At 71.5% G+C, this 922,746-nt stretch carries 757 protein-coding genes, 7 tRNA genes, 3 rRNA genes, 12 pseudogenes and 4 riboswitches (2 of these 783 cut by a window edge); of the genes and pseudogenes, 302 read left to right on the forward strand and 477 right to left on the reverse strand.

The genetic code is table 11. From position 1 onward, the window contains the following. Nucleotides 1-141: the 3' end of an aldo/keto reductase gene (locus OG928_RS04575; protein ID WP_406279592.1), read on the forward strand. It extends 852 nt beyond the left edge of the window; only the last 141 of its 993 coding nucleotides appear in the window; its start codon lies beyond the left edge, outside the window; the stop codon is at nt 139-141. Nucleotides 142-161: 20 nt separating this feature from the next. Here the strand turns inward: OG928_RS04575 and OG928_RS04580 are convergent, their stop codons facing one another. The 6 genes and pseudogenes from OG928_RS04580 to OG928_RS04605 form a co-directional block, all read right to left on the reverse strand. Next, nucleotides 162-830, reverse strand: a complete 669-nt coding sequence (locus OG928_RS04580; protein ID WP_406279595.1) for an HAD family hydrolase — start codon at nt 828-830, stop codon at nt 162-164. 145 nt (nt 831-975) lie between these two features. Further along, complete coding sequence (locus tag OG928_RS04585) at nt 976-2,067, reverse strand: exo-alpha-sialidase (RefSeq protein ID WP_406279597.1); 1,092 nt, start codon at nt 2,065-2,067, stop codon at nt 976-978. 144 nt (nt 2,068-2,211) lie between these two features. After that, a complete protein-coding gene (locus OG928_RS04590; RefSeq protein ID WP_406279600.1) occupies nt 2,212-2,574 on the reverse strand; it encodes a DUF2203 domain-containing protein in 363 nt (120 codons plus the stop codon). 43 nt (nt 2,575-2,617) lie between these two features. Further along, nucleotides 2,618-2,833 carry a hypothetical protein gene (locus OG928_RS04595; protein WP_406279602.1) on the reverse strand — a complete coding sequence of 72 codons (216 nt, stop codon included), beginning with the start codon at nt 2,831-2,833 and terminating at the stop codon, nt 2,618-2,620. A gap of 83 nt (nt 2,834-2,916) precedes the next feature. After that, nucleotides 2,917-3,582 (reverse strand): hypothetical protein, encoded by a 666-nt coding sequence (locus tag OG928_RS04600; protein WP_406291331.1) that lies wholly within the window; start codon nt 3,580-3,582, stop codon nt 2,917-2,919. 377 nt (nt 3,583-3,959) lie between these two features. Then, a pseudogene (locus OG928_RS04605) lies at nt 3,960-4,136 on the reverse strand (helix-turn-helix domain-containing protein); the annotation flags it as partial. 203 nt (nt 4,137-4,339) lie between these two features. On the opposite strand from OG928_RS04605, the gene OG928_RS04610 reads away from it, so the two are divergent. From OG928_RS04610 to OG928_RS04625, 4 genes are read left to right on the forward strand one after another with little or no spacing between them, the layout of a single operon-like run. Next, nucleotides 4,340-6,805 carry a nitrate- and nitrite sensing domain-containing protein gene (locus tag OG928_RS04610; RefSeq protein WP_406279605.1) on the forward strand — a complete coding sequence of 822 codons (2,466 nt, stop codon included), beginning with the start codon at nt 4,340-4,342 and terminating at the stop codon, nt 6,803-6,805. Next, nucleotides 6,802-7,248: a roadblock/LC7 domain-containing protein gene (locus OG928_RS04615; RefSeq protein WP_406279607.1), complete on the forward strand. Its 447-nt coding sequence runs from the start codon at nt 6,802-6,804 to the stop codon at nt 7,246-7,248. The genes OG928_RS04610 and OG928_RS04615 overlap by 4 nt, the downstream gene beginning before the upstream one ends. After that, the gene (locus OG928_RS04620) at nt 7,245-7,667 is read left to right on the forward strand and encodes a DUF742 domain-containing protein (protein WP_406279610.1); all 423 of its coding nucleotides are present in this window, start codon (nt 7,245-7,247) and stop codon (nt 7,665-7,667) included. Before OG928_RS04615 ends, OG928_RS04620 begins: the two co-directional genes overlap by 4 nt. Next, the gene (locus OG928_RS04625; RefSeq protein ID WP_406279613.1) at nt 7,648-8,244 is read left to right on the forward strand and encodes a GTP-binding protein; all 597 of its coding nucleotides are present in this window, start codon (nt 7,648-7,650) and stop codon (nt 8,242-8,244) included. The genes OG928_RS04620 and OG928_RS04625 overlap by 20 nt, the downstream gene beginning before the upstream one ends. A 381-nt stretch (nt 8,245-8,625) precedes the next feature. Here the strand turns inward: OG928_RS04625 and OG928_RS04630 are convergent, their stop codons facing one another. Together OG928_RS04630 and OG928_RS04635 are read right to left on the reverse strand one after the other, a co-directional pair. Continuing rightward, on the reverse strand, nt 8,626-10,917 hold the full coding sequence (locus tag OG928_RS04630) for a germacradienol/geosmin synthase (protein WP_406279616.1): 2,292 nt from the start codon (nt 10,915-10,917) through the stop codon (nt 8,626-8,628). Nucleotides 10,918-11,020: 103 nt separating this feature from the next. Further along, complete coding sequence (locus tag OG928_RS04635; RefSeq protein WP_406279618.1) at nt 11,021-11,962, reverse strand: LysR family transcriptional regulator; 942 nt, start codon at nt 11,960-11,962, stop codon at nt 11,021-11,023. A 96-nt stretch (nt 11,963-12,058) separates the two neighbouring features. Between OG928_RS04635 and OG928_RS04640 the strand changes: the two genes are divergently transcribed. The 4 genes from OG928_RS04640 (at nt 12,059) to OG928_RS04655 (ending at nt 15,523) form a co-directional block, all read left to right on the forward strand. After that, nucleotides 12,059-12,475: a RidA family protein gene (locus OG928_RS04640; RefSeq protein ID WP_406279621.1), complete on the forward strand. Its 417-nt coding sequence runs from the start codon at nt 12,059-12,061 to the stop codon at nt 12,473-12,475. Then, nucleotides 12,472-13,311, forward strand: coding sequence for an NAD(P)-dependent oxidoreductase (locus OG928_RS04645; protein ID WP_406279624.1), 840 nt, complete (start codon nt 12,472-12,474; stop codon nt 13,309-13,311). Before OG928_RS04640 ends, OG928_RS04645 begins: the two co-directional genes overlap by 4 nt. Before the next feature lie 149 nt (nt 13,312-13,460). After that, complete coding sequence (locus tag OG928_RS04650; protein ID WP_406279627.1) at nt 13,461-13,823, forward strand: hypothetical protein; 363 nt, start codon at nt 13,461-13,463, stop codon at nt 13,821-13,823. Next, the gene (locus tag OG928_RS04655) at nt 13,820-15,523 is read left to right on the forward strand and encodes a caspase family protein (protein WP_406279630.1); all 1,704 of its coding nucleotides are present in this window, start codon (nt 13,820-13,822) and stop codon (nt 15,521-15,523) included. The genes OG928_RS04650 and OG928_RS04655 overlap by 4 nt, the downstream gene beginning before the upstream one ends. 80 nt (nt 15,524-15,603) lie before the next feature. Here OG928_RS04655 and OG928_RS04660 read toward each other — a convergent pair whose 3' ends face one another. Beyond that, complete coding sequence (locus tag OG928_RS04660; RefSeq protein WP_406279632.1) at nt 15,604-16,938, reverse strand: VWA domain-containing protein; 1,335 nt, start codon at nt 16,936-16,938, stop codon at nt 15,604-15,606. A 261-nt stretch (nt 16,939-17,199) separates the two neighbouring features. Further along, nucleotides 17,200-17,622: a YjbQ family protein gene (locus OG928_RS04665; RefSeq protein WP_406279635.1), complete on the reverse strand. Its 423-nt coding sequence runs from the start codon at nt 17,620-17,622 to the stop codon at nt 17,200-17,202. A 210-nt stretch (nt 17,623-17,832) separates the two neighbouring features. Between OG928_RS04665 and OG928_RS04670 the strand changes: the two genes are divergently transcribed. The 3 genes from OG928_RS04670 (at nt 17,833) to OG928_RS04680 (ending at nt 20,505) form a co-directional block, all read left to right on the forward strand. Beyond that, nucleotides 17,833-18,246: a winged helix-turn-helix transcriptional regulator gene (locus OG928_RS04670; RefSeq protein WP_406279638.1), complete on the forward strand. Its 414-nt coding sequence runs from the start codon at nt 17,833-17,835 to the stop codon at nt 18,244-18,246. A 182-nt stretch (nt 18,247-18,428) separates the two neighbouring features. Then, on the forward strand, nt 18,429-19,619 hold the full coding sequence (gene aroB / locus OG928_RS04675) for a 3-dehydroquinate synthase (RefSeq protein ID WP_406279640.1): 1,191 nt from the start codon (nt 18,429-18,431) through the stop codon (nt 19,617-19,619). Next, nucleotides 19,612-20,505, forward strand: a complete 894-nt coding sequence (locus OG928_RS04680; RefSeq protein ID WP_406279643.1) for a carbohydrate kinase family protein — start codon at nt 19,612-19,614, stop codon at nt 20,503-20,505. Before aroB (OG928_RS04675) ends, OG928_RS04680 begins: the two co-directional genes overlap by 8 nt. Here OG928_RS04680 and OG928_RS04685 read toward each other — a convergent pair. The 3 genes from OG928_RS04685 to OG928_RS04695 form a co-directional block, all read right to left on the reverse strand. After that, a complete protein-coding gene (locus OG928_RS04685) occupies nt 20,471-21,583 on the reverse strand; it encodes a sugar phosphate nucleotidyltransferase (protein WP_406279646.1) in 1,113 nt (370 codons plus the stop codon). The two genes, OG928_RS04680 and OG928_RS04685, sit on opposite strands and share 35 nt — an antisense overlap. Continuing rightward, nucleotides 21,580-22,623: a sugar phosphate isomerase/epimerase family protein gene (locus tag OG928_RS04690; protein WP_406279649.1), complete on the reverse strand. Its 1,044-nt coding sequence runs from the start codon at nt 22,621-22,623 to the stop codon at nt 21,580-21,582. The genes OG928_RS04685 and OG928_RS04690 overlap by 4 nt, the downstream gene beginning before the upstream one ends. 140 nt (nt 22,624-22,763) lie before the next feature. After that, on the reverse strand, nt 22,764-23,681 hold the full coding sequence (locus OG928_RS04695; RefSeq protein WP_406290784.1) for a BadF/BadG/BcrA/BcrD ATPase family protein: 918 nt from the start codon (nt 23,679-23,681) through the stop codon (nt 22,764-22,766). Nucleotides 23,682-23,829: 148 nt separating this feature from the next. On the opposite strand from OG928_RS04695, the gene OG928_RS04700 reads away from it, so the two are divergent. The 6 genes from OG928_RS04700 (at nt 23,830) to OG928_RS04725 (ending at nt 30,234) form a co-directional block, all read left to right on the forward strand. Continuing rightward, entirely contained in the window at nt 23,830-25,095 is a 1,266-nt protein-coding gene (locus tag OG928_RS04700; RefSeq protein WP_406279652.1) for an MFS transporter, read from the forward strand. Then, nucleotides 25,092-26,009: an SDR family oxidoreductase gene (locus OG928_RS04705; protein WP_406279655.1), complete on the forward strand. Its 918-nt coding sequence runs from the start codon at nt 25,092-25,094 to the stop codon at nt 26,007-26,009. The genes OG928_RS04700 and OG928_RS04705 overlap by 4 nt, the downstream gene beginning before the upstream one ends. Then, nucleotides 26,009-27,481 (forward strand): trehalose-6-phosphate synthase, encoded by a 1,473-nt coding sequence (locus OG928_RS04710; protein ID WP_406279658.1) that lies wholly within the window; start codon nt 26,009-26,011, stop codon nt 27,479-27,481. Before OG928_RS04705 ends, OG928_RS04710 begins: the two co-directional genes overlap by 1 nt. Then, complete coding sequence (locus OG928_RS04715) at nt 27,474-28,760, forward strand: aspartate aminotransferase family protein (protein ID WP_406279661.1); 1,287 nt, start codon at nt 27,474-27,476, stop codon at nt 28,758-28,760. The genes OG928_RS04710 and OG928_RS04715 overlap by 8 nt, the downstream gene beginning before the upstream one ends. Beyond that, complete coding sequence (locus OG928_RS04720; RefSeq protein ID WP_406279664.1) at nt 28,760-29,740, forward strand: alcohol dehydrogenase catalytic domain-containing protein; 981 nt, start codon at nt 28,760-28,762, stop codon at nt 29,738-29,740. Before OG928_RS04715 ends, OG928_RS04720 begins: the two co-directional genes overlap by 1 nt. An 83-nt stretch (nt 29,741-29,823) precedes the next feature. Next, entirely contained in the window at nt 29,824-30,234 is a 411-nt protein-coding gene (locus tag OG928_RS04725) for a PPOX class F420-dependent oxidoreductase (protein ID WP_406279667.1), read from the forward strand. A gap of 48 nt (nt 30,235-30,282) precedes the next feature. On the opposite strand, the gene OG928_RS04730 is transcribed toward OG928_RS04725, so the two are convergent. Next, nucleotides 30,283-30,858 (reverse strand): histidine phosphatase family protein, encoded by a 576-nt coding sequence (locus OG928_RS04730; RefSeq protein WP_406279670.1) that lies wholly within the window; start codon nt 30,856-30,858, stop codon nt 30,283-30,285. Nucleotides 30,859-31,005: 147 nt separating this feature from the next. Next, nucleotides 31,006-31,094, forward strand: a riboswitch (cobalamin riboswitch). Nucleotides 31,095-31,145: 51 nt separating this feature from the next. On the opposite strand from OG928_RS04730, the gene OG928_RS04735 reads away from it, so the two are divergent. Further along, nucleotides 31,146-31,376 carry a CbtB domain-containing protein gene (locus OG928_RS04735; RefSeq protein ID WP_406279673.1) on the forward strand — a complete coding sequence of 77 codons (231 nt, stop codon included), beginning with the start codon at nt 31,146-31,148 and terminating at the stop codon, nt 31,374-31,376. Nucleotides 31,377-31,434: 58 nt separating this feature from the next. Then, nucleotides 31,435-32,199: a CbtA family protein gene (locus tag OG928_RS04740; protein ID WP_406279676.1), complete on the forward strand. Its 765-nt coding sequence runs from the start codon at nt 31,435-31,437 to the stop codon at nt 32,197-32,199. Between the two features lie 227 nt (nt 32,200-32,426). Here the strand turns inward: OG928_RS04740 and OG928_RS04745 are convergent, their stop codons facing one another. The 5 genes from OG928_RS04745 to OG928_RS04765 all read right to left on the reverse strand — a co-directional run bounded on the left by OG928_RS04745 (nt 32,427) and on the right by OG928_RS04765 (nt 37,177). Next, nucleotides 32,427-33,992 carry an ATP-binding protein gene (locus OG928_RS04745; protein WP_406279679.1) on the reverse strand — a complete coding sequence of 522 codons (1,566 nt, stop codon included), beginning with the start codon at nt 33,990-33,992 and terminating at the stop codon, nt 32,427-32,429. A 127-nt stretch (nt 33,993-34,119) separates the two neighbouring features. Further along, on the reverse strand, nt 34,120-34,668 hold the full coding sequence (locus OG928_RS04750) for a hypothetical protein (RefSeq protein ID WP_406279681.1): 549 nt from the start codon (nt 34,666-34,668) through the stop codon (nt 34,120-34,122). Continuing rightward, nucleotides 34,665-34,853: a hypothetical protein gene (locus OG928_RS04755; protein ID WP_406279684.1), complete on the reverse strand. Its 189-nt coding sequence runs from the start codon at nt 34,851-34,853 to the stop codon at nt 34,665-34,667. The genes OG928_RS04750 and OG928_RS04755 overlap by 4 nt, the downstream gene beginning before the upstream one ends. Beyond that, nucleotides 34,850-36,622 (reverse strand): hypothetical protein, encoded by a 1,773-nt coding sequence (locus tag OG928_RS04760; protein WP_406279687.1) that lies wholly within the window; start codon nt 36,620-36,622, stop codon nt 34,850-34,852. Before OG928_RS04760 ends, OG928_RS04755 begins: the two co-directional genes overlap by 4 nt. A 66-nt stretch (nt 36,623-36,688) precedes the next feature. Then, nucleotides 36,689-37,177 carry a hypothetical protein gene (locus OG928_RS04765; RefSeq protein ID WP_406279689.1) on the reverse strand — a complete coding sequence of 163 codons (489 nt, stop codon included), beginning with the start codon at nt 37,175-37,177 and terminating at the stop codon, nt 36,689-36,691. A gap of 286 nt (nt 37,178-37,463) precedes the next feature. On the opposite strand from OG928_RS04765, the gene OG928_RS04770 reads away from it, so the two are divergent. Then, nucleotides 37,464-39,353: a caspase domain-containing protein gene (locus tag OG928_RS04770; RefSeq protein ID WP_406279692.1), complete on the forward strand. Its 1,890-nt coding sequence runs from the start codon at nt 37,464-37,466 to the stop codon at nt 39,351-39,353. Nucleotides 39,354-39,404: 51 nt separating this feature from the next. Here the strand turns inward: OG928_RS04770 and OG928_RS04775 are convergent, their stop codons facing one another. The 7 genes from OG928_RS04775 to OG928_RS04805 form a co-directional block, all read right to left on the reverse strand. Beyond that, nucleotides 39,405-40,997: a hypothetical protein gene (locus OG928_RS04775; protein ID WP_406279695.1), complete on the reverse strand. Its 1,593-nt coding sequence runs from the start codon at nt 40,995-40,997 to the stop codon at nt 39,405-39,407. 93 nt (nt 40,998-41,090) lie between these two features. Then, nucleotides 41,091-41,744 (reverse strand): RES family NAD+ phosphorylase, encoded by a 654-nt coding sequence (locus OG928_RS04780; RefSeq protein WP_406279698.1) that lies wholly within the window; start codon nt 41,742-41,744, stop codon nt 41,091-41,093. A 4-nt stretch (nt 41,745-41,748) separates the two neighbouring features. Continuing rightward, nucleotides 41,749-42,402, reverse strand: a complete 654-nt coding sequence (locus OG928_RS04785; protein WP_406279701.1) for a hypothetical protein — start codon at nt 42,400-42,402, stop codon at nt 41,749-41,751. Then, nucleotides 42,399-43,484: a hypothetical protein gene (locus tag OG928_RS04790; RefSeq protein ID WP_406279704.1), complete on the reverse strand. Its 1,086-nt coding sequence runs from the start codon at nt 43,482-43,484 to the stop codon at nt 42,399-42,401. Before OG928_RS04790 ends, OG928_RS04785 begins: the two co-directional genes overlap by 4 nt. A 230-nt stretch (nt 43,485-43,714) precedes the next feature. Continuing rightward, complete coding sequence (locus tag OG928_RS04795) at nt 43,715-44,248, reverse strand: Lrp/AsnC family transcriptional regulator (RefSeq protein WP_406279707.1); 534 nt, start codon at nt 44,246-44,248, stop codon at nt 43,715-43,717. Between the two features lie 95 nt (nt 44,249-44,343). Beyond that, nucleotides 44,344-45,744, reverse strand: coding sequence for an NAD(P)/FAD-dependent oxidoreductase (locus OG928_RS04800; protein ID WP_406279710.1), 1,401 nt, complete (start codon nt 45,742-45,744; stop codon nt 44,344-44,346). Nucleotides 45,745-45,981: 237 nt separating this feature from the next. Next, nucleotides 45,982-47,430, reverse strand: coding sequence for an aldehyde dehydrogenase family protein (locus tag OG928_RS04805; RefSeq protein ID WP_406279713.1), 1,449 nt, complete (start codon nt 47,428-47,430; stop codon nt 45,982-45,984). 282 nt (nt 47,431-47,712) lie between these two features. Here OG928_RS04805 and OG928_RS04810 point away from each other — a divergent pair, with 282 nt between their 5' ends. Further along, nucleotides 47,713-49,197: an APC family permease gene (locus tag OG928_RS04810; RefSeq protein ID WP_406279716.1), complete on the forward strand. Its 1,485-nt coding sequence runs from the start codon at nt 47,713-47,715 to the stop codon at nt 49,195-49,197. 72 nt (nt 49,198-49,269) lie between these two features. On the opposite strand, the gene OG928_RS04815 is transcribed toward OG928_RS04810, so the two are convergent. After that, entirely contained in the window at nt 49,270-50,274 is a 1,005-nt protein-coding gene (locus tag OG928_RS04815; protein WP_406279718.1) for a hypothetical protein, read from the reverse strand. A 387-nt stretch (nt 50,275-50,661) separates the two neighbouring features. On the opposite strand from OG928_RS04815, the gene OG928_RS04820 reads away from it, so the two are divergent. Both OG928_RS04820 and OG928_RS04825 read left to right on the forward strand, forming a co-directional pair. After that, nucleotides 50,662-51,150, forward strand: coding sequence for a hypothetical protein (locus OG928_RS04820; protein WP_406279721.1), 489 nt, complete (start codon nt 50,662-50,664; stop codon nt 51,148-51,150). After that, the gene (locus OG928_RS04825) at nt 51,147-51,620 is read left to right on the forward strand and encodes a hypothetical protein (protein ID WP_406279724.1); all 474 of its coding nucleotides are present in this window, start codon (nt 51,147-51,149) and stop codon (nt 51,618-51,620) included. The genes OG928_RS04820 and OG928_RS04825 overlap by 4 nt, the downstream gene beginning before the upstream one ends. 12 nt (nt 51,621-51,632) lie before the next feature. Here OG928_RS04825 and OG928_RS04830 read toward each other — a convergent pair whose 3' ends face one another. Together OG928_RS04830 and OG928_RS04835 are read right to left on the reverse strand one after the other, a co-directional pair. Continuing rightward, nucleotides 51,633-56,135, reverse strand: a complete 4,503-nt coding sequence (locus OG928_RS04830) for a HEAT repeat domain-containing protein (protein ID WP_406279727.1) — start codon at nt 56,133-56,135, stop codon at nt 51,633-51,635. A 56-nt stretch (nt 56,136-56,191) separates the two neighbouring features. Beyond that, nucleotides 56,192-56,659 (reverse strand): ATP-binding protein, encoded by a 468-nt coding sequence (locus tag OG928_RS04835; RefSeq protein WP_406279730.1) that lies wholly within the window; start codon nt 56,657-56,659, stop codon nt 56,192-56,194. 211 nt (nt 56,660-56,870) lie between these two features. On the opposite strand from OG928_RS04835, the gene OG928_RS04840 reads away from it, so the two are divergent. From OG928_RS04840 to OG928_RS04855, 4 genes are all read left to right on the forward strand, one after another. Then, the gene (locus tag OG928_RS04840; protein WP_406279733.1) at nt 56,871-57,719 is read left to right on the forward strand and encodes a helix-turn-helix domain-containing protein; all 849 of its coding nucleotides are present in this window, start codon (nt 56,871-56,873) and stop codon (nt 57,717-57,719) included. Continuing rightward, entirely contained in the window at nt 57,716-57,898 is a 183-nt protein-coding gene (locus OG928_RS04845; protein ID WP_406279736.1) for a DUF397 domain-containing protein, read from the forward strand. Before OG928_RS04840 ends, OG928_RS04845 begins: the two co-directional genes overlap by 4 nt. Nucleotides 57,899-57,957: 59 nt before the next feature. Next, nucleotides 57,958-58,155, forward strand: a complete 198-nt coding sequence (locus tag OG928_RS04850) for a DUF397 domain-containing protein (RefSeq protein WP_406279739.1) — start codon at nt 57,958-57,960, stop codon at nt 58,153-58,155. A 105-nt stretch (nt 58,156-58,260) separates the two neighbouring features. Continuing rightward, on the forward strand, nt 58,261-58,842 hold the full coding sequence (locus OG928_RS04855; RefSeq protein ID WP_406279742.1) for a GNAT family N-acetyltransferase: 582 nt from the start codon (nt 58,261-58,263) through the stop codon (nt 58,840-58,842). 101 nt (nt 58,843-58,943) lie between these two features. Here OG928_RS04855 and OG928_RS04860 read toward each other — a convergent pair whose 3' ends face one another. Next, entirely contained in the window at nt 58,944-59,357 is a 414-nt protein-coding gene (locus tag OG928_RS04860) for a (2Fe-2S) ferredoxin domain-containing protein (protein WP_406279745.1), read from the reverse strand. 139 nt (nt 59,358-59,496) lie between these two features. Continuing rightward, nucleotides 59,497-59,662, reverse strand: a riboswitch (cobalamin riboswitch). A gap of 213 nt (nt 59,663-59,875) precedes the next feature. On the opposite strand from OG928_RS04860, the gene OG928_RS04865 reads away from it, so the two are divergent. After that, a complete protein-coding gene (locus OG928_RS04865; protein WP_406279748.1) occupies nt 59,876-60,619 on the forward strand; it encodes a GntR family transcriptional regulator in 744 nt (247 codons plus the stop codon). A 154-nt stretch (nt 60,620-60,773) separates the two neighbouring features. Beyond that, the gene (locus OG928_RS04870) at nt 60,774-61,937 is read left to right on the forward strand and encodes an ROK family protein (RefSeq protein ID WP_406279751.1); all 1,164 of its coding nucleotides are present in this window, start codon (nt 60,774-60,776) and stop codon (nt 61,935-61,937) included. Nucleotides 61,938-61,977: 40 nt separating this feature from the next. On the opposite strand, the gene OG928_RS04875 is transcribed toward OG928_RS04870, so the two are convergent. From OG928_RS04875 to OG928_RS04915, 9 genes and pseudogenes are all read right to left on the reverse strand, one after another. Then, nucleotides 61,978-62,208, reverse strand: coding sequence for a hypothetical protein (locus OG928_RS04875; RefSeq protein WP_406279754.1), 231 nt, complete (start codon nt 62,206-62,208; stop codon nt 61,978-61,980). Nucleotides 62,209-62,266: 58 nt separating this feature from the next. Then, nucleotides 62,267-62,887 (reverse strand): annotated as a pseudogene (locus tag OG928_RS04880) (hypothetical protein); the annotation flags it as partial. A 284-nt stretch (nt 62,888-63,171) separates the two neighbouring features. Continuing rightward, nucleotides 63,172-63,627: a nitroreductase/quinone reductase family protein gene (locus tag OG928_RS04885; RefSeq protein WP_406279757.1), complete on the reverse strand. Its 456-nt coding sequence runs from the start codon at nt 63,625-63,627 to the stop codon at nt 63,172-63,174. Between the two features lie 4 nt (nt 63,628-63,631). After that, nucleotides 63,632-64,693 (reverse strand): SIS domain-containing protein, encoded by a 1,062-nt coding sequence (locus tag OG928_RS04890; RefSeq protein ID WP_406279760.1) that lies wholly within the window; start codon nt 64,691-64,693, stop codon nt 63,632-63,634. Between the two features lie 236 nt (nt 64,694-64,929). Beyond that, nucleotides 64,930-66,045, reverse strand: a complete 1,116-nt coding sequence (locus OG928_RS04895; protein WP_406279763.1) for a hypothetical protein — start codon at nt 66,043-66,045, stop codon at nt 64,930-64,932. Between the two features lie 405 nt (nt 66,046-66,450). Then, complete coding sequence (locus OG928_RS04900; RefSeq protein ID WP_406279766.1) at nt 66,451-67,683, reverse strand: ABC transporter permease; 1,233 nt, start codon at nt 67,681-67,683, stop codon at nt 66,451-66,453. After that, entirely contained in the window at nt 67,680-68,447 is a 768-nt protein-coding gene (locus OG928_RS04905) for an ABC transporter ATP-binding protein (RefSeq protein ID WP_406279768.1), read from the reverse strand. The genes OG928_RS04900 and OG928_RS04905 overlap by 4 nt, the downstream gene beginning before the upstream one ends. Beyond that, a complete protein-coding gene (locus OG928_RS04910; protein WP_406279770.1) occupies nt 68,444-69,784 on the reverse strand; it encodes a peptidoglycan-binding protein in 1,341 nt (446 codons plus the stop codon). Before OG928_RS04910 ends, OG928_RS04905 begins: the two co-directional genes overlap by 4 nt. Nucleotides 69,785-69,794: 10 nt before the next feature. Beyond that, nucleotides 69,795-70,376: a hypothetical protein gene (locus OG928_RS04915; protein WP_406279773.1), complete on the reverse strand. Its 582-nt coding sequence runs from the start codon at nt 70,374-70,376 to the stop codon at nt 69,795-69,797. A gap of 213 nt (nt 70,377-70,589) precedes the next feature. Here OG928_RS04915 and OG928_RS04920 point away from each other — a divergent pair, with 213 nt between their 5' ends. Then, nucleotides 70,590-71,243: a response regulator transcription factor gene (locus tag OG928_RS04920; protein ID WP_406279776.1), complete on the forward strand. Its 654-nt coding sequence runs from the start codon at nt 70,590-70,592 to the stop codon at nt 71,241-71,243. Further along, nucleotides 71,240-72,523 (forward strand): sensor histidine kinase, encoded by a 1,284-nt coding sequence (locus OG928_RS04925; RefSeq protein ID WP_406279779.1) that lies wholly within the window; start codon nt 71,240-71,242, stop codon nt 72,521-72,523. The genes OG928_RS04920 and OG928_RS04925 overlap by 4 nt, the downstream gene beginning before the upstream one ends. Before the next feature lie 261 nt (nt 72,524-72,784). On the opposite strand, the gene OG928_RS04930 is transcribed toward OG928_RS04925, so the two are convergent. Further along, nucleotides 72,785-73,324: a TetR family transcriptional regulator gene (locus tag OG928_RS04930; RefSeq protein WP_406290787.1), complete on the reverse strand. Its 540-nt coding sequence runs from the start codon at nt 73,322-73,324 to the stop codon at nt 72,785-72,787. 252 nt (nt 73,325-73,576) lie between these two features. Between OG928_RS04930 and OG928_RS04935 the strand changes: the two genes are divergently transcribed. Continuing rightward, entirely contained in the window at nt 73,577-74,368 is a 792-nt protein-coding gene (locus tag OG928_RS04935) for an SDR family NAD(P)-dependent oxidoreductase (protein ID WP_406279782.1), read from the forward strand. A gap of 33 nt (nt 74,369-74,401) precedes the next feature. On the opposite strand, the gene OG928_RS04940 is transcribed toward OG928_RS04935, so the two are convergent. The 3 genes from OG928_RS04940 to OG928_RS04950 all read right to left on the reverse strand — a co-directional run bounded on the left by OG928_RS04940 (nt 74,402) and on the right by OG928_RS04950 (nt 76,028). Further along, nucleotides 74,402-74,956: a DUF4291 domain-containing protein gene (locus OG928_RS04940; protein WP_406290790.1), complete on the reverse strand. Its 555-nt coding sequence runs from the start codon at nt 74,954-74,956 to the stop codon at nt 74,402-74,404. A 191-nt stretch (nt 74,957-75,147) separates the two neighbouring features. After that, entirely contained in the window at nt 75,148-75,489 is a 342-nt protein-coding gene (locus OG928_RS04945; protein ID WP_406279785.1) for a VOC family protein, read from the reverse strand. Nucleotides 75,490-75,641: 152 nt separating this feature from the next. Then, nucleotides 75,642-76,028, reverse strand: a complete 387-nt coding sequence (locus OG928_RS04950) for a hypothetical protein (RefSeq protein ID WP_406279788.1) — start codon at nt 76,026-76,028, stop codon at nt 75,642-75,644. A 199-nt stretch (nt 76,029-76,227) separates the two neighbouring features. Here OG928_RS04950 and OG928_RS04955 point away from each other — a divergent pair, with 199 nt between their 5' ends. Further along, a complete protein-coding gene (locus OG928_RS04955) occupies nt 76,228-76,440 on the forward strand; it encodes a hypothetical protein (protein ID WP_406279790.1) in 213 nt (70 codons plus the stop codon). Between the two features lie 16 nt (nt 76,441-76,456). Here OG928_RS04955 and OG928_RS04960 read toward each other — a convergent pair whose 3' ends face one another. Next, complete coding sequence (locus OG928_RS04960; protein ID WP_406279793.1) at nt 76,457-76,666, reverse strand: DUF2191 domain-containing protein; 210 nt, start codon at nt 76,664-76,666, stop codon at nt 76,457-76,459. Nucleotides 76,667-76,922: 256 nt separating this feature from the next. Here OG928_RS04960 and OG928_RS04965 point away from each other — a divergent pair, with 256 nt between their 5' ends. From OG928_RS04965 to OG928_RS04985, 5 genes are all read left to right on the forward strand, one after another. Beyond that, nucleotides 76,923-77,642: an amino acid ABC transporter ATP-binding protein gene (locus OG928_RS04965; protein ID WP_406290792.1), complete on the forward strand. Its 720-nt coding sequence runs from the start codon at nt 76,923-76,925 to the stop codon at nt 77,640-77,642. Between the two features lie 13 nt (nt 77,643-77,655). Then, complete coding sequence (locus OG928_RS04970; RefSeq protein ID WP_406279796.1) at nt 77,656-78,582, forward strand: glutamate ABC transporter substrate-binding protein; 927 nt, start codon at nt 77,656-77,658, stop codon at nt 78,580-78,582. A 15-nt stretch (nt 78,583-78,597) separates the two neighbouring features. Continuing rightward, nucleotides 78,598-79,242 carry an amino acid ABC transporter permease gene (locus OG928_RS04975; RefSeq protein ID WP_406279799.1) on the forward strand — a complete coding sequence of 215 codons (645 nt, stop codon included), beginning with the start codon at nt 78,598-78,600 and terminating at the stop codon, nt 79,240-79,242. Further along, a complete protein-coding gene (locus tag OG928_RS04980; protein ID WP_406279802.1) occupies nt 79,239-80,048 on the forward strand; it encodes an amino acid ABC transporter permease in 810 nt (269 codons plus the stop codon). Before OG928_RS04975 ends, OG928_RS04980 begins: the two co-directional genes overlap by 4 nt. A gap of 177 nt (nt 80,049-80,225) precedes the next feature. Further along, on the forward strand, nt 80,226-82,847 hold the full coding sequence (locus OG928_RS04985; RefSeq protein ID WP_406279805.1) for an MXAN_6230/SCO0854 family RING domain-containing protein: 2,622 nt from the start codon (nt 80,226-80,228) through the stop codon (nt 82,845-82,847). Nucleotides 82,848-82,925: 78 nt separating this feature from the next. On the opposite strand, the gene OG928_RS04990 is transcribed toward OG928_RS04985, so the two are convergent. Both OG928_RS04990 and OG928_RS04995 read right to left on the reverse strand, forming a co-directional pair. Then, nucleotides 82,926-84,293 carry a purine-cytosine permease family protein gene (locus OG928_RS04990; protein WP_406279808.1) on the reverse strand — a complete coding sequence of 456 codons (1,368 nt, stop codon included), beginning with the start codon at nt 84,291-84,293 and terminating at the stop codon, nt 82,926-82,928. Continuing rightward, a riboswitch (TPP riboswitch) is annotated at nt 84,290-84,432 on the reverse strand. (Overlaps the previous gene by 4 nt.) An 83-nt stretch (nt 84,433-84,515) precedes the next feature. Beyond that, a complete protein-coding gene (locus tag OG928_RS04995) occupies nt 84,516-85,685 on the reverse strand; it encodes a CHAT domain-containing protein (protein ID WP_406279811.1) in 1,170 nt (389 codons plus the stop codon). A gap of 198 nt (nt 85,686-85,883) precedes the next feature. On the opposite strand from OG928_RS04995, the gene OG928_RS05000 reads away from it, so the two are divergent. Further along, nucleotides 85,884-87,482, forward strand: coding sequence for an alpha/beta fold hydrolase (locus tag OG928_RS05000; RefSeq protein ID WP_406279814.1), 1,599 nt, complete (start codon nt 85,884-85,886; stop codon nt 87,480-87,482). 56 nt (nt 87,483-87,538) lie between these two features. Here the strand turns inward: OG928_RS05000 and OG928_RS05005 are convergent, their stop codons facing one another. Both OG928_RS05005 and OG928_RS05010 read right to left on the reverse strand, forming a co-directional pair. Then, nucleotides 87,539-87,745: a DUF397 domain-containing protein gene (locus OG928_RS05005; RefSeq protein ID WP_406279817.1), complete on the reverse strand. Its 207-nt coding sequence runs from the start codon at nt 87,743-87,745 to the stop codon at nt 87,539-87,541. Nucleotides 87,746-87,759: 14 nt separating this feature from the next. Beyond that, nucleotides 87,760-88,593, reverse strand: a pseudogene (locus OG928_RS05010) (DUF5753 domain-containing protein); the annotation flags it as partial. Between the two features lie 471 nt (nt 88,594-89,064). Here OG928_RS05010 and OG928_RS05015 point away from each other — a divergent pair. Together OG928_RS05015 and OG928_RS05020 are read left to right on the forward strand one after the other, a co-directional pair. Beyond that, nucleotides 89,065-89,469, forward strand: a complete 405-nt coding sequence (locus tag OG928_RS05015; protein WP_406279820.1) for a hypothetical protein — start codon at nt 89,065-89,067, stop codon at nt 89,467-89,469. Continuing rightward, nucleotides 89,466-89,762, forward strand: a complete 297-nt coding sequence (locus OG928_RS05020) for a hypothetical protein (protein WP_406279823.1) — start codon at nt 89,466-89,468, stop codon at nt 89,760-89,762. The genes OG928_RS05015 and OG928_RS05020 overlap by 4 nt, the downstream gene beginning before the upstream one ends. Here OG928_RS05020 and OG928_RS05025 read toward each other — a convergent pair. Next, nucleotides 89,701-89,889: pseudogene (locus OG928_RS05025) on the reverse strand (helix-turn-helix domain-containing protein); the annotation flags it as partial. The gene OG928_RS05020 and the pseudogene OG928_RS05025 overlap by 62 nt on opposite strands. 63 nt (nt 89,890-89,952) lie before the next feature. Here OG928_RS05025 and OG928_RS05030 point away from each other — a divergent pair. The 3 genes from OG928_RS05030 (at nt 89,953) to OG928_RS05040 (ending at nt 92,095) form a co-directional block, all read left to right on the forward strand. Continuing rightward, nucleotides 89,953-90,789 (forward strand): helix-turn-helix domain-containing protein, encoded by an 837-nt coding sequence (locus OG928_RS05030; RefSeq protein WP_406279825.1) that lies wholly within the window; start codon nt 89,953-89,955, stop codon nt 90,787-90,789. 83 nt (nt 90,790-90,872) lie between these two features. Beyond that, a complete protein-coding gene (locus OG928_RS05035) occupies nt 90,873-91,340 on the forward strand; it encodes a cupin domain-containing protein (protein WP_406279828.1) in 468 nt (155 codons plus the stop codon). Next, entirely contained in the window at nt 91,337-92,095 is a 759-nt protein-coding gene (locus OG928_RS05040) for an SGNH/GDSL hydrolase family protein (protein WP_406279831.1), read from the forward strand. The genes OG928_RS05035 and OG928_RS05040 overlap by 4 nt, the downstream gene beginning before the upstream one ends. A gap of 56 nt (nt 92,096-92,151) precedes the next feature. On the opposite strand, the gene OG928_RS05045 is transcribed toward OG928_RS05040, so the two are convergent. Beyond that, nucleotides 92,152-92,928, reverse strand: a complete 777-nt coding sequence (locus OG928_RS05045) for an alpha/beta fold hydrolase (protein WP_406279833.1) — start codon at nt 92,926-92,928, stop codon at nt 92,152-92,154. Nucleotides 92,929-92,939: 11 nt separating this feature from the next. After that, complete coding sequence (locus OG928_RS05050; protein ID WP_406279836.1) at nt 92,940-93,224, reverse strand: DUF1905 domain-containing protein; 285 nt, start codon at nt 93,222-93,224, stop codon at nt 92,940-92,942. Between the two features lie 204 nt (nt 93,225-93,428). Here OG928_RS05050 and OG928_RS05055 point away from each other — a divergent pair, with 204 nt between their 5' ends. Continuing rightward, nucleotides 93,429-93,845 carry a PPOX class F420-dependent oxidoreductase gene (locus OG928_RS05055; RefSeq protein WP_406279839.1) on the forward strand — a complete coding sequence of 139 codons (417 nt, stop codon included), beginning with the start codon at nt 93,429-93,431 and terminating at the stop codon, nt 93,843-93,845. Nucleotides 93,846-93,999: 154 nt separating this feature from the next. After that, nucleotides 94,000-94,368 (forward strand): VOC family protein, encoded by a 369-nt coding sequence (locus OG928_RS05060; RefSeq protein WP_406279842.1) that lies wholly within the window; start codon nt 94,000-94,002, stop codon nt 94,366-94,368. Here OG928_RS05060 and OG928_RS05065 read toward each other — a convergent pair. The 4 genes from OG928_RS05065 to OG928_RS05080 form a co-directional block, all read right to left on the reverse strand. Then, entirely contained in the window at nt 94,355-95,500 is a 1,146-nt protein-coding gene (locus tag OG928_RS05065) for an FAD-dependent monooxygenase (RefSeq protein WP_406279844.1), read from the reverse strand. The two genes, OG928_RS05060 and OG928_RS05065, sit on opposite strands and share 14 nt — an antisense overlap. A 67-nt stretch (nt 95,501-95,567) precedes the next feature. Next, complete coding sequence (locus OG928_RS05070; protein WP_406279847.1) at nt 95,568-97,010, reverse strand: hypothetical protein; 1,443 nt, start codon at nt 97,008-97,010, stop codon at nt 95,568-95,570. A gap of 44 nt (nt 97,011-97,054) precedes the next feature. Next, nucleotides 97,055-97,543: an ATP-binding protein gene (locus tag OG928_RS05075; RefSeq protein ID WP_406279849.1), complete on the reverse strand. Its 489-nt coding sequence runs from the start codon at nt 97,541-97,543 to the stop codon at nt 97,055-97,057. Then, nucleotides 97,540-98,439, reverse strand: a complete 900-nt coding sequence (locus OG928_RS05080) for an MEDS domain-containing protein (protein WP_406279852.1) — start codon at nt 98,437-98,439, stop codon at nt 97,540-97,542. The genes OG928_RS05075 and OG928_RS05080 overlap by 4 nt, the downstream gene beginning before the upstream one ends. A gap of 548 nt (nt 98,440-98,987) precedes the next feature. On the opposite strand from OG928_RS05080, the gene OG928_RS05085 reads away from it, so the two are divergent. Continuing rightward, a complete protein-coding gene (locus tag OG928_RS05085; RefSeq protein ID WP_406279855.1) occupies nt 98,988-101,258 on the forward strand; it encodes an SDR family oxidoreductase in 2,271 nt (756 codons plus the stop codon). 223 nt (nt 101,259-101,481) lie between these two features. Here OG928_RS05085 and OG928_RS05090 read toward each other — a convergent pair whose 3' ends face one another. Together OG928_RS05090 and OG928_RS05095 are read right to left on the reverse strand one after the other, a co-directional pair. Continuing rightward, nucleotides 101,482-102,681 (reverse strand): APC family permease, encoded by a 1,200-nt coding sequence (locus OG928_RS05090; protein ID WP_406279858.1) that lies wholly within the window; start codon nt 102,679-102,681, stop codon nt 101,482-101,484. A 94-nt stretch (nt 102,682-102,775) separates the two neighbouring features. Beyond that, the gene (locus tag OG928_RS05095; protein ID WP_406279860.1) at nt 102,776-103,195 is read right to left on the reverse strand and encodes an EboA domain-containing protein; all 420 of its coding nucleotides are present in this window, start codon (nt 103,193-103,195) and stop codon (nt 102,776-102,778) included. A 346-nt stretch (nt 103,196-103,541) separates the two neighbouring features. Here OG928_RS05095 and OG928_RS05100 point away from each other — a divergent pair, with 346 nt between their 5' ends. Beyond that, on the forward strand, nt 103,542-103,976 hold the full coding sequence (locus OG928_RS05100) for an SRPBCC domain-containing protein (protein ID WP_406279863.1): 435 nt from the start codon (nt 103,542-103,544) through the stop codon (nt 103,974-103,976). A gap of 124 nt (nt 103,977-104,100) precedes the next feature. Here OG928_RS05100 and OG928_RS05105 read toward each other — a convergent pair whose 3' ends face one another. Continuing rightward, on the reverse strand, nt 104,101-104,391 hold the full coding sequence (locus tag OG928_RS05105) for a VOC family protein (protein WP_406279866.1): 291 nt from the start codon (nt 104,389-104,391) through the stop codon (nt 104,101-104,103). Nucleotides 104,392-104,400: 9 nt separating this feature from the next. After that, complete coding sequence (locus OG928_RS05110; protein ID WP_406279869.1) at nt 104,401-105,468, reverse strand: zeta toxin family protein; 1,068 nt, start codon at nt 105,466-105,468, stop codon at nt 104,401-104,403. Between the two features lie 259 nt (nt 105,469-105,727). Here OG928_RS05110 and OG928_RS05115 point away from each other — a divergent pair, with 259 nt between their 5' ends. The 9 genes from OG928_RS05115 (at nt 105,728) to OG928_RS05155 (ending at nt 114,966) form a co-directional block, all read left to right on the forward strand. Then, a complete protein-coding gene (locus OG928_RS05115) occupies nt 105,728-105,883 on the forward strand; it encodes a hypothetical protein (RefSeq protein WP_406279872.1) in 156 nt (51 codons plus the stop codon). Nucleotides 105,884-106,603: 720 nt separating this feature from the next. After that, the gene (locus tag OG928_RS05120; RefSeq protein WP_406279874.1) at nt 106,604-107,290 is read left to right on the forward strand and encodes a hypothetical protein; all 687 of its coding nucleotides are present in this window, start codon (nt 106,604-106,606) and stop codon (nt 107,288-107,290) included. Beyond that, on the forward strand, nt 107,287-109,293 hold the full coding sequence (locus OG928_RS05125) for a GMC family oxidoreductase (protein ID WP_406279877.1): 2,007 nt from the start codon (nt 107,287-107,289) through the stop codon (nt 109,291-109,293). The genes OG928_RS05120 and OG928_RS05125 overlap by 4 nt, the downstream gene beginning before the upstream one ends. Beyond that, entirely contained in the window at nt 109,290-110,513 is a 1,224-nt protein-coding gene (locus OG928_RS05130; protein WP_406279880.1) for a ferritin-like protein, read from the forward strand. Before OG928_RS05125 ends, OG928_RS05130 begins: the two co-directional genes overlap by 4 nt. Before the next feature lie 188 nt (nt 110,514-110,701). Next, nucleotides 110,702-111,289, forward strand: coding sequence for a sensor domain-containing protein (locus tag OG928_RS05135; protein ID WP_406279883.1), 588 nt, complete (start codon nt 110,702-110,704; stop codon nt 111,287-111,289). A gap of 159 nt (nt 111,290-111,448) precedes the next feature. Beyond that, nucleotides 111,449-112,762 carry a sensor histidine kinase gene (locus OG928_RS05140; RefSeq protein ID WP_406279886.1) on the forward strand — a complete coding sequence of 438 codons (1,314 nt, stop codon included), beginning with the start codon at nt 111,449-111,451 and terminating at the stop codon, nt 112,760-112,762. After that, on the forward strand, nt 112,759-113,442 hold the full coding sequence (locus tag OG928_RS05145) for a response regulator (RefSeq protein ID WP_406279889.1): 684 nt from the start codon (nt 112,759-112,761) through the stop codon (nt 113,440-113,442). Before OG928_RS05140 ends, OG928_RS05145 begins: the two co-directional genes overlap by 4 nt. A gap of 203 nt (nt 113,443-113,645) precedes the next feature. After that, nucleotides 113,646-114,095: a VOC family protein gene (locus OG928_RS05150; protein WP_406279891.1), complete on the forward strand. Its 450-nt coding sequence runs from the start codon at nt 113,646-113,648 to the stop codon at nt 114,093-114,095. A gap of 166 nt (nt 114,096-114,261) precedes the next feature. Next, nucleotides 114,262-114,966, forward strand: coding sequence for a DUF2625 family protein (locus OG928_RS05155; protein ID WP_406279894.1), 705 nt, complete (start codon nt 114,262-114,264; stop codon nt 114,964-114,966). An 82-nt stretch (nt 114,967-115,048) separates the two neighbouring features. Here the strand turns inward: OG928_RS05155 and OG928_RS05160 are convergent, their stop codons facing one another. Continuing rightward, complete coding sequence (locus tag OG928_RS05160) at nt 115,049-115,930, reverse strand: sigma-70 family RNA polymerase sigma factor (protein WP_406279897.1); 882 nt, start codon at nt 115,928-115,930, stop codon at nt 115,049-115,051. Nucleotides 115,931-116,242: 312 nt separating this feature from the next. Between OG928_RS05160 and OG928_RS05165 the strand changes: the two genes are divergently transcribed. Next, nucleotides 116,243-117,004, forward strand: coding sequence for a GNAT family N-acetyltransferase (locus OG928_RS05165; RefSeq protein WP_406290794.1), 762 nt, complete (start codon nt 116,243-116,245; stop codon nt 117,002-117,004). A 23-nt stretch (nt 117,005-117,027) separates the two neighbouring features. Here the strand turns inward: OG928_RS05165 and OG928_RS05170 are convergent, their stop codons facing one another. Continuing rightward, a complete protein-coding gene (locus OG928_RS05170; RefSeq protein WP_406279900.1) occupies nt 117,028-117,945 on the reverse strand; it encodes an NAD-dependent epimerase/dehydratase family protein in 918 nt (305 codons plus the stop codon). A 411-nt stretch (nt 117,946-118,356) separates the two neighbouring features. Between OG928_RS05170 and OG928_RS05175 the strand changes: the two genes are divergently transcribed. After that, nucleotides 118,357-119,307: a PASTA domain-containing protein gene (locus tag OG928_RS05175; RefSeq protein ID WP_406279903.1), complete on the forward strand. Its 951-nt coding sequence runs from the start codon at nt 118,357-118,359 to the stop codon at nt 119,305-119,307. A gap of 47 nt (nt 119,308-119,354) precedes the next feature. On the opposite strand, the gene OG928_RS05180 is transcribed toward OG928_RS05175, so the two are convergent. Then, complete coding sequence (locus tag OG928_RS05180) at nt 119,355-120,317, reverse strand: hypothetical protein (RefSeq protein WP_406279906.1); 963 nt, start codon at nt 120,315-120,317, stop codon at nt 119,355-119,357. Nucleotides 120,318-120,352: 35 nt separating this feature from the next. On the opposite strand from OG928_RS05180, the gene OG928_RS05185 reads away from it, so the two are divergent. Then, a complete protein-coding gene (locus OG928_RS05185; protein WP_406279909.1) occupies nt 120,353-120,817 on the forward strand; it encodes a hypothetical protein in 465 nt (154 codons plus the stop codon). 22 nt (nt 120,818-120,839) lie between these two features. Here the strand turns inward: OG928_RS05185 and OG928_RS05190 are convergent, their stop codons facing one another. Then, nucleotides 120,840-122,477 carry a TROVE domain-containing protein gene (locus tag OG928_RS05190; RefSeq protein WP_406279912.1) on the reverse strand — a complete coding sequence of 546 codons (1,638 nt, stop codon included), beginning with the start codon at nt 122,475-122,477 and terminating at the stop codon, nt 120,840-120,842. A 393-nt stretch (nt 122,478-122,870) separates the two neighbouring features. Here OG928_RS05190 and OG928_RS05195 point away from each other — a divergent pair, with 393 nt between their 5' ends. From OG928_RS05195 to OG928_RS05210, 4 genes are all read left to right on the forward strand, one after another. After that, complete coding sequence (locus tag OG928_RS05195; RefSeq protein ID WP_406279915.1) at nt 122,871-123,200, forward strand: DUF6247 family protein; 330 nt, start codon at nt 122,871-122,873, stop codon at nt 123,198-123,200. Next, nucleotides 123,197-123,445, forward strand: coding sequence for a hypothetical protein (locus OG928_RS05200; protein ID WP_406279918.1), 249 nt, complete (start codon nt 123,197-123,199; stop codon nt 123,443-123,445). Before OG928_RS05195 ends, OG928_RS05200 begins: the two co-directional genes overlap by 4 nt. A gap of 74 nt (nt 123,446-123,519) precedes the next feature. After that, entirely contained in the window at nt 123,520-123,894 is a 375-nt protein-coding gene (locus OG928_RS05205; protein ID WP_406279921.1) for a hypothetical protein, read from the forward strand. A gap of 103 nt (nt 123,895-123,997) precedes the next feature. Continuing rightward, a complete protein-coding gene (locus tag OG928_RS05210) occupies nt 123,998-124,210 on the forward strand; it encodes a hypothetical protein (protein ID WP_406279924.1) in 213 nt (70 codons plus the stop codon). A 364-nt stretch (nt 124,211-124,574) separates the two neighbouring features. Here the strand turns inward: OG928_RS05210 and OG928_RS05215 are convergent, their stop codons facing one another. Together OG928_RS05215 and OG928_RS05220 are read right to left on the reverse strand one after the other, a co-directional pair. Further along, entirely contained in the window at nt 124,575-125,813 is a 1,239-nt protein-coding gene (locus OG928_RS05215) for a PrsW family intramembrane metalloprotease (RefSeq protein WP_406279927.1), read from the reverse strand. Next, a complete protein-coding gene (locus OG928_RS05220; protein ID WP_406279930.1) occupies nt 125,810-126,388 on the reverse strand; it encodes a hypothetical protein in 579 nt (192 codons plus the stop codon). Before OG928_RS05220 ends, OG928_RS05215 begins: the two co-directional genes overlap by 4 nt. A 241-nt stretch (nt 126,389-126,629) precedes the next feature. Here OG928_RS05220 and OG928_RS05225 point away from each other — a divergent pair, with 241 nt between their 5' ends. Further along, nucleotides 126,630-127,655 carry an alpha/beta hydrolase gene (locus tag OG928_RS05225; RefSeq protein ID WP_406279933.1) on the forward strand — a complete coding sequence of 342 codons (1,026 nt, stop codon included), beginning with the start codon at nt 126,630-126,632 and terminating at the stop codon, nt 127,653-127,655. Nucleotides 127,656-127,701: 46 nt separating this feature from the next. After that, nucleotides 127,702-128,796: an alpha/beta hydrolase gene (locus tag OG928_RS05230; protein ID WP_406279936.1), complete on the forward strand. Its 1,095-nt coding sequence runs from the start codon at nt 127,702-127,704 to the stop codon at nt 128,794-128,796. 275 nt (nt 128,797-129,071) lie between these two features. On the opposite strand, the gene OG928_RS05235 is transcribed toward OG928_RS05230, so the two are convergent. The 3 genes from OG928_RS05235 to OG928_RS05245 form a co-directional block, all read right to left on the reverse strand. Further along, nucleotides 129,072-129,902: a PaaX family transcriptional regulator C-terminal domain-containing protein gene (locus OG928_RS05235; protein ID WP_406279939.1), complete on the reverse strand. Its 831-nt coding sequence runs from the start codon at nt 129,900-129,902 to the stop codon at nt 129,072-129,074. Nucleotides 129,903-129,939: 37 nt separating this feature from the next. Continuing rightward, on the reverse strand, nt 129,940-131,592 hold the full coding sequence (locus OG928_RS05240) for an AMP-binding protein (protein WP_406279942.1): 1,653 nt from the start codon (nt 131,590-131,592) through the stop codon (nt 129,940-129,942). Nucleotides 131,593-131,888: 296 nt separating this feature from the next. Then, complete coding sequence (locus OG928_RS05245; RefSeq protein ID WP_406279945.1) at nt 131,889-132,548, reverse strand: TetR/AcrR family transcriptional regulator; 660 nt, start codon at nt 132,546-132,548, stop codon at nt 131,889-131,891. Nucleotides 132,549-132,734: 186 nt separating this feature from the next. On the opposite strand from OG928_RS05245, the gene OG928_RS05250 reads away from it, so the two are divergent. From OG928_RS05250 to OG928_RS05260, 3 genes are read left to right on the forward strand one after another with little or no spacing between them, the layout of a single operon-like run. Further along, nucleotides 132,735-133,853 (forward strand): serine hydrolase domain-containing protein, encoded by a 1,119-nt coding sequence (locus OG928_RS05250; RefSeq protein WP_406279948.1) that lies wholly within the window; start codon nt 132,735-132,737, stop codon nt 133,851-133,853. Then, complete coding sequence (locus OG928_RS05255; protein ID WP_406279951.1) at nt 133,763-133,981, forward strand: alpha/beta hydrolase fold domain-containing protein; 219 nt, start codon at nt 133,763-133,765, stop codon at nt 133,979-133,981. The genes OG928_RS05250 and OG928_RS05255 overlap by 91 nt, the downstream gene beginning before the upstream one ends. A gap of 28 nt (nt 133,982-134,009) precedes the next feature. Beyond that, nucleotides 134,010-134,405: a cupin gene (locus tag OG928_RS05260; protein WP_406279954.1), complete on the forward strand. Its 396-nt coding sequence runs from the start codon at nt 134,010-134,012 to the stop codon at nt 134,403-134,405. Between the two features lie 25 nt (nt 134,406-134,430). Here the strand turns inward: OG928_RS05260 and OG928_RS05265 are convergent, their stop codons facing one another. Then, nucleotides 134,431-134,874 carry a PaaI family thioesterase gene (locus tag OG928_RS05265; protein ID WP_406279957.1) on the reverse strand — a complete coding sequence of 148 codons (444 nt, stop codon included), beginning with the start codon at nt 134,872-134,874 and terminating at the stop codon, nt 134,431-134,433. Nucleotides 134,875-135,016: 142 nt separating this feature from the next. On the opposite strand from OG928_RS05265, the gene OG928_RS05270 reads away from it, so the two are divergent. Both OG928_RS05270 and OG928_RS05275 read left to right on the forward strand, forming a co-directional pair. Continuing rightward, nucleotides 135,017-135,499 carry a hypothetical protein gene (locus OG928_RS05270; RefSeq protein ID WP_406279960.1) on the forward strand — a complete coding sequence of 161 codons (483 nt, stop codon included), beginning with the start codon at nt 135,017-135,019 and terminating at the stop codon, nt 135,497-135,499. Between the two features lie 150 nt (nt 135,500-135,649). Continuing rightward, nucleotides 135,650-136,747 carry a Gfo/Idh/MocA family protein gene (locus OG928_RS05275; protein WP_406279963.1) on the forward strand — a complete coding sequence of 366 codons (1,098 nt, stop codon included), beginning with the start codon at nt 135,650-135,652 and terminating at the stop codon, nt 136,745-136,747. Between the two features lie 66 nt (nt 136,748-136,813). On the opposite strand, the gene OG928_RS05280 is transcribed toward OG928_RS05275, so the two are convergent. The 6 genes and pseudogenes from OG928_RS05280 to OG928_RS05305 all read right to left on the reverse strand — a co-directional run bounded on the left by OG928_RS05280 (nt 136,814) and on the right by OG928_RS05305 (nt 140,813). Then, a complete protein-coding gene (locus tag OG928_RS05280; protein WP_406279966.1) occupies nt 136,814-137,434 on the reverse strand; it encodes a hypothetical protein in 621 nt (206 codons plus the stop codon). A gap of 76 nt (nt 137,435-137,510) precedes the next feature. Continuing rightward, nucleotides 137,511-138,203, reverse strand: coding sequence for a hypothetical protein (locus OG928_RS05285; RefSeq protein WP_406279969.1), 693 nt, complete (start codon nt 138,201-138,203; stop codon nt 137,511-137,513). Nucleotides 138,204-138,262: 59 nt separating this feature from the next. Continuing rightward, nucleotides 138,263-138,529: pseudogene (locus OG928_RS05290) on the reverse strand (aminoglycoside phosphotransferase family protein); the annotation flags it as partial. A gap of 654 nt (nt 138,530-139,183) precedes the next feature. Further along, on the reverse strand, nt 139,184-139,408 hold the full coding sequence (locus OG928_RS05295; protein ID WP_406279972.1) for a hypothetical protein: 225 nt from the start codon (nt 139,406-139,408) through the stop codon (nt 139,184-139,186). Nucleotides 139,409-139,482: 74 nt separating this feature from the next. Further along, nucleotides 139,483-140,010 carry a hypothetical protein gene (locus tag OG928_RS05300; RefSeq protein ID WP_406279974.1) on the reverse strand — a complete coding sequence of 176 codons (528 nt, stop codon included), beginning with the start codon at nt 140,008-140,010 and terminating at the stop codon, nt 139,483-139,485. Between the two features lie 140 nt (nt 140,011-140,150). Next, on the reverse strand, nt 140,151-140,813 hold the full coding sequence (locus OG928_RS05305; RefSeq protein WP_406279977.1) for a nitroreductase family protein: 663 nt from the start codon (nt 140,811-140,813) through the stop codon (nt 140,151-140,153). Nucleotides 140,814-140,964: 151 nt separating this feature from the next. Between OG928_RS05305 and OG928_RS05310 the strand changes: the two genes are divergently transcribed. Next, complete coding sequence (locus OG928_RS05310; protein ID WP_406279980.1) at nt 140,965-141,291, forward strand: nuclear transport factor 2 family protein; 327 nt, start codon at nt 140,965-140,967, stop codon at nt 141,289-141,291. A 77-nt stretch (nt 141,292-141,368) separates the two neighbouring features. Here the strand turns inward: OG928_RS05310 and OG928_RS05315 are convergent, their stop codons facing one another. Then, the gene (locus OG928_RS05315; RefSeq protein WP_406279983.1) at nt 141,369-141,698 is read right to left on the reverse strand and encodes a hypothetical protein; all 330 of its coding nucleotides are present in this window, start codon (nt 141,696-141,698) and stop codon (nt 141,369-141,371) included. 276 nt (nt 141,699-141,974) lie between these two features. On the opposite strand from OG928_RS05315, the gene OG928_RS05320 reads away from it, so the two are divergent. Continuing rightward, a complete protein-coding gene (locus tag OG928_RS05320; RefSeq protein ID WP_406279985.1) occupies nt 141,975-142,238 on the forward strand; it encodes a hypothetical protein in 264 nt (87 codons plus the stop codon). Between the two features lie 10 nt (nt 142,239-142,248). On the opposite strand, the gene OG928_RS05325 is transcribed toward OG928_RS05320, so the two are convergent. Then, on the reverse strand, nt 142,249-142,836 hold the full coding sequence (locus OG928_RS05325) for a hypothetical protein (RefSeq protein WP_406279988.1): 588 nt from the start codon (nt 142,834-142,836) through the stop codon (nt 142,249-142,251). A 142-nt stretch (nt 142,837-142,978) separates the two neighbouring features. Between OG928_RS05325 and OG928_RS05330 the strand changes: the two genes are divergently transcribed. Further along, the gene (locus OG928_RS05330; RefSeq protein ID WP_406279991.1) at nt 142,979-143,428 is read left to right on the forward strand and encodes a DUF5709 domain-containing protein; all 450 of its coding nucleotides are present in this window, start codon (nt 142,979-142,981) and stop codon (nt 143,426-143,428) included. Between the two features lie 25 nt (nt 143,429-143,453). On the opposite strand, the gene OG928_RS05335 is transcribed toward OG928_RS05330, so the two are convergent. From OG928_RS05335 to coaBC, 3 genes are all read right to left on the reverse strand, one after another. Then, the gene (locus OG928_RS05335; protein WP_406279994.1) at nt 143,454-146,288 is read right to left on the reverse strand and encodes a hypothetical protein; all 2,835 of its coding nucleotides are present in this window, start codon (nt 146,286-146,288) and stop codon (nt 143,454-143,456) included. Nucleotides 146,289-146,615: 327 nt separating this feature from the next. Then, on the reverse strand, nt 146,616-147,809 hold the full coding sequence (gene metK, locus OG928_RS05340) for a methionine adenosyltransferase (RefSeq protein WP_406279997.1): 1,194 nt from the start codon (nt 147,807-147,809) through the stop codon (nt 146,616-146,618). Between the two features lie 410 nt (nt 147,810-148,219). Beyond that, a complete protein-coding gene (gene coaBC / locus OG928_RS05345; RefSeq protein WP_406280000.1) occupies nt 148,220-149,428 on the reverse strand; it encodes a bifunctional phosphopantothenoylcysteine decarboxylase/phosphopantothenate--cysteine ligase CoaBC in 1,209 nt (402 codons plus the stop codon). 214 nt (nt 149,429-149,642) lie between these two features. Between coaBC and OG928_RS05350 the strand changes: the two genes are divergently transcribed. After that, on the forward strand, nt 149,643-153,314 hold the full coding sequence (locus OG928_RS05350; RefSeq protein ID WP_406280003.1) for an SCO7613 C-terminal domain-containing membrane protein: 3,672 nt from the start codon (nt 149,643-149,645) through the stop codon (nt 153,312-153,314). Nucleotides 153,315-153,341: 27 nt separating this feature from the next. Here OG928_RS05350 and OG928_RS05355 read toward each other — a convergent pair whose 3' ends face one another. From OG928_RS05355 to pyrR, 16 genes are all read right to left on the reverse strand, one after another. After that, on the reverse strand, nt 153,342-154,343 hold the full coding sequence (locus OG928_RS05355; RefSeq protein ID WP_406280006.1) for a TIGR03617 family F420-dependent LLM class oxidoreductase: 1,002 nt from the start codon (nt 154,341-154,343) through the stop codon (nt 153,342-153,344). Nucleotides 154,344-154,612: 269 nt separating this feature from the next. Then, nucleotides 154,613-154,876, reverse strand: coding sequence for a DNA-directed RNA polymerase subunit omega (gene rpoZ / locus OG928_RS05360; RefSeq protein ID WP_020551792.1), 264 nt, complete (start codon nt 154,874-154,876; stop codon nt 154,613-154,615). 94 nt (nt 154,877-154,970) lie between these two features. Then, nucleotides 154,971-155,528, reverse strand: coding sequence for a guanylate kinase (gene gmk, locus OG928_RS05365; protein WP_406280009.1), 558 nt, complete (start codon nt 155,526-155,528; stop codon nt 154,971-154,973). A 28-nt stretch (nt 155,529-155,556) separates the two neighbouring features. Then, nucleotides 155,557-155,880, reverse strand: coding sequence for an integration host factor, actinobacterial type (mihF, locus tag OG928_RS05370; RefSeq protein WP_026218483.1), 324 nt, complete (start codon nt 155,878-155,880; stop codon nt 155,557-155,559). Between the two features lie 135 nt (nt 155,881-156,015). Next, nucleotides 156,016-157,398, reverse strand: coding sequence for an ATP-binding protein (locus OG928_RS05375; RefSeq protein ID WP_406280012.1), 1,383 nt, complete (start codon nt 157,396-157,398; stop codon nt 156,016-156,018). Continuing rightward, on the reverse strand, nt 157,395-158,123 hold the full coding sequence (cseB, locus tag OG928_RS05380; RefSeq protein ID WP_406280015.1) for a two-component system response regulator CseB: 729 nt from the start codon (nt 158,121-158,123) through the stop codon (nt 157,395-157,397). The genes OG928_RS05375 and cseB overlap by 4 nt, the downstream gene beginning before the upstream one ends. Further along, entirely contained in the window at nt 158,120-158,860 is a 741-nt protein-coding gene (locus OG928_RS05385; protein ID WP_406280018.1) for a hypothetical protein, read from the reverse strand. Before OG928_RS05385 ends, cseB begins: the two co-directional genes overlap by 4 nt. Before the next feature lie 493 nt (nt 158,861-159,353). Continuing rightward, a complete protein-coding gene (gene pyrF / locus OG928_RS05390; RefSeq protein WP_406280021.1) occupies nt 159,354-160,049 on the reverse strand; it encodes an orotidine-5'-phosphate decarboxylase in 696 nt (231 codons plus the stop codon). 109 nt (nt 160,050-160,158) lie between these two features. Then, nucleotides 160,159-161,172, reverse strand: a complete 1,014-nt coding sequence (locus tag OG928_RS05395) for a dihydroorotate dehydrogenase (protein WP_406280024.1) — start codon at nt 161,170-161,172, stop codon at nt 160,159-160,161. Continuing rightward, nucleotides 161,172-162,023, reverse strand: coding sequence for a dihydroorotate dehydrogenase electron transfer subunit (locus OG928_RS05400; RefSeq protein WP_406280027.1), 852 nt, complete (start codon nt 162,021-162,023; stop codon nt 161,172-161,174). Before OG928_RS05400 ends, OG928_RS05395 begins: the two co-directional genes overlap by 1 nt. An 8-nt stretch (nt 162,024-162,031) precedes the next feature. Continuing rightward, complete coding sequence (gene carB, locus OG928_RS05405; protein ID WP_406280030.1) at nt 162,032-165,343, reverse strand: carbamoyl-phosphate synthase large subunit; 3,312 nt, start codon at nt 165,341-165,343, stop codon at nt 162,032-162,034. Beyond that, nucleotides 165,336-166,469: a glutamine-hydrolyzing carbamoyl-phosphate synthase small subunit gene (gene carA, locus OG928_RS05410; RefSeq protein WP_406290797.1), complete on the reverse strand. Its 1,134-nt coding sequence runs from the start codon at nt 166,467-166,469 to the stop codon at nt 165,336-165,338. Before carA ends, carB begins: the two co-directional genes overlap by 8 nt. A 5-nt stretch (nt 166,470-166,474) precedes the next feature. Further along, nucleotides 166,475-167,110 (reverse strand): hypothetical protein, encoded by a 636-nt coding sequence (locus tag OG928_RS05415; protein WP_406280033.1) that lies wholly within the window; start codon nt 167,108-167,110, stop codon nt 166,475-166,477. Beyond that, a complete protein-coding gene (locus OG928_RS05420; RefSeq protein WP_406280036.1) occupies nt 167,107-168,393 on the reverse strand; it encodes a dihydroorotase in 1,287 nt (428 codons plus the stop codon). Before OG928_RS05420 ends, OG928_RS05415 begins: the two co-directional genes overlap by 4 nt. Further along, nucleotides 168,390-169,367 (reverse strand): aspartate carbamoyltransferase catalytic subunit, encoded by a 978-nt coding sequence (locus OG928_RS05425; RefSeq protein ID WP_406280039.1) that lies wholly within the window; start codon nt 169,365-169,367, stop codon nt 168,390-168,392. The genes OG928_RS05420 and OG928_RS05425 overlap by 4 nt, the downstream gene beginning before the upstream one ends. A gap of 3 nt (nt 169,368-169,370) precedes the next feature. Further along, nucleotides 169,371-170,009: a bifunctional pyr operon transcriptional regulator/uracil phosphoribosyltransferase PyrR gene (pyrR, locus tag OG928_RS05430; protein WP_406280042.1), complete on the reverse strand. Its 639-nt coding sequence runs from the start codon at nt 170,007-170,009 to the stop codon at nt 169,371-169,373. A gap of 376 nt (nt 170,010-170,385) precedes the next feature. Between pyrR and OG928_RS05435 the strand changes: the two genes are divergently transcribed. Continuing rightward, nucleotides 170,386-170,889 carry a transcriptional regulator gene (locus OG928_RS05435; RefSeq protein ID WP_355535963.1) on the forward strand — a complete coding sequence of 168 codons (504 nt, stop codon included), beginning with the start codon at nt 170,386-170,388 and terminating at the stop codon, nt 170,887-170,889. A gap of 99 nt (nt 170,890-170,988) precedes the next feature. Here the strand turns inward: OG928_RS05435 and OG928_RS05440 are convergent, their stop codons facing one another. Next, complete coding sequence (locus tag OG928_RS05440; RefSeq protein ID WP_406280046.1) at nt 170,989-172,005, reverse strand: LacI family DNA-binding transcriptional regulator; 1,017 nt, start codon at nt 172,003-172,005, stop codon at nt 170,989-170,991. Between the two features lie 411 nt (nt 172,006-172,416). Here OG928_RS05440 and OG928_RS05445 point away from each other — a divergent pair, with 411 nt between their 5' ends. Continuing rightward, nucleotides 172,417-173,769: an MFS transporter gene (locus OG928_RS05445; protein WP_406280049.1), complete on the forward strand. Its 1,353-nt coding sequence runs from the start codon at nt 172,417-172,419 to the stop codon at nt 173,767-173,769. A 148-nt stretch (nt 173,770-173,917) separates the two neighbouring features. Here the strand turns inward: OG928_RS05445 and OG928_RS05450 are convergent, their stop codons facing one another. After that, entirely contained in the window at nt 173,918-174,598 is a 681-nt protein-coding gene (locus OG928_RS05450) for a TetR/AcrR family transcriptional regulator (RefSeq protein WP_406280052.1), read from the reverse strand. A gap of 141 nt (nt 174,599-174,739) precedes the next feature. Here OG928_RS05450 and OG928_RS05455 point away from each other — a divergent pair, with 141 nt between their 5' ends. Then, complete coding sequence (locus tag OG928_RS05455) at nt 174,740-176,356, forward strand: MFS transporter (RefSeq protein ID WP_406280055.1); 1,617 nt, start codon at nt 174,740-174,742, stop codon at nt 176,354-176,356. A gap of 105 nt (nt 176,357-176,461) precedes the next feature. After that, nucleotides 176,462-176,953 carry a MarR family winged helix-turn-helix transcriptional regulator gene (locus OG928_RS05460; protein ID WP_406280058.1) on the forward strand — a complete coding sequence of 164 codons (492 nt, stop codon included), beginning with the start codon at nt 176,462-176,464 and terminating at the stop codon, nt 176,951-176,953. Nucleotides 176,954-176,963: 10 nt separating this feature from the next. Here the strand turns inward: OG928_RS05460 and OG928_RS05465 are convergent, their stop codons facing one another. From OG928_RS05465 to OG928_RS05490, 6 genes are all read right to left on the reverse strand, one after another. Next, nucleotides 176,964-177,728 (reverse strand): class I SAM-dependent methyltransferase, encoded by a 765-nt coding sequence (locus OG928_RS05465; protein WP_406280061.1) that lies wholly within the window; start codon nt 177,726-177,728, stop codon nt 176,964-176,966. Nucleotides 177,729-177,800: 72 nt separating this feature from the next. Next, nucleotides 177,801-178,145, reverse strand: a complete 345-nt coding sequence (locus tag OG928_RS05470) for a DUF202 domain-containing protein (RefSeq protein ID WP_406280064.1) — start codon at nt 178,143-178,145, stop codon at nt 177,801-177,803. After that, complete coding sequence (locus tag OG928_RS05475) at nt 178,145-178,519, reverse strand: YidH family protein (protein ID WP_406280067.1); 375 nt, start codon at nt 178,517-178,519, stop codon at nt 178,145-178,147. Before OG928_RS05475 ends, OG928_RS05470 begins: the two co-directional genes overlap by 1 nt. A 122-nt stretch (nt 178,520-178,641) precedes the next feature. After that, nucleotides 178,642-179,070, reverse strand: a complete 429-nt coding sequence (gene nusB, locus OG928_RS05480) for a transcription antitermination factor NusB (protein WP_360323203.1) — start codon at nt 179,068-179,070, stop codon at nt 178,642-178,644. Further along, nucleotides 179,070-179,636 carry an elongation factor P gene (efp, locus tag OG928_RS05485; RefSeq protein WP_406280070.1) on the reverse strand — a complete coding sequence of 189 codons (567 nt, stop codon included), beginning with the start codon at nt 179,634-179,636 and terminating at the stop codon, nt 179,070-179,072. The genes nusB and efp overlap by 1 nt, the downstream gene beginning before the upstream one ends. A 73-nt stretch (nt 179,637-179,709) precedes the next feature. Continuing rightward, nucleotides 179,710-180,837 (reverse strand): aminopeptidase P family protein, encoded by a 1,128-nt coding sequence (locus tag OG928_RS05490; RefSeq protein ID WP_406280073.1) that lies wholly within the window; start codon nt 180,835-180,837, stop codon nt 179,710-179,712. Between the two features lie 184 nt (nt 180,838-181,021). Here OG928_RS05490 and OG928_RS05495 point away from each other — a divergent pair, with 184 nt between their 5' ends. Next, the gene (locus OG928_RS05495; protein WP_406280076.1) at nt 181,022-183,016 is read left to right on the forward strand and encodes a trypsin-like serine peptidase; all 1,995 of its coding nucleotides are present in this window, start codon (nt 181,022-181,024) and stop codon (nt 183,014-183,016) included. A gap of 124 nt (nt 183,017-183,140) precedes the next feature. On the opposite strand, the gene aroQ is transcribed toward OG928_RS05495, so the two are convergent. The 12 genes and pseudogenes from aroQ to rpsD form a co-directional block, all read right to left on the reverse strand. Further along, the gene (aroQ, locus tag OG928_RS05500) at nt 183,141-183,584 is read right to left on the reverse strand and encodes a type II 3-dehydroquinate dehydratase (RefSeq protein WP_406280079.1); all 444 of its coding nucleotides are present in this window, start codon (nt 183,582-183,584) and stop codon (nt 183,141-183,143) included. Continuing rightward, nucleotides 183,581-184,675 carry a 3-dehydroquinate synthase gene (gene aroB, locus OG928_RS05505; RefSeq protein WP_406280082.1) on the reverse strand — a complete coding sequence of 365 codons (1,095 nt, stop codon included), beginning with the start codon at nt 184,673-184,675 and terminating at the stop codon, nt 183,581-183,583. The genes aroQ and aroB (OG928_RS05505) overlap by 4 nt, the downstream gene beginning before the upstream one ends. A gap of 140 nt (nt 184,676-184,815) precedes the next feature. After that, nucleotides 184,816-185,361 (reverse strand): annotated as a pseudogene (locus tag OG928_RS05510) (shikimate kinase); the annotation flags it as partial. A gap of 3 nt (nt 185,362-185,364) precedes the next feature. Next, nucleotides 185,365-186,549: a chorismate synthase gene (gene aroC / locus OG928_RS05515; RefSeq protein ID WP_406280085.1), complete on the reverse strand. Its 1,185-nt coding sequence runs from the start codon at nt 186,547-186,549 to the stop codon at nt 185,365-185,367. A 160-nt stretch (nt 186,550-186,709) separates the two neighbouring features. After that, nucleotides 186,710-187,420, reverse strand: a complete 711-nt coding sequence (locus tag OG928_RS05520; protein ID WP_406280088.1) for a prepilin peptidase — start codon at nt 187,418-187,420, stop codon at nt 186,710-186,712. A 145-nt stretch (nt 187,421-187,565) separates the two neighbouring features. Then, complete coding sequence (locus OG928_RS05525) at nt 187,566-188,405, reverse strand: shikimate dehydrogenase (protein WP_406280091.1); 840 nt, start codon at nt 188,403-188,405, stop codon at nt 187,566-187,568. Between the two features lie 14 nt (nt 188,406-188,419). Then, the gene (mltG, locus tag OG928_RS05530) at nt 188,420-189,577 is read right to left on the reverse strand and encodes an endolytic transglycosylase MltG (protein ID WP_406280094.1); all 1,158 of its coding nucleotides are present in this window, start codon (nt 189,575-189,577) and stop codon (nt 188,420-188,422) included. After that, complete coding sequence (ruvX, locus tag OG928_RS05535; protein ID WP_406280097.1) at nt 189,574-190,074, reverse strand: Holliday junction resolvase RuvX; 501 nt, start codon at nt 190,072-190,074, stop codon at nt 189,574-189,576. The genes mltG and ruvX overlap by 4 nt, the downstream gene beginning before the upstream one ends. Before the next feature lie 135 nt (nt 190,075-190,209). Then, nucleotides 190,210-192,879 (reverse strand): alanine--tRNA ligase, encoded by a 2,670-nt coding sequence (alaS, locus tag OG928_RS05540; RefSeq protein ID WP_406280100.1) that lies wholly within the window; start codon nt 192,877-192,879, stop codon nt 190,210-190,212. Further along, the gene (locus tag OG928_RS05545) at nt 192,879-193,238 is read right to left on the reverse strand and encodes a DUF6167 family protein (protein ID WP_406280103.1); all 360 of its coding nucleotides are present in this window, start codon (nt 193,236-193,238) and stop codon (nt 192,879-192,881) included. Before OG928_RS05545 ends, alaS begins: the two co-directional genes overlap by 1 nt. A 3-nt stretch (nt 193,239-193,241) precedes the next feature. Then, complete coding sequence (locus OG928_RS05550; protein ID WP_406280106.1) at nt 193,242-193,676, reverse strand: DUF948 domain-containing protein; 435 nt, start codon at nt 193,674-193,676, stop codon at nt 193,242-193,244. A 229-nt stretch (nt 193,677-193,905) separates the two neighbouring features. Beyond that, nucleotides 193,906-194,514, reverse strand: coding sequence for a 30S ribosomal protein S4 (gene rpsD, locus OG928_RS05555; RefSeq protein ID WP_406280108.1), 609 nt, complete (start codon nt 194,512-194,514; stop codon nt 193,906-193,908). Nucleotides 194,515-194,697: 183 nt separating this feature from the next. Between rpsD and OG928_RS05560 the strand changes: the two genes are divergently transcribed. From OG928_RS05560 to OG928_RS05570, 3 genes are all read left to right on the forward strand, one after another. Beyond that, nucleotides 194,698-195,471 carry a DUF2470 domain-containing protein gene (locus OG928_RS05560; protein ID WP_406280111.1) on the forward strand — a complete coding sequence of 258 codons (774 nt, stop codon included), beginning with the start codon at nt 194,698-194,700 and terminating at the stop codon, nt 195,469-195,471. Between the two features lie 302 nt (nt 195,472-195,773). Then, nucleotides 195,774-197,264 carry a threonine/serine exporter ThrE family protein gene (locus OG928_RS05565; RefSeq protein ID WP_406280114.1) on the forward strand — a complete coding sequence of 497 codons (1,491 nt, stop codon included), beginning with the start codon at nt 195,774-195,776 and terminating at the stop codon, nt 197,262-197,264. Between the two features lie 202 nt (nt 197,265-197,466). Further along, nucleotides 197,467-198,183: an alpha/beta hydrolase gene (locus OG928_RS05570; protein ID WP_406280117.1), complete on the forward strand. Its 717-nt coding sequence runs from the start codon at nt 197,467-197,469 to the stop codon at nt 198,181-198,183. A gap of 20 nt (nt 198,184-198,203) precedes the next feature. On the opposite strand, the gene OG928_RS05575 is transcribed toward OG928_RS05570, so the two are convergent. From OG928_RS05575 to OG928_RS05605, 7 genes are all read right to left on the reverse strand, one after another. Beyond that, nucleotides 198,204-199,565 carry a replication-associated recombination protein A gene (locus tag OG928_RS05575; protein WP_406280120.1) on the reverse strand — a complete coding sequence of 454 codons (1,362 nt, stop codon included), beginning with the start codon at nt 199,563-199,565 and terminating at the stop codon, nt 198,204-198,206. Between the two features lie 541 nt (nt 199,566-200,106). Next, nucleotides 200,107-200,928 (reverse strand): vWA domain-containing protein, encoded by an 822-nt coding sequence (locus OG928_RS05580; RefSeq protein ID WP_406280123.1) that lies wholly within the window; start codon nt 200,926-200,928, stop codon nt 200,107-200,109. 106 nt (nt 200,929-201,034) lie between these two features. Next, a complete protein-coding gene (locus OG928_RS05585) occupies nt 201,035-201,547 on the reverse strand; it encodes a hypothetical protein (protein WP_406280126.1) in 513 nt (170 codons plus the stop codon). Continuing rightward, nucleotides 201,544-201,972: a hypothetical protein gene (locus OG928_RS05590; protein ID WP_406280129.1), complete on the reverse strand. Its 429-nt coding sequence runs from the start codon at nt 201,970-201,972 to the stop codon at nt 201,544-201,546. Before OG928_RS05590 ends, OG928_RS05585 begins: the two co-directional genes overlap by 4 nt. 311 nt (nt 201,973-202,283) lie before the next feature. Then, nucleotides 202,284-204,086 (reverse strand): aspartate--tRNA ligase, encoded by a 1,803-nt coding sequence (aspS, locus tag OG928_RS05595; RefSeq protein ID WP_406280132.1) that lies wholly within the window; start codon nt 204,084-204,086, stop codon nt 202,284-202,286. Continuing rightward, nucleotides 204,083-205,342, reverse strand: coding sequence for a histidine--tRNA ligase (gene hisS / locus OG928_RS05600; RefSeq protein WP_406280135.1), 1,260 nt, complete (start codon nt 205,340-205,342; stop codon nt 204,083-204,085). The genes aspS and hisS overlap by 4 nt, the downstream gene beginning before the upstream one ends. 14 nt (nt 205,343-205,356) lie before the next feature. Continuing rightward, a complete protein-coding gene (locus OG928_RS05605) occupies nt 205,357-206,052 on the reverse strand; it encodes an MBL fold metallo-hydrolase (protein WP_406280138.1) in 696 nt (231 codons plus the stop codon). A gap of 314 nt (nt 206,053-206,366) precedes the next feature. On the opposite strand from OG928_RS05605, the gene OG928_RS05610 reads away from it, so the two are divergent. Then, complete coding sequence (locus tag OG928_RS05610) at nt 206,367-207,197, forward strand: peptidylprolyl isomerase (protein ID WP_406280141.1); 831 nt, start codon at nt 206,367-206,369, stop codon at nt 207,195-207,197. 102 nt (nt 207,198-207,299) lie between these two features. Next, entirely contained in the window at nt 207,300-208,529 is a 1,230-nt protein-coding gene (locus OG928_RS05615) for a DUF349 domain-containing protein (RefSeq protein WP_406280144.1), read from the forward strand. Between the two features lie 478 nt (nt 208,530-209,007). Here OG928_RS05615 and OG928_RS05620 read toward each other — a convergent pair whose 3' ends face one another. Further along, on the reverse strand, nt 209,008-209,217 hold the full coding sequence (locus OG928_RS05620; RefSeq protein WP_406280147.1) for a hypothetical protein: 210 nt from the start codon (nt 209,215-209,217) through the stop codon (nt 209,008-209,010). 738 nt (nt 209,218-209,955) lie between these two features. Here OG928_RS05620 and OG928_RS05625 point away from each other — a divergent pair. Beyond that, nucleotides 209,956-211,590, forward strand: coding sequence for a protein kinase domain-containing protein (locus OG928_RS05625; protein ID WP_406290799.1), 1,635 nt, complete (start codon nt 209,956-209,958; stop codon nt 211,588-211,590). 133 nt (nt 211,591-211,723) lie between these two features. Here OG928_RS05625 and OG928_RS05630 read toward each other — a convergent pair whose 3' ends face one another. From OG928_RS05630 to ruvC, 8 genes are all read right to left on the reverse strand, one after another. After that, the gene (locus tag OG928_RS05630; RefSeq protein WP_406280150.1) at nt 211,724-214,396 is read right to left on the reverse strand and encodes a RelA/SpoT family protein; all 2,673 of its coding nucleotides are present in this window, start codon (nt 214,394-214,396) and stop codon (nt 211,724-211,726) included. A 154-nt stretch (nt 214,397-214,550) separates the two neighbouring features. Further along, nucleotides 214,551-215,099 (reverse strand): adenine phosphoribosyltransferase, encoded by a 549-nt coding sequence (locus OG928_RS05635; protein WP_406280153.1) that lies wholly within the window; start codon nt 215,097-215,099, stop codon nt 214,551-214,553. After that, nucleotides 215,096-216,253: a protein translocase subunit SecF gene (gene secF, locus OG928_RS05640; RefSeq protein WP_406280156.1), complete on the reverse strand. Its 1,158-nt coding sequence runs from the start codon at nt 216,251-216,253 to the stop codon at nt 215,096-215,098. The genes OG928_RS05635 and secF overlap by 4 nt, the downstream gene beginning before the upstream one ends. Further along, the gene (secD, locus tag OG928_RS05645; RefSeq protein WP_406280158.1) at nt 216,253-218,046 is read right to left on the reverse strand and encodes a protein translocase subunit SecD; all 1,794 of its coding nucleotides are present in this window, start codon (nt 218,044-218,046) and stop codon (nt 216,253-216,255) included. Before secD ends, secF begins: the two co-directional genes overlap by 1 nt. A gap of 178 nt (nt 218,047-218,224) precedes the next feature. Beyond that, on the reverse strand, nt 218,225-218,731 hold the full coding sequence (gene yajC, locus OG928_RS05650) for a preprotein translocase subunit YajC (protein WP_406280160.1): 507 nt from the start codon (nt 218,729-218,731) through the stop codon (nt 218,225-218,227). A gap of 150 nt (nt 218,732-218,881) precedes the next feature. After that, nucleotides 218,882-219,970, reverse strand: coding sequence for a Holliday junction branch migration DNA helicase RuvB (ruvB, locus tag OG928_RS05655; RefSeq protein ID WP_406280162.1), 1,089 nt, complete (start codon nt 219,968-219,970; stop codon nt 218,882-218,884). Nucleotides 219,971-220,052: 82 nt separating this feature from the next. After that, nucleotides 220,053-220,661, reverse strand: coding sequence for a Holliday junction branch migration protein RuvA (ruvA, locus tag OG928_RS05660; RefSeq protein ID WP_406280164.1), 609 nt, complete (start codon nt 220,659-220,661; stop codon nt 220,053-220,055). 52 nt (nt 220,662-220,713) lie between these two features. Further along, a complete protein-coding gene (gene ruvC / locus OG928_RS05665) occupies nt 220,714-221,262 on the reverse strand; it encodes a crossover junction endodeoxyribonuclease RuvC (RefSeq protein ID WP_406280166.1) in 549 nt (182 codons plus the stop codon). 331 nt (nt 221,263-221,593) lie between these two features. Here ruvC and OG928_RS05670 point away from each other — a divergent pair, with 331 nt between their 5' ends. Further along, nucleotides 221,594-222,880 (forward strand): mannosyltransferase family protein, encoded by a 1,287-nt coding sequence (locus tag OG928_RS05670; RefSeq protein ID WP_406280168.1) that lies wholly within the window; start codon nt 221,594-221,596, stop codon nt 222,878-222,880. Between the two features lie 97 nt (nt 222,881-222,977). Here OG928_RS05670 and OG928_RS05675 read toward each other — a convergent pair whose 3' ends face one another. From OG928_RS05675 to pgsA, 7 genes are all read right to left on the reverse strand, one after another. Next, nucleotides 222,978-223,730: a YebC/PmpR family DNA-binding transcriptional regulator gene (locus tag OG928_RS05675; RefSeq protein ID WP_406280169.1), complete on the reverse strand. Its 753-nt coding sequence runs from the start codon at nt 223,728-223,730 to the stop codon at nt 222,978-222,980. A gap of 75 nt (nt 223,731-223,805) precedes the next feature. Next, nucleotides 223,806-224,414, reverse strand: a complete 609-nt coding sequence (pdxT, locus tag OG928_RS05680) for a pyridoxal 5'-phosphate synthase glutaminase subunit PdxT (RefSeq protein WP_406280171.1) — start codon at nt 224,412-224,414, stop codon at nt 223,806-223,808. 108 nt (nt 224,415-224,522) lie between these two features. After that, complete coding sequence (pdxS, locus tag OG928_RS05685) at nt 224,523-225,467, reverse strand: pyridoxal 5'-phosphate synthase lyase subunit PdxS (RefSeq protein ID WP_406280173.1); 945 nt, start codon at nt 225,465-225,467, stop codon at nt 224,523-224,525. Between the two features lie 87 nt (nt 225,468-225,554). Continuing rightward, nucleotides 225,555-226,091, reverse strand: coding sequence for a hypothetical protein (locus tag OG928_RS05690; protein ID WP_406290801.1), 537 nt, complete (start codon nt 226,089-226,091; stop codon nt 225,555-225,557). 307 nt (nt 226,092-226,398) lie between these two features. Beyond that, nucleotides 226,399-227,520: a glycosyltransferase family 4 protein gene (locus OG928_RS05695; RefSeq protein ID WP_406280175.1), complete on the reverse strand. Its 1,122-nt coding sequence runs from the start codon at nt 227,518-227,520 to the stop codon at nt 226,399-226,401. Next, nucleotides 227,517-228,449 (reverse strand): phosphatidylinositol mannoside acyltransferase, encoded by a 933-nt coding sequence (locus OG928_RS05700; protein ID WP_406280177.1) that lies wholly within the window; start codon nt 228,447-228,449, stop codon nt 227,517-227,519. Before OG928_RS05700 ends, OG928_RS05695 begins: the two co-directional genes overlap by 4 nt. After that, nucleotides 228,446-229,150, reverse strand: coding sequence for a phosphatidylinositol phosphate synthase (pgsA, locus tag OG928_RS05705; RefSeq protein WP_406280179.1), 705 nt, complete (start codon nt 229,148-229,150; stop codon nt 228,446-228,448). Before pgsA ends, OG928_RS05700 begins: the two co-directional genes overlap by 4 nt. A 222-nt stretch (nt 229,151-229,372) precedes the next feature. Here pgsA and OG928_RS05710 point away from each other — a divergent pair, with 222 nt between their 5' ends. Further along, nucleotides 229,373-231,532, forward strand: a complete 2,160-nt coding sequence (locus OG928_RS05710) for an elongation factor G-like protein EF-G2 (protein ID WP_406280181.1) — start codon at nt 229,373-229,375, stop codon at nt 231,530-231,532. 312 nt (nt 231,533-231,844) lie between these two features. Here the strand turns inward: OG928_RS05710 and OG928_RS05715 are convergent, their stop codons facing one another. From OG928_RS05715 to thrS, 5 genes are all read right to left on the reverse strand, one after another. Further along, nucleotides 231,845-233,194 (reverse strand): hypothetical protein, encoded by a 1,350-nt coding sequence (locus OG928_RS05715; RefSeq protein ID WP_406280183.1) that lies wholly within the window; start codon nt 233,192-233,194, stop codon nt 231,845-231,847. Nucleotides 233,195-233,342: 148 nt separating this feature from the next. Beyond that, complete coding sequence (locus OG928_RS05720; RefSeq protein WP_406280185.1) at nt 233,343-234,536, reverse strand: glycosyltransferase 87 family protein; 1,194 nt, start codon at nt 234,534-234,536, stop codon at nt 233,343-233,345. Between the two features lie 35 nt (nt 234,537-234,571). After that, nucleotides 234,572-234,976, reverse strand: a complete 405-nt coding sequence (locus OG928_RS05725) for a thiol-disulfide oxidoreductase DCC family protein (RefSeq protein WP_406280186.1) — start codon at nt 234,974-234,976, stop codon at nt 234,572-234,574. Nucleotides 234,977-235,031: 55 nt separating this feature from the next. Beyond that, entirely contained in the window at nt 235,032-235,592 is a 561-nt protein-coding gene (locus tag OG928_RS05730) for an HIT family protein (protein WP_406280188.1), read from the reverse strand. A gap of 91 nt (nt 235,593-235,683) precedes the next feature. After that, on the reverse strand, nt 235,684-237,663 hold the full coding sequence (gene thrS, locus OG928_RS05735; protein WP_406280190.1) for a threonine--tRNA ligase: 1,980 nt from the start codon (nt 237,661-237,663) through the stop codon (nt 235,684-235,686). Nucleotides 237,664-237,952: 289 nt separating this feature from the next. On the opposite strand from thrS, the gene OG928_RS05740 reads away from it, so the two are divergent. Genes OG928_RS05740 through OG928_RS05750 form a run of 3 tightly spaced genes read left to right on the forward strand, consistent with a single transcriptional unit; the run spans nt 237,953 to nt 239,831 of the window. Beyond that, complete coding sequence (locus OG928_RS05740) at nt 237,953-238,363, forward strand: hypothetical protein (protein ID WP_406280192.1); 411 nt, start codon at nt 237,953-237,955, stop codon at nt 238,361-238,363. Between the two features lie 56 nt (nt 238,364-238,419). Beyond that, a complete protein-coding gene (locus tag OG928_RS05745; protein ID WP_406280194.1) occupies nt 238,420-239,142 on the forward strand; it encodes a DUF3105 domain-containing protein in 723 nt (240 codons plus the stop codon). Then, entirely contained in the window at nt 239,139-239,831 is a 693-nt protein-coding gene (locus tag OG928_RS05750) for a DUF305 domain-containing protein (RefSeq protein ID WP_406280196.1), read from the forward strand. Before OG928_RS05745 ends, OG928_RS05750 begins: the two co-directional genes overlap by 4 nt. 189 nt (nt 239,832-240,020) lie before the next feature. On the opposite strand, the gene OG928_RS05755 is transcribed toward OG928_RS05750, so the two are convergent. The 8 genes from OG928_RS05755 to OG928_RS05790 all read right to left on the reverse strand — a co-directional run bounded on the left by OG928_RS05755 (nt 240,021) and on the right by OG928_RS05790 (nt 248,352). Beyond that, nucleotides 240,021-240,641, reverse strand: a complete 621-nt coding sequence (locus OG928_RS05755; protein ID WP_406280198.1) for a DedA family protein — start codon at nt 240,639-240,641, stop codon at nt 240,021-240,023. A gap of 260 nt (nt 240,642-240,901) precedes the next feature. Further along, nucleotides 240,902-241,930 carry a LacI family DNA-binding transcriptional regulator gene (locus OG928_RS05760; RefSeq protein WP_406280200.1) on the reverse strand — a complete coding sequence of 343 codons (1,029 nt, stop codon included), beginning with the start codon at nt 241,928-241,930 and terminating at the stop codon, nt 240,902-240,904. Next, nucleotides 241,927-243,450 carry a GH1 family beta-glucosidase gene (locus OG928_RS05765; RefSeq protein ID WP_406280202.1) on the reverse strand — a complete coding sequence of 508 codons (1,524 nt, stop codon included), beginning with the start codon at nt 243,448-243,450 and terminating at the stop codon, nt 241,927-241,929. Before OG928_RS05765 ends, OG928_RS05760 begins: the two co-directional genes overlap by 4 nt. A gap of 59 nt (nt 243,451-243,509) precedes the next feature. After that, nucleotides 243,510-244,445, reverse strand: a complete 936-nt coding sequence (locus OG928_RS05770; protein WP_406280204.1) for a carbohydrate ABC transporter permease — start codon at nt 244,443-244,445, stop codon at nt 243,510-243,512. Between the two features lies 1 nt (nt 244,446). Beyond that, nucleotides 244,447-245,421 (reverse strand): carbohydrate ABC transporter permease, encoded by a 975-nt coding sequence (locus OG928_RS05775; protein ID WP_406290804.1) that lies wholly within the window; start codon nt 245,419-245,421, stop codon nt 244,447-244,449. Between the two features lie 182 nt (nt 245,422-245,603). Beyond that, nucleotides 245,604-246,911, reverse strand: a complete 1,308-nt coding sequence (locus OG928_RS05780) for an ABC transporter substrate-binding protein (protein WP_406280206.1) — start codon at nt 246,909-246,911, stop codon at nt 245,604-245,606. An 859-nt stretch (nt 246,912-247,770) separates the two neighbouring features. Further along, nucleotides 247,771-247,842, reverse strand: a tRNA-Val gene (locus tag OG928_RS05785). 57 nt (nt 247,843-247,899) lie between these two features. Then, complete coding sequence (locus OG928_RS05790; protein WP_406280208.1) at nt 247,900-248,352, reverse strand: TIGR02611 family protein; 453 nt, start codon at nt 248,350-248,352, stop codon at nt 247,900-247,902. A gap of 345 nt (nt 248,353-248,697) precedes the next feature. Between OG928_RS05790 and OG928_RS05795 the strand changes: the two genes are divergently transcribed. Beyond that, nucleotides 248,698-249,111 carry an SsgA family sporulation/cell division regulator gene (locus tag OG928_RS05795; RefSeq protein WP_161356292.1) on the forward strand — a complete coding sequence of 138 codons (414 nt, stop codon included), beginning with the start codon at nt 248,698-248,700 and terminating at the stop codon, nt 249,109-249,111. A gap of 447 nt (nt 249,112-249,558) precedes the next feature. On the opposite strand, the gene OG928_RS05800 is transcribed toward OG928_RS05795, so the two are convergent. The 4 genes from OG928_RS05800 to OG928_RS05815 all read right to left on the reverse strand — a co-directional run bounded on the left by OG928_RS05800 (nt 249,559) and on the right by OG928_RS05815 (nt 253,219). Continuing rightward, entirely contained in the window at nt 249,559-250,062 is a 504-nt protein-coding gene (locus OG928_RS05800; protein ID WP_406280210.1) for a hypothetical protein, read from the reverse strand. 204 nt (nt 250,063-250,266) lie between these two features. After that, complete coding sequence (locus tag OG928_RS05805) at nt 250,267-251,004, reverse strand: GNAT family N-acetyltransferase (RefSeq protein ID WP_406280212.1); 738 nt, start codon at nt 251,002-251,004, stop codon at nt 250,267-250,269. 188 nt (nt 251,005-251,192) lie between these two features. Further along, complete coding sequence (locus OG928_RS05810; RefSeq protein ID WP_406280213.1) at nt 251,193-252,017, reverse strand: aminotransferase class IV; 825 nt, start codon at nt 252,015-252,017, stop codon at nt 251,193-251,195. After that, nucleotides 252,014-253,219 (reverse strand): chorismate-binding protein, encoded by a 1,206-nt coding sequence (locus OG928_RS05815; RefSeq protein ID WP_406280215.1) that lies wholly within the window; start codon nt 253,217-253,219, stop codon nt 252,014-252,016. The genes OG928_RS05810 and OG928_RS05815 overlap by 4 nt, the downstream gene beginning before the upstream one ends. A 498-nt stretch (nt 253,220-253,717) precedes the next feature. On the opposite strand from OG928_RS05815, the gene OG928_RS05820 reads away from it, so the two are divergent. The 5 genes from OG928_RS05820 (at nt 253,718) to OG928_RS05840 (ending at nt 255,829) form a co-directional block, all read left to right on the forward strand. After that, nucleotides 253,718-255,220 carry a DUF4328 domain-containing protein gene (locus OG928_RS05820; RefSeq protein ID WP_406280217.1) on the forward strand — a complete coding sequence of 501 codons (1,503 nt, stop codon included), beginning with the start codon at nt 253,718-253,720 and terminating at the stop codon, nt 255,218-255,220. 177 nt (nt 255,221-255,397) lie between these two features. Then, nucleotides 255,398-255,470: transfer RNA gene (locus OG928_RS05825), tRNA-Gly, on the forward strand. Nucleotides 255,471-255,519: 49 nt separating this feature from the next. After that, nucleotides 255,520-255,593: transfer RNA gene (locus tag OG928_RS05830), tRNA-Cys, on the forward strand. Nucleotides 255,594-255,630: 37 nt separating this feature from the next. Further along, nucleotides 255,631-255,702 (forward strand) — tRNA-Val (locus OG928_RS05835). Nucleotides 255,703-255,754: 52 nt separating this feature from the next. Then, a tRNA-Val gene (locus tag OG928_RS05840) sits at nt 255,755-255,829 on the forward strand. A gap of 134 nt (nt 255,830-255,963) precedes the next feature. Here OG928_RS05840 and OG928_RS05845 read toward each other — a convergent pair. Beyond that, on the reverse strand, nt 255,964-256,977 hold the full coding sequence (locus OG928_RS05845) for a helix-turn-helix transcriptional regulator (RefSeq protein ID WP_406280219.1): 1,014 nt from the start codon (nt 256,975-256,977) through the stop codon (nt 255,964-255,966). A 104-nt stretch (nt 256,978-257,081) separates the two neighbouring features. Between OG928_RS05845 and OG928_RS05850 the strand changes: the two genes are divergently transcribed. Next, the gene (locus tag OG928_RS05850) at nt 257,082-258,677 is read left to right on the forward strand and encodes an MFS transporter (protein WP_406280220.1); all 1,596 of its coding nucleotides are present in this window, start codon (nt 257,082-257,084) and stop codon (nt 258,675-258,677) included. 100 nt (nt 258,678-258,777) lie between these two features. On the opposite strand, the gene OG928_RS05855 is transcribed toward OG928_RS05850, so the two are convergent. Then, on the reverse strand, nt 258,778-260,634 hold the full coding sequence (locus OG928_RS05855) for an MDR family MFS transporter (protein ID WP_406280222.1): 1,857 nt from the start codon (nt 260,632-260,634) through the stop codon (nt 258,778-258,780). Then, nucleotides 260,631-261,071, reverse strand: a complete 441-nt coding sequence (locus OG928_RS05860; protein WP_406280224.1) for a MarR family winged helix-turn-helix transcriptional regulator — start codon at nt 261,069-261,071, stop codon at nt 260,631-260,633. Before OG928_RS05860 ends, OG928_RS05855 begins: the two co-directional genes overlap by 4 nt. A gap of 537 nt (nt 261,072-261,608) precedes the next feature. On the opposite strand from OG928_RS05860, the gene OG928_RS05865 reads away from it, so the two are divergent. The 4 genes from OG928_RS05865 (at nt 261,609) to OG928_RS05880 (ending at nt 267,538) form a co-directional block, all read left to right on the forward strand. Further along, on the forward strand, nt 261,609-262,865 hold the full coding sequence (locus OG928_RS05865) for a CaiB/BaiF CoA transferase family protein (RefSeq protein WP_406280226.1): 1,257 nt from the start codon (nt 261,609-261,611) through the stop codon (nt 262,863-262,865). Nucleotides 262,866-263,014: 149 nt separating this feature from the next. After that, on the forward strand, nt 263,015-264,472 hold the full coding sequence (locus OG928_RS05870) for an OB-fold domain-containing protein (protein WP_406280228.1): 1,458 nt from the start codon (nt 263,015-263,017) through the stop codon (nt 264,470-264,472). A gap of 2 nt (nt 264,473-264,474) precedes the next feature. Continuing rightward, complete coding sequence (locus OG928_RS05875) at nt 264,475-265,668, forward strand: acetyl-CoA acetyltransferase (RefSeq protein ID WP_406280230.1); 1,194 nt, start codon at nt 264,475-264,477, stop codon at nt 265,666-265,668. A 280-nt stretch (nt 265,669-265,948) separates the two neighbouring features. Next, nucleotides 265,949-267,538, forward strand: coding sequence for a PP2C family protein-serine/threonine phosphatase (locus OG928_RS05880; RefSeq protein ID WP_406280232.1), 1,590 nt, complete (start codon nt 265,949-265,951; stop codon nt 267,536-267,538). A 193-nt stretch (nt 267,539-267,731) separates the two neighbouring features. Here OG928_RS05880 and OG928_RS05885 read toward each other — a convergent pair whose 3' ends face one another. Next, nucleotides 267,732-269,150, reverse strand: a complete 1,419-nt coding sequence (locus OG928_RS05885; RefSeq protein ID WP_406280234.1) for a hypothetical protein — start codon at nt 269,148-269,150, stop codon at nt 267,732-267,734. 233 nt (nt 269,151-269,383) lie between these two features. On the opposite strand from OG928_RS05885, the gene OG928_RS05890 reads away from it, so the two are divergent. After that, complete coding sequence (locus OG928_RS05890) at nt 269,384-270,457, forward strand: aminoglycoside phosphotransferase family protein (RefSeq protein ID WP_406280236.1); 1,074 nt, start codon at nt 269,384-269,386, stop codon at nt 270,455-270,457. A 140-nt stretch (nt 270,458-270,597) separates the two neighbouring features. On the opposite strand, the gene OG928_RS05895 is transcribed toward OG928_RS05890, so the two are convergent. Together OG928_RS05895 and OG928_RS05900 are read right to left on the reverse strand one after the other, a co-directional pair. Beyond that, on the reverse strand, nt 270,598-271,080 hold the full coding sequence (locus tag OG928_RS05895; RefSeq protein WP_406280238.1) for a hypothetical protein: 483 nt from the start codon (nt 271,078-271,080) through the stop codon (nt 270,598-270,600). Nucleotides 271,081-271,275: 195 nt separating this feature from the next. Further along, nucleotides 271,276-271,479, reverse strand: a complete 204-nt coding sequence (locus tag OG928_RS05900) for a cold-shock protein (RefSeq protein WP_020557813.1) — start codon at nt 271,477-271,479, stop codon at nt 271,276-271,278. Between the two features lie 445 nt (nt 271,480-271,924). Here OG928_RS05900 and OG928_RS05905 point away from each other — a divergent pair, with 445 nt between their 5' ends. Together OG928_RS05905 and OG928_RS05910 are read left to right on the forward strand one after the other, a co-directional pair. Next, the gene (locus OG928_RS05905; RefSeq protein ID WP_406280240.1) at nt 271,925-273,298 is read left to right on the forward strand and encodes a hypothetical protein; all 1,374 of its coding nucleotides are present in this window, start codon (nt 271,925-271,927) and stop codon (nt 273,296-273,298) included. Between the two features lie 193 nt (nt 273,299-273,491). Next, on the forward strand, nt 273,492-275,141 hold the full coding sequence (locus tag OG928_RS05910) for an acyl-CoA synthetase (RefSeq protein WP_406280242.1): 1,650 nt from the start codon (nt 273,492-273,494) through the stop codon (nt 275,139-275,141). A gap of 162 nt (nt 275,142-275,303) precedes the next feature. On the opposite strand, the gene OG928_RS05915 is transcribed toward OG928_RS05910, so the two are convergent. The 7 genes from OG928_RS05915 to OG928_RS05945 form a co-directional block, all read right to left on the reverse strand. Continuing rightward, on the reverse strand, nt 275,304-276,845 hold the full coding sequence (locus OG928_RS05915) for an acyl-CoA synthetase (protein ID WP_406280244.1): 1,542 nt from the start codon (nt 276,843-276,845) through the stop codon (nt 275,304-275,306). Between the two features lie 99 nt (nt 276,846-276,944). Next, nucleotides 276,945-277,826 carry an oxygenase MpaB family protein gene (locus tag OG928_RS05920; RefSeq protein WP_406280246.1) on the reverse strand — a complete coding sequence of 294 codons (882 nt, stop codon included), beginning with the start codon at nt 277,824-277,826 and terminating at the stop codon, nt 276,945-276,947. Nucleotides 277,827-278,042: 216 nt separating this feature from the next. Next, a 5S ribosomal RNA gene (gene rrf, locus OG928_RS05925) occupies nt 278,043-278,159 on the reverse strand. A gap of 132 nt (nt 278,160-278,291) precedes the next feature. After that, nucleotides 278,292-281,419: ribosomal RNA gene (locus tag OG928_RS05930) — 23S ribosomal RNA — on the reverse strand. Nucleotides 281,420-281,763: 344 nt separating this feature from the next. Then, nucleotides 281,764-283,287 (reverse strand): 16S ribosomal RNA (locus OG928_RS05935). The 16S, 23S and 5S rRNA genes sit together here, the layout of an rRNA operon. Before the next feature lie 725 nt (nt 283,288-284,012). Then, entirely contained in the window at nt 284,013-288,752 is a 4,740-nt protein-coding gene (locus tag OG928_RS05940; RefSeq protein WP_406280248.1) for a DUF4082 domain-containing protein, read from the reverse strand. A 211-nt stretch (nt 288,753-288,963) separates the two neighbouring features. Next, nucleotides 288,964-292,197 (reverse strand): N,N-dimethylformamidase beta subunit family domain-containing protein, encoded by a 3,234-nt coding sequence (locus tag OG928_RS05945; protein WP_406280250.1) that lies wholly within the window; start codon nt 292,195-292,197, stop codon nt 288,964-288,966. Between the two features lie 236 nt (nt 292,198-292,433). Between OG928_RS05945 and OG928_RS05950 the strand changes: the two genes are divergently transcribed. Continuing rightward, nucleotides 292,434-293,378 carry an NAD-dependent epimerase/dehydratase family protein gene (locus OG928_RS05950; protein ID WP_406280252.1) on the forward strand — a complete coding sequence of 315 codons (945 nt, stop codon included), beginning with the start codon at nt 292,434-292,436 and terminating at the stop codon, nt 293,376-293,378. 9 nt (nt 293,379-293,387) lie between these two features. Here the strand turns inward: OG928_RS05950 and OG928_RS05955 are convergent, their stop codons facing one another. Continuing rightward, complete coding sequence (locus OG928_RS05955; protein WP_406280254.1) at nt 293,388-293,993, reverse strand: NeuD/PglB/VioB family sugar acetyltransferase; 606 nt, start codon at nt 293,991-293,993, stop codon at nt 293,388-293,390. Between the two features lie 435 nt (nt 293,994-294,428). On the opposite strand from OG928_RS05955, the gene OG928_RS05960 reads away from it, so the two are divergent. Next, nucleotides 294,429-295,493, forward strand: coding sequence for an O-antigen ligase family protein (locus OG928_RS05960; RefSeq protein ID WP_406280256.1), 1,065 nt, complete (start codon nt 294,429-294,431; stop codon nt 295,491-295,493). 712 nt (nt 295,494-296,205) lie between these two features. On the opposite strand, the gene OG928_RS05965 is transcribed toward OG928_RS05960, so the two are convergent. The 5 genes from OG928_RS05965 to OG928_RS05985 form a co-directional block, all read right to left on the reverse strand. Then, nucleotides 296,206-296,970 (reverse strand): sugar transferase, encoded by a 765-nt coding sequence (locus OG928_RS05965; protein WP_406280258.1) that lies wholly within the window; start codon nt 296,968-296,970, stop codon nt 296,206-296,208. Between the two features lie 93 nt (nt 296,971-297,063). After that, nucleotides 297,064-298,221: a glycosyltransferase family 4 protein gene (locus OG928_RS05970; protein ID WP_406280260.1), complete on the reverse strand. Its 1,158-nt coding sequence runs from the start codon at nt 298,219-298,221 to the stop codon at nt 297,064-297,066. Further along, nucleotides 298,214-299,029: a polysaccharide deacetylase family protein gene (locus OG928_RS05975; RefSeq protein ID WP_406280262.1), complete on the reverse strand. Its 816-nt coding sequence runs from the start codon at nt 299,027-299,029 to the stop codon at nt 298,214-298,216. Before OG928_RS05975 ends, OG928_RS05970 begins: the two co-directional genes overlap by 8 nt. Then, the gene (locus OG928_RS05980) at nt 299,026-300,618 is read right to left on the reverse strand and encodes a GNAT family N-acetyltransferase (RefSeq protein ID WP_406280264.1); all 1,593 of its coding nucleotides are present in this window, start codon (nt 300,616-300,618) and stop codon (nt 299,026-299,028) included. Before OG928_RS05980 ends, OG928_RS05975 begins: the two co-directional genes overlap by 4 nt. Next, nucleotides 300,618-302,162 carry a GNAT family N-acetyltransferase gene (locus tag OG928_RS05985; RefSeq protein ID WP_406280266.1) on the reverse strand — a complete coding sequence of 515 codons (1,545 nt, stop codon included), beginning with the start codon at nt 302,160-302,162 and terminating at the stop codon, nt 300,618-300,620. Before OG928_RS05985 ends, OG928_RS05980 begins: the two co-directional genes overlap by 1 nt. A gap of 238 nt (nt 302,163-302,400) precedes the next feature. Between OG928_RS05985 and OG928_RS05990 the strand changes: the two genes are divergently transcribed. The 3 genes from OG928_RS05990 to OG928_RS06000 all read left to right on the forward strand — a co-directional run bounded on the left by OG928_RS05990 (nt 302,401) and on the right by OG928_RS06000 (nt 305,771). Continuing rightward, on the forward strand, nt 302,401-303,381 hold the full coding sequence (locus OG928_RS05990; RefSeq protein WP_406280268.1) for a polysaccharide deacetylase family protein: 981 nt from the start codon (nt 302,401-302,403) through the stop codon (nt 303,379-303,381). Between the two features lie 180 nt (nt 303,382-303,561). Next, nucleotides 303,562-304,629 (forward strand): GNAT family N-acetyltransferase, encoded by a 1,068-nt coding sequence (locus OG928_RS05995; protein ID WP_406280270.1) that lies wholly within the window; start codon nt 303,562-303,564, stop codon nt 304,627-304,629. Next, complete coding sequence (locus OG928_RS06000) at nt 304,626-305,771, forward strand: glycosyltransferase family 4 protein (protein WP_406280272.1); 1,146 nt, start codon at nt 304,626-304,628, stop codon at nt 305,769-305,771. Before OG928_RS05995 ends, OG928_RS06000 begins: the two co-directional genes overlap by 4 nt. 128 nt (nt 305,772-305,899) lie before the next feature. Here the strand turns inward: OG928_RS06000 and OG928_RS06005 are convergent, their stop codons facing one another. From OG928_RS06005 to OG928_RS06025, 5 genes are all read right to left on the reverse strand, one after another. Beyond that, nucleotides 305,900-306,973 carry a glycosyltransferase family 4 protein gene (locus OG928_RS06005; protein WP_406280274.1) on the reverse strand — a complete coding sequence of 358 codons (1,074 nt, stop codon included), beginning with the start codon at nt 306,971-306,973 and terminating at the stop codon, nt 305,900-305,902. Next, nucleotides 306,970-308,244, reverse strand: coding sequence for a glycosyltransferase family 4 protein (locus OG928_RS06010; protein WP_406280276.1), 1,275 nt, complete (start codon nt 308,242-308,244; stop codon nt 306,970-306,972). Before OG928_RS06010 ends, OG928_RS06005 begins: the two co-directional genes overlap by 4 nt. Nucleotides 308,245-308,250: 6 nt before the next feature. Continuing rightward, on the reverse strand, nt 308,251-309,474 hold the full coding sequence (locus OG928_RS06015) for an ABC transporter ATP-binding protein (protein WP_406280278.1): 1,224 nt from the start codon (nt 309,472-309,474) through the stop codon (nt 308,251-308,253). Next, on the reverse strand, nt 309,464-310,444 hold the full coding sequence (locus OG928_RS06020) for an ABC transporter permease (RefSeq protein WP_406280280.1): 981 nt from the start codon (nt 310,442-310,444) through the stop codon (nt 309,464-309,466). The genes OG928_RS06015 and OG928_RS06020 overlap by 11 nt, the downstream gene beginning before the upstream one ends. A gap of 276 nt (nt 310,445-310,720) precedes the next feature. After that, a complete protein-coding gene (locus OG928_RS06025; protein WP_406280281.1) occupies nt 310,721-311,833 on the reverse strand; it encodes a glycosyltransferase in 1,113 nt (370 codons plus the stop codon). A gap of 118 nt (nt 311,834-311,951) precedes the next feature. Here OG928_RS06025 and OG928_RS06030 point away from each other — a divergent pair, with 118 nt between their 5' ends. The 6 genes from OG928_RS06030 to OG928_RS06055 all read left to right on the forward strand — a co-directional run bounded on the left by OG928_RS06030 (nt 311,952) and on the right by OG928_RS06055 (nt 320,174). Further along, a complete protein-coding gene (locus OG928_RS06030) occupies nt 311,952-313,160 on the forward strand; it encodes a glycosyltransferase (protein WP_406280283.1) in 1,209 nt (402 codons plus the stop codon). Nucleotides 313,161-313,307: 147 nt separating this feature from the next. Continuing rightward, on the forward strand, nt 313,308-315,227 hold the full coding sequence (locus tag OG928_RS06035; RefSeq protein ID WP_406280285.1) for an AAA family ATPase: 1,920 nt from the start codon (nt 313,308-313,310) through the stop codon (nt 315,225-315,227). Next, nucleotides 315,227-316,330 (forward strand): glycosyltransferase, encoded by a 1,104-nt coding sequence (locus OG928_RS06040; RefSeq protein WP_406280286.1) that lies wholly within the window; start codon nt 315,227-315,229, stop codon nt 316,328-316,330. Before OG928_RS06035 ends, OG928_RS06040 begins: the two co-directional genes overlap by 1 nt. Then, nucleotides 316,327-317,412, forward strand: a complete 1,086-nt coding sequence (locus tag OG928_RS06045; RefSeq protein ID WP_406280288.1) for a GNAT family N-acetyltransferase — start codon at nt 316,327-316,329, stop codon at nt 317,410-317,412. Before OG928_RS06040 ends, OG928_RS06045 begins: the two co-directional genes overlap by 4 nt. A 135-nt stretch (nt 317,413-317,547) precedes the next feature. Then, on the forward strand, nt 317,548-319,005 hold the full coding sequence (locus OG928_RS06050; RefSeq protein ID WP_406280290.1) for a hypothetical protein: 1,458 nt from the start codon (nt 317,548-317,550) through the stop codon (nt 319,003-319,005). Beyond that, nucleotides 318,996-320,174, forward strand: a complete 1,179-nt coding sequence (locus OG928_RS06055; RefSeq protein ID WP_406280292.1) for a DegT/DnrJ/EryC1/StrS family aminotransferase — start codon at nt 318,996-318,998, stop codon at nt 320,172-320,174. Before OG928_RS06050 ends, OG928_RS06055 begins: the two co-directional genes overlap by 10 nt. A 400-nt stretch (nt 320,175-320,574) precedes the next feature. Here OG928_RS06055 and OG928_RS06060 read toward each other — a convergent pair whose 3' ends face one another. Both OG928_RS06060 and OG928_RS06065 read right to left on the reverse strand, forming a co-directional pair. Next, nucleotides 320,575-321,246 (reverse strand): hypothetical protein, encoded by a 672-nt coding sequence (locus OG928_RS06060; protein ID WP_406280294.1) that lies wholly within the window; start codon nt 321,244-321,246, stop codon nt 320,575-320,577. Between the two features lie 56 nt (nt 321,247-321,302). Continuing rightward, a complete protein-coding gene (locus OG928_RS06065; RefSeq protein ID WP_406280296.1) occupies nt 321,303-322,046 on the reverse strand; it encodes a PIG-L deacetylase family protein in 744 nt (247 codons plus the stop codon). Nucleotides 322,047-322,118: 72 nt separating this feature from the next. Here OG928_RS06065 and OG928_RS06070 point away from each other — a divergent pair, with 72 nt between their 5' ends. The 4 genes from OG928_RS06070 to OG928_RS06085 all read left to right on the forward strand — a co-directional run bounded on the left by OG928_RS06070 (nt 322,119) and on the right by OG928_RS06085 (nt 327,603). Next, a complete protein-coding gene (locus tag OG928_RS06070; RefSeq protein WP_406280298.1) occupies nt 322,119-323,756 on the forward strand; it encodes an ABC-F family ATP-binding cassette domain-containing protein in 1,638 nt (545 codons plus the stop codon). Between the two features lie 22 nt (nt 323,757-323,778). Beyond that, a complete protein-coding gene (locus tag OG928_RS06075) occupies nt 323,779-324,666 on the forward strand; it encodes a CAP domain-containing protein (RefSeq protein WP_406280300.1) in 888 nt (295 codons plus the stop codon). Between the two features lie 289 nt (nt 324,667-324,955). Then, entirely contained in the window at nt 324,956-326,620 is a 1,665-nt protein-coding gene (locus OG928_RS06080; RefSeq protein WP_406280302.1) for an ABC-F family ATP-binding cassette domain-containing protein, read from the forward strand. Between the two features lie 500 nt (nt 326,621-327,120). Further along, nucleotides 327,121-327,603, forward strand: coding sequence for a hypothetical protein (locus OG928_RS06085; RefSeq protein WP_406280304.1), 483 nt, complete (start codon nt 327,121-327,123; stop codon nt 327,601-327,603). A gap of 168 nt (nt 327,604-327,771) precedes the next feature. Here the strand turns inward: OG928_RS06085 and fahA are convergent, their stop codons facing one another. The 4 genes from fahA to hppD are packed head-to-tail and all read right to left on the reverse strand — an operon-like array spanning nt 327,772 to nt 332,415. Further along, entirely contained in the window at nt 327,772-328,992 is a 1,221-nt protein-coding gene (gene fahA, locus OG928_RS06090; RefSeq protein ID WP_406280306.1) for a fumarylacetoacetase, read from the reverse strand. Between the two features lie 4 nt (nt 328,993-328,996). Next, nucleotides 328,997-329,995, reverse strand: a complete 999-nt coding sequence (locus tag OG928_RS06095) for a hypothetical protein (protein ID WP_406280308.1) — start codon at nt 329,993-329,995, stop codon at nt 328,997-328,999. Continuing rightward, a complete protein-coding gene (locus tag OG928_RS06100) occupies nt 329,992-331,194 on the reverse strand; it encodes a homogentisate 1,2-dioxygenase (protein WP_406280309.1) in 1,203 nt (400 codons plus the stop codon). The genes OG928_RS06095 and OG928_RS06100 overlap by 4 nt, the downstream gene beginning before the upstream one ends. A 51-nt stretch (nt 331,195-331,245) precedes the next feature. Continuing rightward, nucleotides 331,246-332,415, reverse strand: coding sequence for a 4-hydroxyphenylpyruvate dioxygenase (gene hppD, locus OG928_RS06105; protein ID WP_406280311.1), 1,170 nt, complete (start codon nt 332,413-332,415; stop codon nt 331,246-331,248). A gap of 110 nt (nt 332,416-332,525) precedes the next feature. On the opposite strand from hppD, the gene OG928_RS06110 reads away from it, so the two are divergent. The 3 genes from OG928_RS06110 (at nt 332,526) to OG928_RS06120 (ending at nt 337,416) form a co-directional block, all read left to right on the forward strand. After that, nucleotides 332,526-333,074 carry an Lrp/AsnC family transcriptional regulator gene (locus OG928_RS06110; protein WP_406280313.1) on the forward strand — a complete coding sequence of 183 codons (549 nt, stop codon included), beginning with the start codon at nt 332,526-332,528 and terminating at the stop codon, nt 333,072-333,074. Nucleotides 333,075-333,179: 105 nt separating this feature from the next. Then, nucleotides 333,180-334,727, forward strand: a complete 1,548-nt coding sequence (locus tag OG928_RS06115; protein WP_406280315.1) for a hypothetical protein — start codon at nt 333,180-333,182, stop codon at nt 334,725-334,727. A gap of 199 nt (nt 334,728-334,926) precedes the next feature. Beyond that, nucleotides 334,927-337,416, forward strand: coding sequence for a Tex family protein (locus tag OG928_RS06120; protein WP_406280317.1), 2,490 nt, complete (start codon nt 334,927-334,929; stop codon nt 337,414-337,416). A gap of 180 nt (nt 337,417-337,596) precedes the next feature. Here the strand turns inward: OG928_RS06120 and OG928_RS06125 are convergent, their stop codons facing one another. Both OG928_RS06125 and OG928_RS06130 read right to left on the reverse strand, forming a co-directional pair. Then, nucleotides 337,597-338,172: a Clp protease N-terminal domain-containing protein gene (locus OG928_RS06125; RefSeq protein WP_406280319.1), complete on the reverse strand. Its 576-nt coding sequence runs from the start codon at nt 338,170-338,172 to the stop codon at nt 337,597-337,599. Beyond that, entirely contained in the window at nt 338,172-338,381 is a 210-nt protein-coding gene (locus OG928_RS06130) for a helix-turn-helix domain-containing protein (protein WP_026218136.1), read from the reverse strand. The genes OG928_RS06125 and OG928_RS06130 overlap by 1 nt, the downstream gene beginning before the upstream one ends. A gap of 138 nt (nt 338,382-338,519) precedes the next feature. On the opposite strand from OG928_RS06130, the gene OG928_RS06135 reads away from it, so the two are divergent. Next, nucleotides 338,520-339,485, forward strand: coding sequence for an NAD-dependent epimerase/dehydratase family protein (locus tag OG928_RS06135; RefSeq protein ID WP_406280321.1), 966 nt, complete (start codon nt 338,520-338,522; stop codon nt 339,483-339,485). A 70-nt stretch (nt 339,486-339,555) separates the two neighbouring features. Here the strand turns inward: OG928_RS06135 and OG928_RS06140 are convergent, their stop codons facing one another. Together OG928_RS06140 and OG928_RS06145 are read right to left on the reverse strand one after the other, a co-directional pair. Then, nucleotides 339,556-340,428 carry a carbon-nitrogen hydrolase family protein gene (locus OG928_RS06140; RefSeq protein ID WP_406280323.1) on the reverse strand — a complete coding sequence of 291 codons (873 nt, stop codon included), beginning with the start codon at nt 340,426-340,428 and terminating at the stop codon, nt 339,556-339,558. A gap of 36 nt (nt 340,429-340,464) precedes the next feature. Further along, nucleotides 340,465-342,000, reverse strand: a complete 1,536-nt coding sequence (locus tag OG928_RS06145) for an APC family permease (protein ID WP_406280325.1) — start codon at nt 341,998-342,000, stop codon at nt 340,465-340,467. 216 nt (nt 342,001-342,216) lie between these two features. Here OG928_RS06145 and OG928_RS06150 point away from each other — a divergent pair, with 216 nt between their 5' ends. Beyond that, nucleotides 342,217-342,828, forward strand: coding sequence for a TetR/AcrR family transcriptional regulator (locus tag OG928_RS06150; protein ID WP_406280327.1), 612 nt, complete (start codon nt 342,217-342,219; stop codon nt 342,826-342,828). Between the two features lie 65 nt (nt 342,829-342,893). Further along, a tRNA-Leu gene (locus OG928_RS06155) sits at nt 342,894-342,977 on the forward strand. A 322-nt stretch (nt 342,978-343,299) separates the two neighbouring features. Here OG928_RS06155 and OG928_RS06160 read toward each other — a convergent pair. Then, the gene (locus tag OG928_RS06160) at nt 343,300-343,560 is read right to left on the reverse strand and encodes a hypothetical protein (protein ID WP_406280329.1); all 261 of its coding nucleotides are present in this window, start codon (nt 343,558-343,560) and stop codon (nt 343,300-343,302) included. 43 nt (nt 343,561-343,603) lie between these two features. Here OG928_RS06160 and OG928_RS06165 point away from each other — a divergent pair, with 43 nt between their 5' ends. From OG928_RS06165 to OG928_RS06175, 3 genes are read left to right on the forward strand one after another with little or no spacing between them, the layout of a single operon-like run. After that, nucleotides 343,604-343,888 (forward strand): hypothetical protein, encoded by a 285-nt coding sequence (locus OG928_RS06165; protein ID WP_406280331.1) that lies wholly within the window; start codon nt 343,604-343,606, stop codon nt 343,886-343,888. Between the two features lie 17 nt (nt 343,889-343,905). Next, nucleotides 343,906-344,067: a hypothetical protein gene (locus OG928_RS06170; RefSeq protein WP_406280333.1), complete on the forward strand. Its 162-nt coding sequence runs from the start codon at nt 343,906-343,908 to the stop codon at nt 344,065-344,067. Nucleotides 344,068-344,079: 12 nt separating this feature from the next. After that, on the forward strand, nt 344,080-344,685 hold the full coding sequence (locus tag OG928_RS06175; RefSeq protein ID WP_406280335.1) for a hypothetical protein: 606 nt from the start codon (nt 344,080-344,082) through the stop codon (nt 344,683-344,685). On the opposite strand, the gene OG928_RS06180 is transcribed toward OG928_RS06175, so the two are convergent. Next, on the reverse strand, nt 344,672-345,508 hold the full coding sequence (locus OG928_RS06180) for an alpha/beta hydrolase (RefSeq protein WP_406280337.1): 837 nt from the start codon (nt 345,506-345,508) through the stop codon (nt 344,672-344,674). The genes OG928_RS06175 and OG928_RS06180 overlap by 14 nt on opposite strands. A 54-nt stretch (nt 345,509-345,562) precedes the next feature. Continuing rightward, complete coding sequence (locus tag OG928_RS06185; RefSeq protein ID WP_406290806.1) at nt 345,563-345,733, reverse strand: DUF397 domain-containing protein; 171 nt, start codon at nt 345,731-345,733, stop codon at nt 345,563-345,565. A gap of 119 nt (nt 345,734-345,852) precedes the next feature. Here OG928_RS06185 and OG928_RS06190 point away from each other — a divergent pair, with 119 nt between their 5' ends. After that, nucleotides 345,853-345,984 (forward strand): hypothetical protein, encoded by a 132-nt coding sequence (locus tag OG928_RS06190; RefSeq protein ID WP_406280339.1) that lies wholly within the window; start codon nt 345,853-345,855, stop codon nt 345,982-345,984. 154 nt (nt 345,985-346,138) lie between these two features. On the opposite strand, the gene OG928_RS06195 is transcribed toward OG928_RS06190, so the two are convergent. Then, entirely contained in the window at nt 346,139-346,291 is a 153-nt protein-coding gene (locus OG928_RS06195) for an ATP-binding protein (protein WP_406280341.1), read from the reverse strand. A 145-nt stretch (nt 346,292-346,436) separates the two neighbouring features. On the opposite strand from OG928_RS06195, the gene OG928_RS06200 reads away from it, so the two are divergent. Further along, entirely contained in the window at nt 346,437-346,970 is a 534-nt protein-coding gene (locus OG928_RS06200) for a hypothetical protein (RefSeq protein WP_406280343.1), read from the forward strand. 270 nt (nt 346,971-347,240) lie between these two features. On the opposite strand, the gene OG928_RS06205 is transcribed toward OG928_RS06200, so the two are convergent. The 21 genes from OG928_RS06205 to OG928_RS06305 all read right to left on the reverse strand — a co-directional run bounded on the left by OG928_RS06205 (nt 347,241) and on the right by OG928_RS06305 (nt 368,879). Continuing rightward, nucleotides 347,241-347,630, reverse strand: coding sequence for a hypothetical protein (locus tag OG928_RS06205; protein WP_406280345.1), 390 nt, complete (start codon nt 347,628-347,630; stop codon nt 347,241-347,243). A gap of 112 nt (nt 347,631-347,742) precedes the next feature. Continuing rightward, a complete protein-coding gene (locus OG928_RS06210) occupies nt 347,743-348,975 on the reverse strand; it encodes an NAD-dependent epimerase/dehydratase family protein (RefSeq protein ID WP_406280347.1) in 1,233 nt (410 codons plus the stop codon). 426 nt (nt 348,976-349,401) lie between these two features. Further along, nucleotides 349,402-351,225, reverse strand: coding sequence for a hypothetical protein (locus OG928_RS06215; RefSeq protein ID WP_406280349.1), 1,824 nt, complete (start codon nt 351,223-351,225; stop codon nt 349,402-349,404). A gap of 80 nt (nt 351,226-351,305) precedes the next feature. Continuing rightward, nucleotides 351,306-352,313 carry a CU044_5270 family protein gene (locus tag OG928_RS06220; RefSeq protein ID WP_406280351.1) on the reverse strand — a complete coding sequence of 336 codons (1,008 nt, stop codon included), beginning with the start codon at nt 352,311-352,313 and terminating at the stop codon, nt 351,306-351,308. Continuing rightward, nucleotides 352,310-352,927 carry an RNA polymerase sigma factor gene (locus OG928_RS06225; RefSeq protein ID WP_406280353.1) on the reverse strand — a complete coding sequence of 206 codons (618 nt, stop codon included), beginning with the start codon at nt 352,925-352,927 and terminating at the stop codon, nt 352,310-352,312. The genes OG928_RS06220 and OG928_RS06225 overlap by 4 nt, the downstream gene beginning before the upstream one ends. A gap of 186 nt (nt 352,928-353,113) precedes the next feature. Next, nucleotides 353,114-354,136 carry an alpha/beta hydrolase gene (locus OG928_RS06230; RefSeq protein ID WP_406280355.1) on the reverse strand — a complete coding sequence of 341 codons (1,023 nt, stop codon included), beginning with the start codon at nt 354,134-354,136 and terminating at the stop codon, nt 353,114-353,116. A gap of 207 nt (nt 354,137-354,343) precedes the next feature. Then, nucleotides 354,344-355,081, reverse strand: a complete 738-nt coding sequence (locus OG928_RS06235; RefSeq protein WP_406280357.1) for an ABC transporter ATP-binding protein — start codon at nt 355,079-355,081, stop codon at nt 354,344-354,346. Further along, the gene (locus OG928_RS06240) at nt 355,074-355,829 is read right to left on the reverse strand and encodes an ABC transporter ATP-binding protein (RefSeq protein ID WP_406280359.1); all 756 of its coding nucleotides are present in this window, start codon (nt 355,827-355,829) and stop codon (nt 355,074-355,076) included. The genes OG928_RS06235 and OG928_RS06240 overlap by 8 nt, the downstream gene beginning before the upstream one ends. Continuing rightward, nucleotides 355,826-356,866, reverse strand: coding sequence for a branched-chain amino acid ABC transporter permease (locus tag OG928_RS06245; RefSeq protein WP_406280361.1), 1,041 nt, complete (start codon nt 356,864-356,866; stop codon nt 355,826-355,828). Before OG928_RS06245 ends, OG928_RS06240 begins: the two co-directional genes overlap by 4 nt. Then, the gene (locus OG928_RS06250) at nt 356,863-357,726 is read right to left on the reverse strand and encodes a branched-chain amino acid ABC transporter permease (RefSeq protein WP_406280363.1); all 864 of its coding nucleotides are present in this window, start codon (nt 357,724-357,726) and stop codon (nt 356,863-356,865) included. Before OG928_RS06250 ends, OG928_RS06245 begins: the two co-directional genes overlap by 4 nt. A gap of 40 nt (nt 357,727-357,766) precedes the next feature. Continuing rightward, nucleotides 357,767-359,035 carry an ABC transporter substrate-binding protein gene (locus OG928_RS06255; RefSeq protein ID WP_406280365.1) on the reverse strand — a complete coding sequence of 423 codons (1,269 nt, stop codon included), beginning with the start codon at nt 359,033-359,035 and terminating at the stop codon, nt 357,767-357,769. A gap of 77 nt (nt 359,036-359,112) precedes the next feature. Beyond that, on the reverse strand, nt 359,113-359,922 hold the full coding sequence (locus tag OG928_RS06260; RefSeq protein WP_406280367.1) for an aspartate/glutamate racemase family protein: 810 nt from the start codon (nt 359,920-359,922) through the stop codon (nt 359,113-359,115). 82 nt (nt 359,923-360,004) lie between these two features. Further along, a complete protein-coding gene (locus tag OG928_RS06265) occupies nt 360,005-360,484 on the reverse strand; it encodes a MarR family winged helix-turn-helix transcriptional regulator (protein ID WP_406280369.1) in 480 nt (159 codons plus the stop codon). Nucleotides 360,485-360,534: 50 nt separating this feature from the next. Further along, nucleotides 360,535-361,404 (reverse strand): alpha/beta fold hydrolase, encoded by an 870-nt coding sequence (locus OG928_RS06270; protein WP_406280371.1) that lies wholly within the window; start codon nt 361,402-361,404, stop codon nt 360,535-360,537. Beyond that, nucleotides 361,401-362,051, reverse strand: coding sequence for an isochorismatase family protein (locus OG928_RS06275; protein WP_406280373.1), 651 nt, complete (start codon nt 362,049-362,051; stop codon nt 361,401-361,403). Before OG928_RS06275 ends, OG928_RS06270 begins: the two co-directional genes overlap by 4 nt. Beyond that, nucleotides 362,048-362,740, reverse strand: a complete 693-nt coding sequence (locus OG928_RS06280; RefSeq protein WP_406280375.1) for an SRPBCC family protein — start codon at nt 362,738-362,740, stop codon at nt 362,048-362,050. Before OG928_RS06280 ends, OG928_RS06275 begins: the two co-directional genes overlap by 4 nt. Beyond that, the gene (locus tag OG928_RS06285) at nt 362,731-363,237 is read right to left on the reverse strand and encodes a (2Fe-2S)-binding protein (protein ID WP_406280377.1); all 507 of its coding nucleotides are present in this window, start codon (nt 363,235-363,237) and stop codon (nt 362,731-362,733) included. Before OG928_RS06285 ends, OG928_RS06280 begins: the two co-directional genes overlap by 10 nt. Further along, the gene (locus OG928_RS06290; RefSeq protein ID WP_406280379.1) at nt 363,234-365,621 is read right to left on the reverse strand and encodes a xanthine dehydrogenase family protein molybdopterin-binding subunit; all 2,388 of its coding nucleotides are present in this window, start codon (nt 365,619-365,621) and stop codon (nt 363,234-363,236) included. Before OG928_RS06290 ends, OG928_RS06285 begins: the two co-directional genes overlap by 4 nt. Then, on the reverse strand, nt 365,618-366,481 hold the full coding sequence (locus OG928_RS06295; protein ID WP_406280381.1) for an FAD binding domain-containing protein: 864 nt from the start codon (nt 366,479-366,481) through the stop codon (nt 365,618-365,620). Before OG928_RS06295 ends, OG928_RS06290 begins: the two co-directional genes overlap by 4 nt. 32 nt (nt 366,482-366,513) lie before the next feature. Next, nucleotides 366,514-367,785, reverse strand: coding sequence for an FAD-dependent monooxygenase (locus OG928_RS06300; protein WP_406280383.1), 1,272 nt, complete (start codon nt 367,783-367,785; stop codon nt 366,514-366,516). A 62-nt stretch (nt 367,786-367,847) separates the two neighbouring features. Further along, nucleotides 367,848-368,879, reverse strand: coding sequence for a hypothetical protein (locus tag OG928_RS06305; protein WP_406280385.1), 1,032 nt, complete (start codon nt 368,877-368,879; stop codon nt 367,848-367,850). Nucleotides 368,880-369,412: 533 nt separating this feature from the next. Here OG928_RS06305 and OG928_RS06310 point away from each other — a divergent pair. The 4 genes from OG928_RS06310 (at nt 369,413) to OG928_RS06325 (ending at nt 374,978) form a co-directional block, all read left to right on the forward strand. After that, nucleotides 369,413-371,626 carry an ATP-dependent RecD-like DNA helicase gene (locus OG928_RS06310; RefSeq protein WP_406280387.1) on the forward strand — a complete coding sequence of 738 codons (2,214 nt, stop codon included), beginning with the start codon at nt 369,413-369,415 and terminating at the stop codon, nt 371,624-371,626. A gap of 361 nt (nt 371,627-371,987) precedes the next feature. Continuing rightward, on the forward strand, nt 371,988-372,479 hold the full coding sequence (locus OG928_RS06315; protein ID WP_406280389.1) for a hypothetical protein: 492 nt from the start codon (nt 371,988-371,990) through the stop codon (nt 372,477-372,479). A gap of 94 nt (nt 372,480-372,573) precedes the next feature. Beyond that, nucleotides 372,574-373,890, forward strand: a complete 1,317-nt coding sequence (locus OG928_RS06320; protein WP_406280391.1) for a cation:proton antiporter — start codon at nt 372,574-372,576, stop codon at nt 373,888-373,890. Nucleotides 373,891-374,081: 191 nt separating this feature from the next. Continuing rightward, the gene (locus OG928_RS06325; RefSeq protein ID WP_406280393.1) at nt 374,082-374,978 is read left to right on the forward strand and encodes a hypothetical protein; all 897 of its coding nucleotides are present in this window, start codon (nt 374,082-374,084) and stop codon (nt 374,976-374,978) included. A 127-nt stretch (nt 374,979-375,105) separates the two neighbouring features. Here OG928_RS06325 and OG928_RS06330 read toward each other — a convergent pair whose 3' ends face one another. From OG928_RS06330 to OG928_RS06345, 4 genes are read right to left on the reverse strand one after another with little or no spacing between them, the layout of a single operon-like run. Continuing rightward, nucleotides 375,106-375,678 carry a hypothetical protein gene (locus OG928_RS06330; RefSeq protein WP_406280395.1) on the reverse strand — a complete coding sequence of 191 codons (573 nt, stop codon included), beginning with the start codon at nt 375,676-375,678 and terminating at the stop codon, nt 375,106-375,108. Then, on the reverse strand, nt 375,678-376,460 hold the full coding sequence (locus tag OG928_RS06335; RefSeq protein ID WP_406280397.1) for a fatty acid desaturase: 783 nt from the start codon (nt 376,458-376,460) through the stop codon (nt 375,678-375,680). The genes OG928_RS06330 and OG928_RS06335 overlap by 1 nt, the downstream gene beginning before the upstream one ends. A gap of 22 nt (nt 376,461-376,482) precedes the next feature. After that, on the reverse strand, nt 376,483-377,565 hold the full coding sequence (locus tag OG928_RS06340) for a UbiA family prenyltransferase (RefSeq protein WP_406280399.1): 1,083 nt from the start codon (nt 377,563-377,565) through the stop codon (nt 376,483-376,485). Beyond that, a complete protein-coding gene (locus OG928_RS06345; protein WP_406280401.1) occupies nt 377,562-380,039 on the reverse strand; it encodes a hypothetical protein in 2,478 nt (825 codons plus the stop codon). The genes OG928_RS06340 and OG928_RS06345 overlap by 4 nt, the downstream gene beginning before the upstream one ends. 999 nt (nt 380,040-381,038) lie before the next feature. Here OG928_RS06345 and OG928_RS06350 point away from each other — a divergent pair. Further along, entirely contained in the window at nt 381,039-382,265 is a 1,227-nt protein-coding gene (locus OG928_RS06350) for a serine hydrolase domain-containing protein (RefSeq protein WP_406280403.1), read from the forward strand. A 145-nt stretch (nt 382,266-382,410) separates the two neighbouring features. Here OG928_RS06350 and OG928_RS06355 read toward each other — a convergent pair whose 3' ends face one another. From OG928_RS06355 to OG928_RS06385, 7 genes are all read right to left on the reverse strand, one after another. Next, nucleotides 382,411-383,646: a serine hydrolase domain-containing protein gene (locus OG928_RS06355; protein ID WP_406280405.1), complete on the reverse strand. Its 1,236-nt coding sequence runs from the start codon at nt 383,644-383,646 to the stop codon at nt 382,411-382,413. Nucleotides 383,647-383,905: 259 nt separating this feature from the next. Continuing rightward, a complete protein-coding gene (locus OG928_RS06360; RefSeq protein WP_406280407.1) occupies nt 383,906-385,396 on the reverse strand; it encodes a phosphodiester glycosidase family protein in 1,491 nt (496 codons plus the stop codon). 23 nt (nt 385,397-385,419) lie between these two features. Then, nucleotides 385,420-386,112: a peptidase inhibitor family I36 protein gene (locus tag OG928_RS06365; protein WP_406280409.1), complete on the reverse strand. Its 693-nt coding sequence runs from the start codon at nt 386,110-386,112 to the stop codon at nt 385,420-385,422. A 201-nt stretch (nt 386,113-386,313) separates the two neighbouring features. Next, nucleotides 386,314-387,549: a sensor histidine kinase gene (locus OG928_RS06370; protein ID WP_406280411.1), complete on the reverse strand. Its 1,236-nt coding sequence runs from the start codon at nt 387,547-387,549 to the stop codon at nt 386,314-386,316. Continuing rightward, a complete protein-coding gene (locus tag OG928_RS06375) occupies nt 387,540-388,208 on the reverse strand; it encodes a response regulator transcription factor (protein ID WP_406280413.1) in 669 nt (222 codons plus the stop codon). Before OG928_RS06375 ends, OG928_RS06370 begins: the two co-directional genes overlap by 10 nt. Before the next feature lie 141 nt (nt 388,209-388,349). After that, nucleotides 388,350-389,126, reverse strand: coding sequence for an SDR family oxidoreductase (locus OG928_RS06380; RefSeq protein WP_406280415.1), 777 nt, complete (start codon nt 389,124-389,126; stop codon nt 388,350-388,352). A 263-nt stretch (nt 389,127-389,389) separates the two neighbouring features. Then, the gene (locus tag OG928_RS06385; RefSeq protein WP_406280417.1) at nt 389,390-390,697 is read right to left on the reverse strand and encodes a cytochrome P450; all 1,308 of its coding nucleotides are present in this window, start codon (nt 390,695-390,697) and stop codon (nt 389,390-389,392) included. 226 nt (nt 390,698-390,923) lie between these two features. Between OG928_RS06385 and OG928_RS06390 the strand changes: the two genes are divergently transcribed. Then, on the forward strand, nt 390,924-391,730 hold the full coding sequence (locus OG928_RS06390) for an FkbM family methyltransferase (RefSeq protein WP_406280419.1): 807 nt from the start codon (nt 390,924-390,926) through the stop codon (nt 391,728-391,730). On the opposite strand, the gene OG928_RS06395 is transcribed toward OG928_RS06390, so the two are convergent. After that, complete coding sequence (locus tag OG928_RS06395) at nt 391,697-392,941, reverse strand: cytochrome P450 (protein WP_406280421.1); 1,245 nt, start codon at nt 392,939-392,941, stop codon at nt 391,697-391,699. The two genes, OG928_RS06390 and OG928_RS06395, sit on opposite strands and share 34 nt — an antisense overlap. A gap of 181 nt (nt 392,942-393,122) precedes the next feature. Here OG928_RS06395 and OG928_RS06400 point away from each other — a divergent pair, with 181 nt between their 5' ends. Further along, the gene (locus tag OG928_RS06400; protein ID WP_406280423.1) at nt 393,123-396,269 is read left to right on the forward strand and encodes a BTAD domain-containing putative transcriptional regulator; all 3,147 of its coding nucleotides are present in this window, start codon (nt 393,123-393,125) and stop codon (nt 396,267-396,269) included. A 9-nt stretch (nt 396,270-396,278) separates the two neighbouring features. Here OG928_RS06400 and OG928_RS06405 read toward each other — a convergent pair whose 3' ends face one another. The 3 genes from OG928_RS06405 to OG928_RS06415 all read right to left on the reverse strand — a co-directional run bounded on the left by OG928_RS06405 (nt 396,279) and on the right by OG928_RS06415 (nt 399,452). Beyond that, a complete protein-coding gene (locus tag OG928_RS06405) occupies nt 396,279-397,097 on the reverse strand; it encodes an ABC transporter permease (RefSeq protein WP_406280425.1) in 819 nt (272 codons plus the stop codon). Further along, nucleotides 397,094-398,224 carry an ATP-binding cassette domain-containing protein gene (locus OG928_RS06410; protein ID WP_406280427.1) on the reverse strand — a complete coding sequence of 377 codons (1,131 nt, stop codon included), beginning with the start codon at nt 398,222-398,224 and terminating at the stop codon, nt 397,094-397,096. The genes OG928_RS06405 and OG928_RS06410 overlap by 4 nt, the downstream gene beginning before the upstream one ends. A gap of 121 nt (nt 398,225-398,345) precedes the next feature. Further along, complete coding sequence (locus OG928_RS06415) at nt 398,346-399,452, reverse strand: tryptophan dimethylallyltransferase family protein (RefSeq protein WP_406280429.1); 1,107 nt, start codon at nt 399,450-399,452, stop codon at nt 398,346-398,348. Between the two features lie 90 nt (nt 399,453-399,542). Here OG928_RS06415 and OG928_RS06420 point away from each other — a divergent pair, with 90 nt between their 5' ends. From OG928_RS06420 to OG928_RS06435, 4 genes are all read left to right on the forward strand, one after another. Then, a complete protein-coding gene (locus OG928_RS06420) occupies nt 399,543-399,776 on the forward strand; it encodes a hypothetical protein (RefSeq protein ID WP_406280430.1) in 234 nt (77 codons plus the stop codon). Nucleotides 399,777-400,502: 726 nt separating this feature from the next. After that, nucleotides 400,503-401,366, forward strand: coding sequence for a phytanoyl-CoA dioxygenase family protein (locus tag OG928_RS06425; RefSeq protein WP_406280432.1), 864 nt, complete (start codon nt 400,503-400,505; stop codon nt 401,364-401,366). Nucleotides 401,367-401,537: 171 nt separating this feature from the next. Beyond that, nucleotides 401,538-425,645: a non-ribosomal peptide synthase/polyketide synthase gene (locus tag OG928_RS06430; protein ID WP_406280434.1), complete on the forward strand. Its 24,108-nt coding sequence runs from the start codon at nt 401,538-401,540 to the stop codon at nt 425,643-425,645. Beyond that, nucleotides 425,645-425,857 (forward strand): MbtH family protein, encoded by a 213-nt coding sequence (locus tag OG928_RS06435; protein WP_406280436.1) that lies wholly within the window; start codon nt 425,645-425,647, stop codon nt 425,855-425,857. The genes OG928_RS06430 and OG928_RS06435 overlap by 1 nt, the downstream gene beginning before the upstream one ends. 37 nt (nt 425,858-425,894) lie before the next feature. Here the strand turns inward: OG928_RS06435 and OG928_RS06440 are convergent, their stop codons facing one another. The 11 genes from OG928_RS06440 to OG928_RS06490 all read right to left on the reverse strand — a co-directional run bounded on the left by OG928_RS06440 (nt 425,895) and on the right by OG928_RS06490 (nt 438,988). Beyond that, on the reverse strand, nt 425,895-427,412 hold the full coding sequence (locus OG928_RS06440) for a hybrid sensor histidine kinase/response regulator transcription factor (RefSeq protein WP_406280438.1): 1,518 nt from the start codon (nt 427,410-427,412) through the stop codon (nt 425,895-425,897). Nucleotides 427,413-427,555: 143 nt separating this feature from the next. Next, nucleotides 427,556-429,073, reverse strand: coding sequence for a carboxylesterase/lipase family protein (locus OG928_RS06445; RefSeq protein WP_406280440.1), 1,518 nt, complete (start codon nt 429,071-429,073; stop codon nt 427,556-427,558). A gap of 13 nt (nt 429,074-429,086) precedes the next feature. Further along, entirely contained in the window at nt 429,087-429,884 is a 798-nt protein-coding gene (locus tag OG928_RS06450; protein WP_406280442.1) for an Asp/Glu racemase, read from the reverse strand. Nucleotides 429,885-429,922: 38 nt separating this feature from the next. Further along, nucleotides 429,923-430,828, reverse strand: a complete 906-nt coding sequence (locus OG928_RS06455) for a fumarylacetoacetate hydrolase family protein (protein WP_406280444.1) — start codon at nt 430,826-430,828, stop codon at nt 429,923-429,925. 64 nt (nt 430,829-430,892) lie between these two features. Beyond that, nucleotides 430,893-432,002, reverse strand: coding sequence for a cupin domain-containing protein (locus OG928_RS06460; protein WP_406280446.1), 1,110 nt, complete (start codon nt 432,000-432,002; stop codon nt 430,893-430,895). Then, nucleotides 431,999-433,078, reverse strand: a complete 1,080-nt coding sequence (locus tag OG928_RS06465; protein WP_406280448.1) for a carbon-nitrogen hydrolase family protein — start codon at nt 433,076-433,078, stop codon at nt 431,999-432,001. The genes OG928_RS06460 and OG928_RS06465 overlap by 4 nt, the downstream gene beginning before the upstream one ends. Nucleotides 433,079-433,115: 37 nt before the next feature. After that, complete coding sequence (locus tag OG928_RS06470) at nt 433,116-435,497, reverse strand: FAD-dependent monooxygenase (RefSeq protein ID WP_406280449.1); 2,382 nt, start codon at nt 435,495-435,497, stop codon at nt 433,116-433,118. Between the two features lie 147 nt (nt 435,498-435,644). Further along, the gene (locus tag OG928_RS06475) at nt 435,645-436,139 is read right to left on the reverse strand and encodes an acyl-CoA thioesterase (RefSeq protein ID WP_406280451.1); all 495 of its coding nucleotides are present in this window, start codon (nt 436,137-436,139) and stop codon (nt 435,645-435,647) included. A gap of 11 nt (nt 436,140-436,150) precedes the next feature. Beyond that, complete coding sequence (locus OG928_RS06480; protein ID WP_406280453.1) at nt 436,151-437,848, reverse strand: AMP-binding protein; 1,698 nt, start codon at nt 437,846-437,848, stop codon at nt 436,151-436,153. Nucleotides 437,849-438,147: 299 nt separating this feature from the next. After that, a complete protein-coding gene (locus OG928_RS06485) occupies nt 438,148-438,354 on the reverse strand; it encodes a hypothetical protein (protein WP_406280455.1) in 207 nt (68 codons plus the stop codon). Nucleotides 438,355-438,544: 190 nt separating this feature from the next. Continuing rightward, nucleotides 438,545-438,988 carry a hypothetical protein gene (locus tag OG928_RS06490; RefSeq protein WP_406280457.1) on the reverse strand — a complete coding sequence of 148 codons (444 nt, stop codon included), beginning with the start codon at nt 438,986-438,988 and terminating at the stop codon, nt 438,545-438,547. 57 nt (nt 438,989-439,045) lie between these two features. On the opposite strand from OG928_RS06490, the gene OG928_RS06495 reads away from it, so the two are divergent. Further along, nucleotides 439,046-439,999 carry a Scr1 family TA system antitoxin-like transcriptional regulator gene (locus OG928_RS06495; RefSeq protein WP_406280459.1) on the forward strand — a complete coding sequence of 318 codons (954 nt, stop codon included), beginning with the start codon at nt 439,046-439,048 and terminating at the stop codon, nt 439,997-439,999. Next, nucleotides 439,996-440,181, forward strand: a complete 186-nt coding sequence (locus tag OG928_RS06500; RefSeq protein WP_406280461.1) for a DUF397 domain-containing protein — start codon at nt 439,996-439,998, stop codon at nt 440,179-440,181. The genes OG928_RS06495 and OG928_RS06500 overlap by 4 nt, the downstream gene beginning before the upstream one ends. A gap of 530 nt (nt 440,182-440,711) precedes the next feature. On the opposite strand, the gene glmS is transcribed toward OG928_RS06500, so the two are convergent. The 3 genes from glmS to OG928_RS06515 form a co-directional block, all read right to left on the reverse strand. Further along, on the reverse strand, nt 440,712-442,535 hold the full coding sequence (gene glmS / locus OG928_RS06505) for a glutamine--fructose-6-phosphate transaminase (isomerizing) (RefSeq protein ID WP_406280462.1): 1,824 nt from the start codon (nt 442,533-442,535) through the stop codon (nt 440,712-440,714). A gap of 104 nt (nt 442,536-442,639) precedes the next feature. After that, the gene (locus OG928_RS06510; RefSeq protein ID WP_406280464.1) at nt 442,640-442,900 is read right to left on the reverse strand and encodes a hypothetical protein; all 261 of its coding nucleotides are present in this window, start codon (nt 442,898-442,900) and stop codon (nt 442,640-442,642) included. Between the two features lie 77 nt (nt 442,901-442,977). Next, nucleotides 442,978-443,709 carry a TetR/AcrR family transcriptional regulator gene (locus OG928_RS06515; protein WP_406280466.1) on the reverse strand — a complete coding sequence of 244 codons (732 nt, stop codon included), beginning with the start codon at nt 443,707-443,709 and terminating at the stop codon, nt 442,978-442,980. A 119-nt stretch (nt 443,710-443,828) separates the two neighbouring features. On the opposite strand from OG928_RS06515, the gene OG928_RS06520 reads away from it, so the two are divergent. Beyond that, entirely contained in the window at nt 443,829-444,689 is an 861-nt protein-coding gene (locus OG928_RS06520) for an NAD(P)H-binding protein (RefSeq protein WP_406290809.1), read from the forward strand. Between the two features lie 53 nt (nt 444,690-444,742). Next, nucleotides 444,743-445,294 (forward strand): hypothetical protein, encoded by a 552-nt coding sequence (locus OG928_RS06525; RefSeq protein WP_406280468.1) that lies wholly within the window; start codon nt 444,743-444,745, stop codon nt 445,292-445,294. Here the strand turns inward: OG928_RS06525 and OG928_RS06530 are convergent. Next, on the reverse strand, nt 445,257-445,904 hold the full coding sequence (locus OG928_RS06530) for a GNAT family N-acetyltransferase (RefSeq protein ID WP_406280470.1): 648 nt from the start codon (nt 445,902-445,904) through the stop codon (nt 445,257-445,259). The two genes, OG928_RS06525 and OG928_RS06530, sit on opposite strands and share 38 nt — an antisense overlap. Before the next feature lie 285 nt (nt 445,905-446,189). Here OG928_RS06530 and OG928_RS06535 point away from each other — a divergent pair, with 285 nt between their 5' ends. Further along, the gene (locus OG928_RS06535; protein ID WP_406280472.1) at nt 446,190-449,711 is read left to right on the forward strand and encodes an indolepyruvate ferredoxin oxidoreductase family protein; all 3,522 of its coding nucleotides are present in this window, start codon (nt 446,190-446,192) and stop codon (nt 449,709-449,711) included. A gap of 29 nt (nt 449,712-449,740) precedes the next feature. Beyond that, complete coding sequence (locus OG928_RS06540) at nt 449,741-450,889, forward strand: acyl-CoA dehydrogenase family protein (protein ID WP_406280474.1); 1,149 nt, start codon at nt 449,741-449,743, stop codon at nt 450,887-450,889. Between the two features lie 402 nt (nt 450,890-451,291). Here the strand turns inward: OG928_RS06540 and ligD are convergent, their stop codons facing one another. The 3 genes from ligD to OG928_RS06555 all read right to left on the reverse strand — a co-directional run bounded on the left by ligD (nt 451,292) and on the right by OG928_RS06555 (nt 454,065). After that, nucleotides 451,292-452,257 carry a non-homologous end-joining DNA ligase gene (ligD, locus tag OG928_RS06545; protein WP_406280475.1) on the reverse strand — a complete coding sequence of 322 codons (966 nt, stop codon included), beginning with the start codon at nt 452,255-452,257 and terminating at the stop codon, nt 451,292-451,294. A 207-nt stretch (nt 452,258-452,464) separates the two neighbouring features. Continuing rightward, nucleotides 452,465-453,226: a thioesterase II family protein gene (locus tag OG928_RS06550; RefSeq protein WP_406280477.1), complete on the reverse strand. Its 762-nt coding sequence runs from the start codon at nt 453,224-453,226 to the stop codon at nt 452,465-452,467. An 80-nt stretch (nt 453,227-453,306) separates the two neighbouring features. Next, entirely contained in the window at nt 453,307-454,065 is a 759-nt protein-coding gene (locus OG928_RS06555; protein WP_406280479.1) for a BTAD domain-containing putative transcriptional regulator, read from the reverse strand. A 206-nt stretch (nt 454,066-454,271) separates the two neighbouring features. On the opposite strand from OG928_RS06555, the gene OG928_RS06560 reads away from it, so the two are divergent. Together OG928_RS06560 and OG928_RS06565 are read left to right on the forward strand one after the other, a co-directional pair. Next, nucleotides 454,272-455,162 carry a metallophosphoesterase gene (locus tag OG928_RS06560; RefSeq protein ID WP_406280481.1) on the forward strand — a complete coding sequence of 297 codons (891 nt, stop codon included), beginning with the start codon at nt 454,272-454,274 and terminating at the stop codon, nt 455,160-455,162. Next, nucleotides 455,159-455,806, forward strand: a complete 648-nt coding sequence (locus OG928_RS06565) for a 4'-phosphopantetheinyl transferase (protein ID WP_406280483.1) — start codon at nt 455,159-455,161, stop codon at nt 455,804-455,806. The genes OG928_RS06560 and OG928_RS06565 overlap by 4 nt, the downstream gene beginning before the upstream one ends. Before the next feature lie 116 nt (nt 455,807-455,922). On the opposite strand, the gene OG928_RS06570 is transcribed toward OG928_RS06565, so the two are convergent. From OG928_RS06570 to OG928_RS06600, 7 genes and pseudogenes are all read right to left on the reverse strand, one after another. Beyond that, nucleotides 455,923-456,405, reverse strand: a complete 483-nt coding sequence (locus OG928_RS06570) for a nuclear transport factor 2 family protein (protein ID WP_406280485.1) — start codon at nt 456,403-456,405, stop codon at nt 455,923-455,925. Next, nucleotides 456,402-456,866: a nuclear transport factor 2 family protein gene (locus tag OG928_RS06575; protein ID WP_406280487.1), complete on the reverse strand. Its 465-nt coding sequence runs from the start codon at nt 456,864-456,866 to the stop codon at nt 456,402-456,404. Before OG928_RS06575 ends, OG928_RS06570 begins: the two co-directional genes overlap by 4 nt. A gap of 49 nt (nt 456,867-456,915) precedes the next feature. Further along, nucleotides 456,916-461,901 (reverse strand): annotated as a pseudogene (locus OG928_RS06580) (acyltransferase domain-containing protein); the annotation flags it as partial. A gap of 349 nt (nt 461,902-462,250) precedes the next feature. Continuing rightward, a pseudogene (locus OG928_RS06585) lies at nt 462,251-470,660 on the reverse strand (type I polyketide synthase); the annotation flags it as partial. 126 nt (nt 470,661-470,786) lie between these two features. Further along, the gene (locus OG928_RS06590; protein ID WP_406280489.1) at nt 470,787-480,368 is read right to left on the reverse strand and encodes a type I polyketide synthase; all 9,582 of its coding nucleotides are present in this window, start codon (nt 480,366-480,368) and stop codon (nt 470,787-470,789) included. 109 nt (nt 480,369-480,477) lie between these two features. After that, on the reverse strand, nt 480,478-490,113 hold the full coding sequence (locus OG928_RS06595) for a type I polyketide synthase (RefSeq protein ID WP_406280491.1): 9,636 nt from the start codon (nt 490,111-490,113) through the stop codon (nt 480,478-480,480). A 341-nt stretch (nt 490,114-490,454) separates the two neighbouring features. Next, the gene (locus OG928_RS06600; protein WP_406280493.1) at nt 490,455-493,331 is read right to left on the reverse strand and encodes an AAA family ATPase; all 2,877 of its coding nucleotides are present in this window, start codon (nt 493,329-493,331) and stop codon (nt 490,455-490,457) included. A gap of 765 nt (nt 493,332-494,096) precedes the next feature. Between OG928_RS06600 and OG928_RS06605 the strand changes: the two genes are divergently transcribed. From OG928_RS06605 to OG928_RS06620, 4 genes are read left to right on the forward strand one after another with little or no spacing between them, the layout of a single operon-like run. Next, nucleotides 494,097-495,761 (forward strand): ABC transporter substrate-binding protein, encoded by a 1,665-nt coding sequence (locus OG928_RS06605; RefSeq protein WP_406280494.1) that lies wholly within the window; start codon nt 494,097-494,099, stop codon nt 495,759-495,761. After that, entirely contained in the window at nt 495,758-496,759 is a 1,002-nt protein-coding gene (locus tag OG928_RS06610; protein WP_406280496.1) for an ABC transporter permease, read from the forward strand. Before OG928_RS06605 ends, OG928_RS06610 begins: the two co-directional genes overlap by 4 nt. Before the next feature lie 4 nt (nt 496,760-496,763). After that, entirely contained in the window at nt 496,764-497,678 is a 915-nt protein-coding gene (locus tag OG928_RS06615) for an ABC transporter permease (RefSeq protein ID WP_406280498.1), read from the forward strand. Continuing rightward, on the forward strand, nt 497,675-499,387 hold the full coding sequence (locus OG928_RS06620; RefSeq protein WP_406280500.1) for a dipeptide ABC transporter ATP-binding protein: 1,713 nt from the start codon (nt 497,675-497,677) through the stop codon (nt 499,385-499,387). The genes OG928_RS06615 and OG928_RS06620 overlap by 4 nt, the downstream gene beginning before the upstream one ends. Here the strand turns inward: OG928_RS06620 and OG928_RS06625 are convergent. Beyond that, nucleotides 499,365-500,126, reverse strand: coding sequence for a TetR/AcrR family transcriptional regulator (locus tag OG928_RS06625; protein WP_406280502.1), 762 nt, complete (start codon nt 500,124-500,126; stop codon nt 499,365-499,367). The two genes, OG928_RS06620 and OG928_RS06625, sit on opposite strands and share 23 nt — an antisense overlap. 80 nt (nt 500,127-500,206) lie before the next feature. Here OG928_RS06625 and OG928_RS06630 point away from each other — a divergent pair, with 80 nt between their 5' ends. After that, entirely contained in the window at nt 500,207-501,673 is a 1,467-nt protein-coding gene (locus tag OG928_RS06630) for a DHA2 family efflux MFS transporter permease subunit (protein WP_406280504.1), read from the forward strand. 45 nt (nt 501,674-501,718) lie between these two features. Here the strand turns inward: OG928_RS06630 and OG928_RS06635 are convergent, their stop codons facing one another. From OG928_RS06635 to OG928_RS06645, 3 genes are all read right to left on the reverse strand, one after another. After that, nucleotides 501,719-501,976 carry a hypothetical protein gene (locus OG928_RS06635; protein WP_406280506.1) on the reverse strand — a complete coding sequence of 86 codons (258 nt, stop codon included), beginning with the start codon at nt 501,974-501,976 and terminating at the stop codon, nt 501,719-501,721. A gap of 395 nt (nt 501,977-502,371) precedes the next feature. Beyond that, nucleotides 502,372-502,905, reverse strand: coding sequence for a hypothetical protein (locus tag OG928_RS06640; RefSeq protein WP_406280507.1), 534 nt, complete (start codon nt 502,903-502,905; stop codon nt 502,372-502,374). Between the two features lie 54 nt (nt 502,906-502,959). After that, the gene (locus OG928_RS06645) at nt 502,960-504,072 is read right to left on the reverse strand and encodes a hypothetical protein (protein WP_406280509.1); all 1,113 of its coding nucleotides are present in this window, start codon (nt 504,070-504,072) and stop codon (nt 502,960-502,962) included. A gap of 110 nt (nt 504,073-504,182) precedes the next feature. Here OG928_RS06645 and OG928_RS06650 point away from each other — a divergent pair, with 110 nt between their 5' ends. The 3 genes from OG928_RS06650 (at nt 504,183) to OG928_RS06660 (ending at nt 507,610) form a co-directional block, all read left to right on the forward strand. Continuing rightward, on the forward strand, nt 504,183-505,058 hold the full coding sequence (locus OG928_RS06650; RefSeq protein WP_406280511.1) for an amidohydrolase family protein: 876 nt from the start codon (nt 504,183-504,185) through the stop codon (nt 505,056-505,058). After that, on the forward strand, nt 505,055-505,981 hold the full coding sequence (locus OG928_RS06655) for an IclR family transcriptional regulator (RefSeq protein WP_406280513.1): 927 nt from the start codon (nt 505,055-505,057) through the stop codon (nt 505,979-505,981). Before OG928_RS06650 ends, OG928_RS06655 begins: the two co-directional genes overlap by 4 nt. A gap of 294 nt (nt 505,982-506,275) precedes the next feature. Further along, nucleotides 506,276-507,610 (forward strand): hypothetical protein, encoded by a 1,335-nt coding sequence (locus OG928_RS06660; protein ID WP_406280515.1) that lies wholly within the window; start codon nt 506,276-506,278, stop codon nt 507,608-507,610. An 85-nt stretch (nt 507,611-507,695) separates the two neighbouring features. Here the strand turns inward: OG928_RS06660 and OG928_RS06665 are convergent, their stop codons facing one another. The 4 genes from OG928_RS06665 to OG928_RS06680 are packed head-to-tail and all read right to left on the reverse strand — an operon-like array spanning nt 507,696 to nt 511,451. Continuing rightward, nucleotides 507,696-508,901 carry an ABC transporter permease gene (locus OG928_RS06665; RefSeq protein ID WP_406280517.1) on the reverse strand — a complete coding sequence of 402 codons (1,206 nt, stop codon included), beginning with the start codon at nt 508,899-508,901 and terminating at the stop codon, nt 507,696-507,698. Beyond that, nucleotides 508,898-509,650, reverse strand: a complete 753-nt coding sequence (locus OG928_RS06670) for an ABC transporter ATP-binding protein (protein WP_406280519.1) — start codon at nt 509,648-509,650, stop codon at nt 508,898-508,900. Before OG928_RS06670 ends, OG928_RS06665 begins: the two co-directional genes overlap by 4 nt. Further along, nucleotides 509,647-510,720, reverse strand: coding sequence for a peptidoglycan-binding protein (locus OG928_RS06675; protein WP_406280521.1), 1,074 nt, complete (start codon nt 510,718-510,720; stop codon nt 509,647-509,649). Before OG928_RS06675 ends, OG928_RS06670 begins: the two co-directional genes overlap by 4 nt. After that, nucleotides 510,717-511,451: a hypothetical protein gene (locus tag OG928_RS06680; protein WP_406280523.1), complete on the reverse strand. Its 735-nt coding sequence runs from the start codon at nt 511,449-511,451 to the stop codon at nt 510,717-510,719. The genes OG928_RS06675 and OG928_RS06680 overlap by 4 nt, the downstream gene beginning before the upstream one ends. Before the next feature lie 133 nt (nt 511,452-511,584). Between OG928_RS06680 and OG928_RS06685 the strand changes: the two genes are divergently transcribed. The 5 genes from OG928_RS06685 (at nt 511,585) to OG928_RS06705 (ending at nt 516,418) form a co-directional block, all read left to right on the forward strand. Continuing rightward, nucleotides 511,585-512,298 carry a response regulator gene (locus OG928_RS06685; protein ID WP_406280525.1) on the forward strand — a complete coding sequence of 238 codons (714 nt, stop codon included), beginning with the start codon at nt 511,585-511,587 and terminating at the stop codon, nt 512,296-512,298. Beyond that, nucleotides 512,295-513,761: an ATP-binding protein gene (locus OG928_RS06690; protein WP_406280526.1), complete on the forward strand. Its 1,467-nt coding sequence runs from the start codon at nt 512,295-512,297 to the stop codon at nt 513,759-513,761. The genes OG928_RS06685 and OG928_RS06690 overlap by 4 nt, the downstream gene beginning before the upstream one ends. Beyond that, a complete protein-coding gene (locus OG928_RS06695) occupies nt 513,758-514,282 on the forward strand; it encodes a hypothetical protein (RefSeq protein ID WP_406280528.1) in 525 nt (174 codons plus the stop codon). Before OG928_RS06690 ends, OG928_RS06695 begins: the two co-directional genes overlap by 4 nt. 123 nt (nt 514,283-514,405) lie before the next feature. Continuing rightward, the gene (locus OG928_RS06700; protein ID WP_406280530.1) at nt 514,406-514,804 is read left to right on the forward strand and encodes a GNAT family N-acetyltransferase; all 399 of its coding nucleotides are present in this window, start codon (nt 514,406-514,408) and stop codon (nt 514,802-514,804) included. Between the two features lie 96 nt (nt 514,805-514,900). After that, entirely contained in the window at nt 514,901-516,418 is a 1,518-nt protein-coding gene (locus OG928_RS06705; protein WP_406280532.1) for a CHAD domain-containing protein, read from the forward strand. A 151-nt stretch (nt 516,419-516,569) separates the two neighbouring features. Here OG928_RS06705 and OG928_RS06710 read toward each other — a convergent pair whose 3' ends face one another. Continuing rightward, a complete protein-coding gene (locus OG928_RS06710; protein WP_406280533.1) occupies nt 516,570-517,985 on the reverse strand; it encodes an amidase in 1,416 nt (471 codons plus the stop codon). Between the two features lie 285 nt (nt 517,986-518,270). On the opposite strand from OG928_RS06710, the gene OG928_RS06715 reads away from it, so the two are divergent. From OG928_RS06715 to OG928_RS06725, 3 genes are all read left to right on the forward strand, one after another. Further along, nucleotides 518,271-519,524, forward strand: coding sequence for a CaiB/BaiF CoA transferase family protein (locus OG928_RS06715; RefSeq protein ID WP_406280535.1), 1,254 nt, complete (start codon nt 518,271-518,273; stop codon nt 519,522-519,524). A 26-nt stretch (nt 519,525-519,550) separates the two neighbouring features. Next, nucleotides 519,551-521,062 (forward strand): carboxyl transferase domain-containing protein, encoded by a 1,512-nt coding sequence (locus OG928_RS06720; RefSeq protein WP_406280537.1) that lies wholly within the window; start codon nt 519,551-519,553, stop codon nt 521,060-521,062. A 319-nt stretch (nt 521,063-521,381) separates the two neighbouring features. Continuing rightward, the gene (locus OG928_RS06725) at nt 521,382-523,397 is read left to right on the forward strand and encodes a TerD family protein (RefSeq protein WP_406280539.1); all 2,016 of its coding nucleotides are present in this window, start codon (nt 521,382-521,384) and stop codon (nt 523,395-523,397) included. A gap of 241 nt (nt 523,398-523,638) precedes the next feature. On the opposite strand, the gene OG928_RS06730 is transcribed toward OG928_RS06725, so the two are convergent. Continuing rightward, nucleotides 523,639-524,283: a TetR/AcrR family transcriptional regulator gene (locus OG928_RS06730; RefSeq protein ID WP_406280541.1), complete on the reverse strand. Its 645-nt coding sequence runs from the start codon at nt 524,281-524,283 to the stop codon at nt 523,639-523,641. A 140-nt stretch (nt 524,284-524,423) separates the two neighbouring features. Here OG928_RS06730 and OG928_RS06735 point away from each other — a divergent pair, with 140 nt between their 5' ends. Beyond that, entirely contained in the window at nt 524,424-524,633 is a 210-nt protein-coding gene (locus OG928_RS06735) for a hypothetical protein (RefSeq protein ID WP_406280543.1), read from the forward strand. Between the two features lie 114 nt (nt 524,634-524,747). Further along, nucleotides 524,748-525,140, forward strand: a complete 393-nt coding sequence (locus OG928_RS06740; RefSeq protein ID WP_406280545.1) for a VOC family protein — start codon at nt 524,748-524,750, stop codon at nt 525,138-525,140. 148 nt (nt 525,141-525,288) lie between these two features. Here OG928_RS06740 and OG928_RS06745 read toward each other — a convergent pair whose 3' ends face one another. Further along, nucleotides 525,289-525,519, reverse strand: coding sequence for a hypothetical protein (locus tag OG928_RS06745; RefSeq protein ID WP_406280547.1), 231 nt, complete (start codon nt 525,517-525,519; stop codon nt 525,289-525,291). A 253-nt stretch (nt 525,520-525,772) separates the two neighbouring features. Between OG928_RS06745 and OG928_RS06750 the strand changes: the two genes are divergently transcribed. Then, a complete protein-coding gene (locus OG928_RS06750; protein ID WP_406280549.1) occupies nt 525,773-526,162 on the forward strand; it encodes a DUF427 domain-containing protein in 390 nt (129 codons plus the stop codon). Between the two features lie 66 nt (nt 526,163-526,228). Here the strand turns inward: OG928_RS06750 and OG928_RS06755 are convergent, their stop codons facing one another. The 9 genes from OG928_RS06755 to OG928_RS06795 all read right to left on the reverse strand — a co-directional run bounded on the left by OG928_RS06755 (nt 526,229) and on the right by OG928_RS06795 (nt 535,105). After that, nucleotides 526,229-527,395 carry a glycoside hydrolase family 19 protein gene (locus OG928_RS06755; protein ID WP_406280551.1) on the reverse strand — a complete coding sequence of 389 codons (1,167 nt, stop codon included), beginning with the start codon at nt 527,393-527,395 and terminating at the stop codon, nt 526,229-526,231. Between the two features lie 373 nt (nt 527,396-527,768). Continuing rightward, nucleotides 527,769-528,782: a 4-hydroxy-2-oxovalerate aldolase gene (dmpG, locus tag OG928_RS06760; protein ID WP_406280553.1), complete on the reverse strand. Its 1,014-nt coding sequence runs from the start codon at nt 528,780-528,782 to the stop codon at nt 527,769-527,771. Further along, nucleotides 528,779-529,705, reverse strand: coding sequence for an acetaldehyde dehydrogenase (acetylating) (locus OG928_RS06765; RefSeq protein WP_406280555.1), 927 nt, complete (start codon nt 529,703-529,705; stop codon nt 528,779-528,781). The genes dmpG and OG928_RS06765 overlap by 4 nt, the downstream gene beginning before the upstream one ends. After that, on the reverse strand, nt 529,705-530,745 hold the full coding sequence (locus OG928_RS06770; RefSeq protein WP_406280557.1) for an amidohydrolase family protein: 1,041 nt from the start codon (nt 530,743-530,745) through the stop codon (nt 529,705-529,707). The genes OG928_RS06765 and OG928_RS06770 overlap by 1 nt, the downstream gene beginning before the upstream one ends. Before the next feature lie 54 nt (nt 530,746-530,799). Then, the gene (locus OG928_RS06775; protein ID WP_406280558.1) at nt 530,800-531,384 is read right to left on the reverse strand and encodes a 3-hydroxyanthranilate 3,4-dioxygenase; all 585 of its coding nucleotides are present in this window, start codon (nt 531,382-531,384) and stop codon (nt 530,800-530,802) included. Further along, nucleotides 531,381-531,854 (reverse strand): RidA family protein, encoded by a 474-nt coding sequence (locus OG928_RS06780; RefSeq protein ID WP_406280560.1) that lies wholly within the window; start codon nt 531,852-531,854, stop codon nt 531,381-531,383. The genes OG928_RS06775 and OG928_RS06780 overlap by 4 nt, the downstream gene beginning before the upstream one ends. Further along, nucleotides 531,851-532,696, reverse strand: coding sequence for a 2-keto-4-pentenoate hydratase (locus OG928_RS06785; protein WP_406280562.1), 846 nt, complete (start codon nt 532,694-532,696; stop codon nt 531,851-531,853). Before OG928_RS06785 ends, OG928_RS06780 begins: the two co-directional genes overlap by 4 nt. Beyond that, nucleotides 532,693-533,505, reverse strand: coding sequence for a 2-keto-4-pentenoate hydratase (locus OG928_RS06790; RefSeq protein ID WP_406280564.1), 813 nt, complete (start codon nt 533,503-533,505; stop codon nt 532,693-532,695). The genes OG928_RS06785 and OG928_RS06790 overlap by 4 nt, the downstream gene beginning before the upstream one ends. Nucleotides 533,506-533,641: 136 nt before the next feature. Then, entirely contained in the window at nt 533,642-535,105 is a 1,464-nt protein-coding gene (locus tag OG928_RS06795; protein WP_406280565.1) for a 2-hydroxymuconic semialdehyde dehydrogenase, read from the reverse strand. Nucleotides 535,106-535,186: 81 nt separating this feature from the next. Between OG928_RS06795 and OG928_RS06800 the strand changes: the two genes are divergently transcribed. Next, nucleotides 535,187-535,387, forward strand: coding sequence for a hypothetical protein (locus OG928_RS06800; protein WP_406280567.1), 201 nt, complete (start codon nt 535,187-535,189; stop codon nt 535,385-535,387). Between the two features lie 556 nt (nt 535,388-535,943). Here the strand turns inward: OG928_RS06800 and OG928_RS06805 are convergent. The 3 genes from OG928_RS06805 to OG928_RS06815 form a co-directional block, all read right to left on the reverse strand. Continuing rightward, nucleotides 535,944-536,174, reverse strand: a complete 231-nt coding sequence (locus tag OG928_RS06805) for a hypothetical protein (RefSeq protein WP_406280569.1) — start codon at nt 536,172-536,174, stop codon at nt 535,944-535,946. A gap of 192 nt (nt 536,175-536,366) precedes the next feature. After that, the gene (locus tag OG928_RS06810) at nt 536,367-537,536 is read right to left on the reverse strand and encodes a cytochrome P450 (protein ID WP_406280571.1); all 1,170 of its coding nucleotides are present in this window, start codon (nt 537,534-537,536) and stop codon (nt 536,367-536,369) included. 146 nt (nt 537,537-537,682) lie between these two features. Further along, nucleotides 537,683-538,171, reverse strand: a complete 489-nt coding sequence (locus OG928_RS06815) for a MarR family transcriptional regulator (RefSeq protein ID WP_406280572.1) — start codon at nt 538,169-538,171, stop codon at nt 537,683-537,685. A gap of 102 nt (nt 538,172-538,273) precedes the next feature. Between OG928_RS06815 and OG928_RS06820 the strand changes: the two genes are divergently transcribed. Continuing rightward, the gene (locus OG928_RS06820; protein WP_406280574.1) at nt 538,274-538,657 is read left to right on the forward strand and encodes a hypothetical protein; all 384 of its coding nucleotides are present in this window, start codon (nt 538,274-538,276) and stop codon (nt 538,655-538,657) included. Between the two features lie 187 nt (nt 538,658-538,844). On the opposite strand, the gene OG928_RS06825 is transcribed toward OG928_RS06820, so the two are convergent. Beyond that, nucleotides 538,845-539,717 carry an alpha/beta fold hydrolase gene (locus OG928_RS06825; protein WP_406280576.1) on the reverse strand — a complete coding sequence of 291 codons (873 nt, stop codon included), beginning with the start codon at nt 539,715-539,717 and terminating at the stop codon, nt 538,845-538,847. Nucleotides 539,718-539,948: 231 nt separating this feature from the next. Between OG928_RS06825 and OG928_RS06830 the strand changes: the two genes are divergently transcribed. Further along, the gene (locus tag OG928_RS06830; RefSeq protein ID WP_406280578.1) at nt 539,949-540,788 is read left to right on the forward strand and encodes a hypothetical protein; all 840 of its coding nucleotides are present in this window, start codon (nt 539,949-539,951) and stop codon (nt 540,786-540,788) included. Between the two features lie 159 nt (nt 540,789-540,947). Here the strand turns inward: OG928_RS06830 and OG928_RS06835 are convergent, their stop codons facing one another. Then, nucleotides 540,948-541,631, reverse strand: coding sequence for a TetR/AcrR family transcriptional regulator (locus tag OG928_RS06835; RefSeq protein WP_406280580.1), 684 nt, complete (start codon nt 541,629-541,631; stop codon nt 540,948-540,950). A 79-nt stretch (nt 541,632-541,710) separates the two neighbouring features. On the opposite strand from OG928_RS06835, the gene OG928_RS06840 reads away from it, so the two are divergent. Beyond that, the gene (locus OG928_RS06840) at nt 541,711-543,225 is read left to right on the forward strand and encodes an MFS transporter (RefSeq protein WP_406280582.1); all 1,515 of its coding nucleotides are present in this window, start codon (nt 541,711-541,713) and stop codon (nt 543,223-543,225) included. 34 nt (nt 543,226-543,259) lie between these two features. On the opposite strand, the gene OG928_RS06845 is transcribed toward OG928_RS06840, so the two are convergent. Next, entirely contained in the window at nt 543,260-543,793 is a 534-nt protein-coding gene (locus tag OG928_RS06845) for a hypothetical protein (protein WP_406280584.1), read from the reverse strand. 247 nt (nt 543,794-544,040) lie between these two features. Between OG928_RS06845 and OG928_RS06850 the strand changes: the two genes are divergently transcribed. Beyond that, complete coding sequence (locus OG928_RS06850) at nt 544,041-544,763, forward strand: polysaccharide deacetylase family protein (protein ID WP_406280586.1); 723 nt, start codon at nt 544,041-544,043, stop codon at nt 544,761-544,763. Between the two features lie 114 nt (nt 544,764-544,877). Here OG928_RS06850 and OG928_RS06855 read toward each other — a convergent pair whose 3' ends face one another. After that, nucleotides 544,878-545,378 (reverse strand): Fur family transcriptional regulator, encoded by a 501-nt coding sequence (locus tag OG928_RS06855; protein WP_406280587.1) that lies wholly within the window; start codon nt 545,376-545,378, stop codon nt 544,878-544,880. Nucleotides 545,379-545,480: 102 nt separating this feature from the next. Between OG928_RS06855 and OG928_RS06860 the strand changes: the two genes are divergently transcribed. The 3 genes from OG928_RS06860 to OG928_RS06870 all read left to right on the forward strand — a co-directional run bounded on the left by OG928_RS06860 (nt 545,481) and on the right by OG928_RS06870 (nt 549,079). Continuing rightward, the gene (locus OG928_RS06860; RefSeq protein WP_406280589.1) at nt 545,481-546,797 is read left to right on the forward strand and encodes a cobalamin biosynthesis protein CobG; all 1,317 of its coding nucleotides are present in this window, start codon (nt 545,481-545,483) and stop codon (nt 546,795-546,797) included. Between the two features lie 84 nt (nt 546,798-546,881). Then, nucleotides 546,882-547,508 (forward strand): precorrin-8X methylmutase, encoded by a 627-nt coding sequence (locus tag OG928_RS06865; RefSeq protein WP_406280591.1) that lies wholly within the window; start codon nt 546,882-546,884, stop codon nt 547,506-547,508. A gap of 14 nt (nt 547,509-547,522) precedes the next feature. After that, entirely contained in the window at nt 547,523-549,079 is a 1,557-nt protein-coding gene (locus OG928_RS06870; protein ID WP_406290812.1) for a precorrin-2 C(20)-methyltransferase, read from the forward strand. Between the two features lie 117 nt (nt 549,080-549,196). On the opposite strand, the gene OG928_RS06875 is transcribed toward OG928_RS06870, so the two are convergent. Then, on the reverse strand, nt 549,197-549,961 hold the full coding sequence (locus tag OG928_RS06875; protein WP_406280593.1) for a cobalt-precorrin-6A reductase: 765 nt from the start codon (nt 549,959-549,961) through the stop codon (nt 549,197-549,199). A gap of 17 nt (nt 549,962-549,978) precedes the next feature. Between OG928_RS06875 and OG928_RS06880 the strand changes: the two genes are divergently transcribed. Beyond that, entirely contained in the window at nt 549,979-551,079 is a 1,101-nt protein-coding gene (locus tag OG928_RS06880; protein ID WP_406280595.1) for a cobalt-precorrin-5B (C(1))-methyltransferase, read from the forward strand. A gap of 80 nt (nt 551,080-551,159) precedes the next feature. On the opposite strand, the gene cobM is transcribed toward OG928_RS06880, so the two are convergent. The 6 genes from cobM to OG928_RS06910 form a co-directional block, all read right to left on the reverse strand. Continuing rightward, a complete protein-coding gene (gene cobM, locus OG928_RS06885) occupies nt 551,160-551,906 on the reverse strand; it encodes a precorrin-4 C(11)-methyltransferase (RefSeq protein ID WP_406280597.1) in 747 nt (248 codons plus the stop codon). A 7-nt stretch (nt 551,907-551,913) separates the two neighbouring features. Continuing rightward, on the reverse strand, nt 551,914-553,218 hold the full coding sequence (cbiE, locus tag OG928_RS06890; RefSeq protein WP_406280598.1) for a precorrin-6y C5,15-methyltransferase (decarboxylating) subunit CbiE: 1,305 nt from the start codon (nt 553,216-553,218) through the stop codon (nt 551,914-551,916). Continuing rightward, the gene (gene cobN / locus OG928_RS06895) at nt 553,211-556,858 is read right to left on the reverse strand and encodes a cobaltochelatase subunit CobN (protein ID WP_406280600.1); all 3,648 of its coding nucleotides are present in this window, start codon (nt 556,856-556,858) and stop codon (nt 553,211-553,213) included. Before cobN ends, cbiE begins: the two co-directional genes overlap by 8 nt. 134 nt (nt 556,859-556,992) lie before the next feature. Then, nucleotides 556,993-557,091, reverse strand: a riboswitch (cobalamin riboswitch). A 126-nt stretch (nt 557,092-557,217) separates the two neighbouring features. Beyond that, nucleotides 557,218-558,345, reverse strand: coding sequence for a threonine aldolase family protein (locus tag OG928_RS06900; protein ID WP_406280602.1), 1,128 nt, complete (start codon nt 558,343-558,345; stop codon nt 557,218-557,220). 118 nt (nt 558,346-558,463) lie between these two features. After that, nucleotides 558,464-558,664 (reverse strand): cold-shock protein, encoded by a 201-nt coding sequence (locus OG928_RS06905; RefSeq protein WP_026218153.1) that lies wholly within the window; start codon nt 558,662-558,664, stop codon nt 558,464-558,466. 345 nt (nt 558,665-559,009) lie between these two features. Then, the gene (locus OG928_RS06910) at nt 559,010-560,161 is read right to left on the reverse strand and encodes a CaiB/BaiF CoA transferase family protein (protein WP_406280604.1); all 1,152 of its coding nucleotides are present in this window, start codon (nt 560,159-560,161) and stop codon (nt 559,010-559,012) included. A gap of 75 nt (nt 560,162-560,236) precedes the next feature. Here OG928_RS06910 and OG928_RS06915 point away from each other — a divergent pair, with 75 nt between their 5' ends. Further along, complete coding sequence (locus tag OG928_RS06915; protein ID WP_406280606.1) at nt 560,237-560,968, forward strand: ArsR/SmtB family transcription factor; 732 nt, start codon at nt 560,237-560,239, stop codon at nt 560,966-560,968. A 364-nt stretch (nt 560,969-561,332) separates the two neighbouring features. On the opposite strand, the gene OG928_RS06920 is transcribed toward OG928_RS06915, so the two are convergent. Further along, nucleotides 561,333-562,364, reverse strand: a complete 1,032-nt coding sequence (locus OG928_RS06920; RefSeq protein WP_406280608.1) for a GlxA family transcriptional regulator — start codon at nt 562,362-562,364, stop codon at nt 561,333-561,335. A 109-nt stretch (nt 562,365-562,473) separates the two neighbouring features. Here OG928_RS06920 and OG928_RS06925 point away from each other — a divergent pair, with 109 nt between their 5' ends. The 4 genes from OG928_RS06925 to OG928_RS06940 all read left to right on the forward strand — a co-directional run bounded on the left by OG928_RS06925 (nt 562,474) and on the right by OG928_RS06940 (nt 567,133). After that, nucleotides 562,474-563,409: an NAD-dependent epimerase/dehydratase family protein gene (locus OG928_RS06925; RefSeq protein WP_406280610.1), complete on the forward strand. Its 936-nt coding sequence runs from the start codon at nt 562,474-562,476 to the stop codon at nt 563,407-563,409. 206 nt (nt 563,410-563,615) lie between these two features. Continuing rightward, the gene (locus OG928_RS06930; protein WP_406280612.1) at nt 563,616-565,028 is read left to right on the forward strand and encodes a tetratricopeptide repeat protein; all 1,413 of its coding nucleotides are present in this window, start codon (nt 563,616-563,618) and stop codon (nt 565,026-565,028) included. A gap of 139 nt (nt 565,029-565,167) precedes the next feature. Next, nucleotides 565,168-566,262 (forward strand): polyprenyl synthetase family protein, encoded by a 1,095-nt coding sequence (locus OG928_RS06935; protein ID WP_406280614.1) that lies wholly within the window; start codon nt 565,168-565,170, stop codon nt 566,260-566,262. Between the two features lie 187 nt (nt 566,263-566,449). Further along, nucleotides 566,450-567,133, forward strand: a complete 684-nt coding sequence (locus OG928_RS06940; RefSeq protein WP_406280616.1) for a hypothetical protein — start codon at nt 566,450-566,452, stop codon at nt 567,131-567,133. Nucleotides 567,134-567,150: 17 nt separating this feature from the next. Here the strand turns inward: OG928_RS06940 and OG928_RS06945 are convergent, their stop codons facing one another. From OG928_RS06945 to OG928_RS06975, 7 genes are all read right to left on the reverse strand, one after another. Continuing rightward, nucleotides 567,151-568,254 carry a DNA cytosine methyltransferase gene (locus tag OG928_RS06945; RefSeq protein ID WP_406280618.1) on the reverse strand — a complete coding sequence of 368 codons (1,104 nt, stop codon included), beginning with the start codon at nt 568,252-568,254 and terminating at the stop codon, nt 567,151-567,153. Between the two features lie 9 nt (nt 568,255-568,263). Next, nucleotides 568,264-568,677, reverse strand: a complete 414-nt coding sequence (locus tag OG928_RS06950) for a very short patch repair endonuclease (RefSeq protein ID WP_406290814.1) — start codon at nt 568,675-568,677, stop codon at nt 568,264-568,266. Between the two features lie 99 nt (nt 568,678-568,776). Further along, nucleotides 568,777-569,835, reverse strand: coding sequence for an ABC transporter ATP-binding protein (locus tag OG928_RS06955; protein WP_406280620.1), 1,059 nt, complete (start codon nt 569,833-569,835; stop codon nt 568,777-568,779). Continuing rightward, nucleotides 569,832-570,656 carry an ABC transporter permease gene (locus OG928_RS06960; RefSeq protein ID WP_406290817.1) on the reverse strand — a complete coding sequence of 275 codons (825 nt, stop codon included), beginning with the start codon at nt 570,654-570,656 and terminating at the stop codon, nt 569,832-569,834. The genes OG928_RS06955 and OG928_RS06960 overlap by 4 nt, the downstream gene beginning before the upstream one ends. Next, on the reverse strand, nt 570,656-571,462 hold the full coding sequence (modA, locus tag OG928_RS06965) for a molybdate ABC transporter substrate-binding protein (protein ID WP_406290820.1): 807 nt from the start codon (nt 571,460-571,462) through the stop codon (nt 570,656-570,658). Before modA ends, OG928_RS06960 begins: the two co-directional genes overlap by 1 nt. Nucleotides 571,463-571,522: 60 nt before the next feature. Further along, the gene (locus tag OG928_RS06970) at nt 571,523-571,951 is read right to left on the reverse strand and encodes a molybdopterin-binding protein (RefSeq protein ID WP_406280622.1); all 429 of its coding nucleotides are present in this window, start codon (nt 571,949-571,951) and stop codon (nt 571,523-571,525) included. A 251-nt stretch (nt 571,952-572,202) separates the two neighbouring features. Beyond that, a complete protein-coding gene (locus OG928_RS06975; RefSeq protein ID WP_406280624.1) occupies nt 572,203-573,285 on the reverse strand; it encodes an alpha/beta hydrolase family protein in 1,083 nt (360 codons plus the stop codon). Between the two features lie 244 nt (nt 573,286-573,529). Here OG928_RS06975 and OG928_RS06980 point away from each other — a divergent pair, with 244 nt between their 5' ends. Next, entirely contained in the window at nt 573,530-574,495 is a 966-nt protein-coding gene (locus tag OG928_RS06980) for a LysR family transcriptional regulator (RefSeq protein ID WP_406280626.1), read from the forward strand. Between the two features lie 5 nt (nt 574,496-574,500). On the opposite strand, the gene OG928_RS06985 is transcribed toward OG928_RS06980, so the two are convergent. After that, on the reverse strand, nt 574,501-575,064 hold the full coding sequence (locus tag OG928_RS06985; RefSeq protein WP_406280628.1) for a hypothetical protein: 564 nt from the start codon (nt 575,062-575,064) through the stop codon (nt 574,501-574,503). 196 nt (nt 575,065-575,260) lie between these two features. On the opposite strand from OG928_RS06985, the gene OG928_RS06990 reads away from it, so the two are divergent. Both OG928_RS06990 and OG928_RS06995 read left to right on the forward strand, forming a co-directional pair. After that, the gene (locus OG928_RS06990) at nt 575,261-580,228 is read left to right on the forward strand and encodes a tetratricopeptide repeat protein (protein ID WP_406280629.1); all 4,968 of its coding nucleotides are present in this window, start codon (nt 575,261-575,263) and stop codon (nt 580,226-580,228) included. Between the two features lie 18 nt (nt 580,229-580,246). Continuing rightward, nucleotides 580,247-580,669, forward strand: coding sequence for a hypothetical protein (locus tag OG928_RS06995; protein WP_406280631.1), 423 nt, complete (start codon nt 580,247-580,249; stop codon nt 580,667-580,669). Between the two features lie 216 nt (nt 580,670-580,885). Here OG928_RS06995 and OG928_RS07000 read toward each other — a convergent pair whose 3' ends face one another. Then, nucleotides 580,886-581,815: a proline dehydrogenase family protein gene (locus tag OG928_RS07000; protein WP_406280633.1), complete on the reverse strand. Its 930-nt coding sequence runs from the start codon at nt 581,813-581,815 to the stop codon at nt 580,886-580,888. Between the two features lie 35 nt (nt 581,816-581,850). Then, nucleotides 581,851-583,479, reverse strand: coding sequence for an L-glutamate gamma-semialdehyde dehydrogenase (gene pruA / locus OG928_RS07005; RefSeq protein WP_406280635.1), 1,629 nt, complete (start codon nt 583,477-583,479; stop codon nt 581,851-581,853). 188 nt (nt 583,480-583,667) lie between these two features. Here pruA and OG928_RS07010 point away from each other — a divergent pair, with 188 nt between their 5' ends. Then, nucleotides 583,668-585,257, forward strand: coding sequence for a PucR family transcriptional regulator (locus tag OG928_RS07010; protein ID WP_406280637.1), 1,590 nt, complete (start codon nt 583,668-583,670; stop codon nt 585,255-585,257). 39 nt (nt 585,258-585,296) lie between these two features. Here OG928_RS07010 and OG928_RS07015 read toward each other — a convergent pair whose 3' ends face one another. The 5 genes from OG928_RS07015 to OG928_RS07035 form a co-directional block, all read right to left on the reverse strand. Continuing rightward, entirely contained in the window at nt 585,297-586,088 is a 792-nt protein-coding gene (locus OG928_RS07015; RefSeq protein WP_406280639.1) for an SDR family NAD(P)-dependent oxidoreductase, read from the reverse strand. Nucleotides 586,089-586,291: 203 nt separating this feature from the next. Continuing rightward, nucleotides 586,292-587,452 carry an acyl-CoA dehydrogenase family protein gene (locus OG928_RS07020; RefSeq protein ID WP_406290823.1) on the reverse strand — a complete coding sequence of 387 codons (1,161 nt, stop codon included), beginning with the start codon at nt 587,450-587,452 and terminating at the stop codon, nt 586,292-586,294. A 101-nt stretch (nt 587,453-587,553) separates the two neighbouring features. Then, nucleotides 587,554-588,564: a hydroxymethylglutaryl-CoA lyase gene (locus OG928_RS07025; RefSeq protein ID WP_406280641.1), complete on the reverse strand. Its 1,011-nt coding sequence runs from the start codon at nt 588,562-588,564 to the stop codon at nt 587,554-587,556. Beyond that, nucleotides 588,561-590,549 carry an acetyl/propionyl/methylcrotonyl-CoA carboxylase subunit alpha gene (locus OG928_RS07030; protein WP_406280643.1) on the reverse strand — a complete coding sequence of 663 codons (1,989 nt, stop codon included), beginning with the start codon at nt 590,547-590,549 and terminating at the stop codon, nt 588,561-588,563. Before OG928_RS07030 ends, OG928_RS07025 begins: the two co-directional genes overlap by 4 nt. Before the next feature lie 11 nt (nt 590,550-590,560). Further along, nucleotides 590,561-592,165: a carboxyl transferase domain-containing protein gene (locus OG928_RS07035; protein ID WP_406280645.1), complete on the reverse strand. Its 1,605-nt coding sequence runs from the start codon at nt 592,163-592,165 to the stop codon at nt 590,561-590,563. 77 nt (nt 592,166-592,242) lie between these two features. Between OG928_RS07035 and OG928_RS07040 the strand changes: the two genes are divergently transcribed. Next, complete coding sequence (locus tag OG928_RS07040; protein WP_406280647.1) at nt 592,243-592,827, forward strand: TetR/AcrR family transcriptional regulator; 585 nt, start codon at nt 592,243-592,245, stop codon at nt 592,825-592,827. Nucleotides 592,828-592,915: 88 nt separating this feature from the next. On the opposite strand, the gene OG928_RS07045 is transcribed toward OG928_RS07040, so the two are convergent. The 6 genes from OG928_RS07045 to OG928_RS07070 all read right to left on the reverse strand — a co-directional run bounded on the left by OG928_RS07045 (nt 592,916) and on the right by OG928_RS07070 (nt 599,860). Then, on the reverse strand, nt 592,916-593,428 hold the full coding sequence (locus tag OG928_RS07045) for a hypothetical protein (protein WP_406280649.1): 513 nt from the start codon (nt 593,426-593,428) through the stop codon (nt 592,916-592,918). A 450-nt stretch (nt 593,429-593,878) separates the two neighbouring features. Then, nucleotides 593,879-594,187: an antibiotic biosynthesis monooxygenase family protein gene (locus OG928_RS07050; protein WP_406280651.1), complete on the reverse strand. Its 309-nt coding sequence runs from the start codon at nt 594,185-594,187 to the stop codon at nt 593,879-593,881. 139 nt (nt 594,188-594,326) lie between these two features. Next, a complete protein-coding gene (locus OG928_RS07055) occupies nt 594,327-595,109 on the reverse strand; it encodes a peptidase (protein WP_406280653.1) in 783 nt (260 codons plus the stop codon). Nucleotides 595,110-595,126: 17 nt separating this feature from the next. Further along, the gene (locus OG928_RS07060) at nt 595,127-596,389 is read right to left on the reverse strand and encodes a VWA domain-containing protein (protein WP_406290825.1); all 1,263 of its coding nucleotides are present in this window, start codon (nt 596,387-596,389) and stop codon (nt 595,127-595,129) included. Between the two features lie 82 nt (nt 596,390-596,471). After that, nucleotides 596,472-598,667 (reverse strand): ArnT family glycosyltransferase, encoded by a 2,196-nt coding sequence (locus OG928_RS07065; protein ID WP_406280655.1) that lies wholly within the window; start codon nt 598,665-598,667, stop codon nt 596,472-596,474. Further along, nucleotides 598,664-599,860, reverse strand: coding sequence for a glycosyltransferase (locus OG928_RS07070; protein WP_406280657.1), 1,197 nt, complete (start codon nt 599,858-599,860; stop codon nt 598,664-598,666). The genes OG928_RS07065 and OG928_RS07070 overlap by 4 nt, the downstream gene beginning before the upstream one ends. A gap of 172 nt (nt 599,861-600,032) precedes the next feature. Here OG928_RS07070 and OG928_RS07075 point away from each other — a divergent pair, with 172 nt between their 5' ends. After that, complete coding sequence (locus OG928_RS07075; RefSeq protein ID WP_406280659.1) at nt 600,033-600,932, forward strand: alpha/beta fold hydrolase; 900 nt, start codon at nt 600,033-600,035, stop codon at nt 600,930-600,932. A gap of 318 nt (nt 600,933-601,250) precedes the next feature. Here the strand turns inward: OG928_RS07075 and OG928_RS07080 are convergent, their stop codons facing one another. Further along, a complete protein-coding gene (locus OG928_RS07080) occupies nt 601,251-602,630 on the reverse strand; it encodes a sensor histidine kinase (RefSeq protein ID WP_406280661.1) in 1,380 nt (459 codons plus the stop codon). After that, nucleotides 602,630-603,355 carry a response regulator transcription factor gene (locus OG928_RS07085; RefSeq protein ID WP_406280663.1) on the reverse strand — a complete coding sequence of 242 codons (726 nt, stop codon included), beginning with the start codon at nt 603,353-603,355 and terminating at the stop codon, nt 602,630-602,632. The genes OG928_RS07080 and OG928_RS07085 overlap by 1 nt, the downstream gene beginning before the upstream one ends. 307 nt (nt 603,356-603,662) lie before the next feature. Between OG928_RS07085 and OG928_RS07090 the strand changes: the two genes are divergently transcribed. The 3 genes from OG928_RS07090 to OG928_RS07100 all read left to right on the forward strand — a co-directional run bounded on the left by OG928_RS07090 (nt 603,663) and on the right by OG928_RS07100 (nt 605,987). After that, nucleotides 603,663-604,412, forward strand: a complete 750-nt coding sequence (locus tag OG928_RS07090; RefSeq protein WP_406290827.1) for an enoyl-CoA hydratase family protein — start codon at nt 603,663-603,665, stop codon at nt 604,410-604,412. 66 nt (nt 604,413-604,478) lie between these two features. Continuing rightward, nucleotides 604,479-605,138, forward strand: a complete 660-nt coding sequence (locus OG928_RS07095) for an alpha-ketoglutarate-dependent dioxygenase AlkB family protein (protein ID WP_406280665.1) — start codon at nt 604,479-604,481, stop codon at nt 605,136-605,138. A gap of 210 nt (nt 605,139-605,348) precedes the next feature. Continuing rightward, nucleotides 605,349-605,987, forward strand: a complete 639-nt coding sequence (locus tag OG928_RS07100; RefSeq protein WP_406280667.1) for a hypothetical protein — start codon at nt 605,349-605,351, stop codon at nt 605,985-605,987. Between the two features lie 88 nt (nt 605,988-606,075). Here the strand turns inward: OG928_RS07100 and OG928_RS07105 are convergent, their stop codons facing one another. Beyond that, complete coding sequence (locus OG928_RS07105) at nt 606,076-606,585, reverse strand: hypothetical protein (RefSeq protein WP_406280669.1); 510 nt, start codon at nt 606,583-606,585, stop codon at nt 606,076-606,078. 135 nt (nt 606,586-606,720) lie between these two features. Further along, nucleotides 606,721-607,512 (reverse strand): dioxygenase, encoded by a 792-nt coding sequence (locus tag OG928_RS07110; RefSeq protein ID WP_406280671.1) that lies wholly within the window; start codon nt 607,510-607,512, stop codon nt 606,721-606,723. A 201-nt stretch (nt 607,513-607,713) separates the two neighbouring features. Here OG928_RS07110 and OG928_RS07115 point away from each other — a divergent pair, with 201 nt between their 5' ends. Both OG928_RS07115 and hrpA read left to right on the forward strand, forming a co-directional pair. Beyond that, nucleotides 607,714-608,190: a DUF2690 domain-containing protein gene (locus OG928_RS07115; RefSeq protein ID WP_406280673.1), complete on the forward strand. Its 477-nt coding sequence runs from the start codon at nt 607,714-607,716 to the stop codon at nt 608,188-608,190. A 190-nt stretch (nt 608,191-608,380) separates the two neighbouring features. Then, a complete protein-coding gene (hrpA, locus tag OG928_RS07120; RefSeq protein WP_406280675.1) occupies nt 608,381-612,334 on the forward strand; it encodes an ATP-dependent RNA helicase HrpA in 3,954 nt (1,317 codons plus the stop codon). A 13-nt stretch (nt 612,335-612,347) separates the two neighbouring features. On the opposite strand, the gene OG928_RS07125 is transcribed toward hrpA, so the two are convergent. Together OG928_RS07125 and lon are read right to left on the reverse strand one after the other, a co-directional pair. Next, nucleotides 612,348-612,638, reverse strand: a complete 291-nt coding sequence (locus OG928_RS07125; RefSeq protein WP_406280676.1) for a YiaA/YiaB family inner membrane protein — start codon at nt 612,636-612,638, stop codon at nt 612,348-612,350. 125 nt (nt 612,639-612,763) lie between these two features. Further along, entirely contained in the window at nt 612,764-615,181 is a 2,418-nt protein-coding gene (gene lon, locus OG928_RS07130) for an endopeptidase La (RefSeq protein ID WP_406280678.1), read from the reverse strand. 321 nt (nt 615,182-615,502) lie between these two features. Here lon and OG928_RS07135 point away from each other — a divergent pair, with 321 nt between their 5' ends. Next, entirely contained in the window at nt 615,503-616,093 is a 591-nt protein-coding gene (locus tag OG928_RS07135) for a TnsA-like heteromeric transposase endonuclease subunit (protein WP_406290829.1), read from the forward strand. Between the two features lie 90 nt (nt 616,094-616,183). Here the strand turns inward: OG928_RS07135 and OG928_RS07140 are convergent, their stop codons facing one another. After that, complete coding sequence (locus tag OG928_RS07140) at nt 616,184-616,498, reverse strand: hypothetical protein (protein ID WP_406280680.1); 315 nt, start codon at nt 616,496-616,498, stop codon at nt 616,184-616,186. A 140-nt stretch (nt 616,499-616,638) separates the two neighbouring features. On the opposite strand from OG928_RS07140, the gene OG928_RS07145 reads away from it, so the two are divergent. The 5 genes from OG928_RS07145 (at nt 616,639) to OG928_RS07165 (ending at nt 624,205) form a co-directional block, all read left to right on the forward strand. Beyond that, complete coding sequence (locus OG928_RS07145) at nt 616,639-618,288, forward strand: serine/threonine-protein kinase (RefSeq protein WP_406280682.1); 1,650 nt, start codon at nt 616,639-616,641, stop codon at nt 618,286-618,288. 591 nt (nt 618,289-618,879) lie between these two features. After that, on the forward strand, nt 618,880-620,631 hold the full coding sequence (locus OG928_RS07150) for a pentapeptide repeat-containing protein (RefSeq protein ID WP_406280684.1): 1,752 nt from the start codon (nt 618,880-618,882) through the stop codon (nt 620,629-620,631). A 550-nt stretch (nt 620,632-621,181) separates the two neighbouring features. Then, complete coding sequence (locus tag OG928_RS07155; protein ID WP_406280685.1) at nt 621,182-622,360, forward strand: serine hydrolase domain-containing protein; 1,179 nt, start codon at nt 621,182-621,184, stop codon at nt 622,358-622,360. A 140-nt stretch (nt 622,361-622,500) separates the two neighbouring features. Then, complete coding sequence (locus OG928_RS07160; protein ID WP_406280687.1) at nt 622,501-623,145, forward strand: TetR/AcrR family transcriptional regulator; 645 nt, start codon at nt 622,501-622,503, stop codon at nt 623,143-623,145. Between the two features lie 238 nt (nt 623,146-623,383). Next, nucleotides 623,384-624,205 (forward strand): alpha/beta fold hydrolase, encoded by an 822-nt coding sequence (locus OG928_RS07165; RefSeq protein ID WP_406290831.1) that lies wholly within the window; start codon nt 623,384-623,386, stop codon nt 624,203-624,205. Here OG928_RS07165 and OG928_RS07170 read toward each other — a convergent pair. Both OG928_RS07170 and OG928_RS07175 read right to left on the reverse strand, forming a co-directional pair. Next, nucleotides 624,202-625,584, reverse strand: coding sequence for a sensor histidine kinase (locus OG928_RS07170; RefSeq protein WP_406280689.1), 1,383 nt, complete (start codon nt 625,582-625,584; stop codon nt 624,202-624,204). The two genes, OG928_RS07165 and OG928_RS07170, sit on opposite strands and share 4 nt — an antisense overlap. Beyond that, on the reverse strand, nt 625,581-626,234 hold the full coding sequence (locus OG928_RS07175; RefSeq protein ID WP_406280691.1) for a response regulator transcription factor: 654 nt from the start codon (nt 626,232-626,234) through the stop codon (nt 625,581-625,583). The genes OG928_RS07170 and OG928_RS07175 overlap by 4 nt, the downstream gene beginning before the upstream one ends. A gap of 219 nt (nt 626,235-626,453) precedes the next feature. On the opposite strand from OG928_RS07175, the gene OG928_RS07180 reads away from it, so the two are divergent. The 7 genes from OG928_RS07180 to OG928_RS07210 all read left to right on the forward strand — a co-directional run bounded on the left by OG928_RS07180 (nt 626,454) and on the right by OG928_RS07210 (nt 634,414). Continuing rightward, nucleotides 626,454-627,002 carry a hypothetical protein gene (locus tag OG928_RS07180; protein ID WP_406280693.1) on the forward strand — a complete coding sequence of 183 codons (549 nt, stop codon included), beginning with the start codon at nt 626,454-626,456 and terminating at the stop codon, nt 627,000-627,002. After that, the gene (locus OG928_RS07185; protein ID WP_406280695.1) at nt 626,999-628,402 is read left to right on the forward strand and encodes a peptidoglycan-binding protein; all 1,404 of its coding nucleotides are present in this window, start codon (nt 626,999-627,001) and stop codon (nt 628,400-628,402) included. The genes OG928_RS07180 and OG928_RS07185 overlap by 4 nt, the downstream gene beginning before the upstream one ends. Beyond that, nucleotides 628,399-629,214: an ABC transporter ATP-binding protein gene (locus OG928_RS07190; RefSeq protein WP_406280697.1), complete on the forward strand. Its 816-nt coding sequence runs from the start codon at nt 628,399-628,401 to the stop codon at nt 629,212-629,214. Before OG928_RS07185 ends, OG928_RS07190 begins: the two co-directional genes overlap by 4 nt. Then, nucleotides 629,211-630,449, forward strand: a complete 1,239-nt coding sequence (locus tag OG928_RS07195; RefSeq protein WP_406280699.1) for an ABC transporter permease — start codon at nt 629,211-629,213, stop codon at nt 630,447-630,449. Before OG928_RS07190 ends, OG928_RS07195 begins: the two co-directional genes overlap by 4 nt. A gap of 195 nt (nt 630,450-630,644) precedes the next feature. Next, nucleotides 630,645-631,907, forward strand: coding sequence for an MFS transporter (locus OG928_RS07200; protein WP_406280701.1), 1,263 nt, complete (start codon nt 630,645-630,647; stop codon nt 631,905-631,907). 344 nt (nt 631,908-632,251) lie between these two features. Beyond that, nucleotides 632,252-632,863, forward strand: coding sequence for an NADPH-dependent FMN reductase (locus tag OG928_RS07205; RefSeq protein ID WP_406280702.1), 612 nt, complete (start codon nt 632,252-632,254; stop codon nt 632,861-632,863). Between the two features lie 39 nt (nt 632,864-632,902). Continuing rightward, nucleotides 632,903-634,414 carry a DHA2 family efflux MFS transporter permease subunit gene (locus tag OG928_RS07210; protein ID WP_406280704.1) on the forward strand — a complete coding sequence of 504 codons (1,512 nt, stop codon included), beginning with the start codon at nt 632,903-632,905 and terminating at the stop codon, nt 634,412-634,414. Between the two features lie 153 nt (nt 634,415-634,567). On the opposite strand, the gene OG928_RS07215 is transcribed toward OG928_RS07210, so the two are convergent. Both OG928_RS07215 and OG928_RS07220 read right to left on the reverse strand, forming a co-directional pair. Further along, nucleotides 634,568-635,296 carry an HdeD family acid-resistance protein gene (locus OG928_RS07215; protein ID WP_406280706.1) on the reverse strand — a complete coding sequence of 243 codons (729 nt, stop codon included), beginning with the start codon at nt 635,294-635,296 and terminating at the stop codon, nt 634,568-634,570. 84 nt (nt 635,297-635,380) lie between these two features. After that, nucleotides 635,381-637,198 carry an AMP-binding protein gene (locus OG928_RS07220; RefSeq protein ID WP_406280708.1) on the reverse strand — a complete coding sequence of 606 codons (1,818 nt, stop codon included), beginning with the start codon at nt 637,196-637,198 and terminating at the stop codon, nt 635,381-635,383. Between the two features lie 254 nt (nt 637,199-637,452). Between OG928_RS07220 and OG928_RS07225 the strand changes: the two genes are divergently transcribed. Both OG928_RS07225 and OG928_RS07230 read left to right on the forward strand, forming a co-directional pair. After that, nucleotides 637,453-638,676 carry an acyl-CoA dehydrogenase family protein gene (locus OG928_RS07225; protein ID WP_406280710.1) on the forward strand — a complete coding sequence of 408 codons (1,224 nt, stop codon included), beginning with the start codon at nt 637,453-637,455 and terminating at the stop codon, nt 638,674-638,676. After that, a complete protein-coding gene (locus OG928_RS07230; protein WP_406280712.1) occupies nt 638,673-639,818 on the forward strand; it encodes an acyl-CoA dehydrogenase family protein in 1,146 nt (381 codons plus the stop codon). The genes OG928_RS07225 and OG928_RS07230 overlap by 4 nt, the downstream gene beginning before the upstream one ends. 167 nt (nt 639,819-639,985) lie before the next feature. Here OG928_RS07230 and OG928_RS07235 read toward each other — a convergent pair whose 3' ends face one another. From OG928_RS07235 to OG928_RS07260, 6 genes are all read right to left on the reverse strand, one after another. Next, nucleotides 639,986-640,132: a hypothetical protein gene (locus OG928_RS07235; protein ID WP_406280714.1), complete on the reverse strand. Its 147-nt coding sequence runs from the start codon at nt 640,130-640,132 to the stop codon at nt 639,986-639,988. Between the two features lie 108 nt (nt 640,133-640,240). After that, nucleotides 640,241-640,771: a hypothetical protein gene (locus OG928_RS07240; RefSeq protein ID WP_406280716.1), complete on the reverse strand. Its 531-nt coding sequence runs from the start codon at nt 640,769-640,771 to the stop codon at nt 640,241-640,243. A 58-nt stretch (nt 640,772-640,829) separates the two neighbouring features. Then, the gene (locus OG928_RS07245; RefSeq protein WP_406280718.1) at nt 640,830-641,573 is read right to left on the reverse strand and encodes an ABC transporter ATP-binding protein; all 744 of its coding nucleotides are present in this window, start codon (nt 641,571-641,573) and stop codon (nt 640,830-640,832) included. Further along, a complete protein-coding gene (locus tag OG928_RS07250; protein WP_406280720.1) occupies nt 641,570-642,331 on the reverse strand; it encodes an ABC transporter ATP-binding protein in 762 nt (253 codons plus the stop codon). Before OG928_RS07250 ends, OG928_RS07245 begins: the two co-directional genes overlap by 4 nt. Next, nucleotides 642,321-644,552, reverse strand: coding sequence for an ABC transporter permease subunit (locus OG928_RS07255; RefSeq protein WP_406280721.1), 2,232 nt, complete (start codon nt 644,550-644,552; stop codon nt 642,321-642,323). Before OG928_RS07255 ends, OG928_RS07250 begins: the two co-directional genes overlap by 11 nt. A gap of 245 nt (nt 644,553-644,797) precedes the next feature. Beyond that, nucleotides 644,798-646,354 (reverse strand): ABC transporter substrate-binding protein, encoded by a 1,557-nt coding sequence (locus tag OG928_RS07260; protein WP_406280723.1) that lies wholly within the window; start codon nt 646,352-646,354, stop codon nt 644,798-644,800. A 518-nt stretch (nt 646,355-646,872) separates the two neighbouring features. Here OG928_RS07260 and OG928_RS07265 point away from each other — a divergent pair. The 3 genes from OG928_RS07265 to OG928_RS07275 all read left to right on the forward strand — a co-directional run bounded on the left by OG928_RS07265 (nt 646,873) and on the right by OG928_RS07275 (nt 649,673). Continuing rightward, complete coding sequence (locus OG928_RS07265; RefSeq protein ID WP_406280725.1) at nt 646,873-647,568, forward strand: spermidine synthase; 696 nt, start codon at nt 646,873-646,875, stop codon at nt 647,566-647,568. Between the two features lie 81 nt (nt 647,569-647,649). Next, nucleotides 647,650-648,189 carry a nuclear transport factor 2 family protein gene (locus OG928_RS07270; RefSeq protein WP_406290833.1) on the forward strand — a complete coding sequence of 180 codons (540 nt, stop codon included), beginning with the start codon at nt 647,650-647,652 and terminating at the stop codon, nt 648,187-648,189. Next, entirely contained in the window at nt 648,186-649,673 is a 1,488-nt protein-coding gene (locus OG928_RS07275) for an MFS transporter (RefSeq protein ID WP_406280727.1), read from the forward strand. Before OG928_RS07270 ends, OG928_RS07275 begins: the two co-directional genes overlap by 4 nt. 174 nt (nt 649,674-649,847) lie before the next feature. Here OG928_RS07275 and OG928_RS07280 read toward each other — a convergent pair whose 3' ends face one another. The 5 genes from OG928_RS07280 to OG928_RS07300 are packed head-to-tail and all read right to left on the reverse strand — an operon-like array spanning nt 649,848 to nt 656,482. After that, nucleotides 649,848-650,843: an LLM class F420-dependent oxidoreductase gene (locus tag OG928_RS07280; RefSeq protein ID WP_406280729.1), complete on the reverse strand. Its 996-nt coding sequence runs from the start codon at nt 650,841-650,843 to the stop codon at nt 649,848-649,850. After that, nucleotides 650,840-652,036: an acetyl-CoA C-acyltransferase gene (locus OG928_RS07285; protein ID WP_406280731.1), complete on the reverse strand. Its 1,197-nt coding sequence runs from the start codon at nt 652,034-652,036 to the stop codon at nt 650,840-650,842. The genes OG928_RS07280 and OG928_RS07285 overlap by 4 nt, the downstream gene beginning before the upstream one ends. Beyond that, on the reverse strand, nt 652,033-653,313 hold the full coding sequence (locus OG928_RS07290; protein ID WP_406280732.1) for an acetyl-CoA acetyltransferase: 1,281 nt from the start codon (nt 653,311-653,313) through the stop codon (nt 652,033-652,035). Before OG928_RS07290 ends, OG928_RS07285 begins: the two co-directional genes overlap by 4 nt. Then, complete coding sequence (locus OG928_RS07295; protein WP_406280734.1) at nt 653,310-655,028, reverse strand: class I adenylate-forming enzyme family protein; 1,719 nt, start codon at nt 655,026-655,028, stop codon at nt 653,310-653,312. Before OG928_RS07295 ends, OG928_RS07290 begins: the two co-directional genes overlap by 4 nt. After that, nucleotides 655,025-656,482 carry a carotenoid oxygenase family protein gene (locus OG928_RS07300; protein ID WP_406280736.1) on the reverse strand — a complete coding sequence of 486 codons (1,458 nt, stop codon included), beginning with the start codon at nt 656,480-656,482 and terminating at the stop codon, nt 655,025-655,027. The genes OG928_RS07295 and OG928_RS07300 overlap by 4 nt, the downstream gene beginning before the upstream one ends. A 155-nt stretch (nt 656,483-656,637) precedes the next feature. On the opposite strand from OG928_RS07300, the gene OG928_RS07305 reads away from it, so the two are divergent. From OG928_RS07305 to OG928_RS07325, 5 genes are all read left to right on the forward strand, one after another. Continuing rightward, complete coding sequence (locus OG928_RS07305; RefSeq protein WP_406280738.1) at nt 656,638-657,555, forward strand: winged helix-turn-helix transcriptional regulator; 918 nt, start codon at nt 656,638-656,640, stop codon at nt 657,553-657,555. Between the two features lie 387 nt (nt 657,556-657,942). Next, the gene (locus OG928_RS07310; RefSeq protein WP_406280740.1) at nt 657,943-658,476 is read left to right on the forward strand and encodes a hypothetical protein; all 534 of its coding nucleotides are present in this window, start codon (nt 657,943-657,945) and stop codon (nt 658,474-658,476) included. Nucleotides 658,477-658,579: 103 nt separating this feature from the next. After that, the gene (locus OG928_RS07315) at nt 658,580-659,797 is read left to right on the forward strand and encodes a sensor histidine kinase (RefSeq protein ID WP_406280741.1); all 1,218 of its coding nucleotides are present in this window, start codon (nt 658,580-658,582) and stop codon (nt 659,795-659,797) included. Then, the gene (locus OG928_RS07320; RefSeq protein ID WP_406280743.1) at nt 659,794-660,462 is read left to right on the forward strand and encodes a response regulator; all 669 of its coding nucleotides are present in this window, start codon (nt 659,794-659,796) and stop codon (nt 660,460-660,462) included. Before OG928_RS07315 ends, OG928_RS07320 begins: the two co-directional genes overlap by 4 nt. A gap of 65 nt (nt 660,463-660,527) precedes the next feature. Then, nucleotides 660,528-660,704, forward strand: coding sequence for a hypothetical protein (locus tag OG928_RS07325; RefSeq protein WP_406280745.1), 177 nt, complete (start codon nt 660,528-660,530; stop codon nt 660,702-660,704). Nucleotides 660,705-660,887: 183 nt separating this feature from the next. On the opposite strand, the gene OG928_RS07330 is transcribed toward OG928_RS07325, so the two are convergent. After that, on the reverse strand, nt 660,888-661,649 hold the full coding sequence (locus OG928_RS07330) for a hypothetical protein (RefSeq protein ID WP_406280747.1): 762 nt from the start codon (nt 661,647-661,649) through the stop codon (nt 660,888-660,890). Between the two features lie 199 nt (nt 661,650-661,848). Between OG928_RS07330 and OG928_RS07335 the strand changes: the two genes are divergently transcribed. Continuing rightward, complete coding sequence (locus tag OG928_RS07335) at nt 661,849-662,562, forward strand: hypothetical protein (RefSeq protein WP_406280749.1); 714 nt, start codon at nt 661,849-661,851, stop codon at nt 662,560-662,562. Here OG928_RS07335 and OG928_RS07340 read toward each other — a convergent pair whose 3' ends face one another. After that, a complete protein-coding gene (locus OG928_RS07340; protein ID WP_406280751.1) occupies nt 662,563-664,149 on the reverse strand; it encodes an amidohydrolase in 1,587 nt (528 codons plus the stop codon). 283 nt (nt 664,150-664,432) lie between these two features. On the opposite strand from OG928_RS07340, the gene OG928_RS07345 reads away from it, so the two are divergent. Genes OG928_RS07345 through OG928_RS07355 form a run of 3 tightly spaced genes read left to right on the forward strand, consistent with a single transcriptional unit; the run spans nt 664,433 to nt 667,286 of the window. Further along, a complete protein-coding gene (locus OG928_RS07345; RefSeq protein WP_406280753.1) occupies nt 664,433-665,455 on the forward strand; it encodes a FecCD family ABC transporter permease in 1,023 nt (340 codons plus the stop codon). Then, nucleotides 665,452-666,489: a FecCD family ABC transporter permease gene (locus OG928_RS07350; RefSeq protein WP_406280755.1), complete on the forward strand. Its 1,038-nt coding sequence runs from the start codon at nt 665,452-665,454 to the stop codon at nt 666,487-666,489. The genes OG928_RS07345 and OG928_RS07350 overlap by 4 nt, the downstream gene beginning before the upstream one ends. Then, nucleotides 666,486-667,286, forward strand: a complete 801-nt coding sequence (locus tag OG928_RS07355; RefSeq protein ID WP_406280757.1) for an ABC transporter ATP-binding protein — start codon at nt 666,486-666,488, stop codon at nt 667,284-667,286. The genes OG928_RS07350 and OG928_RS07355 overlap by 4 nt, the downstream gene beginning before the upstream one ends. 211 nt (nt 667,287-667,497) lie before the next feature. Here the strand turns inward: OG928_RS07355 and OG928_RS07360 are convergent, their stop codons facing one another. From OG928_RS07360 to OG928_RS07375, 4 genes are all read right to left on the reverse strand, one after another. After that, nucleotides 667,498-668,340, reverse strand: coding sequence for a RimK family alpha-L-glutamate ligase (locus OG928_RS07360; protein ID WP_406280759.1), 843 nt, complete (start codon nt 668,338-668,340; stop codon nt 667,498-667,500). A 16-nt stretch (nt 668,341-668,356) separates the two neighbouring features. Further along, a complete protein-coding gene (locus tag OG928_RS07365) occupies nt 668,357-669,280 on the reverse strand; it encodes a RimK family alpha-L-glutamate ligase (protein WP_406280761.1) in 924 nt (307 codons plus the stop codon). Between the two features lie 213 nt (nt 669,281-669,493). Then, the gene (locus OG928_RS07370; RefSeq protein ID WP_406280763.1) at nt 669,494-670,162 is read right to left on the reverse strand and encodes a hemerythrin domain-containing protein; all 669 of its coding nucleotides are present in this window, start codon (nt 670,160-670,162) and stop codon (nt 669,494-669,496) included. 250 nt (nt 670,163-670,412) lie between these two features. Next, a complete protein-coding gene (locus tag OG928_RS07375; protein WP_406280765.1) occupies nt 670,413-671,426 on the reverse strand; it encodes a hypothetical protein in 1,014 nt (337 codons plus the stop codon). A 1,367-nt stretch (nt 671,427-672,793) separates the two neighbouring features. Between OG928_RS07375 and OG928_RS07380 the strand changes: the two genes are divergently transcribed. From OG928_RS07380 to OG928_RS07390, 3 genes are all read left to right on the forward strand, one after another. Further along, complete coding sequence (locus tag OG928_RS07380; protein ID WP_406280767.1) at nt 672,794-673,603, forward strand: alpha/beta fold hydrolase; 810 nt, start codon at nt 672,794-672,796, stop codon at nt 673,601-673,603. Nucleotides 673,604-673,687: 84 nt separating this feature from the next. Then, a complete protein-coding gene (locus OG928_RS07385; RefSeq protein ID WP_406280769.1) occupies nt 673,688-675,136 on the forward strand; it encodes an aminopeptidase P family protein in 1,449 nt (482 codons plus the stop codon). After that, entirely contained in the window at nt 675,133-677,844 is a 2,712-nt protein-coding gene (locus OG928_RS07390; RefSeq protein WP_406280771.1) for a LuxR C-terminal-related transcriptional regulator, read from the forward strand. Before OG928_RS07385 ends, OG928_RS07390 begins: the two co-directional genes overlap by 4 nt. A gap of 27 nt (nt 677,845-677,871) precedes the next feature. Here the strand turns inward: OG928_RS07390 and OG928_RS07395 are convergent, their stop codons facing one another. Genes OG928_RS07395 through OG928_RS07450 form a run of 12 tightly spaced genes read right to left on the reverse strand, consistent with a single transcriptional unit; the run spans nt 677,872 to nt 690,174 of the window. Continuing rightward, nucleotides 677,872-679,125, reverse strand: a complete 1,254-nt coding sequence (locus OG928_RS07395; protein WP_406280773.1) for a hypothetical protein — start codon at nt 679,123-679,125, stop codon at nt 677,872-677,874. Beyond that, entirely contained in the window at nt 679,112-680,608 is a 1,497-nt protein-coding gene (locus OG928_RS07400; RefSeq protein ID WP_406280775.1) for an amidase, read from the reverse strand. Before OG928_RS07400 ends, OG928_RS07395 begins: the two co-directional genes overlap by 14 nt. Further along, nucleotides 680,601-680,771, reverse strand: a complete 171-nt coding sequence (locus OG928_RS07405) for a hypothetical protein (RefSeq protein WP_406280777.1) — start codon at nt 680,769-680,771, stop codon at nt 680,601-680,603. Before OG928_RS07405 ends, OG928_RS07400 begins: the two co-directional genes overlap by 8 nt. Further along, a complete protein-coding gene (locus OG928_RS07410; protein ID WP_406280778.1) occupies nt 680,768-682,243 on the reverse strand; it encodes an aminopeptidase P family protein in 1,476 nt (491 codons plus the stop codon). The genes OG928_RS07405 and OG928_RS07410 overlap by 4 nt, the downstream gene beginning before the upstream one ends. A gap of 39 nt (nt 682,244-682,282) precedes the next feature. Continuing rightward, nucleotides 682,283-683,173, reverse strand: a complete 891-nt coding sequence (locus OG928_RS07415; RefSeq protein WP_406280780.1) for an ornithine cyclodeaminase family protein — start codon at nt 683,171-683,173, stop codon at nt 682,283-682,285. Further along, nucleotides 683,170-684,396 carry an aminotransferase class I/II-fold pyridoxal phosphate-dependent enzyme gene (locus OG928_RS07420; RefSeq protein WP_406280782.1) on the reverse strand — a complete coding sequence of 409 codons (1,227 nt, stop codon included), beginning with the start codon at nt 684,394-684,396 and terminating at the stop codon, nt 683,170-683,172. Before OG928_RS07420 ends, OG928_RS07415 begins: the two co-directional genes overlap by 4 nt. Further along, entirely contained in the window at nt 684,393-685,277 is an 885-nt protein-coding gene (locus OG928_RS07425; RefSeq protein ID WP_406290835.1) for an alpha/beta hydrolase, read from the reverse strand. Before OG928_RS07425 ends, OG928_RS07420 begins: the two co-directional genes overlap by 4 nt. Before the next feature lie 29 nt (nt 685,278-685,306). Continuing rightward, a complete protein-coding gene (locus tag OG928_RS07430; RefSeq protein ID WP_406280784.1) occupies nt 685,307-686,209 on the reverse strand; it encodes a hypothetical protein in 903 nt (300 codons plus the stop codon). 14 nt (nt 686,210-686,223) lie between these two features. Continuing rightward, entirely contained in the window at nt 686,224-687,084 is an 861-nt protein-coding gene (locus tag OG928_RS07435) for an HpcH/HpaI aldolase/citrate lyase family protein (protein ID WP_406280786.1), read from the reverse strand. Beyond that, the gene (locus OG928_RS07440) at nt 687,081-688,028 is read right to left on the reverse strand and encodes an isopenicillin N synthase family dioxygenase (RefSeq protein WP_406280788.1); all 948 of its coding nucleotides are present in this window, start codon (nt 688,026-688,028) and stop codon (nt 687,081-687,083) included. Before OG928_RS07440 ends, OG928_RS07435 begins: the two co-directional genes overlap by 4 nt. Continuing rightward, nucleotides 688,025-688,528 carry a MaoC family dehydratase gene (locus OG928_RS07445; RefSeq protein ID WP_406280790.1) on the reverse strand — a complete coding sequence of 168 codons (504 nt, stop codon included), beginning with the start codon at nt 688,526-688,528 and terminating at the stop codon, nt 688,025-688,027. The genes OG928_RS07440 and OG928_RS07445 overlap by 4 nt, the downstream gene beginning before the upstream one ends. Continuing rightward, nucleotides 688,525-690,174, reverse strand: a complete 1,650-nt coding sequence (locus OG928_RS07450; protein WP_406280792.1) for a 2-isopropylmalate synthase — start codon at nt 690,172-690,174, stop codon at nt 688,525-688,527. The genes OG928_RS07445 and OG928_RS07450 overlap by 4 nt, the downstream gene beginning before the upstream one ends. A gap of 309 nt (nt 690,175-690,483) precedes the next feature. Here OG928_RS07450 and OG928_RS07455 point away from each other — a divergent pair, with 309 nt between their 5' ends. Together OG928_RS07455 and car are read left to right on the forward strand one after the other, a co-directional pair. Then, nucleotides 690,484-691,902: an MFS transporter gene (locus OG928_RS07455; protein ID WP_406280794.1), complete on the forward strand. Its 1,419-nt coding sequence runs from the start codon at nt 690,484-690,486 to the stop codon at nt 691,900-691,902. A gap of 58 nt (nt 691,903-691,960) precedes the next feature. Then, a complete protein-coding gene (gene car, locus OG928_RS07460; protein ID WP_406280796.1) occupies nt 691,961-695,626 on the forward strand; it encodes a carboxylic acid reductase in 3,666 nt (1,221 codons plus the stop codon). 109 nt (nt 695,627-695,735) lie between these two features. Here car and OG928_RS07465 read toward each other — a convergent pair whose 3' ends face one another. Beyond that, nucleotides 695,736-697,622 (reverse strand): tetratricopeptide repeat protein, encoded by a 1,887-nt coding sequence (locus tag OG928_RS07465; protein ID WP_406280798.1) that lies wholly within the window; start codon nt 697,620-697,622, stop codon nt 695,736-695,738. Next, nucleotides 697,622-698,929, reverse strand: a complete 1,308-nt coding sequence (locus tag OG928_RS07470) for an AAA family ATPase (protein WP_406280799.1) — start codon at nt 698,927-698,929, stop codon at nt 697,622-697,624. The genes OG928_RS07465 and OG928_RS07470 overlap by 1 nt, the downstream gene beginning before the upstream one ends. 311 nt (nt 698,930-699,240) lie before the next feature. Here OG928_RS07470 and OG928_RS07475 point away from each other — a divergent pair, with 311 nt between their 5' ends. Then, nucleotides 699,241-699,582, forward strand: a complete 342-nt coding sequence (locus OG928_RS07475) for a hypothetical protein (protein ID WP_406280801.1) — start codon at nt 699,241-699,243, stop codon at nt 699,580-699,582. 67 nt (nt 699,583-699,649) lie between these two features. Here OG928_RS07475 and drmB read toward each other — a convergent pair whose 3' ends face one another. Genes drmB through OG928_RS07495 form a run of 4 tightly spaced genes read right to left on the reverse strand, consistent with a single transcriptional unit; the run spans nt 699,650 to nt 711,472 of the window. Beyond that, a complete protein-coding gene (gene drmB / locus OG928_RS07480) occupies nt 699,650-701,500 on the reverse strand; it encodes a DrmB family protein (RefSeq protein WP_406280803.1) in 1,851 nt (616 codons plus the stop codon). Continuing rightward, nucleotides 701,497-704,733 (reverse strand): helicase-related protein, encoded by a 3,237-nt coding sequence (locus OG928_RS07485; protein ID WP_406280805.1) that lies wholly within the window; start codon nt 704,731-704,733, stop codon nt 701,497-701,499. Before OG928_RS07485 ends, drmB begins: the two co-directional genes overlap by 4 nt. Further along, nucleotides 704,730-706,649 carry a UvrD-helicase domain-containing protein gene (locus tag OG928_RS07490; protein ID WP_406280807.1) on the reverse strand — a complete coding sequence of 640 codons (1,920 nt, stop codon included), beginning with the start codon at nt 706,647-706,649 and terminating at the stop codon, nt 704,730-704,732. The genes OG928_RS07485 and OG928_RS07490 overlap by 4 nt, the downstream gene beginning before the upstream one ends. After that, the gene (locus tag OG928_RS07495; protein WP_406280809.1) at nt 706,646-711,472 is read right to left on the reverse strand and encodes a DEAD/DEAH box helicase; all 4,827 of its coding nucleotides are present in this window, start codon (nt 711,470-711,472) and stop codon (nt 706,646-706,648) included. Before OG928_RS07495 ends, OG928_RS07490 begins: the two co-directional genes overlap by 4 nt. Nucleotides 711,473-712,066: 594 nt before the next feature. Here OG928_RS07495 and OG928_RS07500 point away from each other — a divergent pair. Continuing rightward, on the forward strand, nt 712,067-712,489 hold the full coding sequence (locus OG928_RS07500) for a hypothetical protein (protein ID WP_406280811.1): 423 nt from the start codon (nt 712,067-712,069) through the stop codon (nt 712,487-712,489). 146 nt (nt 712,490-712,635) lie between these two features. Here OG928_RS07500 and OG928_RS07505 read toward each other — a convergent pair whose 3' ends face one another. The 5 genes and pseudogenes from OG928_RS07505 to OG928_RS07525 all read right to left on the reverse strand — a co-directional run bounded on the left by OG928_RS07505 (nt 712,636) and on the right by OG928_RS07525 (nt 716,304). Continuing rightward, nucleotides 712,636-712,875, reverse strand: a complete 240-nt coding sequence (locus OG928_RS07505) for a hypothetical protein (RefSeq protein ID WP_406280813.1) — start codon at nt 712,873-712,875, stop codon at nt 712,636-712,638. Between the two features lie 291 nt (nt 712,876-713,166). After that, nucleotides 713,167-714,033, reverse strand: a complete 867-nt coding sequence (sigJ, locus tag OG928_RS07510) for an RNA polymerase sigma factor SigJ (protein WP_406280815.1) — start codon at nt 714,031-714,033, stop codon at nt 713,167-713,169. Beyond that, nucleotides 714,030-714,614: a carboxymuconolactone decarboxylase family protein gene (locus tag OG928_RS07515; RefSeq protein ID WP_406280817.1), complete on the reverse strand. Its 585-nt coding sequence runs from the start codon at nt 714,612-714,614 to the stop codon at nt 714,030-714,032. Before OG928_RS07515 ends, sigJ begins: the two co-directional genes overlap by 4 nt. A 235-nt stretch (nt 714,615-714,849) precedes the next feature. Further along, nucleotides 714,850-715,308, reverse strand: a pseudogene (locus OG928_RS07520) (pyridoxamine 5'-phosphate oxidase family protein); the annotation flags it as partial. Between the two features lie 135 nt (nt 715,309-715,443). Beyond that, a pseudogene (locus OG928_RS07525) lies at nt 715,444-716,304 on the reverse strand (transposase). 165 nt (nt 716,305-716,469) lie between these two features. On the opposite strand from OG928_RS07525, the gene OG928_RS07530 reads away from it, so the two are divergent. The 3 genes from OG928_RS07530 (at nt 716,470) to OG928_RS07540 (ending at nt 719,259) form a co-directional block, all read left to right on the forward strand. Beyond that, a complete protein-coding gene (locus tag OG928_RS07530) occupies nt 716,470-716,802 on the forward strand; it encodes a type II toxin-antitoxin system PemK/MazF family toxin (protein ID WP_406280819.1) in 333 nt (110 codons plus the stop codon). Between the two features lie 236 nt (nt 716,803-717,038). Beyond that, on the forward strand, nt 717,039-718,286 hold the full coding sequence (locus OG928_RS07535; protein ID WP_406280821.1) for an NAD(P)/FAD-dependent oxidoreductase: 1,248 nt from the start codon (nt 717,039-717,041) through the stop codon (nt 718,284-718,286). 10 nt (nt 718,287-718,296) lie between these two features. Further along, nucleotides 718,297-719,259: a sigma-70 family RNA polymerase sigma factor gene (locus OG928_RS07540; protein WP_406280823.1), complete on the forward strand. Its 963-nt coding sequence runs from the start codon at nt 718,297-718,299 to the stop codon at nt 719,257-719,259. A 239-nt stretch (nt 719,260-719,498) separates the two neighbouring features. On the opposite strand, the gene OG928_RS07545 is transcribed toward OG928_RS07540, so the two are convergent. The 3 genes from OG928_RS07545 to OG928_RS07555 all read right to left on the reverse strand — a co-directional run bounded on the left by OG928_RS07545 (nt 719,499) and on the right by OG928_RS07555 (nt 721,345). Next, nucleotides 719,499-719,885, reverse strand: a complete 387-nt coding sequence (locus tag OG928_RS07545; protein WP_406280825.1) for a DoxX family protein — start codon at nt 719,883-719,885, stop codon at nt 719,499-719,501. A gap of 92 nt (nt 719,886-719,977) precedes the next feature. Beyond that, entirely contained in the window at nt 719,978-720,448 is a 471-nt protein-coding gene (locus OG928_RS07550; RefSeq protein ID WP_406280827.1) for a carboxymuconolactone decarboxylase family protein, read from the reverse strand. A 96-nt stretch (nt 720,449-720,544) separates the two neighbouring features. Then, nucleotides 720,545-721,345 carry a sigma-70 family RNA polymerase sigma factor gene (locus OG928_RS07555; RefSeq protein WP_406290836.1) on the reverse strand — a complete coding sequence of 267 codons (801 nt, stop codon included), beginning with the start codon at nt 721,343-721,345 and terminating at the stop codon, nt 720,545-720,547. A 231-nt stretch (nt 721,346-721,576) separates the two neighbouring features. Here OG928_RS07555 and OG928_RS07560 point away from each other — a divergent pair, with 231 nt between their 5' ends. Then, nucleotides 721,577-721,969: a recombinase family protein gene (locus tag OG928_RS07560; RefSeq protein ID WP_406280829.1), complete on the forward strand. Its 393-nt coding sequence runs from the start codon at nt 721,577-721,579 to the stop codon at nt 721,967-721,969. A 406-nt stretch (nt 721,970-722,375) separates the two neighbouring features. Here the strand turns inward: OG928_RS07560 and OG928_RS07565 are convergent, their stop codons facing one another. The 4 genes from OG928_RS07565 to OG928_RS07580 all read right to left on the reverse strand — a co-directional run bounded on the left by OG928_RS07565 (nt 722,376) and on the right by OG928_RS07580 (nt 725,898). Continuing rightward, nucleotides 722,376-722,654, reverse strand: a complete 279-nt coding sequence (locus OG928_RS07565) for a hypothetical protein (protein ID WP_406280830.1) — start codon at nt 722,652-722,654, stop codon at nt 722,376-722,378. Nucleotides 722,655-722,687: 33 nt separating this feature from the next. After that, nucleotides 722,688-723,986 carry an ArsB/NhaD family transporter gene (locus OG928_RS07570; protein ID WP_406280832.1) on the reverse strand — a complete coding sequence of 433 codons (1,299 nt, stop codon included), beginning with the start codon at nt 723,984-723,986 and terminating at the stop codon, nt 722,688-722,690. A 117-nt stretch (nt 723,987-724,103) separates the two neighbouring features. After that, entirely contained in the window at nt 724,104-724,571 is a 468-nt protein-coding gene (locus tag OG928_RS07575; RefSeq protein WP_406280834.1) for a CBS domain-containing protein, read from the reverse strand. Further along, nucleotides 724,558-725,898 carry a cation:proton antiporter gene (locus tag OG928_RS07580; RefSeq protein WP_406280836.1) on the reverse strand — a complete coding sequence of 447 codons (1,341 nt, stop codon included), beginning with the start codon at nt 725,896-725,898 and terminating at the stop codon, nt 724,558-724,560. The genes OG928_RS07575 and OG928_RS07580 overlap by 14 nt, the downstream gene beginning before the upstream one ends. A 194-nt stretch (nt 725,899-726,092) precedes the next feature. Between OG928_RS07580 and OG928_RS07585 the strand changes: the two genes are divergently transcribed. Next, nucleotides 726,093-727,142: a hypothetical protein gene (locus OG928_RS07585; protein WP_406280838.1), complete on the forward strand. Its 1,050-nt coding sequence runs from the start codon at nt 726,093-726,095 to the stop codon at nt 727,140-727,142. Between the two features lie 103 nt (nt 727,143-727,245). On the opposite strand, the gene OG928_RS07590 is transcribed toward OG928_RS07585, so the two are convergent. After that, nucleotides 727,246-727,638: a hypothetical protein gene (locus OG928_RS07590; protein WP_406280840.1), complete on the reverse strand. Its 393-nt coding sequence runs from the start codon at nt 727,636-727,638 to the stop codon at nt 727,246-727,248. A 98-nt stretch (nt 727,639-727,736) separates the two neighbouring features. Between OG928_RS07590 and OG928_RS07595 the strand changes: the two genes are divergently transcribed. Both OG928_RS07595 and OG928_RS07600 read left to right on the forward strand, forming a co-directional pair. Further along, nucleotides 727,737-727,997 (forward strand): calcium-binding protein, encoded by a 261-nt coding sequence (locus OG928_RS07595; protein WP_406290838.1) that lies wholly within the window; start codon nt 727,737-727,739, stop codon nt 727,995-727,997. 315 nt (nt 727,998-728,312) lie between these two features. Beyond that, nucleotides 728,313-729,677: a recombinase family protein gene (locus OG928_RS07600; RefSeq protein WP_406280842.1), complete on the forward strand. Its 1,365-nt coding sequence runs from the start codon at nt 728,313-728,315 to the stop codon at nt 729,675-729,677. 180 nt (nt 729,678-729,857) lie between these two features. Here OG928_RS07600 and OG928_RS07605 read toward each other — a convergent pair. After that, nucleotides 729,858-729,941 (reverse strand) — tRNA-Leu (locus tag OG928_RS07605). Between the two features lie 269 nt (nt 729,942-730,210). Here OG928_RS07605 and OG928_RS07610 point away from each other — a divergent pair. The 3 genes from OG928_RS07610 to OG928_RS07620 all read left to right on the forward strand — a co-directional run bounded on the left by OG928_RS07610 (nt 730,211) and on the right by OG928_RS07620 (nt 732,805). After that, on the forward strand, nt 730,211-730,354 hold the full coding sequence (locus tag OG928_RS07610; RefSeq protein ID WP_406280844.1) for a hypothetical protein: 144 nt from the start codon (nt 730,211-730,213) through the stop codon (nt 730,352-730,354). Nucleotides 730,355-730,392: 38 nt separating this feature from the next. Continuing rightward, on the forward strand, nt 730,393-731,481 hold the full coding sequence (locus tag OG928_RS07615; protein WP_406290840.1) for an FAD-dependent oxidoreductase: 1,089 nt from the start codon (nt 730,393-730,395) through the stop codon (nt 731,479-731,481). A gap of 145 nt (nt 731,482-731,626) precedes the next feature. Then, entirely contained in the window at nt 731,627-732,805 is a 1,179-nt protein-coding gene (locus tag OG928_RS07620) for a terpene cyclase (RefSeq protein WP_406280846.1), read from the forward strand. Nucleotides 732,806-732,889: 84 nt separating this feature from the next. On the opposite strand, the gene OG928_RS07625 is transcribed toward OG928_RS07620, so the two are convergent. From OG928_RS07625 to OG928_RS07645, 5 genes are read right to left on the reverse strand one after another with little or no spacing between them, the layout of a single operon-like run. Continuing rightward, on the reverse strand, nt 732,890-733,795 hold the full coding sequence (locus tag OG928_RS07625) for a DUF4231 domain-containing protein (RefSeq protein WP_406280848.1): 906 nt from the start codon (nt 733,793-733,795) through the stop codon (nt 732,890-732,892). Then, entirely contained in the window at nt 733,792-735,246 is a 1,455-nt protein-coding gene (locus OG928_RS07630) for a toll/interleukin-1 receptor domain-containing protein (RefSeq protein WP_406280850.1), read from the reverse strand. The genes OG928_RS07625 and OG928_RS07630 overlap by 4 nt, the downstream gene beginning before the upstream one ends. Further along, the gene (locus OG928_RS07635; RefSeq protein ID WP_406280852.1) at nt 735,243-738,137 is read right to left on the reverse strand and encodes an alpha-glucosidase C-terminal domain-containing protein; all 2,895 of its coding nucleotides are present in this window, start codon (nt 738,135-738,137) and stop codon (nt 735,243-735,245) included. The genes OG928_RS07630 and OG928_RS07635 overlap by 4 nt, the downstream gene beginning before the upstream one ends. After that, complete coding sequence (locus tag OG928_RS07640) at nt 738,134-739,177, reverse strand: hypothetical protein (protein WP_406280854.1); 1,044 nt, start codon at nt 739,175-739,177, stop codon at nt 738,134-738,136. Before OG928_RS07640 ends, OG928_RS07635 begins: the two co-directional genes overlap by 4 nt. Further along, nucleotides 739,174-740,142: an AAA family ATPase gene (locus OG928_RS07645; protein WP_406280856.1), complete on the reverse strand. Its 969-nt coding sequence runs from the start codon at nt 740,140-740,142 to the stop codon at nt 739,174-739,176. Before OG928_RS07645 ends, OG928_RS07640 begins: the two co-directional genes overlap by 4 nt. A 102-nt stretch (nt 740,143-740,244) precedes the next feature. Here OG928_RS07645 and OG928_RS07650 point away from each other — a divergent pair, with 102 nt between their 5' ends. After that, entirely contained in the window at nt 740,245-740,811 is a 567-nt protein-coding gene (locus OG928_RS07650; protein ID WP_406280857.1) for a prepilin peptidase, read from the forward strand. A gap of 26 nt (nt 740,812-740,837) precedes the next feature. On the opposite strand, the gene OG928_RS07655 is transcribed toward OG928_RS07650, so the two are convergent. The 13 genes from OG928_RS07655 to OG928_RS07715 form a co-directional block, all read right to left on the reverse strand. Then, nucleotides 740,838-745,610 (reverse strand): LysM peptidoglycan-binding domain-containing protein, encoded by a 4,773-nt coding sequence (locus OG928_RS07655; protein WP_406280859.1) that lies wholly within the window; start codon nt 745,608-745,610, stop codon nt 740,838-740,840. Further along, nucleotides 745,607-746,053: a pilus assembly protein TadG-related protein gene (locus OG928_RS07660; RefSeq protein ID WP_406280861.1), complete on the reverse strand. Its 447-nt coding sequence runs from the start codon at nt 746,051-746,053 to the stop codon at nt 745,607-745,609. Before OG928_RS07660 ends, OG928_RS07655 begins: the two co-directional genes overlap by 4 nt. A 4-nt stretch (nt 746,054-746,057) precedes the next feature. Then, complete coding sequence (locus OG928_RS07665; protein ID WP_406280863.1) at nt 746,058-746,492, reverse strand: TadE/TadG family type IV pilus assembly protein; 435 nt, start codon at nt 746,490-746,492, stop codon at nt 746,058-746,060. A gap of 8 nt (nt 746,493-746,500) precedes the next feature. Next, a complete protein-coding gene (locus OG928_RS07670; protein ID WP_406280865.1) occupies nt 746,501-746,881 on the reverse strand; it encodes a TadE/TadG family type IV pilus assembly protein in 381 nt (126 codons plus the stop codon). A 239-nt stretch (nt 746,882-747,120) separates the two neighbouring features. After that, nucleotides 747,121-747,420 (reverse strand): hypothetical protein, encoded by a 300-nt coding sequence (locus tag OG928_RS07675; RefSeq protein WP_406280867.1) that lies wholly within the window; start codon nt 747,418-747,420, stop codon nt 747,121-747,123. 60 nt (nt 747,421-747,480) lie between these two features. Next, on the reverse strand, nt 747,481-748,356 hold the full coding sequence (locus OG928_RS07680; protein ID WP_406280869.1) for a hypothetical protein: 876 nt from the start codon (nt 748,354-748,356) through the stop codon (nt 747,481-747,483). Beyond that, nucleotides 748,353-749,333 carry a type II secretion system F family protein gene (locus OG928_RS07685; protein WP_406280871.1) on the reverse strand — a complete coding sequence of 327 codons (981 nt, stop codon included), beginning with the start codon at nt 749,331-749,333 and terminating at the stop codon, nt 748,353-748,355. The genes OG928_RS07680 and OG928_RS07685 overlap by 4 nt, the downstream gene beginning before the upstream one ends. Nucleotides 749,334-749,339: 6 nt before the next feature. After that, the gene (locus OG928_RS07690; RefSeq protein WP_406280873.1) at nt 749,340-751,232 is read right to left on the reverse strand and encodes an ATPase, T2SS/T4P/T4SS family; all 1,893 of its coding nucleotides are present in this window, start codon (nt 751,230-751,232) and stop codon (nt 749,340-749,342) included. Next, nucleotides 751,222-752,181 carry a hypothetical protein gene (locus OG928_RS07695; protein ID WP_406280875.1) on the reverse strand — a complete coding sequence of 320 codons (960 nt, stop codon included), beginning with the start codon at nt 752,179-752,181 and terminating at the stop codon, nt 751,222-751,224. Before OG928_RS07695 ends, OG928_RS07690 begins: the two co-directional genes overlap by 11 nt. Then, on the reverse strand, nt 752,178-752,924 hold the full coding sequence (locus OG928_RS07700; protein WP_406280877.1) for an SAF domain-containing protein: 747 nt from the start codon (nt 752,922-752,924) through the stop codon (nt 752,178-752,180). Before OG928_RS07700 ends, OG928_RS07695 begins: the two co-directional genes overlap by 4 nt. A gap of 496 nt (nt 752,925-753,420) precedes the next feature. Next, nucleotides 753,421-754,719, reverse strand: a complete 1,299-nt coding sequence (locus tag OG928_RS07705; protein WP_406280879.1) for a cytochrome P450 — start codon at nt 754,717-754,719, stop codon at nt 753,421-753,423. A 163-nt stretch (nt 754,720-754,882) separates the two neighbouring features. Next, nucleotides 754,883-755,695 (reverse strand): hypothetical protein, encoded by an 813-nt coding sequence (locus tag OG928_RS07710; RefSeq protein WP_406280881.1) that lies wholly within the window; start codon nt 755,693-755,695, stop codon nt 754,883-754,885. 301 nt (nt 755,696-755,996) lie between these two features. Next, the gene (locus OG928_RS07715) at nt 755,997-756,416 is read right to left on the reverse strand and encodes a hypothetical protein (protein ID WP_406280883.1); all 420 of its coding nucleotides are present in this window, start codon (nt 756,414-756,416) and stop codon (nt 755,997-755,999) included. Between the two features lie 80 nt (nt 756,417-756,496). Here OG928_RS07715 and OG928_RS07720 point away from each other — a divergent pair, with 80 nt between their 5' ends. Next, complete coding sequence (locus tag OG928_RS07720) at nt 756,497-756,787, forward strand: hypothetical protein (RefSeq protein WP_406280885.1); 291 nt, start codon at nt 756,497-756,499, stop codon at nt 756,785-756,787. Further along, entirely contained in the window at nt 756,784-757,029 is a 246-nt protein-coding gene (locus OG928_RS07725; protein WP_406280886.1) for a hypothetical protein, read from the forward strand. The genes OG928_RS07720 and OG928_RS07725 overlap by 4 nt, the downstream gene beginning before the upstream one ends. Here OG928_RS07725 and OG928_RS07730 read toward each other — a convergent pair. Then, nucleotides 756,998-757,291: a hypothetical protein gene (locus tag OG928_RS07730; RefSeq protein ID WP_406280888.1), complete on the reverse strand. Its 294-nt coding sequence runs from the start codon at nt 757,289-757,291 to the stop codon at nt 756,998-757,000. The genes OG928_RS07725 and OG928_RS07730 overlap by 32 nt on opposite strands. Nucleotides 757,292-757,324: 33 nt before the next feature. Then, on the reverse strand, nt 757,325-757,996 hold the full coding sequence (locus OG928_RS07735) for a DUF6348 family protein (protein WP_406280890.1): 672 nt from the start codon (nt 757,994-757,996) through the stop codon (nt 757,325-757,327). Nucleotides 757,997-758,842: 846 nt separating this feature from the next. Here OG928_RS07735 and OG928_RS07740 point away from each other — a divergent pair. The 3 genes from OG928_RS07740 to OG928_RS07750 all read left to right on the forward strand — a co-directional run bounded on the left by OG928_RS07740 (nt 758,843) and on the right by OG928_RS07750 (nt 761,555). Further along, nucleotides 758,843-759,403, forward strand: coding sequence for a restriction endonuclease (locus OG928_RS07740; protein ID WP_406280892.1), 561 nt, complete (start codon nt 758,843-758,845; stop codon nt 759,401-759,403). A 121-nt stretch (nt 759,404-759,524) separates the two neighbouring features. After that, complete coding sequence (locus tag OG928_RS07745) at nt 759,525-760,652, forward strand: hypothetical protein (RefSeq protein WP_406280894.1); 1,128 nt, start codon at nt 759,525-759,527, stop codon at nt 760,650-760,652. A 477-nt stretch (nt 760,653-761,129) separates the two neighbouring features. Next, a complete protein-coding gene (locus tag OG928_RS07750; protein ID WP_406280896.1) occupies nt 761,130-761,555 on the forward strand; it encodes an ATP/GTP-binding protein in 426 nt (141 codons plus the stop codon). A gap of 459 nt (nt 761,556-762,014) precedes the next feature. Here the strand turns inward: OG928_RS07750 and OG928_RS07755 are convergent, their stop codons facing one another. After that, entirely contained in the window at nt 762,015-762,404 is a 390-nt protein-coding gene (locus OG928_RS07755) for a hypothetical protein (RefSeq protein WP_406280898.1), read from the reverse strand. Between the two features lie 494 nt (nt 762,405-762,898). On the opposite strand from OG928_RS07755, the gene OG928_RS07760 reads away from it, so the two are divergent. From OG928_RS07760 to OG928_RS07775, 4 genes are all read left to right on the forward strand, one after another. After that, the gene (locus OG928_RS07760; protein WP_406280900.1) at nt 762,899-763,171 is read left to right on the forward strand and encodes an aldo/keto reductase; all 273 of its coding nucleotides are present in this window, start codon (nt 762,899-762,901) and stop codon (nt 763,169-763,171) included. A gap of 122 nt (nt 763,172-763,293) precedes the next feature. Next, nucleotides 763,294-763,425: a hypothetical protein gene (locus tag OG928_RS07765; protein WP_406280901.1), complete on the forward strand. Its 132-nt coding sequence runs from the start codon at nt 763,294-763,296 to the stop codon at nt 763,423-763,425. A 179-nt stretch (nt 763,426-763,604) separates the two neighbouring features. Next, nucleotides 763,605-763,967, forward strand: coding sequence for an aldo/keto reductase (locus OG928_RS07770; protein WP_406290843.1), 363 nt, complete (start codon nt 763,605-763,607; stop codon nt 763,965-763,967). 70 nt (nt 763,968-764,037) lie between these two features. Further along, entirely contained in the window at nt 764,038-764,589 is a 552-nt protein-coding gene (locus tag OG928_RS07775; protein WP_406280903.1) for a hypothetical protein, read from the forward strand. Between the two features lie 119 nt (nt 764,590-764,708). Here the strand turns inward: OG928_RS07775 and OG928_RS07780 are convergent, their stop codons facing one another. After that, nucleotides 764,709-765,353, reverse strand: coding sequence for a pentapeptide repeat-containing protein (locus OG928_RS07780; protein WP_406280905.1), 645 nt, complete (start codon nt 765,351-765,353; stop codon nt 764,709-764,711). Nucleotides 765,354-765,498: 145 nt separating this feature from the next. Next, complete coding sequence (locus OG928_RS07785) at nt 765,499-766,086, reverse strand: TetR/AcrR family transcriptional regulator (RefSeq protein ID WP_406280907.1); 588 nt, start codon at nt 766,084-766,086, stop codon at nt 765,499-765,501. Nucleotides 766,087-766,169: 83 nt separating this feature from the next. Between OG928_RS07785 and OG928_RS07790 the strand changes: the two genes are divergently transcribed. Next, a complete protein-coding gene (locus OG928_RS07790) occupies nt 766,170-767,402 on the forward strand; it encodes an FAD-dependent oxidoreductase (RefSeq protein WP_406280909.1) in 1,233 nt (410 codons plus the stop codon). A 39-nt stretch (nt 767,403-767,441) separates the two neighbouring features. Here OG928_RS07790 and OG928_RS07795 read toward each other — a convergent pair whose 3' ends face one another. Further along, on the reverse strand, nt 767,442-767,942 hold the full coding sequence (locus OG928_RS07795) for a hypothetical protein (RefSeq protein WP_406280911.1): 501 nt from the start codon (nt 767,940-767,942) through the stop codon (nt 767,442-767,444). A 135-nt stretch (nt 767,943-768,077) separates the two neighbouring features. Here OG928_RS07795 and OG928_RS07800 point away from each other — a divergent pair, with 135 nt between their 5' ends. Then, a complete protein-coding gene (locus OG928_RS07800) occupies nt 768,078-768,824 on the forward strand; it encodes a maleylpyruvate isomerase family mycothiol-dependent enzyme (protein ID WP_406280913.1) in 747 nt (248 codons plus the stop codon). A 461-nt stretch (nt 768,825-769,285) separates the two neighbouring features. On the opposite strand, the gene OG928_RS07805 is transcribed toward OG928_RS07800, so the two are convergent. Together OG928_RS07805 and OG928_RS07810 are read right to left on the reverse strand one after the other, a co-directional pair. Continuing rightward, nucleotides 769,286-770,032: a hypothetical protein gene (locus tag OG928_RS07805; RefSeq protein ID WP_406280915.1), complete on the reverse strand. Its 747-nt coding sequence runs from the start codon at nt 770,030-770,032 to the stop codon at nt 769,286-769,288. A gap of 144 nt (nt 770,033-770,176) precedes the next feature. After that, complete coding sequence (locus OG928_RS07810) at nt 770,177-770,560, reverse strand: VOC family protein (RefSeq protein ID WP_406280916.1); 384 nt, start codon at nt 770,558-770,560, stop codon at nt 770,177-770,179. A 171-nt stretch (nt 770,561-770,731) separates the two neighbouring features. Between OG928_RS07810 and OG928_RS07815 the strand changes: the two genes are divergently transcribed. Next, nucleotides 770,732-771,094: a YbjQ family protein gene (locus tag OG928_RS07815; RefSeq protein ID WP_406280918.1), complete on the forward strand. Its 363-nt coding sequence runs from the start codon at nt 770,732-770,734 to the stop codon at nt 771,092-771,094. Nucleotides 771,095-771,551: 457 nt separating this feature from the next. On the opposite strand, the gene OG928_RS07820 is transcribed toward OG928_RS07815, so the two are convergent. Further along, nucleotides 771,552-772,250, reverse strand: coding sequence for a WHG domain-containing protein (locus OG928_RS07820; RefSeq protein WP_406280920.1), 699 nt, complete (start codon nt 772,248-772,250; stop codon nt 771,552-771,554). 235 nt (nt 772,251-772,485) lie between these two features. On the opposite strand from OG928_RS07820, the gene OG928_RS07825 reads away from it, so the two are divergent. Together OG928_RS07825 and OG928_RS07830 are read left to right on the forward strand one after the other, a co-directional pair. Then, nucleotides 772,486-772,905, forward strand: a complete 420-nt coding sequence (locus OG928_RS07825; RefSeq protein ID WP_406290845.1) for a nitroreductase family deazaflavin-dependent oxidoreductase — start codon at nt 772,486-772,488, stop codon at nt 772,903-772,905. 208 nt (nt 772,906-773,113) lie between these two features. Continuing rightward, nucleotides 773,114-775,300, forward strand: a complete 2,187-nt coding sequence (locus tag OG928_RS07830; protein ID WP_406280922.1) for a hypothetical protein — start codon at nt 773,114-773,116, stop codon at nt 775,298-775,300. A gap of 174 nt (nt 775,301-775,474) precedes the next feature. On the opposite strand, the gene OG928_RS07835 is transcribed toward OG928_RS07830, so the two are convergent. Next, on the reverse strand, nt 775,475-775,969 hold the full coding sequence (locus OG928_RS07835; protein WP_406280924.1) for a hypothetical protein: 495 nt from the start codon (nt 775,967-775,969) through the stop codon (nt 775,475-775,477). 411 nt (nt 775,970-776,380) lie between these two features. Between OG928_RS07835 and OG928_RS07840 the strand changes: the two genes are divergently transcribed. Further along, a complete protein-coding gene (locus tag OG928_RS07840; RefSeq protein WP_406280926.1) occupies nt 776,381-778,039 on the forward strand; it encodes a hypothetical protein in 1,659 nt (552 codons plus the stop codon). Between the two features lie 67 nt (nt 778,040-778,106). Here the strand turns inward: OG928_RS07840 and OG928_RS07845 are convergent, their stop codons facing one another. After that, nucleotides 778,107-780,092: an NB-ARC domain-containing protein gene (locus OG928_RS07845; protein WP_406280928.1), complete on the reverse strand. Its 1,986-nt coding sequence runs from the start codon at nt 780,090-780,092 to the stop codon at nt 778,107-778,109. Between the two features lie 486 nt (nt 780,093-780,578). Here OG928_RS07845 and OG928_RS07850 point away from each other — a divergent pair, with 486 nt between their 5' ends. Beyond that, the gene (locus tag OG928_RS07850; protein ID WP_406280930.1) at nt 780,579-782,330 is read left to right on the forward strand and encodes an MFS transporter; all 1,752 of its coding nucleotides are present in this window, start codon (nt 780,579-780,581) and stop codon (nt 782,328-782,330) included. Nucleotides 782,331-782,421: 91 nt separating this feature from the next. On the opposite strand, the gene OG928_RS07855 is transcribed toward OG928_RS07850, so the two are convergent. Then, nucleotides 782,422-782,625 carry a cold-shock protein gene (locus tag OG928_RS07855; RefSeq protein WP_020555278.1) on the reverse strand — a complete coding sequence of 68 codons (204 nt, stop codon included), beginning with the start codon at nt 782,623-782,625 and terminating at the stop codon, nt 782,422-782,424. A 748-nt stretch (nt 782,626-783,373) separates the two neighbouring features. On the opposite strand from OG928_RS07855, the gene OG928_RS07860 reads away from it, so the two are divergent. Both OG928_RS07860 and OG928_RS07865 read left to right on the forward strand, forming a co-directional pair. Next, nucleotides 783,374-784,849 carry an MFS transporter gene (locus OG928_RS07860; protein ID WP_406280932.1) on the forward strand — a complete coding sequence of 492 codons (1,476 nt, stop codon included), beginning with the start codon at nt 783,374-783,376 and terminating at the stop codon, nt 784,847-784,849. Then, on the forward strand, nt 784,824-786,191 hold the full coding sequence (locus OG928_RS07865; RefSeq protein WP_406280934.1) for a VWA domain-containing protein: 1,368 nt from the start codon (nt 784,824-784,826) through the stop codon (nt 786,189-786,191). Before OG928_RS07860 ends, OG928_RS07865 begins: the two co-directional genes overlap by 26 nt. On the opposite strand, the gene OG928_RS07870 is transcribed toward OG928_RS07865, so the two are convergent. Continuing rightward, nucleotides 786,192-787,391 carry a DUF418 domain-containing protein gene (locus tag OG928_RS07870; protein WP_406280936.1) on the reverse strand — a complete coding sequence of 400 codons (1,200 nt, stop codon included), beginning with the start codon at nt 787,389-787,391 and terminating at the stop codon, nt 786,192-786,194. Nucleotides 787,392-787,503: 112 nt separating this feature from the next. On the opposite strand from OG928_RS07870, the gene OG928_RS07875 reads away from it, so the two are divergent. Beyond that, nucleotides 787,504-788,346: an aldo/keto reductase gene (locus OG928_RS07875; RefSeq protein ID WP_406280938.1), complete on the forward strand. Its 843-nt coding sequence runs from the start codon at nt 787,504-787,506 to the stop codon at nt 788,344-788,346. Nucleotides 788,347-788,495: 149 nt separating this feature from the next. Here OG928_RS07875 and OG928_RS07880 read toward each other — a convergent pair whose 3' ends face one another. Continuing rightward, the gene (locus OG928_RS07880; RefSeq protein ID WP_406280939.1) at nt 788,496-789,119 is read right to left on the reverse strand and encodes a TVP38/TMEM64 family protein; all 624 of its coding nucleotides are present in this window, start codon (nt 789,117-789,119) and stop codon (nt 788,496-788,498) included. A gap of 290 nt (nt 789,120-789,409) precedes the next feature. Between OG928_RS07880 and OG928_RS07885 the strand changes: the two genes are divergently transcribed. Then, entirely contained in the window at nt 789,410-791,194 is a 1,785-nt protein-coding gene (locus OG928_RS07885; protein WP_406280941.1) for a glycoside hydrolase family 3 protein, read from the forward strand. Between the two features lie 115 nt (nt 791,195-791,309). Here OG928_RS07885 and OG928_RS07890 read toward each other — a convergent pair whose 3' ends face one another. Continuing rightward, entirely contained in the window at nt 791,310-792,272 is a 963-nt protein-coding gene (locus tag OG928_RS07890) for a hypothetical protein (protein ID WP_406280943.1), read from the reverse strand. A 235-nt stretch (nt 792,273-792,507) separates the two neighbouring features. On the opposite strand from OG928_RS07890, the gene OG928_RS07895 reads away from it, so the two are divergent. Continuing rightward, nucleotides 792,508-793,083: a hypothetical protein gene (locus OG928_RS07895; RefSeq protein WP_406280944.1), complete on the forward strand. Its 576-nt coding sequence runs from the start codon at nt 792,508-792,510 to the stop codon at nt 793,081-793,083. 16 nt (nt 793,084-793,099) lie between these two features. On the opposite strand, the gene OG928_RS07900 is transcribed toward OG928_RS07895, so the two are convergent. Together OG928_RS07900 and glgX are read right to left on the reverse strand one after the other, a co-directional pair. Continuing rightward, on the reverse strand, nt 793,100-793,699 hold the full coding sequence (locus OG928_RS07900; protein ID WP_406280946.1) for a DUF1707 and DUF4870 domain-containing protein: 600 nt from the start codon (nt 793,697-793,699) through the stop codon (nt 793,100-793,102). Nucleotides 793,700-793,894: 195 nt separating this feature from the next. Then, a complete protein-coding gene (gene glgX, locus OG928_RS07905) occupies nt 793,895-796,006 on the reverse strand; it encodes a glycogen debranching protein GlgX (RefSeq protein ID WP_406280948.1) in 2,112 nt (703 codons plus the stop codon). A 95-nt stretch (nt 796,007-796,101) separates the two neighbouring features. Between glgX and OG928_RS07910 the strand changes: the two genes are divergently transcribed. Continuing rightward, nucleotides 796,102-798,228, forward strand: a complete 2,127-nt coding sequence (locus OG928_RS07910) for a beta-propeller domain-containing protein (protein ID WP_406280950.1) — start codon at nt 796,102-796,104, stop codon at nt 798,226-798,228. Nucleotides 798,229-798,313: 85 nt separating this feature from the next. Continuing rightward, entirely contained in the window at nt 798,314-798,772 is a 459-nt protein-coding gene (locus OG928_RS07915) for a MaoC family dehydratase (RefSeq protein WP_406280952.1), read from the forward strand. A 226-nt stretch (nt 798,773-798,998) separates the two neighbouring features. On the opposite strand, the gene OG928_RS07920 is transcribed toward OG928_RS07915, so the two are convergent. The 4 genes from OG928_RS07920 to OG928_RS07935 all read right to left on the reverse strand — a co-directional run bounded on the left by OG928_RS07920 (nt 798,999) and on the right by OG928_RS07935 (nt 802,173). Next, complete coding sequence (locus tag OG928_RS07920) at nt 798,999-800,171, reverse strand: NADH:flavin oxidoreductase (RefSeq protein WP_406280954.1); 1,173 nt, start codon at nt 800,169-800,171, stop codon at nt 798,999-799,001. Beyond that, nucleotides 800,168-800,782: a TetR/AcrR family transcriptional regulator gene (locus tag OG928_RS07925; RefSeq protein ID WP_406280956.1), complete on the reverse strand. Its 615-nt coding sequence runs from the start codon at nt 800,780-800,782 to the stop codon at nt 800,168-800,170. Before OG928_RS07925 ends, OG928_RS07920 begins: the two co-directional genes overlap by 4 nt. A gap of 82 nt (nt 800,783-800,864) precedes the next feature. Further along, the gene (locus tag OG928_RS07930; RefSeq protein WP_406280958.1) at nt 800,865-801,764 is read right to left on the reverse strand and encodes a universal stress protein; all 900 of its coding nucleotides are present in this window, start codon (nt 801,762-801,764) and stop codon (nt 800,865-800,867) included. A 214-nt stretch (nt 801,765-801,978) separates the two neighbouring features. Beyond that, entirely contained in the window at nt 801,979-802,173 is a 195-nt protein-coding gene (locus tag OG928_RS07935) for a DUF2304 domain-containing protein (protein ID WP_126639508.1), read from the reverse strand. Nucleotides 802,174-802,672: 499 nt separating this feature from the next. Between OG928_RS07935 and OG928_RS07940 the strand changes: the two genes are divergently transcribed. Further along, a complete protein-coding gene (locus OG928_RS07940) occupies nt 802,673-803,917 on the forward strand; it encodes a cytochrome P450 (protein WP_406280960.1) in 1,245 nt (414 codons plus the stop codon). A 60-nt stretch (nt 803,918-803,977) separates the two neighbouring features. Here the strand turns inward: OG928_RS07940 and fxsT are convergent, their stop codons facing one another. From fxsT to fxsA, 5 genes are all read right to left on the reverse strand, one after another. After that, nucleotides 803,978-807,859 (reverse strand): FxSxx-COOH system tetratricopeptide repeat protein, encoded by a 3,882-nt coding sequence (gene fxsT / locus OG928_RS07945; RefSeq protein ID WP_406280962.1) that lies wholly within the window; start codon nt 807,857-807,859, stop codon nt 803,978-803,980. A gap of 4 nt (nt 807,860-807,863) precedes the next feature. Continuing rightward, complete coding sequence (locus OG928_RS07950) at nt 807,864-808,619, reverse strand: hypothetical protein (RefSeq protein WP_406280964.1); 756 nt, start codon at nt 808,617-808,619, stop codon at nt 807,864-807,866. A gap of 114 nt (nt 808,620-808,733) precedes the next feature. Beyond that, nucleotides 808,734-810,110 carry an HEXXH motif domain-containing protein gene (locus OG928_RS07955; protein WP_406280966.1) on the reverse strand — a complete coding sequence of 459 codons (1,377 nt, stop codon included), beginning with the start codon at nt 810,108-810,110 and terminating at the stop codon, nt 808,734-808,736. Further along, nucleotides 810,107-811,264 (reverse strand): FxsB family cyclophane-forming radical SAM/SPASM peptide maturase, encoded by a 1,158-nt coding sequence (locus OG928_RS07960; RefSeq protein WP_406280967.1) that lies wholly within the window; start codon nt 811,262-811,264, stop codon nt 810,107-810,109. The genes OG928_RS07955 and OG928_RS07960 overlap by 4 nt, the downstream gene beginning before the upstream one ends. Before the next feature lie 14 nt (nt 811,265-811,278). After that, a complete protein-coding gene (gene fxsA, locus OG928_RS07965; protein WP_406280969.1) occupies nt 811,279-811,521 on the reverse strand; it encodes an FxSxx-COOH cyclophane-containing RiPP peptide in 243 nt (80 codons plus the stop codon). 300 nt (nt 811,522-811,821) lie between these two features. On the opposite strand from fxsA, the gene OG928_RS07970 reads away from it, so the two are divergent. The 3 genes from OG928_RS07970 (at nt 811,822) to OG928_RS07980 (ending at nt 814,969) form a co-directional block, all read left to right on the forward strand. Beyond that, the gene (locus tag OG928_RS07970) at nt 811,822-812,904 is read left to right on the forward strand and encodes a TIR domain-containing protein (RefSeq protein ID WP_406280971.1); all 1,083 of its coding nucleotides are present in this window, start codon (nt 811,822-811,824) and stop codon (nt 812,902-812,904) included. Between the two features lie 104 nt (nt 812,905-813,008). Next, nucleotides 813,009-813,974 carry a hypothetical protein gene (locus OG928_RS07975; protein ID WP_406280973.1) on the forward strand — a complete coding sequence of 322 codons (966 nt, stop codon included), beginning with the start codon at nt 813,009-813,011 and terminating at the stop codon, nt 813,972-813,974. Between the two features lie 68 nt (nt 813,975-814,042). After that, nucleotides 814,043-814,969: a TIR domain-containing protein gene (locus OG928_RS07980; protein ID WP_406280975.1), complete on the forward strand. Its 927-nt coding sequence runs from the start codon at nt 814,043-814,045 to the stop codon at nt 814,967-814,969. 7 nt (nt 814,970-814,976) lie between these two features. On the opposite strand, the gene OG928_RS07985 is transcribed toward OG928_RS07980, so the two are convergent. The 5 genes from OG928_RS07985 to OG928_RS08005 form a co-directional block, all read right to left on the reverse strand. Continuing rightward, on the reverse strand, nt 814,977-815,624 hold the full coding sequence (locus OG928_RS07985; RefSeq protein WP_406280977.1) for a hemerythrin domain-containing protein: 648 nt from the start codon (nt 815,622-815,624) through the stop codon (nt 814,977-814,979). A gap of 210 nt (nt 815,625-815,834) precedes the next feature. Then, on the reverse strand, nt 815,835-816,509 hold the full coding sequence (locus tag OG928_RS07990) for a uracil-DNA glycosylase (protein ID WP_406280979.1): 675 nt from the start codon (nt 816,507-816,509) through the stop codon (nt 815,835-815,837). Between the two features lie 169 nt (nt 816,510-816,678). Continuing rightward, nucleotides 816,679-817,239 (reverse strand): DoxX family protein, encoded by a 561-nt coding sequence (locus OG928_RS07995; protein ID WP_406280981.1) that lies wholly within the window; start codon nt 817,237-817,239, stop codon nt 816,679-816,681. A 250-nt stretch (nt 817,240-817,489) separates the two neighbouring features. Next, nucleotides 817,490-818,299 (reverse strand): ABC transporter ATP-binding protein, encoded by an 810-nt coding sequence (locus OG928_RS08000; protein ID WP_406280983.1) that lies wholly within the window; start codon nt 818,297-818,299, stop codon nt 817,490-817,492. Between the two features lie 91 nt (nt 818,300-818,390). Continuing rightward, nucleotides 818,391-819,404 carry a WD40 repeat domain-containing protein gene (locus OG928_RS08005; RefSeq protein ID WP_406280984.1) on the reverse strand — a complete coding sequence of 338 codons (1,014 nt, stop codon included), beginning with the start codon at nt 819,402-819,404 and terminating at the stop codon, nt 818,391-818,393. 193 nt (nt 819,405-819,597) lie between these two features. On the opposite strand from OG928_RS08005, the gene OG928_RS08010 reads away from it, so the two are divergent. Continuing rightward, nucleotides 819,598-820,242 (forward strand): hypothetical protein, encoded by a 645-nt coding sequence (locus OG928_RS08010; RefSeq protein WP_406280986.1) that lies wholly within the window; start codon nt 819,598-819,600, stop codon nt 820,240-820,242. Between the two features lie 7 nt (nt 820,243-820,249). Here OG928_RS08010 and OG928_RS08015 read toward each other — a convergent pair whose 3' ends face one another. After that, nucleotides 820,250-820,696: a MarR family winged helix-turn-helix transcriptional regulator gene (locus OG928_RS08015; protein ID WP_406290847.1), complete on the reverse strand. Its 447-nt coding sequence runs from the start codon at nt 820,694-820,696 to the stop codon at nt 820,250-820,252. 167 nt (nt 820,697-820,863) lie between these two features. On the opposite strand from OG928_RS08015, the gene OG928_RS08020 reads away from it, so the two are divergent. Both OG928_RS08020 and OG928_RS08025 read left to right on the forward strand, forming a co-directional pair. Then, nucleotides 820,864-822,369, forward strand: a complete 1,506-nt coding sequence (locus tag OG928_RS08020; RefSeq protein ID WP_406280988.1) for an MFS transporter — start codon at nt 820,864-820,866, stop codon at nt 822,367-822,369. A gap of 133 nt (nt 822,370-822,502) precedes the next feature. Further along, a complete protein-coding gene (locus OG928_RS08025; RefSeq protein WP_406280990.1) occupies nt 822,503-823,294 on the forward strand; it encodes a PIG-L deacetylase family protein in 792 nt (263 codons plus the stop codon). Nucleotides 823,295-823,378: 84 nt separating this feature from the next. On the opposite strand, the gene OG928_RS08030 is transcribed toward OG928_RS08025, so the two are convergent. The 3 genes from OG928_RS08030 to OG928_RS08040 form a co-directional block, all read right to left on the reverse strand. Continuing rightward, nucleotides 823,379-824,257 carry a SigB/SigF/SigG family RNA polymerase sigma factor gene (locus OG928_RS08030; RefSeq protein ID WP_406280992.1) on the reverse strand — a complete coding sequence of 293 codons (879 nt, stop codon included), beginning with the start codon at nt 824,255-824,257 and terminating at the stop codon, nt 823,379-823,381. A gap of 121 nt (nt 824,258-824,378) precedes the next feature. Beyond that, a complete protein-coding gene (locus OG928_RS08035; RefSeq protein WP_395859658.1) occupies nt 824,379-825,266 on the reverse strand; it encodes an RNA polymerase sigma factor SigF in 888 nt (295 codons plus the stop codon). Nucleotides 825,267-825,668: 402 nt separating this feature from the next. Then, on the reverse strand, nt 825,669-829,043 hold the full coding sequence (locus OG928_RS08040; RefSeq protein ID WP_406280994.1) for a pyruvate carboxylase: 3,375 nt from the start codon (nt 829,041-829,043) through the stop codon (nt 825,669-825,671). Nucleotides 829,044-829,441: 398 nt separating this feature from the next. Between OG928_RS08040 and OG928_RS08045 the strand changes: the two genes are divergently transcribed. After that, entirely contained in the window at nt 829,442-829,996 is a 555-nt protein-coding gene (locus tag OG928_RS08045; protein WP_406280996.1) for a DUF3558 family protein, read from the forward strand. 133 nt (nt 829,997-830,129) lie between these two features. Here OG928_RS08045 and OG928_RS08050 read toward each other — a convergent pair whose 3' ends face one another. Further along, nucleotides 830,130-831,245: a glutamate--cysteine ligase gene (locus OG928_RS08050; RefSeq protein WP_406280998.1), complete on the reverse strand. Its 1,116-nt coding sequence runs from the start codon at nt 831,243-831,245 to the stop codon at nt 830,130-830,132. Nucleotides 831,246-831,531: 286 nt separating this feature from the next. On the opposite strand from OG928_RS08050, the gene OG928_RS08055 reads away from it, so the two are divergent. After that, entirely contained in the window at nt 831,532-832,101 is a 570-nt protein-coding gene (locus OG928_RS08055) for a sigma-70 family RNA polymerase sigma factor (RefSeq protein ID WP_406290849.1), read from the forward strand. A gap of 30 nt (nt 832,102-832,131) precedes the next feature. On the opposite strand, the gene OG928_RS08060 is transcribed toward OG928_RS08055, so the two are convergent. The 3 genes from OG928_RS08060 to OG928_RS08070 form a co-directional block, all read right to left on the reverse strand. Further along, on the reverse strand, nt 832,132-832,713 hold the full coding sequence (locus tag OG928_RS08060) for a TerD family protein (protein WP_406281000.1): 582 nt from the start codon (nt 832,711-832,713) through the stop codon (nt 832,132-832,134). A 91-nt stretch (nt 832,714-832,804) separates the two neighbouring features. Beyond that, a complete protein-coding gene (locus OG928_RS08065) occupies nt 832,805-833,527 on the reverse strand; it encodes a hypothetical protein (RefSeq protein ID WP_406281002.1) in 723 nt (240 codons plus the stop codon). Nucleotides 833,528-833,706: 179 nt separating this feature from the next. Beyond that, on the reverse strand, nt 833,707-834,552 hold the full coding sequence (locus tag OG928_RS08070) for a hypothetical protein (protein ID WP_406281003.1): 846 nt from the start codon (nt 834,550-834,552) through the stop codon (nt 833,707-833,709). A 237-nt stretch (nt 834,553-834,789) separates the two neighbouring features. On the opposite strand from OG928_RS08070, the gene OG928_RS08075 reads away from it, so the two are divergent. After that, nucleotides 834,790-836,187 (forward strand): acyl-CoA synthetase, encoded by a 1,398-nt coding sequence (locus OG928_RS08075; RefSeq protein ID WP_406281005.1) that lies wholly within the window; start codon nt 834,790-834,792, stop codon nt 836,185-836,187. Here OG928_RS08075 and OG928_RS08080 read toward each other — a convergent pair. After that, on the reverse strand, nt 836,180-837,319 hold the full coding sequence (locus tag OG928_RS08080; protein WP_406281007.1) for an ROK family protein: 1,140 nt from the start codon (nt 837,317-837,319) through the stop codon (nt 836,180-836,182). The two genes, OG928_RS08075 and OG928_RS08080, sit on opposite strands and share 8 nt — an antisense overlap. Before the next feature lie 223 nt (nt 837,320-837,542). Between OG928_RS08080 and OG928_RS08085 the strand changes: the two genes are divergently transcribed. Then, complete coding sequence (locus OG928_RS08085; RefSeq protein WP_406281008.1) at nt 837,543-837,785, forward strand: hypothetical protein; 243 nt, start codon at nt 837,543-837,545, stop codon at nt 837,783-837,785. Next, complete coding sequence (locus OG928_RS08090; RefSeq protein ID WP_406281010.1) at nt 837,782-838,813, forward strand: sugar phosphate isomerase/epimerase family protein; 1,032 nt, start codon at nt 837,782-837,784, stop codon at nt 838,811-838,813. The genes OG928_RS08085 and OG928_RS08090 overlap by 4 nt, the downstream gene beginning before the upstream one ends. Nucleotides 838,814-839,007: 194 nt before the next feature. Here the strand turns inward: OG928_RS08090 and OG928_RS08095 are convergent, their stop codons facing one another. Further along, entirely contained in the window at nt 839,008-839,493 is a 486-nt protein-coding gene (locus OG928_RS08095; protein ID WP_406281012.1) for a nitroreductase/quinone reductase family protein, read from the reverse strand. A gap of 195 nt (nt 839,494-839,688) precedes the next feature. Between OG928_RS08095 and OG928_RS08100 the strand changes: the two genes are divergently transcribed. Further along, nucleotides 839,689-840,414 (forward strand): SDR family NAD(P)-dependent oxidoreductase, encoded by a 726-nt coding sequence (locus tag OG928_RS08100; RefSeq protein WP_406281014.1) that lies wholly within the window; start codon nt 839,689-839,691, stop codon nt 840,412-840,414. Between the two features lie 67 nt (nt 840,415-840,481). Here the strand turns inward: OG928_RS08100 and OG928_RS08105 are convergent, their stop codons facing one another. The 9 genes from OG928_RS08105 to hpnC form a co-directional block, all read right to left on the reverse strand. Further along, nucleotides 840,482-841,714, reverse strand: coding sequence for an amidohydrolase family protein (locus OG928_RS08105; protein ID WP_406281016.1), 1,233 nt, complete (start codon nt 841,712-841,714; stop codon nt 840,482-840,484). Between the two features lie 5 nt (nt 841,715-841,719). Beyond that, nucleotides 841,720-842,592, reverse strand: a complete 873-nt coding sequence (locus tag OG928_RS08110) for an amidohydrolase family protein (protein WP_406281018.1) — start codon at nt 842,590-842,592, stop codon at nt 841,720-841,722. Nucleotides 842,593-842,674: 82 nt separating this feature from the next. Continuing rightward, nucleotides 842,675-844,054 carry an aspartate aminotransferase family protein gene (locus OG928_RS08115; protein WP_406281020.1) on the reverse strand — a complete coding sequence of 460 codons (1,380 nt, stop codon included), beginning with the start codon at nt 844,052-844,054 and terminating at the stop codon, nt 842,675-842,677. After that, nucleotides 844,035-844,673: a 1-hydroxy-2-methyl-2-butenyl 4-diphosphate reductase gene (locus OG928_RS08120; protein WP_406281022.1), complete on the reverse strand. Its 639-nt coding sequence runs from the start codon at nt 844,671-844,673 to the stop codon at nt 844,035-844,037. Before OG928_RS08120 ends, OG928_RS08115 begins: the two co-directional genes overlap by 20 nt. A gap of 3 nt (nt 844,674-844,676) precedes the next feature. Further along, complete coding sequence (gene shc / locus OG928_RS08125) at nt 844,677-846,590, reverse strand: squalene--hopene cyclase (RefSeq protein ID WP_406281023.1); 1,914 nt, start codon at nt 846,588-846,590, stop codon at nt 844,677-844,679. A 4-nt stretch (nt 846,591-846,594) separates the two neighbouring features. After that, entirely contained in the window at nt 846,595-847,623 is a 1,029-nt protein-coding gene (locus OG928_RS08130; RefSeq protein ID WP_406281025.1) for a polyprenyl synthetase family protein, read from the reverse strand. Further along, nucleotides 847,620-848,993 carry a hydroxysqualene dehydroxylase HpnE gene (gene hpnE, locus OG928_RS08135; protein ID WP_406281027.1) on the reverse strand — a complete coding sequence of 458 codons (1,374 nt, stop codon included), beginning with the start codon at nt 848,991-848,993 and terminating at the stop codon, nt 847,620-847,622. Before hpnE ends, OG928_RS08130 begins: the two co-directional genes overlap by 4 nt. Before the next feature lie 88 nt (nt 848,994-849,081). After that, a complete protein-coding gene (gene hpnD, locus OG928_RS08140) occupies nt 849,082-849,963 on the reverse strand; it encodes a presqualene diphosphate synthase HpnD (RefSeq protein WP_406281029.1) in 882 nt (293 codons plus the stop codon). Between the two features lie 10 nt (nt 849,964-849,973). After that, nucleotides 849,974-850,876, reverse strand: a complete 903-nt coding sequence (hpnC, locus tag OG928_RS08145) for a squalene synthase HpnC (RefSeq protein ID WP_406281031.1) — start codon at nt 850,874-850,876, stop codon at nt 849,974-849,976. A gap of 599 nt (nt 850,877-851,475) precedes the next feature. Between hpnC and OG928_RS08150 the strand changes: the two genes are divergently transcribed. Continuing rightward, nucleotides 851,476-851,916, forward strand: a complete 441-nt coding sequence (locus tag OG928_RS08150; RefSeq protein ID WP_406281033.1) for a pyridoxamine 5'-phosphate oxidase family protein — start codon at nt 851,476-851,478, stop codon at nt 851,914-851,916. Between the two features lie 24 nt (nt 851,917-851,940). On the opposite strand, the gene OG928_RS08155 is transcribed toward OG928_RS08150, so the two are convergent. The 6 genes from OG928_RS08155 to OG928_RS08180 form a co-directional block, all read right to left on the reverse strand. Continuing rightward, on the reverse strand, nt 851,941-852,918 hold the full coding sequence (locus OG928_RS08155) for an oligopeptide/dipeptide ABC transporter ATP-binding protein (RefSeq protein ID WP_406281035.1): 978 nt from the start codon (nt 852,916-852,918) through the stop codon (nt 851,941-851,943). Continuing rightward, a complete protein-coding gene (locus OG928_RS08160; RefSeq protein WP_406281037.1) occupies nt 852,915-853,889 on the reverse strand; it encodes an ABC transporter ATP-binding protein in 975 nt (324 codons plus the stop codon). Before OG928_RS08160 ends, OG928_RS08155 begins: the two co-directional genes overlap by 4 nt. Beyond that, nucleotides 853,889-855,469, reverse strand: a complete 1,581-nt coding sequence (locus OG928_RS08165; RefSeq protein ID WP_406281039.1) for an ABC transporter substrate-binding protein — start codon at nt 855,467-855,469, stop codon at nt 853,889-853,891. Before OG928_RS08165 ends, OG928_RS08160 begins: the two co-directional genes overlap by 1 nt. Further along, nucleotides 855,466-856,401 carry an ABC transporter permease gene (locus OG928_RS08170; protein WP_406281041.1) on the reverse strand — a complete coding sequence of 312 codons (936 nt, stop codon included), beginning with the start codon at nt 856,399-856,401 and terminating at the stop codon, nt 855,466-855,468. Before OG928_RS08170 ends, OG928_RS08165 begins: the two co-directional genes overlap by 4 nt. After that, on the reverse strand, nt 856,398-857,381 hold the full coding sequence (locus OG928_RS08175; protein WP_406281043.1) for an ABC transporter permease: 984 nt from the start codon (nt 857,379-857,381) through the stop codon (nt 856,398-856,400). The genes OG928_RS08170 and OG928_RS08175 overlap by 4 nt, the downstream gene beginning before the upstream one ends. Nucleotides 857,382-857,553: 172 nt before the next feature. Further along, on the reverse strand, nt 857,554-858,243 hold the full coding sequence (locus OG928_RS08180; RefSeq protein ID WP_406281045.1) for a heme oxygenase (biliverdin-producing): 690 nt from the start codon (nt 858,241-858,243) through the stop codon (nt 857,554-857,556). A 407-nt stretch (nt 858,244-858,650) separates the two neighbouring features. On the opposite strand from OG928_RS08180, the gene OG928_RS08185 reads away from it, so the two are divergent. The 4 genes from OG928_RS08185 to OG928_RS08200 all read left to right on the forward strand — a co-directional run bounded on the left by OG928_RS08185 (nt 858,651) and on the right by OG928_RS08200 (nt 862,194). Continuing rightward, the gene (locus tag OG928_RS08185) at nt 858,651-859,358 is read left to right on the forward strand and encodes a neocarzinostatin apoprotein domain-containing protein (RefSeq protein ID WP_406281047.1); all 708 of its coding nucleotides are present in this window, start codon (nt 858,651-858,653) and stop codon (nt 859,356-859,358) included. A 43-nt stretch (nt 859,359-859,401) separates the two neighbouring features. Further along, complete coding sequence (locus OG928_RS08190) at nt 859,402-860,037, forward strand: neocarzinostatin apoprotein domain-containing protein (RefSeq protein WP_406281049.1); 636 nt, start codon at nt 859,402-859,404, stop codon at nt 860,035-860,037. Nucleotides 860,038-860,081: 44 nt separating this feature from the next. Next, entirely contained in the window at nt 860,082-860,405 is a 324-nt protein-coding gene (locus OG928_RS08195) for a DUF2470 domain-containing protein (protein ID WP_406281051.1), read from the forward strand. A 322-nt stretch (nt 860,406-860,727) separates the two neighbouring features. Beyond that, nucleotides 860,728-862,194 carry an MDR family MFS transporter gene (locus OG928_RS08200; protein WP_406281053.1) on the forward strand — a complete coding sequence of 489 codons (1,467 nt, stop codon included), beginning with the start codon at nt 860,728-860,730 and terminating at the stop codon, nt 862,192-862,194. Nucleotides 862,195-862,599: 405 nt separating this feature from the next. Here OG928_RS08200 and OG928_RS08205 read toward each other — a convergent pair whose 3' ends face one another. Further along, nucleotides 862,600-863,811, reverse strand: coding sequence for a hypothetical protein (locus tag OG928_RS08205; RefSeq protein WP_406281055.1), 1,212 nt, complete (start codon nt 863,809-863,811; stop codon nt 862,600-862,602). A gap of 1 nt (nt 863,812) precedes the next feature. After that, nucleotides 863,813-865,066 carry a sulfotransferase family protein gene (locus OG928_RS08210; protein ID WP_406281057.1) on the reverse strand — a complete coding sequence of 418 codons (1,254 nt, stop codon included), beginning with the start codon at nt 865,064-865,066 and terminating at the stop codon, nt 863,813-863,815. 222 nt (nt 865,067-865,288) lie between these two features. Here OG928_RS08210 and cysC point away from each other — a divergent pair, with 222 nt between their 5' ends. Continuing rightward, entirely contained in the window at nt 865,289-865,879 is a 591-nt protein-coding gene (cysC, locus tag OG928_RS08215) for an adenylyl-sulfate kinase (protein ID WP_406281059.1), read from the forward strand. Between the two features lie 156 nt (nt 865,880-866,035). Here cysC and OG928_RS08220 read toward each other — a convergent pair whose 3' ends face one another. From OG928_RS08220 to OG928_RS08230, 3 genes are all read right to left on the reverse strand, one after another. Then, the gene (locus OG928_RS08220; protein ID WP_406281061.1) at nt 866,036-867,706 is read right to left on the reverse strand and encodes an MFS transporter; all 1,671 of its coding nucleotides are present in this window, start codon (nt 867,704-867,706) and stop codon (nt 866,036-866,038) included. Nucleotides 867,707-869,000: 1,294 nt separating this feature from the next. Beyond that, the gene (locus OG928_RS08225; protein ID WP_406281063.1) at nt 869,001-870,026 is read right to left on the reverse strand and encodes a TIGR03617 family F420-dependent LLM class oxidoreductase; all 1,026 of its coding nucleotides are present in this window, start codon (nt 870,024-870,026) and stop codon (nt 869,001-869,003) included. After that, nucleotides 870,023-870,841, reverse strand: a complete 819-nt coding sequence (locus OG928_RS08230; protein WP_406281065.1) for an enoyl-CoA hydratase/isomerase family protein — start codon at nt 870,839-870,841, stop codon at nt 870,023-870,025. Before OG928_RS08230 ends, OG928_RS08225 begins: the two co-directional genes overlap by 4 nt. Before the next feature lie 83 nt (nt 870,842-870,924). On the opposite strand from OG928_RS08230, the gene OG928_RS08235 reads away from it, so the two are divergent. Continuing rightward, nucleotides 870,925-871,740, forward strand: coding sequence for a coniferyl-alcohol dehydrogenase (locus tag OG928_RS08235; protein ID WP_406281067.1), 816 nt, complete (start codon nt 870,925-870,927; stop codon nt 871,738-871,740). A 234-nt stretch (nt 871,741-871,974) separates the two neighbouring features. Here the strand turns inward: OG928_RS08235 and OG928_RS08240 are convergent, their stop codons facing one another. The 3 genes from OG928_RS08240 to OG928_RS08250 all read right to left on the reverse strand — a co-directional run bounded on the left by OG928_RS08240 (nt 871,975) and on the right by OG928_RS08250 (nt 874,725). Next, the gene (locus OG928_RS08240) at nt 871,975-872,454 is read right to left on the reverse strand and encodes a MarR family winged helix-turn-helix transcriptional regulator (RefSeq protein ID WP_406281069.1); all 480 of its coding nucleotides are present in this window, start codon (nt 872,452-872,454) and stop codon (nt 871,975-871,977) included. A gap of 185 nt (nt 872,455-872,639) precedes the next feature. Next, complete coding sequence (locus OG928_RS08245) at nt 872,640-873,578, reverse strand: cyclase family protein (protein ID WP_406281071.1); 939 nt, start codon at nt 873,576-873,578, stop codon at nt 872,640-872,642. Nucleotides 873,579-873,618: 40 nt separating this feature from the next. Then, the gene (locus OG928_RS08250) at nt 873,619-874,725 is read right to left on the reverse strand and encodes an alcohol dehydrogenase catalytic domain-containing protein (protein WP_406281073.1); all 1,107 of its coding nucleotides are present in this window, start codon (nt 874,723-874,725) and stop codon (nt 873,619-873,621) included. A gap of 383 nt (nt 874,726-875,108) precedes the next feature. Between OG928_RS08250 and OG928_RS08255 the strand changes: the two genes are divergently transcribed. The 3 genes from OG928_RS08255 to OG928_RS08265 all read left to right on the forward strand — a co-directional run bounded on the left by OG928_RS08255 (nt 875,109) and on the right by OG928_RS08265 (nt 876,631). After that, a complete protein-coding gene (locus OG928_RS08255) occupies nt 875,109-875,555 on the forward strand; it encodes a nuclear transport factor 2 family protein (RefSeq protein WP_406281075.1) in 447 nt (148 codons plus the stop codon). 76 nt (nt 875,556-875,631) lie between these two features. After that, entirely contained in the window at nt 875,632-875,982 is a 351-nt protein-coding gene (locus tag OG928_RS08260; protein WP_406281077.1) for a hypothetical protein, read from the forward strand. Nucleotides 875,983-876,064: 82 nt separating this feature from the next. Further along, nucleotides 876,065-876,631 carry a hypothetical protein gene (locus OG928_RS08265; protein ID WP_406281079.1) on the forward strand — a complete coding sequence of 189 codons (567 nt, stop codon included), beginning with the start codon at nt 876,065-876,067 and terminating at the stop codon, nt 876,629-876,631. A gap of 16 nt (nt 876,632-876,647) precedes the next feature. Here the strand turns inward: OG928_RS08265 and OG928_RS08270 are convergent, their stop codons facing one another. Further along, a complete protein-coding gene (locus tag OG928_RS08270; RefSeq protein WP_406281081.1) occupies nt 876,648-878,123 on the reverse strand; it encodes an MFS transporter in 1,476 nt (491 codons plus the stop codon). A gap of 85 nt (nt 878,124-878,208) precedes the next feature. Between OG928_RS08270 and OG928_RS08275 the strand changes: the two genes are divergently transcribed. Both OG928_RS08275 and OG928_RS08280 read left to right on the forward strand, forming a co-directional pair. After that, nucleotides 878,209-879,204: a DUF5937 family protein gene (locus tag OG928_RS08275; protein ID WP_406281083.1), complete on the forward strand. Its 996-nt coding sequence runs from the start codon at nt 878,209-878,211 to the stop codon at nt 879,202-879,204. Between the two features lie 4 nt (nt 879,205-879,208). After that, nucleotides 879,209-879,343 (forward strand): annotated as a pseudogene (locus tag OG928_RS08280) (DNA-binding response regulator); the annotation flags it as partial. A gap of 11 nt (nt 879,344-879,354) precedes the next feature. Here OG928_RS08280 and OG928_RS08285 read toward each other — a convergent pair. Further along, nucleotides 879,355-880,326: a fumarylacetoacetate hydrolase family protein gene (locus OG928_RS08285; protein ID WP_406281085.1), complete on the reverse strand. Its 972-nt coding sequence runs from the start codon at nt 880,324-880,326 to the stop codon at nt 879,355-879,357. A 707-nt stretch (nt 880,327-881,033) separates the two neighbouring features. On the opposite strand from OG928_RS08285, the gene OG928_RS08290 reads away from it, so the two are divergent. After that, nucleotides 881,034-881,204: a hypothetical protein gene (locus OG928_RS08290; protein ID WP_406281087.1), complete on the forward strand. Its 171-nt coding sequence runs from the start codon at nt 881,034-881,036 to the stop codon at nt 881,202-881,204. A gap of 12 nt (nt 881,205-881,216) precedes the next feature. On the opposite strand, the gene OG928_RS08295 is transcribed toward OG928_RS08290, so the two are convergent. The 4 genes from OG928_RS08295 to OG928_RS08310 all read right to left on the reverse strand — a co-directional run bounded on the left by OG928_RS08295 (nt 881,217) and on the right by OG928_RS08310 (nt 884,523). Then, nucleotides 881,217-881,846: a CoA transferase subunit B gene (locus tag OG928_RS08295; RefSeq protein WP_406281089.1), complete on the reverse strand. Its 630-nt coding sequence runs from the start codon at nt 881,844-881,846 to the stop codon at nt 881,217-881,219. Then, nucleotides 881,846-882,628 (reverse strand): CoA transferase subunit A, encoded by a 783-nt coding sequence (locus tag OG928_RS08300; protein WP_406281091.1) that lies wholly within the window; start codon nt 882,626-882,628, stop codon nt 881,846-881,848. The genes OG928_RS08295 and OG928_RS08300 overlap by 1 nt, the downstream gene beginning before the upstream one ends. 256 nt (nt 882,629-882,884) lie before the next feature. Further along, a complete protein-coding gene (locus OG928_RS08305; RefSeq protein ID WP_406281093.1) occupies nt 882,885-883,820 on the reverse strand; it encodes an MBL fold metallo-hydrolase in 936 nt (311 codons plus the stop codon). A 163-nt stretch (nt 883,821-883,983) separates the two neighbouring features. Next, the gene (locus OG928_RS08310; protein WP_406281095.1) at nt 883,984-884,523 is read right to left on the reverse strand and encodes a TIGR03086 family metal-binding protein; all 540 of its coding nucleotides are present in this window, start codon (nt 884,521-884,523) and stop codon (nt 883,984-883,986) included. A gap of 242 nt (nt 884,524-884,765) precedes the next feature. Between OG928_RS08310 and OG928_RS08315 the strand changes: the two genes are divergently transcribed. Together OG928_RS08315 and OG928_RS08320 are read left to right on the forward strand one after the other, a co-directional pair. Next, nucleotides 884,766-885,470, forward strand: coding sequence for a DsbA family oxidoreductase (locus tag OG928_RS08315; protein WP_406281097.1), 705 nt, complete (start codon nt 884,766-884,768; stop codon nt 885,468-885,470). Next, nucleotides 885,467-886,699 carry an MFS transporter gene (locus tag OG928_RS08320; protein ID WP_406281099.1) on the forward strand — a complete coding sequence of 411 codons (1,233 nt, stop codon included), beginning with the start codon at nt 885,467-885,469 and terminating at the stop codon, nt 886,697-886,699. Before OG928_RS08315 ends, OG928_RS08320 begins: the two co-directional genes overlap by 4 nt. 108 nt (nt 886,700-886,807) lie before the next feature. Here the strand turns inward: OG928_RS08320 and OG928_RS08325 are convergent, their stop codons facing one another. Continuing rightward, nucleotides 886,808-888,466 carry a beta-N-acetylhexosaminidase gene (locus tag OG928_RS08325; protein WP_406281100.1) on the reverse strand — a complete coding sequence of 553 codons (1,659 nt, stop codon included), beginning with the start codon at nt 888,464-888,466 and terminating at the stop codon, nt 886,808-886,810. 552 nt (nt 888,467-889,018) lie between these two features. Between OG928_RS08325 and OG928_RS08330 the strand changes: the two are divergent. From OG928_RS08330 to OG928_RS08355, 6 genes and pseudogenes are all read left to right on the forward strand, one after another. After that, nucleotides 889,019-890,836: pseudogene (locus tag OG928_RS08330) on the forward strand (nitrate- and nitrite sensing domain-containing protein); the annotation flags it as partial. 700 nt (nt 890,837-891,536) lie between these two features. After that, nucleotides 891,537-891,965, forward strand: a complete 429-nt coding sequence (locus OG928_RS08335) for a roadblock/LC7 domain-containing protein (protein ID WP_406281102.1) — start codon at nt 891,537-891,539, stop codon at nt 891,963-891,965. An 83-nt stretch (nt 891,966-892,048) separates the two neighbouring features. After that, nucleotides 892,049-893,263: an ABC transporter substrate-binding protein gene (locus tag OG928_RS08340; RefSeq protein ID WP_406281104.1), complete on the forward strand. Its 1,215-nt coding sequence runs from the start codon at nt 892,049-892,051 to the stop codon at nt 893,261-893,263. A gap of 36 nt (nt 893,264-893,299) precedes the next feature. Beyond that, entirely contained in the window at nt 893,300-894,175 is an 876-nt protein-coding gene (locus tag OG928_RS08345) for a branched-chain amino acid ABC transporter permease (protein ID WP_406281106.1), read from the forward strand. Next, a complete protein-coding gene (locus OG928_RS08350) occupies nt 894,172-895,986 on the forward strand; it encodes an ATP-binding cassette domain-containing protein (protein WP_406281108.1) in 1,815 nt (604 codons plus the stop codon). The genes OG928_RS08345 and OG928_RS08350 overlap by 4 nt, the downstream gene beginning before the upstream one ends. 3 nt (nt 895,987-895,989) lie before the next feature. Then, nucleotides 895,990-896,700 (forward strand): ABC transporter ATP-binding protein, encoded by a 711-nt coding sequence (locus tag OG928_RS08355; RefSeq protein WP_406281110.1) that lies wholly within the window; start codon nt 895,990-895,992, stop codon nt 896,698-896,700. A 58-nt stretch (nt 896,701-896,758) separates the two neighbouring features. Here OG928_RS08355 and OG928_RS08360 read toward each other — a convergent pair whose 3' ends face one another. The 7 genes from OG928_RS08360 to OG928_RS08390 all read right to left on the reverse strand — a co-directional run bounded on the left by OG928_RS08360 (nt 896,759) and on the right by OG928_RS08390 (nt 906,022). Continuing rightward, nucleotides 896,759-897,493, reverse strand: coding sequence for an FHA domain-containing protein (locus OG928_RS08360; RefSeq protein ID WP_406281112.1), 735 nt, complete (start codon nt 897,491-897,493; stop codon nt 896,759-896,761). 82 nt (nt 897,494-897,575) lie between these two features. Continuing rightward, on the reverse strand, nt 897,576-898,871 hold the full coding sequence (locus OG928_RS08365; protein WP_406281114.1) for a VWA domain-containing protein: 1,296 nt from the start codon (nt 898,869-898,871) through the stop codon (nt 897,576-897,578). Nucleotides 898,872-898,895: 24 nt separating this feature from the next. Continuing rightward, nucleotides 898,896-900,149 carry a protein phosphatase 2C domain-containing protein gene (locus OG928_RS08370; protein ID WP_406281116.1) on the reverse strand — a complete coding sequence of 418 codons (1,254 nt, stop codon included), beginning with the start codon at nt 900,147-900,149 and terminating at the stop codon, nt 898,896-898,898. Further along, nucleotides 900,140-902,428, reverse strand: coding sequence for a tetratricopeptide repeat protein (locus OG928_RS08375; RefSeq protein ID WP_406281118.1), 2,289 nt, complete (start codon nt 902,426-902,428; stop codon nt 900,140-900,142). Before OG928_RS08375 ends, OG928_RS08370 begins: the two co-directional genes overlap by 10 nt. Then, entirely contained in the window at nt 902,425-903,699 is a 1,275-nt protein-coding gene (locus OG928_RS08380) for a hypothetical protein (RefSeq protein ID WP_406281120.1), read from the reverse strand. The genes OG928_RS08375 and OG928_RS08380 overlap by 4 nt, the downstream gene beginning before the upstream one ends. Continuing rightward, nucleotides 903,696-904,715 (reverse strand): transporter substrate-binding domain-containing protein, encoded by a 1,020-nt coding sequence (locus OG928_RS08385; protein ID WP_406281122.1) that lies wholly within the window; start codon nt 904,713-904,715, stop codon nt 903,696-903,698. The genes OG928_RS08380 and OG928_RS08385 overlap by 4 nt, the downstream gene beginning before the upstream one ends. Continuing rightward, nucleotides 904,712-906,022 (reverse strand): hypothetical protein, encoded by a 1,311-nt coding sequence (locus OG928_RS08390; protein WP_406281124.1) that lies wholly within the window; start codon nt 906,020-906,022, stop codon nt 904,712-904,714. Before OG928_RS08390 ends, OG928_RS08385 begins: the two co-directional genes overlap by 4 nt. Before the next feature lie 442 nt (nt 906,023-906,464). On the opposite strand from OG928_RS08390, the gene OG928_RS08395 reads away from it, so the two are divergent. Together OG928_RS08395 and OG928_RS08400 are read left to right on the forward strand one after the other, a co-directional pair. Next, nucleotides 906,465-907,457, forward strand: a complete 993-nt coding sequence (locus tag OG928_RS08395; RefSeq protein WP_406281126.1) for an ATP-binding cassette domain-containing protein — start codon at nt 906,465-906,467, stop codon at nt 907,455-907,457. Nucleotides 907,458-907,554: 97 nt separating this feature from the next. Further along, nucleotides 907,555-908,397, forward strand: a complete 843-nt coding sequence (locus tag OG928_RS08400; RefSeq protein WP_406281128.1) for an ABC transporter permease — start codon at nt 907,555-907,557, stop codon at nt 908,395-908,397. 30 nt (nt 908,398-908,427) lie between these two features. On the opposite strand, the gene OG928_RS08405 is transcribed toward OG928_RS08400, so the two are convergent. The 3 genes from OG928_RS08405 to OG928_RS08415 all read right to left on the reverse strand — a co-directional run bounded on the left by OG928_RS08405 (nt 908,428) and on the right by OG928_RS08415 (nt 913,031). Continuing rightward, complete coding sequence (locus OG928_RS08405; protein WP_406281130.1) at nt 908,428-911,673, reverse strand: BTAD domain-containing putative transcriptional regulator; 3,246 nt, start codon at nt 911,671-911,673, stop codon at nt 908,428-908,430. 222 nt (nt 911,674-911,895) lie between these two features. Next, complete coding sequence (locus OG928_RS08410) at nt 911,896-912,165, reverse strand: DUF397 domain-containing protein (protein ID WP_406281132.1); 270 nt, start codon at nt 912,163-912,165, stop codon at nt 911,896-911,898. Further along, nucleotides 912,162-913,031: a helix-turn-helix domain-containing protein gene (locus OG928_RS08415; RefSeq protein ID WP_406290851.1), complete on the reverse strand. Its 870-nt coding sequence runs from the start codon at nt 913,029-913,031 to the stop codon at nt 912,162-912,164. The genes OG928_RS08410 and OG928_RS08415 overlap by 4 nt, the downstream gene beginning before the upstream one ends. A gap of 225 nt (nt 913,032-913,256) precedes the next feature. On the opposite strand from OG928_RS08415, the gene OG928_RS08420 reads away from it, so the two are divergent. Further along, a complete protein-coding gene (locus tag OG928_RS08420; protein ID WP_406281134.1) occupies nt 913,257-913,721 on the forward strand; it encodes an ATP-binding protein in 465 nt (154 codons plus the stop codon). 244 nt (nt 913,722-913,965) lie between these two features. Here OG928_RS08420 and OG928_RS08425 read toward each other — a convergent pair whose 3' ends face one another. After that, nucleotides 913,966-914,871, reverse strand: a complete 906-nt coding sequence (locus OG928_RS08425; protein ID WP_406281136.1) for an alpha/beta hydrolase — start codon at nt 914,869-914,871, stop codon at nt 913,966-913,968. Nucleotides 914,872-915,019: 148 nt separating this feature from the next. Between OG928_RS08425 and OG928_RS08430 the strand changes: the two genes are divergently transcribed. Both OG928_RS08430 and OG928_RS08435 read left to right on the forward strand, forming a co-directional pair. Next, nucleotides 915,020-916,186 (forward strand): aromatic ring-hydroxylating dioxygenase subunit alpha, encoded by a 1,167-nt coding sequence (locus tag OG928_RS08430; RefSeq protein WP_406281138.1) that lies wholly within the window; start codon nt 915,020-915,022, stop codon nt 916,184-916,186. A 344-nt stretch (nt 916,187-916,530) separates the two neighbouring features. Further along, a complete protein-coding gene (locus OG928_RS08435) occupies nt 916,531-918,030 on the forward strand; it encodes a PQQ-binding-like beta-propeller repeat protein (protein WP_406281140.1) in 1,500 nt (499 codons plus the stop codon). Here OG928_RS08435 and OG928_RS08440 read toward each other — a convergent pair. The 6 genes from OG928_RS08440 to OG928_RS08465 all read right to left on the reverse strand — a co-directional run. Next, on the reverse strand, nt 917,946-918,884 hold the full coding sequence (locus OG928_RS08440) for an urease accessory protein UreD (protein WP_406281142.1): 939 nt from the start codon (nt 918,882-918,884) through the stop codon (nt 917,946-917,948). The two genes, OG928_RS08435 and OG928_RS08440, sit on opposite strands and share 85 nt — an antisense overlap. After that, nucleotides 918,881-919,600 (reverse strand): urease accessory protein UreG, encoded by a 720-nt coding sequence (ureG, locus tag OG928_RS08445; protein ID WP_406281144.1) that lies wholly within the window; start codon nt 919,598-919,600, stop codon nt 918,881-918,883. Before ureG ends, OG928_RS08440 begins: the two co-directional genes overlap by 4 nt. Continuing rightward, a complete protein-coding gene (locus tag OG928_RS08450; protein ID WP_406281146.1) occupies nt 919,590-920,279 on the reverse strand; it encodes an urease accessory protein UreF in 690 nt (229 codons plus the stop codon). The genes ureG and OG928_RS08450 overlap by 11 nt, the downstream gene beginning before the upstream one ends. A 127-nt stretch (nt 920,280-920,406) precedes the next feature. Beyond that, nucleotides 920,407-922,128, reverse strand: coding sequence for an urease subunit alpha (locus OG928_RS08455; RefSeq protein WP_406281148.1), 1,722 nt, complete (start codon nt 922,126-922,128; stop codon nt 920,407-920,409). Then, the gene (locus OG928_RS08460; RefSeq protein WP_406290852.1) at nt 922,125-922,448 is read right to left on the reverse strand and encodes an urease subunit beta; all 324 of its coding nucleotides are present in this window, start codon (nt 922,446-922,448) and stop codon (nt 922,125-922,127) included. The genes OG928_RS08455 and OG928_RS08460 overlap by 4 nt, the downstream gene beginning before the upstream one ends. A gap of 23 nt (nt 922,449-922,471) precedes the next feature. Further along, nucleotides 922,472-922,746 carry the 3' portion of an urease subunit gamma gene (locus OG928_RS08465; protein WP_406281150.1) on the reverse strand. The gene runs 28 nt beyond the window's last position, so only the last 275 of its 303 coding nucleotides appear in the window; the start codon falls outside the window, past its right edge; it ends in the stop codon at nt 922,472-922,474.

Here is a 922,746-nt window from a genome sequence, read left to right on the forward strand (position 1 = left end):
CTGCGGGACGAGCGGGTGGTGTCGGTGATCGTCGGCGCGAGCAGCGTACGCCAGTTGGAGCAGAACCTGTCCGCGGTGGGTCAACCGGATCTGACCGCCGCCGAGATCGCCGAGGTCGACCGGCTCTGCGCGCAGGTCTGACCGGTCGTCGACCCGCCGCGTCAACTCGCCTGGGATGCCGGGGACTTGATCAAGTCCCCGGCTTCGACGCGGGCCAGGGAGGGGACCACTCGGCGGCCCGGTGCGGGCGGGATCGGCGTGGTCGTGGACACCGCGAGCACGGCGCACCCGGCGGCCTCCGCGGACGTGATGCCCACGACCGTGTCCTCGACCGCGACGCACGCGCTCGGCTCGACCCCGAGCGCGGTCGCCGCGGCCAGATAAGGGGCGGGGTCCGGCTTCGTCCGCGCGACGTCCTCGGCCGCGACGGTGACCGCGAAGCGGTCGGCCCCCAGCGCGTCCCGCACCAGGTCCACGACCCGGCGCGGCGACGCCGACACGATCGCGACCGGCACCCCGGCGGCGGCCAGGCCGTCCAGCAGCGCGAGCACCCCCGGCAGCGGCTCGATCCGCCGCTCGACCCGCGCCATGAACGCCGCGTCCAACGCGTCGGACAGCTCGTGCACACAGGGCGCCTCGGCGACCACCGCGTGCAGGTAGGCCGCCGTATGCCCGATCGCGTGCCCCACCACGTCCGCCGCGTCCGTCTCCCCCAGCACGTACCCCACCCGAGCCGCCACGTCGGCGACCGCCTCCCACCACAACCGCTCGGTGTCGACAAGGGTCCCATCCATGTCGAACAACACGGCGGAGGACGGCTGGACGGACACACTGACTCGTTTCGACGGACTCGGCAGGACGCGCCCACGACGCTGCCAGACCGACGTGATCGGCACACCACACCGGGATGGCGAACACATGAACGCTCTCGGGCCCGGGCCGCGCTCGGACCCGGGCCGCGCTCGGCGCCCGAGGTCAGTCGCGGAGCGTGGCGGCGCGGAGGGAGAGGATGTCGGGAAGGTGTTGGGCGATGCGTTGCCAGTGGTCGCCGTGGTGGCGGCCGCGGTAGATCTCGCCGCTGCGGGAGCCGAAGTACAGGCTGGTGTTCTCGGCGTCGTCGGTGCACATCGCGTCGCGCATGACCGCGGTCCAGAAGGCGTCGGGAAGGCCGTCGGACAGGGCGGTCCAGGTCGTGCCGGCGTCCTCGCTGCGGTAGACGCGGCACAGGCCGTCGACGGGGAAGCGCAGCATGTCGGCGGTGAGCGGGACCACGTAGACGGTGTCCGGGCGATGCGGGTGGACCACGATGGTGAAGCCGAAGTCGGCGGGCAGGCCGTCGGCGATCGACTTCCACGTCGCGCCCGCGTCGTCGCTGCGGTAGACGCCGTGGTGGTTCTGGAGGAACAGGCGGTCGGGGCGGTCCGGGTGGCGGGCGACCTTGTGCACGCACTGGCCGTACTCGGGGTATTCGTCGGGCTGGAACGAGACGTGGATGCCGGTGTTGGACGGGTTCCAGCTCGCGCCGCCGTCCTCGGTCACGTACACGCCGCCGGTCGACATCGCGACCGTGATCCGCTGCGGGTCGGTGGGGTGCGGCAGCACGGTGTGGATCGCCTGGCCGCCGTAGCCTGCCCCCCAGTTGGGCCGGTGCGGGTGGTCCCACAGCGCGCGGACCAGCGTGAAGGACCGACCGCCGTCCTCCGAGCGGAACAGCGCGGACGGTTCGACCCCGGCGTAGACCACGTCCGGTTCCGATGGCGGGCCGGGCGTCAGTTGCCAGACCCGCTCGACCGACGCGCCCACGTCCTCGGGGAAGCCGATCCGGCCCAGGTCCGGCTCGCGCCAGGTGGCGCCGAGGTCGTCGCTGATCACCACGATCGGGCCGAACTGCTCGTGGGCCACGCCCGCCATCACCCGCGGCGCGTCCCCACGCGTGTCGATCGCGACCGAGTAGACGCCCGTCATCGGGTGGTGCGGCCCGGTGAATTCCCAGGGCTCGTCGTCGCGTGCGCGGCCCAGCCACAGTCCCTTGCGGGTTCCGACGGCGAGCAGAACGGAGTTCGTCATGGTGGCCTCCAGGCAGCGTTCCGTGTGCGGGAAACGCTACGCGGCGGATGTGATATTCGCCCGATTCGATGCCTTTTGCCGCACCGTGGCCACACGGTTGCCACGCCTGGGCCACACGTTTGCCACGCCGGGGCCGCGAAACTCCTAGGGCAGCCTGCGGCGACCCGGGAAGCCGAGGTCGAGGCGGTGGTACCAGCCGAGTTCGCGGTCGCCTTCGAGCCAGCACAGCAGCACCGGCACGCCGTCGAGGTCGGCCGGGAAGTCGACGAGCAGCGGCGCGAAGCCCTTGAGCTCGGCGCCGGTCTGCTGGATCCGGGTCATCAGGTCGTCGAGCCGGGCCTGCATGCCCTTGAGCTCGGGCAACCCGCCCAGGTCCGAGGGGGCCGCGCCGTGTTCGAGCACGGCGGTCAGCTCGGCCGCGTCGGCCCGCACGGTGATCAGCTCGTCCAGCACCGGCAGCAGTCGGGCCAGCTCGGCGCGTGCCTCGTCCACCGTGAACAGCCCCATGGGGCACAGCCTCCCACGTCCGCCGGCGGCCGGTGCCGGCGGCTCAGCCGAACAGCTTGTCGTTCTCCTCCACACCGGGCCGGGAGCCGTGGTTGGCGTGCACGTTGAAAATGCCACCGTCGGCCTCGGCCCGGACGGTCCGGCCGCGCTCGACGAGCAGGCCCTCGTGGTTCGTGGTGGCACCGCGCCTGCCGACCGCGACGACGATCGCGACGATGACGGCGGCCAGGCCGGCCGCGAACAAGACGATCGTGATCACGATGACTCCCAGGGGTCGCGTGGTCCCGCCGTGTCGTGCGATGACCACGGAACGTCCCGCCACCGCGGGGTGGTCCCGCGGTGCTACATGATCCATGCCCGTTCTCGCGGCGCCGACCCATTTCCCGCGCAGCGGGCCGCCAGCGCGCGCAGCCTGGCCTCGTCGCCGTCGGCGGAGGGGTCCAGGCGCAGCAGGTCCTCGACGAAGCGGCGATTGTCCGGGCGACAGCGGATCTCCTGCGCGGCCGCGGTCTCGGCGTCCAGGAGCGCGGTGACCGCCTCGGTGCGCCGGCCGACCCCGGCGAGGGCGCGCGCGATGTCGATGAGGTGCCGGGCCTGCCGGCCGCGCGGCAGGACGGCGAGTCCGGTCGGGGCGAACCGGCCGGCGATCGCGCGCGCGTACTCGCCGAGCAGCATGTGCGCGGTGACCCGGCACAGCGGCACCTGGATCGCGCCGGGGTCGGCCCGCTCGGCCGCGTCCAGCAGGTCGCGGGTGGCCGGCCGGTCGCCCAGTCGGGCCGTGGCCAGTGCCGCCCCGAGTCGCAGGGTGCGCAGCGCCGCCCGCCCGGCCGCACCGCGCAGGCCCGCCGCCGCGGTCAGGTCCGCGTCGACGCCGAGCGCGAATTCGGCCGCCGCGCCGGCCCTTCGTGCCGGACCATCGCGCCGGTCAGCCGGTGTGCGGCGAGCGCGAGGACCACCACGTCCCCGCTGCGACCGGCCGCGGTGACCGCGCGGTCGGCGGCGCGCCACGCGAGGTTGGCGTCGCCGAACGTGCCGGCGGCCGCGGCGGCCAGGCCCAGCGCGTCGGAGCGCACGGCGGCCGTCGCGGCCGATTTGGTCGCGGCGCCGCCGGCGGCGGATACCTCGGTCCCCGTCGTCGCGTCCAGCACGGGGGCGACCACGCGGTCCAGGCACAGGTAGTCGGCCGCCGCGTACGCGGTCCAGCCGTACGCCAACTCCCGACGCAGGATCGGCAGATCCGGTGCGGGCCGGGCCGGCTCCCCCAGCCGGGCGGACGCGGTGTCGGCGCGACGCAGCGCGACGCGGATGGCGCCGAGCGGATCGGTCTCCGGGCCGCCGCCCTCGGTCGGATTGCCGGGCAGCAGCCGGTCGAGCCCGATGTGCAGCACGTCGCAGGCCCGGGCCAGGACGGACAGGCGCGGGTCGGCTTGCCGGTGACCGGCCTCGACGTCCTCGACCCAGCGCACGGATCGACCCATCAGCCGGGCGAAGTCGGCCTGGGTCAGGCCGCGACGGGTACGCCAGAACGCTAGTCGGCGGCCGATCCCACTCACCGTGTGCATGATGCCTGTACCCCCTCTAGGTGGTGCCCGGATGTGGTGCCTGTGGCCAATGCCCGTGGTGGTGTATATGTGGTGCGCGTGACAGCGGATACCCACGCACACTGCGTGGATTCTGTCGGGGTGTCCGCCGGTACCTTCGGCCGGGTCGCGGCAATCGAATTTCGGACCGGTTTGCCCCTGGGAGAAAGTCGATGAGGCCAGTGATGCGTTCTTCCCGAGCCGACCGGCCGCAGGCGCGCTCACGGCCGCGTCGGACGTTGTCCATCCGGACGCTGCTGGTCCTGCTGACCGTGGTGCCCTCGATGGCGATGGTGCTGCTGTGGGGTTTCGCCAGTTACCGGCTCGCCGACCACGCGCGCGGCCTGGACAACGAGATCTCCGTCGCCTCGCGCGCGGGCACCCCCAGTTACAACACGATGATCGCGCTCCGCCAGGAACGGCGGCTGACGGCGGCGTGGATGGCCAAGCCGTCCGCCGAATCGGTCGAGGCCCTGCGCGCGCAGCGGGAGCGGACCACGGAGACCGTCCGGCAGTTCGTCGGCTTCGCGAACAGCGGCGCGCGCGAGACTCCGGGGCACGCGGTGCGCCGGGCCCGCGAGATCCTCCCGGAACTGGCCCAGTTGGCCGATGTCCGGCGCCAGGTGGACGCGACCGGCTCGGGCGGGCGGGACCGCTGGCTCGGCTACTACACGAAGCAGATCGCCAACCAGATCACCATGGTCCAGGCGTTGGCCGAGACGTCCGACACCGATGTCACGTACGTGGGTTCGTTCCTGGTGAACCAGTTCCGCGCCGGGGAGGCGTTGGCGCAGGAGGACCTGCTGGTGACGTTCGCGCAGGCGAACGGCCGGCTGACCCAGCACGACTACGCCGAGTTCGTCCAGGCCGTGGGCGTGCGTCGGCACGCCTACGCGGTCGAGATCGAGCCCTACCTGCCCGCCCGGCTGCGTCCGCTGTACACGGTGCTCACCCAGAGCACGGCCTGGCGGGATCTGGTCGCGACGGAGGACGCGATCATCGCGGCGGTCGACGCTCCGAAGGAGTCCGCCCGCGATCGGGCCGCCGGGGCCGGTGTCGCGCTGCCGGGCGGCGTGGCCAAGTGGCGCGCGACGAACGACCAGGTCGAGGGATTGGTGACGGCCTTCGACTTCGGCCGCACCGACCAGATCTTCGCGACCGGTGACGCGGCCACCTCCGACAGCTGGAACCAGGTGTACCTGCTCAGCGCGATCAGCTTCGCTTTCGTGCTGGTGGGCGGGCTGCTGTGCTGGCGGGTGACGCGTTCGGTCCGGCTGCGGCTGTTCCGGCTGCGCGACGCGACCGTCGAACTCGGCACGCGTCGGCTGCCCGACGTGGTCGAGCGGTTGCAGCGCGGCGAGCACGTGGACGTGGCCGCCGAGACGCCGGACCTGGTGACCGACCGGGACGAGATCGGCCAGGTGGCGGCGGCGTTCAACACCGCGCAGCGGGCCGCGGTCGACGGCGCGGTGCAACTGGCGCGCGAGCGCCAGGGCTTCGCGAAGGTCTTCGTCAACACGGCGCTGCGCACCCAGTCGCTGGTGAACCGTCAGATCGGCGAGCTGGACGCGATGGAGCGCCGGCACCAGGATCCCGAACTGCTGCGCGAGTTGTTCACGATCGACCACCTGGCCACCCGCCTGCGTCGGTACGAGGAGAACCTTGTGGTGCTCACGGGCAACCGGCCGGGCCGCCGGTGGAGTCGTTCGGTACGCATCGTCGACGTGGTGCGCAGCGCGATCGGCGAGGTCGAGGACTACCACCGCGTCGAGGTGTACACCGACCCGGACCTGGAGCTGACCGGCCCCTCGGTGGGCGGCGTGATCCACCTGCTGGCCGAACTCATCGAGAACGCGACGATGTTCTCGCCGCCGGACACGCCCGTGCACGTGCGGGCGGTCACCGTCGCCAAGGGCCTGGCGATCGAGATCGAGGACCGCGGCCTGGGCATGCCGGAGGACGAGTACGACGTGCTCAACCGGCAGTTGTCGGTGCCGGTCGCGTTCGACGTGATCGCGCTCGCCGACGACGTGCGGCTGGGCCTGTTCGTGGTCGCGCAGCTCGCCGATCGGCTCGGGGTGAGCGTCACGCTGCGCCCGTCCCCGTACGGCGGGACGCTGGCGATCGTGTTCCTGCCCGAGGAGCTGATCATGCGCGGCGCGGCCGAACCGGCCGAGACCGCCGGGCCGTTCGAGCAGGTACAGATCGCGGCGCCGGAGTCGGTGGGCCGTCAGCACCCCGAGCCGCTCGCGCTGCCCGCCCCGCCCGAGCCGGTCCCCGTCGCGGCGCTGCCGCCGGCGCCCGCCAAGGCGCCCGAGGAGACCACCGCGGACGGCCGCCGGGTGCTCCCGCGCCGGGTGCGCCAGGCCAAACGGGCCGTGCCGTTGCGCGCCGAGTCGGCCGAACCGGCCGAGCCGGAAACCGATCCCGCGTCCCGTACCTCACCGCAGGACGCGGCGGCGACACTGTCCGCGTTCCGCCGCGCGAGCGAACGAGCCCGCGAGACTCCCGAGCCGGATTCCGTGCCCGACCCCCGATCCGGGTCGGGGCCGGAGCCGCAGTCCGTCCCGGCCGCGCCGGCCGAGTCCGAGCCCGCGTCGGGCCCGCAGCCCGCTGCCGGAAGCACCACGCACCCTGGGGAACCGTCATGACGAACACGTCCGAGCACGCCGGCGGCATCGCCACCACCGCGACCGACAGCCGGCTCGACTGGCTGCTGACCGACCTGGTCAAGCGCGTGCACGACACCCGGCACGCGGTGGTGCTGTCCGAGGACGGGCTGTTGATGAGCCGGTCCGAGACGATCCCGCGCGACGACGCGGAGCAGTTGTCGGCCGCGGCGGCCGGCCTACAGAGCCTGGCCCGCAGCATCGGGCGCGGCTTCAAGGGCGGTTCGGTGCGCCAGACGCTCGTGGAGATGGACGACGCGTTCCTGTTCCTGACCGCCGCCGGCAAGGGCGCACACCTCGCGGTGCTCGCCGAGCAGAGCGCGGACGTGGGCGTGGTCGCGTTCGAGATGAACATGCTCGTGAAGAAGGTCGGCGAGTATCTGGGCACCAAACCGCGCGGGAGCGACGCGGGCGGTCCGGCGTGAGTTCCCGGTGGGAGCACGCGTGGGACGAGAACGCGGGACCGCTGGTGCGCCCGTACACGCTCACGCGCGGGAGGACCAAGGCGGTGCGCGACGAGGACCTGACCCTGATCACGCTGGTGACCACGGTCGAGGCGACGCCGGCGACCCCGCCCGACGGTCCGGCATCCGCCGCGCGGCGGACCACCCGTGAGTCGCGCGGCCGCCAGCCCGAACATCAGCGAATCCTGGAGTTGTGCCGGGAGCCACAGGCGATCGCCGAGATCGCGGCCCTGATCGATCTGCCGGTGAGCATCACCAAGGTGCTCGTCGACGACCTGCTCCGCGACGGTCTGGTGACCGTCCGGGCACCACTCGCGCTGGCCCGAACCCCCGATCTGGCCCTGTTGAAGAAGGTACGCGATGGTCTCCTTCGGCTCTGACCTACTGCCCGCGAACGCGGCGGCGGTCAAGATCCTGATCGCGGGCGGATTCGGGGTCGGCAAGACCACACTCGTCGGCGCGGTCAGCGAGGTGCCGCCGCTGCACACCGAAGAGGTGATGACCGAGGCCGGCGTCGGCGTGGACGACACCGCCGGGATCGAGGCGAAGTCGCACACGACGGTCGCGCTCGACTTCGGCCGGATAACGCTGTCCGACGACCTGGTCCTGTATCTGTTCGGGGCTCCCGGCCAGGAACGGTTCTGGTCGCTGTGGGACGACCTGGCGATCGGCGCGCTCGGCGCGATCGTGCTGGTCGACACGCGGCGCCTGGAGTCCAGCTTCGGCAGCATCGACTTCTTCGAACGCCGGGGCATCCCGTTCGTGGTCGCCGTCAACCGCTTCGACTCGGCCGTCGACTACACGGTCGCCGAGGTCCGCGATGCCTTGGACCTTGGCGACGAGGTCCCGACGCTCCTATGCGATGCGCGTGCGCGTGCCTCCGGCCGAGATGTCCTCCTGTCCCTGATCGACCACCTGATGGCCACCGCCCCGGTACTCACAGCCCCCCGATCCTGACCCGGCCTCAAACGCCGGCCGGGCTGACGTTGGCCTCAATCGCCGGCCAGGCTGACATGAGCCGGCCTGCGGCCCGCTCGGCCTCAAACGCCGGCCGGGCTGGATGTACCCGGCCTCCGGCCGAGGTGGCCTCAAACGCCGGCCGGGCTGTATATACCCGAAGACCAAGCCAAATCAGCCCGGCCGGCGTTTGAGGCCAAGTAGCCCGGCCGGCGCTTGAGGCCACCCTCGGCCGGAGGCCGGGTACATCAAGCCCGGCCGGCGTTTGAGGCCAAACAGCCCGGCCGGCGTTTGAGGCCGCCTCGGCCGCAGGCCGGGCCAATCCAGCCCGGCCGGCGCTTGAGGCCAAGCGGGCCGCAGGCCGGCCCGCCCGTCAACACCTCACCACGCGGCAACGCCGGACCGAACACCCCCAAGCCGAGCCGCAGACGTACCAAGCCCGGTCGGCCCATACGGCACACGCGGCACAGACCGCCCCACCACACGCCGGCCGGCCCCCCCACCACCCTCCTGCCAAGGAAACGGCACCAACGGCTTCGGATCCGCGTAGCGCACGCACTCCTGATGCCACTTCAAGATCGCCGCGTTCCAGTCGCCCAACGCCCGGGCATACCCGTCCAACGCCTCCCGCGCCGCCGACTCCAACGCCAAGTCCTCGTACATGGCCGGAAGTTCGGTCGCCACGACCCGCTCGAACTCCCGCATGCGCGACGTCATCAGGTCGTTCACGATCACGAGCGCCTGCGCGAAATCGCACCCGAAGAAGTTCTGCACCACCAGCAGCAGGTTGTGCAGTTCCCCCTCGACCTCGATCTCCTTGCGGTACGAGAAGACGTCGTTGATCATCCACCCGAAGTCGGACGCCGAGTTCTCCATCGCCTGGACCGCGCGAGAGCGGTACGCCTCGTCCGGCACCACCTCGCCGTGCGACAGCCGGGACAGGCTCTTGGTCAGATCCGAGCCGAAGGTCTTGCGCCGCATCTCGATGTAGTCGACCGGGTCGGGAATCCGGTTCGCCGCCATGTTGGCCAGCTCCCACAGCCAGCTGTCCATCATGTCCTCGATGGTGCGCCGGAAGCGGCGCCGGGACTCCGGCGGCATCGGCCCGGCCGTCCGCCCCCACAGGTCGGCCAGCGCGCGCTCGATCGCGTCGCCTGCCGTCGGCGTCGGCCCGTCGTCGATCGTCATGAAGGTCTTCAACCGCTCGGTGTACACCTTCGCGCCGACCTGGTCGAGCGTGCGGCCGAAGACGATCGGGTAGTAGTCGTCGCCGTACGTCCCCCACGCCAGCCACGCGGACGCGACGTCGAGCTCGTCGGCCGTGGCCTCCGGCGCGATGCCCGCCGCGCACAGCGGCAGATCGATGTTGCGCAGGTCCCGCTCGTCCCACAACCCCTCTTCGGTGATGCCCATCCGCCGACCCCAGTCGACGACGTTCTCCCGGGCGGCCGCGAGGTGCGGATTGATCCGCGGCGCGAACGGCAGGTAGAAGTCCGGGATGTCGTACGGCTGGACCGCCTGGAACGGGACGTGCGTGAAGTTGCGCAGGCCGCTACGCAGCCCCGCCACCAGACCGGGCAGGATCCGCGCCGCGGACGTACCGATCCCCTGCGGACCGGCGAGCACCCCGCTCACGCCCCCCAGGCCCGGCAGCCTGGCCGCACCGCCCCCGCCGCCCGCCCCGGCCCCGTTCATGTACCGGCTCGACCGCATGTGCCACTCGTGCCCGCCGGACTGCCAGTCCTGCAGGCCCTTCACGTACCCCATCACGTCCATGCACGCCTGCGGGTCCAGGCCGTGTTCGAGGAAGAGCGGCGGGAGTTCGGTGAACGTGGTGTGCTCGAACTGGTGCAGGCGCGAGGTCAGCAGCTCGTTGACCGCATCCGCGGCCTCCTGGGTCGTGCAGCCCAGGAACTTCTCGAAGACCAGAACGGCGTTGGCGTTCTCGCCCTCGTTCTCGACCTCGCGCTGGTACGAGAACAGGTCGTTGCGCAGGTGGACGCCGTCGGCGAAGGTGTCCTTGAGCACGCGCATCGGCCGGGAGGCCGCGATCACCGCGGGCACCTCGGCGTTCGCGACGTACTCGACCAGGTTGGCGGACCACGGTGCGCCGCCGACCTTGCGCCGCATCTCGATGTACTCGACGGGGTTGGCGACGCGCCCCTCGTTGATGTTGGCCAACTCCCACAGCGACTCCTCCAGGAGCGCCTGAGTGCTCTCGGCGAACCGCTCCCGCCACTCCCGCGACATGCTCGGAATGGTCCGCGCCCACAGGTCGGCCAGGCCCTCCTCGACCTGATTGGTCGGCGTGGGCATGGGACCGGTGGAGTCGACCGGCATGAACGCGCGCAGGCGTTCGAGGTAGGTCTTGGCGCCGGCCATGTCGTGGGTGCGCTTGAAGATGTCGAGGAAGTGGTCGTCGAAGAAGAACACCCAGACGTACCAGTCGGTGACGAGGTCGAGTTGCGGCCCGGTGCAGTCGGGATGGGTGTACGCGCACAGCAGCGCGTAGTCGTGGGAGTCGAAGTCGTGCTCGTCCCAGATGTCGGAGCCCTCGATCATCCGCATGTCGCGGGCCCACGCCTTGGAGTGCTCGCGCGCGCCTTCGAGGTGCGGATTGAGCCGCGCGGGATACGGCACGTAGAACTGCGGGAGTTCGAAGGGTTGTGGCATCGATGCGCCCCTTTCGCCAGGGCACACGCTAGGTCTCGCGATCACCGGGATCGGGGCGGAGCGGCGGTTCTCGTCCGATCAGGTGAATTGCGCGGACGCAGGCTTAACGATCTTGGACGCGCGCCGTGCGCACGAGGGCGCGCACGAACCGATCCACCGCGTCCGCGTTGCCCGTCGGGCGATCCGGGCGATCCGGGTGATCCGGGTGATCCGAACGCTCCGGACGGCGCGGCAGCGCGGCGTACACGCTGCGGCGCGGCGGGTCCACGAGCCGATGCAGCGTCAGACCGCGGTGGATCGCGCGGGTCAGCAGCCCGGGCGCGAGCATCACGCCGAAGCCCGCCGCGACGAACGCCTGCTTGCCCAGCCAGCCCCCGCACTCGATGTCGATCCGCGGCGTGAACCCGGCCCGCGCGCACGCGCCGGTGAGCACCGCGGCGGCCCCCTCGTAGTCCTCGACCCAGGTCTCGTCGGCGAGCTCCGCCAGCTCCAACACGTCCCGGCCGGCGAGTCGGTGGCCGGCCGGGAGCACGGCGTACAACTCGTCGTCGAGCACGTGCACCAGGTCGAGGCCGGCGTACACGGGCAGGCCCGGCGGGTAGTCGGTGACCACGGCCACGTCGAACTCGCCGTCGAGCAGGCGCGGGACCAGCCGCGGCGAGAAGTCCTCCGCGAACGTGACGCGCACGGCGGGGCGTTCGGCCGCGAACGCGGTGAGCGCGTCCGGCAGCAGCGACACCGCGGCGGTGGGTACCGCGCCGACCCGGACCCGGGTGACGGCGCGGTCCTCGGCGGTGCGCACCTCCTCCTCGGCCCGCTCGACCCGGGCCAGGATCACGATCGCGTGCTCGCGCAGCACCTCGCCCGCGCGGGTGAGCCGGACCCCGCGCGCGTGCCGGGCCAGGAGCGGGCCGCCCAGGCGCGCCTCGAGGCCCGCGACCTGCCGGGACAGCGCGGACTGGGTGTACCCGAGCGTGTGCGCGGCGGCACTGATCGAGCCGTGTCGGCACACTTCCAGGAACGAGCGCAGGGCGAGGAGGTCCATGCCCGGCGAGGATAGTCGCGGCCATGCGTGACACGCATACCTGCCCTGCGGAATATGCGCTGGTGGGATGGGTGGTTGGCACGTGAGGATGACCGCATGACGACTTCCGAGCGACTCACGCACATCCCGGCCCCCGAGGGCGTCCGGCCCGGCAAGGGGTACACCAACGTCGTGACCGGTACCGGCCGGCTCGTGGCGATCTCCGGCCAGGTCGCGTTCGACGAGCACGGCGACGTGGTGGGCAAGGACGACCCGGGCGCCCAGGCCCGGCAGGTGTTCGGGAATCTGAGCCGGTGTCTGGCGGCGGCGGGCGCGACGTTCGACGACGTGATCAAGCTGACGTACTTCGTCACCGACATTGCGCACCTGCCGCAGATCCGGGCGGCCCGCGACGAGGTCGTCGACATGTCCCGGCCGCCGGCCAGTTCGGCGGTCCAGGTGGCCGCTCTGTTCATGCCCGAACTGCTGCTCGAGGTCGAGGCGTTCGCCCTGGTCGACGAGGCCGGCGCGTGAAGATCGCGGTCTGCGGCCTGGGTCGGATGGGCACGGCGGGCGCCGCCGCGCTCGTGGCCGCCGGGCACGACGTGACGGTGTGGAACCGGACGCCGCGCGAGGTGCCGGGCGCGACGAGCGCGGCGAGTGCGGCCGACGCTGCGCGCGGGGTCGAGGCGGTCGTGGTGTTCGTGTACGACGGCCCGGCGGCCGAGGCGGTCCTGTTCGGACCGGCCGGGGTCGTGGCCGGCGCCGCGCCGGGCACGCTCGTGCTCAACGCGACCACGCTCGGCCCGGACGAGTCGCGTCGGCTCGCCGAACCGGCGCGCGCGGCGGGGCTTCGGTATGTGGAGACGCCGGTCCTGGGCTCGGTCCCGGCGGTGCGCGCGGGAACGCTGGTGGTGCTCACCGGCGGGGCGGCCGGGGACGTCGAGGCGGCCGAGCCGGTGCTGCACGCGTGGTCGCACGCGGGCGAGCGGCGGTACGCCGGTCCGATCGGCGCGGCGACCGCGCTCAAGCTGGTGGCCAACTTGGGCCTGGGGATCGCGGCGGCGGGCCTGCACGACGCGGTGCGCCTGGGCGCCGAGCTGGGCCTGGACCGCGCGGACGTGCTCGACGTACTGGCTCGCAGCGCGATCGGCGGCCTGGTCACCCGAAAGCGCGACCGACTCGACGAAGGCGCCTACGCCGGCGCCGACTTCACGGTGGCCGCGCTGGTGAAGGACCTCGAACTCGCGTGCGCGGCGGCGCCCGGCACGCTGGCGATGGCCCGCGCGGCGGCGGAGGTCGGCTCGGCGGCGGTCCGGGCGGGCGACGGGGATCGCGACCTTGCGGCGCTGGGCCGCCGACCCGACTGACGCGCGCTGCAAATCGACTCCGCCGAGGGCGCCGACCTGCGCGAACCATGACCCATTTCGAACCGATGCCGGCATCATGGCCGGGCAGGTCGGCCCGCCCGGTGATCGCGCCGGCTCGGGCTCCCGACGGGTCCGAAGGGTGGCGGCAAGTGCTCGTGCAGGTGAGCGTGGTCGGCGACGAAGGCATCGAAGTCGCGGCGTTGCAGCGGTGGTTGGCGATGGACCCGGACGTCCGGGGCGGCGCCGCGATGAGCTACGCCGAGGACGGCACGACCGGTGCGATGGGCGCCACGCTCGATGTGGTCAACGTGGTGCTGAGCAACGGCATCGGCCTGAGCGGTCTGCTGGTGGCGATCGCCGGTTGGCGTCGTTCGCGCGCACCGATCGCGGGACCCGGCGGACCGGACATCGTGGTCCGGCGCGGCGATGTCGAAGTGGTGCTGTCCGGTGCGTCGGAGGCCGACATCTCGCGAGCGGTGCGCGCGCTGGAGGAGCCCGGGGATCCTGCGTGACCCAGCCGCGACTCGCCGATCCCGCGACGTCGCGGGCGGTCCTGGTCGGCACGCACGACTACGCGGCGCTGGAGCAACTGCCGGCCGTGCGGCGCAACCTCGAAGAGCTGAGCCGGTTGCTGCGCGATCCGCGGTATTGGGGTCTGCCCGCCGAGAACTGCGTGGTGCTCGAGCAACCGGGCTCGGCCGACGCGGTGTTGGACGTGTTGTCGCACGCGGCGGAGGAGGCGACCGACACCCTGCTCGTGTACTTCGCGGGGCACGGCCTGGTGGACCACCTCGACGACTCGTTCCATCTCGCGCTGGCACACACCCGGCCGGACCGCATCTACACGGCGCTGCGCTACGAGGATGTCCGCCGGGTGTTCCGCGCGCCCTCGACCCGGGCGCCGCGCAAGGTGCTGATCATGGACTGCTGCTTCAGCGGTCGGGCCATGCACGGCGCGATGGGCGCGCCGGACCGGGCCGCGCAGGTCGCCGTGCTGGGCACGAGCGTGCTGACCGCGACGGCCGAGACGCGCCGGGCCGCCGCGCCACCGGGTGAGGAATTCACCGCGTTCACCGGCGAGTTGATCAAGTGCGTCACCGAGGGGGTCGAGAACGACTCGGAACTCGTCGACATGGGATCGCTCTACCTCGAGCTCTACCGGCGGTTGGCGGCGCAGGGCCGGGAACTCCCGCAGCAGAGCAACCGGAACACGGCGGCCGGGATCTGCGTGCTGCGGAACGCGGCACGGGTGCCGGTGCTCGACCCGGTTCCGGCGCGCGGCGTGACGGGTGCGGAAGGAGCCCGGTCGGGCACGTCGGACGGGGCGGGCGGATCGGGCACCGACAGGCTCGTGGCCGACTTCGCCGAGGCGGCCAGGCAGATCGGGCTGCGCTACGGCCCGGCCGGCCTGGCGGATCGGCCGACGCCGTCGGAAGCACGGGACGTCGACCGCTGGTGGTTCCTCCGCGATGCGGAGCAGCAGGCGGGCACACGGCTCGCCGGCGCCCTGCTGGAGCGCGTGGCCGACGAGGCGCACGACGGAACCGCGACGGCGGTGCTGCTCGCGGACGCGACGGCGTCACGGGCCCGCGAGTCGGTCCTGGACGGGGAGTGCGATCCGCTGACCCTGCTCCGGGAATTGGTGCGAGAGGTCACTGAGCTTCGGCAGTCGCTGCGCTCCTCTGCGACGCCCATCAAGCATCACGATCAGCTCATGCGACTGGTGGCAACCGCGACGGACGAGGCGACCGGACGCCTGATCGCCAACGCGCTCGACTCGCTCTCTCCGACAGCAATCCCGGACCTCCGGGTACGCCTCAACCCCACGCACCGCACCGAATCGGTGAACAAGGCCATCGCGGTCGCCTCCGACGCGCTCCGGCACGGCGTCGTTCCCGGCGGCGGTGCGGCCTACCTGCGCCTGCGTGCCGGCCTGCCCGAGTCCGGGAGCCCGGCGCAATCCGTGCTGTCGGCGGCGCTGGCGGCCCCCGCCCTGCAACTGCTGGCTTCCGTGGGTGGCGGCCCGAGCCTGCTGCCCGCGCTCACCGAGCGCGCCCTGGCCGGTCAGTCGTACGACATCGTCCGCGGAACGTACGCGTCGGCCAAGCGCGACGAGCAACTGATCGACTCCGTACACGTGCTGGATGTGGCCCTGGAGGAGGCGACCCGCACGGTCGCGAGCCTGCTGCTGCCCATGCCGGGAGGCAGCTGAGCCGGCCACGCTCCTGATCTGCCGTCAAAAATACGCCCGCCGAACGACCCTTTCGGTCGTCCGGCGGGCGTCGCCGTGCACTAGACCAGGGCGTCGACGGGGGTCGTGATGACCCCCGCGGCGCGCGCCTCGCCCAGCCATTCCGGGAATTCCAGCAGGAGTTGGTCGTACAGCTCCGCGTCCGAGAGCAGGCGCGGGTCTTGGCCGGCGTGGAAGAAGCCCGCGTTGTCGACCACCCGCTGCTCCGGAACGGCGAGTTCGTCGAGCTTGCGCAGGAAGTCGAAGCCCTTGGCCTCGGGGTCGCCGAATCCGACGAACTGCCAGAAGATCGGCAGCCCGGCGGCCTCGCAGAGCGCCTTCGCCGCGGCGGGGCGGCTGGTCGGCGCGCCGTCGGTCTGGAAGATCACCAGGGCCGGGTCGGTGCTGCCGGAGGCGCGGTAGTGCTCGACCACCTTGGCGATCGCGCAGTGATAGTTGGTGCGGCCCATGTGGCCGTAGGCACCGTGCAGTTCCCCGATCCGACCCACGTGGTTGGTCAGGTCGAGGTCGGCGGTGCCGTCGATGTCGGTGGAGAAGAACACGAGCGGGACGGTGGCCTCGCCGAGCTGCGCGGACAGCGCGAGCGTCTGGTCGGCGAGGTGCTGGACGGTGCCGTCCTTGTAGTAGGAGCGCATCGAACCCGAGCGGTCCAGGACGAGGTACACCGAAACGCCGCGGCCGGCGAGACCGCACTTGTCCACGGCCGCGGCGGCGGCTTCGAAACGGGCACCCACGACGGGGGCGACGTCCTCGGCGCGCGCGGGGGGCACGGTGGCGACGGACGTCGGTGCGGGCGCGGCCTCGGCGACCACGACCGGTTCGGGGGCAGTTGCCGAGTCGACCTCGGCCTCGGACGCGACGGACTCCGCCGGTTCGCTCTCCGCAGCGACGGCCGTGGCCTCCGCCGTGGCCTCCACCGGGACCTCCGCCGGGGCCTCGACCTCGACGACGGCCTCGGCCGGCTCCGCGACCGGCTCCGCCGGGACATCCGCGACCGGCTCGGCCGCTACCGGCGGTGCCTGCACGGGAATCGGGGCCGGAGCGGGCGCGGGAGTCGTGAACTCACCGCGTGATTCCGGAATGACCACCGGCTCCGGCGCGTCGACGGACTCCAATGCTTCGACCGGCTCCGGCGCGTGAACCGGCTCCAGCTCCTCGACCGGCTCCGGCGCGTGAACCGGCTCCAGCTCCTCGACCGGCTCCGGTACGTGGACCGGCTCCGGCGCCTCGACCGATTCCGGTGCGTGAACCGGCTCCGGTGCGACGACCGGGGATTCGGTCGGTTCGGCGCGGACGTCCGTCGTCTCGGGTGTCTCCGCCGCCTCGCGGGACGCCCGCGAACGAAAGACGTTGCGCAGCAGACTCCTCAAACCCATCGGCGAATCCTTACCTGTGTGAGGGACGCCATCCCGACGATCAGGACGGTTACGTAAGGCTAGTCATGGCCCCGGCAGACCTGCGGGCGACCCGCGCGTACGACACCCCGACGGCCCCCCGAACAGCCGAACATCGCCCTGATGCCCGATATGCACCCCGTGTGGCGGGTGATATTCCGTGACCCATTTCAACGCGGCGCCCGCCGGATCCCGGGAATCTACCGCGTGCTGCCGGGGATTCGCGTCGATCCGCCCGCCGGGTCAGCCCACAAATGTCAGCCGTACCGTGCGTTCGGGATTGTCCCTGTTGGTGTCGACCATGGTGACCGACTGCCACGTGCCGAGCGCCAACTCGCCGCCGATCACCGGCAGCGTCGCGTGCGGCGGGATCAGTGCCGGGAGCACGTGGTCGCGGCCGTGCCCGGGGCTGCCGTGCCGGTGCAGCCAGCGGTCGTCGGCCGGGAGCAGGTCCGCGAGCAGGGCGAGGAGGTCGTCGTCGCTGCCCGCGCCGGTCTCCAGGACCGCGACGCCGGCGGTGGCGTGCGGGACGAACACGTTCAGCAGTCCGTCCCGGCCGCCGGCGGCGTCGCGCAGGAACTGCACGCACATACCGGTCAGGTCGTACACCCGCTCGCGTCGCCCGGTGCTGACGTCGAAGAGGCGGGATGTGGTGAGGTCGCTCATGCGCCCATGCTGCCGCACGCATGGGGCGTTCGAGCTGCGGATTCCTTTGCTTTCGGCCGAATGTGTACCGACAATGATGAGCAGTACCTACCTGTCGGTAAGTGCCGGTCGACGCGTACGGGCGCGTACCGGCGAACGCCGGTGCGTGTCGGTGCGTGTCGGCGCGCGTCGACACGCAGCGGCCCGTGTCGGTGAGTGGAGGAGAACGTCATGGCCCGCCAATACCACTGCGGCCTCGACGCCGCGATGGATGTCATCGGCGGCAAGTGGAAGGCGCTGATCCTGTGGGCGTTGCACTCCGGCGACCGGCGGTTCGGTGAGCTGCGGCGCGAAGTGGACGGCATCAGCGAGAAGATGCTCATCCAGCAGCTGCGCGAGATGGAGGCGCGCGGGATCGTGCATCGCGAGGTGTTCCACGAGGTCCCGCCGAAGGTCGTGTACTCGCTGACGCCGCTGGGCCGATCGCTCAACGAGGCGCTGCTGCCGCTGGGCGAGTGGGGGCAGGACAACGTCGACGCGATCGCGGCGACGGCTCCCGAGCCCGCGACCGCGAAACGCGGTGCGGGCAGCGGCTCGAAAACCGGCGCACCCGGCGGCTCCAAGGTGGGCACCCCCGCCGCATAGGCCATTTCCGGGCGTTTCCGGAAATGCCGAGCGCCGCGAATAGCGGCGGGAAGTCCACCGGTTCGCGACGCGCACCCTCGGTGCGTCCTTGTTGACTTTTCGTAGCGCTCGCCGCAATCATTTCGGCAGCGATTATCCGGATTGTCTGCGACGTTTTCGTTGAGCCGCCGGGATGTGAATATATGACCGAATACGTCCGAGTATCCGAACAGCTCGCGCTGCCACGAGGTCCGGGCGCCCCGATCACAGCCACCGCCCGGCGGCTCGATACGTATCCGGTACATGTCTGTCTCGACGAGGACACCGCCCTCGCGCACCTGTGCGCCGAGCTCGGCGGCCGGCGCGTCGCGCTCGTCACCGACCACACCGTGTACGCGCTGCACGCCCGCCGACTCGCCGAACGCCTGGCCGCGACCGGACTCGACGTGGTGAGCACCTCCTTTCCGGCCGGCGAGGCCAGCAAGAGCCTGAGGACCGCGAGCACGCTGCTCGACTGGCTGGCCGGCACCGCGCTCGTGCGCCGCGACGTGCTGCTCGCGGTCGGCGGCGGCGTGGTGATGGACACCGTCGGCTGGGTCGCGAGCGCGTACATGCGCGGGCTCCCCTACATCAACGTGCCCACCACGCTGCTCGCGCACGTGGACGCCGCGCTCGGCGGCAAGGTCGCGATCGACCACCCGTCCGCGAAGAACCTGATCGGCGCGTTCTACCAGCCCAAGGCGGTGGTCTCGAACGTCGGCTACCTCCGCACGCTGGACGGTCGCGGCCTGCGGGCCGGGCTCGCCGAGGCGATCAAGACCGGGATCATCGCCTCCCCCGAGCTGTTCGCGCTGATCGAGGACCAGCACAGGGCGATCCTGGCGGCCGAGCCGTCCACCACCGCCGATCTCGTGCACGCCTCCAGCGTCCTCAAGTGCCGCCTGATCTCGCGCGATCCGTACGAACGGGACCTGCGTCGACCGCTGAACCTCGGACACACCATCGGGCACGCGGTGGAGACGGCGACCGGCTACGGCCCGGTGCTGCACGGCGAGGCGGTCGCGTTCGGGATGGCCTGTGCCGCGCGGATCGCCGAGCGGCGCGGGCTCCTGGATCCGGCCCTGTGCGAGCGCGTGACGGGCCTGCTCGACCGGGTCGACCTGCCCACCACGCTGGCCGCGCTGCCCGCCCGGCTCGACCCCGCCACCACCATCGAGGCGCTCGGTCAGATCCGCAAGATCCGGGACGGGCGGCTGCGGTTCGTGCTGCCCACCGCGCTCGGCGAGACGGTGATCACCGACGACGTGACCGACGAGGAGATCCACGCCGCGCTCGTGGTCTCCCCGGCGGCCGAGTCCACCCTCGCGAGTTCGCACGGAGGCGGCGATGGCTGAACTGGACGTGTTCGTGGTCGGCGGGGTCGGCGTGGACATCATCGTGCGGGTGCCGGAACTGCCGCTGCCGATAAGCGACTTCAAGGTGCCGCCGATTCGGCAGTACGTCGCGCACACCGGCAACGGGGTGGCCCTGGGCTGCCACGCGCTCGGCCTGCGCACGCACTTCGCGGCCGTGCTCGGCCCTGACCCCGAGGGCGAGTTCGTGCTCGCGCACTACGTGAAGCAGGGCCTGTCCTTCGAGCACGTCACCGACCCCAGCGGCACCCCGCGCAGCGTCAACCTGGTCGGCCCGGACGGCGAGCGGCTGTCCCTGCACGACGGCCGGCTGCCCCGGGACCTGGTCGTGGATCCCGAGCTGTACCGCCCCGCGCTCGCCCGCGCCCGGCACGCGCATGTGTCGATCGGCGGCTGGACCCGGCCCGCGCTCGCCGCCGCGGTCGAGGCCGGCGTGTCGACCTCGACCGATCTGCACGGCTGGGACGGGATCGATCCGTCGCGGCAGGACTTCGCCTACGGCGCCGACCTCGTGTTCACCTCCACGCACCGGCTCGGCGATCGGGTCGAGACGGTCGCCGAGGACGTCCTGGCCCGGGGCCGGGCGCGGATCGTGGTCGCCATGGCGGGCGGCGGCGGCTGCTACGTCAAGTTGCCGGACGCGCCGCTGCGGCACGTGCCGGCGCTCCCGCTGCGCGCCGACGAGGTCGTGGACACCAACGGCGCGGGCGACAGCTTCGTCTCCGGATTCCTGTACGCCTACCTGGCCGGGCGCGACTGGGCCACGTGCGTGCGGGCCGGCACCCACGCCGGCGCGCACGCCGTCCGCACCGCCGGGACGCACACGTCGTTCGTCACGGCGGAAGAGCTGGATCGTGCGCTGGACTGATCCGGTCGGCGCCGGCCGGCACGATCCCCGCCGGCGTGACGATCGCGTCCCGTACGGTGCGACCCGCCGGGACGGCGGCGCCGGGCAGGACCACCGAGCGCAGTACGGTCGCGCCCGGTTCGATCCGGCAGCCGGGGTACACGACGCTGCCCTCGACGGTCGCCCCCGGTGGTACGTCGGCGCCGAGCAGACTCCCGGCGGCGTAGCGCGGAGCGTCGTCCCCCAGGCCCGGGAGCGTCCGGGGCAGCGCGCCGGCCGCGATCGGGTGCGGGTGGTCGAGCAGCCGCAGCTGTTCGGTGCGATAGCGCTCGACGGTGCCGATGTCGGCCCAGTAGTCGGTCACCTGATACGCCGTCACCCGCCGACCCCGGGCGATCATCGCGGGCAGCACGTCGCGGCTGATGTCGTGCCGCCACCCGGCGTCGCCGCGCGCGGCGAGGTCGGCCAGAACCTCGCGCAGCGGGTCGATCCGGAACACGCAGAACGCCGTGAAGACCAGGTCCGACGTGGGGTGGGTGGGCTTTTCGACCAGGGCCAGAACCCGCGCGTCGGGATCGGTCTCGACCATCCCGAACAGGTGCACGTACCGACGTTCGATCCGCTGGACGCCGATCGTGCAGTCGGCGCCGGACTCGCGGTGCGCGGCGACCATCGGCGCGTAGTCGAACACGTAGACGTGGTCCGCGTGTTGGACCAGCAGATCGTGCGCACCGGGGGCGAAGAGGTACGGCGCGTTCGCGAGCAGCGCGTCGGCGGTGCCGCGTTCGGCGGGGCGTGCGGGCAGGACGGCGCCGGGACCGGTCCGGGCCAGGTCGTCGTGCGGGCCGAAGTGCAGGCGGGTGCCGGGGTGTCGGTCCCAGTGCGCGACCAGGTGTCGGACCAGGTCGGATTCGCGGTGCTGGGACAGCAGGACGAGTTCGGGCAGGCCGGAGCGGACCGCGTTGGCGACGCTGAAGTCGACCAGCCGGCAGGACGCCGCGTACGGGACGAGGGGTTTGCAGACGTCGGCGGTGAGCGGGCCCATCCGTTCGCCGAGGCCGCCCGCGAGCAGCGCGCCGCGTACTCCTTCGAGCGTCACCACGTCCTCCCCGGGGCCTCGGCGGCGGGGACGAGGGTGCGCAGCAGGGTGAGCGAATTGACGATGCCCTGCTCCGTCGGCAGTAGGGCGTCCTCGTGTTCCACGTAGACCACTCCCCGGTAGTCGTCGTCGAGCAGCGCGGCCACGATGGCCGGCCAGGGCAGTTCGCCGGCGCCGAGGGCCCGGAAGCGGATGGCCGGGCCCGGGCCGTAGCGCGTCCAGCCCGCGCCGCGCGGCGCTTCGGCGCCGGCCCAGCGCTGGAGGTCCTTGGCGTGCACGGCCGCCAGATCGGCGCCCCAGCCGCGCACGGCCGCCACCGGATCGTGCCCGGTCGCGGCGAGGTTGGCCGGGTCCACACACAGGCGGACACCGCACTCCGTCACGAGCAGCGCCCGTGCGCTGGCCCGGTCGTACACGACCTGTTTGGGATGCGGTTCGACCACCACCCGCACGCCCGACTCGTCCGCGAGGTCCAGGATCGGCCGCGCGGCACGGACCCACGCGTCCACGTTGTCCTGCCAACTCACGTCGCTCCCCCACCAGGACAGCCAGCGGGCGAGGTCGGGTACGCCGAGCATCAGCCGCACCAGCGGCGCGCCCAGGCCCGCCGCGAGCCGCACCGTGCCCAGCGCCGCGCGCAGCCCGTGCGCGTGCTTGGCCTCGGCGGGGCCGGCGAACACCGGGTCGGTGTGCGGGCCGTGCGGGCCCAGGACGAGTTGGGTGTCGCGGCTGTTGCTGACGCAGCCCACCTCGACGCCGGCCGCGGCGAAGCGGTCGCGCAGTTCGCCGTGATGGGCGGGATCGGCGAGCCGCGCGGGATCCACGAGCGCGAAGCAGCCGTCGGCGGGCAGGTCCACCACGTCCACGCCGACCCGCCGCGCCGCGCGCAGGGCGCCGTCGAGGCCGCCGGGCGCGAGCGCCGCGAGGCACAGGCCGAGTCGGATGGGTGCGCGTGGTTCCTGCGGTCGTTGCGGTGCTTGGAGTACCTGTGGCGCTTGGACTGCCTGCGGTGCTCGGAGTGCCTGCGGTGCTCGGGGCACCTGCGGTGCTCGGGGTGCCTCGGGAGCCTGAGTTGGCTGAGGTGGCTGAGGCTGGGGTGCCTGGGGTGCCTGGGGTGCCTGCGGTGTTCGGGGTCCTTGGGTCGTCACCGTTCCCCCTCCGTCGGCTGCGCGTCGGTCGGTCACAGCGTCCGGGTATGTGCCCAACCCTTCGGCGGCCAACCGTCGTTCGCGACGAGCGCGGCGTACACCGCGCCGACCGGGTCGGCGATCATGGTCGGCGGTTCGGCCGCGCCGAGCTCGCCGACCACGCGTCGACCCAGCTCGGCGGCGTACGGCGGGCAGCCCCGGAACACGCCGCCGTTGAGCGCGACCGTCCAGGTCCCGGCCAGGCCGGCCGCTTCGCGCGCCGCGCGTACCCCCTCGACCAGGTCGTCCAGCGCGGCCCGCACAACCTCGCCCGCCACCGCGTCCCCCGCCTGCCAGGCCGCGCACACAGCCGGCGCGAGCGCGGCCACCCCGGCCTTGGGGAACGGCGCCGCGGCCAACCGGCGGGCCAGTTCGCGCGGGCCCTCGGCCGCGAACAACGTCGTCGGCGCGCCACGCCCGTCCGCTCCCCGCGCGGCGGCCCGCAGGCCGGCCGCACCGAGCGCGTACGCGCTGCCCTCGTCGCTGCCCAGGTATTCGCACCCGCCGACCACGACCGGCGGACCCGCGTCGGGGCCCGCGCTCGCCACGAACGCCGAGCCCGTACCGGCCACCACGAGTACGCCGCGGCCCGCCGAGGGCGGCGCGAGCAACAGCGGCGGCACATCGCCGGAGACCACGAGCCGCCCGGTGAGCCCCACCGACCGCGCGAGCGCGGCGAGCCGGTCGATCTCGGCGGGCGGGGTGTCCATCGTGACGGAGGCGCTCGCCAACCAGCCGACCGAAGGCGACGTGCCGCCCAGGGCCGAAGCGATCTCGGCGAGCAGTCGCCGCAGCGTCTCCGCGGCGGTCGCGCCGACCGAGGCCGGGTTCACCGATCCCCGCGTGTACCGGACGTCGTCCGGGAGCAGCGCCGTGGTCCGCGTGCCGCCGGCATCCATTGCCCAGTACATCACCGTCGAAAGCCTCCGCGGTCAGCCGAAATCGAACCTCTCGGAGCACGCTACCGGTGCCGGATGCCGGCTCGGGGTAGTGCCCGAGGTAGTACTCGGGCAGTACGGTGGGCGACACTCTCGGTCACAGACCAAGGACGGAGTGTGGATGCGGCACACCGGCGGCGTGCTCGGCCTGATGGCACCCGCGACGAGTTGGGGCCTGTTCTGGGGCGGTTGGGCCGCGCTGATCCCCACGCTCAAGAGCGAACTCGGGCTCGATGCCGGGCAACTCGGCCTCGCGCTGTTCGCGATCCCGGTCGCGGCGGTGCCCGCGATGCTGCTGACCGGGCCGCTCGCGCGCCGGCTCGGCCCGCGCACGCTGCCCATCGTGACCGGCGCGTTCGCGGCCGGCACGCTCGCCGTCGCGCTCGCCGGGTCGCGGTGGACGTTCTCGGCCGCGCTGCTGCTGGTCGGCGCGACGAGCGGGGCGATCGAGGTGGCGCTGAACGCGACCACCGCCGCGCGCGAGGCACTGACCGGCGAGCGGCTGTTCAACATGGTGCAGGCGGCGACCCCCCTCGCGATGGTGCTCGCGGCGCCCGCCGTCGGCCTCGCACTGCATCTGGGCGCGTCCGCCCGGGCGATCCTGATGACGATCGCGGTGCTCGTCGCGCTCAGCGCGGTCCTCGCGATCGACCCGCGGCGGTGGCAGGAACAGGAGCCGGCCCCGGCCGACCCGGCCCGCGCCGGCCGGGCGACCGGTCGCTTCCTGGGCGCCCTGCTGGTGGTCGGTGCGGTCGGCGGCACGGTGCTGCTGATGGAGAACACCGTCGAGCAGTGGGGCGCGATCCACCTCGAGGACGACCTGGGCGCGGGCGAGTTCGTCGCGTCGTGCGGTCCGGCCGCGTACATGGCGGGCCTGTTCGCGGGGCGCGTGCTCGCGCAGTGGCGTGGCGAACGGGTCGACGACCGCGCGCTCGTGATCGTCGGCGGCGCGCTGGGCGGGATCGGTCTGGCGGTCGCGGCGGCGGCCTGGAGCACGTGGGCCACGCTTGCCGGCTTCGCGCTCGCGGGCATCGGCCTCGCGCCGGTCCTGCCGACGCTGCTCGCCGCGACCGGCCGCGCGGTCGGCCCGGAGCGCCGCCCGCAGGCGATCTCGGTGGTCACGACTGTGTCCTACGCCGGGTTCCTGGGGGCGCCGCCGCTGGTCGGCACGCTGGCCGGGCAGTTCGGCCTGGCCACCGTGCTGGGGATGGTCGCGCTGTGCGGAGTGCTGGTGGTGACGGGCAGTCAGGCGTTGCGCTTGCTGCCGGCCGAGCGCGCCGACGCCGACGCCGACAACTCCGGCACTGCCGCTTCGGCTTCGGCTCCCGGCCATGAGGGCAACGAGGGCAACGGCGACACCGAGAACGAGAAGGGGGCCGCGCGATGACCCGGGTCCTGGTGTTCGGTTCGGGCTACATAGCCGGGCATGTCGGTACGCGGTTGGCCCGCCTGGGGCACGGCGTCGTGCTCGGCTCGCGACGGCGGCCCGCGACGCCCGAGACGCGCGGGTTGCGCTGGCTCCCGGTGGATGTGGCCGATCCGCGGCAGGTGCGCACGGTCGTCGACGCGGTCCGCCCCGACGCGGTGGTGGCCGCGCACGGGCCGTCGGACATCACGTGGTGCGAGGCCGATCCGGCCGGGGCGGCCGCGGTGCACGCGGCCGGGGCCCGGCATGTGGTCGAGGCGCTCGCGGGCCGGGCCGCGCGGGCGCTGCTGATCTCCACCGACAACGTCTTCCCCGGCCGCGCGGACAGTTGTACCGAGTCCGACCCGACCGAACCCGCCAACGCGTACGGCCGCGCCAAGCTCGCCGCCGAGGAGGCGTACCTGGCCGCAGGCGACGCGCTCGTGCTGCGGGTCAGCCTCGTGTACGGGTGGGACCGCGCGGGTTTGCGCCCCAACTTCTTCACCACCTGCGCCGAACGCCTGGCCGCCGGCGAGCCGGTCGCGGTGCCCGACGGGCACTGGAACACGCCGGTCCTGATCGATGACGTCGCCGCGTGGACCACCGCGCTGCTCGACTCGCCGCACACCGGCGTCCTGCACCTGGGCGGGCCGCGCCGACTCTCCCGGATGGCGTGGGCCCGGCACATCGCGACCGGTTACGGCGTGGACCCCGCGCTGGTGACCGCCGTGCCGCGCGGGGACACCGCGTACGCGTGCCGCCCGCGCAACGCGTGCCTGCACAGCGAGCGCGCCGCACACCTGCCCGAACTGCGGGGCCTGGCCCCGCTCGACGTGTACGAGGCCGATACCGCACTGATCGCCGCACGAGTCGCCGTCGGAAGGGACCAGCCCTGATGGATCGTCATCTGTTCCTGGCCAGCAAGCGCGCCGCCGTCAGTTTCGCCCCCGATCCCGAGACCGGCGCGCTGCGCCCGTGGCTCGCACCCGGCGGTACGGGAAACGTGGTCGCCGAGCAGGCCGGCGTGCTCGACGTGACCTGGATCGCGAGCGCCGACACCGACGAGGACCACCGGGCGGCCCGGGAACATCCGGACGGTCTGGAGCTGCGGCTGCGCTCCGGCCGCGACATCCGGGTACGGCTGCTGCGGCACGACCGGGAGACGTTCGAGATCGTGCAGAGCTTCCTGACCGCGCAGCTGATGTGGGCCGCGAACAACTACGGCTGGGACCGGTGGACGACGCCGACGTTCGGCGCCGAGACGTACACCGCCCTGGACCGGTTCGCCGAGTTCACCGAGGACTTCGCCGGCGCGCTGCTCGTCGACTCGGCCGAGATCGCCGACCCGGTGTACCTGGTGCACGACTACCAACTCGTGGGCGTTCCGGCCCGATTGCGCGCGGTGCGATCGAGCGCGCCGATCCTGATGTTCGTGCACATCCCGTGGCCCTCGCCGGACTACTGGCGGATCCTGCCCAAGGCGCTGCGGGTCGGGATCCTGGAGGGCATGCTGCCCGCGACCACGATCGGCTTCTTCGCGGACCGCTGGTGCCGCAACTTCCTGGACTGCGTGGCCGATCTGATCCCCGACGCCGTGGTCGACCGGGACGCGGGCGTGGTCCGATGGCGCGGCCGGCGCACGGGTGTGCGCACGATGCCGCTCGGCTACAGCCCGCTGGCTCTCGAATCGGACCAGCCGCGGCTGCCGGCCGGGATCGAGGAGTGGGCGGGTGACGCCCCCTTGGTCGTACACAGCGGCCGCACCGATCCGATGAAGAACGCCGAACGCGCCGTACGGGCCTTCGTGTCGGCGCATCGCGCGGAGCCTCGGGTGCGCGACTCCAGGCTGCTGGTGCGGATGAATCCGAACCGGTTGTATGTCGAGGCGAACGCCGACTACGTGCGCCGGGTGGAGTACGCGATCGCCGAGGCGAACGCCGAACTGGGCGCGGACACCGTGCGCCTGCACTGCGACAACGAGGTCGAGCACACGATCGGCTGCTTCCGGCGGGCCGACGTGCTGATGTTCAACTCGACGGTGGACGGCCAGAACCTCAGCACGTTCGAGGGGCCGTTGGTCAACGAGCGCGACGCGGACGTGATCCTGTCCGAGATGTGCGGCGCGGCCGAGATTTTGGGTCCGGTGTGCCGCACGGTCAACCCGTTCGACCTGGTGGAGCAGGCCGATGCGCTGATCGCCGCGTTGACCGCGAGCGCGCCGGAGCGGAAGGCGGCGGCCGAGCGGCGGCGCAGGGTGGCCGAGCCGTGGACGCTGGAGACCTGGGTGCGCACGCAGTTGGAGTGGCTCGACGCGGACCACCGCGATGGGGTCGACCACCGCGACGCGGCGGAGCACCGCGATGGCTGAGCCGGACGCCGCGCGGATGGCCCAGGTCGCCCAATACCAGCTGGGCGACGCGGTGTTGGTGCGCGGTGAGGGGGTTCGCTCGTGGGATTCGACGGGCCGTGAGTACCTGGACTGCGTATCCGGCACGTTCAATCTGCTGCTCGGCCACGGTCACCCCGAGGTGATGGCGGCGGTCCGCGAGCAGAGCGAGGAACTGGTGTTCGCGAGCTCGTCGTTCCGCACCGGCCCGACCGATCGGGTGATGCGCGACCTGGTCGAGATCAGCCCGGCCAACCTGACCCGGGTGAACCTGCGCAGCAGTGGCGGTTCGACCGCCAACGAGGGCGCGATCAAGATCGCCCGGCACCATACCGGTCGGCGCGACGTGATCGTGCCGTTCCGCGGCCATGTCGGGCAGACCATGGCCACGTCCGCGTTCAACGGCAGCAGTCGGATGCGCGCGCCGTTCCCGGCGTACGCGGCGGGCGTGCTGCACGTTCCCGACGCGTACTGCTTCCGCTGCTTCTACCGGCAGACCCCGGACACCTGCGGAATGTTGTGCGTCGAGCGGATCGAGGACTTCATCACGTACGCGAGTTCGGGCAGCGTCGCGTGCGTGCTGATCGAGCCGATCAGTGGGATGGGCGGCAACATCGTGCCGCCACCGGGCTACTTCGAGGCGCTGCGGGCGCTGTGCGACGAGCACGGAATCGTGCTGATCTTCGACGAGATCCAGACCGCTTTCGGGCGCACCGGGGAGATGTTCGCGGCCGACCTCTTCGGTGTCCAACCGCACATGATGACCGTCGCGAAGGGCCTGACCGGCAGCGGCCTGCCGCTCGCGGCGATCCTGACCGAGGAGCGGATGGCCGACTGGGACCGCTCGCTGCACGGCTTCACGAACGGCGGCCACGCGCTGGGCGCGGCGGCCGCGGTCAAGACCCTGGAGATCGTCCGGCGGCCGGGCTTCCTGGAGAACGTGCGAGCGGTCGGCGCGATCCTGGTCGAGCGCCTGCGGGCGATGCGGAAGGAGTACCCGATGCTCGGCGACGTGCGCGGGCCCGGCCTGATGCTCGGCGTCGAACTGGTCGAGCCGGATGGCGGGAAGGCGCCCGAGCGGGCGGCGGCGCTGCAACGCGCCCTGTACGCGCGCGGCGTGCTCACCCGGGTGTCCGAGCACGGCGCCGGCAACGTGATCGAGCTGCGCCCACCGCTGATCCTGACCCCGGCCGACGCGCGGCTGATCGCGGACCGGTTCGGGGAGGCGGTGGAGTCGATCGACTCGCCGGACTCCCGCTGATGCGCGTGGAGTTGGGCCCCGACGGGCCTCGGCTGCGCTTCGGCCGGCCGCATCCGCCGCAGGGTGAGCACCGGGTCCGGGTCCGGGTGGAGCTGGCCGGCCTGTGCCGCTCGGATCTCAAGGAGGTCGCGCGGGAGCGGCACCGGGCGAGTCAGTTCGGGCACGAACTCGTGGGTGTGCTCACCGAGTCCACGCTCGGGTCGCGGCTCCCGACCGGCACGCGCGTGGTCCTGGATCCCAATGTCCCGCTGGCCCGGACGACCGGCTTCGCGAGCGAGATGTACGCGGCCGGGTCGGCCGACCGACTGATCACCGCGCTGCCCCGAGTACCGGCCGACCTCCCGGACCGGCAGGCGGTGTTCGCCGAGCCCCTCGCCTGTGCCCGGCACTGCGTGGGCGCGCTGGCCAGGCACGACGGCACTCCCCTGGTCGAACGCCGGATCGCGGTTCTGGGCGCGGGCGCCGCCGGCCTGCTGATCGCCTGCCTGGCCACACTCGCCGGCGCGAAGGTCACGCTCGCCAACCGCAGCAGGGACCGCGCGGAGTTCCTGCGCGAGCGCGGCTTCGACGTCTCGCCCATCGACGCGCTGCCCGGCTCCGCCTTCGACACCGCGGTGATCGCGACCAGTTTCGTCCGCCCCGACATTCTGACCGAGGCCCTGCGCCTGCTCCTCCCGCACGGCCTCGTCCTGCTGTACGGCGGCACCGCACCCGGCGACCGACTCCCGGGCCTGGCCTGCGATCTCGACCCGATCCGCCGCCGCGAACAGGCGGTACGCACCGCCTGGGCGGGCAAGCCGATCACGATCGCCGGCAGCTACGGCACCACTCCCGCCGACTTCACCGCCGCGCTCGACGTCCTCCCCCGACTCCCCGTGGAACGCCTGATCACCCGCGAGATCACGCTGCCCCAACTCCCGGCCGTCCTCCTCGAACAGCTCACCGGCCGGCCCCTGGGCAAGACCCTGATCCGCCCGTAGCCCCCCGCCGCACGCACCGGGCGTGTCGACGCCCGCGCGGTTGGCCGAGCCGGGCGGGTGATCGGCGGCTTAGGATCCGCTCCATGACGACCACCCTGGGCGATGCGGCCCGCAAGCTCCTCGAAGCGCCGAATCCGGCCGTCCTGGCCACCGTCAACAAGGACGGCGGACCGCAGACCTCCGTCGTGTGGGTCGGCCTGGACGGCGACGACATCCTGATCTCGTCGCAGGAGGGCCGGCTCAAGGACCGCAACCTGCGCCGGGAGCCACGCGCGAGCCTGACGATCTACGACCCCACCGACCCGGATCACTACGTCGAGGTGCGCGGCACGACCACGGTCACCGAGGACGTCGGCCGCGAACTCGCGGTCGCGCTGGCCGAGAAGTACGAGGGCCCGGGTGCCGGCGCCGAATACCTCGCCCTCCCACCGGAGTCGGTCCGCGTGGTCATCCGCCTCACCCCGACCCGGCTCACCGGGTCCGCGGCCGGCTGATCCGTCGAGCGCGGTGGCCGGATCCGGATCGGGCCGCACCCCGCCGGGTCACGACGTCCGGCCGCCGAAGCCGCGAAGGGACCAGCGTGGGCCGTTGTGGGTCAGGTCGACCCGGGCCAGTGGGCCCGCGTCCAGGTGCCAGAACACGTTCGCGGGCGCCCGGACCGCGTGCACCACGGCGGCGCGCGCGACCATCGGGTGGGTCACCGCGACCACCCGACCCGGCCCTGCGGCCTGCCGGTCGAGCCAGTCGCCGACCCGGGCCAGTACCTCGCCGAGCGATTCACCGCCGTGCGGAGCCGCGTTCGGGTCGGCGAGCCACGCGGCCACGCCCGCCGGGTCCGCGGCCAGCACATCGTCGAGCGTGCGGCCCGCCCACGTCCCGTGATCGCCGTCCCGCAGGGCCGGCTCCACCACCGCCCCGACCAACCCGACCGCGACGGCGGTCGCGGCGCAGCGCAGCTCGGGTCCGCGTGCCGGCCGTACCGAACGCCCGCGCGTGATCGGGGCCAGCCGCTCCGCCGCCGCCAGACCATGCGCGGTCGGCGACTCGTCGACGGCGAAGGCGGCCCGCTCGGTCGCGCCCGTCGCGGCATGGCACAGCAGGGTGACGCGCGTACTCATGAATCACCCCTTCGATCCGGATTCAGCCGGCTTTCCACACGGTCCGCCCGGTTCAAGACTTGCACAAGTATTGGCGCAGATCGTTCCCACCCGTTGACCCGCTCGCCGGTCGACCTCTAGATTCCGATCGACCTCGCGTCGCGACGAGGAAGCCGGTGAGATCCCGGCACGGACGCGCCACTGTGATCGAGCCTCCGACCCGCGCGAGCGGGCCCCCGGACGGCCGTGAGTCAGACCCTCCCGCGACGCACCCCGCACACGGGCGCGTTGCCCCGAAGGAGGATTCTGTGGCTCAGGCTGCCGTTCCCGGCCCGCTGACCGCTCCCCGTCCCGTCGTCACACCGATCACGATCCCGGTCAAGGCGATTCTGCCGTGGGCCGTGTTCGCCGGGGCGTTGATGCTGTTCCTGATCTACTTCGTCTCCTCCGAGCAGGGCGCGGTCGCGCTCTTCTCGGGGTCCGGCGTGCACGAGTTCGTCCACGACGGTCGGCACCTGCTCGGCTTCCCCTGCCACTGACGGCTTCGCGGTTCTCCGTCAAGCACGTACAGCGGCATATCCAGAGGGAGTCACGCGCATGGTGCGCAATCTGTTGATCCGCGGCATGCTCACCGGCGTCCTCGCCGGTGTGCTGGCGTGGGTGTTCGCGTGGGTCTTCGGCGAGCCGGAGGTCCGCAACGCGATCGCGTTCGAGGAACACGAGTCGAGCGCACACGGCGATCATCCCGAGGAGGAGATCGTCAGCCGAGGGGTGCAGAGCACCATCGGCATGCTGACCGGGGTGGGCGTCTACGGGATCGCGATCGGCGGCCTGTTCGCCCTGGTCTTCGCGTTCGCGTACGGCAGGATCGGGCCGTTCAAGCCCCGCGCGACGGCCGGGCTGCTGGCCCTGCTCGGCTTCGTGGTGGTGATCGTGGTGCCGTTCCTGAAGTACCCGGCGAACCCGCCGGCCGTCGGCGACCCGGACACGATCGGCCGGCGCACGACGCTGTACTTCGGCATGGTCGCGCTCTCGGTGCTCTTCACGGCGGCCGCGGTGCTCTTGGCTCGCCACCTGGCACCACGTCTCGGTGCCTGGAACGCGATCCCGATCGCGGTCGCGGCCTTCGTCGCAGCGGTCGGCCTCGCGATGTGGGCGATGCCCACCGTCAACGAGATCCCAGCCGAGTTCTCCGCCCCGGTGGTCTGGCGCTTCCGAATGGCCTCCCTCGGCATGCACGCCATCATCTGGACCACCTTCGGCCTCCTCTTCGGCCTCCTCGCCGAACGAGTCCTCTTCCCCACCACCGAAGTCAACCAGCCGACACAAATCCCGGCACCACCGACCCCGGCCGGCGTTTGAGACCAACCCCTTCAAGCCCGGCCGGCGCTTGAGGCCAAGCAGCCCGGCCGGCGTTTGAGGCCACCCAGCCCGGCCGGCGCTTGAGGCCACCCTTCAAGCCCGGCCGGCGTTTGAGGCCAAGTAGCCCGGCCGGCGCTTGAGGCCACCCTTCAAGCCCGGCCGGCGTTTGAGGCCAAACAGCCCGGCCGGCGTTTGAGGCCAAGCAGCCCGGCCGACCCCATGCGCGTTCAGTCCCCCATGAACACGACCCGCCGCGTCCCCGTCGCCCCCGGCGTCGCAGCCGTCTGCGCCGACCGCCCCGCCGGAACCGCACGCTCGCGACCCCACGCCCGGATCTCCTCGATCTTCTCGGGGTTGGTCCGGCTGAACGGCGACGTGTTGGCGAACGTATCCCGGACGAAGGACGGCGTCAGCACAGTGGCACCGCCGCGCAACAGGATCTCCGCGCCCACCTCATGCAGCGACGCCTCGATGTCGGAGCCGGCGAATCCGTCGGACAGGTCGACCAGGCGTTCGACCTCGTCCGGGTCCGGCCTCTGCTTCACGTACCGCTCGTAGTAGAGCTCGATGATCTCCTTGCGGTCCGCCGGATCGGGCAGGTCCACGAAGAACAGCTCGTCGAAGCGGCCCTTGCGGAGCAGCTCGGGCGGCAGACCGCGGACATCGTTCGCGGTGGCCACCACGAACGCGCGCGAGTCCGACTCCTGGAGCCAGAACAGGAATTGGCCGATGATCCGCTGCTGGACCCCGTTCGTGTCGTGCCCGCCGGACAGGCCCTTCTCGATCTCGTCGATCCACAGCACGCACGGCGCGACCCGGTCTGCCGTCTCCAGGGCATCCCGCATCCGCCCCTCCGACTCGCCCAGGTACATCCCGTGAATGCTGGCCATGTCCAGGCGGTAGAGCGGGAGTTGCCACTGCGAGGCGATCGCCTTCGCGGACAGCGACTTGCCGCACCCGGGCACGCCGACCAGTAACACCCCGCGCGGCGGCCGAAGTCCGGTGCCGCGCAGGTCGGCGTGCATGAGTTCGTGCTTGCGGCCCAGCCAGTCGCGCAGGTTGCTCAGGCCGCCGATCGTGTAGTCGTCGTTCTTGAGCTGCACCCGTTCCAGGCCCGCGAGATCGCTGAAGATCCGGTCCTTGGAGCGCGCGAGCGCGAGCACGTCGTCCTGTTCGACCGATCCCTTGGCGACCAGCGTGGCCATCAGGTTGACCGCTTCGCCCTCGGTCACGCCCTGAAGGAACTCGGCGGCCTTGCGCGCGTCGTCCTGGGTCCAGGCGATCGGGACCACGCCGTGGTGGTCGGACAGGAAGGAGTCGATGGTGGCGTACATCTCGGCGGCGTCCGGCAGATCGAGCTTGAGGCTCATGCCCAGGCGTTGCAGGCCGCTCCAGATCGGCTTGTCGGTGATCAGCACGATGCTGCCCGCGTTGGCGTCGGCCAGCCGGGCCAGTTCGGCGACGTGCCGCGTGAACGGGGTGTCCGTGTCCAGGTCGTCGGGGTCGACCAGGACCAGTGTGGCCTGCGCGCGGCCGGTGAACTGGGCCGCGGCGAACTCCATCGCGCCGGTGAGCGAGCGGTCGTCCTGCACGGTGACGTTGGACCGGAGGTCGCGCAGTCCCGTGGCGCGAGTGTAGATCCAGAACGGCAGGTTGCTGCGGCGGGCTTGGGTCGCGATCTCCCTGACCATGCGCAATGCTCGCGGTTGCTCGATGGTGCGGAGGCCGATCACCGGGACTCTGGCCGTGAGGTAGTTGTCCAGGTCGGCCCGGCATTCGGCGTAGTTCGACATGCGCTTCTCCTTGTCCGGGCGGGGGTGGCCTCAAGCGCCGACCGGGCTGGTGGCCTCAAACGCCGGCCGGGCTTGAAGGACTTGTCCTCAAACGCCGGACGGGCTGGATTGGTCGGGGTGGGGGTGTTCAGGTTTGGGGGCGGATTATGCGGCGGGTGGGGGTTGTCGGGTTGTGGGTCCAGGCTTCTGTGGGTGGGGGCTGGGCTGTCAGGGGGTTGTCGCGGAGGGAGCGGCGGCGGGATTCGATGTGGCGGGGGTCGGTGCCGGTGGATTTGAGGTGGTCCAGGCTTTGTTCGAGCTGGGTCTGGAGGTCCTGGATCTGGTCGTCGACCATGGTGATCAGTCGGCTGCGCAGGTCCTCGGGCAGGCTCGGGTGTGCGGCGAGTGAGCGGATCGTGGCCAGGCCCGCGCGGGACTGGCCGAGGACGCGCCCGTAGGAGAAGTCGTCCGCGGCGATGCCGAGCGCCGCGGTCATCGCGTTCGCCCAGCTCTGGAGTCGGTTCGAGAGCGCGTCGACGATCCGCGCCTGCAACCGCTCCCATGTATCGACCGGGAAGTCCGCCGGGGCGAGCATCGGAAGGCCGGTCGGGTCCACGTTGGCGCCGCAGGCCCACGGTTCCAGGAACGCCGCCCAGGCGTGGTACGGACCGCCGTCGGCCCACAGTCCCGGGCTCACCGGTCCGCGCTCGGACGGCGCACGATCAGCTCGCCCGGCGGCAGCGGTTCCCAGTCGGGCAGGCCCTCGACGACCCGACGCAACCGCGAGGTCGTGCGCTCCCGCGTGGGCCCGGGAGTGGCCGCCCACAGCGGCTCGGCCACCCTTCGGCGCGGCGGTTCGGCGGGTGGTGGTGGCGTCGTCATGATCCGGTCCCCTCGGTCGACACGGTGCGTCCCTCGTACGGTGTGGCCGCGTGGCCCGCGGTCGCCAGCCCCGCGATCATCTGCCGGAGTTCCCCGGCCACCCTGTCGGCCGCCTCGAACCGGGTCTGCCAGTCGGTCAACTCGGCCCGGGCGCCCCGCAGATGCTGGATCGACTCCTGCTTGGCGGCCTCGAGGGTCCGGCGGGCGACGTCCTGCCGGGCCACCGCGCTGTGGTACCGGCTGTACAGGACCGTGGCCGCCACCCCGCCCACCACCAGCGCGGCCACCAGCGCGAACGCGATGTTGAAGCCGCCGATCAGGACGAGCACACCGACCACGATCGCGACGGGCACCAGGGCCGCGCGCCTCCAGTCGAAGCCGAGCGAGTCCACGAACGGCTTCGACTGCCGGTCCCAGTGCTCGCCGAGCGAATGCTCCAAATGCTCCAGCGGTTCGCTGAACGACCCGGACCACGGCGGCAGCGCGAAGGTCTGCGCGCCGACGCCGTGCGACGTCGCGAAATACGCCCCGACCTGCTGGGGCAGCGCCGACCGGTAGTCGCGCGCGAAGCCCTCGTGTGCCTGGGTGAACCAGCCGTGGCAGGCCGCGACCGACAGTCGCTGGGTCGCCGCGGAGGCGCCGATCGCCGCGGGGTTGAGCGCGGCGGTGGTCTGCACCGTGAGGTAGTCCAGCGTCTCGTCGAGCGACGCGGCGTCCACATCGGCCGCGTTCCGGGCCGCGGCCAGGTCGCCGTCGTGGTCGACGACCGCCTGCTGCAAGGCGAGTTCGCGGCGCAGCGGCAGTTCCTCGTTGTCGTACTCGGAGACCAGCCGGTCGAGAATGTCGTCGACCGCGTCCTCGATCCGGTCCGAGGGCACGTCCTCGCGCGCCATCATCGCGGTGTACTTGTCGAGCACCGCCTGTTGCGCGCGCGCCGCCGCGAGCACGGCGTCCAGCTGCGGCCATTCCGGGCAGACTCCGGCCAGGCGCGGGAACTCGGCCTGAGTGGAGGGGCCGCGCAAGCTGTCGATCTCGGCCCGCCAGCGGGTGATCTGGGCTTCCTCGCCGGCGGCGTCGGCGAGCAGTTTGTCGCGCCAGCCGTCGAGGGTCTCGCGCAGCAGTTCGCGCCCGGCGGGGCCGAACGCGCCCTGGGAGATGGATTCGAGGATGACCGCGAACTCGCGGCCGAGCGCGGCGGGGTCCTGGGCACCGAGGTAGTGCCGCAGCCAGCGGACCGCGACCGGCTGCCGGCCCTGGCGGCGTAACACGAGGGCGAAGAACAGCGAAGTGCGGTCCGGGGCGCGGCGAAACGCCTCCTCGACGGCGCGGGCGCACAGGGTGGGGTCGTCCGCGGACCACGCGGCGAGCCCGATCAGTGCCGGGGCGAGCCAGTAGCGCGGCGTCTGGATCATGAGCTGTTCGCCCACGCTGCGCACGGTTTCCTCGGAGACCAGGCCGGTGTCGAAGGCCTGGAGCATGCCGACGGCGGTCCGGCGCACGGTCTTGTAGTGGCCGTACTCGTGGTCGACCGTGTCCTGGATGACGCCGATCTTCGTCTCGGCCCGCTGGACGTTGGCGGTCAGCGTGGCCTGCTCGACGAAGGCGAGGAAGTCGGCGCGCAGCTGCTGGAGTTCGGTGCGGGTCTGCTGCTGGGCGTGGCCGACCGCGGCCACCTCGCCCGCGACCACGCCGACCTGCTCGCCGAGCCGGACCACGAGGGTGTTCATGTGATCGACTTGGCTCCGCAGGTGGTAGTCCACCTCGGTCATGGGTCCTCCATGGGCATGAAAAGTGTGCGTGTGACGATCGGGCGCGCCGGACCCGCCGGGCGCGCGTCAGGGGCGGACGACCGAGCCGTCCTCGAGGACCGGGACCAACATGCCGCCGGCGTAGACCTCGACGTACGCGTAGGCACCGGAGCGAACGAGCATGCGGGCCGGCCCGAACGGGTCCGGCAACCGGTCGGCGAGGGTGTAGTGGGCCACGATCCGGTGCGTCAGATCGAGTTGGTGGTCGATGTACGGTGCGCCGAGGAAGCACACGGCGACGAAGCCCTGCGGTACGCCGCCGAAGGAGGTCGCGTACGTCTCCCGGATCCAGTCGACCAGTTCCTCGCCGGCCCGGTCGTCGAGGCGCGCGTCGAGTCGGCGTACCGCGTCGAGGAGTTCGGCGCTGCGCGGCTTGAGCAGCTCGGTCGAAAGCGCGTGCGGTGCCGGGGCGTTCGTCGCGCCGACGCGGGCGCCCGTGGCCGCGGTCGGGCCCGCCGTGGTGCTCTGCGTCCGGTTCGGACGCACGACCCGGCGTGGCGGTTCGTTGTATCCCATGGATCCCCCCGAGCTGTCGGCCGCGTTCCGACCGTTTCGTGAACCGACGTGCGATTCCCGGCCGTCGCTTCCTACTCGCATTTTCTACCGTCGCTTACCGCCATCGGCTTCCCGACCGCCGCTTCCAACCATCACCCGTCGGGTTTAGAAGGATAGTGATGGCACACCAACTTTATGGAGCAATGCCACGATCGGGGGACGCGCGCCCGGGACCCGCCCCGAAGCCGCCCCGACCTCGCCCGGTATCGCCGTGATCGGCGCGGATCCGAGCTGCCAGACTCTGCGCATGGGGACCGTCTACGCACTTCTGGTGGGAATCGACGACTATCCGGATCCGCTGCACGCCGCCCTGCGCGGGTGTGTCAACGACATCCGGGCGGTTCGGGTCTGGCTCGACGAGCGACTGGAAACACCACTGTCCATCGTCGAGTTGCCGAACGACAAGGCCACTTCGGAATCGGTTGTGGCGGGTATTCGTGATCATCTGGGCCAGGCCGGGCCGGACGACGTCGCACTGTTGTGGTACTCCGGCCACGGAACCGAGTTGGAAATCGCCGATCCGGCACACGAGTTCATCGAGGCGACCGGCAGATGTCAGGCGCTGGTCTGCTTCGATGGTCCGCTGCTCGACAAGGAGCTCGGCGCGCTGCTCGACGCGGTCTCCGCGACGGGGGCGCACACGGTCGCGGTGCTCGACTGCTGTTTCGCCGGCGGCGCCACAAAGGCGGCGTCCGATCTCACCGCCCGGTTCGTGCCGCCGGATCCGAGCTGGCGGACTCGGGACGGCGCGGCCTGCGCCGTCGCGGCGGACTCGTCCGGCCCGTCCCGGCACGTCCTGCTCGCGGCGAGCCAGGTGCACGAACAGGCATACGAGGACGAGTTCGCCGGCGACGCGCACGGGCTGTTCACACACGGGCTGCTGCACGCGCTGCGCGCGGCGGCGCCCGGCGCCTCGTATCGCGATGTGCTGGCGGCGGCATACGGCCGGGTTCGGGCCGCGACCGACTACCAGCACCCGTTGGTGCAGCCGACCGAGCCGGGTGGTGCGGCCGACCGGCCCGTGCTCGGCGGCGCCATCGCGCGCCCGCGCGGGCCGCACCTGCTTCGGTACGGCCGGCGGCACGGCTGGGAGGTCGACTGCGGTCGCGCGCACGGACTGCCGGCCGGGGCCGGCGGCACCGAGTTCACCGTCGTCGGGGATGCCGGAACCGCCGCAGGCCAGGCCGTGGTCCGGGCCGAACGGGTCGAGCCCGCACGAACATTGGTGCGACCGCTCGACGATGAGCCGGATCGGGACCGGGCCCATCCGGTCGCGCTGTCCGCGCTTGCCCTCGCGCCGTGCGCGGTCACGGTCGAGGGTGGCGACCCGGCGCTCTCGGCCGCGATCGCGGCGCGGCCGCTGCTGCGGCTCGCGGAACACGGCGCTCTCGGCGCCGACCTGGGCTTTCGGGTAGCGGTCGAGGACGGCGTGGCGCAGGTCCTGCGCCGGGACGGCTCGCTCGCGGTTGCCCCGTTGCCGCCCGAGCGGGTCCCGGACTGCCTGGCGCACCTGGCCCGTTGGCACACGCTGCGCGATCTGGAGAATCCGGCGTCGGCACTGACCTCGCACGTGGACGTCGAGATCCACGCGTGGTCCGGCGAACGTGTACTGCCGGACGGGGGCGGCGAGTTCGTACGCGCGTACGCCGAGCCGGAACCCGGGTTCGAGCCACAGGTGTCGATCCGAATCGTCAACCGCTCACAGGTCCGGCTGTGGTGCGTGCTGATCGACCTGACCGACAGCTACGCGGCGCACACCGCGCTGTATCCCGGCCACTTCGTCGGCGCCGGCCGGACCGGGTTCGCGCTGGACGGCGAGCCGATCCAGCTGTCGCTGCCGGCGTCGCGCCCGGTGGTGCCGGGGGCGTCGGTCTGCGACTGGCTCAAACTCGTGGTCGCCGAAGGCGAGTTGAGCACCGTCCCGTTCCACCTGGACCCGTGGGACCCGTACGCGCCGGTCGGCGCGCGCGGCGCCGATCCGGTGACCGCGACCGGCGTGCTGCGACTCACCGGGCCGGCGGGTACCAAGGATCTGGGCGCGGCCCGTTCCTCGCCCGGCCATTGGGCCACCCGGACGTTCGCGCTGCGCACCGTAGTCCCGGACCGACCGTCGGGGGTCAGTGGCCCAGGTGGGTGAAACCCGCCCACGCGGTCAGGTCGTCCGGGTCGAGCGCGCCGGCCCGCCGGATCAGCTCGGCGGGCAGGTCGGCCGGCACCTCCCGAGCCGGGGCCGGCGGCGATCAGCCGCTCCGCGCGGCCATTGAAGTGCCGGCCGCGTGCAGCAGCCCGGCTCGGTGTCGCGCCACTGCCCGTGCAGGGTGTCGAAGGTCCGCCGGGCGTTGGCCGTGCCGGCCACCTCGCCGACGAAAGGGAAATCGTCGCTCTCGTCGAGGTCGAGGAAGATCCGGCCGTGCCGCACCCCCTCCAGGATCTCGCTCAGGTCCTCTCGGGCCTGCGCCTCCAGCACCGCCAACGTGCCGTCTTCCTCGACCAGTTCGCGCCGGACCTGCTCCCGGCGAGCCCAGGCGAGCAGCGGCCGCGCGGTCTGTCGGACCCAGGTCTCCACGTCCCGGTCGAGGAGCACGGTGGTCGCGTCGACGATGTCGGTGAGTCGGTCCGGATCCGGGTCCCGCTGGTATCGCGTCTTCTGGCAGGTGGCGAGCAGCAGCGCGACCGGCACGAGGTCGCCGTCCTCCGGCTGCCACCCGCGCAGCGCCGAACGCATCAGCGCGAGCGCCCGGTCCCGGTCCACGTCGTCGTCGCGTTCCACCGCGCGGTCGTAGAGCAGCCGCCCGAACGTGTCGGCGAACATCGGCCGCAGCCGCGCCTCGGAGTCCGGCCGGGCGAGCAGCCGGTCCAGGTCGTAGAGCGCGGGCCCGACCTGGACCCGGTCCTTCCAGTGGAAGTACAGGACGGCCCGGATGAACACGCTGCGCACCCGGGCCTCCCAGGTCCACCACGGTGCCTCGGCGCCCTCGTCGTCCCCGTCCGCGAACGCCCGGTCGAACTCGATCCGGGCCAGCTCCAGTTGTCGGCGGTTCGCGGTGGCCCTGCCGTGCACGAACAACGCGGTGGCCAGCCCGTAGCGAGTCAGCGGGGCATCGAGTCCCGGCGGCGCGTCCACGAGCGCGGCCCGGTAGTGCTCGGCCGCGAGGACGAGGTCCTCCGGGTCCTCGGTCACCTCGTACCGGGCGTAGACCAGGTCCCCGAGCCGGTCGTGCAGTTCGGCGGCCTCGTCGCTGCCGGGGGCGTGGTCGGCGAGCGCGTCGAGCTGCCGGCACACGGCCGTTTCGGGCAGCGGTGTGGCGGCGGCCACCGACTCGGCGAGCCGGAGGCGGCCCGCCGCCACCCGGGCCACGAGCAGTCGGGCGAGCGGCGCGTTGCCGGCGGTGTGCGGCGAGTCGGGGGTCAACCCCGCCAGGGCGTCGAGCAGTTCGCGCTCGGCCCGCGCCAACAGGTCCGGGTCCGGAGCGTCGGCAAGGTCGTAGCGCTCGATCAGCACCTGACCGCGCAACAGTCGCCAGACGAAGGAGACCTCGTCCGCGTCCTCCCCGGCGAGCGCCCGGTCCAGCGCGTCGGCCGCCTGCCGCAGGTCGTCCTCGTCACCCAGCAGCAGGTAGAGGTGAAAGCTCCACTCGCCGACGCATCCCCATCCGTACGGGAGTTCGGGATCGTCTGTCTGGGCCTGGGCGATCAGCTCCAGCATCCGTGCGCGATTCGCGCGTAGTTCGTCGTCGGTGGGTTCGACGACGTCGGGCGACGGGTCCTGATCCTCGGGCACGACAGCGACTCCTGGAGCGAGGCCGGGGAACCCGACCGATGGGTGGGGGCCCGGCGGGAGACGGGGACCCGGCGGGGTCTGCGAAAACACCACCTACGGCGCGATCCGGGCGTGATAGGGCTCCAGCATGGTGTTCAGCCACGCCTCGCCGTCGGGGGTGTCGAAGTCGACCGGCGGCTCGGCGATCTCGGTGAGCGCGGCCGGGTCGCAGCGGTCGCCGAAGAGGATCACGACGTGGTCGGCGGGTTCGCGCTTGGACGGCCACACCATCCCCTGGGCCCAGGGCGCGGTGTGTTCGCGAATCCAATGCCCCCAGTGCCGGGTGAACGCGTATTCGGAGGGCTCGGCCTGGACGAGCCACGCGTCCTGGGCGACGGACGCGAGGTCGCTGCCGCGGACGAGCGAGACCACGTCCAGGTCGGCGGTCGAGCGCAGGAAGGACAACCGCCGGTGTCGGATCGCGGCGCGCGGCAGCAACCGGGTGCCGCCGCCGGGGTCGAACGGGATGGCGCGCAGGAGCGACTCGCAGACCGCCGAGGCGGCGGTGCGACCGGCGTACAGGAAGGGATAGGTGTCGCAGCGCGTCGCGTCGAACCGGCCGCCGTCGTACAGGCAGTGCGCGGGGTGCGGGTTGAACGAGCCCGCGGGCCACTCCGATCGGTGCACGCGGAAGAGCATGGTGCCCGCCGGGATGGAGACCTTGGTGGGCGTACCCGGGAGCGCGTCGGGCGGACGACTGTTCGGCACGGCGTCAGTCCCCCTCGACCACGTACCGCGCGGTCCCCACGAGTTGCCCGTCCCGCCCGCAGCCGAGCAGGTCGGCCGGTGGCTCGCCGAGGTAGGCGTTGGCGGACAGCCACCAGTCGGCGACGCCCCACGGATCGCGCTCCGCGTCGAGGATCGCGTTGACCTCCAGGACCACCGGCCACGGCGAGAACTCGTCCTCGAACTGGAACCGGGGCAACTGTTCGCGACCACCCTCGGCACGCAGCCGGACCAGGTGCGCGGTGCCCGCGTGTTCGGCGACCCACGGCGCGTTCAGCGCCGGAAACCCGAGCAGGCGGTCGCGGATCGGGCCCAGGACGGGCCCGACCATCGGGTGCCGGTCCAGGACGAGGACGGCCAGGTCGGCGGCGGCGAAGCCGGCCCAGGTGCGGTGGCCCGACCCGGCAAAGCGACCCGCTCGGGCCGCGTCGACGAGCGCCTCGGCCTCGTCGGGCGGCAGCAACTCCAGGACGAGGCGGGCGACCTCGTGGGCCGCGACGGCCCACTCCTCGGACTCGGCGGCCAGGGCCCGTAACCGGCGCAGGGGTTCGTGCAGGCGAGGCTCCGCGACCGGGTCGATGAGCGGGCCCAGTCGAGCCCAGTCGGCAGCCGCCGCGGCCAGGACGAGGCCGACGTTCATCCGCCGCCGCCCTTCCCGGCCAGCAGCCGCTCCACCGCGTTCGCGCCCGCCGACCCCAGCACCGCCAGGTGGATCTCCCAGTGGGCGCCCCGCGCGAGGTCCGCCTCGATCGCGGCCCACACCGCGGCGGCGCTGTCCTCGGGGCGCAGCCCGCCGCGCCCGGACCCCAGCAGCGGGAAGCAGATCGAACGCAGTGGCGGGTCGAACCGCTCGTGCTCCTCGGCCAGCGCGTCGAGCGCACGGGCACACGCCCGGGTCACGTCCGCCGGCAGCACGTCGTAGTCGTTGGTCCCGGCTCGGGGCACCGCGATCGCCGCGTGATAGATCCGCCGGATGCCCTGTTTCGCCAAGGCCCCGGCGCCGGTCGTGGCGACGGTGCCCGGTAGGACCGCCCGGCCCGGCGCACCGTGCCGGGCGGTCCACCTGTTCAGCTCGTCGTGGATCAGATCCTCGACGAGCTCCCCCGTCGGCCCGCGCAACGCCCCCGCTCGTCGCAGCGATGCCGAGACCGAAGACTTGTACGCCTCCGGCAGCGCGAAATAGGTATTGGTCGGCGACACCACCACGTCCACGTCGCGCAGCAGGTCGACCGGGTGGTCGTGCACACTGACCGACACGATCCGCTCGCGCCCCACCGCGACTTCGAACGTATGGTGCCCGACGCCCGACGCCGCGTGCGGCGCGTCGCGCTCGCCGGCCGAGCGGTCCGCGAGCCGCAGCACCTGTTCGGCGACCTGGCCCAGGATCATCACCTCGTGGTGCTTGCGAAAGCGCTCGACGCTGACCTGGTACACCTGCGCGGCTCGCTTGCGCCGGTCGGCGCCCTGCCAGTCGCGGGTGTTGGGGGCGAGGCCCAGGCAGTACTCGGCGGCCTCCTGAAGCATGCCGCCGCCGATCCGGGACACCGCCAGTCGCAGCAGCCGCTCCACCTCGCCGTACGGTGAGGAGTCCGGTTCGAGTGCGGCGGCCTCCCCTTCCAGCGAGGGCAGTTCCACGTCCCGCAGTCGAACGACGCCGACTCGCCGCACTTCCCTCACCTCCCGAAGGATCGACGCGTAGTCGGGCAGAGGATCGTGTGGCATGCGGCACAGAATCGCACCGCCGAACGGCTCCCACAAGCAAGTTGCCCACACCCATTCAACCGCCTCGACCGCCTCCGGAGCGGTCGCCGCCTGGTCGATTCCGGGTCGTCTCCCGGTCGCGGCGCCAAGCGCCGGGCCGCGTCGGGGACTTCGGGAACTACCGGGTGCCGAGTCGGGACTTCGGGGACTACAGGAGCCGAGTCGGGACTTCGGGGACTACGGGCGCCCGCTCAGCGGCTGTCGCGCTGGTCCAGGCCGGACCCGGGCGGTATTTCCGGCGCGTCGAGCAGCGAGGACTCGACACCGCCGACGCCCCACCCGTACGCGAGCTTGTGTACTTCCAGGACGAAGAAGGAGTCGGTGGACTGCACACCGTCGATCAACAGCAGCCGGCGGTTGAGCAGATCGGTGAAGTGGTCGGTGTCGCGGCAGATCACCTCGACCATCACGTCGTACTGGCCGGCGACCATCACCACATAGGAGGTCTCGGGCAGTTCGCGCAGTTCGCGGCACACCTCGCGGGCGCTGCCGGGGCGCACCCGCATGCCGATCATCGCGAGCCGGTCGAAGCCGATCGTGAGCGGATTGGCGATCCCCACGATCTGGAGCGTCCCGCTCTCCTCCAGCCGCTGCACCCGGTAGCGCACCGAGGACGCGGGGATGCCGAGGTCCTCGGCGATCTGCTTGTACGCGCGCCTGCCGTCGGCCTGCAGGATCGCGATGATGCGCCGGTCGATGTCGTCCAGCGGGCCTGCAGGGGTCATGCGGTTGCTCCGAGTGGGCTGCGGCGCCGGTGCCGGCGCGTGGTGATCTCCGGCGCCCATCTTGCCCTCTTCTCCGAGTGACTCGGACGCGTGGTTCACGAGTCGAAGCCCAGACCGAGCCGGTCGAGCGTACGCAGCCACACGTTGCGTCCGCCGTGCGCGTCCTCGCGGGCCATCGACCAGCGGGTGGCCTGGATGCCGATCCAACGCGCGGGCTCGGGCGGGAACGGGACCGGCTTGTGCTTGATCATCGCGAGTTCGGTGCGCTCGGTCCGCTCCCCCGCGAGCAGGTCGAGCACGACCTCGGCGCCGAACCGGGTGGCGCCGACCCCGAGTCCGGTGAAGCCGAGCGCGTAGCCGACTCGGCCGGCCGCGGCGGTGCCGGCGAACATGCAGAAGCGGGTGGTCGAGTCGATCACGCCGCCCCACGCGTGCGAGAAGGCCACGTCGGCGAGCGAGGGGAAGGTCGCGGCGAACTGTTCGGCGAGCACGTCGAACGTCTCCGGGCGCTGGGTGAGCGCCTCGTCGACCTTGCTGCCGTAGTGGTAGATGGCGTCGTAGCCGCCCCACAGGATGCGGCTGTCGGCGGTCTTGCGCACGTAGTGGAACTGGTTGCCCGCGTCGGTGACGCCGTGCTCGCCGGTCCAGCCGATCGAGGCGAGCTGCTCGTCGGTCAGCGGCTCGGTGGTGAGCGCGTAGTCGTACACCGGGACCATGCTCAGGCCGAGCCGGCGCAGCAGCGGCGGAAAGACGTTGGTGGCGAGCGCGACCCGGCGCGCGCCGACCACGCCGTACGGGGTGGTCAGCCGGATCAGGTCGGTGGGCTTGGTGTCGATCGCGGTGACCTCGGTGCGCTCGACGATCCGCACGCCCGCGGCCAGGCACGCCCGGCGCAGCCCCCACACCAGTTGCGCGGGGTCCAGGAGCGCGTAGTCGGGCTGCCATACGCCTGCCGACCACAGCGGCGAGTCGATGTACGCGCGCAGCGCGCCGTGTTCGAGGAACTCGGCCTTCTCGCCGTGCCGATTGGCGGTGGGGACGGACGCGCGCAGCGCCTGGGTCTGCCACGGGGTCGCGGCGACCGAGACCTTGCCGGTGCGCTTGAAGCCGCAGTCGACGCCGTGCGTGTCCAGGTCGCGCTCGAAGGCGTCGAGGTTTTGTACGCCGAGGCGTTGCAGCTTGTCGATCTCGTCGGGCCAGCGCTGAAGGCCGTTGGCCAGGCCGTGGGTGAGGCTCGGCGAGCAGAAGCCGCCGTTGCGTCCGCTTGCGGCGTGGCCGCAGGTGCCTTGTTCCAGAACCAGCACGTCGCGGGCGGGGTCGCGCTGTTTGGCGAGCAGCGCGGTCCACAGTCCGGTGTACCCGCCGCCGACGACGGCGAGGTCGGTCCGGGTGTCGCCGATCTGGCGCGGCAGCGGCTCGGGGTGCTGCTCGGGGCGGTCCAGCCAGAACGGCGCCTGGGCGGTGCTGCGCAAGGCGGTGCGGTGGCTCGCGGTCATGCGTTTGGTCCTTACGGAGCTGTGTACGTCGTCGACCGGGCCGGCCTGCGACCCGCTTGTCCTCAAACGCCGGACGGGCTATTCGTCCTCAAGCGCCGGACGGGCTACTTGTCCTCAAGCGCCGGACGGGCTATTTCAGCCCGTCCGGCGCTTGAGGACAGGCTTGTGAAGCCGCGCCGGACGACTGACGCCAGGGCGAAATCAAGCCCGTCCGGCGTTTGAGGACAGGCCGGAACGTCAGAGGTTGATGACGCCCGTGCGCAGGTCGGACATGTCGAGGAGGGTGTGCTTGCCACCAATGCGCCCCCAACCCGTGCCCCGGTTGCCGGCCCCGCCGAACGGCATGTTGACGTCCCAGAAGCACGTGCTGTCGTTGACCACGACCTGGCCGACGGCCATCTCCTCGACGAAGCGGTACGCCGCCCGCATGCTGCTGGTGAAGACCGCGCCCTGGAGGCCGAGCTTGTCGTCGTTGGCGATCCGAAGCGCGTCGTCCTCGTCCGCGGCGGTGATGATCGGCACGACCGGCCCGAACGACTCCTCGCGCGAGAGCAGGCTGTCCACGGGGACCTGGTCGACGACGGTGAACTCGTAGTACAGGTCGGTCGGCATGCCCTCCCGGCGCTTGCCGCCCAAGAGCACCTTCGCGCCGCGCTCGTGCGCGTCGGCGATGTGCCGGTCCATCTTCGCGGCGACCCCCTCGTTGTTGAGCGAGCCCAGGTTGGTGGCGGCGTCGAACGGGTCGCCGAGCACCACGTCCTCGGCGGCGCGCAGCACGGCGGCCACGAACGCGTCGTGTACCTCGTCGACCACGATCACCCGCTCGGTGGCGCAGCAGACCTGGCCACCGCACAGGTACGCGCCGTAGACGGCGGCCTTGGCGGCGGCGTCGAGGTCGGCGTCGGCGAGCACGACGAGCGGGCCGTTGCCGGAGCACTCCATGATCGAGCGCTTGAGGCCGGCGGTGGCCTGGATCTTGGCGCCGGTCGCGGACGAACCGATGAAGCCGATCGCGTCGATGCCGTCGTGGCGCACGAGCGCGTCACCGGTGGCGCCCTCGCCCGGAAGGATGTTGATCAGACCCTCGGGAACGCCGGCGGCGACGAACGCCTCCATCGCCTTGAGCACGGTCAGCGGCGTGTTGGCCGGCGGCTTGACCACGTGCGCGTTGCCGGTGGCCAGACCCGGGGCGACGAACTCGGCGAGCATCAGCAGCGGAAAGTTCCAGGGCGTGATGATGCCCCACGTGCCGACCGGCGCGTAGAACGTCCACATCCGCTTGGTGCCGTCGGTGGAGGGCATCGTCTCGCCGTGCAGGCGCACCGCGTCCTCGGCGTGCAGGTGGAACAGCTGGGCGGCCTCCTCGATGTCGGCGACCGACTCGGCGAGCGGCTTGCCCTGCTCCAGGGTCTGCAACCGGGCGAGCTCGTCGACCCGCTTGGTGATCTCGTCGCCGATGCGGTGACAGAGCTCGGCGCGCTGCCAGACGTTCACCTTGGCCCATGCGCGCTGCGCGGTGTTGGCGGCGGCGACCGCGGCGTCCAGGTCCGCGGCGGTGGGGACCGGGATGGTGGCGATGTACTCACCGGTGGCCGGGCTGACGACGTCGTAGCCCTCGGCACCGGTGCCGTCGACGAAGGCGCCGTTGATGAAGAACTGGTGGCGGGCGGTGCCGGTGCTGCTCATGCGGGGGTATCCCTCTCTGTCCGCTGTGGGCGTGTGCTCAGACTTCATCAGCAACTTTGACCTGTCAATAGCTCCCAATGAACAACTTCTACAGGTCTCATTTGTTGAATGAACAAAGACGAACCCTTGACGTGGTCGAAAAATCGGATCTATAACAGGGCCATCAGCAGGGCCACCGTCGGCGCCGAGAACGACGCCCCCGATGCCCGCGACCCCCTCCTCCAAGCGGCCGTCCCCCGGGACCATCCACCGGCCGCTCCCACCCCGCGAAGGGGAAAACGCATGTCCGCAGCACCTCAGCCGGCTGTCCCCGGCTCGACCGGCACCGCCACCGCCACCGCCGGTGTCGACTCCGCAGCGAACCCGCCCGCGCTCGCGAAGAAGATGCGCTGGTACGACGGCTTCGCCATGTCCCTGACCATGCCCGCCGCCCTGATCGCCTCGCTCGGCGCCTCGATCGGCGGCCTCGGCGCGTGGGGCGCCATCGCACTGTGGGCCGCCTCGATGGTCCTGGCCACGATCGCCAACTGGATCTACACCGAGCTCGCCGCGATGTTCCCCGAGTCGTCCGGTGGCATCGCGCACTACGCGACCGAGGGCTGGAAGAAGCGCGCGCCGTTCGTCGGGCCGCTGGCCAGCATCGGCTACTGGTTCCCGTGGACGACGGCGCTGTCCGTGTACGCGGGGATCATCGGCTCGCTGGTCCAGGCCCAGTGGTTCAAGGGCCAGGACTGGACCCTCGACCTGGGCATCGCGGAGCTGAGCTTCCCGATCGTGGTCGGCCTCGCGGTGATCGTGCTGCTGTTCGGCGCGGCCATGTTCGGCCTGCACGTCGCGATGTGGGTCGTCTACGTCACCGGCGGCATGCTCCTGGTCCCGCTCGCGGTCTTCATCATCATGCCGTTCGCCAGCGGCGACTGGAGCGCGAGCAACCTGCACTGGAACCTGCACGGCTCGGCGGGCATCCGCGAGTCGCTGGTGTGGCTGTACGTGATGGCCTGGACGTCGTTCGGCGTCGAGGTCTGCGCGACCTTCGCCCCGGAGTACAAGGACACCGTCAAGGACACCTCCCGGGCGCTGCGCGCCGGCGTGCTGTTCTCGCTCGGCGTGTTCATCCTGCTGCCGCTGGCACTGGCGGGCTACGTCGGCGAGGGTGCGATCGCGCTCGACCCGACCACGTTCTACGTCGGCGCGTTCAACGACCTCGTCGGCGGCGCGGCCGACCTGATGGTGGTCTTCCTGATCGCGTCGCTGCTGCTGATCATGATCACCGGCCTGGCCGACGGTTCCCGCGTGCTCTACGCCATGGGCAAGGAGGGCACCACGATCAAGCAGGTCGGCGTGCTCAACAAGCGCGGCGTGCCAGCCCGGGCGCTGATGATCGCGCTGGCGGTCAACGTGGTGATCCTGATCGCGCTCAAGACCCCGCTGGCGATCATCGTGACCGGCAACCTGGGCTACATCCTGACCCACATCCTGGCCATCTCCGGCTTCGCGATGTTGCGCAAGGACCGCCCGGACATGGCCCGGCCGATCCGGCTGCCGAGCTTCTTCGTCCCGCTGGCGTGGTTGCTCGCGGCGTTCCTGACGGTGGTGTTGGTCGTCGGCGCGACGGGCTTCTCGATCACGGGCTACGGCGGCTACAAGGAACTCGGGATCGCCTGCGGCGTGTTGGTGATCGGCGTGGCGCTGTGGCTGTACCGGACGAAGGTGCAGGATCCGCGCGACGCGCAGGCGGCGGCCAAGGTCGAGGCCGGCCAGAGCTAGCCACCCGCTCTACGTCACGGGTACGGAAACGGGGTCACCGCGAGTTCGCGGTGACCCCGTTCCGTTTCGGCGCTATCGCCCGTGCCGGGACCGCGACTTCATCGCCTGGCTGTGCGCGTACTCCAGGAAGGCCGAGCCGCCCTCCTCGTACGTCCACGGAAGGAAGTACGCGTGGTGGTCGGTCGCCTCGAACCGGTCCGCGAGTTCGGCCCAGCGACCGGCCTTGGCCAGCGCGTAGGTGAGCACGCTGTGGTCGGACAGGTGGCTCGCGTATCGTCGCGGCGCGTCGACCGGGTAACGGTCCAACGCGGCGTCGAGGTCGGCCTGTTGCGCGGGCTCGGTCCAGAAGCCGCCGTCGTGCCCGGCTCCGTTCCACCGCATCCGGAGCCCGTACTCCGCGTGTGCCTCGACCACGAGCAGGGTCAGCGGCGAGCCGGGCGGGGCGTACTCCGCGGCCTCGCGTGCGAACGCGTACATGTCGGTGTGCGAACCGCGCCACTTCTCGCACAGGTATTGGAGGGCGGCATCGTGCCCCGCGCGGTGGAGGGGGTCGCGCTCGCGCAGCGCCCGCCAGCGGGCCACGAACACCTGGCGCGAGACCGGGAGTCCGCGGCACACCCGCAACCACGAGACCCACGGCGTCGGATCGTCGGGGGCGGACTCGGTCGCGATCAGGCAGGCCTGGTCGGCGTCGCGCAGCAGTTGGTGGAAATCCAGGAACTGGCCGCGGCTGGTGAGACTGGCCTTGGCGGAGCCGCGCGCGTTCCAGGCGACGCGCACCATGGCGGCGGCCATCACCGTGCGCTGATCCGGCGATTCGGGCTCCGACCGCTGCCACCACAGCAGCCAGGCGGGTGACTTGGCGGCCACCTCGCCCAAAGCGGTCACCGCGACCGCCCGCCGCGCCCAATCCCGCCCCACCCGGTTCAGCAGCTCGACGGCCGGCACGAATTGCCCGGTGTCCACCACCTCTTGGCAGACCCGCTTGACCTCGGCGTCGTCCAGCCCGGAATCGGACACCATGACGGGCGTGGGCTCCGCGGCCCGAGACGACGACGAACGATCCCAGAACGACATGGCCACGATGGTAGGCACCGCCGCCGAGGGCCCGCCGATCGGGCTCTTTGCCGGATCCGCCGTCCCCACCGGTCGTACGGGCGAGGAATCGACTCGGTTACTGTGCCGAGGAATTGCGCGCACGCCCGATCGTCAACCGGCCGGACGTCGGGCTCGGGCGAACGACCCGGGCCGCTATGTGGGCAGAAATGAACACGCGCACGTCCACCCTTGTCGCGACGGCGCTGGCGGGCGACTGGAAGACTCGTGCAGCCCTGTCCGGGACGCCCGCGGGACGACCCGGATCGGCCGGCGGTGGCCTCGGGTCACCGCCTCCGGGCCCGGGCGCGGGAGATGGCCGCGCTCCACTGACAGGAGGTGTCAGTGGAGCGGCTCTACGGTCCGGCCATGGTTTTCGCAGCGAAACAACTTCGAGTACTGCCGCCGATCGAGGTCGCGGGCCGCCGGATCAAGCGCTACCACGTCACGGGGGACCCCGCCGGGATCAAGCCCGCCGTCGAGAAGGCGGCGTACGCGCTCCTGCCCGAGCTGCTGCCCGAGCCGGACGGCACACCGCCGGCCACGTTCGTCGTCCTGCATCGGGGCGGCGACAACGGGGCCTACCTGAACGCCTACAGCTGGGTGTGGGACAACGCCCTGCACTTCGGTGGGGCGGCGGCGGGACAACCGTTCCTCGGCTGCCCGGACGAGGACCCGACCCATTTCGTCCGGGTGGACCGGTCACTGATCGGCTGCGTCTGGGAGTTGCCGCCGATCCTGCACGAACGCGACGCGTGGGTGCGACACATGCTCGCGCCCATCGACCCCGACCGCCCCGATCTGGCCGGCTACCTCGCCGATGCGCTGCCGGACGGCAGTACGGAGGACCGTCCGTGACCGCCGACGGCGGTGCCACCGGCAACGACTTCGACTTCCTGATCGGCACCTGGGACGTCGCCAACCGCCGACGTCTGGACTTCCTCGACGCCGCCGGCGCGTGGGAGGAGTTCCCGGCCGTCGCCCGCGCCTCCCGGCATTTCGACGGGGCGGCGAACATCGACGAGGTCGAGTTCCCGACGAAGGGCTGGTCCGGGCTCACCCTGCGGCTGTACGCCCCCGAGCGCCGGGAGTGGTCCCTCTACTGGGCCGACAGTCGCACGGGCGCGCTCTTCCCGCCGGTCGTCGGCCGATTCACCGGCGGCCGGGGCGAGTTCTTCGGGGACGACATGCACGAGGGCAAGGAGGTTCGCGTGCGCTACGTCTGGTCGGGCATCTCCGCCGATTCGGCGCGCTGGGAGCAGGCGTTCTCGGTGGACGGGGAGGCCGGCTGGGTGTCGAACTGGGTCATGGAGTTCACCCGGCCCTGATCGGGGGCGCGTTCACGGTGCGCCCGCCTCGACGATGCGATCGAGCACGGCGGTGTAGCGGGCCCGGCGGTCCGGGCGGGCGTGGGCGGCGGCGTTGCGCAAGGGGGCGATCGCCGGCTGTCCGATCCGGGCGAGGCCCTCGGCGGCGGCTTCGCGGACCAGCTGGTCGGGGTGCGCGAGGAGCGCGACGACGGCCGGCAGCGCGGGTTCCCAGCGGGCGTGGGACAGGGTGCCGATGGCCGAACGGACGATGTCGCGGCGCGGGTCGTCGAGCAGAATCTCGGTGGCGGCCAGGTATTCGCGGCGGTCGAAGAGTCGGCGGCTCGCTCGGTGGGCGTGCAACCGCACCCTGGGGACCGGGTGTTGCAGCAGGTCGACGACGACGGCCCGGACCTCGGGGTCACAGTCGCGGCCGTGGACGCGGTCCTCGACGAGTCGGGACAGCGCGCGGCGGACCTGCTCGGGGCTGCCCGTGCGGGCGGTGTCGAGCAGGTCCTCGCGAGAGGGGCGTTCGGCCGTGGCGTGTTCGGGTCGGGCGCGCAAAGTCGCGAGGGCGTGGTCGTCGCGGGCGGCGGCCTCGGGGCCGCGCAGGGGGCCGTCGATCAGGCGCAGCCGGTCGGCGAGGGATTCGTGTCCGTCGGCGCGCAAGTGGGCGACGGTGGCGGTCAGTTCCGGGGTGCGGCGGATGGTGCGGTCGGCCAGGAGGTCGAGGTAGCCCCAGGCTCGGGCTGCCAGTCGACCGCGCAGGGCCTCGGCGAGCAGGTCGGCCGGGAGGTGCCGCAGTGCGGCGAACGCGGCTTCTCTGGTGGCCGGTTCGCCGCGCTCCCACCAGGTGAGGAGCTGCGGGGTCAGGGCGGCGAGGTCGGTCGTCGGCAGCCACGCACTCAGGCGGGCGGCGCGCTCGCGGCCGGCCTCGTCGTGGTCGGCGAGGTCCGCGAGATCGGGCATGGTGGCCAGTACGTGGGCCAGGTCGGCGTGTGGGGGCAGGGCGACTTCGCCGCGCAGGTGGGCGGCCAGCACCAGGCGCCGGACCTCGGGTTCGGGCCATCCGAGCAGTGCCCGGGCGGCGGCGGTCCGGCGGTCCGGGTCGGCGGCGGCGAGGGTCGCGATCAGGCGGGCGCGCAGGGCGGCCGAGCGGGGCTGGTCGAGGTCGTCGGGGTGCGGGGTACGCGGTTCGGGGAGCACCGGCAGCGCCGCCGCGCGTTCGGCCCGGGTCCACGCAGGGGCGTCGATCGGCTGAAGATCCGTCAACCAGTCGAGCAGGGCAGCTCGGTTGTCCGGGTCGGCGGCGGGAAACGCGTCGATCAACGCGTCCAGGCGCACTCGCGAGTCCAGGCTCGGCCCCGAAGCCACGCCGACGGCCGCTGTGCGCCGGAAGGCCGCGATCGCGCCGGGTTTGCGTACGGCGTCGCCGAGCTCGGCCCGCCAGGTGCGGGCGTCCTCGCCCGGCGGAGCGGGCGGGGCGGGCGAGGCGGGCGGGCTCGGCGGACCTGGCGGACTCGGCGGAGCGAACGCCTCGCGCAGCACCGCTACTTCGGCCTCCCACGGGTTGGGTCCGGCCTGTGCGGCGGCCAGTGCGCGGTCGACGTCGGCGCGAGTGAGGACGGCTCCGCAGCGGCGCAGGAGCGGCAACGCGGGCGCGTCGGCGAGGGCTTGTGGGGGCAGCGCGCGGACGCGGAGCACGACCGCGTAGGCCACCGCTTCCGGCAGGCGGTCCGCGACGGCTTCGAGGACCTTGCCGATCCCGGCCACGGCGCCCAGTTCGGCCGTCAGCACGTCGGCCGCGTCCGCGAACGCCGCGTGCTCGTCGGCCGACCAGGGCTCGGGGGCCGCGTGCAGGGCCAGGCGCAGTACGGCGGCCCGATCCTCGGGCCGCACCCGGGCCACGGCCAGCACGTGCGGCAACGCGGCGCGCAGCGCGGCCAGGTGCGAGGCGTTGGGCGCGTCCGCCTGCCGAGCCAGCCGCAGGACAGTCGGCGCGTCGCCGCCCACCCGGCCCTCCCGGCGAAGCGCGACGAGGTCGGCCCGGGTGGCCGGATCCTCGCTGGGCTCCGGCTTCGGCAGCGCGATGTCGTGGGCGGCGAACTCCGCCGCCAGGTCCCGCACCGTCCCGGTGGCCAACCCCACCGTGCCCACCGCGACGGCGGCCAGCAACGGTCGCGCCGTCGGCGACCCACGGCCCGCGAGCATCACGACCGCACGCGCGGACACCGCCCGGTCGAGCGCCGCGACGAGCAGTTCCCGCTCGCGCTCCCCGTCCGCGCGCTCCGCCGCCGCGAGCACGCAGGCGGCGTAGGCGTCGCCCAGGATCGCCCGCGCCGCCGCGATCAACGACGCGCGCAGGCCCGGGTTGTCGTGCCGCCCGAGCCAGGCCAGCAGCGCGGGCACCTGCGCGTGCGTGCCGGCGGTGGCCAGCGCGTCGGCCGCGGTCTTCTTGATGTTCATCACCGGATGGTCCAGGCACGCCGCGATCGCCTCGCCCGCCCAGGTCGCCCCGGCGTTGCCCAGCGCGAGCACGGCCCGGCGGACCGTCTGCGGGTCCGGCGCGGCGGTCAGCGGGATCAGGCTCGCGGACAGGGCCCGGGCGTCGTCGCGGCCGGCGTCCCGGGCGAGCAGCGCGATGACGTGCTTGCGGACGTGCGGGTCACGGTGGCGCAGCAGTCGGTGGGTGCGGGCCTTGGTGTGGCGATACGGGACGCGGAGCAGGAGTTCGAGCAGGACGGCCAGTTCGGCGTCGGTGACGCCGGGGCGGTCCAGCACGTCGAGCGCGACGGCGGCGACGAGTGCGTCCTTCGCGGTATCCGTATCGGTCGCGTCGAGCAGGCACACCGGGCGCAACGCGCCGCGCTCGTACAGGCGTTCGCCGAGCGCGCGGATGGCCTCGACGACCGGGCCCGGCACGAAGGGCTCCGCGACGTCGTCACCGACGGACGCCGCCAGGTCGCTCACCACGTGCAGCAGCAGGTCGGTGATCGCGGGGATCGTCCTCGCCGTGCCGTTGCGGGCCAGCCGGCAAAGTGCCTCGACCGGGTCGTCCGGATCCAAGTGCGAGGTGAGCAGCGCGAGTTCGTGTGGGTCGGGCGCACCCAGATCGGACGCGATCCGCTTGGGGAGGTCGCGCGGGTCGAGCCGGGCGAGCAGCTCGCGGCGTTGCTCGGGGGCGTCGGTGAGGTGCCAGAGCACTTCGAGCGCGTGGTGCGACACGCCTCGCAGGTATGGCGTGATCGGCCCGGCCGGCGTGCCGAGGCCCAGCCCTTCGCGCAGCGCGGCGACCGTGCGCGGTCCGCCGATCGCCTCCAGCGTGTGCAGCGCCGGCCCGGGTGCCCGGGGCAGCGTGGCGAGCACGGCTTCCTCGGCGGCGGTGTGGCGCAGCTCGCGCAGCGCGGCCAGGAACGGCTCCGGCCGTACCGCCGCGGCCAGTCGCGCCGTGAGGACCGAGCCGACCGGCAGGTCGGGCGCGCCCTGTTCGGCGAGCGCGCGCAGCAGGTCGACGCGCCGGGGCCATCCGGGGTCGTCGGCCGGCGCGTCCGCCAGTGCCCGCAGCGCCTCGTGGCGCACGGTGAACAGCACGACGGCGACCTCGCGGGCGCGGACACCGTGGTCGGCGAGCGCCAGGTCCACCACGGCCCGCGCGTCGTCGGGCGACACGAAGTGTCCGCGTCGATGCATCCCGCCCAGGCACGCGATCATCGGCCCGGCGAGCAGCAGCGGATCCGTACCCGCGATCCGCAGCAACTCCCCCGCCTCGCCCCGCTCCGCGAACTCCCCGATCGACTCCAGCGCCCGCCGCCGCGCCTCCCCCGGCACCCCGGTGTCCGCGGGCACCGCACGCAGCGCCGCCTCCTCGGCCCGCCGGGCGGCGGCGTCCAACGTCCCCGGGTAGGCCGGCAGCAGTCGCCGCAGGACCTCTTCCGGCAACCGCCCGCCGACCGGATCCAGCAGGTCGACCAGGTACGCACGCGCCTGTTCGGGGCCGATCAAGGCGCCGTACAAGGCCGTCCGCACCACCCGCAACCCCGCCGCACGCAGCACGGGATCGCGACGACCACTCAGCGCCCGGACGAACCCGTCGACATCGTCCACGTCCTCGGCGCCGACCCCCGCGACCGCCTGGTAGAGCTCCTCCCCGAGCGGCTCGTCGCGCACGGCCACCGCCGGTTGCCGGCAGATCTCCGCCTGCAACCACGCGATCCGGACCCGAGCCGGCAGCTCGACGGCCCGCCACTGCGGCACCACCACCCGCAGCCGCCGGTACACCTCGGCGAGCACCACCATCGTCTCGGGCGAGCCGTCCGGAGCCACCGGCAACAACTCGGCCAACTCGGCGCTCGGCTCCCGCACGGCCCTCGCCCGCAGCAACACGACACCCAGGTGCCGCATCACCGCATCGTCGTGCCCCAGCAGCGGTCGCAACACCGCCGCCGGGCACGCAAACCCGTCGAAATACGCCGATAGCCACCCGACATCGGCCCGCCGCACGGCGTCCAGAACGGCGGCATCGCCCGAAGTCGTCATCCCCCGATCCTACGAATGAGCCACGCCCCGGAACGAACGAGTATTCGCCGCGCCACTCAGGGCGCCGCCTCGATCACAAACGTGAACACCACCCCGGACCACTCACCACACGTACGCGGGAACGCCTCCGCCGCGAGGCTCTTGACCACCCACAGCCCGTACCCGCCCTCCGCCTCCGCCCCGGCCACGATCGCCGGCGCCTCGTCGGGAAAGACCGGCATCCCCGGCCCGTCGTCCAACACCTCCACGACCCACCGCCCGGCGGCCACATCCTTCGCCAGCACCGTCCGCGTCAGACTCCCGGCCGCATGCACACAGGCGTTGTTGAACACCTCCCCCACACACGACCGAATCCCATCGACGATCTCGTCCCCCGCCCCGAATCTGGCCGCCCGATCGGCGACTATCGCCCGCAGATCACGGGCATACCGCCGTTCCGCAATCAATATGTAGTCCGCCAGCACGCGCGCGGCAGCCGACGGCCACACCAATCGGCCGTTGGTGGAAGGGGTAGGAGCGGGCATGCCGACCTCCCTGGATGGGCGCGGGGTCGCGACACAGGCACTGTGAACCCGGGCGCACGACCTGAGACTCGGATCAAGCTCGCAGGCATGCATCGATGCACGCAATGCAACTCGCGTGCATTCACCCTTTCGAGTAGATCTGACCTTCCGTCACGAAGAATCGACGCCGCGGACTTCGGCGAGGCACAACACTGGGCGCCAGGAGGTGGCTATGGCCGCGACGCCCAGTTACGCCCGACGTCGACTCGGCGCAGAACTCAGGAAGCTGCGCGAGGCCACGGGTCTCTCCCACCAACGGGTCGCCGCCGAATGCGGGTGGGACGGCTCGAAGATCAGCCGGATCGAGAACGCCAAGGTGACGCTGTCGCGGCACGACCTCTACCGACTCGGGCACGTCTACAACGTGGACGACAGCGAACTCGGCGTCCTCGAAGGCTGGCTGGACGACAGCCGGGGACCACGCTGGTGGAGCGAGTTCCGCTCCGTACTCAACGCGAGCTACGAGGAGTACATCTCCCTGGAGTCTCAATCGACCCGGATCGTCACCGGCAACTCGGCGGCAATCCCGGGGATTCTCCAGTCGCGCAGCTACGCACTCGCGGCGGTGACCGCCTCCGCCTTGGTGACCGATCCGGAAGACGCGGCCGCGTTGGTCGACGTTCGGATGAGAAGGCAGAAGATCCTGGCCGGGGAGTCCCCCGTCGAGTACACGGCGATCCTGAGCGCCGCTTTGCTGTACATGCAAACCGGCGGCCCCTCGGTCCTGCGCGAACAGCTGCTGCACCTACTGGAGCAGAGCGAGCTACCCAACGTGGCGATTCACGTGTTGCCGTTCGAATCCCGGGTGCTCATCAACATGGGCGCCGTCTCCATCTTGGACTTCCCCGGTCCTCGGAACCCGAGCGTCGTCTACATCGAATTCCACGACGGGGCACTGTTCAAGGACGCCGACCGCGACGTGCGGCGCTACCGCAGAGGCATGGAGCACACCCTTACCTCAACGTTGTCTGTGAAGGATTCAAGAGCACTGATCACTGCAAGATTGGATGAACTTCCGTGAACATCGACGACGCCGCATGGCGCACCTCGACTCGCAGCGCCGACTACAACGAGTGCGTCGAGGTAGCACCGGGCCCACGTGCCATCACCGGCATCCGCGACACCAAAGCCCGCCGACGCGGCCACGTGGAGATCGTGCCCGCTGCCTGGGTCGCCCTCCTGGACGCACTCAAGCGCTGACCGCTCCACCCCACGGACCGGAGTTCCCGGAAAGAATCACGCCGGCTGATCATCGAGAGATGGGAAGAGCTGTGACCCGCAGCATCGACCACTACCCGTGGCGCAAGGCAACCCGCTCCAACTCCAACCAGGCATGCGTGGAAGTCGCGCCGCTGGCAACCGCGACCGGCATACGCGACACCAAGGACCGCCGGCGCGGCCACGTGGAAATCGCACCCGCAGCCTGGGTCGCCCTCCTGGGCGCGCTCAAGCGCTGACTGCTCCACCCCACGGACCGGAGGGCCCGGCGCACCCCGCCGGCCACCGGCCGGTCCGTGGCCGGATCAGGCCCCCGGCCAGGGCGCGCGGGTGAGACTCGGGCCATGTCTTCCGAACCTCGCCCCGAACTCGTCCTGCCCGCCGCCGTCGCGCTGACCGGTCACGGCATCCACCTGCGCGAATGGACCGACGACGATCTACCCGCCCTGGTCGCCCTGTTCGACGACGTCGAGATCGCCCGCTGGACCCCACTCGCGTCGCCCTACGACGCCGAGGCCGCCCGCGACCACTTGGCCAAGGCCCGCCGGATCAGGGGCGAGCATCGCGGCATCCAGCTGGCCGTGACTCTGGACGGCGTCGAACCCCGCGGCGAGGTACTGCTGTTCGTAAGCACGGACGGCCTCGACGCGCCGGGCCAGGTCGAGTTGGCGTACGGCATCGCCGCCGCCCACCGCGGCCTGGGACTGGCCACGCGGTCGGTGCGGCTGATGACCGAGTACGCCTACCACGAACTGGGCGCGACCGCGGTGATCCTGCACATCCCGGCGGACAACGCCGCCAGCATCGGGGTCGCCCGTGCCACCGGCTTCGAACGCACGGACACGCCCCCGATCGTCCGCGATCGACGCGGCACACCGATCGCCCTGGACATGTGGCTGCACCGCGCCGTTCCGCCGGGGGCGTGACGGACAAAATCCGTTCCGCCGGGGGCGTGACGGGACGAAATCCGGACGACAAACGACCGACCCTCGTACCGCCGCCCGTGGCGCCCCTCGCACCGACCCCGTCAAGTCCCCATCGCCTGCCGAGCCTTCCGGTTCGGCGTGAACTCGTACAGGTCCAACAGCCCCGGCGCGTCCGCCACCCCCGGCCCACCGGCCGCCGCCCACGCGGCTATGTCGGCCGTCGCGTCCTTGTCGTTGACCGTGCCGAACCACGCCGGCCGGCCACCCGCCGCACGGCCCGCCGAGGAGGGCTGGACCACTATCACGTTGCCGCGTTCACACGGCCCCAGGCACTCGCTGAGCCGCACCACGACCTGAGCATCCGTCAACGCCGCGCGCAGACCGGCCACTTGGTCCGCGTGATCGTCCCCCGCGATCTTCGCCGTACCGCAGCAACAGCCACGGCAGACCGTGACCGTGCAGGGAGCCGAACGCACCGGCTGGGCAGGGGGGTTGGGGCGGCTGCGACGAGCCATGGGAACTCTCCTTCGCGAGTTCGATCCAGGTCCGAAACCCGTGCGGAGAGCGCGAGGCAGGCAGCGGCGAACCGCGACCGACCCCTTCCCACGAGGCTCCGGCAGACCGCGCGCGAAGGGTCCGCACGCGGGCGAAGGCAGGTCTTCGGACTCGTGGGCACATCGGCCACGACCGATTCGGTCGCACCGACTCCTACCGGCCGTCGCTTCCCGGGCGCCCACGTCGGCGCCCAGTGCGTGATGACGGCTCTCGTTCCCACTCACCGCTGCGGGGCAGTTCCGGTCTCGCACCGGATTCCCTCTTACGACACGCGCCCCTGGCGGGGGCGGTGAACCGTTCGCGCAGGTCAGCTTAGGACGTGCCGTGATGTGAGTCAGGTCACCGACAACTTGGCGGGTCTTGGTCTGGACCTTTCCGGGTCCGGGCGGGTTATATTCAACCGTCTTTACTAAACCGAACATGCAATAAGCCCGGACCACCGTGGCCACGGGCAGCCGAGGGGGCGTCCGTGGGCAACATGGCGACATTGCCGGACGAAGCTGTGTTCGGTGAGCCCAAGTACTGGCAACTCCGCACGTCGTTGCTCAAGGCGATCGAGGAAGACTTCGTCTCCGGCGACATCCTCCCCAACGAGCGCGACCTCGCGGCCAGGTTCGGGGTCGCCCGCGCGACGCTGCGGCACGCGCTCGAACAGCTCGAACTCGAGGGCCGACTGGTCCGCAGGCGCGGCGCCGGCACCACCGTCGCCGGGCCCCGCGTGGACGTGTCGCTGAGCGCCGACGGCGAGGGCTGGCCGGGCGTGGACCTGCGCGACCGCGAGGTCATCGACTGCGCGACCGTGCCGGTGACCGACGAATTCGCCGCGACCCTCAAAGCGCGGCCCTCGGCGCTGGTACACCGGCTGCGCCGGCGCCAGTTCTCGATGCGCCAGGTGGTCGGCCTGGAGTGCCTGTACGTCTCGCGCGCCGTCGTCCCGTCGCTGTCCACACGCGCACCGGGCTTCGACCGCGCCGCGCTGATGCTGCGCCAGTTGCGCGGCCACCGGCTCGAGAGCCGGCACCGCGCGGTCGAGCTGGGCGTGGCCGAGGCCGAGGAGGCGCGCTACCTGGAGCGTCCGCCCGGCACCGCCGTGCTGATCGTGACCACGACGTACACCGCCCTCGGCCGGACCGCGGCCGTCACGGTGTCCACCTACCGCGCCGACACCTGCCGGCTCGCGTTCGCGGAAGCGGGGCCGGCCGCGTTGCGGCCCGCGTCCTGACCCGCCGGAGAGTCGATGCCGGGTACCATCCGCGCCTGAGCGACGACACGCACGCCGAGACACGCACGAGGCGCGACCGGACGGAACGCGACCCGACGGGCCGAGACCGCCCGGAGGAACGATCGCGCGACGGCGTGGTGAGAGGACGAGAGCTGTGGCACAGGCGACCGGCGGGGACGCGTCCCTGGTCCGGCGGATCAACTCCGCGGAGACCCTGCGCGCGATGCGCGGCGGCGCGGCGCTGACCGTGACCGCTCTGATGGAGGCCACCGGGCTGTCCCGGCCGACCGTCGAGGGCGTCATCGACGGGCTGCTCGCCGAGGGCCTCGTCGTCGAGACCACCACCGCCGAGGGCGAGGACGGGAGCCGCCCGCGCGGCCGGCCCGCGCGCCGCTTCCGCTTCCACGCGGAGGCCGGCTACCTGCTCGGCATCGACATCGGCATCCACCGCATCCGGGTCGTGCTCGCGGACCTGACCGGCACGATCGTCGGCCGCGCCGCGCGCACCGTCGAGGAGGACTGCGAGGCCGAGGACCGGCTGGAGCGGGTCCGCGGCACCGTGAGCGAAACCCTGCGCCGAGCCCAGGTGTCGCGCGGGTCGCTGTGGGGCGTGGGCGTCGGCACCCCCGGGATCGTGGACACCGAGGGCGTGGTCACGCTGTCCACGGCCATGCCGGGCTGGACCGGATTCGACCTCGCGGGCCGGCTCGGCCGCTCGTTCAGCTGTGCCGTGCAGGTCGAGAACGACGCGAATCTGGCCGCGATCGGCGAGCGCTGGAAGGGCGTCGCGGTCGGCTCCGACGACATCGTGTACGTGATGGCCGGCCTGAGCCCGGGGGCCGGGTCGTTCATCAACGGGCGACTGCACCGCGGCTTCGGCGGCGCGGCGGGCGAGATCGGCGCGCTGCACCTGCTGGGCCGGCAGGTGACGCCGGAGAACCTGCTCTCCACCACGGGTACGCCGCTGCCGCCGCTGGACGAGACCGCCGTCGGCGAGGTGTTCCGGCACGCGGCCGAGGGCGACCCGACGGCCGGCGAGGCGGTGGACCGCTTCGTCCAGCGGCTGATCCACGACGTCACCGCGCTGGTGCTGGCGCTGGATCCGGAGATCGTGGTGATCGGCGGCTGGGCGGCGGGCCTCGCCGGCGCGATCCCGCCGCTGACCGCCGAACTGCAACGGCTGTGCCTGCGAATGCCGCGGGTCGAGCCGTCCGCCCTCGGCGCGGACGGGGTCGCGCTCGGCGCGCTGCGGGTGGCGCTGGATCGGGCCGAGCACCGCCTGTTCGCGGTCGAACACACGGGCGCGGCGCGGGCGTAGCGCCGGCCTCGGCCGCCGGCCGGGCCGGAAGGGCTCGCCCTCAAGCCCCGGACGGGTCGGTGTCGGCCCGGGGCAGCCCGACCAGGAGCGCGTCGGCGACCCGGACGTAAAAGTCCGCGACGGGCACGGCCGGGTCGTACACGGCGACGATCGCCGCGTCGTGCCCCTCGGCAAACTCGGCCACGGCAACGCCGTCGGCCAGATCACCGGCCACCACGCGCACCCCCGCCCCCGCCAGGTCCGGATACAGGGCGGCGTTCAGCGGCCCCACCGAGGCGACTTCAACTGGCACCAAGGGTTGGCGGAGACACGTGTTCCCCTCCGGCAAGTGGATTGCCGTGCCCGGGAAACTGCCCTCCCGGCGGCACATACCGCAGCCGCCCGCTCTGGTCGGTCACCGGTGTGAACCCGGCGGCCTGCAACAGGGCAGCGTACTTGGCTCTGTGGCGCCGGTTGACGACGAGCCCGACGGGCATGAGGGCCATCAGCGCGGCCCAGACGATGCCGGCGATGACAACGGCGGTGATGCCCGCGCCGAGCGCGAAGCCGAGGCCCACGGCCAATGGGGTGACGCCGACACCCGCGAGCACCATCATCTGCTTCTCGGTGTACCTGGCGGCGAGGTCGAAATTGATGCGGGCTTTGAGAAGTTCGACCGCGTCGGACACGAGGGGCGGCAGCGCGACCCCGTCACCGGCGTTCGGGTACTGCGCCCAGTTCTGCGCGGCCCGCACGCGGGCCTGCGGGCTGGGGTCGGGCACTATCAGCATCACGAACCCGTTGTCCTGCGGTCCGCCGCCCTGCCATACGTCCGCGTACGCGTAGCCGAACTGCTGGGCAATGAAGGCGAGTCGGGCAAGCTTCTTCATGGATGCCATGGCGCTGGTGACCTGAACGGGCTCCCCACTCGCCATCTGCCGCAACATCTTCCGCACATGCCGCTTACTCACTGGTGCCCCCGTCACTCGTAACCCAGGCAGTTTCCCACGACGACATGCCAATGCAGAACACGGACCGAATCGGATTGACACGGCCTTAACAGTCACCACCGGACGTCAGCCGCGACCCCGGCGTCCTCCGCCGCCGGGGTCGGACGGGGTCGCGCTCGGCGCGCTGCGGGTGGCGCTGGATCGGGCCGAGCATCTCCTGTTCGCGGTCGAGCACACGGGCGCGGCACGCGCGTAGCGCCGGCCTCGGCCCCGGCCACCTGGCGGGCCGGAAGGGCTCCGCTCCCTCAAGCCCCGGACGGGTCGGCGTCGGCCCGCTCGATGATCACGACCGGGATGTCGCGCGTCGTGCCCTCCTGGTAGGCGCGGTAGGACGGCATGGCGTCGACCATCAGCCGCCACAGGCGCGGTTTCTCCGCCGGCGTCGCGGTCCGCGTGGTCGCGGTGAACACCTCCGCGCCGATCTGCACCTTGACGGTCGGTTCGGCGACCAGGTTCAGGTACCACGCGGGGTGCTTGTCGGAGCCGGCGTTGGATCCGGTCACGATGGTGGACGCCCGAGAATCCACAGCCCCCACAACCCAATCAGCCTGACCAATACCGGACGCGAGCGCCGGGCGCGGGCATCGGGCGAGCCATTGACAGCCCGGCCGGCGTTCGAGGCCAAGCAGCCCAGCCGGCGCTTGAGGCCACCCCTCAGCCCGGCCGGCGCTTGAGGCCGCCACCGCCGCGACGGACGCCACCGCGCTAGCTGGTCTCCGTCACCTTCGCCAAGGCACGGGGCGCATCCGGATCACACCCACGCCCCAACGCAACCTCACGCGCGAGCATTTGCAGCGGCAGGATCTCCAAAATCGGCGAAACCTCCTCAGCCACCGCCCCCGCGCCCGCCCCCGCCAACACAAACCCACGCCCATAGGCGGCCACCACCTCCGCCCCACCCACCACGCACAGGTCCGCGCCACGCGACCGCAGCCGATCCAACACCGGCCGCAGCGCCACCCCGCCCGCCCCGTCCGCCGACACCGCAAGCACCGGCCAGGCCTGGTCGACGATCGCCAGCGGCCCATGCATCAGATCCGCACCGGAGAACGCCTGGGCCCCGATGTAGCTGGTCTCCATGATCTTCAAGGCCGCCTCGAGCGCCGTCGCATACCCGTACCCGCGCGCCGTGACCACCAGCCGATCCGCGAACCGGTACCGCTCGGCCAGCGCGGCGACCTCGGCCCCCCGGTCCAGGATCTCGCGCGCCGCCCCCGGCAACCCCCGCGCGGCCTCGCCCGTACCGCCCCGGATGTGGTCCACCAGCAGGAACAGCGTGAGCAGTTCGGCCGTGTACGTCTTGGTCGCCGGCAACGCGAGCTCGGGCCCGGCCAGCACGTCGAGGTGCAGGTCGGACTCGCGCGCGAGGACCGATTCCGCGTTGTTGGTCACCGCGAGCGTGAGCGCGCCGTCCGCCCGCGCCTGTCGCGCGGACGCGATCAGGTCGGGCGAGCCGCCGGACTGACTCACCGTCACCACCAGGCAACCGGTCAGGCGTTGGCGGGCCCGGTACGCGGTCGTGGTGGACATCGAGGTGAGCCCGGCGGGCACGCCCAGCAGGACCTCGGTGAGATAGCGCGCGTACAGCCCCGCGTTGTCGGACGTCCCGCGCCCGGTGAACAGCACGAAGTGCGGGTCCAGCTCGCGGATCGCGGCGGCCGCGGCCCGGATCGGCCCGAGCCCCTCGTCCAGGATCCGAGCCAACCCGTCGGGCTGGGCCGCGATCTCACGGGCCATCACCGACCCGGGAACGAGGGAAGTGGGCATCTGAGTAGTACCTCCAGGCGGCTTGTGACCACGCCGAAACGGCGTCCTGCGCGGTGTGCCGAAGGTATCCACCACGCCGAACGCCACGCAATATTGGTCCAGACCACCAAACCCAGCCGCCCCAGCGGACCCAGCCGACCCGGCCGACCCAGCGGACCCAGCGGACCCAGCCGACCCACCCGACCGCCCCGCGCGTCAGCCCCGCACCGGATCGGCGACCCGCTAGCCCCCGCGGATCACGCGTTCTCCCGCGCCCGAACAACCTTCTCGAAGTCGACCGACGTCGCCGTCGCCCCCGCAACCGCCGACCCCGCCGCACCCAAAGATCCCAAAGCCCCCAAAGGCCCCGAAGCCCCCGCCGCCCTCGCCGCCTCCTCCGGCCGCGGTCCCCGCACCCCGCGCACCAACTCGACCCGCGCCGCCCAGACCGCGCGCACCCGCGCTCGCGGCGCGTCCGTCCACGCCAACCACTCCGGCCGGCCGCGCCCCGCGAGGAGGCCGAGCACGATCGCCGCGCCCACCGCGATCAGGTGCTCGCGACCGGCGAGGTTGGGCAGGACGATCGACTCCAGGACCATCGATCCGCCCGTGATCGTGAAGAGTATGGGCGCGCGGTGAATGATCGACAGGTACGTGAACAGACCCACGACCGCCGCCGACGGACCCGTGTCCAGCACGTGCCCGGCCGACGACGGCAGCCCGATCGCGTGGTCCGGACCGATCGCGATCATGATCCGGGCGCCCATCGTGCCCGCGAGCGTCGTGACGTAGGCGACCGTCAGCGTGCGCGCGGCGCCGAGCGAGAGCTGGGCGATCGCGAACGCGAGGAACAGCTGGGTGATGCCGGCCCAGACCGGCAGGTTCAGCGCGGGCACGAACAGCGAGACGGGCGTCCGCAGCAGGGCCAGCCACAGCGGCAGGTCGGCGCTCACGCCGCCGAGGATGCGGACCGCGCTCTTCCCGGTCGCCGTCTGGCCGATCGCGTGGAAGAAGATCACCGCCGAGCTGGCCACCAGGGCCAGCGCGAGCCCCTTGCCGCGGCCACGCCACAACTCGCGGACCGGATCGGCCACGATGCCGCGCCACTCTCCGCACAGGGTTTGCCACAGGAAGCGCAGCAGCTGCCACGGCGCGGACCACAACATCCGGCGAAGTCCCCGGCGCGGCGATCCCGCACCGGCACCGGTCGCCTTCGACGAACCGACGGCGCCCGACGCGCGGGTCGACCCGTCGCTCGACCCGTCGCTCGACTCGTCGTACGGGTGCGGTCGGGTGAGCGTGCCGGCCGGGGCGGACCCGTGGCCGGTGACGTCGTCGCCGTCGTCTCGGCGATCGTCGAGAACGCGCAACACTGCTGATCAACCCCCAACGACTCACCGAGTCCGACGTGCCCCGGGCCCGGGCCGGTGGCGTTGCGGCGTCCACCACGCCATGCCCTCAGCCGCGTCATCGTAGGACGAGAACGCGACACACCGGTCGGTGGGTTGACGCCGTGCGGGGGCTCCGCGGTTGCGACGGCTGCCGATCGACCGGGCGGCGCGGGGGTGGTGAACCGCCTTGAGCCTCAAAGATTACCGACTACCCAGCCCGTCCTTCGTCAACCGAATCGATGACTTGAAAGGCGTGCCGTCATCATCTGGTCGGATGAGCGAGCTGCACCATCCGGGGGGAAACCCTGAGCCGCCGCGGCCGCCCGACCGTGAACGACCTGTTCACGATCGGACGGCCGCGGCAACTCGGTCCGGGCCCGGGCCCGGTCAACCCGCGCTGAGCGCCTCCGTCGGAGGCAGTCGCGCGGCCCGCCCGGCCGGATACAGACCGGCGAGGGCGCCGATGGCCACCGAGGCGGCGACGCCGCCCAGGATGGCCGGCCATGGCAGCACGAGGGGCCAGCCCTGCGAGTGGGCGTACCCGCTCGTCACGATCAGGCCGAGCAGCACGCCGGCCACCCCACCGAGTCCGGACAGCGTGACCGCCTCGGTCAGGAACTGCAGCCGGATCTGTCCCCGCCCGGCGCCCAGCGCCCGACGCAGGCCGATCTCCTGGCGGCGTTCGAGCACGGAGATGACCATCGTGTTGGCCACCCCGACCCCGCCGACCAGGAGCGCGACCGCGCCCAAGCCGACGAACAGGCCGGTGAAGGTGTTCTTGGCGGCCAACTGCGCCTCCAGCGCGTCGGACGGGCGACTGACCTTGACGCCGCTCGGGTTCGCCGGGTTGACCGTCTCCGCGAGCACACCGCGCACATCGGCGACCGAGTCCTCGGTGGAACGCTCGTAGATCCTGGTCGGGTGCCCGTCGAAGCCGAGCACGTCCCGGGCGGCCTGCCAGCCCACCAGCGCGGAGCGGTCGATCTCCGGGGCCAGCGGGACCGGGTCGAGGACGCCGATCACGGTGAACCACCGGTCGCCGATCCACACTTGGCGGTTCGGCCCGTCGACCCCGAGCAGCTCCGCCGTGCGCGCGCCGAGCACGACCGTGGGATAGCGGGACGTGGCCGCGTTGAACCACTGGCCCTTCCCCACCTTGCCGCCGATCGTGCCGAGCAGGTCCTCGCGGGCCGCGGCGACGGTGATCCCCTTGGTCTCGCGGGAGTCGATCTTGTCGCTGCGGCGAACGCTCCGGCCCTGGAGTTCGGCGGTCGCGCTGGCCGAGGTCACCGGGCCGATCCGGCGCACCATGTCCACGGCCTCCTCGGGCAGCTTCACCTGCCCGCCGAACATCGAGTCGCCGGGACCGACGGTGAGCATGTTCGTGCCCAGGCTGCGGATCTGCTCCATCAGCCGGGCCTGGCTCGCCGTCCCGATGCCCAGGACGGCGACCATCGCCGCGATCCCGATCGCGATGCCCAGGCCGGACAGCACCGCGCGCATCGGCCGGCCGCGGACCCCGAGCAACCCGACCCGGACGACGTCGACGGGGCCGAGCCGGGCGGTACCCGGCAGCGGGACGGGGGTGGGTCGGGGGGCGGTGTCCTGACGTACCGTCATGCCGACACCCCCGCGGCCTTCGCCGTCACCGTCGCCGTCGCGACGCCGCTGTCCGCGTGGATCCGGCCGTCCAGGATCTCCACCCGGCGCGGCAGCGAACGGGCGATCCCCGGGTCGTGCGTGATCACCACGATCGTGGTCCCGTCCTCGTGCAGTTCGTGCAGCAGTCGCATCACCGTCGCGCCGGAGCGCGAGTCGAGCGCGCCGGTCGGCTCGTCCGCCAGCACCAGGGCGGGTCGGGCAACCAACGCCCGGGCGATCGCGACGCGTTGGCGCTCGCCGCCGGAGAGTTCGCGCGGGACGTGGTCCAGCCTGCTCCCGAGCCCGACCCTGATCAGCGCCTCGGCCGCGCGTTCGCGCCGTTCGCGGACCGGAATCCCGTGGTAGTACAGGCCGTTCGCGACGTTGTCCACGGCGGTGAAGTGCTCGGTGAGGAAGAACTGCTGGAACACGAAGCCGATCCAATTGGCCCGCACACCCGAGAGCTGACGGTCCTTCAGCTGGGCCACGTCGTGCCCGAGCAGCCGGACGACCCCCTCGGTCGGTCGGTCGAGCGTGCCCATCAGCTGGAGCATGGTCGACTTGCCCGACCCCGACGGGCCGACCACCGCGAGCAGTTCGCCGGAATGGATCGTCAGGTTCGCGTCCTCGAGCGCGCGAACGCCGCCGGGGTAGGACCGGCCGACGCCGTCGAGTTCGATCACGGGTACCGAGCCGTACCCGTCGGGCGATGTCGGCGCGTCCGTCCTGCGGTGCGTGCTCATGCCTTCGGCACCCCGACCTTCAGGCCCTCGGTCACGCCGTCGCCGGTCACCTCGACCCGGCCGTTGGCGAACATGCCGAGCTCGACCTTCAGCAGTCGGGTCGTGCCGTCCGGCGCGACGGCCTCGACCCCGTAGCCGCCCTCGGCGAGCGCGAGCAGCGCGTTGACCGGGACGGTCAGGACGCCCTTCTTCTCCTTGCCGACGAACCCGACGGTGACCGGTGCGCCGTCCAGGGTGCCGGCGTCCTTGGGCTGGTCGAGCGCGATGTCGACGGGGATCGTCGCCTTCTCGCCGCCACCACCCGGCATGCCGCCCGGGTTCTGCTCGCCCTCCTTGGCGACCGTGCCGACCCGGGTGATGGTGCCGGTGGCGGTCTTGCCGCCGGGCAGGGTCACCTGGACCTTGGCGCCCTTGGTCGCGAGGGTCTGCTTGTTGACCGGCAGGTCGACGGTCACCCGGCGGCCGGTGCCGCTCGCCTTGATCAGCGGTCCCTGCGACGTCGCGCCGAGGGTCGCGGTGACCTCGCTGACCCGGACCGAGTCGGGCAGTACGACGGCGTCCCCGGGGTCGAAGCGGCCGGTCTGCTTGTGGCCCATCTCCTTCTGCCACTTCTTCAGCGCGGCGGCGGTCGCGTCGGTGAACTTCTCGTCCACGGTGAAGCCGCCGTAGCCCAGCGCCTGGAGGTTCTGCTCCAGTGCGCGGACGTCCGGGCCCTTCTCGACGCCGGCCGCCAGCTGACGCCAGAACGGCGTCTCACCGTAGAACAGCGGCACCTTGGTGCCGTCCCGCCCGTACACGCGGTCGCCGCGCGCGAGCGTGTCGCCGACGCCGGGCAGCCAGGTGATGGTGCCCGGGCCGGCGTTGTCGCCGGTGTCCGGAGGCGGGTTCGAACCGCCGGAGCCCGGCCCGGGGTTGCCGCCGCCGCCCGCGCCGGGGCCTTGCGAGGGACCAGGAGTGCCGCCGCCACCGGGTTGCGGCTTGTTCTGCCCGCCCGCCGGGGGCGTCTCCTTGTCGGAGCCGGCCGCCGCCGCGTTGACCGAGTAGACGCCCGCGTACCCGAGCTTGCCGTCGACGTTCTGCCGTTCGACCAGGTCCGCCCGGGTCACGGGCAGCGCGTCCAGCTTCGTGCGGTTGGAGGATCCGGCGGAATCGTCGCCGCCGTCGGACAGGAGTACGCCCGCCGCGCCGCCGGCCGAGGCCAGGACCAGAACGGCCGCGAGCGCGCGCCGCCGACGCCGCCGCCGCTTGCGCTCGCGCGGGTAGGCGGAGCGGTCGGGGTCGGGCGCGGGCACGGGCGCCGCGTCCTCGTAGTGCTGTGGGGTGTCGATCGAGACCATGGAGCCGCCCCTACTTCTTCTTGGGCTTGAAGGGCGGAACCTTCTTGTCGCACGTCTCCAAGGCCTTCTTGACCTTCTCGTCGCCCGCGTCGATCGAGACCGCAGCCGTGCCCGTGCCGTCGCCCATGTCCACGCCGTTCTCGCGCCAGCAGGCCTCCCGCTTGGCCTGCCATTCCTTGAACGCGGGGTCGTTCATGTCGTAGTCGCTCTTGGGCTGGAACTTCTCGCACTCCTTCATCGCGGTCTCAGTCTTGGTCATGTCGCCGTCCGCGGGCATCGCCAGCGACATCGCCGCGGCGCCCCCGGGCTCGGGGTCGGGCATGTCGATGCCGTGCTCGCGCATGCAGCCGGCGTACTTGACCATCTGCTCGTGCGCCGACGCGTCGTCGTCCTTGCCCTCGGACCCGCCGCCGGCCGGCTTGTTCGCGGATCCGGCGCTGCCGCCGCCCGAGGCCACCTTGGACTTGCCCGACCCGCCGTCGTCGCCCCCGCACGCGGCCGTGGTCAAGGCGAGGCCGCCGACCAGAACCATCCCGACCGCCATCCGCACCACCGAGGGCCGTCCCGCTCCCGTGCGCCCGAACCTCGTCATCACTGCCGCTCCCACCTGTGGTCGTGTACGTCGCACACCCGCCGTCGCCGGCGAGATGTGCGGTGCGTGTGCGGCTCAAGGTCTACGCGGGGCGCGGTTTCACGGCCGTCTCCCGAATTGGTTATCCGGAGCTAACACGGGCTCGCGTATAAACGTTGGCGTTGGTTCGAACTCGGATCATTCGCCCGAACCGGAAACCGGAGAGACGACACCTTGCGAGTTCTGGTGACCGAGGACGAAAAACTACTGGCCGACCTGGTGGCCCGGGGGCTGCGCCGCGCGGCGATCGCCGTGGACGTCGCGTACGACGGGGACAGCGCGCTGGAGCGACTGGCCGTGAACGACTACGACGTGCTCGTCCTCGACCGCGACCTGCCCGGGACGCACGGCGACGACGTGTGCCGCTCGGTGGTGGCCGCCAACCTCCGGACGCGGATCCTGATGCTGACCGCCGCAGGGACCGTCCCGGAGCGGGTCGCGGGACTGCGCCTGGGCGCGGACGACTACCTGCCCAAGCCGTTCGAGTTCGCCGAACTGCTCGCCCGCGTACAGGCGTTGGGCCGGCGGGCGACGCCGGCGGTGCCGCCGGTGCTGGTGAAGTACGGCATCGTCCTCGACATCGCGCGCCGTCAGGTGACCCGGGACGGCGAGTACATCAGGCTCGCGCACAAGGAGTTCGCGGTGCTCGCCACGTTGATGGCCGCCGACGGGACGGTGGTCAGCGCCGAGCACCTCCTGGAGCGGGTCTGGGACGAGAACATCGACCCGTTCTCCAACACGGTGCGCGTGACCATGTCCAAGCTGCGGGCCAAACTGGGCGACCCGCAGATCATCCGCACGATTCCGGGCTCGGGGTATCTGATATGACCGGTGTGGCCGGAATGAAGTCGGACGCGCGGCTGCTCGCCCAAGCAGTGTTCCGGCGCCCGTCGGCGCGGGCGCGGCTCGCGCTGATGTACGGCGGGATGTCGCTGGTGGTCGGGACGGTTCTGCTGGGCATCGTCTACTGGTTCGTGGACCAGCGGGTCTCGGAGCGGTTGCCGAGCGCGATGGCCCGGACGATGGCCTTGACGATGACGCCGGACGGCTCGATCACGATGGGTGAGACCGCGCCGACGTCGGCCTACCCCCCTGTGCAGTTCTACCCGGCCGCCGATGCCGCGGTCCCGGCCGAGACGATCAAGCGCGCCGCGAACGCCGGCCAGGACGTGACGATGACCCAGCTGCTGACGGTGCTCGTCGCCGCGCTGCTGCTGCTCGCCGCTACGTCGATCCTGGTGGGGTGGTGGATGTCGGGCCGCGTGCTGCGGCCGGTGCACGGCATCACCGCGACCGCGCGGCGGCTGTCCGAACACAACCTGCACGAGCGGATCGCGATGCCGGGCCCGGACGACGAACTCAAGGAACTCGCCGACACGTTCGACGGAATGCTCGATCGGTTGGAGAAGTCCTTCGACAGCAGAAGGCTGTTCGTGGCCAACGCGTCGCACGAGTTGCGGACACCACTGACGATCCAGCGCACGGCGATCGAGATCGGCCTGGCCGATCCGACGGCGGTGGCCGACATCGTCGAGACCCGAGAGCAGTTGCTGGCCCTGAACCGGCGTACGGAGCGGCTGATCGACGGGCTGCTCGACCTCGCGGCGAGCGAGCGCGGGAACGTCCAGGCGTCCCCGGTCTCACTGGACGAGCTGACCGCCGACGTACTGCGCCAGACCGGGCCGGCGGCGGAGCGAGCCGGCGTCCGCTTGGACGCGAACCTGGCCGCCGACAGCGTGGTCTCGGGCGACCCGCTGCTGCTTCGTCAGCTGGTGACGAACCTGGTCGAGAACGCGGTCAACCACAACCACCCGGGCGGCTTCGCCACGATCGGCGTCTCCGCAGGCTCCCTACGCATCCGCAACACCGGCCCGGTCGTCCCCCACGACCGCGTCCCCGAACTCTTCGAACCCTTCCGCCGCCTCCGCCCAGACCGCACCGGCTCCGCCAAGGGCTCCGGCCTGGGCCTCTCCATCGTCCAAGCAATAGTCCACGCCCACGCAGCCAAAATAACCACCACCCCAAACCACCACGGCGGCCTAACCATCGCAATCACACTCCCCACAACAAAACCCACCCAACACACACCCAGCCCGTCAGGCGTTTGAGGACAAGCAGCCCCGCCCAGCCCAGCCCAATCAGCCCGTCCGGCGCTTGAGGACAAGCAGCCCACCCAGCCCAGCCCAATCAGCCCGTCCGGCGCTTGAGGACAAGCAGCCCACCCAGCCCAACCCAATCAGCCCGTCCGGCGTTTGAGGACAAGCGGGCCGCAGGCCGCCCAGCCCGTCCGGCGCCTGAGGACACCCACCAAGCCCGTCCGGCGCTTGAGGACAAACCAGCCCGTCCGGCGCTTGAGGACACCCACCCCCTCAGCGGACCTCCCGCAACAACCCACCGTCCGCGACCCGCAAAAGCGCATCGGCAACACAATCCGCCGCCACCCCCACCCCCGCCACAGCCCACCGCTGCATGGCAATCCGCACCGCAGCATTAGCCGCCCCCGCGGCCAAGTGCACCGCGAGCTCATCCGCCCCCATCCCCACCCGCGCCGCAATGACCGGCCGCAACCGCTGCTCGCATTCGTGATGCACCCCGAGCCACACCGCCCGCAACGCCGGATGCCCATCCGCGGTCCGCAGGACGACCCGCAACTGCGCGTCGTCCACCCCGTCCACCTCCCGCGCGTGCCGCATCGCCGCGCGATACGACGTGTCCATCGCCGCGAGCAGCCCCAGCCCGGGATCACACGCCGCCAGCCGCTCCACCCAATCGCGCGTCCCGGCCGAGAGCACCGGCGCGACGGTCTCCTCCTTGCTGCGGAAGTAGCGGTAGAACGTGCGCAGCGCCATCCCCGCCGCATCCGCGATGTCCTCGACGGTCGTGTCGTCGAACCCCCGCTCGGCGAACATCCGCACCGCGACTCGGGACACCTCCGTACGGGTATCGGCCTTCCGCCGCTCGGTCAACGACGGCCGACCCACCCGGCCGACACGGGCGGGTGGCCGATCGGACGGACCGGTTCGCGAAGCGGTCGAGGCAGCATCCATGTGGGCCATTCTACGGACCCCACCCGGAATTAATGGCACGTTGTGCACGTTAGGCGTAGTGTGCAAAACGGAGCACACTCCAGCCCGCCACAGCGCAAGAAAGCAGGCCCTGACATGAACCGCTTCGACAACCGCCGCATCCTGGTCACCGGCGCCGGCTCGGGCATCGGACAGGCGACGGCGCTCCGGCTGCTGCGCGAAGGCGGCCGGGTCGTCGCGGCCGACGTGGTCACGGACAGCCTCGCCAAGACGCGCGAACTCGCCGAGAAGGAAGGCACCGCCGACCGCCTCGGCATCCTCGTACTCGACATCGCCGACGAGTCCTCCGTCGTCGAAGGCGTCCGCAACACCGTCACCGAACTGGGCGGCCTCGACGTACTGGTCAACGCGGCCGGCATCCTGCGCGCCGAGCACACCCACCTGACCTCGCTCGACATGTGGAACCGCATCATCACGGTCAACCTCACCGGCACGTTCCTGGTGACCCGCGAGGCGCTCCCCGCCCTCCTGGAGACCGGTAACGGTGTCGTCGTCAACTTCAGCTCGACCTCGGCGGCGTTCGCCCACCCGTACATGGCGGCCTACGCGGCGAGCAAGGGCGGCATCCAGTCCTTCACCCATTCCCTCGCCCTCGAATACGGCAAGCAGGGACTGCGTGCGGTCAACGTCGCCCCCGGCAGCATCAAGTCCGGTATCACCGACGCGACTTCGGGCTACCTCCCGACGGACACCGACTGGGAGCTCTTCGCCAAGCTCTCCCCGATCCTGGCCACCGACCTCGAATCCGGCGGCGCCCCGATGGCCGGCCCCGACACCGTCGCGGGCGTCATCGCGATGCTCGCCTCCGACGACGGCGCCTTCATCACCGGCACCGAAATCCGAGTGGACGGCGGCACCCACGCCTGACCCTCACCCCCGGGGCACCCCCTCCCCAAGTCCTCAACCGTCGGCGTTGACCCGCCGGGCGAGGTGTTTGGGCAGGGGGTAGGGGCGTTCGGGCGGGAGGAGGCGCTGGGCCTGCGTGGTCCGGCCGGCGCGCAGCAGGTCGGCGATACGCCGCGTGAGCGGGGTCAAGTCGGTGACACCGACCACCCATTCGTCGTTGAAGGTACGAATCAGGTCACGACCGATGCCGACCTGGATGCTGTACTGATTCAGCGCCGCGCCGCGCAGCGAGCGCTCGGGGTCCCATTGGACATGCACGTCCGCGCCCTCGACCGACCCCTCCGTCGACACCGCCCGGCCGAGCGCGTCCTCGAAGCCGGCCCGCGTGATCCGCACGGCCAACACCCGTTCCTGCCCCGCCTTTCGCCCCCAGTCGCTGCGATGCATCAGCCAGCGGTACGACGGCTTGATCCACGTCATCCGCCCGAACGAGAACGGCGCGACGAACCGCCCCTCCCGCAAGGCGGGTTCGGCGACAGCCGGCGCGTACGCCTGATAGACGACCAGAGTCGTGGCATCGAAGTCGGCCCGCACCTGCCGCAACATCATCCCCATGCCGCCAGACGCTGCCAGGCAACGCACCTGACGGCTACGGAATTGTGCGATACCTCGCAACCGACGCCGCTACGACGACACTCGTCCACCACAGAAAACGGTCCTGACCTGATGGGATCCCGTCACCGAGCTCGGAAGGGGGCCGCCACGCGAAGTGGTGGGCCCCTTGCGGGTTTTCGGTGGGTTCAGGCGCTCACGTATTCGAAGACCGCGCCGTCCGGGTGGCGCAGGATCGCGCGGCGGCCGTTGGGGGTGGCCGTCGGCGGGGCGATCAGCTCCGCGCCGTGGGCGGTCAGGTCCGCGACCGTCGCGTCCAGGTCCTCGACGCCCAGCGTGGCCGCGACGCCGCTGAAGCGGGCCGCCGGCTCGTCCGGTCCGGCGAACACCAGGAACGGCCCGGTGGCGGCCAACTCCAGTCCGGCGAAGGCGAATCGGGTCGCCGGCTCGCCGGTCAGGCGCTCGTAGAAGGCCGCCGCCGCGTCCAGGTCGGGTACGTGTCGACGCACTGTCACCGATGTGATCGTCATGCCCACAGTCTCCCGTACCCGGTAGGCCGGTCGGACACCGGTCCGGCCGTAGTGCCCTCTCGCCTCGCGCGGCCTTCGGCGCGCTTGTCCTCGAACGCCGGGCGGGCCGGATTTTCCCCTGCGTTCGCGGATGCATCCGGGCTCGGGTTCCGTCAGCGGAAGATGCCGCGGTCCCTGCGCATGTGTGGTGCGACCACGTTGCGTGGGCGGTTGAACAGGATCACCGTCGCCTGCACCACGGCGACCGCGAGGGCGATCAGGATCGCGGCCATCGACAGATAGCCCCAGAACGCCGCGGGGTCCTCGCCATCCGCCGCGAACCACGGCGACACCGCGATCACGACGGACAGGCACCACATCTGGACCGCCACCAACGCCATCGCGCGCACCAGGCCACGCCGGGCCGGGTCGCCCAGCGGCAGCGCGCGGAAGGCGAGCACGACGTCGTCGGCCACGCTCGCGCTGCGCCAGACGTCGGTCGTGCGATTCGTCAGGCCGATCGAGGACATGAACGCGAAATAGGTCAGCCACAACCGCATGCGCACCGCACCTCTTCCCCCCGCCGACGCCGACATGCGGCGCCTTGCCTCACGTGTCACCACCATTCTCGCGCAGCCCTCGCAGCCGCCACACGGCGGCTCATGACGGGGTGTCAGGAACTAGACTGGATCGGGCGGAACCGATCCGGACGGGGACAGCCCATGACGATCACGGACGCGACCGTGCATACCGATCACCGTGCACGGCGAGTCGGTGATCGAGGTGTGCTTCGAGCCGGCGGGCAACACCTATGAACTCCCTCCGGGCCGGCGGGTGTACGCCAGGGCGTCGCTGCGTCAGGTCGCGCACTTGGAGATCGTCTACACGCCGGGCGTGGTGACGGTGTGGCTGCCGGGCGTGGTCGACGTGCTCGACCACGACGGGCGGCTGCTCGACACGCTGCGGACGTAACGGCCCGTGGACGGCCCTACTCGGTGGCCGGGTTGCGCTGTTCGCGCTCCTCGGTGGCGCGCCGGCGGTCGTCGACGGCGTTGCCGGTGAGGGCCTCCGTACGGTGTCCGCGCGCGATGTAGTCGAGGACGATCGCCTCGATCGCGTCCTGGGCGTTGCGTACACCGGACATGACCATGACCTCGATCACGACGTTCGCGTCCAGGCTGATGTTGACCTTGGCCATCGACGACTCCCTCGGCTCGACCCGTCCCGCTGAACAACCCGCCCCCGGCTCACGGCCGACGCGCACGCGATACGCGATCACGCGCGTCACCCGCGCGAGGGGACTCTATCGGCCGTTCGAGGGGTTCCCGGCCGCGCCGCGTCTGAATCGGGCCGACCCGGTGGATGCAATCAAGCATGTGCGCTCGCGCACGGCCCCTGCCTCCGTGCCGAAGGCGAGTCGGATACCTGTGACCTCGGAAGACCCGCTCGTCGTCATGTCGGGCGTGAACAAGCACTTCGGGTCGCTGCACGTGCTTCGCGACATCGACCTGACGGTCGCGAAGAACGAGGTCGTCGTGCTGATCGGGCCCTCGGGATCCGGCAAGTCGACACTGTGCCGCACCATCAACCGGCTGGAGACGATCGACTCCGGTTCGATCACGATCGACGGCCTGCCGCTCCCGGCCGAGGGGCGCGGGCTGGCCCGGCTGCGGTCCGACGTCGGCATGGTGTTCCAGTCATTCAACCTCTTTGCGCACAAGACCGTCCTGGAGAACGTGACGCTCGCGCAGATCAAGGTGCGCAAGCGCAGCAAGGTCGAAGCCGTGACGAAGGCTCGCGAACTCCTGGCCCGGGTCGGGCTCTCGGACCAGGCACCCAAGTACCCCGCGCAGCTCTCCGGCGGCCAGCAGCAGCGGGTGGCGATCGCGCGATCGCTCGCGATGGACCCCAAGATCATGCTGTTCGACGAGCCGACCTCCGCGCTCGACCCGGAGATGATCAACGAGGTCCTGGAGGTCATGCGGACGCTCGCGGTCGAGGGCATGACGATGGTCGTGGTCACCCACGAGATGGGCTTCGCGCGCTCGGCGGCCAACCGCGTCGTGTTCATGTCGGACGGCCAGATCATGGAGTCGCGCACCCCGGGGGACTTCTTCGACCACCCGCAGACCGACCGGGCCAAGGACTTCCTGTCCAAGATCCTCAAGCACTGACGGGGGATCGGACATGCGCGAACCCATCACCACGCGACCCACCCGACCCACTCAAACGGCCCGGGTCCTCGCCGCGCTGCTCGCCGGCCTGCTCCTCGCCGCGTGCGGCAAGTCCGGTACTCCCCCGCCCAAGGGCCCCGAGCCCAAGGACCTGCCCTCGTACCCGGTGGCCACCAACGTCACGCTCGACTCCCCGACGTTCCGCTCGGCCAAGGCACGCGGCCGGTTGATCGTCGGCACCAAGGCCGACCAGCCCTACGTCGCGCAGCAGGATCCGGCGTCCGGCTACTACTCGGGCTTCGACGTCGAGATCGCCAAGATGATGGCCGCGTCGCTCGGCTTCCCGGTGGACCGCATCGAGTTCAAGACCATCACCTCGGCCAACCGGGAGACGTCGTTGCAGAACGGCGAGGTCGACTACTACGTCGGGACGTACACGATCAACGACAACCGCAAGAAGCTCGTCGGCTTCGCCGGGCCGTACTACATGGCCGGCCAGTCGCTCCTGGTGCGCACGGACGAGGACGACATCAACGGCCCCCAGGACCTCGCCGGCAAGAAGGTCTGCTCGGTCTCGGGCTCGACGCCCTACCAGCGACTCGTGAAGGACTACCCCAAGGCCACCGCCGTCGCCTACGACAGCTATTCGGTATGCGTGGACAACCTGATCAGCCTCCAGGTCGACGCGGTCACCACCGACGACACGATCCTGATGGGCTACGCGGCCAAGGTCCCGGATCAGCTCAAGATCGTCGGACAGCCGTTCTCCAAGGAGCCGTACGGGATCGGCGTGCCGCGCGGGGATCAGACGTTCCGGCTCGCGCTCGACGACGCGATCGTCGCGCACGAACAGAACGGCGACTGGAAACGCGCCTACGACGCGACGCTCGGCCTGTCGGGCGTGCCGGCACCCGTGCCGCCGCCCGTGGACCGGTACTAGAGGAAGGCGTCGACCATGGATGTCCTGCTCGACAACTTCGCCCTCTTCCGCAAGGGCTTCGTCGGCACGGTCGAACTGACCCTGGTCTCCTCGGCGATCGCGCTCGCGCTCGGGGTGCTGATGGCCGGGTTTCGGGTCTCGCCGGTACGGCCGTTGCGGGTCCTGGGCGGCGCGTGGGTGACCGTGCTCCGCAACACCCCGCTCACGCTGCTGTTCTTCGCCGTCGTCCTCGGACTGCCGCGCTTCGGCGTGGTGTTGCCGTTCTTCACCCTCGCGGTGCTGACCCTGGGCTGCTACACCTCGGCGTTCATCTGCGAGGCGGTCCGCTCGGGCATCAACACCGTGCCGGTCGGGCAGGGCGAGGCGGCCCGCAGCCTGGGCATGGACTTCAGCCAGACGCTCAACCTGATCGTCCTGCCGCAGGCGGTCCGCGCGGTCATCCCTCCGATCGGCAGCACGCTGATCGCACTCGCCAAGAACACCGCGATCGCGGGCTCGTTCAGCGTGACCGAACTCCTCGGCACGTACCGCCCGCTCAACGAACTCGGCTACGACATCGTCGTGACGTTCATCTGGATCGCCGTCGGCTACCTGATCATCACGCTCTCGATCAGCGCCCTGTTCGGGTTCCTGGAAAAGCGCCTGGAGGTGGCCCGATGAGCACCGAGTCCTCGGCGCTGTACGACGTCCCGGGCCCGAAGGCCCTTGCCAGGCACCGCACCTACGGCTGGATCGTCACCGGGCTCCTCGTCTGCCTGGTGGCGTGGGTCGTGTACAAGCTGATCGACACCGGCCAGTTCGACAGCGACAAGTGGGCCCCGTTCCAGTACGTCGGTGTCCAGGAACTGCTGCTGCGCGGCCTCAGGAACACGCTGGAGGTGTTCGCGTGGGCGGCGGTCCTGTCGCTGCTCTTCGGCGCGTTCTTCGCGGCCGGGCGGCTGTCCGAGCACCGGCTGATCCGCTGGCTCGCGGGCATCGTGGTGGAGTTCTTCCGCGCGATGCCGGTGCTGGTGATGATCTTCTTCATCTTCATCGCGATGAAGGTCGAGCCGCGGCTCGCGCTGATCTCGGGCCTGACCCTGTACAACGGCTCGGTCCTCGCCGAGGTCTTCCGCAGCGGCGTCAACGCGGTCCCCAAGGGCCAGAGCGAGGCGGCGTACGCGCTGGGCATGCGCAAGACCACGGTGATGACCAGCATCCTGATCCCGCAGGCGGTGCGCACGATGCTGCCGACGATCATCAGCCAGCTGGTCGTGACCCTGAAGGACACCTCGCTCGGATACCTGATCTCCTACGAGGAGTTCCTCTACGCCGGCAAGCAGATCGCCACGAACCTCGACTACAGCCTCCCCTTCATCCCGGTCGTCATGGTGATCGCGCCGATCTACATCGGCATGTGCATGCTCCTGTCCGGCCTCGCCCGCTACCTGGAAGGCAGCAAAAGGCGGCGCCAAAAGGGCATCTGACCCACCGTCTGTGCCGGCTCGGGCGAACCGCCGATATTCGCTGGGCACTTCGCTCACGCGGCGGTAGAGTCCCAACCGCGGGGGCGGCTCCGCGGCGTGCTTCCTTCTCACCTCTGACAATGATCAGCGCGCCCACTCTCCGCCCTCGCTTCGGCTTTTTCGGGGGGAGCGCAGTACATGAGTGGCAGCAGCACGCGCGCCGACGACCGCGTGGACACGAGCACCGCCGGCGACGATCTCGACGGGCTGCTCGTCCGTCGGCTCGCGATCGTGTACCTCGACGGGGATCGGGTCGGGCCGGACGACGCCGGGGTGAACGCGGGCGGAATCGCCGCCCTGGAGGCCGACCTCGCGCAGCGCGGGTACGTGCTCACCGCGTCGTTGCGCTCGGCGCTGGTCCTGTTGCGGCCGGCGGACCTGGCGACGCACGGGATGCGGCTGCTCGGGCGAGTGGACGCGCGGCTCGGCAACGACCGCATGCATCAGCCGCTGTTCGCCGGCTTCCCGATGCGCGTGCCGGGCTACGCGCAGGCGCGCTACTCCGAGCGGATCCGCGCGTTCCTGCTCAACCAGCCGAACCAGCCGTGCGCGGTGTGCGGACGAGCCGGCGACATCGGCGCGCTCGCGCCCTGTGCGCACCTGCTGTGCTCGACCTGCGCGCCCGTCGAGGAGCTGCGCGCGTGCCCCGTGTGCGCCGAGCCGGTGCGACCACGCGTTCCGCATCTGAAACCGGTCGGCAGCCCGCACAGGACGTCCTTGGTGCCGCCGGACACCACGCTGCGCCCGCTGCGCCTGGGGGTGGACCGTGACGTCGACGCGCTCGGCGAGCTGCTCGGCCTGCTCGCCCGCCGCACGCCGCTCGGCCCGCAGGACCGGGCCGACCTCGTCCTGCTCGCCGCGCACGCGCCGGCCGACGTCGAGGGGTGGCTGCCCGCCGAGATCCCGATCCGCGAGAGCAAGGCCGTCGTGCTGGCCGGGCTGCTCCCCGACGACCTGCCGGAGGCGCGGCTGGACACCGCGACCGACGTGCTGCGCGTGTTGTGGGCGTGGTCCGGCGTGCACCCCGACCTGGTCACCCCGCCCCGGCTGCGCACGGTGCCGCGCCGGCTGCGCCGGACGCTGCTCGGGGTGCTCGACGGGTTCGCGTTCGAGAACCTGTACGAGGACATACGCCGGCATCGCTCGGCGTGGTTGCGGGTCGGCGAGGCGCTGCACCCGTACGAGTTCATCGGCGCCCACCCGAACGCGGCGCTCGCGTTCGCGGCGTTGCGCGGCACCGACCTGGAGACGCACCGGGCCGGGGCCGCGCTGCTGGTGGCCGCCGAGGCGCACGAGGACGTGATCGAGGTCGTGGCCGGGCGACTCGCGGTCCGCACGTTCGGGTCGCGGGTGGAGACGCTGCTCGCGGCGGGGGACGCGGCCGGTGCGACCGCGCTGCTGTTGCGGCGTCCGGGCGAGCTGGTGCGTCGGTTGCATCACCTGCTGCGGGTCCAGGCCGGGATCGAACCGGCGTTGCCCGCGGGGCTTTCGGCGGGATTGCCGGCCGCGTTGCGCCGGGTCGGGCCGGGTCCGCTGCTCGGTGCGTGGGGGCGGCTTCGGGCCGAACGCGCGGCGGGCGAGCGGCGGGTGTGGTTCCCGCGTGGGAGCGTGGCGGCGGCGTACGCGAAGAACGATGGGGCCGCGCCGGTGCCGGTCGCGCTCAGCGAGCCGGTCCGGGTCCTGATCGAGGCCGAACTGCTGCGCCGGGCAGGCGAGTTGCCGACGCACGACGTCGCCGTCCTGGATGCCGGGCTCGACGACCTGATCGCGCCGTTCGCCGAGCGCTCGACGGCGAAGGCGCTCGTGTCGGTGCCGCGGGGCAGCGCGCAGCCGATCCCCTCCGGCGGCCGGATCCGGCTGTTCCTGCACTGGATGCAGGCCGCCGAGCAGCGGGTCGACCTCGACCTGTCGGTCGCCCTGTACGACGAGGACTGGGGATTCCTCGGCCTGTGCGACTACACGAACCTGGTCTACGGCGCCAACCGCGCGGCCGTGCACTCGGGCGACTTCACCTCGGCGCCCGCACCGCACGGCGCGACCGAGTTCGTCGACCTGGACGCGGCCGGGCTCGCCGCGAACGGCGTCCGGTACGCGATCGTCGTCGTGTTCAGCTACAACGACGTCGCGTTCGACGACCTGCTCGACGCGTTCGCCGGTTTCATGGACCTGGACGCGGTCGGCGGGGCCGGGGCGTTCGACCCGGGCGCGGTGCGGCAGCGCTTCGACCTCGCGGGCGACGCGCGCATCTGCGTACCGCTGACGGTCGACCTCGCCGAACGCACCGCCCAGTGGACCGACGTCAACATGTCCGGCGAGGACGGCTTCCACAACGTCCACCGCCACCAGGACCGGCTCGCCGAACTGGCCCGCGACCTGCGCACCCACTTCGCTCCCGGCGGCCGCGCCACGCTCGGCGACCTGGCCCGGATCATCGCCGCCGCGACCACCGACCGCGTCCTGATCCGAGGCCGCGCCCCCGGCGACGTCACCGAGTACCGCCGCGGCGCCGACGAACCCGCGTCCGCCTTCGCCGCCCGAGTCCGCGACAACCGCGACGGCGCCCCCGCCGACCCCGACCTCACCACCGCCCTGACCACGGACCGAGCGTTCATCGCCCTGGTCCACGGCGACCTCCCGATCCCCACCGAGGCCGGCACCCTCTACCGCCTCTACCCGGGCCCCTCGGACACCGCCCCACCCACCCTGACCCGCTGGTCCGCCCCATCCCTGACCACAGCCTTCGCCCCGAACCCCACCTGAGCGCCGCTGGGGTCCCGCGTACGGGCACGGATTCGGCCGCGTCGGGAGGAGGCCCCCACCGACGCGGCCGGCTCCGCCTCAGCGCGCCGCGACCGCCCGCCGCCGGTCCCACGCGACCGCGAGGTACGCGGTCACGCCTGCGAGCGCGAAAGAGAACAGTGAGGCCGAGGTCCACGTCTGCGCGTGGATGTGCAGCGCGTCCTGGATGTGGCCCCAGAACTTCGCCCACCACTCGACCGAGCCCGGGTTGATCAGCTGGTACATGCAGAACCCGAGCGCCCACGGCACGACCATGACCCACCGCGCCGGCGCGTGGTCGCCCAGGTCCCAGCCGCTCCGGCCGCGCCCGAGGAACAGGTCCACCGCGAGCACGCCCAGCAGCGGGATGAAGATCGAGCCGATCAGCGACAGGAAGCTCGCGTAGGTGTCGAAGTCGTTCACCATCAGCGCGAACGCGGTGACCACCGAGCCCACCCCCAGGCACAGCAGCCGGCGGTCGATCCTCGGCGCGAGGTTCTGGATCGACATCGCGGTGCTGTAGACGTTCGCGAAGCTCTGGTCGACCTCGCGCACGACGAGGACGGCGAAGAACACCCACCCGGCGGTCACGCCCAGGAACGAGTCGAAGATCTTGTCGGGGTCGCCGCCGACCTGCGCGAGCGCGACCAGGCCGAGCAGGTAGCACCAGATGCTGGTGATCGAGAACCCGCTCAGCGCGCCCCAGAAGGCCGGCTTCGTGCCGCGCGAGTGGCGCGTGTAGTCGGACGCGAGCGGCACCCACGACACCGCGACCGCCAGGGCCGCGTCCATCGCCGGGAAGAACCCGGACCACGAGCCCTCGGTCATCGGCGGCAGACCCTCGCGCCACAGCTGGATCGAGAAGTAGAGCATCGCGATGCCCACCGCGATCGTCACGTAGCGGCGCAGGATCCGCAGCATGCCCAGCGGACGCAGGCTCATCGCCGTGGTGACCGCGCCCGCGGCGACGATGTAGAGCCAGTGCGGGCCGTCGCCGTCGGTCATCGCCTCGATGCCGATCGAGATGACCAGCAGCTCGAAGGTGCCCCAGCCGATGCACTGGACGATGTTGAACACCGTCGGCACGTACGAGATCTTCGTGCCGAACAACCCGCGCAGCACCGTCATCGCGGGCGCGCCGCTGCGGGCGCCGGGGATGCCGGCGACGGCGACCATGAGTGTGCCGATCAGCGTGCCGCCGACCGCCGCGACGATCGCGGCGACCATCGACAGCTGCGGGTACCCCTCCGGGGCCAGCACGTACAGGGCGCCGGAGAAGCCGAGCAGGCTCACCCCGAGGTTGGCCCAGAACGACGCCTGGTCGCGGAACCCGAGGGTGCGCGGCGGCGCGGTGTCCAGGATCAGTGGCGCCTCGACCCCGGGCCGGTGCCCTTCGGGGCGTGCGTCGTCTATGACAGGAGCCGACATGGCTCGACCTACTCTCCCTACGCCGGCATTACCCGGACAGGTTCAAGCGGTCGGTGGCCCCGGGGCTCGCGCCGGCTCGACGCCGACACCCCATGCCGCCCTCTCAGCCCGGTTGGTCCGAGCTCCCGCGATGGCGTGGCGAACAGTACGCGGCTCGCGAGTCGTTTGGGAAGGCGGGGTGGGCCGGCTCACGTTCCGGCCCACGCCCCGTCGCGATCGGGCTCACCATCCCGAGTGGATGAAGCCCGCCCACCTCGTCGGGTCGTCCGAGGAGATCGCGCGCGCCTTCGCCGCCAGTTCGGCGGGCATCGCGGCGGGGATCCCGCGCTTGTGGTCGCGCAGCCACAGCTGGGCCATCCGCAGCGCCTGGGCGGGCGGGAGGTCGCGCCGGTTCAGATAGTGATGGGCCATGTACAGGACAAGCCCGGTGGTCGCGTCGTCCACCGGCCACAGGGTGGACACGACCGCGTGGGTGCCGGCCGTCAGGTACTCGGTGCCGCGCCGCCACGCCTCGTCGTGCCCTGCGGCCGGCACGAACGCGACCGGGTCGCCGGCCGTGCGGCCGATCTCGATCGGTCGCCGCGGGCCGAGGTCGCCGAGCCGGCGCCCGGCCACCTCGCACAGCAGTCGCGGCGACGCGCTGTACGAGATCTGCGCGTCCTGGAGCGCGTGCCGGCGTCGGCCGTCGACCTCCCGCCAGGCACCGTGCCACGGCACCATCCCGAACGGTCCGGCCGGAATCAGCACCAGCGACGGCGCCCGCGCGAACGAGCGGGGCAGCGCGTCGAGGATCGGGCCCATCACCGCCGTCCAGGCCCATCCGCACAGCGCGTCGACGGCGGCCGACCAGTTCTCCTGATCACCCGTCACCAGCCGTAGCCCATAGTCGAGTTCGGGCAGATCCAGGACCCGGGTCGAGCCGTCGGCCAGGGTCAGTACAGCCGTCCCGGGGACGAGTTGCACGAGCGCGTCGGTGCCCAGCCGGCGCAGCGCGGTGGCGATCTCGTCGGCACTCGGCGGGTCGAACAGCAGGCCCCACGGCGTACCGCGCGAGCCCGCCCCGATCCGCGCCGCGGCCACGTGCGCGGCGGCCCGGATCCGGTGCGCGTCCACCGGCGCGGCCCGCAGCACCCGCCGAAAGCACAGCCGCGCCTGATCGAACGCCCGGGCGTCTCCGGGATTCGCCGCCGCCGCGTACGCCACGCCCACCGCGTACGCCAATTCCGGCCACCGCTCGTCGGCGCCGTCGAGCACCGCGAGGGCCTCGGTGAGCAACCCGATCGCCTCCGCGAGCAACTCGGCGTCGCCGCCGGCCAGTCCCTCGGCGCACCGCTGCCTACCCCGCTCGCCCCGTTCCAGGGCACGCCGCGTCTCCGCGTCGACGTCAACCATGCTTCCCCCGTCTCGCCGGGACCACGGTACCGGGACGATCGAAAGGTGTTCATCCGGTCACACTGGGCTGCTACCGCCCGCGTTTACCGGCGCGTAACTTACTCGTGAGTCACCCCTCCGGCGCCGCCTGTGGGCGTCGGTTCGCCATGCATTTCGCGTGTCGGGCCATCCCCGACAACGACGTCAGGAGACGCCCTCATGGGTCAGTTCCGCATGCGCCCACGCGCTCGTGCGGTCGCCGTCGTCTCGGCCGCGCTCCTCGCCGGGACCCTCGTCGGTCCGGCCGGCGCGACCACCCAGCAGCACATTCCGGCGGCGGCCGTGCAGACCGCCGCCGGATCCTCCGTCCGCTTCGTCGACATCCCCGGCGACGGCGGCATCCGGCTCGCCGCCAACGTCTTCACCCCCACCGGCGGCGCCGCCGGCACCCGCTACCCGGTCGTGGTCCTGCCCACCAGCTGGGCGATGCCGCAGATCGAATACGTCGTCCCCGCACAGAAGTTGGCCGACAGCGGCTACGTCGTCGTCGGCTACAACTCGCGCGGCTTCTGGCAGTCCGGCGGCGAGATCGAGACGGCCGGCCCGCAGGACATCGCCGACGCGTCCAAGGTGATCGACTGGACACTGGCCAACACCCCGGCCGACCCGGACAAGATCGGGATGGCCGGCGTCTCCTACGGCGCGGGGATCAGCCTGCTCGCATCCGCGTTCGATCCCCGGATCAAGGCCGTCGTCGCGATGAGCGGCTGGGCCGACCTGATCGAGTCCATCTACAGCGGGCGCACCCAACACGCCCAGGCCACCGCGTTCTTGGGTGGCGCCGGATTCCTCACCGGCCGGCCCAGCGCCGAACTCACCGAGATCCTGAAGAACTTCCTCTCCGGCGACCTGGCCAAGGAGGCCGAGATGCTCGCGTGGGGCGCCAAGCGCTCCCCCGCGACCCACCTCGACCGGATCAACGCCAACGGCGCCGCGATCATGCTCGGCAACGCATGGGGCGACTCGCTCTTCGCGCCCAACCAGTACGCCGACTTCTACGAGAAGCTGACCGGTCCCAAGCGGCTCGAATTCCGTCCGGGCGACCACGCGACCGCCGAAGCCGGCGGCCTGCTCGGCCTGCCCAACGACATGTGGGCGGACTCGACGCGCTGGCTCGACCGCTACCTCAAGGGCGCCGACAACGGCATCGACCGCGAGCAGCCGGTGCAGCTCAAGTCCCGTACGGGCGGCGGTTACGAGGGCTACCCGAGCTGGCATGCCGTCCCCTCTTCGACCAAAACCATCCCGCTGACCGACAGCGAGCACGTCTACGCCAACCTCGACTCGGGCGCCAACGGCGGCAGGGTCTTCCTGTCCAGCATCCTCGACCAGTTCCTCCAGATCCCGCCGATGGCCTCGATCCCGTTGCTGCCGCGGGCGTTCGCGGGGGTATGGCAGTCCGAGCGGTACGGCTCCGAGACCAAGGTGCGCGGGACCACCAAGCTGCACACCACGGTCACGGCGACGAAGGAGAGCGGCACGATCTTCGCCTACCTGTACGACGTCGGTCCTCTGGGCGTCGGCAAGTTGGTCACGCACTCGCCGCTGACCTTCCACGGCAAGACCCCGGGCACGGCGTTCCCGGTGGACATCGACCTCTTCGCCACCGCCTACGACGTCCCGGCCGGCCACCGCCTGGCCGTGGTCGTGGACACGGTCGACCCGCTGTACCTCGAACACAACCCGTCCGGCGCCCAGTTGACCTTCTCCTCCCCGACCGGCGACCCGTCCAGGGTGACGGTGCCGGTACGCGGTTAGCCGACGAGTGAGCCGCGCCTCGCCGAAGTGATCTCCGGCGAAGCGCGGCGAACCGGCTACAGCTGCCGCAGGCTCTCTATGAGGGTCACCCAAGCCGGGTGGCGGACGGATATCACTGGGGATCGGGGTACCTTGCTGTCCCGGATGCCCAGGGAAGAGCTGATGACCGCAACTTCGACGCAATCGTCATTTCCGGTGTAACTGGACTTGATCCAACGAGGTTCGCGCTGAACTCGATCGACCTGCAAAGCTCCTGCCTCCATCCGGTGATCATCGCGAGCGACGCCACCTGGGACAGTGCGGTCGAGTGCAGACGATCGAAGACGGTCCCGAACGCGCGCACATCGTCCGCGCTGTCGACCAGCAGCGAGCCCGTGAGTTGTTCCAGCCAGGCAACATACCGACCGCGCTTGGGTTCGAGGATCAGACAGGGGGCGGAAACCGCGAACGGCGCCCCGGTCGGGAGCACCTGGAGGCGGACCTGGGGGTGATCCGAAACAACCTTGACGAGGTGGCCGAGCTGGTCGGCGAGCACCTGTGGGCTCCCGATGAGCTGGTACAGGGCCGGCTCGGCGACGATGAACCATGCAGGATGGTCGGCCGCCAGCAGTCGTTGGGCCCGCTCCATCCGCAGCCGCTGTCGCTCCCGAGCAGCTGCCATGGAAAGAGCCGGGTCATGCATGAGGATGGCGGCGAGCGCGTAGTCCCCGGTCTGTAGCTGACCAGGGATGAACGTCGTCTGGTAGCTGCGCAAGCTCACCGACTCGCGCTCCAGCCGAATCAGCCGGTGGAGCCGTTCCGGTACGTCGTCGAGGATGTCGCGCCAGCCTCGGTCCATGTGGTCGTCGGTCGGCTCGCCCGGCGCGACGAAGCCCAGTGCGGTCAGCGGCCTGCCGAACAGGTCTTCGAGGACCCGTCGGTAGTCGGGGCTCGGGTAGGGCGGCTCCGCGCTCTCCCAGCGCCGGACCTGGCGCACGCTCACCGCCAGGCGCATGCCCATGGCGATGGCGTGTTCCTCGAACGCGTCGGCGAAGCCGGCCTGCGAATGCAGTCCGAGGGTGCGGCGGGCGGTCACCAGCTTGGAGTTGGCTCCGAGCGGTCGTGCGGGCATGGCGTCTCCGGTTGGTCCGTCCCCACGCGCCGGCCCCGGCGTTCGCGTATGCGGGGATCGCAGGGTGGTGAAATCACCTGCACTCACCGTAGCGATTCGGGCACAACGTGCGTAACCAACACGAGAATTCGACGCTGTCTCACATAGCCCCGCGACCGGTCACCGCCGAAGCACCCCGCGCCGCAACGGACATGAGAGAAACGGCGGCTCATCGCCGCTTACCACAACAGCCCGGTGCCCGGTAGTGCTCCATACCCACGACGGTGTCAGAGCGCTCGGAGAGGGTGTTCCAGCAGGGGCCTGGTGTCCCGAGTCTTGGCGCGTGCGGCGGCCCGTCTTGAACGCGCCACGCCGACGCCGTGGTCACGGGCAGGAAAGGGCTGTTCCGAGGTCGGTCGGCCTCGGTCCCGGGCGGGGGCCAGTCCGGCACTCGGCCCGCGCTGTCACGCCGCCCCGTCATACGCTTCCGCCATGAGCGTCTCTCTCTACTACAGCGCGCACCGCACGACACCGCTGACCGAGGCCGAGTTGGCCTCCGTCGCGCGCATCGTCGCCGCGCACATCACGTCGTTTCCGTACGACGACGAGGAAAGCCTGTACGTGTACGACCGGCGTGCGGCCGGGCCGGAGGAGATCGTCGCCGGGTCCACCAAGATGCCGCTCGATCCCGGTCGTCTGATGCCGGTGATCGCCCATGTGCTGGATTCCGTGACGGAGTTGCGCCGGGCCATGCCGGATGCCGAGTGGCGCGTGCACATGGACGACCTCGACGTCCCGTGGGACGAGGCCGAGGGGTACGCCCTGCCCGGGATGCGCGACGCGGACCTGATCGCGGAGCTCGCGGCGGTCCACGACGCGGACGGGGCAGCGGGATGAGGGAGGAGAGGACGGGGAAGGCCGCGGACGCCGTGCCGCCCACGCCGGATCAGTGGCGCCTCATCGAGTTCGGCGAGGCGCTGTACCGCCGCATCGCTGCGGACGCCGACATCGGCCACGTGCTGCTGCCCGAGGACGGTGCGGTGGCTGTCGTGCACCGCGTGCGGGGCGGTGGGACGATCCTCGTGGCGGCCGACCGGTCGGTGCTCTTCTTCGGCTCGGCTCTCGACATCAGTGCCGCCCTGATCGAGTTCCGGGCCGGCCGGCGCACGCCTGTGGAGCTGTTCCAGTAGCGGGAGACGCGGGGCACTGCGAGCCCTTCGAGAAGACCCCGGCCTGGCCGCCCTCACGCCACTGCCGACGCCATCGCTCCACCGACCGCTCGCTCACCCGCAGCGCGGCCGCGATCTCCCGGTGTGTGGATAGGGTTTCGCGGGCCGGGTGGTGATCTTGCTGGGCTCACTGGCTCGTACACTGACGAAAATGGAGGACCGCACGGCTACCGGGATCGGTGCACGTCCGGCGCCCGCCTTGCGACGGTACGTCGACTCGTATGTCGGTTTCGACCTCCGCGGGCTCCCGGCGGGGGTGCACTGCGGCCCGCCGAGCCGCGTGCTCACGGCGGTGATCAGCCTGTCAGACCCTTTGGAGGTGGCGGCGGGCGTTGACGACGGGTCACCGGTCACCCGATTCAGCAGCGTGGCCGGCGGTCTGATGTGCCGGTCCGTCGCGATCCACCACGACGGACGCCAGCAAGGCGTGAAGGTATCGCTGACACCGCTCGGGGCTCGGGCCATCTACGGCGTGCCCGCCGCCGAGCTCGCCCACCGACTGGTCCCACTTGACGAGCTTCTCGGAGCGCTTGGCGTCGAGCTGGTCGACCGGCTCCGAGCGGCAACGACATGGGCGGCGCGGTTCACCGCGCTGGACGAATTGCTCCTCCGAGCTGTCGGCCGTGGCGCCGGCGGCGACCGTGTGCACCGGGTGCGCCCCGAGGTGGCCGAGGCCTGGCGCCGCCTCGTCGCCGCGCGGGGCTGCGTCCAGGTTGGTGCGGTCGCCGCGGAACTCGGCTGGAGCCGTCGGCACCTCACGGAGCGGTTTTGCGGTGAGCTGGGCCTGTTGCCGAAGACCTTCGCCCGAGTTCTGCGCTTCGAGCACGCGCACGAACTGGCGGCGGCGCGGGACCCGCTCCCGTGGGCCGATGTGGCGACCATCTCCGGCTACGCCGACCAGGCCCATCTCGTTCGGGACTGGCGCGAGTTCACGGGCCGATCGCCGACGGCCTGGCGTCGCAGCGAAGTCCTCCTCGGGACCGGGTAGTCGCCAACCGACCGCCCGTCGCGTCGGCTTCTGTTCCCATTTCTTCAAGACCACCCGATCGCTCTCGTATGACGATCGTCGGCATGAGACTCCTCAACCACGAACGCAACGCCATCGACCTGCGGACCACCCCCGTGCACCTCGGGCTGGGATCGAGAGCGAAACCCGTCGAGGGCTTCGCCTGGAACCCGGAGGTGCTCCAGGCCTACAGCGCCGCGGTCGCGGCAGATGGCGCCGAGGGCCGGATGGTGATGATCTTCGACGGCGACGGCCTCGGCGACCATTGGGAGAGCCACCCTGCCGGCGACGAACTGGTCGTGTGCCTCAGCGGGTCGGTGACGGTCACCCGCGACGTGGACGGGGTTCCCGACCGCGTTCTGCTCGGGCCGGGCGAGGCCACCGTCAACCCGGCCGGGGTATGGCACGTGGTCGACATGGCGGGGCCGACGTCCATCCTGACCATCACCGCCGGCGCCGGCACCGACCACCGTCCTCGGACCGACACCCGACCGACCGAACGCGTCGGCACACCCGACCCGGAAGCCCAGTGACAACACGCATCGCGTGCCTCGGCGACAGCCTCACCCGCGCGCAGTTCAGCGTGGACTACCTGACCCTTCTCGAACGACGCCGTCCTCCCGGTGACGTGCAGCTTGCCCGCTTCGGCGCCAACGGCGACTTCGCCTACAACCTCTCGCAGCGCCTCGACGCCGTCGTCGCGAACCCGCCCGACGTGATCACCGTGTTGATCGGGACCAACGACGCCCGAGCGAGCCTTGCCGGCTATCCCGTCGAGCAGGCCATGAAGCGCAAACAGCTCCCCGAGCGCCCGTCAGCCGGCTGGTTCCAACAGTGCCTGGGAACCGTCGTCGAACGGCTGCGAGCGGAGACCGACGCGACGATCGGTCTGCTGTCGCTCCCGGTACTCGGCCAACAACCCGACGGAGCAGCGGCGCAGGCATCGCAGGAGTACAGCCGGATGATCGCCGAGGTCGCCGCCACCAACGAGGTGACCTACCTTCCCCTCCACGAACGCCAGATCGAGGAACTGCGCCAAGCGGATCCGCCGCCGATTCCATACCGGGAGGTGACGCCCGCGGCGGTCGTCGGCGTCCTCGTCCAGCACGCCGTGCTGCGCCGCAGCCTCGACACGATCTCGCGGCGCCGAGGTCTCGTACTCACGACCGACCACATCCACCAGAACAGCCGCGGCGCCACCCTTATCGCCGAGGTCATCGACGCCGGTCTGCTGACCCAGAACGGAGCAGCGCCGGCTCCACGCGGGCCGACCCGCCTCCGCACCTGACCCGCCGCCGACCGAGGTGCGGCACCGCGTGTGCCGGGTCCTGTCGATTGGCCGGCTCAGGAAGCCGTCGGCAGGAATGCCTCGATCATCGGGAGCAGCAGGTCGGCGCGCCGCATGACGCCCATGTGGGTGGTGCCCGGAAGGATCGCCAACTGTGCGTTGGGGATGAGGTCGTGCATGCGCGCGGCGTGTTCCACCCGGACGAAGTCGGTGTCGCCGATCACCAGGAGTGTGGGTGCCGTGATGGAACGCAGCTCGTCCTCGGTCCATTCGGGGAAGCCGTGGGCGAGTGGTTGGAGCTTGGTCAGGGTGGCCTCGAAGTGGGTCGGGTCGGGGGCGACCCGGGAGTAGGCGGCGGCCATCGCCGTGAAGTCGGCTGCGGTGGGCAGCCGCGTGGAGGTCTGCTCGGGAGCGGTGATCTCCGCGTGGTAGCCGTCGTGGCGGTAGTGCGTCGCCGCCAGGACGAGGTGGTCGACGCGCTCCGGGTGGCGTACGGCGGTGCGGAGCGCGACCAGGCCGCCGAGGCTGTAGCCAAGGAAGTCGGCGCGCTCGATGTTCAGGTGGTCGAGGAGGGCGACGACGTCGTCGGAAAAGATCTCCAGGGACAGTTCGCGCTCGGTGTCCGCGGTGTGGCCGTGGCCCTGGAACTCGACCGCGATCACGCGATGGTGCGCGCTGAGCGAGGGAAGCACCGCCGCGAAGCTCAGGTCGATGGTCAGCGCGCCACCGTGCAGCAGGACCAGTGGCGGCCGCTCGTCGTTGCCATGCAGCTCGTAGTACATCTCGATGCCGTTCACCGGGGCGTATCCGACGGTGGCGGCGCCTGTGGTCATCGTGCTCTCCCCTAGTCTTCCAGTCGCTCCTCCAGGCGGATCGTCACCGAGTCGCCCTCGTCCTTGCCGATCGCCCTGCGCACTTCCACCTTCACGGGCAGCATGTGGGTGCCGTCGCCGAGGGACATGAACGAACTGCGGAACGGGTGGCCGTCGATCGTGCCGCGGATCTTGACCAAGCCGCGAGTGCCGAAGAACGCGGTCGACTCGGGCCAGACGAGATACGTCCAGCCACCCTTGGTCGGGTTCTTCCGAAGCGTCGCGATGAAAACCTTGTCCAATACCTTGCCCGACATGGGTGTCGACCTCCGTTTTGCCGGCATTGCGATGTTCTGTAAGTAAGACGGATTCGGCCGGGAAATTCATCGCCGACTCGCCGTGCCGTCGAGATCACCCGGATGGCTTGACATCAAGTTCGCTTCAGGTTCTACGTTCGTATCCGGCGCCCGACTCCGCGGGCGCGCCAACGGGACACGGGACACGGACGGAGCGCAGCGAGCATGACGACGTACACCGAGGTCGAACGCGCGTATCTGGGCGAACAGGCGTTGGGGCGGCTGGCCACCGTCGATCCGGACGGGGTGCCGCAGGTGCGGCCGGTCGGATTCCGGCTGAACGAGGACGGCACGATCGACATCGGCGGACCCAAGCTCAGCGCGAGCCTCAAGTGGCGCAACGCCGAGCGCAACCCCCAGGTGTCCTTCGTCGTCGACGACATGACGCCGGACGAGCCCGGCGCGCACCGTCCCGGCTGGGGACGCGGCGTCGAGATACGCGGGCGGGCCGAGCTGCTGCGCGATCACGAACCGCCGTTCGCGGCCGGGTTCTTCAGCAACGAGGTGCTGCGCATCCATCCCGCGCGGGTGATCGGCTGGAACCTGGAGGGCGAGGGCAACATCGCGCGCGACATCACCTGACGAACCCCGGACCGGGCCTGGCGTGGGTCCGGGCGTGGCACGGCGTGAATCCCGACGTGGGTCCGGGCGTGGGTCCGGGCGTCGGTCCGACACGAGCCCGGCCAGGGCACCCTCGCCGCCGGGTCGTGTCGGCCCCCGTGCCTACCCTGGCCCGATGAGCATTCGTCGTGTCGTACCCAGCGTCTCCGCCACCGAACTCGGCCCGAATCGGGACTTCTACCAGGACTTCCTCGGCTTCGAGCCGGCCATGGACGAGCCCGGGTTCCTGATGTTCCGCTCGCCGATCAACCCGACCGCGCAGGTGATCGTGGTGACCGACGAGTGCGACTGGGACGCGCAGTCGGGTCGCACGGCGATGTCCATCGAGGTCGAGGACGTGGACGCGGCGTACGCCCAGGCACGTGATCGGGGCTACGAGATCGTGTACCCGATCACCAATGAGCCATGGGGGGTGCGCCGGTTCTTCGTGCGCGACCCGAACGGGTACGTGCTCAACATCAACATGCACGTCACCGCGCGCTGATCGAGGCCCCGATCGCGTGGCCGCCGAAGCCGTCGTCGGGGTTTTGCGCGGCCCACCACCGCTCCATCAGGTCGGGCGTCATCGCGGCCCAGTCGGGCGTGTGCTCGACCATCGCGTAGCCCATGCTGCGCGCGACCCGGACCAGGGCCGCGCCGGCCGGGTGCCGCTCGGCCTGATAGCGCGCGAGTACGTCGTCCCACGAACCGCCCGGGCCCGCCGCCCGGCACGCGGCCTCGAAGGCCACCGCGTCCTGGAGCGCCTTGACCGCCCCGCTCGCGACGTGCGGGCGGGCGATCGTCGCGGCGTCGCCGGCCAGCACGGTGCGCCCGCTCGTGTACGCGTCCACGACCAGGTCGTTGATCGGCTGGATCAGGGTGTCCCGCTCGGGGGTACCGGTGACCAGGTCGGCCCAGAAGGGCGGGTAGTACTTGCGGGTCTGGGCGAGCAGGTCCGGTCGTGGGTCGCCGGTCCCGGTGATCGCGGTGTACAGGCCCCACGACATCCGGTCGCCCACGCTGCCGGGGATGCGGTACATGACACCCTGGGCGTTCGGGAGGCAGATCGAGATCAGATGATCGATCGGCTCGTGCTCCCACACGCAGCTCCCACGCCACATCACGTATCCCGAGAACTGGGGTACGGCGGACGGGAACACCGCCTCGCGCACGGCCGAGCCGTAGCCGTCCGCGCCGATCACGACGTCGTAGTGCTCGCGGGTGCCGTCCGGCAGGCAGACCCGACCGGCGTCGTCGACGGTGACGGGGGTGCCGCCGCGATACTCGACCTCGGCCGGGACCCGGCGGCGCAGACCCTGCCACAACTGGCCCCAGTTGTAGACCCGGAACGCGTGGGGCTGATCCCACACCACCCGACCCCGCGGCGAAGTCCCGTCGTCCAGGAACCACTTGCGGTTGGTCACGATTCGCCACGGGGTGGAGTCGTCGATGTAGCCGGCGTCCACCAACTCCGCGTATCGATCGACCTGCAGCGCTATGCCCACGCCCCGATCGGCGAGTTCGCCGGTCGTTCGCTCGTACACGGTGACCTCGTCGGCCCCGCCTCGAACGGCCGCGAGCGCGAACGCGCAGCCCGTGATGCTTCCGCCGATCACGGCGACCCTGCCTCCGGGCACGACTGTCTCCCCTGCTCCGTCCGGGACTTCGCACGGCCGTCCGTACGAGTGTTCGTCCGGGAGGACCCTACGGGATGTCCGCCACGATGCGGTCACGTACGGCGATCAACCGCGTGCGTCGGGTCTCGTCGAAGCCGATCTCGAAGTCGTCTTCCCCTAGGTTCATCGGGATCCTGCGCCGCGACTCGATCAGCGTGTTCAAGTGGGGCAGCGCGCCTGCGGCGTGCCGGCCCATGTCGGCCAGCACCGGCAGCGCGTGGTCGCCGACGTGGGCGTCCCCGGCCACGGCGGCCAGTTCGGTGGTCAGCAGGTCGGCGACCTCGCCGCCGAAGTGCCGCCACAGGACGCCGGCGACCTCGTATTTGCTCACCGATTCGCGCGCGAAGACGCTCTTGGCCTGCCGACCCTGACGTTCCGTCAGCCCGCCCCATGCCATCAGGCCGAGCAGCTTCCGGCCGACCCCGCGCGCCGTCGAGTCCACCGGCTGTTCGGCCAACCACGCGTCGGACTCCGCGCGCCCGTCGGCCGGCCGCCGGGCGGCGAACAGCTCGTCCAGCGTGGGCAGGTTCGGTACAGCCGCCGGCGGCGGGGTGCCGAGTTCGGCCAGGAGTACCCGGCTCGCCGGATCCGCATCGGCGCCCAACGCGTGGGCCGCCGCGCGCCACAGCTCGCCCGAGCGGCGCAGCGCGCACAGGGTCTCGGCCCGCAACGCGCCATCGGTGTCGGTGCCCGTGTCGCATGCGCTCGCCAGCAGCGCCGGCAGCAGCTCGGTGGGGGCCGTCCGCCACAGCCGGATCGCGGCCGTCGCCATGTCCACGCCGACCCGGCGCACCTCGCGGTCGTCGTTGGCGAGCAACAGCCGGACGACGCGGTTGCATTCGTCCTCGTGGTCGTACCATCCGAGCCGCCAAGCCCAGATTGGGCCCACCGGCAGATCCCACGGTGCGCCGTCGCGACCCACCCGGTGCACGGCCACCGGGAGGGCGTCGAGGATCGCCTCGTTCAGCGCGCACAGCCACTGCCACGGCGGATCGTCGCCGAACAGCGCGAGCGCGGCCATGACCCGCACGCCCGGGTCGGGGTCGTCGAGCAACATCGTCGCCACGTCCGCGAACCGGCCGCCGCCGGCGATCAGCGCGTAGGCCCCGACGAGCCGGGTGTCCGCGTCGGCGCTGCCCGGCAGCCGGGCAGCGACCGCCTCGACGTCCGCGACGTACACGAACAACCGCATCGCGGCCGGCCACACCACCGGATCCGGGTCGTCGAGCGCCGCGGCCGCGACATCGACGGCCGCCGGCCAGGTCCGGCCGAACTCCGCGAGGGAGTGCACCAGTTCGAGCGCGCGCACCCGCCCCACGACCGGCCCCGCCGCCGCGACGTCGAGCACCCATCGCGCCTGCGGCCCGTCCCGGTCAGCCCGCACCGCCTCGAAGATCGCCGTCCGCTCCGGCCCCGGGGTCGCCGCGGTGCCCGAGACCACGGCTTGCCTGATCACTCGTTCGTCCGTCATCGCGCCCGACGCTGTCACACCCCGGTGCCGGGGCCAACCGAGATTCAAGGCTGCCGGGCACCATCCGGCTCCGGACCGCGGGACTCGGCGAGGGCGGTCCGGACCGGCATGACGAGAGTCATCGTCATCCGCACCACGACGCCGTCGTCGCCCTCGGCGATCTCGACCTCGTCGCACAGCGCCCGGGCGAGCCACAGGCCCCGTCCCGGGGTCTCGTGCTTGTCGGTCAGCCGGGGAAAGGCCCTTCGGCGCAAACAGGTTCCGTCCTCGCGCGTGGCGTGGATCTCGCAGACGACCCGGCCCACCCGCGGCACGCAGCGCAGCACGGCCGGCTCCGAATCGGCCGTGACCGCGCACGCGGCGATCTCGTGCACCGCCAGGACCAGGCAGTCGGGCCGATCGCCCGCGAGGCCGGCGGTTCGGGCGTGCCGGCGGACGACGGCGCGCACCAGGCACAGGTCCGACGCGCCGAACGGCAGGACCTCCACCGGGCCGCCGCCGACGCGGTTGCGGTCATGGTTCGAGCCGGTCACTGCGCCTCCCCCGCCGGTCGGTCCTCGTCCACGATCAAACCGTCGGCCCCACTCCATCCGAGCAGGTCGACGACCTTGCGCACGGCCGGCCCCGCGGCGCGCAGGACCAGGCGTCTGCCCGGGCCGAGCGCGGTCGCCGCGCGGAACAGGGATTCCATGGCGCTGAGATCGGCGAACTCCAGGGCGGACAGGTCGACGACGAGGTCGCGTTCCGTGTGCGCGGCGGCCGCGCGGTACAGCGCGTCGTCGAGCAGGCCGCGGGTCGCGACGTCCGCCTCGCCGATCAACCGCAGACCCCTGGTCGTGCCGCTGACCTGGAGGCTGGGCGGCCGGTCGCGGCCGGTGCCCGCCACGATCGGATGCAGGCGCTCCTGCTCGTCGATCTGCACCGAACTGAACTCGCGCGGATCGTACAGGCAGATGCCCATCGCGCGTCGACTCGGCAGACCGCCGCCGGCGAGCCGCTCGAACTCGCACAGGTCGGCGTGGGCGACCCCGCCGGCCCGGCCCCACGTCATGTCGCCGCAGATCCGCAGGCCCTGGTAGCCGTCCGAGAGCGCCTGGTCGACGGCGCCGAAGAAGGTCTCCGCCATCGTCTCCGGCGAGAACTCGCCCTCCCACAGCGGGGTTCGGCCGATGTCGACGACCACGAGCGAACCGTCGGCCTCGTGCCGGGCCGGCGGTGTGGGTCCCTCGGACAGCGTGTTCATCAGCCAGGCCCGATCGCGGCGACCGAGCAGGCACATGACCCGGTCCTCGGCGAACAGGCCGTCCCGCACGTAGCTGTGCACGGCCAGGCGCGTGACCGCCTCGTCGGCGGAGACGAAGCAGCAATGGCTGCCGTACTCCATCGCTCCGACCGCGGCCATCGTGGCCCCGGCCTGGGATGTGTCCATCTGCGTCGGCCCCTTGGTCGTGACGAGCGACGGGCAGGGTGGTGGTTCCCCGCCTTGGATTCGGTCCCGGCCCCGGTCCCGGACCCGGGGGCTCGGGCTCGGGCTCGGTTCGGGCTCGGACCCGACCGTAGCCCCAGCGGCCGGTCCAGCCGTGCCGAAACAGTCAAGAAAGCTTCTTTCGGGGGCGGCGGACCGCCGGGCGAGGCAGAATCGGTGACTCGCCGGGCCATACGGCCCGAACCGGGCCGCACGGCCCGAACGCGACCCGGACGCGGGTCGCCGCGCCGTATGTGAATCCGCTCCGATCCCGATCACGAACCCGATGACAAACCCGATCGGGTGATGCCGACACCGGTTGGCCCAATACCGTCAGGGTGACGCTCATTCGGCGACTAGCGTCCTGACGAAACCCACTCGTCCCAGGGAAGACATTGACCACGCATGCCCCGGCGCGGCGCGCCGGCGGGCCGGTATCGCCGCGCGTCCACGCCGTCGACGTGACGCCCCGTCAGGCCACCGAGCAACACCTGCAAGGAGTTGGCTGACCCATGCGCGTCGCCGTCACCGGAGCCACCGGATTTCTCGGTCTCCACCTGCTCCGCGAACTGCTCGACCGACACCGGACGATCACCGTGCTGGCCCACGCCGGCTCGCGCGGCGCGATCGACCGGATCCGGGCCTTCCTGGAGGTCACCGCCGCCCCCGACGAACTGGTCCGCCGACTGCCCGAGCGGCTGCGGGTCGTCGAGACCGAGCTGACCCAACCTCGACTGGGCCTGGCCAAGGCCGACTTCGCGGCGCTGGCCGATTCGATCGACGTGATCTGGCACTGCGCGGGCAACTCCCGGACCGACGCCACCCTGGCGGAACTGCGCGCGACCAACGTCGAGGGCACCCGGCACCTGCTCGAACTGGCGGCCGCGGGTCGGCGCCGGCCGCGGCTGCTGCACATCGGCACGGCGTACGTCGCCGGCTCTCGGCGCGACGGCACGGCGAAAGAGGAACCCCCGGACGATTCGGGGGGTTTCGAGAACGACTACGAGCGGTCCAAGTACGAGGCGGAGGTGCTCGTGCGCGAGTGGGCCGCGCGCCTGGGCCGCTCGGTCATGGTGCTGCGCCCGACCACGCTGGTCTCCGACGTCCCCGGACTGCCCGCAAATCCCTTGCGGTACATGGTCGAACGCGCCGAGGCGACCAGTGGTTGCGCGGCCTTCGGCTGGGCCGCGCGGTTGCCGAACCGGCTGCGGCCGGTGCTGCGGCTGACCGCGGCGGCGGACGGTCGGCTCAACTTCATGCCGGCGCACGAGGCGGCGCAGGTGATGACGCGGCTCGCCGATCTCGCGGGTTCGGGCGGTGTGGACACCTACCACGTGCGGCATCCGCACGACGTCCCGATCGAGGTCGTGCGCGAGGTGCTCGCCGAATTCCTGCCGGTGCGGCTGCGGTTCGTGCCCGAGGCGCCGGCGAAGCCGACGGGGGTCGAGCGGCTCGCGGAGGCGCACGCGGCCTTCCTGCCGTATCTGACGCACCGTCGGGGCTACGACGACTCGGGGGTGCGGGCGCTGCTCGGCGAGCCGCGCTCGACGATCGGCGTGGACCGCGACTACCTCGTGGACTGTGTGCGGCCGGGGCACGGTTCGCGGCGGCACACCGCGCTGGAGGCCGCGTATCTGGACTACGACCGGCCGAACCACGCCAATTCGGTCGAGATCGGCGGCGTGCTGCGCTTTCGCGGACCGGCCCCGACGGTGGAGGATCTGCGGCAGGCGGTGGCCGCGCGGCTGTGGCGGGTCCCGGTGCTGGCGTATCGCACGGACGGCACGCGCCGGATCCGCGGCCCGCTGGACCCGGCCCGGCACGTCCACCTGTATCCGGTTGCTCAGGGGCGTCTCGACACGGCGGTCGACGACGCGATGGCGGATCGGCTGCCGCGGGACCGGCCGCTGTGGGAGGCCCGGCTCGTGCACGGATACGCGCGCGACGAATGGGCGTTCGTGTTCAAGGCGCACCACGCGCTGCTCGACGGCGCTTCGGTGGTCGAGGTGGGCCGGCGGCTGTTCGGGGTCGAGCCGATCGAGGCCGCCGCCGTCGCCCCGACCCCGGCGGTCGCGCCGGGCCTGCGGGCCTACGCGCGGCGCTTCGCGCCGGTGTCCGGGCGGCCGTTCACGACGTCGGGGCTCACCGGTACCCGGCGGATCGCCTGGCTGGAGCTGGATCCGGAGCGGCTGCGCGCGGCCGGTCGGGCGCGGTCGGCCGGGGTGGACGACATGTTCCTCGCCGCCCTCGCGGGCGCGCTTCGGGATTGTCCGGGAGTGCCGTGGCGGCGCGGCGTGCGGCCGGTGTGGGCGCTCATGCCGTCCGCCGTGGGCGGCGGCGCGGAGCCGGGCAATCACGCGCGGCCGGGGCGGGTGCGGCTGCCCTGCGACGAGGCCGATCCCGCGCGGCGGCTGGCGCTCGTGGTCGAGGCGGCCCGGGCGGCCGCGACACTCGGTGGGCCGATCAGCGGCGAGGCGTTGTCGGATGCCGCCGTGCGCTGGGGATTTCGGGCCGCGTTGTCGCCGCGGCACGTCGATCTGGCCGCGGGCGTCGTGCGGTGGCCGCGCCACGCGTACGCGTTCCGCGGCTCGCCGGCGGTGGGCACGGTGCCGTTCGGCGCGGTCCCGCGCGGCCGCCCGTTCGGGGTCTTCCTGGCCACGTTCGAGGACGGGATGTACGTGAGCGCCGTGGTCGACTCGGCGCTGCCGATCGACTTGGCGGAGGATCTGTGCGCGAGTTGGTCGGCGGCCTTGAGCGAGACCGCGGCCGGCACGGACGGGTGAGGGACTTCTTTTTCAGGCGGCTTCGCCGCCGGCTCCCGGAGCGCCACTTTTGTTCCGCTCGCGCTCCACAAAAGTGGCGCTCCGCTCGCACGTCGCCGTCCCTCCACTTCGTTCCGGGCCGGCGACGTTGTGGAAAGGCTTGCGGCCTCCGGCCGCTCTCCTCGCTTCGCTCGTCGAAGTGACCTCCCTGGCCCACCGGGGCAGCGGGGCAGCGGGGTATCGGCTATCGGCGGCGTACCGCGTACACGACGGTGCCCACGGCCAGGACCGCCGCGCCCGCGGCGACCGACTCGATCGGTAGGCACACCGCCAGGGTCACGCAGCCGATCAGGCCGAGGATCGGTACGACGCGTCGGCCCAGGGTCCAGGCCGACGCGTTCGCGATCGCGTAGTAGGTCAGCACCGCGAACGACGAGAAGCCGATCACGCCCCGCAGGTCGGCGACCGCGACCAGGGCCACGACCACCGCGCCGACGGCGAGTTCGGCCTGGTGTGGGACGCCGTGACGCGGATGCACCGCGGCCAGGACGGTGGGCAGGTGCCGATCGCGGGCCATCGCCAGCACGGTCCGCGACACACCCAGGATCAGTGCGAGCAGCGCGCCGGCCGCGGCGAGGGTGGCCCCGATCCGGACCACCCACGCGAGGTCCGGTACCGCGTCGGCGAGCGGAGCCGACGACGCGGCGAGGTCGGCCGGGCCGAGCCGCGCGAGCAGCGCCCACCCGACCAGCGTGTACACCGCCAGCGTGATCGCGAGCGCGATCGGGACGGCGCGCGGGATCGTCCGGGCCGGGTCGCGTACCTCCTCGCCCAGCGTGGTGATCCGGGCGTACCCGGCGAACGCGAAGAACAGCAGTCCGGCCGCTTCGAGCACGCCCCGGACTCCGATCGCCGAGCCGGGTTCCGCCCCGCCGAACGGGTTCCGATCACGGGTCAGCGACACCGCCACGACCAGCGCGAGCACCGCCAGGACCACCGCCACGATCACGCGGTTGACCCACGCGGCCTTCTGTACGCCCCACCGGTTCAGCACCGTCAGCGCGACGACCACCACCATCGCGACGGAGCGCGCGTGCGCGGGCCAGGCGTACGCCCCCACGGTGAGCGCCATCGCCGCGCACGACGCGGTCTTGCCGACCACGAAGCCCCAACCGGCCAGGTACCCCCAGAACGCCCCGAGCCGCTCGCGCCCGTACACGTAGGTGCCGCCCGCCTGCGGATATCGCGCCGCGAGCCGCGCCGACGACGTCGCGTTGCAGTACGCCACCCCGGCCGCGACCACGAGCGCCGCGGGCAGCCACTCCCCCGCGGCGCGCGCCGCCGGGGCGAACGCGACGAACACGCCCGCGCCGATCATCGCGCCGAGGCCGATCAGGATCGCGTCGGCGAGCCCGAGTCGGCGCGGCAGCAGGGTGGCGGGCATCGGCACTCCAGGAGTCGGCGGACCGACCGCATTATCCGGTGCGACCGTGAACGCCGGCGAAACCGCGGATGGCCGATGAGCCGCGCCGGGGCGCCTATCCCGGCTCGGGGACGGTGGTCACGAAGCGGGCGGCGGCGACGAGCTGCGGATCGCCGGTGCGGAGGGCGTCGGCGACGAGGGCGGTCGCGAGGGCGGGGTCGCGCTCGGGGACGGACAGGTAGGGCAACGCGCGCAGCACGGCTCGGCGTTCGTGCGCGTCGCCGCGCCAGTACAGGGTGCGCAGGTGTGCGGACAGGTCCGCGTCGGGCGTGCGGTCGGCCAGTTCGGCCAGGGCCAGCACGCGGGCGGCGTCGTCGCAGGTCCAGCCGGGGAGGCCGACGAGGGGGGCACGCCCGCAGGTGCGGCCGGCGGCGGCGAAGACGGTGAAGTCGGCGAGTCGGGGCCAGTCGTGGCTGCCGGGTTTCGCGGCCGCGGTGAACGCGCTTCGCAGATCTGCGATCGGCGGGTGGGTCATGGGCGGGTCCTTTCGGTGTGCGGGGCGCTGCACTGGGCTGTTCGAAGTTGGGCAGTTCGACGTTGGGCAGTTCGACGTGGGCAGTTCGACGTGGGCAGTTCGGAGTGAGGCTGTTCGGAGTAGTGCGTGTTGTGCTGTGCGTTCCCCATCCTGAGAGATCGCCAATCGGCGAATCGGGTCCCGACGTCCGGGGGTGGCGTCGGCGATTCATTCAGGCCGGCGCGGGACATCGGTGCCTCGGCCCGGTCGGGGAGAGGGCGCGCGGGGCGCGCGCACGGCGCAGTCTTGACCTTCAGCGAACCGTTCGCGGGCTGACGTGGGGGTTCGCGAGATCTACGGTTGATTCATGGTCCGAGAACCGCTCGTCGAGGTCAGTGTCGTGATCGCCGCGCCCACCGAGGCGGTCTGGCACGCCCTCGTGGATCCGGACACGCGTGCGATGTGGTGGAGCCATCTGGATCTGGACGCGCGGGTGAACGGGCGGCTCTCGGAGCGCTGGAGCGGCGCGAACGGCGAGGCCCGGCTGACCACGGGGCGCGTCGAGGCCCTCGACCCGGCCCGGCTGCTGCGCTTCACCTGGGCCGACGACGACTGGCCGGAGCCCACGACCGTGACGATCGAGCTCGCCAGGATCCCCCGCGGCACCCGACTGCACGTCCACGAAACCGGCTGGGACCGCATCCCCGACGCCCCCAACCTCGCCGCCGCCCACCGCGACGGTTGGGGCGCCCACACGGAACACCTCCGCCGCTTCACCGAGGCGGCGGCGGGCCCACGCTGACGCGGCACGTGCGCTCTGGGTCGGGCACGGTGGGTTCGTCGCGGCGGGCGGGCGGCCCGGAACGCCCGACCGCGCCGAAGCCCCGCGCCGCGACACCGAGCCGCGCGCGGGCGTGGCGACGCGCTCAGGGGCCGGGCACGGTGATGTCGAGGGTTCGGCCGTCGGGGTCGGTGAGGATGTGTCCGCCGGGTGGTAGGGGCGGGTTGGTGAGGACGAGGCCGAGGCGCAGGTAGCCGGTGACGCGGTCGGGGCGGGCCGGGTAGAGCTCCAGGACGGTGCCGTCGGGGAGTACCGCCGCGTGGTGTTCGGGGCCGGTTCCGTGGCGTTCGCGCACGAGGGTGAGGCCGAGCGAGGCGTAGAACTCGCGGCACGCGTCGAGGCGGTGCGTGTACAGGACGATCAGGGTCAGCGACACGGGGGCGAGTCAAGCACGGCCGCGGGCGATCGCGTCGGTCAGGAGCGGGATCAGGTCGGGTGGGAGGGGGCGGGCGTCGAGGTTGTGGCTGTCGGTGAGGTGTGTGGTCAGGGCGGTGAAGTCGGCGCGTTCGGCATCCGACCACGGGCGCGCGCGTTCGGTCTCGATCACCTCGCGGGTCGAACGGGCCTTGCCGACCCGGTCGTTGCCGTACACGATCCCCCGGCCGCGGCGCGCTACGTGGATGGCGTCGACCGCGTCGCTCGCGTCGGCGGCGTCTGCCGTCTCCAGGATTCCGGTCAGGAATCGGTCGTGTGTGGTCGGTGCGACCCAGCGGCCGAATCCGTGCCGTTCGGGCTGCCGGTCGCGGTGCCAGCGCTCCACCAGGGACAGCAGGCTCTGCGCGGGCGGCACCGCGAGCAGGACCAGCTCGACCCGGTAGCCCGCCGCGTGGAAGTCGCGGAAGCGGTCGAGCGACCACGGCGCCCGGCCCAGCGGGGCGCTGACCACGACGTCGACGTCGTGCGCCCGCAGGTGCTCGACCGTCATCGTCCACCACGCCGACGTGTGCGCGCCGACCAGGGAGGCCGCCGTCCGGTCGTCCGCCCGCGCCGCGTCCCGGTACCCGGGGTGGTCGTCGAGCAGGTCGTCACCGTCGATCGGGACCACGTCGGTCAGCCCGAGGTCGCGCAGCACGACCTGCTGGCACGTGGTCTTGCCGGCCGCGGTCTGGCCGCCGATGAACACGACGGTGGGCCGATCCCGCGCCGGGCCGGCCAGCCGCGGCCGGATGTCGCGTCGGAACAGGTCGCGCACCTGTTGCCCGGTCAGCGCGGGGTCCCGGACGGGGTGCGCCGGCTCCCCCGGCGCCCAGGCCCGATGCCCCGCGGCCAGTACCGCGCGCACGGCGTCCCGATCCAGCACGCCCAGCCCGCGCCGCGCGAGCGCCAACTCCCGCTTGGCCGCCACCACGGCCGGATCGGGGTCCACGGCCAGGCGCGCGCTGTACGCGGCGATGGCCGCCCCGAGCGCGTTGCGCGCGACAGTGAACTCGCGCGCCTGGATCCCGTCGTACATCACTCGCCCCCACCGTTCGTCCGACCGCCGCCGTACCCGACCGAAGCAGAAGCCCGCCCTGTCGCGCAGCCGAAAGCCCGAACCGGGCGCCGGAGCACCCGCCGGCCGGGTAGTGGTGGTCGCCGGCTGTTGACGGCGGAGCGGGAGGTAGTGTTGTGCCGCCGCTCGGACGACGAACGGCGGAGCGGGCCGTACGGTTTCGCGGCGCCGGTCGTGTCGGTGCCGCCATCGGGCGGCCGCACCACCTCTGGGAGTAATCGTGTTGGAAGCCCTCGGCGCCTTCGCCGAACTCACCCCCTTCATCGCGGTCGCGATCGGCTTCACGTTCGTGATCCGCGGCATCCTCCGCGCGGACCGTCGCGAGCGCGAGCACTTCGCGAAGAAGGACGCCGAGGCACGGTCCTCGTCTTCCTGACCGGGGCGATACTCGCCGCCGGCGATTGAATTGCCTGGTCACAGGACGCGCTTCCCGCTACGGTTTCGTTCGGCCTCCCGGTGCGCAGGTCGCGGATACTTCGTTGGAGCTCGCGAGAGCGGGCGGTGAAGATGTTTCGGGACCCCGTGTCCCAGTTTCCGCTGCCGCCTCGATCTCGGGAGGCCGACGTCTTCCGTCGGGCCGCCGGCGATACTCGTGACCATGGATCTCGGCGTCACAAGATCCGAACAATTCGGGCAATCCACCCTTTCTGATGGCCGTCGGCTCAGTGGGCCGAGTGGGGACCGGAGCGTGGTGCGCCCTTCCTGCGCGAACTCGCGCATCCGGTGTTCGCGGATCGGCTCGAAGCCGAGATCCGCGCCTGCGCGCCCACGCGGTCGGCCTCTACGCCGGGTTCTGTCCGGTGGGGCGGAGGTCCGGGCCTGCGCGCCCATGCAGCTCGCCGGACAGCCATAACCCGCACATCGCCCTACACATAGTTCCGTCGATCGGGTGATGTTGCGTTTCCCCTCGGCAACCCGCTCGCGAGCGCATTCGAGCACCTGGGACGGCGTGTCGGGGTGCTTGCGAGCGGGCCCGGGCCGGCGGCAAGGGACTGGTTGGTGGATGGTCGTCGGCCTACGTTGGTGATCGTTCGAGACCCGACCTGACCGGGGCTCGGACGACGCAGTTCGCTCAGGCCAACGGAGGGGGTCCGCCATGAGCTCACGAACACCGGCAACGACGCCGACGACCCGGGTCGAATCGTTCGACGACACCGCCGACACCATCGAACTGTCCCCGAGCGCCCGCGAGTTCGTCGAACTCGGGGTGTGGCTGACCGGCTTCCCGCGCTTCGACCTGTACGCGACGGGCATGGCCGAGCTCTACCTGACCACGGCCCGGGAACAGGTCGGACCGAAGCCGTACGACGTCTTCCACGCCGCGTGGAAGGCGGCCCGGAACGCCGGTGCGTCGACCGATCCCGTGCACGTCGAGATCGCCCGCGCGATCACCTACCTCTGGTACACCGGCGCGTGGCCGCGACTCGCGCCCGCGGCCCATGCCGCGTTGCGCCGGCAGGTCGCCAACGTCGAGTTCGTGGTGTCCCCCGCCGCGTACACCGAGGGCCTGGTGTGGCGCACGTTCCACGGTCATCCCGGCGGCGCCAAACCGCCGGGCCACGGCACCTGGTCACAGGCGCCCCCGCCGCTGCCGAGCACCGACGCGATCCTCGCCGAGATCGACGGCGACGAGGCCGCCCGCGGCGTCCCGCCCACGGATGTCCGCACCGTCCTGCCGGGGCCGTCGTGGGCGTGGTTCGCCGAACCGTCGAGTCACCCCACCGAGGCGGACGTCCTCGCCCCCGACCCGCTCGCCCCCGACGCGCCGGGAGGTGCGACATGACCCGGACACCCGCGACCCGCCGCTACGACGTGGTCGTCGTGGGCGGCGGCTGGGCCGGCAGCATGCTCGCGAAGGAACTCGGCGAGCACGGCTGGGAGGTCCTGGTGCTCGAAGCCGGCAACGGCGGCGCCGAGACCTGGGCGGGCTACCTCGACGCGGTCGACACGTTCCGCGGGGCCGTCGCCAAGGTGCCCAACTCGGCCTACCGCCGCAACGCCGCGGCGCCCTCGCCCGACGTGCTCGACCTGGCCCCGAACGGGATGGGCTTCCGCGCCCAGGGCTACCTCGTCCAGGACGGCGAACTGCCCTACGGCACCGACTATCTGCGCGCCCTCGGCGGCACCGCGATGCACTGGATGGGGGTGTGCCTGCGCATGCACCCCGACGACTTCGCGACCGCGACCCGGTACGGCCACGGGCGCGACTGGCCGATCGACTACGCCGACCTGGAGCCGTACTACACGGCGGCCGAGCGCGAGATCGGCGTGGCCGGGGACGCCGACGAGATGCGCGCGTTCGGGATCCCCACGCGGCCCGGCTACGTGTTCCCGATGCACCCGATCCCGCCGACCTACATCGACGCCGTCTTCCGCCGACTCGACGGCACCAAGCTCAAGGACCCGGTCGCCGACGCCGAGTTCGTGCTCAAGGTGAACACCGTCCCGCAGGGCCGCAACGGCACCCCCAACCCCGCGTACGAGCAGGGCAAGAGCTACCGGCCGGACGGCGCGGTGGGGTTGCCCAACTACGGCGAGCGCTGCGTGGGCAACTCCAGTTGCACGCCGATCTGCCCGGTCCAGGCGAAGTGGACGCCGCTGCGCACCCAGGCGCGGTTCGCGGCGAGCGTCGAGGTGGCCACCCGGTGCGTGGTGACGCGCGTGCTCGAAGGCGCGAACGGCGACGTGCGCGGGGTCGAGTACCGCCGGTACGGCGATCCCGCCGCGCCGGTGAGCCAGGTGCACACGGTCGAGGCCGACGTGGTCGTGCTCGCCGCGCACGCGATCGAGAACGCGCGGTTGCTGCTCGCGTCCGGAATCGCGAATTCGAGCGATCAGGTCGGACGCAACCTGATGGACCATCCCACGATGCTCACCTGGGCGCTCGCGGCACGCACCGACCCGCTCGGCGGACAGGTCGGGCCGTTCCGCGGGCCCGGGCACACCTCCGGCTGGGAGACCTTCCGGCTCGGGGACGCGCGGCGCAGGCGATCCGGCTTCCGGATCGAGATCGGCAACTGGGGCTGGGGCTGGTCCGCTGGTGCCCCGATGAGCAACGTGGCCGCGCTGCTGGGGGTCGGTGGCGACCCGGCCGGCGAGATTCGGCCCGAGCAGCTGTTCGGCCCGGTGCTGCGCAACTCTCTCGGTGACCTGATCGGTCGTCAGTTGCAACTCCAGTTCGCGATCGAGCAGCCCGCCGACCCGGACAACCGGGTCCGGATCGATCCTCGACTGCGCGACGCGCTGGGCAATCCGCGACCGATCCTGACCTACGATCTCGCCGACTCGGTCAAGGAGGGCATGCGGGCGGCGAAGGCGGTGTCCAAGCAGATCTACAAGGCCATCGGCGCCCACGACCACACCGACCACGCGCCGCACGACGGGGTCGCGCCGCTGGGCCATTTCCGGTGGCACGACGACGACTTCACCTACCACGGCGCGGGGCACGGCGCGGGCACGCACGTGATGGGCGACGACCCCACGACGTCGGTGGTCGACTCGTACCAACGCTGCTGGGACCACCGGAACCTGTACGCGGTGGGCTGCGGCAGCATGCCCTCGGTCGGCACCTCGAACCCGTCGCTGACGATGGCCGCGCTCGCGCTGCGCAGCGCAGAGGCGGTCCATCGCGACCTGGTCGCGCTGCATCGACCGGTCAACATCGGCCCCCGTCGATCCGTCCGCGACGCGGAACTCGCGGTTCCGATCCCGCGCGACGCGGTGGGCCCCACCCCCGAGCAGCGCGCCGCGCACACCATCGACCACACCCGGGAGGCGCAGTCGTGAGCACGGACACCACCGAGGGCACGACCGAGGGCGGCGGGGCCGGCGAGGTGGTCGGGGACCGGGAGCTGGCCTTCAAGGTCCCCGAGACGCTCGACGAGCTCCGGCTCTACCTCCAGGGCGCCTTGGAGGTGGAGCACCTGACGATCCCGCCGTACCTGACGGCGATGTACACGATCCGGGCGGGCACGAACCAGGCCGCTTTGTACGCGATCCGCAGCATCGTGCTGGAGGAGATGCTGCATCTGACGCTGGTGGCGAACCTGTTGAACGCGGTCGGCGGCACGCCGCGGGTCGCGCATCCGGACTTCGTCCGGAGCTACCCGACCCGGCTGCCCTACAGCGCGCTCGACCTGGAGATCCCGCTCCGGCACTTCTCGCCGGACGCGCTGCGCACGTTCCTGGCGATCGAGCGCCCGCAGTACGTCGCGGGCGACCCGGCCCCGGGCAGCACCGTCGTGACGGGTGGCTGGACCTCGATCGGGCAGTTCTACGGCCATCTGCGCCAGGGTCTGCTCGAGTTGCTCGACAAGCACGGCCACGACGCGGTGTTCAGCGGGCCCCGCCATCGGCAGGTCGGCCCGGAGGACTTCTACAACTCGGGCGGCGAGGTGTTCGCGGTGACCGACCGCGCGTCGGCCCTGAAGGCGTTCCGGGTGGTCACCGAACAGGGCGAGGGGGTCAGCGAGTCGATCTGGGACAGCGACGACCTGCTGTTCGGCGAACAGCGACAGACCGCGCACTACTTCCGCTTCAACGAGATCCTGACCGGCCGCGCGTACGGCCCGCACGACTCCCCGGATCAGCCGCCGAGCGGGCCACCCGTGGACGTGACGTGGCACGACGCGTACCGGATCGACCCGAACGCGAGCGTCGCGTCGTTCGCCGGCCACCGGGACACCTCGGTGTATCGGCACGCGGTCGCGTTCAACGCCTGCTACGCCCGGATGCTCACCTACCTGGAGGCCGCGTTCACCGGCACGCCGCGGGCGATGGCGCTGGCGATCCCGGCCATGTTGAAGCTGCGCGACCTGGCCGAGCGGCTGTACCGCAATCCGCACCCGGACCCGGTGTCGGCCGCCGCCGGCTGTTTCGGCAGTGCGACCTTCGAGATCGAGCCGCGCCAGTTCGCCAAGGCCAACACCGAGACCGCCGACCATCTCGGCGCCGCCCGGCTCACCCCGGGCGAGCCCATCGACCTGTCGGGGGTGGCGGCGGGGTGAGTCGGCCGGGGTGAGTGGGGCGGGGCGGCTGCGCGACCCCCTACCGGGGTATCACCGCGGAGTTGGCGCCACGGTGTGATGCCTCGGGGCGGGGCCGACTCATAGCTTGTGAACCCGGCGCCGACACGACGCCGGGCGGTCCGCGGGTCGGGACCGCCGTCGGCAGCACGCACCCCCGAGGACCCGCCATGACACTCACCGCTTCGCACTCCGTTCGGACTCGTGGGACCCTCCGGACCCTCCGGACCCGCCGGACCCCGCCCGCGTTCGTGCCGGTCTCGGCACGCGAGGCATGGCGCCGGTCTGCGTACGCGGTGATCGCGCTGCCGCTCGGCCTCGCGAGCATCGGCCTGGTGCTCGGCGGCGGGTCGGCGCGGGCGGCGCGGCTCCAGTTCGCGGCGGCGCGGCGGTTCCTGGACCCGGGCTCGACCGGTGCGAGCTACGCGGCCGGTGCGAGTTCCGCGGCGGGTGCGGCGGCTCGTACGCCCGGCGCCGCCCGGGTGCTCGCCCACGGCGTGCTCAACGGCGCGTTGGGCGTGCCGACGCTGATCCTGACCGGGTACGCGTACGGCAACACGATCCGCAACCTGACCTACCCGGTCTGGTACGGCGACTCCGACTACCACCAGGCGTGGGGCGGGCCGACCCTGGGCGGTGTGTGGGCCGTGCACGCGCTCGGCGGGCTCGCGTTCTTCGCGGTGTGCCTGTGCCTGGTCAAGGTGCTCACGAACGCGCAGGCCGGGCTGACCCGCCGGGTACTCGGCGGCACGGCCTGACGGTCGCACCGACACCGACACCGACACCGACACCGACAACGCCTCGACACCGCGACCGAGCAGCGATCGCCGCCACGCACCCCGACCTCGGATGCCGCCATGAACACCACCCTGGTCCACCCCGACCGACCGATGCGGCCGGGCATACCATCACCAACCGTGAAGATCGATCGATCGGCAGCGGTCCTGACCGCGATGCGCGAGGCGTTGTCGCCCACCGCGGTGGCTCCTCTCCCGCACACGCGCCGGACGCACTGGGTGCTGTCCCTGCTGGCACTGTTCGTGGGCGTCACCGGATGGTTCGATCTCTACCAGCACTACGACGTGGGCGCGCCCGGCGCGCTGGCGGCCGGCATCGCCCGGGCGGTCCCGGTGCTGCTGTGCCTGTACCGGCCGCTGCCGGCGTGGTGGCTGGCCCTCGGCGCCGCGATCGCGACCGCGGCGCCGACCCATCCGGCGTCCTCCGGCGAGCCGTGGCCGTGGGCGGTGACCTCGGTGTTGTCGATCGTGATCGTCCTGGTCGTGGTCGCGTTGCGGGCGCCGCGTCGGGTGTTGGTCGTGCTGTGGCTGAGCCTGTTGGCGGCGGGAGTGGGCCTGCTGCTCACCCGGAGCCCGATCGAGCCGGGCGAGCTGCTGCCGATGACGGTGTTGGCCACGCTGGCCCCGCTCACCGCGGAGGCGATCGCCGGCCGGGGCGACGCGCAGCGCAGGCTGGTCCTGGTCGAGGAGGTCAGCCAGGCCGAACACGCCCGCCGCACCCTGCTGGAGGAGCGCGCCAGGATCGCGCGCGAGCTGCACGACGTGGTGGCCCACCACATGTCGGTGATCACCGTGCAGGCCGACAGCGCGCCCTACCGGATCGCCGAGCTGCCGCCGGCGGCCGTGGACGAGTTCGGCTCGATCGCCGCCGAGGCGCGCCGTTCGCTCACCGAGATGCGCCGCCTGCTGCATGTGCTGCGCCACGACGCGGGCGCCGACGCGGACGGGGACGCGGGCGCCGAGCACAGTCCGCAGCCCGGTCTGGCCGAACTGCCCACCCTGATCGAGGCCGCACACCGGGCCGGACTCGACGCGCATCTGTCGGTCGCGGACGCGGTGCCCACGCCGGACCTGGTCCCGGTGGGGGTCCAGCTGTCCGCGTACCGGCTGGTCCAGGAATCGCTGAGCAACGTGGTCCGGCACGCGCCGGGCGCGACCGTCCGGGTGACCGTGGCGGGGGACGCGAGGGCGTTGCGGATCAGCGTGGTGAACTCCGCGCCCGAGCCGGTGGGGGCGCCGGTCGAGGCGCGGGACCCCGACGCGGTCACAAGCACCGGCCAGGGTCTGATCGGCATGCGCGAGCGGGTCGCGATGCTCGACGGCGAATTGACCACCGGCGCGCTGCCCGACGGCGGCTTCCGGGTCGCTGCCATGCTTCCGGTACCGCCGCCGGCCGACGCCTCGCCGGCCGCACCGACCCCGGGAGCGACATGACCACCGTATTGATCGCCGACGACCAGGCCATGATCCGCGCCGGCTTCTCCGCGCTGCTGGCGGCCCAGCCCGACCTCGAGGTGGTCGGCGAGGCGGCCGACGGGCGCGAAGCCGTCCGGTTGTGCCGCGAGCTGCGCCCCGACGTCGTCCTGATGGACGTCCGGATGCCGATCCTGGACGGCCTGGCCGCCACCCGCGAACTCCTCGGCGACACCACGGGATTCGAGACCGTGCCGCGCGTGCTGATGCTGACCACCTTCGACATCGACGACTACGTGTACGAGGCGCTGCGCGCGGGCGCGAGCGGCTTCCTGCTCAAGGACGCCTCCCCCGCCGACCTGATCGCCGCCGTCCGGATCGTCGCGGCCGGCGACGCGCTGATCGCCCCGTCGATCACCCGCCGACTGATCGAGGACTTCGCCCGCAACCGCCCGATCACCCGCCCGAGCGCGACCCGCCTGGGTGCGCTGACACCACGCGAGACCGAGGTCCTGGGCCTGATCGCCGAGGGCCGCTCCAACGGCGAGATCGCCGCGCACCTGGTCCTGGCCGAGCAAACCGTCAAGACCCACGTAAGCCGAATCCTGGACAAGCTGGACCTACGAGACCGCGCCCAGGCGGTCGTCTTCGCCTACGAAAGCGGCCTCGTCACCCCAGGCGCCAAGGACCCCTCCCACTGACACCACCCCCCACGCACCACACGCCCCACATGCCCCACCCGCGGCTCGCGCCTCACCCGCTCCGTTCCCCTCCCGCGCCCGGCCCTCCTCGGCACTCGTCGAGCCCTCGCCCCCGCACCCCATGGCCCGCGCGTCCAAGCCGGCCCGCGCGTCCACGCCCGCCCGCGCGGCCGTTGTCGGTGCTGTGCGGCAGGATCGGTGGGATGGGTTCGAATTTTCAGCTGACGATCGACTGTCGGGATCCCGCTCGGCTCGTGGCCTTCTGGGCACCGGCCCTGGGATACGAGGTCCAGCCGCCGCCGGACGGCTTCGACACGTGGCGGAAGTACTGGCACAGCAAGGGCATCTCGGACGAGGAACTCGGCGAGGGCGACGGTTCCGACCGGATCGTCGACCCGACCGGGCACGGCCCGCGCATCTGGTTCCAGCAGGTGCCGGAGGCGAAGACCATCAAGAACCGCCTCCATCTCGACCTGATGGCGAGCGGCGGCCGGGCCTTCGAGCTGGAGGTCCGCAAGGAGCGCACCGACCTCGCGGTCGAACGCCTCCTCAAGGCCGGCGCGACCACGCTGCGCGTCCTGTCCGAACCGGGCGTCGACCACTACGCGGTCGTCATGGCCGACCCGGAGGGCAACGAGTTCTGCGTGTGCTGACGCGGCAGGCCCGGTCTACCGCGTGCGGCGCTCGCCCAGGCCGGCCCGGATCGCGCGCTCGACCGCGGCGTACGCGCCGTCCGCACGGTCGAGTTCGTACGAAGCGGCCGGCCTGCGCGATCGCACCCGAATTTCCCGGTGGGCCGCCCCCTGCCATCATGTCCGCGTGCGCTCCCTGGACGAACTGATCAACCTCGACGACTCCGCCTGGCCGATGATCCTCGCGGAGGTGACCGGCAGCCCGATGACGATCGACCTGCTCCCCGCCGACAACGAGCGTGGCCGGGCGTGTCTGCTGCATCTCCAGGTCACGACGCGCTCGTACCTCGGGGCGATCGCCCTGCACGCGGGCGGCCTGCTGATCGACCACGGCTGGCTGCGCGTTTTCGGCGGCGCGGCCGTACCCGGAAGCGGCCTCCCCGGCCTGGCCGAGGTCAACGCCTTCCCCGGGTCGGCACCGGCGCTGATCGTCGCCGACGACGTCCTCGGCGGCGTGTTCGCGATCAACGGCCCGGACCCGGCCGCGGCGCACCGCCCGGGCAACCCCGGCGGGATGACGTACTTCGCTCCGGACACGATGGCCTGGGAGCCCCTCGACGTCGGCCACGGCGCGTGGCTGTCCTGGCTGCTGTCCGGCGGCACCGACCAGTTCTACGCGGACCTGCGCTGGCCCGACTGGCAGACCGAGACCGCGCGGCTGCGCCCGTCCGAGGGCCTGTCCGTCTTCCCCCACCTGTGGTCCAAGGAAGCTCGCGAGGACCTCGCCGCCACCAGCAGGCGTCCGGTCCCGATGAAGGAACTCCTGGGTCTGCACACCGAGTTCCACGCCCATCCGGGCAACCCGACACCGGGCTTCCTCGGCCTGCGCTGACCCGGGAGATCCACGCCCGGCGCCGGCGGGCAGGCCCGACGCCGCCGTGTGGCGGCGTCGGGGCCGAGCGAGCCGGTCGGACTCAGATGATGTCGAGGCTCTTCAGGTCGATGCGATCCAGTCGCTCGGGGTCGGCGAGCAGATTGATCTCGGTGATCCTGCCGTCGGTGACGGTGAAGTCCATCAGCGACAGCGGTCGGCCGTCGGGGACGGTCATCAGGCCGGCCGCGCCGTTGACGAGCACGACCCGGCCGAATTCGGCGAACCGGGCGAAGGTCAGGGCCTGCTGGGCCACCGCCACCGCGCCGCGGATCAGCTTGGACATGTCGGCCACGCCGCCGTCGACGCGCAGCAGCACGTCGGGATCCAGCACCGCGAGGAGCGCCTCGAAGTCGCCGCCGCGCGAGGCCGCCATGAACGCGTCGACGACGCGCCGCCGCCGGGTGGGATCGGTCTCGGGCGCGGGGGCGCCGCCCTGTACCCGGCGACGGGCCCGGCTGGCGAGCCGGCGGGTCGCGGCCGGGGCCCGGTCCACGATCGGGGCGATGTCGTCGAAGGGCACGGCGAACATGTCGTGCAGCACGAAGGCGAGCCGCTCGGCGGGCGGCAGCGTGTCCAGGACCACGAGCATCGCGAGGCCGACCGAGTCGGTCAGTTCCGCCTCGTGTTCGGGGTCGGTCCCGTCGGCGCGGGTGACGATCGGGTCGGGAACGTGCACGTCGAACGCGTCCTCACGGCGTGAGGTCCGCGAACGCAGCATGTCCAGGCAGACCCGCCCGACGACCGTGGTCAGCCAGCCGCCCAGGTTCTGCACGTCGCTGATGTCGGAGCGGTCGAGCCGGAGCCAGGCTTCCTGGACGGCGTCCTCGGCCTCGCTGACCGAGCCGAGCATCCGGTAGGCCACTGCCCGCAGGTGCGTGCGGTTCTCCTCGAATCGCTCCGCCAGACCTTCGTGTTCGTTCATGCTTCGCATTCTCCCGTCGCGGTCCGCCGGTGCTGTGACGGCCGGATTCCCGACGATAGGACAAGCACCCGAGCGGCATCCCGACGCCCCCGAACCCGCCGCACCGCACCGTCCGAGCGACCTCGCACCGGAAACGCCTGGGTGCATGTATGGGCCTGCCACGCGTTCGCGCCGCACACGCTCGCGGACACCCCGCACGTGGTGCACGTGTTCGGCGTCGAGTGACGGATCGCGCCCGGGTCGGCGGCGAATGAGTCGGCCCGTCGGGCCGTGCGCGGCGACAATGATCATGTGCGCGCACCGATCGAAGCCATGGACCGCAACCTCGCCGAACACGCCTGCCACCTGCACCGGGTTGCCCCGGGAATGCGCGTGTACGAGGACGACGGCGTACTCGTCGCCGACAGCGGCCTCGCCCACGACTCGTACAACATCGTCGCGGGCGCGCGGCTGAACGCCGACACGGTCGAGCCGGCCGTGCGGCGGACGATCGAGCGGGTCGCGGCGACCGGCCGGCCGTTCTCGTGGTGGGTCACCCAGGGCTCGCGGCCCACCGACCTGGCCGAGCGGCTCGTGGCCCACGGCCTGCGGGTCAACGAGACCGAGGCGGCGATGTGGGCGCGGTGGGAGCCCACCGGGCCGGCCCCCGCGACGCCCGCCGGGCTGCGGATCGAACCGGTGCGCACCCGTGCGCGGTTGCTCGACTTCGCGGCCGTGCTGTCGACGCTGTGGAAGTCGTCCGCCTCCGACGTCGTGCGGTTCGTCGACCTGACCGCCGAGGCGGCGCTCGACTCGGCCGCGCGCTACCTGGTCGGGTACGAGGGCACCCGACCGGTGGCCACGGCCGAGGTGTTCCTCCACGCCGGCGTCGCGGGCGTGTACAACATCGCCACGCTCGCGACGCACCGCCAACGCGGCTACGGCGCGGCCCTGACCCGCGCCGCGCTCGACACGGCGGTCGACGCGGGCCACGCCGTCGCGGTGCTCCAGGCGTCGGCGGCGGGCGAGCCCGTGTACCGGAAGCTGGGCTTCGAGGTACTGGGGCCCGTCACCGAGCACGCCTTCCCGGGCTGAGCCGGGCGGGCCGATCCGGAGCGCTACTCGAGCAGTTCCGGGTGCAGCGCCTCGACCATCCGGCGCATGCCGTCCTTCCAGTGCACGGTGGTGCGGCCGGTGATCGCGTGCATCCGGGTCAGGTCCAGGGTGACCGAGTCGATCGTGCCGTCGGTCTGGTTGAACTCGGGCGTGGCGCCGGTGAGTTCGGCAATGTAGGTGCACCACTCCTCGATGCTCACGGCGTCGCTGCCGCCCCAGTTGACGGTGGTGACCTCGGGCGTGGCCGCCGCGAACAGCGCGGGCAGCGTGCCGGCGATGTCGTCCACGTGGATGGGGTGGTAGATGCTCGGCGCGTTCGTGTGCACGTCGATCGGCGCGCCGCCGAGCATCATCTCCATGTGGATGCCGGGCCACCCGCCGTTGTCGCCGTAGGGCACCGACAGGCGCGCGATCGTGGTCGGCACGGCGAACCGGCGCGCACCCCAGCGGGCGGCGCCCTCGGCCGCGATCTTGCAGATGCTGTACGTCTCCAGGAACGACCACACGCCGTGGTTGTCGCCCAGCGCGGCGTCCTCGGTCAGCTCCTTGTGGCCGGCGGGCTGGTAGACGGCGGTGGAGGAGCAGTGCAGGAACGCCCGGGCGTTTTGGTGATGCTCCATCAGGGACAGTACGCCGCCCGCGTTCGCGTCCAGGTCGACGTTCCAGTCGCCGTTCTTGGCGACCGCGAAGTTGACCACGTAGTCGGCGTCGGCCGGCAGCGCCGCGACGTCGCCCGAGGCGAGGTCGATCTTCACGCATGTGACGCCGGCCGCCTCCAGGCGCGCGCGGGCCTCGTCGTCGTGGAAGCGGGCCGCGCCGTACACGTCGTTGTCCCGCGCGAGGATCCTGGCCACCGGTTCCGCGACCTGTCCGGTCGCGCCGGTGACGACGATCTTCGCGCCCGTGAGCGTCGATGCCATGGGGGCAAACCTCCGTTGTGCCTTGCTGCGCGTGCTGGGTCTGGGTGTGGTGGTCGGCCCCGTTGTGTTGGTGTCCTCAAGCGCCGGACGGGCTTGGTTGGCGGGTGTGGCGGCCTGCGGCCCGCTTGTCCTCAAACGCCGGACGGGCTGGAGTTCGCCCGGCGTTCCCGAATTCGGCTCGCCGTTCCGGGATTCGGCTCGGCGTGCCGGGGGTGGGACTGGCGTGCCGGGGGTGGGACTGGCGTGCCGGGGTTGGGGCCGGCGTGGCGGCACGTTAGTGCAGGTTGCGGTAAGGGGGAAGAGAGGGGGAATGCGGGGTTCGAGGGGCTTCCCTTATATGCGGACGTATGCGGAACGGGGGCCGGCCGTTCGCCGTCCCAAGAAAGGAGGCATCGACTTCCGGGGGCTGCGATGAGTGTGACGGGTCACTGCCGACTGTGTGGGACGCCGGTCGTCGACGAGCGGCACGGATACTGCGAGGGGCCGCTGTGCGGGGCCGACCTCGCCGGGCAGCGGGTGGGCGATCCCACAATCGCCGTGCAGGTCGGATTCGAGCGGGCGCGGGTCGATGCCGACCCCGGGGATGTGGTCGAGGCGCTGTTGCGGGTGCGCAACCAGGGGCGCTGCGCCGAGCGGTTCGCGGCGTTCGTGTTCGACGAGGACCGGGTGACGGTGGAGGTGCCCGACCCGGGGGCGCCGATCGCGGCCGGCGCGGAGGCGGTGTGGCGGGTCCGCTATCGGGTGCCGCGCGACCTCGACACGGCCGGCCGGCTCGCCGAGGCGGGCGGGTTCGCGCTCCCCGGCTCGCTGCCGGGGCTGTACCACGCGGCGGTGCGGGTCGAGGCGGCCCGGGACCGGCGGGTGGGCGCGGCGGCGGTGCTGGACGTGCGGATCCGCGCCGACCTGGACCGCGACTCGGGCGACCGCTCGTCGGCGCGCGGACCGCGCCGCGGGCGCGGCTGGCTCGCGTCGGCGGCCGTGGTGACGGTGGCGGTGCTCGCGGTCGCGCTGGGCGCGGTCGTCGCGAACGGGGACGACGACGGCCCGGCGGGCGCGGGGCCGACGGCATCCGCGCCGGTGGTGACGAGCACGCCCGCCGGTACCGAGGTCGAGCCCGATTCGACCGTGCAGGTGGTGGTCTCGACGGGGCGGCCGCCGGCCGGGAAGGTCGTACCGAACGTGGTGGGCCAGACGGTCCAAAAGGCCGAAAGCACCCTCCAAGCCGACGGTCTGACCATGCTCCGCATCGACGGGCAGACCCTCACCAGCGGTTCGAAGGACCCGGTGCTGATCCGTACGCAGAAGCCCATTGCCGGCAGTACCGTGCCGCCGGGGTCGACGATCGAGGTCACCGCGAGCTGAGTCGCCCAAGCCTCCGTAGGCCGGGCCGTGCGCCGACCGTGCGCCGGTCAGCGCTCCCAGTCGGGGGCGTACAGGTCCACGCGGCGTTGCCACTCGGGGACGCCGCCCTTGAGCAGCCAGGCGCGGGTGAGGCCGTAGCCGGCCCGCAGGCCGTGCAGGTCCCGGGCGAGCTGCCGGCCCGCGCCCTGGACCAGGTTGCCCGCGGCCGATTCGGGGACGTGTTCGAGCGCGGCCATCCGCTGTTCGTACCCGCGCACGGGGCCGACCGCATGGGCGTCGTGCGCGGTCGGACGGGACAGCGCGAGGAGCGGCGGCACCCGGCGCTCGGCGATCGACGCGGCGAGCCGGTCGTGGCCGTCGAGCACGACGTGCGTCGCCAACATGCCCACCCACCACAGCAGGACGGGCGGCAGGGTCTCGTCCCGGACCTGCTTGCGGTACGCCTTGACCCGGCCGGCGTCGGCCGGCGAGAGCGGGCGCAGCGGCAGGATCTCCCACTCGCCGGCGAACCGCGAGCCGTAGTCGAGGTAGCCGGTCGGGTGCGCGGGCAACTCGGGTTCGACGAAGGCCGGGAAGGTCAACCGGGTCCGGTCCATGTCCCGCGACAGCACCCACGCGCCGCCGTACAGCGGGCCGCGGAGCGCGAGCGCGTCGGCCATCCGGTGCGCCCAACGCGCGTACCAGTCGGGTGCCTTCGCGGTGCCGAGCGCCCGGGCCTCGGCGGCCCGGATCGGCCCCAGCGGCGAGCGGTGCCGGCCGGTGCAGTGGTAGTCGACGCCCCACCAGCCGAGCTCGACCTCGGCGAAGAGGACCGGCGTCTCGGCCGATTCGGACGCCTTTGTCGGCTCGGCCCGCCCGGCCGATTCGGCCGCCGAGGTCGACCCGTCCACCAGGACGAGCCTGCGCCCCTTCGCCGTCAGCATCCGCAGCGACGGCCGCGCGGTGGCCGGTACGACCAGGCGCAGCGCGTCCCATTCACCGCCGGGACGGGTCAGATTCGTCCGTTCCATGCGGTGATCCTAGGGCGGCCGGCAACATGTCCGGAATGAAGGCATCGCTGTCGTTCACGTGGACCCTTTCGGGTTCGGGCTGGGCCGACTGCACCATCGCCGACGCGGTCGCCGAGGCGCAGTTGATCGTCTCCTACATCACGAACGCGCCCGAGGAACTGATCACCGCCGTGACCCGGATCGCGCTCGGCGAACCCGGCGACCGCAAGGTCATGTTCGAGGCCGAACCCAACGGATACCTGTGGATCCTGAGCCCGGACGGCGAGGCGGTCGACATCCGGATCGTCGAGTACGCCGACACGTCGGCGCGCAATCGCCCCGGCGCGGTGCTGTGGGAGGCCGGCCACCCGATCGAGGTCCTCGCGCGGAGTGTGCTGCGCGGGTTCGACCGGGTGGCCGCCGACCTCGGCGAGGACGGCTGGTTCGCGGACTGGAAGCGCCCGTTCCCCCGTGACGAGCTGGAGGCACTGCGGTTGGCGTATCGCAAGTTGTCGCCGTGAACGCCCCACGCGTCCCGCGAGGTCAGGTCGCCGGTACGGCGGCCTGCTCCCACGGCCAGCGCGCGTCGCGGCCCGCCTCGATCAGCGGGACCATCGCGAACGCCGCGTCGGTCAGCCCACCGAACGTGTGCCGGTCGGGCACGCCGGACGGGGTGTGCCCGGTGGCGTAGCCCGCGAGGTTCCACGTGTACAGCGGCGTGTCGGCCGGGATCGACGTGGTGATCTCCTTCGCGTCGTGCGAGCTCTGCTCGTCGGTCACGATCACCACCCGGTCGTGCGCCTTGAACTCCTTCCGCAGCGCCTTCGCGGTGTCCGTGCCGCCGCCGAGGAAGTAGCCGTCCTGCTTCCACCGTTCGAGCGAACGCAGCACCGACTCGCCCGGGCGCAGCGGGAATGCCTTGGTCCGCGCGCCGGGCTTGTCGTTCCAGTACATCTGCGCGCTGGAGAACGACACGACGTCGGCGTACGCGCACCGCTCGCCGAGCGCGATCCCGAACAGCGCCGCCGCGTCCCAGCGCATCAGCGTTCCGTCCCGGGAGAAGCCGGCGTCCATGCTGGAGCTGGTGTCCACCAGGATCAGCGTGCGCCCGGGCAGTTCCGGCACGTTCGCGAGCGCGTGGCCCAGTGCCCGCTCCAGCGGGTACGACCAGCGCAGCGACGGCGCGGCGCGGTGGGCCGACAGGAACCGGAACGGCAACTGCCTGGCGCGCAGCACCTCGTCGCGGTCGGCGAGCCGGGCCGCGACCTGCGCCGCGAGCTCGTCGTCCACGCCCGCCTCGTCGAAGTTGCGCAGGTTGCGCAGCAGCGCCATGTACCCCATCGACGGGATCACCGCCGACCACGCCGCGGCGTCCATCGGGCCCTGGAGCCAGCCGGCCAGCGCCTCCCACGTGATCCCGGCGGCGCGCAGTCGCTCACCCGCGTCGGGCTCGCGCAGCAGCGCCGCGCGCTCGGCGGGCGGTACGGCCATCAGCTCGGCGCGCGCGGTCAACACCCGGTCGGACGCGGGCGGCGTCGCGGTGTCGGGGTGGTGCCGGCGGTCGAGCGCGTAGCCGAACAGGGCGCCCTGCCACGGCTTGTCGGCCGCGGGACGCGGGTGGGTCAGGTTGAGGACGTCGCCGAAGCGGTAGCCCTTGGTCGCGGTGTCGTACTTGAGCAGCGCGTGCGCGTTGTACAGCCGGCGCACCGCGTCCTCGACGCCGCGCTTGATCGGCTTGGGGATGTTGCGGCCGTAGCGCGAGGTCCAGTAGCCGAGCAGCTCGCCGGGCTCGTCGGCCCGGCGCAGCACCGCGTCGACGGCCTGCCGGGACAGCCCGGGCAGGCCGAACTCCAGGCGCGCGCGCGTCATTTCGGCGGCGCCGACGATCGCGGCGGTGCGCATGTTCGCGTCCCGGCGCAGCCAGGTGAGCAGGCCGAGGAGCCATTCGGCGTCGTAGACGGCGAGTTCCTGGACGAGCTGGGTGAAGCGGTCGTCGCGCGCGCCGCCGTTCTCGTAGAACGTGTCGGTGCCGACGAAGTTGGCGACGGCGAGCAGGAACAGTTCACTGCGCGCATCGCGGCGGTAGCCGGTGCCGCCCTGGTGGTTGTCGACCTTCGCACCGGTGGTGCGGACGGGCGAGGTGCCGGCCGCACGGGCCCGGCGTCCGTTGAATCGAGACATGGAATCCCCCGTGGAATGGGGGAGGTGGCAACGTCGGGGTGCCCGAGATCAAAGCGGCTGGGCGTTCGTAGGTGCTCTGCCATCTGAGCTACCGCCGGCGAACCGGCGACCGGGACTCGAACCCGGGACCGCCCCATTATCAGTGGAAGAAATCCCGGCCTGCGCACCGGGCACCCCGACGTTGGTCCTCCCGAGAAAAAGATGACGGACGGCGAAGTGGGCACACGTCCCACCTTCATTTGAAGAAGTAGCCGTTCGTCCGCGCACCGGGAGGTGCGTTACGTCTCGAAGCCTAGGGTGCGGGGGCTGTCCGAGGACATCGATTATTGGCCGGCGGCGGTGCCACGGGCGCGCCGAGGCGGCATGATCGGCGCGCGGTGCGACGCTTGGGACATGACCGCACCGCACGACCCGCTCGCCCCGGATGTCACGATCCACACCGGTGGCGCGCTGTGGCCCACGCCGGGGCAGCTTCGGGCCGAACTCCCGGACGGGGTACGGGAGGAGTTCGAGGACGAGTACCGCCGGGCGCTCGACCACGCGCGTGACGCCGGGGATCTGGCCCGGCTCGCCGATGTGCTGGCCCCGTGGCAGCGCCGGCTCGTGCACCACCGCAACGGCGACTACGAGGCGGTGCTCGAACGCGCCCGACGGATCCGCGAGGGTGATCTGTCGGGGGTCGTTCCGGCGCAGGTCCACCGGTTGCTGCGGGCGAAACGGTGAACTATGGCGTCGAGTACCACATCGAGGCGGAGGCGATCCGTCGCACGCTCCCGACGGCCGCCCGCCGAGCCTGGTCCGAACTGGAGCGGCGGCTGCGCGCCGACCCGTGGAACGCGGGCGCGCGGATGAGCGGCGGCCTCAGGGACACCCTCGAAGCCGCCTTCGCCGCACACGGGTTCGCGACCTACATCGTCCAGGAGAACCGGGTGATGGTGAGCGTGATCAACCTGGTGTGGATCGCCTGACCCGGTACGGCGCACCGTGGGTCGCAGGGGATTCCGTCAGGACTATCCCGCCGGGCGCCGGCACACTCGGCCGCGTGACCGAATCGTCTGACGCCCCGGCGCGTACCGAGCACCATGCCTGGCACTCCGTCCGCTGCCTCTTCCGCCATCAGCCCGACATCTACGAGGAACGCATCACGTTGTGGCGGGCGGGCAGCTTCGCCGAGGCCATCGCGCTCGCGGAGGCCGACGCCGTGGAGTACGCCAGGGACGTGAGCGACGCCGAGTACCTCGGGCTCGCGCAGGCGTTCCGGCTGTTCGACGGCCAGGTCGAGCACGGCACGGAGGTGTTCTCGCTCGCGCGCGACAGCCCGCTGGAGCCGACCGAGTACCTCGACGCGTACTTCGACACCGGCACCGAACGCCAGCGGCAGCTCATGGCCGATACCGACCCCCCGGAGGCGCGATGACCGCGCGATGCCCGCTGTTCACCTCGCGTCGGGTTCACATTGTCGGCTTCGCACGGGACCATGGAGGGCAACTGCCCTATAGGTACAGATAGGGAGGAGCGCCATGGACGGACTCGTCGTACTCGCCGTGTCCGCGTGCCTGCTCGGCCTGACCGTACTCCTGGTGGTGCGCTCACTAGCCCGACGCGACCTCAGCACCGCCCCCAAGGACCTACTACGCGAAGACCTACTCGAACCAGCCGAGTGGCCCCAAAACCTCACCCCCCAAACCACCCCAACCCCCAAGCCCAACCCATCCAGCACCTCCGGCACTTGAGCCCAACCCACCCAGCACCTCCGGCACCCAAGCCCAACTCCTCTCCAGCCCGTCCGGCGTTTGAGGACAACTCGGCCGAAGGCCGGCCCAATCCAGCCCGTCCGGCGCTTGAGGACAACCAGGCCGAAGGCCGGCTCAGTCCAGCCCGGCCGGCGCTTGAGGCCGCCTCACCCAGCCCGGCCGGCGTTTGAGGACAACTCATCCAGCACCTCCGGCACCCAAGCCCAACCCATCCAGCCCGTCCGGCGTTTGAGGACAACTCGGCCGAAGGCCGGCCCAATCCAGCCCGTCCGGCGCTTGAGGACAACCAGGCCGAAGGCCGGCTCAGTCCAGCCCGGCCGGCGCTTGAGGCCACCCACAACCCCTACGAGCCATCAGGCACCTCACGCACAACCCCATGCGCCGTCGCAACCCCAGGCTCCGGAGCCGGATCCAAATCCGCCGCCAAAACCTGCGCCCGGGCCCGATCGATCCGCCGATGCCACCGCGCCACCCCGGGATCCGTATCGGGATCCGCAGCCCGCGCCCGAGCCACCCCATAGCCCAACTGCGCCCGCTGCAAGCGACTCCGCGCCCTGGCCGCCCGCCGCCCATGCAATTCCCGCGCCGCCTCGACGGCCTCCTTCCGCTTCTTGTTGGACGCCAGCGCCGCGAGTTCGCGCAGCGGCAACAGCTCCGGCTCGTCACGCACCGCCCGCGCGAACCAGCGGTACTCCTGCCGCGCCGCGAGCCGATACACAAAGCTCGCGATGGCAAGCACGACGAGGCCGTTGAGCACGATCTGGACGATCGTCAGGTACCCGTCGGTGCGCCCGAGGGCGATCTCCAGGAGCGGCGAGTTGTTCACGAAGTGCAGGCTCCACGCGATCACGTACAGCGCACCCGCCGCCGCGAGCCGGAGCGGCAACGACCGGCGCCCGCCGACCAGCACGTACGCGACGCCCGCACCGGTCATCGCGGTGAACGCCGCGTGGCTCCACAACCCGTTGACGATCGCGCGGACGAAGAAGCTCGCCACGACCCCGCCGGCCCACGCTTCGCCGGACTGGATCGCGGCGCTCAGCGTGTACATGACGTTCTCGACGACCTGGAACCCGAGGCCGACCAGCGCGCCGAACACGAAGCCGTCGAGCACGCTCTCGAAGACCCGCCGATTGATCAGGATCAGCACCACGACGCCGAGCAGCTTGAGCGTCTCCTCGACGATGGGCGCCGAGATCGACGCGCCCCAGTCCGTGGAGAACTCCGGGTCCAGCTTCGACATGTAGGTGAGCAGGTTGTCGTTGGCCACGATCGCGAAGCCGGTCGCGACCACGCCGCCCCACACGAACGCCGCGACGCAGAACGACAACGGCTCGCGCTCGAACAGGTCGAGGTGGGTGATCACCCCGAGCGCCGGGATCAGCCACAGCGTATGCATCACCACGCTCAGCACGAGCGCGCCGGAGGGGGCCGCCGAGGACAGTCGAATCAGGTTGGGCACGATGCTCGCGGCGCCGAGCGCGAGCACGAGCGGGTACAGCCAGAAGGCCGCGTGCAGGGGCTGCACGATGCTGCCCGCGTCGCGGCGGCCTCTGCGGTCGGTCAGCGGGGCCACGCTCACGATCCGACCACCTCCACCGAATCGAGCATGGTGACCACGTCGTCGGCGATCGCCGCCGTCAGCGGCGCGGTGTGTCGGGCGGTGAGCGTGACCCCCAGGCCCTGCCCTCCGCCGACCAGGACCGTCAGCGTGCCCGCGACCGTGTTCCCCGAGATCGACGCGACCTGCCCGGTCAGCCCGCCCGCCGTGGTCACCGGCGCGGGGTCGGCGCCGACCCGCCCGCGCCCGGTCGCCTCGTACCGCCGCTCCGCGGCCTTGAACGCGCTCGCCGCCGAGGACTGCTTGCCCAGCGGGGTCAGCCGGTAGGTCGTCGCACCCTTGACCAGGACGCTGACCAGACCGGCCTGGGACGCGCCGCGGTCGATCTGCCAGCCGGGCGCCGGGCTGTACCGGAACGTGCCGAGCGTGACCACCTGGCCCGCCCGCACGGGCGCGGCCCCGACGACGGAGTGGTTGAGCAGGTACGGAATCAGGATCAGCAGCAGCATCACGACGGCGACGACGAGCGTCGCGCGCAGTCCGAGCGTGCGCGGACTCGGGGCGGGCGGTCGCGGGACGGGCGCGGTGGGGGACAAGCGCGGAATCCTGTCTGCGGGGACGGGCGCGGGCATCCCCGCCGCGTACCCCCGCCGCCAGGGGTTGTCACGCGGCGCTCAACCGAACGGGTGATGTGGTCACGGTAAAATCACGAAAACGCTGTTTTCGTCCCCTCGATCGATGAATGGCTGTTACAGAGCCGTCGAGTTACCGTTTCGACGTCCGGTTAGGGTCGTTTTTGTTGACAGCAAATCCCTGACGCCCGCCGGAGTACCTCCCTTGAATCCCCTTTCCGCACGCCGTCGTCGAACAGCGGCCCTGTTCGGCGCCGCGCTCGTCGTCGTGGCCGCGGCCGCGTGCGGCTCGTCCGGCGACTCGTCGGCCGACAAATCCGCGTCCACGGTGGGACCGACCGGAGCCGACGGCCGACCGGTCACCGCCCCGGTCAAGCCCCCGCCGCCGGCCAAGGTCCTCATGCCGACCGGCCCCACGACCAGCTTCACGACCGCCCGGACCACCCCCGCCGGGCCGATCCTGATGACCTCGTACACCGGCCCGAAGTCGGGCGTCACCGCCAAGGTGTGGGTGTGGCTGCCGCCGGAGTACCACGACCCCGCCTACGCGAAGCACGGCTTCCCCGTACTCACCCTGTACGCGGGCGGACAGAGCAACGGCTACAACACCTGGACCGACGACCAGCTGCCGATCCAGGAGATCGCCACACAGGAGGTCAAGGCCGGTCGGACCCACCCGTTCATCATGGTGATGCCGGTGCAGAACCTGGAGAAGGCCGAGAGCCGCAGCCTCGAGTGCAGCGACATCCCGGGTCAGCCGAAGATGGGCACGTGGATGTCACAGGACATCCCCGATCTGGTCAAGGCCAACTTCCGGACCCTGCGCAGCCCGGAGGGCTGGGGTCTGATGGGAGGCTCGACGGGCGCTTTCTGCAGCGTCAAGCTCGCCCTGCAGCACCCGGAGCAGTTCCGGGCCGCCGTGCCGATCGACGGCTACTTCAACCCCGACTCGCCGCTGTGGAAGGGCCACGAGGCCGAGCGCCTCGCCAACAGCCCGGACCAGCTGATCGGCGCCGGCACCGCCCGGATCGACGTACTCGCCACCGCGGGTGGCGCCAACCTCACCGAGGTCCGCCTGGTGAAGGCGTTCGTGGCCAAGGCCGCGCCGCCGGTCCGGATCGAGTACTACGAACAGCCCGGGGGCCGGCACTTGACCGCGCACTTCAAGCGGATGATCCCCGACATGCTCGGCTGGCTCGGCAAGCACCTGTCCCCGCCGACGGCCGACTGACCGTGCGCGGACCGTCTCCGACCCCGACCCATCCTGGAAGCCCAACGTGAGCCTGACCGGTACGCCCTTCTACATAACGACGATCGTGCTGGCCATAGCCGCCCTGATCGTGGCCATGGTCGCGTGGAACCACATCCCGGGTCCCAAGCCGATCAAGATCTTCGTCCGCCTCTTCATGCTCGTCACCTGCCAGGTGACGGCGATCCTGATGGTGTTCGTGATGGTCAACAACGCGAACAGCCTCTACGACACGTGGGACGACTTCCTCGGCACCGGCGGCGGCCACGTGACCGAGGCCCGCGACCCGGCGCCGCCGCCGGCGCCGGAGCAGAAGCTGCTCACCCAGTTCAAGTCCGCGCCCGACGGCAAGATGGGCGACGGCGTCCAGGAGACCACGCTCAAGGGGCCGCAGTCGGCGGTCGAGGCGGAGGTCTACGTGTGGCTGCCGCCGCAGTACAAGGACCCGGCGTACAAGGACAAGAAGTTCCCGGTCGTCGAACTGCTGCCCGGCTACCCCGGCTCGGCCAAGGCGTGGTTCGGCACGCTCAAGGTGAACGAGCAGCTGAAGTCGCTGATGAACAAGGGCGAGGTCGCACCCTTCATCCTGGTCTCGCCACGCACGAAGCTGCTCGGAGGCAACGAGGACACCGGCTGCGCCGACATCCCGGGCAAGGCCAACGCCGACACTTGGATCTCCGGCGACGTGCGCCGCATGGTGATCGACAACTTCCGCGCCGAGTCGGACGCGAAGCACTGGGCGATCGCGGGCTACTCGGCCGGCGGCCACTGCGCCATGCGAATGGCACTGCTACACCCGGACCGCTACCGCGCGGGCGTGAGCCTGTCCGGCTACAACGACCCCAAGGGCGAGCCCGACTCGGCCACCTCGAAGGACCCGGCACTGCGCGTATCGGCCAACCCGCTGACAATCCTCAAGAACGCCCCCCAGCCCCCGCACGTCTCCCTCTACCTGGCAGGCGAAAAGGGCGACGGCTTCGGCGACGCCCAGGAAATACGCCAAAACGCCAAGCCCCCGACCTCGATCACAGTCGCCCAAATCAGCGGCGGCGGCCACGGCACAGACGTATGGCGAAACATGGTCCCAGACGTATTCCGCTGGCTCACCAACGAAATGCGCTGACCCGTCCCGAGCCCAACACAAATCAAAAAGCCAATCCAATTCAGCCCGGCCGGCCCTCGAGATCAAAACAACCAAACCTCAGCCCGGCCGGCGCTTGAGGCCACCTCGGCCGAAGGCCGGGTCAATCCAGCCCGGCCGGCGCTTGAGGCCAAAGCAACCAAAAGACCAAGCCAACCCAGCCCGGCCGGCGCTTGAGGCCACCTCGGCCGAAGGCCAGGTCACATCAGCCCGGCCGGCGCTTGAGGCCAAGGCGGGCCGCAGGCCGGCCAACCCCGTCACACACCATGCACGGCCAACCCAGCCACCTGCTGCACATGCCTCTTCGCAGGCTCCACGAGCAACCCATGCAGGTCCAAGAAAACCTTCCGAGCCTCGACCGCATTCCAATCCGCAGGCAACAACTCCGCAGGCAGCCCCGGATCCAGATAAGGCAACCGCCGCCACTGGGTCAACATCGGGACGTAAGTCCGAAACGCGTCGACCGTATCGATCACCGGCCGCCGCCCAAACTCGGCCGCGATCGGACCGTACCGGTCGGTGAACAGCGCGTACTGCTCCTCGATCGCGTCGAAGTCCCACCACGAGCCGACCGCGTCACCGAGATGTGCGAAGGCCGCATCGCCGGTGAACAGGTGGACGTAGTCGGCCAGTTCGACCCGGATCAGCGTCTGCCTGGCGTCCTCCAGCAGCCGCGCGGGCGCGATCCACACGCCGGGCGAGACATTGCCGAAGCCCAACCACGTCAGTCGCGAGCGCAGTTGGTGCCGGTGCGCGCGCTCGGACTCGGGAACCGAGAAGATCGCGATCACCCAGCCGTCCTGAAGCCGCGCGGGCTCCAGGTTGCCGAAGATCCGCCGGTCGCCCTCGTCGAAGATCGGCTCCATCGGCGGGCTCAGCCGATACCCGGTGCCGTCGCGGCGTTCCTGGGTGAGCGTGCCACGCTTCTTCAGCCGCGAGATCGCCGACCGCACCGCCGGCGCGTCCACGCCGAGTTCGGCCATCAGGACGATCAGGTCGGCGATCGAGATCCAGCCGCCGAGTCCGCGTACGAACGCGCCGTAGACCGTGTTGATCAGTGAGCTGGGCCGGGCCGGGCTCTCCGCCATGATCGCCTTCCTCGCGGAGTCTGGTACGCCGGCGATCCTATCCGGGGGTGGGTCCGGGTCCCGATACCGCCGTGCCCTCGGCGGCCAACCGGCGCAGTTCGGCGCGCCGCAGCTTGCCCGTGTTCGTGCGCGGCAGCGCGTCCACGAACTCGATCAGGCGCGGGTACTTGTACGGCGCGATCGTCCGCTTGACGAAGCTCTGCAGCGCGCGGACGGTCGCGTCGTCGTGCGGGACCTCGGGGCGCAGCACGACGTACGCCTTGACCACCGTGCCGCGCCGCTCGTCGGGCGCGCCGACCACGCCGCATTCGGCGACGTCCGGGTGCGTGGTCAGGACCTGTTCGACCTCGGGGCCGGCGATGTTGTAGCCGGAGGAGACGATCATGTCGTCGCTGCGCGCCTGGTACCAGAGGTAGCCGTCGGCGTCGCGGACGTAGGTGTCGCCGGTGATGTTCCAGCCGTCGCGGACATAGCTGCGCTGGCGCTCGTCGTCGAGGTACCGGCAGCCGGTCGGCCCCTTGACCGCGAGCAGCCCGGGGGTCCCGTCCGGCGCCGGTTTGCCGTCCGGGTCGAGGACGACGGCGTGGTAGCCCGGCACCGGGAGGCCGGTCGCGCCGGGGCGGATCGCGTCGTCGGCGGCGGCGACGAACACGTGCAGCATCTCGGTCGCGCCGATCCCGTCGATGATCCGCAGGCCGATCGCGTCGTGGAAGGCCCGCCAAACGCCGACGGGCAGCGCCTCGCCGGCGGACACACAGCGCCGGACGCCCGCGAGCAGGTCGGCGAGCCCGGCGCCGAGGATCGCGCGGTAGGCGGTGGGGGCGGTGAACAGCACGGTGACGTGCCGCTCGGCGACGATCCGGGCGAGGTCCTCGGGGCTCGCCTGTTCGAGCAACAGCACGGCCGCGCCGACGCGCAGCGGGAACACCACGAGGCCGCCGAGACCGAATGTGAAGCCGAGCGGCGGGGTGCCGGTGAACAGGTCCTCGGGCACGGGACGAACGACGTGCCGCGAGAAGGTGTCGGCGATGGCGAGCACGTCGCGGTGGAAGTGCATGGTGGCCTTCGGCCGGCCGGTGGTCCCGGACGTGAAGGCGATCAGCGCGACGTCGTCGCACGCGGTGTCGACGGCGTCGAAGACCGTGCTCTTGGCCGCGCAGCGAGCGGGCAGCGTGTCCTCTCCGGGGCCGCCGTAGGTGAGTACGCGCAGGCCGGGGGTGTCGGCGGCGTCGAGTTCGGCCGTGAAGCGGTGGTCGCACAGCGCCACGGTCGGGTGGGCGATCTCGTGGATGGTGTCGAGTTCGTGCGCGCGCAGCAGCGGCATGGTGGTCACCACGACCGCGCCGGCCTTGAGCGCGCCGAACCAACTCGCGACGAGCCAGGGGTTGTTGGGGCCGCGCAGGAGCACTCGGTTGCCCGGTACCAGGCCGAGGTCGGCGGTGAGCACGTGCGCGATCTGGTTGGCGTGCGCGAGCAGGTCGCCGTAGCTCCAGGTCTCGTCGGGCGTGACCAGACACCGTCGTCGCGCCCCGTGTCGCGCGATGGTGTCGTCGAGCAGCGCCACGGCGCAGTTGAGCCGATCCGGATAGCCCAGTTCGGGCAACTCGAAGACCAACTCGGGCCACTGCTCGACCGGCGGCAGCCGATCCCGGCAGAACGTGTCGAGGTGAGCGGAGGGACGCAGCTGCATAAGCCGACACCTCATCCTGTTGCCACGATGACGACAGTCAACAATACGCGACACTCCACCCAACCAACATCCCCCAAACCGTCCAACCCAAGCCACACCCACCCCACAACCAACACGCGGCCCGGCCACCCACAAGCCGCAATCCATAACGGGGTGTAACCCGGATACGCCGGAAACCCGCCACGGGATGATCTTGAGGGGTGCAACTCGTGCGACTCCTGTCTCCCCCCAGCCGCAAAGCAGCGGTCAGCTCTTCGCGACCGCAGTCTTCTTCGGCTGACGCGGGACGGTCGGCACTAGCTCGGGCGGATTGCGGCCTCGATCTGGGCGAGGTGGGCGGCGAGGATCTCTTCGAACGCGGCGCGGCGATCCACCCCGAGGGGGCGGACATCGCGGGCGAAGTGGGCCAGGGCGGGGAAGCGTTCGGGGTCGGCGCCGAGTACCGCGACGCGGAACAGCTCCATGCCCTGTTCGTACTCTTTCGGGGTGATGGTGCTGACTCCGGCCTCGGAGGCGATCAGCGCGGCGATGAGGACCGCGAGCCGGTGGTAGCGCGCCGGGATCTCCTCGTCGGGCAGTCCCGACGCGCGCAGGGCCTGCAGCACCTCTTCCACGACCAGCCGGGAACCGGCGCCGCCTGACGCGTACCGTCCCCAGACCGCGGCGAGCTGGGGCTGCCGGCCGAACGCCTCTCTCACGCGCAGGGCCAGGGCGGTGATGCGCTGCTTCCAGTCGCCCTCGGCGCGGTAGCCGTCCATGGAGGCCAGGAGGATCCGGTCGGCGACCGCGCGCAGCAGTTCGGTCTTGCTGCGGAAGTGCCGGTAGAGACTGGAGGAATCGGTCCCCAGGGCTGCGGCGAGCTTGCGCACGCTGAACGACTCTGTGTCGCTCGTGCGCAGCAACTCCGCTGCCGCATCCAGGATTTCCTCGGTCGACCAACGCCTTCGACCTGCCATTTCGCCCCCCTCGTCGGACTCAGTCTAACCTATGCACTTGGTGTTGCACGCACCGCGTGCATAATGAGGACATGAGTGTGCCGAGCGACCCGGCAGCAGGCGGGCCGACGTGCCACGCGTGCCCTGCCACCCGGGTCGGGCGACCGATGCGGAGCCCACCCCGAGCAATGCGAAAGGACGCATGACGTGAGGAACTCACTGGATCCCGCGGCGCTGGACGCCGCCATCGAGAACGTCCACCGCGCCGGGATGCCGGGCCTGTTCGCCGAGGTGCGTGACGGCGACCAGGTCTGGCGCGGCGCCGCCGGGGTCGCCGATGTCGCCACCGGCCGCCCCGTCACCGCCGACATGCGGCACCGGGTCGGCAGCATCACCAAGACCTTCACCGCCGCCGCGGTCCTGCAACAGGTCGAGAGCGGTCAGATCGGTCTCGACACACCGATCAGCCGGTACCTTCCGAGGCTGGTTCCCAAAGAACGCGGTGACGCGATCACGGTCCGCATGCTGATCAACCACACCAGCGGCCTCGCCGAGTACCTCCCGTACGCCTACCCCTCCCTCAAGGCGTTCCCCGACCTCGCGAACACCGGACCCCAGAGCCTGGACGACCACCGGCTCACCTGGTTCGACCCGACTGAACTGATCGAGATGGGGGTCACCGCACCCGCCGTCGGCACCCCGGGCGGCACTCCGGGGTTGTACTCCAACACCAACTACCTGCTCCTCGCCAAGCTCCTGGAACAGGTGACCGGCACGACGGCCGAGCAGTACATCACCCGGAACGTCATCGAGCGCGCCGGGCTCCGGGACACCGAACTCCCCACCGGACCGTACGTCGACGGGCCGCATTCGCTGCTCTACGAGGCGTGGTTCGGCATGATCGACCCGCCGCGCGACTACAGCGTCTACAACATGTCATGGGCGATCCCGGCGGGCTCCCTGATATCGACCGTCGCGGACCTCAACCGCTTCTACGGCATGCTGCTGGCCGGGGAGATCGTCAGCCCGTCGTCGCTGGCGCAGATGCGACGCACCGTCCCGGTCGTCTCCCAAGAGGCAAAGACGATCGACTACGGCCTCGGCCTGTACCCGATGGAGGGCCCCGGGCAGGGCATCTTCTGGGGCCATGGAGGCACGGTCTGGGGCGGTGGAGCGCTGGCCATGATCCGTGCCGACGGCAAGCGGCAGATGGCGGTCGCGGTGAATATGCAGAGGTGGAACAGGCTCGACTCCTCCGGCAGGCCGCAGGCCCATCCCATCGACGACGCGCTTGCGACGCTGTACCGCGTGGCGATGTACGGCTGACCGGCCTGCCACCGGCCTACATCGCCACCGCGGAATTCGACCCGCTGCGCGACGAAGGGCATCGACTACGCACTGACGGGTCGCGGGCGACCCAGGCAGGCATCCCATGCCCACAACTCACCCGATGAAAGACCACCGCAGAAAGGACGTCCCAGCATGACTGTCACCCGGATCGAACTCTTCGGATCCTTGGTCCACCTTCACCCAGGCGGCCAGGTGCACACCGAGCAGCCCACAACGGACACCGAGCTCGAGCGGGACGGCTGGCTGCTGATGGTCGCCCATGCGGAGACCGACGCCGACGTCCACGGCGACCACTGGGAAATCCACACCGAGGCGGACGAATTCGTCTCCTGCCTCACCGGCGGAATACGTATCATCCTCCGTCCGGAACAGCCGGGAGACGACGAGGAGGAGATCGAACTGAGTGCTGGAACCGCGGCCATCGTGCCACGCGGGCGATGGCACCGCCTCGCATTGGACGCCCCCAGCGACATGATGGCCGTCACCCTGCCACGCGGCACCCGCGAGGAGAAGTGGACCGAAGCCTAGGTGTCCTGTCGCATGAGGTCGGGGGTCAGGTTCGAGCGGAGGGCTTGTCGTTGGCGGTGAGGACCGTGCCCCTCGCGATGGCGCAGATCGTTTCCGTGCCGTCGGGGGCGAGCATCGTCAAGGTGCAGTCGCATACCGCCTGGCGGCGGCCCGCGTGCACGACGTGGGCCTCGGCGCGGAGGGTGCGGCCGAGCGCGGGGCGCAGGTATTGCACGGACACGCTGCCGGTCAGCACGGCGGAGCCGATCGTGCTGCCGGCGGCGAAGGTGATCGCGTTGTCGGCGGCGTAGGCCAGCACTCCGCCGTGCAAGTAGCCGCTCTGCTGCCGGAGTTCGTCGCGCACGTCCACCTCCAGGACGGCCCGCCCGCCGCCGAACGCGGTGATCCGCGCACCGACCAGCCGGCTGAACGGCTGGGCCGCGAGGGTCGCGCGCGCGAACTCCAAGGAGTCGCCGGGGTCGTCGCTCATGGGTGCACCACCATCTGACATGGGCCATCCGCCCGGCCGTCGAGGACACGTATCCGAGGATCATCGATACCAGACTCCCCATCGCCCGCACGGGCACAGGGCACGAGGCATGGGACACAGGGCACGGGACACAATCGTGGGCATGTTCGAACTGCTGCCGGGTGTCGGGGTGGTCCTGCCGCACAACGCGGGGGTGTTGCGCTTCGGGATGAGCGAGGAGCGGGCCCAGTGGGTGCTGTCGACCATCGCGGACGTGCGCGGCTACTGGTCGTGCGGCGGGCGCGGCGTCGACGACGGACACCGGGAGCACTGGAGCTTCGGCGCGCGATTGGGGGCGTTGGACATCGACGTGACCGGCTCCGAGCACGGCTGCCGCAACATCACCTTCGCGCGCGAAGGCGGCCTGACGGTCGACCCGGTGGTGTGGCGTGACGTCGACGTGTTCGGATATCCGGCCGCCGAGGTCGAGGCCGCCCTGCCGCCGCCCGCCGAGCGCGAGGAGCTGGGCCTGTACCTGTTCCCCGGCACCCCCGGTCTCCCCAGTGCCCCCGAGGCGACCGCGCAGTCCCACATGGCCCGGGTCCGGCTGACGACCGAGGACAGGTCGGCCCGCCGGATGTACTGATCCGTCGGCGGATCCGCCGGCACATCCGACCCGCTGAAGCGTTCGTCACACCGCGACGCGATGGCGGAGTCGGACAGGTTCCCTTACCGTGAGCGCGTTTCGACCCGGCCCCACTCCCGGGTTCCGCCTCGGTACAAGGAGAGCGACGTCATGGCGCAGGACAAGCTGGGTGTGGCGATCGTCGGGACCGGCTTCGGGTGCATCACGCACCTGCCGGCCTTCCGGGACGCGGGCTTCGAGGTACGGGCCCTGGTCGGCCGGGACCCGAAGCGCACCGCCGAACGGGCCGAACGGTTCGGCGTACCGCACGCGTTCACCGACCTGGCGGCGGCACTCGCCCTGGACGGCGTGGACGCGGTGACCGTCGCCACACCGCCGCACACCCACGCGGAGATCGTGCTCGCGGCGGTCGCGGCCGGCAAGCACGTCGTGTGCGAGAAGCCGTTCGCGGGCGACGCCGACCAGGCCCGCACGATGCTCGCGGCGGCGGAACGGGCCGGCGTCGTGCACCTGCTCGGCACCGAGTTCCGCTGGCAGTCCTCGCAGGCGCTGCTCGCGCGGCTGATCGCGGCCGGCGCGATCGGCGAACCCCGGCTGGCCACTTGGCTGTTGCACATCCCGGTGCTGACCGGCCCGGACGCCGAGGTGCCCGCGTGGTGGGGCCGAGCCGAGGACGGCGGCGGCTGGCTCGGCGCGCACGCGAGCCACTGGATCGACCAGATCCGGCACACCCTCGGCGAGTTCGCGGGCGTGAGCGCGGGCCTGCCGCTGGTCGCGGACCGCCCCGGGCAGACCGCGGAGGACACCTTCAACATCCGCTTCCGCACGGTGACCGGCGTCGAGGGCACGCTACAGAGCTCCGCCGGAATCTACGGCCCACCGCTGATCACCACGCGCGTCGCCGGTACGCACGGCACCGCCTGGGTCGAGTTCGACGACGTCTGGGTCGCCGACGCGAACGGCGACCGCAGGGTCGAGACGCCCGCCGACCTGGCCAACCCCGACCCGGTCGCGCCCCCGTCCGACCTCATGCACACCGCCTACGACCTCCTCCACTCGATGGGCATCGACCGTGCCCCGTACACCAAGCTCGCCGCCACCTTCGCCGCCCTGATCCACGGCGACCCCGTCCCCGACTCCCCCCGCCACGCCACCTTCGCCGACGGTGTGGCGGGCCAGACCGTCCTGGACGCGGTCCGCGCGTCCGCGGCCTCGGGAGGCCGTTGGGTGGACTGCGCCGAGCGGTAGGGGCCAGGAGCGGGGGCACGGGGCGGGCACGGTCTCACGGGTCGACGCGCCCCCGATGCGGCCCCCTCAGCCGCGGCCCAGCGACGCGGGATGCGAGTAGTGCACCGCGGCGACCGCGTAGAGGATGCGTGGATCGGGCCAATCCTGCGTGACCGTGTACACGGCGCCCCTGTTGCCCTTGAACGCGAGTACAGGGTCGCCGTTCCGCCGCCAGGTCGTGCGTGTGGGCATCGACGTGTGCGATCCACGAAGCCGCAGGAGCGCCAAAAACGGTGAGCACAACCACCAGACCACCCAGCCCGTCCGATGCCCCTTGGCCGCGCGCAGGGCCGTACCGTCCGGCAGTTCGACCGACCACGTACTACGGCGCGGCGGCATCAGGCCACCCTGCGTACGCGTCACGCGGGCGAGCAACTCCCCCTCGTCGTCGAGTACGCGATAGCTCGCACGCTCGTCGGAGGCCGACTCGGTCTCGACGACGGCCGTCCACCCGCCCCAGCGCTCGTCCGCGTGCACCGTCATGCTCAGCGTCGCCTCGTGCCGCGATGCGTCGCCTCGCCCGGTGCGTCGGATGAAGACGAAGTCGTCGAAGCGGTCGGCGGCGTACCACTTGGTGCCGGCGTGCGGCAGACCCGCGGCGAGTCCGGCCTTCCGACCGCTCGGCTGTTCCGGCGACCACGACCTCATCGACCATTCGCCCCGCCTGGTCTGCGGAGCGTGCAGTATGAAAACCGTATTGGCGGTGCCACCCGTGGCAGTCATGTCAGGCCCGGTTGTGCTTGCTCAGGGGTGTCGGGTGGGAGTGGTGCAGTACGGCCAGGCCGTGCAGGACGCGAACGTCCGGCCAGTCGATCTCGACCTCGTACTGGTTCTCGAAGTCGTCGTCGAAGAACCAGAACACGTCCTCGCCGTTACGCCGCCAATGGGCCTGGAGCGGCATCCGGGGGAACTCGCCCCCGAACAGGATCGCCGCCAGCATGACCGCCCACAGCGGCGAGAACAGCCACCAGAAGAACCAGCCGACTGCCCCGCCCTTGACCGCGTGCAGCGGCGCGCCGCCGGGCAGTTCGACGTGCCACGAGGTCCGCCGGAAGCCGGCCACGCTGCCCCGCCTGCGGGTGACGCGGCCGAGCGGCTCACCCGCGGGACCGACCACGCGATAGATCGCGTTCCCGTCGTCCGCCGACTCGGTCTCCACGACCAGCGCCGCCGCCTCGCGTCGCGGATCGGCCCACAGGGTCAGGTGCCGCCAGTCCTTGTGCTGAGTCGCCTTGTCCCGCGGGGTGTCGTCGACGAACAGCAGGTCCTCGAACGAGCCGTGCGTGTGCGGGTCCTTCCGCGCTCCCAGGGCGGGCCCCTCCCACGTCCCGTCGGGCAACTTCTTCAAGTCGCTCGCACTGTGCCGACCCCGAACCCCGAACCGGGTGCCCTTGGGCACACCCACCGCAAACGTCATCGTCGTCTCCCCCGAAAGCGCGCCGGCCAGAATCAACAAACCGGAATGGTACGTCCCGCCTACGTCGATGCGTCGAAGTGGTCGAGCAGCCGCGCGAGGTAGTCCTCCAACCGCCCGCTCAGCACCTCGGCGGTGAGATCCGCCCGGCCCGCCTCACGCCACGGCACCGCGACCTTCTCGGCGTCCGGCGCGAAGGCGAGCGCATCGAGCAGCCGCCAGTACAGCCGCGCCGCCGGCTCGTCGGCGAGCCGCCCGCCGGCCGCGACGTACGCGTCCGCGAAGCCCATCCCGAAAGCCGGCCCGTGCAGCAGGGCAAGCGCCGTCGAGCTTTGTGGCGTTGTGGGGAGGGCCGTGTCGCGGGTGCGGCGGGACGGCGAAGCCGGGACCGCGGGTGCGGCGGACCTTCTTTTTGGGCGGCGGGGCCGCCGGCTCCCGAAGCACCACTTTTGTTCCGCTGGCGCTCCACAAAAGCGGCACTCCGCTCGCACGTCGCTGTCCCTCCGCAAGCTCCGGGCCATCGACGTCGTGAAAAGCACAGGCAGCGGCCTCCGGCCGCTCTCCTCGCTGCGCTCGTCGATCACGACCCCGACCCGATCCGTGGGCGCTGACGCGCCAGGACCGCAGCCAAACCCGGCGACCCAGGGCCGGCCCACACCGTAGAACCGCAGCCAACCCACCGAGTCCCACCCAGCCACACCGGCGGCCACCAGGCCCGACCGGACCCACCGGTCGCCTCTAAAACCGCAGCCCGAGACACATACGCAACGGGCGGAGCGGGTGGGTGCAACATCCCAACCCGACCAAGACGCAACCGCAGCGACCCGCACACCGCGCACCAGGCAGCCAGGCCCGACCGGACCCACCGGTCGCCTGAAGAACCGCAGCCCGAGACGCATACGCAACGGGCGGAGCGGGTGGGCGCAACCATCCCAACCCGACCAATGCGCAACCGCAGCGACCCACCCGCTGCCGCGTAGCGGTTATGCGGCGGCGATTCGGAGGCGGGTCATGAGGTGTACGCGGTCCACGCCGGAGGCCATCGCCGGGTGGGCGTGGAGTGCCTCGACGGCGTCACGGGCCTCGGCCCAGAGGCGGGCGTGCTCCTCGTCGGTCAGGTGCCCCGCGCGTCGGGCGATGGCCTCGTAGGCGGCGTCTCGGGCGCGTTGCAGTTCGATCAGGTCCGTGGGGATGTGCTGTTCGGACATGTCCACAGCTTACGAGAGAGCACGTAAACACAGGGTTAGCTCCGCATTGCGACCACCCCGACGCAGCGTCGGTTTCAGATGGCCTCATGATCGCGGCCCGACGGACCCTGCGGATGGCGCGGGATGCGGTACTCGGTCACCGGCGGCATGCAGAATATGGTCAGATCGCACGCGACGCCGACGGCCTGGGTGGGGGTGTGCCCCAGGTGCAGCGCCGCGCGGGCGTACTCCCAGCCCGAACCGATCGCGCCGTAGTCGTAGTAGAAGACGTCGAAGTCGTTGCTCGTCTCGAACAGTTTTCCGTCGAACGCGAACATGAACTCCGACTTGGGCTCGAAGCTCGACAGCTTGCGCTTGCCCCACTCGACGAACTCGGCGTAGAACTCGAGCACGTCGCGCTCCTCGGCGGACGCGGGTGTGTGGGTGTCCAGGAACAACCGCATCAGGTTGATGTCCCGCAGCATCCCGGCACCACCGAAAATCAGGTTCTCGCCGATCTTGTACAGCTTGGTGCCCTCGGTCTTGGCCTGCCCCCAGGTCACCTGGGAATCGGCGGCCACGACGATCGACTCGTCGATGATCTTTCCGGCGACGACACTCATCAACGCCCCCCGTACGTACGGCTGTTCCGGATCCGGACGTGCCGGTTCAGGATCGCAGAGGGACCCGCCCCGGCGCAGCCGCATCACCATGGCGATGCGCCGGGTGTGTCAACCTGTGACCTGCGCCGGGGGTCTCGGGTTCAGAGTCGGACCACGACGTGGTCCAACGGCTTGCGGTGGATGTCGGGGACGCGGGCGTCCTCGGCCGGATAGCCGACCGGGATGACGTACGCCGCGCGCTCCTCGGGCGGGCGATCGCACACCTCGTTGAGGAAGCGCATCGGGCTCGGGGTGTGCGTCAGCGTCGCGAGCCCCGCCTGGTGCAGGGTGGCCAGCAGGAAGCCGACGGCGATGCCGACCGATTCCTTCGTGTAGTAGGGGCGCGGCGACTCCGGCCCCTTGTGCACCTCGAACACGACGATCACGGCGGGCGCGTCCTCCAGGAACGGCTTGCGCCAATCGGTGCCGATCGGGGCGAGCGCCTCCAGCCATTCGGCGGTCGCGCGGCGTTCGTAGAACTCGCGCTCCTCGATCTCGGCGGCCTCGCGCAGGTGTCGTTTGCGCTCGGGGTCGGTCAGCACGACGAAGCGCCAGGGCTGGACGTTCGCGCCGCTGGGCGCGGTGGCGGCGGTCCGGATCGCCCAGTCGATCACGTTGTCCGGGATCGGTTGGGGCGAGAAGTCGCGGACGGTGCGGCGGCGGACCATGACGTCGTGGAAGGCTCGGCTGCGAGCTTCCGCTTCGTGGGCGGGGACGCCGTATTGCCGATGCAAAACCGTGGGGTATGTGGGTTCTTCGGCCATGGCGCACAGCACAACACGGCGCGGGGCCCGGGTGGAAGCTCTCGGATCGATTCGGGCCGAGGGGCGGACACGGGTGGCTCACTCCGCCGGCCGAGCCACCCCGATTCGTGTCGACTGATGGGGTCGCGATCTCGATGTCGGAAGGACTCCCATGCCCGCCCCTCAGCTGCCCGCCCCCATCGATCGGCTCATCACCGCCGCGAACAACGGTGACACCGAAGGGTTCCTGAACGCGTTCACCGCCGACGGGTCCGTGAACGACTGGGGTCGGGTGTTCAAGGGTCGGGAGGCGATCAAGGGGTGGAGCGACAACGAGTTCATCGGAGTGCAGGCGAGGCTCGCGGTCACCGCGGTTCGCGCGGACGGGGACGAGACCGTGGTGACCGCCACCGTCGGCGGCAACGGCTTCAACGGTCCGTCCGACTTCGCGTTCCGGGTCGTGGGCGACGCGGTGCGGGAGATGCGGATCAGCGGCTGAGGGAACGGTCGAGGGAAACGGCCGAGGCCGGAGCCCGGTCCGGGACCTGGACCGGGGCTCGCCGCGGGGTCTGCCGGTCAGTGGTTGAGCAGCGTTCGGTCCGCGTCGATGTGCGGGAACTCGGTGTGCCGGCGCTCGGCGTACCCGGAGTCGGCCCGCTGCGGTTCGGCGATCGGGCCGACCGGTACGGATTCGGTGATCCGGGTGACGCGGAACTGCCGGCCCGTACTCGCGACCGTGACCACCGACCCGGCCCACGCCTCGGTGACCCGGCGGGCCAGGTCGGTCTCGGACACGCCGGCGTGGACCAGGTCCTCGCGCAGCGCGCGGGCGGCCGACTCCCGGGTCCCCGTGTGCAGCGTCCGCCAATCGTGCCGACTCGTCTCGCGTGTCTGCGCCTCGTGCATATTCCGTTCTCTCCCTTCCCGGTCGCAGGACCGGGTTTACGTCCCTTGCCCCCTTGGACCCACCTTGCGTCAGCGATCAAAGATCGTCCAAATCCATCAGGAAAAATCAGCCTCAGGCATGAGACGGCCGGGATTGCGTACACCGCTGGAACGACCGGTCGGTCGGTAGGACACGGTGCCGGAGTACGAACGCCCCGGACCGCCGTAACGTGCGACCCGTGTGATGGTCCGGGCCGATCAGCGCTTTTCTACAGCCGGCCCCGGCCGAGCGTGTCAGTGGCGCTGCCTGTCTCGCTGGGGGACGCGGAGGTCGAATGCGGCCGCGGCTCGTATATCGAGACGCTCGGGCGGATCTACGGGGTGTCGGAGGAGCAGGCCGCCCCGGTCGCGATCCTGGGCACGCCGGAGCGCGCGGCGGAGCAGGTGGCGGCGTACGCGGCGGCCGGCGTCGACCGGATCGTGCTGAGCTTCCCCACCGACGACTGGGAGCGGCAGTACGAACTGGGTACGCGGGTCCGGGAGTTGGTCGAGGCCGGCTGACCGGAACCGCTCAGCAGGCGGCGCCGACCGGGATGTGGACCCGGGTCTGCTCCCCGTGGGCGCGGACGATCAGCGTCACGCAGCCGGGCTTGTCGACGTAGAAGCCACCCGGGAAGGCCATCCACTTGTCGGTGGTGGAGCCCGTGGTGCAGCCCGGGATCCGGAGGAGATCGGCGAACGGTCCCGGGCTGCCCCACGCGACGGACGTGCCGTTGTCGGGATCCGGCACGACCTGGATGTCCACGACCGCGCCGTCTCGGACCGCCACGCCGCTCTTGGCGAACAGGCGGTGCGGGTATTCGGTGCCTTCGGCCCTGCTGGTTTGCAGCGTGCGGTCGGTTTCGAAGGCGACATCGCCGAGGAAGGTGGTGTACGTGCTCGACGGGCCCGGTGCCGCGTTGATCGCGTGGAGGCAGTTGACCATCAGGAGCGGTGCGGGGCCCGGATCGGCGATCTCGGTCGGCTCGGCTCCGCGAACGCGCTTGGCGGGCGTGTCGTCGTTCCCGCCGGAGCGGTCGGAGCGGTCGGAGCCACAGGCGATCGTGCTCAGCAGGAGGCAGGTCAGGGCGGCGACTGCGCGCACGCGGATTTCCGGCACCCGAACATGCTCCCAGGCGGTGATGGCGGCGGACAGTCCCGAATGAACTCGGCGACGTTGGGCAAGGTCACTCGGGTCGCGGGTAACAGGGTGTGCTGCCCTGGACGCACGGCACGAGCACTTCAGCGGAAGGCGGCAGGCGATGAGCGATGACACCCCGGAGCAGGCTGACGATCTCCCGGAGCAGACCGAGGACTCCCCGGACCGGCCGGGCGACGACGGCGTACTGGGCCCCGAGGACACGCTGTCGACCGACGATCTGTCGTACGACCCGCTCGACACCGGAATCGTGCCGCCGGACCGGTGGTCGGCGGCGGAGCGGTACGGCAACACCCCCGCGGAGCAGCGGCGCGGCGAGTCGCTCGACCAGCTCCTGGCCGAGGAGGAGCCGGACATCCCGGTCGACGACGCCGTCTCGGACGAGTGGGACGGCGGCCCGGACCCGCGCGCGGGACGGCTCGTCGCCGAGGACGAGGGCGCGCACGAGGACACCGAGTCGGAGGCGATCGCCCGCGACGTCGGGATCGACGGAGGTGCGGCCGGGGCCGAGGAGGCTGCGATGCACATCATTCCGGAGGAAGAGGTGCCGTAGCGCGGGTCCGCACACCCCCGCCGGGTCAGCCGTCGGCGGGTGGCAGCACCCTGGTGGCTTGGGTGGCTTGGGTGGCTTGGGTGGCTTGGGTGGCTTGGGTGGCCTGGGTGGCCTGTTGCGGGGGGTTCGGCGGGTCGGCCGTGCCCCGGGGCGGGGTCGGCGGGTCGGATGGGGTCGCCAAGGGCTCGGCGCGGGTCGGCCGGTCGGCGGGCTCGGGGGCATCGGCGAAGATCGTTTCGGGGGCCGGTTCCGGACCGGTAAGCGGGTGGCCGTCGAGCAGGTCGAGGGTCGCGGCCAGACTCGCCGCGGCGGCCCGGGCGGCGCCCGCGGTGAGCGGGTCGCCGGTGCGTTCGGCGACCTCGGCGAGTTCGCGTTGGGCCTCGGGGCGGTCGGCGATCAGGGTGTGCCGCAGGTCGGTCAGCGGGCCGGCGATCCAGGACTCGGCCTCCGCCTCGGTCTCGGCGACCTTGCGGGTCGCCTCCACCCAGCGGGCGACGGTGCCGAGCGACTCGCGGGCGTACTCGAGCAGGCGCCGCCGGGCGGGGCCCTCCAGGCGGTGGCCCTTGCCGTTGCGGAACTCCTCGTCGACCGCGGAGAGCCGGCTCTCCAACTCGTGGTGCTTGGTCAGCCGGCGCAGCGCCTCCGCGACCTCCTCCAGGTCGCGCCGGTCGTTGTCGGCGGCCTGGCGCAGCAGACGGCCCAGCAGGCCGTCCTCGGCCCGCCACCACAGCTGGGCGATCGACGTCGCGCGCGGGAAGCGCAGGTGGCGCGGGTGCAGCAGGGCCTCCGCGGCGTCGGCGGCGCACGCGGCGGCGCCGGCCTCGGCCTCGGCGAGGGCCTCCAGCGCGCCGAGGTTGCGGGTGCCGCCGAGCAGGCCCTGGGCGGACCCGGTCGCGATGTGCCGGGCGAGCGTGGCCACGGCGGGCAGGTCGCCCAGGCCGGACGCGGCCTCCTGGAGCAGGCCGTACGTGCTGTGCCCACACAACACCGCGGCCCGCGCGGCGGCGGCCACGGTGAGCAGCTGGGTCGCGCGATCGTGCGAGGGCTCGCGCATGGCCATGCGGTCGAGTTCGTCGCGCAGGGACACGGCGAGGGCACCGGTGTCGGACCGCGCACAGTTGGCGTACGCGAGCGCGCGCAACGCGGATCGGCGCTCGGGGTCGTCGGTCATCAGCGCGTGCGCGGCGGCGTAGCCGCCTCGACCGATCAGGTCGCCGACGAGTTCGGCGGGGACGGCGGCTTCGGCGGGGGTGGGGTCGGCGGGTTCGGTGGGTTCGGCGGATTCGGTGGGTTCGGTGGGTTCGGTGGAAGGGTCCGAGTGGGCGGGGTCTTCGGGGAGCTCGGGGTGCTCGGGGTGCTCGGGGAGCTCGGGGAGCTCGGGGAGCTCCAGGTCCACCAGGGTGGCGGACCCGTTGCCCCGACCCGCTCGATCCGCCCGGCTCCCTCGGTCCCCCTCGTTCCCGTCGTTCGCGTCGTTCGCGTCGCTTGCCTCGTCTGCTTCCGCTTCACGTGCTTCGCCGTGGCGCTCGAATGACGACTCGTCAGGACCGTTGGGCGGCAAGGCGTCGAGCGCCGGGGACGGCTCGACTCCGGTGGGTGGCGCGGATATCGGGGGCGGGGCATCCGCGTCCGACCGGACGGCGCCGTCGAGGGGCGGTGCCTCATCCCAAGAAAGGCGGCCCCGCAGCGCGGCGTTGACGATCGTCGGGCCGGGCAGGTGCGGGCGGATCGTCTCGGCGAGCTCGTCCACGCCTTCGTCCCGGTCGGCCGCGATCGCGTCGATCAGTGCGGCGAGGTCGCCGAGGGCGAGCACCCGGCGCCGGTCGGCCGGCTCCCAGTTCTCGTGACGGTCGCTCAGGTCGGTTGCCAGGTCGCGGAGTTCGCTGATCGCGGCGGCGTGTATCGGCGGTCCGGCGAGGTGCCGGAAGCGGTGGACGCCGGCCAGTTCGCGGGCGTGCACGGCGGCCTCGTGCGCGGTGATCGCGGCGGCCAGGCCCGGCCGATCCTCGGGCAGCGTCTCCGCGTCGACCCCGACCAGGGTGCCGACGGCCTCGCGGGCCTCGGCCACGGCGGGGCCCACGTGCGCGAGCATCGTCAGGTCCACGTCGTCCGGGGCCCGGCCGTCCGCGACGGCGGCGGTCACCGAGTCCACCGCGGCCCGGGCCCGGCCGAGCGCGTCGTCGAGCGAACGCAGCGGTGACGGCGCCTCGGTGGCCCCGCACGTGCGATCCCGGCAGAACGCCTCGAATCGGTGGCACGCGGTCACCACGTCGGCGATCACGTCGGTGTCCCAGCCCGGCAGCGCGAGATCGGCCTCGGTGAGGGCGAGCCGGAGCAGCGCGGCGGCCTGGCAGCTGAATCCCCAGTCGGCGATCGCGGTGAGGCGGATCAGGTCGGGGGTGAACACCGCGGTCTTCAGGCTTTCGAGGACCTCGCCGTCCAAGGCGCCCGAGTCGGTGTCCATGGTCGAGGGCAGCAGTACGCGCAGCACGGGCAGCGTGACGACCTGGGCGGTGTAGCCGCGCACGCTCGGGGTCTGCTTGCGCAGCCGCTTGAGGGCGTGCTCGGCGATCGTGGGAGTGGGTCGGCGCGCGGGCGGTACCCGCAGCGCGCGCAGGGTGTCCGTGCGGGTCGGGTTGGGCAGCCGCCACAGGGCGTCGGCGAAGACGTCGGGCTCGATCGCCGCCAGACAGTCCATGAGCGGGTCGCCGAGCCGGGCGAGTTGGACCGCAACCGCCGACTTCTCGCGGGCTATCTCCTGCTGATCGTGATCCGGATGATCCAGGAAGGGTTGCAGCTCACCAGACGAGGTCGCCCACCACAACCAGTCGACGCTTCGAGAACGTGGTTGACGCACCATTCGAGCCTCCCGAGGGAGAGGGGCTGGTCTCTGGTTATACCGCCGCGGGCCGGTGAAGCGGATGGTTCCGGCGCAATAGTCGGGGAATGGGCGCACGTCCATCGAGCGGCATATATACCCCTGGATGGTATGAAGGCACGACGCTCGTTCCCGACCCGCACGTACGGCGAACCGGCCGCGCGGGCGCGTGTGTCCCGGCGGACGGGACAACCGCGGGGAGCGCCGCGGACTTCGCCGCGTCGACGAGCGCGCGAACAAACGCCGCCGGCCGCGGTGCCGCCCCGAGGGGGCGGTGTCGCGGCCGGCGGCGGAAGGAAGCGGAGGGCCTCAGGACCCCGTGGCCACCTTGAGGGCGTCCACGCGGTCCGTGCGCTCCCAGGTGAAGTCCGGCAGGTCGCGGCCGAAGTGGCCGTACGCGGCGGTCTGGGCGTAGATCGGGCGGAGCAGGTCCAGGTCGCGGATGATCGCGGCCGGGCGCAGGTCGAACACGGTGCTCACGGCGGTCTGGATGGTCTCCACCGGCACGGTCTCGGTGCCGAACGTCTCGATGAACAGGCCCACCGGGGCGGCCTTGCCGATCGCGTACGCCACCTGGACCTCGCAGCGGCGGGCGAGCCCGGCGGCCACCACGTTCTTGGCGACCCAGCGCATCGCGTACGCGGCCGAGCGGTCCACCTTCGACGGGTCCTTGCCCGAGAACGCGCCGCCGCCGTGTCGGGCCATGCCGCCGTACGTGTCGATGATGATCTTGCGACCGGTCAGACCCGCGTCGCCCATCGGGCCGCCGATCTCGAAGCGGCCGGTCGGGTTGACCAAGAGGCGGTAGCCCTCGGTGTCGATGTCGAGGCCGGCCAGCTCGGGCTCGACCACGTACTCGCGAATGTCCGGCGCGAGCAGCGAGTCGAGGTCGATGTCGGCCGCGTGCTGCGACGAGACCACGACCGTGTCGAGGCGGATCGGGCGGTCGCCGTCGTACTCGATGGTGACCTGCGTCTTGCCGTCGGGACGCAGGTAGGGGATGGTCCCGTTCTTGCGGACCTCGGCCAGCCGCTTCGCCAGGCGGTGCGCGAGCGTGATCGGCAGCGGCATCAGCTCGGGCGTGTCGTCGCACGCGTAACCGAACATCAGGCCCTGGTCACCCGCGCCTTGGCGGTCCAGCTCGTCCTCGTCGCCGTCGACCCGGTTCTCGTAGGCGGTGTCGACACCCTGGGCGATGTCGGCCGACTGCGCGCCGATGGACACCGAAACGCCACACGAGGCGCCGTCGAAGCCCTTCTTCGAGCTGTCGTAGCCGATCTCCAGGACGCGCTCGCGCACGATCGTGGGGATGTCGGCGTAGCCCTGCGTCGTGACCTCGCCGGCCACGTGGACCTGACCGGTGGTGATCAGCGTCTCGACGGCGACCCGGCTCTTGGGGTCTTCCTTGAGGAGCGCGTCCAGGATGGAATCGCTGATCTGGTCGGCGATCTTGTCCGGGTGACCTTCGGTCACGGACTCAGAGGTGAACAGACGGCGGGACACATCGCTCCCTGGGGTTGCAGCGGCTGCTGGCTGGCAGGTGGGCCCGGTCCGTCGCGACAGGTCCGGACAGGCGGGTCCACCGAATTCTGCGCCCGAGTTTATCCCCCCGACCCCACCAACGGGACGGGGTGTCCCACGACCCGGACGGCGTGGCGTTGCTCACTCCGTGTGAACCTTGTGCGATCAGGCGTTCGGATGGCACTGCCGACCGGGCCCCGTCCGGGGGATCTCGGCGGGTTTGCACCGCCCGGCGTCCGCCTTTCGGGCTCCTCGCCGCGCTCACGTCACCGCACCCGAAAACAGCCGAATCGAACCACTTTGCCCCCGCACCTCGGGCGCGCCGAGGCACGGCACCGGACGCGCCGCGGCCCATCCGACGGGGATCCCGCCGAGGACCCGCCGGAATGGGCCTAGCCGAAACGGGCGACGACCAGATCCCAGACGATCTCCGCGAGATCCTCCTTGGGGCCGTGCGGGACCGGCGTCTCGCCGCCGTCGGCGGCCAGCACGACGGCCTCGTTGACGTCCTGGCCGAACGTCAAGTCCTCCCCCACCTGATTGACCACGAGCAGGTCGCAGCCCTTGCGCGCGAGCTTCGCCCGCCCGTTCGCGAGCACGTCCTCGGTCTCCGCCGCGAAGCCCACGACGACCTGGCCGGCGCGGACGCGCTCGTGCGACAGCTCGGCGAGGATGTCGGGGTTCTTCACCAGCGCGATCGGTTCCGGCTCGGCGTCGGTCTTCTTGATCTTGCCCTCGACCCGTTGCGCGGGGCGGAAGTCGGCGACCGCCGCGGCCATCACCACGCAGTCGGCGTCCGCCGCCGCCTTGACCATGGCCTCGCGCAACTCCAGGGCCGTGCCCACGTGCACGACGTCGGCCCCGGCCGGGTCCGGCAGGCCGGTGTTGGTCTCGACCAGGGTGACCCGCGCGCCGCGCGCGATCGCGGTGCGGGCGAGTGCGTACCCCTGCTTGCCGGACGAGCGGTTGCCGAGGAAGCGGACCGGGTCCAGCGGCTCGCGGGTGCCGCCCGCGGAGACCACCACGTGCCGGCCGACCAGGTCGGGCGCGGTCGCGCCGCGCGCGAGCGTGCGGCGCACCACCTGGAAGATCTGTTCGGGCTCCGGCAGCCGGCCCTTGCCGGTGTCCTTGCCCGTGAGGCGCCCCACCGCGGGCTCGATCACGATCGCGCCGCGCCGGCGCAGCGTCGCGACGTTCTCGACGGTGGCCGGGTGCTCCCACATCTCGGTGTGCATCGCGGGGGCGAAGATCACCGGACACCGCGCGGTGAGCAGCGTGTTGGTGAGCAGGTCGTCGGCGAGCCCGTGCGCGGCCTTGGCGATCATGTCGGCGGTCGCGGGAGCGACCACGACGACGTCGGCGTTCTGGCCGATCCGCACGTGCGGCACCTCGTGCACGGCGTCCCACACCCCGGTGGCCACCGGCTGCCCCGACAGCGCCGACCAGGTGGCCGCCCCGACGAAGTGCAGCGCGGACTCGGTCGGCACCACCCGGACCTCGTGCCCGGACTCGGTCAGCCTGCGCAGCAGTTCGCACGCCTTGTACGCGGCGATGCCGCCGGACACGCCGAGTACGACCCGGGGTCGGGATGCGCTGGTCATCGCTGCTCCTGCTCCTTGTCGTGGCCGGCCGGCCCGTGCTCGGACGACACAGGGAGCCTACGACACCCCTTGTGCGTCGGAGTTTCGCGGCGGCACGTCGGGCGGCCCGCGGGCCGCCCGAGTACCCGCCGCATCTGAGTACGTGTACGGATGTCCCGCTCGGTTCCCGCTGCCAGCCTGGGAAGCGAAAAGTCCATCGGGGGAGATGACGTCGATGTTGGACGAACGGCTGCTTGAGGATCCGACGCGTTGTCCCAACTGCGCGCTGCAGTTGCGGGAACCGCGTACGAAGCGCTGCCGGGGGTGCGCGATCACGCTGACCGGCCCGACCGCAGACCAGGTGTGGCGGGTCGGCCTGTCGGCGGCGCACCTGCTGCGCGAGCGCGAGGGTCTGCTCAAGCGCATGCGGATCGAGGCCCACGACTCGCTCACCCGCTCGGCCCGACCGGCGGCCCCGCCGGCTGCCCCAGCCACGGTACCGGCGATGGCCCCGGCGGAGACGGCGGAAACGGCGGTACAGCCGCCGCCGCAGGCGCCGCGGTCGGTGCCCACACCGCCGCGGCCCTCGGAGGCTCGCCTGCGGGAGATGGCCGAGGTCGGGCGGCGCCGGGTGGCCCGGATCGTGCTGGGCGCGGGTGTGCTCCTGGTGGTGGTGGCCGCGCTCGTGTTCGTCGCGGTCACCTGGAATCGGACCGGTACGGCGGGGCGCGCGCTGGTGATGGCGTTCGCGCTGGTGCTCGCCGCGGTCGGCACCGCGGTCGCCGAGCGGCGCGAACTGCCCGCGACAGCCGAGGCGATGGCCGCGCTCACGGTCGCGATGGGTCTGCTCGACGGGTTCGCGGCCTGGTCGGCCGACCTCGCGGGCCTGCGTGGCGGGGACGCGCTCCTGGTCACGGCCGGCACGTTGCTCGCGGTCGGCGGCGCGGCGGCGCTGGGCTCGATGCTGGCACCGCTGCGCGCGCTGCGGGTCTCGGCGGGGCTGCTGTTGCAGGGCCCGCTGCCGCTGTTGGTGGCGTCGTTCGGGACGGGTCGCGATTCGCTGCTGCCGTTGGCGATCGGGCTGGGTCTCCAGGCCGCCGTCGATGTCGTGCTGCTGCGCTGGACGCACGCGAAGGCGGCGCGCGGTCTGCGGATCGTCGCCGAGGTCGGTGTGCTCTGCTACTGGCTCGCGGCGGTCGGCCTGACCTTCGCGCAGGGCGAGGGCGGGGCATCGGCGGGCACCATGCTGGGCCTGGCCGCGATCGCCGGCGGGATCGCCTACACGCTGCGCGGCGGCGCCGTGGTGCGGCACATGGCGTCGGGCAGCGCGATGTTCGGCTCGCTCTCGGCACTGGCCCTGTTGCTCGCGGCGCAGCCGCGGAGCGACGAGTCCGACCTGCCGATCGCGTGGGCGGGCGTGGGGTTGCTGATCATGGTCGCGGTGCTGCTGGCGGTGCTGTTCGCGGTGCCGCGGCCGTTCCGGGCCGGGCCGATCGCGGTGCTCGCGCCGCTGACCGCGGCGCCGGCCTTCTGGGCGGTGGCGGCGGTGGCCACGGCCGGGTTCGGCCCGGTGTCGTGGACCAAGCACACGTGGGATCTGAACGCCGTCGGCGGCGGCACCCGGGGCACGGTGACGGCGACCGGCGGCGACTGGACCTTCGGCCTGGCGCCGCTCGCGCTGTGGCCGCTGTGGGCCGTCGTCGCCGTGCTGGGCGCCGCGCTCTTCGGCCGGCGCGGCCGCACCCTCGCCGTCGTCTTCGCCGGGGTCGCCCTCGAAGCGCTGCTCGTGGTCGCGCCCGTGGCCCTGGACCTGCCGCTGTGGGCGGCGCTGGGGTGGCACGTCGTGGTCGCGCTGGCGCTGGGCTGCACGGGCCGGGTGCGAGAGTGGCTGCCCGCCGTCGGCGCCTTCCACTGTGTGTTGGCCGTGTTGTGGTCGACCGCGAACCCGATGGCCTCGATCGTGGTCTGGGCCGTGGCGGCGGCCGGCCTCGCGGGTGCGGCCGTGCTGCTGCCGGCGCGGCCGGCGGTCGACTTGACCAAGCGGGATCGGCCGGCGGGCGCCCCCGGTCGACGACGCCGGCGACCCGGGCTTTCCGGCACCGGAATCCCCCACCGACACCGCGGCGTCCGGCGGGCGGACCCCCGGACGGGCCGCCACCGATCCGCTCACCCCCGCTCCCCCGGTGCCGGCCCGCTACTTCGGACGCCCATTCGCGGCCGCCGCCGCCCTGACCCTGGCCTGCGCGGACGCCGCGATGGTGGCGACCCACGCGGACGCGTCCAAGGCGGTGACCTGTCTCGCGCCGGCCCTGCTCGGCGCGCTCGTGGCCCTGGCCGCGCTGCTCGTGCGGCGCCCCTCCTGGACCACCCGCACGCTGCTCGGCGTCGGCGGCGTGGCCTGGGCGATCGGCACCGCCACCACGTCGAATGCCCCAGGCCCGCTCGCCGTGGGCTTGGCCGCGCCCTGCTGGTCGGCGTGGCGGGCGCGATCCGCGACCTCCCGACCCTGCGCCCGGCGTGGTCCGCGACGGCGGCGATCGGGTGGGTCGGTGCCGTGGCCGCCGGCGCGCACGCCTTCGGGGCGGACCGGCCCGCGACCGGGATCGCCGCGCTGGTCGCGGCCGCCTTGTTGATCCCGGCCGCGACGCCGTTGTCCGGCCTGCCGAGCACCGCGCTTGCGTTGGAGGGAACGGCCGCCGCGGCCATGCCGATCGCGCTCGTGGCCGGGCGCGAGACGTCCCCGGTCGCGTTCGCGATCGCCGCCGCGGCCGCACTGTACGGGGCGGTGCTCGGCCGCACGGTGCTGCGGCCGGCGTGGGCGCCCGCGACCGCCGGCCTGCTCTACGCGACGACCGCCGCGACGCTGCACCGCCTCGACGTCGGCCAGTCCGGCCAGGCGGTGGCGCTCGCGTGCGCGGCCACCCTGCTGTTGCTGATCGCGCCCCACCTGCACGACGCGCCCAAGGCCGCGCTCGCGGTCGAGGGCGTGGCCGCGGCTGCCGCGCTGATCGCGCTCGCGGCGTCGGGCGACCTGCTGCCGATCGCGCTCGGCGTCGTCGCCGCCGGCACCCTGCACGGCGCGTTCCGCGGCCGCACCGTGCTGCGGCCCGGCTGGGCACCGGCCACCGTCGTGCTCGGCTGCGCGGCGGTACCGGCCACGCTGCACCGGCTCGACATCGACCCGGCCTGGAAGGCGTTGGCGGCGGTCGGCGCGGCCGCGCTCGTGTACATCGGCACCGCGCGGCTGCCCCGCCCGCAGCCGCCGACCGCACTGGCCGCGGCGGCCTGCGCGTTCTCGGCACTGGGCGTGACCCTCGTGGTGGCCCCGGAGCGCTCCTGGATCGCCCTGGCCGCGACCGGCCTGGCCGCGCTGACCACGCCGACCGGCCCGCTCCGGCTCCCCGCGACGATCGCCGCGGCCCCGTTGCTGTTCGCCGCCTACTGGGTGCGCGTGGCCCTGTTCGGTGTCGAGCAGCCGGAGGCGTACACGCTCCCGCTCGGCGTCGCCCTGTTGATCGAGGGCCTGCTCCGCCGTCGGGCCAGGCCCGACACCAACTCGTGGGCCGCGTACGGCGGGCCGCTCGCGGTGCTGTTGCTGCCGTCGTTGCCGCTCGCGGTCGCGCAGGGCGAACCGATCCGGCCGAGTCTGCTGGGCCTGGCCGCGATCGCGACCCTGCTGATCGGCGCGCGGTTCCGGCTCCAGGCGCCGCTGTTCCTGGGCGCGGCGGTGATCGCGACGGTCGGCCTGGTGCACCTGCTCCCGCACCTGGCCCCGGTGTACGACGCGGTGCCGCGCTGGGCGGTGCTGGGTACGGCGGGCCTGCTGCTGATCGTGATCGGCGCCGGCTACGAGCGCCGACTGCGCGACCTCAAGCGGCTGCGGCGCGCGGTGGGGCGGCTGAACTGATGCCGCGGCCGGCTCGGGCGGGCCGGCTCAGGTGAGGGCGCGAAGCTCGTCCAGGACCTCCGCGACGCACGCCGGATCGGCCCGGTACGGGAGGTAGAACCCCAGGCGATCGGCGACCCCGTGGGCACGCGAGGCCAGTTCGGCCGCGACGTCCTTGGGCTCGCCGATCGCCACCACCCGGCTCAGCAGCGTGTCGTCGATCGCGTGCGGGATGTCCGACCAGCGGCCGGCCCGGATCAACGCGTGCAGTTCGGCCTGGAGCGGCCCGTACCCCTCGACGTCGAGCACCGGCCGATAGGCGGGCGTGGACGCGTAGAACGCGACCATCGCCCGCGCGCCCTTGACCGCGTCGCGCAGTTCCTCCTCGGTCCGCGCGGCCGCGACGATCACGTCGAGCATCACCGAGAAGCGCGCGCGGCTGCGCCCGGACAGGACGAGCCCGTCGTGCACGGCGTCCGAGAGCGGGCCGCGCACGAACAGGTCGGTGTTGAGCGGGTGGACGAGCAGCCCGTCGGCGTGCTCGGCGACCATCGTGGTCATCTTCCGGCCGACGCCGCCCGCGAGCAGGGGCGGCAGCCCGTACGGGTTCGGCCCGGGCCGCAGGGTGGGCGGCATCAGGGTGAGGTCGAAGAACTCGCCGTGGAAGTCCAGCGGCGTCTCGTGCTGCCAACAGGTCAGCACCGCGCGGACCGCGCGCAGCGTCTCGGCCATCCGCGCCACCGGGCGCGACCACTTCGCGCCGTAGCGGCGCTCGACGTGCGCCTGGATCTGGGTGCCCAGGCCGAGCCGGAACCGGCCGCCCGACGCGAGATGCAGGTCGTACGCGGTGTGCGCGAGGTGGGTGGGGCTGCGTGGGAAGGCGACCGCGATGTTGGTCATGATGTCGACCCCCGCGGCGGCGGCCGGCACCAGCGGCAGGAACACGTCGTGCGGACCCTCGAAGGTGAACACACCGTCGAACCCGGCCTCGCGCAGCTCGCGGGCCCGGTCGCCGGCCCGGCCCAGCGGCACGTCGAGCAGAGTGTCCACCGGCAGCGGTCGCCCCGACCTCGGGGGAACGTCCCGCGACGCGTCTTGGCCACTCTCGATCCGCTCCACCGTCGTCGCCCACCCCTCCGGATTCGCGCGCCTCGCGCGCATCGCCGCCAAGTCCCCCCGAACAGGCCCCAGACGTACGGCATGCGCCTACACAAATAAACAAACGTCTCGGATAAGCCGAGGGCCCGACGATCGATCGTCGGGCCCTCGGGTGAAGCAGTGAAGCGGTGAAGCTGTGGAGCGGTGAAACGCGGACTCGCTCAGCCCTCGATGGGCTCGGCGGTCAGCATGCCCGAGTTGATCTCGCGCAGCGCGATCGACAGCGGCTTCTCGTGCACGTGGGTGTCCACGAGCGGACCCACGTATTCCAGCAGGCCCTCGCCGAGCTGCGAGTAGTAGGCATTGATCTGCCGAGCACGCTTCGCCGCGTAGATGACGAGGCTGTACTTGGAGTCGGTCGCCTCCAAGAGCTCGTCGATGGGCGGGTTGATGATGCCCTCGGGTGCGGTGGAAGAAGCTGACAAGGCGGGGGCCCTTCGAAAAGCTGCGAAAGCTGCGGGTGGCTGCGAGAACTGAGTGTGAATCGGGTTGCCGTGGACTATCGGGCAGCCGTCACTCTCAAGATACGTTCATCAAGGCTAGCAGTTCGCGTACGACGTCTTCGACGGACGTGTTGACCAGCGTCACGTCGAATTCGGATTCCGCGGCCAACTCGACCTTCGCGGCGGCCAGGCGCCGCTCGATGACTTCGGGGGACTCGGTCCCCCGGCCCACCAGACGGCGGACCAATTCGTCCCACGAGGGCGGGGCGAGGAACACCAGGCGTGCCTCGGGCATCGCCTGCCGAACCTGCCGGGCGCCCTGCAGGTCGATTTCGAGCAGGGTGGGAACGTCGGCTTCGAGCCGTTCGAGCACGGGCTGTCGCGGGGTTCCATAACGGTTCCCGGCGAATTCAGCCCATTCGAGCAGTTCATCGGAGGCGATCAGCTTGTCGAACTGATCGCCGTCGACGAAGTGGTACTCCACACCGTCGGTCTCCCCTGGACGGGGCTTACGTGTGGTCGCGGACACAGACAGCCAAGCCTCGGGGTGACGGCGGCGCAGGTCAGCGACCACCGTGCTCTTGCCGACCCCGGAGGGGCCGGAGAGCACGGTGAGTCGACGGGTGCCGTGCACGGTACGGGGATCGGAGCCGGCGCCCGCGTCAGGACGCGGAGCCACCGAATTCCCGTTCGAGTGCTGCGATCTGGTTCGTGCCGAGACCGCGGACGCGCCGGGTCTCGGAGATGTTCAGCTTCTCCATGAGCTGCTTGGCGCGCACCTTGCCGACGCCGGGGAGGGATTCCAGGAGGGCCGATACCTTCATCTTGCCCACGACCGGATTGTCCTTGCCCTCCTTGATGACGTCGCTGAGCGAAGCACCGGAGTTCTTGAGCCGGTTCTTCACCTCGGCGCGCTCCCGCCGAGCCGCAGCGGCTTTAGCGAGCGCATCCGCGCGTTCTTCGGGGGTCAGGGGTGGGAGAGCCACGCCGTGTCACCTCGGACTTCGTTGCGATCCTCAAGGCCGCCCGGCTCGGACGGCCACCAACAAACAGTGGAACCTAGCTGGTCAGAGCGTTCGCGGCAACGCGCGACACTCCACCGGGCCGGCTCTTGAGGGAGCCTAGTCGGCGAATCGGTCTGCGTCGCCCGAATCGATGGGAAAAGCCCGGCTACCTGCACGAAAACCTCGACCTGACGGAGCGTCGGACGACTCGGGGGCGGTCGGCAGCCGCAGGCGTGCCTCCGCGCCCCCTCCCGGCGCTCTTGCGAAAGTCAGTTCCGCTCCGATCACGCGCGCCTGCCCGGTCGCGATGGTCAGCCCCAAACCGGTACCCCTGCCGCGTTCCGGGCGTCCGGTGCGGAACCGTTGCGGACCGGATTCGAGCAGCTCGGCGGGGTAGCCGGGGCCGTGGTCGCGCACCGATACGGTGGACCCGTCGACGACGACCCGCACCGGCGGCGCACCGTGTCGGAAGCCGTTGACGATCAGGTTGGTGAGGATCCGTTCGAGCCGGCGCGGGTCGGTCCGCACGTGCTCGGCGGCGCGGATCTCGACCTCGACGGGCGGGTTGCCCGCGCCCTCGGCGTGGCCCGCGGCGCGACGGACTGCGGTCGCCAGATCGCATTCGACCAGGTCGGCCCGTTCGGCGTGGGCGTCCAGACGGGAGACCTCCAGGAGGTCCTCGACCAGCTTGTGCAGGGCGTGCACGCGGTCCCGGACCAGCTCGGTCGGCCGCGAGGGGGGCAGCAGCTCGGCGGCCGTGACCAGGCCGGTGAGCGGGGTCCGCAGCTCGTGCGCGACGTCGCCGGTGAACCGTTGCTCCGTACGCAGCCGCTCGCGCAGCTCACCGGCCATCCGGTCCACCGAGTCGGCCAGTTCGGCGACCTCGTCGCGCCCGCGTACCGGTCCCGCGCGGGCCTCCAGGTCGCCGTCGGCGATCCGCCTGGTCGCGCGCTGGACGTGGCCCATCCGGCGGCTGATGCCGCCCGCGACGAACACGCCCATCAGCGCGGCGAGGGCGACCCCGATGGCGCCGGAGAAGACGATCGTCCGGTCGAGGTCGACCTGGGCGCTCTCCTGGATCGCGTAGGGCGAGGCGACCGACACGACGTGCTCGCCGATCCGCACCGCCGCCCAGACGGTGCGGTGTCGGCTGTCGCCGGCGAGCATCGTGGCCTTGCGCCCGCGGTCGATCAGCGGGGCCAGCTCGGTGGGCAGTCGCGGCTCGTCCACCGCGCCACCCGGGGTCACCACCCGGCCGGTGGCGCCGTACTCCCCCAAGGCGGTGTCCAGCCGCGCGAGGGCGATGTCGCGGGCCCGATCGAGCCGCTGGTTCTGCGACACCTCGCGCACGAGCAGCCCGCTGACCAGGGCGGTGACACACGCCATCGCGACCATCGCGGCGCTGATCCGCAGGCGCAGCGTGTTGCGGAACCGCTCGCTCGCGCGGACCCGCGTCCACGCCCGCACCCGCGCCGGCACGGCCCGTCCCGCCGCGGTCACCGGCGGCGCAGCTTGTAGCCGAAGCCGCGGACGGTCTCGATCCGGTCCGCGCCGACCTTGCCGCGCAGGCGCTGGACGTGCACGTCGACCACGCGCGTGTCGCCGCCCCACGCGTAGTCCCACGCGTTCTCCAGGAGGGTGTGCCGGCTGAGCACGGTCCCGGGCCGCTTGACGAATTCGAGCAGCAGCCGCATCTCGGTCGGGGTCAGCGACACCGCCTCGCCGCCGACCCGGACCTCCAGGCTGTCGGTGTCGATGTCCAGGTCGCCGATCTCGCGCCGACTCGGATCGGCGAGCTCACGGGTGGCCGGTCGGGCCTGGTCGACCGGTGGGGCGGGGGCGGCGCTGTCGACCCTGCGCATCACGGCGCGCAGACGGGCGACCAGCACGGCGCTCTCGAACGGCTTGGTGATGTAGTCGTCGGCGCCGGCCTCCAGGCCGGAGACGACGTCGATCGGGTCGCTGCGGGCCGAGATCATCAGGATCGGCACGGTGCTGGTCTCCCGGATCCGCCGGGTCAGGCCGACGCCGTCGAGGCCGGGCATCATGATGTCGGTCAGCACGGCGTCGGGCGGCTCGGCCCGGAACGTCTCCAGGGCGGTCAGCCCGTCGGCCACGGCCACCACCCGGAAGCCGTACCGCTGGAGCGCGAGCGCGGTGGCCTCGCGGATCACCTCGTCGTCCTCGGCGAGGAGCAGGCGGGGGTCGGTCGCGTCGTCGGTCATGGGGTGGTCCTGTTCGGGTTCGCGGGCGGCGGCGAGGGGATGTCGGTCGCCGGGTTCGACTCCTCCGGGTCGCCGGGCAGGGAGTACGAGCCCTCGCCGCCGACGCCCTGGAGGATCGGCCGCATCTCGTGGCCGTCCCACCGGTACCGGGTGGTGTAGCGCAGGCTCGGGCAGCACTCCGGGTCGGTCGGCGCGTGCACGAGTTCGTGGATCACCACGTCCGCGCCGAGCGTCTCGATCGCGATCAGGTGACCGGACACCCCGAGGACGTGCACGATCCTGCCGTCGAGGTAGGTGTAGGCGAACAGCCCGGTCTGGCCGGAGGGTTCGTCGACGGCCACGATCAGTTCGGCGTTGCCGTCGCCGGTGAGGTCGCGGTACATCGGGGCGCGCAGGCCGCAGTCGTCGGGACAGTCCTCGACGCGGGCGCGTGTCTCCGGACCCAGCAGCGTGTCGGCGAGCAGGATCTGCGCCGGATCGGCGTCGCGCAGATCGCCGCTCGCGGGCGGGCGGATCGGCACCACGATCGGATCCGGGTCGACCGCCGGCGGCCCGGTTTGCCGGATCCACGTGGGCGTCACGGCCGGCCACAACGGGACCGCCACCGGCGGCGGCGTCACGGCCGGCGCGGCACCACCGTCGGCCGGCCGCCCGTGCCGGGCACACCCGGACAGCCCGGCACCCAGCACGACCAGCCCCACCACGACCCCGGACGTCACCCGCCGCTTCGTGACCATCCGCTCATAATGACCCGATAGGCCCGCTTATCCCCGCCTCGACCCGCCGCACCGTACGCCCCCTGGAGCCCCCGCCACCCCCCACCCGGCCCCACCGCCCCACCCACCCCACCGCAAGCCCCCAGAAGCCCACACAGCCCCCACAAGCCCAACCCCCAAGCCCCCCGGCCCACCCCACCCGTCCACCGCTTGACGACACCCAAGGGCCGGCCCCACACGATCAAGCCCGTCCGACACTTGAGGACACCCAAGGGCCGGCCCGGCAGGATCAGCCCGTCCGGCGCTTAAGGACACCCCAGGGCCAGCCAGGCAGAATCAGCCCGTCCGACGCTTGAGGACACCCGAAGGCCGGCCCGGCCCACCCCAGCCCGTCCGGCGTTTGAGGACAAGCCTTTCAAGCCCGTCCGGCGCTTGAGGACACCCCATGGGCCCACCCGGCCCACCCCAGCCCGTCCGGCGCTTGAGGACGCCCCGGCCACCGACCCCCCGACCCCTACCGAGCCGCAAGCCCCACAGCAACCGCACGCGCAGCCGCACCGACATCCTCCGCCCCCGTGATCGGCCGCCCGATCACCAACAGATCCGCCCCGTCCAAAAGCGCCTGCTCCGGCGTAGCCACCCGCGTCTGGTCCCCCAGCGCCGCCCCGGCCGGCCGCACCCCCGGCGTGATCAGCACGATGCCCGCGCCCACCTCGCTCCGCACCGCCGCCACCTCACGCGGCGAGCACACGATCGCCCGCGCCCCGGCCGCGACCGCCAGACCCGCGAGCCGCCGGGCCGCCTCGATCGAGGGACCCGCCAGCCCGACCGCGGCCAGGTCCTCCTCGGCCATCGAGGTCAGCACCGTCACCGCGGTGATCGCGATCTCGGGCGCCGCGTCCGCCGCCGCCCGGATCATCGCCGTGCCACCGCTCGCGTGCACCGTCAGGTACGTCGGCGCGAGCCCCGCCACCGAACGCACCGCGCCCGCGACCGTGTTCGGGATGTCGTGCAGCTTCAGGTCCAGGAACACGTCCCGCCCGCCACTGGCCTCACGGGCCCCCAGGACGGCGTCCGCGCCGTCCCGCAGGAATACCTCCAAGCCGACCTTGACGGTGCTCACGTGCGGACCCACGGCCTTCGCCCACGCGAGCGCGCGGTCCAGGTCGGGGGCGTCCAAGGCCACCGCTACGGGCGCGAGGCTGCTCATCGAAATCCCACTTTCGTCGACATCGAACCACCAACCGGGCCCAGGCCCGGACATGCCGATGCCGGCACGAACCCCGTCCGTACCGGCATCGGCGTCACAACGGAACCCTTCAGCGGTGCGCGTACCCGATCGCCGCTTCCAGCGACCCGAATCCCCGCGCGATCAGCGCGGCCCGCAGCTCGTCCAGGATCCGCACCGGCGAGGAGGGATCGTTGAAGATCACCGTGCCCACCGACACCGCCGCCGCACCCGCGAGGATGAACTCCAGCGCGTCCAGGCCGGTCCGGATGCCGCCCATGCCGATGATCGGCACCTGCGCCATCTGCCCCTCGCGCATCGCCGCGTGCACCTGGTAGACGCAACGCACCGCGACCGGCCGCACCGCCGGGCCCGAGAGCCCGCCGGTGACACCCGCGAGCACGGGCTTCATCGTGTCGGTGTCGATCACCATGCCGAGCAGCGTGTTGATCATCGACAGGCCGTCCGCGCCCGCCTCGACGCACGCGCGCGCGATGTCCACGATGGACGTCACGTCGGGCGAGAGCTTCGCGAGCACCGGCACCAGCGGGTCGGCCACGTCCCGGACCGCCCGCACCACGTCGTAGGACGTGGCCGGGTTGCACGCGAACACCTGGCCTCGGTTGGCCACGTTCGGGCAGGAGATGTTGACCTCGATGCCGACCACGCCGGGCGCGCCCTTGAGCCGCTCGGCGAGCGCCACGAAGTCGTCCACGTGGCCGCCCGCGATCGACACGATCGTGCGTCCGCCGCGCGCCGCAAGCCACGGCAGGTCGCGCTCGACGAACGCGTCGATGCCGGGGCCCTGGAGGCCGATCGAGTTGAGCATCCCGGACGGCGTCTCGGCCATCCGCGGGGTGGCCCGACCCGAGCGCGCGTACGGCATGATCGTCTTCGTGACGACCGCGCCGATCGCGGCCGGCTCGAAGAACTTCGCGAGCTCCTTGCCGTAGCCCGCGCAGCCCGACGCCGTGGTCACCGGGTTCGGCAGCAGCGTCGACCCGATCCGGGTCGCGAGGTCTATCCCGCCGCCCGGAAGCATGATCGTGGACGACGGCGGCTCGTCGAAGCCGTTGTCGTCGTAACCCTCGTACGCGTCGGTCATCAGTGCGCTCCCATCGCTGCCGCGCCCTCGATGTCCGCCGGAATCGTGCCGGCGTCGTCCCACCGCACCTTGGTGCCGTCGAAGCACGGACCGTCCACACATGAGCGAACGAACCGGCTGACCCCGTCGTCCCCGACGACCGGCAGCACGCACGTCATGCACACGCCCACGCCGCACGCCATCGACTCCTCGACGGCGGTGAACACGCGGGCGTCGTGCGCGGTGGCCACGTCGGTGACCGCGCGCAGCATGCCCATCGGGCCGCACGCGTACACGACGTCCGCCGCGACCGCCGTCAGCACCTCGGGCAGCGGTCCGGTGACGAAGCCCCGGATGCCCTCCGAGCCGTCGTCGGTGGTGACCACGACGTCCTCGGTGATCGCCCGCGCCTGGTCCACGCCGTACAGCCGCTCCGCCGTCGCCGCGCCCAGCACGAAGGCGACCGAACCGCCCGCGTCCCGGACCCGCTCGGCGAGCGCGAACATCGGCGCGCTGCCGTAGCCGCCGGCCACCAGCACCGCGCTGACCGGCTCGGCCGGCAGCGGGAAGGGCGTGCCGAGCGGCGCGACCACGTTCACCGTGTCGCCCGGGCGCAGCCGGGCCAGCTCGCGCGTGCCGCGCCCGGCCTCGGAGAAGACCACGTCGATCGTCTCCGCCTCCGGGTCGGCGCGGTGGATCGAGAACGCCCGGCGCAGCAGCATCGACGAGTCGACCCCGCCGATCGCGACGGCGACGAAGTGCCCGGGTTCGACGCGGGCGGCGATCCCGGGGGCGCGCAACACCATGCGGTGGTACGCGCCCGCGGGCTCGCGGCCGACGATCTCCGCCTGCACCTGCAGGGGAAGTGCCATCGCTGTCGTCAGCCCTTTCGGTGGGACGTGATGTGGTCGGCGTGCTCTTGGAGCGACCGGACCCCGATGTCGCCGGCGATCAGCGACTGGATGCCCTGGACCGCCGCGGCGAAGCCCTGGACCGTGGTGATGCTGGGGATGCCCCGGGTGACGGCCGCGGTGCGGATCTCGTAGCCGTCGAGCCGGCCGCCGGTGCCGAACGGGGTGTTGACGATCAACTCGACCTCCCCGTTGTGGATGAGCTGCACGATGGTCTGCTCACCGTTCGGCCCGGTGCCCTCGCTGTGCTTGCGCACGATGGTGGCGGGCACTCCGTTGCGGCGCAGCACCTCGGCGGTGCCCTCGGTGGCCAGGATCTCGAAGCCCATGTCGTGCATGGCCTTGACCGGGAACACCATCGAGCGCTTGTCGCGGTTGGCGAACGACACGAACGCGCGGCCCTTGAGCGGCAGCGAGCCGTACGCGCCGGCCTGCGACTTGGCGTACGCGGTGCCGAACACCGCGTCGATGCCCATGACCTCGCCGGTCGAGCGCATCTCGGGGCTGAGCACGGTGTCCACGCCCCGGCCCTTGGTGTCGCGGAAGCGGTTCCAGGGCAGGACCGCCTCCTTGACCGCGATCGGCGCGTCCATCGGCAGCGTGCCGCCGTCGCCCTCGGCCGGGAGCAGGCCCTCGGCGCGCAGTTCGGCGATGGTCGAGCCCATGCTGACCCGCGCGGCGGCCTTGGCGAGCGGCACGGCCGTCGCCTTGGACACGAACGGCACGGTCCGCGACGCGCGCGGGTTGGCCTCGAGCACGTAGAGGATGTCGCCGGACAGGGCGAACTGGATGTTGATCAGTCCGCGCACCCCCACGCCCTCCGCGATGCCCAGGGTGGCCGCGCGCAGGCGCTTGATGTCGTTGCCGCCGAGGGTGATCGGCGGGAGCGCGCAGGCCGAGTCGCCGGAGTGGATGCCGGCTTCCTCGATGTGCTCCATGACGCCGCCGAGGTAGAGGTCCTCGCCGTCGTAGAGCGCGTCCACGTCGATCTCGATCGCGTCGTCGAGGAAGCGGTCGACGAGCACCGGGTGGTCGCTGACCAGGCCGGCGTTCTGCTCCAGGTAGGTGGCGAGGGAGGGCTCGTCGTAGACGATCTCCATGCCGCGTCCGCCGAGCACGTAGGACGGGCGGACCAGGACCGGGTAGCCGATCTCGGCGGCGATCGTGCTGGCCTCGCCGAACGAGAACGCGGTGCCGTGCTTGGGCGCGAGCAGCCCGGCCTCGGCCAGCACGCGGCCGAACGCGCCGCGCTCCTCGGCGAGGTGGATCGCCTCGGGCGAGGTGCCCGCGATCGGTACGCCCGCGTCCTTGAGCTTTTGCGCGAGCCCGAGCGGGGTCTGCCCGCCGAGCTGCACGAGCACGCCCGCGACCGGCCCGGCCTGGGTCTCCGCGTACACGATCTCCAGCACGTCCTCCAGGGTGAGCGGCTCGAAGTAGAGCCGGTCGGAGGTGTCGTAGTCGGTGGAGACGGTCTCGGGGTTGCAGTTGACCATGACGGTCTCGTAGCCCGCGTCGTGCAGCGCGAAGGCGGCGTGCACGCACGAGTAGTCGAACTCGATGCCCTGGCCGATCCGGTTGGGACCCGAGCCCAGGATGATCACGGCCGGCTTGGTGCGGGGCGCGACCTCGGTCTCCTCGTCGTAGGACGAGTAGTGGTACGGGGTCCGGGCGGCGAACTCGGCTGCGCACGTGTCCACGGTCTTGTACACCGGGCGCACGCCCAGCGCCTGGCGCACCTCGCGCACGACCTCCTCGCGCATCCCGCGGATCGCCGCGATCTGCAGGTCGGACAGGCCGTGCCGCTTCGCGAGGCGGAGCACGTCGGGGGTCAGCTCGGCCGCGTCGCGGACCTCGCCGGCGATCTCGTGGATCAGGTACATCTGGTCCAGGAACCACGGGTCGATCCGGGTCGCCTCGAACAGCTCCTCGGGCGTGGCGCCCGCGCGGATCGCGTCCATCACGACGTTGATCCGGCCGTCGGTCGGCTTCTCGGCCGCGATCAGCAGCTCGTTCTTGGCCCCGACCTCGGAGACGAAGTCGAACTGCGAGCCCTTCTTCTCCAGCGAGCGCAGCGCCTTGTTCAGCGCCTCGGTGAAGTTGCGGCCGATCGCCATCGCCTCGCCGACCGACTTCATGGTCGTGGTCAGCCGGTCGTCGGCGGCCGGGAACTTCTCGAACGCGAAGCGCGGGACCTTGACCACGACGTAGTCGAGCGAGGGCTCGAAGCTGGCCGGGGTCTCCTTGGTGATGTCGTTCGGGATCTCGTCGAGCGTGTAGCCGATCGCGAGCCGGGCGGCGATCTTGGCGATCGGGAAGCCGGTCGCCTTGGACGCCAGCGCCGAGGAGCGCGAGACACGCGGGTTCATCTCGATGACGATCACCCGACCGTCGTCGGGGTTGATCGCGAACTGGATGTTGCAGCCGCCGGTGTCCACGCCGACCTCGCGGATGACGGCGATGCCGACGTCGCGCAGGGTCTGGTACTCGCGGTCGGTCAGCGTCATCGCGGGCGCGACGGTGATCGAGTCGCCGGTGTGCACGCCCATCGGGTCGAAGTTCTCGATGGAGCAGACGACCACGACGTTGTCGTGCTTGTCGCGCATCAGCTCCAGCTCGTACTCCTTCCAGCCGAGGATGGACTCCTCCAGGAGCACCTCGGTGGTCGGCGACAGGGCCAGGCCCTGGCCGGCGATCCGGCGCAGGTCCTCCTCGTCGTGCGCGAAGCCGGAGCCGGCGCCGCCCATCGTGAAGGAGGGGCGGACCACGACGGGGTAGCCGCCGAGGGTGTCCACGCCGCCGAGCACGTCCTCCATCGTGTGGCAGATGACCGAGCGGGCCGACTCGCCGTGCCCGATCTTCTCGCGCACGCGCTCGACCACGCCCTTGAACAGGTCGCGGTCCTCGCCCTTTTGGATCGAGTCGAGGTTGGCGCCGATCAGCTCGACGTTGTACTTCTCCAGGACGCCGTTCTCGCTGAGCGAGACCGCGATGTTGAGCGCGGTCTGCCCGCCGAGGGTGGGCAGGAGCGCGTCGGGGCGCTCCTTGGCGATGATCTTCTCGACGAACTCGGGGGTGATCGGCTCGACGTAGGTGGCGTCGGCGATCTCCGGGTCGGTCATGATCGTGGCCGGGTTCGAGTTGACCAGGATGACGCGCAGACCCTCGGCCTTGAGGATCCGGCACGCCTGGGTGCCCGAGTAGTCGAACTCAGCGGCCTGGCCGATGACGATCGGGCCCGAGCCGACGACCAGGACGGACTTCAGGTCGTTGCGCTTAGGCACTCTTGGTCTCCATCAGCGTCACAAAACGATCGAACAGGTAGGCGGAGTCGTGCGGTCCGGCCGCGGCCTCCGGGTGGTACTGCACGCTGAACGCGGGTCGGTCGAGCAGCCGCAGGCCCTCGACGACGTCGTCGTTGAGGCACACGTGGCTGACCTCGGCGCGGCCGAAGGGCGTGTCCGAGACCTTGTCGAGCGGCGCGTCGACGGCGAAGCCGTGGTTGTGCGCGGTGACCTCGACCTTGCCGGTCGTGCGGTCCTGCACGGGCTGGTTGATGCCGCGGTGGCCGTACTTGAGCTTGTACGTGCCGAACCCGAGCGCGCGGCCGAGCAACTGGTTGCCGAAGCAGATCCCGAAGAACGGGGTGCCCTGCTCCAGGACGCCGCGCAGGAGCTCGATCTGGTGGGTCGCGGTCGCGGGGTCGCCGGGGCCGTTCGAGAAGAACACACCGTCGGGCTCGACCGCGTTGACCTGCTCGAGCGTGGCGTTCGCGGACAGCACGTGCACCTCGATGCCGCGCTCGGCCATCCGGTGCGGGGTCATGCCCTTGATGCCGAGGTCGAGGGCGGCGACGGTGAATCGCTTCGTGCCGATCGCCGGGACCACGTAGGCGGTGTCCGTGCTGACCTGCTCGGCGAGGTCGGCGCCGGCCATCTCGGGGCTGGTGCGCACGCGCTCCAGGAGCGCGCTCTCGTCGGCGTGCGCGGCGGGGCCGGAGAAGATCCCGACCCGCATCGCGCCGCGCTCGCGCAGGTGGCGGGTCAGCGCGCGGGTGTCGATGCCGCTGATGCCGACCACGCCGTAGCGCACGAGCTCGTCGTCGAGCGAGCGCCGCGAGCGGTGGTTCGAGGGCACTCGGGCGGGGTCGCGGACCACGTAGCCCGAGACCCAGATCCGGGACGACTCGGGGTCCTCGTCGTTGACGCCGGTGTTGCCGACGTGCGGGGCCGTCATCACGACGACCTGGCGGTGGTACGAGGGGTCGGTCAGGGTCTCCTGATAGCCCGACATGCCGGTGGAGAACACCGCCTCGCCGAACGTCTCCCCCACCGCGCCGTAGGCGCTGCCGCGGAACGTACGCCCGTCCTCGAGGACGAGCACCGCAGGCGTCGTGGCCCGTCCGGTCATTGCGGTCACGTGACCGATCCTTCCTGATCGTTCTGTACTGCGTGGCTTGGTGCGGCGCCGCCGACGGTCGTCGGCAGCTCGCCCGCGATCAGCCGGGTGACGGCTTCGATCCACGCGTCGTGGTCGGCCGGGTGGTCGCCGCGGAAGCCGGAGTCGAGCGCGGTGTCGCCGTGCCTCCAGGTGATCACGAGCAGGCCGCCCTCGGGCAGCACCTTGCCCGCGATGCCCTTCTCGTGTCGCGCGCCGGTGATCGCGGCGGCCGGGACGAAGAAGTCGGTCGCGGCGGGGCGCTCGACCACGAGGCCGTCCGCGCGCAGGGTCAGCTCGACGGGGCTGCGGGTGCCGAGGCCGTGCGCGACGACGCGGTCCAGCCACCGGCCTGCCGTGGTGCTGCCGAAGTAGCGGCCGACCAGCCGCGGGAGCAGCGGCTCGCCGCCGCCCTCGGGCGCGATCGGCAACGCGGGCAGCGCCCCCTGCCGCTTGGCGCGCTTCTTCCAGGCGCGCCACATCAGCAGGTACACGCCGAGCACGAAGGCGAGGCAGATGCCGGTCCAGAGGATGCGACCGCCCCAGTCCGTCACCTCCGCGGACTTCTTCTCGGCCGCGAGCAGCAACTCGTGATGGGCCAGACCTGAGGTCACGCGAGCTTCCCGTCGATCACCGTGGGGACGCCGCGCAGGAACGTGGCGACCACCTTGCCGGGGAGTTCCATCCCGGCGTAGGGGGTGTTACGGCTGCGCGAGGCGAGTTCGGACGGTTCGACCGTACGCCGTGGGGTCGGGTCGACGAGCACCAGGTTGGCGGGCTCGCCGACCGCGACGGGGCGGCCTTGGGTGTCGAGCCGGCCGATCGCGGCGGGGCGGGTGGACATCCGGTCGGCGACGCCGGCCCAGTCCATCAGGCCGGTGTCGACCATGGTCTGCTGGACGATCGCCAGCGCCGTCTCCAGGCCCAGCATCCCCATCGCCGCGACCGCCCACTCGCAGTCCTTGTCCTCGCTGGGGTGCGGGGCGTGGTCGGTGGCGACGGCGTCGATCGTGCCGTCGGCGAGCGCCTCGCGGAGCGCGGTGACGTCGGCGGCGGTGCGCAACGGCGGGTTGACCTTGTAGACCGGGTCGTAGGAGCGCACGAGCTCGTCGGTGAGCAGCAGGTGGTGCGGGGTCACCTCGGCGGTGACGTTCCAGCCCTTGGACTTGGCCCAGCGCAGGATCTCGACGGAACCGGCGGTGGAGACGTGGCACACGTGCAGGCGCGAGCCGACGTGCGCGGTGAGCAGCACGTCGCGGGCGATGATCGACTCCTCGGCGACGGCGGGCCAGCCGCGCAGGCCCAGTTCGCCGGAGACGGTGCCCTCGTTCATCTGGGCGCCCTCGGTCAGGCGGGGCTCCTGCGCGTGCTGGGCGACGACGCCGTCGAACGCCTTCACGTACTCCAGGGCGCGGCGCATGATGACCGCGTCGTCGACGCACTTGCCGTCGTCGGAGAAGACCCGCACGCGGGCGGCGGAGTCGGCCATCGCGCCGAGCTCGGCGAGCCGCTTGCCCTCGAGGCCGACGGTGACCGCGCCGACCGGGTGCACGTCGCAGCGGCCGGTCTCCTGGCCGAGTCGCCAGACCTGCTCGACGGTGCCCGCGGTGTCGGCGACGGGGTCGGTGTTGGCCATCGCGTGCACGGCGGTGAAGCCGCCGAGGGCCGCGGCGTCGGCGCCGGTGGCGACCGTCTCGGCGTCCTCGCGGCCGGGCTCGCGCAGGTGGGTGTGCAGGTCGACCAGGCCCGGCAGGAGGATCCGGCCGGCGGCCTCGACGACGGTCGCGCCGTCGGCGGCCAGGCCGGTGCCGATCGCGGCGATCACGCCGTCGCGGATGAGCACGTCCTGCGCGTCGCCGCCGAGGACCTTGGCGTCCTTGATCAGGTACGTGCTCACTTGGCGATCTCCTCGGTGGTGGTGCTCGGGGCGCTCAGGGCGGGCTCGTTGCCGCTCAGGAGCAGGTACAGGACGGCCATCCGCACGCTGACGCCGTTGGTGACCTGCTCGACGATGGTCGATCGGGCCGAGTCGGCCACCTCGGCGGCGATCTCCATGCCGCGGTTCATCGGGCCCGGGTGCATCACGATGGCGTGCTCGGGGAGCATCGACATCCGGCGCAGGTCCAGGCCGTAGCGGCGGGAGTACTCGCGCTCGGTGGGGAAGAACGCGGCGTTCATCCGCTCGCGCTGCACCCGCAGCATCATCACCGCGTCGCTCTTGGGCAGCGGGGCGTCCAGGTCGTAGGAGACCGTGCAGGGCCAGGTCTCGATGCCGATCGGGAGCAGCGTGGGCGGTGCGACGAGGGTGACCTCGGCGCCGAGGGTGGCGAGCAGGAGCACGTTGGAGCGGGCCACTCGGCTGTGCAGGACGTCACCCACAAGGGTGATTCGGCGGCCTTCGAGATCGCCCCTGCCGCCGGCGAGCCGGCGACGCATCGTGAACGCGTCGAGCAGCGCCTGGGTGGGGTGCTCGTGGGTGCCGTCGCCGGCGTTGACGACCGAGCCGCGCAGCCAGCCGGAGCCTGCGAGGCGGTGCGGCGCGCCGGAGGCGTGGTGCCGGATGACGACCGCGTCGGCGCCCATGGCCTGCAGGGTCAGCGCGGTGTCCTTGAGCGATTCGCCCTTGGAGACGGACGAGCCCTTGGCGGAGAAGTTGATGACGTCGGCGGACAGCCGCTTGGCGGCGGCCTCGAACGAGATGCGGGTGCGGGTGGAGTCCTCGAAGAAGAGGTTGACCACGGTGCGACCGCGCAGCGTCGGGAGCTTCTTGATCGGCCGCTCGGCGATGTGCGCGAGCTCCTCGGCGGTGTCGAGGATCAGGATGGCGTCGTCGCGGGTGAGGTCCGCGGCCGAGATCAGATGGCGCTTCACTGGCTACTTCTCCGCGTCGGTGAGGGCTGCGGCGGGGTCGGCCGCGCGGGTACCGAGCAGGACCGCGTCGCGGCCGTCGTACTCGGAGAGGTGGACCTTGACGGTCTCGCGCTGCGACGTGGGCAGGTTCTTGCCCACATAGTCGGCGCGGATGGGGAGTTCGCGGTGGCCTCGGTCGACCAGGACGGCGAGCTGCACGGCGCGCGGGCGGCCGATGTCGTTGAGCGCGTCCAGGGCCGCGCGGATGGTGCGGCCGGAGAAGAGCACGTCGTCGACGAGGACCACGAGCTTGTCGTCGATGCCCTCGGCGGGGATCTCGGTGCGCTCCAGCGCGCGGGCCGGGCCCAGGCGCAGGTCGTCGCGGTACATGGTGATGTCGAGCGCTCCGACGGGGACCTTCGTGCCGTCCTCGATCGAGGCGAGCCGCTCGCCGAGCCGGCGGGCCAGGGCCACGCCGCGGGTCGGGATGCCCAGGAGCACGACGTCGTCGGCGCCCTTGGCGCGTTCGACGATCTCGTGCGCGATCCGGGTCAGTGCCCGGTTGATGTCGGAGGCGTCCAGGACGGGACGGGCGGTGGCCGGGTCGAGGTCCTTGGGGCGGGCGGCCGACGTGCCGCCAGGGGTGGTGCCAGGTGCTGTCATGGGAAACAGACCTCCTTCCCCGTCTCACAGGACGGGCTTTAAAGGACGCCGGGGTACGTCCCTCACAGTATCAGCCAACATCATCAATCTTTCGGCCGCCCGGACAGGCTGGGAGGCCCCGGACGAAAGCGCCGCAAAGACCCCTCTCACCTGCGGGAATCCGGCTTTGTAGCCCGTTCGGCTTGACGGACGCAAATTACTCTGCGTAACCTCACAATGAGTCACCACCGGGCCAAACGCGACAGTCGCGACGTGCCGAACCTCGCAGCTTCGGGGAGAGTTCGAGGTACAGAAAGCCGGCCCGGAGGTAGCCACCCCATCGGTTCGGCCAACCACCGGTGGACCTTCACGGTCAGTCACCTGTTTTGGGAGCGAGATGTCCAGCGACTACGCCAAGCAGCTCGGGGCGAAGCTCCGCGCGATCCGGACCCAGCAGGGCCTGTCCCTGCACGGCGTCGAGGAGAAGTCCCAGGGGCGCTGGAAGGCCGTCGTCGTCGGTTCGTACGAACGCGGCGACCGTGCGGTAACCGTGCAGCGCCTCGCCGAACTCGCCGACTTCTACGGCGTCCCCGTGCAGGAGCTCCTGCCCGGCGGTACCCCGAACGGCGCCGCCGAGCCGCCGCCGCGTCTGGTCCTGGACCTGGAGCGGCTCCAGACGGTCCCGTCCGACCAGGCCGGCCCGCTGCAGCGCTACGCGGCGACCATCCAGAGCCAGCGCGGCGACTACAACGGCAAGGTGCTGTCGATCCGCCAGGACGACCTGCGCACCCTGGCCGTGATCTACGACCAGTCGCCGAGCGTGCTGACCGAGCAGCTCATCGGGTGGGGCGTGCTCAACCCGGAGGCCCGCCGCGCGGTGGAGAACCAGAACAACGCGTGACACTCGAATAGCCGATAGTCACCACGGCAGTACGTAACGCCGAAGGGTCCCGGAGCCGTCAGGTTCCGGGACCCTTCACCTCTTGTACGTTCGCCGACCTCAGCCGGATTCGCGGACCACGACCCGCGGGTGCACGACCATTCGACCACCCGGTCGGTAGTCACGCCCGCGGATGAGCGTGGTGATCGCGTCCGAGGCGCCCGAGCCCATCGTCCGGGTGTGCATCGAGACACTCGTCAGGCGCGGCCAGACGAGGTCGCAGAACGGCAGATCGTCGGCGCCGACCACGGCCATGTCGTCCGGGACGGACCAGCCGCACTCGCGCAGCGCCGAGATGATCATCAGCGCGAAGTCGTCGTTGCCCGCGAACACCGCGGTCGGCGGCTCGCTCTCGCGCTGCCACTGTCGAACGATCGCGAGCACGTCCTCACGGACGTATCCGACATCCACCCGACGCAGCGGCACACCCTCCTCCTCGGCGACGGCCTGCGCCCCCGCCCAGCGCTCCTCGCCCAGGAAGGCGAGCGACCCGGAGGGCACCAGACACGCCAGGCGGCGGTGTCCGCGGTCGATCAGGTGGCGGACCGCGAGGCGTCCGGTGTCCCGGTTGTCGAAGATCGCGGTGGGCACGTCGGGGTGCTCCTCGCGGCCCCACGCGAAGATCGCCCGCACACCGGCCCGCTTGAGCACGTCCACCGCGCCACCGGTGAGCCGATTGGACTCCGCCATCACCGCGAGCGGCCGCAATGCCGCCCACTGGCGGGCCGCGTCGGCGCCGCGCGAGGTTCGGTCGGCGTGGATGAGCAGGCTCAGCTCGTGCCGGTTGAGCGCCTCGGCGAGCTCGTCGATGAAGGCTTCGAGCAACTGACCCATGGGCTGTAGCGGCAGCGGGAAGAGCACGACGTCACTGTTGCCCGAGCGCAGCGACCGGGCCGGCGCGCTGGGCGCGTACCCCAGCTCGCGCACGGCCAGCATGACCCGCTCACGGGTCTGCGCGCTCACCCGTACGCCCGGCGGCGAGTTCAGTACATAGCTGACCGTGGACCTGGACACCCCGGCGAGCCGGGCGACATCGGAACTGGTCGGCGGCTTGCTCCCGGTCTCCGGCGCGCTCATCCGCGGCCTCCCGCGCCGTGCATGACCGACCTCGTGCTCGTCATCCTCGACGACACCCCCAACCGCACCCGCACGCGGGACCGGCCCGCGCGCAACCGATGTGTCTGTCGGATCGCAGGGAGGTGCGATCCGGTTCCGCTGGTTAGCGGGCACAACCTTGGCCGTAATCGCTCGAATGCGCTACCGAACACGTGTCGGTCGTTACAAGATCACTGCGCGTGACCATTCGGCGCATTTTCGTCTTCGTTCAAATTTTGAACGATCAAATCGTTATCTAGTCAGAGTGATTTCACGTTGTAGACCCATTCCCCTGCTTACACGTGTCACCTAGGCTCCGGGATCAACACCTCGTCAACGATTCGAGACCCCCGTGCAGGGACGGTTTCGAGTCCCCTCCATCGGACGGTCCACATGAGTTCGACCACCACAGAGGCGCCCGGCTCCTCGTCGCCGGCCCCGGAGTCCCCCGCGGAAGCCGCCAAGGCCGGGTACAAGCTCGGCCCGCTGTACGCGACGTTGCCGCTGGCCAACATCGCGCTGTACATGCTGTGGCTGGGCGTGGGCATCTACATGCTCCCGGTGCAGGTCATCCACATCACCGGCGCGCCCGACCCGAACGCGCTCAAGTGGCCGACCTTCTGGGGCGCCCTGTTCGCGACGATCGGCAACCCGCTGTTCGGCAAGCTGTCGGACATGACGCGGTCGCGCTTCGGCCGCCGCTCGCCGTACATCCTCTTCTGCGCCATCGTCGGTGCGATCGCGCTGATCGTCCAGGCGCAGGCGAGTTCGATCGCCATGGTCGGTCTGACCTGGGGTGTCATCCAGTTCATCATGAACGGCTACCAGGCCGCGCTGACCGCGGTCATGCCCGACCGGGTGCCGGCCAAGAAGTACGGCGTGTTCTCGGCGATGATCGGCCTCGGCGTGCCGGCCGCGACGATCCTGGCCTCGCTGATCATCGCCGGCGTCGACATGAACCTGATCGGCATCGACGCGCAGATCGGCGGCTTCGACGGGCGCTTCATGAACCCGGCCAACGGTGGTGAGCAGGGCTTCTACCTGATCGCCGCGGTCCTGGTCGCCGCGGCGCTGATCTTCGTGCTGGTCAGCCCCGACAGGTCCACCAAGGACATGCCCCGCGAGAAGGCCGACGTCGTCGGCTTCGTCAAGGGCTTCTGGGTCGACCCGCGGCAGCACGCCGACTTCGTCATCGCGCTGTTCTCGCGGCTGGGCGTGATGCTCGGCTACTTCCTGATCCTGACGTTCAACTACTTCATCCTGGTCTCGTACATCAAGATCCCGCCGAACGAAGTCGGCCCCAAGCTGGGCATGTTGACCGTCATCGGCGCGGTCGCGACGATCTTCGCGGCACTGCTGATCGGCCCGATCGTCGACAGGGTCGGCCGGGTCAAGCCCTTCGTGATCGTCTCCGGCATCGGCGCCGCCATCTCGCTGGCGATCCCGATGGTCTGGGCGACCGAGAACGGCATGGTCGCCTTCCAGATCCTCAACGGCTTCTTCTTCGGCGTCTACCTGGCCGTCGACATGGCGCTGATCACCCAGGTGCTGCCCCGTCCCGAGGACGTCGGCAAGGACATGGGCCTGATCAACATCGCCAACGCCGGCCCGCAGATCGCCGCGCCGTTCCTGGCGCCGTTCATCGTGAGCGACCTCGACCTCGGTTACGAGGCGCTGTTCCCGGTCGCCGCGGCGATCGCCCTGGCGGGCGCGTTGCTCGCCCTGTTCGTCAAGCGCGTCAAGTAGTACCGCGCTTCATAAACGCCGACGGGGCGGACCGGATCACCGGTCTGCCCCGTCGGACATTCGCGCGTGGAAACGATCCCGAATACCGGAATCCGGAATAGCGGAAGGACCGTCGAGACGGCCCGCCGTCCGCCCTCCCCGGTCCTCGCTACTCGAATCCGGGATCGGTTTCCGGCCGGGCCATTCCGCTCGTCGTCCAGCCGCTGTCCAGCAGCGCCGCCATGTCGTCCCAGGCCGCGTCGATCGTGCGCATCAAATGCGCGCCGTCGAGGATCCCGGCCTCGGTCCACTCGTCCATCGCGACGCGCATGACCGAGTGGTACAGGGTCACCAGGAGCGCCGGGCGCCGATCCCGGTCCGGGTCCAGGCCTTCGCGGCGGGCCAGTTCCAGGGTCATCCGGCGCTCCAGCTCCATCGCGTTGCGCAGCGACGCGGCGAGCAGGACCGGGGTGCCCTCGATCAGACTCCGCATCCGCAGGAACTCGTGCCCCGAGCCGTTGCCCGGCTCGTGGTCGATCTCCGACACCACCGCTCGCCCCGCGCGCCGCAGCGCCGTCAGCGGCGCCTCGTCGGCCGGCCGGATCGAGAGCGCCTCCAGGAACAGGCCCTCGAACTCGATCGCCCGCGCCAGCGCGACCTCCTCCTTGCCCGCGAAATAGCGGAAGAAGGTGCGTCGGGAGACGTCGACGGAGGCGACGACCTCGTCGATCGTCGTGGCGTCGTATCCCTTGCGCAGGAACAGCTCCTGCGCGGCGTCGATGAGCGCCTCACGGGTGCGTTCCTTCTTGCGTTCCCGCAATCCCGTCGCGGCGCCGGCCGTGTCCTGCACGTTGCGTGGTCCTCTCGCTCGCCTGTGCACAGTATGGCACTTGTCACTGTGTGCAATTTGAGTGATTTGGCTATCTGGCACACAGTGCCATATCGTTCGATGGTTCGAAACCACGCTTTGACGCAGGGATGTAGGGGACGCATGAGCCAGACTTCGACGGCGGCGACGCAGGACGCACTCCCGCCCGATCCCGCGAAGCCCACCGCGCGCAAGGACATGCGGGGGCACCCCTGGCTCACCCTCCTCGCGGTCGCATTCGGCGTGATGATGGTCGCCCTCGACGGCACCGTGGTCGGCGTCGCCAACCCGGCCATCTCGAAGGACCTGGACGCGTCGCTGGCCGACCTGCAATGGGTCACCAACGGCTACCTGCTCGCGCTCGCGGTGTGCCTGATCCCGGCCGGCAAGCTCGGTGACCGCTACGGCCACAAGACGATCTTCCTGATCGGCGCGGCGGGCTTCGCGACCACGTCGCTGATCATCGCGTTCTCCCAGTCGGTCACCATGCTGATCGCGTTCCGGGTGCTCCAGGGCGTGTTCGGCGCGCTGCTCCAGCCGACCGCGCTCGGCCTGCTGCGCAACAGCTTCCCGGGCAACAAGCTCAACATGGCGATCGGCATCTGGGGCGCGGCGATCTCGACCGCGACCGCCGCGGGCCCGATCGTCGGCGGCCTGCTGGTCGAGCACGTCAGCTGGCAGTCGGTGTTCTACATCAACGTGCCCATCGGCGTGCTGACCCTGGTGGTCGGCGTCTGGGCGCTGGCGAACAGCCGGGTGTCGGGTGCGAGCAACCGGATCGACTACCTGGGCGTCGCGCTGCTCTCGGTCGCGATGTTCTGCCTGGTCTGGGGCGTCATCAAGAGCGGCGAGAAGAGCTGGGGCAGCGCGTACACGCTGAGCTTCATGGCCGCCGCGGTCGTCCTCCTCGCGCTCTTCGCGCTGTGGCAGACCCGGGCGCCCGAACCGCTCATGCCGCTGGTCATGTTCCGCAACCGGTCGTTCTCGATCGGCATCGTGCTGATGATCTTCATGGCGTTCGCGATGTTCGGCGCGATGTTCTTCATCACCTTCTACCTGCAGGGCGTCAACGGGCTGAGCCCGACCGAGACCGGCGTGCGGATGCTGCCGATGTCCGTGGTGATGATGATCGGCTCGCCGATCGGCGGATTCGCGATCACCAAGCTCGGCCCGCGCGTCCCGATCATCGCCGGCCTGGCGCTCTCGGCGACCGCGATGGCGCTGCTCGCACGGCTCGGCGAGGGCGCGAGCTTCGGCTCCACGATGCTGCCGTTCGTCCTGCTCGGCTTCGGGCTCAGCCCGATCATGGTCGGCGCGACGGACATCATCGTCGGCAACGCCTCGCTGGAGCTGTCCGGTGTGGCGTCCGGCATCCAGCAGGCCGCGATGCAGGTCGGCGGCGCGCTCGGCACCGCCGTGCTCGGCGCGGTGGTCGCGGCCGAGGTGTCCTCGATGCTGCCGGATCGCTGGCCGGCCGCCGCGGGCGACTACGACAAGCTGCCACACGGGCAACGCGAGTTCATCGAGGGCCAGGTCGCGCAGGGCTTCCCGCCGGTCGATCCGGCGACCATGGACGCGGGGACGGTGGCCGCGATCCGGCACGCCTCGAACACCACGTTCCTCGACGGCATGCAGCTCGCGTTCACGATCGCGGCCGTCACGATGGCGATCGGGATCGTACTCGCCCTGTTCGTCCGGCAGGGCGAAAAGCGCGAGGGCGCGGTCGCCGTCCACGTGTAGGGCATGATCGACAGGCGAGGCCGTACGGCCGTCACGCCGCTCCCGATCGACATCGGGGGCGGCGTTGCGGGTTTCCCCACCAAATTAGACAGGTATTCTTACCTCGTGCAGCAAGACACCTCCTCCGGGCCCGAACTGGTGACGTTGCTGGTCGGCGCCGTGCGCGGGATCAGCCAACTGTTCTCCGACCGCATGACGGCCGCGGGCTTCGACGAGATCCGGCCGACGCACGGCTTCGCGCTGACCCTGGTCGGCGAGGGCGGCACCACCGCCACCGAGCTCGGCCGGCGGCTCGGCATGACCAAGCAGTCGGCCGGCGAGGTGGTCTCGCACCTGGCCCGGTACGGCTACGTCGAGCGCAAGCCGGACCCCGCCGACCGCCGCGCGCGCCGGATCACCCTGACCGAGCGCGGGCGCGAGTGCCTGCGGGTGATCTGGGCCGAGCTGTCGTGGATCCAGGGCGCGTGGACGAAGGCGGTCGGCGACGACGGCGTCGAGGTGCTGAAGGACGGGCTGCGGGCGGGGATGCGACAGCTCGGCGCGTCCGGTGAGCTGCCCGACAACCTGAGCCAGGCGTGGTGGTGGCGGGAGGGCTGAGCCGGGCGGGCTACCCGGCCGCGGGCTCGGGCCGGGCCCGATCGTGCTTGCGGGCGATGTAGGTGTCGGTGACATAGGCCAGGTCGACCGGGTCCGGCTGTTCGGTCACGGCCGATCGCACCCGGCTCAGCAGTTCCGCGCGCGGGGCCTCGTCCATCGCCGCGATGTAGCTGAAGGTCGACACCCGCTCCAGCACCCGATCGTGCGTCAGGGTGTCCCGCCAGCGGAACACCCTGCGCTCGGTGGGGGCGAACAGCCCGCTCGCGTCCACGTCGGGGCGGTAGTCGCGGAAGATCCGGAACGGCCACTCGGCCGCCAGGTGCATGCGCTCGACGAACTCGTCGTCCTGGTCGCGTTCGTTCCACACCATCGCGAGCACGCCGCCCGGACGCAGCACGCGCGCGATCTCGCGCAGCGCGGTCGCCGGATCGAACCAGTGGAACGCCTGCGCGACCGTCACGACGTCGTACGACCCCTCCGGCGCCGGTATTCGCTCCGCCGTGCCGTCGTACACCGGCACCCCCGGCGTCACCCGCGCGAACGTCTCGCGCATCGCCGCGGACGGCTCGACCGCCACCACCTCGGCCCCGCGCTCGACCAGCGGCCGGGTCAACTTGCCGGTGCCGGCCGCCAGATCCAGCACCCTGGTCCCGGGCCCGATGCCCGCGGCCGCGCACAGGTGGTCCAGGACGTCTTGCCGGTAGGAGGGTCGGGCCCGCTCGTACCGGTCGGTGCCGCGGGCGAATCCACGAGTGCCGAGATCGTTGGTGGTCATGCCGCGCATCCTCGCGGTGCGCGCGGAAGGGTACAAGGGCCGATCAGGGCCGATCAGCGCCGACCCGAGCGATCAGGGCCGAGTCACCAGCACCGTCGCCGCGAGCACGCACACCACGAGCATCGTGATCCAGGTCGCCCGGATCGCCCGGTCGCCGGCCACGGGGGCGCCGTCGCGGATCGCCTGGTCGACCCGGCGGTGTCGGAGCAGGCCCACCACGTACACCGCGAAGCCGGCCGCGATGGCCGCCGCGCCGGGCAGCATGTACCACCAGCGATCCGGCACGTGGCCCGCGTGCACGAGCAGGCCGCCGTTCGCGACGAACGCCAGCGAGGTGCGCGTCCACGCCATCCGCGTGCGCTCGGGTTGCAGGCCCGGGTCCAGCGGCGGTCCCGGCAGGCGCGTGCCGCGGGGCATCAGGCCACGAGCATGAGCACGACCGTGACCACGATCACGATCACCAGGCCCGCCGAGAGCACCAGCGGCAGCGCCGAGAAGGGCAGCGCGCGGCTCAGCCGCATGGCCCGCTCGACCTGGTACCACCGCCGGTAGGCCGTCGCCGCCAGGGTGAGCGCCAGCGCGACGAGCACGAGGCCGAGCACGAGCCGCTGCGAGCGCGGCCCCAGGTCCGGGACCAGTTGGACCACCGCCACGCCGCCCGCGAGCAGCGAGAGCGCGGTGCGAATCCAGGCCAGGAAGGTCCGCTCGTTGGCGAGCGTGAAGCGATAGTCGGGCTCGTCGCCGATGTCTCGCAGGCGAAAACTCTTCCGCTCGGATTTCATGATCCCCATTGTCTTCATTGGATCACAGCATCTTCATTGACTCACCGCAGGCCCTCGCGGCCCGAGAACACGACGAGCCGCCTCCCCGGCAGGGGAAGCGGCTCGACTGGTGCCGTGGCCGGAAGCGAGCGCTAGCGCAGCAGCGTCGGCTTGAGATCCTTTATCCGCGCGAGCAGGCCGTTCACGAAGGCCGGGGACTCGTCCGTGGAGTACTCCTTGGCGAGTTCGACGGCCTCGTCGATGGCCACGACGTCGGGGACGTCGCTTTCCCAGAGCAGCTCGTAGATGCCCAGACGCAGGACGTTGCGGTCCACGCCGGGCATGCGGTCGAGCGTCCACCCGACGGCGTAGGTGCCGATCAGGTCGTCGATCCGCTTGCGGTGCTCCTGTACGCCCTCGACCAGCTGCATCGTGTAGTCGGCGACCTGCGGCTCCGCCTTGTCGGCCTGGAAGCGGCCGACCCAGTCCGCGAGGATGGTCACCGGGTCGACGCCGCGCTGGTCGGCTTCGAACAGGATCTGCAGAGCGCGCTTCCGGGTCTTGCTGCGGGCACCGGCCACTAGCTGTTCACGCGGCCCAGGTAGTCACCGGAACGGGTGTCGACCTTGACCTTCTCGCCCGTCGTGATGAAGAGCGGGACCGCGATCTCGAAGCCGGTCTCCAGCTTCGCGGGCTTGGTGCCACCGGTGGACCGGTCGCCCTGGACGCCCGGCTCGGTGTACTCGATGAGCAGCTCGACGGAGGCCGGCAGCTCGACGTAGAGCGCGGCGCCCTCGTAGATCGCGACGGTCGCCTCGAAGCCCTCGAGGAGGTAGTTGGCGGCGTCGCCGACGGTCTCGGGCGAGATCGGCAGTTGCTCGTAGGTGTCCGTGTCCATGAACACGAAGTCGGTGCCGTCCTTGTACGAGAACTGCATGCCGCGCTTGTCCACGGTGGCCGTCTCGACCTTCGTGCCGGCGTTGAAGGTCTTGTCCACGACCTTGCCGGAGAGGACATGCTTGAGCTTCGTACGAACGAACGCGCCGCCCTTGCCGGGCTTGACGTGCTGGAACTCGACGACGGACCAAAGCTGGCCGTTGTCGAGCTTGAGCACGATGCCGTTCTTCAGGTCGTTGGTCGTGGCCACGAGTGTGGTGTCTCCTGCGTGCTTCTGGGACCGGATGATCGCGCGTCGGACGGGTTTGTACCGAGACAGCCCGTTACAGGACGAGCAACTCCTTGGTCGTGATGGTGAGTAGCTCAGGCCCGCCGTCTTCGAGCGGACGGACCACGAGGGTGTCCTCGATCCGGACACCGCCTCGGCCGGGGAGATAGATCCCCGGTTCGACGGTGACCGGCATGCAAGCGTCCAGCTTACCGGTCGCCGTCGGGCCCAGACGCGGGTCCTCGTGGATCTCGAGGCCGACGCCGTGACCCAGGCCGTGTGTGAAGAACTCCAGGTAGCCGGCCTGCTCGATGACATCGCGCGCGGCCTTGTCCACCGCGGCGAGCTCGACGCCCGGCGCGAGCGCCTCACGGCCCGCCTTCTGGGCCGCGAAGACCACGCCGTAGACCTCCTGCTGCCAGGTGGTCGGCTCGGTCCCGATCACGAAGGTGCGGGTCATGTCGGCGTGGTAGCCGTGGTAGCGCGCGCCGAAGTCGATCTTGAGGAAGTCGCCGTCCTCGACCCTGCGGTCGCCGGGGTCGTGATGCGGCACCGCCGAGTTGGGGCCGGTGGCCACGATGGTGGGGAACGCGACCGCGTCGGCGCCGTGGTCGGCCATCCGCCGCTCCAGCTCCATCGCGATGTGCCGCTCGGTCCGGCCGACCAGGATCGACTCGATCATCTCGCCGAGCGCGCGGTCGCCGATCTCGCACGCGATCCGCAGCGCCGCGATCTCCTCGGCGTCCTTGATCTTGCGCAGGTCCTCGACCACCCGGCCGAGCCCGATCAGCTCGGCGGCCGGGCTCGCCTCCGCCGCGATCGCGCCGAGCGCGCGGTACAGCTCGACCGTGACGTGCTGCTCCTCGATCGCGAGCCGCACCCCGCCGGCCGCGGCGGCCCGCTTGGTCAGCGCCTGCGCGCACGCCCGCTCCACCAGCAGCTCGACGTCGGGCGACTCCTCGCCGGCCTGGCTCGCGTAGCGACCGTCCGTGCACAGCACGGCGCCCGCCGACGACGCCCCACCGCCGGATCCCGGCGTGTACACGAGCAGCGCGGCGTTCGACCCGGTGAAGCCGGTCAGATAGCGCACATTGACGAGATTGGTGATCAGGGCAACGTCCACACCGGCACCGGCCAGGCGGGAGCGCAGCCGATCACGGCGTTGTCCATGGGCATCGGGCATGGGACCAGCGTAGTGCCGTGAGGTGGGGCAAGCCCGGCGTGGCTCGGCGGACTGCATCGTTCGAGCCCGGACGGGTGCAATCGCGCGAAGGCCGGACGCGGGGCCGATCCCCGGTTCTACGCTGCCTCCGAGGGGGTGTGACGTAGTGGAAATCAGCGGAAATGACGGGACACACGCCGACTGGGTGGACGAGCGTCTGACACGGCAGATCCGGGCCGCCGGCGCGCGGTATCGGGCGACCGAGGCGGTTCGGGTGGCGATCGACGAGCGGCGCGCCGCGGGCATGCGGTTCCCGGACGACGGGGGCCGGCTCGAACAGCGCGCGGCCCGGTTGGTGGAGCGGCACGAGGTGCCCGGGAGGCTGCTCCTCGCGACCGCGCCGGACGAGGACGGGTTCCGATTGGCCGAGCGGATCATAGGCGCGTCCAACGATCTACAGAGCCTGAACTTCCTGACCCGCGGCGTGCGGGCCGCCGCGTGTGTCGCGCGGGTCTGGTATTCGACGGGCGGTCCGGTCCAGCCGCAGGCGACCGGCTTCCTGGTGGCGCCGCGGCTGCTGCTGACCAACCATCACGTCTTCCCGGACGCCGCGACCGCGCGCGGGGCGTTCGCCGAGTTCGGCGCCGAGATGGGCATCGACAACGAGCTGCCGACGAACACGACGCGGTTCACCCCGGATCCGGACACCCTGTTCCTGACCGACGAGGACCTCGACTTCACGCTCGTGGCGATGCGCCCGGGCGGCGACGGGCGGCTGCCGGGTCAGGTCTTCGGGCGGGTCGCGCTGATCGCGGCCGAGGGCAAGCTCGTGGTCGGCGACCCGGTGAACGTGATCGGCCACCCGGACGGGCGGCTCAAGGAAATCGCGATCCGGGAGAACCGATTCGCCCAGCGCTTCGACGACTTCCTCCAGTACGAGACCGACACCGAGCCGGGCAACTCCGGCTCACCGGTGTTCAACGACCAGTGGGAGGCCGTCGCCCTGCACCACAGCGGCGTGCCCGCGCACGACGACGCCGGGGCCGTGCTGAATCTGCAAGGCCGGCCGTGGGAGCCCGCACAGGGACTGGCCGCGATCAAGTGGATCGCCAACGAGGGCGTCCGGGTCAGCGCGATCCTGCGCCGGCTCGGCGAGTTGGCGGCCGGTGACGCGCAGCGCGCGCTGCTCGCGGAGCTGGGTCCCGCGTCGGGCCTGGGCTCGGCTCCCGGGCCGCGCACGGCGCTGCCGGCGCCGCGGACGGCGGTCGCCGCAGGCGGGGGTGCCGAGGCGATCGCCCATGCGGGGGTGCGCGGGCGGGCGGGGGCGTTCGGCGGGCGGGTACAGCTCGTGTTGGTGCACGGGCGCAGCCAGCAGGGACGCGACCCGGCGGTGCTGCGGCGGAGCTGGGCGGCCGGGCTGAACAGCGGCCTGACCATGGCTGGGCTGCCGACGGTGGACCCCGAGGACGCGTGGTTCCCCTTCTACGGCAACCGGCTCGCGGAGGTCATGGAGTCGATCGAGGCGACCGAGGCGATCGAATCGATCGACTCCGTCGCGCCGGTGGAGGCGTCGTTGTCGCCGTCCGCCCGGGTGTTGTACGGGCGGTTGCTGGACGAGGCGGCGCGCCGGGCCGGGATGCCCGCGGAGCAGGTCGTGGCGAACGAGGGCGTCTGGGGCGGCGTGGTGGGCGCGATGCGCGGGCCGCTGGGCTGGATCGCGGCGCACACGGGCGTGGACCGGGCGGTGATCAAGACCGCGTTCCGGGATGTCGCGGCCTATCTGGACGCGAACGACACGCGTGAGGCGGTACTCGAACAGGTCCTCGACTGCGTGCCCACGTCCGGGTCGGTGGTGGTGGTCGCGCACAGTCTGGGCACGGTGGTGGCGATGGACCTGCTGCCGCGGCTCGCTGGGCGGGTGACGGTGGCGGGGTTGGTCACCGCGGGCAGTCCGCTGGGCCTGGACACCGTGTACTCGCGGCTGCGCGTGGGCGGGCCGCACCTGCCGCCGATCGCGGGGCCGTGGCTGAACGTGTGGTGCCCGACCGACCCGGTCGCGATCGGGTGTCCGTTGACGGACGACTGGAGCGGGCTCGGCGCGGAGCGCGTGGTGGCCAATCCGCACGATCGCGCGCACGACATCGGCGCGTACCTGTCCCACCCGGAGATCGCGACGGCGATCGGGCGGCTGTTGGGGTGAACGAACCGGGCCGGGTCACCCACGTGGGTGACCCGGCCCGGGGTCTGTCAGGTCCGTCAGGTCCGTCAGGTCCGTCGACTCGGTCGAATCGGTCGGCTCGGTCGGCTCGGTCGGATCCGACGGTTCAGTCGTCGAGCTCCTCGGCGAGCGCGCGCAGTGCGAGTCGGTAGGAGCCGATCCCGAAGCCGGCGATCGTGCCGCTGGCGACCGCGGCCACCACGCTGGTGTGTCGGAACTGCTCGCGCGCGTACGGGTTGGAGATGTGCACCTCGATGAACGGCGCGGTGCGCTGGGCGACCGCGTCGCGCAGCCCGTAGGAGTAGTGCGTGAACGCGCCCGGGTTCATCACGACGGGGATCCGGCCGTCGGCGGCCTCGTGCATCCAGCGGATGATCTCGCCCTCGTCGTTGGTCTCGCGCACCTCGACGGCGAACCCGAGCTCGGCGCCGAGCCGTTCGCACTCGGCGACCAGGCCCTTGTACGACGTCGCGCCGTACACGTCGGGCTCGCGGCTGCCGAGCCGGCCGAGGTTGGGGCCGTTGAGGACCAGGACCCGGCGCGGGCTCACGCGGAGACCTCGGCGTAGGCGGCGACCAGGAAGGTCGGGTCGGGGCCCTCCAGGACGACCGGCTTGGCCAGGCCGTCCAGGACGATGAAGCGGAGCAGGTCGCCGCGCGACTTCTTGTCCACGCGCATCGTCTCGAGCAGCTTGGGCCACGCGTCGCCGCGGTAGGTCAGCGGCAGGCCGACCGACGCGAGCACGGTGCGGTGCCGGTCGGCGGTCGCGTCGTCGAGCCGGCCCGCGATCCGGCCCAGCTCGGCGGCGTAGACCATGCCGACGCTGACCGCCGCGCCGTGCCGCCACTTGTAGCGCTCGGCCTTCTCGATCGCGTGCGCGAGGGTGTGGCCGTAGTTGAGGATCTCGCGGCGGCCGGCCTCCTTGAGGTCGCCGGAGACCACGTCGGCCTTGACCTGGATGGCCCGGGTGATCAGCTCGGCGGTGTCCTTGCCCTGCGGGCTGCGGGCCGCCTCGGGGTCGGCCTCGACCAGGTCGAGGATCACCGGGTCGGCGATGAAGCCGGCCTTGATCACCTCGGCGAGGCCGCTCACGTAGTCGTTGCGCGGGAGCGATTCGAGCGTGGCCAGGTCGGCGAGCACGCCGGCCGGCGGGTGGAACGCGCCGACCAGGTTCTTGCCCTCGACCGTGTTGATCCCGGTCTTGCCGCCCACGGCCGCGTCGACCATGCCCAGCAGCGTGGTGGGCATCGCGATCCAGCGCACGCCGCGCAGCCAGGTGGCGGCGACGAAGCCCGCGAGGTCGGTGGTGGCGCCGCCGCCGATGCCGACGATCACGTCGGAGCGGGTGAAGCCGGTCTGGCCGAGCACCGACCAGCAGTAGGCCGCGACCGCGACGTCCTTGGCCTCCTCGGCGTTGGGCACCTGGATGGCGATCGCCTCGTAGCCCTGCGCGGCGAGGTCCTCGCGCACCGCCTCGCCGGTCGCGGTGAGCGCCTCGGGGTGCAGGATCGCGACGCGGCGGGCGGACGTGCCGATCAGGCCCGCGAGTTCGCCGAGCAGGCCGGTGCCTACGAGCACGTCGTAGGGCTCTGACGTGCCGCCGACGCGGATCCGGACGGGCTCGGTGGTGTTGCCGGTCATCGCTTCACGTCCTTGTCGGGCACGGTCTTGTCGGCCGCGGTCTCGCCGGGCCCGGTGGCCCCGGGCTCGGTCTTCGCGGGCTCGGTCGTCTCGGGCTCGGTCGTCTCGGGCTCGGTCCTCGCGGGCTCGGTGGTCTCGGCGTGTGTGCCGAGGCCGGCCCGGATCTCGGCGACGACCTCGTCGGGGGTGCGCCCGGCGGTGGTCACCGTGGCGACCGCGACCTCGGTGTACAGCGGTCGGCGCTGTTCCATCAGCTCGCGCCAGCGCGCCCGCGGGTTGCCCACGAGCAGCGGGCGCGGCGCGTCCAGCCCCACCCGCCGCACCGCGTCGGCGAGTTCGACCTCCAGGAACACCACGTGGTGCCCCTTGAGCAGCGCGCGCGTGGCGTCGTCCAGGATCGCGCCGCCGCCGAGCGCGAGCACTCCGGCGTGGCCGGCGAGGGCCGCGGCGACCGCGTCGTGTTCGAGGGCGCGGAAGTACGCCTCGCCCTCGTCCACGAAGATGTCCGGAATCGACTTGCCCGCACGGTCCTCGACGTCGGTGTCGGTGTCGCGGAACCCGACCCCGTACGCCGCGGCGAGCAGCGTGCCCACCGTGGTCTTGCCCGCGCCGGGCGGTCCCACCAGGACCACCAGCGGGCGAACGTCGGTATCCCCGATGTCCCCGACACCCCTGTTGTCCGCCATGCGCTACCGAATCTCCAGCGCGTCCAGGTAGCCGCGCACGTTGCGAGTGGTCTCGGCGACCGAGTCGCCGCCGAACTTCTCGGTGACCAGGTCGGCGAGCACGAGCGCGACCATCGCCTCGGCGACGATGCCGGAGGCCGGCACGGCCGCGACGTCGGAGCGCTGGTGGTGCGCCTGCGCGGGCTCGCCGGTGCGCACGTCGAAGGTGGCGAGCGCGCGGGGCACGGTCGCGATGGGCTTCATCGCGGCCCGCACACGCAGCACCTCGCCGGTGGACATGCCGCCCTCGACACCGCCGGAGCGGTGCGACGTGCGGCGTGCGCCGTCGGGGGTGTTGACGATCTCGTCGTGCGCCTTCGAGCCGCGCACCCGGGCCAGGCCGAAGCCGTCGCCCAGTTCGACGCCCTTGATCGCCTGGATGCCCATCAGCGCGCCCGCGAGCCGCGAGTCGAGCCGGCGGTCCCAGTGCACGTGGCTGCCCAGACCCGGCGGGAGGCCGTACGCGAGCACCTCGACCACGCCGCCGAGGGTGTCGCCGGCCTTCTGCGCGTCGTCCACCTCGGCCACCATCGCGGCCGACGCGTCGGCGTCGAGGCAGCGGACCGGATCGGCGTCCAGGCGCGCGGTGTCGTCGGGCCCCGGCAGCACGCCGGCGGGCGCCTTGGCCGCGCCGAACTCGACGACGTGGCTGACGATCCGAATGCCGGCGACCTGCTGGAGGAACGAGCGGGCGATCGCGCCGAGCGCGACCCGGGCGGCGGTCTCGCGGGCGCTGGCGCGCTCCAGGATCGGCCGGGCCTCGTCGAAGCCGTACTTCTGCATGCCGGCCAGGTCGGCGTGGCCGGGCCGGGGCCGGGTCAGCGCGTTGTTGCGGGCCAGCGAGGCGAGTTGCTCCGGGTCGACCGGGTCGGCCGACATGACCGTCTCCCACTTGGGCCACTCGGTGTTGCCGATCATCACCGCGACCGGTCCGCCCTGGGTGAGGCCGTGTCGAACGCCGCCGAGGAAGGTCACCTCGTCGCGCTCGAACTTCATCCGCGCGCCGCGCCCGTAGCCGAGTCGGCGGCGCGCGAGCGCGTCCGCGACGAGCTCGGTGGTGACGGGCACGCCCGCGGGCAGCCCCTCGAGGGTGGCGACGAGTGCGGGGCCGTGCGACTCCCCAGCGGTCAGCCAGCGTAGGTTGCCCACGAATGCTCCTTCTTGCGCTTTCCTCGTACCGCGTCGCGGGAACGGCGCGGTTGTCCGCGGTTCGTCCCGAGATATGTCCGCGTGAATCCTTTCACGCCGGCGCAGTGCCCTCATCGCCGCGTCCACCTGGCGGACACCCGTCACGCGGACGTCCATCGTCTCACCAGGCGAGATGCGCACGGGACAACTGCTCGCCGCACAACACGCCGCCGAGCGCGCCGAGCAGCAGCCAGGGCCCGAAGGGAAGCCGGGTGCCGCGGCGCGCGCGGCCCGCGAGCAACAGCACGCCGGCGGCGAGCCCGGCCAGCAGGAAGGCCAGGAACGCGCCGGTGACCAGCACCCCCCAGCCCAGCCAGGTCAGGTGCAGGCCGAGCACCCCGGCCAGCTTGACGTCGCCCATGCCCAGGCAGCCGCGCGAGAGCGCGGCCAGGCACAGGTGATAGCCGGCCAGCGTGGCGCCACCGAACAACGCGCGCCAATACGGCGTGAAATCGCCGAGCGCGAGCGACTCCATGCCCAACAGGGTCAGCCCGGTGAACAGCGTCACCAGCAGCACCGGATCCGGCAGCCGCAGGGTGCGCACGTCCACGACGGCGAGCGTGACGCCCGCGACCGCGAGCACCAGGAACGCGAGCAGGTCCAGGCCGGGACCGAGGCGCCACGCGAGCAGCGCGCACACCAGCGCGGTCAGCGCCGCGAGCGGCAGGGTGCCGAATCGTCCCGACCCGGCCGTGACGGGACTTGCGGGGACACCGAGGGAGCCTGCGCCGGAGCGGGCTCCCCCGGCGAGGAAGAGGTGGATGGGACGGGGCAGGCCGAGCCCGGCGCCGAAGCCGAGCAGCGCACACAGGAAAGTGAGTCCGACGATCACGCCTGTGACGATACGCAGAATCGCAGGGCACTCACGTTCCGTCGTCCCCAACGCCGATCACATGATCGGATTCGCGCCGGCGGCCGGGGACGACGGATTCGACGAGCGATCCGGACGCGGGAACCGATCCGGACGCGGCCGGCGATCACGGCCGCCCCGCGAGCGCGGCCTCGCCCGCGGCGCGCATGGCGGCCAACGGTCCGGGGCGACCGGTCATCAGGGCGACCTGCAACACCGCCTGGTGCACGAGCAGATCGAGCCCGCCCACGACCGCGCCACCGGCCCGATCCCACGCGTTCGCGAGCGCGGTCGGCCACGGGTCGTAGACGACGTCGAAGAGCACTCCGGGCTCGGCCGGCAGGTCGATCGCGAGGTGGTCGACCGCGCCCTTGGGCGTGGTCGCCACCACGAGCGGCGCGCGCAGCGCCTCGGCGGCCTCCGTCCACGGCCGGGCGTCCACCACGACGCCCAGCCGTTCGCCGGCCACCCGCATCTCGCGCGCCCGGTCCTCGCCCCGCACGTACACCCGCACCGGCCCGTCGGTGACGTCACGCAGCGCGGCCAGCGCCGACGTCGCGGTCGCGCCGGCCCCCAGCACGGCCGCCGACTCGACCCGGGTCACCCCGCGTTCGCGCAGCGCCGCGACCAGACCCGGCACGTCGGTGTTGTCGCCGACCCGCCGCCCGTCGGCGGTGAACACGACCGTGTTCACCGCGTCCACGTCGCGCGCGACCGCGGCGATCTCGTCGAGCAGCGGCCGGATCGCGCGCTTGAGCGGCATCGTGAGCGAGAGCCCGGCCCACGACGCGTCGAGCCCGCCGACGAAGTCGGCCAACGCCGCCTCGTCGATCTCGTACGCGTCGTAGGTCCAGTGGGTCAGGCCCAGTTCGGCGTACGCGGCCCGGTGCAGGACCGGGGACAGCGAGTGCCGGATGGGCGCGCCGAGCACGGCGGCCCGGCGCGGGGCGGGTGGCCCTGTCGTCACTGTGGTCCCTGTCGTCACTGGCCGGGGTGCTCCGCGATCCACTTCTGCAGTTCCTTGTTGTCGATCTGGAACTGCGCGTCCGTCTCCGAGAACTTGGTCTCACCGGACACCGGGTTGACCGTCACGAAGTACAGCAGCTTGCCGGTCGGCGGCGACAGCGCGGCGTCGATCGCGGCCTTGCTCGGGTTGCTGATCGGCCCCGGCGGCAGGCCCTTCTTGACGCGCGTGTTGTACGGGTTGCTCGCGTCGTTGAGTTCCTTGGTGGTGAGCTGCACGTTGCTCTTGTTGAGGTAGTAGTTGATCGTCGAGTCCAGACCCAGGCTCATGTTCTTCCCGAGCCGGTTGTAGATGACCTGGGCGACCTTGCCCTTGTCGTCGGTGGTCTTGCCCTCGGCCTCGACCAGGCTCGCGATGATGATGATCTGGCGGGGCGTCTTGCCCATCTCCGCGGCCTTGGCCACCAGGCCGTTCTTGTCGTACTCCTTGACGGCGCGGCTCACCATCTCCTTGAGCACCACGACGGGATCCATGCCCGGCGCCGCGACGTAGGAGGCGGGGAGCAGGAAGCCCTCGATGTTGCCCTCGGCGTACGGCGGCAGCCCGATCGACGGGTTCTTCGCGGCGGCCTCGACCTGTTCCTTGGGCACCTTGAGGGTCTTGGCCAGTTCGTCGAAGACCTGGGTGGCCCGGCGGCCGGGCTTGAGGATGTAGTCCTGCTTGTTCTTCGGGTTGACCAGGATCTCGAACGCGGCCTTGGCGGACATCTTCTTGGCCATCGTGTACGCGCCGGGCTGGATCTTGGAGGCGCGCTGGTCCTTGTCCTCGCGGGCGACCTTGGTGAAGGCCTCGACGCTCTTGGTGACCCCGACCCGCTTGAGCTCGTTGGCCATCTGCGGGGTGGCCCAGCCGCTCTTGATCTCGACCACGAGCGAACCCTGGCCGGGGCCGTTGTAGTCCGGCGGCGGGCCGAAACGGTCCTTCAGGAAGCCGTAGGCCCAGTAGCCACCGCCGCCGACGATGGCCAGGACGATCGCGAGGGCGACGAAGACCGCACAACCGCTGCGGTTCTTCTTCTTGCGGCCGCGGCCGCGCCGCCCACCCCGCGAGTTGTCGTCCTTGCCCCGTCGCCGGCTGCGCGGCTCCGACTCCATACGCAGTCCGACGTCGCTCATGCCGTGGGCCTTTCAGAGTCGGAGACGGGTCCGGGCGCGGCGATGGGGGGCACCGCCTGACCGGGGGGACGTCCGGAACCACGCTCGGTGTCGAGCGCGTTTTGCAGGATCACGATCGCAGCCGCCTGGTCGACGACGCCGCGGGCCTTCTTCGCCTTGACGCCGGAGGCCTGGAGGCCGCGGGTGGCGGTGACGGTGGTGAGCCGCTCGTCGACCAGCCGCACGCCGACGGCGGGGTCCAGCGCCGCCACCAGCCGACCGGCGAAGGCACGGGCCTTGGCCGCGGCCGCGCCCTCCTTGCCGGACAGCGAACGTGGCAGGCCGACGATCAGTTCGATCGCCTCGTACTCGGCGACGAGTTCGAGGATGCGCGCGACGTCGCGCTTTCCGGCCGGAACCGTCTCGACAGGGGTGGCGATCAACCCGTGCGGATCGCTGGCCGCGACGCCGATCCGAACGTCTCCCACGTCGACGGCAATTCGTACTCCGCGTCTCAAGGTCGGCTCTCCGTCACAGATTCTGCGTCACTCACTATTCGGGCATGACGCCCCGTCATACAAGTCCCCCCGGCGGTCGCGGGAGTCCGGGGCCAGACTTCCACACGCGCCGGGGGAACGAGGTTAAGGGACGGCTCAGGAGGCGCGTTCGGCGACTGTCCGGGTGACGGCGGCCAGTGCGTCGGCCACCTTGCCCGGGTCGGACCCGCCGCCCTGGGCGACGTCGTCCTTGCCGCCACCGCCGCCGCCGAGGGTCTGGGCCGCGACCCGGACCAGCTCGCCGGCCTTGACGCCGCGCTCGCGTGCGGCCTCGTTGGCGGCCACCACGACCATCGGCTTGCCGTTCACGACCGACACGACCGCGACCGCCGCCGGGCGCGCCGCGAGCCGGCCGCGCACGTCGAGGGCGAGCTTGCGCAGGTCGTCGGGCGTGGTGCCGTCCGGGAGCTGCGCGGTCGCGAGCGCGACGCCGTGCACGTCCTGTGCGCCCTCGACGAGCCCCGCGGCCGCCTGGAGCACCTGGGCGCCGCGCAGGGCCGCGATCTCCTTCTCGGCGTCGCGCAACTTGGCCATGATCGAGGCGACCCGGTCGGGCAGGTCCTCCGGGCGGCCCTTCACCACGTCGGTGAGCTGGTTGACGATGGTGTGCTCGCGCGCCAGGAAGTTGTACGCGTCCACGCCCACCAGCGCCTCGACCCGGCGCACGCCGGCGCCGATCGAGGACTCGCCGAGCAGCTTGACCAGGCCCAGCTGCGCGGTGTTGTGCACGTGCGTGCCGCCGCACAGCTCCTTGGAGTAGTCCCCCATGGTGACCACGCGCACGCGGTCGCCGTACTTCTCGCCGAACATCATCACGGCGCCCTGCTTCTTCGCCTCGTCCATCGACATCACCTCGGCGGTGACGTCGAGGTCGCGCGCGAGCACCTCGTTGATCTTCTGCTCGACGTCGGTGAGCACGCTGCCGGGGACCGCGCCGGGCGCGCCGAAGTCGAACCGGAAGCGGCCGGGCGCGTTCTCCGAGCCGGCCTGCGCCGCGGTCGGGCCGAGCGCGTCGCGCAGCGCCTGGTGGGTCAGGTGGGTGGCGCTGTGCGCGCGGGCGATCGCGTTGCGGCGGCCGGTGTCGATCTGGGCGAGCGCGTTGGCGCCGACCAGGACCTCGCCGACCTGGACCCGGCCGCGGTGCACGGTGACACCCGCGACGGGGGTCTGCACGTCGCGCACCTCGACCACGGCGCCGGTGTCGAGCCGGATCCGGCCGGTGTCGGCGAGCTGGCCGCCGCCCTCGGCGTAGAAGGGGGTGTGGTTGAGCACGACCTCGACCTCGTCGCCCTCGTGCGCGGCGGGCGCGGGCACGCCGTCCACGAGCAGGCCGACCACGGTCACCTCGTTGGAGGTGTTCAGGTAGCCGGTGAACACGGTGCCGCCGGCCGCGTCCGCGACCTCGCGGTACACGGAGAGGTCGGCGAGCCCCTGCTTGCGCGCCTGCGCGTCCTTCTTGGCGCGCTGACGCTGCTCGTCCATGAGCCGGCGGAAGCCGTCCTCGTCGACCGCCAGGCCCTGCTCGGCCGCGATCTCCAGGGTGAGGTCGATCGGGAAGCCCTCGGTGTCGTGCAGCAGGAACGCCACCTCGCCGGGAAGCGTCGCCCGACCGGAGCTCTTCGCCTTGACGATCGACTCGTCGAGCAGCGCGGTGCCCTCCTGGAGCCGGGCCAGGAAGCGCTTCTCCTCGGCCACCGAGACCGCGTCGATCCGCTCGGACTCCTCGATCAGGTTCGGGTACTGCGGACCCATCGCCTTGATCGTGGTCTCGACCAGGTCGTGCAGCGTCTCGCCCTCGGCGCCCATCAGGCGCATGTTGCGGATCGCGCGGCGCATCATCCGGCGCAGCACGTAGCCGCGGCCCTCGTTGCCCGGGACCACGCCGTCGCCGATCAGCATCACGGCGGTGCGCACGTGGTCGGCCACCACGCGCAGGGACACGTCGGTCCTGTTGTCCTCGCCGTAGGTCTTGCCGGTGAGTTCGGCGGCGCGGTCGAGGATCATCCGCGAGGTGTCGATCTCGTACAGGTTGTCGACGCCCTGGAGAATGCACGCCAGGCGCTCCAGGCCGAGCCCGGTGTCGATGTTCTTCGCGGGCAGCTCACCCAGGATCGGGTAGTCGTCCTTGCCGGTTCCGGCGCCGCGCTCGTACTGCATGAAGACCAGGTTCCAGATCTCCAGGTAGCGCTCGCCGTTGACGGCCGGGCCGCCCTCCTCGCCGTAGGCGGGGCCGCGGTCGTAGTTGATCTCGGAGCACGGACCGCACGGCCCGGGCACGCCCATCGACCAGAAGTTCTCGGACTTGCCGAGCCGCTGGATGCGCTCGGCCGGCACGCCGATCACGTCCCGCCAGATCCGCTCGGCCTCGTCGTCGTCGAGGTAGACGGTGATCCACAGCTTCTCGGGGTCGAGCCCGTAGCCGCCATCCTCGATCGAGTTGGTGAGCAGCTCCCAGGCGAAGCCGATCGCGCCTTCCTTGAAGTAGTCGCCGAACGAGAAGTTGCCGCACATCTGGAAGAACGAGCCGTGCCGGGTGGTCTTCCCGACCTCTTCGATGTCCAGCGTGCGCACGCACTTCTGCACGCTGGTGGCGCGCTTGAAGTCCGGCTTGACCTCACCCAGGAAGTAGGGCTTGAACGGCACCATGCCGGCGTTCACCAGCAGCAGCGTGGGGTCGTCCGCGACGAGGGAGGCGGACGGGACGACAGTGTGTCCGCGCTCTTCGAAAAAGCGCAGCCAGCGCTTGCGGATCTCTGCCGATTCCATCAGCTGCCGTCCCTTCGGTCGTACCTTGCTTTGCCTTCGTACAGCTCACGCGGGTCGTACAGGTCACGCCCGTCGTGCCAGTCGTCGTGCGGCTCGCGCGCGCCGGGCAGCACCCGTCGAACGGGAGCGGGCGGCAGTGCGGCCGCGGCCACGTCGGCGCCGATCGCCCGATACAGCTCCTGCTCGCGCTCGGCCATGCCCGCGCGGATCTCGTCCGCGAAGTACTTGATGGCCTCGCCGATGCCGGTGACATTGTCGGCGACGCCCTCGGGCGTGTACTTGTACGCCTTGTCCTTGACCTTGCGCGCGGCCCAGACGCCGGCGCCGGCGCCGACCGCGATCCAGAACAGCCTCGCCATCGGTCAGCCCCTCCCGCGCATGGTGCGCTGCCGTGCGACCTTCTGCGCCTTCGCGGCGGTGCGCACCCGGCGGCTCAGCTCGGCTCGCTGCTGCGCGGAGAGCGCGCGGCGGACGCCGTAGCTGAACGCGGCGGTCTTCACGAGCGGACCGCCCAGGGTCGCGGCGACCGTGGAGGACAGCGCGGTGGCGTTCGTGGTCATGGTCTGGACGTTGCCCGCGATCTGGTCGACTCGGGCCATCTGGGCGTTGGTCGCCCGCACGGTCTCGGTCACCTCGTCGAGCAGCGGAACCGCCTGGTCCGCCACCCCCGAGACCAGACGCGTGGCTTCCTTGAGCACCTTCGCCAGCTTGACCAGCGCCAATGCGAGAAAGGCGACCAGGATCGCCCAGAAAACCGCGATGATCATCAGCGCGACTTCGCCACCCGACACCGTCATGCGCTCCTTGATGAGTGGGATCAGTCGAGGCGGCAACGCGTGTCGCCCGCCTCGGAAAACCCGACCCTACCGCGACCGCGCGAGTCCCCTCGTACGAGGAAACCCGCGCGGTCGGTATGGCGCGTGTCGCGGCTCGATCGGCGGGAGTGGTCCTCGCGGATCGGCCGGAGCGGTGCCCGCCGGTCGACGGTGGTGTCATCCGTCGATCGGGGGGAGCGGTGCCCGTGGGTCAGCGGGAGTAGTACTCGACCACCAACTGCTCGTCGCAGATCACGGGCACCTCGCGGCGCTGCGGCAGCCGGTCCAGGCGGGCCATCAGCAGGTCGAGGCGGGCGTCGATGTAGCGGGGGGTCTCGGCCGCCGCGAAGCCGCCGGCGCGCACGACCTGGAACAGCGGCTTCTCGCGGCTGCGCTCGCGCACGCCCACGACGTCGTCGGGCTTGAGCCGGTAGGAGGGCTTGTCGACCTTGCCGCCGTTGACCTCGATGTGGCCGTGGGTGACCATCTGGCGCGCCTGGTAGACGGTGCGCGCGAAGCCGGCCCGCAGCACGAACGCGTCGAGCCGGCGCTCGAGGTCGACCACCAGTTCGTCACCGGTCTTGCCCGCGTGCTTGTTGGCGCGGTCGAAGGCGGCCCGCATCTGGACCTCGGAGATGTCGTACTGGAAGCGCAGCCGCTGCTTCTCCATCAGCCGGGTCTTGTAGTCGGAGGACTGCTTGCGGCCGCGACCGTGCTCGCCCGGCGGGTAGGGCCGGTTCTCGAGGTACTTGGCCGCCTTGGGCGTGAGCGCCACACCCAGGGCGCGGCTGCGCCGGATCTTCGGGCGGGTCTGGTTCAAGGTCGTTCCTCCGTGCGGGCTGTCGTGCGGCTCTGGTGCGGCTGCCTGGCGGCCGCGCCTCGGCCGCCTTGCGGTTGCGGCTGTCTTGCCAAGATCGGGTGACTTAGGTAAGCCTAACCTTAACGACAACGCGTTCGGTACCTCAATCGGGGTCTGAAACGAGCGCCGCCACCAGGAGGACCCGTGTCTGTTCCCACCCAGGCCAACGCCGGGCGTACCGATGTCTCTTCCCGGCGGCCGCGAACCGCCGACCGGGCCCGCACGCTGGCCGCCCACGCGACCTCGGCGACGCTCGACCTGCCCGGCGACAAGGACGAGCACGTGATCCCCGCGGCGCGGGCGGTCGAGCCCGACGGCTCGCTGCTGCTGCTGGTGCCGGGCGAGACCGCCGCGGTCGTGCTGACCGCGCGAGAGGACGTGGCCGCGGTGCTGCACCTGGTGGACGTCGCGCCGGTCGCGGTGCCGCACCGGGTCCGGGCGCACTGCTGGATCGCGGGCTGGCTCACCATCCCCACCGGCGACGACGCGGAGGAGGCCGCCGTGCGGCTGGCCGAGATCGCCCCCGACCCGACCGCCTCGCCGCGCGCCGGCACGATCGTGCGCCTGGAGGTCGGCGAGGTCCTGGTCGACGACCTGTGGGGCACCGGGCACGTCGAGCCCGAGGACTACGCCGACGCCGAGCCGGACCCGCTGGCCGTCCACGAGGCGGAGTTCCTCCAGCACCTCGCCGGCGCGCACGCCGCCGACCTGTGCCGCCTCGCGACCGTGGCCGGCGCCCCCGCCTGCGCGGACCGCGTCGCCCCCGTGTCGCTGGACCGGTACGGAATCCGGCTGCGCACCGGCGGCCCCGACCAGACCTGCGACGTCCGCTTCGAGTTCGAGGCCCCGGTTTCCGGACCGCGGGAACTCGGCGGCGCGTTGCGGCGTCTCCTGCACGGGACCGACGGGGACGCCTGAGTCACCGAGCCACCAAGCCACCGAATCGTCGAGGCGTCGAGGCGTCGAGGCGCCACCGAGTCGCCGCGCCGCATGATGCGCCGCCGTGCGGGCAGTCTCACGGTCCAAGATCCACCGGGTCCGGGTCGTGCTCCTCCGGAGGGATCTCGGCGGGCCCGGTGCCGGTGGTCGGGAACGAGTGCCGGTGCTCGATGCACCCGATCGAATCGACGCGGCCGACCGACGACGAGACCGCCACTGCGAGACTGGTCCTCCGGGTCCCGACAGCGGCGGATCCGGGGCGGCGGAAGGGGCAAGGCGGGGTGTCGGAGCAGCACGCGCGGCAAAAGCCGGACGACGAGGCCGGCCGCGACCACCCGAGTCCACGCGCGCCCTGGGAACCGGTCCGCCAACCACCGGCTCGCGGCGGCACCACTCCGTGGCAGGACCGGCTGCGCACCCAGCTGCGCTTCAGCGGCCACACCACGAGCATCCCGATCGTGCCCGTCCCGGAGAAGCCCGAGTCGGGCCCCTCGGTCCCGCGCGTGCTCGACCTCGCGCTGCGCACGGGCGAGTTGCTGCTCGCCAGCGGCGAGGGCGGGGAGGACGTCGAGGCGGCGATGCTCGGCATCACCGACGCCTACGGTCTGGAACGCTGCCAGCCCAACGTGACCTTCGTCGCGATCACGCTGTCCTACCAGCCGTCCCTGGTCGAACCACCCGTCACCGGCGAGCGCGTGGTGCGTCGCCGCGCGGTGGACTACACCCGGCTCGACGAGGCGCACCAGCTGGTCGAGGACATCACCGGCGCCGATCTGACGCTGGAGGAGGCGTACCACCGGCTCGCCGACATCCGCCGCAACCGGCACCCGTATCCGCGCTGGCTCCTGCTGCTGTCCGCGGGGCTGATCGCGGCGTTCGCGAGCGTGATGGTCGGCGGCGGCCTGATCGTCGCGATCGCCGCGTGCGCCGCGGCGCTGATCGGCGAACGCCTGGCGCAGCTCCTGTCGGACCGCGGCGTCCCGGAGTTCTACCAGTTCGTGCTCGCCTCGATGCCGGCGGCGGCGATCACCGTCGCGATGATCAAACTCGGCAGCGGGATCAACCCGTACGCCGTGGTCACCGGCGGCCTGTTCGCGCTGTTGCCCGGCCGAGCCCTGGTCGCGGCCGTGCAGGACGGGCTGACCGGGTTCTACATCACCGCCGCGGCCCGGCTGCTGGAAGTCTTCTACCTGATCATCGGGATCATCGTCGGCATCTCGATCGTGCTGTACGTCGGCGACCGGGTCGGGGTGGAGTTCGCCGTCGAGGGGACCTTCAACCTCAACGCCAACCCCCGCGTGGTCCAACTCCTCGCGGCCGGCGCGGTGTCGCTGACCTTCGCCGTCCTGGTCCAGGCCCGGCGGCAACTGCTGCCGGTCGCGGCGGCGGGCGGCGCGGTCGGGTGGGCGGTGTTCCAGGTGCTGCGCGAGGCGGGCGCGGCGCCGGTCCTGGCCACCGCCGTGGCGACCGGGCTGCTCGGCCTGCTCGGTCAGCTGCTGGCCCGCCGGCACGGGACCTCGGCGCTGCCGTACGTGATCCCGGCGATCGGGCCGATGCTGCCGGGGAGCGCGATGTACCAGGGGATGCTGGGCCTGTCCCTCGGCCACACCGACACCGGATGGCTGAGCCTGGTCAACGCGGCCTCGCTGGCGCTCGCGCTCGCGGCGGGCGTCAACGTCGGGTCGGAGGCGGCCCGGTTCGTGCTGCCGTCGCCGCCGACCCGGACGGGGCGCGAGATGCGGCCGGCTTCGAAGCGGACGCGCGGGTTCTGACCGGGTCGGCGGCGGGGCGGGTCGGTCGGGGTCGGATGTGCTTCGGGGTGAATCGCGATCGGTTCGCGTCGGTTCACGAGCGTCGGGAACGACCCGGGCGCCAAGCCCGTTCGGCTTCTGAGACCGTCGGTCGAAGCCCGGGACCGCTGGTCGAAGGACCATCCGGGCCGTCGTGACCAAGTCGAAGCGCGGGAGGCTCCGGATGCCGGACACACACCCATCCAGCGGGGCACTCGCCGCGCTGCGTACGTGGTCACCGCCCAGGGGCACCGCCGTGCGCGCGGTCGTGCTGGTCCTGCCGGGCGGCCGCTCGCGCAGCCGGCAACCCGCCTCCAGCCGCAACCTGGCCTACCGGCGGATGGTGCCCATCGCGCGCGGCATCCACCGGGCGACGCGTGCGGAGGGCGCCGAGACGTGGCTGCTGCGCTACCGCGTGCGCGGCTGGAACGAGCCCGACCACGACCCGGTACAGGACGCCTGGTGGGCGCTCGACGGCATCCGCGCGCGCTACCCCGACGCCGAGGTGACGCTGGTGGGCCACTCGATGGGCGGCCGCACCGCGCTGCGCGTGGCCGACCACGCCAGTGTGCGCACGGTCTGCGCCCTCGCGCCGTGGATCGAGGACGACGAGCCCTACGCCCAGCTCGCGGGCCGCGACGTGGTCATCGTGCACGGCACGGCCGACCACACCACCAGCCCGAAGGCGTCCCACCGCTACGCCGTGAGCGCCCGGGAGGTCTCCGACCGGGTCTGCCGCTTCGAACTCCCGGACGGCCACGCCATGTTGCGCAGAGCCCCCGCCTGGACCGAGCTGATCCGCCGCACGGTGGTGGCCGCGGTGACCGGCAGGCCCGACCCCGTGATCACCACAGCGATGCGAGCCGCCACCCCGAACGGCCTCCGCGAGACCACCGCGTAGACCCCCGGCACCAGCCGGGGTCAGTCGTCCGCAGGCTCGGTGCCGGCCAGACGGGCTCGGACCCAGGTCGCGATGTCGGCGTAGCGGGCCTCGGCGCCGTGGCGGGTGGGCTCGTAGTAGGTGCGGCCGTGGACGGCGTCGGGAGCGTACTGCTGCGCGGCCACGCCGCCCGGGACGTCGTGCGGGTACACGTAGCCCTGCGCGTGGCCGAGCTTCGCGGCGCCCTTGTAGTGGCCGTCGCGCAGGTGCGGCGGGACCGGGCCCGCGAGGCCCTTGCGGACGTCGGTGAGCGCGGCGTCGATCGCGAGATAGGCCGCGTTCGACTTGGGCGCCAGGGCGAGGTGGATCGCCGCCTGCGACAGCGTGATCCGCGCCTCGGGGAATCCGATCAGCGCGACCGCCTGCGCCGCGGCCACCGCGATCTGCAGCGCGGTCGGGTCGGCCATCCCGATGTCCTCGCTCGCCGAGATCATCAGCCGCCGGGCGATGAAGCGCGGATCCTCGCCCGCGTCGATCATCCGCGCGAGGTAGTGCAGCGTCGCGTCCACGTCCGAGCCCCGGATCGACTTGATCAGCGCGCTCGCGACGTCGTAGTGCTGGTCACCGTCCCGGTCGTAGCGCACCGCCGCCCGGTCCACCGCGCTCTCCAGGGTCGACAGCGTGATCGCGCTCTCGCCCTTGTCGGCCGCCGACCCCGCGCCCGCCTCCAACGCCGTCAGGATCCGCCGCGCGTCGCCGCCGGCGATCCGCAGCAGGTGCTCCTCGGCGTCCGGGTCGAGGGTCAGCGTCCCGTTGAGCCCGCGCTCGTCGGTGACCGCGCGCTCGACCACCTCGCGCAGGTCGTCGTCGGTCAACGACTCCAGCGTGAGCAACAACGAGCGCGAGAGCAGCGGACTGATGATCGAGAAGTAGGGGTTCTCGGTCGTCGCCGCGATCAACGTCACCCATCGGTTCTCCACCGCGGGCAGCAGCGAGTCCTGCTGGGCCTTGGAGAAGCGGTGGATCTCGTCCAGGAACAGGACCGTGTCCCGCCCCTGCGAACCGGCCTGGCGCCGCGCGTCCTCGATCACCGCGCGGACCTCCTTGACCCCCGCCGTGATCGCGGACAACTCCACGAACCGCTGCTTGGTGACGTGGCTGACCACGTAGGCGAGCGTGGTCTTCCCGGTGCCCGGAGGCCCCCACAGGATCACCGAGGACGGCGCCGTGACCCGACTGTCCGACGACACGAGCCGGCGCAGCGGCGACCCCTCACCCAGCAGATGCCGCTGCCCGACCACCTCGTCCAGGTCGCGCGGCCGCATCCGCACGGCGAGCGGCGCGAGCGAGGGGTCTTTGGCCTGCCGAGCCTCGGCCGCAGCGGTAAACAGATCGGATTCCACTCCTCGACCCTAACCCCCGCCCCCATCCGGACCGGGCGCCCGCCCGCACCGACAACCCGGCCGCCCCGGGGCCGAGGGCCGCCCCGACCGACCCCGACCCGCACCGTCGACCGCATACCCGGCAGGCCACCCGACCCAACCCGACCCGACGATTCAGCACGGAAAGCAGACCGGATCGCACCCCCCGGACCCACGCGTCCAACCACGATCGCAGCGCGCACACGACGAGAACGCCGGCCGTGGCCCCGATTGGCGGCATACCGAAGAAGGGATCGAGCGGCAGCACGCGGAACTCGCCACGCCCGAGGCCGCGAGCAACGCGGACGCCGGCCGATCGGCGCCGTCGGCGAACCGCTCGCGGATCGGAACGAACGGCGCCGGCGTGCGGTTCTCGCCGCAGACCGGCGCATGGCATCGCGAGTCGACCAACCTCGGGGCCTGGGACAGGCGTTCGTGCCAGGCGCCTTCGTCGGGATACCCGGCAAACCGGTAGCCCTCCTCCGTCGGCGATTCGAAACGCCGGCCCCGCGCCCGCCCCGCGTCAGCGCAACACGCCTGCCGTCTTGGCCGTTTGGAGCCACTCGGGGAACTCGTTCATGAGGTTGTCGAACAGGTCGGCGTCGCGCATCCGGCGGGGGTCGGCGCCGGCCTCGAAGAAGCCCGCGTTGTCGACCACGCGGTATTGGGGCGCGGGCAGGTCGTCCAGGCGGTGCAGGAAGCGGAACTCGTCCCGGCCGAAGCCGATGAACTGCCAGAAGATCGGCAGCCCGGCCGCCTTGCAGATCGCCTTCTCCGCGGCCTTGGCGTTGTTCGGGGCGCCGTCGGTCTGGAAGATCACGAAGGCCGGATCGGTCGCGCCGCAGGACCGGTAGTGCGCGATCACCGCCTCCATCGCCGCCACGTAGTTGGTGGTGCCCATGTGGCCGAGCTTCTTGTGCAGCGCGGCGATCCGGCCGCCGTAGTTGTCCAGCGAAATCTCCTCGGCCTCATAGGCGTTCGTGTCGAAGAAGATCACCGGCACCGTGCCGTCGTCGTCGAAGTGCGCCGCCGCGGCGAGCACCCGGTCGGCGAGTGCCTGCACGCTGCCGTTCTTGTAGAACGGCGCCATGCTGCCCGAGCGGTCGAGCACGAGGTAGACCGCCGCCCGCACCCCCGCCAGCCTGTTCTTCTCCAGGCTGACCCCGGCGGCCTTGTACAGGCTGACCAGTCCGGGCGCGGACCGCTCGATCTTGTCGAGGCTGACCGCCGAACCGCCGCCGCTGCGCACGGTGGCCTGGGGCGAGGCGGGCGCGGTGGGCGCGGAAGGGGCCGCGGGCGGGACCGGCTTCGACTTCTTGCGACCGAACAGCGAGAAGAAGGGCATGGCGAGGTCTCCTTGCGGTCGAGCGAGTCCTGTGGCCGTCCCCTCCCGGGGACTTCCCGCGCCCACGCTCCCAGATCCGCCGCCCCCGCGAACAGGGGCAGATCCCTCACGAATCGGCCATGTCGCACCCCACGCGCCGATCCCGCACCTGCTGCGCGGTCCACCCCGGCGGAACCACCACGATGTCGCCGATGTCCCCGGACCACATCACCTGTGGCCCGAACGCCTCGGCCAAGGCCGCCACCGCCCGCTCCACCGCCCCCTCCCCCGCCGCCCGACAGGTCAGTCCGGACGCCGGGTCCTCTGCCCCCATCCGCTTCCGGTCCCCCGCCACCGCGACGGCGAGCCCGCCCAGCCGGTCGCGGTCGCCCGCCCCGGGTCGCTCCGGCAGCGGATCCGGCACCTCGGCGCCGTCCACCCACAGGCTGAACCAGCAACGCGCGGACAGCCCTTCGCTCCGCAGCACCGCCAACAGGTCGCCGACTCCCGGATACGACGCCGCGCGCGCCTCCTCCAGGATGTCGGCGGGCACCGGCGTACCGAACGACTCGACGAACTCCAGGCCACCCTCGCCGTCGGTGAACCAGCGCAGTGGATTGATGTGCACGGTGCTGCTCATGCGACCTCCCGATTCGAGCCCCGACCTCGACGAACTCCAGCATCGCGGGCGGCTCCGACACCTTCGCCGCCCCCACCGGGCGCCCGCCGCGCCGATTCGGCGGCGCCGGCGACCGCGGCCGCCCGCTCGGGAGGATCACCCCGCTCGGCGACCCCGCCCGCGCCCACCCGCTCCAGGGCCGCCGCCCGCCGCCGCTGCGAAGCGAGGTACCACTCCTGCCACTCGCGCGTGCCCTCGATCGCTTGCACGCGCGCCATGGCGTACAGCCGCATCGGCGGGGAGCCGCGATATCGCGTGTTCGGCATGGTGCCGTCGGGCTCGGCCAGGAAGCGCGCGATGGCCGCCTGGGTCCAGCCCCGCCCCATCACGATGGCCCGCGTGCCGTACTCCGCCGGCACCTGCCGCTTCGTCAGAACCACTGCCATGTCGGCCTCCCCGAGGTCGTGCGAACCGGTCTCGTACCGGCTCGACTTCCAAGGTAGGCACGCTCCGGAGCCGCTGCGCCAAGCCTGTGCAGAAGCGTTTCGGCTACTCCTGCGGTCGACACACGCGATCGCCTCCCGCGGCCGACTCCCGCAACCACCTCCCGCAGCCGGCTCAACGGCCGGCCACGCGCTCGACGCACGCGGTCGGCGCACACGATCGACACACGCCGAAGGGCGGCCGAGCCTGTGGCTCGACCGCCCTTCCCACGATCGCGGGGTCGTGATCTCGACGACCGCCCGCCCAAAGGCGGTTACGCCTGCTTCGCCGCGCCCTCGCCCTGCTCCGGCTTGTCCGACTTGGCTTCCTTCGGCTTCGCGTCGATGCCCGCCTCACGCCGCTGCTGCAGCGTGATCGGCGACGGCGCACCGGTCAGCGGGTCACCACCGGAAGCGGTCTTCGGGAAGGCGATCACGTCGCGAATGCTCTCGCTGTGGCTCAACAACGCCACCAGCCGGTCCAGCCCCAGGGCGATCCCGCCGTGCGGCGGCGGCCCGTAGGCGAACGCGTCCAGCAGGAACCCGAATTGCGACTGCGCCTCCTCGTCCGACATCCCGATCGCCGCGAACGCCCGCTCCTGCACGTCCCGTCGGTGGATACGGATCGACCCGCCACCGATCTCGGTGCCGTTGAGCACGATGTCGTACGCGTTCGACAGCGCCTCGCCCGGGTTCTTGTCGAACGTGTCCACCCACTCCGCCGTCGGCGCGGTGAAGGGGTGGTGGATCGCGTGCCAGCCCTGGTGGTTGCCGGCCGCGTCCTCGATCGGCTCGAACATCGGGAAGTCGACGACCCAGAGGAAGTTCCACTTGGACTCGTCGATCAGCGAGCCCCGTCGGGCGATCTCCAGACGGGCCGCGCCGAGCAGCTCCAGCGAAGCCGTCCGCCGCCCCGCCGCGAAGAAGATGCAGTCGCCCTTCGTCGCGCCGGTGGCCGCGACCAGGCCGGCCAGGTGCTCCTCGGACAGGTTCTTGGCGACCGGCCCGCGCAGCTCGCCGGTCTCGGCGTCGACCAGCACGTACGCCAGGCCGCGGGCCCCGCGCGCCTTGGCCCAGTCCTGCCAGCCGTCCAGCTCCTTGCGGGTCTGCGCGGCGCCGCCGGGCATCACGACCGCGCCGGTGAACTCGGCCTGGAACACCCGGAAGGACGTGCCCTCGAAGTACGTCGTGAGGTCGACGAGTTCGCACCCGAACCGGGTGTCCGGCTTGTCCGACCCGTAGCGCGACATCGCCTCGGCGTACGGCAGTCGCGGCAGCGGCAGCGGGATCTCGACGCCGTGCACCTCGCGCCACACCCGGGCGATCAGCTTCTCGGTCAGCGCGAGGACGTCCTCGGCATCGCAGAACGACATCTCGACGTCGAGCTGGGTGAATTCGGGCTGCCGGTCGGCCCGGAAGTCCTCGTCCCGGAAACAGCGCGCGATCTGGTAGTAGCGCTCCATGCCGGCCACCATCAGCAGCTGCTTGAACAGCTGCGGCGACTGCGGAAGCGCGTACCACGAGCCCGGCTGGAGCCGCACCGGCACCAGGAAGTCGCGGGCGCCCTCGGGGGTGGAGCGGGTCAGGTACGGGGTCTCGATGTCGAGGAAGTCGGCGTCCTCCATCACCTCGCGGATGACCCGGGTGACCTTGGAGCGCAGCCGCAGGTTCCGGGCCATCGGCGCCCGGCGCAGGTCGAGGTAGCGGTGCTTGAGCCGCACCTCCTCGTTGACCGTGCCGGGCGTGTACTCCTCGATCGGGAACGGCAGCGGGGCCGCCTCCGAGAGGATCTCGAAGTCGTCCACGACGACCTCGACCGCACCGGTGGGGATCTCGGTGTTCTCGTTGCCGTCGGGGCGCACCCGCACGTCACCGGTGATCTTCACGCAGAACTCGGAGCGCAGGTTGTGCACCGTCTCCAGGTCGCGGAAGACGACCTGGACGGTGCCCGACGCGTCCCGCAGGTCCACGAACGCCACGCCGCCGTGATCGCGCCGCCGGGCCACCCAACCGGCGAGCGTCACGGTTTGGCCGGCGTGCTCGGCGCGGAGCGTACCGGCGTCATGGGTGCGGATCACTGAAGCTTCTCCTTCAACACGGTGACGACCTGGTCGAGGGGAACCGGGATCTGTTCCCCGTTCGACAGGTCCTTGATCTGGGCGATGCCCTCGGCGAGATCACGATCGCCGACGACGATGGCGTAGCGGGCGCCGGATTGCGACGCGGCCTTCATGGCGCCCTTGAGCTTCTTGCCGCCGAAGGCCATGTCGGCGGGGATGTCCTCGATCCGCAGCTGCGTGATCATCCCGAAGACGGCGCGGCGGGCCGGGTCGCCGATCGCGACGCCGTAGACGTCGCAGTCGGCGGGGGTCTCGACGGCCTGCCCTTCGGCCTCCATGGCGAGCATGGTGCGGCCGATGCCCAGCGCCCAGCCCACCGACGGCAGGTCGGGGCCGCCGAGGTCCTCGGAGAGGCCGTCGTAGCGCCCGCCGCCGCCGATGGCCGACTGCGCGCCGAGCCCGTCGTGGACGAACTCGAACGTGGTGCGGTTGTAGTAGTCGAGGCCGCGGACCAGCTTGGGGGTGTCCTCGTAGGCGATCTTGAGCTCGTCGAGCATCGAGCGCACGAACGCGTGGTGCGCCGCGCAGGCCTCGCACAGGTTGTCGGTGATCAGCGGCGCGTCCGCGATCAGCTCCTGCACCTCGGGGCGCTTGTCGTCGAGCACGCGCAGCGGGTTGATCTCGATCCGCTGCCGGGTCTCCTCGTCGAGGTCGAGGGCGCGCAGGAAGTCCTGGAGCTTGGTCCGGTAGACCGGCCGGCACTCGCGGCAGCCGAGCGAGTTGAGCAGCAGCCGGAAGTCGCGCAGGCCCAGCTTCATGAAGCCCTCGACGGCCAGCGCGATCATCTCGACGTCGACCAGCGGGTCGTCGCTGCCGATCGCCTCGGCGCCGACCTGGGTGAACTGCCGGGTGCGGCCGGCCTGCGGGCGCTCGTAGCGGTAGTACGAGCCGAAATACCACAGCTTGACCGGCAGCCGGCCGTTGTACAGGTTGTGCTGGAGCACGGACCGCACGACGGCGGCGGTGCCCTCGGGGCGCAGCGTGAGCGAGCGGCCGCCGCGGTCCTCGAAGGTGTACATCTCCTTGGTCACGATGTCGGTGGACTCGCCGACGCCGCGCAGGAACAGGCCCGTTTCCTCGAAGGTGGGGGTCTCGATGTACTGGAAACCCGCGTCGCGCAGCTCCAGGCCGAACTGGATCCGGATCCGGTTGAACGTCTCCGAGTACGGCGGGAGCATGTCGAAGGTGCCCTTGGGGGCGTTGAAAGTACTCACGGTGTGAAAATCCGTCACATTCCTCGGTGCGGTCCCGCGGGCGGTGTCAACTCTTGCAGGTAAGGGTTGCTCGCGCGCTCGCGGCCGATCGTCGTCTGGGGGCCGTGGCCGGACAGGACGACGGTCTCGTCCGGCAGGGGCAGACACACCCGGGACAGCGAGCGCAGCATCTGCGCGTGGTCGCCGCCGGGGAGGTCGGTGCGTCCGATGGAGCCGGCGAACAGCAGGTCACCCGAGTACAGGATGGGCGGGATATCCGCCGTTCCCTGGGTGCCGAACGCCACCGACCCCTGTGTATGGCCGGGCGCATGATGGACCGTCAGCTCAAGGCCCGCGAGTTCGAGCACGGCGCCGTCGGTGAGCAGGCGCACGTCCTCGGGTTCGGTGAACGTCATGCCGCCGAACAGCTGCTGCCCCACGCCCAGGGACAGGCCCTTCGCGGGGTCGGACAGCAGGTCGCGGTCGTCGGGGTGGATCCACGCGGGCACCTTGTGCTCGGCGCAGACCGGCACCACGGAGAACATGTGGTCGATGTGGCCGTGGGTCAGCACGACCGCCACCGGGCGCAGCTTGTGCTCGCGGATGATGTCCTGCACGCCGTCGAACGCGTTCTGCCCGGGGTCGACGATGACGCATTCCTCGCCGGCGGCAGGGGCGACCACATAACAGTTGGTCTGGAACGACCCTGCGGGGAACCCGGCGACGATCACGTTCGTCCTCTCGGTCTCGGGGTCTTCCGGCGGCGGGGCAAGCACGGAAGTATGCGGCGGACGTGGGAATCAGGTACGAGACTACCGGCGCGCGGGGGCGGATCGCGAACCGGTTCAGGGGGTGCGTGCCTAGACTGTGCGCGAGCTGAGGTCGGTTCCGAAGTCATGGGATCACCGCAGGTCGGGACCGGTGCACGGTTCCCGTCGTCCCCGTTGGAGCCCGGTCACGCCGTCGGGCGTCCGGGTCGGGCGTCCAGGTCGAGTACATCCACATCGAGTCCGTTCGAGTCCGTTCGAATCCAGGAGAGCACGCGGTGGTCACCAAACAGCAGCGACAGCGGCAGCTCGCGCGCGAGAAGTTCGAGCGCCAGCAGGAGCGCCGCGGGACCGTGCAGGCACGTCGGCGCCGGCGCAATCAGGTCATCGCCGCGGTCGCCGCGGTGGTGATCGTGGCCGGTGGCGGTGCGTGGATCGCGGTGGCGTCGGGCGATGACGACGACAAGAAGACCGCGAACGCGGGCGCGTCGGACACACCGACCACGCAGCCCTCCGCGCCCCAGGCGCCGAAGCCGAAGACGTGCGCGACGCCTGCTCCGGGGGAGCCGACGAAGGAGCAGTTCACCGCGGAGCCCGCGATGACGATCGACAAGGCCGCGGCCTACAAGATGAAGCTCAAGACCACGTGTGGCGACGTGGAGATCGCGCTCGACGCGGCGAAGGCCCCGCACACGGTCAACTCGTTCAATTTCCTGGCCGGGAAGAAGTTCTTCGACCACACGACGTGTCACCGGCTCACCACGGGCGGTCTGGCCGTGCTCCAGTGCGGTGACCCGACGGGTACCGGTACCGGTGGTCCGGGGTACAAGTTCGTCGACGAGAACCTGGGCCAGGCGGGACCGGACGGTTCGGCGGCCTACCCGGCCGGCACCGTCGCGATGGCGAACTCCGGTCCCGGGACCAACGGCAGCCAGTTCTTCCTGGTCACCGGCGACAGCAAGCTGCCGCCGAACTACACCCCGTTCGGGAAGGTCACGGCCGGGATGGACGTTCTGCAGAAGATCTCCGCCGCGGGAACCGAGGACGGGAGCAGCGACGGTACGCCGCACGAGAAGGTCGTCCTCGACAGCGTGACCGTCGCCAAGTAGCAATCGACCGGACGCATGGCGCACCGCGATCCCGGGACGGCGGACCGACCTTCCCGGGGTCCTGTGTAAAGTGCGCCGCATTCAGCATCGAAGGAGGCCGCTGTGAGCAGCGACCCGTGGGGCCGCGTGGACGAGCAGGGAAACGTCTTTGTCAAGACGGCGGACGGTGAACGCTCCGTCGGTTCGTGGCAGGCGGGTTCCCCGGACGAGGCCCTGGCCTACTTCCGGCGCAAGTACGAGGGACTGGCCGTCGAGGTGGAGTTGCTCGCGCGGCGGGTCCGGACCACCGACCTCGCGCCGAAGGACGCCCATCACGCGATCGAGCGCCTGCGCGCGAGCATCGTCGACGCGAACGCGGTCGGCGATCTGGAGTCGCTCGTCAAGCGTCTGGACGCGCTCGTGACGGTGGTGGACTCCAAGCGCGAGGAGCGCAAGGCCACCCGCGCGAAGGCGCAGGAGGAGGCGCAGGGCGCCAAGGAGCGGATCGTCGCCGAGGCCGAGCAACTGGGCCAGAGCACCGACTGGCGGCCGGCCGGCGAGCGACTGCGCGCGCTGGTGGACGCCTGGAAGGCCGTGCCGCGCCTGGATCGCAAGGCCGACGACGAGCTGTGGCACCGGTTCTCGCAGGCCCGTTCCCACTTCGCCAAGCGCCGCAAGGCGCACTTCGCGGAGCTGGACGGTCAGCGCGACAGCGCCAAGCGCGTCAAGGAGAAGCTGGTCGAGGCGGCCGAGGCGCTGTCGGGGTCCACCGAGTGGACCGACACGGCGGCGCGCTACCGCGACCTGATGAACGACTGGAAGGCCGCGGGTCGCGCCCAGCGCGATGTCGAGGAAGAGCTGTGGCAGCGCTTCCGGGCCGCGCAGGACGTGTTCTTCGCGGCGCGCAGCGAGGTGTTCGCCGAGCGCGACTCCGAGCAGCGCGAGAACCAGGCCGCGAAGGAGCTGCTGCTCGTCGAGGCCGAGACGATCGTGCCGGTCAAGGACGTCAAGGCCGCGCGTGCGGCGCTGCGTTCGATCAACGACCGCTGGGAGGCCATCGGCCACGTCCCGCGCGATGCCCGGCCGAAGATGGAGGCGCGGCTCCAGACGGTCGAGCGGGCGATCCGCGAGGCCGAGGAAGAGCTGTGGAAGCGCACGAACCCGGAGGCTCGGGCCCGTGCGCAGGCGGCGGTGGACCAGATCCAGGCGTCGATCGACAAGCTGACGCAGCAGGCCGAGAAGGCCCGTGCGGCCGGCAACGAGCGCAAGCTGCGTGAGGCCGAGGAGTCGATCGCGGCTCGCGCCGAATGGTTGGCCGAGGCGAACAAGGCGCTGGAGGAGTTCTCCGGCTGAGCTGTGCAGTGGGCACCGCCGCGTCCGCGCGGCGGCGAGCACCATCGGACGGGCGGACCAGGATCGGCGACATGCCGGCCGGGTCCGCCCGTTTTCGCGCGAATCGGGTCGGCAATCGCTCTGTGCGCCGGCACGGTTCGCGATCACCTGAACTCGGTGCCGGCCAAGTTCGACGACCGCAACCGGGTCGACGCGATCCGGGCCCGCACACGGACGCGCCGGACCCGCGTGGCCGGGTGGCAACCGTCGGCCGCTCTCGAACCGATGTTCCGCGAACCGGCGTTCCTCGAACCGAACTTCGAGGCCGAACGCGCGATCGTCGTACCACCCGTGACGCCCCCGACGATCGCGCGCGACGAGGGCCGGTCACGGGTTGCCCGCGGTTTTGGAACCGGCGTATGCGGATGGTGGTCGATCCACCATCATGTGACGCGCAATCACCATGGTTCGAGGACAGGTACGGGGGAGCGCCCATGACTCATCCAGATCCGCTGATCGAGTTCGCCGCCGCGCTGCGGGCGGTACGAGACGTGGCGGGTGACGTGCCGTCAGCCGAGATCGCGCGGCGCGCGGGGCTCGACGAGCCGGTGCTCGGGGCGGCGCTCTCGGGGAGCATGCTGCCCTCGCTCGGCGTCACGATGGCCATCGTCCAGGCGTGCGGCGCGACGCCGGCGGGCTGGGAGGCCAAGTGGCGCGAGGTCGCCGCGGCGCAGCTGGCCGGGGCCGCCCCCGAACCGGCTCCCCCGGCTCCCCCGGCCGCACCGGCCGGATCGCAGCCCCGCCGCGCCCCAACGCGGCTCCGTCGATCGGCCGCCCGCCGACCCCGAACACCCCGCCGCCACCGGCCTATCAGGTCGCGCCCGCCACACCGCCGGCGCCGGCCGCCGCACCGAGCGCTCCCCCGCCTCGGCAGGCACCCCCGGCACCCGCGACGCCCCCGGCCGCGGCACCGCCCACCGCTCCGCCCCCGACCGAACCACCGCCGGCCCCGCCCGTCGCCACGCCACCGGTCGAACGGGCCGAGCGGGCCGAAGCGGCGGCGCCCCAGGCATCACCGGCCGAACCCGCCGCGCCCCCGGCCGCCGCCCCCGCACAACCGGCGCCCCCGGCCCCCACCGAGGAGACCACCGTCGCCCCGGTGTACCAGGCCCCTCCGCCCGCGACCGCCCCCGAGCCGCAGAGGGGATCGACGGAGCCCACCCAGCCCAACCCGAACCTCGCCCCACCCGCTCCCGCACCCGCCGAGACCCCCGCGCGGGCCCAGGCGACCCCACCCACCCCCGCCGCCCCCACGCCCACGCCCACCGTCCAACCCCCCGTCGTCGAACGCCCCACCAACCAGCGCCCGCCCACCGCCCCCGCGCCCGACACCACCCCCGGCCGCGGCGCCCCGGTCGGCCCCTCCTGGGACGGCCCGGACCGCGCCGTGCTCGCCCCGCTGGAGGCCGACGACCCGCGCACGATCAGCAGCTACGTGATCCGCGCGCGCCTGGGCTCGGGCGGCATGGGCCGGGTGTACCTGTCGTACACGCCGGGCGGTCGACCCGTCGCGATCAAGGTGATCCGCGGCGAGTTCGCCGACGACCCCGAGTTCCGCCGCCGCTTCCGCCAGGAGGTGGCCGCCGCGCAGCGCGTGCAGGGCCTGTACACCGCGCCGGTCATCGACACCGACGCCGACGCCCCGCAGCCGTGGCTGGCCACAGCGTACGTCGCGGGCCCCTCCCTGTACGAGGCGGTCTACCGGCACGGCCCGCTGCCCGCCGAGACCGTCCTGGTCCTGATGGCCGGCGTCGCCGAGGCGCTCCAGTCGGTGCACCGGGCGGGCGTGATCCACCGCGACCTCAAGCCGTCCAACGTGATCCTGGCCGCCGACGGCCCGCGGGTGATCGACTTCGGCATCGCCCGCGCCGCCGACGCCACACCGCTGACCCGCACCGGGATGAGCATCGGCACGCCCGCGTTCATGGCCCCCGAGCAGGCCCGCGGCCTGCCGTCCCGGCCCGCGACCGACGTGTTCGCGCTCGGGTCGCTCGCCACCTACGCCGCGACCGGCCTGTCCGCCTTCGGTGAGGGCACCGACAGCTCGGTGCTGTACCGCGTGGTGCACCAGGACCCCGAACTGTCCGGCCTCCCCGAGCAGTTGCTGCCCGTGGTGCTGCGCTGCCTGGAGAAGGACCCGGAGCGGCGGCCGACGCCGACGGAGGTCATCGAGCTGTGCCGCGCCGCCTCGGTGGGCACCCGCTTGCAGATCGGCGAGGGCTGGCTCCCGTCGACCCTGGTCGAGGAGGTCACCCGCCGGATCAACGAGCAGCCGCCCAAGGCGCCGCAGGACCCGACTGTGAGCCGCAAGCGCAAGCGCCGCGCGCTCATCGCGGCGGTCACCGTGCTGGTGCTCGCGGCGGCGGGCGCGGGCCTGGCGCTGGGACTGCGCAACAGCGACGACGACGACAAGAAGGGCAACGTCGCCAACACCCAACCGGCGAAGCCGAACACGGGGCAGCCCGGCGGCTCCCCCGCCGCGCAGGGGAACGCTTCGCCCGGGCCGACCACGAGCCGAACCGCCGGCCCGAGTTCGACCTCGACCTCGACCTCGACCGCCACCGGCGTGCCCTCGATCGCGACCGTCCCCGGCGGCAGCGCCACCGCGATCCCGACCGCCGGCGGCGTCGCCGAGGGCGGCGTGCTGTTCGAACGCGAACTCGACGTCCCCGACGGGTACTGCATCGGTCTCGGCTACACCTCGACCTGGCGCGGCAATTGCAACAACGGCAATGACGGCATCCTGTACTTCTACGGCGACAGCAACTACATCATGGGCAAGGAGATGGTGCTGCTGAACCCGGGGCAGATCAGCGACTTCCCCACGTGTCTGGGCGAGACCAGGTACGCCGAGAACGACAAGCTGCCGTTCACGTTCCTCAAGGTCGGCTCGGTCATCTGCCTCAAGGACAAGGACAACGGCCTGGTCGGCACGGTCCGGATCAACGAGATCCCCTCCGGTAGCGGCCCCAGCAAGTACTGGAAGGTCTCGATGACCGTCTGGCGCGGCCCGCGCGGCTGACCCCGACCGGCCTCGGCCGGCCCCAACCGACCACGCACGACGAAGCGGCGCCGGGAATCCTCCCGGCGCCGCTTCGGACGACCCGACCCGAACCCTCGAACTCCCGATCTCCCGGGTGAGTACAGCCGACGCGCTACTGCTGCCGCCCGCTGGTCACCCGGTAGGCGTCGAAGACGCCCTCGACCCCGCGCACCGCCTTGAGCACGTGCCCCAGGTGCTTGGGGTCGCCCATCTCGAAGGTGAACCGGCTCACCGCGACCCGGTCGCGGGTGGTCGCCACCGACGCCGACAGGATGTTGACGTGCTGGTCGGACAGCACCCGCGTGATGTCCGAGAGCAGCCGGGACCGATCCAGCGCCTGGACCTCTATGGCGACCAGGAACACCGACGACGCGGTCGGCGCCCACTCGACGTCGACGATCCGTTCGGACTGCTGGGACAACGACTCGACGTTGCCGCAGTCCTGCCGGTGCACCGAGACGCCGTTGCCGCGGGTGACGAAGCCGATGATCGGATCGCCCGGCACCGGCGTGCAGCACCGCGACAGCTTGACCCAGATGTCGTCGACGCCCTTGACCACGACGCCCGGGTTCCCGGTCGAGCGCGGCCGGCGCCGGGTCGTGGTCGGCCGGGTCGCCTCGGCGAGGTCCTCGGTCGCGCCCTCCTCGCCGCCCAGCGACTCGACCAGGCGCTGCACGATGGTCTGTGCCGAGACGTGCCCCTCGCCGATCGCCGCGTACAGCGACGAGATGTCGGCGTAGCGCAGCTCGTGCGCGAGCGTGACCAGCGTGTCTCCGCCGCCGGACATCAGCCGCTGCAGCGGCAGGCCCTGCTTGCGCATGGCCCTGGTCAGCGCCTCCTTGCCCTGCTCGATCGCCTCCTCGCGGCGCTCCTTGGAGAACCACTGGCGGATCTTGTTGCGCGCCCGCGGCGACTTCACGAAGCCGAGCCAGTCGTGGCTGGGCGCCGCGGTCTCGCTCTTGGACGTGAACACCTCGACCAGGTCGCCGTTGTCGAGCCGGCTCTCCAACGGGACCAGCCGCCCGTTGACCCGGGCCCCGATCGTGCGGTGGCCGACCTCGGTGTGCACCGCGTACGCGAAGTCGACCGGGGTCGAGCCGGCCGGCAGCGCTATCACGTCGCCCTTGGGCGTGAAGACGAAGACCTCCTGGCTGGAGAGGTCGAATCGGAGCGACTCCAGGAACTCGCCCGGGTCCTCGGTCTCCCGCTGCCAGTCCAGGAGTTGGCGCAGCCACGCCATGTCGTTGGCCGGGTTCTCGCCCTTGCGGGCGGGCTTGGTGTCGGTCTTCGCGGCGCCCTTGGCACCGACCGCCTCGGCCTTGTACTTCCAGTGCGCGGCGATGCCGTACTCGGCCCGGCGGTGCATGTCGAAGGTGCGAATCTGCAGTTCGACGGGCTTGCCCTCGGGCCCGATGACCGTCGTGTGCAACGACTGGTACATGTTGAACTTGGGCATCGCGATGTAGTCCTTGAACCGCCCCGGCACCGGGTTCCACCGCGCGTGGATGGTCCCCAGGGCCGCGTAGCAGTCGCGCACCGAGTCGACCAGGACCCGGATGCCCACCAGGTCGTAGATCTCGGTGAACTCGCGACCGCGCACGATCATCTTCTGGTAGACCGAGTAGTAGTGCTTCGGCCGCCCGGTCACCGTCGCCTTGATCCGCGCCGAGCGCAGATCGCCCTGCACCTGGTCGGTGACCAGGGCCAGGTATTCGTCCCGCTTGGGCGCGCGCTCGGCGACCAGGCGCACGATCTCGTCGTACATCTTGGGGTAGAGGATGGCGAAGGCCAGGTCCTCCAGCTCCCACTTGATCGTGTTCATCCCGAGCCGGTGCGCGAGCGGGGCGTAGATCTCCAGCGTCTCGCGGGCCTTGCGCTCCTGCTTCTCGCGCTTGAGGTAGCGCATCGTGCGCATGTTGTGCAGCCGGTCGGCGAGCTTGATCACCAGGACACGCGGGTCCTTGGCCATCGCGATGACCATCTTGCGCACGGTCTCGGCCTGCGCGGCCTCGCCGAACTTGACCTTGTCGAGCTTGGTGACGCCGTCCACGAGCATGGCGACGGTGTCGCCGAAGTCGCGGCGCAGCGCGTCGAGCCCGTAGTCGGTGTCCTCGACGGTGTCGTGCAGCAGCCCCGCCATCAGCGTGGGCGGGTCCATCCCGAGCTCGGCCAGGATCGTCGCGACCGCGAGCGGGTGGGTGATGTAGGGGTCGCCGCTCTTGCGCCGCTGGCCGCGATGCCAGCGCTCGGCGGTGGTGTAGGCACGCTCGATCTGGCGCAGGTCGGCCTTGGGGTCGTTGACCCGGACCACGCGCAGCAGCGGCTCCAGGACCGGGTTGTACACGCTGCTGCGCTGGACGCCCAGGCGCGCGAGGCGGGCGCGGACCCGGCTGGGGCCGTCCACCCGCAGCGAGCGCGAGCGTTCGACACCGCGCGAGGCACCGGCGGGAGCGGCGGCCTTGGCGACCGGGCGCGGGCCCCTGGCCTCGGGCCCGGCGGCACCGGCCGCGGGGCCGCTGTGGCCGCCGCTGCCCCGGGGGCCGTCGGCGGTGTCCTCCTCCGACGCGACCGCCTCGGCGGGCTGCTCGGCAGGCGGCTCGGCCGCCGCGGCCGGTTCGGCCTCGGGTGGCGCTTCGGGCAGCGCCTCGGTCGACGCGGGTGCCTCGGCACTCACCGGCGGATGACCCGCGGGGTCCGGTGTGGCACGTGTGGCGTCTTCCGAGGGAGCCGCGTGTTCGACGGCATCCCCCGAGGACGACGCGACGGGCGCGACCTCGTCCGGCAAGGGAACTCCTCCCACAGATGACGGAACTTCCATCGTACTGACCCATACCCTCGCGACTCGTCCATCCCGAACCGCCCCCGTCACAACGGCGGAGGCCGGAGGCTCCCCGACCTGGGGCGCCTCCGGCCTCCGACAACGCGCCGTGGGCGGCGTGTCACACCACGATGAACGACTCCAACGTGCTCTCGGTCAGCGCGGACGCGAGTCGCGCCCGGCCGTCCAGGAAACCGAGCTCCAGGAGCACGTTCACCCCCACCACCTCGGCGCCGGCCCGCTCGACCAGATCGATCGTGGCCTCGACGGTCCCGCCGGTGGCGAGCACGTCGTCGATCACGAGCACCCGGTCACCCGGCTCGAACGCGTCCCGGTGCACCTCGAGGGTGGCCGAGCCGTATTCCAGCTCGTAGGACTGCGCGAAGGTCGCGCACGGCAGCTTCCCCGCCTTGCGGACCGGTACGAACCCGGCCTGCGCGCGGTAGGCCACCGGTGCGGCGAGGATGAAGCCGCGGGCCTCGATGCCCACGACCTTGTCCACCCGCCCGGCGCAACGCTCGGCCAGCGCGTCGACCAGCGCCGCGAAGGCGACCGGGTCGGCGAGCAGCGGCGAGATGTCCTTGAACACCACGCCCGGCTTCGGCCAGTCCGGGACGTCCCGGATCCGGCTCTCCAAGAGCTTGTGCAGCTCTTCGCGCGCCGCCATCAACGCTTCCTCTTGCCACCGGGACGAGTCCGCGCACGGGAGCGAGCCGCGCCCGCTCGGGCCGCACCGCCCTGTGCGGGCACGGAATCCTCACGCTCGGCCTCGGCGTCCACGTCGGGGTGCCCCTCGGCCTCTCCCGCGGCGATCCCCGTGTCCTGGGCGGCCTTGGCCGCCTTGGCCTCGGAGGCGCGACGCTGGGCGACCTTCTTGGCGAGCTGCCGCATCTCCGGCGAGCGCTCCTTGAGGTCGGCCAGGATCGGCGTCGCGATGAAGATCGACGAGAACGCGCCGGCGGCCAGGCCCACGAACAGCGACAGCGCGATGTCCTTGAGCATGCCCGCGCCGAGCAGGCCGCCGCCGACGAACAGCAGCGACGCGACCGGCAGCAGCGCGACGATCGTGGTGTTGATCGAGCGCACCAGGGTCTGGTTCAGACCCAGGTTCGCGGCCTCGCTGTAGGTGTACTTGGTCTGCTTGGTGATGCTCTTGGTGTTCTCCTTGACCGTGTCGAACACGACCACGGTGTCGTACAGGGAGTAACCGAGAATCGTCAGCAGGCCGATGACCGTACCCGGTGTCACCTCGAAGCCCACCAGGGCGTAGACGCCGATGGTGATGACGATGTCGTGGATCAGCGCGACCAGCGCCGCCACGGCCATTCGCCACTCGAAGGCGAAGGTGAGGTAGATCACCACCAGGATCATGAAGATCAACAGACCCTGAAGGGCCTTCTTGGAGATCTCCTTGCCCCAGCTGGGGCCGACCACCTGCGTGTTCACCTTGTCCGGCGTGACCTTCAGATCCGCGGCGATGGACGCCGCGATCTCCTTGGTCTTGTTCGCGTCCGACTCCGCGAGCTGGATGCGGAGGCCGTCGTTGCCGACCTTCTGCACTATCGGGTCGCTGCCGTCGGTGAACTTCTCGACGGCCTTGCGGGCGTCACCGGTCGACGCCGACGTGTGTTCCAGGGTGTAGACCGAACCACCCTTGAACTCGATGCCCTGGTGCAGTCCGCGGCCGAGCAGGCCGCCGACCGCGAGCACCAGGATCAGCGCCGAGATCGAGTACCAGAGCTTCTTGCGACCGACGAAGTCGAACGAGACGTCGCCGTGGTGCAGTCGGACGCCGATGTTCTTGATGTCACCGAAGCGACTCATCACGCCTCCTTGACGCCGGCGGCACGCCCGCGCGAGCGACGGCTCCGGTACGACTGGCGCTGATTGGCACCGAGCGCCACGGGATCGAGACCGGACCACTTGTGCCCGTCCGCGAAGAACTTGCGCTTGGCCAGGATCGTCATGAGCGGCTTGGTGAACAGGAACACCACCACGACGTCGAGCAGCGTGGTCAGGCCGAGCGTGAACGCGAAGCCCTGGACCTTGCCGACCGAGACGACGTACAGCACCGCGGCGGCCAGGAACGACACCGCGTCGGACACCAGGATCGTGCGCCGGGCGCGCGGCCAGGCCTTCTCCACGGCCGGGCGGAGCGTACGACCCTCGCGGATCTCGTCCCGGATGCGCTCGAAGTACACGATGAACGAGTCCACCGTGATGCCGATCGCGGCGATCGCACCACACACCGCCGGCAGGTTGAGTGCGAAGCCGATACTCCGGCCGAGCACGCACATGATGGCGTAGGTGAGGGCCGCCGAGACGGCCAGGCTCGCGATACTCACGAGGCCGAGGCCGCGGTAGTAGAACAGCGAGTACAGGATCACCAGCAGAATGCCGATCGCGCCCGCGATCAGACCGCCCTTGAGCTGGTCACCGCCGAGCGACGCGGACACCGTGGTGACGTCGCTCTTGGTGAAGGACAGCGGGAGCGCGCCGTACTTGAGGACGTTCGCGAGGTCCTTCGCCGAGCTCTGGGTGAAGTTGCCCGAGATCACGGCGGTACCGCCGGGGATCGCGGTGCTCACCGTCGGCGCGGAGATGACCACGCCGTCCAGGTCGATCGCGAAGCGGTTGGTCGGGTACTTGCCCGCGGCCAGGTCGCCGGTGATCGAGGTGAACTTGTCGGTGCCGGAGTCGCTGAAGTTCAGCTGGACCTCCCAGCCGCCGACGGTGCCGCCCTGGGGCAGCTGCGCCTTCGACGAGGAGACGTCGGTGCCGGGGATGACGACCTTGCCGAGGATGTACTTCTCGGCGCGCTCGCCCTGATCGCGGCTGCACGCCACGGTCGGCTGGTCCTCCGGGGCCGGAACGGGCCCGAGGCCGCGGTTCTCCGGCAGCGAGCAGTCCAGGTTGGCGAACTTCTCGCGCAGCTCCGGCGTGACGCCGTTCGCGTCGGCTCCGGCCGGCGGGGTGCTCGCCGGAGGCGTCGCGGGCGGCGTGCTCGCGGGAGGGGTGCTCGCCGGCGGGGTCGACGGCGGCGGGGTCGACGGCGGCGGGGTCGTGTTGGGCGCGTCCTTCAGGTTCGGGATGACCCGACCCTGCGGCTTGCCCGACTGGGCCGCCGGCGGCGTGCTCGCGGGGGGCGTGCTCGCCGGGGGTGCGCTCGCGGGAGGGGTCGTCGGCGCCGTCAGCGGCAGCTTGGTGCCGCCCTGGGGGGCGATCTCCGCCGCCTCGAGGACAGGACGGAAGAACAGCTTCGCGGTCTGGCCGACCTGCTCCGCCGTCTGCTTCTCGTTCTTGCCCTTGGGGATGCTGATGACGATGTTGCGATCGCCCTCGGTCTGCACCTCCGCCTCGGACACACCGAACGCGTTGACGCGCTGGCGGATGATCTCCACCGCGGTCTGCATGTTCGTCTTGTTGACCGCGCCGTTGCGGCCCTGGTCGGCCTTGGCGGTCAGCGTGACGCTGGTACCGCCCGCGAGGTCGATGCCCAGACGTGGGGTCTTGTCCCCGGTCACGAACATGATCGCGTACAACGCCACGATCACGACCGCGATGAAGGCCAGGGCCCGCCCCGGATGCCCTCGGGAACTCGATTTCGGTGCTGCCACCTTCGCCCAATCTCCCTGTCGTTGCCGTCGCGGACGGGCATTCGCCATCATCCGCAGGAAACGGCACGGCGTCCGGCGTGCTGCCGGACGCTTCCGTATCCGGGGTATCACCCCCGGTCACATGACTGTATTGCGCTGCGGTGGCCCGAGGACCACCGCACCCACCACGAGTGTGGAGCTAGTCCTGCTTGTCTTCCTTCTTGCGCAAACGGTCACCCGCGTCGGAGGACACGCTCTTCGCGTCATCGGACTCGGTGGCGTCCTCGGACGCGGCGGCGTCGGCCTTCTTCGTGACGTCCGCGGCCTTGGTGTCCGCGACGTCGTCGCCGGCTTCGGGCTTCTTGTCGAGCTGCACGGCGTCGCCGCCGGTCTCGGTGTCGGCTTCGTCGTCGTGCTCGTCGTCGTGCTCGTCCGTCTCGGGCTCTTCGCCGGAGGACAGGACGGCCGCGATGGCGCTCTTGACGAAACGGCAGTGCACGTCGGGGGCGACCTCAAGGATGACGGAATCGTCCTCCACCTCGGTGACCGTCGCGTACAGACCCGCGATCGTGCGAACCTCGGCGCCCGGAAGCAACGAGTTCTGCGTTTCCATGGCCTGTCGCTGGCGTTGCTTCCCGGGCTTGATGATCAGGAAGTAGAACACCACGACGATGATTACTGGCAGGAGGAGGGTAAGCGGGTCCACGGCTTGAAACGATTCCTTCCCAAGGCCGCTCGGCGGCCCGGACGGTGACACTCGGCCGGCCACGGTGCGGCAGCCTCGGCGGAGTCTAGACGGGTACTTACTACAGGAACAACGACTACCGGCCCTGTGTGTTCCCGACACGCACCGGACTCACTCGGTTGCATCCTTGCCGGTCACGACGCCGTTGTCGAACAGCACGCTCTGTTGCGTACCCTGCTGGTTCGGCAGCGCGCCCTGCGGCGGGTTCAAGCCCAGATGGGCCCATGCCTTGGCGGTGGCCACCCGACCGCGCGGAGTGCGCGCGAGGAAGCCGCTGCGGACCAGGAACGGTTCGGCCACCTCCTCGACGGTCTCGGTCTCCTCCCCCACCGCGACCGCGAGCGTGGACAGGCCCACCGGACCGCCGCCGAACAGCGTGATCAGGGCCTGGAGGACCCCCCGGTCGAGCCGGTCCAGGCCCAGGTCGTCGACCTCGTACACGGCCAGCGCCCGCGACGCGACGTCCCGATCGACCCGGCCGTCGGCCCGCACCTGGGCGTAGTCGCGGACCCGGCGCAGCAGCCGGTTGGCGATCCGCGGCGTGCCCCGCGAACGGCCCGCGATCTCGGCCGCGCCCTCGGCCGACAGCTCGACGTCGAGCAGTCTCGCCGAACGGTTCAGCACCCGTTCGAGTTCGGCGGGCGTGTAGAAGTCCATGTGGCCGGTGAAGCCGAAGCGGTCGCGCAGCGGCGGTGGCAGCAGGCCGGCGCGCGTGGTCGCGCCGACGAGGGTGAACGCCGGCAGGTCGAGCGGGATCGCGGTGGCGCCGGGGCCCTTGCCGACGATGATGTCGACCCGGAAGTCCTCCATCGCCATGTAGAGCATCTCCTCGGCGGGCCGCGACATCCGGTGGATCTCGTCGAGGAAGAGCACCTCGCCCTCGGACAGCGAGGACAGGATCGCCGCGAGGTCGCCCGCGTGCTGGATCGCGGGGCCCGAGGTGATCCGGATCGGCACGCCCATCTCGGCCGCGATGATCATCGACAGGGTGGTCTTGCCCAGCCCGGGCGGTCCGGACAGCAACACGTGATCGGCGGTGCCGCCGCGGCCCAGGGCCGCGGTCAGCACGAGCGAGAGCTGCTCGCGCACGCGCTCCTGGCCGATGAACTCGCCGAGGTTCTTGGGGCGCAGGGCGGCCTCGACCGCCTGGTCCTCGCCGTCGGCCTCGGCGGTCACCAGTCGTTCGCCGTCGTGCGTCATCGTGTTCCGCCCAGGGTCGTGTTCGTGCGGCCTGCGGTCATCCTGCCGGACCCGTGCGACACGGTGTGCCGCGACGCGTGCCTCATCGGCGGTTCAGGCCGCGCAGCGCGGACTTGAGCAGTACGCCGATCTCCGGCGCGGCACCGGCCTCGGCCTCGGGGGCGACCGCGCTCACCGCGTCGTCGGCCTCGCGCGCGGCGTAGCCCAGGCCGACCAGGGCGGCGTGCAACTGGTCGCGCCAGCCCGCGCCGAGCCCACTCGCGGCGCCGACCGCGCGCGCGGTGCCGGTGGGCGCGCCGAGCTTGTCCTTGAGGTCGAGCAGCAGCTTCTGCGCGCCCTTCTTGCCGATCCCCGGCACGGCCGTGAGCGCCTTCTCGTCGCCGGTCGCGACCGCGGCGCGCAGCGCGTCGGGGCTGTGCACGGCGATCATCGCCTGCGCGAGTTTGGGGCCCACCCCGTTGGCGCGTTGCAGTATCTCGAAGGTGCTCTTCTCGTCGTCGTCGGCGAAGCCGAACAACGTGAGCGAGTCCTCGCGCACCACCATCGAGGTCGCGAGCCGGGCCGGCTCGCCCAGGCGCAGCGTCGCGAGCGTGGTGGGTGTGCAGAGCAGGGCCAGGCCGACCCCGCCGACCTCGACGACCGCGGTGTCGGGTCCGAGCCCGGCCACCGTTCCGGAGACGAACGCGATCACGTGACTGCTCCCGCTGGGGTAGTGGTACGAGTGTTGCCGGTGCCGCGGACGGTCATCGCCGGGTTCCGCGCGGCAGGCGCGTGACCGGCGTGCGAGCCGCCGCGACGGCCGCCGCGAGCCGGTCGGACGCGCCGCCGCGCCAGATGTGGCAGATCGCGAGCGCGACCGCGTCGGCGGCGTCGGCCGGTTTGGGCGGGCCGTCCAGACGCAGGATACGGGTCACCATGGCGCCGATCTGGGCCTTGTCGGCGCGACCGCTGCCGGTCACCGCGGCCTTGACCTCGCTGGGCGTGTGCAGCGTCACCGGCAACCCGCGCCGTGCCGCGCACACGATCGCGACGGCGGACGCCTGCGCCGTGCCCATCACGGTGCTCACATTGTGCTGGCTGAAGACCCGCTCGACCGCGACGCAGTCGGGGCGGTGCCGGTCCAGCCACTCCTCCAGGCCCTGCTCGATACCCAGCAGGCGGGCGTCGATCGCCGCGTCGGCGGGGGTACGCACGACGCCGGCCTCGATCATCCGCAGCGGTTTGCCCACCGCGCCCTCGACGACCCCGACACCGCAACGGGTCAGACCGGGGTCGACCCCCAAGACCCGCATGCCGCGCCCCTCTCCCTCACTCGCTTCGGCCCGTCTCGCCCGGCCGCGCCCGATCTCCGCGAGCCCCACGCGATACGAACACCTGTTCGCCCGAACAAACCCTAGTGCAGCCCCGCCGAACCCCTCGGTATCGCCACTCCGTGATCACCCGTTCGAGCGACACGTACGCTGGACCCGGTCGATAACGCCCGGATGACGGCCCCGTGACGATCGCTCCCCAGCGGGCCGATCCGCGCGCGGGAGCCCCCACGGGCGACGCTAGGGTCACCTGGAGATTGTCGATGCCCGCCCCATGCTCGCCGCCCGGAAGGTTTTCATGCCGTCGCCGTCCATGCCGGTAGCCGAGACGCCGCCGGCCCCCGAGAAGGGTGCGACCAGCGTGCCGGCGAGCACCGACACGAGCTTCGCGAACGACCTCGCCGACCGCCTCAAACTGGGCGCGGTCGACGTCGCGCGGCGCGCGCGGGCGTCGTTCCGCCCGGCCCGCACGGCCGTCCTCGGCTATCTGATCGCGCGCGCGATCAACCTCGTGGTCCTGGGCCTGATGGCGTTCGCCACCAAGAAGCCGTTCTGGTCCAAGGTCGGTTCGTGGGACGGCGTGTGGTTCCGCGACATCGCCGACTTCGGCTACATCGACAAGGTCCCGGTGTCGCCGGCGGGCAAGCCGTACTGGAGCAACGTCGAGTTCTTCCCCGGCTACCCGTGGTCGGTCCGGCTCGTCTCGGACGTCACCGGCCTGTCCGCGCTCAACGCCGGCATGGTCGTGACGCTGCTCGCGGGCGCCGTCGCGGCGTGGGGACTGTACGCGCTGGGCCGGGAGTTGACCGGCAGCCACCGCGTCGCGACCCTGTTCGCGGTGCTGTGGGGTGTCGCGCCGGGCTCGATGGTGCTGACGATGGTCTACTCCGAGGCGCTGTTCGTGGCGTTCGCGTCGTGGGGCCTGCTGGCGATGGTGCGCCGGCAGTGGACCCTGGCGTGCGTGCTGTGCCTGTTCGCGGGGCTGACCCGCAACACCGCGTTCGCGCTGGTCGCGGCGATCGGCGTGGCGACCCTGGCGATCGTGCTGCGCCGGCGCGAGGACGGCACGCGGGTGGGCCTGCTCGCCCCCGAGTCCCGGCGTCCGGTGCTGGCGACGCTGATCTCGCCGCTGGCGTGCGTGGGCTTCATCGCGTGGGTGGGCTGGCTCGCGGGTCGCCCCGACGCGTGGTTCTGGATCCAGGACCGGGCGTTCAACCTGCGGATGGACTGGGGCGTCAGCACCGTCCAGTGGATGAACAAGTACTTCACCCATCTGGGCCGGCCGATCTACGTGGTCTGCGCGTTCGTGATCATCCTGTCCGTCGCGCTGATGATCTGGTCCTTCCGCGACCGCGGGGTCCCGCTGCCGGTGCACGTCTACGGCGGCGTGGTGATGTTCCTGGCGCTGACCACGAGCAGCGGCTGGTTCTTCCACTCCAAGCCGCGCTTCATGCTGCCGGCCTTCACGATCGTGCTGCCGCTGGCCCGGTTGATGGCCAAGTGGCCGCGCGGCGTGGTGATCTCGGTGCTGGTCGCCGGGGCGGCGTTCTCCGGCTGGTACGTGAGCTTCCTGCTGTACGTGGTCAACACCAACCCGTAGGCGCACGCGAACGCGAACGCGCGAGGGGCCGGCGGCATGTTGCCGCCGGCCCCTCGCGCGTTCGCGTTGCCGGCCCACGGGCGACGCCACACGGGTACTACTCGCTGATCTTTTCCATGATGTCGTCGGCGACATCGAAATTCGCCCAGACGTCCTGAACGTCGTCGCTGTCCTCCAGCGCTTCGATCAGGCGGAAGATCTTGCGTGCGCCCTCTTCGTCCAGCTCCACCGAGACGCTGGGGATGAAGTTGGCGTCCGCCGAGTCGTAGTCGATCCCGGCGTCCACGAGCGCGGTGCGCACGGCGACCATGTCGGTCGCCTCGCTGACCACCTCGTAGGTCTCGCCGAGGTCGTTGATTTCCTCGGCACCGGCGTCGAGCACGGCGCCGAGCACGTCGTCCTCGCTCAGGTCGTTCTTCGGGACGATCACGACACCCTTACGGGTGAACATGTACGACACCGAACCGGGGTCGGCCATCGAGCCGCCGTTGCGGGTCATCGCGACCCGCACGTCCGACGCCGCGCGGTTGCGGTTGTCGGTGAGGCATTCGATCAGCACCGCGACGCCGTTGGGGCCGTAACCCTCGTACGTGATCGCCTGGTAGTCGGCGCCGCCGGCCTCCGCACCGGAGCCGCGCTTGACCGCGCGGTCGATGTTGTCGTTCGGGACCGACGACTTCTTCGCCTTCTGAATGGCGTCGTAGAGCGTCGGGTTGCCGGCGATGTCACCGCCGCCGGTGCGTGCCGCCACCTCGACGTTCTTGATGAGCTTGGCGAAGAGCTTTCCGCGCCTGGCGTCGATGACGGCCTTTTTGTGCTTGGTGGTCGCCCACTTTGAGTGGCCGGACATCCGCCTCTACTCCTTCGGGTCGCGGGTGCGCTGCACGGGCCTGTACAGGCGGGAAGATCCTACCGGCGCGCGCGGTCAGAGCGCGGCACGGACCATGTCCACGAAGTACGCGTGCACGCGGCGGTCGCCGGTGAGCTCCGGGTGGAAAGCGGTCGCGAGCAGGTTGCCCTGACGGACCGCGACTATTCGGTCCGCGTACGGCTCGGCGGTCAGCCGGGCGAGCACCTCGACCTCGGCGCCGACCGATTCGACCCACGGGGCGCGGATGAAGACGCCGTGGATGGGGTCCCCGCCTTCGAGTCCCTCGAACGGGACGTCCGCCTCGAACGAGTCGTTCTGTCGCCCGAACGCGTTGCGCCGCACGATCATGTCGATCCCGCCGACGGTCTCCTGGTCCTCGCGGCCCTCCAGGATCTTGTCCGCGAGCATGATCATGCCCGCGCACGAGCCGTAGACCGGCATGCCGGCCGCGACCCGCTCGCGCAGCGCCGGGAACAGCCCGAACGACACCGCGAGCTTGGACATGGTCGTCGACTCGCCACCGGGGATGACGAGCCCGTCGAGCTCGGCGAACTGGTCGACCTTGCGCACCGGGCGCGCGATCGCGTCGAGTTCGGCGAGCGCGATGGCGTGCTCGCGCACGTCACCCTGGAGAGCGAGGACACCGATGATGGGAGTGGACACGTCAACCTCGTCGAAGTCGTGGATGGTCGTGGGGGCCGGTACCGAGCCGGGCCCGAACGCGGTCGCGTTCGGGCCCGGCTGCGCAGCGTGTGCGGAAGGTGGTGCGAACTACCAGCCGCGGCCGGCGTAGCGCTGCTCCGCCGGGAGGGTGTCGATGTTGATGCCGACCATCGCCTCGCCGAGACCGCGCGAGACCTTGGCGATCACGTCCGGGTCGTCGAAGTGCAGGGTCGCGTCCACGATCGCCTTGGCGCGCTTGGCCGGGTCGCCCGACTTGAAGATGCCGGAGCCGACGAACACGCCCTCGGCGCCGAGCTGCATCATCATCGACGCGTCGGCCGGGGTGGCGATGCCGCCCGCGGTGAACAGCACGACCGGGAGCTTGCCGGCCTCGGCGACCTCCTTGACGAGCGCGTACGGCGCCTGGAGGTTCTTCGCGGCCACGAACAGCTCGTCCTCGTCGAGCACCGAGAGCTGCTTGATGTCCTTGAGGATGGTGCGCATGTGGCGGGTGGCCTCGACGACGTTGCCGGTGCCGGCCTCACCCTTGGAGCGGATCATCGCCGCGCCCTCGGTGATGCGACGCAGGGCCTCGCCGAGGTTGGTGGCGCCGCACACGAAGGGGGTGGTGAACTTCCACTTGTTGATGTGGTTCGACTCGTCGGCCGGGGTCAGCACCTCGGACTCGTCGATGTAGTCCACGCCGAGCGACTGCAGGACCTGGGCCTCGGCGAAGTGGCCGATCCGGGCCTTGGCCATCACCGGGATGGACACGGCGCCGATGATGCCGTCGATCATGTCCGGGTCGGACATGCGCGCGACGCCGCCGTCCTTGCGGATGTCGGCCGGCACGCGCTCGAGGGCCATGACGGCAACCGCGCCCGCGTCCTCGGCGATCTTGGCCTGCTCGGCGTTGACGACGTCCATGATGACGCCGCCCTTGAGCTGCTCGGCCATGCCGCGCTTGACCAGCTCGGTACCGGTCTGGGGCGATGCGGGGGTGGTGGACACGGATGACCTCACACAGATGCGAACGACGACGGTTGGCTCCATCGTACGGGTGATGTGGATCCTAATGTCACGCCACCCCGGCGCAATACCCGGGCCAATCTGTCCAGGGTGGCCTTTGCGTGGCTCCTGTCAGGAGCCACCCGGCATGAGCGTGTGCGGTTCCTCGTCGTCCATCTCGAACGTGACGGGGTAGGGGGCGTGGCCCGCCAGGCGCAGATAGCGCACGATCCGGTGCCGACGCACCGCCCGCGCGCCGCGCACCGCGTCGTTGTGGAAGCGGCGGGCCATCGGCACCCGGCGCACCGCCGTCTGCAATTCCGCGACCAGATCGTCGCCGCCCGGCCGGGCCCGCAGGTCGTCGGCCTGGGCAGGATCCTCGAACACGATCCGCAGCGCGCGGGTCAGGTCGCTCTCCAACATCTCACGCGAGTCCTCGTCCGCGTTACGCGCCTCGTGCGCGGCATCCGCGAGCACAAGCGAGGACGCGGGATCGAGCAACCCGGAGGTCGCGATCTCCTGCGCAACCGCCGACCGCCGCAACAACTGCGCATCGAGCGCGGCCCGACTGGAGTCCACCCGCGCGTGCAACCGATCAAGCCGACCGGCGGTCCAACTGAGATAAACCCCAACCGCAAGCACCGCAAGCAAAATCCAGATGACAGTCATCACGCGGCGACCTTAGCGCGCACCGAAACCAACCCAATCGGCCCGAGCCAACCCACGCTCGAGACCACTTTCAAAACCAAGCCAAATCAGCCCGGCCGGCGCTTGAGGCCATGCAGGCCGGCCGGCGCTTGAGGCCACCTCGGCCGAAGGCCGGGTCAATCCAGCCCGGCCGGCGCTTGAGGCCAAGTAGCCCGGCCGGCGCTTGAGGCCACCTCGGCCGAAGGCCGGGTCAATCCAGCCCGGCCAGCGCTTGAGGCCATGCAGGCCGGCCACCCCACCAGGGGCCACCCCGGCCGGCCACACGGCGCTATGCCGCGGGCGCCCCCGCCGTAACCGTCTCGTACACGCCCAGGATGTCGCCCCCGACCGTCTCCCAGTCATAGCGCTGCACATGCTTGCGCCCAATCTCCCGCAACTCCCCCCTCCGCACGGGATCCCGCAACAGCCCAACCGCGGAGGCGGCAAGCGCCGAGGCGTCCTCGACCGCGAACAACTCCCCGGCCCGCCCCCCATCCAGCACCTGACGAAACGCGTCCAGGTCACTGGCAAGCACCGGCGCCGACGCCGACATCGCCTCGACCAGGATGATCCCGAAGCTCTCCCCGCCCGTGTTGGGCGCGACGTACACGTCGACGCTGCGCAGCAACCGCGCCTTGTCCCGATCGCTGACCATCCCCAGGAAGGTCACCTGCGCCCGCAACGCCTCGGGCAGGTCCTCGACCGCCTCCTCGGCGTCACCGCGCCCGGCCACCAGCAGCCGGACGCCGGGGAACGCCTCGACGATCCGCGGGAACGCCTCGATCAGCGTGGGCAGGCCCTTGCGCGGTTCGTCGATCCGGCCGATGAAGCCGATCGTGGGCGACTCGGGGGTGCCCTGCCACGCGGGTTCCGGCTCGGCGTCGGCGAAGAAGCCGACGTCAACGCCGTTGGGGATGACCACCGCGTCGCCGCCGAGGTGCTCGACCAGGGTGCGCCGCGCGTACTCGCTCACCGCGATCCGCGCGCTGATCTTCTCCAGCGCGGGCTGCAGGATCGGGTACGCCGCGATCATCGCGCGCGAGCGGGTGTTGGAGGTGTGGAACGTGGCCACGACCGGCCCGGACGCGGCCCAGCACGCCAGCAGCGACAGGCTCGGCGTCGCGGGCTCGTGGATGTGCAGGACGTCGAAGCGCCCGTCGTGGATCCACCGGCGCACGCGCGCGGCGGACAGGAAGCCGAAGTTGAGCCGCGCGACCGAGCCGTTGTAGCGCACCGGCACCGCCCGCCCGGCGGGGACGACGTAGTCGGGCAGCGGGGTGTCGTCGTCGGCCGGCGCGAGCACCGAGACCTCGTGTCCGCGCGCGATCAGGTGCGCCGCGAGATCCCGCACGTGGTACTGCACGCCCCCCGGTACGTCCCACGAGTAGGGACACACCACGCCGATCCTCACTGCGCACCCCCGTGGCCGATCCGTGCGAGCCGGCGTGCGTCGAGATCCGCGAGCCACAGCGGCTGGAGCATGTGCCAGTCCTGCGGGTCGCGGGCTATCGCCCGGGCGTACGCGTCCGCGACCGCCTGCGTCATCGCCGCGACCTTCTCCCGGCGGCTGCCCTCGGCCGGTACCTCGATCTCGGGGTGCAGCGTGCCGCGCATGACCTTGCCGTCCCACGCGAGCGTGACCGGGATCAGCGCCGCGCCGGTCTGCACCGCGAGCGCGGCGGGCCCCGCGGCCATCCGGGTCGGCTCGCCGAAGAAGGTCACCGGTACGCCGCCCGCGGTCAGGTCGCGGTCGGAGAGCAGGCACAGCAGCCGGCCCTCGCGCAGCCGGCGGGCCAGCGTCCCGAAGGTGTTCCCGTCGCCGCCGGTGAGCGGCAGCACCTCCATGCCGAGCGACTCGCGGTAGTCCAGGAACCGCTTGTACAGCGATTCGGGCTTGAGCCGTTCGGCGACCGTGGTGAACGGATAGCCCTTGAGCGTGATCCAGGCGCCGGCGTGGTCCCAGTTGCCCATGTGCGGAAGCGCGAAGATCACGCCCTTCCCGCGCGTGCTGCACTTGTCCAGCAGGGTGAGATCGCACTCCATGCGGGTCAGCACGGTCTCCCGGTCCCAGACCGGCAGTCGGAACGCCTCCTGGTAGTAACGCAGGTAGGAACGCATGCTCGCGCGCGAGACCTGGCGGATCCGCTCGGGCGTGGCGTCCGGACCCAGCACGCGGCCCAGGTTGGCCTCCAGTTGGTGAACGCTCCCGCCGCGCCTGCGCCAGACGATGTCGGCGATCCGCCGGAAGACCGCCGTGGCGACCGGCTCGGGCAGACGTTTGACGACGGACCACCCCAGGGCGTACCCGGAGTCGGCCAGCCGCTGCCCGAGGCCGGTCATCCCTTGTCACCTCCGGGCAGCGCGTTGTCGATCTCGGCGGCCGAGCGGCGTACGGCGATCATCCGCTGGAAGACGGTGATCAGGCTGCCCACCGCGATGAACCACAGCGCGGCGGCCTGGATGTACGGGACACCCAGTCCGTCGAGGCCGGTCGCCACCAGCGAGACGACGAGCCGTTCGGCCCGCTCGATCACGCCGGACACGTCGCAGCGCAGGCCCAGGCTCTCCGCCCTGGCCTTGGTGTACGAGACGACCTGGCCGGAACCGAGGCAGAAGATCGCCAGGATGCACATGACGAGGCTGTCGCCGTCACCGGCGAACCAGATCGCGAGCGCGCCGAAGATCGCGGCGTCCGCGACCCGGTCGAGCGTGGAGTCGAGGAACGCCCCCCACTTGGTGGACCGGCCCAACTGGCGCGCCATGTTGCCGTCGACCAGATCGGAGAAGATGAACGCGGTGATGACGAGCGTGCCGGTCAGGAACCAGCCGATCGGGAAGAACACCAGCGCTGCGACGACGACCCCGAGGGTGCCGATGAGCGTCACGGTGTCCGGACTCACGTTGTGGCGCAGCAGAAAGCTCGCGAACGGAGTGAGCACACGCGTGAAGAAGGCACGAGCGTATTTGTTGAGCATCGCCTTCCCGAAGGATTGCCGGGGCGGCGGGGGATCCGGAGGACTCGACCCGCCTGGTGTGCCCATCGTACTGACGCGCTCACTCCTCCCGGGCCCCCCATCGCCCGGGCGTGCCGCTTTGGAGAACATCACGTACGCAGCGGACACTTGTACTCGGTCGGACGTCGGGGGAATGCTGCCGTTCAGGAATCGATTTGCGGACGTTGGCGTACCGACGACCCACTTGCACCTGCACGTCCTGAGGACGTCGACGACTACCGAGTTGTACGGACGACTAGGAGGTGGCACATGGCGGATAAATCCGGAGCTAGCGCCGGAACCGTCGGCAGGGTAACCGCGCCGGCGAGCCCGGATCTGGTGCGCAACGTGGTGCTGGTGGGCCACACGGGCGCGGGCAAGACGACATTGGTGGAGTCCCTGCTCGTGGCGACCGGGACGATTCCCCGGCCCGGTCGCGTCGAGGACGGGACGACCGTGTCCGACTTCGAGGACATCGAGCACCGCCAGCACCGGTCGGTGGCGCTGTCGGTGTCCCCCGTCGAGTTCGACGGGGTGAAGATCAACCTGCTCGACACCCCCGGCTACGCCGACTTCGTCGGCGACCTGCGCGCGGGCCTGCGCGCCGCGGACGCCGCGCTGTTCGTGGTCTCGGCCGCCGACGGCGTGGACGGCTCGACCCGGATGATCTGGGACGAGTGCGCCGCGGTCGGCATGCCGCGCGCGATCGTGATCACCAAACTCGACCAGGCGCGCGCCGACTTCGACGAGATGGTGCTGATCTGCCAGCGGGTCTTCGGCGACCCCGACTCGGACACCGTGCTCCCCCTCTACCTGCCGCTGCACGGCGAGGACGAGGGCGTCGCCGGCCTGATGGGCCTGCTGACGCAGCGCGTGTACGACTACTCCTCCGGCACCCGCGTCACCGCCGAGCCCGACCCCGAGCACCTCCCGCTGATCGAGGACGCCCGCAACCGGCTGATCGAGGGCATCATCGCCGAGAGCGAGGACGAGTCCCTGATGGACCGTTACCTCGCCGGCGAGGAGATCGACGTGGACACGCTGATCACCGACCTGGAGACGGCCGTCGCACGCGGCTCGTTCTATCCCGTGCTCGCGGTCGCGCCCGACGGTCTCGGCACGATCGAGCTGCTCGAAGGCATCGTCCGGGCATGTCCCGCACCGCCCGAGCACGAGGTGCTGCCGGTCACCACGCCCGACGGCAAGCCCCGCGATCCGCTGACCTGCGACCCCGAGGGCCCGCTCGCGGCCGAGGTGATCAAGACGACGTCCGACCCGTACGTGGGCCGGATCTCCCTGGTCCGAATCTTCTCCGGCACGCTGCGCCCCGACATGACGGTGCACGTCTCCGGGCACGGGCTGGCCGACCGCGGGCACGAGGACCACGACATAGACGAGCGGATCGGCGCGATGTCGGCGCCGCTGGGCAAGCAGCAGCGCTCGCTCAACCGCGGCATCGCCGGAGACATCGTCGCGATCGCCAAGCTCACCCGGGCCGAGACCGGCGACACGATCTCGGACAAGGACGATCCGCTGCTCATGGAGCCGTGGATGATGCCCGATCCACTGCTGCCGGTGGCGATCGTCGCGCACAGCAAGAGCGACGAGGACAAGCTCTCGCAGTCGCTGGCGCGGCTGGTCGCCGAGGATCCGACGCTGCGCCTGGAGCACAACACCGACACCCACCAGCTCGTGCTGTGGTGCATGGGCGAGGCGCACGTCGAAGTGCTGCTGGATCGGCTGCGCGCGCGCTACGGCGTCGCGGTGGACGCGGTCGCGCACAGGGTGTCGCTGCGCGAGACGTTCGCGAGCAAGGCGAGCGGGCGCGGCCGGCACGTGAAGCAGTCCGGCGGGCACGGCCAGTTCGCGATCTGCGAGATCGACGTGGAGCCGCTGCCGGGCGGTTCCGGCTTCGAGTTCGTGGACAAGGTCTTCGGCGGTTCGGTGCCGCGCAACTTCATCCCGTCCGTGGAGAAGGGCGTCCGCGCGCAGATGGACAAGGGGGTCGCGGCCGGCTATCCGATGGTGGACGTGCGCGTGACGCTCACCGACGGCAAGGCGCACTCGGTCGACTCGTCCGACATGGCCTTCCAGATGGCGGGCGCGCTCGCGCTGCGCGAGGCCGCCGCGAGCACCACGATCCACCTGTTGGAGCCGGTGTCCGAGGTGCGGGTGACGGTCTCCGACGAGTACGTCGGCGGTGTGCTGAGCGACCTCAGCTCGCGCCGCGGCCGGGTGGTGGGCACCGAGCCGATCGGTTCGGGCCGCACGATGATCCGCGCCGAGGTCCCGGAGATAGAGATCAGCCGCTACGCGATCGACCTACGCTCGATCAGCCACGGCACCGGCCAGTTCGCCCGCACATACTGCCGCCACGACCCGATGCCCCCACAACTCGCCGCCAAGATCCACGCGGGCTCGAACGACTAGATACAGCACCCTCAACCGCCGGCCGGGCAAACCAGCCCGGCCGGCGCTTGGGGCCAAGCTTTTCAGCCCGTCCGGCGCTTGAGGACACAGCCCGTCCGGCCCGCGTTCGAGACCAAGCCTCCCGACACCCATCCGACGCTCGGAGACGAACCCACCCAGCCCGGCCGGCGCTTGAGGCCAAGCCTCCCAACGCCCATCCGACGCTCGGAGACGAACCCACCCAGCCCGGCCGGCGCTTGAGGCCAAGCTTTTCAGCCCGTCCGGCGCTTGAGGACACAGCCCGTCCGGCGTTTGAGGACCCCGGCACCGGCGCTACGGAATCGGCAACGGCTCGTCCAACGCCACGAGCGCAAGCAACACCGCGGCCGACGTCCAAGCCAACGGCGCCACCGAAGCCGGCCGCCCGGCCGAGTCGACCTTCTCCGGCAACGCCCCATGCGCCGTACGGTGCGAAGCCAGCCACGTGAGCCACCGCTCCGCCTCCGCACGGTCCCCACTCGCCGCGCTGAACAGCGCGAAGGACGCGGTCTCCGGCGTCCAGGCCGCCGTCAGGTCACCGCCCCAGTGCTCCCCGGGCAGAATCCCACCGTTGGGCAACGTGAGCGCCTCGGCCGATTTCCGCACCGCACCGGCGACCTTCTCGTCCGGCCGCGCGAACGGCGGCCCCAGCCAGGTCACCGCCGTATCGGCGCCGCCCTTGGCATGCGCCGTACGCGGGTAGCCGACCTCGCCGAACTCGACCCTTATCCCGCGATCGAGCCGCGCCACCGCGCCGGCCCACCGCTGCCCAGCGTCCGCGTCGCCGACCCGCCCCGCGAGCGCGACGGCCCCGCGCAGCCCCGCGAGCAGCGGCGCCGCCGTGCCGAGCGTGGCCTGGTCGGTCCGCGTCTCCCAATAGTCCGAGCCCTTCGGCGGCAGCCCATTGCCCCGCAACCGGCCCACCGCCCGGTCACTGGCCGCGCGCACCGTCGGCCACAGTTCGCCGAGCGCGCTCACCGTCGCCGGATCGTTCGGGTCCTGGTGGGCGTACCAGAACCAGATCGCCCACGGGACCCACCCGTTGGCGTCGAGCTGGGCCGCCCGGTCGTCGCCGACCGGCTTCCCGTCGAGCCGGTAGCGCGCCTCCCAGGTGCCGTCGGGGCGCTGCAACGCGACCAGGCGCCGCAACACGGCGAGCGCCTCGCGGTCGTGCCCGGTGGCGGTGAACGCCGCCGCGACCCACGCGGCGTCGCGCGGCCAGACGTACTTCCAGATCCCGAACCACGCGGCCGCGACCGACCCGTCGGGCTGGGTCAACAGCCGCATGTCCAGGAGCGCGCGCTCGGCCATCGCCTTGTACGCGGGGGTCGTGCCCGGAACGGTGCCCTGCGCGAGCCAGGCCCGCTCGACGTCCGTGGCCGGCGTCGGCGGCGCGTCGGTGGGGAGCGCGATCGGCCCGTCGGGACCGGCCGCGATGCCGCCCAGGAGCAGCGGGCGGGTGGTGCGCGTCGGCGGAGCCGCGCCGCCGACGGTGAGGATGATCCCGATCGCGACCAGCAGCCCGACCACAGCAATGCCGATGGACCGTATCTTGTTGCGCCCCACGTGCACTGCCTCCGCCCCGACGCTCCGCACCCCCTGCTCGGGGGCGGGACCGCTATTCCTCCGGGTCAGTTTAGGCATGATCGGATAATCATCCGAACCAGTGTCCGAGCCGTCCCACCGTCGTCGCCCGCATCCGCGCCCGCCTCGCCGTACGACCCGCGCTCACACGTCACGAAGCGAGACGGATCAGCCGAAAGTACGACGAGTCTACGAACGCGGAAGGGGGTCAGGCTCGGCGACCGCTGGTAAACCGATCGATCAGGTGAACCGCGCGGCCATCGGCGATCAGCGCGTACACGCCGACCGCCAGCACACCCAGGGCACCGAGCACATAGGCGCTGCTCGCGATCAGCTCCCAGCCGTGCAGGTCCAGCTCGCGGCCGTCGCCGAACGGGACGGTCCACACCACCCCACCCGGCAGCACGCCCGAGGTTCGGGCCCGGTGCATCGGATAGGCCGCGGCGATCGCGAACACCGCCGCGAGGGCCGCCACGGCCGGCCGTGCCCGGGTCCGCCACGCCCGGTCCACGAGCACGATCACCAGCGGCAGCGCCCACACCCAGTGGTGCGTCCACGAGATCGGCGACACGAGCAGCGCGGTGAGCGCGCAGAGCCCCATCCCCGCGAGTGCCGCCCCGCCCCGCGCGGTCGCGACGGCGAGCGTGATCCCGACCAGCGCGACCGACACCGCGAGCACCGGCCACAGCCACTCCGGCGGGGTTTCGGCCCCGAACTGTCGGGTCACCGCGCCGTTCAGCGACTGGTTGCCGGGGAACTGGGCGAGCCCGATCCGGGTGTCGTCCATGAACAGCCCGCCCCAGTAGTCCGCGCACTCGCGCGGCAGCACCGCGAACGCCGCCGCGATCGTGCCGAGGAACACCCCGAGCGCGGTCAGCCCCTCGCGCACCCGTCCGGTCAGCAACATGTAGGGGATGAAGATCGCCGGAGTCAGCTTGAGCCCGGCCGCGATCCCCACGCCGACCCCGCCCAGGCGGGACCCCCGCGCTCGCGCGAAGTCGGACAGGACCAGCACGAGCAGCAGCAGGTTGATCTGCCCGAAGCGCAGGTTCTCCTGGACCGGCTCGGTCCACAGCAGCACGGCGGCGGTCAGCGCGGTCGCCCGCACCCGGTCGCCGCGCAGCCCCGCGATCCCCCACGCGAGCCAGGTCGCGGTGCCGAGCAGCGCGAGGTTGGCCACGACACCGAGCACCTCGACGGCGCCCCACGGCAGCCACGCCAACGGCGTGAACATCAGCCCGGCCCACGGCGTGTAGGTGAACGGCAGTCGTTTGGGCCGGATCGTGTACAACTCACCGTGCCCGGCGAGCACGTCCACGCCGCCTTCGCGATAGACCCGCAGGTCGCCGAGCCACCACATGTCGGCCGGACCGAAGATGCCCAGCAGCAGATACACGGTCACCGAAAGGACGGCCACCCCGAGGGCCGCTCGGCGGGTCACACCGTGGGCTTGACGGTATCCGGCCGCAGGTGGGCCGGCATCGCGCAGGAGGGTGTGCCGCCCGGCATACGATCACGATTGTCGGCGACCAGGCGGTAGACACCGTGCGCCGCGATGCTGACCGGCTGCACGCGCAGCGCGCCGCCGGCGAACGCCCACGGGCCGCCGGCGTTCATGAACAGCTTGGCCACCGCGTTGTGCCCGCCGTAGATCGTGCCGACGGGGGTCACCCACAGGATTTCGTGCTCGGCGCGGTGCTGCTCGACGCCGAGCTCCTCCAGTTCGGCGAACTGCCACGCCACGACGTCGGCGTCGAACGGGATGTACTTCTGCGCGAACTCCACCGCGCGCGTGCAAAATCCGCAGTCGCCGTCGTATACGAGAACCGGTCGTGCGCTCACTGCTCTTCTCTCCTCAACCGCTTCGCCCCGTGCAACCGAGCCCCCCGGCCCAACGTCAACCGGCCGGCCAGGCGGCGGCCAGCATCTCGCGCGTGTCCGCCAGCAGTTGCGGCAACACCTTGGTGTGCCCGACCACGGGCATGAAGTTCGTGTCGCCGCCCCAGCGCGGAACGATGTGCTGGTGCAGGTGCGCGGCGATCCCCGCCCCCGCGACGTGCCCCTGATTCATCCCGATGTTGAACCCCTGCGCGCCGGAGACCTTGCGCAGCGTGGCCATCCCGGACTTGGTGAACCGCGCGAGCTCGTCGGTCTCGGCGTCGTCCAGGTCGGTGTAGTCGGGCACGTGCCGATACGGCACGACCATCATGTGCCCACCGTTGTACGGGTACAGGTTGAGCACCGCGTAGACCTGCTCACCACGCGCGACGACGAGCCCGTCGACGTCACTCAACGACGGAATCCGGCAGAACGGGCAATCGTCGTCGGTCGTCGGCCCCGACGGCTTGTTCTCACCCTTGATGTACGCCATCCGATGGGGAGTCCACAGCCGGGCAAAGGCATCCGGCCCCCCAACCCCATCCTGGATCTCGGGCTCGCTCGTCATGCCAGGAAGCATATGCCGTGGCCGCGAACGGCCCGTGCCCCGGTGACGGTGCGACGGTCACCGGGGCACGGAACTCCCCGCGACGAACGCGGGGCCGCGCGGGTCAGACCTGGATGCGGTCCTGGACGGCCTTGACGATCTCGGCGACCGCGTCGTCGACCGGGATGCCGTTGTTCTGCTCGCCGTTGCGGTAGCGGAAGGAGACCGCGCCCGCGGCGGCGTCCTCGTCGCCGGCGAGGAGCATGTACGGGATCTTGTTCTTGTTCGCGTTGCGGATCTTCTTCTGCATCCGGTCCGCGGAGTCGTCGATCTCGACCCGGATGGCGTGTGCCTTGAGCTTGGCCGCCACCTCTTCGAGGTAGGGGACGTGCTCCTCGGTGATCGGGATGCCGACCACCTGGACCGGCGCGAGCCACGGCGGCATCTTGCCCGCGTAGTGCTCCAGCAGGACCGCGAAGAAGCGCTCGATCGAGCCGAACAGGGCGCGGTGGATCATCACCGGGCGCTGCCGCGAGCCGTCGGACGCGGTGTACTCCAGGTCGAAGCGCTCGGGCAGGTTGAAGTCCACCTGGATGGTCGACATCTGCCAGGTCCGGCCGATCGCGTCCTTCGTCTGGACCGAGATCTTGGGGCCGTAGAACGCGGCGCCGCCCGGGTCGTCGACGAGGTCGAGGCCCTGCTTCTGCGCGGCCTGGCGCAGCGTCTCGGTGGCCTCGGCCCAGTTCTCGTCGGTGCCGATCGACTTCTCCGGGTCCCGGGTGGACAGCTCCAGGTAGAAGTCGTTCAACCCGTAGTCGCGAAGCAGGTTCAGCACGAACGTCAGCAGCGAGTCGAGCTCGTCGGCCATCTGCTCGCGCGTGCAGTAGATGTGCGCGTCGTCCTGGGTGAAGCCACGCGCGCGGGTCAGGCCGTGCACGACGCCCGACTTCTCGTAGCGGTAGACCGTGCCGAACTCGAACAGGCGCATCGGGAACTCGCGGTAGGAGCGGCCCCGGGCCCGGTAGATCAGGTTGTGCATGGGGCAGTTCATGGGCTTGAGGTAGTAGCTCTGGCCCTCGTCCAGCTCCATGGGCGGGTACATGCCGTCGGCGTACCAGTCGAGGTGGCCCGACAGCTCGAAGAGCTTGCCCTTGGTGGCGTGCGGCGTGTACACGAACTCGTAGCCGGCCTCCTCGTGCCGGCGGCGCGAGTAGTCCTCCATGGTGCGGCGGATGATGCCGCCCTTGGGGTGGAAGACCGCCAGGCCCGAGCCGATCTCCTCGGGGATCGAGAACAGGTCGAGCTCGGCGCCGAGCTTGCGGTGGTCGCGCTTCTCGGCCTCCTCCAGGAAGGTCGTGTACTCCTTGAGCGCTTCCTTGCTCGGCCACGCGGTGCCGTAGATCCGCTGGAGCTGCTTGTTCTTCTCGCTGCCGCGCCAGTAGGCAGCGGCCGAGCGCATCAACTTGAACGCCGGGATGTTGCGGGTGGTGGGCAGGTGCGGGCCTCGGCAGAGGTCCTTCCAGCACAGCTCGCCGGTCTTGGGGTTCAGGTTGTCGTAGATGGTCAGCTCACCCGCGCCGACCTCGGCCTCCGCGCCTTCGGCGGCGGTCGAGGCGGAGCCCTTGAGGCCGATCAGTTCCAGCTTGTACGGCTCGTCCGCGAGCTCGGCGCGCGCGTCCTCGTCGGTGGTGACGCGGCGCGCGAAGCGCTGGCCCTGCTTGATGATCTCCTGCATCTTCTTCTCGATGCGCTTGAGATCGTCGGGGTGGAACGGGGTCTCGACGTCGAAGTCGTAGTAGAAGCCGTCGCGAATCGGCGGGCCGATGCCGAGCTTGGCCTCCGGGAACAGCTCCTGCACGGCCTGCGCCATCACGTGCGCGGCCGAGTGGCGCAGGATGTTCAGGCCGTCCGGGGAGTCGATCAGGACCGGCTCGATCTCGTCGCCGTCGGCCACGACGTACGCGAGGTCCTTGAGCTCACCGGCCACGCGCGCGGCCACGACGGTGCGGTCGCCGGCGAAGAGCTCGGCGGCCGTCGTGCCCGTGGTCACCACGCGCTCATCCCGATCCGGGTCGCGGCTGATGGTCACTCGGGCTTCGGACACCGTTCGTCTCCTGACGTGTGGTCGACGCGCTTGACGCGTCGTGGTGTGTCTTGGGGTGGTGCGTGCGTGCGTGTGGTGCGTATGGGTGGTGCGTGTGTCGTACGTCCGTGTCGGGCGTCGGGACGCTCCGGGAACGATGTTATCGAGCCGCCGGCGTCGGCCACGCCCCGGTTTCACCGGGCGCGTGGGCATCCGCGGGGACGCCCGCACCGTCACGACGAAGTCACGACCACGAAAGTTCAAGCCCCGACTTCCCATCGGGTCGCCCGTTCGGGTGAGAATAGGGCCCGTGACACGACGGATGGCCTCGCTGGCGGTCCCGCTACGGCCGGTGGTCCGGTTGTTGGCCGGGGCCGTGCTGGCGTGCGCCGCGCTGCTGGGCAGCGCCTTTCCGATTCACGCGGCCTCGGTGCCCACGACCATGAACGTCCCGACGGTGTGCCCGTTCCACCACTCGGCGCACGAGCAGCGCGACGGCGGCGGTCCGGACGACCACGGCGACGGGTCGGGCGGGTGCGGCAACCGTACGCACACCTGCCTGCCCGCGACCGTGCCCCCGCTGCCGCCGGTGGTCGCGCCCGCGCCGTTCGCGGTGATCCCGCCGTGGCTGGCCGACCCGGACGCCAGTGGCGTCGCGCTCGCGCCCGCACCGGCCAAGGACGCTCCCGACCTGACGGTGCTCTGCGTCAGTCGTACGTGATCCGCGCGGCACACCTTCGCACGGTCCACTGACGAATCCCGGAATAAGGCGGAGCCATGGGGCAACAGTCCCCCAACACCTCGAAGAAGCAGAGCAAGGCGGAGCGGTCCGCCAAGATGGCGGCGACCCGTGAGCGCGTGGCCCTCCAGCGCGAGCGTGAGCGCAAGGCCGCCAAGCGTCGCTCGGCGATCATCTTCGCCGCGTCCGGCGTCGCGGTCATCGCCCTGGTCGCGGGTCTCACCGCGGTGGTGATGTCCTCCTCGGACGACGAGAAGAAGTCCAGCGCCAACAACGTCATCGCCGAGGTCACGGCCGATCCGGGCAGTACGAGTGCCATCCAGGGCGTGAGCACGTTCAAGGCGGCCCAGGGCCACCTCCAGAAGGCCCAGGACGTCACCTACAAGCAGTCCCCGCCGGTCGGCGGCCAGCACGACGTGGCCTGGCAGAACTGCGGCATCTACGACGCGCCGATAGCGGATCGCAACGGTGTCCACTCGCTCGAACACGGCGCGGTGTGGATCACCTACAAGCCGGGCCTGCCCGCCGATCAACTGGACCTGCTCAAGTCCAAGGTCAAGGGCAAGACGTACATGCTGCTGACCCCGTACGAGGGCCTGTCGACGCCGATCACGGCCACCGCGTGGGGTCTCCAGCTCAAGCTCGACCAGGCCAACGACCCGCGCCTGGACGCGTTCATCGCCGCGTACAAGGAGGGTCCGCAGACCCCCGAGCCCGGCGCGGCGTGCACGGGCGGCATCGGGAAGCCGACGAACGGATGAGGGCCCGCTCACGCGTCGCGGTGATCGTGGCGACCGGCCTGCTCGCGGTGCCGGCCCTCGCGGCGTGCTCGTCGGACGACGCGGACAAGACGGCGCCCGCCCCGACGGCCACGCGCACGCTCGGTGCCGCGGCGCCCGCCGTGCAGAACGCGGCGGCGGACGACTCGGTCGACGCCGGGTTCGCGCGCGACATGCGCACGCACCACGCGCAGGCCGTGCAGATGTCGATGATGATCCGCGATCTGACCCAGGACGAGCCGACCCGCAGGCTCGCGTACGACATCGCGCTGACCCAGCAGGAACAGATCGGCCGGATGGCGGCCTGGCTCCAGATGTGGGGGCTGACCATCGGTTCGTCCCGCCCGGTCATGCAGTGGATGACGCCCGGTTCGATGCCGGGCCACTCCGGCCACGGCACGCCGTCGGCGGGCGCGGACACCCAGTTGATGCCGGGCATGGCCACCCAGGCCCAGCTCGACCAACTGGCGACGCTGCGCGGCAAGGACGCCGAGGTGATGTTCCTGCGGCTGATGATCGCGCACCACGAGGCGGGTGTGGCGATGGCGCGCGAGGGCGTCTCGCGCGCTCAGGTGCAGCAGGTCCGCGACCTGGCGAACACTATGGTCGTGGGGCAGAGCGGGGAGATCGACCTGATGCGCTCGATGCTCGCCGAGCGCGGCGCGCCGTAGCGGTTCGGGCGGGCGGAGCGGGCCCGGGGTGAATGCCCCGGCCCGCTGTTGTCGGTGTGCACGACTGTGGGGCACGGGATCGTCGATCCCGTGCCCCACAGTCGTTCTGTCGTCACAGTCGATTCATCGGTGTGGCGGTGTGGCGGTGCGTCGTTTCGTCGCCTCGCGTGTGCCGTGCCGGCTGTCCGGTCAGACCTCCACGGTCGACTCGGCCGTGCCGCGCCGGCGCCGCACGACGCGGACGACACGTGCCGGCACGCCGACGATCAGCGGCACCGACGCGCCGAGCGCCATCCCGCCGAGCGCGACGAACAGCGGGCTGTCCTGGACGAGCCGGCCGGCCAGCGTGCCGATCGCCATCGCGTACGACACCGAGATCGTCGCTCCGACCAGCGTCGCGGCTTGGAACTGCGGGCGCGGATAGCCGAGCCGGCCGGCCAACATGTTGACGGCGGTCCGACCGCCGGGCAGGAAGCGGGCCGCGATCAGCGCGGACATGCCGCCCTTGGCGAGTGCGGCGCGCGCGAGGTCCATGGCCTTTTGCCGCCGCGGTCCGAGCACGGCGTCGCCCCCGCGGCGAAGCCGGGCGCGGCCCACGGCGTAGGCGCACTGGTCTCCGATGAACGCGCCGATCCCGGCGGTCACGAAGACGAGGAGGATGTACCTGATGTCACCGTCCGCGACCGCTCCCGCGGCCATCACGAGTTCGTCACCGGGCACGATCGGAAGCAGGGCATCGACAAAAACGCTCAGTGGCATCACCAGCCACAGCCATGGGGAGAACAACAAGCCGGTCCCGGCGCCGGTCACGGGCGGACCCCCGCCCGCGCGCAGGATCTCGGTAGGCAGGTATCGGTCACCGGGAGATCATCGCGCGATCGCCCATCCCCCGGGACATCGGGTCCTCGACACTGCCCGTCCGGTGGCGTGATACGGGCCGAAAAACACCGATCTCAAGGCCCGGATCCGAGGGAAAGTCGTACGCGTTCGATGTCGACATGTCGTGACGATCGTTTCGCGGTCGTCTCATCGACTCGCGTCCGGTCGCTCGCGTCCGGCCGGCCTCCGGCTCACGAGGAGCTCCGCGCCACCAGCGTGGTGGGCAGCACAGCGGGGTCGGCGGGCGCGCCGCCGGCGATCCGGTGCAGCAGCAGACGGGTCATCAGGCGGCCCTGCTCCTCGACGTTTTGCCGCACCGTGGTGAGCGCGGGCTCGGCCCACCCCGCGACGTCGTCCGCGTCGTCGAAGCCGACGATGGCGACGTCGTCGGGGATCCGTCGGCCCGCCTCGGCCAGTACCGCCATCGCGCCGAGCGCCATCAGGTCGGACGCCGCGAACACCGCGTCGAGCCCCGGCTCCTCGGCCAGCAGCGCCCGCATCGCGGCCGCCCCGCCGGCGCGGCTGAAGTCGCCGTGCGCCACGAGCGCGGGTCCCGGCACCGCGTCGAGGTAGCCGCGCAGCCGGTCGACGCCCGCGCACATGTCCTGCGGCCCGGCGATGGTGGCGATCCGCCGCCGCCCGCGGCCGCGCAGGTGCTCGACCGCCGCGCGGGCTCCGCCCACGTTGTCGGCGTCGACGTAGACGAAGTCGGCGGCCGGACCGAGCGGCCGGCCGCCCACCACCACCGGCATCCCGGACGCGTGCAGCCGGCCCACGAGCGTGTCGTCGCCGTGCAGCGACACGAGCAGCGCGCCGTCCACGTGGCCGCCGCGCAGGTAGCGCTCCAGCCGGTCCTGTTGCACGGCCGTCCGCACCATCATCAGCACGAGCTGGTTGTCGGTGTCGGCCAGCTCGGCGCTCACCGAACGCATGATCGCCGACAGGTACGGATCGCCGAACAACCGCGTCGCCGGCTCCTGGATCACCAGGGCCACCGAGTCGGTCCGGCGGGTGACGAGGGTGCGGGCCGCACGGTTGGGCACGTACCCGGTCCGCGCGATCGCCGCCTCGACCGCCTCGCGCACCTGTGGGCTGACCTTGGGCGAGCTGTTGATCACCCGGGAAACGGTGGCGCGGGACACCCCGGCCACCGCGGCCACCGTCTCCAGGGTCGGCGGTTCCGCCGCCGCGGCGGCCTCGTGCCCGTCAGTGCTGGTCAATGCTCCCCATTCCGTCCGCCGTCCGCCGTCCCGTCCGGAACGCGCTCGGTCCCGGCCACCCCGTTGCCGGCGATCATCGACGCGTACCACCGGGCGCTGCGCTTGGCCGTGCGCCGGCCCGTCGCGAAGTCGACGTGCACGATGCCGAAGCGCTTCGCGTAGCCGTAGGCCCATTCGAAATTGTCCAACAGGGACCACACGAAGTAGCCCCGGACGTCCACCCCGTCCGCGATCGCGCGCCGCACCGCCGCGATGTGCGCCGCGAGGTAGGCGATGCGCTCGCCGTCCGCGATCGCGCCGGCCGCGTCCACCCGGTCGTCGTCGTACGCCGCGCCGTTCTCGGTGACCATCAGCGCCAGCCCGGGCGCCTGTGCGTGCACGCGCGCGAGCACCTCGTAGAGCCCGTCCGGGTCGATCCCCCAGCCCATCGCGGTGCGGGCGCCGGGAGTCTGTTCGAAGCGCACGTCCGCGCACCCGGGCCACGGGGAGTACGCGCTCGCCCCGTGGCCGTCGTCGCGGACCGGCGTGGTCGGGTCGGCGCCGCCGCCGACGAGCAGCGGCGTGTAGTAGTTGACGCCGAGCACGTCGATCGGCCGGGCGATCTCGGCGAGGTCGCCTGCGCGCACGAACGCCCAGTCGGTCACCGCGGCGGTGTCGCGGAGCACGTCCGCCGGGTAGTCGCCGCGCAGCAGCGGGTCGAGGAAGATCCGGTTGGCGAGGCCGTCCACGCGTCGCGCGGCGTCGAGGTCCTCGGGCCGGCGCGAGGCGGGGCGGACGGCGGCCGGATTGAGCGTGATCCCGATCCGGTGCCCGCTGGGCAACTCGGCCCGCAGCGCCTCGACGCCGCGGCCGTGCGCGAGGAGCAGGTGGTGGTGCGCGCGCAGGGACAGTTCGGCGTCGGTGTGGCCGGGCGCGTGCACGCCCGAGCCGTGTCCCAGGAACGCCGAACACCACGGCTCGTTGAGCGTGGTCCAGTGGCGCACCCGGTCGCCCAGTCGCGCCGCGACTAGCCGCGCGTAGTCGGCGAACCGCGACGCGGTCACGCGCGCTCCCCACCCGCCGGCGTCCTGGATCGCCTGTGGCAGGTCCCAGTGGTAGAGCGTCACGTACGGATCCACGCCGTGCGCCAGGAGTTCGTCCACGAGCCGGTCGTAGAAATCGAGCCCGGCGACGTTGACGCGGCCCTTGCCGGCGGGCAGCACGCGGGCCCAGGAGATCGAGAACCGGTAGGCGCCCAGGCCGAGTTCGGCCATCAGCGCGACGTCCTCGCGGTAGCGGTGGTAATGGTCGGTGGCCACGTCGCCGGTGTCGCCGGCGTGTACACGCCCGGGGGTGTGGCTGAAGGTGTCCCAGATCGAGGGCGCCCGGCCGTCCTCGGCCGCGGCTCCCTCGATCTGGTAGGCGGCGGTGGCGGCGCCCCAGACGAAGCCGGGCGGGAACACCTCCCCCGGCGGAGGCGATTGCGGCTGGGTCCGCGGCGGCTGCAACTGCGGCGCCTGAGCTGTCCCGTTGTTCGTCATCGGGGTGATTTCCTTTCCCCACACGGAATTTGGCGATGGCCGGATGATCCGCCGCGGGATCAGCCCTTGACCGCGCCCTGCATGATGCCGCCGACGATCTGCCGGCCGAGCAGCCCGAACACGATCAGCACGGGCAGCGTGCCGAGCAGCGTTCCGGCGAGGATGATCGACTGGTCGTGCACGTAGCCGCCGCCGAGCGAGTTGATGGCGACCTGCACGGTCGGATTGCTCGACGACAGGGCGATGATCGGCCAGAAGAAGTCGTTCCACGTGGTCATGAACGTGAGCAGACCCAGCACCGCCATCGCGGGGCGGGCGATCGGGACGACGATCGACCAGAAGATCCGCGCGTACGACGCGCCGTCCACGCGCCCGGCCTCGATCAGTTCGTCCGGCAGCGCCTCCATCAGGTACTGCCGCATGAAGAACACCCCGAACGCGGTGACCAGCGTGGGCAGGATGACGGCCTGGAGCTGGTTCACCCACTCCAGCTCGGCCATGATCATGAACAGCGGGATCAGCCCGAGTTGCGGCGGGATCATCATCGTCGCGACCGTGAATCCGAGCAGGATGCCGCGCCCGCGAAAGCGCAGCTTGGCGAACGCGAATCCGGCGAGCGTCGAGCACACGACGGTGCCGGCGGCGACGGTGACCGACACGATCGTCGAGTTGATCAGCGCCTGCACGATGTCGGCCTCGTCGAGCGCCTTGTCGAAGTTGGCGAGCAGGTTGCCGCCCGGTGTGAAGGGCGGCGGCACGTGGTTGATGTCCGCGTTGCTGCGGGTCGCCGCGACGATCGACCAGTAGAAGGGGAGGATCGAGAGCAGCGTGGCGAAGCCGAGGATGACGTAGACGAGCGGGCCGCCGTGGAGTTGGCGGCCTCGGCGCGAACGGCGGGGGCGGCGGGAGGTGCCGTGGCCGCCGGGTCGCTTGGCTGCGGAGGCGGCGTCGGCGGCCGGAACCACCTTGTTCGGTACGGCCGTTGCGTTCTCCATGTCAGCGGCCCTCTCGGTTTGCGGAGGTTCGGGATCGAAGCGCGGCGCGCTTCGGGGCCCGCTGCTCGCGGCGCGCACGCTGCGCGGAGATCAGCGCGTTGACCCCGATGACGAGGACGATGATCAGGAAGGTCGTCCACGCGATCGCGGACGCCTTGCCGAGCGCGTAGTTGCTCCACCCGGTCTCGTACATGTACAGCCCGACGGTCTGGTACTGGTGCGACGCGCCGCCGCGCACGCCGATCGGACCGCCCTGGAGCAGCAGCGGTTCGGCGAAGATCTGCATCGCGCCGATGGTCGAGACCACGACGGTGAACAGGATGGTCGGCCGCAGCCCGGGGATGGTCACGTGCCGGAATTGGTGCCACGCCTTCGCGCCGTCGAGCGCGGCGGCCTCGTAGCGGTCGTGCGGGATCGCCTGCATCGCGGCGAGGTAGATCAGCGCGTTGTACCCGACCCAGCGCCACGTCACGATCGTCGAGATCGCGATCTGCGACGTCCACGTGCCGTTGTACCAGTCGATGGTGTCCACGCCGAACAGGCCGAGGAACCAGTTGACCATGCCGTAGTCGCGCCCGAACAAACCGCCGAACACGAGGGTCGCGGCGGCGACGGACGTCGCGTACGGCATCAGGATCGCGACCCGGAAGAAGGTCCGCCCGCGCAGCCGGTGATTGAGCAGATGGGCCAGGCCGAGCGCCATGCACAGCTGCGGGACGGTGGAGATCACGCCGATCGTGAACGTGTTGCGCAGCGACTTCCAGAAGAATTGGTCGTGCCACAGGTTGGTGTAGTTCGCCAACCCGAGCCACGTCATCTCGTCCGGATTCTGGAGGCGGACGCGGTGCAGCGAGATATAGCCCGTGTAGAGCAGCGGGAACAGGCCGAACGCGATGAACAGGACGAAGAACGGCGCGACGAACGCGTAGGGGGACGCGCGGTTGGCGCGTCGGCGCCAGAGCTGACGGGGCGTCATGGCGTGGGTGTGCGACGGATTTTCGGGCGGGGTCGGGTCGTCTGCCGGGGCCTCGTGGGCGAGGGAGGGTACGGCCATCGGGATCACTCCGTGCCGAACGGGGGATGGGCGGGGTCGGTTGCCGGGGATGTGGCGCGCGGCGGCCCGGCCGGGGGACGGTCGCCCGGGCCGCCGCGGTGGCGTCAGCTGCCGAGCGCGTTCTTGACCGCGTCGCGCGCCTGCTTCCACGCGTCGTCCGACTTGACGCCCTGCGCCTCCACCGCGGTCAGCGCGGTGGTGATGTTCTCCTTGACGTCGTTGTGCCGAACTCCCGTGATCTGTACGGGCATCTTTTCCGCGGCGACGCTGAAGATCTGACCGATCGGGGCGTTGTTGAAGTAGGTGTCCGTGGTCGCCTTGACGCTCTGGATCGCGCCGGTCTTGGACGGGAAGTTCCCCTGCTTCTGGAACATCTTGGTCTGCTGCTCGGGCGCGGTCAGCCACGCGATCAGGTCGGCGGCCTCCTTGTGGTGCTTGCCGCCCTTGGGGATCGCGAGGTACGCGCCGCCCCAGTTGCCGGTGGCGCCGGGGCCCGCCGCGACGTCCCACTTGCCCTTGCCCGCGTCGCCGGCCTGGGTCTTGATGTACCCGATCATCCACGCCGGGCAGGAGATCGACGCGAAGCCGTCGGCCGCGAACGCCTGGTTCCAGTCGCCTTGGAACTGTTGGAGCGCGGCGGACAACTTGGCGTCGGCGGCCTGGGCGGACAGATCCCAGGCGTGCTTGACGGTGGGGTTGGTGTCGTAGATCAGCTTGCCTGCCTCGTCGTAGTACGAGACCTGCTGCTGGCCGATCATCGCGTTGTACAGGCCGGTCACGCTGTCCAGGTAATGGGTCTTCTTGGGCGCGTTCGCCTGGAACTGCTTGCCGAGTTCGACGTAGCCCTCCCACGTCGACCAGCGCTGGGCGAGCTCGTTCCGGTCGGTGGGCAGGCCGGCCGCCCGGAACAGGTCGGGGCGATAGCAGATCGCCATCGGCCCGGTATCGGTCCCGGCGCCGAGCACCCTGCCGTCGGCGGTGGTGGCGGCCTTGCTCTTCCAGGGCAGGTACTCGGCGTTGCCGGCGGTAAGGGTGCCCAGGGTGTTCAGGTCGACCCACTTGTCCGGCTGGTTCTTCACGACGTCGGCGATCCGGCCGACCTCGATGCCGTGGATGTCGTCGAGCCCGCCACCACCGGCGAGGCGGGTCTGGACGGTGCGCCAGTAGTCCTCCTCCTTTTCGGTGTCGTGCTGGACGATCTTGATGTTCGGGTGCGCCTGCTGGTACTCGGCGTACAGCCCGGCCTCATCGAAGCCGAATGTGCCGAACAGGCCGACGTTCAGGGTGACTTTGCCGTCGGACGACCCGGAATCGCCGTCGCCGCCGCAACCGGCGAGCACGGATCCGGCCAGGAGCGCGGCACACAGGGCGGACAGCGCCCTGATTCGACCGCGAGCGTGGTGCGTGCGCATGGGAAGACCTCCTGATGGCTTACATCCGGGACGGGATGAGCGGAGCACTTCGTGCGTGGTGCGGTGGCGCGGTGGCCGTCGGTGGCCGCGGTGTCGAGCAAAGGGGCGTGCGGTGGCGCGGAGTTCGGTGGTGCCACGTGTGCTGCGCGGAAGGCCCGAGAGCGCCGAGTCTTGTACCGTGAGAGCGCTCTCACAACATGCTCAGGAGAGTGTCCTGCCCATGAGGCAGTGTCAATACTTCGACACCTGAACGTGACATCGCCCCGACAAGCACGACTGCCTAAGACTCATAAACGCGGGCCGCACAGGGGAGTTGGCGACCCAAAAGCACCATCACCGACGCACCTGACCGCGCGAAGTCCGCGCTTCGAACCCCTTCACCGGCCCCGACCGGGACAGCGACCGCTCCCTCGCCGAATCCCGCAACACCCGTCGGAGGGCGGTGAGGATGGCCGGGACGTTGCCCATCACGGCGATGGCTCACCACAGCGGGACGAGGTTGTCGAGCTCGAGCTCGCCGATCGGGGTGTCCGCCCGCTCGGCTTCGAAGCGCGCTCGTTGGTCTGTGTCCCGGGCTCCGCGGACGGCTCGGATCGTGCGCGGCAGTGGCTCGCCGGAGTGCATGGGGGCCGGCGGCCGTGGTCGCGCCGGGCGACCGATGTGGTGATGCCGCGACGCGTGATCTCCCGTCCCGGCGGATCTGTGTCATGTGGGGAGCGGGAAGGCGAAGCCCGAGGGCTTGTGGATCATGCGGTCTCGGGTCGCCGGGCGATGGTTGTAGACGCCCACTGCTGTACAAGACTGCTGTACACGCGTCAGAGCCCCGGATCATTTTCATGATCCGGGGCTCTGACCTGGGTGGGCGATACTGGGATCGAACCAGTGACCTCTTCGGTGTGAACGAAGCGCTCTCCCGCTGAGCTAATCGCCCGGGTGCAGGGAGAACATTACCGCATGGGTGAGGGAGGTTGTGCCCACCCCCGGTGGGTCAGAAGGGCAGGGCCATGCCGTACTTCCACAGGTAGAGGGCCACTGCGGCGCCGATCAGGATCAGGCCGATGACGAGCATGATCATGTTGCGGCGGCGGGTCCTCGGGTCGAGGGCGCGGTTGGCGGCCTTGGTGACCTTGTCCTTGGTCCACAGCAGGGTGCGCTGGGCCCAGACGAATTCGGTGCCGAGGACGGCGAGGCCCAGGAAGATGACCGCCCAGCCGGGGCCGGGGAGCGGGAGCATGATGATGCCGCCCACAATGATCGCGAAGCCGATGATGGCCACGCCGATCTGCCAGGTCATGTGCAAGGGCTTGGAGCGCTTGATGAAGGCAGGCGCGCGCGAGCCGAATGGTTTCGGCTCCTTGGCGGGCTTGCCGGGTTCCACCGCCGGGTCGGCGTCGGCTCCCCGTGTGGCGTTCGCGTCGTTCTGTGCGACCCCCGTGTCCATCGCTGGTCTCCCTCTCTCGTCGTACCGGCCGTCGTTCACCGGGCACCTCCGTCTGGACTTCGGCCGGAGCCGACAACGGCTTGGCTTGGCGTGACAACGCTACAAGGGGGCAGACGTTCGATGCAGGCCAGGCGGTTCGGCGCGGGCCCGAGTTCGGCATGAACTGAACGCCTGTTCCCTTCCCGAAATCATGCGGGCGAACGTTACACCTCCGCATCGCTCTTAAGGAGTACCCAGACGCCCGTATATCGGGCAGAGACGTTTACAGGAGGTCCACAGGTGGGATGTTGCGAACGCCGACGTGCGAATCCCCGAGCGCACACTGAGCGAAAGGCCATGGCGCTTATGAACACCACGGTCAGCTGTGAGCTGCACCTGCGCCTCGTCGTCTCGAGCGAGTCTTCATTGCCAGTCCCCGCGGGACTGCGGTATGACTCGTCGGACCCGTACGCCGTGCATGCGACCTTCCACACGGGTGCCGATGAGACTGTCGATTGGGTCTTTGCCCGCGACCTTCTCGCGGACGGGCTGCGTCAGCCCTCCGGCACCGGCGACGTTCGTGTGTGGCCCTCCCGAAGCCACGGACAGAGCATCGTCTGCATCGCCCTCAGCTCTCCGGAGGGCGAGGCCCTGCTCGAAGCGCCCGCACGGGCCTTGGAGTCGTTCCTGAAGCGTACGAACGCTGCCGTCACCCCCGGCAACGAGCATCGCTTCTTCGACCTCGACCGGGAACTGTCGCAGATCCTCGCCGAGAACTGAGTTCCCGGCACGGCGGACACGCCCCTGTCCGCGGCGCCCGGGTTGTACGTCAGCGCTCCGCCGCATCCACCATCCACAAGGTGGGCGTGGCGGAGCGTTTTCGTCGCGCCGAGCTTCCGACACGCGTCGGCGGGACGTCGGCCGGACGTCGGCCGGACCTCGAACACACGTCGAACACACGCCGAACGGGTGAATCGAACACTCCCCGCGATCGGACGATCCGAATACGTGCGCAGCGCAAAGAAAGCGCGCAGTCGAACACATTTTCCGGGCACGGCGGGTGCGCATGAGAATGCTTTCACATTCACCCCTGGGCGTGTCCCGTCGGGTACAGCGCGTGTTTACCCGCCGGGCGGAAATCCGCAAATCGGGATTCCCCGACTTCGGTTCCCGACCCGACGCCGACCCACCGCGCCACCCCGTCCGCAGCGGCCGCCCGCACTGGCACTAGATCCCGCGCTTGCGCAAGAGCTCCTCGATGTCCGCGAACTCGTCGTCGATCTCGCTCCGGGCGGATCGGCGCGAGCGCGGAGCGGCGGTCGGCTTCGGCTGTTGGGTGCGGGGCAGGGCGCCGCTCGCACCCGCGCCGCCGGTGAGCGCCGACAGATCCGGGGACGCCGTCGCGGACGAGTCCTTCCCGCTCGCGTCCTTTCGGCCGCCGACCATCCGCGCGATCATCAGCAGCATCACCGCGAACGCGAGGATCGCGACGCCGCCCCACGCCTTGATGCCGAAGGCCAGGTCGGTCGCCCAGTCGGTCGCGGCGCTGCCGACCCGGCGGGCCAGCGTGGCCAGGCCGGTCAGGTACAGGCCGATCGGGAAGAGCGCCGCGGCCGTCCACCGCGTCGCGTTCAGGAAACGTCGTTGGCGGGCTTTCTGTACCGCGATGACCAGGCCGAGACCCGTCAGCGCCATGCACAACGCGCCGGTGACCACATCTGCGCCGGACATGCGCTCGGCCTCCTCGTTCGGTACGTGGGTGTCGGTCGGTGTCGGTCGGGTCGGTCGACAGCCGTTGCCGCCCCTCCCTCCCATCGTGGCCGCCCAGGTCTGCGGACGCCACGATCGGCGGGCGGATCGGTACTCCGGGAGGACACCCGTCGGTCCTTCTCCTCCCCGTGGAGTACACCCAGGATCAGGGATGTACCCGATGGCTCACAGGATGGGTTTCCCCCAATAACGCGTGCGGGGCGCGAATCCCGCCGCCGTGCAGGGCTTGGTGTGGCCGCCGTCGGGGACGTCCGGGAGGTCGATGGACATCTCCGGCAGGCCCTGGACCGCCGTCACATGGCCGGCCGCGCGCAGCAGCGTCGCCGCCGCGTCCGGCGTCGGCGCGGCCAGCGCCAGGATGACGCCGTGTGCCACCCACACCACCGCGCCGTCGCCCAGCGTGTACGGCGCGGGCGCGGCCGGGTGGTCGAGGCGGGCCCGGGCCCGGGCCTCGGCCGCGGGGCCCGCCCAGCCGGCCTCGCGCAGACTCGCCGCGTGCCGGAGCAGCTCTGCGGCGCACCACTCGGCGCGCTCGTCGGTGTCCATCATCCGCACGCCGGACGGCAGGCCGGTAGTCCGCACCGGGGCCGCGAACCGGCGGCTGTCGGGGACGTACCCCAGCGCCTCGACCAGGCCGGTCGCCGCGCGGTTGCCCTCGGGGACGGCGGCCGCCATCCGGGTACAGCGCTCGACGCGCATGATCTCCTCGGCCGCGAGCATCGCCACGCACGCGTGGCCCCGTCTACGGCGCGACGGCAGGACCTGGATGTGCAGGATCCATCCGGTGCCCGCGCCCCATGGGCCCATCGGGGTCAGGTGCACGCCGCCGACGGCCCGGCCGTTGGCGCAGATCGAGTAGACGCCGTCACGGCCGGGCCCGGCCGGTCGCAAAGTGGTGGTCATCGCGTGGCCCCCGCCTTCCCCGGGCGCAGCGCCCCGTTACCGGCAGTGCTGCCCGCGCACGGACCCGGCCAACCTGCGAACGAGCGCGCGGAACACCTGCGAGCGACGGCGGGGAACACCGTGACGCCCGTGCCGCGACCGGAAACCTTCACCGACCACGGCGCGAGGGACGACCGGCCTCACCCCCGTCACGGGTCGATGTCGTCGGCCGCGCGGGCCGCGAAGGTCTCCATCGCCTTGCGGGTGACGGGCCCCGGTGCGACCAGTGCCCGGTCGTCGACCAGGTGCACGCCCTGCACGTCGCGCAACGACGAGGTCAGGAACACCTCGTCGGCCTCGGCCAACACCGACAGCGGCAGGTCGACCTCCTCGGCGCCGACCCATTCCAGCACCAAGGCGCGCGATACCCCGGCCAGGCAGCCTGCCGACAGCGGTGGGGTCACCACGCGGCCCTCCAGCACCAGGAACACGTTCGAGCCGGTGCCCTCGCACAGGTTGCCCGCGGTGTTCGCGAACAGCGCCTCGGTCGCGCCGCGCGCCGCCGCGTGGGCGAGCATCACGACGTTGTCGGCGTAGCTGGTGGTCTTGAGGCCGGTGGTCGGCGCGTTCTCGTTGCGCGTCCACGGGACGGTCACCACGGCCGTGCTCTCGCCGCGCTCCTTGGCGGCGCCGAGCGCGACCACCACGGTCGGGGCGGCGTCGCCGCGCTCGGAGCCAAGCGGCGACCGACCACCCGTGTAGGTGATCCGCAGTCGACCGGCGCCCGGCAGCGGGTTCGCCCGCAGCACCTCGTCGCACGCGTGCCGGATCAGCGCGTGGTCGGGATCGGGCAGCCCGAGACCGCGGGCCGAGCGGGTCAGCCGCTCCAGGTGCCGGGTCATCGCGAAGGCTCGGCCGCCCGTCGCCTTCATCGTCTCGAAGACGCCGTCGCCCACGGTCAGTCCGTGGTCGTCCACCCGGACGAAGCCCCGGTCGTGGTCGACGAGACCGTCGTTCAGCCAGATCTTGGTCATGAGCCCTCCGAGCCGATGATGTCGTCCTGTCCGCCGGACCCGGGTCCGCCGCGCCCGCGCCCGCCATACCCCTGTCCGGGGCTCTCCCGTCCGGCAGTGTCCCGCCCACCGGACTCCGGTACCGCGCTCTCCCGCCCACCGAAACCCGGCACCGCGCCCTCCCGCCCGGCGCCCTCCCGCCCACCGGACTCCGGCTCGGCGCCCTCCGGCCCCGCGACCGCGAGCAGGTTGCGGGCCTTGAGCCGCGTCTCGTCCCACTCCCGCTGCGGGTCCGAGTCGTACGTGATGCCGGCGCCCGTGCCGAAGCACAGCCGACCGTCCCGGACGAAGAAGCTGCGGATCCCCACCGCGAGCGACCCCTGCCGGCGATCCGCGTCGACCCAGCCGATCGCGCCGCAGTACGGGCCGCGCGGGACGGGTTCGAGCTCGTCGATGATCCGCAGCGCGCTGCTCTTGGGCGCGCCGCTGACCGAGCCGGGCGGGAAGGTCGCGGCGAGCAGCTCGGGCCAGCCGACGCCCGAGGCCAGCGTGCCGGCCACGGTGGAGACGAGGTGGACCAGGCCCGGATGCTTCTCGACCACGCACAGGTCGGGGACCGTGACCGAGCCGATCGCGGACGCCCGGCTCAGGTCGTTGCGGACCAGGTCGACGATCATCACGTTCTCGGCGTGGTCCTTGGGCAGCAGGTCGGCCTCGGTGCGGCCGGTGCCCTTGATCGGGCCGGACCAGACCCGGTCGCCGTCGCGATGGAGGTAGAGCTCGGGGGACGCGCACGCGACGTGGACGTCGTGGTCGGGCAGTCGGATCACCCCCGCGTACGGGGCGGGGTTGCCGTGCGCGAGCCGGCCCGCGAGGCCGACGATGTCGAAGTCGGCGGGCAGCGGCGCGGTGAGCATCCGGCACAGGTTGACCTGGTACACGTCGCCGGCGGCGATGTACTCGCGGATCCGGCGCACCCCGGCGCGGTAGGCGTCGGCGTCGAGCGAGTCGGTCCACGCGTCGGCGGGCGGCCCGGCCCACGGCGCGACCGGCAGCGGGGCCGGCCGTACGTCGTCGAAGCGCGCGCACAGCAGGTCGCCTTCGAAGTCGGCGACGACGGCCCAGAATCCGTGCGAGTCCAGGGCGGCCGGGTCACGCGTGACGTCACGCAGGCCGGTCGCCAAGCGCCCGCCGAGGTGGGCGAGAGGGAGTTGCCGGCTCACTTGTTCGCTTCCGAGGTCGTGACCGCGACGCCTGTGGAGGGTCGACGCGCGGGTCAGACCGTCCATTGTAGAAGGGCGTCCGCGCCCCCGGCCGGGCCGCCTTCGGGGGCCGCGGGGCACCTTCTCCCGCACACCCGTGCGCACCGGATCCGGGCCGAACGGATTCCCCGTTCCCGTGCGACGGTCGGGCACGGCATGATGCGGCACGGTGGCTGCTGCCGCGACCGCGAGTCCGGTGGCCACGCCTCCCGTCGGCTGACCCCGACACGTCGACTTCCCCACGTCTCCACGTCTCCACGTCTCAACGCGATCGAAGGACGTTCATCCGTGCACTGTTCCGCCTGCGACACCTGGTCTACGCGGGCCGACCGCTGTTCGTACTGCGGCGCCGCACCGGCCGCTGACGCACCGCAGCAGCCGGGCGCCGTGTCGGCCCCCGTGGCCACCGGGTCCTCAGCGGCCCCCGCGGCGCCCGTGCCCCCGGATCCGTACGCTCCCGTGCCCGAGGGCGCGTACGCCGGCGCGTATCCGCACGCCACGGGACAGTTCTCGCCGCAGGCCCCCTACGGCATGCCCGGCCCGTACCCGGTCATGCCCTACCCCGGCGCGCTGCACCAACCGTTTCGCGCGCTGCGCGGGCTCGCCCTGACCCTGTACATCCTGCTGCCGCTGTGCGCGGTGTTCGCGGCGCTGTGCGCGGCCGCGTTCTTCCACCGGGCCGACGTGCTCCAGGAGATCGTGGACGCCGGTGACCGCGGCATGACCGACGCGTTGCGGACCAGGGCCGAGGACTCGGACGCGCTGGTCGCGGCGGCGATCGCGTTCCTGACGCTGTCGATGATCGCCTCGGGGGTGCTGTTCATCATCTGGATGTACCGGGCCCGCATGAACGTGGACCTGTTCGGCCCCTCGAAGCAGCACCTGTCCGCCGGATGGACGATCGGTGGTTGGCTGGTGCCGCTGGTGAACCTGTGGTTCCCGAAGCTGATCCTGCACGACGTGTGGCGCGCGAGTGATCCGCGGACCGCCGAGCGCGGCGGGAAGACCCCCGGCCGGGTGCCGCTGCTGTGGAGTTGGTGGGTGCTGTTGGTGGGTTCGGCCGTGCTGTTCTTCGCGAGCCGGCTGTCGTACCCGATGGACGAGGACATCGAACTGTCGGACGCCGATCGGCTGCGGACGATCGACATCCTGTCGGGTGTCGCGGACATCGTGCTGATCCTCGCCGCGGTCGCCGCGATCCTCGTGGTCAGGAAGATCACGACGTTCCAGCACGAGCGCGAGGCGATGGCGTTCGCGTCGGGCGCGGTGCCCGGTGCGTTCCCGGCCGGGATCCCGACCGGCGCGCCCACGCCGTGGGCGGCGTATCCGCCGCAGGCGCCGACCGCGCAGTACTACGCGCCGCCGGTGCCGACCGCTCCCGGTGCGCCGGGCGTCCCGCCGGTACCGCAGGCTCCGGTCGCGCCGGCCGCACCCGATGCCGCGGCGTCCGCTGCCGCCGCTCCGGCGGCCGACGCGGTACGGCCGGCCACACCCGTACAGGCTCCCCCGCCGCGCCCGGCAAACGCGCCCACGGCGGCCATGCCGACCCCTCCGGGCGACGACGCCGCCTCGGCCGAACCGGTGTCCTTGACCAAGCCGGCCGAAGCCGACGCCGTCGAGGCCGCCGACGCGGAGGCCGAGCCCGACGCCGATTCTGTCGTCGAAACCGAATCCGAAACCGAGCCCGAGCCCGAGCCCGAGGCCGACGCGAAGCCCGCGCCGGAACCCGAGGCGAACGACTCAGACGGCTCGGATGACTCCGACGAGACGAACAACTCGGACGAGACCAACAAGGCGAACGACGCGAACACCGCGGACGAGGTCGAGCCCATCGCCCCCGTCGAACCCACCACCGACCCCGCGCCCAAGTCGGCCTCCGTTCCCCCGCAGCCCGACGTCGCGAGCCAAGACGTGTCCCCGGCCGACGTCGAGTCGGCGCCGTCCGGCGAGCGTCGCGACTGAGCCGAGCACGTCCCGGAGGCCGGTGCGAACCCCCGTGGTTCGCACCGGCCTCCGGCGTTTTCGCAGGTTGCGCGGCTCACATCGCGGCCGCTCCGGGGAATCGGTTTTTGTGATGGCCCTCGGATCCGCTAAAGTTCTGAACGTCGCCGGGACGCGCAAGCGCAACCCGGAAGACATGCGGACGTGGCTCAGTTGGTAGAGCATCACCTTGCCAAGGTGAGGGTCGCGAGTTCGAATCTCGTCGTCCGCTCGGAAGAGGTAGAGGAACTCGGTGGGCAACCACTATGGTTCCTTCACTTGGTGGAGTGGCCGAGAGGCGAGGCAACGGCCTGCAAAGCCGTCTACACGGGTTCAAATCCCGTCTCCACCTCCAAGAGAGCCAGAGGCGTCATGCCGACGGCGACCTTCCCGCGCGATTAGCTCAGCGGGAGAGCGCTTCCCTGACACGGAAGAGGTCACTGGTTCAATCCCAGTATCGCGCACGCTGCACAACTGAACAGCTACGAAGAGTCACTTGCAACATGTGGACATCTCGCGCGATTAGCTCAGCGGGAGAGCGCTTCCCTGACACGGAAGAGGTCACTGGTTCAATCCCAGTATCGCGCACCAGCAGTATCGAAGGGCCGGAAGATCTCGATCTTCCGGCCCTTCGACGTTGTCCGGACCACCCCATCCCCCATCCCCCGGGCCATCGGGTCCCGTCGGAGCCCTCGGACCGTCCCCCTCGGACTATCGCCCTCGGCTCACCTCGCCCGGTGCACATGTGGCGGGCTCGGCACGAAGTCGGGGGCCGCCAACCGGGCCAGCCGCTGCCGGGTCTCCTCGTCCTGCGGGATGTACACGTTCATCCGCTGCCCCGGCGACGCGACCAGGTCCGCGGGCGCCGCGCGCACCCGCAGCACTCCGACGTCCAGGTGTCGGAAGAGCTTGGTCTGCGGGCGGGTGAGCGCGATCGGGTGCTCCGCCCACACCTTCGCGAACTCCGGGCTGGCCTCGATGAGTTCGTCGATGAACGTCGCCCAGACCGGATCCCCGACGTTGCGGGCGTAGGTGCTGCGCAGCGCTCCGACCACCATCCGGCACTCCTGCTTCCACTCGTGGAACGGGTTGCAGCACGCGGGCCGGGTGAACAGTTCACGGATCAGGTTGCGCCGGTTCTGGGGCTCCGCCACGAGCGCCGGGAACACCCGCGCATAGAGCGAGTTGAAGGCCAACACCTCGTAGCGTCCGGTGACCACCACCGCCGGCAGCGTCGCGAAGTCGTCGAGCAGGGCCTGGGTGTTCTCATCCACCGCGTCCTCGGCGCGCAGCGTTGCCGTGCTCGGCACCCGGGCCAGCCGCTTGACGTGCTCGACCTCGACGCCGTCCAGGCGCAGCGTGCGGGCGATCCCGCAGATCACCTGCGAGCTGACCTGGATCGGCCGGCCCTGCTCCAACCACGTGTACCAGGTGACCCCCACGCCGGAGAGCTGCGCGACCTCTTCACGGCGCAGACCCGGAGTGCGCCGGCGGCGGCCGGCGGGCAGGCCGACCTGCTCCGGGGTGATCCGCTCGCGGCGGCTGCGCAGGAACGCGCCGAGTTCGGCGCGGGAGGCGGCCCGGGCGGGCAGAACGTACTGCGGCCCGACCCGCTCGGTCTCGGCCTGTTCCGGTGTGACATGTCGCGGAGTGTCTTGTCCCGGTCCGGCCGATTCCGGTATCGCCGGGTCCGACGGGGTCTGCTCGGGAGTGGTGTCGGTGCGCGAACGAGCGATCATCCACCCATCCTGCGCCGTGGGTCGCGTCGATTGCCAGGTGCTTGGTTATACCCGGATAACCAGGCTTCTGGTCCGGGTATCCCCGATCCGGCACAGTCGTCCCCATGAACGATACGGATCTGTCGTCGAGCCCCGAGGCTCGACGCGTCGACGTGAAACAGGCGGGGGGAGCGGAGGTCGGCGATCCCGAATCGGCCGCTCCCGTACGCAAGAACGCAGGACGCGGGGACGCGGGACGCAAGGACGCAGTACACGGGAACACCGGACAGGACACCGGACGCAAGGACGCGGGACGTGCGAACGCGGGCACGGTGTTGCTCGCGGTGTTGGTGGCCGGGCAGTTCATAGCCATCCTGGACGCGTCGATCGTGAACGTGGCGGCGCCGGTGATGCGCGAGGATCTGCACGCGTCCGGGGCGGGGCTGCAGTGGATGATCGCGGGTTACACGATCGCGTACGCGATGTTGCTGATCACGGGTTCGCGGCTGGGGGCGATCTTCGGGTACGGCCGGGCGTATCTGGCCGGGCTCGGGCTGTTCACGCTCGCGTCGCTGGCGTGTGGGCTCGCGACCTCGACGGTCGAGCTGGTGGCGTTCCGGTGCGTGCAGGGCGCCGGTGCCGCGTTGTTGGTGCCACAGGTGCTGACGCTGATTCAGCGGCGGTTCGAGGGACGACGGCGGACGGCCGCGCTGGGGATCTACCAGACGGCGATCGCCGGCGGCGCGGTCGTCGGGCAGATCCTGGGCGGGGTCCTGGTCGGCGCGGATCTGTTCGGGACCGGGTGGCGGCCGGTGTTCCTGGTGAACGTGCCGCTCGGGGTGCTGCTGCTCGTGGTCGGGTGGCGCGCGCTGGGCGGTGACGGGCCGGATGCCGGGGAGCGGATGGGGTGGCGTCGGTTGGACGTGCCCGGTGTGCTGGTGCTCGCGCCGGCGATGCTCGCGCTCGTGGTTCCGCTGGTGATGGGGCACGAGCAGGGCTGGCCGCTGTGGGGGTGGCTGCTGCTCGCGGCGGGCGTGTCGGGGTTGGGCGCGTTCGCGCTCGTCGAGCGATCGGTGGCGGCCCGCGGGGGGTCGCCACTGGTGCCGGGCGCGGTGCTGCGCTCCCCGGGATTGTTGACCTCGGGGGTCGCGTTGCTGATCGCGGTCGGCAGCTACAACGGGTTCCTGTTCACGCTCGCGCTGCACCTCCAGTCGGGGCTGGGCGACAGTCCGCTGCGGGCGGGGCTGACGTACGTGCCGTGCGCGCTCGGGTTCGCGGTGTCGGGGCTGTACTGGGGGCGGTTGCCGGAGCGGCTGCGGGCGCACATGGGGTATCTGGGCTTCGCGCTGGTGGCCGTGTCGTACGTGGGCATGGCGGCGTCGGTGCACGGCGGCCGGGACGGCGGGGTCGCGTTGGCGGCCGGGCTGGCCGGGATGGGCCTCGGCCAGGGCGCGGTGATCGGGCCGTTGATGGGGGCCGCGTTGGCGCGGGTACGGCCCGAGCAGGCCGGCGACGCGAGCGGGGTCGTGGTGACCCTGATGCAGGTCGGCGGGGTGCTGGGGGTGGCCACCTACGGCACGGCGTTCCTGTCCGTGACGGACCTCGGCGCGAAGGCGTCGGCGCACGCCGCGGTGGTGACCTTCGCGGCGCTGGCCGCGGTGAACGTGTGCGCGGCGGTGTGGGCGTGGCTGATCGTGGTCCGGAAGCGGGCGGCGGTGTGACGGCGCGGCACGGCCCGGGCGGGGATGGCTTCCCGGCCCGGGCCGTGGCGGGTACCGCTCAGTTCTGTCGGATCAGTCCCGTCGGATCAGTCCCGTCGGGTCAGTCCCCTCGGGGCCACCGTCTGCCCGCCGCACGGCGGGCGTCCTGTTCGGCGGAGGTGCCGGCGCCACCGGCCGCGGCCGACTCCGCGGGTTCCCCGACCGGAGCCGCCGGCGTCGCCGCGGTTACCGCGGTCGTCGCGTCGACCGCGGCCCGGTCGGCATCGGCCAGTTCCTCCGCTTCGGCCGCGGCCTTGGCCTGGAGCCCCGACATCGTGCGCAGCGGTACCTCCTTGATGAAGAACACCAGCACGAACGCCACGAGCATCACGCACGCGGCGATCATGAACACCAGTTGCATCGCCTCGGAGAAGCCCTCCTTGAAGGGGGCGGCCAGGCGCGGGTCGAGCTGCTGGATGAAGGACGAGTCGCTGAGCACGCCGGACCCCTGCGCGCCGCCGGGGTTCGGGTTGCGGGCCATCTCGATCACGGGCGCGTTGGCCGGGTCGTTGAGCACCGCGGGGTCCCGCAGCGCGGCCTGCAAGGCGGGCTTGCTCGCGTCCCGCGTGAACGCCTTGGCGATCTCCCCGGAGACGTTGCTGAAGAGCACGGACAGGAACACCGCGGTACCGGCGGTGGCGCCCATCTGGCGGAAGAAGGTGGCGGCGGAGGTGGCCACGCCCATGTCGCGCGGCGGGACCGCGTTCTGTACCACCAGGATCAGCGTCTGCATGCACTGACCGAGGCCGATGCCGAGCAGGACCATGAACAGGCTCGTGGTCACGAGCGACGTCTCGGCGTCGACGAACAGCGCGAACAGCCCCATCGCGATCGCCGCGATGCCGGTGCCCAGGATCGGGAAGATCTTGTATCGGCCGGTCTTGGAGGTGAGTTGGCCGGACACGATCGACGAGCCCATCATGCCGACCATGACCGGGATCATCAGCAGTCCGGCCTCGGTCGGGCTGGATCCCTTGACGATCTGGAAGTACTGCGGGATCAGCATGAACCCGCCGAACATGGCCATCCCGAAGATGACGCCGATCAGCGACGCGAGGCTGAAGATCCGGTCGCGGAACAACCGCATGGGGATCAGCGCGTCCTCGCCCATCCGGCGCTCCACCAGGACCCACGCGACGACGCCGAAGCCGCCGATGAGGTAGCAGGCGAGCGCGGTGCCGGACCCCCACCCCCATTCGCGGCCCTGTTCGGCGACGATCAGCAGCGGTACGACGCCCAGGGTCAGCGTGACCGCGCCGAACCAGTCGATCCGGTGCGGGCGCCGGGTGTGCGGGATGTGCAGCACCTTGGCGACCACGATCAACGCGACGGCGCCGACGGGGACGTTGACCAGGAAGACCCAGCGCCACCCCGCGATGCCCATGATCGTGTCCTGGCCCGCGAAGAATCCGCCCACCAGCGGGCCGAGCACGCTGGAGGTACCGAAGACGGCCAGGAAGTAGCCCTGGTAGCGGGCCCGTTCGCGCGGAGCGACGATGTCGCCGATGATCGCGAACGCGAGCGACATCAGGCCGCCCGCGCCCAGGCCCTGGAGCGCTCGGAAGCCGGCGAGTTCGTACATCGACGTCGAGAACGTGCACAGCGCGGAGCCGATCACGAAGATCGTGATGGCCGCGAGGTAGAACGGGCGCCGGCCGTACAGGTCGGAGAGCTTGCCGTACAGCGGCGTCGCGATCGTCGAGGTGATGAGGTACGCCGTGGTCGCCCACGCCTGTTGGCTCAGTCCGTGCAGGTCGTCGGAGATGGTCCGGATCGCGGTCGAGACGATCGTCTGGTCGAGCGCCGCCAGGAACATGCCGGCCATCAGGCCGTACAGGATCGTCATGATCTGGCGGTGGCTCAGGCCGCTGTCCGCCTCGGCTTGGCGGGGTTCGGCATGCGGTTTTGTGTCGGTCATGCGGTGGGGCCTTCCGGTGCACCGGGCGCGGTGTCGCGTGTCGGTGCCTGGTCGCGTTCGAGATCGTCGTTGAAGCGGCTCAAGAGGTGGACGAGCGTGCGGCGTTCGTCGGCGGACCAGTCCCGGGTGACCCGGTCCAGCTCGACCTCGCGGCGCTTGCGGTACATCTCGAACGCCTGGTGCCCTTCATCGGTGGCGGCGAGCAGGGTGCCGCGCCCGTCGTTGGGGTCGGGACGGCGCTCGACGAGGCCGCGCTGGACCAGGGATGCGACCTGACGGCTGACCGTGGACACGTCCAGGTAGGTCATCGCGGCCAGGTCGGTGACCCGGCGCGGACCCTCCAACGAGAGGTACGCCAGCAGCAGGCGGTCGCCCCCGTCCGGGACGGGGCCGCCTTCGGCGCGATTGCGCGCCTTGGCCGCGGCCGAGAGTCGCATGAGGCGCGCGAGCTCGCGGCCCAGTTCGTCAGGTGCGTGGCCGGCGGGCGCCGGTTCTCCGCACGGTGTCGCGGTATCGATGACCGCCCCCTTGTCGCCTGCCTAGCAGCATGCTTGGTGCATGCTTGGCTCAACCAAATATAGCGGCATCGGCTCGGGGTCCGACCCGGCCTTCGGCCGAGGTGGCCTCAAGCGCCGGCCGGGCTGATTTGGGTCGGCCTTGGCGGCCGGGCTGGATTTGGGTCGAGCTCGGGTGAGGTGGCCTCAAACGCCGGCCGGGCTGGGTTTGGGCTGGGTTTGGGGCGGTCGGGTGGTGCGTGACGAGCGGCACGGAGAGCGGGCGGTGCTTATCTGACTGTCCGTCAGCTATGGTGACGGGGTGCCTGTCTCGCGGCTATTGGGCGCTCGCATGAGACGCCCCGTCGGGCGTTTCGGGGGGCCTGGGTGCCGCGGGGCCGACATCACGGCTGCAGCAGGCTCGGCCGGCCGGTCGACCGCGCGGCACACGTACGACCGCACAACAGGGAGTGAGTCGCCATGCGCGTGGGAGAGGTGGCAGGCACCGACCTGCAACGCTTCGGAAAGCCGCTCGACGGGATCCGGGTCCTGGCCATCGAGCAGATGCAGGCCCTCCCCTACGCCACGCAGATGCTGGCCCGACTCGGAGCCGAGGTCATCAAGATCGAGTCGCCCGTCGTCGGCGAGTCCGGTCGCGCGTCGCTGCCGATGATGACCGACCCGCTCGGCCGCCGGGTCGGCGTCACCTTCCTGCGCAACAACCTCGGCAAGCGCAGCGTCACCGTCGACCTGAAGCACCCCGAGGGCCGCGAGATCGTGCTGCGCCTGGCCGAGAAGGCCGACATCGTCTGCGAGAACTTCAAGCCCGGTACGGCCGACCGGCTCGGCCTCGGCTTCGAGCACATCGCCGCCGTCAACCCGCGCGCGATCTACCTGTCGGTGTCCGGCTTCGGGAACACCACCGAGTCGCCGTACGCGTCCTGGCCCGCGTACGCGCCGGTCGCCGAGGGCATGGCCGGCCTGTACGACTTCAAGCGCGACCCGAACGCCGCGCCCGTGGTCTCCCCGCTCGGCGCGCTCGGCGACTCCGGGTCGGCCCTGTTCGCGGTGATCGGCGTGCTCGCGGCGCTGCGCCACCGGGACGCGACCGGCGTCGGCCAGTACGTCGACATCTCCATGTTCGACGCGATGGTCGCGCTCAACGACGCCGGCATCAGCTATTGGTCGATGGGTCTCAAGGACCCCGGCCTGGCACCGTTGATCAACCACTCGTTCCGGGCGTTCGACGGCTACTTCCTGATCCAGTGCGCCCGGCCGCACATGTTCAACGCGCTCGCGGAGCTGGTCGGTCGGCCCGAATGGATATCCGATCCCCGGCTGAGCGGCCCGCAGGAGTGGTTCGACCACATCGAGGACATCCTCCGTCCCGGCATCGAGGCGTGGGCGGCGGACAAGTCGCGATTGCAGGCGTGCGCGGCCCTGAGCGGGGTCGGTGTCGCGTCCGGCCCGGTCTACAACCCGGGCGACGTGATCGAGGACGAGCACGTGCGCAACCGCAACATGATCGTCGAGATGGAACGCACCGACGGCGAACCGGCGCCGATCCTGTCGCCGGGGAACCCGGTCAAGCTGTCCCGCGTGGCCGAGGGTCCCGAGACCCGCGTGCCGTGGGTGGGCGAGCACACGGCGGCGGTGCTGCGGGCCGAACTGGGCCTGTCCACCGAGCAGATCGACCGACTCGCGGCCGACGGCGCGATCGGGCTCGAAACCCCGTGACCCCGTAGCCCCGCCACCCCGACGCACCATGGACACACCACGACGCACCACGCCACACGAGGCAGCACGCAGGGCTTCAGGACATCAGGGCAGTAGGGCCTCAGGGCAGTAGCGCAACGAACCGAGTGGAACGAGGCGGAAGCGGAGAAATGACGACTGACGGAACCGCAGTTTCGAGTGGACGCGGCATCCTCGGGTACGGGGCGTATCTGCCCTACCGGCGCCTCGACCGCAAGACCATCGCGGCCGTGGCCGGCTCCGGTGGCGGCAAGGGCACCCGCACGGTCGCGTCCTTCGACGAGGACACCACCACCATGGGCGTCGAGGCCGCCCGCAACGCGCTGCGGGCGACGCCCGCCGCACGACCGCGCTCGCTGCTGTTCGCGACGGTCGCGCCGGCGTACGCGGACCGCACCAACGCGACCACCATCCACGCCGCGCTGCGCCTGGACGGCTCGGTGCCCGCGATGGACGCGACCGGCTCGGTGCGCTCGGCGGCCGGCCTGCTCCGGCTCGCCCTCGACGGCGCGGGCAGCGCGCTCGTGGTCGGCGCCGACATCCGGGTCGGCCTGCCCGGTAGCGGCGACGAGGCGGCCGGCGGCGACGGCGCGTCCGCGCTCCTGGTCGGCGGCCCCGCCGACGGCCCGGTGCTCGCCGAGTACCTCGGCGGCGCGTCCGCCACGGCCGAGTTCGTCGACCGCTGGCGCACCCCCGGCGACGTGCGCTCGAAGCTGTGGGAGGAGAAGTTCGGCGAGAACAACTACCTCGCCGCGGGCAAGCGGGCGTGGACCGACGCGCTCAAGGCCACCGGCCTCACCGCCGACCAGGTCGACCACGCGGTGGTCGCCGGCCTGCACGGCCGCGCGGTCGCCGGGCTGGGCCGCAAGCTCGGCCTGCGCGAGGGCGCGCTCGGCGACGACCTCGCCGGCACCGTCGGGATCACCGGCGCGGCACACCCCGGCCTGCTGCTGAGCGCGACGCTCGAAGCCGCCGCCCCGGGCGCGGTCATCGCGCTCGTCGTGCTGTCCGACGGCGCCGAGGTGTTCCTGTTCCGCGCCACCGACGCGCTCGCGTCCTACCGGCCCACCCGCACGGTCGCCGAGCAGCTCGCCGGCGGCGCGCCGCTGCCCTACGGCAAGTACCTCGCGTGGCGCGGCCTGCTCCCGGTCGAGCCGCCGCGCCGCCCGGAGCCGGCCCGGACCTCGTCCTCGGCCGCCGTGCGCGCGCTCGACTGGAAGTACGGCTTCGTCGGTGCCCGGGACCGGGAGACCGGTGCCGTGCACCTGCCGCCGCAGCGCGTGTCGATGGCCGGCGGCAACGTGGACGACATGGAGCCGGTGCCCACCGCCGACGTGATCGGCACGGTCAAGACGTTCACCGTCGACCGGATGGCGTACTCCCCCAGCCCGCCGGTCGTGTTCGCCGTGGTCGACTTCGACAACGGGGGGCGACTGCCGATCGAGCTGACCGACATGGACGCCGGCGAGGTCGCCATCGGCGACCGGGTCGAGCCGACGTTCCGTCGACTCGGCAGCGCCGACGGGATCCACAACTACTTCTGGAAGGCCCGCCCCGTGCGGACCGCCCGAGCCGCCGAGGAGGCATAGGCATGGGATCGCACGGCATCAAGGACCGCGTCGCCATCATCGGGATGGGTTGTACGTCCTTCGTCGAACACTGGGACAAGGGCACCGACGACCTGCTGATCGACGCGAGCACCGAGGCTTTCGCGTCCGCGGGCGTGAGCAAGGACCAGGTCGACGCGTACTGGCTGGGCACCGCGCAGTCGGGGATGTCCGGGATGACGCTGGCCAAGCCGCTGCAACTGCAGGGCAAGCCGGTCACGCGCGTGGAGAACATGTGCGCGACCGGTTCCGAGGCACTGCGCCAGGCCGCCTACGCGGTCGCGTCCGGCGCTTACGACGTCGCGATGGCGGTCGGCGTCGAGAAGGTCAAGGACGGCGGGTTCCAGGGGCTCAACGCGTTCCCGATCCCGGGCGACGGCACCGCGCGCACGCTCACCGCGGCGGCGATGTTCTCGATGGTGGCGCCCGCGTACGGCAACAAGTACGGCGTGTCCGAATCGGAGATGCGCGACGTGCTGTCGCACATCGCGTCCAAGAACCACTACAACGGCGCCCGCAACCCGCGCGCGCAGTTCCGCAAGGAGATCGCGCCGGAGAAGATCTCTGCGATGCCCAGACTCGCGGGCCAGTTGGGCGTCTTCGACTGCGCGGGCGTCGCGGACGGTGCGGCGGCGGCGATCGTGGTCCGGGCCGAGGACGCGCACCTGTACACGGACAAGCCGCTGTACATCAAGGCGTTGTCGATGGTGGCGGGCAACGGCTCCGGCGTGATCGACCCGGAGTACGACTACACGACGTTCTGGGAGATCGCGGCCTGCGCCGAGGACGCGTACAAGCAGGCCGGCGTGACCAACCCGCGCGAGCAGCTCGCGATGGCCGAGGTGCACGACTGCTTCACGCCGACCGAACTGGTCCTGATGGAGGACCTCCAGTTCACCGAGCGCGGCACGGCGTGGAAGGAAGTCATGGCGGGCGCGTTCGACCTCGACGGTCGGCTGCCGGTCAACCCCGACGGCGGGCTGAAGAGCTTCGGTCACCCGGTCGGCGCGTCCGGACTGCGGATGATGTTCGAGGCGTGGCTCCAGCTGCGCGGTGAGGCGCCGGAGAACCGGCGGATCCCGGCGGACGGTCGCAACCTCGCGCTGACCCACAACCTGGGCGGATACCCGGGCGAGATGGTCTCGTTCATCTCGATCCTCGGCAACGAGTTGGGCTGACGATTTTGCACGAGCTGAACGTGTTGGACTGAACGTGTTGGGCTGAACGGCCGGCGCACCGGCGCGCGGGTATTCCCCGGGCAGCGGGTTTCGGCCGGCCACATCGGTGAGAGGGGCTCGATCGCGGTCGCGATCGGGCCCCTTCCGTCATCTCCGGGCACCCGGAATAGGCAAATCAGCCACAAGCGCGATGGTTCCTGTGGTTTCATCCCCGTCGGGCCCCGCGATGTGCGACAGTCGTTGCACCCCAGCCAGGCCCTGTCCGGAGGAGCGCGAGCGGATGCGCGAACGGCCCGAACGCCCCGTGGACGGACCCGATGTGGTGGATCCGTCCCAATGGCTCGCGCACATCGGGCGCATGCGGGCCGAACTCGACGGGCTGCGCGGTGGGTTCGGCCCGGGCGCGGGGACCGGCGCGGGTGCGGACGCGACCGCCGCGGAGGACGCGCACCGCCGGGGTCTGCTGTGCGATCTGCTCGCGTGCAGCCTCGGCCAGACGGCGGAATACCTGTCCAGGTTATGCCTGGACACCGACGACCCGGAGCATTGCCAGGCCGAGGATCCGGGGCTCGCGACGAGCACGCCGGCGCGCAGCGCGGTGCGTCCGCCGGACATCGGGCCCGCCGCGCCGTTCACGGTGGCCGGCCTCGAGGACGCGGTGTTGCCGTGGCGGCATCTGCGGCGGTTGTTCGTCGAGCCGAACGCGGGCGCGTTGCTGCCCGATCAGCGCGGCGGCCCGGCGCGGCCCGCGGCCACCGGATCGGGACTGGTGGCCAGCGCCGAGTGGCACCTGGACCGCGACGACGTGCGCTGGTCCGACGAGATGTACACGCTGTTCGGCCGCGACCGCGCGCTCGGACCGCTGCGGCTCGACGAATTGGCCGAGCACACCGCCGCCGAGGACCGGGCGCTCGTCGCCGAACTGGTCGACGAGCTGCTCGAACAGGCGAACGGCGCCGAGGGCGAGTTCCGGATCGTGCGCGCCGACGGCACCGGCGTTTCCGTGCAGTTCGTCGGCGAGCCGGTGCTCGGCGCGAACGGCCGACCACACGCGGTCTGGGCGTTGCTGCGCGACATCACCGAACTGCGGCGTACCCAGGAGGCGTTGACCGAGACCCGCGCGCAACTGCTGGCCCAGCGCCGATTGGTGCGCTCCGAGCATCGCATCGCCGCCGAGCTGCAGCGGGTGGTGATGCCGTGGTGGACGCGGCCGATCAGCCTGCCGGGGATCGAGGTGGCGACCCGCTACTTCCCGGCCGAGCAGGACTCGAAGGTCGGCGGCGACTGGTACGACGCGCTCTCGCTGCCGGGCGGCGACGTGCTGCTCGCGGTCGGCGACATGTCCGGGCACGGGGTGGCGGCGGCGTCGGGGATGACCACGCTGCGCGGCGCGTTGCAGGGCGTGGCGATGACGGGGGCGGGGCCCGCGGCGATACTCGCCGCGCTCAACCGGATCGTGGTGCACACGCTGCCCGCGGACAAGGTGGCGACCGCGGTGTGCGCGCGGTTCGACCCGGCCTCGCGGGTGTTGACCTGGGCGCAGGGTGGGCACCCGCCGCCGCTGCTGTACCGCGACGGTGTGGGCGAGGCGCTGACCGCGCCGTACGGGGTGCTGCTCGGGGCACTCGACGAGCCGGAGTTCGTCGAGGCACGAATCGAACTGCGGGCGGGCGACCTGCTGTTGATCTTCACGGACGGGTTGGTCGAGCGACGCGGGCGCGGCACGGAGGAGGCGGTCCGGGCGCTCCTGGGTCTGGGGCCGCGGTTGGCCGGCGTCGACGCGCGGACGTGTGTGGATCTGGTGCTCAGTCGCCTGGGGCACACGCGGTACGAGGACGACGCGTGCGTGATGGCGGTGTGCGTCCGGTAGTCGCGTCGCGGGCGCAGTCGTGGGCGCGGGCGCAGTCGCGGGCGTGTCGTGGTTGCCGGGGGCGGTAACCCACCCGCACCGCCCGCCGCTTCCCGCCTTCGGGCCGACGTCGCCGGGCGACGGGTGGGCGGCGGGCGACAGGTGGGCGACGGCTGGGCGGTCGGGCCGCGCGACCCGTCCCGTGCGACGTCGGCTACCCGCCCTCGGCAATCTCCTGGCGGAAGGCCCGGACGTCGGGGAGGTCGCGGTAGCGGTCGGTGAGTTTGCACAGGTCTTCCAGGCGGTCCCAGGTGCGCTTGGAGGTGACCTCGCCCGCCGCGCGAACCGCGAGGCGCGCGCTGTGCGCACCGCGTTCGGGTTGACCGTCCAACAGGCACGCGGAGGCGAGCGAGATCAGGTCGAACGTCTTGGAGCGCTGGTGTCCGAGGGCCCGCAACTCCAGTGCCTTCTCGGCGTGTTCCCGGGCCCGCCCGGCCGCCGTCGGATCCGCCTCGGCAAGGGTGCGGTACACCAGCGCCTGCATGCCGTGCAGGTCCGCCGAGTCGAAGAAGGCCACCCACTCGGGATCCTCCTCCGGCCGCGACCGGCCGAACTCGGCCTCCGCGCGGCCCAGCGTGCGTCGGCAGTCCGCGGCCCGGCCGAGCGCGGCCTGCGCCCACGCCTCGACGGTGTGGAACATCGCGCGCGTGGTCGCCCCCGCCCGGTCCCCCGCCGTCCGCTGCGCCAGCTCGATCAGCGCGAGCGCGTCGGCCGGGCGCTCCAGGTGCACCATCTGCCGGGCCGCGCGCGAGAGCGCCTCCGCCGCACGCGCCAGGTCGCCCGCCTCTCGGGCCGCGTGCGCCGCGATCACGAAGTAGTTCTGCGCGGTGGGGTCGAGTCCCACGTCGTGCGACATCCAGCCGGCGAGCGCCGCGAGGTCGGCCGCCACGTTCCACAGCCGACGGGTGACCGGCAGCGGGTTGGGATACGTCAGCAGGTTGCCGACCTCGTTCAACTGGCCGATCACCGCCTTGCGTTGCAGACCGCCGCCGCGATCGGCGTCCCAGGCCCGGAAGACGGTGACCGCGTTCTCGAGCGCGGTGACCTCCTCGCCGCCGATCGGGCCCGCGTCGGCGAGACCGTACGACACCGGGTTGCCCAGCGCGCCGCGCGGTCCGGGCACGCCCAGGCCCGGGCTCAGCCACCGGTCGAAGTTGGCCACCAGCGCGGGTCCCGCGACCAGGGCGAAGCCGCTGCCCGCGAAGCCGTGCCGGTTGAGCATCAGGTCCATGCCGGTGAACTCGGTCAGCGCGGTCACGGTGCGCTCCGTGCTCCACGGCAGGTCCTCCTGGACCACCTGCGCGTGGTGCCGCGGCCGTCCGGTGAGGCCGAGGTCCTCGGACGTGACGACACGCCCGAGCCGTTCGGTGAAAAGCGCGGCCAGGACCCGCGGCACGGGGTCGCGGGGGCGCTCGCCGTCCTCCAGCCAGCGCCGGACCCTGGAGGTGTCCGTGGCAAGCTGGGGGTGGCCCATCGCGGCGGCCCGGCGGTTGACCAGTCGGGCGAGTTCGCCCTTGGACCACCCGGTCAGGGCGAAGAGGTCCACCAGTTTGGTGTTGGGTTCCCGGCGCATTGCAAACCGCCCGTTGATGTGGGGACCGTGGCTCGAAAGCGTCCTGTTGCGAGGTCGCTGCCGGATCGAGGCTAGCCCGGCGCGGAGCGGCCGGCTCCGATTCGCCAGGGTTCGCCAGGGTCCGCCACGTGGATCACCACCCGAGCCTCGGAGTGTTGTGGATGGTGGATCCGGCACGTGGCCCCACCCGTCGCGCGGCCGGATCCGCCCCTCGGCTGCGCAGGAAGGTTTTCATGTCATCCACGACGTCCACCACCCCGGGCCGGCCTTCCGCTCCCGGTGCCGCGACCTCGCGGCCCGCCATTCCGGGCCCGAACAGACGTACGCCGACGGTCGGTTCGGTGTCGGCGAACACCGCGGTCGCGACCGGCGCGGGGGTCGCCGCCGGCAGCGCGGGCCCGGGGGCGGGAGTACCACGGATGGCCTCGCACGTGCCCGGCCCGGAAGCCGTCGCCGCCCTCGCGGCCCGGGTGTGTCCCGGCTTCACCGCGGGCGCGGTGCTGCGGAGGACACCGCGCTCGCTGTTGCTCTCCGGCTCGGTCGGCCGGGGCCCGGTCGTGGTGAAGTTCCTGACCGACCCGTCGCCGCACTGGCTCCAGCGCTTCCGGCACGAAGTCAACGCCTACCGCACGTTCACCCGGCAGCGTCCGCCGGTGCGGGTGCCGCGGCTGATCGCCGCCGACCCCGAGCGCCGCATCCTGGTGATGGAACACGTGGCCGGCCGACCGGCCGCGAACGAACGACACCCGAGCACCGCGATGGCCCGCGCCGACGTCCGGGCCATCCTGCACACGTTCGCCACGCTCAACCGCTGGAAGCCGCCCCCCGGGTCGTTCCCGCTCGCGTTCGACTACCCGGCCCGGGTGGACCGCTACCACAAGCTCGGCCTGCTCACCGACCGGGACGCGGGCGACCTGGCCCAACTCCTGCGCGGGCTCAGCCGGGTGCCGGCCCAGTTCTGCCACGGCGACGCGGTGCTGTCCAACGTGCTGCTCACCGCGCAGGGCGCCGCCCTGGTCGACTGGGAGTCCTCGGGCTACCACCTGCCGGGCTACGACCTGGCGGTGCTGTGGACGCTGCTGGCACGCGACCCGATGACCCGGCGCCAGATCATCCAGACCGCCCAGCAGTCCGGCTCGCTCGCGCGCGACGCCTTCCTGGTCAATCTGATGCTGGTGCTCGTGCGCGAGATCCGGCTCAACGACGTGGGCACGGTCGGCGAGGAGCAGCGTCGACTGCTGCGCAGGCTGCACGACGACTGCGGGATGGTCCGCCGAGCGGTGCGGGCGGCCATCGGCACCCGCTAGGGCCTGTCCGCGCACCATCCCCGCGGGGCCTCGCACACCCACCGGACGAACCTCGCCCGCTTCTCGCCCATCTCACCCATTCGGCCGTCGGCAGCCTCCGCGCTCCCGGCACCCACCGCGCCCGAAACGCCGACGCCCGCTCAGCCGCCGAAGGCGTCGGCCGGGATCGGCTTGAGCAGTTGGAAGACGTCGTCCGTGATCGGCCGGTCCCAGGTGACGATGCGGACCAGGACGTTGTCGCTGCGGTCGAATTCGACGCACGCGAGTCGGCCCTCCGCGTACTTCACCTTCCGCACGATCAGCAGGTCGTCGCCGAGCATGATCGGGGTGTCCTCGGTGGACAGCTCCTCCGGCATCTCGTCGTGGCCGAGCGCCGCGACCAGCTGCTGGGCCTCGATCCGGCCGACGCCTTCCTCGCGCCCGGGCGAGCCCGGCGGGAGGTTGCCGATCAGCATCGCGGGGCCGCGATTGGCGAGGAGGTCGTACCGGACGAAGATCCCCTGGCAACTGCCGTCCTCCCCCGGCAGCATGGCCACGATGACGGACCCGGGCCAGTCGGTGAAGGGGATGGCGAGAACGTCGAATTCCGGCCCTGACTGGGGGCGGCGGCGCAGGAAACCCATACAGACATGCTAGTCGTCCCCAACCGTGCCTTCGGCCAGGCCCGTGCCGCGGCCCGCTCCGGGCCGCCCCGGACGATGTCGGGCCGAAAAAGCCCGGAACTCCGAAAGAGTCCCGGGAAAGCCCCAAGGCCCGCACCCTGCACGGGCGCGGGCCTTGCTAGGTCTGCGGTCCGTTACCGGAGCCGCGGGACCGATTCAGAGCGGGCGAACCATCTCGGCCTGAGGGCCCTTCTGACCCTGCGTGACCTCGAACTCCACGCGCTGGTTCTCCTCCAACGAACGGTAGCCGTTCGTCTGAATGGCGGAGAAGTGGACGAAGACGTCTGCGCCGCCGTCGTCCTGCGAGATGAAGCCGTAGCCCTTGTCGGCGTTGAACCACTTGACCGTACCGGTGGCCATGTCTTGATTCCTTCACGTAACCCACAGACATCACACCTCGTGATGCCCGGGTCGCGAACCGTCGAGTGGTCCCACTCCCCGCGTTACCCCGGGATGCCCTCGCTGTGAGGAGCGAAAAACGCCCACGGCTGTTGGTGTCCGCAGGCGTTGGACGTGCGAGGGAACTACATCTATTGCTGCAACCGCGGACAACGCTACATGCCAACGCGTGCTCCGCAACAGCCCTTCGGAGTGGGAATACGCCCTCCGGCAAAGCGGGAAACGGGGGGCATAGCCGGCGCACGCCATCCGGTTCATCCGCGTGGGTGACACGACCGGGCGCGCCGGTCGGTCGGCTCGGCCCCGGTCCGGGCCGCGCACCGAACACATGGATGTTCACTGGAGCTTCGTGTCGGCGCCACCGGTTCACCGTTGGCCCTTCGCGCCGATTGCCTACCGTTTCGGCATGGCCGCCCCGACTGCCTTACAAGCGCCCCCGACGCCCGCCTACGCGCCTCCGGCACCACAGGCTCCGCCGGTCACGCCGCCCCCAGGGCCCTCGCCCCGAATATCTCCTCGGCTGCCCCGCCGGCTGCGTGCCGCGGACACCGCGCCGGCCCGGCTTCGCTCGTTCGTGGTGCTCGTGCTGGTCGGGGTCGTCGCCCTCGGCGCCGCGATCGCGGTCGGCGCCGGCAACGCGCGTTCGGGTCTCGACGAGGTCGCCGGCGTGTCGGCCCCGCGCGCCGCGACCGCCGCGGACCTGTACTTCGCGCTCGCCGATCTGGACGCGCAGGTCGCCAACGTGCTCCTGGTCGGCTCCGACGAGCAGATCGGCAACCGGCAGCTGGCGCTGCGTCAGATGCGCGAGCGGCGGGCCCGGATCACCGCCGACCTGCAGGCGCTGTCCGCCGGCGGGGCGCCCTCGGCCACGATCGCCGCGCTGATCGACGGGCTCGGCCGCTACGACTCCTACGTCGCGCAGGCCCGGCTCGCCGACGAGCAGGTCCAGGAGCGCCCCGCCGGGCGGCCCCCGGTGCTCGCGCTCAACTACTTCGCGAGCGCGACGAGCATCCTGCACGACGACCTGCTGCCGGCCGCCGACGCGCTGGGCCGCTCCGCCGAGGAGGAGCTCGCCGCCAACGCGGAGGCCGACCGCACCCACGCGCGCTGGGCCGCGCTCGCCGTCGTGATCGTCGGCGTGCTGCTGGTCGCGGTCCTGATCACCGGTCAGGTCTGGTCCGCCCGCCGCTTCCGCCGCGTGCTCGCGCCGGGCCTCGCCGCCGTGACGATCGCGGTGGCCGCGCTCACGGGCACCGCCGCCGTGCTGCTCACCGACCACGCGTCGCGGCTGCGGGACGCGCAGACGCAGGCGTTCGACCCGTTCCTCGCCCTGGCCCGGGCCCGCGCGACGGCCTCCGACGCCAATGCCGACGAGAGCCGGTTCGTGATCCTGCCCGACCGCGCGCGGGCCTACAGCGAGGGCTTCGCGGCCAAGTCGGCGCTGTTGGCGCAGGCCGTCCCGAACCAGTGGGTCGCCGTCCGCCTGGAGGCGTTCCGTCGCGACGACCTGGCGCTGCGCGCGGCGGTCGCCGAGGGCCGGCTCGATATCGCCGTCGGCCTGGCCACGAAGGTGGGCCGCGGCAACCTGGCGTTCGACTTCTACGACTATCAGACGGCGCTGGCCCAGGTCGCGGACGCGGACCTGGCCGACTTCGAGCACCGCGCGGCCGCCGCCGACGACGCCCTGGGCGGCTGGCCGTGGGTCCCGCTCGGCGTGCTCGGGGTGTGCGTGGTGCTGGTCCTGGTGAGCGTGCGACCGCGGCTGCGCGAGTACGCGTAGGGCGTGTCGCCGAGGCCTGCGGGCCCCCGCTGGGCTCGCACCGGGCTCGCACCGGGCTCGCGATCGACGGGGCCGGCCCATATCGTTGTCACAGTCAAGCGTGTACGTCGGTCGACAGCGTCACAGTTTCCCGATGGGCTCCAAACGATATTGCCTCTGGAATATCGCCCACGTCACGCCTTACGCTCCGCCCATGGAATTCAACCTTGCCGACCTCTTCGAGCGCGCGGCCGGGGAATACCCCGAACGCGAGGCGATCGTCGCGAACGGTGAACGCCGTACATATGCCCTTCTGGAGGCTCGGGCGAATCGTCTCGCCCACCACCTTCAGGACTCCGGCGTGCAGCCGGGCGACCATGTCGCGGTCTACGCCTTCAACATCATCGAATGGGCGGAGGCGATGCTCGCGATCTACAAGATCCGGGCCGTCTGCATCAATGTGAATTTCCGCTATGTCGCGGACGAGCTGGCGTACCTCCTCGACCAGGCCAAGCCCGTCGCGATGGTCTTCCAGCGGCAGTTCACCGACCGCGTCGCCGAGGTCGCGCCCAAGGTCACGTCGCTGCGGCACCTGCTCGTGGTCGAGGACGGCACGGCCGAGGACGCCTACCCGGTCACCGCCGACTCCCTCGGCGCGGTGCGCTTCGAGGACGCGATGGCGTCCGGCTCGCCCGAACGCGACTTCGGCCCCCGCTCCCCGGACGACCTGTACCTGCTGTTCACCGGCGGCACCACCGGCCTGCCCAAGGGTGTGGTCTGGCGCCAGGAGGACGTCATCTTCGCCCTCGGCGGCGGCATCGACCCCACCAACGGCACGCGCATCGCGCGGCCCGAGGAGATGGTCGAGAAGGGCCGCAACGGCCAGATGACCACCTTCCCGATCGCGCCGCTCATGCACGGCGCGACCCAGTGGGGCGTGCTCCAGAACCTGGCCAAGGGCCACCGCGTGGTGCTGATCGACAAGTTCGACGAGCACGGCGTGTGGGAGACGGTCGCGGCCGAGAAGGTCAACGTCATCCTGATCACCGGCGACGCGATGGCCCGCCCGCTCCTGGAGAGCCTCGACGAGCCGCGCGACGGCCGCGCCTCCTACGACCTGTCGTCACTGTTCGCCCTGTCCTCCAGCGCGGCGCTGTTCTCGCCGTCGCTGAAGGAGGAGTTCATGGAGCGCCTGGGGATCGTGGTCAGCGACGCGATCGGCGCGTCCGAGTCGGGCGCCAACGGCGTCGGCGTCGCGGTCAAGGGCCAGACCGAGCAGACCAGTGGGATCACCGTGAAGGCGGTCCCCGACTCGGTCGTGCTCGACGACGACCTCAACCCGCTGCCCGCGGGCGTGGTGGGCCGACTCGGCCGCAAGGGCAACATCCCGGTGGGCTACCTCGGCGATCCGGTCAAGACCGCCGAGGTCTTCCGGGTCGGGCCGGACGGTACGCGCTACGTGGTCCCCGGCGACTTCGCCCGTCTGGAGGGCGACGGCCGGATCACGCTGCTCGGCCGCGGCTCCGCGACGATCAACTCCGGCGGCGAGAAGATCTTCACCGAGGAGGTCGAGGGCGCGGTCAAGGCCCACCCCGAGGTGTACGACGCGATCGTGGTCGGCGTCCCGCACCCGCGCTGGGGCCAGACCGTCGCGGTGGTGGTCCAGCCGCGCGAGGGCCGGACCCCGAGCCTGGCGGCGATCCAGGAGCACTGCCGCACGAAGATCGCGGGGTACAAGGTGCCGCGCGTGCTGCGCATCGTCGAACAGACCCGGCGCACCCCCACCGGCAAGCCGGACCTGCCGTGGGCGCTGGCGATCGCGTCGGCGGCCGAAGCGAACCCGGAATCCGAGCCTGGAATCTGAACCGCCGGAATCCGAACCCGGATCCGGGCCTGAATGCGGGCCCGGATCCGGATCCGGATCCGGATCGGAAAAGCGAAACCGGCCGGCAAAAGCCGTCGCCTTCGAATAGCAACGCAGAATACACCGCCCGGGAAATCCCGGGCGGTGTATTCGCTTATCGGCTCAGACGGCGCGTTCGCGACCCTCCCAATACGGGTCGCGCAGCCGCCGCTTCTGCAACTTGCCATTCGGGTCGCGCGGCATTTCGGTGACGAAGTCGATCGTCCGCGGCCGCTTGTACGTGGCGAGCTGCTCGGTACAGAACGCGAGCAATTCGGCGGCCAGCTCGGGTCCCGCCCGGAAGCCCTCGTTGGCCTCGATGACGGCCTTGACCTCTTCGCCCCAGTCCTCGTGCGGAATACCGAACACGGCGGCGTCGCCGACCGCCGGGTGCCGCAGCAGCGCGCTCTCGATCTCGGCCGGGTAGATGTTCTGACCGCCCGAGATGATCATGTCGATCTTGCGGTCGCGCAGATAGAGGTAGCCGTCCTCGTCGAGGAGGCCCACGTCGCCGACGGTGAACCAGTCACCGATCCGGCCCTTGCGGGTCTTCTCCTCGTCCTTGTGGTACTTGAACTTGCCGGCCCGCATGAGCATGTACACGGTGCCGACCTCGCCGGCCGGCAGCCGGTTGTCCTCGTCGTCGAAGATGCCGATCTCGCTGATCGGCCACGCCTTGCCGACGGTACCGGGCCGATCCAGCCACTCCTGCGCGGAGCAGAACGTGCCGCCGCCCTCGCTCGCGGCGTAGTACTCCTCGACGCACAGCCCCCACCACTCGATCATCCGCCGCTTGACGTGATCGGGGCAGGGCGCGGCACCGTGCACGGCGTGCCGCATCGAGGACACGTCGTACTTGGCCTTCACGTCCTCGGGCAGTTGCAGGAGCCGGTGGAACTGGGTCGGCACCATGTGCGTGTGGGTGACCTTGTACCGGTCGATCACCCGCAGCATCTCCTCCGGCCGCCACTTGTCCATCAGCACCACGCCGTGGCCGATGTGCAGCGACTGCTGCGCGTGCTGGAGCACGGCCGTGTGGTAGAGCGGCGAGCCGACCAGGTGCACGTTGTCGTCGTTCGGCTTGACGCCGTAGATCAGCAACGTGCCGCCGTAGCGCGCCTCTTCGGGCGAGCCGGCGGACAGCGGCCGGCGCACCCCGCGCGGCCGGCCGGTCGTACCCGACGTGTAGTTCATCGTCATGCCGACACTGCGATCGGCGGGCAGGTCCGCGGAGCGACCCTCGGTCAGCTCCGCGAACGGCCGGAAGCCCGGCACGTCGCCGACCGCGAACCGGGCCTCGGCGGGCAGCCCGGCCTCGTCTGCCGCGACCGTGATCGTGTCCGCGAACCGCTCGTGGCCGATCACGACCTTGGTCTCGCTGTCCGCGAGGATCCAGGCGATCTCGGGGCCGACGAGGTGGTGGTTGACCGGGACCATGTACAGCCCGGCCTGCGCCGCCGCCATGTACGCCACGATGTACTCGGCGCAGTTGGGCAGGATCACGCTGAACACGTCACCGGTGTCGAGCCCCGCCGCCCGCAGACCGTGCACGAGTCGGTTCGACGCCGCGAACAGTTCCCCCGCGGTCCACTCGGCACCATCGGGGTCGACCAGCGCGAGCCGGTCCGGATTGACCTGCGCTCGGGCCCAGAAGCCGTTCGCCACGTGCGGTTCCCTTCGAGCTTCCCGGTTACTTGACAATGTCTGACATTGTGACGGCAACCGGCGCCGAAAGGAAGGGCACCTTACCTATTGGCTCGTGGCCTACGCGACAGCGTCGAGCCGCGGCAACCGCGCGGGCGACGGCTCGACCTCGGCCCCGAGCCGAGCCATCGCGGCCTTGATCTGCGAATTCGGGTACACGGCGCGGATCACCGGCGTCGCCGGGCCCACGGCCAGCCGCAACACCTTGAGCCCGGCCCGCGCGACGGGCGCCGGCAGCCCCCGATGGCCGTACAGATCCTTGGCCCAGCGCGGCAGCGCCGCATACGCGAGCTCGGCGACCTGGCGCCACAGCACCTCGCGGCCGAGCAACAGGAGGACGGGCACCGGCGGCCGACGCAGGAAGCTGAACACGTCCCGGGCTTCGTCGGAGTTCGCCAGCTCGGGCCGGACCTCCGCGAAGTAGAGATCCATCTCGGCCAACGACCCGGGTACGTCGTCGGGCGCCAGCCCGACCAGCTCCGCGGACCGGCGCTGCTCGTCGAGGTAGAGGTCGGCGAGCTCGTCGGTAAGCGGGAACCCGGCCCGTCGGGCGACGGACAGGTAGGACGCGACCTCGGCACAGTGGATCCAGCGCAGCAGGTCCGGATCGTCTATCCGGTACGACTCCTTCGTGACCGGGTCGACCGCCTTGAGCACGGCGTGGATCCGCCGGACCCGGGCACCGGCCGCCTCGGCGTCGGCGCGCGTGCCGTAGGTCGTCACCCCGACGAAGTCGGCGGTGCGGATCAGCCGCCCCCACGGGTCCTTGCGAAAGTCGGAGTTCTGCAGGACGCCGCGAACGGCGCGCGGGTGCAACGCCTGGAGGTAGAGCGCCCGCACGCCGGCCACCCACATCACCGGATCGGCGTGCAACTGCCACGTCACCGAATCCGGCCCGAACAGCCCGACCTCGTCGCCCTGCTGTGACACGCCCACCGGCACACCTTCCCGAACCTTCCCGAACCCGAATCCCGCCTGGGACTACGAGAGTACGACTGTCGGAGGAGTGGGGTCGGAGTCGGCCGAACATGCGCGCGGAACTGGTCAACGACGCGTTGTTCGGGTCCGAACGTCTGGGTCCGGCACACCCTTTGAACCAGGCCGCGGAAAACGCAAAAGGCCCGCCCCCGATAAAGGGGCGGGCCTTTCACACGAAGATTCCGGCGGCGTCCTACTCTCCCACACCCCTTCGAGTGCAGTACCATCGGCGCTGGAGAGCTTAGCTTCCGGGTTCGGAATGAGACCGGGCGTTTCCTCTCCGCCAAGACCACCGGAAAACCATCGAACCCTGTATGCAACAGGTCGTCACGGTGAACCAGATGAATCAAAAAGCGGTGATTCAATTATCAAACGGGTTCCCCGAAACCGATTGCGGTTCGGGAACCACACAGTGGACGCGTAGCAACTGAGGACAAGTCCTCGGCCTATTAGTACCGGTCAGCTCCACCCCTTACAGGGCTTCCACACCCGGCCTATCAACCCGATCGTCTCTCGGGGGCCTTACCCAACCGAAGTTGGTGGGAGTCCTCATCTCGAAGCAAGCTTCCCGCTTAGATGCTTTCAGCGGTTATCCCTCCCGAACGTAGCCAACCAGCCATGCCCTTGGCAGAACAACTGGCACACCAGAGGTTCGTCCGTCCCGGTCCTCTCGTACTAGGGACAGCCCTTCTCAAGACTCCTACGCGCACAGCGGATAGGGACCGAACTGTCTCACGACGTTCTAAACCCAGCTCGCGTACCGCTTTAATGGGCGAACAGCCCAACCCTTGGGACCTACTCCAGCCCCAGGATGCGACGAGCCGACATCGAGGTGCCAAACCATCCCGTCGATATGGACTCTTGGGGAAGATCAGCCTGTTATCCCCGGGGTACCTTTTATCCGTTGAGCGACGGCGCTTCCACAAGCCACCGCCGGATCACTAGTCCCTGCTTTCGCACCTGCTCGACCTGTCGGTCTCACAGTCAAGCTCCCTTGTGCACTTACACTCGACACCTGATTGCCAACCAGGATGAGGGAACCTTTGGGCGCCTCCGTTACCCTTTAGGAGGCAACCGCCCCAGTTAAACTACCCATCAGACACTGTCCCTGATCCGGATCACGGACCCAGGTTAGACATCCAGCACGACCAGAGTGGTATTTCAACGACGACTCCACAGACACTGGCGTGTCCGCTTCACAGTCTCCCACCTATCCTACACAAGCCGAACCGAACACCAATATCAAACTATAGTAAAGGTCCCGGGGTCTTTCCGTCCTGCTGCGCGAAACGAGCATCTTTACTCGTAGTGCAATTTCACCGGGCCTGTGGTTGAGACAGTCGAGAAGTCGTTACGCCATTCGTGCAGGTCGGAACTTACCCGACAAGGAATTTCGCTACCTTAGGATGGTTATAGTTACCACCGCCGTTTACTGGCGCTTAAGTTCTCAGCCTCGCCCCGAAGAGCTAACCGGTCCCCTTAACGTTCCAGCACCGGGCAGGCGTCAGTCCGTATACATCGTCTTACGACTTCGCACGGACCTGTGTTTTTAGTAAACAGTCGCTTCTCGCTGGTCTCTGCGGCCACCACCAGCTCGGAGAGCAAGTCTCCTCACCAACAATGGCCCCCCTTCTCCCGAAGTTACGGGGGCATTTTGCCGAGTTCCTTAACCACAGTTCACCCGAACGCCTTAGTATTCTCTACCTGACCACCTGAGTCGGTTTGGGGTACGGGCCGCCACGACACTCGCTAGAGGCTTTTCTCGGCAGCATAGGATCATCCACTTCCCCACAATCGGGTCGGCATCAGGTCTCAGGCTATGTGAGAGACGGATTTGCCTATCTCTCGCCCTACACCCTTACCCCGGGACTACCACCGCCCGGGCTGGACTACCTTCCTGCGTCACCCCATCGCTCACCTACTACCCGATTGGTTCGGCGGCTCCACCAAAACAGTTCACCCGAAGGATCCCTGCGGCTTCACGGCCTTAACATCACGAGGTTCAGCGCTGGCGCATCGTAGCGGGTACGGGAATATCAACCCGTTGTCCATCGACTACGCCTGTCGGCCTCGCCTTAGGTCCCGACTTACCCTGGGCGGATTAGCCTGCCCCAGGAACCCTTGGTCATCCGGCGCACACGTTTCTCACGTGTGATTCGCTACTCATGCCTGCATTCTCACTCGTGCAGCGTCCACCGCTGGTTTCCACCGCGACTTCACTCGCTGCACGACGCTCCCCTACCCATCCGTACGCCTGAACCACGAAGGCTTGGCTGTATGCACGAATGACACGACTTCGGCGGTGCGCTTGAGCCCCGCTACATTATCGGCGCGGAATCACTTGACCAGTGAGCTATTACGCACTCTTTCAAGGGTGGCTGCTTCTAAGCCAACCTCCTGGTTGTCTGTGCGACTCCACATCCTTTCCCACTTAGCGCACGCTTGGGGGCCTTAGTCGGTGCTCTGGGCTGTTTCCCTCTCGACCACGGAGCTTATCCCCCGCAGTCTCACTGCCGCGCTCTCACTTACCGGCATTCGGAGTTTGGCTTATCTCAGTAACCTGGTGAGGCCCATCAACAATCCAGTGCTCTACCTCCGGCAAGAAACACACGACGCTGCACCTAAATGCATTTCGGGGAGAACCAGCTATCACGGAGTTTGATTGGCCTTTCACCCCTAACCACAGGTCATCCCCCAGGTTTTCAACCCTGGTGGGTTCGGGCCTCCACACGGTCTTACCCGCGCTTCACCCTGCCCATGGCTAGATCACTCCGCTTCGGGTCTTGGGCGCGCGACTCAATCGCCCTGTTCGGACTCGCTTTCGCTACGGCTTCCCCACACGGGTTAACCTCGCCACACACCGCAAACTCGCAGGCTCATTCTTCAAAAGGCACGCAGTCACGGCCACCCGTGTAAACACGGATGACGACGCTCCCACGGCTTGTAGGCACACGGTTTCAGGTACTATTTCACTCCCCTCCCGGGGTACTTTTCACCTTTCCCTCACGGTACTAGTCCGCTATCGGTCACCAGGGAATATTTAGGCTTAGCGGGTGGTCCCGCCAGATTCACACGGGATTTCTCGGGCCCCGTGCTACTTGGGAAATGCGCAAGCAAGCCGTACATGTTTCGTCTACGGGGGTCTTACCCTCTACGCCGGACCTTTCGCATGTCCTTCGACTACACATACGGTTTCTGACTCGCCGACCGGCCGGCAGACCGATCAAGCACACTCCCACGACCCCAACCACGCAACCCCTGCCGGGTATCACACGTGACTGGTTTAGCCTCATCCGATTTCGCTCGCCACTACTCTCGGAATCACGGTTGTTTTCTCTTCCTGCGGGTACTGAGATGTTTCACTTCCCCGCGTTCCCTCCACACACCCTATATATTCAGGTGCGGGTGACAGCCCATGACGACTGCCGGGTTTCCCCATTCGGACACCCCCGGATCACAGCTCGGTTGACAGCTCCCCGGGGCCTATCGCGGCCTCCCACGTCCTTCATCGGTTCCTGGTACCTAGGCATCCACCGTGCGCCCTTAACAACTTGGCCACAGATGCTCGCGTCCACTGTGCAGTTCTCAAACAACAACCGATTCCACCGAATATCCGAACAGGCCTACCGGAACAAACCGTCCGGTGGTTCACCATTCATCCGAGGATCGGAACCTTCCCGAGACAACAGACCAGCCCCAACAGCCATACGACTGTGGGGCCGGGCCCGTTCCCTCAGGACCCAACAACGTGCCCGACCCGCTCCCTTTCCCGACCCTGTGTTTCCACGCTCCGAAGAGCAGTACTTGCAGGTTCGAGTCCAGTCACGGACCGAATAGTCAACGTTCCACCCATGAGCAACCGTGTGACACAGATGGTCACATTCGGCTATGTGCTCCTTAGAAAGGAGGTGATCCAGCCGCACCTTCCGGTACGGCTACCTTGTTACGACTTCGTCCCAATCGCTGGTCCCACCTTCGACGGCTCCCCCTCTTGCGAGTTGGGCCACCGGCTTCGGGTGTTACCGACTTTCGTGACGTGACGGGCGGTGTGTACAAGGCCCGGGAACGTATTCACCGCAGCAATGCTGATCTGCGATTACTAGAGACTCCGACTTCACGGGGTCGAGTTGCAGACCCCGATCCGAACTGAGACCGGCTTTTTGAGATTCGCTCCACCTCGCGGTATCGCAGCTCATTGTACCGGCCATTGTAGCACGTGTGCAGCCCAAGACATAAGGGGCATGATGACTTGACGTCGTCCCCACCTTCCTCCGAGTTGACCCCGGCAGTCTCCTGTGAGTCCCCATCACCCCGAAGGGCATGCTGGCAACACAGAACGAGGGTTGCGCTCGTTGCGGGACTTAACCCAACATCTCACGACACGAGCTGACGACAGCCATGCACCACCTGTACACCGACCAAAAGGGGCACCTGTCTCCAGGTGTTTCCGGTGTATGTCAAGCCTTGGTAAGGTTCTTCGCGTTGCGTCGAATTAAGCCACATGCTCCGCCTCTTGTGCGGGCCCCCGTCAATTCCTTTGAGTTTTAGCCTTGCGGCCGTACTCCCCAGGCGGGGAACTTAATGCGTTAGCTGCGGCACGGACGACGTGGAATGTCGCCCACACCTAGTTCCCAACGTTTACGGCGTGGACTACCAGGGTATCTAATCCTGTTCGCTCCCCACGCTTTCGCTCCTCAGCGTCAGTATCGGCCCAGAGACCCGCCTTCGCCACCGGTGTTCCTCCTGATATCTGCGCATTTCACCGCTACACCAGGAATTCCAGTCTCCCCTGCCGAACTCTAGCCTGCCCGTATCGAATGCAGGCTCGGGGTTAAGCCCCGAGTTTTCACATCCGACGCGACAGGCCGCCTACGAGCTCTTTACGCCCAATAATTCCGGACAACGCTCGCACCCTACGTATTACCGCGGCTGCTGGCACGTAGTTAGCCGGTGCTTCTTCTGCAGGTACCGTCACTTTCGCTTCTTCCCTGCTGAAAGAGGTTTACAACCCGAAGGCCGTCATCCCTCACGCGGCGTCGCTGCGTCAGGCTTTCGCCCATTGCGCAATATTCCCCACTGCTGCCTCCCGTAGGAGTCTGGGCCGTGTCTCAGTCCCAGTGTGGCCGGTCGCCCTCTCAGGCCGGCTACCCGTCGTCGCCTTGGTAGGCCACTACCCCACCAACAAGCTGATAGGCCGCGGGCCCATCCTGCACCGCCGGAACTTTCAACCCCCCACCATGCGGAGGAGGATGTTATCCGGTATTAGCTCCGGTTTCCCGAAGTTATCCCAGAGTGCAGGGCAGGTTGCCCACGTGTTACTCACCCGTTCGCCACTCATCCACCCCGAAGGGCTTCAGCGTTCGACTTGCATGTGTTAAGCACGCCGCCAGCGTTCGTCCTGAGCCAGGATCAAACTCTCCATTGATGTTCACCGGTAATCCGGTGGAACACAATAAGTGAGCGGCGACTCTCCCAGAGGAATAGTCCGGGTATGTCGCCGGCGTCCTTGCTGTGACCTGGGCCCACTGACGGAACCCAGGATTTTCTTCAAAGGAACCACCAACACTGTCCGACCCACCTTGTGATGAGGCTTCCAGCGCCGGGGGTGTATCTTTGGCGTTGACTTTTGGCACGCTGTTGAGTTCTCAAGGAACGGACGCTTCCTTCGGTGCGGAATCAACCGCGCCCTCCGGGCGTTTAACGTTCAGTTTGTTTCAGTTTGTGTTGCTTTTGTTTCTCTTTCGCGTCTCCAGCTTAGCACACCGTTTCGGCCGCTTCGCTTTCCTCGCTTTCGGCGTCCGGCGCGTTTCCGCGCTTTCCGCCTTTCAGACTCTAGCAGATCTTGCGACCCGCTTTTCGCCCTTTGCTTTCGGCCTTCGAAACTTTCGTTTCCTTGGCTTCCGGCTCTTCGAGCTTAGCAGTCCTTACGGCCTGCTTCGCCCACCGCTTCAGGCATCGAGAATTTGCATTTTCGAGGCTTTCGGCGGCGCCCGCAGACTTTAGCGGAGCACATTCCCGATCGCCTAATCGGTGATCATGGATTTGCTCGCCTCCCGGGCGGACTTCGCAACAGTACACGGCCGGGCCCGGAGCGCAAAATCCGCTCCGGGCCCGGCCGTTCCGGGTGTCCGCGTGGGTCTCAGCCGGTCGTCAGCGGCCCTTGCTCGGCTTGTCCGGCGCCGTGTTCGGGCCCGCCTCCATCACCGGCGGCGTGGTCGTGACCTTGCCGTCGTGGGTGAAGCCGATGCCCTTCAGTGTCGGCAGTGCTCGGCCGTCGCCGGTGAGCTCCACCTTGTATTGCAGGAAGCGCGAGGCGCCGCCCACGGTGTCGCCCGGTCGGGCCAGTTCCTTCCACTGCGTCCAGCTCGCGTCGGGCGCGGCGGTCGTACCCGTGCGCGTCCATACCCGCAGCGTCGTGCCCCTGGGCACCTCGGCCTGCCAGTCGCTCTTGAGCCACGTCACCATCCGGCCCGCGTCCAGCGGCTTCGATACATAGGAGCCGGTCCTGGTGTTGTCCAGGGTCAGCGCGTCGGGCTTGTCGCCGCTCACCGCTCCCCCGGACACCGTGCCGTTCGTGAAGTCGAACGCGCCGGTCTCGGCGACGCCCGGCTTCGGCATCACCAGGCGGGCGGTGTCCTTCTTCCTGCCGGTGCCGCCCTGCCACGTTCCCTCGTTGCCGGCCGCGTCGACGCCCGCGATCCGGAAGGCGTACGTCGTGCCCGAGCCGAGGTGGCCGAGCTTGGCGTGGTGTTCGGTGGTCGACTGCTTGGCGTCCGCGTACACCGGGCGGACCGATGCCGGGTTGTCGCCCAGGAGCACCGACGCCGTGGTGGGCTTGTCGGTCTTCCAGGTGATGTCGGCGCTGCCGTCCGGCCAGGTCTTGACCGCGACGTCACTGATCACCGGCGCCTTGCGGTCGGCCTTGGGGGTGCGGAACTCGGCGGGCTTGGTGTTCGGGGCGGGCCAGGTGGTGCGCTCGCCCTTCGCGTTCATCGAGGTGAGTCGGTAGTAGTAGGTGGTGTCGGGCTTGAGCGCGCCCAGGGCGATCTTGTGCTCGCCCGCGGCCTCGACGCTCTTCTGGGTGATCGGCAGCTGGTCCGGCTTGGTGCCCAGCTCCATCTCGGTGGTCGAGGGGACGTCGGTCCGCCAGCTCAGGGTGCCCGAGCCGTCGGCGGACGGGGCCGCCTGGGGCTCGGCGATCAGCGGGGCCACGGCGTTGGCGTAGGTGGCCGTGTAGGCGCCGGAGGTCCCGTCGAAGACGGCGTACTCGATGCCCTTGATCGTGGTCTTCTGGAACGTCACCGCGTTGCCGCCGCGGGACAGGCCCGTGAGCGTGCTGCCGCCCGAGCCCGTGGTCGGCAGCATCGTCATCAGATTCGTCGCGGCCGCGTTCTGGTTGACCGTGAAGGTGACGGTGTTGCCGACCCGGTTCAGGCCGGTGATGGTCGAAGCGTTCCGGGCGTCGGTCCAGTCGAGCAATTGCTTGGCCGAGACGATCGGGACGCCCTTGGCCTTCGCCGAGGCGATCAGCGCCTGTTCGATGTCGAGCTGGCCGACGCTGCCGACGCCGCCGTTGGCGCTTGCCGAGTCCGTGTGGTTGTTCATCACGAACGCGCCGTAGAAGCCGGCGTTGTTGGCATTGTTGACGAGCTGGTCGAACGTGTCGGGATAGACCTGTTGGAACTCGTCGTTGATCTGGGTCGTGCCCTGGTAGATATCGATCATCTGACCGCTGGTGTCGGTGAACCGCATCGGGAAGCCGGAGCCGGTGAAGAATCCCGGGCTCGCCTTCATGAGCGGGCCGCCCCAGGTGTTCTTCCAGTAATCCGGCATGTAGTAGTAGTTCGTGTCGAGCCGGATTCCCTTCGCACGGGCGATCGCGGCGTTCGAGCTCCAGTCGGGCCAGGTCAGGCAGTGCGTGCGGTTCGTGGTCGGCTTCAACGGGGCATACCGGGTGAAGTCGTCCAGGCTGTTCTCGTACACGGCGCTGAGTCCGGCGTTGATCTCCGTCTGCGACGCTCCCGCGCGCAATTGCGGGCAGCTGCCGTTCTGGTCGACGTGTCGGGCGATCTCGAAGCCCTGCGCGGTCCAGTTCTGCACGTCGGACACGGATGGCGCCTGGGTGCCCTGTGGGCCCGGTCCCCATACGTAGATGGTTCCGCGCATACATTTCCAGTTCTTGACCGCGGCGTCGCGCAGCGCGGCGATCGGGCTCGCGCAGGCCGAGTCGGAGCTGTTGTTGTTGTAGCGCGTGACGCGGCCCTGCATGTCGCTGAGGTTCTGGCCGTGGTTGTCACCGGTCGAGACCATGACGACCTTGAGCAGGTCGGGCGCCGGGGTGGACGCGTTGCCGGGCAGGTACCAGGTCCTGGGGATCGGGGCCTTGGCCCGGTTGCCGAGTTCGATCAGGTTGGCGAACAGGCGCTGCTGTTCGTCGGCCTGCGGAACCTGCACCCGGCTGAGGTCGACCCAGTCGGGATAGAACATGTCGTCGGCGCGCATGAGCGGGCCGCCGCTGTCGGAGAAGTTGTCGTTCTCGACACCGGCCTGCGCGGGGTTGCCCTGCCGGGTCTGCACGATCGAGCGGGCCAGGTCGTACGTGAAGGCGGACGCGGTGCCGCTGCCCACGGTGCGGGTGGTGACCGCCGGGCCGACCGGCGAGGCTCCGGTACGGGTGTACAGGTCGGCGACGCGGACGGTGCCGGCTCCGCCCTGGACCGTCCAGACGTCGGCGGGGCCGTGGTACTGCATGCTCTGCTGGCTGTAGATGCCGGCGCCGGGCGCCGTGCCGGAGTCCACCTTCATGTACTGGTTGGCCTGGAAGCCGCCGGAGGTGCCGAGGCCGAGCAGGCCGGCCAGGGCCGCGCGCGGGTGCATCGCGATCAGGTTGCCGCCCGCGTTGACCCACGTGGTGAGGTCGGTGACCAGTTGCGCCGACGGCGCGAAGTCGCCGAGGACGACGGTCGTATAGCCGTTCAGGACCGTGGCGTTGACCGCGGTCGCGTCCTTGACCGCGAACGAGTTGAGGCCCTCGGCGCGCAGGATCTCGGTGTAGTAGCAGCTGAACGGGTTGGAGTCGGCCTTGATCACCAGGATCGGGCCGGTGTTCGGCGCGTCGCACGGCGGGGTCGGCGGGGCCTGGCCGGTGGTGAAGGTCCAGGTGGTGTCCGCCATCGCGTTGTCGGACTGGTCCTTTATCCCGCTGACGGTGAGCGTGTACGGCGTGCCGTAGGACAGCTCGGCGTCCGGCTTGAGGGTGAGCTGGGTCGGGCCGGTGGGGTTGTCGAGTTCCAGCTCGCCGGGGACCGTCACGCCGTTGCGCTTGAGCACGAAGCCCAGGCCCGTGGGCTTGAGCGGCTCGCTGAAGGTGACCGCCGGCTGGATGCCCGAGAGCACGCCGTTGGCGTTCGGGAGCGGCGACTGGCCGGTGATCGCGGGGGCGACGGTGTCCTCGGCGTTGGTGCTGAAGACCACGTCGATCCAGTAGTTGCTGGCGTTCCAGCTGTCGGTCGGGTACGTGCTGCCGGCGTTGTACTTGTAGACGCCGTTGCCGCCGTCGACGCCGTCGGCGAGGGCGGTGATCAGCGTGTTGCCGACGGCCTGTGAGAACGAGCCGGTGTTGGAGGCGTAGTTGCCGTTCGGGGCGAAGTACGAGGCGACGTAGGTGACGCCCGCGTGCACGGTGATCGGGGTGGGCAGGTCGACGGTCTGCCAACCGCTGCCGGTGCGGCTCACGTTGGCCACGGTGGCGAGGCGGGTCTGGGTGTTCTTGTCCCACAGGCTGACCGCGTACGGGCCGGTGCTGCCGGTGAGCTTCCAGAACTTGATCGACTTGATCTCGCCGTCGGTCGTGGTGCGGAACTTGACGCCGACCTCGACGCTGTTGTTGTCGGTCTGGGTCGGTGTGTTCGGGCTGACCGGACCGGTCCAGATGCTGGTCTCGACGGACTGAGAGGAGCCCGTGCCGGTGGTGAAGGACCACGACTTGCCGGCCATCGTGTTGCCTGCGGCGTCCTTGGCGCCGGTGACGGTCACGGTGTAGCCGGTCGAGACGGCGAGCGGTGCGGAGGGTTGGAAGGTCGCGGTGTTGCCGCTGTACGCGGGGGTGCCCGCGACGGCCGGGCCGCCGGTCTTGGTGACCGCCCACTGCACGGTGGCGGGTTGGACCGGTTCGTTGAACGTCGCCGACAGGACCGCGGCGGTCGCGACGCCGGTGGCGAGGTGGGCCGGGACGGTCTGGGTGACGGTCGGCGGGACGGTGTCGGCACCGGGGACGAAGGACACGTCCACCCAGTAGTTGCCGGCCTGGTAGGAGTCGGTCGGCATGCCGCTGCCGGGGTTGTACGTGTACACGCCGTTGCCCTGCGAGCCGTTGCTCGCCGGGGCGATCAACTGTTCGACGTCGTAGTCGCTCGCGAAGAAGTTGTCGGTGACCGTGTACCGGCCGACGGGCGCGACGTAGGACGCGATGTAGGTGGCGCCCGCGGTGACCGGGATCGGGGCCGCGAAGGTCGCGGTCTGCCAGCCGGACGCGCTTTCGCCGTTGAAGGTGACGGAAGTGGCGGTGCCGGTGGCGGTGTTCCAGATCTTTCCGGTGTGGGTCCCCGTGTTGGCGGCGTCCTTCCAGAACTTGATCTGGGTGATCGTGCCGTCGGCCTCGGGCTTGAAGCGCACGCCGACCTCGACGGCGACCGCGTCGGTGTCGGTGACGGCGCCACTGGGGGTGGCACCGCCGAACAGCGAACAGGGACTACAGGGCACGGCCTGCGCGACGTTCATCGGTGCGAACAGGGTGAACAGCAACGCGCCGATCGCGGCGAACGCGATGCCGGCCCACGTCCCTCTGCGTTGCCTAAGGACCGGTCTGGTTCCGGAGCGGGCAGCCTTCATCGAGTTGGTGCTCCTCAATGGCATGACGGTCGGTTCGTTGGTCCCGTGGCGGACGGCGCGATGAATCCGGGTCGCGTCGTCCGCCCGGTGGATGGGCCGCCGGCGATTCGGTGCCGCCGGCGGCCGTGTTCGTGTGCTCGGTGGTGCTGCCGCGCTCGGATCGTCGTGATCGGATCGTCGTGGTCGGTGCGTCGTGGTCGGTGCCTCGTGGTCAGTTCGTCGTGAAGACGACGTCCACCCAGTAGTTGCTGTCGTTCCAGGTGCTCGTCGGGAATCCGCTCGCGCCGTACGTGTACACGCCGTTGCCGCCGGCGGGTCCCGACGCGGAGGCCCTGACCGGGCCGGTGCCGGCTTGCGTGGTCAGGCCGCCTTCGGTGTACGAGTAGCGGCCCACGGGTGCGTAGTAGGAGGCCACGTAGGTGGTCCCCGCGGTGATCGTGAACGGTTGGGCGAAGGTCACCTGCTGCCAGCCGGACCCGGTCTCGCCGGTGAAGGTCGCGGTGGCCAGCGGCGTGCCGGTGGAGGACCACAGGGTCCCGGTGTGCGTGCCGCTGTTGCCCGGGCCCTTGTAGAACCGCAGGCCGGTGATCTTGCCCGGCACCGTGCTGGTGAACTTGACGCCGAGTTCGACGCCGCCGGTGTCGCTGTCGGCGGGTACGGCCGGTGTCGCGCCGGCGGGCCAGATCGTGCACGACGGGTTGCACGTGGGCGGCGGGGTGCCGCCGGCCGTCGTGAACGACCAGTTTCTGGCGGCCATCGGGGTGCCCTCGGTGTCCTGGGCGCCGGTGAGGTTGACGGTGTACACGGTGCCCGCGGCGAGGTCGGCCGTCGGGTCGAACGTGGCTGTCCTCGTCGCCGCGTTGTAGGTCGCGGTGCCGGCCACGGTCGTGGTGTCGGGCCTGGTGACCGACCACGCGATGGTCGCGGGTTGGACGGCCTCGTCGAAGGTCGCGGTGACGGTGGTGCCCACCGCGACCGAGGTCGCCGCGTTCACCGGGGTGGTCGCGGTGACCACCGGCGGGGTGCCGGTGGGCGGTGTACCGGTGGTGGTGAAGACCGCGTCGACCCAGAAGTTGGAGTCGTTCCAGGACGAGTTCGGGAACCCGGTGCCGTAGCGGTACACGCCGTTGCCGCCTGCCGGGCCGCTCGCGAGCGCGGTGAGCGGGCCGCGGATGTGGGCCGTGGTCAGGCCGCCCTGGTCGGCGGTGTATCTGCCGTTGGGTGCCTGGTAGGACGCCACGTATGTGGTGCCCGCGGTGACCGGGACGGGCTGATTGAACGTCACCTGCTGCCAACCGGACGCCGTTTCGCCGGTGAAGGTCGCGGTGGCGAGCGGTTGTTGGGTGGCCGCGTTCCACAGGGTCCCGGTGTGTGTGCCGGTGTTGGACGCGTCCTTCCAGAACCGGATGCCGGTGACGAAGCCGGCTCGGTCGGGCTGGAACTTGACGCCCAGTTCGGTGGAGACGGTGTCCGGGTCGGGGCCGGCGGTGGGTTGGTCGCTCGGCGTCCACATCGTGCACGGGCAGACGACCGGTTGCGGTGGGCCGCCGATGGTGACGGTGACGCCGGCGGACGGGGTCTGGGTGCGGGCGCTGTCGTCGGTGGCGCGGGACTTGATCGTGATCGAGCCGCCGGCGCCGGTGGTGAACACGTAGGTCCAGCTCTCCCGGCCGGTTGTGGCCGGGTGCCAGGTCGCGCCGTTGTCCACCGAGACCTCGACGCCGCCGACCTTGCCGCCGGTGTCGGCCGCGGTGCCGGTGACGGTCACGTTCGCGTTGGCGGGCAGGCTGCCGCCGGCGCTCGGTGCGGTGATGGTCGAGGTGGGCGCGGTGGTGTCGGTGCTCTGGCCGGCGGCGACCATGCCGCTCATCAGGGTGCCGGGCTGTACGCCCATGTCGGCGAACAGGTTGATGGTGGCCTGCTGCATCGCGGTGTCCACGGTGCCGTTGGCGCCGACGCGGGACACGTCCAGGCCCCAGGCCCACTGCACGGTGCCGGCGCCGAAGACCAGCGCGCCGCTGGGTGCGCGGTACAGCGTCAGGCTGTGTGTCGCGCTGCCGGTGGCGTAGGTCGAACCCTGGTCCTGGATCACCGACATCCCGGACTTGACCGTCGTGGACATCCGGATCAGGCCCGCGGGCCGGGCACCGTTGTCGAGGTCGGAGTCCCATTCGTAGCCGAGGGTTCCGCTTCCGAGAGTCGTCTGCGCGGTGAGCCCGAGGGTGGCCAGGCGGGTGTTGCGCCAGAGTCGGAGTCTGCCGTCGGCGCCGTTCGCGGTCATGTCGGTGGTACAGCAGTTGACCGTGAAGATCGTGCCGGTGAGGTTGTTCTCGGGCCGGCCGCCGTCACCGGGCGGGGAAAAGCGCGGGTCGCGCCACGTGCCGGTCCACATCGCCGGGCCGAGCGGGTCGATCGACTCGTTCGCGTGGGTGTCCTTGTACGTCACGAGGTTGCGGTGGTCGGGCCCGTTGCCGTTGATGCCGCCGTTCTCCCAACGGGTCTTCCAGAAGACCTCGTTGCCGGAGAAGAACGCGAGGTTGACCCCCGCGTCGCGGGCCGCCTCGACGTTGGCGCGTTGGCCGGCGGACCAGTATTCGTCGTGCCCGACGGAGACGAACACCTTGTGGTTCTTGATCAGTTGGCCGCGCCGGTCGCTGTCCACGCCGGTCGTGTAGGTGACGTCGTAGCCGTTGCGTTCGAGGAAGCGCAGCATCGGGAACTCGGCGTTGAACAACGAGTCCTCGGGGTTGTCGCCGCGCACGGTGAACGGCCGGTTGTAGCTGACCTTGTAGGCGCGGCCGACCGGCTGCCCCTCGTACAGGCTGTTGCCGCCGTACTCGTTGTACGCCTGCCATGTGGTGTCGGACGCCTGTACGAGCATCGCCGAGTGCGACGCGTCGTTGCGGACCACGAACGGGATCTGACTGGCGCCCGAAGTCCCGTCCGTACGCGTGGGTTTGGCGATGTAGTAGCCCGAGACCGCGTCGGCCGGGACCGACCAGGACGCCGAGTCGGTCCAGTTCGAGCAGTCGATCAGGCCGGTCGTCAGGTTGTCGGTGTCGCAGTCGGGCTGCTGCTTCGGGGTCACCGCCGAGGCCGGGATCGTGTAGACCTTGCGCGCGCCGTTGTTGTTGTACCAACCGAGTCGGTAGATGTCGATGCGGTACGAGGCGGCGGGGGTGTCGATCCGGAACTTGATCTGCCCGCCGGCGTTGACGCTGATGTCGGTCGAGAAGCCCTGGATGGAACTGCTCCCGGCGCCGCTCACGTCCCATTCGGTACGCGGGTTGCCGGTCTTGCTGTTCTCGCACACGATCGGGTTCGCGACGGGCGCGTCGCACGGTCCCGCGCCGGCCTCCGATGCGTTCGGTGTCGCTACGGTGAGCGCGAGAAGTAACGCGAACAGTGTCGGAATCGTCGCTCTGCGCAGCCGTAATCCGGGCATGATCATGAGTGTCCCCCACCCCAACATCGGTGCCCTGAGCGGTGTCCCGGGCCCGAGATACGGGAAAGTGTGGCGCACGGTTCTGCCTGTTGTCCGGGTTTTGCCCTCTCGTGCAGCAGCCCGTGGGTACAGTGCGGGAACCGGGGGCGGCCGGGAATCGGATCGGGCCGGGGGAGCTCGAAACGCCGGCACCGCGCTCGCGGAGTCGGTTCCGCACGATGGTCCGGGGGGACTTTGTGAAGGTAGTGATCACCGGCGGTGCCGGTTTCATCGGCTCGAATCTGGCCGCCGCGCTCCAGGACCACGCCGTCGTGCGCGACGTGCACGTGGTGGACGACCTGTCGACGGGATCGCTCGCGAGCCTCGACGGCCTGAAGGTGACGTTCCACCACGGCTCGATCCTGGAACCGCGGTTGCTGGACACGGCGTTCGCGGGTGCGGACGCGGTCGTACATTTGGCCGCGTTGCCGTCCGTGCCACGCTCCGTGGAGGCGCCGCTGGCGAGTCACCACGCCAACGCGACCGGCACGCTGGAGGTGCTCGAGGCCGCGCGGCGGGCCGGGAACATCCACGTGGTGGCCGCGTCCTCGTCGTCCGTGTACGGCGCGAATCGCGAGCTGCCCAAGCGCGAGGACATGCGCACGGCGCCGCTGAGCCCTTACGCGGTCGGCAAGTTGGCCACCGAGGCGTACCTGATCGCGTACGGCAACTGCTACGGGCTGCCGGTGCTGCCGTTCAGGTTCTTCAACGTCTTCGGGCCGGGACAGCCGGCCGATCACGCGTACGCCGCGGTGATCCCGCGGTTCGTCGACGCGGCGTTGGCCGGGCGGCCGCTGTCCGTCCAGGGCGAAGGCGAACAGACGCGCGACTTCACCAACATCGACAGCGTGTGCGCGGTCCTGATCGACGCCGTCCTGCGGCGCGTGGTGTCGGACATCCCGGTGAATCTCGCGTTCGGCTCGCGCACCTCCCTCAACGCGCTGATCACGTTGCTGGCCGACGTGCTCGGGCACCCCGTCGAGGTCGAGCACGCGCCCCCGCGCCCTGGCGACGTACGCGATTCACAGGCCGACGGCTCGCGGCTGCGCGCGCTGTTTCCGCAGGCCGAACCGGTCGAACTCCGGGACGGGCTGGCCCGGACGGTCGCCTGGTTCCGGTCCCGGCCCGCGACGGCCGGCTGAGGCGCCGGCTCAGTCGCGGGTGCGCAGCGGCCGGGCGGGTGATCCCACCATCGTGGCCCCGGCCGGTACGTCCCTGGTGACCACGGCACCGGCACCCACGAACGCCCCCGGCCCGACGGTCAGCCCTTGCAGGACCACGGCGTTGCTGCCGACCGTGACATCGGCGCACAGGTGCACATTGCCGGAGACGTTCGCTCCCGGATACACGGTGGTGCGCGCGTCGAGCACCGCGTCGTGCCCGATGGTGGCGTTGTAGTGGACCTGTGCGTGCGGCCCCATGGTGACGCTGCTGGAGATGTGCGCGTTGGCCTGGATCAGGCACCCCGGCGCGATGGTGGTCTCCGGGGAGATCACGGCCCGAGGATGCACGAGGGTCACCGCCCGCAGTCCACGTTCGTCCAACAGCAGCCCGAGCCGGGCCCGTGCCGAAGGATCGGCGATGCCCACGAGATAGTCGCCGGCCGCCACCTCCCCGGGACGCAGCACGGGCAGCCCACGCACCTTCTCACCGGCCCGGGCATCGTCGAGGAACGCGGTGACGGGAACTCCGGCGGCCAGCGCGGCATCCAGGGCTTCACGCCCGACACCACCGGCCCCACAGATATAGAGCGGCATGGGAGACATCTTGGCAGCCACGGCGACGTGCGACGGCCTCACCGGCGATGTCGCCCCCGCCCGTTCGACGAGCGCAGCGAGGAGAGCGGCCGGAGGCCGCAAGCCTTTCCACAACGTCGCCGGCCCGGAACGAAGTGGAGGAACGGCGACGTGCGAGCGAAGCGCCACTTTTGTGGAGCGCGAGCGGAACAAAAGTGGCGCTCCGGGAGCCGGCGGCTTCGCCGCCCAAAAGGGGTGGCGCTCCGGGCCGCGTTCGACGAGCGCAGCGAGGAGAGCGGCCGGAGGCCGCAAGGTTTTCCACAACGTCGCCGGCCCGGAACGAAGTGGAGGGACGGCGACGTGCGAGCGAAGTGCCACTTTTGTGGAGCGCGAGCGGAGCAAAAGTGGTGCTTCGGGAGCCGGCGGCTTCGCCGCCCAAAAAAGGAGCAGCCCCTCATGGCCCCCGACACCAACCCCGAACGTGAACACCGAGTCCGCAGCTCGACCCGCCACCTCTCCCGACTCGATCTCCTCGGTACGGCCGTAGTGGCCGCCACCGCGATGTGGGCCCTGGTGGCGGCGGCGAATCGTCCGGGTGAGCCCGAGGCCTACCTCCTCGCGCTGCTGGCGGCGGCCGGTGCCTACGTGGCCGCTCGGGTCGCGGCGGCCCGTTCCGCGCTCGTGGTCCCCGCGGTGGTGGCGGGTGCCGTGACCGGCCTCCTGGTCCTGTGGCCGGGCGCGTTGGGGGGCACCGCGACGGCACCGCCGCTCGACTACGGAAACGCCGACGGAGCCCTGGTGGCGCAGGCGGTGGGCGCCGCGTGTCTGGCCGGCCTGGTGGTCGCGTCCGATCGGCGGCGCGGTGAAATCCTGGTGCTGGCCGGGCTGTTGGTGCTCGCGGCGTTCGCGACCCGCTCGGTCGCGGCGGCGGTGGGCGCGCTGGTGATCCTGTTGACGGCGTTGATGTCGGCGGCGGTGTACCGCAAGAGCACGGTCGTGGTGGTGTCGGCGGTGTGTGTCACGGGGGTGGTCCTGGGCACGGTCGTGCTCGGGGTGCTCGGCACCCGGTCGGAGGGTGGACTGCGCGGTACCGCCGAGGCGGGGCTGACCGAGCGTCGGGTTCAGCTGTGGACCGACGGCGTGCGACTGACGGAGCGTTTCCCGGCGCGCGGAACGGGTCCGGGCACGTTCGTGACGAACAGTCCGACCGCGAGCGCGGACGCGGATGTCCGGTCGGCGCATTCGTTATGGCTGCGCCAGGGTGCCGAGCAGGGGGTGCCGGGCGCGCTGTGCATGGTCGCGATGGTGGGTTGGGTGTATGTGCGGTTGTGGCGCTCGCCGCAGCCGCCGGCGGTGGTGGCGGTGGGGGCGGTGACGTTCACGGCGTTCGTCGTACAGGCGTCGATGGACTACGTGGCGGAGTTTCCGGTGGTGCTCGTGGCCGTCGGGCTGCTGATGGGCGCGACCACGGCGATGCCGACTCCCGAGCTGCGGGCGCGGATGGACCGCGGGGTGTTGTAGCGGGCGTTGTAGCGGGCGTTGTAGCGGACGCGATCGCAACAGCGGGCGTCGAATGTCCGTACTGGGCAATTTGACGTCTTTGCGATCCATGCGAACTTCATCCGGCCTACGGGCGGGAAACCTCAGAAGTTCCTCAGATCCGTACCGCCGGACCGATGTGACGTCTACTTTATGGAATCGCTGCAACACGGGCGAACATATTTCCCAGGCAAGGGGAATGTCACGTCGATTCGCAGGTTTGTCGATCCGCGTGCAGGATTGCCGGAATCCCGTTTCGAGTTCGTTACGGGATTTTCCAGTGAAGTGCGAACAGATGGGCGGGGCGGTCCGGGGGGCCGCCGCGGCGCAGGTGGGTACAGACCCTCGCCGTTCCCGATGCAAGTGCAGGTCAGAGCGCATGTGCCGAGTGGCGCGGCGACGGCTTGGAGCGGCAGATCGCCATCCCGGAAAACACTTCTCGGCGACCGGAATCGATGACCGACTCCCTTTTTGGAAATATCCCGCCGACTCTTTCCGACCCTGTGCGACTGCTTCGATACTGATTGATCTCGGAGCCCGGTATCACCTGTTCCGCGCGAGGACACGATCGGCAGCACGCCGGCCTCGAATCCTTTGACGTCCCGAGTCCGGATCGGCGGCCGGCCTGCGGGCCGCTTGTCCGCCGACGCCGGACGGGCTTGTGTACGCCCGCCCGGCGTGTGCTGCGGTGGGCTCAGGAGAGCTCTTCGGCCAGTGAGTCGCCGGCCGGGCGTTGCGGGGGCAGTAGCCGGTTCGGGTCGACCGGTGAGTGCGTGATCGGCGATGTCCATACGATGGGTCGGGGCATGGGGAAGGATTCCCGCTCCTTCGGCCCTCCGGCCCTGGGCGCCTGATGGTCGGCCTCCTCCGACGCCTGTGCCTGGACCGGCAGCGGGAAGCCCGGGTTCACCCCGCCCGCCGCGGTGATGCCGACCGGGCGCAGCAGCACGCCGACCGTGCGCCACAGGATGACCAGGTCGACCCGGGCGCTGCGGTTGCGCACGTACCAGAGGTCGTACTCGATCCGCACCGGCCAGCTGAGCGCGTTGCGTCCCTGGACCTGCGCCCAGCCGGTCAGCCCGGGCCGCACGTCGAGCCGGCCGCGCTGGCGCCGGGTGTAGTGCACGACCTGGCTCGGCAGCGTGGGCCGAGGGCCGATGATGCCCATGTGTCCGCGCAACACGTTCACCAGTTGCGGGAGTTCGTCCAGGCTCGTGGTGCGCAGGAGTTGCCCCGCGCGGGTGATCCGGGTCGCGTCGGGTTCGTCCGGAAATCGCGGGTCGAGCATGGTGCGGAACTTGAGGATCTCGAAGTCGCGGCCGCGGAGGCCGCTGCGTGTCTGGCGAAACAGTACGGGTCCACCCATGGTCGTGCGGATCATCACGTAGATCGCGAGCAGGACCGGTCCGAGCAGAACCAATGCCAGCACGGCCACGGTGATGTCGAACGTTCGTCGCATGCCATGCCCCTCCCCTGGTGTGGCGGCGTTCGGTGTCGTGGTGCCTCGACGGCGGTGTCTCCCTCACCGACCGTCGATGTGGCGTCCAGTCGTTCAGGTCCAGCCGAGGCGGCGGCGCGCGGCCACCGCCCGGTAGGTGTCGATCGAGATCCCCGCGACGCGGCGTTGGTCGAACTCGGCCAGTGCGCGCCGGCGGGCCGCCTCGCCGAGTCGGGCCCGCAGGTCCGGTTCGGTGATCAGGCGGTCGATCGCGGCGGCCAGGGACCGGGGCTCGCCGGGTGGTGCCAGGAGCAGATGCTCACCGTGGGTGCCGATCTCGCGGCAGCCGCGGATGTCGCTGAGCACCATGGGCAGCCGGCAGGACGCGGCCTCCATGGCGGATCGTGAGAAACCCTCGCGGTGCGAGGGCAGAACGAACACGTCGAGCGCGTTGTAGATCGCGGGCATGTCGGATCGGGACCCGACGAACTCGACCGCCGAGCCCTGCACGGCCTGGGTCACCGCGTCTTGTTTGTCCGGGTCCTCCGGTCCGATCCAGATGAACCGGGCCTTGCCCGCGAGCAGTCCGGCCGCTTCCACGTATTCGAGGATGCCCTTTTCCTCGACCTGCCGCCCGACTCCGCCCACGAGCAGTTCGTCTTCGGCCACGCCCAGTTCGCGGCGAACCGCCGCGCGGGCGGCGGCGTCCGGTTGAAACCGGGTGAGATCGGTGCCGTTGCCGACCACGCGTGAGCGCCATGCGGGTACGGCTCGGCGCAGCGTCGCGTGGTCGGTGGCGTTCTGGTACAGCTCCGCGTGCGAGGCGCGCGCGGCGAGGCCCTCGGTGCCGAGCACGAACGCGCGGCGGGCCCACGGGTCGCCGGGGCGGATCCACAGGCCGTGACAGGTGTTGACCACGACGGGAACGCCCGCGGCGCGGCCCAGGAGGCGGCCGAGCACGCCGGTCTTGGGGTTGTGCGTGTGCAGCACGTCGGGTCGCAACCGGCGCAGTGCGCGCACGAGTTCCAGGCCGGCGGCGGCGTCGCTGCGCGGGTTCCAGGCTCGGGTGAGCGAGTCGAGCGGCACGTGGGTGACGCCCAGCGCCTCGATCTCGGGCACGTAGGGGCCGGCCGCGCTGATGCCGAAGGTCTCGAATCCGGCCGCGACGTCCTCTTCGAGTTCGGTGCGCAACAGCAGGGCCAGGCTCATGTCGATCGTGGTCAGGTGGGCGACGCGTAGCGGGCGCCCACCCGGTCCGCGCAACTCACGCATGGGCACCGGCCTTCTTGCCCAGGCTGACCACCGCGGCGTACGCGCGTTCCTGCGCGAGGCGTCCGCCGAGTTTGGCGCGGAAGAACGCGGGCGGGTCGGTTCGCCGGACCGGGACCCGGCGCAGCCTGATCGGGTCGCAGCCCGGCAGATTGCGACCCAGGACGCCGGTGGCGGCGCTGCGGAAGCGGCAGCGCAGCGCGTGTTCCATGTCCGGGACGGCGATTCCCCACGTGTACGCGAAGTGCGCGGGGCGGATTCCGAGTCGGCTCTCTATGTCGTCGGAGGCGTCGTCGAGTTCGGTCGCGGTGAGCACCTCGGGGCGGGCGTGGCTGCGGGTGTGGTTGCCGATCGTGGCCAGGCCCGACTCCGCCATCTCGGTGATCTGACCCCAGGTCAGGGCCGGTGACCCGGCGCTGGTTCCGGTCGAGCCCTCCCAGCGCATCTCGGCGCCGATGCAGCCGGTGGCGAGGTAGAGGGTGAACGGCAGTGCGCGGCGCCGTAGTTCCGGCCAGGCGTTGGCGTACACGTCGGCGAAGCCGTCGTCGAACGTGAGCACGATGGACGGGGTCTTCTCGCCCGCGGCCAGCCGGTCGACGGCGACGTCGAGCGAGACCACGTGCTCGCGCGGGAGCAGGTCGAGTTGGTCGCGGAACGCGGCGGCGGGCAGGTCGAGTTCGTCGTTGCTGCCGCCGCCGACGCGGTGGTAGATGAGCAGCGTCGCGCCCGGTGCGGGGTCGCGGGCCAGGGCGGTGGCGGCGAGGCCGCGTTTGAGTGTGGCGCGCACGCGGTCGCCGCTGATCGCGGTCATCGGGTCTGATCCTTCGCGGTGGGTCGGGCCGCGCCGGCGCGGGCCGAGGCGGTGCGGACGATCGGCCACGGGACCGGTTCGGGTTCCTGGCTCAGCGCGGTGCCGGGGGTGCCGGCGGGGTCGATCAGGTGCAGCCGCAGGGTTTCGCCGAGTGCGGTGGCGACGCTGCGGGCGGCCTGCTCGGGGTGCCACGGGCGTGGGTGGGCGCGGTCGGTGCCGAGGGCGGCGACGGCGCGCACGGTGTGATCGGCGGTGAGGTGGACGAGGGTGTGCGGTAATTCGCCGACCAGCCACCAGGTCTCGCCGCGGCCGCGGCCCTGTTCGACGACGTCGGTGCCGCGGTGGCCGCACGCGAGCGCGATCGCGCGGTTGGCGTCGGCGCCGGCCTCGTGGACGGTGTCGAGCTTGTGCCCGGTCTCGCCGTGCGGGTTGATCGCGGGCGGGATCACTCGTTCGGCGACCAGGACGGGGTCGGCGCCGGCGACCTTGTGGCGGCGGGCGCGCAGGTGCTGCTCGACCGACATCCGGGTGGCCCGGCCGAAGCCGCGGGCGGACAGCGTCGCGCCGAGCAGCGGCCGGTCGCGGACCGCCTCGATGTCCCACAGCGCGGGGCGTTCGGGGGCGAGCCGCAGTTTCTGCGGGGTGCGGGTCGGCATCAGGTCGACCAGGCGCGGTGTCGAGCCGGCGGGCCAGGGTTCGTCCAGGACGCGTTCCTGGGCCTGCCACTGCACGACGGTGCCGACGCCGAGTGCGGCGAACCGCTCGTCGTACGCGGTGGAGTGCCAGGTCGCGACATCGCCGAGGCGGAACCACAGGTGCATCGCGGCCGGCACGCCGTCCACGCGCAGGATGTACAGCCGGGCCCAGCCGTGCCGGCCGGCGCGGGCGATCAGGTCGCGGCGGGCGTTGGCGGCGGCGGTCTCCAGCGGGCCCTTCCAGCTGCGCGCGAACAGGTCGGTGTAGATCGCGAAGCCCGCGTCGAAGTCCTGTTCGTGCGCGGCGTGCGCGCCGCCGATCTCGTCGAGGGTCAGGTCCCACTGGGCGCGGACCCGGGTGGCGAAGCGCTGCGCGTACCGGTCGAAGCTGCGGAAGCGGGCGCGGTGTCCGGCCCAGCCGTTCTCGACGCCGGCGAGCATGTCGCACGCCTTCTCGCGGGCGTCCACGCGGTAGCCGCACGCGCGCAGGCCGGCGATCAGTCGGTGGGTGTCCGGGTCGCGGCTGGGCATCCGGTGCAGGCGCAGTTCGCGAACTCCGGATCGGGCCAGGGCGTCCGCGATCGAGTCGGCGCCGTGCGGCTCGTCGGGGTGTACGACGATGTGCGAGCGGGGGCGGCGGTGCGCGGCGAAGCTGCCCCACCGGTCGGTGCCGATCCGCTCCAGCGGCAGCAGCGCGCGTGGGTGGTCGGCGTCGTCGAGGAGGGTCACGACCCGGATCTCGTCGACCGGATCGTGGTGGCCGTGCAGCGTGGAGGCGAACCACGCGTGTGTGTCGAAGGGGTCGGCGTGCACGCCGCGGGCGGCCACGAGGCGGTCCCACGCGGTCGCGAACGCCGTGTCGATCTCCAGGGGGTGCATCGGGCGGGCCCGCATCAGACCCCCTCGGCGCGGCTCATCGCGGTGCGCGGCGGGGGGATCGTCTCGGCGGCCGCGGCCCACGCGCGGGGCCAGCACAGGCGCGGGTCGCGCACGGGCACCTCGTCCAGGTAGCGGACGGGCGATGCGAGCAGGTCGGCAAGCATCAGCGCGATCGCCTCCAGCGTGTAGGCGCGGTCGTAGCGGACGACCTCGCGCAGGGTGGGTACGGGCTCGCCGATGTCGACGCGGGCCACCGCGAGCGGGTCGGCGCCGATCCGGTACCAGCGGTCGTTCGCTCCCCAGTCGGCGCGCATCTCCTGGGGGCCCTTGCGGGCGCAGGCCACGGTGAGCAGCCGCAGGGTGGGCTGATCGAGGGTCAGTTCGGGGCTGGGCCGGACCGGTTCACGGGTGGCGGGGCGGGCCTCGAGCCGGAGTGCGGGTCCGGACGACGCGGGCTCGGGGGTGGCGATCCGCGCGCGCAGTCGCCGGACGCGGGCCCGGGTCGCGATCGGCACGACCCGTTGCACCTCGCGGGCGCCGCGCAGCAGCGGCAGCGCCCGGCGGGGCACCCGGGCCGCGCACACATCCAGCAGGGCGGGGCGTTCGGTGCTGATCCGGTCCTTGAGCGGGCTCGCCCCCGGCAGCAGGTCGATCAGGTCCAACCGGCCTTCCATGAAGGCGAGTTCCTGGGCCCGCCAGTGCACGATGTTGCCCGGGGACAGGATCGCGGCGGCCGGGTCGTAGGCGACGGTGTGCCAGTGCACGACCGGGCCGATCCGTACTCCCATGCACGAGGCGATCGCGCGTTCCTCGGCGTAGAGCACGTACAGGCGGGCCATTCCGCGCGCGTCGAGTGCGCGGGTGAGCAGCCGGCGGCGCAGCGGGGACGCGCCGAGCCGGCCCTTCCAGCTCAGGTCGAACAGTTCCTCGTGGTCGGCCAGGCCGGCCGGGACCGGCGGGGTGCCGGGTGCGCCGAAGGCCGCGACGCGCAGTGGCCACAGTTGGGCCGCGCGCCGCGAGGTCTGGCCGATCGCGCCGTCGAAGCCGCGGTGCGCGGCGCGGTAGCCGGCCCAGCCGTCGGGCGTGCTCTCGATCATGTCGGTCATGTACTCGCGCGCGTCGACGGCGTATCCGCCTCGGCGCAGCGCCTCGAGCAGGGCGTGGGTGGCGGGGTCTCGGCTGGGCATCCGGTGCAGCGTCAACTCCCTGACGCCGCAGCGCCGGAACTCCTCCACGAGTCCCTGCAGGATCGGCAGTTCGGGCTCCGCGGTGCCGATGACGACACGTGTCCGTTCGCGTTGACCCCGGCCGATCTCGCGCGCGCATCCGGCCGAGCCCAGCTCCACCGGGAGCAGGGCGAGCGGGCGGTCGCCCTCGAACACGCCGGGCACGCGCACGTGTTCGGCGTGCCGCGGTCTGGACGCGAGCCATGAGGAGGCCCACGCGTGCGTGTCGAAGACGTCTGCCTGGACTCCCCGTCCCACCACCAATGCGTCCCACGCCCGGGCGAGATCGTCGTCGATCTCCTCGGCGCGCAGGGTCGATGCACGATTGACCATCGCCCGGCCCCCACCTCGCGGTCCCGATGTGAGCAGCACCGGAACATGTGTGCTCGACCGGCATCCCCCGCCCCCACGCGGTCGGGACACCAGTCGCCCGCCGACCAGATTAGGCCGGATGGGTCACGCGTGAAGGGTGTTTCGCAATCCGTCCACCGACCGTCCGTGAGGTTTCCTCGTTTCGTCGGGCCGCAGGATCTTGCTCAGGCGGGGACGTTGTGCGACAGGCTGACGGGACGTGACCCCGCTGTTACGGTTCCGGCAGCGGGAGCCGCAGGGCTGGGGAGGCACGGTGGGCGGTTCGATGGCGGGGTCGGTTCGTTCCGGGGGTGACGTGTTGCTGCGTCGCTCCCCGGCGCAGTTGTGGTTCGTGCGTCGCGCTCGGCTGCGGCTCGCGGTGTTGGGGTATCACGGGATCTCGGACCCGGACACGTTCGCGGGCCAGTTGGATCGGCTGCGGCGGATCGCCCGACCGGTGTCCCTCGACGAGGTGGAGGAGGCCCTGGCGCGTCGGCGGTCGTTGCCGGCCCGGGCCGTGCTGCTGACCTTCGACGACGGTGAGCGCAGCATCCTGGAGCACGGTCTGCCGTTGCTGCGCGAGCGCGGGATTCCGGGTGTGGCCTTCGTGGTGGCCTCGGCGATCGGGAGCCGGACACCGTTCTGGTGGCACGAGGTCGAGCGGTTGGTCAGGGCCGGCGCGCGGGTGCCGGGCGAGCCGGCGCGCACGGGTGCCGGGTGGCTCCGGCACCTCAAGACCGTGCCGCAGCAGACCCGGCTGCGGTTGCTCGCGGACCTGCGCGAGGGCCACGGACCTTTGGTCGCCGCGCAGTTGACCGCGGCCGATCTGGGCACGCTGGAGTCGGGGGGCGTGCGGGTGGAGAACCACTCGCTCACCCATCCGCTGCTCGATCGGTGTACCGACGCGGACGTCCGGGCCGAGGTGGTGGACGCGCACGAGCGGTTGACCGCGCTGCTCGGTCGCGCGCCGCGCTCGTTCGCGTACCCCAACGGCAACTGGGACGTGCGCGCCGAACGGCTGTTGGCCGAGCTCGGCTACCGCACCGGATTCCTGTTCGACCACCGGCTCGGGCCGCGGCTGCCCGACCACCCGTTGCGGATCTCGCGACTGCGGGTCGGGTCCAACACCCGCCCCGACCGGTTCGCGACGATCCTCTCCGGCCTGCATCCCGCCGTGCACGCGCTGCGCGGCGGTCGGTGAGGCCGCGCCCCGCGCCCGCGACGGACGGGCGGGCGAGACCGCGGGTCGGCCGCGACGACTCGTCCAGCCCGTGCGGGCCGGTGGGCCGAGAAGGAGTGTCTCCGAAAAGGTGTGTCGCCGAGAAGGTGTGTCGCCCGAGAGACGGCGGCGGAGAGATCCGGGGGGATCACCGTGCTTGCTTTGCCCACCCTGTTGCGCTCGCCCGGGGAGTTGGCGGCGCTCGTGCCGTCCTGGCGCGCGCTGGTCGCCGCGACGCCCGGGACGTCGTACTTCACCACGCCCGACTGGGTGTTGGGCTGGTCGGAGTCGCTCGGCCGCGGTCGGGCCGGACAGGCGGTGGTCGCGGTGTGGCGCGGCGAGGGCGGGGCGGCCGAGGCCGTGCTGCCGCTGCTTCGCACCCGTGAGCGGCTGCATCCGCGGCTCCCGGGCGGGGTGCTCACCTGGACCGTGCTCGGCTCCGGGCCCGGGGCGGCGGACCACTGCGGGTTCGCGGTCGATCCGAGCCGGCACGAGGACGTGCGAGCCTGGCTGGCCTCGCTCGCGCGCCACCGCTCGATGGTGTTCCCGAACCTCGATCCCAAGACCGGCGATCCCTTCCTGCCGCCCGGGGCCCGCGAGATCGAGCGGACCGCGTGCCCGGTGATGCCCGCCGATCCGGCCGCGCTCGGGTCCGCGCGGCATCGGCAGGGGGTGCGCCGCAAGGCGCGAAGGCTGGCCGAGGAGGGCGTCACGTTCACGTGGCTGGCCCCGGGGACGATGGAACCGGGCGTCTTCGACGACCTGTTGCGGCTGCACCGGCTGCGCCGGGACACGATCGGCGGGTCGAGCGCGTTCGACGCGTCGCGGCGCCCGCTGCACGCGGCGCTGGCCGCACGGGCCGCTCCCGGGCGCGGGCCGTGCGCGCTGGTCGCGCGGGATCCGGCGGGCGCGCCGGTGGGGATCCTGTACGGGTTCCTGTGGCAGGACACCTTCGCCTACTACCAGTTGGGCTGGGACCCGGCGTACGCCAAGGCGAGCCTGGGCACCGTGCTGTTCCACGAGACGCTCACCGCGCTCGCGGCGAACGACGTACAGACCTTCGACTTCCTGCGGGGAGCCGAGGAGTTCAAGCACCGGTTCGGCGCGACGGACCGGTACGACACGACATGGTTGGTGGCACGCGGCGCGGGCGGGGCACTGCTCGGCGCGAAGTCCGCGGCGCGCCGTGTGCGGGCGCGCCGGTTGCATCCGCTTCGGGGGGAATCGTGAAGGATCGGATCAGGCTCGTCCACGTGGTGTGGCGATTGAGCGTCGGCGGCGGCATCCCGCAGGTGAGCCGGCAGGTGCTCGCGGGGCTCGACCCCGAGCGCTTCGACTGCCACGCGATCATCGCCCGGCCCGCCTTCGAGGAGGACGAACTCGCGGCGCTGGGACCGAATGTGACGGTGCATTCGCTCGGGCACGAGGGGAAGTCGACGCCGCGGGACGAGGTGCGGCTCGGGCTTCGGATCGCCGCGCAGGTGCGCAGGTTGCGGCCGGACGTGCTGCACGCGCACAGCGGCACCGCCCGGCTCTCGCTGCCGGCGGCGCTCGGCTCACCCGGTCTGCCCCGGGTCCTGGAGGTGCACGAGCCGCTCAAGGACGGCCTGCACTCGCGGCTGACCAACGGCATCGAGGTGGGCATGGTCAAGGCGGCGGGGTTTCGCCCGTTCGCGCACTCGACGCATGTCCGGGACGCCACGGCGAAGATCGTGGGATGGCGGCCGGAGCGCATCCCGCTGGTGCCGCTGGGTGTTCCGGTACACGTGCCCGACCCGGACGCCGGGCCGGCCCTGCGCGCCGAGCTCGGGATTCCGCCGGAGGCGCTCGTGGTGGTCGGGGTCGGCCGGGCCCCGCAGAAGAACATCCCGCTCATGGTGCGGGTCGGCGCGGACGTGGTTCGCAAACTCGGCGACACCGGGCCGCCGGTCGTGTTCTTGATCATCGGGCGCCAGGAGCCGGAAATCGCGTCGCTGATCGAGGAGTTGGGGGTCGGCAAGCACGTCCGGGTGATCCCGCCGTTGCCCCGGCTGGCCGACGCGTTCGAGGCGGCCGACCTGTTCCTGTCCACGTCGCACTACGAGGGGTTCGGGCTCGCGGTCGCGGAGGCGATGGTGGCGGGCATACCGGTCGTGGGCACGGCGGTGGGCGGCGTCACCGACGTGGTCGCGGACGGCGTCACGGGCCGCCTCCTCCGGGCGGGCGATCGCGGCGGCCTGGTGATGGCGTGCCGAGAGCTGTTGACCGATGACATGCTCCGTACCCGCATGGGTGTGGCGGCGCGTGAGCGGGTGCTGGCGAGGTTCACCCGCAAACACATGCTCGACGGCTTCGCCCAGGTCTACGAACGAGCCGCACTTCGCCGTCGCTGAATCGTCGGCGGGGCTTGGGTCGGCCTGCGTCGTGTGGCCTCAATCGCCGGCCGGGCTCTTTGTCCTCAAGCGCCGGACGGGCTGAATCAGCCCGGCCGGCGATTGAGGCCGCAGGACGGGGGCCGCGTTCAGGTGAGGTCGGCCACGATGTGTTCGGCGACTGCCGGCCAGGCCATGGTGGAGCGCAGTTCGTCGCCACGAGCAATCGCCGACTTGCGAAATTCCGCATACCCGACCGCAAGCCGGTCGATGGCATCGACCAAGCCATCCACGTCCCCCGGCCGCACGGCAACACCCGCGTCGCCGATGATCCACGGCTGGTTGCCCACCACGGACGCCACACAGGGCAACCCCCGCATCAGGCCCTCCACGAGCGCGATCCCGAACGCCTCCATGTGCGTCGGGATCACCACCGCGTCCGCGGCCTCGTACACGGCGCCCATCTCCGCGTGCGGGATCCGCCCGAGCGCGGTGACGCCTTCCGGGACCGGACCGGCCGGGCCACTGCCGACCAGGGTCAACCGATATCGCGGATCGCGCGCGTGCAACCGCGCGAAGGCTTCGAGCAGGATCGGGCCGCCCTTGAGCTCCCATTGCGTACCGACGAACAGCAGGCGCGGCGGATCGGCCGACCGCTCCGCGCGCTCGCCCGTCGGCGGGTCGACGTTCGGCCCCGCGCCGACCACATGCACCCGATCGGCGGCCAGACCGTACTCGGTGACCAGCACGTCCGCCGTGCTGGGTCCCATCACGAACACCCGGTGCGCGCCGAGCAACAGCCGCCGCTCGCGGGCCAGCCAGCCGTCCGTGTACCGCGACCGATGCACGCCGCCGACCGCCGCGCCCTCGAGGCCGACCCGGTCGGTGTACACGCCGTAGCGCACGCCCGCCGGCGGCACCAGCGCGGGCAGCGTCTGCACGATCAGGACCGGCCGATCGGGGCCCAGCAACCCCCGGCCCCGGACGTGCCGGTCCAGGGCCTCGGTCCACGCCGCGGTCTTGGTCCACGGCGTCCCCGGCGCGGACAGCCGGGCCTCGCGGACCGCCCGGAGCCGCGCGCCCACCAGGCGCGGCGCCTGCGCGAGCGGCATCAGGTCGTGCGCGTCGACCGCGGTGTGCGCCGCCAACGCGCGTCGCAGCGCGGGCACCGAGCCCGAGAAGGCCCCGACGTGCAGCATCGTCAGGCCGGGCGACTCGGTCACGAGGTGGTGGCCGCGCGCCGCGACCGCGTCCGCGCCCGCAGGGCCTGGCCGCGCTGGGCCGCCTTGAAGCCGACCAACCGCCCCCCGACCCGGACCGCCTCGCCGACCCGGCCGCGCACGACCGGCCTTTCCGCCCGGGCCTGTTCGTACCACTCGACCAGGCGCAGCGCGTGGCGGTCCAGCGCGAAGCGTTCGTGCACGAGGTCGAGCGACCAGGTGCCGATCCGCTCGCGCTCGGCCTGATCGCCCAGCAGCGCGGTCAGTTGGCCCACCAGCGGATCCCGCTCGACCGGCACCCGGCCGGCGCCCCGGCCGTAGAAGCCGAGTCCGTCGAAGTCGCCGATCGTCTCGGGCGTCACCGGCCGGCTGAATCCCTCTTCGCCCACCACGACGGTGGGCTTGCCGAACGCCATCCCGCGCAGCGCCGAACTCCCCATCCCGACCACGACGTCGGCCAGCGCGTAGGCCGGTCGCGGATCGGCCATCCCGCCGGTCAGCACGATCGCGCGCCGGCCCAGGTCGCCGTTCAACCGGGCTGCTCTGGCCTGGAGTTCGCGCTCGATCGAGCCGCCGCCGACCAGCACCAGGCGAAGTCCGGTGAGCTCGGCGGACAGCCGGGCCACCGCGTCCATCGTGCGTTCGAGGTGCTCCTGTTTGAGGTGCTTGGCCAGGCGCGAGACCAGGACCACCGTGGGGGCGGGCTTGAGCAGCCCGTGCTCGGCGGCGAAGGCGTCCACGTCCACCTCCGGCGTGCCGCCGTCGGCGGCAGCGGCCGCCACCGGGTGGTCGATCGCGGTGTCGATCGGCGGTTCGAGCAGGTGCACCCGCGCGCCCTCCAGGCCGCGCAGTTCACCGGTCTCCTCGTACAGGTCGCCGTAGCCGACGGTGAGCGGAACACCGGTGCGCGGGAAGTAGGGCGGCAGGCTGCCCATCGACATGATCGTGCCGAGCACGGGTGTCCCGCGCGGCACGAACGTGCCGAGGAACGCCTCGACGAGCGGCCAGTACTCGTACGTGTGCACGACGTCGATCCGATGTCTGCGCACCGCGCCGGCGATCGCGCGCGAGACCGCGGGCGAGGGTCGCACGTGGGCCCGCTCGGGCAGCGCGAGCAGCGGCAGACCGGCCGCCGCGACCCGTTGCCGCAGCGGTCCCTGACGGCCCATCACCCACACTTCGTGGCCGAGGTCGCGGACCGCGCGTGCGAGGTCCACCGCGTTGATCGAGCTGCCGCCGAGCTGCATGTCGTGCGGACACACCAGGATGCGCACGGCCGTTCACCCCTCCCAGGTGTGGTCTACGTACACCGGCGCGGCGAGCACGACCGCGCGCGGCGGTGTGTCCAGCTCGGGCCCGGCGACGTCGAACTGCTTCGCGGGATGCCATGTCATCAGCGGATGCCCGTCGCGGTCGTACACGCCGATCCACAGCGCGTATCGCCCGCGCGGCAGCGGCAATCGGTCCAGCGTGCACTTGATCCGGTTGCCCGACCAGCCGAACTGCACGTCCCGGCGGGTCGTGAAGACCGGACTCGCGGTGCCCTCGGTGACTCCGATGTGGACCGTCGCGGGTCCGCTGTGATCGCCGGCGAAGTCCGCCTCGACGACCATCGACCGGTTGGTGGTGGGGCCGGCGGTGTCCACGCCGCGCACGTCCACGAACGTGGTCCGAATCGCCTCGTCGGTGCGCGTGCGGGCCTCGGTCTCCTCCTCGACGCTGTCCCGATATCCGCGCAGCGCCTGTCGGATCGGGCCGTCGGTGCGGATCTCGCCCTGCTCCAGCCAGATCCCGCGAGTGCAGATCGATTCGACGGACGCGAGGTCGTGCGAGACCAGCACGAGCGTGGTGCCCTGTTCGAGCACCACCCGCATCCGGTCCAGGCACTTCTGCTGGAACAGCGCGTCGCCGACCGCGAGCACCTCGTCGACCAGGAGCACGTCGGGCTCCAGGAACGCGGCGACCGCGAAGCCCAGCCGCATCTGCATGCCGGAGCTGTACCACTTGACCTGGCGGTCGATCGCGGTGCCCAACTCGGCGAAGTCGACGATGTCGTCGAACCGCTTGGCCACCTCCGCCCGCTTGAGACCGAGCAACGAGCCGTACAGGAACGCGTTCTCACGCCCCGTCAGGTCGGGATGGATGCCCGCGCGCACCTCGATCAGTGCGCCGACCCGGCCGCGCACGGCCAGCCGGCCCGCGTACGGGTACATCACGCCGGTGAGCATCTTGAGCAGCGTCGACTTCCCGGACCCGTTGGAGCCGATCAGACCGACCGCCTCGCCGGGCTCGATGTGGATGTTGATGTCGCGCAACGCCCAACGCCAGTCGGCCTGGTCGCGTCCGGTGACCTTGCGGACGATCCGGCCGAGGTTGTCGCGCAGGAGCATCCGCCGGCTGTCCGCGCGGAACCGCTTCCACAACTGCTGGGCCTCGATCGTGCCCAGCGGGAGCGCGCTCGGCTTGAGCGGCGCGACCTTGGTCGTCGTGAGGCTAGGCGACATCGGCGATCCCCGCTTCGAGCTTCTTGAAGATCTTGTACCCGACGATCAGCAGCACGGTCGCCGACGCGGCGGCGGCCCCGGTGAGTTCCCAGTCGGGTTGTTGTCCGTACAGGATCGAGCGCCGGTAGCCGTCGATCACGGCCGCGAGCGGGTTGAGGATCACGTACGGGAGCAGCCAGTCCTTGGTGATCTGGTCCATGCCGTAGGCGACCGGCGTCGCGAACATGCCCATCTGCATGAGCAGCGGCAGCACGTGCCGGATGTCGCGGAAGTAGACGACCGCCGCGGAGAGCACGAGCACGACGCCGAGGGTGACCTCGAACTGGATCAGCAGCAAGATCGGCAATGCCCAACTCGTCGCGGCCGGCGGCGTGGCGTACGCCCCGAACAGCACGACGAGCACCGTCGACGCGATCAGCATGTCGACGGTCGCGACGATCACGGTCGCGAACGGGAAGACCTCGCGCGGGCAGTAGACCTTGTTCAGGAGCGGCCCGTTGGAGACCAGCGACGACGAGCCCTGGGTCACCGAGGACATGAAGAACGTCCACGGCAGCAGGCCCAGGTAGCTGAACAGCGGGTAGGGCACGTCGTATTTGTGCGCGGTGTCGCTGAGGTTGCCGACCCGCTGGAACACGATGGTGAAGACCAGCATCAGCAGGACGGGGGTGATGATCGCCCACGCGAAGCCGAGAACGGCTTGTTTGTAGCGGGCCTTGAGGTCGCGCTCGGCCAGGGTGCGGACGAGTTCGCGCGAGTGCCAGAGCTCGCCGATGCCGCGAAAGAGGTTGGTGCGGCGCTTGAACCTGAGTTCCGGCGGTGGTCCCTTGATCTCGGGGTCGGGTGCCTGTGCTGCGGCGATGCGGCCTGTGCCGCTGCCGACGCCCGCTGTGGGCGCCGCGTGTCGTCCGGTACCGGCGCGACTGTCGATGGTCGGCGTGGTCGCTCCCCCGTGGCCCGCGATGGGCACTCCGTTGACGTGTGATCGATGCTCGGCAGGTTCGTCGGCACTGCCACCGGGTCGTGCGTGCCGGCCCCCCCGGCCGGAGTCGCCGGTTCGGTCGATTTCGTCGCCGGGCATGCCGACGGCGCCCCCCACATACTCCCCCACGGACTCCCCCTCCCTGGTTCGACAACAACCTTGGCACATGCGATCTCCCCACGAGTCGCATTCGGCCGTACGGGAATTCGGTGCTCCCGCCCTACTTCATCCCGCCCATTCGGTCCTGTCGTGGCGTCGTGTGTGTCAGCGCGGTTGCTCGTCGAGCAGCGCCACCCACGCGTCCACCACCGTCTCCATCGCGTGCCGTTCGACGCAACGAGCCCTGGCCGCACGGCCCATGGCGTCGCGGTGGGTCAACACCCGGCGGATCGCGGCGGCGAGCGCGCGCGGATCGCCCGCGCCCGCGCCCGCGTCGGCGAGCGCGCCGGTGAGTCCGTCCACGACCACGTCGCGGACGAAGCCGACGTCGGTCGCGGCGGCCGGGATCGCCGCCATGCCCGCCTCGACGAGGACGCCCGGGACGCCCTCGCTGGTGCTGGACAACACGAGCGCGTCGCTCGCGCGGTAGACCGGCCCGAGGTCGGCGAGATTGCCGGTGAAGGTCACCAGGCCGGGCGTGCGGCGCTCGGCCAGCCCCTCCAGGGCCGCGCGCTCGGGCCCTTCGCCGGCGACCAGCAGGTGGTATCCCGGGACTCGGCCGCCGGCCGGATCGGGCGCGGCGACCAGCGCGAACGCCTCGATCGCCAGCGCGACCCGCTTCTCGGCGGCGAGCGCGCCGACCACCGCGAGCACGGTCGCGTCGACGGGCAGCCCCAACTGCGCGCGTGCCTTGGCCCGGTCGGCCACCTCCGCCGGCGTGAACCGCTCGGGGCGACGGCCGTTCGGGATGGCCCGGACCCGGGCCGGGTCCAACCGGTAGGTGCGCAGCAGGATCTCGCGTCCGCTCGGGGACACCGAGGCGATCGCGGCCGCCCGGCGCAGCATCAGTCCGACCCGGGCCCGGCGCAGCGCGTCCCGCGCCCAGTGCCGGGGATCGCCGATGTTGACGTACACGAAGGGTGTCCGGGTGCCCGCGAGCGCGATCCCGCAGGCGTCGAGCGTGGTCGAGCCGTGCGCGATCACCACATCCGCGCCGGCCGCGCGTCGGCGCAGCGCGCGCAGCGTCCGCGGATGCAGCCGGCCCGGGCCCAGGACCGGGATGTCCATCTCGCCGGCCCCCGCGAGCGCGACGATCGCCGACGGTCGGCCGCGATCGCGCAGCGCCGCGTCCAGGTCGTGCGCGAACGCCTGCGAGCCCCGCCGCCGAGGATCGGTCACGACGTGCAGGACCGCACGCCCGTCCGTCTTTGTCCCCATGGGGTGACAGGTTGTCACGAATCCCACCCCGTGGGGGCCGTATCGATGACATGCTCAGCCGTGAAGGGTGGGGGCGCCCTGTGCGTGGCGGTAATCAGGGGGATTCAGGGGTGATGCAGTGCACGTGCTCCAGGTGATCGACAGCGTCGATCGGGTCGGTGGGGCCGAGCGGGCGGCGGTCGAGATCGCCCCGCATCTGGTGCGACGCGGAATCACGTTGGACGTGGCCTATCTCGTGGATCTGGACGGGTTCCAACCGGAGTTGGCGGCGGCGGGCGCGTCGTTGTTCGGAGTGCACCGCGACTCGCGGGCCGGTTCGGTGCGCGGGCTGGCGCGGGTGATCCGCGATCGGCGGCCCGACATCGTGCACACGACGCTGTACGAGGCCGACGTGGCGGGTCGGATCGCCGCCCTGGCCACGGGTGTTCCGGTGGTGTCGAGCCTGGTCAACACGGCGTACGGGCCCGAGATGCGCGACCAGCCGGGGATCACGCCGTGGAAGCTGCGCGCCGCGCAGGGCCTGGACGCCGGGAGCGCGCGCGGGGTGCGCCGGTTCCACGCGTTGACCGACCACGTGGCCGACGTGATGGCCCGCCGGCTCGCGGTGCGGCGGGCCCGGATCGACGTGGTGCCGCGCGGGCGCGATCCCGAACTGCTCGCGGCCGCCCGAGGTCGGCGTGCGATCACCCGGGCCGTGCTGCGCGTGGCCGACGATGTCCCGCTGCTGGTGACGGCGGCCCGGCAGGAGTACCAAAAGGGCCTGGACGTGCTGCTCACCGCCTTCGCGCAGGTGCGCCGCGAGCTGCCGGACGCGGTCCTGATGCTGGCCGGACCGGCCGGCGGGCAGACCGAACTGTTGCGTGAACTCGCCGCCAAGATCGTCGAAACGGGCCCCGGAGCGGGGGATTCCGCCCGCACGGCGGACGCCGTACGGTTCTTGGGACACCGCGACGACGTACCCGATCTGATGGGCGCGGCCGACGTGTTCGTGCTGCCCTCGCGCTGGGAGGGCCTGGGCAGCGTGTTGATCGAGGCGATGGGGGTGGGGACGCCGATCGTCACCAGCGACCTGCCTCCGGTACGCGAGATCACCGGGGCGGGCGACTGCGCGGCACTGGTGCCGCCGGATTCGCCCGAGGCCCTGGCGGCGGCGCTCGTCTCGGCCCTGACGGAGCGTGAGAAGACCTCGGTGCGCACGGAAGCGGCGCATCGACGTTTCGGCGAGGAGTACACGATCGACAGCGTTTGCGACCGGATGGTCGCGTTCTATGAGCGGGCTCTCGACCGGCGCAACCCCCGTGACGTGTCGTCAGGCCCGGTGCGGTGAGGGGCTCGCACCGCCACCCGGTTGGATCTCGACGGAATCTCCACACTTCCGGCACAGTCCTGGGGTTGATCGACACCCCGTTTGGTCTACGTTTGGCCTGCCTCGCGGTCTGCTCGCGAGGCGGCAACTCGAACCGGAGGGGGACCGGTGGAAACCTCTAGCTACTTCTCCGTTCTCCAGCGCCGTTGGCCGCTGGTGCTCGCGTGTCTCGCGATCGGACTGCTCGCGGGCCTGATCCTGACCCCATCGGACCCCAAGGGCACCGGCAATCAGTGGACCAGCTCGGTCAACGTGGTGCCGGCGCCGAACTCCGCGAAGGAGCTCAATCTCGCACCCGTGCTATGGACGTCGGACGGCGGCGAGGTCGCCCGGCGGGTGGCCAAGCGGCTGAACGACCCCGATCCCGCGGTGCTCGCGTCGAAGGTGACGTCGCAGCTGAACCCCGATCTGGGGCTGCTGGCGATCGCCGGCAAGGCCCCGACCCGCAAGGGGGCCGAGGATCTGGCCACCGCGTGGGCACAGGAGACCGTGGCCGCGTTCAGCGACTCGCAGCGCAAGACCCGGCAGGGCCAGGCCGACAGCATGACCCCGCAGTTGGACAAGCTCAAGGCCGACATCGACGGTCTTGAGAAGAGCACCACCAACGCCCCGATCGGCAAGAAGGCCACGCTCCAGGCGGAGTTCGACGCGAAGCGCGGGCAGTACACCACGCTCGTGGCGCAGCAGCAGGAGCTGCTGAATCCGCTCAACGACCCCAAGGTCGAGGTCATGGACGGCCTCAAGAGCACGCCGGACTCGTCCACGAGCATCCTCGCGCCGACCTCGCGGCCGTTGCGGATCGCGCTGGCGGCGGCGCTCGGGCTCGCGCTCGGGTTGATCGCGGCGCTGATGGTGGACCGCATGGACGTGCGGCTGCGCGGCCGAATCCAGTTGGAGGACGCGTTCGGCCTCCCGGTGATCGCCGAGGTGCCGCGCGCGCCGCGTCGGCACCGGGCGGGACACGCGGTCCTGGTCTCGGGTCGACCGGACAGTCCGGTCGCCGAGGCGTACCGCACGCTGCGTTCGGCGCTGCTGCTGTCCGGCCCGCCCGGGCTGGCGTACCGGCTCGCGGGCGCGGATCCGCGGCAGACCCGGGTGACCGCGATGCCGGTTCGTCGGGTCAGTGATCCGGCGCCGGTGATCCTGGTGGTGTCGCCCCGACCGGGTGACGGGCGTACCAGCACGGTGGCCAACCTGGCCGCGGCGCTCGCCGAGGCGGGCCGTTCGGTCCTGGTCCTGGACTGCGACTTCCGCAATCCGGCCACGCACCTGTACCTCGGCGCCAAGCCGGGCAAGGGGATGTCGGAGGTGCTGCTCGCGGAGCAGGAGATCGATCTGGGGGACGTGGTGCGCAGCACAAACATCCCGAACGTGCGGCTGATCACCGCGGGGGCGCCGGCCGCGTACCCGGCGGCGCTGCTGCTGCGCGCGGGCGAGGTCGTGCAGCGGGCCCGCCACCACGCCGACGTGGTCCTGGTGGACAGCGCGCCGCTGTTGTACGCGAACGACACCAACGACCTTGTCCAGCACGCCGACGCGATGCTCGTGGTCGCCCGCAGTGGCAACCTGACGGCCGATCAGGCCTCGCGCGTGGGCGAGCTGTTGACCCGCACCGGGGTGCCGATCGCGGGTGTCACGCTGCTTGGGGTGGATCCGACCCGGTCGATGGGCGGCGGGCTCAAGCGCGGCCCGCGGGTGCCGACCGCCCGCTCGGGTTCGGTCGCGGGTCTGGTGCTGCGCGGCCGCTCCGACGACCCCGCCGGGGACTCGGACGAGGACACCGAGCGGCCCGCCCCGAGTTGGGCCAAGCGTGGCGAACTGGCCGAGCGCGAAGGGGAGTCGGCCGAGGACGGCAAGGGCGCGCATCGCGCCGAGTCGCCCGCTTCGGACGGCGACGCGGACGCGCCGGGCTACCGGATCCGGTCCGCGCAGGAGCGGGCGCTGCGCAACGGGGCCGCGGACGGAGCCGGGCTCGGGCCGCACTTCGACACCTGGTCCACCGTGGAGCTCGGCTCGGAGGAACGCTGATGGGTGACCGCGTCCGAGTCCTGTGGCTCGCGAAGGGTCTGGGGCGTGGTGGCGCCGAGCAGTTGCTGGTGAACTGCGCCCGCCACCTGGACGACGAGCGCTACGAGGTCGAGGTGGCCTACGTGCTGCCGTGGAAGGACGCGCTGGTGCCGACGCTGCGCGCGCTCGGCATCCGGGTGCACTGCCTGGGCGGTGGGCGGACGTGGCCGGTGCGGTTGCGCGCGCTGCTGCGCGGGGGCGACTACGGCCTGATCCATACGCACATGCCGATTCCGGCGGTGGCGGCGCGGATACTCTCGCGCGGCGTACCGATCGTGCACACCGAGCACAACATGTGGCCGCGCTATCGGCGACCGACCCGGATCGCCAACGCGTGGACGTACCGTCGCAACAGCGGTGTGATCGCGGTGTCGACGGCGGTGGCCGGCAGCATCGACCGGGCCCGGCTGCGGCGCGGGGTGACGCCGACGGTGATCCACCACGGCCCGGACCTGGGCGACGCGTTCGCGGGTCCGGGTGCCCGTGAGCGGGCCCGGCACGCGCTCGATCTGGACCAGGAGGCGTTCACGGTCGGCTCGGTCGCGAACTTCACGCCGAAGAAGGACCAGTTGGGTCTGCTGGCGGCGCACGCGCTGTTGCGTGCCCGGCAGCCGGGGGCGGTTCTGGTGCTGATCGGCTCGGGTCCGTTGGAGGCGACCCTGCGCGAGCGGGCGAGGCGGCCGGATCTCAAGGGTGGTGTGGTGTTCGCGGGTTCGCGCGGCGATGTGCCGGCGCTGCTGTCGGCGTTCGACGTGTTCGCGTTGAGTTCACGTCAGGAGGGGCTGCCCGTCTCGTTGATGGAGGCGATGACGGTCGGCCTGCCGTCGGTGGTGACCGCCGTGGGCGGGATGCCGGAGATCGTCACGGACGGGATCGAGGGCACGGTCGTGCCGGCCGGCGACCCGGCGGCGTTCGCCGCCGCGTTGCTGGACTTCGCGACCGACCCGGCGCAGCGGCGCGCGTGCGGGGATGCCGCCCGCAAGCGCTCGGACGAGTTCGACGTCGCGGGCGCGCAGCGACGGATCGAGGACGTGTACGCGAGAGTGCTGGAGGAGTCGCGGTGAGCGGGCCAGAGGTCGGGAATTCGCCTTTCACCGTCCGGGAGTTGGGCAAGCACGACGAGCCCCGGGTGTTGTCGCTGCTGGAGGACGCGCTGTCGGGCGGGCCGACCGGTGAACGCACTCCGGAGTTCTTCCGGTGGAAGCATCGGGACAATCCGTTCGGCGCCAGCCCCGGCCTGGTCGCCGAGGCGGACGGCCGGGTGGTCGCGGTGCGGCTGTTCCTGCGCTGGGAGTTCGTGCTCGGCGGCGAGGTGATCCGGGCGGTGCGCGCGGTGGACACCGCGACCCATCCGGACGTACAGGGGCGCGGGCTGTTCCGCCGGTTGACGACGGAGCTGCTCGACCGGATCGAGGCGGACACCTCGCTGGTGTTCAACACCCCGAACGGCAACAGCCTGCCGGGCTATCTGAAGATGGGCTGGCACGAGGTCGGGAAGGTACCGATCTCGCTGCACCCGATCCGGCCGATCGCGTTCGCGCGCGGGCTCAAGGAGTTGCGCGCCACCGGCGACCTGACGGGTACCTCGCAGACCTGGAACTCGATCGATCCGGCCGCGCGCTGCCGCTTTCCGACGGCTCGTCAGTTCTTCTCGGACCCGGCCGCCGCGGTGGGCTTCGACGAGCTGGTCGCCGAGGCGGACGCGGGCGACGCGGCGATCGGCCACGACAAGCTGCGGACCGCGCTCAGCGGCGACTTCCTGCGCTGGCGCTACGGCGACGCGCCGGGCCTGGACTACCGGGTGGTGGCGTCCTACAAGAACGGCGAGTTGACCGGTGTGGTCTTCGGCCGGCCGCGCCTGCGCGGGCCGCTGGTCGAGTTCACGCTGTCGCAGATGGTGGTGCGTCCGGGCGATCGGGACACCGCGCGCAAGTTGTTCTCCGGGGTCGCGATGTCCGGCTGCGACCACGTCGCGACGCATCTCGCGCGCGGTTCCGAGGCGGCCCGCGCGGCCCGCTACGCGGGATACGCCACGCCGCCGCGCACCGGCATGCTCCTGGTCGCCAGGACCGTGCACCCGCACCCGATCGACGTCCACGACCTGCGGTCGTGGCAACTCTCCCTGGGGGACTTGGAGGTCTTCTAGTCGCGAGGTCCGCCGGCCGCGCGCCGCGCGTCGGATCGACCCCGCGTCGGCGCCACCGCCGCTCGACGCCGCACCGGTTCCCCGTCCCTGCAAGGAGTTCCGTTGTCGTCCCGTCTCACGCCGTATACCCGGTGGATGCCTCCGATGCGGCTGCCGTGGGGTTCGTTGCTCGCGCTCACCGCGGTGGGTGTGTACGTATCGGTGTTCGCGTGGGCGATGGAGTATCGCCCATACGACATCTGGGGCGCGTTGATCGTGTTCCCGCTGCTGTTGACGATCAGCGTGCCGCTGCTGTCGCGGTTCTCCCGGGACGAGCCGCCGTGGGTGCGCCGGCTCGTGATCGGCGCGCTGGTCGCGAAGCTGCTCGCGTGCTTCGCGCGCTACTGGATGTCGTTCATCCTGTACGAGGGGCGCGCGGACGCGGCGACCTACGACCTGGTCGGCCGCGCGATCGCGCCGCACTTTCGCGACGGCGACTTCACCGTGGACATCGGTCGCAAGGTGATCGGCACCGGCTTCATCATGATCGTGACCGGTGTCGTGTACGCGATCGTCGGGCAGTCGCTGCTCGCGGGCTACCTGGTCTACTCGTGGCTGGGGTTCTGGGGCCTGTACCTGTTCTGGCGCTCGTTCAACGTGGCCTACCCGGACGGCGATCGGCGCCGATACGGCAAGCTGCTGTTCTTCCTGCCGTCGCTGCTGTTCTGGCCGTCCGGGATCGGCAAGGACACCTGGATGATGTTCACGCTGGGGCTGTCGGCCTATGGCGTGGCGCTGTTGTTGGTGCGCCGGCGCGGGGCGTTCGTGTTCCTGATCCTGGGCGCGGTCGGCACCACGATGGTGCGTCCACATGTGACCGTGCTGCTGCTGTGCGGTCTGGTGGTGGGGTACCTGCTCCGCAACCGGCCGCAACAGGCGTCCGCGCTGGGTCCGTTGCGGGCGGCGTTCGGCATCGTCGTGCTCGGCGTGGGGTGTGTGCTCGCGCTCCAGCAGGTGGGCCAGTTCTTCGGGACGCCGGGCATCGGGGCCGCGCAGGCCAATCAGGTGATCGCCAAGACCCAGACCCAGACCGCGCAGGGCGGTTCGGCGCAGGCGGTGGACGATTCGGCGGCGTTGTCGATCTCGCCGGCCGCGTTGCCACAGTCGTTGGTGACGGTGCTGTTCCGGCCGTTCCCGTTCGAGGCGCACAACATCCAGGCCCTGGTGGCGTCGCTGGAAGGCGTCGTGCTGATGGGCCTGTTCGTGGTCGCGCTGCCCCGGTTGAAACGCATCCCGGGGTTACTGATCCGAAGACCCTACGTGGCCTTCGTAATTGTCTACACGCTGGTGTTCGCACTCGCGTTCGCGAACATCCGCAACTTCGGCATCCTCACCCGCGAGCGGGTCCAGGTGTTCCCGTTCGTGCTGGTGTTGCTCGCGGTGTCGAAGCCGGATCGGACCGAGACCGAGAAGGGCGGGAGTTCGGAGCGGAGACGGCGACGGACGACGAGCCGGCACACGCCGGCCGTCGCGGCCGACTCCGGGGTGGGGGCGGCTAGTTCGACCAGTCCGGGAAGTCCCGGGAATCCCAGGGGGGAAGCGATATGGCGGTGACCGGCAAGCCGGCGGTGCTCGGTGGGGATGCGGTGTTCGCGGAGGGCCTGCCGCTGACGCGCCTGAAGGTGCCCGAGCGGGACGAGTTGGCGCGACGGCTCGACCGGATCCTGACCAGCGGTCAGTTGACCGACGGATCCACCGTGCGCGAGTTGGAGGAGGCCGTGGCGGCGCGGTTGGAGGTGCCGTACGTGGTGGCGGTGTCGAACTGCACGAGCGGCCTGATGCTCGCGTTGCAGGCGCTGGGCGCGCGCGGCTCGGTGGCGATGCCGGGGTTCACCTTCTCGGCCACGGCGCACGCCGCGCATTGGGCGGGTGCGACACCGGTGTTCGCGGAGATGGATCCGGACACGCTGACCCTCGACCCGGACGACGCGGCCGCGCTGCTGGCCGAGTCGTCCGCGTCGGTGTTGATGGCGACGCACGTGTACGGGACGCCGTGTCGGGTCGAGGACCTCGCGAAGGTCGCGGACGACGCGGGGGTGCCGCTGGTGTACGACGCGGCGCACGCGTTGGGCAGCCGGCGCGCGGGGACGCCGATCGGCGGGTTCGGTGCGGCGGAGGTGTTCTCGCTGAGCCCGACGAAGGTGGTCGTGGCGGGCGAGGGCGGGTTGATCGCGACCCGGGACGAGGGGCTCGCGCAGGCGTGCCGGTTGGGTCGCGGCTACGGCAATCCGGGCGACTACGACTGCGTGTTCCCGGGGCTGAACGCGCGGATGTCGGAGCTGCACGCGGCACTCGCGTTGGCCTCGCTCAAGGGCCTGTCGGAGCGGGTCGCGACCCGCTCGCACCTGGTGGGAGTGTTCGCGGACGCGGTGCGCGGCGTACCGGGCCTGCGGTTGCCGGCCCTGGCCGAGGGGGACGTGTCCACGTGGAAGGACCTGACCCTGATCGTCGAGCCGGACGCGTTCGGCCTCGACGTCCCCACGTTGGCCGCGGCGCTCAAGGCCGAGGGGATCGACTCGCGCCGCTACTTTTATCCGCCGGTGCATCGGCAGAAGGCCTACGCGCATTTGCCGGCGCGGGAGTTGCCGGTCACGGACGATGTGTCGGCGCGGGTGCTGACGCTTCCGCTGTGGTCGCATATGGATGAGGGGACGGTCGGGTTGGTTGCCGATGCGGTGCTGCGCGTGCATGAGTTTGCGGGGGCGGTGGCTGCGGTCGGGTAGTTGGTGGTGGGGTCCTCACGTGCCGGATGGGCTGGGTTGTCCTCAAGCGCCGGACGGGCTGGGGTGGGCGGCCCGCGGACCGCTTCGGCCTCAAACGCCGGCCGGGCTTGATGTGACCCGGCCTTCGGCCGAGGTGGCCTCAAACGCCGGCCGGGCTGCGTTGTCCTCACGCGCCGGACCGGCCGGAGTGGGCGGCCCGCGGACCGCTTCGGCCTCAAACGCCGGCCGGGCTTGATGTGACCCGGCCTTCGGCCGAGGTGGCCTCAAACGCCGGCCGGGCTGGGGAATTGGCCCGGTCGGCGCTTTTGGCTTGGCGGGATGGGTGGGTCGCCCGGCCAGGCGCTTTTGGCTTGGTCGGGTGGGTGGGACGGTTCGCGTTTTGGCTTCGCCCGGTGTCGAGTCAGTCGAGTTGGGTCGCGAGCGCGGTTGTGAGGTCTGTCACCTGAGTGGGGGTCAGGGTCTTGGCGGAGACGAACAGGGCGGCCTCGCCCGGGCCGTCCACGTTCAGCCGGATGGCGGCGACCTGCCCGTCGCCGACCGGGACGACCCGCAGCGGCGCGATCGTCGCCATCTTTTCGGCGAACGGGCCCACTGCCGACGACGCGACACCGGCGTTTCTCTGGATCAGCGGCAGCGCCGCGTTGAGCGGATGGCCGCGCAGCGAGGTCCACGTGTCCACGTCGATCTCGGCCGTGCCGACCACGTAGGAGCAGGTGACCTCGACGCCGTTGACCCGCTGAATCGGGGTCAGATTCGAGTACGGGTCCCGGGCCGCCGCGTCGTCGTCGGACCAGCCCTCGGCGCCGGACGCGGCCGGCTCGCCGGGTCGGACGGCTCCCTCGATGTGGGCCCGCGCGGACGCCGCCGCGACGTCGAACGGCAGCGGGCACCGCGTGCCGTTGTCCCCGATCGGCTTGACCGCCTCGCGGAACCGCTCGATGTTCACCCGCTTCGAGGACTGGACCAGTTCGTCGGCGCCGGAGCCGCACCCGCTCAGGCCGGCGCCGGCCAGTGCCCCCACCGCGAGGACGGCGAGGGCACGGGCACGGCGAGTCTGCTGGCTATGGCTCATCGGGGCAGCGTACTGAGCGCTCGTCGGGCCGGCGTCACCTCAAGGTCATCCCCGGGTCATCCCATCGGAAAGACTTCGAACGCCGCCGCGAAACGGGTGCCGAGCCGGGTGCCGGACGCGCGCGCCATGCCCTCCAGGAACTCCGCCGCGTTGCCCATCTGCCCGTCGCCCAGGCCCGCGAGGTAGGCCGCGTGCGCCTCGAGCGACGCGACGCCCTTCGCGAAGTCCTCGGTGGTGTCGACCGCGTGCCGCGAGTCCGGCGAGCCGCCCGCCCACACCGCGCGCACGCCGCCCCAAGGCTGGTGGCCCTCCGCGATCAGCTCGTGGAAGACCCACCGGTTGCCCGCGTCGCGCACCGCGTCCACGACCGCCCGGCCGACCGCGATGTGGTCGGCCTGGTTGAGCGCGACGCCGCCCCAGGTGTCCCGGAAGTTGCCGGTGATCACGATGTCGGGCCGGTGTCGGCGGACCACGCGCGACAGGTCGCGGCGCAGCGGGAGGCCGTACTCGATCACGCCGTCCGGGTAGCCGAGGAACTCGACGCTGTCCACGCCGACGATCCGCGCCGACTCGATCTGCTCGGCCTCGCGCAGCGGCCGACACTTGTCCGGTTCGATGCCGTCGATGCCCGCCTCGCCGCTGGTGACCATGACGTACGTGATGTGCTTGCCCTGCCGTGTCCAACGCGCGATCGCCGCGGCGGCGCCGTACTCGAGGTCGTCGGGGTGCGCGACGATGGCGACCGCGCGGTCCCAGTCCTCGGGCAGCGCCTCGTACGGTTCGGGTCGGGACTCGGTCATGGCATGGTCCTTCCGGGGGGTGTGTACGCGGACACCGCCATCCTCGCAGCGGCCGATAGGATTCCTACCCTCATGAGCGCCACGATCGTCGTCAAAGACCTTGCAGCCGGACACGGTGACCGTGTCCTGTTCTCCGGACTGGATCTCGTCATCGCCCCCGGCGACGTCGTGGGTCTGGTCGGAGTGAACGGCGCGGGCAAGTCCACCCTGTTGAAGCTGCTCGCCGGCCTGGCCGCGCCGGAGGCGGGGACCGTGCAGCTGAGCCCGCCGACCGCGTCGGTGGGCCACCTGCCGCAGGAGCCCGAGCGCCGGCCGGGCGAGACGGTACGGGCGTTCCTGGCCCGCCGCACCGGCGTCGCCGCCGCGCAGGCCGCGCTCGACACTGCGACCGAGGGCCTGGTCGAGGGCCGCGCGGGCGCCGACGACGAGTACAGCGTCGCCCTCGACCGCTGGCTGGACCTGGGCGGCGCCGACCTGGAGGAGCGCGCCGAGGAGGTCGCGGCCGACCTGGGCCTGGCGGTGGACCTCGACCGCGAGATGACCGCGCTGTCCGGCGGCCAGGCCGCCCGCGCGGGTCTGATGTCGCTGCTGCTGAGCCGCTACGACGTGTTCCTGCTCGACGAGCCGACCAACGACCTCGACCTGGACGGGCTCGACCGGCTGGAGAAGTTCGTCACCGGCCTGCGCGCGGGCACGGTGGTGATCAGCCACGACCGCGAGTTCCTGACCCGCACGGTGGACCGCGTGGTCGAGCTGGACCTGGTCCAGCAGCAGATCCGCAGCTACGGCGGCGGCTACGACGCGTACCTGACCGAGCGTGAGGTGGCCCGCCGGCACGCGCGCGAGGACTTCGACGAGTACGCGGACAAGCGCGGTGACCTGGAGGCCCGGGCCCGGATGCAGCGCGGGTGGATGGACAAGGGCACCCGCAACGCGCGCCGCAAGTCGACCGACAACGACAAGATCAGCCGCAAGACGCGGTCGGAGGCGAGCGAGAAGCAGGCGTCCAAGGCTCGGCAGACCGAGCGGATGATCGAGCGCCTGGACGTGGTCGAGGAGCCCCGCAAGGAGTGGGAGCTGCGGATGGAGATCGCCGCCGCCCCCCGTGCGGGCGCGGTGGTGGCGACGCTGAACGGCGCGGTGGTCGAGCGCGGCGGGTTCACGCTGGGGCCGGTGACGCTACAGATCGACTGGGCGGATCGGGTCGCGATCACCGGCGCGAACGGCGCGGGCAAGTCCACGCTGCTCGCGGCGCTGCTGGGGCGGGCCGAGTTGACGGCGGGTCGAGGCGCGCTCGGCTCGGGCGTCGTGGTGGGCGAGGTGGACCAGGCGCGTGGGCTCTTCCTGGGCGACCAGCCGCTCCTGGAGGCGTTCTGCGCGGTGGTCCCGGACCTGCTGCCGGCGGACGTGCGCACGCTGCTGGCGAAGTTCGGGCTCAAGGCCGCGCACGTGCTGCGCCCCGCGGGCACGCTGTCCCCGGGCGAGCGCACCCGCGCGGCGCTCGCGCTGCTCCAGGCCGAGGGGGTCAACCTGCTCGTCCTGGACGAGCCGACGAACCACCTGGACCTGCCCGCGATCGAGCAGTTGGAGGCGGCGCTGGAGTCGTACGAGGGCACCCTGCTCCTGGTCACCCACGACCGCCGCATGCTGGACGCGGTGCGTACCACCCGGCGAATCCAGGTGGCGGACGGCCGGGTCACCGAAGCCTGATCCCTCGTTAGAATCCGAGCCCATGAACGAACTGCCGCCCGGCGCGAACCAATCCTTGCCGGGCGGCGTCGTGCGCGTGCGCGTGCCCGGCCCGTTCGACATCTCGGCGTTGATCACCGGTGACGACCGGCGGGTGTCCGGCGACGCGGACTTCGTGTTCTTCAACCAGCTCACCGCGCCGGGTGTCCGGCTCGGCGGCGACACGGTCACCGTGGATCCGGCCGCCTTGCGGGCGGGGGCCACGCGCGTGACGGTCGTGATCAGCCCGGCCGACACGACGCACACGCTGGGCGAGTTGCCGCCGGCGGCGATGACGCTCACCGGCGACGGCGGCACACTCCTCGCGCGGTTCACCCCGCCGCGTCCGCGCACCGAGGCGGTGCTGCTGTTGGCCGAGATCTACCGGCGCGGCGGGGGCTGGAAGGTGCGCGCGCTCGGGCAGGGCTACGCGGACGGGCTCGCGGGCATCGCGCGGGACTTCGGCGTCGAGGTCGAGGAGGAGACCCAAACCCCCTCCGGCCTCTCCGAGTTCCAACGCGGCGTGGTCGACCTGACCAACGTCGAGCGGGCCCACCATGGACTGCGTCCGCTCACCCCGCAACCGCAACTGACCGTGTGCGCACAGGCGTTCAGCGCGGACATGATCACCCGGGCGTTCTTCTCGCACACCGACCCGGACGGCCGCGAGCCGTGGGACCGAGCGATCGCGTCGGGTTATCTGTACAGCCGCATAGGCGAGAACATCGCGTGCGGCCAGCGGACGCCGGCCGAGGTGGTGCAGGGGTGGATGGACAGCCCCGGACATCGCAAGAACATCCTGACCCCGGAGTTCACCGAGATCGGCGTCGGCTACGTGACGGGCGGGACGTACGGAACGTCGTGGACGCAGGTGTTCGGGACGCCTCGCTAGGCACATGCCGTGCGGGGATGGGCGGGCCCTGCGGCGGGGTGGCCGGCCTGCGGCCTGCTTGTCCTCAAGCGCCGGACGGGCTGATTTCTTGTCGGCTCCGGCTTCGGGGTTGCGGAAAAATCGTTCGGGGCCTCGGGCGAGGCGCTGTTACGGTTGGATCATGTACGCGTGGTACGTCTTCTACCTGTAGTCCTGCCCCGGAGGCAGTGACCGCCCGCCATGGGCGTTCTCGTCCTGCCTTCCCTCGGTGAATCCTTCGGCTTTCGACACCGGGCAGGAACACGCGCTCATGCGTACTCACATTTCTTCATCTTCCGAAAAAACCTCGCAATTGGTCCTTCGGGACGTGACCCGTGCCCATCCCGGGCGGGTGGTGCTCGATGGCGTCGATCTGCGGGTCGGGGTCGGCGAGCGGGTCTGCGTCGTCGGCGAGAACGGGTCCGGCAAGTCCACGTTGCTGCGGGTGATCGCGGGTGTGGAAGCACCCGACGGGGGCGACGTGCTCGTGCGCGTGGTCGGCGGGATCGGCTATCTGGCCCAGCTCGCCGAACTCCCGCAGGACGCCACCGTTCAGGAGGCCGTCGACGACGCGCTCGCGGAGCTGCGCGACCTGGAGGCGCGGATGCGCGCCACCGAGGCGGCGATGGCCGAGCCGGGGCTCGCGGCGGACGCGCTCGCGGAGCTGTTGGACGCCTACGGCACGCTGACCGACGCGTTCGAGGCGCGGGACGGGTACGGCGCCGACGCGCGGCTCGACGCGGCCTTCCACGGCCTCGGCCTGGCGGACCTGGGCCGCGACCGTGTCCTGGGCACGCTGTCCGGCGGCGAGCAGGCACGGCTGCGGCTCGCCTGCGTGCTGGCCGCGTCGCCCGAGCTGTTGCTGCTCGACGAACCCACCAACCACCTCGACGACGGTTCGCTGACCTGGTTGGAGGAGCGGCTGCGCACGCACCGGGGCACGCTCGTCGTGGTCACCCACGACCGGCTGTTCCTGGAGCGGGTGGCGACCACGCTCGTCGAGGTGGACGCCGACCGGCACACCGTGACGCGGCACGGCGACGGCTATCCGGGCTACCGCCGCGCCCGGGCGGCGGCTCGGGCCCGCTGGGAGGACGCCTACCGCGACTGGGCCGCGGAGGTGGGCCGACAGCACGACCTGGCCGAGGTCGGCGCGGCGGCGCTCGCCGGCAGCGGTCGTTCGGAGGCGGGCAAGGACGGGCAGCGCCATCAGCGCTCGGTATCGCGCCAGTTGTCGAGCCGGGTCCGCAACGCGAACGAGCGGCTGCGCCGGCTCGACGCCGACGCGGTGCCGCGGCCACCGGATCCGCTGCGGTTCGCGGTGCACGTGGCCGCGACCGACTCGGACGCGCATCCGCCCGGTCCGGTGGCGGCGCTGCACGACGTCGCGGTCGGCGATCGGCTGCGGATCGACGGGTTGGCGATCGCACGCGGGGAACGGTTGCTGGTGACCGGTCACAACGGAGCGGGCAAGTCCACGCTGCTGCGGGTCCTGGCCGGGGACCTGACACCGGATCGGGGCGAGGTGACCCGGCCGACCCGGGTGGCGTGGCTGCCACAGGAGGTCCCGGTGACCGCGCCGCGCCGCACGGTCCTCGCCGAGTTCGGCCGCGGCCTGCCCGGCAACGAGGAGGAACACCGTGCGCGACTGCTCGACCTCGGCCTGTTCCGGGCCGACGACCTCGCACTGCCCCTGGGCGCGTTGTCGGCGGGCCAACGGCGCCGCCTGGCGATCGCCCGCCTCGTGGTCCGCCGCAGCGACCTGATGCTCCTGGACGAGCCGACCAACCACCTCTCCCCCGGCCTGGCCGAGGAACTGGAGGCGGCCTTGGCCTCCTACGAGGGCGCCCTGGTCGTCGTCTCACACGACCGCATGCTCCGCTCCCGCTTCACGGGCCGCCACTACAGCCTCCACAACGGCTCACACGCGGCCTGACGGCGTCGGGCCCTGAGCATCAACCAACCGGCCCGGGCCACCCCCCGCCAGAGAGCAGGGGTGGCCCGGCCACCACTACCCATTGCATTGGATTTCCACCTGGCTGGGCCGCGAGAGATCAGGTGGGTCGGCTGCGGTTCGCGGCACGGGCCGAGCCTGGGCCGCCGAATGGGGCCGCGGTTTGGCGCGTCAGCGCCCACAAACCGGGTCGGGCTCGTGATCGACGAGCGCGGCGAGGAGAGCGGCCGGAGGCCGCTGCCTGTGCTTTTCACGACGTCGATGGCCCGGAGCTTGCGGAGGGACAGCGACGTGCGAGCGGAGTGCCACTTTTTCTCGGAGGAGCGCAGTGGGGGAGAGAAAAAGTGGTGCTTCGGGAGCCGGCGGCGAAGCCGCCCAAAAAGAGACCCGCCACACGATCTTCGGCCGCAAACCGGGAACCGGGTGCGAAGACGCCCGATGACGGTGCGTCATACTCGGAAGTTCGAGGCGAGGGAGATCACGTGCAGATTGAGTTGGATCCGCCGTACGGCGTAGGGCCGATCAAGATCGGCATGTCCATGGACGAGGCAGAGGCGGCTCTGCGCGAACTCGGAGGAGATCTGTCGGGACGCACCCGTGGGTTCGCCCACTTCGGAACGGACCTCTCGATTCATGTGGTGAGCGACAAGGACGGCCTCGTCGAGGCCATCGAGCTGCACCGGTCCGAGGACGATTTCGCGGATACGGTGTTGTGCCTGGGCATCGACGTCTTCGGCACTCCGGTCGCCGACGTCACCCGACTGCTCGGTGAACTGACACCCATCCGGGTGGAGACCGAGGGCGCGTCGGTGGTGGCCCCGGAGCTGTTGGTGGCCCTGTGGCAGCCGTTCCTGCCCGGGCACGCCGACGACGACGACGTGGTCGGCGAAGGCCCGTACTTCCGCACCGCTCTGGTGGCCGGCCCCGGCTACTACGACCGGAGCGGCGAACACCGGGCGGTCTGACCGCTCGCACGCGTGGCTACTCTGCTGCGCGTCCTGGCCGCAGGGGTCGGCGCGGACGGGCGTCTCCTGGAACTGATCCGCTCGGAACACGCGGCGGCAGCCCTCGGTTGGCACGCGCGTGCAAACGCGATGTGCCGGCTCCCGCAAGTTGCGGGAGCCGGCATCAGGTCAGCGAGCCGACACGATTCGCCCGCTTACCTCACCGAACCCGATACGAGTACCGTTCGGGCCGGGAGCGGTAGCGGTGATCGTGACCTCGTCGCCGTCCTCCAGATAGGTCCTCGTGGACCCGTCCGGGAGCTTGAGCGGGTTCTCCCCGTTCCAGGTGATCTCGATCAGCGCGCCGCGCTCGCCGACCTCCGGGCCGCTGACCGTGCCGGACGCGAACAGGTCGCCGGGGCGCAGCGAGGCGCCGTTGACGGTCATGTGCGCGAGCTGCTGGGCGGCGGTCCAGTACATCGCCGAGAACGGCGGCCGCGAGATGACGTGGCCGTTGAGCCGGACTTCGAGGGCCAGGTCCAGGCCCCACGGTTCCCCGTCGCGGTCGTCGAGATAGGGCAGTGGCTCGACGTCGCGCGCGGGGGGTGCCACGCGCGCGACGCCGAGTGCTTCGAGGGGCACGATCCACGGCGATACGGAGGTCGCGAACGACTTGCCGAGGAACGGGCCGAGCGGAACGTACTCCCACGCCTGGATGTCGCGGGCGGACCAGTCGTTGAGCAGGCAGACGCCGAACACGTGCTCGGCGAAGGCATCGAGCGCGACGGGGGTACCGAGTTCGGAGCCCGCGCCGACCACGAAGCCGACCTCGGCCTCGATGTCGAGCCGACGCGAGGGCCCGAACGACGGGACGTCGTCGGTCGGCGCCTTGCGCTGGCCACTGGGCCGGACGATGGGCGTGTGCGACACCACGACCGTGCCCGAGCGGCCGTGGTAACCGATGGGCAGGTGCTTCCAGTTCGGGCTCAGGGGGGCCGTCCCCGGCCGGAAGATCTTCCCCAGATTGGTCGCGTGGTGCTCGGACGCATAGAAGTCGACGTAGTCCGCTACCTCGAACGGCAGCCGCAGGACCGCGTCCTGACGGGGAATCAGGTGCGGCTCGACGCTCGCCCGCAGGTCGGGATCGGTCAACCACGCGGTGAGCGAGGCGCGGACCGCCGTCCAGGTCGCCCGGCCGGCCGCCATCAGCTCGGTCAGGCTCGGCGCGTCCAGGACGTCGGCCGGCGCGCCCACGGCGTGCGCCGCCGCGCCGGCGTCCAGGACGTACTCGCCGATCGCGACGCCGACCCGTGGCCGATCCGGCTCGCCGGCGGTGGTGAAGACGCCGTAGGGCAGGTTGTCGATGCCGTACGCCGTGTCGACCGGCAGCGGAACCCAGGTGGTGGGCATGACGTCAGGCTCCAAGGTTCGATCCCCGTGGCGGAGAAGGTTCGTTCGGTTCGGGGTCCGGTCCCGATTCCGGCCCCGATTCGGGCCCCGAATCCGGTCCCGGTCCCGATGTCAGGGGGGATTCGTCCGATCCCTGTGGCCGGGAAGGTTCGGTGAGCAGGCCGAGGGTGAGCGCGTCCTGGAGCGGTTCGGCGACGCTGCACGTCCCGTACGACGTCAGGTAGCCACGCAGGCGGGTGCGCTGTTGCAGGGTCAACCGGTGGGTCATCCGGGCGAGTTCGGCGCTGTCTCGGATCGCGAGCACGTCCGCGAGCGCGTCGGGGTCGGCGCCGGCGACGGCGTGGTGGGTCGCGAGCATCAGGTTGAGGTACCCGTGGTGCTCGAAGCCCGTGGTCGGGTCGGTGTGCCGCACGGCGTTGTGCAGCCCGGCCGTGACCTTGAACGGCAATTCGCGGATCCGGCACCCGTGCACGAACGCGGCGAGTTCCGCCTCGTCCGGGAACGCGTGCGCGGCAGTGCCGCCGGTGCGGAACTTCGGCCGCCCGTACGTGCCGGCGAGATTGTCCAGGTCGGCGTCGAGGCCCGCGCCCTTGAGGACCTCGACGTAACCCGCTGTCATCTCCGGCAGGTGCTCGTGCAGCACGGCCACCGCTTTGCCGATCTCGCCGTCGCCGGCGACTTCGATGCCCTCCAGGAGCAACCCGAAGGTGTCCATGATCGTGCGCACGCCCGATCCGACCGTCGTGGGCCCGCCGGGTGCCACGAGGACGACCCGCAGCGGCGCCTCGGGGTCGGCCAGGCCGACCAGGTCGTCCACGTGGCCCGCGCCGACCAGGAAGTAGCGCACGAACTCGGCGAACCACTCGGTGCGGTACAGCCGGTGCGCGGGCACGGCCTCGGCCATCGGCGCGTTGCCGGGCGGGAAGAGCGCGGCGTCGTCCCACAGTCCGGTGAACAGGGGCACGTGCAGGGCCTGTTCGGTGGTGTCGGCGCGTTCGCTCATGTGCGCCGCGCCTTTCCGGCCCAGGTCCACGCGTAGCCCGGGTCCTCGCTCGCGAGGCCGCCCTCGCCGACACCGAGTGGGCGGAACGTGTCCACCATGACGGCGAGTTCGTCGAAGAACTCGACCCCGATGCTGCGTTCGTACGCCCCCGGCTGCGGCCCGTGCGCGTGTCCGCCCGGATGCAGCGAGATCGAGCCCTGCCCGATCCCGGAGCCCTTGCGGGCCGCGTAGTCCCCGCCGCAGTAGAACATGACCTCGTCGGAGTCGACGTTGGAGTGGTAGTACGGCACCGGGATCGACAGCGGGTGGTAGTCCACCTTGCGCGGCACGAAGTTGCAGATCACGAAGCCGTTGCCCTCGAACACCTGGTGCGCGGGCGGCGGCTGGTGGATCCGCCCGGTGATGGGTTCGAAGTCGGAGATGTTGAACACGTACGGGTACAGGCAGCCGTCCCAGCCGACCACGTCGAACGGGTGGGTCGGGTACACGTAGCGGGTGCCGGCGATCTCGCCGCCGAGGCCGCGGTGCTTGACCAGGACCTCGACGTCGGTGCCGTCGGCGAGGTGCGGCTGGACCGGCCCGCACAGGTCGCGTTCGCAGAACGGCGCGTGTTCGAGCAGCTGGCCGAACCGGGAGAGGTAGCGCTTGGCGGGCGTGATGTGGCTGTTGGCCTCGATGCAGTAGGCGCGCAGCGGCTCGTCGCCGCCGGGCACCCACCGGTGGGTGGTGGCCCGCGGCAGGATCACGTAGTCGCCGGCGCCGACGGTGAGCGCGCCGAACACGGTCTCGACCGTGCCGGTGCCGGACTCGACGTACACGCATTCGTCGCCGAGCGCGTTGCGGTACAGCGGGGAGGGGCTGCCCGCGACGACGTAGGCGATCCGTACGTCGGCGTTGCCGAGCACGAGCCGGCGGCCGGTCACCACGTCGGCGGCCTTCCACTCGTTGTCGGCGAACAGCTCGTGCAGCTTCAGGTGCCGCGGCTTGAGCGGGTGGTTGGCGGTGATCGTCTGGTCGGGCAGTTCCCACACGCTCGCGTCGGCGATGGCCGACGGGATCGCGCGGTGGTAGAGCAGGGAGGAGTCGGAGGTGAAGCCCTCCTCGCCCATCAGCTCCTCGTAGTACAGGCCGCCGTCCGGGCGGCGATGCTGGGTGTGCCGCTTCGGCGGCACGTCGCCCACGGTGCGGTAGTACGCCATGACTGCCCGACTCCTCCGTCTGCTTCCCGCGTCCTACAGGTCCGCCGCGGCCTACAGGTTGCCGCGCCGCTCCTGCTCGCGCTCGATGGCCTCGAACAAGGCCTTGAAGTTCCCCTTGCCGAAGCCGAGCGAACCGTGCCGCTCGATCAGCTCGAAGAACACGGTCGGCCGGTCCTGGACGGGCTTGGTGAAGATCTGCAACAGATACCCGTCCTCGTCGCGGTCGACCAGGATGCGCAGCTCGCGCAACGTCTCGACCGGTACCCGGGTCTCGCCGGCCCATTCCCCGAGGGTGTCGTAGTAGCTGTCCGGGGTGGCCAGGAACTCGACGCCCATCTCGGTCATCGCGCGCACGGAGGCGACGATATCGCCGGTCGCGAGCGCGATGTGCTGCACGCCCGGGCCGCCGTAGAACTCGAGGTACTCGTCGATCTGCGACTTCTTGCGGCTGACGGCCGGCTCGTTGAGCGGGAACTTCACCCGGTGGTTGCCGCTGGTGACGACCTTCGACATGAGCGCGGAGTATTCGGTGGCGATGTCGTCGCCGACGAACTCCTTCATGTTGGTGAAGCCCATGACGCGGTTGTAGAAGCCCACCCACTCGTCCATGTGGCCGAGCTCGACGTTGCCGACGCAGTGGTCGATCGCCTGGAAGTAGCGCTTGGGGTGCTCGGCCGGCTTGGCGCGGAAGAGCGGCTCGGCGGCGACGAAGCCGGGCAGGAACGGGCCCTTGTAGTCGGACCGGTCCACCAGCGTGTGCCGGGTCTCGCCGTACGTGGCCAGGACGGCGCTGCGCACGGTGCCGTGCTCGTCGGTGTCGTCGTGCGGCTCGACCAGGATGGTCGCGCCGTGCTCACGGGCGTAGGCGACGGCCTTGTCGACGTCGGGGACCTCGATCGCGAGGTCGCTGACGCCGTCACCGTGGGCGGCGGTCGCGGCGCCGACCTCGGTGCCGGCGTGAACCTCGCCGGTGATGCGGAAACGGGCCTTGCCGGACACGAGCACGTACTCGGCGACGTCGCGACACCCGGTCTCGGGTCCGCGATAGGCGACACAGGTCATGCCGAATGCCGACGAATAGTAGTGCGCGGCCTGCTTGGCGTTGCCGACGAAGAAACGGACATGGTCCATCGCGACGACCGGGAAGACGTCTCCCGCAGGGTCGTGCTCGACGGCGCCGACGAGGGCGTCGGTGTCTTCAAGGGTGGTGGAGGTGCTCATGACGCGCGATCCCCTCGGAAAGGAACGGATGCTCGAAGTACACCTCCGACTGCAACATCTGACAACATCAGACACGGGACCTGTACAGATTGCCTAGGTGAGGCGGGCACATGCGAGATGATCTTCAGAATCCGCGCATCACACTCGACGAACTGGACGTGCGTCTCATCCGGGCGGGCCGGCAGCACCCCCGCGCGGGCATGTTGGAGTTGTCCCGGTTGATCGGGGTTTCCCGGGCGACCGTCCAGGCGCGGCTGGAGCGGATGGAGACGGCCGGGGTGATCACCGGCTACGGCCCGGAGGTCGACCTGGTCGCGGCCGGCTACCCGGTGTTGGCCTTCGTCACGCTGGAGATCGCCCAGGGCGGCCTGTCCGGCGTCGCGACCGCCCTCGCGGCGGTCCCCCAGGTCCTGGAGGCGTACGGCACCACCGGCATCGGCGACGTCCACTGCCGCATCGCCGCCACCTCCAACCAGGACCTCCAGCACATCCTGATCGACATCAACCGCATCCCGGAGGTGGTCCGCTCCACCAGCGTGATCGTGCTGTCCGAGGTCGTCCCGATGCGCACCCTCCCCCTGCTCGAAGCCCAGGAACGCCGCCGCCCGAGCCGCGTCCCGGCCCTGCGCGACGGCGGCCCCGAGCCCGAACGCGGGTAACGCCCGCGGCGGGGGCCCGGCGCGGGCTCGCGCCGGGCCGACCGGCGCGGGGTGTCCGCGCGCACCGGTACGCTCCGGCGATTCCCTTTGCGTACAGGAGAGTTCGTGACGTCACCGCCGCCCACCACGCCGGCCCACGTGAGTTCGTCGAATCAGCGGGTGCGGCTGTTCGTCTCGATTCGCAATCGGCCCGAGGAGTTGGACGCGGTCGAGGCGGCGATCACCGCGTTGGGCTGGACACTGCGGGTCGAACCGGCGAGCGTGCCTGCGCAGGAGCGGGTGGACGCGGTCGCCGAGGCGCGGTTCCCGGGGAGCAGGTACGGCGGCCGGTCCCGGGCCGGTCGGGAACTGGCGGCGGTCATCCTGGACCAGGGCCTCGACGTGCGCCTGGACCGCGTGTACACGACCCGGGTCCACCAGCCGCAGCAGATCAAGTACAAGATCGCGTACACGCCCAGCGCGGCGCACACGATGGAGGGTCGGGTCGAACGCGCGCTCGCCGCCCTCGGCTACTGGAACATCGGCGAGATCTACCTTCCGCCCGGCACCACACAGGCGGATTGGCCCGCGCACGAGGCCCGCTTCCGCGCCGACACCGACATCGAGCCGGGCCGGGTGCTGCGCACCGTGCCCCCGCTGCCGGACCCGGCGGCCCCGCCCGTCACCCCGCCGGCCGTGACCACCGGCGGTCGGGCCCTCCTCGTCGTCGCGGGCCTGGCACTCGTGGGGGCCGCGTTCCTGACGGGGGTGGCCCTGTCGAACGCCGACGGGCTACGGCTGATCCCGCCGGCGATCGTCGCCGCGGCCGTCGGCGCCCTGAGCGGGATGTACGGCTCGCGGGTGCCGGGGGTGGGGCCGATGTGGCGGGGCGCGCTGGGGGCGGCCCTGGTGGCGATCTTCATCGCGGCGATCGGCTACACCGCCTACGGCCACACGCCGGTCCACCGGGCGGCGTTGCAGGCGACGGTCGTCATTCTCGTGGTCGGGCTCGTCCGCGGCTGGTATCTGCTGGTCCGCAGGAGCACCCTCCGCCAGGGCCTGATCGTCGTCCTGATCACCGTGCTGTTGCCGGTGCTCCTCCCGTGGACGCCGATGATCGGGGACGCCGGCCACACCGCCTATCTCGACGACTTCGGCCTGGCCCCGGCCGACCTGCGCATCGCGGGGGTCTGGCGGGTGATCCTGACCCTGCGCGCCTTCGGGTACGCGACGCTCGTCGCCGCCGTGATCGGTTCGCTGATGGGGTGGATCCGGCACTTCAACGCGTTGGATCGCTGGAACCTGGTGATCTTCTCGACGCTCCTCGTGGTCCTGTACGCGGTCACCGTGCTCGCGACGCTCACCGACACCGCGTCCGACGGCGTCGCCAGGTTGCGGGCCGCCGCGGCGGCGGGTCGGCCGCTGCCGCACTTCTACGGCATCACCCCGCGCCCGGTCTGCGTGGTCCCGCTCGCGGACAAGGTTCCCTACGTGGGGTTTCCGCCCCCGCCGGACCACCCGGTCGTCGGATTCGACGATCAGGGCGACTACGTCAGGCTCTGGGATCCGGTGAAACGGGCGAACTTCAGCGTGCGCAAGGAGGATGTCGGGATCGTGGTCGTCGCCGGCATCCGGTCGGCGTGCCCGCCGGTTCCCGCGATCGTGCCCAAGTGAGCGGAGGGGGCGCAGGGGGTGGAGGGGGTGGAGGGGTGGGGTAGTGCGGTAGTGGAGGGGTGGTCCGCGGAGCGGTGGCGCGCGCACGGTCGGGGACACGGTGCGCGGGCCGTCTGGGACACGGCAGGCGGGCCGTCTGGGACACGGCACGCGGGCCGCTGCGCGACAAATGCGGGCGAGCCCGGGAGAATGCTCGACGATGCTTGGCAATGAAGCGGATCGGAACGTAACGATGTCGGTACAGCAGGTGTCTGTGCATCAGCGGATCGCCGAGGAGCTCGGCGTACGGGAGGGGCAGGTCAGGGCGGCGGTCGAGTTGCTCGACGGTGGGGCGACCGTGCCGTTCATCGCCCGGTACCGCAAGGAGGTGACCGGGACCCTCGACGACACGCAGCTGCGCAACCTCGAGGAACGGCTGCGCTACCTACGGGAGTTGGAGGAGCGGCGGACGGCGGTGCTCGCTTCGGTCGAGGCGCAGGGCAAGTTGGACGACGCGCTGAAGGCGCAGATCCTCGCGGCCGACTCGAAGGCCCGGCTGGAGGACATCTACCTCCCGTACAAGACCAAGCGCCGGACCAAGGCGCAGATCGCGCGCGAGGCCGGGCTCGAACCGTTGGCCCTGGCGCTGCTCGGCGACCCCTCGCGCGACCCCGCCGGCGAGGCGGCGGCGTTCGTGGACGCGGACAAGGGCGTCGCGGACGCGCAGGCCGCGTTGGACGGCGCCCGCTCGATCCTGGTCGAGCGGTTCGCCGAGGACGCCGACCTGATCGGCGCGCTGCGCGAGAAGATGTGGACGCGCGGGCGGGTCGTGGCCAAGGTGCGCGCGGGCAAGGAGGAGGCGGGCGCGAAGTTCGCCGACTACTTCGACTTCGCCGAGCCGTTCACGAAGCTGCCGTCGCACCGGATCCTGGCGATGTTCCGGGGTGAGAAGGAGGACGTCCTCGACCTCACCCTCGCGCCGTCGCAGGACGAGGAGGCCGAGGGGCCGACCGAGTACGAGCGGTCGATCGCGCACACGTTCGGCATCACCAACCGCGACCGCCCGGCCGACAAGTGGCTCGCGGACACCGTGCGTTGGGCGTGGCGCACCCGGATCCTGGTCCACCTCGGCATCGACCTGCGCGGTCGGCTCCGCCAGGAGGCCGAGGACGAGGCGGTCCGCGTGTTCGCGGCCAATCTGCGCGACCTGCTGCTGGCGGCGCCGGCCGGTACGCGCGCGACGATGGGCCTGGACCCGGGCCTGCGCACCGGCGTCAAGGTCGCGGTGACCGACGACACCGGCAAGGTGGTCGCGACCGAGACGATCTACCCGCACGAGCCGCGCCGCAAGTGGGACGAGTCGCTCGCCACGCTCGCGAAGCTGGCCGCCGCCTACAAGGTCGACCTGATCGCGATCGGCAACGGCACGGCCTCGCGCGAGACGGACAAGCTGGCCGCGGAGTTGATCGCCAAGCACCCCGGCCTGGGCCTGACCAAGGTGATGGTGTCCGAGGCGGGCGCGTCCGTGTACAGCGCGTCGGCGTTCGCGTCGCAGGAACTCCCGGACCTGGACGTGTCGTTGCGCGGCGCGGTCTCGATCGCACGGCGGCTCCAGGACCCGCTCGCGGAGCTGGTCAAGATCGACCCGAAGTCGATCGGCGTCGGCCAGTACCAACACGACCTGTCCGAACTGAAGCTCTCCCGCTCGCTGGACGCGGTGGTCGAGGACTGCGTCAACGCGGTCGGCGTGGACGTCAACACGGCGTCGGCCCCGCTGCTCACGCGTGTGTCGGGAATCGGCGCCGGGCTGGCCGAGAACATCGTGCAACACCGGGACGCGAACGGCCCGTTCAAGACCCGGCGCGAGCTCAAGAACGTCGCGCGGCTGGGCCCGAAGGCGTTCGAGCAGGCGGCGGGCTTCCTGCGGATCCCGGCCGGCGACGACCCGCTGGACTCGTCGTCGGTGCACCCGGAGGCGTACCCGGTCGTGCGCAAGATCGTCGCGGCGGCGGGTGGTGACGTCAAGGCACTGTTCGGCGCCGCGCCGACGCTGCGCGCGCTGGACCCGAAGGCGTTCACGGACGAGAAGTTCGGGCTGCCGACGGTGACGGACATTCTCAGGGAATTGGAGAAGCCGGGGCGCGACCCGCGGCCGGCGTTCAAGACGGCGACTTTCAAGGAGGGCGTCGAGAAGCTGTCCGACCTGCAACCCGGCATGCTGCTGGAGGGTGTGGTCACCAACGTCGCGGCGTTCGGCGCCTTCGTGGACGTCGGCGTGCACCAGGACGGCCTCGTGCACGTCTCGGCGATGTCGAAGACGTTCGTGAGCGACCCGCACGACGTGGTCAAGTCGGGCGACGTGGTCCGGGTCAAGGTGCTCGACGTGGACATCCCGCGCAAGCGGATCTCGCTGACGCTGCGGCTGGAGGACGAGGCCGAGGGGCGTGGGGGCGGGCGCGGGGGCGATCGGGCCGAGCGCGGCGAGCGCGGTCGGGCCGAGCGGACGGAGCGCACCGAGCGCGCGCCGCGCGAGGGGCGGCAGGGTGGTCCCCGGCAGGGCGGTGGCAGTGGTGGGGGCGGCAATGGTGGGGGTGCCGGCGGTCAGGGGCGGCGTAACTCTCCGCCGAAGCAGACCCGCGGGCCCCAGGCCCCGGCCGGCGGCGGCGGTGCGATCGCGGACGCGCTGCGGCGGGCCGGGCTGGTCGAGTGACGGGGCTTCGTCCCGTTGAGTGACGGAGTGGCAGTCCGTCGGCTGAAGGAGTGGTGTCACGTCGGCTGACGGAGTGGCGTCACGTCGGCTGACAGAGCGGCGTCACGTCGGCTGACGGAAAGGTCACGTCGCGCGGCGGCCCCGGTTCGGATCGATGTCCGAGCCGGGGCCGTCGGCCGTTCAGCCCGCCTGCGCTCGCGGGGCGGCGAGCGCGCGAAGCACCGCCGTGTGGGTGACCCCGTACCCGGCGAGCAGGTCGGCGACCACGCCCGGCCGGACCGTGAGCGCGAGCAGGATGTGCTCGTCGCCGATGTACCTGTCGCCACGCTCGAGCGATTCGCGCAGCGACTGCTCCAGGACCTTCTTGGCCCCCGGCGTGAAGGGCGTGTGCAGCTGTCGTGCGCCGAACGGCCACAACCGCCTGCGTCGTTCCGGAACCGCCAACGCGCCCTCCCCGTGCACCTGTTCGACCCGCGAAACAATCTCGCTGACGTCGATGCCGAGGTCGGCGAGCGCGTCCGCGTCGGCCTGCGAGATGCCGCCGCGCCGCCGGGCCTCGGCGAGCCCGCGCTCGACCTCGTCGCGACTGGCGACGAACCCGACCGCCGCGAGCGCGAGCGCGGCCTGCGTACCCTGCCCGTCCAGCAGCGCCCTGAGCATGTGCTCCTCCCCCACGGTGGCGTCCCCCGCCCGCTCGGACCGCTCGACGGCCCCGCGAACGACCTTGCGCGCGTCGTGCGTGAACCTCTCGAACATCAATTCCTCCCGTGCTTCTTGTGCACTGCCTGACGACTCACCCCGAGCTCGGCGGCGATCTCCTGCCACGACCAGCCCTGCACCCGCGCGCTGCGCACTTGGACGGCTTCGAGCTGTTCGAGCAGTCGCCGCAACGCGGCCACGGCCCGCAGGCCGACTCGAGGGTCACGGTCCCCCGCACGACTGGCGAGGTCGGTTGCTTCGGTCATGCCTGTCAACTTACATTGACATTCAGGGAAGTGTCAACGGAGGTTGACATGCTTCGTTGGGGTGGGGGTGGGGGTGGGGGTTGAGTGACCCTCGTCGGGGCCGGCGGCCCGTCGCGCGAGCCGGTAGCGTCGCGCGCCATGCGCATTCTTGTGTTGGGCGGGACGGCGTTCGTGGGCCGGGCGATCGTGGCGGACGCGCTGCGCGAGGGGTTCGACGTGACGCTGTTCGGCCGGGGTCGAACCGGCGCCGAGTTGTTCCCCGGCGTGCCGCGCCTGCTCGGCGATCGGGACACGGGCGACTACGCGGCGCTGCGGGAGGCCGGCGGCGGCTGGGACGCGGTCGTGGACGTCAGCGGATACGTGCCGCGCCATGCGGGCGAGGCGATGGCCGCGCTCGGCGATCGGGTCGGGCGGTACCTGTTCGTCTCCAGCCAGGCGGTGTACGCGCGTTCGGGCGTGGGACCCGGTTCGGACGAGGACACGCCGCGCCGGCCGCCGGTCCGGCACACCGAGGTACTGGACGACGACACCTACGGGCCGGCCAAGGTGGCCTGTGAGGACGATGTGCTCGCCCGGTACGGCGACCGCGCGACGATCGTGCGGCCGGGCAGGGTCGCCGGGCCGCACGATGTCCAGGGCGCGTTCACGTATTGGGTGCGCCGGGCCGCGCGCGGCGGTCGGGTGGCGCTGCCCGGCCGGCCCGAGCAGCCGGTCCAGGTGGTCGACTCGCGCGACCTGGCCCGCCTGGTGGTGCGGCTGCTGATCGACGACCGGCCCGGCGCGTTCAACGCGGTGGGGCCGGCCGAACCGACCACGCTGGCCGAGCTGATCGCCGTCTGCGCCGAGGTCGCGGGCACCCGGGTCGAACTGGTCCCGGTGCCGCCGGACGCGGTCCCGCCGATGTTCCCGCTGATCACCCCGGAAGCCATGTGGGCCGACCGGCAACGCAGTTCGGCCCGCGCCCGAGCGGCGGGCCTGCCGGCGACGCCGTTGGCGGTGACGGCGGCCGACGTCCTGGCCTGGGACCGGGAGCGGGGTGAACCGCCGCTGGATTGCGGGCTTTCGGCCGCGGCGGAGGAACGACTGCTGGGCGTTGCGGGGTAGGTGGGACCTGTCCGGGGCAGGGCCCGGCCGGCGCGGCCTCGATCGCGGCTCGCGGCTCGCGGCTCGCGAATCAGTCGTGCTTGGCCCATTCCGGCGTGACCATGCCACCGCCGCCGTACGCGGGCAGCCGCAGGTTCGCGCCATCCTTGGCGATCTGTGCCCAGGGTCGGTTGAGGCCGACCGTGCCGTAGGTGCGCACGCGCGTGACCGCGTCCAGGTCGAGCGCGTCGACCAGGACCTCCTCGCCCCCGCCCGCCTGCTGCCGGACCATGCCCTCGGGGTCGACGATCAGGCTCTCGCCGACGCCCGCCGGGTCGGCGATGTTGAGGTTGACCACGTAGACCTGGTTGCTGAAGGCGTTGGCCCGCGCGCAGATCCGCTCCATCTCGCGGTCGCGGGTGGTGGTCAGCACCGGCTGGAGAATCACCTCGGCACCCAGCCAGGCCAACTGCCGTACGGTTTCCGGGAACGAGCCGTCATAGCAGATCGCCAGCCCGATCCGACCGATGCCCGGGATGTCGAACACCTCGAAGCACGTGCCCGGTTCGGCGTCCTCGTACGGCTGCCAGGTGAAGACCTTGCGATACTTCGCGACGACCTCGCCCTCGGGCGACACCGCGATCGCGGTGTTGAAGATCGTGCCGTCGTCGGCGCGCTCGAAGAACGACCCGGGCACCAACCACAGTCCGGTCTCACGGGCCAGTGCCCGGACCCGCCGCACGGTCGGCCCGTCGATCGGCTCGGCGGTGTCGGTCATCCAGGACGCGGGCGTGTCCAGCATCGGCGCCGGCGCGGCGAGCAACAGCTCGGGCGCGAGCAGGAGTCGGACCTGCGGGAAGAGTGCCCGGACGCTGCGTACCTGCGCCGCGAAGCGCGTCCAGGTCGCGTCGACGTCGAGGGGTACGGCCGCCGTCTGGATCGCGGCGATGTTCAGGATGCGCATGGGATTCCCTGGTGGTGGAAGGTTTTTGACGGTAAGTCAGGCATGGTGCGATGGGTGGTGGGACCGGACTCGGCCGGCGAGCGCTTCATCGCTCACCGTGACCCGGACGACGTCCTCGCGGCCGTGTACGAAGAAGCGCCGGGCCCGCGGCCGGTACCCCAACATCACGACCACGCCGAGCAGGATCGACCCGATCCCGAGCAGGAACACCCCGCCGACCCCGAACATCGAGGTGTGCCCGTAATCCGGCTGCCACATGTCGTACGCGCTGCGGACGAACGCGGCGAGCATCATCGCCGCGCCAATCAGCGGCAGTAGGCCCTTGAGCAGCAGGTCGCGCGGGCCGTTGCGGAGGTCGTGGCGGAAGTACCAGACGCAGGCGAAGCCGGTGATCGCGTAGTAGAACGCGATCAGCAGCCCGATCGAGCCGATCGCGTCGCCGAGGAACTCGCCGGACAGCGCCGACAGCGCCACCAGCGCGAGCGCCGCGGCCACCCCGAAGAACGCGGTCCCGAATCCGGGCGTCGCGTAGCGCGGGTGGATCCGCCCGAACCGCTCGGGCGCAGCCCCGTGCGAGGCCATCGAGAGCGTCCCGCGCGAGGTGGATACGCCGCACGTGAGCAGCGCGGCGATCGCCGAGACGGCCACCGACAGCTTCAGTACGGCGGCGATCCCGGCGCCGACCAGGCCCGGCGCGAGCGTCGCCACCACGTCGGCCGCGTTGTCCTCGTTGCCCAGGCCCAGCGCGTCGGTGCCGACGCCGGCGTACGAGATCGCGGCGTACGCGGTGAAGAGGTAGGTCGCGAGCAGCACGACGGTCGAGATGACGGCGGCCTTGCCGGGCGTGTTGGCGCTGTCCTTGGTCTCCTCGTTGACGGTGATCAAGGCGTCCCAGCCCCAGTAGATGTACAGGCAGAGCAGCACCGCCTGGGCGAACACGCCCCAGTTGTCGAAGCCGAGCGGGTTGAGCCAGGACAGCGACGGCGACATGGCCCCGGCCGCGTCGCCGTGCCGAGCGAAGGCCGCGATGCCGAAGGTCAGCAGGGCGGCCAGTTGCAGGCCGAGGAGCAGGTACTGGACGCCCGCCGCGATGGAGATGCCGCGATAGGCGACGAGGGTGACCAGGGCGAGGATCAGGACGCCGGTGCCGGCGACGGCCCAGGTATCGCCGGTGAACGCGTCGAGGCCGACCACGTCGAGCAGGTAGGCGGAGGCGACCTGGGCAAGCGCGGTCATCGCGATTATCGTGCAGATCTGGACGACCCAGCCGCCGGACAGCCAGCCGAGGTACGGGCTGAACGCGCGGGTGCCCCAGACGAAGGTGGTGCCGCAGTCCGGCATCGAGCGATTGAGCTCGCGGAACGCGAACGCGGTGAGGACGATCGGCACGAAGCCGACCAGCAGGGCGGCGGGCGCGAGGTCCCCGGCGACGAGGGTCACGAAGCCGAGGGTGACGGCGATGCTGTAGGCGGGCGCGACGGACGCCAGGCCCAGCGCCACGGTGCCGAGCAGGCCCACCGACCCCTGCCGCAGGCCCTTGTCGGCCGCTCGAGACGCTTCGGCGATGCTCATGCGCTCTCCAGGTGCGAGGGGGGTCGTTTCTTTGAACGCACAGTCAAATAACTCACAACCCACCGGTCAAGACCCGTTTCCATGACCGGCGTGCAACCCTCGGTGATATTCTGAAGAACCTTCAAGGAATCCAAAAGAATCCAGAGGATTCCCACACCCTCCCTCCCAAGGAACCCCGAAGAACCCGACCCCCTCCCCCAGGGCAGAATCAACCCCATGGCCAGACGCAAGGACCAGGAGGGCCGCCGCGCCCAGATCGCCGCGGCGACGGAGCGCGCCGTCCTCAACCGCGGCCTCGCCGACCTCCGCCTGCGGGACATCGCCGACGAGGCGGGCCTGACCTCGGGCGCGGTCCTGTACTACTACGAGGCCGTCGAGGACCTCCTCCAGGAGACCTACCGCAACGCCATCGACCGCTTCTGCCGGCAACGCGAACACGCCGTCGACCAACTCACCGACGCCCGCGACCGCCTACGCACGGTCATCTCCACCGGCGTGGCCACCGGCCCGGAGGACACCCTCCCCCGCCTCCTCTTCGAGTTCTGGCCGATGAGCCTGCGCGACCCACGCGTGGCCGCCCTCGACAACACCCTCACCGAGCGCCAGATCGCGGTCTACTACGGCGTCTTCGTCCTCGGCGAGGCCCAGGGCCACTTCCACCTGACCGACACGCCCCGCCAACTCGCCGAAAACTTCGTCGGCCTCGAGGACGGCCGCCAGATGGACGTCCTGTCCGGCCGCCTCACCCGAACCCAGATCCTCCGAGCCCTACACAGCCAGGCCAAGTCCGTCACCGGCTGCAACCTGACCCCACCCCCGCCCGGGTAAGCCCTCACCTGGATGTTTGATATGGTTCTCCACGTCGCCGCAGCAAAACAAGCGGAGACCACCCAGTCCGGGTGGCGGAATTGGCAGACGCGCTAGCTTGAGGTGCTAGTGCCCGAAAGGGCTTGGGGGTTCAAGTCCCCCCTCGGACACAGACCATAACCCCAACTTGTGCGGGTCGAAGCTTGCTTCGACCCGCACTTGTTGCGTTCCGGGGTCGTACGTGAGTTGTAGGTCAAGGGCGTCGTAGGTGCCTGCCTTGAGCTGTGGTTCCGCCTCGGCGAGTGCGGCCGGAATGTCCCCGATCTCACGCACGAGGGCTTCCACCTCCTCCCTCTCCATGCGTCGACCACCCGTGAGGCTGTGGGTGCGAGCGAGGGCTTGGGCGCGGGTGGCTTGAACCTCTGCGGTCCAGGTCGCAATCAGCTGGGGGTCGGTGCCGGCTTCGAGGGCCGCGCGATAGTGGGTAAGTTTTCAGTCACAGTCGGTGATCACCAGAGCTGCCTCCTTCGCTGCGAGGGATTGGTCGGGGTCGGGCTGTGCGGTGTACATCTGCTCGATGGTGTCGGCGAGGCGCTCGGGGGCGAAGACTTCGGCGAGCCAGGCGTCGAGCGGCTTGATGAGGTCCCACTCGGCGACATAGACGTTGTCCGAATGTTGGACCCGGCCGGCGAGCGCGTACTCCTTGGGGAAGCGGCACCGGTAGTAGAGGAGCCCCTTGCTCTGCTGGCCCAACTGGGGCCCCGCCGCCAAACTCGCAGGGCGTACCTCCGCGGCGATGGCCCTGACGAGCGTCAACGGAACGCTGTACTGCGCCGCCCGCGGCCGCGACACCGACACCGACAACGGCGTCTACGTCGCCCGACTCACCGGCACCACCTGGAGCGGCTTCACCCAGATCCCCGGCTACAAGACCAACCGCGCCCCGGCACTGGCCGCGAAGTCCGGCAGGCTCCCATCGCCGTCGTCGGTCTGGGCGGCGAGATCTGGGTCGGGATCTACGACGGCACCACCTGGTCGTCGACGAACCTCGGCGGCACCACCGACAGCGCCCCGTCCCTGACCAACCGAAACAGCGTCATGTACTGCGCGGTACGCACCCTGGACGGGAAGATCGCCCTCAACTCCTTCAACGGCACCGCCTGGACCGGCTTCGACCAGACGGTCCCCGGCGCGACCACGTCCAGCGTGGTCAGGCGCTTGGTCTTGCGCCAGTTCGGCGACCTGACCCCGGGCGTGTAGCGGGACGTCCTGTTGAAGCAGGCGCAGGCCGCGTGGGACGAACGCAATCCCGAACTGATGCGGGAACTGGCCGAGGCCGTGCTGACGGGGCCGTGGACGTTGCCGTCGTCGGTTCTTGCCGAGGCTGCACTACAGGAAGCCCGCGCGCACGCGATGCTCACCGGCAACCTGGGCGCGGTGGAGCTCCGGCTCGGTAAGGCCCAGGAACTCTTCACGCGCCACGCCGATCAGCGAGCCGACGGCGGCTCGGCCCTGAGTCCGCACTACGCCCCCGCTCTCTTCGGCATGCAGACGGCCATCTGCCTGGCAGAGGCCGGCAAGCCGGGACGAGCCACGGACGGGTATCGCGCCCACCTCACACCGACGGCTTTCTCACAGCGCGACTACGGGTACTTCCTCGCCCTGATGGCCGGCACTCTGGCCGCCGCGGGCGAGCGGACCCAGGCGGTCGAGGCCGGGCATGAAGCGCTCAGCATCGCCGGCGCGACCGATTCTGTCCGGACGTACCGGGAGGTGGTGCGTCTCCTACGTCGCCTGGAGCCGTGGTGCGCGCATGTGAGCATCCGCGAACTGCGCGCGCAAATCGAGGCGAAACCGATCAGCGTCAGCGGTGGGTAGTCACCCACTCGGCGACGGTCGCAGCCACCTGCGCCTGCCAGCGCTGGGTCTGCGGGTCGGCGTACTGGGGGTCGTCGTGTACCGCGAACCCGTGCTGAGCTCCGTCCAGTTCGACGAGTTCGGCCTTCCCGCCGAGCTGTTGAACGTAGCGGCGCGAGCTGTCGACCGGGATAAAGGTGTCGCCGGTGCCGTGGACGAACAGCGTGGGGATGCCGATCGCGCCGAGTTCTTCGTGCGGGCGGAGATGGAAGACCTCGTTCAGGAGCGGGCGCCCGAGGCGGAACGTCGGCGAGTGGGCGACGAAGCAGCGCTCGGTCAGTGCCTGGCCTGCGTCGGCGTCGATGTGGTCGTCGTTCCAGTACGGCTTGTCGGTGACGAAGCGCTTCTTGTAGTCGAGCAGCGGGTTGAACAGGATCAGGCTGCGAAGCGTGCCAGGGTGACGGGCAGCGTAGAGCGCGCTGACGCCGCCGCCGAAGCTTGCACCGATCAGGTGCACCCGGCCACCCGCCGTTTCGTTCACGACGTCGACGGCAGCGCGGATGTCGTTGACGATTCCTGCGAGGGTCAGGTCCTCCTGGCGGCCGGCGCTTTCGCCGTGTCCACGGAAATCGAACCGCAGGGAGGCGAAACCCGCTTCCGCCAGGCCCCCGGCGAGGCGACCGAAGAAGCCGCCCTCCTCACGAGTGACCCCGCCGCCGTGCACCAGCACCACGACGCCCAACGGGTCTCGATCCGGGCGAACCAAGGTGCCCTGGAGACGGAGGCCGTCCAGGCTTCGAAAGGTCACGCGCGGGTCGATGGACGCGATGCCTGATTGAGCCATCGGAAGAACCTCCGCAAACAGAGTTCGGTGCCAAAGGTCGAACTGTGGAAGTGGTCAGCAGGGTGAGCGTACGTGAGAGAGGAACAGGCTCATGGCGGCCGGCGAGAACACGGCATAGCCCAGCTCCGGCGTCTTCGAGTCCCGGATCCGCACGTCCGCAGCCACAAGTGCAATCTGTACGCATTGACCGCCGTTGGCGTTGCTGTGGCTGCTCGTTCGCCACAGCCCGGCGGCAGCTTCTCTGGCGGCGGCCGAGCTCGGGGACGAACCGGTGGTGGGCGGCCAAGGCCGCGGGCGAAGCCATCGCCGCCGCTTCGGCGATCACCGCGTGGTCGATGCGGTCGGTGAGGAGATCGACGATCCAGGTCGCCCGCAGCCTGCGCGCCGACAACCGGGGCAGCCGTGCCTCGGAGCGGGATCGCGCGCAGCAGTTGCTGATCAGGTTCCGCGAGGAGGCCACTTTGCGTCCGGCCTGAAAAGCGGCAAGTGAGCCGCGCGGTCGACGAGTTCCGCGCCAACTGCCCCTCCCCCAAAGCCCGACAGACGAGCAACCGGCCCCGACCCGGCGGATCGAACACGACGGCACCCGCGCCCGTCACGCGAAAGTCCGTTCCGCGCGCGGAGGCGATCTCACCGGGCGCGAGCCCGCAACCCGTGGCCGGCCTGCCAGGCGGCGACCGGGAGGGCAACGGCGATGTGCGCCTTGCCGACCCCTGGCGGGCCGATGAGGGCGAGCGTTTCGCCTATCGCGGGCCCGGATTCGCAGACCGCCACATTGCCCACTTATGCTCCGCGCGCCCACGCGTCCAGGCTGGTTCGGCACCCGGGGTCCTTGGTAGTCTCGCCGAACCTGGACGATGTGCCTGCGGGGAGTGTTGTGAGCAACCAACCGAAATGGGCCTGGTGGGTCGTTGGGATCGTGATTCCCGTGGCGGGGATCCTGGTGTCGATCCAACTGGCCACGGAGTCGGATTCCGACGGCAAGTCGCAGACGACGAACACCGCTGTCCCAGCACCCGCAGCGTCCGGCGGCGCGAACCCGGCGCCCGCGACCGGCCCCACGGCCTCGCAGGCCGCGAGCGGGCCCGCGAAGGTGCTGGCCGGACCGATGAAGATCACGCTCAAGCCGGGGGCCGACTCCATCGACCTGGACAGCCCGTCGCCTGTTCCCCAACCCGGGGAGAAGGGCGCCGACGCGACGGTCGGATTCAACCTCCCGGACCTGACGCTCGGCCCGCTGCATTCCGGCAACGTCGTGGCGATCGCCCCGCCCCAAGGCCCCGGTCCGACCCGTGACGAGTGCAACCAGGCCATCGCCAAACGCGGCACCTACACGAGCGGCGAACTGGCCCAGGACATGCGCGTGTGCCTCCAGACCGAGGAAGGCCACACGGCCTACCTGCGCATCACCAGCGTGCCCACCCGCACCGCGCTCACGTTCGAAGCCACCGTCTGGGAATGACCCGCAACCCGGCGCAACAAGGCCAGGGCGACGGGCGGCGGTCACGACGGCCCGCCAACCCCGCCGCCGCATGCGGCGCCGCACTCCGGGGCGCCTGACGATCGCCTACGACCGGACGAAGACGGTGGCGCGTCGGCACGTCGACCAGCGGCCGGCGGCCACCGCCTTCCGCCGCCGCACACTCACCAAGCAGCAGAGAGCCGATCCACACCCGCCAACGCATCAGAAGCTGTCCGCGCTTATCCGTACGCGGCTGGGGACGTCAGACGTTCAGCTGTACACCGACACCGCATCGACCACGACTGGCTGTTCGTCGCCCTGAAGCTCCGAGCCGTTCTCGACCGGGTTCGTCGGTCGCTGTCGGTGGAGGTAGGCGATCACGCGTCGGGTCGAGGGCGCGCGGACCCGGGCCGCCAGGGCACGGACGTCGCGTTCACGGAACGGGGCGTCGACGCCGAGCCACGACACCAGGGTCCGCACGACGGCGACACCGCCCACGTAGGATTCGCCGCTGGTGACGTTCACCGGCGACAGCGCGACGAACGCCGCGAGCACCGCGCGGGCCTCGGGCGTCGGCGCCGGCAGATCCGCAGGCCCCGGCGACGGGAGGAGGCTCCAGTCGCGATCCACCGTGAACAACGTCCGCTGAACCGAGTCCACCAAGTGCTCCGACACCGGTCGATCGCGTGATGTCCGGCGACGGGCGGTACGCTCCCGCGTCGCCGGACCGGACTGGTCGTGCGGGGCGAAACCCAGGACACGGCGGAGGTGCTCAGTCGATGGGCCATGGCGCCGGCGAACGTGAGTTGGGTGTGCGGGCCGGATCGCGGACCGTACTCGCGCACGTACACCAGACAGCGCCCGAATCCGCGGCGAAAACGGCATCCGTTGGGGCGGACGCCGTACTCCAGCCGTAGATGTGATCCAAGGCGTCGATCTCGTCCCAGCCCGACAGCCGCTTGCCGTACGCGGTCGTCCACACCGGGTGCTGCTTGCGGAAGTTGCTCATGAACACGTCGACGAGCTCGTTCTGCTGCGCGTACTGGACGCCCGCCACGAAGCGGACGATGGCCTCGACGTCGGCCTGCTGCCCGTCCGCCGCACCGAGCACCTCGAAGCCGTTCGTGTCCACCTGCAGGTACGAGAGTTCGCGTACGTCGGCGACCGCTCCCGCGCGCTGCGGCAGCCAACCGAGGCTTTCGCGCGCCGCGTCCCCGCCAACGGTCTGGTCGAGGGCGAGCGCGTCGGCGAACGGTGCGCCGAGCTCCGCGCGGGCGTCCTCCAGGGGCCACGACTGCGGCTCGCCGTCGACCCCGGCCGCCGCTCCGGCCGCCGCCGCGAGATCACGTACCAGGACCGCGGATTCGGCAACACCGTGCCACAGGCTGCCGGCGGGCGCCTTCTCGACGGTGGCGACGAACAGGTCGGCCAGGTCGTCGACGTGCACCATCGGCCAGTGCACGGCCTCCTCGCCGACGTACGTCGGAGTCCCGTGCTTGCGAGCGAGGTCGACGAGCAGCGCGGGTATGCCGCCGCCGTTTCCGTGCACGATGCCGGGGCGGATCACCGTTGCCCGCACGCCGTCGTCGGCCGTGTCGAGCACCTGGCGCTCGATTGCCGGGCGGTATCCGACGATCGGCAGCGGGTTGACCGGGGCGTTCTCGTCGGCGGTGTCCGGGCCGGTGGCGCCGAGGACCCATACGCCGCTCGCGTACACGAACGCGCGCCCGGTGCCGCGCAGCGGGTCGGTGAGCGCGGTGACCGCCGCGGCGTCTACCGCGGCGTCGCCGGTCGGGGGTGCGAGGTTGACGACGGCGTCGATGTCGGAGGTGACTGCGCGGGTGAGTGAGGCGGGGTCGGCCAGGTCTCCGACGCGCTGCTCGTGTCCGGCGTCCGGGCGGTCGGCGGCACGTACCAGCGCGACCACCTGGTGACCGGCGTCGGCCAGGTGCGCGGAGACGGCGGAGCCGATGTAGCCGGAGGCGCCGATGAGAAGGACCTTCACGGGGATCACCCTTTCGTGGAAGCCGAGCGCTGCGGTTGAGCGCCGGTCGAAAATTTCGATGTCGAAACAGGACACCACTCGGCGAACGAGGAACGCCTCCTCGGCGGCCTGGCCCCCACCGAGCGCAAACAACTCGTGCGGCTCCTCCGCACCCTGCTGATCTCCCTCGGCGACCGACCGCAGACACCGACGACGGACTGAGGCGACCCGCGCCTGGGTGGCGGGGCATCCGACGCTCGGAGCGGCACCGAGGCGGCCGGCATGTCCGGCTGAGGCACCGGGGACCGAGGGGGGTCGACATGCTCGACCCCCCTCGCGTGTACTCGTACGATCACCGCGTCCACGAACCGCAACCCGACCGGCTCGGCCACCCGCGCCACAACAGACCTCGACAGGCCGCGCGCCCGGGTGGCGGCAGGGGTGTGCTCAGCGGGCGCAGAACTTGCGTTCGGCGGCCTTCGGGTCGGGCGGGATGGTCAGGGCGGCGCGGTCGAAGGATCCGGTGAGGTTGCGCAGGAAGCGGCCGGGCGACATGGGTTCGGTGGTCGACCGGAGCAGTTCCCTCAAGTCGCCGCAGTCCAGCGCCGCGCGGGCCGCACGGATGTCCTCGATCGGGACCACGTGGGCGGGGATCCTGGCCCACGCGGCGGGGTCGACGTAGAGGGCGATGTTCCAGGCGAGCGGGAGGAGTTTCTCGTGGCCGGCGGCGATGTGTCCGGTGGGTTCGATGTGTGCGCCCACCGTGTTGGCGAGACCCCACACGTCGACCACGACGCCGCCCAGCGGAGTGACCACGCCGCCGACGCCGAGGCGACCCATGATCAGCCCCTGCGCCGCCGGCAGATCGGCGCGCAGCGGCAGGGGCGGCAGCGCGGCGGCGTCGGCGAGGTAGTTGCCGTCCAGCACCAGCACGTGCCTGCCGTCGGCGTCGATCCGAAGCAGTTCCGCACGCAGTCCCGGCAGCGTCTCGCTGTGTGCGTGCGAGGTGGTGGGGTTCGGGGTGCGGGTCCAATTCACGTACACCATACGTTCGTTCCAGGTCTGGTACACCCCGGCTCGAGGTCCCGGTGTGGTGATCAGACCGGAGCGCAGCGAGAAGCCGCACCACGTGGCCCAGACCGGGACCAGGACGACCAGGGCCAACACGCGCCGGTCGACGGGAACCAGCAGGATCGGGAGCAGGCCCAGCATCAGCACCGGCAACCACATCCGCCCGTGCATGAAGTCCCCGCCGACTCGGAGCACGTACCCGCACTGGACTGCCGCCGCCACGGCCGGCGCCGAGCCGAGGAGCCACGTGCGCCGGTTGCGCGGGCCGCGCCGGATCAGGAGCGCCGCGACGATGAGTACCACCAGCAGGGTCGGGATCCACAGCCGGTAGGGGGCGGCGAAGTCGACGAGGTAGTCGAAGCCGCGCCCCCAGAGCTGCCGATTCGCACTCTTGGTGACGGCCGGCATCGGGTAGGGCAGGCCGTAGTAGCCCATCCGGAAGACCTGATACGCCCCGGGCAGTGCCCCGGCGCACAGGAACACCGCGAGAGCGGCCCGCCGGCGCAATCGGGACGCCATCACCATGGCGACCAGGAACACGATCGAGGTCGCCGCCAGTTCCGGGCGGATCAGCGGACCGAGTCCGAACATCGCCGCGATCCCCAGGCGATGTGCGGTCGTCACGGAGTGCTCCCCGCACGTCACGAGCAGCCGCCAGGACAGCCCGATCCAGCCCACCATCAGCCCGGTTTCCAGCCCCGACGTCGCGAAGTCCCATACCGGGGGCAGCGCGACGAACACCAGCGCGCCGGCCGGGACCAGGAACCGTCCGGTCTCGGCCCGCAGGAACCGGCGGGTGCCCGCCAGGGCCAGCCACGTACCGGCGATCGACAGCACGAGCCCGGCGTACACGGCGGTTCGGGCCGGGTCGCCCGGCGTGAGGAGGTCCAGCAGGGCCAGCAGCCACTGCCACAGCGTGCCCGTCGAGGTCTCCACCCGCTCACCGGGGCTGTACACGGGACCGTTGCCGGCCAGGATCTCCCGGGCCGCGCGTATGTAGATCAGCCCGTCGTCGGTGATCCATCGGCGGTGCCATCCCATGACGGCGAGTACGAGCACCGGCAGGGCGATGGCGAAATGGTCCAGGACCCGGATTCGGCGCCCGCTGTGCGGGAGCGGGTCCTCGCGCGCGGGTTCGGTCGGTGCGATGGGGCCCCGGGCGGTGTCGGACGTGTGGATGGGCGTGGTGGCGCGGGTCATGTCGTCCCTGCGTTCCGGTGCGGTGGATGGGCGGCCGGCGGGTCGGGGTCGCGCCTGCCGAGGGATGGGGGCGATGCCGGTCACGACCGCCGGTTCGAAGTGGTCGAAAGTGCGGGCGAGACGGCGATCCCGGTCACGGGGTCGCCGGGCATGGTGTCGACTATGTCGCGCTCGAGCACGGTCGATTGCCACATCACGGTCCCGATCGGGTGATTTTCGACGGGGGTTGTGAGGACGGCTCGCGAGCCCAGGAAGATCCGGCTGTCCCGGTCGAAGACCAATTCCAGGCGCCTGCTGCCGACCGGATCGGTACGGGTCAGCGCGATGCCGTGTCTGCCGCGTCCGTCCACGGCATCGGCGAGGGCCACCACGCCCGGTATACGGGCCGCCACCTCGTACAGCGCCTCGGCGATTCCCGGTGGGAGCGGACCCCGGGTGAGGATGTTCTCGATGTCGCCGAGGACGGACTGATCCGAATCGACATTGCCGCCGGCCGGCCAGGTGTCGCTTCGGCGAAGCGCCGCCGACACCGCGTCCGGGGTGGCGGGCAGCGCGGCCAACTCCGCGTAGTTCCAGCGCATCGGCGGATCGTTGACCACCAACCCGGAGACGGGGGCCCCGGGTTCGTCCAGGACCCACCGACGGCCGTCCTGGGAGAACCACTCCTTGCGCGAATGCGCCGGAATCTCGACCGGGACCCCGTCGACCCGGGACCACGAGGACTGTTCGAGCTCGACGTGCAGGACCTGCCCGGGTCGTGGGACCGCCGGTGTGCCGGGCCCGTCGATCGCGGCGGCGGTGTGCCCGGGTCGCGCGGTCGTGCGGTCCGGTGTTCCGATCAGGAGCACGACGGCCGCCACGGCGCCGACCGCGACCATCGCGCCGATCGGCGCCACGAGCCGCTGGGCGCGTCGCCGTGGTCGGGCCGCGCGCGCGGTGCCGGCGGTGATCTCGCCCATCAGGTGTTCTTCGAGTAGCCGTTCCCGGGTGGGGGTCGGCCGGGCGTCCCGGCTCAGGGTGCGCTCGGTCGGGTCGTTACCCGGTCGGGCGCGGCCGGGCGAGGTGGGCGCGGAGCGGTTCTGCTTCATCGGGTCGGCTCCACCAGGATCGTCGGAACGGGCGCGGGATGTACGGCGATGGCGGCGCGGGGGACGAACGGGGCGCGCATGGACCGCAGTTCCTCCTCGGCCAGGACGCGCAACCGGACCCGGGCCCGGGACAGGCGCGAGCGTACGGTCCCCACCGGCAGGTCCAACGCGTGCGCGGCCTCGGCGTACGTCAGCTCCGAACACACGCACAACAGGAAGATCTCGCGATCGGTGCGCCGGAGCCGGCTCAGCGCGGCGCGGGCGGCGGCCAGGCGTTCGCCGTCGTCGATGCGGGTGACGACCGCGTCGGCGATGTCGGGAACGTCGTCGCGTGCGGGGGATCTTGCCATCGCGTGTCGATGTCTTCGCGCGGCCCGACTGCGATTGCGCAGCACGTTGATCGCGATGCCCATCAGCCACGGCAGCGGTGTCTCGCCCTCGTCCCGCAGCCGCTCACGCAGCCGCCACGCCTCCAGGAACGTGAGCGAGACGATGTCCTCGGACGCCGCCCAGTCGCCGGTGACGCGGTAGGCGTGCGCGTACACCACGTTGTGGTGGGCCTGGTACAACGCGCGAAAGGCGACCGGGTCGCCGGCACGGATTGCCCCGTGCATCGAATGGTTCACATACCGAGTTGTCCGCGCGGAGGGTCGGGTTCCCGTGATCCGGATCACGGTACACGTCCGCCGCCCGCATCACCCGGGCGTTCCGGTGGTCATCGCGTTCTGCCGAGGGCGCCGACCTGGCACCGGGTGCTGCGGTGCCGACGGGTCGGGTCGGCACCGCAGCTTGGGGGGCGGCTATTCGGTGCGGGCGCCGATCGCGGACATCAGCATCGGGAACGAATCGACCAGGCCGCGTTCGAAGTATGGCCATGTGTGGGTGCCGGGGCCGGAGACGGCGGTGAGGTCGAGGTGCAGACGGCGGGCCCGGTCGGCGAAGAGTTCGGACATGCGGCCGCAGAGCCGTTCGGTGTTGTCGGTCTCGGCGCCGACCGGGTCGAGGGGGCCCGGCGCGCCCGTACCCCACGAGGCATAGAGGCGCACGCCCCGCAGCCGCCACGCCAGGTCGTACGGGTTGAACGCGGCCCACAGGTGGCGCTGTTCGACCGGGTCACCCCAGATCGCGGTCGGGTCCGCACCCGAGTAGCCGATGAACATGGAGATGACGCCGGGGCCGGACAGGTCGCCGTTCACCATCGCGGTGTGCAGGACTCCGCTGAAGGAGGCCGCCGCGCGGAACATGCCCGGGTTGCGGGCCGCGTACGTGAACGCGCCCTGGCCGCCCATCGACAGGCCCGCGGCGGCGCGTACGTGACCCGCGCGGTAGTCGCTTTCGATGATGTCCTTCAGCTCGTGGGTGTGGAACGTCTCCCACGCCGGGGCGCCCCACGCGCCGTGGTTCCACCAGTTCGAGTAGTAGCCGGTCGCGCCGCCCTCGGGCATCACCACCAACACGCCCTTCTTGTCCGCGAGTTGGCGGATCTGCTGGTGCTTGGTCCAGGTCGTGTGGTCGCCGAAGGCGCCGTGCAGGAGGTAGAGGACCGGCCAGGTGCGACGGGTGCTGCGGTCCCAGCGCGGCGGGAGCATGAGGCGGACCTTCGCGGTCCGGCCGAGTGCGGGGGAGTCGATGGTCAGGTCGAGGAGCCGTTCGTCGATGCGCTCCTCGGCGACCACACGGGCGCGCGGACGGCGCTCCTCAGGCGCAGGTACGAACGGGGGCGCGGTCGATGCGGCGAACGCCTGGCCGGGCAGCAGGGCCGCAGCGGGTACTGCGGCTGTTGCGGCTGTTGCCGCCAGGATGCTTCTTCGGGACAGGGGCATGTGCGTGCGTCTCTCAGGTGGCTCGTGGGACAAGGGACTCGCGGTTCCTGGTCGTTGCCGGCCGCGAGCGGCCGGATACCCGTGGGTTGCACGTTCCCCAGGGTCGTCACCGGTACGTTGGAGCGCAGGTGGCCGGCACGGGCGGCCCGCGCGGGAGGGATGCGGCGCCCGGCATCCGGGCTCGGGCGCCGCATCGGTCTGTGGGCCTCATGCCGCGGGCGCGGCGACCCCGCCCACCGCAAGGAGCTCGCGCAGGGTCGCGGCGTCGGTACGCAGCTGCTCCGGCGCGTCGGTCGTGTGGACGACGCGGCCGCGTCCGATGACCACGGCCCGGTCCACCCGGCGTAGTGCGAAGTCGACCTTCTGCTCGACCAGGATCGCCGCGGTGCCGCGACGGCGCAGTTCGTCGATCACCTCGCCGACCTTGGCGACCGTCTGCGGGTCCAGGCCCTCGGTCGGCTCATCGAGCAGTACGAGGTGCCCGTTGCCGACCAGGGCCCGGCCGAGCGCGAGCATCTGCTGCTGGCCTCCGGAGAGCAGTCCTGCGGAGAGCCCCCAGCGCTCCCCGAGGACCGGGAAGCGCTCGACCACCTCCTCGGTGGTCCACGGCTGCGCGCCCGTGCCGCGCCGGGCCGCGACTTTGAGGTTCTCCTTGACCGTGAGCGAGGGGAACACCCGGTGCCCCTGCGGCACCAGGGCCATCCCGGCACGGGATATCCGCTCGGCGGGCCGGCCCTCGATACCGCGGCCGCGGAATCGGATCGTCCCCTTGCGCGGCCTCAGCAGCCCCGAGATCGTGTGGATCAAGGTGGTCTTGCCCATGCCGTTGCGGCCGAGCACGCCGAGGACCTCGCCCTCGGCGACGCTCAGCGCGATCCCCTGGAGGACATGGCTCTGCCCGTAGTAGGTGTGCACATCATCAAGTTCGAGCATCGATTCAGGCATCGGCCGCCTCCCCGAGGTACGCCTCGAGCACACGCTGGTTGGTGGACACTTCGTCCGGTGTGCCGTCGGCGATGATCCGGCCCTGTTGCAGCACGCTGACCCGGTCGGACAGGGAGAAGGCGATCTCCATGTCGTGCTCGATCATCACGATGGTGATCGAGCGCGGCAGTGCCGCGACCAGTGCGGTCAGGCGTCCGGCGTCGGCCGGTGACAGACCCGCGGTCGGCTCGTCCAGGAGCAGCACCTTGGGGCTCCGGCACATCGCGAGGGCGATCTCCAGGACGCGCTGTTGGCCGTACGCCAGTTCGCGGACCGGGCGGTCCGCCATCTTGTCCAGGTCCCATTCGGCGAGCACCTCGAGTGCGCGCTCGCCCAGCCTGTCCACCGAAGCGAGCGGACGCCAGAAGACGCGTTGTGCGCGCGACTGCGCCGCCAGGGTCAGTTCGACGTTCTGACGCACGCTCAACTCATCGAGCAGGTCGGTGAGTTGGAACGTCCGGGCGAGGCCGAGTCGGGCCCGCCGGTGGGCGGGCATCCGGGTCACGTCGTGACCCAGCAGGGAGACCTTGCCCCCGGTGGGACGCAGCTGCCCGGCGAGCAGGTTGAACAGGGTCGACTTGCCCGCGCCGTTCGGACCGATCAGGGCCCGGCGTTCCCCGACCGGCACGGCGAGCGTGACGTCGTCGTTCGCCTTGAACGCCCCGAACTGCACGGTCAGATGGGAAGCCGCGATCGCGTGGTCGCTCATGCGTTCACCTCCACAGGTGCCGTGGCGGAAACACCCGGGCCGGGATCGGGACTTCGTCGGTTCCGCAGCGACTCGGCCCGCCGCACCGCCCACCCCGCGCGACCGAGCACACCGTCGGCGAGGAAGAGCGCGGTGACGATGTAGACGATGCCGAGCACCGTGGTCCACCGGTCGGTGTACGTGCTGACCCACACTTCGAGCCCGGTCACCATGACCGCCCCGAGGAACGGCCCGAGGAAGTGCCGCGCGCCGCCGAGGATCGCGAACACCAGGACGTCGGCGCTGATCTGCCAGGAGAGGTTCGCCGTGGACACCGACCCCTGCAGGTAGACCTCCAGGACGCCCGCGACGGCCGCGAACGCGCCGGAGACGGTGAAGGCGATCGTGCGCAGCACGCCCGGCCGGTAGCCGGTCGCGCTCATCCGCGCTTCGCTCTCGCGTACGCCGACCACCGTCATGCCCAGCGGCGAGCGCTGGTACATCCACAGCAGCGCGACACACACCGCGACCACGATGAGGGTCAGCTGGTAGTAGCCGTCCCCCTCGCGTACGGCGGACGGCAGCCCGTCGCGCGGGATGTTCGGGATGCCGTTGTCGCCGCCGGTCCATTCGGTCTGGTAGAAGACCAGGCCGAACAGCGCCTGCGCCAGCGCCAGGGTGAGCAGCAGAAGGTAGATGCCGCGGACCCGCAGACACGCGATACCGAACACCGCGCCCGCGACCGCGCCGAGGATGACCGCCGCGGCCAGCACGACCAGCGGCGACCAGTCCCACCGGGTGACCCCGATACCGACCGCGTAGCCGCCGATTCCGAAGAACGCCGCGTGGCCGAGCGAGGACATCCCGCCGAAGCCGAACACCGCGTTGTACGCGGTGGCCAGGAGGCCCAGGAGCAGCATCCGGGTCGCGACGAACGTGTAGAAGGAGTCGGTGAAGGAGGGGACGAGGACCAGGAGCAGGGCCGCGACGGCGAGGCCGCCCACGACCACGATCCGTTGCCCCGTTCCCCGGCCCGCCGAAGCTGTACGCGGCGTCATCGCAGCACCGCCTTGCCGAACAGGCCGCGCGGACGCACCGCGAGCAGGGCCGCGACCGAGGCGTACAGGGTGAACAGCGCCCATTCGGGGAACCACACCTTGCCGTACTGGTCGATGAGCCCCACCGCGAACGCCGCGGTGAGCGCTCCTCCGATCGACCCCAGGCCGCCGACGACCACGACAATGAGCGCCAGGAGCAGCACCTCGAATCCGCTGTCGGGGGAGAGCGAGGTGAACGCCCCGCCCCACACCCCCGCGAACGCGGCCAGACCCGTCCCGAAGCCGAACACGAGCAGGAAGATCAGCGGTACCCGGATACCGACCGCGCGGGCGATCTCCTCGTCGTCCACGGCCGCGCGCACCTTGGCCCCGGTGGGCGTGAAGCGCAGCAGCGCACCGGCGAAGGCGGCGAGCAGCAGGGCGACGCCGATCATCGCGAGCCGGAACTTGGGAAAGACCCAGTCCCCGATCGTCACCGGGCCTTCGAGCCCCGGCGGGGTCTGCGGAGCGACCGGGTCGCCGCCGTAGTTGGCGAGGATCTGGTCGCCGATGATGTACGCGACCCCCAGGGTCAGCACGATCTGGGGGAGTTCGCGCCCGGCGAGCCGGTGCAGGAACAACCGCTGGACGACCATGCCCGCCGCGGCCGCCGCCAGGACCCCGAGCAGCAGGGCGAGCCAGTAGTCGGTGCCGTTGGACGCGAGGTCGTAGGCCAGGTAGCCGCCGAGCAGGTAGAACGCCCCGTGCGCGAGGTTGACGGTGCGCAGCAGCCCGAAGGTGATGGTCAGGCCGCTGGCGACGAGGAAGAGCAGGGAGCCGTACGCCAGTCCGTTGACGCTGTGGGTGAGCCAGGTCAGCACGCGCCGCCCCTCACTTCGCGTCCTCTGCGGGTGCGGCGCCTCACTTGGCCCACGTGCCCTTGAGCTTGTCGTACCCGGGGAAGGCGAGGTACGCCTGCGGGTCGTACGTGAAGAACTGGTTGACGTTGGGCACCGTGGTGACGATGCCGTTGACGCGCTTGCCGTCCTTGTTCTCGACCTTGCGGATGTAGACGGGGTAGACCGCCTGTCCGTACGCGTCGAACGAGACCGGGCCGCGCGGGGCGTCGATCTTGACCTTGGCCAGGGCCGCCCGGATCTTCTCGGGGGTCGGTTCCTTGTCGATCTGCGCGAGTGCCGCCTCGAGCGCCATGCCGGCCGCCCAGCCGTCCTCGGCGTACTGGTTGGAGCTCTTGCCGTCGTGCGCGTCGCCGAACGCCTTGACCAGTTCCTTGTTTTGGGCGCTGTCGATCTGCGGCGTGTAGTGCAGTGAGGAGACCACCCCTTCGGCGGTGGCGCCCTCGATGGGCAGGATGGTCTCGTCGACCATCGAGCCGTGCGCGATGACCGGCAGCTTCACGCCGAAGTCGCGGTACGCCTTGAGCAGGCGGACGCCGTCCTGGCCGGGTGCGACGACGTACACGGCGTCGGCGTCCTTGCCGACCTGGTTGACGTACGGTCCCCAGTCCTGGGTGCCGAGCGGTGCGTAGATCTCCCGGACGACCTGGCAGCCCGCCTCCTCATAGGTGCGCGCGAAGCCGCCGCCCGCCTCCCACCCGAAGGAGTAGTCCAGGCCGAGGATGACGGCCTTCTTGTAGCCGAGGTCCTTGCACGCGTACGGGCCGAGCGGCATCGAGTCCTGCGAACTGGTGTAGGACAGCCGGAAGGTGTTCCCGTTCTGCTTGCGGGTCAGGCCGTCCGCACCCGCGACGGTGATCAGCAGCGGGACGTTGGACTGCTCCAGGTACGGCGCCACCGCGTACGCGATCGCGGAGTTGACCAGGCCGACGACGACCTGCGCCTTGTCCTGCTCGACGAGCTGGCGGGCCTTGGTGGTGCCCTGTGCGGCGTCGGTGCCCTCGTCCGCCTTGGTGACATTGATGCCGTAGCCGGACAGCACATTGCCCTTGGACTTCAGGTACAGCTCGAAGCCGGCGTTGACGTCGTTGCCCAGCGCGGCGAACGGGCCGGTCACCGGGTTGAGCAGGCCGACGTTGACGGTGCCCTTGTCGCCGCTGGTCCCGGCGTTCCGCTCCGGCGCGCCCTTGGCGGAGGGGTCCCTTCCACCACACGCGGTGAGGGCGAGAAGTGCGGCCGACGCGACCGCGGCGACCTTGATCGTTGATCTCATGGTGCTCCCCAGGGATGAGTCGGTACAACGACCGGCGCTCTGCGCCGGTCGCTTGCTTGGTCGGTGTGGCGGTGGGATCAGCCGGTGGGTGAGGTCGCCGGGTCGGTGAGGCCGCCGAGCAGTGCGCCTGCTCCGGGCACGATGGGGGGCAGGCCGAGCTCCTGCAGGATGCGGTACGCGGTGGCGGTCGCCGCCGACAGCACGGGCAGGCCCGCCTCGTCCTCGACCGGCTGGATCGCGGCGAGGGACGGCATCTGCACGCAGGCCGACAGCACGAGCGCTTCGGCGCGCGAGACGTCGAGCCTGCGCCAGTGCTCGCGCAGGTCCTGCGGGTTCAGGCGGGCGACGGCGAGGTTGTCGGGTACCTCGAGGCTGAGGGCGTCGACCACCTCGATACCGGCGTCCTCCAGGTACCGCACGACCTTCTCGGTGAGCGGCTTGAGGTAGGGCGTGATGATCGCCACGCGCTTGGCGCCGAGCGCCTCGATGCCGCTGATCAGCGCGCCCGCGCTGGAGACGACGGGGGCCGTGGCGCCCTCGTTGCGCAGCGCCTCCGTGATCTCGGCTTCCGCCGTGCAGTGGTAGCGGGGGCCCTGCGCCATGATCGCCACGAGGCAGGCGGTGGCGACGACATCGGGGCGGGCGTCGGCGAGTTCGGAGGCCGCCCGCTCGGTCTGGGCGTTCATCCGCAGCAGTTCTTCGGGTGTGACGTGCTTCATCCGCATGCGGCTGCTGTGGAAGACGAACCGGTCGCCGGGCAGCGCGGCTTCGCGGGCACGCAGGAGACGCGGGAGTTCGGTCTCCATCGTCAGGTTGGAGCTGGGGACGATCAGCCCGATGTGGTGGTCGGTGTGCTGTTCGGGCTGATCCGGGTACTGGGCTGTCACAGGTGCTCCACGGGTACGGGTGGGTGAATCGGTGCGGTGGTGCGTCGCCGACCCGCGGTGCCCGTCCGTGGAGACGGGCCGGTCACGGGCCTTCGGTCAGTCCCTCCCAGTGCGCGGAGAGGGAGTTCAGCAGGTCGAGGAGGCGGGCACGCTCGGCCTGGTCGTACGGCGCGAGCAGCTTTTCGTCGAGCGCGCGCGCCCGGACGTTGCTCTCGTGGAGGGTCTTTTCGCCCTCCTCGGTCAGGAAAAGGAGCTTGCGGCGGCCGTCGCCTGCCGCGGTCCGGCGGACGATCAGGCCCTTGGTCTCGAGTCGTCGGGCCACATCCGCCATGGTCGAGGTGTCCAGGGCCACCGCCGAGGCGAACGAGCTCTGGTCCTGCCCGGGATTGGCGTGTACGGCGGTGAGCACCGCGTACTGCGGACCGGTGAGGACCGGGTCGACCGTGCGTACCCACGCTGCGACATATGCCTGGTGCAGGCGACGGATCTGGTACCCGGGAGCGGATGTCAGTGCTGCGGGGGCGGCCTGGGCGGCCCGCGGGGATGTGGTCTTCTCTGGCATAGGCACATTTGAGCACGCGGCGCCCTCGCCACGGCGCGTGGTCGGCACGGTCAGGGCAGCATCACGCGCAGCGCGGCACGCAACGCCTCCACAGCGGCGGGCGGGTTGTCCCAGAAGACCATGTGCCCGGCATCGGGGATCACCGTGTAGAGGGCGTCGGGGTTGGCGCGCCTCGCCTCGGCGGCGCCCTCCCCGGTGACCACGGGGCTGTCCGCGCCGTACAGCAGTGCGGTTGGTCCCTGGACCGAGGGCCACAGGTCGAAGAAGTCCTCGGTCTCGAAGCCGCGATGCGATGCGAGGATCGCCTCCTGTCCGCAGCTGGCGAGCCAGCTCGCTCGCAGCTCCTGCTCCCGTCGCGGCCAGCGCGGCCAGGACAGGGCGACTTCGTCGGCATCGGTACCCTGCTGCGCCTGCCGCAGCTGCGCCAGGAACACCTCTGCCGTGGTCGGGTACAGGGCGCGCCCGGGGCCGCTCATGGGCGGGTCGACGAGGACGGTTCCGGCGATGTCCGCCTTGCTGCGGACCGCGACGGCGGCGGCGATTCGGGCACCCATCGAGTGCCCGGCGAGCAGCGGCCGGTCGGGGCCGAGGTCCGGGCCGAGGCCGGCGATGATCGCCTCGGTGTCGGAGGCGTAGTCGTCGAGCCCGTACGCCGCTCCCGCGTCCGAGAGCCCGCGCCCGCGTACGTCGACCACGATCGGCCGGACCAGGTCGGTCAGTTCGCGTGCGACGAAGTCCAGGGCGACCGCCGGGCTGGTGATCCCGGGGAGGACGACCAGCGGAGGGAGGTCGCCGCCGTAGTCGAGGACGTGCAGGCGGACTTCGCCCGACCGGACCCACCGGCTGTCGGCCGGCAGCTCCGCGAGGTCGGCGAGGGCGCCTTGCGGTATCGACCGCTGCGATTCGGATCGCTCGGTCATGCGTTGCCTCCTTCGAGGTACTTGATCGCTTCCGCGAGGTCGACGACGTCGCCGTACTTGGCGTCGATGTCGAACAGCGCGGCGTCGTGGGGGCCTTGTGCGCGGTCCCCCGCGCAGTCGCGGGGGACGAGGACCGCGAAGCCGGACTGGACGGCGTCGACGGCGGTCGCGCGGACGCAGCCGCTGGTCGTGGCGCCGCAGACCACGACGGTGTCGCAGCCCAGGCCGGTGAGGTAGGAGGCGAGTGCGGTCCCGAAGAACGCCGAGGCGCCCTTCTTGACGACGAGCTGGTCGGCGGCGGTCCGCGCCAGGCGCGGGTCGAGTGCGACCGCGGCCGAGCCCTCGCGCAGTGCGCGCAGTCCCGGTGCCTTGCGCAGCCAGGCGACCGCGTCGCCGTCCGCCTCGGCGGGGGTGTACGCGATGGCGGTGAAGACCACCGGGGCACCCGCCCGCCGTGCCGCGGCGACCAGTTCGTTGGTCGCCGCGACGACCTCGGTCAGGTCCGAGCCCGTCGGGTAGACGTCCTCGGTGAACCCCTGGGTCAGGTCGACGACCACGACGGCCGGACGGGTACCGAGCCCGGCCGACGCGCCGAAGCCGGCGATGTCGTACGTGCGCTCCGTCGCGTCCCCGTAGAGCCCGGTCATGCGGACCCGCCCATCGCGCGCAGCCGGCGGCGCTGGGAGACGAGGCGGCCGAGCAGCCAGCCCTCGAACAGACCGAAGGCGAAAGCGCCCACGATCGGCGCGTACTTCGCGACCCCGGGGCCCGCGATCAGCGCGAGTCCGTCGAGTTCGGCCGCCGCGGCCGGAGCCGCCGCACGGGCCACCGGGACGAAGCCCGTGCCGGCGGCAGCGGAGGCGATGCCCGCCGGCTCGGAGGCCCGGGCGCCGTCCTGATCGAGCAGATTGCCGAGGTTGCGGGCGAACTGCTGGAGGATGCGGTCCGAAACCGTCGCGATCGCACCCTTGCCGAACTGGGCGATCTTCCCGCGGATCACCAGGTCGGTGACCAGTTCGAGGCGGGCGCCCTCGGGGGCGGGGACCACCGCGAGCGAGACCTCGGCCTCGGCATCGCCGCTGCCGTGGGTATCGGCACCGCGGGCGTGCACCCGCAGGCGGAGCTTCTCGGTGTCGACCTCCAGGAACCGGACGGTTCCCGCATACGCCGCGGAGATCGGGCCGACCTTGACCTTGACGCCGCCGTGCCATTCCTCGCCGTCGCGCCCCGTCAGTGCCGCGCCCGGCATGCACTGCGCGACCCGCTCGACATCGTTGATCAGGGCGAATACCGCGTCGGGTCGGGCGTTGACGGCGACCGAGTTGGTCAGCTGCATGAGTTCTCCTTACGGCGCCGGGCGGCGCATTCGTCGATCGCCTCGACGATGGTCTGGTAGCCGGTGCACCGGCACAGGTTCGAGGCGACGACCTCGCGGATCTGCTCCTTGTCCGCCTTGGGGCACTCCGCGAGGAAGCCCTCGGCGAGCATCAGGAAGCCCGGCGTACAGAAGCCGCACTGGAGTGCGTGGTGATCCGTGAACGACTGCTGCAGAGGGGACAGCCGCCCGTCGTCCGCCAGCGACTCGACGGTCCGGATCCGAGTCCCCTCGGCTTGGGCGGCGAACATGAGGCAGGCGCGCACCGGAAGGTCGTCGACCAGGACGGTGCAGGCACCGCAGATGCCGTGCTCGCAGCCGACGTGCGTGCCGGTCAGGCGCAGGTCGTGCCGCAGGACGTCGACGAGCGTGTGGCGCGGCTCGATGAGCAGCTCGTGCTCCTCGCCGTTGACGTCGAGCGTGACGAGCTGCCGCTCGCGGTACGGGGTTTCGGTCATGAGAGCTGCTCCAGCGCGCGCTGCACGGTTTCCGGGGTGACGGGGGTGTTGTCCAGTTCGACGCCGGTCGGCGCGAGTGCGTCGTTGACCGCGTTCAGGACGGCGGCGGGTGCGCCGATCGTGCCGCCCTCGCCCGCCCCCTTCGCGCCCGTCTCATTGAACAGGCAGGGGGTTTCGAGGTGGTGGATCGCCACATCGGGGATCTCGTGGGCGGTGGGCACCTTGTAGTCCATGAAGCTGGTCGCCGACGGTTCGCCGTTGTCGTCGTAGCTCACCTGCTCGAACAGGGCGCCTGCGATGCCCTGGGCGATACCGCCCCGGCACTGGCCTTCGACGACCTGCGGGTTGACGGCCACGCCGCAGTCCTCGACGCAGATGTACCGCAGGATCTCGACCCGGCCGGTGCCCCGGTGCAGTTCGACGACCACACCGTGGGTGGCGTTGGAGAAGGTGCCGTCGTTGAAGACGTCGAACGAGGCGGTGGCGGTCAGGCCCGGCTCCATGTCCTTGGGGAGCAGATGCGCCTTGAGGTAGGCGGTCTCCGCGATCCGGGCGAAGGCCAGCGCCCGGTCGTGGTCGGCGCGCACCCGGACCCCGCCCCCGTGCAGTTCGGCGTCCGCCTCCCCGACGCCGAGCAGGTGGGCGCCGAGGGCGAGCACCTTCTCGCCGAGTCGGCGGGCGGCGAGGCGTACCGCGCTTCCGCCGACCACGATCGAGCGGCTGGCGAAGGTGCCCCAGCCATAGGCGATCCGGTCGGTGTCGCCCTGGTGGATACGCACCTTGGCGAGGTCCACGCCCAGGACGTCGGCGGCGATCTGGGCCATCGTGGTCTCGTGGCTCTGGCCGTGGCTCTGGGTTCCGGTGGTGATGGTGACCGCGCCGGTGGTGTCCATCCGGGCCTCGGAGAGGTCGAAGCCGGGGACGACCTCCATCTTGCGGGCGGCGAACGCGGAGGAGCCGTAGCCGGTGCGCTCGCTGAAGCAGGCGTAGCCGATGCCGAGGTTGCGGCCTTCTGCGGCAGCGGCCTCCTTGGCCGTGTACCAGCCCTCGTCCTTCACGACCTGCTCGCACAGGTCCAGGGATTCGAGGTAGGAGCCCGGGTCGTAGGTGATGTTGTTGACGCCGGTGTAGGGGAACTCGGTGATGACGTTGCGACGCCGGATCTCGACGGCGTCCAGGCCGAGTTCGCGGGCGGCGCGTTCGAAGAGCCGCTCGACGACCATCACGTACTGCGGGCGGCTGACACCCCGGTACGGCGCGGTCGGCGCCTTGTTGGTGGTGACCGCGCGGCCGCGTACCCGGTAGGCGGGCACCCGGTACACACTCGGCATCTCGGCCGATGCCATCAGCGGTTCGATCCCGGCGGTGAACGGGTAGCAGGAGTAGGCGCCCATATCGCACACGACATCGGCGTCCAGGCCGAGGATCCGGCCGTCGGAGTCGAATGCGGCGCGTACGTCGTAGGTCTGCTCGCGGGCCAGGAACGACGCGGTCAGGGCGTCCTTGCGGTCCTCGATCCACTTGACCGGCCGGTTCAGGCGCAGTGCGGCCGCCGCGACGGCGATCTCCTCGCGGCCGACCACGCACTTCTGGCCGAAGCCGCCGCCCATGTCCGGCACGATCACCCGCACCGCGCGCTCGTCGAGGTGCAGGCACTGGGCCGCCACCGTCCGCACCTGGTGCGGGGTCTGTGTGCAGGTGTGCAGGACGAGCTGTTCTTCCTTGGCGTCCCATTCGGCGACCGCGCCGCGGGTCTCCAGGGGGAGGGCGTTCTGCCGTCCGGTCCTGGTCCGGACCCGGACGACACAGGCGGCCGTGTCGAAGATGGCGTCGATCCCCTCGGTGGCGAACATCGCCACGTCCACGAGCGTGTTGTTCGGCGCCTCGTCATGCACGAGCTGGGCACCAGGGGCCAGCGCCCGGGTGTCCGAGGTGATCGGCGGCAGCGTCGCGTACGCCACCTTGGCCGCCTCCAGGCCGTCCTCGGCGGCGTACGCGTCGGTGGCGATCACGATCGCGACCGGCTCCCCGACGAAGCGCACCCGGTCGTGGGCCAGGATCGGCATATCGGTGGGGACGAACTCGGAGAGCGGGCGGTCGAGCCGCGGGGAGATATCGGCAAGGCCCAGGTCCGCGGCGGTGAAGACGGCGATCACCCCGGGGACCTCGCGGACCGCCGAGAGGTCGATCGAGGCGATCGTGCCGTGCGCGACCGTGCTGCGGACGAACTGGGCGTGCAGCATGCCGGAGAGCTGGATGTCGTCGACGAAGCGGCCGCGCCCGGTGAGCAGGCGCGGATCCTCGCGGCGTCGTACCGACCTGCCGACCAGTCGGTCGGTGGGCTCAGTGTACTTCGTGGGCTCGGCGTGTGTGCTGCCGCTCATCGGTTCACCGCCTGTTCGAGGGCCTGTTCGACCAGGGTGCGGATGAGTGATCTGCGGTAGTTCGCGCTTGCGTTGGCGTCGCCGGGCGGGTCGACGGCCGCGGCGGTGACGCGTGCGCACTCGGCGAACAGCCCGGAGCCCGGCTCGCCGCCCCGGGCCAGTACCGCTTCCGCCTCGGGCACGCGTACCGGCACCGCCGCGACGCCGCCGAGGGCGATCCGGCCGCCGCTGACCCGGCCGTGGCTCAGGTCCAGGTCGACGGCTGCCGCGGCGGTGGCGAAGTCGCCCTGCCGTTCGGCGAATTCGGTGAGTGCGGCGTGCGGGGCGGGGCGGGGGAAGACGATCTCGACGAGCATCTCGTCGGGGTCGAGTGCGGTGGTGAAGAAGCCGTGGAAGAACTCCGCCGCCGCGATCTTCCGCGTGCCACGCGGACCGGTCGCGACCAGGTCCGCATCGAGCAGTACGGCGAGCAGGCACCACTCCGCCGTGGCATCGCCGTGCGCGATGCTGCCGCCGACAGTGCCGCGGGTGCGGATCGGCAGGTGCCCGATCCACCGCATCGCATCGCGCAGGACGGCGAACTCCGGTCCGAGCGTGGCCTCGTCGGCCATCTCGACGGTGTGGTGCGTGGTCAGCGCCCCGATCCGCAGACCGCCGACCGGCGTGCGGTGCACAAACGCCAGATCGCGCAGTCGGCCGATATCGACCAGGTGGGAGGGGCGGGCGAGCCGGAAGTTCATCATCGCGACCAGGCTCTGGCCGCCGGCGATGAGCTTCGCCTCGTCGCCGAGCTCGGCGAGCAGCCGTACGGCGTCCTCGGTGTCGCGGGCCCGGTGGTACGTGAACGGGGCGGGTTTCATGCCACTCCTCTCGGCAATCCTGGTGGGCTGCTTCAGCGGGCGAACTGGTAGGCGAAGGCGCCGAGATCGGGGTCGTCGAGCGGGGTTCCGGACCAGAGCCAGTCGTAGGAGACGTCGGACTCGCCGTCGAAGCCGCGCCGCAGCAGCTCGTCGCGGGCCTCCTGCTCGGGGCCGTCGTGCAGGTGGTAGAAGTCCACGTTGCGCAGCGAGGCGTTCTGGACCATCCCCGCGTGCTTGGCACGCCGGTTGACGTACCGGCGCAGTGCGCTCTCCACACCGTCGTTGGTGACGGACCCCAACTCCTCGGCGAGCACCGCCGCGTCCTCCATCGCCTGCGATGCGCCCTGCGCCTGATAGGGGAGCATCGCGTGGCACGAGTCACCGAGCAGGGCGACGCGGCCGTCCATCCAGACCGGGTCGCGGCGGCGGTGGTAGAGGGCGAAGCACGCGACGTCCTCCTTGGCCTTGGAGAGCATCGCCGCCACCCGGTCGTCCCAGCCCGGGAAGGCGTCGACCAGCGCCTGGGTGGTCGAGGCAACGGTCCACTTCTCGGCTACCTCGTCGGTGCAGGGCACGCAGCCGACGACGTTGAGGAATTCGCCGCCGCGGATCATGTAGTGCACCAGGTGCCGGTCCGGGCCGTACCAGATCGTGCTCTGGTAGCGGTCGACCAGCCAGCGCGTCGCCGGGTCGGCGGCGATCAGATCGCCGGGGATCAGCGCCCGGAAGGCCATCTCACCGGAGAAGACCAGGGTGTCGGGGGCGCCCATGAGGTCGCGGACCGCGGACTTGATGCCGTCCGCGCCGATGAGTGCATCACCTGCGTAGCGCTGTCCGTCCGCGGTGATGGCGACCGGACGGGCCGGGTCGGCGGTGTCGAGGTCGACCACCAGGCTGCCGGTGCGCAGTTCGACGACCGGACCGGGCCCCTCGGGGTCGACGCACGCCTCCATGATCACGCGGTGCAGATCGGCCCGGTGGTAGTGCCAGTACGGCGCGTTGTAGGTGCGCTTGCAGAACTCGCCGAGGGGCGTGAGTCCGATGACGCTGCCGTCCTTCCAGCGCCGCCGCACCTGGTCCAGGGGCTCGGTGCGGATGGCCTCCAGTTGTTCGCGCAGGCCGAGTCCGAACAGGACGCGGCTGGCGTTCGGCGCGGTCTGGATCCCCGCGCCGATCTCCCCCAGCGCGGGCGCCTGCTCCAGCACGGTCACCCGCAGGCCGCGCTGGCGCAGCGCCAACGCGGCGGTCAGCCCGCCGAGTCCGCCGCCGACGACGGTGACTTCGTACGACTGAGTGGAGGCCACTCTTTCGCTCCTTCACATGGTTCCGATGGATGCGCGGCAGCGCGCGGACTGGCGAATGTCGGTCAGCTGTCGACGAGTTCGCCGCCGGTCACGACGTCGGTCCCGTCGACGGACACGGTGCAGCCGCGCATCGCGATATCAAGGTGTGCGTACGACTCCCGGCCGAGCACAGGATGCGGTCCGGTGGACCACAGGAAGTTGCCGGCGAACGCGCGGGCGTCCATGCCCATCAGGTCGCCCTTGCCGTACATCGCGGTGGCGAACCAGTCCGCGCTTCGCATCAGGCCCCAGCCCATGTGCGACAGGCTGCGCGCCCACGGGTCCCGCGCGTCGTGGAAGAACGTGTCGAGCATGCGGGCCTCGGCTCCGCCGGTGATGTCCTTGATGTGGCCGCCGACGACGTGCAGTGTGACCGGGTCGCGGACGTACTCCTTGAACGGCAGCAGGATGTCGCCCTCATCGAGCACGATCGTGCCCTCGGAGACCTCCGGCCAGCACAGCACCATGGTGCTGGGCCAGTGGTCCCAGCGGCCCGGGTCGTCGGCGAATCCACACTGGAACTCCGGCTTGGATCCCGCCAACTGCACGGTGAGGTCGGTGCCCGCTGCCGACGTCACACGCATGACCCGGGCCTGCTTGAGCCGCTCGACGCCCTTGAGGACCTCGGCCTTGTCGCCCTCGGACGGCAGATTGCGGATGAGGACGTCGGGCGCGTCGCAGACGAAGATGATCCGGGTTCCGGTGCGCAGGATCTCCTGCTGGACCGGGGCGTGGATGAACCCCTCCTGGGTCAGGTCCACGACCAGGTCGGCCGACTTGAGCAGGTCCTGGGCCGCGGTGTCGTTGAGCACGGAGGTCAGCCCGGGGCCGGCTCCGGTGTGTGTGCTGGGCATCGGCGCGGGGCTGCCGCCGGGCACGGTCGCCGCGATGACGTGCGCGCCGCAGGCCTTGGCGGCGCCGAACGCCGCGGCCACGTAGTCGCCGCGGCTGGCGGGCTCGGCGAGGACGACGACGTGCTCGCCCGGCTTGAGCTTGCACAGTTGCAGTTCGCGGGTGAACGCGTCGAGCAGATCGACGGACGAGAGATCGAACACGGGTGCCGCTCCTCGTATGGAGTGGGTGTGCGAAGGGGTCCGGGGCGGACCAGGGCAGGCCGGAGCACGCCCTTTCGGACGTGGCCTGAACGACTGCGGTCGCCGGGCGGTGCATTGCCCGACAGAGATGATCCGAACACGTACTATCTCCTCATGGCAAGGGGGTGCACCGGAGTTAACGCGGTTGTTTCCTGCCGACCATTGACGGAGCCGGCGCCGCAACACGGGGCAAATGCCGCCAAGCGACGCCTGTGGGCGCGGATGCCGGGGCGGAATGCCGGGTCCGATCGATGCCCGTCGCGCTTCGGCCGTGAGTGACCCGGCACCCTGCCCAACCTTGCGGATGGTTTCGGGCGCCGGGATGCCGATCGCGATGTTCGCGCGTCTGTTCTCGCTCACGCTGTTCGTCGCGGGAATCGGCCGTCCTCGTGCGAGTGGCCGTCGGGTGTTCCCGGGCGGGACGTCCGGGGTGCGCGTTACCGTGCTCGCAAGGGACGCCGGGGTTCCTTCGCGTTCGTGGGAGAGACGAAGTCGTGGCGGAGACTCGCGAGTGCGTCGAGGGGATCGTCGATCGGGTCGTGTTCGTCGCGGCCGGCGGATACACCGTCGTGCGTCTCGCGGGCGCCCGCGACGAGCCGGTGACGGCGACCGGTGTGCTTCTGCGGGGCACGCAACCGGGCGAGAGCCTTCGCCTGTGGGGGCGGTGGGAGCGCCATTCCCAGCACGGGGTGCGGTTCGTGGTGGCGGACTGCGAGCGGGTGAGGCCGGTCGGCGTGCACGCCATCCAGTGTTTCCTTTCCTCGGGGCTCATCCGCGGGATCGGCCCTCGCCTGGCCGAGGCGATCGTCGGGGTCCACGGCGACCGCACGCTGAAGATGATCGATACCGACCCCGATCAGCTACTGCGGGTCCACAACATCGGGCCCGGGCGCGTGGCGCGCATCGTCCAGGCGTGGGGCGAGCACAAGGCCGTTCACGAGGTCATGGTGTTCCTGCACGGCCTGGGAGCCTCTCCGGCGCTGGCGGTGCGCATTCACCAGGCGCTGGGCGAGGACGCGATCCAGGTCGTGCGGACCCAGCCCTACCGGCTCGTCGAGGAGGTCCGCGGCATCGGATTCCTCACCGCCGACCCGATCGCGATGGCGGTGGGGATCCCCGAGAACAGCCACGAGCGCCTTCGCGCCGGTCTCTTGCACGTGCTGGACACCGCCGAGCAGCGCGGCCACTGCTACCTCACGGAACAGCGCCTGCTGGAGGACGCCACCAAACTCCTCGGCCAGGACGACGACATGCTGCTGCGCCCTGCACTGGACAGCCTGCGTGCGGACCGCCGCGTCGTCGTCGAGGTCGTCCCCACCCGCACCGGCGACGGCCTGGTCGTCTTCTCCGCCCGGATGCACCGCGCCGAGACCGACGTGGCCACCGACATCGCCCGCCTCGCTACCGCCGACTCGGGCATGCCACCGGCATTGGCACGCATCCTGGGCGGCACCCTGCCCGTGCCCGACGGCCAGGAACTCGAACCCGGCCAGGACCAGGCCGTGCGGACCGCGCTCACCCACACCGTCTCGATCGTCACCGGCGGTCCCGGCTGCGGCAAGAGCTTCACCGTGCGCACCCTGGTCGCCACCGTCAAGGCCGCAGGCGCCCGCGTGGCCCTGGCCGCCCCGACCGGTCGCGCCGCACGCCGACTGGAAGAACTCACCGGTACCCGGGCGACGACCGTCCATCGCCTCCTGGCGCGACCACGAGACGCGGACCCGGTCACGCTGTTCGACGACAGCGACGTCCTTGCCTCCGCCGACCTGATCGTCGTCGACGAGGCGTCCATGCTGGACGTGCGCCTGGCCGCCAAACTCCTCGACCGCGTACCCACCGGCGCCCACCTGGTCCTGGTCGGCGACGTCGACCAACTCCCCAGCGTCGGACCGGGAAACGTCCTGCGCGACCTGCTCGCGCTGCCCGAGATCCCCCGCGTCCGCCTGTCCCACGTCTTCCGGCAGGCCGCCGGAAGCAGCATCATCACCAACGCCCACCTCATCCGGCGCGGCGAGGCCCCCGTCAACGAGGGCCAGTTCTGGTTTCTCCCCGAGAACGACCCCGCCCGAATCCCCGACCTCGTCGTCGACATCGCCACCCGACGCCTCCCCGCGAAATTCGGCATCGACGTCGACCAGGTCCAAGTCCTCAGCCCCAAGCGCCGATCCCCGATCGGCGCGATCGAACTGGGCCGCAGAATCCAGGACGTCGTCAACCCCACCAGCGAGGGCATCGCCGAACACTGGTCCGACAGCCGGGTCTTCCGCATCGGCGACAAGGTCACCCAGATCCGCAACGACTACCACAAGGGCGAACACGGCGTCTTCAACGGCACCACGGGCATCGTGACCACCCTGCACCCGGCCGACCGCCTCCTCGACGTCGCCTTGGAGGACGGACGGACCGTCTCGTACGGCTACGACGAACTCGACGACCTCTTGCACGCCTACGCCATCACCGTCCACCGCGCGCAGGGCAGCGAATACCCCTACGTAGTCGTTCCCTTGGTCAAGGCCGATGCCTTCTTCCTGCGCCGCAACCTCGTCTACACCGCCGTCACCCGCGCCCGACAGATGGTCGTCCTCGTCGGCCAACCCGAAGCGCTGGAAATGGCGATCACCCGCCCGGGCGACCCACGCCACACCAACCTCACACGCAGGCTCGGGCAGGCACTGGGTCACCATGTGGAGACCTCCGCGAGGCCGTGACGGACAAGTCCCGAAGCCTGGGCACGTGCATGCTCGGCAGTGGGGCCAGGATGGGCAGCAGGGTCCTTCGCCGGGAACGTCTTCGCAAGGCGATCGACGGCGTTCGTTCCCGCGCGTTGCGACCGGGGCCGTCCGCGAAGGACCGCCCGGTACGGCGCGACGTGGAGCCCGGAGCGGGCCGGCGAGATCCGCCCGGACTCGGCGCCCGGCCCGAGGACCGTTGCTGGGTGTTCCGTGTGTTCCGCGTGTGCGCGTTCGCGGGTTTGCGGGTTTGCGGGGTTTACCCTTTCCGTCGTGTGGACACTCGGGTGTTCGTCCGTGGGCGCTTTCGTCCTGCGGTGTCACGCGAGGAGCGACGAACATGGCGAGCAGGTACGGGCGTGCCGCGGGAGCGGTTTCGATCGGCGTGGTCCTGGCCCTGACCGCGGCGGGATGCGGTGACGACGACAGCGGCGGGGACAGCGACAAGTCGACGCCCACCGCGATCGCGTCCGCGCTCGAATCGGCCGGCGAGGAGGCCAGGGAGGCCGTTTCGTCGGCGAGCGCGTCCGCGGCGGCCAAGCTGGACGAGATCAAGGACGGCGTCGACGCCAAGGCGGACGCGAGCGTCGGCCCGACCGCCGTCGACGGGGACCGCACCACGGCCGAGGTGACCGTCGTCAACGGGACCGACAACAGCGCCGACTACACGCTCACCGTCAATTTCCGCGATGCCGCCGGCAACGTCCTGGACATCGTCGTCGTCGACGTCGACCAGGTCGGCGCCGGCAAGCAGACCACGACCACCGCCCGCAGCCACCGCACACTCTCGGGCCCCACCACAGCCGACATCGGCCGTGTGATCCGGCACTGAGCACGCCGGGCGGGGCCACAAAACGGGCGGGGCCACAAGCCGGCCACCGGCCGTCGGCTGGGGGTGCGACCCCGACGTGGCGTGAGGAGTGCTGATGAATCAGTGGGCCGTGGTGATCGCGGGTGGCGTGGTCGTGGGCTACGGGGCGCTGTCGCGGCGCCTGTCGACGACCGTGATCTCCGGTCCCCTGGTGTTCATGGCCGCTGGGCTGGCGATCGGCCCGCTGGGCCTGGGCCTGCTGGACCGGGCCGACGATCCGGAACTCGTCAGCCTGCTGCTGGAGGGTGCCCTGGCGCTGCTGCTCTTCGCGGACGCGGCGGCGATCCGCCGCCGTGACCTGCGCACGGAGGGGTTCCTGCCGCTGCGGCTGCTGACCCTGGGGCTGCCCGCCTCCGTCGCGCTGGGGTGGCTCCTGGCATGGCCCCTGTTGCCCGGCCTGGGCCTGTGGGAGCTGGCCCTGATCGCCATCATCCTGGCGCCGACGGACTCCGCCCTCGGACAGCAGGCGTTCTCCAACAAGCGGGTCCCGCCCCTGGTCCGCGGCGGCCTGGGGGTCGAGTCCGGAGTCAACGACGGCCTGGCGCTGCCGTTCTTCGTGCTGGCGCTGGCGGCGGCAGGCGAGGGCCACGACCATCCCGGCGTCGTCGAGACGTTCCTGCGCGCGCTGCTGCTGAGCGGCGCCGTCGGGCTCGCCGCCGGATGGGCCGGGGCGAGCGTACTGCGCTGGTCCGTCGACCGGGGCTGGAGCACCACCGACTGGCGGCAGTTCCTGACGATCGCCGTCCCCGTCGTCACCTACGTGCTGTGCGTCGCGGTCGACGGCAGCGGCTTCATCGGCGCCTGGGTCGCCGGTCTGGCCTTCGGTGTCGGCTCGCGCAGGCCGCGGCCCGCCCGAGCCGGCCGCGTCAACGGCACGGATGCCACGCAGAGCACCCGGTTCACCGAGCTTCTCGGCCTGCTGCTCGCGTCGTTGAGCTTCCTGGTCTTCGGCGCGGTCATCCTTGGTCCCGTGCTCGAACGCCTGTCGTGGCGCACGGTGGTCTACGCGCTGATCAGCCTCACCGTCGTCCGGATGCTGCCGGTCGCTCTCTCACTCATCGGCACGGGACTGCGTCCGGCTTCCGTCGCCTACATCGGCTGGTTCGGTCCACGAGGGCTCGCCTCCGTGGTGTTCGGCCTGCTCGCCTTCGGAGAACACCTGCCCGGAACGGCACTGCTGACCGAAGTCGTCGCCGTGACGGTCGGGCTGAGCGTCGTCCTGCACGGCGCCTCGGCCCCGTTCCTGGGCAACCGCTACGGCGACTGGTTCACCAGGACACTGCCCACCGAACCGCACCTGCGGGAGAACGCACTCGCCTCCGACGCCGACTCGGCCACCCACCGCCCCAAGGGCCTCGGAAGCGAGGTGTGACGACGCTGCCCGCCCATGCCGGCCCGCCTCGTCGCCGCGGACGTAGGACGTCTGTCCGGGTGCCTTGTGGGACCGCTTGTGACGACGCGTCGGGCGGCCCTGTCGCGCAGGCTCATGGCCCGGCCTGATTGGGTGGGGAGCGCGGGCGGGAAGGCTGCCGTGGACGTCGTCTGCCGCGCGAGGGGAGCGCCATGGTGCGCAAGGGTCCACGTTCGACCGCTCAAAAGGGTCATCCGTTCGGTCGCCGGCCCACCGGAGGGCTGGCCGACGTGCTGTGGGACTGGTCCAAGTCCGGTACCCGACACGCCGCCCGCAACCGCCTGTTACGCAAGCTGCCCGGCGTCGACACCGCGACGGCGTACCGGTTCGGCCTGGTCGAGCGGCCGCACTACGCCTACGGGGTGCGCCGGGCCACCGAGTCGGCCGCGCGGCTGGGGCATCGAGGCGTCACCGTCGTCGAGTTCGGCGTGGCCGGCGGCAACGGGCTGTTGGCTCTGGCCGAACACGCCCGTTACTACGCCGCCGCCACGGGGGTGGTGGTGCGGGTGGTCGGCTTCGACGGCGGGACGGGCATGCCCCCGGCCAAGGACCCCCGCGATCTGCCCTACCTGTTCGGTCCCGGCTTCTACGCCATGGACCACGACCGACTGCGCGCCCGCCTGGGCGAGGCCGAGTTGGTGATCGGCGACCTCGCCGAGACGCTGCCCCGTTACCTCGACACTCGGGCGCACCTGCTGCGCGACCACCCGGTCGGGTTCGTCTGTCTGGACATGGACCACTACACCTCGACCGCGACCGCACTGGACCTCTTCCGCCGCCCCGGCCACGGGCACCTGCTGCCCCGCGTCACCTGCTACCTGGACGACCTCCCCGGCACCACCGAACACATCGGCGAGGCCGCCGCGATCGCCGACTTCAACGCCGCCCACCCGGACCGGCCGATCGGCCGGGTCCTGGGGCTGCGCGCGTTCACACCGTTCGACCCGCCGTGGGCCGACCAGATCCACGTCCACCACCGCCTGGACCACCCCCACTACACGACCCTGGAAACCGGCGCCACCGGCGACCAACTCCCCCTGCAACCCTGACCAGCCGGTCCTTCGCCGCGGCACCGGTGCCCAACTGCCGGCGGTCGAAACGGAGCGTCGGGACAACCGCAGGGATACCCCCCGGTGGTCCGGCCGTCGGCGGGACGCCCGTCTCGGAGGACATCCGTTACGGACCGATGTCCCCGCGCCCGATGGATCGGACGTCCAACCCCACCGCCTGTCCCGTTTCGGTGACTTCGTCGACGCGCAATTCGGCACGGACGTCGGCGCGGTCGATCTGTTCGGCCCGGAGAGCGGCTGCGTAACCGGCGATGGTTCCGGCGTGCATGCGGACATCGACCGTCGTCTCGGCAGCTGTGCGCGACTCCCCGGCGAACGTCAGCGGGAAGCCGTAGACGTGCTCCAGACACCGACGCAAGACGTCGGCGGTACGGAGGAGTTCCGGGTCGGTCGTGGTGACAGGCGCGATGCCTTCGACGTAATCGACGAGGTCGCGTCGGAGAGTGGAGATGGCGTGTTCGTCGTCGGCGTCGAGCCTCGCGAAGTCGATCTGCACGGTCCGCGCGCCGCCCTCGAGCAACGGTGTGTCCGGCAGGGCAATCTCCTGTACGGCCGCCGCCCGGCGTTCGCGTCGGTCGCGGCTGCGGCGCAGGACGTCCGCGGCTTGGTCGTAGAGGAACTGCACGGCGCCGGCGAGGGCGACCCCGCCGAGCGCGGCCAAGGTGATGGGTTCCGGCATCAGGATTCACTCCGATCAGAGGTGGGGGTACGCGGGGTCGAGGCGAGTCCGCAGTGCGCCATCAGGGAAATGACCCACCAGCCGGGGTCCACTTCCCCGCGTCGCGTCGCCAAGACGGCGCACGCGGGGGCGGCATGGTGGTTCGCGTGCAGCGATTCGCCTGCGGTGAGCGGCGCGAACAGGGCCAGGTTGCGTCCGATCGGGTGCCGAGCACGGCCCGATGAGTCGGCCGAGTCGGCGGTATCGGCACCGGCCCCCGGGGACAGATGCCCCAGGCCGTTGACGATCGAGACGCCGGCGACGAGTTGGATCAGGGCGAGTACGTAGATCCACAGGGCGGACATCGGATCGGTCAGCAGCGACAGCAAGGCGAGCGAGACCAGGATGCCCCCGCAGCGGCGCCCGAACGGCATCTTCTCGAAGATGTCGGGGGTGATGTCCCGGGTCAGCCGGTCGACTTGGGCACGGTCCCGACAAGCCCGGCGCACCAGTTGGCCGGACCGCAGGGAGACTGCCCACAGCCCGTGATGGTACGGGCTGTGCGGGTCCCCGGCCGTGTCCGCATGGCTGTGGTGCAGGCGATGGGCCGCGACCCACTCACGCGGATTGCTGCCCAGGAGAAGCCAGATGACCGTGCGGAAGACGTGCCGAACCGCCGGGTGCAGGTCCACTGCGTTGTGCGCCAGACAACGATGGAGGTAGATCGACTGGGCAAACGTTGTGGTCTGCGCGAGTCCGAAGGCGATGAGGAAGTCGAGGCCGGAAGGAGCCCACTGCTGCATGGTGTGTGCCTCTCGCCGCGGGTCAGTCGGCCGAACCGGGGACTGGGTCGACCACTCCCCTTGGCCGCGAGCGGGCTCCACCAGGAGCCAAGGAACGCGCGATCAGCGCCCAGATCCGTTTGGCCCCCACCGGGAGCGCCACGACCAGGAAGGCCGCCAGAGCGACGGTCCCGCGTCTGCGCGCGCACGCGAGAATCGCCAACATCCCCACGAGGGCCAGCATTTGCAGACTGGCACTGGCGTATCGGCTCGCCATGGGACGGGACTCACTCAAGGACCGCCACAGCAAGACGGCGGCAGCGCTCATGAACGCGATCGCGTACAGCGCGATCGGGAATCCGGATTCCCCTCGGGTGAACGAGATCAGGACCGGAACCGTGGCCAGACCGACGAAGGCGACTTGAAGGGTCCATGCATACGCGACCAGACCCGTCGGGATGGTCGGTTTGGTGTCGGCCGGTCGGGCGCCGAACATGATCGGGGTTGTGCGCGCACCGAACGTGAAGTCGCTGTACAGGTCGCGGAGTCCGGCGTGCACGCCGTTGATCAGCACGATGAACAGGGCTACGGCGGCGTCCACCAGGTACGTCACCACAGTCGGCCGACCGGCCGCCGCGGCACCGTAGTGGACCATCGCCGCGGACCCCAACCCCTGTGCGAGGTCCATGAGCGGCGGGAACGGTGTGCGCTTGCCCCACCAGTCGTACACGGCCACGCCCGCGATGGCGCAGCCGAGGACGAGAGCGCGACCGCTGTCGGGCCCCAACAGCAGGATGTCCAGGGCGAAGGCGGCGGGAACGGCCGCGACGACGAGGCATGCGGCCTGTGCGGGGCGTACCGCACCGCTGACGAGCGGGCGACCGACCTTGCGTGGATCTCCTCGGTCGACGCCGAGGTCCGCAAGGTCGTTGAGCACCGTGTACACGATGTGGAACGGAATGGCGACGAGGAAAGTCGCCGCTGCCCGGTCGAGTTGGCCGTCGCTTGCGCTGAGCGCACCCATGAAGGGAAGGGCCAGGCTCCAGCCCACCAGCGGAAGTCTGAGCAGGCTGCCCAGCATCCACAGACGTGCTCGCCAATGTGCCGGCCGTTCGGATAGGTTCAAGATGGCTCCTCTTCGACGGCCCACGCGCCCAGGTGGTAGTCGTACTCGCGCACAAGATTCAGCAGAGTCGTGGTGTATCCGACAATGAAGTCTTCGATCGATTCGCTGGTGACGAGATAGCGGAGCGCCGGAATCGTCAGACGCTCCCGCATCACAGGAGTGTGCGCCACCTGGTAGATCGCGGAGTTGAAGTACCCCACCTGGTCCATGGAGCGCCGGATGCGAGCCACGTTCGAGCGCGCGCTGACCTCACCGCGCAAGTGGCCGTGGCCATTCTCGGCAAGGAACAGGTCGACGATGCGGGGATGCAGCACGCGCATCGTGGCGAGTGCGTCGACGAAGCTGTGCAACGTCTTGTCGGTGGGTCGGAAGGGGATCGACCGCAAGGCCGACAGCGCTTGCCGGGGGTAGTACAAGCCGACCATGGCAAGGCCGTCGATCAGCGCGGCTTCCAGGTCGGAGTCTTGTGTCTCACGCGCCTGCCCGAGAGCGATCTCGACTTCGGACATCGGCTGGTCCGCCTTGCCGCAGGCGAAGCCGAGCGGGAGGAGCATCACGTTCAGGTTCCGCAGTGCCCCGTCGTCACGCGTGATGACGGTACGGGCGTCGTTCCGTAGGACGAACGCGGTTTGCCAGGCGACAAAGGGTCGCCAGTCCGTTCGCGTGGGGGACAGGACTCCGAAGGCGATCAAGTGCCACAGCCGTGCCCGTGGTGTCAGATCGGGAAACCTTGCGCGCAGGAAGGGTTCGAGCGACTCGAGTGACCGACGTGCGTGCGACGCCAGCGCGATCGCGCCGATGACTCTCAAGAACGCCACGTCGGATTCGAGCAGTTCGCACAGCAGCCCGTATGACGACTTCAAGTCGCTGTCGGGGGCCAGGAGTTCGATGGCGTCGGAGAGCAGTTGCCGCGGCTTCGGCCCGCCGCGGAAGTAGGCATCCGGCGATTGCATGACGTCGACCATGGCCGCCTCGCCAACCCGTTGGGACAGGGTCTTGGCGGCCGTCGAGATCAACAGCCCGGCCACGAGATCGTGATTCGCGATGCGCATGTGCAGCCGCTTGGTGAGGATCTCCCACCAGAGTTGGTCACCCCAGGCGATGAGTTCCGCATCGTGGACGCGGTGGATGTACAGGATGATCGTCACGTCCGACAGGAAACGCAGTCGCCGGCGCGCGTCGAAGGGCGCCCAGAGTCGGATGCCGTCGGCGATCTCCTTGAGGAAGGCACGCACGATTTCGTGGTCGCCTTGGGCGAACTTCAGATAGGCCATGTAGGCGGCCATGCGCGGATGGTCCGGGTCATCGGCCAGAGCCAGTGCGCGCATCAGATTCGCGGCGGAGAATCCCAGCTGGTACACCGCGTTCAGACCCACGTGACGGGCCGACGAGTCGGGGCTCGCCAAGAACCCCAGGATCGCCTTGGGCCCGCTCGTCGGGTAGGTACGGGCCAGTGCGGCAGCGGCCACGCCTTGCAGTTGCGGCTGTTCGGTGCCGGCGAACGCGTCGATGAGCCGGTGCAACGCGTCGAAGTCACCGCGCTCGACCGCGTGGTCCAAAGCCGCGTTCGCGGTTCTGAGCATGCCGTCCGTTCTCCCGCTCGCGATCTGGGCATCGCGATAAGCCGGATCCAGGGCCAACGTGTAGAGCTCGTCGGAGCCCAAACCCCGCCGTGTCCCGATCCCCCTGCGGACGTGTTCCGCCAGATACGCCAGCCCGTAGTCGTCGCAGGCGGACCACGAGCCGTCGGCGAACCTGTCGAGGTAGCTCCGTGCGGTCGCGGCGTGCGTGTCCTCCGGAGCGGAGTGGAACGGATTCGGGCTCCGGTCGGGGAGAAACGGCACGGCGATGAAGTCGGCCATGGATTCGTGGAAGAACCGCAGAGCCGGTTCGCCGCTGCTGCCGAAGTCGATCAGCTGCTGCAGCTCGTCGACCCTGGTCATCACGTTTGCGGCCGGGGTCCGCAGAATATCGGCGGTCGTCTGCAGCGGCAGCGGGCTGCGAGCCACGGCCAGCAGCCCCAGTAGCGGCAGGTGGTTGGCGAGGATGCTGTCGCCCTGCCCGTAGGAGCCGGCGTGGGGGATCAACTGCTGCAAGTAGGCGCGATACAGAGCGGGCAGTCCGCGCGGCAGCCCACCTGCGGCGGGAATGATGTTGCCGGACTCGAGCTCGTCCAGAACGTGCCTTGCGTACTGGAAGTTGCTGTCCGCAGCGACGGTGATCTGCGACTCGAGCCGGTCGGCGGACGACGTGCCTCGGGCCCCGGCGTAGCTTCGGGCTCTGCGTTTGACGTATTCCGCCACGTCCTCGTACCCACGCACGCGCGCCCACTCCGCCCCGAAGTCGAACGTCCGCGTGTTGTCCGGGAAGAGTTCCCTGATCCGTCGGTCGGGCTTGGCGGTGACGAGCACCTTCACATTCCGTGGGAGGACCGCGAGGCTCGACACCAGGTGGGCGATGGACGTTCCGTCCACGGCGAGCGCCTCGTCCAGTCCGTCGACCAGGAGGGCCAGGGTCAGCGTCGGCCGATCGACGGCAAGGTACGTCAACGGTTCGGTGACGATGCGGTGGAAGCCGTCGGCGATCGTGTGTCCCGCGACCCACAGGTGATCGGTGCGGATCCCTACGGCCTCCCCGAGGTTGGTCCCGACGGTCACGTTGACCTGGATGGCCGGCGACGGACCCTGACGAAGCACGGCGAGTCCGTACTCGGGTACCGCGGCGGCCAGGCTGCTCGCGAACCGCCGCACGAAGAACCGGGGATCCGGACTTCCGTCCTCGATCCGTCGACCGCAGAAGTAGGCGAAGTTCCAGCGCGCACGGATGCGCGCCAACCGGGCACCCGAAGGCCCCGACGGGGTGGGCCCGGCGCCGGCCAGCCACGCGCACATGGCCGTCTTGCCAACCCCCGGGCCTCCCGTGAGGAGGAGGAACTTCTCGGTGGCGGCACCGTCGAGCCACTCCTCGACGGCCGGCAGCACCCACTCCCGCCCGGTGAAGTCCCGGACCTGCGCTGCCAGTGCAGCAGGAACGTGTCCCCCCAAGACTCCCCCTCCCCCGCCCCCACGCGACTCGGAAGCCGCGATCCCCGGGCGCCCATCATCGTGGAAGTACCCGGTGGCGCTCAGGCTTTCCGCAAAATGGCGGTTGCGGCGAAGATGTCCGAAGATCTGTTCGCTTAGCTCCGGTGAAGCCGGACGACGACGCCCGACACGCGTCGGAGCAACAACTCGGGTCTGCGGTGCCTCGGGGCTCGCGAGCAGTTCCTCGTCGGCAGGGCGGCCGTCGCCTGTGTCCCGGGCTGTCGCCTGTGCCCGGGGTCGTCGCCTGTGTCCCGGGCTGTCGCCAGGACGCTGACGAGGGGCGGGTCGAGGGGCGGGTCGGGGGTGGGGCCCTGGCCTTGATGGGTGATCGTGCGGCGGGTCGTGGTGGGGGGTCCGGGGGTGTGGGGGCGTTGTGGTGAGACTGCGGGGATGAGATATACCCGCCTCGCTCGTACCTTTTGTGTCGTAGTGCTGGTCGCCGCGAGCGCCCAGGCCGCCTCGGCCGGACCGGCCCCGGCTCCGGCCGGTGGCGACGATTCGCGGGGCCGTGCGTGCGCCGCCACTCCGCGGCCCGGCGACGGCCCGGCGCGTACCGTGCTGGAGATCGCCGAGCAGGTCAAGCGGGAGCTCGACCTCAACTCGGTCATCCTGCGCGTCACATACGGCGGCCGGGAACTCGTGACGGCCGGTCTGGGCGAGTCGATGACCGGCGTACCGGCCGATCCCGCGATGCACTTCCGCACCGGGTCGGTCGGCATCGCCTACATGGGCACCACGCTGCTGCGCCTCGTGGACGAGGGCCGCGTCGGACTCGACGATCCCGTCGCGCGCTGGCTCCCCGAACTCCCGAACGCCGACCACATCACGCTGCGGATGCTCGCCAACTCCAGTTCGGGTCTGACCGACTACGTCACCAACGCCGACTTCCTCGCCGCGCTGACGGCCGCACCGTTCAAGCACTGGACACCCGAAGAGCTCATCGGCGTCTCCCTGAGCAAGCCGGTCTGGTACGAACCGGGCACCAACTGGAGCTACTCCCACGCCAACTTCGTCCTGCTCGGCGCGGCCCTGGAGCGGATCACCGGGACGCGCCTGGACGTCCTGCTGCGGCAGTACGTGACCGACCCGCTCCGCCTCGACGAGACCCGCAACAGCTTCACCCCGGACATCCCGACCCCGGTCCAGCACGCGTTCACGTCCGAGCGCGGCATGTACGAGGAGTCCACGTTCTGGAACCCGTCGTGGACCACCGCTCCCGGCGCGGTGCTCACCGGTGACATCTGCGACCTCACGGCGTCCGCGGAAGGCATCGGCTCGGGCCGACTGCTCTCCCCGCAGAGCCACCGCGAACTGCTGAACCCGGGCACGGTCGGCCTCGGCACCCCCACGGCTACCTGCCCCGCATCCGTATGTATGCCGAACACCGAGGAAAAGCACTTCGGCATGGGCGTCATCGTGCTCGGCGACTGGATTCTCCAGAACCCGTCGTTCTCCGGCTACGCCGCCGTCCAGTCCTACCTGCCCGCCGAACGCCTGGCGATCGCCGTGTCCACCACCAAAGGCAAGGCCACCCCACCCGGCACGAACACCGCCGAGATCATCATGAACCGCATCGCGGCGGCCCTGGCCCCCGACCACCCGCTCCCCGCTCCCTGATGGCGTGACCGGAAGGGTTCGCCGGCGTCCGCTCCACGAGTCCTGTGCGTGGAGCGGACGCCGGGCGGCGGGCGGCCTGCGGCCGGTGGACTGCGGTTGCAGCCGCACCGGACCGGCTGGAACGGGGCCCGCCCGATGGCGAGTCCTACCGCTGGGGTGGGATGTCGTAGATGTGATCCGGCGTGATGATGTTCGTGATCGCCTTGCCGACGAGGGTGCTCGGCTCGTAGCCCTGGTAGAGGACGTCCGTGTTGAGCAGCACCACCAGCGTCGCGTCCTCCTCGGGCAGGTAGATGGTGAGGCTCTCGTACCCGGGCAGTGAGCCGTTGTGGCCGATCCACCCGTTGATGTTGAAGATCCCGAGCCCGTAGCCCGCGCCGGGGAGGCCGGTGGGGAGGACGTTGAGGCGTTCCGCCTGGGTGGCGGGCTTGAGCAGGGTGCCGGTGGCGACGTCCTTGGCCCAGCGCTTGAGGTCCTGCAGGTCGGAGATCATCGCGCCGGCCGCCCAGCCCCAGCTCGGGTTCCAGTGGGTGGTATCCGCGATCTCGCCGGTGGGCGTCTGGTTGGTGTAGCCGTGGGCGTACGGCTCGGGGAACTCGGCCCCTTGGGGGAAGAGGGTGTGCTTGAGGTGGCTGGGCCGAATGACCCGGCGGTGGATGAAGCTCCTCAGGCTCTCGCCGCTCATCTTCTCGACCACCAGGCCGAGCAGGATGTAGTTGGTGTTCGAGTACTGGAACTGGGCGCCCGGCGGGAACTGGTTGGGGTGCTTGAACGCGTAGGCGAGCAGTTCCTCCGGGGTGAAGGGGCGGTTGGGGTCGTTGAGGAACGCGGTGATGAAGTCGTCGTCCGCGCTGTACGAGAACAGGCCGCTGCGCATGTCGAGCAGGTCGCGCAGCGCGATGTGGTCGCCGTTCGGGACGCCGTCGATGTACTTGGAGATCGGGTCGTCGAGGCCGACCAGGCCGTCGTCGACGAGTTCCAGCACCGCCGTGGCGGTGAACGTCTTGGTTTCGCTGCCGATGCGCATGTTCAGCTTGTCGGTCATGGGCTCGCCGGTGTCCTTGTCGGCGACGCCGAACGCGCGGACGTAGTTGCCCTTGCCGGGCATCCACACGCCGACCTGCACACCGGGGATGCCGGCCTCCCGCATGACCTGCTGCACTGCCTCGTCGAGCCTGGTTTGCAACTCCGGGCTCAGCCCGTCGGTCGGGCAGTCGTGGTCGCCCCCGCCGGTCCCGGTCCCGGTCCCGGCCACGACGCCGACGAGCGGCGAGGCGTGTGCCGGGGCAATCGCCACCGGCAGTATCCCCGCGACGGCGAGCGTCGCCGCGGCGAGCGTGCGGGCTGCCACCGAACGGCGGGACAGGAAGGGTCTTCTCATGATCCGGGGCCTCTCTCGTATGTCATGTCTCTGCCGAATCGATCGTCGGCGACGAGAGCCCCGCGGCACGGCCGGCCGGCGCGCGGTTCGGGTGATGTCGGCCCCGATCCACCCGATCGGCCCTGAGGATGGCTGGATGGCTGGATGGCTGGATGGCCGAATGGCCGGTGTACCTGACGACGGTTGGGCACGGGTCACACCTGACGACGGCCCCGCATCTGTTCCGGCGTTCCCGCGTGATGGAACTGTGCCGACCGTGTCAGCGGTCTTCGGCCGCGGTGTAGGGGGTTGCTTCGGGGATGTCTTGGAGGCCGTAGGCGCGGGGGGCGAGGTAGATGGCGTTGAAGACGGGGCGTTCGGTCAGGGTGCCGTTGGTCTTGTCGGTGACGACCGTCACGCGGTGGGTGTCGATCATCAGGGTGGTGGATCCGCCGCCGTCGAGGTTGATGGCGTCGACCAGGTGTAGGGGGTCGGCCTTCAGAAGGGTTGCGAACTCGGGGAGGAGGGCGCCGTCCTCGGCGGTGCCGCCGGTGAGGGTGGCGAGGACCGTCGCGCCTGTGATGTCGGTGCCGAGGGCGGTGCGTGAATCGGTGCAGACCGTGCCGCCGGCGTCGAGGAGCTCCTTGCAGGGGTTGCCCAGGTCGTTCGGGAGTTCACCGTCTCGGAGCAATCGGTGGACGCCGTTGACGATGTCGACCGAGGCGTCGAGCGGGATCGGGCGGTCGGTGTTCAGGTCGGTGACGGTCTGGGTGATGGTCAGGGCGACGCCCACGCGGGCGTGCCTGCTCAACCACGTGCCGCCGGCGCCCACACCCTGGAGGACGCGGCCGCCTTCGGGGACGACGACCTTCTCGGCCGGCGTCCGTCCGCCTCGCTTCGCGCGGGCCGCCGTAACGACGTTCCGGGCGTCGAGCACGACCTCGAACCCGGCGTCGTCGTCCTCCTTCAGGGCCTTGTCGACGCCCGGCTTGGGGAGCGGGACCCCGTAGTCCGAGGTGAACACGACGATCTCGTCCGGGTCCCGGAAGACCGCGGGGTCCGCCGTCGGCTGGTCCGCCTCCTCGCGTCGGCAGCCGGGCACCCGGCCCGGGTTGCGGTTCACGTCGTCGATCTCGTAGGCGGTCCTGGCGTCGGTGGCCAAGGCGACGGACATGTTCGTGCGCAGCCTGGAGATGTAGGGCATGCCGAACCGGAGCACCGCGGACACGTTGCCGGCACCTTTGTTCCAGCAACTCGCGCCGTACAGCACGCCGTTGCGGGCGGCGATGCCCGTGGAGGCGATCGTCGACACACCGAGATCGGGGTGGGCGGGTTCGGGTTTGAAGTACCCGCCGTTGACGCCCGCGATCGGCCGCCGGCTCACGAATGGCGTCACCGACGCCAGTTGGGCGGAGGTCGGTTCCGCGACTCCCGCGGCCATTCCGGACGTGCTGTCCAGCGTGACCGGAGACCGCCCCGGATCGGCCCGCACCACGTCCAGGACGCGCGGCCCGGGGCGCGACGGGTGGGGGTGCTTCTCGGTCCAGCGGGTGTACACGACGCCGGCCGCCAAGGTCTTGGTCTCACCCTTGGTCCAGGCGTCCGCCAAGGGCACGACCGGCTGCCCGGTGACCGCAGGCAGGGTGGTCGGGCGCGGGGCGCCGGCTTCCGAGGAACCCGGGGCTGCGATCACGATCGCCGCGCATAGGGACCCGCCCGCGGCCGCCAGCGCGATTCCGCCGCGCCACAGGTTTCGCCTGGCCCGCCTCATGCCTGGCGCTCTTTTGGCCCGCCTCATGCCTGGCACTCCTTGGTCCCGGCGACGAGCTCGTGGGAACGAAACGTCGCGGCGAAGGGGTCGGGGATGGTGGCGTCGGCACCGCTCAAGACGACGAAAGCGCCGTAGGGTCGCGGCCCTTCCGGGTTGGGCCAGGTACCCGTGTACCGCTCGGCCCGGTAGAAGCACGCGTGCAGAGCCGTGCGGTTCACGGCGGAGTGGACGCCGTTCGCCCAACTCGGCGCGTAGGCGGGGATCCGGTCGGCGTCGGCCACGAACATCGGTCCCCTGCCCCGCGGTTCCTTGAAGATGCACAGGCGCGCCTCGGGGCAGCGCTCGTAGCCGGTGAAGCACTGCGCTCGGGACGACACGAGCTTGTGCGAGGACGCCTTACGCGCGAACCCGCCACCGGCATACGCGTCGGTGTTGCCGGGTTTCACGGTCTCCAAGGCTCCGCCGTACTCGGGGTCGGCGTACATGCAGGCCCAGTACGGCGTGTTGTTCCGGACGGAGAGCGTCTTGTCGTCCCAGGCGGCCTCGTACGTCCGCGCGTCGTCCGTGACGGCGTACGCCTTCGACCTCCCTTTGCCGTCGAACAGGCACAGACGATCCGCCGGACAATCCCGCAGCGCCTCCTCCCCGTGCGCCGGCAGCGCGGACAGCGCCGTGCCGAACAGGGCGAGGACACCGACGGCGATGGATACGCGCACTCGCGCGGTCCGCGCACCGAGGCCGGGTGGTCGGCGACGTTCGTGCCGCGTGGGCGTTCGGGCGTGCGATGGCATCGGGTTCTCCAAAACCTGGGCGGGCAGGCCGAAACGGCCCGGGCGTGGAGTCCGTGACTCGATCGCCCGTGGTCGATCGGGATGTTCGCCATCCTGCCCGATGCGGTTGATACATTCCCGATGCATTCACGACGGGCGCGCGATCGGCCGCTCCGACTCACCCTCTGCGGCCCGTGGAACCCGACGGACATCGGCGTTCGGGCAACTCGTGGATGTCGTGGGGAAATGGAGGGTGAGGTCCAGGCCACCCGTGGGGCGGGGGGTGGTGTCCAGGGTGCCGTTGTGGGCGGTGGTGATGGCTTGGACGATGGACAGACCCAGGCCGGCGCCGCCGTCGGTGCGGGGGGATTCGCCGCGGACGAAGGGTTCCAGGAGTCGGGTCGCCTCGTCGGGGGCGATCGGTGGGCCGGTGTTGGTGATGCGCAGGAACGACCGTGCGGCCTCCGTGCCCGTGGTCACCGCGATGTGGCCGCCGGCGTGGTTGTACCGGATGGCGTTGTCGAGCAGGTTGCCGACCATGCGTTCGAGCAGGATCGGGTCGCCGCTCATCGGCCCGGGGCGTAGGACCGTACGCAGCGCGAGGTCGCGGGCCGTCATCCCGGCGGCGGCGCCGTCGAGTAGGCCCGCCGCGACGTCGGCGAGGTCCACCGGGCGCTGTTTGCCGGGGCCGGCCTGGCTGCGGGCCAGCGCGAGGAGTCCGTCGAGGGTGCGCCGGCTGTGTTCGACCGCGGTCCTGATGTCGTCGGCCATGGCAAGCAGTTCGGCCCGGTCGGGTTCGCCGTCGAGGGTCACGTCGATGGCGGTGCGCATGGTGGTCAACGGGGTACGGAGTTCGTGGGCGGCGTTGGCGGTGAACATCCGTTGGCTGCCCAGCACCCGGTCGCGTTCCAGGATGCCGGTCTGGATGCGGTCCAGCATCCCGTTGATGGTGCCGGCCAGGTCGGCGAGCTCGTCCGCGGGTGTCGTGACCGGTACCCGTTCCGAGAGGTTCTCCGCCGAAAGGCGCTGCGCGGTGGCCGAGATCGCGCGAATCGGCCGCAGCACCCGGCCGGCCACCAGCCACCCCAGCACCGCGGCCACCAGGGTGACCACCGCGAGCGCGAGCGCGGCCTGGGTCAGGAGTTCGGACAGGGTCGCGGCCCGCACGCGATCGGCGAGGTCCGACATCTCCTGCCGCTCCGCCCGGATGTCCTCGGGGGCGGGCGACGGACCGACCTTGGTGCGGATCAGCCACCGGCGATCCACGCTCTGCCGCACCAGCAGGTACGTCAGCGCGGTCAGCATGGTCCCGGCGGCCAGGACCAGCACCGTATAGAGGGCCGCCAATCGGCCGCGGGCGGTCAGCCGCGCGGTCACCCGCACTGCGACGGGCCGAGCCGGTAGCCGGCGCCGGTCACGGTCTCGACGAGCGGCGGATCGCCGAGCTTGCGGCGCAGCGTGCCCACGGTGATCCGGATCGCGTTGGTGAACGGATCGGCGTGCTCGTCCCACACTTTGTCCAGCAGCGTCTCCGCGCTGACCACGTCGCCGTCGGCGGCCAGCAGTTGCTCGAGGACACCGAACTCCTTGGGCGTCAGGTGCAGCAGCCGGCCGGCCCGCTCCGCGGTGCGCCGCGAGGGGTCGAGGACCACGTCGGCGGCGCGCAGCACCGGCGGTCGGGCCGGGGCGCTGCGCCGCTCCAACGCCCGTACGCGCGCCATCAGTTCGGAAAACGCGAACGGCTTCCCCAGGTAGTCGTCGGCGCCCAGGGTGAGCCCGTCGACCCGGTCCTGGACCGCGTCGGACGCGGTGAGCATCAACACCCGCGACGTGCCCCGCTCCGCCAGGTGCCGACACACCACGTCACCGTGCACCCCCGGCAGGTCCCGGTCCAGGACCACCACGTCGTAGGGCGTGAACGCGCATTTGTCCAGGGCGGTCCGGCCGTCGAGGGCGACATCGACGGCGAACCCGTGCTTGCGCAGCCCGACCGCGATGTACCCGACCAGCGGTTGTTCGTCCTCGACCAGCAGTAGCCGCATCGGCCCAGTATCGCGACCACGACATATGGAACTCGTATGGATCGGCGGTCGGTTCCGGAGCGGCTCCGGAGCGGATCCCCACCCGCGCGGGAGGCGTCGCCCGCGCGGGACCTGCCGCCCGCGCGGGCCGTACCGCAAACGTCAGGAGGTGCCGGCCAGCCACTCCTGGTAGGTCGGGCCGGCGAGGGTGGCGTGCGGGCTGGGAAGCAGGGCGCCGTTTTCGAAGAGGTCGCGGTCCGGGTTGACGGGGTCGCTGACGACCTCGACCCGCACCACGTCACCGGTCCGGGCCAGGACCAGCTTCGCCACCTCCGCGAGGCTTTCCTCCCGCGGACCGGCGATCTCCGGGAACGGCGCCCCGGTCGACTCCGGTGCGGGCGCCGGGCCGGTGGCCAGGTCGACCAGCGCCTGGGCGACGACGTTCGCGGCGACCAGCTGGGTGCGCATCTTCGGCACGTAGCACACGTCGCCCTGCCGCCCCCAGCCCACGAGTTGCTCGACGAACTCGTGGAACTGGGCCGCGCGCAGCACCTGGACCGGGATCGGTCCGGCCAGCACGGCCTGCTCGTGGGCGAGCTTCGCCGCGTTGTAACCGGCCTTGGACTCGTCGATCCCGATGATCGACACGACCACCATCCGCCGCACGCCCGCCTTGTGGCCGACCTCGTGCAGGTTCCGGGCCGAGGTGGTGAAGAACTCCGTGGCCTCGGTCTGGTCGGGCGACGGCGTGCTGGACGCGTCGATGACGATCTCTACGCCGGTCAGGGCCTCTGCCAGACCCTCCGCGGTGATCAGGTCCACGCCGACCGAGCGCGAGATCGGGACCACGTCGTGGCCCTGGGCCTCGAGGATCTCGACGACGTGGCGGCCGACCCGCCCGGTCGCCCCGGCCACCGCGATCTTCGTGTGCGCGTTCATGCTGCTCTCCCTCAGTGCTCTCCGGTGCGGTGCGAGTACTGTCGCGTCGCGCCGGTTCTGTTCGTTCGGTTCGGCTCGTCACAGCACTGACGAAAGCCGGCGCGCGGATGTGACCGATCCGCGGCAACAATCCTCGACGCCCCGGCGAACCGGCCCCAAGTCTCCCAAAGCCTCCCGAGGATCCCCCTCCGACCCCGCGCGCCCGAGCCGGCGTGCGCCGGGCGCGACGCATCGCGCACCCGGCGCGCCGGCGGCCGGCCCCGTCAGGACGGACGCCCTCCGGGCGCCGTCGGGCCGAGGATCAACGGAAGGCGGGCGAGCTTGCGCATGCCCGGGAGCGGGAGCCAGGCCAGGTTCTGCGGGGCGGTGCCCAGGGCGAGGTCGGGGTGGCGGCGCAGGAGGGCGCCGAGGGCTGTCTCCACTTCGAGCCGGGCCAGGCCGGCGCCGAGGCAGTAGTGCGACCCGGACCCGAAGGAGACGTGCTGTTCACCGCGCCCTGCCGGGCACCGGTCCACGTCCAGGCGCGAGGGGTCGGCGAACTGGCGCGGATCGTGGTTGGCACTGCTCAGCACCGCCATCACGACGTCGCCGGCGGTGAAGCGGGCCCAGCCCAGGTCCATGTCCTCGGTGACGTAGCGCATCCGGGACAGCAGGACCGGGCCGCACCAGCGCAGCAGTTCCTGGACGGCCTCGGGCATCCGGTCCGGGTGCTCGTGCAGCAGCGCACGCTGGTCGGGGTGGGTCAGCAGGGCCCAGACGCCGTTGGCGATCTGGTTCGCGGTGGTGTCGTGGCCGGCGATGACCAGGCTCAGCACGAGGGTGACGAGTTCGCGGTCGCTCAGGCGGTCGCCGTCCTCGTCGCGGGTGCGGATCAGGGCGCTCAGGAGATCGTCGGTCGGGTCCGCCCGGCGTCGCTCGACCAACGCGTGTGTGTAGTCCACGATTTCGCGCAGGGTGCCGCCCATCGCCTCCTGGTTGAAGGCGAGGTCGTGGCTCCACTTGAGCCACTTCGGCCGGTCCGCCTCGGCCACGCCGACCAGTTCGCAGATCACCGTAATCGGCAGCGGGTAGGCGAAGTGGGTCAGGAAGTCGACGACGCCGTTCTCGGCGTGCCCGGGCAGGGCGTCGAGGAGGTCCTCGGTCAGGCCCTCGATCCACGGGCGCAGCGCGGCCACCCGCCGGGCCGTGAACGCGTGCGTGACGACCTTGCGCAACCGGGCGTGGTCGGGCGCGTCGTTGTCGAGGAGGGTGTCCGCGAGGTACGGGATGAGTTCCTCGTCCATGCCCAGGTCGCGCATGCCGTTGATCTGCATCTGCGGGGCCTTGTCGCCGGGCACCGTGGCCGGGTTGTTGGCGAAGCGCGGATCGCCGAGCACCGTGCGGACGTCGTCGTAGCGCGTGACGATCCACATCAGGGTGCCGTCGGGCGCGCGCATCGGGGTGGCGGGGGCTTGTTCCCGTAGCTGTTCGTAGGCCGCGTGCGGGTCGTTCAGCAATTGCGCCGCGGCGGCGGCGCGTCCTGTGGACGCCGAACCGGCCTGGTGCGAGCCGGAGTTCGCTGATGTGTTCACGGGTCTCCTGGTGCTGATCGGTAATCGGTGGTCGGTGGTGAGTGTTGGGTTCTCGTTGTTCGGCGAGCGGGGTCCAAGGCTTGGTGTCATGTGACCGGTCACGTCCTTCCGTATCCCGCCGACCCCCTACTACCGTGGCCGGCAGCCCGGTTGGGCACCGGTCCGGGCCGGACCGGCTCGGACCGGACGGCGAAGTCGAAGTCGAAGTCGAAGGAGAGTGGTGGTCGTGACCGGAAGCGTCGAGGGAACAAGCGGTGTGGACGTGCGTCGACAGGTACGCCTGGACGACGGCAGGCACGTCTGGTGCACCAGCCCCGGCGAGGCGCAGGTGTTATGGCGCGAGATGTCGTCCCAGGGCTTCTATCGGCGGGCCGCGGGCCGACTCCGACCGGACGACCTCGTGCTCGACGTCGGCGCGAACATCGGGCTGGCCGCGCTGGTGTTCGCCGATGTACAGCCGGCGGCCGAGCTGATCGCGGTGGAGCCGGCGCCGGAGACGTTCGCGTGCCTGCGGGACAACCTCGATCGGCACGTCCCGCGCGGCACCGCGGTCCAAGCGGCGGTGGCGGCGGCATCCGGCACCCTGCCCTTCGTCTATTACCCGGCCGCGCCCGGCAATTCGAGTCTTTACGCGGACCAGGAGGCGGATGACACGCTGACCCGCACCTTCCTGCGGAACACCGGGCTGGACGACGAGTCGATCGAGCTGATGGTCGACGGGCTGCACGACGGGACGCCGATGGAGGTGTCCGTGACGACCGTGTCCGACCTGTTGCGCGAGCGGGGCACCCGTCCGGTCGGGTTGCTGAAGATCGACGTGGAACGGGCCGAACTCGACGTCCTGCGCGGCATCGAGGCCGCCGACTGGCGGCGGATCCGCAACATCGTGGCGGAGGTGCACGACGAGAACGACGGCCTCGACGTGTTCTGCCGGACGTTGCGCGAGCACGGATTCGTCGCCGAGGTCCGCCAGGACGCCAACCTGCGGAACACGGGACTCTACGAGGTCGACGCGACCCGCCCGGCGGACTGAGCGGGCGTCAGGGCCACCGGTGCCGACTCGAAGCCGCGGATCAGGCTCGACCGCATCCGCCGCACCGGCCCCGCGGGCTCCGCAGTGGCGACTCGGCGCACGATCTCGTCGAACATCACCGTCAGTTCGGTGGTGGCCAGCGCGGCGCCGAGGCAGAAGTGGGTGCCGGTCGCGAACGCCAGGTGCGGGTTGGGATCCCGGGTGACGTCGAAGCGCTCGGGGTCGGTGAACACCGCCTCGTCCCGGTTCCCGGCCGGCAGCCACAGCGCGACCGGATCGCCGGACCGGACCTCGTGGCCGGCCAACTCGGTGTCCCGGGCGGCGGTGCGCAGCACATGCATGGCCGGGCTCGTGTACCGGAGGATCTCCTGGACCGCCGTCGGCAGCAGGCTCGGATCGGCGCGCAACCTCGCCCACTGGTCCGGGTTCTCGATCAGCGCGAGCAGGCCGCCGACGGTGGCGTGCCGGGTGGTCTCGTTGCCGCCGGAGATCAGGCCGTCGCAGTTGAGGAAGATCTCCTCGTCGGTCAACGGGACCCCGTCGACGGTCCCGTTGACCAGCGCGGTGACGATGTCGTCCTGCGGGTCCTTGCGCCGTCGGGCGACCAGGTCCTCGTAGTAGGACAGGATGTCGACGTGCGCCTCGGCGACCGCGAACTCGCTGACGCCCTCCGCGTTCACCCCGAACGCGACCATCGTGCGGTCGAGCATGAAGTCCCAGTCCGCGCGCGGGACTCCGAGCATGTCGCAGATCACCGAGACCGGCAGCCGGGCCGCCACCTCGGTGAAGTCGCACGTGCCCCGCTCCAGCGCCTCGTCGAGCGCGCAGCCGACGGTGACCCGCATGTTCTGCTCCAGGCGGGCGACCATGCGCGGGGTGAACACCGAGTTGATGATCCGGCGGATCTTCCCGTGCCGCGGCGGGTCGGTGATGATCAGCATCTTTCCGGCGGCGGCCGCGGTGGCCGCCGGGTTGTGGTCCAGGCGCATGCCGCGTTCGGAGACGAACGTGGTGGGATCCTTGAGGACCGCGGTGATCAGTTCATGGGACAGGACGGCCCAGAAGTCCCCGCCGGCCCGGCGATTGCGGTGGACGGGGGACGTCGCGCGCAGCTTCGCCCACAGGTCTTCGGGAGCTCCGCTCCGGTAGAGGTCGGGATCGGACAGGTCCTCCGTCGTCACCGCGCGTGCGTGATCCCGGAATTCCGACATGTGACGTGCTCCCCGTATCGATTCGATGGACGTGACCGCGCGCCGCGCCGGGGGAGCCGGGACCGATCGCAGCCGATCGCGACCGATCCGTCCGCCGGGCGCGGCGCGGTGTGTTTCGATCCCTTTCCTGGTCCGCGCCGTGGAAATCATCCTCGGCCGGCGAAGGTGACAGAGTGGCGCCATGCGCGTACAAATCCTGGGTCCGCTGCGCGTGGTGGCGGACGGACGGGCCGTGGACATCGGCGGCGCCCGGCTGCGTGCGCTGGTCACCCGGCTGGCGGTGGACGCGGGGCGGGCGGTGACGGTGGAGGCGCTGTCGGGGGCGTTGTGGCCGGAGAGCGGTCCGGCCGATCCCGGGCACGCGCTCCAGGCGCTGGTGTCGAGGCTGCGCCGGGCCCTGCCGGACGCGGGCATGCTGCGCTCGGTGTCCGGCGGCTACCGGCTCGACCTGGTGCCGGACGCGGTGGACGCGCTGGCGTTCGAGCGGTTGGTGCGCACCGGACAGCGCGCGCTGCGCGAGGGCGACACCGAGACCGCGGCCCGTCGGCTGCGCGAGGGGCTGGGCCTGTGGCGCGGGTCGGCGTTGGCGGACGCGCGCGGGGCGCCGTACGCGGTCGCCGCCGCGGCGCGTCTGGACGAGTTGCGCCTGGCCGCGATCGAGGACCGGATCGCGGCCGATCTGGCCACCGGCGCCGAGCACTTGGTGGCCGAGTTGCAGGAGCTGACGGCGGCGCACCCGCTGCGCGAACGGCTGTACGTGCTGCTGGTGCGGGCGCTGCACGCGGACGGCCGGCAGAGCGAGGCGCTGGGCGCGTACGCGCACTACCGCGCCCTGCTGGCCGACGCGTTGGGCGTGGATCCGGGGCCGGAGCTGCGGGCCGCGCACGGGGCGGTGCTGCGGGACGAGCGGGTCGCGCACGAACCCGGCGGCGGTCGGCCGCGCGGCAATCTGCGCGCACCGCTGACCAGCTTCGTCGGTCGCGCCCACGAACAGGCCCGGGTGCGCGCGCAATTGCGGGACGGCCGGCTGGTCACCCTGGTCGGACCGGGCGGCGCGGGCAAGACCCGGCTCGCGGTGACCGTCGCCGCCGGCCTCGCCGACGCCGCTCCCGACGGGGTGTGGCTGGTGGAACTGGCCGCGGTGACCGATCCGGCCGACGTACCGCAGGCCGCGGTCAGCGCGTTGGGGCTGCGCGAGACCGGCCTGGCCGACACCTCCACCCGGCCGCACGATCCGGTGAACCGGCTGGTGGCCGCGCTGTCGGGGGCGCGGGCGCTGCTCGTCCTGGACAACTGCGAACACGTGATCGACGCGGCGGCGCGGCTGATCGACGACCTGCTCGGGCGCTGCCCGCGGCTGCGCGTGCTGGCCACGAGCCGCGAGCCGCTCGCGATCCTCGGCGAGGCGCTGTGCGCGGTGCCGCCGCTGGCGCTGCCCGAGCCGGGCGCCACGGCCGAACAGGCCGCCGGCTGCCCGGCGGTGCGGTTGTTCGTGGACCGCGCGGGCGCGGTGCGGGCCGACTTCGCGCTCACCGAGGCCAACGTCGGTGCGGTCACGGAGGTGTGCCGCCGGCTCGACGGCCTCCCGCTGGCGATCGAGCTGGCCGCCGCCCGGGTGCGCTCGATGGCGGTCGACCACCTGGCCGGCCGCCTGGACGATCGTTTCCAATTGCTGACCGGCGGCAGCCGTACGGCGATGTCCCGGCACCGGACCCTGCACGCGGTCGTGGCCTGGAGCTGGGACCTGCTCGATCCCGCCGAACGCGCCGCCCTGGAGCGGCTGGCGGTGTTCCCCGCGTCCTTCGATGCCGAGGCCGCCGCGTGCCTGGGCGCGACCCCGAGCATCGTCGACGCGCTGGTCGACCAGTCGCTGATCCAGGTGCCGGCCACGGCGGACGGCGGGCCGCGCTACCAGATGCTGGAGACCATCCGCGAGTACGGCCTGGAGCGGTTGGCCGAGTCCGGCGAGATCGCCGCGGCGCGCGCCGAACACGCCGCGTGCTTCCTCGCGTTGGCCGAGGCGGCGGCGCCGCATGTTCGCGGCGCCGACCAGTTGCCGTGGATCGCCCGACTCACCGCGGAGCGCGACAACGTGCTGGCCGCGCTGCACTTCGTCTGCGACGCCGGCGACGCGGAGACCGCGGTCCGGTTCGGGGCCGCGCTCTGGTACTTCTGGGCGATCCACAGCGAGCACGTGGAGGCGGCGGATCGGCTGCGCGCGGTCCTGGCGGTGCCCGGCCCGCAACCGGTCGCGGCCACGGCCGCCGCGGCCACCGGGTACCTGTTCACGTCGGTGCTCTCCGGCGACCTCGCGGCCCGGACGCCGGCTCCCGAAGCCATCGCCGCGACCCTGCGCGCGCACGACCCGGCGGATCCGACCGCGGCGCTGATCGCCGCCCTGCTCGCGCTGATCGCCCACGACCCGGCGGCCGGCCTGGTCGCGATCGACGCCGGTCGGGCGCACGCCGATCCGTGGACGAGGGCCATGCTGTGTTGGGTCCGCTCCTTCCTGCACGGCATCCACGGCGACGTGCACCGGCTGTGCCACGACCTGGCCGAGGCCGCCGCCGCGTTCCGCGCGGCCGGCGAACGGTGGGGCCTGGCGATGTCGCTGCTGAGCCTGGCGAACGCCCGGATCATGCTCGGCGACCTGGCCGGCGGGGTCGGTGCGCTGGAGGAATCGGCGGTTCTGGTACGGATGTTCGGTGTCGACGACCATCCGCGGCTGTGGTTGGCGATGGTCCGGATCCGGACCGGCGACGTGACCGCGGCCCGCGACGAACTGCTCGGCATCGTCGCCCGCGCCGGCTCCGGCCGGTACGTCTCGCTGGCCCGGCTCTTCCTGGGCGACCTGGCCCGGTGCGCGGGCGATCGGGCCGAGGCCGCCCGGCAGTTCGAGCTCGCCGCCGCGGATCGGGAGGCGTTCGACGACGCGGTGTTCCGCGCGCTGTACCGGTTCGGGGTCGGCACCCTGGCCGTACAGACCGGCGACTTCGCGGCGGCCGAGCGCGATCTGGGCGAGGCGCTCACGCTGGTGGCCACCATGCCGGAGTTGCCGATGGCGGCCCCGGTCGGCCTCGGGGTGGCTCGGCTGCGGCTGCGCCGGGGGGATCCCGCCGAGGCCGCCGAGGTGCTCGGCGCCAACCACGCGCTGCGCGGTACCGCCGACGCGTTCAACCGCGATGTGGTGGGCCTGACCCGGGAGTTGCGCAAAGTCCTGGGCGAGGCCGGGTACCGCGCCGCCTACGCCCACGGCCGGGCCCTCGACCGCGCGGACGCGCTCGCCCTGATCCGGGCCCGGGTCACCGGCGGCCGTCCGCGCCCCTGAGCGCCCCGGTCAATCGGCCCGCCGGTTCGCCAGCACCGCGAGCGGGGCGAAGATCACGAGCACGACGGCCGACCACAGCAGCGTCTTGCCCACCGGGTCCGCCACCGCCCCACCGGTCAGCAGACCGCGGGTCGCGTCCATCGCGTGCGTGACCGGATTGACCCCGGCCCACGCCTCCAGCCAGCCCGGCAGCGTCGACTTCGGCGCGGCCAGGCTGGTCCCCAGCACCAGCGGCAGGAAGGCGACGAAGGCGAATCCGAGCACCGCGCCCTCGTCCTTGACCAGGACGCCGATCAGGACCGTGACCCAGCTCAGACAGAAGGCGAACAGGATCGCGATCCCGACCGCCCCGAGCGCCGACGCGAAGTCGGTCTCGACCCGGAAGCCCATCAGGCAGCCGACCCCGAACAGCACCGCCGCCGCCAGCACATAGCGGACCGTGTCGGCGAGCACCGAGCCGATCAGCGGTGCCGAACGCCCGATCGGCAGGCTGCGGAACCGATCGGCGACGCCGTTCTTGCGGTCCAGGTTGACGTTGAGGCCGGTGGACAGCATCCCGGACAGGATCGTGCCCATCACCAGGATTCCCGGGAACAGGTACTGGAGGTAGTCCCCGGTGGAGCCGGTCATGGCACCACCAAAGAGGTAGTAGAACAGCACCAGGAAGATGACCGGGGTCATCACCCCGTTCATCAGGAATCCGGGGTTGCGCCCGCTCTTGATCAGACTGCGCCGGCCGAGCACCAGGCTGTGCCGGACCAGTGCCCACGGGCGCTGCGGCGCGAGCGCCTCCGCGGCCGTCCGGTCCACCGTGATCGTGCCGCTCACGCCGCCTCCTCCTCGTTCCGATCCGACTTGCGACCCGACTTGCGCCCCGACTTTCGACCCGACTTTCGACCCGATGTCCCGGCCGGTCTCCGGGCCGAGCCCGCACCCGGCTCCGCGCCGTCCGGGTCCCCCGCTCGATCACGATCCGGGTCCCCATCCACCCCGGAATCCACCCCGGCATCGGCCGCGCGCTCGTCCGCGTGCCGCCGCGTCAACGCGAAGAACGCCTCGTCCAGACTCGGCAACCGCAGCGCGAACTCGGTCACCTCGATCCCCGCCGCCTCGATCAGCCGCGCGGTCTCGGCCAACACGTCACCGCCGCGCACCGGCACGGTGATCACGCCGCGCCCGACCGAGTCCGGTTCGCGCCCGGCCACCGACCGCAGGATCGTGGCCACGTCCGCCTCCCGCGCCGGGTCGGCCGGCCGGACCGCGACGGTCTGGCCGCCCACGATCCGCTTCAGCTCGGCCGGCGTCCCGTGCGCGATCACCCGGCCGTGATCCATCACCGAGATCTCGTCGGCGAGCGCGTCCGCCTCCTCCAGGTACTGCGTGGTCAGCAGCACCGTGACGCCGTCGGCGGTCATCGAGCGCACCGTGCGCCACATGTCCTCGCGCTTGCCCGGATCGAGCCCGGTGGTCGGCTCGTCCAGGAAGACGATCCTCGGCGAGCCGACCAGGCTCGCGGCCAGGTCCAGGCGCCGCCGCATGCCGCCCGAGTACGTCGACGCCCGCCGTCCCGCGGCCTCGGTCAGCTCGAAGCGCCCGAGCAGTTCGTCCGCCCTGGCCTTCGCCTCGCCCTTGCGCAGGTCCAGGAGTCGGCCGATGAGCACCAGGTTCTCGAGGCCGGTGAGTTCCTCGTCGACGGTCGCGTACTGCCCGGTGAGCCCGATCAACCGGCGCACCCGGGCGGCGTGTCGGACCACGTCGAGCCCGCCCACCGTCGCGCGTCCCTCGTCCGGCCGCAGCAGCGTGGCCAGGATGCGGATCGCCGTGGTCTTGCCGGCGCCGTTGGGCCCGAGCACCCCGAGCACCGTGCCCGGGCGGGCCGCCAGGTCGGCGCCCGCGAGCGCGGTCGTCTTCCCGAATCGTTTGACCAGGCCCTCAGCCTGGAACGCGTAGCTCATGCCGGCGAGGCTGCCGGCCGACGCTCACAGATCGCGCACAGATCACTCCCGTCCTCCCGTTCGGGTGCATGCCCGCTCCCGCGGCCGGGATCCGGGGGCCGCCGCCGATCGCCGCGCCCGGTCAGCCGCGGCACGAGCTGTCCGACGCGTCGAGCCGGTAGCGCGGCGGCGGGTTCGTGTCGTGCAGTTCCGGCGAGAAGTAGATCTTGACCCGCGGCCGATCGCGCCCGGGTTGCCACGAGATGTAGTTGTGGATCCCCCGCCCGTCGGCGGGCGGCCGGCTCGCGATCTCCCCCAGCACGTGCTCGTACCGGTCGGCCGAGCGACCGTGGCTCGCGAACAGCCGGCACACCCGGCCACGCAGCACCTCGTCACTGGCCGCGTACGTCCACAGCGGGACGTACAGCGTGGCCGCGTCGGCCTCGCGCGCGTCCGCGATCGTGAAGGTCAGGCAGGTCACCGGCGGTTGCACGGTGAGGTCCTCGGCGTGGCCGGTCATCAACCGGCAGAACCCGGTGGTCAGGTCGGGGTCGAAGCCGGGCTGCTTCTCCAACAGGGTCGCCAGGTAGTCCGCGTCGGCGTCGTAGTGGCGGAAGTAGATCTTGATCCGCGCCGCCCGACTCGCCGACAGATCGAGCGATAACAGGAAGGGCAGATCGCGGCGGGCGTCGCGGCGCACGTGCGACAGGACGGCGGGCCACGCGGCCTGCAGTCCGAGCCGGTCCAGGCCCATGCCGAGCAGGTCCAGGGCCCGGTCGGGGCCCTCCACGGTCGGGTAGAACCAGACCTTGAACCGGACCGGCCCGTGCCGGCGGATCTCCGCGCCGTACATGGCGACATGGCCCCCCGCGGGGTCGTCGGGCAGGTACAGATCGGCAAGGGACGCCCAGCGCTCGTCGGAGGTGCCGTACGCCGTGGCCAGGCCGGCCATCATCCGCCGCGCGGCCGACGACGCGTCGGCCGCCGTACCCCCCGGGGTCATCGGCTCGACCGCGAACTGCACCGCGGGGTCGGCCTCGTCGAAGTCGACGGCGAACTCCACCGGTGATCCGTCCGGTGACACGTCCGAAAGGGGCAACTCGCCGGACCGCGCGTCGCCCCACGGCTCGGTCATGGTCCGGAACACCGCCACGATCTCCTCCGCGCGCTCCCCCAGGTCGAGGCGGCGGGTCAGGTTCTCCAAGCGGGACGCGCAGGTGCCCCGGACCGGTACCGACAGTCTCTTCACCAGTTCCCCTCTCACAGATCTCACAGATGGCGCAGGTCTCGCGGGTGTCGCGGTGTCGCGGGTCTGCGGGTCTCGCGGGTGTCGCAAGTCGTGCGGGTCTCGCAGGTCGTGCGAGTCGTGCGGATCTCGCAGGTCGTGCGAGTCGTGCAGGTCATGCGGGTCTCGCAGGTCGTGCAGGTCGTGCAGGTCGTGCAGGTCGTGCGGGTCTCGCAGGTCGTACACACCTCGTCGATGCGTCCCGCGCGAGGTCGCCCCGGCTCGACGGTCGATATCCCGCCGTCCCGGCGCACCGCACCCCCAGGGGCTTCGCGGACGGCGGACTAATAAGGGGTTGAGGAAAACCGCGACGGATGTTATTTTCCGCGGCCGACGCTGCGGCAACGGGCGCGCCCGACGGTTGAACCGGGACGCCGAATACCACCGGAGACTGCACCGGGGGACGGCGTACGAATTCCCGAAATCCCCGAGCGGGCCCCTCCCGCGCGTACGCCCGGGCCCCCGGCTCGCCGGCGCGAACCCGGCGGGGATGGTGGCACTCGCAGGATTGTGCCCATCGACTCCGGGCGACAACCATCCGAATCTTTGCACATCCGAGACCATGATCGACTATCCGAAATATTCTCGAATCGGGCGGAAGCTCCCGACCCGGGAGCGGCTCGATGAATTGCCCATCGCAGCCGGGCGAGCGACAGGCAACCATCATCTCGGCCAGATTTCGTCCGGATCACCACGCCCGCCGCGGGCGCCCTCGCGAATCATGATCATTTCTCTCTGGCGATGATCCCGATCGGCACTCGACAATCAACCGGACAACCTGGGTACATTGCCGGTCGTTGACGGTTCCGTGGATCTGATGTGATAGTTGCCGAGGGGCTCCCCGGGGTCGGGATGCGCATGCGCGTCGTCGGTTGATCTCGGGAATGCCGGAGGAGACGACCTCGACGGATCGAGGCCCGAGCGCCGCCGCGCGGCGCGGGTCTCGCCTGTGCAAATGCCGTCGAGCGTTCCCCATGCCGGCACAGATGCGCAGGTCAACGCCCCACCGGCGCGATGAGCGAGCGCGCGACGACGATCCGTCGAGGTCTGGCGGAAACCTTCGATCCGACCTGGAATAAAGCAATGAAGCTGACGGAAACACAGCTCGAGGAGTACGGAAACAATGGGTTCGTGCTCTTGCCCGAACTCTTTTCGAAAGAAGAGGTGGACATCCTCTGCGAGGCCCTCGAGGAAGACGGCTCGACGCCCGGACCACACCTTGTCACCGAGGCGGACGGTCATACCCTGAGGGCGATCTATGCTTCCCATCTGCGCCATCCGGTATATCGGCGATTAATTCGGTCGGATCGCCTCCTGGCACCGGTAAAGCAACTCGCGGATGACGAGTTGTATATCCATCAGCTCAAGGTGAATGTGAAACATGCGCATGGCGGAGAGCAATGGGCATGGCATCAGGATTTCATCGTCTGGCGCGACGCCGACAATATGCCGGCACCTCGCGCGGTCAACGTCGGGATATTTCTCGACGATATGAATGAATACAACGGATCCCTTGTCTTCCTTCGCGGATCCCATCGGCTCGGCACACTCGAACGCAAGGGCCACGGCGCGATCGACGCGGGCCGGCACATCGACCCCGACGATTACTCCCTGGATGCCGAGGAATTGGGTCGATTGACCACCGCGCACGAGATGACCAGCCCCAAGGGAAGCGCCGGCTCGGTGGTCCTCTTTCACCCCGAGGTAATTCACGGCTCCGCGCTGAATATCTCGCCCTTCCCGCGCAGGCTGCTGATCGCCACCTACAATCCGATCACCAACGAGCCGAGGCCCGCGGGCCGCCCGCGCCCGGAGTACCTGGTCGGCCGAGCCGGTGCGCCGCTGGTCGCGCAGAAGGGCCCCGTGCGGGCGAACTGACCCCGTCGCCGCGCCCTCCCGGGCGCCGCCCCGCGGTACCCCGTAGCCGGCGCGCCGCGCGCCCGGCCCCTTGCCGGCGCCACCCGTCGGGCCCGTTCCCGGTGCGGTGTCGCGCCGTGCCCCGCCGCCGCTCCGGCGCGGATTCCGCTCGCCCCTTCCCATGGAGTCGTCATGCGCAATGTCGATGAGAAATCCGCCACGAACTTGCCCGAGACGACACTGCCGGTGCTGTTCGAATTACAGGCCGCGATCACTCCGCATTCCATTGCGGTCACCGATGGTCACGAAGCGTGGTCGTATGCGGAACTCGACATGCGCGCCAACCGCATCGCGTGGTGGCTCATCGAAAGAGGCATCGGCCCCGAACAGCCGGTCGGGGTGGCGCTGCCCCGCTCGATGGATCAGGTCGCGGTACTACTCGGAATCCTGAAGTCCGGTGCCGCCTACCTACCGATGGATCCGGCCCTGCCCGCCGAACGAATTGCCTATATCGCGAACGACGCGGCGCCCGCGCTGGTGCTTACGGACAGCACGGTGGCGGACATTTCGACGGGGACGCGGACCGGCGAAACGGTGTGCGTCGACAACCCCGCGATCGCCAAAGCCTGGGACCGATACCCCGATTCCGCCCCGAGCGACACGGACCGGCGTCACCCGCTCACACCGAGCCACTTGGCGTACGTGATCTATACCTCCGGTTCCACGGGCGCGCCGAAAGGCGTCGGCGTACCGCACACCGGAATGGCCGCGCTCGTCGCGACCCTGGTCGAACGCTGCGCGGCGAACAGTGACAGCCGAGTCCTCCAACTCGCTTCCCTGGGCTTCGATGTCGCCGTATGGGAACTCCTCGCGGCATTCGCCGCCGGCGGCACCCTGGTCCTGCCCAGGGCCGAACTCCTCGCCGGAGCCGAGCTCGCGACGGTGCTGGCCGACGAGCGCATCACCCACGCGACCATCCCGGTCTCGGTACTGGCGACGCTGCCGCCGGGCACCGAGACCGGACTGCCCGACCTGCGGGCGCTGCACACCGGCGGCGAGGCATGCCCGCCCGAACTGGTCCGGCGCTGGTCGACGAATCGGCGGATGCTCAACGGCTACGGGGCGACCGAGTGCACGATCGCGGTGACCCTCAGCGAGCCGCTGTCCGGCTCCGGCGCACCGATCGGGCACCCGATCGTGGGCACGCGCGTACACGTCCTGGACGAGCGGCTGGCCCCGGTGGAGCCGGGCGTCGCGGGCGAACTCTACGTCGCGGGCGCCGGATTGGCGCGCGGCTACCTGGGCCGGAGCGGGCTCACCGCGGGCCGGTTCGTCGCCGACCCGTTCGGTCCCGCCGGCACCCGCCTGTACCGCACCGGCGACGTCGTGCGCGCGGACGGGGACGGGCAGCTCGAATACCTGGGCCGCACCGACGACCAGCTCAAGATCCGCGGGGTCCGGGTCGAGCCCGGCGAGGTGGAGGCCGTGCTGCAACAACGGCCCGGGATCGCCCAGGCGACCGTCCTGGCCCACCCGGACCCGCGCGGCGACCTCTACCTGGTCGCCTACGTGGTCGCGACCGACGGCGCGGACCTGGACGAGGGCCGGCTGCGCGACGAACTGCGCCTGCTGCTGCCCGAAGCGATGGTGCCCGCGGTCGTGCTGACCCTGGCCGAGATGCCGCTCACCGCGAACGGCAAGGTCGACCGCAAGGCGCTGCCCGAGCCCGGATACGACACCGTCCCGGGCCGCGCTCCGAGCACCCCGCGCGAGGCGCTCCTGCAGGCGCTCTTCGCCGACGTCCTCGGGCTGCCCGGGATCGGCGTCGACGACAACTTCTTCGACTTCGGCGGCCACTCGCTGCTGGCCACGCGGCTGGCCGGCCGGATCCGCGCCACGCTCGGCGTGGACCTGCCACTGCGCGCCCTGTTCGAGGCGCCCACCGCGGCCGCGCTCGCCGCGAGCCTGCCGCAGGACGGCGGCGCGCCCGTGCGCCCGCTCGCCCGCGAGCACCGTCCGGACGTGTTGCCGCTGTCGTTCGCGCAGCAGCGCCTGTGGTTCCTGTACAAGCTCGAAGGCCCGTCCGCCACCTACAACATGCCGCTCGCCCTGCGGCTGACCGGCGAACTCGACCACGCCGCGCTCGAAGCCGCCCTGGGCGACGTCATCGCCCGACACGAACCGCTGCGCACGGTGTTCCCCGAGGTCGACGGCGCTCCTCGCCAGCACATCCTGGAACCCGCGCGGGCCGGGCTCGACCTGTCGGTCCGCAGGGTCCACGCGGACGACCTCGACGCCGAACTCGACCGCTGTGCCCGGCACGCGTTCGAGTTGACCACCGAGATCCCGATCCGGGCCGAGCTGCTGGCCACCGGGCCCGCCGAGTCGGTGCTGATGCTGGTGCTGCACCACATCGCCGGCGACGGCTGGTCGGCCGGACCGCTGGCCCGCGACCTGGTCGCCGCCTACGCGGCCCGCCGGGACGGGCAGGCGCCGCAGTGGACTCCGCTGCCGGTCCAGTACGCCGACTACACGCTCTGGCAGCACGAGGTGCTCGGCGACGACACCGACCCGGACAGCATGTTCAGCCGCCAACTCGCCTACTGGACCACGCAGCTCGCCGAACTCCCCGAGCAGGTCGGCGTGCCCGCCGACCGACCGCGCCCCGCCGTCGTCTCGTACGCCGGCGACGTCACGGGCTTCATCGTGGACGCGCGACTGCACCGCGACCTGGTCGAGCTGGCCCGCAGCTGCGACTCGACCGTCTACATGGTCCTACAGGCCGCCATGGCCACCCTGCTGACCGGCCTGGGCGCGGGCACCGACATCCCCGTCGGTGGCGGCGTGGCCGGGCGTACCGACGAGAACCTGGACGAGCTGATCGGGTTCTTCGTCAACATGCTGGTGCTCCGCACCGACACCTCGGGCGACCCCACCTTCACCGAACTCCTGGGCCGCGTACGGGAGACCAGTCTGTCCGCGTACTCGCATCAGGACATCCCCTTCGAGTACCTGGTGGAGCGGCTCAACCCGCAGCGATCCGCCGCGCACCACCCGCTCTTCCAAGTCGCGCTGGTCCTGCAGAACAACGAGGAGGCCCGCTTCGACCTGCCCGGGCTCGTCGTGCGCTCGGAGATCCGGGACGCCGGAACCTCGCGCTTCGACCTGTTCCTCAGCCTGACCGAGGAGTTCGACCCGGCGGGCGCGCCGGCCGGGCTGACCGGGACCGCGGAGTACGCCACCGCCCTGTACGACCCGGCCACCATCGAGACACTGCTGGCCCGGTGGACCCGACTGCTGCGTGAGCTGGTGACCGAGCCCGATCAGCCGATCGGCGCGGCATCCCTGCTCACCGCGCCCGAACGCGAGCTTCTCCTGAGCGACTTCGGGCAGAGCCCCAGGGACCTGCCCCGGGCCACGCTGCCGGCGATGCTCGCCGCCCAGGCCGCGGCCACCCCGCACGCCCCGGCCCTCAGCGACCCCGACGTGACCTGGTCCTACGCCGAGTTGAACGCGCGGGCGAACCGGATCGCGTGGTGGCTGATCGGTCGCGGTCTCGGCCCCGAGGACATCGTGGGGGTGGCCCTGCCCCGCTCGGCGGAGCGGATCGCGGTCATCCTCGGCGTGCTCAAGGCCGGCGCCGCCTACCTGCCGATCGACCCGGTCTTCCCGGCCGGCCGGATCGGCTACATGGTCGAGAACGCCTCCCCCGCCCTGGTCCTGACGACCCGTCGGGCGGCCCGCGACCTGCCGCACGACCTCGCCGCGCGGCCGCTCGCGGTGGACGCCCCGGAGATCGTCGACGCCTGGCGGGAGTGCCCGGACACCGACCCGACCGACGCCGACCGCACCACGCCGCTGAGCCTCGCGCACCCGGCCTACCTGATCTACACCTCGGGCTCCACCGGGAAGCCGAAGGGCGTCGTGGTCCCGCACCACGGCCTCGTCGATCTGAGCGCGACCCTCCAGGAGCGCTGCCACGCCGCGCCCGACAGCCGCGTTCTCCAGCTCTCCTCCCCCAGCGTCGACGCGTCCGTGCTGGAGATCGTGCTGGCCTTCGGAGGCGGCGCGACCCTCGTGGTGCCCGCGCAGGACCGGCTCGCCGGCGAGGAGCTGGCCCGGGTGCTGGAACAGAGCCGGATCACCCACGCGCACATCCCGCCGTCCGCGCTGGCCACCATCCCGACCGAGGCCGCCCGGCGGTTGACCGGGTTCCACACGCTCAGCGTCGGCGCCGAGGCCTGCTCGCCCGAGCTGGTGGAGCTGTGGCTGCCGGGCCGGCGGATGGTCAACGCGTACGGCCCCACCGAGTCGACCGTCGTCGCGTCGCACACCCGAGACCTCACCGGGGCCCGCGCGCCGATCGGCCGGCCCGTGCTGAACACCCGGCTGTACGTGCTGGATCGGCGACTGCGCCTGGTGCCGCCCGGCGTCGCCGGCGAGCTGTACATCGCCGGCGAGGGCCTGGCCCGCGGCTATCTGGGCCGCCCCGGGCTGACCGCCGACCGGTTCGTCGCCGACCCGTTCGGGCCGGCCGGGTCGCGGATGTACCGCAGCGGCGACCTGGTCCGCTGGAATCGCGACGGGGAGCTCGAATACCTCGGGCGGACCGACGACCAGATCAAGATCCGCGGCTTCCGGATCGAGCCGGGCGAGATCGAGAACGCGCTCACCCGGCACCCGGCCGTCGCGCAGGCCCTGGTCACCACCCGCGACGATCACCGCGGCGACCCCGCGCTCGTGGCCTACATCGTGCCCCGGTCGCGTGCCGAGGAGGCCGAACACGACGCGGAGCGCGGCGAGCAGGTCGCCGAGTGGCGCGACATCTACGACTCGGTCTACAGCCGGCCCAGCGAACTGCGGCCGGGCGACGACTTCATCGGCTGGAACAGCTCGTACACCGGCGAACCGATCCCGATCGACGAGATGCGCGAGTGGCAGCACGCGGCCCTGGCGGCGATCCGCGCGCACCGGCCGCGCCGGCTCCTGGAGATCGGCGCGGGCTCCGGGTTGCTGCTGGCGCCGCTGGCCGGCGAGGTCGAGTCCTACTGGGCCACCGACCTGTCCCAGCCCTCGATCGACCGGCTCGCGCGGCTGGTCGAGGCGGACGGCTGGGAGCACGTCCGGCTGCGGTGCCAACCCGCCGACGACACCACCGGTCTGCCCACCGGCCAATTCGACACGATCGTGCTGAACTCGGTCGTCCAGTACTTCCCCGGGGCCGGCTATCTCGCCGAGGTCCTGGACCGGGCGCTCGAACTCCTGGCCCCGCACGGCCGGATCGTGCTCGGCGACATTCGCCACCACGGCCTGCTGCGCACCCTGCACACCGCGATCCAGGGCCGCGAGGGCGCCGATCCCGCCCGGCTCAAGGCCGCCGTCGAACACGCCGTCGTGGTCGAGAAGGAACTGCTGATCGCACCGGAGTTCTTCCACACCTGGGCCGCCGAGCGCGGGGCCGGCGTCGACATCCGGCTCAAGCGCGGCGCCGCGCACAACGAACTCACCCGGCACCGCTACGAGGTCGTGCTGCACAAGGCACCGGCGTCCACCACGTCGCTCGCCGGGGTACCCGCCCTGGCCTGGGGCCGTGACCTCACCGAACTCCCGGACGAGATCGAGGGATTCGTCCGGATCACCGACATCCCGAACGCGCGCCTGATCGCCGAGGTGGCCGCGACGCGCGCGCTCACCGAGGACGCGTCGGCTCCCGACGGCCCGGCCCTGGACCCCGAGGACATCCACCGCTGGGCCGCCGAACACGGCCGGACCGCGGTCACCACGTGGTCCCCGCAGCGCCTGGACACCTTCGACGCCGTCCTCGTCGCCGCCGGCGCGACCGGCGTCCTGGTCGACCCGTACCGCCCCGCGGCCACCGGCCGCCCGCTCGCGGCCCTCACCAACGACCCGGCGGGCTCGCGCACCACCGGACAGCTGATCACCGCGCTCCGGCAGGAGCTCAAGGAGCAACTCCCGGACCACATGGTGCCGTCGGCCATCGTGGCCGTCGAGCGGATCCCGCGGACCCCCAACGGCAAGATCGACCGCAGGGCGCTGCCCGACCCGACCTACGTCCCGGGCTCCGGCCGCGCCGCCCGCACGCCGCAGGAGGAGATCCTGTGCCGGCTGTTCGCGGAGATCCTGGGCCTGCCGCAGGTCGGCGTCGACGACAGCTTCTTCGACCTCGGCGGCCACTCGCTGCTGGCCACCCGACTCATCAGCCGGATCCGCGGCGTGCTCGGCGCCGAGATCCCGCTGCGCACCGTGTTCGAGGCCCCGACGCCGGCCGGACTCGGCCGGTTCCTCGCCGACGACGGGGTCACGGCCCGGGCCGCCGTGGTGCCCGTCGCCCGGCCCGAGGTGCTGCCGCTGTCCTTCGCCCAGCGGCGCCTGTGGTTCCTGCACAGGCTCGAAGGCCCCTCGGCCACCTACAACTCGCCGCTGGCGTTGCGGCTGACCGGTCGCGTCGACCACGCGGCCCTGCGGGCCGCACTCGGCGACGTCGTCGCGCGGCACGAGCCGTTGCGGACCGTCTTCCCCGACATCGACGGCGAGCCGTACCAGCACATCCTGGCGCCGGCCGACGCCGTACTCGACCTCGACGTGGTCGAGCTCGGCGTGGACGAACTGTCCGACGCGCTCGACCGGGCCGCCCGGCACGCGTTCGAGCTGTCCGCCGAAATCCCGGTCCGGGCCACCCTGTTCACCACCGGTGCGACCGAGTCCGTGCTGATGCTGGTGCTGCACCACATCGCCGGCGACGGCTGGTCGATGGAACCCCTCGCCCGCGACCTGGTCACCGCCTACGCCGCGCGCCGCGACGGTGTCGCGCCCACGACCCCGCCGCTGCCGGTGCAGTACGCCGACTACACCCTGTGGCAGCGCGATCTGCTCGGCGAGGACACCGACCCGGACAGCGCTTTCGCTCGTCAACTGACCTATTGGACAAGGCAGTTGGCTAACCTGCCCGAGTTGGTCACCGTGCCCGGCGAACGCCCGCGCCCGGCGGTGGCGACCTATACCGGCGCGGTAGCCACGTTCGGGTTCGACGCCCAGCTGCACCGGGACGTCACCGACCTCGCGCACGCGTCCGGCACCACCGTCTTCATGGTGCTCCAAGCCGCGCTCGCCACCCTGCTGAGCCGGCTCGGGGCCGGCGAGGACATCCCGATCGGGTCGCCGATCGCCGGTCGCACCGACGAGAACCTCGACGACTTGGTCGGCTTCTTCGTCAACACGCTGGTCCTGCGCACCGACACCTCGGGCGCCCCGACCTTCACCGAACTCCTGGGCCGGGTGCGGGAAACCAGCCTCGCCGCGTACACCCATCAGGACATTCCGTTCGAGCATCTGGTGGAGAAGCTCAACCCGCGGCGCTCGACCGCGCACCACCCGCTGTTCCAGATCCTGCTGGTGCTGCAGAACACCGCGGGCGTCGGCTTCGACCTGCCCGGACTGCGGGCCGACGTGGTGCCGGTCGGCACCGGGGTGTCCCGGGTCGACCTGACCGTCAACCTCGCCGAGACGCACGACTCCGACGCCCGGGCCGCGGGCATCACCGGGGCGGTCGAGTACGCCACCGACCTGTACAGCGCCGCCGACATCGACGCGTTGACCTCGCGCTGGGCCCGTCTGCTGCGCGCCGCCGTGGCGCACCCCGACCGGCCGATCGGCGACCTCGACGTGCTGACCGCGCCGGAACGCGACCGGCTGCTCGGCGACTGGGGCCGCGCCGAGCACGCGCTGCCCGAGGCCACCCTGCCGGAGCTGTTCCGCGCCCGGGTCGCCGCCACGCCGGATGCCCCGGCCGTCGTCGACGCGCTCGGCTCGTGGTCCTACGCGGAGCTGAACGCCCGCGCGAACCGGATCGCGTGGTGGCTGATCGGGCAGGGCCTGGGCCCGGAACGGCTCGTCGGCGTCGCGATGCCCAAGTCGGCCGAGCAGCTCGCGCTGTTCCTCGGCATCCTCAAGGCGGGCGCGGCCCACCTGCCGATCGACCCGGACTACCCCGCCGACCGGATCCGGTTCATGGTCCGCGACGCGGCACCCGACCTGGTGCTGACCACCAGGGACGTACTGCCCACCCTGCCGGAGGAACTCGGGGCGAGCGCGGTGGCCGTCGACGCGCCGGCGCTCCTCCGGACCTGGGCGGAGCGCCCGGAGCACGACCCGACCGACGCCGACCGCACCCGACCGCTCACCGCGCGGCACCCGGCGTACGTCATCTACACCTCCGGTTCCACCGGCCGGCCCAAGGGCGTCACCGCGACGCACACCGGCCTGGCCGGCCTGGGCGCGTCGTTGCGCGAGCGCGGCGCGGTCGACGCCGACAGCCGGGTACTCCAGCTGTCCTCGCTCAGCTTCGACGCGTCGGTGCTCGAATACCTGATGGCCTTCGGCGCCGGGGCCGCGGTGGTGGTGCCCGGTCAACGTCGGCTCGCGGGCCCGGAGTTGGCCGACGCCCTGGCCGACGGTCGGATCACCCACGCGTTCATCCCGCCGTCGGTGCTGGCGACCCTGCCGCCGGACGCCCCGGCGCGCCTCATCGGCTTGCGCTGCCTGATCGTCGGCGCCGAGGCGTGCCCGCCCGAGCTGGTCGAGCGCTGGTCCACCGGACGACGCATGGTCAACCTGTACGGCCCGACCGAGACCACCGTCGCCGCCACGATCAGCCGGCCGCTCGACCACGGCCGCACCCCGATCGGGCACACCAACGTCAACACCCGGCTGTACGTGCTGGACGAGCGGCTGCGGCTTGCCGCGCCGGGTGTCGCGGGCGAGCTGTACATCGCCGGCTCCGGGGTGGCCCGCGGCTATCTGAACCGTCCCGGCCTGACCGCCGGACGCTTCGTCGCCGACCCCTTCGGACCCGCCGGCACCCGGATGTACCGCACCGGCGACCTGGTCCGCTGGAACCACGACGGCGAACTCGACTACCTCGGCCGCACCGACGACCAGATCCAGATCCGCGGCTTCCGCGTCGAACCCGGCGAAATCCGCGACACCCTCACCCGACACCCCGACATCGCACAAGCCACCGTGCTCGCCCGCGCCGACCGGCACGGGGACCTCGCTCTGGTCGCCTACGTCGTGCCCGAGACGGGCTTCATCGAGGCCCGCGTACGCGAGGACCTGCGCCGGCGACTGCCCGACTACATGGTGCCCTTGGCCATCGTCGCGCTCGACGCCATCCCGCTCACCCCCAACGGCAAGATCGACCGGGCCGCACTCCCGGATCCCACCCACGCCGGCGGCCCCGGCCGGTCGGCGCGGACGCCCCGCGAGGAGATCCTCTGCACGCTGTTCGCGGAGGTCCTCGCGGTGCCGCGGGTCGGCATCGACGACAGCTTCTTCGACCTCGGCGGCCACTCGCTGCTGGCCACCCGGCTCACCAGCCGCGTGCGCGGCGTGCTGGGTGTCGAACTCCCGTTGCGCACCCTGTTCGCCGCCCCGACGCCGGCCGCCTTGGCCCGCCGGCTGGACGAGGCGGCGGGCCGGAGCCGGACCGCGCCGGCCCCGGTCGGGCGGCCGGACCTGGTACCGCTGTCGTTCGCCCAGCAGCGCCTGTGGTTCCTGCACAAGATGGAGGGCCCGTCGGCGACGTACAACTCGCCGCTGGCGATCCGACTGACCGGCGAGGTCGACCACGCCGCGCTCGAAGCCGCGATCAACGACGTCGTGGCCCGACACGAGGCGCTGCGCACGGTCTTCCCCGAGACCCAGGGACAGCCGCACCAGCTGATCCTGGACCCCGAGCGGGCACACGTGGTGCTCCACCTGTCCGACGTCGCGGAGGGCGACGCGCTGACCCAGGCGCTCGACCTGGCCGCGCGCCACGCCTTCGACCTGGCCGACGAGATCCCGATCCGGGCTCGGCTGCTGCGCACCGGGCCGGCCGAGTCCGTGCTGATGCTGGTGCTGCACCACATCGCCGGCGACGGCTGGTCGATGGAACCCCTCGCCCGCGACCTGGCCGCGGCCTACGCCGCCCGGCACGCCGACGCGGACACGGCGCCGCAGTGGCCGGCGCTGCCCGTGCAGTACGCCGACTACACCCTGTGGCAGCGCGAGCTGCTCGGCGACGACGCGGACCCCGACAGCCTGTTCGCCCGTCAGTTCCACTACTGGACCGAGCAGTTGGCCGAGCTGCCCGAACAGGTCACCGTGCCGACCGATCGACCCAGGTCCGCGATCGCGTCGCACAGCGGCGAGATCACCACGCTCGAACTCGACGCCGATCTGCATCGCGACCTGACCGCGTTGGCCCGCGCGTCGGGCACGACGATGTTCATGGTGTTCCAGGCCGCGCTGGCCACCCTGCTGACCCGGCTCGGGGCCGGTGCCGACGTGCCGATCGGCTCGCCCGTGGCGGGCCGCACCGACGAGGAACTCGACGACCTGGTCGGCCTGTTCGTCAACATGCTGGTGCTGCGTACGGACACCTCGGGCGACCCCACCTTCACCGAACTCCTGGCCCGGGTCCGCGAGACGAGTCTGTCCGCGTACGCGCACCAGGACGTCCCGTTCGAATACCTGGTGGAGAAGCTCAACCCGGAGCGCTCCACCGCGCACCACCCGCTGTTCCAGATCATGCTGGGCCTGCACAACACCGCCGCCGCCCGGTTCGACCTCCCGGGGCTCCGGGCCGACCTGGAGAACATCGGCACCGGCGTGTCCCGGGTCGACCTGACCGTCAACCTCGCCGAGACCTTCGACGACGCGGGTCGTCCCGCGGGCGTCACCGGCCTGGTCGAATACGCCACCGACCTCTACGACGCCGACACCATCGCCGCGTTGACGGCCCGCTGGGTCCGCCTGCTGCGCGCGGTGGCGACCGACCCGGACCGGCCGATCGGCGGCCTGGACCTGCTCACGTCCGAGGAACAGGACCGACTGCTCACCGAGTGGGGTCGGGCCGAGCAGGGTGTGCCCGAGGCCACCCTCCCGAAGCTGTTCCGGGCCGGGGTGCGGGCCACGCCGGACGCGCCCGCCGTCGCCGACGGCACCACGTCGTGGTCGTACGCCGAACTCGACGCCCGGGCCAACGAAATCGCGCACTGGCTGATCGCACGCGGCGTCGGCCCGGAGCGGATCGTCGGCGTCGCGCTGCCCCGCTCGATCCGGCAGGTCGCGGTGGTCCTGGGCATCCTCAAGGCCGGCGCGGCCTACCTGCCGATCGACCCGTCCTACCCGGCCGAGCGGATCGGCCACCTGCTCCGCGACGCGGATCCGGGCCTGGTCCTGACCACCAGGCGGGTGGCACACGACCTGCCCGACCACGTCGCCGATCGCCTGGTGGCCGTGGACGACCCCGACACGGCCGCGGCCTGGGCGCGGTGCGCGGAGACCGACGTCGACGCGGGTGCCCCGCATCACCCGGCGTACGTGATCTACACGTCCGGCTCCACCGGCACGCCCAAGGGTGTAGTGGTCACGCACACCGGCCTGGCCGCGCTCGCGACCACCCACCGGCGGCGGCTCGCGGTGAACGCGAACTCGCGCGTGCTGCAGTTCGCCGCGCTCGGCTTCGACGCCGCCGTGTGGGAACTGGTGATGGCGCTGGCCTCCGGTGCCCGCCTGGACCTGCACGACGCGGACCGGCCCGCCGGCGAGGAACTCGCCCGCCTGCTCGACGACCGTCGGATCACCCACGTCACCCTCCCGCCGTCGGTACTGGCGACGCTGCCGGTCGGCGCCGAGGACACCCTGGCCGAGCTGTCCACACTCGTGGTGGCCGGCGAGTCCTGCCCGCCCGATCTCGCGGAGCGCTGGTCGCGCGGCCGGCTGATGGTCAACGCCTACGGCCCCACCGAATCCACGGTGTGCGCCTCCACCAGCCCGGCCCTGTCCGGCCGGCACGCGCCGATCGGGTACCCGACGATCGACACCCGGCTGTACGTCCTGGACGAGCGGCTGCGGTTGGCCGCGCCGGGCGTGGCCGGCGAGCTGTACCTCGCGGGCGCGGGATTGGCCCGCGGCTACCTGGGCCGCGGCGCGCTGACCGCGGAGCGGTTCGTCGCCGACCCGTTCGGCGCGGCCGGCACGCGGATGTACCGGACCGGCGACCTGGTCCGCTGGAACCGGGCCGGGCAGCTCGAATACCTCGGGCGCACCGACGACCAGATCAAGATCCGCGGCTTCCGGGTCGAACCCGGCGAGATCGAGGCGGTGTTGCGCCGACAGGCCGGGGTGGCCCAGGCGCTCGTCGTCGCCGACACCGACCACCAGGGCGACGTGCGGCTGGTCGGATACGTGGTGCCGAGCCCCGACGCGAGCTTCACCGCGCCGGTCGTGCACGAGGCGTTGCGCCGGCTGCTGCCCGACCACCTGGTCCCCGCGGCGATCGTCGGGCTGCCCGCGATTCCGCTCACGCCCAACGGCAAGATCGACCGCAAGGCGCTCCCGGATCCCGATTTCGCCGCCGCGTTCGCAACCGGGCGGGCGCCGCGCACGCCGCAGGAGGAGATCCTGTGCACGCTGTTCGCGGAGATCCTCGGGCTGCCGCGGGTCGGCGTGGACGACAGCTTCTTCGACCTCGGCGGGCACTCGCTGCTGGCGACCCGGCTGATCATCCGGATCCGCAACGTGCTCGGCGCCGAACTGTCGCCGCGCACCCTGTTCATCGCGCCCACCGTGGCCGAGCTCGCGCCGTACCTGAACCAGGACGCCCCGATCCAGGCCGCGTTGACCCCGATGCCGCGACCCGCGGCGCTGCCGCTGTCGTTCGCGCAGCAACGGCTGTGGTTCCTGCACAAGTTGGAGGGCCCGTCGGCGACGTACAACGTCCCGCTGGCGCTGCGGCTGTCCGGCCGGCTCGACCGGAGCGCGCTCGCCGCGGCCCTGGACGACGTCGTGGCCCGGCACGAGCCGTTGCGCACGGTGTTCCCGGAGACCGACGGCCGGCCGCGCCAGCACGTTCTGGATCCCGAGCGGGCCCGCCTGGACCTGGCCGTGCACGAGGTGGCCGAGGGCGCCGAACTCACCGAGGCGCTGAACCGGGCCGCCCGGCACGCGTTCGAGCTGTCCGCCGAAATCCCGGTCCGGGCCACCCTGTTCACCACCGGTGCGACCGAGTCCGTGCTGATGCTGGTGCTGCACCACATCGCCGGCGACGGCTGGTCGATGGAACCCCTCGCCCGCGACCTGGTCACCGCCTACGCCGCCCGGCGCGGCGGCACCGCGCCGCAGTGGGCGCCGCTGCCGGTGCAGTACGCCGACTACACGCTGTGGCAGCGCGACCTGCTCGGTGACGACAGTGATCCCGACAGCGCCTTCAGTCGGCAACTCGCTTACTGGACCGAGCAATTGGCGGATCTGCCGGAGCAGGTCGGCGCACCGACCAATCGGCCGCGCCCGTCGGTTGCGTCCTACAGGGGCGAGATGGCCGCGCTCGATCTGGACGCGCGACTGCACGCCGATCTGGCCGAGCTGGCCCGCTCTTCGGGCACCACCGTGTTCATGGTGCTCCAGGCCGCCCTGGCGGCGTTGCTCACCCGGCTCGGCGCGGGCGAGGACGTCCCGATCGGCTCGCCGATCGCCGGGCGGATCGACGAAAACCTGGACGACCTGGTCGGGTTCTTCGTCAACACGCTCGTGCTGCGTACGGACACCTCCGGCGACCCCACCTTCACCGAACTGCTGGCCCGGGTCCGGGAGACCAACCTCGCCGCCTACACCCACCAGAACATTCCGTTCGAGCACCTGGTGGAGAAGCTCAACCCGCACCGCTCGACGTCGCACCACCCGCTGTTCCAGATCATGCTGGCGCTGCAGAGCACCGCCGAGGCCGACTTCGACCTGCCCGGTCTACGAGCCCGATTCGAGCACGCGGGCACCGGTGTCGCGCGTGTCGACCTGTTCCTGGGCCTCGGCGAGCGGCGCGACGCCGACGGCACCCCCGCGGGCATCACCGGAGCCGTCGAGTACGCCACCGACCTCTTCGACGCCGCGACCGTGGACGCGTTCACGGCCCGCTGGGAACGGCTGCTGCGTGCCGTGGCGGCCGATCCCGATCAGCCGATCGGGGCCGCCGACCTGCTCACCGACGACGAACGCCGGCGGCTGCTCACCGAGTGGACGCCGACCGACCCCGCGGTGACCGAGCAAACGCTGCCCGCCCTGCTGGCGGCCCGTGTCGCGGCCGGCCCGGACGCGCCGGCCATCGCCGACGACCACGCCTCGTGGACCTACGCCCAGCTGAACGCGGACGCGAACCGCACCGCGCACTGGCTGATCGAACGCGGAGTCGGCGCCGGGGACATCGTCGGCATCGCCATGCCGCGGTCGCCCGCGCAGTTCGCGGTGCTCCTGGGCGTGCTCAAGTCCGGCGCGGCCTACCTGCCGATCGACCCCACCCACCCCGCCGAGCGGATCCGGTACCTGATCGCCGACGCGGCCCCCGTCCTGGTGCTCACCCTCGACGGGGTGCTCGAACCGGACGTCGCCGCCGACGTGACGGCCGCCGAGGTGGTGGCCGTCGACACCCCCGCGATCATGTCCGCCTGGACCCGGGCCTCGGACGCCGATCCCGCCGCCGACCGGTCATCCGACCCGCGCCAGGCCGCCTACGTCATCTACACGTCGGGTTCGACCGGCACCCCCAAGGGCGTCACGGTCACCCACGCCGGCCTGGCCGGTCTGGGCGCGACCCTGCGCGAGCGGTGCGCCGCCGGACCGGAGAGCAGGGTCCTGCAACTGGCCTCGCTCGGCTTCGACGCGTCGGTGCTGGAACTGATGCTCGCGGTCACCGCCGGTGCGACGCTGGTGGTCCCCCCGCAGGACCGACTCGCCGGGGACGAGCTCGCGGACGTGCTGGCGGAGGGCCGGATCACGCACGCGTTCATCCCGCCGTCGGTGCTGGCGACCCTGCCGCCCGGGGCACCGGCGCGCCTCGTCGGCTTGCGCTGCCTGATCGTCGGCGCCGAGGCGTGCCCGCCCGAGCTGGTCGAGCGCTGGTCCACCGGACGACGCATGGTGAACCTGTACGGCCCGACCGAGACCACCGTCGCCGCCACGATCAGCCGGCCGCTGGACCACGGCCGCACCCCGATCGGGTATCCGCTGCTCGACACGCACCTGTACGTCCTCGACTCGCGGCTCGGCCTCTTGCCGCCGGGCGTCCCGGGCGAGCTGTACGTCTCGGGTCCGGGCCTGACGCGCGGCTATCTGAACCGTCCCGGCCCGACCGCCGGACGCTTCGTCGCCGACCCCTTCGGACCCGCCGGCACCCGGATGTACCGCACCGGCGACCTGGTCCGCTGGAACCACGACGGCGAACTCGACTACCTCGGCCGCACCGACGACCAGATCCAGATCCGCGGCTTCCGCGTCGAACCCGGCGAAATCCGCGACACCCTCGCCCGACACCCCGACATCGCACAGGCCACCGTGCTCGCCCGCGCCGACCACCGGGGCGACATCGCGCTCGTGGCGTACGTCGTACCAACCGGCGAGGACTTCTCCGCGGCCCGGGTGCGGGACGACCTGCGCCTGCGACTGCCCGACTACATGGTGCCCTCGGCCGTCGTCGCGCTCGACGCCATCCCGCTCACCCCCAACGGCAAGATCGACCGGGCCGCGCTGCCCGAGCCCGAGCACACCCCGAGCGCCGCCGGGCGAGCGCCACGGACGCCGCGCGAGGAGATCCTCTGCGCGCTGTTCGCGGAGATCCTCGGCGTCCCCCGGGTCGGCGTCGACGACAGCTTCTTCGACCTCGGCGGCCACTCGCTGCTCGCCACCCGCCTCACCAGCCGCATCCGCACCGCCCTCGGCGTCGAACTCCCGCTCCGGACCCTGTTCGAGGCCCCGACCGTGGCCCGCCTCGGCGAACGCCTGGCCGGCGCCGACGGCTCGATCACCCGGACGGCACTCGTGCCCGCCGTGCGTCCGGACGTGCTGCCGCTGTCGTTCGCGCAGCAGCGCCTGTGGTTCCTGCACAAGCTCGAAGGCCCCTCGGCCACCTACAACATGCCGCTCGCCCTGCGGCTGACCGGCGAACTCGACCACACCGCGCTCGAAGCCGCCCTGGGCGACGTCATCGCCCGACACGAACCACTGCGCACGGTCTTCCCCGAGGTCGAGGGTGTGGCCCGGCAGGACATCCTCGACCCCGAGCGGGCGATCGTCCGGTTGGGCTGCACGCACACCGACGAGGAGCGGTTGCCCGCCGAACTCGACGCCATGGCCCGGGAACCGTTCGACCTGGCCGGCGAGATCCCGATCCGGGCCCGGCTGTTCGCGACCGGCTCGAACGAGTCGGTGCTGATGCTGGTGCTGCACCACATCGCCGGCGACGGCTGGTCGTTGGTGCCGTTGGCGCGCGACCTGTTCGCCGCCTACGCCGCCCGGCACGCCGGCGGCGCGCCCGACACGCCGGCGCTGCCGGTCCAGTACGCCGACTACACGTTGTGGCAACACGACCTGCTCGGCGACGACACCGATCCGGAGAGCCTGTTCTCCCGGCAGTTCCGGTACTGGGCCCAGGAGTTGGCCGATCTGCCGGAACAGGTCGGCGCCCCGACCGATCGGCCCCGGCCGGCCGTCGCCTCGTTCGCGGGCGACGTGACCACCTTCGAGTTCGATGCCCGACTGCACCAAGACCTCACCGAACTGGCCCGCTCGTCCGGCACGACCGTTTTCATGGTGCTCCAGGCCGCGCTGGCGACCCTGCTCACCCGGCTCGGCGCGGGCACCGACATCCCGGTCGGCAGCGGCGTGGCCGGGCGGACCGACGAGAGCCTGGGCGACCTCGTCGGCTTCTTCGTCAACATGCTGGTCCTGCGCACCGACACCTCCGGCGACCCCACCTTCGCCGAACTCCTGGACCGGGTACGGGAAACCAGCCTCTCCGCCTACGCGCACCAGGACGTCCCGTTCGAGTATCTGGTCGAGAAGCTCAACCCGCACCGTTCGGCGACCCGTCAGTCGCTCTTCCAGATCGCCCTGGTGCTCCAGAACAACGAGGCGGCCCGGTTCGAACTGCCGGGCCTGGACGTGCGATCGGAGACCCTCAAGACGGGTACCGCGCGCTTCGACATGTCGCTCAGCCTGAGCGAGAACCGGACCGCCGCCGGCGCGCCGGCGGGCCTGTCCGGCACGGTCGAGTACGCGACGGACCTCTACGACGCGGACACCGTCGACGCGTTCACCACCCGATGGGCACGCGTGCTGCGGGCGGTGGTCGCCGATCCCGACCGGCGGATCGGCGGTCTCGATCCGCTGACCCCGGACGAGCGCGAGACGCTGCTCACCGATTGGGGCCGCACCGAGTACGACGCCGCACCGACGACCCTGGCGCAGCTGTTCGAGGCGCGTGTCGCGGCCGCCCCCGACGCACCGGCGGTGACCGACGCGCGGGTGTCGTGGACGTACGCGGAGCTCGACGGCCGCGCGAACCGGATCGCCCGCTGGCTGGCAGGGCGCGACATCGGCCCGGAGCGCCTGGTCGGCATGGCGCTCCCCCGGTCCGCCGAACAGATCGCGGTGATCCTGGGCATCCTCAAGACCGGCGCGGCCTACCTGCCGATCGACCCCGCCTACCCGGCGGAGCGGATCGCGTACATGCTCGGCGACGCCGAACCGGCGCTGGTGCTGACCACCCGGCAGGCCGCCGCCGAACTGCCCGGTGCGCCGGTGCCGGTCGACTCCCCCGAGACGATCGCCGCCTGGGCGGGGCTCGCCGACACCGCTCTCACCGATGCCGAGCGGACCGCCCCGCCGGAGGCGCGGCACCCGGCGTACGTGATCTACACCTCCGGCTCCACCGGTGCCCCCAAGGGCGTCGTGGTGCCGCACGCCGGTCTGGCCGGACTGGGCGAGACGCTGCGGGTCGGCGGCGCGGTCGACGAGAGCGCGCGCGTGCTCCAGCTCTCCTCGTCCAGCTTCGACGCGTCGGTCCTGGAACTGGTGGCGGCGGTCACCGCCGGGGCGACGCTGGTGATCCCGGAGCACGACCGGCTCGCCGGGGACGAGCTCGCGCGGGTGTTGGCCGACGGCCGGATCACGCACGCGCTGATCCCGCCCTCGGTGCTGGCGACGCTGCCGGCCGAGGCGGCCGGGCGACTCACCGGGTTCCGCACGCTGATCGTCGGCGCCGAGGCGTGCCCGCCGGAGCTGGTCCGGCACTGGGCGCCGGGCCGTCGGATGGTCAACGCGTACGGGCCCACCGAGTCCACCGTCGTCGCGGCGCTCAGCGCGCCGCTCGCCGACGGCACGGCGCCGATCGGCCGGCCGGCCGCGGGGACGCGCGGGTACGTCCTCGACGAGCGGCTGCGGCTGCTCGCGCCGGGGGTCGCGGGCGAGCTGTACCTCTCGGGCGCGGGACTCGCCCGCGGTTATCTCGGGCGCGGCGCGCTGACCGCGGCGCGTTTCGTGGCCGACCCGTTCGGCCCGGCCGGCGCGCGGATGTACCGCACCGGGGACCTGGTCCGCTGGGATCGAAACGGCGACCTGGAATACCTCGGGCGGACCGACGACCAGGTCAAGATCCGCGGTTTCCGGGTCGAGCCCGGCGAGATCCGGGCCGCGCTCCTTCGGCATCCCGCGGTCGCGCAGGCGGTCGTCGTGGCGCACGAGGGACGGCAGTTGGTCGCGTACGTGGTGCCCGGGGACCCGGCCGCGGAGGAGACCGCGCCGGACCTGGACGACGAACGGGTCGCCGAACGGGTCGCCGAACAGGTGGCCGAGTGGCGGGACATCTACGACTCGGTCTACACCGAGCCGGTGCCGTTCGAGCCGGGCGAGGACTTCACCGGTTGGAACAGCTCGTACACCGGTGAGCCGATCGCGCTCGACGAGATGCACGCGTGGCGGGACGCGGCCGTCGCCGCGATCCGCGAGCACGGGCCGGGCCGGCTCCTGGAGATCGGTGTCGGTTCGGGGCTGCTCCTGGCACCGCTCGCGGGCGACGTCGAGGCCTACTGGGCCACCGACTTCTCCGCACCCGTGATCGAGCGGCTGAAGGGCCAGGTCGAGCGGGCCGGTTGGGACCATGTCGAGCTGCGCTGCCAACCGGCGGACGACACCACCGGTCTGCCCACCGGCTACTTCGACACCATCGTGCTCAACTCCGTGGTCCAGTACTTCCCGAGCCACGCCTACCTCGCGAACGTGCTCGACAAGGCCCTCGAACTGCTCGCCCCGCAGGGCCGGATCATCATCGGCGACGTCCGCCACCACGGCCTGCTGCGCACCCTGGCCACCGCGATCCACAGTCGTGACCTCGCCGCCGACCCCGCCCGACTGCGGGCCGCCGTCGAGCACGCGGTGGTGGTCGAGAAGGAACTCCTGATCGCCCCCGAGTTCTTCGGCACCTGGGCCGACGACCGCGGCGCGGGCGCCGACATCCGGCTCAAGCGCGGCACCGCGCACAACGAGCTCACCCGGCACCGCTACGAGGTCGTCATCCACAAGGCGGCCGGCACCTCGCTGGCCGGGCTGCCGACCCTGACCTGGGGTCGGGATCTGACCGAACTCCCGGACCACGTCGATGGTTTCGTGCGGATCGCGGACATTCCCAACGCCCGGCTCACCGCCGAGGTCGCGCTCGTCGGCGACGTACCGGCACCCGTCGGGCCGGTCCTGGACCCGGAGGACCTGCACCACTGGGGCCGCGAACACGGCCGCCGCGTGATCACCACGTGGTCGGCCCACCGCCTCGACGCCTTCGACGCCGTCGTGCTGCCGGCCGACATGTCCGGGCCGTTCACCGACGTGCGGCGCACGGTCGGCTCTCCGCGCCCGCTCGCGGCGCTGACCAACGACCCGGCCGGCTCGCGCACCACCGGCCGACTCCTCACCGAGCTGCGGCAGAGCCTGAAGCGGCAGCTGCCCGAGCACATGGTGCCCGCCGCGGTCGTCGCGCTCGACGCGATACCGCTCACCCCCAATGGCAAGCTCGACCGGTCGGCGCTGCCCGCCCCGGAGTTCACCGGTGCCGTGACCGGACGTGCGGCGCGCACCCCGCAGGAGGAGATCCTCCGCACGCTGTTCGCGGAGATCCTGGGCCTGCCGCAGGTCGGCGTCGACGACAGCTTCTTCGACCTCGGCGGCCACTCGCTGCTGGCCACCCGACTCACCAGCCGGATCCGCAGCGTGCTCGGCGCCGAGATCCCGCTGCGCGTGCTGTTCGAGGCGCCCACCGTGGCCCGGCTCGCCGAACACCTGGCCGCCGACGGCGGTCGGACCCGAGCCCGGCTGACCCCGGTGGCCCGCCCCGAGGTGCTGCCGCTGTCCTTCGCCCAGCAGCGCCTGTGGTTCCTGCACAAGCTCGAAGGCCCCTCGCCCACCTACAACATCCCGCTGGCCCTGCGGCTCACCGGGCCGTTGGACCACGACGCGCTGGAGGCCGCCCTCAACGACGTGGTCACCCGGCACGAGGCGCTGCGCACGGTCTTCCCCGAGGTCGACGGCCGGCCGCGCCAGCACATCCTGGATCCGGCCCGGGCCCGGGTCGAACTCGGCACCCGGCGGGTCGGCGCGCAGGAACTCGCCGGCGAGCTGCACCGCGCCGCGCGCGCGGAGTTCGAGCTGGCCGAGCAGATCCCGCTGCGGGCCCGGTTGTTCACCACCGGTCCCACCGACGCGGTGCTCCTGCTGGTGCTGCACCACATCGCCGGTGACGGCTGGTCGATGAACCCGCTGGCGGGCGACCTGGTGACCGCGTACGTCGCCCGGCACGCCGGCCACGCGCCGGACTGGGCGCCGCTGCCGGCGCAGTACGCCGACTACACCCTGTGGCAGCGCGAGCTGCTCGGCGACGACAGCGATCCCGACAGCACGTTCAATCGGCAACTGACCTACTGGGCAGAGCACTTGGCCGGACTGCCGGAACAGGTCACGGCGCCGGCCGATCGACCCCGGCCCGCCGTCGTCTCGTACGCGGGCGACACGTCCGGGTTCGAGCTGGACGCGCGGTTGCACCGCGACCTCGCCGAGCTGGCCCGCGCGTGCGATACGACCGTGTTCATGGTCCTCCAGGCGGCACTGGCCACGCTGCTCACCCGGCTGGGTGCCGGCGAGGACATCCCGATCGGCTCGCCGATCGCCGGGCGCACCGACGAGAACCTGGAGGACCTGGTCGGGTTCTTCGTCAACACGCTGGTGCTGCGCACGGACACCTCCGGCGATCCCACCTTCGCCGAACTCCTGGGCCGGGTCCGGGAAACCAGCCTCGCGGCCTACACGCACCAGGACGTGCCGTTCGAATACCTGGTGGAGAAGCTCAACCCGCAGCGGTCCACCGCGCACCACCCGCTGTTCCAGATCATGCTGGCGCTGCAGAACACCGCCCCGGTCGCGTTCGAACTCCCGGACCTGCGAGCCGGTTTCGAGGGCGTGGGCACCGGGGTCTCGCGCGTCGACCTGTTCCTGAGCCTGAACGAGGAGCGCGACGCCGGCGGTGGGCCGGCCGGTATCTCGGGGGCCATCGAATACTCGACGGACCTCTTCGATCCGGCGACCGTCGAGGCGTTCGCCGGGCAGTGGACCCGGCTCCTGCGCGCGGTCGTGGACGACCCGGACACGCGGATCGGGGAACTGGAGATCCTCACCGCCGAGGAGCGGCGGCGGGTGCTCTCCGATTGGTTCCCGACCGACCCCGGTGTCGCCGAGGAGACCCTGCCGGCGCTGTTCCGGGCCCGGGTCGCGGCGACCCCGGACGCGTCCGCGGTCACCGACCGGAGAGTGAGCTGGACCTACGCGGAGCTGGACGCCCGGGCGAACCGGATCGCGCACTGGCTGATCGCTCGCGGCCTGGGGCCGGAGCGGCTCGTCGGCGTCGCGCTGCCGCGTTCGGCCGAGCAGATCGCGACGATCCTGGGCGTCGTCAAGGCCGGCGCGGCGTATGTACCGATCGACCCCGACTATCCGACCGAGCGGATCGCGCACATCCTCCGCGACGCCGCCCCCGAGCTGGTCCTGACCAGTCGTCAGGTGGCCCGGGAGCTGCCCGAGGACCTCGGCGTCGAGCGGATCGCGGTCGACACCGAGGAGATCACCGCGGCGTGGGACGCGAGCCCCGACGCGGATCCGTGCGACGCGGACCGCACCGCCGTGCCGGATCCGCGGCATCCGGCGTACGTGATCTACACGTCCGGTTCGACCGGGACACCCAAGGGCGTCACGGTCACCCACGCCGGTCTGGCCGGCCTGGGGGTCACCCTTCGCGACCGCTGCGACGTGGCCGCGGACGCCCGCGTGCTCCAGCTGTCCTCACCGGGCTTCGACGCCTCCGTGCTCGAACTGATGATGGCGGTCACCGCCGGGGCGACGCTGGTGGTGCCCGAGCAACGGCGGCTGGCCGGCTTCGAGTTGGCGCAGGTGCTGGCCACGCAGGCCATCACGCACGCGTTCGTGCCACCGTCGGTCCTGGCCACCCTGCCGCCCGAATCCGCCGACCAGCTGACCGGCTTCCGCACGCTGATCGTCGGCGCCGAGGCGTGCCCGCCCGAACTGGTGGACCGCTGGGCGCCGGGCCGCCGGATGGTCAACCTGTACGGCCCCACCGAGACCACGGTGGCGGCGACCATCAGCCGGCCGCTGGACGAGCGGCGCACCCCGATCGGCTACCCCCTCGTCAACACCCGGACGTACGTCCTCGACGAGCGGCTGCGGCTGCTGCCGCCGGGCGTGGACGGCGAGTTGTACCTCGCGGGCCCGGGCCTGACCCGCGGCTATCTTGGGCGCGCCGGCCTGACGGCGGGCCGGTTCGTCGCCGACCCGTACGGCCCGGCCGGCGGCCGGATGTACCGGACCGGGGACCTGGTCCGCTGGAACCGCGACGGTGAGCTGGAGTATCTGGGCCGGACCGACGACCAGGTGCAGATCCGCGGCTTCCGAGTCGAACCCGGCGAGGTCGCGGGCGCGTTGACCCGGCATCCGGACGTGGCCCGAGCAGCCGTGCTCGCCCGCGCGGACCATCGCGGCGACCCGCGCCTGATCGCGTACGTGGTGCCGGCGATCGAGGACTTCTCGGTGCCGCGGGTGCGGGACGACCTGCGGCGGCAACTCCCGGACCATCTGGTGCCCGCGGCCATCGTCGAACTGGCGGAGATCCCGCTCTCGGCCAACGGCAAGGTCGATCGCGCCGCGCTGCCGGATCCGGAGCACACCGCGATCGCGGGGCGTGGGCCGCGCACTCCGCAGGAGGAGATCCTCTGCACGCTCTTCGCCGAGATCCTCGGGCTGCCGCAGGTCGGCATCGACGACAACTTCTTCGACCTCGGTGGGCATTCGCTGCTCGCGACCAACCTCACCCGGCGGATCGGCGACGTGCTCGGCGTCGAACTCCCGCTGCGCACGGTGTTCAGCGCACCGAGCGTCGCGCAGTTGATCCCGCACCTGTACGACGGCGACCTGGAGGACAACGCGTTCGACGTGCTGTTGCCGCTGCGTACGCAGGGCGACGGGGTACCGCTGTTCTGCGTCCATCCGGGTGCCGGGATCTGCTGGTCGTACGCCAACCTGCTGCTGCACCTGGGCCGGGAGTTCCCGGTCTACGGGCTCCAGGCGCGCGGCCTGTCCCGACCGGACGAGCTGCGCGCCTCGGTGGACGAGGTGGCCGAGGACTGCATCGCCGAGATGCTGCGGATCCAACCGCACGGGCCGTACCACCTGCTGGGCCAGTCGTTCGGCGGCATTGTCGCGCACGCGATGGCGGCGAAGCTGCAGGAGCGCGGGGAACAGGTCGCGCTGATCGTCTCGCTGGACTCCGAGCCGGCCAGGCCGCTCACCGAGCGCGAGCTGAGCCTGCTCGCCGATACGGCGAAGAACACCGGCCGAATCTACGTCGGGATCCTGGAGATCCTCGGCGCGCGTTCGGAGGATCGCGACGAGCCGCTCACGTTCGCGCAGTTCTCCCAGCTGGCGCGGACCACCAACACCGTGCTCGGGAACATCGAGGAGGACGACTTTGTCACGATCATGAGCGTGCTCCAACGCAACATCGCGCTCGCCACGGAGCACCGGCACCGCCGGGTGGCCACCGACCTGCTCGTGTTCGCCGCCGGCGACGAGCCGGAACGCGTCATGCGGCCGGACGTCTGGGACGACTACATCGACGGCACGGTCACCTACCACCGGCTCGCGTGCACCCACAGCACCATCACGACACCGGAGATCCTCCGCGAGATCGGCCCGCTCATCGAGGAGCGGCTGCGCCGGACCACGCTCGATTCCGCCGAGGCGGGAACGGGCGGGGATCCGGAACCCGGCACGATCCCGGGCGCCGACCCGAAGACGACCCGACCGAACACGACCCACCCGAACACGACCCACTCGAACACGACAGAGGAGCAGCACTGATGGCGAACCCCTTCGACGACACCGACGGCACGTTCGTGGTCCTGGTCAACGACGAGGCCCAGCACTCGCTCTGGCCCGCCTTCGCCGACGTGCCCGCGGGCTGGACGGTGGTCCATCCCGAGGACACCCACGCGGCGTGCCTGGACTACATCGAGCAGAACTGGACCGACATGCGCCCGCGCAGCCTGGCGGAGGCCATGGACAACGCGTGACCCGACCAGGCTCCGCCCGTCCCGCCGGTGCCCGAAATCAGGGCACCGGCCGGGTGGTGTGGCCGGCCCGGACCAGGCCGGATTCGTAGGCGACGACGACGGCCTGGGCGCGGTCGTCGACGGCGAGACCGGCCAGCACGTCGCCCACGCGTCGCTCGACGGTGGCCACGCTGATCCGCAGGTTCGCGGCGATCTCGCCGTCCTCCTTGCCGGCCGCGATCAGGCGCAACAGCTCGACCTCGTGCGAGGCCAGGTGAGCCAGGCTCTCGGGCGCGGAAACCGGCGCGGGCGGATCGCACGCGACCGGCGCCGCCGCCGTGTCCGACGCCGCCACCGGTATGCGCGCGGCGACCCGGAATCCCCCGTCCGCGCAGCGCCCGGCGTCCAACGACCCGCCGTGCACGGCCACCCGCTCCCGCATACCGAGCAACCCGTGTCCGCCGCCGGTCATGGCGTATCCGCCCCTCCCCGCGTCCTCGCCGCCCCCGTCGTCGCGGATCTCGATCGCGACTTCGCTCGGCAGGTACTCCAGCCGCACTCGCGCGGTGGCCCCGCTCCCCGCGTGCTTGCGGGCGTTGGTGAGCGCCTCCTGGGTGATCCGGTACAGCGCGAGGCCGACCGGCAAAGGCAGTTCGCGGCGCGCGCCGTCGACCTGCAACTCGGTGGGGAGCTCGGCCAGACACGATTCGGCGACCAGCCGGGGGAGCTCGTCGACACCGGGTTGGGGCGCCGACGGTGCGGTGTCCGGGTCGCTGTCGCTGCGCAGTACGCCGAGCAGCTGCCGCATCTCGCCGAGCGCGACCCGGCCGGACGCCTCCAAGGTGAGCAGCGCCCCCCGGGCCGCGCCGAGGTCGCGCTCCAAACTGGTCCGGGCGCCGGCCGACATCAGATGCATGGTGGTGATGTGGTGGGCCACGATGTCGTGCAGTTCCCGGGCGATCCGCCGCCGTTCATCGGTCAGCGCCCGATCGGCCAGCAGTTGCCGGTTGACGTCGACCTGCCCCTGCCAGTGCCGCACGCCCGCGCTCACCCCGAGCACCAGCAGGATCGCGATGAAGTCGCCACTGAACAGCCAGACGAACGACTCCTCGATGTGCGTGTAGCCGGAAGTCTGGGCCACCAGGGTCGCCAGTGCCGCCATCGCGACCACCCTCGGCCGGCACGCCAGGCCGACGGTGTACAGCGCGACCGCCAACGAGATGCCGAACCGGGGCGGCATCTCGACGCCCACGTTCAGCACCACCTGTATGCCGAGAACCAGCAGCAGCACCACGACCGGCGCTCGACGCCGCGCCACCAGACACAGTCCCGAAGCGACCAGGAGGGCCACGCCGACCGCGGTGGTCCCGAGCCCGTCGAGCCGCACCGTCATCACGTAGCCGAGTACGTCGACGGCCGCCGCGACGAGCGCGATCAGAATGTCGGTCCGGGTTCGCGCGAGGAACGCCCGCCACGCGGCGACCGGTCCGGGTGCCCCGAAGACATCCGTGACGGGCAGGTCACGACCGGTGATCGCCTTGCCGAGCATGGCCATGGACGAGGAGCCGAAGCCCATCCAGGGCCTCCTTCCAGGGGAACGGTGGGCCAGTATGCCACCGGAACGATCACTCCCCGGATCCACCCGAACCACCCGAACCATGCAGATCACCCGTATCACTCGGAATCTGCCGTACCAGGATGATTCGGGCACGCCGACCGTCAGCGTCCGCCGTCTCCCTCCGCGTACAGCCGCCGCTTCGCCGGGCCGACCGGGTCGGTGCCGGCCGTGTTCGTCGCGTCGAAGAGCATGGTCGCCCGGTTCGGCGCGGTGTATCGCTCCCACGTGGGCAGCCCGGCGTGATTGGGGTCGCCGGTGCGGATGAACGAGATCCAGGCGTCGTGCATCGCCGCGCCCAGGCCGTCGAGGGTCTTCGGCTCGACGCCGGCCAAGAACGGCGCGTGCGACCACCGGTCGGCGTTGCGGAAGCTGAACGGCAGCTCCAGGCAGTGCGCGGCACCGAGCCGGCCATCGTACGCGGGTGTCGCGTAGTCGAACTGGTAGACCCACGCCGGCCGGCCATGCTCCGCGCGGGCCTCGGCCAGGGCCACACTCGGCAGTCGGAACAGCTCGTCGGAGACCAGGTCGGTCAACAGGTCGAGCGCGCTCGCGTCCGGGTGCGCCGCGGCGAAGACGTCGTACGCCTCGGCCCCACGCTCCCCGAACGACTCCACGAAACGACCCCGCACCTCCGCATGCGTCGCGTCCGTGTACATCTCGTTGGCGCCGAACGCGAAGCCGGCCTCGTTCCCGGTCCAGCCGAGCAGAATCTCGATCTCGGGGTTCTCCCCCGCGATCAGCGCCTCCACCGGGTTGCGCGTGAGCGTGCTCCCGTCGACGACCGGCAGGAACGGCACCGGCCACTGCCCCCAGCGGGCCCGCACGCCGAACATCCCGATTGTGGCCTCGACCAGCCGCTCCCACGGCAGCGCCCGCAGCTCCGCGACGTCCGCGACCCCGGCGACCTCCAGAAGTGCGGCCGTGGTGCGCAGCGACTCCTCGGGATCCGGGGTCGCCACCCCGAACGGCGGGCTCTGCAGGATCGCGCGGTGGAACAGCCGACGCCCCTCGGGGTGCACCGCCAGCGCCGCCGTGGAGAAGGCGCCGCCGGACTGGCCCGCGACGGTGACGTCGTCCGGGTCACCGCCGAACGCGGCGATGTTCTCCCGAACCCAGCGCAGCGCGGCGAGTTGGTCGGTCAGCCAGAAGTTGCCGCCGTCCGCGTCGTCGTCGGGGCCGAGATACACGTAGCCGAGCGCGCCGATGCGGTAGCTGATCGACACCACCACGAGGTCGCCGTCCCGGGCGAACGTGTCGCCCGCGTAGATCGGCAGCGTGCCCGATCCGCTGACGAACCCGCCGCCGTGGATCCAGACCAGGACCGGGCGGCGGGCCGTGTCGGTCGCGGGCGTCCACACGTTGAGCGTGAGGCAGTCCTCGTCCAGCGGCGGCGCGCCGTGCCCGCCCAGGACCGGGTCGGCGCGCACCGGCTGCGGCGCGCTCGGCCCGTACTCGGCGGCCTCACGGACGCCGTCCCACCCCGCGTGCGGCCGAGCCGGGCGCCAGCGCAGGTCGCCCACCGGCGGTGCGGCGTACGGGATCCCGGGAAGACCGCGAGGCCGTCCTCGTACCGCCCGCGCAGCGCTCCGGCGGGCGCCTCGACGACCGGCGTGCGGCACTCGTCGGTGCCGGTCACCGCGCCTGCTCCGCGGCGACCGAGCCCACCGGCGCGTCCGCGAACGCCCCGGAGAGCAGGTGGCCCGCGCCCGGCGCGAAGGCGGGCAGGTCGAGCGAGCGCAGCATCTGGTGCACGGTGCACACGGCCGCCGACACGACCGGCTTGCCGAGTCGCTGTTCGGCCTCCTCGATCGCGGCGAGCGAGGGCATCTGCACGCACGCCGACAGCACGACCGCGTCCGCGTCGGCGTGCGCGAGCCGATCGGCGATGCCGGGCAGCAGCAGCGGGTCGTGCGCGGCCACGTCGAGGTTGTCGGGGATCTCCAGCGCCTCGAAGTCGAGCACCTCGATGCCCTCGTGGCCGAGGTAGTCCACCACCGTGCGGGTGAGCGGCAGCATGTACGGCGCGACCAGGGCGACCTTGCGCGCGCCGATCGTGTGCAGGCCGTGCACGAGGGCGCCCGCGCTGGTGACGACCGGCGCGGCGGCGCCGTTCTCGACGGTCCGGGTGTGCAGGCGTTCCTCGGAGACCCGGTGGTAGCCGAGCCCCATGCTCATGATCGCGACCAGGCACGCGTAGCCGAGCACGTCCACGCGCGCGTCGGACAACTCGACGGCGCAGCGGTCCGAGTCGGCGTCCATCGCCTTGAGCTGCTCGGGGGTGACGTGCGTCATCCGCATCCGGCTGGAGTGGAAGGTGAAGCGTTCGGGCGCGACCGATTCGCGGGCCCGCAGGATCGCGGGTACCTCGGTCTCCATCGTGACGTTGGAGCTCGGCACGATCTGGCCGATGCGGTAGGGGTGTTGACGCACGGGAGGTCCTCCGGTGGGAACGGGTGGGCGAACGCGGGTCAGCGCGCGTCGATCACGGGGTTGGACAGCGTGCCGATCCGCTCGACGGTCGCCTCGACGACGTCGCCCGGCCGGAGGTACTGCGGCGGGACCTGGGCCGCGCCGACACCGGACGGCGAGCCGGTGGAGATCACGTCACCGGGTTCGAGGGTCATCCCGGACGAGATGTCGGCGATCAGCCGCGGGATGTCGAAGAGCATGTGCCGCGTGTTGGACTTCTGCTTGACGTCGCCGTTGACGCGCAGCGACAGGTCGAGCGCCTGCGCGTCGGGGATCTCGTCGGCGGTGACCACCGCGGGGCCGAAGGGCGCGTACGAGTCCTGGCCCTTGGAGAAGAACCACTGCCCGGAGCGGCGCTGGTCCCGGGCGCTGATGTCGTTCATGATGCTGTACCCGAACACGTGGTCCCACGCGTCGGCCTCAGTGACCTTGTACGCGGTTCGCCCGATCACGACCGCGAGTTCGCACTCCCAGTCGAGCTGCTGGGTCAGGTCGCCGTTGTGCAGGATGGGCCAACCGGGGCCGGTCACGGCGGTCGCCGGCTTGCCGAACAGGACGGGGCGGTCCGGCAGTTCCTTCGCGGTGTCCAGGGTGCGGTTCGACTCGGCCACGTGCTCGACGTAGTTGAGCCCGATCCCGATGATCTTCCCGGGCCGCAGCGGCGCGAGCAGCCGCACCGCGGCGAACGGGTGCACGGCACCCGCGGGCCGGGCGTCCGGGTCGCCGGCCAGCAACTCCCGTGCGGTGTCGAACGCCTCGGCGCCGGCGCGGATGAACGACAGCAGATCGCCGGGCAGTTCGACGCCCGCGGCGGCGGCCAGCGCGGCGAGGTCGCTCACCTGCGCGCCGTCCTCGGCGCCCAGGCGCGGCGCGGAGCCGTCGACGGTGTAGGTGACCAGGCGCATGGGGGATGTCCTCACGTCGGGGCGACGCGGTGCGCGCCGCCCGGGAATTCGGGGTCGGTCGGGGTTACGGCTGCGGCTGGTGTCCGTCGTTGTCGACGTATGCCTCTTCGCGGAAGAAGCCGAGCGAGCGCATCACCGGGAAGTCGTTGAACGAGAACAGCACCGCGTCCTCGGACGCGTCGAGGTTGGCGTGCTCGTGCCAGGCCCAGGACGGGACGGCGAACACGTCGCCCTCGCGCCACTCGAAGCGCTGCCCGCCGACGATCGAGACGCCGTGGCCCTTGGCCGCGGTGTAGACCACGGAGCCGGTGTGCCGGTGCGCCTTTGTCGCGTGGCCGGCCCGCAGCAGCTGGATGTGCGCGCTCATGGTCGGCATCACCGAGCCCGCGGTCGCGGGGTTGGTGTACTCCATGATCACGCCGTCGTACGGCGAGCCCTCGCTCACCCTGGCCAGGTCGAGCAGGGCCTGGTAGGTGGGCTCCCACGGCCACGCGAGCAGCGGCGAGTAGGGGCGGGTCCACTTCTCGACGCCGTAGGGCACGAGGTTGCCGCCGTAGGTCAGGACCGACGGGTTCACCACCTTGCCCGGCACCTGGTACACGTCGGGGTGCACCTCGTAGAAGCCCGCGTCGAGCGCGTTGACCAGGGGGATGTCCAGGCCGTCCTGCCAGATCACCGGCGCGTCGTCGGACTCGTTGCCGTGCTCGTGCCAGGTCCCGTTCGGGGTGATCGCGAAGTCGCGGGCACCGACCTTGAGCTTCTCGCCGTCCACGATCGTCCACGCGCCGGTGCCCTCGAGCACGAAGCGCAGCGCGGCGGCCTGGTGGCGGTGCGCGGTCATCGACTCGCCCGGGCCCATGATCTGCAGGCCCGTGTACAGCAGCCCGGCGGCCGCGCTGACGTCCCGCCGCCCGGGGTTGACCAGCATCACCACGCGCCGGCCGGCGTCGTCGGCCTTGACCAGGTCGAGCGCCTTGCGTACCAGCGGGCGCAGTTCGGCGTAGCGCCACAGCGTGGGTACCGACTTGGGCTGCGGGTACCACGGCTCGATCTCGTTCGCGACGGTCCACAGCGCACCGGCCTCGCGGTCGGCCAACTCGGCGTAGTAGGCACTCAGTTCCGGCGTGTCGGTGACTCGGGCCCGGCCGAGCATGTTGTCGTCCTGGGTGGTCATGTCTCCTCCTCGGGTGCGGGTGCGGGTGCGGGAGCGGGCGGGGGCGCGGGTGCGAGGGGTGCCGCGACGGGGTCGTGCGTCAAGGTGATCGGTTGCCGCGGCCGGTTGTCGACACTCAGCTGGAAGATGTCGAAGCGGTTGTAGTGGCCGACGATGTCGTGCATCTGCTTGGGCTGGATGCACTTGGCGAGGTCGATGTCGCCGTAGACGATGCCCTCGTCGTCGATCAGCGGTTCGCCGACGGGGCGGCCGTCGGGGCCGAAGATGCCGGAGAGCGCGCTGCGTTCGCGGCCGAGCTGCTTGCGCACCTCGTCGTCGTCGCCGGCGATCGCATCGACGATCTCGGGCGAGATGGTCGAGCACGCGACGACCGAGAACACCTTGCCCTCGAAGCTGTGCGCGGCCGTGCGTACCGCGATCGCCTCGGCCATGTCGTAGTCGGCAGGCGCGACCGGCAGCGCGATGTAGCTCGCGGCGTGCACGAGTTCGCCCTGGGCCAGCAGCGTGAACCGGGCCAGCGTGTTGGTGTTCTCGCCGCACGCGAGCACGCCGAGCGGACCGATCCGGGTGGGGTGTACGCGCAGCGAGCTGCCGTCGCCCCCGGTCCAGGTCAGCTTCTCCGCCCAGGTCGGCACCAACTTGCGGTGCACGCCGATCAGTTCGCCGTCGGCGTCGATGGTGAGCATGGTGTTGTACAGCACGCCCATGCTGTGCGGTCCGCGCTCGTTGACGCCGATCACCACGACCGCGCCGGCCGCGCGGGCGGCGGCGCGCAGGGTGTCCACGTGCGGGCCGGGCACGTCGATGGAGGACCGGTACAGGCGCTCGAACCACGGTGAGCCCTGGACCGGGTTCATCGTCCAGTTCCAGTAGGGGTACCCCGGCACGAACACCTCGGGGAAGACGATGAACTCGGCGCCGTTCGCGGCCGCCTCGCGGATCAGCCCGACCGCCTTGGCCACGGTCGCGGCCGCGTCCAGGTAGACGGGCGCGGCCTGCACGGCGGCGGCCTTGAAGCGCGGCGGGTTGTCGCGTTGCTCGCCGGTCATCACGATCGGTGGGATGGGACTCTGCATCGCGTGCTCCTCGTGCTCCTCGTGGTCCACGGTGCGGTCAGCCTCGTTCGGGCACGGTCACCAGGCGCGGCTGCGGGCGCCACCGGCGGTGCACGGGTTCGGCCTGCTCGCGCAGCAGGTGCAGGCGGGGCGGTACGCGGTCGCTGCCCGCGCCGGGCGGCTTGCGGCTGCCGGGGCGCCACGCGCTCGGCCACGGCGCGCCCGGTCCGGCGTAGCCCTGTTCGGCGGCGGCGTGCAGCGTCCACAGCGGGTCGTACAGGTGGGCGCGGCCCACCGCGCACAGGTCGGCGCGGCCCGCGAGCAGGATCGAGTTGACGTCGTCGTAGGTCGAGATCGCGCCGACCGCGATCGTCGGCACGCCGGTGGCGTTGCGGATCAGGTCGGCGAACGGCGTCTGGTAGCCGCGTCCGTAGGCGGGCCGCTCGTGCGGGACCACCTCGCCGGTCGAGACGTCGATCGCGTCGGCGCCGGCCGCGGCGAGCGCGCGGGCGATCCGTACCGCGTCGTCCTCGGTCGTGCCGCCCTCGGCCCAGTCGGCCGCCGAGATCCGTACCACCAGCGGCTTGTCGGCGGGCCAGACGGCGCGCACCGCGGACAGCACCTCCAGCGGGAAGCGCAGCCGACCCGCGAGCGGGCCGCCGTACTCGTCCTCGCGCCGGTTGGTCAGCGGGGACAGGAAGCCGGAGAGCAGGTGGCCGTGCCCGTACTGGAGCTCCAGCGCGTCGAAACCGGCCCGGTCGGCCCGTTGCGCCGCGGCGGTGAAGGCCGCGGTGATCTCGTCCAGGTCCGCGCGGGTCGCCTCGGCGGGTGTGCTGCCTGCGGGGTCCCACGGGATCGCGGACGCGGCGAGGGTCGGCCATCCGTCGTCGCCGAGCGGTGCGCAGGTGCCGTCGTCGGCGGGCTCGGCGGTCGCGGCGCGGCGGCCGGCGTGGGTGAGCTGGATGCCCAGGAGCGCCCCGTCGGGGGCCTGTGCCCGGACCCGGCTCACCACGTCACGCCACGCGAGCTCGTGCGCGGCCGACCACAGGCCGGGGCAGGATCGGGTCGCGCGTCCGTCGGCGGTGACCGCGGTCATGCCGGCGAACACCAGGCTCGCGCCGCCGAGCGCGAGGGCGCCCAGGTGGGCGGACTCGAACGCGCCGGGGATGCCGTCCCGGGCGGCGTAGGTCGCGATCGGCGGGACCACCACGCGGTTGCGCAGCCGGACCGAGCCGAGCCGGAACGGCTGGAACATCGGCGCCGCGTCAACCTTGTCCGCGCGCCCGGCCGTGAACGCCGTGTCGACGGCGGCCACGAAATCGGGGTCGCGTTCGAGCAGGTTGGCGTGGGTGACCCGGCGGCTGCGGGTGAGCAGGTTGAACGCGAACTGCTCGGGGGCCTGGCCGACCGCGCGGTCGATGTTCTCGAACCACTCCAGGCTGGCCTGCGCCGCGCGCTGCGTGGAGCTCACCACCGGCTTGCGCTCGGCCTCGTACGCGGTCAGCGCGGCCGGGATGTCGGGGTGCTCGTTGACGCACGCGGCGAGCGCGAGCGCGTCTTCCATCGCGAGCTTGGTGCCCGAACCGATGGAGAAGTGCGCGGTGTGCGCGGCGTCGCCGAGCAGGACGACGTTGTCGTGGTGCCAGGTCGCGTTGCGGACCGTGGTGAACCTGATCCACCGCGAGTTGTTGGGGATCAACCGGTGCCCGTCGAGGTGCTCGGCGAGCAGCGCCTCGCAGCGCCGGACGCCGGCCTCGTCGCTGGCCCCGGGCGGCAGGTCGCGGCCGGCGAACTCGGCGAATCCGCCGCGCCGCCACGCGTCCTCGGCGAGCTCGACGATGAAGGTGCTGCGCCGGTCGTCGAACGGGTACGCGTGCACCTGCACGACGCCGAAGTCGTGCTTGTCGACGATGAAGGTGAAGGCGTCGAAGACCTTGTCGGTGCCGAGCCACATGTAGCGGCAGCCGCGCTCGTCCAGGTTCGGCCGGAACGTGTCGGCGTACCGGTCGCGAACCACCGAGCGCACGCCGTCCGACGCGACCACGAGGTCGTGCGTACGGGCCAGCTCGTCCACCGGCGGGGCCTCGGTGCGGTAGCGCAGGTCCACCCCGAGGGCGGCGCAGCGCTGCTGCAGGATCCGCAGCAGCCGTTCGCGCCCGAGGGCGGCGAACCCGTGCCCGCCCGACGTCAGCGTGCGGCCGCCGTAGCGGATGTCGATGTCGGTCCAGCGGGCGAAGCCCGCGGACATGGCGGCGAAGATCTCCGGGTCGGCCTGGGCGATGCCGTCCAGGGTCTCGTCGGAGAACACCACACCGAAGCCGAACGTGTCGTCCGGCGCGTTGCGCTCCCACAGCGTGATCTGCGAACCGGGCGACAGCTGCTTGGCGAGGGCGGCGAAGTACAACCCACCCGGCCCGCCGCCGATGACTGCTATGCGCACAGCGTCCTCCAAAGTTCCCGGCCTGTCCGAGCGTATGTAATAAATTCCACGGTCGTCAATACGGCGCGATATTCGCGCGGATGCGAGGGCCTTGCGACGCGCGGCCCTCGCACCGGTCACGAGCTCACGCGGTCACGCGGTCCCGCGTCACGCGTACGACTCCGGCTGCTGTGTGCCGCCCCGCGAAAGCGCGGCCCTGACCTCGTCCGGCCAGGGCGTCGCGCCCTTCGCGTCGGCCGCGCAGTGCACGATCGACAGCCGGCCGGTCGCGGCGACGCCGTGCTCGCCGCGCACCTCGAAGGCGTAGTGGAGCGAGCTGGCGCCCACCTTGACCACGCGCAGCGTGGTGTGCACGGCCTCGCCGAACCACAGCCGCTCGCGGTAGTCGGCCTCGAAGTGCACGCGCGGGATCGCGCCGAACAGTCCGGCCAGCCCGAGCCGGCGCAGCAGCACCGCCTCCGCCGCCTCGACCCAGCGCTGCACGGCCGAGTAGTGGTAGTGCCCGGCGGCGTCGGTGTCGCCCCACTCGACGCGGCGCTCGACGACGACTTCGGGGAGGTTCTGCGTGTCGACGTCCCGGGTTTGGGCGCCCTGGGTGTCGATGCCCTGGGTCTGGATGTCCTGTGGACCGGTGTCCGGCATGGTGATGTCCTTCACGAGGCTTCCGGGGCGAGGGAGTTCGGCGATGGCGATATGGGGTCCGGGTCCGGGGCCGGGTCCGGTTCCGCCGAGGGCCCCGCGTTGGCCCACGCGCGCAGTTCGCCGCGGCGCAGCTTGCCGTTGCCGGTGCGCGGCAGGGCGGGCACGAACTCGACGGCGCGCGGGTACTTGTACGGCGCGATCGCCTGCTTGACGAAGGCCTGGATGGCCGCGGCGGTGTCGGCGTCGGCCGGCACCCCGTCGCGCAGTACGACGTACGCCTTGACGATCAGGCCGCGCCGCTCGTCGGGCGCCCCGACGACGCCGCACTCGGCTACGTCCGGGTGCCGGAGCAGGGCGATCTCGACCTCGGGGCCAGCGATGTTGTACCCGGAGGAGACGATCATGTCGTCGCTGCGCGCCTGGTACCAGAGGTAGCCGTCGGCATCGCGGACGTAGGTGTCGCCGGTGATGTTCCAGCCGTCGCGCACGTACGTGAGCTGCCGGTCGTCGTCGAGATAGCGGCAGCCGGTCGGCCCCTTGACCGCGAGCAGGCCGGGGGTCCCGTCCGGCACCGGCTGCCCGGCCGGGTCGAGTACGGCGGCCCGGAAGCCGGGTACCGCGCGGCCGGTGGCGCCGGGCCGGATGTCCTCGTCCGCCGCCGAGACGAAGACGTGCAGCATCTCGGTGGCGCCGATCCCGTCGATCAGCGCGATCCCGGTGGCGGCGTGCAGGTCGCGCCAGGTCTCGGCGGGCAGCGCCTCGCCCGCCGACACGCACCGGCGCACGCCCTTGAGCAGGTCGGCGAGGCCGGCGGACATGATCGCCCGGTAGGCGGTCGGCGCGGTGAACAGCACGGTGACGCCGTACTCCGCGACGATCCGGACCAGCCGCTCGGGCGTCGCGTGTTCGAGCAGCAAGCTCGCCGCGCCCACGTGCAGCGGGAAGACCACGAGGCCGCCGAGCCCGAAGGTGAAGCCGAGCGGCGGCGTGCCCGCGAACAGGTCGTCGGGCGTGGGCTTGATGATGTGCCGCGCGAACGTGTCCGAGTTGGCCAACACGTCGCGATGGAAGTGCAACGTCGCCTTGGGCCGCCCGGTCGTCCCGGACGTGAAGGCGATCAGCGCGACATCGTCGGCGGCGGTGTCGACGGCCTCGAAGTCGGCCGCCTTGCCGGCGCAGCGCGCCGCCAGGTCGTCCGGCGTGTCGGCGCCGTACGCGACGGTCGTGAGGCCGGGGGTCTCGGCGGCGTCGAGCTCGTCGAGGAATCGGTGGTCGCACAGCGCGACCTTCGGGCGGCTGATCTCACACAGCGTGCCCAGCTCGTGTGCCCGCAGCAGCGGCATCGTCGTCACCGCGACGCCGCCCGCCTTGAGCACGCCGAACCAGCACGCCACGAGCCACGGGTTGTTGGGGCCGCGCAGCAGCACGCGGTTGCCCGGCACGAGGCCGAGGTCCTCGGTCAGCACCCGGGCGACCTGGTTCGCCCGGCGCTGGAGGTCGCCGTACGACCACTGCTCGTCCAGGGTCACCAGGCAGCGGCGGTCGGGACCGAGCCGCTCGATGGTCTCGTCGAGCAGCACCCGCGCGCAGTTGAGGCGGGTGGGGTAGCGCAATTCCGGTAGTTCGAAAAGCAGTTCGGGCCACAGCTCGGCCGGTGGCAGCCGATCACGACAGAACGTGTCGATATGGGCGGAAGGGGACAGCTCCATGTGCGCGCACCTCATCCTGGTGTCAGCGGGAGTCGCGGAGCCAAGTATCTATCAAAACTGACGACAGTCAATGTAACGCGATACGCACCTCCGGAAACACCCCCGAAACCCAACACCGATCCACCCGAAAACACCCCCACCCCCGAGACTCCCCCGCCCCACCCCCACCTGCCACCCCACGTCCTCCCTCCGAGTGAGCGACAGCAACGGGGCATCTGCTCGTGCGCGCGCCGAGCAGCCCGCAGCGATCGAGAAACTGCTGCTGCCGGCGGACCGGCAGCGGGTCCGGCTCGGGTGGGTCATACCGGCCGCATTTGGGGCCCCGCCTTGTACATCTCGTCGGCGGGCGCGATGTCCGTTTTCCGCTCCCGGACGCCGTGCTCGTAACGGACCATCCACCGGCCACCGTCGTGCCAGACCTCGGTGATGGTGCCGAGGTGATGCAGGCCGGGCCGGAGCTTGCGCCAGAGGACATCGCCGGGCGACCACGGGGGTGGGCTGGCCATTGCTTCTCCAATGGATGTGGAGGGGGACGGGGCCACGCCCCTGGGCGTCGCCGCCCCGTGCTCGTGGTGCCTCGCTCGGCCAGTGGGTTCACGGCCCGCCGGTCCGGCGGCGCGGGTCGGGGTGCGCCGCCGGACCTGGGGTGCCGCCCGCCGGGCGTGGTCGGGAACGGGCGGCGGCAGGGGACGTTCGTCAGCCGCGAGGTATCGGGGTGGGCGTGAAACCGGTCTCGGCACAAGCCAGGCGATGGAGGGGTTCGACTTCGACCAGCCGCGCGTCGCTGGTCGGGACCGATCGCCAGCAAAGAGGCCAGGTGTTGCCCCACAGCGCGGGAATCCCCACATGCGCTGAGCGAGTTCGGTCGAGTACCTCGATGCCGGGTGGCCACCTGAGGACCCGGGCGGCGCCGGGCGGTACCAGGAAGTACGTCAATCCTCGTCTGAACACCTCGTGGACAATCGGCCCGACCGGTGCCCCGTCTCGAGCGTCGATCAGCGCGTCCGCAATGTGGATTGCAAGTTCGCCGGCAATCTTCACGGCGTCGAAGTGCAGCCCGGCGACGACGAGAGAGTGGCCCGCGATGGGCACCCACGAAGCCCTGTAGGGCACCTCGGTCGAGCGATGAATTCCGGTCATGGCATTGAGAATGCCCGCAGCCGTCTACGTTGAGGAGTAGCGGCGCATGGACTCTCGTTGGACACGTATCCGCGCGTGAACGGCGAGCCTGTACGGCGCTGTACAAGCGGATGGCCGGTCTGTACGACGCTGTACGCGCCGACTGCCGGCGGCGCGCCGTTCGGACCGGCGTGGACTCGGGAGGCGCACGCGCCAGTGGATTCGAAAGCAGCCAAGAACCTCGCAGCCGAAATGCTCGGCGAGCAACTGAGGAGCCTGAGAGAGGGGAAGGGCCTCACCCCTCAAGAGGTCGCGACGCGCGTGCGCAACAGCGACCACAGCGTCGTGTCCTGGGAACGGGGCCGACGCATCCCGCCCCTGGATGCCGCCGAGTTGCTCGACGAGTTGCTCGACGCTCGCGGCCTCGTGGCGACGGGCATCCGGAAGCTGCACGGCTGCCCCAGGTTCCCGGAACTGTTCGGCGAGTATGCCGAGCAGGAAGCGCAAGCCGTCAGCCTGTGCTCCTACAACACCATGGCGATCCCGGGCTTGTTGCAGACGGAGGACTACGCGCGCGCGGTCATCAACGCGTATGTCCCGCCGCGCGACGACGACGAGGTCGAGCGCCTGGTCAGGAAACGCATCGAACGGCAGGTCCTCCTGACGAGGCGGCCGCAGCCGGTGATCAGCTTCGTCATAGAGGAGAGTGCGCTACGGCGCCGGGTGGGCGACGCATCGGTCATGCGGGACGCGCTGAAGCGGGTCGTCGAGTGCGCTGGGATGCGGAACGTCTCCGTACAGGTGATGCCGGACGAGGTGGACGATCACTGTGGTCTCGACGGCCCGATGATCACCTTGAGGACCGAGGACGGCCGCGACCTCGGGTACATCGAAGGGCAGGCCGGAGGTGCCTGGGCGGCCGACCCCGAGCAGGTCGCAATCCTCGCCCAGCGACATGGAATCATTCGCACCCAGGCCCTCCGGGTCGGGAAGTCGATCGCGCTGATCGAACAGATTGCGGGAGAACTATGAGCACTGGACAGCACGCGACCGCGTGGCGCACGAGCACCTACAGCGGCAACGCTGGTGGGGACTGTGTCGAGGTCGCTCCGCTCGCCGTCGAGGTGGGCGTTCGCGACAGCAAGGTCCCCGATTCACCGGTGATCCGCGCCGGCACCAAGGCATGGTCCGCATTCCTCGCCGCCACCCGCTGACCCACGGCACATGGCCCACCGCCCCGTCCCCAGGTCCGCCGGAGGCGGGGCGGTCGCGTCCGTCCGAGACCCACCCGAGGGTCGAAACCGTTGTGGCGATGCCCTGCTGACGGGCACCATCAGGCCCGCGAGGAGACGCGCATGCAGTGGATCAAGCACAGCGAGACCGACGTGTACTCGAACAGCTCGCGCTCGCCCACACTCCGCCCTCTCGATGTCACCTACATATCCCATCGACAGGCCGAGACTATCCCCGGCGCGAAGACAGCCGCCAAGCACGGCAAACCTTGCCTGATACAGCACTGGGTGCGGTGTCCAAGTGCTGTATGGGGACGGGGATTCCGCCCGCACCCACCGGGTACGGGCGGCACTCGCATCCCGACCTACCACCTGGCACCTGGCACCTGGACGCCCGGGACAGGCGCGCAACCGACCCGTGACCCGACCGGGCGCCCGGACAGGGCCCCGCCCGCTTCGCCGACACGAACCCCGTGGCCGGGTGACCGTCCCGCGGGCCGTGATCGGCCCGGCTACTCGACTGTGACCGACTTCGCCAGGTTGCGGGGGCGGTCGATGTCTTCGTCGAGGGCCAAAGCCGCGTGGTAGGCGAGGAGTTGGGTCGGGATGGTGAGGAGGATGGGGTCGAGTTCGCGTTCGTTCTTCGGGATGTCGATGCGGTCGGCTTCGAGGTCGCCCAGGTCGACGCCCGGGTGCGTGATCACGGTCAGGCGGCCGCCGCGGGCTCGGATCTCGTGCGCGGCCGCGAGGTTGCGGCCCACGAGGTCGTCGTCCGGGATGATCGCGACGGTCGGGAGCGAGGCGTCGATCAGGGCCAGCGGGCCGTGCTTGAGCTCGCTGCTCGGGTACGCCTCGGCGTGCCGGTAGGTGATCTCCTTGAACTTCTGCGCCGCTTCGCGAGCCACCGGATATCCGCGGACCCGGCCGATGAAGAACAGGCTGCGCGCGTCGGCGAGCGCCCGCCCCGCCTCGGCGATCCGCGGCTCGTCCGCGAGGATCTCGGCGATCTGACCGGGCAGCGCCTGGAGCCCCGCGAGGATCCGTGCGCCGTCGGCGTGCGACAGGTCGTGCACGCGGCCCAGCACCAGCGCGAGCAGCGCGAAGCCGACCGACATGTGGGTGAGCGCCTTGGTCGAGGCGACCGAGACCTCCGGCCCGGCGTGCAGGTAGATGCCGCCGTCGCACTGGCGCGCGATCGACGAGCCGACCACGTTGACGAGGCCGACCACCCGGCCGCCCTTGCGCTGGATCTCGCGCACCGCGAAGAGCGTGTCGGCGGTCTCGCCCGACTGGCTGACCGCGACATACAGCGTGTCCGGCTCGATCACCGGATTGCGGTAGCGGAACTCCGAGGCCGGTTCCGCGTCCGCCGGCACCCGCGCCAGGTCCTCGATCAACGTGGCCCCCAACTGGCCCACGTAGTAGGCGGATCCGCAGCCGAGCACCTTGACCCGACGGAATCCGCGCAGCTCGCGCAACTCGATCTCCAGCCCGTCGAGCCGCGCCGAGCCGAACCGCTCGTCGAGCCGGCCGCGCAGCATCCGCTCGACGGACGACGGCTGTTCGTGGATCTCCTTGTGCATGAAGTGTTCGTGGCCCGCGAGTTCGAGCTCCTCGACGGTGAGCTCGACCGTGGTCGGCGTCTTGGCGACGTCGTCGTGGTCGCGGGTGAAGGTACGGAATCCGGTCGCGGTGACCGTCGCCAGCTCGCCGTCCTCGAGATGCACGACCGAACTGGTGTGCCGGACCAGGGCCGCGACATCGCTGGCGACGAACATCTCGCGCTCGCCCACGCCGAGCACGAGCGGCGAACCGTTGCGGGCCACCACGATCCGGTCGGGGGTGGCGACATCCACGACAGCGATCGCGTACGTGCCGGTCACCTGGCTCAGCGCGTCCAGTACGGCCGCCTCCAGGGAGGTCTCCGCCGAGCGCGCGACGAGGTGGGCCAGCACCTCCGTGTCGGTCTCCGACGCCAGGTCGACCCCCTCGGCGGCGAGGCGCTCGCGCAGCGCGGCCGAGTTGTCGATGATGCCGTTGTGCACGACCTGGATCCGGCCGTCCGCCGACGCGTGCGGGTGCGCGTTGGTCTCCGAGGGCGCGCCGTGGGTGGCCCAGCGGGTGTGGCCGATGCCGATCCGGCCGCTGGTCCGGGCGGGTACGGCCGCCGCGAGGGCGTGTACCCGGCCGACCCGGCGGACCACCTTGACCACGCCGCGCGCGCCGAGCACCGCGATGCCGGCCGAGTCGTAGCCCCGGTACTCCAAGCGGCCCAGGCCCTCCAGCAGGATGGGGGCGGCTTGCTGCGCGCCGATGTAGCCCACGATTCCGCACATGGTGATGCGCTCCTTGGCAGGGTTGGTCGGGTCGTTTGGGTCGTTCGGGTGTGGAGAGAAGGCGAGCGGGCGGCACGACCGGAAGACGGGTCGTGTCGGCCCGCTCAGCCGTAGATGACGCGCCGCAGCTGACGCTCGGTCAGCGCGGGTGGCTCGACGAGCCGACCGTCGAGCTCGGCCGCGATGAGCCGGTAGATCTGCGCGTTGCGCTTGCCGTAGACCTTGTGGTGGCGGTGCCGCCGTCGGACGTAGTCCTCGACCGGCTCGCGGTACCACGCCAGCACGTCGTCGACGATCCGCGCGGCCTCCGCGGGAGTCAGGCCCGTGGTCGCCGCGATGCGCTCCACCAGCTCGTCATCCGCCACACCCCGATCCTGCTCCCACGCCGCGCCGGGGGCAAGATTCTGCCCGAATTCGGGCAGGCCCCGGCCTTCGGCGTGGTTCAGGAGCCCGGTCGACCGGCCGGCCCTACGGCCTGGCCGTACAGGAACGCGCGGATCCCGGCGGTGAGGATCACGGTGACCTCGGCGTCGTCGAGGGGTGTCGCGCCCCGCGCCGAGCGTTCGTTGAGCTCGGCGAAGGTCAGCACGTGGAAGAACCGTGCCATGCGCTGCGGATCCCCCTCGGCGAGTCGGCCCTGCGCGATCAACAACGCCATGTGCCGGGCGAGTTCGGCCTGGGCGGCGTCCGGGCCCACGGCCCGCCAGGCGTCGATCAGCTCCTCGGGGAAGTGGCCGGCCGCCGAGTCGAGCTGGCGAACGAGCGCGAAGTGTTCGGGGAACTCGGCCGTCACGTCCACCCACGCGCGCGCGAGGGCGAGCAGGTCGGCCTCCAGGTCGGTGACCCGGTCCAGGTGCCGACGGGTGACCTCGATCAGGCGGTCGCGCACCTGTACCGAGCTGTCCTGGACGACCGCGCCGAACAGCGTCTCCTTGTCCTGGAAGTGGTTATAGATCGTCCGCGTGGAGGCGCCGGCCTCGGCCGCGATGGCGTCGATGCCCGCCCCCGCATAGCCCTCGCGCGCGAACACGACCCGGGCCCCGGCCAGGATCGCGGCGTGTTTGCCGGCCCAGCCCCGGCGCGGTTTCGGGGTCGTCGCGCCTTGGGCCGCCGGGTCGTGGGCCGGCTCGCCGTCGGCCGCGCCGCCTCGGCTCGCTTCGTTCGAGTCGCTCATCGGGCCCCTTCGCAAAAACTACAACGATCGTTGTACAAACTTGCCATGCTCGTTGTACTTTACTTCACCCAACCGGGATTCGATCAATTCGATCAAGCGATCAGCGATCAAGGAGAACCATCATGTTCGTCGTCACCGCCGCCACCGGACAGCTCGGCCGCCTCGTGGTGGAGCAGCTGCTGGCCCGCGTTCCCGCCGATCAGGTCGCCGTCGTGGTCCGCGACGCCGCGAAGGCGGCAGATCTGGCCGCGCTCGGGGTCGAGGTCAGGATCGCCGATCACGGCGACCCCGCAGCGCTGGCAGGCGTGTTCGGACCCGGCGATCGGGTCCTGCTGATCTCGGGCAACGAGTTCGGCACCCGAATCGCCCAGCACGCCGCCGTGGTGGACGCCGCGACGGTCGCCGGGGTCGCGCTGCTCGCGTACACCGGCATCCTGGGCGGTCCGGCTACCCGATTCACGGTCGCCGACGACCACCACGTCACCGAGCGGCTGATCGAGGACTCGGGCCTGCCGTACACGTTCCTGCGCAACGGCTGGTACACCGAGAACTACACCGGTCAGCTCCCCGGCGTCCTGGCGAGCGGCGCGGTGATCGGCACGACCGCTCCCGACAGTCGGCTGGCGACCGCGTCCCGCGCCGACTACGCCGAGGCCGCGGCGATCGTCCTGGTCGGCCCGGGGCACGAGAACGCGACGTACGAACTGAGCGGCGACACCGCCTGGACCCTTCGGGAGTACGCCGCCGAGGTGACTCGACAGTCCGGCACCCCCGTCGCCTACCGCCCGCTCCCCGACGCGGACTACGCCGAGATCCTGATCGGGGCCGGCCTGCCCGACTTCATGGCCGCCGTATTCGCCGACACCGAGAACGCGATCGGGCGCGGCGAACTCGCCACCGTCACCGGCGACCTGTCTCGCCTGCTCGGCCGCCCCACCACCCCACTCGCCGACACGATCGCCGCGGCACTCGCGGGCTGACCCCGACGCGATCCGGCCTTGCGGTCGGCGTCGGCCGTGGGCAGGTTGTAGGGATGATCCTGCCCTTCGTTCGTGATGGTGAGAGCGGCTCGGTACAGGTGACCATCGAGCGGGTCGACGACCCCTCTGCGGTCGGACAGACCGCCGAGGCCCGGGGCTTCCCGTGCTGCACGGCGCTGGTGGACTTTCCGAGGTGCGGTTACGGAGCGTTGTTCGGCTGGGTACAGCTGGTGCGGTCGACCGACGGAGCATCCGGCGGCGAGTTCTTCGAGCAGGATCCGTTCTCGTTGTTCGCCGACTCCACGCCGCCGTCCCCCTACTGTTTCTTCGGGGTCGCGCCGACCCTGTTCGACTCGCCGGCGCGCTTCGAGCGCAAGCCGATGGCGTGGCGCGCACACAGTTTCCTGGCCTGGACGCCGATGGGCAGCGGAGCCGCGACCGCCGAGCGGCGGGTGGTGCCGCTGGTCGGATTCTCATGGGGCTTCGACATCGACGACGCGGGCGAGATCGTGCCACGCGCCGCGCGGGCGCTGACCTTCCAGGACTGGGACGCACACGAACCATTCCTCAGCGGTCACCACCGGGGCTGGACCTTCGGTCGGTGAGTGGGCACGGGGGTCCGTCCAGGACGGCATGCGCGAGCACGCCGACACCGCCCGCGAACTCCACGCCGGGGATGGTGAATTCGCGGGTCTCCTCGTGGAAGCCGAAGGGTTCGTGGAGGCGCAGCGACACATCGTTGCGAGCATTGGTGAAGTACCAGGCCTCCGGGGCGCGTTCGGCGATCCAGGCGAGCCGAGCCGCGGTCAGCCGGGTGGCCAGGCCGGATCGGCGAGCCTCCGGGGCGACGACCACGCCGCCGAGGTAGTAGCCGGCGGGGGCGGTGGGAGTCGGGTCGAGGAATACGGCCCGGGCGTAGGCGGCGACTCGGGTGGCGGGATCGGCGCGGTCGGGGTGCTCCGGCTCGGCGGCGGCCACCAGGAAGCAGGTGTCCGGGCGACGGAACCAGGCACGGACTCGGGAGCGCGGGTCGGCCCCGGTGTCCGCGACCGCGCCGGTGCCGCTGCATGAAGCCACCGGCGCCACCGCGACGCTGCCGCTGCCCGCGCCGGTGGCTTCGTGCAGCGCGAGCAGGGCCACACACGCGTCGAGGTCGGTCGCGGCGGCCCCGCGGATCGCGAAGGTAGCCGTCGTGGTGTCTTCGTGGCTGGTCAAAGCTTGATCCGTTCGGTGGAGGCGGTGACCCCGCAAAGCCGATCCTGCCGGTTCCTCCCGGCGCCGACGAGGTTCTCGCATGCTCGGGGGTCGGGCGACGCGAACCGATCCGCCGAAATACGAGGGGGCTCACGAGCCCATGACGCGCAAACTAATCTCCATACGACTCTCCAAACAGAGAGACCTTTGCGTCTTTCGGCGGATTAGCCGCAAGGTACTTGCGTCCTGGGAGCTCTGTTGGTGTGCTTGCCGCTCCCACCCCACCCCGGTTCGACGGAGACTGCCGTGCGTACAGACCAGGCTTCGCCTTCGGTATCCCTCGACGACAAGTACGCCGCCGAGTCCGGCCGCGTCCTGATCTCGGGCGTCCAGGCCCTGATTCGACTGACCCTGGAGCAGCGCCGCCTCGACACCGAGCGCGGCCTGGACACCCGGGTCTTCGTCAGTGGCTACCAGGGCTCCCCGCTGGGCGGCGTCGACCTGGAGATGGGCCGCGCGAAGCGCTTCCTGGACCCGGCGGGTGTGGTCTTCCAGGCCGGGCTCAACGAGGAGCTCGCCGCCACCGCGGTCGCCGGCACGCAGCTCGTCGACCAGACTCCGGGCGCGCGGCACGCCGGGGTGACCGGGTTCTGGTACGGCAAGAACCCCGGCCTCGACCGGGCCGCCGACGCGATCCGACACGCGACGATGGCGGGTACGGCTCCGCTGGGCGGTGCGGTCGCGTGGATCGGCGACGACCCGGGCAGCAAGTCCTCCACCGTGCCGAGCTCGTGCGAGCCGATGATGGAGAGCCTGTCGATGCCGCTGCTGGCGCCCGGCTCGATCGGCGAGATCGTCGAGTTCGGCCTGCACGCGGTCGCGATGTCGCGGGCCTGCGGCCTGTGGACCGGCCTGAAGATCGTCGCCGACATCGCCGACGCGTCGACCACGGTGGACGTGTCCGACTGGGGCAAGGACATCCCCGTCCCCGCCGCGACCAAGCGCGGCACACTGCCGACCCTCGTCGGCCCGGCCGCGCTCGACGCCGAGCACGACCTGCTCACCCGCCGGCTCGACCTGGCCCGTGCGTACGCCCGCGAGCACGGCCTGAACACGATCGTGCACGACTCCCCCGGCGCCCGGCTGGGCGTCCTCGCGGCGGGCGTGTCGTTCTCGGTGGTCCGGCGCGCGCTGGCCGACCTCGGCCTGGACCTCGACGACGACCTCGGCATCCGGCTGATCCGGATCGGCATGCCGTTCCCGCTGGACGACGCGGAACTGGCCGAGCTCACCGACGGCCTGGACGAGGTCCTGGTCGTCGAGGACAAGGTGCCGTTCCTGGAGGCCCGCCTCAAGGAGGCGCTGTACCGCCGCCCGAACGCCCCGCGCATCACCGGCCGGCGCGACGAGACCGGCCGGCCGCTGCTCACCGCGCGCGGCACGCTCGGCGCGGACGACGTCGCCCGCGCGATCGCCGCCCGGCTGGGCACCGACCGCCTCCCGGCCTCGGCCACCGCGCACCTCGCGGCGATCGCCCCCAAGCGGCCGTCGCGAATCGCGCTCCCGATGCTGGCCTCCCGTACGCCGTACTTCTGCTCGGGCTGCCCGCACAACGCGTCCACCCGCGCCGCCGACGACACGCTCGTCGGGGTCGGCATCGGCTGCCACGTGATGATCGCGCTGGACGGGAAGGGCCGCGGGCACCAGCTCGGGCTGACCCAGATGGGCGGCGAGGGCGCCCAGTGGATCGGACTCGCGCCGTTCACCGACGACAAGCACTTCGTGCAGAACCTCGGCGACGGTACGTTCCACCACTCGGGTTCGCTCGCGATCCGGGCCGCCGTCGCGGCCGGCACGAAGATGACGTACAAGATCCTGTACAACGACGCGGTCGCGATGACCGGCGGCCAGAAGGCCGAAGGGCGCCTGGACGTACCGGCGTTGACCCGCTGGCTCGCGGTCGAGGGAGTACGCCGGGTCGTGGTCACCACGGACGACCCGCGCGGCTACCGGGGCACCCGGCTCGATCCGATCGCGACCGTCCGGCACCGGGACGACCTCCCGGCGGTGGAGCGTGAGTTCGCCGCGCTGGACGGGGTGACCGTGCTGATCCACGACGACCGGTGCGCCGCCGAGGAGCGCCGACTGCGCAAGCGCGGGCAGTTGCCCACGCCGGCCGAGAAGGTCGTCATCAACGAGCGCGTGTGCGAGGGCTGCGGGGACTGCGGGGACAAGTCGTCGTGCCTGTCCGTCCAGCCCGTCGACACCGCGTTCGGCCGCAAGACGCACATCCACCAGGCCTCCTGCAACTCGGACTTCAGCTGCCTCAAGGGTGACTGCCCCTCGTTCCTGCTGGTCGAGCCGGGCACCCGGAAGGCCCGCGCGGTACCGGCTCTTCCGGTCGAACTGCCGCTGCCCACCGCCCGGTTCGACCCGGCCGCGGCCGACGTGCTGGTACGGATGCCCGGCATCGGCGGGACCGGCGTCGTGACGGTGTCCTCGATCCTGCAGATGGCCGCGCACCTCGACGGCCTGCACGCCGGCGGCCTGGAGCAGACCGGACTCGCCCAGAAGGGCGGCCCGGTCGTGTCCGACCTGCGGATCTCGGACCGGCCGATCGCGGGCGCCCTGCGCGCCTCGCGGGCCGGCGCCGACGTCCTGATCGGGTTCGACCTGCTCGGCGCGGCCGCCGCGAGCAACCTCGCGACGGCCGAGGCCGCGCGCACGATCGCCGTGATCAACACCGCGATCGTGCCGACCGCCGCCATGGTCACCAACCAGATACCGCTGCCCGGTTCGCCGGACGAGGCCGTGGAGCGGATCGACGCGGCGACCCGGCGGGCGGACAACCTCCACCTGGACGCGCTGGGCCTGGCCGAGGCGCTGTTCGCGGACCACATGCCGGCGAACATGATCCTGATCGGCGCCGCGTTCCAGCACGGCTGCCTGCCGCTGAGCGCGGACGCGATCGAGCGGGCGATCCGGCTCAACGGCGCGGCCGTGGACAAGAACCTCGCGGCCTTCGCGTGGGGACGGGCGATGGTGGTCGACCCGGCCGCCGTCCTCGCGGCCGCCGTCGAGGCGCCGCCGCTCGCGGTGGTCCAGGTCGACGCCGCGTCGATCGAACTCGCGGCCCGCTCCGGCGCGGACGCCGAGCTGCGCGACATCCTGGCCACCCGGATCGCCGACCTGACCGGGTATCAGGACGCCGCCTACGCACGGCGCTACGCCGAAGACGTGCGGGCGGTCCGCGCGCTCGCCGTCGAGCGGGCCGGTGCGGCGGAGGGTGAGCGGGTCGCCGTCGCGTACGCGCGGGCGCTGTACCACCTGATGGCGTACAAGGACGAGTACGAGGTGGCCCGCCTGCACCTGGACCCGGTCGAGAAGGCGCGCCGGGACGCCGAGTTCGGGCCGGACGCGGCGGTGTCGGTGCTGCTGCACCCGCCGGTGCTGCGCTACCTCGGGATGAACCGCAAGATCCGGCTGCGGCGTACCGCGGGACCCGCCTTCCGGGCCCTGCGCGCCGCGCGCGGGCTGCGCGGTACCCGCTGGGATCTCTTCGGCTACGCCGAGGTGCGTCGGGTCGAGCGCGAACTGGTCGCGGAGTACCGGGCCTCGGTCCGGGTCGCGCTGCGCGAACTCTCCGCCGCCAACGCGGGCGAGGTGGCGGCGTTCGCGGCGCTGCCGGAGACCATTCGCGGCTACGAGGACATCAAGCTCGCCCGCGTCGCCGAGTACCGCGCGGCGGCCCGCACCGCACTGAGCGAACTGACCGCACCGGCCACGCCGGCCGCCCTGCCCGCGGCCGAGTTCGTCCGCACGCCCTGACCCCGTCCGCCCCGACCTCCGGAGTATCCGTGGCCGTCGACCGCCTGCTGCCCACGCGGGAAGCCGAAGACCTGCTCGACCTCACCCGCACCGTCGCCGACAAGGAACTCGCCACCAGGGTCGACCTGCACGAACGGGAAGAGTCGTACCCGGAAGGGCTGTTCGCCGTCCTGGGCGAGATCGGCCTGCTGGGCCTGCCCTATCCCGAGGAGCACGGCGGCGGCGGTCAGCCCTACGAGGTCTACCTCCAGGTCCTGGAGGAACTGGCCGCGCGCTGGGCGGCGGTGGCGGTCGCGACGAGCGTGCACACGCTGGCCTGCTTCCCCGTCGCGACCTACGGCACCGACACCCAGCGCGCACAGTGGCTGCCGTCGATGCTGGAAGGCCGGCTGATCGGCGGGTACAGCCTGTCCGAACCGCACGCGGGCTCGGACGCCGCCGCGATCGTCTGCAAGGCGCAGCCCGTGGCCGACGGCTACCGGATCACCGGCACCAAGGCCTGGATCACGCACGGCGGCAAGGCCGACTTCTACGCCCTGTTCGCCCGCACCGGCGAGGGCAGCCGCGGCATCTCGTGCTTCCTGGCCCCCGGCGAGGCGGAGGGCCTGGAGTTCGGCCGGCCCGAACAGAAGATGGGCCTGAACGGGGTGCCCACGACCAACGCGTTCTGGGACGGCGCGGTCCTGGCGGCCGACCGCCTGATCGGCGCGGAGGGGCAGGGCCTGGGCATCGCCCTCGGCGCGCTGGACTCCGGCCGGCTCGGCATCGCCGCGTGCGCGACCGGACTGGCCCAGGCCGCGCTCGACGCCGCGGTCGACTACGCCAACGAGCGCACCACGTTCGGCCGCAAGATCGTCGACCACCAGGGCCTGGGCTTCCTGCTCGCCGACATGGCCGCCGCCGTCGACTCGGCCCGCGCCACCTACCTCGACGCGGCCCGCCGCCGCGACCTGGGCCGCCCGTACAGCCGCCAGGCCAGCGTCGCCAAACTCATCGCCACCGACGCCGCGATGAAGGTCACCACGGACGCCGTCCAGGTCTTCGGCGGCTGCGGCTACACCCGCGAGTTCCCGGTGGAACGCTACATGCGCGAAGCCAAGATTATGCAGATCTTCGAGGGCACCAACCAAATCCAACGCCTGGTCATCGCAAGGGGCTTCGCCCAGCGGACGAAGTAACAGCCCACATCGAGTCGACCGACCGTCGGCCACGGCACTCGTGCCGCGGGCTCCGCAGGGTTGCCAACGGGGTCACGGCCGGAGTGGAGGCGGGGCAACGGCGCGATTGGGCACGGATGTTGGGGATATCCGGATTGCCTCGGCGACCGACAGCGCTGCCCTGAAGGTCATTGCTCGGATGTGCGCAAGACCGGGGACTGGAGTGCTTCACGGAAGGCGCGTTTCCTGCGAGCATCGGTCCGCCGGACGACCATGAACGTTTCGGCGGATCGAAGCGTGGCCGGCCGGCCCGCCCTCCGGACGCAGTCCTCCCCCGGACCCAGGCGAGAGGCGGCTGCATCGAGCGGCCGTCGTCCGGCTTGCGGGCCCGGGTTCGAGAACCCTCACGCCTAGTGCCGCGCACTAGCGATGCACGTCCGGGCGTAGCCGGCGCCAGGTCGGGCGGCGGAGGAGGCCGTCGGCGGTCCAGCCGCTGATGGCGACCTCCGCGACCAGGCGCGGTTCGACCCACTGCGCGTCGGGGATGTCGATCGGGCCCGCGAACGGGGAGTCGTCGCGGGCGATCGCGCCCAGGTATTCGCCCAGTTCGCCCCGCTCCGCGTCGCCCAGGTCCGATCCGACCGAGCCGACGAAGCGCAGGCCGTCCGGGCAGTCGACGCCCACGAGCACCTCCCCCGGCAGGCCGCGCCGGTCACCGCTGCCCTCGACCCAGCCGCCGATGATCACGTCGTGCGTCTCGACGTGCTTCGCCTTGATCCAGTCCGGCGAGCGCACGCCGGGTTGGTAGGTCGACGACGAGCGCTTGGCCACGACGCCCTCGTAGCCGTGGTGCATGCCGGTGGTCCACGCCTGTCGGGCGTCGCCCTCGATCCAGTCGGGCGTCGACCAGTGCGAGCCCTCGAGGCCCAGGCCCGCCAGGTGCATCCGGCGCTCGCGATACTGCGTGGTCAGCAACGGCCGACCGTCCAGGTACATCACGTCGAAGAGCATGAACCGCACCGGCGCGTCCATCATGAGCCGCGCCACCTCGCCGGAATCCTCGACGCCCATCCGCCGGCGCAGCATCTCGAAGTCGGGCCGGCCGCGTTCGTCGAGCACGACGATCTCGCCGTCGAGCACGGCCTGCCGCCGACCGTGCTGCTCGCCCAGACCGACCAGCTCGGGGTAGGTCCCCGTCACCTCGTCCCCACCCCGCGAGACCAGCCGCACCGACCCGTCACCGGGGCAGTAGGCGATCGTCCGCGCGCCCTCCCAGTTCACCTCGAAGCCCCAGTCGAGTTCGAAGCCCTCTCCGGGCATCGGCCCCTCCGTGGCCAGCATCGGCCGAATCTCGGGCAGCGCGCCAAGAGCGTGATCGTGTTCGGCCATGCACCGATCATCGTCGGGACCCCGCGCCGCCGCCTGCGGAGCCCGGCCACATCTTCGAACAGATCTTCGATCAGGTGCTTCGCGCCCCCGTCGGCGGGCACGCGGCCCCGGACGGCCTCGGGAGCCATTCGGGCGACGGCCGTACCCGTGATCGACGCGCGCGGCGGCACCCGATCGGCACCCGATCGGCGTCGGGTCAGCGCCGGGTCACCGCCGGTCCACCGCCGCCCTGATCGCGTCCGTGATGTGGGCGGTGACCGCCGCCTGGTGGTCGGTCAGGTAGAAGTGGCCGCCGGTGAAGGTGTGCAGGGCGAACGTGCCGATCGTGTGGTCGCGCCAGGACATCGCCTCGTCCAGGGTGACCTTCGGGTCGGTGTCGCCGATCAGGGCGGTGATCGGGCAGTCCAGGGCGGCACCGGCCGTGTATACGTACGTCTCGATCGCGCGGTAGTCCGCGCGCAGGGCCGGCAGCACCATCCGCAGCACCTCCTCGTCCTCCAGCAGGCTCGCGTCGGTGCCGCTCAGCGAGCGCAGTTCCGCGGTCAGCGCAGCGTCGTCGAGGCGGTGGGTCTGCTCGACCCGCCGGCGATCCGGCGCCCGCCGACCCGAGACGATCAGCGCCGCCGGCCCGGTCGGCAGTCGGCGCGCGACCTCGAAGCCCAGGATCGCGCCCATGCTGTGGCCGAGCAGGACCAGCGGACGGGTGTCGTCGAGCCACGGGTCGAGCGCGACCGTGATCCGGTCCGCGAGCGTCTCGATGTCCTCGATCAGCGGCTCGGCCCGCCGATCCTGACGGCCCGGATACTGCACGGACAGGACCTCGACGCGGTCCTTGAGCGCCGCCGACAGCGGGAACCAGTAGCTCGCCGAACCGCCCGCGTGCGGCAGGCAGACCAGGCGCGGTACGGGGTTCGGTGCCGGATGGAAGCGGCGGATCCAGGTGTCCGACGCGACGGGGGCGGTGGTCATGGCGATGCCTCTCCTTGTCGTGGTCGAGCCTTGTCGTGGTCGAGCCTTGTCGTGGTCGAGCAGAGGGCCGGGCGGTCGTGTCATCCGGCGAGGGAATCCGTTCTGACGCCTGGCAGTTCCAGGCCCGCGAGGACCGCGTGCTGGACGTCGCGCAGCGGTCGGCTCGGTTCCAGGCCCAGCAGTTCACGCAGCGCGCCACGCGTGTCGCGGTACACGGCGAGCGCGTCGGCCCGGCGGCCGCAGTGGTACAGCGCGACCATGAGGTGGCGCGCGAAGGTCTCGTGCAGCGGGTACTCGGCGGTCAACGCGTACAGCCGCGCGACGCTCTCGCGGTAGTGGCCCAGCTCCAGGTGCGCCTCGACGAGCAGTTCGAGGCATTCCAGCCGGGACGCCTCCAGGCGCGCGGCGTGCGCGCGCACGATCGGCCCGGCGGCCACGCCCGCGTAGGCCGGTCCGCGCCACAGGTCGAGCGCGCTCGTGTAGGTCTCCGCCGCCTCGTGCCGCCGGCCCGCCCGCGAGGCCGCCCGGCCGCGCTCGACCAGGCCGTGGAACGCGTCCGCGTCGAGTCGGCCCGGTCCGGGGTGCAGGACGTACCCGCCGCCGCTGGTCGCCAGCGGGCCGCTGCGCGCGGGGCCCGGCACGCCCAGGATCGCGCGCAGCCGCGACACGTACACGTGTACGGTCGATCTGGCCCGCTGGGGCTTGGGCCCGGCCCAGATCTCGGCGACGAGCTGATCGACCGTCAGGATCTGTCCCCGGCGAGCGAGCAGGGCGGCCATGAGGGTCTCCGGCTTGGGCGCCGCGATCTTCCGCGGCTCGGCGTCGTCGACGATGCGCACGGGGCCGAGGATCTCGTACCGCAACGGATCTTCCCCCTCCAGAACGATGTTGGGACGGTCGTGCTGTCCCGTCGACGCTGGCACATGTCGGGCGCGTGGCCTACCCCTGACGAACCCCTACGCGACCTTGCGGCGGCCTTGCGTGCGGGTGCGGTTCGGGCGCGCCGGTCTTCCATCCGCGCCGCGTGCCCGCCTATGGTCGGCCGATGAGCACTGCCCGCGCCGCCGACCGCGCGCTCTACGCCGTCAGTGACCTGCATTCCGCGATCCCGTCCAACCGTGACCTCGTCGAGGGTATCCGGCCGGGCACCGACGACGACTGGATCGTGGTCGCGGGCGACGTGGCCGAGCACCCGAGCGAGATCGCCGACACGCTCGGCCTGCTCGCGAGCCGCTTCGCGCGCGTGGTGTGGGTCCCGGGCAACCACGAGCTGTGGTCGACGCCCGACGACGCCGTACAGCTGCGCGGCGAGGCACGCTATCGCCATCTCGTGGGGCTCTGCCGGGAGTTGGGCGTGCTGACCCCCGAGGACCCGTTCGCCGTCTGGGACGGGCCGGGCGGTCCGGTGACCGTGGCGCCGCTGTTCGTGCTGTACGACTACACGTGGCATCCGCCCGGCGCGAACACCCGCCAGGAGGCCCTGGACGCGGCGTACGCCGCCGGCATCGTGTGCAGCGACGAGTTCATGCTGCACCCCGACCCCTATCCGACCCGGGGCGAGTGGTGCCGGGCCCGGGTGGCGTACACCGAGGGCCGGCTCGCGGCGGCGGCCGATCCGGCGGCGCCGCTGCTGATGGTCAATCACTTCCCCTTGGTGCGGCAGCCCACGGACGTGCTGTGGCATCCCGAGTTCGCGCAGTGGTGCGGAACGGACCTGACCGCCGATTGGCACGTCCGCTTCCCGACCTCCGCCGTCGTGTACGGGCATCTGCACATCCCGCGCACCACCTGGTACGACGGCGTGCGCTTCGAGGAGGTCTCGCTCGGCTATCCGCGCGAGCGGCGGGACGGACTGCGCCGACCGATCCCCCGCCGGATCGTGCCGGCCGAGAACGCCGAGAGCTCCCGCCCGGACCGCCCGGTGACGGCCCGATGATCGCCCGCATCCTGCCCTCGGACGTGTACGCCGAGGAGTGCTTCGACGACCCCGACGGCCCACCGCTGTTCCCGGCCGAGGAGGCGCTGATCGCCAAGGCGGTGGACAAGCGCCGGCGCGAGTTCACGACCGTACGCCGGTGCGCGCGACGGGCGTTGGGCCGTTTGGGCGTACCTCCCGTACCGCTGCTGCCGGGCGAGCGTGGTGCCCCCGGTTGGCCGCCGGGCGTGGTGGGCAGCATGACGCACTGCACGGGCTACCGCGCCGCGGTGGTCGCCGACGCGGATCGCGTGCTGACCCTGGGCATCGACGCCGAACCCGCGCTGCCGCTGCCGGAGGGCGTGCTGGAGGCGGTCGCGTCGGAGACCGAGCGCAAGCGGCTGCTCGACCTCGCCGCCGACCGCCCCGACATCCCGTGGGACCGGCTCCTGTTCAGCGCCAAGGAGTCCGTCTACAAGGCGTGGTTCCCCCTCACCACCCGCTGGCTGGACTTCGCCGAGGCCGACGTCGACTTCGACCCGGCCGCCGGTACGTTCGCCGCCCGCCTGCTGATCGCGGACCGCCCGCTCGACGGCTTCGCGGGCCGCTGGCAGGTCGACGCGGGCATCGCGCTGACCGCGATCGTGGTCGCCAAAGCGGGCTGACACTCCGTCACCACGCCGCGTGGGTGCACACTCCGGTGTTCCGCCGCGTGGACGGGCCCTCCGTCGCCACGCCGAGGGGGCGGGGGCGCGCGCCCCGGTCCCCTCGGCGCCGGGCGTCATTGCCGCACGAACCGCACCACGTTCTCCGCCGTCGGCCGCCAGGGCTCCGCGAACTCCGCCGGCAGCTCGATGCTCTCCAGGATCGGGTGCCGCGGCACCGAGATCCGGTATCGGATCCGCCAGCCGCGAGGGGTGCTTTCGAGGATGTCGAAGTAGTCCCCGCCGTGCACCTCGCCGTCGATCAGCGTCGCGATGTACCGGCTGCGGGCCCGCACGATGCCGTCCGCGCCCACGAGAAGGATCGTGTCGAGCGTCTGGTGGTCCGGCGTGTCCGGGCTGCGGCGCCCGGTGAACTGTCGGGCCGAGTCGAGCCCTTCGATCGTGTAGCCGTTGCCGATCGTGTTCTCGATCACGGCGTCGTCGGTGAAGACCCGGTCCAGGTCGGCCACCCCGTCGTTGTCGAAGACGTGCGCGAACAGCGCGAGCGTGTCGTGGATCCCCGCGACGTCCTCGGCGGTCAGGCTCGGCGCGGCGGTCACGGCGCGACCACCTCGGAAAGCCGGACCGGCAGCGGGAACTCGGCCTTGACGACGCCCGCCCCGGCCTGCCGGGGCGCGCGCGGCAGGCTCAGTCGGTAGGCGATCCGCCAGCCGTCCGGGGTGTCCCGCAGGATGTCCAGGAACTCGCCGGCGGTCAGCCGCCCGGCCGGGTTGATCCCGATGTACCGGCTACGCGCCTGCACCTGGCCGTAGTCGTCCACCTGGATGGCCGTGTTGAGCGTGTGGTGGTCGGGCGTCGCCGCGCTCTTGCTCCGGGTGTACTCGGCGAACTCGGCGATCCCGTTGAACGCCCGGGCGGGCCCGACCCCGATCTCGACCACGACGTCCTCGGTGAACACGAGGCCGAGCCCGGCCACGTCGCCGTTGTCGAAGACGTGCGCGAACAGCGCGAGCGTGCGGTGGATCTCGGCGAGATCCGCCGGGGACAGTACCTTCGTCATGAATTTCCCAGCCTCGAAGTGTCGTCGGATATCTCTGGTGCCGGGACGCTCACGCGGACCCGGGCAGTCCGGCCGCCCATTCCACGATCGTCGCCGCGGTCAGGTCGGCGTGGTCCTCCAGCACGGTGAAGTGGTCGCCCTCGATCCCGATCAGGTCGTGCGGCTGCGGCCAGTAGGCCCGCCAGTCCCAGCGGCCCTCGGGGTCGATCACCGTGCCCTCGACGGGGGTCTGCGCCTGCGCGACGAGCGTCGGTGTCGCGATCGGCAGCGGCTTCCAGTCCGCGAACAGCCGCTGGTACAGGCCCATCGTGCTCATGTTGGTGTCGTCGAGCGTCATGTCGTACTGCGCGATCCGGCCGAGCATTCCCTCGATCATCGCCGGCAGCCACCAGTCCATGCCCGGTACGAGCGCGGTGTCGATGGGGAACGTGTCGACCAGGCCGAGCCCGACCGGACGCACTCCCTCGGCCTCCAGGCGCCGGGTCACCTCGTGCGCGATGCAGCCGCCCATCGAGCGGCCCACCACGATGAACGGCGCGTCGCCCACCGCCGCGCGCACCGTCTCGACGTGCATGCGGATCAGCGCGTCGGCGTGGTCCGGGAGCGATTCGTCGGCGACGAACCCCGGGGTCTGGATCACGAAGACGTCCCTTTCCCCCTGGAACACCTGGCCGAAGCGCGCGTACTCGTGCGGACCGGAGATCGCGCTCAGCGACGGGAAGCAGACGATCTTGGGCCCCTGGTCCCCGGTCGCCAGCCGCAGCACGGGCTTGACGTGCGCGTCCCGTTCGGCCTCCGTGAAGGACGCCCGCAGGCCCGCCGACGCCATGATCACCTCGGCGGCCGTGTTGTACTTCCCGGCCTTGCAGAGCTGTACGTAGAACGACGCGAGCGCACCCTTCGTACGCTCGGCCGAGGTCGAGGTCGAGGTCGAGGTCGAGTCCGGAGCCGAGTCGAATGCCGAACCAACCCCGCCGACCCGGGACTTGCCCTGCTCCTCCAGCGACGACCGCAGGTGAATCGCCAGCCCGCGCGGGGTCGGGTGTGCGATCGTGACCGTCGCCGACAGGCGCAGCCCGGTCGCCCCGGCGAGCCGGTTGCGCAGCTCGACGGCGGTCAGCGAGTCGAGGCCGACCTCCAGGAACGCCTGGTCGGCGTCCACGCTCTCGTCGGCCGCGTGGCCGAGTACGACGCCCAGTTCGGTGCGCACCAGGTCCACGAGGATGTCGTCCCGCTCGGCCTCGGCCACGGCCGCGAGCCGCTGCGCGAGCGCCGACCCCGTGGTCGCCGGCGCGGATCGCGCCGCCCGCCGGGTCCGCCGCGCGCCGCCGGCCGCGTCCGCCGCGCCCACCACCCGCAACCGCGCGCCCGGTCCACCGCCGAGCCGCCCGGCCGGCACCGGACGGGACACGAGCGACCCGACCGACAGCACCGGGGCACCCGACTCGTCGGCGGCTTCGAGCGACAGCGCGTCGGGCCCGTCCGGCACGAGCCGAACCCGCAGCCGCGCGGCTCCGGACGCGTGCAGCCGTACGTCGTTCCACGCGTAGGCCAGGCTGATACCGGCCGCGGTGCCCTCCGTCGCGGCCCGGCGCAGCGCGTCGACCACCGCCAGGTGCAGTGCGGAGTCGAGCAGGGCCGGATGCACCCCGAAACCCTCGGACCCGTCGGCCCTCTCGACCCCGTCTGCCTCTTCCTCGCCCAGCGCGACCTCCGCGAACAACGCGTCGTCCGTCCGCCACGCGAGTTGCAGGCCCTGGAAGACCGGTCCGTAGTCGATCCCGGCCGCGGCCAACAGCTCGTACGCGTCCTCGACCGGCACCGAGGCGGCATCGGCGGGCGGCCAGGTGCCGAAGTCGAACCCACCGGCGCCCACGGGCGGTTCCGGTGCCAGGAAGCCGCCGGCGTGCCGCGTCCACTCGGTGTCGTCGGAGGCGTCCTCGTCCCGCGAGAACACCGCGAAACGTCGCCGACCGTCCTCGGCCACCGAGCCGACCACGACCTGGATGTGCACCGCCGCGTCCCGCTCGACCAGCACGAGCGGGGCCTCGATCACCAACTCGTCGACCGTGCCCAACCCGACCTCGTCCCCGGCTCGCACCGCGAGCTCCAGGAACGCCGCCGCCGGCAGCAGCACGGTGTCCTGTACCGCGTGGTCGGCGAGCCACGGGTGCGTGCGCACCGACAGGCGTCCGGTCAGCAGGACATCGTCCCCGTCGCCGGTGCCCACGGACGCGCCCAGCAAGGGGTGTTCCACCGAGCGCAGTCCGAGCGACGACGGGCCGGCGGCGGGCCGGGCCAGGGTCTCGCGCCAATAGCGCTTGCGCTGGAAGGGGTACGTGGGCAGGTCGACCCGCTGCGGCTGGTGTTCGGTGTAGGCGGCGGTCCAGTCGACCCCGACCCCGCGCACCCACAGTTCCGCGAGCGAGGTGTACAGGCGCTGCGCTCCGCCCTGATCGCGGCGCAACGTGCCCACCACGACCGGGGCTTCGTGGCCGGCCTCCTCCAACGTGGCCTCGATCGCGGCGATCAGCACGGGATGCGGGCTCACCTCGACGAACACCCCGTGCCCGGCGGCCGCGAGCCCGCGGGTCGCCTCCTCGAACCGCACCGTCTCGCGCAGATTGGTGACCCAGTAGCCGGCGTCGAGCACAGCCGTGTCGATCCAGTCCCCGGTCACCGTCGACCACACGGGGATCGGCCCGGACACCGGCGCGATCCCGGCCAGATCGGCCACGATCCGCGCCCGGATCTCCTCCACCTGCGCCGAATGCGACGCGTAGTCCACCGGAATCAACCGCGCCCGACCACCCTCGGCCGTCACCACGGCCACCAACTCCGCGAGTGCGTCCGGCTCCCCGGACACCACGACCTGGGCCGGCCCGTTCACCGCGGCCACAGACACCCGCTCGCCGAAGCCGGCGATCCGCTCGCGCACCTCGTCCACGGGCAGCGCCACCGACGCCATGCCGCCGCGTCCGGACAGCGCGACGATCGCCCGACTCCGCAACGCCACCACCCGGGCGCCGTCCTCAAGCGACAACCCACCGGCCACCACGGCCGCCGCGATCTCGCCCTGCGAATGACCCACCACCGCGTCCGGCACCACCCCGAACGACCGCCACACCTCCGCGAGCGACACCAACACCGCCCACAACACCGGCTGGACCACATCCACCCGATCCAACGAAGGCGCACCCTCCACACCCGTCAGCACATCGACCGGAGACCAGTCCACGAACGCCTCCAGGGCCTTCGCGCACTCCCCGAACCGCGCCGCGAACACCGGCGACTGACCGAACAGCTCGGCCGCCATCCCGACCCACTGCGACCCCTGCCCCGGAAACACGAACACGGTCCGGCCCACCGGCCCGGCCGACCCGGTTACCGCCCCGGCCGCCGACTCGCCGCGAAGCACCGCGCCCAGGCTCTCGATCAGGTCGGCCCGCTCGCCGATCACCACGGCCCGCTCGGCGAAGACCGCTCGCGAGGACACCAACGAGAAGCCCACATCGGCGGTGCGCGGCGAGGCGTCGACCTCCAGCCGATCCACAAGCCGAACCGCCTGTGCCCGCAGGGCGTCCGGCGTCTTCGCCGACAGCACCCACGGCAGCGGGACGGAGTCCGGCGCGGCGGCCGGCTCGTCCACGGCCGGCTCCACGGGCTCCTCGGCGGGCAGTTCGAGGATCACGTGCGCGTTGGTCCCGCTCACCCCGAAGGCCGACACCGCCGCCCGACGCGGCCGATCCGCCTCCGGCCAGGGCCGAGCCTCCGTCAGCAGCCTTACGGAGCCCGCCGACCAGTCCACGTGCGGGGTCGGTTCCTCCGCGTGCAGCGTCCTCGGCAGCACGCCGTGCCGCAACGCCTCGACCATCTTGATCACACCCGCCACACCCGCGGCGGCCTGCGCGTGCCCGATGTTCGACTTCAACGACCCCAGCCACAACGGCCGATCGGCCGGACGATCCCGGCCGTAGGTCGCCAGCAGCGCCTGCGCCTCGATCGGGTCGCCGAGCGTCGTCCCGGTGCCGTGTGCCTCCACGACGTCGACCTCGCCCGGCGACAGCTCGGCGTTGGCCAGTGCCTGCCGGATCACCCGTTGCTGGGCCGGGCCGTTCGGGGCGGTGAGCCCGTTCGAGGCGCCGTCCTGATTGACCGCCGAGCCCCGCACCACCGCCAACACCCGGTGTCCCAGCCGCTCGGCGTCCGAGAGCCGCTCCAGGACCAGCACGCCGACGCCCTCGGCCCAACCCGTGCCGTCCGCGGCGGCCGCGAACGCCTTGCACCGGCCGTCCACCGAGAGCCCGCGCTGGCGGGAAAACTCGACGTAGCCCATCGGCGACGCCATCACCGTCGCGCCGCCCGCGAGCGCGAGATCGCACTCGCCCGAACGCAGCGACTGAGTGGCCAGGTGCAGGGCCACCAGGGACGACGAGCACGCCGTGTCCACGGTCACGGCGGGCCCCTCGAACCCGAACGAGTACGAGATCCGGCCCGACGCGACGCTGCCGAGCGTCCCGGTCCCGAGATAGCCCTCCAGTTCCTCCGGCACCTGGTCGAGGGCCGGCGCGTAGTCGATGCCGGCGATTCCGGCGAACACGGCCGTACGGCTGCGCCGCAGGCTCGTGACGTCGATGCCGGCGCGCTCGAACGCGTCCCACGCGGTCTCCAGGAGCAGCCGCTGCTGCGGGTCGGTCGCGAGCGCCTCGCGCGGGGAGATCCCGAAGAACGCGGCGTCGAAGTCGCCCGCGTCGGGCAGGAACGAGCCCGCCGTCGTGTACGTGGTGCCCGCCCGATCCGGGTCCGGGTCGTAGATGTCCCGCAGGTCCCAGCCGCGATCGGTCGGCGCCTCGCCGACCGTGTCCGTCCCGGTGTCGACCAGGCGCCACAGGTCCTCCGGCGACGCGACGCCGCCGGGGAGGCGGCACGCCATGCCGACGATCGCGATCGGCTCGCGCCGGCTCGCCTCGACCTCGCGTACCCGCTTCTGCGCCTGCCGGACATCGGCGAGCGCGCGCTTGAGATATCCCCGGAGCTTCTCTTCGTCCGACATGGAACTGCCTTTCATTGCCATCGAATTGGTTGGCCCGGGGGGATTCAGCGGGACTCGAGGTCGCCGTCGAGGAGGCTGAACAACTCCTCGTCGCTCGCGCTGTCCAGGTCGATCTCGTCCGAGATGGTGGGGGCCGCGGCCACCGCGTCGCCCCACTTGTTCGCGAGCACCCGCAGTCGGCCGATGATCGCCAACCGCTGGGCCGAGTCGCCGAGGTCCGCGGTCAGCGCGGCGTCGAGCCGGTCCAGCTCTTCCAGCGCCGAGGGCAGCGGCAGTCCCGGCGCCCCGACCACGAGCCGCTCCGCGACGAACTCGGCGACGCCCGCGGGGGTCGGATAGTCGAAGATCAGCGTGGCGGGCAGTTGCAGCCCGGTCCCCGCGTTCAACCGGTTGCGCAGCTCGACGGCGGTCAGCGAGTCGAACCCGAGTTCCCGGAAGGCCCGTTCGGGCTCGACTCCGGCCACGTCGCCGTGCCCGAGCACCACCGCGGTCTCGGTGCGCACGAACTCGAGGATCGCCTCGTCCCGATCGGCCTCGGCCAGCCCAGCGATCCGGGCCGGCAACGCCGGGCCGGTGTCCTCGGCCGATGCGGCGACGGCGGCGGAGCCCACGGCAGCACCCGACAGCGCGAGTTCGACCGCGCCACCCTGCGCGGTCCGCTTCCCGTCCAGCCAGTAACGCTCGTGCTGGAACGCGTACGTGGGCAACTCGACCCGGCGCGCCCGATGCCCGGCGTACGCCGCGCTCCAGTCCACCTCGCCACCACGCACCCACAGTTCCGCGAGCGAGGTGTACAGGCGCTGCGCGCCGCCCTGGTCGCGGCGCAGCGTGCCGACCGCGATCGAGCGGGTCGCGCCGGCGGCCTCCAAGGTCTCCTGTATCGCCGCGACCAGCACGGGATGCGGGCTCACCTCGACGAACACGCCGTGCCCGGCGCCCGCGAGCCCGCGTACCGCCGCCTCGAAACGCACCGTCTCGCGCAGATTCGTGGCCCAGTAGGACGCGTCCATCGTCGCGGTGTCGATCCACTCGCCCGTCACCGTCGACCACACCGGGACCGAGCCGGACACCGGCACGATCGCGGCGAGGTCCGCCACGATCCGCGCCCGGATCTCCTCGACGTGCGCCGAATGCGACGCGTAGTCCACCGGGATGACCCGCGCCCGACCACCCTCCGCGGTCACCTCGGCCACCAACTCCGCGAGCGCGTCCGGCTCCCCGGACACCACGACCTGGGTCGGCCCGTTCACCGCGGCCACGGAAATCCGCCCGTCCCATCCGGCGATCCGCGCACGCACGTCGTCCTCGGCCAGCGCCACGGAGGCCATCCCACCGCGTCCGGACAGCGCGACGATCGCCCGACTGCGCAAGGCGACCACCCGGGCGCCGTCCTCAAGCGACAACCCACCGGCCACCACGGCCGCCGCGATCTCGCCCTGCGAATGACCCACCACCGCATCCGGCGCGACCCCGAACGACCGCCACACCTCCGCGAGCGACACCAACACCGCCCACAACACCGGCTGGACCACATCCACCCGATCCAACGAAGGCGCACCCTCGACCCCGGTCAGCACATCGGTCGCCGACCAATCCACGAACGCCTCCAGGGCCTTCGCGCACTCGCCGAATCGGGACGCGAACACCGGCGACTGACCGAACAGCTCGGCGGCCATCCCGGCCCATTGCGACCCCTGCCCCGGGAACACGAACACCCTCTTCCCGAGTTGGCCCGCGGCCGATCCGGCCACCACCCCGGCCGCCGAACCACCGCGGACCAGGGCACCCAGGCCATCGACCAGCCCGTCCCGGTCACCGATCACGACGGCACGCTCTTCGAGCACGGCCCGCGACCCGATCAACGCCGCGCCCACGTCCGCCGCATCGAACCCGTCGGCGACGAACGCGGCCAACCGCTCGGCCTGCCCACGCAGCGCCGGCGCCCGCTTGGCCGAGACGATCCACGGCAGCACCGCGTCGGGCGCGTCCTCGGCGCGTTCCACCTCCACCTCCACCTCGGCCGGCGGCTGTTCGAGGATCACGTGCGCGTTCGTCCCGCTCACCCCGAACGAGGAGACCCCGGCTCGCCGCGGCCTCCCGGTCTCCGGCCACGGCCGAGCCTCCGTCAACAGCCGCACCGCGCCCGCCGACCAGTCCACGTGCGGCGAAGGCTCGTCCACGTGCAGCGTCTTGGGCAGCACCCCGTGCCGCAACGCCTCGACCATCTTGATCACACCCGCCACACCCGCGGCGGCCTGCGCGTGGCCGATGTTCGACTTCAACGACCCCAGCCACAACGGCCGGTCGACCGGCCGGTCCTGACCGTAGGTCGCCAGCACGGCCTGTGCCTCGATCGGGTCGCCCAGCGTGGTCCCCGTGCCGTGCGCCTCCACCACATCGACATCCGCGACCGACAGACCCGAGTTGGCCAGCGCCTGCCGGATGACCCGCTGCTGCGAGGGCCCGTTCGGCGCGGTCAGCCCGTTGGACGCGCCGTCCTGGTTGACCGCCGAACCGCGCACGACCGCGAGCACCCGGTGTCCCAGCCGCTCGGCGTCCGAGAGCCGCTCCAGCAGGAGCATGCCGATTCCCTCGGCCCATCCGACGCCGTCCGCGGCGCCCGCGAACGCCTTGCAGCGCCCGTCGATCGAGAGCCCGCGCTGGCGGGAGAACTCGGTGAACGCGCCGGGCGAGGCCATTACCGCGACGCCACCGGCGACCGCGAGGTCGCTCTCGCCGAGCCGCAGCGACTGCGCGGCCAGGTGCAGCGTGACCAGCGACGACGAGCAGGCGGTGTCGATGGTGACCGCCGGGCCCTCGAAGCCGAACGAGTACGAGATCCGCCCCGAGGCGACGCTGCCCGCGTTGCCGTTGCCGACGTAACCCTCCAGCGACACCGGCACGTTGCCCGGGTGCGGCGCGTAGTCGTGGTACATCACGCCCGCGAACACGCCGGTCCGGCTGCCGCGCAGCGTCGTCGGGTCGATGCCCGCGCGCTCGATGACCTCCCACGTGGTCTCCAGGAGCAGCCGTTGCTGCGGGTCCGTGGCGAGCGCCTCGCGCGGCGAGATCTCGAAGAAGCCGGCGTCGAACTCGGCGGCGTCGTAGAGGAATCCGCCGTGACGGGTGTACGACTTGCCGGCCGCCTCCGGGTCCGGGTCGAAGAGGTCCTCCACGTCCCAGCCCCGGTCCTCCGGGAACTCCGCGATCGCGTCGGTGCCGGAGTCGACCAGGCGCCACAGGTCACCGGACGACGCGACGCCGCCCGGGAGCCGGCAGGCCATGCCGACGATCACGATGGGATCGTCCGCCCCCACCACCGGGACGACGGGCGCGACCACGGCCGGTGCCGCGTCGTCGCCCAGCACCTCGCCCCGCAGGAACTCGGCGAGCGCGCCCGGCGTCGGGTAGTCGAAGACCAGCGTCGCGGGCAACCGCAGACCGGTCGCGGCGGTGAGCCGATTGCGCAGTTCGACCGCCGTCAACGAGTCCATGCCGAGGTCGCTGAACGCGCGGCGCGCGCCGATTCCCTCGGGGTCGGCCCCCAACACGCCGGCGACCTCCCCACGCACCAGGTCCACGAGCGCCTGCTCGCGCTCGGCCGCGCCCAGACCCGCCAGGCGTCGTGCGAGCGAGGACGCGCCCGCGGCATCGGCCGCCTGGGCGGCGTGCCGTCGGGCGGGGCGGACCAGGCCGCGCAGCAGCGCGGGCACCGACTCGGACCGGGCCCGCAGCCCGGCCAGATCGAGCGGCGCGGGCACCAGCACGGGCTGGTCGTACGCCCTCGCCCCCGAGCCCGGTACGGCCACGAGGTCGAACAGGCGCAGTCCGTCGGCCGAGGCCAGCGCGCGGATGCCGGCCCGCGACGCGCGGGCGCGGTCCGCCTCGGCCAGGTGCGCGGTCATCCCGCCGGCCTCGGCCCACATGCCCCACGCCAGTGACACCGCAGGCAGCCCGAGCGCGCGGCGCCGGACCGCGAGCGCGTCCAGGAACGTGTTGGCGGCGGCGTAGTTGCCCTGCCCGGGGCCGCCCAGGACGGCGGCCACCGACGAGAACAGCACGAAGGCCGCGAGGTCCTGATCCCGGGTCAGCTCGTGCAGGTGCCATGCGGCGTCGGCCTTCGGCCGCAGTACGGCGGCCACCCGCTCGGGGGTGAGCGACTCGACGATGCCGTCGTCGATCACGCCCGCCGCGTGCACCACGGCGGTGAGCGGATGCTCCGCCGGAACGCTCGCGATCAGCCCGGCCACCGCGTCCCGGTCGGCCACGTCGGCCGCGGCGATCGTGACGTGTGCGCCCAGCGCGGTCAGCTCGGCGTCCAGCTCGGCCGCGCCGGGGGTGTCGGGGCCGCGACGGCCCGTCAGGAGCAGCCTGCGTACGCCGTGTTCGGCCACCAGGTGCCGGGCGAGCAGCGCGCCGAGCACCCCGACGCCGCCGGTCACGAGCACCGTGCCGGCCGGATCCCACGGCCGCACGACCCCCGAGGCTGCCGCGTCGACGGCGTCGACCGTCTCGCCCACGTCGACCGTGTCGACCGCGTCGACCACGTCGGGCCGCCGCAGCCGCGGCACCAACACCGCGCCCGCCCGGACCGCGAGTTGCGGTTCGTCGGCGGCGAGCGCCGTCGCGTACGCCGACCCGAGCACGGCGGCCGAGGCCGGATCCTCGTCCAGGTCGACCAGGACGATCCGCCCCGGCTGCTCGGACTGCGCCGACCGGATCAGCCCGGACACCGCCGCGCCGGCCGGGTCGGGCGCGTCGCCGTCGAGCGCCGCGACGGCGCCGCGCGTGACCACGAGGATCCGCGTGGCATCCCCCTGAAGGGCCGTCAGCACCCGGGCCGTCTCGCGGTGTGCCGCCACCACGGCGCCCGACAGGTCCACGGCGGCGTCCACGGACACCAGCAGCAGCCCGTCGTCCCACCCGACGTCGCCCGCGACGGTCGCCGCCGGCGCGGTCCACCCGACTTCGAACAGCGCGTCGTGCAACCCCGCCCTCGACGCGTCCAGCTGATCCGCCGTCACCAACCGGGTCGCGAGCGTCCCGATCGACACGACCGGCGCGCCGCTCTCGTCGGTGGCGTGGAAGGTCAGATCGCCGGGTCCGGTCATCGTGAGCCGTATCCGCAGCGCGGTCGCGCCGAAGGCGTGCAGCCGGACGTCGTTCCACGCGAACGGCAGCCGGTTCCCGCCGTCGCCCGCGTCCTCGAGGCTGCGGTACGACGCAATGTGCAGGGCCGCGTCCAGCAGCGCCGGGTGAATCCCGAACCGTGCCGCGTCCGCATGCTGTTCGGCGGGCAGGGCCGCCTCGGCGAGGATCTCGTCGCCCAGCCGCCACGCGGCCCGCAGGCCGCGGAAGGCCGCTCCGTAGACGATCCCGGCGTCGGCGAGCGCCGTGTACGCCTGCGACACGTCCAGCGCGATCGCCCCGACTGGCGGCCACGCACCGTCCCCGCTGTCCCCGACGGTCGGCGCCGCCCGATCCACCGAGTCCGCCAGGAATCCGCTCGCGTGCCGGTCCCACGGCGCGTCCGGCTCGGCGTCCTCGGGCCGGGCGTACACCGAGATCGGCCGCCTGCCGTCGGCCTCGCGCGCGCCCACGACCACTTGGACGTGCACCGCGTCCCGCTCGCGCAGTACCAGCGGCGCCTCGATCACCAGTTCGTCCACCGTGTCCAGGCCGACCTCGTCACCGGCCCGGATGGCCGCCTCCACGAAGGCCGTTCCCGGGACCAGCACCGAGCCCATGACGACGTGCTCGGCCAGCCACGGGTGCGTCCGCACGGACAGCCGCCCGGTCAGCAGCACGGCCTCACCCGCACCCTCGGCGGGCTCGGTCGCGCCCGTCCCGCCGGCCGCGACCCGCAGCGAGGCCGCGAGCAGCGGGTGGTCCGCGGCCGCGAGGCCGAGCCCGGTGGCGTCGCCGGCACCCGCTGCGGGCTGGTCGATCCAGAACCGCCTGTGCTGGAACGCGTACGTGGGCAGATCCACCCGACGCGCGCCGGAGCCGGCGAAGAAGGCGGGCCAGTCCACGTCCGCGCCGTGCACATGCGCGGTCCCCAGAGCGGTGAGCGCGGTGTCGACCTCGGGCCGGTCCCGGCGCAACGCCGCAGCGAACAGCGGCTGTTCGTGGACGCCTCCCGGCTCGGCCAGGCTGTCCTGCGCCATCGCGGTCAGGACGCCGTCGGGTCCGAGTTCGAGATACGTGCCGACGCCCACGTCCGCGAGGTACCCGATCCCGTCCGCGAACCGAACGGCGTTGCGGACGTGCGCGACCCAGTGCTTGGCGCTGCCGAGCTCCTCGATCCCGGCCGGTCGGCCGGTCAGATTCGAAACCACGGGGATGCGCGGGGCCCGGTAGGTCAGCGCGCCGGCGATCCGGCCGAACTCGGCCAACATGCCGCTCATCAGCGGCGAATGGAACGCGTGACTCACCCGCAGCCGCTTGGTCTTTCGGCCCCGCTCGGCGAATCCGGCGGCGATCGCGAGGGCCGTGTCTGTGTCGCCGGAGAGCACGATCGCCCGCGGCCCGTTGATCGCCGCGATGCCGACCTCGTCCTCGTGCCCGGCGAGCGCCGCGGTGACCTCGTCCTCGGTGGCCTGGATCGCGATCATCGCCCCGGTGGCGGGCATCGACTGCATGAGCCGGGCGCGGGCCGCGACCAGCGTCCCGGCGTCGTCGACGGAGAGCACGTCGGCGACGTGCGCGGCGGTCAGCTCGCCGAGCGAGTGGCCGGTCACGAAGTCCGGCCGCACACCCCACGATTCGTACAGGCGAAACAGCGCGACCTCGATCGCGAACAGCGCGGGCTGCGCGTACACCGTCCGGCCCAGCTGCTCGGCGGCATCGTCGACGACGCCGAACACGACCTCGCGCAGGGGGTACGGGACGTGTCCCGCGAGCTCCCGATCCAGCGCGGCGGCGACCTCGTCGAAGGCCGCCGCGAACACCGGGAAGGCGTCGTGGAGTTCGCGGCCCATGCCGACGCGCTGGCTGCCCTGGCCGGTGAACAGGTAGGCGAGGGGCCCGGAGCCGGACGCGGTGCCGCGCACCGCCGTCGTCGCGGGTTCGCCGTCGGCGAGCGCGTCGAGCCCGGCCAGGAACCCGGCCGGGTCGCCCGCGACCACGACCGCCCGCTCGTCGAACAGCGCCCGGGAGGTGGCCAGCGAGTAGCCGACGTCCACGATGTCGACGGCCTTGACCGCGGCGCCGCGGACATGGGCCGCGAGCCGAGCCGCCTGCTCGCGGAGCGCGGCGGGCGTCTTGCCGGAGACGATCCACGGCGCGACGACCGGACGGGCCGCGCTCGTCACGGCTGTCGTCGGGGCCTCCGCGGCACCCGCGGCACCCGCGCCACCTGCGCCACCCGCGCCACCCGCGGCACCCGCGGCCGGTGGCTCGACAAGCTGCTCCAGAAGCGGCTCCGGCAGCTCCGACGGCTCCGCGATCGACTGCTCCAGGAGCTGTTCCAAAATGATGTGCGCGTTCGTCCCACTCGCGCCGAACGCCGAGATCCCGACCCGGCGCGGCGCCCCGGTCTCGGGCCAGGCCCGAGCCTCCGTCAGCAGCCGTACCGCGCCCGCCGACCAGTCCACGTGCGGGGTCGGCTCGTCGATGTGCAGCGTCTTGGGCAGGACGCCGTGACGCATCGCCTCGATCATCTTGATCACGCCGACGATGCCGGCGGCGGCCTGGGTGTGCCCGATGTTGGACTTGGCCGAGCCGATCCACAGCGGCCGGTCCTCGGGCCGATCCTTGCCGTAGGTCGCGATCAGGGCCTGTGCCTCGATCGGGTCGCCCAGCGTCGTTCCCGTGCCGTGCGCCTCGACCGCGTCGATGTCGGCCGCGGTGAGCCGCGCGTTGCGCAGCGCCTGCCGGATCACCCGCTGCTGGGAGGGGCCGTTGGGCGCGGTCAGGCCGTTGGAGGCGCCGTCCTGGTTGACCGCGCTGCCGCGCAGCACGGCGAGCACGCGGTGACCCAACCGCCGGGCGTCGGCGAGCCGTTCGACCAGGACCAGGCCGGTGCCCTCGGACCACCCGGTCCCGTCCGCCGCACCGGCGAAGGCCTTGCAGCGTCCGTCGATCGACAGCCCGCGCTGTCGGGAGAACTCGATGAACCCCAGCGGCGACGCCATCAGCGTCACGCCGCCGGCCAGCGCGAGGTCGCATTCGCCGCTGCGCAGCGAGTGTGCCGCGAGGTGCAGCGCGACCAGCGAGGACGAGCACGCGGTGTCCACCGTCACCGCCGGGCCCTCGAACCCGAACGAGTAGGCGATCCGCCCGGACGCGACGCTGGCCGCGTTGCCGTTGCCGATGTACCCGCCGACCTCGTCGGGCACGGCGTTCAGTCGGGCCGCGTAGTCCTGCCCGTTGAGGCCCGCGAAGACCCCGGTCCGGCTGCCGGCCAGGGTGGTCGGGTCGATGCCCACCCGCTCGAACAGCTCCCACGCGGTCTCCAGGAGGAGCCGGTGCTGCGGGTCGGTCGCGAGCGCCTCGCGCGGCGAGATGCCGAAGAACTCGGCGTCGAACCCCGCGATGTCGGGCAGGAACGCGCCGTTGCGGGTGTACGTCTTCCCGGGTCGATCGGGATCCGGATCGTAGAGTTCCTCGACGTCCCAGCCGCGATCGGCGGGGAAGTCGCCGACGACGTCGACCCCTTCGGCGATGATCCGCCACAACTCCTCGGGCGACTCGGCCCCGCCGGGGAGCCTGCACGCGGCCGAGACGATCGCGATCGGTTCGGGCGTCGGGTTCTGTGCCTCCTTGAGCCGTTCCTGGGTGTCGTGCAGCTCGACGGTCAGCCGCTTGAGAAGGTGGCGGATCTGCTGGTCACTCATGTGGTTCTGCCTTTCCCATGGGCCGACAAGTCAGGAGATTCCGAACTGCTTGCCGATGAATTCGATGAGCTCGTCGTCGCTCGCCGAGTCGATCTCGTCGGCGATCCCGGCGGCTTCGGGTTCGGAGAGGCCGGCCGCGCCGGCCGCGCCGCCGGAGCCGGCCGCCGGGTTGGCGGCCCAGCGTGCGGCGACCTCGGCCAACCGGGCTGCGGTCGCCGCGTGTTCGGCGGCATCCGCGGCGACGTGCCCGAGCAGTGCTTCGAGCCGGTCGATCTCGGCGAGCACGGTGTCGGTGGTCGCGACGACCTCCGGCACGAGTTCGCCGCGCAGGAACTCGGCCAGCGCGTTGGGCGTCGGGTAGTCGAAGACGAGCGTCGCCGGCAGCCGCAGACCGGTCTCGGCGGTCAGCCGGTTGCGCAGCTCCACCGCCGTCAAGGAGTCGAAGCCCTGGTCCCGGAACGGCTTCCCGGCCTCCACCGCGTCGGCGGACGCGTGCCCGTGCACGATCGCCGCCTGCGCGCGGACGAGCTGCACGAGGTACGGCTTGCGTTCGTCCTCGGCGAGCTCCGCGAGCGTCGCGGCGAGCCGGTTCGCGGGTGCCTCGACCGGTTCCGTGGACACCGCCTGGGCGGTGCCGCGCAGGATCTCGGCGACCAGCGGGTGCGGACGGTCGCGGAACAGCACGTCCCAGTCGATGTCACACACCGTCAGGTGGCTCTCGTCGGCGTCCAGGATCTGCCCGAGCGCCTCGACCGCGAGCGCGGGGTCGAGCATGGTCAGACCCTGGCGGCCGAGCCGCTCCTCGATCTCCGGCGCGGCGATCCCGCCACCGGCCCAGTGGCCCCAGGACACCGAGGTCGCGGGCCGGCCGGCGCTCCGACGGCGGGCGGCGAGGGCGTCGAGGTAGGCGTTGCCGGGGGCGTAGTTGCCCTGCCCGGCGACGCCGCAGATGCCCGCGACGGAGGAGAACAGCACGAACGCCGACAGGTCGGCGTCCCGGGTGAGTTCGTCCAGGTACCGGGCGCCGTCCACCTTGACCCGCAACACGCGCTGCATCTGATCGAGGGTCAGGTCACCGATCACGGCGTCGTCCAGGATGGCCGCCGCGTGCAGCACGGCGGTCAGCGGGAACTCCTCCGGCACGGCGGCCAGTACGGCCGCCAGCGCGTCCCGATCGCCCACGTCGCAGGACGCGAACGAGACCCGGGCGCCGAGCGCCGTCACGTCCTCGACGAGCTGCCGAGCTCCCGGCGCCGCCGCACCCGTACGACTCACGAGCAGCACGTGCTCGGCGCCGCGCGCCGCGACCCAGCGCGCCACATGCCCACCGAGGGCGCCCGTTCCGCCGGTCACCAGGACCGTGCCGGAAGGCTGCCACGTCCGGGCCGGCCGCGCGGCACCGAGCGGGGCGCGGACCAACCGGCGGCCCCACACTCCCGAGTCCCGGACCACGACATCCGACTCGGCCGTCGCGCCGGCCAGAACGGCCACGAGTCGGGCCCAGGCGGACGCGCCGGCGTCGGCGGGCGGCCGCGCGCTCGGCAGGTCGATCAGGCCGCCCCACGAACGCGGGCTCTCGGCCGCGACGATTCCGCCGAAGCCCCACACCTGGGCCTGCTCGGGCGCCCGCACCGGATCGTCCGCGCCGACCTGGATCGCGCCACTGGTCACCGCCCACAGCGGTGCCACCACACCGGCGTCGTCCATCGCCTGCACGAGCGCCACCGTCGCCGCCGCGCCCCACGGCACCGCGTCGAATCCGGTCACCGTGCCCTCGGCCAGCGCCAACAGCGAGACCACGCCGGACACCGGGCCCTGCCGCCCCGTCAGCAGGGCTCGCAAGGCGGCTCGTTCACCCTGATCGCGGGCGACCGGGACACGTTCCACCCGGGCCCCGGCCGCCGTGAGCAGCGGGGTCACGAAGTCCGCCCAGGCGACCGCGGCGTCCTCCTCGGGAGCCAGCACCAGCCACGTACCGCGCAGGCTGCCCGGCGCGGTCCCGCCGACCGGACGCCACACGATGCGGTGCCGCCACGCGTCGAGCGCGGCTCCGGAGCGTCGCCGGTCCCACCAGGAGGACAGCGCGGGCAGCACCGCGCCGAGTGATTCCGCCGACGTCTCCGAGCCCAACGCCTCGGCCAATCCGGCCTGGTCGCCGCTCTCGACGAGCTCCCAGAAGGCCGCGTCGATCGAGGCCGCCGAGCCGGTGTCGGCCGCCGCGCCGGCCTTCGGGCCCGCTTCGAGCCAGTAGCGCTTGCGCTCGAACGGGTACGTGGGCAGCTCGACCACGCGCGGCCGGCCGGCGGCGAAGGCGGCGCTCCAGTCCACGGCGACGCCGCGCACGAACGCTTCCGCAAGCGAGGTGTACAGGCGCTGCGCGCCGCCCTGATCGCGGCGTAGCGTCCCGACCACGACGGGGTTCGCCACCCCGGCATCGTCGAGCGTCTCGTCGATCGCGGCGGTCAGCACGGGGTGCGGGCTGACCTCGACGAACACGCCGTGCCCGGACGCCGCGAGGCCACGCACCGCTTCCTCGAACCGCACGGTCTCCCGCAGGTTCGTGGCCCAATAGGCACCGTCCATCGCCGCCGTATCGATCCAATCACCGGTCACCGTCGACCACACCGGAACCGACCCCGACACCGGCACGACCCCGGCAAGATCCGCCACGATCCGCGCCCGAATCTCCTCCACCTGCGCCGAATGCGACGCGTAATCCACCGGAATCAACCGCGCCCGACCACCCTCGGCCGACACCGCCGCCACCAACTCCACCAACACGTCCGGCTCCCCGGACACCACCACCTGCCCCGGACCATTCACCGCCGCCACGGATACCCGCCCACCCCACACGACGATCCGCTCACGCACCCGCTCGACCGACTCCGCCACCGACGCCATCCCGCCCCGCCCGGCCAGCGCGACGATCGCGCGACTGCGCAGCGCGACCACGCGGGCCCCGTCCGCCAACGACAGTCCGCCCGCCACGACGGCCGCCGCGATCTCGCCCTGGGAATGGCCGACCAGTGCATCCGGCGCAACCCCGTACGACCGCCACACCTCCGCGAGCGACACCAACACCGCCCACAACACCGGCTGGACCACATCCACCCGATCCAACGAAGGCGCACCCTCCACACCGGTCAGCACGTCCACCGGAGACCAGTCCACGAACGCCTCCAGGGCCTTCGCGCACTCGCCGAACCGGGACGCGAACACCGGCGACTGACCGAACAGCTCGGCCGCCATCCCGACCCACTGCGACCCCTGCCCCGGGAACACGAACACCGTCTTGCCGACCGGCTCCGCCGTCCCCGACACCACGCCCACCGCGGTCTCGCCCCGTGCCACCGCGTCCAGTCCGGCCGCCAATCCCTCCGGCGCGCCGACCAGCACGGCCCGCTCCGCGAACAGCGCCCGCGAAGTCACCAGCGAGAAGCCGACGTCCACCGGGTCGGCCGCGTCCAGCGCACCCCGCACCCGGGCGGCCTGCGCCCGCAGCGCGTCCGCCGTCCGGCCGGACACCACCCACGGCACGACGGTGGGCACGTCCTCGACGGGCTCCACCACCGGCGTCGGGTCGGTCCCGCTCTCGGTTTCGGTTGCGGTCTCGGTTGCGGTCTCGGGCAGTTCGAGGATCACGTGCGCGTTGGTCCCGCTCACCCCGAACGCCGACACCGCCGCGCGCCGCGGCCGATCCGCCTCCGGCCAGGGCTGAGCCTCCGTCAGCAGCCGTACTCCGCCCGCCGACCAGTCCACGTGCGGCGAGGGTTCGTCCACGTGCAACGTCTTGGGCAGCACCCCGTGCCGCAACGCCTCGACCATCTTGATCACACCCGCCACACCCGCGGCGGCCTGCGCGTGGCCGATGTTGGACTTCAACGACCCCAGCCACAGCGGCCGGTCCTCGGCCCGCTCGCGGCCGTAGGTCGCCAGCAGCGCCTGCGCCTCGATCGGGTCGCCCAGCGTCGTCCCGGTCCCGTGCGCCTCGACGACATCCACGTCCGCCGCCGACACACCCGCGTTCGCGAGCGCCTGCCGGATCACCCGCTGCTGCGAGGGCCCGTTCGGCGCGGTGAGCCCGTTCGAGGCGCCGTCCTGATTGACCGCCGAGCCGCGCACCACGGCCAGCACCCGATGCCCCAACCGCCGGGCGTCCGAAAGCCGTTCGACGAGCACGAGCCCGACTCCCTCGGCCCAGCCCGTACCGTCCGCCGCACCCGCGAACGCCTTGCAGCGCCCGTCCACCGACAACCCGCGCTGGCGGGAGAACTCCACGAACATCCCCGGTGAGGCCATCACCGCGACGCCACCGGCCAGTGCGAGATCACTCTCGCCCGAGCGCAGCGACTGCGCCGCGAGGTGCAGCGCGACCAGCGATGACGAGCACGCGGTGTCCACCGTCACCGCCGGCCCCTCGAACCCGAACGAGTAGGAGATCCGGCCCGACGCGACGCTGCCCGCGTTGCCCGTGCCCAGATATCCCTCCAGACCCTGCGGCGTCTCGGCCAGGCCGAGCGCGTAGTCGTGGCCCGCCATGCCCGCGAACACGCCGGTACGGCTGCCGACGAGGGTGTCGGGGTTGATCCCGGCGCGCTCGAACGCCTCCCACGCGGTCTCCAGGAGCAGCCGCTGCTGCGGGTCCATCGCGAGCGCCTCGCGCGGCGAGATCCCGAAGAAGCCGCTGTCGAACTCGGTCGCGTCGGGCAGGAAGGCGCCCTTGCGGGTGTACGACTTGCCGACCCGGTCCGGGTCGGGGTCGTACAGGCCCTCCACATCCCAGCCGCGGTCGGTCGGGAACTCGCCCACCGCGTCCGTGCCTGCCGCGACGAGCCGCCACAGGTCGGCGGGCGAGGCGACGCCGCCCGGAAGCCGGCAGGCCATCCCGACGATCACGATCGGATCGTCGGCCACTCCGGCGCCCTGGGCGACGGTCCCAATCGGCGCCTCGACCTCACCGAGCAGTTCGCCGCGCAGGAACTCGGCCAGCGCGTTGGGCGTCGGGTAGTCGAAGACCAGCGTCGCGGGCAACCGCAGACCCGTCTCCGCGCCGAGCCGATTGCGCAGCTCCACCGAGGTCAGCGAGTCGAACCCCTGGTCCCGGAAGGGCTTCCCGGCCTCCACCGCGTCGGCGGACGCGTACCCCTGGACGACGGCGGCCTGGGCCCGTACGACGTCCACGAGGTACCGGCGCCGATCGGCCTCGGCGAGTGCGCCCAGGCGGGCGCCCCATCCGGTCGGGTCGGTCGCCGGCGCGGTCGGCGCGGTCGCACGGGCGCTCGTGGTCAGCAGCTCGGTGACCAGCGGCGCCCGCCGGTCGCGGAACAGCACGTCCCAGTCGATGTCGCACACCGTCAGGTGGCTGTCGCCGGCGTCGAGCACCTGCCCCAGCACCTGGATGGCGAGGTCGGGGTCCAGCATCCGCAGGCCCTGTCGGCCGAGCCGTTCCTCCACCTCGGGCGCGGCGATCCCGCCGCCGGCCCAGTGGCCCCACGAGATCGCGGTGGCGGGGAGCCCCGCGGCCCTGCGTCGGCCGGCCAGCGCGTCCAGATAGGCGTTGCCGGGCGCGTAGTTGCCCTGACCGGGCACGCCGCAGATGCCGGCGAGCGACGAGAACAGCACGAACGCGGACAGGTCCAGGTCGCGGGTCAGTTCGTCGAGGTGTCGGGCGCCGTCCACCTTGACCCGCAGTACGCGGTCGATCTGATCGAGGGTCAGCTCGCCGATCACCGCGTCGTCCAACACCGCCGCCGCGTGCACGACGGCCGTCAGCGGGAACTCCGCGGGCACGCCCGCGAGTACGGCCGCCAAGGCGTCCCGATCGCCGACGTCACAGGCCGCGAACGACACCCGGGCGCCGAACCCGGCCACGTCGGCGGCGAGCGCCTCGGCCTCGGGAGCGGAGCCGCCCGACCGGCTCACCAGCAGGACGTGCTCGGCACCGCGCGCCGCGACCCAGCGGGCCACGTGTCCGCCCAGCGCACCGGTGCCACCCGTGACGAGCACGGTCCCCGACGGCTGCCACGACCCGGCATCCGGCTCCGCGCCCTGCGGTGCCCGCACCAACCTGCGTGCCCACACGCCCGATCCGCGCACCGCGACCTCGGTCTCGCCGGCCGCCTCGGACAGCACGGCGGCCAGCCGAGCGGCCGACACGTCGTCCGACACCTCGGCCGGGACGTCGATCAACCCGCCCCAGGCGTCCGGGAGTTCGGCGGCGACGATGCCGCCGAAGCCCCACACCTGCGCCTGCTCCGGTATCCGGATCGGATCGTCCGCGCCGACCGACACCGCGCCACTGGTCACGTTCCACAGCGGGGCGACGACATCGGCGTCGTCCAGACTCTGTACGAGGGCCACCGTCGCGGCGGCACCCCACGGCACCGAGTCGTGGCCGGGCGCGGACCCCTCCGCCAAGGCGAGCAGCGAGACGATACCCGTCACCGGCCCGTCCGCGGCGGCCAACCGCGCCCCGAGGGTCGCGCGATCGCCGTCGGCCCGGCCGATCACGACCGGAAGCGCACGCGCGCCCGCCGCCGGCAGCGCGGCACCGAACCACCGCGCCCACGGGGACGACGCGAGCTCTTCGGGAACGAGCAGCAGCCACGTGCCGGTGAGCCGTCCGAGGGCCGTGCCGGCCACCGGGCGCCACACGATGCGATGCCGCCACGCGTCCGTCGTGACGCCGGAGCGGCGACGCTCCCACCATGAGGACAGCGCGGGCAGGACCGCGCCCAGCGGCTCGGCGAGGTCGCCGTCGACATCGCCCAGCGCGGCCGACAGGCCCGCCGGGTCGGCGGTCTCGACCAGGTCCCAGAACGCGGAGTCCACGGCGGCCGCGGCGGGTTCGGCGTTCTCGCCGGTGTCCAGCCAGAATCTCTCGCGCTGGAACGCGTAGGTCGGCAGCGACACCCGCTCCGCGGCGGCGTCCTCGAACGCGGCGGCCCACGCGACGGGGACACCGCGAACGAACGCCTCGGCCAGCGACGCGTGCAGCCGCGCCAATCCGCCCTGGTCGCGACGCAGCGTGCCCACCACCACCGATGCGCCGACGCCGACGTCCTCCAGCGTGTCCTGGATCGCGGCGGTCAGCACGGGGTGCGGGCTGACCTCCACGAACACGCCGTGCCCGGACGCCGCGAGGCCACGCACCGCTTCCTCGAACCGGACCGTCTCCCGCAGATTCGTGGCCCAGTAGGCACCGTCCATCGCCGCCGTGTCGATCCAATCACCGGTCACCGTCGACCACACCGGAACCGACCCCGACACCGGCACGACCCCGGCCAGATCCGCCACGATCCGCGCCCGAATCTCCTCCACCTGCGCCGAATGCGACGCGTAATCCACCGGAATCAACCGCGCCCGACCACCCTCGGCCGACACCGCCGCCACCAACTCCACCAACACGTCCGGCTCCCCGGACACCACCACCTGCCCCGGACCATTCACCGCCGCCACGGATACCCGCCCACCCCACACGACGATCCGCTCACGCACCCGCTCGACCGACTCCGCCACCGACGCCATCCCGCCACGCCCGGCCAGGGCCACGATCGCGCGACTGCGCAGCGCGACGACCGTGGCCCCGTCCTCCAGGGACAGCCCGCCGGCCACGACCGCAGCGGCAATCTCGCCCTGCGAATGGCCGACCAGCGCGGCCGGCTCGACCCCGTAGGAGCGCCAGACCTCGGCCAGCGACACGAGCACCGCCCACAGGACCGGCTGAACCACATCCACCCGATCCAACGAAGGCGCACCCTCCACACCCGTCAGCACATCGACCGGAGACCAGTCCACGAACGCCTCCAGGGCCTTCGCGCACTCGTCGAAGCGCGCCGCGAAGACCGGTGCCTGGCTGTACAGTTCGGCCGCCATCCCGACCCACTGCGACCCCTGCCCGGGGAAGACGAAGACGGTCCCGCCGACCGCGTCCGCCGAGCCGGTCACCACCCCGGCGGCCGATTCACCGCGCGCCAGTGCGCCGAGTCCGTCGGCCAGGGCGGCTCGATCCGGGCCCACGACGACCGCCCGCTCGCCGAACACCGAGCGCGATGACACCAGCGAGTGGCCGATGTCACCGGCGCGTACCCCCGGCTCCAACGCGGCTTCCAGCCGGCTCGCCTGCGCCCGCAGCGCCTCCGGCGACTTGGCGGAGAGGACCCACGGGATCGAGGCCGGCTCCGGAGCCGGCGCCTGGGCCGACTGGGGTTCGGGTGCGCCCTCGTCCTCCGGGAGTTCGAGGATCACGTGCGCGTTGGTCCCGCTCACCCCGAACGCCGACACCGCGGCCCGGCGCGGGCCCGCCCCGGTCGGCCAGGGCCGAGCCTCCGTCAGCAGCCGTACTCCGCCCGAGGACCAGTCCACGTGCGTGGTCGGCTCGTCCACGTGCAACGTCCTCGGGAGCACGCCATGCCGCAGCGCCTCGACCATCTTGATCACACCGGCCACGCCGGCGGCCGCCTGCGCGTGCCCGATGTTGGACTTCAACGAGCCCAGCCACAGCGGCCGATCGGCCGGTCGGTCCCGGCCGTAGGTCGCGAGCAGGGCCTGTGCCTCGATCGGGTCGCCGAGTCGGGTGCCCGTGCCGTGCGCCTCGACCACGTCCACATCCGCGGTGGTCAGGCCCGCGTTGGCGAGCGCCTGCCGGATCACCCGCTGCTGGGACGGCCCGTTCGGCGCGGTGAGCTGGCTGCTCGTGCCGTCCTGGTTGACCGCGCTGCCCCGGAGCACGGCGAGCACCCGGTGCCCGGCCTTGCGCGCGTCGGAGAGCCGCTCCAGGACCAGCAGTCCGACCCCTTCGGCCCAGCCCGTACCGTCCGCCGCACCCGCGAACGCCTTGCAGCGTCCGTCCGCCGACAACCCGCGCTGGCGGGAGAACTCGACGAACATCCCCGGCGAGGCCATCACCGTGGCACCGCCCGCGAGCGCGAGATCGCACTCGCCGGAGCGCAGCGACTGGGCGGCCAGGTGCATGGCCACCAGGGACGACGAGCAGGCGGTGTCCACGGTCACGGCCGGGCCCTCGAAGCCGAACGTGTAGGAGATCCGGCCGGACGCGACGCTCGTCGTGCTGCCGGTCAGGACGTAGCCGTCGACTCGGTCCGGCGTGGTCTTGTACAGGCGCGGCGTGTACTCCTGCGCGATCACCCCCGCGAAGACGCCGGTGGCCGAGCCGCGAACCGACGTCGGGTCGATCCCGGCGTCCTCCAGCGCCTCCCACGCGGTCTCCAGGAGCAGCCGCTGCTGCGGATCGGCGGCGAGCGCCTCGCGCGGCGAGACGCCGAAGAAGGCCGCGTCGAACTCCCCGGCGTCGTGGAGGAATCCGCCCTGCCGCGTATAGGTCTTGCCGACCGCGTCCGGGTCCGCGTCGTACAACCCGTCCAGGTCCCAGCCGCGGTCGGCGGGGAAGCCGCCGACCGCGTCGCGGCCCTCGTCGACCAGGCGCCACAGGTCGGCGGCGGAGTGCACGCCGCCGGGCAGTCGGCAGCCGATTCCGACCACGGCGATCGGCTCGCTCCTGGCTTCCTCGTTCTCGCGCAGCCGACGCCGGGCCTGGTGCAGGTCGGCGGTCACCCGGGTGAGGTAGTCACGCAGCTTCTCTTCGTTCGCCATGGGGTATCAGCCTTTTCCGTGCGGCGGGTTCGGCGCGGTCGTCGAGCTCGTCGTGGGTGCCCGGCGGGCCGTTTCGGTGGTCGGATCGGTCGCCGGGTCGGTCGTCATGTCAGGAGATGCCGAGCTCGTTGTCGATGAAGTCGAAGAGCTCGTCGTCGGTCGCCGCGCCGAGCTGCTCGACGACGTCCAGGCCCGAATCGCCCGGTACATCGGCACCGAACCGGCCCAGGAGCCCGTGCAGTCGGGCGATCACGCCCGCCCGGAACTCCTCGTCCGGGACGTGGCCGTCGGCGAGCAGGTCGGCCAACGACGCCTGCCACCGGTCGAGTTCGGCCAACAGCGGGCCGGTGCCAGGTACGGCTGCGTCGGCGAACAGCCGGTCCCGCAGGTGGCCGGCCAGGGCGACCGGGGTGGGGTGGTCGAAGACCAGCGTGGAGGGCAGGTCGAGACCGGTGCCGGCGTTGATCCGGTTGCGCAGCTCGATCGCGCCGAGGGAATCGAACTCGGCTTCCAGGAAGCCCCGTTCGGGCTTGATCGCGTCCGCTCCGTCGTGGCCGAGGATCGCGGCGGCGGTGAGTCGTACGAACAGCAGGAGTTCGCGGTACTGCTCGTCGGCCGGGCGGCCGGCGAGCCGCTCCCGCACGCCGACGGCGGCGGCCTTTCGGCCGGAACCGGCACGTGCGGAAGTGCGCTGTGCGGGTACGCGGCCGGCGGTGGCCGCGCGGGCCAGGCCACCGAGGAGTTCGATCGCCGCCTCCGGGCGCAGTGCGCTCGTGTCCACGCGGGCCGCCACCGGTGTCGGCAGCGGCGTGTCCAGCGCGCGGTCCAGGAGCTCGAGCCCGGTCTCGGTGCTCATCGGGGCCAGGCCGCTGCCGGCCATCCGGCGCCGGTCCACCTCGGTCAGGTGCGCGGCCAGTCCGCCGGCCTCGGCCCAGTGGCCCCACGCGATCGAGGTCGCGGCGAGCCCGTGGCTGTGCCGGTGTTGGGCGAGTGCGTCCAGGAAGGTGTTGGCGGCGGCGTAGGCCGACTGGCCGGGGTTGCCGAGCACGCCGACGGCCGACGAGTAGAGCACGAACGCGGACAGGTCCAGGTCGGCGGTGAGGGTGTGCAGGTTCCAGGCGGCGTCCACCTTGGGCCGCAGCACCGCTCGAAGCCGGTCCGGGTCCGTCGTGGTGAGCGCGCCGTCCGCGACGACGCCGGCGGTGTGCACGACGGCCGTGAGCGGGTGCTCGGTCGTGATCGTGGCCAGCAGCTCGGCGAGCGCGGTCGGGTCGGCGACGTCGCACGCCTCGACGCGGACCGAGGCGCCCAGCCGGGCCAGTTCGGCACGCAGTTCGGCGGCGCCGGGGGCGGCCGGGCCGGTCCGTCCGACCAGCAGTACGTGTCGGGCGCCGTGCCGGGTGATCAGGCGCCGGGCCGCGAGGGCGCCGAGGGCGCCGGTGCCGCCGGTGATCAGGACCGTGCCGGTCGGGTCCACCGCGCCGTGCGCGGGCGGGATGGTGAGCACGAGCTTCCCGGTGTGCCGGGCCTGCCCGAGGTGCCGCAGGGCCTGTACGCCGTACCGGATGTCCCACGCGGTGACCGGCAGCGGGGTGAGCGTGCCGTCGGCGAACAGCGGCGCGAGCACGGCCAACATCCGCCCGATGTGCGCGGGTTCCAGGGTCAGCAGGTCGAAGGCCCGGTAGTCGACACCCGGGTGAGCGGTCGAAACGGCGGCCGCGTCGCGCAGGTCGGTCTTGCCCATTTCGACGAACCGGCCGGCGGGCGCGAGCAGTCGCAGTGACGCGTCGGTGAACTCGCGGGCGAGCGAGTTGAGCACGACGTCGATGCCGCGTTCGAGGGTGGCGATCCGGAACAGGCCCTCGAAGTCGAGGTTGCGCGAGGAGGCGATCCGGTCGTCGGCGAGGCCCTGCGCGCGCAGCGTGGGCCACTTGGCGGGACTGGCGGTGCCGTACACGTCGGCGCCCCAGTGCCGACCGAGCTGGACCGCGGCCGTGCCGACCCCGCCGGTCGCGGCGTGCACCAGCACCGACTCGCCGCGCCGCAGCCCGGCCAGTTCGACGAGGCCGTGGTAGGCGGTGAGGAAGGCCACGGGAACGGTGGCCGCCTGCGCGTACGTCCAGCCGGCCGGGATCGCGGTGAGCATTCGGTGGTCGACCACCGCGTGTGATCCGAGGACGCCGGGCAGCAGTCCCATCACCCGGTCCCCGACCGTGAGTTCGGTGACGTCGGAGCCGATCTCGACGACCACGCCCGCGCCCTCGGCGCCGATCCGAGCGGCCCCGGGGTAGACGCCGAGCGCGATCAGCACGTCCCGGAAGTTCAGCCCGGCGGCCCGCACGGCGATCCGCACCTCGCCGGCCGCGAGCGCCGCCGCGGCCTCGGGCGCGGGCAGCAGTGCGACGTTGTCGATGCTGCCGGGCACGGTGACGTCGAGCCGCCACGGCGCGGGCGCGGCCGGGGCTTCGAGGACGTCCTCGGGACGTATTCGGGTGAGCCGCGGCACCTGGATCTCCCCTCCACGCAAGGCCAGTTGCGGCTCCCGGGTGGCCAGTGCCGCGGTGACGGCGGCGGCCGAGTCGGCGTGTGCGTCGAGGTCGAGGATCCGCAGCCGACCGGGGTGTTCGGCGGCCGCCGCGCGGACCAGGCCCCACAGCCCCGCGGAGGTGAGGTCGCGGACGTCCTCGCCGGCGTGCGTGGCGATCGCCTCGCGGGTGACCAGGACGAGTTCGGCGTCGCCGAATCGGGCGTCGCCCAGCCACTCCCGAAGCAGTGCCACCGCGCGGGCGGTGACCTCGTGGGTGCCGGCGACCGTCGGCGTCGAGCCGGCCGGCGGTACGAAGGGCACCAGGACGTGGGCGGGCGGCTCGGCCCCGGCGGTCAGGGCCGCGCCGAGCGCGGCCAGGTCGCGGTGGTAGCCGACCGGCCGGTCGAACGGCACCGAATGTGTGCCGAGCCCGAGCGGGTCGGCGTCGGCGTCGCCGATGACGACCCAACCGAGGTGCTCGGTGGCGTCCTTCGGGTCCTGGACGGTGCTCCAGTCCACCCGGAACCACGCGTCCTCCGCCGGGGCGGTGCGGCCCGCGAAGCGGGCGGCCGGCGCCGCGCGCAGGCTCAGCCGATCGATCGACACGACCGGTGTCCCGTCGGCCTCGGTCGCGGTGAGCGCGACAGCGTCGGCGCCGATCGGGGCGATCCGCACCCGCAGTTCACGGGCTCCGGAGCTGTGCGCGGTCACGCCGTTCCACGAGAACGGCAGGCGGGTGGGCGCCGCGGGGTCGGTGCCGGGCAGCAGGCCGACCACGGCGTGCAGCGCGGCGTCGAGCAGCGCGGGATGGACCCGGTGGCCGGCGTCCTGCGCCTCGTCCGGCAGCGCGACCTCGGCGAGCAGGTCGTCGCCGTGCCGCCACGCGGCGGTCAGGCCCTGGAAGGCGGGGCCGTAGTCGTAGCCGAGTTCGGTGAGCCGGTCGTACAGGTCGTCGACGTCGATCGCGCTCGCGCCGGGCGGGGGCCAGGCGTCGGCGGCCCGGCCGGGGGCGGCGGAGTCGGAGGTATCGGGCGCGGCCAGGTGTCCGGCCGCGTGCCGGGTCCAGTCCGCCGCCCGGGGCCCGCGCGAGTACACGGTCACCGCGCGCGTGCCGTCGGGGTCCTCGGCGCCCACCGCGAGTTCGATCCGGACCGGCTCGTCCTCCGCGAGCACCAGTGGTGCGGCCAGGACGAGTTCGCCGATGCCGCCCGCGCCGGCCCGTTCCGCGGCGTACAGCGCGAGGTCCACGAACGCGGTCCCCGGCAGCAGGACCGTGCCGTGTACGGCGTGGTCGGCGAGCCACGGATGGGTGCGGGTGGACATCAGGCCGGTCCAGAGCAGGCCCGAGCCGTCCGCGCGTTCCACCGCCGCGCCGAGCAGCGGGTGGTCGCTCTCGTCGATCCCGGACCCGGCGAGGTCGGCGCCGTGAGCGGGCGCGTCCAGCCAGTGTCGGCGGCGCTGGAACGCGTAGGTAGGCAGGTCCGCACGGCGCACGTCGCGACCGGCCCACGCGCGGGTCCAGTCGATCGGGGTGCCGCTCACGTGCAGCCGGGCCAGCGCCTGGGTGAACGTGCGGGCCTCGGGCCGGTCGCCGCGCAGCGCGGACACCACGACGGGCGCGGCTTCGCTCAGGGTCGCGTGCGCGAGTGCGGTGAGTACGGCGTCGGGACCGAGTTCGAGGTAGGTGGTGGTGCCGAGCGCGGCCAGGCGTTCGATCCCGTCCCGGAAGCGCACCGCCTCGCGGATGTGCCGAACCCAGTAGTGCGGGTCGGCCAGTTCGGCGGCGGTCGCGATCTCGCCGGTGAGGTTGGAGATGACCGGAATGCGCGGCTCGGCGAAGCTCAGGCCGGCCGCGATCGCCCGGAACTCGTCGAGCACGGCGTCCATGTGCGGCGAGTGGAACGCGTGGCTGACCTGGAGTCGCTTGGTCTTGCGGCCGGCGTCGCGCCAGGTCTCGGCGAGCGCGACGACGATCTCGGCGGTCCCCGAGATCACCACCGAGTCGGGCCCGTTCACGGCCGCGATCCCCACGTGCGCCTCGTGGCCCGCGACCAGCGCGGCGATCTCGTCCTCGGTGCCCTGGAGCGCGATCATCGCGCCGGTCGCGGGCAGGCCGCCCATCAGTCGGCCGCGCGCGACGACGAGCTTCGCGGCGTCGGCGAGGGTGAGCACGCCCGCGACGTGAGCCGCCGTCAGTTCGCCGATGGAGTGGCCGATCAGGTGATCGGCCACGATTCCGTACGACTCGGCCAGCCGGTACAGCGCGGTCTCGACCGCGAACAGGGCGGGCTGGGTGTACTCGGTCGCGTCCAGCAGCGCGGCCTCGGCGCTGCCGGGCTCGGCGAACAGCAGGTCGCGCAGGGGCCGGTCGAGGCCGGCGTCCAGGTGCTTCAGCGCGGCGTCCAGCGCGGCGGCGAACACGGGCTCGGCCGCGTACAGTTCGCGGCCCATCCCGGCGCGCTGACTGCCCTGGCCGCTGAACAACACGGCGAGCGGCCCGGCGGGTCGGACCGCGCCCTCGACGAGATTGGCGGCGGCGCCGCCGTCGGCCAGGGCCGCCAGGCCGCGCAGCAGGTCGTCGCGGCCGGCTCCGGTGACCACCGCGCGGTGCGCGAAGGCGCTTCGGGACGTGGCGAGCGCGAACCCCAGGTCGCCGAGCGCGACGTCCGGGCGGTCGGCGACGTGCTCGCTCAGGCGGACGGCCTGGGCGTGCAGGGCGTCGTCGCTCACGGCGGACAGCAGCCAGGGGCCGGCGTGGTCGGTGCCGGTGGGCGACTCGTCCTCGATCGGCGGCTGTTCGAGGATCACGTGGGCATTGGTGCCGCTGATCCCGAACGAGGACACCGCCGCGCGGCGCGGTCGGTCCGCCGCGGGCCAGGCGGTCTCCGCGTCGAGCACGGCGATTCCGCCGCAGGCCCAATCCACGTGCCGCGAGGGCGTGTCCAGGTGCAGGGTCCTGGGCAGGACGCCGTGCCGCATCGCCTCGATCAGCGTGATCACGCCGGTCACGCCGGCGGCGGCCTGGGTGTGCCCGAGGTTGGACTTGACCGATCCGACCAACAGCGGCCGCTCCGCCGGGCGGTCGACGCCGTAGGTGGCCAGCAGCGCCTCGGCCTCGATCGGGTCGCCGAGCGTGGTGCCGGTGCCGTGTGCCTCGACGGCGTCCACGTCGGCAGGCTCCAGCCGGGCGTCCGCGAGCGCCTGGCGGATCACCCGCTGCTGGGCCGGGCCGTTGGGCGCGGTCAGGCCGTTGCTCGCGCCGTCCTGGTTGACCGCGCTGCCGCGCACGACGGCGAGTACGGGGTGGCCGAGCCGGCGCGCGTCGGAGCGTCGTTCGAGCAGCACGAGCGCGGCGCCCTCGGCCCACGCGGTGCCGTCGGCGGCGTCCGAGAACGGCTTGCAGCGGCCGTCCGGGGCCAGGCCGCGCTGCCGGCTGAACTCGGTGAACATGCCGGGCGTGGACATCACCGTGACGCCGCCGGCGAGCGCGAGCGTGCACTCGCCCGCCCGCAGTGCCCGGGCCGCGAGGTGCAGTGCGACCAGCGACGACGAGCACGCGGTGTCGATGGTGACCGCCGGGCCTTCGAGGCCGAGGGTGTACGCGAGTCGTCCGGACGCGACGCTGCTCAGGCTGCCGGTGAGCAGGTGGCCCTCGTAGCCCTCGGGTGCCTCGTGCAGGCGCGGCCCGTAGTCCTGCGGCATGGTGCCGACGAAGACGCCCGCCCGGGTGCCGCGCAGGGTGTTCGGCGCGATCCCGGCCCGTTCGACGACCTCCCACGCGGTCTCCAGGAGCAGGCGCTGCTGCGGGTCCATCGCGGCCGCCTCGCGCGGGCTGATCCCGAAGAAGCCGGGGTCGAACGCGTCGGCCTCGTAAAGGAATCCGCCCGCGCGGACGTAGGAGGTGCCGGGCCGGCCGAGCTCGGGGTCGTACAGCGCGTCGAGGTCCCAGCCGCGGTTGGTGGGGAACGGCCCGATCGCGTCGGTCCCGGCGGCGACCAGGTCCCACAGCGCCTCGGGGGTGTCCGCGCCGCCGGGCCACCGGCCGCCGGCCGCGACGATCACGATCGGGTCGTCGTCGGACGCGGCCGGCGCCGGGGCGGCCCCGGACCGTCCGCCATCCGCGGGCACGGTGCCGGCCGTGCGGTGCGCGAGGTGGCGGGCGACGGCCCGGGGGGTCGGGTGGTCGAAGGTCAGCGCCGAGGACAGGCGGGTCCCGCTCGCGGCGGCGAGCCGGTCGCGGAACTCCAGGGCACCGACCGAGTCGAAGCCCAGGTCCTTGAACGTGCGGTCGGGGTCGACGGCGGCCGGTCCGGCGTGGCCGAGCACGGCGGCGGCGGTGGCCCGGACCAGGACGAGCGGGTCGGGGGCGGTCGTGCCCACCGCCTCGACGGGAATCGACGCGGCGTCGGGAATCGACGCAGGGTCGGGCTCCGTGGCGGCCGCGGTGGCTTGGGCGGTTCCGGTGGTGGTCGGCTCGGCGATCCAGTGCGGCGTGCGCAGGAACGCGTACGTGGGCAGGTCGGCTCGCCGCGCCCCGGCCGGCAGCGCGGCCGTCCAGTCGACGGGCGTGCCGTGTACGAACGCCTGGGCCACCGAGGTCAACACCCGGCGCGGACCGCCGTCGCCCCGGCGCAGCGTGCCCACGGTCAGCGCGTCGTCGGCCGCGCTCTCGTCCGCGTCCAGGATCTGCCGCAGGCCCATGGTCAGCACGGGGTGCGGGCTGGCCTCGACGAACGTGCGCCGGCCGGAGGCGAGCGCGGCGCGCACCGCGTCGTCGAAGCGCACAGTGCCGCGCAGGTTGCGGAACCAGTAGTCGGCGTCCAGTCCGGCGGTCTCCAACAGGCCGCCGGTGACGGTCGAGTAGAACGCGATGTCGCTGTCGACCGCGACGATGCCGGCCAACTCGCGGGCCAGCTCCGCGCGGAGCGGTTCGACGTGCGGCGAGTGCGAGGCGTAGTCCACCGGGATGGCGCGCACATCCACGCCGGCGGCGGTGTACTCGGCGAGCAGCGCGTCGAGCGCCTCCCGGTCGCCGGATACGACCGTGGACGCGGGCCCGTTGACGGCCGCGATGCCCAGTCGGTCGACGCGGTCGCCGATCGCGGTCCGCACCTCGTCTGCGGGACGCGGGATCGAGGCCATCCCGCCGCCCGGCGCGAGCCCGACCAGGAGCCGGCTGCGCCGCGCGACGAGCAGTGCGGCGTCCTCCAGGGTCAGCGCGCCGGCGATGTGCGCGGCGGCGATCTCCCCCTGCGAGTGGCCGATCACCGCGTCGGGTCGGACTCCGAACGCCTCCCAGAGTCGGGCCAGCGAGACCATCACGGCGAACAGCACGGGCTGCACGACGTCCACGCGGTCGAGCGAGGGCGCCCCGGGGGCATCCCGCAGGACGTCCCGCGGCGACCAGTCCACGTGCGGGGCGAGCGCCGCGGCGCACGCGTCCAGGTGCGCGGCGAACACCGGTGAGGTGTCGAGGAGTTCGGCGGCCATGCCGGCCCACTGCGAGCCCTGGCCGGGAAAGACGAACACGGTGGAGGTGTGCGGGCGCGCGGTGCCGGTCACGGCGGCACCGCTCGGCAGACCCACGGCCAACGCGGCCGTTCCGTCGGCGAGTTCGGCGAGGCCGGCGCCGATGACCACGGCTCGGTGCTCGAAGGCGGTACGGCCGACCGCGAGCGTCAGCGCCACGTCGTCGGGCGCGACCGGTCCGGCCTGCGTTCCCGTTCCCGTCTCCGCCGCTGCTTCCGTCTCCGCCTCCGCCGCCGCTTCCGTCACCGCGGCGTGCAGCCGACCGGCCTGCCCGCGCAGCGCCTCGGAGTCGCGTGCCGAGATCGGCCACGGCAGCACCGCCGGGTCGCCGAACACGCCCGACTCGGCCGGGTCTTCGGCCGGGTCTTCGGTCGGCGCGGCCGGCGGCTCGCCGAGCACCACGTGGCAGTTGGTCCCGCCCATGCCGAACGAGCTGACCCCGGCGAACAGCGGTGCGTCCGGGTCCGGCCACGGTCCGGCCGCGTCCTGGACCCGAAGGCCGGCCGCGTCGAGGTCGATCGCCGGGTTGGGTGTCGCGTAATTGAGGCTGGCCGGCAGCATGCGCCGGCGGATGCCGAGCACCGTCTTGAGCAGCCCGACGATCCCCGACGCGCCCTCCAGGTGGCCGACGTTGGTCTTCGCCGAGCCGACCGCGAGCCGGTCGGCCCCGGTCCGACCGGCGCCGAAGGCGGCCCCCAGGGCCGCGGCCTCGATCGGGTCGCCGACCCGGGTGCCGGTGCCGTGCAGTTCGACGTACTGGATCCGCGCGGGGGCGATGCCCGCCGCGTCGGCGGCCCGGCGCAGCGCGTCCGCCTGGGCGTCGGCGTCGGGCACGGTGAGCCCGTCGGTGTCGCCGTCGCTGGTCACCGCGCTGCCATGGATCACGGCGTGGATCGGGTCGCCGTCGGCGAGCGCGGCGGCGAGCGGCTTGAGCAGCACGACACCGCCGCCCTCGCCGCGCACGAAGCCGTTGGCACGCGCGTCGAAGGTGAACGAGCGGTGGTCGGGCGACAGGCCGCCGAAGCGCTCCGCGCCCACGGTGCTCTCGGCGGCGAGGTTGAGGTGCACACCGCCGGCGAACGCCAGCGTGGACTCGCCGCTGCGCAGGCTCTCGCAGGCCAGGTGGACCGCGACCAGGGAGGAGGACTGCGCGGTGTCGACGGTCAGGCTCGGGCCGTTCAGGTCGAGCGCCCAGGACAGCCGGTTGGCGACCAGGCCGCGCGCGACGCCGGTGAACGTGTGCCGGGTGACCGCGTCCGTCCCGTGCCGGTGCACCACCGTGGACCAGTCGTTCGAAATCGCGCCGACGAACACGCCGGCCCGGGTGCCGGCCAGGGATTCGGGCAGGAGACCGGCGTCTTCGGCGGCCTCCCACCCGAGTTCGAGGACGAGCCGCTGGTGCGGGTCCATCGCGTCGGCCTCGCGCGGCGAGATCCCGAAGAACGCGGCGTCGAACCCGTCGACCCGGTCGAGGTATCCGCCGGGCCGAAGTTCGGCTCCGCGCCGCCGTACGGGGGTCGGTTCGCCCACGGCGGAGGTGCCGTCGCGCAGCAGCCGCCAGAAGGCGGCCGGATCGGCGGCACCCGGGAGTCGGCACGCCATTCCGATGACGGCGATCGCGGTGCCGTGCTGCTCACGATTGGTGGTGGTGCTGTCGTGGCTCATCATCGCGGAGTTGTCGCCCCTCATGCCGAACGATCCGATCCCGTCCGGCGATCGAATGCGCCGAACGGTTTCAAGATTCGTCCGGTGAACCCCGGGCGATAACCCCTGTCGATCCCCTACCGACCCCATAGGGGACGGGCCCCGAAGAGCCCCTATCGGGGCGGCCGGCCGACCCCCTCACGGCCCCTGTTTCCGTCCCCGCACGGCTCCTGTTTCGGACCCTTCACGGCTCCCTCACCGCTCCCCTCGCGGCTCCCTCACCGCTCCCTTCACGGCTCCCTTCGCGGACACCTTCCAAGCCCCCTCACACCGCCCTCGCACCGCCCCCTTCGCACCCCCGCCGCCGGCCCCGGATCGCCGCCCGCTCAGCCGGCGATCTCCTCCTCCAGCCACGGCGGCAGATCCAGCCTGCGGGCCACCCCGAGCTTGCGATACACCCGGGTCAGGTGCTGTTCGACGGTGCTGACGGTGATGAACAGGCGGCGGGAGATCTCCCGATTGGTCTGGCCCTGGGCCGCGAGCGCGGCGACCCGGCGCTCGGCGTCGCTCAGGCCCGCGCCCGGCTGCTCGTCCACGCCGGCCGGCGCGGTGACCATCGCGGACATGGCGGCCGGTACCGATTCCCGTGCCGGCGTCGGCTCGGCGAACTCGGTCGTCGCGGCGTCGCGGTCCGGCACGGCGGTGAGCCGGTCGGGGCGAAGCAACGCGCGCGGGGGCTCGGCCTGGCACACCTCGGACAGGTGCGAGGCCCGGGCCGCGGCCCGTCTGGCCCGCCCGAAGTCACCCAACTCGCGGTAGGCGTGGCTCAGTTGAGCGAAGACCAGAGACAGCTCGAACCGGTCGCCGCAGGCCTGGAGCTCGCGGATCGACTCCCACAACAGCGCGGGCCTGCGCCGAAGTTCCACGGTCGCGGCCTGGACACCCAGCGCGAGCCCTCGGGTGCGCGACGGTTCGGCCCCGAGCCGCTCGAACTGCTCCTCCAGCAGGGCGCGGGCCGCGTCGTGCGCGCCGAGTTGGACGTGCGCGCGGGCCGCCTCGACCCGCCACGGCACGATGCCCGGCAGGTCGATGCCCCACGCGATCATCAGCTCGCCGCACGACATGAAGTCGTGCAGGGCCGCGTCGGCCCGGCCGGTGGCGAGGTTGTACCGGCCGCACGCGTGCAGGTAGTGCAGGCCCGACGGAGTATGGAACATCGCTCCGGGAACCGGAAGTTCCAGGTGACGCGCGGCCTGCTCGTGGTCGCCGCGAGCCACCGCGGCGGTGATCCGCGCGGCGAGCGGGACGCCCACCGCGACACCCCAGCCCTCGGGCAGGATCCGGGTCAGCGCGGTCTTGGCGCTGTCCTCGGCGCCGAGCAGGTCGCCCTGGCGCACCGCGATCTCGCCGAGTACGGCGGCCAGCAGGGCGTGCGCGATCGGGCTGCGCCGTGCGGACGCCTGGTCGATCAGCGCCACGCACCATTCCTGGGCCTCGGCGGCCCGGTCCGCGTACACGAGCGCGGTGAGCGTGGAGGTGAGCGACTCCACCGTGCCGTCGTCGAGCCGCGAGCCGCGCAGGATCCGCTCCGCCCGGTCGGACACCTCGTCGCCGCGCAGCCGTCCCGCGAGCACCGCGGTCAGCAGGTCCAGGCCCTCGATCCGGCTGATCGTCGCGGGCAGCGGGGAGACCCGGGTCTCCCGTCCCGGCGGCGTCGCGTCCACGGCCGGATACCAGTACTTGAGCCAGACCCGGGCCGCGCGGGCCTCGGCGGCGGTCGCCCACTCGGATTCCTCGCCCGGCGAGCACGGCTTCCACCCCGCCTCGACCACCGCCTTGGCCTCGTCGAGCCGTCCGTACCAGGCCAGGTAGCGCACGCACACCAGCGCGTCCCGGCCGGTGAGCCGGCCGTCCCGGACCGCGGCGGCCAACCACGGCACGTGCCGCGCGGCGGCGGCCGGGTTGACCAACCACTCCAGGCCGATCAGGAACGCCTTGATCGACACGCGCGAGCACTCGTCGGGCGCGATCCGCTCGGCGAGCTTGAGGTAGTCGACGGCCAGTCGAAGGTCTCCTTCGGCGACCACCGCCTCGGCGGCGTCGCGCAGCGTCCGCACCGCCCACGGCGCGCGGAACTCCCCCGCGCCGGCGAGGTGTTTGGCGACCGACTCGGCCGCCGCGCCGTCGATGTGCAGCAGCGTGGCCGCCCGGCCGTGCGCGCGCTCGCGGTCGGGGCGCGTCATCGTGTCGAGCACCGCCAACCGGGCTCGCGTGTCCCGGAAACGGCCGCAGGCGACCAGGCCCGCGTCGTTGAGCGTGCGGGCCGCGCGGGTCGCGGTCGCGGGTTCGAGTTCGAGCAGTTCGGCCAGGCCCTCGGTGGTCTCCGACTCGCCCAGCACGGCCAGGCCGCGCGCGACGTCCACGGTCGCGGGGTCCAGGCGGTACAGGCAACCCACGACGGCGCGGCAGTACGCGTCGGCGACGGTGGGTCGCAGCGGACGCCGGGCCGAATCGGCGCGTGCGGCGGGGCCCAGATCCTCCAGTAAGGCCTTGATCAGCAGGGGGTTTCCGCCGCTGAGTTCGTACACGTCGGCGGTGAGCCGGTTGGCCGCGGTGGCGCCGAGCGAGTCGGCCAGCAGTGCGGTGACCGCCCCGCGGGCCAGCAGGCCGAGCCGCATCCGCTGGTGGTGGGGCTGGCGTTCGACGTCGGCGGAGAATGCCGCGAAGGCCGGGGAGGGGGCGGCCGCGTGCTCGCGTTCACCGAGCAGGACGAGCACGGGGGCGGTGCGGATCCGGCGGATCAGGTGGGCCAGGAATTGCAGCGAGACCGGGTCTGCGTGCTGGATGTCGTCCACCACCACCACGACGGGTCGATCCGCGGCCAACGCCAGTATCACGGCGCACAGTTCGTGCACCGCGCGGACGGTGGTCGGGCCGAGCGCGTCGGTCGCGCCGAACGCGGCGGTGTACGCGCCGTCGTCCAGGAGTCGACCGATTCGGTCGGCGTCGTCCTCGTCGAGGGGTACCGGCTGGAGCAGCTGGCGGACCACGCCGAGTGGGAAGTCCTGTTCCATCGGGGTCCCCACGGCCCGCAGGAAGAGCGCGCCGTCGTCGGCAGCGCGGTCGCCGAACGCGTGCAGGAGCGCGGTCTTGCCGACGGCCACGGGTCCGCACACGGTCGTCACGCCCCCGATCCCGTTCGCGCAGCGGGCCCGCATGGTGTCCAGTCGGCTCAGTTCCTCGGTTCGACCCACGAAAAACACGTGCCACTCCCCCGGCGGAAATCAATGCGTTTCCGCATGTTGAATTCGCTATTAACTCTTATTAACATTCCCCCACGCGCACACCGCGTCCGGATCGAGCCGCGGCAAGATATCCACGATGCGAAACAACCGGAACGCGCGATTTCGGGAGTCCGGGGCGTCGGGATCGCCGAACGGGTCGGCGGGCCCGAGGAGACCTCGGAAACGGAGCGGGATCGATCCGATCCTGGCCGGATACCCGGGTACGGCGTCCGCGCGTGCCCGAATCCGGGCAACACGGGCACATACCCGGTGAACGATCCCTACGACGATCGATTCAGCGACACAGTCCGCTGGACATGCGCGCGAGGTCGACGTCGAGGCGGGACACCAGGGCGAGTCGCGACGCGCCCGCGCTATGGGTCCCCTGCACGGCCAACTCCGAAGAAGTAGAAAGCTCTGAGTCTGAAGGTCCGGACTTTTACTCGATAGCTGTTCGGCAGTCTAGAAATCCGCTCGCGCCGCGTCAACACGAAGGCCCCGCGAAAGAAAGACCGGGCCCGGACGCGCCGTACGTGCCGATATGCCGGGACCTGCGGGCGCATATGCCTCGCAGTCGGGGCAATCTTCGTCAATCTCCCGATCGCCCGCTTATTCCGAAGGGTGTCTAGGGGTCCGTTAGGGGTGCTCCGCGCCCCGGAGTCGCGGCTACTTTCCTCGTTGTGCCCCGCAGGGTCGCTCTGCCCTGCGCGTCTCCCCGTTCCCCGACTCTCGACAGGACCCAGCATGCGCGTTGTCCGACCACGCCTACCCGGAATCGTCGGTGCGGCACTAGCCGCCGCGTTCGTCCTGTCCGCGTGTACGTCGACCACGAAGACCGACAAGGCGTCCGCCGAAGACGCGGCCGGGCCCCCGGTGAAGGGTGGGTCGGCGACCATCGCGATCAACACCGAGCCGACCTGCTTCGACATTCACGTGAGTCCGCAGGACATCACCGCGTCGATCCAGCGGAACGTCTTCGACTCGCTGATCTCCGAGGACGAGCAGGGCAACTTCCAGCCCTGGTTGGCCACTTCCTGGGAGACCGCACCCGATCTGCGCAGCTATACCTTCAAGCTGCGCACCGACGTCAAGTTCACCGACGGGACCTCGTTCGACGCGACGGCGGTCAAGGTCAACTTCGACCGCATCGCCGCCAAGACCACGAAGTCGCAGTACGCGGCGAGCCTGCTCGGCCCCTACACCGGCACCGAGGTACTCGACCCGGCCACCGTCAAGGTGTCCTTCTCGAAGCCGTTCGCACCGTTCCTGCAAGCGGCGAGCACCGCCTATCTCGGGTTCTACTCGCCCCAGGCGCTCGCCGCCAACGCGGACAAGCTCTGCGCGGGCGGACCGCAGTTGGTGGGCACCGGCCCGTTCAAGTTCGCGTCGCACACCAGGGGCCAGAACCTGGTCCTGGAGAACAACCCGACGTACAACTGGGCCCCGGCCGGCGCCAAGCACCAGGGCGCGGCCCATCTGGACCGGCTCACGTTCCGCTTCCTCCCCGAGGACTCGGTCCGAGTGGGCGCCTTCTCCAGCGGCCAGGTCGACATCGCGGGTTCGATCCCGCCGGTCAACGTCAAGGGCCTGGAGGGGCGTTCGGACGTCCGGGTGCTGCGGCACGACTTCGCCGGCGCGGTGTACAGCCTGTTCCTGAACACCACGCGCGCACCGTTCGACGACGAACGCGTCCGCAGGGCCGTGCAGCGCGGGATCAACATCGGGCCGAACGTCCAGTCCATCTACTTCGACCAGTACCGGCGGGCGTGGGGCCCGCTGGGGCCGGCCACGCCGTCCTACGACAAGTCGCTGGAGAACACCTGGCCGTACGACCCGGCGCTCGCCGGCCGCCTCCTCGACGAGGCCGGGTGGACCGCACGCGACGGGGACGGCTACCGCACCAAGGACGGCAAGCGGTTGAGCGTGCAGTGGCCGAACGCGCCGGCGGCGGTTCGCGAGCAGCGCGACATCCTGGCCCAGGCCGTGCAGTCCGACCTCAAGAAGATCGGCGTGGAGGTCCAGCGCCCGGCCCTGGACCTGGGGGCGTTCACCACGAACGCGTACTCCGGCAAGTACGACCTGCTCGACATGAGCTGGGCCCGGTTCGAGCCGGACGTGCTGCGGCTGTACTTCAACTCGGCGAACCTCCCCAGCGCCGGCGGCCAGAACGCGGCCTGGCTGAGCAATCCGCAGATCGACGAGTGGACGAACGCCGCGGCGGCGACGCCGGATCGGGCCGGGCGTGACGCCTTGTACGCCAAGACCCAGGCGTGGGTGATCGAGCACGCCGCGGTGGTCCCGCTGTACTCCGCCACCACGCTGTTCGCGGCGGCCAAGCAGATCAACGGGTTGCGTCTGGACCCGAACGCGTGGCCGCTGTTCTACGACGTGTGGAGCACGCGGCGATGACCTCCGCCGAACCGGGCGCGTCGCTCGCGACGCGCCCGGCGCCCGCACCGGCCGAGGCGCCGCGTTGGGCCCGGGTGTTGCGCGCGATCGGCGCGCGGGTGCTCGCGACCGCGTCGGTCCTGCTGGGCGCGGCGACGCTCGCGTTCGCGGGTCTCAAGCTGATCCCCGGTGATCCGGTGGCCACGCTGTTGGGCCCGCAGACCACCGCGTCGCCCGCCGTGCGGTCGCAGATCCGCGCGGACTACGGCTTCGACGACCCGGTGTTCAGCCAATACCTGCACTATCTGAGCGAACTGCTGCACGGCCGGCTCGGCGAGTCCTATCAGCTCCAGCAGCCGGTGTCGGCGCTGATCGGCGAGCAGTTCCGGCCGACCGCCGAACTCGCGCTGGCCGCACTGGCCCTGGCGGTGGTGATCGCGGTCGTCTCCGCGCTGGCCACCGCCGGGCGCCGGTCGGTGCTGCGATCGGCCTTCGGTGCGTGGGAGTTGGTCGCGGTGTCGACACCTTCCTTCTGGCTCGGGATCGTCCTGCTCACAGTGTTCTCGTTTCGGTTGCAGTGGTTCCCGGTGGCCGGGTCCGAGGGCATCGAGACCCTCGTCCTGCCGGCCGTGACACTCGCGCTGCCGATCGCCGGCGTGTTGGCCCAGGTGTTGCGCGAGGGTCTGGAGACGGCCCTGGCCGAGCCGTTCGTGGTCACCGCGCGAGCCCGCGGCCTGAGCCGGACCGCGGTGCGGATCCGGCACGCGTTCCGGCACGCGGCGATTCCGCTGCTGACCCTGTCCGGCTGGCTGACCGGGACGCTGCTCGGCGGCACGGTCCTGGTCGAGAAGGTCTTCGCCCGACCGGGGATCGGCGCGCTCACGCTGCAATCCGTCAATACCAAGGACATGCCGGTCGTGATGGGCGTCGTGCTCCTCGCCGCCCTGGTGTTCGTGCTCATCTCGCAACTCGTCGACCTGCTCTACGCCGTGATCGATCCACGGCTGCGGAAGGGGTGATCACGTGCCGCAGACACTCGCCGTCGAACCGGGCGGAGCCCAAGGGGCGGGCGGATCCGGCGAATCCGGCGCGTCGCCCGCGAAGCGACCGGTCCGCGTCCGACGCCGCGGCCGAGTGGGTCCGGGGGTCGCGATCGCGATCGGCGTGCTCGCGCTGTTCGCGCTGGTCGGCCTCGCACCGGGCCTGTTCACCGACACGTCGCCGATCGACACCGACCCGCTCGCGGCGCTGCGGGGACCCGGCACGGAGCACTGGTTCGGCACCGACCAGCTCGGCCGCGACGTGTTCGCGCGCGTCCTGCACGGCGCGCGCCCCTCGCTGTTGCTCGGCCTGGGTGCGACCACGTTCGCGCTGGTCGGCGGCACGATCTGGGGACTCGCCGCCGCGCTCGGCGGTCGGGCCGCCGATCAGGTGTTCATGCGTCTGGCCGACGTGATGTTGTCACTGCCCGAACTGCTGCTCGCGCTGTTCGTGGTGACGCTGCTGGGTCGCGGCACGGTCAACGTGATGATCGCGGTGGCGATCGCGGCGATGCCCGGCTACGCGCGCCTGGTCCGGGCCGAGGCGCTGGTCGTGCGCCGCTCGGGGTATGTCGAGGCGGCGGCCGGGCTCGGCCTGCGCCGGCCGGTGCTGATCGCGCGGCACGTGTTGCCCAACGCGATCGGCCCACTCCTGGTGCTGGCCACGGTCGGCTTCGGCACCTCGCTCATCTACGCGTCCGGGCTCAGTTTCCTGGGTCTGGGCGCGCAACCGCCGTCACCCGAGTGGGGCGCGATGCTCTCCGAGGGACGCGGCTTCCTGGAGACCGCGTGGTGGATCGGGGTGTTCCCGGGGGCGGCCGTGACGTGCGCCGTGATCGCGGTGAACGTGGCCGGCCGGCACGCCCGCACCCGCTTCGCCGGAGGGATACCGCGATGACCACCAGCAGCGCCGCACCCCTGCTCGTCGTGGACGGCCTCGAAGTCGCCTTTCCCGGCCGGGAATCCGCCGTGCGCGACGTGTCGTTCACGGTCGCGCGCGGCGAATGCCTGGCGATCGTCGGCGAATCCGGCTCCGGCAAGAGCGTCACGGCCCGCACCCTCGTCGGACTCACCGGCGGCAACGCTCGCGTGACGGCCCGTCGGCTCGACTTCGACGGTACGGATCTGACCGACCTGTCGGAGTCCCGGTGGCGGAGCATCCGGGGCCGCCGAATCGGCCTGGTGCTCCAGGACGCGCTGGTCTCGCTCGACCCGTTGCGCACCGTCGGCACCGAGGTCGCCGAGCCACTGCGTACGCACCGCGTCGTGCCGCGCGGGCAGGTGGGTGCGCGCGTGCTCGAACTCCTGGAGGACGTCGGGATTCCGGAACCGGCCCGGCGGGCCCGGCAGTATCCGCACCAGCTCTCCGGCGGCCTGCGTCAGCGCGGCCTGATCGCCTCGGCCCTCGCGGGCGGCCCCGAGCTGCTGCTCGCGGACGAGCCGACCACAGCGCTCGACGTCACCGTGCAGGCGCAGGTGCTCGCGCTGCTCGGCCGGCTCAAGGAGCAGGGCACCGCGATCCTGTTGATCAGCCACGACCTGGCCGCGGTGGCCCGCCTCGCGGACCGGATCGCGGTCATGTACGCGGGCGAGATCGTCGAGCAGGGGCCGGCGGAGCGGGTCCTGGCGGAACCGGCGCACGAGTACACCCGCGCGCTCCTGGCGGCGGTACCGTCGCTGCACGCCAAGGGGACCCGCCTGTCGGCGTCGGCCGGATCGGTCCGAGTGCCCGTACCGCCCGCGCCGCCCGCGCCGCCGGTGGGCGACGTGCTGCTCGACGTGGCCGGGATCGGCAAGCGGTTCCGCGGGCCGGACGGTACCTGGCACGATGCGGTGCGGGACGTGTCGTTCGAGCTGCGGGCGGGTGAAACCCTGGGCGTGGTCGGCGAGTCCGGCTCAGGCAAGACGACGGCGGCGCGGATCGTGCTCGGCTGGGAGCAGCCGGACGAGGGCTCGGTGCGATTTCGCGACGCCGCGTGGAGCGGGGTGCCGGAGTCCGTCCGGCGGGCCTCGCGCGGGCGGATCCAGGCGGTGCAACAGGATCCGCTCGGCTCGTTCGATCCGCGGTACACGGTCGCGCGCATCCTCGGCGAGGCGGTCGCGGCGGCGGGCCTGCCGGGCGGTCGGTGGCGCCGCACGCGCGCCGCACATCGCGAGCGCGTGGCCGAACTCCTGGACCTGGTCGGCCTGTCCGAGGACCTGCTCGGGCGACGACCGCGCGACATGTCGGGCGGTCAGCGCCAGCGGGTGGCGATCGCGCGGGCGCTCGCGCCCTCGCCCGAGCTGATCGTGTGCGACGAGCCGGTCTCGGCGCTCGACGTGTCGATCCAGGCGCAGATCCTGGACCTGCTGGCGGATCTGCGTGCGGAGCTGGGCCTCGCGCTGTTGTTCATCTCGCACGACCTGGGGGTGATCCGGCACGTCAGCGACCGGATCCTGGTGATGAAGGACGGCCGAGTGGTCGAGAGCGGCGACGCCGAGCGGGTGTTCGCGAGCCCGCAGGCGCCCTACACGCGGGAGTTGCTCGCGGCCGTACCGCGCCCGGTGGCGGCACCGGACGCGGTTTCGCTCCCCGTCGAGGCGCTCAGCGCCGGGGCGTCGTCGTGACCGCGACGCCCTCGCGCGGCGCGAACGCGCGCAGGAAGGTGGTCACACCGGCGGTGACCGCACGGTCGAGGGCCGCGTCGTCGACCGGCCGGGTGCCCAGCGCGGTGAGCGTGGGCAGGTCGCCGGAGATCAGCGCGAGGAACTGGTTCGCGGCGGTGACGGGGTCGTCGATGTCCAGGTATCCACCGTGCGCGAGGCGGGCGAGTCGGCCCGCGAGCGCGTCGATGATCTGCACGGTGCCGCCCTCGCGGATCGTGTCGTACAGGTCGGGGAAGCGCGCGGCCTCGGCGTACACCAGCCGCTGTAGCGCCCAGCCCTTCTCACCTGCCTGGCACTGCACGACCCGGTGCGCGATCGCGGTCAGCCGCGGGTGCAGCTCGTCGGCGTCGGTCGGGAACGCCTCCAGGGCGGCCAGGATCCGGCCGCTGGATTCGATCGCGGCCTCGACCATGACGGTCCGGAAGAGGTTCTCCTTGCCGCCGAGGTGGTTGTAGATGGTCGGTTTGGACACGCCGGCCTCGGCCGCGATCGCGTCGATGCCGGCGAGCGTGTAGCCCTCGCGGGTGAACACCGCCTCGGCGGCGGCCAGGATCGCGCGGCGCTTGTCGATCCGCCCGCGTGTGGCGCCCTGCGCGGATGCGGCCGCCGCGCCCGCAGGTGTCGCCGGCGCCGGCGCCGCCCCCTTCGCCGCTGCCCGACCTGCCGTCCGCGTCGTCGCCCGTTTCGTTCCCTCGACCATGTTGCGACATTACCAGACGGGCTGTTAATTTTTACTCGCGAGTTTAGTTAACTGACCTCACTGGTAACTTGGAGGCGTTCATGGCCACCGCACCCCCCGATCCCGAGACCAAGATCGACGGTCCACTCCTGCGACTGATGCTGGTGATGCTGCTCGGCGGCGTCATGGGCATCCTCGACACGACGATCGTCAACGTCGGCATCGAGACCCTCGGCGACCGCTTCGACGCACCGCTCAAGACCATCGAATGGGTGGCCACCGGCTACCTGTTGGCACTCGCCGCGACCGTGCCGCTGGCCGGCTGGGCCGCCGGGCGATTCGGCGGCAAGACCGTGTGGCTGACCGGCCTGACGGTCTTCCTCGCCGGTTCGGCGCTGTCCGCGATCGCGTGGAACGCGGAGAGCCTGATCGCCTTCCGGGTGCTCCAGGGCATCGGCGTCGGCGCGCTCGAACCGACGCTGCTGACCATGCTGGCCATCGCGGCCGGTCCCAAGCGGGCCGGGAAGATGATCGGCATCGTCGGCGCGGTGGTCACCCTGGGCCCGATCCTGGGACCGGTGCTCGGTGGGGTGCTGCTCGAACACGCCAACTGGCGCTGGATGTTCATCATCAACCTGCCGATCGGTCTGATCGCGCTGGCCCTGGCCTACCGGCAGATCCCGGCCGACCCGCCGCGCGAGGGCGACCCGCCGCCGCTGGACGCACGCGGCATCGCGCTGCTGTGCCCCGGATTCGCGGCGGTCGTGTACGGCCTGTCGCAGGCCGCGGGCGACAGCGGCTTCGGCGCGCCGCAGGTGATCGCCGCACTCGTCGCGGGCGTCGCGCTGATCATCGGCTACGTGCTGCACGCGCTGCGCACGGAGCACCCGCTGATCGACGTCCGACTGTTCCGGATCCGCGGCTTCGCGGGCGGCATCGGCGCGGTGTTCCTGACCGGCATCCTGCTGTTCTCGCTGCTGTTCCTGATCCCGCTGTACTACCAGGTGGCGCGCGACCGCGGCGTGATGGCGGCCGGCCTGCTGCTGGTCCCGCAGGGGGTCGGCGTGTGGATCGGCATGCCGATCGCGGGTCAGCTGTTCGACAAGATCGGCGCCCGTGCGCTGATCCCGTTCGGCGGGGTGCTGGCCGCACTCGGCATCCTGGGCTTCTCGACCGCCGACGGCGGTACGAACACCGTGATCCTGGTGGGCTACTCGGTCGTCACCGGCGCGGGGCTCGGCTTCGTCGGCGCGCCCGCGATGTCGTCGGTGTTCGGCTCGGTACCGCCGGAGTCGGTACCGAGCGCCACGGCCGCGGTGTACCTCAGCAACCAGATCGGCGGCACCTTCGGCATCGCGATCGCGGCGCTCGTCCTGCAGAACCGCACCGAGAGCCACTCCGTGGTGTCCGCGTTCCAGGGCACGTTCGGCTACCTGATCGCCTTCGCCCTCGTGGTCGGCGCGGTCGGCCTGCTGCTCCGCCGCGGCCCGACCGCGGCGGAACCCGCTCCCGCCGAAACCCCGACGAACGACGAGCTCCTGCCCGAACCGGCCCGCCAAGAGGTCTGACCGCCGCCGACACCAACACCGGGCCCGTCCGCGGGCCGGGCCCGGTCAGGTCCCCGCGTCGGCCGGATACCCAATCTCGATGGCCCACTCCCGCCGATCCAACGCCCCCAACTGCCGCTGCGCCATTCGCCGCATAATCTCCTTCGGCACCAGACAGGTAGAACAGGCGGTAGGCCCGGCCGTAACCGTGAGCATCACCGCGCCCTCCCCCGAACACGTAACCACAAGCCCAAAATCATCAGCGGCAAGCACCTCACCCAACGACGCGAGCGCGGCCCGGACAGCCTCATCGGACGGTTCCATGCCATCTCCTCCCCTACGAAATCCATCAACCCGCCCCGACGCTTGAGGACAGCCGGCCGCAGGCCAGGCTTCTCATCCAGCCCGCCCGGCGCTTGAGGACAGGCGGACCCAAGCCCATTCAGCCCGCCCGGCGCTTGAGGGCAGCCGGCCGCAGGCCAGGCTTCTTCACCCAGCGCGCCCGGCGCCTGAGAACAAACGGACCCAACCCCATTCAGCCCGCCCGGCGCTTGAGGGCAGCCGGCCGCAGGCCAGGCTTCTCATCCAGCCCGTCCGGCGCTTGAGGACAAGCGGGCCGCAGGCCGGCTGCCATGGTTCTCCTCAGTCCTTCGGGTTACGGAGGTGCAAGCCACGGGTTACCGTCCGCATCCTTGATGCACCCCCCGGGTGACGCATCGTCAGCCCGCGCTCACCAGGTGCAGCGCGTGCTCCAGGACCTCGCCGGCCATCGCGTCCAGATCCGCGTCGTCCGACCCGCCCAGCGGCCCGCGCACGGTCAGGATGCGGGCCTGCGGCAGCCCGTACAGCCCACAGATCTGGTGGGCGATCTCGGTGAACCCCTCGGTGCTGAGCAACAGCGTGGGCAGGCCCAGGCGTTCGAGTTCGACGGTGTCGTGCGCGCTCCACGAGGTACACGAGCCGCAGTCGGCGGACCCGGTCAGCACCACGTCGGCCTCGGCCAACAGCCTTGCCACGACCTCGGGTTCGGCCGGCAACGCGGCACTGACCTTGGCGATCTCCAGCGACACGGTCGCACCCGTACGGGCGGCGAGGCCGCGGGCGATCGCGCCCATGATGTAGCCGGCGTGTGGCTTCAGGTTGTCCAGGACCGCGATGCGCTTGCCGGTGAGCACGTCCAGGCCGGGCGCGAGCCGGGCCGCGGGGGCACCGACGCGGCCCGTCGGGTCGAGGATCCGGATGGCGGCTGCCATGGTGAACTCCCTTGATACAGAGCGATTCCGGGTACGGAGCGCGGCAATGAACGGTCAGCGGACCGGGACGGTGACACTGCGGGTCAGGCCCCAACTCGGCACGACCATCGAGTGCTTGCCGGCACCGCCGGCGACCAGCACCCGAATGTTGTCGGGGCTGTCGGTCATCGGCTGGAGGTCGTCGTCGCCGAGCGCGCGCATCCACGGACGCCACAGCACCGCATCGAAGTGCGCGCGGAACTCGCGCGCGGGGCGGCGGGCCTTCTCGAACAGGTACGCCTGCACGTCCCGGCGGGCCCAACCCGCTGCGGCGATCGTCGCGGCGTGCTCGGGGCCGAGCACGACGAAGTATTCGGCGCTGGAGACCACCGCGTTGTTCGTGCCCAGCGTGGCCATCACCGACGCGGCCTTGTCCAGGATCGGCGCGGGGTCGCCGCGCGTCTCCATGTCGTGGAAGTTGTGCGGGTTCTCCATCCCGGCCACGGTGACCGCGCTCGGACCGTCCAGGCCGAGGCTGCGCGGATACGTCGGCCACGGACTGGCCTCGGCGTTCTCGGCGAAGCAGAAGGTGTACTTGGCCGGCTGCCCGTGCGTGGCCGCGTCACCCAGACCCGCGTCGCCGACACCGCGCGCGGTACCGCCGGCCACGTGCAGCAACACCAGGCGCAGCGCCCGACCGAGCGTCGCGTTGGCGCGGTTGCCGGGCCCCAGCGTGCCGGTCCCGGCGTTGAAGCCGCAGCGCCGGACCGCCTCGCCGTGCACGGTGACCATGATCGAGACGGGGTGCGTGGTCGAGTTGACGCCGCGCAGGTTGAACTCGTCGGCGACGATCCCGCGCACGGCCGCCACCAGGAGCGGCAGCAGTTCGGGCGGGCACCCGGCCAGCACCGCGTTGACCGCGAGCACGCGCGGCGTGGCCTCGCCGAGCCGGGGCGGCAGGACGCCGATCACCTCGTCCGGATCGCCGTCGTACCCGGCCAGCATCGCGTCCACGCGCGCCGGCGTCGGCGCGACGACGGGGAAGCCGTCGCCCCACCCGCGCTCGGCGAGCAGCGCGTAGAGGGTCTCGGGGGACTCGTCCACGAGCGTGATCGGCTCGGCGTCCGGCTTGGCGGTGGCACCCATGGAAAGCCCTTCGACGTTGCGGGCGGCAAGGGCTCGGACCATAGCGTCGGTCGAAAATGTAAGCAATAAGGGTCGAATACTCGAACACCAATCGCGGCCCGTGTAGGCAGCGCCACGTTGTCCTGGCGGGTTGCAGCTCCTAGCATCCGCCTATGCGTACAGCCGATTCGAGTATCCGAACAGCTCGTCCGCTCGTCGACGCCCACGTGCACGTCGCCTCCGCGGATCGTGACCGGTATCCGCTCGCGCCCTCCGGTGTCGGCAGCCCGTGGTTTCGCGCGGACGACGTCGGTACGCCCGACCTGCTGGCCGCGATGGCCCGGGGTGGGGTCGACCGCGCGGTGGTCGTACAGGCGGTGGGCGCGTACGGATACGACTGCGCCTACGCGATCGACAGCGTCCGCGCGAACCCGGAGCGGCTGGCGCTGGTCGGCTCGGTCGACATGGACGCCCCCGATCCGGCCACCGCGCTCGCGGAGTTGGCCCGGGACAGCGGTGGGCTCCTGCGTGGCGTGCGGCTCTTCGGCGTGCACGGGCACGAGCCGAGCTGGCTGGGCGATGGACGCGCGGACGAGGTGTGGGCGCTCGCGGGCGAACTGGGCCTCACCGTCGTCCCGGTGCTGTTCCCCGACGCGCTCGCCCGCGTGGGCCCGGTCGTCGACAAGCATCCCGACGTCGCGGTCGCGCTCGACCACTGCGGCTTCGCGGACCTGGCGGGCGGGACCCCGTTCGGGGCGGCGGGTCCGCTGTTCGATCTGGCCGCGCTGCCCGCCGTACGGGTCAAGGTGTCCACGCACGTCCTCGAACTCGCGGCCGCGGTCGGTGATCCGGCCGATCTGATCGACCACCTGGCGGCGACGTTCGGCGCCCGTCGGCTGGCCTGGGGTTCGGACCACCCGCAGACGACCGGCTCGACGTACCCCGCGATGGTCGCCCGCGGCCGGGACGCGGCGCGCCGGCTCTCCCCCGCCGATCGGGACCGCTTCCTCGGCGGTACCGCGCTCTCCCTTTGGTGGCCTGCCGCATGACTCTCCGTCAGCCTTCCCGTCCCGCCGTCGACCGGGGCGCGCCGTCCGCCTCGCCGCCCACCGACCGGGTGATCGCGGTGCTCGGCCTGCTCGCGGCCAATCCGGGCCGGGAGTTCACCCTCGCGGACGTGATCCGCGAGACCGGCATCAGCAAGGCGACGTGTCACGCCGTCGTCCGGCGCCTGGTCGATGCCCACTACCTCCTGCACACACCGAGCGGCTACACCCTCGGCCCGGCGCTGATCGCGGTCGGTCACGCCGCCGAGCGCTCGTTCCCGGCCGTACGGGCCGCGCACCGGCATCTGGCGTCGCTGGCCGAGGAGTTCGGGGTGCCGTGTACCGCCGCCGTGCACGACACGGAGGCGATCACGATCGTCGACGCCGCCGGGCCGCACCCGCATTCCGACACCTCCCGGATCGGCCGGCACATCCCGCTGATCCCGCCGTACGGCGCGGTGCAGATCGCCTGGTCGGGCGAGGACGAGATCCGCGCCTGGCTGGACCGGGCCCCGCGCGCCGACGACGACTTCCGCCGGGAACTCGTGGGCGTGCTGCGGACGATCCGCCGCCGTGGCTACGACGTACACCGCGAGAGCACCGCGTCGATCCGGCTCCGCGAGGCGCTGTCCGCACTGGAGAACGAGGACCTGTCCGGCCCCCAGCGGGAAGCGGTCGGCCTGCTCTACACCGAGCTCAGCCGCGTCGACTTCCTCCCCGAACGCCTCGACGACACCCGCCGCTACAACGTGAACGTGATCTCGGCCCCGGCCTTCGACGCCCACGGCCGTACCTCCGTGGTCCTCGCCCTCCTGATGGCGAAACCCCTGCGCGGCGCCGACATCACCCGCGCCGGCGAACGCCTCCTCGCCGCGACGGCCGAGATCACCAGGTCCACGGGCGGGCGGCACTCGGGTCCCTCCTGAGCCGTCCCGTCCCCGACGGCGAAATTGTCCGCGCGGAGTCCGTGAGGTTTCCGTGCCGGGCGTGTCCTACTGGCACAAGCGCGGCCGGGGGTCGCGTGAACTCCGGGGGGACACATGACAGCGGGCATTCACGTTGACGAGCAACCGGACGGTGAGCCTCCGGTTGATCTGACCAAGCGTCAAAAGACTTCGATACCGCCGCAGTCGCACACTGCGGAGGTCCCGGATGGCTCGGAGGTCCCGGGACTCCCGGATCTCCCGGAATCACCGGAACTCCCGGCACTCCCGGAGCCGGTGACGAAGCGTCGGGAACCCCTGCGGGTGGACGAGCCGACCGGCCTGATCTACACCCTGATCCGCTGGCCGGTGCGAATCGTCGCGCTGATCGTGCTGTTGCCGGCCAAGTTGGCGTGGGAGTTGCTGAAGGCGTTCGGCCGAGGGACCCGCGTGGTCCTCCGGGACTGGCTCCTGGTCCCGGTCGGGCGGCTGCTCGCGGTGGTCGGGCGCGGGGTCCGGCTGCTGGTGTGGGACTGGTTCCTGGTCCCGCTGGCCCGAGCCGCCGCGGCGGTCGGACGGGCCGGCAAGGTGCTGCTGTGGGACTGGTTCCTCGTCCCGGTGGCGAGGGCCGCGCGGGTGGCCCTGATCGCGGTGGGGCAGGCGCTGCGCTGGTTGGCCGTCGATCTGCTGTGGGCCGGGCTGGGGTTGCTGGTTCGCTACCTGATCGTGCTCCCGCTGCGCGTGTTCCTGCGCGTCCTGTTGCGTCCGCTGAGCGCGGGTCTGGTCACGCTGCTGCGCCGGCTGGCACGCGCGGCGGCGGTCGTGGGCCGGGGGCTCGTCCGCGCGCTGTACTACCTCCTCGTCGTGCCGGGCCGGTGGGCCTGGCGGGGCACCCGGGTGGTCGGCCACGGCCTCGAACGCGTGCTGTTCCACGTCGTGGTCGTGCCGGTGAAATGGCTGGCGACGTGGCTGGGGCGGGGGCTCCTGGCGGCCGGCCGGGTGGCCTGGCGCGGCACTCTGGTGGCGGCGCGGGCGGTCCGGCTCGGGCTGCGCCACGGCGTGGTGCGCCCGGCGAAGTGGCTGTGTCGGGGCCTCGCGACGGTGGCCCGATGGATTTGGCGCGGCCTGGTCGTGGTGACGCGGGCGGTGGGGACCGCGCTGTACTACGGCCTCGTCGTCCCCGGCCGCTGGGCCGGACACGGCACGATGCGCGCGCTGCGGGTCATGGGGCGCTGTACCGCCGCGACCGGACGCGGGCTCGCGGTGGCAGCCCGCTTCCTGATCGTGCGGCCGACGGTCTGGGCCTGGGGCGTGCTCGTGATCGTCGTGCGCGCGATCGGCCGGGCGCTGCACGTGTTGATCGTGCGACCGCTGAAGTGGACCTGGCGGATGGGCACGATCGCCGCCCGCGCGCTCGGCCGCGCACTGCACGTGGTCGCCGTACGCCCGGTGGTCTGGGCCTGGACGACGCTCGTGACCCCCGCGAGCCGCGCGACCGCCCGGGCCTGGCGCGCCACCGCCGATGCACTGCGCGCGACGTCCCGAGCGGTCTGGGCCCAGACCCGTCAGGCCGGCCACGACGTCCGCCGGGCCCTGTCCTTCGGGCGGCGCCCGCCGAGCAAGCGGCCGTGACCGGTGCCCGGACCGAACCGCTCTGTCCGGCCCGGGAATCCGCGCCACGTATCCAGCGCGGTAGGGGTCCGCGTCGGCACCACCCCTACCCGGAGTTCAGCGCGACCGTCGGCCGGACCCGGGAAGCCCGTACCGCCGGATACAACCCCGCCAACACCCCGATCACCAAGGTCGCCCCCAAGCCCCCGCCCAGCGCCCACATCGGCACCACCGCCGTCCACCCCTGCACCCGCGCGAAGCCGAACGTCGCCGCCGACCCGAGCACCGCGCCCACCACCCCGCCGAGCGCCGACAACAACAGCGACTCCGTCAGGAACTGCACCCGAATCGCCCCGCGCGTGGCCCCGATCGCCCGGCGCAGACCGATCTCCTGCCGGCGTTCGAGCACCGAGATCACCATCGTGTTGGCCACCCCGACCCCGCCGACCAGCAGCGCGACCGCGCCCAGGCCCAGCATGAGCGTGGTCAGCCCCCTGTCCGTGGCGGCCTTCGCCGCCAACGCGTCGGACGGCCGCGAGACGGTGACGGAGTGCTCGTCGCCGGGGTTGACGGTACGGGCCAGGACGTCCCGAACGGCCGTCACCGACGCGTCCGTGGACCGCTCGAAGATCATCGTCGGATGTCCGTCGAAGCCGAAGTACCGTACGGCGGAAGGGAATCCGACCAGTGCGACCCGGTCGATCGTCGGCACCAATTCGACCTTGGCGAGGATCCCGGTCACCACGAACCACTCGTCGCCCATCAGGATCTTCGCGCCGGGCTCGGTGATCCCGAGCCGATCGGCCGCGATCGCGCCCAGCACGACGGCCGGCAACCGCTCGCTCGCGGCGTCCAGCCAGCGCCCGCGCGCGACCTTCGCCCCCAACGCGTCGAGCAGATCGGTGCGCGCCGCCTGCGTGGTCACGCCGGGCGCCATCTCCTCGGGCACGACGTCGCTGCGGCGGACCCGGACGTCGACGTGGCCGGTCGCGGTGGCCGCCAGGACCGGGCCGATCCGCTCGACCATGGCGACCGCGTTCACCGGCAGCTTGACCTCCTTGCCGTCCACGTCCTTGCCGGCCTCGGCGGTCAGCAGGTTGGTCCCGAGCCGATCGAGCCGGGCCAGCAGATCCGCGCGGCTGGACGTCGACAGGCCGACCACCGCGACCATGGTGGCGATCCCGATCGCGATGCCGAGCGCGGACAGCAGAACCCGCGCGCGGCGCGAACGCAGCCCCGACGCGCCGACCCGCAGGACGTCCACCGGCGACAGCCGGGCCGGCCGCAGCCGCGCGTCGTTCGCGGCGCTCACGGGTGCACCGCCGGCACCGCGCCGGTCCGGGCGTCGGACACGATCTCGCCGTCCCGGACCCGGACGCGGCGTGGCAGGGCGTCGGCGATCTCGTTGTCGTGCGTGATCACGCAGATCGTCGTTCCGGCCGCGTTCAGTTCGCGGACGAGGTCCATGACCACACGTCCCGCGGCGGAGTCGAGCGCGCCCGTCGGCTCGTCCGCGAGCAGCAGATCCGGTTCGCCGACGAGCGCCCGGGCGATCGCGACGCGCTGCTTCTCGCCACCCGACAGCTCGCTCGGCCGGTGCGCGAGACGGTGTCCCAGGCCGACCCGCTCCAGTGTCGCCCGGGCTCGGGCCCTGCGTTCGCGCCCGGAAACACCCCCGTACAGCAGCCCGTCCGCGACGTTGTCGAGTGCGTCGCGGCCCGGCGCGAGGTGGAACTGCTGGAACACGAAGCCGATATGCCGCGCCCGCAGTGCGGACAGCTTGGCGTCGGAGAGCGCGCCGACGTCGTATCCGGCGACCCGTACCTGTCCCGTGGTCGCGGTGTCGAGCGTGCCGATCAGGTTGAGCAGCGTGGACTTGCCGGATCCGGACGGGCCGACGATCGCGACCAACTCCCCTTGTTCCACCCGCATGTCGACGCCGCGCAGGGCTTCGACCCCGCCGGCGTAGGTCTTGCCCACAGCGCGCAGCTCGATCACGGCGGCGCCTCCGGTCGGGGCGGCGGTCGCGTGGGCGGCGCCTTCGATCCTCGCGGCGCTCACGGCTTGGCCACCCCCACCGGCATGCCCTCGGTGAGCCCATCCCCGGTGACCTCGATCCGCCCGTCCGCCGTCATTCCGGTCTGCACGCGCACGGTCCTGCCGGTCGTGCCCTGCACGATCTGTAGGCCGTAGCCGCCCTCGCGCAGCGCCACGACCGCCTCGACCGGGACGGTCAGGACGCCGGTCCGGCTCTCGCTGACGAACCGCACGCTCGCGGTGCCGGCGTTGGCTCCCGGGTCGGGGACCGTGCCCGTGAGCGCGATCTCGACCTGGATGCCGTCTCCGGCGCCGCCGGCGGCGCCCGGTCCCTCCGTTGCCGGGGCTCGGACCGTGCCGGCCACCGCGCCCGTCACCGTCGAGCCGTCGGGCAGGGTGATCTCGACCTTCGTGCCAGATTTCGCGAGGGAGTCGTCACCCTTGTCGAGCTGGGCCCGGACGACCGGCGTCGTGGACGCCACGGTCAACACCGCCTTGTCCGGACCGACTTGATCCGCGAGCGACACCTCGGAGGAGACCACGCGCACGGCTTCGGGCTGGAACACGACGTCGCCCTTGCCGACCTCGCCGCTGGGTTCGGGCACGCCCAGCGCCTTCTGCCACGACTGCACGGCGGCCTTGGTGGCGTCGTCGTACTTCGTGTCGATCACCAGGTTCCTGCCGTACCCGAGGTCGCGCAGGTTGCGTTCGAGCTGGAGCACGTCCGGGCCGAGCGTGCCGACCTTGATGTCCCGGAACATCGGGGTCGTGCCGTACAGCAGGAGCACCGGCCGCGCGTCGCGCTCGTACAGCCGCTTGCCGCGCTTGACGACGCTGCCGACCTCGGCCGCCTTGGTGACGGTGCCCTCGACGGCGGACTTGACCACGCGGCGGTCGGCGTAGTCCAGGCGCCCGTCCACGGTCTTGCTCTTGACCAGGTCGGTGCGGGTGATCGGGGCGGTCGCCGCGGGTGGTGTCCCGGACTTGCCGGCGTCCGCCGCCGAGTCGCCGCCTCGGAGGGCGAGCGCGCCGCCGCCGACGGCGACCACGGCGGTGGTCGCGCCGGCGGTGATCCACGCCGTGCGGCGCCTCACTGCATCCCGTCCGCGCCGTCGACGAGCTTGGGCTTGCAGGTGGCCTCGGCCTGCTTGTACGCGGGCGATTTCGAGTCGATCTGCGGCGAGATCGGGTTCGGCTCGCCACCGGGTTGGGCGATCCCGCCCTGCATCTTCGGGTTGGCGAACTTGGAGACGCCGTTGGACCGCATGCACTGCGCGTGCGCGAGCAACGATTCGTAGATCTGCTGCTGGTCGAGCTTGGGCTCCAGCTGCATGGCCTGCTGCATCGGCTCCTTGCACGCGTTCATCGCGGCCCCGAGCCGGGCCTGGGCGTCGCGGTCGTTCTCGGCCGCTTGGATCCGCTCGATCTTCGTCCAGTCCTGGAAGCCGGACAGCTTCGGGTCGGGCCAGTCCTTGAGGCCCTCGCGACGCATGCACTGCGTGAACACGAGCTGTGCGTCGTAGAACGCGCTCTTGCCGCCGCCCTGCTGCCGCGGCTGCCCGTTCGGCGGCGGGGTGGGTCCGCCCGGCGCCGGGTCGCCGGCCTTGTCGTTCGCGGTGGGCCGCGGTTGGGGAGCGGACGCGATGTTCGCGTCCTTGTCGTCGCCACCGCCGCCGCACGCCGTGCCGAGGGCCAGTACGGGGAGCACGATCAGCGCGGCGTGGCGCAGTGCGGCGGACCGAAGTCGGGCGGACCGGACCGCGGTGGAGCGGAGCGCGGCGGACCGCAGCGGGGCGGACCGGGAAATGGGGCTGCGGAAGCTCATGCCGTCCAAGCTCGCCCGCCCACATGGCGGGTCCCGCATCGCGACATGGTGGTTGCGTAACAAAGTCCGCGAAGTCGCCTCCGGACCCGGGGTCGGCCGCTGAACTGCGGAAACGATGGCCATAATCGACGCCATGCCGCACGTCCTGTTGATCGAAGACGACGTCGCCGTCCGTGACGGAATGGAACTGGTGCTGCGCCGGCACGGGCATCGGGTCCAGGCCGCGGGCACCGGCGAGGAGGGCCTCGCGCTGCTCGCGCGCCCCGGTGGGGGTGGGGGTGCCGGTGCCGCCGGCGGCGCGATCGAGGTGGTCGTCCTGGATCTGATGCTGCCGGGGCTCGACGGGTTCGAGGTGTGCCGGCGGATCCGCGCGCGCAGCCAGATGCCGATCATCATGCTCACCGCGCGCGGGGACGACATGGACGTGGTCAGCGGATTGGAGGCGGGCGCGGACGACTACGTCGTCAAGCCGGTCACGGCGCGGGTCCTGGAGGCCCGGATCCGCGCGGCGGTCCGCCGGGCCGATCCCGCGCCGCGCACGACGGTCCCCGAGGAGTTCGACGGCCTGGTGGTGGACCGGGTCGGGCTGACCGTGGCCAAGCGCGGGACGCCGATCGCGTTGCCGCCGACCGAACTGCGACTGCTACTCGAACTGTGCGCCGCCCCCGGCCGGGTCTTCAGCCGCGAGCAGCTGCTCCAACAGGTCTGGGACCACGGGTTCCTGGGCGACTCGCGGCTCGTGGACGCGGCGATCGGACGGTTGCGGGCGAAGATCGAGGACGTCGCCGCGCGGCCGCGCTACGTCCAGACGGTGCGCGGCTTCGGGTATCGGTTCGGGCCGCTGTGAGGCGAATCCGGTTGCGGCCGGGCGGGCTGCGCGGTCGGCTGTTGCTCGCGTTCGTGGTGGTGTCGCTGCTGAGCGCCGCGACCGCGACCGCCCTCGCCTATCGCGAGGCTCGGGTCTCCATCCTCGAACGCGCACAGAACTCGGCCCGGGACGACTTTCGCACCCAGGTACGGCTTGCCGCACAGGAATTCGACGTGCCGCCGAACGGTTCGGCGTTGACCAGGCTGGCCGGGCGGATCTCGGTGGGGCTGAACTCGGCGGTCGTGGTGGCCCGCTACCGCGACCTGGTCGCGAGTTCGGACCCGGGCGCCGATCAGTCCCGGATCGGCGCGGCACTGCGCGCCACGGTGCGCGCCGAGAACCGGCTGGCCTTCCAGCGGGTCGAGCACGCGGGCCGACCGTGGCTGGTGATCGGCTCACCGGTCACGTTCGACACCTCCCGGCAGCCCTCGGGCCTGGAGGTGTTCGCGATCTTCTCGCTCGCCCCGGAGGAGCGCGACACCACCGAGCTGTTGACGACGGTCCGCGACGGGGCGGCGGCGGTGGTCGTGCTCGCGGCGGTCCTGGCGCTGCTGGCCGCGGGTACCGTGCTGCGTCCGGTCCGCAAGCTCGGCCAGGCCACCCGACAACTGGCCGCCGGCCACCTGGATACCCGGATCAAGGTCACCGGTGGCGGTGAACTCGGCGACCTGGCACGCGACTTCAACGACACGGCGGACGCGTTGCAATCGTCCGTCACGGAGTTGCGCGATCAGGAGGCACTCGCCCGCCGCTTCGTCGCGGACGTCTCACACGAACTGCGGACCCCGCTGGCCGCGATGACCATGGTGTCCTCGGTGCTGGACGAGGACGCCGACCAGCTCCCGCCGGACGTCGCCTACGCGGCCCGTACGGTCAGCGCCGAGACCGCCAAGCTGGCCCGGCTCGTCGACGACCTGATCGAGATCTCCCGCTTCGACGCGAAGGCCGCGTCGTTGACCAGGCATGAACTCGACGTCGCCGACACGATCCACGCCACCCTCGCGGCCCGCGGCTGGACCGGTGAGGTACACACCAACCTCGCGCCGGGCGTCCGCGCCGAGCTCGACCGGCGTCGCCTGGACGTGATCGTCGCCAACCTGGTCGGCAACGCACTGCGGCACGGCGCGCCGCCGGTCACCGTCACGCTGTTCGCGACCGCGGACGATCTGACCGTCGAGGTCGCCGACCACGGCCCGGGCCTGACCAAGGCGACCGCGCGGCACGTGTTCGACCGCTTCTACAAGGCGGACAACGCCCGCACCCGCTCGGAGGGCAGCGGCCTGGGCATGGCCATCGCGCAGGAGAACGCGCACCTGCACGGCGGCGCGATCACGGTCGCCGACAACCCGGCGGGCGGCGCGGTGTTCACGCTGCGCCTGCCGCTGCGGACGCCGGCGCGGGTGTCGCCCGATACGCCGACCCGCCGTGAGGAGAACCGATGACCCGGATCCGCGCCACCCTCTCCGCAGCCGTGTGCGTCCTGCTCGGCGCCGTGCTCACCACGGGCTGCGGCGTCCCCTCGACCGGGGTGCTGACCGGCGGCGAGCCCGCGTCGGGGGTGCCCACCGGGATGCGCGTGTACTTCGCGTCCGACGAGGGCCTGCGCGGGGTGTCGCGCCCCACCGTCGAGATCCGCGACCTCTCGAGCGCGATCAAACTGCTGATCGCCGGCCCCGACGCCGCCGAACTCGCGACCGGCCTGGTGACGCTCGTATACGTCGAGGGCGAGTTCCACACCGCCGTGGACGCGGGTCGAATCACGCTGACGATGCCGCGGGCCCACTCGGAGAACCCGCCGGGCCAGGCCACCGGTCAGATCGTCTGCACGCTGTCGCGCGCCGAATCGGTCCTGCGCGGCACCCGGCCGGACGCGGTCCAGGTGACGATCACCACGTCGGACGGGACCGCCGGGCCGTACCAATGTCCGCAATTCCTCACGAACCGGGCGCCAATCCGAAGATGAACCCCCGGCCGGGACCGGGATCGAGCCCAACCATGGCGGGTCCATTGCCGGCAGCGGGTTCTGGAATGGTGGCAAATCTCGTTGAATGTCGTCGTGGATACGAATGTGGCGACGATTCGGCGCGTGACGACGGTGGCGGACGTGCTCGCGGCCGGTGACCTCTTCGACGACCCGGTACGCCCCGACTGGGCGGCCCGCTTCCTCGGCGAGGCGGGGCACCACATCCTGCTCGCCTACGTGGCCGCGACCCCGGTGGGGATGGTCACCGGGGTCGAGACGACGCACCCGGACAAGGGCACCGAGATGTTCCTGTACGAACTCGGCGTGGCCGACGACTACCGGCGCCACGGCATCGGCCGCGCCCTCACCGAGGCACTGGCCGAGCTGGCCCGCAAACGCGGCTGCTACGGCATGTGGGTCCTCACCGACCGCACCAACGAGGCCGCCGTGGCCACCTACCGCGCCGCCCGCCCCGACACCGAGTCCGACCACGTGATGTTCGCCTGGACCTTCGAGGACTGACGCCACTCGGGCGGTCTCGGTGGGCCGATGGTGTCGGTGGGGCGGAAGCGGGCAGCGGTACCGGATGCGGCGGACCTCCGAGGGTAGGGATGTGCCATGGCCGATGTCGTGCGTGAGATCGAACGCAAGTACGAGGCGCCGGGTGGTGTCGGGCTGCCGGACTTCGCCGGTGCCGTGGACGGGGTTCGGGTCGAGGTCGGCGGGACGGTCGAGCTGGACGCGGTGTACTACGACACGCCGGATCTGGCGCTGGCCGGCCGCGGGATCACGCTGCGGCGGCGGACGGGCGGCGGTGACGCAGGGTGGCACCTGAAGCTGCCGGCCGGGACGGACGCGCGCGACGAGGTACGGGTGCCGTTGGCCGCGTCCGGGGACGCGGTGCCGGCCGAGCTCGCGGTCCGGATCCGGGTGTACACGCGCGGGGTGGAGCCGAAGCCGGTCGTGCGCCTGCGGACGGTGCGCGAACTGCACCTGGTCCGCGCGGACGGACCGACCCTGGCCGAGATCGCGCGTGACACGGTGACCGCGGACGTGTTCGCCGCGCCGGGCACACCGGCCACTACGTGGGCCGAGGTCGAGGTCGAACTGGTCGAGGGCGACGGCGAGTTGCTCGACGCGCTCGACCGGCGGCTGCGAAAGGGCGGGTGGCGGCGCGCGGCGACCTCGTCCAAGCTCGCGCACGCGCTGGCCGAGGCGGGCTTGCGGTCGGGTCGGCGGATCGCGGAGCCGGCCGCCGAGAGCGCGGGCGCGGTGGCTCTGGCCTATGCGCGGAAGCAGATCGACGCGCTGATGGCCCAGGATCCGCGGGTGCGCCTGGACGAGCCGGACTCGGTACACCAAATGCGCGTCGCCACCCGGCGGTTGCGCAGCGCGTTCCGGGTCTTCTCGCGCGTGCTGGACGAGGGTCGGACCCGCCTGCTGGGTGATGAACTGCGCTGGCTGGCCGGAGAGTTGGGGCGCCTTCGGGACCAGGAGGTGCTGGTGGCGCGGCTTCGCGGGCGGATCGACGCGTTGCCGGCCGAGGCGGTGCTCGGGCCGGTTCGGGCGCGGCTGACCGGGTGGGACGCGCGCCGGACCGCCGCGGCCCGGGAGCGGGTACTCGCCGAGCTCGACGGTGCACGCTACTTCGCGCTGCTCGCCGCCCTGGACGACTTCGTCGGGAAGCCGCCGTTCACCGCCCAGGCCCGGCGCCCGGCCCACCGACCGGCGCTCAAGGCCCTGCGCCGGGCCGATCGCCGACTCGCCCGGCGGGCCCGCAAGGCGCTGCACATCCCTCCGGGCCGCGACCGCGACCTCGCCCTGCACGAGGTCCGCAAGGCCGCGAAGCGGGTCCGCTACGCGGGTGAGGCCACCCGTCCGGTCTTCGGCAAGCCGGCCAAGCGGATCGCGAAGCACGCCGAGCGGATCCAGGACCTGCTCGGCACGCACCAGGACAGCGTGCAGGCGCGACGGGCGCTGCGGCGGTTGGCGATCGCGGCGCACGCGGCCGGGGAGAGCGCGTTCACGTGGGGGTTGCTGTACGGCGAGGAGCGGGCACGGGCACATCGGGTCGAGACCGTCTTCCCATCCTGCTGGGCCGACTTCACCCGGCCGAACCTACGACGTGACCTGTAGCCGGACGGGGCGTCCTCACTCGCCGGACGGGCTCAAAGCAGCCTGTCCGGCGCTTGAGGACAAGCAGCCTGTCCGCCGCTTGAGGACAAACAGCCCGTCCGCCGCTTGAGGACACCGCAGCCCGTCCGGCGCTTGAGGACACCGCTGCTCCTCAACCCAGTACGGGCCGCCGCCGCCCATGCCACGTGGCCGCCTCATAGGCCGCCCCGATCTCAAGGACCGACAGGTCCGACCGCGGTGCCGTGACGATCTGTATCCCCACCGGCAGTCCACCCGGCGTGAACCCCGCCGGGACGGAAAGCGCCGGCGCACCGAGGAGGGTGACGAAGTACGCGGACCGCATCCAGTCGAGATAGGTGTGCTGCTCGATCCCCGCGACACCGGCCGGGTATTCGAGCTCGGCGTCGAACGGGACGACCTGGCTGACCGGCGCGAGCAGCACGTCGTAGCGGTCGAAGAAGTCGATCGCGTCCGCGTACAACGCGCTGCGCGCGGCGGTCGCGCGACAGAGGTCGGCGGAGGTGAGTCGGCGGCCCTCCTCGATGTTCCAGACCAGACTGGCCTTGAGCGATTCCCGCGAGGAGTCGAGGGTTTCGCCCAGGCCGAGGTCGAACTCGTGGGCGCGCAGCGTCCGGAAGGTGTCGTCGGCGGTGCGGAAGTCGGGGCTGTCCCGCTCGACATGGCAGCCGAGGTCCGCGAAGACCCGCAGCTGCGGCTCCAATACGGCGAGGACCTCCGCGTCGACGGGCACCGTGCCGCCCAGGTCGGGCGTCCAGGCCACCCGCAGACCCGTGAGGTCACGGTCGAGGGGCGCGCGGAACACCGAGCCGGGCGTTTCCAGTCCGATCGGGTGGCGTGGATCGGGGCCGGCCATCACCGAGAACAGCAGCGCCGTGTCGGCGACCGTGCGGCCCATCGGGCCGGCCACCGCAAGGGTGTCCCAGAGGTTGCTCGCGGGGTAGGTCGGGACTCGGCCCGGCGTGGGGCGCAGGCCGACGACGTTGCAGAACGACGCGGGGTTGCGCAGTGAGCCGCCCATGTCGCTGCCGTCCGCGATCGGCTGCATGCAGGCGGCGAGCGCGGCCGCCGCGCCGCCGCTGCTGCCGCCCGCGGACCGGGATCGGTCGTACGGGTTGCGGGTGGTACCGAAGACCGGGTTGAAGGTATGCGAACCGGCCGCGAACTCGGGGACGTTCGTCTTGCCGAGCCGAATCGCGCCGGCCGCCTGGATTCGCGCGACGTGTGGCATGTCCCGGTCGGGGACGTGGTCGGCGTACAGCGGCGAGCCGTAGGTGGTGCGCATGCCACGGGTGTCGTGGGTGTCCTTGAACGCGATCGGCAGTCCGTGCAGCGGGCCGGGTTCGGCGCCCCGCGCGAGGTGGTCGTCGGCGGCGGCCGCGGCCGCGAGGGCGCCTTCGGGGTCGAGAGTGACGATCGCGTTGACGGCCGGATCGACCTGGGCGATGCGGTCCAGATGGGCCTGGACGACCTCGCGGGCGGACAGTTCACGACGGCGCAGACGGGCCGCGAGGTCGGTGGCGTCGAGGTGGGTGATGTCGTCGGTCATGGGTGTCCAGGGGCCGTCTCGGGTGGGCCGTCGTCGCCGAGCGGGCGAGCGGCGCGCCTGGGAAGGCGATCCGGTTACGACGTGCGCCCCAGTCTGAGGAGCAGTGACGAATTCGGTCAACAGTTTCTTGAGGATGATCTTTTCGGCCTCCAAGTTGGCTGATCACGGCAGGCATGGCTCATCGGGCACGACGTTTTAAGCATCCAAGATGCTCCGACTAGACGAATTCAGCCATCCATGCTTCTGTGATGAATGTTCCTGCCACCACTGAACGCAAGGGGTGTCATGCCCAACGCCACCCAGGACGGCGCCGGACCACTCGCCGGCAGCCTCGTCCTCGACCTCTCCCGCGCCCTCGCCGGACCGCACGCCGGGATGATGCTCGGCGACCTCGGCGCCCGGGTGATCAAGATCGAGGCGCCCGGCCGCGGCGACGACACCCGGGGCTGGGGCCCGCCGTTCGTGGGCCCGGACGAGGCCCGCGAATCGACGTACTTCCTGGCCTGCAACCGCAACAAGGAATCGGTGACGGCCGACCTCAAGAGCGCAGAGGGTCGCGAACTCGTCACCCGCCTCGCCCGCCGCGCCGACGTGTTGATCGAGAACTTCCGGCCGGGTGTGCTCGACCGCCTCGGCTTCCCCGTCGAGCGGCTGCACGCGCTCAACCCCGGCCTGGTCGTGCTCTCGATCAGCGGGTTCGGCCACGACGGGCCGGAGGGCGGGCGGGCCGGCTACGACCAGATCGCGCAGGGCGAGGCCGGGCTGATGAGCCTGACCGGCGAACCGGGTGCGCCCACCAAGGTCGGCACCCCGATAGCCGACCTGCTGGCCGGGATCTTCGGCGTCCAGGGTGTGCTCGCGGCCCTGCTGGAGCGCGAGGCCACCGGGCGCGGGCGGGTCGTCCGCACCTCGCTGCTGTCCTCGATGATCGGCGTCCACAGCTTTCAGGGCACCCGGTGGACGGTGGCCGGCGACCTACCGCGCGCGACCGGCAACCAGCACCCGTCGATAGCCCCCTACGGCCTGTTCCGCTGCGCGGACGGCGACATCCAACTGGCCGCCGGCAGCGAGTCGTTGTGGCGGTCCGTCGCGGACGTCGCGGGGCTGGACGCCGACGACCCGCGCTACGCGACGAACGCCGACCGGGTGCGCCGCCGCGGCGAGTTGGCCGACGAGTTGGCGGCGGCCTTCGCGGGCGCGAGCGCCGAGGAGTGGCTGAAGCGCTTGGACGCGGCGGGCGTTCCGGCGGGCCGGGTGCGTGGCATCGACGAGGTGTACGCGTGGGAACAGACCCGGCAGCAGGGCCTGATCGTCGACGTGCACCACTCGACCCTGGGCCCGATCAGCCTGCCGGGCCTGCCCTGGCGCTTCGACGGCGGCGGCCGCACCGAGCACGCCGCGCCGCCGACCCTGGGCCAGCACGACACGAGCGTGCGCGCGTGGTTGGACGCGGCGGACGCGGTCGTGCCCGTCGGTGCGGGCCCCGGGGCGGGGGCGGCAGCGGGGACCGGGCCGTCCGGGGCGGGGGTCGGGCGATGAGTACGGCCCCGACGCGTGCGGCACCGATGACAACGGCACCGGCCGCGCCCACTCGACCGAACGCGCTCGCGTTCGCCGACGCCGTCTTCGACCCCGGTACCTTCCGATCCTGGGACACGGCGGCCGAACCCGAGCCGGAGTCCGGTCCGTACGCCGACGCGCTCGCCGCGGCACGCGCGCACAGCGGCACCGACGAATCGGTGCGCACCGGGGAGGCGCGGGTCGCGGGGCACCGAGTGGCGGTACTGCTGGGCGAGTTCGACTTCCTCGCCGGATCGATCGGCGCCGCCGCCGCGAACCGGCTGATCGCGGCGATCCACCGGGCCGGCACCGAACGGCTCCCGCTGTTCGCGGCACCGGTCTCGGGCGGGACCCGGATGCAGGAGGGTACGCCCGCGTTCGTGCGGATGATCGACATCACCGCCGCGATCGTCGCGCACAAGGCCGCGGGTCTGGCCTACCTCGTCCACCTGCGGCACCCGACCACCGGCGGCGTACTGGCGTCCTGGGGCTCGCTCGGCCACATCACGACCGCCGAACCCGGCGCGCTGATCGGCTTCCTGGGCCCGCGCGTGTACGAGGCGCTGCACGGCGAGCCTTTCCCGGCACACGTCCAACGCGCCGAGAACCTGCACCGCCGCGGCGTACTCGACGCCGTCCTACCCCCGACCGAACTGCGTCGCCTCATCGCGGACACGCTCGACCTCTTGCGGAAGGACGAGAGCACGGCCGAGGACGGGATCGAGGTCGAAGTCGAGGTCAAGGTCGAAGTCGAGGTCGACGTCGAGGTCGCACCGATCCCGACCACACGCCCGAACCCCCGCGCCACATCCGACATCTGGCGCTCCGTCGGATACACCCGGGACGTCCGCCGCCCCGGTCTCGACAACCTGCTGCGGGCCGCCGACAAGCTGGTCCCGCTGTCCGGGACGGGCGCGGGCGAACGCGACGACGCGATGCGGCTCGCACTCGCCCGGATCGGCGGCACGGCCTGCGTCGTGGTCGGTCACGACCGCGAACGCGCGGCCGAGGCGGGCCCGGTGGGACCGGGCGGCCTACGCACCGCCCGCCGCGGCATACGGCTCGCCGCGGAGCTGGGCCTCCCACTGCTCACCGTCGTCGACACGGCGGGAGCGGCACTGAGCCCGGCCGCCGAGGAGGGCGCGCTGGCCGCCGAAATAGCCCGCTGCATCGCGGAGTTGGGTGCCCTGACCGTGCCGACGGTGAGCCTCCTCCTGGGCGAGGGCGCGGGCGGCGCAGCCCTGGCCCTCCTGGCCACCACCCGCAGAATCGCCACCGAACACGCATGGCTCGCCCCACTCCCCCCGGAAGGCGCCTCGGCAATCCTGCACCGAACCCCTCACCACGCCCCAACCATCGCCCGCACCCAACACATCGCCACCCCCGACCTGCTACGAACCGGCTTCATCCACCGAATCGTCAACGAACCCACCCCGAGCGAAGCCCACTTCATCCCCCACCTCACCAAAGCAATCACCCAGGAATTCACCAACCAACCCAGCCCGTCCGGCGCTTGAGGACACCCTCAGCCCAACCACTCCCCAACCATCGACCGCAACAACGGCGCCCCCACCCCACCAAACCCTACCCTCAACCCCCAATCCCTCTCATTCGACGCATATATCGTCATGGCCTCGGCTGGTTCACTCGTTTCGAGGAACGCCCCCCTACCGCCGGACGAGCCGATTACCATTTCGTTGGCTCGCAACGCGGCTCATCCGAGATTTCCGCGGTCCACTTCGCCCCCGTCCCGGCCTCGGCCGAGGCGGGCTCGTCGTGTCGTCCCGAAGCAGCCCGACAGGTACTTCCACACCACCGATTCGTCCGGGAGACGCCTTGCAGCGCTTGGCCAAGGGGCAGAACGTCGCACTGTCGGCGTTAAGTGAGGACATCCGCTCGGTAACCTTCGCGCTCAACTGGGCAGACGTGTCCGGTACGGGCGACGCCGACGCCTCCGCATTGCTGCTCGACGCGAACGGCAAGGTGCGCAACGAGGACGACTTCTACTTCTACAACCGCGAATCCCGTGCCGACGACGCGGTCCAGTTGGCCGGCAAGACACCTACCGGCGGTGGCACCGAGGACCGGATCTCGGTCGATCTGGCGGAACTCTCGGCCGAGGTCGATCGCGTCGTGATCGCCGCGAGCCGATACGCCGGGGCGTCGTTCGGCGAACTCGACGACCTGCACTTGACCCTGTCCGACTCGTCGGGCGAACCGATCGCACGATTCGACATCGACGACGCCGCCGCCGAAACCGCCTTCGTCTTCGGGGAGTTGTACCGCCGCAGTGACGAGTGGAAGTTCCGCGCGGTCGGTCAGGGCTACGCGTCCGGCCTGGCCGGGCTCGCGACGGACTTCGGCATCGACGTCGCCGACGACGAAGCGGAAGCTGAAGCGGAGACAGAAGCGGCCACGACAGCGGTCGAGGCGGAGCCCGCAGGTCCCACCCCCGCCGAACCCACGCTCGTCGTCGAGCCGGAGATTCGGCCCCGACGCCTCCGCACGGCGAAGAAGAAGGCCGTACTGCCCAAGATCGCAAAACCGCGGCTGGCCGACGACGAGTCGTGGCAGAACGCCCGGGTCTTCTCCGTGTCCGGGCTGCGCAACGAGCTGGAGCGCGAGGTCCGCGCGACCTCGATCCTGCTCGCCGTCATGGCCCAGGTGCCCGAGTTCGGCCGCCGGATCACCGGCAAGTTCAATGCCCCCGCCGGAACCATCGAGACATTCGCCGAGGCGTCGTTCCGGCACGGTGACGGCAAGGTTCGACCGGACGGCATTATCAAGGTGGCTCGCGGCGGCCGGGTGTGGACCGCTCTCGTGGAGACCAAGACCGGCGGCAACGCCCTCAAGCCCGACCAGGTCGAGGCATATATCGAGGTGGCCCGACGGCAGAAGTACGAGGCCGTGATCACGCTGTCCAACGATCTCGCCCTGGACGGCGAACACCCGGTACCGGTCGACAAACGCAAGCTGCGTGGCAAGGTGGCGCTCCGCCATCTGTCCTGGGCCGAAGTCGCCCACGAGGCGCACATGCTCGGCCACCACCAAGGCGTGGCGAATCCGGCACACCTGTGGTTGCTCGACGAACTCCTGTACTTCCTGCGGCACGACAATGCCGGCTGCAAGGGCTTCGAGAACATGGGAGCCGGGTGGGTGCCCGTACGTGAGGCAATCACCGCCGGAACCCTGCGCAACGGCGACCGCCGAGCCTTGCAGATCGCCGAGAGCTGGGAAAAGCTGGTTCGCCAACTGTGCTTGCGCGTCGGCGGGGAACTCGGCGTCACTGTGGGTCCGGTCATGCGTGGGCGCCGCAACCTCGACGCGGCACAGCGCCGGGCCGTCACCGCCACCTCACTCGCGGAACACGGTCGCCTCGACACCGAGGTTCGTATCCCCGAAGCCATCGGCACTCTCGGCGTCACAGCCGATCTGCGTACCGCCAGGATCGAGACCTCGGTGCAGTTCGACGCACCCGAGCAGGCCCGCCAACTCACACGGGTTCGCTGGCTGACCCGTCAACTGGACCACGCCCCCGACGACTTGCGGATCGAGGCTGTCATCGACGGCGCGGCCGACGGACCATGCGAGCTCCTCAAGGCGCTGCGCAACGAGCCCGCGCTGCTGGTGCCCGAGGCGGGCCAGTCGATCATCGGCTTCCGAATCACGCTGTCCACGTCGATGGGCACCAAGCGCGGCTCGGAGGAAACCGGCTTCATTCGCAGCGTCGACGCGGCGGTCGACCGCTTCTATCGCGACGTCATGCAGGTCGTGAAACCCGCAGCGGCGCGCGCCGGCAGCCGCATCGGCAACGACGATCCCGACGACGAGCCGCAGCCCGAGGGCAACTGACACGACGAGACCCCAACGGGGTACGCCCTGAAGAGCAGCACCCCTCAACCCGGGCAGCACGCGGCGCACGTTCCGGATCCGCTTGCACCGACTGCGTATCCGCGCGAGCTTCGCGCTCATCGGTCGCCCACCGTGCTCGAACTGGTCGCGAGGCCCGCCCCGCCCCTGGCCATTCACCATGGGAACGAGCCGCGCCGACGACCGACCACGACGTCACGACCATGCCCCGCGGGAGGGATGGTCAGGTGGTGCGGACTGCGTAGTGGCCGGCTGACTGTTCCAGGAGGGCGAAGGCTTGGCGGGCGGGCTCGGTGAGGGCGGACGCGATTGCGTCGTTGGGCTCTCCCGCGAGGGTGCGGCGCTGGAGTTCGCGGAAGAGGACGCGATGGACGCCGCCGATCTGGGCCGCGATCAGGGCCGGCTCGAGGTCGTCCGGGTCGGCGCCTGTCTCCGCCGCGAGCGTGGCGGCGAGGGCGTCCTCGCGGTGCTCGTGCAGGTCGCGCAGGCGGGCCACGAGGGTGGGGCTCTCGCTGATCATCCGGGTGAACTCCAGGCCGGAGAAGCCGATGATCGGGTCGCGCTGTTCCAGGCCGGCGACGAAGGCCGCCCGTAGCGCGGCCACGGCCGACTCGCCGACGGCCCGCTCGGTCACGATCGTGGCCAGTCCCGCGACGAATGCCTCGTGGTGGTCGAAGGCGAGGTCCTCCTTGCGCGGGAAGTAGTTGGTGACGGTCATCTTCGCGACCCGGGCCGCCGAGGCGATGTCGGCGATCGTCGTGGCCTCGAAGCCGCGCTCGATGAACAGTCTGGTGGCGTGGTCGGAGATGGCGACGCGGGTCTCGCGCTTCTTCTGCTCGCGCAGCCCGGGGGTGTCGGAAGTGGTCATACCCTCCATCATGCCATGGGATCGACCTCTTTTTGGGTTCGACCTATTTATGGGTTGACGCTCACTCCATCTCGGCCTAAGTTTATGCCCGACCCAAATGCAGGGCTTGAAGCGGCAACCCGCGAACAGCAAGGGACTACATGCGAACCAGCCTCACCCAGCTCGCCACCACCGCCATCACCTCCGCCATCGCCGTGGGGCCGGAACGGCTCACCCTCACCGCGCCGACCTCGGCCGGCATCTCCGAGATCGGGCAGCCGACCCGCCCGCACCGCGCCCCTCGCGACTGCCAGGCCCCCACGCACGCCACCCGCCAGGCCGGCGCCCGGCTGCACCGCCGCCGCACCTGAGCACCTGAGCACCCGAGCACCCGAGCACCCGAGCACCGACGCCACACCTCGTCGCCCCCCGCGCCCCTGCCCCGCCTCGCTCCACCCCACCCACGCACCACACCGAGGAGCCCCATGCGCGTCACCGCATCCGCCATCTCCCTGACCGTCGACGACATCGACGCGTCCAGCGCGTTCTTCAAGGCCCACTTCGGTTACCGAGAGCTGATGGCGGCCGACGGGTTCGTGTCGCTCGGCCGTGAGGACGGGGCCTTGAGCCTGGTCCTGCTCCGCCGCGGCCTCGAGGTTCTCCCCGAGGGCTTCCGTGACCGGCACGCCGACGGCGTCATCCTGGCCTTCACGGTGGCGGAGGACCTCGCCGGCGAGGAGGCCCGACTGCGCGGCGAGGGCGTCGAGATCACCCTGCCGCTGCACGAACACCCCTGGGGTGAACGGCTCTTCCAGGTCACCGACCCGAACGGCATCGTGGTCGAACTGCTCGAGTGGACCACCCCGGCCGCCGAGTGAACACCATCCGGGCCCCGCGACGCGAACGGGACGGGACCACCACCCACCCGGTGACACCGTCCCGTTCGCTCCGCACCTGCGGGAAGCCGGGAGGGGAATGTGGTGTCGCGCGCCCGCGGCACCACATTCGCCACCCCCGCAAGGGAGTTCAGTGCACCCAGAGCGACCAGAGGGTGCCGCCGTTGTTCAGACACAGGTACACCGGCCCATGGGCCGGGGCGGCGGCGCGGCCGGCCGCGTCGCAGGACGCCTGCGACGGGTGGTAGCCGTAGAAGATGAAGCTGCCGCCCGGGGCCGGATCCGCCATCGCCGGCGACGCGGCAGCCCCCACTCCGAACAAAGCTGCGGTCAACGCGACCCCCGCCAAAGCCTTGCGCATGAGCTCGACTCCATTTCTCAAACCGAGGGCAACTCGGCTTGTTTATAAGGGACTTCGTGATTTCATGCGGTGCCGGCGCGCACTCGAACGACGCTAGCCGCAACCCGGGGATCGAGCAATAGGTCTATACCTTTCATCGGTCGCGCGACGGACGCGTAGGCGCCCCGAGGGAGCCGCTCCGGAATGGTCCGCGGGTTCGCATGGTTGACAATGGCCGGACCCGCGCCACCGAGAACCGCCGGAGGAGATCCGCATGCCGAGTGCCGCACGAGGCCACCTCGTCACGACCGTGCACAGCGCACAGACCGTGACGGTCGAGATCGACGGCCAGGTCGTCGCCAAATCGAGCCGCCCCGTCGTCCTGTACGAGACCGGCCTCCCGATCCGGTACTACCTCCCGCCGGACGACGTCGACCTGGCCCGCTTCACGCCCACCGACACCCACACCACCTGCCCCTTCAAGGGCGTGGCGTCCTACTGGACGTACCTGGGCGACGGCACCACGGCCGCGCACCCCGACGTCGTGTGGGCCTACTCGAACCCGATCGAGTCCGTCCCCGACATCAAGGGCTACCTGTCCTTCTACGACAACATCGCCCACGTCACCGTCGAGGGGGAGCCCCCCGCCCCGCCCACGACCTGACCCGGACGCCACACATGACGAAGGGCCGCACCGGAGGTCCGGTGCGGCCCGATCGTGGTCGGTGGGTCAGCAGCTCAGGTTGGCCCCCGCAGTGGTGCCGAGGATCGACACGAACGACTGATAGCTGTTGATCCGGCTCTGGACCTGGGCGGGATTGCCGCCGTTGCACTCCAACGAACCGTTGATGCTGCGGATGGTCTCACCGAAACCGTGGCCGCCGACGATCGCGTTGTGCGGGGTCATGGTTCCCGGGCCGTTCTGGGTGTTCCAGTACCAAAGGGCGGTCTTCCAGGCCACCGCCGAGTCGGTCTGGACCAGGTTCGGGTTGTTCAGCAGGTTGATGCCCAGCGCGTCGCCCGCCGCCTTGTAGTTGAAGTTCCAACTCAGCTGAATCGGACCACGACCGTAGTAGGCGGCCTGTCCGGCCGGGCACCCGTAGGGCTGGTTGGCGTCGCAATAGTGCGGGTAGTTCGCGGTGTTCTGCTCGACCACGTGCACGAGACCACCGGTCTCGTGATTGACGTTGGCCAGGAATGCCGCCGCCTCCTGCTTCCGCACCGTGTCGCCACCGGTGTTGGCGAAGGCCGGGTAGGCACTCAGCGCCGCGGTCAGACCGCTGTAGGTGTAGAACGAATTCCGGTTCGGGAACATCTGATTGAACTGCGCCTCGCTCACCACGAAGTCACCCGGATCGGTCCCGCCCCCGCCGGTGGTGCCGCCGGTCGTCGTACCACCTGTCGTGGTTGATCCGCCGCACGCGAACGGCTCCCAGAACCAGGTGCTGATGATCGGGTCGTAGCCGGGATTGGCGTTCTTGGCCCGGTAGTACTTGCCGTCGGTGTACTTCACGATGGCCCCGACCGCGTAGTTCGTACCCGCGGCCCAGTTCGGGTACGTACAGTTCGTTCCCCCGCCGCCGGTCGAACCACCGGTCGAACCACCGGTCGAACCACCGGTCGAGCCGCCGGTCGTCGGATCACCACCGCCACCGCCGCACGCGCCCTGGTCCGCCCAGACGTCGGACGCCCCGGGCGTCTCCCCCTGGGTCCACCACTTGGCGCCCCAGTTGTGGTTGTTGTACGACGCCGTCGCACCACCGGTGTAGACCGCCGACGAGTTCCACCCGGCCGCACAACTCGCCGCCGAAGCGGAGGACATGGGCAACATGATGGCCGCCAGAACTCCCACGAACGCGATGCCCACGAGAAACGCGACAATGCGTTTTCTGATCATCCGAATCACTCCTCGGCACGGAAGAACCGTGCCCGATCGACAGAAATACCGACCCGTAATCTGAACTGCCGCACTGGGACCGGCGCTTGATGGATCGAGCTCCCCGGCGCGTGACTCGGAGGACACTCAATCCGAATGGTCTATACCAGTCAAGGTCTAGACCATTATCTCTGCCTTAACGCACGCTCAAGAAGAACTCGGAAACTCCTCCGCACCATCCGTCCCGGGCTCCCACTTCCCCGGCTGCCCACTTCCCGGTTCCCCGCTTCCCGGGCTCCCCGTTTCCGGGCCCACGCGCAAAAAAGCGGTGCCGCCCCTTTCGACGACACCGCCTCACTGCTCTGCTCTGCCCTGCCCAGCCCTGCCCCGCCCGCTACTTCGCGCCGTTCACCAGGTCCAGCGCGATGTCCACGATCATGTCCTCCTGGCCGCCCACCATCCCGCGTCGGCCGACCTCGACCAGGATGTCTCGGGTGTCCAGGCCGTAGCGGTTCGCCGCGTCCTCCGCGTGGCGCAGGAAGCTGCTGTACACGCCCGCGTATCCGAGCGTGAGCGTCTCGCGGTCGACCCGGACCGGGCGATCCTGGAGCGGGCGGACGATGTCGTCGGCCGCGTCCATCAGCCGGAAGACCTCGCAGCCGTGCCGCCAGCCCATCAGGTCGGCGACCGCGACGAATGCCTCCAACGGGCAGTTGCCCGCGCCGGCGCCCATCCCGGCCAGCGACGCGTCCACCCGGCGCACGCCGTGCTCGACGGCCACGACCGAATTGGCCACGCCCAGGCCCAGGTTGTGGTGCGCGTGGATGCCGATCTCGGTCTCCGGCGCCAGCACCTCCCGATACGCCCGCACCCGGTCGCGGACGCCGTCCATGGTCAGCCGACCGCCCGAGTCGGTGACGTACACGCAGTGCGCGCCGTAGGACTCCATCAACGCGGCCTGGCGGGCCAGTTCGTCCGCCGGGGCCATGTGACTCATCATCAGGAAGCCCGCGACGTCCATCCCCAGCTCGCGGGCCGCCGCGATGTGCTGGGCCGAGATGTCGGCCTCCGTACAGTGCGTGGCCACCCGGACCGAACGAACTCCCAGGTCGTAGGCCCGCCGCAGCTCCGCGACCGTCCCGATCCCCGGCAGCAGCAGCGTGGTCAGCTTGGCCCGCGTGACGACCTCGGCCGCCGCGGCTATCCATTCGTCGTCGGAGTGCGCGCCCGGGCCGTAGTTGACGCTCGACCCGGCCAGTCCGTCCCCGTGCGCGACCTCGATCGCGTCCACCCCGGCCGCGTCCAGCGCGGCCGCGATCTCGCGGACCTGGTCGGTCGTGTACCGGTGCCGGATGGCGTGCATGCCGTCCCGCAGGGTCACGTCCTGGACGTAGATCTCGTGCGTCATCGGGTGGCCAGCCTCTCTGTCACGCGCAGCGCGGCGGACGTCATGATGTCCAGATTCCCGGCGTAGGCCGGCAGGTAGTGGGCCGCGCCCTCGACCTCCAGGAAGACCGAGACCAGACGCCCGGATCCGCCCGCGAGCACGGCCGTCGGGTCGCCGGCCCCGATCGCGCGGAACTGCACGTCCTGCTTGAGCCGGTAGCCCGGGACGTACGCCGCGACCTCGCCGACCATCGCCAGGATCGACGCGGTCACGGCCGCCTCGTCACACTCCTCGCCGACCACGCAGTAGACCGTGTCCCGCATGATCATCGGTGGCTCGGCCGGGTTCAGCACGATGATCGCCTTGCCCTTGGCCGCGCCCCCGACCTGCTCCAGCGCGTGCGACGTGGTCTCGGTGAACTCGTCGATGTTGGCGCGCGTGCCCGGTCCGGCCGAGCGCGAGGAGATCGACGCGACGATCTCGGCGTAGCGCACCGGTGTCACCCGCGACACGGCCGCGACGATCGGCACGGTGGCCTGCCCGCCGCACGTGACCATGTTGAGGTTGTCCGCGTCCAGGTGTTGGTCCAGGTTGACCGGCGGGATCACGTACGGGCCGATCGCGGCCGGCGTCAGGTCGACGAGCCGTTTGCCGTACGGGGCGAGGGCCTTGGCGTTGTGCCGGTGCGCGCCCGCCGAGGTCGCGTCGAGCACGATCGCGATGTCGGCGAAGCCGGGCAGCGCGATCAGCCCCTCGACGCCCTCGTGCGTGGTCGGGATTCCGAATCCCGCCGCCCGGGCGAGGCCGTCCGAATCCGGGTCGATGCCGACCATCGCGGCGACTTCGAGTGTTCGCGACACCCGGAGGATCTTGATCATCAGGTCGGTGCCGATGTTGCCCGACCCGATGATGGCGACCTTGGTCCGGTCGACCGTCTCGGTCATCACTGCGGTCCCTTCGTGAGTTCGGCCATCCGCCGAGCGGGTCGATCGGCGAGCGCGAAGAACCGCGCCGCGTTGCCGCCGAGGATCAGCGCGCGGTCGTCCGCGCTCAACTCGGCACACGCGCGGACCACGCCGCCCGGGTCCAACTCCCCCAGCGGGAACGGGAAATCGGTGCCGAGCATGACCCGGTCCGCACCCATCACCTCGACCAACAGCCGGAGCGCGCGCGGGTCGAAGACGGCCGAGTCGACGTAGAACCGGCGGACGTACTCGGACGGTGGTCTGGGCGAGTCGGCGCGGACGATGTCGCGGTTGCGCCACGCGTTGTCGGCGCGGCCGAGCAGGAACGCGAAGCTGCCGCCGCCGTGACAGAAGCACAGCTTGAGCGACGCGGGCAGCTTCTCGAACGCGCCCTGGAGGATCATGCCGAGGATGGTCAGTTGGGTCTCGGCCGGCATTCCGACCAACCAGGGCAGCATGTGCCCCGGCATCCGGTCGCCGCCGAGCATGTCCCACGGGTGTACGAGCACCGGCATGTCCGCGTCCGCGCAGTGCGTGAGGAACTCGACGATGCCGTCGTCGCCGAGGTACCGCTCGCCGACGTGGTTGCCGATGTGCACGCCGCGGTGGCCGGCCATTGCGGCCCTGGACGCGGTGTCGCAGGCCGCGCCGATGTCCTGCAGCGGGACCTGACACAGCGGCAGCAACCGCTCCGGGTCGACCGAGCAGTAGTCCAGGATCCGTTGGTTGACCAGGTCGCACCACTCGACCGCGCGCGCGGTCTCGGCCGCGTAGCCGAACATCAGCGGGGTCGAGGAGATGGCCTGTACGTCCACGCCGAGCGCGTCCATGTCGGTCAGTCGGCGCTCGGGGTCCCACAGGGGTGCGATGACCGGGCGGTACTCGTCGTCGCCGCTCATCATCATCCCGGTGCCGTCACCGTGGACCCTCAGCCACGGCTCGCCCGCGCCCGACAGGATGCGGCTCTCGGCCTGCGAGATCCTCGGGAAGACGTGCGAATGGACGTCGATGACAGTCACGGAACCTCCGTGGTTCACCACCGGACTCGGCCGGCGGTCGGGCAGTGGTGGAGATCAGGAACCGGCCGCGGCGCGCGGCACGGTCCGCGGGCGCATGGCGTCGGGCCACACCCGTCCCGGGTGCGTGGCGCCGCAGTGCGGGCAGGTGCGGTCGCCGTCGTAGAACCGCTCGAACAGCGGCGGAAGGTCCTCGACGATCGACTGGAGCTGCACGAGCGAGCGGTTGACCAGCCGGTGGCACTCGACGCAGTACCACTCGAACGCGTCGACCTGGCCCTCGGCACGGCTGAACTCGACGACCAGGCCGATGCTGCCGGCCTCGGGACGTTGCGGCGAGTGCCGTACGTGGGGCGGGAGCAGGAAGACGTCCCCCTCGTTGATCTGGATGTCGACCGGCGGCTTGCCCTCTTCGTCCATCACCCGGAGCACCATGTTGCCCTGGAGTTGGTAGAAGAACTCCTCGATCGGGTCGTCGTGGAAGTCGGTGCGCTGGTTCGGGCCGCCGACCACGGTGACGACCAGGTCGGCTTCCTTCCAGATCTGGATGTTGCCGACCGGCGGCGCCAGCATGTCCCGGTGGTCGTCGATCCACGCTGTGAAGTTGAACGGCAGTCCGTTGGTCAGCTTCGGCAGGGTCATCTCTCGCGCCTCTCAGGATTCGGCGACAGCGGCGACGGGGGCGGGGCGGGGGCGGCGGGGATGTACGCGACGCAGGAGATCTCGATGACCAGGTGCGGGTGCGGGAGTTGGTGCACCGCGACGGTCGTGCGGGCGGGACCGGTCTCGTCGAAGTACTCGGCGTAGACCTCGTTGTAGCCGCCGAAGTCGTTCATGTTGACGAGGTACGTGGTGAGCGAGACCGCGTCGGCGAGGCCGCCGCCGGCCGCGGCGAGCAGGTCGCCGATGTTCTCGATCACGGCGCGAGTCTGCGCGCGGATGTCGAGGTCGGTGGTGCCCATCGCGTCGGCCTTCGCGCCGACGAACGTGCCGTCCGGCCGGCGGGAGCTGGTCCCGGACACGTAGACGAAGTCACCGGCCCGCTTGACGTGCGGGAACCGGCCGCGCGGGGTGGCCTTGCCCGGGACGAGGAGGCCGTCTTCGACGGTCATCGCGTGGTCACCTCCGCGCGCCCGAGTCCGGCCGCGGACACGCGCACGTGTGCGCCCTTGGGCAGCGGCAGCGCGGCGGTGGCGGCCCCCGCGAGGACGACCCATCCGGGCCGGAGTTCGAGGCCGGCCTCGGCGGCGAGCCGGGCGGCGGCGATGAGCGAGCGGAGCGGGTTGCCCAGGATCGCCGCCGAGGAGCCGGTGGCGACGGGACGGCCGTCGATCTCGACGAGCATGCCCAGGTTGCCGAGGTCGAGCGCGTCGGGGTGGTGCCAGGTGCCGACGCCGAAGCCGGACGCCGACGCGTTGTCGGCGATCACGTCGGGGAGGGTGAAGTCGAAGTCGGCGTAGCGCGAGTCGAGCACCTCGTACGCGACGGCGACGCCCGCGATCGCGCGCACGGCCTCGGCCGGGGTGATCGTGCCGGAGAGCGGGCTGCCGATCAGGAACGCGATCTCCGGCTCGATCCGCGGGTGGATCAGCCCGGACCGGTCCAGGAGCCCGCCCTCCTCGATCAGCATCGTGTCGGTGAGCAGGCCCCAGATGACGTCGTCGACACCCATCTGGCTCATCTTGGCGCGACTGGTGAAACCCATCTTGACGCCGATCAGCGACTCGCCGCGGGCCACGCGGCGCTCGATCACGGCGCGTTGGACGCGGTACGCGGTCGGGACGTCCAGGTCGGTGGTGTCGGTGGGGCGGTCGGTGGTGTGCCGGCCGAGGGTCGCCTCGTCGAGGGTGGCGGCGAGGGTGGCGACGAGGTCGGTGGCAAGGGGATCAGTGGTCCTGGAACCGGTGGCGCCAGGACCGGTGCCGCTTGTAGGCGTGGTCTCCGTGTTGCTCATGAGGTCTCCTCGAGGTCCGCCGCGAACGCGACCCGTACGTCGCCGAGCCCGTCGATCCGGGCCTCCAACACGTCTCCCGGTGCCACGGCCACCATCGGCCCGAGCGCGCCGGTCAGCACGGTGTCGCCCGCGCGCAGCGGCCGGCCGAGCCGCACGAGCGTGTCGGCGAGCCAGATCGCCGCGTTCAGCGGGTGGCCCAGGCAGGCCGAGCCCGTCCCCGTGGCGACCGGTTCGCCGCGCCGTTCCAGGACCATGCCCGCGAGCCGCAGATCGAGGTCGCCGAGCACGACGGGGCGGTTGCCGAGCACGTACAGGCCCGACGACGCGTTGTCCGCGATCGTGTCGACGATGGTGATGTCCCAGTCGCGCACCCGGCTGCCGCAGACCTCGATCGCGGGCAGCGCGAACGCGGTGGCCCGGATGATGTCGGCGACGGTGTGCCGCTCGTGCGTCAGGTCGACGTCGAGCACGAGCGCGACCTCGGCCTCGGCGCGCGCCTGGATGACCGCGCCGACCGGTATCTCGGCGCCGTCCGGGACCGCCATGTCGGCGTACAGCATGCCGAAGTCCGGGGAGTCCACCCCGAGTTGGCGCTGGACGGCGGCGGAGGTCAGGCCGATCTTGCGGCCCACGAGCCGGCGGCCCGCGGCGAGCCGGTCGACGGTCAGCCGTTCCTGCACGGCGTACGCGTCCTCGACGCTCGTGATCAGGTCGCGGATCGGCGCGCACGGCACCCCGGACCTCTCGGCGTCCAGCAGGCGCGCGGCGGCCGCTTCGATGGCGTTGTTCGCTGTCTCGGTCACTGTCACTCTCGTATCCGGGGGTGCGTACGGGGTCCCGGGGGTCCCCGTCTCGGCAGTCTCAGTCTTGATCGAATCATCCGGCCGGAGCCGGGTGATCGCGCGACCCGGGCGGTGGGACGGCGCGCCGACCCGGGTCTCGCGATCAGATCTTGATGCAGACGTTCACGGGTTCGGAGAAGAAGTCGAGCGAGTACTCGCCACCCTCTCGGCCGATCCCCGACGCCTTGATCCCGCCGAAGGGAGTCCGCAGGTCCCGCAGGTTCCAGCAGTTGACCCACACGATCCCGGCCTCCACGCGCGGGGCGACCCGGTGCGCGCGGGACAGGTCGGTGGTCCATACGGTGGCGGCGAGGCCGTATCGGCTGTCGTTGGCCAGGGCCACCGCCTCGTCCTCGGTGTCGAACGGCATGACGTGACAGATCGGTCCGAAGACCTCCTCGCGTACGGTGCGCGCGCTCTGGGAGAGGCCGGTCAGCACGGTCGGCTCGACGTGGAAGCCGCCGTCGCGCTCGTCGCCGAAGCTCGGTACGCCGCCGCCGGCGACGACGGTGGCGCCCTCCTCGACGGCGAGTTCGTAGTACGACACGACCTTGTCCCGGTGGGCGGCCGAGATCATCGGCCCGTACCCGGTCAACGCCCGTGCATGGGCGCCCAGTTCGGCCACGAACGCGGCGAAGATCGGGCGCTCGACGTAGACCCGCTCGGTACACAGGCAGATCTGGCCGGAGTGGGTGAAGGCGGACCGCACGGTGCCAGCCACGGCCTCCTCGAAGTCCGCGTCGGCGAACACGATCGCCGGGTTCTTGCCGCCGAGTTCGAACGACACCGGGGTGATGTGCTCGGCTGCCTTGCGCATGATCGCCGAGCCGGTGGCCGACTCGCCGGTGAACGCGATCGCGTCGACGCCCTCGTGCGCGGTGAGGAACTCCCCCGCCGCGCCCGCGCCGTGACCGTGGATCAGGTTGAACGCGCCGACCGGCAGACCGGATGCGTGGATCACCTCGGCGAGCAGCGTCGCGGTGGAGGGCGTCTCCTCGGACGGCTTCGCGACGACCGTGTTGCCGGCCGCGAGCGCGGGGGCGACCTTCCAGGTCAGCAGGAGCAGCGGGAGGTTCCAGGGCGAGATGATCGCGACGACGCCGAGCGGGCGGCGCACGGTGTAGTTGAGCGCGTGGCCGGTGCCGGTGCTCCAGCCGGGGATCGCCGTCGAGTACGAGCGCTCGGGCCGCCCGTACAACAGGTCCGCGTACGCGCGGAAGTTGCCGATCGCGCGGGGGATGTCCACGGTGGCCGCGAGCTCGCGCGGCTTGCCGGTGTCGGCGACCTCGGCGTCCACGAACTCCGCGAAGCGAGCCTCGATCCCGTCCGCGATCCGCCGCATCGCCGCGGCGCGCTCCTCGCCCCCGGCCGATCCCCACACGCCCAGCGCACCCCGAGCAGCGGCCACAGCGGCGTCGACGATCGCCCGATCAGCCTCGGGGACATCGGCCGAGACGGTGCCGTCCACCGGGTTCACGAGCGGAAATCTCCCGCCCCCTGCCCGGCTGAACTCCCCCGCCACATAGTGCGCGGGCTGCACACCGCTCCCGACCGCCGCGCGTCCCATCGCCCATCCCTTCGCCGTGAGGTTCGTCAAAGGGAGCTTGCATCGCACGCGTCATGCCCGTCCAATACTCTTTGGACCGCGATGCATGTCGCTTTTGATATATCAATCGCCGACGCCGGCCTCTCGGCCCCGCGCGGCTGCCTCACCGTCCCGGGACCACGCCCGCACCCCGACACCTCGATGCGCTGGGTCGTCCCACCGGGCCTCGACACCAACCTGACCTGCCTCACCGCACTCGCCGTCGCCTTCCGCCACGCACGATCGGCGCCCTGCGCCGACTGACCAAGGAGCACCGATGGCCTCTTCGATCCCGCCAGGGCCTCGTTCGCGGCGTGCGGGCCGCCCTGGGAGGCGAGGCAGCGGGCGATCACGCACTCGGTTTCGGCGCACGCGGCGGCGACTTGCGGGGGCCGACCATGCGGCGCCAACGGCGGGCCGGAGCGCGGGCGCGATCCACGCATCCCTCGTACACATCCGGCATCGACTCGCTCATGCACCCGCGTCGGCGGTCTGTCCCGTCCGCGCCGCCCGTCACCGCCATTCGGAGCAGCGATACCACCACCGCAGGCCCGCCGATCCCTGGAACAGGGCAAAGCAGAGAACTCCGCGTGCGCGTGTTGGATCGTCGGGAGCGTCGGACTCGGCTACGTGCAGCGCGAGTTCGTGGTCGACGTCCGACGTCGTCCGATGGATGGCCGGCTTCGGCCGGTTCGCGGCCGCGGGCTCATCGGGCCGGGACGTGCCCGGGACCGTGCCGGGCGTCGCGGGCCCGGCACGGTCGGGTCGGATCGGGTCGAGGCGGTCGATGGGGCCTGCGGACCGCGGCTGTGACGTCCCGTCAGCGCGTGTGGACCGGGGTGTCGGAGTCGTGGATCACGGTGGTGATGCGCTCTACGCCGTCCACCCGCTCGGACACCGACGGCAGGATGCCCAGCGAGGGCCCCACCGCGAGTGCCACGATCATCAGCGCGCCCATGGCGGCGGCCTGCGTGGTCCGCCGGGTCCACCAGCGAACGCTCGTGTGCCCGGTGTTCTGCGCGCGTGAGGACACTGCCTGACGAACGGCCATCTGCTCCGACTCCCCATCCGCTGTACGGCGGCCTTCGGCGGTGGTCGTATCCACCGGCGATACCGCGCCGTGTCGGTACTCACTGTCGGGTATTTCGGCGGAGCAGTCAGCAGGAAATCAGTAGCCGAGCGGGCTTCGCACAAACTTGTGACAGTCCGGCGACATCGGTGTCATCGACGGCATCAGGGCCCGTCAGTCGCCGAGTTCGACCGGCAGGGCGGCCAGGCCGCGGACCCGGATCGAGGGCTGCCAGGCGATGGGGGCGTAGCGCTTCGCGTTCGGGAAGCGGGTCAGGATCGTGCGGACCGCGAGTTCGGCCTCCAGGCGGGCCAGCGGCGCGCCGATGCAGTAGTGGATGCCCTGACCGAAGCTCAGATGCCGGGCCGGATCGGCGCGTTCGAGATGCACCCGGTCGGGGCGGTCGTAGCGCCGGGGATCGCGGTTGGCCCCCGCGATCGAGAGGAAGACGGTGTCGCCGGCCGGGATCAGCACGCCGCCGAGCTCCACGTCCTCGATCGGGAAGCGGCGGATCGCGAGCAGGGCCGGCGACATGTGCCGCGCGACCTCCTCGACCAGCACGGGGACCGCCTCCGGATCGGCCCGGAGGGTGTCCCGCAGCGCGTCGTCGGACAGCATCGCGAGCAGCGCGCCGGAGATCAGGTTGGCCGAGTTCTCGTAGCCGGCGAAGAGCAACAGGAAAGCCAGCGAGGTCAGTTCGTCCTCGCTCAGCCGGTCCTCGTCATCCCGCGCGGCGATCAGCGCGGAGAGCAGGTCGGGCCCGGGATCCGCGCGCTTGGCGGCCAGCAGCGCGACGAAGAACGCGTACATCTCGCGCACGGTCGCCCGGATCCCGTCGCGGGTGGCGTTCGCACCGAGTACGGCGCCGGTCCAGGTCCGGAAGTCGGCCCGGGATTCGGCCGGGACGCCGAGCAGCTCGGAGATCGCGCCGACCGCGAACGGCGTGGCGAAATCATGGACCAGATCCACCCGTTCGCGCGTGGCGAGCCCGTCGGCCAGCGCCTGGGCGGCACGCCCGAGCTCGCCGCGCAGGCTCGCGGTGCGGCGCGCGGTGAACGCCTGCCCGGCCAGCCGTCGCAGCCGGGTGTGGTCGGGCGGATCCATGTTGAGCAGATTGGCGTCGAGCGCGGGTGGCAGCTCGAAGCCCTTGTAGCTGCCGGGCTTGGCATGCGCCTTGTTCAACGACAGACGCGGATCCCCCAGCGCGGCCTGCACATCCGCGTACCGGGTCACCAGCCACGCGGGGTTCCCGTCCGGGGCGACGATCGAGTGCACGGGCCCGGCCTCCCGCATCCGCGCGAAGACCCCATGCGGGTCGTGGGCCATGGCACGAGCGACATCCACCGTGAACTGCCTTCGATCGACAACAACGTGGTTTCAACCTAGTGCCGCGCCCGGCAACGTTCGCCCCGTCGTGGTGTTCGGTGCGGTGCATCGGCGTGCCGCCGGAACGTAGTCGCCGCGTTGGATATCCGCTGCCTGGACTCGGCTCAGCCTTGTTCCTCGCCGCTGACCGCGGCTTCGTACGCGAGCAAGGTATCGACGAACAGGTGCCGCTGATCGGGCGTCAGGGGGGCCAACGCCTTGCGCCACGCAACCGCACCCGGGGCGAGCCAGGCAGTGATCGCGGGTTGCTGGTCGGCTGCGATGCCGATGATCCGCCGACGCCGGTCCGCCTCGTCCTCGCGCCTTTCCAGGATTCCCTTCCGGCTCAGGTCGCCGACCAGCAGGCTCACCGTCGTCGGCGCGACCTGCAGTCGGGCCGCCAGCTCGTTCACGGTCATCGGCCCGTCGAAGAGCAGGTAGGAGAGCAGCGAGAGGTGGCGCGGCGCCAGCGCGAGGGACTGCAGCGCCTCGGGCACGGGGATCTTCTTGACCCGGCCCACCATCCGGGGCATGAGCAACAGCAGGGCCCTGACGGCGTCGTCGACTCCGTTCTCGCCGCCCTCTTCGGCGTCGCGCGCCTTGGGCCTTGACATGGCACACCCTTCAACGTTTACCTTTGCCTTCAAAGGTATTTTGCTTTGCTTGCAAAGTGAACTCCTTCCATCGTACGTACCGGCGTGAACGGAGTTGCCACCATGCCGCACTTCAGCGTGCATATCCGCGAAGAATCCCTCGACGGGACGGTAGAACCGAAGCTGATCAGCGCCCTGACCGACGCGGTCGGTGCCGTCTACGGCGAGGAGTTCCGCCGCCTCGTCGGGGTGGACCTGATCGGCATCCCGCAGCACCGCCGGGGCATCGGCGGCAACCCGACCGACAACGATGCACCTCTGGTCACCCTTAGCATGCGTGAGGCCGCGTATCACCTACCCGAGGTCCCGGATGCTCCCGCCCGCCTGGTCGCCACCACCACCGAAGCACTGGCCGGCGTGCTCGGCGAGGCTGTCCGCGAGCAAGCGATCGTGACGATCGTCGGCGTCCCCGACGGCCGCACCGGAGTCGCCGGCACGGTGGCCTGACGCGCGTGCGCAGGCCGGGGCTACCGCTCCGACCCGCGCACGCACCGAGCGGAAGGCCCCTGGACACCGCAGCCGATTTGCTCGGGCCGTGTACGGAAAACCGACCCGCAGGGCCGCCCGCATCCTGTGTCGCCGATGGCCTCTGTTCGTGGGCACGGCGTGAGCCGCCGCGTTCGCCGCGCGTGCGTCAGTGCCAGGTCCGGTCCAGGAAGTCCGCGATGAGCGGGGCGATTTCCGGAAGCTTGTCCTCGAGGGCGAAGTGGCCGGTGTCGAGGATGTGCACCTCGGCGTCGGGCAGGTCGGCGAGGTAGGCGTGCGCGCCGGGCTCGGGGAAGAAGATGTCGTTGCGACCCCACACGATCAGGGTGGCGGGACGGTGCTCGGCCAGCCACGCCTGCCACCGCGGGTACCGGGCCACGTTCGAGTGGTAGTCCAAGGCCAGGTCGACCTGGGCCTCCTTGCGGCCGGGAAGGTCCAGGAAGTGCTGGTCCAGGGTCCAGCCGTCGGGAGCGACCAGCGTGGCGTCGACCGTGCCGCCCTCGTACTGGCTGCGGGTGACGGGGAGGACCAGCAGGCCGGCCGCCTGTTCGCGGGCGCCCTCGACACCGGGCCTGAGCGCGGTGAAGTCGCGGGCCAGCTCGGACAGCCCCTCGGCGTAGGCGTTGGCGTTCTGGACGATCAGGCCGGCGACCGCTTCCGGACGGCGTTCGGCGAGGCGCATCCCCACGGGGCCGCCGAAGTCGAAGGTGTACAGGACGTACCGGTCCAGGCCCAGCGCGTCCACGAAGCCCTCGACGATGTCGGCGAGCCGGTCGAAGCTGTACGTGAAACCTGCGGGCGCCTCGGTGTGGCCGAAGCCGGGGTAGTCCGGCGCGATCAGGCGGTAGTCGTTGCCGAGTGCGTCCATGAGCCGGCGGTACTGGTGCGAGGCGGACGGGAATCCGTGCAGCAGAAGCAGCGTGGGCGCCGTCGCCGGACCGGTCTCCCGGTAGAAGACCCGGACGCCGTCCACGTCCACGAAACGGTGCACGGTCTGCGGGATGGTGCCGATGTTGCCCATGGTGTCTGTCCTCCTGGACGGGTTGATGGGTCAGTTCTACCGGGCAATGAACTAATGGGTCAAGTGATTCTGAAGCATTAGTTTATTGCTTGTGGCGACCCGCGCTCGGCGAGCCGCGCCGACCCACCCGCCGGCCGCCCTCGATCGCGCCCGGACGGCGCGTCCCGCCGAATGTCCCGACTTCGCGTCCTCGCCGATTCGGCGGACCGACGGGGTGCGATACTCACCGGCGTGCGCGTGATCGTGTGGGTGATTTGGGCTCTGTCGTTGGCCGGTATCGCGGCGGCCCCGTTCGTCGTGATGCCCGCGCCGGACGAGCCCCGGCGGCTCGTGCTCGGAAGCCTGCTGCTCCTGGCCGGCATGGCGGGACTGCAACTGTGGCAACGGTTCCGGGTGCTCGGGGTGTTGGCGCTGTCGAAGCAGGACCGGGTCGCCTTTTCGCGGTACGTGCGCGCGGGGCGGGCGTTGTACCGGGTCGACCTGGAGACGGCGCAGCGGCACGCGGACGCGATGCCCGACACGCCGATGGGGCGAGCCCTCGGGGTCCTGGTACGGGCCATGATGCACTTCGACCGAGGCGAGGCGGCAGCCGCGTTGGAGATCACGGGCCGGTGGTTGGCGACACACGCCGACGATGATCGACACCGGCCGATGATCCTGCACATGTACGCGGACTTCTCCGCATTGGCCCTGTTCCAGGGATCGGCGGACGCTGCCGTGGTGGTACCGATGCTCCGCCCCGCGGTGACCGGCGCCGACGGAGGGCACCGCCGACAGGGGTGCCTGAGCGAGCTGATGCTGGACGTGTACGAGGGACGCTTCGATCGCGCCCTCGGCATGGCCCGCCGTTGGCGCCGCAGGGCCGGCCGCCACAGGTCGCCGGGCGCGTGCGCCGAGACCGAGTCCATGATCGCCATCTGCCTCGCCCTCAAGGGCGACCTGACCGCCGCGAACGAGGCCCTGGCAGAGGCGACGCGCTTCGCCCCCGACTCCTGGCACGTCCACATGGCCCGCGCCCGAGTCGCGGCGACCTCCTCCGCGACCTTGACCCTGGAGCCGGGGAGCCGCTGAGCACGAGGACGACGAGCGGCCAGGACCGCACCGGCCCATTGCAATTCGGGGCGGGCCGTCCGCGTGGCGGGCGGCTACCGCCGTCGAAGTCCGGCCACCAACGTTGCCCGCGCCCGCCGCCGTGTCGGGTCGGGTCGGGTCGACGGCCCCGCCCCGCCGTCAGTCAAGTACCGACGACAACATCCTGCGTAGCCCGACCTCCAGGAAGCGTGGGTGGTGGGTGTCGCGGGTGACGTAGTCGAGTAGTAGGCCATGGAGCATGCACAGGAGTACGTGGCCGTCCAGTTCGGCGTCCGTGGAGCCCAGGGACAGTACGACCAGTTCCGCGAAGGCACGGAACTCGGCCTGACAGCGGATCAGCTCCTCGCGGATCAACGGCTCGCGCGCGCCCGCGAGTTCGAGCTCCAGGCGGGCCAGCTGGATGTCGCGCCCCTCGGTCCACCAATGCGCCATGAACGTCGCCATCTGCGCGTAGTCGATCACCACCGGCCGCACCGCCGCCGCCCGCAGCAGTTCGTGGGTGATGAGCCCCGCGTACTCCTTGTCGAGGGTGGCCATCCGGTTGATCACGGCCAGGATCAGCTGGTCGCGGGTCTTGAAGTAGTACGTGACCGAGCCGTTCGGCAGCCCGGCCTCCTCCTGGACGGCGCGATGCGTGAGTCCCCGCAGCCCGTGTGTGGCTATCACCCGGATCGAGGCGTCGAGCATCAGCGTGCGGCGATCGACCCGCGCGGACGAGCCCGGCGCACCGGACGGCGCTGACGCGGCGGACGCGGCAGGCGTTGCAGGCGAGGCAGGCGTTGCAGGCGAGGCGGGTTCGACGGGTTCGTTGACGGGCGACATGGGTCCATTATCCCTGAACTTGACGCTTGTAGAAATATTCTCTACAACTATAGAACTAACTTCTACGAACGTAGGAATCATGGCAACCTCCGGGATACCTGTCACCAAGTCCGGGCACCCTGCGGAATCCGTGCGCCCGACCGGGGACGCGGGACCTGCCGATGCGTCGCGATCCACGCGCCCCACGAACCCGAAGCTCGTCCTCCTGCTCGTCTGCGTCGCCCAGTTCGTCCTGCTCATCGACGACACGATCGTCAACGTCGCCCTGCCGACCATCGGCGACGATCTCGAATTCACCGAGAACTCGCTGTCCTGGGTGACCAACGCCTACTTCCTGACCTTCGGCGGCTTCCTGCTGATCGGCGGCGGGCTCGCCGACCTGCTCGGTCGGCGCCGGCTGTTCGCCGGCAGCCTGGTGATGTTCGTCGCCGCCTCGGCCGTGTGCGGCATCGCGCCCAACTCCGGGACGCTGATCGCGGCACGGGCCGCGCAGGGCATCGCCGGCGCGCTGCTGTCCCCCGCCGCGCTGGCGATCCTGCTCGCGACCTTCCGCGAGCCCAAGGAACGAGCCCGCGCGCTCGGCACCTGGGCCGCGCTCACCGGCCTCGGTGCGGCGACCGGCCTGCTGCTCGGCGGCGCGCTGGTCGAATGGTCCAACTGGCGCTGGATCTTCCTGATCAACCTGCCGATCGGCGCGCTCGCGCTGATCGCACTGCCGAAAATCATCGGTGCCGACGACCGCTCCGCGGTGCGCCGGGTCCCGGACTTCGTGGGCGCCGCGCTCGGTACGGCCGCCGTGCTGTCGCTCGTGTACACCGTCGTCGAGACCCCCAACCACCCGTGGAGCTCCGGCCGGACCCTGCTCGGCCTGCTCGTCGCCGCCCTTCTCGCGCTCGGCTTCGCGCTCCGGCAGCGGTACGCGGCCGAACCGCTGTTGCCCCGCGCCCTGTTGAGGATGCGGCACGTGGTGCTGGCGGACATGCTGGTGCTGGTGGCCGCGGGCGGCCTGTTCGCGATGTTCTTCTTCCTGACCCTCTACATGCAGCGGATCCAGGGGTGGGAACCGATGCGCACCGGCCTGTCGTTCCTGCCGTTCAGTGTGGGCATGGGGGCCGGCGCGGCTGCGGCGACCAAGTTGATCGCGGGCCGCGGGCCGCTCGTCCCGGTCACCGTGGGTCCGGCGGTCGCCGCCGGAGGCATGTGGATGATGAGCCGGCTCGACGCGCACAGCTCGTTCACGGCGCACCTGCTGCCCGCGCTGCTGATCACCGGCCTCGGCCTCGGTGTCGCGTTCGTCGCGATCATCAACACCGCGACCGGTGGCGCCGGCGAGGGCGAAGGCGGCGTCGCCTCCGCCATGGTGACGACGTGTCAGCAGATCGGCGCGGCGATCGGGATCGCGGTCCTGGTCACGGTCGCGACCAACCACACCAGGGATCGCATGAAGTCCGGCGTGGAGCGGGGCCAGGCCACGGTGGACGGCTTCAGCCGAGCCTTCGAGATCCAGGCCGGCCTGATGCTCGCGGCGGCACTGCTCGGCATCGTGGTCGGCCTGGCCGCGCAGCGCCATCGCACCAAGCACCCCGCGGCCTGACTCTCGACCCGGCGCCACCGCCCGTGACGTGCGTTCACGCGCGGTGGCGCCTGCGGTAGGACCAGGTGACCGCCGCGAGCAGCAGGGGCCACAGCACGAGCGGCTGGTAGAGCACGCCGACCACGTTGGTGCCGGCGTTGGTCATGTCGTCGTGCGAGACGGCCCACCAGAACAGCATCTGCCCCCACAGCACGACCAGGACCCCGACGCCCACCCAGGCGACCTTCTCCACGATCTCGGGCCGCATGCGCTTGCCGCCCACGAACGGGACCCATCGGGGCGGTACTTCGCCCCACGGCCGGACCAGGCCCAGGGTGAGCAGGGCGGCCAGTTCCGTGGACAGGCTCAGGAAGATCACCCAACTGGTCCCCCAGCCGTTCATGTTCATGTCCCGATAGCCCTGTTCGGTGTATCCGCCGTGGTGCCCGAAGGCCAACGCGAACCGCCAGATCGCCGACGGCAGCGGCGTGAGCGCGGCGGCGTGCGCGGCCCACAGCGCCCAGCGCGGGGAGGGTGCGACGGTCGGGCGGAACTCTTCGGCGGTGGCGATCCCCCGTGCTGTACTCATGCCCGAAGCGTGTCACTCCGCGCGCCCGCGACACTTCGGCCCACAGGCTGCCCCGGTGCTCGCTCCCGGGGATGACCCCGCTCGACGTCGTCCCACCGAGGTCGGAGCGGCGAACGGGCCGCGGGTCGGAAGCCCCGCTCGCCGCCACCCGGCGGGCGCGACGATCCCACCCGCCGAACCGGTGAACTCCGGCCGAGTCGTGCGTGTCCTCGTGGATGCGGTCGCGCACATGTGCAAGACACTCGACATGGACACCACCTCTGCCACGTCGCGCCGCACGTTGCTGATGGGCGCCGCGGCCACCCTGGGAATGCTCGGTATCGCCGGCTCGACCGCCCACGCCGCGGACGCACAGCCCACCCCCAGACCCGCCTTCGTACCGGAACCGGTGCGCTTCGTAGACGCCGGGCCACAAGGGATCGCGGTGACGTTCGACGACGGACCGGATCCCGTGTACACGCCGCAGGTGTTGCGGGTGTTGGAGCGGCACCGGGTCCGCGCGACGTTCTGCGTCGTGGGCACGGAGGTCGAGCGACACCCCGAACTGGTCCGGGCGATCCACGACGACGGGCACGCGATCGCGGGCCACTCGTGGTCGCATCCGAACCTGCAGCAGCTCGACCCCGGGGGCGTCGCGGCCGAGGTGGAACGCAATCTGACCGCGATCGACCGTGCCGTGCCGGGCTACCGGGTCACCTGGTTCCGCGCCCCGTACGGCCGCTGGTCGCCGGAGGTGATGGGCACGCTGACCGCGTCCGGGCTGCGTCCGCTCGGCTGGTCGGTCGATCCCCGCGACTGGGAACGGCCCGGCGCCACCGAGATCGCCGAGCGCGTGCTGGCCGACACCACCACGGGGTCGATCATCCTCAACCACGACGCGGGTGGGGCACGCGACCAGACGGTGGCCGCGCTCGAAGTGTGGCTGCCGCGGCTGCTCCGGCGCGGATACCGCTTCGTACAGCCGACCTGACCCCCGTCGAGGTTCCGCCGACCCGCTCGCTCTCGGACCCCGGGACCATGTCGACCGCCTTCCGCGGCCGACGTGGTCCCGGCCCACCCCGGCCGGGCGTCGGACGGACACGGCCTACGGATAGCGCGACCGACCACCCCGCACCGCCGGCCCATCGGCCTTCGCGCAATCCGCGCAGCGGCCGGTCAGGGCCACGGCCGTGGGGTCGAGGGCGAAGGCCTGTTCCGCGGCCAGGCGGGTCGCCACGTCGTCCAACAGATCGCCCGGGGCGTGGCTGACCGTGCCGCACACGCGACAGCGCACGTGGACGTGGGTGCCGCCGACCAAGTGGCCCGCCAGGTGGTAGGTGGCCGCGTCGTGGCGCAGGCGGGTGAAGGCGACCAGGTCGAGGCGTTCGAGGGCGTCGAGGGCGCGATAGATGGTCGTGCGGTGGACCCCCGGGGCCGCGCGGGACACGGCCGCGAAGATCGCGTCGGCGCTCAGGTGTTCGTTCGCGTCGGCGAGGACCCGGAGCACCGCCGTACGCGCCACCGTGACCCGCTCGCCGTGCGCGCGGATCTGCCGCACCGCCTCGGCCACCGGGTCGGGGGTGGGGTGCTGTACACCGTCGTCCATATGCAACAGTGTCGCATCTGGCCGACCATCAACCCGACATGGGGTGACAGGCCGGGCATACCGATGCGAGGCGCCGACGCGGGACGAAGGGTGGTGGGTGCGGTGGTGGTCCGCGATCGCAACGACGCCTGCCCCGGTGTCGTGGACGCGTCGCCGGCCGACGACGGCCTGATCGCGCGCGTACGCCTCCCGGGCGGCCGGATCGACGCCGCCCGCCTGCGCGAACTCGCGGACGTGGCACGGCGGTTCGGTACCGGCGACGTCGACCTGACGGCGCGCGCCAACGTACAGCTGCGCGGCCTGCGCGAGGCCGACCTGCCCGCCGTCGCCGCCGCCGTGGCCGCCGCGGGCCTGATGCCCTCGCGCAGCCACGACCGCGTGCGCAACATCCTGGCGAGCCCGCTGGCCGGCCGCGACCCGCACGCGCTCGTGGCCGCCGACACGGTGGTCACCGCGATCGACCACGCCCTGTGCGCGGCCCCGGAGCTGACCGCGCTGTCCGGCCGCTTCCTGATCGGCGTGGACGACGGCGGGATCCCGATCGCGTCCGCGCGCCACGACATCGACCTGCTCGCGGTGGCCCGGGACACCTTCGCGGTACACGTCGCCGGCCACGACACGGGCCGCCGCGTCCCGGCCGCCGAGGCCGCCGAGGCCGTCGTCCGGGTGGCCCACGCGTTCCTGGCCGAACGGGCCGACTCCGGCGCCTGGCACGTGCGCGAACTCCCGGCCGGGGCCGCCGCCTTCGCCGCCGCGTTGGCCGCCGGGCGGGCCCGCGCCGACCGCCCCACCGACCGGCCTCGGGCCGCCCGCCCACCGATCGGCGTGCTGCGCCAATCCGACGCCCGCTCCGCCGTCGGCGCGACGGTCCCGCTCGGCCGCTTGACGCAGCGTCATATCGCGGCGCTGGTCGCGCTGGACGCCGATCTCGCGATCACCACCACGCGCGGCGTGGTGCTGCGCGACGTGACCGACCCCGCCGCGACCGTCGCCGCGCTCGAAGCGGCCGGCCTCCCCTGCGACCCCGCCTCACCGTGGCTGGGCGTGACCGCGTGCAGCGGCCTCGGGGCATGCCGCCGGGCCCTGGCCGACGTCCGCGCCGACGCCGCCCGGCACGCGCTGGGCCGACCACGAACGGCCGCGGCGACCGGCTCCCCGCCCGCCGCCCGGGTCGACCCGCACCGAGGCGACCCGCGCAGGGTCGACGCGCACCGGGACGACCCGCGTCGGGACGACACGCACTGGGTCGGCTGTACCCGAGCCTGCGGCAGACCCGCCGGCGCGACCCTGATGGTCGCCCGCGAGGACGGCACCTACGAGGCCGTCCCGGCCGGCAACCCGGCCCTCCCGGCCCTCCCGGCCGGTCCGCCCAGCCCGACCGCTCCGACGAGCCCAACGGCCCCGACCGACCGCTCGTGACCACCGACGCGCGAAACCCCGCCGCACCCCACCGACCGCCACCCCCGCACCACCCAACCCCCACCGGGCAAAGGAGCAGCCGACGTGGACGACTGGATCAAGGACGGCGCCGAGATCTATCGGCGGTCGTTCGCGACCATCCGGGCCGAGGCGGACCTGTCCCGCTTCCCCGAGGACGTCTCGCGCGTCGTCGTCCGGATGATCCACGCGTGCGGCATGACCGACCTGCCGCGGGACGTCGGCTTCCACCCCGACGTCGCCCGGGCCGGCGCCGAGGCCCTCCGCGCCGGTGCGCCGATCCTGTGCGACGCCAACATGGTCGCGTCCGGGGTGACCCGCAAGCGGCTGCCCGAGGACAACGACGTGCGCTGCCTGCTCGCCGACCCGCGCACGCCGGTCCTGGCCGCCGAACAGGCCACCACCCGCAGCGCCGCCGCCGTGGACCTGTGGGTCGAGGACCTCGCCGGCGCCGTGGTCGCGGTCGGCAACGCCCCCACCGCGCTGTTCCGTCTGCTCGAACTGATCGACCAGGGCGCCCCGCACCCGGCCGCGATCATCGGCATCCCGGTCGGCTTCATCGGCGCCGCCGAGTCCAAGCAGGCCCTCGCCGAGCACGGTGCCGGCATCCCCTACCTCGTCGTGCACGGCCGCCGCGGCGGCAGCGCGATGACCGCCGCCGCCCTGAACGCGCTCGCGAGCGAGCAAGAGTGAGCACCGACACCACCATGGAGCACAGCGTGACCACCACCGGCCGGCTGTACGGCATCGGCCTCGGCCCGGGCGACCCCGAGCTGATGACCCTGAAGGCGCACCGTCTGCTGACCTCGGTCGACGTGGTCGCCTACCCGGTCAAGAAGGGCGCGCGCGGCGTCGCGATCACGATCGCCGAGCCCTACCTCGTCGACGCCCAGCTCCGGCTGCCGCTCGAATACCCGGTGACCACCGAGAGCACCGACCACCCGGGCGGCTACGACGGCGCGCTCGGGGACTACTACGACGCGACCGCCGCCGAGATCGCCGCGCACCTGGACGCGGGCCGCGACGTCGCGGTGCTGTGCGAGGGCGACCCGTTCTTCTACGGCTCGTACATGTACTGGCACGAGCGCCTCGCCGACCGCTACCCGGTCGAGGTGGTGCCCGGCGTGACCTCGGTCAGCGGCGCCGCGGCCGTGCTCGGCCGCCCCCTCGTCCAGCACGACGAGGTGCTCACGATCCTGCCCGGGACACTCCCGCCCGACGTGCTCGCGGCCCGCCTGCGGACCACCGACTCGGCCGCCGTGATCAAGCTCGGCAAGCGCCATTTCCCGGCCGTACGCGGTGCGTTCGAGCAGGCGGGGCTGGCCGAGCGGACCTGGTACGTCGAACGCGCGACGACCGACCGCCAGCGGGTGCTGCCGCTCGCGGAGGTGACACCGGAGGACGTTCCGTACTTCTCCCTCGTGATCACCCCGTCCGCGTCCCCCGGCGGCGAGTTCGCGACCAACCGCACGCCGCGCGCGTCCGAGCCGGAGTACGTGCTGCCCGAACCGACCGGCGAGCTCGGCTCGATCGACGTGGTCGGCCTCGGCCCGGCCGGCCCCGAATGGCTCACCCCGGACGCGCACGCGGCCCTCGCCGGCGCCGACCACGTGGTCGGCTACGGCCCCTATGTCGACCGCGTCCAACCACGCCCCGGCCAGAAGCGGCACCGCACCGACAACCGGGTCGAGGCCGAGCGCGCCCGGCACGCGATCGCGCTGGCCGAGGCCGGCGGCCGGGTCGCGGTGGTCTCGTCGGGCGACGCGGGCGTGTTCGCGATGGCCTCCGCGGTGTTGGAGGCCGCGCACGAGAGCGCGACCGAGGTCCCGGTCCGGGTGGTCGCGGGCCTGTCCGCGATGCAGGCCGTGGCGTCCCGCGCCGGCGCGCCGCTGGGCCACGACTTCTGCGTGATCAGCCTGTCCGCGATCCTCAAGCCGTGGGACGTGATCGAGCGCCGGCTGACCGCCGCCGCCGAGGCCGACCTCGCGGTGGCGATCTACAACCCCGCCTCCAAGACCCGGCGCACCCAGGTCGCCGAGGCCCGCGATCTGTTCCTCAAGCACCGCGCCCCCGACACCCCGGTGGTGGTCGGCCACGATGTCGGCGGGCCCACCGAGTCGGTGCGCGTGGTCCGGCTGGCCGACCTGGACCCCGAGGTGGTGGACATGCGCACGCTGTTGATCATCGGCTCGTCGCAGACCCGCACGTACCCCCGGCCCGACGGCACGACCGGCGTGTACACGCCGCGCCGCTACCCGGCCTGAGCGCCCGCCGCGATGAACGGGATCCCGGTGTCGAGGGGCGACGTGCCCGGCGCGTCGCTGCTCGACGCCAAGATCGTTTCGGCGCGGTCCTGGGTCACGGTGAGTGCCGTGCGCGTCTCACGCCCCGACCGCGAGGCCCTCGACCCACCGCGCCGCGGCCGCCGCGTCGGTGACCCGCTCCGGCGCGGTCACCTCGGGACGGCGGATCAGTACGACCGGGAGGCCGAGTTCGCGCGCGGCCGTGAGCTTGGCCGCCGTGAGGGCGCCGCCGCTGTCCTTGGTGACGATCGCGTCGATCCGCCGATCACGCAGCAGCGCGATCTCGTCCCCGACCGTGAACGGGCCTCGGGCCAGCAGGACTTCGCAGGCGCGTGGCAGCTCGCCCGTCGGCGGCTCGACGCTGCGCAGCAGGAACCACAGGTCGTCCAGGTGCGCGTACGGCGCGGTCTCCAGCCGACCCGTGGTCAGGAACACCCGCCGGGCCAGGGCGGGAAGGACGCGCGCGGCCTCGTCGGCGGAGTCGACGCGGTGCCATCGGTCGCCCGGCACAGCGGTCCACCCCGGCCGTTGCAGCCGCAGGAGCGGTACGCCCGCCTCGGCGCAGGCCGCGACCGCGTGCGCCGAGATCCGGGCCGCGAACGGGTGCGTGGCGTCCACGACCGCCGCGGGCGCGCGCTCGCGCAACCACCCGACCAGGCCGCGCACACCGCCGAAGCCGCCCACGCGCGTCTCGCCGACGGGCAGCACGGGCGCGCTGGTTCGGCCGGCCAACGACGACACGACGTGGATCCCGGGGAGCGGATGGAGCAGCGCCGCGAGCGCTCGCCCATCCGACGTACCGCCGAGCACGAGCACCACGCGTGCTCCGCCGGCTCCGCTCACGATCGGCCCCTTCCCCGATGACCGGCACGACCCGCCCCGATGGGTTGCGCCGCGGCTGGACCACCGGGGCCTGCGCGACCGCCGCCACGACGGCGGCCTATCAGGCGTTGCTCACCGGCGAGTTCCCCGACCCGGTGACCGTCCACCTGCCCGGCGGCCAGACCCCGGCGTTCGCGCTCGCCGTCGAGAACCACGCGCCCGACGCGGCCATGGCGGGCGTGGTCAAGGACGCCGGCGACGACCCCGACGTGACGCACGGCGCGCTGGTCCGGGCCACCGTGCGGCACGCCGAACCGGGGACCGGCGTGACCTTTCGCGCCGGCCCGGGCGTCGGCACGGTGACCCTGCCCGGCCTGCCGCTCGCGGTCGGCGAGCCGGCCGTCAACCCCGTGCCGCGCAAGCTCATGCGCGAGGCCGTCGCGCGCGTGGCGCAGGCGTACGGCGGCAGCGGCGACGTCACGGTCGAGTTGTCCGTGGACAACGGCGCCGAGATCGCCGAGCAGACCTGGAACCCGCGCCTGGGCATCCTCGGCGGCCTGTCCATCCTCGGCACCACCGGCGTCGTGATCCCGTACTCGTGCTCGGCCTGGATCGACTCGATCCGGCGCGGCATCGACGTCGCGCTGGCCACCGGCGAGACGCACGTGCTGGGCGCGACCGGGACCACCTCCGAGCGGGTCGGCGCCGAGCTGTACGGCCTCTCCGGCACGGCGCTGCTCGACATGGGCGACTTCGCCGGCGCGCTGCTCAAGTACCTGCGCCGGCACCCGATCCCGCGGCTGACCGTGGCCGGCGGCTTCGCCAAGCTCTCCAAGCTCGCCGACGGGCACCTCGACCTGCACTCGGGCCGCTCGCAGGTGGACCTGGACGCGCTCGCCGCCCGGGTCCTCGGCGCCGGCGGCACGGCCGAGCTCGCGGACCGCGTCAGGGCCGCGAACACGGCCCTGCACGCGCTCGAACTCGCCCGGGCCGCCGACGTCCCGCTCGGCGACGCGGTGGCCGTGGCCGCCCGCGACGCGGCCCGCGCGCTGCTGCGCGGCAGCGAACTCCCGATCACCGTCGACGTGGTGGCGATCGACCGCGGCGGCACCATCGTCGGCCGGGCCGAACCGGCGTAGGAAGGAGCCCTGGGCCGGTCCGGGAAGTCCCGGCGGACCCGCCACAATCCCCCGGGCAGGGCCCGGGGCCCGCCCGCGGCTCACGACGCCCGGTCCCGGGCCCGGCTGTACAGGTGGCTGTCGCAGAAGCCCGGTTCGCCGAGCACCCGCCCGACCATGATCACCGCGACCGCCTTGATCCCGTTGTCGCGCACCAGCGACACCAGGTCGGCCAGCTCGCCGCGCACGATCAGTTCGTCGGCGCGCGACGCGCGCGCGACCACCGCGACCGGGCAGTCCGCGCCGTACAGCGGGGTCAACTCGGTGACCACACGCTCGACCTGACCCACCGCCAGATGCAGCACGAGCAGCGCGCCCGATCGTCCGAGCGTGCTCAGGTCCTCCCCCGGCGGCATCGCGGTCGCGTTGCCGGCGACCCGGGTCAGGATCACCGTCTGACCCACCGTCGGCAGCGTCAGCTCGCGTCCCATCGCGGCCGCCGCGGCGGCGAAGGCCGGTACGCCGGGGGTGATGTCCCACGGGATGCCCAGCGCGTCGAGCCGGCGCTGCTGCTCGGCCACGGCGCTGAAGAACGAGGTGTCCCCCGACTGCAACCGGGCCACATCGTGCCCGGCCTCGTGCGCGGTCCGCAGCTCCTCGACGATCTGGTCCAGGTTCAGGTCGGCGGTGTCCACGAGCCGGGCCCCCGCCGGTGCCGCCTCGACCAGTTCGCGCGGCACCAGCGCGCCCGCGTACAGGCAGACCGGCGACGCGGCGATGATCCGCAGACCCCGCACGGTGATCAGGTCGGCCGCGCCGGGGCCGGCGCCGATGAAGTGGACGGTCATGGCTGGACTACTCCTCGTTGGTATCGGGCTTGACGACCACCCACTGGGTGACGGGCATCGCGGGTCGCCACCCCGTGAATCGGCCGACCGGCGCGGACCGGGTGACCTGGAGGCGGGTCAACTCCCCGCCGTACGACGCGCGATGGCGCAGGAGATCGGCCTCGGTCTCGGCCACCACCGCGTTCGCCACGAGCCGACCGCCGGGTCGCAGCGACGCCCAGCACCGCTCGACCACGCCGTCCGCCGTCAGGCCGCCGCCGATGAAGATCGCGTCGGGTGCGTCGCCGCCCGGTGCGATCGCGTCGGATCGCGAGGAGCCGGCCGTCGCCACCGGGTCGGCCGCCCCCGCCGGCAGCACGTCCGGTGCCCGCCCCACCACGACCCGCAGCCCCGGCACGCCGAGCGTGGCCGCGTTCGCGCGGGCCCGTTCGGCCCGGTCCGCACGCGCCTCGAAACCGATCGCGCGGCAGGAGGGGTGCGTCCGCATCCACTCGATGCCGATGCTCCCGTTCCCGGCCCCGACGTCCCACAGCAGCTCGCCCGGCATCGGTCCGAGCGCGGCGAGCGTGACCGCGCGGATCTCCCGCTTGGTCAGCTGACCGTCGTGCTCGTACGCGTCGTCGGGCAGCCCCGGCACCCGGCTGAGCCCGGGCCCCGATCCGCACGCGATCGCGATCACGTTGAGGTTCGCGAACCGCCGCTCGGGCGCGGCCGCGAGCGCGTGGGCCGTGCCCTGCCACACCGATTCGGCGGGTCCGCCCAGGTGTTCGAGCACCGTGACGGTGCTCGAACCGAAGTCCCGCGCGCACAGCAGTTCGGCCGCCCCACCGGGTGTCAGTCCGTCCGCGGCCAGCACGAGCACCCGTGCCCCCGCGTGCAGTTCGGCGGCCAACGCGGCGAGCGGTCGGCCGACCGCGCTCACCACCGGGACGTCCTGCACGGACCATCCCATCCGCGCGCACGCGAGCGAGACGCTGGAGGGCGCGGGCCACACGGTGACCCGATCGAGCCCCAACTCCCGGACCAGCGTGGCCCCGACGCCGAAGAACATCGGGTCACCGCTGGCCAGCACGCACACCGTGCCGCGCGCGGCCGACTTCGCCACCACCTCGACCGAGAACGGCGAGGGCCACGCCACCCGCTCGGCCGGGCCGGCCGGGACCAGCGCCAGGTGGCGCACGGCCCCGACCACGACGTCGGCACCGGTGACGACCGCGCGGGCGGCGGCGGAGAGCCCCGCCCACCCGTCGTCACCGATCCCGACCACATCGACCGAACCGGCGATGCGCTCAGGGGGGTTCCCCTCAGCCATCCGCCGCGTCCTCGCCCCCTTCGAGGTCTCCCTCGACGTCCAGGTACACCTCGCGCAGCCCCTCCAGCGTGGCCGCCGTCGGCTTCTCCCACATGCCGCGGTCCGCGGCCTCCAGGAGCCGCTCGGCGATCCCGCGCAGGGCCCACGGGTTCGAGGTGCGCATGAACTCGCGGTTGGTCTCGTCGAGGACGTACTCCTCGGTGAGCTTCTCGTACATCCAGTCCGCGACCACGCCGGTGGTCGCGTCGTAGCCGAACAGGTAGTCCACGGTCGCCGCGAGCTCGAACGCGCCCTTGTAGCCGTGCTTGCGCATCGCCTCGATCCAGCGCGGGTTGACCACCCGGGCCCGGAACACCCGCGCGGTCTCCTGCTCCAGGGTCCGCGTCCGCACCGCGTCCGGCATCGTCGAGTCGCCGATGTACGCGGCCGGGGCCTTGCCGGTGAGCGCGCGCACGGCCGCGACCATGCCGCCGTGGTACTGGAAGTAGTCGTCCGAGTCGGCGATGTCGTGCTCGCGCGTGTCGGTGTTCTTGGCCGCGACCGCGATCCTGCGGTACGCGTCCTCCATGTCCTCGCGCGCGAACACCCCGTCCAGGTCCCGCCCGTAGGCGTACCCGCCCCACGTCGCGTACACCTCGGCGAGGTCCGCGTCGTCGCGCCAGGTGCGGGCGTCGATCAGCGGCAGCAGGCCCGCGCCGTACGCGCCGGGCCGCGAGCCGAACACGCGGGTGGTCGCGCGCCGCGCGTCGCCGTGCCGCTCGGTGTCGGCCCGCACGTGGGCGCGGACGTAGTTGTCCTCGTCGTCCTCGTCCAACTCCGCGACCAGCCGCACCGCGTCGTCGAGCAGCAGCACGACGTGCGGGAACGCGTCCCGGAAGAAGCCCGAGATGCGCACGGTGACATCCACGCGCGGGCGGCCCAGCTCGGCGAGCGTGATCGCCTCGATGCCGGTGACCCGCCGGGACGCGTCGTCCCACACCGGACGGACCCCGAGCAGCGCCAGCACCTCCGCGATGTCGTCGCCGCTGGTGCGCATCGCGCTGGTGCCCCACACCGAAAGCCCGACCGAGCGCGGCCACTCGCCGTCGTTGTCGGCGCGGTAGCGCTCGAGGAGCGAGTCCGCGAGCGCCTGTCCGGTCTCCCAGGCCAGTCGGCTCGGGATCGCCTTCGGGTCGACGGTGTAGAAGTTGCGGCCCGTCGGCAGCACGTTGACCAGGCCGCGCAGCGGCGACCCGCTCGGTCCGGCCGCGACGTACCCGCCGGCGAGCGCGTGCAGCACCGCGCCGATCTCGTCGCCGGTGCGGTCCAGCCGCGGCACGATCTCGGTCGCCGCGAACGCCAACACGTCCGCCACGGCCGCGGATTCGGCACCCAGCACCTCCCGGGTGACCGGCAGGGCGAGCGCCGGGTCCCAGCCGCCGGCCTCCATCGCCGCGACCAGCCGGTGCGCGCGGTCCTCGGCCGCGTCGGTCTCGTTGCGCGAGGCGCTGCCGCCCTCGACCAGCCCGAGCGACTCGCGCAGCCCGGGCAGCGCCGCCGCCTTGCCGCCCCACACCTGGCGGGCCCGCAACATCGCGGTGACCAGGTTGATCCGCCCCTCACCGGTCGGCGCGCTGCCCAGGATGTGCAGGCCCTCGCGGATCTGCGCGTCCTTGACCTCGCACAGCCAGCCGTCCAGGTGCAGGATCAGGTCGTCGAACTCGGCCTCGTGCGGCCGGTCGGTGATCCCGAGGTCGTGGTCGAGCTTGGTGGCCTGGATCAGCGTCCAGATCTGGGCCTGGAGGGCCGGCCCCTTGGCGGGGTCGAGCGCCTGCACGTTCGCGTACTCGTCGAGCAGCTGCTCCAGGCGGGTCAGGTCGCCGTAGGTCTCCGCGCGCGCCATCGGCGGTACGAGGTGGTCGACGATGATCGCGTGCGCGCGGCGCTTGGCCTGCGCGCCCTCGCCCGGGTCGTTGACCAGGAACGGGTACACCAGCGGCAGATCGCCGAGCACCGCGTCCGGGCCGCACTCCGCCGACAGCCCGAGGTTCTTGCCCGGCAGCCACTCCAACGTGCCGTGCTTGCCCAGGTGGACGAGCGCGTCCGCGCCGAACCCGCCCGGTCCGGCGGGCGCGTCGAGCCACCAGTAGGCGGCCAGGTAGTGGTGGCTCGGCGGCAGGTCCGGGTCGTGGTAGATCGCGACCGGGTTCTCGCCGAAGCCGCGCGGCGGCTGGATGATCAGGATGACGTTGCCCGCGCGCAGCGCCGCGAGCACGATCTCTCCCTCGGGGTCGCGCGAGTGGTCCACGTACAGCTCGCCGGGCGGCGGGCCCCAGTGCTCCTCGATGTCGGCGCGCAGGCCGATCGGCAGCTTGGCGTAGCGCTCGCGGTAGTCGCCGGCCGAGATCCGCACCGGGTTGCCTTCGAGCTGAGCCTCCGTCAGCCACTCCGGGTCCTGGCCGCCGGCGGCGATCAGCGCGTGGATGAGCTTGTCGCCGTCCGGGGGTTCGAGGCCGGGCAGCGCGTCGGCGCCGTCGATCGGGCCGACGTCGTACCCGGCCTCGCGCATCGCGCGCAGCAGCGCGACCGCCGACGCGGGGGTGTCCAGGCCGACCGCGTTGCCGATCCGGGCGTGCTTGGTCGGGTAGGCGGACAGCACCACGCCGACCTTGCGCTCGCCGACCGGAATGTGCCGAAGTCGGGCGTGCCGTACCGCGATTCCGGCCACGCGCGCGGCCCGCTCGGGGTCGGCGGCGTAGTAGGTGAGGCCGTCTCGGCCGGTCTCCTTGAACGAGAACGGGACGGTGATCAGCCGGCCGTCGAACTCGGGCACGGCGACCTGGGTGGCCGCGTCCATCGGGGACAGGCCCGCGTCGCCGGCCTCCCACTCCGCGCGGCTGGTGGTCAGGCTGAGCGCCTGCAGGATGGTGACGTCGAGGGCGCCGAGCGCGCCGACGTCCCACTGCTCGTCGTCGCCGCCGGCCGAGACCTCGGCGGGTTTGGCACCGCCGGCGCCACCGGCCGCGAGCACGGTCACCAGCAGCGCGTCGACCTCCGCGAGCGCCGCGAACAGCGACTCGTCGGCGCCGCGCAGGGACGCGCACCAGATCGGCACGGCCCGCCCGCCGGCGTCCTCGATCGCCGCGCACAGCCCGTCCACGAACGCGGTGTTCCCGGCGAGGTGGTGGGCGCGGTAGTACAGCACGCCGACGGCGGGGCCCTCGCTCGTGCGCGCGGTCCGGTCGAGCCGGCCCCACGAGGGCACCTCGACCGGCGGCTCGAAGCCGTGGCCGGTCAGCAGGATCGTGTCGGAGAGGAAGCGGTACAGCTGGGTCAGGTTGGCCGGGCCGCCCTGCGCGAGATAGGTGTGCGCCTGCGCGCTCACCCCCGCGGGCACGGTCGCCAACTCCATCAGGGCCGCGTCGGCGGCGAACTCACCGCTGAGCACGACCACCGGGCGCGGACCCGCGAGCAGCGCGTCCAGGCCCTCCTCCCAGGCGCGTCGGCCGCCGAGCAGGCGAACCACCACGAGGTCGGTGCCGTCGAGGAGCGCGGGCAGGTCGGCGACGTGGACGCGGGCCGGGTTGGCCGGTCGCCAGTCGCCCTCGCTCGCCTTGGCGCTGAGCAGGTCGGTGTCGGAGGTCGACAGGAGCAGGATCACCGGGCACCTCCGCCGACGACGGCGTGGCGCGCCACAAAGTGGATGCTGCGAATGCAAGAACGCCGGCAGGACGGAATCGTCACCTGGAGCGCCTCTCCGGGGTCCTCGCCCCATCGGACTCGGGGTGAGACGCGCAGTTCCTGACTCCCGGTCACGTCGTAGCCGTCGGATGACGTCGTACGACGGAGCCGGTCACAGTGGCGGGACCGTCCCGGGATCGCACCGGGTTCCTGCCACGCCCTCCCCGCGCCGGTAGGGCCGGCGCGGGGTCAGCATCGCTCAGTGGCCGGGCTTGACGCAACACGCCCCGTCGGGCGTCGGAGCCGGTGGTGACACATGTCACCGCCGGCCCGCGCCGATCAGCGACTCTTGCGGGCCCGCTCGACCAGGGCGGCGAACTCGGCGGTCGCCTCCTCGGCGGACCACTCCAGGGCCGGGTCCGCGACGGTGATCTCGGTGTACGAGAAGCCGGGCAGGCCCGGCTCGATCCAACGGTTGGTCAGCCACACGCCGCGCTCGACCGCGATGTCGAACGCGGCCCGGGTGAGCACGTCGGCCGGGAACGGCAGCCACACCTGGAACTGGTGCGTGTGCGGGACCGCCGGGAACACGGTCGTTTCGGGCACGGCTGCGAGGCCGGCCGCGATCGTCGCGGCGTGCGCGACGTAGGTGTCCAGTCGCGGCAGCGTCTCGTCCAGCGCGACGAGTGCGTCGAGCGCCATCGGCCACATTTGGAAGGACCGCCCGCCGTAGCGGTGCCGCCACGCGTGCGCCTCCTCGATCAGCTCGGCGCTGCCCGCGAGGGCCGCCCCGGCGCCCGCGCCGAGGCCCTTGTAGTAGGACACGTACACCGAGTCGAACAGGTCGACGATCTCGGTCAGGCCGTGCCCGAGGTGGGCGGTGCTCTCCCACAGCCGCGCGCCGTCCAGGTGCAGCGCGGCGTGGCGGTCCCGTGCCGCCTGTACGGTCGCGAGCAGGTCGTCCCACTCGGGTAGCACGAACCCGTGGTCGCGCAGCGGGAGTTCGTAGAACAGCGTGCCGAACGGCTCACCGCTCCCGCGGACGTCCTCGGCGGTGATCTGGCCGGGGCCCCGGGTCAGCAGGAGCGGCCGGATCCCGGACAGGACCGAGACCGCGTCGCGCTCGTAGGTCAGCGGGTGGGCGCGCGGGTGCATGCCGACCACGTTCGAGCCGGTCGCGCCGACGTGGCAGCGCAGGGCGACCTGTTGGGCCATCGTGCCGGTGGGGAAAAACAGAGCCGCCTCGGTGCCGAGCAGTTCCGCCGTGCGTGCCTCCAGCCGCGCGACCGAGCCGCCGTCCCCGTAGAAGTCGGGCCACTCCTCGGACGCGGCCGGGCCCTCCGCGGCGGCCGTGAGCCCGGCGAGCCGCTCGGCGATGGTCACGGGTCGTCTCCCGGACAGCACTCGGTCGCTCGCGCGGAGCACGCGGAGCCTTCCGGTGGCCGCGTCGTATTCGTTGTCTCCCATGAGGGCATCATGCAACGCCGATCCGCTCGCGGCCGTTTTCCGGCCGGAGGCCACGGGGAACGCAGGCGGGGCCCGCACCGAGATCGGTGCGGGCCCCGCCTGTGAGTGATGTGTGCCGTCAGACGGTGATGTTCTCCGCCTGCGGGCCCTTCTGGCCCTGAACAGCGTCGTAGGAGACCTTCTGGCCCTCGACAAGCTCACGGTAGCCCTGCGACTGGATCGCCGAGTAGTGCGCGAAAACATCCGGGCCGCCGTCGTCCGCCTGGATGAAGCCGAAGCCCTTTTCCGCGTTGAACCACTTCACGGTTCCAGTAGCCATACAAATCTCCTTCGTGGTGCCAAATGGACGTACGCACTTGCGTAAGTCCAAGTCGCAACAGCAATCCATTTTTCACATGAATCCGGTTCGACATAAACAAAAAGCGCCCGACGGTCACGACCGTAAGGCGCTCACGAAATTCATGGGAACCACTACTGCAACTACGCCGAGGCTAGCACGGAAAATCGCCCGACCTCGAAAACGGCGCGCGAAATTCCTCCCATGGACCCGAATCCCGCTCGATCCGATGAGCCGACAGGGCCGGGACCGGGCCGGGTGCCCGCTTCGGTACGGCTCGGCGCCGGTCGGCGCGGCCCGGTGCGGCTCGGCGCCGGTCGGTGCGGCTCAGTCCCGCTTCTCGATCCCCAGTTCCGCCAGGATCGCCGCCGTGTGCTCGCCGACCGCCGGGATCGGACCCATCGCGGCCTCACGGCCGGTCACCGTGACCGGGGGCAGCAGCGCGCGCAGCGGGCCGACCGGGGAATCGACGGTACGCAGTCGGTCGCGGGCGGCGTGTTGGGGGTGGTCGGCGAACTCGGCGACGGTGCGCATGCGCGCGTTGGCGATGCCCACGGCGTCCAGGCTCGCGACGATCTCGTCGGCGGTGCGGTCCGCGAAGGCCGCCTCGATCAGTTCGGTGAGCCGCTCGTTGCCGGCGACCCGCAGCGGGTTGGTTCGGAACCGGGCGTCGTCGACGAGGTCGGGCCGACCCAGCACGCGCTCGCACAGCGCGACCCACTCGCGGTCGTTCTGCACGCCCACGAACACCTGGGCACCGTCCCCGACCCGGTACGGGCCGTACGGCGCGATCGCCGCGTGCCGGGCCCCGGTGCGCGGCGGGGGCGTGCCGCCGTAGCCGGCGAAGTAGTACGGGTAGCCCATCCACTCGCCGAGCGCGTCCAGCATCGAGACCTCGAAGTCGCTGCCCTCGCCCGTGAGTTGGCGTTCGTACAGCGCGGTGAGGATCCCGGTGAAGGCGTACATCGCGGCCGCGATGTCGGCGATCGGGATGCCGGCCTTCGCCGGGGCCTCCGGGGTGCCGGTGACCGAGAGCAGGCCCGCCTCGCACTGGACGAGCAGGTCGTACGCCTTCTTGTCGCGGTAGGGGCCGGTAGTCCCATAACCGGATATTCCACAGACGATCAGTCGCGGATATCGCGCCCGCAGATCCGCCGCGGCCAGGCCCAATCGGTCGGCCGCCCCGGGCGCCAGATTCTGTACGAAGACGTCGGCGCGGGCGAGCAGACGGTCCAGGATTTCCGCCGTGCCGGCGTCCTTGAGGTCGAGCGCGAGGCTTTCCTTGCCGCGGTTGACCCAGACGAAATGGCTCGACATTCCCTCGACGGTCTCGTCGTACGCGCGCGCGAAATCACCCGCGCCCGGCCGTTCGATCTTGATCACCCGCGCGCCGAGGTCGGCCAGTTGCCGGGTCGCGTAGGGCGCGGCGATGGCCTGTTCGAGGGAGACGACGGTGACGCCGGCGAGAGGAAGCAGCACGACTCCATACTGACAGAGCGTCAGGAGATGGACCCTTCGGTGTGCACCGAAACGTCCCGGGTCGATGATGGCGGCATGGATTCGATCGCACGCGCCGTCGACACGGCATCGGTGCCCCGCCTCGCGGCCCTGGCCGCCCTCCTCGCGGACGAGACCCGCGCCGCGGTGTGCCTGGCCCTGCTGGATCGGCGCGCGTGGACCGGCGGCGAGCTGGCCCGGCACTGCGGCGTCGCGCCGTCCACGATCAGCGAGCACCTGACCCGGCTGGTCGACGGGGGGCTGCTGGTGCAGGAACGCCAGGGGCGGCACCGGTACGTCCGTCTGGCCGACCCGGGCGTGGCCCGGATGGTCGAGGACCTGGCCGCGTACGCGACGCCCGTGCCCGGAACGCCGGCGACCTCCCTGCGCGCGCACTCGGCGGGTGAGGCGATGGCGAAGGGGCGCACCTGCTACGACCACCTGGCGGGCCGACTCGGCGTCGCGATCACCGACGCGCTGACCACCCGTGGTCTGCTCCGCCAGGACGCGGGCTTCGCGCTCACCGACGGCGGCGTCGCCTGGCTCACCGACCTGGGCGCCGACCTCACCACGACCGGCAAACGCCCCCTGGTCCGCCCGTGCCTGGACTGGACCGAACGTCGGCCCCACCTCGCGGGCACCGCCGGCGCGGAGCTGTGCCGACTGGTATTGACCATGGGCTGGGCGGAGCGGATCGGCAGCGGCCGGGCGGTGCGGACGACGGCCTTGGGCCGCGCGGAGTTCGAACGGACGCTGGGAATCGGCGCGGAGCAGTTCGAGCTGGTGTGACGCCGCCGCCCGGGCGGTGGGCCTCGGCCCGGGCGATCGAGGCGGGTCCGAGGCCGGGGTGGTCCGGGCCTACCGACCGCGTCGCCGGCTCTCCCACCGGCTCGCACGAACCCAATGCTCGCGTCGCCGCCTTCCGCGGAACCCGCGAAGAGGCATCGGCCGGCCGGCTCCCCCGGTCCGTCGATCCGCCACAGCAGCAACCGCTCCCCGGGCGCGCCGCCGATCTGCAACAGCGCGGGTTCACCGGGCACCGGGAACTCCAGCCCGACGTCCGCGTCCCCGCGGCCCCGGTAGGTGAACGGGGTGTCGTCGTCCCCGTGCTCGGCGGCCCGAAGCCCACCGGCCTCCCGACGAGCGATCTCAGTCATCGTCGGACCGTGCCACGCACGAGCCCGGCCGCGTAAGCCGGATCTCCCTCCGGAGCCGCCGACGCGCCCGAGTCGGGGGCGCCGCGCCCGAGTCGGCTGAAGGTCGCGCGATAGGTGCTGGGGGTCAGGCCGGTGCGGCGTTGCACGTGCTTGCGGAGGGAGTCGGTGGTGCCGATCCCGCTGGCGTGCGCGACCAGCTCCATCGTCAGGTCGGTGGTCTCCAGCAACTCCCGGGCCCGGTCCACGCGTTGATGCAGCAACCATTGCAGCGGGCTGAGGCCGGTCTCGGCGTGGAAGCGGCGGGTGAGGGTGCGGACGCTGGAGTTGGCGTGTGCGGCCAGGTCGCCGAGGGTGAGCGGCCGGTCGAGGTGCTCCAGGGCCCACGCGCGTGTGCCGGCCAGGGCCGTCCCGCTCTCCGGCGGCAGCGGCGATTCGATGAACTGGGCCTGGCCGCCCGGCCGTACGGGTGCCGCGACCACCAGGCGGGCGACCGTGTTGGCGACGGCCGCGCCGTAGTCGGTGCGGATCAGATGCAGGCACAGATCGATGCCGGCGGACAGACCGGCCGAGGTCAGGATCGGGCCGTCCTCGACGTACAGGACCCCCGGGCGCAGGTCGACCGCGGGGAAGGCGCGGCGGAACTCGTCGGTCATCAGCCAGTAGGTGGTGGCCGTGCGTCCGTCGAGCAGGCCGGCCTGCGCCAGCACGAACGCGCCGGTGCAGATGGACGCGACGCGCTTGCCGGCGGCCGCGGCCTCGCGCAGCCGGGCCAGGATCCGCGGGTCGGCCGAGACCCGGGCGCCGGTCCCGGTCACGATGACGGTGTCGGCCGCATCGATCGCGTCGAGGCCGTGCCGGACCACGAGGCCCAGGCCGCCGCTGCCGACCACCGGGCCGGGCTCGGCCGTACACACCCGGACCTCGTAGCCGGCCCCGTCGTCCAACTCGACCGCGCCGAGCACGAGTTCCGGGATGGACAGGTCGAACGTGGTGACCGGTGGCACGGCCACCACGGCTATCCGATGCATGGCTCGATCCTCCGGATGTTTGGCATTCCGGCCACTACCGTACGCCGAACACCGGCGGCAGAGTACTCACACACCCACCGCACACCCACGATCGATTCGGGAGTTCATCATGTCCGCCTCCACTGTCTTCCACGTCGTCGTCGGCGCCGGCCCGACCGGTTCGGCCACCGCACTGCTCCTGGCCGCGTCGGGCGAGCGGGTCCGCGTGCTGAGCCGAAGCGGCCGCGGACCGGAGCATCCGCTGATCGAGCGGATCGCCGCCGACGCGACCGACGTTTCTCGCCTGGTCGAACTCACCCAGGGCGCCGCCACGTTGTTCAACTGCGCGATGCCGGCGTACGACCGCTGGCCCACCGACTGGCCGCCGCTGGCCGCCGCGTTGCTGGGAACGGCCGAGCGAACCGGGGCGCGCTACGTGATGTTGGGCAACCTGTATGGCTACGGTCCGGTGGACGGGCCGATGACCGAGGACCTGCCGATGGCGCCGAGCACCGTGAAGGGCCGCGTCCGCGCCCGGATGTGGACCGACGCGTTGGCCGCGCACGACGCGGGGCGAGCGCTGGTGACGGAGGTGCGCGCGGCCGACTTCCTGGGCCCCGGCGCGGGCTCGCTGTTCAACTTCATGGTCGTGCCGCAGGTCCTGGCCGGAGAGCCGGCGGTGTACCTCGGCGACCTCTCGGCCCCGCGCGGTTGGTCGTACACCGGCGACGTGGCCCGCACGCTGGTCGCGGCCGCGCGCTCGGCCGAGTCGTGGGGCCGGGCCTGGCACGTCCCGTCGACGTCGACGCTGTCCCCGCGGGCGCTGGCCGAACTCCTCGCCGAGCTGACCGGGTCGCCGGCGCCGAAGCTGACCCGCATGTCCGCCGCGGAACTGCACGCGCTCGGGCGGGAGAACCCGATCCTGGCCGAGGTCGAGGAGATGCTGTACCTGATGGACTCCGGCCCCCTGAGCGCCGAACGGACCATGAAGACGTTCGACCTGACGCCCACCCCCGTGTCGACGGCCCTGCTGGAAATGACGGCGGCGCACACCCGTTCGACCTGACCACGCCGAGCACCCGGCGCGGCGTCCCGGTGACGGGTCCGAGGAACCATGACCTCGCTCCGGGACGCCCGGCCGAACGAGCGGACGGGCTACGCCCTAGCCACGCCCGGAGACCACTGCCGTGACCGGGGGCGTGCCTTCGAACACTCGCCCGCCGCGGGTCGACGTGTTTAATCGGTGGCGGTGGCACGACGGAAGGACCCGCGGTGAGCAAGGATCGACACGGCCTCGACATGTCGGGCATGGGCTCGGAGGCGACTCGGCACTACGAACGCGCGCTCGACGCGTTGCTCTTCTTCCGGCCGGAGGTCGCGGCCGAGGCCGAGGCGGCGCTCGCCGCCGAGCCCGGGGCGCCGATGGCGAACGCCCTCGTGGCCTACCTCGGCCTGCTCGGCACCGAGCCGGCCGACGCCGCGGCGGCCCGCGAGCGGCTCACCGCGTTCGTGCCGACCCCGACCCGGATCGGCGGACGCGAACTCGCCCATCTGGCCGCCGCAAACGCGTGGGCGGCCGGCGACATCCACCGGGCCGGTGCCATCCTGCACGAGCTCGTGACGGCCCATCCCAACGACGCGCTCGCGTTGATGGCCGGCCATCAAATCGACTTCTTCACCGGCGACGCCGTCCGGCTGCGCGACCGGGTCGGCGGCGCGCTGAGCGCGTGGGACACGGACGATCCGCACTACGGGCCGGTTTTGGGGATGTACGCGTTCGGTCTGGAGGAGGCCGGCCACTACGACCGCTCCGAGCAGGTCGGCCTGGCCGCCGTCGCGGCGAACCCGCGTGACGTGTGGGCGATCCACGCCGTGGTGCACACGTACGAGATGCAGGGCCGCTTCGCGGACGGGATCCGCTACCTCGACGCGCGCACCGGCGACTGGTCGAGCGGCAACTACCTGAACGTGCACAACTGGTGGCACTACGGCCTGTACGCGATCGAGGCCGGCGCGATCGATCGCGCGCTCGCCATCCACGACGCCGTCCTGCACAACGACAGGTCGGTCGGCGCCGCGATGGAACTCCTGGACGCCTCCGCGCTGTTGTGGCGGATCCACCTCGCCGGCGGCGCGCAGCCCGAGCGCTGGGGCAAGCTCGCCGACGCGTGGGCGGCCCGCGCGGACGGCCCCTACTACGCGTTCAACGACACGCACGCGGTGATGGCGTACATCGGCGCCGGTCGGATCGCCGAGGCCGAGGCGGTGATCCGCGACCGCGAGGCGTGGCTCGCCGAGCCGCACCCGGGGGTGGGCAACCACGCGATGACCGCCGAGGTCGGGCTGCCGGTGTGCCGCGCGCTCGTCGCGTTCGGGCAGGGCCGGTACGCCGAGACCGTCGACATCCTGACCCCGATCCGGCACCGCCTCAACACGTACGGCGGCAGCCACGCGCAACGCGACGCGATCCAGCAGACGCTGGTCGAGGCGGCCCTGCGGGCCGAGCGCCACGACCTGGCCCGCACGCTGCTGAGCGAGCGCGTCAACCTGCGCCCGTCCAGTCCGTACAACTGGCTCAAGCAGTCCCAACTCGCCGACGCGCTCGGCCGGTCCGCCGCGGCCGCCACCGCCCGAGACCGCGCGGACGCCTGCACCGCCGCGATCACCGTCGCGTGGGGCCGCTGACGCGGCGCCCCGTCGAGAGGCCGATCGCACCGATTTGTCGCGCTTTTCTGGGTAGCATCGCGTCACTGATCGTGTTCGTCGGGGTCGGGTGGGCTCCGTTGTCGATCATCCGTTCGCGTCCCACGTCGCAGGGAGTTCGATGATCGTCGGCGCACCACGTCCCGGGACCGCACCGGGTTCGGCACCGGGCGAGCCCGACCCGCTCCCGGCCCTGCTCGCCGAGTTGGAGTCGTGGGTGGAGCCGGCCGCGGATCCGCTGGATGCCATGGTGCGCACCGCGCTGCTCCCGCCCGGCCGGCTGCTGCGTCCACTCCTGGTGCTGCGCTCGGCGGCGGTCGTGGGCGGCCCGATCGAGCACGCGCTGCCGGCGGCCGCGGCGGTCGAGATGGTGCACGCGGCGAGCCTGGTGCACGACGACATCATCGATCAGGACGACCCGCGCCGCGGCCGGCCGTCCGCGCATCGGCGCTACGGCCGCGACCGGGCCGTCCTGCTCGGGGACGCGTTGATCTTCAGGGTGTTCACCGCGCTGTCCGCGTGCCGCGAGCGCGGTGCCGACGCCGCGCGCGTGGTCGAGGCGGCGGCCGAACTGTCCCGGGCCGGCACCGATCTGTGCCGTGGGGTGGTCCGCGAGCTGGACGGCGGTGCGCACGGGCCCACGATGGACGGGCCCGAGTATCCGGACACGGCCCGGCTCAAGCCGGCGGTGCTGCTCCGCGCGGCCTGCCGGGTCGGCGCGATCATCGGTGGCGGGAATCGCGAACAGACCGACCGCCTGGGCCGCTTCGGCTCGGCGCTCGGCGCCGCCCGCCGGATTCGCGAGGACCTGCTGCCCTTCGTCGCGCACCCTTGCGAGCCGGGCGTACCGGCGCCGAGCGGCCTGGCGAACCGGCACCCGACGCTGCCGCTGCTGCTTGCCCGGCAGGCCGGTTCCGCCGAGGACCGCCGGCTCCTGCGGTGTCTGGTGCACGGCGTCACCGACCCCGATCCGGCAGCCAACGACGAGGACGTCGCGGACCGCTTCGATCGCCTGCGCGAAGTCCTCGACCGGACCGGCGCCCTGGCCGCCGCCACGGCCTTGATGCACCGTTGGATCGAGAGCGCGCTGACCGAGTTGGCCGGCCTGCCGGACGGCGCCGCGCACGCGAGCCTGACCGATCTCGTGCGCTCGGTGGGCGAGCTGCCGGCGCCTACGCACACCGAGCGGGCCGGCCTCAGTCCCTCCGGGGTTTGAGGACACCTTCGGGCCGCACGGGGTTCGCGGATCGGCCGCTCAAGCCCACCCGTCGCCCACGTGCGCGATCTCCGACACCGCCTTGCCACCCGCCGCCCCTCCCCTGTGGGTCCGCGCACGAGCGGTACGCGAGAATTGCGAACCTGTCATGGGTCGAGAACGCGGGAGACACGGGAGAGTGGCACGCATGGGTGAGACCGGGTCGAACGGTTCCGGAGCGCGGCGCGAGCTGCCGAACGATCCGGATCTGATCGCCGCCGCCGCCGCGAATCCGGGCGGATCGGTCGCCGAGATCGATCCGACCTACGCCGACGACCCGAACGGCTACATCCCGGGCGAGGCCATCCGCGGCGCCTGGGTGGTCGGCCCCGCCGGCGAGCTGACCGGCGAGTACCGCGAGAACCCGCGCCACGGCCCGCCGAAGGACGACTTCGCCAAGCTGGTCGATCTGGACGCCTGGTACGGCTGGCTCGGCGACGACCCGGTCGGCGCGATCCGCGAATCGGTCACGGAGTGCTTCGACGGCCAGGCCCCCGGCGCCACCCTGACGTGGATGAAGGTCCTCGACCCCCCGCGCAGCGCGACCGCGGGCCGCCCCGACCCCGCCGACGCCCAATTCCTCATCGCGACCCGCGGTGCCTTGGCCGTCCCGTTCGCCGCCCAGATCACCGCCCCCGAGCGGGAGCGCGTGACCGTATGCGGCGTCTTCACCTGGGCGGCGATCAACCTCGACACCCCGGCCGACCGGCACGACCGGGTCTGGCTCGACCTCGACGCCGACCTCGACTGGGCCGAGCAGCAACTCCCGAGCCGGATGTACGGCATGGACGAAGAGACCGCCGCCCCGGACGACGACGCGAACACGCCGTAGCCCGGCGGCCCCGCGTCCTACTGCGCCGCGCGCAGGTGCGGCTTCAGGTGGCGGGCGATGGCCTCGGCCAGGGTCGGCGGGACCGCGTTGCCGATCTGGCGGGCGATCTCGGTCTTGGAGCCGCACCAGAGATAGGTCTCCGGGAAGGACTGGAGCCGGGCCGCCTCGCGGTGGGTGATCGGGCGGTTGACCCGGTCGGTCGGGTCGTCCGGGTTCCACTGCGGGTGCAGGTATTGGCCCTTCTCGGGCTTGTAGAACTCGGTGCGGATGGTCAGGGACGGGTGGTCCCAGCGCATCCGGCCCATCACGTCGGTGGTGCCGGTCTTCTTGTTGCGCCAGCAGTCCGGGAGCAGGTGGTCGGGGAGATCGAACCGGCCGCCGCCCGGGGGGACGCAGTCGTAGCGCAGCAACGAGCGCTCGATCGGGGTGCGGGCCAGGTGCAGGTCCGCCTCCTTGAAGACGCCGGGCACGGCGCGGCCGAAGAACTCGGTCCTCGATACGGGCAGGCTCGTGGTCCCCGGCACGCGCGGCAGGCCCTCGATCGCGTCCCGGACGGTCCGCCACCGACGGGTGCCGGTGGGGCCGTGGGTGGCCGGCGGCACGGCGATCTCGCCGACCCGGGAGCCGATCACGATCGCCCGCTTGCGGCGCTGCGGGACGCCGTAGTCCACCGCCGGGAGCAGCGCGTCGGTCAGCGTGTACCCCTCCAGGAGGCCGCCCGGCTGCGCCTCGGCGAGCAGCAGCGCGAACTCGGCGGACTTCTGGAAGCGGTCCACGTTCTCGATCACGAACACCTTGGGCTTCGCGCGGCGCACGAACCGCAGGTATTCCTTCCAGAGCTTGTTGCGCGGGTCCTCGACGTTGCGGCTGCCGAGGTTGGAGAAGCCCTGGCAGGGCGGTCCGCCGATGATCAGGTCTGCGCGCGGGATGTCCTTGTCCGCGATCGCGGCGATGTCGCCCCAGCGCATGTGCGCCTCGCCGAAGTTGGCGGCGTACGTCGCGGCCGCGTGCAGGTTCCACTCGACCGCCATGACCGGCCGATAGCCCTTCGCGGCGGCGAACCCGGACGTCATTCCGCCGCAGCCCGCGAACAGGTCGATCATGGTGATGGGTCGTGCCATGCGGACAGGTTAGCCGGCCGCGCGGCGGGCCATGACCGCGTCCCGGACCCGGGCGGCCGCGGACAGCGCGTCCTCGTGCTCCCAGATCCGCACCACCAGCCATCCCGCCTCGGCCATCCGGCGGTCGGTGTCGGCGTCGCGGGTGCGGTTTCCCTCGATCTTGTTCCGCCAGAACTCGGCGTTGCGCTTGGGCCAGGTCGCGTGTGTGGGGCAGCCGTGCCAGAAGCAGCCGTCGACGTAGACGGCGACCCTGGTCGGGCCGAACACGACGTCGGCCTCGCGGCGGATGCCCTTGAGCGGTCGGCGGTGCACCCGGTACCGCAGGCCCATGCCGTGCAGCGCGCGCCGCAGGGCGACCTCGACGCCGGTGTCCTTGCTGCGTTGGCGACTCATCCGGGCGCGGGTCGCGTCAGTGGTGATCATGCTCGTCACACACCCATGGTGCCCGGTCGCACTGTCACCGACGGGGAATCGCGCAAGAACCACCGGAGAGCGCGGCCGGCCGCGGACGATCACCGGGGCTCACGCCGGGTACGCACGGGCCTCGGTCGCCTTCACCGCCGCCCACACCGGCTTGCCCGGCGCGAGCTCCAGCTCGGCCACCGCGAGCGGCGTGACGTCCGCCAGCAGCGGTACCGGGCCGGTCAGCTCGACCCGGACGGTGTCGCCGTGCAGCTCCATGCCGTCCACCTCGACCTGCCACAGGTTGCGCGGGCTGCCGTCGGGACGGGTCCGGTACAGCGTTACCGCGGCCGGCGGGAAGGCCACGAACACCTCCGCGGAGTCCGGCAGTTCGGCCACCACCAGGCGCTGCCCGCCGGCCAGGTCGACGCCGCCGTCCGCGCTCGTGCCCCGGTACAGGTTGAGCCCCACCAGGCGCGCGACGTAGTCGGTGCGCGGGTGCCGGGCCACCGCCGCGGGCGTGCCGTCCTGGACCGCGCGGCCCGCCTCGATCACCGTGAGCCGGTCGGCCAGCACCATCGCGTCGAGTGGGTCGTGCGTGATCACGACCGCGACGCCGTCGAAGTCGGCCAGGTGCCGGCGCAGCGTCGCGCGCACCTCCACCCGGGTGCGCGCGTCCAGCGCGGCCAGCGGCTCGTCGAGCAGCAGCAGCCTCGGGTGGGTGGCCAGCGCCCGGGCGAGGGCGACCCGCTGGGCCTGGCCGCCGGAGAGCCGGCCCGGTTTGACGCCCGCGTGCTCGGCCAGGCCGACCCGGTCCAGCCATTCGGTCGCGAGGTCGCGGGCCTCGCGCCGGCCGATGCCCTGACAGCGCGGCCCGAAGGCCACGTTGTCCCGGGCGGACAGGTGCGGGAAGAGCAGGTAGTCCTGGAAGACCACGCCCACGGGACGCCGCTCGGGCGGTGTGTACAGGCGCCGGTCCGGGTCCTCCAGGTCGGCCCCGGCCAGGCGGGTGTGCCCGCCGCTCAGCGGGGTGAGCCCGGCCAGCGCCCGCAGCGCGGTGCTCTTTCCGGCGCCGTTGGGCCCGAGCAGGGCGATCACCTCGCCGGGCGCGGCGGTGAGGTGGACGTCGAGGCGGAACGCGTCGCGCTCGACCACGAGGTGCGCGTCGAGGCCGGTCACGAGGTGGTCATCCAACGCTCGCGCAGGCCGGCGAGGATCAGCACGGACACCGCCAACAGCACGAGGGAGAGCACGATCGCGGCCTCCGGGTCGGTTTCGAGCGCGAGGTAGACCGCGAGCGGCATGGTCTGGGTCTTGCCCGGGAAGTTGCCCGCGAAGGTGATCGTCGCGCCGAACTCGCCGAGCGCGCGGGCCCACGCGAGCACCGCGCCGGCCGCGACCCCCGGCGCGATCAGCGGCAGCGTGACCCGCCGGAACGCGGTCCAGCGGGACGCGCCGAGGGTGGCGGCGGCCTCCTCGTACCGGGGGTCCGCCGCGCGCAGCGCGCCCTCGACGCTGATCACCAGGAACGGCATCGCCACGAACGCCTCGGCCACGATCACCCCGGTGGTGGTGAACGGCAGCGTGTACCCGAAGGTGTCGTCCAGCCATCGGCCGACGACCCCGTTCCGGCCGAGGACGAGCAGCAGCGCGACGCCGCCGACCACGGGCGGCAGCACCAGCGGCAGGGTCACCAGCGCGCGCACCAGCCGCCGGCCCGGGAAGTCGGTCCGGGCCAGCAGCCAGGCGAGCGGGACGCCCAGGACCAGCACGATGCCGGTCGCGATCGTCGCGGTGAACAGCGAGAGCTTGAGTGCCTCGCGGACCTCGGTACTGCCGAGCTGATCCCCCAGATCGCTCCACGGCGCCCGGATCAACAGCCCGACCAGCGGCAGCACCAGGAACACCAGGCCGATCAGGCCGGGTACGAGCAGGGCCAGTGGTGCGCCGCCGCGCCGGGGGCGATCGGTCCGCGCGCGGCGAACCCGGGGGGAGCCGATCACGGTGCCTGGAAGCCCGCCGTCGTCAGGGCCGTCCGGCCGGGCTCGGCGAGGACGAAGGCGACGAACGCCTTGGCCGCGTCCTCGTTGGGTGCCTTCGCGAGCGGGACGATGGGGTACGTGTTGACCGCCTGCGCGGATTCGGGGAAGTCCACGCCGACCACCTTGGCGCCGGCCGCCTTGACGTCCGTGCGGTACACGAGCGCGGCGTCGACCTCGCCGAGGGTCAGCTTGGTCATCGCGGCCTTGACGTCCTGTTCGAGGGTGGCCGGGGTGATCTTGACGCCGGCCGCGTCGATCGCGGTCTTGGCGGCGGCGCCGCATGGCACCTGCGGGGCGCAGAGGGCGACCTTGAGGCCGCCCTGCTTCAGGTCGGCGAGCGACTTGACGTTCTTGGGGTTGCCGGGCGCAACGGCGATCCGGAGGGTGTTCTTGGCGAATGCCGTGGGTGTGCCGTCGGCGTTCTTGGCGTCCACGACGAGCTTCATGTTCTTCTCGTCGGCGGACGCGAACACGTCGGCGGGGGCGCCCTGGTTGATGCTGCCGGCCAGCGCCGAGCTGCCCGCGTAGTTGAACTTGACCGTCACGCCGGGGTGGGCCGCCTCGAACTGCTTGCCCAGCGCGGTGAACGACTCGGTCAGCGACGCCGCGGCGAACACGTTCAGGGTGCCCTTGAGCTGCGCGGCGGCGGGCGCGTTCGACGCGGCTCCGGGTGCGCCCGCTTCGACCTTCTTGTCGTCCTTCTTGCCGTCCGACTTGTCGTCGTCGCCACAGCCGGCGAGCGCGAGCATCGCCATCGTCAGCATCGCGGCCGAGACCGCGTATCTCGCCCGCACCGTGCCCGTTGCGCCCACGCGCCACTCCCCTTATTCGAGGGAGTGCTCGCGCGCGCCCTCGGTCCGCTCGACCATGACATTCGTCGACTTCACCACCGCGGTGGCGAGCACACCGACCCGCAGCCCGAGTTCGTCCGCGGCCTCGGCGCTCATCAGCGAGACCACCCGATACGGCCCGGCCTGGATCTCGACCTGGGCCATCACGGTGTCCTTGCGGACGTCGGTGACGATCCCGCGAAAGCGGTTGCGCGCCGACGACCAGCCGAGCCGATCACTCTCCGCGCGGGCGTCCCCGATCGCGGCCGAGCGGGCGAACGCGGCGAGTGCCGTACCGTCCACCACCCGCCGACCGTTCTCGTCCCGCCGCGCGTCGAGCCGACCGGAGTCCACCCACCGCCGCACCGTGTCCGCGCTCACACCGAGCAGAGCCGCCGCGTCACCGATCCCGAACATGTTCACGGCCGGGATCCTAGTCACGCGCGCGCCTCCGAACAGAGTGAAGTCGACTCCCGCAGGCCACGGCAAAAGCCGCCACCTGCGGAGGAGCATCCTTGCAGATGCGAGGACTGCTTGGCCATATACCTCGCAGATCCGATGCGATCACGCCTTCATCGACGCAAGGTAGGCCGCGTGGACGGGGTGTCGGCGCCGTGCGTCGCCGCCGCCGGCGCACCGACAAGACCGGTGGATGCGCGGTCCCCGAAAGCGGCCTACCCGAGGTGCCCCGCCAGCCAGTCGGCCGTGCTCGGCAGCCAGTCGGCCTGGGCGTTGCAGAGCAGGTGGTCGCCGTGCGGGATCAGGAGCAGGTCGCCGTGGGGCGCCTCGCGGGCCGCCCGCTCGGCGGGGACGACGCCCGGGGTGACGTCCTGGCCGCCCTCGACGACGCGCAGCGGGCCGGCGACGCGCGCGACCGACCCGGTCAGGTCGATCCGGTCGACGAACTCCCGTGCCGCGGCAGGGCTTTTGCTCCGCACGGTCAGGGTCTCCTTGACGAACAACGGGAGTTCGGCCCAGTCGAGGCGGTAGGGCCCACTGATCGCGGCGGTGGCCAGGACGCGGGGGTCGTGGGCGGCGGTCCGGATCGCGTGGAAGCCGCCGAGGCTCAGGCCGATCAGGCCGACGCCGGGGGCCGTGTCGAGGTCCGGCCGCGACGCGAGCGCGTCGATCACCCGGGCGACCACGCGGTGATACCCGGCCTCCGGCGCGGTCCCGACCAGGGCGCCCTGACCCGGGCCGTCGAACGAGAAGGTCGCGACGCCGCGCCGGAGCAGCGCCTCGTCGACGGCGTGGAACTCCTCCTTGCCGGAGTTGAGTCCGGGCACCACGACCACGACCCGCGGCCGGGCCGGGCTGTCGACCGGTCGGCGCAACCAGCCGGCGAAGCCCTCCCCTTCGATCCGGACCGCGCCCGGGTCCAGGTACCCGAACGCCCGCCGCATCGCCTCGTCGGCCTCCCGCGCCGTCGCGACCGTGCGCGCGTGGTCGGCGAGCGGCAGGAACGTCGCGCAGTGGAACCAGCGCGCAGCCGTCCGGAACGCCTCACCCGCCGACACCGCGCGCCCGTCCGCGGCGAACCCCTCGGCCGCGCGCAGATGCCGCTCCCCCGCCGCACGGAACGCCGGCAACCACTCGTGCAGCGAACCCAGGCCGGCGGTCACCCGGTCGTACTCGTGGGGGTCGAGGCCGCAGACGATCGACCGCGAGCGGTTTCCGTCGATGAACTGCGGGAGCACGCCCGGGAGTTCTAGGAATGTGCCGGCCGAAGCGGCGGCGGCGCTTGCAGTGGTGGTCATCGTCTGCTCCCGCGAACGTATGGGGTGAAGGGGTCGGGTCAGGAGACGGTCGCTACCGGGCGAAGCCCCCGATCAGGAGTCGCCGGACCGGACGCCGTCGAACCGGACGTCGCCGGTCGGAAGTCGCCGGACCGGACGCCGTCGGACCGGACGTCGCCGGTCCAAGGAAACATCGCCCGGCCGAACGGGTCCAACAACCGACCGTCGACCCGACAACCATCGGTTGTCGCCTATGGTGAGCGGCATGGACCTAGACCTCGCGCGGGTCCGCGCCTTCGTCGCGGTGGCCGAACTCCGGCACTTCGGCCGCGCCGCCGAGCAGCTGACCATCACTCAGCAGGCGCTCTCCAAGCGGCTCGCCCGGCTCGAAGCCGAACTCGGCGCCGCGCTCGTGGATCGGGGCGGGAAGGGCGCCCCCGGCGTCACCCTCACCGAGGCCGGCACCCGCTTCCTGGAGCCGGCCCGCAAGGCGCTTGCCGCCGGCGACCTCGCGGCCGCGTCGATCCGCGGTGCCCGGCCCGCCCTGCGGATCGACGTGTGGGGCCACCTGTACGCGCCCATGCGCACGGTCGCGCGGGTCATCGCCGGCGCGCCGACCCTCGACCTCGAACCGGGTGCCGGCCGCGACCTGCCGTCGGTGGCCGCGGCCGTCCTGCGCGGCGACGTGGACGCGGGCTTCGGCCGGGTGCATCCGCTGCCCGGCCGCGAGCTCGCCGGGCTGACCCACCGCCTGGTCCGGCTCGAACCGGTCGACGCCGTCGTCGGGCCCGACCATCCGCTCGCCGACGCCGCCGAGCTGCGCCCCGGCGACCTGCGCGACAGCGTGCTGTGGTGCCCCGCGACGGTGGGCCGGCTCGACTTCCTCAAGCGGTTCGCGGACGCGTTCGGCGTCGCCGCGTGGGCCGCGGGTCCCAACCTGGGCCTGGAGCACTTCGTCGACCACCTGCGCACCGACCCCGCGAGCTTCTCGCTGCTGCCCGCCGACAGCCCGCTCCCGGACGGTTCGGCCGTGCGCTCGATCCCGCTCGTCGCGCCGACCCCGCTGTACGCGTGGTCGCTGCTCTGGAGCGCCGACCGGGCCCATCCGCACCTGGAACCGCTGCTCCGCGAGTTCGGCCGGATCGGCGCCGGCGACCGCTGGCTCGACCACGACCCGGCGCGCGACTGGCTCCCGGACACGGACCACGCGCGACTCACGGGCCGGGCGTAGTGCGGTCAGGAGACCAGGTCACCCCAGAAGGGGACCGTGGCCGGCGCGTGCTCGATCGAGCCGCCCGCGAACTCGGCGGCGATGTAGTTCGCCAGGTTCGCGCCGTACACGACGATGTCGGTCTGCATCATCGACAACACGGGATGCCCCCACTGGCCGGCGATGCCCGGCAGGTAGCGATGGGCGTACACCGGCACCATCCGCGGGACCCGCGCGAGGTGGTATCGCGCCGACTTGAGCGCGTGCTTGAGCTGCGCCGGGCGAGGCCCCCACGCCGCCGGCCAGAACGCGTTGTGCTCGACGTCGAACAGGACGCCCTCGGCCGGCCACGCGAGCCGGGTCCGCAGGTTGCGGGCGTTGCCGTCGCGCCAATTCGGCCACTTGTCGCCGAGCGGCAGGCCGACCGACAGGAAAAGCCGATGATCGGCCGCGAACCGGAACCCGTAGCCCGCTTCGACCGTCTCGAATTCGTCCTCGGCCAGACCGGGGGCGATCTCGGCGCCCGTCCGTGCCAGCAGGTCGCGCATGTCCGATACGGTCGGTCGGTCGGGAGACGGTGTGGTGCTCATGGCCACCGAGCGTAGTCGGCACCGATCCGCGCCCCGATGTCTCCTTGTCTGCTCGTGGCGCGATTTTGCCCAAGCCGGGGCTGCCAAGCGCCTGAAAGTCGGATGATCGGTGTTCTAGCATGAGCGCTCGTTCCTGGGATGAACGGTCGGGGGACCCGTTGATCGACGAAGTTCGGCATACCCTGCGGGCCGCGCGATGACGGTGCCGCTCCTCGCCGCCGTCGCGGCCCTCGTCGCCTTGGTGGCAACCCTGATGTGGTTCCGTCTCCGCCGCGGACCCGCGGCCATCGCCGCCCGCGGTGACGCGCTGTTGGCCCGGGCCGAGGCCGCGCACCGGGCGGGCCGGCTCGGTGCGGCCGAGCGGGGCTACCGTCGGGTCGCGGACGCGCTCGACAAGCCCGGCACCCCCGACGCGCTCGCCGACACACGCGGCCGGGCCCTGGTCGGGCTCGGCGAGGTGGCGGGTCGGCAGGGCCGCTCGGCGGACGCGATCGCCGCCTTCCGAGACGCCTTCGCGCTCACCGTCCTGCCGGTCGGTCCGCTGGAGCTGACCGCCGCCGAGGCGACCCGGCGGGGCGACCCCGGCCCGCTGGACATCGCGATCTGCGTCGACCTGGTCACTCGCGGGGACACCGATCCCGACCACGTCGCGCACGACTTCCTGGAGGCCCGCTGCGCGGTCACCCCCGGTCTGCCCGAAGCCGAGCTGACGGCCGTCGAACGGCTCGCGGCCCGGATCGAGGCGGGCTCGCCGCGCACCGAGTGGGCGGTCTACAGCCGCGCGTGCGCGCTGCGCGACCTGGGCCGGGCCGCCGAGGCGACGGCCGCGTTCGAACGCGCCGACCGGCTCGTGCCGCGGGCGGCCACCGGGTACGAGCTGGGCCGGCTGTACCGCGACGCCGGTCGCCCCGACGACGCGCTCGCGGCCTTCGAGCGCTCGCTCACGCTCGAGCCCGACCGGCCCGAGGTGCTGTACGCGATGGCGCTGACCCACCTGCGCCGCAAGCCCGCCGACCGGACCTCGCGCGTCGCGGCGCTGGAAGCCGCCATCGAGCTGCTCACCCGCACCTGCGCGCTCGCCCCCACCCACGCGCAGGCGTGGCTCGGCCTGGGCCGCGCGCAACACGCGCTGGGCCGGGACGCGGACGCGCTCGCCCCGCTCGCCCGGGCGTCCGAGCTGCTGCCCGAGAACCCCGACGTGCAGTTGGAGTTCGTCACGCTCACCCTGGCCCGGGGCGAACGGGCCGCCGCCTTCCCGGTGTTGCGACGGGCGCTGGCGGCCGACCCGCGCCACGTCACGGCCAACCTGACTCTGGGCACGCTGCACGACGAGGACGGCGACTTCGCGGCGGCGGCGCCGTGTTTCGAGCGGGTCGTCGCGGTCGATCCCGAGCACGCACGGGCCCGTTTCGGGCTCGGCCGGGCCCTGTTCGAGCAGGGCGACGCCGAGCGTGCCGCAGTTCACCTGGCCGCGGTCCGCGGGCGCGACGCGGCGCAGCACCACCTGCTCGCGCGCGCCTACAGCGCGGCCGGCGAACTCGCGTCGGCCGAGGCGGCGTTCGCGGCGGCGATAGAGGCCGGCGACGACAGCGCGATCGCGCATCACCGGCAGGCTTGTGTGCGGCTGCGGCTCGGCCGGCGACCCGAGGCGATCTCGTCGTTCTGGCGGGTGTTGGACCGGGTGGAGGACGACGCGCCGCTGGCCGCGGAGGCATTGCTCTTCCGCGGCATCGCCTATCGCGAGGAAGGCGACCTCGGCGCCGCGCGGGCCGACGCCGAGGCCGCGGTGTCCGCGCTGCCGGGCGATCCGCGGGCGCACTACGCGCGCGGGTGCGTGGCCGTGCTGGAGGACGAATGGCAGCTGGCGCAGCGCGAGTTCGCGATCGCGACCCGGGTCGACCCGGACTACGCGCCGGCCCGGTTCGGGCTCGGCCTGGTCCGTGAGCACACCGGCGATCTCGCGGGGGCCGTCGAGGCGTACGAGATCGGACTCGCGACCCGCCCGGACTGGACGCCGGCCGTCGTCCGGCTCGGCGCGGCCCGGATCGCGACCGGCCGGATCGCGGACGGGATCGAGGTGCTCGGCCGGGTCCGGTCCGAGCCGACCGGTTCGGCGCGCTTCCATCTCGGGCTCGGGTACGCGCGGTTGGGGCACGTGGACCGCGCGGACGAGTTGTGGGCCGCGCCGGACGGGGTCAACGACGCGATCCGCGAGCACAACGTGGCGACCGCGCGCGACCTGCTCGCGCGGGCCGCGCTGACCGCCGGGGAGCACGCGGTGGCGCGCGAGCACTGGCAGGCCTGCCGGAACGCGTTCCCCGACCACGAGGGGTATCGGGTCGCGCTCGCCGAGACGCTGTTTCGCGAGGGCGCCGAGCTGCTGCGGTTCGGGCGCGAACGCGGCGCGCCGCTGATGGCCGCGCGGGATCGGTTGGGCGCGGCGGTGGCGCTGGTGCCGGGCGATCGGCGGGTCCGGGTGCACCTGGCGATCGCGGCGCTGTACGCGGGCGAACCGGCGGTGGCGGTCCGGCTCTCGGCCGCGCTCGATCCGGTGGCCGATCCGCGGGTGGGCCACCTCGCGCCGTTGGCCCGGCTCGCGCTGGGCGCGGGCACCGTCCCGCTGGGCGCGCTGGCCGAGGCCGAGCCGGCCGCGTGGGCGGTGCGCGGCATGCAGGCGGCGCGGGCTCGCCGGTGGGCCGACGCGGCGCACGCGTATCGGCGCGCGCTGGTGGTCCCGGGTCCGGTCGAGGCGGAACCGCTCGCGGCGGTGTGCGAGGCGTCGGAGTGCGTGGCGTCGGCGCGGGCCGCGTGTGGGCAGTGCGGGCGGGCGTTCTGCGCCGACCACGGCGTGCTCGGCGGCGGGGCGGGCGAACTGCCGGTGCGCTGCGGGACGTGTGTGGACGCGATGCTGACCGCGCTGACCTCGTGTGCGCGTCAGGCCGGCGCGGGCGACGAGGCGGAGGACGAGCTGACCCGCTGGGCGAGTGGCAGCGGACGCACCGCCGCCCACCACCTGCTGGCCCTCCTGCGCGCCCAGCGCGGCGATCACGACGCCGCGCTCGCGGGCCTGGAAGTGGTCCTGGCCGGGCCCGCCGCGAGCGACGCCGGACGGCTGATCGCGGCCCGCGTGTACGTGCGCCGGGCCGCCGCGAACAGCACCGACCTGATGGCCGCCGCGTCGGACGTGGAACGCGCCGCGCACCTGGTGCCGGATCTGCCCGCGGTCCGCCGGGCCCGGCCGCTGCTGCGCGCGTGGCAGGCCCTCGCGCACGCCCGGGCCGACCGGCACGAGGCCGCGCTGGCGATCCGGCTCGACCTGGAGCGGGCCGAGCCGAGCGACGTGCGCAACCTCCAGTGCATGGCGCTGTCCGCGCTGCGCGCGGGACTCGCCGACGACGCGGGCCGGACCACCACGATGTGGCGGCTCGCGTGCGGGACGTGGGCCGCGGTGCTGTACAGCCCGCGTTTTTGGGCCGACCTCGAACTGCGGACCGGGCGCGAGGTCGCGCCGGACCGGATCGAGGCCGCGCGCACCGAGCAGATCGAGCGGATCCACCGCGAGTTGCACGAGCGCGCCGAGCACAGCGAGGGCGCCGTGGCCGCGCTGTACCGCGAGCTGGCCCAGTTGTGGGCCCTCGAGGTGGACGTGACCGCACGGGTGGCGCGGCTGGATCCGGCCCTGGCCGGGATCGCCTGCGGGCCGGTGCTGCTCGACCGGATCGCCGACCCCGAGAGCGGCTCGGCGGCGGGCCGCGACCTCGCGAACGCGGTGCACGCGGCCGCCGATCAGCACACGCGCGACCTGCTGGGGCCGCTGGGGGTGTACCACCACCTGATCGGTACGGGCAGGTTCGACGAGGCGATCACGGGCCTGACCGGCCTCGCGGGCCTCGCCGGGCCGGCCGCGACGCCGGGGGTCGCGGCGCTGCTGACGCGGGCCCACCTCGCCCGGGCCCGGGACCTGGCCGGCCGGGAGGCGTGGGCCGAGGCGCTGGCCTGCCTGGAACAGGCCGACCCGATCCCGGCCGAGGCGACCGAGTTCGCGGCCGACGTCGGGATCCGGGCCGCCCGCGCCGTGCCGGCCGCCGAGGGCACCGGGCACGCGGCGGCGGCTCGGCTCCTGGAGCGCACGTGGGCGCTGGTCCCGGACGGCCCCGGCCTGCGCGAGCACCTGGCCGCGTCGTACACGGAGCTGTCCCGCGAGGCGAACGACCGCAAGCGGCACCGCGAGGCGATCGCGCTGATCCGCAAGGCCCTGGACCTGACCCCCGACGACCCGGCGGTCCGCGCTCCGGCCGCCGCCGCGCTGCGCGGTCTGGTGATGACCCTGCTCGCCGAGAACACCGACACCGCCGTCGAGGAGGCGGTCACCGCGATGCGCGAGGCGTTCGCGCTCGATCCCGGCGAGACCAGCCGGATCGGGCTCACCAACGCGCTGTTCCTGAGCGCGGAACGGCTCGCGTTGCGCGGTGGTGCGCGCGAGCAGGCGATCGCGGCGATGCGCGAGGCGCTCGAACTCGTCGACGAGCCCGCGTGGGAGAGCGCCTCGGCGTCGGCGGAGGCCCGCCGGCGGGTGGCCGCGCTCCTGGTGGACGCGGCGCTGAAGGGCGAGCGGGAGAAGGACTTCGCCCGCGCGATCACGCTGCTCGAGGAGGCCCGGTACTACGGCGACGACCCGCCCACGCGCCGCGCGCTCGCGTTCAACCACTACTACGCGCAGCACTACCAGCTCGCCGAGGAGCTGCTGCGGCACGAGATCACCAGCGACCTGGAGATCGACTCGGTGCGCGACGCGTGGGTCGTGGTGGTCGTCGACTGGGGTTACGACCTGCTCGCCAAGGGCCGCCCGTACGACGCGATCGAGGTGCTCAAGGCCGGACTTCACACCTTCGAGGAGCCGCGGATCCGGGACGCCCTGGTGGCCGTGTACATGCGGGAGGAGCGCCATCAGGACGCGATCGCGACCCTGGAGGCGGTGCCGTTGACGCCCGACAACACCAGGCTGCTCGCGCTCGCGCTGCACAACGAGGGGGTCAGGCAGGCGAACATGGGCCACAACCACACGGCCCTGGTCCACCTGGAGCGCGCCAACGAACTGCACGGCACCGACGGCACCCGGGAGATCCTGGAGGAGATCAAAGCCCGGATCCACGGCTACTACTGACCTGACGGAGCACGGACCATGCCCGCATCGGAGCGATCGCCCTACGACGTCCTCGGGATCACCCCGGCGGCCACGCCCCCGGACGTACACGCCGCCTACGAGAGCGCGCTGGCCGCGGCGACGGGCCCGGCCGAGCGCGAGGCGTGCACGACCGCCTACCTGCACCTGCGCAACACGAGTCGGCGCCTGGGCGCGGACATCCTGGAGTTCGCCGCCCCCGACTCGGCGACCACAGCGCGCGAAGCCTTCGCCGGGGTCGCCGACGAGCCCTTCCTGGCCCCCGACGCGCCCCCACCGGCGATCCCCGCCCTGGTCGTCCTCCGCCGCGGAGACACCTCCGGCGACCACCGCGAACCACCCCCCACCAAGGGCACCTTCGCCATCCCGGACCGCTTCACGGCCACGGCCGACGTACTCCCACCGGTGGACATCCCAGAGTGACGCGGGACCGTCCTCAAACGCCGGCCGGGCTCGGTGGCCTCAAACGCCGGCCGGGCTGTTTGGCCTCAAACGCCGGCCGGGCTATAAACAGCCCGTCCGGCGTTTGAGGACACCTCGGCCGAAGGCCGGGTCATTCAGCCCGGCCGGCGCTTGAGGCCACCCCAGCCTGGCCGGCGCTTGAGGCCAACCCAGCCCGGCCGGCGTTTGAGGCCGCTCCTAGCCCTTCGTGGCCAAAGAGCGCAGGAAGAACGTCAAATTGGCCGGCCGCTCCGCGAGCCTCCGCATGAAGTAGCCGTACCACTCGGCCCCATACGGAAGGTAGATCCGCATCAGGTCCCCATGCTCCACGATCCGCATCTGCTCCTCCGGCCGAATGCCATAGAGCATCTGGAACTCGAAGCTCCCCGGCGCCCGCCCGGCCCGATCCGCGAGATGCCGAGCGATCGCGATCAACCGCGGGTCGTGCGAGGCCACCATCGGATACCCCGCCCCCGCCATCAGCACGCGCAAGCACCGCACGTACGAGCGGTCCACATCGCCCTTCTCCTGGAACGCCACCGACTCGGGCTCCTGGTACGCACCCTTGCAGAGCCGCACGCGCGAGCCCTCGTACGCGAGGTCCCGGCAGTCCTGCTCGGTGCGGTACAGGTACGCCTGGAGCACCGCGCCGACCCACGGGAAGTCCGCGCGCAGCTCGCGCAGGATGCCGAGCGTCGAGTCGGTGGTGGTGTGGTCCTCCATGTCGAGCGTGACCGTGGTGCCCACGGCCGCGGCGGCCGTACAGATCCGCCGCGCGTTCTCCAACGCGATCCGCTCGCCGTCGCCGGGCAGGAACTGCCCGACGGCGGACAGCTTGACCGACACCTCGGCACTGCGGGCCAGGCCGGTCTCCCCGAGGGTGGCCAACAGCGCGTCGTACGCGAGCACCGTCGCGTCGGCCTGGGCCCGGTCGGCGGTGTCCTCGCCGAGGTGATCGAGCGTCACCTTGCGGCCGGAGTCCACGAGTTCGCGGGTGACCCGGACCGCGTCGGCCATGGCGTCGCCCGCGACGAAGCGGTCCACGATCGCCTTGGTCGGCGGCAGGTTCTCGACCAGGGACCGGGTCCGCGGCGACCGGGCCGCCGCGAGGATGGGGCTGCGGAGCATGATCTTCTCCCGATGTACCGGAGGTTGACGGTGGGTCAGCCCATGTGCGGGTAGCGGTGGTCCGTCGCCGGGACGAACGTCTCCTTGATCGAGCGCGAACTGGTCCAGCGCATCAGGTTCTGCATCGCGCCGGCCTTGTCGTTGGTGCCGGACGCGCGCCCGCCGCCGAACGGCTGCTGGCCCACGACCGCGCCGGTGGGCCGGTCGTTGATGTAGAAGTTGCCGGCCGCGAAGCGCAGCACGTGCGCGGTGTGCGCGATCGCCTCGCGGTCCTGCGCGATGATCGCGCCGGTGAGCCCGTAGGCGGACACCGACTCCATCTGCGCGAGCATCGCGTCGTAGGCGTCGTCCTCGTACACGTGCACGGCCAGGATCGGGCCGAAGTACTCGTCCTTGAAGATGTCGTGCTCGGCGTCCGCCGACACCAGCACGGTCGGCCGGACGAAGTACCCGACGGAGTCGTCGTAGGTGCCGCCGGCCGCGACCTCGATCGCGTCGTCGGCGTGCGCCCGGTCGATCGCGGCCTTGTTCTTCGCGAACGAGCGGTCGTCGATGACCGCGCCCAGGAAGTGGCTCAGGTCGGTCGGGTCGCCCATCGACAAGCCGTCGACGGTGCCCAGGAACTCGTCCTTGAACCCGCTCTCCCAGATCGAGCGCGGGATGTAGGCGCGGGAGGCGGCCGAGCACTTCTGGCCCTGGTACTCGAACGCGCCGCGCACGAGCGCGGTGCGCAGCACGTCGTGGTCGGCGCTGGGGTGCGCGACCACGAAGTCCTTGCCGCCGGTCTCGCCGACGATCCGGGGGTAGGTGCGGTAGCCCGCGATGTTCTCGCCGACCGTGCGCCACAGGTGCTGGAAGGTCGCGGTCGAGCCGGTGAAGTGGATGCCCGCGAGCGCGGGGTGGGTGAGCGCGGCCTCGGACACCGCGATCCCGTCGCCGGTGACCATGTTGATCACGCCGGCCGGGAGGCCGGCCTCTTCGAGCAGACGCATCAGCAGCACGGCCGTGAACGTCTGGGTGGGGGACGGCTTCCAGACCACGACGTTGCCCATCAGCGCGGGCGCGGTGGGCAGGTTGGCCGCGATCGCGGTGAAGTTGAACGGGGTGATCGCGTACACGAAGCCTTCGAGCGGGCGGTGGTCCGTCCGGTTCCACACGCCCGGGCTGCTGATCGGCTGCTCGGCCAGGATGCGGCGCGCGAAGTGCACGTTGAAGCGCCAGAAGTCGATGAGTTCGCACGACGCGTCGATCTCGGCCTGCTGCGCGTTCTTGCCCTGGCCGAGCATGGTCGCGGCGGCCATCGTCTCGCGCCACGGGCCGGCGAGCAGGTCGGCGGCCTTGAGGAAGATCGCCGCGCGATCGTCGAAGGACAGGTCGCGCCACGCCGGTGCGGCGGCCAGGGCCGCGTCGATCGCGTCCTTGCCGTCCTGCGCGGTGGCGTGCGCGAAGGTGCCGAGCCGGGCGGCGTGGTGGTGCGGCTGGACCACGTGCCCGGGCTCGCCGGCGCCCATCCGGCGTTCGCCGCCGATGGTCATCGGGAGGTCGATCGGGGCCGCGGCCAGTTCCTTGAGCTTCGCTTCGAGGCGGGCCCGCTCGGGGGTGCCGGGGGCGTAGTCGTGTACCGGCTCGTTGACCGGGGCGGGGACCTGGGTCACAGCGTCCAAGACGGCGCTCCTGTTCGGTGGTGTTTCGGCGATGCGCGGGCCTGGTGCGGGTGCGCGTCGGGCCCTGCGCGGGCACGGCTCTCGTGCTCCCCACGGTAGGCGCGGTGGGAGGTTCGGTGTTTATCCGATCGGCTAAACTCCAAACCGGGATCTTGGCTGCTCGACCAAAGGAAACGAAGGAGTTCGCGGTGTCGGAGACCGGTGTCCCGCTGCGCGAGCTGCTCGCGGCCCTGGGCGGCCCGGTCGGCGACGGGCCGGTGCGGGTCGCGGCGGCGGCGGGCGGCCTGGAGGCCACCGTCCGGCACGTGACGATCCTCGACCCCGAGGAGGAGCCGCACGCGATGCGCGGCGACCTGCTGCTCGCGGTCGGCCTGCGCGGGTGGGCCGCGGCGGGCGCGGTGCGGGCGGCGGGCGCGGCCGGAGCGGCGGCGATCGCGGTCAAGGCGGACACCACGTCGCTGCGCGAGAGCGCGGACGCGGCCGGCGTGGTGCTGCTTTCGGTCCGCCCGGAGGCCCGCTGGGAGCAGGTGGCGGCGCTCGCGCACGCCGCCCTGGACGAGCGGCCGGACACCGAACCGCCCGACGGCGGCGACCTGTTCTCGCTCGCCCAGACGACGGCCATGCTCACCGGCGGCGGGGTCAGCATCGAGGACAGCGCCAACCGGGTCCTGGCCTACTCGCGCACCTCCGGGCCCGACGAGGCCGACGAGCTGCGCCGGTTGTCGATCCTGGGCTGGCAGGGCCCGGAGGAGTACATGGCCCGGCTGCGCGACTGGGGCGTGTTCCACCGGCTGCGCACCACGACCGAGGTGGTCGCGATCGAGGAGCGCCCGGACCTGGGCATCCGGCGCCGGCTGGCGGTCGGCGTGCACGCGGGCGGCCGGCCGCTGGGCACGATCTGGGTACAGGAGGGCCGGCGACCGCTCGCGGACCGGGCCGAGGAGGTGCTGCTCGGCGCGGCGCGGGTGGCCGCGCTGCACCTGGTCCGGCGGCGGACCCGGCTGCCGGCCGAGGCGACGCTGACCAGGGAGAGCGTCGCGGGTCTGCTGGGCGGCACGGTCGTGGCCCGGACGGCCGCGGCGCAGTTGGGGCTCGATCCGGTGCGGCCGGTGCTGGTGATGGGCTTCGCGATTCCGGCCGCCGCTACCGACGAGTCGGCGCAGGAGCTGGCCCGGACCGAGCTGGCCAACCTGGTCTCGGTGTACGCGGCGGCCCGGCACAGCCACGCGCAGGTGGCGCCGCTGGGGACGCGGCTGTACGTCGTGCTGTCCGCGCCGCCGGCCGAGGCGGTGGTGCTCGGTTGGGCCCGGGAGATCGCCACCGCGGCGCACGGCCACCTGGGGCTGGCGGTGCGCGGCGCGGTCGGCGATCCGGCGCCGCGGCTCGCGCAGACCGCGACGGCCCGCGAGAGCGTCGACCGGGTCCTGGACGCGATGGCGGCGGGCGGGGTGGCGGCGGAGGTCGCGGCCCTGTCGGAGGTCCGGCCGGAGGTCCTGCACGGCGAGGTCCAGGCCCTGCTGAGCGACCATCGGCACATCCGCGACCCCCGGCTGACCGCGCTCAGGGCGCACGACGCCGAACACGCCACCGAGTACACGGACTCCGTGCTGGCCTGGCTGGACGCGCTGGGCGACGTCCGCTCCGCCGCGGCGGCCCTGCACATCCACCCCAACACGCTGCGCTACCGCATCCGCAGGGCGGCCGAGCTGACCGGCCTGGACTGGGACGACCCCAAGACCCGCCTGCTCGCCGCGCTGCTGCTGCGCCTGCCGGGCTGACCCGCCGCCGGGGCGCCGGACCGCCCGGCCGGAGCCGCGTCAGACCCGGATGCCCAGCTCCGCCAGCAGATCCAGGCTCACGTACTCGCCGCCGGTCCGGGACGCGGGCCCGTCGCACAGCTCCAGCGTGGCCGACACCATCTGGTCCATGGTCTCGATCTGATCGGGCCTGAGTTGTCCGCCGATCAGTTCCTCGGCGCCCTCGCTCAGCACGGCGGCTCGCGGCTCGATCGTGTTCACCCGGATCCCGGTCCCGTACAGCTCCGCGGCCAGCGCGTTGGTGATCCGGTTGAGCGCGGCCTTCGAGGCCCCGTACACCGCGGTCTTGGTGCCGAGCACGCCCAGCTCGAAGGGCGGCCCCGCCCACGGCCGCGCGGTCCCGCTGGACACGTTGACGATCCAGCCCTCGCCGCGCGCGGCCATCCCGGGCACGACCGCCTGCGCGAGCTCCATCGGGGCCAGCACGTTGACCTCGAAGTGCAGCCGGGCGCGCCGCTGCGGATACACCCGCAGGGACGCGTAGGAGGCCATCGCCGCGTTGTTCACGAGGATGTCGATCGGCCCGCCGAGCTGCTCCTCGGCGGCCGGCACGATCCGGGCCCGCTGCGCCTCGTCGGACAGGTCGGCCGGCACCACCGCGCTGCGCCGGCCGTGCCGGGCGATCAGCGTCTCCGTCCGCTCCAACGACCCGGCCAGGTTCCCCTGCCGTACGGTTCGCGCGGTCACCGCCACGTCGGCCCCCTCGGCCGCCAACCGAACCGCCAACGCCGCCCCGATCCCCCGGCTGGCCCCGGTGATCAAAGCCCTACGCCCCTCGAACCGCTTGGCCACGGCACGCCTCCCCTGCTCCGACAACTGCCTGCCGCACACCATCCTCACAACAGTGGACTAGGTCAACCATCGGAACACGAAATCCCACCGGCCCGACTCGGGCCGGGGCGTCGTCGTCGCCGCCGTCGTCGGCCGGAAACGCACAACGCCGGACGGGCCCGAGTCGCCCGTCCGGCGTTGTCCGTACAACCCGCTCCGCTCGATCAGCGCGGCAGGCCGAGTTCGCGGGCGATCAGCATGCGCTGGACCTCGCTGGTGCCTTCGCCGATCTCCAGGATCTTGGCGTCGCGCCAGAAGCGGGCCACCGGGTATTCGTTCATGAAGCCGTAGCCGCCGTGGATCTGGGTGGCGTCGCGGGCGTTGTCGACGGCGCTCTCCGAGCTGTAGAGCTTGGCGATGGCGGCTTCCTTCTTGAAGCGTTCGCCGTGCACCAGGAGGGAGGCGGCGTGCCGCCAGCCGAGGCGGGAGTTGTGCGCGCGCAGTTCCATGTCGGCGAGCTTGAAGGCGATCGCCTGGTTGGCGCCGATCGGGCGGCCGAACGCCTCGCGCTCGCCGGCGTAGCGCACCGACTCGTCGACGCAGCCCTGCGCCAATCCGGTCGCGAGCGCGGCGATCGCGACCCGGCCCTCGTCCAGGATGGACAGGAACTGGGCGTAGCCGCGGCCGCGTTCGCCGAGCAGGTTCGCGGCGGGCACGCGCACGTCGGTGAAGGACAGCTCGCGGGTGTCCGAGCAGTTCCAACCGACCTTGGAGTAAGGCGGCGCGACGGTGAAGCCGGGCGTGCCCGAGGGCACGATGATCGTGCTGATCTCCTTGCTGCCGTCGGCCTTTGTGCCGGTCACCGCGGTCACCGTGACGAAGCCGGTGATGTCGGTCCCGGAGTTGGTGATGAAGCACTTGCCGCCGTTGATCACCCACTCGCCGGCCTCCTCGTCGAGCCGTGCGGTGGTCCGCGTCGCGCCCGCGTCCGAACCGCCGCCGGGCTCGGTGAGGCCGAAGGCGCCGAGCATCTCGCCGCTGGTCAGCTTCGGGAGCCAGGTCTCCTTCTGCTCCTTGGTGCCGAAGCGGTGGATGGGCATCGCGCCGAGCGAGACGCCGGCCTCCAGGGTGATCGCCACCGACGAGTCGACCCGCGCGAGTTCTTCGAGCACCAGGCCGAGCGCGAGGTAGTCGCCGCCCATGCCGCCGTACTCCTCCGGGAACGGCAGGCCGAACAGCCCCATCCGGCCCATCTCGCGCACGATCGCGTACGGGAACTCGTGCTTCTCGTACAGCTCGCCGATCGCGGGCGCGATCACGTCCTTCGCGAACTCGGCCACCGTGCGCCGCAGTTGCTCGTACTCGTCGTCGAGGCGGTGATCCAGCATGGTCGAAAGCTCCCGGGTTCGGTGGCGATGCGGTCCGGCGCGCTCATGGCGGCTGCGGTCCGTGGGGGTTCGTGGGTGGGCTGCGGGGTGGGCAGCCGTCAGTCCTTCGGGTTGTGCGGAGGCTTCGGGTCGCCAAGGACCAGGCCGTGCGCGTCGACCCGCTTGCCGGTCAGGGCCTGGACCGCGCGGGACGGGCTCGGGCGGCCGAGGAGTTCGGCCATCCAGGCGCTGGTGGCCACCAGTGCGCCGAGGTCGACGCCGGTCTCGATGCCGAGGCCGTGCAGCATCCAGACCAGGTCCTCGGTGGCCAGGTTGCCGGTCGCGCTCTCGGCGTACGGGCAGCCGCCGAGGCCGCCGGCCGAGGCGTCCACGGTGGTGACGCCGAAACGCAGCGCCGCGAGCGTGTTGGCCAGGGCCTGCCCGTAGCTGTCGTGGAAGTGCACCGCGATCCGCTCGGCGGGCACTCCCGCGCGGGCGAAGGCGGTGAGCAGCGCGGTGACGTGTCCGGGCGTCGCGACGCCGATCGTGTCGCCGAGGCTGAGCTGCGAACAGCCCATGTCCAGGAGCGACTTGCCGACCCGGACGACCTGATCGAGCGGGACCGGGCCCTCCCACGGGTCGCCCCAGCACATCGACAGGTAGCCGCGGGTGTCGATGCCGGCGGCCGTGGCGCGCTCGACCACCGGGCGGAACATCGCGAGCGACTCGGCCACCGTGCGGTTGAGGTTGCGCCCGGCGAACGTCTCGGTCGCGCTGCCGAAGACGGCGATCCGGCGGACGCCCAGTTCCAGGGCGCGGTCGAAGCCGCGCTCGTTGGGCACCAGGACCGGCAGCTTCCGGTCCGCCGTCGCGATCTCGGCGTCCGCCCGCACGGCCGCGAACACCTCGGCGGCGTCCGCGAGTTGGGGCACCCACTTGGGCGGTACGAAGCTGGTGACCTCGATCGTGCCCAGGCCCGCCCGGGCCAGCCTGCGGACGAACTCGACCTTGGCCTCGGTCGGCACCACGCCGGACTCGTTCTGTAGTCCGTCGCGCGCGCCCACCTCGTGGATCACGACCCGGTCCGGGAGCCCGGGTTCGCGGTGGATGTCCGGGAGTCGACGCGTCATCGGTCCGTTGCCTCCTGCTCGTGCGGAGCCTGCTCGGGGTCGGCGTCGGGCTCGACCACGGCGAGTGGCTGATCCATCGCGACCGACGCGCCGACCGACGCGCCGAGCTCGGTGATCACGCCGTCGAACGGCGCGGTCAGCGCGTGCTCCATCTTCATCGCCTCGACCACCACGACCGTCTGCCCGCGGGTGACCCGGTCCCCGACGGCGGCCTTGAGCACCGTCACGGTGCCGGGCATCGGCGAGGTCAACGCGCCGCTCGCCACGGCCGCGCCGGCCGCCGCGGCCCGTACCGTGTCCACCTCGCCGACCCGCCAGGTGTCCGGGCCGTAGGCCAGCCACCGCACGCCCGCCGACTCCGCGGCGTAGTCGAACCGCTTGGTCAGGCCGTCGTGGCTGACCGACAGCCCGCCCGGCACGGCCCGTACCGCCGCCGGCACCGGCGGCCCGCCGTCCACCGACACCTCGCCGTCGCGCACCCGGACCTCGACCGGATCGCCCGGCCCGATCCGCAGCACGTGCGTGTCCCACGCGGGCCCACCGACCCGCCATCCGGTCTGCGCCGAGAACGGATCGGCCCAGCCCGTGGCCGCGGTCCGCTCCGCCCGGGCGGCGAGCGCCGCGGCGACCGCGACCTCGGCCGGCACGGGGTGCCCGGTCAGGCCGTCGGCCCTGGCCTCGACGAGCCCGGTGTCCAGGTCGCCGGCGGCCACGTCGGGGTCCCCGAGCAGGCGGTACAGGAAGCCCAGGTTGGTCGTGACGCCGAGCACGCGCGTCTGCGCGAGCGCCGCGCGCAGCCGGGACAGCGCCGTGGCGCGGTCCTCGCCGTAGGCGATCACCTTCGCGAGCATCGGGTCGTACGCGCTGCCGATCTCGCCGCCCTCGCGCAGCCCGGAGTCGATCCGGACGCCTTCGAGGTCCGGCTCACACACCGTCAGGACCCGGCCGCCGGTGGGCAGGAAGCCCCGGTCGGGGTCCTCGGCGTAGATCCGCGCCTCGACCGCGTGACCGTGCATCGACACGTCGGACTTGCCGATCGCGGCACCGGCCGCGATCCGCAGCTGGCTCTCGACCAGGTCGACGCGGGTCACCAGTTCGGTGACGGGGTGCTCGACCTGGAGACGGGTGTTCATCTCCATGAAGTAGAACGACCCGGGGTCCTCGGACGGCACGATGAACTCGATCGTGCCCGCCCCGACATACCCGCACGCCCGCGCGGCGCGCACGGCGGCGGCGCCCATCGCGGCGCGGGTGTCGGTGTCGAGCAGCGTCGACGGGGCCTCTTCGATGATCTTCTGGTGCCGGCGCTGGAGGCTGCACTCGCGTTCGCCCAGGTGCACGACCGTGCCGTGGGTGTCCGCGAGCACCTGGATCTCGATGTGCCGGGGTCGCTCGATCCAGCGCTCGATCAGCAGCGTGTCGTCGCCGAACGCGCCCTTGGCCTGTCGCCGGGCCGCCGCGATCTCGTCGGCGAGCAGCTCGGGGTCGTGCACGAGCCGCATGCCCTTGCCGCCGCCGCCTGCCGACGGCTTGATCAGCACCGGGAAGCCGATCTTCCGGGCGGCCTCCGCGAGTTGATCGTCGCTCATGTCGGCCGCGCCGGCTCCCGGGACGACCGGCACGCCGTAGGCGGCGACCGTCTCCTTGGCCCGGATCTTGTCGCCCATCAGCTCGATCACCCCGGCCGGCGGGCCCACGAACACCAGCCCGGCCCGCTCGACGGCCGCCGCGAACGCGGCGTTCTCGGACAGGAATCCGTAGCCCGGGTGGATCGCCGCCGCACCCGCGCGCACCGCCGCCGCGACCACCGCGTCACCGTCCAGGTAGGCCGGCACCTCGATCGCCACGTCGGCCTCGCGGACATGGCGCGCGTCCGCGTCGCCCGGCCCGTACACGGTGATCGCGCGCACGCCGAGGCGGCGCAGCGTGCGGATCACCCGGACCGCGATCTCGCCGCGGTTGGCCACCAGTACTGCCTCGAACACGTCGTGACCCCTCACATCCGGAACAGACCGAATTGCGGCTGCGCGAGCGGCGCGTTCCCACACGCCGTGAGCGCCAACCCCAGCACGGTACGAGTGTCGAGCGGGTCGATGATCCCGTCGTCCCACAGCCGCGCGCTCGCGTAGTAGGCGTTGCCCTGGCGCTCGTACTGGTCGCGGATCGGCTGCTTGAACGCGTCCTCGCCGTCCCAGCTCTCGCCGCGCGCCTCGACCTGGTCGCGCTTGACCGTGGCGAGCACGGTCGCGGCCTGTTCGCCGCCCATCACCGAGATCTTGGCGGTCGGCCACATCCACAGGAAGCGCGGGCTGTAGGCGCGACCGCACATCGAGTAGTTGCCCGCGCCGTGCGAGCCGCCGATCACCACGGTCAGCTTGGGCACCCGCGTGGTCGCGACGGCGGTGACCATCTTGGCGCCGTGCTTGGCGATGCCGCCGTGCTCGTAGTCCTTGCCGACCATGAAGCCGGTGATGTTCTGCAGGAACACCAGCGGCACCCCGCGCTGGTCGCACAGCTCGATGAAGTGCGCGCCCTTGAGCGCCGATTCGGCGAACAGGATGCCGTTGTTGGCGACGATCCCGACCGGGTGCCCGTGGATCCGGGCGAAGCCGGTCACCAGGGTGGTGCCGTATTCGCCCTTGAACTCGTGAAAGCGCGACCCGTCGACGATCCGGGCGATCACCTCGCGCACGTCGTAGGGCGTGCGCGCGTCGGGCGGCACGACGCCGTACAGCCCGGCCGGGTCGACCGCGGGCGGCTCGACGTCCTTGACGTCCCACGGCAGTGGCGGGCGGGCCCCGAACGTGCCGACGATGTCGCGGACGATCCGCAGCGCGTCCTTGTCGTCGGCCGCGAGGTGGTCCACGACGCCGGAGATCCGCGCGTGCACGTCGCCGCCGCCGAGCTCCTCGGCGGTGACGACCTCACCGGTCGCGGCCTTCACGAGCGGGGGGCCGCCGAGGAAGATCGTGCCCTGGTCGCGCACGATGACCGTCTCGTCGCTCATCGCCGGCACGTACGCGCCGCCCGCGGTGCACGAGCCGAGCACCGCGGAGATCTGCGGGATGCCGCGCGCGGACATCTGCGCCTGGTTGAAGAAGATCCGACCGAAGTGGTCGCGGTCGGGGAAGACCTCGTCCTGCATCGGCAGGAAGGCGCCGCCGGAGTCGACCAGGTACAGGCAGGGGAGCCGGTTCTCCAGGGCGATCTCCTGCGCGCGCAGGTGCTTCTTGACCGTCATCGGGTAGTACGTGCCGCCCTTGACGGTGGCGTCGTTGGCCGCGATCACGCATTCGCGCCCCGCGACCCGACCGACGCCCGCGATCAGGCCGGCCGCCGGCGCGTCGCCGCCGTACATCCCGTCCGCGGCCAGCGGCGCGATCTCCAGGAACGGCGTGCCGGGGTCGAGCAATGTCTCGACCCGATCGCGCGGCAGCAGTTTGCCGCGCGCGGTGTGCCGTTCCCTGGCCCGTTCGCCGCCGCCGAGGGCGGTCGTCGCGAGCCGTGCGCGCAGCTCGCCCACGGCGCGTTCGTGTGCTTCCGCGTTGGCCCGGTACGACTCTGCCCCCGGGTCGGCGGCTGTGCCGAGCACGCTCTCCATGACACCGCCTCAAGTTAACCTGCGTTCACCTGCCCCCGAGGTTAACCACGGTTAATCCGAGTGTCTAGCATGGACACATGACCGTGAGCCGTCGAGACCAGATCCTGCAGGTGGCCGCCCGGCTGTTCGCCGAGCGCGGCTACCAGGGCGTGGGCATGGACGACATCGGCGCGGCGGTCGGCATCAGCGGCCCCGCGCTCTACAAGCACTTCCGCGGCAAGGAGGCGATGCTGACCGAGCTGCTGGTCGACATCAGCGAACAACTCCTGTCCAGGGGCCGCGAGCGAGCCGCGATCGAGGACCCGGCGCGGGCGCTGGCGGCCCTGATCGAGGGTCAGGTCGAGTTCGCCCTCAAACAGCCGGACCTGATCACGCTGCACGACCACGCGCTCAACCAGGTCCCGACCACGGAACGGCACCGCATCCGCCGGGTCCAGCGCGCCTACGTCGAGATCTGGGTCGATGTCGCCGTCAAGGCCCACCCCGGGCGGCTGGACGACCGCGCGGCCCGCGCGGCGGTGCACGCGACCTTCGGTCTGATCAACTCGACCCCGCACACGCTGCGCACACCGCAACGCGTCCTGGCCCCGATCCTGCGCCGAATGGCCCTCGCGGCGCTGACCGCGGCGGCCGAGTCGTCCGCGGCGGCCGAACACGCCTGACGAGCCGGTCCTCCGGTGCGGGACGGGCCGCGCTCGGCCCGCCGGCGCGATCCCGGAGCATCGGGCGAGCAACACGGCGGCGTAGGAGCTAACCGGCCTCGTAGGGGATGTCGAGCTCGTCGGTGTGGCCCGACCAGGCCAGGCTGAGATGCCAACATCCGGGCGCCGGAAGGTCGACGGACGACGGCCCGGGGCCGTCGGCCACCTCGCGGACCACCGCGCCGCTTCGGCCGGGCAGGGTCGCCTCGATCCGCAGGGCCGCGTCGGCGGGCGAAGCCGCGGTTCTCGCGTCGGGGCGCGCCGCCCACAGGATCTTGCTCGTCCGGCCCGGTCGAGGCGGCGCGGCGTACGGATACCCGAACAGTATGGCGACGATGTCACCCCGGGCGCCGACGACGTGGCGAACCGAGATGCCCGGGGCGAACCCGTCGCGCGCCCAGGCCGGCAACTCGCCGATCCTGATCGCCGAAGCGCACGGAACACCCCCCGGAGCGGGCGCCGCGGACACCACGGCCCGATCCGGCAATCCACCGGAACATCCCGCCGAGGTGATCACGCAGAGGGCGACGATCGGACCGGCACGGTTGCGTGGCACTGACATGGGGAGCCTCCCGATGGCGGCTACGGCTAAGGCGGTTCGTTCTCCCGGCGCAGGTGCCGGGCTCGCTCCTCCACGGCGCCGCCGGACGGGGCCGGCTCGCGGAGGCCGAGGGCACGTGTCCACGGAACGTCGACTGCGATCCGTGATCACCCAAGCACTATTGGTGACTTCAGGTACGAGGGTTCTCGACCGAGGCGCATCCGTCAAGCGATTGCGACGAAGATGCGACGGCGACCCGCCCCCATCTTTTCGAAATCGGCCACTCTCGTTCGGCCCGCGCGAGCCCGCACGCGGCACCCGAACGCCCCCGCGGAGCGCGGAGGCACGGTCGCCGCACGCACAGAGGTCCCCCGCTCCGGATTCGGAGTGGGGGACCTCTGTCCGTCACGCGTGCCGCACGTGTGCCGCACGCGCGCCTCACGCGTGCCGCACGACCTCGGCGACGGCGGCTCAGGCGCTCTCGGCCGGCGTCAGGTCGCTCTCGTAGTGCACGATCGTCGGCGGCACCGCGAAGAACTCGCCGACGATGGCGCGCCACTGCGGGAACAGGTCCGACTCGCGGAAGCCGACCGTGTGCGCCTCCAGCGTCTCCCAGCCGATCAGCAGCAGGTACGACGTCGGGGACTCGACCTGGCGGACCAGGCGCGCCCAGCGGAAGCCCTCGGACTTCGCGACGACCTCGCGGCCGCGCAGGAAGGCGGCCTCGAACTCGGCCTCGCGGCCTTCCGGGACGGTGATGTCCGCGTGCTCCACGATCATGGCTTGCTCCGTTCTGCGTTGGGTCCGGACACATTGAGTCCGGACATAGGGATCATTCCGGGTCGCCCGGGTGCGCCGCACGCCGGGGCGGCGCGGCCGGGTGGGCCGGCCGGCCCACCCGGTCGCGCCGCGTCCGAAATCAGCTGAACCAGCTGCGCTTCTTCCGGGTCACCTGGAAGCCCAACACGCCGAACACCACCGCGACGAACGTCGCCAGAGCCGTCCAGAACCAGCGTGCGTTCGGACCGTCCATCCAGTCCCACTGATACCAGTGGTCCTCCTCCTGATCCCACGCCACCGAGCGGGTCTCCGAGGTCTGGCCGCTCTTCAGCACCGCGCCGGCCTTCGTGATCGGCACCAGCGGGTCGGCGAGCTGCCGGTCCGAGGTCGGGACCTGGTCGTCGCCGCCCTTGGTGTCCACCCGCACGGTCACCTTTATCGGCGCGCCCGCGTCCAGCTCCGGGACGTCCATCGCCGAGATCCGCACGAAGTACATGCCGGGCAGCGGGTCGGTGGACCACGGCTCGGCCCAGTCGCGGACCGTGCGCGGCGTACAGGTCAGGCTCAGCTTCGTGTCGGTCTTCTGCGCCGTCGCGACCTGCTTGCCCTCGACGCACGGCTGACGCCGGCGCAGGCCGTCGTAGATCTCGATCCGGTAGGTGACCGGCCCGGTGCGGGCGCCCGCCCCCGGCGCGAGGTCGAGGTCGACCTTGGCCTTGATCTCCTTGCCGGCCTTGGCCGGGAAGGTCCAGTACAGGTACTCGCCCGCGGACGCGGACCAGCGCGCCTCGTCGCCGAGCTTCAGCTCGCCCGCGCCCAGGAACGACGTGCCGGGCGGCACGTCCTGCTCGGCCATCGCCGGGGTCGCGCACAGCGTCACCCCGACGAACGCGGCGGCAACGGCCGCCAGCACTCGCTTCATTCCACGCTTCGCCGTCCTCATGACATCGCCTTCCCGAGCGCCTTGAACCCGCGGCGCAACCAGCCGACCAGGAGGCCCGCCAACAGACCGAACCCCGCGAGCACGCCCAGGAAGACCCAACCGCGGCCCAGGCCATGCACGTTCGCGGCCTTGGCGTCGGTGGCCTTGACCAGGTCCACCGTCAGTTCCAGCGGCAGCCCCGGCTTGGTCGCCACCCCCGGCTGCGCGGCGAACGCGTTCGTCACCACCAGGCAGATCGTCCGCGTCTTCGCGTCGTCGTCATCGGTCTTGTACGGATAGCGCAGGCCGGCCGACTGCACGTCCGTGCGACCGTTGCCCGCGCCAGCGTTGCCGACCAGTTCGCGGCCGTCCTCGCTGAACGCGGTGATCGTCACGTCGTAGTCGCGCGCCACCTTGCGGTCCGCGCCGACCGTCGCGGTCGCCCGCAGCTCCTGGTTCGGCTTGAGCGGGACCTTGTACCAGAGGTGTTGGCTGAATTCCTCGCGGTCGCTGTACACGCCGGGCGCGAGCAACGGCGCGTCCTGGCAGCCGTTCGGGCTGCCCTTGACGGCCGCGGGGGTCTCGTCCGCCTCGCGCACCGCGCGCTTGACGATCTGCTGGACGCGCTGCGAGAGCTCTTCCGAGTTCTGCACCGACGTGTACGTGCCGCCGGTCGCGTCGGCGATGCAGGAGAGCTGGCGCCGGGTGTTCTCGTCCGGGACCAGACCCAGCGTGTCCACGACCAGGTTCAGGCCGGACGCCGCCAACTCGCGGGCGACGTCGCACGGGTCGGGCGGAGCGCAGGTCTCCTCGCCGTCGGTGATCAGCACGATCCGGCGGGTTCCGGCGCCGGTGCCGAGGTCCTTGGCGGCCTCGCGCAGCGACAGTGCGATCGGGGTGAAGCCGGTCGGGGCGAGCTTGGCGATCGCGTTCTTGATCACGACCTTGTTCGGATTGCCGACCGGGGTCAGCTGCTGGGTGTCGACGCACCCGAGCTTCTTGTCGGTGCCCGGGTAGGTCGCACCCAGCACCCGGACGCCGAACTCGGCGGTCTCCGGGACGCTGTCCACGATCTCGTTGAACGCCTTCTTCGCGGCGTCGATCCGGGTCATCCCGCCGGCGTCGTTGGCCTTCATCGAGCCGCTGACGTCGAGGACAACCTCGACTTTCGGCGGCGGCGCGGGCGCATCGGTCTCGTCGGCCATCGCGGACGGTGCGGAACCGCCCACGACAGCCAAGGTCGTCAGCAGGCCGATCAAGCCGGCCCCGACCTTTCGCATCTTGATCGTCGTCACGGGTGAGGATCCTACGGATCATCGCAGTCGCCCGTTTGCCCCGTCCCACACGCCGCTTGACACCACGTCAGGCGGTTGGTGACGATTCGTCGGTTCCGTTCCCCGGTACGGCCGTCAGGTCGTACAGGGTGACACCGTCGACGGTGGTCGCGGCGAATGTCCCCGCGACCCAGGTCGCGATGGCCTGCGACGCGTTGCTTCCGCCCATACTGCGCATTCCGCCGCCGCCCATGCCGCCGCCGCCGATGAAGTAGTGGATCCGGCCGGCCGTGACCAACTTTTGGAACTCGGCCAGGGTCGGCGAGGGGTCGCTGCCGTTGAAGCCACCGATCGGCATGACCGGCTTGCCGGTGGCGAGTTGATAGCCCGACGCGCTGTTGGAGCCGACCGACGCGGCCACCCACGTGTAGTCGTCGCTGTCGCGCTCGAGCATGGCGACGACCTCCTTGCCGGGGGTACTGCCGTTGAGCAGACCGCCCATACCGCCGCCGCCCTGACGAGGTGTCATGCCACCCTGGCCCTGGGGCGGGGTGCCGTTGCCCGCGTTCGGCCGTTGGCCGCCGGGCTGTCCGGTGCCGTCCGGCGCCCGGCCGTTCTGCCCCGGGGCACCGGGGAACGCCTGTGCGCCCTGGCCCGGTTGCCCCGGTTGTCCTGGTTGCCCCGCTTGGCCGTCCTGACCCGGCGGGGCCTGGAACCGCTGTGGCGGGCCGCCGCCGAAGCGCCCGGGTCCGCCGCGCCCGAAGCCGCCCGCGCCCGCCGGACCCGCGCTCGGGATCGAACCGCCCTTGGGCGTCGAGACCGTGTCCCACGTGTACGCCGCGGGTCCCGCGAGGATCGCCACGACCGAGACCCCGGCCGCGACCGGTGCCAGTCCGCGCCGGGTCACCAGGGCGGACCCGAACAGCCCGAGCGCCGCGACGATTCCGGCCACGAGCACGACTTGGCGCAACCACGGATGCCAATCCGGGGTGCGATCGAGGAGTCGGTACGACCACCACGCGCTCGCCCCGACCGTGATCGCCGCGACCGCCGCGGCACGGACCACGCGGCGCCGCTCCCACAGCAGCGCTGCGCCCATCGCGACGACGGCCGCGACGGCCGGCGCGAGCGCGACGTTGTAGTAGGCGTGGAAGATGCCGGCCATGTAGCTGAAGACCAGCGCCGTGGTCAGCAACCAGCCGCCCCACAGCACAATCGCCGCCCGCGCCGGATCCGTGCGCGGAGCGCGCCGGGTCAGCCACAGTCCGACCACAAGCAGGATCAGCGCGGCCGGCAGCAGCCACGAGATCTGCCCGCCCATCTCGGCGTTGAACAACCGGTCCCAGCCGGTCTCGCCCCAGGCGCCGCCGCCGCGCGGCCCACCGCCGCCGCCCACGCTGCCGGTCTCCTCGCCGTTGAGCCGGCCGAGACCGTTGTAGCCCAACGTCAGTTCGAGGATCGAGTTGTGCTGCGATCCGCCGATGTAGGGCCGCGAGGACTCCGGCCACAGCTCGACGATCGCGATCCACCAGCCGCCGGCCACGATCAACGCGAGCCCGGACCAGAGGAGTTGGCGAACCCTCCGCCAGAAGCCGACGGGTGCCAGCACGAGGTAGACCAGTGCGAACGCCGGCACGACCAGGAACGCCTGGAGCATCTTGGCCAGGAACCCGAACCCCACGCACGCACCCGCCAGGACCAGCCACCGCGTACTCGCGCTCTCCTGCGCCCGCAGCACCGCGTACGCGGCGACCGTGAGCAGCAGCACCAACAGCGCGTCCGGGTTGTTGAACCGGAACATCAGCGCCGCGACCGGCGTCAGGGCGAGCATCGCCCCCGCCAACAGACCCGCCCACGCCGGGAATCGGCGCCGCACCGCGAGGTAGAGCACGCCGACCGTGGCCACGCCCTCCAGCGCCTGCGGGACCAGGATGCTCCACGCGTTCACGCCGAAGATCCGGGCCGAGAGCCCCATCACCCACAACGACGCCGGGGTCTTGTCGACGGTGATCGAGTTGCCCGCGTCCGAGGACCCGAAGAACAGCGCCTGCCAACTCTGGGTGCCGGCCTGGACGGCGGCAGAGTAGAACGAGTTGGCCCAGCCCGAGGCCCCCAGGCCCCAGATGTACAGCACGCCCGTTGCGACCAGCAGGGCCAGCAACGCGGGCCGCACCCAGGGCGCGTCGGTCGCCCGGCCGCGCACCGCCCGGAGGTACCAGGGCCGGTCGGCCGCGCCCCCCGCCTCGGGAATTGGCAACGGCATCGGCACCACCACGGCCGTCATGCGCACTCACCCGCCGCGACGCCCGCCGCCCGAAAGACCCAGACCCGCAGGAGCAGGAAGCGCACGATCGTGGCCAGCACCCCCGCGCCGACGAGGGCACCGAGTTCGACCGGCCGCGACGGGGCCGCGACGGCCGCGTGCAGGCCGGCCAGGGTCGCGCTGCTCAGGCCGAGCCCGACCACGAACGCGAGCCCGCCCTGGGCCTGATGCCGCCACAGCCCGCTTCGCCCGCGCACACCGAAGGTGAACCGGCGATTGGCCGCCGTGTTGGCGATCGTGGTGACGGTCAGCGCGAGCGCGTTGGCCGCGAGCGCGCCCATGCCGTCCCGCAGCAGGACGTACAGCAGCAGGTGCGCCAGCGTGCTCAGCACGCCGATCGCCGCGAACCGCGGCAACTGCGCCCGCATCCCGACCGGCAGCCGCGCGGTGCGCACCCGCGGCGGGACCGGGACCCGGAACGTGCCCGCCGCGATCCGTCGGGCGACCCGCGCCATGCCGCGCAGATCGTCGAGCGCGGTGCGCAGCACGTCGACCCGGCTGTCCGGATCGTCGACCCAGTCGACCGGGACCTCGTGGATCCGCAGTCCGTTGCGTTCGGCGAGCAACAGGAGTTCGGTGTCGAAGAACCACTCCTCGTCGTGCACATGCGGCAACAGCGCCTGCGCGACCACCGTGCGCACGGCCTTGAAGCCGCACTGCGCGTCGGAGAAGCGGGCCGCGAACACCCCGCGCAGCAACAGGTTGTAGGAACGCGAGACCACCTCGCGCCGAGGTCCGCGCTCGACCTCGGCCGAGCGGGCCAGCCGGGTGCCGATCGCGAGGTCGCTGTGTCCGCTCACCAACGGGGCGACCAGCGGCAGGAACGCGTCGAGATCGGTGGACAGGTCGACGTCCATGTACGCGACCACGTCGGCGTCGGACTCGGCCCACACCTTCCGCAGCGCCCGGCCGCGGCCCTTGCGGTCGAGGTGGATCGCACGGACGTGCGGCAGTTCGCGCGCGAGTTCGCGGGCCACCTGCCAGGTGGGGTCGGTGCTGGCGTTGTCCGCGATGACGATGCGGAAGGCGTACGGGAATCCGCCGAGCAGATAGGCGTGCAGGCGTCGCACACTCGCGGCCAGGACGTGGGCCTCGTTGTACACGGGGACCACCACGTCCACGATCCGCGTGCGAATCGGTGTCGTCAGGCTCATGCTGTGACGGTGTCCACGCGCCCTGGGAGTCGTCTGAGGCGTTTCTTAAGGTGGAATGAGAATCGGCGGGGCGGCAGTGGAGCGACGTGGGACGTGAATCTCACAATCCAAAACACTTATGCTGCCGATCGGATGACGTGCACAGCGCGGTACAGCGATCCGGAGGTCACGTATGAGCACCTCGGCGGGTAGGGCAGTCGGCGGCGCGGACTCCGCGCAACCGTTCGTGGAGGGCGCCGAGATCCCGGCCGGCGAATGGGTCTTCAACGCACGGGTGGCCGGACCGTCGGGCGGGCGACCGGTCCTGTTCCTGCACGGCTTCCCGCAGACGTCCGCGTCGTGGACCGCGCAACTCCTCGGCCTGGCCCGGGCGGGCTATCGGGCGATCGCGTTCGACCAGCGCGGCTACTCCCCCGGCGCGCGTCCGCCGCAGGAATCGGCCTACGGTCGCGACGAGTTGGTCGGCGACGTGATCGCCGTGCTCGACGCCCTCGGCATCGAGCGGGTGGACCTGGTCGGCCACGACTGGGGCGGCGCGCTCGCGTGGCAGGTCGCCGGCCTGCACGGCGAGCGGCTGCGCACGCTGACCGTGGTGTCCACGCCCCACCCGGTCGCGTTGACGTCGGCGGTTCGCGACGCCGCGTCGGGTCAGCGCGAACAGTCGTCGTACATCCACCTCTTCCGCACCCGGGGCGCGGCGGAGGAGAAGATCATGGCCAACGACGCGGCCTACCTGCGGGCGGCGTTCGCGTCGCTGCCGGCCGACGTCACCGAGCGCTACATCGCCGCGCTGCGCGAACCGGGTGCGCTCACCGGCGCGTTGAACTGGTACCGCGCCGTCGACCCGAAGGCACTACGCGACATCGGCGAGATCACCACCCCCACGCTGTACGTCTGGAGCGACCGCGACACCGCCTTCGGCCGCCCGGCAGCCGAGGCCACCGGCGCCCAGCTGTCCGGCCCATACCACTTCGAGATCCTCCCAAACACCGACCACTGGATCCCGGAAACCGCCGCCGAACCCCTAACCAAAGCCCTCCTGACCCACCTGGCAGCCTTCCCAAACAACTAACCACCTCAAGCCCCGGACAACATCAACACCCCGTCCGGCGCTTGAGACCACCTTTCAGCCCGGCCGGCGTTTGAGGCCAACGAGCCCGACCAACGCTCAAGGTCACCTTTTCAGCCCGGCCGGCGCTTGAGGCCACCTTCCAGCCCGGCCGGCGTTTGAGGCCAACGAGCCCGACCAACGCTCAAGGTCACCTTTTCAGCCCGGCCGGCGCTTGAGGCCACCTATCAGCCCGGCCGGCGCTTGAGGCCAACCCAGCCCGGCCGGCGCCTGAGGCCACCTTCCAGCCCGGCCGGCGCTTGAGGCCAACCAAGGCGTCGATCAACCCGCCACCCCCGGCAACCGCACGCGAGCCACCGTCCCCCCACCAGAAGCAACCTCAAGCGCCACCGCACCCCCCGCATCGGCCACCGTCCGAGCCACGATCGCCAACCCCAGCCCCGACCCCGGCAACCCACGCGCCGCCGCCGCCCGCCAGAACCGCTCGAAGACATAGGGCACATCGTCCGGCGCAACCCCCGGCCCGTGATCACGGACCGTCAGTTCACCATCCCTGAGCCGCACTTCGACCAGCCCCTCCGCACCGCCGAACTTGAGCGCGTTGTCCAAAAGGTTGACCACCGCCCGCTCCAGCGCAGCCGCCTCCCCGCGCACATACCACGGCGTCACATCCACCTCGATCCGCGCGTCCGGCGCCCGCAACGCGGCCCGCTCCACCGCGCGTTCCACCGCCGTATGCAGTGCGGCCGACGTGGTCGGCGGCGCGCTCGGAGCCTGTTCGGGGCGCGCGAGCAGCAGCAGGTCGCCCACCAGGTCGGAGAGTTCGACCAGTTGTGCCTTGACGTTGCGCAGCAGCCGTTCCTTGTCCTCGGCCGGGAGCGCCCGGCCGGTCTGTTCGCTGCGCAGGAGCAGGTCGGTGTTGGTGCGCAGGGACGTGAGCGGCGTACGCAGTTCGTGGCCCGCGTCCGCGATCAGCCGCTGCTGGCGCAGCCGGGACGCCTTGAGCGACGCCGTCATCGCATTGAACGAGCGGCCCAGCCGGGCGATCTCGTCCTTGCCCGCCACCGCGATCATGGTGTCGAGGTCCTCGGTGCGGGCCACGTGCTCGGCCGCGTCGGTGAGCCGGTCCACCGGTTTGAGCGCGGCGCGCGCGACCAGGAGACCCACGGTCGCGGCGCCCAGGATGCCGATCGCGCACACGATCGTGAGCCGGACGGCGAGGCTGTCGAGCGAGTCCTCGATCTCGGTCAGTGGTCGCGAGATCGACACGGCGGTGTCCGGCCCGGCGTGCCGGGTGTACACCCGGACGCGCTTGCCGTCCTCGGTCGTCGCGTCGTGGAAGACCCGGTCGAACTGCCCGGCCGCGACCTCCGTGTCGACCTTGGCGACCGGTACCGGGCTGACCGGATCGGCCTTGCTCCCCGGCTGGGTGCACGACGACCCGTCGGCCTTGATCACCTGATACGTCAACAGGCCGCGCTGGAACTCGGGCGGTGCGGGCCGGTTGCAGATCTCGGTGATGAACGACCCGCGCTGGCCGGGCAGCGGCCCCGCGGTGGTCGCCAGGCTCCGGTCCAACTGTTCGCGCAACTGATTGCGCGTCAGCACCCAGCAGGCGGCGGCCACGCCCGCGACGGCGAGCGCGACGGCGAGCGCGGTGAGCAGTGCCAGGCGGGCCCGGAGCGGCAGGTGACGGTGCATCAGGCAGGCGTTTCCGCCGCGCGCAGCACGTAGCCGACGCCGCGCACGGTGTGCACGAGCCGCGGCAACCCGCCCGCCTCGGTCTTGCGGCGCAGGTACATGACGTAGACGTCGAGCGAGTTGGAGGCGGGTTCGAAGTCGAAGCCCCATACGTTGCGCAGGATCTGTTCGCGCGTCAGAACCTGGCGCGGGTGGGTCATCAGCAGTTCGAGCAGGGTGTACTCGGTCCGGGTCAGGTCGATCGCCCGGCCGCCCCGGGTGACCTCGCGCGCGGCGGTGTCCATCCGCAGGTCGGCGAACGCGAGCGCGTCGTCGGACGCGTTCGTGCCGGTCATCGCGCTGCGACGGAGCAGCGCGCGGACCCGGGCGAGCAGTTCGTCGAGTTCGAACGGCTTGACGAGGTAGTCGTCGGCGCCGGCGTCGAGCCCGGTGACCCGGTCGCCCACCGCGTCGCGCGCGGTGAGCATCAGGACGGGCAGCGTGTCGCCGCGGGCGCGTAGTCGCCGACACGCGGTCAGGCCGTCCATCCGCGGCATCAGGACGTCGAGCAGGACGAGGTCGGGCTCGTCGCCGGCGATCGCGGAGAGCGCGGCCACGCCCTCGCCGGCAAGGGTCACCTTGTATCCCTCGAAGCGCAGGCTGGACTCGAGTGCCTCGCGTACGGCGGGCTCGTCGTCGACCACGAGGATGTGCGGCGGCGTTCCGGTGTCGGCGGCGGGCGTCATGGCGGCGACTCCTTGGTTCGGGTGCGGGGGACCGACTACTGCGGGTGGTCCCACGGTCGCACGCGGACACCCTCCGTGTGGATTCGGCACAAAGCGTGTCGTCCCAATGTGCGCGCCCGACATGAAAGGAACATGAAAGCGACGCGGTTCGATCGCACGTGACCCCCTCATGTGAGGATCGAGGCGCGCGCGGGTCCGGGTGATCCCCGGCTCGCCGCACCGACGACCGAAGCCGAGACCCCGCACGACCATCGATCGCCGATCACCCCGAACCCGGAGGAGAACCGTGGACGCCGAGCCGGTACGCATGAGCCTGGACGATGGAATCGCCACCATTACCCTCGATTCGCCGGCCAATCGGAACGCGCTGTCCGCGCGCCTGGTCGCGCGCCTGCGCCACTATCTGGCCGAGGCCGGAGTGGACGAGCGGGTGCGCGCGGTGGTGCTCACGCACACCGGCCCGACCTTCTGCTCGGGGATGGACCTGCGCGAGGCGGCCGAGGGCGGGATGGCGCACGGCGCCGAGCAACTGCTCGCGCTGCTGCGCCTGGTGGTCGAGGTGCCGGTGCCGGTGGTCGCGCACCTGCGCGGCAACGCGCGGGCGGGCGGGATCGGGCTGGTCGGCGCGGCCGACCTCGCGATCGCGCCGGCGCAGGCCACGTTCGCGTTCACCGAGGCCCGGCTCGGGCTCAGCCCGGCGGTGATCTCGCTGACCACGGTGCCGCGCCTCGACCCGCGTTCGGTGTCGCGGTACTTCCTCACCGGCGACGTCTTCGACGGCGTGGAGGCGGAGCGGATCGGCCTGCTGACCCGCGCGGTGGACGGCGCGACCGGTGCGGACGACGCCGTCGCGGCCCTGGTCGCCTCGTTCCGGCTGTGCCCGCGCCAGGGGCTGGTCGAGTCGAAGAAGCTCACCACCAGCACGGTACGGGCCGGTTTCGACCGGGACGGCCAGGCCCTGGCGCAGCGCTCCGCGGAATTGTTCGCTTCGGCGGACGCGACGGAGGGCATGGCGGCGTTCCGGGAGAAGCGGCTGCCGAACTGGGTGACGGCCTAGAACGTGGCGGGAGTACCGGTAGTGGCTGAAGTGGCGAGGTGACGGCGTGACGGGAGAGGTGGGGTCGTGACGGACGGGCTGTTCGCGCTGCCGCGCGAGCGGGTCGAACTCGCGCCGGGGGCGTGGCACGTGCCGGACTGGCTCCCGCTCGACCGGCAGCGCGAACTCGTCGTGCTCGCGCGTGAATGGGCCCGGCCGCCCGCCGGGATGCGGCACGTGGTGATGCCCTCGGGCGGCGTGATGAGCGTGCGCAGCGTGAGCCTGGGGCTGCACTGGGAGCCGTACCGGTACACCGACCGCCTGCCGGACGGCGAGCCGGTCAAGCCGTTCCCGGCGGTGCTGGGCGCGTTGGCCCGGCGCGCGGTGGCCGATGTGTTCGGGGCGGCCGCGACCACCGACCCGTACGACATCGGCCTGGTCAACTTCTACGACGCGGACGCGAGGATGGGCCTGCATCGCGACGCGGACGAGGCGTCGCCGGCCCCGGTGGTGTCGCTGAGCATCGGCGACACGTGCGTGTTCCGCTTCGGCAACACCGAGACGCGGACCCGCCCGTGGACCGACGTCGAACTGCTCGGCGGCGATCTGGTGGTGTTCGGCGGCCCGTCGCGACTCGCGTACCACGGAGTGCCGAGAATCCGACCGGGAACGGGCGACCCGCGTACGGGGCTTACGGCCGGGCGGCTGAACATCACGATCCGGGCCTCGGGCCGGCCCGGGGCGTGAGTGGCCGGGCGCGGCGCTCCGGGCGACCACGCCCGTGAACACGAAGAGGGCGTGGGCCTGTTCGCGGGGTCCGGCCGACCCCGTCCGCGCTCGTGGTGCGGGCCGTGGTCGAGCACGTGGACCGGGCCCCGCCGGTCGTTCCGGCGGCGGCGCTACGGTGACCGTGGAGTGCCGTGCCCACGCGGTGCCCGTGACGAGGTGGGGCAGGCAATGGGGCTCGACGACGCGATCCGCGGGACGCAAGGCGCGACGGCGCGGGCGGCAGCCGCCGGGCGGGCGAGCCGGGAGGTCACGAGCCAAACGATCGCGGAGGCCGAGCCCGCCATCCGGGGTTTGTTCGCGGACGCGCTCGCGCGGTTGCCGGCCGTCCACCCCACGCAGGTCCTGCGGGTCCGGGTGAGCGAGGGTCGGCGGCGCCCGGGTCGGCACGAACTCGTGGACCGGCTCTGGCCGTTGGCCGGCGTGCTGGTCGGCAGCGACCTCGCGATGTACCTGCCGGTCACGATCGACGTGGGCACACCGGGCGAGGGCGCCGCCACGACGGCGCGGACCCGGCTGCACGATCGGCTGACCAAGAGCGGCTTTCGCGGCACCCGGGTCCTCGCGCCGGACGCGCAGCCGCTGGACCTGCCCCGGCAGATCGCCGTGGTGGGCGAGGCGGTGCCGGCCACGACCGGGCCGAACGACTACTCCTGGCACGGCGGTTACCTCGGGAGCGGCGGGCACTTCGTCGCGGCGCAGGGTGGCACGGTGCTCGTTCCGGTGCACCTCCCCGCGGGCGAGGGCTCCATCGTGCATCGCAGACTCGACCACGAGTTGACGAAGTCCGTCCTGGACATCACCTCCTGACCGACCGTCACCCCTGACGGCGACACGGCACCGAGCGCGGGGACGGGGGCGGGCGCGGAGGCGGGGGCGAGGGCGAGGGCGTACCCCGTCACTCCTCCCAGAGCCCGGCGACGGTCAGCCCCGGGTCGATGTCGGCCAGCGCCCGGGCCGGGTCCAGGGCGGGCACCACCCGGTGCGTCGCCGCGGCGTGGGCGTAGACCAGGAGCAGGTCCTCGGCCGTCCAACGGACCGACGGCCACAGCGCGTCGCGCCCCGGGCGCAGCCGGGTCAGGCGGGTGTGGAACTCGTCGAGTTCGGCCGGATTCGTGAAGGTCCGGGCCGCTTCCATCGCGTCCTCGTCGGTGCGCAGGAGCGCGTGCGCCGGGACGACGGGGACGCGCATCACGGCGTCCGGATCGGCGTCCGACATGCCCATGCTCCGCGCGACCCGATGCAGCGCCGACGCCACGAGGAGCGCGACGAGCAGCCCGCTGTCCTCGCGCACTCCCCCGGACGGGAAGAACCTCGCGTCCCAGAAGTGCTGTTCGCTACACAGGTGCTCGCGCACGAGCATGCAGCCGATTCCCACGCAACTCTGCGGCAGGGTTCTGGCAGCCATGCGGCTACGGTACGGCTCCCGTGGCGCGCCGTGGCGCGGTTTCGGTTATTTACGACAATGGCCTCTTTAGGGCGAAACCGGAACTCCTCGCTCCGGTGTCGAACCGCCCGCTCCGGCGCGCCGGAGCCGCCCGCGTCAGCCCAGTTGGACGGACCGCTTCGAGAGCCCGAACCAGAACCCGTCGATGACCTGACGCAGGTTGTCGAGGTCCTCGTGCCCGGCCCCGAGCGAGACGAACAGCGGCGCGAGGTGTTCGGTGCGCGGGTGCGCCAGGCGCGCGGCGGGGGCCTTGCGGGTGAAGTCGAGCAGCGCGTCGACGTCGCCGTGCCGGAACGCCTCGTCGCCCCAGTGGTCGAACTCGCTCGACCACCCGGGCGCCGGCGCGTCCGCGCGCATGTCCAGGCCGCGCAGGTTGTGCGTGAAGAAGCCGCTGCCCACGATCAGCACGCCCTCGTCGCGCAGCGCCGCCAGCCGGCGGCCGACCTTGTACAGCTCGACCGGGTCGAGCGTGGGCAGGGACATCTGCAGGACGGGCACGTCGGCCTCGGGATACATCTCCACCAGCGGCACGTACGCGCCGTGGTCGAGGCCGCGCCCCGGCACGTCCTGGACGTTCGGGCCGAGCAGGGCGCGCACGCGCGCGGCCAACTCGGGCGCCCCGGGAGCGGGATAGGTGACCCGGTAGTAGTGCTCGGGGAAGCCGCCGAAGTCGTACACGAGCGGGATCGTGCGGGTCGCGCCGAGCGCGATCGGGGCGTCCTCCCAGTGCGCGGACACCATCAGGATCGCCGTGGGGCGAGGCAGCTCGGCCGACCAGTCGGCGAGCTGCGCGGTCCACAGGGCGTCGTCCGCGAGCGGCGGCGCGCCGTGGCCGAGGTAGACGACGGGCATGCGCTGCGCCGCGCGCTGCGGCGATGTGGTGTCCATGCCACCACGATATCAAGTAGTTCTACGTTCAACAATTGACACAGCAGAAAGGAAGAAAAGGGAAAACCCTCCTTTTGGTTGGATGCCTATTGCACACAGTGATTGTCCGGCTACTTTCGATTACATGCCCCGTTTCCACTCGAACGGGGAGATTCGTCGATTCGACGAATCATTCGGATCAGTCAAATAAAGGGGACAGTCATGTCACAGCGTTCGCTCAGCCGGGGTCCGCTCAGCCGTGCCGTCACCGGCATGGCCGCCATCGCCTTCGCCGTCGCGGGCCTCGCGGTCGCGCTGCCCACCGGCGCCTCCGCCACACCGGCCACGGTCGCGGGCTCGTGCAACCAGGCCGGCTGCAACGGCCTGGACCCGTACGCCACCGGTTGTACGTCCGACCAGTACGTGGGCGCCACCCGGACCTCCGACGACGGCCTGACCACCGTCAACCTGATGTACAGCCCGTCCTGCCAGGCCGCGTGGACCGAGGTCTGGGGCGGGCAGCCGTTCAGCATGATCGACGTCGCCAACAACGTCTTCAACTACTACACGGCCTACACCGACGAGTGGGGCAACGGCCACACCCCGATGGTGACCGACCCGGGCACGACTCGCTCGCACGGGTGCTACTACCCGGCCGACGGCGGCCTCGGCACCTGCACGAACGCGTTCCTGGCCTGATCGGGCGGCGGTCCGGGGGCAGCGCGCGCCCCCGGACCGCCGCTCCGAGCCGCCCCATCCGCCGGGCCGTCCGAGGGCGCTGCGCCGGTCTCGGATCCGACCGCCGCCGGCCCGGGATCCGGGCCCCGCCGCCGTCGGGAGTAATCCACTGGCCCACTCCCGGGGGGTGCCACTTATCCTTGGCCCCGTAATGGGAACGCCAGTAGCCACATCTCAGCTCGCCGACCTCCAGGCGCGCCTGCCCCACCTGATGCTCCGGGATCAGGACCGTCTGCGCCGTCGCCTCGACCGGACCCGCAAGAGCCGCAAGGGCCCGCAACAGGTCGCCGAGACCGAGAGCCTGATCGCCGCGTTCGACGCCGCCGAGACGCGGGTCGCGAACCGGCGCGCCGCCGTGCCCGCGATCAGCTATCCGCAGTCGCTGCCGGTCAGCCAGAAGAAGGACGACATCCTGGAGGCGATCCGCGACCACCAGGTCGTGATCGTCGCGGGCGAGACCGGCTCCGGCAAGACCACCCAGATCCCGAAGATCTGTCTCGAACTCGGCCGCGGGGTCCAGGGCCTGATCGGACACACCCAACCGCGCCGGATCGCCGCGCGCACCGTCGGCGACCGGATCGCCGAGGAGCTGGGCGGACAACTCGGCGACGTGATCGGCTACAAGGTCCGCTTCAACGACCAGTCGAGCGACGGCACGCTGGTCAAGCTGATGACCGACGGCATCCTGCTCGCCGAGGTCCAGAACGACCGGTTGCTGCGCCAGTACGACACGCTGATCATCGACGAGGCGCACGAACGCAGCCTCAACATCGACTTCCTGCTCGGCTACCTCAAACAACTGCTGCCGCGTCGCCCCGATCTCAAGGTGGTCATCACCTCCGCGACGATCGACCCGGAGCGCTTCTCGCAGCACTTCGACGACGCGCCGATCATCGAGGTGTCCGGCCGCACGTATCCGGTCGAGGTGCGCTATCGACCCCTGGTACCGGACACCGACGACGACGCGGACGACGACGAGGGCGACGGCAAGCGCCGCCCCGACGACCGCGATCAGGTCCAGGCGATCAGCGACGCGGTCGACGAGCTCATGGGCGAGGCGTCCGGCGACATCCTGGTCTTCCTCAGCGGTGAGCGGGAGATCCGCGACACCGCCGAGGCGCTGAACAAACGGCAGTTGCGCAACACCGAGGTGCTCCCGCTGTACGCGCGCCTGTCGGCCGCCGAACAACATCGAGTCTTCCAGCAGCACTCCGGCCGCCGGATCGTGCTGGCGACGAACGTCGCGGAGACCTCGCTGACGGTCCCCGGCATCAAATACGTGATCGACCCCGGCACCGCCCGGATCTCCCGGTACAGCCTGCGTACCAAGGTGCAGCGGCTGCCGATCGAGGCGGTCTCGCAGGCATCCGCCAATCAGCGCAAGGGCCGCAGCGGGCGTACCTCCGACGGCATCTGCATCCGGCTGTACTCCGAGAGCGACTTCGAGTCGCGGCCCGAGTTCACCGACCCCGAGATCCTGCGCACCAACCTGGCCTCGGTCATCCTGCAGATGACCGCGCTCGGCCTGGGCGACATCGCGGCGTTCCCGTTCCTGGAGCCGCCGGACCGGCGCAACATCAAGGACGGCGTACAGCTCCTACAGGAACTGGGCGCGATCGACCCGGACGAGGAGGACGTGCGCAAGCGGCTGACCCCGGTCGGGCGCAAGCTGTCCCAACTGCCCGTGGACCCGCGGCTGGCCCGGATGATCCTGGAGGCCGATCGCAACGGCGTCGTGCGCGAGGTGCTGATCATCGCCTCCGCGCTGTCGATCCAGGACCCGCGCGAGCGGCCCGCCGAGCACCAGCAGCACGCCGACCAGATGCACGCGCGGTTCGCGGACAAGGAGTCCGACTTCCTCGCGTACCTCAACCTCTGGAACCATCTCAGGGAACAGCAGGACGAGCTGTCCTCCAGCCGGTTCCGCAAGATGTGCAAGAGCGAGTTCCTGCACTACCTGCGCATACGTGAGTGGCAGGACCTGCACAGCCAGTTGCGCCAGGCCGCCAAGTCGCTCGGGATCGTGGCGACCGGCGAGCCGCAGGAACCGAACACGCAGCACATCCACACCGCGATCCTGTCCGGTCTGCTGTCGCACATCGGGCTGATGGATCCGGCCAAGCGCGAGTACGGCGGCGCGCGCGGCACCCGCTTCTCGGTCTTCCCCGGCTCGGCGCTGTTCAAGAAGCCGCCGCGCTGGGTGATGGCGGCCGAACTCGTCGAGACCTCCCGTCTGTGGGCCCGGATCGCGGGCCGGATCGAGCCCGAGTGGATCGAACCGCTGGCCGGGCACCTGATCAAGCGCACCTACAGCGAGCCGCACTGGGAACAGAAGATGGCCGCGGTGATGGCCTACGAGAAGGTCACGCTGTACGGCGTACCGATCGTGGCCGCGCGCAAGGTCGGCTACGGCTCGGTGGACGCCGAGCTCTCGCGGGAACTGTTCATCCGGCACGCGCTGGTCGAGGGCGACTGGCGCACCCACCACAAGTTCTTCACGGCCAACCGCCGGCTGCTCGAAGACGTCGAGGAGCTCGAACACCGGGCCCGCCGGCGCGACATCATGGTCGACGACGAGACCCTGTTCGACTTCTACGACGAGCGGATCCCCGCCGACGTGGTCTCGGGGCGGCACTTCGACGCGTGGTGGAAGAAGGCCAAGCGGGACGAACCCGACCTGCTGAACTTCGAGAAGTCCATGCTGATCAACGCCAAGGCCGGCGGGATCACCGAGGAGGACTACCCGAACACGTGGGTCGTCGAGGGCCTCGAACTCGCGCTGACCTACCAGTTCGAGCCCGGCTCGAACGCCGACGGCGTGACCGCGCACATCCCGGTCGCGGTGCTCAACCAGCTCACCGGCGAGGGCTTCGACTGGCAGATCCCGGGCCTGCGCGAGGAGTTGGTGACCTCGTACATCCGGTCGCTGCCCAAGAACATCCGCCGCGGGTTCGTGCCGGCACCGGACTACGCGCGGGCGATCCTGGCCCGGCTGACGCCGCGGCGCGGCTCCCTGGTGGACGTGCTGGAGCGCGAGTTGAGCCGGATGGCCGGGATGCCGGTCAAGCGCGAGACGTGGGACCTCGCGAAGGTGCCCGAGCACCTGAGGATGACCTTCCGGGTGCTCGACGACGCCAAGCGCACGCTCGCCGAGGGCAAGGACCTCGAAGCGCTCAAGCTCAAGCTGCGCGACCGGATGCGGGCCGCGGTGTCCGAGGCGGCGAGCACGCTGGACATCGAGCGCGCGGGCGTCACCGCGTGGACCATCGGCGAACTGCCGCGCGTGGTCGAGCAGCGGCGCGGGCCGCTGGTGGTCAAGGCGTTCCCGGCGCTGGTCGACGAGGGCACATCGGTGGCGGTGCGGCTGTTCGACAGCGAGCCGGAGCAGACGCGCGCGATGTGGCGCGGGACGCGGCGCCTGGTCCTGCTGAACGTGCAGTCGCCGGTCAAGCAGATCCAGGGCCGACTGCCGAACATGGCCAAGCTGACCCTCAGTCACAACCCGCACGGCGGCATCGACGCGCTCTTCGAGGACATCCTCGCGTGCGCGACGGACATGCTGATCCTGGACGCGGGCGGCCCGGTGTGGGACGAGGCGGGCTTCGTCCGGCTGCGCGACCGGGTCAAGGCGGGGCTGCCGCGGCTGACCGAGGACACGGTGGTCAAGGTCGAGCGGATCCTGGGCGCCTCGCACTCCGTCGCGGGCCGGCTCAAGACCACCCGCAGCCCGGCGTTGGCGCCGGCGCTGGCCGACCTGAAGGCGCAGTACACGGCGCTGGTCCACAAGGGCTTCGTGGCCGACGCGGGCTGGCGGCGACTACCGGACGTTCATCGCTACCTGCAGGCGATGGAACGTCGCCTGCAACGCCTGGAGGCGGACCCGGTCCGGGACCGCGAACGCATGCTGAAGGTCCATCAGATCCAGGTGTCCTACCAGGATTTGATGGACCGTCAGATGAAGGGCGCGCCGATCCCGGCGGAGGTCGCCGCGGTGCGTTGGCAGATCGAGGAGCTGCGCGTGAGCTACTTCGCGCAGTCCCTGGGCACTCCGCAGCCGGTGTCCGACAAGCGGATCCTGAAGACGATCGAGGAGCTGGGGCAGTAGCCCTCGGCGGCACTCAGACCAGGTCGTTCTTGAAGAGGTCGTGATCGGTCAGCAGCTTCTCCAGCCGCGCCTGGTCGACGCGACTGACCACGGCCTCGCTCTCCTGCCGGTCCCGCACGACCTTGGCGAGCGTGATGCTGGACGTCACGACGTACAGCACCCCGAGCCCCAGAAAGGCCCGGATCCACCGGTCCACGGGCAGGTAGACGATCCCGATCAGAACCGCGCTCAGGGACACACCGAAGGACAGCGCGGCCTGAACGAAGAACCCTTGAGTGTTGTTGGTGCGCAGCGGCGTTGTCATGCCGACAGTGTTGTCCCGGCGGGATGTCGGGCACATGAGTACGTGTACTCAAGTGGGCACGGCCGCGGCCGGGAACGCCGAGAGGGTCGCCCGCCGGGGCGACCCTCTCGGTGCTTGACGGGGCGTCAGGCGGCCACTGTGTGCTTGGCGTTGGCCGGTTCCAGGGCCAACTCCAGGACCTCGCGCACGTCGGCGACCGCGTGCACGGTGAGCCGGCCGAGCACCTCCTCGGGGACGTCGTCCAGGTCGGCCTCGTTGCGCTTGGGGATCAACACCGTGGTGACACCGGCCCGTTCGGCCGCGAGCAGCTTCTGCTTGACGCCGCCGATCGGCAGCACCCGGCCGGTGAGCGAGACCTCACCGGTCATCGCGACGTCCGAGCGGACGGGCCGCCCGGTGAGCAGCGACACCAGCGCGGTCGTCATGGTGACGCCGGCGCTCGGGCCGTCCTTGGGGACCGCGCCGGCCGGGACGTGGATGTGCACGCCGCGCTCCTTGAGGTCGCCCACCGGCACCTCCAGTTCCGCCCCGCGCGAGCGCAGGTAGGAGAGCGCGATCTGGGCCGACTCCTTCATCACGTCGCCGAGCTGGCCGGTCAGGGTCAGCCCCGTGCCGCCCGTCTCCGCGTCCGCGAGCGACGCCTCGATGTAGAGCACGTCGCCGCCGGCGCCGGTGACCGCGAGCCCGGTGGCCACGCCCGGCACCGCCGTACGCTGCTCGGCCTTGCTCAGCAGCGATTCCGGGGTGTGCCGGGGCCGGCCGAGGTAGTCGCGCAGGTCGGCCCCGTCCACCGTGATCGGCAGCGGGTGCGACTCGGCGTCGAGCGCCTGCCGGGCCGCGACCTTGCGCAGCACGCGGGCGAGCGAGCGCTCCAGGGTGCGCACGCCCGCCTCGCGGGTGTACTCCCCCGCGAGCAGCCGCAGCGCGTCCTCGGTGAAGGACACCTCGGTCTCGTCCAGGCCCGCCTTGTCGAGCTGACGCTTGATCAGGTGGTCCCGGGCGATGACGACCTTCTCGTCCTCGGTGTAGCCGTCGAGCCGGACCAGTTCCATCCGGTCGAGCAGCGGCTCGGGGATCGTCTCCAGGACGTTGGCCGTGGCCAGGAACACCACGTCGGACAGGTCGAGTTCGACCTCGAGGTAGTGGTCGCGGAAGGTGTGGTTCTGGGCCGGGTCCAGCACCTCCAGGAGCGCCGCGGTCGGGTCGCCGCGGTAGTCGGAGCCGACCTTGTCGATCTCGTCCAGCAGGACGACGGGGTTCATGCTGCCCGCCTCCTTGATCGCGCGGACGATCCGGCCGGGCAGCGCGCCGACGTAGGTCCGACGGTGGCCGCGGACCTCGGCCTCGTCGCGCACGCCGCCGAGGGCGACCCGCACGAACGAGCGGCCCATCGCGCGAGCGACCGACTCGCCGAGCGAGGTCTTGCCGACGCCGGGCGGGCCGACGAGCGCGAGCACGGCCCCGGAACGCCGACCGCCGACCACGCCGAGCCCGCGCTCCTCGCGGCGCTTGCGGACCGCCAGGTATTCGACGATGCGCTCCTTGACGTCCACGAGACCGGAGTGGTCCGCGTCCAGGATCGCGCGGGCCTCGGCGATGTCGTACGCGTCCTCGGTGCGCTCGTTCCAGGGCATCTCCAGGACGGTGTCCAGCCAGGTCCGGATCCAGCCGCCCTCGGGCGACGCGTCGGAGGCGTGCTCCAGCTTGTCGACCTCCTTGAGGGCCGCCTCCAGCACCTTCTCGGGCAGGTTCGCGGCCTCGACCCGGACCCGGTAGTCCTCCTCCTCGCTGTCGGGCGTGCCGTTGAGCTCGTTGAGCTCCTTGCGCACCGCGGCGAGCTGCTGCTTGAGCAGGAACTCGCGCTGCTGCTTGTCCATGCCCTCCTGGACGTCCTTGCGGATCGTCTCGGCAACGTCGAGCTCGGCGAGGTGGTCGCGGGTCCAGCCGACCACCTTGGTCAGCCGCTCCTCGACGTCGACGGTCTGCAGCACCTCGATCTTCTGCTGGAGCGTCAGGTAGGGGGCGTAACCCGAGTTGTCGGCCAGGTCGCCGGCGTCCTCCAGGGCCTGCACGTGGTCGACGACCTGCCACGCGCCGCGCTTGCCCAGCACGGTGGTGACGAGCGCCTTGTACTCGCGGGCCAACTCCAGGGTGTGCTCGTCCGCCTCGACGTCCGGCACCCGGGTCGCCTCGACCCACAGCGCCGCGCCGGGCCCGGTGGTACCGGTGCCGATCCGCACCCGGCCCTCGCCGCGCACGACCACGACGGACTCCCCGCCGGGCAGCCTGCCCACCTGCTCGATCACACCGAGCGTGCCCACCGCCGGGTATTGCCCGTCGTCACGTGGAACAAGCAGCACCCGTGCCTTGCTCTCACTACGGATGCCGGGCCCACCCGACCGCCCCGCGGCCGCTCGCGCGGCATCCACGGCGGCACGGGTCTCCGCGTCATCGAGTTCGAGCGGGACCACCATGCCGGGGAGGACGACGACGTCGTCCAGCGGAAGAACCGGCAGGGTCAGGGTCCCGATGGTCTCGCTCATGTCATACCCCTCAAGTAGCGGCAGTGGAAAAGTTGCGCTGACTTGACTCAAGAACCTGGAGCCCACCTTTGTTCCCCCACCCCTCCCACCCCGTGTTCGCCCTGGGCGAAGTTGTCCTTTGACGCGGGTCTCTTCGCTTTGCAGCTTCACTCTTCGTGTGATCTTTCGTTTTGCAGAGTGACCTTTCGTCGCGGGCTCGGGTTGAGCGAGTCGTGGCATGTGCGTTGGGGGGTGCTGTCGGGCGGTGTCGCAGGGCCGCCTGCGGAGGGGTTCGAGGTTGCGTACGCCGACCGGGACGGGTCTGAGTTCCGTCAGTCGTTGGTGGATGCCTGGGCGGTGCGGTTCGAGGACGTCGCGCCGGTACGCGCGTTCAAGTCGTACAAAGGTCAGCGGCATCTGCCGGGCCTGTGGTGGTCGTCCACGGTGGGTGGGCACATCGGGTACGAGTCCTGGCTGGAGCGCGATCATGTGATGCTGTTGGACTTCGCCCCGTCGGTGGTGGGGATCTCGTCGCAGCCGTTCTGGCTGTTCTGGCGGTCGGATGCGGGCAAAAGCGTCTCGCACGCGCCGGACTACTTCGCCCGCCGTCAGGACGGCACGGCGGTGGTGGTCGACTGCCGTCCGGCGGATCGGCGCAAGCCGCGGGACGTGGCGAAGTTCGAGGCGACGCGGGCGGCCTGTGCGCAGGTGGGGTGGGACTTCCGGCTGGTGGGGGCGCCGGACCCGATCGTGGTGCGCAATGTGCGCTGGCTGGCCGGATACCGTCACCCCCGGCACCGGCTGGAATCCGTGGCCGCCGAGCTGCTGGTGGCGTTCGTCGAGCCACAGCCGCTGATGGAGGGGACCTCGGCGGTGGGGACCCGATCAGGGTGCTGCCGGTGCTGTTCCACCTGCTGTGGTCACACGAGTTGACGGCGGAGGTGTCGGTGCCGCTGCATGCCTTCTCGCCGGTGTCGGCAGGGGTGCGGCTTCCCAGCGTGCCACCCATCTCTTCACCCGCAGCTAGGACACCAGAGCCAACGCAACGCGAAACGGCACCCGACACTCGTCCACGAGGCGGAGGCTGTAGGCGACGCCGGGTGTGAGGGCGTCGATGGTCGGGCCGCGGTCGACGAGTCGGGCCGTGTCGAGGGTGTGGAGCCGGCGCACGGTGGGGCCGTCGCCAAAGTTGCCGATGCCACCGTCGAGGAACACCCGCAACAACGCGTCGGCTTCGTCGATCCGGATCGGGGCGTCCTCGGCCCGGTAGGGGGTCCTGCCCAACTCCGCCTTCGCAGCGGCGGCCAAGTCTGCGGCGTGCTTCCCGTGCATACTCACGGCGATCCCCCCGACACTCGACTACGGAGTCGATCACGCTGACCGGACAGCGCGAGCCTCGAAGGACGAAGCGACAACGCTGATGCGGTGGGCGGGCGTGGGGTCGGTGTGGGATCTTCGGGTGGGGCCGCGTACGGGGCGTGGCCTGTTCTGCGGTTGCCGCGCGGTGCGTGGTGCCGCTGTCGGGTCGGGGGCTGGTGGCGGTGCGGGTGTTGGCGGGTCGGTACGAACTGGTGGAGTTCGTGGGCCGGGGCGGGATGGGCGAGGTGTGGGAGGGCCTCGACCGGGTCATCGAACGTCGGGTGGCGGTCAAGCTGGTCCCGCACGACAGGAACGAGACCTCCGGCGCGGAGCTGTTCCTGCGCGAGGCGCGGACAGCGGGAACACTGAACCACCCGGGGGTGGTCACCGTGCACGACTTCGGCCAGGACACCACGGACGGTTCCCTGTTCCTGGTGATGGAATTCGTGGACGGCCGGGACCTGGCCTCCGTGCTGCGCGAGGACGGTCCACCGCCGGTGGCCGGCGCGGTCGAGTGGGCGGCGCAGGCCGCCGCGGCGCTGGCCCGTGCCCACGACGCGGGGATCGTGCACCGGGATCTGAAGCCGGCGAACCTGATGCTGACGGCCGACGGCCGGGTCAAGGTCCTCGACTTCGGGATCGCCCGGTTCATGGAGGCGTCGAACAAGTCGAGCAGAATCATGGGCACATGGGCGTACATGGCGCCCGAGAGGTTCGACGAACATCCCGGCGACGCCCGTTCCGACCTGTACTCCCTCGGCTGCGTCCTGAACGAACTCCTCACCGGGGAACCACCGTTCGACGCCACCGGCCCGGTACCAATGATGAACGCACACCTGCGGCGCGAACCGGTCCCACCGGGCGACACCCGCGACGGCGTTCCCCGAGAGCTCGACGACCTCGTCCTGGAGCTTCTTGCGAAAGACCCCGAGCACCGGCCGGCCACCGCCGTCGAGGCCCACGACCGGCTCCGCGGCATGGGTCGGATCCCGTCCGGCGCGACCACCCTCACCGCCAAGCCGCCGCGACGCACACCCCGACCACCTGGTCGTCGTCCCCCACGCGCGCGAGCCGAGGAAACGGACGTCGATCCGCGGCCCGGCACGGGGACGACGCCCCCCGCATGGCAGCCCTCCGCGGACGGGACCTTCGACATCGCCTGGACCGGCAGGGAGCCGCTGTCCGCCTACACCGACGACGAGACCGGCCACCGCCAAGACCTGTCGCCGAGGACGTGGACGACCCTGGCCGTGATCGCGTTCCTGGCGACGGCCGCGTGCATGGGCCTCCCGCTGCTGTTGGACTCCGACGCGATCGCGGTTTGGTTGACTCTTGGATGCTTTGTCATGTCCGCCTGGATGGGCACCACCTTTCGCGCGGCCGACGCGATCTGGGCGGCGCGGATCACGCGTCCGTACACGGACAGGACGGGCTGGGCATTGCACGTCGGCCCCCACTACCTCGTGACCACCGGAATCACCGGCCGCCGCGAGTTCACCTGGGACCGGATCAGTCGCGTCACCATCGAACAGATCGCCGGGGCAGGCCCGCACAAGTACACCGGTATCGTCCTGAAAAACAAGCCGGGAATCACTCCACCGGCGACCAAGGTGCCGCCGGGGTGGCCCTATCCACACTCGTCCAGCATCCGTTGGGGCTTGGGTCGACACTTTCCCATCTGCGTCCTCGGGCCGATGACCCAGCAACAACGAACCCAACTGACCGACGCGCTCGCCCGGTACGGCGGCGACCGTTGGGACGGCAACTGATCGATTGTGAGAAGCCCGCGCGAGACCGGGCGGCGAACTGAAGAGCACGTGCCTGCGGCAAGGAAAACGAAGAGTCGGTCTGCACGACTTCGACGCGTCGCGTGCAGACCGACTCTTCGTCTTGCTGTTCACCGGCACCCGGCGGCGCAACCTTCAGCCGCACAGGACAGAAGTGTCCGGTACCGGCTGACCTTGCAAATGTCAGGTTGACTCTGCATGTCGTCTGCCACGGATGTGTCAGCGTGCTTTGCCATTCGGTGACAGCCGTTCTGCCATGAGATTTGTCAGTAGGGGTGCCATGGCTGTCGGCTGCGATCGGTGGGCGGGAGTTCGTCGGGGTCGAACAGGTCGAGGCTGTAGGACGTCGGTGAGCCCGACATGGGTCGTCCAGGTCGTGTGTCGCGCCCTCGGGTCGCTGCGGTCGGTCCCTGCTCGAACAGCCGTGGCCTCGACGAGAGAGTCGAGCGCGAGGTGCCGCCGCACCGTTGGGTCGGCGCCGTGTTTGTTGATGCCGGCGTCGAGGAGCACCCGCAGCGGGTGGTAAGTCCCTCTCATGTGGGACGCTCTCGCTGCGCTGGGCAAGACGACGGCATGACGTCGCCTCCCGCCCCTTCGCCCACACCCCCGACCTGGCCGTACTGCGCGGAGGGAGCCAGCCCGGTCTACCCCGTCGGGTGCCAAGGAATCCACATTCCCGGACACACACGCTGCCTGGCCCACCTCGCGCCCGCGGACCGGGCTGCGTACTTCGCTGGCCTCTCCCTCGGCGCCACCGTCGACCACCGCGGAACCACGTTCGACGCCCCTCTCCTGACCGAACTCCTCGACGCACTCCGCGACCCCGCTACCGCCCAGCCCCACTTCGGCTACGCCAAGTTCGACGGCGCGACGTTCTCAGGCGACGCCGGGTTCGGCTTGGCGACGTTCTCCCGCGACGCCAGGTTCTTCGGCGCGACATTCTCCCGCGACGCCTCGTTCTTCGGCGCGAGGTTCTGCGGCGACGCCGGGTTCAACGGGGCGACGTTCGCTGGCGACGCCTCGTTCTTCGGCGCCTCGTTCTCCTGCAACGCCTCGTTCGGCTCCGCGACGTTCTCTCGCTTCGCCCTGTTCGAAAGCGCGGAGTTCTCCCGCGAGGCCTCGTTCAGCTTCGTGACGTTCTCCCGCGACGCCGGGTTCGTCAACGCGTCCGCCCGCTACGCCGACTTCAGCGACGCGACCTTCGAGTGCACTTCGGAGTTGGGCCCCCTGGTGTGCGAGAAAACGCTCAATCTGTCCCGGGCGGTGTTCGGCGCCCCGGTGGTGATCGAGGTCGCGGCCTCGAGCATGGAGTGTGTCCGCACGCGATGGGACGCGACCGCAACTGTGCGCCTGCGCCACGCGGCCCTGAACCTCAGTGGCGCGGTCGTGGCCCTGCCGATCGCCGTCACCGCCCACCCCGTGCCGCTCTCCACTGCTGGCACCGCGGCGCGCGCGGTCGAGGACTCGCTGACTGGTCCGGCGCGGGTGACATCACTGCGCGGGATCGACGCCGCGCACCTGGTCCTGACCGACACTGACCTCACCGGGTGCGTGTTCACCGGCGCGTTCCACCTCGACCAACTCGGTCTGAACGGCGACACCATCTTCGACGCGCCACCCACCGGCTGGCGCCTGCGCAAGGGGATACCCGCGCGGCTCACGCGCCGCCGGACGATCGCCGAGGAACACCACTGGCGCGCCCTCGCCCCCGGCGAGCCCCTGCCCCCACGCGGCTGGACACCGGGCCCCGACCATCCCAACGTCACGCTCACCCCCGGTCCTGAGGACGTGGGCCCGGTCTACCGCGCGCTGCGCAAGGCGTCCGAGGACGCCAAGAACGAACCCGACGCCGCCGACTTCTACTACGGCGAGATGGAGATGCGCCGGCATGACCACAAACGCCCAACCGGCGAACGCGCACTCGTCACCACCTACTGGCTCCTCTCCGGATACGGCCTACGCGCCACCCGCGCCCTGGGCTGGCTCCTGTTCGCCATGACCACCACAGTGATCATGATGATGCTGTGGGGACTGCCCACCGGCGACCCCAAACCCCGCACCACCGGAGTCCAAGTCGCGACCGGACAACGCGCCGAGTTCGTCACCGACAACCCCGACCCGACCCTGACCGGACCCGTCCACGACCGGCTCACCGCCAAACGCGCGGAGAAGGCCACCCGTGTCGTCGTCAACTCCGTCGTCTTCCGCTCCAGCGGACAGAACCTCACCAAACGCGGCGCCTACATCGAGATGGTCAGCCGCTTCCTCGAACCCGTCCTCCTCGCCCTCGCCATCCTCGCGATCCGAGGACGCGTCAAACGCTGAACCCCGCTGACATCTGGTCGTGGCGAGAACTGCCGTCACTTTCGCGGCGGTCAACAGTCTGGGCATGCGTAGTGCAGTTGGATCTTTCGTACGGCCAGGTCAGTCGAACGGAAGAGCACGCGCCTTGCGGCACGGAAGACGAAGAGTCGGTCTGCACGACTTCGACGCGTCGCGTGCAGACCGACTCTTCGTCTCGCTGGTCACCGGCACCCGGCGGCGCAACCTCCAGCCGCACAGGACAGGCGAAGTCGTCCTGTGGGGCTGATCCCTTCGCAATCGGGGCGTGTCCGACGGGTCGGTGACGGTCCGGGTCCGGGTCGGGGTCCGGGTCCGGGTCCGGGTCGGGGCTACGGGCTCGGTCGCGTCTGCTCTCCTGACGCCGCCGGCGCGGCCGGGGCATCCCCGCCCCGTTCCCCGTCGGCTGAGCGCACCGGGGGGTTGGCCACACCGAAGCCGGGCGGGTAGCACGATCGCCCCGGGCGGCCGCATCCGGACATGCTGGGCCCGGTACACACCGCTGGTGTCCCGACGATTCCCTAGGAGTTGGCACGTGCGTGAGCAGGCATGGCAGAGGGTCCGTTTTCCCAGCCGGCGGGGCGGTCGGCGCAGAGCCGTGTCGGCCGCGGCCGCGCTGGCCGTGGGCGTGGGCGTGATGACGACGGGTGCCCTGGCGCCGCCCGCGGCGTCCGCTGCCGCCAGGCCGGACACCGTCCGGCAGGGCCTGAACGCGCTGGTGCACTCCGACGGCCCGCCCGCCGCGCTGGCCTCCGTCAAGGACCGCGACGGCCGCACCCGTACCTACACCGCGGGGGTCGGTGACGTGGCCACCGGCTCGAAGGTGCCCAGGGACGGTCAGGTGCGAATCGGCAGCAACACCAAGGCGTTCACCGCGGTGGTCGTGCTGCAACTGGTCGGTGAGGGGAAGATCGGCCTCGACGCCCCGGTCGACACCTATCTGCCGGACCTCGTCCGCGGGGAGGGGATCGACGGACGCCACATCACCGTCCGTCAGCTCCTGCAGCACACCAGCGGACTCCCCAACTACAGCAACCACCTCGGCGACGACGTCCGGTACTTCGAACCCCGCGAGCTCCTCGACATCGCGCTCCGGCACAAGGCCGACTTCGCCCCCGGGACGAAATGGGAGTACAGCAACACGAATTACGTGCTGGCCGGCCTGATCGTCCAGAAGGTCACCGGCCGACCCCTCGCCGTGGAGATGGACCAGCGCGTCATCAAACGCGTCGGGCTGCGCCACACCTACTTCCCCGCCCCCGGTGACGCGACCATCCGAGAGCCCCATCCCAAGGGCTACTACAGGGATTCGGCGGGCGCGCCGCTGCGCGACATCACGGAAATCGACCCCTCCTGGGGCTGGGCGGCGGGTCAGCTGATCTCCACCAACTCCGACCTCAACCGGTTCTACACCGCGCTCCTGGCCGGCCGCCTCCTCCCGCCGGCCCAGCTCGCCCAGATGCGCACCACCGTGCCCGCCGAAAAAACCTTTGGCCCCGGCGCCCGCTACGGGCTGGGGCTCGTGAGCAAGCCACTGCCACTGCCGTGCGGCGGCGTCTACTGGGGGCACGGCGGTAGCTTCCCGGGATACGAGACCCGGGGCGGCGCCACCGACGACGGCCGCGCCGCCAACGTCGCGGTGACCATTCAGCTGACCGACGAGGCGGCCAGGCAGCGTGTCGACAGTGTCGTGAACACGGCCCTGTGCGGCTGAACCGCGCCCGGTCCGCACTGGAAGCGCACCGACCAACTCCACTTCCCGCGTTTCGGTTCGGGTTCTCGTGCTCGGGGCGGGGGCCGGTTGCTGGGATCATGGCTTCGGGCCGGGTACTCAGCGTGTGAGGACGTTCGATCGTGGAAGCTGCCGATGTGGACACCGCCGACGACGACGGTTCGCCGGGGCGGGCGGGCTATCGGCGGTCGGCGGGGTCGCCGCGCGGGGAGGCCAGGCGGCGGGAGCTGCTCGATCGGGTCACCGACGACCTCGCGGTCAACGGGCTCGTGGACTTCTCGCTCCGACGTGCCGCGCGAGCCGCCGGGACCACGCACAAGGTGCTGCTCTACCACTTCGACGGCGCCGACGATCTGCTCGCGCGGGCGATCCACCGGCTGCGCGACCGGCGCATCGGCAACGCCTCGGCTCTCGCCGCCGATGCGGCCGGCCGTCGGTCGCTCGCGGACTGGGTGCGCGCGGTGTGGCCCGTCCTCGTGGGCGAGGAGGCGCGAGTGCTCGATCAGGCCATCGGCTTGGCGATGTACGACTCCGACCGCTATGCCGAACTCGGCCGGGGGGCGTCGCAGCAATATCTGCCCACGCTGCTGTCCGTGTGCCCGGAGCACTGGTCCGATCGCCGCAAGCTCGAGGTCGCCGAGATGATCCTCGCGGCGCTGCGGGGCTTCCTGGTGGACGCGCGAACCAGCGGCGACACCGAGGGAGTCGCCGCGGGCTTCGAGGCGCTGGCCCGCGCCCTGGAACGGGAAGAGGCCGCGGGCGAGTAGCCGCCCTGCCGCGAAATCACGTCACCGCGTCGGCACTTCACCACTTCGCCACCGCACCGCAACGCACCGCTGCGCCACCTCACCACTGCGCCGCATCGTCGCGTCGCGACGCGGTCGGGTTCATGGACAGTTTGCGAACCGCGTGGTTCACTCGTGTCGCAGGACGAGACTGGACCTCGTCCACTCGGAGGTCGGCGTGCGCGTGTCCACGAACCACGAGATCGAGCTGTCCGCCGGAATGATCGAGTATCGAGACACCGGCGGCGACGGCCCCACGGTCGTGCTGTTGCACGGGTTGATGATGGACGCCTCGCTGTGGGACGGACCGGTCGGCGAGTTGTCCGCCGATCACCGCTGCGTGGTACCGACGCTGCCGTTCGGCGCGCACCGGCACGCGATGCGCGCCGACGCCGACCTGTCGCTGCCCGGGATCGCTCGGCTGGTCGCGGAGTTCCTCGACCGCCTCGATCTGCACGACGTCACCCTCGTCGGCAACGACACCGGCGGAGCGCTGGTCCAGTTGCTCATCCGCGACGGCGCCGCACGGGTGGGGCGGGTCGTGCTCGCCTCGTGCGACGCGTTCGACAACTTCCCGCCGGGGCTGACCGGCCGGACGCTCGTGCGCACCGGCAGGCTCTCGCCCCGGCTGTTCGGGCTGTTCATGCAGCAGATGCGGCTTCGGATGCTCCGCCGGCTGCCGATCACGTTCGGGTGGCTGACCAGGCGCGGGGACGCCGCGACCGCCCGGTGGATGAAGCCGGTGCTGACCCGGCCCGAGATCCGCCGCGACGCCGTGCGCATGTTGCGAGCCGCCGGAGCGGACACCGGCGTCCTGCTCGCCGCGGCCGAAGGCCTGCCGGGCTTCGACCGACCCGCCCTGGTGGTCTGGGCGAGCGAGGACCGCGTCATGCCACTCGAACACGGCCGCCGCCTGGCCGAACTCCTCCCGCACGCACGCCTGGTCGAGATCGAGGACAGCTACACCCTCATCCCCCTGGACCAGCCGGCGCGGCTCGCCCACACCATCCGGGAGTTCACCCGCACCTCCGCCACCACCTAGTGCCGGGCGCGGCGGTCGCGGCCGGAGTCGGACGGTACGGCGGTGGGCAGGGTGACCTCGACCGTCAGGCCGCCGTCGGCGTTCGCGCGGGCCGTGACCGCGCCGCGGTGGGCGCGCGTGATCGACCGGACGATGGACAGCCCCAAGCCGACGCCGTCGGGGCCGCCGGCCTCCGGGCGATCACCGGCGCGGGGCGGGGCGCCTCGTGCGGCGGTGCCCTGTGCGGGGGCGCCCCGACGAAACGGCTCGAACAGGTCGGCCACGGTGTCCTCGCCCACCTGCGGACCGGTGTTGGTCACCGTCAGCCCTCCGCTCTCGTCGACGACCAGCACGGCACTGCCGCCCGGCACGTTGTGCCGCACCGCGTTGCGCAGGAGGTTGCCGACGAGTTGGCCGAGCAGCATGCGGTCGCCGGCCACCCACACCGGCTCGGTGCTCCGCCGGGTCGTCACGGTCACGCCCGCGAGCCGGGCCTCGTCGACGCCGAGCGCCACTTCGTCGGCGACCACCGCGCCGAGGTCGACCTCGGTGAGCTGTTCCAGCCCGAGGTCGCTGCGGGCCAGCACCAGGAGCCCGTCGATCAGCCGTTCGCTGCGTCGGTTGGCGGCGAGCAGACTCGCCTTGGCCCGGTCCACGGCCCGGCGGTCGGGGCTTTCGAGGCCGATCTGGATCGCGGCACGTTGCACCGCCAGCGGCGTGCGCAGTTCGTGGGAGGCGTTGGCCACGAAGCGGCGTTGGCTGTCGAACGCCGCGTCGAGTCGGGCGAGCAGCGCGTCGAACGTCGCGGAGAGTTCGGTGAGTTCATCGCGCGGGCCGGTGAGGCCGATGCGTTCGTGCAGGTTCCGATCGGAGATCCGGCGGGCCGCGACGGTCATCGTCCGGACCGGGCGCAGCGCGCGTTTGGCGGTCCACCAGCCCACCGCGACGGCCAGTACGGCCATGACGAGCAGGACCACGAGGGACCACGTGAGCTGCTGCCGGGAGGCGAGTTCCCCAACGTGGCGCAACTGGTGGGCGACGGCGCTGTCGTCGGTGATCACGCTCGCCGGCGAATCGGGCGACGGGGGCGCGACGGCGACCGACCCCGGCTGCCGCGATGCCACCACCTCGGGCACCGGCCACGGGGCCGGCCGGTCGGCTCCGGGCTGCGCGGCGGCGGCCGCCTTGCCGATGAGGTCGTTCGTGCCGGCGCGGGTACCTCGGCGCGCGAGGAGGTAGACGGCCGTGAGCAGTGCGCCGCCCAGCACCAGGAACGTGCCGCCGAACCCGGCCGCGATCCGGGCCCGCGCGGTGGGGCGCGCCACTCGCTGCCGGGCGCCGGGGAGGCCCGCGCCGGTCGTCGGGGCGGCCTCCGCGGCCCGCTTGCGGCGGAGGGTCACAGCATGTAGCCGACGTTGGGGAGGGTGCGAACGAGCTGCGGTTGGCCGAGTTTCGCCCGCAGCCTGCTCATGGTCACCCGGACCGCGCTGGTGAACGGGTCCGCGCTCGCGTCCCAGACCCGCTCGAGGAGTTCCTCGGCGCTGACGGGTCGACCGCGTGCTTCGAGCAGCACCTGGAGGATGCCGAACTCCTTGAGAGTCAGCCGGAGATCGCGGTCGTCGCGGTGGGCCCGGCGGCGGGCGGTGTCGAGCGTGATGCCCCGCCGGCTGAGCAGCGGCGGCGCGGGTGGCGTGGTGCGTCGGGCCAACGCCCGTATCCGGGCCACGAGTTCGGGGTACTCGAACGGTTTGGTCAGGTAGTCGTCGGCGCCGATCTCCAGGCCGTGCACGCGGTCGCCGAGCGCACCGGCCGCGGTGAGCATGAGGATGCGGGTCGGCACGCCGCGATCGACCAGGTCGCGGCAGATCCGGTCGCCGTGCGTACCCGGCAGGTCCCGGTCCAGGACCAGTACGTCGTAGTCGTGCACGGCGAGCAGTTCCCCGGCGGCGTCGCCGTCGTACACCACGTCGACGGCCATTCCCTGGAGGTGCAGCCCGTCCCTGATCAGGTCGGCGAGCATCACCTCGTCCTCCGCGACGAGCACGCGCATGGGTTGCCTGACCTTCCGTCACCGGGCCTGTCGGGGTGGGCCGTTCGGGTAGGTGGTCCCGACCGGCCGGTGGGTCGTCGGACCCACCCCTGTCACCTGTTCATATCCGCCCCGGTGTTGCACGGGCGTAAGGACGCGTGAGACGTCCGTGCAACACCCTGCCCCGTACACCTGAGACCACCAGGACGGCACGGGGTCGTCCCGGGGACGGAGGCGATCATGTCGCTCAGGCGGCCGGCACGGCTCATGGCAGTGGTGTACCTGGGACTCGCGGGATCGTTGCTGGTCGGCTGCGGCGGGAACGGCGGCGAGGACGACGGGAACGTGGCGACCGTGGGCAGGAGCGGCTCGCCCACCGCGAACACGCAGGCCGATCAGGGCGGCAACGGCCGCGACCGGGTGTTGCGGTTCGCGGCGTGTCTGCGCGAGCACGGACTCGACGTGCCCGACCCGGAGCCCGGGGTCGACGGCATCGCGCTCGGCGGCGCCACGGACGCCAGGACGACCACCGCGCTCAAGGCGTGCGAACAGTTCAAGCCCACCGGCGGCACCGCCCGCGCCGACGACCGGCCCGACGCCGAGCAGCAGGAGGCGGACCTCAAGCAGGCCCGGTGCCTGCGGGAACAGGGCCTGGACGTACCCGATCCGCAGCCGGGACAGCCGCTCACGGTGCCGCTCGCTCCCGGCGGCGACCGGGCCCGGTTGGACACCGCGGTGGCCAAGTGCGGTGGGGCCGCGGGCGCACCGCAGGGAGCACAGCCCAAGTGACCGAACCGACGCGGTACGACGACGCCTACGACGCGTTCGACGCGGCGGCGTCCGATGACGCGGGCCTCCCGTCGCCGCCCGGCACGCCCGAGGCGGCGGCTCGGCCTCGGCGCGCCCGGCGGGCGGTACTCGGCGGCTTGACCACATGCGCGCTGCTCGGGGTGGGCGGGATCGTGTGGGCGCAGGGTGCCTGGCGGGAGTCCGCAGCGCCGCCCGTGGTGCGGCCGGGTGCGACGGCCGAGGTCACGCGCGGCGACCTCACGGTGTCGGCGAGCCTGGACGGCACGCTGGCGTTCGCCGGCTCGGCGCAGGTGTACGCGCCGGGCCGGACCGCGGACGAACCCCGGGGTGGCTCGGGGGGTTCGGGCGGAACGGGAGGCGGCACCAAGGGCGGTGGCAACGGCAACGGCGGTACCGGCGGCGGCACAAGTGGGGGTACCGGGGGTTCGGGTGACACCGGCGGGACGACACAGGGCACGACGGGAGGCACAGGAGGCAACGGCGGCGACCGACCACCTTCGGGGCCGGGCACGTTGAGCGGTCTCCCCACGGTGGGGCAGGCCGTCAAGCGCGGCGAACCGATGTACCACGTGGACGGCAGGCCGGTACCGCTCTTCTACGGCGACGCTCCGCTCTGGCGCAATCTGGCCGAGGGCGTCGCCAACGGCAAGGATGTCCGGCTGCTCGAACTCAATCTCGCCGCCCTCGGCCACGGCGCGTCGCTCAAGGTCGACGACCGGTTCACCGAGGGCACGACGACCGCGATCAAGCGCTGGCAGAAGGCGTCGGGCGTCCCGCAGACGGGCAGAGTCTCGCCGGCGGACGTATCGGTCCAGCCCGACGCGGTCCGGGTCACCGCCGTCAAGGCGACGCTCGGGGCGCCGGCTCAGGGCGAGATCGCCTCGGTTTCCGGCCAACGCCGGGTCGTGACCGTGAAACTGCCGGTCGACCGACAGACGCTGGTGAAGCAGGGCGTCCCCGTGACGGTGGTACTGCCCGGGGACAAGAGCACGCCGGGCACGGTGGCGCGGATCGGGACGGTGGTCTCGCCCGACGGCGGTGACGGCGGCGGCCCGGGCGGCGGCAAGGGAGGCGGGGGCGGTTCCACCGGCCCCACGCTGCCGGTGGAGATCACCCTCGACCGCCCCGAGGACGTGGGCGCGCTCGACGGCGCGCCGGTCACGGTGCGGGTCGTCAGCGAGACCCGCAAGGACGTGCTGTCCCTGCCGGTGAACGCCCTGCTTGCGTTGGCCGAAGGCGGATACGGGGTCGAGGTCGTCGATCCCTCGGGGTTCCGGCACGTCGTCGCCGTGCGGACCGGACTGTTCGCGAACAATCGCGTGGAGGTCACCGGCGACGGGTTGGCTCCGGGTACGAAAGTGCGGGTGCCGGCCTCATGACCTCGACTCGACCGGCGACGCGGACCGACGCGAGGCGGACCGACGCGAGGCGGACCGACGCGAGGCGGACCGACGCGGACCGCGCGTCCTCCGGGGTACCACCGGTGATCGCGCTGCAAGGGGCGTCAAAGGTGTACCCGGGCGGCGTGGTGGCGCTGCGGGATGCCGATCTGACCATCCATCGGGGCGAGTTGCTCGCGATCGTGGGTCCGTCCGGATCGGGCAAGTCGACGCTCCTGCACCTGATGGGCACACTGGACCGGCCGTCCTCCGGTCGAGTGGAGGTGCTCGGGCACGACGTCGCCCGGCTGTCGGATCGCCGGCTGTCCGCCCTGCGCGCCCGCACCATCGGCTTCGTCTTCCAGCAGTTCTTCCTGTCGCCGCACCAGAGCGCCCTCGACAACGTGGCCACCGGCCTGCTCTATCACGGGGTACCCGCGCGGGCTCGCAGAGCGGCCGCCGCGCGCGCACTGGATCGGGTCGGGCTCAGCCGTCGGACGCTCCACCTGCCGGGCGAGCTCTCCGGCGGGGAACGCCAACGGGTGGCGATCGCCCGGGCGTTGGTCGCGCGGCCAGCGATCGTGTTGGCCGACGAACCGACCGGCGCGCTCGACTCGGTGTCCGGTCGCGGCGTCGTGCGCCTGCTGCGCGAACTCAACGCGGCGGGAACGACGGTGGCGGTCATCACGCACGACCGGGAGCTGGCGGCCGCGCTGCCCCGCCGGGTGGACATCCACGACGGGGTCATCCGCCCGGAAGCCGCCGTCCGCTCGACCTCGCCCGGTGGTCCGGACACGGGAGGCAGACCATGAGGAAGCGCGCGTCCGCCCGGCGTCGCGGGAGCGCACCCGGCGCGGCCCGACTTCCCTCCCCCGCCCGGCTCGCACCGCGGGACGCGCTCGCGGTGGGCCTGGGCGGCCTGCGGGGGCGGCGGTTGCGGGCGGTGCTGTCCGCGCTGGGTATCGCGATCGGCATCGGCGCGATGGTCGCCGTGGTGGGGATCGGGGCGTCCGGTCAGGCCGAGGTGACCGCGCGGATCCGCAGCCTGGGCACCAATCTGCTGACCGCGGGACCGGGACAGACCGTCTTCGGCGAACGAGCCCGATTGCCCGCGGACGCCGACGCCATGGTGGAACGGATCGGCCCGGTGATCTCGGCCAGTGCCACGGGCAAGGTCGACGCGACGGTGCGCCGCACGGACCGGGTGGATCCGAATGCCAACGGCGGCATGGGGGTGCTCGCGGCGCGCGACGATCTGCCGGGCACCGTCGGCTCGACGATGCGGTCCGGTCGCTTCCTGGACCCGGCCGTCGGGGCGTTCCCGACCGTCGTCCTGGGCTCCACCTCGGCGGAGCGGCTCGGGATGGACTCCCCCGGCGGCCGGGTCTGGCTGGGCGAACAGTGGTTCACCGTGGTCGGGATCCTGGCGCCGGTGCCACTGGCCCCGGAGCTCGACGTATCGGCCCTGGTCGGCTGGCAGGCGGCCCGCGCCCACCTGAGCTTCGACGGCGCTCCGACCACCGTCTACACCCGCGCGAGGGACGCCCGGGTCGAGCAGGTGCGCGCCGTACTCGCGGCCACCATCGCGCCGGCGAGCCCGAACGAGGTACGGGTGAGTCGCCCGTCCGACGCGCTGGCGGCGCAGTCGGCCGCGGAGGACACGCTGTCCTCGCTGCTGCTCGGCCTCGGCGCGGTGGCGCTGCTCGTCGGTGGGGTGGGCGTGGCCAACACCATGGTCGTCGCGGTCCTCGAACGGCGCCGGGAGATCGGCTTGCGGCGGGCGCTGGGAGCCCATCGCGGGCAGATTCGCAATCAGTTCCTGATCGAGGCGGTCTGCCTGTCCGGCCTGGGTGGGTTCGCCGGGGTCCTCCTCGGTGCCCTGACCACCTTCGGGTACGCCGGTTCCCGGGGTTGGCCGTGGACGATGCCGCCGGGTGCGCTGGGCGCGGCGGTGTGCGCGGCAGCCGTCGTGGGGGCGATGGCCGGGTGGTATCCGGCGTCGCGGGCCGCGCGGCTGCCCCCGACGGAGGCCCTCGCCTCGGCTTGAGCTCCGCGGCGGTCCCTGATCGGCGGATTCGCGGCGGTGGGCGGGCGGTTGGAGGGCCGCGGTCGCGGGCCTGCCGTCGCGAGCCTGCCGTCGAGGACCTGCGGTTGAGGGCGGAAAGCCGCCAGACGGGGAGGGGTGGCGGTGGTTGTACTGGAACGCGCAAGCGCTCGGAGCAACCACCGTCGAAGGGGAATCGTGCCCACCACCCCAGGATCCGTCGACCGTCCCGTCGGCCCGACTCGATCACCGTCGTCTTCGCCGTCGCCGCCGGCGCAGGCGCAGGCGCAGGCGCAGTCCCGGCCGGAGCAGCGGCAGCACTGGCCTGCCGTCGTCTGCCTGTTCCTGGGGATCTTCGCGATCGTCACGACCGAGATCCTGCCGATCGGGCTGCTGACGCCGATCGGCACCGACTTCGGGGTGTCGGACGGCACCGCGGGCTGGGCGATGACGGTGCCGGGATTCCTCGCCGCGCTCTGCGCGCCGCTGGTCACCGTCGGCGCCGGGCGGGTCGACCGCCGGCTGATGCTGTTCGGGCTGACCGTGCTCCTGGCGGTGGCGAACTTCCTGGCCGCGGTCGCGCCCGCCTTCTGGGTGGTGCTGATCGCGCGTTCGCTGGTCGGGGTCACCATCGGCGGATTCTGGTCGATCGGGGCCGGCCTCGCACCCCGGCTGGTGCGCCGGGAGTCGGTCGGGACGGCGACCGCGGTGATCTTCGCCGCGGTCCCGGCCGGCTCCGTGCTCGGCCTGCCCGCGGGCACCCAGCTCGGGGAACACCTGGGCTGGCGCGCCTCGTTCGTGGTGATGGGAGTGCTCGCACTGGCCGTGTCGGTCGCGCTCCTGGCCCTGCTCCCACCGCTGCCCGCGCTCCGGGCGACCCGGGTGGGCGTGCTGCGCGACCTGCTCCGCAGCACCGACATCCGGCTCGGCCTGGCCGCGACGTCCCTGATCGTGATCGCCCACTTCGGGGCCTACACCTACGTGACCCCGTTCCTGCGCCAGGTCACCCACGTGGACCGGGGCCTGATCGGCATGTACCTGCTGGCCTTCGGCATCGCCGGCATCCTCGGCAATTTCATCGCGGGCGCGGCCCTGACCCGCAGCCTGCGCGGCACGTTCGCGACCGCCGCGTGCCTGATCGCCGGCGCCACGCTGCTGTTCCCGCTCCTGGGCCGCCGGGACGCGGGCGCGATCGGTCTGCTGATCGTCTGGGGACTGGCGTACGGCGCCATCCCGGCCTGCTCGCAGACCTGGTTCGCCCGCGCCGCCCCGCACGCCCCGGAGGCCGCGATGGTCGTGTTCACGGCGTCCTTCCAGGCCACCCTCGCCACCGGGGCCCTCCTGGGCGGCGCCGTCGTGGACGCCGGCTCCACCTCGACCGTCATGCTGTGCGCCGGCGCGATCGCGGTCCCGACCGCGGCGACGGTGTTTCTCCTCGGCGGCCGGATCGATCCCGGCTGACCATCCCCGCGGCCAACTCACCGGTGCCGCAACGCGGTTGGTCGGCGCGAACCCATCCACCGAGGGACGAGGGCGCGCTGTCATGATCGCGGCCATGGACAAGATGAAGTACTGGGGCGCCTATCTGGGCGTGGCCCTGGCCACCGGCCTGCTCGCCCTTCCCCTGGGGCGCGTGCGGCGGACCCCGTAACGCGCGGCGATGCCCCGGCCCGGCCGGCTCTCCGAGGTGTTTCGAGATGGACACGGAAGCGAGCTTGACCTCAAGTCAACTTGAACTTCTAACGTCTTTCCCAACACCCCGGTGAACCTGCCGCCGGGGACACATCGACTCCTCGGGGGATCCCATGAGCACGAACACGAACACGAACACCAACGCCACCGCCACCAAGTTCCGCCTCGCCGTCGTCATCGGCAGCACCCGCGAGGGCCGCTTCGCCCCGGTGGTCGCGAACTGGTTCACCACCAAGGCCGAGCAGCACGGCGACTTCGAGGTCGACGTGGTCGACCTCGCCGAGGAGCAGCTGCCCGCCGTGTGGGCACCGATGGGCACCGAGCCCGCCGCGGTGGTCGGGGCGGTCGGGGCCCGGCTCGCCGCGGCCGACGCCTTCGTCGTGGTCACGCCGGAGTACAACCACAGCTTCCCGGCCGGGCTCAAGAACATGATCGACCTGTTCCGCGACGAGTGGCAGGGCAAGCCCGTCGGCTTCGTCTCCTACGGCGGCATCTCCGGCGGCCTGCGCGCCGTCGAGCAGCTCCGCCTGGTCTTCGCCGAGCAGCACATGGTCACCACCCGGGACGGTCTGGCCTTCCCGATGGCGTGGGAGAAGTTCGGCCCCGACGGTCAGCCGGTCGACGTCGCCGGCGCCGAGGCCGCCGCCAAGGTGATGCTCGACCAGCTGGCCTGGTGGACCGAGGCCACCCACACCATGCGCGCGCTCCGCCCGTACGGCGTCTGAGCCCCGACCCATCTCCCCGCCGAACGCCAGGAGCCCATGATGGCCACCGCGACCGCCACCGCGCCGAGCACTCCCGCCGCCCCCGCCCTCCCTTCCCGCAACGTCGCGATGATCGCCCTCGTGGTGGTCCTCGGATCGATCATGTCGGTGCTCGACGTGACGGTCGTCAACGTCGCGCTCAACCACCTCGCGCAGGACTTCGACGCCCCGCTGGCCACGATCCAATGGGTCGCGACGGGGTACACGCTGGCGCTGGCCACGGTGATCCCGGTGGCCGCGTGGGCGATGGGCCGGTTCGGCACCAAGCGGCTGTACATGTTCTCGATCGGCACCTTCGCGGCCGGCTCCGTACTCGCGGGGCTCGCCTGGTCGGCCGAGTCACTGATCCTGTTCCGGGTGCTGCAGGGGCTCGGTGGCGGCCTGATCATGCCGGTCGGCATGACCATCCTGGCCCGGGCCTCCGACCCCGGCCGGATGGGCCGCACGATGGCCATCATGGGCATCCCGATCCTGATCGGCCCGCTCGCCGGCCCGATCCTGGGCGGCTGGCTCGTGGACGACGTCTCGTGGCGCTGGATCTTCTTCATCAACGTGCCGATCGGCGCCCTCGCGCTCGGCCTGGCCGCCAAGATCTTCCCCCGCGACACCCCGCAGCCGACCAAGCCGCTGGACGTGCTCGGCCTGCTGATGCTCTCCCCCGGCCTCGCGCTGCTGATCTACGGTCTGGCCACCGGCGGCGAGAAGGGCGACTTCGGCTCCGCCGGGACGCTCGTGCCCGCCGTGCTCGGCGCGCTCCTGGTGCTCGGCTTCGTGGTCCGCGCACTGCGGATCGAGGACGCGCTGATCGATCTGCGGCTGTTCCGCAGCCGGCCGTTCGTGGCCGCCGCCGGCACCATGCTGCTGTTCGTCCTCGCCTACTTCGGGTCGATGATGCTGGCCCCGCTGTACTACCAGTTGGTGCGCGGCGAGAGCGCGACCGCGTCCGGACTGCTCGGCGCCCCGCAGGCGTTGGCCACCGCGATCTCGATGCAGATCGCCAGCCGGCTCAGCGACCGGATCGCGCCGGGACGGATCGTCCTGGTCGGCATCGTGGTGGCCGCCGGCGGGTTCCTCGCCTTCACCACGCAGGTCGCCGCGGACACCCCGTACTGGATCCTGATGAGCACCCTGGCGGTGATGGGCGTCGGCGTGGGGATGACGCTCATGCCGACCACCGCGTCCGCGCTGCGCACCATGTCGCACGAGCAGGTCGCGACGGCGGGCACGACCCTGACGATCATTCAGCAGGTGTCGGCCGCGATCGGCGGGGCGCTGGTGTCGGTGCTGCTCGCCGGCGCGATGCGGGACGGCCTGCCGGCCGGGCAAGGGGCGGGTGGGCTGGGCGAGTTGCACGCGCTGTCGCCGCAGACGCTGACCGAGATCGGTCCCGGGCTCGCGGACGCGTTCCAGGGCACCTACGGGTGGGCGGTGGCCTTCATGGCCCTCGCGTTCGTCCCGGCTCTGCTGATGAGCCGGCGCGCACCGTCCGCGGCGGCGGCCGAGACGAAGTAGTCCTGCGGGGCCGCGAACATCGGGTGGGCCGGTTGTCCTCAGGCGCCGGACGGGCTGGATTCAGGCCGGCCTGCGGCCGATTCGTCCTCAAACGCCGGACGGGCTGTTCATGAAACGCCGGACGGGCCATTCATGGCCCGTCCGGCGTTTTCGCTACTTCTCGTCGTCCCGCTTCTTCGTCATCGCGTCCGGGCCCTTGAAGGTGGAGCCCTCGCGCGGGGGCTCTTCGTCGGCCTGCCATTCCGCCGCGTCGTGCGGGCGTTCGGCCGCTTCCGGGACCTCCGCCTCGCGCACCATGCCGACGATCCGACGCCCCGTCAGCCCGAGGCTGACCAGACTCAGGCCGTCGAACAAGAGGGCGAGGGAGATGAACATGCCGATCGCGTACCGGCTGCTGCTCGGCCATTCGGCCAGCACCAGCAGTCCCAGGACCAGGTCGATCACACCGACCACGATGGTCCAGATCATCTTGGCCGACATGCTCGCGACCCCGCCGACGATCCGGAACAGGCCCGCGCCGAGCAGCAGCAGCGCCACGAACAACGTGAGCGCCGCCGCCGCGACCTCGGGTCGGCGCAACAGCACCACACCGGCCGCGATGTTGAGCGCGGAGACCGCGACCACCAGCCAGAACGCGTTCTCCTTGCGGGCCTGGATCGCCTGGACGAGCCCGACCACACCGCCGATCAGCAACAGCCAGCCGAAGAGCAGCATGGTCGTGAGCGTCGCGATGCCCGTATAGACCAGGCCCACGATGCCGCAGACCATGAGGACCGTGCCGAGTGCGACGAGCAGACCGAACCCGAATCCCTTACCGCTGCGCCGGTGCCGGCCCGCGCCGGACGCACCGATCGTGTCCGGGCCGCCTTTCGTGCTGTCCATGGGTGTCGCTCCTCGGATCCGCCCACGCCCGCAAAACCGCGTGCGCAGTACGCCTTCCCGCTGGAAAGCGACATATCCGCACGATCAACGTCGGGTACCCGGGGGCAGCGAGGGCGGCAGCGCCGAACGCACCGGCGACAGCGCCGGACGCGCCGCGGGCACCGGCGTGGCCACGGGCACGCTCCGAACGGCCGACACCGGACGGTCCGTCAGGCCCAAGAAGTGCCGACGCAGCCGGTACTTCTCCACCCGCCCGTTCGGCGTACGCGGCATCCGCGCGACGATCCGCACGAACGTCGGGCGCATGTAGGCCGGCAGCGACTGCGCGCACCACGCGCGTAGCTCGTCGGGGTCGAGCGGGTGCCCCGGCTCGGGCTCGGCGTACAGGACCACCTCGTCCTCCTCGCCCCGTTCGGCGGGCACGCCGAAGACCGCGCCGACGGCGATGTCGGGATGCTGGTTGACGAGGTCCTCGATGTGGTACGCCGACACGTTCTCGCCGCGGATCCGGATCCGGTCCACGACCCGGTCGACGAAGTGGAGCAGGCCGTCCTCCTCGTCGAACACCGCCGCGTCGCCGGTGTGGAACCACAGGTTGCGGGTGGCCTCCGCGATGCTCAGCGGGTCGTCCACGTACTCCTGCACGAGCAGCCCCGGCAGGTGCGGCCGGACCGCGAGGTGCCCGACGACGCCGCGCGGGCACGGCCGGTCGTGCTCGTCCAGGACCGCCACCCGGGCGAACGGCAGCGCCGCGCCCAGGCAGCCCTTGCGCACGATCCGGGCACCGTCCACGACCGGCACGCCGAGCCGGGTGCACGCCGCCTTGACGTCCTTGGGCCCGAGCCCGCGCCGCAACGGCGGCGGGGTGCCCTCGTCGGCGCCGAGCCCGGTCAGCACCGCGGCGATCGGCAGCCCGGTCTCCACCTGCCCGTAGCCGGCCACCACCGTGTCGATCCCGAACCGCCGCGCGAACGCGTGGTGGGTCGGCGGGAGCGGCTGCATGAGCACCTTGTTCAGCGGGTTGTTCCGCTCGCCGCGCCCCTCGGGCACGCTCGCCAGCCACCCGACCATCGCCTCGGTCAGGACCGCGCTGCTGGCCCCCGCGCCCACCACCCGGCGCCAGAACTCGACCGGGTGGAACCGGTCCCACAACGACACGCTCGCGCCCGCCCACGCCGCCCGGGCCAGCCCCGCGAACGCGCCCTGGACCGAGTGCAGCGGCAGGTCCACGTGCACCACGTCGTCGGGCGTGGTCAGCCGGCGCAGCAGCAGCGTGTACGACGCGAGCCACCGGTGCGGCAGCACGGCGGCCTTGGGCCGCCCCGTCACCCCGGCCGTGTGCACGATCATCCCGACCTCGCCCGGGTCGATCCGAACCGCCGGCGGCACCGCGCGGGCCAGGAAGTCGGCGTACGGAATCTCCGGGAAACCGTGCGGCGGCCGCGGCCCCACCGCGTCGTGCACGGTGACCCGCGGCGGACGGGTCAGGTGCGGGCGGACCGCCTCCAGGGCCTGCACCCGGTCCCGCTCGGTGACCACGAGCACGGGCTGGGTCGCCTCGAGCTGATCCAGGAGCAGATCGCCGAACCCCTCGGGGTCCAGCGGGCAGAACACCGCGCCGGCCTTCCAGATGCCGAACATCCACAACGCGGCGGCGTACGCGCTGCGACAGTGCACGCCCACCCGATCGCCGCGCCGGACCCCGGCCCGCTCCAAATTGCCGGCGATCGTGTCGGTCGCGCGCTTGGCCTCGGCGTAGCTGAGGTCCAGGCCGTGTTCTCCGTAGTGGATGAAGACCCGCATCGGGGCGCGCACCGACCACGCGTCCAGCGCTTCGGTGACCGACTCCCCGTCCGCGGCGAGCTCGGCGGCGAGACCCGCCTCGAGTTCTTCGGCGGTCATTGCTGGACTGCACCCCCTGCGACGCCCGGATACCCGGCGGGTCCCGGCTGAAGTCCCGGCGTGTACTCGATCTCACACGGGAGCACGAACATATCGCCTGAGCGCACCGCTTGGGGGGTCCCCGAGCGGGCTTCCTACCGGTGAGTTCAGCGCCTAGCATCCAGGTGGCCCGGTTGTCGACGGTGTGTCGGGTATCGATGAACAGGGCGTCATGACGGAGGACGGAGACACCTCTTGTGGCAGATCGGGGCGGCGTGACGGATCCGAACAAGGTGACGAATACGGGCGAGGTCGACGCGGAGGACATTCGCCGACGGGTGCGCGAGCTGGTCGCGGCCCACGATCCGACGACGATGCAGTCGATCGAGTTCCTGGGCCATCGGTTCGACGCGGGGCTGGCCTGGGTGCACTTCCCGGCCGGGTGCGGCGGACTGGGCGCCTCGCGGGCGCTCCAACAGCTCGTCGAGAGCGAGTTGGTCGCGGCGGGCGCGAAGGCCGCCAGCGGGTACCGCAATCCGATCGGGTTGGGGATGGGCGCGCCGACGATCGCCGCGCACGGCAGCGCGGACCTCAAGGCCCGGTTGCTGCGTCCGCTGTGGACCGGCGAGGAGATCTGGTGCCAGCTGTTCAGCGAGCCGGGCGCGGGCTCCGACCTGGCCGGGCTGGCCACCCGCGCGGTGCGCGACGGTGACGGCGACTGGATCGTCACCGGACAGAAGGTGTGGACCTCGCTCGCGCACAAGTCGCGCTGGGCGATGCTGCTCACCCGGACCGATCCGGACCTGCCCAAGCACCAGGGGCTGACCTACTTCTTCCTGGACATGACGTCGCCGGGGGTCGAGGTGCGCCCGCTGCGCCAGGCCACCGGGCAGGCCGAGTTCAACGAGGTGTTCCTGACCGACGTGCGGATCCCGGACGCGAACCGGGCCGGGGACGTGGGCCAGGGCTGGGCGGTGTCGAACACGACGCTGATGAACGAGCGGGTGGCGATCGGCGGCGCGGCGTCCGCGCGCGAGGCGGACGCGATCGGCGCGGTCGCGCGGGTCTGGCGGGACCGGCCGGAGCTGCGCACCCCCGGCCTGCACGACCGGCTGTTGCGGGCCTGGGTGGAGTGCGAGGTCGCGCGCCTGGGCAACGAGCGGATCCGGCAGCAGCTCGCGGCCGGCGCGCCGGGCCCCGAGGGCTCGGCGGCCAAGATCGCGTACGCGCGCCTGAACCAGGACGTCACCCGGTTGTGGCTGGAGCTCACCGGCGAGGACGGGCTCGGCTACGACGACTGGACGATGCGCCGCAGCGAGTTGGGCCAGGCCGCGCTGGGCGCGCGCGCCGCGGGCTACTACTACCTGCGGGCCAAGGGCAATTCGATCGAGGGCGGCACGTCCGAGGTGCTGCGCAACGTGATCGCGGACCGGGTGCTCGACCTGCCGCGAGAACCGCGTACCGACACCAAGGTGCCGTGGAAGGAGATGCCCCGGTGAGCGAGCCCCGTATTCCGTCGCTGCTGTACGGCGAGATCGAGGAGGAGCTGCGCGCGACGCTGCGCGAGCTGTTGCGGGATCGATGCGCGTGGCACGACGTGCTCGCGCGGATCGACACGGACGAGGCGTACGACGACGGCCTGTGGAAGGCGGTCGCGGCCGAGTTGGGGCTGGCCGGGCTGCTGATCCCGGAGGAGTTCGGCGGGGCGGGGGCCGGGCCGCGCGAGGCGGCGGTGGCCCTGGAGGAGCTGGGCCGCGCGGTCGCGCCGGTGCCGTTCCTGGCCAGCGCGGTGCTCGCGACGTCGGCGCTGTTGGCGTCGCCGGCCTCCGCCGCGCGCGACGCGGCGCTGCGCGCGCTCGCCGACGGGACCCGGACCGGCACCCTGGCGGTGACCGCGACGACCTGGCCGGGCGCGGCCTTCCCGCTGTCGGTGACCGGCACGTTCGACCCGGACGGGCTGGTGCTGACCGGTGCGGTGACCGGGGTGTTGGCCGCGGATCGGGCCGATCTGCTGGTCGTTCCGGTGGTCGTGGACGGCGCGCCGCATCTGGCCTTGGTCGCGGGCGACGCGGCGAACCTGATCCGGCGCGGGCTGACCTCGCTCGACGCGACGCGCCCGGTGGGCGAGTTGACGCTGGATCAGGTCCGGGCCGACGTGCTGGCCGGGCCGGAGACGGCCGAGGCCGCGCTCGGGGCGGCGCTGCGGCACGGCGCGGCGCTGCTGGCGTCGGAGCAGTTGGGCGTGGCCCAGCAGGCGTTGGACGAGGCGGTGTCCTACCTGAAGGTGCGGCACCAGTTCGGGCGGCCGATCGGCTCGTTCCAGGCGCTGCGCCATCGCGCGGCCGACCTGTGGTCGGACATCGCCGCGGCCCGGGCGGCGGCGCGCTACGCGGCGGCGTGTCTGGCCGAGGACTCGCCGGACGTCGCGGTGGCCACGGCGCTCGCGCAGGCGTACTGCGGCGAGGTCGCGGTGCGCACCGCCGAGGAGTGCGTACAGCTGCACGGCGGCATCGGGTTCACCTGGGAGCACCCGGCCCACCTGTACCTCAAGCGGGCGATGGCGTCGGCGCTGCTGCTGGGCACGGCGGACCGGCACCGGAGCACGCTGTCGGCCCTGGTGGACCTGCCGCCCGCGATCTGACGGGGTGCGCACATGCGGCCGGCCGGTCCCGATCGGGACCGGCCGGCCGCATGTGCGCTTTCACTGTTCGGTGTCACGTGTTCGGTGTCGCTCGCCGCGCGGCCGGGAACGGCTCCCGACCCCGTGCGTTCCCGCTCACGCTGCCGGTCACGGCACCGGTCACGGCACTAGCTGCGCAGCATCAGGATGATCATGACCACCGCGACCGTCATGAGCACGGCCCACACCGCCGTGACGAGACGAAGGCGCTTTCCGTCCCGGGGGGCGGGGGGATCGGCCGGACCGGGGTCCGCCGTGTGCGGGTTGTCGCTCATGACCTGATTGCCCCTCAAGGGTGCTGCGCGCGGCGGCCGTCCCTTTCAGGATGCCACCGCGCGCCGCCCGATGAGGAGGGTTTCGCACCGGCCTCTCACCGGCCTGTCTCAGTGCCCCGCCGGAATGGAGGGGAGCACCGCGGTCGCGTCCTCGCCGTACGCCGCGGCCGCCGGGGCGGCCTGCGGTCCCTGCTGGGCGGCGATCAGACGCGCCAGCCAGAACCGCATGAACGTGGACAACGAGTAGCGGATGAAGAGGGCGAAGCCCAGCAACGAGACCGGGATCGCCGCCAGGCCCAGGGTGATCGCGTCGTTCTGGGTCAGGATCAGCGTCGTGTTGTGGGACATGAAGTAGGCACCGACGCCCATCACGATCCCCAGACCCATGAGACCGACGCCCAGCCACATCAGCTGGGTGTCGAGCATGGTCTTGGGCGCGCGCAGCTTGAGGCTGCCGACGTCGGCGGTGAACTGCCGGGTTCGGTCCTGTGTGCTCGCCGCCGGGGGCGCCGCGTGACGCGGTGCGAACGCCGGTGGTGGTCCGGCGCTCGGCACCCCCTGCGGAACCGTCGGCGGCTCGCCGGCGGGGTTGCCCGCGGGTGCGGGGTGCCCGTCGGCGTTCACGCTGTTCATACTCATTAAGTGGTCACCTCGTGGGTCGCCGTGAGGTTGATGCATACCCGACGGCCATGTCCGATCAGCCGCCCAGGTAGGCGCTGTGCAGGTCGCCGGCGATCTCGTCCGGGGTGCCGACCTGAAGGATCCGGCCACCGCTCATGACCGCGGCGAGGTCGGCGACGGCGAGTGCCGTGCGCGCGAACTGCTCGACCAGGAGCACGGTGACACCGGTCTCGGCGATCTTCCCGACCACGTCGTACAACTGGTCGACGACGAGGGGCGCGAGGCCCATCGACAGCTCGTCCAGCAGGATGATGGCCGGGTTGGTGGCGATCGCCCGGGCGACGGCCAGCATCTGCTGCTCGCCGCCCGACATCGTGCCCGCGGCCTGGGTCCGGCGTTCCTTGAGGCGAGGGAAGATCGGGAAGACCTTCTCCTCGATCTCCTTGCGGGAGATTCCTCGGTAGGTCGCCATCCACAGGTTCTCGGACACGGTGAGATTGGGGAAGACCCCTCGGCCTTCCGGGATGCTGCACAGGCCGATCCGCGCGAGGTCCACGGGAGCGGCCCCGGTGACGCACCGTCCGGCGAGGTAAATGTCCCCGCCGGTGGGCTGGTGCAGCCCGGTGATCACCTTGAGCATCGTGGTCTTGCCGGCGCCGTTGGGGCCGAGAACCGCCATCACCTTGCCGGTGGGGACCGCGAGGTCCACCTTGTGCAGCACCTCGACCTGCTCGTACGCGGCGCTGATGCCGCGCAGTTCGAGCAGCGGCGGGGTACCCGGCTCCTCGGTCGGCCGCGTGTCGGCCACGTTCAGGGTCATACGGTCTCCTGCAGGACTTCGTCGGCCGCCGCGGCGTCGGCGGTACCGAGGTACGCGGCCTGTACGGCCGCGTTGGTGCGGATCTCGTCGCACGTACCGTTGGCGATTTTTTTGCCGAAGTCAAGCACGTGCAGTTCGTCGCAGGTGTTCATCACGAGGTCCATGTCGTGCTCGACCAGCAGCACCGCGACCCCGTCGTTGGCGATCTCGCGCAGCAGCTGCCCGAAGCCGCGGGTCTCCTCGTCGTCCTGGCCCGAGGCGGGCTCGTCCAGGAGCAGGATCTTGGGCCGGCACGCCAGCGACCGGGCCAACTCGACCAACCGGCCTTGACCGGTGGGGAGTTGGTCGGCCCGGATGTGCGCGATGTGGGTCAGGTTGAGCCGGTGCAGGAGCCGGGCGGAGGTGTCCTGCGGGGTCTCCCTGGTGCCGCGGTTGAGCCGGCGGTACTGCGCGGCCGCGACCTGGATGTTCTCCCGTACGGTCAGCGACCCGAAGAGCTCCAGGCGCTGGAACGTCCGGGCCATCCCCAGCCGGGCCCGACGGTAGGGCGCGAGCTTGCTGACGTCGCGGCCGTCCATCCTGACCCGGCCCGACGACGGCGGCTGGAGTCCGGTGATCACGTTGAAGATCGTGGTCTTGCCGGCGCCGTTGGGGCCGATCAGACCGGTGACCTTGCCCTCGTGGGCCCAGATGTTGACGTTGTTCAGGGCGGTGTGGCCGCCGAAGCGGACCGTGACGCCCTCGACCTCAAGCCCCATGACGCGCTCCAGGCAGGGTGGTTGACGGTGTCTCGGCCATCGCGACGGTCGTTTGCAGCGACGGCATCGCGATCAGCTTGTCGAGCGCCTCGATGTCGGCCGGCTTGAACCGGCCGCCGTTCAGGCCCAGGCCCTCGGGCTGCTCGGACAGGCCCTCCGGCAGCTCCTGCACGGTCCGCGGCGCCTTGAGCATGACCTCGATCTTCAGCGCCGCCGGAATGCCGATCACGGCCAGCAGGATGCCGAGCACGAACGTCCAGTTCTCGATCACGTCGGTGAATCGCAGGACGACCAGGGCGATTTGCGCGACCGCGCTGCCGACCAGGACGGCCGGTCGCTTGAGCGCGGGTTCCCATTCGGGGCGAATCTTCGCGGCGATGAAGCCGTTCGGGTTCTTGCCCAGCGCGATCCCGTTGAGGCCGATCAGGATCGTGGTGAGCTGGGTGTAGTCGGGGAAGAGGTTGGTCATCAGCGGCGTGCCCAGGAAGATGCCCGCGAACAGCGCGGCCCCCGGGGACGTGAGCCCGGCGATCACCATCAGCATCAGGACCGAAAGGCCCGCGGTGAAGTCGAAGTTGGCCGGCGACAGGGTGCCCAGCGCGCCGCCGAGGATGCCGCCGCCGACTCCCGCCATCGCGGCGGAGAGGCCGAACACGGTGAGCGTGGTCAGCTTGTGGTTCATGCCGATCGTCGCGCACGCCGCCGGGCTGTCCTTCATCGCCAGCAGCCTGCGGCCGAACTCGCCGCGCCGAATCCACACCACGACCAGCGACGACAGCGCGAAGAAGACCGCGCCGAAGATGAAGTACGCCTTGTCGGAGGAGATGTCGATGCCGGGCCAGTCGAAGCGCTCGAAGTTGAGCGTGCCGCTGTTGAACAGGTCGATCCTGGTGTCGCCCCAGGTGAACGCGGGCAGTCCGAAGATCCAGCGGTCCAGCAGCACCGCGAAGGCCGCGGTGGCCAGCGCGAGATAGATGCCGGACAGGCGCAGCGCGGGCAGCGCCACCAGCACGCCGATGGCGGCGCAGATGAGCGCGGCCCACAGCAGTCCGAGCGGGTTGCCGCCGGAGCCCAGGTGCGACACGCAGATCGCGCCGATGCCGGCGAACCCGAGTTGGGCCAGCGACATCTTCCCGGCGTAGCCCACCAGCGGGATCACCGAGAGGCCGATGATCGCGAAGCCCCACATCTTGGTGCTGGAGAACAGGTCGGCGGCGCCGAGGGTGTTGGCGGCGACCACGGCGCCCGCGATCACCAGGCCGGCGAAGACGAGCGAGCCGGTCCAGGTCGGCCGGTGCGAGATCTCCCGGGTGCGGGAGGAGGCGTGGCCGCGCAACCGGGAGGTGGGCAGCAGCAGGATCGCCACGAACAGCACCACTACCGGCATCGAGTCGGTGAGGCCGCCGAGGTAGGGGCCCGCGGTGGGGAACCTGGTCTCGCTGAGGTAGCCCTTGCCGTACTCGGTGACCAGGCCGATGATCATCGCGCCGACGAACGTCCACGGCAGGCTGTTGAGCCGGCCGATCACGGCTGCGGCGTAGGCGTTGACGATCAGCAGGGTCAGCGGCAGCGCGGCGAACGAGAGCTTGGGCGCGATCAGGATGCCCGCCACCGCGGCGAGCATCGTGCCGGTCGCCCATGCCAGCATGCCGGGCACCTCGGGGCGCGATCCGTTGAGCACCGCGAGGTTGCGGTCGTCGACGGTCGCGCGCATCGCCACGCCCGCGCGGGTCGAGCGCAGCAGGATCCACAGGCCGACCGCGACGAACAGCGCGACGGCCAGGGTGATCAGGTCGTGGTAGGAGACGGTGGTGCCGCCCATGTCGACGGACTCGCCGGGGAAGAAGCTCACCACGTTGCGCGGGGTCTGCGGATCCCAGATCCACATGACCGAGGCGAGCAGGCTCAGCAGCACCGCGACGGTGACCATCAGGCGGGTCGTCTCGGACGTGCCCTCCAGTCGCCGCATGATCGCGAAGTGCAGGAGGATCCCGAAAGCGGGAGCGAGGATGCCCAACACCACGACGATGGACAGCCAGACCGGCCAGCCCCAGTCGAAGTGCAACTGCCAATACGTGAACGCGGCGAGCGCGCCCGTCACACCGTGGGCGAAGTTGAAGATGCCCGTGGTGGTGTAGGTCAGGGTCAGGCCGCCGGCGGTGATGGCATAGATGCCGCCGGTGACCAGGCCGCTGATGGTGAGGATGATGAACTCGTGCACGCGCCCTCCGTTCGGGCCGGGCCGTGTCGCGGGGCGATCGGTCTCGGAGACTGGTGCGGCACGGCTCCTGACAGGTCGTCAGGGCCGCTGGGGCGCCCTCCCGCCCTGTGCGGGACGGAAGGGCGACCGATGGTGTGTCGCGTGGTCGGGCCGGGTCGTGCGGCCGACGGTTCAGCGGTGGTGCGCGCGGTGCCGGGTGCGGTACCGCGTGTGGTGCTCGGGTGGGGCGATCGGTCGGGTCGTACTCAGGTCACGTCCTCCGGCGGCGCGGCCGGCGGCGGTTCCCCTCCGCCCGGCGGCTCCGTCGACGGCGGTGCGCTCGTGGGGGTGTTGCCCGCCGGCGGCGGGGTGCCCGGCGGCTCGCTGCTCGGCGAAGTGGAGGGCGCGGGCGGTGCCCCCGGCGCGACGGCGACCACGTTGGCCGGGTCGCAGTTGAAGAACTCGTTCTTGTTCGGCTTGGTCATCGCGGCGTCGTACTCGAAGCCCTTGGCGGTCGGCTTGACCATCGTGAAGCAGTCCGACGCGCGGACGTCCTTGGTCTCGACGATCGGTCCCGGGGCGAACAGGCCGCCCGCGTCCCAGTTCGCGCGCTTGCCCTTGGCCAGCACGCACTCGGTGGTGACCTCGGAGCCGCAGTCCTTGACCGCGCTCGCCCACAGCAGCCAGGAGTTGATCCCCGACATGTGGAAGAACTCCAGGTCCTTGCCGGGATCGGCGAGGTGCAGGATCTCCAGCGCCTTCTGCACGGCGGGGTTCTTGTCGCCGAGCGACTGCGGGACGAACGTCGGGTAGATGTAGGTGTCGGGGATCTTCGAGTTCTTGGCGGCGGCGAGCGTGTACCGGTTGTACGCCGAGGCATCGCTCACGATGACCTTGGGGTGCCAGTTCATCGCGTCCATCTCGCGGAACATCGCCGCCGAGTCGACCGCGAGCCAGGTCGTGATCAGCATCTCGACCCCGGATTGCTTCATCTTCTCCAGCGTCGGGCGCCACGGGGGCGCGATGACCTGGACGTCCTCCTTGTAGACGACCGTGCCGCCGGCGGCCTCGACGCCCGCCTTGTAGCGGACCATCGAGGGCCGCAGCGAGGCCATGTTCTGGCCGAGCAGGCCGACCTTGGCCTTGACGTCGGGGTGCGCCGCGAAGACCGCCTTGTACGCGCCCACGACCGTGGTCGAGACCGGCAGGCCGACCGCGAGGTCCTGGAGCTCCGACTTGGCCGACTCCTCGCCGACCACGTAGGCCGGGAAGCCGCCGAGCTTGCAGCCGACGCGCGCCTTGACCCCGTCGTTGTCGAACGGGTTGCCGCCGCCGACGACCATGAAGTCGCTCTGGCAGGCCGCGGTCATGACCGTGCCGACGTTGGTGAGCGCGGCGTCGCGCTTGGTCAGCTTGATCTTGCGACCGTTGATGCCGCCGAGGCCGTTGCACCACTTGGTGAAGCCTTCGGCCATCTCGAAGAACTCTTTGCCGAGACCCGGTTGCGCGGGCGCGCCCGGGTCGCCGGTCACGGTCACCGAGATCTCGGTGTCGGTGACGCCGCGGTCCGCCTTCTTGGTGAGCGGCTTGCCGTCGCCCTTGCCACAGACGTCCTTGAGGGTGCCGAAGTCGGCGGGGCCGCCCGATCCGACCGGGGCCTTGGGCGAGGTGCCCCCCGAGTTGCCGCCCGTCGCCCCGGGGCCCTTGGCCACCGCGTCGTCACCCGAGCGGCTACATCCGACCGCCATAAGGAGCGGCACGACCAGCAAGCCGGCCGCCGCTCGTCGGCGCGTCCCACGCCGCCCGGCGGAAGTTGATGCCATCAGCCCTCCCGACACTTCGTTTCCACGGGCCGGGCAGAGGTGCCCGGTGCGCGCTCACGTACTACTGCTGCCTACTACTGCGTACGACTGCCTACCACTGCGTACTGCTGCGTGCTGCTGCCTGGTTCTCGTCGTGTTCCGGTTGTTCTCGTCTGTTTCTCGTCGTGTGCTTGCCCCACCCCGGGCTCCGCCTGCGAGGCGTCCCTGCGACTGGATCTGACATGCCATCAGTCAATGGGCCATGAAGCAATGGCCGGGACCTTAACGGGGTGTCCTACAGGGTGCAAGAGTCACCGAAGTGGAGAAAACCGCTGGCCGGAAGGCCGGCGACAGTGCTGAGGTGGGCGAGGCGTGCCACTGGACACGTGTCACCGTTTGGACCGTCAGGATCGGAAATCCTCGGCTTCGTGATGGCACTGTTATCCGGTGCGTCATCCGCTGCCCACGGCACCCGGGCGGTCGAGAAGGCGACACGACGACACCCGTTCTCCATAAAGCGACAAGGAGTCAGTGAACCGATGTACACGATCGATCCGACCACCGACGCACGCGAGATCGAACGCGTCCCGGCGGCGGACGGCGAACTCGTCCTCCGACGTGCGGGCGAGCACTACGAGATCATCAGCAACGGCTGCTTCCTGATGGATACGCGTGCGGGCGAATCGGAGCGACTGCTCGTGCGCAGCGCGCTCGACGCGCTCGGTGACGTGCCCGCGCTGCGGATCCTGGTCGGCGGCCTGGGCGTCGGCTTCACCCTGCGCGAGGCGCTGACCGAACCGCGCGTCGCGCACGTGACGGTGATCGAACGCGAACCGCACGTCGTCGCGTGGGGCCGCGGGCCACTCGCGCCGTTCTCCGGGCACGCGTTGACCGACCCGCGCGTGAGCGTGGTCACAGCCGATCTGGTCGCGTGGGTGCGCTCCCCCGTCACCGGCCCGGACGCCGCCCCCGAACGGTTCCACGCGCTGTGTCTGGACATCGACAACGGTCCGGAGTGGACGGTGACCGACGGCAACGCGTCGCTGTACGACGACGCCGGGCTCGACGCGCTGCGCGCCCGACTGCTGCCGGGGGGCGTGCTGACATTCTGGAGCGCGAGCGCGAGCCCGGCCTTCGCGGACCGGTTGCGGAGCCGATTCGCGCAGGTGACGGTGCATCGGGTCGCGGTCCCCAGAGGGGAACCCGACGTCGTGTTCGTTGCGAGGGAGATGTAACTGACACGACGTCAGACAAACTTGCGTGTGTCATCCAACTGCTGCCAGCATGCGAAGACGGCAGCAGGTGAAAGGGTGGACATGCACGACGACGAGGCGGACTCGCCCTTTCGACACCATCCGGGTGAACCCGGTGGGCTCCGTGACCTCCGTGAATTCCAGGAGTCGCGGGCCTTCCGAGAGCTTCGCGATCGCAGCGAACTGCGCGATGTGGTGCAGACCTACGCGCACGGCGCGGATCGTCGCAAGCCCGACCTCGTCGCCTCGATGTTCACGCCCGAGGGTCGTCTGGTGATCCACCGCGACCCCGGGTCCACCGAACCGCCCGCCGTGCGGACCGGCCGGGAGGAGATCGCCAAGGCCCTCGCGAGCCTCGAACGCTACCTCGCCACCACGCATCTGATCGCCAATCAGCTCGTCGCGTTCGAGCCGGGCGGCGATCGCGCGAACGCCGAGACGTACTGCACCGCGCACCACATCTACGAGTCCTGCGGGGTGCGCCGCGACCGGGTCATGTCGATCCGCTACCTCGACACGTTCGCGCGTACCGACGAGGGTTGGCGCATCGAGACCCGCACCCTGCACTGTGACTGGGTCCAGGACCGGCCGCTGACGGCATGAGCACCGGCACGAACGGGGCCGCGCGCGAGGAGACCAGGCGCCACGGCCCGACGATGATCCTGGTCGCGCTGTCCTTCTCCGCGACCACGATGGCGGTCATGCAGACCGTGGTCTCGCCGATCCTGCCGCAGTTGCAGAACCGGCTCGGCGTCTCCAGCTCGGCGATCGCGTGGGTGCTCACCGGCAACCTGCTCGCGTCCGCCGTGGCCACCCCGCTGCTCGGTCGGCTCGGTGATCTGCGTGGTCGCAAGCGCTTCCTCCTGTACGCGCTCGCGGCCGTCGCGGTCGGCTCGATCCTCGCCGCGTGCACGACGTCGTACGTGATGCTGATCGCGGGCCGGGTGCTCCAGGGCATGGGCGGCGGGGTGGTCCCGCTGGCGCTGAGCGTGGTGCGCGACGAGTTCCCGAAGGAGCGTTCGGCGGGCAGCATCGCCACGATCGGCGCGACGATCAGCGTGGGCGCCACGTTCGGCTCGGTGATGACCGGCCTGATCGCCGACCGCTGGGACTACCACCTGCTGTTCTGGCTCTCGGCCCTGGTCGCGCTGCTGTCGATGTTGATGGTGTGGCGGGTCGTGCCCGACACCGCCGAGCGGCGGCAGGGCCGGGTCGACCTCGTGGGCGCGGTGACGCTGTCCGGATGGCTGGCGTCGCTGCTCGCGGCGGTGAGCATGGGCAGCCGGTCCGGGTGGGGCGACCCGCTCGTGGTCGGCGGACTCGTGCTGGCGGTGCTGATGTTCGGGGCCTGGATCGGCTGGGCGCTGCACCACCCCGAACCGCTGGTCGACCTGCGGGTGATGGCCCGCCGGCCGGTGCTGCTCGCGAACCTGTCCGGGGTGTTCACGGGCATGGCGATGTACGGCTCCTCGCTGCTGTTCCCGCCGTTCATCCAGGCGCCGTCGGCACTGGGGTACGGCTTCGGCAAGTCGGTCCTGATCGCGGGTCTGATCATGCTGCCCGGCACGATCGGCAACCTCGCCGCGGCCCCGGTCGCGGCTCGGATGACCAACCGGTACGGGCCCAAACCCGCACTCGTGCTCGGCCCGTTGCTCAGTGGTGCCGCCTTCGGGCTGCTGCTGCCGCTGCACGGGCACTGGTGGGCCTTCTCGATGGTCGGCGTGCTGTTCGGCTTCGGCCTGGGGCTGGCGTTCTCGGCGATGCCCGCGCTGATCAACGACAACGTGCCGGCGGACATGACGGGCGTGGCCAACGGCATGAACGCGGTGCTGCGCACGGTGGGCGGGGCGACCGGCACGGCCGTCCTGGGCGCGATCCTGAGCGCGAACCTGGTGGACGCGGGCACCGCGCGCGCGGCCGGCGTCGCGCAGGCGCCCGAACTCGCGGGCTACCTGTTCTGCTTCGGCATGCTGGGCGTCGGCTGCCTGCTCGCGGGGCTGCTCGCGTGGTCGATCCCGGCCGCACGCAAGGCCGGCAAGACCGTACAGGTGGTTCCGGAACCGCACCGTGTGGAGGCGGCCCGGTAGGGAAGACTGCCCGTGCGTTCGGCGCTTGTGACAAGGCGGTGGCGATTCTGCGTCGTGGGTCCTCAAACGCCGGACGGGCTATTTATAGCCCGGCCGGCGCTTGAGGCCACCTTTTAGCCCGGCCGGCGCTTGAGGCCACCCAGCCCGGCCGGCGATTGAGGCCGCTCCTGGTCGTCATGCGCCTGCAAGGATTCGCAAGGTGGACTCACCCGCGGGGTCCGCCCGGGTCGCGGCGGGGACGAGGACGACCTCGTCGACGCCGGCTTCGCGGTATTGCGCGATCCGCGCACGTGCGTGTTCCGCGGTGCCGGCCATACCGACCACCTCGACCGCCTCCGGCGGGATGGCGGCGAGGAGGTCCCGCGGATGCGGGCGCGTCCGAGCGTACGCGACCAGGTCCGCGAAGTCCGCGCGAGCGAACATCTCGCCGTAGCCGGGCGCGGCCAGGTAGCCGACCAGGCCGCGGCGCAACTGTTCCGCGCCCTCGTCCGCTCCGGGGCCGACCGCCGCGCAGACCCAGGCGGCCACCCGCGGCCGCGGCCGATCCGCCTCCTTCGCGGCCCGTTCCAGGTCGGCGATCAAGTCGGCCGCGGTCTCGGCGGAGATCAGGTTCAGCACCATGCGGTCCGCGTGCCGGGCCGCGGTACGAATGGCCGCCGGGCCGAACGCGGCCACGGTCAGACCGGCCGCCCCCGGGGCCGGCAACCGCAGCCGGTAGCCGCGCGAGCGGGCCACCTCGCCGTCCCCCGCCGACCTGGCGCCGTCCAGCAACTCCCGGGTCTGCCTGGCCGATTCGGCCAGCGCCGTACCCGCGCGCGCCCGGGAACGCCCGTGCCACTCCTCCACCACCACCGCCGAGGAGGTCCCCAGCGCCGCCGCCACCCGACGACCGGTCAGAGCGCGCACGGACGCCACGCCCATCGCGATCGTCGCCGGGTCCCGGACCGTCACCGCGAGCGGCCCCACGGTCAGCGGTATCCGCTCGGTCCGTGCCGCCACCGCGGTGGCCAGCGCGAACGCGTCGTACGTCGCCATCTCGCCGATCCACAGCTCGGCGTAGCCGAGTTCGTCCGCGAGCCGCGCCGTCGCGAGCGCCTCGTCGGCCGGCCGGTCCTGCCACAGGCCGAGCGAGACCGACAACTCCGACCCGTGTGCCCCGTACTCGCTCACGCCACCCTCTCCATCACCACGGCAGTACCCAGTCCCGCCGCGCCGCTGACCGCGGCCACGCCGTATCGACCGCCCGCGCACGCGAGTTCGCTCGCGCACGCGCCGGCCAGGATCGCGCCGGTGGCCCCGAACGCGTGTCCCATCGCGATCGTGCCGCCGTTGACGTTGAACCGGTCGGCGCCGAACCCGAGTTCGCGTTGGATCTTCAGGCACAGCGCGGCGAACGCCTCGGCGAACTCGACCACGTCCAGGTCGCCCGGGGCGAGCCCGGCCCGAAGCAGCGCCTTCGATATCGCCCGCTGACCCGCCGTCAGCATCCGGACCGGATCGGTGCCGACGGACGCCGAGGACACGATCCGGGCCACCGGCCACAGGCCGTACCGCTCGGCGCGGTCGAGCGTGCCGATCAGCATCGCGCACGCGCCGTCGGCGAGCGACGGCGCCGTGCCGCGGGTATGGAGGTGTCGGATCTCGCCCAGGTGCGGCAGGTGCCGCAGCGCGAGCGCGTCCTGCCCGCTGGCGCCCAACTCGGCGAACGCCGGTTCGAGCTTGGCGAGTTCGTCCATGTGTGTGCCCGGTCGCACGTGCTCGTCGTGGGCCAGGCCGCCGGGCAGCGGGACGACCGCGCCCGCGAAGCGGCCCTCGGCCCACGCCCGTGCGGCGCGTTCCTGGGTGCGGGCGCCGTACGCGTCCAGCTCGGCGCGCTCGTAGCCGTCCTCGGTGGCCACCACATCCGCCGCGATGCCCATGTGCACGCTGCCGATCCGCTCGACCACGGCCGCGTCCGTCCACAACGGCCCCCGATCGGCGAACATCGGCACCCGGGACGAGGATTCGACGCCGCCCGCGATCACCAGGTCGGCCTGTCCGGAGCGGACCAGCGCGGCGGCCGACGCGACCGCGTCGATCCCGGACGCGCAGAACCGGTTGATCGTCTGGCCCGGGACGGTGTCCGGCCAGCCGAGCGTGAGCACGGCGGTGCGCGCGAGATTGCCGCCCTGTTCGTCGACCTGGCCCGCGCACCCGAGGAGCACGTCCTCCACCGCGGCCGGATCGATCCCGGTGCGCTCGACCAGCGCGCCCAGCACGTGTTCGACCAGGGTCAGCGCGGGCGCCCCGGCGAGGCCGCCGCGGGGCGACGCCTTCCCGCGCGGGGTGCGCACGGTGTCGAGGATGTACGCGTCGTTGGTCATGCGTCCGCGCCCCGGCCGACGACGGTGGTGACGACCGTCGTGAAGGAGCCGCCCACGTTGACGGTGAGCGCGGTACGCGCGCCGTCGACCTGGATCGGGCCGGCCCGGCCGGTGACCTGGCGGGCGGCGTCGAGCACCATCCGCACGCCGGTGGCGCCGACCGGGTGGCCCAGGCCGAGCAGTCCGCCGCCCGGGTTGACCGGGAGACGGCCGCCGGGCCCGAACGCGCCCTCGGCGACCAGCCGGCCGGCGTCCCCGGGGCCGCACACGCCCAGGTGTTCGAGCATGATCAGTCCGGTGACACTGAAGCAGTCGTGCAGTTCGGCCACGTCCAGCTCGTCGGGGCCGGTGAGCCCGGCCCGGCGGTAGGCGTCCGCGACCGCGCCCGCCAGCTGCGGGAACATCGCCGCGTCGGTCCGGCCCAGCTTGTCGGCCAGCGACAGCGTGTCGGTGCGATGTCCGAAGCCGCGCACGCACGCCAGGTCGGCCGGGTCCGGGCCGTGTTCGGCGACCCAGGCGGGCGACGCGAGGACGAGCGCGGCGGCGCCGTCGGTGATCCGGCCGCAGTCGGTGCGGCGCAGCCGGCCCGCGACGACCGGATTGGCCGTGTCGTCGGCGGTGAAGGCCGCCGCGGCGAAGTCCCAGTCGCGGGCCTGCGCGAGCGGGTTGCGCGCGGCGTTCGCGAACGCCGCGGCCGAGAACGCGCCCAGGTGCGCGGGGTCCAGGCCGTATCGGGCGTCGTACGCGTCGGCGATCTCGGCGAACAGGGTCGGCCACGGGAACTGCGCGCCGACCGCCTCGTGGCCCACCCACGCGGCGCTGCCCAGGTGCCCGGCGCCCTCGTTCGCGGGCACGTTGCGCATCAGCTCGACCCCGACGACGAGCGCGAGGTCGTACCGGCCGGCCTGGAGGTCGGCGCCGGCCGCCAGGACCGCGCAGCTCCCGGACGCGCAGGCGGCCTCGTGCCGCATGCTCGGCCGGCCCGCGAGTTCGGGCACGGCGGTCGCCAGCAGGCCGCCCAAGTGCGCCTGGCCGGCGAAGAGTTCGCCCGCGAGGTTGCCCACGTGCACGACCTCGACCGCGCGCGCGTCCACCTTGGCGTCGGCCAGCGCGCCCAGGCTCGCCTCGCGCATGAGGTCGATCAGGCCCAGGCCCTCCTTGGCCCAGTTGCGGGCGAAGTCGGTCTGGGCGCCGCCGAGGATGTACATCGGGGGCGCCGCGGGTATGGCGGTCGCCATCCCGGGGGTGGGGGTGGGAGCGGGAGCGGGGGTGGTCATCGAACTCCTTCCACCGGGTCGGTCGACGCGAAGCGGCCGCGCAGGTCGGCCTTGCGTACCTTGCCGACCGGGTTGCGGGGCAGCGCGTCGACCACTTCGAGGCGCTCGGGCAGTTTGTACACCGCGATGTGTCGCTCCCTCAGGAACCGGGTCAGTTCGTCCAGCGTCGGGGCGCGTCCGCCGGGCGCCGCCACCACGACGGCGCACGCGCGTTCGCCGAGGACCGCGTCGGGCACCGCGACGATCGCGGCCTCGGCGATCGCCGGATGCGCCGTCAGGTGGCCCTCGACCTCGGCGGCGGAGATGTTCATTCCGCCGCGCACGACGATGTCCTTGGCCCGATCGACGTAGCGCAGCCAGCGCGGGTCGCCGGACGCGTCGGCCGCGTAGGCGAACATGTCGCCGGTCCGGAACCAGCCGTCGTCGTCGAACGCGGCCCGGCGGGCCTGCTGATCACGCGTCACGTACCCGGAGAACACGCCCGGGCCCTTGAGTCGCAGTTCGCCGGCCACGCCGACCTCGGTGATCTCGGTCTCCGTGGCGAGGTCGACGAGTCGGCTGCGCATGCCGTGCGAGGCGCGGTTGGGCCAGGTGTGGTCGGGCGAGCCGAAGCGCGGGAAGTAGTGCGCGCGGTCGCGGTGGTCGGGGACGGTGATCGGGTCCGACTCCAGGCTGGCGCCCTCGTTGGAGCCGAAGTAGTTGATCACCTCGATGCCGAACCGCTCGGCCCAGCCGACCGTCATCTCCTCGGTCAGCGGCGCCGATCCGGAACCGATCACGCGTAGCGAGGACAGCACGCCCGGCGGCAGGTCCTCGCGGTGCAGGAGCATCGTCAACAGCGCGGGCGGCACCACCGTGTACGTGACCCGCTCGGCCGCCAACTGGCCCAGGAACACGGCCGGATCGAAGGGGTGGTGCTGCACGAGCACCGCGCCGGTGATCAGCCACGGCAGGAACATCCCCGCGATCCCGGCCATGTTGACCATCGGGAACGGGTTGAGCAGCACGTCGTCGCCGGTCAGGGTAGCGGCGTCGACGCTGCCGACGGCCATCGGTCCCCAGTCGTCGGGGCAGCGCGGAACACCCTTGGGCACGGCCTCGGTTCCGGAGGTCCAACAGATCGTCACGCAGTCGCCGGGGCCGACGTCGAGCCCGTCGAGGTAGCGGGTCAAGAGCACGGTCGAGGCCTTCTCGCACGCGGCGTCCAACGCGGTGACGCCCTCGGGCACGTCGTCGCCGAAGGCGAGCACCGCGCGCGTCCCCGACAGCGGAAGCCCGACGATCACCTCGGCCGCGGGCCACGACCCCGCCCGGGTGGCGGTCACGAACACCCGTACGTCCGCGATCCGAGCCAGCTCCTCCAGCTCGAACTCGCGGTACTGGACCGGGAACGGCGTGGCGATCGCGCCGAGCCGGGCGATCGCCAGGTAGACGGCGGCCAGTTCCACCGAGTTGGGCAGTTGCACGCCGACGACGGTGTCGCGCACGACGCCGCGATCCAACAGCACGGCGGCCAACGCGTCCACGTAGGCGTCCAGTTCGGCCCAGGTCAGACGCCTGGGGGCGCCGTCCATGAGTGCGGTGCGGTTGGCGGGGTCCACGATCGCGGTCCGGTCCGGACGTTCGGCGACCCGGGCCCGGAACAGCTCGTCCCAGGTCGGGCCGCCCCACCACGGCGCGTACAGCGCGGCCCGCTCGGCGGTGTGCAGTCTCATCCCCGGCCTCCGAGCTGGTCGGCGCGCACCCAGGTGGCGTGGAAGCCGACCGGCACCCGGGTCGGCAGCAGGACCCGGCACACGGGCCCGGCGTCGAGGTCCGCCGCGTCCAGGACGACGACCTCGGAGCGGCCCTCGCGCTCGTCGGTCACGAACGACACGAGGTAGCCGTCGTCCTCGCCGGTGCTGTTGTCGCGCGCGGCGAACGGCGCCTCGGAGCCCCAGCGTCCGGCGCCGAAGCGGTGGTCCTGGCGTGCGCCGGTGTGCAGGTCGTAGCGCACGATGCCGTCGAAGAGCAGGGTGTCCTCGCGGGCGATGTGCACGTTGTACGCGTAGCGGTTGCGCTTGCCGACCACGCGCGAGTCGATCGTGGGGAACTCGGTGTTGTCGTCGTCGCGCGGTCCCTCGGTGGTGCGACCCGTCGTCAGATCGAAGCGGTAGCGCCACAGTTGGGCGTCCAGGCGCAGGTAGGCGAGCATCCGCGCGAGCGGGTGCTCGATTTTCGGCTGGTGGTGCGGGTCCTTGACCCGGCACACGTCCATGACGATCTCGCCGGGCTCCTCCCAGGCGTTGACGACGTGATAGATGTACCCGGGCGCGGCCTCGAACCATCGGACCCGTGAGCCGTCGCCGTGTCTGGGGAGCACCGCGAAGCGGGACGGCAACGTCTGGTCGAAGTGCAGTTTGTAGCGGCCCTGGTGTCGGGCCTCCTGGTTCTGGATCAGCGGCAGGTCCATCAGGATCGCGTGGTTCTCGGTGATCGCCATGTCGTGCGGCAGGCGCGGGCCCGGGAGTTCGATGTTCGTGGTGTGCGCGACCGTGCCGTCCGCGCCGACGACGCCGTAGCGCAGGTAGGGCGGTTCGGGGCCGTAGTCGAACCAGAACAGTTCGCCGGTGCTCTCGTCGACCTTGGGATGCGCCATGAAGTCGCCGGTGAGCGTGCCCAGGAAGGTCTCGGGGCCGAGCGTCTCCAGGGACAGCGGGTCCAGCGAACGTGGGGTCCCGCACAGGTACCAGGTCGCGAGCAGCTTGCCGTTGAAGAACGTGACGTCGGTGTTCGCGGAGTCCTTCAGGCCCAGGCCGTGCCCGTTGCCGAAGGGGTTGCCCTTGGGGTCCTCCATGACGCCGGTCCACAGTCCGTGCCCGGCCCGGGACTCGGCGTCGAACGCCTCGGTGCGCACCCAGCGGTTCACATAGCGCGCACGGCCGTTCTCGAAGTGCAGACCGTGGATCATGCCGTCGCCGTCGAACCAGTGGTAGCGGCCGGTCGCGGGGTGCCGACGGTTCGGGCCGTTGCGCAGGTAGACACCGTTCAGGTCGCGCGGAATCTCCCCGATCACTTCCAGATCGTCTGCGGTGATCTCAGCCACGACCGGCGCGTACACACCGAGCAGATAGGGGTTCTCCTCACCGTCCTCGACGGGCTTGAGGGCCGTGCCTGCATAGTTGTTCATGGCAACTCCGGGGTCGCAGGAGACTCGCTTCGAGGGCGCACGCCTACTTCCGGAGGCTAACCCCACGCGTCGAATACTTCTAGAGTGGAAGTAGTCGGATCAAGCTCGGCCGCCCCACCCGGCGGCCCCGCCGCGACCGAGGGAATACTTCGCCCATGGAGACTGCGCCCGCCCCGACTCCCACCCCCACATCGCTGGGTCACGGCCTGCTGGTGATGGGCGACCTGTGGAATCTGCTGATCGTGCGCGAGGCGCTGGCCGGCCCGGTGCGCTTCGGCGACCTCAAGGCGGCGCTGGCCATCTCGGATCCGGTGCTGACCCGGCGGCTGCGCGACCTGCTGGCCGACGGAGTGCTGGCGGCGGACGGCCCGCGCCAGGTGTACCGGCTGACCGACGCGGGCGAGGACCTGTGGCCGGCGTTCGTGGCGATCAACGCGTGGGACCGGCGGTGGGCGCCGACGTCGCCGCTTCGGGTCCGGGTCCGGCCGCGGCATCTGACCTGCGGACACGGCTTCGATCCGATCTTCGGCTGCGGGGCGTGCGGGGCGATCGGGGTGAGCGCGCGCGACACGGCGGCGGCGCGGGATCCGGCGGTGCCGGCCGAGGCGACGAACCCGCGCCGGCGCTATCACCGCTCGGCGGCGGCGACCGGCGGCGCGTCGCCGATCGCGGCGGCGGCCGTGCTGGCGGACCGCACGTCCACCTCGATCCTGGCCGCCGCGTTCCTGGGCATCCACCGCTTCGGCGACTTCCAGCGCGTCATGCACGACACCGCCCCGCACACCCTGACCACGCGGCTGGGCCTGCTCACCGACGAGGGCATCCTGACCAAGACCCCGCTCCAGGAAGGCGCCCGCCGCACCGGCTACCGACTGACCCCCAAGGGCCACGACTTCTTCCCCACCTTCGCCTTCCTGATCGCCTGGTCCGAACAACGCTTCAGCGCCGACGGCCTCGCCGGCGTCCGCATCACCCACCGCACCTGCGGCGAACCCCTGGTTCCCCGCTGGACCTGCAACGCGTGCAACGGGGAGATTTCGGCCAAGACGGTCGATGTGGGCCATGTACGTTAGGAACCACCGACATTGAAGCTTCGCCATCTTCGAACGTGCCGGTCAGCGGGGTTGGCGTGACGGGCTGCCGGCGTACTCGTGCTGGTGGTGGGCGGCGGTCCGGCGTGTAGATCGTTTGGCAGGGGGGTCTTTGCCGATTCCGCTCTGGCCCTGTCCGTGTGGCTCCTATTCTCCGGCCGAACATGCCGGGGGTGGCGCCCGAGGCTGTCGGACCGGGCTTGTCGGTCCGACAGCAGCCGATGTCAGGCCAGTGCGGCTCCGCGTGAGGGAGACCCCTTGGTTTTGCGGGATTCGGTTGCCCGCGGCGGTGCGTGTCGTCAGGGTTGCGGGGTGTCGCCGGGTCGGGCGTTCGGTGCCCTGTGGAGGCGGCACGGAAAGGGTTCTGCCATGAGGCATGCGAACGGGTCCGCCGCCGGTGTGCGGGCGCTGGTGGGCGGTGTCGCGGCCGTGCTGGCCATGACCGTCGTCGCCGGGTGCAACGGGGACAAGACGAACAAGACGAGCGGCTCGGCGGCGGTGTCCGGCACCGCGTCGGCCTCCACCTCGGCGCGGGCGACGACGTCGCCGTCGAGTACGGCCACCTACGACTACACCCCGTCGGCGCGCGCCTCGGCCACCGGTCGGCCCACCCGCAGCGCGTACTACAGTCCGAGCGCGACGCCGTCGAGCACCAAGACCGCGTACGACAAGGGCGAGTGCCTGAGCGGGCGGATCAACACCGGTGGGAGCCAAGAGCAGTTGGACTCGGTCTCGTGCTCCGATCCCAAGGCCAACTTCAAGGTCCTGCGGGTGTACCCGTACACGACGTCCGGTCGGCCGTGCGACAACGTCAGCGGCGCGGACTACACGTACTCCAGCTACTGGACCCTCAACGGCGTCCCCACCTACGGAAGCACCTACTGCCTCTCCGAGATCGGCTGAGCCGCCCCGCTCGACGTAGGTCGCGCCCCGGGCGACCAAAGTCGATGGACGGCTCGACTCCCGACGACTGCCGAATCGGGCATCGGGCTGCCTAGGCTGAGCTGTGATCAAGCGCCGGACCAGCCCAGATAGTGCCGTACGGGAGTCGCCCTCGCCCGAGCGCACGGCGGTGCGGCCTCCGCGCACCGTCCGTGAGTGGGCGGCCGACGTCGGCTACGCGATCGGCGCGCTGACGCTCGGCTCGGTGATCCTCGCGTCGGCGGTCCAGGAAGAGAACGACCCGCCGAGCGTGCCGATCGAGGTGATCCTGGGCGGCGTCATGCTGGCGGGGCTGTTGCTGGTGCGCCGGAGCAGGCCGACCGCGCTCGCGGTGGTCTGGGTGGTCACCGGGTTCTTCTCGGCCGCCGTCACCGGATCCAGTCCGGTCGTGCTGCTCAATCTCGCGATCCATCGGCCCTGGCGGGTCACGTTGTCGATCGCCGCCGCCCAAATGGCGCTGATCGCGGGCACCTTCTGGGTCGGCGCCGAGTCTGCGCGCGCCTACTGGGAGAGCGTCCTCGGGATGCTGCTCCTGAACACGACCGCCGTGGCCACCGGCATGCTGATCCGGTCCCAGCGGCAGTTGACCGCGTCCTGGCGCGAGCGCGCCCGCCAGGCCGAGGAGGGCCAGCGGCTGCGCGTCGAGGAGGCCCGACACCTGGAGCGCGAGCGGCTCGCGCGCGAGATGCACGACGTGCTCGCGCACCGCATCTCGCTGCTGGCGATCCACGCGGGCGCGCTGGAGTACCGGGCCGGCGCGTCGCCCGAGGAGGCCCGGGCGGCCGAGGTCATCCGACAGTGCGCGTTCGAGGCGTTGGAGGATCTGCGCGAGGTGATCGGCGTGCTGCGCGCCCACTCCGACGAGGTCGACGCCGACGAGCCCGAGCGGCCGCAGCCGATCCTCGGCGATCTGCCCGCGCTGATCGACGAGTCCCGACAGGCCGGTGCAATCGTCGAACTCGACCTGCCCGACCTGCCGTCGGTGTCCGGCCGAACCGGCCGGCACGCCTATCGGATCGTCCAGGAGGGCCTGACCAACGCGCGCAAACACGCCCCGGGCGCCCACGTGCGCGTGAGCGTTGCGCCGGCCGCCGACGAGGGGCTCGCGATCGAGGTGGTCAACCGGCTGCCGCACGGCCACACCGGCAGCGGCATCCCCGGCGCCGGCGCCGGGCTGATCGGCCTGCGCGAGCGGGTCGCCCTGATCGGCGGCCGGCTCGAGCACGGACGCACGGCGCACGGTGACTTCCGCCTGTGGGCCTGGCTACCGTTGGCCAAATGACTACTGCCGACGGCTGTGTACGGGTCCTCGTCGTCGACGACGACGCCCTGGTCCGGGCCGGACTCTCGATGATGCTGTCCGGGCTGCCCGACGTGCGCGTGGTGGGCGAGGTGTCCGACGGCGCCGACGTGCTCGGCGCCGTCGAGGAGCACCGGCCCGACGTGGTGCTGATGGACATCCGGATGCCCCGGGTGGACGGCCTCGCCGCGACCGCGACCCTGCGGTCCCGCCCCGAGGCGCCGGAGGTGATCGTGATGACGACCTTCGACACCGACGACCACATCCTCAAGGCGATGCGCGCGGGCGCGAGCGGCTTCCTGCTCAAGCACACCCCGCCGCGCGACATCGTCGAGGCGATCCGCCGGGTGGCCTCGGGCGAGCCGATGCTCTCCCCCGACGTGCTGCGCCGGATGATGACGTACGTCGCGGCGGCCGGCGTCGACCCGCGCCGCGCCCGCGCCCGCGCGGCCCTGGCGCTGCTGAGCGAGGGCGAGCGCGGGGTGGCCGCACTGGTCGGCAAGGGGTACACCAACGCGGAGATCGGCAAGGAGCTGTCGATCAGCGTGGCGACCGTCAAGGCGTACGTGTCACGGCTGTTGACCAAGCTCGACCTCAACAACCGGGTCCAGATCGCGCTGCTCGTCCACGACGCGTCCGATTCCTGACCCGACCCCGCCACAAGCGTTCGACCCCCTTGCGGCCCCCGCGCGATCGGGCCCACGCTGACCCGATGACCGATCCCGGGCACCCCGGACGCCGGGTGCGCCATCACATCGTGCGCCTGATCCGCGTGGCGCCGATCGTGCTCGTCCCCATGCTGTGCGCGTGGTGGGTGTGGTCCGCCCGCCTGCTCGACCCCTTCGAGCGGGAGGCGGTGCACGACCGTGTGGCGCTGCCGACGGGCTGACCCGAAACGAAAGCGAGCTGCCTCGGGCCAGAAGGCTCTTCTCGGCCGAGGCGGCTTGGGCTCGGGGCGGTGGGGTAATGGGGGCTCGGTTGACGGGGATGGATCATGGGCCCGTTATCAAGGGCCTCGCCGCTTCGGCAGGGCGCGCCGCTGGGGGGCCGGGGTCGCCCCGGCCGGACGGCCCTACCCGGCTCCCGGGAACAACGACACGAACGGGTCGGATGCCGCCGTCATGCCCCGGCCGAAGGGCGCGTCGAGATCCCAGATCAGGAACAGCAAGAACGCGATCAGCGCGCTGAACAGGCCCGCCACGATCAACTCCGGGGCGGATCTGCGGATCTGCAGCGTGAAGATCATCCCGACCGTGACCATGGCCCCGATCACCAGGCCGAACCACACCAGCCCCGGCATCGAGGCCCCGGCCTGGCCGCCGCGGGCCTGCCGCGCGTCGTCCGCGATCGCGACCTGGTCCAGGATCGGCTGGTACATCTGCGCTTCCTGGTCGGTCTGCGGGACGTAGTCGGTGACGCCGTTGCGGACCGTGGCGAACAGCTCGTCGCCGCGCTTGGACAGCTCGCCGTTGTCGGCCATGTAGTCCCACTCGTGCTGAACCACGAACCTCACGTATGCGTCGACGTCCGCGCGGATCCGGTCGCGCGCCTGCGGCGAGTAGACCCGGACCCGTTCGCTGACCTCGTGCAACGACTGCGACTCGCGCCGCACCTCGTCCTCGGCCGCGCCACGGCCCTCCCACACGGCGGCGATCGCGAGCCCGAGCACGATCGCGTAGATGACGCCGATCATCATCGTCATGTATTCGAGCACGTCCGGAGTGGCCGACGGGTCGTCGTCGTCCGGCAGTCGGCGCTCCTTGAGCACGACCACCGCGAGCACGACCGTGCACACCGCGGCCATCGCGAGTGCCAATACAACCCAATGGGACACGGATGACCTCCGGGTCGAGGAAGAAGGCGAGGGAAGAGTCGGTGCGGCGGCCGGAGCGGCGGCCGGGAGAACGATCGGGGCACGGCCGCCGGGTGTCGCGGAGGCGAAGCGGAGGGCTCTGCCGAATCAGCCACTCGAACCGCGGGAGCGGGCCTGGCCCCGGGGCCGGAGCGCGGCACCGGCCAGGATCGCGGGCGCGGTGATCAGCAACGTCGTGGTGACCATCGACGAACTGCGCTCGGGCGGTGCCGTCTCCGGCGGGCGGGCCGGCGGGCGCCGGATCGCCGGGGGCCGCACGACGGCCGGTGGCGGTGTCACCACCGGCGGGCTCGTGGGCGGCGGGCTCGGCGGCTTCGGGGTCGGCCGCGCCGGCGGCGTCGGCTCGGGCACGACGACCGCGACGGGGGTGGGCCGGACCGCCGGCGGCGTGGTCCGCACCGGCATCGGCTTGGGAGTGGCCTTCGGCGGCGGCGTGCTCGGTGCTCGCGTGGGCGTCGGGGTCGGCTTGGGCCTGGTGGGGGTCGGCGTGGGTTTCGGCGACGGTTTCGGCGTCGGCCGGCACGGCCCGTGGTGCACCAACCGGAAGTCGACGTCAAGCCCGATCCCGTGGGTCGGCGGCCCCGTCACGGTGGTCACCTCGATGGTGACGACCGCCCCCGGGGCGCCGCCGATCGACACGCACACGTCCACCTTCGTGCCGGGCGGCCGGCCATTGCCGCCCGACCCGGTCGATCCCGCCCACGCGGCACCGGCCGGAGCGGCGAGCAGAGCCCCCGCCCCGACCACGCACCCCCACCGGCGCGCCCGACCCCATGCGCTCATGGAGACGATTTTTCCGCGCGATCGGCAGCTTTTGCTCGATTACCGCACGAATTCACTCGGAAGAGTCATCTCACCTGTCAAATACATATAATCAGTGCGTACGTTGCCCGCCCAACCACGTCGCCTCGACCGCGATCTGCCGCACCGCCATCGGATCGACCGTGCGCGGGTCCGCGCTCAGCCACACCAGGTCGGCCGGGCTGCCGACGGCCGGCACGCGCCGGTCGTCCGCGAACGCCTGATACGCGACGCCGCTCGTGTAGGCGTCCAGCGCCTGATCCATCGTCAGCCGCTCGTGCGGGATCCATCCTTCGTCCGGCGTGCCCTCGAACGTGCGTCGGGTGACCGCGACTTGGATGCCTTCGAGCGGCTGGTGCGAACTCACCGGCCAGTCGCTGCCGAACGACACCGGCGCGCCGGAGTCGACCAGGCCGCGCATCGGATACTGGAGCGCACCCCGCTTCTCGCCCACCCTGGGTATCGACAACTCCGTCTGGAGTGGGTCCAGTTGGGCCCACAGCGGCTCGAAGTTGGCGATCACACCGAGCCGTTCGAAGCGCGCGAGGTCGGCCGGGTCGACGATCTGCACGTGCGCGATCACCGGTCGCCGGTCCCACGCCGGATTGACCGCGGCGGCGGCCTCGATCGCGTCCAGCGCGGCCCGTACCCCCGCGTCGCCGATCGCGTGGATGTGCACCTGGAACCCGTCGGCGTCGAACGCCGTGACCGCCGCCGCGAGCGCGGCCGGCGGCCACACCGGCATGCCGCAACTGTGCGGCGCGTCGCAGTACGGCGCCAACATCGCGGCCGTGCCGCCCTCGATCACGCCGTCGGCGAAGAACTTCACCGTCCGCGCCGACAACAGCGACCCGCCCTCGGCCACGACCCGCGCCCGCGCGGCGACGAACTCGGCGCGCTGCCCGAGCCATCGATCCGGGTCGGCGCGAAACGCGAGGTTGGCCCGGAACGCCAACACCCCGCGCCGCGCCGCCTCGATGTACGGCGTCACCATCTCCGGTTCCACCCACGCGTCCTGAACCCACGTCACGCCCGCGCGCGCGAAGGCGGAGCCGGCCACCCGTAGCGCCTCGACCAGTTCGTCCACCGGCCGCCCGGGCACCCGGTCGAGCACGAGGTCGCACGCGTGCCACTCGCGCAGCGTCCCCATCGCCGACCCGTCCGGCCGCCGCACCACCCGGCCGAGCCGCGGCTGTGGCGTGGCGTCGGTGATCCCGGCCCGGCGCAGCGCCTCGGTGTTGCACCACACCGTGTGATAGTCGTACGCCCGCAGGACGACCGGCCGATCGGCCACCGCCGCGTCCAGCCATCGCGCGTCGAACTCGCCGTCCGGGACCAGCGTCGGGTCGTAACTGGCGCCGACGATCCAGTCCTCGTCCGGGTGCGCGGCCGCCCATCGGCCCACCTCGGCCCCGATCGCCTCGACGCTCGCCAACCCCTTGACCTGCGGCCCGAAGTATTCGAGCCCGCCGAAGAGGGGATGCGCGTGTCCGTCGCCGAAGGCCGGCAGCAGCAGTCCGTCCCCGAGTTCGACGATCTCGTCCGCGTCCAACGCGAGCGCGTCGGCGCCGAGCGCGACCACGTGCCCGTCCCGGATCGCCAGCGCGGTGGTGTCGCCCGCGCCGGTGCGGATGGTGCCCCGGAACAGGGTCGTGGTCATGGTGCTCACTCCGTAGATCAAGGGATCGGATCCGTTCGGCGTCGACCGTGGTCGGGGTCGCGTATCGGTCGGGGTCATGCTCGCGGATCCGCGGCGCGACCACGACACCGATCGCGAACACGATCGGCGGGGGGACGAGAAGCGCGATGTCGTCGACGCGCCGGCGCCCGGCCCGCGGGCGCAGTCGGCGCAGTCGGTGGAGGCGGTGGAGTCGCCCGGCGACCCTGCGTGAGGTGGGCACCCCGCCTTCGTCGAGCGTATTAGGCCAACCTAACCTGCTTCAGTGAACGTCCCTCTGACGCGGGGCCGCACGACGGCGCGCCGGACCTTGTGTCTGGTCTCGGTCGCGCTCGTGCTGGTCGCCGCGTGTCTGCTCAGTCTCGCCGTGGGCAGCCGAGCCATTTCACCGACGGTCGTCTTCGACGCGCTCGTCCACGGTGGGGATTCCACCGACGCGATCGTGGTGAACTCGATGCGGCTGCCCCGCACCTTCGTCGCGCTCCTGGTGGGCGCGTCGCTCGGGATCGCCGGCGCGTGCATGCAGGGGCTGACCCGCAATCCGATCGCGGAGCCGGGCATCCTGGGCATCAGCACCGGCGCCGCGACCGGCGTGGTCACCGCGATCACGGTGTTCGGGGTGACCACCCTGACCGGCTACGTGTGGTTCGGCTTCGCCGGCGCGTTGTGTACGGGGGTGCTGGTGTACGCGGTGGCCGCGCGCGGACGCGGCGGCGCCACCCCGGTCAAGCTCGCGCTGTCGGGGCAGGCCCTCGCGGCCACCCTGGGCGCGGTGATCACGATGGTCCTGACGACCGATCAGGGCACGCTCGACCAGTACCGGTTCTGGCTCGTCGGCTCGTTGGCCGGACGAACCGACGACGTGGCCTGGCAGATGCTGCCGTTCGTGTGCGTGGGCGCGGCCCTGGTGGCGAGCGCCGCGCGCGGCCTGGACGCGCTGGCGCTCGGCGACGACGTGGCCAAGGGGCTCGGCCACAAGGTGAACCGGATCCGGGTGATCGGCGGGCTCGGCGCGACCGTGCTGACCGGCGTCGCGGTGGCCGCCACCGGCCCGATCTCGTTCGTCGGCCTGGCCGTTCCGCACGCCGCGCGCGCCCTGGTCGGCACCGACCACCGCTGGGTGCTCGCGATGTCCGCGCTGCTGGCGCCGGTCCTGTTGCTGGTAGCGGACGTACTGGGCCGGGTGATCTTCCCGCCCTCCGAGGTCGAGGTGGGCGCGATGACGGCACTGATCGGGGTGCCGATCCTGGTCGCGCTCGTGCGCCGCAGGCCGGTGGTGGCCGGATGAGCTACCGCCCCTACGGCCACGCCCTGGTCCGTCGCCCGCGCTTCTCGTTCCTGCTGCACCGCCGCTCGACGGTGGTGGCGAGCGTGCTGGCCGTGCTGCTCGCGGCGGGCTTCCTGCTCAGCCTGTGCGTGGGCGTGCGCTTCATCCTGCCCGGCGACGTGCTCAAGGTGCTGTTCGGCGTCGACGACAGCATCGTGGTCGAGACGCTGCGACTGCCCCGCGCGACGGTCGGCCTCCTGGTCGGCCTGGCCTTCGGGATCGCCGGCGCGCTGATCCAGACGGTGGCCCGCAATCCGCTCGCCAGCCCCGACGTCATCGGCGTCTCGCACGGCGCGGCCGCGGCAGTCGTGTTCGGGCTGGTCTTCGGCCTCGGCGGACCGACCGCGACCCCGCTCACCGCGGTCGCCGGCGGCACCGTCGCGGCCTTCCTGGTGTACGCGCTGGCCTGGCGCAACGGCCTGAGCGCGCAACGGTTCGTGCTGATCGGCGTCGGCATCTCGGTGGCCCTGTACTCGGTCACCAACCTGCTCCTGACCAAGGCCGACATCACCTTGGCCCAGCAGGCCAAGGTGTGGATGTCGGGCAGTCTGAACGGGCGTGGCTGGACCCAGGCCGAGCCGCTGTTCTGGGTGTTGATCGCGCTCACGCCCGCGATCGTGTGGGCGGCGCGCGCGGCGCGTTCGGCCGGGTTCGACGACGACACCGCGATCGCGCTGGGCATTCGGCTGGGCAGGATCCGGCTCGGCCTGGTCGTGGTCGGCGTGCTGCTGGCGTCGGTGGCCACCGGGGCCGCCGGGCCGGTGGACTTCGTCGCACTGGTCGCGCCGCAGGTCGCCCGGCGACTGACCCGAACCCCCCAGGCGCCACTGGTGTGTTCGGCCCTGCTCGGCGCGCTGATCGTGGTCGTCGCCGACATCGGCGCGCGGATGCTGATCCCGAACTCCGAGTTGCCGGTGGGCGTGCTGACCGCGGCCGTCGGCGGCCCGTACCTGCTGTGGATGTTGACCCGTTCCCGTTCCGGAGGCGCCTCGTGACCACCCATCAGCTCGGCGCCCGGGAGCTGACCCTCGGGTACGACGACCGCATCGTGGTGCGCGACCTGGACCTGGACGTCCCGGCCGGCAAGGTCACCGTCGTGGTCGGCCCCAACGCGTGCGGCAAGTCCACCCTGTTGCGCTCGCTCGGCCGACTGCTCAAGCCGGTGGCCGGCACCGTCCTGCTCGACGGCGCGGCGCTGCGCGACCTGCCCACCCGCGAGATCGCCCGGCGGATCGGCGTGCTGCCGCAGAGCCCGGTCCCGCCCGAGGGGATCACCGTGGCCGACCTCGTGGCGCGCGGGCGACAGCCGTACCAGCGCTGGTGGCAGCAGTGGTCCGACGAGGACGAGGACGTCGTCGCGGACGCGATGCGGCGCACCGACGTGGTCGACCTCTCGGACCGCTTCGTCGACGAACTCTCCGGCGGGCAGCGGCAGCGGGTGTGGATCGCGATGGCGCTCGCGCAGGGCACCGGCATCCTGCTGCTCGACGAACCGACCACGTTCCTGGACATATCCCACCAGGTCGAGGTGCTCGACCTGATCCGCGAACTGAACACCACGCGCGAGCGGACCGTGGTCGCCGTCCTGCACGACCTCAACCAGGCCTGCCGCTACGCCGACCACCTGATCGCGATGCGCGACGGCTCGATCGTCGCGCAGGGCACCCCCGCCGAGATCGTCACGGCCGACCTGGTGCGCGACGTGTTCGGGCTCGCGTGCGTGGTGATCCCGTGCCCGGTCACGGGTGCCCCGATGGTGGTGCCGGGGCAACCCCGGAAGACACCGTTGTAGCGGCCGCCCGGCCGTTCTTCGGCGGCCCGCTGTGGAAGACCCTCAAGGCCGTCCAGGCGAACAGGGCCCACGAGGTGGACGACGAGTATTGGATGGTCGGCACCGGCTACGGCGCCGCCGACCGCGTCCTCACCGACCTGGAGCGCTACCTTCCCAAGGCCGGCTGAGCCCCGCGCCGCACCGGCGTGGCACCGACTTCGACGACCGCCCGCTATCGGGGCCGGCCCGTCCGCATCGAGTCGTTCGTCCGCACCCCGGCCCGCGATCGCGGCCCGGTGCTCTCGCCGGCCCGAACGGCCAATTCGGCCAAGGCCGTTGGGGCTCCGGTCATGCCGCGCATGCCCGGGAAGGCGTTGACGTCGATGATCGACGGGCGGCCCTCGACCTCCAGGATGTCCACGCCGTACACGGCCAGGCCGAAGGCCGCGCCGACCCGGCGGGCGAGCGCGGCCCAGCCGGGCGGCAGGTCCTCGGCCGCGATCGGCTTGGTCTCGGCGGGGCCGTCGAGCGCGGTGCGGCGCAGACCGGCGAAGACGTGGCCGTCGACCACCCACAGCTTGTGGTCCCAACCGCCGTTGTCGACGAACTCCTGGGCCACGATCGGCTCGTCGGGCCATTCCCCGGCCGTCGCGCGCAGCGCGTCGATGTCGTCCACGCGCGCGACGAGGTCGTGCCGGCGGCTGTGCCGGCTCTTGACCATGAGCGGGTACGCCGGCCCGGTCGCCAGCAGCCGGGCCGGTGACCCGAACGCGTGCGTGGCCGGGAACGGCAGGCCGGCCGCCCACGCGATCTCGGCCATCCGGACCCGGTCCTGGCACGCGCGCGTGGCCGACGCCGAGTTGAGCACGCGTGCGCCGCGGCGCTCGGCCCGCGCGGCGAACGCGAGCGCCTTCGGGGTCCGCGCCTTGAGCAGGTAGACGTCGGCGGCGACCGGCGCACTGTCGAGGTCGCCGTCCGGGTCGAGCACGGTGACCTCGTGACGCGGCGTCAGGAGGGTGCGGGCGTCCGCGAGGAGCGGGTGGTCGGGTCGGTCGGTGACGAAGCAGATCCGCACGTGCGCACGCGCCCCGTCAGCCGACGAACGCGGCCGGCGCGGCGTCGACGATCGCACTCGTACCCGACCGCGACGGTCCCACCACGGTCCGGGGGCGCAGCGGCGTCCGGCTGCCGCTGCCGGCTCCGGCCAGGTCGAGCACCGCGCGGGCCACCCGCGCGACGCCGTCGGGCACGCAGCGAAAACTGGGGAAGTCGTTGATGTCGACGACCATCGGACCGTCCGGCCCCTCGATGATGTCGACGCCGAACAGGTCGAGCCCGAACGCCGCGCCGATCCGCTGCATGAGCGCGGCCGTGCCGCCGGGCAGCGGCACCTTGCTATCGCGCACCGGCTGGTCGGGGTGCAGCGGCGAGCGCCGCACGGTGGCGTGCAGTTCGCCGCAGACGCTGTACACCTTGAGGTCGATGCCCGTGTTGGGCACGTACGCCTGCGCCAACAACGCGCCCTCACCCACCAGTTGGGCGCCGAGTCGGACGAGCTGGTCGGGCGAGGACACCAGGTGCACTCCGCGCCCCGAGCTGCCGGCGGCCGGCTTCACGACGAGCGGGTAGCGGTCGGCCGGGATCGCGTCGAGCAGTTCCGGCACCGCGGCGAAATAGGTGACCGGCATCGGGAGCCCGTGCGCGCGCGCGATCACCGCGGCAACGGCCTTGTCCCGTACGGATCGGATCGAGCGCGCGTCGTTGATCGTGGTGAGCCCGAGCGCGGCCGCCGCCTCCAGCATGCTCAGGCCCGGACCGCCGGAGACCGTCTTGAGCACCCAGGCGTCATGCGAGCCGGCGCGGATCAGGTCGGACAGCTCGATCAGCGAGCTGCCGGGGCGCACGATGTCGACGCGATGGCCCCACGCGGCGAGCTGTCGCACGACGTCGAGCGGCATGCCGTCGTGGCGGTAGTGCTCTTCCACGAGGAAGGCCAGGTTCAAGGCCGGTTTCATCGATATCCCCCCGGGACGGCCGCCGTTCCCCGATCGGCAGAACATGGACGGCACAGCATGACACGCGTGCCGGGGACGACCGGCACACACCCCACCAAACTCCACGGGCGACCATCATCATGGGCCATATCGGCGGCGATTCGTCATCAGGTCCAGAGTAGAGAGGAATCGAATCCTCCGCTCGGACCGCCGGCATAGAGCCGGTCAAGCCGGTCAAGCCGTGCGCGGGCCGGGGAACGGTCCCGGTGTCGGGTCGGTCGGGCGGCCGGCGCCGCCGTGCGTGCCGCCCGGGTCGCCGGCGCCGGCGATGCCGTCGAGCAGCCAGGTGATCGCGTCGGCCGGTGCGCGGCCGCCGGTGTCGAACACGTCCGCCGCGTCGATCGCGGCGAGCGACGCGCCGAGAGTGCCGATGTGCCCGCCGGCCTCGACGACGGCGGCCAGTTCGGGCAGCACCTGGACCTCCTCCACCCGCAGGTGCGCGTCGATGGTCTCGATCACGGCCTCGACGGCGGCGGCCACCATCCAGGCGCGCTCGGGGTCGTGGGCGAGGCCGCCGATCATCGCGGTGACGACGCCGAGGTCGTGGTCGAGCCGGTGGTGGTCGGCCTCCAGGCGGTTGAGCAGCAGCCGCAGCTCGGGCCGGCACGCGCGCAGCACGGGCCACAGGTGGGTGTCCTCGTACTCGTGATGGGCCATCAGGATCCGGGCGACCAGCCGCCATTGGGCCAGGACGTCGGTCCCGGCCGCGCGGCCGTCGCCGTGCGGCGAGCGGATCCGCCCGGGCATCGGGGCGAGGTCGCGGCGCAGCGCGGTGTGCACGAGGCGGATTCCGGTGAAGCGCAGGAGCGGGGACGGTACGGCGGCCTCGGGGGCGACGGGCATGGCGCGGTTCCTTCGGGGACGACGGTGCGGCCGGGGCCGCAGGGACGCGTCAGTGTCACGCGCGTCGATCAACGTCCGATGCCCGTTCGATCAACGCCCGCCGGGGCCTGCCTCCCGACCGCGAAGGCCCCGAACGGAAAGGCCCCCGAACGCGAAGGCCCCCGGCCGCGGCGCGGGGGGCGCGCCGCGGACGGGGGCGATCGCGACCGGGTCGGGCCGGTGGGGCCCGGGTGGACCGGTCCGCGTCGGGTCAGGAGACCCGGGTGATCCTGAGCGTCAGCGTGTAGTCGGCGTCGCCGTCGCTGAACCGGCGGATGATATCCATCGTCGAGCCGACGTTCGGGACCTGCTTGGCCACGACGCTGCCGGTGAACACGAATGTGTTGTCCGCGATGTGGTCGTCGTCCAGGAAGGTCAGCAGCCACTGGAGTACGCCGCCCAGGCCCGCGACGACCGCGCCGACCCACGCGGCCACGCCGCTCGCGACCAGGATGCCCGATGCCGCCGCGAACGCCGCGGCGAAGCCGGCCTTGATCTTGGCGGTGTCGCCCTCGTCGTGCTCGAACAGCGAGACCAGCGAACCGATCTCGCCTTGGGGCAGCGCCTGCGGTGCGCAGTTCTGGCCCCAGACACAGCCTTCGGAGGAGCCGAAGGTGCGGGTCTCACCGCTGTCCACATCACCGAACACCTGGCTGCGCGTGGTGACGGTGATCCCCGAACCGAGCGATCCGAAGATCCAGTAGGGCTCGTTGGACGGGCCGAAGATGCTGTCGGTCGCCCGGTCGACGCACCGGAACGACACGGCCTTGATGGTGAATCGGGCGCCCGCGGGAGCGGCCCCGGCCTCGGTCGCGACCAGCATCGCCGAGCCGTGTTCGCGCAGTACCTCGCGCGCGGGCATCGTGAAGTCCTGCAGCCGCGCCCGGCCGGCGTGGATGGCCGCGACATCGACGTTGGTTACGTTGGGCCGGGCCAGGACCGCCCGGGTGATCTCCCGCGCGTCGCGCGCGAGGTCGGCCGCCGCGTAGTTCTGCTTGACGTCCAACTGCGCGAACCGCGCCGGGAAGATCTGATTCCGCAGCGACTGCGGCATGCGCTTCTCGGTCTCGCCGTGCTGCCGGATCTCCTCGTCGCTGAACCCGTTCTTCTTGAACGCGTCGACGATGCCGGCCTCCAGGTCCGTCAGCCGAGCGCCGTCGGCGACCTTGGCGAAGCTGTGCAACACAATCGCCAACAGCCAGTTGCCGTCCTTGTTCGCGGCCATCTTTCGTTGAACGGCCGCGCCCCTTCCCTTCCCCTGAACGAGATCGTCGAGGATCCGAGTGGGATTCCTTGCTGCCATGACCTTCCACCTCTTCACGAGAGCGGATCACCCGATTGCCGGGCCGTACGGCAGATACGCGCACAGCTTCGTACCGATCGCCGGATCTGTCGCGGTTTACCCGACAAGTAACATCCCGCATTCCGTTCGATCGAACAGTTGTCCATTCGATCGACGGCGATCGAAATCGGTCACGGACCTGCCGTGCTCATGCACCCGACGCGGTCGCGGACCCGCCGCGGCGCGGCGAACCGTCGGGGCAACGACCGTCGACACGGCGACGGTCAGGGGCGGGGCGCGAGGCCGGCCATGATCAGGCAGTCGACGTCGTCGAAGGCTGTCGGGGCGGCCGGATCGTCAAGCCGGACCCCGCCGCGATTGCGCGCACGAACGCGTGGTCGCGCACGGTCCGTTCGCGAGGAGCCCGGCCGGACAACTCGGGTACAGCCAACGAACCTTGCACGACCACGAGGGTCAACTCACCTGCGGATCCGGACACTTGGCTACCCGAATCCGAAGTTGCGATGGAACATCCGCTCCCACGACCCGACGCGTCGTCCGCCCGGGCCGGACGGGAGGGTGAGCCCCGACGGGCCTCAGTACGGCAACGGACGCCCGGAAGGCGTCCGCAAGTCCACCGGCGGCTGCGGCCGCGGGGAAACGGGGCGTTTGACGATCCTGATCCGCGTCATGGCCACGTCCTCCTGGTCGATTCCGACTTCCGGCGCAGTGGCCGCGGTGCGCTCAAAGGGCATCACCTGCTACTTCGATACCCACCCAGCAGCCCCGAACCCTTCGCCCACGGCGAACAACCCCGGAATCCCACACTCCGGACGGAATCCGGCTCATCCGCCACCCGATACACCCCCACCACGCGACCCAAACATCGACCGGGTCGTCATTTCGCCCCGAAACACCACCAAACCACGCCCTCCCCCACCCCAACTCGCCACCCGCCGGCCCTGGTTGCCCGATCCCTGACGATCCGGGGTCGGCGCCGGTGCCATCCGGTCACGACACCGGCCTCGATCGGCTCCGGCGCCCAACTCGCGGAAGCGGTGGCCCGGATCGATTCGTGGCAGGTGCGTCCTCGCGCGCCCGGGAGATCGCCCGGGTGTCGGGCGGTTCGGCCACGGACGCGCGCGCCGTCCGACTGTCGGACCGGCCGGGACCTCGGTGCGGTGGCCGCACGATTCGCCCCACCATTCGCCCGACGAACGCCGTCCGCCGTTGCGCCGAATGGCGGTCCGGCGGTCGCCCCATCCGCCGCCGAGGTGGTGAGGTGGCCTGGAGCAACATGGAGGCGCGAGATGGCCAACGTCGGCGTGAACGGTGTGTCGCTGTACTGCGAGATCCAGGGGACGGGGCCGAGCGTCGTCCTGGTCCACGGTTCGTGGGGTGACGCCGACGGCTGGGCTCGGGTCGCACCGGGGCTGGCCGAGCGCTGCACCGTGGTCTCGTACGACCGGCGCGGGCACAGCCGCAGCGAGGATCCGCCGTCCCAGGGCTCCGTGCACGAGGACGTGGCGGACCTGGCCGGGCTGATCGAAGTTTTGGATCTCGGCCCGGCCTTCGTCTGCGGCAACTCGTACGGCTCGCTGATCACCCTTCGGCTGGCCGCGAGCCGGCCCGAACTGCTCCGGGGGATCGCCGTGCACGAGCCGCCGGGCATCGAGCTGCTGCGCGACGATCCGGACCTGCGGCCGATCGTCGAGGGCATCACGATGGGGCAGGGACCGGTGCGCGCGCTCCTGGAGGCGGGCGAGTCCGCGGCGGCGGCCGAGCTGTTCGTCGACACCATCGCCTTCGGCCCGGGTGCATGGGCACAGTTCCCCGCGCCCCTGCGGCACACCTTCATCACCAACGCTCCGACCTACCTCGACGAACTGCGCGACCCGGACGCCTTCGACCTCGACCTCGTGGCACTGCGCCGATTCACGGATCCCGTACTGCTCACCCACAGCGACGACACCGCACCCATGTTCGCCCTGGCCCTGGAGCGGATCGGGCGGTCCCTGCCGCAGGCCGAGCACCACCTGTACGCGTCCGCGGGCCACATGCCACACGTGTCACAGGCCGAGGAGTACATCCGCGTGACCCTCCCCCGCGCCCTCGAGTGACACCCACGTCCGAGCCATAGAAGTGTCATATGTGAAATGGTACTGTCCCCCTGAGAATCGGAACATGACGATCGGGGGCGCGCGATGAAGCCGCAGGACGAGGTACGCGGTGGCGAGAGTCACGACCGTAGGGTGTCGGCCGCGTTGGCCGAGTCCTTCCGGCAAGGGTGGGCGGATACGGGACTGAAGCTGCAACCCGTGCCCGGGGCGGTGTACGCGGCCAAGCGGCGTGCGGCGTTGTCCGAGCGGTTCCCCGGTGAGCGGATCATCGTTCCGTCGGGCGGGCTCAAGACCCGCAGCAACGACTTCGACTACACGTTCCGGCCGCACTCCGCATTCATCCATCTCACCGCCGAGCAGGGGACGCAGGCGGTCCCCGACAGCGTCCTCGTCTTCGAACCCACCGGGAACGGCCACTCGGTCACCCTGTTCACCCGGCCGCGCTCGCCGCGCGACGGCGAGCACAACCGCGCGGAGCTCTACAGCGACCGGCACCACGGCGAGTTCTGGGTGGGGCGGCGCCGGACGCTGTCGGAGACCGCCGACGCCTTCGGTGTCGAGGTCGCCGCGCGCGACGACCTGGAACGGGCCCTCGGCGGGAACGTCCCGACCCGGGTGGTGCGCGGCGAGGACGTGCTCGTCGACGGGCTGGTGGCACCGGCCCGCGAGGCCGAGGCCGAACTGCTCACCTTCCTGTCGGAGTCGCGGCTGGTCAAGGACGAGTGGGAGGTCGAGCAGCTGAGCGCGGCCGTGGGGTACACGGTCGCCGGATTCCACGACGTCGTCGGCGAGTTGCGCCACGCCACGAGCCTCGCGCGGGGCGAGCGCTGGATCGAGGGCACCTTCAACCGGCGGGCCCGCCTGGACGGCTACGGACTGGGCTTCGAGACCATCGCGGCGGCCGGCGCGCACGCGTGCGTCCTGCACTGGATGCACAACGACGGCCCGGTGCGGGACGGCGACCTGCTGCTGCTCGACGCCGGCGTCGAGGCCGACTCCTTCTACACCGGCGACGTCACCCGGACGCTGCCGGTCAGCGGACGCTTCACCGACGTACAGCGCCGGGTCTACGACCTGGTCTTCGCCGCCCAGTCGGCGGGTATCGCCGCGCTGCGGCCCGGTGCGCGGTTCGGCGACTTCCACGACGCCGCGATGCGCGTCGTCGCCGAGGGCCTCGATGCCTGGGGCCTGCTGCCCGGCGGCGCCGAGGCGGCCCTCGCCCCCGACTCCGGCCTGTATCGCCGGTTCACCATCTGCGGCTCGGGCCACATGCTCGGCCTGGACTGCCACGACTGCGCCAGTGCCCGTCGCCAGACCTACCTGGACGGCGTGCTCGAGGCCGGCCACGTCCTCACCGTCGAGCCCGGCCTGTACTTCCAGCCCGACGATCTGACCATCCCGGAGGAACTGCGCGGCATCGGTGTCCGGATCGAGGACGACTTCCTCGTCACCACCGACGGCGCGGTCTGCCTGTCGGCGGGCCTGCCCCGCGGCGCGGACGAGGTCGAGGCCTGGATGGCGTCGCTGCGATGACCGCGCGCCGCCCGCTGGTGGACCAGGTCGGCGGCCAGTTGCGGCAGGCCGGCGCGGTGGCCGTGGTCGGGCCCACCGGGTTCGGCAAGTCCGCAGTCCTGGACGCCGTGTGCACGGCATGGCAGGCGGCCGGGGATCCGGTGGTACGGCTCAGCTCGGCCCCCGCCGACACGCACATCGCCTACGCGCCCCTGATGGACCTGTTCACCGCCTGCCCGGCCGAGGTGTACGGCGAACTGTCGGATCCCCAGCGCTCGGCGATGGACTGGGTGCTGCGCCGTGTCGCGGGGCCGGAACCCGACACCGCGACCTTCCGGGTCACGGTCCTGTCCTGCCTTCAGGCATGGGGGCGGCGGGCCCGGCCGCTGCTGGCCGCCGACGACGTGCAGTGGTGGGGGCCGGGCAGCCTGGACGTCTTCGGCTTCGCCGCGCGGCGCAGCCGCGGCAGCGTGTCGCTGCTGGCGGCGCTGCGGCCCGACGGCCCGTCGCCGCACGACGTCCTCGGCGGCGGCGCGGTCGAGATCGGGATCCCCCCGCTCAGCCCGCAGGAGTCGGCGGCCGTCGTGCGATCCTTCGGCATCCCGCTGCGGACCGCCGGTCGCATCCACACCGCGACCGGCGGCAGCCCGCGCCTGGTCTCGGACATCACCGCCGGGCTGGCCCGCGCCGGGATGCCGGCCACGGCGCTGGACGCCAAGCCGCTGGCCCCGTACGCGCGCAAGGCGATGCGCGCCTGGCTGGCCGACCTGGCCGAACCGGTGCGCCGGGTCCTGCTGCTGGCGGCGCTGGCGGCCGATCCCTCGCTCGACGCCATCCGCCGCGCCGCCGGTCCGTCCGCCGACGCCGCCCTGGCCGCCGCCGAGGCCGCCGGGCTGATCCGCGTGGCCGACGGCGCCGTGGCCTTCCCGGCACCGGTCGTGCGGGAGGGCATCGTCGCCGAGGTCGGCGGCGAGGCGGTGCGCCGCGCCCACCACGCCCTGGCGGCGGCCTCGGCCGGGGCCGACGACCGGACGTGGCACGAGGCGTCCGCCCTGGCCCCGGCCGAGGTCGCCCCGCGCCTGGTCCCCGTGCTCGCCGATGCCGCCGCGGCCGCGCGGGAGCAGGGCGACCACACCCGGGCCGCCGAGTTCGCCCTGCTGGCGGTCGACCGCGCCGGCGGCACCCGGCCCGACCTGCTCGTCGCGGCCGCCTGGGACGCCGAGGCAGCCGGGCGCTTCGATCTCGCCTGGACGGCCATGGACCGGCTGGACCGGACCCGGGCCGGGCCCGCGGCACGCGCCCAGGCCCGGATCGCCGTCGTCGACGCCGCCGGGCGGGGCGCCGCGCTACTGGCGGACGTCGCGGCCCAGGCGCTGGCCGACGCCACGGCCGCCGCCGAGCCGGCGCTGGTCTCGGCGGCGCATCTGCGTCTCGCCTGGAGCGCGCACCTGAACCGGGGCTACCCCGCCGAGGCCCTGGCGCACGCGCGGAACGCCGTGGAGTGGGCGGAGCGGTCCGGCGACCCGGCGTCGCGCGCCGCCGCCATCACCCTGACCGCCCGGATCCAGCAGGGCCGGGGCTCGCCGGACCACGCCGGGACCCTTCGCCTCGCGCTGGGACCGGGCGCGGCGACCGGGACCGGCCGGATCGCCTACGATCCGCGGCGGGTCGCCGTCTGCTTCGCCTTACTGGACGACCGGCTCGCCGAGGCCGCACGGCTGCTCGACGAGCTCCGCCCGGCGGCCGGACGAGCCGGTGGCCCCGCCGATCTGGTTCGCCTCCTCGGCAGCACCGTCCAGGTCCACGCGCACGGCGGCGACGGTCGGGCCGCCCGCGAGGAGGCCCGCCGGCTGCTGGCCCTGGCCCGCGACCTGGGCGCGTCCCCCGGCCCGCCGTGGTACGCGGCGGCGACCGCCGAACTCGCGGGCGGAACCCTGAAGCAGGCGCTCGCGTACGCGGAGCTGGGCCTGACGGCGTCGGAGGAGGAGACGGACACGGTCTTCGCCGCGCACTGCCTGCACCTGTCCGGGATGACGCGGCTGCTCCTGCGGGACACCGCCGGAGCCCTGGCGGATCTGCTCCGGGTGCGGGATCTGGTGCGGGAGCTGTCCATCGGGGATCCGGCGGCGATCCGCTACGACGCCGACCTCGCCGAAGCCCTTGTCGCCGCCGGGGATCTCGAGGCCGCGACGCGGACCGTCTCGGGTGCCCGATGTCGGGCCGAGGAGCTGGGGCGGCGCGGTGTCTTGGCCTCGCTCGACCGTGCCGAGGCGCTGTGCCGCACGGCGGCCGGCGAATTCGCGCCGGCCGAGAAGCTGCTCGCCCGGGCCCTCGACGCCTTCGAACGGTTGGGGTATCCGCTGGAGTGCGGCCGGGTGCTGCTGACCCACTCTGCCGTCGAACACCGGCGCAGGCGCCCGGCCCGCGCCAGGGAACTGCACGCGGAGGCCGAGGCGGTGTTCCACAAGGCGGGTGCGCCGCTGTGGCAGCCGTGCCGGCCGAAGCGGACCGGGGCGCCGGCCTGGCTCGCGGGTTTGACGGACGCGGAGCAACGGATCGCCGAGCTGGTCGCCGACGGGTCCGGCAACCGTGACATCGCGGCCTCCCTGTACGTCAGCGTCAAGACCGTCGAGGCGGTGCTCACCCGGATCTATCGCAAGCTCGGCGTGCGGTCGCGGATCCAGTTGGTGGCACTCGTCCACAAGGACAAGCGCCACCCGAACCGGTGACGTGGTCGGGGACGCTCCCCGTGGACGTCAGTCGGCGAAGGCCCAGGAGATCGCGCCTCGCGACGCGTTGACCACCTTGGAGTCGGCCGAGCCCCGGACCAGCGCCCCGTTCGTCCGGTCCCCGTAGGCGTAGACGCCGAGTACGAAGCTGAAGGCGGCCTGCGAGCCGTCCCCGACCGGGAGGTCCAGCGTGGACGCCCGGACCATGCGCTGACAGGTCCAGGTGTCGGCGCCGTCGGCCAGGAAGCGGTCGCGCAGGGCCTGTTCGGGGTGCTCGGCGCCGATCAGGACGCCGTCGCCGCCGTAGGTGTAGCTGTGCTTGAAGACGTACTCGGTCCTGGCCGCCAGCACGTCGTCGAGATTGTCCGGCCCCAGGTCGAACGTCTCGGGCACATACCGTCGGACGGTCTCCGACTCCGCGGCGTCGAGCAGGTGGTGCAGTCCGGGATCGCACAGCAGCGAGAACCACTTGCGGTGCATGCCGAGTTCGGCCTCGAACATGCAGGAGACGGTGGCGCCGCTGTCGTCGACGGCCTTGAGGAAGGCGCCGTCGTCGTCGGTGTCGGCGAACGTGATCAGCCGGTGGACGAGGGTCTTGCGCGCGTGCGGCGCGCGTAGCCATTCCGGCCGGTAGGAGGTCTCGTCGCAGTACACGACGTCGAGATCCGGGGCCATGGCCCGCAGGAAGTCCACGAGCGGCTGGTCGCGGCCGTAGCCGCGCCCGGCGTGCCGCACGGAGTCCAGGATGACGAGGCGTTCGAGTCCCAGACGCGTGCATTGCGACAGATAGTGCCGTGCGAGGTCCAGGAACGGCGACGCGCCCGCCACCGGATGACCCAGCAACTCGGCGTGCAGCTTCGCGCTGTGGTGGCACTCGCCGCCGCCGACGCCGGAGAACGTGTTCAACTCGCAGAAGGCGTAGCCCGAGTCGGTGGGGATGATGTCGGCTCGGGCCAGGGCCATCCCCGCGGACATCCGCTTCCAATCGATGTGGCTCGCCATCGCCTCCGGGATGCGGAACGTCTCGGCCAGTTCGCCGGGCGACAGCGACGAGCACACGTGCTCCATGACCTTTTGATGGGCCGAGACCAGCCGGGCCGTGGCCGACAGGAGCTCGTCGTGGGTCGCCCGATCCAGCCGGAAGTGACAGGGCAGCGTCGGGTAGAGGAAGCCGAGATCGCGCAGGTGCCGGTCGGAGCCGCGCCGGGCCAGGGCGAGATCGTCCGGGCTGTGTTCGGCGAACAGCCGGGTCAGGAAGGCGCGGTTCTCATCGGCGAACATCGGTGGGCTCCGGATCCGTGTCGGGGTGGCGGTACGGGACGTTGTCGCCGCCCCTGGTCAACACCGGCCTGGTGTCGCGCCGGCCGAACTCGGCCTCCAGCGCCGCCCCCGCCCGGAACAGGCTCGCCTCGCCGAACGCGCGCCCCACGAGCTGCAACCCGATCGGGAGGCCGTTCGCGGCGAACCCGAGGGGCAGGGACATGGCCGGGTGTCCGGTGACCGCGAACGGGATCGTCTGCATGTCGTTGGCCGGCCTCGGCGGCGGCCAGTCGGTGGGGAAGTCGTCGAATCGGGACGCGGTGGTCTGGCCGCAGGCGGTGATCAGCACGTCGTGGTCGGCGAACACCCGCCGCTGGAACGCTTCGACGAGCCGCCGACGCACGTCCAGCGCGCGGAGCAGGTCGCTCGCGCCGACCCCGGCGCCGGGCATCAACTTCTGGTACGTGAAGCGGCCGAACGACCTCGGGAAGCGGCGGAGGTTCCGCTCGTGCACGGCGAACCCCTCCGCCGCCAGGATGATCCGGCCGCAGGCGTCCAGTTCCTCGTACGGCGGCAGCTCGCACTCCTCGACGATCGCGCCGAGTTTGTCGAGGTGGGCCAGGGCCCGCTCGATGCCTTCGGTGATCTCCGGCAGGGTCGCGGGATCCGAGGCGTACCAGGCGGTCGAGTACGCCACGCGCAGTCCCCGGACATCCCCGATCGGTCCGCCGAGGAAGTCCGGCGCCGGCGCGTCGCGGGTGCGCGGATCGCGCGCGTCGGGTCCGGCGACGACCTGGAGCGCGGCGGCGGTGTCGGCCACCGTCCACCCCAGGGCGCCGAAGTGGTCCATGGTGTGCGACAGCGGGGTGGCGCCGTACCCGGACACGCTGCCGTAGGTCGGCTTCAGGCCGACGGTCCCGCAGTGGAACGCCGGGCCGCGGATCGAGCCGGCGGTGTCGGATCCGAACGCGACGCGCAGGAACCCGGCGGCCACGGCGACCCCCGCCCCCGACGACGAACCGCTGGGAATGTGCTCGCCGTTCCACGGGTTCCGCGCCGCCGGGAAGGGCAGGTCCTCGCTGGGCCCGCCGAGCGCGAACTCGTAGGTGGTCAGCTTGCCCAGGAGGACGCCGCCGCCGGCGCGCAGTCGGGCCTCCACGGCGCTGTCCTCGGCGGCGACGTCCGAGACCGTCAACCACGACTGGTTCGTCGTGGGTACGCCCTCGGTGGCGAAGATGTCCTTGAGCGCGTACGGGATTCCGTGCAGGGGACCGCGGTCGAGGCCGGCGCGCAGGTCCAGGTCGGCCTGCCGAGCGCGGCTCAGCGCCTGCTCCCGCAGGACCAGCACGAAGGCGTGCAGTGTCGCGTCGTGCGCCTCGATCAACCCCAGCGCGTTCTCCACCAGTTCCACCGAGGTGATCCTCCGGGCGCGCAGCAGCGTGCCGGCCTCCGCGACGGACAGCTCGGCGAGCGCGCCGGGCCCGGTGGTGTCGATGTCAGGCATCCGCGGTCTCCACTGTGCGCAGCAGCTCCATCATCGCCCGCAGCGAGCGGTAGCCGGCCAGGACGCCGGGCGCCAGGTCCGGCGGCATCTCGATGCCGAGACGTTCGAGGTTGGACGCGAACTCCCCCTCCGCGACCTCGGCCGCGTCGTGCTCGGCGGTCATGCCGCGGGGCCGTCGTGGCCGGGCAGGCGCGGGCCGGCCTCGCGTTGCGCGGCGAGCCAGGACTCGACCTCCCGCGAGGCGGCGGGCAGCGCCGCCGACAGCACCTGCACGCCGTCGCCGGTCACCCGCACGTCGTCCTCGATCCGGATGCCGATCCCGCGCAGCCCCTCCGGGACCAGCTCGTCGTGCGGCTGCAGGTACAGGCCGGGCTCCATCGTCAGCACCTGGTTCTCGCGCAGCACGCCCTGTCCGTAGTGTTCCGGGCGCGCGTGGCCGCAGTCGTGGACGTCCAGGCCGAGCATGTGCCCGAAGGCGCACAGGGTCCACCGGCGGTACGGCTGCCGCTTGTCCTCCAACGCCTCCTCGACACCGCACTTCATGACGCCCAGGTCGCGCAGGCCCTCGGCCTGCACCCGCTTGCAGGCCAGGTCGATGTCCTGGAACGCGACTCCCGGCGCCATGGCCGCCAGGCCCGCCTGGTGCGCCGCGTACACGATGTCGTAGACGTCCCGCTCCGCGGTGGTGAACGTTCCGGAGGCCGGCAGGACGCGGCTCACGTCGGCGGTGTAGCAGCTGCGTGCCTCGGCCCCCATGTCCATCAGAATGATCCCGTCGGGCCGGACCACCCCGTCGTTGCGGCCCCAGTGCAGGATGGTCGAGTTCGCGCCGGCGGCGACGATCGAGCTGTAGCCGACGCCGTTCCCGTCGTGGCGCGCGCGCGTGGCGAAGATGCCCTCGATCAGCCGCTCGGAGATCGCGCGATCGGTCGGCAGCTGCCGGGCGACGTCCTCGAAGCCGCGCACGGTGATGTCGACGGCCTCTTGGATCTGCGCCAGTTCCCAGTCGTCCTTCTCCAGACGCAGCTCCGCGAGCACGCTCGCGAGCAGGGCGTCCCGGGCCGCGTTCTCCTCGGTCGCGGGCAGCAGGCCCCGGTCGATGGTCGCGTCGTAGCCGCGCAGGACCCGGACGGTCGCGCCGGCCCGCCCCAATGCCGCCGGAAGCTCGCCGATGGGGCGGGTGTGCACGCCCAGCACGGTGGACTTCTCCTCCGGCGACAGGCACCGGCCCTGCCATGCCTCCCCGAGGATGCGGTCCAGGTAGCCGACGCCGGACGCCGGGTCGTGCCGCGGGTCCACGTACAGCACGGCGTCGTGGCCGCCCGCGATCGGGTGCATGACCAGCACCGAGTTCGGGTCCTGATCCGCGGTGAGCCACAGCAGGTCACTGCCGCCGCGGAACGGGTAGGGCCCCCCGAAGGTCCGCCATTGGATGCGGCCGGTCGGGACGACCAGCGTCTCGCCCGGGAAGGCGTTCGACAGCGCGGCGCGGCGGGCCGCCATCCGGTCGAGCTGGGGAACCGGGACGAGAACCGTCTCCTGTTCGCGTCGGCCGCTCGTCATGTACTCGACGAATTCGGCCGGGATCTCGGTGTCGTGCGCCCCGGTGAGTTCTTCCTTGCCGATGTTTCCCACGTTCGGTCTTCCTTTTCTTCGTTGCGTTCAGCGTTGCGTTCAGCGGTGTTGGGGCGCCACCAGGTGGGCGCATGTGATGAGGTCCAGTGAGGCGTGGCCGGTGGAGCTGAAGACGGTGGTGCGACCGTCGAGCCGGGTGTGGTCGCCGGTCTCCAGGGCTTCCAGGTCGAGCGCCGCGCGGTGGATCTCGCCGGCCTCGGCGACGGCGGTCTCGACGGATTCGACGATGAGCGTGCCGGCGGCCAGCAACGAGCGCGGCAGCTCGCGCGACTGCGGGGTGTGCGCGCCCATGCAGTTGATGTGCACGTGGTCCGGCAGGTCGGCGGCGATCGGCAGCGGCAGAACCGACGTGGTCGCCGTGGAGACGACGTCCGCTCCGAAGGTGGCCTCCGCGGCCGACGCGCAGGCCACGGCCCGGGCCCGGCCCGCGGCCCGGATGCGTTCGCACAGCGCCTCGGCGTGCGCGGCGGTACGGGAGTGGACCCGCACCCGCGAGATCTCCCGCACCGCCGAGACGCCCAGATACTGATGCCATGCCTGCACCCCGGAGCCGATGATCCCGAGGACGGCGCTGTCGGGGGCGGCGCAGCGGTCGGTGACCACGGCCGTCACGGCGGCGCACTTGAGGTTGGTCACGGCCGTACCGTCCAGCACCGCCAGCAGTTCCCCGGTCGCCGTCGAGAAGACCGGGACCACCGACGTCACGGTCGGCCCCGGCCCGTGGGCGATGGTGGCGGTCTTGGCGATGTAGAGCCCGTGGTCGGCGGAGACGGCCGGCATCGACACGAACCTGACGCCCCGCTCGTCCTCGACGACCTGCCGCATCGGCACGATCATCCGGCGCACCGCCCCGCCGCGCAGGCCGTCCCGCATCAGCTCGGCCACGGCGGTCACGTCGTCCGTCGAGACTTCCGGGAGCACGAGTGTCATGCGAGCCCCGCCAGCACGTCCACGAGGTCGGTCGCGAACCTCTCGGTCAGCTCCGTCGGCATGTCGCCCCGCAGCATCATCCGTACGCCCGCCTGCCCCTGCGCCACGATCGGGAAGAACATGGCGGAGCAGTAGTAGCCGCGCCGGTAGAGCTCGGTCGACAGCCGCACCGACCGGTCGTTGTCGCCGACGGTGACGAACTTGATGTGCGATCCGCCGCCCCGGACGTCGTGTCCGCGCAGCCGGTCGTCGAAGAGCTCGATGTTGCGCGCGAGTTGTCGCCGGCGCTCCCCGAGCTCCGGGCCGCGGTGCACTTCCAGGGCGCCCAGGGTGGTACCGACCGCGGCCGTCCGCAGCCCCTGCGACCAGGCCAACGGCCCCGACCGGTACAGGAATTCGTAGACGTCGCGCTCGCCGATCATCGCGATGCCCCCGGTGCTGCCGAACGCCTTGGCGATCGACGCGACGACGATCGTCCGGGAACCGAGGTCCTCGAACACCGTGCGCGCGTAGCCCTGGCCGTGATCGCCCACGGCCGACAGCGCGTGCGAGTCGTCGAGGTAGACGAACATGCCGTAGCGGTCCTGAAGAGCCTTGATCCCTTCCAGGTCCGCCTGTCCGCCGACCGAGTAGACGCCCTCGCAGACGTAGGCGACCCGCGGGTACCGCTTGCAGACGTCCTCGAGGAACTCCATGTCGTTGTGCGGACAGGTCAGAACCAGCGTCTCGTCGGCGACGACGGGCTTGAGGAAGTTCATGGAGAAGTGCGCGAACCGGTCGAAGACCACGACCAGGGGCTCGCCGTCCGTCAGATGTCCGGAGGCCAGCAGCGGCAGGATCGCCGCGCTCAACACCCCGCAGGACACGGACGGCAGGACGTGGGCGCCGAAGTGCTCGGCGAGCTCCTCCTCCAGCCGGTCCAGGATCCCCAGCCGGATCCGGAACTCGCCCATGGACAGGCCGGTGATCCGCTCCTCGGCCAGCGCGGCCCGCCCCGCCTCGATCACCGTGGGGTGGCTGTTGAGCCCCAGGTACGAGCACGACGACAGGTTGGCGAACTCGTGCCCGGTCCGGATCTCGCGCAGCCGGTTCTGGCCGTCGACGGCCTCGACCACCAGCCCGAGCATCCCGTGCTTCTCGGCCAGGCCCCATGCGGCCTCGCTCGCAGGCACCATCTTCCGGTTGTTCCGGAACCGGTGCGGGCCGACGATGTCGGGGCTCACCGGACATCACCGGCCTGGGAACCGAGCCAGCCGCCGAGCCGGGCGATGGCCTGGCGCGCCTTGGCCAGCCGTGTGTAGTGCAGATGCCACACGTGCACCATGCCGGGCCAGACCTCGAGCACGCCCGTGGACCCGGCGCGCCGCAGGGCGGCCGCGAATCGCTCCGCGTCGCTGAGCAGGATCTCGCGGCTGCCCACCTGGATGAGCACCGGCGGCAGCCCGGCCGGATCCCCGTACAGCGGGGACGCGTAGGGAGTCGTCGGCGCGACGCCCGCCAGGTACGACCCGGTGACCAGGGCGACGATGTGCTCGCTGACCAAGGGGTCTTCGTCCGCCACCGTCCGGAAGCTGTCCCCCGTGCCGGCCAGGTCGGTCCACGGTGACACGCACGCCGCCGCGGCCGGCAGCGGCAGCCCCAGGTCCCGGAGCTTGAGCAGCGTCGCGAGCACCAGGCCGCCGCCCGCCGAGTCACCCGCGAACACCACGTTCGAGGGCGTGACGCCGGTCGCGAGCAGGCTCTCGTAGGCCGCCACCGCGTCGTCGAGCGCCGCCGGGTAGGGGTGCTCGGGGGCTCGCCGGTAGTCGACGAAGAACATGCCGCAGCCGGCCGCCCTCGCGATCTCCGACACCAGTCCGCCATGGCTGCGCAGCGATCCGTAGACGTATCCGCCGCCGTGCAGGTAGAGCCCCGTCCGGGAGCCCGTCACGTTCGGCGGGGTCAACAGATACCCGCCGTCGCGGTGTTCGACCTCGATGTCGTCGGCGATCGGCGTGCCCCACGAGTCGTAGAACAGCCGGGCCTCGTCGATGGCGTCGGGCCAGTCGTCCGCCGCGAGCACCGCCAGAAGCTCTTCGAGTTCCGCGACCTCGCTCTCGGACATGACGGGCACGGCGAATCCCGTCGGTGTCGTCACCGGGGTGCCCCGCCCTCGACGCCGACCGGGTCGACGCCGCGGTGGTAGCGCTCGCGCGCGGCCTCGTCCGGCACCTCGAGGCCGGGCTCGGGGACCTGGAGGCGGTAGTGCCGGTACCACTTCGCCAGCTCGTCGCTGTCGGCGAACTGGTACTCCAGGTGCCGGATGGGGCGGCGCGCGGGCTTGCCCGGATCGGCCGGGCGGGGCTGGGAGCCGGCGTGCGCCAGCCCGCCGTCCACCTCGTTGAACAGGACGATCATCACCAGGTCGGCGGACAGGTCGACGTCCACCGCGCTCGCGTAGCCGGCCAGGATCCGCCCGGCGTGTTCCTCCTTGACCGCCACGTTGAAGCTGTGCGGCATCAGCTCGACGAGGTCGGCGGGCGGCACCTCCGAGTCCCGGCAGTAGGCGCGGGTGTCGCAGACGATCGGCAGACCGCCGTCGATGTTGGTGTTGGGTCCGTAGATGTTCGCGATGAACGACGTCGCGGCGTCGAAGTGCACGCACTTGGTCGTCAGGAACTCGCGCTCGGTGGTGTGGTCGCCGTTCGGGGTGAAGTGGGTGTTCTTGTTGTAGCCGTCGACGTCCATGCCGGCGATGCGGTCGTAGCCCATCGGGACCGGGCTGAACGCCGAGACGTCCACCCGCTCGCCGAAGGCGCGGAACAGCGACTCCAGATAGTCGCGCGCCACCGAGGCGTCCCGCTCGTCGTGGACGTCCAGCCCGTGCTGCGCCAGCGTCCGGTCGACGCCGCGGCAGACGGCGACGCCGGCGCCGCCGGACACGAGCTCCACCAGTTCGTCGACGAGCTCGTCGCCGACCCGGTGCAGACGCCCGTCGACGAGCTTGGTCTCGTGGGCCGACACGTCGATGATCGCGTGCTGCGGCAGGATCTTCACTGCGGTCTCCTGATTCACTGGTGCCGGTACGGAGCGGCTTCGGCATCGGCCGCGTGGAGCTGGAGCATGCGCCGGGCCCGCAGGACGAACGGCGGGGCCAGCACGCGGTCCTTCTCGACCGCGAAGCCGTAGGGCGTGTTGTCGTAGTCCTCGACGACGCGCCGGTATTCGGCGATCTCGTCCGGGCCGACCGAGAATGCCTCGGCGATCACGTCCACCTGCCGGGGGTGGATGGCGGCCTTGCCGGTGAATCCGGCGTCCCGCGCCGCCCGGCATTGCGCCTCGACCAGGGCCAGGTCGTGCAGTTCGAACGAGTTGGTGTCGATGGCGGGCAGCCGGTGCCTGGCCGCGGCGACACAGAGCCGGGCCCGCGCGTAGTCCAGGTACGTCTCGTTCGCGGCGTACAGCTCGGCCGTCAGGTCGGCCTGGCCGAAGCACAGGCCGTCGCTCACCGCGGCGATGGCGAAGGCGTTCTCGACGGCGTCGACGGTCTCGATGAAGCTGACGACGCGCGGCGGGTGCGAGGTACGCGCGAGCAGTGACCGGTAGACCGCCACGTCGCCGGGTCCGGCGATCTTGGGGATGAAGATCGCGTCGATCGCAACGCCGCCGATCATGGCGTCCTGGTCGATCAACGCCTTCATGTCCTCCAGGCCGTCGTAGGTCGCGATGCTGTTCACCCGCAGGCCGAGGGCGGGCAGCCCGGCCCGGGTCAGGTCCGCCGCCGCCAGGCCCGCGCGCGCCTCGGCCTTCCTGACCGGATGGGTGGAGTCCTCCAGGTCCAAAACGAGCATGTCCGCCCGGACCCGGCCCGGCCGGGCCACCGAATCCAGCAGCAACGCCGGGGTGTAGAGGAGACTCGCGTGCGGCTTCATCGTGCGCTCTCCCTTCCGAACAGCAGGTTCATCTTCCGCAGCGAGAACTCCTCGTAGCGGATCGGCTCGTACTTCGCGGGGCGGTCCGTCGCGAACTTCGGGAAGCACTCGATGACCGTGTCGTCGTTGGCCAGCTTGAAGAACGCGATGGACTGCCGCCGCCGGTCGGCGAGCCGGACCCGGTGCGGCGTCGAGACGTACTCGTCGTTCGACCAACGGGCCATCAGGTCACCGATGTTGACGATGAAGCTGTCGCGGTCTCGGACGTCGATGTCCAGCCACCGGCCCGAGCGATCCTGGATCTGCAGGCCGGGGCCGTCCTGGGTGAGCAGCGTGATCAGCGTGCCGTCGGTGTGCTGCCCCATGCCCTGGTCGTTGACGAACTCCGGGGCGATTCCCGGGTAGAGGTGCGATCGGAGCGAGTCGTTCGACGTGTCCGTCCGGGTGGCGAAGAAGTCGCGCGGCAGGTCGAGGGCCAGGGCCAGCAGCTCGGCGATCCGGCCGGCCACGCTCTCGCATGCCTCGAAGTACCGCTTCAGTGCCGTGCGGAGCGCCGCACCCGTCTCGTCGGCGGGAAAGGGCAGGTCCTCGTCGTCGCGCAGGATCAGCCGGCCGACGCTGAACTTCTCGACGTAGTCCGACGGCATGCCGTGCTTGCCGGTGTAGGCGTAGGCGTTCTCGGACAGCAGAGCGCTGTGTCCGTAGGGGCTGTAGTCGTTGTCGCCGCGCACGGTGCTCGTACGCATCGCGAATTCGCGCTTCGTGACGAGCGGGAGCCGGAAGAAGCGGAGCGACGCGGCGTAGGCGTCGTCGAAGACCTCGGGGGCGATCCCGTGGCCGCGCACGATGAAGAATCCCGTTCGCCGGCACGCTTCGGAGATCTCGTCGGCGACCTCCCGCTCGGCCTCCGGGCGCGCCGGTTCCAAGGTGATGACCGGGATCATCGGTCTTCCTTCTGCCGGGGGACGAGGATCGTCCGCTCGAATTCGATCACTGTCGCGCCGTCCTGGTTCAGGCCGGTGGTGTGGACGGTCACGATCCCTTCACCGGGCCGGTTCCTCGACTCCCGCTTGGTGAGGATGCGGGTCCGCGCGTAGAGCGTGTCGCCGACGAACACCGGTGCGGTCAGCCGCACTTTGTCCCAGCCGAGGTTGGCGACGCCCTTGGAGCTGATGGTGGCCACGGTCATCCCGTTGACGATCCCGAAGGTGACCAGGCTCGACACCACCAGCCGGCCGAACGCGGTCTGCTCGGCGTAGACGGCGTCGATGTGCAGCGGATGCTGGTTGAGGCAGAGCAGGGAGCTCCATACGTTGTCGCTCATGGTGATCGTCCGGCCCGGCCGGTGCTCGACGACCTCGCCGGGGACGAAGTCCTCGTAGACCATGCCGCCGTCTTCCCGGTAGGTTCCGGGGCCGACGGCGACGAATGAGTTCGTCTTCACCGCTTCTCTCCTTCGATGCCGGCTTCGATGCCGGCTCGGCGCAGTGCCGACCGGGCCGATCTCAGCGCCGCGTCGGCGGCCGTCGGGGCCAGGCCGACTCCCCAGAACGTCCGGCCTCCCGCGTCCAGGGCCGCGAAACAGGCTTTCGACTCGGCCGTCGTGGCTGATGCGGCTGATGTGGCTGATGCGGTTGATGCCGCCGTTGCGGCCGACCTGCTCGTGACGACAACCTGGGTGAACTCGACTCCATACGCCGCGGCGAGCTCCACGACGACCTCGCGCTCGTCGGCATCGGGGCGCGACGCGGGCGAGTCGTCGACGCAGTAGGTCTCCTGGAAGAGCCGCCAGATCTCGGCCGGGCCCAGTTCGCGCGCCGTGGCGTCGGTGACGTCCTGGACGGCGGTCGCGAAGTCGCGCCGCAGTCCCGTCGGCAGGTCGAGCCCCCAACCGGTCTTCAGCACATAGGCGATGCCGCCCTTGCCCGACTGGCTGTTCACGCGGATGATCGCCTGATAGTCGCGGCCGACGTCCTTCGGGTCGATCGGCAGGTACGGGACCTGCCATGCCAGGTCTCCGACGTCCCGACCGCCGCTCGCGGCCAGCGCCGCCAGGCCCTTCGCGATGGCGTCCTGGTGGGTGCCGGAGAAGGCGGTGTACACCAGGTCTCCGGCGTAGGGGTGTCGCGGGTGCACCGGCAACCGGTTGCAGTCCTCGACGATCTCGCGGACGGCGTCGATGTCGGAGATCTCCAGCTCGGGATCGACGCCGCGGCTGAACAGGTTGAGCGCGAGCGTCACCAGACAGACGTTCCCGGTGCGCTCGCCGTTGCCGAACAGCGTGCCCTCGACCCGGTCGGCCCCGGCCAGCAGCGCCAGTTCGGCCGACGCGACGGCCGTACCTCGATCGTTGTGCGGGTGCACCGACAGGATGATCGACTCCCGTCGATCGAGGTTGCGGTGCATCCACTCCACCTGGTCGGCGAAGACATTGGGCGAGTGCGTCTCCACGGTGGTCGGGAGATTCAGCACGAGCGGCCGGTCGGGTGTGGCGTCGACGACCTCCGCGACACGGTTCGCGATCTCCAGCGCGAACTCAGGCTCGGTCACGTTGAAGGTCTCCGGCGAGTACTCGAACCGGATGTCCGAGCCGGTCTCGCGCTCCGCCAGCCGCACCATGTGCCGCGCGCCGTCGACGGCCATGCGCAGGACCTCCTCCCGCGACATGCCGAACACCACCTCGCGCCACAGACACGCCGTCGCGTGACACAAATGCACCACCGCGCGTTCGGCTCCGCGAATCGCGTCGAAGGTCCGCTCGATGAGTTCGGGGCGGGCCGGCGTGAAAACCGACACCGTCACGTCGTCCGGAATCCCCTCCTTGGCCACCAATTCCCGAACGAAATCGAAATCGTCGACGCTCGCCGCCGGATATCCGATCTCGATATCTTTGAAACCCATCGCGACGAGCAGTTCGAACATGCGCTTCTTCCGGCGCATGTCCATGGGCTCGGCCAGGGCCTGATTCCCGTCCCGGAGATCGACCGAGGCCCACACCGGAGCGCGATCGAGCACCCGATCGGGCCACCCTCGCGACCGGCCGGCCGGCCGCCCCGTCGGCTCGTCCCGCGCATAGCGGTGAAACGGCATCGACGAGGGGCGCTGCGGAAATCCCCGATGCTGCCCCGACAAAGAAAATGGCGAGCCCGTTGCACTTACTCCCACGATGACTCCCTCTCGCAGTTCTCAGCGCTCCGACAGTACGAGCGCGCACCACGGCGGGAAATCAGAGGATCCTCTAGACCGAACCCTGGAATCGGACTAATTCAGCGTATTCAGGCCCGGCCGGCAGATTTCCCGGTTGACGTCACCGGTTTCGACACGGCTAGGATTTCGCAACACTGCTCGGCAACGAATTCACTGCCTCGTGTCACCGCCTCATGCGAAATGGCAACCTCCATGGCCAACTCGACCAGTTCCGACAACTACGCGCCGAAAGTGGGCAATGCGGCCCTGCGACCCGGCCGCGTTCTGGCGGTGGTCAGCCTGGGCTACGGGATGATCGTCATCGACATCAGCATCGTCAACGTCGCGATCCCGGCGATCCGTTCCAGCCTGCACGCGAGCCTGGCGACGATGCAGCTCGTCGTCGACGCGTACGTGATCGTCCTCGCCAGCCTCGTGCTGGCCGGAGCCGCGGCGGTCGGACGGTACGGCGCGGTGCCGATGTTCCGCCTCGGCATCGCCGTGTTCGGGGTGACATCCCTGTTGTGCGGAGCCGCTCCCGACGGCGCCGTGCTGGTGGCCATGCGGGCGGCACAGGGACTTGGCGCGGTATTGCTCGTGCCTGCCACGTTGGTGATGCTCTCCGACACCTACAAGGACCCGAACGATCGTGCCAAAGCCGTGGCCGTCTGGGCGATGGTCGCCGGCAGCCCGGTCGCGTTCGGCCCCATTCTCGGCGGCGCCCTCGTCGCGGCGGTCGGATGGCGGAGCATCTTCTTCGTCAATGTGCCGGTCGTCCTGGTCACCTTGTGGCTTTCGGCCCGTCATATGCCGCGGAGCGAAGGGGACAAGGAGGATAGGGAGGACAAGGAGGACAAGAAAAAGGAACCCCAGGATGTCCCGGGGCAGTTCCTGGCCATCGTCTTCCTCGGCGGTGTCGCGCTGGCTCTCACCGAAGGGCGCGAGCTGGGCTGGACCGCCCCGCTGCCCGTCGTGGCATCCGTGACGGCGCTCGTCGCGTTCGCCGCCTTCGTGGTCAGACAGCGCACGTACGCGTTCCCCATGATCCCGAGCGACCTGTTCCGAGCCCCGGGATTTCGCGGCTTCGTCACGGTGGGCCTGCTGCTCTTCACCGGCTACTACGGGCTGGTGTTCTCCATCAGCGTGTTCCTCCAGCAGGTGCACGGTTACGGTCCGGTCGCCACCGGACTCTGCTTCCTGCCTTCGGCGCTGCCGATCACCTTCATGCCCCTGGTCGCCGGACGCGTCAACGCCGGACTCGGCCCCCTACGGGTCCTGGTCGTCGCGACATTCCTGACCCTGGTCGGCGGGCTGCTGCTGATCGTCGTGGGCGGTGACGCCCCGATCGGTGTCGGGATCGGGCTCACGTTCATCGGACTCGGCTTCGGTCTCGCGACCGTGCCGCAGATCACCCTGGTCATGGCGACGGCCCCGCAGCACCGCATGGCCATCGCCAGTGGACTGCTGTCGGCGGCCCGACAGTCGGGAACCATGATCGGCGTCGCCCTGATCGGCGGTCTCCAGTCCGGCGACAACATCGCCGCACCGGCGCTCGCGGCCGTCGTGGCCTATCTGCTGATGGCGGTGGCCGCCGGCCTCGGTGGTCGAAGACTGCCCGCCCACACCGCCTAGTGCCGTGCACGGTCCTCGGGGCATCGGTTCATCGGACTCATCACATACCGGAGCACTCATGTCTGAGCACCAGGCGGGTCGCGACCTCGCGTCTCGGGTCGAGGCCCTCCGGGCGAACGATCCCGAATTCGCCCGAGCGGCCTCGTCGCCGAGCGTCGCCGAGGCCATCCGACGCTCCGAGGGCAGCCTCATCGGCACCATCGCTGCCGCCATGAGCGGTTACGCGGACCGACCGGCGCTCGGACACCGAGCCACGCGCATCGTCCGCGATCCCGTCACCGGCCGCCGCACGCTCGAACTCCTGCCCCGGTTCGAGACGCTGACCTACGCCGAGCTGTGGCGGCGGGTGGGCATGCTGGCCAACGCCTGGGCCGACCGCGTCGCCGGCGGCATACGCGTCGGCGACTTCGTCGGAGTGCTCGGATTCACCGGCGTCGACCACGCCACGATCGACCTGGCCTGCATGTACCTGGGGGCGGTGTCGGTTCCGCTGCCCATCGGATCGTCCGTGGTACGACTGGCGCCCATCATCGCCGAAACGGGGCCGCGGATCCTCGCCGCCGACATCGGTTCGATCGAGGCCGCGGTCGACGCCGTCCTGGCGTCCGACTCCATCGAACGCCTGGTCGTCTTCGACTGCGACGCACACGTGGACGACCACCAAGAGGCTCTTCGGGCCGCCGTCGACAAGCTGAACGGGCGAGCCGCGGTGGTGTCCCTCCAGGACGAACTGCGCCGTGGCGGGCGACTGCCCGCCGCGGAACCGTGTGACGACGGTGATCCGGATCGGCTGGTCGGCCTGATCTACACGTCCGGAAGCACCGGCACACCCAAGGGTGCGATGTACACCGCGTCCATGACCACGAGGATGTGGCAGACCGGCCGCAGCGGCATGGCCAACGCCGGGGCGAGCCGCGATACGCCGGTGCCGACGATCGTCCTGCACTACATGCCCATGAGCCACGTCAACGGCCGCGCCTGGCTGATCTCCGGGCTTTCCTCCGGCGGTATCGGGTACTTCGCGGCCCGTAGCGACATGTCCACGCTGTTCGACGACATCCGCCTGTCGCGGCCCACCGTGCTGAGCCTGGTGCCGAGGATCTGCGACATGGTGTACCAGCAGTACCTGCTCGAAGCCGATCGCCTCTCCCGCACCGGTACGGGCGGCGGATCCGGCACCGGCAACGGCTCCGGCTCCGGCTCCGGCTCCGGCTCCGGTACCGGAAACGACACCGGCACCGGCACCGCTCGATCGGATGCCGAAGCGGCCGCGCGCGACCAGGTCCGGGACGGCATGCTCGGCGGCCGGATCGTCAGCGCCCTGTGTGGAAGCGCGCCGTTGTCGGCGGCGATGCACGCGTTCATGGCGTCGGTCCTCGGTACGAAGGTCGTCGACTGTTACGGGTCGACGGAGACGACCCGGGCGGTCGTCGTCGATCGGCGGGTGCGCCGTCCGCCGGTGACCGACTATCGGCTGGTCGACGTGCCGGAACTCGGCTACTTCGCGACCGACAAGCCCCACCCCCGGGGCGAACTCCGGCTGAAATCGGTCGGGTTGGTGCCGGGGTACTACAAGCAGCCCGCGGTGAACGCACAGTCCTTCGACGAGGACGGCTACTACAAGACGGGTGACGTATTCGCCGAGCTCGCACCCGACCGACTGGTCTACGTCGACCGGATCAACAACGTCGTGAAGCTCTCCCAAGGGGAGTTCGTCGCCATATCCCGGCTGGAGGCGATGTACTCGACCAGCCCGTACATCGCACAGATCCACGTCCACGGCAGCAGCGAGGAGGCGTTCCTGCTCGCGGTGGTCGTCCCCGACCGGGATCGGGCTGCGCAGGCCGAAGACGGCGCGACGGCCGACGACGCGATACGGGCGACCATCCTGGACTCGATGCGGGAACTCGCCCGCGAGGCGGGCCTCAACGCGTACGAGGTCCCTTATGACATCGTCCTCGAACCGCGGCCGTTCACGGTCGAGAACGGACTGCTGTCGGGGGTCGGCAAGCTCCTGCGCCCCGCCCTCAAGGAGCGCTACGGCGCTCGGCTGGAGCAGTTGTACGCGGACATCGCGGCCGGCCGCGCGGGCCGGTTCGCGGCGCTGCGGGCCGCCGGTCGGAGCGTCGCACCGTTGGACGCGGTCCTCGCCGCGGTTCAGATCACTCTCGGCTACCCCTCGGCGTCGGTTCGACCGGAGGCCGATTTCACCGATCTGGGCGGCGACTCCCTGTCGGCGCACACCTTCTCGACGGTCCTCGAGCAGATCTTCGACATCGAGGTCCCCGTCCAGGTCGTCTTCGGTCCCACCTCGACGCTGACCCGCATCGCGGACTACATCGCGGATCACCTCACGGACCCCATCGCGGATCCCATCGGCTCGGCGCGTGGGACACACGCGCCGCGCCCCACGTTCGCCTCGGTACACGGTCGCGACGCGGTCGAGGTGAGGGCGAGCGATCTGACCCCCGACCGGTTCGTCGACGAGCGGGTCCTCGCCCGGGCCCCGAAGCCACCGGACCGGGCCGACCCGGCCCGAAACGTGCTGCTCACCGGGCCGACCGGGTACCTCGGCAGGTTCCTGGCGATCGAGTGCCTCCAGCGCGTCGCCGAAACGGGCGGACGGCTGACATGTCTGGCCCGCGCGGCCGACGACGCGTCCGCCCGGCAACGCGTGCTCCAGTGCCTGCGCGCCGCGTCGGCGGACCGACCCGACTGGTTCGACACGATCGCGGCGGAGCATCTGGAGGTCCTGGCCGCCGACGTGTCCGCGCCGAAACTGGGCCTGGACGAGGTGACGTGGGAGCGGATGGCCACCGAGACCGATCGGATCGTGCACACCGCGGCCCTGGTCAACCACGTGCTCCCGTACAGCCGGTTGTTCGCGCCGAACGTCGCCGCGACGGCGGAACTGATCGAGCTCGCGCTCACCCGTCGGATGAAGCGGTTCACCTACGTCTCGACCATCGCGGCCGCGATGGAGCCCGACGGGTCGTTCCTCGACGAGGCGATCGACGTACGCGCGGCGTCCTCGTCACGCCGCCTGAACGACTCCGACGCGAACGGATACGCCACCAGCAAGTGGGCCGGCGAGGTCCTCCTGCGGGAGACCCACGACCGAACGGGCCTGCCGGTCGTGGTGTTCCGCCCCGACATGATCCTGGCCCACCGCGGCCTGCCCGGCGGCCTGAACCCGACCGACCGGTTCACCAGGCTGATCCTCAGCATCGTCGCGACGGGCATGGCACCGCGCTCCTTCTACCGGCTCGACGCGGACGGCAATCGCCGGCGGGCCCACTACAGCGGCCTGCCCGTCGACTTCACGGCCCAGGCGATCGCATCCCTCAGCGCGCAAAATCCCGACGGGTACGTCACCTACAACACCGTCAACGCGAACGACGACGGCATCTCACTCGACGAAATCGTGGACTGGCTCGTCCGCGCGGGCCACCCGATCACCCGCTTCGACGACTACGAGCAGTGGCGCATGCGCTTCGAGGCAGCCATGCGAGGCATCCCCGACCACCAACGCCGCTTGTCCCTGCTCCCCTTGATGCATGCCTACGCCCACCCGGCCGAGCCGAGACCAATCTCCGCGATACCGGCCACACGGTTCACCACAGCAGTCGGCGACCTCGGCGTGGGCGGCGGCCTCGTGCCCTCGATCTCATCGGATTTCATCGCCAAGTGCGTCGCGGACCTGACGATGCTCGACATGCTTTGAGACGCCCGTGCACGACATCGAGCACACCCACGCCGCGCTTACCGAGACCGAGCCGCACATCGGGGCCGACGACCTACGACCATGAAACAAAAACGTTCCCGGCTGGTCACTAAGTGCGGGTGGGGTACAGGCGGGCACGTATGGCCGCGACAGCACCGCGAGCGTCGGCGGACTCCGGGTTGGCGACGATTGCGGCGAACGTGGAAGCGGCCTCGTGATCCGGGTCGAGAGCGCGCGCCTCCGCCTCGCAGACACGTGCCCAGCGCAGCGCCTCCGCCTCTCCTTGCGCCACCGTCAGCATCAGGAAGCCCACCATCCCGTAGAGGCGTTCCCCCCTGACCTTCGTCGGAACATCCGGGGCTTCCTCCTCGCCCAGCCGAGCCAGCGCGTCGACGTAGACGTTGCGGAAAAGATCCGGGATCCCCGCGGACCGAATCATGTCCCGAATGAGCCGAGGCATTTTCGACGTGTGAATAGGCGCGACAAGCGCGCTCTCGTAGTCGGCCAGTGCCTGCGTCCACTTGCCTTGGACGATGCGGGAGTGGGCGAGCAGCGCATGCGTTACCCCGTCGGTCAACGGCGGATCCCCGGACGTCAGCTCTTTCTCGGCGCCGACGAAGTCATAGGCCCTGATAAGCAGTCCGGCCCGTTGCAAGCGACCCAGGGAGGCACCGGACGTCAGCGCCAGGACCACGTCCAATGACCGCATGGCCTCGGCCTGACAACCCGACTCGGCTTGTATGCGAGCGAGTTCGATGAGCGGGTGGCGATGGTCCTCGGCCGCGAGCCGGGTCGCGTGGGCGGCCACCGCCACTGCCTCGGTTTGACGCCCCAGTAAGAGCAGTACGCGCCAGTGCCGGCAAGCGAGTTCGATGTCGTGTGGGTGCCGGGACACTGCGGCCTCCGCACGATCGAGGGCCTCGTGGGGCCGTTCAAGCTCCACGTCGGCGTCGATGGCGATGCAGTGGGTACGGGATTCGGCATCGTACCCATCGGCGAGCAGGCCGGCCGCCAGACCGCGCGCGGTGACGTGGTCGCCGTCTTCGTCGGCGATGACCATCGCCGCCTCGCGGCCTGCACAGTGCGTCGGGTCGGCCGCCAGGATCGCGGTGACCAGAGCGCGCGCCCGCTCGCGGGTCGCCTGAGGCCACGCGTGTCCGTAGGTCGCCGCCGCCTGCCACATCTCCCTGACCAACCGCGCTTGTTGGGTGAGGAGTTCGCCGTCACTACCGGCGCTTCCCGGCACGCCGAGACGGGGGTGCCCGACCGCAGCGCAAACCAAGGCGTAGACATCGGCCAGTTGCTCGACGATTGCGTTGGTCTCGATGTCCCGAATCACCCGGCGGATGGTCCTCGGCGACGGGTCCAGACGCAGGCAGGTCATCAGCAGGTCGCGAGCCTCTTCCACGTGCCCGAGCCACAGCTTGACCAGAGCCATCCTTGCCTGGATGTCCGGGCTGTGTGGGGCCCGAGCGAGGGCGTCGGCCAGCGCGGCCTCGGCAGCCGGCCAGCGGTACATCCGGCTGTGCGCGATGCCGCGGACCTCGTATCCATCGCTGCTGTGGGCGTCCAGCCGGATGGCCTCGTCGGCGGCCGCCAGCGCCTCGTCCACGCGGCCGGGAAGCAGGGTCAGGACGTTCCCCAGCAGGACCCACGAGTCCACGGCATCCGGGGCGAGTGCGATCGCGCGGCGGGCGTGCGATTCGGCCTCGGCCGTGCGGTTCTGGGCATAGCGGACCCAGGCGAGGCGCCGGTGGCCCCGAGCGGCGTTCGGGCGACGGGCGATGAGGAGGCCGGCGACCACGGCGGCCTCGTCCAAGCGGTCGTCGCAATACAGCAACCGCGCAAGTTGATTCAGGCCGTCGACGTGCTCGGGATCGGCCGCGAGGAGGCGGCGCAGCACCGGCTCTGCCTCGGCGTACCTACGGAGATCGATGAGGCTGCACGCCCGATCGACTTCCCTGCCCAAGGCGTCGGTGGCGCGCTCCGTCGGCATCAGAGCAGCTTCTTCTCGCGGAGGTAGGCGACGAGGTCGTCGTACGCGCCGCCCTCGTTCGCGAACAGCGCCACCGACTTGGCCGCCTCGAACCAAGGCGTGACCGATGACTTCAGCTCGCCCAGGGCGGTGTCGAAATCGGGCATGCCGATGAGCCGCACCTCGCCGGTGCGGATCGATGCGACGAGCGCCTTCTCGGCCGCCGACTCGCACAGGTGCGCCAGGTCCGCGCCCGAATAGCCGTCGGTGCGTTTGGCGAGCGACGTCACGTCGATCTCCTGGATCGGGCGCTCCCGCAGGTGGAAGCGCAGGATCTCTTCGCGCGCGACCTCGTCCGGTGGCAGCACGAGCAGGGTGCGGTCGAAGCGGCCGGGGCGACGGAGCGCGGTGTCGACATCCCACGGGCTGTTGGTGGCGCCGAGCACGAACACGCCCTCGTTCTGGGCATCGACCGAGTCCAGCTCCTGCAGGAACTGGTTGACGGTGGTGCGCATGGCGCTGCTGCGCAACTGGCTGCGGCGCTGTCCCAGCGCGTCCACCTCGTCGAAGAAGAGCACGCACGGGGCTTGGCGGCGCGCGGTCATGAAGATCTCGTGCAGGTTCCGCTCGGAACTGCCGGTCCACATGTCGAGCACGTCCGAGATACCGATCGAGATGAACGACGCGCCCAGCTCACCCGCCACCGCACGCGCGATGAACGTTTTGCCGCAACCCGGCGGGCCGTACAGGAGGAGGCCGCCGCGCAGCGACTTGCCGTACAGGCGGCGCAATTCGGGGTTGCGCATGGGGGCGAGGAAAGCGCTGTTGAGGCGGTCCTTGACCTGCTGGAGGCCGCCGACGTCAGCGAGCGTGACCGTGGGACGCTCCGTGTCGAAAGCGTCGGCCGGCTCCGGCCGGGCCTCGTCGTCGTTCGCCGCGCGGAAGCGTTCGGGCTTCGCGATGCCCTCCAGTTCGGCCTCGGCGGCCGACCAGTCGAAGGAGTTCTGCGCGGAGGCGGGAGCGCTCTCCGTCGGCGTCCGTACCTCGGCGGCTGAGGCGGACGGCGTCGGGGCTGCGGGCCTGGTGGCCGGGGCGGGCGCGGCGCCGGGGGGCTGACCGACAGCCTCGGCCATCAGTTCACGCGCCTGAGCCGAGCTCGGATCCAGCCGCAACGCCTCGGCGATCTCCATTACAGCGTCGACCGTGGCACCCTCGGCGATCAGCGCCTGCGCGAGGTGCAGGCGGTACCCGGGCTGGTCGGGTGCCGCCGCGACCGCTTGGCGCAGCGCCTTGACCAGAGGGCTTTCAGGGGAATCCGCTTCCGACATGCTGCTCCATTCAAAGATCCTCCGGGAGGCTAACGCTGTTGTTGTGTCGTCGCCTTGGCCCACGCCCTGTTCAGCGTTTTACGGCCAAGGCGTGGCCCTGTTCAGCGTTTTGTGGCCAAGGCGTACGGCGAAGACCGCGCGCGACGTAGTGGTGGCCGGCTCGGTCAAGCGACCGGCCACACCGGCAGGTCCGGCAGGTCCGGCAACAGCGATCCGTGCGGCCGGCCATGCGCGAGGCATCGCCGAGGACCTGACCCGATCCGAGGCCCCCTGCCCCTCGGCCCACGACCGCAGGCGACACCATCGAGCGCATGTACGCCGCACAGCCCGACCCCGGCCAATCCTTCGCGGCGAAGGAGACAGCCCGAATGATCACCGACTGCGACCGGAAGCTCACCCTCCAAGCCACCCGCGCCGAGGCCCTCGTCCGCACTCGCAACCTCACGGGCGCCCGACGCACGGAGAAGGAAGAGATGGAAGCCCTCGTGCGCGACATCGGGGACGTCCCGCCGCACTCGCCGGGACAAAACCGCAGCTCAAAACGGCAGCTCAAAGCCGACACGTACACCGCGCTCCGGCTGAAACCCACCTACGCCCCGGAAACGCAACAAGTGCGAGCCGAGGCAAGCCTCGACCCGCACAAGTTGGGGTGATCGTCTGTGTCCGAGGGGGGACTTGAACCATATCCCCAACCACTCCACCTGAACGGATTCTTTGACGTCAGAACAGGCCGGGCACCACCCCGTCCGGCGTGCCGACGAGGGCGATCCGGTCGAGGAAGGCGTTGTTCGTCTCGCAACTGGTTTCGGGAAGCAGGACGCAGGCGTGGCAGGCCGCGAGGTTGACGCTGTCGGCGCCGCTCGCCGCTGCCTCGGAGCAGAGGGGGTCGTTGGAACACCACGAGGCGCGGAGCAGCGCGGACTCCAGCGACGAGGCGAGGCGCTCGGGTTCGCCCTGGGCGACGATGCCACCGAGGCTTCCTGCGGAGTCGCTGGTCGCCGTATAGATGAGGAAGCCGGCCATGTCGTCGCCGATGTACAGGCGCTCGCGCAGGGACGCGGCCGGGTAGCCGCCGTCGAGGCTCCACTCGTTGATGAGCAGGTGCGCGAGCGTGTGCACCGCCAGGTAGCGGGGGGAGACCGGGGACGGCGGGACGGGCCGGTCGGAGTTGGCGTAGCGCTCCCGCAGTAGCGCCTCGTGGTTGAGTCGGACGCGTTCCGCGCGCTCCTGCGGCTGGGGTCGCCGCTCCCAGGCGGCGAGACGTTCCGGGTCGAGGCGGACGAAGACGCCCTCCCCGCTGACCTCGATGGCGGGCAGCCAGTCCGGCTTCCGGAGGGCGAGCGCGGCCCGGCGGGAACTGCTCGCGGGATCGCCGACGGCCGGCTCCTCGACCCGGGTGAAGGAGTGCAACGCGCGGATCTCACGGACCCGCTTGACCAGCATGACCTGTCCGATGCCGTCCGGCGTCCGGTCACCGCCGGGCCGCTCGCAGACGAAGTCCTGGAGCTCGTCCCGCCGGCCCTCCGGACGCTCACGTTGGAGGGTCCGGTACTCCTCCCGGTAGAGGAGATCGCGCGGCGACAGCGTGGCGTGCTCCTCGGTCGGCTGCTCCGCCTCCGCTTCACGGATCCGCAGTACGGCGGCGACCGCGTCGTCGACGGTCAGTCCCCGGTTCTTCTCCTCGAACTTCACCATCCTCAGGTAGGTGCGGATGTCGGCCTCGGCCCCGTCCTGGATGTTGCTCCAGTGGGGGCCGAGGGCCTTGAGCACGCCGTCGCTCCACGGTGGGATGGACAGGGCGGAGTGGACCACCGGGTACCACACGCTGAAGGAACCGCGCTGGAGGGTGCGCGGCGGCTCGCCACACTGCTGGGCGGGGGCGTCCTTGAGCCAGGGACGACGCCCGGTGCACCGGATGCCGAGGTCGCGGAGCGCCTGGCTGCGGAAGGCTCCCTCCATGGACACCTCCTTGGCGCCGCAGGTGCAGCCGATGACGACACCGCGGAGGGAGGCAGTGGAGCCTTCGGCGCGCAGGCGCAGCTTTCCGCCGCACCGGCCCGCCGAGCCGGCCTCGCCCGGCTCGTAGGAGGAGGAACGGTGGACCCACTTCCAGTACGGGAAGTCGTCGAGGTGGCCGTTGACGCAGGCCATCACGAATCGGGACGGGACGAGGTCCCGTTCACAGGCGCCGCAGACCGCCTTGTCCCTCGGCGGGTTGAACTTCGAGTAGTACTGCAGCTCGCGGCACTCCGGGCACGAGTACAACTGCGGGAACCGGGCGGCCCGCACCCCGTCACGGGCGTCCTCCGGGTCGCCGGCGGGCGGCAGTTTGAACTCGTGGACACCCGTCACCCGCGTGAGGCGAGGCTCCCATAGGCTCCGGGTCCGGCTGACGTCCCAGGTGTCGAGCCCGGCGATCACGAAGGACTCGTTGTCGACCGCGATCATGGAGCCGACGCCGTAGGTGGTGACGGCCTGGGCACGGCGGATCTCGCCGAGCTTGCGCAGGCGCGTGATCGGCGCGCCGGGTCGGACGGTTCCTCGCTTGCGAGGGGGCGGCGGCGGGGTCATCGCTTCTCCAGGAAGAAGGTCGCGGAGGCATCCACGTCGCGCAGGCTCCACAGCGTGGGCCAGCCCGTGCGACCCTCCGGGAGGTCGTTGTCGAAGGTACTGAGGAGAGCGGTCCTGCCACTCCTGGCGTGGGCTTCGTAGAGCATGTTCGGATCGGCGGCGGCAGCCTCGCGCCACCAGCCGACGAACTCGTCGAAGGCGGCGGCGGTGGCGTCGCGTTCCTGGGGCGCAACGCTCGCGACCCGCTTCAGCAGCGCGTCGCGAACAGCGCCGCTGACCTCGTCGACGGAGTCCTCGATCCGGGCCGCCGCCGCATTGTCGCGCGCACCCGGGATCATCAACCGCGCCAGGGCCACGATCACGGCGTGCAGGCCGCGGTCGCGGGCACGCGCCGAGAAGGGCGTGACGCTGGTGGACTCGACCTCGCGGTAGAGGGCGGAGTGGAAGTGCTGGAAGCTCTCGTAGTGCGAACGGTCCCGGGAACGAGTCGAGTTGAGCATGACTGCAACCAGGCCCGGATGGCGTCGACCGACCCGGCTGGTCGCCTGGATGTACTCGGCGGTGGTCTGCGGCTGGCCCATGACCGCCATCAGGCCGAGGCGGTCGACGTCGACTCCGACGGAGATCATGTTCGTGGCGAGCAGGACGTCGGTGGTGTCCGGGGACGGGAACCTGCGCTCGATGTCCTTGAGGCGCCTGGGGATGTCGCTCGCGCTGGCCCTGCTGCTCAGCTCCGTCACCGCCTCGGGGTGGCGGGGCTTTTCGATGCCGTCGCGGGCGGCGAGTTGCTCCATCCGATCCTGCACGTCATCGAAGACCTGGAGTTCGGCGGCGGACAACAGCCGCAGGCTGTTGAAGTAGCCGACGAGGGTCCAGTAGGCGTCCTTGACCTCGTCGTCGGCGTCGCCGAGCTGGACCTGGTGCAGCAGGGCGGCGTAGGTACGGATCAGCAGGGTGGACTGGCTGGTGCTGGAGGTCAACAGGCCGATGTACCGGCGGGTGGCCTTGTCCTCGCGGGAGGCCTCGACCGCGAACCAGGAGTCACGGGAGTCGAGTCCGGCCGGCGGGAACTGGCAGACCTCGCGGTTGAAGAGGTGCAGGCCCTGCTCGTCGGCGCGCCGGATGGTCGCCGTGGACGCGATCACCTTCGGCCGATTCGCCAGGATGTCCACCGCGGTCTCGTAGAGGCCGGTCAGGGTGCCGAGCGGGCCGGAGATGAGGTGGAGTTCGTCCTGGACGATCAGCTCCGGCGGCCGGGTCTCCTCCAGATCCCGGTTGAACAGCGCGGCCGTCCGCTCCCGCCACGGCATGGAGGCGAACTTGTCGACGGTGGCGATGATCAGCGTCGGGTGTGCGGCATAGACGGAGTCGTCGACCAGGTGCACGGGGAGTCCGTCGCCGCGGTGGAACGCGCAGTCTGCATCCGGGCAGTGGACGTACATGCGGTCGCGTTCCGGCGCGGCCTCGTAGTTCGAGGCGTCGAGGCGGCTGCCGCACCAGGGGCATGCCTGGAGCTGGACCGGGTTCTCCTTGTCGAGCGAGCGTCCGCCGGTGCGTAGGGCGTTCAACTTTTCGCCGGCCGTCACCAGGTCATTCGGGGTCGCCGACTTCCCCACCCACATGCCGATGGAGATGCCCTCCCGTCCCAGCTCGTCCTCGTGGCGAGAGCGGATCAGCTCCATGGCGCAGATCAGTGCGGTGGCGCGCTCGAACTGCTGGAGCGTCAGCAGTCGCAAGGTGTACCGCATCAGTACGGTGACACCGCCGCCGTGCACCGGGTCCTTGAGACGGCGCAGGAAGGTGGTGAAGGCGATCAGGCCGAGGTATGCCTCGGTCTTGCCACCACCGGTGGGGAACCAGAGCAGGTCGGCGATGTCGCGATCGGGATGATCGTCCTCGACGATGCCCTGAAGGCAGAGCAGCAGGAAGCAGATCTGGAAGGGTCGCCAGTACTCCTTGCTTTCATCCGGTCCGGCGGCGGGCTTGCCCGTCTTGACCCAGGACGTGCGCGCGCGCTGCTCGGCCATGGCGCGGGTGGCCAGCTGGAACGCCCGCATCGCGTGGGCGTGCGCGGGCTCGGAGAGCAGCGCGACGCCCACGCTCATGCGGGTGAGCGCCGTCTCGCACGCCTCGATCCGCTCCTGCGCGGCGGCCTCGTACTCGGTGCCGGCCAGGGTCTCCGCCTCGGCCTTGCGTTCGCCGATCCAGGCCCGGTAGCCGTCGAGGAGCGCGCCAAGCGCGTCCACCACCGCCTTCGGGTCGGCGTCGCCGAGACTGCGCATGGAGAGCGCATCGACGGCGATGGCTCGGTTCGAGTCGGTCAGCAGCACCTCGTGAGTCGGCACGAACTCGGTTCGGACCTCTGCGACGGCGGCGCGCCCGGTGGTCGTGGCACCGATCGGCGGAGGCGTCCAGTCCCAGGCTGCCGCGCAACCGTGGCCGGTGGCGAAACCGGGGGCGTGCCGGTGGAGCAACCGGCTGAGCATCAACTCCCGGTCGTGGCTGCCGGAGGAGGCACGGCGCTCGACGAAGGGCTCGGCGCCGGTCGTGAGTGCCCGGACCCGGAGGATGGGCTGGTAGTAGCAGGCGGTGTCCTTCAGCGCCCGGGCGCCGACCGTGCGGGTGTTGATCAGCGTGGCGGTGACGGTCACGGCGCCGTGCTCGCCTCTGGGACGTACCAGGACCCGGAGTTCCAGTCCCTCTGCGAGGGGCTGTCGGACCGTGCCCGGCGTTGTCACGTCCACCTCGACGTCGGCCAGGTCGAGCGGGATCCGGCGCCAGCGCTCGCGCTGTTCCTGGGTGCTGCGGGCCTCGATGCGCAAGGCCGCGACGGGATTGCCGTCGGCGTCCTCGGGGCGGTAGACGGCGGCCGTGGTCTGCAGCACGATCCGCTCCGCCACTGTGGGGTCCACGGCGAAGGTGAGCCCCATCGAGGAGGGCCGCCGAATGTTGGCGAGCGAGACGCCGCGCGCGACGGCGTCCTCCTCGCCGTCGGCGTCGCCGTCGCGGACGAGGGCGGGAGAGTCGTCTCCGTCGGCCTCGTGGCCGTCCCTGCTGCCGCGGGCAACCTCGGGCGTCTCCTGGGGGAATAGGACGCCGACCGGATACATCGTCACCGGCGCGTCGTCCTTGAGGATCTCCTCGTCACCACCGACCGGACCGAGGAGGTCCAGACGGAGGGCGGCACCGAGCCGATCGCGCAGGGCGTAGTAGTCGTGGATGGAGGGGCTCATGAGGGAAGTCGCTCCGTGTTCGAGTCGTCGACCGGGTCGGTCCAGTCGAAGCGGCCAAGGCCGCTGAGGCGAGGCGCGAGCCAGGCTCCCGAGCTGCCGAGACCGGCACGCTCGGTCGCGATGTCGCTGCCTGCGACGGTTTCGACGCAGTCGATGTGGAGACCGGTGATCCGGCCCGGGACGTTGTACTCGGACCGACTGCCGTCGCGGCTGAGCATCAGGTGCAGGGCGCGACGGAATGTCTCCGACACCTCGCCGACGGGGCGACCGTCATGGAGGACCGCATACGGCGGCGTCTGGTCCTTGCCCTCCGGCAGGCGGTGGAGCAGGGACAGCTCGACGGCATCGCCGGAGTGGACCTCGTGACCGAGGTGTCGCTGAATCTCGACGGGGTCGGCTGCGTTACTTCGCACGCCTGGAGGGTGCGCGCGGCAGACGTCGAGGCCGAGTGCCTCGATGCCGTTGCGGGCCCACGATCGGCTACCTCCGATGTACCACCGGTCCAGCCGCCTGTCCTTGCGGACCAGCCAAGTGTTGGGACGGTCGAGTCGGTAGAGGTCGTCGCGAGGCCGGGTCATGGCGACGTAGAGGAGGCGGGCTTCCGCAGCCGGGTCGTAGTCGATCTTCTTCTTGGCCACGTCCTTCGGACGTCTCAGCTCCACCGGCTCCACGACCAGGACGCGATCGAACTCCAGGCCCTTGGCGCGGTGCACCGACGAGACGACCAGCGACGCCCGTTCGGCTGCGGTGAGCTCGTCGGGGAGCCGCCCCTCCGCCACAGCCAGGCGCAGCGCACCGAGCTCGACCCGGCCACGCCGCTTGCCGGTGACTCGCCGCACCGCTCGCGCGAGCACCGACGGATCCAGGTCCGGCCGGGGGTCGAGGTCGGCGACCAGTTCGGCGAAGCGCCCCTCGGAGAGGTCTGCCGCGTCGGTGGCGGCGAGCAGGCCGGCGATCCAGGCGGGAGCGGGACTATCTCGGACGGAGCGCTGGAGCCGGTGGTCCACGCGGGCCTCGTGCAAGGTCTGGCTGATGGAGAGCGCCTGACCGTTGTCCCGGCACAGGATCGCGGTCGGTCCGTCGAAGTACCGGAGCGAGTCCAGGACGAAGGCATCGTCCAGCGTGCCGAAGTGGGGGGCCTCGTCGAGCAGGAGTCGCAGCTCCCGGTGGATCTGCTCGGCCTGCACCTCGGTCGGCTCCCGGCCGGTGGCCGGCCGCTGTAACCGGGGGCCGTATGGAAGGGCGACGCGGGCCTGCTCCGTGCGGGCTCGAAAGTTGTCGCCGAGGCGGATCTCGACCAGGTCCTCGGCGAACGAGCCACGGATCCAGTCGAAGAAGTAGTTCGTTTCCTGCGCCCGCTGGTCGGAATCTGTGACCTGGAAGCCGTAGACGGCCTGGGCGCCGTCCCCGACCACGGTGAAGCCGCTCTGTTCCCGGAAGCGGTCGAGGAGCACCTCGACCATCTCACGGCGCACCCCGACAAGATCCTGGACCTCGTCGATCAGCACGTGGGCGGGGGCGCCGAACTCCCCCGCCTCGACCGCGCCCCTCTCGATGCCCTCGGTGGCGGCCCTGATGCGATGATCGAAGGCGGTCCCCGACCAGTCGCGGTCCGGATACGCCCGATGCAGCAGGGTGGCCGCCCATGAGTCGAAGGTCTGAGCGCGCACCCGACGGGCCCCGTCGCCTCGGCTCTCGATCCGCTCGCGCAGCTCGCGCACGGCGGCCCGGGAGAAGCTGAGGACGAGGATCTCGTGCGCTTCCAACTCCTCCCGTTCGACCAGCGCTTTCAGCCGGCAGACCAGGGCGTGCGTCTTGCCGGCGCCGGCGCCCGCCGTGACCAGGGTGCGGGTGTCCCACGGCTGGTCGACGACGGACCGCTGCGCCGGGGTGAGCGCGTGCTGCGGCTCGGTCACCTTTCCTCGTTCCACAGGTAGTCGAACCTGGTGAAGGCCAGCTCGCCCTGGTAGTTGATCACGTTGTCACGGACGTTGAGGATCAGGCAGGTCAACGTGCCGTTGTTCTTCGGTCCTCGCAGGCCACGACCGATCATCTGTTGATAGATGTTCGGACTGTAAGTGGGACGGGCGACGACGACTGCACGGGTGGCGGGGGCGTCGAAGCCCTGGGCGAGGACTCCGTAGTTGGTGAGCACCTGGATGCGGCCCTTGCGGAAGTCCTCGATGCGCTTGCGGCGCTCAGGCACAGGCGTGGCCGAGTCGATGGCTGCAGCGCGGATCTGCCGGTCGTTCAGTTTGGCGGCCAGGAACTTGGCGTGTGCGACCGAGGTGGCGAAGACGAGGATCGGCCAGTCCGTCGGCAGGTTCTCGATCTCGTCGATGATGCGCAGGTTGCGGTCCTGGTCCTCGGCGAGGCGCTGCTCGGCACGCTTGGGCAGGACGCCGAACTTCTCCGAGCTGGAGACCTCGTCGGAACTCAGCCGAATCTCGGCCCCCAGGAGCTCGCGATGCTTGACACGGGCCAGGACACCGAGGTCTTGGAGTTGTCGGATGGCCTCGTTCTGGTCACCGGCGAAGACGTCGAGGTCGAGGCGAGTGCCAAAGCGGCGCACCAGACGCACGGTCAGGTCCTCGTTGTTGCGGTAGGGGGTGGCCGTCAGGCCGACCAGGTGGCGACGCGTCATCGGCGGGTTGACGCCAAGGTGCTCGAAGATCTCGCTGTAACGGGGAGAGGTGGCCCGGTGCGCCTCGTCGACGATGACCAGGGCGGCGTCCCGCAGCCAGGCGTAGTTCTCGTGGCCGAGCACGCTCTGCAGTTTGGCGTCCGTGCCAACGACCAGGTGCGGCTCACCTGTCACCGGCGCGGCCTCGTTCGAGGACCAGAGGCGGCTGATGACCAGCGGCATCTCCGCGCCCACCTTGGACCAGACGAACCGCCAGCTCTGCACGGCCTGCTCGCACAGTTCCTCGCTCTCCGCGATCCACAGCACCGGCCCGGGGAGCTCGCCACGGTTTCGGATCCACCGAATCACGGCCTCGGAGGTGACGCGCGTCTTGCCGGCGCCGGTCGGGATGGACAGCATCCCGCGCTGCGGCATCGGGTTGTCCAGCAGCCGCTGGAGTGCCTGTGCCAGCTGTTCCTGGTATTCGTGCAGGGCGGGGAACTCGGATGGGCCCTCCACCTGGATGCGCGCCTCCAGCGGCGGCACCCGGGAGCCGGCGAACGAGTCGGGGAGCCCGAGGTCGGTGACGAACTTCAGTGCCTTGGCATCGCCGGTGAAGCTGCTCGGCGCGTTGCCGGGGAACGCGAGAGCCAGGTCCCGGCTGTGGATGCGGAGAATCTCCTCACCGTGGGAATTGAAGGCCAGCTCGGCGATTCGCCGGGCATCCGGCTGCTCACCGTCGCGCTCGGCGACCTCACTGTCCAGGAGGCCCGGAGGCAGCTCGCTGCGCAGTTCCTCCTCGCCGATCAACAGGGCGATCTTGTCGATGACGCTCTCGGCCTCGGTGATCTGCCGTAGTCGAGCGCGGGTCTTCCGGTCCTGCTCCTGACGCGCCTGGAGGTCCAGCACACTTTTACAGCCCTGGGGACCGAGCTGCCAGCCGAACTCCCGGTCGGCGGCCGTCAGGACGTCGAACGGGGAGAGCGTGTCGAGCACCAGCAGGGTTGACCCGTTGCGGGCCGAGGACAGCGGCTTCAGCTCCACGCCACGTGGTGTGCGGATTTCCTGCTCCAATTCACCGCAGCGCTGGACCTTCCGGTTCTCCACCGACTTGCCGAGGCGCTGACGCAGCGGCGAGAACTCGTCGACAAGCAGCGTCGGCCGGGCCGTCCCGGCCTTGCGGACCTGCTTGCTGATGACATCCTCGACCTTGAGCATCCCCCACTGTTCGATCATCTGGGCCGCGGCCGCGGCGTCGGCCTTGTCCGTGACCAGGAGCGCGGGGAGTTGCTCGCGGACGAGTTCGCCGAAGGCCGCCGCGGACGTTGCCACGACGATTTCCGTGTCGGGACGGACGTCCCAGGACCCACCCACGCGGCAGCGGGTCAGGACGCCGTCGGGGAACTCCATGCCGACACGCAGCATCAGGGCGTAGGCGTGACCGATGAAGGCGTCGTCCTCGCTGACCAGCACCCGGTCCAGCAGAGCGTGCCAACGCTTTGCCGGCACTTCCTCCGGGGTGGCCGGCATGCGCAGCTTTCGGGCCTTCGACTCGGAGATGTCGATGACGACGGGCAGCACCTGCGCGTATGCCTTGAGCTGCGGGCCGACCGCCTCGCGCACCGAGGTCAGGCCCAACGAGGTGCGCACCAGGCCGTGCCTGCCGAGCATCCAGCGCAGCGGGGAAGCCACTTCGGTACGGCCGTTGGCGGAGGCGCTGTACGCGCGGGTCCAGCTCTCGACGACGCCGGCGTCCGGGATCGCGGCGACGAACGCGGCGCGGCCCTCCTCCGAGAGGCGCGGCAGCAGGTCCAAGGGGCCTGCCGGTGCGGCTCCCTCCAGGACGAGCCGATTGATGTTGGTCCGCGGGGCGTCCGCGGCGAGCCGGCGCAGGTAGCCGTCGTGCACGGCCTGCCGGTACTCCTCGAACCAGTGCTGCCGTTTCGGGTCGTGGGCGATGACGGGCCGGTCGACCAGGCCGAGGTCGCGGAAGATCGCGACGTCCGCGTTGTGGAAGTCCATGTCCACGGCGATCGAGGCGTCCCTGCTGCGGTCCCCGGGCACGACGACTCCCGGCAGCAGGCACGAGGCCATGGGTCGGAAGCGTCCGTCGACCGTGCGGACATGGAGCACGGCACGGGCGTCCGGGTGGCGGCCGCGGATGCGGTCCACCTGGGCGTTGCCGCCCGCGCTGCGCAGCAACATCCAGAACTGGGTCCACAGTTGCGGGGTGTAGCCTCCGAAACCCTGGTCGAGCACGCCCTGGAAGCGGCCGTGGGCATCGGCGATACGGATGCCGATGGTGTGCAGGTGGCGCTGCATCTCCATCCGCTCGGAGATGGCCGTGTGCACGTAGACCATGTCGTCGCGGAGCTCGTCGGCACCGGTGCGGTGGAAGACCTTGCCCGCGACCGGGGCCACCATTCCGTGGGCGTCGGTAAGCACGATGCGGGCGCTGCGCGCGGCCGCCAGCGTCTCCTGGTCGCCGTTGTGCTCCACCATCGCTGCGAGGATGCGGATCGCGTGACCGGACGACTCGGCGGTGCCGTCCGAGACCAGTGCCTCGAGCCAGGTGCGGATGCCTTCCGTCGACTTCTTTGCGGCCGACAGGATGTGCTCCATCTTGCCGTGGCGCAGCGGGTTGGCGTCGACCGAGGGGTGCACCCAGTCGCGCGGGCGCCCGGGATACTCGGCCCACAGGCGCAGCCATTCCGGCCGCAGCTTCTCGGGGTGGATGCGCAGGTCACGGGGGACGCGGAGGACGCCGTCCTGGTCGGGCAGGGACGGCAGCTGCGCGGCGGCCTCCCAGACGTGGCGGATGAAGTACTCCTCCGCCCAGTTCACGGCTTCCTTGGAGCGGCCGGGCAGGAGCGGCAGGCAGGCGGCGGGGTCCTCCTTGCGGGACAGCCGGGGCAGGGAGGTGACCACCACACGGGCCGCGACCCGGAGCAGTTCACGGTTGAAGGCGCTGCCGTCGAGGAGGTTCTGCCGGTCCTCGTTGGTCTTCCACGCCGCGTTCAGATAACCCGTCACGGAGACCGGGTACTTGGTGGGGAAGTAGGACCAGAACTGGCCGCGCCCAAGGGGCACCGTCAGCAACCCGTCCTTCTCGACGTAGGCGGGAACCGCCCATGAGACATTGATGACGCTGCGGTCGTGCAGTTCGCCGGCGCTGCCACGGGCCTCCGTGGTGGGCTCGTGGGCGACCGTGAAGACGTTCCACTCGCTCACCGTCTCCTTGATCCCCGTGCCGACCTCACGGATGACGCGTCGCTCACCGGAGACCTGCACCGTCAGCTTGCGGCGCTGGATGGGAAGCCGACGTCGGTCCTCCAGCAGCACTTCGCCGACGTGTGAGGAAAAGATCTGGAAGCCGGAAGGGAAGGCGTCGGTCTCGTGACCGTCGCTGTGCTTGAAGCCGGTGATGTCGTGCCCTAAGCGCTCGGCCGCCCCCGGCAGCAGGGGGAGCTTGACCACAGTGGTCGCCCAGGCCAGGAGCTCCCGCAGGACGTTGTCCTTGTCGAGCTCCTCCTCTCGGTCGAGGGGACGGGCCATCCGGAGCACCGGGGTGTCCATGTCGAGGGGCTGCTGGAGTCCAAGCGCCTCGGCGATCCGGTCGGTGGACCAGGTCCGGTCGAAGCCGAAGCATCCGTCGGCGCTGAAGAACTGGGGCGCGTCGGTCACCGACAGCACTGACTTCACGCCGACGCCGAAGCGGCCGATCTGACCGCCGCGCTTGCGGGAGACACTCATACGCAGGATCGTGTCGGCGCCTTCCGGGGTGACCGGGGTCCCCTGGTTGGCACAGTAGAGCGTGTCGTCGGTCAGCACCACGGCCAGGCGGCCGCCGGGTTCATTGGCGATCTCATCGGCGCCATTCTGAACGAGTTCGAACAACTGACGCTCGCCGTATCCGCCCTGCGTGATCCGCAGCTCGCTGTTGGCGTGCTCCTGCACGAGGCCGGGATCCACGCGATAGGTCTCCAGGGTGCGGTTCGATTGCTCCAATACTGTTTGAATCACCAAGGCATCCGAACCCCGCGACAACGTCTGATCGCTCAAGATCCAACTGCTTCCTGCCCGGCATGACCCCGGACCGAGTATCAAGATGAACATTGACGGAAAACAGAAGAGCTGCACACTTACCGGGGATGTGGAGCGTCGATCCCTCAAGGTCACCCGTGTCGACAACAGCCGGAGCCGGCCCTACTTCTCGGACGGCATGATGACAATCCTAACGAGGGGAGTATCGGGACGCCCCCATAACCCAAGCCGACGACCGTCGTCGGAACGGCGTCGTCCTGGACCGGTGGCGGCGAACCCTCGCGACGGAGGAGCGGATCCGTAGCGCCCGAACGCGAACTGCCTTACGCCCGTGGGCGACTCGATACCGTCGTGCCCCGACGTCGAACTTCCTTCCGCCTGCGACGCATTGATCGACTATCGCTGCCCACGGGCAGCACTCCGCCGCCGTTCGCAAGCTGCAACATCGACCTTCAGCCCTCACGCGTCATCCCGATCGCGTCGAAGAACTCTGAACGCGGATACGGGTCCATGGAGTTGTAGTCCTCTGGATCGACGACAGGATGTCGTCGTCGCTGGGGGCAAGCAGAGTCACGGCAGCCCCCTACGGCACGGCAAAGTCGAACAACATCCATGGAACAGGGAAGAGCAAGGTGCGCTGGTCTCGCAGCGAAGGAGGCAGCCCTGGTGATCACCGACTGCGACCGGAAGCTCACCCACTATCGCGCGGCCCTCGAAGCCGGCACCGACCCCCGGCTCATCGCCACCTGGACCGCAGAGGTTCAAGCCACCCGCACCCAAGCCCTCGCTCGCACCCACAGCCTCACGGGCGGTCGACGCATGGAGAGGGAGGAGGTGGAAGCCCTCGTGCGTGAGATCGGGGACATTCCGGCCGCACTCGCCGAGGCGGAACCACAGCTCAAGGCAGGCACCTACGACGCCCTTGAGCTGCAGCTCACGTACGACCCCGGAACGCAACAAGTGCGGGTCGAAGCAAGCTTCGACCCGCACAAGTTGGGGTTATGGTCTGTGTCCGAGGCCCGAGTTGTCCATCATCTCCGGTCTGGCCGGGGGAAACCGACTCTGCATCGGCTCGCCCGCCGGGCCTGAAGTCCCGTTCGAAACCTCGCAATTACAAGGTAGTCTGCCGTGACTCCCGGGTCCATCCCTCGAAAGGGTGGCGCACTACGGCGAATTCGACGGCTGCGGGCGGCGTGGATGCGCATCTCAGGAGTCTCCACAAATCGAGGGGAGGCTCAGCTCCGGCCAGCACCGCCGTCGGTGTCGCGTCGGCGAATCACTGTCAGGAGTATGAGCACGGGGAACGCCAGCGCGGCGGCCAAGCCCTGCGCGAGCAACTGCGGCGCAAGGAGGTGTGGGTGGTCGGCGCCGGGCGCTGTCGCAACCCGGACGAGAACCTCCCGCAGGACTTCGAGGCGCGCCGGGTGGAGCACTACGGCGGTGCTGCGCGAGCCGCTGGACCCGGCGGCGTTCATCGGCCAACTGCGCACCGAGATGGGAGCGCGCTCGGCGAACTCGACACCGCGCTGCCCTCCTTGGACTGAGACCGCGCATGCTGATCGGCCAGGCGCTGGCCGCGATGGGCGGACCGGCGGGGGTCCGCGAAATCGAGCTCGCGTCCCATGCCTTCGCGTCCGGCAGCACGTCGTTCGTGTGGAGCTTGACGCGCCGTCTGCGTGGGCCGCGGCAGGAGCGCATCCCGCACGCAACCACGTGCTCCTCCCGGCTCGTCGCGCCTGTCGAGTGTGTGGGGCAGCGGCGCGGGGTCATCGGCCGAGTTCGGCCGGCTCCTCCATCCGCGCCAACTTCCGCGGGTTTGCGATCACGTAGATCCAGGTGATTCGGGCCTGGTCGACGACGAGGCTGATCGCGGCCGAACTGCCGCCGACCTCGATGCGGCCCGCAGGTGCGCCGTTGAGCCACACGGCCGTTGTCGCGACCTCGGCCGCCGCCCGGTTCACATGTGCGAGCAGTTGGGCCACGCGTTCGGCCCCGTGGATCGGTGCCCGGGACGCAGGCACCACTCCACCGCCGTCGGCAATCATGACCACATCCGGCGCCAGGACGTCCAGCAGTTCGTGCAGCTTCCCGGTACTCAATGCGGCCAGGAACCGTTCCACCACCACCTGCTGCTCCGAACGGCTCACCCGCACCCGTGGTCGGCGAGCCGCCACATGCGAGCGTGCCCGCCGTGCGATCTGGCGCACCGCGGCCTCCGCCTTGCCGACGACCCCGGCGATCTCTCCGTACGGCATCTCGAAGACCTCCCGGAGGACGAACACGGCCCGCTCCGTCGGCCGGAGCGTCTCGAGAACGGTCAGCATGGCGATCGACACGCCTTCGGCGAGTTCGACGTCCTCGGCGACATCAGGGCTGGTCAGCAACGGCTCCGGCAGCCAGTCGCCCACGTAGTCCTCACGGCTACGCGACAACGTCCGCAGGCGGTTGAGTGCCAGCCGTGCGACCGTCCGGACGAGGAACGCCCTCGGGGCACGCACGTCCGCCTGGTCGACGTCGGCCCATCGCAGCCAGGCGTCCTGCAGCACGTCCTCCGCGTCGTGTGCCAACCCGAGCATGTCGTACGCGATCGTGAACAGCAGGCCGCGATGGGAGAGGAACGGGTCCTCGGTCACGTGGTCGTCCCGGCTCCGACACTGCCGGGGCGTGCGGCCAACGGAATGTCACACGCGGCGGAGAAGCCCTGCGATTCGATGCCCAGTGCCGTGTTGTTCCTGGTGGCGAAGTTGGCGTAGGCGATGAAGGCGGTGAGCTCGACCATCGCCGCCGGGCCGACCTGCTCCAGCAGGCGCCCGGACAGCGCGTCGGTGACGGTCGGCGGGGTGTTGGTCATGGCTTCGGCGTACTCCATGACGTCCCGCTCCAACGGGGAGAAGACGTCCGACTCCCGCCAGCGCGGGACCTGGCTCGCCTTGGCCATGTCCAGGTTCTCGTTCTGTGCCTGGAAGTAGCCGGCGTCCAGGCACCAGCCGCAGCCGACCTGCGCCGCGACGGCCATGTGCGCAAATGACTTGAGACTGTCGTCGGCCGCGTTCCACGCACCCACCTTGTCGCCGACCGCCAATGCGGTCGCGGCGACCGTGGGGCTGTGCCACATCACCTCGACGGGTTCGGGTACCGCCCCGAGCATCTTGAACCGCTCGGTCATGTCTTCGCCGAGACCGATCAGCTCCGTCTTCGCAACGCGTAGCACCACGGTGTCCTCCCTGCGTTTGTCTGCCTTGCCATGAAGACACCGCCGGGCCCGCAAATGTGACATCCGCGCGATGGGGATGCCCCGGCCGCGGTACGCACCGTGGAGGATGTCGTCGCCGAACTTCACTCCACTCACCCCGGCTGACCAGGCAAAGCATCGAATTACTGCTGGAGTACCAGTACTCCAGCAGTAGATGGTGGTCCGAGAGAGGCGCGTCGGCGAGGGAAGGCCGCCAGTCCAGCCATATCCCATCGCGCATGATGACTCTCCCGCGTAGTTCCGGCTCGCCGCGCCAAGCGCGCACAGTCCTCGGGGCCACGCGTACAAACAGAAAAGAACCCTCGTCCACGCGTGGATCCCACCCGAACTTGTCGGCGAACGCCTCCGCTGCGTCTCCGGGCACCTCCTGGTCCGGGAAGCACTCCGCCTCACCCTGGAGGAGCACCACGTCGAAGGTGTCCGGTAGCGCCAGGCGCATGCGCGGCTCTGCGCGGACGTTCCGCGCAGTCACGGAAGTGGCGCTGGTGCACATCCACACTGCTCGCCCGTCCCACAAGAACCACACCGGCACCTGGTGCGGCCCGTGATCAGGGTGAGCCGTCGACACCCATACATCCCGCTCGGCAACGAGCCGCTCCAGAGCGTCGCGCATTCGCTCCGCCGTCTGGCGACGAACGATTCCCGTGGTCTCCATGAGGACCGACCCTAGCCAAGCAGGCGCGAAGCGCGCCTGAAGCGCAGGACCTGCTCCCGGCGACCGATGAACCCCTCGACATATGGCTCGGGGCGACCGACTTCGGTACTCAGGGTGGTCGGCGGAAGTGCTCAGTCACACTTGTCTCCGGCAATGGCCGGGTCGGGATCGTGCCTGGTGGCGGCGTCGCCAGGCGGACGGCTGAGCCGGTGGGCCGGGTCGTGATCGGGCGGGACAGCGACAGTGATGAACAGGCGCTGGATCTCGATGCACGTCAGCGGGGTCAGGCCGTCCGGTGACCAGGGTGGTCCGGGTTGCCGGCGTGGTGGAGTGGCAGCGGTAGTAGGCGAGTTCATCGCTGGTGCGGTTACGGCGGATCAGGAGCTGATGGTGGCGCGGTGCCGCTTCGGTGAGGTCGATGACGGCCCAGTCGTAGCGCCGCTGCTCTTTCGCGCCGGGGCGGGCCGAGAGCTTCTGCCAGGCCCGCCTGGGCACCTTCTTCACGAGGGCATCAGCGCGGAAGGTGCCCGCGCCGGTGGGCACTTCGGCCGAGCAGGCCACCGCGAGGACGTAGCCGATGCCGCGGTTCTCCAGCGCCGTCCGCAGTTTCGGGTTGCCGCCGTGGACCTCGTCACCCGTGAACCAGCCGACGCGGTGTCCGGCGTCCGGGAACCGTTCGATCATCACCCTGGCCGGTTCCGGCTTGGTCGCGAAGGCGGGTGTCCTGGTCGAGTCAGGCATCCTGACAGCGGTCGGGATCGGCCGTCCATGAGCGTGGGACGTACAGTTCCCGGTCCACCGCCGTGTGCCCGCGCTGGCCGACGTAGACCAGGTAGACGGCGACCTGGGCATTTTCGATCCTACCCCCGGTACCGGCCCGGCCGAGCAGGTGCTGCACGCCGTCCGGGGGGTCTCCGAGAGCAGCCCGAGCGCCAACTTCCGGACCCGAAGCCAGGGTTCGACCCGCGTGATCCGTCCCGCTATCCGGCCCGTCAGGCCCTCGAACGCCTCCTGCCGGGCGGGCCGGGTCTACGCTGCGACCTGCGGCCACCGCATGATCGGTTGTCTTCACAGGCCGATGATCAACGGTGGTCGCACCCGTCTCCACAGCGTGTCGGGGTCGCTCAGGCATCCGTCTGCCGTCCTGTGTCAGGAGGACATGTGCAACGCGGCGAAGTCTGGTGGGTGGAGTTCGACGAGCGGCGGCTGGTCGTACTGCTGTCGGGAGACGACGCGTCCGGGATTCAGGTGGTGCAGGTCGTCGCTCCGGCGGGCGTCGACATCACCGGTCTGGGCGTCGAAGTGGCAGTAGGCGCCATGGATGGACTGCCCTTTGAAGGCGTGGTTCGGTTCGCGTTGCCACGCTCAGGCTTTACCCCTTGCACATGGCTGACCACCGTGTCCCGGGACGACCTGATCGAGCGGGCGGGCGCCCTGTCCTCCGTAAAGCTCAGCGAGATCGAGGATGCCCTCCGTCTCGGTGGACTCGGGTAGGCGGAGAAGGAACACACGCCCCCGATGGCGTGGTCGGTCTCGTCCACGCCTTGCCGACGTGGCACCGGCATCCGATCACCTCGTTCGGCTCGGCCTGCATCTGCGCCATCTCGGCATCGCGGGATCATCGGGCGGTCCCGCCGTTCTGTGACCCATGCCACATGCCGTTCCTGTCAGGAATCGGGGCGCTGTCCCGCTCAACTCCCCGAGAGCAAGCGAACCGACAGGAGCGACCCATGAAGCACCGCATCGTCGTCCTCGGCGCCGGCTACGCCGGGGCCTACGTGGCAGGCAACCTGGCCCGCCGGCTGTCCCAGGCTGAGGTCGAGGTCACCGTGGTCAACGCCGTGCCGGACTTCGTCCAGCGGCTGCGGCTGCACCAGCTCGCCGCCGGCCAGGAGATCGACGCCCCCAAGCTCGCCGACGTCTTCGCGGGCACCGGGATCCAACTGCGTCTGGCCCGGGTCACCGCCGTCGACCCCGAGCGCCAGGTCGTCGCCGTGGCCGACGCCGACGGCGGCGGCGAACTCGGCTACGACACGCTCCTGTACGCGCTCGGCAGTCACGGCGACGACCGCGGCGTCCCCGGCGCGGCCGAGCACGCCTTCGATGTCGCGGCCCGGCCCTCGGCGCTGCGCCTGCGCCAGCGCCTGGACAGCCTGGGCAAGCGGGGTGAGGGCGGGAGCGTGGTGGTGGTTGGCGATGGGTTGACCGGCATCGAGACCGCCACCGAGCTCGCCGAGTCACGGCCCGGCCTGTCGGTGGCGCTGGTCGCCCGTGGCGAGTTGGGCGCCCGGCTGTCCGCCGGAGCCCGCGGCCACCTGCGCCAGGTCTGCGACCGGCTGGGTGTCACAGTTCTGGAGCACACGGTCGTCGAAGCCGTCGAAGCGACGCGGGTGCTGTGCGCCGACGGGAGTGTCCTGGCATCGGATGCGACCGTGTGGACGGCCGGGTTCGCAGTCGACCCCATTGCCGCCGCCGGCGGGCTGGAGGTCACCGACCAGGGCCGGATCGTCGTCGATCGCACCATGCGGTCGGTCTCGCACCCGAACGTCTACGCCGTCGGCGACAGCGCCTACGCCATCGGCGACAACGGCCGGCCGATGCCGATGTCCTGCGCGTCGGCCGGCTACACCGGTATGCAGGCCATGAAGGCGATCGTGGGAGGCCTGACCGGCCGCAAGATCGCGAACGTCAAACTGGACTACGCGTTCAACCACATCAGCCTCGGACGGCGCGACGGGCTCTGGCAGACGGTCGACGACGAAGCCCAGCCGAAGCCCAAGTACATGAGCGGCCGCAAAGCCGCGCGGATCAAGTCAGCCATCCTCAAGATGTCGTTGTGGACCACCTCGCACCCGACCTTCTGCCTGCCCACGCGCAAGCGCCGCCTGGGGGCGGCCCCCGATGCGTCCGCCGATGCGTCCGCCGACGCGTCCGCCGACCAGGTGGCCGCCGGGAAGGCCGGTCGCGTAGCCGCCTAGGGTCGTCCCCGTGGACAGCACCGCGACAGATCGCTTCGACACCAGCCGGTTCGAGGCCAGCCGGAACCGGCTGGCCTCGCTGGCCTACCGTCTGCTCGGCTCCGCCACGGACGCCGAAGACACCGTGCAGGACGCGTTCCTGCACTGGCAGGCCGCCGACCGGCAACGGATCCTGGTGCCGGAAGCATGGCTGACCAAGGTCGTCACCAACCTGTGCCTCGACCGGCTCCGCTCGGCACAAGCCCGCCGCGAACGCACCGCCGGCGCCTGGCTGCCCGAACCGCTCCTCGACGGCGACCCGATGCTCGGCCCGGCCGACACGTTCGAGCAGCGCGAATCGGTCTCGCTGGCCGTACTCACGCTCATGGAACGGCTGACACCGCTGGAGCGGGCCGTCTACCTCCTGCGCGAAGCGTTCTCCTACCACCACACCGAGATCGCCGACATCCTCGACATCACCGCGGCCGCAAGCCAGCAGCACCTCCACCGGGCCCGCAGCCGCATCACCGCCGAGCGCCGTCGCGCCGGTGGCGAAGTTGACGCGGCGTCCGCCCGCCGGATCGTCGAGGAATTCCTGGCTGCGGCGTCCTCGGGCCGCACCGAACGGCTGGTGGCACTGCTCACCGACGATGCGACCGCGATCGCCGACTCCAACGCCGCAGGCCTGGCCGAGAAACTGCTGCGGTACGACACTCCGCAGCGGATCGCCGCCATCGCCCGGGCCGGCTTCAAACCCACACCCGCGAAACGCCGACTCGCCGGCGGCACGCCCGCCGTCCACTACGCGCTTGTCAACGGCGCCCCCGCCATCGTCTTCGTCCTCGCCGACCAGGTCGTCGGCGCCGTCACGTTCGACATCACCGACGGCAAGATCGCCACCGTACGCGGTATCGCCGCCCCCACCCGTCTCGCCCGCCTCAACGACGCCTGGCGCCGGCACGAACCGGACGTGCCGCTCGTCGCCCAGTGGTGACCCGACAGCGACCTGGCCTGGTACCCACGGCGCGATGAACCGCTCCCGGGCTCCGGACGTCACCAGTCGCACGCGGACCGCGCAGCGACTTCCCGGGTCCCTCCGGGCGCCCGCCCGATCGGCACGCGCGGAATGAGATGGGCTTATAGAGCACGCCCTGTCCTGTCGCTGCCCATCGGCAAGTGCGCCCAAGTGCAGGAGCGGATCGCGGCCCGCGGCCCGCCCGGCTGACGGGCGGGTCAGCCGGTGAAGGGTTCCAGTGCGAAGCGGCCGATCGCCACGAAGGCGGTCAGGGTAAGGTAGGCCGCGTCCCCGAGTGCGGCTTTGGTCTCGTCGCGGCGGATTCGCATGATCACGGCGCCGGTCATGATCAGTGCCAGGCCGCCGGCCGCCAGCGGGACCAGTATCGGCGCGATGTCGAGCAGGGCGGGCAGGATCAGGCCCACGGCACCGAGGATCTCGAGTGCTCCGATGGCCTTGAGGGTGCCGGGCTTGAAGTCGAGGACCCAGCGCGCGGCGTCGGCCATCGCGGCCATCTTCTCCCGGGGGACGAACAGCTTCCCGAAGCCGGCGACCAGGAAGACGGCGGTCAGCAGGCCGGTGACGATCCACAGTGCGATGTTCATGAGTCCTGTCCTCGGCACGTTGTCTGGGGGTGGCGGCGGGCGGGCCCGGGGTCGTCCCGGGTCCGCCCGCAAGCCTGGAGGGCGTGTTCGCGTCAGCCGAGCTGACCGGGCTGGTACGCGCCGCCGGGCGTCCGGGTGATCACGTTCAGCCGGTTGAAGGCGTTGATCACGCAGATCAGCGCCACCAGGGCCATCAGCTGGTCCTCGTCGAAGTGCTTCGCCGCGTTCGCCCACGTCTCGTCGGTGACGCCGCTGGAGTCGGCGAGGCGGGTGCCCTGCTCGGTGAGTTCCAGCGCCGCCCGCTCCGCCTCGGTGTAGACGGTTGTCTCCCGCCATGCCCCGACCAGGTTGATCCGCACCGCGCTCTCGCCGGCTGCCGCGGCGTCTTTGGTGTGCATGTCGAGGCAGCCGCCGCAGCCGTTGATCTGGCTGGCGCGGATCTTCACCAGCTCCTGCACCGCCTTCGGCAGCGCCGAGTCGGTGATGGCCTTGTTCGACGCGATGATGTGCCTGGCCCACTTCGACCCGACCTCGTTGAGCATGGGGTTGATCCGGGTTTCCATCGCGGTCTCCTTCGTCTTCGGATGCCTGCACCCCTACGACGGAGGACCCCGCGAAGACGTAACAACCGCACGCGCTCCCCGTGCGTTCGAGGTGCGCTACTCGGGTCGCGCGGGCAGGCCCATGGTGTCGAGGCGCTTGCGGTCGCTCACGGTCAGGAGTTCGACGATCCGGCCGTCGGACACGGTGCACATCACCACGCCGAGCACCTTGCCGTTCGCGCCCCAGGCCACGAACCCGGGCTCGCCGTTGACCAGGACCGGGAGCACCGAGGTCATCGACCGGGCGCCGCGCAGGACCGGACCGGCCACCTCGGCCGCACCGACCGTGGTCATCACGCCCTGCGGGTGGTACGTGCGCCAGGTCACCTTCGGATCGAGCAGCCGTACGAGCCCTTCGAAGTCCCCGTTCCGCGCCGCGGCAAGAAACGCGTCGACCACTGCGCGCTGCCGCCGCGGCTCCTCCTCCGGCGGCGATGTGCCCTGCACCTTCCGGCGGGCCCGGCTGGCGAGCATCTTCGTCGCATCCGTGGACCGGCCGATGATCTCGCCGATCTCGGCGAAGGGCACCGCGAACATGTCATGCAGTACGAACGCCAGCCGCTCGGCGGGCGCGAGGGAGTCGAGCACCACCAGCAGGGCCAGCCCGACCGATTCGGCGAGCACCGCGTCGTCCTCGGGTGCCGCCCCGCCGCCCACGGTCACCACCAGCTCGGGCAGCCGGTCCTCGTACGACAGCTCGGCCCGGGTCTTGCGCGAGCGCAGCGCGTCGAGGCAGACCCGGCCGACCACGGTGGTCAGCCAGCCGGCCAGGTTGTCGATCGCTGCCGCGTCCTGTCGCGCCAGCCGGATCCACGCCTCCTGCACCGCGTCCTCGGCGTCCCCCCGCGACCCGAGCATCCGGTAGGCGACCGCCACCAGACGCTCGCGCTGCTGCTCGAAGGCTCCGCCAGTGCTTCCTGCGGACCCGATCCGGTCATGTCGTTACCTTCCCTGCGCGAACCCCGTCATGCTCATGACGGACCCGAACGTGCCGAGGTAACCGTGCGGCGTGCATCCCGATGGAAGCACAGCGGCGGCGACCGGTGATCAACAGGTGTCACCGCTGCCCCAACCACGTCCGGGGAGCCCGTGACACGCGTCAGCACGGCCACCGGCAGGGCAGCATCGTGCGCGTTGGCTACGGACGGGTCAGCAGCGTTGATCAGAACACGTGCGGCAACTCGACGGCGTCGAGGTGGAGCGGACTTCACCGACCAGACCTCGGGCAAGGACACGAGTCGGCTGCCGAAGCTTGACGAGCTTGTGGCGCTCGTCCGCGCCGGTGACACGGTCGTCGTGCGCTCGATGGACCGCCGCATCCGCAACCTCGACGACCTGCGCGGCCTCGTGCGGACCCTGACCGGCAAGGGTGTGCGGGTGGAATGCGTCAAAGAGGGCCTCACGTTCACCGGCGAGGACTCCCCGATGGCCACCTTGCTGCTGGCGGTGATGGGCGCGTTCGCCGAGTTCGAGCCGCCCTGATCGGCGAACGCCACCAAAAGGCCATCGCCGTAGCCAGACAGCGCGGCGTCTATACCGGCGCAAGTCGGCCCTGACCACGGAGCAGGCCCGATAGCTGCACGGGCGGAGCGCCAGCGGTGCGCAAATCGGAGCTGGCAAGGAGTTCGGTGTCAGCCGCGAGACCGTGTACCGCTATCTCCGTGAGCACGCAGGTCCGTGTTCGCGATCGTGCTCTCCAACGCGCCCCGCGCGGCCTGCAGTTCGCCGACCTGGGCACCGAGTGTCTGCACGTCGTCGGCTGCGGCCGTGTCCTAGCTGGCGACGGTGGGGGGGTGTTCGCGGTCGGTCACCATTCCGCCGGGCGGCCCTGTAGGTGACTTCGCGTGGCCGCTTGCCGGTGCGGGCCCTTGGGTCGCGGCTGCGGCCGTCACGGTGTCAGCTTGGTCGGCGTCGGCGTCGGGGCGCGGGAGAAGGTCGGGTAGGTGGGAAGGACGTTCCACGTGGCTGCCGGCCGTGGGCTGTACGAGGTGTCGTCGGGCGGCGCGAACGGGCCGGAGCGGGTGTGCATGAGGATCATGACGACGGCGCCGACGGTGAGCGAGCCGATGATCAGTGCGAGGCCGATGGGGTTGTTCGGGTTGTAGGTGTAGCGGGGGTTGCCCCACCGCCGCCGCTTGAATATCGGCTCGTCGTTGTCGAAGCGCATGGTGTCCCCGGTTGGTGTGGTCGTCGGTGGCGGTCAGGCCAGGGCGAAGTAGCGCAGCCACAGATAAAGCGCCGAGATGGCGACGGTGACGGCGGTGACGATCAGGCCGTAGCGGGTGAACTGCCAGAAGGTGATGGGGGTCTTGTTGCGTTCGGCCATGCCGAGGACGACGACGTTGGCGGAGGCGCCGATGGCGGTGGCGTTGCCACCGAGGTCGGCGCCCAGCGCGAGGGCCCACCACATCACGTGGGTGTCGCCGCCGCCCATGTTCTCCACCAGGTCGCTGGTGATGGGGGCCATGGTGGCGACGTACGGGATGTTGTCCACGATGCCGGACAGCACGGCGGAGGCGCCGAGCATGAGCATGGAGCCGCCGAGTTCGTTGTCGCCGATGGCGTCGGCGAGGGCGTCGGAGACCTCCCCGATGACGCCGGTCTCGATGAGGCCGCCGACCATGACGAACAGGCCGGCGAAGAAGGCGAGGGTGGGCCATTCGACGTCGCCGAGCACGTCGCCGGTCTCGACCTTGGACACGGCCACCAGCATGCCCGCGCCCAACAGCGCGACAACGCTGGGCTCGTAGTGCAGCACCGGCTTGAGGACGAACCCGACGACCACCAGCGCGAGCACGGCCAGCCCTTGTGCGAGGAGCTTGGGATCGCGGATGGCCTCGCGCTCCTCCAACTCCATGACTTCGGCGGCGCGGGTGGGGTCATAGACGAAGACCTTGCGGAACATGACCCGGCACAGCCCGATCAGCACGACGACCAGGACCGCGCACAGCGGGGCGAGGTGGACGAGGAAGTCGTTGAAGGACAGGCCCGCGCGGCTGGCGATGATGATGTTCGGCGGGTCGCCGACCAGGGTGGCTGTGCCGCCGATGTTGGACGCGAAGACCTCCGCGATGAGGTACGGCGCGACCGGCAGGGCGAGCCGGTCGCAGACCAGAAAGGTCACGGGGGCGACGAGCAGGACCGTGGTGACGTTGTCCAGCAGTGCGGAGGCGACGGCAGTGATGACGATGAGCATGGCCATCACGCGGAAGGGTTTGGCGCGGGCGCGTTTGACGGACCAGATGGCCAGGTACTCGAACAGGCCGGTGCGGCGCAGGACTCCGACGATCATCATCATGCCGAGCAGCAGGAAGATGACGTTCCAGTCGATGCCGGAGTGCGTGGAGTAGAACGCGGATTCGTCGTCGGTGGCCTGGATCGCGAGCATGAGTGCGGCGCCGCCCAGGGCGGCGGCGACGCGGTGGATCTTCTCGCTGATGATCAGTGCGTACGCGCCGACGAAGACGGCCAGTGCCGCCCCGCTGTGCCAGTCGTCCACAAAGTCTCCGTCGGTTCCAGGTTTCGTGTGCGGTGCCGAGTCCAGGGGGGCGGCCGTTGTGCGCCGGCCCGCAGTCCTCAGGGGAGGCCGGGGGCTATGGGCCGGCCGTCGTCGGTGTCACGGTTGCGCGGCCAGCAGTTGCTCGAGCAGACGCGAGGCGGTGATCACACCGAGCAGCCGTCCGTCGCGGTCGTGGGTGTACGGGTCCACGACCGCGACGAGCGGGCTGCGTTCGGCGGCCATCACGGCCGCGACCTCCAAAGCGGTGTCGTCCGGATCCACCAGAGGCGGTTTCGCGGCCGGGTCCGGAAGGATGTCGGCGACGGTGCGTCCGGCCAGCGCCTGGCACAACCGGTCGGCGTGCCGCTCGTCGATGACCCGGGCCAGCGCCGGGTCGTCCTGTACGTACGTCGGGACCAGCGTCCTGACCACCTGCGACGCGGGGAGGATGGCCACCGGGCGTCCGGTGCCGCCGAGTACGAGCAGGCCGGGGAGGCGGTGCTCGGCCAGCAGCCGGGCGGCGGTGAGCGCCTCGGTGCGCAAGGTGACGGACTCGTACTGCTCGGCGAGATCACGTGCCCGCATCGGTGTTCTCCTTGGTCGGGGTTGGTGACCCGGCGGTCCTGGTGGCAGCCGATGGCGGAGTGGCTTCCTCGTCGCCGGCCGTGTTCTGCGCCGGGAGTGTGGCACGGCTGCTACCCGTATCCGGGCACGCGACGTCACCGCCGTCGGGGATGCCCACGAGGTCGTCCACGTCGAACATGCGGGCGATCGGCACGTCGGAGCTGCTGTGCGCGGCGATGGAGAAGGCGATGCTGACCGCGATGAGGGTGAACGCCTCCTCGCCGTGCGGGATCCCGGACTGGAGCATCAGCAGCCCGTAGACCACCGAGGCGAAGCCCTTCGGTCCGAACCACGCCGCCGCCAGCTTCTCCTGGCGGGTGAACCGCGTCCCCAACAGGGAGAGCAGCAGCGACGCGGGGCGGATGAGTACGATGCCCAGCACCACGGCGACGTACCCGCCGAGCGACAGGTCGCCGAACAGCTCCGGGGTAAGCAGCGCGCCGAACACCAGCAGCGCGGCGAACTTCGCCAGTTCCGCCAGCGACTCGCCGAGCGGTTCGAACGCGTGCTTGCCGTCCGGCGACGCCGAGGTCAGCACCGCGCCCGCGGAGAACGCCGCCAGGTAGGGGTTGGCGTGGGTCAGGTGGCAGGTCGCGTACAGGATCACCCCGACCGCGAGCGGCAGCAGCGGCTGCAGCTTGGGCTCGGCGCCCAGCAGGCGCAGCCGCACCAGGCCCTCGACCAGCAGCGGCAGAACGATGCCCAGCGCGAGGCCGGCGACCAGCTCGATCACGATCTTCCCGACCGATGCCTCGGCGTGTCCGGAGGTCGGGCCGGCCATGGCGATGAAGACCAGCACCACCGGCAGCGCGAGGCCGTCGTTGATGCCGCTCTCGACGTTCAGCAACTGCCGGAGCCGGGCCGGGACTTCCTTGCGCCCGACGATCGCGGAGGCGAACACCGGGTCGGTCGGCGCGAGGATCGCCCCGACCAGGAACGACGTCGTCCAGTCCAGCCCGACCAGGTAGTGCGTGATCAGCGCCATGCCGACGAACGCCAGCGGCATGCCCAGGCCGAGCGCACGGGCGGGGTTCTTCCAGGCACGGCGCAGGGCGGGGAACGAGACGTGCATCCCGTCGGTGAACAGCACCGCGAACAGCGCCAGGTCCGCGGTGACGACGACGAGTTCGCTGTCGGGGGTGATGTGGATCAGCCCGAGGAACCCGTCGCTGACGACCGCGCCGGCGACCAGGAACAGCAGCGAGGTGGACAGCACGGACCGGGCCGCGAGGCCCGAGACCAGTACCGCGATGAGGAGTGCGACACCGAACACGGCGACCAACACCATGGCGTTTCCCCGATCAGCGAAGAGATTGATCCCTTGTTCGCCGACCAGGCTTCCCGGCACTCCGCCCGGAACTTTACACGTTCCTTATGCGCTTCTGACAGATCTTTACCGTCTCATCGACATGACGCTGTGTGAGTGACGCAGGTCCCCCGACCGTCGAGACTCGACGGACCGCCGGAGAGGGAGGCACACGCATGAAGGTCACCACCGCCGATCCGGCTCAGGCGTACCCGGCCGCCGCGTTCCCGGTCCTGGCTTGGCCGGACGGTCTGTCGGCTGCTCCGCCTCTGCCTGCCGGGTGCGGCGGGGTCTCGGTGCGGTCGCGCAGCGGCAGCCGCTGGGTCGCCGCCGCCGGTACACCGGTGCGCAACGTCGGCGTCGACGGTCATCCGCTGTGGCATGGCTGGGGGCGGATGATCGCCGTCGTGCCGCCCGGTCCACACCTGGTCGAGGTGCGCTCGGACCGTGCCGAGGCAGCGCGGGTGGTGACGGTCCGCGCGGGCGAACTGGCCTCCTTGGAGTACGCGGCGCCGCGCGGCTGGGCCGCGACCGGTGTCCTCGGGGAGGCGCCGGTGCGCGACGTCGGATCGACCGCGCGGCCGTTGGTGGTGTCCTGCGCCGCGTTCGCCGTCCTGGCCGTCACGGTGGTTCCCTTGCTCGCGCGTTCGTACCAGGGGCCGCCCCGATGGGCGTGGCCGGCGACGTCCCTGGCGTTGTCCACCGCGGGTCTGCTGCTCACCTTGGTTCGTGGCCGGCGACGCGACGCGCGATACAGACGCGATGTTGCCGACGTTGCACACTTCGTCGACGGCGCGCCGACGGAGTCCGGCGGCTACTTCCTCGGCCCGGGACCCGGACCGGTGCCGCAACCGGGAAGCGGGCAGGGCGGTCTGGTGCTCACCGCGGCTCTCATCCACGATCTGTGGCTGCACGGACACCGCGACGTTCGCCATCCGTACGCATGGATCGGCGCGCCCCGCTTGGTGATCGACGGTGTTCCGCACGTCGCCTCGTGGTCGACCTGGTGGTACCCCCTGGAAGTCGGCGACCACGAGATCGAGTTCGGCCTGCCGCGGTCGGCGGTCCCCACGGTGGCACCGATCGCGGAGGAGCGAGTGGACCCACCCGTCAGGCTGACCATCCGCGTCCATACAGGTGCCAATCACACGCTGGCCGTTCAGGCCAAAACGCGGGCCGACGCCTCGGACGGGGTGGCCGGCCTGGCCCAGGAGTCCGCAATGTAGAAGTTCGTCGCTGACACCAAGACCGGCGGCATTCCGCACCTGTCGGATGAGCAGGGTGAGCCCTGGCGCAACCTCGGCATCACCCACCAGTCGACATCCGTGTTCATGGCCCGGACGGGTCGGCCACGAAGGCGTCCGGGCCGCTGGGCAGGGGCGAGTTGCAGCGCAAGGTCGCCGAACTCGCCGCGACGGGCGACGTCCCGTACGCGCTGGCGCTCGCGGCGGGCCTGGTCGCGGCGTTCAACCCGTGCGGGATCGCGCTGCTGCCCGCGTACCCGACACTGCTGGTCGCGTGGTCTTCATGCACGTCCAACCATGCCGGCGGCCGCAGGTTCTGATTGGCGTAGCCGTAGTTGCGGCTGTCCAGGTCGCGCACGTACGCGTCGAACACGGTGCGTTCGCTGCCGATGACGAAGGCTGTGCCGTGGCGGCTGACGGCCAGGGTGTAGCGGTGTTCGGCGGCCAGGTCGAACAGCTTGCGTCCGAGCAGGGCCACGTTCGCCGATCACAGCCTCCGGAACCACCACCTCGGCGGTCGGCGACAGCACCCCGGGCAACAACTCCGACCCCGAAAACACCACTGTCAACAACGGGATCACCGGCACCGCGGGCAATGACACGCTCGACGGCGGTAACGGCAACGACGTCATGTGCGGCCTGGGCGGCAACGACAGCATCAACGGCGGCAACGCCGACGACACCCTCTACGGCGGTGACGGCGACGACATCATGGGCGGCAACCTCGGCAACGACATCATCAACGTCCAAGACGTCACAGGCGGCGACACCGCCAACGGCGGACGCCGCGCCGACACCTGCACGGCGGACGCCGGAGACGCCACCACCAACTGCTGACCGGCGCACCCGACCCGACCGGGGCCGCCCCCGTGCGGGCGGCCCCAACCATGCCCACGCGGTCAGCACACTCAACCGTTCCGGGATTGGTGGGCCCCAGACGTGGAGCTTCCGGCTTGAGGACGGCGTACAGCGGCGGCCGGCGGCGCAAAGGGCGGCGGCCACCCGAGACAGTTGCCCCCTTGCGCCATGGCAGCCACGTGGCGCCTGCGACACGATCGGACGCAGCGGAATCACGATCGAATGACTCCAGGGGATCCGAACTGCCATGGCCATGACGGGAGAAGCACCCGCATCTGGGACTGTTCTGGCCGCGTGGCTGTTCAATGCCGACGCGATTCGGCAGCCACCGCGACCCCCACCGGCTTGCGGTTCGCCTTCTACGGACGCGTTTCCACCGAAGACCACCAGGACCCGGCGACGTCGAAAGGCTGGCAGCTCCTCAACGCCCAAGCACTGACGTCAGGGCACGGCCGGATCGTCACGGAGTACTTCGACGTCGGGCACACCCGAGTGCTGCCGTGGGCACGACGACCAGACGCTGCGGCACTGGTCTCAGCGCTCGCCGATCCCGACCGCGGGTTCGACGCGATCGTTATCTGCTCCAGCGAACGGGCCTTCTACGGGCAGCAGTTCGCGACAATGGCACCGCTGTTCGCGCACTACGGCGTCCCCGTGTGGCTGCCCGAACTCGGCGGCGAAGTCGACCCGGAGATCGGCGCGCACGACGAACTGATGGTCCTGCTCGGCATCATCGCCAAACGCGAAGTCGTCCGCGCACGGATGCGAGCGCGGACCTCGATGACCGTCCAAGCCCGCGACCAAGGCCGCTACCTCGGCGGCCGACCACCGTACGGCTACCAGCTCGTGGACGCCGGACCGCATCCGAACCGTGCGCTCGCGCGCCGCGGCGTCCGCCTCCAGCGCCTGGACATCCACCCGACGAACGGGCCAGTCGTCACCTGGATGTTCCAGCAGCGCCTCGCCGGGCACAGCATGGCCCGCATCACCCGCGCGCTGAATGACATGAAGATCCCGTGCCCGGCCGCCGCCGACCGCGCACGCAACCCGCACCGGACCGCCGAAGCGTGGACTCTCACGTCCGTGCACTCCGTGCTGAGCAACCCCCGCTACAGCGGCCGCCAGGTGTGGAACCGGCAACGCACCGACCACGACCTCTTTGACCCGGACAACACCACCCTCGGCCACCGCGACGTCATGCGCCGCAACACCCCGGACGCGCGGGTGATCTCGGAGAAGCAAGCGCACCCTGCGCTGGTCAGCGAGACCGACTTCGTCGCCGCGCAAGCCGTCCGAACAGCGAAGAACACTCCAGGGCGGACGTACCAGCTCGCCGGAATGCTGCGCTGCGGGCACTGCAGCCGAGTCATGGAGTCGTCCTGGTCCAACAGCCGCGCCGCCTACCGCTGCCGCCACGGACACTCCAGCGCGACACCCCGCGACCCGAACCGGACGCCCAACGCGTACGTCCGCGAGGACCAGGTCCTCGCCCACCTGCCAGCGCTCCATCTGATGCGCACCGACGAGGACACGGCACCGGACCCGGTAGACGCAGTCGCCCGGCTCCGCGCCGACGGCATCGGACTCATCTACGACCAGGCAGGTCGCACCGTGACCGCCGACACCGAGAAGAAGGAGAGGGTCGCTATCGGACGATGAACCAGCCAGCGCGGACCGGCACCGGACACCCGGTCACAGCGCGACCGACGACCAGCACAAACATGAGGAGGCGATCCGGCAGATACAGACCCCGGAAACGACGAACACCCGCCTCGGCCGAGGCCGAGCACGGGTGCCGATCGATGCTGCCCTGGAACCGAGGTTCGTGGGGCAATTATGTGTCCGAGGGGGGACTTGAACCCCCAAGCCCTTTCGGGCACTAGCACCTCAAGCTAGCGCGTCTGCCAATTCCGCCACCCGGACGAGTGGACGCGGGAACCAGGCCCCGCGTGCAGTGCAAGGATAGCAAGGTTCGAGAGGGCTTTGCGACATGGTTACCCGGTGGTTGGTTTGGCCGGTTCTCGCGGGTGTTCCGGGGGGGGCGGGGTCGTGGGTGCGGGTGGCTGGTGGGACCGGTGGTATCGGCGAGCGTCTCTAGGAAACGTGATCCGGGAGGGGCATCCGGGGTGTGCCGTGGGTCGTCTCCGAGGGCGGCCCGTCCTGCTCCGGGACCGGCTCACCGGATCCGACCCGTGAGCACCGCCGGGCGCGAGCCCGTCCGTGGCCGGCTCGCGCCGAGCGCGGTCGCGGGCCGGCCGATCGGCATCGCGGTGGTGGCCGAGTCCACACCCCGACCGGGAAGGATCTCCCGGGCTCGCCTGTTCTCGCCCGTGTGAGCGAATCTCGTGTGGGTGAATACGGGAAGTCCCCCGCGATCGACGGCGTATTCGACGTCGTGGTCGTCGGAGCCGGCCAAGCCGGCCTGTCCGCGGCCTACCACCTGCGCCGGTCCGGGTTGTCCTTCGTCGTGCTCGACGCCGACGCCGGGCCGGGCGGAGCCTGGCAGCACCGGTGGCCCACGCTGTTGATGGCGGCCGTGCACGGGATCCACGAGCTGCCGGGGATGCCGGTGCCGGAGATCGACCCCGCGCGGCCGGCCGTCGAAGCGCTGCCCGAATACTTCGCGGCCTACGAGCGCGCCTTCGACCTGGCCGTGGTGCGGCCGGTCGCGGTGACCGCGGTCCGCTCGACGCCGGCCGCACCCGGGTCCGACACCGGCCGGGAGCTGCTCACCCTCGAGACCGACCGCGGCACCTGGACCGCGCGGGCGCTGATCAACGCGACCGGCACGTGGCGCCACCCGTTCATCCCGTACTACCCGGGCGCCGCCGACTTCGGCGGCCGGCAGCTGCATACCGTCGAGTACCGCGGGCCGGCCGAGTTCGCCGGGCAGCACGTGGTCGTGGTCGGTGGCGGTACCTCCGCCGTCCACCTGCTCGCGGAGATCGCCGAGGTGGGCACCACGACGTGGGTGACCCGCCGGACGCCGGTGTTCCGCGAGGACGGGTTCGACGCCGAGGCCGGCCGGGCCGCGGTCGCACGGGTCGAGGCGCGGGTCCGCATGGGGCTGCCGCCGGAAAGCGTCGTGGGCGTGACCGGATTGCCGCCGACCGCGGCGGTGCGGGCCGCGCGCGAACACGGGGTGCTGACCCGGCTGCCGATCTTCGACCGGATCACCCCGCACGGTGTCGCGTGGGCGGACGGCTCGTCGGTGCGGGCCGACGCGATCCTGTGGGCGACCGGATTCCGGGCCGCCCTGCGGCACTTGGCGCCGCTGGACCTGCGCGAGCCCGGCGGCGGCATCCGGATGGACGGCACCCACGTCGCGATCGATCCGCGAATCCACCTCGTGGGGTACGGTCCTTCGGCAAGCACGATCGGTGCCAATCGAGCCGGCCGCGCCGCTGTCAACGACCTGAAAACACTGCTCTCCACGGAGAGTTCCGCTCGCGTCGCGGCCTGACGGGCCCGCGACTCCCGGCCCTTCGCGCCCGCCCGCACACCCCTGTGGCCGCGGCCTGCGTCGTCACTCTCCGCGCACGCAACGGATCTTGCGCGAGGACCGTCGATGCGGCATAACAATGATCAAGCAACGGGTGGGAGACCAGGTGCCGCAGGATGTTCTGTTCGCGATTCCGTTCGAGGCCCCGGTCAGTCCGCACCTGGACCAGGCCCGAATACGCCATCTCGACTGGGTCCGCGAACGCGACCTGATCCGCACCGAGGCGGGCCTGCGCGAGTACATCTCCTGGGACCTGCCGGAGGCCGTGGGCCGCACCTATCCGCACGCGTCCGCCGACGACCAGTTCATGCTGATGAACTGGTTCGCACTGGCCTTCCTCTTCGACGACGACTGCAGCCGCGACGCCTCCCGGAACGAAGACCGCGAGAGCGGCGAGGGCGACGACGGCGAGCGCGGTCACGCGGGACACGACCGCCACGAGCGCCGCGACTTCGACTCCGAAGCCCCCCAACGCCCGGACCGGGTGGCCGAGATCGCCCGCGAACTGATCACGATCCCGTTCCGCGAACCGGGCACCGCGCCCGACCTCGTCTGCCCGATCACCCTCGCGTGGAGCGAGGTGTGGGCCGCGATGTCCGACGGCACGTCCGTGACCTGGCAGAACCGCTTCGCCGCCAACTGGGCCCGATTCCTGGCCGCGCACGCGTCGGAGCTGCGGATGAGCCGGTCCGTCCCGGTCCCCGACCTCGAGTCCTACCGCGTCATGCGCCGCAACACCGCCGGCATCCCACACTCGCTCGACGCGATCGAGCGCAGCCGGCGCTTCGAGGTACCCGCCCAGATCCAGGCGCACCCGCTGATGCGCCGGCTGCGCGAGGCCGCCACCGACACGATCGCGTACATCAACGACATCCAGTCGCCGGGGCGCGTCGGCCGCCGGGTGGCCCCGCACAACCTCGTCGTGGTGTTGCGCGACCGGCTGGACTGCACACCCGACGTCGCACTGCGCGAGGCGACCCGGATGACGTACGAGCAACTCGACACGTTCATGACGCTCCAGGCCTACATGCCGCAGATCTGCGGCGAACTCGGCCTGGGCGCGGCCGAGCGCACCGCCGTCGAGATGAGCGTCGAGGGCATGCGCAACTGGATCCGCGGCTACTACGACTGGGGCCTGCACTCCGGCCCGTACACCGCGCCGTACACGCCGCCCGAGACCACGTCGGAAGCAGGGCCGGACACCGGACCCGAGCATGGCGTACACGGCTACGCCGAGGACCCGCGCGGTACACCCTCCGCGCACATCCGAAGCCGGTCGGCCTGACTCAGCGTCACCGGAGCCCGACCGGCCGACCCGGCGCAACCGGGTACGCCCACCCGTCGCCTCCCCCGGAACTCCCGCCCCGGATCACTGCGGCGGTCCCGGATCGGCGAGCGCGGCGCGGGCCATCCAGCCCTGCGTCTCGATCGAGACGACGTTCTCGCACCGCTCCACGAACCGCGCCTCCTCCGCCGGGTCGAGCGGCATCCGAGCCGACCGGTCGTCGCGCAGCCGGCGCAACTGCTCGGCCGTACGCGCGAACGAGATCAGGTTCTCCTGGTACCGAACGCCGTAGCCGTACAGCATCACCGACACGGAGACCGTCGTGACCACGGGCACCCAGGCCCCGAGCCGCTGGGTGTCACTCGTCCCGGCCACGATCGCGAGTGCCATCCCCGTGACCGCCAACACGAATTCGGCGAACCGGATCCGGGCCACGCCCCGCCGCATCCGAAGCACCTGATCCCGGTAGTAGCCGTCGGCCTGGCGGTCGATCCGCTCACGCACATAGCTGTCCACGTCGTGCACCGCGGGCGGTGCCGGTGTTGCCGAGGGGTCCAACTGCGGTAGCAGCGCCGCCAGTTCCCCGGCCTCCTCCTCGTATCGCCGGCTTCGCGCGGAAAGCTCGGCCCGGCGTTCGGCGGTGCCGCCCGCGTACGGAGCACTCACCGTCAGGTAGAGGTAGACCTCGCTCTTGAGCGCTTCGCTCACCGAACGCAACCGCGTCCACGCCTCGATCCTGGCCGGCGGCAGCCGCAGCGACGTGATCAGCGGCACCAGGCCCACGCACAGCGCGCCCACCAGGGACAGCGCCTTGCCCGGGTCGCCGCCCACCTGCGTGCCCGCCGTGGCCGCGACCGCACCGATCACGCCCAGGACCAGGCGCGCCAGACGCCAGCGCTGCACCGACGTCTTGGCCGCGGACGCGGCGAGCGACCAACGGCGCTGGGCGTGCCAGGTCAGTTCCAGGGTCGGATCGGTGCCAACGGTCACGCGGGCCTCCACGTCGGATCGTGCGGTCCGGGACGGCCGGGGTGGGGACGGCCGGCGTCGGGACGGCCGGCGTCGGGACGGCCGGCGTCGAGACCCCCGAACTCCGGACGGCCGTACTCCGAGGGCCCGAAGGCGGGGCGATCGAACGCGGGGCGACCGGCCAGGATCATCGCCTTCCCGTGCGTCCGCTTCAACTCCCCTTCGCCGGACGGTGTGAGGGGCACGAGTTCGGTCGCCTCGATCGACGTGATCGCGCCGGCCCGATCCGTGACGAACAGCAACAGCAGCCGCGGGAAGGCCGCCCGCAGCTCGCGCACGAGGGCCGGGTCGGGCGCGTATCGGATGACCACGACGATCGGTCCGCTCTCCTGCGCGTACGCCTCGATCTCGTCCAGGAACCCGGCCTCGCCCTCCAACTCCGGGTCGTCGTAGTCCGTGTAACCGAGGTACGCCGCCACCGCGTCCCGAATCGAGTCGGCCAGGCGCGTCGCCATCCGGGCGCCGGCGGTCACCGCGACCTCCAGGTGCGGCCACGGCCGCGGCCGTCCACTGGCACGCAGCAGGTACGCCCGCAGCGTCCCGTCCCGGGTGGCCGCGAGAACGGCCACCCGCCCGTCCTCGCGAGTCCGGATCTCGCCGAGCTGCTCCGCCGCCGCGGCGGGAACGCGCGCGTACACCACGCTCAGATCGGCCACCGTGTACGCCGGATCCGGGCGCAGCACCGGGAGTACCTCGCCCAACGCCCGTACCAGCGGGTCCGGTTCGCGCCGAGGTCCCGGAGCCCGCTCGGTCAGCAGTGCCTCGCTCAGCCGCTCGCGCAGCACTTCCCGGTCCAGCCGCTCCCGTACCCCGAGCAGATCGGCGGCGGCCCGCAGCCGGTCGTCGTACGCGTCGCCGAGCGCGGCGGTCACCGCGTTGCGGGTGGGCGAGGAACGATCGGTGTGCCACAGCCGGATCTGCGCGAGGTCCTCGCGCAGCTTGTCCGGCAGCCGCTTGCCGGCGATCTCGTCGTCGGCCCAGTCGCACATGTCCACCTCGCCGAGGTGGATCGCCTTGAGCGCGCTCGCGGCCAGTTCGCCGCGTCGGACGTCCGGGAGCTTGAGCGCGATGAAGCGGTATCGCGCGTCGGCTCGCCGCCGCCCGTCCGCGATGCTGGCCTCGTAGCCGACATTGGCCGACTCCATCGCGTGCCTCGACAGCAGGAGCACGGCCGCCTGGCTGCCGTGCAGCTCGACCGCGATCTCCTGCTGCCAGCCGTCCCCGCTGCGCAGGAAGTCCTTGTCGTACACGGCCTCGAAGCCCGCGGCCTCCAACTGCTCCACGAGCGCGTCCCGCGCGTCCAGACACCGACAACACACGTGGCCGGGCTTGGCCCTGGTGCTGTGGCTGATGAAGATCCGCGGTCGCGACGAGGGCCCACCGATCGGCGGCGCGGGGTGATGGGCCGTCACGAGCCGCTCGCATAACGGTCGTTGCCGGAGAGGCGTCGGAACCAACGGTATTCGTACGGGGCGAGGGTCATCATCGTCGGCTGCGCACCGGGCGGGACGTACTCCGTGCGGGGGGCCTCCGGGTTCAGCAGGTCCACGAACAACCCCGGCGGCACCGTCGGCTTGGTGAGAGAGATCGCGCGCGGCCGGCCGCCAAGGTTTGCCACGCACAGCACTACCTCGTCTCCGTGTCGACGGAGGAAGGCCATGACGTCCGAGTGGATGGACGCCACCGCTGTCATGCTGCCCCGCATGAGTGCCCGGTGGCGGCTCCGGGCTCCCAGCAACGCGGCGAGCCGGTCGAGCGGCATCCCCGACGGATAATCCACCACCGCTCGCAGGCCCGGCAGGGCCAGGGCCACCGAGAACAGCGCACACACGAGGTCGGCGGCCGAGTCGCGCGGATCCCCCACCGACACGCCCCACGGGCTCTCATCCACGGCCCCCGAGTCAATCCACTCGTACCGCCCGACGAGCCTGTCGTCCACCCGCATGACGCTCGCCAGCACGAGGTCACACACACTCGCTGCGTCAGCCGAAGTCCCCGCGCCCGACCCACTCCGCGCGCCCGACCCACTCCGGTCGAGCATCAGCACCCGACCGGGATAACCGTCAATCAACTGCCGCAAACCGTCCAGGAATTCATCGAAGGAAGCCCTGGATGCCGCAGTCCGGGCGTCCGTGCCACCAGCCGGAATCACTCGCACCCCGGCGGCTCCGGCCGCCAGCCAAGCCGCGCAATACTGCAACAGGCCCGAGGCATCGCGTTGGCTCTTGTCTCCCGGCACCGACGCGACGACCACGTCGACCAAGACCTTGAGCCCTCGTGCCTCGGCAGCCCGCGACAGATCCGTCCCAGGTCCGTTGGCCGGCGGCCCGAGGCCTATAGGGGTCCAAGGGAACGGCAGGCACACACATCCGATCCCGAGCCCCGCGACCAGATCGAGATCGCCGGCGGCAGGGTCGATCGGCATCGTCCCCACGATCGTATCCAGGAACCAGTCGGTCGCCTCCACGTCACCCGCCCGCGGAAGCACCACGAACGATCGGCCGTCCTCGGCCCGCAGTTCGATCGGGCCACCCGAGCCGATAACGGCGAACCGTCCCAGGTCATGTGCCGACACACTTCTGGCGTGGAACGGCAGCGCCACTACCTGCGGTTCGCCCGACGTGACCTTGCCGGCCCACACGAGGAGCCGACCGTCCGCGTCCACGGCCGCGCTCGCCGAACCGTCGTGCGCGAGCGCGAGGGACCGAATGTCCGAGGTCAATCCGGAACCGCGAACCGTCCGCACCGAGGTCTCGGACTCCATCCAGACGAGTTCCGGCCCCGTCCGCGCGAATACCAGCGGCCACCCCTCGGGCGCTCCGGTTATCGCGGTGACGGGACGCCGGTCCGTCCCGGGTACTCGACCGATCAACTCTCCCGTAATGCTGTCCCGGAACTCCATCCTGCCCGTGGCGAACGCCAATACGACGTGCGGAGAGTATGAGCCCGCCCAGATCCGCTGCGGCCTGGTGCCGGTCGGGTACGGCCGGGTCAGCCTCGGCTGCGGTTCGGCAGAGGCGGCGTTCGCCAACCCGACCTCGTCCATCAGCAGCACGTGGGGATGCTGCGTCGTGGGGTGCCGGAACGAATCCCCCTCCGTGCCGGCATGAGGGTAATGGACCACGGCCCCGGCGACCCTCCCCACCACCGGGTATCGCTCTGCCGGCACCTCGACGGCATCGGTGCCCTGCCGAATGATCAGGTCACTGCCCGCGCGGAGCAGGATCCACCCGGTCGGACCATCCAGGGACAACAACTCGGCGCCGTTCGGAACACGCGTCGAGACCGGCGGGTACCGGTGCGACCACGCCGTGACCTCCATCCCCTCCGCCCCTCGCCGCAGCACCGCTCGCCGCTTCCCTTCCGCCACCGCGCCCGCCACGTCGAACAACACCTGAACGCCCAGTGGTTCGGTTTCGGTCCCGCACCAATCGACAATGGCGAACACCGTGACCGGCACCCGCACCGACTCGCCAAAGCGGACTTCCACGTCGCATCCGTCAATATCGGACCCACCTGGCCCGCTCAACTCCACCCGTACCCGCTCCCCGCCCGGCACCCGGAGCACCCGGGCGCCCGGCTCCGGCGGATGACTGAGCGTCACCCCGTCCTCGTCGAGCCGCATCCCCAGATCCACGTACCGCCGCACCGCGACCCTGGCCGCCGCCACCCCGGCCGGCCCGTGCCGTCGCACCACCCACGCCGGCGGTTCGACGTCCAGGCGGGCCGCCGCCGAGATCAGCAACTTTCGGGCCAAGCCGCTGCCTTCCAGCACCCAGGGCAGTCGCGGCAGGACGTGCACGAGCCACCGGGACAGGTCGTCCGCCGCCGCGCCGTCCGGCACCGCACCCGCGATCCCGGCCTCGAACGCCATCAGCTCGGCGTCCACGTCGACGTCATCGACCCCACGATCCGCCGCAGCCAACCGGGTGAAGCGCCGCACCAACTCCGGAGCAGCGGCCTGCATTTCGTCGGTCAACGCGCGCACGCGGGCCCATCGCTCGGGCTCATCGGCAAGTCGGACCCGCAGCATCGCCGCGATCTCCGGTACGAGCACCACCGCACCGGCGTCGGCCGATTCGACCAGCGGGGAGAACCACAGATCCGCCTCCAGGCCCGCCGCGCTGCCGGGGACGAACTCCAGTCGAGCTCTGCGCACGAACGCCGGCGTGGCGTGCGGCGCCAGGCACAGCGCTTGGGCCAGCACGAACAGGTCGGGGTGGGTCTCGGCCAGGTCCTGCGGCAGCTCGTTCTCGGGCGGCGCTTCGCCGAACCCACCGCTCCGCCTTCGCGCGTCCGTCACCCGCGCACCTCCCCCCGCAATCGCCGGGTCTCACGCCACGCCGAACGGATCGAGGTCCGTCGATCGAGCGGTACCAGCGACGCCCGCCGGCGAATCGCCCACGGATGCGTCCTCGCCTCGTACGGCGTCAGACACACCACCGGACACCCGGCCCGCCGCACCGCGTCGATCCAGCGCGTCCACTCGGTGACACCGGCCGCCGCGTCGCCGCTGAACGGCAGCCGGCGCAAGCCCAGATCCGAAACCAGGACCACCGGCGTGCCGGCCGCGGGCGCCCGGTAGGTCACCCACGCGCGCCGGCCCGCCCGCCGTACGCCACGCAGGGGCGTACCGCGAAAACGCACCACCTCGACCCGATCGCGCCCGACCACCCCACCCGCGAGTTCGCGCAGCAGGCGCTGATCCGCCCGGAACGGCTGCATGGACTCGCCGCCGTCCAGCACGAGTTGGATGCCGCGTCGGGTGGTGGGGCGCTCGCGGCGCGGGAGTTCGCGCAGGAACGACCGGTCGGCCAGCCTCCGGACCAGTGCCCGCTCGTCGACCGTGCGGCTCACCACGTCCGTCGAGGCCGCCGCGAACATCACCCCGGGCGCCCACCGGTCCACCCACGGCGACGCCGGCACCGGCGCGGCCGCGTCCTCCGCGCCACCGTCGAGGAGCCGCGCGACATCCGCGGGACCGAGCCGCTCGAGCGCGTCCACGCCGGCCGCCGACACGGGCCCACGCAGCGGGATCACCGAGCAGTTCCCGTCGGCGAGCTCGGGAAGCGGCCTGGGGAGCACCACGGCGGCATCGGCGAAGTCGACCTCCCCCTCGCCGTGTTCGGCCTGCTCCACCTCCCCCGCATCGCCGGCCTCGGGCGGCCCGGCAACCGGACCGGCCACCGCCGGTGCGGCTCGCGTCGCCCCGTCTGCCCCCTCCGCCCCCACCAGCCCCAGCACCCGGGCGATCTCGGCGGCCTCCGCGACCTCGTGCGCCTCCAACGCGACGATCGCCCGGACCAGGTCGCCCAGGTGCACCTGCCCCCGCCGACCGCTCACCCGTGCGGCCTCGCACTCCCTCGGCCCTTGCTCAGCGCGACCTCCATGACCAGGTCCCACGTGTGGCTGCCCGGCGTGACCCCCAATTCGTGGCACGCCTTGAGCGTGTCGAGGAACTCGGCCGTGCTGGGTCCGGCGGCCGCCTCCGACTCGTTCGCGATCTTCAGCAGGTGTTCGGCCACCTGTTCGGCCATCGACTCGTCGTAGCCGGTGCCGAGGTGGCCGCGGGCGACCTTCAACAGGTGGCGCTTGTCGGGCGCTTCGAGCGACAGCAGGATGCAGCGGCGGACGAAGGGCGCGGGCAACTCGCGCTCGTTGTTGCTCGTGATGATCACCAGCGGCTCCGCGCCCGGCCGCGCCCGGACCTCTTCGCCGTCGGGTCCGGTGAAGCGCAACGTGTCCAGCGGAACGAGCAGGCTGTTCGGCAGGTCGGGGTCGGCCTTGTCGATCTCGTCGATCAGCACCACCGACTGCGGCGCGGGTCCCGTGTGTCGGCCGTACGCCGGCGGCTCGTCCGCGGGCGCCTCGGGCGTGCCGGGCACGGTGCGATAGGGGTCGAACGCCTTCCAGAGCACGCCCTGCGTGCAGTACGCCCCGATCGTCGGCGCCACCTCGCGGATCTGCGCGTCGTTGAGCCGCTTGAGCGCGTCGAAGCGCCACAGCAGGTCCTCGGGCTCGGTCCGGGCCGTGATCACCTCGGTGTGACAGACCCGAGCGAGGTGGCGCGCCACGTTCGGCGCGAGGGTGGACTTGCCCGACCCGGGCGGGCCGAAGACGAGCAGGGGTCGGCGGGTGGCGAGCGCGACGTTCACCGCGAGCACGATCCGCTCGTCGTCGAACACGTACACGTCGCCGTCACAGGCACCGTCGCCGTTGCCCTCGCGAGGTGGACCGCCGTCCTCGGACAACGGTCCGTGCGGCGCGGGAAGTTCGTGGAACGGGTCGAACGCCATGGCTTTGGGCACGCTCCCAGTGTGCCGTCCGGCCGGCCGCGCCGGCATGGATTCCGCACCGAGGAGCACCGATTCGGTCCTCATGCGGTCGGACCTCTGACAGGATCCGATGCCGTGCGGATATCTCCGGTACATCTCGACGAGGACACCGCCGGCGTGCTGCGCCGGGACCGGCTCGTGATCGCGGCCGGGTTCGCGCTCGCCGGTGGCGTGACGGTCTGGCGGATCGGCGCGCACCCGGTGCTGCCGGCCTTCCTCGGGTTCGCCCTGCTCGCGTCCGCGCTCGTGGTCTGCGACGCGCGCCTGATGCGGCTGCCGGATCCACTGACGCTGCCCTCGTACCCCTTGCTCGCCGCGCTGTTGGTGATCCCGCTCGACTGGGACGCGTACACGCGAGCGCTGCTCGCGATGGCGGCGACGTTCGCCGCGCACTTCCTGTTGGCCCTGTTCGTGGGTGGGATCGGGCTCGGCGACGCCAAGGCGGCGGGCCTGGTCGGGCTCGTCCTGGGCTGGCTGTCGTGGGCGGCGCTCGCGCAAGGGCTGGTGCTGGCATACGTCTGCGTCGGCCTGTACGCGATCGGGCTCGCGGTGAGCCGGCGCGCCCAGCGGGGAAGCGTGGTCCCGTTCGGACCCTTCCTGTTGGGCGGCGCCGTGCTCGCCGTGGCCCTGACCGGCTCCTGAGGACCCGGGCGGCTCCTGACGAAGAGTCAGTCGTCCAGCAGGTCCCGCAGCAACTCGACCGTCAGCGGCTCCGGTTCGGCGCCGAGGCCCGCGAGCAGGCCGTCGAGCCGGTCGACGTAGTAGTCCAACTCCGCGCGATCGCCCGTTATGTGCGTCGCCCGGAACATCGTGCGGTAGAGCATCTGCGATTCGGGACACACCACCAGGCCGACCGAGCAGGCCCGCTTCGCGGACTGCGGGTCGTGGTTGTCCAGGTGGTACTCGGCGAGCCGCGCGGCGACGTCGACGATCTCGGCGATCATCTGCTGCCGGAACGGCTCGGCCCACACGTAGCGTCGCGGGCCCACCCCGTCGAACGGCGCGTCGCGCACTATGTCGAGCGCCCGCGCGTAGTCCATCGCGACCTCGTGGTTCCCGTACAGGCCGCGCGCGGCCAGGTCGCGGAAGCGGAACCAGTCGCACGCGAAGCCGGGGCCGAAGGCATAGCCCTCGCCGCCGACCGCCGCCGGCAGGTGGCTCGTTCCGTCCTGGCCCGTGCCCGCCCAGCGGCGCAGCTGGCTGATCGCCGAGTTGCGCGCGGTGGCGGTGACCCCGAGCGGCCAGACCGCGGCGTCGAGTTCGGCCACCGGGCGGCCGGGGTGCAGCACGATCCACGCCGCGAGTTCGGTGAGCCGGGCGCGGCGGCCGTGCTCGACCTCCTCGCCGACGCCGATCAGGTCGACCTGGCCCAGTATCCGAATCTCCGGATAGGTCGGCGCGAAGCCCTCCGAGGGCTGTCCCGGCATCGGCAGGGCCTCGGTCGGCACGACACCGACCGGCGGCGCGACGTCCCACGTCGAACCCACCTCGGGCGCGTCGGCGACGGGCGTCTCGGTCTCGGGCGCGACCACCAGGAACATCCCGGAGTCTTCGGCCGTGAGGCCCTCCTGGACCTGTCCGGGCGCACCCCAATACTCGGCGGACGGCATCTCGATGCCGGCGGTATCGACGTCGGCCCGCCCAACGGCCCGCTCACGCTCGCGGCCCTGCATCAGGTCGACCTCGTCGTCCGGTCCGAGGACCTGGACACCGGGTCCGGTGAGCACGTCGGCCCGAACTCCCCTGTGCCCATTGGCGGCGTGCGCCGCGTAGACCTCGTAGGTGCCCTCCGGGGCGTCGGCGACGTCCCAGGGCAGGGCTTGTTCTCCGGTTTCCCCGGAGGTGATCCGAGCGTCGGTCTGCACTGCTGTTCCCTCGTCCGGGGCCTCTGCGGCCGTCGCCGGTTCGGCCGTGAGTCCGGCATCCCCGGCGGGTGCGTTGGGGTGGTGGTCCTCGGGATCGCCCACCCCTTCGGGTCCTGTTGCGTCGTGCTCGGTGTCCGCGTCCGACCGGCCCCCGACCATCGGGTCCTCGTGCGGCGGCCTTTCGTGGGACGGCCTTTCCTGGGACGACTGTTCGGGGCCGACGGGCGCGCCGAAGACCGGCTCCCCGAGCGTCGAGTCCGCCGGCGGCGGGTCGCCGTACGCCGGTTCCGCGAACACCGGCTCCTCGCGGGCAGGCGCTCCGTAGGCCGGCTCCTCGTGGGCCGGCTCTGCGAAGTCCGTTGCCTCGACGGCCGAATCCGCTCGGGCCGACCCGTCGTCGACCGGCTCCTCGCGGAACGGCTCTCCGAAGGATGGCGTGACGGGCGCTTCGCCGCCATATGGCAGATGCGTGTACGGCGGTTCCGCATAGGGCGGTTCGGCATATGACTGGTCCGTGTACACGACGTCCGGATAGCCGTTTCCGTCGTGTCGTCGGTCGTCCTCGGCGAGGGGCTCGACCGGCGCTTCCCGCTCGTCCACCTCGGGCCGGTCCGGGCCGTGCGGTACGTCCGATCCGGGCTGTCCGCCGGGCTGTCCGTCCGGCCCGTCCGGGTCCGGGATCGGCGGCTGGAAGAGCTCCGGCTCGTAGTCGCGCTCGCCGCCGTCACCGGGCCCGGCACCGTACTCGTGCGCGTGTTCCGGCAGCAGCGGGAGCGGGAGCGAACCGGTGTCGTCGTTCGACGGGTCGCGGCGCTGGATGCGCTCCGGCGGGGCCAGCGGGACGCCGATCACGGGATAGGCCGCGGTGCCCCACGAACCGGTCGCACCCGGCCCGGTACCGGGCCGCCCGCCCTGCCGGGACGGCGACTCGGGTCGGCCCGGCGCGCCGAACGCGCTCTCGTCCGGCTCGGGATCGGTGGGATCCGGCTGGTAGTAGCCGGCCGGGGCGTCGAACTCCGCCTCGACGTCGGTCCCGGCATCGCCCACCCGGGCCGGCCGCTCCATCCCGCCGACCGCGGACCACGCGGCCGACGACATGCTGCCGCCGCCCGATCCGACGCCCACGTGCGCCGGTTCGGGTTCGTGTACCACGCGCTGACCCGGGATCAGCACGTCCTCGGCGGGCACGCCTTCGACGTCCTTGGACACCGTGAACATGCTCACGAGCGCCTGGTATTGCGGGTCTTCGAGGCGCTGGACGTGCACGTCGGTGTTGATCCGGCTCGGTGTCACCATTCCGGGCACGGTCGGCAGGCGCGTCACGCCGAGCCCGCTGAGCCACGGCTCGGCGTGCACCGGCGCGATGATCGCGGCGGCCGCGCGCGGATAGGTGTTGGTCAGCCGCTGGATGTGCGCGACGTGCGCCTCGGTGAGCGGCTCCAGGGAGAGCACGATCTCCGGCGGCCACGTGTCGGGCAGGATGCCCTTGGTGCGGGCCTGGCGCGGCGACGTGAGCTTGGCGTCGTCGAGCAGCCCGACGACCTCGTCGGACCAGGTCGCCAGCCGGGTCAGCGCCTCGTCCAGCGAGTAGGCGTAGCGGAGTTGCTGCCGGCCCTCGCGTTCGACGTCGCGCAGCTCGCGGCCGAAGCCGACCACCGTCACGCACAGGTCGTCGCTCCACACGTTGGACAGCAGTTCGACGGCCAGCGCGCGCAGCACGGCGAGATTGTCCTCGCCGGAGCCGTCGGTGAGCCCGACCACGCCGAGCGATTCGAGGTCGACCAGCAGTTGCCGGCCGTCGTCGGTCTCGCCGAGCACCGCCAGCGCCGGGTACGGCGCCGGTACGTTCGCCGCCGCACTCGCGTGCAGCAACTCGGCGTCCGCCGGGCAGGTCCAGTGCATGTGGTCGCCGTCCACCGCCTCGAACGGGTACAGCGGCGGCGACGGCGCGGCCAGGTGCAGTTCGAGTTGACGGTCGGTCAGCTGCACCGAGTCGATCAGCGGCAGGGTGCGGCCGGTGTCCGACATCCGCGCGCAGAGCGTGCGCAGTGTCCGGTCGAACAGGTCGAGCGCGTCCGGGGTCTCGGTCGCGCGCAACTGCTGCTCCAGGTCGGCCGCGGCCGGGGCCGGCATCGCGATGCGACGTCCGTCCCGGCGTACCGACTGCTGGAGCCGGCGGCGCACGAGCAGCGCGCCGAGCACGGCCGCGGCCCCCACCGCGCCGAGCGTGATCGCGCCGACCGGCACCGAACCCTCGTCGCCGGCCTTGGCCGGCGCGTCCGCCCGGCTGCCGGTGGGGTTGGTGTTCTCGGCGTTCTGCTTCGGTGTTTCGGCGGCCTTGGCCGATGTGCTCGGCGGTGTGATCGGGTCCTGCTTGGCGATCTGCGGCGGCGTCTCCACGAACGGCTTTTGCTGTTCCGGCGCCTGGCCCGCGGGCCGCTGCTCGGCCGGCGGCGTGGCCGCGGGCGGTTGCTGCTGCGGCGGTTGCTGTTGCTGTTGCTGGGGCGGCTGTTGGGGTTGCTGCTGTTCGGGCTGCGGCGGCACTGCCTCCGTGCCCCCGCCGCCGGGAATCGACAGCGTCCAGCCGGGCTCGATCGCGTTCGGGTCGGTCAACGCCACGCCGTTCGGCTGCGGTTTGTCCTTGTTGGCGGCGAAGATCTCCGGGTAGCGGTCGCCGTCGCCGAGCAGGTCCGCCGCGATGTCCGACAGGGTGTCACCGGGCTTGACGGTGACGGTCTTCGGCAACGCCTTCCAGTCGTCGGCCTGCGCGCCGGGCGCGCTGTCGGGCGCGTGCGCGGCCTTGACCTCGGCCGGCGACGACGCGTTGGCGGGCAGCGTGAGGACCCAGCCGTCCTCGATGTAGTCGGCCGAGTCGAACCGCTGCCCGGTCGCCATCACCTTTCCGTCGTTGAGCTCGGCGATCTCGGTCCAGCGCTTGCCGTCGCCGAGTCGTTCCTCGGCGATCGTCCACAGCGAATCGCCGCGCTGGACGGTGTGCGTGGGACCCGCGCCGGCCCCGGGATCGTGAACCCGGACCGGGATCTCCTGTTCCACGGCCTGCGTCGGCGCGGTCACCACCGTCCCGGGAACGTGCGGGGCGGCATGCGCCTCGCCGCTCGCCGCGAGCGCGGTCCCGGCGGGCAGCAGCAGCATGATGCCGCCGACCAGCGCACCGGCCGCTTTCTGGCTCCAGCCGAGACCGCGGATCCGAGGCGCGGACAATCCCCGTATCTGCGCCGGGATTTCCACCACCACGGAGATCGCGAAGCACAGCCACGCGACCCACGCGACGATCGCGAGCGCGGCGAGGAAGCCGGTGCCGTCGTCGGGTTCGGTCAGCACCTTGGTGACCTGGTCGAGGTCGGGTAAACGATGCGGCACCAGCGTCGTGGTGGCCACGACGAGCAACGTGGGCAGCCCGACGAGCAACGCGAGCAGTACGAGGAGGCTCGACAGGCCGCGTACCAGGTCGAGCAGGAAGCGGCCGGGACCGCGGCGGCGGCGGTCGCCGCGAGTCCGCGCGTGCGCCCGGGGACCGGGACCGGCGCCGGGTCGAGGGCCTTGGGTAACGGTCACGGTGCGTCCTCCGGGTTTCGGATCCCATGGACGAGCCCGGCACGGGCATAGCCTTTGACGGAGATGGTGGTCGCGCCGAAGAAGGCGGCCACCTTGGTCTTGTAGTCGAGCGTGACCCAGACTTCGATGCTGCGGCCGTCCGGCGTGACCCGGGCGAACCCATCCACGCCTTGGCTCTTCAGATACCGGTCGGCTGTGTCCTTGGCGGCGCCGGGCTCGACCACGATCGCGTCGCCGGGGATCGCCTGAGTGGGGTCGATCATCTGACCGGCCGCGCGAGCGGCCTCCTGCGCGTAGGCGTCGGCCTGAGAGTCGGCCCGCATCTTCCCGCCGCCGTCGACGGTGAGCCCCATCAGCAGGATGATCGCGACCATCATGATGGCGACCATGATGCTGAGCCCCCCGTGATCACCGGAATGGGCCCTGGCCACGGTTTTTGACACCACGTCAGCCCCTTTCCCGATAGCGATCGACGACAGACGTGAATTTCCCTGTCATCGTCTTCGATCCGGGCATGCCGGGGAAAGCGATATCGGACAGCGAGACGGTGCAATTCACGGTGACCACGACGCTGCCCACCTCGCCGATCTCTTTCCTGTCGTACCGCGCGACCACTTGGAGCGACTTGCACCCGAGTCCGTCCTGGCGCAGGGAACGCGCCGCGGCCCCCTCGGCCAACGCCTGCGCGTCGCCCGGATCCCGCGCGATCGACGCCTCCCGCGCGCCTTCCTTCGCCGCCGCGTCCACCGCGTTGCCCGCGAGCGTGGTCCGGCCGAACGCGATCACCAGACACAGGAACGCGATGATGACGGGCGTCAGGATCGCCGCCTCCAGCGGAAAGCTCCCGCCGTCGCCCTTCGGGCGCCCCCGCCACAGCCTCATCGTCCGCCTCATCGGTTCGGGGTGGTCCAACGTTCCATGGATCCGCTCGCGCGCTGGACGACCGTGAACGCGGGCAGGCCGGGCAGGATCGACAGCGATGTCCCCTTGACCTCCACCCGGATGCGCACCGGTATCTGCGTGCCGTCTGCGGTGGTCACCGACGTGGTCACCGCGAGATCGCGCAGGACTCCCCCGCCCAGGTCCGTGGCCACCTCCCGGGCCCGCGTGTCGCCCGCCTGTTGGTTGCCGCCGGTGACCCGGCCGGCCTCCACGCCCTCCTTCGCGGCATGCATCGCCGCCTCCCTGGCGTACCACCACAGGCAGCCCTGAATCACGGTCATGAGCATCAGCATGAACACCGGGAACACGATGGCCAGGCTGATGGACATGCCACCGCCATCCGGGCCGCCCGAGCGCTGCGGGCGGATCCGGATGGCCGCGGAACGAGACTTCGGGCTCATGGACCGACTAGTGCCGCGCCCGGCAACGTTTGCCCCGTCGTGGTGTTCGGTGCGGTGCATCGACGTGCCGCCGGAACGTTCTCGTACTGGAGTACTTGGACGTTTCGGCGGGACGGCGAGGCGCCGTGCCGGGCGCCGCGACGGGGCGAACGTTGCCGGGCGCGGCACTAGTTCCCCTCGGCGGGCGGGGTGTACTTGTCGTCGGAGGTGTTGAGGCCGTCCCGGTACTTCTTGTACATCGCGATGATGGCCACCGAGATCGCGATCGCCGCGGCGATCAGCACGGCGACGATGATCGCCGTCTCGATGCTCACCGCGCCGTGGTCCCGCTCCTTGCGCAGGCGGCGGTAGCGATCGACGAGGCCACCCGTGACGGCCAGGACGAAGGCCAGGCTCGCGGGGGTGAGCGCCTTGGTTCCAGCTTCGACCGTGCCCGCGAGTTCCCTCGCGGGCTTTCCATTCCTCATGACCGGACTTCCTTCCTGTGCACACTTCGGGATATGACTGGAGGCTCGAATTCCGGATTCCTAGAACGACATCATGCGCGCGATCGCGGGAAATCCCAGGATGACGCCCATGATCACCACGAGCATGGTTCCGGGCACCGTGAGGCGCTCGGAGTCGCGGTTGGCCACTTCGTGCTCGGTGGCCAGCAGTTCGGTCCGCAGAGACTGTGATCGCGCGCGCAACGTGCCGTACACGGCGGCGCCTTCGGTGCCGGCCATCTCGATGATGTCGGCCACGTCGGCGAGTTCGGGCAGGTCGAGGTCGCGGGCGAGGTCGCGCAGGCCCGCCCACGGGTCGACGCCACCGACTCGCGCCCGGGCGAGCGCGTCCTGGATGCGCAGGAAGGCCCATCCGTCGCCCACCTGCGCCGCCCGTTCGAGCGCCTCGCCGGGACCCGCGTCCCCCGATCGTTCCAGGGCCACCAGATCCAGGTAGGCGGCCGTCGCGTGCTGGAACTCGATCCGGGCGCTCTTGGCCTGGTCACGCAGGGCCCAGTCCGGCACCATCCACAACACGAGGGCGGCCAGGAGCGAGGCGAAGAAGGGTAGGTAGATGGCGAATCCGACGCCGGTCACCACCATCAGCGCGGTGACGAAGGCCGGCAGCAGGAGACCGAGCAGTGCCAGCAGCGCCTTGCTGCGGAAGAAGTCCGCGACGGAACTCCCGACCAGGTCAAGGTCGCGATGTGGCACCTTGACGCCCGGAATGCGCTGCGCGAACGACGCGATCCGATCGCCCTTGTGGTCGCCCGTCGCTTCCGTGCGCCGCCTCGGGCTGCCGGAAAGTCGGTGCAGCGCGTGTCCCAGATCCGGTGGCGCGGGCCAGAGTTCGCGGATCAGCAGCGCGATCCCGGCGCCGGCGACGCAGCCGGCCACGATCATCTCGGGTGGGATCATGTCCACTCCCGGCGCAGCACCACGGGCCGCGGCGCGTTCGGATCCTGCGTGGCGATCTGCTCGTCGACGGCCTGGGCCGCCTTCACCACACTGCGCGGATCGGCCACCAGGAAACGGGGGTTGACCCGGTCCGCGGCCAGCGATCGCATCCAGAGCAGGGTGCCGACGTAGGCGCACGCCATCAGCAGCAGGACCAACTGCCCGATGGCGGAGTGGTACGGCTGGGCGTAATCGCGATTGATCACCACGACCAGCGCGATCATGCCCAGGGTGATGTACGTGATCCACCGCACGGCCATCCGCGCGCCGGCCCGGTCGGCCTCGATCGCCCGGCGCTGCCGGACCTCTTCGCGCACGGTGGTGGCCAGGTCCTTCAGGGCGAGCGCGAGTCCGGGCCCGCGGGCCTCCGAACGCAGGATGAGCGCCGCGGCGATCTTGTCAGCGGTCGCGTCCCCCAGGTCGGCGGCGAAGGCCCGCAACGCCTCGTCGGGCCGCCACCGCGACTGGAGCCGGCTGACCAGGTCGCCCACCTGCTCCTCGATCACCGGGGGGCACGTGGCCCGCGACGTGACGATCGCGTTCTCCAGGCCCGCGCCCAGCTCGATCAGGTCCGCGATCCGGCGCGTCCATTCCGCCAGCGCGTCCAGTCGATTGATCAGCGTGCGATCGCTCTTGGTCGGCGCCAACAGCCAGGACATCCCGGCGAACGCCACGAGCACGAGCACCCCGGCCATCAGGAACCCGCTGAACAACCACACGAGCGCCGCGACCACGACCCCGACGGTCAGCTTGATCCGCCGCACGGCGCGCTGCCGAGCCGTGGCCGGCTTCGAGCGCATCCGCTGGATCGCCAACTGCAACCGCCCGGCGGGCCTCGGCGTCGGGTCGTCGTACGTCCCGACGACCCCAACGACGAACAGCACCAGGCCACCCACCAGCATGCAACCGCACACCGCGACGAGAAGTGCCTCACTCATCGCCCGTCACCCGACCTGATGCAGTTTCAGCTGCAACGGCCGCCAGCCGTGCGGCTCGTCGAGCAGATGCGGACTGAATCCCGCGCGCATGAGGTCCGGCATGTCCGAGGGGTACATCCGGGCCACCCCGCGCGGGTCGTCGTTGGTCGGCGCGAAGATCGTGTTGATCGCCGGCCGGCGGTGTTCGCCCATCCCGGTGACCTCCAGGACGTGCGAGACGAACCGGTGCCGCTTGCCGCCGATCGCGGTCTCGTCGATCATCCGCACGAACACCACGTAGTCGACCGCGTTGGACGCGAGTCGGTAGGCCAGTTCCGGGCTCATGTGCGCCCCGTACTCCAGGCACAGCTCGGCGATCCGGTCGAAGATCATGTCCGGTTCACGCACGTGCAGCGTGCACATCGAACCGCCCTCGCCGTTCGTCATCACGCGTAGCATCGGGACGATCTCGCTGGAGCGCACCTCGCCCACGATCATCCGGGACAGCGACATCCGCAGCGCGGACGGGATCAGCTCACCGATCGTCAGTTCGCCCGCCGACTTGCCGTCCGCGCCCCGCTCGCCGTTTCCTTCGCGGGCCTCGATCGCCACGACCTGGCGCAGATGTCCCAACTCGTGCAGGAACAGCTCCAGTTCCGTCTCGAAGGTGCCGATCCGCTCGTCCCGCGGGATCTCGTGGGAGAGCGCGCGCAGCAGCGACGTCTTGCCCACGCCCTGGGTCCCGCAGATGATCAGGTTCTTCTTCGCCCGCACGAGCGAACCCAGGAACGCGGCCAGGGTCCGGTCCAGCGTGCCGAGGCCGATCAGTTCGGCCAGGCGGACGTCGCGCACCCGGTGCCGACGGATCGTCACATAGGTGTGCGGGGTGACCTCGGTGATCGCCTGGAGGCGCGAACCGTCCGGCAGGCGCAGGGCCAGGGTCGGCTGGGAGGTGGACAGGGTGCGCTCGCCGCTTCCGTGCCGCCGGGCCAAGTCGCGCAGCAGTTCGCGCAGTTCCTCGTCCGACGAGGTCAGCGGCGGTACCTGGACGCGGGGTCGGTCGGCGTAGTCGACCCAGACCGTGTCGTATCCGTTCACCAGGATGTTCTCGACGGCCGGGTCGGTCAGATACGGCTCCAACGGCCCGGCGCGGAACAGCCAGTCCCACACCGCGCGGGCCATCGCGCGGTCCTCGGCGGGGGTGGTCGAGATGCCCCGCTCGCGGGCCGTGATGTCGGCCCACTCGGCGACCACCTGGGCGACGATCGCCCGACCGCGTTGCTCGCGGTCGGCGTTGGTCATGCCCGGGGACATCTTGTCGAACTCGTGCAGTTGCTCGGCCGCGCGGTCCTTGAGTATCCGCACGATGGCCGGGTCCACGACCGGTTCGCCGGACGGATTCCGCGGTCGGGCCGAGGGCGCGGGGGCGGCGGGCGTCTGGTGGGCGGGAGCGGCGGGCGCCTGGGGAGCCGGACGCCTGCTGACCGTGCCCACCCCGGCGGCGGCGACGCTCGCGGTCGGCGGGACGGTGAACATGCCGCCGGGCGCGCCGGGGTGCCGGGCGCCGTTGGCCCGACCGTTGCCGGGCAGGCCGGCCGGGTCGACGGTGCCGATCGGGGATCCGTTGGCGGGCGTGGGCGGCGGGGTGTGGCCGACGGCCGGCGTGAGCGAGCCCGCGCCCGCCGACCAGGTCTGCGAGCGCTCGGGGTTCGGGTCGGCCGGCGCGTCGCGCTGGAAGCCCTCCGGCCAGGTCCGCAACGGCGGGGGCTGTTGCGGCGGCGGGGGCGCGTACACGACGTCCTCCGCCTCCGGGAGGCCCGGCACGACGTGCATGTGCGGGCGATACCCGGGGTCGGCGGGCGGTTCGGGTTCCGGTTTGTTGTGCGGGTCGGGGTGCAATGGGCGCGCGTTATCGAACATGACCCGCCTCCTCGCCGGCCGGGCGGTGCTCCGGCTCGGCTGCCGGCGCGACCTCGGGGGCCGGTGGCTGCCGGATGTACGCGGCTGCCTGCGCCCATCCGTCACTGAGCATGGGGCTTGCGGGCGCGGCCGACATATCGCCGCCGGGAGCCGGGCGCGGCGCGAGCCGCATCCGGCGCTGCGCCGCGAGGCCGAGGGTGGCGTCGGCCGTGCTGCGCGCCGCGCGCATGAACTTCGAGCGCAGGAAGCGTTTGCCGGTGTCGCCCTCGCCGTCCGAGAGCACGCGCGCGCGTTCCGGGTCGTAGGGCAGCAGGCCGATCACCGGCGCGGCCAACTGCTTGCCGATCTCCTGGCGCGAATAGCGGCCCTGCTCGATCACCACGAGGGCGATCGAGTCGGCGCCGGTCCCGTGTGTGTCCAGGTCGTTGCGCAGCGCGACCAGTCTGGGTTGCGCCTGCGCGAGCGAGGGCAACGTGCCGCGTACGACGGGCAGTACGACATCGGCGCGGCGCGCCACGATCGCGGACGCTCCGGTGTGGCCGCGCCGGCCGAGGTCGATGATCACGTCGTGCGGGATCTGCTGACTGCCCAGGCTCGCCGCGAGCTGCGAGATCGAATCCCACGTGTACGCGAGCCCGGAGGCCTGGGTGGGATCCACCAGGCCCGGCAACAGCAGCCGGTCGCGGCGTCCGTCGGACAGGTCCACGAGTTGCCGGAAGAACGCGTCGACCAGGTTGCCCTGACGGTGCGCCACCCCGAGCTGGTGCAGCCCGTATTCGGCCGAAACTCGCCCTTGCAGCGCGCCCGCGAGGATCGAACCCCCGTCCGGGTCGGCCTCGATCAGGATCACCCGACGGCCCGGCGGCAGCGGCCAGGTGAGCAGGAGCGCGAGCGCGGTCGAGGTGGCGCCCGGTGCGCCCATGCCTCCGGTGACCGCGACGACCGTCATGTGGGTCCACCGCCGTTGTTCGGTGGCGCGTCGGCGTTGCCGGTGTTCAGCACGACGATGGAAAACCTGCCGTCGAAGACCCGGGCCGCGAGGACGGGGCCGTCCGCCGCGGGCACGGCCACGTCGAGCACGGTCTTGCCGGATCCGGTGGAACCGGTCGGGGCGCTCGTGCGGATCACCGTCGCCGCGAGGGTGCCGGGCGCGGTCGGAGGGGCGTTGTTGCCGGACGCGGGCGCGGGCGCCGCGGTCACGATCAGGATCCGGGTGCCGGGGGTGACCCGCTGCACGGGCATCCGGGTCGCGTCGAGGGCGATCGGCACCAGCGTCTCACCGGGCTGGATCGCGACCCGCTCGGTGACCTGTTCCGCCGTCAGCAGCGTGCCCGCGCGCAGCTCGACCGCGGCGCGCTTGCCCACCACGCTCGCCTGGGCGTTCTTCCCGAGCGGTCGAAGTCCCGGTACGTCGTTGATCTCCACGACCCGCAGGTCCTCCGCGGCGATGGTCGCGCCGTAGGGCACCGTGCGCGAGACCGCGAGCACCGCCACCCGTTCGTCGCCGAGTTGATAGAACGCCGCCGAGCCGAGTCCGCCCGCCGCGATCAAGGCGACCGAGAGCGCGATGAGCGCGGGCCGCCGGCGTCTCGCGCCGAGGCTGCGCGTAGGCGTGACCGGCATCGCGCCTCCGGGCGCGCCCTGCGGCGCGACGCCGTTGCCCGATGGCCGTTCCGTAGCTGCCTTCACCACCGGCTCTGCCCCCTTGCTCTGCCGGATCCACCCAGGTTCCGCGCGGACCGTGATCCACTTCGGAGCTACAGCTCGTATCTTCCACCACACACATTGTCAGGTGAATGGTGAACGGCCTGAAAACAGCCGCCAAAGTTGATCATTCGAAGCGCCTCGGGACGTCCGCCCACCTTCCCAATCAGCACGATCATGGACGTCATATGACGAACCCGACCCCACCCAAGATCAAGGGCAAGCATCTCGTTCCGGACACCGGACGGGCCCCACGATGGTCCCGAAACAAGGCCCTCCGCAAGCACTTTCGGGCAATTGTTGGCGGGCCGAGTTCTGTACACACGGCAACCGCCCGAACGTGATATCGCACCGCCGAGGCGACGACGGGAACCGTACTCGACGCCGCCCGGAGGCAGTCGGGGACATCCCACCCACCGGATCCGGCGAAGCGGGCGAAAGTGTCGTCAAGTGGCTTCGATGCCAATGCCCTTGGTGTCGCCGGTCATCGGTGCCCGGCGACGCGGCGGCGGGCCGTCACGGGCAGGTGTCCCGGGCGCGGCAGGGCGCTCGTCCTGGGCCGGGACGGCCTGCCCGCCGCGGGGTCGAGTCGCCATCGCGCGCACACCGTGGCGACGGTGGTCACGATCTGGGCCAGGAACAGGTGTTCGCCGATGCAGCGGTGTACGCCCGCGCCGAACGGCATGTACACCCCGCGCACCCGCCCGCGATATCCCGGCTCCGCCCACCGGCCGGGGTCGAAGCGCTCGGGGTCGGGAAAGACCGCGGGGTCCCGGTGCAGCGCGTGATGGCTGTACAACACGTCGCTCCCGCGCGGGATGTGATGCCCCATCACGTCCACATCGCGGTTGGCCCGCCGGACGACGAGCCAGGGGGCGTACAGCCGAAGCGTCTCGTCGACAACGCTCCTTGTATATACGAGCGCGCCGAGGTTCTCGGCGTCCACGGGCTCGCCGCCGAGCACCTCGTCGAGCTCGGCGTGCAGCCGCTTTCGGACGTCCTCGTCGCGGCCGAGCTCGTGAAATACCCACGAAAGGGTGGCATTCGTGTTGTCGTTGCCGGCGATCAGCAGCGACACCACCTCGTCGCGCACCAGTTCGGGCGACATGTCCATCCGCGCGAACTCGCCGAGCAACCCCGCTCCGCCGCCCGCGTCCACGGCCGCGGCGATCGCGTCGCGCAGGCGGCGACCCGTCTCCGCGAACCGCCGATTGCCGGGGGTGGGCAACTGCCGGGCCCACTCGGGCAGCAGCGTGCGGGTGAACACCTCCTGGATGAACACCGGGAGCGACCGGCGCACTTCGGCGACGGCCGCGTCGGCCGCCGCGTTCTCGCCGAAGATCAGCCGGCCGAGCGTGGTCAGCCCGAGTTCGGTCATCTCGCGATCGAGCGCGAGCGTCGACCCGGGCAGCCACTGCGCGCTCGCCTGCTCGGCCTCCCGGCGGATCACGTCCACGTACGCGCCGATCCGCGACCGCTGGAACGCGGGCTGGAGGATCCGCCGTTGGCCGCGGTGCAGCGGCCCGTCGGACGCGGCGAGGCCGTCGCCGATGTGCAGCCGGGCCTGTTTGAAGAACCCGTCCCGCTCGATCGTGTCCGCGTGTTCGACCAGGACGCTCCGGACCAGGGCGGGGTCGTTGAGGACGTACAGCTCCTTCGGCCCGACCCGCACCCGCACGACCGGCCCGTGCACGCGCAGCGCGGACACGAAGTCCCAACGCCCGCGCAGGAGCGCGGGCGTGTGACCGAGGAGGGGCAGTCCCCCCGGAGCGATCGGAACCACGTGGCGACTCCCTGAGCTGGATCTCGACATCGGTGCCGACCGGGACCCCGACATCGACCTCGGTGGCGGGATCGATCTCGATCTCGACCACGCCACCAACCGAAACGATCGATGCTCGCAGACCCGCGCCCCCGCCGTCCACGGACGGGCCGTCGACGATGCGTCAGGGCTTGCCCCAGATCAGCGTGTTGATGTGATCCACCGCCGTGCCCATCGTGTTGGACGCGACCTGGTTCGCCTCGGCGTCGTTGGCCGGGACGGCGCCGCCGTCGGCCTTGGCGACCTCGACCAGCAGGAGGAAGTGGCCCTGCGTGATGTACTTCCCGGCGGTGCCCTTCGGCGGGTTCGCGAGGGTGGGCCCGCCCGGCACGGCCGGCGGCGCGAGGAACGCGGCGAGGCCGCCGCCTTCGGAAGCGCCCTTGAGGTTGGCCGCGACGCGCTCCGCGGTCGCCCTGTCGGGGAGGCTCATCACCGCGACGGACGACACGTGCTTGGTGCCCTCGTCCACGAAGGTCCCGCGCACGATGCCCTTGCAGCCCTGGTCGAACGTCAGCCTTTCGAGCCGCTCCTGCGACCCCGGCATGCACCCGATCGCGTCCGACGCGACGAGCGTGTACTTGTTCCCCTGGATCGAGCGCGGCCCGTGCGCGCCGAAGAACGTCTCGGGCGTGAACGGCGAGCGGTCGGTGACCGCCGAGTCGATCACCGACGGCGGCCTGGTGCCGGGCGACGACTCGCGCCCGGGCGATGTCGGCGCGGTCGCGCCGGGTCCGGCCGGCTTCGCGCCGGTGGGCGCGGGCGGCTGGGACGCGATCGCCGGAGCGGCGGGCGTGGACGGTGCGGCCGTCGGCGCGGTCGTCCGGGGCGCCCCCGCGCCCTTGTCGTCGGCCTTGTCCTCGCCGCAGCCGGTCAGGGCCGCGCCGAGCAGTACCGCGGCCGTCACGACCGGTATCAGGGCGCGCTTGGGTACGGACATGACTATGGAACCCCCGTTGTACGGCCCGGCGATGCCGGGCACCCCCGTGGGGTGATCATGGATCACCCGTGATGATCACTGTCTACCACGCGATCATCGCTGCGGCTGGAGAGTTGCTCCGCACGTGCCGGACCCCGTTTCTTTCGGTGGCCCGACACGCACTCGCGCGCACGCCGGCAGGGGCCCCGGATGCCACCCGAGACCTCGCCGCCTCACGGCGTCCGCGGGCCCTTGCCGTTCGCCTCGGGGCTCCCGGGCTCGACCACCGACGGGCGCTTCCTCGTGCCGGGCGTGGGCGGGTTCACGCCCCTGTCCGTGTACGGCTTGCCCGGCGTGACCAATCCGGGTCCACCCGGCGCGGACTTGTCCCGGCGGTCATCGGGCGCACCGTCCCTTCGCAGCAGGCGACGGTACGACCGGCGACGCCCGTTCCGGCGGCGACGACACCGACACCACCACCGCCGGCGCCGATCGAGACCCCGAAGCCGAGCAGCGCGACACCCGCCGAGGAGACCCCCAAGAGCTCGGTGCTGCCCCCCTCGCCACCGGCGTCATCGTCGCCGGTGTCGTCGCCGTCGTCGCCGCCGTCGTCGCCGCCGTCACGGGCGAGGACCGACGCGGACACCCGCCGGGCGCCCACCCAGGACACCACGACGGCCCGGTGCGACCTCGGGGTCGAGGGCAGGTGCGGCCCCGGCGTCCGAAGTTGACGGATCGTCATGCCGTCAACACACCGCAAACCCTTGCCCGGCCCCTAATCTGAGCACGGATCAATTCGTCCGGAGTGAAGAGAGGCCCGGCGTGAGTAGCACGGACCCGTGGACCGTGGATCGCATCGCGCATGCGCTCCCGCACCCCGACGCCCGCCACGAATTCCTGCGGCTGGTGCATCTGACCCCGATCGGCGATCTGCCCCTCCTGCTGGCCCGCTACGTACAGGCGGCGGAGGAGCTGATCACCGCCCTGCCGCACACGCGCGCCCTGGCCGCCCAGGTGCGGGCGACCGGCAAGGATCCGGACCTCGACGAAGTGGACGAGGAGACCGTCCGTCGGTGGATCTCACTCGGCCGAGCGCAAAGCAGTGCCGCGTGACGTGGCGCCCGAGGATCGGCATCGAGCACCAAGAGGTCATCGACCGGTTCCCCGAGCCGGTCCTGAACCAGTGGGGAACCCTTCTCTACAAGCTGGTGTGCGACCCGTACACCGCCACCATGCGCTACGGCGAGGACGACCGAATCGTCCGCACCGCAGCCACGGGGCCGCTGATCGTGGTGGTGCTCCTCAACGAGGGGACGACGACCGTCACCGTCCTGCAGGTGGTGCACTTGGGTTGAGCCGGCGCGGCCCGCGCGGAACGCAGTAGTGGTCGGCGACCTCGCCCATGACGCCCTCACGCCGCTGCTTGCGGGTCGTCGGGTCGCCGGTGCGCTTGACATGGTTGGGGCGCTTGGCGTGCTTGGCCTCGGGGTCGAGCACGCGACACACCTTGCGCACCTGCGGGTGCTGCCCTGGGATCGCGTACGCCGAGGCGACCCCCGCGACGCCGATGCCCACGCATGCCACAACCATGATCACTGTCTTACGGATCCTGCTCATTCGGCAGAAGATAGCGGAGCCGGCGCCGGCGCACTAACCGCCCGCGAGTACCAGCATCACCGACCGCGAGAAGAACGGCGACGCCGGCCTGGGCCAGTTCCGATCGAGCAGACGGCGCTCGGCCTCGGCCACGTCCCGGCGGCCGACCCGCACCTCCACCACCTCGTCGCCGGCCGTTCCCCCGACGATCACCTTGACGAGATCGATCGGCCCCCGAAGAAGCGGGACGACGAGGTCGCCGAGCCCGACCAGGAGCGGCCGATCCGCGACCCACTCGAGCAGTTCGGTCGACCCCTCGCCGCCCCACCCGAAGACGGGCCCGTAGACGACGTGCCGCTCCGGCAGACCACCCGGCGTGTCCGGACCCACGTGGACGCCGAACTCGCCACGCCGATCGAACAATTCGAGGATCGGCGGGAGCGTACTCCCGATCCAGACCCGCGCCGCGAAGATCGAGGCGGCGAGCGGCTCTCCCGGCGGCACCGCGACGCAGTCCCACAGGACGGGCGCGTCGGCGTTGTTCCGGTTGAGCACGAAGCCGATGTCAAGGTGGCCGTACTCCCCCTCACCGTGACCGCTAAGCCGAACTCCCGTGCTGCCGGGCCCGATCAGCCCGTCCGGTCCGACCCGCCACTCGGGCGAGTGTTCGCTCAGCCGCTCGAGCAGCGCCGCGGTGATGTACGTGAAGTGCGCCTGGTCGAGCACGAATGCTTCCCTCTACGAAGACGGCGAAGCCAAAAACATACCAACGGGTTTCCCGAAGCAGCCGACTCCCCGGCGAAGATCAAGCCACCACCCAACGCTCGATCGGGCCCACGCGACCCGTCCGGAGCCCCGGCGGACGGGCCGCAGCGACGCGGCCGCTTCCTCGACGACGTCACAGGGGTACGTCACCTGGCGGCGTGTCACCGGCGTGGCGTACCAGTTCCGCCACCACACGGAAGTGCCACCCCGACCGACCTCACCGATCCGGCGCTGCCGGCCTCGGCGTGCGGAAGACCCTGTCGCGTTCGTCGCGGCCAACACCCCTTGGCCGCGCACCGCGCCGCGCCGCACCGCGTACGCCCCGGCCTGGTCGCCAGGACCGCCCACCGTCACGTCCGAACAGCCCCAAGCACGCGCGTGCGCATTCCCCGAAGCCCACCACACAAGGCCAAGCACCTCCGCCGTACCCACACAACCCCGACCACCGCCGAGGCCGAACCACGCCCCCAGTACCGCCAACGCCCGCGCCGGGCCCACCCCATGCAACCGGCAGAGCCGGCAACGCCCACCAAGGACCGGGGGCATCGAATGCCAACCATCGAATCCTGCATGCCCATCGCCCACCCACACGGCAGCGACATCACCCACACGGCCCCTCACCCACCAAAAGCACGCCCGGCCCGACCAAACCCACCAACACCCGCACCCACAAGGGCGATCCCAACCCAGCCCCACGGCCCGAGGCCCTCCCCGAGCCCATCACCCCCACCCAGCCGGGTGGTTGACCAACCTTCCCTCCGCCTAAGCTGCCGCCCGCTCCGCCGTCGGCAGCCCACGGAGGGACCCATGCCCCGAATCCCCACCAACTCCAAACTCCGAGGCTGGGCCATACTCCCGCTGGTCGCGATCCCGGCCATCCCGCTACGCGACCTCTACGAACTCCTGGGCATCAACGGCCAAGACGCATGGCTGGCCACCACAGCCTCCCTGGCCCTGCTCTGCACCGTCGTACACCTCGCGAACTCGGCCCTCGACAGCCGCGACAACCGCCCAACGGAACGCGAGTTCGAGTTCCACATCGCCGACCTGTGCCGCCGCGACGGCCTCCTCGCCGTCCAAGTCGCCCCCGACGCCAACGTCAAGGCCTACCTCCCCAACGGCAGCCTGGTCCTCATCCGCTGCGGCCCCACCGACCACGAGGCCCGCCCCCTGGACCTCCACCACTTCATCGGCACCGCCCACCACGAACACCATGCCGACATCCCGGTATTCGTCACCATCCACGGATTCACCACCGAGGCCCGCCAGTTCGCCCGCCACCACGGCATCGTCCTCCTGGACCAACCCCGCCTGGGCCAATGGCAACAGGGCCACGGCCTGACCACCTTGGTCGGCACCACCCACTGACCACCCCACCAACACGCGCCCATGATCCAGCCATTGCATCCGTTATGACCCGACCAGTGGCGCAATCCCACTACAAGCAGTGATCTCCCGAAGACGCTTACGGCTCACCCGATCAAGTGCAATGATGCTTCGTCAGATCACCGTTGAGCACCGAACTCCGAAGATCGCAACTGCTACGGGGGTGGCAGATTTGTCCCACAAGAAGCCCCACGCACCAACAGCCCTACTGGCAACCCTAGCCACCCTCACCCTCCTCACCACCACCACCGCCTGCTCCTCAAACAGCAAGCCGAAGAAGCCGACCATCAATCCGGCATCACCCAGAGCGGCGGCGCCGCTCATTCCGCCATCTGGAACGACGACTCCTTCGTCGCCCCCAGCGAGCATCGATGATGCTGAGGCGATTTCCATTGCGCAGAATTACTTCACTACCGGAAACCAGGCTAAAATTTCGCATGACGTTGACAAAATTGGCACAGTGGAGAGTGGTCCACTTTTCGAGATGTCAGATTCGGAACAACAAAGAATAAAGAAATATGGCGACACGATTCAAATCGGTGACAATCTCGCTGCGACCAGCGGCATCAAATCATTCAAACCGATTGCAGCCGGCAATGGGGATTCCGTTCTCGTAACGGGTCGTCAAACCTTGAACGGGAAGAGTCGGTCGGCCTTGGGACTTCTTAGCAGAGACCCCGCTGCCAACTCATGGAAAATGTCGTTCATGACGTTTACCAAGGTAGGGGGCGATCTCCCATCCATCTCCACGCCCGCAAGCTCGCCGGCAACAGGTTCCAAAGTCGATTCGTTGGAGGTATGCGGGAAACTTGCGAACTACCTGGAAGGATCCCCGGGATCCACCAAGTGGAGTGCCCAAGTAGCTGCGACTCCCAGCTCTATTGCTGATTCAAAGAAGGCATTCATTGAGTCGACCAAGGGCGGGAGCATGGACTCAAAAACCATAGTCCGCCCTGATTCCCCCAGATCAACGTACGAGATCCAAGGGGGAAAGACCCTGGTCTTGTGCGCCACCCAAAGTACGATTCAAAGGCAAGCGGGCTCGGGCCAGGTAATCACGATCAAGAATAACTACGTATTTCAGGATCTCGCCGGGAAAACCACAACGTGGAAGCAGCGCACCGAGGTGAACATGGGAATGTGGGGGCTCGTGGTCGGAACAGGCGACTCGATCGAAATCGTAGGACAGATCGTAAAGCCCTTGAGCGGAACCGGAACAGCAGCTTCCTAGCCCGACCACCGGGTAGATTATAATCTCTAAACGAGATGTACCAAAATACTTTCGAAAGTATTTACCTCGAAAACAGATCCAAAAAAACATAGAAAGCCAAGAATCAGAACACCTGGGGCTGGCATGCTTCTCTCCAAGACCAAGCGAGCAGGGTACGTCGCGGTGGCATTGAGTTGCTCTGCCGCCCTATGGAGCTTTCCCTCGCAAGCTTCCGGTGACGTTCGCAATTGTGGAAATCTTGTCATCTGCATCGACGTCACCGTCCCCGGCGGTTCCGGTGGCGGAGAGGGCGGCAGCGGGGGAAGTGGCGGGGAGGGCGGCAGCGGTCCTGTTTTCGGTGGTGGCACATGTGACAACAACGTTGAGTGTGCCGGAACAAATCCAGATGGCACTCCTATCCAACTCCCGCCTCCTAACCCGGCCGTGCTGGCAGAACAAGCCCTAGGTGAGTTGGGTCTCACTTATCCAGTAGCCCACATGACGCCGGAACCCGGAAAGACCGGCCTAGTGGGATTGCCGGTCTGGCTTTGGATCGACCGAGATGCGACGAGCTGGAGCGTCACCCCTCTTCAAAAGACAGTCAAGCTTCGTGGGGTAGAAGTCACAGCATATGCGGTCGCAACCAGAGTCGACTGGTCCATGGGAGATGGGACAACCGTCCCCTGTTACGGACCTGGAATAAAATACGATGCCAAGTTTGAAAACAACGCTTCCCACGAATGTGGCTATAGGTACGCCACGACTTCCCTCGGGAAGCCGGACGATAAGTTCGCCGTAACCGCCACGGTAAACTGGACGGCCACATATACGGTCAACGGTGGCGGAAGCATCCCTTTGAGGCAAATTGTCGCCACCTCGGATGTAACAAATGCCCGGGTCGGGGAACTGCAAGTACTCAACTGAGGGGAACAGGCTCCAAGAGTTGGTACGGACACCTGGGACAGGCCAGTTCCAGGTGAGCCGAAACACCTGTCCAACAAGCACATGGCCTGCCAGATCCAATACGCATCTTGCGGAGAACCCAGGGCCCGTGACGGTCGGTGTCGTCGATCGGCGGTGGGTTGACGATGGTTGTTGAACGAGTAAGGATCTTTCGGGTTCAGTGTGGCTACTGAGATTTTCGGGTCGGGGTGACTATGGATTGGCCAGGATGAGCCCGGTCTCGGCGATGAAGCCGTCGAGGGGTTCGGGTCGGTATTGCATGCGTTTGAGGCGAGTGCGGGCCAGGGCGGCGAGTTCGGGGGCTGCATGCGGCGAGGTTGCCCAGGCTGCGCTTGAGGTGGGGCCACACGCCTTCGGCGGGGTTGAGTTCCGGGGTGTGGGTCGGGAGGCGGAAGACCGTCAGCCAGGCCCGCGCGTCGATCAACGCGCGCATCGCGGTGTCGCGTGGTGGATGTAGTTGTCCCAGACCAGCACGATCGGCCCGCCGAACTGCTGGTGTGCGCGTCCATGAGGGTTCCGTTCCGCCGGGACCGCGCGCAGCCTCCGGCGACCGCCCCCGAGGGTGCGCTGTGCCTCGGGCCACTGGCCGATATCCAGGAGGGCACCGTCCGCCGGGTGGGCGACCGCCCGCCGATCGCGGTTTGGCACGGCGACACCGTGCACGCCTTCGAAGACCACTGCCCCCACGCGCGCCCTGCTATCGCGCGGCAAGGTGGCCGCCGACCAGGTGACCTGTCCCTCCCGCAAGGGCGCCTTCCGCATCGACACCGGCACGTCCACCGGCGAACTGACCTGCCGCGCGCTGCGCACCTACACCCGTCGTAGTAGAGGACGACACGGTCTACGTCGATCCGAGCCCGCGCGACGCCCGGGCCGCCCGCCGCGCAGTTGGCGGCCGTGACAGTCGCGATCCAGTTCCCCCACGCCCTGCGGCCAACCGCAGCGCCCCGGGCCTCAACCCTGCTGGGACCGCAGCGGAGACATCTGGGGGCACTGCTGAGTTTCGCGGTTCGGGGTGATGAAGATCTTGGGGTGGGGTGCATTCCGGTGTTATGCGGTATCCCGACGGGGGCGCCCTGACCGCGAAGCAGCGGGCCCAGCCGGAGCAAGTGCGGCTCGAGGCCGCCAAGATGTGCCGAGACCAGGTTGGCCAGTCCGCTCCCCGAACAGAGCTCTGGGTAGGACCCGCCGCGCACACAAACATGGAGGCACGACGCAGACCGCGCCGAGCAAGCCCAAGAGGCAAGAGCCAACCAAGGAGCCCAGGTCATGAGCCTGCCCACCACCCCCTTGGCCGCACCACCATGGACATCAGCCGTGTCGGCTTCGGCTCATGGGCCGTGTCCGGCGCCGGCTGGGCGTACAGCTGGGGCGCCACCGACGACGACGAGTCGATCGCCGCGGTCCGGCACGCGATCGCCGCCGGGGTCAACTGGATCGACGCCGCCGCGGTGTACGCCACGGCCATTGCGAGTGGCTCGTCGGCAGGGCCGTTGCGGATCTGCCCGAGGCGGACCGGCCGTACCTGTTCACCAAGATCGGCTGGTCTGGGACCCGGACAATCCGGCGACCCCTGAGCGCCGGATCATGAATTTGGCCAGTGCCCGCCGCGAACTCGAGGACTCCCTCCGGCGACTCGACGTCGAACGGATCGACCTGTACCGGGTGCACTGGCCGGACACCGGCGAGGCGGCCGTTCGTGTACGGCGCCGACGCCCCCGACCTGTCCCCCAACGCCACCCCGTTGCACGAGTACTGGCAGGTGATGGGCGACCTCAAGGCCGAGGGCAAGGGGCGCGCGATCGGGCTGTCCGATCACTCGGTGGAGTGACTGGAGGTCGGCGAGTGCATCGCCCACGTCGCCGCGATCCAGCCGGCGTCTCCGCGCTCAACCGGTCCGCGGCGCCCGAGCCGGCCTGGGCGAATGCCCACGGCATGGGCGTGATCGTGTACTCGCCGATGTAGTCCGGCCTGCTCACCGGCGAGTTCTCGGCCGAGCGGGTCGCGGGCCTGCCCGCCGACGACTGGCGGCGCGCGAGCCCCGACTTCACCGCCGGCCTGGCCGCCAATCTCGCCCTGACCGACGCACTGCGTCCGATCGCGGCCGGACACGGCGTGTCCGTCGCCGAGGTCGCTGTTGCCTGGATCCTCGCGTGGCCCGGCGTCACCGGCGCGAACGTCGGCGCGCGCACCCCCGCCCAGGTGGACGGTTGGACCGGCGCCGCCGCCCTGGCCCTGACCGCCGCCGACCACGACGAGATCGCCGCCGCGATCACCGCCACCGGCGCGGGCACGGGCACGGGCCCGGACGGGCATAACGCGACAGGGCCCGGTACGAGCGCGCCCTACCGGGCTCCGACGCCCCGACCGTAATCGCCCCCGCCGCGCCTCGCGCAGGCATATTCGCTCGCGGCGCGCCGGTCCCGTTCGCTTCAATGCCGGGGTGGACACCTCGTTTTGGGACCTGCTGCCGAAGCACACCCGCACCGCCGTGGACGAATGCGTCCTGAGCGACAACACGTTCAAGGCCGTCCGGGTCCTGTGGGACGCGGTCCGGGCGGCACCCGAGGGGCAGTACGCCAAGCGCCCCGGCCTCGGCGACGTCCAAGGCGTGGTGGCGGAACGGGCCCGAGCGCTCGCCGACCGCATCGGCCGCCGCCCCGAACCCCCGCGCGATGTCGACTCGCTCGCCGCCGACATCCGGTCCCACCCCGGCCGTCCCGTCGCGATCGAGGCGATCTGGGACGGCGACACCAGGGGCTGGTTCGTGGTCCTCCTCGCCGTCCACGACGACCCGCCCGCCGATCACCACCTCGCCACGATCCGGCTGGGCGGCGACCTGAGGATCTTCAACGGACAGGTACCGCCCTGGCCGGAGGCCACGCAGGCCGGCGCGTCCGGCCGCGCCCTGGCCGAACTCTTCGACATACCCTTCCACTTCGCGTCCCCGGACACCCCGGACGACGAAGCCCCCAGGTGGCGCGACACGCGTTGACCCCGTACCCCGGGGCCGACACAAGGCCACGCGTACGACGCGCACCCCCAGACCACCCCGGGCCAAGAACCCCAGGCCAAAACCCCGGACCCAACCCCGGCCCAACCCCTGACGCCCCCTCAGCCGACGTGCCACCCCAGCGTCGTGGCAATCGTCGCCGCCTGCTCCAGGCTGATCATGGCGCCCTTGAACTCGACCGTCAGCGGGTCGAGTGACGACAGGTCGCTCCCGCGCAGGTCCGCGCCGGTGAGGTTGGAGCCGTGCAGCATCGCGCCCGACAGGTCGGTGCCGGTCACCGTCGCCTTCTCCAGGCGCGCGGCCGTCAGGTCGACCTCGCGCATCCGGACGCCGTCGAAGCCGGCCCGACGCAGGTCGGCGCCGGGGAGGCCGACGAAGGACCAGTCGCCGCCGGACACCTCGAACAGCGTGAAGGTGCACTGCCGGAACAAACTCCCGACCAGCTTGCAGTCGGTGAACCCGGTGTCGAAGAACGTGCACCGCTTGAACGTGCAGTTCGTGAACGCGGCCCCCGTGTGCCGCGACGCGTTGAACTTCACCCCCGCGAACGTGCACTCGTCGAAGACCGCGCCCTCGTTGACGACCTCGGTCCAGTCGGTGTCCAGGAACGAGTAGCGGGTGTAGCGGTCGGCGTCCGTCAACTCCTTGCCGTACCAGTCCTCGTCCCGGATCACGAGCCCCTCGTCGGGAATCGACGGCTCGTGCGAGGCGGGGTCGATATTGGCACGGGCGGGTCGGATGGCCATCTCTCCATTGAACACGCCGGCTCCGACATCCGCCCGGCCCGAGATCGAGGCTACGGCGACCACCGCCGACCCGAGAGCCGCCCCACCCCACCGAGAGAGTCCTGTCACCCCACCTCACCCCACCAAGTCGGACCCGAGAGTCCCTTCACCCCACCGACCCGACCCCGGCGACCATCCCCCGCGCCAGGGCCCGGGCCGCCGCCCCGGTCACCGGCCCCGCCTGCCCCGTGACCAGCGTGTACAGCGCGCCCCCGAACAGCGTGATCAACGTGCCGACGTCCTCGCGCGAGGTGTCCAGTCCGAGCGCCCGGTGCTGGGCCAGCGTGAATTCGACGGCCTCGCCCTGCATGTGGTCCAGGGTGCGCTGGAGCTCGGGCCGACGGGTCGCCTCCAGGGTCAGCTCGTACACCGCCAGGTATCGCGCACGGTGCACCGTCGCCGAGAACTCCAGCGACAGCGCGATCAACCCGACCAGCCCGTCACGGTCGACCGGACCCGTCACGAGCGCGTGCGCGGCCGCCATGTCGGCGCGGTGCAGCTCCAGGACGCGCTCCGCGGCGGCACCGAGCAGTACGTCGCGGCTGCGGAAGTAGTTCGACGTGGTACCGGCCGGCAGCCCCGCCGCCTCGTCGACGGCGCGGTGGCTGAAGCCGTGTACGCCGGCCCGGGCCAGGACCGCGATCGCGCCGTCGGCGATGGCCCGTCGCCGGGCGCTGTTGGGGGGAGGTGCCATACCCGAAGGTTACCAACACCGTGATAGTACTATTAGCGTAGTGTCAAGCAGCACGACGAGAGCGATCGGAACAAGGAGGCACCATGCGAATCCTGGTGATCGGGGCAGGCATCGGGGGGCTCGCGGCGGCCCACGCACTGCGCACGGACGGACACGACGTCACCGTCTTCGAACGAGCACCCGCACTGCGTACCTCCGGCTCGGCCCTCACCCTCTGGAGCAACGGCACGGGCGTGCTCGCCGACCTCGGCATATCCACCGAAGGCCTCGGCGCCCCGATCGACATGCTCGAACAGCGCGATGCGAACGGCCGCGCCCTGATGCGCATCGACGTTTCGCTCGCGGCGACCCGGTACGGCCACCCCCACATCGCGATGCCGCGCCGCAACCTGATCCGCCGCCTCGCGGACGCACTGCCCGACGGAACGATCGTCTTCGACAAGACGTGCTCAGAAGTCAGCCAAAACGCCCACGCCACTTCCAGCACCCACGGCCACGGCCACGACGCCCACAGCGCCCACAGCGCCCACAGCGCCCAAGTGACCTTCACCGACGGCACCACCGCCCACGGCGACCTCGTCATCGGTGCCGACGGCGCACGCTCGGTCGTCCGCCGACACGTCTGGACCACCGACCCCACCACCCCGACCGGCTGGGCCACCTGGCAGGGCCTGTCCCGGTTCGACGTCGACACCGACCTCGGCCGCGACCTCGACGTCGTGTCCTCGCGCCGCGGCCTGATGATCGTCGGCCCCGAGGGCATGTGCGGCCTGCTGCCCGCCGGCGACGGCCTGCTCCAGTGGTGGTTCGACGTCCGCCGCACGCCCGACGAACCGATGCCCACCGAGCCGATCGCCGCGCTGCGCGCGCGGTTCGGACACTGGGCCGCCCCGGTACCCGAGGTCCTGGCCGCGGTGACCGACGCCGACGTCGAGTTCTTCACGCACTACCGGCACAAGGTCCCGCGTACCTGGAGCCGCGGCAGCGTCACCCTCCTCGGCGACGCCGCACACACGATGCCGCCGACCGTCGCGCAGGGCGGCAATCAGGCGCTGGAGGACGCGTGGACGCTGGCCCGCGCGCTGCGCCGCACGCCCGGTATCCCGGAAGCCCTGACGGACTACGAGAGTTCACGTACTCAGCGCGCGTCCCTGACCGCCCGCCGCGCCGGCTCCGAGACCACGAACAAGTACCTTCCGACGCTGTCCCGGCTCACCCCCGACGCCCTGGTCAGCCGCTACCACACCCGCTGGCTGCGCCTGATCAGCACCTACCTCTCGGACCGACCGGCACACCGTGCCCCCGTCCGCGCCTGAGCCCGCGCGTCACCGCGCACGGCGCCGGCCACCACCGGTTCACCGGTTACCACCGCCGTCACGAACGTCCGACACGAACCGGAATCCCAGCGCGTCCAGGAACGCGCGCAGCAGATCGTCCGGCCTGCCCTCGGCGCGCAGCGTCGTGTCGAGGGCGGTCTCGTCCGGGTCGAGCCCCGCCTCGCGCGCCCAGCCCACGGCCCGCGGCAGCACCCACTCCGGCGGCGGCCCCAGCTCCGCATCCAGCGCGTACGACCTGGCCGCTCGTGGGGCGAGCGCACAGTGCCACACATCGCCGCCGCGCGGGCTCTGCGCGTCGATCATCGCGAAGTGGCCGTACACGACATCGGCGGTCAGCACCGGCGCGTCGGTGTCGGCCATCAGCGACGGACCGGGATCGAGCCCGGCCGAGAGCAGCAGGACCTGCCAGTCGCCGTCGCGAGCCGACCACTCCGGCTCGCCCCCGGCCTGCTGTACAGCCGGCAGCTCCAACAAGGGCCACGCCGATCGGGCGACGACATATACACCGAAGCTACCCATCGACGCCCAGCATAGGTCGCACCGCCGACACGCAGGTACGCTTTGTCACCACTCGGAACGCCGCACGCACCACCCATAAGGGGCCTGACGGCGATCACCCTGTGCCGGCCCGGGCAGTCGTGAGAACGTGGTCGCATGGACATTGCCACCCATCTCCACACTCTTCGTATCGATGGCGAGCTGCTCGCTCTGGCCGCCGAGCGGACCGGGCTCGACGCGCACGTACCGACCTGCCCCGACTGGCTGATGCGTGATCTCGTCGGGCACCTCGGCGGCGTACATCGATGGGCGACGTTCATCCTCGAATCGGGCCGCGCCGAACGCCCGGGTCGCGAGGACGCGGCTGCGCTGTTCGTCACGCCGGGCGACGGCGAACTGCTCGACTGGTACCGCTCGGGGCACGAGGCGCTGCTGAAGGCGATCGCCGGCGGCTCGCCCCAGGCCACCACCTGGACGTTCTTCGACGCGCCTTCGCCGCTCGCCTTCTGGGCCCGCCGGCAGGCACACGAGACGGCCGTACACCGGGTCGACGCGGAGAGGGTGGCGGGCACGATGTCGCCGATCGCCGCGGACTTCGCCGCCGACGGGATCGACGAACTGCTCGTCGGCTTCCTGTCCCGGACCCGCGGCACCCTCGTGAGCGACCCCCCGATCAGCATCGCGATCACCCCCGACGACGACGCCGCCGCGTGGACGATGCACGTCTCCGCCGACGCCCGCCGGGTCGTACCGCAGGCCCATCCCGCCGACGTCACCGTCTCGGGCCCCGCCGCGGAGCTGTACCTCCTGCTGTGGAATCGCGTCGACACCACTCACTGCCACATCCAGGGAAACCCGGAAATCCTGGGCCTGTGGCGCGACTTGGCCCGAGCGACGCTGTAGCACGGCCGAGGCCGTAGCCAACGCCGAGCGCGGGAAGCCGGAAACCGGGAAAAGGAAATCAGGCGAAAATTGGTGGGCCTCCGCGGGGCTAGCCTGCCCGCGGAGGCCCGCTGTGCCGCCCTATTGGGCACGCCGGCACGTTTAAGGACCGGGGTCGTGATGAAAGTCGTCGCACTCTTCCGTTGAGCTACCAGGCCACGAGCGGCCCGGGCTGGATTCGAACCAGCAACCGACGACTGGAGCCCCGTCCGGTCGATCCGGCGATCGGCGGCGATGCTGAGTCTGGAGCGAGAGTCTGAGGTTGATCGCGGGCTGCCTCTACCGACTTGGGCCACCCCGGCTCGTGGTGCCGGGGGGAGGATTCGAACCTCCACCGTTACCCGCGTTCGTCACGACAAGCTTCAGGTTCAGCTTGCGCTTTTCGCGCACCCCCGACCCTCCGGCCGGGGGATTCTCGAAGCCTACCCGCCCTGGCCGTTGCCGAGCAGGTAGCCGAAGACCGCGTCGCCCAGCCGACGGTCGGTCACGTCCGCGCCGTTGGCCTCCTCGCGGGCGAACTTCACCGCGCGCTGCAACTTCTCGACCCGATCGACGAGTTCGTTCACCCGCCGGGCCGGCAGCGCGCCGGAGAACTTCACCGTGGTCCAGTAGCCGGCGGCGATGTCCTCGAAGTACATCTCGACCTGCGCCGGGTGGTGCTCGGTCGCCTCGGCCTTGACGTGGTTGCGCGGGACCTTCTTGGTCCGCACCGTACGCACGGGCTCGGTACGCCACGAGTCCGTGGACGGGTCGAGGGTCCAGGTCTCGGCGGCGTCGAGGATCGGCAGCTTGCGCACGAACGTGTGCACGTCGACCAGTTGCTTCTCCAGGAAGAGCAGGTACGACACCGGCACGTCGCGCAACAGCGGCGTACCGTCGACGACCACGTCGGCGCGCGCCTCGCAGTTGGCCCAGTCCTTGGTCGCGGTCACGTCGAACAGGCGGGTGAGCGTTCCGGCGACGGAGCGCAACACCTCCTCGCCCTTGACCTGGACTCGGGTCGACTCGGGCGGCAACTGCTCGCCCTCTTCGTCCTTGGGCTGGTAGGTACGCGAGATGCCGGACAGCAACGCGCCCTTCTGGACTCGCTGATGAGCGTCCGTCAGCTCCTGGAAGGACTTGGTCTTGACGCCCTTCTCCACCGCGATGATCTGGTTCAATTTCGCCACGCCGCGACGCTAGCAGGGCAACGTCCCGGTCGGAAACGGGTTTTCGTGCCGCCGAAGGCACGCTCGGCGAGCGATCGGCGGCACGAGGCGATCGGCGGCGGTGACCCGTCGGCGACGAGTGGAGGAGCCGCGGGGGTCAGCGGGTCAAGGCGTCACGTCCCCGCGCTCGGCCGCGCTGCGCACGACGCAGAACTCGTTGCCCTCCGGGTCGGCCAGCACGGCCCACCCGGTCCCGTCCGGGTTGCGCCGGTCGGCGACGATGCGGGCCCCGAGACCGAGGACGCGCTCGATCTCCTCGTCGCGCGGGCCGTCCGGGCGCAGGTCCAGGTGCAGCCGATTCTTGCCGGCCTTCTCCTCCGGCACCTGGAGGAACAGCAGGGTCGGCCCGTCCGGCAACAGGACCACCACTTCAGGGTCACCCGGGACGTCGTCGGAGCCGAGCGGGTGGTCGAGGACCCGGCTCCAGAACGACGCGAGCTTGTACGGATCGGCGCAGTCGACGCTGATGTGCAGAAGGTGCGAACTCACGGAAATACCTCCGAATCGAGCCCGGCACGACACGTCGGATGGCGCCGCGCGGACCATGGGCGGAGGAGCCTACCCCTGGGCCGAACCGGTGACATGCGTGTGGGAACGGCTCCGCGCGGCCACCTGTACGAGGTTGCAGCCGTTGCAACGGACCCCGAGCCGGAGGCCGGCATGAGCGATCTCGACGAGTACGGCGGTGCACCCAGCGACCCGGGCGTGCTCGTGGTCACCACGAACGACGTCCCCGGCTATCGGGTGGAGCGGGTGATCGGCGAGGTCTTCGGCCTCACCGTGCGCTCCCGCAACATCGGCAGCCAACTCGGCGCGGGCCTCAAGTCGATGGTCGGCGGCGAGTTGCGCGGGCTGACCAAGACGCTGGTGCAGAGTCGCTCGGAGGCGGCACAGCGGCTTGTGGAGCAGGCGCGTGGGCGTGGGGCGAATGCGGTTCTCGCGATGCGGTACGACGTCACGGACGCCGGTAATGGGACTGAGATCTGTGCATATGGCACGGCTGTGGTGCTTTCTCCGGCGTAGCCGGTGTGCGTGGGCGCGGTGGCCGGTCGTCGGTGTGTGTCCTCAAGCGCCGGACGGGCTTGGAAGGGTTGTCCTCAAGCGCCGGACGGGCTGTGAGTGGGTCGGCCACGTGCGGTCGGCGGGCCGAAGAGTTTGTCCTCAAACGCCGGACGGGCTGTCAGTGGGCCGGCCACGCGCGGTCGGCGGGCCGAAGAGTTTGTCCTCAAACGCCGGACGGGCTGTCAGTGGGCCGGCCACGTGCGGTCGGCGGGCCGAAGAGTTTGTCCTCAAACGCCGGACGGGCTGTCAGTGGGCCGGCTCCGTGCGGTCGGCGGGCCGAAGAGTTTGTCCTCAAGCGCCGGACGGGCTGGGTGGAAGCGTTCGGTGGGCTTTGGTGGGGGCGCCGGGTTGGGCTGGTGGGGGCGGGTCGTCCTGGTGGAGGGCGTCGGTTGGGCTGGTGGGGGCGGGTTTTGGTTGGTCAGGGGAGGCCCAGTAGGTCGGCGTGGCGGGTTACCGCGTAGGTGAAGAATGGGTCTGCGGGGTCGGCGCTGCCGGCTAGTTGGCCGAAGAGTTCGAAGCTGACGATGCCGAAGACGCCGGTCCAGGCGAACAGTGCACGGGCCAGGACCGGCGCGGGGACGTCGAGCCCGGCGGCCTCGACGACGCCCTCGAACTGGGCCGCGAGCGGACCGGGCAGCGCGGCCTCGCCGGACGGAGGCGCGATGTCCCGCGCCGAGTCGCGAAGCACCCGCAGGAGCGCGAACGGCACGCGCGCGAACGGGGCCATCGTGTCCTCGGGGGCCTTGTAGCCGGGGACGGGTGAGCCGTAGATCAGCGCGTACTCGTGCGGATGCTCCCGCGCCCACTCGCGCACCGCGTCGCACAGGCCACGCCAGGCCGCGCGCGGATTCTCGGCCGGGCCGGCCGCCTCCACGGCACGCTCGACCCGCTCGCCGACCGCGTTGTACGCGTCCACGATCAGCGCGGTCAGCAGGTCGTCGCGGCTCGGGAAGTAGCGGTACAGCGCGGACGAGGCCATACCGAGCTCGCGGGCGACCGCGCGCAGCGACAGTTGCTGGGCGCCGTGGGCGGCGAGATGGCGGCGTGCGGCGGCCTTGATCTCATGCGTGAGTTCGGCTCTGGCACGGTCGCGCGCTGTGCGAGGGGCTGTGGTCATGCACCCAGTGTGTCAGATTCCAGAGCACTGCACATAAACGAGAGCAGTGCTCTTGTATCACTGCTCCAGATCATGCACACTGATCTCAGACGAGAGCACCGCTCTCCATTTTCATCACCTGGAGCACACCATGAGCATCGACCTCCCCATCACCCCCGCCACCACCACCGCCACCTCGTTCTCCGCCGCCAGCTCCGCGCCCGCCCCCATCCGGTACATCGCCCCCAAGCACCGCATGGAGCTCGCGATGAACAGGGCCATCGCGTTCCTCGCCCGGCACGGCATCAGCGTGTGGGGCTCGCGGGTCCTGTACGTCCGCGGCCGCAAGTCCGGCGAGCTGCGCTCGACCCCCGTCAACCCCTTGCCGCTGAACGGCGAGCGCTTCCTCGTCGCCCCGCGCGGCACCACCCAATGGGTCCGCAACATGCGCGCCGCGGGCGGCGGCGAGCTGCGGATCGGCCGCCGCCGGGAGACCTTCACCGCGGCCGAGGTCCCGGACGAGGCGAGGCCCGAGATCCTGCGCGCCTACCTCGCGAAGTGGAAGTTCGAGGTCGGCATGTTCTTCGAGGGCGTGGACCACAAGGCATCGGACGCCGAACTCGCCCGCATCGCCCCCGGCTACCCGGTCTTTCGCGTCATCCCGACCACCGTCTGACGCGGCCCCGCCACGCCCCTCATCGCGCCCCCACGCCACCCCACCGCACCCGCGCCCCCTGCGCGCCCCACGCGCAACCCGCCCCGATCCCCCCGCGCCAACGCACCCCACCCTCCAACCGGTCCGATATGTCGACCATGGCTGGTCGCTACCCCTAATCTGCTGTTGCGTGGTGACCCACCCAACAGGCTCGGCCGGGGAGGCACACATGACCGAACGAGGCGGGCGACTCATCCGAGTCCCGTCCGAACGCGGCCAGTTGCTGCTGATCGAGGGCGGTAGATCCGGGCGCGGGCGCCGCTCGGACAGCGGCGGCAACCTCGTCGCGATGTCCGCGCTGACACCCCATCAGCTCTTCCCGGACGCCGCCGCGGACGTCGTCCAACTGCCCGACGCGGTCCAGCCGCACGCGGTCCGCGCCTATCTCCAAGCCGCCGGCGTCGTCGACGGACCCGTGATCGTCTATCTGACCGGACGCCTTCTGGTCGACCGCCGCCGGCGCGAACTGCACCTGGGCCTGCGCGACTCGACGCCCAACTCGGTCCGCTACGACGGTCTCCCGTGGTCGTGGGTGATCGAACTGCTCGGCCCCAGATCCGCCGAGAACACCCTCGTGGTCTGCGATCTGACGGCAAGTCGGGAATCCTGGGACCTGGCCCGCGAACGCGCGCACGAGTTGTGCCGGGGCATTCCGCTGTGGGGCGTGCTCAATCCGCCGGACGTGAAGGGCCCGCCGACCCCCTTCACCCGGGCACTGGTGACCGCACTGACCCACGGCTTCCCCGAACTCCCCGACCCCGTACCGGCCGAAGAGATCCATCCGCTGCTCGCCGAACGAGCCCATCTCGCCGCCGACACCGTCGAATTCGCGCCGTCCGCCGGGTCGCTCGCCCTGGCCAACTGCTCCCCCGAGGCCCGACCGCCCACCCTGCGCACGGCGGTCCGCCGCCTCAAGGCGGTCACCCCACGCGGAACCGTCGGAGCCGCCGGAACCGTCGGAGCTGCCGGCAGCGCCGGAAACGACGGCCCCGGCGGAAGCGGAGGAAGCGGCATAGGAGTCTCGGCACTCTCCGCCGTACCGCCCAACGGCATGACCCCGGCGCAGCGCTCCGGCCTGCGCGGTTCGGGTGTGGTCGGCGGCGGGGCGGCCCCGCACCCGCGCGACGAGCCCCCGGCCCGCCCGCGCGAGGAGGAGCCGGGCGTCGGCCGCCGCGCGCTCGGCCTGGTCCGCTCCGCGCTGTCCGCCGCCCCGGACGACGAGCCCGAGGTGCCGGGTACGAGCCTGCGCGACGCACTGCGGGCCGGGGTCGGCAGGCCGCCCGGCAGGACGCCCGGCCGACCCGTCGGGAAGGACCGGGACAAGGACGGCACACCGGACCGCCCCGGCCGCGGCGCCGCCGCCCAGTCGGCTCACACCAAGCCGCCCCGCCCGCTGACCAAGGCCGCGCTCCTCGACCGCGAGCCCGAGTTCCCCGGTCCGATAGCCGGCCCGAGGCAGAACCGCCAGGCGGCCCCCTCGGCCGCCCGCCAACACCCCGAGCCGCCGTACGCGCAGCGGATCACCGTGCGCATCCAGACCGACGTCGGCGCCCTCACGCCCACACCCGCGCGCCGCCCACCGAACACGAGTCCCACCCAACTGCCCCCGGCGCTGGCCGCGAACCGTCGAATCGGCCCGAACGCCCCGATGTCGATGCCCGTACGCGCCGGCCGGGCCGTGGCCGCCGCACCCGCCCGCCGCGCGCTGTCCCAGGGCGCGACCGCGGCCAGCGCGCTGGTCCGACCCGCGGACATCCTGCCCACGTACTGGAACGAGCTGGCCGCCATCCGGCACGCCGCCGACACCGGTCGCGGCATGGAGGCGTGGGAGAAGGCGGCCGAACTGAGCATGCGCATGGAGAAGTTGGTCGGCCCCGACCACCCCGGCACGCTCGACGCCCAGGCGATGCTCGCGTTCGTGAGCGCGGGCCTGGGCCGGGTGGCGGACGCGGTGCTGATCTACTGTCAGGTCGCCGAACGCGGCGCGACGGCCGTCGGACCGCACCACCCGAGCACGATCGCCGCCGCCGACAACGCGCTCAAGGTGTGGCTGCGGGTGGGCGACGCGCGCGAGTCGGTACGCCTGGGCCCGATCGTGGTCGCGATGCGCAAGCGCGTTCCGGGGCAGGCCAATCGCGGCCTGGAGACCGCGATGGCGCACTTGGAGCGGATGCGGTTCATCGTCGACCCGTCCATCGCCGAGCCACGGTTACGATCCGAGCCACGGTTACGACCCGAGCCGCAGGTCGACGTGCGGTCCGAGACCCGCCCGGAACCTCGGCCCGACCCCGCCCCCGACCGATCGGCGACTCCGGTCCGCGGGGCGCCTGTTCGCCGACGGCACGCGAAAACGTGATCGGCGGCGGGGTGGCTGCCGGGGCGTGAAAAGCCTGTCCTCAAACGCCGGACGGGCTTGATGGGCTCGTTCTCGAGGCTGCGGACGAGCTTGACGGGCTTGTCCTCAAACGCCGGACGGGCTTGGTGGGTTCGGACGGGCTTGCCAGGTGCCGGACGGGCCTGCTGGGTTCGACTAGAGCTGTTCGTCGTCCGGGTTGTGTGGTGGGGGTGAGTCGAGGCGGAAGGGGCCGTTGAAGTCTTCGTCCAACACCCGTACGTCGCATTTGCCGGAGCCCGACGCCGGGTCGTGTCGCGCATCGTCGTCCAGGCGGATCCGCCGTGCGGCCTCGTACCAGATACCGATCGAGCGGGCGAAAAGCGGATCGCGGTCGGCGCGTAACGACAGCGCGCTCGCCAGTGCGTGGGCTCGCGTGTACGCCCGCAAGCCGCCCGGCGCCTCGTGCCCCAGGAGGGTCAGCTCCAGCTCACCGGTGGGCACCGGTGCGGCTCGGTGCGGTACGGCCCCGCCCTCGCGCGCCCGCGCCTCGGCCCCCGCTCCCGGGTCGACCTCGCCGCGCGGCATCGGTATGTGAACCAGCTCTACGAGCCGGGTCCACGCCAATCGGCCGGCGTCGCCGCCCGCTCCGGCGGCCAGTCCACTCAGCAGGTCGACCGAGATCAATTCCACGCGATACCCCTTGCACTGGGCGATAACGGTGGGACCACGGTAGAGGCCGCCGAGGCGGCGCGGGCCCGAACCGTATGCGCAAGTATTTCCGAGATCGATGTTCGGACTTCGGCAACATCATCCAGGTTTGTCCCAGCGTCGCATCACGATGCCGCCGAACCCGGCAGTAGGGTGTCGGATCACCCGAACGGAGGTGGCGCGTGACCGCGCTTGGGCAGCCCGACAACCGGCCCGTCCCCCTTGGATTGCCGTCTGCCTCGGACTACACTCCGCCACCCTCAATCGGAAGCCGGAAGCCGGAAGCCGGAAGCCGGAAGCCGGAAGCCGGAAGCCGGAAGCCGGAAGCCGGAAGCCGGAAGCCGGAAGCCGGAAGCCGGAAGCCGCGCCGGCCCGCCGTCGGGGGACGCACGCGTGAACCACGACGCCAGGGTCCTCGTCGTCCTGCGTAACCTGACCACCGCCACCCGGCTCCTCGACGTGATGCCGATCTTCGCCGACGACCACCGCGTCGAGCGCACGTTCACCATCGTCCCCGGCTCGGCCTTCGAGGACGGCACCCTCGACGTCCTGCACGCCCTCGACGCCCGCCACATCGCGTGGGACGACGTCCCCCGAACCGACGTCCGCCTCGCCCTCGCGGCCGGCAGCAACGGCCCACTCGACGCGATCGCCGCCCCACTCCTCGTCGTCCCACACGGCGCCGGCTTCAACAAGCTCCTCCCCACCGGGCACCGCGACCTCGACCGCGACCGCGACCGCGACCGCGCCGAGAGAACCACCCACACCCACCCCGTCTCCGGCCTCTCCCGCGCCCAACTCATGCGCGGCGAACGCGTCGTCGCCACCCGCATCGGCCTCTCCCACGAACGCCAACGCACCCGGCTGGCCACCCACTGCCCACCCGCGCTCGCGCACGCCGAGGTCATCGGCGACCCGTGCCTGGACCGTCTCGCCGCGTCCGCGTCCTGGCGCGACCGCTACCGCCGCGCCCTCGGCGTCCGACCCGACCAACGCCTGATCGTCGTGTCGTCCACCTGGGAGCCCACCGCCCTCGACGGCGCCTGGCCCGACCTGCCGAACCGGCTCCTGGCCGAACTCCCCTACGACGAGTACCGCGTGGCGATCGTCCTGCACCCGAACCAGTGGAGCAGGCACGGCGCCTACGGCATCGGCGAACGGCTCGGCGCCGCACGGCACGGCGGCCTCCTCACGATCCCGCCGCACGAGGGCTGGCGGGCCGCCCTCGTCGCGGCGGACCTGTTGATCGGCGACCACGGCTCGGTCGCGCTGTACGCGGCGGCGATCGGCGTACCGGTCGCCTTCGGCGCGTACGACGCGCGCCTGATCGCCCCCGACAGCCCGATGGCCGAACTCGCGGACACCGCCGACCACCTGACCCCGCATCGGGGCCTGCGCGACCAGATCGACAAGGCCGTACGCCCCGCGGCGGCCCAACTCTCGGTCGCGCGAGGCACGTTCGGCCTGGTCGGCGAATCCCTGACCCACCTGCGCCGAGTCGCCTACGACCTGATGGGCCTGTCGCTCCCGACCACCCGCATGGCCACCCACGCGGTCCCCGTACCCGTCCCCACCACCAGTCCCGTGCACGCGTTCCGCGTCCGCACCGAACTCACCGAGGACGCGGTCCGGATCACCCGCCACCCCGCCGCCGTCGAGGATCCCTTCGAGCCGGCGGACAGCCCACTCACCGGACGCCACCTCGCCGTCGACGAGAACGATCCCGACACCGGCCGCGTGGACGGCGCGTCCGTCCTGTTCACCCGCGACCCGGCGGCCGGCCCGCACTGGATCGACACGACCGTGCTCCGCCCGACCGGACCCCGCCTGGCCGCGCAGATCGTCGACGCCCGCACCTGCCGGATCGGGCTGCGCGACGGCACCCGCCTGCGCAGCACCGCCGCGGCCGACCCGACCGCCGGCGACCCGCTGGACCCCGCCGTGCACGCGTCCGCCGTGTACGCCCTCCTGGTCGCGCGCCGGCCCCTCACCGGCACCGTCCACGTCACCTGCGGCACCACGACGGCCACCCTGTCCATCGAGCCCGCCTGACGCCCCGTCAGCCGCCCCCGCCCCGGCCCCGTGAACCGCCCGCGGCCGGTCGACCTTCCCGCGCCCGTCAGCCCTGCTCCGCCTCGGCCGCCAGCCCCCGCAGCTCCGCCGCCTTCGGCCCGCCGTAGACCTCGTGCAGATCGGCCGCGGTCCGGTACAGCGCCGCCGCGCCCGCCCCGTCACCCGCCGCCCGCATCACCTCGGCCAGCCGCTCCACCGCGCCGGCCTCGTCCACCGGAGCCTGCCGCCGGCGGAACGTCTCGACCGCCGTGCGCAGCACCGCCGCCGCCTCCTCGGTCCGGCCGAGCGCGCCGAGCCGGCGGCCCAGGCTCACCGAGACCCGCGCGCCGATCCGCTCGTCGTCGACCTCGACCGCCAACTCGCGCGCCTTGGCCAGGTGCGCGAGCGCCGCGTCCGGGTCCGCCACCACCTGGCCCAGGTGGTGGTGCTGCAACGCCATCCCGCGCGGGTTGGGGATCGACGCGTTGATCCGCAACGACTCCTCGAATGCGCGCTCGGCCGCCGGCCCCGACTCGGCCTTGCCCAGGAACTCCCAGGCCGAGGCCGACAACCGGTCGTCGGCGATCCCGCCCGCGATGACCAGTGCCTCGCGCATCGTGGCGACCGCGTCCGCCCGCCGCTCCAACTCGACCTGGGCGCGCGAGATCTGACTGCGCATCCGTACCTCGACCCACGCGTCGCCGAGCCGCCGGGCCACCGCGATCGCCCGCTCGTGCGTGTCCAACCAGTCGCGGTAGTGCGGCCTGCTCGTGTACAGCGCCCACAGCGGCTCGCACAACTGCCACACCCGCGCGTCCCAGCCCCGCCGTTCGGCCTCCGCGACCCAGGCGACGAGGTTGGCGTGCTCGGCGTCCAACCACGCGATCCCCTCGGCCGGCGTCGCGAAGGCGACCTCGGGATTCGGCGAGGGGTGCTCCACCGCCCGCATCCGCCGCACGCCGAGCACGGCGCGATCGGCGACCGCAGCTGCCCGCAGATACCACCGGACCGCGCGGTCGAGCGCGGCCTTCCCCTCGTCCTCGCCGCAGTATCCGCGTGCGTGCAGCCGCACCAGCTCGTGGAAGCCGAACCGCTCGTACACGTCCTCCGTCACCAGGTGCGCGACCCGCAACTCCTGGACCGCCGCCGCCGCCTGATCCACCGTCAGCCCGGTCGCCGCGGCCACGGCCGGCACCGTGAAGTCCGGGCCGGGCAGCAGCGCGGCGAGCCGATAGACCAGGGCCGCGTCCGCGGAGAGCCCCTCGTACGTGCTGTCCCACACCGCGGCCACAGTCCTTTGTCCGCCCCGCTCCAGGTGCGCGAGCCGCCCACCCGGATCGGCGAGTTCGGCGGCCAGCGCACCGAGCGTCAGGCCCGGACGACACTTCAACCGCGCGCCCACGACCCGCAGCGCCACCGGTAACCCGCCGCAGTACCGGGCGAGTTCCACCGCGGCCGCAGGCTCCGCCGCGACCCGTTCGGTCCCGATCATCTCGGCGAGCAACCGCACCCCGTCGGCCTCCGCCAACGGCTCGACCGCCAGCAGGAGGACATCATCCAACCCCAGCTCGTCCAACCGCCATCGACTCGTCGCGACCACCACGCACCGCTCCGAGGCGGGCAGCAGCGTCTCCAACACCCGCGGCTGATCGACGTCGTCGAGCAGTACCAGGAGCTTGCGACCCGCCGTCAGACTCCGGAAGAGCGCGGCCCGTTCGTCCGTCGACACGGGCATCCACGGATCGGCGGTGCCGAGGGCGCGCAGGAAGCCGCCGAGCACCTCGCCGACGTCGACCGCGCCGTCCCGGCGCAACCGCCCGAGGTCCGCGTACAGCACGCCGTCGACGAAGTCGGCGGCCACGCCGTGCGACCAGTGCCGGCCGACCGCACGTTTGCCGACCCCGGCGACCCCGCTCAGCACCGCGACGGCGGGTCGGCCCACCGTCGCGGCCGGCCCGAGCAGGGAGTCGAGCACGGCCAGCGGATCCTCGCGATCCACCCACCACGCGGACGCGACCGGAAGTTGCTGCGGACGCGCGGGCGCTTGGCTCACCGTTACCTCATTCGCCGAAGACAGCGGATACGACAGCAAGGGGTTCAATGACAGCGGTTCAACAACAACGGTTCAACAACAGCGGTTCGACGGACGAGCGGTTCTACGACAAGCGGTTCTACGACAAGCGGTTCGACAACAACCGGTCCAACGGACAAGCGGTTCCACGACAAGCGATTCGACGACGAACGGTTCGCCGACAAGCGGTTCCACGACGACGACCCGTTCGACAACAAGTGGTTCGGCGGCACCGAGTTCGACGGCAACCGGATACTCCCAGGTACCGCCGTTGCCCAAGCCTAGAACCGTAACCCGTTCCATTTCTTGGTGTTCGCTCTGGTAGCGCGCTACCGGCCGGTACTAAGGTCACTCCACGCGGGCCCGGGGGGCCGTCCCTTCTCCCTGGTCCGGCGCATCCGCACGGCCGCGTTTCCCCCTTCCCGCACCCCTGTACCTCGATAGACCCACGCTCGTCGAGGAGGCCGCATGTCTTCCACAACTTCCCCATCGGGCGCACCAGCCGCGAGCGATCCCGAACCCTCTCCGTCGCCGTCCGACCGGATGCCCGCGCTCCTGCGCGGGCTGTGGCACCGGCAGTTGGACCACTACCCGGCCACCGGGCCGCGGATGTTCTACCTGGCCATCGTGGTCATCGGTTCCGTGGTCCTGTACTACGAGCTGTACATCCAGTACGCGGTCTCCACGCTGCTGATGCACGAGTACGGCATGAGTTTCATGTACGCGACGATGATCTCGGTCATCGGCAACCTGGTCGGCGCGTTCGCGTCCCTGGTCGCCGGTCTCGCCGACCGGTGGGGTCGCGCCAACCTGGTCGTGTACGGCCTCCTGCTCACGGGTCTGCTCGTGCTGTTCGCGTTGCCCAACGCGGAGAGCAAGGGCTGGTTCATGTTCTTCATGGCCCTGGTGAACATCGTCGAGGGCATGGCGCTGGTCGCGACGCCGGCGCTGATCCGCGACTTCTCGCCACAGGTCGGCCGGGCCGGCGCGATGGGGTTCTGGACACTGGGTCCGGTCATCGGCAGCCTCGTGGTGACCACGGTCAGCAGCAACACGCTCGACACGAGCAGTTGGCAGGACGAGTTCCGCTACGCGGGCATGGTCGGCCTGGCCGTGTTCGTGATCGCGCTGTTCGGCCTGCGCGAGCTGTCCCCGCAGTTGCGCGACCAACTCATGGTGTCGCTGCGGGACCGGGCCCTGGTCGAGGCGAAGGCCCGCGGCCTGGACATCGAGGCGGCGCAGAAGAACCACTGGCGCCAGATGATGCGCCTGGACATCCTCGCGCCCGCGCTCGGCATCAGCCTGCACCTGATGTTCTACTTCACGGTCGTCGGCAACCTCGTCGTGTACTACTCGACCGTCTTCGGCTACTCCGAGCAGCGTACGAACGCGCTCGCCAACTGGTACTGGATCGCCAACGCGGTCGCACTCGTCGTGGTCGGCATCGCCTCCGACCTGACCCGGGTGCGCAAGCCGTTCATGATCGTGGGCGGCGTCGGCACGGTCGTGTTCACGCTGTTGTTCGCGCTGACCACGGACCAACCCGACACGGACTACTACACATTCGCGTGGCTGCTCGTCGGCATCGGCGCGTGCAGCGGGCTGACCTACGCACCGTGGATGGCGGGGTACACGGAGACCGTCGAGAAGCACAACCCGGCCGCGACCGCGACCGGCCTGGCGGTGTGGGGCTGGATCATCCGCATCGTGGTGTCGGTGTCGGCGGTGTTCACGCCGCTGATCGTCACGTCGGCGACGCCGCTGGTGAACCACGGCGAAGAGGTGGTCGCCGCGCAGGCGGACGCGGGGCCCGCGCTCGACCTGGTGATGAAGGATCCGGAGCTGTTCGTCCAGCTGTCCAAGTACCCCAACCGCGCGGCGATCCCGATCGAGTTGCAGATCAAGGCGCTGCAACTGGCCGGCGGCGACATGGCGAAGCTCGACCTGGTCGAGAAGAAGCAGGCGTCGCTCGCCGTCCTGATCGACCACGGTGAAGAGGTACAGAAGGCCAAGGACCGCGCGGACGACGAGTGGATGCGGTGGTGGTGGCTGACCCTCGTGTGTCAGGTGCTCTTCATCCCGTGCGTCTTCGTGATGGCCGGCCGCTGGAGCCCGCGCAAGGCGAAGGAGGACGAAGCGGCCCACGCCATCCGGGTCGAGGAGGAACTGGCCGCGATCCGCGCGGCCGAGGAGGCCCCGGAGGCGGGACAACCCGTCTGATCCGCCCGTCTGTTCCCTCCCGAAAAACGCCGAGGGCCGGCGCCGCACACGAAGTGCGGCACCGGCCCTCGGTCGTGCTGATCGGTGAAGATCAGAGGCGGTTGATGTTCTCCGCCTGGAGGCCCTTCTGGCCCTGCACGACGTCGAATTCGACAGCTTCGCCCTCGACGAGCTCACGGTAGCCGTTGCCCTGAATCGCGGAGAAGTGGGCGAAAACGTCGTCGCCGCCACCGTCCTGCGCGATGAAGCCGAAGCCCTTTTCCGAGTTGAACCACTTCACGGTTCCGGTAGCCATATTTTTCTCCCTACATGTGGGCCGATGAACGAATCCACACTTCGTGAATCCGGGCGTCGCCGCGTTTTTCGCCCTCATTTCGGAAGCTACCGAAATGCAAAATGCACCTGTAGTGAACAGCTCTACAGGCGCACTCAGAAGATGATGCGAACCACAACTGCAACAGGCTCAAGACTAACACAGAACGAGAGCAAGATCGAGTCCAGTCGCAAAATGGTGGCCTTCGATCACATCGCGTCGCGATCCGCCCACTTGGCGTCGAGATTTTGATCGATCGTACTTCGAAGCCTCGAACCGATCGCGTCCGCGCGCCTTACCCGGCCGTGACAGATTCCAAACCAACAAACCTGGACATCGTGCCGCACGGGGTGTCACCCTGATCCCGCCGGGCCCACGCGTCACCGCGGACGGACCGTCGCGCCCAGTGCCGTGGCCGGAAAGGTTCGCCGGTTCTCGGCGCCGGCACCAAGGCGTTTGTTCAGATCCCCCGCCCCGCCCCGCCTCTTCGCCAGGACGCCCGTGTAACGCCCCACCCCGCATCCTGCCGCCTTCCGCGGCCTCGCGACCGTGCCTTTCGCCGCCGGTCGCCGCCTCCCGCGCGCATCACACACATAGAGCGTCTCCCCGGCCCGCGACGTACCGCCCTTTCGTCCCCACGACGGGCCTGCGGCCGCCGGCAGCGCTCCCCTGCCCGCTGCCGCGCCGCCCTGCCGGGTCACCATGGCCCGTTCGTGAAAGAGCACCGCCCGTGTCCGTGTTCGTCCCGCCCGCGCGCGCCCGCGCGAGGCGGCCTTCCGCCGCCGTGGCCGCCATCTCCGTGCTGGCCTCGGCCGGATATCTGCTGGCCAACCTGCTTCCCGCCTTCCTGGACGCCGTCCGCACCGGACTGGGCCTGTCCGCGGCCGCCGCCGGCGCGCTCGGCACCGCCGTACTGCTCGGCTCCGCGCTCGCCGGCGCGGTCGTCACCCGCGCTGCCGGGCGATCCGGCCGGGCGCGCCTGGCCCGGATCGGGCTGCTCCTGATGGTCGGCGGCTTCGCGGTCGCGGCGGTCACCGGCGCGACCTGGCTCGCGGTCGCGGGCTCGATCGTCGGCGGCGCGGGCGGCGGGATGGCGCTGACCGTGGCCACGGCCGCGATGGCCGCCACACCCGACCCGGCCCGCACTTCCGGCGTCGCGCTGCTCGCGGTGGCCCTGTCCGGCACGGTCCTGTACGCGCTCGTACCGCTGCTCGGCGGTGGGCGCGGGGCGACCGTGGGCCTGATGGCCGCGGTCGGCCTCGGCGCGCTGCTGATGGTGCGTCACCTGCCCGCGAGCGCGGCCTCGGCGGATCCCGCCGGGAAGGATCCGGATCCGGCCCCGCACCGGACCGCCGGCCTGCTGCTCACGACCGCGGTGGGAGTCCGCTCGGTGGCCATGAACGCGGTGTGGGCCATCGCCGCCGGCGTCGGCACCGATCGGGTGGGCCTGTCCGCCGGAACGGTCCGCGCGCTGTGCGCCGCGTGCCTGCTCGCGGGCGTCGTCGGCGTCGTGGTCGCCGGCTCGGCCGGGCGCGGTCGCGCCCGCACGACCCCGCTCGTGGCGGCGGTGTGCGCGGGCGGCCTGGCCGCGCTGACGATGACCCTCGCGCCGGCCGGCGGCGTCGCGCTGTACGCGGTGGGTCTGCTCGGCTGGAACGCGTCCTGCCAGGCGGTCACCACCTACGTCCTGGGCGTCGCCGCCGTGCTCGACGGGCGCGGCCGGTGGGGTGCCCTGGCGATGGCGGCCAACACCTTCGGCGCGGCCTGCGGCCCGATCGTCGGCCTGTCCGCGCTGGCCGCGTTCGGGGCACCCGCCACCGGGGCGCTGATCGCGCTGACCGCCGTACTGTGCGCGGTCCCGATCGGACGCGCGGCGCACACCGCCGACGCGCTCTCCCGACCCACCCCGCCGATCACCGGCGCCGCCCCGGCCCCGCTTCGGACCCGGCCCACCGGCCGGTTCATCCCCGCGCAACGCACCCCCGGCACGGTCTCCGGCACGCTGCCCGCCGGTGCGCCGCCCCACGCGACTCCCCACGCGCCGCCGCACGCGACGTCCCGTCCGAGCCGTCGGCCGCCGAGGCGGCCGAAGTCCCGCGCGTCCGCCCGCGGTACCGCCGGAGTCGGCCGACCCCCCGGCGCCCCAACGCTCGCCACGCCCGCGCGGCAAGATGGGCGCCATGGCGAAGATAAGCAAAGGTGGTAACACTCCGGTACCGACCGCCGAACTCCGGGCGGTCCTGACCTGGCGCGCGGCGGGAGCCCCCGACGTGGACGCCTCGGCGCTGCTCCTGAACGCCGCCGGCAAGGTGCGCTCGGAGGCGGATTTCGTCTTCTACAACCAGCCCTCCGACGCCGCGGGCGCGGTCCGGCACGAGGGCAAGCAACCCGCCGCCGACGGCACCGTCACCGACACGATCCGGGTCAACCTGGCGGCGCTGCCGCCGGACGTCGAGCGGGTGGTGATCGGCGCCTCCGCCGACGGCGGCGCGTTCGGCCAGGTGCCCGGGCTCGCGCTGCACGTGCTGTCCGCGCAGGGCGGCCCGATCGCCGAGTTCGACATCGACGAGGCGTCCACCGAGACGGCCTTCCTGTTCGGCGAGTTCTACCTGCGCGGTGGGGTCTGGAAGTTCCGCGCGGTCGGCCAGGGGTACGCGTCCGGGCTGACCGGGCTCGCGACCGACTTCGGCATCGAGGTCGCCGCGGAGGACGTCGGGAGCGCGCCGAGCGCGGCGCCCGTTCCCGTTCCCGTTCCGGCTCCGCCGACCGCGCCGCCACCGCCGCCGCCCGCCGCACCGGCGATCAGCCTCAAGAAGCAGCGGCTCGTCGACATGGAGAAGCGGCTCGCCGACGAGGGCCACCCGCAACTGCTCAACCTCACCAAGCAGGCCGCCGTGAGCCTGGAGAAGCGCGGGCTCGGCGAGCACACCGCCCGGGTCGCGCTGTGCCTGGACATCTCGTACTCGATGCAGTCGCTGTTCAAGCGGGGCACGGTGCAGGCGCTCGCGGAGCGGGTGCTCTCGCTCGGCCTGCGCTTCGACGACAACGCGGCCGTGGACGTGTTCCTATTCGGCTCCAAGGGGCACACCGTCGGGCCGCTCGGGCTCGGCCAGTACGCCGGGTGGGCGGACCGGGTCCGGCAGAATCCCGGTCTGGAGGGCTCGACCGACTACGCCGGCGCGATGCGCCTGGTCCGCGAGCACTACTTCGGGTCGAGCGGGCGGCGCCGTCAGCCGCTCGCGAACGACCTCCCGGTGTACGTCATGTTCATCACCGACGGCCAGACCACATCGCGCAAAGAGACGCGCGAGCAGATGATGCACTCCAGCTTCGAGCCGATCTTCTGGCAGTTCATGGGCCTCGGCCGGCCGGGCAGTTTCTCGTTCCTGGAGGAGCTGGACGACCTGACGGGGCGTTACGTCGACAACGCCGACTTCTTCTCGGTCCAGGACCCGACGCGAGTCCCCGACGAGCAGCTCTACGAATTGATGACCAACGAGTATCCGGGCTGGCTCGCCCGCGCCCGGGCCCAGGGGCTGCTGATCTGATCAGCGCGGTCGAGCGGCTCCCCGCACCACCCGTGCGGGGAGCGCGGACAGCAGGTGCAGGCCGGCTTCCATCGGTCCCTTGCGCAGCGTGTGCCGCCAGATCCAGGACAGCAGCAGCGCGCTGACGAAGAAGCCGATCAGCCGGCTCCAGGTATGCGATTGCGGCGTGAGCGGGAACCACTTGTGGATCGCCCACAGGTGGGCCGTGTACACGGTGAGCGCCATCGCGCCGACCGAGATCAGCGGGTCGAGCACGATCCGGCCCAGCCACGGCCGGCACGCGAGCAGCGTCAGGCCCAGGATCGCGAGCGCCACCCCGGTCGCGCCGACGATCTCGAACGGCGTGCCGGTGTGCCCCTCGGCGATCGTGAGCCACGCGGGATCGGACACGGACACCGAACCGATGCGCGAGTGCGCCGCGTCGTGCACGCCTACCGGACCCGCCTCGCGGGCCAGCCGGTCCCCGGTGAACACGTTGACCACCACCCACGATCCGCCGTACCCCAGCACGGCGAGCCCGGTCCCGATCCCGACGAAGGCCCGCTGTACGCGCAAATCCTCCAGCCGCAGTCGGCCGACCGCCATGCCGGCCAGGACGAACGGCAACCAGGTGATCGCGGGGTAGCTGCCGGTCAGGAAGAGCGTCTCGAACAGGTCGCCGGGGCCGTTCCAGTCGCTGAATCCGGGTACGGCGTAGCGGATGTCGCCGGTCCCGCCGCTCTTGCGCAGCATGAACGAGAGCACCGGGCCCACCAGGGCCGAGGCCGCGGCGACGATCGCGAGCGTGCGGGTGCGCAGCCACAGCGCGGGCCACACGAGCAGGAAGTAGAGACCGTAGAACGCGAGGATGACCAGCACGCCGCTCTCCAGGTCGTCGAGCCACAGACCGAGCGGGATCAACAGCGCGCCGCGGATCACGACGCGGGTGACGACGGCGGCGTTGGCCCGGTTCCAGCCGCGCAGGGCCGTGCGGCCGGACATCAGCACGAGCGAGAGGCCCGCGAGGAACGCGAACAGCGCGGACGCGCGGCCCGACACCCCTTGGACGAGCGTGTCGACGCCGCCGCCGTACGGGTTGGGTCCCACGTGCGACGCGAACATCCCCAGGATCGCGAGTGCCCGGGCCACGTCGACGCCGACGATCCGCGCCGGTTTGTCCCCTGCCCCGCGCCTCGCCCTGTCCCCCGCCGGCCACCACATCCGGCCAGCCTAGACATCCCTCGGAAGGCCGGACGCCTTGACATCGGGCCGGCACCGATGGTGACAGTGGCGCCGTACGAGCGATCCGTCCGACGCGAGAGGCACCACACACGTGAGCGACGTTCCCGAAATCATCCTGAACAACGACGTCCGCGTCCCGCAGTTGGGGTTCGGGGTCTGGCAGATCCCGAATGAGGATGTCCGGGTGGTGGTGTCGACGGCGCTCGAAGCCGGCTATCGCAGCATCGATACGGCCGACGGGTACGGGAACGAGGAGGGCGTCGGGGCCGCGATCGCCGCGTCCGGGATCGCGCGGGACGAGATATTCGTGACGACCAAGCTGTGGAATCGCGCGCATGGGCACGATCCGGCGCTGCGCGCGTTCGACGCGAGCCTGGAGCGGCTCGGCCTGGACTACGTCGATCTGTATCTGATCCATTGGCCGGTACCCAGAGCCGACAAGTACGTCGAGACGTGGCGGGCGCTGGAGAAGCTGTACGCCGACGGGCGCGTGCGCGCGATCGGGGTGTCGAACTTCCAGCCGGCGCACCTGACCCGCCTGTTCGAGGAGACCGGCGTGGTGCCCGCGGTGAACCAGATCGAGTTGCACCCGCACCTGCCGCAGCTCGCGATGCGGAACTTCCACGCCGAACACGGCATTGCGACCGAGGCATGGAGCCCGCTCGCCCAGGGCGGCGAACTCCTCCGCGACGCAGCGGTGGTGTCCATCGCCGACCGCTACGTCCGCACCCCCGCACAGGTGCTGCTGCGCTGGCACATCCAACTCGGCAACATCGTGATCCCCAAGTCGGTAACCCCGGCCCGCATCGCCCAGAACCTCGCCGTCTTCGACTTCACCCTCGACGACGAAGACCTCACCACCCTGGCAACCCTGGAAACCGGCGAACGCACCGGCCCAGACCCGGACACCTTCAACCTGGGCCACGACTCCTGACCCACAACAGCCCAGCCGGCGCTTGAGGCCACCTTTCAGCCCGGCCGGCGCTTGAGGCCAACCCAGCCCAACCAACGCCTGAGGCCACCCTCCAGCCCGGCCGGCGCTTGAGGCCAACCAGCCCGGCCGGCGCTTGAGGCCACCCCGACCTACTCCAGCCCGTCCGGCGTTTGAGGACGCCCCGCCGGCGAGGCGTGGTCCACATCCCCACCCCGCCTCCGCACAATCACCGTCCCAAGCGCAAGCAACACACACCCGACGAACACGCTCACCACCACCGGCGTGGACAACCCGTTCCGCACCGAAGCCCCCGCCGCACACTGGACCAGCGTCATCGGCAACATCCCGAGCGCCGTCCCGACAATGAAGTGACTAGTCCGTATCCCGGTCGCCGCCGCGCCATAACTGACCACCGAGGACGGGATCACCGGAATCATCCGCAGGATCGTGATCGGCACCAGCCCATTACGCGACAGCCGCCGATCAAGCACCGCGAGCGCCTCGCGCTTGTGCAGCCACCCGCCGATCCGCTCCCGGCCGAGCCGGCGACCGAGGTACAGGCTGATCGCGGCGCCGAGCGTGGCCCCGACCAGGGTGATCACCGTGCCGCCGAGCGCGCCGAACAGCGCACCGGCGACCGGAGCGAACAGCGACTTGGGCACCAGCGCGGCGACGCCCACCGCGCAGACGAGCGTGAAGATCGCGACGGAGACCGGCAGCGGCCAGTGCGTCCACGCGCCGTGATCGAGGAAATCACGAAGCGCGTCGAGCAAGCCCCGCACGGTGTCCAACCTGCGTCCGCCCCTCGTGCCCATGGTGTGAATGCGCCGGCTGCGCCGGGCGGACCGAGTCCGCACCGCAGGCCACGCGTGATCGCGCCCCCGCGCATTCGCCTCATTGTACGGATGTACCGAGCCCCGCTCGCCCCCCGCGCGCACCGGGGACCCGGCCGAAATGATCATGATCTCGCGGGCGAATCCCGATCCCGGGGCGGATCCGCTGGAGGTGGGGGTCATAACGTGTTAGAAAACCTACTGACCACTAGGTTTTTGACGGAGGATCCATGACCGAGACCACCGCACGCACGCGGTTCCGCACCGCGACCTGTCCCTACGAGGACGCCTCGCTGCCGATCGAGGAGCGGGTGGAGGACCTGCTCGGCCGGATGACGGTCGAGGAGAAGGCCGGTCTGATGTTCCAGACCATCGCGGTCATGGGCCCCGAGGGCGCGCTGCTCGACGACAAGGGCTTCCTGCCGTTCGACTTCACCGTCCGGCAGATGATCTCCGACAAGGGGATGAACCACTTCAACCTGCTCGGCGGCGGCAAGCCCGAGCACATCGCGCAGTGGCACAACCGGATCCAGGAGCTGGCCCTGGAGACCCGCCTGGGCATCCCGGTCACGCTGTCCACCGACCCGCGACACCACTTCACCGACAACCCCGGCACCGCCGCGTACGCGGAGGGCTTCTCGCAGTACCCCGAGACGCTCGGCCTGGCCGCGATCGGCGACGAGGAGCTCGTCCGCGAGTTCGCCGACGTGATGCGCCGCGAATATCTCGCGGTCGGCATCCGGCTCGCGCTGCACCCGCAGATCGACCTGGCCACCGAGCCGCGCTGGTCGCGGATCAACGGCACGTTCGGCGAGGACGCCGAGCTGACCGGCAAGATGGTCGCCGCCTACATCCGCGGCGCGCAGGGCGAGACGCTGAACACCGAGTCCGTCGCGTGTATGACCAAGCACTTCCCCGGCGGCGGCCCGCAGCTCGACGGCGAGGACCCGCACTTCCCCTACGGACGCGAGCAGGTCTACCCGGGCGACAACTTCGACTACCACCTCGAGCCGTTCAAGAAGGCGCTCGCGGCCGGGACGTCGCAGATGATGCCGTACTACGGGATGCCCATCGAGACCGAGCACGAGGCGGTCGCGTTCGGGTTCAACAAGGGCATCATCACCGGCCTGCTGCGCGAACAGCTCGGCTTCGACGGCATCGTGTGCACCGACTGGGGCCTGATCTCCGACGCGAACATCATGGGGCAGACCATGCCCGCGCGGGCCTGGGGCGTCGAGGAGCTGTCGATCCCGGACCGCGTCCTGCGCGTGATCGAGGCGGGCTGCGACCAGTTCGGCGGCGAGGACATCCCCGAGGAGGTCGTCGCGCTGGTTCGGGCCGGTCGGCTCGCCGAGGACCGGCTGAACCTCTCGGTGCGCCGCCTGCTGCGCGAGAAGTTCGTCCTCGGCCTGTTCGACAACCCGTTCGTGGACACGACCGCCACCGCCGCGCTGGTCGGCACCGACGCCGGCATCGCCGCGGGCCGCCTCGCGCAGAGCAAGTCGATCACGCTGTTGAAGAACGAGTCGGTGCTGCCGCTCGCCGAGGGCACGCGCGTGTACGTCCAGGGCGTCGACGCCGGGGTGGCCGCCGCGTACGGCACCGTCGTGGCCACGCCCGAGGAGGCGGATGTCGCGATCCTGCGGATCAAGACGCCGTTCGAGCCGCGCGAGGGGGGCTTCGAGCAGTTCTTCCACGCGGGTTCGCTGGAGTTCGACGAGGCGGAGCTCACCCCGATCCTGGACCTGTGCGCGACGGTGCCCACTGTCGTGGACATCTACCTGGAGCGCCCGGCGGTCGTCCCGGCGATCGCCGAGCGGTCGGCCGCGCTGGTCGCGAACTACGGCTGCGCCGACGGTCCCCTGCTCGACGTGCTGTTCGGTCGCGTACAGCCCGAGGGCAAGCTGCCGTTCCAGCTGCCCCGCTCGATGGACGACGTGCGTGCCCAGCGCTCGGACGTCGCGCAGGACGGCACGGACCCGGTCTTCGGGTTCGGGCACGGCCTGAAGTACTGACTCGAGTACCGACCCGAAGCACCGACCCGAGGCAGCGGCCCCGGCCGCCCCCGACGCACGAGACCCACCCGGCACCGCGCCGGGTGGGTCTCGTGCGTCGGGGGCGGGCAAGCCGTCAGTGCGCGTGCTCCCCGGCCGGCTCCTGCGCCGGCGCGGTCCCCTGCGGCCGCGCGGGCTCGGTCGCCGGCGCGGGCGAGCCGTCCGCCGCGATCCGGAACTGCGCGGTGTGCACGACGCCGTCCCGCTTGAACTCGAAGAACAGCCGGTACCCGCCGCCGCTGGGCGCCTCCGCTCGGAACGCGACCCGGTCGCCCGCGCCGTCCTCGGGATGCACGTGCAGGTACGCGAGGTCGGCCTCACGCAGCGCGACCAGGTGTCCGCGCGCGCCCAGGTAGGGCTCGACGCCGTCGACCGGCACGCCGGCGCGGCTGATCGCGAACGACAGCCGCGCGCTCGCGCCGGCCTTCGGGGCCCCGGTCAGCTCGACCGTGTAGCCGTCCACCTCGACCGTGCGGGCGACGGACACCGGCGGGGCGGGCGCCTGGGTGCCGCTCACGGGCAGGTCGGTGGTCAGCGTGAACCCGGCCGCGGCCCCGGTCGGCTTGAAGTCGGCGAAGACCTTGTAGGACCCGGCCTCGGCGGCGGTGAACGGCGTCGACCAGACCCCCTCGGCGTCCCGGACCGGGTGCAGGTGCTGATAGCCCGTCAGGTCCCGGCGGACCACGATCAGGTGCAGCTCCTTCTCGTGCTGCTCGGCGAACGCGCGCAGCGGCGCGCCGTCCGCGCCGACCACCCGGAAGCGCAGGTCCGTCGGCTGCCCGGCCCGAGCGGCCTCGGTGAGCAGTTGGAGGGTCCAGCCGCCCTGGGTGGCCTGGAGCCCGGGTGGGACCTCGGCGGCGGCCGGTGCCGGCGCGCCGGGCTTGGCGCCCGGCCCGTCCACACCGTGACTCGCGTGGTTGCCGCCGCCGGGCTTGTCGTCGTCGTCGAACGGGCCGACCGCGTATCCGATCCCGGTCGCGGCCCCGAAGGCGACGGCAAGCGATCCGACGTATACGGCGATGCGCGTGGGCGTGTTCATGACCTTGTCCCCTGTGTCAGTCGAGTACCCGAGTCGGTGCGTACGTGGGCGTCGGTTTCCGACGTCACCCAAGTTATACCCTAGGGGGGTATCACGGCAACCGAATGCAGCACTATTCGATTACCCCATGGGGGTAGTGTCGCCCCGATCTCGGGCCGGCCCGGGGCCGCGCGGGCCGGCCGGCCCCGGGGGCGCCGGTTCACCATTGGTGCCCGCACCTGCTTAGGGTGCTGCCATGGGTAGCGAGCGGCGGGAGGGCGTGGCCCTCTCCTTGCGCGCGACGGAGCGGGCACTGCGGGAGTACCGGCTTCGCGCCGCCGCCGTGACGGTCGTCGGTGTGGCGTGCACCGGGGCGTGGTTCGCGATCCTGCAGGCGAGCGGCTACACGAACGACGGCCCGTGGAGCGGCTGGCGGATGCTCCCGCTCGGGCTCGGCGTCGTGGCCCTGATGATCGGGATCGGCGCGCTGGTCCTGGCGCGGCGGATGCGCCGGACGCTGGCCCGCCATCCGTGGGTCCGCTGTAGCTGCCGGTTCCGCGACTCGGCCGACGGCGACGGCGCCTGGGGACCGCCGCTCGTGCTGAGCGAGCGCGGCGGGGACGGGACCCAGTACGCGCTGACCGTCACGTCCATGTCGCATCGCTGGTGGCACCTGAACGCGTGCAACGGCGGCGACGTGTGGTTCGCCGGCGATCCGGCCCGCGGCGGCGTGGTCTCCCCGCCCGGCGGCGAGCTGCTGCTGTGGACCCGGCCGAGCCGGCTCGGCCGCAACCGCCGGGCAACCCGCCGCGCCAATCCCGCCGGGGCCTAGGACGCGACCCGGGTCGCTACTTCACCATCCGCAGACTCACCGGGTAGCGCATCACGTCCCCGCCGATCGCCCGAGCCCCGCCGATCAGCGCGAAGACCGCGATCGTCGCGTACATCGCGCCGATCAGCAGCCCACCGACTTCGTCGCCCATCAGCGCCAGGATCGGTGCGATCACGAACGACAGCACGCACGTCAACTGATAGTTGAGCGCCGCCCGGGCGTTGTCCCGGACGAACTGCGACCGCCGCCCCACCGTCCGGCGGATCACGAACGGGCCGAGCACGGGCGCGCAGAACCCGCTCCAGTGCGCGGCGGCGCTCCATCCACGCTCGTGCGCCGGCGACTCCCCCGGCGAACGCCGTCCCACGACCGGGCGGTTGATCCACCACGGCGGCGGCATCGGCGGCCCGACCATGCCCCGCGGCATGGGCAGCGGCGGCGGACCGGGCATCGGCATCAGCAGGTCGTCGAGCAGCGCCTCCAGATCCGCCCGGGTGCGGCCCTTGAGCGCCGAGGCCACCCGTTCCTCGAACTCGTCGGCGTTCAACCGCCCTTCACCGTAGGCGTACTTCAGATGTTCGATCGTACGTTCGCGGTCCGCGTCACCGACTCGCATGTGCGGGGGCATGCCGTACCAATGGGGGGGATGAGGACCGGAATTCGGGTGCACGCGCGGCTCCTCTCGTTCTGCCACGGCTTCGTACAGCATGCGCCGCGAACGAAGCATGGTCCATCAGGGATAACCCCTGCCCCGACCCTGAGACAACAGCCGCAGGTATGACCCGGATCCGCGCGGCGGACGAGCCCGGGCTCAGAACAGCCGGCGCATCAGACGCAGCGACCGGGCCTCCAGGTGCACCACACCACCGGCCTTGGCCGCCGGGCGGTCGCGGTCCAGGACCACGGTGCTCGCGCTGTCGAGCTCCGTCTCCCACGCCGCGCCGTAGGCGGCGGGCGGCAGGGTGAAGCGCAGGTCGCCCTCGTGCGCGTTGATCAGCAGGAAGAACGAGTCGTCGTCGATGTGTTCGCCGCGCGGACCGGGCTCGGCGATCGCGTCGCCGTTGAGGAACACCGAGACCGCCTTGTTGAAGCCCGCGTGCCAGTCCGCCTCGGTCATCGGCCCGCCGTTGGGGGCGAACCACGCGATATCGGCCAACGGCGTACCGTGCACCGGTACTCCGCGCAGGAACCGGCGCCGCCGGAACACCGGGTGCTCGCGGCGCAGCCGGATCAGCCGCTGTACCCATTCGAGGAACACCCAGTGCTCGCGCCCGCGCTCCCAGTCGACCCAGGAGACCTCGTTGTCCTGGCAGTAGGCGTTGTTGTTGCCGCCCTGCGTGCGGCCGATCTCGTCGCCGTGCAGCAGCATCGGGATGCCCTGCGAGAGCAGCAGCGTCGCGGCCATGTTGCGCTTCGTCTTCTCGCGCAGCGCGAGGATCTCGATGTCGGTGCTCTCGCCCTCGACGCCGCAGTTCCACGACCGGTTGTGCTGCTCGCCGTCCAGGTCGTCCTCGCCGTTGGCGGCGTTGTGCTTGGTGTTGTAGGAGACCAGGTCGTGCAGCGTGAAGCCGTCGTGCGCGGTGACGAAGTTGACGGACGCGGTCGGCCGTCGGCCGTCGTGCCGGTACATGTCGCTCGACCCGGTCAGCCGGGCGGCGAAGTCCGGGAGCAGGCCCGGCTCGCCGCGCCACAGGTCGCGCACGGTGTCGCGGTACTTCCCGTTCCACTCGGTCCACAGCGGCGGGAAGTTGCCCACGTGGTAGCCCTCCTCGCCGATGTCCCAGGGTTCGGCGATCAGCTTGACCCGGCTGACGATCGGGTCCTGCTGGACCAGGTCGAAGAACGCGGAGAGCTTGTCCACCTCGTGGAACTGTCGGGCGAGCGCCGCCGCGAGGTCGAAGCGGAACCCGTCGACGTGCATGTCGACGACCCAGTAGCGCAGCGAGTCCATGATCATCTGGAGCACGTGCGGGTGCGACATGCTCAGCGAGTTGCCGGTCCCGGTGGTGTCCCGGTAGTAGCGCGGGTCCTCCTCGGACAGCCGGTAGTAGGCACTGTTGTCGATCCCCCGGAAGGACAGCGTGGGTCCGAGGTGGTTGCCCTCCGCGGTGTGGTTGTAGACCACGTCGAGGATGACCTCGATGCCGGCCCGGTGCAGGCACTTCACGAGATAGCGGAACTCCTGGACCTGCTGGCCCAGGGTGCCGGTCGAGGAGTAGGCGGCGTGCGGCGCGAAGAAGCCGATCGTGTTGTAGCCCCAGTGGTTGACCAACCCCCGATCCACCAGGTGCCCGTCGTTGACGAACTGGTGCACCGGCATGAGCTCGATCGCGGTGACCCCGAGCGCGCGGAAGTAGTCGATCATCTTCGGGTGCGCCATGCCCGCGTACGTGCCGCGGATCTCCTCCGGGATGCCGGGGTGACGCATCGTCAGGCCGCGTACGTGCGCCTCGTAGATCACCGTGTCGTGGTACTCGTGCCCGGGCCGGTGGTCGTCGCCCCAGTCGAAGTACGGGTTGACCACGACGGACGTCATCATGTGCGGCGCCGAGTCGGTGTCGTCGATCCGCTCGGGATCGCCGAAGCGATACCCGAACACCGACTGGCCCCAGCGGATGTCGCCGTCGAAGGCCTTGCCGTACGGGTCGAGCAGCAGCTTCGCCGGATTGCACCTGATCCCCCGCCGGGGCTCCCACGGCCCGTGCACGCGGTAGCCGTAGCGCTGTCCGGGCTGGAGGCCGGGGATGTAGCCGTGCCAAATGCCGCCGTCCACCTCGCGCAGCGACACGCGGTCCTCGTGCCCGTCGGCGTCGATCAGGCACAGGTCGACGCCGGTGGCGACGTCGCTGTACAGGGCGAAGTTGACCCCGGTGCCGTCGTACGAGGCACCGAGGGGGAACGGGTGTCCGGGCCACAGCGTCACGGGGCGACTCCCTTCCCGGCCGAGGCCGATCTGTCGGCAACACTGCCCAGGTATCGGCGTGGGAACCGTTCCGGGGCCCGCTCCGTCACAGGACCATGCGAATCCACGACCGTTCGAAGCGCAGGGCCGCGGCCCTGCCGATATTCGTGCTGACGGCGGGACTCGTCGTCACCGGCTGTACATCCTCGTCCGGCTCCAAGCCGGATCCCGATCGCCCGGCCCTGGTCTCCGACGAGATGATGCGACTCGCGGCCTACGACTCGTGCGGCGCCCTGGTCGACGACTTCCGCGCGGCGGCGCTGCGACAGATGAACGATGAGCGCAGGTCCGGCGACTCGAAGTCCAAGAGCATGCCGGACGGGGGTGCGGCGAACGCCGAGGAACAGCCCGCCGCCGCGCCCAGGCAGGACGCGCCCCAGGGGCTGACCGCGGACAAGGCCGCCCCCGGCGCTCCCTCCGCACCGGACCATTCGACGACGAACACCCAGGAGCAGGGCGTCGACGAGCCCGACCTGGTCAAGACCGACGGTCGCCGAGTGCTGACGATCGCGAACGGCCGACTGAACGTGGTCGACGTCGCGACCCACCGCGTCACCGGGACGTTGTCGGTGCCCGGTGCTCGCGCGAACGACCTGCTGCTCTTCGGCGACCGGGCCCTGTTGATCGCCCGCTCCGGCCCGCAGACCAAGGGCGGTTCGGGCAAGATGGCGCCGATCCCGGGCGATCCCGACGGCGGTTCCCCGGTGATGGCGGGGTCGCAGGCCCGCTTCGTGCTCGTCGACCTGACGGCCGCGCCCAAGGTGATCGGCGACCTGTCGGTGGACGGGGCGTACGCCGACGCGCGCCAGATCGGCTCCACCGCGCGGATCGTGGTGCGCTCGCAGCCCCGCCTGAAGAGTTCGGTGAACAAGTCGCCGGGCAAGGCCAAGGATCTGATCGAGCGCTCGACCGCCGCCGACTGGCTGCCCCAGTACACGCTCACCGCGAACGGCCGTACCGACTCCGGCGATCTGGTCGGCTGCGACCGGGTCAGCCGGCCGCAGGTCAAGGCCGGCGAGCCCGGGCACAGCGGCACCGCGACGCTGAGCGTGCTGTCCTTCGACCTGACCGGTGAACTGGGCAAGGGCGATCCGGTGACGGTGGCCGCCGACGTGGACCACGTGTACGCGTCCGACTCGAACCTCTACCTCGCCACCAATTACACCCAGCGGTCGGTGTCGAGCGACGCCAAGATGACGGGTGGCGGGCCGCCGACCACGACCACCGCGATCAACCAGCTCGACATCTCCGGCAAGGGCACCCCCAAGCTGGTCGGCACGGGCGTGGTTCCGGGTGTGATGATCAACGAGTACGCGATGTCGGAGCACGGGGGCAACCTGCGGGTCGCCACCACGCTCTCGCCCGGCGACGCGACCAACCCGACCGCGCTCCCACGCGATTCGGCGGGCGGCGCGACGACGAAGAGCGTCCCGGACGCCTTCCCGGGCAGCGCGCCGCCGATCGCGCCGCGCTCCAGCACCGAGTCGGTGGTCACCGTGCTGGCCCGCAGCGGCAACCGGCTGACCCCGATCGGCCGAGTGGGCGGGCTCGGCCGCACCGAGCGGATCTTCGGGGTGCGCTTCGCGGGTCCGATCGCCTACGTGGTGACGTTCCGGCAGACCGATCCGCTGTACACGATCGACCTGAGCGACCCGCGCAATCCCAAGGCGGTCGGCGAGCTCAAGATCAACGGCTACTCGGCCTACCTGCACCCGATCGCCGACGGTCGGCTGATCGGCGTCGGCCAGGACGCCACCGACGGCGGACAGCGGACCGGCACCCAGGTGTCCCTGTTCGACGTGAGCACGTTGGCGAACCCGACCCGGGTCGCGCAGTACGCGGTGACCGGGGCCAACTCGCAGGCGGAGCAGAACCCGCACGCGTTCCTGTACTGGGCCAAGGACGGCACCGTGGTGCTGCCGGTCCAGGGCGGTGGCCGCCCCCTGCCCTCGCAACCGGAGTTCGCGCCGGGCGAGAAGTCCCCGTACTCCAACTACGGCTACGCACTCGTGTTGCGGATCAACGGCAGCAAGATCGTCGACGTCGGTCGGGTCACCCACCCGGACGCGTCGATCCAGCGCTCGCTGGTGATCGGCTCGGACCTGTGGACGGTCTCGACGGCGGGCATCTCGGTGGACACCCTCGCCGACCTCCGGCAGGTGGCCTGGATCCCGACCGGCTGAACGTCCCGCGCGCGGGCCGACGGGGATGGTCTGTTATACACGGAACAACGATCTGACAGACCATCAGAAACGACTGGGAGAGCACATGGCGGCCACCGTCTTCACCGACCTCCAGCAGATCAAGGACTCGGTGGGCAAGCACCTCGGCCACAGCGAGTGGCTGGAGATCACCCAGGACCGGATCAACCTGTTCGCCGACGCCACCGGCGACCACCAGTGGATCCACGTGGACGCCGAGAAGGCGAAGGAGGGCCCGTTCGGCGCACCGATCGCACACGGCTACCTGACGCTGGCCCTGTCGAACCTGTTCCTGCCGCAGATCGTCGAGGTGCGGAACATCTCGATGGGCGTCAACTACGGCGTGGACAAGGTCCGCTTCCCGTCCCCGGTCACCGTCGGCTCCCGGGTGCGTGGCGGCGCGGAGATCGCGACGGTCGCCGACATCCCCGGCGGCATCCAGGTGACAATCCGCATCACCATCGAAATCGCCGACTCCCCCAAGCCGGCGTGCGTAATCGACTCGATCACCCGCTACCTGTCCTGAACCCCGGACGGCCTTGTCGTCCTCAAACGCCGGACGGGCTGAATCCAGCCCGTCCGGCGCTTGAGGACACCGACCCACACGTCCGCAGCACCCCCACGCGACGCACGCAACCCCAGCCCGTCCGGCGCTTGAGGACAGCGGCCCACACATCCGCAGCGATCCCACGCAACGGAAGCACATCTCAGCCCGGCCGGCGCTTGAGGCCAAAGCCCCCGGCCGCCCGGCTCTATGCGTCCGGCTCAACCACCACGCACCGAGTCCGGCTGTAAATCGTCGGCATGCACTTGTTGCAATGAATGCACAACGACCGCGTCCCCCGCTCGGCCGAGATCCGATTGACCAGGTCCGGCTCGCGCAGCACCGCACGGCCCATCGCCACGAACTCGAACCCCTCGCGCATCGCCAGATCCATGGTGTCGCGGTTGGTGATCCCGCCGAGCAGGATCAGCGGCAGCTTGAGCTCGGCCCGGAACTGCCGGGCCGACGCGAGCAGATAAGCCTCCTCGTACGGGTACGAGCGCAGGATCTGCTTGCCGATCAGCTTGACCCCGAGCCGCTGCGGCTGCGGGAAGGTCGCGGCGAACTCCGGCACCGGGGCGTCGCCCCGAAAGAGGTACATCGGGTTGAGCAGCGAACTGCCGGCGGTCAGCTCCAGCGCGTCGAGCGAACCGTCCTCCTCCAGCCACCGGGCCGTGCGGAGGCTCTCGTCCAGCCGGATCCCGCCCGGGACGCCGTCCTCCATGTTGAGCTTGGCGGTGATCGCGATCCGGTCCCCCACCGCGTCGCGCACCGCCCGGCAGACCTCACGCGCGACCTTGGCTCGGTTGGCGAGCGCACCGCCGTACGCGTCCTTGCGTCGGTTGAGCTTGGGGCTCAGGAACGCGCTCGCGAAGTAGTTGTGGCCGAGGTGGATCTCGACCGCGTCGAAGCCGGACTCGATCGCCAACAACGCGGCCTCGGCGTGCGCACGGGTGACCCGGGCGATGTCGGCCGCGGTCGCGGCACGGGTCACGCGCATGCCGAGCGGGTTGAACATCCGCCCTGCCGACAGCGCGGGCCGACCGTTGGACTTGGCGTTGGCGACCGGGCCCGCGTGCCCGAGCTGGGCCGACACGGCGGCGCCCTCGGCGTGCACCGCGTCGGTGAGCCGGCGCAGCCCCGGCACCGCCTCCGGGCGCATCCAGATCTGGTGCCGGTCGGTGCGGCCCTCCGGCGCCACCGCGCAGTAGGCCACCGTGGTCATCCCGATGCCCCCGGCGGCGGGCCGCCGGTGGTACTCGATCAGGTTGTCGGTGACCAGCGCGTCCGGGGTGGCCCCCTCGAACGTCGCGGCCTTGATGATCCGGTTGCGCAGCGTCAGCGGACCGAGCTTGGCGGGGGCGAAGACGTCGGGTATCACGAGTCACCTCGTTCTGTGCGAAGCGGATCGGCCGGTCGGGACGCGTCGAGGCCCGCGGTGACGAACGCGGCGACGGTCTCGGGGGCGGGCGGCGGAACAAAGGCGTCGGCCACGGGTTGGCCGTACAGCTGGAGCAGCAGGTCGAACGCGAGCCGCCAGCGGTCCGCGATCTCCCGTGGGCTCAGGTCGGGACGCGCCGCGGCCAGCAGGTCGCGCCACGGCTGGTGTCGGAACCACGGGTCGTCCCAGGGCAGTTCCTGCCCGGAAAGCACCGTACGAGCGAGCAATTGGAGCAGCATCGGGCCGTTGGGCTCGCGGGCGAGGCGGTCGAACGGTTCGACGATGATCGTGACGATCTCGCCGACGGCGGGCGGCCGGCCCCGTGCGCGGGCCCGATCGAGGTCCGCGAGCGGCCCGGCCCACAGCGGCCCCAGGCGCTGTTGCAGCAGGGCCACCACAAGGTCCCGCTTGGACCCGAAGTGGTAGTGCACCGCCGCCGGGTTCATCCCGGCGGCGGCGTTGACCGCCCGCACGGAGACCTTGTCGTAGCCCTGGGCGAGGAAGAGCCGTTCGGCCTCGTCGAGCAGCCGAGCTCGCGATTGCGCTGTCACGGCACGCACCAAACCACGAAGCGCCGGCATTTTCAATCACTGATTGAAAATGCCGGCGCCGGCCGCGGACGGGCCCGTGTGCTCAGCTCAGCGGTACGACCAGGACCGGGCAGTGCGCGTGTTCGAGCGCGGTCACCGCGATGTGGCCGACCCAGTGCCGCAGCGGTCCCCGCCGGTGCCGCACCCCGACCACCACGAGCGCGCCGGTCCGGGACGCCTCGATCAGCGTGCCGGCCGCGTCGCCGAGCACCGATTCCGCGTGCACCTCGACCTCGGGGAACACCGCGCGCGCCGGCTCGAGCGCTTCCTCCAGGCTCGCCTCGTGCACCTGGCGCACCGCGCGCATGTCGGCGTCGGTCGGCCCCGCGATACCGGCGTAGCCGGGCCAGCTCCACGCGTGCACCGCGTGCACCGGCAGCCCCCACTGCCGGGCCGCCTCGAACGCGGCCCGCACCGCCGGCCCGTCGTCCTCGCCCTGGATGCCGACCAGCACGTCCGCGCCGCTCACGGCCGGCTCGCCGGCCGCCGAGGGCACGCCCGATCCACCGCGCACCACCAGCAGCGGGCACGGCGTCCGCGCGGTCAGCGAGCGCGACACCGAGCCGAGCAGGAGGTCGGCGAACCCGCCCCCGCCGCGTGATCCCACCACCAGCAGGGTCGCGCCCTCGGCCGCCTCCAGGAGCGCGTCGGCGGGCAGCCCGAACCCGACCCGCCCCTCGACGGTCAGGCCCGGGTGGCGCGCGAGCGCCGCGGCCGAAGCCCGCGCGACCTCCTCCGAGGCCGCCGCCAGGACCTCCTCACCGGGGTCGACCGGTTCGAAGCCGGGCAACGCCATCGGCATCCGGATCGCGTGCACGATCCGCAGCCGCGCGCCGCTGCGGGCGGCCGTCGCGGCGGCCCTGGCCACCGACCGGTCCCCGTGGTCCGACCCGTCCGTGCCCACGACCACCAGGGGTGTGCCGACCGCGCCTGTGTTGTCCATGCCTGCTCTCCACTGCGATCCGCCGAAGTTCCGTTCGAGCCGCGCCGTGACCGGAACATCCACCGGTTCTCGACGCCCGACAGTGGCGATACCCCGTCACGTCCCGCGTGCGCCCGAATCGGGACCAAGTGAGAAGGCTCACCGATATCGAGTCGAGACGTCGACGACCGGCCCGGCGAACCTGCCGCCGGGCCGGTCGGGGTGACCGTCGCGATCAGAAATTCAGATTGCTCAGCAGATTCGCGACGCTCTTGCCGCTGCTGTGGATACTCGGCGCGATCGAGGTACTGGCGAGATAGAACCCGAGTAGCGCGCAGACGATGGCGTGCGGGATTCGCATGCCGCCCTTGCGGATGAAGATGAACACGATGACGCCAAGCAGGACGACGGTGGAGATGGACAGGGCCATGGGGGTGACTCCTCGGGAGGCGCGCTCTGGAGCGCAGGGGACGGAACGGTCGCGCCGGTTTCGGGACAGCGCGAGGACTGCCGGATCGGGGCGACGCGCCGGGGCGAAACGCGCCCCCAGGCCGTGGGATGCGAGCCCGAGGCCCCTGGAGGCCGCGGGTCCGCGCCGCCCCCGTCAGGACGTAACCGGCTGAATCTGGATGATGTGTGTTTTTGTCACCGTCACAGAAACTAACAGAAAGTGTCTATAAAGTAGCAAAACGTCACAGGCTCGCCAGGCGAGTCGTGCCGAGGATCGGCGTGTCACGGCGTGTCACGGCATGTCGCGGGCGTGTCGTGGGCGTATTACGAGCCCGTCACGATGTGTCACGCTCTGTCACACGGCGAGTCCGGGTCCGAATCCGCGCGGCGGACGTCCCGATCGCTCTTCCCGACCCTCGCGAGCCGTGGAAGTCTGGCCGCGCCCGCGCTCCGCCAGCACCACTGCCGGAAGGTTCGCCGTGCCCGACAAGATCGACAGCGCCACGTCCAGTGCCGCGACATTCGACGTGTACAGCCCCGACAGCTACGACGCGGGCATCCCGCACGCGACGTTCGCCGAGATGCGCCGCACCGCCCCCGTGTACCGCCACGCCGACCCCGACCGCCCCGACGGCTTCTGGGCCGTCACCCGGCACGCCGACGTGATCCGGGTGTCCCGGAATCCGGAGATCTTCTCGTCCCGCGAGCGCCTGTCGCTGCTCGTCGAGCCGACCGAGGACATGCTCGACACCCAGCGCCTGATGATGCTCAACATGGACCCGCCCGAGCACTCGCGGCTGCGCAACATCGTCAACAAGGGCTTCACCCCGCGCACGACGCTGACCCTGGAGGACAAGGTCCGCGAGGCGTGCGAGCGCATCGTCTCGGCGGCCGTCGCACAGCGCGAGGGCGACTTCGTCGCGATGTGCGCGGCCGAGTTGCCGCTCGTGGTGATCGCCGACCTGATGGGCGTACCGCAGATCGACCGGCACAAGCTGTTCGAATGGTCGAACAAGCTGGTCGGTGAAGCGGATCCGGACCTGCGCTCGGACGACGACGCCGAGGGTCGACAGGTTCAGATGGAGATGTTCGGATACGCGGACGCGCTCGGCGCGGCCCGGCGGGAATGTCCGGTGGACGACATCGTGTCCAAGCTGGTCTGCCCCGATCGGGACGGCCAGGAGCTGACCGCGATCGAATTCGACCTGTTCTTCATGCTGCTCGCGGTGGCCGGCAACGAGACCACGCGGAACGCGATATCGGGTGGCATGCACGCGCTGATCCAAAACCCCGAGCAGTGGGAACGGCTGCGCGCCGACCCGGCGGGGCTGGCCGGCACCGCCGCGGACGAGATCGTCCGCTGGGTCAGCCCGGTCAACGCCTTCAAGCGCACCGCCGTACAGGACACCGAGCTGAGCGGGCAGCCGATCGCCGCCGGCGACAAGGTGGTGGTCTACTACGCGTCCGCCAACCACGACGAGGACGTGTTCGTCGACCCGCATCGGCTCGACATCGGCCGCGACCCGAACCCCATGCTGGGCTTCGGCGGCGGCGGTCCGCACTTCTGCCTCGGCCGGCATCTGGCCAAGCTCGAACTGGAGATCATGTTCCGCACCCTGGCCGAGCGGGTCGAGCGGGTCGAACTGCTGGGCCCGGCCCGGCGGATGCGCTCCAACTTCCTGAACGGCGTGAAGGACATGCCGGTCCGGATGCACTCGGCGTGAACGGACCGCGGCCGGCCCGACGAAGGGTCGGACCGGCCGCGGCACTCGAGGTGGCGCCGATCAGGTCGGCGGCACCTCGATGTCCGTCTCCAGTCGGCGACGCGCCCGCAGGCCCTGGGTGATCGGGTGTTCGTCGCCGAGCTTGCGTCGACACGCGCGCTCGGTGCGGGTGAACCATTCCCGGGACTCGTCCCGGCGGCCGATCTCGCCCAGGCTCTGCACCCGGTTGCAGGCCGCGACCAGGGTGTGCGGGTGGTCGGCGCCGAGCAGCGCCTCGTACCGGTCGTAGGTCACCCGGTCGAGCTCGGCGCACTCGTTGACCTCACCCGCCCGATACAGGTTGTTCGAGTGGTTGAGCCCGGCCGCCAGCGTGAACGGGTGGTCCTCGCCCAGCAATTCGCGCAGACCGTCCAGACAACGCTGCCCGAGGGTCATCGCCTCCTCGTCCCGGCCGACCGCCCGCAGGTAGGTGGACAGGTTGCTGCCGCACCCGAACGTGAAGGGGTGCTGCGCGCCGAACTGCTCGCGGTAGCCCCGGTACGCCTCCTGAGCGAGTTCGAGCGCCGCCTCGTCGTTGCTCATCGCGTGGTTGTCGGCGGCGAGGTTGACCGTGCACGCGAGCAGCACGGGGTGGGTGGGACCGAGGTAGGCGCGGTACTTCTCCAGGGTGTCGCTGTCCAGCGAGCGGGCGTAGCGGGCGTCCCCCGTCTGCCGGATCGTCACCGCGAGGTTCTTGGAGGTGCGCATCGCGTCCCGGGTGCGACCGATCGCCTCCTCCCGCGCCAACGTCTGCTGGAGCACCGCCCGCGAGCCCGCGTAGTCACCCAGCTCGCGCAGGTCCTGGCCGATCTCGTTGGCCAGGAAGCAGGTCCTCGGGTGGTCGTCGCCCTGGATCCGCCGGCGCCGGTCGTACGCCTCCTGGTGTACCTCGCGCGCCTCCTCCAGCCGGCCCATCAGGCGGAGCGAGACACCGAGGTTATTCGCGGCGAGCAGGGTGTCGTTCGCGTCCTCGCCGAAGACGTCGCTGAAGCGGGCGTAGTTGTCCCGGTCGGATTCGAGCGCGGTGTGGAAGCGGCCGAGCGAGCGCAGGTCGCCGCCGTAGCCCCGGCCGGTGATCAGGGTGTGCGGGTGGTCCGGGCCGAGCGACTCGCGCTGGGCCTCCAACGTGGCCCGGTCCAGGTCGTATGCCTTGCGGTACCTGCCCTGGGAGCGATACACGTTCGCCAACTGGGTGCACATCCGCAGGGTCAGCGCGTCGTGCCGGTTGAACCGCGCGCGCCAGCGGTCGAGCGCGATCTCGGCGATGTACTGGCCGAACTCCCAGTCGTTGAAACGCCAGGCGAAGCGCACCTGTTCCACGATCCAGCGGCGCACGCCCTCCGAGTCGCTCTCCAGCGCGCGCGAGGGCACCAGGTGCTTGTACAGCTCCTCGTACGCCTCCTGGTTGGCCGGGTCGTCCACGTCGCCGGGCGCGTTGGCGGCCAGGATCTCCAGCACCCGGGCACGCCGGGCGGCACTCTCCTCGGCCGGCATCTGGTCGCGCAACACGGCCTGGACCAGGCGGTGCACCTGGATGGTGTCCTCGCCTCGGTCCACCCGCGCCAGCGCGTACCGGCCGAGCTGCTGGAAGATCCGGGACAGCAGCAGGGTGTCGCCGAGCGAGCTGTCCACCCGGACCAGTTCCTGGAGCACCTCGCGCGAGCGCAGCAGCCGCATCGAGATGGAGTCGGGCGACAGGTACGCGCACAGCTCCAGCAGGCGCACCGCCGCCGGCTGCCGCTCCTTGAGCTCGTCGAGCGAGACGGTCCAGGTCGCGGCGGCCGTGGTCGGGTAGTCCGGCGGCTGGCCCTCGTCCAGGATCGCGCTGACCCGGGTGTTGACCCGCTCCAGGTATTCCTCGACCTGCATCGCCGACTCGGCGAGCCACGCGCCGGCCTGCTCGACCGCCAGCGGCAGGTCGCCCAGGGCGGTGGCCACCTTCTGCGCGTCCGCCTCGGTCAGTGCCGGCACCCGGCGCTGGAGCAGCGCGACACTCTCGTCGCGGCGGAACACCGGGACCTCGAGCGGGCGCGCGCTGCGCGCCCAGAGGTCGTTGCGCGAGGTGACCAGGACGTGGCCGTTCACGCTGCCCTGCGGCATCAGGTGGGCCACCGACGCCGGTTCGTCCGCGTTGTCGTAGATCACCAGCCAGCGATCGTACGGCTCGCCCTGTTGCAGGGTCTGCAACACCGTGGCCGCCGCGTCCGTGACGTTCTCCCCGGAGGGCAGGTCGAGCCGCGCGCCGAGCCGGGCGAGCTGGGCGGCGACGCCTTGCGCCTGCTCCGCCGACACCCACCAGATGACGTCGTAGTCGGCGGCGAAGCGGTGTGCGTACTCGAGCGCGACCTGGGTCTTGCCGACGCCGCCGAGGCCGTGCAACGCCTGGGGCAACACGGCGGTCGCACCCTTGGCGAGTTGGTCGCGCAGCCGTTCGAGGATGTCGTCGCGCCCGGTGAACGCCGGGTGGCGGGGCAGCAGTTGGGCGACCCTGGGCTTGGTTCCGGGGAACCTGGGGCCGTCCACCGGGGTCCCGTCCGCAGGCGTGCGACCGAAGGCGGTCAGCAGCGCGGTACGGCAGTTGTCCTCGGACAGCGAGGTCAGCGTGACCGTTTCGCCCACGCCCGGGTCGCTGTCGACCAGGTCGTCCACCCGCAGCGTCACCACGCTCGCCCGGTCGACCGCCGCGAGCCGGCGCAGGGCCGTGCGCATCGCGGTCCAGGATCGACTGGGGAGCGAATGCGAGGACGAGACGATCACGACGCTGTCGACGTTCTGCAAGTCCTCGAGTGGCGTGTCGCTGCCGCCGGTGCCGACCACCTGGGCGCCCGAGGCGGTCAGTTGCGCGCGCACCCAGTCGACCCACATGCGGTCGCGGGCGCTGTAGAGGATCCGCACCGTGACCGGGGCGGTGTACCGGATCCGCTCGAAGCGCCGCAGCTCGCGGCGACGATCCACCTCGTCGATCGGGTTGAGCCGGGTGATCGCGCCGTCGGTGAGCACGCCGGTCAGGCGCTCGTAAGCACTGAGCAGGCTGCCTTCCTGGAGCGGCCGGTCGCCCAGCGTCGCGAGGGTCTCCTCGTAGGCGTAGAACGCCTTGTAGGGGATCTCCACCTCGCCCCAGTACTTGGTCCGCTCGGCCTCGGTCCGGCTCGCGAGGAATTCCGCGAACCGCTCGCGGGCGTGGTCGCGGCCGGCTTCGAGCTTGTCCTTCTCGTCGTCCTCGACACGCATCGGGACGGGCAGGATCCGCAACGGGCGATCGGCCTGCCGGGCGATCGAGCGGGCCACGTTCACGCCGCCGTCGATCGCCTGTTCGTTCAGGGTGAAGCCGTCCACCACGACGTCGGGCAGCAGCGTGGTGCAGATGCCGGCGATGTCGTTGAGCCCGGTCCGGCTGTCGATCAGCGCGTAGTCGTAGGAGGCGCGCATGTCCTCGCGCAGCGCGTCCAGGAAGCCGATGCCGTGCGGGCTCTCGCAGAAGTCGGCCCAGTTGAAGCCCGCGAGCGTGGCCGCGTAGTCGTGGTTCTGCCGGCCGGGGCCGAGGAAGCGGATCAGGCCGCCGTCCGGGAAGTCCCGGTCGACCTTGACCGCGCAGCCGTCCACCCGGCTCTCGTCGATCCGGCTCGCGTCGATCATCGCGTCGGTGCTCGCGTCGGATCCGACCACCTTGGCGAAGGCGCGGATCATGTCGAGCACGCCGCGCGTGTCCTCCAGCCGCTTGTCGATCAGGTAGGGGTGGAAGTAGCGGTGCAGGCCGGGTGATTCGAGGTCCCAGTCCACGACGAGCACGCGCTTGCCTCGGGAGGCCAGGATCCAGGCGACGTTGGCCAGGGCCATCGTGCGGCCGGTGCCGCCCTTGTACGAGTAGAACGTGACGACGGTTCCCGGCGGGTTGTCGCTCATCGTTTCAGTGCTCCTCAACATCGCCACCGGGTCCCCACAGCAACGGGCGGCGGGGATTGTGTCGGGCCGTGATCCAGCGGGGTCGGGTGGGCAGGTCCGGGCCGGTGCGGGAGTGCGTGGGCAGGGCCCGGGCAGCGGTCGCGACCGGCGCGGGGCCGGCGTACGGCATTCGGGCCGGAGCGGGGCTCGGGACGGTGCGCACGGCCGGGACGAGTTCGCGCGCCTCGGCCGGCGGCAACGGGCGCAGCGGAACGCGGTTGACCTCGACCACCACCCGGGCCAACTCGGCGATCAGCCGCCGGTAGTCGGCCGAGTGGCCCTCCAGGCGCATCAGGTCGAACAGGCCCTGGCGGGAGTAGATCGGACCGTAGTCGCCGTCGGCGCCGAGATCCGGGGTCGGCTGCTCGCCGGGGCGCGATTCGGTGGCCCGCCAGCGCACAATGACCATCGCGTCGAGCTGTTCGCCGGTCCGGACCCGGTGGCCGCGCACGCGTTCGGCCATCACCGCCCATTCGCGCATGGCGGCGGGGTCTGCGAGGTAGTCGGGCGACGCCAGCACCACGGCCGCGGGAAACGAGCACGCGGCGAGCGATTCGGGCGGGTCGCCCGGATCGCGGTCCACACACGGCGACAGCAGGCCCCGCGCACCGTCCCGGCCCGCCACTCGGGCGGAGACGGCTTGTTCGAGATCGGAGTGGAAACGCTCGACGTAGGCACGCTCGTCGCCGCACGACCGACTCGTGAAGAAGACTGGTGTCATCTCGACCCCTGCTGTCGGTGCTTCGTTTCGACGCGCGTGGGATTGCCCTCCCCGTCCGTCACTCGTTGTTCCCAGGCTACCCGAGTTCATCACTCGAAGTTACTCCTCGTAACATCAGGTAATCTCATGTTCTCTCTCGTTTCGTGTTGTTTTGCCCACGTCCACGGCCTGCCCACCCGGCTCCGCCGCGCCTGCGGCACCGTTTCGCTCCGCCCACGTCCGCCGGCCCGATCGCACCCGTTCGGCCGCGCGGCGCGCCGCGTCGGCGGGTACGTCCTCGCGCCACCACGGCTCGACGGTGCCCGCCATGGCACCCACGACCCGCTCGCCGTCCGGCGTCAGCTCACCGGACGCGCGCAGCGTGTCGATCGCCTCGGTGACGTGCGCGCGGTGCACGGCGAACTCGGCCTGCGCCCGATCCTGCTCCTCCCCTGCGGCCGTCTGCCGCCGAATCCGCCAGAAGTCCGCGATCCCCAGGTGCGCGTAGGCACCTTGCAGGAGTGCCCCCACCGGTCGGGGGTCCAACCGCCAGGGCGCCCGATACCGGGCCGCCGAGCGCTCCGAGAGCTTCGTGATGTCCTGTACCGCACCGAGCTTGTTGTGCTGGAACTCGTGGATCAGCGTGACGGCCAGCGTGGTCGGCCCCATGGCCGGCGCGAGCGCGATGCCTCCGAACGCGTATCGGGACGACGAACTGAGGCTGACCCCGGGCCCCGCGACCACCGGGACCACCGTGGACAGTGCCTCGCTCAGGCCGGCCGCGTAGGCCCGGTGAGCGGCTGCCAGCCGGCCCCACGCGTTCACGAAATTCCTTTGCAGCAAGGATACTTGGTGAGTGGTCAGGCGGGCCGTCGGCTCCCAGCGGTGTACGTCGCGATAGGGGTCGACGTCCTCGATCGCCAAGGTGGCGGACAGCCCGGCGGCCGTCGCGGAGCAGACCCGGTTGGCCTCGCGCCGCGAGATCGGCCGTCCATCGATCCGCCATTGCCGGCCGGTCGACGCGATCCGACCCGCGTCCCCGGACAGCCGCACCCGGCCCAGCGTGGGCAGGTACACCCACCCGTCGACGGCGCGCACCTCGATCCGGTCCGCCGGGCCGTGCTCGGGATCGGCGCGCAGTGCGGCGGCGGCCGCGATCGAGCCGAGATGGCCGAGCAATCGATCCGCGTCGGGTGCCGTCGAACCCGCTTCGGGTCGGCGCAGCCACAACAGGCAGCGCATCGCCCACGCGCCCGTGTAGGGATGCATCAGCACCGTCCGAGCCGCCTCCGGGGCCGTGCGCTGGATCTGGGCGAGCAGGTCGAGCGCATCGACCAGTCGCGCCGTGCGCGAACTCGGCAGGCGCTCGCGGGCGGCCGCGACCACCGCGTACACCTGGAGCAGCCGGCGGCTCTCCTGGGCCCGGGCGAGCGCGGCAACGGCCTCGGATCCGCCGTAGCCCGACGCGAGTTCGCCGAACATCGCGGCGTCGAGGCGATGCGTCCCGATCATCGCCGCCGCTCCAGACCCGCCAACAGCGCGCGCACGTCACCGCGCACCCGGGCACCCACGTGCTCGATCAGTGCCCGCAGGTCGGCGCAGTACACCGAGGGATTGTCGAACCCGTTGGCCGGGTGATAGCGATGCGCCCGCAGGCCGCCCCCGCAACTGCGCAGCACGGGACAGCGCCGGCAGGTCCGACTCGGCTCGTCGGTCCCGCCGCCGGGGCCGGCGAACGCGGTCGCGGCGAGCACGGTCGCCGGGTCGTGCCGGAAGACGTCGAGCCCGGTGGCCGCGGCGCCGTCGTACGCGGCCTTGAGCGCGTCCTGCCGTTCGAAGGTGCCGTCCGTCTCGACCACCAGCGAGCCCGCCGGGCTCAGACCCAGCGTCTCGCTGCGCACCGCCCGGCCCAGGCTCAGGTCGACGAGGTCTTCCAGGATCCGCACGCGCGTCTCCCGAACCGGCGCGCCGTACCAGCGGTCGAAGATCGCGATCAACCAGTCGGCGTAGAGGGTTTCGCCGTCGCGCGCGCCGGGCGGCGGGTACTCCCAGGTGGCGTGCGGCAGCAGCAGATCGATCATCGGCGGCGCGTGCGCGAGCAATGCCTCGTAGGTGCCGACCGGGTCGTTCGCCAGGTCGATCGTGCACAACAGCCCGCCGTACAGCGGCCGGTAGCGTTCCCGGCGCAGCAGCGCGATGCCGCGCACCGTCTCGGCGTGGCTGCCGCGCCCGTCGGCCCCGCGCCGGTGCCGGTCGTGGGCGAGTTCGTCGCCGTCGAGCGATACGCCGACCCGGATCCGGTGCGCCAGCAGCACCTCGGCGCAGCGCTCGTCGAGGAGCACCGCGTTGGTCTGCAGGGTGAAGCGCGGCTCGGCCACGCCGGCCAGCGCGGCACGCAGGCCGGTCGCGATGGCGTCGAGGCGATCGGGTCCCGCGAGCAGCGGCTCACCGCCGTGCAGCACGATGTCCACGGTCCGCAGGCCGGCTCGCTCGGCATGCGCGCGCAGCCACCGACCCAGCGCGACCACCGTCTCTTCGGCGATCAGGCGAGGCCGGTTCCGCCAACCCTGGTCCCGGAGTTCGTACACGTAGCAGTAATCGCACGCGAGGTTGCAGCGCGCGGCGATCTTGACCACGAATTGCCGAAACGGTATCGCTTCGTTCATCGGCCCTCCCACGGTCAGCTCCGGACGCCGGCACTCCCGTCCGACCGGGGTTCGTCGTCACCGTCGTCGGCATCGGCCTGCACCCAGATCTCGGCGAAGGCGGGCTCGACGGCGCTGTCGAAGCTGGCGACCACCGCCTCCGAGGGCTCCTCGGACTCGTGCATCAGCCGCCGCAGCGCGGACGCGAGCACGGAGGCCGGCAGATCGTCCAGATCGTCGAGACAGAGCCCGTCGAGGTCGGGCAGAGCCGACTCCACTTCACCGCGCTCTCCTTGCATCCGCAGGTCCCCCGTTCTCCCGCGCCGCCCGGACGTTCGAGATCACGTCGCAAGGCCACCGTGTGCCGTTCGAGTGTGCCGTCCGAGTGAAACCCGTACATTCGAGTGCGGAACGTATCGCCACGATTACACAAGCCTTCCTATACTAGCCGGGCCGGGCCGGCCTGCGCGATGCTCTGGTGTGGCAGAGTCGTACACACGAACGGTCGGCTTGGAGGCGGCACTTGCCTGGCCCGCCGCCGCCTCGGCGTGGTGGCATCGCTCGGCCGTCCTTGAACGGTGCTCGATCCCGGGGGTCGCTTGGTGGACTACGACTTCTTCACGAGTCACGTCGCCGACCGCGATCCCAAGTGGGCGGCCCGCTTCCACGACGACGTCGAGGCCGAACTCCGGCGCGCCATGGAACGGGTGCGCGGAGCCATCCGCTTGCAGCCGAGCATCGGCCCGGCGCAGATCCCGACCGGCGATCCGCCCGCGCAGGCGCGCGCGATGGTCGCGTTGTGCTCCGACGACTACTTCGAGGACTTGGACTGCGGCCGCGACTGGGCGGTGTTCACCGACCGGGTGCGACGGCACGAATCGCTGTTCGGTACCGCCCCGCCGGTGCTGATTCCGGTGCACTGGAAGGCGATCGAGGAGCCCATCCCGCACGCGGTGGGGGCGATCGAGTGGCCTGCGGGGATCGCGCCGCCCGGGGAGGGCGCGAGCGTGTTCGACATGCTGCGGCTGGGCGGCATCCGGGACATCGGCTACATCCGCGCGGTGCGCGTGGTGGCGGACCGGATCCGCGTCGCGCTCGACCACCACCTGGCGCCGTCGAGTGCCGCCGAGGCGGCCGAGGTCGAGCCGATGTTCGGGAGCGAGCACGGCGGTTCGCGCACGCTGCCGGAACTGCCCGTGCGCCGCGGGCCGATCCTGGAGTCGATCCCCCCGGCCCGCACCGACCTGGTGATCAGCTACGTCGGCAACGATCTCGCGTGGGCCGACTGGGTCTCGGAGGTGCTCACGTTCGAGGACTACCGGGTGTCGCTGAGCCGGTGGGACTGGAGCGCGGGCGAGAGCTTCGGCAAGGCGATGGCGCGGGCGCGCGGGCTCGGCGAGCACGTCCTCGCGCTGTTCTCCGAGCACTACTTCGAGACCAGGCGGCTGGCGATGGACGAGTGGGAGGAGGCGCTCGGCGACCCGGACACCGGCGGACGGCTGCTGCCGATCGTGGTGGGGCGTACCCAGGTGCCGTCGATGTTCCGCGGCGTCGAACCGGTCGACCTGACCGAGGCGGACGCGGTCGGCCAGCGCGACCTGCTCGTCGAGGCCGTGCACCGGTTCGCGCCGCTGCCCGCCCGGAATCCGGGGTTCTTCTGACCGCGTCCGACCCGATATCCCCGGCGCCGCGTCCGCCGCGCCCGGCGGGACCACCCAGGATTCCCCCGCCGCCCCCGCCGCGCTCGCCGACCGACAACCCGCCGGTGTGGAACGTCCCGGGCACCCGGGGCCGGTTCTACGGGCGCGACGGCACGCTCGCCGATCTGCGCACGCTCATGCAGGCCGAGCACCGCGTCGTGCTGCGTCCGCAGGACGACCTGCCCGGCCTGGGCACCACCCACCTCGCCCGCGAATACGCCTACCGGCACCGGCACTTGTACGACGTGGTGTGGTGGTTCGACTGCGCCGGCCGGCCCACCGAGAGCGGTGTCGCGTTCGTGCACCGGCTGCTCGGGCAGCTCGCCGATCTCGGGCACCGGGTCGACCAGCGGGTCGGCCCGGGGCACGAACTGCGCTCGCGCGAGGGATGGTTGCTCGTCTTCGACGAGGTCGACCGACCGGGCCTGGTCGGCGAGATGATCCCGATGGGCCCCGGCCACGTGCTGATCACCAGCACCGACCCGCAGGCCCGCCGGCTGGGCACCACGGTCGACCTGACCCCGCTCGATCGCGGCTCATCGGTGCTGATGCTGTTCGACGCCCAACGCGGGTTCGAGCTGGAGATGGTCACGGCCGAGGCGATCGCGGCGTACGTGGGCGACCGGCCCGCCGCGATCGCCCGGATCGCCGACCTGTTCGCGTCCGGCCTGGTGTCCCCGGAGGTGACCCTGGAACTGCTGCGCTTCGGGAACATGGCGAAGCTGCCGCGGACCATTCCGCAGAGCCAGGTCGTCTACCTCGCCGATCTGTTCCTGGCCGTGCGCGGGCTGCGGGCACCGGAGAAGTGGTCGATCTGGCTGGACCTGGCCGAGGACTACCTCGAACACCAGTTGCTGCACCGGCACATGACCGACGCGCGCTCGATGCTGTTGCACATGATCCGCGCGCTGGTCAACGGGCCGGAACCGATCCACTCGCTGAAGTGCCTGTGCCGGGCGCTGCTCGACGTGCTGCCCAACACGCAGGGCGTGGACGAGGTGTGCCGGGCGATCGAGAGCCTGCCGAGTTGACCGCGCCGCGGCCGACACGCCGATCCGCCGAAGGGCACCGGACCGGCGGTTGCGCGATGCTGGTCGGCATGGGGAAGGACGGGGACGACAAGGTGCGTTACTTCATCAGCCACGCCGGTTCGGACACGGAGTGGGCCGAGTGGGTCGCGGGACAACTCGTCCGGGACGGCCTGGAGGTCGAACTCGACGCGTGGGACTGGGCGACCGGGCAGAACCTCACGACGCTCGTGAGCCGCGCGCTGGACAACGCGGGGCACATGATCGCGCTGTTCTCGCCCGCCTACTTCACCCCGGAGCGCTGGACCACGGTGGAGTGGACCGCGATGTCGGACGCGCTGCGCGGCAGCGGGCGCCGGCTGATCCCGCTCGTGGTCCGGGAGTTGGTGCGCGAGGAGATCCCGTCCGTGCTGCGGCCGTTGTTGCGCAAGACGCTGTACGGCAAGACCGAGCAGGAGGCCCGCGTCGAGTTGCTCGCGGCGATCCACGGGCCGACCAGGCCGACCGATCCACCAGTGTTCCCCGCCCCGCGGGCGGCCGATCCCGCGCCGCCGGCCACGAGCACGCCGGCCACGACCGCGTCCGCCACGCCGGTCGCGTCCGCGCCCTCGGCGGACGAGGAACCCGCGCCGGGCCTGCCGGTCGCGCCCGTACTGCGCCGCACCATCGGCCCGGACCACACCCGCGCGCTGACCGACGCGATCATGGCCGTGCCGCGGATCGCGCGGACCGACCTGTGGAACCTGTGGCTCGATCTGGCCGAGGGCTACTACGAACAACCCTTGCCCCGCGAGCAGATCGCCGCGCCGCGGATCATGCTGCTGCGGCTGATCCACGATCTCTCCACGCTCGCGGAGCCGGAACCTGCGCGAGCGTTGGACGCGCTGGTCCGCGCGCTGGGCGACGTACAACCGACCGGCCCGGAGATCGAGCACGTGCGGGCGCTGCTGGCCGAGCTGACCCGTCCGACCGATCCGGCCGACCGGGCGTCCTCCTGATCGGTCGTCAACCGCCGTACGCGGCCCGCCGGCGCCGCTCGTAGGCGCGCCGCCACCCGGCCCGCCACAGCAGTGCCGTACCCGGCGGGATCCAGCGCAGCACCCGCTGCCGCTCGGCGTTCGTCGCGTGGTGCAGGTGGAACGCGACGAACGCGGGCAGGTCGCGGCCCCAGACCCGAACCGTTCGGGTCGGCATCCGCCCGTCGGGCGTACCGCGCACGTGCCGGCGCATCAACGGGAAGAGCTGGTGCTCCTCGGCCAGGCTGTGCCGGGCCACGAGTTCATACAGCCGCCCGATCGCGGGCGAGCGGTCGCGCAACGGCACGCTCACGTCGGCCGCGCGGCGCATCGCCTCCTCCAGGACCGAGTGGTCGACCTGGAACGCGGTCACCGTGCGCGCGGCGTGGGGGGAACCGGCGCGCACCCAGGGGTACAGGATCGTGTGCTCCTCGCGGTGATGCGCCGCGAGGAAGCGCAGCACGAGCGCAAGGTGTTCCTCGACCGCCCGCACCCGCAGGATGTCGACCGGATCGAGGTGTCGAGTCGCCTCGGTCAGGCGGGCCAGCTCCTCCCGCAGACCGCGGTGCGCGACGTATCCGGGGGTGAGGTCGAGGGTGGGAGTGGGGGCGAGGGGTCGGGCGATGCTCGTCGACACGGTGGGCCGCCTCGGGAGGCATGGAAAGGGCGAGCCTCACACCGTAAGGGCACTCGGTGGGTGTCGAACCCGAATGCAAGGAGATTTCCGGCCATTCCCGAAGGCCGCCCGTTTCCGGTCCGATACCGGCCGAGCCGATACCGAACCGGAACGTCGGTTGTCGCTTTTCTTGCCTGTCCCGTTCCGGTCGCCGAACCGCCCGGCGGCGCGCTACTTGAGGTTGGGGATCGTCCAGTCGATCGGCTTGTGCCCCATGGCCTCGAGCGCGGCGTCGATCTGCGAGAACGGCTTGCTGCCGTGGAAGAGCTTCGCGGACAGCGGCGACGGGTGCGCGCCCTGCACGATGGTGTGCTTCGAGGTGTCGATGAGCGACGCCTTCTTCTTCGCGTGCCCACCCCACAGCAGGAACACGACCGGCTCGTCCCGGTCGTTCACGGCCTTGATCACCGCGTCGGTGAACTTCTCCCAGCCGCGGCCCTTGTGCGACGCGGCCTCGTGCGCGCGCACCGTGAGCACCGTGTTGAGCAGGAGCACGCCCTGTCGGGCCCACGGCATCAGGTAGCCGTTGTCGGGGATGGGCAGACCGATGTCCGCGTTCATCTCCTTGTAGATGTTGCGCAGCGACGGCGGGATCTTGACCTCGGGACGCACCGAGAAGCACATGCCGTGCGCCTGGTTGTCGTCGTGGTACGGGTCCTGCCCGACCACGAACACGCGCACGTCCTGATAGGGCGTCGCCTCCAGGGCCGCGAAGACCTCTTCGTCCGGCGGGAAGACCTGGTGTTCCTTGCGTTCCGCGTCCACGTACGCGGTCAGCTCGGCGTAGTAGGGCTTCGCCAACTCCTCCGCGAGCACGGGCTGCCAGGACTCGGGCAACGTCTGCACAGCAAGAACCTCCACACGAGGGTGTGGGAACACCCATGGATCAACGTGGGTTCCAACGTAGCCGCTCGCGCGGACACCGCGGCCCGCGCCGATGGATCGGCGCGGGCCGGCGGCACCCGAAGTGTCCGCAGTCTCCGGGTCTGTACTTTCCGGGTCCGTACTCTCCGGGTCAGGCCTCGACCGTCTCGTCCGGCTTGGGCTCCGGCTTGTAGCAGAGCTTCATCAGCAGCGCGGCGTTCGCGACGCCGACACCGGCCGCGAACAGCGCCGGGCGCAGACCCGACTTCTTGCGTCCGATCAAGCCGTCGACCGAGTACTTGCCGTTGCCGAGCGCGGCCAGCGCGACCGCGGCGCCGCCGACGATCGCGGTGTACTCCCAGCCGCCCTTGAAGACGAAGAAGCCCTTGCCCTTGTGGTCGGTCTGCGCCGCGACGCTCATCAGACCGACCGTCGCCGCCGCCGGCAGCGGGTTGGCGAGGCCGAGCGCTATGCCGACGCCGGCCGCCATCTCGGTACCGGCCGCGAGGCGCGCGTGCACCTCGGCCGGCTTGAGGCCGAGCGACTCGAACCAACCGGTCGTACCGGCGAGGCCGCCGGGGCCGGCGACCTTGTTGTAGCCGTGCGCGAAGAGCATCGGGCCGAGCGTCGCGCGGAGCACGAGTGCCGCCACGTCGCGGCCTTCGATCGCAGCCTCGACCGCCACCGCGGCATTCTTCTTCTTGCCGAACATCGCCCACCTCATCAGCTGACACACCGTCACATTGCTGTGGGCAACCTACCCGAGCCACACCGAAAGCACCGTGTCCCACGTCATCCCGACCACGGAACACCCAACCTCCCAGGCCAACCAATCCAGCCCGTCCGGCGCTTGAGGACAGGCTTTTCAGCCCAGCCGACATCCCAAGCCCAGCCAACCCAGCCCGTCCGGCGCTTGAGGACAAGGCGTTCGAGGCCACACCTTCCGACCCGGCCGACCCACCTCAAGCCCGGCCGGCGCTTGAGGCCGACACCGCCGCCTCCGGCATACGAGGCACCACGACAGGCATGTCGTCACCCGGCGCCCGCAGGATGTCCGCGTCCACGTCGTACAACGCCCGCACCAGATCCGCGTCCACGACCTCCCGAGGCGCCCCGGACGCGACCACCTCGCCACCCCGCATCGCGACCAGCACATCCGCGTACCGAGCCGCCGACGCCAGGTCGTGCAGGACCATCACCACCGTGCGCCCACCCGCCGCCACCTGCCGAACCAGACCCAGCACCTCGACCGCGTGCCCGAGGTCGAGCGCCGAGGTCGGCTCGTCGAGCAGCATCACCGGCGCCTCCTGGGCGATCACCATCGCGACCCAGCACCGCTGCCGCTGCCCGCCGGAGAGCCGGTCGAGCCGCCGATCGGCCAGGTCGAGCACGCCGGTCGCGGCCAGCGCGTCCCGGCAGATCCGCTCGTCCTCGCGCGACCACTGCCGGAACAGGCCCTGGTGCGGATGCCGTCCATAACGCACCAGCCCGGCCACGGTGACCGCCTCCGGCGCCTGCGGGTTCTGCGGCAACAGCCCCACCCGGTGCGCGGCCTGACGCGGCTTCAGCCGCCAGATGTCGTCGCCGCCGATGGTGACCCGACCCCGGTCCGGCTTGTGCAGGCGCGCGATCGAGCGAAGCAGCGTGGACTTGCCACAACCGTTCGGTCCGACGATCGCGACCACGGTGCCGCCCACCACGGACAGGTCGATGCCCGCCACGGCGCGGTGACCCGGGTAGCCGGCGTGCAGATCTTCCACGAGCAGTTCCATGGGCGGACCCTCCCGGCCGAACACAGCAATCGTAAGGTGAGGCTAACCTAACCTCGATCGCGGGCGTCGGGCGCCCACCGGCCGTCCCCCGTCAACGCGATCCGACCTCCGGGAACCACTGCGCGGCGACCCGCCCGGTCCGGTCCGCGAACAACAGCGCGTCCGGGCCGTGCCACGCGAGCGCGGTCACCGGCGCCGAGACGTGCCGGCGCGCGAGCGGGGTCGGGGCCCGGCGGGCCGACCCGGCCCGCACGTCCCACACCACGAGCATGCCGTCGCCGCCTGCGGTGGCCATCAGACCGGTGCCCACGGGCCGCCACCGCGGCGGGCACGCGTAGGGCTGGGCCGGCAGCCGGCGCGGTCGCGGGCGGACCCGGCCGCCGCGGGCCGCGAGGTCCCACACGGTGAGTCCGGCCCGGTCCTCGGCGGCCAGCCACCGCCCGGCGGCGTCCAGCGCGAGCCCCGCCACCGGTGCGCTGCCGGCCGCGCCGAGGTCCTCGTGTGTACCGCCGGCCCCGCGCACGTGCACGCCCGGCGCGTCGCCGGCCGCGCACAGCCACGCGCCGTCGGGCGCACCCGCGAGCACGCGCACGGGGATCGGATAGGTCCACACGTTCGTCCGCCCTCGCGGCCCGTACATGTACACCTCGCCGCCTAGCGCGACCGCGAGCCCGCCGACCGAGTCGACCCACACCACGTCGTCCACCTGCACGGGCCCGTCGACCGCGCGCCACAACTCGGTTCCGGAGTCGCCCGCGTAGACCCGGACGGTCCCGCCGAAGGAGATCGCACAGGCACTGCCCGCGGACCACGCGAAGCGCGCGGGCAGGCCGGTCGTCCGCATCAGCACGGCGCCGTCGGTGACCCGCCACAGCGCGTATCCGGTGGGCCCGGCGAGCGCGACGACCGTACCGTCGGGCGAGAATCCGGCGCGGTCCACCCCGCCGGGCAGCACGATCCGAGCCTGGAACTGCCCGGTCGCCGCGTCGAGCAGCCGAACCCCGCCGGCCGCTCCCGCGACTACACACAATCCACCCGATACCGCGACGGCGGACGGTACATCGTCGATCCCGTGCTCCCAGCCCAGCCCCGTACGTGTCGCCATGACAGTCATCGCGGCTCCCTTGTTCGCGGGGCGATCCTTGCGCGTTCGTGTTTCGGCCAGGAAAACTCTCAGGTCCGGGCCGGTTTCCCTGGGCTCGTCGAGTCTGCTAATAAGTCGAGTCTGCTGGGAAGACGACCGCAACCGTTCGCCAATGGATCGGACTTAACCGTTGAGGACCTTCGAAGGTACGACCATGGCCGCGGCGAACCTCGCGGGCGCCAGCGGCAACGAACCGAAGATCTTCATGGCGGGCCTGGTTCTGGTCGCGGCCGGCGCACTGCTCGCCGTCGCGGGACGACGCCGGTTCGCGGACGCGGGGGACGACGAGTACGACGAGGTCGCCGAACCCGGCTCGGCGCCGACGGCGGAACCCGCCCCGGGCACCGCGGCGTTGCCCGAGCCACGCACCGAAGCGACCGCGGCGGCCGCGCCGAAGGCGGAGCCCGAGCCGGCGGCCGATCCCGCGCCGAGGCCGGACACCGGCGCCGAGGCCGACACCGAGACCGAACCCGCCCCCGCTCGAACTCCCGAGAGCGCAGCCGCACCGACCCCCGCTCCTGCTCCGGCCCCGGCTCCTGCCCCGGCCCCGCAGGCCGCGACGGATCCCGCCCCGGCGGAAACCGCGGCCGACCCGGCCGAAGCCCCTCCGGAGGCAGCCCCGGAACCGGCCGACGCAGCCGACGCGGAGCCCGACCCGGACACCGAACCCGAACCCGGCCCCGAGGCGCGGTCCGGCCCCGATGCGGAGACCACTCCCGGCCCGGAACCCACTTCCGCCCCGGAGCCCGCTCCCGAAGCCGACCCCGAGACCGGCCCCGGCCCCGGCAAGGCCCCCTGACCCCGCGTCAGCCCCGCGCGGCGCCCCCGCCTCGCTCCGCCGTCAAGTCATGCCGCGGCCACTCGCGCCCCTCGACGCCCTCGACGGAGCGGTTGAAGCGCGTCAACACGTCGAACAGCTCGCGCCGTTCGCTCTCGTCCCAGGACGCGAGCACGCGTTCCAGCCCCTCGCAGTGCATCTCGCGCTCGCTCGCGAGCCGGCCCACGCCGTCCTCGGTGATCCGCAACTTGCGCGCCAGGCCGCCTTCCGGGTCCGCGATCCGCTCCGCGTCACCGGCCCGAAGCAGGGCCGCGACCTGCCGATTCACCGTCGAGGTATCCAGCCGAAACGCTTCTGCGAGCTGTCCGATCGACATCGGCCCCTCGACCTCCAGCCGGGTCAGCAACAGGTAGGCCGACCGCTCCATGCCGTCGCCGCGCCGCTTGCCCATGACGTGGTGCCGAGCGATCAGCATCAGCTCCCGCTCGATGCCTTCCAACACGTCCACTCCCGCCCTCACACCAGTGCGCCGTCCCCACGACCCTAATGCCGTGATCGAAGCCACCCCAGGCAATGTGCACGATACACATCATGTGTATCGTGCACATTCATCGACCATGACAACGGCCTGGGAGGCAGTCAGTGACCGGTCCGAGCGGCACACCCGAACCAAGCCCGGCGGCGGACCCCGCCCACGCGCCCGGAGCGGTCGACCGCTCGGGCGTCGTGGTGGCGGTGCTCGCCTTCTGCGGTGTGGTCGTGGCGCTCATGCAGACCCTGGTCGTACCGCTGCTGCCCAGCCTGCCGCACCTGCTCGACACGTCCCCCGCCAACGCGTCCTGGGTGGTGACCGCGACGCTGCTGTCGGGAGCCGTGTGCACGCCGGTGATGGGCCGCCTGGGCGACATGTTCGGCAAGCGGCGGATCCTGGTGGTCAGCCTCGGCCTGATGGTCGCGGGGTCGGTGCTGTGCGCGCTGTCCGACGCACTGCTCCCGATGGTGCTCGGCCGCTTCCTCCAGGGCGCCTCGTTCGGCGTGATCCCGCTCGGCATCAGCATCATGCGCGACGAACTCCCGCCCGCGAAGCTGGGTTCCTCGATCGCGCTGATGAGCGCGACGCTCGGGATCGGCGGCGCGATCGGCCTGCCGGTGGCCGCGCTGATCGCGCAGAACGCCGACTGGCACATGATGTTCTGGGCCGCCGGGGCGATCGGCGCGCTCGACATCGCCCTCGTCCTGCTCCTGGTCCCCGAGTCGTCGGTCCGGCTGCCCGGCCGGTTCGACTTCGCCGGCGCCGCCGGACTGTCCGTCGGCCTGGTCGCGCTGCTCTTGGCGATCACCAAGGGCGCCGACTGGGGCTGGAGCGGACCGATCACCCTCGGCCTGTTCGGCCTCGCGGTCGTGGTGCTGCTCGTGTGGGGCCGCCTCGAACTGCGCACCGCCCAGCCGCTCGTCGACCTGCGCATCTCGGCCAAGCCGCAGGTGTTGTTCACCAACCTCGCGTCGATCGTGGTCGGCTTCGCGATGTTCGCCCAGTCGCTGGTGTTCCCGCAGGTGCTGATGAACCCCGAGTCGACCGGCTACGGGCTGGGCAAGAGCATGGTGGTCGCCGGTCTGTGCATGGCGCCGTCCGGGATCGTGATGATGCTGATCTCGCCGCTGTCCGCGCGACTCTCGGCCGCGCGTGGGCCCAAGGTGTCGCTCATGGTCGGCACCGTGGTGATCGCGATCGGATACGCGCTCTCGGTGTTCATGCTCGACGCGCTCTGGAAGATCGTCGCGATGGCCGTGCTCTCCGCCGTCGGGGTCGCGCTCGCGTACGCGGCGATGCCGTCGCTGATCATGCAGGCCGTGCCGATCGGCGAGACCGGGTCGGCGACCGGCCTGAACACGCTCATGCGCTCGATCGGCACCTCGACCTCCAGCGCCGTGATCGGCGTCGTGCTCGCCGACATGACGATGCGCGCCGATGGGCGCGAGTTCCCCTCGCACGACGCCTTCGTCACGGCCCTGTGGCTCGGCTGCGGAGCGGCCGTCATCGGCCTGCTCGTGGCGGTTTTCATCCCCGGTCGCAAACCGGTCGAAGCGGCCCACATTCCGGCACACAACCGGAACGACGACGGCGCGATTGTCAAGACCTCCCCCTGACCGGACATCAATTCCGCCATCGCACATGGCAAACCCCGCCCGGGTAGCCGATGCTCGTAAGTCTTACCCCCGGCGCCGACCACACCCTTGGGAGACCGCCACCTTCACTCCGCCCCCTCGACAGGGAGACACCATGAGCCTTCCCACCTTCCGCGGATCGCGTTCACCGGGACCCGATCCGGCCGGCGAGACACCGTGGACCTCCGAATCGGACTGGCAGCGCCAGGCCCTGCCGGACGAACTCCCGGACGACTGGCCGGTGTTGGCCGGTGGGCTCGTGGTAGTGGCAGCCCACCCCGAGGACGCCGTCCTCGGCGTGGGCGGACTCATCTCCCGTGCGGTGTCGGTCGGTTCGCGGGTGCGCGTGGTCACCGTGACCGATGGCGACGCCTCGCACCCGGGCAGCCGACTACCCGGCTCCGTGCTCGCCGCGCGGCGCGTGCGCGAGTCCGATCGGGCCTTCGCGACCATCGTCGGCAATCCCGGTGGAGTGGCTCCCCTCGAGGTGATCCGGCTGCGGATCCCGGACCGCACGGTCGCCGACCACGAACGCGATCTCGTCGATCGACTGCTCCCGCTCGTCACCGATTTCGCGCTGTGCGCGGCGAATTGGCGTTCCGACGGCTTCGCCGATCACGACAGCACCGGTCGCGCGGCGAGCACCGCGTGCGTCGAGGCCGGCGTCGGCCTACTGGAGTTCCCGTTGCGGATGTGGCAGTGGGCGCGCCCCGACGACCCCCGAGTGCCGTGGAGTCGGGCCATCCGGGTCGATCTGACCGAGGTGCAGCGGGCACGCAAGGAACGGGCCCTGTCCTGCCTCGCGTCACAGATCGCGCCCCTGGTCCCGGGGCGGGACGACCGAGTGCCACTGCCGCCGGAGAAGCTCGTGTACTTCCGGCGACCGTACGAGGTCCTGTTCCGCTGAATCGGCCTCGAACGCCCGCCGGGCCCCGCCGAGGGCGTGTCGCGGCCGTCCGGCGTTCGAGGGCGGCACGGCCGCCCCGGCGGGTCAGGTCGCGAAGCTCTCGCGTGCCGTCAGGCCGTCACGCAGGATCTCCAGGGTGTGGCTGAGCAGCCGGGACACGTGCATCTGGGAGATGCCGAGCCGTTCGCCGATCTGCGCCTGCGTCATGTCGCCGGTGAAGCGCAGTGCCAGGATGGTCCGTTCGCGCTGCGGCAGACCGGCGATCAGCGGCTTGAGGGACTCGCGATACTCGACCAGGTCGAGCTCGTGGTCCTCGCGGCCCATCCGGTCGCCGACCGTGCCGCCGTCGCCGAAGGCCGATTCGTCGAGCGAGGAGGCGCTGTACGCGGAGCACGCGGTGAGCCCCTCGCTGACCTGGTCCTCGGTCAGGTGCAGGACCTCCGCGAGTTCGGCGGGCGCCGGCGCGTGGCCGAGGTCGGCGGTGAGGGTGTCGTTGGCCCGCAGCAGCTCGGCGCGCAGTTCGCGCAACCGGCGGGGCACCCGTACCGCCCACGAGGTGTCCCGGAAGAAGCGCTTGATCTCGCCCGCGATCGTGGGCATCGCGTAGGCCAGGAACCCGGTCTCGCGGGCGCCGTCGTAGCGGTCGATCGCCTTGATCAGGCCGATCGTGCCGACCTGGACGATGTCCTCCATCGGCTCCACCCGCCGCCGGTAGCGCCCGGCGGCGTGCCGGACGAGCGGCATGTTCAGGGTGACCAGGCATCCGCGCAGTTCGCTGTGCAGACGCGTGCCGGGTTCGGTGCGGGCCAGGACGCGGAGCATGCGCTCGCCGAGGTCGCGGGCTTCCAGCGGGGCCAGGTCCTCGATCCGGCGGGGGTCCGTCAGGACCTCGTCGACGGTCGGGACACCACCCTCGGGGTCGACGGGGTGGTGCGGGTGCTTGCGGTCGAGCCGAACGCTCATGCGCGTTCCCCTTCCCGAGTCGAGCGTACGCCTTGCGGCTTCTCAGCCGTTTCGGAGGCAAACCTCGGGCGACCATCGGGAAAGGGAACGCGTGCCGGCGTTTCGACACCGCGCGGGGCGATCAGCCCGGGATCATGAGCCGTTCGCGGAGCGAGGCCAGTGTGCGGGCGAGAAGGCGGGACACATGCATCTGCGAGATGCCGATCCGCTCACCGATCTGCGCCTGCGTAAGGTTTCCGTAGAACCGCATCACCAGAATGGCGCGCTCGCGTTGCGGCAGTTCGGCGAGCAGCGGGCGCAGCGCCTCGCGGTACTCGACCAGGTCGAGCGCGTGGTCCTCGGAGCCGAGTCGGTCACCGACCGTCTCCTGGCCGTCGGCGTCGCCGTAGGCGGTCTCGTCGAGCGAGGTCGCGGTGTACACCGTGCACGCGTCGAGACCTTCGAGCACCTCCTCCTCGGTGATGCACAGCCGTTCCGACAGCTCGCGCGGCGTCGGCGTGCGGCCGTGCAGCGCGGTCAGTTCGTCGGTGGCGCGCAGCAGCTCGGTACGCAGTTCGCGCAGTCGGCGCGGGACCCGGACCGACCACGACGTGTCGCGGAAGAAGCGCTTGATCTCGCCGATGATGGTCGGCATCGCGTAGGCCATGAAGCTGCTGCCGCGGTCCGCCTCGTAGCGGTCGATCGCCTTGATCAGGCCGATCGTGCCGACCTGCACGATGTCCTCGACGGGCTCGCCGCGCCGGCGGTAGCGCCCGGCGGCGTGCCGGACCATCGGCAGGTTGAGCTCGACGAGCAGTCCGCGCAGGTACGAGTGGTCGACGGTGCCCGGTTCCAGGGTGGCCAGCCGGGCGAGCATCAGGTCGCCCGCGGCGCGGGCCATCGGGGTGGGCAACCGCGTGACGAGGTGCGGATGGGCCAGCAGATCGTCCAGGTCGACGGTCGGGGGTGGAGGGGGTGCGGCAGCGCGGGGTTCCGCGGTCGTGTCGAGGGTGCTCAGGCGCACGGCCATGCAGGGTCTCCCAATCCGGATGGATGGACACCGATAACCCCGAGCGACATCGAGTCTGTGACCTGGAGCACAGGAAGATCAAGAGCCCTCTGGGGGTACGTCCTGACGCCAGGATCGCGACACACGTGCCCACCTCGGCAAACGACCGACCGGCGAAACGGAAAAAACGAACGAAAGCAGCCCATACGGCGCAGTCAAAGCAGACATCACGCAATCAAACGTCTGCCAAACGTGTCCGGAAAACGCCACGAACCACCACCCGAGTGCTCGGGTGGTGGTTCGTTGTGGTCGGTCCGACCGGGAAACCGATCGGGTTGGATCAGGCCGCGGCCCGCTCGACCCCGATCGGCGCGCTCGGTGCCGCCGGATCGACGGGTCGGCCGGTCCGCCGGCCGGTCGGAATCAGCTCAGTTCGAGCAGCAGGTCCCCGGCCTCGACCGACGACACCGCGCCGATCGCGAGCCGGCCGACGGTGCCCGCGGCCTGCGCGGTGATCGATGCCTCCATCTTCATCGCCTCGATCGTGGCCACCGTGGCGCCGGCCTCGATCTCGTCGCCCACCGCCACCTGGAGCGTGACCACGCCGCTGAACGGCGCGGCGACGTGCTTCGGGTTGTCCGCGTTGGCGCGCTCGCTCTCCGGGCGGGCCGGCTTGACCGAGCGGTCGCGCACCGAGAGCACGCGCGGCTGGCCGTTCATCCGGCAGTACACGGTGCGGAAGCCGCGCTCGTCGGCGTCGCCGACCGCCTCGACCGCGAGGTAGAGCGCGACGCCGGTGGACAGCTCGATCGCCAGTTCCTCGCCCTGGACCAGGCCGTACAGGAACGGCACGGTCGGGACCGCGGAGACGTCGCCGTACAGCCGCTCGGCCTCGTCGTAGTCCTTGGCCGGGCCGGGGAACAGCAGCCGGTTGAGCGTGTCGCGCAGCTCGTCGCCGTCCAGGGCGGCGTCCTGCGCCGCGGTCAGCTCGACCGTGCGGGCCGAGCTCGCGGTCCGGCCCGCGAGGGCCCGGGTGCGGAACGGCTCGGGCCAGCCGCCGGGCGGCGTGCCCAGCTCGCCCTGGAGGAAGCCGATCACCGAGTCGGGCACGTCGAACGCGCCCGGGTCGGCCTCGAACTTGGCCGGGTCGGCGCCGACCGCGCTCAGGTGCAGCGCGAGGTCGCCGACGACCTTGCTGGAGGGGGTGACCTTGACGATGTTGCCGAGAATCCGGTTCGAGGCCGCGTAGGCGTTCTCGATGTCCTCGAACTTGTGCCCCAGGCCCAGCGCGATCGCCTGCTGGCGCAGGTTGGAGAGCTGGCCGCCCGGGATCTCGTGGCGGTACACCCGGCCGGTCGGCGCGGGCAGGCCCGACTCGAACGGCGCGTACGCCTCGCGCACCGCGGCCCAGTAGGGCTCCAGCTCGCACAGCGCGTCCAGGGACAGGCCGGTGGCGCGCTCGGTGTAGTCGGTCGCGGCCACGATCGCCGACAGCGGCGGCTGGCTCGTGGTGCCCGCGAGCGCGGCCGAGGCGCCGTCGATCGCGTCCACGCCCGCCTCGATGGCGGCGATGTAGGTCGCGAGCTGGCCGCCGGCGGTGTCGTGCGTGTGCAGGTGCACCGGGAGGTCGAAACGCTCGCGCAGCGCGCCGATCAGCGTGCGCGCGGCCGGCGCCCGGAGCAGGCCCGCCATGTCCTTGACGCACAGCACGTGCACACCGGCCTCGACCAGCTGCTCGGCGAGCCGCAGGTAGTAGTCCAGGGTGTACAGCCGCTCGGCCGGGTTGGACAGGTCGCCGGTGTAGCACAGCGTGCCCTCGGCGATCGCGTGCGTGCCGAGGGTGGCCTCGATGGCCGGGCGCATCGCCTCGACGTCGTTGAGCGCGTCGAAGATCCGGAACACGTCGATGCCGGTGCGGGCGGCCTCCTCGACGAACTTCACGCACACCTTGTCGGGGTAGGGCGTGTACCCGACGGTGTTCCGGCCGCGGAGCAGCATCTGGAGGTTGAGGTTGGGCATGCCCTCGCGCAGCGCCGCGAGGCGGTGCCACGGGTCCTCCTTGAGGAAGCGCAGTGCGACGTCGTAGGTCGCGCCGCCCCACGCCTCGACGCTGAGCAGTTCGGGCGTCATCCGCGCGACGTAGGGGGCCACCGCCGCGAGGTCGTACGTGCGCACGCGGGTCGCGAGCAGCGACTGGTGCGCGTCGCGGAAGGTGGTGTCGGTGATCGCGAGCGCGGTCTGCTCGCGCAGCGCGCGGGCGAAGCCGGCCGCGCCCAGTTCCCGGAGCCGGTCCCGGCCGCCGGCGGGCAGGTCGCCGGTGGGCAGCTCGGGCAGCTTGGTGCGCGGGACCGCGATCGCCGGCGTCGGGCCGTACGGGCGGTTGACCGTGACGTCGGCCAGGTACGCGAGCAGTCGCGTGCCGCGGTCGGCGCCGGGGCGGGTGCGGACCAGCTCGGGGTGCTCGTCGATGAACGACGTGGTGATCCGACCCTCGCGGAAGGTCGGGTCGTCGAGCACGGCCTGCAGGAACGGGATGTTGGTCGCGACGCCGCGGATCCGGAACTCGGCGACCGCGCGCCGGGCCCGGCTGACCGCGTCGGCGAAGGTGCGGCCCCGGCAGGTCAGCTTGACCAGCATCGAGTCGAAGTACGGCAGCACCTCGGCACCGGTGTAGGTGCCGCCGTCCAGGCGCACGCCCGCGCCGCCGGGCGAACGGTACGCGGAGACCGTGCCGGTGTCGGGGCGGAAGTCGGCCGAGGGGTCCTCGGTGGTGATCCGGCACTGCAGGGCCGCACCCTGGATCCGGATCTCGCTCTGCACCAGGCCGAGGTCGGTCAGGCTCGCGCCCGCGGCGACCCGCAGCTGGGCCTGCACGAGGTCGACACCGGTGACCTCCTCGGTCACGGTGTGCTCGACCTGGATGCGCGGGTTCATCTCGATGAACACGTACCGGCCGCGCTCGTCGAGCAGGAACTCGACGGTGCCGGCGTTGCGGTAGCCGATGGCCTCGGCGAAGCGCACGGCGTCGGCGCAGATCCGGTCGCGCAGCTCGGGGTCGAGGTTGGGCGCGGGGGCGATCTCGATGACCTTCTGGTGCCGCCGCTGCATCGAGCAGTCGCGCTCGTACAGGTGCACGACGCCGCCGTCGGCCCCCGCGAGGATCTGCACCTCGATGTGGCGCGGGCGGATCACGGCCTCTTCGAGGAAGACCGTCGGGTCGCCGAACGCGGTCTGCGCCTCGCGCATCGCGGTCTCGATCGACGAGCGCAGCTCCTCGCGGCGCTCCACCTTGCGCAGCCCGCGGCCGCCACCGCCGGCGGCGGCCTTGACGAAGATCGGGAAGCCGATCGCGTCCGCGGCGGCGACGAGGGCGTCCACGTCGTCCTGCGGAGGGGCGGTCTGCAGGGTCGGCAGCCCGGCGCTCTTCGCGGCCTCGAGGGCGCGCACCTTGTTGCCCGCGAGCGAGAGCACGTCGGACGAGGGGCCGACGAAGGTGATGCCGTTGGCCTCGCACGCCTCGGCGAGCAGCGGGTTCTCGGACAGGAAGCCGTAGCCGGGGTAGATGGCGTCGGCGCCGCACGCGATCGCCGCGCCGACGATCGTGTCGACGTCGAGGTAGGCGCGCAGCGGGTGGCCCCGCTCGCCGATCTCGTAGCTCTCGTCCGCCTTCTGACGATGCAGGGAGTGACGGTCCTCGTACGCGTAGACGGCGACCGTGGTGATGTCGAGCTCGGTGGCGGCGCGCAGGGCGCGCACGGCGATTTCGCCGCGGTTGGCCACCAACAGCTTGCGGATCACGAGCTACGTACCTCCTTGCCCGGGGTGTCCGGGTGCGGGGGAAATCGGGACGGGTGCCTCGGAACGACAGGGTGCCGTGCCCCGGTTCGGGCCGTGGCATCGGGGTCGAACCTGCGTGACTTTAGGACACGTGTGCAGGTGCCCCGCAGGGCCGGTCCACATGCCGGGCATACCGCAGAAGACCGATTCGAGCCTCCCACCTGGGATTTTCGGGTTCATCGGAGTCGGTGTGACCTTGATCGCAGCCCGAATCGCGAGACGCGGCGGCATTGTCGCGCCGGTCGGAAGCCGCGACGATCTGCGCAGGGGCCGCGTGGTCGGCCGCGTGTGCCGGGAAGTCGGGCCCGGGAAGTCGCCGGCAGGCGGAACCGGGAAACGACCGGGAAATGAGGAGCACCGTGAGGGTTCGGATCGGCGTGGTGGTCGCGGCTCTGGCCGTCGTGCTGCAGTTGGCCGCGTGCAGCGACGGCGATACGAAGGCGGACGGCGACAAGGGCCCGAGTCCGGGAGCGACCGGTGCCGGCGACACCGGCGTGGGCAGCGACCTGCGGGCGGTCGACGCGTGCGCGGTGCTGACCGCCGACCAGGTCGCGCAAGTGCTGGCGCTGCCCGGTCTCAAGGCCGCGCAGAACCCGCTGGGCTGCGATTACGCGGCCGCCGACGGCGTCCCGGTGATCAGCACGATCGCGACCCGGTCGAAGGCGTCGGGCGGCGTGGACAAGGCGCTGGAGGCCTATCTCGGCACGCTCGGGGACACTCGGACCGAAAAGGTCACCGGTGTCGGCGACGCGGCGGTGTACGTCCAGCCCGACACGATCGGCGGCGTCCTGGTGGTGGCCGCCCGCAAGGGCGACGAGACGGCGGTGTTCTCGCTCAACGCCGGTGGGGGCGAGCCACCGCCGACCAAGGACCAGCTGATCGCGCTCGCGAAGCAGGCGGTCGGGAAGCTGTAGCGGGGGGTCCGGGGGTCGGGGCGGGCCCGGGCGGGGGGTGTGGGCGCGGCCCGGTGGCGGGTGCGGCTTTCGGGCTTCTTTCGGCGTCCCCACGTCCGCTCTCCGGGCGCGGGGCGTCTCGACCGTCGCCACCTCAGCTCCGGGTTCGTGGGTCGCCGCGCGTCTCGGTGAGCACCATGTCCACCACGTCCGCGAGCGAAGCGCCGCGGCGGACGGCCGCGCGCTGCCGGCCGGCCCAGCTGCCGCGGGCCAGCGCGGTGACCGCGGCGTCGCGGACCATCAGCCAGTCGCCCATCTCCTCCAGGATCGGCCGCAGCCGCTCCAGGAGCCGGCTCACCACCCGCGCGGCCGGCGACGCGCGCAGCTCGATCGGGTCCACCAGCACGCCCTCCAGGCCGGACCGCGCGGCCCGCCAGGTGGCCGCGCGCAGCAGTTCGGGCCGCGTCGCCGGAGCCCCGGCCCCGCCCAGCACCATGCCGCACGAGTGCACCACCAGCGCCCGGAACAGTCCCGCGATCAACAGCACGTCGTCCACGGCGGGGCACGCGTCGCATACCCGCAGTTCCAGGGTCGGCAGGTGCCGGGACGGCCGGACGTCGTAATAGATCATCCCGGCGTCGCCGATCACCCCGGAGCGCACCAGCGCGGCCACCGTCGCGTCGTACTCGGCGGCCGACGCGTACGTGCCCGGCGGCCCGGTGGTGGGCCACCGCTGCCACACCAGGGTGCGCCAGCTCGCGTAGCCGGTGTCCCGGCCGAGCCAGTAGGGCGAGCTCGCGGACAGCGCGAGCAGGACCGGCAGCCACGGCGCGAGGTAGGGCAGGATCGCGACCGCCAGCTCGCGGTCGGCGACGTCGACGTGCACCTGGGCGCCGCAGATCAGCTGCTCCTCGGCGAGCTCGCGGTATTGGCGGGCCATCGCGAGGTAGCGCGGGTCGGGGGTGGTGGTGATCTCGTCCACGCACCCGATCGGCACGGTTCCGGCGGCGGCGATGCCCAGTCCCAGGCGGCCGGCGGTCTGCACGAGCGAGCGGCGGGTGCCGAGCAGGTCCTCGCGGAGTTCGGCCAGCTCGGCGTGCGGTTCGCTGTTCGTCTCGACGATCGATGCGCGGAACTCGGTGGTGAATCCCTTCTCGGACAGCCCGCCCAGCACGTCCGCGACTCGCGGGACCAGCCGTCGGGTGTGCAGATCGACGATGTGGAACTCTTCTTCCACTCCGATCATGACCGTGCGCGCAGAGTCACCCATTGCCCGAGGATAGGGCTCTCCGCCGGCTCGGGGAACGCCGGCGATAGGCGGACAGCCATGACTTTTTGACGCTCCGTCATCGATCACCGCCGAGACCGGTGGGCAATCCGCCCAAGGGCGCATACTGTCTGTCATACCCTGCGAAGAAGGACCAATGACCCGGGATATCCAGGCATCGGCGGGCACATGGTGGGCAGGGGAGATACATACCCGGGCGCAACCTAGACCGTGTGGGCGCCGACGGGTTCGTACATTTCGGACCGGGAGCGACGAGTTGAGCGATGTCATGACCACGCCCGGAGTCCGGCGCGACCGCTTCGAACGGGACGCCGTGCCGTACCTGGCTCCGCTGTACCCGGCCGCCCTGCGAATGACCCGCAACGCCTCGGACGCCGAGGATCTCGTCCAGGAGACCTTCACGAAGGCCTACGCGTCGTTCCATCAGTATCGGGACGGCACGAACCTCAAGGCCTGGCTGTATCGGATCCTCTCCAACACCTTCATCACCTCGTATCGCAAGAAGCAGCGGCAGCCGGTGGTGACGGGCGTGCAGGAGATCGAGGACTGGCAGCTGTACCGCGCGGGATCGCACGAGTCGACGGGCCTGCGCTCGGCCGAGACCGAGGCGCTCGACCACCTGCCGGACACGGCCGTGATCGGCGCGCTGCGGGAGCTGCCCGAGGAGTTCCGCGTCGCGGTGTACCTCGCCGACGTCGAGGGCTACGCGTACAAGGAGATCGCCGCGTTCATGGGCGTCCCGCTCGGCACGGTGATGTCGCGTCTGCACCGCGGCCGGCGCCGACTGCGCGAGGCGCTGGCGGACTACGCGCACGAGCGTTGGCCCGTCGCGGCGTAGTCCGCCCGGTGACTGTGTGTCGGGATTCGCCTACAGGTACTTCTGGACCGCGGGCAGCAGGTCGTTGAACGTGTTGCCGTCGGCCGGCTGACCGACCGCGGTCAGCACCCAGCCGTCGCCGCCGCGCGCGAGCTTGACCATGATCTGCGCGTTGTGCGCGCCGGTGGCGGACAGCTCGTAGCGCACGAGTTCGCTCTCGTCGCGCTCGTCCACGAGCCGGCAGAACGCGTTCGACACCCGCGAGAAGTCGTCGCTGGAGAACGCGCTGACCGTGAACACCAGGGCCGTCACGCGCAGCGGCAGCGCGGCGAGGTCCACGATGATCGACTCGTCGTCGCCCTCACCGGCGCCGGTGGTGTTGTCGCCGGTGTGCGTGACCGCACCGTCCTTGGAGACCAACTGTCGCGGCCACACGGTGTCCACGAGTCGATCGTCGGCGTCGAACAGCAGGCACGACGCGTCCAGGTCGACGCCGGTGAGCGCCTGTAGTCCCGGTCGAAGGCCCTCGTGCTTGATCGGGTCCCAGCCCAATCCCATCCGGACCCGACCGATCGAGCCGGCCCCGTCCTTGCCGATGGTGACGCGATCCCCCTGTGCGAGAACGACCGTCATCGCAACTCCCCTCCGCGGTGGTTCCCCGATGTTGCGACCCGTCACATGGAACGACGGGCGCATGGACGGACAGCATCCTAGGGCGAGTGGGTCAGCGCGGTAGCTCGACCACGTCGTTCGGCGGCGGCGGGGGCAGGTCGAGGGGTTCGTCGAAGCGGTCGTAGCTGATCGTCGCGCCGTCGTTCACGTCGTCGTTGACGATCCGCGCGACGCGCGGGGCGCCGTGTTCGGCGATGTACATGGTCGACGTGGACACCTGGTCCTCGCTCGGGCCGCTGAGCGGCACCAGGGCGACGCCGTCGCGGAGTTCGACCGGCCGCTTGCTGACCCTGCCCTTGGCGTCCAGGAGCGCGGGGCCGGGGTCGGCGAGCCGCAGGAAGCCCTCGATCCCGGCGAAGCGCGGATCGCCGGCGGGCGCCTTGAGGTACTTGCCGGCGAGCGCGCGGGTCAGCCGCTGATCGGTGATGCCGGTGCTCTTGGCCAGGTACGCGGGATCGGCCTTGACGTACAGGTCCTTGCCGACCCGGGTGAGCGTGAGCACGTTGCCGCGATAGTCGAGCCGGCCGGCGAAGTCGCGGCTGTCCAACCGGACTCGGACGTCGACGGTCACGGGCGTGCCGTTGTCCTTGAGCGCCGCGACCATGTGCACGGTGCGCAGGTCGGCGGTGGCCCGGCCCGCGCGCTCCAGGAGTTGTTCGGTGTCCAGCCCCGAGTTCGCCGCGCCGGCCGACTGTACGTCGGAGTGGGATTCGGCGGCGGCGCAACCCGCGAGCAGCAGCGTGGCGGCGACCAGAAGGGGTGGACCAGGGCGCACGACACACCTTTGTTCGCTGTTCGCTGTCCGCTGTTCGTTGTCCGCCATGGCACGGTTCTTGCCGTGGCACGGTTCCCGCCGTGGCGCACGGTGCCGCGCACTCCGCGGGATCGGCGGCGCCAGGCTAGCGCAGTTCGATCACGTGGCGTGCGCGACTCACTCCTTGGAGTGACAACACGTCAGGCGGTGCTGCCCGGCCGGGGTGTGCCGGTGGCGCTGTTGCGCTGGGGGATTTCGATCACGTCGGCGGCCGGCGGCTTGTCCACCTTCACCGGCGCGTCGAAGTCGCCGTAGCTGATGGTGCCGCTGTTGTCGGCGTCCTCGGACACGACCATGACCGGGTAGGGCTTGCCGCCCTGGGCCTCGATGTAGACCTTGCCGTCGTCGTCTCCGGGCGGGCCGGTCAGCGGGATCATCTCGCGGCCGTTGATGGTCTCCTTGGGCAGCTTGACGCCGTCCTCGGGGAAGTTCTTGAGCACCGCGCCCGGGTCGGCGACGGTCGTGACGTTGCGCAGGCCGCGCAGCTGGTCGCTGCCGGCGTCGCCCTTGAGCCACTTCCCGGCGAGCAGCTTGGCGGCGAGCTCGCCGTCCACCGCGCCGACCAGCTTGCGGTAGGCGCTCTCGTTGCCGCGGACGTACATGTCGGCGTCGATCCGGCGCACCTCCAGGCGCACGCCGTCCTGCTCGATGCTGCCCTGGAAGTCCTCACTGTCGCGGTCCACCCGCAGGTCGAGCTTGATCGCCTTGCCCTTGGAGACGATGTCCGCGATCACGTGCACGGTCTTGACCTTGGTGGCGGACTGCTTTGCCCGGCGCACGAGTTCGCCGACCTCCAGGTCGGCGTTGGCGACGGTCTCGTCCAACCCCGACGATGTCGTGTTCGACTTCTGCGACACGGTCGGCGACACCTGCTCGATCGTCGACAGAGGGCTCTCGTCGGATCCGCACGCGGTCAACGTGCCGAGCGATATGCACGCCGCCGCGACGGCTGCGATCCTCAGGCTCTTCGCGGTATTTCGACGCACTGCCACTCCTAGGTCCACCCGATGTCGTGCCCTTGGGACGCGGTCTCCGCCCGAAGGGTTCCCACGCCCCCACCCACGTTATGGTCCCATCGCCCACCCGTCCTGGGGGAAACCCTTGACCTCGGGCGGCGAGAGCGGCCCGTTCGGGCTTCGTCGGCGCCCCCGGCCGGGTTTCCTCGGCCCCGTCCCGCCCGAATACCATCGCCGCACTGGCCCGCCGTACTCGGAGGTTGTGTCGTGACCGCTCTCGTCTCGCTCGACGGTCCCGTCCCGGATCGACCCGACGCGGTGACCGTCGCCGGCGAGGCGATGTCGCGGGAGGCGTTGTTCGGGGCCGCCGGGGCGCTCGCGGATCGGATCGCGGGGGCGCCCGCGGTCGCGGTCCGCGCGGGGGCGGAGCAGGGCACGGTGGTCGCGGTGCTGGCCGGGCTGCTCGCGGGGGTGCCGGTGGTGCCGGTGCCGCCGGATTCGGGTCCGCTGGAGCGCGCGCACATCCTGTCCGACTCCGGGGCCGCGCTGCTGCTTTCGCCCGGCCCGTGGACGGACTCCGGACTGCCCACGATGCCGATCGACCTCACGGCGCGCTCGGCGGGCACGCACACGCAGCCGGCGCCGGACGCGATCGGGCTGATCCTGTACACCAGCGGCACGACGGGGGCGCCCAAGGGCGTGCTGATCCCGCACTCGGCGATCGCGGCGGGCCTGGACGGGATCGCCGACGCGTGGGCGTGGACGTCGGACGACGTACTGGTGCACGGCCTCCCGCTGTTCCACGTGCACGGCCTGATCCTGGGCGTGCTCGGCGCGCTGCGCACCGGTTCGCGGCTGGTACACACCGGGCGGCCGACCCCCGAGGCGTACGCGCGGGCGGGCGGCAGCCTGTACTTCGGGGTGCCGACGGTGTGGTCGCGGATCGCGCAGGACCCGGACGCGGCCAAGGCGTTGGCCGGCGCGCGGCTGCTGGTGTCCGGGAGCGCGCCGCTGCCGATCCCGGTGTTCGAGCGGGTCGCGGAGCTCACCGGGCACCGGCCGATCGAGCGGTACGGGATGACCGAGACGTTGATCACGCTCAGCACCCGGGCCGACGGCGAGCGCAGGCCCGGGTTCGTCGGGCTGCCGATCACCGGCGTGGAGACCCGCCTGGTCGGCGAGGACGGCGCGCGCTGTCCGCACGACGGCGAGACCGTGGGCGAGTTGCAGGTCCGGTCGGCGACGGTGTTCCAGGGCTACCTCAATCTCCCCGAGGCGACCGCCGAGACGATGACCGCCGACGGCTGGTTCCGCACCGGCGACGTCGCGGCGATCGGCGCCGACGGCTGGCACCGGATCGTCGGCCGGGCCTCCACCGACCTGATCAAGACCGGCGGCTACCGGGTCGGCGCGGGTGAGGTCGAGGGCGCGCTGCTCACCCACCCGGCGGTCCGCGAGGCGGCCGTGGTCGGCGCCCCGCACGCCGACCTGGGCCAGGAGATCGTCGCCTACGTGGTGTGCGACGGCGAGGTGAGCGAGCGTCAGCTGATCGACCACGTCGCCCGCGGGCTGTCCGCGCACAAGCGCCCGCGACGCGTGGTGTTCGTCGCCGAACTGCCCCGTAACGCGATGGGCAAGGTACAGAAGAAGCTGCTGGTCAATTGAGCAGCGGCGCCAATCCGGCCGGGGACAGCGCGTGTTCGAGCGCGAGCGCGGTCGCGCCGACGATCGCGGCCTGATCGCCGAGCGCGCCCGCCTCGATCCGCAGCGAACGGGTCGCCAGCGGCAGCACGCCGCGGTAGACGACCGCCTTGATCTCGGCGAGCAGGTCCTCGGCGAGGGCGTCGAACGCGCCGCCGATCACGATCCGGCCCGGGTTGTGGAAGCTCACCACCGCCGCGAGCACCTCGCCGAGCCGGCGCCCGGCGATCCGGACCGCGCGGCGCGCGGTGGCGTTGCCCTCCAGGGCCAGTCGGGCGATGTCCCGACTGTTGGTCACATCCAGTCCCTGCGCCCGTAGTTCGCGCACGAGCGCGGCCCCCGAGGCGACCGCCTCGACACAGCCGGTCTTGCCGCAATGGCACACGGTGTTCTCGTGGCCGGGCAGCCGGATGTGCCCGATGTCGCCGGCCGCGCCGTCGGTACCGCGGTAGAGACGGCCGGCGGTGACGATCCCGCAGCCGATCCCGGTGCCGATCTTGATGTAGAGCAGGTTGGCCACGTCGCGGTGGTGCCGGTGCTCGCCCAGCGCCATCACGTTGACGTCGTTGTCGACCAGGATCGGCACGCCCGGGAAGCCGCCGAGCAGTTCGGGCACACACGCGCCGTCCCAGCCGGACATGATCGGCGGACGCACCACCGTCCCGGTGGAGAACTCGACCGGACCCGGCACCCCGATCCCGATCCCGCGCACGTCCGCGGCGGGCCGGCGGACCCCGGCGAGGAGTTGGTCGAAGCCCTCGCGGACGTGCCGCAGGACGGCGGTGGGGCCCGCGTCGATGTCGATGTCGGACCCCGCCCGCAGCAGCGTGTTGCCGCCGAGGTCGGAGACCGCCAGCAGGCAGTGCGTGGCGCCGAGGTCGGCGGCGAGCAGCACGCCGGCCGCCGGGTCCACCGACAGCATCGTCGGCGGCCGACCGCCGTCCGAGCGGCCGTTGCCGTGCTCGATCAACAGGCCCAGGTCGATCAGTCGGCCGATCCGCTGCGTGACGGTGGTCCGGGAGACCCCGGTGGCCGCCGCCAACTCGGTTCGGGTCGTCGCCCGCCCGCTTCCGACGAGTGTCACCAGCGTGCTCATGCCCTCGAGCTCTCGGCGTCCCTGCACTACCCCTCCGAGCGTCCTATCTGACGATCCGTCATCATCCGTCACACTACGAGGCGTTCAGACTTATGTCCAGATCGGAAATAAGTTCCAACCGTATTGCGCACAACTGACGGGTGCTCGAAGCTTCCTTGAACGCGAGGCCGGCACGGACCGAACGCAGGATCGGTCCGGTGATGGGCGAGCCCTGGAGGAAGTCGTGGCGGGACAACGGCGGATCGGCGTCGGGATGGTCGGCCACGGCTTCATGGGCAGAGCGCACACCCACGCCTGGCACACCGTCGCCCGGCACTTCGGGGTGCCGCTCCTGCCCGACTTCACCGCCGGTCTCCAGGGCCGGCTCGCGCTCGACGCGGCGCTGCCCAGCACCGGTCACGGCACCCGGCAGGACGTCCCGGAGGCCGGCGAATCGACGCGTACCTTCGAGAGGAGCACCATATGAGTCGCCCGTTCACCCTGTTCACCGGCCAGTGGGCCGATCTTCCGCTCGAGGAGGTGGCCCGGCTCGCCGCCGAGTGGGGCTACGACGGCCTGGAGATCGCCTGCTCCGGCGACCACTTCGAGGTCCGGCGCGCCCTCGCCGAGCCCGACTACGTGGCCGGCCGGCACGCGCTGCTCAAGCGATACGGCCTCTCCTGCTGGGCGATCTCGAACCACCTGGTCGGGCAGGCGGTCTGCGACCACGTGATCGACGAGCGGCACGAGGCGATCCTGCCCGCGCACGTGTGGGGCGACGGCGACCCCGAGGGCGTGCGGGGCCGCGCCGCCGAGGAGATGATCGCGACCGCGCGGGCGGCCCGCGCCTTCGGCGTGGACACCGTGATCGGCTTCACCGGCTCGCCGATCTGGCACACCGTGGCCATGTTCCCGCCGGTGCCGGCCGCCCGGATCGCCGCCGGCTACGCGGAGTTCGCGGCTCGGTGGACGCCGATCCTGGACGTGTTCGCGGAGTGCGGCGTGCGGTTCGCCCTCGAAGTGCACCCGAGCGAGATCGCGTACGACCACTACACGACGGCCGCGACGCTCGACGCGATCGATGGGCATCCCGCGTTCGGGCTCAACTTCGACCCGAGCCACATGATCTGGCAACAGATCGACCCCGTGCAGTTCCTGCTCGACTTCAAGGACCACATCCTGCATGTGGACTGCAAGGACACCAAGACCCGGTTCGACGGCCGCACCGGCCGGCTCGGCTCGCACCTGCCGTGGGGCGACCCGCGCCGCGGCTGGGACTTCGTGTCGGCGGGCCGCGGCGACGCCCCGTGGGAGGCGATCTTCCGCACGCTCACCGCGATCGGCTACACCGGGCCGATCTCGATCGAGTGGGAGGACGCCGGGATGGACCGGCTGCGCGGCGCCCCGGAGGCGCTCGCCCGACTGCGCGACTTCGACTTCGACCCGCCGAGCGTGTCCTTCGACGCGGCCTTCTCGCGGCGGCGCGACGCCGATTCGACTCGGGACCAGGGGTGATCGGCGTGACCGGAGGCGACGCGACCGGATTGGGCGTCGTCGACTGCGGCAAGGATGCGCGCCGCCAGGGCGTTCGTCGCGACGTCGGTCGCTCCGCTGTACCGCTGACAGCGCCACATCCGGGACGTGCTCACGCTCGACGGAGTCGTCTCGTGTGACGAAGGTCCCTCGCGTCGATGGGTTCTGATGCCTCGTCAGCCCCGGCGGGCGATCAGGGTCGTCTCCGGGAGGCGAATCAGGGGGATGCGGCGGGTGGTGCGGGTTTGGTAGTTGTTGTAGTAGTCGCGGTCGGCGGTGAGGCCGGCCCACGTCTTGGTGTACTCGTCGCCGTCGAGGATCTCGGCGGTGCTCCAGAACGTGGCGCCCTGGACGCGCACGAGCAACTGCGGGTTGGCCGTGCGGTCGGTCAGGTTCACGTACCACGACGGGTGCTTTGCCGCGCCCGCGAACGACCCGACCACGATGCGGTGGCCGTCCTCGTCCGCCCAGAACGGCAGCGCGACCTTGTGCAGCCTGCCGCTCTTGCGGCCGACGGTGTGCAGCAGGACGTGGTTCATCCCCGCCAGGTGCCAGACGTCGTCACCGTCCGACTGCTCCATCTGTGAGACGTGCTCCTTGGTGAAGAGGACGATCTCCTCGGGCGAGGGCTCGATGAACTCGTCGTTCTTCTGTTCCACCATGATCGTTCTCCAGGGAGCGCACGTGCGGCAATTCGGTTGCGCGACTCTAGCCGCGACCTCGCCAACCATCAATGCTCACGTGGTCGGCATTCCGACCGCCGGGGCGCACACGTGCCCGTCATCACATCGTTACGGCCCGATCGCAGTGCGTCCGCGCTCGTAGGATCGCCGACACGTCGAAGGAGGCAACGAACCATGGGCACAAGGCGTTTCGTGGTGGTCAGCGGGGGCGGCAGCGGGATCGGACGGGCCATCGCGCGCGCGTTCGCCGACCGCGGGGACCACGTGACCGTGCTCGGCCGCCGACCCGAACCGATCGCGGCGGTGGCGAAGGAGATCGGCGGCGCCGCGCTGGCCCTGGACCTGACCGACCCGCACGCGGTCGAGCGCGCCCGCGCGGAGCTGCCCGAACACGTGGACGTCCTGGTCAACAACGCCGGTCAGCGCATGCCGCTGCCGACCGAGCCGGGCCTGGCCGCGATCGCCGACCACTGGCGCCGGATGTACGACCACATCGTGCTGCCCGCCGTGCTGCTGACCGAGGCGCCGCTTCCCCGGCTGGCCCGCCCGGGCGGACGGATCGTGTCGATCGGCTCGACCGCGGGCCTGCGCGGCAACAACGCGTACGGCGCCGCGAAGGCCGCGATCCACACCTGGAACCACACCCTCGCCACCCGGGTCGGCCCCGACGGCATCACCGCCAACGTGGTGATCCCGGGCTACATCGCCGACACCGAGTTCGCCTTCGACATGGTCCAGGACGCCGCCGAGCACGCCCGCCGGGCCGAGACCACCCTGGTCAAGCGCGTGGGCCGGCCCGAGGACGTCGCCGCGGCGGTCGTGTTCGTCGCCTCCCCCGAAGCCGGCTACATCTGCGGCGAGTTCGTCAACGTCAGCGGCGGCCACGTCCTGGGTCGCTGAAGGGGTCGCTGGACGGGGTCGCCGAGGGAAGTCGCCGAGGTGTCGCCGAGGTGTCGCCGACCCGGCGTCAGGGCCGGGTGAACGCCGGGCTGTTGCTGTCCGCCGGCAGCGCCTCCAGCGGCTCGGCGATCTCCGCGTGGGTCGGCCCGACCCGCGCCGCGAGCGCGTCCAGCGCCGCCAGGTCGAACCCGTACAGGTCGGCCGCGTTGCCGGCCAGGATCGCGCGCAGTTCGGCGGGCGAGGCGTCGTGGAACGAACGGCGCAGAGCCTCCCGCGTGTACGGGTAGGTGCCCTCGTCGTGCGGGTAGTCCGCGCCCCACATGTACCGGTCCACGCCCAGTTCGTGCCGGGCCGCCGCCTCGGTCGGCGACGGGAAGCTCGCGCCGACCCGACAGTTGCGGGCGAAGTAGGCGCTCGGCGGCTCGGGCAGCCGGTCGGCCTCGGTGTACTTGAGCTCACCGATCCGACCGGACGCCATCTGCGCGTGGTAGCCGTCCAACTGCCGCAGCACCGGCGGGATCCAGGCCGCGCCCTGCTCGGTGATCGCGAACTTCAGCCGGGGAAAGCGCGCGAACGCCCCCGACAGCAGCATGTGGGTCAGCGGCCGGCGGGAGAACAGCGTGGCCTCGGCGATCCACAGGAACGTCGAGGCGGGGTAGGGCCCGTAGTCCGGGCTGCCCGATCCCCCGTGGTTGACCACCGCCAACTCCAGGTCCTGGCAGACCTCCCACAACCGGTCCCACTCCGGCGCGTACAGCGGCAGGATGCCGGCCACGTCCGGCGGCGTGGTCGGGATCAGGATGCCCGCGAGCCCGTTCTCCCGGGCCCACACCGCTTCCGCGATCGCGTCGTCGATGTTGTTCAGGAACACCTGGGCAAGTCCCGCCCGACGAACGGAGTTCGCGCCGCCGCACCACTGGGCCAGCCACCGGTTGTGCGCCCGGATCCCGGCGAGGCGCCGGGCGTACGAGCGTTCCGACGGCGGCCGCGCGAGCAGTTGCCCGGTGGGGAAGAACGGCGGGACGGTGTTGGGGAACACCACCTCGGCGACGATCCCGTCCGCCTCCAGCTCGGCGATCCGCCGGTCGTCGTCCCAGTTGCGGGTCCGCCGATCCCCCTGGAGGTCACGGAACGGATTCCGGTACCTGTCCCGCCACGCGTCGAACTCGTCGCGCCACGCCGGGTCCAGGAACTCGCGGTAGGTGTCCATCCCGGCACCGGCGTGCCCGTCCGCCGAGATGATCGTGTAACGGCGGTCCGTCGCGGAAGTCGCGGAGGTCACCGGGGCCACGGCAGCCACCGCCCTCACTCCCCGCCCAGCTTGAAGACCCGCATGGCGTTCTCCCGCAGGAACTTCGCCCGCACCTCGGGCTTGAACGGCACGTTCGGCAGCTCGCGGAAGATCCGCTCCAGGGACAGGCCCATCGGGTAGTAGCCCGCGTACATCACCTTGTCGGCGCCGCGCGTGTTCGCGTAGTCGACGATCGCCTTCGGGTAGTACTTCGGCGCGAACGCCGAGGTCATGTAGTACAGCCCCGGCCACTTGAGCATGAGCTTGACCGCGAGGTCCTCCCACGGCTCGGCGCCGTGCCGCATCACGATCCGCAGCTCCGGGAAGTCGTAACAGACCTGATCGAAGTGCATGACGTCCTGGCACGCGGAGGGCACGCGTGGGCCGGCGATACCCGCGTTGGACACGATCGGGATGTCGAGGTCGATGCACGTCTGGTAGATCGGGTAGTAGCGCCGATCGCTCACCGGCACCTGCGGATTGCAGCCCGCCGGGAAAGTGGTCACCGCGACGATGCCGTGCTCGTCGTGCGCCTGCCGGATCCGCCGGACCCCGGCGGTGATCTCGTTGGGGTCCACCTCCAGAGTGGGCCGGAACCGGGTCGGGTGCTCGGCGATCGCGCGCAGGGCGGTCTCGCCCAGGCCCACGAGCCCGATCTCGACGCCGCACGCGTCCATTTGACCGAGCGTCACCGCGACCGGGTCGACGCCCTCGTCGAGGTGGTTCGGCACGCCCTTGAACATGTACTCGGCGGGGAACTCCATCGTGCCGCTCTCCGCGTCGCGAAGCTGCGGCTTGAGGAAGTCGTAGTGGCTCTTGGCCTGTGCACTTGGGAAGCCGATCATCAGATCGACCGCCCCCGGCTCGACCGGCCCGACATCGGACATGGCAAACCCCCTGCGCCATTAAGTTGATTGACTCCAGCAACTTAACAGCAGCAGGGGGAAGGGGCCATAGCGACAGGGGCTCTCAGCGGTTGGTCATCGCCTGCTTGATCAGCGTCCGGCCGAAGTCCCACATCAGCCCGGTGCCCTTGTGCGCGTCGTCCATCACGTCCACGAAGCCCGCGACGAAGTGGTCCACGTCGTCTTGGCCGATCACATACGGCGGCAGCAGCTTGATCACGTCCATGTGATCGCCCGCGACCTGGGTCAGCACCCGGTGCCGCTGGAACATCGGCACCACCACCATCTGCGCGAACAGCCCGTGCCGGGCCGCCTGCAGCGCCGTCCAGCCCGCGCGCAGCTTGAGCGAGCGCGGCTTGCCGAACTCCAGGCCGATCATCAGGCCGCGCCCGCGCACCTGCGCGAACAGCTCGTACTTGTCGATCAGCGGGGTCAGCCCGGCGACGAACGCGTCGCCCATCCGCGCGCAGTTGCCGATCAGGTCCTCGTCGTCCAGGACCGCCAGGGTGGCCAGACCCGCCGCCATCGCCTGGTTGTTGCCGCCGAAGGTGCAGTCGTGCACCAGCACGCGGTCCATCGTCGAGTAGACCTTCTTGAACACCCAGTCGCGGGCCAGCGTCGCGCCGATCGGCACGTAACCGCCGGACAGCGCCTTCGCGACCGTGACGATGTCCGGCTCGACGCCGTCCTCCCACTGGTACGCGAAGAACTTCCCGGTGCGACCCATCCCGGTCTGCACCTCGTCCGCGATCAGCAGCGCGCCGTGCTCGCGCAGCAGCTTCTGCGCGGCGGCCAACCAGCCGGGCGGTGGCACGTGCACGCCCTTGCCCAGGATCGGCTCGATGATCAGCGCCGCGACGTCGCCGCGCTTCAACTCCCGGGCCAGCGCGTCCAGATCGCCCAGCTTGATGCCCACGTCGGGCAGCAGCGGCTCGAACCCCTTGCGGAACTCGGCCGCGCCGTTGACCGACAGCGCGCCGGTGGTCAGCCCGTGGAAGGCGTGGTCGATGTAGACGATCCGGCGCCGCCCGGTGGCGAAGCGGGCGAACTTGAGCGCGGCCTCGACCGCCTCGGTGCCGCTGTTGCAGAAGTACACCCGGTCCAGGCCCGGCGCCCGCGCGAGCAGCCGGTCGGCCAGCGCGGCGGCCAGCGGCGGGGTGTGGAAGTGCACGATGTCGGGCAGGTCGAGGGCGATCACGTCCTGCATCGCCTTGCGCACCACGGGATGGTGCCGGCCCACGCCGTAGGTGCCGAACCCGGACAGGAAATCCAGGTACCGATCGCCCTTGTCGTCGTACAGGTACGGGCCCGCGGCGCGGACGTAGTCGCGGTCCATGCCGATTGTCCGCAGCACGCGCGGGAGTTGCGGGTTGAGGTGCTTCGCGTGCAGCTCGAAGCTGCGGTCCGCGTACTCCTCGTACGTCTCACCCAGGTCGAACGTCATGGCCCGCCGTACCTCCTGACTTGGTTCGCTCGTCGTTGGCCCAGTCAAGCAGGGCCGGGGTCGCGTGGCGCAGCGTCCTGAACGCCCGGAAACCGTCCACCAGCAGCCGGGGCCGCAGGAGTTCGCGCTCCGGGGTGTCGGTGATCACCCGCACGACCCCGGCCGGCCGAGCGCCGACCGCCGCGAGCAGGTGCACGGACTCCATGTCCGCCGCCAGCACGCCGCGCTCGCGCAGCGCCTGCCGGGCCCGACCCTTGACCAGTTTGTCCACGGTCTCGATCGGACCGTGATGCAGCCTCAGCTTCGGCGAGACCCGACGCATCCACTCCAACAGGATGGGCGAGGTCGGCAGTTCGACCACGGTCCCGTCGGGACCGCGCACCTCGGAGGCCACCACCACGTCGCCGACGTCCACGCCCTCGCCCACGCCCGCGCCGAAGCCGGCGACCGCCAGCGAGCCGTACGCCTCGGCCGGGAGCGCGGACAAGGCCCGCGCACGAGCGCGAGCCTTGTCCGGTCCCATCCCCGAGCGCACCACGCGCACGTTGAACGCGCCCATCAGCCCCGCTTCGGCCGCGCGCATCTCGAGCCGCAGCGGGGTGACCACCATCAGGGGCATGGATCAGCCTGTCGTCTTGGCGTACCGGCCGAGCGCCATCACGGGGAAGACGAGCCGGTACATGTGGTACTTGATGTAGAAGTCGCCGGGGAAGCCGGTGCCGGTGAACTGCGGCTCGTCCCAACCGCCGAGCGCGTTCTGATGGTCGGTCAGCCACGTGATGCCACGCTGCGCGACCTCCCCGAACTCGCCCGCCGCGTGCAGCGCGAGCAGCGCCCACGCGGTCTGCGACGCGGTCGAATCGCCGCGCCCCGACCACGCCTGGGCCTGATCGTAGCTGCGCAGGTCCTCGCCCCAGCCGCCGTCCGGGTTCTGCCGGGCCGCCAGCCAGCGCACCGCGCGCCGGATCGCCGCGTGCCGCGGGTCCACGCCGGCCGTCACCAGGGCCGGCACCACAGCGCCGGTGCCGTAGATGTAGTTCGCGCCCCAGCGGCCGAACCACGAACCGTCGGCCTCCTGATGGTCCATCAGCCACTTGACGCCGTCCACGACGTACGAGCTGTAGCGCGCGCCGCCGTCCGCGAGCATCTCCACGATGTGCGCGGTCACGTCGGCCGACGGCGGGTCGGTGACCGCGCCGAAATCACAGAACGGCAGCTTGAGCGGGAGCGTGCTGACGTTGTCGGCGTCGAACGCGCCCCAGCCGCCGTCCTTGCTGCGCATCCCGGCGGTCCACCGCTCGGCCCGGTCCAGGACCGCGTCCTTGCGCGCGCCGTCCGGGTGGTCGGCGTACCGCAGGGCCATCACGATCTCGGCGGTGTCGTCGGTGTCCGGGTAGTAGTCGTTGGCGAACTCGAAGGCCCAGCCGCCGGGTTCCAGGTCGGGCCGACGCACGGCCCAGTCGCCGACCTCGCGGACCTCCTCGTCCATCAGCCACTCGGCGGCCTTGACCACCCTCGGGTCCGCGGCCGGAACGCCCGCGTCGCGCAACGCGACCAGGGTCAGTCCGGTGTCCCACACCGGCGACTGGCACGCCTCGAACCGGCGCCGCAGCTCGCCGTCCTCGTCGGTGTCCACGATCGTGAACCCGTCCAGGCCCTTGATGCCCTGCGCCATCACGGGGTGGTTGAGCGGATAGCCCATCAGGCGCAGCGCGATCAGCGAGTAGACCCACGGCGGCTGGATGCCGCCCCAGCCGCCGTCGGCCTCCTGGCGCTCGATGATCCACTGCACGGCCTTGCGGCGCGCGGCCTGCCGGATCGGCTTGATCGGGTGCTTCTGGTATTGGTGCAGCCCGGCGTCGAGCGCGCGAAACGCCTTCGACCACGGGTCGTCGGCCTCGACTCGGGCGCGCACCGCGCCGGTGGGGCGCAGTTCGGCGAGCCCGAACGGCGCGGGCCGCACCGGGCGCAGCGAGCTGACGATGGTCAGCGGCACGATGGTCTGCCGGGCCCAGCACGCGAAGTCGTAGACGTTGAGCGGGAACCACTTGGGCAGGAAGATGATCTCCGGCGGCAGCACCGGCAGGTCGTCCCACGACCACCAGCCGAAGAACGCGAGCCAGAACCGGGTGAACACGCGGGTGTTCGCGATCCCGCCGCCGCTGCGGATGAATTCCGCCGCGGCGGCCATGTGTTTGGCGTTCGGGTCGTCGCCGGCGAGCTTGAGCGCGACGTACGCCTCGACCGTGACGGACAGGTTGCCGGGACCGCCGTGGAACGTCGCCCAGGTGCCGTCCTCGCGCTGGTTGGCGCGGATCCAGCGGGCGCCGGCCTCGGTCTGTTCGGCGGTGCGGATGCCGAGGAACTCCCGGAAGAGCATGTCCTCGGCGTCCATCGTCACATTGGTCTCGAGCTCGCCTTTCCACCAGCCCGCATCGTCCTGAAGCTCCATCAGATGTGCGACGGCCTTGTCGAGCGCGTCCCTGACCCTGTCGTCGTCGACGTCGTCGATTCCCGCTGGGACGGTCACTGTCATCTGTTCACAACTCCCGAGTGGTGGTGAAGGCCGCGAGAGAGGTCAGGTCCGTATAGGTACCTTGCGGGACGTCCAGGGAATCCAGGCGGGCCATGGCCTGCTCCAGGTGCCGTGACGCCTCGGCCTCGGTGCGGGCCCGGCCGCCCGCTTCCTCGACGAGGCGTGCGGCCAGCGCGAGTCCCTCCTCGTTGCGCGGTCCTTCGTCGGTGTAGATGCGCGCCAGCTCGCGTCCTGCCGCCGTGTCGCTCGAGAGGGCGGCGACGACGGGCACGGACTTCTTGCGCCGGCGCAGGTCGTTCCAGGCCGGTTTGCCGGTGATCTCGGGGCGTCCCCAGATTCCGAGCAGGTCGTCGACGGCCTGGAAGGCGACGCCGAGGTGGTGCCCGAAGCCGTACAGCGCCTGCACGGTGCGCTCGTCGGCGCCCGCGAGGGCCGCCCCGATCGCGGACGAGCAGGCGAGCAGGGCCCCGGTCTTGTTGCCCGCCATCGTCAGGCACTCGTCGACGGTGACGTCGAGTCGGGCCTCGAAGGACAGATCCTGGGACTGGCCGTCGATGAGCCGTGCGGTGGCCTCGGTGAGCAGGCGGGCGGCCCGGTCGCCGTCGGCGTCGTCGGCGTCCATCAGGACCTGTTCGGCGAGCACGAGCAGGCCGTCGCCGGCGAGCACGGCGAGGCCGGGGCCGAAGACCTTCCACGCGGTGGGCCGGTGTCGCCGCTCCTCGTCGCCGTCCATGAGGTCGTCGTGGATCAGCGAGAAGTTGTGCACGAGCTCGACCGCGACGGCGCCGGGAACGCCGATCCCGGTCGGCGCGCCGACCGCCTCCGCCGAGAGCAGCGCGAGGGCGGGGCGCAGCGCCTTGCCTCCGTTGCCGGGCAGTTCGCGACCCGCCTCGTCGGCCCACCCCATGTGGTACGCGGCCACGCGGGCCAGGGGCGGCTCGAGTCGGGCGGTCGCGACGCGCAGCGCGGGGCGGCTCGCCTCGCGCGCGCGATCGAGCACGGCGGGGGCGATCGATGCGTCGGCGAGCGTCATAGCGGCGTCGTCCTCTCCGGGATGGCACGGGTGCGGCCGAGATGCGGGAGGGCCTCGTGAGCGGCGGAGCGGCCGCTGCGAACGGCGCCCTCCATCGTCGCGGGCCATCCGGTGGCGGTCCACGCTCCGGCCAGGGCGAGGCCGGGAATCGCGGTACGGGGGCCGGGGCGGAGCCGTCCCGAACCGGGGGCGGGGCGGAAGGTCGCCGCCCGCTCCTTGGTGACGACGAACCGTTCGATCCGCGCGTCCCCGGCCGCGGGCAGCACCCGGGCCAGCTCCGGGACGAACCTATCCCGCAGTTGCGCGCTCGTCAGGTCGATTTCGTGACCCGCCGCGGACAGCGAGACGGCGACGTAGCGGCCCGCTTCGAGTCCGTGTCCGGCGCTGCGGTCGAACATCCATTGGACCGGGCCGCCGATGCCGGCGGCGAGCGGCACGTCCAGCACGGGGCGATCGTAGACGACGTGCAGGTTCACGATCGGCGACGTGCCCAGTCCGGCGAGCAGGGTCGGGTCGGCGCGGACGCCCTCCAGGAGCAGCGCGCCCGCGGGCAGCAGCCGCGCCGCGTCGTAGTGCGGTACCGCGAGTACGACCGCGTCGGCCTCGATGCGTTCGCCGTCCGCGGCGATCGTGAAGCCGTCCGCGCACGTGTCGAGCGCGTCCACGCGGGCCCGCAGGCGCACCCGTACACCCGCGCGCGCCAGGGCGCGGGTCGCGGCGTCGCCGTGCAGCTCCTGGAGCGGGACCAGGCTCCACCCGATGTCGGCGCCGTCGTTGCGGTCGAGCACGCCGGTGCGGAAGACCTTGACGGCCATCCCGAGCGAGGCCTCGGTCGCGGGCAGGTTGAGCGTCGCGATCCCGATCAGGTCCCACATCGCCTCGTGCTCGCGGGCGGTGACCCCGAACCGGTCGAGCCACGCGGCGAAGGTGAGTTCGTCCAGGGCCGGGTCGGTGGGGTCCAGGCGACGCAGCGCGAGGGCCGCGAGGCCGACCCTGGCCCGGCCGGCCATGGTCAGCAGCGGGTAGCGGGCGAGTGCCGAGGACAGGTGGAACGGCGCCGGCAGCGCGGACCGGGTCAGCCGGGTCCGGGTCCCCCACGTGGTCCGCACGGGCACGTCCAGGCGGGGCTGGAGGTAGACCTTGTCGGCGCTGCCGATCCGCTCCAGGAAGGAGATGTATTCCGTGCAGCAGCGCAGGAAGACGTGCTGCCCGTTGTCCAGCCACATGTCGTCGCGGCGCAGCGAGAACGTCGCGCCCCCGAGCCTGGGCCGGCCCTCGAGGAGCGTGACCTCGACGCCGGCGTCGGCGGCGGTCAGCGCGGCGGTGATGCCCGCCAGGCCGCCCCCGATCACCACCATGCGTGCGCTCATGCCTTGCTCCGTACCCACTGATCAATCCCTGTACCGGCCCCTGCGACCGGCGTGTCGCTCCGGCCGTCGGCCGGTCATCGTCGTGCGCTCACCGCCTGCGCGCGAGCGGCGAGTGCGCGCCGACCGGGAGGCCGGCCAGTGCGCGCGCGGCGATCTCGGCCTTCTCCCAGTTCGGCAGCGACAGCCGCCCCATGAGCACCTGGCCGGGCTCCTCCAGGATCCTGGTCAGCAGCCGCCGGTAGATGCCGGCCATCGCTCCGGTGCTGGCGGCGCTGCGCCGGTCCAGCAGCGGGAGCAGGGTCAGCCCCCGCTCGAAGAGCTGCTCGGCGCGTTCGCCCTCGAACCGGACGAGGTCGTCGAAGGCCGCGCTCTGGGTGAACCGGCCGTCCTTGTGCCAGGCGTCCTCGAGGCCGAACTTGGCCAGGTCCTCGCGGGGCAGGTAGACGCGACCGTTGTCCTTGTCCTCCTTGATGTCGCGGAGGATGTTGGTGATCTGGAGCGCGATGCCGAGCGTGTCGGCGAGGTCGGGCGCGCGCAGCGAGTCGCGCGAGCCGAAGATGCCCAGCGAGAGCCGACCCACGGTGCCCGCGACGCAGCGGCAGTAGACCCGCAACTCGTCGAAGGTCTCGTACGCGGTCTCGCGCACGTCCATCTCGACGCCGTCGATCAGCTCGTCGAGCGCCGCCAGCGGGATCGGGAACCGGGTCGCGGCATCGGCGAGCGCCGCGGCGACCGGATCCCGATCCGCCGTCAGATCCTTGAGCTGCTTGCGCATCCGGGCCAGTTCCGCGACCTTGCGATCCGCCGGCAGGTCGCCGTCGCCGATGTCGTCGATCTCTCGTGCGAAGGCGTACACGGCGCTCAGCGCGAGGCGCTTGGGTTCGGGCAGCAACCGGATGCCGTAGTAGAAGTTGCGCGCCTGATTACGGGTCAGGCGCTCGCAATACGCATACGAAGCGTCGACGTCCATGGTTCCCCTTTTACCTCTTTCGTACCAGTACGCCGGACAGCTCGCGCAGCAGGGCGGCCTTGCCGGGCTTCGCCCGATGGGCCAGGACGTCGAAGCCGACGTCCTTGATCGCGGCGACGGCCGCTCTTCCACCGGCCACGAATCCGGCGATCGCAAGGCGTTCGCGCCCTCGCAGTGTCCCCGCGAGCGGTGCGCCCGAGCGCAGCAGCAGCGTCGCGCGATGTGCCTCGTAGGCGACCAGGCGCCGGACCGCGGGCGCGGCGCGGCTCGCGGCGAGGTCGGCCTCACCGACGCCGAACCGGTCCATGTCCTCCTTGGGGAGGTAGATCCGGTCTTCCCCGAGGTCCTCGACGACGTCCTGGAGGTGCTCGACGATCTGCAGCGCGGTGCAGATCTCGTCGGAGCGCGCGATCCGCTCGTCGGTGGCCCGGCCGAAGACGTGCAGCACGATCCGGCCGACGGGGTTGGCCGACAGCGCACAGTAGTCGGCCAGGTCGGCGTAAGTCGCGTATCGGCGCACCACCTGGTCCTGCCGGTTCGCCTCGATCAGGTCCAGGAAGGGTTCGATCGGCAGATCGAGCTCGCGCACGCTCGGTTGCAGCCGGCGCAGCACCTCCAGCTTCGGGGTGCCGTCGTACACCCGACGCAGGTCCCGCTCGAAGGCGTCGAGCTGCGCGACCCGGTCCCCCTCGGCCTCGTCGCCGATGTCGTCCACGAGCCGCGCGAAGCCGTAGACGGCCAGCAGGTGCCGTCGGCGGCCGGGGCCGAGGATTCCCATCGCGACGGGAAAGTTCTCGTGGCTCGCCTGGCCCATGACCACGCCCGGGTCGATGACCGCGGCGTCGATGCCCGGCGAGTCGTCGTCGCGCGCGTCGCCGGGCGCGCGCTCAAGACCGCGGGAATCACTCCCCATATCTCTCCCTGGGCCCCCGAAAACATCCCCAACATTACAGTTGGCCAGGAATTTGTGCCGTCCCGGTCGGTCTGACGGTTCAGCTTGCCCGATCGAAGTCGGATCGATCAAGCACCGAGAACACGCGTGTCATAGCTCACCCGGACTTTTCCTTCGCGAAACACTTTTGTTATCACCGCGAACCTCTCGCGCGCCCCCGACGATCCCCGTACCACTCAGGACGTCCGGCGTGCCCCGGCGGTTTCCGGGCACCTTGGGAGGTTTCGCGACCCGCGTCCCCTCCTTGCGGAGTAGTGCGGAGTTCCGCCTTCCGCATGAGGAGTCGGGCGATTATCCGTGCGCAATGGACCAAGTGAGGTCGATAAAGCGAGTGGCCGGCGAAATGTTGATCAACTTTCCGGATTTGCGGAATACCCGGGAGGATAGCGGGTGCGCGCCGACACGCCGCCGTACACCGAATCGATACCCGAATGCGCGGACCTTCGACACGGCACCGACCCGGCGGCGACCCGACAGCGCCGCGGCGCCGACACCGCCGGTCCGACGATCCGGGACTTTGGCCCCTGCTCAGGTCGGTCGGAGCACGGCACGCTGGTGGCATGCAGGACGACACGAATCGATACCCCCGGGTGCTGGAGGACCTCACCTCCGAGGCGGCGCTCGCCCTGATGGCCTCGGTGCCGATCGGCCGGGTCGTCTTCTCGCTCGACGCGCTGCCGGCGATCCTCCCCGTGCACTTCCGCTTCGACAACGGCACGCTCGCCTTCCGGCTGGTCTCCGACCAGCGGGTGCACGCCGCGCTGCACGACTGCGTGTGCGCGTTCGAGGCCGACGACTACGACACGCGCGAGTACACCGGCTGGACCGTCACGGTCACCGGCCGGGTCATGCGCGTCGACCGCCCGGACGACGCCGGGCACCTGGCCGAGCTGCTGCCCAGGTCCTGGGACTCCGGCCACCCGCACCGGTTCTTCCGGATCACCCCGGAAATCGTCAGCGGCCGCCTGCTGCGCCCGACGGCGGCACCGATACCGGCCTAGACCGGACCGGGCCGGACCTGTCCGTCACCGCGGATGATGACACGCGACCGACCCGTCGCCCGTCGGTTCGGCGAGCGGGCGCTCGGTTCGGCACACGTCGGTCGTGAACGGGCAGCGCGGGTGGTAGGCGCAGCCCGGCGGCGGCGCGAGCGCCGACGGCACCTCGCCGACGATGCCCTCTCCCAGCGACTCCGCGCTCGCCGGTCCGACCCGCTTCGGATCCGGCACCGGCACACTCGCCAGCAGCATCCGCGGATACGGGTGCCGGGGGCCGGACAGCACCCGGTCCGCCGGGCCGATCTCGACGATCCGGCCCAGATACATCACCGCCGCGCGGTCGGCGAGCCGGCGCGCGATGTCGATCTCGTGCGTGATCAGCACGATGCCGAGGTCGAGCTCGGTGCGCAGCCGCAGCAGCAGCTCGACCACCGTCGCCTTGACACTCGCGTCCAGACTCGCGGTGGGCTCGTCCAGGACCAGCACCCGCGGGCGCACCAGCAACGCGCGGGCCAGCACCAGGCGCGCGAGTTCGCCGCCGCTGACGTCGCTGGGCAGTCGGTCCAGGTGATCCGCCGTCAGGCCGACCCGCTCGACCATGTCGAGCACGAGCGCGTCCCGCTCGGCCCGGTCCGCGCCCAGGCCGTGCACCCGCAGCGGCTGGTACAGCGCGTGCCGCAGCGAGCGGCGGCGGTTGAACGCGGCGCGCGGATTCTGCGTGACGAGTTGGACCAGGCGCTGGTCGGCGGGGGTGCGGACGGCGGCCAGTTCCCGGCCCGCCAGGGCCACGGTGCCTGCGGTCGCGGCGTCCAGGCCGGCGAGCACACGCGCGACGGTGGTCTTGCCCGAGCCGGACTCGCCGACGATCGCGAGCACTTCGCCGGGCGCCACCTCGAACGAGACATCCTCCACCGCGTGCACCACGCGCGGCTCGGTCCGCCGGCCGAACGGCCGGGGCAGGGTGAACCGGCGGGTCAGTTCGCGCACGCTCAGCAGGGCGGTCACGGCGCGTCCTCCCGGTCGACCGCGTGGCACCGCACGTCGCTCGCCCCGTGCCGGGACGACTCGGGCATCCGCTCGCGGCACACCTGCGACACGAGGGGGCAGCGCGGCGCGAACGGGCAGCCGGGCAGCAGGTTCGCGCCGTCCGCGGTGCCCGCCACCGCGCGCAGCGGCCGATCCGCGGGCGTCGTGGCCGGCATCGCGGCGATCAGCGCCCGCGTGTACGGGTGCCGGGGCGCGGCGAAGATCTCCCGTACCGGCGCGGTCTCCACCAGCCGCCCGCCGTACATCACGCCGACCCGGTCGCAGATGGTCGACACCACGGCGAGGTCGTGCGAGACGTACAGCAGCGCGAGCCCGAGCTTGTCCCGCAGGGTGAGCAGCAGCCGCAGCACCTGCGCCTGCACGGTGGCGTCCAGGGTCGTGGTGGGCTCGTCGGCGAGCAGCAGCGCGGGCTCGTGCGCGAGTGCGGCGATCGCGATCACCACGCGCTGGAGCTGGCCGCCGGAGAAGCCGCCGGGCAGGTCGCGCGGGCGGTCCAGGACCGGGCCCAGGCCGATCCCGGCGAGCGTCTCGCGGACCTCGACGTCGTCGAGTCGATCGCCCAGGTACCAGCGCAGTTGGCGGACCACCGGAGTGGTCGGGGACAGCGAGGTCATCGGCTGCTGCGGCACGAACGCGAGTCGGCGCCCGCGCACCCCGCGCAGGGCGCGCTCGCGCATCGCGGCGAGGTCCTCGCCCTGGAACTCGATGCCGGCGGCGCGCCGCCGCGCGCCGTCCGGGAGCAGGCCCATCAGCGCGGTGCACACGCTGCTCTTGCCGCTGCCGGACTCGCCGACCAAGCCGAGGATCTCGCCGGGCGCGACGTCGAACGACACCCCGCGCACGGCGGGCACCGGGCCGTCCGTACCGCGATAGGTGACGTCGAGGTCGCGCACCCGCAGCAGCGGTGCCGCGGGGGCGGCGCCGGCCATCACAGGAACCGCAGGTGCTGCGGGTCGAGCCGGCTGATCCGCAGCATCTCCGGGACCGGCGGCGACAGTTCGGCGCGGTGGGCGAGCGCGAGCTTGGGGTACACGGGCGGCGTGATCACCGCGTCCTCGGCGAGCAGCCGGTCCACCCGGCCGAGCGCGGCGACCCGCTCGGCCTGGTCCGAGGTCTGCCAGATCGTGTCGATCAGCCGATCCACCTCGGGGTTGACGTAGCCGCAGGAGAGCACGTTGGTGGAGCCCGCGGGCGCGAGGGTGAGGTAGTTCGCGGGGCCCGAGGTGAACCCGGACGAGAACGTGTTCATCAGCATGTCGTAGTCGCGCGACAGCCACTTGTTGGACCACGGGCCGCCGGCGAGCTGCTCGATGGTGACGTCGAGGCCGACCTGCTTCCAGCCCGCGACCAGCACCTGCGCGATGTCGCGGATCCCCTGGTTGGTGCCGATGGTCACGGTGAACGAGCGCTTGGCCGTCTTCGCCCGGGCGAGCAGCGCGCGGGCCTGCGCCAGGTCGGGCGCGGGCGGGAAGGGCTTGAGCGCGGCGTCGTAGCCGAGTTCGGCGGGTCCGATCGGGCCCTGGCCGATCGTGCCCTCGCCGCCGTACACCCGCTGGAGCACGCCCTGCCGGTCCATCGACAGCGCGACCGCCTTGCGAAAGTCCGGGTCGTTGAACGGCTCCTTGCGCATCATCACGTAGCTGAGCACGTCCAGCGGCGCCTCGGTGAGCACGAGCGCGAGCGACTTGTCCTTGCGGATCGTGTCGAACGTCGCGAACGAGGGCGTCGTGATCAGGTCGACCTTGCCCTGCCGCAGGCTCGACACGCGCGTGTTGGCGTCGGTGAAGACCGTGTACTCGATACCGGAGAACGCGGGCGCGGCGCCGCCGGTGTACTGGCCGCCGTGGTAGCGGTCGAAGCGCGAGAGGGTGAAGCTCTGGCCGGCCACGAACTTGTCGAGCCGGTACGGACCCGTGCCCATCATCGTGTCCTTGCGGGTCACGAAGTCCTTGTGCGTGATGGGCAGGTTGGTCAGATGCGAACGGAGCAGGCCGTACGGCTTGTTCAGCACGATGCGCACGGTGTGCTCGTCGACCGCCTCGAACCGCGAGAGGTAGCCGAGCATGTAGGTGATCCACTCGCTGCCGGCCGCGAGGTCGAGCATGTGCCCGAGCGTGGCCACGACGTCGGCGGCGGTGAACGGGGCGCCGTTGTGCCAGACGACGCCCTGGCGCAGCTTGATCGTCCAGGCCAGCTTGTCGTCGCTGATCCGCGGCTCGCCGTCGGCGAGCAGCGGCACCGACGCGAGCTTCGCGTCGTACCCGTACAGGCTCTCCATGATCGGCTCGGCGATCCAGCGGGTGATCTCGGAGCCGGAGTCGAGCGGGTTCAGGCTGCTGGGCGCGGACGCCACGCCGATCCGCAGGATCCCGTCCTTGTGCCGGTCGGCGACCCGGTCCTTGCTGGAGGAACTCGAACACGCGGTGAGCACGCCCGTACCGCCGGCCGCCGCGAGGGCCGCGAGGCCCAGGAAGCCTCGCCGGTTCAGGCCGACCGTACGCACCGTCACTGTGACTCCTTCGGGTTCGAGCTGTGGTTCGGAACGAGGGTGCCGGCGTCTCGGCGGGTCGAGGCGGGCGGCGCGGGCGGGGTGCTGCGCGGCCGGCCGCCGCCGACCGTGTCGCCGAGCAGGTTGAAGCCCAGGATGCCGAGCACCAGGACCGTGCCGGGCATCGTCGCGTACCACCAGTCGCCGCCGATGATCTGGCCGCCGGCGTCGGCGATCAGGTTGCCCAGGGTGGCCTGCGGCGGGGCCACCCCGAGGCCGAGGAAGCTCAGGCCGCCCTCGGCGAAGACCGCGATGGCCATCGCCAGGCATGCCTGGCCGAGCACGGGCGGCCACACGTTGACCATGACCTCGCGGAACAGGATCTCGCGGGCGGGCACGCCCAGGCCGCGCAGGTTGGTGACGTAGTCCTCCTGCATCTCGACCACCGTCGCGGCGCGGGCGACCCGCGCGAAGTACGGCACGAAGCCGAGCCCGATCGCGAGCGCGACGCGCAGCCCGTTGCCGATCGTGATCGGCCCGAAGTGCATGTCCGCCGTGCCCATCAGGCCGATCAGGAACATCACGAACACGAACTGCGGGAGCGCCTGGAGGATTTCCACCGAGCGCATCAGCAGCCCGTCGAGCCGGCCGCCGTGCCGGTAGCCGGCGAGTACGCCCAGCGGCACGCCGACGGCGACGGCGAAGCCGATCGAGGTGACACACACGAGCAGCGAGGTCCACGCGCCCTCGGCGGTGCGCGCGAGCAGGTCGCGGCCGAGGTGGTCGGTGCCGAAGGGGTGCGCGAGCGAGGGTGCCTCGGGCCCCGGGGCGACCAGCGCGGTCGGATCGCCGTGCAACCGGCCGACGGTGGCGATCAGCAGGTACACCAGGACGCACGCGACGCCGATCCAGCCGGCGACGCCCCAGCGCGGCATGCGGAGGCGGGCCCTCACGCGGCGCGTCCGAGCCTGCCGCGGGTGACGCCGCCCCGGGTGCGCGGATCCACCAGCGGGTAGAGCAGGTCGACCACGAGATTGAGCACGAGGAAGATCGCCGACGTCGCGACGCACGCGCCGAGCGCCAGCGGGTAGTCCTGCCGCTGGAACGCGGTGACCATGAGTTGCCCGATCCCGGGTATCTGGAACACGTTCTCAATCAGCACGGTGCCCGAGAGCAGCCCGCCGATGAGCACACCGGCCACCGTCAGCGTCGGCACGAGCGCGCCGCGCAGCGCCACCCGACGCAGCGTCAGCAACCGCGAGCCGCCCATCGCGCGGGCGAACAGCGCGTGGTCGGAGGCCATCGCGTCGGCGAGCCCGCCGCGCAACGACCGGGTGAGCATCGCGAAGGTCGCCAGACCGAGCACGATCGAGGGCAGCACGAGCACCTTCAGGTTGGTCGCCGGGTCCTCGGAGAAGGTCACGAAGCCGCCCGCGCCGGGCAGCAGGTCCGGATGGCTGTCGCCGACCACCACGATCGCGATCACGGCGAGCCAGTAGCCCGGCAGCGACATCGCGACCGCGGTCAGTACCCGCGTGCCGTGATCGACCACGCCGCCGCGGCGCAACACCGACCACGCGCCGAGCAACGTGGCGGGGATCACCGCGAAGAGCGCGGCGAGCAGCCCGAGTTCGAGCGAGATCGGGAGCGCGCGGCCGATCTGGTCGGCGACCGAGGAGCCGTCGTACAGCGAGGTGCCGAAGTCCCCGCGCAGCGCGTTGCCGACGTAGTCGAGGTATTGCGTCACCAGCGGCCGGTCCAGGCCCATCCGGTGCTCGACCGCCGCCCGGGCCGCCGGATCGGCCGCGACCTGCGGCGCGAGCTGGTTGACCGGGCTCACCGGGGACGCGTGCAGGAGCAGGAACAGACCGGTCACGACGGCGAACATCACCACGACGACACCCAGGACACGTCGCGCTAGGTAGTTCGTCATCTCTCTCCCTGCCGATCCGATGCGCCATCCATTGTCGGACGGCGCATCGGACGGTGGGCCCCCGGGGCATGCGGATGTGACCGAGGTCCGTCGTCGGGTGGATTCGCGACCGGGTTTTCGGGCCCGTCCGTAGCCGGGTCGACGGACCTCGGGCGGTTGTCGAAGTGCTTCCTCAGGCGGTCTTGCGGAACCGCTCGATGTCCTGGCCGAGCTCGCGCAGGACGGCGCTGTTGATGTCGTAGGCGAACAGCACCTCCGCGATCACCAGTTCCTGCTCCTCGGCGTCCCACGGCGCGTCGTTCATGGCGGCGCGGTACGCGTCCTTCCACTCGGTCAGGTCGCCGAGGTTGTCGAACACGTAGAAGTCGCTGCCCTGGGTGCCCGGCAGGTCGTAGTGCTTGCGCATCTGCTTGGCGATGAACTGGCCGCCCGACATGTCGCCGAGGTAGCGCGTGTAGTGGTGCGCGACGAAGCCGCCGGCCCAGTCGTAGCACTTCTCCCGCATCCGGTCGGCGTAGCGCTTGGTGGCCTCGTTGGCGGGCCACTCCTGCTTCCAGTCCTCCCCGGCGAGGAAGCGCATGTCGGCCTCCAGGATCGCGCGGCGGTCCAGCCGCGCGTCGGCGAACGGCGCGCCGATCGGGTCCTGGCGCATCGTGTCGGCCGCGTCGTCGAGCACCACGTAGGCCCAGTAGTGCTGGGCCACCATCGCGGTGTACGCGTCGCGGTTCAGTTCGCCCTTCATCAGCGCTTCCAGGAAGCCCGAGCCCTCGGCCTCCTGGTGGAAGGCCCACGAGCGCTTGCGCAGCGTCTCGGCGAAGGTCGGGGTGGCACCGGCGGTTTCGGCGGTCTCGGTCGTGGTCATGAGGTTTCCCCTAGGTGCGACAAGATCTACCGGACACGCACAAATGGTGCGCACGGTGCGAACTGTGAGTGATCGGACGGCTCGGCCCGCGTGGAATCGGCACTGTGCGCATGGCGCAGCGCTCGCAGGGATCCGGACGCCATCCGTTTCGCCGGCCCCAGCAGTCGCTGGTGTTCGCAGTCTGTGGGGCGCCATACGCTGCCGTCAAGAAGTTACCGACAACTTGTCGGCACGTTGTCGGCGGGGTCACATTCGACCTGCTCGGGGCCCGGACGGCCCGGTCGAGCGCACGATCGCGGCGCCTTCGGACCCACCCCCGCGGACCCTGTCGCCGCGACTCGGTCTTAGGATAGCCTCACCTCCAATCATTCCGTACGCGGTCGTACGGTCAGCCCAGGGGACGCCACGTGAGCTCAGCCCGCAACCGACGCCTCGGCGGCGGTACCGCCGCCGTCGCGACACTCCTCATCGCCTGGCTGGTCCTGGGCCTCGCCGGCCCCGCGCACGCGACCGGCGCCCCGGCGGCCGGCACGGCGAAGCTGTCGGCGGAGAAGACGACCGGGCTGAACCCGGCCGCCGACGTGGTCAAGCTCGTGGGCAAGGGCTTCCAATCCAATATCCAGCTCTACGTGCTCCTGTGCGACCCGGCCAAGGGCGCGGGCCGCGCCTGCGACATGGGTTCGTTCGGCGCGCCGGTCCAGGTGGGCGCCGACGGCGCGTTCACCCAGGACGTCAAGGTGCAGCCGAAGTTCGGCACGACCGACTGCCTCAAGACCCGCTGCGCGATCTCGACCTCGAAGGTCGGCGACGGCAAGGACCGCACGCAGGAGGCCTACCTGCCGATCGGCTTCCAGGGCGAGGACGCGGGCCTGCCCGCGAGCCCCGCCCCGGCCACCGCCGCCCCGCAGGCCGGCGCCCCCGGTGGCGCGCCGCAGACCTCGGCCGCCGCGCCGAGCGCGTCGCCCACGACCACCTCCATCCAGTCCACGGGGCAGGACAAGGACGAGGACGAGGACGACGGCAACACGGGTCTGATCATCGGTCTGATCGCCGCCGCCGCGGTGGTCCTGGTCGGCGTCGGCGTCGTGGTCAAGCGCCGCCGTGCCGGCGCCTGATCCCCCCACACCTTCCTCACCCTCCAAACCGCGGAGTCTGCATATGCGCAAGTCCCGTACCGCCTCGGCGGTCGCCGCCGGTGCGATCGCCGGCCTCGGCCTCACCGTGTTCGCCGCCGGCCCCGCGTCGGCCGACCACCCGGCCGCCCCGACGATCACGCTCTCCAAGGCGAGCGGCCTCGCCGCCGCCGGCGAGGAGATCACCGTCACCGGCAAGGGCTTCAAGCCGGGCAAGGGCGTCTACGTCGCACAGACCGTCGCCAAGCCCGCGGGTGGCGTGCCGACCCAGTACGGCAACGCGGGCTACGTCCCGAAGGTCGGCCCCGACGGCACGTTCACGGTCAAGATCAAGCCCGCGCAGAGCTTCGAGAGCAAGGACAAGGCGAAGGTCGACTGCGCCGCCACCCCCTGCTTCGTGGCGACCTTCAACGACCACACCGACCTCGCGAACCGCGACCAGGACGTCTGGGTCCCGGTGGCCTTCGGCAACGCGGCCCCGGCCGCCGCGCCGACCGCCAAGACGCCGGACACCGGCGCCACCACCGAGGCGGGCGACCCGAAGCTGCCGAAGACGGGCTCGTCCACCACGCAGCTCACCGTCGTCGGCGCGGGCATGCTCGCGGTCGGCGTGGGCGCGGTCGCCGCGTCGCGCCGCCGGCGGGACACCGCGCGCGCCTGACCGCGCGTCACCCCTCTTCCACCCCACAGCCGGAGGCGAATCGCATGAGCGAGGCGAGCGTCAACCCGTTCGGAGCGGACGCGATCACCGCCGTCTGCAAGCACATGAACGACGACCACCCCGACGACTGCCTGCTGATCGCGCGCGGTCTCGGCGGGCAGCCGGCGGCCGACTCGGCGACGATGACCGGCCTGGACGGCGACGCGGCGTACTACGCGGCGATCGTGGCCGGCGAGACGGTCGAGGTTCGGGTGCCGTGGAGCCGTTCGATCACCGAGCGCCGTGACGTCCGGATCGAGGTCGTGGTCCAGTACAACGAGGCGTGCAAGGCCCTCGGCCTGACACCGCGCGGCGAGGGCGAGCACTGACCGCGCGCGTCGCGTCGAACGCCGCACGAGAGGTGTAAGAACCGTCACGCCGACGGCCCGGGAGGAAGCTCTCCCGGGCCGTCGGCGTTGTCGTGCTCGGCACGCCGAGCAGGGTTGCGCGTGTTGGCGCGGGTGGAAAACCGCTCGGTCACTCTTGTATAGAACGATATAGTGAGCTTCGCTCACTAATACGCGAGGCAGCACAGCCGCGCCGTGGCCCCCCGCACCAAGGTCCTCCCCGGCATCGACACGCACCGCACCGCACACCGCACCCCAGCACCGCCCGAACCGCCGCTCCCCCCGAACGAAGGCCCCCTGCCGCATGCCGCCCATATCCCTGTCACGTCTCAGCCAGAAGGTCGTGGTCGGCGCCGTCTTCGTCGCCGCGATGTTCGTCAACATCCTCGACATCACCATCATCAACGTCGCCCTGCCGGCGATCGGCAAGGACCTCGGCGCCTCGCAGGCGAGCCTGGCCACGGTGGCGGTCGGCTACCTCGTCAGCCTCGCGGTGTTCATCCCCGCGTCCGGCTGGCTCGGCGACCGTTTCGGCACCAAGCGGATCTTCCTGATCGCGCTCGGGCTCTTCACCGGCGCGTCGGCGCTGTGCGGCTTGGCGCAGAACATCGACCAACTCGTCATGTTCCGCATCCTCCAGGGCGCGGGCGGCGGCATGCTCACCCCGGTCGGCATGGCGATGATGTTCCGGGTCTTCCCGCCCGAGGAGCGCGTCCGCGCGTCGCGGATCCTGATGGTGCCCACCGCCCTCGCGCCGGCCCTGGGCCCGGTGCTCGGCGGCCTGCTCGTCGACAAGGCGTCGTGGCACTGGGTCTTCTACATCAACCTGCCGGTGGGCATCGCGGCGTTCGTATTCGGCCTGATGTTCCTGGACGAGTACAAGAACCCGAACGCCGGCCGCTTCGACGTGCCCGGCTTCATCCTCTCCGGCGCCGGCTTCGCGCTGCTGATGTACGCGCTGAGCGAGGGCGCCACCAAGGGCTGGGGCTCGCCGGTCATCCTGTCCACCGGGATCGCGGGCCTGATCCTGTGCGTCGCGATGGTGTTCGTCGAACTGCGGGTCAAGGAGCCGATGCTGCAACTGCGGCTGCTGCGTGACCGGCTGTTCATCAGCACCAACATCGTGTCGATGATCAACTCGGCGGCGTTCCTGGGCGTGCTGTACGTCTTCCCGCTGATGCAGCAGCAGGCGTTCGGCAAGTCGGCCCTGGAGACCGGTCTGCTCACCTTCCCCGAGGCGTTCGGCGTCGTGATCGCGACGCAATGGGTCTCGCGCCTGTACCCGGTGGTCGGCCCGCGCCGGCTGATGGCGGGCGGCCTGCTGGGCATCGCCGGGTGCGCGGCACTGCTCAGCCTGGTCGACGGGGACACCCCGGCGGCGCTGATCGTCGGGCTGATGTTCCTCACCGGCGCGTCGATGGCACACGTGATGATCCCGATGCAGGCGGCCGCGTTCGCGCGCACCGCGCCGGCCGACAACGGCCGCGCGTCCACCCTCTTCAACGTGCAGCGCCAACTCGGCTCCGCCCTCGGCGTGGCCCTGCTCGCGAGCATCCTGGCCGGCATCGGCACGGTCACCCTCAAGTCCGGCAACGCCCCGACCCCGAACCTGGACGCCTACCACGTAGCCTTCCTGGTCGCAGCCGGCCTCGCCGTCCTGGGCGCGATCGCCGCCTTGACCATCAAGGACGCGGACGCAGCCTCCACCCTCCGCAAAAAACCCGACCCCACCCCCACCGCAACCCCGGCCACAGAAGGCGCACCGGTCTGACCACCCCTCAACCGCCGGCCGGGCCTGAAAAGCCCGGCCGACGCTTGAAGCCAACCCTTGAAGCCGGTCCGGCGCTTGAAGCCAACCCTTCAAGCCCGTCCGGCGTTTGAGGACACCGGCCAAAGGCCGGACCTGAATAGCCTGGCCGGCGCTTGAGGCCAAGCCCTCCAAGCTCGGCCGGCTCTTGAGGCCAGCCCCCTCAAGCCCGTCCGGCGTTTGAGGACACCGGCCGAAGGCCGACCCAGAACAGCCCGTCCGGCGTTTGAGGACATCCGGCCGAAGGCCGACCAGAACAGCCCGGCTGGCGCTTGAGGCCACCCCCTCCAAGCCCGTCCGGCGTTTGAGGACACCGGCCAAAGGCCGACCCAGAACAGCCCGGCCGGCGCTTGAGGCCAAAAGCCACGACTAGGCCCGGAAGCGCCACGAGACATGCGCAGAGCGCTTCCGCATCGCCTCCCGCCGCTCCACTCCCGCGACCACAGGCGTACTGGGCACCAAGTACTCGCGAAGCGAGGACCGCGCGACCACAAACGCCCGCACGACGGGCTGTTCGCGCGCATCCAACCACCGATGCGTCGCAAAGACCTCCGAACGCCCTTCCGTGTCCAGCCAGTTCGGCACACCGGGGTCCACCGCGCCGATCACCACCCGGATCAGACCGTCCGGATCGTGCTCGGCCTGCACGTGGTTGAGCGAGGTCTGCCGGTTGGCGAAGTCGAGCGACTCGAACCAGCCCGGACTGTACAGCTGAAGGTCCCATTGCGCGGACACCCGCGGATCGGTCTCCACGACCAGGACCTGATCATCCGTCAGCCGCACCCGCGCGAACCCGTACACGACCTCCTTGACCCCGCCGGCGACCGGGGCCGGCGTGCTGAACGTGTTGACCGGCTGTCGATCGCCGGTCGTGCGCACCCAGTCGTTCCAGACCTCGATCGAGTTCTCCACCGAGGTCGCGGCGCCCTCCAGCATCCCCGCGACCCGCTCCGGGGTGACCCGCGCGGCCGGCCGCCCCTGGGTGTCCAACCGTTCCAGCGCGAGCATCGCGGGCTGTTCGGGCTTCCAGTCGAAGTAGTAGTCGCGCACGTGCAACACCCGTGCGTCGGGCGTGATCCGCACCCAGTTCCCGGGCTGCTCGGTCGCGCTCAGGATGATCTCGACCGTGTCCCCCGGCCCGACCCCGAGCGCGGCCGAGGACGTCTCCGCGACGATGTCGGTCCGCCCCGCGTGCATGTCCCCCGGCTTGACCTGGAGGACGAACTTCTCGCACGCGTTCATCGTCACGGTGAGCCGGTACACGCCGTCCCCGGCGATCGGCGCGCGGCGCGCGTTCTGGTCCACGTTGGGGCCGCCCCAGCGGTACGCGAGGTCGTTGTGCGTGAAGAACGCGGGGTTCTGCGGGTCGGTCGCGGCGAGTTGGTACGTCAACCAGCACGCGACCTGGTTCGCCAGGTGCCGGATGCCCTCGGCCCGGTCGGCGTCGGTCGCGCCGGGGAAGTCCGCCTCCAGGATGCGGTCGCCGAGTGCGGCCATCCGTTCGCAATAGGCTCGCCACGCGGTGCCGCCGACCACGTCGTGCGCGCGAAGTTCGTTGGACTGCACGTCAGGTGACTGCACGTCAGATCTCTTCCGTAGGTACCCGGAAACGCTTCTGATAGTCGGTCAGACGCGATCGTATGCCGGCACGGTCCAAACCGAGGTCGTCGAACGAGTAGGTGTGCCTCCCGTGCCTGCCCTGCGGGCGGGCCGCGAGGTGGTCGCGCATCCGCCGCTCGGCCTCGCCGTCCAGGTCGAGACCGAACGTCGCGTACAGCTCGCGCACGACCGCGATCGGGTCGCGCATGAAATCGGCGTAGGCCGAGTCGTGCCAGTCGGATTCGGCGATCCGGCCGGCGTCGCGGAACGCGGTGAGCCGGTCGTAGGCGGTGCACCACAGGTCGGTCTGGGTCCGCGCGACGTCGCGGATGTCGGACGGATTGCCGTACGCGTGGTGGATCGTGGCGATCAGGCTGCTCAGCGACGCGAGCACGGTGAGCGGGTCGCGATGGGTGACCGCCAACCTTGCGTCTGGGTACACGTCGACGAGCGCGTCCAGGGTGAGCAGGTGCGCGGGCGACTTGAGCACCCAGCGGGTGTCCCCCGGCGTCCGCCGCTGGAGGATCTGCAACACGAGCCGGTGGTAGGTGTACGCGGGCCGCATGTCGCACTCGGCCAGCCACGCGGCATAGCCCGGGATCGCGAACTGGCCGGTGAAGTCCTCCGAGCGGAACGCGAGCGCGTGCGCGCTGATGCACTCCTTGGGCAGCGTTCCGCTCTTGTCGTGGATCGCGTCCATCACCGGCACCGCGGCCGTGATGAAGCGGATCTCGCGCTCGGCGAGCGCGATCCGCGGGTCGACGGCGCGCGTCCTCGGCTCCGGCGGCGGAACGGGCCGCAGGAACTCCCAGGTGGTCGGCACCCGATTGGCGGGATCCTGCGCGAGCAGCGCGTGCAGGATCGAGGTGCCGGTGCGGGGGCCACCGGTGACGAAGATCGGCCGCTCGATCGCCTCGTCGAGCACGCCGGGGTCGTCCTGCACGTAGCGGGCGATCTGCAGGCGCACGTCGAGCAGCCTGGCCACCCACGTGTGCGCCCACCACCGGCCGACCCGGTCGAGGTTCGCCTCGTGCTCCAGCGAGTACAGCAGCCGGTCCAGGCCCTCGCGGAAGTCCGGGTCGCCTTCGCCCAAGTCGGTCAGGCCGGTCCTGCCCCGGGCCTCGCCGATCAGCACCTCGGCGACGAAGGGTCGGTCGAGGTCGTCGGTCAGCGGCGGGATGTCGCCGGCCACGAGCGTTTCGGTCCAGGCGGCGCGTTGCGGTGGTGTCCAGCCCATGAAGATGCGGCCTCCTTCGCGGGCGAGCACCGGTGTTGGCGCGCCCGGCCGCAGATTAGCTCTTTGTGAAGGTAAATCTGAAGAGGCGTCAGATTCCGCGGAGGCGCCGGATCCGGGTGGCGCCGGTCCGGGTGGCACCGGTCCGGGTGGCGGACCGCGTCCCGGCCGAGCCGGCCGGACCCGTACCGTACGAACCCTCGGAACCAACGCGGATGGAGAGTCGTGAGCGAGCGCAACGTGGTCTGGCACGAGGGCGGAGTGGCGCGCGAGCAGCGCCCGGCGCTCGGGGCGACGGTCTGGTTCACCGGCCTTTCGGGCTCGGGCAAGTCGACGGTCGCGGTGATCGCCGAACGGCTCCTGGTCGAGCGCGGCGTCACGGCGTACCGCCTGGACGGCGACAACGTCCGGCTCGGCCTGAACGGCGACCTGGGCTTCGGTGCCGAGGACCGCACCGAGAACATCCGCCGCGTGGGCGAGGTGGCCCGCCTGTTCGCCGACGCGGGCGTGATCGCGATAGTCCCGGTGATCAGCCCCTACCGCGCCGACCGCGACCGGGTCCGGGCCCTGCACGCGCGCGACGGCCTGCCGTTCCTGGAGGTGTTCGTGGACACCCCGATCGAGGAGTGCGAACGCCGCGACCCGAAGGGCCTGTACGCGAAGGCCCGCCGCGGCGAGATCGGCGACTTCACCGGCATCTCCGCCCCGTACGAGGCCCCGGAAGCCCCGGAACTGCGGCTCACCCCAGCCGACGGCGCCCCGGAGGCGCAGGCGGCCAAGCTGGTCGCCGTACTGGACGAGCTGCTGGCGAAGTAGGAGCGGCCGGGCCGTCCCGTGGGCCCTCGGTCGAGAATTCGGTCGGCCCTCGGTCGAGCATTCCGTGACACGACGTCAGGGCCCGTGCATCCCCATCGGATACACGGGCCCTGACGTTGTGTCACCTACCGAGTCGAGTCACTTCGTGACGCGGCCTCAGTGCAGCAGGCCGCCGGTGGCGGGCTTGCGGCCGTGCTTCATGACCAGCGCGATCACGAGCGCCAGCACACCGCACGCGATCAGGATCCAGAAGCCGGTCGTGAACGCGTCCGTCGTGTAGGTGCAGCCACGCTCGTTGCACGCGTCGTTGGTCGCCATGCCCTGACCGGTCGGCGACGGCCCGGTGATCTGCAGGCGGTTGTTGGTGAAGATCGGCGACAGCAGCGCCACGCCGACCGAGGCGCCGAACGACTGGGCGACGACCAGCATGCTGGACGAGATGCCCTGCTGCTCCTGCGGAACGGCCTCGATGATCAGGTTCGGCGCCGCCGCGTAGTACATCCCGAAGCCGATGCCGTAGACCACGCCACAGAGCAGCATCAGCTGCCACGAGTCGTGCAGGAACAGGTACATGAAGCCGGCGACGGTCAGCGTCCCGACGCCGACGATCATCGGCATCCGCAGCCCCCTGCGCTGCCCCCACAGACCGGCGAGCGGGCCGGCGATCATGCTGGACAGCGACTGCCAGATCAGCACGTGCAGGGCGAGTCCGAGCAGGGTGAAGCCGAGGGCGTAGTCGAGCGAGTCGTTGAACGACACGGCCGACTTCACCTGATCGGCGATCCCGGCCCACATGGCCTCGGGCGCGCCCATCGCCTTGGCGCCCTGGACGGCGCCGTCGCCGTACTGGTCGAGCGTGTTCCGCTTGATGTCGTCCGGCGTGAGCCCCATGTAGCTGGTGAGGTAGTTCTGGATGCCGATGATCATGTTCGCCAGGAACGCGATCCCGAGCACGAGCGCCACTCGGGGGGCGGTGAGCAGCTTGAGGTCGATGATCGGGTTCTCGACCCGCTTCTCCCACTGCACCCACAGCGCGACCACGAGCACACCGGCGACCGCGTAGCCGAACGCGGACGGCTTGCCCCAGCCCCACGCCTGGCCCTGGCTGATGTACAGCAGGATCAGCGCGAGCCCGACGCCGAGGATGACGCCGCCGACGTAGTCCACCTTCTGCGGAACGCGGAGCTTGGACTCGGGCACGACCACGAGCAGCAGCGGGATCAGCACGAGCATGTAGACCACGAGGAACCAGAACAGCGAGCGCCAGCTGTAGTGCTCGGTGAGCAGGCCGCCGATGACCGGCGCGAGTGCGGCCGAGAGGCCCAGGCCGGTGGCCGAGATCCCGATCGCAACCGGGATGAACTTGCGCGGCATCAGGTCACGGATGAGCCCGTACACGACCGCCGTCATGCCGAACGCGACCGCCTGGAGCGCGCGGCCGACCAGGAACAGCGCCCACGAGCTGGTCAGGGCACAGATCAGCGAGCCGAGCAGGAAGGACACGCTCGTGGCGAGCAGCAGCCGCTTCTTGCCGTAGACATCGGAAAGCTTGCCGATCAGCGGGCTGACCGCACCGCCGACCAGGCCCAGGATCACCACCATCCACGAGATGCTCTCGCCGACGGACCGGAACGACGGGGCGATCTCCGGCACGGCAGAGGAGATCATCGCGTACTGGAGCGGCACGACCTCGGAGAACATGACCACGACGGCCAGGACTGCGAACACTCGGCCCTTGGAAACGCCCTCAAGTCGGCCGGTGTCGACCGAGGACGGGTCCGACTCGGGCTCCGGCGGCTTCGCGGATACTTCAACGGTCGCAGACATACCGGTACTTTCCGTTCTGTGCAGAGGCGCGCACCGGACACGTGTCACCCAGAGGGCACGTCCGGTTTTGTACGGAATCTTTTGGGGCAAAAAGCCGCTCGGCCTCGACGGGATCGGCGCGTCTCGTGGACTTTGCCAACCGGATCGGTGTTCACCAGCCGAACTGATTGACAGTGTTTAGCACGCCACACGGACGCACGGAAGAGTAATCACCAAGTCGACATCGCTTTGGTCCCGATTTACCCCGAAAATTCCCTGACTACCCGTCAGCTAACTGTCGGAGTCGGGGACTTGGAGTCGTGGGTTGCGGAGGCACGGATGGGAGGCCAAGCGGCTGGCAACGGCAGGCGGGGTGGGCGGTGCGGTCAGGTCCGCCGGGGAGCCATTGTGAGTGGGCCGGGCGTTCTCGGCGAGAGTCGCGTCTTGGCCTGGTTGGGCAGCGGGTGGCTTTGTGATCGAGGGCTGGTCACAGCACGCGGAGATGGGCCCGGTGACGGCGACGCCGGCGGTCAGGAGCCCTGGGACCTCCGGCGAGACGCGGGCGTTGCTCGCCGAAAAGCAGCTGGCAACGGCAGGCGGGGTGGGCGGTGCGGTCAGGTCCGCCGGGGAGCCTTCCCGAGTGGGTCGGGGCGTTTCGGCTTGCGGGGGACGGCTGGTGACGACGCGTCACGGATCGGGATCGGGTCGAGCGGTGCGGCTGGGCGCCGAAGGAAGACCGCAGGTCGGGTGGGGACGCGGGGCAGCGAGTCCGCGTCGGGATCCGGATCCGAGACCGACGCGGCGACGGCACCCATCCGGAGCCGGGAAGTCGGGTCCGAAGCACGAAACCGGCCCCCGACACCCACCCCAACCGGCCCGCCACACAAAAGCGCAGGTCACACCCGCCCTCAACCCCCGCAGCCCTGCCGCGATCCCGATCCAGAACCCATACCGACCCACCCGCACCAACCCACGGCCCCAAAAGGCCCCCGCACCGACCGAGACGCCCCAACCCACCCGAAGACATGAGCCGAGACCACCCAACCCACTCGGGAAGCCTCCCCGGCGAACCCAACCCGAGCCCCCACCCCTGCCTGCCGTTGCCAGCCGCTTTCTAGGAAGCAACGCCCGCGTCTCGCCGGGAGACCCAAGGCTCCTGACCGCCGGCGTCGCCGTGCCGGGCCCATCTCCGCATCCTTGGCAAGGCCTCGATCGCAAAGCCACCCGCGCACGACCCGACCAAGACGCGACGCCAGGCGCAAGCACCCGACCCACCCGGGAAGGCCCGCCCCGGCGGGCCGAACCCCCGTCCCGCTCAGCCCAACGCGTGGAAGTCCTCCGCCACCTCGGTCCAGCGTTCCACCGCGTTCGTGTCCTCGCGCCAGGTGCTGACGGCCGAGTACGCCACCACTCGGGTGGCCACGTGTCGGTAGCGGGTCATCAGGGCCTGGGCCAGGCTGTCCCATGGGGCGCTGACCGTCAGGGTGTCCAGGATCTCGTCGGTGATGAGGGCGGCCATTCCCGCGCGGTCCTTGGCCGCGAAGAGGCGGTGCAGGCGGGGCTGGAGGTCGTCCCAACCATGGGTCTCGAAGACCTTCGCGTAGCCGGGCGTGGAGCCGTAGAAGGCCAACCGCAGGCGCAGCTTGTCGCGTTCGGCCTCGATCTCCTCCTCGGTGTCGCCCGTCGCGGTCATCACGGGGCAGACCAGTGCGAAGTCCGCGGCCGCGCCGCCGGCGGCGAGTTGGGGGCGGACCACTTCCTCCAGGTAGCGGACGCTGTGCAGGGGGTGGACGTGCAGGCCGTCGGCCACCTCGCCGATCATCCGCAGCATCCACGGGTTGACCCCGGCCAGATAGATCGGCGGGTCGGCGATCGAGCCGCCCGGTGTCCACTCCGGCGTCATCAGCGTGAACTGGTAGAAGTCGCCCTTGAATCGCAGCCGTTCCTCACCCCGGAACGCCGTCCAGATCGCTCGCAACGCACCTACGTACTCGCGCAGTCGCGGCCCCGGCTGGTCGAACTCGGCGGAGTAGCGCCGCTCGATGTGCGGCCGCACCTGCGTGCCCAGGCCGAGCACGAACCGGCCGCCGGTGGCCTCCGAGAGCTCCCACGCCGCCGAGGCGGTGACCATCGGGCTGCGGGCGAACGCGACGGCGATGCCGGTACCGACGGTCAGGCTCTCGGTGGCGAGCGCCGCGGCTGTCGCGGCGGTGTACGCGGTGCGGCCGCCTTCGGTGAGCCAGAGCCCATCGAAACCGGCCCGCTCGGTCGCGGCTGCGGCGCGTTGCATGCCGCGCAGGGTGAGGCCGGCCGCCATGACATCGAGCTGAGGGGGTGTCACTTGTTCTCCTGTACAGAGGATTCCGCTTCGAGTACACGGTCCCACGCGCCGGAGACCGTGCCGGTCCAGCGCGGCGCGCGCCGTTCCATCCACGCGCGCGGGCCCTCCTTCGCGTCGTCGGTGCCCATCAACACCCGGTGGTACGCGGTCTCCAGGCGCTCGACCTCGTCGGGCCCGGCGTCCGCCCACAGCAGGCGTTTGGTCAGCGCGGCCGAGACCGGATGCACGTTGGTCGCGATGTCGTGCGCGATCTCCAGCGCCGCCGGCAGCACCTCCGCGGCCGGCAACGCACGCGACGCGAGGCCGAGCGCGAGCGCCTCGCTCCCCCGAAAGGTACGCCCCGTCAGCAGGATGTCCGCGGCCACCGCCCGCGACGTCGCGGCCGGCACGGTCCAGTGTGACTGGGCGTCAGGAACCATGCCCCGCCTGGTCTGTGGGATCGCGAGCTTGGCGTCCTCGGCCACGATCCGGATGTCGCACTGCATCGCGAGGGTGAAGCCGATTCCGATCGCGTGGCCGTTGATCGCCGCGATCACCGGTTTGCGCACCTCCCACGCGGGCGGCCGTACGGGCGACGCGCTGAACGTCCGCGCGCTCGGCCCCGCGAAGCTGTCCGCGGACGGCGTCATGTCGGCGCCGGCGCAGAACGCGGTGCCCGCGCCGGTGAGTACGACCGCGCGCACCGCGTCGTCCGCGTCACAGCGCACGTACGCGTCGCCGAGGGCCGCGCCCATGCCGCCGGAGAAGACGTTGAGCCGGTCGGGTCGGTCGAGGGTGACGACGGCAACGCCGTCGTGGATGACGAGCTGGATCACCTTCGGACCGTAGGCCGAATCCTTGACCAGATCAAGTGACGATTCTAGGGTCGGTGCATTCACTGCCAGGAGGGGACTTCACCATGACCAACCCGTTCGGTTACGAGGGCAAGCGCGTCGTCGTCACGGGCGGCTTCTCCGGCGTGGGCGCGGCCCTCGTCGAGTTGCTGACCGAGCAGGGCGCCGAGCACATCACCGTGCTCGACCTCAAGGAGCCGACCGGCTCGGCGCAGAAGTTCATCCGTACCGACCTGTCGGACCCCGCGTCGGTGGACGCCGCGATCGAGGCGATCGAGGGTCCGGTGCACGCGCTCTTCAACAACGCGGGCGTGGCCGGCACGCTGCCGGGCCCGACGGTGTTCGCGGTCAACTACCTTTCCCTGCGCCGGTTGACCGAGGAACTGGTGGCCAGGGACGCGCTGCCCGAGGGTGCCGCGATCGTCAACACCGCGTCGATCGCGGGCGTCTCGTGGCCGGCCCACCTGGAGGCGCTCAAGCAGGTCATCGCGGTCAAGGGCTGGGACGCCGCGCAGGAGTGGCTCGCGAGCAACGACCTCGGCAGCGACCCGTACAGCTACAGCAAGGAACTGGTTCAGGTCTATACGATGCATTACGCCCGTACGGCCGCCGCAAAGGGCCTGCGGATCAACAGCGTGTGCCCGTCGCCGATCGACACCCCGCTACTGCCGGACTTCCGGAAGACGATTTCCGACAAGATCATCGACTGGAACATCTCGCAGGGCAACGGCCGACTGGCCACCGGTCGGGATGTGGCCCTGGCGCTCGCGTTCCTGGGGTCGGACGCGTCCGGCTTCGTCAACGGCGTGAATGTGAACCTGGACGGCGGATTCAACGCGGGCCTGACGGTCGGAAACCTCGACTTCTCCGGTCTCGCCTGAAGACCTTCCCGACGTGAAGACCTTCCCGAAGCACCGCGGCCGATAAAGCGCCGAACGCCGGAAGGCCGGAACACCGGAACGTCCGTACATCGGAACACCGGAACACCCGAACGCGCAATTGCCAGGGCCCCTTGTCATCGGCTGCCGTCGACAAGGGGCCCTGGCAATTTGGAATATGACGAATCGTCAGACAGTTCGCGCGATCGGTTCACAGACCGGCTCGAACGACACCACTCACACAGCCGAGTCCTCGACGGCGGAGGGAATCTCACCCTGCGCCATCTCCTCGACGAACCGCTGCAGCAGCGTGGCGAACGTCTCGCGATCCGTGTCGCTCCAGCGGTCGAGCATCTCGCTCATCCGCCGATCCATGACGTCGTTGAGCCGACGCCGAACGGAGTCACCGCGCGGAGTGAGCGACACGAGGCTGACCCGGCCGTCGTCGGGGCTGGGCGAGCGACGCACGTAGCCGTCGCGCTCCAACTGGCCCACCTGGCGCGCGGTGGCACCCGGGTCCATGTTGGTCATCCGCGCCAACTCCCCCATGGGGAGCGGGCCTTGCTTCTCGATGCGGCGCAGCAGCACATAGGCGGGCTGCGAGATGGTCGCGCCTGCCGCGGCGGCCTGGCCCGCGTACACTCGGCGGCTGGCGTGGCGCCGAAGCAGGGCCTCCAGCGCCCGCTGGATCGCTTCGACGTTTTCGGTGGAGTTCACCCGGCCATGATAGCAGTCCTTGACTGCGTCAATTTAATACTGTGCGATAACGCGCATAACTCGGGCCCGTATCGCTCACCGTATACACACGTGTTTGTTATCCATAGCCAAGCGGTCGCCTCGGTCCCGACGGAGGAAACGAGACCGAGACGACCTGCCCATGGACTATGTCAGTCGTCAGACGATCAGACAATGGCAACCGGATTGATGGGGCTTCCTGTTGCGCCGGTGACCGGAAGCGGCGAGACGCACAGCAGGCACGAATACGTCTCCGCCTCGGCCATGGCGGCGGCGAGGTCGGTCAACCACAGGTGTTCGAGCAGTGGTACGCCCGATTCGACGAGCAACGCGATGTGTACCGAGAGAAACCGATCGTCGAACGGAATGCACTCGATCGCGCTGTTGTCCGCGCCCACCGCGCAGATGTCGTGCGCGCGGACGTACTCGACCGCGTCGAGCGACAGCCCCGGTTGCGCGAACGAGGGCTCGCGGCCGGCCGCCTCGGTCGCCTTGTACTCGTCGAGGTAGCCGGTGCGGACCAGGAGCGCGTCACCGGAGCGGACCTCGACGCCCTGCCGCTCGGCGCAGGCGGTGAGGTCGGCGGCGGTGATCTTGTACCCGGCCTCCAGGTGGGGCGTGTCGAAGTGCCGGGGCAGGTCGAGCAGGACGGCCCGGGTCGCGAACGCGCCGAGCTTGTCGATCCCGCAGCGGCCGGCGCCGGTGTGCGAGCGGAACGTGTCGGCCGGGAAGCCGTTGTAGAACCGCCCCTTCGCCTGCACGTGGCACAGCGCGTCCATGTGCGTGAGGTTGTGCGACGGGATGATCAGCACGTCCTCGTTGGAGCCGACGTCCTCCCCGCCCTCGTAGCCGTCGTACATCGCGTCGGTCTGACTCACCAGCGTGAGCCGCTGCGGCGAGCCGCGGAAGTCGAAGGCCGGCTGGTTGCCGCGCGCGATGGGCAGCGCGAGCGAGTAGGACCGCCCGGTCGTGATCTCGTGCGCGGCGGCCCTGACCCCCGCGGGCTCGATCAGGTTGAGCGCGCCGCGCTCGTCCTCGGGGCCCCAGCGGCCCCAGTTTCCCTTGCTTTCCGCGGGTGTTCCGGTGCCGGGTCGGGTGTCCGTCATGGGTCGGGCGGTCCTCTCGATGGTGGGCGCGTCCGCACGATCAGAAGGCGATGACCCCCCGCGCGATCCGGCCGTTGTGCATGTCGTCCAGGACGTCGTGGAAGCCGTCGGACGGGTAGACCTTGGATACGAGCGCGTCGAGGTCGAACTTGCCCTGGCGGTACAGCTCGACGATCGCGCGGATGTCCTCGTGCGGGCGGACGCCGCCGGCCCGGGTGCCGAGGATGCCCCGGTCGCACTGGAGCAGGTTGGCGATCCGGATGGTCGCGGTCGCGGTCTGCGAGGGCTGGCCGACGGCGATCAGCGTGCCACCCCAGTCGAGGGCCTCCAGGGCGTTCTCCAGGACGGCCGGGATGCCGGTGCACTCGAAGATCCAGTCGACGCCGCCCGCGCCGAACACGCCGACCTTGACGTCGTCGCTGTACGGGAAGAGCGTGCGGATCTCGTCGGCGACGTCGACGCCCTTGCCCGACTTGACGAAGTCGGTCGCGCCGAACTTGCCGGCCAACTCGAACTTGCCGGGCACGGTGTCGATGCCGACCACGCGGCCCGCGCCCTTGAGGCGCAGCGCCTGGACGGCGGACAGGCCGACCCCGCCGAGGCCGATCACCGCGGCGGTCTGGCCGGGCAGGACATTGGCCCGGTTGAGCACCGCGCCCGCGCCGGTCACCACGCCGCACGGGACCAGGCACGCGGAGGTCAGCGGCACGTCCTTGGGGATGCTCACGCACTGGATCTCCTTCACGAGCGTGAGCTCGGCGAAGGTGGACGCGCCGGCGAAGTTCCATACCGGCTCGTCGCCGATCGCGAACGGCGTGCCGCGGTTGCCCAGGGTCTGCCGACAGCGGTTGGGGTGCCCGGTCTGGCAGTAGCGACACATCCCGCACGCGGCGATCGTGGTGATCACGACATGGTCGCCGGGCGAGACGGCGCTCACCCCCGCGCCGACCTTCTCGACGATGCCGGCGCCCTCGTGTCCCAGGACGGCCGGGGCGGGCCACTCGATGACCCCTTCGAGCACGCTCACGTCGCTGTGGCAGACCCCGGTCGCGACGATCCGTACCAGGACCTCACCGGCCTCGGGGTCACGTACGGTGACGTCGTCCCGGATCTCGGCGCCCGTGGCGGTGTGCAGGATCGCGCGCATGTACGTCTCCTCGTTCCGGGCGGACGACCCGGCCGCGAGGTGTGTTCGCCGCGCACCGGACCGGCCCACCCCAAGCCGAACTTCGACATCCTTGGTCTCTACAACCGATGTCGATTATTCACCGCCCGCCGAAGAGGTCAAGGCATCCGGGAAGGTGATCTGACGGACCGTCGGCGAATTCGAACCGGGCACGGAGAGTGATCGAATCGAGTACAGAGGGTGCCGCCACGGCCATTTCCGAGCACCGATGCCGAATCGAAACGCGACCCGGCGAGCGCCCCTGACAGACTCCCCGGACGCATAGCCCGCGGCGCACCCCTCGCCGACGCCCAGGCGTAGCGTCGGGGCGAGGACCGTCCGCGTCGACGCGAGGAGTGGTACGCATGGCCGTTCGGAACGACCTGACCGCCGAGGACCTCGTGGCGCACTTTCGAACCGCCTGGGCCCTGCCCAAACCCGAGCCGTTCATCGCGTACTTCGAACCGCTCCTGCATCCCAACGTCGTGATGCTCCAGCCGACGCTGCCGCCGGCGCACGGGCCGGCGGGGTTCGCCGCGTCGTTTCGGGGCCTGTTCGGGTTGATCCCGGACCTGACGGCGACCGTGGACACCTGGGCGGACAAAGGGAGTTCCGTGTTCATCGCGTCGACCGCGCGGGGCACGCTCGGAGGCCGGCCGATCGGGTTCGAGGTGTGCGACCGGTTCGAGTTGGCCGACGGCCTGATCCTGCGGCGGCAGGCGTTCTTCGATCCGGCGCCGTTGCTGCGCGCGGCGGCCGTGCGGCCCAGGGCGTGGCGATCGGCGGTTGCCCTGCTGACGACCAGGCACTGACCCGTCCTCCCTCGGACCTGGCCTACACTGCCGCCGGCCGAGCACGCCCGCACCCGACCCACCGGAGGAAGTTCCCATGCCCGCACAGTCCCTCGACGGTCTGGTCTTCGCCCCGCTCGATCGCCCCGAGCACGGCGAGGTCGACGCGGCGACGCGGTTCGCTTATCACGAGGCCGACGGCGTGGTCTGGGCCGAGTACCGCGGCGGCGACATCGTGCGCGGGCACCTGGTGGGTACGCGTGACGGCGACCGGTTGGACTTCCGCTACGTACAGCTCAACCGCGCCGGCGGCACCGCCTCGGGGCATTGCGTGAGCGTCGTCGTCGTACTGGCCGACGGCCGGCTGCGGCTCGACGAGACGTGGGAGTGGGAGTCGCGCGACGGCAAGGGCACGAGCGCGGTGGAGCAGATCGCCACCTCCGCCTGACGTCCCGTCCGGTCGGTTGTCGGACGCGGTATCTACGTTGAGCCCCACAGCACAGCGGACATCGCGACCGAAGGGGTGGGCCATGGGGTTCAACGGGGACATCGTCGTATTACGCGCGGAGGCGCCGTTGGCCGACCTTGCGCCCTTCGTCGGCGGAAACGGGCACCCGGTCTACGGGGAGTGGTCGTACGCCGGCAACTGGCGGGCGGTGCACGTCCGGCACTTCGAGGACCCGTACGCCTTCCAGGGGCCGTGGATGACCGACCTCGCCGCGCGGACCGGGTCCCCCGTCCTGGTCTGCGGGGTGTTCGAGAGCGATGTCGCGCATGTCCAGGGGCTCAGCGGGACGGACTTCTGGGAGGGGTGGCTCGACCCCGGCACGGCCGCGTCGCGGCTGGCCCAGGATCGATGGAACAAGGCGCGGCAGCGCGGCGACTTCGCCCGCTACCGGGACGAGGCGGCCGCGTGGCTGGAGCAGGACCGGCCGCGCGTGGCCGCGGCGGCGGTCCGGTGGGCGGCGGCAGCCGGGTGCGAGGCGACCCCCGAGCCGATCCTCGACCTGCTGAGCCGCAAGCGGGACCCGTTCGTCGAGGACCTGTTCTTCGATCTGCTGGACCACCTCGGCCTCGTCCCGACGCCGGGGGGCTAGGGCGTTCCACGACGGCCTATTCGATCTTCTCCGCCTCGGTGTACTCGGCCGTGCCGGCGGCGCCATCGCCTCGATCACGCTGTACGCGGCGGCCGGTTGGCTCGCCGTATGCCTGCTCGGCGCGGCCTTCGGCGCCGTCGCGCTGCTCGTGTGGGCGCTCACCTCGGTCCGCAGGCCCGGAAGCGTCGGCTCCTGAGCCCGCGTGCTCCCTGGTTCCGGTCACGACACCGTCCACACCCGCCGGTCGTCGACGCAGCAACCACAGGCGTGCGGCCACGGCCAGGGTCGCCGCTCCGGACAGGGCGATGGCGGGGCCGATGTCGGCCAGTTCGGCAACTGCGCCGAAGGCGGTCGGGCCGACGCCCTGGAACGTGAAGTTTCCCGCGGACAGGAGTCCGAAGGCCTGTCCCCGGCTCGTCTCCGGCACCGCGTCGAGGAATTCGCGCTGGAGGCCGAGGCCGTACGCGAAGCCCATGCCGGTCACGAGCAGCAGCCCCGCGCACGCCGCCCACGGCGGATCGATCGCGAAGCCGAGCAGCGGGAGGCCCAGCACGGCCACGAGCGCGGCCACGAGCCGTTCCCGGCGCGCTGGTTCGAGGAAGCGGCCGACGACCAGGTTGCCGATGAGCATCCCGACCGGCACGCAGGCCATCAGCGCCCCCGCGGTGCCGAGCGGGAAGCCGCGGCTGCCGGTGTACGGCACGATCAGGCTCTCGCCCCCGACGGCGCACCCCACCGGCAGCCACTGGGCGAGCAGGAGCGCGCGGATCCGCCGGTCGGCGAACAGCGCCTTGTTGCCGGCCACGCTGTCCCGCAGCAGTGCGCGCGGCACCGCGGCCGCCGGCGCGACGGCGGCGGACGTCGGTGGATCCAGGTCCGGCAGCCGCAGCCGGACGATGGCGGCGGCGATGAAGTACGCGGCCGCGGTCGGCAGGAGCGCGTGCCGGGCGCCCAGGAAGCCGACGGCGACGCCGCCGCAGGCCAGGCCGAGGAGTTGGGCCCCCGAGCCGGACATGCTCGACAGCGAACGGCCCAGCACGTACGCGTCACCGCTCAGCGTCTCGGCCACGAGCCGGGTCGAGGCGCCCTGGAAGATCGGGGTCGCGCAGGCCACGAGCGCGACGATGCCCAGGATCACGGCCACCGGCAGGTCGACGAAGGCCACGACCGCGGTCGAACCGCATTCGAGCGCGTAGCCGACCACGATCAGCCGACGCGGTCGCAGCCGGTCGGACAAGGAGCCGAGCAACAGCGAGCCGACGAGCTGCGGCAGGAAGCCGATCCCGAACGTGATCGCGCCCAGGAGCGGCGACCCGGTCGTCGCGTAGATGAGCGTCGACAGGGTCAGGATGCGCAGCGAGTCGGCGGTGACGGTGAGCACCCGGGTGCCGAACAGCAGCCGAAATCGCGGGTTCGCGAGCACGTCCCGATAGGTGGCCCGGTCCGACGGGACGGGGGCGGAAGCGGAGGCGGAGGCGGGGGTCGACGTCATGCCGGAGAGCGTGTGCGTGGTCGCCTCGCGCCGTCCATCTTTACGTCCACGGACGTAAGGTCGGCTGGGAGCGTAGGGTCGCGATGTGATCCGCTTCGAGGTCGGCACCGACGATCTGCTGCACAGTCGCTTCGGGATCTCCCCCGCCTTCGAATTGGGCAGCCTGCTCCGGGTATTGGACGGCCACACGCACCACCGCCTGCCGCGCGCGTGGGCGGCGCGCCTGGCGCCGGTGTTCCGGCAGTTGCGGCGCGACACGGATCTGGGCGCGGTGCTCGCGCTGCAGACCGCTTACTTCGGGGCCGACTTCCCGGTGCAGCCGCCACAGGGCCTGGCCCAGACCTGGGCGGACGACCTCGCGGCCGTGCGCGCCACGCCTCGGGAGGCGGCCCGGGCGGAGGTCGAGCGGTGTCTCGCCGCGCGGCCGACGAGCGATCCACATGTGCTCGCGGTGCTGCGCGGGGACGATGTCGTGGACCGGGTCGCCGAGGCGCTGGACCGGGCGTGGCACGGCCTGATGGCCCGGGATTGGCCACGACTGCGCGCGATATGCGAGCGGGACGTCGTCCATCGCGCGGGGCGGCTCGGCGGCGCGGGGTGGGCGGCGGCGCTGGACGGCCTGCATCCCAGGGTCCGATGGCGCGACGGCGGGATCGAGATCCTGCGCTCGCGCACGCACGGCACCGTGACGTTGGCCGGCGAGGGGATGCTCCTGGTCCCCTCGGTGTTCGTCTGGCCCACCGTCGCGACGCACCGGGACGATCCGTGGCCGAAGACCATCGTCTATCCGGCGCGGGGCATCGCGGCCCTGTGGGAGCGGTCCGACCCGACCGGCCCCGACGCGCTGGCCGACCTGATCGGCCGTTCCCGGGCGCGCCTCCTGGTCGCGCTCGACGCGCCGGCGAGCACCACCCAACTGGCCCGCGGCCTGGGCCTCGCGCCGGGGGCGGTCGGCGACCATCTGACCGTGCTGCGGAAGGCGTCCCTGGTCGAGGGCGCACGCTCGGGCCGCTCGGTCCTGTACCGCCGCACCCCGCTCGGCGACGCCCTGGCCGCGGAGGCGACCGACCCGCAGGCGTGAGCGCGCGGCCGTCGACAACGGCCCGGACTCGCCGGCCGCCGTCGAGACCCATCGGCCGGACGTCACGGTCGTCGACGTACGCCTGCCGCCCGATTTCCGCGACGAGGGCCTCCGGGCCGCGATCGCGGCCCGGTCGGCTCGCCGCGACACTCACCCGACGAATGTGTCCTTGCGGGTGCGCGGGCGGGTGCGGGCGGGCGGGATCGGTCGGGGTGTGGCGCCCTCGACGACGGTGTTGGTCAGCGTGCCGATGCCCTCGACCGTCAGGGCGACCGTGTCCCCCGGCTTCAGCGGTGGCAGCTCCCGGCCCAGGCCCCACAGTTCGCCCAGGCAGCCGCCGTTGCCGCAGGTTCCGGTGCCGAGCACGTCGCCGGGACGGACCCAGGTGCCGCGCGACGCGTACGCGACCAGTTCGGCGGGCGGCCAGCCCATGTTGACCAGCGAGTCCCGGCCCACCTCGATGCCGTTGATCGAGGCGCGCATGGCGATGTCCAGGAAGCCGTCCGAGTCGCGGTACCGCTCGAACTCGTCGGCCGTCACCAGCCACGGGCCGAGCGTGGTCGCGGTGTCCTTGCCCTTGCACGGGCCCAGGCCGACCTTCATCTCGCGGGATTGGAGGTCGCGCGCCGACCAGTCGTTGAAGATCGTGTAGCCGACGATGTGCTCCGCCGCCTGCTCGACCGTCAGGTCCCGACCCGGCTTGCCGATCACGATTCCGACCTCCAACTCGAAGTCGAGCACGGTCGACCCCGGCGGCACCGGCACGTCGTCGTTCGGGCCGATGATCGCGTACGGGTTGGTGAAGTAGAACGTCGGCAGCTCGTACCACTCCGGCACCACGCCCGCCCCCGGCCCCTGCACGGTGACCGCGACACCCTCGACGTGCTCCTCGAAGGCCACGAAGTCGCGGACCGTGGGCGGCCGCAGCGGCGCGAGCAGCCGTACGTCGGCCAGCGCGACCGCGGGACCGGCGAGCGCCGCCTCGCCCGCCGAACGCAGCGCCGCGTCGCCGCGCTCGATCAGATCGAGCAGCGTGCCGCCCTCGGGCAGCGGATGTACGACGTCGCCCGACACCACGCCGCTGCGCGTCGAGCCATGCAGGTCGAAGGTCGCGAACTTCACTGTGCCTACTCCTCGTTCCGGTCCAAACAATCCCACCGCGCCGCCAGTATGGCGGCAAGATCAAATCTGTCGAACGACAGGTGGTGCAGCGACGTGTGCGGGGCGCGGGCGATCGCGAGCGGGTCCCCGGCGCCGAAGGACGGCAGGTCCACCCGCTTCGGCGGCCCGCCGCAGCCGCGTCGGAGAAGCGCGCTTCGACGCCGTCGCCGAGGTCCGTCGGCGCGTCGACGGTGACCCCGAGCCTGCCGCGCGCCGGCGGGAGCACCGCCCGGGTGAGGATCCGGGCCAGGTCCGGCCGGTTCAGGCCGACGGTCGCGGGCAGATCGTCGCCGCCCGTGCGGGGCGCCGGGAACCGCGCGAGCACCGTGCCGTCGGGAGCGCGCATGCCGAGCAGGTCGAACGCGTACCCGTTCGCCGGCACCTCGTCGTACACACCCGCGTCGCGCAACACGCGAAGTGCCGCTCCCTGCACGGTTATGCCGGAACCGAGCACATTCCGGTCCGACTTTATCCCGACGATGTCCACGTCGATTCCGGCCCGCCGCAAAAGGATCGCGAGACGACGACGAGAACCTTACGCACCTTGCCCACAAAGGCTCCTGATGGAATGTCAGATAAGAAGGAATGACTCTGCGGGACGGGAAAGCCGGGAAACCGAGAAGCCACGAAGCCGGGAAGCCCGGAAGCCAAGGGAGCCCACTCGCTACTTGAGCGCGATCGGGTCCAGCGGCACGCACCTGGACTGCCCGTTCGACGTCGTCCCGCTGGTCGAGGCGCTGTGGTGGCACCCGGTCCACGCCCGCGACGCGGGCCACGCGTGGCTGCGCGAGCTGTTCGCCCGCGTCGGGGCGGCGGTGCAGCGGGGCGCGCGGAATTGAGGGGTTGTCCGATCAGACCCGGAGCTTCGGGCCGGTCTTCGCGCGGACCTCGGCCTCGGTCACGCCCGGGGCCGTCTCGACCAGGAGCAGGCCCTCCGGGGTCACGTCGATCACGGCCAGGTCGGTGATGACGCGCTGGACGCAGCGCTTGCCGGTGAGCGGCAGGGAGCACTCGTCGACGATCTTGTGCTCGCCCCGCTTGGAGACGTGCTCCATCAGGACGATCACCTTGCGGGCGCCGTGCACGAGGTCCATCGCGCCCCCCATGCCCTTGATCATCTTGCCGGGGATGGTCCAGTTCGCGAGGTCACCGGCCGCGCTGACCTGCATCGCGCCCAGGATCGCGGCGTCGATGTGGCCGCCGCGGATCATCCCGAAGGACAGCGACGAGTCGAAGAAGGAGGCGCCCGGCAGGACGGTCACGGTCTCCTTGCCGGCGTTGATCAGGTCCGCGTCGACCTCCGCCTCGGTCGGGTACGGGCCGACCCCGAGCAGGCCGTTCTCGGACTGGAGCACCACGTGCACGCCGGCCGGGATGTGGTTGGGCACCAGGGTGGGCAGGCCGATGCCGAGGTTGACGTACGAGCCGTCGGTCAGCTCGGTCGCGGCCCGGGCCGCCATCTCGTCACGATTCCACGCCATCAGGAACGCACCGCCCCACGTGTCGAAGCGGCGGTGGTCGTCCGCTTCTCGATCTGCTTCTCGGCCACCTGAGCCGCCGTCAGGACCAGCACCCGCTGCACGAACACGCCCGGCAGGTGCACCGCGTCCGGGTCGAGCTCGCCCGGCTCGACCAGCTCCTCGACCTCGGCGATCGTGATCCGCCCGGCCATCGCCGCGAGCGGGTTGAAGTTGCGCGCCGACTTGTCGAACACGAGGTTGCCGTGCCGGTCGCCCTTGGCCGCCCGGACGACGGCGTAGTCGGTGGTGATCGACTCCTCCAGCACGTACTCGACGCCGTCGAACGTGCGGACCTCCTTCCTCGGGGAGGCCACGACCACGTTGCCCGCGGCGTCGTAGCGCCACGGCAGGCCGCCCTCGGCGACCTGCGTACCGACGCCGGCCGGCGTGAAGAACGCGGGAATGCCGCAACCACCGGCCCGCAGCCGCTCGGCGAGCGTGCCCTGCGGGGTGAGTTCGAGTTCGAGCTCGCCGGACAGGTACTGCCGGGCGAACTCCTTGTTCTCGCCGACGTAGCTGCCGGTCGCGCGCGAGATGCGGCCGGCGTGCAGCAGGATGCCCAGGCCCCACCGGTCGACGCCGCAGTTGTTGGAGACCACCTTGAGGTCGGTCGCGCCCTGCGCGTACAGGGCGCCGATCAGCACCGAGGGTATGCCGCACAAACCGAACCCGCCGACGGCCAGCGACGCGCCGTCGCCGATGTCGGCCACCGCCGCCGCGGCCGTGCTGACCACCTTGTCCATGCCATCTCCGATCGCGTCCGCCCCGACCCCACCGACGCTATGCGGCCGACCCCCCGAAGCCGGGCGCCCCCTTCCGCTGAACGGAAGTCCCCAAGCCCATCAAGGCCCAACCGCGACCGACCCCGATCACGACCGAAGCCCGATCACACCCGGCCCCGATCACGACCCAAACCCAATCGCCGGACGGACTCGATGGAGCCCGTCCGGCGATTGAGGACAAGCCGGGCCGCAGGCCGGCAATCAGCCCGCGACCCCGTCACGCATGGCAACTCAGCGGCTTGCCGCCGTTGAACGTCACCATGTCGCCGAGCGCGGCATATATGTCGATCTGTCCCGCGCGCTCCCCGCCGTCGAGTTCGGCGTACGCGCGGTGCAGGTTGCCGACGATCCGCTCGGGGTCGGACAACGCCGCGTACTCGCCGAGGTCGGTTTCCCGCGCCACGGTCAGCGGGTCCAGGCCCGCCTCGTGCCCCTTGCGCGCGGTGTCCAGCAGGAAGTTCGTGTACCCGATCGCGAAGTCGATCTGCTCCGGGCCGCACACCTCGCCGTGTCCGGGGACGAGCGTGGTCGCGCCCAACTCCTTGATCCGTCCGAGCACTTCGAGGTAGCCCTCGGGCGAACCCATGAGCAGGAACGGGGTGCCGCCGTTGAAGATCAGGTCGCCCGTGTACAGGACGCTCTGCTCCTCCAGCCACACCACCGAGTCGTTCGAGGTGTGCGCGGGGCCGAAGTGCCGGACCTGTGCGCGCAGATCGCCCGCGTACACGGTGATGCCCTCGGTGTAGGTCAGGAACGGCGCGCTGGCGCGCAGGTCGCCCCAGCCGACGCCGGGCCAGATCGCCTCGACCTCCATGATCCCGGAGGCCAGGATCTCCTCGCGGGTCTTCTCGTGGGCGACGATCGTGGCCCTGTCGAACAGGTAGTTCCCGTTCGTGTGGTCACCGTGGTGGTGCGTGTTGATCAGCGTGCGCACCGGAGCGTCGGTGTGCGCCGAGATCGTCTCCAGGAACGCGCGCGTACGCGCCTCGGTGGAGCAGCCGTCGATCGCGACGACGCCCTCCGGGCCGACGAGGAAGCCGGTGTTGTTGATCCACCAGGTGCCGTCGGGCTGGATGTACGCGTACGCCCCGTCGGCCACCTCCTGTACCCGCGGCGGGTCCATCCGGTCGTGATCGTGCTGCGACGTGCTCATCCGTAAAACTCCCGATCGGCTGGGTGACTGCATTCACGTGCATACACCGCCGGACACCCTCGGCGCAGCCTGACGTACCGTCAGTTGCCGCGTCCGATACTGCTTGTCCGCGATGTCCGGATGCCCATGGCGTCGGCGGACCGGAAGGCTCGCCGACCGACGCTCACTTGACGGCGCGACCGGTGAACGCGGCGAGCTTGTCCGCGACCGACGCGTCGTCGGCGACCGGCTGCTCGTGGCCGAACGCGCGGCCCTCCCCGCGCGCGGCGTCCGGAAGGGTCTTGCGCATGCCGTCCAGGATGGTCTGCGCGAGCTCGGGGTCCAGGTCGGTCGGCTCGCCGAGCGCGCGGGCCAGGTCCCACGCGTGCACGAAGATGTCGCCGGTCGCGAGCGCGAGCAGGAAGCCGCCGGTCCGCTCGCCGAACGGGGTCTTGATCGTCGCGGCGATCCGCTCCGGCGTGAACGTCGCGAGCATCGTGTCGACGACCGCCTCGAAGTCCTCGCGGGGGTCCTCGGAGACCGGCTCGGTCGGTCCGGCCAGCGCCATGGCGAGGCCGCGCTGCGCGCCCGTCGCGTGCGCGAGGAGTCCCCGTACGTCCCATTCCTCGCACGGACAGTCGAGCGTGAGCTGTTCGTCCCCGACCCGCGCGAGCAGCGGGCGGAAGACGTCGACGGCGCGCTTGTACTGGGTGAGCTGGTCCACGAGGGCTCCTCATCACGGTGACGCCGGAGTGACACGGCGAGGCTTTCGACGGTGGGCAGCGGTCAGGCTACGCCCGCCGACCGGCTCGCGCGCCGTGCGGTTGGGGAATGTTGTCGGCCGCACGTATGTTTCGCGTTCGGTACGTCCGGCGCCGTGACCGTCGGTACGTCCGTCCTGTGCGTCGCCCGAAGTCCCCCCGAGTCCGGGGCCTCCCCGACTCGCCGAGCAGGAAGCCGAAGCAAGTGAAGGTAGAGATCTACAGCGACATCGCGTGCCCGTGGTGCTACGTCGGGAAGCGGCGCTTCGAGCGCGCGCTCGCGGCGTTCCCGGGCAGTGCGGACATCGAGGTCACGTACCGTCCGTACCAGCTGGACCCGACCACGCCGGACGAGCCGTCGCCGCTGCGCGAACGGCTCGCCGAGAAGTTCGGCGCGGCCAACCTCGACGGCATGAACGCGCGGCTCGCCGACGTGGGCGCCGCCGAGAACATCACCTTCGACTTCACCCGGGCCCTGTCCGTCAACACGCTGACCGCGCACCGCGTGTTGTGGCTCGCGCTGACCGAGTACGGCCCGGCCACGCAGGCCGCGCTCAAGGACCGGCTCCTCGAGGCGTACTTCGCCGAGGGCGAGAACGTCGCGGACCACGCGCGACTGACCGGGTTCGCGGTCGAGGCCGGCCTCGACCGGGACCGGGTCGCCGCGTTCCTGGCGTCAGACGAGGGCACCGAAGCGGTGCGGCGCGAGATCGCCGAGGCGCGGGAGATGGGGGTCAGCGCCGTCCCCACGTTCGTGTTCGAGGGCAAGTGGGCCGTGCAGGGCGCCCAGGAGGCGTCCACCTTCCTCCAGGTGCTCGAGCAGGTGCGCGAGCAGACCGCCGAGCAGTCGGCGCCCGCCGACGCGTCGGCCGACGGCGCCGCGTGCGCCGACGGCTCCTGCGCGGTGTGAGCGCCCTCGGGGAAACGACCGGACGCCTGTCCCGGGAACGGTTGAGGAGCGCGCGGCTGTCCGCGCTGTTCGTGTTCTTCGCGTTCAGCGCGGCCGTCGCGGACTTTCTCGCGCGGATCCCGCAGTTCAAGGAGGACCTGGGCCTCGACGACGCGCAACTGGGCCTGGCCCTGCTGGGCTCGCCGGTGGGCGCGCTGGTCGCCGTCCAGCTGGCGGGTACGGCGGCGGGCCGTTGGGGCAGCAAGCGGGTCGCGCGCGTCTCGGTGATCACGGGCTGTCTGGCGCTGCTGTTGCCGGCGTTCGCGTGGAACCTGGCCTCGCTCGCGGTCGGCCTGTTGTTCCTGGGCCTGTTGATGGGGTTCACCGATGTCGCGGTGAACGCGCAGGGCGTGGCGATCGAGCAGGAGCTCCGCCGGCCGATCATGAACAGCCTGCACGGCGGGTACAGCCTCGGCGGCCTGTTCGGCGCGCTGGTCGGTTCCGGCGCGGCGGCGCTCGACATCACTCCCAAGGTGCACCTCTCGGTGATCGCGGTCGTGCTCGCGATCGCGGTCTGGGCGGGTTCGCGCGCGCTCCTCGGCGTCGCGGACGATCCGCACGTGGTCGCGCCGGTCGAGCCGACCGACACGGAGCCGACACCCTCCGGGGGCGGCTTCGTCCGGCTGCTGTCGGGCTACCGCGCGGTGGTCCTGCTCGCGCTGATCGGGCTGTGCTCCTTCGTCGGTGAGGGCGCCGTCGCCGACTGGAGCGGCGTGCACCTGCGCGAGACGCTGGACAGTTCGCCGGGGGTCGTCGGCCTCGGCTTCGCGGGCATGTCGGTCGCGATGGCGGCCGGTCGGTTCGCGGGCGACCGGGTCGTGCAGCGCTTCGGCCCGGTGACCGTGCTGCGGGTGGGCGCGCTGATCGCCGCGACGGGGATGACGCTCGCGCTGGCGACGCCGTGGCCGGTGGTGTCCGTGCTCGGCTTCACGCTGTTCGGCATCGGGGTGGCCCCGGTCGCGCCGGTGACGTTCAGCGCGGCGGGCAACACCCCCGGGGTACCAGCGGCCTGGGCGATCTCGCGGGTGACGGGGATCGCCTACATCGGACTGCTGGCGGGGCCGCCGGTGATCGGCTTCATCGCGCACCGCACGAGCCTGACCACGGCTCTGGCGATCCCGGCGGTCCTGGTCGCGATCATCGCGCTGACGGCGGGAGCCGTCCGCCGCGAGACCTCGCGGTCGGACTGAGGGAGCACCGGGCCGGCCGATCGCCGGAGGGGTCCGAGCGGCCCGTCCGGCGATCGAGGACGCGCCGGCGCGGGTCGGCGCGCCTTCCCGGTCGCCCGCGCCTCCCCGTCACAGCCTGGACGCGTAGTTGATCCCGGCCGCGGCCCATCGGGCCTCATGGGTGCCCACCCGGGTCCGGAAATCGGTCCAGCCGCGCCGCTCCGGGCGCGACCACGCGGCCTCGGCGACCGCCGCGATACGCGGGAACATCAGGTATTCGGCGTCCGCGACGCTGCGCACGGTGTCGCCCCACAGCGCGCCCTCGACGCCGATCACCGCGTCGGCCGGCACGCCGGGCAGGTGCGTCGAGGGCTCCCACTCGTACGACTTGCGCACGTCGACGGTGCCGGCCCAGTTCACCCCGAGCTTCTCGCCCTTGGCGTACTTCATGTCCAGATAGACGTGGTCGGCCGGCGCCATCACGATCCGGGCCCCCTTCCGGGCCGCCGCCGCGACCACGGCCGCGTCCCGTTTGCCGGACTGCCAGTACTCGAGGATCGCACCGGGGGCCGGTTCGGCGTCCGCGAGTTGGTACCAGGCGACCAGTCGCTTGCCGTGCTTGGCCACCAGCGGCTGCGCGCGCGCCATGAACGCCTTGTACTGCGCGGGCTTGAGGGTGAGCGCCTCGTCGCCGCCGATGTGCAGGTAGGGCCCGGGGGTGAGCGCCGCGACCCGGCCGAGCACGTCGTCCAGGAACGCGTAGGTGGGCTCGCCGTCGACACACAGCGACGAGAACCCGACCTGGGTGCCGAAGTACGGGGTGTGCGGCTTGCCGTCGCACGCGAGTTCCGGGTAGGCCACGATCGCGGCGTTCGTGTGGCCGGGCATGTCGATCTCCGGCACCACCGTGATGAAGCGTTCGGCCGCGTAGGCGATCACGCCGCGGTAGTCGTCCGCGCTCCAGAATCCGCCCGGAGTGCCGCCGACCTGCGTGGCGGCACCGATCCCGGTGAGCCTCGGCCACCCCTCGATCGCGAGCCGCCAGCCCTGGTCGTCGGTCAGGTGCAGGTGCAGGTGGTTGAACTTGTACGCGGCGATGTGATCGATCATCCGGCGCATCTCGGCGGGCCGATAGAAGTGCCGCGCCAGGTCGATCATGATGCCCCGGTACGGGTAGCGCGGCGCGTCTCGCACCGACCCGCCGCGCAGCACGAAGGGGGCCTTCACCGGCACGAGTTGACGCAGCGTCTGGGCGCCCCGGTACAGCCCGACGGGCGCGCCGGCGCGGATCGTGGCGCCGCGTTCGGTGACGGTGACCTCGTACGCCTCGTCGCCGTCGAGGCCGCCGGCGCGGTCGAGTCCGGTCGGGTCCAGGATCAGGCGGATTTCGGTACCCTCGCCGGCCGCGCCGACGACCACCGGGACGGGGCGGCCGGTGGCGGTCCGCAGGTCGGCGGCGAGCAGTTCGGCGACCGCGCGGCCGGCCTCGGCCGTGGCCCGGACCCGGACGTCCGGGGGCAGTGTCCACGCGTGGTCCCGGGCGCCGAACGCCTCGACCGGCACGGGCACCAGTCCGCGCGCGTCGGGTTCGAGCGGGCCGGGCACGACGTCCGGGGCGTCGTGGGCGGCATCGGCGGCGGCGTCGGCGTCGACCGCGGGCGGGTCCGAACCGGCCGGGTCGCGAGGCCGCGGCCTCGCGGGCCCGTCCGAGGAGTCCGCGAGCCACACGCCCGCCCCCGCCGCGGCCGGCACCACGACGAAAAGGGCCAGTGCGCGTCGGCGCATCATGCGACTCTCCCACTCGTTTCGCGGATTCGACCTCGGCCAGTCTAGGCATGCACAAACGAGTAACCGGTTGGTCGACACTCCATAGGCGGAGGGCAACCTTCCGGTAATAAACAGTGAACAATCGGAGAAAATGTCCGCCGATCGGAGCGGTAATAGGGATAAAAACGGTCGACAGCCGACGTGCGGGGCAAATGCCGTGATGTACGGACCCGTCCGTGCACGGATCCCACCCTGTGCATTTCCGCACCGTGAACTTACAAGTGTCAACATTCGCGGGCGTATGCAGAGTGTTCCGCCCATTACCCAGCGGCCGCGCCGAGCACACGTGCGAATACCGCTAGGCTCTGCGCGTTGTGCACGGAATAGGACGCGATCCGCGTCACCGAAAGCGCAAGACCGGAAAGTGCGAATCATCGGGAAAATGACGTACTTGACAAGCGGAATACTCGACTCCGTATCCAGGGCCCCCGCCGGCCCGACACCGATCGGGCGGTGGACGACCTGAACATCACTCGCAAACTCGTCCTGCTCGTGGCCGTGCCGCTCACCGTGATGGTGGGGTCCGCGGGTCTCGCCGTGTCCACCACGGCCGGCGAGGCACTCGACGCCGACCGCCTGCAGTCGCTGGCCCGGGTCTCCGCCGAGGCGGGCGAACTCGCCCACCGGCTGCAGACCGAACGTGCTGCGGCCGCAGCCGTGTTGCGGGCCGACGCCGGCCCCGATTCCCTGGTGGTCTACCACCAGCGCACCGCTTCGACGGACGAGAGCGCCGCGCGCTACCGCAAGTTGCGCAAGGACCTGAGCTCGACCCCCGGCAACACCAAGGAAAGACTGCGCAGGCTGGACACGGGCCTGGTGGAGCTCACCGCGCTGCGCGAGCAGGTCCAGGCACCCTCGGGCACCGCGCTGACCGCCGTCGTCTTCCGCTACCGCATCCTGATCGCGGACGCGCTCGACTACCGCGACAGCGTCGCCCAGGCCGGCGGCGCGGGCGCGGACAACTCCGACCGCCTGCGCTCGGCCGCCGCGCTGTCGCACGCCACGGAGTGGCTGGGCCAGCAACAGATGGCGGTCCTGCGCGCGCTGGCCTCCGAGCGTCTGTCGCCGGCCCAGCAGCAGGACATCCTGACCACCCGCAGCGGCTACGACGAGAGCGAGACCTCGTTCGAGTCGCTCGCCGACGACCAGTGGCGCGAGTGGCTGGAACAGGCCCAGACCGGCCCGGAGATCCTCGCCGTCCACCAACTGGAGGACGCGGTCAATCGGGCCAGGGTGGACAATTCCATCCTGATCAGCGAGGACGTCTGGACCAAGGCCACCGCCGACCGCATCGCGCGGATGGGCGAGGTCGAACGACGGGTCGACGCCTCGGTGCTGTCCTCCGTCGACGACGAGCGCGACTCGCGCATGTGGTGGGCGATCGGCCAGGCCGGCGCGGTGCTGTTCGCGCTCGCGGCCGCGGTGCTCCTGGTGCTGCGGCTCGGCCGGCCGATGAGTCGCGAACTGCTGCGCCTGCGCGACACCGCGCACGAGGTCGCGTACTCCGGCCTGCCGGACGCGGTCGCCAAGCTCCAGCAGGGACGTTCCCTCGACGGGGCCACCGCCGAGGAGATCGCCGAACGCGCCGGCACACCCATCGAGGTGCGCGGCAAGGACGAGATCGCCGAGGTGGGCTCGGCGTTCAACGTCGTGTTCACCTCCGCGGTACGCATCGCCGCCGAACAGGCGGTACTTCGAGCCGGTGTCGCGACCGTGCTGGTCGCGCTCGCGCGGCGCAACCAGCGCCTCACCGACGGTCTGGTCAAGGTCCTCGACGAGGCCGAGGCGCACGAGCACGACCCGGACCGGCTCAAGCGGCTGTACGCGCTCGACCACCTGGTCCAGCGAATGGGCCGCAACAACACGAGCCTGCTCGTGCTCGGCGGCGAGGGCACCGCGCGCGTTCGCGAGGACGCGCTGCTGCTCGACGTCGCACGCGCGGCGATCGGCCGGATCGAGCGGTTCACCCGGGTGGACCCCGGGGCCGTGGATCCGCGCATCCTGATCGCGGGACGGGCCCGCGACGACGTCGCGCACCTGCTCGCCGAACTCCTGGACAACGCGACCAAGTTCAGCCGACCCGAGACCTGGGTCGTGCTGCAGGCCAACCGGCGCGGCGACGGCGCGGTGCTGACCGTCACCGACGGTGGCGTGGGCATCACCGCCGAGCGACTGGCCGCGTTCAACGAACGCCTGGCCGCTCCCGCACAGTTGGACGTGCACGCGGTGCGCGCGATGGGTCTGACCGTGGCCGGTCACCTCTCCGCGCGGTACGGCATCAGGATCTCGCTCACGCCGGGCCCGCAGGGCGGCACGGTCGCCGAGGTGGATCTGCCCGAGGAGATCGTGGTCTTCCGCGACCGTCCCGGCCGACACCGAGGCCTGCCCAAGCCCGAGGCCACCCCGACGCTGGCGTCGGGCCGGACCCAGGACGTCGGCGTGCGCGCCGGCGGCCATCCGGACCCGGGCCCGTTCGAGCCGGTCACCAACGTGTTCACGCCGCCGACCCGGACCCAGCAGCCGGTCAGCGACGCGAGCGCGCCCGGCCCGCGCGAGCCCGCGCCCTCGGGGCTGCGCTTCACCGGCGACCGGCGCGAACCATCCGCGCCGCTCGCCCCGGCCGCCCCGCCTGCCCCGCATGCGCCGCACGCGCCGCCTGTTCCGCACGCGCCGGCCGCCCCGCACGCGCCGCTCGGTTCGCCCGAACACGCGCAGCGCCTGGATCGGCCGCTGCCGTCGCCCGGGTCGGGTCCGAGGCGCTGCCGCCCGGCCGCACCACGAACACGGGTCTCCCGCTTCGTGTGCGCCGGGACACCCCCACCGCCGCCCCCGCCGGTGCCGCACCCGCCGCGCCGCTCATCGGCTCGGCCGGTTCGCCCACCCGGGCAGCGGCCACGTCGGACCGCCGGGACGCCCGCCAGGTGTCCGCGGCCATGTCCGCCTTCGCACAGGGCATCGGGCACAGCCGGGCCCGCCGCGCCCCCACGCCCCGCCCCGGCGGCGACGGCGAAACGGATCACAAGGAGCGACCGTGACCCACCCCACCGCAGCCGATCTGAGCTGGCTGCTGAACGATTTCGCGACTCGGGTACCCGAGGTCCTGCACGCGGTCGCGGTCTCCGCCGACGGCCTCGTGGTGGCCTCGACGAGCTCGCTGCCACAGGACCGCGCCGACCAGCTGGGCGCGGTCGCGTCCGGCCTGGTCAGCCTGCTCGCGGGCGCCGCCCGCCTGTTCGGCACCGACCCGGTCGCGAGCAACCTGACCGAGATGAACGGCGCGTTCATGTTCTCGATGCAGGTCAGTGACGGTGCGTCACTGCTGGTACTGGCCTCGCGCGAGTGCGACATCGGCCAGGTCTCGTTCGAAATGGCCGAGCTGATCAACCAGGTCGGCCCGGCCCTGACCCCCGCCGCGCGTGAACGCTTCCTTCACGTACAGCGCGGCGCGGCGATGGACTGACGCACCCTCACGTCCGCCCCGACGCAGCAAGACCGTCCGTCAGTCCGTTCGATCGTTGTCCCCGTACAGTTTTGGAGCACGTCATGACCCCGGCAAAACACCTCATACGACGCCCGATCCGCGTCACCGCCGCCGCCCTCGTCGCCGGCGCCCTCACGTTCACCGCCGCGTGCAGCGGCAGCGCGGCAAGCGACAAGGGCGGTTCGTCCTCGAACGGCCCGATCAAGATCGGCCTGACGGTCCCGCTGACCGGTGTCTACGCGTCGATCGGTCCGGACCTGCAGAACGGCTTCCAGACCTACCTGGACATGCACGGCGGCAAGCTGGGCGGGCGCAAGGTCGAGACCGTGGTCGCCGACGAGGGCGACGGCCCGGCGACCTCGGTGCCGTCGGTCACCCGGCTGATCAAGCAGGAGAAGGTCATGGCCGTGGTCGGCCTGACCAACGCCGCCACCGTGGCCGCCAACGTACAGCTGGTGTCCGACAACAAGGTCCCGATGATCGGCGCCGTCGGCCGTCCCGGCGAGATCAAGGACCCGCGCTACGTCTGGCACACCAGCTACCTCTCCGAGGAGCCGGGCGTCGCGGCGGCGCCGTACATCAAGGAGACCGTCCCGGGCCCGGTCTACGCGATCGGCCCGGACTACCAGGGTGGTTGGGACCAGCTGCGCGGCTTCACCGAGACCTTCGCCAAGGCCGGCGGCAAGCTCGCGAACCCGGACGGCAAGACCAAGTTCACGCCGTTCCCGGCCACCACGAACTTCCAGCCGTACTTCAACGAGATCAAGAACTCGGGCGCCAAGGCGGTCTACACGTTCTACGCGGGCACCGCCGCGGTGAACTTCGTGAAGCAGTACAAGCAGTCGGACGTCAAGGACATCCCGCTGTACGCGGCGGGCTTCCTGACCGAGGGCGCGGTGCTCGCGCCCGAGGGTGAGGCGGCCAAGGGTGTGCTCACCTCGCTCAACTACACGCCGGACCTGGACATCCCCGCGAACCGCGCGTTCGTCGCGGCGTACCAGGCGAAGTTCAACGCGCTGCCGACGATGATGTCGATGACCGCCTTCGACGCGGCCGCCGTGCTCGACAAGGCCATCGCCGCCGCCGGCGACAAGGTCACCCCCGAGACGATCAACGCCGCGATTTCCAAGGTCGGCAAGATCGACAGCCCGCGCGGCGCCTGGGAGTTCAACCCGGCCACGCACGCGCCGGTGCAGAAGTGGTACCTGCGCGAGGTCAAGCAGGACGGCAGCACGCTGAGCAACGTCATGGTCCGCGAACTCGGCACGCTCGGCTAGCGGCAGCGGACGGACAGGAAAGGAAGGGAGCGTGCCGTGGGTTGGTTCGACGACAACCTCATCCCGGCCGTGGACGGCGTCGCCTACGGGTTGTTGCTGTTCGTGGTGGCCGCGGGCCTGACCCTCGCCTTCGGCTCGGGTGGTGTCCTCAACCTCGCCCACGGCACGCTCTACGCGTTCGCGGCGTACACCGCGACCGCGGTCGCCGACGGCTCGTGGCTCGGCCTGATGCTCGCGGTACTCGCGGGCATCGCGGCGGGCGCGGCCGGCGGTGGTGTACTGGCCGTGTTGACCGCGCCGATCGCCCGACGCGGGCACATGGCGCAGGCGATGCTGACCTTCGGGGTCGCACTGGTCGGCGGCGATCTGCTGACGACCGCGTTCGGCAAGGACGACCCGCAGGTCTCGGTGCCGTCGGCACTGGAGGAGCCGGTGTCGATCGCCGGCCACAACTACCCGGGCTACCGACTCGCGTTCATCGTGGTCGCGGTGGTGCTCGGGCTCGCGGGCTGGTACGTCCTGGCCCGGACCCGGATCGGCGCCGCGGTGCGCGCGTCGGTGGACGATCCCGAGATGCTCGCCGCGGGCGGCATCTCGCCGGGCATGGTGCGCAGCGGCGTGCTGATCGCCGCGGGCACCCTGGCCGGTCTCGCGGGCGGCCTGGGCGCGCCGATCATCGGCCCCTCCACGTCGGTCGCCAACACCGTGCTGTTGCAGTCGCTGCTCGTCGTGGTGATCGGCGGACTCGGCTCGGTCGGCGGCGCGCTGCTGGCCGCGATCCTGGTCGGCGAGGTGCAGACGCTGGGCGTCACGCTGATGCCCGACTTCGCGCCCTACCTGCTGTTCGCCACGATGGCCGCGATGCTCATCGCGCGTACCGCGCGCTTCGGTCCGACGGGGAGCCGAGTATGACGACCCTGCCCATGCGCCTGCAGACCGCGCTGCGTTCGCCGCGCGCGGTCCTCGCGGGTCGGATCCTGGCCGTCGCCGCGATCGTGTGGCTGGTCGCGGCGCCGTACCTGGTGGGCGTGTTCACGATCATCCTGCTGTCCCAGGCACTGTCCCTGGGTCTGCTCGCGGCGAGTGTCGCGGTGCTCGGCGGCGGCGCCGGGCTGCCCTCGCTCGGACAGGTCGCGCCGTACGCGGTCGGCGGGTACACCGCCGCGATCCTGGCCGAGCACGGCATGACGATCGGCATCGTGCACACGCTGGTCGCGGCGGCCGCGGGCGCCCTGTTCAACGCGCTCACCGCACCGATCGTGGTCCGCACGCGCGGCGTCACGGTGCTGATGATCACGCTGGCCGTCGGCGAACTCGTGCGCACCGCGGCCGAGAAGTGGAAGTCGGTCACCGGTGGCACCGACGGCAAGTCGGGCGTGCCGCCGATCCAGCCGTTCTGGGGCACGGGCGACCTCGTCGAGGACGTCGACACCTACTGGTACGTGCTGGCCACCACGCTCGTGGTGATCGCGCTGACCGCGCTGATCCTGCGCTCCCCGGCCGGCCTGCTGCTGGACGGCACCCGCGAGAACGAGACCCGCATGCGCGCGGCCGGTCACCCGGTGACCCGCTACCTGTCGATCACCTACATCGGGGTGGGCGCGCTCGCGGGCGTCGCGGGCGCGTTGCTGATCGCGATCCAGCGTTACATCTCGCCCGCCCACATCGGCTTCGACACCTCCTCGCTCGTGCTGCTCGCGGTCGTGATCGGCGGCGGCGCGTCGCTGGTGGGCGCGCTGCTGGGCGCGGGCCTGATCGTGTTCACCCGCGACTGGCTCTCGGGGCCGTGGCCCGGGCACGGGCCGCTGCTGCTCGGCGCGCTGTTCCTGGTCGCGGTGTACACGCTGCCCAACGGGCTCGCGGGCCTGGCCGCCGGCGGCCCACGGGCCGCGTGGCGGGCTCTGGGCAAGACCCCCGAACCGGCTCCGGAGGCGAAGGAGTCCGCGGCCGGCCGGGCCGATCCGGGCGATCTCCTCACGATCACCGGCCTGACCCGTCGCTACGGCGCCCTGGCGGCGGTGGACGGCGTCGACCTGACGGTGCGTCACGGCGCCCGGCACGCGCTGCTCGGACCCAACGGCGCGGGCAAGTCGACCGTGCTCGGGATGGTCGCGGGCGCGATCCCGGTGACGTCGGGCAACATCGTGTTCGCCGGCCGCGACATCACCGGGCTGGCCCCCGCCCGCCGGTCGCGGCTCGGCATCGCGCGCGCCTTCCAGCAGCCGGCGGTGGTGCCCTCGCTCACCGTCCTGGACAACGTGACGCTCGCGGCGTGGCGACACGCGGGCATCTCGGGCGTGTGGCGCTCGGCCCGGTACCGCACGCTCGCCGCCGAGGCCGCGACCCACTTGGAGACCGTCGGGCTGACCGATCGGGCCGACGAGATCGCGGGCGAACTGTCGCACGGGTCACGGCGGTTGCTCGACATCGCGATGGCCCTGGCGGGGCACCCCAAACTGCTGCTGCTCGACGAGCCGGCGGCGGGCCTGACCGACACCGACATCGACCGCCTCAGCGCGGTCCTGAAGGCGCTGCCGGCCGATGTGACGATGGTCCTGGTCGAGCACAACTTCGCGCTCGTGCGCGAAGTGACCGACACCGTCACGGTGTTGGCGTCCGGTCAGCTGCTGGCGACCGGCACGCCGGACGAGATCGCGGCGAACCCGGCGGTGCGCGACACATACCTGGGCGCGGCCGAGCCCGAGCACCAGGAGGTGGGCTGAATCGTGCTGGAGATCGGCGAACTGACGGCGGGTTACCAGGGCGGCTCGGTGCTGCACGGCGTCGACCTGAGCGTCCCCGAGGGGAGCGTGCACGCGCTCCTGGGCGCCAACGGGGCGGGCAAGTCCACCCTCATCCACACCGTGGCGGGTCTGCTCAAGCCCGCCGGCGGACGGGTCACCCTGGCCGGCGCCGAGCTCGCGGGCCGGCCGGCGCACGTCGTCTCCCGCGCGGGCATCGGTCTGGTGCCGCAGGGCCGCCGGGTGTTCGCGAGCCTGACCGTGGCCGAGCACTTCAAGCTGGCGCACCGCCGCGAGGCCGCGTGGACACCGGCCCGGGTGCTCGAACTGCTGCCCCGGCTGGGCGAGCGGCTGACCAACCGCGGCTCGCAACTGTCGGGCGGCGAACAGCAGATGCTCGCGATCGCGCGCGCCCTGCTCGCCGGGCCGCGACTGATCCTGCTCGACGAGCCGACGGAGGGCCTGGCCCCCGCCGTCGCCGAGCAGATCCGCGGCCTGATCGGCACGCTGGCCGACGAGGGTCTGACGATCCTGATCGCCGCGCCGCAACTGGGTTTCGTACAGGGCATCGCGAATGACCTGACGGTGCTGTCCACCGGCCGGGTCACCGCCCGCCTGACCGCCGCCGAGGCCGCCGAGGACCCGACCCCGATCCTCGAGGCACTGGCTCCGGGAGTGGCCACCTCACAGCCGTGATCCCGGATTCGGGGCCCCTGGGTGTATTGCCCCCGAATCCGGGATCACGCGCCGTCGATCACAGGTGCACGCAGCGGATCTCCAGCGTGGTCCACGCGCCGACGTGCACCCGGTCGCCGTCCCGCAGGTGCACCGGGTCGCGGCGGACCCGGTCGTAGCCGGCGTTGATCGTGGTGCCGTTGGCCGAACCGAGGTCCATCACCTCCCAGGTGCCGTCCCCGCAGCGCAGCAGCATCGCGTGCCGGCGCGAGACGCCCGGGTCGCCGAGCGCGATCTCCGGCGGGGCGGAGGTGACACTGGAGTTGCGCCGGCCGATCCGCATCGATTCGCCGGTCAGCTCCAGAGTCCACGGCTCCTCCTCGTGCGGGAAGTGCATGCTGTGCGCGTCCGGGCCGTCCCATTCCAGGACCCGCAGGAAGTAGTCGTGGTCGGGCATCACGCGTACCGTCCACAACGTGCGGGTCTCGACCTCCACCTTGGTGGCCGGTGGCTGCTCGATCGTTTTCGTGGGGTCGCCCGGCGGGGGCGGCGGCGGCGGTGGCGGTGGCGGCGGCGGCTGGTCCTGCGGGTTCTCGTGTCCGCAGCCCTCGCAGAACGCGTCGTCCGGCGTGTACGGAGTCGCGCAGAACCGACAGATCAGGTCGCCGGAGCCTCCGTTCGGCGGCCACACCGCCTCCTCCAGGACGGGACAGGGCGGCGGGATCGGGTCTTCCGCCGCATTGGGCATCGTGCGCCCACACTCGTCGCAGTAGTCCGCGGCGGTGGACTGATGGCCGACCGGACAGATGTGCATCAGCGGACCTCCTTCCTTTCCCCTACCCAACCCGACGCGTGAATCGAACGAGTACCCGGTGCGGTTCTCGGCACCTTCGCGCTCAGGCTCCGGGCGGTCCCACCCGCGCCGTCTTGTGCGACTCCACGTCGAGTTCCATCTCGGCCTCGTCGTTGTTGCGCAGCCTGCTGGTGCCGTCCGCCTCGACCTCGACGACCCGGCCGATCAGCCGCGCGGTGTGCTCGTCGCCCGCCTCGTTGGCCAGTTCCAGCGCCTGGACGAGTCGCGCGGTCGCGGTGTCCTCGTCCCCGTCCTTGCGGGCCTGCAAGCCCTCCTTGACGGCGTTGGCGAGCTTCTCGCGGCCGGTGACCTTGGCGACTTCCTGGTTGATCCGGGTGGACAGTTCCTCGTCGTCGGTCCACTCGGCGAACACCCCGGCCTTGGCCAGTTCGATGCCGCCGGCGCCGTCCGGCAGGACCACCGAGATCTGACACGGTCGGCGCCGGCCGTGCGGGTTGACCTCGTCCGGCTCGACCTCCAGGCACACGTGGTAGTGCTTGCTCTCGCCGCCCCACGAACCGGTCGGATAGTCCCCCGCGTTCGGGCCCGTCTCGCTACGCCGGGCCGTCAGGTCGTCGATCACCGGGTAGGTCTGCTTGATGTACTTCACCCGCGCGTTGCTGATCGTGCGCACCCGCAGGGCCACGTCGGCCACCGACTTGCCCATCGCGTTCTCCATCATCCTGGTGAAGTCGGCGGCCAGGTCCGCCGGTTCCTTCACGAGGCCGATGTCGCCCAGCAGCGCGGTGGAGATCTTGCGGACCTCGTCGACGCGCCAGTCGAGGCCGATGCCCCGGCAGTCGCAGACGAAGACGCCCTCGCAGTAGTCCAGCGCCTCCTGCAGGTCCTGCTCGCGCTCGCTCTCGTTCTTCCCGTCGGTGAGCAGGATCGCGTGCCGAATCGCGTCGGTGTGCGGTTCGAGCAGTCGGCGGGCCATCAGCAGCCACTGCCCCATGGCGGTTCCGCCGCGCGCGCGGAGCTTGTCCACCTCGCGCTTGGCCTCCTTGCGGGTGCGGTCGTCGGCGGGGACCAGCCGCTCGTCGAACGGGTACACCATCGACGCCATGCCGGTGCCGGCGACCACCGCGAACAGTGTGCCGTCGCGCAGCGTGTCGATCGCGGCCTTGGTGGCCTGCTTCGCGGCCTTGAGCTTGGTGGACGGGAAATCCATCGACCCCGAGCTGTCGACCATGATCACCTCGGCGCCGCGCGCGCCGCCGGAAACGCCCACGGGCTGCCCGGAGGCCCGGATGTGCGCGACCGCGTGAACCTCGTGGCCCCCCATCGGGATGTAGGCGTTCTGGTTGATCTCGATCGTGAATTCGGGTGCGCCTGACATGAATCCGACTCCTTCGGGTCTCGGTCAGTCGTGGTCGGGTCCGCGCACCGGATCCCCGGGCGGGCTGAACGGGATCAGGGCGACGGTGATGTTGTCGGCGCCACCGCGGTCGAGTGCGAAGCCGGTGAGCAGCCGCGCGGCGTCCAGCGGACGGTCGTACCCGCCCGGGAACACCATCGCGGCGAGCGTGGACGCGACCGACAGGTAGTTCCACAGGCCGTCGCTGCACAGCAGCAGTACGCCGGGGCCGGTCGGTCGCACGCTGGTCACCCGCGGACGCACCTCGCCCGCGTCGGCGCCCAGCCAGGACACGATCGCGTGCGCGCGCCGGTCGGCGTACGCCTCCGCCTCGGTCATCGCGCCCAGCGCGATCATCCGGGTCGCCCACGAGTCGTCCTCGGTCAGCAGCGCGGAGGGAGTGCGCCGGATCTCGGTCTGCTCGGGGTCCTGCGGGTCGATCGGCGCCGGCGGCAGCGTGCTCGCGCCGGGCAGCGTGTCGTCGCCGTCGGCGGGGTCGTCGGCGCCGCTGTCGGGATCGGCCAGCCAGTAGGCCCGGCTGTCGCCGACCCAGCCCACGGTGATCTCGCCCGGCGTCATGATGGCCGAGACCAGCGTGCACGCGGGCGCGTTGCCCGCGTCCTCGGCGCCCGGCATCCGGGCCACCGCGCTGGCCGCGGCCGCCACCCCGGCGCTGGTCGCCTTGGCCGGGCCGCAGCCCTCGACGAGCGTGGCCGCCATCGTCGCGCACGCGGTCTCGGCGGCGGTCGCCGACGCCTCGTCGGGCCGCGGCGAGGACGAGACCCCGTCGCACACCACCGCCACGACGTTGTCGCTGCCGTCCGGCATCCGCAACACGCGCAGCGCGGCGGAGTCCTCGTTGCGCCGGTGCCGCAGGCCGCGGTTGCTGACCATCGCGACCAGGCCGAGATCGCTCTCGACGTGGTCGCGCGGGTTGAACGGCCGGCCGCACGCGTCGCACCACCCGTCGGAGCCGATCGTGGCGGTGCCGCACGCGGAGCACACCGGGCCGTGCCCGCTGGGGGTCACCACGCGCCGCGGCGGCGGGCGTTCGGCGACGGGCGGTACGGGGATGTCGAGGTCGTATCCACAGGACTCGCAATAACGATCGTCGGCGTCGGCGGCGAGCCCGCACGACGGGCATGCCGCCGGGCCCGCGGTGGGATCCCGCTCGGGCGGGGCGACCTCGCCCCCGTCCGGGGCGCCCCCGGGCCCGGTCGCGTCCAGTCGTCCATATCCAGCCACTCTGATCACACCCACGTCCACGGTCGTACCTCGTTCGCCCGATCGACGAGCGCGATGCGCTCCGCATGCGTCGTCACATGCCGGGCCAGATCGCGGTAACACTTTTCCAAGGCGAACCGCAGAGGCTTTTCCTTCAACTCGCTTCCGAGCACCTTCGCGGTTCCACCCGCGTCGCCGGTGCCGGAATTCCCACCCTTCGCTCCCGCCTTCACCCAGCCCAACGCCGTCTCCAGGAGCTCGACGGCGAGCCGATCGTGTGCCTCCCCCTCCAGCCGCAGCGCACCGAGCCGGTCGGACGCGGCGGTCAGGTCGGGGCCCAGCGCCTCGTCGACGCCGCGCCCGCTTATCCGGGTGCGCAACGCGGCGGTCTGCGCCGCCACGTGGTTGGCCGAGGTGTCCGGCACGCTCTCGAGCGTGCGGACCGCGCCGGCCCGGTCGCCGGTCGCGAGCAGGCAGCGGGCCAGCCCGAACGCCGCGCTCACGTAGGCCCGGTCGGTCGCCCAGACGCCGCGATACTCGGCCGCCGCCTCCTCGTACCGGCCCATCAGCTCGGCGCACGCGCCGAGCGCGATCCGCGGCGCGGGCTCGCCCGGCAGCGCGCCGCGCACACCGTCGAAGTACTCGTGGGCGCGCTGCGGTTCGCCGTCCGAGAGAGCGGCCAGCCCCTCGAACCAGGGCAGTCGCCAGTCGTCGGGCTCGATGTCCGCGAGGAACGCCCGGGCCCGCACCACGTCGCCCTGTTCGATGCACATCCGGGCCAGCCGCAGCGTCCCCTCGGGCGAGGAGATGCCGGCCGCGGTCAGCGCGGCGAGCAGTTCGTCGGGGTCGGTCGTGGCGACCGTGGCGAGCAGGTTCGCGGCCGGGTCGGTCGCGTCCACGCGCGGTACGGGCAGCGCGCCGGCGATCACGCCGGGATCGGGCGCGGGCGCGAGCAGGCCGGGCTCGGTCGTGCGCGCGGCCACCTCCGCGTGGACCACCCGGGTCTCCGGGCCGAACAGCGCCGAGACGCCCGGCCGCGGCTCGCCGGTCCGGATCGCGACCACCTCGCGCAGCACGGCGACGCACTGCTCGGCCATGTCCGTCGCCGACGCGAAGCGCTGCTCCGGGTCGGGGTGGGTGGCCCGCAGCAACAGGCGGTGGTAGGACTCGAATTCGGCGAACAGCGGGACATCGGCCGCGGACGGCAGCGCGGCCTTCCACTTGCGCGTGTAGCCGGCGAAGTAGAAGCTCAGCACCGCCATCGTGCGGCCGACCGTGAACAGGTCCGATTCCACCGAGGGTTGGGCCCTGGTGGTCTCGATCTCGGGGGCCTGGTAGCCGACCGTGCCGTAGGTGAACTTGCCCGGCCGGGCCAGGTCGGCCACCGCGCCGAGGTCGATCAGCTTGAGCTGGTCCTCGGTCTGGATCACGTTGTCGGGCTTGAAGTCGCAGTAGACCAGGTTCTGTTGGTGCAGGTAGCCGAACGCGGGCAGGATGTCGATCGCGTACGCGAGCACCTGCTCGACCGGCAGCACGGCCTTGGGGTCGCTCTCGCGCATCGACTTGAGCCGATCCATCAGCGACAGGCCGCCGACGTACTCCATGACGAGGTAGGTCTCGTCCTGGCCGGTGAGCGGGTCCGGGTGCTGCACGACGGTCTGGATGTGCACGATGTTGGCGTGCTGGATCTGGGTCAGGATGCGCTGTTCGGCCGACGCCGCGGCACGCGAGTCGGCGTCGTCGCTGCCGAGCAGGCCCTTGAGCACGACCCACATGTTGTGCGCGGCGGTGTCCTGCGCGAGGTAGACCCAACCGAAGCCGCCGCGCGCGAGGCATCCGATGATCCGGTATTGGCCGACCATGTCGTCGCGCTGGAGCTTGGGCGCGAACGAGAACGGCGTGCGGTCGCGCGGGCAGAACCCGTTCGCGACCCCGGGGCGGCCGCCGCGGCCGCGCCCGACGGGCTGGTCGCACTTGCGGCAGAACCGCTTCTCCTCCGGGATCACCGGATTGCGCGCGAGCGCGGTCTCGGGATTGACCTTCGGCACGGTCGGCATCTCGACGAGCCCGCCGCCGAGCCGCCGGTTCGTGCCGGTGCTGCGCCGGGAACTGCGCCCCGACGTGGTGCGCGCGGTCGAGGAGCCCGCGCTGCCGGCCGTGCCCGAGGTGCCGGACGAACCCGCCGTCCCCGAGCGCCCGGAACCCCCGGGGTCGACCACGGCCGCCTGTGCGGCGCCCAGCGGTTCGCGCCCACACTCGGTGCAGAAACCTTCGTCGATCTCGCCGGCGCAAGGCGGGCGATTGCACTTCGTCATCTCGGTTCCCCCTTGTCGTCCGGACGATCCTCGCGTTGCGCGGCGATCACCGCCTCCTGATAGCGGGTCACCACCCGTACCGCCACTTCGAGTTCACACGGTGCTCGCCACAGCAACTCCTTGGCGTGGTTGAACAGCGATTCCAGGACGGGCTCCTCGCCGAGTCCGGCGCGTGCGGCCATCGCGCGATACGACAGCAGCAGGCCGCGGAGTTCGTCGCGGCGGGCGAGCGGCCCGTCGATGTGTCCGCGCGTCGCCGCGAGCCGATCGCGAGCGCCTCGCACGTCGTTCTCCAGGGCGCTCAGCTCGCGCGAGACGCGGGTCCAGTCGCCCTCGCCGCCGAGCGCGACGACCGCGCTCAGGCGATCCTCCAGGGTGGCCGCGCGCAACGGCACCTCGGGGACCCGCTTGTCGCTGATCCGGGTGAGGACATGAGCTCGGCGCCGGATCGTGTCGCCCTCCTGGTATTCGAGTTCCTCAAGTGCGGCCCGCAGTCGACCGATCCGCTCGTCGAAGCGCTGCCGCACGATCGTGAGCTGCCGCACCGCGTCGGTCACCCGGCGCAGTTCGTCTTCGAGGTCGGTGAGATCCACCGAACCCACGCGCCGATCGTCGCCGGTGGTCAGCGCCAACGGGTCGCTCGCCACGAGGGTACGTGCCGATTCGAGGAGCCGGCGGATCCGGTCCAGGGCGGCGGTCTGCTCGGGCGTCGCGTCCGGGCCGCCGAGTTCGCCGATCCGGGCCTCGACGGTGCCGATCCCGGCGTCGATCCGGTCCAGCGCGGGGACCAGACGGGTCCAGACCGCGTCGGCGGCCTCGACCACGGCGGTCACCTCGGTCCACGCGGGCGCCATGTCCTCGACCAGCTCGCGCAAGGTCATCCTGCGCACGTGCATCGCCGGATCGGTCAGTGCGCGCTGCCCGATCGGCACGTCCCGCGCGGCCAGCTCCGCGGACGGCCCGAGCAGCAGGAAGGAGAGCTCCTCCAGCTCGTTTCGCAACGGTTTGGCCCGCCGGCCGCGCAGCCCGCGCACCCGATCCAGGACCGCGCCGTACGCCTCGCGGTGCCCCCACAGCAGCGCGATCGCGCGCTGTCCTGCCGCCCAGCGCTCGGCGGTGCGGCCGCTGAGCGCGCCGCCTTCCAGGAGTTGCCGCCCCGGGTGGTTCTCCAGTTCCATCAGGCCGGCCGTGACGCCGTCGTACTCTGCCTCGTGACGAGCCGTCAGTTCGTCGATCTCGTCGCGTCCGAGCACGCGCGGCGCGGGGTTCACGGATTGTCCCGGTACACGGCCGCGGGCGGCTCGGGGACGGTGTCCGCCAGCGACGTGCCGAGGTGGTCCGCGTACATCGCCTTCCAGCGGCCGTTCGTGCGCAGCCTCTCCAGCACCGCGTTGACGAACCGGACGAAGTCGACCCGGTCCTTGGCGATCGCCATGCCGTACGGCTCCAACGTGATCGAGGGCCCGACCACGCGGGTGAAGATCGGGTCCTGCGACTGCAGGCCGGCGAGGATGGTGTCGTCGGTGGTGACCGTGTCCACCTCGCCCTGCTGGAGCTTGACCAGGCAGTCCGCCCAGGTGTCGCCCTCGACCGGCCGCACCTGCGGCGCGTCGCGCCGCAGCAGGGCCAGTGAGGTCGAGCCGGGCACCGAGCACACCCGCATGCCGCGCGGCAGCGCGGGCAGGCCGCCCTGGTAGTCGGCGTTCTCCGCCTTGCCGTCCTTTTGCACGAGCATGCGTTGGCCCGCGTTGAAGTACACCGACGAGAACTCGACGCTCTGCTTGCGCTCGCAGTTGATCGTCATCGTCTCGGCGACGATGTCGACGTCGCCGCGCGCGACCGCGATCGCGCGGTCCTCGTTGCGCAGTACCCGGAACTGGATGCGGCCGGGCCGGTCGTCGCCGAAGATCGCCTTGGCCACCTCGCGCAGCAGGTCGATGTCGAAGCCGTCCAACTCGTTGTCGCTCGGGTCCACGTAGCCGAAGGGGTAGCTGCTCTGGTCGATGCCGGCCTTGATGTAGCCGCGTTGGCGGAACATCGCCATCGTGCTGCCGGAGGGCAGCGCGGTGGGCGCGGGCAGGCCGCCGGTCGGGCGCAGGCTCGCGGTGACGTCGGGGCACGCGGAGTCGGGCCCGGGGGCCTTGGCCGGCGCGCGCGGGGCCTGTGGTGCGCCGACGGGCGGTTCGGCCGGTCGCCGCGCGGTCCGCTCGGCCGCCCCGGCGCCGCACCCGGCGACGGTCAGCGCGAGGGCACAGACGAGCGTGGGGAGCGCGATGCGGGTGGTCATGGGCGGTTGTACCTCCCGACCTCGCGGCGGACGCCGTCCACGGTCGCGGCGGCGGCGATCAGTGCGAGCACCCCTACTCCGACGTCCAGGCCCGCGAGCGAGTCGCGGCCCGCGGCCACCGAGTGGACGAAGTCGCGCTGGTCCTCGGCGACCGCGGCGTTCAGGGCCTCGTCGATCCGGTTGAAGGCGACCCGCGACGCGCCCTCCGCCTTGGTCACCCGGTCCACGGCGCCCTTGAAGTCGCCATTGCCGTACAGGTTCATGACGTCGCTGTGGGCCGTCTTCCATTCACCGGCGGCGACCTGTGCGGCCTTGATCTTCGCCAACGTCGCCCGGTCCGAGCCGGACACCCGTTCGGCCTGGGTGAGCATGCCGACGGTCGCGGGCTTGCCGTTCTCGGCCGGAACGCCCACGAGCTTGCCGTACGCGTCCCAGAAGTCCTGTTCGTACTGGCCGTTGTCGCTGCCGCGCATCACCAGGGTCAGGCTCTCGTCGCCGTGCGCCTGCAGGGTCAGGAAGCGGGCCTGGGCGAGCGTCTCGACCGGGCCCCAGCCGTCGCTACGGCTGCGGTCCAGGTCGTCGCGCGAGGAGGCGGTCCCGGTCCACAACCACACCACGGAGACCACGGTGGCGACGACGGCGACGACCAGACCGATGTTGAGCCGGCGATGGGTGCGGGCCGCGAAGAACCACAGCGCGGCGCCGAAGGCCGCCAGGCTCACCAGGAGCAGCGTGAGCGGTGCCCACGGGGTCGAGGTCGCGTCGCGGTGGTCGGCCGCCAGGCGCTTCTCCGCCATCGTGTGCAGGGCCTCGGCGGCCGGCAGGATCTTGCTGCGCATCACGTTCTTGGAGGCGGATCGCAGGTAGGCCGCGCCGACCGTGTTGCCCTGCCGGGTCTCGGCGCGGGCGCGCTCGACCAGCCGGGCGTACTCCGGCAATTGCACACCGATGACCGCGAGTTGCTCGGCGACCGTCCCGGTCGCGCCGGCGGCGGTGGCCTGGACCAGCGTGCGTGACGCGGTCTCGATCGCCTGCTGGTAGCGGTTGCGCACGTCCGCCGACTCGACGCCGCCCTCGAGCAGGCCGGCGGCCGCGGTGGCGTCCGCATCGGCGAGCGCCCGGTAGATCTCCTGGGTCTTGACGCCGAGTGGTTCGCTGCCGGTCGCGACGGACTTGGCGGCGTCCGAGCGGTCGTCGACCGCGAGCACCGCGAACAGACCGGCCAGGAGGCTGACCAGGACCAGCGCCACGCCCGTGACGAGCATCAGGCCCGGCGTCGTCCCGCCGGCCCGAACCAGTCGGCGCACGGATATGCCACTCGGGCGGAACACCTTGGCCGAACGACCCGTACGCCGCGCGGGCGCACCTGGGCCCGTTGATCCCGGAATCGAAACGGCTGTCGCCAACGCCTTGCCTCCCCCACTGTCGTGTGCGCCCCGCGTCCGGACGACCCGTCGCCACGTCCCCGCGCCGACCGCCCCCGCCGGTCCCGGGGGGAACGGTGTCACCTCGAAGTTATCGCGCGCGTGTGATGGCTCCCGATGGTCTTCCCTCGTTCTGTGTGCGGGACGCCTCAGGGCCAGGACATTACCGCTGCTCGGGGGCCGTTCGCCGGGCATCCCAGCACTCGGTGTCAGCGACGTGCCGGCGGTGCCGGCGGGATGTGCGCGGGGTATCAGCGGACCGGGTGAGGGTTGGTCACGACGAACAGCGGACGAGGACGACGAACACCGAACGGGAAGCGACCCCATGACATACGCGATCGAAACCGAGGGTCTGGTCAAGCGGTACGGCTCAACCACCGCGTTGGACGGAGTCGACCTGTGTGCCGAGGCCGGCACGGTGCTCGGCCTGCTCGGCCCCAACGGCGCGGGCAAGACCACGATGGTCCGCGCCCTGGCGACCCTGATCACACCGGACTCGGGCGTCGCCCGCGTCGGCGGGTTCGACACCGTCCGGCAGGCGAACGACGTGCGTGGCCTGATCGGGCTCACCGGGCAGTACGCGTCGGTGGACGAGGAGATGACGGGCTACGAGAACCTGCTCCTGCTCGGCCGTCTGCTCGACCTGCCCCGCCGGGAGGCGCGGGCCCGCGCGCGCGAGTTGCTCGCCCGCTTCGACCTGTCCGACGCGGGCGGCCGGGCCCCGGACACGTATTCGGGCGGCATGCGGCGCCGACTCGACCTCGCGGCCTCCCTCGTGGGCCGGCCCGCGTTCCTGTACCTGGACGAGCCGACCACCGGACTCGACCCGCGCAGTCGCGGCGACGTGTGGCAGATGCTCCGCGAGCTGGTCCGCGACGACGGCGTGACGGTGTTGCTGACCACCCAGTACCTGGACGAGGCCGATCAGCTCGCCAACGACATCGTGGTGATCGACCACGGCCGGGTGATCGCGAACGGCTCGTCCGACCAGCTCAAGTCGCAGGTCGGCGGCCAGAGCCTGGAGATCCGGCCGGCCGACCCGGGCCGACTGCCCGACGTGGTCGGGATCCTGCGCGAGCTCACCGGCCGAGAGCCCGTGCCGGAGAGCGAGCGCGGTCTGGTCACCGTCGCGGTGACCGACGAGGACCTGCTGCCGGTGGTGGTCCGCAGACTCGACGAGGCGGGCATCCGCGCGACCGAGTTCGCCCTGCGACTGCCCAGCCTGGACGAGGTGTTCATGACCTTGACCGGGCACCGCAGCCAGGACTCGGACGAGCGCGACGACGGGCCGGGCGAGCCGAAGGAGAAGGCCGCGTGAACCGCCGCCACGACCTGTACGGAACCCGCGTCCTGCCGCTGCTCGCCCTCGTCCTGTTCACGATCGCCCACCTGGGCCCCGCCCTTGGAGCCACCCGATGACCACGACCACCGTCCGCCCCGCAGGCGGTACATCCGACCACGCGCCCGACCGGGGCGCGCCCGTCCGACGCGCCAACGACCCGACCGCGTTCGTCCGGCACACCCTGACGCTGACCTGGCGCAGCCTGGTGAAGCTGCGGAAACAGAGCGAACAGCTGATCGATCTGACCCTGCAACCGATCCTGTTCACCGTGATGTTCGTGTACCTCTTCGGCGGCGCGATCGAGGGCAGCACGCACGACTATCTGCAGTTCATCCTGCCCGGCATCCTGGTCCAAACCGTCGTGTTCGCCTCGGTGGGCACCGGTGTCGGGTTGTGCACCGACATGTCCACGGGCGTGTTCGACCGCTTCCGGAGTCTGCCGATCTCGCGGATCGCGCCACTGGCGGGGACCGTGCTCGGCGACGTGCTGCGCTTTCTGGTCGCGATCACGTCGGTGTTCGTGTTCGGCACGATCATCGGTTTCCGGTTTGGGACCAACGTGTTCGCGGTGGCCGCCGCGGTGGGCTTGGTCCTGGTGTTCGCGTTCGCCTTCTGCTGGGTCGCGGCGCTGCTCGGGGTGACCATAAAGCAGCCCCGCACCGTGCAGGGCGTGTCGTTCCTGATGATGTTTCCGCTGACCTTCGGTTCGAACCTGTTCGCCAAGACCTCGACGATGCCGGGCTGGCTGCAGGCGTGGGTCAAGGTCAACCCGGTCACCGAGGTCACCACCGCCTCGCGCGGTCTGCTCACCGGCGGCCCGGTCGCCCACCACGCGGTGATGTCGCTGGTGTGGGCGGCCGGCCTGATGCTGGTGTTCATCCCGCTGACGCTGCGCGCCTACAACCGCCGGGTCTGAACCGGCCGACACACAAGCCCGCGTGCCCCGTCACCCCTGCGGTGTCGGGGCATGCGGGTGCTCCGGCGCGATCAGCGCGATCGCCTGGTCGGGGGTCATCGCGCTGCCCAGGGCCTTGGCCCGGGCGAACTCCTCGGCACCCATCTCCGCTTCGAGCAGGCCGGCGACCCGGTCGGCGTCGGTGTCGCCGAGGTCGGGGTGGCCGCGGACCACGTGCGCGGCGCCGAGCAGCGTCGCACCGCGTTCGAAGTCGCCCTCCAGCAGGGCGAGCCCCGCGAATCCCTCGACACAGGCGCCGATGATCGGCATGTCCTGGCTGCCCAGCGCGGGCGGGATCGCGGCCGTCAGGTCGGCCCTCATGCCGACCACGTCCCCACGGCCGCCCGAGACGTGCGCCCGACCGATGTGCAGGCTGGAGAGCAGTTGCGGCGGTATCAGCCGGGCCTGCGTCAGTTGCGCGAAGGCGCGGTCGTACCGGCGCATGGCCTCGTCGAAATCGCCGACGAAGCGCGCGAGTTCGGCCGTGCCGAGTTCGGCGAACAGGGTGGCGATCGGAGTTGACCTGGTGTTCGCGTACTCGGCGACGCTTGCCATCGCCTCGCGGGCGAGGTCCATGTTGCCCGCGCGCGCGTGGATCATCCCGCGGCGCACGAGCAATTGCGGGAGGTCCTCCTCGGCTTGGAGCTCGCGCAACAGGACGATTGCCTCGTCCACTGCGGCGAGCGCCTTGTCGAACTCGGCGGTGTACATGTACAACTCGGCGAGCCCGGCGATCGCGGACGACCGGCCCCATCGGTCGCCCATGCCCGCGAACCGGTCGCGCGCGTCGCTCAGATGGTGCACCGCGTCGGCGGGGTGCCCGAGGTTGACCGCGTAGTGGCCGCGCATGAGCCGCACCATGGCCTGGGTCCACGGGTCGCCGATGGCGTCGGCGGCGACCAGCGCACGGCCCAGGGCCGGGTGGTCGCCGCGCACCACCGCGGCCAACATGTCGCTGATGACCGACAGTTCCAAGGCGGCCGCGGGTTCGAGCCGGCGGGTGACGATGCGGGCCCGGGCGTAGGCGCGGAGCGCGTCCCACCGTTCCCCGGCCGAGAACGCGTGCAAGGCGTGGAACGCGAGCGCGGTGGCGAGGGTCTCCTCGGGGGCGGGTCCGCGCACCGCGAGCCCCTCCTTGCCCCACGTGTGTGCCTCGCCGTGGTGGCCGCGCATCGACCAGTACCAGGACAGGGCCGCGACCAGGCGGACCGCCGTGCTCGCGTCCCCATGGTCGACGGCGTAACGCAGGACGACCGCGAGGTTGTCGTGTTCGACGCCCACGAGCCTGATCGCCTCGATCTGCCCGGGTCCACGCAAGCGCTTGTCGGCGGCCTCGGTGTAGCCGGTGAACCACGCGGCGTGCCGCGCGGCGGTCGCGTCGGTCTCCCCCGCGTCGGCGAGCTTCTCGCCGGCGTACGCCTGGATGGTCTCCAGGAGTCGGTAGCGGGTCTCGGTCGTGCCGACCACGTCCACGAGGGACTTGTCCACCAGCCCGGCGAGCAGGTCGAGTACGTCGGCGGCGTCGAAGTCGTCGCCCGGGAGCACCGCCTCGGCGGCTTCCAGCGTGGTGCCGCCGGCGAACACCGAGAGCCGGCGCAGTGCGGCCCGTTCGCGGTCCTCCAGCAGATCCCAGCTCCACTCGACGACGGCGCGCAGCGTCTGGTGCCGGGGCAGCGCGGTCCGACTACCGCCGGTGAGCAGCCGGAAGCGGTCGTCGAGTCGGTCCGCGATCTGCGCGGGCGTGAGCGATCGGGTGCGGGCGGCGGCGAGTTCGATCGCGAGCGGCTGGCCGTCCAGGCGGCGGCAGATCTCGCCGACCGCCCCGATCGTGTCGGCGTCGATCACCAGGCCGGGCCGGACGGCGCGGGCCCGGTCGGCGAACAGTCGGACGGACGCGTAGGTCATGCCGTCGTCGGAACCGGCCCCCACCGGCGGCAGCGCGAGCGGGCCCAGCGGGCACAGCATCTCGCCGTCGATTCCCAGCGGTTCGCGGCTGGTGGTCAGGATGCGCAGGGCCGGCGTCTCGGCGAGCAGTCGGGCGGCCAGGGCCGCCGCGGACGCGACCAGGTGTTCGCAGTTGTCCAGGATCAGCACACCGGGTCGGCCGGCGAGCGCTTCGGCGATCCGGTCGACGATGTCGCGTCCGGTGCCGGGAACGTACGTGTCGAGCAGCCCCACCTCGCGTCGTCCGAGTGCCCCGAGCACGGCCCGCGGCACATCCAACGGGTCGAGTACGGGTGCGAGCTCGACGAACCAGATGCCGCCGTCGACGCCGGTGCCGCGGGCCGCCATGCGGGCGCCCGCCTCGGTGCTGAGCCGGGTCTTGCCGGCGCCGCCGGGGCCCACGACGGTGACCAGGCGGGACTCGTCCAGGAGCCGGCCGATCCGGGCCACCTCGTGCTCGCGCCCGACGAACGTGGTGAGTCGGGCGGGCAGGTTGCCGGGGGTCGGCCGGTCCGGCGCGGACGGCGGATCGGCGGGGGGCGCGACCGGCGCCGCTCGGTTCGGTTCACCGCCGCGCAGTACCGCCAGGTAGGCGGCCTCCAGGTCGGGCGAGGGGTCGATGCCCAACTCGTCCGCGAGCCGCTCGCGCAGCTCCTGATAGAGCGTCAGCGCGTCCGCCCGGCGACCTTCCTCGTGCAGCGCGCGGATCAGCAGGCCGTACAGCCGCTCGCGCAGCGGGTGTTCGCGGGTGAGCTGTTCCAACTCGGCTGCCAGACCCTGGCTTCGACCGAGCGTGAGCTGGGCCTGGACCCGGTCCTCGGTCGCGCCGAGCCGCTGCTCGGCGAGCCGCGCGGCGGGGCCGGCGGCGAACGGCGCGTCGGCCGCGTCGGCGAGCGCCGGACCGCGCCACAGCGCGAGCGCGCGGCCGAGCGTCTCGGCGGCGCCGGCCGCGTCCCGCTCGCCCAGGAGCCGTCGGCCGCGGACGGCGAGCGTGCCGAACTCGTGCGCGTCCACGTCGTCGGGCCGGATTCGGAGCACGTAGCCGGCCGGACCCGAGTCGAGTTCGGCGGGCAGTTGCCGGCGTAGCCGGGAGATCAGGGATTGCAGCGCGTTGGCCGCCCCCGAGGGTGGCTCCTCCCCCCACACGGCCGCGATCAGGCGGTCGGCGGAGACGGGCTTGCCCGGATCCAGGGCAAGGCGGATCAGCAGCGCGCGCAGTCGCGCGCCGCCGATCGTCACGGATCGTCCATCGTCGTCCCGCACGTCGAGCGGGCCCAGCACCGAGATGTGCACGCCACCACTCTTCCACCCCGTTGCGCCGCCGGAGCAGGCCGGAGGGCAGCGCACGGAGTGGGGTGGCGGATCGACAGCGGAGAGTTGCGGACTGGGAGCGTCCCGGGGCACGGGAACCCGGGACGATCATCACGAGAATTCACTCTTTCGTGGGATTAATTCCCACCCCTGAGAGTGAGGAGCGCGAACTATCAAACCGTTCGGTATCGGATTCGACGCGGCTTAGGCGCCGACACCACCGATAAAGGTCTGCCAGGAGGCGGCTTCCAGTTCGAGCACGGGGCCGGCGGCAACTTTCGAGTCGCGGACCAGGATCGTGCTCGCGGCGGGGGCGGTCTCAACGCAATTGTTGGTGGCGCCGCTGTAACTGCTGCGTCGCCACGCGTGACGGATATCGGTCCTGTGACCTGCGGTTTCCACATCGCCGTAGGAAATCGCAGCGATACTCGGGGAATCGAACCGGATATGCGAACCCGGGCTGGTGTTGCTCAAGACAATTCCTTTGCAGCGTGCTCGATCATGGACAGGGATTCACCGTACGACAGCGCCGAAGCGCGGATGTCCTCGAACATACGCTGATAGACGCTGACGTGTTCGGGTTCCTCCAGATAGAGGCTACTCGTATGCGTGTCGAGCACGACCACATCCAGATCGGAAAGCGCCGGGAATCCGATGATCGAGAAAGCACCCTCGATGGCGGGGTGTGCGCCGGCCCGGAACGGGAGGATCTGCATGCGCACGTGCGGTCGCAGAGCGGCGGCCATCAGGTGCTCCAACTGGGCCCGCATCGTCTCCCGGCCGCCCACCACGGTGCGCAGTACGGACTCGGAGATCACCACGGTCAGCCGGAACGACGCCTCGCCGGCCGGCCCGACCCGGTCGAGCACGGTCTGCCGCTCCTGGCGCACCCGGACCAGCATGTCCACCTGCTCGGGCGCCATGTCCTCCCGGACCGCGGCGATCACCGCCCGCGCGTAGTCGGGCGTCTGCAACAGGCCGGGGATGAGCGAGAGTTCGAATCCGCGCATGCCACAGGCCTCGGCCTCGAGGCTGAGCAGTTCGGCGTACGAACTGGGCAGGATCGACGAGTAGCTGTGCCACCAGCCGCGCTTCTTGGCCTCGCGCGCCAACGTCAGCAACGAGTCGCGCTCCTGTTCGTCCGCGACCCGGTACAGGTCGAGGAGAATGCGCAGGTCGACCGGCCGTACCCCGCTGCGCCCCAATTCGATGCGACTCACCTTGGAATCCGAGCACTCCAGGCGCACGGCGACGTCTTCGAGACTCAGGCCGCGCGCTTCGCGCAGCCGTCGCAACTCCGTACCGAGCCTGCGCTGCCGGACGGTCGGGTTGGGCGCCATGGCCACGCCGTACCTCCACTACACGCTGTTCCCGCGCCGAACCGGAGCGTCGGCGCGTCCGATCGGGGGACAGTGTGCCCTACTGCGCGGGAAAGTGTGGCTACTACCGGAATCTTCCCGTCAATCCAAGATTGGGAGTTGCACACTCATTGTTTGCCGGGCACGCTCCATCTCGGTCATGACTTAATGTTGTCCACGGGTCGCTCTGGGTGCACCATCCGGATCGTGCGACCCCCTGCCGCACGTCCGGAGGTCGACATGCCGGTGATGGCGGATGACGTCCGTCACTTCTGCGTTCAACTCGCCGCGTCAGCCCTGGGAGTTGGACGTGCCCGCCGGACCACGGGCAAGGTCCTGCACGACTGGGGCCTGGCCGACATGGTCGATGTCGCGGAAGTACTGCTGACCGAACTGTTGACGAACGTCCTCGTCCACGTCGGGCCGGGAGCCTGGCACGCACTGACCCTGCTGCACGACGGCGCCCTACTACGCGTGGAGGTCCGCGATTCGTCCCCCCGCATGCCGATCGCCCGGGTAGGCGACTGGGACGAGGAATCCGGCCGCGGCCTCCGCATGATCGACTGCATGTCCCACGCCTGGGGCGCCGACCGCCTCCCCCCAGGCAAGGTCGTCTGGTTCACCCTCCCCCACACCCCACCCCACCCCACACCCAGCCCGACCGGCGCATGAGGCAAGCAACCCGACCGACACACCCAGCCCGGCCGGCGCTTGAGGCCACCCAACCCGACCGACACACCCAGCCCGGCCGGCGCTTGAGGCCACCCAACCCGACCGACACACCCAGCCCGGCCGGCGCTTGAGGCCACCCAACCCGACCGACACACCCAGCCCGGCCGGCGTTTGAGGCCAAGTAGCCCGGCCGGCGCTTGAGGCCACCCAGCCCGGCCGGCACTTGAGGCCAAAGCCCCGCCCCTCAACCCCGTCCGGCAAAGGACAAAAGGCACTGCTCGGCAAACGCCAAAACCCGCAAATGATACGCCCGCGCAGCGTGATGCAGGCTGATGTTGTGCCCCACCCCAAGCTGCATGTACGTCTCGACCCACCCAGACCGCACCAACAACCCCCGCACCTCAGCCAACACTTCCGGCCCGGCCAGATTGGACCGCTCGAACTCGGCGACAGCCCAATGCACCGGCGGCCGAACCCGAGACAGCACGCCCGGAAGCGTCTCCGGACTCCGCCGCACATCGAGGAACTCGGCCATCGGCACCGGCGCCACCACCCGCCCCGCACGCGTGAGCAACGCGGGATCGTACGAGCCGGGCGGCCCGAAGAAGGTGTCCGGCGTGCTGCCCCCGGTGGACGGCACGAAGTCACCACCGGTGGGGACCGCGGCGAACTCGGCGAGCCGAGCCGGGGTGTACCGAAGCGGCACCCCGCCGACCGCGAGCCCGAGCAGATCCCGGCCGCGCTTGTCGGCACCCATCCGAAGGCTCAGGATCGCGCCCATCGAGTGCGCCGCGACGAACACCGGCACCTCGGCCGGCCCGCCGGCCCACTCGTCGATCAGCTCGAACAGCGCGTCGGCCTGCGCGTCGAGCCCCTGCCGCTCGCGGTCCAGGCCCGCGGACGCGCCGTAGCCGGGCCGGTCGATCGCCAGCACCGTCCAACCGAGCGCCGCGCCGAGCAGCAGCAGTGAGCCCTCGGGGGCGTTGTCGCGATGCCAGTAGGCCGCGCGCGAACCGCCGCCGTGCACGGCGAGCAGAAGCCCGCGAGAGGGGACCTCGGGCGCGGGTCGGGCGAGCAGACCCGACAGCGTCGTACCCGCGATGTCATAGGCAACGTTCTCGACCCGGCCGGGCATGGTGCTGACCTCCACGTGCGGATTGCCCTGCGATCACACCACATCGCCCGCGCGAGTCATTGACGGGGTATCGGGCGCGTCCAACAATGTAACGGTGTAACAGAGACGTCGTCGGAGCGCAGACCCCCGCCATGCACCCCACCACAGACAACGGAGTCACACCGTGAAGCACCAGGACGTCGTCGCCACCGGGCGGCGCATCATCGAGCACATCACCCATCGCACGCTCGACCTGGGCGAAGCCCCCGCCGTGCTGGACGGCTCGTGCTTCACCGACCCGGTCCGGCACGCCCGCGAACGCGAGGTGCTGTTCCGCCGCACCCCGCAGGTGATCGGGTGGGCCGGCGAGGTGGCCGAACCCGGCGACTTCATCGCGCGCGACGTGGACGGCATACCGGTGCTGGTGACCCGGGACCAGGACGGCGAGCTGCACGCGTTCATCGACGCGTGCACCCACCGGGGCATGCAGGTCAGCCGCGACACCCCGGAGACCGAGGGCCTGTCGGGCACCGGATGCGGCAGCGCCCAGCGCTTCCGCTGCGGCTACCACGGCTGGACGTTCAACAACGGCGGTGAACTCACCGGGCTGCCGAGCCGGCCGCAGTTTCCCGGGATCGACCCGGAGAGGTTCGGCCTGCGCCCGCTCCCGGTCGCGCTGTCCGCCGGCCTGGTCGTGGTCGGCCTCCGGCCCGACGTCGAAGTCGTGGGCGCGCTGGACGAGTTGGAGGAGGCCTACGCGGGCTTCCCGTACGACCGCACCCGCGCGGTGATCAGCGAGCGGTTCGAGTTGGCGTGCAACTGGAAGCTCACGGTCGACGTCAACGTCGAGGCCTACCACGTGCCGTTCCTGCACACGGCCACGATCAATGGCATCGTGCTCAACAACGGCATCGTCGACACGTGGGGACCGCACACCCGCTTCGCGGTGCCGATCGTGGGCTTCGAGAAGCTCGCCGAGCTGCCCGAGGAGGCGTGGCCCGCGCGCCTTCCGATGGTCAACGTGCAGACGGTACTGCCGTCCACGGTGCTGATCGAGAGCCCGCTGAGCACCACGATGCTGCGGATCTACCCGGGCGACCGGCCCAACCGCTCGATCATCCACATGACCGAGGGCACCTGGGAGCCGCTGAGCGAGACGAGCATCGCGACCGCGCGGTCCAACCACGAGACCAACAAGCGCGTGCTGGTCACCGAGGACTTCCCCGGCGCCGAGTCGTGTCAGCGCGGCTTCGACGCGGGCCTGCCGACGATGGTCGCCGGGATGGGCGAGTCGGCGGTGACGCACTGGCACAAGGTGTGGGGCGACGCGCTCGCGAACGCGCGGGACTGAACACGCGAGAGGGACGGACGTCGACGGGCCGAGGACGGAGGTCGGCCCGTGCGGTCGTCGGCGACGAGGCCACCGCCACGGCCGTGGTCGCGGCCGGCGAAACCCGGGGATCGGCGCCCTGGTAGGGGGGCGGTCGATGGCGGGTTATGATCGTTGTGCTCGCGAAACGCTGTGCGGTTCGCGAAGGAGGCGCCTTTGGCCGGGCGCCTCCTTTTTTCTTTGTCCGGATCGTTTTTCCCGGATCTATCCGTGCCGGTCCGCAGGTCCTACTCTGCTCTCCAGCAAGCACGTCGACAGGTCCCCGGAGGGCGTGGGCGATGCCCGGTGTTCGGACGCTCGGTGAAGTGCTCGATCACGACGGGCCGCTGTCGGAGGGGCCCCTGCGCGAGGTCGCGGCGGGGATCGCCGACGCACTGGCCCGCGTGCACGCGATCGGACTCGTCCACGGCCGGCTCGGTCCGGACCAGGTCCTGATCACCCCGTACGGCCCGCGCGTGACCGGCTTCGCCGGTCGCACCGACGACGAGGGCGGCGACCCCTCGGAGGACGTGTACGCGTTCGCGACCCTGATCACGCTCGCGGGCGGCGGGACCTCGTCCGCCGAGTTGCGACCGCTGCTCCGGCGGTGTCTGGACCCCGATCCCCGACAGCGCCCGACGGCCGTCGACGTCGATCGGGTGCTGAGCCCTCGACCGTACGTGCTCGTGTTGCCGCGCTCGACCGAGCCCGTCGCCGACGTCCCGCAGGAGGCGAAGGCGCAGGATCCGCCCACCGGTCGTGGGCTGACCAGGCGGCGGCTGCTCGTGGCCGGCGGGGTCGCGCTGACCGCGGCGACCGTGACATCGGCCGGCATCGCGTTCGCGCGGCGCTCGGACGACGGGTACGGACAACCGGACATCCGGTGGCGCCGCGCGGTCGAGGGCCGGGTGACCACGCTCCAGGTCTTCGACAACGTCGGCTACCTCTCGGGTACCGAGAACGTGATCAAGGCGGTCGGCACGGACACCGGGGTCGCCCTGTGGACCTCGCGTACGGACTCGATGGTGTGGTCCGAGCCGGTCGTCTCGGGCGCCGCGGTGTTCGTGACGTGCGTCGCGGGTCAGGTCTACGCGCTCGACCCGCGGACCGGCGAGCAGACCTGGCAGTACACCGCCGACAACCAGATCATCGGATCGCCGCTGCTGTCGGGTACGTCCCTCGTGTTCGGCACCATCGACAACCGGATCATCGCGCTCGACATGACCCAGGGCGGGCAGCGCTGGATGTGGAGCGACGGCGCTCAGCGCGGCGGTGTGATGCCGGCCTCGACGGGGGTCGGCGCCGACTTCCTCTACCTGGTCTACGCCGACGGCACGGTGAGCGCGTTCCACCCGGCGAGTCGGACCGTGCCGTGGACGATCCGCCTCGCCGCGCCGATCGCCCGCGCGGCGCGCGCGGTCGGCGATCTGGTCTACGTCGTGACCGGGTTGACGCTGGTCGCGTTGGACGCGCGGACCGGCGACATCCTGTGGCGCTTCCGGGGCACCCCCGATCTGAGCGTGCCGGTGGTGGGGAAGGAACTCGTGTACACCACGGACATCGGCACGCTGTACGCGCTGGACCCCCGGACCGGGGTCGAGCGATGGCGGCAGACCACCGGCGCGACGGTGCCGAGCCCGGTGGCGGTCGTGGACGGGGTGGCCTACGCGGGCGGGGAGGACGAGTTGCACGCGTTCGACCGGCTGACCGGCAAGCGGCGCTGGAGCTACCCGGTGTCGACCTACCTGACCGCCGCCCCGGCCGGCGCCAAGGGTGTGCTGCTGCTCGGGACGGCCGGCTCGGAGCTGGTCGCGCTCGAGGTCTGACCCGTCGTCATCGCCCGTTCCGGCGGTGGGGGTTCGGTGGACGGGGGCGGGGCGGGCAGCGGTTCGGTCCGCGAGGGGGCGGGCGGCGAAGGGGCGGGCGGCGAGGGAGCGGTGGGTCCGGGTTCGGCGGGCGAGGGTCCCGCGGGCGAGATCCCGTCCATCGCCCGGCTCGCGGTGAGCGCGTCCCGCGCGGTCACCGTGGTGAGCGTGCCGCCCGCGGCCAACGCGCACACCGACCGGCCCGGCACACTCGGCGGCCGCGTCGGCGGGCTCGGGAACGCCAGCCCGGTCGCGACGACCGTGCCGCCCGCCGTACCGGCCGGGCCGCGCCAGCCGGGGTGCGCGCCGGGGCCGTACGCGGTCTGTTGGCGCAGCACCGGGCGGCCGGCCGCGACCACGTCCCAGCGCGAAACGGCGTCGCCGCACGGCTCGTTGCTGCGGCCGAGCACCAGCGTCTCCCGGATCAGGAGCCGGGCGTCGGTGCCGAGCACGGCCCGCACGACCGTGTGGAACCTCGCCCGGGCGGCCACCACCACCGGTTCCGGGAGCCATTCGAGCGCGCCGCCGTCGGCGACCTCGAGCTCCACCGTTTGCCGGGCCGGGGTGCCGTCGCCGAGCAGGATCACCGCGGCGGCGGCGGTGCGCACCCGGAGCCGGGCGCCGGCTCCGACGTGGACGCGCACCATGAGTTCGTCGCCGCCGATCGGGCCCGCCGCGCCGCCGACGAACACGACCTCGGGAGTGTCCCCGGGCACCGACACCGAACGCGGCACCAGCGGTACCCGGCCGCGCAGTTCGCTCACGACCGTGCGGCCGTGTCGCAGGTCCGCCCGGACGACGGCGAGTGCCTTCACCCGGCCACCACGACCGGTGCGACGGGAACGGCGGTACCGGCCTGCCAGGCGGCGATCTGGTCGAGCACCCACGCGGTGATCGGGTCGGCCCCGGGGGTCTCGCGCAACGACAGGAACGCGACCGGTGTGCCCGGTCGCATCCGCGCGGCGTCGCGGTCCATCACCCCGAGGTCGGCCCCGATCTGCGGGGCGATGTCGGTCTTGTTGATCACCAGCAGGTCGGATCGGGTCACCCCGGGGCCGCCCTTGCGCGGGACCTTGTCGCCGCCGGACACGTCGATGACGAACATCTGGACATCGGCGAGACCGCGGCTGAACGTCATGGTCAGGTTGTCGCCGCCGGACTCGATGATCACCAGTTCCAGGTCCGGGTGCGCCGCCTCCAGGTCCTCGACCGCGTCGAGGTTGCCGCTGATGTCGTCGCGCACGGCGGTGTGCGGGCAGCAGCCGGTCCGCACGGCGGCGATCCGGTCCGCGGCCAACACCCCCGCCGCGCGCAGGAAGTCGGCGTCCTCGGTCGTGTAGATGTCGTTGGTGACGACCGCGAGCGAGTACCGGTCCGCGAGGACCCGGCACAGCGCGGCGACGAGCGCCGTCTTGCCGGATCCCACCGGACCGCCGATGCCGATCCGCAGCGCCCGCGAGCCGGGGACGACGGGTGGGCGCGCGGCGGGGCCGTGGGTGCCGCCGTTGCCGGGGGCGTGGTCAAGATGCAAAGTGGACGACCTCCTCGTGGACGTGCAGTTCGGCGCAGACGTCGAGCCCGGCCGCGGACCAGCACGGCAGCCGGTCCCAGTCGCCGTCGGCGAAGACGGTGCGGGCCGCGTCGGCGGCCTCCTCGGCCACCTGATCGCAGTGGCCGGCCATCTCGGCCAGCACGACGGTGACCGAGATCGGGTCGAGCGAGAGCAGTTTCACGGCGGCCGAGGCGGGTCCGTTGACCACGTTGGTGGCGGCCAGGACGGCCGCCTCGCGCTCGTCGAGCCGGGCCCGGGTGGCCGCGGCGCCGAGCACGATCGCGTGGTGGGGGGATACGCCGAGCGCGGTCCACGGCTCGGTGGGCCAGGCCGCCTTGACCACGCGGCGCAGCGACCTGCCCTGCGCGCGGGACGCGGCCCGGGCGGGCGCGGACGGGGTCCGGGCGTCGAGTTCGGCGTCGAGTTCGGCCCAGGGCGCGACCTCGGGCAGCGTGTACGGGCCCGCGGTCAGCGCCGCGACGGCGGCGAAGGCGCCCTGTACCGCGCCGGTGCTGTAGAGCTTGCCGAGCAGGAACTCGGTGAGCGTGTCGAGGTCGTGCACCTCGCCGCGCACGACGGCGTTCTCCAAGCCGCCCGAGTGCGCGTAGCCGCCCGCCGGAAGGCGTGAATCCCCGAGGAGGAGAAGTCCAGCACCCATGAGTACCACCTCTAACTGGTCGTAACGTGTCGATGTCGGTCCTGGCCGGTCACCGCAAGTCACAGTTCTACCTCCTGACGGTGAGTCAGCTTTCACTGACCCTCCGTCAAGAAGCGATCGTGCGCAATCAGAACAGGAAATAACGTTGCGCCATCGGCAAAGTTCCGGCCGGCGCGGCGACCACTTTCTCGCCGTCGATCCGCACGGTGAACGTCTCCGGATCGACCTCGATGTGCGGCATCGCGTCGTTGAGGGGCATGGCCGACTTGCCCCGCCGGCGCACGTCCCCGGTCGGGACGAGCCGGCGGTGGATGTTCAACCGGCCCGCGAGTCCGTCGTCCAACGCGGCCGGGGCCACGAAGTGCACCGACGTCGCGGCCGCGGTACGCGCCGCCGCGCCGAACATCGGCCGCGGCAACACCGGTTGGGGCGTGGGGATCGACGCGTTCGCGTCGCCCATCGCGGCCCACGCGATGGCGCCGCCCTTGACCACCAGGTGCGGTCGGACGCCGAAGAACTTGGGGTCCCAGAGCACCAGGTCGGCGAGCTTGCCGACCGCGACCGAACCGACCTCGTCGTCGAGTCCGTGCGCGACGGCGGGGCAGATCGTGTACTTGGCGACGTAGCGGCGCGCGCGCAGGTTGTCGGCGGCCCCGTCACCGGGGAGCGAACCACGGCGGACCTTGTTCACGTGCGCGGTCTGCCAGGTGCGCATGACCGTCTCGCCGACCCGGCCCATCGCCTGGCTGTCGGAGCCGATCATCGAGATCGCGCCGAGGTCGTGCAGGACGTCCTCGGCGGCGATGGTCGAGGGCCGGATCCGCGACTCCGCGAACGCGAGGTCCTCGGGAACGGCCGGATTCAGGTGATGGCAGACCATCAGCATGTCGAGGTGTTCCTCGACCGTGTTGACGGTGTGCGGCCGGGTCGGATTGGTGGACGAGGGAAGGATGTTGGGCAGTCCGGCGACGGTGATGATGTCCGGCGCGTGCCCGCCGCCGGCACCCTCGGTGTGGTAGGCGTGGATGCTCCGGCCGTCGATCGCCGCGAGCGTGCCCTCGACGAAGCCGGTCTCGTTGAGCGTGTCGCTGTGCAGCGCGACCTGGATGCCGGCCGCGTCCGCCACCCGCAGCGCGGCGTCGATCACGGCGGGGGTCGAACCCCAGTCCTCGTGCAATTTGAGACCGCCGGCGCCGGCCCGGATCTGCTCCCACATGGACTCCTCGGACATCGTGTTGCCCTTGCCCAGGAGGACGAAGTTGATCGGCACCTCGTCCAGCGACTCCAGCATCCGCGCGAGGTGCCACGCGCCGGGCGTGACGGTGGTCGCCTTGCTGCCCTCCGCGGGGCCGGTGCCGCCGGCGACCATCGTGGTCACGCCGGCCGACAGCGCCTCGGGAAACTGGGTGGGCGAGATCAGGTGCACATGGCAATCCACCGCACCCGCCGTCAGGATCCGGCCGTTGCCCGAGATGATCTCCGTGGACGGGCCGATCACCAGATCCGGATGCACCCCGTCCATCGTGTCCGGGTTGCCGGCCTTGCCGATCCCGCAGATCCGTCCGTCCCGGATCCCGACGTCGGCCTTGACGATCCCCCAGTGGTCGAGGATCACCGCCCCCGTGATCACGGTGTCGGGTGCCCCGTCGGCGCGGGTGGCCATCGACTGGCCCATGGACTCGCGGATCACCTTGCCGCCGCCGAAGATCGCCTCGTCGCCGGCCGCGCCGTGCGGGCGGGTCAGGTCCTCGGTGACCTCGACGAGCAACTCCGTGTCGGCCAACCGGATCCGATCCCCGGTGGTGGGCCCGTAGAGCAGCGCGTACCGATGCCGATCGATCGAGGTCATCGCGCGTCCTCCCGGTCCAACACACCACCGCGCCCGGCCCGCAGCCCGGGAACCACCCGGGCCCCGGCGAGTGGCACCAACTCCACCTCGCGGGCCACCCCGGGCTCGAACCGCACCGCGGTCCCGGCCGGCACGTGCAGCCGATGCCCCCAGGCCGCTGCGCGATCGAACTCCAACGCGTCGTTCGCGGCCACGAAGTGCAGATGCGATCCGACCTGCACCGGCCGATCCCCGGCGTTGACCACGGTCAACGTCAGCACGACCCGCCCCGGATTGAGCGGAATCGGCTCCTCGCCCAACAGGACCTCGCCGGGCACCACCGCAGCCAACGACCGCCGCGGCTTCACGGGATCGGCCGATGCACGGTCACCAGCTTGGTCCCGTCCGGGAAGGTGGCCTCCACCTGCACCTCGCCCAGCATCTCGGGCACGCCCTCCATCACGTCGTCCCGCGCGAGCACATGTCGCCCGGCCTCCTGCAGGTCCGCCACCGACCGCCCGTCCCGCGCTCCCTCGAGCAGGAACGACGACAACACCGCGACCGACTCCGGGTAGTTGAGCCGCAGTCCTCTGGCTCTCCTGCGCTGCGCCAGATCGGCGGCGTAGGAGACCATCAGCC

The organism is Embleya sp. NBC_00896, from assembly GCF_045207785.1.
In the GTDB taxonomy this organism is placed as follows: Bacteria; Actinomycetota; Actinomycetes; order Streptomycetales; family Streptomycetaceae; genus Embleya.

Excerpts from the sequence above, each read along its gene's own strand:
- OG928_RS07260 (WP_406280723.1), bottom strand. The coding sequence starts at position 646,354 with ATGGCATCAACTTCCGCCGGGCGGCGTGGGACGCGCCGACGAGCGGCG.
- OG928_RS05120 (WP_406279874.1), top strand. The coding sequence starts at position 106,604 with ATGAGCTCACGAACACCGGCAACGACGCCGACGACCCGGGTCGAATCG.
- OG928_RS06280 (WP_406280375.1), bottom strand. The coding sequence starts at position 362,740 with ATGCAGCTGACCAACTCGGTCGCCGTCAACGCCCGACCCGACGCGGTA.
- OG928_RS07465 (WP_406280798.1), bottom strand. The coding sequence starts at position 697,622 with ATGCCGACGGAGCGCGCCACCGACGCCTTGGGCAGGGAAGTCGATCGG.
- OG928_RS05800 (WP_406280210.1), bottom strand. The coding sequence starts at position 250,062 with ATGTCCGGCGCAGATGTGGTCACCGGCGCGTTGTGCATGGCGCTGACG.
- OG928_RS07240 (WP_406280716.1), bottom strand. The coding sequence starts at position 640,771 with ATGAGTATGAACAGCGTGAACGCCGACGGGCACCCCGCACCCGCGGGC.
- OG928_RS08325 (WP_406281100.1), bottom strand. The coding sequence starts at position 888,466 with ATGATGCGCCGACGCGCACTGGCCCTTTTCGTCGTGGTGCCGGCCGCG.
- OG928_RS07505 (WP_406280813.1), bottom strand. The coding sequence starts at position 712,875 with ATGAACGCCGCCGGGTCCAGCGGCTCGCGCAGCACCGCCGTAGTGCTC.
- OG928_RS08395 (WP_406281126.1), top strand. The coding sequence starts at position 906,465 with ATGACATACGCGATCGAAACCGAGGGTCTGGTCAAGCGGTACGGCTCA.
- OG928_RS08400 (WP_406281128.1), top strand. The coding sequence starts at position 907,555 with ATGACCACGACCACCGTCCGCCCCGCAGGCGGTACATCCGACCACGCG.
- OG928_RS05765 (WP_406280202.1), bottom strand. The coding sequence starts at position 243,450 with ATGACGAACAACGGGACAGCTCAGGCGCCGCAGTTGCAGCCGCCGCGG.
- OG928_RS06245 (WP_406280361.1), bottom strand. The coding sequence starts at position 356,866 with ATGACGCCGCGTACAGCTTCGGCGGGCCGGGGAACGGGGCAACGGATC.
- OG928_RS07025 (WP_406280641.1), bottom strand. The coding sequence starts at position 588,564 with ATGACGCGTCGACTCCCGGACATCCACCGCGAACCCGGGCTCCCGGAC.
- OG928_RS04665 (WP_406279635.1), bottom strand. The coding sequence starts at position 17,622 with ATGAGCGACCTCACCACATCCCGCCTCTTCGACGTCAGCACCGGGCGA.
- OG928_RS06080 (WP_406280302.1), top strand. The coding sequence starts at position 324,956 with ATGCGTACTCACATTTCTTCATCTTCCGAAAAAACCTCGCAATTGGTC.
- OG928_RS07545 (WP_406280825.1), bottom strand. The coding sequence starts at position 719,885 with ATGAACATCGCACTGTGGATCGTCACCGGCCTGCTGACCGCCGTCTTC.
- OG928_RS07425 (WP_406290835.1), bottom strand. The coding sequence starts at position 685,277 with ATGTCCGAGAGCGAGGTCGCGGAACTCGAAGAGCTTCTGGCGGTGCTC.
- OG928_RS06710 (WP_406280533.1), bottom strand. The coding sequence starts at position 517,985 with ATGACCGACGACATCACCCACCTCGACGCCACCGACCTCGCGGCCCGT.
- OG928_RS06265 (WP_406280369.1), bottom strand. The coding sequence starts at position 360,484 with ATGCCAGAGAAGACCACATCCCCGCGGGCCGCCCAGGCCGCCCCCGCA.
- OG928_RS04610 (WP_406279605.1), top strand. The coding sequence starts at position 4,340 with ATGCGTTCTTCCCGAGCCGACCGGCCGCAGGCGCGCTCACGGCCGCGT.
- OG928_RS06075 (WP_406280300.1), top strand. The coding sequence starts at position 323,779 with ATGAACGAACTGCCGCCCGGCGCGAACCAATCCTTGCCGGGCGGCGTC.
- OG928_RS06745 (WP_406280547.1), bottom strand. The coding sequence starts at position 525,519 with ATGCGCAAGGCTTTGGCGGGGGTCGCGTTGACCGCAGCTTTGTTCGGA.
- OG928_RS07190 (WP_406280697.1), top strand. The coding sequence starts at position 628,399 with ATGACCTCGACTCGACCGGCGACGCGGACCGACGCGAGGCGGACCGAC.
- ruvC (WP_406280166.1), bottom strand. The coding sequence starts at position 221,262 with ATGCGGGTCTTGGGGGTCGACCCCGGTCTGACCCGTTGCGGTGTCGGG.
- OG928_RS04795 (WP_406279707.1), bottom strand. The coding sequence starts at position 44,248 with ATGACCCCTGCAGGCCCGCTGGACGACATCGACCGGCGCATCATCGCG.
- OG928_RS04890 (WP_406279760.1), bottom strand. The coding sequence starts at position 64,693 with ATGCCCACTTCCCTCGTTCCCGGGTCGGTGATGGCCCGTGAGATCGCG.
- OG928_RS07895 (WP_406280944.1), top strand. The coding sequence starts at position 792,508 with ATGGGTAGCGAGCGGCGGGAGGGCGTGGCCCTCTCCTTGCGCGCGACG.
- OG928_RS06795 (WP_406280565.1), bottom strand. The coding sequence starts at position 535,105 with ATGGGACGCGCGGCGGTCGGGAGCGGTGTGCAGCCCGCGCACTATGTG.
- pyrF (WP_406280021.1), bottom strand. The coding sequence starts at position 160,049 with ATGAGCAGCCTCGCGCCCGTAGCGGTGGCCTTGGACGCCCCCGACCTG.
- OG928_RS05190 (WP_406279912.1), bottom strand. The coding sequence starts at position 122,477 with ATGTCTCGATTCAACGGACGCCGGGCCCGTGCGGCCGGCACCTCGCCC.
- OG928_RS07415 (WP_406280780.1), bottom strand. The coding sequence starts at position 683,173 with ATGACACTCGTGCTCCCGGAAGTCTCGACGGACGACGTGACCGCCGTG.
- OG928_RS04615 (WP_406279607.1), top strand. The coding sequence starts at position 6,802 with ATGACGAACACGTCCGAGCACGCCGGCGGCATCGCCACCACCGCGACC.
- OG928_RS08260 (WP_406281077.1), top strand. The coding sequence starts at position 875,632 with ATGCCCGCACAGTCCCTCGACGGTCTGGTCTTCGCCCCGCTCGATCGC.
- OG928_RS07690 (WP_406280873.1), bottom strand. The coding sequence starts at position 751,232 with ATGTTCGATAACGCGCGCCCATTGCACCCCGACCCGCACAACAAACCG.
- OG928_RS05970 (WP_406280260.1), bottom strand. The coding sequence starts at position 298,221 with ATGCGTGAGTTGCGCGGACCGGGTGGGCGCCCGCTACGCGTCGCCCAC.
- OG928_RS04585 (WP_406279597.1), bottom strand. The coding sequence starts at position 2,067 with ATGACGAACTCCGTTCTGCTCGCCGTCGGAACCCGCAAGGGACTGTGG.
- OG928_RS07350 (WP_406280755.1), top strand. The coding sequence starts at position 665,452 with ATGAGCTACCGCCCCTACGGCCACGCCCTGGTCCGTCGCCCGCGCTTC.
- OG928_RS08120 (WP_406281022.1), bottom strand. The coding sequence starts at position 844,673 with ATGCCCCTGATGGTGGTCACCCCGCTGCGGCTCGAGATGCGCGCGGCC.
- OG928_RS05795 (WP_161356292.1), top strand. The coding sequence starts at position 248,698 with ATGAACACCACGGTCAGCTGTGAGCTGCACCTGCGCCTCGTCGTCTCG.
- OG928_RS07100 (WP_406280667.1), top strand. The coding sequence starts at position 605,349 with ATGGGGCTCGACGACGCGATCCGCGGGACGCAAGGCGCGACGGCGCGG.
- OG928_RS04635 (WP_406279618.1), bottom strand. The coding sequence starts at position 11,962 with ATGGACCTCCTCGCCCTGCGCTCGTTCCTGGAAGTGTGCCGACACGGC.
- OG928_RS08015 (WP_406290847.1), bottom strand. The coding sequence starts at position 820,696 with ATGCTGATCGCTCGGCACCACGTCATGGGCAAGCGGCGCGGCGACGGC.
- OG928_RS06225 (WP_406280353.1), bottom strand. The coding sequence starts at position 352,927 with ATGCACGGGGCAATCCGTGCCGGCGACCCGGTCGCCTTTCGCGCGTTG.
- OG928_RS07440 (WP_406280788.1), bottom strand. The coding sequence starts at position 688,028 with ATGATCCCGGTCATCACCTTGGAACCGGCGCGCCCGGAGGCCGAGCGG.
- OG928_RS05880 (WP_406280232.1), top strand. The coding sequence starts at position 265,949 with ATGCGCGAACGGCCCGAACGCCCCGTGGACGGACCCGATGTGGTGGAT.
- OG928_RS05195 (WP_406279915.1), top strand. The coding sequence starts at position 122,871 with ATGACCGCACCGCACGACCCGCTCGCCCCGGATGTCACGATCCACACC.
- OG928_RS06925 (WP_406280610.1), top strand. The coding sequence starts at position 562,474 with ATGTCCGCCTCCACTGTCTTCCACGTCGTCGTCGGCGCCGGCCCGACC.
- OG928_RS05955 (WP_406280254.1), bottom strand. The coding sequence starts at position 293,993 with ATGCCGCTCTATATCTGTGGGGCCGGTGGTGTCGGGCGTGAAGCCCTG.
- OG928_RS05270 (WP_406279960.1), top strand. The coding sequence starts at position 135,017 with ATGTTCGAACTGCTGCCGGGTGTCGGGGTGGTCCTGCCGCACAACGCG.
- OG928_RS07900 (WP_406280946.1), bottom strand. The coding sequence starts at position 793,699 with ATGCGAGTCGGTGACGCGGACCGCGAACGTACGATCGAACATCTGAAG.
- OG928_RS05160 (WP_406279897.1), bottom strand. The coding sequence starts at position 115,930 with ATGAACGAACACGAAGGTCTGGCGGAGCGATTCGAGGAGAACCGCACG.
- OG928_RS07565 (WP_406280830.1), bottom strand. The coding sequence starts at position 722,654 with ATGCGCTTCGACAACGACGAGCCGATATTCAAGCGGCGGCGGTGGGGC.
- OG928_RS05890 (WP_406280236.1), top strand. The coding sequence starts at position 269,384 with ATGTCATCCACGACGTCCACCACCCCGGGCCGGCCTTCCGCTCCCGGT.
- OG928_RS08270 (WP_406281081.1), bottom strand. The coding sequence starts at position 878,123 with ATGACGTCGACCCCCGCCTCCGCCTCCGCTTCCGCCCCCGTCCCGTCG.
- OG928_RS06740 (WP_406280545.1), top strand. The coding sequence starts at position 524,748 with ATGCGCGTCACCGCATCCGCCATCTCCCTGACCGTCGACGACATCGAC.
- OG928_RS05180 (WP_406279906.1), bottom strand. The coding sequence starts at position 120,317 with ATGGAACGGACGAATCTGACCCGTCCCGGCGGTGAATGGGACGCGCTG.
- pgsA (WP_406280179.1), bottom strand. The coding sequence starts at position 229,150 with ATGGGCACACCAGGCGGGTCGAGTCCTCCGGATCCCCCGCCGCCCCGG.
- OG928_RS07470 (WP_406280799.1), bottom strand. The coding sequence starts at position 698,929 with ATGTCGGAAGCGGATTCCCCTGAAAGCCCTCTGGTCAAGGCGCTGCGC.
- OG928_RS04625 (WP_406279613.1), top strand. The coding sequence starts at position 7,648 with ATGGTCTCCTTCGGCTCTGACCTACTGCCCGCGAACGCGGCGGCGGTC.
- OG928_RS07365 (WP_406280761.1), bottom strand. The coding sequence starts at position 669,280 with ATGAAACCGGCCTTGAACCTGGCCTTCCTCGTGGAAGAGCACTACCGC.
- OG928_RS06455 (WP_406280444.1), bottom strand. The coding sequence starts at position 430,828 with ATGCGCCTGGTCACCTACACCGTCGACGGCTCCGCGCCGCGCCTGGGC.
- OG928_RS04975 (WP_406279799.1), top strand. The coding sequence starts at position 78,598 with ATGGATGTCCTGCTCGACAACTTCGCCCTCTTCCGCAAGGGCTTCGTC.
- OG928_RS04670 (WP_406279638.1), top strand. The coding sequence starts at position 17,833 with ATGGCCCGCCAATACCACTGCGGCCTCGACGCCGCGATGGATGTCATC.
- OG928_RS06680 (WP_406280523.1), bottom strand. The coding sequence starts at position 511,451 with ATGAGCTTCCGCAGCCCCATTTCCCGGTCCGCCCCGCTGCGGTCCGCC.
- OG928_RS07035 (WP_406280645.1), bottom strand. The coding sequence starts at position 592,165 with ATGGAGAGCGTGCTCGGCACAGCCGCCGACCCGGGGGCAGAGTCGTAC.
- OG928_RS06315 (WP_406280389.1), top strand. The coding sequence starts at position 371,988 with ATGGCGAGCAGGTACGGGCGTGCCGCGGGAGCGGTTTCGATCGGCGTG.
- OG928_RS07915 (WP_406280952.1), top strand. The coding sequence starts at position 798,314 with ATGGCGGCCACCGTCTTCACCGACCTCCAGCAGATCAAGGACTCGGTG.
- OG928_RS07950 (WP_406280964.1), bottom strand. The coding sequence starts at position 808,619 with ATGACACCAGTCTTCTTCACGAGTCGGTCGTGCGGCGACGAGCGTGCC.
- OG928_RS06485 (WP_406280455.1), bottom strand. The coding sequence starts at position 438,354 with ATGGCCAGCCCACCCCCGTGGTCGCCCGGCGATGTCCTCTGGCGCAAG.
- OG928_RS05490 (WP_406280073.1), bottom strand. The coding sequence starts at position 180,837 with ATGCCCGATGCCCATGGACAACGCCGTGATCGGCTGCGCTCCCGCCTG.
- OG928_RS06705 (WP_406280532.1), top strand. The coding sequence starts at position 514,901 with ATGGCCGATGTCGTGCGTGAGATCGAACGCAAGTACGAGGCGCCGGGT.
- OG928_RS08300 (WP_406281091.1), bottom strand. The coding sequence starts at position 882,628 with ATGGACAAGGTGGTCAGCACGGCCGCGGCGGCGGTGGCCGACATCGGC.
- OG928_RS08150 (WP_406281033.1), top strand. The coding sequence starts at position 851,476 with ATGCAGGACGACACGAATCGATACCCCCGGGTGCTGGAGGACCTCACC.
- OG928_RS06140 (WP_406280323.1), bottom strand. The coding sequence starts at position 340,428 with ATGCGCATCCTGAACATCGCCGCGATCCAGACGGCGGCCGTACCCCTC.
- OG928_RS05750 (WP_406280196.1), top strand. The coding sequence starts at position 239,139 with ATGAGGGCCCGCTCACGCGTCGCGGTGATCGTGGCGACCGGCCTGCTC.
- OG928_RS07285 (WP_406280731.1), bottom strand. The coding sequence starts at position 652,036 with ATGACCAACGACGCGTACATCCTCGACACCGTGCGCACCCCGCGCGGG.
- OG928_RS08080 (WP_406281007.1), bottom strand. The coding sequence starts at position 837,319 with ATGAGCACGCTGGTGACACTCGTCGGAAGCGGGCGGGCGACGACCCGA.
- OG928_RS06275 (WP_406280373.1), bottom strand. The coding sequence starts at position 362,051 with ATGACCGGGCTCTACGGGGACGCGACGGAGCGCACGTACGACATCGCC.
- OG928_RS06985 (WP_406280628.1), bottom strand. The coding sequence starts at position 575,064 with ATGAGCACCACACCGTCTCCCGACCGACCGACCGTATCGGACATGCGC.
- OG928_RS04900 (WP_406279766.1), bottom strand. The coding sequence starts at position 67,683 with ATGACGGTACGTCAGGACACCGCCCCCCGACCCACCCCCGTCCCGCTG.
- OG928_RS05985 (WP_406280266.1), bottom strand. The coding sequence starts at position 302,162 with ATGGTCAATCGTGCATCGACCCTGCGCGCCGAGGAGATCGACGACGAT.
- OG928_RS04830 (WP_406279727.1), bottom strand. The coding sequence starts at position 56,135 with ATGACGACTTCGGGCGATGCCGCCGTTCTGGACGCCGTGCGGCGGGCC.
- OG928_RS06380 (WP_406280415.1), bottom strand. The coding sequence starts at position 389,126 with ATGAACGCGCACACGAAGATCGCGGTGGCCGGGGCGACCGGGCGGGTC.
- OG928_RS07325 (WP_406280745.1), top strand. The coding sequence starts at position 660,528 with ATGACCGATCCCGGGCACCCCGGACGCCGGGTGCGCCATCACATCGTG.
- OG928_RS07475 (WP_406280801.1), top strand. The coding sequence starts at position 699,241 with ATGTACGCCGCACAGCCCGACCCCGGCCAATCCTTCGCGGCGAAGGAG.
- OG928_RS06240 (WP_406280359.1), bottom strand. The coding sequence starts at position 355,829 with ATGAGCGACCACGCGATCGCGGCTTCCCATCTGACCGTGCAGTTCGGG.
- OG928_RS06980 (WP_406280626.1), top strand. The coding sequence starts at position 573,530 with ATGGACCTAGACCTCGCGCGGGTCCGCGCCTTCGTCGCGGTGGCCGAA.
- OG928_RS06430 (WP_406280434.1), top strand. The coding sequence starts at position 401,538 with ATGCGCAATGTCGATGAGAAATCCGCCACGAACTTGCCCGAGACGACA.
- cobM (WP_406280597.1), bottom strand. The coding sequence starts at position 551,906 with ATGACCGTCCACTTCATCGGCGCCGGCCCCGGCGCGGCCGACCTGATC.
- OG928_RS06590 (WP_406280489.1), bottom strand. The coding sequence starts at position 480,368 with ATGGCGAACGAAGAGAAGCTGCGTGACTACCTCACCCGGGTGACCGCC.
- OG928_RS08060 (WP_406281000.1), bottom strand. The coding sequence starts at position 832,713 with ATGACGGTCGTTCTCGCACAGGGGGATCGCGTCACCATCGGCAAGGAC.
- OG928_RS07550 (WP_406280827.1), bottom strand. The coding sequence starts at position 720,448 with ATGGAAACCCGGATCAACCCCATGCTCAACGAGGTCGGGTCGAAGTGG.
- OG928_RS05080 (WP_406279852.1), bottom strand. The coding sequence starts at position 98,439 with ATGGACACATCCCAGGCCGGGGCCACGATGGCCGCGGTCGGAGCGATG.
- OG928_RS04725 (WP_406279667.1), top strand. The coding sequence starts at position 29,824 with ATGACGACCACCCTGGGCGATGCGGCCCGCAAGCTCCTCGAAGCGCCG.
- OG928_RS05045 (WP_406279833.1), bottom strand. The coding sequence starts at position 92,928 with ATGACCACAGGCGCCGCCACCGTCGGATACGCCCCGGTGAACGGCATC.
- OG928_RS06755 (WP_406280551.1), bottom strand. The coding sequence starts at position 527,395 with ATGATCAGAAAACGCATTGTCGCGTTTCTCGTGGGCATCGCGTTCGTG.
- OG928_RS07125 (WP_406280676.1), bottom strand. The coding sequence starts at position 612,638 with ATGACAACGCCGCTGCGCACCAACAACACTCAAGGGTTCTTCGTTCAG.
- hpnE (WP_406281027.1), bottom strand. The coding sequence starts at position 848,993 with ATGAGCGCACGCATGGTGGTGATCGGGGGCGGCCTGGCGGGCATCACC.
- OG928_RS06015 (WP_406280278.1), bottom strand. The coding sequence starts at position 309,474 with ATGTCGCCTAGCCTCACGACGACCAAGGTCGCGCCGCTCAAGCCGAGC.
- OG928_RS08375 (WP_406281118.1), bottom strand. The coding sequence starts at position 902,428 with ATGACGAAGTGCAATCGCCCGCCTTGCGCCGGCGAGATCGACGAAGGT.
- OG928_RS07070 (WP_406280657.1), bottom strand. The coding sequence starts at position 599,860 with ATGAGCCTGACGACACCGATTCGCACGCGGATCGTGGACGTGGTGGTC.
- aroB (WP_406279640.1), top strand. The coding sequence starts at position 18,429 with ATGACCGAATACGTCCGAGTATCCGAACAGCTCGCGCTGCCACGAGGT.
- OG928_RS07455 (WP_406280794.1), top strand. The coding sequence starts at position 690,484 with ATGGCCAACTCGACCAGTTCCGACAACTACGCGCCGAAAGTGGGCAAT.
- OG928_RS05350 (WP_406280003.1), top strand. The coding sequence starts at position 149,643 with ATGTTGGACGAACGGCTGCTTGAGGATCCGACGCGTTGTCCCAACTGC.
- OG928_RS04700 (WP_406279652.1), top strand. The coding sequence starts at position 23,830 with ATGCGGCACACCGGCGGCGTGCTCGGCCTGATGGCACCCGCGACGAGT.
- OG928_RS08025 (WP_406280990.1), top strand. The coding sequence starts at position 822,503 with ATGAGCCTTCCCACCTTCCGCGGATCGCGTTCACCGGGACCCGATCCG.
- OG928_RS06220 (WP_406280351.1), bottom strand. The coding sequence starts at position 352,313 with ATGAAGCAGAACCGCTCCGCGCCCACCTCGCCCGGCCGCGCCCGACCG.
- OG928_RS07575 (WP_406280834.1), bottom strand. The coding sequence starts at position 724,571 with ATGCGGGCACGTGATCTCGCCGAGCAGTACGAGTCCGTCACCTTGCGC.
- OG928_RS05895 (WP_406280238.1), bottom strand. The coding sequence starts at position 271,080 with ATGGGTTTCCTGCGCCGCCGCCCCCAGTCAGGGCCGGAATTCGACGTT.
- OG928_RS04800 (WP_406279710.1), bottom strand. The coding sequence starts at position 45,744 with ATGACCGCGAGCCACCGCACCGCCTTGCGCAGCACCGCCCAGGCGCCG.
- OG928_RS07495 (WP_406280809.1), bottom strand. The coding sequence starts at position 711,472 with ATGTTCATCTTGATACTCGGTCCGGGGTCATGCCGGGCAGGAAGCAGT.
- OG928_RS06255 (WP_406280365.1), bottom strand. The coding sequence starts at position 359,035 with ATGAGATCAACGATCAAGGTCGCCGCGGTCGCGTCGGCCGCACTTCTC.
- OG928_RS07675 (WP_406280867.1), bottom strand. The coding sequence starts at position 747,420 with ATGAGGAATGGAAAGCCCGCGAGGGAACTCGCGGGCACGGTCGAAGCT.
- OG928_RS06920 (WP_406280608.1), bottom strand. The coding sequence starts at position 562,364 with ATGCATCGGATAGCCGTGGTGGCCGTGCCACCGGTCACCACGTTCGAC.
- OG928_RS06425 (WP_406280432.1), top strand. The coding sequence starts at position 400,503 with ATGAGCGAGCGCGCGACGACGATCCGTCGAGGTCTGGCGGAAACCTTC.
- carA (WP_406290797.1), bottom strand. The coding sequence starts at position 166,469 with ATGACCGGACGGGCCACGACGCCTGCGGTGCTCGTCCTCGAGGACGGG.
- OG928_RS07740 (WP_406280892.1), top strand. The coding sequence starts at position 758,843 with ATGCCCCGAATCCCCACCAACTCCAAACTCCGAGGCTGGGCCATACTC.
- OG928_RS04810 (WP_406279716.1), top strand. The coding sequence starts at position 47,713 with ATGTCCGCAGCACCTCAGCCGGCTGTCCCCGGCTCGACCGGCACCGCC.
- OG928_RS04940 (WP_406290790.1), bottom strand. The coding sequence starts at position 74,956 with ATGATGTTGCGGCAGGTGCGGGCCGACTTCGATGCCACGACTCTGGTC.
- OG928_RS04640 (WP_406279621.1), top strand. The coding sequence starts at position 12,059 with ATGACGACTTCCGAGCGACTCACGCACATCCCGGCCCCCGAGGGCGTC.
- OG928_RS07320 (WP_406280743.1), top strand. The coding sequence starts at position 659,794 with ATGACTACTGCCGACGGCTGTGTACGGGTCCTCGTCGTCGACGACGAC.
- OG928_RS05060 (WP_406279842.1), top strand. The coding sequence starts at position 94,000 with ATGAGCATTCGTCGTGTCGTACCCAGCGTCTCCGCCACCGAACTCGGC.
- OG928_RS04660 (WP_406279632.1), bottom strand. The coding sequence starts at position 16,938 with ATGGGTTTGAGGAGTCTGCTGCGCAACGTCTTTCGTTCGCGGGCGTCC.
- OG928_RS08000 (WP_406280983.1), bottom strand. The coding sequence starts at position 818,299 with ATGGAACTGCTCGTGGAAGATCTGCACGCCGGCTACCCGGGTCACCGC.
- OG928_RS05730 (WP_406280188.1), bottom strand. The coding sequence starts at position 235,592 with ATGCTTCCTGGCATGACGAGCGAGCCCGAGATCCAGGATGGGGTTGGG.
- OG928_RS05090 (WP_406279858.1), bottom strand. The coding sequence starts at position 102,681 with ATGCCCGCCACCCTGCTGCCGCGCCGACTCGGGCTCGCCGACGCGATC.
- OG928_RS07375 (WP_406280765.1), bottom strand. The coding sequence starts at position 671,426 with ATGGCCGCGAACAAGGACGGCAACTGGCTGTTGGCGATTGTGTTGCAC.
- OG928_RS06100 (WP_406280309.1), bottom strand. The coding sequence starts at position 331,194 with ATGGCGTACTACCGCACCGTGGGCGACGTGCCGCCGAAGCGGCACACC.
- OG928_RS07195 (WP_406280699.1), top strand. The coding sequence starts at position 629,211 with ATGAGGAAGCGCGCGTCCGCCCGGCGTCGCGGGAGCGCACCCGGCGCG.
- OG928_RS07115 (WP_406280673.1), top strand. The coding sequence starts at position 607,714 with ATGTCACAGCGTTCGCTCAGCCGGGGTCCGCTCAGCCGTGCCGTCACC.
- OG928_RS05900 (WP_020557813.1), bottom strand. The coding sequence starts at position 271,479 with ATGGCCACCGGTACGGTCAAGTGGTTCAACGCCGACAAGGGCTACGGC.
- alaS (WP_406280100.1), bottom strand. The coding sequence starts at position 192,879 with ATGGAATCGGCAGAGATCCGCAAGCGCTGGCTGCGCTTTTTCGAAGAG.
- OG928_RS06560 (WP_406280481.1), top strand. The coding sequence starts at position 454,272 with ATGAGCACTGCCCGCGCCGCCGACCGCGCGCTCTACGCCGTCAGTGAC.
- OG928_RS05335 (WP_406279994.1), bottom strand. The coding sequence starts at position 146,288 with ATGGTGCGTCAACCACGTTCTCGAAGCGTCGACTGGTTGTGGTGGGCG.
- OG928_RS04945 (WP_406279785.1), bottom strand. The coding sequence starts at position 75,489 with ATGACGATCACATCGGTGACAGTGCGTCGACACGTACCCGACCTGGAC.
- OG928_RS04760 (WP_406279687.1), bottom strand. The coding sequence starts at position 36,622 with ATGACCGAGGTGGACTACCACCTGCGGAGCCAAGTCGATCACATGAAC.
- OG928_RS08005 (WP_406280984.1), bottom strand. The coding sequence starts at position 819,404 with ATGGCGACACGTACGGGGCTGGGCTGGGAGCACGGGATCGACGATGTA.
- OG928_RS07395 (WP_406280773.1), bottom strand. The coding sequence starts at position 679,125 with ATGTTCGCCGATGAGAACCGCGCCTTCCTGACCCGGCTGTTCGCCGAA.
- OG928_RS04790 (WP_406279704.1), bottom strand. The coding sequence starts at position 43,484 with ATGCCACACGATCCTCTGCCCGACTACGCGTCGATCCTTCGGGAGGTG.
- OG928_RS08115 (WP_406281020.1), bottom strand. The coding sequence starts at position 844,054 with ATGACGTTCGACCTGGGTGAGACGTACGAGGAGTACGCGGACCGCAGC.
- OG928_RS06235 (WP_406280357.1), bottom strand. The coding sequence starts at position 355,081 with ATGCCTGAATCGATGCTCGAACTTGATGATGTGCACACCTACTACGGG.
- OG928_RS08180 (WP_406281045.1), bottom strand. The coding sequence starts at position 858,243 with ATGACCACGACCGAGACCGCCGAAACCGCCGGTGCCACCCCGACCTTC.
- OG928_RS06395 (WP_406280421.1), bottom strand. The coding sequence starts at position 392,941 with ATGTCGGAATTCCGGGATCACGCACGCGCGGTGACGACGGAGGACCTG.
- OG928_RS07825 (WP_406290845.1), top strand. The coding sequence starts at position 772,486 with ATGGAGCTCGCGATGAACAGGGCCATCGCGTTCCTCGCCCGGCACGGC.
- OG928_RS04995 (WP_406279811.1), bottom strand. The coding sequence starts at position 85,685 with ATGGTTGACGTCGACGCGGAGACGCGGCGTGCCCTGGAACGGGGCGAG.
- OG928_RS08035 (WP_395859658.1), bottom strand. The coding sequence starts at position 825,266 with ATGGCCGTGCGCCTGAGCACCCTCGACACGACCGCGGAACCCCGCGCT.
- OG928_RS05470 (WP_406280064.1), bottom strand. The coding sequence starts at position 178,145 with ATGCCCCGCGGCACGCGCCTGCCGGGACCGCCGCTGGACCCGGGCCTG.
- OG928_RS06230 (WP_406280355.1), bottom strand. The coding sequence starts at position 354,136 with ATGCCCCTGTCCCGAAGAAGCATCCTGGCGGCAACAGCCGCAACAGCC.
- OG928_RS07685 (WP_406280871.1), bottom strand. The coding sequence starts at position 749,333 with ATGAGTGAGGCACTTCTCGTCGCGGTGTGCGGTTGCATGCTGGTGGGT.
- OG928_RS05710 (WP_406280181.1), top strand. The coding sequence starts at position 229,373 with ATGGCGGATAAATCCGGAGCTAGCGCCGGAACCGTCGGCAGGGTAACC.
- OG928_RS07850 (WP_406280930.1), top strand. The coding sequence starts at position 780,579 with ATGTCTTCCACAACTTCCCCATCGGGCGCACCAGCCGCGAGCGATCCC.
- OG928_RS04630 (WP_406279616.1), bottom strand. The coding sequence starts at position 10,917 with ATGCCACAACCCTTCGAACTCCCGCAGTTCTACGTGCCGTATCCCGCG.
- OG928_RS06170 (WP_406280333.1), top strand. The coding sequence starts at position 343,906 with ATGTACTGCGCGGTACGCACCCTGGACGGGAAGATCGCCCTCAACTCC.
- OG928_RS06855 (WP_406280587.1), bottom strand. The coding sequence starts at position 545,378 with ATGGACGACGGTGTACAGCACCCCACCCCCGACCCGGTGGCCGAGGCG.
- OG928_RS04785 (WP_406279701.1), bottom strand. The coding sequence starts at position 42,402 with ATGAACGTCGGCCTCGTCCTGGCCGCGGCGGCTGCCGACTGGGCTCGA.
- OG928_RS08235 (WP_406281067.1), top strand. The coding sequence starts at position 870,925 with ATGACCAACCCGTTCGGTTACGAGGGCAAGCGCGTCGTCGTCACGGGC.
- OG928_RS08265 (WP_406281079.1), top strand. The coding sequence starts at position 876,065 with ATGGGGTTCAACGGGGACATCGTCGTATTACGCGCGGAGGCGCCGTTG.
- OG928_RS06870 (WP_406290812.1), top strand. The coding sequence starts at position 547,523 with ATGGAGCACAGCGTGACCACCACCGGCCGGCTGTACGGCATCGGCCTC.
- OG928_RS06525 (WP_406280468.1), top strand. The coding sequence starts at position 444,743 with ATGATCCTGCCCTTCGTTCGTGATGGTGAGAGCGGCTCGGTACAGGTG.
- OG928_RS08455 (WP_406281148.1), bottom strand. The coding sequence starts at position 922,128 with ATGACCTCGATCGATCGGCATCGGTACGCGCTGCTCTACGGGCCCACC.
- OG928_RS06730 (WP_406280541.1), bottom strand. The coding sequence starts at position 524,283 with ATGACCACTTCCGACACCCCCGGGCTGCGCGAGCAGAAGAAGCGCGAG.
- OG928_RS07150 (WP_406280684.1), top strand. The coding sequence starts at position 618,880 with ATGACGTCGCCTCCCGCCCCTTCGCCCACACCCCCGACCTGGCCGTAC.
- OG928_RS05980 (WP_406280264.1), bottom strand. The coding sequence starts at position 300,618 with ATGCGGGCCCGCCCGATGCACCCCCTGGAGATCGACACGGCGTTCGCG.
- OG928_RS05070 (WP_406279847.1), bottom strand. The coding sequence starts at position 97,010 with ATGACGGACGAACGAGTGATCAGGCAAGCCGTGGTCTCGGGCACCGCG.
- OG928_RS05035 (WP_406279828.1), top strand. The coding sequence starts at position 90,873 with ATGAGACTCCTCAACCACGAACGCAACGCCATCGACCTGCGGACCACC.
- OG928_RS07370 (WP_406280763.1), bottom strand. The coding sequence starts at position 670,162 with ATGCCCGTCGCCCCCGAGGCCGCCGTACCGTCCCCGCTCCTGCGCTTC.
- OG928_RS04965 (WP_406290792.1), top strand. The coding sequence starts at position 76,923 with ATGTCGGGCGTGAACAAGCACTTCGGGTCGCTGCACGTGCTTCGCGAC.
- OG928_RS07065 (WP_406280655.1), bottom strand. The coding sequence starts at position 598,667 with ATGACGGCCGTGGTGGTGCCGATGCCGTTGCCAATTCCCGAGGCGGGG.
- OG928_RS06900 (WP_406280602.1), bottom strand. The coding sequence starts at position 558,345 with ATGGGAGACAACGAATACGACGCGGCCACCGGAAGGCTCCGCGTGCTC.
- OG928_RS06605 (WP_406280494.1), top strand. The coding sequence starts at position 494,097 with ATGCGCGTTGTCCGACCACGCCTACCCGGAATCGTCGGTGCGGCACTA.
- OG928_RS05295 (WP_406279972.1), bottom strand. The coding sequence starts at position 139,408 with ATGTCCGAACAGCACATCCCCACGGACCTGATCGAACTGCAACGCGCC.
- OG928_RS07745 (WP_406280894.1), top strand. The coding sequence starts at position 759,525 with ATGATGCTTCGTCAGATCACCGTTGAGCACCGAACTCCGAAGATCGCA.
- OG928_RS07000 (WP_406280633.1), bottom strand. The coding sequence starts at position 581,815 with ATGCTCCGCAGCCCCATCCTCGCGGCGGCCCGGTCGCCGCGGACCCGG.
- OG928_RS06750 (WP_406280549.1), top strand. The coding sequence starts at position 525,773 with ATGCCGAGTGCCGCACGAGGCCACCTCGTCACGACCGTGCACAGCGCA.
- OG928_RS08415 (WP_406290851.1), bottom strand. The coding sequence starts at position 913,031 with ATGGCGCCCAACCCGACCGTCCGGCAGCGCAGGCTCGGTACGGAGTTG.
- OG928_RS07930 (WP_406280958.1), bottom strand. The coding sequence starts at position 801,764 with ATGGACAACACAGGCGCGGTCGGCACACCCCTGGTGGTCGTGGGCACG.
- OG928_RS06400 (WP_406280423.1), top strand. The coding sequence starts at position 393,123 with ATGCGCGTACAAATCCTGGGTCCGCTGCGCGTGGTGGCGGACGGACGG.
- OG928_RS06440 (WP_406280438.1), bottom strand. The coding sequence starts at position 427,412 with ATGGGCTTCGGCTCCTCGTCCATGGCCATGCTCGGCAAGGCGATCACC.
- OG928_RS07870 (WP_406280936.1), bottom strand. The coding sequence starts at position 787,391 with ATGTGGTGGCCGGCGGGGGACAGGGCGAGGCGCGGGGCAGGGGACAAA.
- OG928_RS07180 (WP_406280693.1), top strand. The coding sequence starts at position 626,454 with ATGTCGCTCAGGCGGCCGGCACGGCTCATGGCAGTGGTGTACCTGGGA.
- OG928_RS05570 (WP_406280117.1), top strand. The coding sequence starts at position 197,467 with ATGCCGGACACACACCCATCCAGCGGGGCACTCGCCGCGCTGCGTACG.
- OG928_RS08245 (WP_406281071.1), bottom strand. The coding sequence starts at position 873,578 with ATGACGGACACCCGACCCGGCACCGGAACACCCGCGGAAAGCAAGGGA.
- OG928_RS06145 (WP_406280325.1), bottom strand. The coding sequence starts at position 342,000 with ATGAGCATCGCCGAAGCGTCTCGAGCGGCCGACAAGGGCCTGCGGCAG.
- OG928_RS08160 (WP_406281037.1), bottom strand. The coding sequence starts at position 853,889 with ATGGCCGGCGCCGCCCCCGCGGCACCGCTGCTGCGGGTGCGCGACCTC.
- OG928_RS07075 (WP_406280659.1), top strand. The coding sequence starts at position 600,033 with ATGAGCACCTCGGCGGGTAGGGCAGTCGGCGGCGCGGACTCCGCGCAA.
- OG928_RS06180 (WP_406280337.1), bottom strand. The coding sequence starts at position 345,508 with ATGGCTCAATCAGGCATCGCGTCCATCGACCCGCGCGTGACCTTTCGA.
- OG928_RS06785 (WP_406280562.1), bottom strand. The coding sequence starts at position 532,696 with ATGAGCAACACGGAGACCACGCCTACAAGCGGCACCGGTCCTGGCGCC.
- OG928_RS07910 (WP_406280950.1), top strand. The coding sequence starts at position 796,102 with ATGCGAATCCACGACCGTTCGAAGCGCAGGGCCGCGGCCCTGCCGATA.
- OG928_RS04815 (WP_406279718.1), bottom strand. The coding sequence starts at position 50,274 with ATGTCGTTCTGGGATCGTTCGTCGTCGTCTCGGGCCGCGGAGCCCACG.
- OG928_RS07210 (WP_406280704.1), top strand. The coding sequence starts at position 632,903 with ATGGCCACCGCGACCGCCACCGCGCCGAGCACTCCCGCCGCCCCCGCC.
- OG928_RS08210 (WP_406281057.1), bottom strand. The coding sequence starts at position 865,066 with ATGGGCTGGACACCACCGCAACGCGCCGCCTGGACCGAAACGCTCGTG.
- OG928_RS06685 (WP_406280525.1), top strand. The coding sequence starts at position 511,585 with ATGCCGCACGTCCTGTTGATCGAAGACGACGTCGCCGTCCGTGACGGA.
- OG928_RS07800 (WP_406280913.1), top strand. The coding sequence starts at position 768,078 with ATGGACATTGCCACCCATCTCCACACTCTTCGTATCGATGGCGAGCTG.
- OG928_RS06110 (WP_406280313.1), top strand. The coding sequence starts at position 332,526 with ATGCGAGATGATCTTCAGAATCCGCGCATCACACTCGACGAACTGGAC.
- OG928_RS04730 (WP_406279670.1), bottom strand. The coding sequence starts at position 30,858 with ATGAGTACGCGCGTCACCCTGCTGTGCCATGCCGCGACGGGCGCGACC.
- cseB (WP_406280015.1), bottom strand. The coding sequence starts at position 158,123 with ATGACCGACGACGCGACCGACCCCCGCCTGCTCCTCGCCGAGGACGAC.
- OG928_RS05330 (WP_406279991.1), top strand. The coding sequence starts at position 142,979 with ATGAGCGATGACACCCCGGAGCAGGCTGACGATCTCCCGGAGCAGACC.
- OG928_RS07050 (WP_406280651.1), bottom strand. The coding sequence starts at position 594,187 with ATGATCGTGGAGCACGCGGACATCACCGTCCCGGAAGGCCGCGAGGCC.
- glmS (WP_406280462.1), bottom strand. The coding sequence starts at position 442,535 with ATGTGCGGAATCGTGGGCTACATCGGCGCGCAGCAAGCCGCCCCCATC.
- OG928_RS04850 (WP_406279739.1), top strand. The coding sequence starts at position 57,958 with ATGGGAAGAGCTGTGACCCGCAGCATCGACCACTACCCGTGGCGCAAG.
- OG928_RS06480 (WP_406280453.1), bottom strand. The coding sequence starts at position 437,848 with ATGGAGCTGTCCCCTTCCGCCCATATCGACACGTTCTGTCGTGATCGG.
- OG928_RS06360 (WP_406280407.1), bottom strand. The coding sequence starts at position 385,396 with ATGAGGCGGGCCAGGCGAAACCTGTGGCGCGGCGGAATCGCGCTGGCG.
- OG928_RS05745 (WP_406280194.1), top strand. The coding sequence starts at position 238,420 with ATGGGGCAACAGTCCCCCAACACCTCGAAGAAGCAGAGCAAGGCGGAG.
- OG928_RS06150 (WP_406280327.1), top strand. The coding sequence starts at position 342,217 with ATGGCCAGACGCAAGGACCAGGAGGGCCGCCGCGCCCAGATCGCCGCG.
- OG928_RS04990 (WP_406279808.1), bottom strand. The coding sequence starts at position 84,293 with ATGTCGGCTCCTGTCATAGACGACGCACGCCCCGAAGGGCACCGGCCC.
- OG928_RS06565 (WP_406280483.1), top strand. The coding sequence starts at position 455,159 with ATGATCGCCCGCATCCTGCCCTCGGACGTGTACGCCGAGGAGTGCTTC.
- OG928_RS07295 (WP_406280734.1), bottom strand. The coding sequence starts at position 655,028 with ATGAGACTGCACACCGCCGAGCGGGCCGCGCTGTACGCGCCGTGGTGG.
- OG928_RS05395 (WP_406280024.1), bottom strand. The coding sequence starts at position 161,172 with ATGACCGACGCGTACGAGGGTTACGACGACAACGGCTTCGACGAGCCG.
- OG928_RS07670 (WP_406280865.1), bottom strand. The coding sequence starts at position 746,881 with ATGTCCATCAGCCTGGCCATCGTGTTCCCGGTGTTCATGCTGATGCTC.
- OG928_RS07695 (WP_406280875.1), bottom strand. The coding sequence starts at position 752,181 with ATGACGGTCGTCGCGGTCACCGGAGGCATGGGCGCACCGGGCGCCACC.
- OG928_RS04855 (WP_406279742.1), top strand. The coding sequence starts at position 58,261 with ATGTCTTCCGAACCTCGCCCCGAACTCGTCCTGCCCGCCGCCGTCGCG.
- OG928_RS04805 (WP_406279713.1), bottom strand. The coding sequence starts at position 47,430 with ATGAGCAGCACCGGCACCGCCCGCCACCAGTTCTTCATCAACGGCGCC.
- OG928_RS07750 (WP_406280896.1), top strand. The coding sequence starts at position 761,130 with ATGACGCCGGAACCCGGAAAGACCGGCCTAGTGGGATTGCCGGTCTGG.
- OG928_RS06095 (WP_406280308.1), bottom strand. The coding sequence starts at position 329,995 with ATGAGCGAACGCGCCGACACCACCGAACAGGCCCTGCACGTGCCCCTG.
- OG928_RS05285 (WP_406279969.1), bottom strand. The coding sequence starts at position 138,203 with ATGACGTTTGCGGTGGGTGTGCCCAAGGGCACCCGGTTCGGGGTTCGG.
- hpnC (WP_406281031.1), bottom strand. The coding sequence starts at position 850,876 with ATGGGGAGTGATTCCCGCGGTCTTGAGCGCGCGCCCGGCGACGCGCGC.
- OG928_RS07815 (WP_406280918.1), top strand. The coding sequence starts at position 770,732 with ATGAGCGATCTCGACGAGTACGGCGGTGCACCCAGCGACCCGGGCGTG.
- OG928_RS05940 (WP_406280248.1), bottom strand. The coding sequence starts at position 288,752 with ATGAAGGCTGCCCGCTCCGGAACCAGACCGGTCCTTAGGCAACGCAGA.
- OG928_RS08250 (WP_406281073.1), bottom strand. The coding sequence starts at position 874,725 with ATGCGCGCGATCCTGCACACCGCCACGGGCGCCGAGATCCGGGACGAC.
- OG928_RS07300 (WP_406280736.1), bottom strand. The coding sequence starts at position 656,482 with ATGAACAACTATGCAGGCACGGCCCTCAAGCCCGTCGAGGACGGTGAG.
- OG928_RS05245 (WP_406279945.1), bottom strand. The coding sequence starts at position 132,548 with ATGGCAGGTCGAAGGCGTTGGTCGACCGAGGAAATCCTGGATGCGGCA.
- OG928_RS08110 (WP_406281018.1), bottom strand. The coding sequence starts at position 842,592 with ATGTCCGATGTCGGGCCGGTCGAGCCGGGGGCGGTCGATCTGATGATC.
- OG928_RS07250 (WP_406280720.1), bottom strand. The coding sequence starts at position 642,331 with ATGGGGCTTGAGGTCGAGGGCGTCACGGTCCGCTTCGGCGGCCACACC.
- OG928_RS08340 (WP_406281104.1), top strand. The coding sequence starts at position 892,049 with ATGACCCCGGCAAAACACCTCATACGACGCCCGATCCGCGTCACCGCC.
- OG928_RS04720 (WP_406279664.1), top strand. The coding sequence starts at position 28,760 with ATGCGCGTGGAGTTGGGCCCCGACGGGCCTCGGCTGCGCTTCGGCCGG.
- OG928_RS05170 (WP_406279900.1), bottom strand. The coding sequence starts at position 117,945 with ATGGCATCGACGCTCACGGGCGCGAAGATCGTCGTCACCGGCGCGACC.
- OG928_RS08360 (WP_406281112.1), bottom strand. The coding sequence starts at position 897,493 with ATGCACATCTGTCCGGTCGGCCATCAGTCCACCGCCGCGGACTACTGC.
- OG928_RS05885 (WP_406280234.1), bottom strand. The coding sequence starts at position 269,150 with ATGCGCCGGGAACCCAACACCAAACTGGTGGACCTCTTCGCCCTGACC.
- OG928_RS05960 (WP_406280256.1), top strand. The coding sequence starts at position 294,429 with ATGGCCCCCGACACCAACCCCGAACGTGAACACCGAGTCCGCAGCTCG.
- OG928_RS05125 (WP_406279877.1), top strand. The coding sequence starts at position 107,287 with ATGACCCGGACACCCGCGACCCGCCGCTACGACGTGGTCGTCGTGGGC.
- OG928_RS06825 (WP_406280576.1), bottom strand. The coding sequence starts at position 539,717 with ATGGGCAACATCGGCACCATCCCGCAGACCGTGCACCGTTTCGTGGAC.
- lon (WP_406280678.1), bottom strand. The coding sequence starts at position 615,181 with ATGAGCGAGACCATCGGGACCCTGACCCTGCCGGTTCTTCCGCTGGAC.
- OG928_RS05300 (WP_406279974.1), bottom strand. The coding sequence starts at position 140,010 with ATGAGTGTCGTCGCCGGAAAGATCATCGACGAGTCGATCGTCGTGGCC.
- OG928_RS07820 (WP_406280920.1), bottom strand. The coding sequence starts at position 772,250 with ATGACCACAGCCCCTCGCACAGCGCGCGACCGTGCCAGAGCCGAACTC.
- OG928_RS06490 (WP_406280457.1), bottom strand. The coding sequence starts at position 438,988 with ATGACCGGAATTCATCGCTCGACCGAGGTGCCCTACAGGGCTTCGTGG.
- OG928_RS07680 (WP_406280869.1), bottom strand. The coding sequence starts at position 748,356 with ATGATCCCACCCGAGATGATCGTGGCCGGCTGCGTCGCCGGCGCCGGG.
- OG928_RS06165 (WP_406280331.1), top strand. The coding sequence starts at position 343,604 with ATGGCCCTGACGAGCGTCAACGGAACGCTGTACTGCGCCGCCCGCGGC.
- OG928_RS05055 (WP_406279839.1), top strand. The coding sequence starts at position 93,429 with ATGACGACGTACACCGAGGTCGAACGCGCGTATCTGGGCGAACAGGCG.
- drmB (WP_406280803.1), bottom strand. The coding sequence starts at position 701,500 with ATGACCCCGCCGCCGCCCCCTCGCAAGCGAGGAACCGTCCGACCCGGC.
- OG928_RS06655 (WP_406280513.1), top strand. The coding sequence starts at position 505,055 with ATGACTCTCCGTCAGCCTTCCCGTCCCGCCGTCGACCGGGGCGCGCCG.
- OG928_RS05150 (WP_406279891.1), top strand. The coding sequence starts at position 113,646 with ATGGGTTCGAATTTTCAGCTGACGATCGACTGTCGGGATCCCGCTCGG.
- OG928_RS05440 (WP_406280046.1), bottom strand. The coding sequence starts at position 172,005 with ATGAGCGCGCCGGAGACCGGGAGCAAGCCGCCGACCAGTTCCGATGTC.
- OG928_RS05715 (WP_406280183.1), bottom strand. The coding sequence starts at position 233,194 with ATGCCTAAACTGACCCGGAGGAATAGCGGTCCCGCCCCCGAGCAGGGG.
- OG928_RS07215 (WP_406280706.1), bottom strand. The coding sequence starts at position 635,296 with ATGGACAGCACGAAAGGCGGCCCGGACACGATCGGTGCGTCCGGCGCG.
- OG928_RS07310 (WP_406280740.1), top strand. The coding sequence starts at position 657,943 with ATGAGGCATGCGAACGGGTCCGCCGCCGGTGTGCGGGCGCTGGTGGGC.
- OG928_RS05780 (WP_406280206.1), bottom strand. The coding sequence starts at position 246,911 with ATGCGCACGCACCACGCTCGCGGTCGAATCAGGGCGCTGTCCGCCCTG.
- OG928_RS07785 (WP_406280907.1), bottom strand. The coding sequence starts at position 766,086 with ATGGCACCTCCCCCCAACAGCGCCCGGCGACGGGCCATCGCCGACGGC.
- OG928_RS05675 (WP_406280169.1), bottom strand. The coding sequence starts at position 223,730 with ATGTCCGGCCACTCAAAGTGGGCGACCACCAAGCACAAAAAGGCCGTC.
- OG928_RS06635 (WP_406280506.1), bottom strand. The coding sequence starts at position 501,976 with ATGGAACCGTCCGATGAGGCTGTCCGGGCCGCGCTCGCGTCGTTGGGT.
- OG928_RS05855 (WP_406280222.1), bottom strand. The coding sequence starts at position 260,634 with ATGACCGACACAAAACCGCATGCCGAACCCCGCCAAGCCGAGGCGGAC.
- OG928_RS04770 (WP_406279692.1), top strand. The coding sequence starts at position 37,464 with ATGGGGACCGTCTACGCACTTCTGGTGGGAATCGACGACTATCCGGAT.
- OG928_RS07730 (WP_406280888.1), bottom strand. The coding sequence starts at position 757,291 with ATGAGCAGGATCCGTAAGACAGTGATCATGGTTGTGGCATGCGTGGGC.
- OG928_RS05315 (WP_406279983.1), bottom strand. The coding sequence starts at position 141,698 with ATGCACGAGGCGCAGACACGCGAGACGAGTCGGCACGATTGGCGGACG.
- OG928_RS06335 (WP_406280397.1), bottom strand. The coding sequence starts at position 376,460 with ATGCAGCAGTGGGCTCCTTCCGGCCTCGACTTCCTCATCGCCTTCGGA.
- OG928_RS05165 (WP_406290794.1), top strand. The coding sequence starts at position 116,243 with ATGGACCGCAACCTCGCCGAACACGCCTGCCACCTGCACCGGGTTGCC.
- OG928_RS04740 (WP_406279676.1), top strand. The coding sequence starts at position 31,435 with ATGGTGCGCAATCTGTTGATCCGCGGCATGCTCACCGGCGTCCTCGCC.
- OG928_RS07555 (WP_406290836.1), bottom strand. The coding sequence starts at position 721,345 with ATGCTCGGGTCGCGGGGGGACGCCGAGGACGCGGTGCAGGAGGCGTGG.
- OG928_RS04840 (WP_406279733.1), top strand. The coding sequence starts at position 56,871 with ATGGCCGCGACGCCCAGTTACGCCCGACGTCGACTCGGCGCAGAACTC.
- OG928_RS08190 (WP_406281049.1), top strand. The coding sequence starts at position 859,402 with ATGCGCAAGTCCCGTACCGCCTCGGCGGTCGCCGCCGGTGCGATCGCC.
- OG928_RS05850 (WP_406280220.1), top strand. The coding sequence starts at position 257,082 with ATGAACGATACGGATCTGTCGTCGAGCCCCGAGGCTCGACGCGTCGAC.
- OG928_RS05435 (WP_355535963.1), top strand. The coding sequence starts at position 170,386 with ATGTCCAGCGACTACGCCAAGCAGCTCGGGGCGAAGCTCCGCGCGATC.
- OG928_RS07405 (WP_406280777.1), bottom strand. The coding sequence starts at position 680,771 with ATGACCGCCGAGCACGACGCGGCCGAGGTCGCGGAGGGGGAGTTCGCG.
- OG928_RS05770 (WP_406280204.1), bottom strand. The coding sequence starts at position 244,445 with ATGGAGAACGCAACGGCCGTACCGAACAAGGTGGTTCCGGCCGCCGAC.
- OG928_RS04915 (WP_406279773.1), bottom strand. The coding sequence starts at position 70,376 with ATGACGAGGTTCGGGCGCACGGGAGCGGGACGGCCCTCGGTGGTGCGG.
- OG928_RS06515 (WP_406280466.1), bottom strand. The coding sequence starts at position 443,709 with ATGAGCGACTCGAACGAAGCGAGCCGAGGCGGCGCGGCCGACGGCGAG.
- OG928_RS05305 (WP_406279977.1), bottom strand. The coding sequence starts at position 140,813 with ATGGCCGAAGAACCCACATACCCCACGGTTTTGCATCGGCAATACGGC.
- OG928_RS04925 (WP_406279779.1), top strand. The coding sequence starts at position 71,240 with ATGACCGGTGTGGCCGGAATGAAGTCGGACGCGCGGCTGCTCGCCCAA.
- OG928_RS05445 (WP_406280049.1), top strand. The coding sequence starts at position 172,417 with ATGAGTTCGACCACCACAGAGGCGCCCGGCTCCTCGTCGCCGGCCCCG.
- OG928_RS06040 (WP_406280286.1), top strand. The coding sequence starts at position 315,227 with ATGGGTGACCGCGTCCGAGTCCTGTGGCTCGCGAAGGGTCTGGGGCGT.
- OG928_RS05585 (WP_406280126.1), bottom strand. The coding sequence starts at position 201,547 with ATGAGCAGCACCGTGCACATCAATCCACTGCGCTGGTTCACCGACGGC.
- OG928_RS04765 (WP_406279689.1), bottom strand. The coding sequence starts at position 37,177 with ATGGGATACAACGAACCGCCACGCCGGGTCGTGCGTCCGAACCGGACG.
- OG928_RS05945 (WP_406280250.1), bottom strand. The coding sequence starts at position 292,197 with ATGCCCGGATTACGGCTGCGCAGAGCGACGATTCCGACACTGTTCGCG.
- OG928_RS05455 (WP_406280055.1), top strand. The coding sequence starts at position 174,740 with ATGAGCCAGACTTCGACGGCGGCGACGCAGGACGCACTCCCGCCCGAT.
- OG928_RS06285 (WP_406280377.1), bottom strand. The coding sequence starts at position 363,237 with ATGACCGAAACCCCGTACCGCGAGCGGCAGCTCGTCACGCTCGACGTC.
- fahA (WP_406280306.1), bottom strand. The coding sequence starts at position 328,992 with ATGCCCACCACCTGGGTTCCGCTGCCGGTCGACACGGCGTACGGCATC.
- OG928_RS06125 (WP_406280319.1), bottom strand. The coding sequence starts at position 338,172 with ATGTTCGAGAGGTTCACGCACGACGCGCGCAAGGTCGTTCGCGGGGCC.
- OG928_RS05975 (WP_406280262.1), bottom strand. The coding sequence starts at position 299,029 with ATGACCGCGATCAGCGGCGACCGCGTGCGCGCCACACTCAAACGCGGC.
- OG928_RS06820 (WP_406280574.1), top strand. The coding sequence starts at position 538,274 with ATGCCGCACTTCAGCGTGCATATCCGCGAAGAATCCCTCGACGGGACG.
- OG928_RS05905 (WP_406280240.1), top strand. The coding sequence starts at position 271,925 with ATGGCCGCCCCGACTGCCTTACAAGCGCCCCCGACGCCCGCCTACGCG.
- OG928_RS06025 (WP_406280281.1), bottom strand. The coding sequence starts at position 311,833 with ATGGGGACAAAGACGGACGGGCGTGCGGTCCTGCACGTCGTGACCGAT.
- OG928_RS07205 (WP_406280702.1), top strand. The coding sequence starts at position 632,252 with ATGAGCACGAACACGAACACGAACACCAACGCCACCGCCACCAAGTTC.
- OG928_RS04865 (WP_406279748.1), top strand. The coding sequence starts at position 59,876 with ATGGCGACATTGCCGGACGAAGCTGTGTTCGGTGAGCCCAAGTACTGG.
- OG928_RS07955 (WP_406280966.1), bottom strand. The coding sequence starts at position 810,110 with ATGATCGGGACGCATCGCCTCGACGCCGCGATGTTCGGCGAACTCGCG.
- OG928_RS05020 (WP_406279823.1), top strand. The coding sequence starts at position 89,466 with ATGAGGGAGGAGAGGACGGGGAAGGCCGCGGACGCCGTGCCGCCCACG.
- OG928_RS06330 (WP_406280395.1), bottom strand. The coding sequence starts at position 375,678 with ATGCCGGAACCCATCACCTTGGCCGCGCTCGGCGGGGTCGCCCTCGCC.
- OG928_RS06630 (WP_406280504.1), top strand. The coding sequence starts at position 500,207 with ATGGCCACCGCACCCCCCGATCCCGAGACCAAGATCGACGGTCCACTC.
- OG928_RS07450 (WP_406280792.1), bottom strand. The coding sequence starts at position 690,174 with ATGCCGTTTCACCGCTATGCGCGGGACGAGCCGACGGGGCGGCCGGCC.
- OG928_RS05845 (WP_406280219.1), bottom strand. The coding sequence starts at position 256,977 with ATGATCGCTCGTTCGCGCACCGACACCACTCCCGAGCAGACCCCGTCG.
- OG928_RS07790 (WP_406280909.1), top strand. The coding sequence starts at position 766,170 with ATGCGAATCCTGGTGATCGGGGCAGGCATCGGGGGGCTCGCGGCGGCC.
- OG928_RS07960 (WP_406280967.1), bottom strand. The coding sequence starts at position 811,264 with ATGAACGAAGCGATACCGTTTCGGCAATTCGTGGTCAAGATCGCCGCG.
- OG928_RS05810 (WP_406280213.1), bottom strand. The coding sequence starts at position 252,017 with ATGACCAAGATCTGGCTGAACGACGGTCTCGTCGACCACGACCGGGGC.
- OG928_RS05210 (WP_406279924.1), top strand. The coding sequence starts at position 123,998 with ATGGACGGACTCGTCGTACTCGCCGTGTCCGCGTGCCTGCTCGGCCTG.
- OG928_RS06435 (WP_406280436.1), top strand. The coding sequence starts at position 425,645 with ATGGCGAACCCCTTCGACGACACCGACGGCACGTTCGTGGTCCTGGTC.
- OG928_RS07105 (WP_406280669.1), bottom strand. The coding sequence starts at position 606,585 with ATGGCTGCCAGAACCCTGCCGCAGAGTTGCGTGGGAATCGGCTGCATG.
- OG928_RS07165 (WP_406290831.1), top strand. The coding sequence starts at position 623,384 with ATGATCGAGTATCGAGACACCGGCGGCGACGGCCCCACGGTCGTGCTG.
- OG928_RS07265 (WP_406280725.1), top strand. The coding sequence starts at position 646,873 with ATGTACACGATCGATCCGACCACCGACGCACGCGAGATCGAACGCGTC.
- OG928_RS07390 (WP_406280771.1), top strand. The coding sequence starts at position 675,133 with ATGACCGCGCGCCGCCCGCTGGTGGACCAGGTCGGCGGCCAGTTGCGG.
- OG928_RS07400 (WP_406280775.1), bottom strand. The coding sequence starts at position 680,608 with ATGCCTGACATCGACACCACCGGGCCCGGCGCGCTCGCCGAGCTGTCC.
- OG928_RS07085 (WP_406280663.1), bottom strand. The coding sequence starts at position 603,355 with ATGACGCCCGCCGCCGACACCGGAACGCCGCCGCACATCCTCGTGGTC.
- OG928_RS05265 (WP_406279957.1), bottom strand. The coding sequence starts at position 134,874 with ATGAGCGACGACCCCGGCGACTCCTTGGAGTTCGCGCGCGCGACCCTC.
- OG928_RS05000 (WP_406279814.1), top strand. The coding sequence starts at position 85,884 with ATGGGTCAGTTCCGCATGCGCCCACGCGCTCGTGCGGTCGCCGTCGTC.
- OG928_RS08090 (WP_406281010.1), top strand. The coding sequence starts at position 837,782 with ATGAGTCGCCCGTTCACCCTGTTCACCGGCCAGTGGGCCGATCTTCCG.
- OG928_RS06975 (WP_406280624.1), bottom strand. The coding sequence starts at position 573,285 with ATGACCACCACTGCAAGCGCCGCCGCCGCTTCGGCCGGCACATTCCTA.
- OG928_RS07055 (WP_406280653.1), bottom strand. The coding sequence starts at position 595,109 with ATGAAGCGAGTGCTGGCGGCCGTTGCCGCCGCGTTCGTCGGGGTGACG.
- OG928_RS06715 (WP_406280535.1), top strand. The coding sequence starts at position 518,271 with ATGCCCAACGCCACCCAGGACGGCGCCGGACCACTCGCCGGCAGCCTC.
- OG928_RS07710 (WP_406280881.1), bottom strand. The coding sequence starts at position 755,695 with ATGTCCGTACCCAAGCGCGCCCTGATACCGGTCGTGACGGCCGCGGTA.
- OG928_RS05095 (WP_406279860.1), bottom strand. The coding sequence starts at position 103,195 with ATGACCCACCCGCCGATCGCAGATCTGCGAAGCGCGTTCACCGCGGCC.
- OG928_RS06780 (WP_406280560.1), bottom strand. The coding sequence starts at position 531,854 with ATGACCGTCGAAGACGGCCTCCTCGTCCCGGGCAAGGCCACCCCGCGC.
- OG928_RS04710 (WP_406279658.1), top strand. The coding sequence starts at position 26,009 with ATGGATCGTCATCTGTTCCTGGCCAGCAAGCGCGCCGCCGTCAGTTTC.
- OG928_RS05580 (WP_406280123.1), bottom strand. The coding sequence starts at position 200,928 with ATGCCCTTCTTCTCGCTGTTCGGTCGCAAGAAGTCGAAGCCGGTCCCG.
- OG928_RS06460 (WP_406280446.1), bottom strand. The coding sequence starts at position 432,002 with ATGACCACCCAGGACGACAACATGCTCGGCCGGGCCCGAGTCACCGAC.
- OG928_RS05050 (WP_406279836.1), bottom strand. The coding sequence starts at position 93,224 with ATGTCGGGCAAGGTATTGGACAAGGTTTTCATCGCGACGCTTCGGAAG.
- OG928_RS07060 (WP_406290825.1), bottom strand. The coding sequence starts at position 596,389 with ATGCGAAAGGTCGGGGCCGGCTTGATCGGCCTGCTGACGACCTTGGCT.
- OG928_RS05690 (WP_406290801.1), bottom strand. The coding sequence starts at position 226,091 with ATGACTGTCATCTGGATTTTGCTTGCGGTGCTTGCGGTTGGGGTTTAT.
- OG928_RS06290 (WP_406280379.1), bottom strand. The coding sequence starts at position 365,621 with ATGAGCGGCAGCACACACGCCGAGCCCACGAAGTACACTGAGCCCACC.
- OG928_RS06355 (WP_406280405.1), bottom strand. The coding sequence starts at position 383,646 with ATGAGAAGACCCTTCCTGTCCCGCCGTTCGGTGGCAGCCCGCACGCTC.
- OG928_RS05875 (WP_406280230.1), top strand. The coding sequence starts at position 264,475 with ATGGGATCGCACGGCATCAAGGACCGCGTCGCCATCATCGGGATGGGT.
- OG928_RS08055 (WP_406290849.1), top strand. The coding sequence starts at position 831,532 with ATGACCACGCCCGGAGTCCGGCGCGACCGCTTCGAACGGGACGCCGTG.
- OG928_RS04695 (WP_406290784.1), bottom strand. The coding sequence starts at position 23,681 with ATGTACTGGGCAATGGATGCCGGCGGCACGCGGACCACGGCGCTGCTC.
- OG928_RS06060 (WP_406280294.1), bottom strand. The coding sequence starts at position 321,246 with ATGAGCCATAGCCAGCAGACTCGCCGTGCCCGTGCCCTCGCCGTCCTC.
- OG928_RS05965 (WP_406280258.1), bottom strand. The coding sequence starts at position 296,970 with ATGCGACGAACGTTCGACATCACCGTGGCCGTGCTGGCATTGGTTCTG.
- OG928_RS05085 (WP_406279855.1), top strand. The coding sequence starts at position 98,988 with ATGCGCGTCGCCGTCACCGGAGCCACCGGATTTCTCGGTCTCCACCTG.
- OG928_RS06650 (WP_406280511.1), top strand. The coding sequence starts at position 504,183 with ATGCGTACAGCCGATTCGAGTATCCGAACAGCTCGTCCGCTCGTCGAC.
- car (WP_406280796.1), top strand. The coding sequence starts at position 691,961 with ATGTCTGAGCACCAGGCGGGTCGCGACCTCGCGTCTCGGGTCGAGGCC.
- OG928_RS06775 (WP_406280558.1), bottom strand. The coding sequence starts at position 531,384 with ATGACCCTGCCGAAGCTGACCAACGGACTGCCGTTCAACTTCACAGCG.
- OG928_RS04985 (WP_406279805.1), top strand. The coding sequence starts at position 80,226 with ATGAGTGGCAGCAGCACGCGCGCCGACGACCGCGTGGACACGAGCACC.
- OG928_RS04715 (WP_406279661.1), top strand. The coding sequence starts at position 27,474 with ATGGCTGAGCCGGACGCCGCGCGGATGGCCCAGGTCGCCCAATACCAG.
- OG928_RS07175 (WP_406280691.1), bottom strand. The coding sequence starts at position 626,234 with ATGCGCGTGCTCGTCGCGGAGGACGAGGTGATGCTCGCCGACCTGATC.
- OG928_RS08200 (WP_406281053.1), top strand. The coding sequence starts at position 860,728 with ATGCCGCCCATATCCCTGTCACGTCTCAGCCAGAAGGTCGTGGTCGGC.
- OG928_RS07220 (WP_406280708.1), bottom strand. The coding sequence starts at position 637,198 with ATGACCGCCGAAGAACTCGAGGCGGGTCTCGCCGCCGAGCTCGCCGCG.
- OG928_RS07040 (WP_406280647.1), top strand. The coding sequence starts at position 592,243 with ATGACCGTGAGCCGTCGAGACCAGATCCTGCAGGTGGCCGCCCGGCTG.
- OG928_RS04820 (WP_406279721.1), top strand. The coding sequence starts at position 50,662 with ATGGTTTTCGCAGCGAAACAACTTCGAGTACTGCCGCCGATCGAGGTC.
- OG928_RS05670 (WP_406280168.1), top strand. The coding sequence starts at position 221,594 with ATGCCGGTAGCCGAGACGCCGCCGGCCCCCGAGAAGGGTGCGACCAGC.
- OG928_RS05550 (WP_406280106.1), bottom strand. The coding sequence starts at position 193,676 with ATGACGGTGTCGGGTGGCGAAGTCGCGCTGATGATCATCGCGGTTTTC.
- OG928_RS05185 (WP_406279909.1), top strand. The coding sequence starts at position 120,353 with ATGAAGGCATCGCTGTCGTTCACGTGGACCCTTTCGGGTTCGGGCTGG.
- OG928_RS07435 (WP_406280786.1), bottom strand. The coding sequence starts at position 687,084 with ATGAAGCCGCACGCGAGTCTCCTCTACACCCCGGCGTTGCTGCTGGAT.
- OG928_RS06935 (WP_406280614.1), top strand. The coding sequence starts at position 565,168 with ATGATCGTCGGCGCACCACGTCCCGGGACCGCACCGGGTTCGGCACCG.
- OG928_RS06610 (WP_406280496.1), top strand. The coding sequence starts at position 495,758 with ATGACCTCCGCCGAACCGGGCGCGTCGCTCGCGACGCGCCCGGCGCCC.
- OG928_RS08255 (WP_406281075.1), top strand. The coding sequence starts at position 875,109 with ATGGCCGTTCGGAACGACCTGACCGCCGAGGACCTCGTGGCGCACTTT.
- OG928_RS05860 (WP_406280224.1), bottom strand. The coding sequence starts at position 261,071 with ATGCGACTCTCGGCCGCGGCCAAGGCGCGCAATCGCGCCGAAGGCGGC.
- OG928_RS08385 (WP_406281122.1), bottom strand. The coding sequence starts at position 904,715 with ATGACCACCCGCATCGCGCTCCCCACGCTCGTCTGTGCCCTCGCGCTG.
- OG928_RS06500 (WP_406280461.1), top strand. The coding sequence starts at position 439,996 with ATGAGCACTGGACAGCACGCGACCGCGTGGCGCACGAGCACCTACAGC.
- OG928_RS04860 (WP_406279745.1), bottom strand. The coding sequence starts at position 59,357 with ATGGCTCGTCGCAGCCGCCCCAACCCCCCTGCCCAGCCGGTGCGTTCG.
- OG928_RS05385 (WP_406280018.1), bottom strand. The coding sequence starts at position 158,860 with ATGGTCACGAAGCGGCGGGTGACGTCCGGGGTCGTGGTGGGGCTGGTC.
- OG928_RS06805 (WP_406280569.1), bottom strand. The coding sequence starts at position 536,174 with ATGGCCGTTCGTCAGGCAGTGTCCTCACGCGCGCAGAACACCGGGCAC.
- OG928_RS06475 (WP_406280451.1), bottom strand. The coding sequence starts at position 436,139 with ATGCCGGACACCGGTCCACAGGACATCCAGACCCAGGGCATCGACACC.
- OG928_RS07585 (WP_406280838.1), top strand. The coding sequence starts at position 726,093 with ATGAAGGTCACCACCGCCGATCCGGCTCAGGCGTACCCGGCCGCCGCG.
- OG928_RS05100 (WP_406279863.1), top strand. The coding sequence starts at position 103,542 with ATGGTCCGAGAACCGCTCGTCGAGGTCAGTGTCGTGATCGCCGCGCCC.
- OG928_RS04980 (WP_406279802.1), top strand. The coding sequence starts at position 79,239 with ATGAGCACCGAGTCCTCGGCGCTGTACGACGTCCCGGGCCCGAAGGCC.
- OG928_RS04910 (WP_406279770.1), bottom strand. The coding sequence starts at position 69,784 with ATGGTCTCGATCGACACCCCACAGCACTACGAGGACGCGGCGCCCGTG.
- OG928_RS08050 (WP_406280998.1), bottom strand. The coding sequence starts at position 831,245 with ATGGGTGACTCTGCGCGCACGGTCATGATCGGAGTGGAAGAAGAGTTC.
- OG928_RS05465 (WP_406280061.1), bottom strand. The coding sequence starts at position 177,728 with ATGACCACCAACGATCTCGGCACTCGTGGATTCGCCCGCGGCACCGAC.
- OG928_RS05590 (WP_406280129.1), bottom strand. The coding sequence starts at position 201,972 with ATGGCAGTGGTTCTGACGAAGCGGCAGGTGCCGGCGGAGTACGGCACG.
- OG928_RS05865 (WP_406280226.1), top strand. The coding sequence starts at position 261,609 with ATGCGCGTGGGAGAGGTGGCAGGCACCGACCTGCAACGCTTCGGAAAG.
- OG928_RS07780 (WP_406280905.1), bottom strand. The coding sequence starts at position 765,353 with ATGGCCATCCGACCCGCCCGTGCCAATATCGACCCCGCCTCGCACGAG.
- OG928_RS06070 (WP_406280298.1), top strand. The coding sequence starts at position 322,119 with ATGAGCGCCACGATCGTCGTCAAAGACCTTGCAGCCGGACACGGTGAC.
- OG928_RS08100 (WP_406281014.1), top strand. The coding sequence starts at position 839,689 with ATGGGCACAAGGCGTTTCGTGGTGGTCAGCGGGGGCGGCAGCGGGATC.
- OG928_RS06620 (WP_406280500.1), top strand. The coding sequence starts at position 497,675 with ATGACCACCAGCAGCGCCGCACCCCTGCTCGTCGTGGACGGCCTCGAA.
- OG928_RS04930 (WP_406290787.1), bottom strand. The coding sequence starts at position 73,324 with ATGTTCGCCGAGCGGGGGTTCGACGACACGACCGTCGAGGACATCGCG.
- OG928_RS05135 (WP_406279883.1), top strand. The coding sequence starts at position 110,702 with ATGACACTCACCGCTTCGCACTCCGTTCGGACTCGTGGGACCCTCCGG.
- OG928_RS06350 (WP_406280403.1), top strand. The coding sequence starts at position 381,039 with ATGAGATATACCCGCCTCGCTCGTACCTTTTGTGTCGTAGTGCTGGTC.
- OG928_RS06295 (WP_406280381.1), bottom strand. The coding sequence starts at position 366,481 with ATGAAACCCGCCCCGTTCACGTACCACCGGGCCCGCGACACCGAGGAC.
- mltG (WP_406280094.1), bottom strand. The coding sequence starts at position 189,577 with ATGAGCGACGTCGGACTGCGTATGGAGTCGGAGCCGCGCAGCCGGCGA.
- OG928_RS06990 (WP_406280629.1), top strand. The coding sequence starts at position 575,261 with ATGACGGTGCCGCTCCTCGCCGCCGTCGCGGCCCTCGTCGCCTTGGTG.
- OG928_RS04705 (WP_406279655.1), top strand. The coding sequence starts at position 25,092 with ATGACCCGGGTCCTGGTGTTCGGTTCGGGCTACATAGCCGGGCATGTC.
- OG928_RS04590 (WP_406279600.1), bottom strand. The coding sequence starts at position 2,574 with ATGGGGCTGTTCACGGTGGACGAGGCACGCGCCGAGCTGGCCCGACTG.
- OG928_RS08175 (WP_406281043.1), bottom strand. The coding sequence starts at position 857,381 with ATGACGAACTACCTAGCGCGACGTGTCCTGGGTGTCGTCGTGGTGATG.
- OG928_RS05805 (WP_406280212.1), bottom strand. The coding sequence starts at position 251,004 with ATGACCACCACTTTGCGACCGGCCGGGCCCGGCCGTGACGGCGTCTAC.
- OG928_RS05145 (WP_406279889.1), top strand. The coding sequence starts at position 112,759 with ATGACCACCGTATTGATCGCCGACGACCAGGCCATGATCCGCGCCGGC.
- OG928_RS05015 (WP_406279820.1), top strand. The coding sequence starts at position 89,065 with ATGAGCGTCTCTCTCTACTACAGCGCGCACCGCACGACACCGCTGACC.
- OG928_RS04745 (WP_406279679.1), bottom strand. The coding sequence starts at position 33,992 with ATGTCGAACTACGCCGAATGCCGGGCCGACCTGGACAACTACCTCACG.
- OG928_RS07885 (WP_406280941.1), top strand. The coding sequence starts at position 789,410 with ATGACCGAGACCACCGCACGCACGCGGTTCCGCACCGCGACCTGTCCC.
- OG928_RS07855 (WP_020555278.1), bottom strand. The coding sequence starts at position 782,625 with ATGGCTACCGGAACCGTGAAGTGGTTCAACTCGGAAAAGGGCTTCGGC.
- OG928_RS07385 (WP_406280769.1), top strand. The coding sequence starts at position 673,688 with ATGAAGCCGCAGGACGAGGTACGCGGTGGCGAGAGTCACGACCGTAGG.
- OG928_RS07380 (WP_406280767.1), top strand. The coding sequence starts at position 672,794 with ATGGCCAACGTCGGCGTGAACGGTGTGTCGCTGTACTGCGAGATCCAG.
- OG928_RS07045 (WP_406280649.1), bottom strand. The coding sequence starts at position 593,428 with ATGTCAGTGCCACGCAACCGTGCCGGTCCGATCGTCGCCCTCTGCGTG.
- dmpG (WP_406280553.1), bottom strand. The coding sequence starts at position 528,782 with ATGACGCACGAGATCTACGTCCAGGACGTGACCCTGCGGGACGGCATG.
- OG928_RS07110 (WP_406280671.1), bottom strand. The coding sequence starts at position 607,512 with ATGGACACCACATCGCCGCAGCGCGCGGCGCAGCGCATGCCCGTCGTC.
- OG928_RS05870 (WP_406280228.1), top strand. The coding sequence starts at position 263,015 with ATGACGACTGACGGAACCGCAGTTTCGAGTGGACGCGGCATCCTCGGG.
- OG928_RS06130 (WP_026218136.1), bottom strand. The coding sequence starts at position 338,381 with ATGACCGAAGCAACCGACCTCGCCAGTCGTGCGGGGGACCGTGACCCT.
- OG928_RS04960 (WP_406279793.1), bottom strand. The coding sequence starts at position 76,666 with ATGGCCAAGGTCAACATCAGCCTGGACGCGAACGTCGTGATCGAGGTC.
- OG928_RS06410 (WP_406280427.1), bottom strand. The coding sequence starts at position 398,224 with ATGAGCTACGCGTTCCAGGCTGAGGGCCTGGTCAAACGATTCGGGAAG.
- pyrR (WP_406280042.1), bottom strand. The coding sequence starts at position 170,009 with ATGACAGCACCTGGCACCACCCCTGGCGGCACGTCGGCCGCCCGCCCC.
- OG928_RS08350 (WP_406281108.1), top strand. The coding sequence starts at position 894,172 with ATGACGACCCTGCCCATGCGCCTGCAGACCGCGCTGCGTTCGCCGCGC.
- OG928_RS05275 (WP_406279963.1), top strand. The coding sequence starts at position 135,650 with ATGGCGCAGGACAAGCTGGGTGTGGCGATCGTCGGGACCGGCTTCGGG.
- OG928_RS06735 (WP_406280543.1), top strand. The coding sequence starts at position 524,424 with ATGCGAACCAGCCTCACCCAGCTCGCCACCACCGCCATCACCTCCGCC.
- OG928_RS06120 (WP_406280317.1), top strand. The coding sequence starts at position 334,927 with ATGCTTGGCAATGAAGCGGATCGGAACGTAACGATGTCGGTACAGCAG.
- OG928_RS06845 (WP_406280584.1), bottom strand. The coding sequence starts at position 543,793 with ATGAGTACAGCACGGGGGATCGCCACCGCCGAAGAGTTCCGCCCGACC.
- OG928_RS04935 (WP_406279782.1), top strand. The coding sequence starts at position 73,577 with ATGAACCGCTTCGACAACCGCCGCATCCTGGTCACCGGCGCCGGCTCG.
- OG928_RS05310 (WP_406279980.1), top strand. The coding sequence starts at position 140,965 with ATGCCCGCCCCTCAGCTGCCCGCCCCCATCGATCGGCTCATCACCGCC.
- OG928_RS06065 (WP_406280296.1), bottom strand. The coding sequence starts at position 322,046 with ATGACCGAGTCCCGACCCGAACCGTACGAGGCGCTGCCCGAGGACTGG.
- OG928_RS06550 (WP_406280477.1), bottom strand. The coding sequence starts at position 453,226 with ATGACCACCGCCCCCGTCGCGTCGGACACCTGGATCCGCCGCTTCCAT.
- OG928_RS06915 (WP_406280606.1), top strand. The coding sequence starts at position 560,237 with ATGGATTCGATCGCACGCGCCGTCGACACGGCATCGGTGCCCCGCCTC.
- OG928_RS05400 (WP_406280027.1), bottom strand. The coding sequence starts at position 162,023 with ATGGCACTTCCCCTGCAGGTGCAGGCGGAGATCGTCGGCCGCGAGCCC.
- pdxS (WP_406280173.1), bottom strand. The coding sequence starts at position 225,467 with ATGGAGCCAACCGTCGTCGTTCGCATCTGTGTGAGGTCATCCGTGTCC.
- OG928_RS05260 (WP_406279954.1), top strand. The coding sequence starts at position 134,010 with ATGACTGTCACCCGGATCGAACTCTTCGGATCCTTGGTCCACCTTCAC.
- OG928_RS07995 (WP_406280981.1), bottom strand. The coding sequence starts at position 817,239 with ATGTTCGGCAAGAAGAAGAATGCCGCGGTGGCGGTCGAGGCTGCGATC.
- OG928_RS08450 (WP_406281146.1), bottom strand. The coding sequence starts at position 920,279 with ATGGGTGCTGGACTTCTCCTCCTCGGGGATTCACGCCTTCCGGCGGGC.
- OG928_RS08030 (WP_406280992.1), bottom strand. The coding sequence starts at position 824,257 with ATGAGCGTTCGGCTCGACCGCAAGCACCCGCACCACCCCGTCGACCCC.
- OG928_RS06050 (WP_406280290.1), top strand. The coding sequence starts at position 317,548 with ATGCCTCCGATGCGGCTGCCGTGGGGTTCGTTGCTCGCGCTCACCGCG.
- OG928_RS06880 (WP_406280595.1), top strand. The coding sequence starts at position 549,979 with ATGACCGGCACGACCCGCCCCGATGGGTTGCGCCGCGGCTGGACCACC.
- OG928_RS06765 (WP_406280555.1), bottom strand. The coding sequence starts at position 529,705 with ATGACCGAGACGGTCGACCGGACCAAGGTCGCCATCATCGGGTCGGGC.
- OG928_RS06055 (WP_406280292.1), top strand. The coding sequence starts at position 318,996 with ATGGCGGTGACCGGCAAGCCGGCGGTGCTCGGTGGGGATGCGGTGTTC.
- OG928_RS06940 (WP_406280616.1), top strand. The coding sequence starts at position 566,450 with ATGGGTGAGACCGGGTCGAACGGTTCCGGAGCGCGGCGCGAGCTGCCG.
- ruvB (WP_406280162.1), bottom strand. The coding sequence starts at position 219,970 with ATGACGCACGACGGCGAACGACTGGTGACCGCCGAGGCCGACGGCGAG.
- OG928_RS06950 (WP_406290814.1), bottom strand. The coding sequence starts at position 568,677 with ATGATCACCACTGACGCGACCCGCGCCCGGATGAGTCGCCAACGCAGC.
- OG928_RS06720 (WP_406280537.1), top strand. The coding sequence starts at position 519,551 with ATGACAACGGCACCGGCCGCGCCCACTCGACCGAACGCGCTCGCGTTC.
- OG928_RS04755 (WP_406279684.1), bottom strand. The coding sequence starts at position 34,853 with ATGACGACGCCACCACCACCCGCCGAACCGCCGCGCCGAAGGGTGGCC.
- OG928_RS06695 (WP_406280528.1), top strand. The coding sequence starts at position 513,758 with ATGACCCGGATCCGCGCCACCCTCTCCGCAGCCGTGTGCGTCCTGCTC.
- OG928_RS08195 (WP_406281051.1), top strand. The coding sequence starts at position 860,082 with ATGAGCGAGGCGAGCGTCAACCCGTTCGGAGCGGACGCGATCACCGCC.
- OG928_RS07935 (WP_126639508.1), bottom strand. The coding sequence starts at position 802,173 with ATGGCCCTGTCCATCTCCACCGTCGTCCTGCTTGGCGTCATCGTGTTC.
- OG928_RS06645 (WP_406280509.1), bottom strand. The coding sequence starts at position 504,072 with ATGGTCCGAGCCCTTGCCGCCCGCAACGTCGAAGGGCTTTCCATGGGT.
- OG928_RS05475 (WP_406280067.1), bottom strand. The coding sequence starts at position 178,519 with ATGGGGATCATGAAATCCGAGCGGAAGAGTTTTCGCCTGCGAGACATC.
- OG928_RS08130 (WP_406281025.1), bottom strand. The coding sequence starts at position 847,623 with ATGACGCTCGCCGACGCATCGATCGCCCCCGCCGTGCTCGATCGCGCG.
- OG928_RS05110 (WP_406279869.1), bottom strand. The coding sequence starts at position 105,468 with ATGTACGACGGGATCCAGGCGCGCGAGTTCACTGTCGCGCGCAACGCG.
- OG928_RS07275 (WP_406280727.1), top strand. The coding sequence starts at position 648,186 with ATGAGCACCGGCACGAACGGGGCCGCGCGCGAGGAGACCAGGCGCCAC.
- shc (WP_406281023.1), bottom strand. The coding sequence starts at position 846,590 with ATGACAGTGACCGTCCCAGCGGGAATCGACGACGTCGACGACGACAGG.
- OG928_RS08095 (WP_406281012.1), bottom strand. The coding sequence starts at position 839,493 with ATGGTGGAACAGAAGAACGACGAGTTCATCGAGCCCTCGCCCGAGGAG.
- OG928_RS06320 (WP_406280391.1), top strand. The coding sequence starts at position 372,574 with ATGAATCAGTGGGCCGTGGTGATCGCGGGTGGCGTGGTCGTGGGCTAC.
- OG928_RS07290 (WP_406280732.1), bottom strand. The coding sequence starts at position 653,313 with ATGACCACCCCCGCTCCCGCTCCCACCCCCACCCCCGGGATGGCGACC.
- hpnD (WP_406281029.1), bottom strand. The coding sequence starts at position 849,963 with ATGGACGTCGACGCTTCGTATGCGTATTGCGAGCGCCTGACCCGTAAT.
- OG928_RS06840 (WP_406280582.1), top strand. The coding sequence starts at position 541,711 with ATGGCAACCTCCGGGATACCTGTCACCAAGTCCGGGCACCCTGCGGAA.
- OG928_RS07245 (WP_406280718.1), bottom strand. The coding sequence starts at position 641,573 with ATGACCCTGAACGTGGCCGACACGCGGCCGACCGAGGAGCCGGGTACC.
- ligD (WP_406280475.1), bottom strand. The coding sequence starts at position 452,257 with ATGGCCGAACACGATCACGCTCTTGGCGCGCTGCCCGAGATTCGGCCG.
- OG928_RS07580 (WP_406280836.1), bottom strand. The coding sequence starts at position 725,898 with ATGGTGTTGGTCGCCGTGTTCGGTGTCGCACTCCTCATCGCGGTACTG.
- OG928_RS05030 (WP_406279825.1), top strand. The coding sequence starts at position 89,953 with ATGGAGGACCGCACGGCTACCGGGATCGGTGCACGTCCGGCGCCCGCC.
- OG928_RS06815 (WP_406280572.1), bottom strand. The coding sequence starts at position 538,171 with ATGTCAAGGCCCAAGGCGCGCGACGCCGAAGAGGGCGGCGAGAACGGA.
- hrpA (WP_406280675.1), top strand. The coding sequence starts at position 608,381 with ATGGGAACGCCAGTAGCCACATCTCAGCTCGCCGACCTCCAGGCGCGC.
- OG928_RS04835 (WP_406279730.1), bottom strand. The coding sequence starts at position 56,659 with ATGCCCGCTCCTACCCCTTCCACCAACGGCCGATTGGTGTGGCCGTCG.
- OG928_RS04950 (WP_406279788.1), bottom strand. The coding sequence starts at position 76,028 with ATGCGGTTGTGGCTGACCTATTTCGCGTTCATGTCCTCGATCGGCCTG.
- OG928_RS07535 (WP_406280821.1), top strand. The coding sequence starts at position 717,039 with ATGAAGCACCGCATCGTCGTCCTCGGCGCCGGCTACGCCGGGGCCTAC.
- OG928_RS06625 (WP_406280502.1), bottom strand. The coding sequence starts at position 500,126 with ATGGTCGAGGGAACGAAACGGGCGACGACGCGGACGGCAGGTCGGGCA.
- OG928_RS07340 (WP_406280751.1), bottom strand. The coding sequence starts at position 664,149 with ATGACCACGACCCTGTTCCGGGGCACCATCCGCACCGGCGCGGGCGAC.
- OG928_RS06465 (WP_406280448.1), bottom strand. The coding sequence starts at position 433,078 with ATGCAGAGTCCCATCCCACCGATCGTGATGACCGGCGAGCAACGCGAC.
- OG928_RS07890 (WP_406280943.1), bottom strand. The coding sequence starts at position 792,272 with ATGAACACGCCCACGCGCATCGCCGTATACGTCGGATCGCTTGCCGTC.
- OG928_RS06325 (WP_406280393.1), top strand. The coding sequence starts at position 374,082 with ATGGTGCGCAAGGGTCCACGTTCGACCGCTCAAAAGGGTCATCCGTTC.
- OG928_RS07305 (WP_406280738.1), top strand. The coding sequence starts at position 656,638 with ATGGAGACTGCGCCCGCCCCGACTCCCACCCCCACATCGCTGGGTCAC.
- OG928_RS06135 (WP_406280321.1), top strand. The coding sequence starts at position 338,520 with ATGCGCATTCTTGTGTTGGGCGGGACGGCGTTCGTGGGCCGGGCGATC.
- OG928_RS04905 (WP_406279768.1), bottom strand. The coding sequence starts at position 68,447 with ATGAGCACGCACCGCAGGACGGACGCGCCGACATCGCCCGACGGGTAC.
- modA (WP_406290820.1), bottom strand. The coding sequence starts at position 571,462 with ATGCTGACGATGGCGATGCTCGCGCTCGCCGGCTGTGGCGACGACGAC.
- OG928_RS05700 (WP_406280177.1), bottom strand. The coding sequence starts at position 228,449 with ATGACCGGCCTCGGGCAGCGGCTGGCCGACTCCGGGTACGCCCTGGGG.
- OG928_RS07080 (WP_406280661.1), bottom strand. The coding sequence starts at position 602,630 with ATGCACCGTCACCTGCCGCTCCGGGCCCGCCTGGCACTGCTCACCGCG.
- OG928_RS06905 (WP_026218153.1), bottom strand. The coding sequence starts at position 558,664 with ATGGCTACTGGAACCGTGAAGTGGTTCAACGCGGAAAAGGGCTTCGGC.
- OG928_RS07980 (WP_406280975.1), top strand. The coding sequence starts at position 814,043 with ATGGGGAAGGACGGGGACGACAAGGTGCGTTACTTCATCAGCCACGCC.
- OG928_RS05910 (WP_406280242.1), top strand. The coding sequence starts at position 273,492 with ATGGAATTCAACCTTGCCGACCTCTTCGAGCGCGCGGCCGGGGAATAC.
- OG928_RS07235 (WP_406280714.1), bottom strand. The coding sequence starts at position 640,132 with ATGAGCGACAACCCGCACACGGCGGACCCCGGTCCGGCCGATCCCCCC.
- OG928_RS07715 (WP_406280883.1), bottom strand. The coding sequence starts at position 756,416 with ATGACGATCCGTCAACTTCGGACGCCGGGGCCGCACCTGCCCTCGACC.
- OG928_RS07090 (WP_406290827.1), top strand. The coding sequence starts at position 603,663 with ATGAGCCTGGACGATGGAATCGCCACCATTACCCTCGATTCGCCGGCC.
- OG928_RS05175 (WP_406279903.1), top strand. The coding sequence starts at position 118,357 with ATGAGTGTGACGGGTCACTGCCGACTGTGTGGGACGCCGGTCGTCGAC.
- OG928_RS07830 (WP_406280922.1), top strand. The coding sequence starts at position 773,114 with ATGACCGAACGAGGCGGGCGACTCATCCGAGTCCCGTCCGAACGCGGC.
- OG928_RS08220 (WP_406281061.1), bottom strand. The coding sequence starts at position 867,706 with ATGTCTGCGACCGTTGAAGTATCCGCGAAGCCGCCGGAGCCCGAGTCG.
- OG928_RS06595 (WP_406280491.1), bottom strand. The coding sequence starts at position 490,113 with ATGAGGGGCGACAACTCCGCGATGATGAGCCACGACAGCACCACCACC.
- OG928_RS08295 (WP_406281089.1), bottom strand. The coding sequence starts at position 881,846 with ATGGCGTGGAATCGTGACGAGATGGCGGCCCGGGCCGCGACCGAGCTG.
- OG928_RS06995 (WP_406280631.1), top strand. The coding sequence starts at position 580,247 with ATGCCCGCATCGGAGCGATCGCCCTACGACGTCCTCGGGATCACCCCG.
- OG928_RS06575 (WP_406280487.1), bottom strand. The coding sequence starts at position 456,866 with ATGACGAAGGTACTGTCCCCGGCGGATCTCGCCGAGATCCACCGCACG.
- cbiE (WP_406280598.1), bottom strand. The coding sequence starts at position 553,218 with ATGGCTGAGGGGAACCCCCCTGAGCGCATCGCCGGTTCGGTCGATGTG.
- OG928_RS07665 (WP_406280863.1), bottom strand. The coding sequence starts at position 746,492 with ATGAGGCTGTGGCGGGGGCGCCCGAAGGGCGACGGCGGGAGCTTTCCG.
- OG928_RS05775 (WP_406290804.1), bottom strand. The coding sequence starts at position 245,421 with ATGACGCCCCGTCAGCTCTGGCGCCGACGCGCCAACCGCGCGTCCCCC.
- OG928_RS06800 (WP_406280567.1), top strand. The coding sequence starts at position 535,187 with ATGCATGTCGCTTTTGATATATCAATCGCCGACGCCGGCCTCTCGGCC.
- OG928_RS05240 (WP_406279942.1), bottom strand. The coding sequence starts at position 131,592 with ATGCAGCTGCGTCCCTCCGCTCACCTCGACACGTTCTGCCGGGATCGG.
- OG928_RS08365 (WP_406281114.1), bottom strand. The coding sequence starts at position 898,871 with ATGTCAGGCGCACCCGAATTCACGATCGAGATCAACCAGAACGCCTAC.
- OG928_RS05280 (WP_406279966.1), bottom strand. The coding sequence starts at position 137,434 with ATGAGGTCGTGGTCGCCGGAACAGCCGAGCGGTCGGAAGGCCGGACTC.
- aroB (WP_406280082.1), bottom strand. The coding sequence starts at position 184,675 with ATGACCGGCAACACCACCGAGCCCGTCCGGATCCGCGTCGGCGGCACG.
- coaBC (WP_406280000.1), bottom strand. The coding sequence starts at position 149,428 with ATGACCAGCGCATCCCGACCCCGGGTCGTACTCGGCGTGTCCGGCGGC.
- OG928_RS07795 (WP_406280911.1), bottom strand. The coding sequence starts at position 767,942 with ATGGGTAGCTTCGGTGTATATGTCGTCGCCCGATCGGCGTGGCCCTTG.
- OG928_RS05545 (WP_406280103.1), bottom strand. The coding sequence starts at position 193,238 with ATGGCGAGGCTGTTCTGGATCGCGGTCGGCGCCGGCGCCGGCGTCTGG.
- fxsT (WP_406280962.1), bottom strand. The coding sequence starts at position 807,859 with ATGAGCGACAACCCGCCGGGAACCGTCGTCACGTTCTACTCGTACAAG.
- OG928_RS06375 (WP_406280413.1), bottom strand. The coding sequence starts at position 388,208 with ATGCGGCTACTGCTGGTCGAGGACGAACAACCGCTGGTCGGGTACATC.
- OG928_RS06835 (WP_406280580.1), bottom strand. The coding sequence starts at position 541,631 with ATGTCGCCCGTCAACGAACCCGTCGAACCCGCCTCGCCTGCAACGCCT.
- OG928_RS07485 (WP_406280805.1), bottom strand. The coding sequence starts at position 704,733 with ATGAGCCCCTCCATCCACGACTACTACGCCCTGCGCGATCGGCTCGGT.
- OG928_RS06270 (WP_406280371.1), bottom strand. The coding sequence starts at position 361,404 with ATGACCGAGCGATCCGAATCGCAGCGGTCGATACCGCAAGGCGCCCTC.
- OG928_RS06945 (WP_406280618.1), bottom strand. The coding sequence starts at position 568,254 with ATGGCACGACCCATCACCATGATCGACCTGTTCGCGGGCTGCGGCGGA.
- OG928_RS06215 (WP_406280349.1), bottom strand. The coding sequence starts at position 351,225 with ATGACCCGCGCCACCACGCCCATCCACACGTCCGACACCGCCCGGGGC.
- OG928_RS04680 (WP_406279643.1), top strand. The coding sequence starts at position 19,612 with ATGGCTGAACTGGACGTGTTCGTGGTCGGCGGGGTCGGCGTGGACATC.
- OG928_RS07760 (WP_406280900.1), top strand. The coding sequence starts at position 762,899 with ATGGACATCAGCCGTGTCGGCTTCGGCTCATGGGCCGTGTCCGGCGCC.
- OG928_RS05790 (WP_406280208.1), bottom strand. The coding sequence starts at position 248,352 with ATGGACACGGGGGTCGCACAGAACGACGCGAACGCCACACGGGGAGCC.
- OG928_RS08010 (WP_406280986.1), top strand. The coding sequence starts at position 819,598 with ATGGCCGCGGCGAACCTCGCGGGCGCCAGCGGCAACGAACCGAAGATC.
- OG928_RS05235 (WP_406279939.1), bottom strand. The coding sequence starts at position 129,902 with ATGGCGGAGAGCCCGGCCCGGCCCAGCTCACTGATCAACACGGTCTAC.
- hppD (WP_406280311.1), bottom strand. The coding sequence starts at position 332,415 with ATGAGCACCTCCACCACCCTTGAAGACACCGACGCCCTCGTCGGCGCC.
- secF (WP_406280156.1), bottom strand. The coding sequence starts at position 216,253 with ATGAGTCGCTTCGGTGACATCAAGAACATCGGCGTCCGACTGCACCAC.
- OG928_RS06850 (WP_406280586.1), top strand. The coding sequence starts at position 544,041 with ATGGACACCACCTCTGCCACGTCGCGCCGCACGTTGCTGATGGGCGCC.
- OG928_RS07865 (WP_406280934.1), top strand. The coding sequence starts at position 784,824 with ATGGCGAAGATAAGCAAAGGTGGTAACACTCCGGTACCGACCGCCGAA.
- OG928_RS06640 (WP_406280507.1), bottom strand. The coding sequence starts at position 502,905 with ATGGCAGCCGCCATCCGGATCCTCGACCCGACGGGCCGCGTCGGTGCC.
- OG928_RS07270 (WP_406290833.1), top strand. The coding sequence starts at position 647,650 with ATGCACGACGACGAGGCGGACTCGCCCTTTCGACACCATCCGGGTGAA.
- OG928_RS08305 (WP_406281093.1), bottom strand. The coding sequence starts at position 883,820 with ATGAGCACGTCGCAGCACGATCACGACCGGATGGACCCGCCGCGGGTA.
- OG928_RS04970 (WP_406279796.1), top strand. The coding sequence starts at position 77,656 with ATGCGCGAACCCATCACCACGCGACCCACCCGACCCACTCAAACGGCC.
- OG928_RS05005 (WP_406279817.1), bottom strand. The coding sequence starts at position 87,745 with ATGGAGGCAGGAGCTTTGCAGGTCGATCGAGTTCAGCGCGAACCTCGT.